Origin of the sequence: Cystobacter fuscus, from assembly GCF_044360685.1 — a bacterium.
GTDB classification, from domain to species: domain Bacteria; phylum Myxococcota; class Myxococcia; order Myxococcales; family Myxococcaceae; genus Cystobacter; species Cystobacter fuscus_C.
This window is the reverse complement of record NZ_CP043491.1, coordinates 8,729,813-9,642,458: the sequence shown is the minus strand read 5'-3', so window position 1 is coordinate 9,642,458 and position 912,646 is coordinate 8,729,813. Positions and strand designations below refer to the sequence as shown.

Sequence of the window (912,646 nt, the reverse complement as noted above, 5' to 3'; positions counted from 1 at the left end):
TTCTGGATGAAGTCCGTGAGCGACTCGCCCGGGTGGCGGATGATCTCCCGGAGCACCGTCAGGGGCATCCGGTTCCGCTTCTTCTCCTCCTCGAAGATGATCTGCGCGAGCGTGACCGAGGTGAGGTCCTCCTTCGTCTTGTTATCGACAATCTGGACCTCCACGCCTTCCTTGATCATCGCGGCGATCTCGTCGAGGGTCACGTACCGGCTCTCGACGGTGTCGTAGAGCTTGCGGTTCGTGTATCGCTTGATGACCTTAGGCTCCTTCGCCGGCACGCCTGCCTGCTCTGGCTCGCTCATAGTTTGGTGTCTCCGCGACGCATGGTGATGCTTGCGTACTCGGGTGGGTCGTCAGCCTGTAGCAGAGGGGGGGGGCGGGCAAGCCACGCGACGGGTTGCTCGCGATGGTGTGCTCGTGCCTCTATACTCCGGCTCAGGCCGAGCCCTAATGATCGTCAAGTGTGAGCAGTGCGAGACGCGGTTCAAGATCCCCGACGAGAAGGTGACGGAGAAGGGGGTCAAGGTCCGCTGCACCAAGTGTCAGCATACGTTCCGGGTGGTGCGCGAGGAGGTTGCTCCCGCCGTGCCCGCGCCGGCCGTGGCCGCCCCCGTGCCGGTGGCGAAGCCCGCCATGGCCGCCCGCGTGGGGACGCCCCTCGAGGTCCCTCGCGCCCCGGCTCCCGCGGCTCCCTCGACGAGGCCCGTCCCGCCTGGCGTGAAGCCCGCGCAGGCCGCCGCCCCGCCAGGTCTCGCCGCCGCTCGCGGCGCTGCCCCCGGGCTGCCTCGTGTCACGTCCATGGATCCGCCACGGACCCCCGCGACGCTCGATCTGGATCCGCTGATGGAGTTCGCGGGGGAGACGTCGTCGGCGTCCGCCCGGGCACTGGCTGATCGGCCACTGACGCCCGCGCTGTCGCTGTCGTTCGACGAGAAGAATCCGTTCGCGACGGTGGATGCGCCCGCGCCGAAGCAGGCCGCGGCCAGACCGCCAGCGGCCGTGCGAGGTGCTCCGGCGCCGAAGCCCGCCCCGGGGCTCGCGCCGCCGGTGCCGGCGCCGGTTCCCACCCGGAGTCCCACGCCGATGGCCATGCGCGCCGCTCCGGCGCCGAAGCCCGCCCCGGCTCCCGCGCCCCCCGTGCCGGTCCATGTTCCCGCCAGGAGCCCGGCGCCCGCGCCCGTGCGCGCCGCTCCGGTCCCCCTTCCCGTCGAGGAACCGGATCCGTTCGCGCTGCCTCCGGACGATGAACCCGACGTGACGACTTTCGATCCGGATGCCGCCCCGGCGGCCCCCGCGTCGTTCGCGGCGGCGGATCCGTTCGCGTTGCCGCCGGACAGCGCGCCCGCGGCCCCCGTGTACGAGGAGATGGAGGGGCTCGAAGGCAACAACCCGTTCGTGTCGTTCGTCCCCCCTCCGGCGCCGCCCCCACCCGCGCCGCCGCCTCCCGCTCCGGTGCCCGTGCCGGTCCGGAACGCGGCGCCCGTCGCGGCCCAGGCTCCGGCTCCCGCCAGCATGGGCGGGTTCGAGAGCGACAACCCGTTCGCCGCGTTCGATCCCGTGTCCGCGCTGCCTCCGGCGGCCGCGGCGGCTCCCGCTCCGTCCATGCCCTCGGGCATTCCGGACTGGGGCGCTCCCGCTCAGCAGGGCATGCCCTCGGGCGTTCCAGACTGGGGGGCTCCCGCTCAGCAGGGCGCGCCCTCGGGCGTTCCGGACTGGGGCGCTCCCGCGCAGCAGGGCATGCCCTCGGGCGTTCCGGACTGGGGCGCTCCCGCGCAGCAGGGCAACGCCCCGGGTGGGCCTTCTCCGTTCCAGGACTTCCGCGCGCAGGACGCCGCGCCCTCGGGCCGGGGTGCTCTCGCCGATGTGCCGGCGCCCAAGCCCGCGCCGCCGGTGGTGGCCCCCGCCGAGGTCCCGGCGGCGCGCCCCGGTCGCGGGATCGTTCAGCGGTTGGCGGCGGCGGCCGTCCAGTTCGTGGTGGTCGCGGTGCTCCTGGCCGGGCTGCTCGCCGTGGCCCTCGCCTCGCTCAACGAGGGCCGGGTGGAGTTGTCCGATCTGTCCGTCGCGCGCATTCGCGAGTGGCTGTCGCCCACGACGCCGCTGGTGGCCAGGGACGTCTCCAATGGGCTCTATGAGGCCACGGGGGGCAAGCCCCTCTTCTTCGTCCGGGGCGAGGTGGTCAATCGCGGCGCCACGCCCATCCGGGTGAAGGCCCGGGTCGAGCTGTTCGATGGGGAGCGGCGGGTGTTGTCGTCGGAAGGGCTCGCGGGCCCGCCGCCGACGCCCGAGGACCTGTACTCGGTGCGCACCGCCGGCGACGCCGCCGCGCTGCGGACCCGTCTGGACTCGGCCGCCGAGGCGGTGGCTCCCGGCGCGAACATGCCCTTCGTCGTCTTCTTCTTCGAGTACCCCGAGAACCTGGCGGACCTCCGGTTGGAGGTGACGCTCGAGCCCCAGGACGTGGCGGCCACCACGGGAGGCGTTCGGGAGGGAAGCGCGGGCAATGGCCAGCCGTGACGAGGCCAAGGCCGTCGTCCGCCGGCTCCATGCCCTGGGCGGGGGAGGCGGGGAGATCGTCCGCAAGGCGGCCGCCCGGGAGCTCGCCCGGCTGGATCCGCTCGACGCCAACGAGCTGCTCCACCACGTCATCCAGCTCGCCCGGGGGGGCTGGGAGCCCGCCACCTGCGTGCTCTCCTCCTTCGTGGCGGCGCTCGGCCTGGAGTCCTCGAGCATCCCCTACGCGGACTCCTTGCGCCGCATGGCCGAGGTGCAGTCCCTGGAGTCGGTGGCGGACCTCTTCCAGACGGCACCCGCCCACAAGGAGTTCGACGAGGGCGCGGCGGCCCGGGCGGATGCCAAGGCCTTCACCCAGTCCCTGGGCCACAGCAAGCAGCAGGCCCGCCTCACGAGGGATCCGGACGTGCTCGCGCGGCTGTCCGCGGTGAGCAACCCGGCCGTCATCCGCAACGCGCTACTCAACCCCCGGCTCACCGAGGAGATCGTGGTGCGCATGGCGGCTCGCCGCCCGGCCCGGCCCGAGCCCCTGGTGGAAATCTGGAAGTCGACGCGCTGGTCCGCACGCCATGCGGTGCGCCGCGCGCTCGTCTTCAACCCCTACCTGCCGCCGGAGGTGGGGGTGAAGATCGTTCCCCTGCTCAACGGGAGTGACCTGGCGGAGCTCGCCTCGGATTCCTCCGTGCATGCCTCCCTGCGCGAGCAGGCGGCGCGTCTGCTCAAGGGCGGCTAGCCGCGCTTGGGGCCGGAGTCGTGGTGGTAGTCGGCGTCCGTGACGTCCTGGCCCCGCTTGTTGCGGGGCAGGGGCTTGGCGTCCACCAGGTCTCCGCCCTTGGAGGCCTTCTTGAAGGAGTAGACGAAGCGGCCCACGGCATTGCCGAGCTGACCCATCCGCGCGGCGGAGAACACCACCACCAGGATGAAGCCGATGAAAAGCAGTTCTCCGAGCCGCAGTCCCAACATGAGGCGCACAGTGCAGCAATGCCCCGGGGGAGGCAAGCCACGTGTCGGCGCCTGGGGGGCCGCCAGAGTGCTCGCGCCCCGGGCTGGGCTGTCGCACACTCCACGCCATGCTCCTGCTCGCCCACCGTGGTGCCAGCGCCGATGCTCCGGAAAATACCCTCGCCGCCTTCCAGGAGGCCGTGACCCAGGGGGCCGATGGCGTGGAACTGGACGCCATGGTGTGTGGCTCGGGTGAGGTGGTGGTGTGCCACGACGAGCACCTGGAGCGGCTCGCCGGCCTGCCCTGGGAGGTGCGCACCACGTCCTGGTGGAAGCTGAAGGGCGCGGACGTGGGCAGCCGGCTCGGCTTCGCCCCCGCGCGCATTCCCCTGCTGGAGGAGGTGCTGGACGCGCTGCCCGCGCACTTCCTCGTCAACATCGAGCTCAAGTGCGACCACTTCGATGATGGAGGGCTCGCCGTGAAGGCGGCCCGGCTCGTCACCGAGCGGCGGCTGGCCGGGCGGGTCATCATCTCCAGCTTCAACCCGGTGTGCCTCTTCCGGACCGCCGCCGCCGCGCCCTCATTGCGCCGTGGCTTCCTCATCGATCCGGACAAGCGCTGGGGCCCGCAGGCTCATGGCCTGGTGCCGCTCGTCTCCTCGCACTCGGTGCACCCCTACCACGAGCAGTGCACGCCGGAGCGCGTGGAGGGGTGGCGCGAGCGGGGGCTACGCGTGGCGGTGTGGACGGTGGACGACGCCCGGCGCGCACGCGAGCTGAAGGAGATGGGCGTCTCCTACCTCATCACCAACCGGCCTCGCGCCGTGCGTGAGGCCCTGCGCTAGAAGTCCAGGCCGAGCGTGGTGCTGAATGCGAACACTGCGGACAGGGGGCGGTTGTCCGCGCTGTTCGTGCCCGTGGGAATGGCGCCCTGGCTGCTCAGGGACACCTCGGCGCCGAGTTGCAGCGCGCCGCCGATGAAGCGTCCACCGGCGTAGAAGCGGGTGTTGATGTTCTCCCCGGCGCTCACCGGCTTGTAGGCAGAGACGACAGTCGCCTTGCCCGTGGCATCCGGTGCGAAGCCGAGCAGCTCCGACTTGGCGGCCACGCCCACAAAGTCGATGCCGCCGTAGGGGGTGAGGGTGATCATGCCGCCGAGCGGGAACTGCTTGCCCACGCCCACGTCCAGGCCGCCCGCGGTCAGGTGGAAGTCGCGCGTGTTGAGCAGGTGCGTCACGTGCGCGCGCAGGCCGATGTCCGGCAGCCACGGGATGAAGCCCTCGTTGACGGCCCACTTCACCTCGCCGGTGGCGGCGAACAGGTTGCTGCGGTCGAGCCAGCCCACGCGCGCGCCCACGTCGATGGAGAAGGGCAGGCCCTTGCGCACGTGGATGGAGGGCACCAGGGCCGGGCCCTCTTTCGCACTTCGCTCACCCACCATCGGCCGCGACGCCTCCCCGGGCAGCCCGACGACGCCCAGCTCCATGCCCACGGCGAAGCCCGCGTGCCCGAGCGTCTCCGGCGGCGTCAGGTTGGTCGCGGTCATCACCGCGCCCAGTGTGCGCGCGAAGGCACGGAAGTCGGAGTCCGTACTGAAGCCCGTCTTGGCGGAAGTCTCGCCGGGCTTCCCGAGCTTCGACAGCTCGACGTCGTTGCGATCCGCGTACGCGGCGGGACCGCCCACCAGCACCGCGAGAGCCATCCACCGGCTGAACGTCCGCATCCTCAGAACCGCCTCCCAGGCGCACGTGCTGGCCGACGGCGCCAAACGGGGGCGACGCTAGCGTGCGCGAGAGTGGAGCGTCAATAAAACGGGCGGCTTCCCGCGGAGTCCGTGGACTCCGCCGAAAGCCGCCCGGAGACAGCGAACCGCTGGCCTACTGCTTGGCGGCCGTGCCCGGAGGCGCGATCTTCTGGGCCACCTCGGCCGGACGGCGGCGGATGAGCACCGCGCGGCGGCTGGCGAAGTCGGAGCTCTCGCGCGCCACCACCAGGACGCTGTTGTTGCCCTCCTTGAGGGTGAACTCGGTGGAGAACTTGATCCGGTTCGGCGTGCCCGCCTTGGCGTTGGTGTCCGCTCCCTGGAAGTAGACCTTCTGGTCGTTCACCAGGACGTACATGTCCAGGAGCCCCTGCGCGTCACTCACCTCTCCGCTCAAGGTGTACTTCTCGCCCGTGGCCACCAGCCCGCCCTGGCTCGGGTCCACGTCGAGCTTGATCTCCGGCGGAGAGCGGCGCGACAGGTGCGCGAACTCGGGCGTGGGGCCGGCCTTGGCCGACGTCTCGCGGGCATCCTGGGTGCGCACGAAGGCGAAGCGATCCTTGTCGAGCGCCACCCGGTAGAAGCCCTTGGTCGTCGCCTCCACGGCCAGCGTGGCCGCCTTGGGCAGCCGGCCCACCACGGCGGCGTCCGCGCGCGGCTCGGCGAACAGCTCCGCCTTGTCCGCCACCTTCACCGAGCCCTTCTTCGCCTCGAACTTGAGCGCCGGGGCATCCGTCACCGGCAGCTCCAGCTTCTCCATGGCCAGCTCCTCGAGCGGCTCGTCGAGGATGGCCAGCTTGAGCTGGAAGTGGTCGTCCTTGAGGGGCTTCTTCACCGCGAGCTGGAAGCGCGCCGTCTTGGTCTCGCCCGGGGCCATCTCGCCCAGTTTGAAGCGGCCCTTCTCGATGAAGATGTTCGGCTCGCCCGCGTTCTTGATCTGCGCGAAGGAGTCGAGCGCCTTGCCCTTGCCGGTGTTGGTCACGTCGAGGATGACGCTGATGTCCTCGCCGCGCTGGGCCACGCCGTCGCGGTTGCACGTGTCGCAGTCATCCACCACCTGCCAGTTGAAGGCGAAGGAGGGGCGCGGCAGCTCCACGAAGCTCAGCTCGCTCACCAGCGTGGTGGGCAGCGTGCCATTGTCGTCGAGCACCTTCACCGTCACGTCGTCGCGGCGCGAGGTGAGATCCTTGGGCAGGCGCACCTTCACCTTCCAGGTCTTCTTCTCCCCGGGGGCCAGGCTGCCGATGAGGAACTCGCGGCGGTCGAGGTAGTAGTTGTCGCTCTCGGTCCAGGCGCGCACGCGCTTGAGGGGCTCGCTGCCCTTGTTCTCCGCGGTGAAGGCCATGTCGAACGTCTCGCCCGCGGTGATCTTCTGGTCGGCCGTGGGGCTGAAGGAGGTGGCGAGCTTCACGTCCTTGGGCGTCGGGCCGGCGCTCCAGTCCACGCCCAGGGCGGCGATGGCCGAGCTGATGCGCTGCGCCTCCTCGGCGATCTTCTTCTCCACGTAGCCCTTGCCCTTCTGCAGCATCTGCTTGCGGTCGGTGAAGGGCACCTGGAGCACGTAGTCGCGGGCGAACTGCACCTCGAAGTCCTCCTTCACCTCGTCCTGGCTCTCCGCGTCGAGCTGGTCATCCAGCTCCTCGCTGCTGCCCACCGAGTCCACGTCCAGGAGGTGGCTGCCCGCGTGCGCCTTGGGGTCCTCCTTGGCGCCCTCGGGGTTCTTCGCCGCGTCTTCCTGCTTCTTGGCGATGGCCTGCAGCTGTTTCTGGTCCACCTTGAGGTACTTCACCGTCTCGAGCGGCTTCTCGCGGCCGAGCACGTCCTCGCGCTTCTTGGCCACCGACTCGGAGTTGGGGTTGCCGAAGTGCTGATCCAGGTCCGCCTCGCCAATCGTCTTGCGGGGGGCGAACACCACCACGCGCTCGTCGGTGACGGCGGAGGGGACGAGCTCGATGTCCGGAACGATACCCACCTCCTGGATGGAGACGTCGCCGGGGGTGAGGTACTTGGCGATGGTGAGCTTGAGCGCGCTGTCGTCCGGGAAGTCATAGAGCACCTGCACGCTGCCCTTGCCGAACGTCTGGCGGCCGATGATGACCGCGCGGTTGAGGTTCTTGAGCGCGCCGGCGACGATCTCCGAGGCCGAGGCGCTGCCCGCGTTGACCAGCACCGCCACCGGATAGGACTCTTCGCCCTCGTCCGCGTGGGCCTTCTTCTCCTCGCGCAGCTTGTCCGACAGGCCCACCGTGGAGACGATGGTGCCGTTGGACACGAAGGTGTCGGACACCTGGATGGCCTGCTCGAGCAGACCGCCCGGGTTGCCGCGCAGGTCGAGCACCACGCCCTTGAGCCCGCCCTTGGCCTCGGTCTGCTTGCGCATCTCCGAGAGCGCCGCCTGCAAGTCGCGCGTGGTGTTGCCCTGGAAGTTCTTCAGCCGCACGTAGCCCACGTTGCCGGCCAGCAGCTTGTGCTGCACGCTGTCGATGGAGATCATCCCGCGCGCGAGCGTCATGGCGCGCGGCTTGTCCCAGCCCTTGCGCTCCACGGTGATGGTGATGCGGCTGTCCACGGGGCCACGCAGCTTGGACACGGCCTCGTTGAGGTCCATGTTGACCGTGGACTCCTCGCCGATCTTCTTGATCTGATCGTCCTTGAGGATGCCCGCGCGGTGCGCCGGCGTCTTGGGCAGCACCTTGACCACGGTGAGGTTGCCCTCGCGCATCTGGATGACGAAGCCGAGGCCACCGAACTCACCCTTGGTGGACAGCTTCATCTCCCGGTACACCTCGGGGCGCAGGAGCACCGAGTGCGGATCCAACGTGGAGAGCATCCCGTTGACGGCCGCGTACTCGATGTCGCGCGTGTCCTCCATGGGACGCATGTTCTTGTTGATGAAGTCGAAGACGTCCTTGAGCGTGAAGGACATCTTCCAGAGCGAGTCCACGTGGCTCAGGTCGAACTCGCGCAGCTTGCCGTTGACGTTCACGTTGAGCTTGCCCGTCTCGGCGCTGCCGTCCACGAGCACGTCCGGCACGCTCTTCTCCACGTACTCCAGCGCGGAGATCATCATCTCCTTGGGCCGCACGCGCTTGGGATCGACGTAGTTGTCCTTCACGTAGAGGATGACCTTGGTGAAGACGCGCAGGGAGGAGAGATCGTGCTGCTGCCCGCCCGTCTTCTCCCCAGCGGCGCGGGCATCCGAGCCCGCCTGGCCGGCCTCCGCGGCCCCCAGGGTCAGGGGCAGGGGGGCGCGGTCATTGCCAACGAGGGCCCAGGCGCCCAGCAGAACGGCGACGGCGGTGATCCGGCGAAAGAATCGCGGCATGGTTCATCCAGGTGAGGCCCGTGAGCCTCGGGGTGATGCGTGAAAACCCAATGAAATCGAGAACTTGAATCGGGTAAAAAGAGGGATGCCGGAAGCAGCCGGGCAAGCCTAATCATGGACCCCCGGTGCTTCAAGCGTGCGCCCACGTGCAACGTTGGAGAACGCCACCTAGCGGGAACTCCTTCCCGCGCCGGGGCTTGGGACCGTGACAACCGGCCGGGAGGATTATTTCCCGTCGGGGGGAGGGGGGACATTGCCCGCGGCGAGCAGTCCTCGGTAGAGCAGCGTGCCACCAACCACCGCCACGGGGAGGAAGAAGTTGTTGAGCAGCGGCACCCAGAGCAGGACGTAGACCCCGGCGCCGAAGCCCAGGCAGAGCGGCCAGCGCTGGCGCAGCACCCGGCGCACCTCGCCAAAGGGGTACTGGTGCCGGGTCATGGGGGCGGCGAGGTGCTCGCCCGCCAGCCAGAGCATCGTCCAGAGCGTGCCCAGCACGGCCCAGGCGATGCTGCCCACCCCCGGCACCAGGTGCAGCGGCAGGAGCACCCCCAGGCCCAGCAGGAGGAAGAAGATGCGCGCCAGGGTGTGGGACACGCCAAGCACCAGGCCCCGGAAGAAGGTGCCCAGCCGGAAGGGTGGCGAGCTGTAGTTGCCGCAGCGCTCCTCGGTGAGCTCGGAGAGCGGATCCTGCAGGGGCGCGAGCACGAGGGGGACGACCACGCTGGCCCCCACGACGAACAGCACGAGGAACAGGAGCACGAAGACGAGCCCCCAGAGCACACGGCCCCACCAGGGCTCGGGCCTCGTCCACACCATACCCAGGAGATCGGGCGCATACACCCACAGCAGGGTGATGAGGCCGACGAGCGCCACCAGGGTGACGAGCCCACAGAGGAGGGACAGGCCCAGGAGGCGGGGGGTCCGGAAGATGAGCCTCGTGGCCCGGCCAATCAGGGCGAGGCCCTGGAGGAAATCCGCCGGGTTGGACCGGGCGGAGAAGGAGGGCACCGGCGAAGAAGCGCTCATGGGGGGTAGACCATGCGCAAATGGCAGCGGCACGGTCAACGACCGTTATATACGGCCGCCATGTCCCTCGACCTCCAGCGAACTGCCTCCGAGCCCATTACCTCCGTCGACATGCTCCTGGCCGGCTTCAGATCCGCCGAGAAGCCGCGCGCTCAACATCGGCTGGGGCTCGAGCACGAGAAGTTCATCTACCCGCTGCGCTCCGCGAGGAGCGTGCCCTACGAGGGGCCCTCGGGGATTGGCGCGCTGCTCGGGAAGCTGGCTCCGGGCGGCTATGAGCCCTTCCGGGAGACCCCGTCCTCCCCCGCCATCGCGCTGCAGAAGGGAATGCTCACCATTTCCCTGGAGCCCGGTGGACAGTTCGAGCTGTCCGGCTCGCCCTTCACCACCGCGCGCGAGGCCCATGCCGAGAACCTCGCCCACCTCTCCGAGGTGAAGGCCGCCGCGGCCTCCCTGGACCTGCAGTTGGTGGCCCTGGGCTACCGGCCCTTCGGGACGACCGAGGACGTGTCGTGGATGCCCAAGTCGCGCTACGTGGCCATGCGCCAGGTGCTGCCCGAGCGCGGTGCTCTCGCGCACCACATGATGTTGATGACCTCCACCGGTCAGGTGTCTCTCGACTGGGAGGACGAGGCCGACTGTGTGCGCAAGACGGTGCTCATCGCGCGGCTGACCCCGCTGCTGGTGGCGCTCTACGCCAACAGCCCGCTGCGCGACGGCAAGCACTCCGGCTACATGTCCTTCCGCAGCCGGGTCTGGGACGAGGTGGATCCCACGCGCTGTGGCTACCTGCCCTCCTTCTTCGACGGCTCCTTCTCCTACCGGGCCTACGCGGAGTGGGCGCTGGATGCCCCCATCCTGTTCCTGCGCCGGCGCGGGGAGTACCTCCGGCCGAAGATGACCTTCCGGCAGTTCATGCGCGACGGTTTCGAGGGCATTCCGGCCGACCTGTCGGACTGGACGGACCACCTCTCCACGCTCTTTCCCGAGGCGCGGCTGAAGAAGGTCGTCGAGGTGCGCGGCGCGGACTGTTGCTCGGCGGCCATGACGGGCGCGCTCGGGGCGCTGTGGCGCGGGCTGCTGTATGACCGCACGGCGCTGGACGAGGCCTCGCGTCTGCTGCCGCCGCTCACCTACGAGCAGCAGCGCGCCTTCCACGACACCGCGCGCCGCGAGGGACTGGCCGGGCGGTGGAACGGACAGGAGTTGCATCGCCTGGCCGGGGAGATGGTCGCCATCGCCCGCCGGGGACTGGAGCGCCTGGACCCCCAGGACGCGCCCCTGCTCGAGCCCCTCGCCGAGGTGGCCGCCTCCGGACGTTCCCCCGCGCAGGCGGTGCTGGAGGCCTGGGAGAAGAACCCGTCTCCCGAGGCCCTGCTGTCGCGCTTCACCCTGTGAGGGGTGGAGTCCGGGGGGGGCAGCTAGAAGCGCCCACCCACGGTGGCGGCGATGTTGAGCAGGTTGCCGCCCGAGTCGCCGTCGAGGGTGGCCGCGTCCGCGAACTCCTCGCCGAAGAGGACCCGGTAGGAGGCCCGCGCGCCCGCGAAGATGCCGTTGCCGAAGCGGTAGTCCACACCGGCCGCGAGCGGCACCTCGGTGATGAAGTCGTTGCGGTAGAGGTTCTCCGCGCCGTTCGTGGCGTTGAGATAGCTCACGCCCGCGCCCACGCCCACGTAGGGCCGCAGCTTCTCCTGGGCGAGCACGGGGCCCGCCTTGGCGAGCAGACCGACGTTGTAGCGGTACATGGCCTCGCCGTCCCCGATGCGCGGGTCGTCGATGGGCAGACGCTGGCCCTCGACCCCCGCCTCGACGCCGATGAAGCGCCAGGGCTGCGCACCCGCCGCGATGCCCACCATCGGACCCACCTTGGTGACATCTCCGCCGCTGCCCGCCAGACCACCCGCGCCCAGCCGGACGTCCAGGCCCACCGGAGTCGTCTCCTCGTTGAACTTGAGCTCCTCGGCGACGCGCTCCGCGCTGGGTGCCGCGAGCGCCACACCCGACATGCAGAGGGACACCAGCGCGACACCACCCATCCAGGAACGAGCTTTCACGTCTTCCTCCCCGTCACGTCGGCGACCGAGGCCGACTTCTGTTTCCCGGTGAAATCTGCACACGCGCCAGGGGCGGGAAGGATGACCCGACACACTCGGCCTCATGGCTGTACCCACTCTGGGGCAGACACGGAGCCCCCGCTCGGTTGCCTCCCCCCACGCGCCGTCAACGGCGGCCGAAGAGCTTGCGCAGACCCGACAGGAGCCCGCCCGGACGCGTCCCGGGCTCGCCCTCGAAGGGGGAGCGCGACAGCAGGGCCTCCCACTCCGCGTCCTCGGGCGGCTGCGCGGCGAGGGGGACCGGCTGGCGCTTGACGCCGGGCAGGGTGACCGCCAGCGACAGGAGCCCGTCCTGCGACAGGCTGAAGTGCACCTCGGCCTCGCCCGGACGCTCGGGGGTGAGGGAGAGCGTGCCGAGGAACTCGTTCTCCACCGCCACGAGCGAGGGCCCCTGGAAGAGCGCGAGCGCGAGGGGGCCGGCGGTGACGGGAATCACCAGCGTCTTCTCCGCGGGCAGGCGCGTGTCGCGCTCGAGGACGCGCCGCAGCCCGCCTCCGCGCTCGGCGACGCCCACGGGAACGGAGAGCACCTCGGAGACAGTGGCGCCCGGCTTGCCCTTCTCTGCGTCGAGCAGCCCCTGGCCCAGCAGCGCCGCGCCGAGCGCCGCCGGGTGCTCGGCCCCCACGTCCGTGCGCACGGGCACGCCCAGGGCCTCCTCCAGCCCGCGACGCACCAGGGGCGCGCGGCCCTGGCTTCCCAGCAGCAGCACCTCGTCGAGCCCCTGGGGTGTAAGCGCGCTGGACTCGAGCACCTGCCGCACGACGAGCGTGAGGCGCTGCACGAGATCCTCGGTGAGGGTGTCCAGGCGCTGGCGGGTGAGCACGAAGGGCGGGGCGTCGCCGGGCATGGGCAGGGACACCTCCTCCCGCTCGCTCAGGGCCACCTTGGCGCTCTCGGCGGCGAGCAACAGCTCGGCCCAGTCGGAGGGGTGCTCGGGACGGGGAAGCCCCTGGGCCTGGCGAGCCGTGGCGAGCGCCTCGGCGATGCGCGCGTCGAAGTCCATGCCGCCGAGGGTGGGGTCTCCTCCGGTGGTGATGACCTCGAGGTCGTCGCCGGTGAGCTGCACGACGGACACATCGAGTCCGCCTCCGCCGAGCTCCACCACCAGCAGCCGCTTGCGTGCCAGTCCCCGCCCATGCCCGAAGGCGAGCGCCGCGGCCGAGGGCGCGTTGAGGATGCGCAGCACTTCGAGTCCGGCGAGCGTGGCCGCCTCGCGCATGGCGGCGCGCTGCCGGTCGTCGAAGTGGGCGGGAACGCACAGCACGGTGCGCGCGGCGTCGTGGCCGAGGAAGGAGGAGGCGGCGGACTTGAGCTCGCGCAGGAGCTGGGCGGCGAGCTCGGGCAGGAGGAACTGGCGGCCACGGATGTCGATGCTCGCGTCGCCCTGGGGGCTGGTGCTCAGGGCGAAGGGCAGGGGGCCGCTCAGCGCGCGCATCAGGGGCGAGCGGGCACGCACTCCGAGGAGGCGGCGCAGACCGGGGAGGGCGTGGCCCGGTGAGCGCTCGGCTTCGGCCCGGGCCGCCTCACCCACGAGGAGCTGGCCCGACTCGTTCACGGCGAGGAGCGAGGGGAGGGCCTGGGCCCCACCGACGGGGATGAGCTGGAGCGTGCCCTGGTGGTGAACGGCGGCGCGTGCCCACGTGGTGCCCAGATCGATGCCGAGCACGACGTCGCGAGGCGCGGCCGTGACGGGGGCCACGGGGACCACGTCGAGGATGGCGCGCCGCCGGCCCTTGAACTCGGGCACGGGCGGTTCGGGAGTCACGAGCACGGGCGGCTCGGGCGCGAGGGGTACGGGCGGCTCGGGAGTCACGAGCGCGGGAGGCTCGGGCGCGAAGGAAACAGGAGGCTCGGGGGCGGGGAGTGGCTCCGCGCTGACCGGAGCCGCGATGGGAATCCCCTCGCGGGACGGTGTCCTGGACGAGCCCGGGATGGGCATGCGCTCGGCCTGCCGACGCAAGGCTTCCGCGGAGATGACGGGGCGTCCCTTGCGAGTCGTCTCGGCGGGCGGTGGGGCTGGCGCGGCCGGTACGGCGGGAGCCTCTTCCGGCGTGGGGAAGTCCGGCGAGAAGGGAGGCTTCGCCGTCGCCGGACCCTGGCCCTTGCGGTCCATGACGCGGTCGATGAGCGCCTTGCTGTTCACGTCCAGGCGAACGAAGCGCACCGTCATTCCCGCGCGAGGGCCATCGGCCTGGGACTTCACCACCACGCCCTCGCCCCGCAGGAGGCGTCCGCCATCGGCCAGCACCAGCTCGAACAGGAGCTTGGTTCCCTCGGGCTTGGGCGTGCGCGTGGCGAGGAAGAGGCCGCCACGGGCGACATAGGCGCCGTAGCGGACGATGAACTCCTCCTCCGTGGCGTACGGAAGTCGGATGCGCAGCGGGAGCAGCTTGGGCTCGACCGTCACCGTGCGTCACCGTCTCCCGGAGGGCTTCATTGCAGCGGAAGGCGGGTGTCCTTGCCGCCGCGGGATGGAAACACGAGCACCAGACCGGGAGTGACGGCGGCCAGGGGCACCTCGAAGACGAGGTCGAGCGATTCGCTCTGCCCCGGTTCCCAGGTGTGGTCCAGCTTCCGGGTGCCGCCCACGGCCTGTGCATCGCGGGGGATGGGGTACTCCTGGCCCTCGGCGTCCACGAGCTTCGCCGCCGAGAGCGGCACGTCCACGGCCTTCGCGCCGGTGTTGCGTGCCTCGAGCTTCACGCGCACGAAGAGATCCGAGGTGGTGAGGGCCACCTTGCCCGCGCCGCGCAGCGAGTGCATCGACTCCAGGCCCGTGGGCTGGAGCTCGAGCGTGTCCACGCGCACGGGCTCGCGCGAGGCCAGCACGAGCGGCTTCACCGCGTCCGAGTCCTGCGCGGCGGCGAGGTCGGCGAGCTGCGCGTGGGGATCAGTGGGTGCGCCGGGCGGGGCCGAGGGAGCGCCGCCCTGGTTCACGCGGTCCACTTCCAGGCGCAACTTCTCCAGGGTGCGGTCCTCGGAGGGACCGTCCACGGGTTTCTCCTTGCAGCCGCCCAACGGAGCGGCCGCGCAGAGCAGCAGGAGGAGCGCCTGGGTGGGGACTCTCATGCGAGGGTGGTTCCCTGGACCAGCTCGTAGAGCTTGTCGAAGGCGGCGGGGATGCGCGAGGGATCCTCGCCACCGCCCTGGGCCAGGTCGGGCTTGCCTCCGCCGCGGCCGTTGACCTCCTTGGCGAGCTCCTTGAGCAGGTTGCCCGCGTGGATGCCCCGGGCCACCACGTCCTTGGTGGCCGCCACGAGCAGGACGACCTTGCCGTCCTTCTCACCGCCGATGAGCACCACGCCGGACTTGATGCGGTCGCGCAACTGGTCGGCCATGCCGCGGATGACGTTCGCGTCCGCCTGGTCCACGCGCGTGGCGAGCACCTTGATGCCGTGGATGTCGCGCGCCTGCTCGAGCAGGTCCTTGCTGGAGCCCGTCTGGGCCTTCACGGACACCTCCTCGACCTTGCGCTCCAGATCCTTCACGCGCTTCTGCGTGGCCTCCACGCGCTTGACCAGATCCTTGGGCGAGGTCTTGAGCATCTCGGCGACCTTCTTCAGCTCGCGCTCGGTCTCGCGCACGTACTGGAGGGCGCCCAGGCCGGTGACGGCGGTGATGCGCCGCACGCCCGAGGCCACGCCGCTCTCGCTCACGAGCTTGAACAGGCCGATGTCCCCGCTGCGCCGCACGTGGGTGCCACCGCACAGCTCGGTGGTCTGCGGGTGCACGGTGACGACGCGCACCGTCTCGCCGTACTTCTCGCCGAACATGGCGACGGCGCCCGACTTCTTCGCCTCCTCCAGGCTCATGATGCGCGTCTGGGACTCGGTGTTCTCGCGCACCCAGCCGTTGACCAGGTCTTCCACCTGATCCTGCTGCTCGGGCGTCATGGGCGAGAAGTGCGAGAAGTCGAAGCGCAGGTAGTCCGGCGCCACCACGGAGCCGGCCTGCTTCACGTGCTCGCCGAGCACCAGCTTGAGCGCGCGGTGCAGCAGGTGCGTGGCCGAGTGGTTGGCGCGGATGGACGAGCGGCGCTCGCCGTCCACGCTCGCCTGCACCATGTCGCCCGTCTTGAGCGTGCCCTCGGTCACCTTCGCCTTGTGGACGACGAGGCCGGGCACCGGACGCTGCGCGTCGGACACCTGGGCCACCGTCTTGCCCCCGTGGGCCACGATGCGGCCGGTGTCGCCCATCTGGCCGCCGGACTCGCCGTAGAAGGGCGTGCGGTCGAGCACCAGCTCCACCTCGTCACCCGCGTGGGCCTCGGGCACCTCGGCGCCGCCCTTGAGGATGGCTCGCACCGAGCCCTCGCCCTCGTGGCCCACGCCCTCGTAGCCGAGGAACTCGCTCTGGCCCACGCGCTCGAGCACCTGCTGGTAGACGGCGCCCACCGCCTTGTCGCCGGAGCCCGCGAACTTGTTCTTCTGGGCCTCCTTCTCGATCTCCTTCCAGAAGCCCTCGACGTCGGCCTCGAAGCCGCGCTCGCGCAGGATGATCTCCGTGAGGTCCCACGGGAAGCCATAGGTGCCGTGCAGGTAGTAGATGTCCGCGCCCGACAGCTTCTTCTCGCCGGCCTGCTTCAGCTTCGCCACGCTCTCGTCGATCATCTTCATGCCGCGATCGAGCGTGCGCCGGAAGCTCTCCTCCTCGTGCCGTGACACCTCGAGGAGGAAGGTGCGGCTGTCGCGCAGCTCGGGGTAGGCGTCCCCCATCAGCTCGATGACGCGATCGACGACCTTGAAGAAGAACAGCTCGTTGAGTCCGAGGATGGAGCCGTGGCGGATGGCGCGGCGCATGATGCGGCGCAGGACGTAGCCGCGGCCCTCGTTGGAGGGCTGCACGCCATCGGCGATGAGGAAGGCGGCCGCGCGGGCGTGGTCCGCCACGACGCGCATGGAGGCACCGTCCTCCTGGGTGTAGCGCTTGCCCACCAGCTCGCTCACGCGCGAGATGATGCTCTGGAAGAGATCCGTGTCGTAGTTGGAGCGCTTGCCCTGCACCACCGAGGCGATGCGCTCCAGACCCGCGCCCGTATCGATGGACGGCTTGGGCAGGGGGATGAGCGGCGCGTCCTTCTCCTTGCGCTCGAACTGCATGAACACGAGGTTCCAGATCTCCAGCCACCGGTCGCAGTCACACGCCACGCCCTGACACGCGCGGCCCGCTGCCACCTCGGCACAGGGGATGTCATCGCCCTGGTGGAAGTGGATCTCCGAGCAGGGACCGCACGGGCCCGTGTCGCCCATGGCCCAGAAGTTGTCCTTGAGCCCGAGCTTGTAGATGCGCTCGCGGGGCACGCCCTGCTTCGCCCACAGCTCGAACGCCTCCTCGTCCCAGGGGATGCCACCCTCGCCGTTGAACACGGTGACGGCGAGCCGGTTGGTGTCCAGCCCCAGCGTCTTCGTCACGAACTCCCAGCCGTACGCGATGGCGTCGGCCTTGAAGTAGTCGCCGAAGGAGAAGTTGCCGAGCATCTCGAAGAACGTGTGGTGGCGCGCCGTGTAGCCCACGTTGTCGAGGTCGTTGTGCTTGCCGCCTGCTCGCACGCACTTCTGCGAGGTGGTGGCGCGGGAGTAGTCGCGCTTCTCGCGGCCGGTGAACACGTCCTTGAACTGCACCATGCCCGCGTTGGTGAACAGCAGGGTGGGGTCGTTCTGGGGGACGAGGGACGACGACGCGACGCGGCGATGACCGCGCCCTTCGAAGAATTGGAGGAACGCCTCGCGGATCTGGGAGGCGGACAGGGCAGAGGACATGGTGAGGGTATATGCCACAAGTGGCGGGGCCGCTGTGTTTCTTGCGGGCCGCGATACGCTCGGTTTCCCACCATGCGCTTCTCCTCCCACCTTGTCGCCTTCCTCCTGCTCGCCTTCCCCCCCTCCGTGCTGGCGCAGGCGGATGCCCAGACCGCCTCGCTGGCGAAGACGCTGAAGCAGGGTCCGGTGGTGGCGCACCGGCTCCAGGCGGCGCGGCTATTGGGCGAGTCGGATGACCCCGAGGCGATGCCTCCCCTGTGCGCGGGGCTCGCGGACGAGAGCCCCGAGGTGCGGGCGGCGGCGGCCTCGGCCCTGGAGAAGCTGGCGGAGCCTGGCGCGGTGGTGTGTCTGGAGGCGCGCAAGGAGGAGACGGACCCCCAGGTCCAGGCCGCCCTGACGTCCGCCCTGAAGGCGCTGCGAGCGCTCCAGGCACGACCCGCCCGGCTGTACGTGATGCTGGCGCCGCTCAAGGACACGACGGGCACCCTGTCGCCGGAGCTGGTGAAGCTGACCGAGGCCCGGCTGCGGCGCGCCTTGTTCCAGAGGGGAGCGGCGCTGGCGCCGGAGAAGGAGACCGAGGCGCAGGCGCGTGACGTGCTGCGCAAACGCAAACTGTCCGGCTACCGGCTCGTACCGGAGGTGCGTCCGGGGCCCTCGGGAGGGCTGAAGCTGGTGGTGCTGTGCCTGCGTTATCCAGGCAAGCAATTGCTGGGGAGCGTGGAGGTCCAGGGCTCGGAGGGCGAGCCCGGGGAACTCCTCGCGGCGCTGGTTCCGCAGGCGATCGCCGATTCCGCCACCGCGTATAAATGGAAGTAGACTGGACGAGCCGGGGGGCCCCGCACCACGCGGGGCACGGAGGGCTCGAATGCGTCATTCCGTCAAGCGGTGTGCACTGTCTTTGATCGCGCTGTTGTCCTGGGGGGCCGCGTCCACGGCCCTGGCCCAGGTGGATTCCCGGACGGCCTCGCTGAGCCGGCAGCTCGGGCAGGGGATGGAACCGGGAGCGCGATCTCGGGCCGCGTCGGGGCTGGGAGCGTCGGATGATCCCGAGGCGCTCGGGCCCCTGTGCGAGGGCTTGAAGGACACGAGCGAGCAGGTGCGCGCGGCGGCGGCTCAGGCGTTGGGAGTGCTGAAGGAAGTGGCGGGAGTGGAGTGCCTCAAGGCGCGCAAGGGCGAGCCGGACTCGGCGGCACGGGCGGCCATCCTGGCGTCGCTCAAGACGCTGCAGGCGTTGAAGGAGCAGGCGCCCCGGTTCTACGTGCAACTGGTCGACGTGAAGGACAGGACGGGCCAGTTGTCGCCGGAAGTGCTGCGCTTCACCGAAGCGCGGATGCGGCGCAAGCTCTCGCAGATGGGCGCGATGGTCGCCCCCGTGAGGGAGAACAAGGCGGCGGCGCAGGGCGTGCTGCGCAAGTACGGCGTGCGCGGCTTCCGGTTGCAGGCGGAGATCCACGACACCGAGAGTGGGGGCCTTCAGGTGACGATGGCGTGCATCAGCTATCCGGATCAGACGCTGCTCGGAGACGTGGAACTCCATGCGGGCGGCGGGGCGAAGCCGGAGGATCTGTTGAAGGTGCTGGCCCCCCGCATTATCGAGGAAGCCGCGGACACGTTCGAATGGGACACGTGAGGAGAGACGTTGCATGACGATGACGCGCCGACGGTTCCTCGTCGACTCGATGCTGGCCACGGTGGCCGTGGCGGCGGGATGCCGTCCTGGAAGTGAGTCGCGCGCTCCCGCGTTCATCTCCACGTCGGACCGGAGCGTGCTCCAGACGCTGGAGGGCATGCCCACGAGTGACGGCGCGGGCGTGCGGTTGACCCGTGTCATCGGCCAGCCCGCGCTGCGCCACCTCGATCCGTTCCTGATGCTGGACCGCTTCCACTCGGACGAGCCGGGGGCGTACCTGGCGGGCTTCCCCGATCATCCGCACCGGGGCTTCGAGACGGTGACGGTGATGCTCGAGGGCCGCATGCGGCACCGGGACAGCCAGGGCAACTCGGGGCTCATCCTCGGGGCGGGCTCGCAGTGGATGACGGCGGGGCGCGGCATCATCCACTCGGAGATGCCCGAGCAGGACCGGGGCCTGATGTCCGGCTTCCAGCTGTGGCTCAACCTGCCGGCGAAGGAGAAGCTGTGCCCGCCGTACTACCAGGACCTGGTGCCCGAGCGCCTGAGCGAGGCGAAGCTGTCGGCCGCCGGCAGCCACGTGAGGCTCATCGCGGGCGGAGTGAGTGGGCTGGTGGGCCCCGTGCGAGAGCGTCCGACCGAACCCATCCTCTTCACGCTGCGCCTGGAGGATGATCAACCGTTCGAAGTGGAGCTGCCGCCCGAGCACACGGCGTTCGCGTTCGTCCACGAGGGCGAGGTGCACCTGGGTCCCGAGGGCAAGCCGAAGACGGTACGCGCGGGACAGCTCGCCCTGTTGGGGACGGGCAAGCGGCTGCGACTGCGCGCGACGAATCAGCGCAGCGCGGTGCTCGTCGCCGCGGGCAGGCCCCTGCGCGAGCCCATCGTCCAGCACGGCCCCTTCGTCATGAACACCCGGGAGGAGATCCGCCAGGCCATCGAGGACTATCAGAACGGCGTGTTGGACAAGGCGTGAGCGTGGGGGGCTTCACGGCCCGCGGATGAGCCCCATCTGGTCCATGGCGGAGAACAGGCGCACGCGGGCCTCGCTCCAGGGGAGCATCACCACGCGATAGCCCGCGAGCGCGTCGAGCAGGGCCTGGCGGTAGCTGGGGTGACCCGGGTCGGCGATGATGACCACGCCCCGGTCCCCATGCGAGCGGATGAGTCGGCCCACGCCCTGGCGCAGTTGCAGCAGTGCCCGGGGCAGGCGGTAGGAGAGGAAGCCCAGGTGCGTGTTGCGTCCCCGGGCGAGCGTCTCCTCGCGCGAGGCCACGAGCGGGCGGCTGGCGGGCTCCAGGGGCAGCTTGTCGATGAAGACGCAGCCCACGCCCCGGCCGGGGATGTCCACGCCCTGCCAGAAGCTCTTGGTCCCGAGCAGCACCGTACCGGTGTCCTTCTCCTGCCGGGCCGCGAGCGAGCGTCCATGCCCGCGCGACTGCCGCATCACCTCGATGCCCTGGGGCTCCAGCTTCAGGCGCAGCTCATCCGCCACGCGCTCCATGCGCCGCGTGGAGGCGAACAGGCCCAGCACCCGGCCGCCCATCACCTTGGCCATGCCGGACATGCGCATCGCCGCCCACTCGATGAAGGCCGGCTCGTGCGCGCGCGGCGCGTCCGTCACCAGCACCACCAGCGCCTGCGTGCGCAGATCGAAGGGCGTGGGCGCACGCATCATCCGGGGAGCGGGAATGCCCTCGTTGCGTCCGTCCAGTCCCAGCCGCCCGAGCACATACGGCATGCGCTCGGTGCCCGTGCTCAGCGTGGCCGAGGCGAGCACGAGCGCCCGCTTGTGCTGCGCGAAGTCCCGCGACACGTAGGCCGCCACGTTCACCGGCTGGGCGATGAGCGTCCAGCGCTGCTTGCGGGGCACCGCCGTGGCCGCGTAGCACCGGCCCTCGGCGGGATCGTCGGACAGCTCCGACGTCAGCGTGGCCAGCTCCTGCACCTCCGCCACGCCCCCCGCCAGCTCTCGCTCCAGCGGCGGCATCTTCACGCCCAGGTCCGGTAGCACCTCCGCCACGCCCACTGTGAGCCGCTTGTGCAGCTCCTGGAGGCACTCGCGCACCTCGAGCAGGCCCTCGCGCACGGGCATCCAGGGGGCGCTCGCGCGGACCTCGGGGGTGATGCGCAGCTCCGGGGCGTAGGAGGACTCGTCGTCGGCCTCGGAGGCGCTCGCGGCGGCCGGCTCGCACAGGTGCATCACGCTCTCGCCGAGCCGGCGCACGGCCGTGCCTACCGCGGTCAGGGCGCCTTCGATCTCGCTCATCAGCGTGCGGGCCTCTCCGCGCCGGGAGGCGAAGAGGGCCCGCCGCAGCTCGGCGAACAGACCGCGCCGCCCGTCGCGTCCGTGCAGCCGCTCGGCGAGCCGGATGAAGGCCATGTCCGACAGCTCCGAGGAGAGCGCGGTGGTGGCGACGTCCTCCACCTCGTGCGCCTCGTCGAGCACCAGGTGATCCAGCTTCGGGTAGCGCGCGGGCCAGGCGAAGGCGAGCGACTGGTTGATGACGAGCACGTCCGCCTCGCGCGCCTGGGCCACGGCCGAGTGGTAGTAGCAGCGGTGGTAGTGCGGGCAGCGCTCGCCGAGCGTGGTGGCCGCCTCCGAGCGCACCGCCGGGGCGAGCGCGAGCAGCACGGGGAAGCGATCGCGGAACCAGTGGCTGAGCCGGTCCAGGTCTCCGTCGGGGCCGCGGCGCAACAGGGCGCGCAGGTAGGCGCGGGGCGCGCGCGCGGCGTGGCCCATGCCGGGCTCCACGCGGGTGATGTCGAGCGCGCGGCGGCGGCAGAGGTAGTTCGTCTGGCCCTTGAGCAGCGCGTAGGAGAAGGCCCCGCCGGTGGCGCGGTGCAGCCGGGGCAGGTCCTTCTCGATGAGCTGATCCTGGAGCGTCTTGGTATGCGGGGCCACGCCCACCTTGCGGCCGTTGCGCACGGTGAAGAGGGCGGCGGGCGTGAGGTACGCGAGCGACTTGCCGGTGCCGGTGCCGGCCTCCACCGCGAGCTGTCCGCCCTCGGACAGGGTGCGCGCCACGGCCTGGGCCATCTCCAGTTGGGCGGGGCGCACCGCGAAGCCCTCCTGGGCGTGTTGCAGGGCGCCCTCGGGGCCGAGCAGGGCCGTCACCTCCTCGGGGCGCACGGGCTGCACGGGGGTGTCCTCGCCGGGGGGCTCGTCCGGGGGCTTGGTGCCATTGGAGCGCTGACGCTCGGGCCGTCCGGGCAGGAAGCCCGAGCCCGAGAGCTTCAGGGCGGCGGGACGCGAGCGGCACAGCGTCCACAGTCCGGTGAGCAGCGACACGAGCGGCGCGGCGTCCACGTCGCTCGAGCCTTCCAGCTCGTCGCCCGCCTCGCCCGCTTCGATCTGCGCCAGCCGCAGCGCGGCGCGGGGATCGAGCGTCTCCAGCAGATCGGCGAGGTCCTCGGCGCGCCCCTCGCGCACGCAGCCCTCCAGGGCATGGATGAGCACGGCGTGGGTGGCCTCGCAGTCCGTCATGGCGCGGTGCCGCTCGCGAGGGCCCTTGCCGGCCCAGCGCAGCAGCGACTCCAGCGAGTGGCTGGACAGCTCCGGGTGCAGGTAGTGCATGAGCTCGCACGAGTCGAGCACCGGAGCGCGCAGGGGGCCGAGGATGTCCGGGAGGAAGCCCTTCTCGAAGGAGGCGTTGTGGGCGACCACCGTCCAGCCCGCGAGCCGCTCGCGCAGCTCGGCGGCCTTGTGGGCGAGGCGGGGTTGTCCGGCGAGCTGCGCGTCCTCGATGCCGGTGAGCCGGCGGATGGTGAGGGGCAGGGGACGCGAGGCGGCGAAGAACTGGGCGTAGCGGTCGGTGATCCGGCCGTTCTCGATGAAGAGGGCTCCGAGTTCGATGACCTCATCGACGCGGGGATCCAATCCCGTGGTCTCGAGGTCCAGGAACACGTGCCGGGTGAAGAGTTCCGCCGCGCCGTTCATGGGAAGAAGCGCCCAGCCTACCCGCCTTCGGGGGTGATGCCGAGAAACCGGGCGTGTGGGGTCCGGCGGAGCGACCGTTGGCGGTGGGGAACCGACCACTCACCGTGAAGATCCGCACGGTGGCCCGCCAGGAGTCCATCTTGGGGACTCTCGCTCGATTGCTTGTCTGGAGCCCTCGCATGTCGATCCCCGCCACCGGACTGTCGCTGCCCGTCGTGTCTCCACCCTCGCCCGAGGCCGTTCCCCGTCTGCGACGGCCCCGGGCGACCCTGCTCGCGGCGCTCGGCCTGGGCGTCTGCGCCGAGGTTCTCTTCGATGGACCCGCGCTGGGGCTGTCCTTCCCGCTATTCGCACTGCTGCTGCTGGGGACACTGCTCGTGCTCGGAGGCCGCGAGGGCTGGCAGCGGGCACGTCCCAATGCCTGGCTGCTCGTGCCCTGGCTGTTCTTCTCCGGGATGGTGTTCGTGCGCGCGAGCCCCCTGCTCACGGCGCTCAACGTCCTGGCCTCGGGCCTGCTGCTGCTGTTGCTGGTGCACTTCTGGGCGGCGGGACGCGTGGAGCGGCTCGGGCTGGGCGACTATGCCTCCACCGTGCTGGGCGGCGCGTGGCAGGCCCTGTTCCTCCCCCCGGCGGTGGTGCGCGCGGAGGTGGAGCGCATTCCGTTGCGCGGCCAGCTCCCGAAGCTGCTGCCGGTGGCGCGGGGCGCCCTGCTCTCCCTGCCGATCCTGATCCTCTTCACCGCGCTGCTCTCCTCGGCGGACGAGGTCTTCTCGGTGGCGGTGGGGCGGGGGTTTTCCCTCGTGTGGAACATCTTCTCGGTGGACACGTTGGCGCGGGGGGTGTTCGCCGTGGGCAGTGCCTTCGGCGTGCTGGGCCTGCTCGCGCATGCCCTGCGGCGCCGGCGGGAGCGCGAGGCGGGTGAGCGGGAGGTGGCTCCGGCCGTGGGCCGTCTGGGCTTCATCGAGAGCCTCACGCTCGTGGGCGCGGTGGACGTGCTCTTCCTGGCCTTCGTCTCCCTCCAACTCGCCTTCATGTGGGGCGGGGCGCGGCTGCCCTCGGGGCTCACCTATTCCGAGTACGCCCGGCGGGGCTTCTTCGAGTTGCTCGTGGTGTCGGTGATGACGCTGGGGTTGAGCCTGGTGCTGGAGCGCTGGACGCGGCTGAACGGGGCGGGGCAGGTCACCGCCTTCCGGGCGGCGTGCTCGGTGATGGTGGGGCTGGTGCTGGTGCTGCTCACCTCGGCGGTCCAGCGCATGGCGCTCTACGAGTCCGCCTATGGCTACACGCACCTGCGCGTGTACACGCACGTCTTCATGCTGGCGCTGGCGGGAGTGCTCGTCTGGCGCGTGGCGACGCTGTGGTGGCGTCCGGAGCGCTTCGCCATGGGCGCCTTCGTGGGAGCGCTCGTCGGCCTCGCGGCGCTCAACGTGCTCAACCCCGACGCCTTCATCGCGAGGGATACCCTGACGCGCTCCACCGAGGGCGTGTCCTGGGATGCGTCGTACCTGGTGCGCTCATTGTCCGAGGACGCTGCGCCCGAGCTGGCCGCGTACCTGGAGGTGGCGCCCCAGGGGCCGTTCTCGTGGGAGATCCGCCAGGCGTTCTGCCGCTACTCCGCGGACATGCGAGGCGGATGGGCCGCCTTCCACCTCGCACGCCTCCACGCCTCGCTGCTCACGCCTCCGGAGGCCTGCGCGGAGCAGGTGTTCGGGGAGTGAGCGTCACTCCACCATGAACACGCCGCTGATCATCTTCCCCATCGCGCAGCCATAGACGAGCTTGCCCGTCTTCGTGGGGGTGAAGGCCACCTCCACCGGCTGGTTGAGGGGCACGGGCGTGTTGATGTTGTACTCGTCGAGGACGATCTCCGTCGCGCAGGTGTGCTCCGTGGTGCGCGTGAGCACGAGCTTCACCGGCTGGCCCTGCTGGAGGGTGATGGGGCTGGGCTCGTAGCCCTTCTCGGTGATGGTGAGGGCGATGGTGCGCGTCTCACCCGGCTTGAGCGCCGGAGCGGCGGACGCGCTGTCCTTCGTGCAGCCCTGCTCGGCGCCGAGGACCGCCGCGGACAGGGCGAGCGCGAGCAGGGGCTTGATGATTTTCGAGAAGAACGGCATCGGGTTCCTTGGGGGCTAGGAGTTCTCCCCGGGCGCGTCGCCGGAGTCCTCCAGCGAGTCCTCGGCGGAGAAGCGCACCAGGGCGTGCAGGGGGACGAACACCTCGTGTCCGTCCTCGCCGAGCAGCAGATCGAAGCGGCCCACCACGCGCAGGGGCATGACGAGCTGGATGCCATTGCGCAGCGTCAGGCGCACGGACTGGCCCTGGTGGGCGAGGAAGGGGCGGGGGTCGGAGAAGGGGCGCTTGTCGGGCTGGCGCGCGACGTTGACGGGCTTCTGGGTGAGCTTGGGCTCGCGCTCCAGGTGGGGCGCGAGCTGCTCCCAGTCCGAGCGGCGCGTCATCATGACGACCTGGAGCTTCTCCTGCCGGCCGCTGCGGCCCAGCACGAAGGAGATGGGCTCCACGCTCGTCACGGTGTCGAGCACGGTGCGCTCGCCGAGCACCATGGCCATCTCCGTCTTCGCCTCGACGAGCCCCTGGATGAAGGCGCTGATGGAGCTGTCATCCACCTCGCCGCGGGCCGTCTTCACGGCGGCCTTGCGCTGGGTGCGCTCCTTGCGCGCGAGGAATTCGGCCACCGTCAGGCCGCTCTGCAGCACGCCGAAACCATCCGCGAGCGACAGGCCCGGGTTCTGGCCCATCAGCGCGTACACCTGATCGAAGCGCTTGGCTTCCTCGGCGTGCAGCTTGCGCCAGATGCGGCACTTCATCTTGCCCTCGAGCTCGCCCTTGGCGATGCGCGCGGGCACGTGCTCCTTGGCGGCCAGGGCGAGGATCTGCTCGTTGGTGGGCGGGGGCCGGGGCGTCCGGGGCCGCGCGAAGCCGCCGGGCCGGGCGCCGGGCGGTCCACCCGCGCCGGGTGCGCGGCTCGGGGAGAAGGCGGGCCGGGGCGCGACGGACGAGGGCGTCACGGTAGGCGACGGAGTCGGCCGGGGCGCCACGGGCGTGGGGATGGGCCGGGGCGCGCTGGCGGTGGCCGGCTCCGGCACGGAGGGCGCCGAGGGGGCCACGGGAGCGCTCGGCGAGGGCGTGGGCCGGGGCGTGGGCCGGGGCGTCACGCTGACGGTCGGTCCCGCCGAGGGCGTGGGAGACGTCGGCGAGGGCGCGGTGGGCCGAGGGGTGGGGCGGGGGGTCACCGAGGCCGTGGGCGTCGGGCTGGGCGCGACGGTGCCGGGGTTGGCCACCGGGCGGCGGATGACCTCGACTGCGGGCACGGCCCGCCGTGTCTTCCGATCGTTCACGTTCGTAGGCTACCTGATGCGTGAGAGACCTGGGGGGTCCCTGTCCTCACGGCTGCTGGAGGGACTGCGTAAGGTCTATCTTCCATCCGGACGTCTCACGGACCATCCGGACCTGCTTCTGGACCTGGGAGAACACCACGTTCACCTGCGCCGTGTCGCCTGTCTCGCCCGCGAGCGTGACTTCCGCAACATCCGGTGGAGGTGCGACATTCGCGAAGAAGAAGGCGACGGGGTCCGCCTTCACCGCGCCCGCGGAGGCGTTGGCCACCGTCTGGGCCTTCTGCTTGAGGGCCTCCTGGGTAGGTTGTGAGAGGGCGGAGTAGGCGGTTTTCTCATCTCCCCGCTGCACGGCCCGGAGGAACGTCTGGTAGGCGCGCACCGGTGTCTCGTAGCTGGGCCGGTTGCAGCCCCCGAGGGGCAGCACGGACAGCAGCAGCAGGGAGATCACGAAAAACAAGCGCATGGTCTTGTCATGTAGGCCAAAGAGCCGCGCTCGCCAAGAGGCAGCGTCACTCGGGTGGCGTGTCCTTGTACTGGCGAACGCAATTGCGGCCGCCCGCCTTGGCGGCGTAGAGGCAGGTGTCGGCTTGCTTCTTGAGATCCTCGGCGCCCAACAGGGTGGGGGAGGGCACGCTGGCCACGCCCAGTGAGGCCGTACAGCGCACTTCCAGTGCGTCTCCCGACGGGGGCCGGTACTCCAGGCGCACGGAGGCCACGGCCTCGCGGATGCGCTCGCACGCCCCCAGGGCCTCCTTGGGGCCGGTCTCGGGCAGCAGGGCGATGAACTCCTCGCCGCCGTAGCGCGCCACGAAGTCCACCTCGCGCAGCCGGCCGCGCACCGCCTGCGCCACCGCGCGCAACACCTGGTCGCCGAAGGGGTGGCCGTAGGTGTCGTTGAGCCGCTTGAAGTGATCGATGTCCATCATCACCAGCGACAGGGGCGAGCGGTAGCGCGCGGAGCGGGCGAACTCCTCGCTCAGGCGCTCCTCGAAGTAGCGCCGGTTGTAGAGGCCGGTGAGTCCGTCGACGCGCGTGAGCCGCAGCAGCTCCTCGCGCTTCTGGTCGAGCTCCTTGTTGGCCCGGTCCAGTGCCTGGTTCTTGGAGTCCAGCTCCCGGTTCTTCTCCACCAGGGCGTCCTGCAGCACCTTGAGCCGCAGCATGGACTTCACGCGCGCGGACAGCTCCAGCATGTCGAAGGGTTTGACGAGGTAGTCGTCCGCGCCGAGCTCCAGCCCTTCCACCTTGCCGGCCGCCTGCCGCGCCGTCACGAGGATGACGGGAATGAAGCCGAAGCCTCCCTCGCCGCCGTTGGCCTTGATGATGCGGCACACCTCGACGCCGCCCAGCCGCGGCATCTCCACGTCCATGATGATGAGGTCCGGCCGCGCCTCGCGCAGCGAGCGCAGGGCCTCGGTGCCGTCATGGGCCTCGCGGAAGCGGTAGCCCGGGCCGGCGAGCCCCTCGCGCACGTGTTGGATGTTGGCCGGGTCATCGTCGACGATCAGGATGGTGCGGTCGGCCAGGGGATTCGTGGGGGGGGCCCGGCGTGCCGCTTCCGCCGTCTTCTTCGCGCTGTCCGCCATGTCGCTGCCGTTCGTGCCTCGGAGTATTTCGGACCGCCGTGAGGAAGGGATTGTTCCCCGAACGAGGGGGGGATGCCAAGCCGTCCTCCCTCCAGCCGGGGTGAAACGCCCTCCTCGCACACGGCACGACACGGCGGCGCGTGCCCCGGGAGGGCACTCAGGCGGGCTTGCGCAGGCGGGCGCGGTAGACGGGCTCGCCGCTCGTCAGGTAGCGCCGCTCGCGCGTGGAGGGGACTTCCTCGGGATCGTAGGGGTGGAACACGCCCTTGCCCAGCGGGTTGACGAAGCCGGCCTCCTCCAGGATGGAGAGCATGTTGACGGCGCGGTCCTGCACGTCGGTGCGCATGTCGAAGAGGCCGCCGGGCTTGAGCTTGTCGAGCAGCAGCCGGGCGAAGTCGGGCTGGACGACGGCGCGCTTGAAGTGGGCGCGCTTCCACCAGGGGTCGGGAAACTGCAGGTGGATGGCGTCGAGCGAGCCGGAGGCGAACAGGCGCGGCACGATGGAGCGGGCATCGGCCTCGAGCACGCGCAGGTTCTTCAGGCCCAGCTTGTTGCCGCGGTCCTGGGTGTCGCGCGCGTACTTCTTGCGCCACTCGAAGGCGACGAAGCGCGTGGTGGGGTTGCGGCGGCAGTACTCGAGGGCGTGGCCGCCCGCGCCGGAGCCGATTTCCAGTTCCAGGGGGCCGGAAAAGCCGAACTCGGCGTCCCAGTCGGGGGGCGCATCGAGGCGGGCCAGATGCAGGCCCACGGGGTCGGGGAGCAGGGGAGGACGGGCCATGAAGGATGCGGGAGGCTGTGGGCCTCTTCGCACGGGGCGGGGCGGTCTGGCCAGGGCAAAGCGACGGGTTTGGCGCTATATGGGCGCTCCATGAAGGTCTTCCAAGGGGTGACGGAGGCGCGCGAGCTCTCGGGTTGTGCGCTCGCGCTGGGCAACTTCGATGGCGTGCACCTGGGCCACCAGGCGCTCTTCGCCGAGGCGCGGCGCCACGGCACGCTCGTGGCCGCGCTGACGTTCCAGCCGCATCCGGGCAAGGTGCTCCAGCCGGAGATGGCGCCCAAGCTCATCACCCTCTTGCCGCGCAAGCTGGAGCTCTTCGAGTCGTTCGGGCTGGACGCGGCGGTGGTGCAGCCCTTCACGCGCGAGTACGCCCGCCTGTCGCCGCGCGACTTCGAGGCCTCGCTGCTGGACGTGCTGGGCGCGCGCCACCTCGTGGTGGGCCATGACTTCACCTACGGCGCGGCGCGCGGGGGCAGCGTGGACACCCTGCGCGAGGCCGCGGCGGCCCGGGGCGCCCAGGTGCACTGCGTGGAGCCCGTCACGGTGGATGGGCTCGTGGCCTCCTCCTCCAAGATTCGCGAGTACATCCTCGAGGGCCGGGTGAGCGCGGCGCAGCGCCTGCTCGGCCGGCCCTTCGACTTGGAGGGCACGGTCGTGCGGGGCCAGGGGCGCGGCCGGGGCATCGGCTTTCCCACCGCCAACGTGGACACCCAGAACGAGCTGCGGCCGGCCGCCGGTGTGTACGCCATCCGCGTGCGCTTCCGCGAGGCGCTCCAGGCGCCCTGGCTGCCGGGCGTGGCCAACATCGGCGTCAAGCCCACCTTCGGTATCAACGAGGTCACGATCGAGGCGCACCTGCTCGACTACAGCGCGGACCTCTATGGCCGCGAGCTGCGGGTGGAGTTCCTCGAGCGGCTGCGCCCGGAGCACCGTTTTGGTTCCGTGGCCGAACTCGTGGGACAAATCAAGCGGGACGTCGAGGCCGCCCGGGTGGTGATCGCCCGGGCATCCGACTGAAGGTTTCCCAAGCGGTTTCAATGGCTTGGTCGGAGAGGGAGCCAGGGACGGCGCCTTGACAGGCTCGCGTCTCCCTCTCTTTAATCTTGGGGCTCATGCGCCCGTAACCCGCGCATCTTTTGGCGTCCTCCGTCTTCACGGCGGACACCATGATTGTCATCCCCACGCTCGAGGCTTTTTGAATGTCCGGTCGACTTGGTGAACTGCTGGTCCGTGAGAACCTGATCTCGGTCCAGCAGCTGCGCAAGGCCCAGGAGGAGCAGCAGAAGAACGGCACGCGCATTGGCACCGCGCTCATCAAGACGGGAGCCATCGAGGAGTCCAAACTCACCGACTTCCTCTCCAAGCAGTACGGCGTGCCGGCCATCAACCTGAAGGACTTCGACATCGACGCGGAGATCATCAAGCTCGTGCCGAAGGAAGTGGCCGAGAAGCACCTGGTGATTCCCGTCAATCGCGCGGGCCCCTCGCTCATCGTGGCCATGTGCGATCCGTCCAACATCTACGCCGTGGACGACCTGAAGTTCCTCACCGGCTACAACGTGGAGCCGGTGGTCGCCTCGGAGATCTCCATCCGCGAGGCCATCGAGCGCTACTACGCCGAGAAGGGCCCGGACATGAATGCCCTCGTCGACGAGCTCGCCGAGGACATCGAGGTGGCCAAGGAGGAGGAGGAGGGCAACATCGAGGAGATGGCCCGCGCGGCCGACGACGCGCCCGTGGTCAAGCTCGTGAACCTCATCCTCCAGGACTCCATCAAGAAGCGCGCGTCCGACATCCACGTGGAGCCCTACGAGAAGGACTTCCGGGTGCGCTTCCGCATCGACGGCTCGCTCTATGACGTGATGCGCCCGCCGATGAAGCTGCGCAACGCCATCACCAGCCGTCTGAAGATCATGGCGAACCTGGACATCTCCGAGCGCCGCCTGCCCCAGGACGGCCGCATCAAGATCAAGCTCGGCGGTGGCAAGGAGATGGACTTCCGCGTGAGCGTGTGCCCCACGCTCTTCGGCGAGAAGGTCGTGCTCCGTCTGCTCGACAAGTCCAACCTGCAGCTGGACATGACGAAGCTCGGCTTCGACGCGCAGCCGCTCGCCTGGTTCAAGGAGGCCATCGAGCGCCCCTACGGCATGGTGCTCGTCACGGGTCCCACGGGCTCGGGCAAGACGACGACGCTCTACTCGGCGCTCTCCTCGCTCAACCAGGTGGACACCAACATCGCCACCGCCGAGGACCCGGTCGAGTTCAACTTCGGCGGCATCAACCAGGTGCAGATGCACGAGGACATCGGCCTGAACTTCGCCGCGGCCCTGCGCTCCTTCCTCCGCCAGGATCCCGACATCATCATGATCGGCGAGATCCGCGACTTCGAGACGGGTGAAATCGCGGTGAAGGCGGCGCTCACGGGCCACCTGGTGCTCTCCACGCTGCACACCAACGACGCCCCGGGCACGGTGAGCCGTCTGCTCAACATGGGCATCGAGCCCTTCCTCGTGACGGCCTCGCTCAACCTCATCCTCGCCCAGCGTCTGGCGCGCCGCCTGTGCCCCGCGTGCAAGAAGCCCGCGGAGAACGTGGACGAGCAGGCGCTGCTCAACGCGGGCGTGCCTCCGGAGAAGCTCGGCACCTTCACCATGTACGAGAAGGTCGGCTGCCGCGAGTGCAACGACCGTGGCTACCGCGGCCGCGTGGCCATCTACGAGGTCATGCCCTTCTGGGATGGCCTCAAGGAGCTGGTCATCAACGGCGCCTCGGCCGCCGAGCTCAAGGCGGAGGCCATCCGCCTGGGCATGAGCTCGTTGCGCATGTCGGCTCTGGCCAAGATGATGGATGGTGTCACCACGCTGGAAGAGGTGGTGGCCAACACGGCCCCGGACAACTTCTGACCTCGCCTCATCCCCTCCCCAAAACCCCCGAAGGACGGTCTTCGTGAATCTGCATCAGCTGCTCAAGGCGATGGTCGAGAAGGGTGCTTCCGACCTCCACATCACCACGGGCTCCCCGCCCCAGTTGCGCGTGGACGGCGAACTGGTGCCGCTCAAGACGGCCCAGCTGTCGCCGGTGGAGACCAAGCAGCTCTGCTACTCCATCCTCACCGACGCCCAGAAGCACAAGTTCGAGGAGGAGAACGAGTTGGACCTCTCCTTCGGCGTGAAGGGGTTGTCGCGCTTTCGCGCCAACATCTACATGCAGCGCGGCGCGGTGGCGGGGGCGTTCCGCACCATTCCCTTCAAGATCCTCACCTTCCAGGAGCTGGGGCTGCCCCCGGTGGTGGCCGAGCTGGTCAAGCGTCCGCGCGGCCTCATCCTGGTGACGGGTCCCACGGGCTCGGGCAAGTCCACGACACTCGCGTCGATGATCGACAAGATCAACACCGAGCGTCATGAGCACATCATGACGATCGAGGATCCGATCGAGTACCTGCACCCGCACAAGAACTGCCTCGTCAACCAGCGCGAGGTGGGCGCGGACACGCGCAGCTTCAAGACGGCGCTCAAGTACATCCTGCGTCAGGATCCAGACGTGGTGCTGGTGGGCGAGTTGCGCGACCTGGAGACGATCGAGGCGGCGCTGGTCATCGCCGAGACGGGTCACACCTGCTACGCCACGCTGCACACCAACAGCGCGGTGCAGACCATCAACCGCGTGCTGGACGTGTTCCCGCCCTACCAGCAGCCCCAGGTGCGCGCCCAGCTGTCGTTCGTGCTGGAAGGCGTGATGAGCCAGTCGCTCATCGCCAAGGCGGGCTCTCCGGGCCGCGTGCTGGCGCTGGAGGTCATGGTGCCCAACCCCGCCATCCGCAACCTCATCCGCGAGGACAAGATCCATCAGGTCTACTCGTCGATGCAGGTGGGCCAGGCCAAGTACGGCATGCAGACCTTCAACCAGGCCCTGGCGGCGCTGTTGGCGCGGCGCCTCATCAGCCAGGACGAGGCGTTCGGCCGTTCCTCGGATCCGGACGAGCTGCGCAACATCCTCGCGGGCGGCACCGCCGCTGGCATGCCTGGTCAGCGGCCCGCCGGCCCCGCGGGGCGCTAATTCGTGAATTCCAACCGGTGGGATAGACTGCTGTCCCTCTCGGAGGCCTGATGGCTGCAACGGCGACCCAGAAGTCCACTCCCCCCAAATCGAAGAACACGGCCCAGTTCCTCTGGGAAGCCAAGACCAAGTCTGGCGAGACCAAGAAGGGCGAGATGGAGGCCTCGGACGTCGAGGCCGTCAATGCCCGTCTGAAGTCGCTCGGCCTCAACCCGGTCAAGGTGCGCCGCAAGGGCCTGCTCGACTCCGATCTGAACATCACCATCGGTTCGGCGGTGACGGGCAAGGACATCCTCATCTTCACCCGTCAGTTCGCCACGATGATCGACGCCGGCCTGCCGCTCGTGCAGTGCCTCGACATCCTCGGCACGCAGATGGACAACCCGGCCTTCCGCAAGGTCGTGTTCGCCATCAAGAACAAGGTGGAGCAGGGCTCCACCTTCGCCGACGCCCTGGCGGACCACCCCAAGGTCTTCGACGAGCTCTTCGTGCAGCTGTGCGCCGCGGGCGAGGTGGGCGGTATCCTCGACAACATCCTCAACCGGCTCGCCAACTACCGCGAGAAGAACGAGAAGCTCAAGCGCAAGGTCAAGAGCGCGATGACCTACCCGGTCATCGTCGTGTGTGTGGCCATCGCGGTGACGGCGGTGCTGATGCTCAAGGTGACGCCGGTGTTCGCGAAGATGTTCGCGGACTTCGGTCAGGCCCTGCCCGCGCCCACCCAGTTCGTGGTGGACCTGTCCGAGTGGTGCCAGAACTACCTCATCTGGGTGTTCGTCGGCCTGGCCGCCTTCTCGGTCATCTTCGGCTACATCTACCGCAACCCCCAGGGGCGGCGTCTGCTGGACAGGGCGTTCCTGATGGCCCCCATCTTCGGGCCCGTCATCCGCAAGGTGGCGGTGGCGCGCTTCACCCGCACGCTGGGCACGATGATCTCCTCGGGCGTGCCCATCCTGGACGCGCTGGACGTCACCGCCAAGACGGCCGGCAACCGGTCCGTGGAAGAGGCCATCTTCTTCGTGCGCGGGAAGATCGCCGAGGGCAAGAACATCGCGGGACCGCTCCTGGAGACGAAGGTGTTCCCGCCCATGGTGGTGCAGATGATCGGCGTGGGTGAGGCCACGGGCGCCATGGACACCATGCTCAACAAGATCGCCGACTTCTACGACGACGAGGTGGACACGGCGGTCGCGGGCCTCACGGCGATGATCGAACCGTTGATGATGGTGTTCCTGGGTGGCGTGGTCGGTGGCTTCCTCATCGCCATGTACCTGCCCATCTTCTCCATCGCCGGTGCCGTCAAGTAACAGGGCCGGTTCGGCGTTGGCCGGTTCGCCGCAGCCGCACACGCTGCGCAACCGGCTGACGTGGCTCACCGTGTTCCGCACGGTGGCCGTCAGTCTGTCGCTCGTGGCCTTCGCGGTCCGCGTGTTCCTGCAGCCCGTGCAGGAGCCCAGCCACGGCGACATGCTGTCCTTCGCGGTCATCGGGCTCGTCTACCTCTTCACGCTCGTCTACGGCCTCATGCTCCGGGGGGGCTGGGCGGACCGTCTGGCGGCGGTGGTGCAGGTGGTGGGCGATCTGCTCATCGCCTCGGTGCTCGTCTTCCTCACCGGCGTGGGAGACAGCCCCTTCACCTTCCTGTACCTGCTGGCCGTCATCGGCGCGAGCATCCTGCTGGATGGCCGTGGCGCGCTCCTGGCCGCGCTCGCCAGCGCGCTCACCTATTCGTTGCTGCTGGTGGCGGTGCGGTCGCGCTGGCTGGCGTCTCCCACGGGGGTGGGGGAATTGAGCCTGCAGCGGGTCGCCTTCCTCATCGGCAGCAACCTGCTCGCGCTCGTGCTCATCGCGGTGCTCGCGGGCTATCTGTCGCGCCAGCTCTCGGCCACGGGCGGGCGGCTGTCCGCGCGCGAGGCGGATCTCAAGAAGCTGGGCACCCTGCAGCAGCAGATCCTCACCTGCATGCCCTCGGGCCTCATCACGTGTGACGCGGGGGGCCACGTCACCTTCGTCAACCGCGCCGCCAGCGCCATCCTCGGACTGGACGAGGCGGCGGTGGTGGCGGGCTCGCCCGTGGAGTCGCTCCTGCCGGGGGCGCTCGGCGTGGAGTCCCACGTGCGCCGCCGGGAGCTGTCCGTGCAGACGCGGGAGGGCGCGCGCACGCTCGGGTTGACGGTGACGGGCCTGGGCGACACCGGCAGCGAGGGCATGCTCATCGTCTTCCAGGATCTGACCGAGCTGCGCCGCGCCGAGGAGGATCTGCGGCGCGCCGACAGGCTGGCCGCGCTGGGCACCCTGGCCGCCCAGCTCGCGCATGAGATCCGCAATCCCCTGGCCGCCATGCGCGGCTCGGCCCAGTTGCTCGTGCAGGAGTCCTCCGGGGACGCGGTGTCGGCGAGGCTCGTGGACGTGCTCCTGCGCGAATCGGACAGGCTCTCCAAGCTGGTGGAGGACTTCCTGCGCTTCGCCCGCCCTCCGCCTCCGCTCAAGCAGGAGGTGGACCTGGGGGCGTTGGTGGCGGAGACGGTGGACATGCTGCGCGCGGATCCGCTCGCCCGTCAGGTGCGCGTGGAGACGGCGCTGCTTCCCCTGCGCATCCTCGTGGACGCGGATCAACTCCGGCAGGTGCTCATCAACCTGTTGCGCAATGCCTTCCAGGCGACGGAGGAGGGGGGAGTGGTGCGCGTGACGCTGCGGCCCGAGGGCTCGTGGGCGGAGCTGCTCATCTGGGACTCGGGAGGCCGCATTCCCCCGGCACACCTCTCGCGCATTTTCGAGCCTTTTTTCAGCACCCGGGAAGGTGGCACCGGCCTGGGGTTGTCCACGGCGCATTCCATCGTGCGCTCACATGGTGGCAACATCCGCGTGTCCTCCTCTCCCCAGGAGGGCACTGGGTTCCTCATCCAATTGCCCATGCGGGACTGACGGGGAAGGAGAGGGTTTGGCGCCGTGCACATCCTGGTGGTGGACGATGAGCGGTCGATGCGCGTGGTCCTGGAGGTCCTGCTGTTGCGCTCGGGCCACCGGGTGACGTGCGTGGAGGGCGTGCGGGCGGCGCGCGAGGTGTTGGAGTCCACCCTGGTGGATCTGGTCATCACCGACATGAAGCTGGGGGCCACGCAGAGCGGCATGGACGTGCTGCGGGCCGCCCGGGCGCAGAGCGATCCCCCCGAGGTCATCGTCATCACCGCCTTTGGCACCGCGGCCTCGGCGGTGGAGGCCATGCGCGAGGGCGCGTACGACTACATCGGCAAGCCCTTCGACAACGAGGAGCTGCTGCTGCTGGTGCAGAAGGCGCTGGAGAAGCGCACGCTGCGCCAGGAGAACGTCTCGCTGCGCGAGCACCTGGTGCCCGGCGTGGGAGTGATGGCGGTGGGCCGCGGCGAGCGGATGCGCGCGGTGTGGAGCATGGTGGACAAGGTGGCGCCCACGCGCTCCACCGTGCTCATCCATGGCGAGAGCGGGACGGGCAAGGAGCTCATCGCCAAGGCCCTGCACCTCAAGAGCCCCCGGGCGGGACAGCCCTTCTTGCCCATCAACTGCGCGGCGCTCAACGAGGGGGTGCTGGAGAGCGAGCTGTTCGGCCACGTGAAGGGGGCCTTCACCGGGGCCACGCAGGATCGTCCCGGGCTGCTGGTGCACGCGGGCGAGGGGACGGTGTTCCTCGATGAGATTGGCGAGGTGCCGCTGGCCACCCAGGTGAAGCTCTTGCGCGTGCTGCAGGAGCGCAAGGTCAAGCCGGTGGGCAGCTCGGCGGAGGTTCCCTTCCAGGCGCGCATCCTGGCGGCCACCAACCGGCGGCTGGACGCCGAGGTGAAGGCGGGCCGCTTCCGGGAGGATCTCTTCTACCGGCTCAACGTCATCACCCTGGAGCTGCCGCCGCTGCGCGAGCGGCCCGAGGACATCGCGCCGCTGGCGGAGCACTTCCTCGGCCGGCAGCGCCGGGAGCTGGAGCGGCCGGGCCTGCGCTTCTCTCCCGAGGCCCTGGCGGTGCTGTCCGCCTATGCCTTCCCCGGCAACGTGCGCCAGCTGGAGAACGTCGTCGAGCGCGCGGCGACGCTGGCGGATGGGGACGTGTTGACGTTGGCCTCGCTGCCGCCCTCGCTCCGGGGTGAGCCCGTGCAGCCCACGGCCGCCGCCACGCCCGAGGTGGCGCTCGGTGCGGGTTTCTCCCTGGAGCGTCACCTCGATGAGGCCGAGCGGCACTATCTGGTGGCCGCCCTGGCTCAGGCGGGTGGGGTGAAGACGCGGGCGGCGGACCTGCTCGGCCTGACGTTCCGCTCCTTCCGCTACCGTCTGGCCAAGCACGGGCTGTCGGATCGGGAGGACGAGGCCTGAGCTCGTCCGTGGCGGGCACGCCCCTTGGGGCGTGTCCGCGGGGCGTGTCAGCGGAAGTCGCGCCGGTTGAAGAGCAGCACGGCCAGCGACACCAGCACGGCGGTATAGGCCGCGCCATAGGCCATGTCGGACAGCAACTGGGAGGAGGAGATGGCGGCGGCGTACGACGCCTGGGGCCGGTAGTTGAAGCGGGAGAGGTCGGGCAGCACGTAGTACACGGCCTCGCCCAGCGCCTGGAGGGCGTCGCTCTTGGACTTGCGCGCCAGGGAGTAGATGTCCGAGGACAGGTTTCCCGCGGCGTAGATGCTCACGGTGACGAAGGCGGACACCGTCTGGTGGTGGGAGAAGCTGGACATCAGGAAGCCCACGCCGCTGAGCACCCAGAGCTCGAACCACAGCATGCCCACCGCCGCCAGGTGCGCGGGGGTGATGGGGACGGCGTAGAAGAGCATCAGCAGGAAGAAGAGCGCGGCCATGGCCAGCAGCAGCACCGTCACGGTGAGCATGTTGCCGAACAGCCGGCCCACCAGGAAGGCGCCTCGCGACAGGGGCTTGGACACCATGAGGAAGATGGTGCGCCGCTCGATTTCCCGCGAGATGAGCCCACTGGACAGGAAGATGGTGAGCAGCACCAGCATCAGGCTCATCGAGCCCAGGCCCATGTCGGTGAGGACCCGCTCGAACACTCCAACGGTGACCTCCACCACGAGCGAGGAGGACAGCAGCAGGCTCAGCGCGAAGAGGGCCACGATGAGCGTGACGCGGTTGCGCCGGGCTTCCCGGAAGCCATTGAGCGTGAGGGCGATGAACGGACCCATCATGAAATCTCTCCTCCCACGGGGCCCTGGCGTGCCTCCTCGAGGGCGCGCAGGAACAGGTCCTCCAACGAGAACCGGGTGGGTTGTAGCTGGGTGACCCGGCCATTGAGCTCGAGCAGCCGCTTGAGCAGGGGCTGGCTGTCCACGTCGCGCACGCGCAGGATCACCCGCTGCTCCAGCGTCTGGGCCCGCTCCAGCTCGAAGCCCAGCGTCTGGATGCGCTCGAGCGGCACGCCCTCCACCGTGAGCTCCATGTGCGTGGCCTGAGAGCTCACCAGCTCGGACACGCTGCCCTCGCGCACGCGCCGGCCTCCGACGAGCACGGCCACGCGGTCGCAGAGCGTCTCCACGTCCGGGATGATGTGCGTGCAGAAGAGTACCGTCGTGCCCCGGTGGCGCTCCTCGAGGATGAGGTCGCGGATCTGCCGGCGGCCCACGGGATCCAACCCCGAGGTGGGCTCATCCAGGATGAGCAGCGAGGGTTTGGACACCAGGGCCTGGGCCAGCGCCACGCGCTGCACCATGCCCTTGCTGTAGCGGCGGATCTGCAGGGAGGCGGCGCGGGTCATCTGCACCATGCCCAGCACCTGCTCGACCCGGGCATCCAGCTCCTTGCCGCTCATGCCCGTCAGCCGGCCCGCCAGCGTGACGAACTCGCGGCCGGTGAGGTACTCGTAGGGCGCGGGGTTCTCGGGCACGTAGCCCACGCGGCGGCGGGCTTCCCGGTCCCGGGGCGGCAGGCCGAAGAGCCGTGCTTCTCCACTGGTGGCCTGCACCAGGTTGAGCAGGATCTTGATGGTGGTGGACTTGCCGGCCCCGTTGGGACCGAGCAGGCCATACACCTGGCCGGGCAGGATCTTCAGGTCGAGCGACTGCAGGGCACGGACCTGCCGGTTCATGAAGAAGCCGAGCCGGTACGTCTTGGACAGCTCTCGGATTTCGATGGGGATGGGCGCATCCATGGACATCAGGGCTCCGCGGGCGCTGCTCAACCGCGGTCGCGGTTGAAGGGGGTGAAGATCTCCAGGCGTCGCTGTTGGGTCGTCGAATAGGCGCGCCCGTCGGAACCGATGAAGAAGCCACCTCCCTGGGGATCCTGCGGGGGCTCGGACAGGAAGCCCAGCCACGACAGGGTGTCCACGTCCGGAGGCGTCGTGCCGAACGTCTCGCGGAAGCGCGCGATGGCGGCGTCCACGCGTTGCAGCTCCGCTTCCAGTTCCAGGTCCCGGATGCGTTGCTCGAACAGCTGCCGCGTGGCTTCGTCCTCGGCCGAGTCCAACAGGGACTGGGCCAGTGCGAGACCGGCATCCACCGAGCCCGCCTGGGCGTACAGCCGCGTGGCCAGCTGGGACAGGTAGGCGGGCGCGCCCGGCAGTCGTGAGGCTCGCTCGGCTACCTTGGCCGCTTCCTGATAGTTCTTCTCGAAGGTGCTCAGGTTGTAGGCGAGCAACATGTTCATCTTGAGATCATCGGGGAAGAGCGCCAGACCCTTGCGCAGCAGCCGGGTGGACTCCTCCGTGTTGACCCAGGTCTCGCGTCCGAGGTTGGTGGGCAGCGTCCCCGCGGCGAACCTGTAGACGATGTCGAAATGGGGATCCAGATCGGTGATGAGCTCCGCGTAGGGGTAGAGGTCGCGGTACTCCTCGGCCGTGCGGGCCCGGCCCGCCGTCTGGACGAGTTGGATCCAGAGGTAGTCGGCGATCAGCTGGATGTAGCCACGCCCCACCGCGCGCAGAACATCCTCCCGGGGCAGGAGGACCTCCTGATGCGGACCACGCGGGGGCTTGCGCGGCGGGGCCACCAGCAGCAGGAGCGCCACCAAACCGCACAGGCTCGTCACGACAGGGAGAAGAAAGGGGCGCGACTTCATGGCGAGGGACGTCAAAATAGAAAGGACATCTGGAGGATGTCCAGATGTCCTTGGCTCTGCTCAGCACTGACCGACCTGGGTCAGTTCCGTGCTCGCACGAGCATCAGTCGCAGTCGACGTCGTTGTTGGCGAGGAAGGGCGCACCGGCGACGGCCACCGTCTCGTCGTTGCCGCAGGCGGCGCTGATGGAGGTGGTGTCCTTGGTCGAGATCCACCAGGTGTCGATGCCCACGGAGTCGTTGTCGACGTTACCGGCGGCCAGACCGGAGATGTTGCAGCCGATGCCGGTGGTGCAGTTGTTGAGGCCAGGCATGCCCGGGTCCGAGCCCGCGCCCGTGTAATTCAGGCCGGTCGGGACGGCTTCCTTGGGCGTGGACGAGCCCGAGAACTTCGCGCTGTCCACGGTGATGCAGTTGGCGCCCTTGGTGTCGACCACGCCCTTCTGATCACGGACGATGCAGGTCTTGGACGTCGCGAAGTAGTAGGCGTAGCGGTTGCCACGCTCGGGCGAGAAGCCCACCGTCTGCACGTTCTCCGAGTACTTGTCCTTCTCCTGCAGGTAGGCGCGCTGCGAGGTGAACCAGGCCTTCAGGTTGGCCTTGGCCTCGCCCTGCTTGGAGCGGGCCTGGAACTTGATGAAGTTCGGGATGGCGATGGCGGCGAGGATGCCGATGATGGCCACCACGATCATGAGCTCGATGAGCGTGAAGCCGCGGTTCTTGCGAACGAAGAGACGGTTCATGGGGTTTCTTTCTCGGAACGGCAGGGGGGATTGACGGCCGAAGCCGTAGCGAATGGATAGCATGATCAGTGCCAGCGTCAAAACACGCGGGCCGCGGCCGCTTTCCAGGCTCATGAGCGGACAGCGGAAGGTGGAAGCCGGAAAACGGGTGCCCATTTTTGTCACTGGGGTGACAGGAATCGTCTGCCCCCCCGTGTCGCCTGGATTCTATGCTGGGTGGCTCGGGGTGTTGGCGCGACAAGAAGGGACGCGGACACAGTGACTGCTCAGTGGGTGGAAGGCATGGCCGTGGCGTGGGTGGTCATCCTGGGCCTGGTCTTCGGTAGTTTCTTGAATGTCGTGATCGCCCGCGTTCCCACGGGTGAGAGCATCGTGCGGCCCCGCTCGCGCTGCCCCAAGTGCGGCCACACCCTGGCGTGGTTCGACAACGTGCCGGTGATCTCCTGGCTCGTGCTGAGGGGGCGCTGCCGCTCGTGCGGCCAGCCCATCTCCTGGCGCTATCCTTTGATCGAGCTGCTCACCGGGGCGCTCTTCTTCGCCTGCCAGCGCCGCTTCGGGTGGACCCCGGAGCTCGTCTCCGCGCTGGTGCTGGTGTTGGTGCTGGTGCCGCTGTCCTTCATCGATCTGGAGCATTGGATCCTCCCGCACGAGCTGACCTGGCCGGGCATCGCCGCGGGCGTGGTGCTGTCGGCTCCCCTGGGGCTGGTGCGGCTGCGCGACTCCATCCTCGGCGCGTTGGTGGGCTTCTTCGCCTTCTGGGCGATGGAGTGGCTGGGCGAGAAGATCTTCAAGAAGGAGGCGCTGGGGGCGGGGGACAAGGATCTGCTCGCGCTCATCGGCGCCTTCCTCACCTGGAAGCCGCTGCTCGGCATCATCTTCCTCTCGTCGCTTCAAGGGGCCGTGGTGGGCTCGGTGATGTTGCTCCTCCATGGCCGGGCGGGACCCGCTCCCTCGCCCGAGTCGCCGCCCACTCCCTCCGAGCAGCCTTCCCCTGGCACCGACTCGCCGTCCCCGGAGGCCTCCGACGCGGCGCCCGCGCCGCCGCCCGAGGGGGAGGCCCGCCCCGAGGGGGTCACGGCTCCACCCGCTCCGGTGGAGGAGGGGAGGGCCGAGGGCGAAACGCGTGAAGAGGGAGAGAAGGGCGAAGAGGGAGAAAGGGGGGAAGACGAGGAGGAGGACGACTGGGTGCCGGGCCCCACCAACCTTCCCTTTGGCCCCTGGCTGTCGATCGCGGCGCTCGAGGTGATGCTGCTGGGTCCCTGGCTCAGCGCGATCCTTCCGGTGCCGATGAACGTGTTGGTGACGGGCATGCGCTGAGTGAGGGAGCCGTCGCGCCCCGCTGTATAAAAGCAAGGAGCGCGGTATTGCCGCGCACTCCGAGCTCCCATGTGGTCGACAGCCCGCCCCAAGAGGGAGGAGGCGGCGGCCGGTGGGATTTGACGAAACGCGCCCCAGGCCGGAAAATCGGCCCTCGCAGAGCGGCGTGGGTGCACCGCCGTGGGACTTCGGGGGACAGGGTGGCCGCCTGCTGGGCGGGCTGTCACGAAGCACTTTTTAGGAGGGCTTGCCAGCCGGTGCTACCCTGGCGGCCCCTCCACGGAGCGACGACTGTATGGCGAAGGGTAAGCTGGCTCTCGGTCTGGACATCGGATCGACCTCGGTGAAGATGATTCTCCTCAAGGAGCAGCGCAAGCGTGGCCAGGTGAGCTACGCGCTGCAGAGCTTCGGAATGAAGCCGCTGCCTCCCGAGGCCATCGTGGATGGCGCCCTGATGAACTCCACCGCCATCGTCCAGGCGCTGCAGGAGCTGCTCACCGAGCTGAAGATCAAGAGCAAGGACGTCGCCATCGGCGTGTCGGGCCACTCGGTCATCATCAAGAAGATCCAGATGCCCCGCATGAGCCAGGAAGAGCTCGAGGAGAGCATCCAGTGGGAGGCCGAGCAGTACATCCCCTTCGACGTCAAGGACGTGAACATCGACACGCAGATCCTCGACGCGGGGGGCAATGACGCCACCGGCCAGATGGACGTGCTGCTCGTGGCGGCCAAGAAGGACATGATCAACGACTACACCACGGTGGTGTCCGAGTCCGGGCTCATGCCGGTGGTGGTGGACGTGGACGCCTTCGCCGTCCAGAACATGTTCGCCGCCAACTACGACATCCCCGACAAGGAGACCGTGGTGCTCATCAACGCGGGCGCCTCGGTGGTGAACATCAACATCATCTCCAACGGCATCACGGTGTTCACCCGCGACGTGACCATCGGAGGCAACCAGTTCACCGAGGAGATCCAGAAGCAGCTCAACGTCTCCTACGAGGAGGCGGAGACGCTGAAGATCGGCGGCACCCGCAGCGACGCGGACGCGGTCGTCCCCCAGGAAGTCGAGCGCGTGCTCTTGAGCGTGGCGGAGCAGGTGGCCGGTGAGATCCAGCGCTCGCTGGACTTCTACGCGGGCACCGCCGTGGACGCCAACTTCACCAAGGTCTACCTGTCGGGCGGGACCGCCAAGATTCCGGCCCTGTTCAAGACGATCGAGACGCGCGTGGGCGTGCCCGTGGAGATCCTCAATCCCTTCCGGAAGATCGACGTGGACAACCGCAAGTTCGACCCCGCCTTCATCATGGAGGTGGCGCCGATGGCCGCGGTGGCCGTGGGTCTGGCTCTCCGGCGTCCTGGCGACAAGCTGGCCTGATCTCCCTCCCTTTCCGAAGGACCGACTCACATGATGATCCGCATCAACCTTTTGCCCGTCCGCAAGAAAGTCAAGCAGGAGGCGGGCCGGCAGATCCTGGCCCTCTTCGCGCTCGTCCTGCTGGGCGCGGGCGCGGGCAACTTCTTCTGGTACTCCGACCGTGACGGCGTCGTGGTCAAGCAGAAGGAAGGCATCGCGCAGACCCGCAAGCGCATCGCCGACCTGGAGAAGACGATCGGCGAGGTGCAGCACATCAACGCCCGCAAGGCCGAGGTGGAGAAGAAGCTCGCGGTGCTGGACGAGCTGCGCCGCGGCCGCTCCGGTCCCGTGCGGATGCTGGACGCGCTGGCCAATTCCATCCCGAAGAAGGCCTGGATCAAGAGCTTCATCGAGGATCGGGGCGCGGTGAGCCTGGTCGGCTCCGCCGTCAGCCATGACGACGTGGCCGAGCTGATGCGCAACCTCAACGGCATGGTGTGGACGCCCAAGGGCATTGGCCGCCTGGTGGAGCAGCGCCGCGATGCGAAGACCTCGCGTGTCGAGCTCTTGTCGGCCGAGATCGCCATCGAGGAGTTCCCGGTGGGGGACATCAAGCCCTTCTTCACCAACGTGGACCTCAAGAGCACCCAGCAGCAGGCCCAGGCCGTCAAGCCGGGTGAGGTGCCCACGGTGGATTTCGACATCTCCCTCTCCTCCAACTACGCCATCTGAAGGGACGCATCGCGATGGACAAGTATCTCGACAGAATCGTGAAGGCGCAGCCCGCGGTGAAGTTCGGTGGCCTGGCCGCACTGGTGGTCCTCATGACCGCCGCCAACTACTTCCTCGTCATCGAGCCGCTGGAGACCGAGTCGGTCGCGTTGCGCGCGCAGCAGCGCAAGCTGGATCTGGATCTGGCGGAGAAGAGTGAGATCGCCCAGAACCTCAACGAGCGCCGGCGCGAGATGGACGTGCTGGAGCAGAAGCTCGCCGAGGCGCTCACCGAGCTGCCCCAGAACAAGGACGTCGAGGAGCTGCTCGCGCAGCTCAACGACATCGGCAAGAAGTCGGGGTTGGAGATCTCCCGCGTGGAGCCGGGTCCCGAGGCGGTGGTGGGCGACGAGTTCTTCTCGCGCATCCCGGTGCGCATGGTGGTGAGTGGCAACTACCACGAGATCGCCATGTTCCTGCAGGAGGTGTCGAACATGCGGCGCATCGTGAACGTCAACAACATCAGGCTCGAGGGCGCCCGGGTGAAGAACGAAAAGGTGGTGCTCAGCAGTTCGTTCATGGCCACGACCTTCCGCTTCGTCAAATAGGCGAGGCCCACCGAAAACCAATGTCGTCGCAGAAACTTGATCGGTCCTGGAATTGGGGCGACAAGGGGTCCAGAGGATGAAGACGTTCCACTCCATGTTCATTTCGGGGGCGCTGGCCCTCTCCCTGGTGGGTTGCGGCGAGGAAGAGCCGCCGCCCCCGCCGGTGGCGGCCAGGCCGGCGGCGCAGGAAGAGCCTGCCCCGGAGAAACCCGCGGAGCCCGCGGTGGCCGCTCCGTTGTATGTCTACAACTACAACCCGGTGGGCAAGCGCGATCCGTTCCGCAGCCCCGTCGAGGACATCAAGGCCGCGGACACGCCCGTGGGCGCGCAGCCGTTGACGGCCTGCACCGAGGCGCTCTGTCAGTGGGACATCGACCAGCTCAAGCTGGTGGCCGTGGTGTCGGGTGACGCCAACCCGATGGCCATGGTGGAGGACCCGATGGGTCGCGGCCACATCGTGCGCCGCAACAGCCGGGTGGGCCGCTCGGGCGGGAAGGTGACGCAGATCCTCCGGGATGAGGTGGTCGTCACCGAGACCATCACCACGCCGGAGCGTGTGGTCTACAACCCAGTGAAACTGGGGCTGAAGCAGGATGACAAGAGGGATCCTGCCTACAACCTGATGACGGGCAAGAACTGGGAGCCGTAGCCTCCCGGTGTCTTGGAGCCGAGCAGTCTCCTGGCGCCCAATGGCACAGTGCAACTTGTTGAGGGGAAGCATGCTCGAGGAGAGCGTTGTGACGAGGGGCAAGTTGGTGAGCGTGGTGGTGGCCCTGTTGGCCGCCACCCTGGGCCTGGACTCCCAGGCCGCCGAACTCAATACGTTGCGGGACCTGAAGGTCGTGCAGACGGGAGCGGGCGCCCAGGTGGTGGTCACGGGCACACGGGCGCCCACGTTCACGGTCTTCCGGCTCAGTGGGCCCGAGCGCCTGGTGGTGGATCTGTCGTCGGCGGACGCCACGGGCATCAAGGGGCACCACAACGGGCAGGGTCCGGTGGTGGGCGTGGTGGCCTCCCAGTTCTCCGATGAGCGCGCCAGCGTGGGCCGGCTCCTGGTGGCCCTGCAGCAGGCGGCTCAATATGACGTGCGCGCCGATGGCAACCGGGTCGTCATCTCCGTGGAAGGCACCCAGGCGCCCGCGCCCGTGGCCGCCGCTCCCGAGGTGAAGACGCCCGCGCCCGTGGCCGCCGCTCCCGAGGTGAAGACGCCCGCGCCCGTGGCGAAGCCCGAGCCGGCCCCCGTGGCCAGCGCCGCGCCCGTGGAGACCCGGGCCGCTTCCCAGGACAAGGCCGCCGCGCTGCCGGAGAACGTGGTGGCGGCCGAGGCGGACGAGCGCGAGGTGGCGCATCCGGCCCGCCGCATCACCGGGCTTTCCTTCGCCCGCGACACGCTGAACATCCGCGCGGACGGCGAGGTCGCCCGCTACGAGGTGCTGGAGCTGGCGGATCCCCCCCGGCTCGCGGTGGACGTGTATGGCGTGGGCCTGGCCGCGCGCGCTCCGCGTGTGAACTCCGGGGCGGTGAAGGACCTGCGGGTGGGTGCCCACTCGGACAAGGTGCGCCTGGTGCTGGACGTGCGCAACACCATGCCCGCGTATCACGTGGAGCGGGCGGGCCGCGGTCTGTCCGTGGTGTTCGGTGGAAAGCTGGCCCGTCAGTCCAACGCTCCGGCCAGCACGCCGGAGAAGGTGGTGGCCGAGAGCGAGCCGCTGCGCGCCACCCCCGTGGACGCGCGCCTGCCCACCGTCGACGTGAAGGAGCTGTCCTTCGACGAGAACGAGTCCGGCGGCCGGGTGAACCTGAAGCTGTCGGGCGCGGTGGCGTGGAAGGTGGAGCGGCCGGATCCGCGCAGCGCGGTGCTCACGCTGGACAATGCCCGGCTGCCGCGGCGGCTGGAGCGCAGCCTGGACACCAGCGAGCTGGACACGCCGGTGAAGATGATCAGCGCCTTCTCGGTGCCGGGTGAGGGCAACCGGGTGCGCCTGGTGGTGGCCGCCGATGGCGCCATCGAGGAGAACGTGAGCCAGGTGTCGGGCGGTCTGTCGTGGCGGCTGAGCGTCAAGGGCGTGAAGACGGAGCAGGTGACCGTCACCCAGCGCACCGCGGGCTTCACCGCCGAGGCGCCCACCTACGCCGCCGAGGGCGCGCCGCAGCAGGCCCGCTACCGCGGCAAGAAGGTGTCCTTCGAGTTCAAGGACATCGACATCCAGAACCTGCTGCGCATCATCGCGGAGCTCGCCAAGAAGAACATCGTGGTCTCCGATGACGTGACGGGCAAGCTGAGCCTGCGCCTGCGCAACGTGCCCTGGGATCAGGCGCTCGACATCGTCCTGCGCACCAAGTCGCTGGGCAAGGAGGACCTCGGCAACATCCTGCGCGTGGCTCCGCTCAAGACGCTGGAGGAGGAGAGCAAGCTGCGCCAGGAGCGCAAGAAGTCGCTCATCGCCCAGGAGGACCTGGTGGTGAACCTCATCCCGGTCAACTACGCCATCGCTGCGGACATGGCCTCCCGGGTCAAGGACGTGCTGAGCGAGCGGGGCACGGTCACGGTGGACACGCGCACCAACGTGCTCATCACGAAGGATGTCCGCGCCAACATCGAGAAGGCGCGCGCGCTCGTGCGCAATCTGGACACCCAGACGCCCCAGGTGCTCATCGAGAGCCGTATCGTGGAAGCCAACACCACGTTCAGCCGGGAACTGGGTGTGCAGTGGGGTGGTCAGGCCATCGCCACGCAGGCCCTGGGCAATGCCACCGGTCTGATCTTCCCCAACACGGCGGTGGCGACGGGTGGTGTGACGGGTACGGCACCGGGCCTTCCCCCCGTGCCCAACTTCGCCGTCAACCTGCCGGCGGCCGCGGACGTGGGAACGGGTGGTGCCATGAGCTTCGTCTTCGGGTCGGCGGGCGGTGCGCTCGCCCTCAACCTGCGCCTGTCGGCGGCGGAACTCGAGGGCACCCTGAAGACCATCTCCTCGCCGAAGGTGACGACCCTGGACAACAACACCGCCCGCATCAGCCAGGGCGTGTCGCTGCCCTTCAGCCAGGTGTCCTCGGCGGGCGCCAACACCACCTTCGTCGAGGCGCGTCTGTCGCTCGAGGTCACGCCCCACATCACCCAGGATGGCAGCATCCTGATGACCATCAACGCGCAGAACAACCAGCCGGACCCGGCCAACACCGGTTCCAACGGCCAGCCCGCCATCCAGCGCAAGGAGGCCAATACCCAGGTGCTGGTGAAGGACGGTGACACCACCGTCATCGGTGGCATCTACGTGCGCCGCGGCAGCACGACCACGTCCTCGGTGCCCTTCCTGTCGAAGATTCCCGTGCTCGGCCTGCTGTTCAAGCGGCACGCGGAGAGCGACAACCGGCAGGAACTGCTCATCTTCATCACGCCGCGCATTCTCAACCGGCAGACGATCGCGCAGACCCTCTAGCCGGGGTATTTTCTCGAGCCGTCGAATGGAGCCGATGTCCATGAAGCGATTGATGATGGTTGCGGCGCTGGCGGTGGCGCAGTCGGGTTGCGTCTCCGCGCAAGAGGATGCGCCCGTGCTGTTTTCCAATGCCCTGGCGCTGTCGGGCGTTCCTGGGGGAGCGTGTGAGGTGGATACCTCCAAGTTCATCAGCCAGGGCTCCCTCGACCTGGCTGGCGGAGAAAACTACCTGCTGGCCATGAGGGTGCGGAGCGCCATTCCCACCTCCCGCACCGTCATTGTCGGAGACTCACCGACGACTGTGGGGGGGTCGAGCGTCACCCTGACCGAGTTCGTCTACCGCTACGAGTCGTCCGCGGAGCTCGGCCTTCCCGAGGAAGAGACCGCTGCCACGTACGCCGTCGTGCCGGCGGGCGCCACCGGCGACAGCTACGTGTCGGTGAACGCCTTTGGCCCCCAGGCTTTCGCGAAGTTGAAAGAGTCGGGGAATGTCCCCTCGGAGTTCCCTGGGGTGAGCGTCATCACCTACATTAAGGCCCGGGGCCATCTGGGCTCCACCAGCAACGTGGAGAGCAACGAGTTCTCCTTCCCCGTGGCGGTGTTCAACTCCCGATGTACTGTCGCTGCGGGCGTCTGCAGAAAGGGACAGGACGCGGCGACCGCTTGTGTGCCTGTCTCTTCTCCCCCTCCCACCACTCCTTGACCCGCCAACCCCGGGCCGCCTAGAAGCCAGCCGCCATGTCCTTCCGCACGCACCTCGAGTCCGTGGTCAATCAGGTAGATGGGTCGCTGGCCTGCAGCGTGATGGGGTTCGACGGCATCGCCGTGGACACCCACCAGAACGAGGAGGCGCTCGAGCTGGAGCTCAACGGGGCGTGGATCGAGTACGCCAACCTGCTCGGTCAACTCCGGCAGGCCGCCGAGTCGCTCAAGACGGGCGAGGTGCAGGAGGTCAGCATCAACAGCGAGAGGGTGCTGACGCTCATGCGCCTGGTGTCGCCCGAGTACTTCCTGGTGCTCGCCCTCCGGGCGGACGGCAACTACGGCAAGGGCCGCTACGTGCTGCGGCTCACGGCGCCCAAGATCCGCGCCGAGTTGTAGGCTGCCGGGCGGACGGCGCGGTGCGCCGCGCCTTTCACTTTGCAAGCCGCGTCACCATCGGCTAGACACCCCGGACTTTTCGCGAGTCGTCCGAAGGAGCTGTCCATGGCCGGTGTCATCGATACATCCGAATTCCGCAATGGCCTGAAGATCGAGATCGACGGTGAGCCGTTCGTGATCGAGTACTTCCAGCACGTCAAGCCCGGCAAGGGCTCGGCCTTCGTGCGCACCAAGATCCGCAGCCTGCTGTCCGGGCGCGTGCTGGAGCCCACGATGAAGTCCGGTGACAAGGTGGGCGTGCCGGACATCGAAGAGAAGGCCATGCAGTTCCTGTACGTGCAGGACGGCGACTACTACTTCATGGACAAGCGCAACTTCGAGCAGACCTTCCTCAGCGAGAAGGTGCTCGGAGAGTCGAAGAACTTCCTGAAGGAGAACATCGACGCCGACGTGCTCTTCTGGAACGGCAAGGCCATCGCCGTGACGCTGCCGAACTCGGTGGACTTGAAGGTCACCAAGTGCGATCCGGGCGTGCGTGGCGACACTGTGTCCGGCGCCCTGAAGCCGGCCACGCTGGAGACGGGCTTCGTCGTCAACGTGCCGCTCTTCATCAACGAGGGCGACGTTCTCAAGATCGACACGCGCGAGGGAGGCAAGTACCTCACGCGCGTGGCCACCGCGGGTTAGTCGGTTCATCGGGGCCCAGGGAGGGGACGCAACCGTGGCAAGCAAGCGCAAGGCAGTCCGAACCGAGTCCGCGTCCGGCGCGCGGACCGAGGGCATCCGCGTGGAGGGCAACAGCACCTCCCTGGACGTGGAGTCCCTGCGACAGATCGTCGAGATCCTCGAAGCCTCGGAGGTGACGCGGCTCGACTGGCAGCGGGGCGATGAGCGCCTGCTCATCCGCCGGGGCCATGTGCCCTCGCCGACCATCGTGCACGCGGCGCCCATCACCCCCTCGGTGAGCCCCGCTCCCCTGGTGGCCGCCGCGCCCCCGGCCGTCGCGCCCGCCGCGCCCGCGCCGGCTCCCGCCGCCGCGCCCGCGCCCGCCGCAGAGAAGTCCGGCCATGCCGTCACCAGCCCCTTCGTGGGGACGTTCTACCGGACGCCGGCGCCGGATCAGCCCAGCTTCGTGGAGGTGGGCTCGGTGGTGAAGAAGGGCCAGGTGCTTTGCATCATCGAGGCCATGAAGTTGATGAACGAGATTGAGGCCGACGTGGCGGGTCGCGTGGCGGAAATCCTCGTGGAGAATGGGCAACCGGTCGAGTTCGGCCAGACGCTGTTCCGCATCGAGCCGGTCTGACATACGCGGGCGCTCCTCGCGCCCCGCGGAGGCACGACATCGTGTTCAAGAAGGTGCTGATCGCCAACCGCGGGGAGATCGCCCTGCGTGTCATTCGTGCCTGCCGGGAGCTGGGCATCGCCACCGTGGCGGTGCACTCCACGGCGGACGCCAACGCCCTCCATGTGCGCTTCGCGGACGAGTCGGTGTGTATCGGCCCGCCCGCGTCCAAGGAGAGCTATCTCAACATCCCCCAGTTGCTGTCCGCGGCGGAGATCACCCGCGCGGACGCCATCCACCCGGGCTACGGCTTCCTGTCGGAGAACGCCGAGTTCGCCAAGGTGTGCCAGGACTGCAAGATCCACTTCATCGGGCCACGGCCGGAGATGATCCGGCTCATGGGCAACAAGGTGCGTGCCCGCCAGGCGGCGCGTGAGGCGAACCTGCCCCTGCTGCCCGGCAGCCCCACCGCGCTCAAGGACGCGCGCGAGGCGGAGGCCTTCGCGCGGGAGATCGGCTTTCCGGTCATCCTCAAGGCGGCGGCGGGCGGTGGCGGCAAGGGCATGAAGATCGTGCGCGAGCCGGGCGCGCTGGCGCAGGCGTTCGCCACGGCGGCCGCCGAGGCCGTGGCCTCCTTCGGCAATGGCGATCTCTACATCGAGCGCTACGTCGAGCGGCCGCGCCACATCGAGATCCAGATCGTCGCCGACGAGCATGGGCGCGTCATCCACCTGGGCGAGCGCGAGTGCTCGGTGCAGCGGCGCCACCAGAAGCTCATCGAGGAGAGCCCCTCGGCGGCGCTCACCCCCGAGCTGCGCCAGCAGATGGGCGAGGTCTCCGTGCGCGCCATGGAGAAGCTCGGCTACAACAACGTGGGCACCATCGAGTACCTGCTCGACGAGAACGGGCGGTTCTACTTCATGGAGATGAACACCCGCATCCAGGTGGAGCACCCGGTGACGGAGCTCGTCACGGGGATCGACCTGGTGCGCGAGCAGATCAAGCTGTCCTCGGGCCAGCCGCTGCAGCGCAAGCAGGAGGACATCCAGATGCGCGGCCACGCCATCGAGTGCCGCGTCAACGCGGAGGACCCTGTCACCTTCGCGCCCTGGCCCGGGAAGATCACCGCCTACAGCGCGCCCGGTGGCTATGGCGTGCGCGTGGACTCCAGCGCGTACGAGAACTACACCGTGCTGCCGTACTACGACAGCCTGCTGGCCAAGCTCATCGTCTACGCCGAGGACCGGCCCACCGCCATCCGCCGCATGCAGCGCGCCCTGGGCGAGTACGTGGTGCAGGGCATCCGCACCAACATCCCCTTCCACCGGGCGGCCCTGGCCGAGGAGTCCTTCATCGAGGGCAACTACGACACCCGCTTCGTGGAGCGGCTGCTCGCCTCCGAGACGGGCACCAAGCGCCTGCGCAAGGCCATCGAGGAGACTCCCTGAGAAAACCCCCTGACGGCTGCCTGGCTGCTCGTCACCCAGGCTCCTGATCCGGCAGAGGGGCCAACCCGGTGGATTCCTTGACCCCCGAGGGATGATTCCGCTAGCCTCCCACCTCCCTCGCAGTCTCCTTGAAGGAAGCAGAAACCCCAGATCTTCCAGGGGGTTCGCTCGGCAGGAAGCCCACGCTCGATGGACAAGAACAAGATCATCGAAGCCGCCGCCAAGCTCGTCGCGAAGGGCGCCTACGACAAGGCCATCAAGGAGTACCAGAAGGTCCTGGATGCAGACCCCAAGGACGGCCGCGTCCTGCAGAAGATGGGGGAGCTGTTCCAGAAGAAGAACGACAACGTCCAGGCGGCCTTCTACTTCACCAAGGTCGCCGAGGGGTACTCGGCCGATGGCTTCTTCCTCAAGGCCGTCGCGCTCTACAAGCAGGTCCTCAAGCTCAACCCCAACCTGCTGGACGTCAACCTCAAGCTCGCGGAACTCCATCAGCAGCTCGGCCTGATGTCCGAGGCCATGGCGTATTTCCAGATCGTCGCCAACCACTACGACAAGGCCGGCGACGTCAAGAACTCCCTGGATACGCTCAAGAAGATGGTGGATCTCGACCCCGAGAACGTGGCGTCGAAGATCAAGCTCGCCGAGCTGTACGCGCGCGAGAACATGGCGCGCGAGGCCGCCCAGGAGTTCAAGAAGGCCGCCGAGTACCTCAAGCGCAACAACCGGATGGATGACTGGTTCCGCGTGGCCGAGCGCCTGGCCACGCTGGAGCCGGACAACGTCGCGCTGGCCAGGGATCTGGCCCAGCAGTACCTCGCGCGCGGAGACCAGAAGCGCGCGCTCGCCCGGCTCCAGGTGTGCTTCAAGGCCGACGGGCGCGACGTCGAGACGCTGAGCATGCTGGCCCAGGCCTTCCATGGGCTCGGCCAGACCGCCAAGACCATCTCCGTCTACAAGGAGCTGGCCAAGGTCTATCAGGAGCGCTCCCGGGCCCAGGACGCCCGCGACATCTGGGATCGCATCGCGGAGCTGGATCCGACCGACGCGGACCTCCTGGCCTACCAGGCCGAGGCTCCCGCGGCGTCCTCCGCCGAGCCTCCCTTCCGGCCCTCGCGCTCGATGGCCGCCGTGTCCCCGGCCGCCGCGCCTCCCTCCCGGCCCTCGCGCTCGATGGAAGCGGTGGCGGCCACTCCCGCGGCGCCTCCCGCTCCGGCCTCGCCTCCCCCGAGCACTCCGGCGCCAGCGGCTCCCGCCGCCACGGCCGCCCCGGTCCCTTCGGCCGCCGCGGCCTCCTCGGGCAAGGATCAGTTCTCCAAGCTGCTCACGGAGACCGAGGTCTACGTCAAGTACGGCCTGCACGACAAAGCGCTCGATCACCTGCGGAAGATCTTCTCGGTGGACCCCGAGAACCTCGACGCGCACGAAAAGGCGTACCAGATCTACGTCGCCTCGGGGAACGTGGCCCAGGCCGGCGAGCAGCTGCTCAACGTGCTGCGCCTGTGTACGCGCCGCGCCGAGGTGCAGCGCGCCCAGCCCTACCTGGCCACCATCCTCCAGCAGAACCCCGGCCACCCCGAGGTGCCCGCCTTCCTGTCCGTGCTGCAGACGGATGACTCGGCGCCCAGCGCGAATGCCTCTGTGGAGTCCGTGGCCGAGGACGCCATCCTCGTCGACTCCAACGACGATGAGATCGTCGTGGCCGACGCTCCCGCGGATGCCCTCGCGCAGCCCATGGATGACGAGATGGCCCTCGTCTCCGCGAGCGACGAGCACGACGAGGACGCGCAGATCGTCTCCGGCGAGTTCAGCCTCCCCTCGGACTCCGATGAGGAGGAGGGCGTGGTGCTCGCGGATGAGCCGGCGGACGACGAGCCCCTGCTCGGCGCGGAAGAAGAGCCCGAGGCGACCACGGTCGCCTATGTCGGCTCGGACGCCCTGGATGAGCCCCTGGATGCGCCGCTCGAGGGCGAGCCGCTGCAGGGAGAGGAGACCGACGAGGACGAGCCGGCGCGCGAGTACTCGTTGGAACTGGAGCCGCCCGACTCCGAGCCGGATCCGTTCGCCGCTCCCGACATGGACGACGAGGGCACGCCGGCGGACTCGCCCGCGCTCGGCGCCTACGAGCTCGAGGAGCCGGAGCCGGAGCCCGCTCCCGTCGTCGTGGCACCCCGGGCCCCCGTCCAGGTGCCCGCGCCCGCCGCCAAGGCTCCTCCCGCCGCGAAGCCCGCTGCTCCCGCCGCGAAGCCCGCTGCTCCCGCCGCGAAGCCCGCTGCTCCCGCCGCGAAGCCCGCTGCTCCCGCCGCGAAGCCCGCCGCTCCCGCCGCGAAGCCCGCGTCGGCCGTGGCCGCCAAGTCTCCTCCGCCCGCCGCGAAGCCCGCGCCCGTGGTCGAGGCGCCCGAGGAAGAGCCCGGTGGCGAGGAGTGCGACGAGGCCAGCTTCTTCCTCGACCAGGGCATCTACGAGGAGGCGCGGGAAATCCTCGAGACGGTGATGATCGCCTTCCCGGGCCATGCGCGCGCGAGCGAGCTGATGGCCCGGCTCGAGGCGCTCGAGTCGGGTGAGTCTCCGGAGGCCGCGGAGGCCGAGGAGGCCGCCACCGAGTTGGCCGTGCCCGTGGTGCCCGCCCTGGGCGAGTCCCCGGCGGAGCGCGATGCCTTCGTGCTGGCGTCGGAGCTGGCCGGCGAGTTCGGCGACCTGGGTGTCGAGCAGGCCGCGCCTCCCGTGGAGGAGGACTTCCAGTACTCGGTGGAGGAGGTGTTCGCCGAGTTCAAGAAGGGCCTCGCCAAGGTGGTCAAGCCCGAGGACGTGGACACGCACTACGATCTGGGCATCGCCTACCGGGAGATGGGCCTCATCGACGACGCGCTCCACGAGTTCGCCGTGGCGCGCGAGGGCTGCCTGGGCAAGAAGCGCGAGCTGGACTGCCTCACCATGACGGGCATGTTGCAACTGCAGAAGGGCGATGCCCGCGCGGCGGTGGGAACCTTCAAGCAGGCGCTTGCCTCCGAACATGCCGTCGGGGAAGTCCCCAAGGCGCTCGGCTTCGAGCTGGCCATGGCCTACGATGCCGTGGGTGAGTCCGGCAAGGCGCTCTACCACTTCCAGCGGGTCGCCGGGCTCGACGAGAAGTTCCGCGACGTCGCCGCCCACGTGGAGCGGCTGTCCGCCACCACGTCTCCGGTGGCGGATCCGCTGCCCACCGCCACCTCCCGGCCCGGCGGCGCCGCGGGGACGGGGTCCCGGCCTGCCGTGGCGCCTCCCCCCACGGCCGCCAAACCGCGTAAGGTCGGCTACGTCTAGCGCAGTCCGAGGTTCGCCGAGATCATGACCACCTACCTCGACTACTTCGAACTCACCCAGGAGGCCTTCTCCAACGCTCCGGTGAGCCGCTTCTATTACAACTCGGCCCAGCACTCCCAGGCGCTCACGCGGCTCATGCATGCCGTGAGCTACATGAAGGGCCTGTCCATCCTGGTGGGTGACATCGGAGCGGGCAAGACGACGCTGGCGCGCCGCATGCTCGATTCGCTCCCCGAGTCCGAGTACGAGGCCGCGCTGCTCGTCATCATCCACTCGGGCATCACCGCCAACTGGTTGCTGCGCCGCATCGCCCTGCAGCTGGGCGTGGAGAACCCCGCCCAGGAGAAGCTCGCCCTGCTGTCGCAGCTCTACCAGCGGCTGCTCCAAATCTACGAGTCCGGCAAGAAGGCCGTCGTCCTCATCGACGAGGCCCAGATGCTCGAGACGCGCGAGCTCATGGAGGAGTTCCGGGGGCTGCTCAACCTGGAGGTCCCCGAGCGCAAGCTCATCTCCTTCGTCTTCTTCGGCCTGCCGGAGATCGAGAGGAACCTCAAGCTGGATCCGCCGCTCGCCCAGCGCGTGGCGCTGCGCTACAAGCTCGAGCCCTTCACCGCCGAGTCCACCGAGGCCTACATCAAGCACCGCCTGCGCCTGGCCGGCTGTCCGCGCATGCCGTTCACCGCCGAGGCGCTGGCCACCGTGCACCAGCGCTCGGGCGGCACCCCGCGCGTCATCAACAGCATCTGCGACAACGCCCTCTTCGAGGCCTTCCTGGTCCGGGAGCAGACGATCGGTCAGCCGCTCATCCAGCGCGTCGCGGACAACCTGGGCCTGCAGGGCGGCTCCGCTTCCACTACCCCCTCACTTCCCACTCCCGCCAGTCGGCCAGTCAGCAACCCGAAGGTGGACCTCGCGGAGATCGATCGCTACCTCGAGGGACTGGGTAAACTGTAGCGGTTTTGGCCCCAAGGAACAGGCAGCAGGGCGCGCGGCGCATCCCCGCGTGGCTCATCGTCCTCGCGCTCGTCGTGGGGACGGTGTTGCTGCTGCGCACGCGCACGGCCTGGGACACCGTCTGCGCCCAGGCTCGGCGCCAGTTGCCCGCGCTGCTCGGTCTGGACGTAGGCATCGGTGAGTGCGAGGTGGATCCGCTCGGCCAGCGGCTCGTGCTGCGCGGCGTGTCCGTCTCCGAGCCCGGCAAGAGCGACTCGCCCCTGTTCGCCGCGGACCAGGCCGAGGTGCAGCTCGGCCTGCCCAACCTCTTCTCCGGCCAGCTCGCCATCGATCTCGTGCGCGTGAGCCGGCCCCGGCTCGCGTTGGACCTGACGCGCCCGCGGGCGCCCCGGAGCGAACCCGGCGTGTGCCCGCTCGTGCCCCTGCGCCGGTTGAGTCTGGCGCGGTTGAGCCTCACCGGCGCGCAGGTGCGGTTGCTGCTGCCCGGCGGCCGGCAGGTGGAGCTGTCCGAGCTGGACGTGAACCTGCGCGAGCGCTGGGGCGAGGAGGAATTCGAGATGGAGGCCCGGCAGGGCCTCGTGCGGCTGGGGCCCGGACAGGAGCTGGCCCTGGGCCGTCTGGCGGTCTCGGGCGCCCTGGACGTGGACGAGCAGTTGCTGGAGGTGGACCGGGGCGAGGTGGCGCTCGACGAGGCGACGGTGAACATCTCCGGGCGGGTGGAGCGGCTGTGCGAGCCGAACCTCGCGCTCGATGCCCAGGTGTTCCTGCCGCTGCGCACGCTGTCCCGCTCGGGGGTGTTGCCCAGGCCCGCCGAGGGACACCTCTGGACGCGCCTGACGGTGAATGGTCCTCCGGCCGCGCCCACCGTGTCCGCGGAGCTGTCGGGCAGCGGGCTCGCGTATGGGAAGTACTCGCCGGGCACGTTCACCGCGCGGCTCATCTACTCCGGCGAGACGGTGACGCTCGAGGAGCTGCGGCTGCCCATCGGCGCGGGGGACGCGCGCGTCACCGGCTCGCTCGCGCTGCGCTCGGGCCTGCCGGTCTCGCTCGCGCTGGAGGTCCACGACGCGTCGTTCGGCCGCATCCTGGAGAAGGCCGGCGTTCCGGGCTCCTGGGTGGACTTCCCCGTCACGACGGCCAAGGCCCGCCTGTCCGGCACGCTCCTGCCCAAGCTCCAGCTCTCGGGTGACCTGGACCTGGCCCACGGCCGCTTCGTGCTCGCCTCGCGCGCCTTCGATGCGCCGGCGGATCGCGGACGCACCTTCCTCACCTACGAGCGGGGCCACGCGCGCACGCGGGTGGCGCTGCTGTCCGACCGCGTCACCTTCTCCGACATGCAGATCGACTCGGGCCGCTCGCGTCTCGGCGGTGGTGCCACGCTCTTCTTCGATACCCAGCGCGGCCTGCTGGTGGATGTGCGGGGGGACGTGGACCTCTCGGACTTCGGCCACATCGCCCAGCTCGCGTGGGCGGGACACGGCTCGGTGAGCACCACGGTCGAGGGCCCCTACACGAAGGTGCGCATTGGCGCGGACCTGTCCCTGCGCGACTTCGAGTTCTGGAACTTCGACCTGGGTGTGGTGCAGGGCAAGGTGACGTACCAGGACAAGGTGCTGGGCCTGCCCCTGTTCTCCGGCCAGAAGGGGCGCACCCAGTACTTCGGCAACGCGGCGCTCACCTTCGGCCGCTCCCTGCACCTGCGCACCGAGGTGGAGGTGCCGCGCGGCCGCACCGAGGATCTCATCGACTTCATCGCCCCCATGCACCCCAACGTCTCCCTCATGCAGGGGCCGCTGGTGGGCGAGGCCTCGGGCCGCGTGGAGATCGACAGCCCGCTGGAGCAGTTCGAGGGACTGGTCGCCCTGGATTTCCGCAACACCACCTACTACGGGCGCCGCATGGGGGATGGCTCGACGCGGCTGCGCTTCGATCGGAGCGGGGCCATGGTGCTCGAGCGCACGGCGCTGGAGGGGCCGCTGGGCCTCACCTGGGTGGAGGGCTCCTTCTTCCTCTCCGGGCCGGACAAGGGCCGGCTGGACTACCGCTTCGGCGGGGAGCGCCTGTCCCTGGCGGAGCTCGTCGGCCCGGAGTCGGCCCGGCGCCTGGGCGTGGAGGGGACGCTGGCGCTGGAGGGCACGGTGTCGGGCAACACGGACGTGCCGGTGACGATGGCGCGGGTGTGGGGCCCCCGGGTGACGTTCGCCGAGCGCGACCTCGGCAACATGGACCTGGAGGCCCGGCTCGAGGGCCGCGAGTTGCAGGTGGTGGGCCGCCCCTCGCGCGACACGAGCGGCGTGCTGTCCCTGCGCCTCAAGGAGCCCTATCCCTTCGAGTCCCTGGTGACGCTGGAGCTGCCGGAGATCCGTCCCCTGCTGCCCGCCAACGCCTTCACCCGGGGCGTGTCCGGCTCGATCAAGGCGGTGGTGCAGGCCCAGGGCGCGCTGCGCGACACGGATGCGCTCCAGCTCAAGGCCCAGGTGGAGCGGCTCGCCCTGTCGCGCGAGGACGTCTCGACCGAGAACGAGGGCCCCATCGTGCTCGACTACGCGAACGGGCGGTTGCAGGTGCCCTCCTTCACCTTGCGCGGCCAGGACACCACATTGTCCGCCAGCGGCTGGGCCACTCCCGAGCAGATGGAGTTCTTCCTCCAGGGCGCCGTGGACCTGCGCCTGCTGGAGTCGCTCGCGCCGATGTTCACGCGCACCTCGGGGCGCGTGGAGCTCAGCGCCGTGGCCAGCGGCAGGCCGGACCGTCCGTCCCTGGCGGGCACGGCCCTCATCTCCGACGCCCGGCTGTCCCTGCGTGACCAGCCGATGGCGGCCCGGTCGGTGTCCGGCCGGGTGCAGTTCACCGAGCAGCGCATCCTCCTCGAGTCCCTGGAGGGCACGCTCAATGAGGGCCGCGTCCAGGCCCAGGGGGACGTGCGCCTGCGGGACTTCCAGCCCAAGGACGTGTCGTTGGACGTGCTGCTCTCCGACGTGCCCGTGCGCTTCCACGAGGACCTGCCCTTCACCACCACCGGGCAGTTGTCGCTCACCGGCACGCCGGACGCGCTGAAGCTGGGCGGGGTGCTGGACATCCGCGGCCTGCGCTACCGCCGCGGCCTGGAGCTGGAGGACATCCTCAAGCGGCTGTCCCGGCGCATCGTGCTGCCTTCCCCCACCGCCGAGCGTCCTCGCGAGTACCTGACCCTGGACGTCGGGTTGAACCTGAACGACGTGTACGTGGACAACAACCTGGCCCAGGCTCGACTGACGGGCTCGTTGCGCCTCACCGGCACCAACGTGCGTCCGGGCGTGCTCGGCACGGTGGAGACCGACGCGAACAGCCGGGCCTTCTTCCGCACCAACCAGTTCGCCATCACCCGCGGACAGATTGAATTCCAGGACCGCTATGGCATTGATCCGGTGTTCGACCTGCGCGCCCAGTCCCAGGTGCGCGAATACCAGGTGAAGTTGCACGCCTTCGGCCGTCCCGCCGCGCCCCAGGTGCTGCTCACCTCCGAGCCGGCCCTGCCCGAGGGCGACGTGCTGTCGCTGCTCACTCTGGGCTTCATGAGCACGGACCGGGAGACGGCCACCTCGGCGGGCGTGGGGCTCGCCGCCGAGGCCTTCTTCAACATGTCCGGCCTGGACCGGCAGGTGAAGCGCTTCCTTCCCAGCAACCCGGTCCTCAAGGAACTGTCCCTGCAGATCTCCACCAGCTACAACGATGTCACCCAACAGGCCGAGCCCACGGCACGGTTGGAGTCGAAGTTCCTCACGGAGCAGCTTAAGATTGGGCTCTCACAGCCCGTGAGCGGGCGCGGCACCCGAGCGCGTGCCGAGTACCGCTTCGACAACCGACTCTCCGCGCAGCTTCAGTGGGACAACGAGCACAGCGAGAACGCCCTCGGCACCCTTGGAAACCTTGGACTCGAGCTCAAGCTGGGCTGGGAGTCCGAGTAGCGCTGGCGTTCGTCCTGTGGTTGCTGTCCCCGCTGGCGGTGGCGCAGCCGGAGACCCCCACGGTCGTGAGCGTGGAGCTGCACCTGCCAGGTGACGCGGACACCCAGGGGCTCGCGTCGCTGGTGGCGGTCCGCAAGGGCCAGGCCCTGTCCGCCCGCGCCGTGCGGCGCTCCATGGAGCGGCTGTGGGCGAGCGAGCGCTTCTCCGACATCGTCGTGCGCTCGGTGGACGTGCCCGGGGGCGTGCGCGTGGTGTTCGAGCTCACACCCGTTCAACCCCTGCTGCGCCTCGCGGTGGAGGGCAATGTCGTCCTCCAGGACGAGGCGCTCCTGGACGTGCTCGAGGCGCAGGGCATCATCGTGGGACAGCGGCTCGACGAGGAGCGCCTGGACGCGGCTCGCCAGGCCATGGCCCGGGCCTACGGGCGCCAGGGCTACAACGAGGCCCGCATCGAGCTCACGCGCGAGCAGGAGTCCGGCGGCGTGGCGCTCGTCTTCACCATCTTCGAGGGCCGGCCCACGCAGGTGGCGGCCGTGTCGGTGACGGGCAGTCCGGGGCTGCCCCTGTCCGAGCTGCTCGCCACGCTGGGCCTGCGCGTGGGCGGAGTGCTGGACAAGGGAGGACTGGACGCGGGTCTCGAGCGGCTGCGCGCCCTGCTGCGCGAACGCGGGCACTGGCGTGCCAGCGTGGGCCAGCCCATCCTCGACGAGGCGGCGGGCGCGGCCACCGTGGTGGTGCCCCTGTCCGCCGGGCCGCGCTTCAGCCTCCACTTCCACGGCAACCATCACTTCGCGGACGCGCTGCTCCGGCGGGTGCTCGCCTACGAGGGCGCGGAGCCCCTGGACGGGGCGACCGTGGCGCGGCTGGCGCGGCGGCTCGAGAGCTTCTACCTCTACCGGGGTTTCCACTCCGTGCACGTGGAGCCGCGCGAGCTGGTGCACCCCCAGGGAGAGGCGGCGGTGCTCGCCTTCGACATCGAGGAGGGGCCCGTGCTGCGCGTGAGCCGGGTGCACTTCCAGGGCAACACGGTCCTGTCCAACGAGGCGCTGCGCGAGATGCTCACCGAGCGTCTGCGGGCCGGCACGCCCCAGCCGGGCTCGCCGCCGCGCCTGCGGGGCGTGGCGGAGATGGGGCCAGAGGACTCGCGCCGGGGACCGGCCGAGTGGTTGTTGGATCCCGCCATCGTCTTCGTCGAGGAGGCCTACCGGGACGCCGCGGAGGCGATGACGGAGGCGTACCGGGAGCGCGGCTTCCTGGAGGCTCACGTGCGCTTCACCCGCCTGCGCGAGCGCCTGACGAGAGGCACGGCCGAGGCCTGGTTCGAGGTGCATGAGGGCACGCCCCTGCGCGTGGGGGCGGTGCGTCTGGAGGGCGGTCCCCCGGGCTTCGAGGGCCAGCGCTTCGTGCACGTGGCGCCCGGGGATGCGCTCAACCCCGACACGGTGGAGTCCGGCCGGCGCGAGCTCGTCACCGAGCTGGGCCGTCAGGGCTATCTCTTCGCCCGCGTGGAGGCCGAGCCCACGCCGGGGGAGGCGGGCGTGTCGCTGCTCTTCCGGATGGAGCCCGGGCCCCGGGTGACGGTGGGCCGCATCCTCGTGCGCGGCCTGGCGCGGACCGAGGAGGACGTGGTGCGCGCCACGGTGCGTCTCAAGGAAGACGAGGTGGTGGTGCCGGACAAGCTCGTCGAGAGCCAGCGCCGGCTCGCGCTGCTCAACATCTTCCGGCAGGTGACGGTGCGGCTGGACAAGCCGGAGGTGCCGGAGGCGAGCAAGGACATCGTGGTGGAGGTGCGCGAGCGCCCGCGCTGGGAGGGAGAGATCGCCGGGGGTTACTTCCTGTCGGAAGGTCCGCGCCTGGTGCTGGACGTGGCCCGCACGAACGTGGATGGCCGCGGCCTCAACCTGTCCGCCCGGTTGAAGCTCAACTACGTGGGGTGGAGCACCCAGGGCGTGGAGAAGGCGAGCGCGATCCGGCTGACGTGCGCGACGGTTCCGGAGGAGTGTCCGGAGTCGTCGCCGTGGGTGAATGACTTCGGCGGGCGTGCCGTGTTGTCGGCGGTGCTGCCGCGGCTCTACGGCCTGCAGCCCCTGGAGGTCGGCGCGCGGTTGGATCTCATCACCGAGCGCGTGCAGCGGCCCTCCTATCTGTCCTCCCGGGTCGCCGCGGTGACGGGTCTGGACTGGTCGGTGACGCGCTGGTTGAACGCCGCGCTCCAGTACGAGCTGGAGGGCAACGTGCTGCAGGCCGGCACCCGCCCGCTCGCCACGCTGGACCGGGCGGACCAGGAGCGGCTGCGCTTCCCCTACGGCTTCTTCATCCTTCATTCCCTGCGCGCGTCCACGACGGTGGATCTGCGCGACAACCCGGCCAATCCCCACAAGGGCTTGTTGGTGTCCACCAGCGCCGAGTTGATGAAGGATCTGCAATCGTACCAAACCACGAGCAGCGGCACCCCTCTGGAAGCGCTGCCCCTGAACAACGTGAAGCTCTCGGGGAACGCGAGCGTGTACGCGCCCCTGCCCTCGGGCACGGTGCTGGCGGTGTCGGTTCGCGCGGGCACCATCGTGCCGCTGGAGCAGGACGCCCGGGTCATCGGCTCCAAGCGCTTCTTCCTGGGCGGCTCCAGCAACCTGCGCGGCTTTCGCGAGGACGGCATCCTCGGTGAGGACCGGCGCGCGCAGTTGCGGCGCCAGGTGGCCGATTGCCGCTCGCTCATCCAGCCGGCGGGCTGTAGCGCGGAGTTGTTGACCCTGCTCGCGGGGCAGCCGCCCGTGAGCGAGGGCGGTGAGCTGTTCACCCTGGCCAAGACGGAGCTGCGCATCCCCGTGCGCTCCTCGTTCGACCTGGGCCTCTTCCTGGAGGCGGGCAACCTCTGGCTGGACTGGACGGCCTACCAGTTCTCCGCGCTGCGCTACACGGTGGGCGCCGGCTTCCGCTACGTGACGCCCGTGGGCCCGCTCGCCTTCGACGTGGGCATCAACCTGGACCCGGACGAGGTGCTCAACGAGCCCTGGGGGCAGATCCACTTCAGCATCGGCGCGTTCTGAGATGCCGGGCTCCGGGCCGTGCGCCGCCCGGTGTACACTGCGCGCGTGTTCTACGGCTTTGTGCGGACTGTGGTGGCGCTGTTGCTGCGGCTCTTCTACCGGGTGAAGGTGCATGCCCCTCAGGCCGAGTCCGAGGGGCCCGTCATCTTCGTGGGCAATCACCCCAACGGGCTCATCGATCCCGCGCTCGTCTTCATCCTCACGCGCCGGCAGGTGACGTTCCTCGCCAAGGAACCGCTCTTCCGCATTCCGGTGATTGGTGCCCTGCTCCGGGGACTCGGGGCGCTGCCCGTGTACCGCAAGCAGGACGACCCCACGCAGATGGGCCGCAACGAGGGCACGCTGGACGCGGCGCGCGGAGCGCTCGTGGCGGGCCGGGCCATCACCCTCTTTCCCGAGGGCAAGAGCCACTCGGAGCCGGGGCTCGCGGAGCTGAAGACGGGCGCGGCGCGCATCGCGCTCGGGGCGGCGAAGCAGGGGGCCGCCGTGCGCATCGTCCCCGTGGGCCTCACGTACGCGGACAAGCATCTGTTCCGCAGCGAGGTGCTCATCGAGGTGGGCCCGCCCATCGACGTGCGCGACTTCCTGCCCGCGGACGGCGCGGACGAGGCCGCCTCGGTGCGCGCGCTCACCGAGCGCATCGCCGGAGCGCTGCGCGCCGTCACCCTCAACCTGGACAAGTGGGAGGACCTGCCGCTCATCCAACTGGCCGAGGACCTCTACGCCCTGCGCCAGAAGCAGGCGAAGGATCCGGAGCGGCTGCGCTACTGGGCGCGGGGGCTCGAGCTGTTCCGCGCGGAAGAGCCCGAGCGCTTCGAGCGGGTGCGCGGCCAGCTCATGACCTTCCAGCGCCACCTGTCCCTGGTGCGCGCCGACCCCGCGGACCTGTCGCTGGAGTACCAGCCCGCTCCCGTGGCGCGCTTCGCGCTGAAGAACCTGTTGTTGCTCGCGGTGGGCTTGCCCCTGTCGCTCGTGGGGCTGTGTCTGTTCTACGTGCCCTATCTGTTTCCGCGCTGGGCCAGCCGCAACGCGGAGCTGGACGTGCAGGCGACGGTGAAGTTCCTCGCGGCGGCGGTGACGTCGGCGGTGTGGTGGGCGGCGCTCACGGTGGGGGCGTGGCTGTGGCTCGGGGCGCCGGTGGGCGTGGCGGTGCTGCTGGGCGTTCCTCCGCTCGCGCTCCTCACGCTGTACTTCTCCGAGCGCTGGAGCGTCGTGCGGCATGACGTGTCCGTGTTCTTCACCCTGGGCAACCGGGCGCGGCTCAAGGCCCGCCTGCTCGCCGAGGGAGGGGGCCTGGCGGAGCAGGTGGAGCGGCTGGCGGGGGAGTACCACCCGAGGTTGGCGCCTGCTGCCGCGACGTCGGATGTGATACCAGGGCGGTAAGCGGCCCATGTCCTCCGTCGATCCCCACTGGCCTGATTCCCTCCAGGCGCTCTACGAGCAGGCCTCGGGCGCTCCCGCCGACGCGGTCCTCGCCTCGCGTCCCCAGTGGGCCGAGCAGCTCGCCGACTGGGTGCGGCGGGCCACCCTGGAGGAGCGCGAGCGGGCGCAGGTGGCCACCTGGGCCCGGCTGGACGTGGGCTCGCGCTCTCCCGGAGAGCTGTTGTTCCTGCTGGCCCACTCGGGCGAGCTGCTGTGGCCCTATTCGCAGGCGCCCCGCGAGCTGCTCCTGCGGCTGCTCTCCCGGCAGGAGCAGCTCGTCCAGGTGCTGCGCGGTGGGGGACAGGGCGAGGCGCTCGAGCCGCTCACGCGCGAGGTGGACGCCGAGCTGTCCAAGGTGGTGGCGCGCTACCTCAAGCGCCACCCCGACGAGCTGCGGCGCCTGGTGAGCGGCGTGCGCTGCACGTTCGACGGCCGGGTGCTGTGCTTCAACGACACGGTGGCGGTGGACGTGAAGACGCTGCTGGGCTCGGACAAGCGGCTCATCGGCCGGTTGGATCAGCTCCGGGAGCTGCTGCCGCACCTGCGCGAGGGCCGCGACAAGCTGATGGCCTTCATCCGCGAGCGGGCGGCGAAGATTCCCTGGCGCGAGTGCCGCGACATCCTCGAGGAGAAGCTCTTCCAGCTCGTGGCCTCGGCGCGGAGCCCGGGCGAGCTGCGTGGCTTCCTGGGGTGTTACGCGCATGGCAAGCGCGAGGCGCGCTGGTGCACGCGGGCGGGCCTGCTGCTCGCCCGGAACCTGGAGGAGGGAGGCGCGGTGGCGGTCATCGACAACCTCAGTGAGGTGCTGGTCTCCTTCGAGCCGCCGGTGGAGGGCCTGCGCGCGTCCCTGAACGCGGTGGTGGCCAGCCTCCACGAGGATCGGGAGCTCGCGAGGCACCGGCGGGTGGTGGACACCTGCTGGGATCGGCTGGTGCCCAAGGCCGAGCCGGGCCTGGCGCTCGTGTTGTTGTGGGTGGAGGAGCGGCTGTTCCGGGTGGCGCTGCGCCAGGGCGCGGAGGATGCCTTCGAGTGCCGTAACCGGGCGCGCGAGCGGGTGCGGAGCCTGCCGGTGGCGGATGCCTTGGAGTGGCTCGCCGAGGAGTGCGCGGAGCTGTGGCCCCGCATGGAGTCGGAGCACCGGCCCGGCGCGGACGAGTTGGCGGCGTGGCGGCAGGAGGTGACGCGCCGCTATGCGAAGAAGCCCGTGCTGCGCAAGGCGGCGATGGAGTTCGTCCTGTGGTGCGCGCCGGACGCGGCCGCCTCCGAGGCCGAGCTGGTGACGCTGTCGCTGGTGAAGACGTCCACGGATCGCAGGCTCTTGCGCCGGCTGGGAGATCATCCCTCCACGCGGGTGCGCTTCCGCGTGCGGGCCATCAACGCGTGGCTCGCGGCGGGGCCCGAGTCCTCCGAGCCGGCGACGCCCGCGACCCTGACGGGGGCCTTGCGGCATCTGCGCTCCGCCGGGGCCCTGACGCTCGGGGGCGGCCGGACGTGGTTGCGGGATCGCGACTTGGAGGAGTTGCTCCTGGGCGCCTTCGGCCGCGTGGAGCGGGACTTCTCCGCGCGCTACCCGGAGCACTACCGGGAGGACGAGTCCGTCCTGGTGTCCCGGCTGCTGGAGGAGCTGAAGAACGAGGTGGAGAGCATCCGCTCGGACCTGTCGATCCTCCTCGCGCAGGGACAGCCCGTGCCCCTGGAGCTGGGCTTCCAGTACCGGCGCCGCGAGGAAGCGGGGCAGGGGACGGAGGCCACGGAGGGGGCGAGGCCGGCCGGAGTGGAGCTGGGCTTCGTGCTGACGGTGGAGGTGGAGGGCTTCCTCACGACGAAGCGCGCGGTGCTGGTGCAGGCGCGCAAGCTGGAGCAGCGGGGCGAGGGCCAGTGGGCGCCGAACCTGCGGCTGGCGCGCGAGCAGGTGGACGCGGTGCTGGGCCGGAGCGAGTCCTCCGTCTGTCTGTTCCTGGTACCGCCCGCGCTGCGCGCCGAGTGCTGGATGATTCCGGCGAGGCTGGTGCGCGGGCTGATGGATGCGCAGGGCTCGCTGTCGACGGTGTCGCGCGAGGGCGCGCAGCGGGTGGCGCGTTCGCTCGCCCAGTGGATGACGTACGAGCTGCTGGGCCTGTGGGCCGGGGACGATCGGCCCGGAGTGCTGGAGTGGGCCGAGGGCCGTGCTCAGGGCGGGCCCGACTTCATCGTGGAGCTGTCCGTCCGCAAGAACGGACGGTAGACAGTCGACAGCCTGGGAGTGTGGGAGGTGGCCCGGATTTGGGCGCGTGTCGCACGGGCTCTATGCTGGTGCGTGCATGGATCTCGGTCTCTACCTTCAGCGGATGGGCTACCGAGGTCCGTTACGGCCCACGCAGGAGACGTTGCGGCGCCTGCACCTCCAGCATCTCGAGGCGCTGCCCTTCGAGAACCTCGATGTGCTCGGCGGCCGGCCCATGGTGCTGGAGGAGGGGGCGCTCTTCGACAAGCTCGTGCGGGGCAACCGGGGAGGGTTGGGCTTCGAGCTCAATGGCCTGTTCGCCGCGCTGCTGCGCGAGCTGGGCTTCCAGGTGACGTACCTGGCGGCGCGGGTGTCCCCCTCGGGCGAGTGGCCCATGGCGCCCGGGTTCGCGCACCTCGTCCTGGAAGTCGCCCTGGAGGAGAAGTGGCTCGTGGACGTGGGCTTCGGGGAGGCCTTCGACGAGCCCCTGCCCCTGGTCCCCGGACGCTGGCCCACGGCGGGGCGGATGTTCCTCCTGGAGTCTCAGGGCGAGGAGTGGGTCCTCGCTCGCGAGGAGCCGGACGGCTCGTGCCCGTGGCTCTACACGTTCTCGCGTGAGCCGAGACGATGGGAGGACGTCGTGGCGCTCGGCCGGGACTACCCGCCGCCCGGGTCGCCCCTGCGGCGGGAACTGTTCTGCACGCGCAAGACGCCCCGGGGCCGGGTGACCCTGCGCGGCGAGCGGCTCCTCCTCTCGGAGGAGGGACATCTCATGGAGCGCTGGCTCGGGGCGGCCGAGGAACGCGAGCAACTGCTGCTCTCGCACTTCGGCCTTCCGTTGGGGCGCCTGGGCTCGCGCTGAGTCCGCGCCGGCTCAGTTCTGCGCGCGCTCGTACTGCTTCGGCCACGTCACCTGGGCGTGCAGCTCCTTCGCCGCGTGCAGGGGCCAGTACGGGTCGCGCAGCAGCTCCCGCGCGAGCAGCACGAGATCCGCCTGTCCGGTACGCAGGATGCTGTCGGCCTGGAAGGCGGACTGGATGAAGCCCACGGCGCCCGTGGCGATGCCCGCCTCGCGGCGCACGCGCTCGGACAGGGGCACCTGGTAGCCCGGCCCGGCGGGAATCTTCACCCCGGGCACGATGGCCCCCGAGGAGCAGTCGATGAGATCCGCGCCGTCCTCCTTGAGCAGCTTCGCGAGCGCCACCGAGTCCTCGACCGTCCAGCCGCCCTCGACCCAGTCCGTGGCGGACAGGCGCACGAAGAGCGGCAGCTCCTCGGGCCAGCGCTGGCGCACCGCGCGGGTGACCTCGCGGGTGAAGCGCACGCGGTTCTCGAAGGAGCCGCCGTAGCGATCCGTGCGCTTGTTGGACAGGGGGGAGAGGAACTCGTGCAGCAGGTAGCCGTGCGCGCCGTGGATCTCCACCAGCCGGAAGCCCGCGGTCCGGGCCCGGTCGGCCGCCTCCGCGAAGGCACGGATGACGTGCTGGATGCCCGCCTCGTCGAGCTCCGTGGGCACATTGGACTTCTCGTCGAAGGCGAGGGGGCTGGGGGCGACGGGAGTCCATCCGCCCTCGGCGTTGGGGGCGATGGGGGCTCCACCCTTCCAGGGCGGGCTCGTGGAGGCCTTGCGCCCGGCGTGCGCGAGCTGGATGCCCGCCACCGAGCCGTGCTCGTGGAGGAACTTCACGATGCGCGCGAGCGGCGCGACGTGCTCGTCCTTGTAGATGCCGAGGTCCTGCGCGGTGATGCGGCCGATGGCCTCGACGGCGCTGGCCTCGAGGATGATGAGCCCCGCGCCGCCCACGGCCCGGGAGCCCAGGTGGACGAAGTGCCAGTCGTTCGCGAAGCCGTCCTCGCTCGAGTACTGGCACATGGGCGAGACGGCGATGCGGTTCTTCAACGTGACCCCGCGCAGAGTCAGCGGGGAGAAGAGCAGGCTGCTCAAAGGCTTCTCCTGGGTGAGCGGAACCGGGAGGAGCCCGGTTCCTCAGGCGTTCACGTGCTTGAACGCCTTGCCCGCCATCAATAGCGCGAGCCCTCCCAGAAGCACTGGAATCGCATTCACCTGGATGGCCAGGCCGAGGCTGCTGACGTCCGCCAGCTTACCAATCACCGTGGGGGACAGGGCATCACCCAGCATGTGGATGAAGAGGACGTTGAGCCCCATGGCGAAGGCGCGGAAGGCGGGGGGCACGCCATTGACGATGGCCGCGTTGATGGGCCCGCTGTTGAGGAAGATGAGGAACTGGGCCAGGAAGATGATGGCGAACATGGGGGCGTGCGCCGACACCCTCACCGACAGGACCATGAGCGGCGCGGCGAGCAGCAGTCCCACGCCCGACAGGCGCAGACCTCCGCCCGGCATCCGCTGGTCCATCTTGTCTCCCAGCCAGCCGCCCGCGATCGTCCCCGACAGGCCCGCGAGCGCGGTGACCGCCCCGGAGAGGAAGCCCGCGCGATCCAGCGGCATCCCCCTCTCGTTGACGAGGAAGGTGGGCAGCCAGAACGCCAGTCCGCCGATGGAGAACGTCATCAGGGTGTAGCCGCTCGTGGTCCACCAGAAGGCGGGGTTGCGTCCCAGGCCCTTGAGGCCCACGAGGAAGGGCAGCTTCTTCTGGGCGTCCGGACCGTCCATGGCGCCGCGCTGGGGCTCGGGCATGAAGAAGGCCAGGACGGCGAGGATGATGCCCGGCACGCCTCCGGCGTAGAAGGCCACGTGCCACGAGTAGGCGTTGCTCAACCAGCCGCCGAGCCCGTAGCCAGCCGCCGCGCCCACGGGGATGGCGATGTAGAAGATGGACAGCACGCGCGTGCGCTGCTCGCGTGGGAAGAGGTCGGAGATGATGGAGGGGGCCACCGCGCCATAGCCCGCCTCGCCGATGCCCACGCACGCGCGCGCCACCATCAGCGCGGCGAAGGTACTCGCCAGTCCCGAGGCCCCCGTGGCGAGGCTCCAGAGCAGCACGCCTCCGGCCACCAGGAAGCGGCGCGGAACGCGGTCGCCCAGGAAGCCGCTGATGGGCGAGGCCAGCATGAACACCACCATGAAGAAACTGCCGAGCAGTCCCGCCTGGGTGTTGTCGAGCTGGAAGTCGCGCTGGATGTGGGGCAGGGCGACCGTGACGATGTACCGGTCGAGGTAGTTGACCAGGTTGATGAGCGAGAGGATGAACAGCGCGTAGGTGCTATTGGGGGCGGCGGCCGGGGCGGCCACGGCGACGGGCGGGCTCAAGAGGTGGCTCCGAAGCGGTGCGCGAGCAGGCCCCAGCGCAGGCCGCGATCACTCACGAGGCAGTTGTCCAGGCGGAGCGCCCGCAGGCACTCGCGCAGGACGAGGGCTCCGGCGGGAATCACGTCGGCGCGCTTGGGTTGCAGGCCGGGCAGCGCCTGGCGCTCGGCGAGAGGCTTCTGGCACAGGGAGTCCACCAGCGCGTCCAACTCCGCGAGCGACAGCGTGCCTCCATGCACCCGCTCGGGGTCATACGGATCGATGGCGTGGCGCACGGTGAAGAGTGTGGTCACCGTGCCGGCGATGCCCACGAGCTGGGCGCCCGGAGGGCAGGGTGGCAGCGAGGAGAACGTCTCGCGCAGGTGGGCTTCCACGCGGGCCCGGTCCTCGGCGGAGGGGGGATCGGCGCGCACGTAGCGCTCGGTCATGCGCACCGAGCCCACGTCGAAGCTGTGGCGGAAGGTCACCTTGCCCGCGGTGTCCCCGTAGATGAACTCGGTGGAGCCTCCGCCGATGTCCACCACGACGAGGGGGCCGCGCGCCGTGCGTCCGAAGTCCGCGTACGCCGCGGTGAAGGACAGCTGGGCCTCCAGCTCGCCGGGGATGATCTCCACGGTGACTCCGGCGCGCGAGCGGGCGGCGGCGAGGAACTCGGCGCCATTCTCCGCGTCGCGCGCCGCGCTGGTGGCGGACACGGCGATGGCCTCGGCCCCCAGGCGCCGGGCCTCGTCGGCGAAGTCGGTCAGCACCTGGAGGGTGGTCTCCATCCCCTCGGGGGACAGGCGGCGGCTCTGGTCCACGCCGCGTCCCAGGCGGGTGATTTCCGCGCGCTCCTGGACGGAGTGGAAGCGGCCATCGGGATGGCGGTCGGCGACGAGCAGGAGGACCGAGTTGGTCCCCACGTCGATGGTGGCGTATCGAGGCATTCAGCGCAGCTTACTCAGCGCGCCAGCGCCTCCAAAGCTTCCGCCAGCCGTTGGTACTCGGCGGGCGAGTTGTAGAGCTGGGCGGACACGCGCACGTGACGCTGGGGGGCCTTGGGCCAGGGCGTGATGGGCACCTCGATGCGGTGCTCGAGGAAGAGCCGCTCCTGGAGCGGATCCAACCCGAGCACGGAGGGCGCCTCGGGGAAGCCGTCCGGGAGGGCCACGGTGGCCATGCTGCCCACCATGTCCTCGGGGCAGCGGGGGGCGCCGCCCAGTCGTTGGTGGAGCAGGGTTCTCGCGGCGAGCGCCAGGGAGTGGTTGCGGGCCATCACCTCGGGCCAGCCGCCGGGCACCAGGCCGCCCATGACTTCAATCGCCTTGGGGATGCACAGGAAGGGGGTGGGGTCGTTCGTGCCGAGCCAGTCGAAGTCCAGGCGGAAGCGCGAGCGATCCTCGCGCCGCGAGTTGTACCCATGGCTGATGACGAGGGGGCGGATGAGGGGCTGCGCGTCGCGGCGCACGTGGAGGAAGGCGGCTCCCTTGGGGGCGCACAGCCACTTGTGGCAGTTGCCGGTGTAGTACGCGGCGCCCAGCTCGCGCAGGGACAGGGGCACCTGACCGGGCCCGTGCGCCCCATCCACGAGCGTCTCCACGCCGCGCGAGCGCAGCGTGCGCACGAGCGAGGCCACGGGGTGGATCATGCCCGTCTGGCTGGTGATGTGATCGATGAGGAAGAGCCGGGTGCGCTCGGTGACGCGAGCGAGCACCGCGTCCACCACGGCCTGGGGGGAGGGGGTGGGCCAGGGCAGCTTCGCGACCACCACCTGCACGCCCCAGTGCTGGGCCACGAAGTCGAGCGCGTTGCGTGAGGCGTTGTACTCGTGGTCGGTGGTGAGCAGCTCGTCGCCGGGGGCGAAGCGCAGCGAGCGCAGCACGGTGTTGACGCCGGTGGTGGCGTTGGGGACGAAGGCCAGGTCGTCCGGGTTGGCGTCGAGGAAGTCCGCGAGCGCGCCACGGGCCGCGTCGGCGAGGTCCGGCCACTCGCGGTGGAGGAAGCGCACGGGATTGGCTTCCAGGCGCGCGCGCAGCCGGGACTGCTCTTCGAGCACCCGGGTGGGGCAGGCGCCGAAGGAGCCGTGGTTGAGGAAGAGTGTTTCGGGGTCGAGCGCCCAGTGGGCTCGCAAGGGGGACCGGTCCATGGGGCCGGGGAGTGTAGACGCAGTCCCCCTTGGGAGGGAGCGCTTAGCGGCCCCAGTCGGGCGTGGTGAGCGCGGCCTTGTCCTGGCCGGGCAGGGGCAGGGGGTTGTTGCCTTCCGCCGTCATGACGAAGAGCTGCGAGGGGCCGTTGCGCGTGGAGGTGAAGAGCACCAGGCGCCCGTTGGGCGAGAAGCTCGGCTCCTCGTTGTTGGCCTGATCCTGGGTGAGGCGGGTGATCTTCCCGGTGTCCACGTGGACGGTGAACAGATCGAAGGCGTTGCGCTCGTCGCGCGCGGTGAAGGCGATGAGATCGCCGCGCGGCGACCAGTTCGGCGTCTGGTTGTAGTTGCCCTGGAAGGTGAGGCGCCGCACGCCGGAGCCATCCGCGTTCATCACGTACACCTGGGGCGAGCCCCCGCGGTTGGACACGAAGGCGATGCGCTTGCCATCCGGAGACCAGGCAGGGCTGGTGTTGATGCCGAAGCGCGTGTCGGTGAGCTGCCGGGCGCCCTCGCCGTTGGCATTGGCCACCCAGATTTGAGCGCTCTCGTCCTCCGCGAGGGCGTAGGCCACGCGCTTGCCATCCGGCGAGAAGGCGATGCCGGTGGCCATCTGGCCGTCGTTCGTCTTGAGCCGGAGGGTGTCTCCGCCCGACTTGCGGACGTACAGGTCCGGCTTGCCCTGCTGGTACGAGGTGTAGCCGAGCTGACCATCGGGCCCGAGCGCGGGCAGCAGGTTGATGCCGCCCTGGGTGACCTGGCGGGCGTTGCGGCCATCCCAGTCCGCCAGCCACACGTCCCGGTTGGCGCCCGACTTGCGCACGTAGGTGATGGAGGCGAGGAAGGGGCTCGGCTCGCGGGTGTAGTGGCGGTAGATGGCGTCGGCGACCTTGTGGGCGAGCTGCGAGGGCTGCGCGCTGGGGCCGCTCTGGGCCGTCTTGAACTCCTCGCGGCCGTTGCCCACGTTGAACACGCGCGCCTCGGCCTTGAGCTCGTCGCCCTCGCGCGTGAGGGTGTACTTCACCAGGGCCTCGGCGCCCACGTCCGCCCAGCGCGCGAAGTTGATGCTGCCCGCCGTCATGCCTTCCTTGGCGTCGGCGAGGAAGCTGGCCCGGTCGAGCACCTGGAAGAGGCCCGAGGCGCGCAGGTCGAACATCAGTGCGTCATCCACGGCCGCGGCGGAGGACCTGGCCTCGCCGCCCTGGGTGAGGGGCGTGGAGAGGGCGAGCGGGAGGGGCTGGAAGGTGGCGCCGGAGATCTGGATGACGGGCGCCTGGGCGAGCGCCGCGAGCGGCAACAACAACACCAGGGAGGCGAGGAGGGCTTTCTTCACGTTCACGGACTGAACTCCAGGACGATGCCGCTCTTCTGCAGCATGTCGCGCAAGGGATCGGGGGGAGGCGAGAAGGGGGAGGCCTTCTTCACCGCGGACAGCACGGCCGAGTCGAAGAGGCTATTGCCGCTGGCCCTGGCCAGCCGGGCCTCGAGCACCTCTCCGGCGCGGCCCAGGCGCATGGCGACCTGGGCCTTGAGCATCAGCCGTTCGTTGTCGGGGATGGTGTCCGCGACGTTGTAGTGGCGGCGCACCTGCGAGGAGATGAGGCCGAAGTAGCGCTCGCCCTCGGCCTTGGCCGCGTCACCATTGGGGTCGCCATCCTCGGCGCCCTCGGGTTCTTCCTCCTGCTTGGAGGGCTTGGCGAGCTTGTCGAAGGCCCCGAAGAGCCGGTCGCGGCGGTTCTCGCCCTGGGTCTCTCCGCGCTGGGGCGCGGGCTTGGGGGCGGGCTCCGGCTTGAGGCTCGGGATGGCCACGGCCTCCTTGGGAGGCTCGGGCGGCGGGGGCGTGGGCGAGGGTGGCGCCTCCACCTTCTTGGGAGGCGGCGGAGGGGGTTGCTCCTTGCGGGGCAGGAGCTTCTCGTCCCGGGGCTTGCCCTGGCGCACCAGGGTGGCGCGGATGGGCGTCTGCTCCAGCTTCAGCGGAGGCGCCTGGAACCAGGTGGTGTACACGCCCACGGCGGCCAGCACGAGGGCGTGGCCCGCCAGGGAGAAGCCCAGGAAGCGGCCCACGCGCGAGGGACGCGAGGCGAGCAGGCTCTGATTGGCGGCGGGATGCATGGGGCTAGCGTCGCGCCTCCTTCTTTCCCTTGCTGGAGGCCGAGGCCCGGCCGCCCGCGGAGGGATCGGTGATCATCCCCACGTTGGTGATGCCCGCGCGCTGCGCGGCGGCCATGACGTCCACCACCACGCCGTAGGGCACGTCCCGATCCGCGTGGAGGTAGAGCTCCTTGTCCGCCTGGGCCTTGGCGTTGGTGGCGAGCTTCTTCTCCAGCTCGGCCATGAGCACCTCGGCCTCGCCGAGGTACACGCGCCGCTGCGCGTCGATGGACAGCACGAGCTTCTTGTCGGAGGCCTCCACCGCGGCGGCGCGCGCCTCGGGCAGGTTCACCTTGACGCCCTGCTGGATGAGGGGCGCGGTCACCATGAAGATGATGAGCAGCACCAGCATCACGTCCACCATGGGCGTGACGTTGATCTCGCTCATGGTGACGCGGCCACTTCCCTTGTTGGAGTTGGAGCCCATGCCCATGGTGTGCCGTGCTCCCTAGCGGAAGAAGTGCCGCTTGACGATGTTGAGGAAGTCCGCGGAGAAGTTGGCCATCTCCGTGTCGAACACCTTGATGCGGCTGATGAACGAGTTGTAGGCGACCACCGCGGGGATGGCGGCGAAGAGGCCCGCGGCGGTGGCGAACAGCGCGTTGCCCACGGGGGCGGCCACCGTGGCGAGCGTGGCGTTGCCCTGCTCGGCGATGGAGTTGAAGGCGTTGAGGATGCCGATGACCGTGCCGAACAGGCCCACGAAGGGCGCGGCCGAGCCCACCGTGCCCAGGAAGGACACGCGCGCCTCCAGGTCCGTGAGCTGATTGGTGGAAGCCCGGTTGAGTGCCCGCTCCACGTTCTCGATGCCACCGAGCCGCTCGGCCATGGCGCCACTGGCGCCCTCCTTCGCCTGGGCGAGCTTGGTCAGCTCCTCGTACCCGGCGCAAAACACCTTGGACAGCGGCGAGCCCTCGAGCTTCTGCGCGTCCTGGTAGATGGCCTCCAGGCGGGATGCCTTCCAGAAGGTGTCGAGGAAGGCGAGGGACTGGCTCCGGGCGCGCGAGAGCTGGGTGGCCTTGAGGGCGATGAGCGCCCAGGAGGCCACGGAGACGACCATGAGCAGGCCCAGGACACCCAGCTCCAGGAAGGAGGCGTCCTGGAGGATCTGCACGTAGTTCATGGCGCCGAGCGCCAGGGGGAAGCGGGGCATCAACATGGGGTGCAGGCCGTAACACCTGGGTCCGGGTGGGTCAAACAAAGCCCGGGGGGACGGGGGTTGGTTGGTTGCTGCGACGAACGAAATGAATAATTCCCGGATTGGGGCGTCCAGGAAGAAGTGTGACGGGCTGAACGCCCGCTCTCCCCCTTCCCCACCCGAGAGCGCTTCCATGAACGCCAGAATCCTGCTCGCATTCCTCTGTCTGACCATGGCCGGTTCGGGCTGCATCATCGTCGACAGAGATGATGACGGCCCCTGCTGCTACACGCCGTCGGACCCGCCGCCGCGGCCCACGCCGACCTATCCCGGGGACGTGATGTTCCTCTGGACGTTCGGCAACATTGGAGCGGGCCGGTGCGCGGACGTGCCCGACGTGAAGAGCATCCGCATCTCCATCCCTGGTGAGACGCTCCACAATGGTGGCGTGTACGCCTGCAACACCGCGGGGACGGATGGCATCGTGCTGCACAACTTCATGCCCCGCACCTACAGCTACACGCTGGAGGCGGTGGGCTACGACAACAAGGTGCTCTACCGGGCCAGCGGCGACTTCACGGTGAACGGCAACATCCGGGTGAACGTCAACCTCTCCCCCCCGGGAGGTGGCAGCTCCTTCGCCTACGTCTCCTGGTCCTTCGAGGGCAGCACCAGCAACTCCAATCCCAACTGCGCCCAGGCGGGGGTGACCCACGTGGACGTGCGCATCGACAACGGGGAGTGGGCGCGCATGGCGTGTGAGGACGGCATCGGTGGCAATCAGGTCCACACGCCCTTCATCGCGCCCGGCACCCACAGCATCGAGTTCGTGGGCATGAACGTCACCAACTCGGGTGCGACGCCCTACTACTACCGCAGCGGGACGCTGACGACGCAGGCGGGCAGCCCCATCTCGGTGTCCTACACCCTCTGGGCGGTGGGTGGCATGTCGCTGCGCTGGGAGTTGCTCGACGGCTCCGTGTACAAGACGTGTGAGCAGGCGGGTGTCACCGGGGTGCGCATCAACATGCGTGATCGCGTGACGGGCAAGCTCGTCTACGGGGAGGAGGGCGATGCGAAGGCCTGCACGGGCGCGCCCATCCTCTACAAGTACCTGCGGCCGGGGGATTACGATGTGATCATCAAGGGCATGAGCGGCTCGCAGGTGACCTACTCCAACCTGAACAACCCGCCCGTGCTGACGGTGAAGGCCTTCGTCCAGAAGGGGGAAGCGGACGCCTACACCGTCAACCTCTATCGTCACTACTAGTCCACCGCGACTCGGAGTGGGGAAGGGCCGGGGCCACTGCCTCGGCCCTTCTGCTTTGCGGGGGGGCCGCCATGGGTTGGCATCAAACGTGATAGGAGCCCCCGTCATGCGGCCAGACAGCCACAGTCCCATCGGTGTCTTCGATTCAGGTGTGGGAGGACTCACCGTCCTCAAGTCCCTGATGTCCCAGCTTCCCGGCGAGAGCACCCTGTACCTGGGTGACACGGCCCGGGTGCCCTATGGCACCAAGTCCGGGGAGGTGGTGACGCGCTACTCGCTGAAGAACGCGGAGTTCCTCCTGGCGCGCGGCATCAAGGTGCTGGTGGTGGCGTGCAACACGGCCTCGGCGGTGGCACTGCCCGCGCTGTCGGCGGCGCTGCCGGTGCCGGTGGTGGGGGTGATCGCTCCCGGGGCGAGGGCGGCACTGCGGCGCACCCGGGGGGGACAGGTGGGCGTCATCGGCACGCCGGGCACCATCCGCTCAGGGGCCTACCAGCGCGAGCTGGAGGAGGGGGCCGGACCGGCGGGCGTGCGGGTGAAGGCCCGGGCGTGTCCGCTGTTCGTTCCCCTGGCCGAGGAGGGCTGGCTCTCCGGAGAGGTGCCGCGGCTGGTGGCGCGCGAGTACCTGGGGGAGTTCGTGCGCGGCGGGGTGGACACGCTGGTGCTGGGCTGCACGCACTACCCGTTGCTCAAGGACATCATCGCGGAGGTGGTCGGCCCCGAGGTGGCGCTGGTGGACTCGGCCGAGGCCACCGTCGAGGTGGTGGCGGGGCTGCTGGAGGAGCGCGGGCTGCTGGCGCCGGGGGGACGCGCCCCCTCCCACCACTTCTTCGTCACCGACGTGCCCGAGCGCTTCGTGGAAGTGGGGGAGCGCTTCCTCGGGCGGCGCATCCCCTCGGCGGAGCAGGTGGACCTGACCTTCTGAGGGGCCGAGCCATCGCGCGGCGGTGTGTCAGGACGGCCGCACCGGGGACACGGCAGCAGGCTCCTCGGCGAGCGCGCCGCCCTCGAGCAGCTCCTGGGCGGCCTTCACCACGGGGGGCGCGTCGGCGGCCTGGGTCTGGAAGAGCTCCAGGGCCGCTTCGGCACCGATGTCGTCCTTGCGGGGAATCAGGCCCGTGCTCCAGGTGATGACGCGCTCCATCATCGGGAAGAAGCCGATGAGCGCGAGCGGCTTGTTCATCCATCCCACGGTGATGCAGTAGTACTTGTCGTAGGGCGCCGTGTGGTGGATGCGGTGGTGGTCCGGCGGCAGGACGAGGTGGACGCGCTGCATCAAGCCGATGAGCGCGGGCGGCGTGTCCGTGTGGGACCACTTGTGGAACTGGTTGGTCGCCATCACCCAGAAGATCATCGCCCCGAGGAAGCTGGAGAGGAACACCCAGGTGGCGCTGGTGTGGGGCAGCAGCAGGGCGAGCAGCGCCACGGGCAGCGAGACGAGGCAGTTGTTGCCATTGGTCTCCACGAAGTCGTGCCGGGTGATGGCCTTCTCGTCCACGTGGTGCTCACGGAAGGGCCGGATGAAGGCCTTGCCGAGCACGGGCATGTCGGTGGACCCCCAGGTGTCCCCCATCCAGTGGACGAGGCCGGAGACGAAGTCCGCGGCCAGGTAGCCCAGCAGCACGGCGCTCAGCACCATCCAGGGGCCCACCAGGGGGTTGCCCCACAGCCGCCAGACGAGCGCCGACTCCAACGCCACGAAAGCGACGATGCTGAACACCTCCATGGCGCGGATCGCTGGAGAGTAGCCTTGGGCCAGGACGGTGGCGTCCTGCTGGCGCAGTTGGTTCTTGAGCTCGGTCTTCATCGTCGTTTCCCTTGCGCCGACAAACGCCGACGCTGCCTTCCCCCTGGGGGAGACGGACTTTAATCCCATGTGGAGGCGGAGCGGCGTCTGATGGTGAACGAACCGCTCGCCCGCTCCTTCTTCGGGGAGGCCAGCAGGCGGACATCACACACAATCCGACGCGTTTCTTGTTTCGCCCGGGTCGCACTGCTACGGTCCGCTCACTCGGGCATGGCGAAAACCTTCGAAAAAGCCGTCACCGGCTTCAACCACAACATCAAGTACAAGGGTCGCGTCTACCACGTCCAGACCGAGGACTCGGGCGTCAACAATCCCCACATCATCACGCACCTGTTCGTGGGCGGGAACATCCTCGCGTCGAAGAAGACGTCCTACGCGGACATCCTCAACGCGGAGAGCCTCGCCGAGGTCGTGCGCGAGTTGATGGAGGAGCAGCACAAGGAGATGCTGCGCAACCTCATCAATGGGGTGTACGACGGCTACGAGACGGGCGTGCGCCACTACCAGCCCGGACAGCTCGGCACCGCCGAGGACGCGCCCCACGCGCGCCCGCAGGCCGCCCCCAAGGCGCCCCCTCCCGCGGCTCCCGCCTCCCACCTCCCTCCGGAGATCGCCGCCGCGCGCGCCATGCAGGTGCAGCCGAAGATCAACGAGGTGGGCGTGGAGACGCTGTTCGGCGAGGACCTCATCTCCGAGAAGAGCCTGGACGAGGTCATCCTCAGCTACCTGGCGGGCGAGGACAACAACCAGTAGCTCGCCTGTCCCGTGGCACATGCGGCGCGAGCGGGGCCATAATCCCCCCCGCCGATGATCCAGATGTTCCACGTGTACAAGGCCTATCCGGGCGATCCGCCGGTCCTCTCGGACATCAACCTGCATGTGCAGAAGGGCGAGTTCGTCTTTCTCACGGGTCCCTCGGGCGCGGGCAAGACGACGCTCATGAAGCTCATCTTCTGCGCGGAGAAGGCCACCAAGGGGCAGATCCTCGTGGGCGGGCGCAACATCGCGCGCATCCGCGAGTCGGCCGTGCCCTACCTGCGGCGCAACATCGGCGTGGTGTTCCAGGACTTCAAGCTCCTGCCGCACCGCACCGTGGAGGACAACGTCGCCTTCACCCTGGACGTGCTGGGCGTGCCCCGCGCCGAGGCGCGCGAGCGCGTGCACCGCATGCTCAAGCTCGTGGGCCTGCAGCACAAGGCGGGCTCCATGCCCCTCAAGCTCTCCGGCGGTGAGCAGCAGCGCGTGGTCATCGCCCGCGCGCTCGTCAACGATCCCACCATCCTCCTGGCCGACGAGCCCACGGGCAACCTGGACCCGGCTCTTACCGTGGAGATCATGGATCTGCTCATGGACGTGAACGTGCGAGGCACCACGGTGATGGTGGCCACCCACGACACCGGCCTCATCACCCGCTACCAGAAGCGCACCCTGCGCCTGGAGGGGGGCTTCATCGTGTCGGACGAGGATGGGGTGAAGGCGGCCCGGCGGGTGGCGGCGGGATGAGCGTGCTGGCCAAGACGGCCTACTTCTGGCGCTCGGCGGCGTCGGGGCTGCGCCATGCGCCCTTCGTCCACTTCATCGCCGTGACCACCATCGCCATCGCCCTGTTCGCCGCGGGGCTCGCCCAGGCCATGGGCCGCGGGGTGGACGCGCTCCTCGCCTCGCTGGGCGGCGAGGTGCAGGTGACGGTGTACCTCTCCCCCGGACTCGACGAGGAGGGCGCCGCGGTGCTGCGCGAGCGCATGGAAGCAGCCAGCGGTGGACGCGCCTCGCTCGTGCCTCCCCAGGCCGCGCTGGACCGCCTGGCGCGGGAGCTGGGCGACCTGGGCGAGGCGCTCGCGCAACTGCCCGAGAACCCACTGCCTCCATCGCTGGAGCTGCAGGTTCCCGCGGAGCGGCGCACGCCCGGCGCGCTCAAGCAACTGGCCCAGGAACTGCGCGGTCTGCCCGGTGTCACCGGCGTCGACTATGGCGAGGAGGCCGTGGAGCGGCTGTCGGCTATTTCCCGCGCCCTGCGCTATGGCGGTTGGGTGGCGTTCGCGGTGGTGCTGCTGGCCACGGTGGTCATCGTGTCCGCGACGCTGCAACTGGCCATCTACTCGCGGCGGGGAGAGATCGAGATCCAGAAGCTGGTGGGCGCCACGGATCGCTTCGTGAAGATGCCCTTCCTCATCGAGGGCTTCCTCCAGGGGCTGCTGGGGGCCGGGGTGGCGCTCGCGGGGCTCGCGCTGTTCGAGCGGCTGGTGGGGCCGGGGATGAACTCGCTCCTGTCCTTCCTGGTGGGCCCGGGCGGCGCGGTGCCCCTGCTGGAGCCGGCCCTGGCGCTGGAGATGGTGGCGGTGGGGTGCGCGCTGGGCCTCGGGGGCAGCTTCATCGCGGTGGGGCGCTTTCTCCGGGTATGAACCGGCTCCTGCTGCTCCTCCTGTTGTCGTGGGCGCCCGCGGCCTTCTCCCAGGACGAGGCGGCGGAGCGCGAGTCCGTGCGCGAGAAGCTGTCCACGCAGCGCGCGGCGCTCGCGCTCATCGAGTCGCGCAAGGTGTCCGCGCTGGAGGTGCTGGAGATGGTGGAGCAGCGCGCCGCCACCAGCGCCCAGCGGGTGAAGGTGCTGGAGCGAGACCTCGCCGTCTTCCGCAAGCGGCTGGCCGTGGCCGAGCACGAGGACGAGGTGACGCGGGAGATGCTGCGCGAGCAGTTGCGCCGGCTATCGCCCCGGCTGTGGAGCATGTACCGGCTCATGCGCCGCCGGCCGCTGGAGGTGCTGCTCAGCGCCCGGGACTTCTCCGCCATGGTGTGGCGCTCGCGCGCGCTGCGGGCGACGCTGGAGGAGGACCTGCGGCAGCTGCGCACGGTGCAGCGCGTGGCGCGATTGCGGCAGCGGGTCGCGGCCGAGCTGCGCCGGTTGCAGGGCTCGCTGGACGTGCGGCTGACGTTCCTGCGCGAGCAGGCGCGCATGGCCCGGGCGCAGCAGGAGGCGCTCGAGGAGCTGGTGGGCACCATCAAGGGCGAGGCGGAGCTGGCGCGGCGCATGGTGCGCGAGCTGGAGCAGGCGGACGCGGACCTCGGCCGGGTGCTCCAGGAGATGAACGAGGGGCCCGCCACCTCCGGCTTCGGGGCGCTCAAGGGCAAGCTGCCCCGTCCCGCTCCCGGCGTCATCGAGGTGGGGTTCGGCCGCGTGGTCAACCCCCGCTTCAACACCGTCACCGTGCAGAAGGGCGTGGACATCCGCGCTCCCGCGGGCACTCCCGTGAAGGCCGTGGCCGAAGGGACCGTGGCGTACGCGGGCTGGCTGCGGGGCTATGGCAACCTGCTCATCCTCGATCATGGCGGGGGCTACCACACGCTGGTGGCCCACCTGTCCTCCGTGACTCCGGGCGTGGGCGCGCATGTGGCCGCGGGTGACACGGTGGGCGAGGTGGGCGAGACGGGCTCGCTCAAGGGCGCCTACCTCTATTTCGAAATCCGCCGTTCCGGTCAGGCCGTGGATCCCGCGCCCTGGCTGGTGGCCGCTCCTTGAACCCTGGACGATCCATGACCTCTTCTTCCTCTCGCGCTCCCCTGAGAACGGGCCTCATCGGTTACGGCCTCGCTGGCACCGTCTTCCACGCGCCCCTGCTCGCCGCCGAGCCCGCGTTCACCCTGGCGGCCATCGCCACCCGACGCGCCGCGGAGGTGGCGCGCGACTGGCCCGGCGCGCGCGTGCTCTCCCCGGACGCGCTCGTGGAGGACCCCTCCCTCGACGTCGTCGTCATCGCCTCGCCCAACGACACGCACACGCCGCTGGCCGAGCGCGCGCTCCGGGCGGGCAAACATGTGGTCGTCGACAAGCCCTTCACCCTGGATGCGGCCGACGCCTCGCGGCTGGATGCCCTGGCGCGCGAGCGCGGACTTTGCCTCACCGTCTTCCATACCCGGCGCTGGGATGGCGATTTCCTCACCCTGCGCCAGTTGCTCGCGGAGGGACGCCTCGGCAGGTTGTTCAGCTTCGAGAGCCACTACGATCGCTTCCGGCCCCAGGTGAAGGCGCGCTGGAAGGAGGACGCCGTGCCCGGGGGCGGCACCTTGTGGGATCTCGCCCCCCACCTCATCGATCAGGCCCTGCAGCTCTTCGGGATGCCCGAGTCCGTCAGTGCCGATGTCGGCCAGCAGCGCGAGGGCGCTCGGACCACGGACTGGTTCCACCTGCTGCTGCGCTATGGCGAGCTGCGCGTCATCCTGCGCTCCGGCTCCGTGGTGCATGAGCCCTGGCCCCGCTTCGTCCTCCAGGGCGAGCGCGACGCGTGGGTGAAGTACGGGCTGGACCCACAGGAGGAGCAGCTCAAGGCGGGGCTGCGGCCCGGCCAGGCGGGTTGGGGCCAGGAGCCCGCCGCGCGCCATGGCCGCTTGAGCCAGGGGGGCGAGGTGCCCACGTTGCCGGGCCAGTACGAGTCGTTCTACCGGCTCTTCGCCCAGGCCATCGCCGGCGAGGGCCCCGTCCCCGTCACCGCGGAGAGCGCCGGCCAGGTCATCCGCATCATCCAGGCCGCCGAGCGCAGCGCCTCCGAGGGCCGACGTATTCCCCTGGAGCGCCCGTCCGGCTCCCAGGAGGCGGCGCAGGGGGGTGATGCGGTGCGGCAGGGTCGGAGTTAGAGTCTCGTCGTGGACCTCATCTCCGGACTCCAGGAAGTCTCGCGGCGCCTGCTGGTGGCGCGCGGGGTGCGCTCGGAAGAAGTCGTGGTGGGCGGACAGCGCCTCCATCACTTCACCTTGAAGGGCAGCGGCAAGGGCCCACCCATCGTCCTGGTACATGGGCTGGGCGGGGCGGCCAGCGGCTTCGGACGCGTCCTCCTCCCGCTGGCCAAACGCTTCGAGCGGGTGTTCGCGGTGGACCTGCCCGGGCACGGCTTCTCCCCGGAGTACTGCCTCGGGCCGATATGTGTCCGGGGCCAGTACGAGATGCTGGTGCGCTACTGCCGCGAGGTGGTGGGCGCCCCGGCGTTCGTGGTGGGCAACTCCCTGGGCGGCGCCATGTCGGTGCAACTGGCGTCCGAGCACCCGGAGCTGGTTCGCGCCCTGGCCCTGGTGGCCTCGGCGGGCGCGGACGTGGGGCACGAGTCCATCCGCGAGGTGCTGGAGTCCATGAACGTGCGCACGGGCGAGCAGGCACGCGCGCTCACCCAGCGCCTGTTCCACCGGCCTCCCTGGGCCATGATGTTCTTCGCCAATGCCCTCCGGGGGATGTATGGCACCCCCGCCGTGCGGGCGCTGAGCGCGGACGTGATCGCCACGGGCGAGTACCTCAAGCCCGAGCAGCTCCAGGGGCTCTCCATGCCCGTGTTGTGCGTGTGGGGGGCCAACGAGAAGCTCCTGCCCCGCGAGAGCCTCGACTTCTTCCGCACCCACCTGCCGCCCCACTCCCAGGTGCGCGTGGTGGACGGCTTCGGCCACCTGCCGCATGTCGAGCGGCCGAGCGAGCTGGTGGCGGAACTGCTCCAGTTCGCCGACTCCGCCGGGCTGTAGCCGGACCGGGAGGCGGCCGGATGGTAGAGTCCGCCTCCATGCGCTCCTTGCACTCCTGGCGCGCGGCACTCGCCGCCGGCCTGTGGCTCCTGGCTCCCATGTTCCCGGCCCAGGCACGCGAGCCCTCCGCGAACACCCTGTCCTACGAGCAGCTCGAGGTGTTCGCCCGGGTGCTGTCCTACGTGGAGAACAACTACGTGGATCCGGTGGACGAGCGCCAGCTCATGCAGGGCGCCATCCAGGGCATGCTGGGCACGTTGGATCCCCACACCGTCTTCATGCCGCCCGAGGTCTTCAAGGAGATGAAGATCGACACCTCCGGCGAGTACGGCGGGGTGGGCATCGAGCTGGCCCCCGAGGGGGACGGTTTCCGGGTGTCCGCCACCATCGAGGACACGCCGGCGTCCCGGGCGGGCATCCGGAGGGGAGACGAGGTGGTCGCCATCGACGGCGAGCGCACGCGGGGCCTGAGCCACGCGGAGGTGATGCAGCGCATGCGCGGTCCCGCGGGCAAGCGCGTGCTGCTCACCATCATGCGCGAGGGCTTCAGCGCGCCGCGAGAGCTGGCCCTCATCCGCGACCATGTCCGCATCATCGCGGTGGAGGGGGCCCTGTACGGGGGCATCGCCCACGTGAAGGTGAAGAGCTTCCAGGACCGCACGGCGTTCTACCTGCGCAAGGAGCTGGATCGGCTGCGCGCGCAGAATGGAGACAAGCCGCTGCGAGGCGCGGTGTTGGACCTGCGCAACAACCCGGGCGGACTGCTGGAGCAGGCGGTGGCCGTGAGCGACCTGTGGCTGCCGGGCAACCTCACCATCGTGAGCACGCGCGGGCGCAACCCGAGCCAGACGACGGAGGAGCGCAGCAAGGACCGGGACACGGAGCCGGACTATCCCCTGGTGGTGCTGGTGAACGCGGGGAGCGCCTCGGCGTCGGAGATCGTCGCGGGCGCGCTCCAGGACCATGGCCGCGCCACCATCCTGGGCACCCAGACGTTCGGCAAGGGGAGCGTGCAGACCGTCATCGAGCTGGAGGACGGCTCCGGGTTGAAGCTGACCGTGGCGCGCTACTACACCCCCAACGGGCGGAGCATCCAGGAGAAGGGCATCACGCCGGACTACCAGGTGGCGGAGTCGGCGACGGGCGAGCGCGCGGCGAAGGACGAGACTCGCGAGAAGGACCTGGAGCGGCACTTCAAGGCCGAGCCCGGAGCGGCGGCCGAGGACACTCCCGTGGTGAAGGCCAAGAGGTTCTCCGAGGAGCCGCGCGCCTGGGACGTGACGGCGAAGCTGACGGACCATCAACTCCAGGTGGCGTTGAACTACCTCAACGGCCTGGCCCGGGGCACGCGCCCACCGATGAAGGCCAGCTCCACCATCCCGTGAGCCCTGGGGCTAGCGGGGCACGACGCGGATCTGGAACATCTTCGGCCAGAGCTTTCCGGTGACGAACAGCCGATCCCCAGCCGCGTCATAGGCGATCCCATTGAGCACGTCCTCGCTTCCGTGGCGCTCGGCCTGGGGCAGCAGCCCCGTGAGATCGATCCACCCCTTCACGCGCCCCGTGGCCGGATCGATGCGCGCGATGAGATTCGTCATCCACACGTTCGCGTAGACCTCGCCGCGGACGTACTCCAGCTCATTGAGCTGGGTGATCTCCTGGCCGGCATCGAGCACCTTGACGGTGCGCCGGACCGCGAACGTGTCGGGGTCCAGGAAGCGCAGGGTGCTGGTTCCATCACTCATGATGAGCGACTCCCCATCCTCGGTGAGTCCCCAGCCCTCGGTGGGGTAGGTGAAGTGGCCCACCCGCTCGAACGTCGCGGCGTCGTAGATGAAGCCTTCCCGGGAACGCCAGGTGAGCTGGTACAGCCGGTTGCCCCGAAGCGCGATCCCCTCGCCGAAGTACTGCGGCTCGAGCCGGGTCTGGCGCAGCACCACGCCCGTCTCGAGCTCCACTTCCCGCACGCTCGAGCGGCCCTGCAGGCCGGTTCCCTCGTACAGCCGGCCTTGCCGGAAGACGAGCCCCTGGGTGAACGCGGAGGGATCATGCGGCCAGCTTCGAACGATCTCGAACCCCTCCACCGGCGTGCGCTCCGGAGGGGGAGTGTGCACTTCACTCCGGCAGGAGAGCGCCGCGAGGAGCACGAGGGCACAGTGGGACAATCGGTGCGTCATGGGAGGCAAAATACCGCGAGGCCCGCGCCCGGCGCGCCTAAGCTCCGCGCCCCATGCGATTCCTTCTCGCCGCTGCCTGCCTGTCCCTCGTGGGTTGTTCCCATACACCCGCCACCCCCTCGGCCCCCGCGTCCGAGGAGGTCATCTCTCCCGCCGGAGCCATCGTCGCCGCCGCGGACCGGCCCGAGTCCGACCGCGCCCTCGATACGGGCCGTCATCCCGCCGCCCTGCTCGAGTTCGTGGGTGTCCGGCCCGGCATGAAGGTCGCCGAGCTGATGGCGGGAGGGGGCTACACCACCGAGCTGCTCGCGCGCGCCGTGGGTCCTCGCGGGGTCGTCTATGGCGAGAACCCCCGGTTCGTCCTCGAGCGCTTCGCGGAGAAGCCCTGGAGCGAGCGGCTCGCCCGCCCGGTCAACCAGAACGTGGTGCGGGTGGATCGCGAGCTGGACGATCCCCTTCCGCCCGAGGTGACCGACCTGGACGCGGTGGTGAGCAACATCATCTATCACGACACCGTATGGTTCGGCACCGACCGGGCGAAGATGAACGCGGCCGTCTTCCGCGCGCTCAAGCCCGGAGGGGTCTACGTCATCCTCGACTCGAGCGCGATGCCCGGCACGGGCGTGCGCGACGCCCAGACGTTGCACCGCATCGACGAGCAGACCGTGCGTGACGAGGTGCTCGCGGCGGGCTTCCAGTTCGTGCAGGACAGCGACGTCTGGCGCAACCCCCAGGACACACGCGACTGGGATTCCAGCCCGGGCGCCGCCGGAGCGCGTCGCGGCACCAGCGATCGCTTCGCCCTGAAGTTCATCAAGCCGCGGTGAGCTTCCGGGAAGCGGAAGCCTCCGTGGACTGACCGGGCAGGGGGTCCATGAGTACACTGGGCCCATGAGCCCCCCGTCGACCGTCCCTCTTCGAAAGCCTGCGACCTATCAGGACCTCGTCGCGCTGCCCGAGCACCTCGTGGGCGAGCTTATCGACGGCGATTTGTATGCCTCGCCCCGTCCCGCGTCCCGCCATGCGAAGGTGTCTTCCGTCCTCGGAATGGACCTGGGTGGCGCCTTCCAGCGGGGGCGTGGGGGGCCGGGCGGCTGGTGGATTGTGGACGAGCCCGAGCTTCACTTCGGCAAGGATGTCCTCGTCCCTGATCTGGCGGGGTGGCGACGCGAGCGCATGCCCACCATTCCGGACGTGGCCTTTTTCGAGTTGGCACCCGATTGGATCTGCGAGGTGCTCTCTCCGTCCACGGCGAAGCTGGACCTCGTGCGCAAGCTGCCTCGTTACGCCCGGGAAGGAGTGGAGCATGCCTGGGTGGTGGATCCCATCCACCAGACGCTCGAGGTGTTCCACCAGGAGAAGGGTCGTTGGGTCCTGATGGACGCCTTCGCGGGCGATGACCGCGTGCGGGCCCCTCCCTTCGATGCCATCGAATTGGAGCTGGGTTCGTTGTGGTTGGAGGCGACCGCGACGTAAGCCCCCCCGTGCCAGGGCGTTGGCCTGGCACGAGGGGTTCTTCACTCCGCTCTTCGTGGTCACACCGAGGGCGAGGGTCTGCACTTGGCGACGAGCTCCGCCAGTGCTTCCTCCCAGGGCAGGTCTCGTTGCTCGCCATCCCGCCGCCGCAGCCGGACCCCGTTCTTCTCCACCTCGCGAGCGCCCGCCACGACGAGCCACGGCACTCCGGCCTGATGCGCGTCGACGATCTTCCGCGAGAGCGACTCGGCCCGTGCATCCGCGTGCGCCCGGCAGCCCGCTTCGCGCAGCTTCGCGGCGAAGCGCTCGGCGTAGCCCGCGGCTCCTTCCCCGATCGAGGCCACCACCACCTGCTCCGGTGACAGCCACGCGGGCAGCGCGCCCCCATGGTGTTCCAGGAGGATGGCGATGAAGCGCTCCAGGCTCCCGAGCATCGCGCGATGCAACATCATCGGCCGGCGCTTCTGTCCCGAGGCATCCACGTAGTGCAGCTCGAAGCGCTCCGGGAGCACGAGATCGAGCTGGATCGTCCCACATTGCCAGTCGCGGCCGGGCCGGTCCTTGAGCACGAACTCCAGCTTGGGCCCGTAGAACGCGCCCTGTCCCGGCTGCATGCGGCAGTTCAGCCCCGCCTGCTGGGCCGCCTCGAGCAACAGGGACTCGGCCATGTCCCAGACCTCATCGCTCCCAGCCCGCTGGGCCGGACGGCTGGAGAAGGCCACCTCCACGTCCTCGAAGCCGAAGTCGGCATAGAAGGCGCGCAGCGAGCGGCAGAAGCGGAGGACCTCGTCCCTCATCTGCTCCTCGGCACAGAAGATGTGCCCGTCGTCCTGCGTGAACTGGCGCAGGCGGAACAACCCGTGGAGCGAACCACTGGGCTCGCTGCGGTGCACGAGTCCGAACTCGCCCAGCCGCAAGGGCAGGTCGCGGTAGCTGGGCCCCATGCGCTGCACGAGCTGGATGTGGCCCGGGCAGCTCACCGGCTTGAGCGCCAGGTGCCGCCCGCCTTCCTCGGAGAACTCGAACATGTTCTCGCGGAAGTTCTCCCAGTGGCCGCTGCGCTCCCAGATGGGCTGGGCGAGCAGTTGAGGCGTCCTCACTTCGCTGTAGCCCTCGAGTCGCATCTGCCCGCGGACGCGCTCCTCGATGAGCCGGTAGAGCAGGTGGCCACGGGGGTGCCAGAACACCATGCCGGGGGCCTCCTCCTGCAGGTGGAAGAGGTCCAGGCGCTGGCCGAGGGAACGGTGATCATGAACATCGAGCATGGGTGACTCCGAATCGGAAGGAAGAGACGTTTCCGGTCGGAGCACTGAGCGCTTGCACGGACGCCCCGGCCGGAAGACGGCGGGGCAAGGGACCGTGCGTTCGTCAGCTCACGCCACGCACGAGTCCACTCCCGCCGAGGGAAGTGGCGGTAGTCGTGGTCGTGGTGATGGCGCGAACGAGGCTCACGCTCCACAAGGTGCGTGGAGCGGAAAAAATTGTCAAGCCGGGGTCTGCTGCGACGCCGCGAGCCGTTCGGCGGCGCGGTGGGCCCCCATGGCGCGGGCGTAGTCGAGCGCCGTGCGCTTCTCGGCATCCCTGCGCTCGGGGATCGCGCCCCGGGAGATGAGTTCCTCCATCATCTCCACGCGGTCGAACATGGCCGCGAACATGAGCGCCGTCTTGCCGTCCGGGCCCGCGCCGTCGACCTGGGTGCCATGGTCGAGCAGCAGCCGCGCCATGGTGATGTCTCCCTTGAAGGCGCAGCCGGCCAGGGGCGTCTGTCCCCGGTCATTGGTGCGCTCGGGGTCGGCCTTGTGCTCGAGCAGGACCCGGGTGGCGTCCACGTGGCCGTGGTAGCTCGCGAGCATCAGCAGCGTGTCGCCGCGCTCGTTGCGCAGATTGACGGGCAGTCCCGCGTCGAGAATCGCGGCGAGCGCCGCGGCGTCTCCACTGCGCGCGTACTGGAACGCCATGCGCGCCACCTCCAACACTTCCGCGTCGATTGCTGCGGACTGCGACTCCCGGGTCCCGGTCTTCATGGCTGTCTCTCTCATGTCGTTTGGAGTTGGAGGTGGAAGGGTGACGGTCTAACGCGACTGACGCAGCTTGTGGACGGCCGCGGCCACGCGCGCGCCGTACTGTTCATCCGCTTGACGGAAGTGGGAGATGGCCCGGGTGATGATGTCCTCGCGGCTCACCTGCGAGAGGCTGCCCGCGATGTTCGCCACGAGACGCTCGCGCGCTGGCTCGTCCATCAGCCGGTACAGGTCGCCCGCCTGCACGTAGTCGTTGTCCTCGGCGTGCCGCGGGTTGACGTAGGTGCCCGTGGTGCCGCTCACGGAGAAGCCCAGGCCCGAGGCCTCGTTGGACTGCGCGGGGCCGTTGAAGCTGTTCGGCTCGTAGTTCTTCGAGCGTCCGCCGTTGCCATCGAAGCGCATGCCGCCGTCGCGGCCGTAGTTGCGCGCGCCGCCCTTCACGCCCTTGGGCGAGTTCACCGGCAGCTGGGTGTGGTTGATGCCCAGCCGGTAGCGGGCCGCGTCCCCGTAGGCGAACAGGCGCGCCTGGAGCATGCGGTCCGGCGAGGGGCCGATGCCCGGCACGAAGTGCGCGGGATCCAACGCGGCCTGCTCCACCTCGGCGAAGAAGTTGTCCGGCGTGCGGTTGAGCTCCATGCGGCCCAGCTCGATGAGCGGGTAGTCCTTCTGGGACCAGACCTTGGTGAGGTCGAACGGGTTGAAGCGGTAGGTGGCCGCGTCGGCCTCGGGCATCACCTGGACCTTGAGCGTCCAGGACGGGAACTCGCCGCGCTCGATGGCCGCGTACAGATCGCTCTGGTGGTGCTGAGGATCCTTCCCTCCGATGGTCTCGGCCTCCTGGGTGGTGAGGGTGCGGATGCCCTGGTTGGTCTTGAAGTGGAACTTCACGAAGAAGCGCTCGTCGTTCGCGTTCATCCACTGGAAGGTGTGCGAGCCGAACCCGTCCATGTGCCGCAGGGACGCGGGGATGCCCCGGTCACCGAAGAGCCAGGTGAACTGGTGCGTGGCCTCGGGCGAGTGGGAGAAGAAATCCCAGACGTTGTCGGGCTCCTGGCGGTTGCTGTACGGGTCGTACTTCTGCGAGTGGATGAAGTCCGGGAACTTGATGCCGTCGCGCAGGAAGAAGATGGGGGTGTTGTTGCCCACCAGATCCCAGTTGCCGTCCTCGGTGTAGAAGCGCACCGCGAAGCCCCGGGGGTCGCGCGCGGTGTCGGGCGCGCCCTTGGAGCCGGCCACCGTGGAGAAGCGCAGGAAGACCTCGGTGTGCTTGCCCTGCTCGCTGAAGAGCTTCATGCGCGTGTAGCGCGCGATATTGGGGTTGGTCACCACGAAGGTGCCGTAGGCGCCCGAGCCCACCGCGTGCACGACGCGCTCGGGGATGCGCTCGCGGTTGAAGCGGGCGAGCTTCTCGAGCAGGTGGTGATCCTGCAACAGCACCGGACCCGCGGCCCCGGCGGTCTGCGAGTGCTGGTTGTCGGCGACAGGGGCTCCGGACTCCGTGGTCAGCTGGGGACGGGTGCTCATGGACGTCTCTCCTGGGGTAGGCGGGAAGTCCGCCGTGGATGTCCCTGAAGGTAGAGAGTTCGCCCTGAACGGGCCAAGACATCGTTCCGATGGACTTGATAGCCTGTTCCTATCAAGCTTCCCGGTGCCATGGCCTCCCTGAACGACCTGACCCTGCGGCAGTTGGAATATGTCGTCGCCGTCGCCGACGTGCTCGGCTTCCGCAAGGCGGCCGAGCGCTGTCACGTGTCGCAGCCCGCCCTGAGCGCGCAGATCCAGCAGTTGGAGGACGTGCTCGGGGTGAAGATCTTCGAGCGCGACAAGCGCCGCGTCCTGTTGACCCAGGCGGGCGAGGAACTGGTGTCGCGCGCCCGCCGCGTGCTCACCGAGGCGGGGGACATCCTCTCGGCCGCTTCCCGCCTGTCGGATCCCTTCGCGGGCCCCCTGCAACTGGGCGTCATCCCCACGGTGGCGCCCTACGTGCTGCCCGAGGTGATTCCGGCGGTGACGAAGCAGTACCCCCAGATGCGGCTGCGGCTGCGCGAGGAGAAGACGGAGCTGCTCGTGCGCGGGCTGGAGGAGGGACGGCTGGACGCGGCCCTGGTGGCGCTCGATCCGGAACTGGGAGACGTGGAGCAGACCGTCATCGCGGAGGATGCCTTCGTCGTGGCGCTGCCTCCCGGTCATCCGCTGGCGAAGAAGAAGCAGGTGCAGCTGCGCGACCTCGACGCGGAGAACGTGCTGCTGCTGGAGGATGGGCACTGCTTTCGCAGCCAGGCGCTCGCGCTGTGCACCCGCGTGGGCGCGCGCGAGGTGGACTTCCGCGCGACGAGCCTCACCACGCTGGCGCAGATGGTGATGTCGGGCGAGGGGAGCATCACGCTGCTGCCCGCGATCTCGGTGCCGCTGGAGAACAGGCTGGGGCAGCTCGAGGTGCGGTCCCTGGCGCCGTCCCCGAGCCGCATCCTCGCCCTCGTGTGGCGGCCGGGCTATCCCCGGGCCGGGGCGCTCCGGGCGCTCGCGGACACGATGCGCGCGGCGTGGCCCGCCAGGCGGGAGACGGCGAAGCGGAGCTGAGACACGCCTGTGTTCCCGTGACTTCTGGAAGAACGGCCTGTGTTTCCAGCACGGACGTTGACTCCGGGACGGGCGGTATTCTCAAGTGTGGGGTCTGGATGGCGGGCGGATGCTGAGTGTGAAGCGCCGCGCGCCTGTTTGGAGGGGACCAGGAATGTCAGGGTTGCGAGGAGCGGCGGTGCGCCTGAGCGTGGGAGTGTGTGCGGTGTTCGGGCTGCTGAGCGGATGTGTCTCGGGGGGACGAGAGGCCTTGTCTTCCAACACGCCGCAAGCAGCCCATGCCGGGGGAGATGCCAAGGAGCGCTTCAAACTCGGCTTGCGCTACTTGACGGGCCGGGGGGCGCCCCACGACGAGCGCGGCGCCGCCACGCTGTTTCAGCAGGCCTGCTCGGGCGGAGAGGCCCTGGGGTGCGCTGGCCTCGGCGATCTCTACGAGAAGGGCCGGGGAGTGGCCAAGGACGAGGGCCGTGCCGCCGCGCTATATGAGCAGGCCTGCACGGGCGGAGTGAGCAGGGCGTGTTTCAACCTCGGCTTGCTCTACGCGAAGGGCATGGGAGTGGCCAAGGACGAGGGCCGTGCCGCCACGCTGTTTGAGCAGGCCTGCACGGGCGGAGCGGCCCTGGGGTGCTCCAACCTCGGCGTGCTCTACGCGAAGGGCATGGGAGTGGCCAAGGACGAGGGCCGTGCCGCCACGCTGTTTGAGCAGGCCTGCACGGGCGGAGTGAGCAGGGCGTGTGGCAGCCTCGGCTTGCTCTACGCGAAGGGCATGGGAGTGGCCAAGGACGAGGGCCGTGCCGTCACGCTGTTTGAGCAGGCCTGCACGGGCGGAGTGGCCCAGGAGTGCTTCAACCTCGGCATCGCCTACTCTTGGGGCCGGGGAGTGCCCCAGGACGAGCGACGCGCCGCCACGCTGTTTGAGCAGGCCTGCAAGGATGGACATGCCCTGGGGTGCTCCGCCCTCGGCAATCTCTACGCGCAGGGACTGGGGGTGCCCCAGGACGAGCGCCGCGCCGCCACGCTGTATGAGCGGGCCTGCTCGGAAGGAGATGCCAGCGGGTGCTCCACCCTCGGCACTCTCTACGCGCAAGGCCTGGGGGTGCCCAAGGACGAGCGCCGCGCCGCCACGCTGTATGCGCAGGCTTGCGGCGAAGCGGCCCAGGGGTGCTTCAACCTCGGCATGCTCTACGCGCAAGGCCTGGGGGTGCCCAAGGACGAGCGCCGCGCCGCCACGCTGTATGAGCAGGCCTGCTCGGACGGAGAGATGAGGGGGTGCTTCAACCTCGGCTCGCTCTACGCGCAAGGCCTGGGGGTGCCCAAGGACGAGCGCCGCGCCGCCACGCTGTATGAGCAGGCCTGCCGCGCCGGCATGTCCGAGGCTTGCGCCCGTCGGTGAACGAGGCGTGGATGCTCCCACCATGGCGCCCTATGTTCCCCTCGTCGGAGAGGCGAGCACTTCACGCGCGCACTCGATGAACGCGCGCAACGGAGCCGATGCCTGGGCGCGCGAGGGGAAATAGAGGAACACGCCGGGCACTTCGGGCGCCCAGTCTGACAGCACCTCCTCGAGCTTCTTCTCGCGGAGGAGCTTCGCGGCCAGCGTCTCCGCGATGTACGCGAGGCCCAGGCCGCGCACCGCGAACTCGAGCATCGCCGTGGTGTCATTGGTCGACACAGGGGCGCTCGCGGGTACCTTCCACACGCGGCCTCTTCGCTCGAGGTCCCACGGAACGAGCGTTCCATTCGTGGGGCTGTGCCAGCCGATGATCTGGTGTCCCTCGAGCTGCCGGGGATGGGTGGGACGTCCCTTGCGCTCGAGGTACGCGGGACTGCCGACCACCACGAAGCGAAGGGGACCCATCAGCCGTGTGGTCACCATGTCGCGCTGCACGCCTTCCATCAGCCGGATGCCCGCGTCGAAGCGCTCGGCCACGATGTCCACGAGCCGATTCTCGACCCACACCTCGATTCTCACTCCCGGATGGCGCGCATGGAAGACAGGCAGCACCGGGCCCATCACCGTCTCCACCGCGAGGAGCGGCACGTTGAGCCGCAGCAGACCCGATAGCTCACCCGGCTGGCGCGCGGCGTTGTCGAGCGCTTCTCGCGCCTGCTTCACCGCCGGAGCCGCCGTCTCGAGCAACCGCTGCCCGGCCTCCGTCATCGAGACGCTGCGCGTGGTGCGGGCGAGCAGGGGCGTTCCGACGTGCGCTTCGAGTGCGCGGATCGACTGACTCACCGCCGAGGTGGAGATTCCGAGCGACGCGGCGGCACGCGTGAAGTTCTTGTGTTCGGCGACGGCGAAGAAGGCGGGAAGGTGGTGCAGCATGGGTAAGGCCTTGTTTCACGAGCGATGCGAAGGGGAGCCCATGGGGCAGAGCGGCATTGTGAAGTGAGACTTCAAGGCTCGTCTTCATAACAGCCATTCTCAAAAGACTGGGCGCCGGACATGTATTCCCCGCGAATCCATCGCGAAGGAGTCATGAGCCATGTCCTCATCCATCACCTCGTTGGCGCACTACCGCCTCCTCGGACGTACCGGACTGCGGGTGAGTCCGCTCGCCCTGGGCACCATGACGTTCGGAACCGAGACCGGCTGGGGCGTGCCGCCAGACACCGCGTTCTCGCTCGTCGACCGCTACCTCGAGGCGGGCGGCAATTTCATCGATACCGCCGACATCTACACCGGAGGCACGAGCGAGAAGATCCTCGGCGACTACTTCAAGGCGCGCGGCAATCGTGACCGCGTGGTGCTCGCCACCAAGTACAGCCAGAGCTTTTCCCAGGGAGATCCCAACGCCGCTGGCAACGGACGGAAGAACCTGTACCGCGCGCTCCATGGGAGCCTCGAGCGGCTCGGGACCGATTACCTCGACCTGTACTGGGTGCATGTCTGGGACGCCGTCACGCCCGTCGAGGAGGTGATGTCGACGCTCAATGACATGGTCCGGACGGGGAAGGTCCGCGCCATCGGGCTGTCCGACGTGCCGGCCTGGTACCTCTCTCGCGCGCAGACGCTGGCCGAGTGGCGCGGGTGGGAGCGCATCGCCGCGTTGCAGCTCGAGTACTCCCTGGTGGAGCGAAACATCGAGCGCGAGCACCTCGCCGCCGCGCGGGAACTGGGCCTGGGCCTCGTTCCCTGGAGCCCGCTCGGCTCCGGAATGCTGACCGGCAAGTACACGCGCGAAAGCGTGGGGAGCCGCGGCGAGGGCCGGCTCGGTCACCTGTACAACTCCGGCTATCCCATCTTCGAGAAGCTGTTCACCGAGAAGAACTGGTCCATCGTCGACACGCTCAAGTCGGTGGCCAAGGAAGTGGGCCAGTCCCCCGCGCACGTGGCGCTCAACTGGGTCGCGCGGCGGCCGGGCGTCACCTCGACGCTGGTGGGTGCCTCGAAGCTCTCGCAGCTCGAGGACAACTTGCGGTCTCTAGAGTTCGAGTTGCCTCAATCGCTGCGCGAGAAGCTCGAGGCGGTGAGCGCGCCCGAGGTGGTGCACCCGTATCATTTCTATACGCCGGAGATGCTGCGGATGACGACCGGCGGCACGCACGTCAGCCGCTGAAGTCTCTCCCGGTCAGGCTCTACAGTCGAGCCAGTTGAAGAATGCCGCATGAGCAGTGACTGCTTCGGACGGGATGTTCCCGAGCGAGCGCTGAAGACAGTAATAAGACTTGAGCTTCTGATCCGCGGCCGCCTTCCGCGAACCCAGTAGAGCCTCCAGCGGTTTCAATTTCAGGATCTCGAGCTCCTCTTGTCGCAGGGGGCGTACGCCCTGGACTCCGCGAGACTCGAGTCGGACGTCCAGGAGCGTGAGCTCGGTCGTCTTGTCCTGGGCCGAGTAGGTCATCCTGGCCCAGGTGGGACCCACGAACTCCCCGTCTCGCAGGACTCCTGGATTCATGCCCCGTGCGAAAGCGTAGAAAACAAGAGTCCCCTCCACGGACGGCCACGTCAGCGGAAAAGGGTCACTGACATAGGTTCTCCAGCCGATGAATGTGGCGTCGGCCGGATTCGCGTTCCTCGGAGCCAGCGACTCCTTCCATTTCTGTTCGGCCACGGCCCTGACCGTCGCCATGACTTCCGCGGTGTCGGGGGGCGAGTTCTTCCACATGCTCGTTCGATCTCCATTCCTGACGGCGGACAGTGGAACCCTATCTCGTTTGACGTGTGGTCAGCCGAGCGGGAAATCGCTCCTCGACGCCGGGCAGGAACAGGGGCCTCCCTTCGCGAGCCGCCTGGATCGCCCGCTTGAAGTCGAGATCGCCATAGCGGTCGAGCACCGTCGGGTCGAAGAAGCCCGCTCCGTCGCCATCCCCTTCGTTCCCGATGTCCGGTTCGAGCGTTTCCCAGCTTCCGCCTGGCGCGTAGATCAGTGACCGCACGCCTCCGTCCGCGTAGATACGAGCGGTCGTCCCGAGGAAGCTCGCCCTGGCCCGGAGCTCACCGGTAGCGGCGAGGACGGCGTTGCGGTCCCCGTACTGGCCGAAGAGGCAATCGTCCACGAACACCGAGCCATCGACGAAGACTCGCGCCCCATTGCCGAAGGAGAGCGTTCGGGCATGGAGATCACCTCTGACGACAAGGAGTCCGGGGAGATAATCGTCGGTCCACAGGCCGAGGTGCCCGGACGTCCTGAGGGGACCGTCGACCAGGATGACGTAGGGTCCGTTACCCGTATCGATGTTTCCCGGACTGTCGACGCCCCCATCGATGATGCGGACCGTGCACGAAGCAAGGCCGGGGGGGCGCTCAAAGGTATCGAGTTCTGCTTCCCTCGGATGGAGGTGGAGATGGGAGCGGAGCTCCGCGAGGGTCGCTGCCCGGCCGAGGTCTTCGAGTTTTTCGGAGGTCACGAAGCTCATCCTCTATGTCGAGTGGGATGCGCGGAGGTATCACCCGAGCAGGGTCCGCACCACCTCCTCCGCGAGCCGCGTGCCACGTCCACGCCGCATCAGCAACCGGTAGGTCACCGGGGGAAGTCCGCGCACGGACAGGCGTGCGAGGCCCGGGGTGGCCACCACGTCGTTGATCACCCCTACGCCCACCCCCAACGTCGCGAGCCGACAGACCGCCTCCCAGCCGGTCACCTCCGCGGCGACCTCGAGGGTCCGTCCATGGGCCGCGGCGGCGTCCTCCAGGGTGGCGCGCAGGGCGCGGCCGAGCGGAGGCACGAGGAGCCGGTGCTCGAGCAGTGCCCGCACCTCCACCTCGCGTCCCGCCCGCGCCAGCGGGTGCTGCCGGGAAGCCACGGCCAGCATCGAGGCGGTGACGAGCGGTTGCGAGCGGAGCCCCGGGGGACTGGAAGCGGGCCCGGCCACCACCGCCAGGTGCGCCGAGCCGCGCTCCACGGCGGCGACCGCGGCGGGGCCATCCAGCACGAGGAAGGAGAGCACTCCGGTCCGCTCGCGAAGGAGCGGCGCGACGCGCTCGGCCACCACATGCACCAGGGCCCCCTCTCCGCAGGCGAGCACCACCCGCTCCTCCGCGTGTCCCTGTCGCAGCTCCACGCGCAGGGCACGCTCCCGCTCGAGCACGTCACGCGCCCAGGCGAGCACGCGCGTTCCCTCCGGGGTGAGCTGGAGGCGCCGGCCTCGCCGCTCGTAGAGGGAGATCTCCAGCTCCCGAGCCACCCCTTGCAGCCGCGCATGTATCGCTGGCTGGGACAGCCCGATGGCGCGCCCCGCGAGCGTCAGATTGCAGCCAGCCTCCGCGAACGCCACCAGGGCGCGAAGCCCATCCGTTTCCATGAGTGGAACTATCTGTTTCTTCGATAGCTGGTGGGAAGTCCCGATTCGTGAGTGGGAAGGGGGTCGGCTAGTGTTCCTCCTCGGAAGAAAGGAAGAACGGTCATGGCCAGTTCACGTCGCCCGGAGAAGGAACTCCAGGCACTCGCCAGGAAATCGAAGAAACTCTCATGGTTGTTGCGCCATGGCGCCCGGGAGATGGGCCTCGTCATGGACTCCGCGGGCTTTGCCCTCATCGGCGAGGTGCTGCGGATGACGGGGCTGTCTCGTGAGGAACTCGACGAGGTGGTCGCGGAGAACAACAAGTCACGCTACGAGGTGCGGGGCAAACAGGTGCGCGCCGTGCAGGGACACTCCCTGGAGGGCACCCCCGTGACGCTCGACGGGCTGGAGCACAGCTGGGACGAGGTGCTCGCGGACGCGCCCCTCTACCACGGTACGTCCGTGGCCGCCGCGCGCGCCATCCTCTCCGGGGAGGGCATCCATTCCGCGGCGCGCACCCATGTCCACCTGGCCGCCGCGGTGGACTCGACAGTGGGCAAGCGCGCCGGTGTGGATGTGCTGCTGGTCATCTCTCCCGCGCGCCTCCGGGCCTCGGGGCTGCGCATCTTCCGCGCACCCAACGGGGTGTTGCTCGCGCGTGCCATCCCCGCCGCTACCATCGTGGACGTGCTCGCGTGCAATGGCCCGGGACGCTCCGCGCTCGCGGAGCTGAAAAGACGGCTGGGGACGGATGCCGCCCCGCCCATGCCTTCCCGGAGCGAATGAGACGGAAGTGTCATCCATGGTCCTTGGACGACGACCGCTCGCGGCCGGGGGTGGACGAATCCCGCGTCAGGCCCTTTCATGGGGGCCCTTCCGTCACCTTGTTCTGCGAGGACCCATGACTCAGGAGAAGTGGACCGCGGTCGACCGTTACATCACCGACCATCTGGTGCCGCCGGACGCGGCCCTGGATGCGGCGCTCGAGGCGAGTGCCAGGGCGGGCCTGCCCGCCATCAACGTGTCGCCCAACCAGGGCAAGCTGCTGATGCTGCTGGCCCAGGTGCAGGGGGCGCGCACCATCCTGGAGATCGGCACGTTGGGCGGATACAGCACCATCTGGCTCGCGCGGGCGCTCCCCAGGGATGGCCGGCTGATTACCCTGGAGTTCCAGCCCAAGCACGCCGAGCTCGCGCGCGCCAACATCGAGCGTGCCGGCCTCTCGCACCTCGTGGAGGTCCGTCTCGGCAGCGCACTGGAGCTCTTGCCCCAGCTCGCGGCGCAGAAGGTGGGTCCGTTCGACCTGACCTTCATCGACGCGGACAAGGAGCACAACGCGGACTACTTCGAGTGGGCACTCAAGCTGTCGCGCGTGGGGAGCGTCATCGTCACGGACAACGTCGTGCGCAATGGCGCGGTGCTCGACCCCGCGAGCCCCGAGGCGAGCGTCCAGGGCGTGCGCCGCTTCTACGAGCGCGTCGCCGCCGAGCCGCGGGTGAGCGCCACCGCCATCCAGACCGTGGGCAGCAAGGGCTACGACGGTTTCTCGCTCGCGCGCGTCACGTCGTAATCCCTCGCCGTACTTCGTTTGACTCCGGCTCAGTCCAGATCGAACAGCAGGGCCTCGAACGGCTCGGTCGCGGAGAGCTCCAGCCGCGATTCCTCGGAGATGGCCACGCCGTCTCCGGCCTCGAGCGCCACGCCGTTGAGCGTGCCCGCCCCACGCGCCACCTGCAGCCACGCGTGCCGCCCCGGCGCCAGGGTGTACTCCGTCTTCTCTCCCTGGCCCAGCACGGTGCTGTACAGCCGCAGATCCTGGTGCACCTTCAACGAGCCGTCCTGGCCCTCGGGGGACACCACCAGCCGGAACTTCCCCTGGCGCTCCGCGAGCGGGAACTCCTTCTGCTCGTAGCCGGGCGTCAGCCCCTTGCGCTCCGGGAGGATCCAGATCTGCAGGAAGTGCACCTCCTCGTCCGAGTTGTTCATCTCGCTGTGCCGCACGCCCGTGCCCGCCGTCATCCGTTGCATCTCTCCCGCGCGCAGCACGCCCACCGAGCCGAGGCTGTCGCGGTGCTCCAACTGCCCGTCGAGCACGTAGGTGATGATTTCCATGTCCCGGTGGGGGTGCGCGCCGAAGCCGCTGCGCGCGGCCACCCGGTCCTCGTTGATGACGCGCAGGGAGCGGAAGCCCATGGCGGACGGGTCGAAGTAGTCTCCGAACGAGAAGGTGTGATGGGAATCCAACCACCCGTGGTTGGCATGGCCGCGCGCTTCCGAATTCCGAACGATCATCATGATGTCGTGTCTCCTTGTCTGACAGACATCATGTGGGCGAGGCCCCTCGTGAACTAGGCGCCCGCTTCGGGACGCATTGTTCCACCCATGGGATTCGTGCTAGCTCTCCGCCCAGCCATTCGACGCTCCGATGGCGGCGCGACGCGACGTCGTGACCGTAGGGCGTCCTCGGATGGCGTTGCTCGCAGTGGCGTCGTCCGGGTTCCCACCCGTGCTGTCAGGAGACGCCTCCCGATGTCCGACGCCCAGCTCCCCGTCCTCGACTTCGTTCTGAGCAACTACAAGAACTTCAACGCCCGCGCCACGCGCGACGCGCTTCTCGCCTACTGGCGCCACATCGCCGCGGGCGGCCGCATGTTCTGGGCCGTGGCCGGGGCCATGTCCTCCGCCCAGCTCGGCATCACGCTCGCTCCCGCCATCCGCGCCGGCCTCATCCACGGCCTCTCCGTCACCGGCGCCAACCTCGAGGAGTCGCTCTTCCGGCTCGTCGCCCACCACAGCTACAAGGACTTCCCGGACTACCGCTACTTCACCAAGGAGAAGGACACGCAGATCCTCGCCGACCGGATGCGCCGGGTCACCGACACGAGCATCCCCGAGGACGAGGCGTTCCGCGCGGTGGAGAAGACGATCGTCCCCATGTGGCAGCGCGCCACCAAGGGCGGCGAGCGCCGCTTCTGGCACGAGTACTTCTACGAAGTCATCCAGGCCATCGAGCCCTCGGCCCACGAGGGCAACCCCGAGGAGTGCTGGCTGCTCGCGGCCGCGCGCGCGAAGCTGCCCATCGTCGTGCCGGGCTACGAGGACTCCACCTTCGGCAACATCTTCGCCTCGTACGTGCGCTCGGGCGAGTGCCACGCCAGCATCGTCAAGTCCGGCATCGAGTACATGGCGGACTTCTACGACCGCTACCAGGAGCTGTCCGCGGGCGAGGGGATTGGTTTCTTCCAGATTGGCGGTGGCATCGCCGGGGACTTCCCCATCTGCGTCGTGCCGTCCATCAAGTACGACCTCGCTCAGCCGGTGAAGCCGTGGGCGTACTTCTGCCAGATCAGCGATTCGACGACGTCGTACGGCTCGTACTCCGGCGCGACGCCCAACGAGAAGATCACCTGGGACAAGCTCACCGAGACCACGCCCATGTTCGTCATCGAGTCGGATGCGACGATCGTCGTGCCGCTCGTGCTCCGCGCGCTGCTCGAGTGCAAGCGTCACCCCGCAGAGGCGGAGGCGCTCATCGCCCGGCACCTGGGCTCGCGCTGACACGGGGCTTGCTCCAGTTCCGTGGACGGTTGGGGCTCGGTTAACCTGCCGGGAATGCTCACCGAGGTCAGCGCGGGGCCCTACACGATTCGAGGCATCTCCGTCGGCGGCGTGTACACGTCGCTGCAGGTGCCGGAGCTGGACGTGGTGCTCGACGCGGGGGTGCCCATCCGCTCCTTCGCGGGCACGGATCGCATCTTCCTGAGCCATGGTCACTCCGACCACGCGAGCGCCCTGGGCTCGTTGCTCGGCATCCGCGGTCTCATCGGCAAGGACACCCCCCCACGCGTGTTCCTCCCCGCGGAGATCGAAGCGCCCCTGCGCGAGACGCTCGCGGTGCAGGGCCGGCTGCTGCGCGCCTCCCTGAATGTCGAGACCGTGCCGATGCTCCCGGGGGACACCCACTCCCTGGGACATGGCCTGTGGGTGCGCGCCTTCCGCACGCACCACCCGGTGCCCTCGCTCGGCTACCAGTTCTTCCGCCGCGTCTCGAAGCTCAAGCCCGAGCACCAGCACCTGCCCCCGGAGGAGATCGCCCGGGGGCGCAAGGCGGGCGCGGACCTGTTCGACGAGGTGGAGCGGCTGGAGCTGGCCTACGCCACCGACACGCTCTCGCGGGTGCTGGAGACGTCCCCCGAGCTGTTCGACAGCCGGGTGCTCATCCTCGAGTGCACGTTCCTCGACGGCAAGCGCACGGTGGCCGATGCCCAGGAGCGCTCGCACATCCACTTCGAGGAGCTCCGCGCGCGGGCCGAGCGCTTCCAGAACGAGGCGCTGGTGCTGATGCACTTCAGCCAGGCCTACAGCCCCGCCGAGGTGCATGCCGTCCTCCGGGCACAGGTGCCCGAGCGGCTACGGGACAGGCTGCGCATCTTCGCTCCCGAGACGGGGCGCTGGTTCGGGTGAAGGGGGAGGGGACGAACGTGGCCGGGCGGACACGGCGTGGTCCGCGGGACACGCTCGCGCCGTGTGGGTCCGGGCGCCACCTCTCGTGAATCCCCCTCGGGATCCAGAATCTGGCGAGCCGCGCATGCGCTGGCATCCTGTGTGCTCTGGCCCGGTGTTCAAGGAGGGTTTCCAAGTCATGAGCAAGCGCGTGGGTGTCCTGATGGGGGGCTGGGGCGAGGAGCGGGAGATTTCCTTGAAGACGGGGGAGGCGATGGTGGCGGCCCTCGAGTCCCGCGGCCACGAGGTGGTGCGCGTCTTCGCCGGCCCGGGGTTGGATCGGGCGCTGCGCCAGGCCGAGCTGGATGTGGCGGTGCTGGCCCTGCACGGGCGCATGGGCGAGGACGGCAAGGTGCAGGGACTGCTGGAGCTGATGGGTTTGCCTTATACGGGCTCGGGGGTGTTGGCCTCCGCGCTGGCCATGAACAAGCCCATGGCCAAGCAACTCTTCAGGTTGCACAACCTGCCCACCCCCTCGGGCTACAGCGTGAGCCGCGCGGACGCGCACCGGGTGGCGCAGCTGCATGGGGACCTGGGGTTTCCCTGCGTGGTGAAGCCCGCGTTCGGGGGCTCGTCGGTGGGACTCTCCCTGGTGCGCGACGCCGAGGCGCTGGTGGGCGCGGTGGCGCTGGCGTGCCGTTTCGGGGGCGAGGCCCTGGTGGAGCGCCGGGTGCTCGGCCGCGAGGTGACGGTGGGCATCCTCGGCGACGAGGCGCTGGGCACGTGTGAGATCGCCACCCCGCGCGAGGGCTTCGACTACGACGCCAAATACAAGGGAGGCTCGAGCTACTTCCTCCCCGCGCGTCTGTCGCCCACGCGCCTGAAGAACGTGGAGTCGCTGGCGCTCGCGGCCTACCGGGCCCTGGGCTGCCGTGGCTATGGCCGGGTGGACCTCATCTGCTCGGACGAGGAGAACGACGTCATCCTCGAGGTGAACACCCTGCCGGGAATGACGCCCACGAGCCTGTTGCCGAAGATCGCCGCCGCCCGGGGGCTCGACTTCCCCGCGCTGATGGAGCGCATCCTGGAGCTCGCCGCGCGCGACGAGGTGGAGGTGGCCGGAATGCCCGCGCTGTCCACGGCGGAGCCTACCGCGGAGGTCAGGCGGGTGGCGGGTTGATGACCCTGGAAAACCTTCCCACCCCGACAAGCATTTGACAGTCACCTGACGCGTCCCTATTGTCCGGCGCTCGTGACGGCCTGGGAATGACAAACCCTTGTCATTCCGGGCACATACGAGGCGGGGGGCCTCCGCTCGACCGAGTGCGGCGGTCGGTGTGGGTTGGTCTTTCACTCCGCCGTGCAGGGTTGATGACCGCGGCGACTTCACCCGCGGGAGGGGCCAGGTCAGATGACCACCGTCGAGATCCTCTTCTTGGGCGTGTACTTCAGCGTCCTCTGTGTGCTTGCGGTGTACGGGTCGCACCGCTACCGGATGGCGTACCTGTACTACCGCCACAAGTTCAAGCTGCCGACGCCCCGAGGCGTGCTGGCGGAGCTGCCGCGCGTCACCATCCAGCTGCCCATCTTCAATGAGATGTACGTGGTGGAGCGCCTGGTGGAGGCGGTGTGCCGCATCGACTACCCGCGCGAGCTGTTGGAGATCCAGGTCCTGGATGACTCCACGGACGAGACGTGTGCCATCGCCCGGGCGTGTGTGGAGCGCCAGCGGCAGAAGGGGCACGACATCGTCTACGTGCACCGCACCAACCGCCAGGGCTACAAGGCGGGCGCGCTGGAGAACGGCCTGTTGACGGCCAAGGGCGAGTTCATCGCGGTGTTCGACGCGGACTTCGTGCCGGGGCCGGACTTCCTGCACCGCACGGTGCCGTTCTTCGCCGACAGCCAGGTGGGCATGGTGCAGGTGCGCTGGGGCCACCTCAACCGTGACTTCTCCATCCTCACCCAGGCGCAGAGCATCTTCCTGGACGGGCACTTCATCATCGAGCACACCGCGCGCAACCGCTCGGGCTGCTTCTTCAACTTCAACGGCACGGCCGGCATCTGGCGGCGCGTGACGATCTCGGACGCGGGCGGCTGGCAGCACGACACGCTCACCGAGGATCTGGACCTGAGCTACCGCGCGCAGGTGAAGGGCTGGCAGTTCATCTTCCTGCCCGACGTCATCTCCCCGGCCGAGGTGCCGGTGGACATGAACGCCTTCAAGAGCCAGCAGCACCGCTGGGCCAAGGGCTCCATCCAGACGGCGCGCAAGCTGCTGCCGATGATCCTCAAGAGCGACCTGCCCTTCGCCGTCAAGCGCGAGGCCTTCTTCCACCTCACCAACAACATGGCCTACCTGTTGATGGTGGTGCTCAGCGCGCTCATGCCGCTGTCCATGGTGGTGCGCTTCCAGCACGGGCTCTACGGCACGCTCTTCTTGGACCTGCCCTTCTTCATCAGCGCCACCGCCAGCGTGTGCGTCTTCTACGTGGCCGCCCAGCGCGAGCGCGGGGCCACGGGCTGGGAGCGCATCAAGTACCTGCCCTTCCTGATGAGCCTGGGCATCGGCCTGGCCATCAACAACGCCCGGGCGGTGCTCGAGGCGCTGCTGGGCCAGCAGTCCGGCTTCACCCGCACGCCGAAGACGGGCGCCGAGGGCAAGAAGGTCACCGCCATCAAGAAGAGCTACCGCGGCGACAAGACGCTCATGCCCATCCTGGAGCTCTCCTTCGCGCTCTACTTCACCGGCGCGCTCTGGTTCGCCTTCGACAAGCGCATCTACACCTCGGTGCCCTTCATCCTGCTGTTCCAGCTCGGCTTCCTCTACGTCGGCGTGTCCAGCCTGCTGCAGGGCCGCCTGCGCTTCAGTGAGTCGGCTCCGGCGGCCGTGGTCGCCGAGGAGCAGACCCGCCGCGCGGCCTGAGGGCGCGCGCGGACGGGGTGGGGACGGGCCTCAGACCCCCGCGTCCCCCGAGGGAGTCCCGGCATCCGGCACGGGCTGGGCCTCCCGCTTGAGCAGCCGCTGTTCCTTCCACTCGGGCTGGGGCCCATGGGCCGCCGGGCGGCAGTCCTCGTCCAGCGCCATCGTGCTCACCGAGCGCAGCGTGAGGCCCTGGTCATCGCAGCCCACCGCCCGCGTGGGGAAGCTCACCGGACAGGCGGTGCCCGCCGCGGTGAAGGCCGTGGCCCGCGTCTCTCCCACGAAGCCCTCGGGCGTGCGCTCCAGGACGATGCTCACCGCCGTGCCCGCGTCCGCGGGGGCGGGTGCTTCCTGCTGGGCGCGTGTCACGGAAAGTGTGAGCGTGCTCCCATCATCCGCGCCCTGGTAGCGGAAGCTCGGATTGTCCGCGTGCTGGTACTCCCCCGTCTGGTTCCGCTCGCACCCGGGGGGCACCTGGTTGGCGGGGACGGCGGGCGGCGGGGCAGGGGTCCGGGCCGGACAGGCCGTGAGGGCGGTGGCAAGACCCCCGGCGGCGAGCCACAGGCGTGTGCGTGACATTCGGCGACAACCTTCACTCATGTTTGATTCCTCCCGCGCGACTCTCTAACCTCTCCGGCGAATGCTCTCGCGCCGCGTCCACTTGATCGCGTTGGTTTTTTGTCTCATCGCGCCCCGCGCCTTCGCCCAGGGAGACGATGATCTCCTCGCGCCGTTGACGCCCTCGGCTCCAGCCACCAAGGGCAAGACGACCAAGGCCAAGAAGCCCACCAAGGCCGCCAAGGGCAAGAAGCCCGGCAAGGCGGCCGAGGCGGAGCAGGACGACGAGGCTGATATGCTCGCGCCCCTGGTGAAGAAGACCGAGCTGCTCGTGAAGTTCAACGGCGGCACCCGGGGCACGCGCCTGCTGGTGGATGAGAAGGACCTGGGGCCGGTCTCCAAGAACCCCGTCGAGGTGGACGAGGGCGAGCACACCGTGGTCGTGCGCAAGCCGGGCTACCGGGACTTCTCCAAGCGCCTCACCTTCAAGGCCGGGGAGCGCACCGAGGTGGCCGTGTCGCTCGAGGCCACGGCGGGCTTCGTGTCGGTGAAGGCGGACATCGCGGGCGCCCGGGTGCTGGTGGATGGCGAGGAGCGGGGCCGCACCCCGCTCGAGGATCTGTTGCTGTCGGCCGGCTCGCACGAGATCGTCGTCGAGCAGGAGGGCTTCCGCCCCGAGTCGCAGCGCATCGCGGTGCGCGCCGGCAAGGAGTACACCGTCAACTTCAACCTGCGTCCGGGTGCGCTCGCGAAGACGGACGAGCCGCGGGCGCCGGTGCTCACCCCCAGCGCCGTGGCCGAGCCCACGCCGTTCACCCAGCCGCCGGCGGAGGTCGCCGCGAGCAAGCCCCTCACCCAGCGCTGGTACTTCTGGGCGGGCGTGGGCGCGGTGGTGGCCGCCGCCGCCGTGGGCACGGTGGTGGCGACCTCGCAGCCGCTCAGTGCGGATTCTGTCTGCGGCGGCGTGTGCGATGGCGTCATCAACGATCCCCGCGGTGCCTCGGCCGGGGGGTTGCGCTTCTGATGCTCCCTCCCGGGGCGTCTAGCCCCGGAAGCGCTCCGGGTGCGCGGTGATGTAGACCACCGCCACCGCGATGATGAGCAGCAGCGGCGCGGCGCGAACGAAGACGGGGTGCCCGGAGCGCAGGGCGACGCCCACGGGCAGGCCGAAGAGGAAGCCGCCGAGGTGTCCCGCCCAGCTCACGCCGGGAATCAGGCTGAGCACCGCCATCTGCGCCAGCCAGAAGATGATGCCGCGGCGGAACTGGCGCTTGGCGGTGACGAGCATGGCGCCCCCGTAGCCGAGGATCATCCCCGAGGCCCCGACGGCGGGCACCTTGAAGTTGAACAGCAGGGCGAAGGCGGACGAGCCCAGCGCGGTGATGATGGACAGCAGCAGGAAGCGTCCGCTGCCGATGGCGCGCTCGTAGAGCGAGCCGAGCGAGTACGCCACCCACATGTTGAAGGCCAGGTGGAGCGGGCCTCTGTGCGCGAGGCTGCAGCTGAGCACCCGCCAGTATTGGCCGTCCTGGACGAGAGGCCCATAGAGGGCGAGCCACTGGGAGAGGGGCCCCAGGCGCTCGTACGGGCTCAGGGTCGCGCCCTGGGTCAGCACGGCATCCACGACGAACAGGGCCACCGAGCCGCCGATGATGGCCGCGCACACCGGAGGGGGGCGGGGAGCGCGCGCGCGGGGGAAGAACGGGGGAGGCGGGGGCCGCTCGGTCCCGGGGGAGGGTGGGGCGCCGTGGGGAGCGGTGGGAGAGGTCATCCGGTGCTCAATAGGAGAGGCGACGGGGGCGTGGGCGCGGGAAGTGGATGCGCCTGGGATGTACCATGTCCCCCATGCCCGCCCATCCGCGTCACTGGCCGCTGCTCGCCCTGTTGTTCGCTCCTGGGATTGCCGCCGCCGGCGACTTCGTCCCGCCCGAGGTGCAGTTCTCCCTGCAGCACCTCAAGACCGAGGAGCGGGCACGCGCGGCGCGTGCGCTCGGGCCCCTGGAGGCGCTTCCCCGCTACCTGGTGCAGCTCGAGGTGGACCCGGCCGTGCGCGCGGTGAAGGGCCACCTCCGGGTGGAGTGGAGCGTGCGTGGCCGTGCGCTCGATGCCATCCCCCTGCGCCTCACCCCCAACGCCTTCGCGCCCCGGATGTCCCTCTCCGAGGTGACGGTGAACGGCAACCCCGTGAAGCCGCAGCGCCCCGAGGACGGCCTCTACCTGCTGCCACTGGCCGAGCCGCTCGCCCCGGGGAGCACGGTGGTGGTGGAGCTGGAGCTGGAGGGACGGGTACCTCGCGCGCAGCCGGGCACGGCGTCGCTGTTGGGGGCGCTCGGGGCCTCGGGCGGGGGCAACAGCGAGGCCGGTGACTATGGGGCCTTCTCCGCGACGGAGGACTTCATGAGCCTGGTGGGCGTGGTGCCCCGGGTGCCTCCGCTCGACGCGGGCGGCACGCCCTGGGGCGGTCCCACCGGAGTGGGTGACCTGGCGCTGTACGAGCCCGCGCACGTGCTCGCCAACGTCATCGTTCCCAGTGACTGGAAGGTGCACGTCACGGGCGTGGCGATGGGCGAGGTGCCCCAGAAGGATGGCCGCCTGCGCTACAGCTTCGCGGCGGGCGCGGTGCGCGACTTTCCCGTGTTCGCCTCGCGCGGCTACCAGAGCGCCACGGCGACGGTGAATGGCGTCAGCGTGGAGAGTCACTTCGCGGCCCGGGACGCCGAGGTGGGCAAGCGCGTGCTCAAGTACGCGAGCGACGCGCTCACCGAGTTCGAGCGGCGCCTGGGGCCGCTGCCCTTCAAGAACTTCCGGGTGGTGGAGGCGCCGTTGTCGGGGGGCGCGGGCGGCATGGAGTTTCCCGGCCTCGTCACGGTGGGCACGTCGCTCTACCGGGGGGCGGCGGACCCGGCGGGCGCGCTCGAGGGGTTGCCGGGGATGGGGCAGATGCAGGGCCTCTTGCAGGCCATGGGCGGGGACGCGGCGCCGCTCGGGCAGCTGGGCAAGGCGCTGGAGCGCACGCTCGAGTTCACCGTGGCCCACGAGGTGGCGCACCAGTACTTCGCGGGGCTGGTGGGCTCGGATCCCATCAACGCGCCGGTGGTGGACGAGTCGCTCGCCCAGTACACGGCGCTGCTCTACATGGAGTGGAAGCACGGGCGCGCGGTGGCCGAGCAGATGCGGCAGGAGGCGCTCGTGTCGGCCTACCACATGCTGCGCATGTCCGGCGGCAAGGACGCGCCGGCGGACCGGCCCACCTCGGGCTTCGAGGACTCGTTGCAGTACGGCGCGCTGGTGTACGGCAAGGCGCCGCTCTTGCACCACGCCTCGCGCAAGCTCATCGGGGACGAGGCCTTCTTCAAGGGCCTGCGCTCCTACGTGGACACGTACCGCTTCAAGTGGACGTGCGGGGAGTGCTTCACCCAGGAACTCGCCAAGGCGAGCCCCTCGAATGCCAAGGAGCTCGAGCGCCTGCGCGTGCGCTGGTGGAAGGAGGCCCACGGGGACGAGGACCTCGGCGAGCCCAACCTGGGGGCGCTGCTGGGCGGCGGGGGCCAGCTGGACCCGGAGACGCTCAAGCTCATGGAGGAGCTGCTGCCGGGCCTGATGAAGGGGTTGCAGCCGTAGGCGTCAGTCGAGCGTCAGTCGAGCCTCAGTCGAAGAGTGCCTGGACGAACTCGCGGGGCTCGAAGCGGCGCAGGTCGGCGACCTTCTCGCCGACGCCCACCCACACCACGGGCAGCTTCAGCTCGTCGCAGATGCCGATGATGACGCCGCCCTTGGCGGTGCCGTCCAGCTTGGTGAGCGCGAGCGCCGTGACGCCCACCGCGTCGTGGAACTGCCGCGCCTGCTGGATGGCGTTCTGACCGTTGGTGGAGTCGAGCACCAGCAGCACCTCGTGGGGAGCCCCGGGGAGCGCCTTGTCGATGACGCGCTTGACCTTCTTCAGCTCGTCCATGAGGTTCACCTTGGTGTGCAGTCGGCCCGCCGTGTCCGCGATGACCACGTCCGCGCCCGAGGCCTGCGCCTTTTTGATCGCCTCGAAGATGACGGAGCCCGGGTCCGCGCCCTCGTTGCCCTTGATGAGCTCGGCCTTGGCGCGGTCCGCCCACACGTCGAGCTGCTCGGCGGCGGCGGCGCGGAACGTGTCGCCCGCGGCCAGCACCACCTTCTTGCCCTGGCCGGTGAGCTGCGCGGACAGCTTGCCGATGGTGGTCGTCTTGCCCGCGCCGTTGACACCCACCACCATCACCACGTGCGGCGGGCCGCCGCCCTCCAGCGTGCGCGGCACCGGCAGGTCCACGATGCGCGTCACCTCCTCGCGGATGAGCGACTTGATGCGGCTCGCGTCGCTCAGCTCGTTGCGCTTGAGCTTCTCGCGCGCCACCTCCACGAGGTTGCTCGCGGTGCGCACTCCGATGTCCGCCGTGAAGAGGATCTCCTCCATCTCCGCGAGCACGGACTCGTCCACCTGGCGGTTGGCGCCGAACAGGCCATTGAGCCGCGCCATGAAGCCCTGGTTGCGCGTGCGATCCAGGCCTTGTGCGAGCGTACGGCCTGCCTCGGCCTCCACCTTGGCGCGGGCCGCCGCTTCCTCGGCGCGCCGGGCCTCCTCGACCGCCGCCTGGGCGCGCTCCTTCTCCTCGCGCACGAGCCGCTCGGCCTCCTCGCGCTCGCGCTTGCGGCGCTCGCGCGCCTCGTCCTCCACCGCCTTCTTCGCGCGGTACTCGGCGCGCTTCTCCTCCTCCTCGCGCTCCTTGAGGGCGCGCACCTCGGCCTCCAGCCGGGCACGCTCCTCGGCGCTGGTGGCGGCCTTGGCGGCGCGCGCGGCCTCCTCGCGCTGACGGGTGAGGGCCTCGGCCCGGGCATGGATTTCCTCCGCCTCGCGCCGCCGGGCGAGCTCCGCCTCGGTGGGGGGCAGCTCGATGCGCAGCTCCGGGCTCTCCGCGGGCAGCGCGGGCTTGGCCGCCGGCGCGGCCGGCTTGCCGGGCAGCTCGGGGCGGCGCTTGAAGAAGAGCTTGCGCGCCGCGGCCACCAGGAGCGCCACGAACAGCACCGCGACGCCAACGCCCACCACCGTGTCCACGGTGCCGCCTCCGGGCGGAGGTGGGGGTGTACCCGTCTCCGGCACGCCGGGCTGCGTGGCGGGGGGCTGGGGGGAGGGCGCCTGCGCGAGGAGGAAGGGAAGGGCGGTGGGCGTCTGCATGGCGCGCACCGCATATCGCAAGACGCGCTGGGAGTCCTACCCTGTCTTGGGCGCGCGCCGCCCACTGTCCACCACGGGCAGGTGGATGCCGTGCGGGGAAGCCGCTAGAACCGCTCCCGTCATGCGACGCCTCGCGCTCCCCGCCCTCCTCGTTCCCGTGTTCCTGCTCGGTGCCTGCATCGTCGAGGCACCCGGAGGGGCCAGCCCCAACGAGCGGCGCCAGTCCGTGGTGACCCAGGTGCCCACGCTCTCCACGAAGGGTGGCGCCAACTTCGAGGACAAGGTGGAGCTGGTGGGCGCCAACCTCCAGCCGGGCCGCCTCACTCCGGGCGACTCCGCGCGCGTCACCGCCTACTTCAAGGTGCTCAAGCCCCTGGACGAGGACTACACCATCTTCGTCCACGTGGAGGACGCCGAGGGGCGCATGGAGCGGCTCAACGTGGACCACAAGCCCGCGGGGGGCCTCTACCCCACCACCCAGTGGAAGGTGGGCGAGACGGTGAAGGACGAGTTCATGATCGCGCTTCCGCCCGGCGTGTCCGCGCAGACGATCAACGTGTGGATGGGCTTCTGGGAGCCCAAGACGGACGGGCGCCTGCAGCTCAAGAACCCGGAGGCGGTGCGCAACGACGGGCGCAGCCGCATCCTGCTCATGCAGATTCCCGTGGCGCGCTGACACCGCGCGGACGGGAAAAAAACCGGAGTGGCCCTGTAAGCCGAGTCCTGTCCCCACCCCTTTCGGGATGGGCGGTGAACATTCATCTAGGGCCCTGGTTGCCCAGGGGCCTCATCAGCGAGCAACCCGAGCGCATGGGGCGGGCAACCCGTGTCCCCCGAAAGGGACGCGCTCCTATTGGCTCTTGCTCCAGGTGGGGTTTTCCGTGCCGCCCGAGTCACCCCGGACGCGGTGCGCTCTTACCGCACCGTTTCACCCTTACCGGCCCCTCGCGGAACCGGCGGTTTGTTTTCTGTGGCACTTTCCTGCGAGTCGCCTCGACTGGCCGTTAGCCAGCACCCTGCCCTGTGGAGCTCGGACTTTCCTCCCGTCACCCATTCCCGCGGTGACCAGCGTTCACCCGGACCACTCCGGCCCCCGTCTCATAACACGGAAGCGGGGCGGCGGAGCACCCGGCGTCGCGGGGGCTCAGCGCGGCGGCCGCCGGTGGCGCCGGGCCCCGGGCGGGGGAGGAGGCGGCGGGGACCCGGGCGGAAGCGCGGTGAGGTGCTCGGCCGCGGCTTCGAGCAGGCGGCCCATGTCCTCGCGGGTCATCCCGGGAAAGGCCCGCACCGTCCCCGTGAGCGGTTCCTCGCGCGCGATGTGGCGGAGGATGTCGACGAGGGTGGGCGGGACCGGCTGGCTCAACGCTACTTCTCGGCCGGCGTTTCGAGCGCCTCGACGGCGTAGATGATGCGGTTGCAGGAGGGGCACACGTCGGTGCCCAGCGACACGCGCAGGTTGTTGTAGAGCTGCGGCGGCACGTTCATCCGGCAGCCCAGGCACGTGCCCCCGAGCACCACGCCCACCAGCGCCGGCATGCGCTTCTTGCGGATGGCCTCGTAGCGGCGCAGCAGCGTGGCGTCCACGCCCGAGGACACCGAGGCGCGCTTGCCCTCGAGTTCCTTCACCTGGCCCTCGGCCTGGCTCTGCTTGGTGCGCAGCTCCGCCATGCGGGCCGACAGCTGCTCCTGGCGGGCGGCGAACTCGGCTTCCTTGGCCTTGACCGCCTCGCGCGCCGCGCCGAGCGTCTTGCTCAGCTCCACGAGCTCGTCGGCCATCGTCTGGTTGGCCTTCTTGGCGATGTCGATTTCGCGGGCGAGGGCGGAGTACTCGCGGGTGGAGCGTTGCTCGGCGAGCCGCGCCTCCCACTTCTTCACCTTGTCCTTCTCGTCCGTGATGTTCTGCTCGAGCGTGGTCTTCTGCCGCTCGATGTCCGTCACCCGGTTGCGCTCCGCCTCGATGGCGCTGCGCGCGGTGCCCAACTCGCGCTCCAACTCCGCCAGCTGCCGGGGATGCACGTCCGCGGCCTTCCGGAGCGAGGCGACCTCGAGGTCCACCTTCTGCAGCTCCGCCAGAGCCTTCAGTTTCTCCCGCAAATTCCCTGCCTCCAACGATGGGGACCCTACCCCGGGGCCCGGCCCCTTCTACCAACAAGGGTTTGAAGGGTCCAACGCCCAAATCGTCCCTTCCTCATCCCTCCGCGCGGGCACATTCGCAAGCCGCACCCCTCCACGTCCGCGCGGCCCCGGACACCTCGTCCGCCGGACGAGCGGGCGGGTTGGCGCACCCTCATCAGAAAGTTGTGGTGGAGATGGAAAACCTGCTACAGGGGAGCGCAGACCATTCGGGGGACGACACCCATGCAGCCCAAGAAGCGACCCACTCCCAGCCGTACACCGCGGCCCCGGCCACGGATCGCCGGGAAGGGTCCGCGCCGTCCGGTGGGCGTGCAGACGCTGGGGCCGTTGCGCTACGCGCAGCTGCGCCAGACCCTCCATCAGATGGCCGTCGCCCAGCAGCGCGATCCGGCGTGAGGCCGTGGGGCCCCTCGGGATTGCTCTCGAGGGAACCCCACCCACCGCTCAGATATCTTCTTCGTCGTCCGCCGGAACCTCGGCGTCCTCGTCCTCGAATTCCGCCACTTCCTCCTCGTCGCCCACCTCGGCTTCTTCGGGCTCGGCGGGTTCGATGATCTTGGGCGCCGCGGACAGACGGCCCCGGCGTCCACCCTCGGCGGGAGCCTTGAGGGCAGGGCTCTCGCGTTGGTCCGCGCCGCACTTCGGGCACAGCGGATCCGGCTTCTTCATGTCGTAGAACTTCGTGCTGCATTTGAAGCAGACGTGCTTGTTCCCGAGGTCCTTCGCGGGCATGCGCCACCTTCTGTCTGTGTCAAGAGGGTAGGGGAGGCGGCTCTTAGTTGGGCTGACAGGCGGAGTCAACCCGGTGGTTTGCAGTCCACCGCCATGGGGTTAGCATTCCCCACGCTCGCACCAGTGTGCGGGCGCGAGACATCCCCTTTGAACTTCTCTTGTAACAAGTGTCAGCGGCGGTACTCCATCGCGGACGACAAGGTCCGCGGCAAGACCGTCAAGGTGCGGTGCAAGAACTGCCAGAACGTCATCTCGGTGGAGGGCCCTCCCGCCGAGATGGAGGAGAGCACGCGCGTCGTGTCCCTGGCGGACGTGGAGCGGCTGCGCGAGCAGGACCGCACGCTCGCCGCCGAGGAAGAGGCCGCCCAGCAGGCCCAGGCCCAGGCCGTGTCGGCGACGTCCTGGGAGGACGAGCCCACGCGCGCCATGCCGGTGGGCGACGCGGCCGCGCCCTGGTTCGTGATGGTCAAGGGCAAGCAGGAGGGCCCGCTGGAGGATGGGGCCCTGCGCGAGCTCGTGGCCCAGGGCACCGTCACCGCCCGGAGCTACTTCTGGCAGCAGGGCATGGCGGACTGGAAGCGGGGTCAGGATCTGCCCGCGCTCGAGGGGCTCTTCCTGCCCGAGGACCCTCCGCCTCCCGCCGAGCCCATTCCTCCGCCCGAGCCCGCCATGGCGCGCTCCTCCACCTCGTGGCAGCCCGAGCCGCCCCCCGACTCGCAGACGAGCTGGCGCACCGAGCCGGAGCCGGAGCCAGCGCCGGAGCCGGAGCCGGAGCCCGAGCCGGCTCCCGCTCCCTCGCCTCGCGTCAAGCACTCCACGCCCTGGGAGCCGGAGGCCGATGACACCGGGCCCATGGCCGTCGCCGACGCCCAGGCCGCCGCCGCGCCCCTCGGGGAGCTGTTTTCCGACCTGGACCTTCCCGCCTCCGAGCAGCCGCGCGGTGGAGGGTATGTCGCGCGCGGGGGCTTCGACGGGCTCGATGACGAACACACCCCGGTCAACCAGGTGGCGGAAGAGCCCCCGAGCGAGCCCGTGAAGAAGGCGCGGACGGGCAAGTCCGGGGGGCGCGGTGTGGGCGCGAAGGTGGTGCTCGTCCTGCTGCTGCTGGTGTTGCTCCCCGTGGGGGCGGTGATCGCCCTCACCGAGCTGCAGGTGGTGCCCCTGCGCGTCTATGACACGGACGCCGAGGGCAACCCGGTGCCGCGGACCGTGTCCGTCTTCACGCCCGAGGGGCTCGAGGAGTTGCGCAACGTCCTGACGGGCAACCCCAGCCAGCCTCCCGCCCCACGGCCCGCTGCTGCGGAGCCCCAGGCCGAGGCGCCCGCCGCCGAGGCGCCCGAGACTCCCGCCGCCGAGACTCCCGCCGCCGAGTCCCCTTCCACCGAGCCGTCCACGGGGGATGAAGTGGCCCCGGCGCCCACGGAGCCGGATGGCACCGCCCAGGCTCCGGGCGAGGCGCCCATGGACGCGGGCACCGCCCTCGCTGGGAGCGACACCTCGGCCGTCGCCCCCGCCGCCGGGGGGACGGACGACATCGAGGTGGCTCCGCTCCAGCCGGCCACGCCCGCGCCCGCGCCCGCGTCCGGTCCTCCCAAGGAGGAAATCGATCGCGTGGTGGAGCGCTCGCGCGCCTCGTTCAAGACGTGCATCGCCCAGGCGCTGCGCAAGAACCCCCGGCTGCGCAATGGCAAGCTGCTGCTCACCACCACGGTGACCCACTCGGGCGAGGTGACGAAGGTGGCGATGGATCGCCCCGACATCGGCGGCTCGCCCTCGGGCGAGTGCTTCATCGAGCGCGCCCAGCGCATCGTGTTCCCCCCGTTCTCGGGAGAGGACGTCGAGGTGGAAATCCGGCTCGTGCTCTCGAGGTCCGGCTAGCCCTACAGGTCGAAATCCCCGGGAGGGGGCGCCTTCTTCAGGGCGCGCTCCCGGGCCTGGCGCACCTCGTCGCGCAGGCGCTCGGTGGCGGCGGTGTCCACCGTCATCGTCTCCAGGTCCAGCACGTCGCCCTCGCGCACTCCGGGGGGCAGTTCCGCGCGCGCGCGGCGCTCCTCGCGCCCGTCCACCACGAGCACGGCCACCTCCTCCTCGAGGCGATCCACGGTGACCTTGGACTTGGGCGGTGCTCGTCGCTTCATGGGTGGCAGTCCTTGGCGGGCCGCCGGGTGTTGCCGCTGGCCGCCTGCTCGCGGGTGGAGAAGTTGAGCCGGTTCTCGTCCTTGATGCGTTTGACGGCGGGGCAGTCGGGCAGGTGGAAGACATCGCTCTTGCGGCTGGCGACGTAGCGCGTCCGGCCATCGGCCGGGGAGGGGGCGCGCTCCTCCCTTGGTGCCTTGGGCGCGGGGGCGGGGGTCTTGTCCAGATCGATGTCCACGCCCTGGGTGCTCGCCGGGCCTCCCCGGGGCTGTGCTCCGGAGGCGGCCGCCACCTCGCTCTTGCCTGGCGCGGCCGGGCCCGCGTCCCTCTCGGGCGTGCCGGCATCGCCCCGCTCCGCCACGGCCGGGTCCAGCTTCCCCTCGAAGCTCTCGGACTCCCCTGGCCCGCTGCCCGCGCTGTGCCGCTGGGGGGTGAGGGTGAAGCGCTGACCGTCGCTCACGGCGTGCACCTCGCCATCCCGGTCGGTGCGGAAGACGCGCGCCTTCATCGCCTCCAGCCGCCCGAGCACGTTCCGGGACGGAGCGAGCTCCGGGCTGCCCGCGCCAGTGGACACCAGGGCCGCCCGGGGCCGGACCGCGTCGAGGAACGCGGAACTGTTGGCCGTGGCGGCGCCATGGGCCCCCACCTTGAGCAACGTGGAGGCGAGCGGCGCCCCGCGGGCCACCAGGTACTGCTCCGTCTTCTCCAGGGCGTCGCCCGGCAGCAGCACGCTGGTGTCCTGGTAGCCGAGCCGCAGGACGATGGAGTTGAGCTCCTGGGGGTTGTCTCCGGTCAGCAGCTTCTCGGTGGGGGCGCGCGGCCAGAGCACGGTCAGCTCCGCGCCGCCGCCCAGGGGCAGGCGCAGCGGCTCGCCGTTGGCCGGGGGCGCGGGGGAGAACACCTCCATGCCACTGGTGCCGATCGCGCCCAGCAGCGCGTCGTAGTCCGCGGGGGTGCCCGGCAGTTGCGGCTCGAGCAGGCGCACCGCGCCCACCGCGCCCAGGGCCGCCGACAGTCCCCCGTAATGGTCCACGTGGGGGTGGGTGAGGATGACCAGATCGAGCTTTCCGGTGAGCAGCTCGGGCAGCCGGTTGGCCAGGTGGGCTCCCGCGGAAGGGGGGCCCGCGTCGACGAGCACCGTGCGCCCGGTGGGCGAGACGATGAGCGTGGCGTCTCCCTGGTCCACGTCGAGGAAGTAGACGTGCAGCTTTCCATCGGCCGGCCGGCCGAAGTAGCGCAACGGGGTGGCCTGGGCCGCCTTGGCCGCCGCGGGTGGGGGGGGCGCGGTGGGCTTCTCGCAGGCTCCGAGGAGCCACAGGCCCAACAGGGTGATGAAGGTCCGTACGGGGCGGCTCATGGTTTGCAATCCTCGGAGGGACGGCGCTCGCGCAGGGCGGCGTCGCGATCCGTGTATATCGTGCGCCCCTCGGCTTTGGACCGCCGCAGGGTGGCGCAGTCCTCGCGGTGGAAGACCTTGCTGCCCTTGAGCCCCACGTAGCGCGCCGGGCCCGTGCCGGGCGAGGGGGCCTTGGGCTCCGTCTTCGGTAGGGCCGTGCGCGCGGGCACGTCCACGAGCGGGGGGGCGGAGGGGCCCGCGGGTCCACCCGGGACGACGAGGGGCGGGCCGTTGCCCTTGCGGGTCGTGAAGGTCACCCGGTCGCCGTCGCTCACCGCGAGCACCTCGCCCTCGCGGTCGGTGCGCAGCACGCGCGCCCCCTGGGCCCCGAGGCGCTGCAGGGCCTCCGCGGTGGGGTGCCCATATTCATTGCCCGCGCCGCAGGAGATGACGGCCGCCTGGGGCCGCACCGCCGCGAGGAAGGGCGCGGTGGAGGAGTAGCGGCCTCCGTGGTGCGCCACCTTCAGCACCGTGGCGCGCAAGTCCACGCTCCTGGCCAGCAGGGCCGCCTCGGTCTCCGGCTCGGCGTCCCCGGTGAAGAGGAACGACGTGCCGCCATAGTTCAACCGGGCGACGATGGAGTTGGAGTTGGGGTCCGAGCGGGTGTCCTTCAGGAAGGGTTGCTGGGGCACGCGCGGCCAGAAGATGCTGAGCGACGCGCCCTCGCCGAGCCCGATGGTCAGCGGCGCCTCCGGGTTGCTCGGATTGGGTTCGGGCGTCATCACCTGGCCCACGTCGCGGCCCACCACCTCCAGCAGCTTGCGGTAGGCCTCGCTCGGGTGGTCGAAGCCCGGATCCATGAAGCGCCGGGCCCCCACCGTCTGGAGGACCCGCACCATGCCGCCCAGATGGTCCAGGTGGGGGTGCGTGAGGATGACGAGATCCAACGGCCCCTGGACGAGCTGGCGCACGCGGGGTGCGAGCTGCTCATCGGCCTCGGGGGGGCCCGCGTCGATGAGCACCGTCTTGCCGCTGGGCGAGACGATGAGCGCCGCGTCCCCCTGGCCCACGTCGAAGAAGTAGACGGAGAGGGGTTTGAGGGGAGCGGCCCGGCCCGAGCAGGCGGCGAGCAGGAGGAGCAGTGTGAAGAGGTGCCGCGCGAAAGCCATGTCGCATGGGACTCTATCCCATGTGCCGACGCTTCCCGAGCGGCCCGGACTTGGGCTAGACCCCGCGCCATGACCGAGGCCCAGCACATCCAGCGCGTCGTCGAGGAGCTCGCCGACTTCTTCCGCAAGAGCTCGCCTGGAGTCCCGGCGGGCAACGGTCCGTCGGCGTCCCCCAGCACGCCCCGCGCCGTGGGCACCGCGCCCGTGCCCGCCGGGACGGTGAAGGGCCCCGCGGACCTGGCCCCCTTCATCGATCACACGCTGCTCAAGCCGGAGGCCACGCGCGACGACATCACCCGCGTGGCCCACGAGGCGGTGCGTCATGGCTTCGCCACGGTGTGCGTGAACTCGAGCCACGTGGCCACGGTGGCCGGCATCCTGGCGGGCTCCTCCAGCGTGCCCATCGCCGTGGTGGGCTTTCCCCTGGGCGCGGCGCTCACGAGCGCCAAGGCCCACGAGGCGCGCGAGGCCGTGCGCGAGGGCGCCCGGGAGATCGACATGGTGCTCAACGTGGGGGCGCTCAAGTCGCGCGACTACGCGCTCGTGCTCCAGGACATCGCCCAGGTGGTGGAGGCCAGCCGGCCCTTCCCGGTGAAGGTCATCCTGGAGACGGGGCTGCTCACCAGCGACGAGAAGATCGCCGCCTGTGTGCTGGCCCGGGCCGCGGGCGCCGCGTTCGTGAAGACGTCCACGGGCTTCGGTCCCGGGGGCGCCACCGTGGAGGACGTGGCCCTCATGCGCCGCGTGGTGGGCGACCAGGTGGGCGTGAAGGCCTCCGGCGGCATCCGCTCCGCCGAGGACGCCCTGCGCATGCTTCAGGCGGGAGCCAACCGGCTGGGGGCCTCGGCCTCGGTGGCCATCGTCTCCGGCCAGTCCTCCGCCGCGAAGTACTAGTCCCCCACCTGGCCCACCACCTGGCCCACCGAGGGAGAGAGGCCGTGACCGACGCACAGCGCGAGAAGTTCAAGCAGAAGCTGCTGGAGTTGCACGCGGAGCTGACGGGCAAGACGCCCGCGCGCATCGAGCCCAACCGCACCGACGAGGGGCGCGTGGGGGGCGACGAGGACGAGCAGCCGCTCAACGAGATGCTCCAGGCCATCGCCTCCAACCGCAACCGCAACTCGGAGGCCGTGTTGAAGCGCGTGCTCAAGGCGCTGGGCAAGCTGCGCCAGGATCCGGACTCCTTTGGCGAGTGCGAGGAGTGTGGGGATGAGATTTCCCTCGCCCGTCTGGAGGCCGTGCCCTACGTGGAGTTCTGCGTGAACTGCCAGGGCCAGAAGGACGCGCCCAAGGGTGGGCCCACCCGCAAGAAGCTCACCGACTACACCTGACAGCACGCGGTCGGTTGACCATCGCTGAACAGACGCAGAAGGCCGGCCACGTCGGCGACGGGACAACCGCTTAAGGAGGGGTGGAGATGGACGCGACAGAGCTGAAGGACAAGGCGGAGGCATGGCTGCGGGCGGATCCGGACCCGGCCACCGTGGCGGAACTGCGCGAGGTGCTCGCGCGTGGGGACGCGGCGGACCTGGCGGACCGGTTCGCGGGCGACCTGGAGTTCGGCACCGCGGGCCTGCGCGGCGTCATGGGCGCGGGGCCCAACCGGATGAACCGCGCGGTGGTGCGCCGGACCACGGCGGGTCTGGCACGCTACCTCAAGGCCACCGTGCCGGACGTCGCCCGGCGCGGCGTGGTGGTGGGACGCGATGGCCGGCGCTTGAGCGCGGAGCTCGCCGAGGACACCGCGCGCGTGCTCGCCGCCGAGGGCATCCCCGCCCACGTCTTCCCCTCCCTGGTTCCCACGCCGCTCGCCGCCTTCGCCACCCTGCACCTCGGCGCCGCCGCGGGCGTCATGGTCACCGCGAGCCACAACCCGCCCGAGTACAACGGTTTCAAGGTCTACTGGGGCAACGGCGCGCAGATCATCCCGCCCCACGACAAGGGGATCGCCGCGGAGATTTCCCGCGTGGAGCCCGCCAACCAGGTGCGGCTGCTCTCGGTGGACGAGGCGCGCGCCCGGGGCCTGTGGCACGAGCTGCCGGACTCGCTCGGCGAGGAGTACCTGGCGGCCATCCTCCGGCTGCGCCTGCATGGCCGCGGCTCGGACTCGCTGCGCATCGTCTACACCGCCATGCACGGGGTGGGCGGCGTGTGGATGGAGCGGGCCCTGGCGCGCGCGGGCTTCCGCCACGTCCACGTGGTGGCCGAGCAGCACCAGCCGGATGGCACCTTCCCCACCGTGCGCTTTCCCAACCCCGAGGAGCCGGGGGCCATGGATCTGTCGCTCGCCACCGCGCGGCGCGTGGACGCGGACCTGGTGCTCGCCAATGATCCGGACGCGGATCGCCTCGCGGTGATGGTGCGCGGGGAGGACGGCGCGCTGCGCATGCTCACCGGCAACGAGGTGGGCGTGCTCCTGGGCCACTACGTGCTCGCGCAGGGGGCCGCCCAGGCCGCTGGCGCCACGCCGTACGTGGTCACCACCATCGTGTCCTCCACGCAGCTCGGCGACATGGCGCGCGAGCTGGGCGCCGCGTACGACGAGGTGCTCACCGGCTTCAAGTGGATCGCCAACCGCTCCCTCGAGCGCGAGCGCGCGGAAGGCACCCGCTTCGTCTTCGGCTACGAGGAGGCGCTCGGCTACTGCGTGGGCACGGTGACGCGGGACAAGGATGGGGTGGGCGCGGCGCTCGTGTTCGCGGACCTGGCCGCCTGGTGCGAGGCGCGGGGCACGACGGTGGCTGGCTATCTGGAGGAGATCCAGCGCCGCTTCGGCCTCTACGTGAGCGCCCAGCGCAACTTCACCTTCCCGGGCGCCCAGGGCGCGCAGACAATCGCGCGCATCATGGAGGGCCTGCGCGCCTCGCCTCCCTCCCGCGTGGGCTCGCGCACGGTGCGGGCGGTGACGGACTACAAGAAGGGCGAGAAGCTGCCGCCCTCCAACGTGCTCGCCTTCGAGCTGGAGGGTGGGGGACGGGTGACGGCACGGCCCTCGGGGACGGAGCCGAAGATCAAATACTACTTCGAGCTGAAGGAGACGCCCCGTCCGGGCGAGCCGGTGTCCGCCGCGCGCGCCCGGGCGGAGGCCCAGCTCCAACAGTTCATCGACGCCTTCCTCGCGCTGGCGCGCGAGCGGGGGCAGCCGGAGGTCACAGCGTGAAACGCGGCATCGTGAGTGGTTTGGTGGTGGGCATGCTCCTCGTGTCGGGAGCCGCCATGGCGCAGGAGGGCTACGGCCGGGGCCAGGGCTGGTCCGTGCTCTCGGGACAGACGGTGGGGCAGGGCGCCACCGTGTTGAATGGCCAGCTCGGCTGGCCGGGTATCTCGCTGGGCCTGCTGCACGGGGCCACGTCGCGCTTCGACATCGGCGGCAAGTTCAGCTTCAACTACGGCCGCGAGGGCATCGTCACCAGCGTGGTGCCGGGCATCAAGCTCCAGGCCTGGATGCGGCTGATGCTGTTGCAGACGTCGCAGGTGAACGTGGGACTGAGCTTCGCGCCCGGGCCCCTCTTCTACTTCTACGACGACAACTACACCGACGTGGGCCTGGCCCTGCCGTTGTCCCTCACGCTGGGGTTGCCGGTGGGCAGCGCGCTGATGCTCAACATCGGCGTGGACGTGCCCTTCTACGTCATCTTCGGCCCGGGCGGCGGCCCCGTCTTCCCGCTGCTGGTGGGCGGCGGGCTGGAGTACTTCGTGGCCCGCAACCTCGCCATCAACTTCAACGTGCGCATGGGGCCGTCCATCGGCACCTACTACGGCTACTACCGCGGTGGCGCGCGCTTCACGCTGGACGCCACGTTCGGCGTCTCCTTGCACCTGTAGTCCTGGGTCCGGAGCCCGGGGGCTCGCCCCCGGCTCACGGCGGACCCACGCGGCCCCTCGAGGGCTACCAGCTCGCGGTGCCCTGGTCCGGCAGCTCCACGGTGACGGTGACCGTGGTGCCCGTGTTCCCGTGGTGCTGCACCGCGAGGTGTCCGCCCTGGGCCTCCACCAGCTCGCGCGCCACCTGGAGTCCCTCCGGGCCGCTCGTCTCGCGCGAGGGCTGCGCCGGGCCACTGCGCCCCATGTAGCGCATCTGGATGGTGGGGCCGTAGTCCCCGAAGTCGTCCTGCGGCTCCACGCTCAAGCGCACGGCGCGCGTGCTGCTGGTGCTCTGCGCGCCGCGGCGTGCGCCCACGGCGTCCGCGATGAGGTGGAAGAGCACCTGCGCCATGCGCCACGGGTTCACCCGCGCGAACACCGGCTCGTCCGGCAGCTCCAGCTGCACCTCGGTGGGCTCCACGTGTCCGGCGGTGCGCAGCAGCGAGAGCGCCTCGCGTGCCAGCGCGCACAGGTCCAGGTGCTGCTCGTCGCCGCCCTCCCGGGCGTTCACGCTCGCCAGCCGGCCTCGACCTTCCCCTCCCGTCACGAGCATTTGTTGCGGCCAACAGGCCATCGCCACCGCGCTCATCACGTCACCCCACCCATCATCTCTTGTTCGTCGTTCACGTCGGCCCCCCCTCGAATACTCCAGGACGCCGGCCCCCTTCCTTTCCCCATCCCGCCCCAATGCCACCCCTACGTCCGCTAACCCATACGCCCTGGCCTTCGCGGCCCCCCCACTGCTCCGCGAACATGCCCGAGTGCATGCGACGCCAATTAGATGCGAGCTCCGTGCCGCTGCCTTTTCCTCTTTTCCACTCTGTCTGGACTGAGACAGCGAATCACCGCATCCTGGAAAAACGGGACTTTGTCGCGTTCTCCAGACGATGGCGTGTTCTGCTTCTACCGGCCATTCTGTCAGATGGGAGGGTCCAGACTGATTCCTGGTCGGAAATGACCCAGGGTTGCTCGGACCCATACTGTAAAAAACCGCGCCCACCATCCGGAACAGACTCCAGGACCGGAGGGGGGAGCGCTCGGAGGGCTCAGCGGGATTCCTGCTCGTACGGGGTGCCCAGGGCGGCGGGGGCGTGGGTGCGGCGGCCCTGGAAGCCGAGCAGGGCGAGCGTCAGGAGGTAGGGCAGGGCGAGGAGGAAGCCCTGGGGGATGACCTCCAGGAGGCCGGGGGCGCTGGAGGCCAGGCCGATGCGCAGCGCGTTGCCGGCGGAGAAGAAGAGCGCGGCGAGCAGGGCGCCCAGGGGTGTCCAGCGGCCGAACACCATGGCGGCCAGGGCCATGAAGCCCAAGCCCGCGGGGGTGTGCTGCTCGAAGCGGTCGAGCACGGCGGTGGACAGCGTGGCGCCGCCGAGGCCCGCGAGCAGCCCGCAGCCGAGCACGGCGAGCCAGCGCAGGCCGGGCACGGACAGGCCGAGCGTGGCCACGGCGTGGGGCTTGTCGCCCACGGCGCGCAGCCGCAGGCCGAAGGGGGTGCGGTAGAAGAGGGCGTGGAAGACGAAGGGCAGCACCAGGGCGAGCCAGGTGAGCGCCGAGTGCCCGGAGAAGACGCGCAAGAGCGGCACCGCGTCCAGTCCCGGCACGTGCCAGCGCGTGAGCTGCTGGATGGGGGGCGTGCCGTTGGGCCCGTAGAGGGACTCCAGCAGGTAGGTGCCGCCAGCGGTCGCCACGAGGTTGAGGGCCATGCCGGACACCACCTGGTCCGAGCGCCAGTGGATGCACAGGGCGCCATGCACGGCCGCCATGCCCGCGCCCGCGAGCATGCCCACCATCACCCCCACGGGCGTGGGCATGGAGATGGCGGCCACCGCGGCGCAGAAGGCCCCCGCGCGCATCATCCCCTCGACGCCCACGTTGACGACGCCCGAGCGCTCGCACAGCGTGGCCCCCAGGGTGGCGAAGACCAGCGCCGGGAAGTACTCCAGCGTGGAGGACAGGAGCGCTTCCAACACCTCAAGCACGTGGCACCTCCGGACCCGGAGCGGGCGCCGCCGCGGTGGTCGCCTGGGGCGCGCGCCGCGGCTTGCGCAGCAGGGCGAGCCACACCTGCCGGCCCGCGACGAAGAGCAGGGCCAGGCCCTGGATGAGCTCGGGGTAGCTCTTGTGCACGCCGAGCAGCTGCATGCGCGTGCCGCCCGCGCGCAGCGCCCCGAAGAAGAGCGCCGAGAGCGTCACCCCGAGCGGATGGCTGTTGCCGATGAGGGAGATGGCGATGCCGTCGAAGCCGTAGGGGGCGCCCAGCGTGCCGGGGTAGCGCAGCTCGGTGCCCAGCACCAGCACCGCGCCCGCCAGGCCCGCCAGCCCTCCGGCCAGCCCCATGGCCTCCGCGGTGCGCCGGGTGACGGGAATGCCCGCCGCCCGGGCCGCCTCGGCGCCCAGTCCCACCGCGCGCGTCTCGAAGCCCGTGCGCAGCCAGGACAGCCACACCCAGAGCGCCATCGCCACCGCCAGCGCCAGCGGGAAGCCCAGGTTCAGCCGGGAGATGTCCCCGAGCAGCCGCGGCAGGTGCGCGCTGGGGAGGATCTCCGGGGTGCCCGTGGTGGACAGGGTGGTACCGGCTCCGGCGCGCAACGGGCCCACCACGAGCCAGTTGTCCACCAGGCTCACCGCCACCCAGTTGAGCATGATGGTGGAGATGACCTCGTGCACGCCCCGGGCGAGCTTGAGCCAGGCGGCGATGAGCGCCCACACGCCCCCGGCGAGCCCCGCCATGAGCAGCGCCGCGAGCACGTGCAGCGGCCCGGGCAGCTCCCACCACGCGCCCACCAGCGCCGCCACCAGCGCGCCCATGAGCATCTGCCCCTGGGCGCCGATGTTGAACAGGCCCACCTTGAAGGCCACCGCCACCGACAGGCCGGTGAGCAGCAGGATGGAGGCCTTGATGGCGGCTTCTCCCAGGGGCCGGGTGAGCAGCGCCACGCGTCCCCCGTCGAGGTAGGCCGGCCAGTCGCCGAGCCCCCCGCGCAGCATCTGGAAGTAGGCGTCGGTGGCCGTCCGCGCGTCGCGCGTGAGGGCGATGAAGCACCAGCACACCGCGAGCGCGAGGAACACGGAGAAGACCGAGGGCAGCACCGCGCGCAGCCGCTCACCCATGGGCCACCTCCTGGCCGGTGCCGAGCATCCGCCGGCCGATCTCCCGCTCGTCGAACTCGGGCCGGGTGAAGGTGCCGCTCACCCGGCCCTCGAAGAAGACATAGACGCGATCCGCCAGGGCGAGCACCTCTTCCAGATCCAACGAGACGAGCACCACGCCGGCGCCTCTGTCTCGCGCCTCGCGCAGCTTCGCCTGTACCTGCGCCACCGCGCCGATGTCCAGGCCGCGCGTGGGCTGCACCACCACGAGCAGCCGGGGCGAGGCATCCAGCTCGCGCGCCACCACCACCTTCTGCTGGTTGCCGCCGGAGAGCGCCTGCAGGGGCAGCCGCGGATCCGGCGGCCGCACGTCATAGGCCTTCAGCAACGTCTCGGTGCGCTCCCGGCGTCCGTCGAAGTCCACCCGGGGCCCTCGCGCGAAGGGCGCCTGGGCCTGCCGCCCCAGCGCCACGTTCTCCTCCACGCTCATGGCCTTCACCACCGCGCGCCACAGCCGATCCTCCGGCACGTGGCCCACGCCCCGGCGCCGCGCCTCCGCGGGCGTCAGCCCCTCGAGCGAGCCGCCCAGCAGCGTGCCGCTTCCCGAGTCCAGCTTGCGCAGGCCGGTGAGCACCTCGGCGAACTCGCGCTGCCCGTTGCCGTCCACCCCGGCGATGCCGACGATCTCCCCCGCGTGGACCTCCAGCGACACGCCCCGGAGCATGGGCCGGTCGTCCTCGCCCCGGGCCGTGAGCTCCCGCGTCTCCAGCAGCCGCTCGCCCGTGGGCGGGTGGTACGTCTGGGCCTCGGAGGTGGGGGCGCGCGCCTCGCCCACCATCAGCGCCGCGAGCTCCTGGGCACTGGTCTCCGCGGCGCGCACCTCGGCCACGCGCCGGCCGCGCCGCATCACCACCACGCGCTCGGCCACGCTGAGCACCTCGCGCAGCTTGTGGCTGATGAAGACGACCGTGCGCCCTCCCGCCGCCAGCCCTCGCGCCACCCGGAACAGGTCATCCGACTCCTGGGGGGTGAGCACGGCGGTGGGCTCGTCGAGGATGAGCACCTGCGCGCCGCGGTGCAGCGCCTTGACGATCTCCACCTTCTGCTGCGAGCCCACGCTGAGCGTGTCCACGCGGGCGCGCGGGTCCAGCTTGAAGCCGAAGCGCTCGCACGTGGCGGCCACTTCCTGGCACGCCCGCTCCTGATCCATGCGCCCGAAGCGCGTGGGCTCGCGGCCGAGCACCACGTTCTCCGCCACCGTGAGGGTGGGCACGAGCATGAAGTGCTGATGCACCATGCCGATGCCCCGGGCGATGGCGTCCCGGGGGCTCTTGAGGCGCACGGGCTGGCCTCCCACGAGCACTTCCCCCGCATCCGCGTGGTAGAGCCCGTAGAGGACGTTCATGAGGGTGGACTTGCCCGCGCCGTTCTCGCCCACCAGGGCGAGCACTTCCCCGGTGCCGATGTCCAGCGACACGTCGTCCAGGGCGGTCACGGCGCCAAAGCGCTTGTGGATGTGTCGGAGGGAGATCAAGACCTCTCCCCTTTATCATCAGATGGCGGAGGGGTCCCGGTTGGTGGATGGGGGACTGCGGGCTTTTCTTCCGGATGCATGCCCGCGCTCCTTCCTGCTATGGCCTTTCCCCGTGAGACCCTACGAGCTCATCAAGGCCAAGCGGGACGGGAAGCGGTTGGACCCGGGCGACATCCGGGCGTTCATCGAGGCGTATACCTCGGGGGACGTCGCGGACTACCAGATGTCCGCCCTGTGCATGGCGGTCTTCTTCCGGGGACTGGACGCGGTGGAGCTGGGTGCCTGGACGCGGGCGATGCTCGAGTCCGGGGAGGTGCTGGACCTCGGGGACGTGCCCGGTGTGAAAGTGGACAAACACTCCACGGGCGGGGTGGGGGACAAGGTGTCGTTGAGCCTGGCGCCGCTGGCGGCCGCCTGCGGGGTGCCCGTGCCGATGATCTCCGGACGGGGCCTGGGGCATACGGGAGGGACGCTGGACAAGCTGGAGTCCATTCCCGGCTTCAAGGTGGATCTGCCGGTGAGCGACTACCGCCGCCTGGTGCGCGAGGTGGGCTGCTGCCTCATCGGCCAGACGGCCTCGGTGGCCCCGGCGGACAAGAAGCTCTACGCACTGCGTGATGTGACGGCCACGGTGGACTGCATCCCGCTCATCTGCAGCTCCATCATGAGCAAGAAGCTCGCGGAGGGCATCGACGCGCTGGTGCTGGACGTGAAGGTGGGCAGCGGCGCCTTCATGAAGACGGTGGAGGACGCGCGGCTGTTGGCCCGGACGATGATCGGCGTGGGCGCGGAGATGGGGCGCAAGGTGACGGCGCTGCTCACGGACATGAACCAGCCCCTGGGGCGCGCGGTGGGCAACGCCCTGGAGGTGGTGGAGGCCGTGGAGATGCTGCGCGGCCGTGCCCCGGCCGACTACACCGAGGTGACGCTGGCGCTCACCGCGGAGATGCTGGTGCTGGGCGGCCGGGCGGCCTCGCTCGCCGAGGCGCGTCAAAAGCTGGAGCGGGCGGTGCGGGACGGCAGCGCGGTGCGCAAGCTCCAGGAGATCGTCCAGGCGCAGGGGGGAGACCCGCGCGCCATCGATGACTATTCTCTCTTGCCCCAGGCGCGCTCGCAGGTGGACGTGCTGGCGGCCGAGGAGGGCTTCGTCACCGGCATCCAGACGGAGGCGGTGGGGCTGGCGGCGGTGGCGCTGGGGGCGGGGCGTCAGCGGGTGGACAGCCGCATCGATCCCGCCGTGGGCTTCACCCTGCTGCGCAAGGTGGGTGAGCCGGTGAAGAAGGGAGACCCGTTGGTGCGCATCCACTATAATGACCCGGCGCCGGTGGAGGATGTGCGGGCGCGACTGTTGGCGGCCTATTCCTGTGGGCCTCGGGCACCCGAGCCCCAGCCGTTGATCCTGGAGCGATTAGGATGAGTGCATCGTCCGGAGATGAGCGCCGGTCCTCGCTCCGGGTGTCGATGCGCTTTCGGATCCGGCGGGCGGGCAGCTCGGACTCGTTCGATTCCCGGGAGGGTAACATCTCGCTGGGGGGCTTCGCCTGGCACGGCGCGGCCCTGTCGGTGGGGACCGAAGTGGAGGCGCGCTTCAAGCTGCCCGGCACGAGCGAGGAACTCCAGGTCCGGGGCCAGGTGCTCAACGTGAGCTACGGCGCGCGCGGTACCTCCGCGCACGCGCGCTTCCTGGACCTGCCGGACGAGGTGGAGCGGCGCATCGCCCAGTATCTGGAGGAAGTGGAGCAGGCGGAGTCCAACCAACGAGGTGGCTCATGAGCACGGACATTCCCTGGGACAGTCTCTTCGAGGCGGCGGCGAAGGTGCGCGAGCGCGCGCATGCTCCCTATTCGCGCTTCCCGGTGGGGGCGGCGGTGCTGTACCCGGATGGTGAGGTGGTGACGGGCTGCAACGTGGAGAACTCCTCCTATGGCCTGTCCGCCTGCGCCGAGCGCAACGCGCTGGCGGCGGGGGTGGCCCAGGGCCGCGGCCGTCCGGTGGCGGTGGCCATCGTGGTGGACACGCCCACGCCATGTCCGCCGTGCGGCATGTGCCGGCAGGTGATGCTGGAGTTCGCTCCCAGGGAATTGCCCGTGCGCAGCCGCAACCTCAAGGGCGACGAGGCGCGCTACTCGCTCGGGGAGCTGCTGCCCCACGCCTTCACCAGCGACTTCCTCTGATGTCACGGCTCCAGTCGCGGCTGGCGATGGTGGCCGCCACCCTCGTCCTGCCGCTGCTCTACTTCCACCGGGCGACGTTCAGTTCGGATGTCTTCATCGCGCGCGACATCCTGCTCGTCTACTACCCGCTCAAGCAGTACTGGGCCGAGCGCGTGTCCCAGGGGGAGTTTCCGGCCTGGTATCCCTACAACGGGTTGGGTCAGCCCTTCGCGGGCATGCTCATCTCCGGGGTCTTCCACCCCACCAACGTGCTCTACCTGCTGCTGCCGCTCGGGGTGGCGCTCAAGCTCATCGCGCTCGGCTCCTATGTGGCGGCGCTGGGCGGCACCTACCGCTTCGCCCGGGAGTGGGGTCTGGAGCGCAAGCCCGCGCTGCTGGCGGGCATCACCTACGCGCTGGGTGGCTACCTGGTGGGCATCAGCAACAACCTGCTCTACCTCATGGCGGCCGCCACGTTCCCCTGGGCCCTGTGGGGCGCCGAGCGCTTCCTGCGCCAGCCCTGCGTCCGCCGCGCCGCCGCCGCCGCGCTCTTCTTGTGTCTGGTGCTGCTGAGCGGTGAGCCGCAGAGCTTCGCGCTGTGCTGTGCCCTGGTCCTCGTGCTCGCGCTCGTGCGTCCGGAGCGTGCCCCCCTTCCGCGCGCGGCGTCCCGGGCCGTGCTGCTCATCGTGCTCGCCGCCCTGCTGGCCGCGGTGCAGATCGCTCCCGTGCTCAGCCTCCGCGGGGAGGCGAGGCCCACGGCGCCGTCCTTGGATCTGGCCACCTACTTCTCGTTCCATCCCCTGCGGATGCTCGAGTTCGTGCTCGGCCCCATCTTCCTCAATCCCGAGACGGACACGGTGGCCTCGTTCCGGCTGGCCGATGAGGTGTTCCATTCCGGGGTGCATTCCTTCTGGGTCAACTCGGTGCACGTGGGCGCGCCCGCGCTCCTCCTGGCGGGCGCGGCGCTCTGGGCCCACCGCCGCCGGGCCCTGGCGTGGGCGGTGGCGGCCATGGCGCTGCTCGTGCTGGCGTTGTCGATGGGACGGCACCTGCCCCTGTATGGCTGGCTGTACCAGTGGATGCCCGTCTGGAACTCCTTCCGCTTTCCGGAGAAGTTGCTGCCCTACTTCATGTTCGCCTGTGCCCTGGGCGCGGGCGCGGGGCTGGAGGCCGTGCTGCGCGAGCCCGCCTTGTCGCGGCGGGTGGGCCAGGCCGCGTTCGGGCTCGCGTCGCTCTGTGGCCTGTTCGCGCTGGCGGAGTGGCGGGGGCGGGTGTTCTCCTCCGGGGTGCTCGGTGCCCTCTGGGAGAGGCCGCAGCCCGACATCCAGGACATGCTCCACGGCAACGTCCTGCTCGCGTCCGTGGTCGCGGGGGGAGCGCTCGGGGTGATGGGGGCCGTGCTGCTCCGGGGGCGCGCGCCCGCCACGGTGGCGTGGGCTGTCGTCTCGCTCCAGCTCGTCATCCTCTACCTGGCCAACGGGGACGTGTACCTGGTGACCATTCCGGAGTTCCTGGAGCATCCCTCCCAGATGGTGGCGACCATCCTGGAGGCCGAGCAGGACAGCGGCGCCGGCCGGCCCCGCGTCTATGGCGCGGCGCCGGAACTCCAGGAGCACGAGCCCATCGAGGGCATCGATCCCATCGACATCCAGACCGTCAACACCCTCGACTCCCTCTGGGCGGACACCCCCGCGCTCTGGCGCCTGGAGAGCGCCAAGCCCTATCTCCCCGTCGTCTCCTGGCGGGCCATGAGCCTGCTGGGAATACAGCAGGAGCCCCTCGGTCTTCCGCCGAGCCGGATCCTCGAGCTCTTCCACGTGAAGTACGTCACGGTGGGCGCGGGGGCGTACCGGCGGCTCAAGGGCAAGCCCGACGTCATCTTCGCCGAGATTCCGCGCTTCGACGAACTGCTGCTGCGCAATTCCCAAGCGCTGCCGCGCGCCTACCTGGCCACGCCGGTGTGTGTGCCGGATCAAGACGCGGCCAGGAATCTGCTCTTCTCCCGCTCCTTCACGCCCGGGCAGCAAGTGGCCCTGGAGTGTCCACCCGGCCCGGAGCATGTCGAGACCCCCACGAGCGCCGGAGCGCTCGGCCAGGTGCGCTTCGTGCGCTACGCGCCAGAGGAGGTCGTGCTGGAGGTGGAGGCCACCCAGCCCGCCGCGCTGGTGCTCAACGATGCCTACTACTCGGGCTGGAGCGCGACGGTGGATGGGCGGCCCGCCTCCATCCTGCCAGCCAACGTGGCGGTGCGGGGCGTGCGGCTGACGGCCGGCACCCACCAGGTCACCTTCTCGTTCCGTGCTCCCGGCCAGCGGCTCGGGGCGACCCTCACCCTGGTGACGCTGGGCCTGCTCGGACTCGCGCTGCTCCTGGAGTGGCGTCAGCGGGCCGGGGGGCGCGCGTCTCCCACCGTCCCGCGCTGACCCCGCGGTCGCGGGGCGTTGGGTACTGGACGGAGCCCATACCGGGGTGGGGTGCGCCTCCCTAGGATGCGCGGCCATGATCAAACACCTCGTTCCCATCCTCCTGCTGCTGTCACTGGTGCCTGGCTGTGCCCGGATCTTCGAGGGCGGCCAGGTGGAATGCGTGGGAGATACCTGTACGTGCAAGCCCGAGCCCCGGTGCACGGGGGAGTGCATGGAGCCGGGCTGTTCCCTGGCGTGCGCGGATGGCCCGGACTGCGATGTGCGCTGCGGCGATGGCTGCCAGCACAGCTGCACCGGGGGCAACAACTGCACCACCACCTGTGAGACGGATTGCGACCTGGCATGTGCCCGGGTCAGCTCCTGCGAGTCCCAGTGTGGGGCGAACTGCCGGCAGCGCTGCTCGGAGGCGTCCAACTGCGCCTTCACCGTGGGGCCCGCCAGCACGGTGAGCTGCGAGCGCGTGGGCAGTTGCAATGTCACCTGCACGGGCTCCTGCCGGGTGGACTGCCAGGGCACCGGCAACTGCAACGTCACCTGCCGGGAGAGTGGCACCAACGCCACGGTGTGCCCCAACGGGACGACCCGGGTGTGTGGTCAATCCTGCTGAGGACGAGTGTCTTTGGCTGGAGTGGGCATGAACCGTGGTAATACCCCTCGGACCGTGGACCTCCTCCTCACCAACGGCACCGTCGTGACGATGAACCGCGAGCGCGAGGTGCTCGCGGAGGCCGACATCCTCATCCAGGAGGGGCGCATCGCCCGCGTGGGCCGCGGCCTGCGCCCGCGGGGCACGGGGCTCCGGGTGCTGGACGTGAAGGGCCAGGTGGTGCTGCCCGGCTTCGTCCACGGCCACCTGCACGCCTGTCAGACGCTCTTCCGCAACCGGGCGGATGGGCTGGAGCTGCTCGACTGGCTGCGCGAGCGCATCTGGCCCTTCGAGGCCGCGCATGACCCGGACTCCATGCGCGCCTCGGCGGATCTCACCTTCGCGGAGCTCATCCGCTCGGGCTCCACGGCGGCGCTCGACATGGGCACGGTGCGCCACTACGACGCCGTCTTCGAGTCCGCCCGGGACTGCGGCTTCCGGCTCACCGGCGGCAAGGCGATGATGGACGCGCCCGACGTGCCCCCGGGCCTCGCCGAGTCCACCGAGGACTCGCTGGCCGAGAGCCTCGCGCTGCTCGAGCGCTGGCACGGCACCCACGGGGGACGGCTCCAGTATGCCCTCACCCCGCGCTTCGTGCTGTCCTGCACGGAGAAGCTCCTGCGCGAGGTGGGACGGCTGGCGCGAGAGAAGGGCGTGCGCATCCACACCCACGCGAGCGAGAACCGCACCGAGTGCGACGTGGTGCGCCAGCTCACCGGCAGGAACAACGTGGAGTGGTTCCACGAGGTGGGCCTCACCGGGCCGCACGTGACGCTCGCCCACTGCGTGTGGCTGACCGATGCCGAGCGCCACCTGCTGCGGGACACGGGCACGGTGGTGTGTCACTGCCCGGGCTCCAACCTCAAGCTCGCCTCGGGCATCGCCCCGGTGCCGGAGCTGCTCGACGAGGGCGTGTCGGTGTGCCTCGGCGCGGACGGCGCCGCGTGCAACAACAACCTGGACATGTTCGTGGAGATGCGGCTGGCGGCGCTGTTGCACAAGCCCCGCGTGGGCCCCCGGGGCATGCCCGCCGAGCGCGTCCTGGAGATGGCCACGCTCGGGGGCGCTCGCGCCCTGGGCCTGGAGGCCGAACTGGGCTCGCTGGAGGTGGGCAAGCGCGCCGACGTCACCGTGGTGGACCTGTCCGGCGTGCACGCCCTGCCGTCCGATCCGGCCGACGTGCTCTCACCGCTCGTCTACGCCGCGCGCGCCTCCGACGTGGTGCACGTGGTCATCGATGGGCGGCTCGTCCTCAAGGATCGGGCACTGCTCACCCTGGACGCCACTTCCGTGGCCGCCAATGCCCGCCACCACTCCGCCCGCCTCACCGCGCGCGCCAAGGCCCCCTCTCGTGCCCGCCCCGTGGCCCGCGCCCGCTGAGGGCGCTCCACCTCCCGGAGGCCGGGTCCGCTCGCACCCCGGGCGGACTCACCAGGGCCCTGGTGGCCCGCTGGCAATGAACCCCGTGCGCGGAGCGTAGAAACGCGGGAGATTCGGCACGCGTGGTAAGCTGGGTGGGCTGGTGTAAGGTAGTCCCCCAAGGACTCGCAGTGGAGGAGGTCGACACCCGCCATGTGGCAACGGTTCAAGAGGGCAATGCGCAGCTTCGCTGGCTTCTTCGTCTCCTCCATCGAGGATCCGGAGCTCATCCTCGAGCAGAACATCCGGGACCTGAACGATCAGGTGCCGAAGATGAACGAGTCCATCGCCATGGTGCGGGCGAACCTGACGCTCCTGGAGAAGGAGAACGCCAAGTACCAGCAGGACATCCGCGACCTGACGGCCAAGGTGAAGGCGGCCATCCAGGCGGGGCGTGACGACCTGGCGGCCCAGTACGCGAGCAAGCTGCAGATCGAGAAGGGCGCGCTGGAGCGCAACGAGCAGCAGCTGGCGACGGCCAAGCAGGCGTACGAGAAGTCGCTCAGCCTGAAGAAGTCTTTCATGCGCGAGAAGGAGCGCAAGACGCAGGAGGCCATGACGGCCATCCGCGACGCGCGCCGTGCCCAGTGGCAGTCCAAGGTGGCCGACGCCATGGAGTCCTTCACCGTCGCGGGCATCGACCAGACGCATGGCGAGATGCTGCGCAAGGTGCAGGAGAAGGCGGCCGTCAACGAGGCGCGCATGCAGATGGCGCTCGACTCGGTGGACCACCAGGCGGTGCAGATCGAGGAGGACGCCGAGGCGCTGCAGGCGATGGACCTCGTGAAGCAGATGAAGATGGAGATGGGCCTGGACAGCCCCGCGCCGGTGTCCGACGTGAGCGCCGGTCCGGAGAAGACCATCGGCAAGAAGGTGGAGATCAAGTAGTGGCCGGGGGGAGGAGGCCGCTCTGATGGCGTTGCGACGCGGACCCGGCCTCATTCCGTTCCTGGTGCTGTGCGCCCTGGGGGCCGCGTGGCTGCTGGCCTCGCCCCTGGGGTACCTGGACAGGCTCCAGGCGCGCTTCTTCCCCGCCGCCAAGGACGCCGTGCGCCTGTCGCCGGGAGACTTCCCCGCGGGTGTGACGGCGCCCATGGCGGACCTGGCCTCGGTGCCGCTGCGGCCCACCCTCATCGGCTTCACCGCGCGTGGCTCGGCGGCGGCGCTGCTGCTGGCCACGGGCGGTGCCTCGACGCTGGACAACCTCGCGCCTCCCCCGGGCGCGGCGCAGGGCGTGCTCAAGACGGCCTATGCCATGGACGCGCGCGCCGTCGTCTTCGCCAACGAGGACGAGCTGCGGCAGGCGCTCTCGGTAGGCGCCGAGCATGGCGGGGTGGATCTGGCGGCGCTCTCGGTGGACCGGCTGGCGGCGTGGTTGCCCGCGCTCCGGGACGCGGCGCCGCGCACGGTGTTGCTCGTGGGTCGCAGCCGCGGGCAGGAGGCGCTGGCGGGCGTGGGCGTGACGGAGCTCGCGCAGCTGCGCGGCAAGCGCCTGGGCGTGTACCCCTCGGGCTCCTCCTCCTATTTCGCGCTGTGGGTGCTCTCGCGCGCGGGCCTGCGCATGTCGGACGTGCGGTGGGTGGACCTGCCTTCCACGCTGGACGCGGGCCGGGCGCTGCGCGAGGGCCGGGCGGACGCGGTGGCGGGCCTGTGGGGCGACGTGGAGCTGGCCGCGCGGGACAGAGGCGGCCAGGTGCTGGCCACCACGGCGGACGCGCCGCACCTGGTGGCCACGGTGCTGGTGGCCCGGGGCGACTACGCCGCGCGCTACCCGGACGCGCTCCGGCGCATCATCCGCGGCCTCCTGGACGCGGGGCAGAGCGTGGCGAAGGATCCAGGGCCCGCGGCGCGGCTGCTCGGCGAGGTGGCCCCCTACCTGGGAGACCCCTCCGAGGCCATCCGCAGCGCTCCCCCGGCGACACTGGCGGACAATCGCGCCTTCTTCGGGCTTTCCGGCGAGGCGCCCGTCACCTATGACGAACTCTTCCAGAGCGCCTCGGCGCTCTACCAGAAGATCAGGCGCACGGCGAAGGCACCGCCAGCCGAGGACACTCGCGATCTCGGCGCGCTGAAATACGTGTCGGAGGCGCGAGGGCCATGAGGCCCCTGTCCGCGAGGCGCCTCGCTGGCGAGAACTGACGTGGCCCGCACTCCGAACTTCCTGAAGGCCGCCTTCCTGATGCCCGCCAACCTGGTGGGGCTGTTGACCGCCGGGGCGTCGGCGGCGCTCACCGGTGAAGCCCTGCCCGCGCTGGTGGCGCTCGGCGTCGAGGGGGTGTACCTCGTGGGGGCCATCTCCTCCTCGCGCTTCAAGCGGGCGGTGCGCGCGCGCGGGCCCGACGCTCATGACACGGAGGCCGCGCGGCAGCAGGTGGAGGCGCTGCTCAAGGACCTGGCGCCCTCGCAGCGCGAGCACTACCAGCAGCTGGTGGGGCTCAAGGAGAAGATCCTCGCCAACTACGCGCGGCTGCCTGGAGGCCGGGTGCTGGCGAGCAGCAGCGAGGAGCGGCTGGATGCGCTGCTCACCTCCTTCCTGCGGCTCATCGCCGCGCTCAACCAGTACCGCGCGTACCTCAACCCGGCGGAGCGGCAGTCGCTGGAGAAGGACGTACGCGGGCTGGAGGCGGAGCTGGCGCAGGAGAGCAACGCGCGCATCAAGGACGTGAAGGAGAAGCGCCTGGAGATCCTCAGGCGCAGGCTCGCGCGCTTCGAGCAGGCGGGAGAGAGCCGCGAGGTGGTGAGCCACCAGCTCGCGAGCATCGAGGACCTGATGCGGCTCACGCACGAGCAGTCCATCGCCATCCGGGATCCGGAGAGCGTGTCGCGGCAGCTCGACGTGCTGAGCGCCGGGGCGAGCGCCACGGACGAGACGGTGCGGGAGATGGAGCGCTTCATGGAGTTCAGCGAGGAGACCTCGGCGCCGCTGCCCCACGGAACGCGCGTCCGCTAGGCCATGGGCTCTGGCAACGGCGGGCGCCGATGGCTTCCGGGGTGGCTCGGCGCGCTGCTGGTTCCAGGACTCTTCTCGCTCTTCGTGTTCCGCGGCGTGCTCTTCCTGGGGGAGCTGCCGTTCCGGCGGGACATGAGCCAGCAGTTCCTGCCCCTCAAGCGCGTGTTCTCCGACGCGCTGCGCGCGGGGCGGCTGCCCGAGTGGTGGCCCTGGGACGCCCTGGGGATGCCGATGCTCGCGCTGCCCCTGCTCAGCGCCTTCCATCCCAGCACGCTCTTCTTCCTGGCGCTGCCGTTCCACCTGGCCTTCGTGCTCCAGTTCTTCCTGCCGGTGCCCCTGGCGCTCGGGGGCACCTGGCGGCTGGGACGTGCCCTGGGGTTGCGCCCGGTGTTCGCGGCGCTGGCGGCCACGGGCTACGTGCTCGGGGGCTACTTCCTGGGCGTCACCGAGTTCACCTACATCTCCCTGGCCGCGGGGGCACTGCCCTGGCTGTGGTGGGGCGCGTTGCGCTGCCGGCGCGAGGCGAGGCCCCGGCCGGTGGTGTTCGCGCTCGCGCTGGCGTCCATGCTGCTCGCGGGGGATCCGCTCCTGTCCCTCATGGGGGGGCTCGGGGCGGTGGTGCTGGTGGCACGGCGCGCGCCGCCCCGGCGGCTCCTGCGTCCGGCCCTGGCGTTCGTGCTCGGCACGGGGCTCGCCCTGGCGCTCTCCGCCGTGCAGGTGCTGCCCTCCGTCCTGTTGCTGCGTGAGTCTCCCCGCGCGCACGGATTGGACCTCGCCGACGCGAACACCTGGCGGATGGATCTCCCGCAGCTGCTCGGCATGGTGTCTCCCCGCGAGCTGCCCCAGTCCCTGCCCTTCCTGGAGATGACGTACGTGGGGCTGTCGGTGGCCGCGCTCGCGCTGGTGGGCGCCACGGTGCGCGGCCGGCTGCGTGTCCGGCTGGTGGTCCTCACCGCGGTGTCGTTGCTGCTCGCCTTTGGCGCGGCCACTCCGCTCTGGGGGCTGTTCTCGGCGGTCGTCCCGTTCTGGAAGTCGCTCCAGTACCCGATGAAGGCCATGGGCCCCGCCACGCTGCTGCTTCCCCTGCTCGCGGCCCGGGGCGCCCAGCTGGTGTGGCGCTCGGACCGCCGCCGCTTCCTGCCGGCGGTGGGGTGCGCGCTCGCGGGGGGCGCTTTCTCGGTGACGGGGGCCTGGGCTCCAGCCCTCCCGTGTCTGCTGCTCGCGCTCGTGTGGGGGGTGATGGCCTGGCGCCCCCGGCTCGTGCTTCCGCTGTCATACGTCGCGCTCGCCGTGGTGGCGATGGACCTGAGCCTCACCAACGGCCATGTCGTGGCCACGATGCCGCCGGAGTTCTACGCGCCTCCGCCCCTGGTCAAGCCCCTGGCCGACGGGGGCGTGTCCCCCGAGGGGTTCTGCTACTCCGTGCTGTGGCGTCCCCCGGCGCGGCTCCAGGGCTTCGTGGAGCGCAGCATCGCGAGCAGCGCGGCGCTCTTCCCCGTGCGGGGCTCGCTGCACGGACTGCCCACCTGCAATCCGTACCTGCCCGGCTACTCCGCCCGGTACGCGGACCTGTGGTTGCGCGACGAGAAGCTCTGGCCCCAGCGTCTGGCGGGCGTCTACGGCTCGCGGTTCATGATCACCCTCCCGTCCTTCCTCCGGCCCGAGCAGCACGCGCGCGTGGTGGCCTCGGACGAGTTCAGCGGGGCCGTGGTGCTGCCCCTGCAGCGCTACCTGCCGCGCGCCTACACCGTGCAGGGGGTGAAGGTGCTGCCACGGGAGCAGGTCATGGACTACCTGGGCTCGGGCTTCCGTCCCGGCCAGGAGGTGGTGCTGGAGGCGGAGAGCGTGGGTGGGGAGTCCTGGGAGCGGGCGCCAGCGGGTCCGGCGCGGCCGGTGGATTCCCTCCGCCGGGACGGGGACTCCCTCGAGGTCGAGGCCACGCTCGAGGCCCCGGGGATGCTCGTGCTCAACGAGTCGTACTTCGAGGGCGTGGAGGCCACCGAGGACGGACAGCCACTGCCCCTGTACCCGGCCAATCACGCGGTGCGCGCGGTGCCCCTGGGCGCGGGACGGCACCAGGTGCGCTTCGAGTACCACACGCCGGGGCTCGCGCTGGGGGCCTTCACGAGCCTCGCGGCCCTGGGCGTGCTGGCCGTGGGGGGGGTGCTCCAGGCGAGGCGTCGGCGTGCCCGCTGACCGGTTGGTTCCTGGACGAGGGCCCCGGAAGCCCGCACGAAGAATTTGACTCCGGGCCCCAGGCCGTCTGCACTCCCGTTCCTATGCTCCGCCGCGCCTCACCCTGGCTCCTGCTCGTGCTGCTCGTGTTCGCCGGTTGCTCCCGCTGCGGTGACAAGCAGGGGGGCGTGAAGACGCTCAGCCCCGCCCACTTCCTGCCCCGCAACGCGCAGGCGTCGCTCGTCGTGCCGGACCTTGGCGTGCTCGGCGAGAAGCTCGCGCGCTTGCAGAACCTCAAGCTGGCCAACTTCGCCGCGCAGCTCCAGAACGCCCAGTCCGCCGAGGCGCTCGTCTCCAGCATCATGCGCCAGGTGGGGGTGGACCTGCGCAACCGCCAGGCCATGGAGGCCGCGGGCATCGAGCCCTCGCGCGGCGTGGGCGTGTCGGTGCTGGGCGGCCAGCAGGCCTTCTCCGTGCTGGGGGTGAAGGACGAGAAGCTGTTGACGGAGACCTTCGCCCGGCTGGCGCGGGATCGCCTGGGCGCCTCCGAGCGCGCGGAGCAGAAGGTCCCCGGCGGCACGCTGCTCACCTTCAGCCGTCCCACCGCGAGCGCGCCCTCGCTGGGCCTGCTGCTCACCGAGGGCTATGCCCTGGTGGGGCCGGGGGAGGTGGTGCCCCGGCTCTCCGGCTTCGCCACGCTCCCCCTGGAGCAGTCACTCGCCGGGGAGCCGCTCCTGTCCGAGTCCCTCAAGCGCCTGCCCAGCGAGCGCGACTTCTACGCCTTCCTTCCCGGCGGGGTGGGGTTGCTCGTTCCGGCGGGCACCACCCAGGCCGTGACGCTGGTGGGCTCGTTGAGCGAGCGCGCCATCACCGTGCGCCTGGACACGCCGTGGCCCGGAGCCCAGGACACGCTCGCCGCGTTCGCTCCCCAGAAGGGGGCGGATCTCCTCGGCTACCTGCCCGAGGACAGCTTCCTCGTGCTGCGCTACCAGGGCGACGCCACGCGGCTCAACGACTTCTGGCCCTACCTGACGGGCTCCTTCGTCGCCCGGGCGGTGCAGGACAGCGGCTTCGACGTGAAGGGCGAGCTGTTGGATCGGCTCGAGCCCGGCAGCGTGGCGGGCGTGTCCCTGTCGCCCACGGTGCAACTGGGCGCGGGCCTGCCCTCGCTGGATCCGCGGCGCACCAATCCCTTCCGCTACGTGCAGCTCGTGGCGGTGGGGGATGGCAAGGACGCGGCGGGCATCGCCTCGCTGCTGGAGAAGCTGCCCCCCGTCGCCAAACGCTTCGGCGCCGACATCCAACCCACCGACGTGAATGGCCAGCGCGTCTACCTCACCACGTACGCGCGGGGCGAGGGCGCGCACCTGGCCTCGGTGGGGGACAAGGTGCTGGTCGCGGCGCCGCGGGCCCGGCTGGAGTCGATGCTGCCCCGGCTCGCGGGGGCTCCGGGCGCGGTGCCCGTGGCGGAGGAACTGCGCGGCGCGCTCCAGGAGCCGGCGTTGGGCGCGGTGTTGGACCTGCGGAAGCTCGCCGAGGCGGTGAAGGCGCTGCCCTCCGAGGCGTGGGGGATTGGCGGCTTCGCCATCAAGGCCACCACGGTGCGCTTCCTGGACGCCACGGATGACCTGCGCGCGGTGACGCTGGGCGTGTCCGGCAAGGACAAGGCCCTGCAGGCGGAACTCACCCTCTGGCTGGCGGCCCGCCCGTGATCCGCGCGCGCGACATCGTCAAACGCTACCAGGACGGCGAGGGCAGCGAGGTGCGCGTGCTCGATGGCCTGTCGCTGGAGATGGAGCAGGGGGACTTCGTGGCCGTGGTGGGCCCGTCCGGCAGTGGCAAGTCCACGCTGCTGCACCTGCTCGGCGGCCTGGACGTGGACTACCAGGGCCAGGTGGAGGTGGCGGGCGTGAAGCTGACCGGCTTGAAGGAGCCGGCGCTTGCGCGCTTCCGCAACCAGCACGTGGGCTTCGTCTTCCAGTCCTTCCACCTCATCCCCAACCTGTCCGCGGTGGAGAACGTGCTCATGCCCTCGCACTTCGGCGCCGCGCCCGTCGACGCACGCAAGCGCGCCGAGGCGCTGCTCGACCGGGTGGGCCTGCTGGCGAAGAAGGATCGCACGCCGGTGCGGCTGTCCGGAGGCGAGCGGCAGCGCGTGGCCATCGCCCGGGCGCTCTTCACGGGCCCGAAGCTGCTGCTGTGTGACGAGCCCACCGGCAACCTCGACGCCGCCACGGGCGCGGGCGTCATCTCGCTCTTCCAGGAGCTGCACCGCGAGGGCCTCACGCTGCTCGCCGTCACGCACGAGGATCGGATGAGCTCGGCGGCGCGGCGCGTGCTGCGGCTCAAGGAGGGCCGGCTGGTGGAGGAACCCCGGCCCCTGCTGGCGGGAGGGCAGTCATGAGGCTCGCGGCGCTGTCGAGACTGGTGCGGCTGAGCCTGGCGCGCGAGCGGCGGGGCGCGTTCTTCTCGGCCTTCGGCGTGGCCATGGGCGTGGGAGCACTCGTCTTCTTCGTGGGGCTGGGCCTGGGCGTGGGCCGCGTCATCCGCGAGCGCGTCTTCCCCTCCGACGCGCGGCTGGTGGACGTGGTGCCGCCCACGGTGTCGCTCGGCTCGCTCTTGGGTGGGGGCCGGCTGGACACGGTGATGGTGGAGCGGCTCCAGGCGCTGCCCGGCGTGGAGAAGGTCTACCGGAAGATGAACGTGCGCGCCCCCGCGGCGAGCCTCTACAACGGGGACTTCTTCGGCCGCCGGCTGCGCATGGGCATGGACCTGCTCGTGGTGGGGGTGGAGTCCGGGCTCGTCGAGGGCGACGTGCCGCGCGAGAAGTTCGTGGACCCGGGGCCAGGCCAGCCGTTGCCGGTGCTCATCTCCTCGCGCCTGCTGGAGATCTACAACAACACCTTCGCCCCGGCCCGCGGACTGCCGAGGCTCTCGCCGCAGATGCTCCAGGGCTTCCTGCTGCCGGTGGACTTCAACCGCTCCTACGTCACCGCGCCGCTGCCCAACGCGCCCGTCATCTCCGCCCAGGCGCAGGTGGTGGGCACCTCGGACCGGGCGTTGCTCGCGGGCATCACCCTGCCGCTGGAGGTGGCCGTGCGCCTCAACCGCGAGCTGGGCCAGGACACGGAGACGTACTCCGGCGTCACCCTGGTGGCCACGAACCCCGGCCGGGTGTCGGAGTTGATGGCGGCGGTGCGGGACATGGGCCTGGAGATCGACGATCAGGAGCGGCGGCTCGCGGAGAACGTGGGCGCGGCGGTGACGCTCGTCACGTCCGCCCTGGCGCTCCTGTCCATCCTCATCTGCGTGCTCGCGGCGGTGAACATCGCCCACGCGCTGAGCGCGTCCGTGCGCGCGCGGGCCCGGGAAATCGGCGTCATGCAGGCCGTGGGCGCCTCGCGCGCGGACGTGCGCAACATCGTCCTGGCCGAGGCGGGCGTGGTGGGACTCGCCGGCGGCGTGCTGGGCACCCTCGCCGCGCTCCTCCTGGCCCTGCTCATCGATCGGCTCGCCGCCACCTGGCTGCCCGAGTTCCCCTTCAAGCCCGACAGCTTCTTCTCCTTCCCCTGGACGGTGGTGGTGGGGGGAGTGGGGCTCGGGTTGCTCGCCGCGGTGGCGGGAGCCTGGTTCCCCAGCCATCGCGCCGCCGCCACGGACCCCGCACGCACGCTCGCCGGATGACGCTCCCCTCGCGCCAGACACGCCTCGTCAACCTCCTGTGCCTGCTCGTCCTGTGCTGGCTCTATGGGGGGGATCTGCTGGACGCCGTGCGCGCCCGGAGCGCCGAGGTGTCCGCCTTCCTCTCGCCGCCGCCCCTCGTCTGGCCCGCGGTGGTGCTGGGCGTGATGTTCGGGGCACTCGGGGTGGGGGTGTGGGGGCTGGCTCATGGCCGGGGCGAGGGCTTCAAGGGCTACCGGCTGTTGCCCATCGTCCTGGTGACCGCGCTCTTCTTCGATCTGGTGCTCTCGGAGAACCAGATGCCCTTGCGCTCCGAGGACGTGGCCTTCATGTCCCTGGGACGCTTCCGGGAGCAGGTCGAGCCGCTGGTGCGCGGGGGCAGGGTGCCCACCTCGCCCGAGGTGCTGCGCCCGGTGGTCGAGGACATGGGCCAGCCGCCGTACCTGGTGCGCGGGGTGCGCGCGGCCGCCTGGTCGCTCCAGGTGCGTCAGGGGTGCCAGGGGCCCGTCGAGCAGGCGCCGGGCCTGGAGGTGGGTACCTTCATCTACTGTGTGGCCCCTGGCGCGGAGCGGGCCTGGGTCTCCCTGGTCGCTCTGCCGGCCGGCAAGCGCTTCGGCCTTCCCGAGGTGCTGTCCTCGGAGGGGAACACGGCCTTCGCGCTCATCCAGCCCGTTCCCCCGGAGGAGGAGCCCCCGTCCGGAGCGGAGGCGCCCTTCGGGGAGACACCCGGGAGCCGGACGCCCCCGGGCGGGCCGGAGACACCCGACATGGGGGAGCGGGAGCCCAACCCCCCGCCGTGACGCGTGGTGCCGCCAGGAGGGGGAACGTCACGCGCGGTTGACCCTGTGGATGGGCGGTCGATAGGCTCCAGTCCCGAACCCCCCGAGCCTCGTGCGCCCGTGACGACCACTCAACCGAAGCGGCAACCCATCCCGTTTGGGAAATACCTCCTCCTTGACCGAATCAACATCGGAGGCATGGCGGAGGTGTGGCGCGGGAAGATGTTCGGCGCGGGCGGCTTCGAGCGCCTCGTCGCCATCAAGCGCATCCTCCCCAACATCGCCGAGGATGACGAGTTCATCTCGATGTTCATCGACGAGGCGAAGATCAGCGTGCAGCTGAATCACGCCAACATCGCGAAGATCGAGGAGCTGGGGCAGATCCAGAACAACTACTTCATCGCGATGGAGTACATCCCCGGCAAGGACATGCGGGCCATCTTCGACCGCGGCCGCAAGAAGAGCGAGCCGGCGCCGGTGCCGCTCGTGGCCTACGTGGTGTCCAAGATGTGCGAGGGCCTGGACTACGCCCATCGCAAGAAGGACGGGATGGGGCGGGACATGAACATCGTCCACCGCGACATCTCGCCGCAGAACATCCTCATCTCCTTCGAGGGGGAGGTGAAGGTCATCGACTTCGGCATCGCCAAGGCGGCGGGCAAGGCGACCAAGACGCAGGCGGGCATCCTCAAGGGCAAGTTCGGCTACATGAGCCCGGAGCAGATCCGCGGCCTGCCGTTGGACCGGCGCTCGGACATCTTCGCCATCGGCGTGTGCCTCTACGAGATGCTCACCGGCGAGCGGCTCTTCGTGGGCGACAGCGACTTCAGCGTGCTGGAGAAGGTGCGCAAGGCCGAGGTCGTGCCGCCGAGCGCCTACAACCGCCGCATCCCCGAGTCGCTGGAGAAGATCGTCCTCAAGGCGCTCGCGCGCGACGTGGACGAGCGCTACCAGTACGCCAACGAGCTGGGAGATGACCTCCAGCGCTTCCTCATCACCTCCGAGTCCATCTTCAGCCGCAAGGACCTCATGCAGTACATGAAGTCCACCTTCGCGGAGGACGTGGAGCGCGAGAAGCAGCGGCTGCAGGAGTACGCGGAGATCGCCGCTCCCGAGAGCATCCTGAGCGCGATCGAGGGAGGGACGCCGTCGGCGCCGCCCGTGCCGTCGCATACCAGCATGCCGGTGGTGCCGCAGGCGGCGCAGCCCTCCGGGGGGCCGCATTCGGGAGCGGTGCGCCGCTCGCCCACGCTGGCCTCCATGCCCAAGCTGACGGCGGCCCCCGTGGCCGCGCCGTTCAAGCCGCGCGAGGAGACCGGGGCGACGCAGGTGATGGGCCCCGAGTCCGATTACGTCGACGACGACGACGAGCCGAACACGCAGCCCGGGCTGGTGGGGCCGGGCCGCACGGTGACGCCCGTCGAGGTGCCGCGTGCCCCCGTCATCACCGAGCAGCCCCTGCAGCGCCCGTCGCTGCCGCGGCTCACGGCGAGCCTGCCTCCTCCCGCGCGGCCGGCTCCGTCGCTCGCGCCCTCCGGCGCGGAGAGCACCACCGTGGCCCGCCAGGCGCGCAACACGATGGAGGGCCTGCCGCGCGTGAGCCGGCCGGATGAGCCGGCCATGCCGCCCCGGGCCTCGCTGGCCGCCATGCCCGCGGTGACGTCCCGGCCGCCGCCGCCGGTGGCGCCGCCGCCCCCGGAGGACCGGACGGATGAGCTGCTGCTGACCGCGCCCCCGGACACCGCGCCCCCGGCTCCCGCGCGCCCGGCCACCGCGCCCAAGCCGCACCCCGTCGCTTCCGTGCGCAACGTGGAGACGGCGGCTCCTCCCGCCACCCGCCCGCCGCTCGTGGCGGCCCTGGCCGGCGTGGGGCTCGTGGTGCTGCTCGTGGTAGGCTACCTGGTGCTGCGGCCGGCCCCCACGGGCTACCTCATGATGGAACTGCCCGCCGGCGTGCAGGCCAAGGCGCGCGTGAGCTTCAACGGCACGGACCTGCCCGTGCCCGAGAAGGGTCCCCTGTTCACGCAGGTGCCCGCGGGTCCCGCGGTGCTCATGGTGAGCGCCGAGGGCTACCGGCCCTTCACGCGCAGCGTGGAGATCGCCAAGGGCACGGATCCCACGTCGGTCCCGGTGGAGCTGGAGCGCGAGGCGCGCACGGCGCAGATGCTCGTCGTCACCCAGCCTCCGGACGCGGAGCTGAAGGTGGATGGCAAGGTGGTGCGCGCCAAGGGCTCCTCTTCCATCTACGTGGGGGAGGCGTCGGCGGACACGGATGTGGTGGTGGAGGCGAGCGCCCCCGGCTTCAAGCCGGCCCGGCAGAACGTCCGCCTGGGCACGGACGGCAAGCCCACCCAGGTCCAGCTGCGGCTGGAGCCGGACACCTTCGAGGTCGACGTGCAGTCCTCCCCGTCCGGTGCCACCATCGTCGCCGCGGGCAAGGAGCTGGGCCAGACGCCCGCGCTGGTGCGTCTGCCGTCCGGTGTGACGCAGGTGAGCCTCAAGCTGCGCTGCTACGACGATGTGGACGTGCGCGTGGCGCCCAAGGCCAACCGGGTGAACGAGCGGCTGAAGAAGCAGCGCGGTTGTAGGTAGTCCTCGCCATCAGAACACAGGCGCCCTTCCTCTCGGGGGGAGGGCGCGAGTGCCCCGACGAGGGGCCGGAGAGGCATGTCCGTGACCAAGGCACGCAAGGGGGACGCGGCGGATCCGCTCGCGGAGCTGCCCGTTTGGGCGCGCAAGCTCGCCCAGAAGTACTACACGAAGACGGTCAACACCTTCCTGCTCTACGGGGCGGTGAGGGATTTGCAGCCCCTCACCCAGGAGGACGGCAGCCGGGGCTTTGGCACCCTGCGCACGTTCCTCGCCGAGGAGCTCTTCGGCGGGCGCGACCACGTCCTCTTCTATGACCGCTCCTCGGGCATCCGCTCCTCCTCGCCGGACACGCAGAAGGAGCTGCAGCGCACCATGGCCAGCTACGACGCGCTCTATGGCACCGACTACGCCAAGAGCCTGCCGAGGGATCCGGCCCGGGCGCTGCAAATCCTCGAGAACTTCCTGCGCATGCGCCTGAGCGAGGGCCGCTCGCTCGCGCTCATCATCGACTTCGCCGAGACGCTGGTGCCCGGCGGGGAGATGAGCCACCTGTCGGCCGAGGATCGCTTCGTGCTGGCCACGCTGGAGAAGTGGGCGCACGATCCGCAGTTCCTCGCGGGGGACGTGTCGGTGGTGCTGCTGGCGGAGAACCTGGCGGACATCTCCCCGCGCCTCTCGCGCAACCCCTACGTGGCGCCCCTGGAGCTGCCCCTGCCCATGGAGGAGGAGCGCCTGGAGTACGTGCGCTACAAGCTCGAGGGCAAGAAGCTCGCGGCGGTGTCGGACGTGCCGCTGGCCGCCCTGGCGAAGATGACGGCGGGCCTGTCGCGCATCAACCTGGACCGGGTGCTCACCGAGGCGCTCGAGCGCGGCATCCGCATCACCACCGAGCAGCTCAAGGAGAAGAAGAAGGAGCTCATCCAGGCCGAGTGCCACGGGCTGCTCGAGTTCATCGAGCCGGTGAACACGCTGGACGCGGTGGCGGGCCACGCCAAGGCCAAGGAGATGCTGCGCGGGGCGGCCAATGCCCTGAAGAAGGGCCGCATGGAGGTGATGCCCATGGGCTACCTCGTGAGCGGCCCGGTGGGCACGGGCAAGACGTTCCTCGTGTCGTGCTTCGCCGGGGAGATTGGCATCCCCGTGGTGAAGTTCCTCAACTTCCGCAGCCAGTGGCAGGGCGTCACCGAGAGCAACCTGGAGAAGATCTTCAACCTGCTCAAGGCGCTCTGGCCGGTGGCGGTGATGGTGGACGAGGCGGACACGTTCCTCGGCAACCGCGACTCGGGCGGAGACTCGGGCACGAGCAGCCGCGTGTTCGGCTCCATCGCCTCGTTCATGGGCAACACGGTGTACCGCGGGAAGATCGTCTGGTTCCTCATGACGGCGCGGCCGGACCTGTTGCCCATCGACTTGAAGCGCCAGGGCCGCGCCGAGGAGCACCTCGCGCTCTTCTATCCGGAGACGGAAGCCGAGCGGGAGGAGCTCTTCAAGGTGATGCAGAAGAAGACGGGCCTGAAGCTCGAGGTGCCCTCCATCTCCGAGCTGATTCCCACGGGCACGCGCCAGCTCAGCGGCGCCGACATGGAGGCGGTGCTCGTGCGCACGCGCTTCCGGGCGCTCGCTCAAGGGCGGGAGCAGGCCACCGTGGAGGACCTGAAGGCCGTCTTCGAGGACTTCGTGCCGCCCAGCTACCCGCTGGAGATCGAGCTGCAGAACCTGGTGGCGGTGCAGGAGTGCACCAGCCGCGAGCTGCTCCCGGAGAGCTTCCGCCGGCTGGATCGCGACCACATCACCCGCCGCGTGCGCGAGCTCAAGAACCTGCTCGAGCAGGGGTGAGTTTCCGGGGCGGGGGACGGCGCCCCCGCCCGCGCCTGGGTGCTACGGCGCGCTCACCGTGAGCTTGAGGCCGGTGGGCAGGCGGCTGGTGTCGGTGATGTGGTTCCAGCGCTTGATGTCCTCGACGGTGATGCCGTAGCGCTGGGCCACGCTCCACACGGACTCGCCGGCGGCGAGCGAGTGCACGGTGCCGGTGCGGCCCGTGGGCGCCTTCTGGGCGGCGACGACGGTGCCCGCGCGCTCCACCACCGGGGCGGGCGTGTTGCTCGGCCAGACGTACAGCACCGAGCCCACCTTCAGGGCGCGCTTGCTCGCGCGCACGGAGAGGTTGTTCCACTTGCGCACGTCGTCCACCGCCACCTGGAAGCGCTGGGCGATGGCCCACAGGCTGTCGCCGGACTGCACGCCATAGGTGATGCGCTTGCGCCCGCCGATCACCTCCGTCTTGATGGGACCGGCGGCCACGGGGCCGCGAGGCGTGCCCGCGGGCACTTCGTCCTCGGGGCGGGGCACCGTCACGCCGCTGCGCCGCGCCTGCGCCACCTTGCGCGCCAGGGCGCTCTCGGTGGTGCTCTCCTTGCTCGGGCGGCCCACGGGCACCGGGATGACCAGCTCCGAGTTCACCCGCAGCGTGCGCAGGCTCTTGAGCTGGTTCATCTGCAGGATGGCCTCGGGCGCCGTGCCGTAGTTGAGGGCGATCTGCGACAGCGTGTCCCCGCGCCTCACCCGGTGCACCCGGAAGGCCAGCCGATCCTTGGCCGCGAGCTGGGCGAAGTTCTCCGTGAAGCGCTGGCGCGTGCCCTGGGGCAGGCGCAGGGTGTAGGGGTTCTTCGCGCTCGCGGGCGGGGTGCACCAGCGCCGCAGCTCGGGGTTGAGCTCCTGCACCTCCAGCACGCTCGCGCCCGCCGCGCGGGCGATCACGTCCAGGTCCACCGCCTCGGTGAGCTTCACCTCGTCGAAGGCCAGCGGCGGCTCGTAGACGAACTCGTCCTCGGCGAAGCCGAAGGCGCTGGGGTGCTTGGCGATGAGCGCCGCGGCGATGAGCTTGGGCACGTAGTGCTTGGTCTCCGTCGCCAGGCCCTTCTCCGCGGAGATGGCCCAGAAGTCCGACGTGCCGTGGCGCTCCATGAGCCGGCGCACCCGGCCGCTGCCCGTGTTGTAGCCCGCCCACGCGAGGTACCAGTGGCCCAGCTCCGCGTGCAAATCCTTGAGGTAGCGCGCCGCGGCGTACGTGGCCTTGATGGGATCCTTGCGCTCATCCACCCAGAAGTCCTGGTGCAGGCCGTACTGGCGGCCCGTGCTGGCGATGAACTGCCAGGGGCCCGCAGCGTGCGCCCACGAGTAGGCGCTGGGCGAGAAGCCGCTCTCGATCATCGCCAGGTACACCGTGTCGCGCGGCAGCCCCAGCGACTCGAGGATGGGCTGCATCGCCGGCAGGTAGCGCGTGGAGCGGCTCACCCACTTGCGGAACCACTTGCGGCCCGGCCCCTGGAAGAACTGGATGTACTGAGCCACCAGCGGCTGCATCTCCACCGGGATGTCGTAGCGCGCCTGCACGAGCGCCACGTCGAAGGTGGACAGGTCGGTGATGCGCGGCAGCTCCGTGCTCGCCTCGTCCTCGCGGAAGGTGGGCTCCTCCAGGGCATCCAGCATGCGCAGGCGCAGCGGGTTGGCCACCCCCAGGCGGCGCAGCGACTGGAGCACCTCGGCGTCGGGCCGGGCCCCGGGATCCAACGTGGCACCTTCCAGGGCCCGCATCTCCTCGAGCTCCAGCGACTCGTCCTCCAGCCCCTCGGTGTCCTCGGCCGCGGAAGGGTCGACGTCCTGGGCGGGGCCCGCGAGCACTGGCTTGTCTTCGGGGTCGGCCGGCCGGGCCTCCACGGCGGGAGGTGTTTGCGGCGGGGAATCACTCGGCGGCTGCGGCGCCGCGGAGAGGACCAGGAGGAGCAGGCTGAAGGACTGCATGGGCACCAGGATGCCGGCTGCCGGGAGGGCCGGATGATGGGGGTCTCGAGAATTCGATGCTTCGCGTGTTACTCCAACAAGCATCCAGACAGGCCATTCTCGCCCTGGATGCCGGGGGCGGGAAGAAACGCACCGCCCGGACGTGTGGGGCGGGCATCATTTCACTGTCTGTGCGGCTCCATGTCCGGGGCCGAGGATGCGGGGCAGGTAGGTGGCGAAGTCGAAGTGGGGCGAGTTCTCGCGGTTGTGACAGGTGACGCACACCGCCTCACCCGGCCGGGCGACGATGTTGCTGGGGGAGGGGTCCTCGGCGTGGCGCGAGCCCGGGCCGTGGCAGCTCTCGCAGCCCACGTTCTCGCGGCCGGCCACCTTGTCCAGGCGGCACACGCCGCCGGGGCGCTCCCAGCCGGTGACGTGACAGCCGGTGCAGTTGAGGTGGTACTGCTTGCCCACGTGCTCCAGCGTCTTCCAGGCCTCGTGGTGCTTGGAGGCGTTCCACACCGGGAAGGACTCCTCGTGGCACTCGGCGCAGGAGGCGTTGCCCACGAAGGCGGCCTCGCCCTTGGAGGGCGCCGGGCAGTCCTGGCCGTGCTCGCGCGCCCACTCCAGGTTCATCTTCCCCACGTCCGCGTCGTAGGCCTTCACCACCGCCTCGGCGGAGGGGTCCGAGGGCAGGGTGGACTCCAGGGGGACGAAGCGCACGGTGAAGGTATCGGTGTCTCCCCCGGTGGCCACGGGCGCGGTGAGCAGGGCCTGGCGGCGCTCCACCAGCTCCGTGAGCTTCTTCTGCTTGAGCGCCTTGAGCTGGGGGTCCACGCCGGGCAGGTTGATCTCCGAGTCCAGCAGCGCCAGGCGCCGCTCGAGGGAGGCCACCTCCTTCTCGGCCTCCTGCGCGGAGCGCTGCGGGGTGAAGCGGCCTGGCGTCGCGCCGTAGGCCAGGTCCACGCGCAGGAGCGAGCGGCCCTTGCTCTGCAGGCCCACCACCGGCACCGCGTCCCGGGTGAGGGTGTTCTGCTCGCCGTCGAACTCGGAGGCGGTGTGGGTGGCCACCACCAGATCCACGCCGGGCTCGGCGGAGGCCACGGCGCTCTGGGCCTCGGGCAGGGTGCCCTGGAAGAGGCCCACCACGAACGCGGCACCCTGGGCACGCGCCTGGGCGTCACCGCGCTTGAGCCCGGCCGCGTCCGAGGCGCTCACCACGCCCACCTTGCGCGCTCCGGCGGCCAGCACCTTCACCCCACCGGTGGGCAGCTCCGGCAGGCCGAGCCCCTGCCGGAAGGCCGCGCCGCGCACGTTGTCCAGCTCGCTCACCGCGCGCACCGCCAGGCCCATGTCCTTGAAGACCTCGGCGAGCGCGCGCGCCTTGCGCTCCTCCTGGGGCACCTGCTCCGGCTTGAGCGTGGGGGAGCCGAAGAGGCTCTCGCCACCGTCCACGTACAGCACCGGCAGGGGGCCCTTGCCGGCCTCGCGCACCTGGAAGGCCGCGCGCGCGATGCCGCCGCGCATGTTCTCGCTGCAGCCACAGGGGCCGAGGTAGCCGCGCAGGTCCGCGGAGATGAAGAGCACGGCGCCGGGGGCGGTGGAGTCCTGGGGGCGCTCGTTGGAGGCCTCCTGGGGGCTTTGCTTCGGGGGGCTCGCGGGGGGCTCGGTGGACTGCGCCTTGCGCCAGCACGCGCCGAGGACCGCCAGCACCAGGAGCGCGGGGACGAGCCGTCTCACCGCGTCACCAGATGATGCTCTGCACCAGCTCGTCGATCTTCTCACCCATCGCCTCCAGGCCGTTGCCCTTGGACAGGCTGCCGTCGGCGCCGACCTGCTCGGCCAGGTTGGCCAGCTCGTCATCCGGCAGGCTGGAGAAGAGGATGATGGGGATGTCCTGCGTCCCGTACTCGTTCTTCAACGTGCGGCAGATGTCGGTGCCCTTGGCCTCGGGCATGTGGATGTCCGTGAGGATGAGGTCCGGCTTCCACGTCTGGAGCGTCTTCTCGAACTCCATCAGCGTGGACGTGGCGATGACTTCATAGCCGCGCGCCTCCAGCACGGCCTTCTCCATGGCGAGTGTGATCTCGCTGTCGTCGATGAGGAGGATCTTTCGCTTCTCTTGCACGGCGGCCTCTTCCTGGGGGGCCCTTGTATCCTACCCCTTGAGGGGGCTCCAAGGTTTTCCCACTGGTAGGGAGAAGCACGAGAAGCGTGGGGGCGCTTCGTCCAGTAGCCCGGACGGCGAGCAGGCCGCCAGCACATTGAGGTTGCCGGGCAACGAGGGGTGTCGCAAACAGTCGCCATGTCTCGCGCCTTGACTGCTGTGAGCCTGTGCTTGTCCGTGCTTCTGTCGTGGAATGCTTGGGCGCTCAACAACACCGGCCTGGGGGATCCTCCCTCCACGGTGAACCGGCAGACGCCCTATGCCGCCGCCAACGGCTTCTCCGACGCGGTCCACCGGGGCGACTACGCCCTGGCCTCGCACTACCTGGACCTCGACTTCATCCCCCCCGCCGAGCAGAAGGAGAAGGGGGCCCGCCTGGCGCGCCAGCTCAAGTTCGTCCTGGACCACAAGCTGGCGCCCACCGCCCTGGCCAGCCTCAGCAAGGAGCCCGAGGGCGACCCGGAGAACGCCCGCTTCGATCAGATCGACGCCATCCCCGTGGGGGACGTTCTCTACCCCATCCGACTCAATCGCCTGCCTGTCCCCGAAGGTGGTCGGGTGTGGGTCTTCAGCGAGGGGACGGTGAAGGCCATCGAGCCGCTCTATGCCAAGTACGGCCCGGTGTTGCTGGGCGAGGAGTTGCCGGCGGGGCTGTTCGCGCGCTCGGTGCTGGGGTTGGAGCCGTGGCAGTGGCTGGGGGTGCTGGTGACGCTGGTGGGGGCGGCGCTGCTCGCGGTGGTGATCGAGCGCGTGACGCTCAAGGTGATGGGGCGGCTGGCGCAGTGGACGCGCATCACCTGGGATGACGCGCTGGTGCCGGCGGGCCGGGGCCCGTTGAAGCTCTTGTGCTTCACGGTGCTCGGGGCGGTGGGCATGCAGGCGCTGCTGTTGCCGCCCACGGCGCGCAGCATCACCGGCCACCTGTTCATCTCCCTGCTCATCATCGCGGTGGCGTGGTACCTGCTGCGCTTCCTCCGGGTGACGGCGGAGTACGTCCAGGAGACGGTGACCCACAGCGGCAAGGACGCCGGGCGGGCGCGGGGGCTGCGCACCCAGCTCGCGGTGCTGCGCTCCGTGTTCGAGGCGGCCACCTACGTCATCGCCGCCGCGCTGCTGCTCATGCAGTTCGAGCTGGTGCGCAACGTGGGCGTGTCGCTGCTCGCCTCGGCGGGAATCGCCGGTATCGTCATCGGTCTGGCGGCGCAGAAGTCCATCTCCTCGCTGCTCGCCGGCATCCAGATGTCCATCACCCAGCCCATCCGCATTGGCGACCAGGTGGTGGTGGAGAACGAGTTCGGCACGGTGGAGGAAATCACCCTCACCTACGTGGTGGTGAAGGTGTGGGACGAGCGGCGGATGGTGATTCCCATCTCCCAGTTCCTCGACAAGCCCTTCCAGAACTGGAGCAAGGGGGGCTCGAGCATGCTGGGCGTGGTGCGGCTGATGGTGGACTTCACCACGGACATGGACGCGCTGCGCGCCGAGCTCCAGCGCATCCTGGGCAACGAGGCCAAGGAGCTGTGGGATGGCAGGGTGTCCACCCTGGTGGTGGAGGATGTGTTGGACCGCACGATGCAGGTGCGCGTGCTGGTGAGCGCCAACCCGAGCGTCCTCTTCGATGTGCGTGCCCTGGTGCGCGAGAAGCTGATGTTGTTCCTGCGCGGGCGGCCCGAGTGGCTGCCCATCTCCCGCACCGAGGCGCGCACGCTGGCCGCCGCGCCCGCGCCCGCGCCGAAGCCGCCCGAGGAGCCGGCACGGCCCGCCCTGCCCGAGCCTTCTCGTTCCTGAACTCGCGGTGAGGGGGCGGCGCGAGGGGGCCAGGCCATCCGCGGGCACATGACTTCCGGTGGCGCCGATCTGTGCTAGGTGTCGGCTCCCCCATGCCTCTCGCGGTATCTCTCACGCTCTATTCGCTGATCATCCTGCTGGGCGCCCTCGTGGGGGCGCTGGCGGTGGTGCTCACCCGGACGCCCCGGCGGCTGGTGACGTTCCTGGCGTTCGCCGCGGGGGTGATGTTCGGAGCGGCGTTCTTCCACATGCTCCCCGAGGCCTATGTCGGCGGAGGCTTCTGGGCGTTCGCGCTGGTGCCCGCGGGCTTCGTCTTCCTGATGGTGCTGGAGCGCTACGTGCTGACGCACGCGTGCGAGGAGCCGGCCGATTGCAAGGAGCACGTGCACGGGCACACGCTGGGCCTGACGGCCTTCCTCGGCCTGTCGACACACACGCTCTTCGATGGGATCGCCCTGGGCTCGGCGGTGAAGGAGGGGGTGGGGTTGATGGCGCTGATGGCCATCACCTCGCACAAGGTGCCCTCGTCCCTGTCGCTCGCCTCCATCCTCAAGGCCGAGGGCAAGAGCACCTCGCGCATCCTCACCTTCGCGATGCTCTACGGGCTGATGGTGCCGGTGGGCGCGGTGCTCTACTTCGCCTTCGACGCGGTGCTGCGCTTCGAGTCGCTCGCCCCCCGGGCGCTGGCCTTCTCGGCGGGCACCTTCCTCTACGTGGCGGTGACGGATCTGCTCCCGCACGTGAACCGGCACGGCAAGGACAACAAGGCGCGCAACCTGGTGGCCCTGATGCTGGGCCTGGTGTTGATGCTCGCGCTGGCGCGGGTGGCGGAGTTCCCGGGGCATTGAGCCATGCAACGACTGTCCGACTGGTATGACCATCCCGAGTACTACGAGGCCATCTTCGGCACGGACACCGCGCGCGAGGTGGACTTCCTCGCCGAGGTGAGCCGCCGCTACGGCACGGGCGGCAAGCGCTGGCTGGAGCCCGCGTGCGGCGCGGGCCGCCTGGTGGCCGAGGCCGCGAGCCGGAGCTTCCAGGTGGTGGGCTACGACATCTCCGAGAAGATGCTGGCCCATGCCCGTGCCCGCCTGTCCCCGGCTCAGCGCCGGCGCGTGCGGCTGCACTTGTCGCGCATGGAGGAGTTCTTCCAGCCGGAGCTGGAGGGGCAGATGGACCTGGCCTTCAACCTCGTGTCCACCTTCCGCTACCTCGACAGCGAGAAGGCGGCGCTCGCGCACCTGAAGGGCACGCGGCGGCTGCTCAAGCCCGGAGGCCTCTACGTGCTGGGCTTCCACCTCACCGACTACGAGCGCGACAAGGCCGAGCGCGAGCGCTGGGTGGAGCGGCTCGGCGAGGACACGGTGGTGTGCAACACCCACGAGGGGTTGCCGGACCGGAAGCTGCGGCGCTCGGCCATGCGCAACCGGCTGCGCATCACCGGGCCCGGCAAGGATCTGCTCATCGAGACGCACTGGCACTTCCGCACGTATGACCTCGCGCAGGCGCGGCGGCTGTTCCGGGCAGCCGGGCTCCAGGTGCGGGCGGTGTTCGACTTCGACTACCAGGTGGACGCGCCGCGCGCCCCGAGGGAGATCCGGCTCGACAGCATCTTCGTCCTGGCTCCGGGCGAGGCGGCGCAGCCGGCTCCGCGCAAGTGAGTCACGGGGCGTCCGGGCCCGTGGACAAGGGACCGCCTCCCAGGGGGTTGAGGTCGGCGTCCCTCAGGCCCACGAGGACGCTGGAGCCGTCCTCGGCCACCCGCAGCTCGCCGTACTTCGCCTGGGCGTAGCGCTCGGCATGCCCCTCCTGGAAGAAGAAGGACTCCGCGCCCAGACGGACGCGGCCCCTGCGCACCTTGAAGCGCAGCCACATCTCCCCGGGCCCGGGGGGTTGTGACTCCTCGCGCCCGACGAGGTGGCCCACGCCCCGCTCGTCCCTGCGGAGCACCAACCGCCCGTCCTCCACCGGCCTGTCCTCGGAGAGGCGGGCCTCGCGGCTGACGGCGTAGTCGAGCACCATGTAATCGCCCTGCATGAGCGAGCGGGGATCCACCGGAGCGAGCTCCAGGAACAGGGGCGTGCCCCGCGCGAGCAGCTGCTCCTTGCCGGTGACGAGCACCACCAGGGCGACGACCACCAGGGTGAGTCCACCGAAGATGACGTGGGTGCGCTTCATGGGGCCTCCCCGGCCACGGGAAAGCGGCGGGCGATGAACAGCCGCAGGCCGAGCATGAGCAGCCCACTGCCCAGCAACGCGAGCGACTTGGCGAGCAGCGACATGTGCAGGTCGTAGTAGTAGCTCACGCCGAACACGAGGATGAAGAGCACGGCGAGGCCGAGCAGCACGGCGTTGCGCCGGTGGAAGCCCAGCATCAGCACGCCCACCGCGGCGATGACGCCGGGGGTGTTCAAGGTGAGCAGCGCCGTGAGGGCCAGCGCGGCGAAGACCGTCACGCCCGCGGCGCCTCCTGGTCCGGCCTGGGTCTCCTCCATCACGCGCCAGGCCGAGTACAGCGTCACCGCGGCGAGTCCCAGTGTCAGCACGCTCGCGGGCAACTCCAAGCCATCGCGATCGAGCATGTCCCGGTAGAAGCCCTGGAACCAGGTGCGCATGAGCAGCACGAAGAAGAGGGTGGTGACGAGTCCGAAGACCGTGGGTGTCACCAGCGGAGCGACCCTGGCTCGGCCCTGGAGCCTGCCCTGCTGGAGCAGGAGCACGTGGGTGAGCGCGGTGAGCCCCACCAGGGCCACGTCCGCCACCACCGGGGGGGCCTGCTCTCGCAGCAGGTACAGCAGGGAGAGGCCGGCGAACAGCGCGGACAGGAATCGCTGGAGGGTGTCCGGATAGACGACGAGGAGCACGAGCTGGAGGAGGAGCGCGGCGAGGGCGATGGCCTCCCCATCTCTCCAGATGTTTCCCACGCCCACGAGGAAGAATCCCTGGCCGGCCAGCCCGGCGGACAGGGCGAGCTGGGTGATGAAGACATGGGAGTTCACGTGGCGCAGCAACACCGCTCCCGCGGTGATGACGAGCCCCATGACGATGGCGCCTGCCTTGCTGTCGTCCAGGAGGAACATCGAGAGGAAGATCACCAGGAACAGGGATGCCACCCACGCGCCCAGTCCGGCCAGGACGTTGACGAACCAGGGCGTGTCGCGCTGGGTCTCGGGGAGCACCAGGAGCATGTCTCGGGCTGGCTGCTGGACCTCGGGAGGCAGGACCGCTCGAAGCGAGGGTTTGAAGGTCATGGCGATGTCTCCTCCCCCTCACGTGCCTCGGCACGCAGCCACCAGACCGCGAGCCCCACCTGGACGATGACGAGCAGGCCGAGCCCGAAGAAGGCGATCATGGAGTCGAGGAAGTCCGCATCGAACAGCAGGTTTCCCCCGAAGGTGGTGATCAGGATCACCACGCTCAGGACGCACAGGGTGAGCAGGAAGAGCTCCGGACGGATCCGGCGGTGGAAGAGGTACACCGCGCCCATGATTCCAACGAGCGAGCCGAGTGCCAGGAGTTCCTCGGGGTCCGCTCTCTCGGGTGAGGCCGCCAGCATCACCGACGGGCCGAGCAGGGGCAGCATCGTCATCATCGCGAGGACTCGCGGCAACCAGCGTCCCTGGAGCCAGGCGACGCCTCGTCTCGCGAGCACCTCGTGCGCGACCCAGGCCACGCCATTGATTCCCGCGAGCGTGAGCAGGAGCCATGTGCCATTCCAGTCGACGGCCTGGTCCCAGTAGAGGGTGAGCGCCGTATCCACGAGCAGCAGCAGCCACAGCCACAAGGGGCTGAAGCGCGCGAGCACCACCCAGGGCAGGATGAGCACTCCCCACCCGAGGAACAGGCCATAGGGGTCCGCGCCCGTCTGGTACGCCTGTCCATAGATGGCGAGCAGGGGGCCCACGAGCACCGCGGCGAAGAGCAGGGCGAACTGTCCCGCGAGTCCCTCGCCCAGCCGCCACGCGGCGATGCACGCCGCGGTGATGGCGGCCAGCACCAGCCCCAGCTTCCCGAAGCGGTGCAGGGCCTGCCAGTTGAAGGCGAAGAAGTAGATGACGCCGGAGAGCACCAGCAGCGAGCCGAAGCCGAGCAGCACGGTGGACAGGAATCGCCGCCAGGCGGCCGGGCCGGGCGTGGCCACGGCGCGCAGCGAGGCCTGCTCCAGGGCCGCGGGAGACAGCACGCCGGCCTCCGCGAGGGCGTGGAGGCGCTCGGGGGTGGCGGCGAGGTCGAGGGGATCGAGGGGCACGGCGCGCGAGCCTAGCGCCGTGCCTCACTTCACTGCCACTGGCCCCTCACCACCGCGAGCGTCGCAGCTCGAGCAACCACGCCTCCAGCGCGCCGCTCTCCCGGGGCTCTTCGGGAAGAACGGAGCGCTCCCGTGCCGCGTCGAGTTGCTCGAGGGCCCGGCCGACCTTGTCGCGCCAGCTCATGGAGAGGGCCTCGGACAGCTCGCTGCGCTCGCCGCGCCGTTTCCAGCGGACGAGCTCTCCCGCTTCGGCGAAGCCATGGCGGTCCATCAGCACGGTGAGGTCCGCCTCCACCTCGCCAGTGAGCAGCGCATGGGTGCCGGTGAGCGCCGTGCGCAGCACATAGAGGAGCTTCTTGGTGGAGAGAAAGCCCGTCTTCTCCCACTCGCGCAGCTGGCTCTGGGCGAAGCCGCGGTAGTGCCGGTGGAGGCGCCGCGACAGGACGCCCCGCACCAGGGGACGCAGGGCCTCCAACTCGCTGGAGCCCCGGAGGGGGTGGGCGCCGAGCAGCCGCTCCAGGTAGTTGCCATTGCCCTGGAGCACGCCGGTGAGCACGGCGCCCAGCTCGTTGGAGGAGTAATCCACCTCGACGCCCTCCACGATCTCCAGGCGCTCGGTGGGCGAGGAGGGGCGCGGCTCCAGACGGAGCAGGTGCGAGGTGGGCGTGACGTGGACGCACTTGAGGTCCAGGTCGCTGTCGGGCGAGGGGAAGCCATACGCATGGGCCCCCGTGAGGCTCACGACGAGGTGCCACCGGTGCGCGGCTTCCTCGTCGAGCACGCGCGAGGCCACGCGCAGCTGGTGTTCCGTCAGCAAGTCCTGCGTCATGACGCGTCCTCCTTGTCCTCGACGGCCGGAGGTGCCGGGGCATCACGGCCGAGCGGCCCGGGCTCCTTCAGCACCCAGCGTCGCGCCAACTCCTCCCCCACGCGTCGCAGCAGCCGGTCCGCGCGCGCGTAGTCGGGAAACGCGGGCAGGGTGCTGGTGCGGTGGGCTTCTTCCAACTCCGGCGCGAGCGCCTCGGCGTCTCGCAGTACGTCTTCCAGGGCCACCTGTCCCGACTTGATCTCCAAGAGGCGCGCCTTCATGGCGCCAGACACCTCGAACGTGGGCACGCCGTCCTTGAGCCACCCGGTGGCGAGCACCACCAGCCGCAGCAGGTTGTAGGCGTTCTTCGGCCGCAGCTCGCGAGCGCTGGGGGGCCGCTGTCCGCCTCCGCGCGCATAGCGGGTGAGGGCGGCGAAGTCGTTGGACTCGATGAGACCCTGATCCCACAGCGAGCGGTAGAGCTGCTTGAGGTACGTCTTGGCCGCGAGCAGCGCGTCCTCGGGCGAGGGGGCGGTGCGCGGGGAGATGGCGGCGAGCCGCCGGGACACCTCGTCGAGCGGGGGCGCGGGCTCCTCGCACAACCACGCGAGGACGAGATCCCGGTGCTCGGCGAGCCGCTGGCTGCGGGTGAGCTTGTCGAGCTGGCTCATGGCATACCGGCCGAAGCTGCCGAAGATCGCCTTGGACACGAAGGCCTCGCGTTCGGCGAGCAGCCACTCGCCCAGCACGTCCGTGGCACGGGCGCTGGGGACGAAGAGCGTCTCCAGGGTGTTGGGATCGGCCCGGAGCGCCTGCTCCACCGCCTTGGAGACTTCCCAGAAGGTATGGCTGCCATCCGCGCTGACCAGATCCTTCGCCTTGTCGGCGAGGCCGAAGTGCCAGGGCAGGGGGAGGGCGAAGACGCCGCGCAGGTCGACGTCGGAGGCTTCGTTGGCGAGGCCCCAGGCCAGGGAGCCCACGACGGTCTCCAGCACCACGCAGGGGCGCAGGGCGTCCCAGGTGGCGGCGCGGCGCAGGGCGAACTGGAGCTGGCCCGGCTTGCGCGGCACCAGCTCGTCCCGGGCGTACCAGAGCTCGCCCACGCCGACGATCTGCACGTCGAAGCCACCGTCCCGGGCGCGGGCCACGCGGCCCACCACGCCCTGGGGGATGCGGCGCTCTCCGGCCAGCCGCTCCACGCGGGTGGTGACCTCGGTACCGTGGGGGAGGGGAACGGAGAGCCGGTCCACCTGCTCATAGCCCCGGGGACGGGCCGGGGCGTCGGACTGGTTCGGGTCGCGGGTCATGGGGGTGCCTCCGAAGGTGGAGGGGAACGGACGCCGCTGGCGTGGACTCCTGACGGCTCAGAACGTCACGAGCGACAGGACCGGGCTTCGGCGCTCGATCGCCTGCCGCGCGAAGCCCGCGAGCTTCGCCAGGAGGGCATGGAGCTTCTCGGGCTCCTGGTGGTCGCGGTCCATCTTCTCGGCCCAGACGTCGGCGAGCGCGGGCTCGCTTCCGGTGGCGATCCGGGCCAACGCCTGGATGAAGGAGTCCACCACGCGGGCGACGATCAACCCCCCTTCATCGAAGACGAGGGGCTCTTCCATGGTGGACTGGCCCGAGACGCTCTCCGCTCCCCGGAGGGCGGCGGAGAGCGCCATCAACTCCATCTCGATGAGAGGGAATTCGATGAAGGTCCACTCCTCGGGAGCGTGCTCTTCGGTGGTGACGATCGACGCGATCGCTTCCGCCTCGTCTTCTTTCGCGATGAACCAGGTGGTGATCTGCATGGGCGTGCTCCGGCGCTCGTCGTGCGACGGGAGCTATACCGGCTTTACGACCTGGATGGGCGGGTTGTTTGGCGTTTGGAGGCCATGCCGTCCGGTTGCATCCTGGTGAACGGCCTCCACGGATGTGACTGGTCCTCTCGGCGTCCTCCGTTCTAGACCCGCGCCCCCCACCCCCGAGGTGGGCTCGAAGACCGTCGACACGGGAGGGTGAGGATGCACTACCGCCGTTTTGGCCGTACTGGCTGGCAGGTTTCACAGGTCGCGCTGGGGGCCTGGCAGCTCGGCGCGGATTGGGGCTCGGTCTCCGAGGACGAGGCGGTGGCCACGGTCCGCGCGGCGTTGGATCGGGGCATCAACTTCATCGACACGGCGGACGTCTATGGCGATGGCCGCAGCGAGCAACTGGTGGCGCGAGCGGTGAAGGCTCATGGCCGCGAGCGCGTCTACATCGCCACCAAGGCCGGACGCCGGCTCAACCCCCACGTCGCCGAGGGCTATGACGCTGCCCACCTGACGGGCTTCGTCGAGCGCTCGTTGCGCAACCTCGGCACGGACCGGATCGATCTGCTGCAACTGCATTGCCCTCCGAGCGCCGTCTACTCCCAGGACGCGACGTTCGCCGCGCTCGAGGAACTGGTGCGTCAGGGCAAGCTGCGCCACTGGGGCGTGAGCGTCGAGACGGTGGAGGAGGCCCGGCGGGCGTTGGCGCATGCCCACCTGGCCAGCATTCAAATCATCTTCAACATCTTCCGGCAGAAGCCGGCCGAGACGTTGTTCGCCGAGACGCTGGCGCGCGATGTGGCGGTGATTGCCCGGGTGCCGCTCGCCAGCGGCCTGCTGACGGGGAAGCTGCGCCGGGACACCCGCTTCGCCGCCGACGACCACCGCCAGTACAACCGCCAGGGCGAGGCCTTCGACGTGGGCGAGACCTTCTCCGGCGTGCCCTACGAGACGGGCCTGGAGGCGGTCGAGGAGCTGCGTCCGCTCGTGCCCGAGGGGGCGAGCATGGCGCAATTCGCCTTGCGGTGGATCCTGATGCAGGAGGCGGTGAGCTGCGTCATTCCCGGTGCGAGGAACCCGGCCCAGGCCGAGGCCAACGCCGCCGCGGCGGATTTGCCTCCCCTGTCCGAGCAGACCCTGGCGGCGGTCCGCTCGGTCTACGACCGGCGCATCCGGCCGCTGGTGCATGCGCGCTGGTGAGTCAGGAGGCTGGCCGCGCGCGGGCGGGTGACGCTCGCCCACTGGCTGCCCGGCGCGGAGGAAGGGTGAGCCGCGCCAGGAGCAGTGCCACGAGCGCGTTGCCCGCATACCAATACAGCGTGTAGGCCGGCGGAATCAGTGGCACGGCCGGGTGGGCGAAGGCCTGCACCGCGAGCCAGGCGCTGAAGCCCACCCCCAGTCCCGCCGCGAACCGCCGCAGCCACTTCACCGGGGCGGAGAGCAGGGCGAAGATCAGGGGGACCGCGGCGCTCAGCGCCAGGGTCTGGGTGATGGGAAAGGAGAGGAAGCGGTGCCACTCGGGCATGGGCAGGGCGAGCACGTCGAACGCGCCGCCCGCGTGGCCCGTCCACCGGAACACGAACACGCCCATCGTCGTGACGAGGAAGGGCAGCAGGAAGAGCGGGTGGAACAGGACGTTGAACATGCCCGGGCGCGTCTTGGCGCTCATCGTCACCAGCGCGACCACCAGCAGGATCAACCCGAGCACGGGAGGCTTCCAGTCTGGTGTGACGGGCGCCGCGGCGGTGGCCACGGGCGCGGGGGTGGACGCGGGCGGTGAGGGGGCGGCGGAGGACTGTCCGGAGGGGGTGGGGTCCTCGTTCTTGAAGGGCTGGCCCAGGCTCTGGAGCGCCGAGGGGAGCTGGGCGCGGGCGAGGCTCGCGGAGGCTTCATCCGCCAGGGTGGCGGGGAGGCGGAGGGTGCCGCGTACGCGTCCCTGGTCATCGCTCTCCAGGGTGGCCGCATCGAGGGCGTCGCGCAGGGGGCGCGTCTCGGGGCTCGAGTCCAGGACGGCTCCCAGCAGGAGGGTCTTGCGCATCACCTCCAGGGAGGCCCGCAGCACCTCTGCCTTGAGCTTGCTGCCAGCGTCGGCGGTACCGCGCAGCTCGATTCCCTCCGGAGTGGGGTCGATCGTGGCGAGGAGGGAGTGCACCTGCGGGCCCACGGCGCCCGTCAGGGCCAACGCCGGTGAGCCGGACACCATGCCGCCCACCAGGGCGTGCTTCCAGCCCATCTCATCCAGGGCCCTCACGAGGGGACTGTCGTTTCCGAGTCCCTGGTCCCGCCGCTTGCGGGAGAGGGCTCGCTCCAGCTCGCCCTGGGGGCCGATCAGCAGGTAGCGCCCATCGAGGGCCAGGTCCGCCGCCTGCGGCTTCGTCGCCGCGGGCACTCCTCCCAGCTCGGTGAGCGTGTAGCCCTCGGACTGGAGGTAGCCCGACAGCCGGCTCCAGTCGAAATATCCCCGGACGACGCCGAGCCCCAGGGTCGAGGCGAGCGCGTCCACGTCCCGGCGCGTGTCGATCCCGGTCTTCGTCTGGAAGTCCTTCACCTCCCGCTCGAACTTCTCCCGGGACTCGCCCGAGAGGCGGAAGTCCAGCTCGGTGGCCTGCACGAGCATCAGCTCGCGGGTGTCCGGCCCGAAGTAGGCCAGCAGCGCCGGATCCTTGGGGATGAGCCGTGTCCGGGGCCACCATGCCCCCAGGCGATCCAGGTAGCCGAAGTGGTACGCGGCTCCGGCTCCGGCGGCCAGCAGCACGACGAACACCAGCAGCTTCTTCATGGTCAACGGCTCCTTGGGCGGTGACGCGAGGCCCCTCCCAGAGCCTACGCACGAAGGGCGGGGTGATTGCCACGGCGGACTACCTCCAAAGGAGTATGGACTTCCCCTCCGGGCATCGATCAACCTCTCACGTCAGGTCGGGTGACGTGCCCGTCGAACTCCCTGGTGTGGTTCCGAAGGGATGGACACACACACGGAGAGCGCGGGTCCTGACGCGGCCCGCCGAGGAGAGGGGATGAGTCGAGTTCCTCCGATAGATGAGCGGGAGCTGCACGCTCGGGCGCTTCAAAAGGATCCCTTGATCCTGGTCGATCTCTTGAAGGCGGTCGCCAAGCAGATCGAGGGGTTCGTGCGGCATGACCTGAAGTGTGACGAGGAAACAGCCTACGACGCCGTCATCGACGTGCTCTACGCCTATGTGGAGGCTCCCAGCCAGTATGACCCCAACAAGGGTCGTTTGGTGACCTACCTCACCAAGGCGGCGAAGCATCGGGTGCGGGATTTGCTCAAGTCAGGGGACTCGCGGACCCGGCGCGAGGGAAATTATGCGAGCTCTGTCGAACTTTGGCAGACGCCTTCGAAGGATATTTTAGAGAATTTCGTGGAGGCATCCCGTGCGGTGGAGCGGCTGAAGAAGCGCCTGAGTGAAAGGGACCTGGCTGTCCTCCGCTTGATCCTGAGTGGGGAGAGCTCCACCGAGGTCCTGGCACGGGCGCTGGGGCTGGACCCCTCCTCGCCGGAGGAGATGCGGCGGGAAGTGAAGCGGCATCGGGATCGGCTCATGAAGGTACTGGAACGTTTAGGAAAGGAGGACTCCGATGACCCAGCCTGAGTGGCTGAAGCCCGCGGTCCGCAAGAGCCAGGAGCACGTGTGGACGCTCGGCTACATCTTCGAGATGGCGCATCGGCTCGAGGGCAAGTCGCCCGAGGAGCTCGCGGCGGAGTTGGGCTGCTCGCTCGAGACGCTCGACTGGCTGGCGCTCTGCCGCCGGCCGGAAGAGGACCGGTTCGCCGAGCATCTGTGCCTCATCACGGACCGCTTCAATCTGGCGCCGCTTCCCCTGGTGCGGCTCATCCGTCGCGTGGAGTCCCTGGATGCGTTCTCGAAACACAAGGATCAGGTGTCCTCGAACGGGTCCACGTTGCTCGCGGCGCGGGACCGTTCCGACGATGACGGCGAGGTGGATGAATGAGGAGCGGATGGCTGGATGAGGCGGTGAAGGCCAGCAAGCTCCCCCCCGCCACGGTGTTCCCTCGTGAGTTGGCGGACGAGGTGGAAATCTACCTTCCTGTCTCCCTCGTGCCGCTTCCGGGGCTCACCTGCCACCAGGTTCGCGATTGGCTGGTCCAGAGGAACAACTTGCGGATCGAAGTCCCGGACCAGGACCGTCAAATCCACGGGTGCATGGTGGCGAAGAGGGGGCGGGGGTTCATCTTCTGCGAGGCGCGGGACACCGCGGAGGTGCGGCGCTTCACCCTGGCGCACGAGGTGGCCCATTTCGTCCTCGATCATCTCCTGCCGCGAATGAATGCCCTGGCGGCTCTCGGAGAGTCGATCCTTCCGGTGCTGGATGGAGAGCGCGAGCCCAATCCCCGGGAGGGTCTGTCCGCCATGCTCAAGCGGATTCCCCTGGGTGTTCAGGTCCGGCTCATGGACCGGGATCCCTCGGGCGCCATCTGCTCGGGGAAGGTGGACGCGGTGGAGCATCGCGCGGACCGCCTGGCCTTCGAGTTGTTGGCACCGGCCGACCAGGCCCTGCCGATGCTCGCGGGTGTGCCCCGGACGCGGGCCGCGGAGGAACTGGCTTCTCGTTTCGGCCTTCGCCGGATGGAAGCCGCGGCCTACGCCCGCATCCTGCTCGGGCCGCGACACCAGCCCTTTTCCATCCAGAAGTACTTCCCCGAGGGGGAGGAGGAATAAGCATGTCGGAGGGGATTCCCCCGGATGGGGATGATGGTTTCATCGGGGACGATGACTACCGTTCGGCGTTCGGCGAGGAGCTCGCCGCCACCTTGGACCTCAAGACCTGGGAGCTGGGGCTTGATCCCAAGCACATCCTGAAGCGCTTCAAGGAGCAGGTCGACACGGCGGTGCATCAGGAAGACGTCGTCCGGGAGGCCATCCGGAACGAGTTCTTTCCCCGCCTCAAGAAGCTGCGGGACGCTCCCCAGAGCGCGGGCGTCTACAAGGCGAGCCCCGAGCGCCTGTCCATCATTCACGAGAGCCTGCTCTTCCCGGGGCGTGTCGAGGCCGTGAACAGCGTGGCCGTCTCCCACGACAGCCTGCCCATCGCCATCACGCAGATTGGTGTCGCCATCGTCAGCTATGGGGGCAACACGGGGGTTTTCTCCCAGCGCCTCTTTCGCAAGGAGATGTCGACCCAGACGGATGGTCGCAAGCTGCTGCGAGAGATCTTCGAGCAGCGCCAGGCCCGGGGCGTCGAGGAGGAGGATCCCCTGTCCAAGCTGGCACGCCGGAACATCCGGGCCCACGCGGAGCTGGCGCTCCTGCTGGACAGGTCGAATGCCGACTGGCGCATGGGCTACGGAAACCCCTGCTCGCGTGAGCTGCTGTCGGGCTCCGGGTACTCGAGCCTGCTGACCGCGTCGCTCGAGCTGCTCGCGCGCCTCATCCGGGGTCACCGCAAGTTCGTCTTCATTCCCAACTCGTTGGAGGACCGGGGCTTCCTGACCTTTGGCAACGCGTTGTTCGGGGGCGAGTACGCCATCATCGACACGCTCCAGGCGGACAGCGAGTACATCGTCGACCGGTGGAACTACGACAGGAAGGACCGGGAGCTGGCGTTCAAGTTCGTGAGGGAGTTCTGCCCGCACGTCGTGCGAGGCATCTTCCGCGCGTCGGACCAGTCGCCTCCGTACCTCTTCTACGCGCACCGGGAGCACGCCCATATCGCGGCCCACGTGGCGATGGCCGACAGCATCATCCGCTCCGAGCGGGGCTTCCCCATGCTCCTGGATGTCGCGGATGTGGCCTGCCGGGGAGCCTTCGGAGCGGAAGGCTTCATGGGCATGGTGAATGACGCCTACGCCCAGGCGGGCGCGAAGTTCCACTACGTCACCGAGCGCAAGCGGCGCCCCTAGGAGACATGACCCATGGCCGATGATGGCAAGACCCCTCCTGTCCCACCGGGCCCGGCATCCCCGCCGCTCGGGACCGACCGCCGGCCCGCCCCCGTGGCGGCCCGAGGTCCTTCCGCACCAGGGGGCATGGCGCCTCCTTCCGGAGGGCCCCCCCGTCCCCCCGGTGGCGTGCAGGGCGCTCCGCCGACAGGCACGGGTGGGCCGCGGGTGGATGTCCCGAGGGGGCCACCGCCGGCCGGGGCCCGGCCGTCCATGAGCACACCCGTCCCTGGTGCTCCGAGGCCGGAGCCCACGCGTCCCCAACCGGGCCCGGTGGGCGGACCCGCGGCGACTCCCGCCCCCCCTGCTCCTCGGAGCGACGCTTCCCGACCCCCCGCTCCGTCGCAGCCCCACGCCCCGCCGCAACCCCATGCGCCGCCGCAGCCCAAGGCCCCGCCGCAGCCCAACGGCCCGCCGCAGTCCAGGCCGCCGGCTGCTGCTCCAGGCGCGCCCCGCAACGAGGTCCTCAGCCCCCTGCCCAACGAGACGCTGAAGGAGTTCGAGGAATTGGCCAAGGCCTCGCCCCTGGAGCTGGATCCCGAGCTCGAGAAGGCCGTGGGCTTCACCCACTTCGACACCTCGGCGAGCGAGGACAACCTCATCACCGTCCTGACGACCCGGGCGGATCTGCACAAGCTGGCTTCCCAGACGCTCGTGCGGGTGAAGTCCCGCGAGGACAACCGCACCTATCTGGGCGTGGTGGTGCGGGGCCCCTTCTCCGAACCGGATGCCATCGCCGCCAACTCCACCATGGCCGTGGGCGTGGTCGTGCAGGGCAAGAAGCTGACCTACACCTTCGACTACCACGGGCGTGTCGACATCGAACTGCTGGGCGAGGAGGTGGGGGAGAACAAGCTCGAGCCCCCCGTCCTCCGGCCCCGCCCCAAGAGCCCCGTCTTCCTGCTGGATGAAAAGGAGAGCTCACGTGTGCTGGGCCTCGGGGGGCCCATGTGCCTCGGGTTGGTGGCGGGCTATGCGCGGATGGAGGCCCGTCTGGATCCCCAGGACAAGTCCATCCTTCCTCGTCACACCGGCATCATCGGGACGACGGGCGGCGGCAAGTCCACCACCGTGGCCACCCTCATCCACCACGCGCAGGCGGCGGGCATCGCGACCGTCGTCTTCGATGTGGAAGGGGAGTACACGCACGTGGATCAACCCACGAACCATGCGGCCATGCTCGCTGCCCTCCAACGCCGGGGCCGCAAGCCCGAGGGCGTGAAGGACCTGCACATCCATCACCTCGCGGGCCGGGACAGCCTCAACCCGGAGCACAAGAACCTGCACCGCTTCTCGCTGAGCTTCTCGAGCCTGTCGCCCTACGCCATCTCGGAGATCCTCGGCATGACCGAAGCGCAGCAGGAGCGCTTCCACAAGGCGTACGACGTCACGAAGCTGCTCCTGGAGGACTTCGAGATCTTCCCGCGTAGCGAGCAGGAGCGGGAGCAGGTGCTGGAGGTGGATGAGCACTCGACGGGCTATCCACGGATGACGCTCCTGCACCTGCTGGACGTCGTGGAGGCGTACATCTACAGCCTCGGCAGCGAGGGCAAGGAGGAGGGCCGGAGCAAGTCCAGGACCTCATCCCGCCGGCGGGGCGCCTCCAGTGAGGACTCCGAGGTGGAAGAGGGCTCAGATGAGGCGGAGTCCACTCGGCGTGGTCCCACTTTGCGCAGCCAGTTCCGGCACAAGCCCCATCTCGTGATGAGCAGGGTGCGCGAGCAGAGCAGCAAGAGCGAGGTCAGTTGGAAGGCACTGATGGGCAGGCTCCAGAACCTGCGGCGCCTCAATGTCTTCGATGTCGCGGATGCGCCAGGAGTGGATTACCGCGAGCTGCTCACGCCCGGACGGGTGTCGGTGATCGACCTGTCGGACACGGACTCGCCCCAGCACAGCAATCTCGTCATCGCCGACATCCTCCGGGGTCTTCAGGAGACGCAGGAGGCTCGCTACCAGGCGACGCACGGGCAGAACCAGTCCACGAAACAGCCCATGACCCCGGTGCTCATCATCATCGAGGAGGCGCACGAGTTCCTGTCCGCCAGCCGCTTCTCCCAGATGCGGGTGTTGTTCGAGCAGGTGGCGAAGATCGCCAAGCGGGGGCGCAAGCGCTGGCTGGGGCTCGTCTTCGTCACGCAACTGCCCCAGCACCTGCCCGACGAGGTGCTGGGACTGCTCAACAACTTCATCATCCACAAGATCACGGACAGCTCGGTCATCTCCAGGATGAGGAAGACGGTGGGCGGCATTGACGAGAGCTTGTGGAACCGGGTGCCACGGCTCGCGCCCGGCCAGGCGCTCATGTCGTTCAGCAACTTCACCCGGCCGTTGATGGTCGCGGTGGACCCCGCCCCCGTGAAGCGGCTGCTCGTGGATTAGCCGCGAGCCCTGCCGGGCACACGTGCCCTCAGAACGAGACGTGCAGTTGCACGCCGACGCGCGAGGGCGCCACCGCCACCTGGAGGTTCCACGTGGGAGAGGGGGGGCCCTTCGCGGCGCTCCACGCTCCCTCGCGGTAGCGTCGGAGCGTCTCCTCGGCTCCGAAGGGCTGGGTGAGGATCATCGCCTCGCCGATCAGGATACCGGTGACGGCGGTGACCGCGCCCGAGACCCACCGGTCGAAGAAGAGGCCCAGCACCAGTCCGGAGAGGAGGCCGTAGACGACGTTCGCGCCGTGCATCAGCCAGCTTCGGCCCAGCGCTTCGCCCTCGGCGCCGCGCACGAGCAGCCGTTCAGCCTGGGCGAGCACGTCACAGTCCACCTCGCTGGGGTGTTCGCGCGCCAGCGTGTCGAGCGTGAGGGAGTCGGTCATCACGTCCAGGGGGAGCGCGAGAAGCGCCGCGAGCCCGCCGGCGGAGGAGAGTGCGCCCACGTAGAGGTCCACCTGGTCGCCCGAGGGGACGGCCGGGACCGCGGCGAGCTGGCCCAGGGTCAACACCCCGTAGCCCGCGCCCCACGCGCCCGTCCAGAGCCGTGCCCGCTGTGCGTCCTCGCTCAGGTTGCGTTGGATGAAGACGAGTCGCTGGTGGTTCTCGGTTGGCGTGGCGCAGGTCTGCTCCGCGCGAGCAAGTCCCGAGACGAGAATCAACAGGAGCAGCGGCAATCTCATGGATGGAGGTCCCCCAGGCCGAGGAGCATAGGAGATCACGCCCCCGGTGCGCGACCTGGGGGCTCCAGGGGTTGGCTCAATCCTGCTTCCCCATCAAGGTCTCTGAAGTGGGAAGCGACTATACCCGCCGTGGTGCGTGGGAGGCTCCACTCGCCGCCATGGGCCGCGCGGCGCTTTCCCGTTAAAAACCCGGGAGCGCCGGGCGCCACTGCCGGCCGGGGGACGAGACATGCATACGGCGAAGCGGAAGGCATTGATCATCGGTGGGGGCCTGGGTGGTCTGACGGCGGCGCTCTCCCTGCACCAGCGGGGCTGGCAGGTGGAGGTTTTCGAGCAGGCGCCCCAGCTCCGGGAGGTGGGCTCGGGGCTGATGCTCTCTCCCAACGCCATGAGCGTGCTGATCGGGCTGGGGCTGCGGCACGCGGTGGAGCGGGGAGTGGTGGTGACGCTGGCGGAGATGTGCTCGTGGCGGGGGACGGCGCTGATGAAGGTGCGAACGGAGGAGCTGCCCTGCGAGGGGGCTCCGCCCGTGCTCTTCCACCGGGCGGCCGTGCACGGAGTCCTGAGCGAGGCGCTGGGGGATGGGATTCCGGTGCACCTGGGGGCGCGGCTGGCGCGCTTCGCGGAGGACGGGACCGGGGTGGTGGCGCACTTCGAGGACGGGCGGGAGGCGAGGGGGGATGTGTTGGTGGGGGCGGATGGGTTGCGCTCGGTGGTGCGTGCGCAGCTGCACCCGGGGGAGCGCCTGCGCTATGCCGGCCAGCCCTGCTGGCGTGGACTGGCGCGAGGCTTCGAGCACCCGGGACTGCCGCGGGGGATGTTGCGCGAGACGCAGGGCAGCGGAGCACGCTTCGGCATGGGTCATGTGCGCGAGGACATCGTGTACTGGTTCGCCGTCACCGACTGGCCCCAGGGGCAGCCCGTCCCGGGTGGCGACAAGGCCTTCCTCCAGGAGGTTTTCCGGACGGCCCATGCGCCCATCCCGCAGCTCATCGCGGCCACGGACGAGGCGGATCTGCTGCGCAACGATCTGCTCGATCGGCTGCCAATCAAACAATGGGGGCGGGGGCGGGTGACGCTGCTGGGAGACGCGGCGCACCCCATGATGCCCAACCTGGGGCAGGGGGCGTGCTCTGCCATCGAGGATGGAGGCGTGCTGGCCCAGGTGTTGAGCGGGGCGGAGGACATCGAGCGCGGCCTGCGGGACTACGAGGCCCGGCGCCAGGAGCGCACCGCGTGGTTGCAGCAGACCTCGTGGCGCTTCGGTGTCATTGCCCAGTGGAAGCACCCGCTCGCCGTCTGGATGCGTGAGCAGTCCGTCCGGCGGGCCCCGGCGAGCGTCATGCGGCGGCAATACGAACGGCTCTGGGGCTGGCGGCTGGAGGCGGACCGGTAGTGCCGCACTCCGTGGCGGCGCGGATCCACTACATCCGGCCCCCTCGACACCCCGTGAATCGTCCGTCCATGACTCGTACGCCTCAGCGCTCGTCTCCCCATCTCCTCACCCTGGACGCGATGGGCGCTGGGGGCCTGCCCTTGCGGGTCCTTCGCATTCCAGGGCCCCGGCCCGTGATTCCGCCCGGACCCCTCGTCTCGACCTTCTTCATGATCTTCGTGATGACGGCGGGAAGGGGACGAGCCCATCTCCTGGAGCCGCTCGAGGTCCAGGAGGGGGACATCCACCTCGTCCCCGCGGGCATGGAACACCAGCCCCTCGAGATGGGCAACCTCGAGGGATGGCTCGTGGGCTTCGAACCGCTGCTGCTCCGCTCGCTCGGACCCGAGTGGTTGCCGGAACCGCCTCGAAACCGTGGAGCGGCGAAGCCCACTCCAGCGCGAAGCCTCTTCGTCCGGGGACTGCTCCGGTTGCGGCCCGATCCAGCGCGGTGGCAGCGAATCGTGCACCGGGTGGCCGAGCTGGAGGCCGAGCTGCGAGAATCCCGGTGGGGCGCGGAGAACGCGACGTACGCATGGTTCGTCCTGCTGGTGACGGAGCTCCTGCGCGAGCTGCAGGAGCACGCGCCTCTCGCGCCGTCCATGAGCGGCCGGCTCGTGCACGATGCGCTCGCCTTCATCGAGGCGCACTGCTTGCAACCCCTCTCGCTCCAGGACGTCGCGGCGGCGATGGGGTGCACGCCCTCGCACCTGGCCAACGTCATCCGCGAGGAGACAGGGCTGACGGTGGGTGACTGGCTGCGCGAGCATCGCATGGTCGAGGCCCGGCGGCGCCTGCTGGACACGGAAGCCAGTATCGAGCACATCGCGAGCCAGGTGGGCTACGCCGACGTCACCCATTTCATCCGCACCTTCCGGCGCGCCCACGCCATGACTCCCCGAGCCTGGCGCGAGCAGCACCGCCGCTGACCCCAATCCAAGCCGATTTCCGCCCCAAGCCACGCTCTGGAGGCGTGCGCCGCTGCTCCTTACTGTCTGGACATCATGACGAACTCAACGACACCTCGTCGCCGTGTCCTGGTGGTTGGACTCGGCATCAGCGGCATCGCCACGGCCATCCGGTTTCACAAGCTCGGCTGGGAGCCCGTGCTCATCGAGCGGGCACCCGAGCGCCGCAAAGGCGGCTACTTCATTGGCCTGTTCGGTACCGGCAAGGCCTCGGCCGAGCGGCTCGGCGCGATGGAGACCCTGGTGGATCGAAGGTCCCCGCGGATGCAGTCCTACGAGGTTGACCGGGCCAATCGTCGCTACAAGGGCATGTCCTTCGTGGACGTGCCCGGCGATCCTCGCCCGCTGCTGCGCGGCGACATGGAGAACGCCTTGTTCTCCGCGTTGCCGAAGGAGGTGGAAATCCGCTTCTCGACGGTCCCCACTCGATTCGAGCAGGACGAGCGCGGGGTCGACGTCACGATGACCCACACGAAGAGCGGCACGAGCACGACCGAACGTTTCGAGCTCGTGGTGGGCGCTGACGGCATGCGCTCGACGGTCCGTCAGCTCGTCTTTGGTCCGCATGAGGACTTCTTCTTCCCGCTCAATTACATGATTGGAGCCTGCGTCCTGCGCAACCCCGTGCCGGGCTACGCCACGCACGAAGGACTGGTCCTGGCCGAGGCGGGAAGGTCGGCGTGGGTGTTTCCCTTCGCGAATCACAACCCCACCGTGCTCTTCTCCTACCGTGTCGAGGACGTGGCCGCGCAGTTCCGCGGCCGTCCCATCGAGTCGCTGCGCAAGGCGTACGGACCGGAAAAGACGGGGCCCGTGCTGAGCTATCTGCTCGACGAGTTCGAGGCGGCGGACGAGTCTCTGTTCGACTCGACCCATCAAGTGCGCATGAAGAGCTGGCACAAGGGGCGGGTCGTGCTGGTCGGCGATTCCGCGTGGTGCTTGACCCTGTACTCGGGCATGGGTGCTTCGTCCGGGATGGCTGGGGGTGAGCTGCTGGGCAACATGCTGGAGAAGTATCCAGACGACGTGGAACGCGCACTGTCCCAGTGGGAGGCGAAGCTGCGCCCGTTCATCTCGAACATGCAGCTCCACGGGCTGAAGATGAGACGGTTCTTCACTCCGTCCAACGAGGCTCAGCGGTTTCTTCGCGGGGCGACCACACGCCTCATGAGCAATCGTCTGACGGGCCCGCTCGCCCGGAAAATCATCCAGGGCAACAAGGAGACAATGATCGACATCGTCGCGCAGTAGGCCACGCCCCCGGTCCTCCTCCGGCGCGAGCCCGTGGGCTCCCCCACGCAGGCGTGGAGGAGGCGAGCATGGCGCTCGAGGCAGCCATCAGGAAGGCGCCGATGGCCGCGCGAATCAATAGAAGCGCAGCGAGGTGGTGACGTTGTCGAAGCCGGGAGGCATCGTGGGGCTGCTGGTCGGCGCCGCGAAGGAGGCTCCCGTACAGTTGGCGCCATCGAAGAAGAACGCCCCACAGTTGGCGAGGCGGAAGGAGGACGTCAGGTTGTCCGAGGCCGCCGGAAGGTTGATGCACTGGCCCACCGCGCCCGTCACCGGAAAGGGGTTGAGCGTCGGCCCGGAGAGGTTGGTGCCATCGAGCAGGTACGCGTAGCACGTGACCATGGCGTGCACTCCCGGCTGTTCAGCCGCCTCGGGAGCCACCTCGGTATTCGAGTCGCTCCCACCACACGCGGCCAGCGACACGGTGCACACCACCATCAGGGACAAGCGAAGCGTCTTCATGGGCTCGACTCCAGGGCTCTTGGATGGATCATTCCACCAGGTCACCTGGAGTATGAACCATGGTGTCATGCGGCGGCAGTGCGAACGTCCTGGTTCAGTGATTAACAGAAAAAGGCTTCCAACCCGAAAGTCGGGGGGGAGCGTTGATTCACTCGCAGTTTGATGGTATTTGTCTCCGGGTTGTCATGGGGATGGTGGGGGCTCGTTGCACACTTGGTGAGGCAGGACCGGGTTCCGCTCAGGGTCGGGGCTCGGTGTCGCTGTCGTGGGGCGATTTCCAAAGCATACGAGTTTCCATTCCTGGCATCTTTTTCGCCGAGGCCTCGGGCACACCTCTCTGAATGCAATTGCGTTTTCGGGCTGTCGTTCGCGTCGTCGGGGGCATTCCGGATGGCCAAGGAAGTAACTGTCGCGGAGGCGGTGGAGCGATTGACGGGCGCCGATGCGCGCATTGGCTTCTCATTCGTGAACCGGGTGGGCAACACCGAGCAGACCCGGCTCATCACGTTCCCGGAACTGGCCCGGCAGACCGCGGCCCGTGCTGGCGCGTTGCAAGCCATGGGGCTGAAGCAGGGTGAACGGGTTGCCATCATCCTCCCGGAGAATGACGAGTTCGTCCTCACCTTCCTGGGCGCCATCCGCGCGGGAATCATTCCCGTGCCCATCTACCCGATGCACGGGCTCGGTCAGTTGGACGGCTACCTCGAGAACGTGCGGCACATCGTCAGGCGGAGCGGCGCGGCGGCGGTGGTGACGAACGCGAAGATCAAGCTGCTGCTCGGCACGGTGCAAAGCCAGTGTGAGAGCGTGCGCGGCATCATCTCCACCGAGGCGCTCGTGGACGCCGCCGCGCCCCTGCGGCCCCAGCAGGTGAAGCTGGACGACGTGGCCTTCCTCCAGTTCACCAGTGGCTCCACGTCCAGCCCCAAGGGGGTCGTCGTCACCCACCGCAACCTGGCGGCCAACATCCGCTGCATCATGGAGGAGGGCTTTCGGGTGACGCCCGAGGACGTGGGCGTCTCCTGGCTTCCCCTGTTCCATGACATGGGGCTCATTGGCTTCTTGCTGGCCCCGCTCTTCTACCAACGGCCCGTGGCGTTCATCCCACCGCTGACCTTCCTGCAGCGGCCGGTGACGTGGCTGGAGTCCCTCAGCAAATACCGCGCGACCATCTCCTGTGCGCCCAACTTCGCCTTCGCCCTGGCCGTCAAGCGCATCCCGGAGGCGCAACGGCAAGGGTTGGATCTCTCCGCCTGGCGCATCGCCGGGTGTGGCGGCGAACCCATCCGCCCGGAAGTCCTGCGGCGCTTCGCCGCGGCCTTCGCACCCCAGGGCTTCCGCGCCGAGGCCCTGATGCCCATGTATGGCATGGCCGAGTCCTCGCTGGCCATCGCGCTGGGAAAGCCAGGAGCGGGGCTGCTCTCCACGCCCGTGGACCACGCCCGCATGAGCGAGGAGCGCATCGCCCTCCCGTCCAGTCAGCCGGAGCGTGCGTTGGACATCGTCGCGTGTGGCAAGCCGTTCCCCGGCCACGAACTGGCCATTTTCGACGTGGCGGATGAGACCAGCGCGTTCCCCCTCCCCCATGGGCACATCGGGGAAATCCGCATCGCCGGCCCCAGCGTCATGAAGGAGTATTGGGGCGACCCGGAGGCGACGGCCCAGGTGTTCGCTGGCAAGTACCTGCGCACGGGCGATCTCGGCTTCATCCTCGACGGTGAACTTCACGTCTGCGGCCGGCTCAAGGAGATGATCATCCTCAACGGCCGCAACTACTTCCCGCAGGACATCGAGCACGTGGCCACCACCGTGCCGGGAGTGCGCAAGGGCAACCTCATCGCCTTTGGCACGCACGTGGCTTCTGGTACGGGCGATGGTTCGGAGCGGATCGTCCTGGCGGTGGAGATCGCCGACCCGGCCTCGTTCGACCCCATGGCCGTCGTCCGGACGGTGCAGGCCTCGCTGGGCATCGCGCTCCACGAAGTGGTGGTGCTCCAGCCCGGGCAACTCCCCAAGACGTCCAGCGGCAAGCTGCAGCGCACCAAGACGCGTGCGCTGTACGAGCGGGGCGAGTTGCATGACCGGCGGAGCGCTCGAGAGACGAGCGTGACCGACACTCTCAAGCAGGTCGTCATCAGCCAGACCAGCTACCTGAAGGCTGTCCTCTTCAAATAACCCAGCCACCTCCCCGAGCCCGTCGGAGTGCATGACACCATGAGCCGTCCGGAAATCCGTGCCCTCATCCACCGCTGCCTCTCCGAGGTAGAGCCCCAACTGAAGAACCTGGACCTGACCGAGGAGACGGCGCTGCCCGAGCTGGGGCTCGACTCGCTCAAGCTCATCGAGGTGGGTGTCCGGCTCGAGGATGCCTTTGGCGACTCCGTGCGCTTCGACAACTGGCTGGAGCAGGAGCGCACCAGGCAGGGCAATGCCGCCTTCAAGCTGGGCTCGCTCATTTCCTTCATCGAAGAGCGGAGGGCCGCGTGACGGCGAGCCCCTTGCCCTACCGCGTCCGTGTCGTCAGCTCATACATCTACGAGAAGGAGGACAGCGCTCCCTACTCCACCATGGGCCGGCAGAACCGCTGGGTGGTGGGGTTCGTCTCGGCCATCACCCGGTTGAAATCGGGTCTGCGCGACTTCGATCTCCAATTCCATCGGATTCCCCCCACCCGTGAAGAGCTCATCCAACTGCTCTCCCGCTACCGGGAGGAGGGCGTTCGCGTTCTCATCATTCCGGGCACGGACTCGGTGGTGCGCGTCGCGGAGGTGAACCGGGACATCCCCGTGGTGTATTTCGGGGCCCATCCTGAGAACAACGGGATGGAGCTGCTCGACCATCCGAACATCACCGGGGTGCGGCTCAACCTGCCGCTCATCTGGAGCTATGAGAATTTCTCCCTGCTCAGGAGCGTGGTGCCGGATCTGGAGCGGGTCTACTTCCCGCTCAACCTGAGTTCCGAGTTCGCGTTCCCCAACGTGAAGAAGAACTACGAGCTCTCCCGGGCCAAGAAGGAGGGATTCTGGATCGCCCCTCCCTCCAGCCACGTCGGCTACCGAAGCGTGGCCTTCCTGGCGGAGCGGCTGGGGGTGAGCTTCCACGAGGGTCCGTACGCCACGCTCGAGGAATTGCAGGCCGGGCTGGACACGATGAAGGCGGAGCGCAGCGCCCTGATCGGCTTCAACGACACGGTGCTCAGCGGCAAGGCGGTGCAGGCGCTCCTCGCGTACTCCCGCGCCCGGCGCGTCCCGCTCTTCTGGGTCAACAACGCGGCCATCATCAAGCAGGCGGGCGTGGCGGACTTCTCCAGCGACTTCGAGGCCGTGGGCCGCCTGGTGGGCCGGATGTGCCTGTCCATCCTGCGCGACGGCAAGCCCGTCAGCGAGGTGCCCTTCGAGAATGACCCGGGGCAGAAACTCACCCTCAACCTTCCGGGCTGCCACGAGCTCGGCCTCACGATTCCGCCCGAGGTGCGGGCCCGCTTCGACGAGGTCGCGACATGAGCAAGCCGGTGCAGGTGCTCGGCTACCACGAGACGCCCGGCCGCGTCCGCTTCGGTGAGGTGGACCGGTACGGGTATCTCTGGCATGGCCACGCGCTCGCCTACTTCGAGGCGGCGAGGGCCGATCTGGCGCGCCGCACCCGGCTGAGCGTGTCGGACCTGCTGGAGTTCAATCTGGCGGTCCCCATGGTGGATCTGTGGATTGAGTACAAGAAGCCGGCGCACGAAGAGGAAGAGCTCGTCACCCAGATTTCCCTGTTGCGCCAACCGCTGCGCACCCCCTTCATCCAGTTCGCCTACCGCATCGTGAAGCTGCAGGACGGCCAGGAAGTCCTCCGCGGGCGGACGCGGCAGCTCATCATGCCCCAGAACGGGACGCTCCGGACGCGTTTGCCAGACGAGATCCAGAGCCGGTTGGAGTCGGTCTGGAGCTACCTCGAGACACGCCCCCGGTGGCAGGAGGAGCAGCTCCTCGGCCTCTTGGGTGGCCCCCCGTGTTCGTGAAGAAAGGACCCGTCCCCGTGGATCAGGTCGACCCGGTAGACAAGCTGTTGAGGAGGCAGATCAAGCTTTTCGAGCACGCTCATCGCACGCCCATCGAACTCAAGGGGTTCGGCCTGGCGATGAAGCAGGAGGGCATCGACAAGAGCAAGCTGTACTGCAACCCGGACTTCCTGCTCCTGCCGTTGCGCGAGTGCCCCCAGCTCTCCAAGCTCCGGCCCGAGCAGCTCTCCGTGCTGTCCGCGTACTACTTCGCGCGGGCGTATTCGGAAATCGCGACCTCGGAGTCGGTGGCGCTGCGCTACAACATGGAAGCGTCCGCGGCGGTCTTCCCACTGTACTCGGACAATTACATGGTCCTCTTCCACGAGACGGCGGAGGAGTTCGACCACATCATCACCTTCCGCAACGTCTGCCAGGCGCTCCTCGGGCGAGGAGATGTCATTGGCGGCGACTTCTTCCCCCATCTCAAGGCCGTCCCGGCCATGCTCGAGCGGTACCGGGGGAAGCTGTGCGACAACGGCTTTGGCGCCATGTATCTGCTGATGCGCTACATCCTCAACCTGGCGCTCAAGCAGCTCGAGGGCTTCATGACGGCCGGCCTCGACGAGAAAGTCGCCTCGCCGCTGGCGCTGCAGATCGTCGCTGGCCACGCGGAGGACGAGGCCCGGCACCTCACCACCTCGCTCGAGCTGGGGCTCGGCCTCTTCCGGCGAGCCACGCCCAGGTCGCGCGAGCTCATTTCCGGGGCGATGCGCATCACGATGTACTCGATGATTGACAAGCGTTTCTCCGGGGATCCGGCGGCCACCTGGAACTTCGAGACGGGCCTGGGCGTGCTCCAGCGGGCGCTCCAGCACCCCGAGTTCGCCGACTTCCCACTCAGTGCCGAGGCGCTGCGCGACTCGTGGGCGTCCGAGGGCATCACGATCCCCGCTGGCGCCGAGTTCGAGCGCTCGCGGAGATGGATCGCGGGGCAGTTGCACCGCCTGGCCGAGAGCATGGAGTTGGCGCTGACGCCTCAGGGCGAGGCTTTCGAGCGGTATCTGCTCTGCGCGCGGGGCACCTCCTCATCCCCTGAGGACCCGGCGAGGAGAGCATGAGTTCCGAGCGCGGTGGGCGGGAAGTCGAGCTTCAGGTCGGGGACGAGCTCCTGAAGGTCAGGTCCGGGGAGAGGCTCATCGACATCTGCGAGCATCACCAGACGTGCATCATGTTCAGCTGCCGTGCGGCTTCTTGCGGCACGTGCGCCATCGTCGTCGAGCAGGGCATGGAGAACCTGTCTCCCGTGGAGGGACTGGAGGCCATTGTCGTCGAGGAGGTGTCCGAGGGACGCCCCAACGTGCGCCTGGCGTGCCAGGTGCGGATCCTCGGCTCCGCGTGCATACGCCCCCTGTCGTAGCGGTTTGTGACCCGAGTCCAACCCATCCCTCACGAGCGGGAGCGCCAGGAATCATGCCCAAGCCTGAATCGCTGGTCCTCTTCCTCTTCGTGCTGTTGCTCCTCGCCCACCTGCTCGGTGCGCTCTGCGTCCGGTTGAGGCAGCCGCGAGTGGTGGGAGAAATCCTGGCGGGTGTGCTCGCGGGACCCGCGCTCCTGGGGCGCCTGGAATTCTTTCCAAGGCCTGGAACCGAGCACCTGCCCGTCCTGGATTTTCTTTATTCCTTCGGGCTGCTGATGTTGATGTTCCTATCGGGGGCGGGCATCCACTCGCTGTTTCACCCGGATGATCGGCGGCAGATCGCCTGGCTGACCTCGTTTGGAACGGTGCTTCCCTTTCTCATCGCCACCGCGCTGGGCATGAGCCTGCCCCTGGAGCCGCTCCAGGGCCCGGCGGGCCACCCCGTCGCGCTCCTGCTCATCATCGGCATTTCCGTCTCCATCACCTCCATCCCCGTCATCTCGCGCATCTTCCAGGATCTCCAGGTGATGCATACGCGCTTCGCGCGGCTCGTGTTGGGAGTGGCGGTGGTGGAGGACATCGCGTTGTGGGGAGGACTGGCCGGAGCCCTGTCCCTGGCACGCGCGAGCACGCTGCCCTGGAGCGACATCGTACGGCACATCACCACGACCCTGGTCTACATGGCCGTGGGCCTGCTGCTGGTGCCCAGGGTTCTTCAAGGGTTGCAAGCGGCGCGCTGGAAGCCGCTCGCGCGCATGTCGCCCGTGGCGCAGGTGATCCTGCTGCTCCTGGCCCATGCCGCGGTGGCGGACCTCCTCGACATCAACCAGGTCTTCGCCGGCTTCCTCGCCGGTCTGGCCGCCTCGAGGAGTTCCTCGTTCACCCAGGAGACGCTGGACTCCATCGCGGGGCTCTCCAACGCGCTCTTCATCCCGCTCTATTTCGCACTGGTCGGCTACAAGCTGGCGCTCATCGACGCGCTCTCGCCTGGAATGCTTTGCGCCTTCCTCGTTGTCGCCTGCGTCATCAAACTGGCCTCGGTGGGACTGGGGGCCCGGCTCGCCGGATTCCCTGCCTCGGATGCCCTCAACCTCGCCGTGGCGACGAACGCGCGCGGAGGGCCAGGCATCGCTGTGGCCAGCGTGGCGTTCGATGCCGGCATCATCAGCCCCGCCTTCTACACCACGCTGGTCGCGGTGGCGGTGTTGACCTCCCAGGCGGCGGGCGCATGGCTGGACTCCGTGCTGCGGCGCGGACAATCCCTGCTCAGCGGCAGGTCCGAGCGGAACTTCGCCGTGCCCAACCTTCTTCATGGAGGTAACAAAGGCCCGGCGCCTTGAAGGCATCGGCTTGCACGCCGCCAAAAGTGCGAAACTCAAATCTGGAGTGCCTGACAAAACATTGCGGGCGGTTTTGGTGTAGACTGAGCTTATGCTGATTGATTACCGGCGCATTCAATCGGGTGGGGCGCTCAGGAAGTTGGAGCAGAAGAACTTCCTCGAGAACAAGGCGAAAATGCAATGGTGGTACGTGGACGTCGTGATGAGCGATGGGAGCGTGCTGCTCGTGGCGTTCGTGCCGAAGAAGTGGTGGCCGGACGTGGCCAGTGCGAATCTCGACGACGCACTGGTGTTCGTGGCGATGGTGGATGGCAAGGACCGCAAGTCACGGTCGGTGACCAGGACGCTGGATTCGTCGCGCATGCACATCTCGAAAGATGGGCTGCGCCTCGAGGTGCCCGGCGTGACCATCGTTCGCGAGGACACCAACCCGGTGACGTATCGCTTCGTATTCGATCTGGACGAGGTGAAGGGTCAACTGGATGTCCGCGCGGTGGCGCGGCCGTTCTCGGCGTTTCCGATGGGATCGTTGCCCGGGGTGGGCCGCGCCGCGCTGCTCGGCGGGGCTCTGAGCGGCGAGGCGTTCAGCTACGTCTCTCAGGTGCCGCGCGGCAGGGCCAGCGGTGAGCTGTCCTGGGGCGGGGATCGAATCGCCATTGACGGTCACGCCTATCACGAGCAGGGACGTTTCGATGACGCGCCAGAGCGTCTCAGCAGGAAGGGCTGGTTCTGGTGTCATTTCCTCCATCCCGAGTGGAACGTGTTCGGGTCGCCGGGGGTGTTCCTGTACGTGCAGAAGGAGGAGCAGCAGCCGGTGTTCAGCGGCTTCAATCTCTTCGACAAGAGCATGGGGTTCAAGAACCGCACGACCGCGGGAGAGGGTCCGCACCACAAGATCTATAGCGGCGGCGAGATGCGCTTCGCGTACGACGGCCTCCAGCTATCGGTGAAGGCGGACCCGAAACGCAACGCGCCGCTCGTGTCGTTCCCGTCAGCGACGACGCGGCAGATCTACCACACGCTGGTGACCGACGCGGAGTTGACCGTCGAGACCCAGGGCACGACCAGGCGCATCCCGGGGCAGATGATCCTCGAGTCATGCTGGCTGGGGCTTTGAGCCCTCCGAACTGGAGCCTCGTGGGGGACCTCGCCGCTTGGAAATCAGCGGGCGCGGTGATGTCCCCCGAGTCGTGTGGGGCGTCTCAAGCGCCTTCCAGCACCGCTCGCCACAGCTCGGGCCACGCCGCCGAGTTGCTTCGCCGAAAGACATCCTGATGCCGCAGTGCCTTGACACCGAGGTCCGACGGGCGACGCACGCGCACGTCTTTCTGCGCCTTGGGCATGAACTCGAGGAAGCCGCGAGCGGTTTCGGGGGTCGTCAGGGGATCATCCGTGAACACGTACGAGAGGATCGGCGTCGCGATTTCATTGAAGTAATGTGGCTTCAACCGGTCGCCGAGCTCGCCGCGGAAGTAATCCGCCTTGTGAGACCAGCGCCGCCAGGTCTTGAACGCGCCGGCGGGCAGGGTCGAACCGCCCCAGAGCCCACCCGAGGGAATGAAGCCCTTGGTCGCCAGTTGAAGCGGCCCATAAATCCACCAGAAGAAGAGGTCCGTCAGTTGCTGCTTCGGGAAGCGGTGTTTCCACCAGGTCCCGAATCCGACGCCGATGAACACCTGCCGGGTGATTTTCTGATGGTTGGGCATGAAGCCCGTGATGTGCCCACCGACGCTGTGCGCGACGTGAATCACGGGGACGCCCGGTGCGGCTTCAATCAAGCGATCGAGCGCGGCGGTCATGTCGAGGCGCCCCCAATCCGGGGTGTCCATCTTGAATGCGCGCAGATCCTTGGGCGCCGAGGCGGCGACGCCGCGGTAGTCGTAGACAAGGCACGCCGCGCCGCGCTCCGCGCCGTAGCGCATGAAATGGAGGTAGAACTCCTTGGGCAACCCGGTCGCCGGGGAGAAGAGGACCGCCGCGGTCGGCTGCTCCGGAACCAGGAGCCGCCCGGAGAGCGGGAAGCCGTCCGTCGCGTTGAAGGTGATGTCGTGTTCGCGGATGTTCGTCGACTTCTGCGTCGGAGTGTCCATGGCTGTCTCCTCGAGGGGCTCGCCCACGGCGCGATACGGCTACATCAGCCAATCTCCCGGGAACCCGTCATCGACTTGCTCCCCCCTCGTCAGTAAGGGTCGCGAGGATAGCGGGTTGACCCGCGAGGAACAACCGCGAAGGACGTTCCGTGATGAACAAAGATTGCGTACCGGTCTTGATCGCGGATGACCGTGTTCCAGATAGTCGACACAACGAGGCCCCATAATGACTATGCAGCCCCTCTTTGCTTCCGAGCCCTCGGTCGAGGATCAACTCTACCGGATCCTGAACAGCACTCGTCCCGAGTATGCCTGGAAGCTGCGCAGGTATTTCGAGGAGCATTGGGATCCGGCACTGTCTTTCCAGAACGAGGACCTCGATGGGTTTCGCGAGAAGACGCACTTCATGGTTCGCAAGCTTCTCCAGGCGGACCTGCTGTCCCTGTCCGAGTTGAACCAGAAGCCATCCGAGTACATGAAGTTCTGCGAGCATTCGTGCTGGATCGACGGAAGCGTCGCGGCCACGTTGTTCGGGCACTTCCTCATCTTCGGTGGAAGCCTGGTCTTCCTCGGCACCGAGCGGCATCGCTCCCTGGTCGATGTCGCCGATGATTTCAGGCTCCCGGGCTGCTTCTGCATGACGGAGGTCGGACACGGCAGCAATCTTGCGGGTCTCGGCACCACCGCGACGTACGATGCCGAGCGCGGCGAGTTCATCATCCATACGCCGAGCTGGCGTGACGCGAAGTGGGCGATCGCGTTGCTCGCCTGGAACGCGCGGGTCGTCACCGTCATGGCGCAGCTCTACATGCCCGATGGGGAGTGCAAGGGAATCCACTCGTTCCTGGTGCCGGTGCGGGATGAAGAGGGACGTCCGCTGCCGGGCGTGAAGATCAGCGATGTCGATTGGCTGATTGGCTTGAACGGCGTCGGAATCGGCGGGGCGATGTTCGAGCAGGTGCGCATCCCGCGCGAGAACCTGCTCAACCGTTTCGCGGACGTGACGGCGGAAGGGAAGTATGTGACGGCGTTCGCTTCGCCGGGTGAGCTCTTCCGCGCGCAGATCTCCCCGCTGATGATCGAGCGGCTCGTTCCCTTCGCGGTGGCGGGCATGAAGATCGCTCTCGCCGTGGCGGCGCGTTATGGCAAGGAGCGGCGCCAGTTCGGACCGCGCGGTGGCCCGGAACGCCCCATCATCGAATACAGCAGCCACAAGCGGCGATTGATGCCCGGCGTCGCCGAGACGTACGCGGTCGCGTTCATGCTCGAGCGCCTCCACCTCGAGGCGGATGTCACGATGCCCGAGCCGTTGCCAACGCCGCTTCAACCCCTCTGCGCGTCGTTCAAGGCCTATTCGTACGAGACGGCGACACGGGTCATCCAGAACGCACGCGAGTGCTGTGGTGTGCACTCGTTCCGGCACGTCAACAAGATCGCCCGGGCGCAGCTCGACATGCACGGCTTCGCGCACGCGGCCGGTGACAACGTGGTGCTGTTTCAGTACGCGGGGCGGATCCTGCTCGAGGACTTCGCCGGGGGCAAAGGTCCGTTCAAGGAGGCCGCCGAGCCCGATGCCGCCGCCTGCTCGGCCACCTGCGCGAAGCACCAGGCGTTGTTCGAGGCACGGTTCGCCCAGCTTCTCGACTACACGCGCGGCGAGTTCATGAAGCACATGGGCGAGGGCTTGAATCGCGCCGACGCATGGAACGAGATCCTGACGTTCGCGATCGAAGTCGGCCGCGCGTACGCGATTCGCGAGACGCACAAGCAGTTCCTGCGCGTCATTGGCACCTGCGCGCCGGGTCCGGCGAAGGACCTCCTGCTGGAGCTGTGCGAGCTGTATGGGTGGTCAACGGTGTCGGCGAACCTCGGCTGGTACCGGGATGTCTCCGACGGCTCGCTCGATCTCTCCGGGATCTCCGTCGAGCGCACGGTGCTCGAGTATTCGCAGCGGCTGGCACCGAAGCTCGACCTGTTGGTGGATTCCTTCGGGATTCCGGAGGTGCTGCTCCCGGCGGCGGATCTGATGGCCGACCTGCCGGGGAAGTTCAGCTAGCCTGGTCGCGCGTCTGATCGATGGCTCGCCGTTGATACTCCGCGAACTCCTGGCGCGACACGCCCAGGAGTTTGAGGAGCGGCATCCAGACCTTCAGGAAGAAACCCCAGCGATTGAAGCTGTTGTGCATGCGCAGCGTTTCGACACGCCGCTCCGAGTCGGGGAGGAGATCGATCGCCGGCATGCGGAAGCCGACGGACACGAGGGCGAGGTCCTCCAGCGTCTCGTGGCGGTGCTCCTCGAGTTCGAGCTTGAGGACGGCGCGGTAGAATTGCTGGTGCGCCGCCTCGTCGCGCGCGATGAGGCGGTAGATGGTCGCGAGCACCTCGTCCTTGCCGGCCTGCGCGTCCTCGAGCTGGCGGGCGTAGGCGAGGAGCGTGCTCGCCTCCTGGATGGCGCCGTAGCAGGTCATCCGGCGGGGCGTGTCCCAGGGAAGGCGCCAGGGCCTGGCCGCGATGGCGTCCTCGAGGCCGCGCAGCTGCTCCTCGGTGCGCAGTCCGGTCTTGAGGAGATACATCCGCAACGCGAGGCCGTGCTTGGATTCCTCGTAGCCCCAGTTCGCCTGGAACCACGCCCGGCCGAAGTTCTCGCGCACGAGGTTGACGCCCTGGCCGAGATAGTCGGGGAGGTAGAGTTCGACGCCGCAGAATGTCTCGGCGTTCATCGCGCGCCCCTCGTCGTAGGCCGACGGGTCCAGTTGATCCCACGGAATGTCGTCGTGCACGCTCCAGCGCCGCTTCTTCTCGGCGGTCTCGAAGAAGCTCATGTACATCCTGTAGACTTCTTCTCGGAATCGGACTGATCCACTCATGGCGGCCCCCTGTTCACGGGGAGTATTTATTGCAGTTGCGCATCGCCCGCCATTGGAATTAGAATTCCTTTCATAATCTAACGATGATCCTTCGAGCCGAGGGGGCTGGTCTGCCTGGGGGGATAATGAAACAAAGTCACGGTCTCCTCGCGCGGGTCGAGGGCGTACACGAAAGCCTCACCCTGCATGAAGCCTTGCTCAGGTTGGACGAGGCTCCGGCGACGCGCGGATTCACGTTCCAGAATGAGCGTGGCGAGGAGCACTTCGTCGGATTTCCCGCGCTTCACGCCGAGAGCCGCCGACGGGGCGCGGCGCTGCAGGCGCTGGGGATGAAGAAGGGCGATCGCCTGGGGATGGTGATCATCGATCCCGAGGACTTCATCGTGACGTTCCTCGGTGCGTTGCGCGTCGGCGTCGTCCCGGTGCCGCTCTATCCGCCGGTGCACCTCGGCAATCTCGAAAGCTACACGCGGCAGGCGGCGGCGATCCTTTCGTCATCGGGCTCGACCGTGCTCGCGGTGAGCGCTGGGCTGGCCAGCATCTTCTGGGCATTCGTGGATCGCGTGCCGAGCCTCGCGCGCGTGGTCGAGACGTCGTCCCTCGCGGCGGACGCGTCGGCGCTGCGTGAGGTCCTGGTGGCGCCGGAGGATCTGGTGTTCCTGCAGTACACGTCGGGCTCGACGGGGACGCCCAAAGGGGTGAAGGCGACCCACCGCACGCTCATCGCCAACATCCATGGCTTCATGGGCGCGTCGCTTTCCATGCAGCCGGGGGTCGACAGCGGTGTGAGCTGGCTTCCGCTCCAGCACGACATGGGATTGATTGGCTTCGTGCTCGGGCCGCTCTACTGGCAGGTCGCGGTGACGTTCATCCCCACGCTGCGCTTCCTCAAGCGTCCGGAGTGCTGGATGGAGACGGTGCACCGCCAGAAGGCGACCGTCTCCTTCGCCCCGAATTTCGCGTACGGGTGGCTGACGCGCGTCGCCAAGGACGAGGATCTCGAGCGGTGGTCGCTGGGGCACGTTCGCGCCCTCGGCGTCGGCGCGGAGCCGTTGCATTACGACACCCTGAAGCGCTTCACCGACAAGTTCGCGCGCACCGGGCTGCGCCCCGACGTGCTCCTTCCGGCGTATGGTCTGGCGGAATCGATGCTGGCGATCAGCATGAAGACGTCGACCGACCCGATGAAGGTGCGGACGCTCGACGCCGGGCGCTTTCGCGATGACGGCGTGTCCAAGCCCGCCGACGGTGGAGAAGTCGAGCACCACATCAGCTGCGGCAAGGTCATCCCTGGACACGAGCTGCGCGTCGTCGACGAGAAGGGAGTGACGTGCGCCGACGGCGTACGCGGCGAGATCCTGTTCCGCGGCCCATCGGTGATGGAGGGCTATCAGGAGGGCGGTGCCGAGGAGCTCATCGACGCCGATGGATGGCTTTGGACCGGCGATCTCGGCTACCTCGTGGACGGTGAGCTCTTCGTGGTGGGGCGAGCGAAGGATCTCATCATCATCCGCGGCCGCAACATCAGCCCGCAGACGATCGAGTGGGAGGTCAACAAGCTGCCGGGCGTGCGTGTCGGCACGGCCATCGCGGTCGCGGTTCGCGTCGAGGACAGCGAGGGCGTGGTGGTGATGTTGGAGACGCGCGGCGACAACGTGGAGGCGCTCAAGGCCGAGGTCGCCGCGACGGTGAAGCGAGTGATCGGCGTTCCACCGGCGGACGTGGTCTGTCTGCCGCCCGGGGCGATTCCCAAGACCTCGTCGGGCAAGCTCCAGCGCGCCAAGGCGCGCCGGCAGTATCTGGAAGGCAAGCTCGGGCGGGAAGGGTCGCGCACCGCCGGGTCGATGGGAGCGCGTCTACGCCTGGGGCTGCAGGTGACCCGCTCCTGGTGGGCGCGCGCCCGGTTTTCGCTGTGGCCCAAGAACACGAACGAGGAAGAGCACAGACATGAGTGAACAAGAGATCATCGACCTGGTGAAGACCTCGCTGAACAAGGTGCGGCCGGAATTCGCCGCCGGTTTCGAGTCCGTGGGCATCAACACGCGGTTCGAGAGCCTCCGCATCGATTCGGTCGACACCCTGCGGATGATCACGTTCCTCGAGGACAGGCTCGGCTTCGTGTTTCAGGACGAGGATCTGGGCCGCATCGAGACGGTGAAGGATCTGGCCGCGCTCATCCAGAAGAGCGCGCGTTAGCTCCACCGCTGGCCAGCGAGGTGATGGCGCTGGCGATGTCGCCGGGCACCTCCTCCTGCAGGAAGTGTCCGGCCTGGGTGCGCTTGACCTCCGCGCGCGGCAGGAGCCGCTCGAGCCACCCGATGACGCGTCCGAGCACTGGATCTCGGACACCCCAGACGATGCGCATGGGGCCCTTGAACGACTCGGCGGCTTCCTGGCAGCGCCGCAGCGGCGCGATGGAGCGATGCTCCAGGGAGTCCGGCACCATGCGCGCGAGGGCGAGGGGCGCGGTGCGGTCCTGGAGGCGGCGCAGTGGCCAGCGATAGGCGCGGGCGACCTCGCCGCGAATGCTGCTCCGCTCTCCCTGCGCGGCCCAGAGCACGCTCTGCGGGAATTGCAGGCCGCGGAACAGCACGTCGCTGAGCACGGGAAGCTGGCTCGAGCGATGGAACAGTGTCGGACGGAACCCGGGGCGCGGGGGCCCGAGGACGGTGTTCAGGATGACCATGCCCGACACGCGCTCGAGCCGCTCGGCGAGCGCGAGCATTCCGATGGGCCCGCCCCAGTCCTGGCCGACGAAGATCATGTCGTCGAGACCGAGCGCGTCGACCAGTCCGCCGATCCAGGCGGCATGGTTCTCGAGGGTGTGCACGCCCAGGTCGCGCGGCTTGTCGGAGAGGCCGAGGCCGACGAGGTCAGGCACGATGCAGCGCACGGGCTGTCCGCGGAGGGCGGCCATGACCTTGCGGTAGAGAAAGCCCCAGGTGGGATTGCCGTGGAGCATGAGGACAGGCTGCCCCTGGCCAAACTCCATGACGTGGATGGAGTGGCCCGCGACGGGAATCTGGCGGCGTTCGACGCCGTGGGGCAACTGTCGGAGAATCCAATCAGGCAGCTCGGTCATGAGGGGGCTCCTTGCAGCAGCGCGGCGATCCGCGCGCGCAGCGTGTCGGTGCGTGCGTGGACGTCGGCGGATGGGTCGTCGGGGAGTGGCGCGCCAGCGCGGAGGGTGACGCGGTGAAGGCGGGGAAGGAACTTGTCGCGCGGCATGACGCGGTGGGCTCCGTCGATCGCCACGGGGATGATAGGCACCCGTGCGCGCCGTGCGATCACCGCCGCGCCGTGGCGGAACGGCAAGAGGGTGCCGTCCCGGGAGCGCGTCCCTTCGGGGAACACGACCAGCACCGCGCCGCGCTCGAGGTGCGCCACGCTCTCCTCGATGGCGGTGGGGAGGTTGCGGCTGGCGTCGATCGGCATCACGCCAATCCGACGCGCCAGCGGGAGCAGGGGCCCGCCGAAGTATTTCGGCTTTCCCACCATGCAGGTTCGGCGGAAGACCGACCACGGAAGGGCGGACAGGAGCACGAACACGTCGAGGAACGATTGGTGATTCGAGCAGATCAACGCCGCTCCCGATGGACGCAGATGCTCGGTACCCTTGACGCGCATGCTCAGCAGCAGCCACTCCAGGCCACGCAGGCCGCGCAGGATCACGAACGCCAGCAGGGTCAGCGCCAGGCTTCGTGGCGGCGGGCGGGAGGTGGTGGGCGCGGCCGGTGCGGGCACGCCATGGGCCGTGGCCTCGACGAGCTCGCGCACGGATTGCACCGTCGCCAGCACCTCGCCCACGGCGTTGACGTCCAGATCCGACAACAGCGACAGGCGCGCCAGTGAATCAAGGCCGAGATCGATGTCGAGAAGCAGATCCGGATGGAGCTCCGCGCGCGGGCGGCTCGTACGCGCGGCGATGAGCTCGAGCGCGCGTGCGTGCGCGGGGACCTCGGCCCACACGCGGTCGGCGTCGCGCCACACCGGCTTCGACCCGACGCGCTCGGCGGCCTGGGCCGCTTTGACCCATTCCTGGAGCGCGGCGCGTTTGAGCTTGCGCGTGTTGGTGCGTGGCAAGGGCTCACGGGTGATGGTGACGCCAGCGACGCGCTTGTAGGACGGCAGCGAGGCGGAGAGGTTCGCGACCTCCTCGTGGAGCGCTTGCTCGACGTTGCCGGTGCCAGCGGCGCGGAGGGCCTCGAGGTCGGGGACGACGACGAGATGGAGCCGCGAGTCTCCCCCCGTGCCGCCAGGCGCGAGCGTGACGCCGACCTCGGCGATGAACTTCGAGCGCGCGAAGTGCGTCTCGAGCTCGCCCGGCTGGATCTTCTTGCCGCTGGGAAGGACGATGGTGTCTCCGGCGCGACCCAGGACGTAGAGATAGCCGTCCGGGTCGAGGTACCCGAGGTCGCCGGTATGGAACCAACCGTCTTCGAGCTTCGCCTCGCCCGGGCGGTTGTAATAGCCCGGCATCACCATCGCACCGCGGATGAACACCTCGCCGGGCGCTTGAGGGCTCCCTCTCCCGTCCGGAACGTCGATGCGGAACTCGGCGCCGGGCACCGCGCGGCCGACCGTGCCGATGACCGACTCTCCTGGCCGGCCAATCGCGATCGCGCCGGTGGTCTCCGTGAGACCGTAGACCTGAAGGATGTCGATGCCCAGGGCGTGGAACGTGCGCGCGGCTTCCGGATCCAGGGCCGCGCCGCCGGAGATCAGCGCGCGGATCTTCGGTCCGAACGTGGCGTGGATCTTCTTGAACAGGACCTTTCCCGCGTTGAAGCCGATGGCGCGGGCGTGGCGGTTCAAGCGCAACAGGCGCGGAAACATGCGTCGCAACCGGGGCGACTCATCGACCTGCGCGCGCACGCGACGCAGGAACAGGTGATAGAATTGCGGAACGCAGAAGAAGATCGTGATGCCACCATCACGCAGCGCGCCGGTGATGCGAGTGACTTCGATCTCGGGGAGGAGCACCACCGTCGCGCCGACGGCGAGCGGAGCGAGCATGCCGCCGATCTGCGCGAGGATGTGAAAGAAGGGGAGGACCGACAGGACCACGTCGTCGCGGTTGGCGCGCAAGGAGAGGATGATTCCGTTCACCGCCGCGAGCAGATTCGCGTGCGTCAGCATGACGCCCTTGGGCTCGGACGTCGTGCCTGACGTGTAGAGCAGCCCGGCCAGCTCGTCGCCGCCGCCGACGAGTTCCGTGGGTGCGGCGGCGTCGCTGGAAAACACGCCATTGGCTTGCTCGCTCAGGCTGAACACCTGCTCGAGCTGCGTCCACGCGGCGCTTTGCGCTTGGACCTTCGCGTCGACGATGGCGAAGCGGGCGCCAGCGTCCTTCATGAGAGCGCCCAGCGCCGCCGGGGACAACTGTGGATCCAGCGTCACCGCGACGGCGCCGAGGCCGACGATGGCGTACCAGGCCGCGCACCAATCCGGATGGTTGGCGCCAATCAGCGCGCAGCGCTCACCGCGCTTCAGGCCGCGCTCGGCCAGGAACGCCGTGGCGCGTGCGACGCGCTCGACGAACGCGCCGTACGTCACGACCGTGCGCGAGTGCAAGCCTTGCACGGCGAACGCCGGTTGCGCCGGGTTCTCCTTCGCTCGCCTGCGCATCTCCGCCGCGATGTGGTTTGTCGATCGTTCGGTCATGTTCGACGCACGCGCCAACGGTACACCATCTGGGCGGCAGCCTGTTGAGCACCCCTTGGGTTGCGTCGATTGCTTGACGGAGAGGTGGGTGGTTTCAGTCGGAGGTTCGCCAGGCCCGCGTACGTATTGATTCCGGGGATGCCGTCAATCGGACCCGAGTAGCCACCTCGGCTCGCCAGGGATTGAAGTACCTTGTAGGTGTTCGTTCCTGCTACCCCATCGATGGGTCCCGTGTACCCGGAGCCGCTCAAGAAGGTCTGGAGGCCCCTCCACGAGTTCACGTCAATCGAGGAAGCGCCGAGCCCATCTCATTGCCTCTTCCTGGGTGAAGCCTTCGATGCGGAATCTAGGGTCATCGAAGGGTTTGTCGAGCCATGACTCCAACTCGCGGCCGAGTTCCCGGTAGGCGGGAAGCGAGTTGCCTCGAGTGAGATCGCCCGCTTCGGGCCAATCCCCCAGCGTCACGACGGCTCGCGTTTCGTCGATGGCCTGCACGGCCGTCTCCGGTGAACGCAGGCGAGAACGAAGATTAGACACTCCGTTCAGTGCCTGAAGCACGGGAGGGCCCAGGAAGTTGAGCCAGTGCACCCCATCCACGCGCGTGCCCATCCAATCGGGAGAGGAGCCGTGGTTGAGGCTGATGCCTGGGTGGCGAAGGAGTTCGGTGCGGATTCTGGGCGTGAAGAACACGTCCCCAACGAGGGAATCGAAGCTCAATCCCGCATGGCCGCTGGCGAAGTCAAGACCCGAAGCCAGGTCGAGCAGCAGCTCCCTCACCGTGGATGGGCCGTGTTCCTCGAGGTATTCGGTCGGGAGTGTGCCCGAGAGGTAGCTCACGTCATGGTCGGAAGTAGTCCTATCTCGGGACGGGATACGAGCCGAGTAGGTGAGCTTGAAACCCGTGAGCCTGCCGTGCCCGTTGCCTAGGTGAATCCACGTCTCGTGGCCGCTCTTCTCCATCTCCTTGATCCGGTACGGGTCGGCACAATCCTCGGCGTAGCGGAAGGGACGGTCGGGTAGTAGCAGTTCGCGAAGGCGTTTCCGACGTTCTTCGGAAAGAGGCCCAAAAGATGAGGGACCGAAGGAGCAGGAGTCGATGGCATCAAGTCCCTCGCCAACTGCTTTCAAATAGCGGTCGAAGGCGTGGGACACCCCGGCGGCAAGGTCCGGGTGGTCATGTGGCATGTAGAAGACGAAGTGAATCACCTCTCTTGCCAGCAGGCGCTCACCTGCTTCATCCTCGGGAGGATAGACCCCATGTGGGCGAATCCGGGGATACTGAGGCGTCATGGGGAAGATGACCTACTGCTTCCGAGGCTGGGTATCACGATGGGGGGCAGGCATTTCTCGTGGCCGAGGTCGTTGTATTCGCGGAGTTGGGTCAATGTCTGGAGCACCGGTTTGCTCTTCTCAGAACCATTGGGCCAGCATGGGCTACTCTCGGCCCGAATGCCACTGTGTCCTCGGTGGGTGATGTGCGACTGGCGCATCCAGGTGTCGTGAAGAACCGTCCCTGAACCGGAACCATCACTGAGGATACGAACGGACCCATGCGAAGCGAAAAGCGAGCCTTCATGCAGAGGCCACACTGGTTGCTGATCGCTTTCCTCCTGCTCTTTCTCTTTCCCCTGGGGAGCGTCGCCACGAGTGGTGGTTCGTTGCCTCGGATTGGATGGATTTACAGGATCGAAGGTCATTTGGATGGCGCTCCTGTGCTGTATGTGGGTTCTGCCACGGACCTCAAGCAGCGTCTGAGTAGCAGCCATCAGTGGGCGAAGCTCCTCCAGCAGGACGGCACGAAGGTCTATGCGATGGAAGTCTTCGCGGAACTCAATGTCCAGGCATCCAACAGGCAGACCCTGCTGAGCGCGAGAAACGAGGCGCTGCGTGCAGCGGAGCAGCGGGCGATGGAGCAAGCCAGGAGCCGGGTCGAGAATGTCAATCGAAGGCTCCCGCCTGGCGAGAAGGGGGTGAGGATGCTCAACGAAATAAATGCCTCGACAGATGCGGCTTCATGGGGAGCCAGGCACCGCGTGACCATTGGTGAGTCATGGTCCCTGCTCGAAAGGAGATCTGTGGGTGTCACGAGCAAGGCCATTGTAGCCCTGACGATACTCGACTTCTATTGGATGTATCGTGAAGCAAAGATGGGGCGATACGTCATGGCACCCTATGTCCTGGGGGATGAGAACGGTTTTTTCACCCTGGAGAAATCACGTTTGCTGGTGTCTTCAGTATACCATAAAGTCTACCTGAGTGGCGGTGGTGAGGAACGACGGGTCGAGGTGTCAGCTACGGAGTTTCGTGCCCTGAAAGAGGAAGCAGAAAGTCTTTGGGGGACGACGGATTTGCATGGAGACTTCGTTCCTGGTCTTTTGAACCGGAAGCTTCCCCTCGTTGAGAGGCAGGACGACATGAGGATGGACTGAGCATGGGGAGTCGCTGCGAAGAGGTGGTTGCTTCATGAATACTGAGGAATTCTGGGCCATCATTGAGTCCTCTCGGAGGGTGGTCAATCCAGAACGGGCAGATGGGAATTCGCGACGGCAGGCGGAGGAACTCTGGAAACAATTGTCGAGGCTGTCTCCCGAGGAGATCGTCGAGTTTGGTGCCCATTTCCAGGACAAGATGGACGTCGCCTATCACTGGGACCTGTGGGGGGCCGCGTACCTCGTCGCGGGGGGCTGCTCGGATGATGGCTTCACGGACTTCCGAAGTTGGCTCATCTCGATGGGGCGCCGTGTTTTCGAGGACGCGGTGTCGAACGCCGAGTCGCTCCTCCGTGTTGTCGATTCTCCTGGTGTCGAAGATGTGTTCTTCGAGGAGTTTCGATACGTGCCTGCCCGTGCATATGAGGCGCTGACGGGACGCGATTTTCCTGCCCATGAGGGAGCGGGTCCCACTGCTCCCGCTGGAGAAGAATGGAGCGAGCAGGAACTCGCGCACAGGTTTCCCGCGTTCTGGGCTCGGCATCAGCGGGAATGAACCTCTCCACTCGGTCCGGCATCCTCGGAGCCAGGACCCGTGTTCATTCCCTCAGCTCGGACAGAAGGCAATCTGGCTGTTCCAGGTGGGGACTGTGTCCGGCCCGCACTCGCACCAGCCGCGCGGAGGGTTGCTCCCGCACCGCGGCCTCGGCCAGTGACACGGGCAGGACACCATCATTCTCGCCCCACAGGTACACGGTGGGCGGCCTCACCTCGTTCAGCCGCTCGCGCCGGTGGAACACGTCCCCCGTGAGGGGCACCAGCGTGTTGAAGGCCCGCGTGGCCCTGGCCCTCCCTGCGCGCACGGTCATCAGCTCGTAGTCCAGCGCCATCAGCCGGCGGTGGAGCGGGGTGTCCGGCAGCGGCGCGAGTCGCCCGAAGAGCCTGGGTCCCAACACGCGCGCCACCCGCTCCGGCCCCACGCGGAAGAAAAGGCGGGCCTCCCGCGCCATCTCCGGCCCCAGGCCCATCGCGTCCACCAGCACCAGGCGCTCCACCGGGACCCGCCCCCGCAGCGCCAGCTCCAGCGCCACCAGCCCCCCGAGCGAGTGGCCCACCAGGGTCATCGGCCCCGGCGCCAGGGCCGAGAGCACTGCCTCCACCGGCTCGACGAAGAACCGCAGTCCGTCCTCGGCCGTCCGGAGCGGCCCCGGAGCCGCCGGGGAACCCCCGAAGCCCGGCAGGTCCACCGCCAGCACCCGGTGCTCCCGCACGAGGGCCGGCAGGAGGGGAAACCACGTGCTCGCCGCGCTCCCCCGCCCATGCAGGAGCACCAGGGGAGGGCCCTCGCCCCCCTCGAGGAGCCGCAACGTCCCTCCTCCAGCGAGCGGGCATTCGCGGGGCACCACCCCGGGCGCCAGCTCCCCGAGTACCTCCGCCTCCACGGGCCCCGGTGGGGGGACTCCACTCCCAGGGCCGGGGGCGTGCCCCGGGCTGCTCCCGCCGGTCATCCGCCATGCCCTCCTGGGTGGGGTCCACCCGGAAAATACCGGAATGCCCGGCCTACTGCGCTGTTGAGCCGGTTACCCCCCTCACCTAGGCTGCCTGCCTTCTCAGGGACGGTCGAGACAACACCTTATGAACACGGACATCCGGGCACTCACCGAGCGCGTGCAGCAGGAGAGCGGCTTCGTCGAACTCCTCAACCAGGAGGTCGGCAAGGTCATTGTCGGCCAGCGCTACATGCTCGAGCGCATCCTCATTGGCGTCCTCTGCAACGGCCACGTCCTCCTCGAGGGCGTGCCGGGCCTCGCCAAGACGCTCACGGTGCGCACCATCGCCGACAGCATCAGCGCCTCGTTCATGCGCATCCAGTTCACGCCGGATCTGCTGCCCGCGGACCTCGTCGGCACGATGATCTACAACCAGCAGGCGGCCAACTTCACCGTGCGCAAGGGGCCCGTCTTCGCCAACGTGGTGCTCGCGGACGAAATCAACCGCGCCCCCGCCAAGGTCCAGTCCGCGCTGCTCGAGGCCATGCAGGAGCGCCAGGTCACCATCGGCGACCAGTCCTTCCCGCTGCCCTCGCCCTTCCTCGTCCTCGCCACCCAGAACCCCATCGAGCAGGAGGGCACCTACCCCCTGCCCGAGGCGCAGGTGGACCGCTTCATGCTCAAGGTGAAGGTGGGCTACCCCACGCGCGAGGAGGAGAAGGTCATCATGGACCGGATGAGCGGTGGCAAGCCGCCCGCGGTCCAGCGCGTCATCGCCCTGGAGCAGCTCGTGCGCGCGCGCGAGCTCGTCCATCAGATCTACATGGACGAGAAGGTGAAGGACTACATCCTCAACGTGGTCTTCGCCACGCGCGAGCCCGCGCGCTACGGCCTGAAGGATCAGGCGGACTACATCCAGTTCGGCGCGAGCCCCCGCGCCACCATCGCGCTGAGCCAGGCCTCGCGCGCCCACGCCTTCCTGCGCCACCGCGGCTTCGTCACCCCCGAGGACGTGAAGGCCGTGGCCTTCGACGTGCTGCGCCACCGCGTGGCCCTCACCTACGAGGCCGAGGCCGAGGAGCTCACCACGGAGAAGCTCATCCAGCGCGTGTTCGATCGCGTCGAGGTGCCGTAAGCCCCGGACGAGGAGCCTGGAGACCGCGCCGTGCTCGCCAAGGACATCATCCGCCGCATCCGCAAGCTGGAGATCCGCACCCGCAAGGTGGTGTCGGACATGCTCGCGGGCCAGTACCACTCGGTCTTCAAGGGCCGGGGCATGGCCTTCTCCGAGGTGCGGCAGTACCAGCCCGGAGATGAGATTCGCATCATCGACTGGAACGTCACCGCCCGGATGAACGAGGCCTACGTCAAGGTCTTCACCGAGGAGCGCGAGCTCACGGTGATGCTCCTCGTCGACGTGTCGGCCTCCAAGGAGTTCGGCTCGCGCGAGCGCTCCAAGTCCGAGGTGGCCGCCGAGGTGGCCGCTCAAATCGCCTTCAGCGCCATCGCCAACAACGACCGGGTCGGGCTCATCCTCTTCTCCGACCGGGTGGAGAAGGTGGTGCCGCCGCGCAAGGGCCGCTCGCACGTGATGCGGCTGGTCAGTGACATCCTCACCTTCCAGCCCAAGGGGAAGGGGACGGACCTGTCCTCGGGCCTCACCTATTTGAGCCGCGTGGCCAACCGCAAGACGGTGACGTTCCTCGTCTCGGACTTCCTCGCGTCCGGCTATGAGGCGCCGCTGCGGCTGGTGGGCCGCAAGCACGACCTGGTGCCCGTGGTCATCGTGGATCCGCTGGAGCGCGAGTTCCCGAGGATGGGGCTCGTGGAGATGGAAGACCCCGAGACGGGCGAGCGCTTCGTGGTGGATACGAGCGATCCGCTCGTGCGTGGCCGCTACGCGCGCGCCCTGCAGGGCCAGCGCGAGGAGCTGCGCCGGCTCTTCAAGAAGCTGGAGTTGGACCACGTGGAGCTGAGCACCGGGGATGACCACGGCATGGCCCTGGTGCGCTTCTTCCGCGCCCGTTCCCGGAGGATGGCGGCATGAGGGCGTTGACGCTCTGCGCGTTCCTGGTCGTCTCGCCCCTGGCCGCTCACGCCCAGGCCCAGGCTCCGGCCCCCGCCGCGGCGAGCGCGAAGCTGCCCGAGGTGGAGCCCTCGGGGGTGCAGACCCGCGTGCAGCCCGAGCGCGTGCTCCTGGGCGAGCCCTTCGTCTACGAGGTGGTGCTCACCCATCCGGCGAACCAGCGCTACGAGCTGGACGTGCCGCCGGATCTGGGGGACTTCGAGTTGCTGGCCCAGGAGCGCACGCCTCCCGAGGCGGGCAAGGACCCGGCGGTCACCGTGTTCCGGGTGCGCATGTCCGCCTTCAAGCTGGGCATGGTGACGCTGCCGGACCTGACCTTCCTCGTGTCCACGCTGGAGGGGCCGCGGCGCTACGTGGCTCCGGGCCGGACGCTGGAGGTGGGCTCCACGCTGCCCGAGGACGCCGAGGCCAAGGGCGAGGACCTGCGGGACATCCAGCCGCCCACCGAGGTGGCCATCCGCTCGCTGACGCTCGTGTGGGCCGCCCTGGGCGTCATCGCCGCGGCGCTGCTGGGCTATGCCGCGTGGCGCTTCTTCCAGAAGTACCGGGAGCGGCGGCGCGCGGCGGTGGCGCCTCCGCTGCCCTTGGACGTGCGCACGCGCCGGGCCCTGGATGCCCTCAAGTCCGAGAACCTGCCCGCGCAAGGGCGGGTGAAGGACTTCTACTTCCGTCTGTCGGAGATCGTCCGCGGCTACCTGGGCGAGCGCTATGGCTTCGACGCGCTCGAGTGCACCAGCTCGGAGTTGATGGTGCAGTTGCGGCGTCTGAAGGCGCCCGGCCTGCCCGAGGACGGACTCATGCGCTTCATTTCCGAGTCGGACCTGGTGAAGTACGCCCGGGCCGAGTCCTCCCCGGATTCGTGCCGCGAGGCGCTGACGTTCGGCTACTCGCTGCTGGACCAGACCTGGCCCCCTCCTCCTCCGCCCGAAGCGGCCCCCGTGTCCCATGCTTCCGGACCTCGCGTTCCATAGCCCCCATTACCTGTGGGGGTTGCTCCTCATCCCCCTCCTGTTCGTCTGGAGCTGGTGGGAGAAGCGCCGCCGCGCCGTGCTGCGCTTCTCCGCGGCGCACGTGTTCACCCGGCATCCCCGGGGCCTGCGCGTGTACCTCCTGCCGATGTTGCCCCTGCTGCGCGTCGCCGCGGTGGCCGCCGCCCTCGTCGCGCTCGCCCGGCCCCAGTCGCGCGACACGCGCGTGCGGGACTTGAACGTAGAGGGCATCGACATCGTCGTCGCGCTCGACCTGTCCACCTCCATGGAGGCCGGTGACTTCCGCCCGCAGAACCGCCTGCACGTGGCCAAGGAGGTGCTCAGCGAGTTCATCACCAACCGCGTGAATGATCGCATCGGCCTCGTGGTCTTCGCGGGCGCGGCGTACACGCAGGCGCCCCTGACGCTCGACTATGGCGTGCTCAAGGAGGTGCTGCGGCAGTTGCGCACGCGCGTGCTGGAGGACGGCACGGCCATTGGCGACGCGCTGGCCACGGCGCTCAACCGCTTGCGCGACTCGGACGCCAAGAGCCGCGTGGTGGTGCTCATCACCGACGGTGACAACAACGCGGGGAAGATCTCCCCCTTGGACTCGGCGGGCATGGCCAAGTCCCTGCACATCCCCATCTACACCATCCTCGTGGGCAAGGGCGGCAAGGTGCCCTTTCCCCAGGGCACGGACCTGTTCGGCAACACCGTGTGGCGCGAGACGGAAATTCCCATCAACCCCGAGCTGCTCCAGGACATCGCCGACTCCACCGGCGGCGAGTACTACCGCGCCACGGACCCCGAGGGCCTCAAGCGGGGCCTGCAGAAGGTGCTCGACTCGCTCGAGCGCTCCAAGTTGATGGAGGGCGGTGCCTCGGCCAACTACCGCGAGGACTACCACTCGTACCTGCTCTTGGCCTTTGGCTTCGCCGTGCTGGAACTCTTCCTGCGCTCCACCTTCCTGCGGGTGTCGCCGTGAACCTGACGGACCCCTGGCGTTTCAAGTTCCTGGGCTACCAGATGGGGCTCGCCAAACCCGCCTTCCTCGCGCTGTGCGTGGCGGGCGCGCTGGTGGGAGCCCTGGCCCTGTGGCTGGCGCTGCGCCGGCGCTCGCGCGTGCGCGCGTTCCTCACCGAGCGGCTCGTGGACAAGCTGGCCCCGGGCACCTCGCGCTGGCTGCCGGCCACCCAGGCGGGGCTCCAGGGCCTGGGGCTCATGCTCTTCGGCCTCGCGCTCGCCCAGCCCCAGTGTGGCACCACGAGCGAGCTGGCCAAGCGGCGCGGCATCGACGTGGTGGTGGCGCTGGATGCGTCCAAGTCCATGCTCGCGCGCGACGTGCAGCCCAGCCGCCTCGAGCGCGCCCGGCTGGAGCTCACCACGCTGCTGGACGAGCTGAAGGGAGACCGGGTGGGGCTCGTGGCCTTCGCCGGGGATGCCTTCATCCAGTCGCCGCTCACCTCGGACTACTCGGCGGTGAAGCTGTTCCTGCGCGCGGTGGACCCGGAGCAGATGCCCCAGGGAGGCAGCAACATCGGCCAGGCGCTCCTGTTGGCGCGCCAGGTGCTGGACAACGCGGACCGCGGCTCCAAGGAGCGCGTGGTGGTGTTGCTCTCGGACGGCGAGGACCTGACGGGCGAGGTGGACGAGGCGGTGGCCGCGCTCAAGGAGGCCCACGTGCAGGTGCTCACCGTGGGCGTGGGCTCCGAGCAGGGCGAGCCCATCCCCGTGTACAACCGCCGGGGCGAGTTCGTGGACTACAAGAAGGACAGCAGCGGCGAGACGGTCATCACCCGCATGGATCGCGCGGGCCTGACGGCCATCGCCGAGGCCACGGGCGGCGAGTTCTTCTACCAGCCGCGTGGCGTGGCCATGGCCCAGGTGCTGGAGCGTATCGAGAAGATGCAGAAGAGCGAGTTGGAGAGCCGGGTCACCGTCCGCTACGACGAGCGCTTCCAGGTGTTCGCCCTGCCGGGGCTCGTCCTGCTGGTGCTCGGCATGGTGCTGCCCTCGTCCTGGCGCCGGAGGTCTGCATGAGCCGGGCATTCCAGGGCGCACGCGCGAGGGCCTGGCTCTGCCTTTGCCTGGGGCTGCTCCTGCCCTTGCTGCCCACCCCCGCGGGGGCCGCGGGACTGCTGGAGAAGGAGCACCCGCTCATTCAACAGGGCCGCCGGGCGTACGACGCCGGGCGGTACGAGGACGCGCTGTCCGCCTTCGAGCAGGCGAAGAAGGAGCGGCCGAACGATCCGGCGGTGGACTTCAACCGGGGCGACGCGCTGACGAAGCTGGGCCGCTATGACGAGGCGAAGCAGGCCTTCCAGGGCGTGGCCGAGGCCAACAGCCGGCCGGACCTGCGGCAGAAGGCCACGTACAACCTGGGCAACGTCCACGCGGCCCTGGGAGATTCGCGCGAGGCCCTGAAGGCCTATCGCCGCGCGCTCACGATGGACCCCACGGATGCCCAGGCCCGGCACAACTACGAGGTGCTGCTGCGCAACCTCCCTCCTCCCCAGAAGGGCGGGGGCGATGGCGGCACGGATGGAGGCCAGGACGGCGGGCAGGACGGGGGACAGGATGGCGGCCGTCCCGACGCGGGCCAGCCCGATGGCGGCGCGGATGGAGGCCAGGACGGCGGAACCGATGGCGGCTCCGACGGGGGCCAGGACGGCGGCACGGACGGAGGCCAGGACGATGGGGGCACGGGCGATTCCGGCACGCCCGACGCGGGTCCGGGAGACGCGGGCCCCGGGGATGGCGGTCCCCAGGATGGGGGCGGGGACGGTGGCGAGCCCGGGGATGGAGGGGAGGGCGGCGATGGTGGCCAGCAAGGCGATGGTGGCCAGTCGGAGGATGCCGAGGCGTCGGACGCGGGTTCTCCGGGGGAGCTCGACGAGCTGGATGGTGGGGTGAGCGCCGAGGAGATCGACCGGCAGGAGGCCGAGCGCCTGCTGGATGCGATGAAGCAGAACGAGAAGAATCTCCAGCTGTGGCGCTTCCAGCAGAAGAAGCGGCCGAGGAATCCCAATGAGAAGGATTGGTAGCGGCCACGCGGCACTGGCCGCCATCGCCCTGCTCTTCGCGGCACTGCCCGCGTGGGCGGAGGTCGAGTTCTACCAGACGGTGGATCGCACCGAGGTGGGCACGGAGGACGTGTTCCAGCTCACCGTGGTGGTGGTGGATCCTCCGGACAACGCCCAGGTGCAGTTCCCCGCGCCCGAGGACTTCGAGGTGCTGTCGTCCTCGCAGAGCACCCAGAGCTCCATCCAGATGCGCGGAGGCGGGCCGCCCGTCATCCAGACGGTGCGCAAGCACGTGTTGATGATGCGCGCCCAGCGCGCGGGCAACCTCACCCTTCCGCCCGCCGTGCTCTCCGCCGGCAGCCGCACCTGGCGCACCGACGCCATCAAGATGACGGTGCGCAAGGGCCGCGTCTCGCCTCCGGGAGGCCAGGCCCAGGCGGGACGCCAGCGGATGCCGGACCCGTTCCGCAACTTCCCGCCCTTTGGTGGCATGCAGGATCCGTTCGCCGACGAGGAGGAGCAAGAGGAGGATCCGCGCGGCGGCATCCAGGAGGACGTGCGCATTCCCCGGGGGGACTCGGACCTGTTCGTGCGCGCCACGCTCGACAAGAAGCAGGCGTACGTGGGCGAGCAGGTGACGCTGTCGCTCTACATCTACTCGCGCGTGGACCTGTCCAGCGTGGACTCGGTGAGTATGCCCAAGCTGGAGGGCTTCTGGAGCGAGGACGTGGAGAGCCCCACGCAGCTCACGGGCGAGCAGCGCATCGTCAACGGCATTCCCTACCGCACCTACCTGCTGCGCCGGCGCGCGCTCTTCCCCATGAAGACCGGCACGCTGTCCATCACCCCCGCCGAGGCGGACATCACCACCGGCATGCTCTTCGTGGGCCACCGCGTGCACCGCGTGTCCAACCCCCTGGAGGTGGAGGTGAAGCCGCTTCCCCCCGGAGGACCCAAGGGCATGTCGACGGCCCAGGTGGGCGACTGGAAGCTGTCCGTGGAGACGTCCCAGCAGCGCGTGGAGCTGGGCCAGCCGGTGACGGTGAAGGTCATCCTCGAGGGCTCGGGCAACGTGAAGAACATCACGCCGCCCCGGCTGGAGGCCCCGCCCGCCTTCAAGGTGTACGATCCGACCACCACCGACAAGATGACGCCCAACAAGCTGCGCGTTCAGGGGCGCCGCACGCAGGAGTACCTGGTGATGCCGCAGCGCACGGGCACCTTCACGCTGCCCGCGCTGGAGTTCCCCTACTTCGATCCGAAGACGGGCCGCTACGAGGTGTCGCGCACCGAGCCCGTGGAGATCGTGGTGGAGCCCGGGGCGGGGGGCACGGCGTCCGCGCAGACGGGCTCGTCCGCGTCCATGGCGGATGCGGCGGCCGAGCCCAAGAACGTCCTCACCGCGGGCGGCCTGCGTCCGCTGCGCTACCAGGCGCGCTTCGAGTCCCCCGCGGCCGCCGTGTGGCAGCGGCCCTTCTTCCTGCCGGCGGTGCTCGCGCCCGTGGGCCTGATGCTCGCCCTGGCCCTCGGTGGGTTGGTGCGCGGGCGGTGGTCGGCACAGGACGAGGGCAGCCGCAGCCGTCAGCGGGCCCGGGCGGCGCGCAAGCAACTGGCCGCGGCGGAGAAGCTGCGCGCGGGCAACTCCAGCGCCTTCTACGGCGAGGTGGAGAAGGCGCTGCTCAACTTCCTGGCGGCCCGGCTGCACATCCCGGTGGGGGGCCTCACCCGCGACGCGCTGGACGCGAAGCTGACCGAGGCCGGTGTGGAACAGGCGCGCCGCCAGCGGGTGCGCTTCGTGCTGGAGGCCTGTGATACCGGCCGCTTCGCCCCTGGCGCCGAGCCGGCCGCTCGCGAGCGCATCCTGGATGACGCCGCGGCCGTGATGGAGGGGTGGGACAAGTGAACGCCGTCGCCGCCATGCTCGTGGCCACGCTGCTGGGCCAGGGCTACTACTCGTCCGAGGAGGCCCAGGGCCTCTTCCAGCAGGCCAACGAGGCCTACTACCGGAGTGACTACGCCGCCGCGCGCGCGGGCTACGAGAAGCTGCTCGAGCGGGGCTTCGGCGGGCCGGATCTCCAATACAACCTGGGCACCACCTACCTGGCGCAGGAGGACCTGGGGCGCGCGGTGCTCGCCTTCGAGCGCGCGCGCCGGGCGGGCGGGGACGGGCCGGATCTCGAGGCCAACCTGGCGCTCGCGCGCGCGCGTCAGCTCGACAAGGTGGTGGGCAGCGCGCCCGAGGAGTCCTTCATCGAGCGCGTGGTCGCCGCCACCAGCGGCAACGGGGTGGCCTGGGGGTTCCTCACCGCGTGGGTGACGGGCTTCGCGCTGCTCCTCCTCTTCCGGCTGCTGCGTCCGGGCCGGCGGGCCTGGGCGGCCGTCCTCGGAGGCCTGTTCCTGGTGCTGTCGCTCCCCGCGGGCGCGTTGCTGGCCGCGCACGTCTGGGCGCAGCAGAACCTGCACGAGGCCATCGTCCTCGCGCCCACGCTGCGCGCGCGTGAGTTCCCCCGGGAAGAGGCCAAGGTGTCCTTCGAGGTCCACTCGGGTCTCAAGGTCCATGTGATGGAGGACACGGGCCGCTACGTGCGCATCCGCCTGCCCAACGGGCTGGAGGGGTGGGCAGAGCGCGAGGGCGTGGCGGAGATCTGACTCTCCGCCAGGGCCCGCTACGGGGTGGACGTCTCCGGCGCCACCTCGTAGCTGAGCAGTTCCTCGGTCTCCTCGCCGGTCTCCTTCACCTTTCCAATGCCGCGCACGAACCAGTACGTCTTGATCTTGCTGGTGCCCGTCTTGCGCACGACGATCGCCTGGAAGGTGCCCGCCGGGACGGTGACGGACTCGCCGAGGGAGATGACCTTCCAGAGGTCGCGCGTCGTCTCCGTGTTGGCGCTCTTGCCAGCCTTCTGCTTCGTCTCCTGGTAGCTCTCGATCCAGGAGGCATCCACCACGAGGTGCTCGGGCGTCTCGTCGAGGTAGAGCTTGGACGGCTCCCACCACTCCTCGGATCTGGCGCTCGTCGCCCCGGCGTCGAAGGTCTGCTCCCGGTAGCGCACCATGCGCGTGTCCGAGCGCTCCTGCCAGTCGAGGGTCATGGCCCCCGAGTCCTCCCGGGTGGTCACCCGGTGGGCCATCACCTCGCGGGAGGCTCCGGTGCCGCCGACGGCCTCCAAGGGGCCCACGGTGACTTCCCGTTGGGACACGGCTCCGTCCGCGGTGACCCGGTAGGTCCAGCGATTGCCCTCGCTCCACGGCAGGAGCGAGCCCTGGCTGGCATCGTCTTCCCCGCTCGGCGCGGGAGCTGTCGCGCCGCCACACCCGGTGGCGAGCCACCCGAGCACCAGCAGGACCCGGAGTGCCGACTCGTGGCCGGCTCTTCTCTTGGATTTAAACCCAACATTCATGGCGTACCGTCCCGTCAAGGCGTGAGGGCGAAGCAGTAGATGGCGCCATAGCCCCCGGAGCCGCCCACCGTGGAGCCGCCGCCGCCACCACCGCTGTTGGTGAGGGTGACCCCCGGAGCGCAGCCCGGCACCTGGTGGTCGGACATCCAGTTGGAGCCGCTGCCCGTGCTGCCGCTGCGGGGCCAGGAATGGCCACACATGGGCTTGCCGGTGGAGCCCACCGCGCTCGTCCAGTCGTTGCAGGTGCCACTCTTGCTGCCGGAGAACTTCCCCTGGCTGGTCGAGCCGGTCAGGACGTCATGGTTGTCGACGCCCTGGTGGTTGGGGACTCCCCGCTCGTTGGGCAGGTCGTTCTTGATCTGCGCGTCCGCGAGTGGCCGCGAGCCGCTGAGCAGGGCCGTCTTGTTCTGCGCCACGAGCCGGCCCAGGCGGTCGTACCAGGGCCCCTCGCCGATGCGATCGATGGCGTTGACGACCCCTCCATCCGGGCCTCCCGTCGAGGCGCTCAGGAAGGCACGCCAGGTCTTCTGTCCGGCGCCGGGCAGGGACGCCTCGGCGATGGTGCGGCAGATCTTGTCCGCTCCTTCGAGGCCCGTGGCTTCTCCATAGCGGAGATCGCCCCCGAAGCCGTTCGTGCTGCCCGAGAGCTGGCGCATGGACTCGATGCTGGTCACGAAGAAGCTGAAGGTGCCGGTCTCGGTGGGCGTGCCGGAGCCGCCGTCCGTGGAGCCGTCCGGCGTGGAGGGGGTTCCGCCCGTCGTGTCCTCCCCGGGGAGTGGAGTGGGATCCACATCCTCGGAGCCCGCGTTGCAGGCCACGAGCCCCGCGCCGACGGAGGCGCAGGCAATGACAGACAGCAAGAGTTTGGCTCTCATGGTGGGTTGCTCCTGGGCTCCTCGCCGGCCCGAGGGAAGCCTCGGCGTTCATCGGATCGATGAGAGGAGAGGGGTAACACGGATGGTTGGAGCGTGTGTCGTTCCGAAATGAATTGTAACGGATGCGTCACGGGTGGATGGGTTCAATCTCTCTCGAGATGAACGCCGCACTGGCTTCAGAAAGGCTTAAGAAATGGAGGGTAGGGGACCAGGCAGCGCGTGTCGGAACGGGCCCATGTCAGGTGGGCGCGTGAGCCACGTCCGGAGGGCGTTCCCTTCATGCGAGGCCACACCCATGTTTCCGGACAGATGTCAGACCAGCCGCGAGATGTACCACCGCATCCGGTGGGATCCGCGGCTCGACGCCGGTGAGTTCGTCATTGGCTACGACGCGCACGGCGAGCGGCTGGAGGAGGTGCCCTTCGCGGCGTTCATCCCGGATGGGGAGATTCCCTGGCATCGCGTCTGGTACTTCCGGCGAGGGCACGAGCGGGTCTGGGACCGCCGCGAGCGCATCGAGCGCAAGCGCTCGGGCGGTGACTCCCAGGGCACTCCCGCGCTCGAGCCCACGGGGTGATTGTTTCATCCTGAGCACGGCTTCCGGGCCAGCGGTTTGACGGATGCCTCCGTCTCCCCATGGAATCAATGAGCCGCGGACCATGCGGCTTGCTGGGGGGAGCTGTGCTCAATCGTCTTTCAGGCCCGCGTCTGGCGGGTACACGGCTGCGTCCCCTGCTCGGCGGCTGGCTGCTCCTCGTCCTCTTCCTCCAGAGCGCCTGCACCACGGGCGCTCCTCGGGCCGGCCTGCTGGTGGGCTACCGCTACAAGTCGCTCACGCCCCCACCGGCCCCCAGGCAGCACGTCACCCTCACTCCGAGTAGCGACTTCGCACCCGTCCAGGTATCGGACTCGGAGTTGCGCGAAGCCTTTACCCAGCTCGTCCTGGAAGTCCCCCTGCGGGTGGCGACCCGCTCCACGGAGCCGCTGGCGGGCCACCCGATGCGGGTCTCCTGGCCGTCCGGTGGCTTGGGGGACACCAGCGTCGAGGAAGGCTACGCACGCCTGTGCGAGCGGCGCGGCTCTCCGGGGGACTGCAACTGGCTGCTGGGGGACGGTCCCCATGACACCACCCTCGACCATCGGGACAGGTTCGCGCTGGCCCTCGGCCTCGCCCTCACTCCAGCCATGGAGGCCGCCTCGGGTGTGCTCCAGGACGCCTCCGCTCACGCCATGACGGCCCTGCTCACGGGCCTGTCCCTCTACCTGGTGGCACTCATTGCACCTGAGCCCATCTCCAAGGGACTCGCCCTGGCGATGACCGTCTTTCTCTGGGCCTACCTGGGGCATGAGTTCTGGGGGCTGATCTCCGCCACGAAGCGGCTGTGGGACGAGGTGGAAGTTGTCGGCACGTTCCACGAGTTGCGCGGCGCGAGTGAGCGGTATGCTCGGGTACTCGGGCCCAACACCCTGCGCGTTCTGCTCATGCTGGCGACGTGGAAGGCGGGCGCCTGGGGCAAGGAGGCGATGCAGGGGAGCGGGCTGCCGGGTTTCCCCCAGGCGGTGCGCAACGCCGCCACCTGGGGCCGTTTCCATCTGCCCACGGCCGCGTCCGAGGCGACATCGGTGTCCGTGGCCGAGGGAAGACTCGTTATCACGCTGCCATCGGGCTCGGGTGCTCTGCTCGCCATGCAGCAGCAGGGGGAGGCAGAGGAAGGCCCCATCCACCACATCGCCACCGTGGAGAACGAGAAGTCCCCCGCGCGTGGCGGACCGTGGACTCCAAGGCTCAAGAAATTCTTCGACAAGGCTGGCATGTCCATGGAGGACCCGGCGAATAAGGTCCGCATCCCTGGCCACAAGGGACCCCATCCCGAGGCGTACCATCAGGATGTCTTCAAGCGGCTCGAGAGGGCAGTCAGGCGTTGCGAAACCACGGCGCAGTGTCGGGAGTCCCTCTCACGGGAGTTGAAGCAGCTGGCCACGGAACTTCGGGCGGTAGGCTCCAGGCTCAACAAGCTCGTCACCCAGACCGACTGAGGTAGGAGAACGACATGACGAAGAGGTACTTCGAGCTGAACGATGACATGTCCCTCCCGGACCGCTGGTTGTTGGGAGACCCCCTCGACGAGCAGGAAAAGGAAGTGCGCGCGTTGCTGTTCATGAGTGGCGAGCCCACCCGTATTGACGGTCGCCTCCGGGTCCCGGTCTACCATGCGGGCACTTCGCTCGATTTCACCTGCGTGGACACGGGGGGCTTCCCCGTGGTCACCGAAAAGGTGGCCCGCGTTCTGGCCGAACTGGCTCCCGGCGACGTCCAACTGTTCCCCGCCGAAGTGGAGTCGCGGCTAGACCTCTACTTCGTGGTCAACGTCGCGCGCCGGGTGAAGTGCATCGACGACGATAGGTGCGCCGAGGTGCGGTACGGGGACCCGGAAGACAACTGGCCCGACGAGCTTGGACACTATGGGGCGGTGTACGGCATGCGCATCGATCCCACCCAGGTGGGCGATGCCAAGGTATTTCGTCCCTGGGGTTACACAGGGTCTCTGCTCGTCGCCGAGGACGTGAAGGAGGCCCTGGAGCGCACCGGCGCCACGGGGCTCGACTTCACAGAGGTGACAGGCCCCGGACGCCAGAGCGTCGAGCAGCAACCGCTCGCGCATCCACACGCGGACTGGCTGAGACAGGTGGACGCCGCACGCGAGGCGGTCTGGCGCACCCTCGGCGAACTGGAGGATGCAGCCATCGTTCCTATTGTCCCCGCTGGCCCCGAGTGGCCGGGCCAACGGCAGGCATGGCGTGTCATCCATCGTACGGGGCGACGGCTCCTGCTGGTGACGGACGGCCTCTCCGATCCCTTTCCTGGACAGGCGACACCATCCGTGGGCTTCGGCTTGGAACTCGCCATCGAGACCGATGAGCCTGTCGAGGACGTCCAGGGGAGTTGGCTCCTCGTCGTCCTCCAGCGTGTGGCGAACGAGGTCGCGGAGCACGAGCGGGTGCGCGAAGCGGCTTTGAAGGGCCAACTGACCATGGAGGTGTCGGGAAGGGGAATGCCCGAGTCCCTCGTCACCCCAGAGGGCCGGGTGGGCGTGTGGCTGGGGCTGGAGTCGAGCACCCTGCCGCGGCACCTCGCGACTCCGGCCGGAGAGGTGCGGCTCGTCACCGTCAAGGCGCTGCTGCCCTCCGAACTGGCCTACCGCGTACAGCACGGCAAGCAGGGCCGGGAGGAACTGGCGCGGCGCTTCGCGGAGAAGGGTGAATCGCACCTGTCTCGCGCCTGGCGGCGCGCGGTGGTGTAGCCCAGGCGTGAGGCCACACCGCCTTGGATTATCGGCGTGGCGCTCGGAGGGGAGGAATGCGTGGGTGTCAGTAACAGAAGCTGTTGCAGTACGGCGCGCCGTTGGGCTGCGTGCAGCAGATCTGGCTGGAGGACGGACACGCGCCGTTGACGCAGCGGGGGCGGCAGAGACCCTCGCCCGGGCTGTTCGGCAACCAGGCGCAGGTCGTGGTGCTGGGGCAATAGCCGGTGCCGTACTCACAGGCGAGTCCCTGCTGAGTGCTCCCGAGTACTTCGGATTCCTCCGCTGCGTCGTTCGTACCGCAAGCCGTCAGGCCGAGAGTGCACAGCGCCACAACACACAGAAGTCGTCGCATGGGAACCTCCAGTTGGTGGAACGAGGAGTGCTGGATTATGCGGTCGGCGAGAGGCGCGCGGCAATCCGGGGTCCAAGCAGCGACCTCGTGGCTCAAAACGACGCGAAGACGAGCACCTTGCCCAGGGTCTCCGCGCCGCGTCCCGTCCCCGCGAGTCCCTCGGTGAGTGAGAGGAATTCCGGGGACTGCTCCACGTGCTTGGCCACGGTCTGCACGGTCTCCACCACCGCCAATTCCAATGCCTCCGGAGTCTCGGGGGACGAGGGCTCCTGGAGCAGCGCCACGACCTTGGGGTGCCCCATGAGCGTCAAGCGGACGAGTCCCACTCGCAATGCCAGACGGAACACGTACGCGAGCAGGCTCGGGAACTCGGTGAACGACGTGCGCCAGAGGAAGTGCGCGACGTAGTGGTGGAAGTATTGGGCGAGCCGTGGGCCCCGCGCCGCGTTCAATGCCTGCCACCGCCGCGTGTAGAGGTTCCAGGCCGCGTCCAGATCTCCCGGTCCCCCTTCCTCCAGTCCGAGGGACTCCAGGACGTTTCGCCCCCACTCCCGGACGCGTCCTCCCCGGGCCGCCATGCGTGCCTTCACCACCGAGGTGAACAATCCCACGCAGGGCCCACCGGGCAGGGCCAGTCCGCTGAACTCCCGATGCACCGCCTCGCGCGCCTCCGGGTCATCGAAGCGCTGGAGGGCCTCACTCAAGCGGGCCTCGGCCCTGGTGCGTGTCTCCTCTCCGAAGGCGTCCGTTCCCCGGAAGTAGAAGTCATCCACCGCGTAGGCGAGCTGCCCCATCAGGGCGAGCCGGGTGGCGAGCGGGTGCTCCTCCCGGTCCAGCAGCCGCAGCAGCGCCGCGCGGACAGACTCGGCGTGGAAGGTGTAGCCCTCCGCTGGGTCAAGGCTCAGGTTCCTGACTGCCTCGGGGCGGGGGATGAGGGCCGAGGAGAAGGGCAGGGACTCGGGCCGCATCGCGTCCTCGGCGAGCAGGCTCAAGCGCACCACCTCGGGACAGGCCAGGGAGCCGGAGAGTTCCCAGTGGTCGTCCCGCGCGGTGACGACGCGCGGAAAGGTGGCGCACACATCCGGCAGCGCGTCCTCGCCATGGCCGCGCTGGAGCGCGCACATCCGCTGGGCGTCGAGGAAGGCGCAGGTGCCATCCGGGTGCATCGGCAGGAAGGGCGTCTGCCCGGTGCCCTCGTCCGACTCCGGGCCGGCGCTCCGGCGCAGGTGCTCCGCCTGGGCGGGGTGAGCGGCCAGGGCGGGTTGCATCCGCCGCGCGTCGGACGGGCTCACCGGGATCTTCAAGCCCGCGCAGCAGGTGTCCTCGCAGCGCTCCGCGATGCAGCGGAAGCGCGTCATGTAGCGCGGCAGGGTGAGCTCGGTGGGCATGGGCGCGGGGAAGTCTACCCCGGTCCCGGCCCCCTCTCCGAGGTGGGCTCAGGGCAGCGACTGGAACCCTCCGAGGGCATCGAGGGCGGCCCGCGCCCGGACGAGCCCATGGCCGTAGCGGGGGTCATGGCCCGGTGCGCCCAGGTCCAGGGCGCTGCGCTCCAGCAGGTCACGCACCTCGCTGGCCGTCATCGTCGGACGGGCGCTCCAGACGAGCGCCGCCACGCCGGCCACGTGGGGCGCGGCCATGGAGGTGCCCATGAACCGGGCGTAGTCCACGCCCGTGAGGTTCACGTGCACCTGCTTGCCCAGGCTCTTGAGCACGGCCGCTCGGGACTCGCGCCCCACGGAAAGCGAGGGCACCCACGTCTGCCCCGGCCCCTCCAGGCTCATCTGCCAGGACTGGGTCTCGGACTCGCTCATGCCGAAGACGATGGCGCGCGCGCCCTGCTCCATCACGTTGCGCGCGACGCGGGACACCGTGGCACCCGGCTCCAGCCGCACGTAGGCCACGAAGCCGTCGCACGTGCCGCCCTGGCACCCCTGGGCCTCGCCGTTGCCGCAGTCGACCAGCTCCCCGGTGAACTCGCCCGCGGGCGCGAAGAAGAGCGAGCGCGAGGCGTAGCGCTGGGCGCCCGCGTCGAGCTCCGAGATGGTGTTGCCCCGCAGGCTGATGGCGGACAGCACGTCCACGCCCGGGGCCACGAGGCTCAAGCCCGCGCCTCCGTTGGAGAAGGTCGCCACCTGGGCGCGCGAGTCCACGGCCCCCACGGCCAGGACGGACGGATAGGCGGATGGGTAGTTGAGCGGCGCCTCGAGGTGGACGGTGCCGTCATTGCCCGACGCGGCGATGATGAGCATTCCCGCGTCGCGCGCGGCCTGGAACGCGTCCCGGGCGGTGACGCCCATGTCCATGGGGGCGCCGAGCGACAGCGTGGCCACGTGCGCCTTCTTGCGCTGGCACCACTCGAGCGCGGAGAGGACGTTGCTGATGGAGGCGCGCTCGTGCACGTTGAGCACCCGGGCGATGAGCAGCTCCACCCCAGGGGCCACGCCCACCATGCCGTCGCGGCTCATGCCCGGCCAGGTGGTGCCACCCGAGGCGAGCTGGGCCGCGATGATGCCCGCCACGTGCGTGCCGTGGCCGAGCCCGCGCACGCCCTCGCTCTCGTCGCTCGGGTCGTCGTCGTTGTCCACGAAGTCGTGGCCGTCCACGTACGGCAGGCGCAGCTCGGGATGCCGCCGGTCGATGCCGCTGTCGATGACGCACACCCGGATGCCCGAGCCGGTGGGGGCTCCCGGGTCGAGCACGCCGTCCTCGTTGACGTCCCACACCCGCGGGCCCTGCACGAGCCGCAGCGACTCGGTGTACTCCCCCACGGAGCCGGTGCTCAGCGGCTGGCCGAGCGCGCGCAACTCCAGGTCCGGCTCGATGCGCTCCACGGCGGGATCCGCGGCGAGCCGGGAGATTTCCTGGGGCGTCAGGCGGGCGGCCACGGCCGGGGTGAGCTGGTAGTGCGCCGTCACGGAGACGCCCAGTTGCCGCGTCACGGAGGCGCTCTGGCGCAGGCCGGGGCGGTAGCGCACGAGCACGGCCTGACGGTCATCACTGGCCGGGGAGGAGCGCGCGCCGGACACGGTGTGCTCCACCTTGTCCACGCACCTGTTCTGACTCTGGGGCGAGATACCCGCCTCCGGGTCCGCGCACGCCATCAGTCCCACCAGCCCGGCCACCGTCCATCCCCGAATCATCGCCCCTCCAACGCTCCCTACGGGAGGGATGTGGGCAGGGGCGGGTGAGCTGCCCAGGGGGGCGGCGCTTCCGGATGAAGGGGACGTGCCCGGAAGCACAGAGTGGCCGGGGAGAACGTGGACAGGTGAACAGCTCCGGCCGCTGGCCGCCGTGCTACACCGCTCGGGTGTCCGAGTTCTCCTTGCCTCCCGGGCTGCCGAGCGAGCCCGAAGTCCTGATCGAATCCCCCCGGGGTTCGGTGGTGAAGCGGCGCGCGGATGGGAGCGTGGATTTCATCTCCCCGCTGCCCTGTCCCTACAACTACGGCTGTGTTCCCGGGCTGGACTCGGGGGATGGGGATCCGCTGGACGTGGTCGTTCTCGGCCCGCGGCTGCGCCGGGGAACGCGCCTGCGGGTGCCGGTGGTGGGGGTGATTGGATTTCTCGACGCGGGGTGCGCCGATCCCAAGGTCATCTGCAGCACGCGGCCCCTGCGCCCGGTGGACCGCTGGGGCCTGGAGGCCTTCTTCCACACCTATGCCCTCTTCAAGCGGGGGCTCTACCTCGTCCGGGGCCGGAGCACCGGCGACACGCGCTTCGTGGGGTGGTTGCCAGGCGTCACTCCGGGGCCAACATGAAGGGGCGCAACCGGGCGGGCGGCACCGGGCCGAACGAGAAGAGCTCGTCGTGGAAGCCGGCCTCGTCGAAGTGCTCGCCGCGCTGGCGCCGGCAGTCCGCCTCCAGCCGCTCGAACTCGAGCGCGCCGAGCAGGTAGGTGATGGACTGCATGGGGATGCGCTTGAAGCGGAGGATCTCCCGCCGCGCATGGGCCTCGGGCATGGTGGCGTGGTGCACGAGGTAGCGCACCGCGGCCTCGTCATCCATGCGCTCGGTGTGCAGGCCGATGTCCACCACCACGCGCACGGCGCGCAGCGCGCGGGCCACGAGCGCCGTGAGTTCCTCGGCGGTGGTGTAGAAGCCCGCGCGCCGCATGCGCTCCTCGGCGTAGGTGGCATAGCCCTCGATGTTGAGCATGTTGCCGAAGTGGCCCCGGGCCATGGCCACGTGGTCCGTCACCAGCAGGAAGCGCACCGGAGCGGGGTGCTGGGAGAAGGCGCGCTGCCAGGCGACGCTCTGCAGGAAGTGGCCGGGAATCCCCTCGTGCACCGCGAGCAGCGCCGCCCAGACGGTGGGGTGCGCGGGCGCCATGGGGGCGAGCACGAACCAGCCCACCTTGCGTGGATCCAACAGGGGCGCGGGCCAGTTGGTGCCCCGCACGTCCACCATGCCCGGGGGAAGGGGCTTGATGCCCAGCCGCAGGCCCTCGGGCACGTTGAACATCCCCTGCTCGTGGACGAACTGCTCGGTGTGCGCGATGAGCTCCCGGTAGAGGGGAATGACGTCCTCGTCCCGGGCGGGATGGTGGGCCTCGAGCTGGGCGAGCAGCTCGCGCGCTTCGCCGAGTCCGGAGAGGGACGAGGGGGCGCCAGGCACCTCCCGGGCGACCGCGCCGGAGAGCCGATGGAGGGCGTGCTGGGCCTGGGCCAGGACGTCCTGGGCCTGGCGCACCAGCTCCTCGGGCGAGGCGGTGAGGCCGAACGTGTGGCGCAGCCGCCACGCGTACTCGTCCGCGCCGAGCACGACGCTGGGGCTGGCATGGGGCAGCACGCGCTCGCGCAGGAAGCGGTGGTGGGCGGCGAAGGCCTCGCGGGCTTCCCGGGCCGCGTGCTGGAGGGCACGCCGTTCGCTCTCCGGCAGGAGCACGCCATGGGCCCCGGCCACCTCGGGCAGGTGCTCGAAGTAGCGCACGATGACGGGGAGCTGGTCCTCGGCGAAGTCGCGCACGGTGTACCTGTCCGGCACTTCCCCGGTGGAGAGGCCCTCGGCGAGCAGCCGCTCCTGCTGCTGGAGGAAGGTGGGGATGCGCGCGGCCCGGCTGGCGATGGCCGCCCAGTCCTCGGGCGTCTCGGCCTGGCCGATCTGGTACTGCAACATCGTGTGCGGGTAGGTCGACAGCTCCAGGTTGCGCCGGTGGCCGCGCAGCTCCTCGTAGGCGTGGACGTGGAAGCGGGTGACGTCGAGCATCGCCCGCCAGTCCAGCCGGGCCTCGGTGGGGAAGTCCTCCCCGGGCAGCCGCTCCAGGCGCGCGAGCACGTCGCGGTGCAGGGCGTACTCGTCCCCCAGCGCCTCCGGTGATAGGTCCTTCAACTGGTCGTCCAGGTGGTGCAGCCCGAGCGTCGTGGCCTCCTCGGGCTGGGCACGCAGGTAGTGCTCGAAGAACGAGGCGCGCAGCTGGACGAAGGCGTCGAGGTCGTGCGGGGGAGCCTGGCTCATGGACCTCCCACGTTAGTCATCCTCTCACGGGGAGTGAGAACGTGCCCCGGGGAGAGGGCCTGGAGTGGGGGGCGGGGGGCCGGGGAGTAGGATTCTCATCACCCCGCCCATATTTTTTCCACGCACCTGGGGGCAGGCGGGTAGGGGGTGCATCCGCACTGTCCGTCACCCGGGCTGGGTTGTATCCTGCGCGCCCCATCGCCGCCCCGGCAGGGACGGGGGTGCTCGCCTTCGAGTGAATCCCATGGTCGCCAATCCGCAGAATCCCTTCCACATCCTCCTGGTCGAGGACGAACCCGTCATCCGGGAACTGGTGCGTTCCATGTTGAGCGATGGGGCCGTGGAGGTGGTTTGTGCCGCCAACGGCGTCGAGGGCCTGAAGCTGGCCAAGGGCCGGCCCTTCCAGCTCATCCTGATGGACGTGGTGCTGCCCCAGCTCGATGGCATCTCGGTGTGCCGGATGCTCAAGAGTGATCCGCTGACCTCGAAGGTGCCGGTGTACATGCTCACGGCCAAGTCCAAGAAGGCGGACATGGAGAGCGCCACGCTGGCGGGGGCGGACGGCTACATCCAGAAGCCCTTCAAGGGCGCGGAGTTGATGGCGCTGGTGGAGCGGCTGCGCCAGGCGATCTGACGTGGCTCAGGGCAGGCGCGGGTGGAGGTAGCGCGCCAGCATCAGCAGGTGGTCCCAGTCCAGCTCGTCGAACTCGACCCCCACGCCGTGCGCCTCGCGGCGGACGATGGCGCAGTTCGTGGTGAGCTCCCCGACGCCGGGCAGCGGGAGCGTGAGGGTGAGCCGCTTGACGTCGTCCGGAGGGTGGCCATGCAGGAACAGGCCCGCCATGGACAGATCGAGCGCCTTGACGAGCACCCGGCGCTCGCCGAGGTGCACGTGGACCATCCAATTGGCTTCCACGCGCGGGTGGTAGCGCCCCTGGGCGCGGGTGGGATGGGTGGGCGGCATCATTCGGAATCCTCGGGGTGCAACAGGGGACTACGACTCTGAAGCACTCCGGGGGGCTCGCAAGTTTTCGGCTGCCCCCACCCGCACCATCCATCCCCGTGGACGAGGGCTCCATTCCATGGAGGCCGCCGCGAGGGCCGTGGGGGCCCGGCGCTCGGGAAGGCCGCCCTTCGCGGGTTGGCATGCCGCCTGAAGAGGCCCGGCGCATCCCCAAGCGCAGGAGGCTTCACGTGGAGAACGGCAATCGGATTGGCACGCTGTCCATCACCCCGACGGTGGCGAGGCAGACGCCGAACAACGAGTTCGGCGAGGTGATGGCGCGCACGGCGCGAACGGTGGTGAACACGGCGGGGGGCGTGGTGGCCGCGCTGGTGCCCGGGGCCCCGGCGGTGAGCGCGGCGGTGGCGAGCGTGGGCTCGGTGGTGTCCACCTCGGCCTCGTCGGTGCGGAGCGCGGCGGCACTGCCCGGGACGGGGAGCGTGGGGGGGACGACGGGGCAGGGAGAGCAGTGGGATCTGCTGGCGGCCCAGAAGGAGATGCAGGCCGAGGGGGCGAAGATGAACCTGGCCTACATGGAGTTGCAGAACCAGATGCAGGCGGAGAGCCGCGCGCACAACGCGGTCTCCAACATCATGAAGGTGCGTCACGACTCGGCCAAGGCGGCCATCAACAACATCCGCTAGGGGCACGTCATGGCCATCGGCAAGGTGGGAGCGGTCGGAGGAGCCGGCGCCACGTCCGCGCTGGAGCGCTCGGGCCGGGCGGGTTTCAGCCAGGTGATGGAGGGGGCGAAGGGCGCGGCCAGGCCGCCGGGCATTCCGGTGGCCACCGAGGGCGCGCCGGGCCGGGTGCCCGCGCCACGGCCCGAGGCGGCGCGCGGGGTGTGCGAGGCGGGAGGCGTGGAGCGGGCCCCAGGGGGGCTGAAGGCCGCGGGGCAGGTGGGCGCGGTGCCCGAGCCCGGACACGCCCAGGCGGTGCGGGTGTTGGACCGGGTGGGGGAAGCCCAGCGGCGGTTGGATCACATCCTGGAGCTGGCCGAGTCCGGCCGGTCGTTCTCCGCGGCGGAGCTGCTCGCCTTCCAGGCCCATGTGTACCGCGCGAGCCAGGAGCTCGATCTCGCCGGCAAGGTCGTCGAGAAGGCGACCGGCGGCGTGAAGCAGATCCTGCAGACGCAGGTGTGAGGAGTCATTCCATGTTCTCGCGACGCTGTCTCTTCCTGCTGCTCGTGTGTGCCACGGGCTGTCAGGACCGCATCCAACATGGCCTGGATGAGCGCCAGGCCAACGAACTGCAGCGGGTGCTCGTCGAGCGGGGGCTCGATGCGCGCAAGGTGCCCGAGTCGGGCAAGAAGCCCACGTGGGCCATCGAGGTGACGGGGGAGCAGGGCTCGGACGCGGTGCGCATCCTCGCCGAGCTGGGACTGCCGAGGCCACCGGAGGACGCGGGGTGTGACGTCTTCGGGGGAGGCGGTCTGGTGCGCACGCCGGTGGAGGAGCAGCTGTGCCGGGTGCGGGTGATGGAGCAGGGGTTGGAGAAGACGCTGCAGACGGTGGAGGGGGTGATTCTCGCGCGGGTGCATCTGGTGGTTCCCCCCGCGCCGAGGCCCGGGCAACAGCCGGTGCCGGCGAAGGCCTCGGCCCTGTTGCGCGTGGCGCCCGGCCATGCGGCGCGGCTCGAGGGCGAACGGGAGCGGCTGCGCACGCTGCTCGCCGGAGGCGTGGAGGGACTGAGCGCCGAGGGGGTGTCGCTCATGGTGGACGAGGTGTCCACGCGGGTGGTGGCGCCTGTGCCGGGGGCGTCTCCGCTGACGCGGCTGCGGGTGCTGTTGGCGGTGTTGTCCCTGGTGATCACGGGGCTGTCGCTGGGGTTGTGCTGGATGACGCTGCGCCTGCGGCACCTCCAGGCCCGGGTGGAAGCGAAGCCCGCGGTGCCTCCTGCTCCCTCGCGGCCGGTGGTGGCTCCGGGGGCGGCGCGCAAGGTGGCCTGATCATGTCGGGAGGGAGCATGGTGGCGGCGCGAGGGGGGAGTACGCCGGAGTTGGAGCGGACCGTGGTGGCGCGGGGCTCGCGGGCTCCCGTGTCCGTGCGGCCTCCGCCTCGAGGAGAGGCCGAGCCGGGTTGCTCGGCCTTGTTACCCCTGGAGTCGATGGCGCTGGTGGCGCTGGTGTGGGGCCGGGAGCGGGCGGCGGAGTTGTTCGAGGGCTTGAAGGAGTCCGATGCGGTGAGGGCTCGGGGCTACCTGGCGGGATTCGCCGCGCTCTCGTCCGCGAGGAGACAGGCCCGGGTGGCGGTGGAGTTCGGTGTGCGGCCGGATGCCGCGGCGCGGTTGCGCGGAGTGATGGAGGCGTCGCCCGAGGTGTTGCGGCGGGAGATCTTCCGGAGGCTGCCTCCCTATCACCGCAGCCTCTTTCCCTCGCTCCAGTTGGAGCCCTCGGGGCCCGAGGCCACGGAGCAGGTGTGTGCGTTGGCCGAGCGGCTCATCCGCGAAGCCACGCGGTGAGACGGCTCGTCCCGTTTCGAGAGGCTCCCGCCCTCCAAGCGGGTGATTTCACGAGCCTGGGTATTGGCACGGACGCTGAAGGAGAGAGGCCCGTTCGCGGCACGGAGTGAACCATGCGAAGTCCCCCTGGAATCCATACGCAGTCCACGACCTTGAAGCCGATGGGGCTGCGTCGGCTCGGCACTCGTCGTCTGACTCGAGCTCACGTGACGCTCCAGGAGCGTCCCCAGGCCGTGCGGTTCGCGCGGCAGGCCATGCGGGGCGTCTGCGATGCGCTGGGCCGGGAGCTGGGCTGCCCGGTCCAGGTGGAGGCACGGGTGCTGGAGGCGGTGGTGATGCCGGCGACGGGGCTGGCGCACACGGCGGCATTCGCGCTGGTGGACCTGTCGGCGACGGGAGGGACGGCGGTGTTGGAGCTGGAGCCGCCCGTGCTCTTCGCCGTCCTGGATCGCCTGTCGGGGGGCGCGACGAAGCGGACTCCGCTCATGGGGCTGACGCGCCTGGAGGAGGCCTCCTTCGCCTTCGTGGGCCTGTCGGTGTTGTCCGCGCTGCGGGGCCAGGGGGAGTTGCAGGGGCGCTTCAGTCCGCGTCTCACCGGGGTGACGGTGAATCGCGCGGAGGCGCTGGCGCGTCTGGATGCCCGGCAGCGCCACCTGGGGGTGGAACTGACGGTAACGGTGGGGCAGACGACCGCGGGGGGGCGGTGGGTGGTTCCGGCCAGGAGCCTCGAGAGCGCGCTGAACGACTTGCCGGTGGAGCGTGACGGCTCGATCGCGCCCGAGGTGCTGGCGGCGCGGCTGGCCGCTCATTGCCGGGTGGGGTGTTCCTCCCTGTCGCGCGAGGCGTTGGCCACGTTGGGAGTGGGGGACGTCATCCTGTTCGCGGGGCTGTGCTGGTCGGGCACGAGCCTGCGGGGTCCCGGGCGGCTGCTGGTGCGTGGCTTGGAATGTGGGGGGGACTTCGCCCCCGAGGGTTTCACGTTGAACCGCGTCCACGGGCGCGGACTTCTCCAGGAGTCGGACATGGTGACCGCGGTGCATGAGCGGAGCGAGGGCCATCCCCCGCTGCCGGTGGATGTGGAGATCGAGCTGACGCGGATGACGATGTCGCTCTCGGAGCTCGCGGCATTGAAGCCGGGGGCGTTGCTGCCGTTGCGCGTCAGCGCCAGCGAGCCCGTGCTGCTGCGCGTGGGGGACCGGGCGGTGGCCCGGGCGGAGCTGGTGGACATCGAGGGCGAGGTGGGTGCCCGCATCCTCTGCCTGCTGCCGTGAGCGCGCCGATGAAGACCTGGTGGACTTCCATGTCGCCGCGCACCCGGCTGCTCCTGGCGTTCGGGCTCGTGCTGCTCCTGGCGGGAGTGGCGCAGTGGAGGGAGGCGTCCGTGACCTCACTGGCGCGGGCATTGTTGGGCGGCCTGGCCCTGGCGGTGCTGGGCGGGTGGCTGATGTACCGGGGGCGTGCCGGGGACGGGTTCCCGCGCACCGAGCCGCTGCGGGTGGTGTCCCGGACTGGCTTGTCGCAGCGCTGTGGGCTGGCGTTGGTGGAGGTGGAGGGGCGCCGCTACTTCGTGGTGTTCGGCGATTCCTTCGCGGAGATCCGCCCGGCGCGTGCACCCGTGCGCGTGAAGTCCCGGTCGCGCCGACGCGCGGTGGTTGCTGCCGCGGTCGAGGAGCCTCTGTCATGAGGCGCGCGTGGCTGGTGGGGGGGCTGCTCCTGCCCGGACTTGCCTCGGCGGCGGAGCCCTCCCTGTCGCAGATGTCCTTCGCGGGCACACCGCTGTCGATGATGGGGATGTTGGCGGTGATGTCCCTGCTGCCCTTCGCGGTGTTGATGCTGACGAGCTTCTCGAAGATCGCCGTGGTGTTGTCCCTGGCGCGCTCGGCCATGGGGACGCAGCAAGCCCCGCCGACCCTCGTGCTCACGGGACTCGCCGCGGTGTTGTCGGGGCACATCATGGCGCCCGTCATGGAGCGCATGTACGACGCGGGGCAGGCCGTCTACGAGGACATGGGCTCTGGCGCGCGGATCCTCGAGGGGGCGGGGAAGGTGACCGAGCCGCTGCGTGCCTTCTTGATCAAGCACGGCAGTCCGGAGGAACGCGCCCGGCTCGTGGACCTGGCACGAGAGCTGCGCCCGCCCGAGGAGGCGGAGCGGGTGCACGAAGAGAGCCTGTTCGTGGTCATTCCCGCCTTCGTCCTCACCGAGCTGAAGGAGGCGTTCCAAATCGGCTTCCTCGTCTTCCTTCCGTTCCTGGTGCTGGACATGGTCGTCGCCAACGTCCTGCTCGCCCTGGGAATGCAGTCCCTGTCGCCGAGTCAGGTGAGCCTGCCCTTCAAGATCCTCCTCTTCGTCGCGGTGGATGGCTGGTCGCTGCTCGCGCGCGGCCTCATCCTCGGCTACCGGTGATGTCATGACCCAGGACATGTTGCTTTCCCTGGGCCGGGAGGCCCTTCTCCTGATGGTGCTCGCGTCGCTGCCACCCATTGGCGCGAGCCTGGTGGTGGGCTTCCTGATGAGCCTCTTCCAGGCCACCACGCAGTTGCAGGAGAGCACGCTCACGGTGGTGCCCAAATTGTGCGCGGCGGTCCTGGCCCTGGTGGTGGCCGGGCCGTGGATCGCCGGCCAGCTCACGCTCTTCACGCATCAGGTGCTGAGCTTCATCGCGGAGGTGGGCGGATGAGGTGGGAACTGCTTGGGGGGTGGTTCGAGTCCTGGGGGCCAGACGTGGTGGCGGTGGCCTTGTGCGCCGCGCGACTGTTGCCGGTGGCCTTCCTCTGTCCGTTGCTGGGAGGACAGGCGGCGCCGACGACGGTGAAGCTCGCGCTGGTGTTGAGCCTCGCCCTCTTCCTGCATCAGGAGGCCGGGGTGTCCCTGTCCACACCCGTGACGTCGCCCGTGCACCTGGCCGCGCTGACGATGAAGGAACTCACCTATGGGGTTTCGCTGGGACTGGTCGCGGCGCTGCCCTTCGACGCGGCGCGGATGGGGGGCCGGTTCATCGACCTGTTCCGAGGCACGTCCGCGGAGGCGAGCCTGCCTGTCACGGGGTCTCGCGAATCGGCCACGGGAGACGCGCTCCACCTGCTGCTCGTGGGGATGGTGATCACGGGAGGCCTCATGCCCGTGGTGCTGTCGGGGCTGGTGCGGGGATTCGGCTGGGTCCCCCTGGGGGCGTATGTGCCCGGGGAGGGGGCGGTGCTGCGCGTCGTGGGGCTCGCGGGTGGGGCCATGGCCACGGGGTTGGCGATCGGGGCGCCGGTGGCCGCGGCGGTGATGGCGGTGGACTGCCTGGTGGGACTCGTGTCGCGCGCCGCGCCCCAGGTGAATCTCCAGGACATGGGAGCGCCCCTGCGCATCCTCGCCGGAGGCGCCCTGCTGTGGCTGGGCGTGGGGCTGTTCTGTGAGCGGCTGCTCGCGGGCTTCCTCGAAGTGGAGGACGCCTTGTTCCAACTGGCGGAGGTGGCGCGGTGAGTGGGAAGACGGAGCAACCCTCGGCGAAGCGTCTGCGCGAGGCGCGCCGCCAGGGACGGATTCCGCGCAGCCGCCTGCTGTCCTCCAGCGTGGTGACCCTGGGGGGCTTCTGGGCCCTGTCCGTCGTGGCCCCCCAGGGCTTCACCCGGCTGAAGGCGTGGACGGCCCGGTTGATGCTGCACCAGGAGTCCGCGGGTGCTCTCGAGGAGGCGGGACTCCTGCTGTTGCTCCTGGTGGGCCCCCCGCTCGGGAGTGCCTGGCTGGCATCCCTCGTGGTGTCCGTGGCCACGGTGGGGCTCGAGATGAACACGGACCACGTGGTGCCGAAATGGGAGCGCGTCAATCCCCTGGCCGGCTTGAAGAAACTCCTCAGCGTGAGGCCACTCATCGAGCTGGGCAAGGCCCTGCTCGTGGCGGTGGGAGTGGGGTGGCTGGTGTGGTGCGAGGCCGTGGACGCGGGGCCGGATGTGCTGCGCTCCGTCTGGCTGACGGGCACGTTGGGCCTGGAGCACGGCGTGAAGCGGTTGGCACCTCTCGTGCTGCGGCTCTCCTGGGTGCTCGTGGTCCTGGGCGTGGGGGACTACATGCTCGCGCGCCGGAGGCACTTGAAGGACTTGATGATGACGCGCGAGGAGGTGAAGCGCGAGCACAAGGAGAGCGAGGGAGATCCCCATCACAAGAGTCAGCGACGGGCGCTCCATCGACAATGGGCGGCGGGGGGGCCGGCGCGTGGGGTGGGCACGGCGAGTGTCGTGGTCGTCAACCCCACGCACCTCGCGGTCGCGCTTCGCTATGCGCCGGAGGAGTGCGAGGCGCCCTACCTCGTCGGCAAGGGGCGCGAGGCGGACGCGCTCGAGTTGAGGCGTGAAGCCGAGCGGCTCGGCGTTCCCGTGGTGCGGGACGTGCCGCTGGCGCGCAGCCTCGTGCACTACGACGTCGGGGAGGAGATCCCCGAGGAATTGTACCAGGCCGCCGCGGCGGTGCTCCGGGTGGCGGGGGAGCCGTAGGCGTGGAGGAGCCTCCACGAAAGGCAGAGGTCATGAACCGATTGATGAAGATTCTCCTGCGGGCACGCAGTTCCTCGGACGTGGTGCTCGCCGTGGCGATGGTCGCGGTGCTGGGCGCGCTCATCATCCCCTTGCCGCCCTGGCTGTTGGACCTGGGGCTGGCGCTCAATCTGGTGGCGGCGGTGTCGCTGCTGGTGGCGGCGCTCCAGGCCCGGGATGCGTTGAAGGTGACGTCCTTTCCGACACTGCTCCTGTTCACCACGCTCTTCCGGCTCGCGCTCAACGTGTCGTCCACGCGCCTGGCCCTGGCGGACGGCCACGCGGGGGAAATCATCCAGGCGTTCGGTGAGTTCGTCGTCCGGGGTGATTACGTCGTCGGCGCGGTCATCTTCGCCATCCTCACGTTGGTGCAGTTCCTCGTGGTGGCCAAGGGCGCCGAGCGCGTGGCCGAGGTCTCCGCGCGCTTCACCCTGGATGCGATGCCGGGCAAGCAGATGTCCATCGACGCGGATCTGCGCGCGGGTGCCATCGATCAGACGCGGGCCCGTCGCCGGCGGCGCGATCTGGAGCGCGAGTCGCAGATGTTCGGAGCCATGGATGGCGCGATGAAGTTCGTGAAGGGAGACGTCATCGCCGGCCTGGTCATCGTCCTGGTGAATCTCCTGGGGGGCAGCTGCATTGGCGTGCTGCAGAACGGAATGACGGTGGCGGAAGCGGCCTCCACCTATGCGCTCATCGCCATCGGGGACGGGCTGGTGTCACAGATTCCCTCCCTCTGCATCGCGGTGGCGGCGGGGCTCGTCGTCACGCGCGTGGCGTCGGAGAAGGAAGAGGATTCACTCGGCTCGGACATCGGCGCGCAGATCTTCGGTGAGGCCCGGGCGCTCTGGGTGGTGGTCGCGCTCTGTGGGGCACTCGCCGTGATGCCGGGAATGCCGCACCTGACCTTCCTCGGCCTGGGGGCCGCGCTGGGCGGGCTCGCGTATGTCCTTCCTCGCCTGCGCTCCCTGTCGGGGGGAGAGCCCGGTGCCCCGGGCGAGGCGTCCACCGGAGATGAGGCGAAGGGTGCGCCTGGTATGCCTCCGGAGAGCGCGGCGGCGCCGGTGGGCGTGGCGCCCTTGACGGTGGATCTCGCGCCGGACCTCACCGGGCTGGCGCAGGAGCAGGGGGGCGCGTTCGTGCATCAGGTGCTCAACCGGCTTCGGGACGAGCTCTTCCTCGAGCTGGGGGTTCGCGTGCCCGGTATGCGGGTGCGCACCGGGGCGGCCTATCTGCCGCCGGGGACGTACCGGATCCTCGTCGACGAGGTGCCCGCGGGGATGGGGCAGGTCGCGCCGGAGATGCTCTACGCGTTGGCTCAACCGGAGGAGCTGGCCTTCCTGGAGGTGACGGCCGAGCCGGTGGTGGAGCCGTTCACGGGCAGGCCCATCAGCCGCGTGCCGGCGGACAGCCGCGCGCGTCTGGAGCTGGCGCAGGTTCCGCTGCGAAGCGCGGGAGAGCTCATCGCCGAGCACCTGCGCGGTGTCATCCGCGCGCGCGCGGCGGGCTTCCTGGGGGTGCAGGAGGTGCGCGGCCTGCTGGATGGACTCGAGGCCCAGGCGCCCACCCTGGTGAAGGAAGCGCTCCAGAAGGTGCCCCTGCCGCTGCTCACCGAGGTCCTGCGCAAGCTCGTGGACGAGCAGGTGAGCATCCGCGACCTGCGCGCCATCCTGGAGGCGTTGGTGGCGCCCACCACCGAGGGGGATGCCACGGCCCTGGCCGAGCGCTGCCGGCAGGCGCTGTCGCGCTACTTGAGCCACAAGTTCGCGCCCTCGGGACCGCTCTTCGCCTACCTGGTGGATCCGGAGATCGAGGAGACGCTGCGCTCCGCCGGGGCACGGGGTCCGGCGCCCGCTCCCGAGCGGATCGCGGAAATCCTGGAGGGATTGAAGCGCATCGCCGCGGGCGGGCAGACCGTGCTGCTCACGGCACCGGACGTCCGGCGCACCCTGCGCAAGTTGTGCGAGGGCGCCTTTCCCGACGTCGCGGTCCTCACCTACGGCGAACTGGATCTGCAACTGCAGGTTCGTCCCCTGGGACGGCTGGCCCCGGTCGCGCCGGGGCCCTGAGGGAACTGGCTAGTAACTGCCGCCACTGCCTCGCTTGGGATCGAAGGAGACGTCGGACTGGGGCGTCTGGGGCGGAGGCCGGTTGACCCGGTCGCGCAGCTCCTTGCCCGTGCGGAACAACAGGCCGCGCTTGGGCTTCACGGGGATGATTTGTCCCGTCTTGGGGTTGCGGCCTTGATAGCCCTGGTAGTTCTTCACGTGGAAGGCGCCCAGGCCGCGGATCTCGATGTTCTCGCCGCGGCAGAGGGCTTCCTTCATGGACTCGAAAATCGTCTCGACCGTGGCCTCGGCTTGCTTCTGCGTCATCTGCTTCTTGTTGACGAGGACGTTGATCAGATCGGACTTGAGCATCGCATGCTCCCGCAAACCGCGTAACCCCTCGGAAACAGGGCGCTTGGCCCGTGGTCGAACCCGAGACGATAACAGAACGCCTCCCGCGCGCAAGCCACGAGGCCCGCCAACTGCCTAGAAACGTTACGGATTTCCGCTACCCGCCTCCTGGGCGGCGGCGGGCGGGGAGGCGGGCGTCAGGTGCAGTTGTGCCAGCCCCGGACGCACCAGGATGGCCAGGTCCAGCCACCGGGTGCGGCGCAGGACCTCGAGCCCCAGGGAGTCCGCCTCGTGGAAGAAGGCCGCCAGGGGCTCGAAGCCGGGGGCGGGGGGCAGGTTCCAGTCGCCGGGGGCGACGGGACTGTAGACGCCGTGGACCGCGAGGGTCAGGTCGGCCAGGGTCAACTCGCTGGGGGAGCGGGCGGGAAGCAATCCTCCCCGGTGGTGGCGCGCGAGCAGACCCGCACGCTCCAGGTCCTCGGCCACCTCGTCGACGAGCGACTCGGCGACGCGCAGGCGCAGGGCCAGCTCCCGGGGGAGGGGCGGCGGGGTGCCGTCGAACCAGACGAGGGTGGTCTCCTGGGCGAGCTGGGCGGCCACCAGCTCCCTGGCTCGGGGGTGCGCTCCGAAGGCCCACAGCGAGTCGCGGAAGGTGGCGTGCTCCACCGCGTAGGACAGCCGGGCGCCTCCGAGGAGGATGAGCCAGTCCACGTACAGCCACGCCAGGAACATGGGCAGCGCGCCGAGGGAGGCGTAGAGCGGGTTGTGGCGGAAGCTGTACGCGGCGATGCCCGTGTACAGGTGCCGCGCCACGCTCCAGGCCACTCCCGCGACGAGTCCCCCCGCGAGCGCCGAGCGCCACCGCACATGGGTGTTGGGCGTCACGACGTAGAGCAGGGTGAGCCCCGTGATCGCGGTGAGGGGGGACAGGGCGCCGAACAGCAGCTCGAAGAGGTCCAGGAAGAGCGGGGTGTGGGTGCCCTCGAGCAGCGAGCGCACGCCGCGCGTTCCCGCGAACGAGAGCGCCAGCATCAGCGGCCCCAGCAGTAGCAGGCCCGCGTAGATGAGGCCGCGCACGTACCAGGGGCGGTGGTTCTTCACCCCCCAGATTTCGTTCAGCGACACGTCGATGTTGTGCAGCAGCGAGCCCGACGAGAAGAGCAGGCCGAGAAAGCCCGCGCTTCCAATGGCCGTCGTATTGCCCGGCTCGAGAAACCCCTCGAGGAAGGTGGCCGACTCCTCACGCACCCCGGGCGCCAGCACGGCGGAGATGAACTCCCGGAGGCGGTGCTGGAAGGCTTGTTGGTGGTAGGCCCCGAGCAGGGCGAGCACCACCGTCAGCAGCGGAACCAGCGAGAAGACACTGATGTAGGTGAGCGCCGCGGCCCGCAGGCGGATGTTTTCCCCCTGGAAGCCGCGGGCCAGACTGCGCACCGCGAGCGCGGTGTCCGCGGCGAAGCGGCCCGCCCGGGTTCGCTCCAGGGGCGCCCAGGTGCGCCGGGCCCACTGAAGCGCGCGGGTGCGCAGCCGCTGGAGGAAGAGCGAGGGGAGGGTCCACATCCGAGCCTCGCAGGCTAATCAATCACGAGCGGATGCGGCCAGAGGGCGTCCGCTCGTCACTCCAGGGAGCGTCCAGGCGGCCACCGTTCCTCAGGTGACCGGGCTCCGGACGCCCGCCTTCACTGATTGCCGCCGCTGGACTCGCCGCCGCCCGAGGACGCGGGCGGAGTGCCGCCCGAGCCGGACTGCTGCTCTCCCGCCGGGGCCGTCTGGGCCCGGGCCTCACGTCCCTCTCGGCCCTCACGCCCCTCGCGCGGCTCGGACCGGCGCTGCTCTCCGCGATTGCGGTCCCGATCCCGGCCACCGCCGCCGCCGCCGCCGCGGTCCCGGTCTCCCCGGTCACGCTCGCCCCGGCCGCCGCTGTTGCGTTCACGGTCGCGGTCGCGCTCGCCCCGGCCACCGCCGCCGCGGTCTCCCCGGTCGCGCTCGCCCCGGCCGCCGCCGCTGCCGCGGTCCCGGTCGCGCTCACCCCGCTCGCCCCGGTCACTCCGGCCCGGACTGCCCTCCGAGCGGAAACCGCGCTCGCCGCCGCCGCTCTCCGGGCGGCGCTGCATCGACAGTTCGCCGTCTCCCGAGCCCGGTGAGGAGGCCACCTTGTGGTCTCCACCCTGGGCGCTGCGGCCGTACACGTCGTACTGCTCGCGGTGGTAGTTCTGCTGCGCCTTCACCTGGATGGACTTGTTGTAGCGGTCCATCAGGTGGCGCAGCTCCTGCCGCTCCTCGCCCTGGAGCAGCCGCGCCACCTCGGCGTTGCAGTTGATGACCAGCGTGGGGTCCTTGTAGCCGGGCGCCTCGCGGCGGATTTCCCCGAAGATCTCGTAGGCCACCGTGGTGGCCGTCTTCACGAAGCCCTTGCCGTCGCAGTACGGGCAGTCCTCGTGGAGGACGCGGCCGATGGACTCGCGCACGCGCTTGCGCGTCATCTCCACCAGGCCCAGCTCGGAGATGCGCAGCACGTTCGTCTTGGCCTTGTCCCGGCCCAGCGCCTCCTGCAGGGACTTGAAGACCTTGTCGCGGTTCTGCGGCTTCTCCATGTCGATGAAGTCGCAGATGATGATGCCGCCGATGTTGCGCAGCCGCAGCTGGTAGACGATCTCCTTGGCCGCCTCGACGTTGATCTTGGTGATCGTCTCCTCGAGGCTCTTCTTGCCGACGTAGCGGCCCGAGTTGACGTCGATGGCGGTGAGCGCCTCGGCCTGATCGATGATGAGGTAGCCGCCGCTCTTGAGCCACACCTTGCGCTGGGTGGCGCGCTGCAGCTCGTGTTCGATTCCGTAGGCGTCGAAGATGGGCTCGTCCGACTCGTGCAGCACCACCCGGTCCTTGAGCGCCGGGTCCTGCGCGTTCACGAAGCCGAGGATGCGCTCGTACTCCTCGCGGTCGTCCACGACGAGCTTCTCCACGTCGTGGGCGAACAGGTCGCGCGTGGCGCGCAGGATGAGATCCAGGTCCGGGTGCAACAGGCCCGAGCCGCCGCGCTTCTCGTTGCGGCGCACCACCTGGTTCCACACCTCGATGAGGAAGCGGATGTCGCTCTCGAGCTTCTCCTGGGGCACGTTCTCGGCCACCGTGCGCACGATGAAGCCCGTGCCGGGCGGACGGAAGCGGTCCACCATCTCGCGCAGGCGCTTGCGCTCCTTCTCGTTGGAGATGCGGCGGCTGATGCCCACGTGGTCCACCGTGGGCATGAACACCAGGTGGCGGCCCGGAATGGAGATGTGCGAGGTGAGGCGCGCGCCCTTGGTCCCGATGGGATCCTTGGAGATCTGCACCACGACCTCCTGGCCCACCTTCAGGAGCTCCTCGATCTTCGCCGTCTTGCGCGGCTTGTTCTTCTCCTCCTCGCGCTTGCGCTGCGGCTGCTCGTCGCGCGCCTTGCGGGGCTTGTCCTTCTCCCGGTCCTTGTCGCGCTCGCGGTCCTTCTGGTCGCGGCGGCCCTCACGCGCCTCGCGGGCGGCCTCGCGGTTCTCCCGGGGCGCGCGGCGCTCGCCAGCGGCCGTCTCCGGACGCAGGGCGGGGGCGGGGGTGCTCTCCCCGGCGCTCGTGGAGGCACCCGTCGCGGCGACGGCGGGCTCGGTGGGGGTGCTCTCGGGAGCGGGCGGGGCCACGGCCGCGTCCGGAGCCGTCTCGGCCACGGGCAGAGTCGCCTCGGTCACGACCGGGGCGGCCTCGGTCACGGGCGCGAGCGCCTCGGGCGCGACGAGGGGCTCGGGCACGGCCCGCGCCTCGATGGGCGCGGACACCACCGAGGGCGTCTCCGTCACCGGGGAGGCAGCGGCCTCCGCGACGGGGGCGGGAGCGGCCTCGAGGGTGGAGGGCTCGGGGCTGGCGGGCTGCGCCTGAGCGGGAGCGGTCGCCCCGGTGGGCGCCGCCGCGGCGTCGAGCGCGGGGGCGACGTCGGCGGCCGGAGGGGCGGGCTCGTTCACCTCGGCTTCCGGCTCGGAGGGCTCGTGGTGGGCCGCCTCGGCGGCCATGGCCTCGGACTCCTCGGGCACGTCGAGGGCGTCTTCGTGCTCGCCCTCGGTCAGCTCGAACTGGGCCCGGGCGAAGTCCGGGTCGTAGACGACGTCGCTGACGTAGAGGAAGGCGGCCTTTTCCAGGCCGATGTCGACGAAAGCCGCCTGCATGCCGGGGAGCACCCGGACCACGCGGCCCTTGTAGATGTTGCCGACGACTCCCTTGTCCTTCTTACGCTCGAGGTAGAACTCCGCGATGTGCCCGTTCTCGACGAGGGCAACCCGGGTCTCCCGGCCCGCGGCGTTGATGACGAGGATGCTGCTCATGGACGAATCCTGGGCGCGCGCGGGGAGGCGTGAGCTCCGGCGGACGGGAGGCGACGGCGTCTCCAGCTTCCGAGCGCGCTGCGAGGGGAGAGGCGGTCCCTGCACCTCCGCGCGTGCGGACGAGGGCAGACCCGTGTGTCCGGGGGCCCGGGTGCCGCGCGCGAGGGGGGGATGAGGGGACCACGGCCTGCTCCTCCGAGTTCAAGGTCGCCCCGCGATTGTCCGGCACCGTGCCGGGCGGGGACTGACTGCTAATCGAGCGTTCGAGACAGCCCTGGCGCCCGGGCCGCCCGGCTTCGTCCTTACTCACCCGGTCGGAGCCCATGCGTGGGCGCCTTGGGGGTGGCAGAAGCGCGGAACGGCCAGCGCGCCCGGTTCCGCCGGGAACGCACCCGTCTCAAAATCCACTGGCGACTGAACTCCCCACCCCTGGTGGGGAGGTCCGAGGCCTGAAAACAACGAAAGGTTTTCACGCCTGATACGACCTGTAAAGGCGCGACATGGAAAATGTCCGCCGTCTGGCAGCCTGGAGGGGGGCTCAGGCCTGGGCGGTGGGGGCCCGCTTGCGGTAGTCGGGCTTGTCCAGGCGGCCCCGGGGGCGGCGCACCAGGCGCAGGCCCGTCCAGGTCGTGTCGATGAGACACAGCTTGTTGTCCACCATGCCGATGTCCAGCGCCGCCTGGCGGATGAAGTCCTCGCTCAGGGCCGTCTTGATCCCCTCGCCGCTGGGCCAGCACACCCAGATGCCGCCCTGGAGCGTCATGGCGCGCGAGAGCGCGGGCAGGCGCTGGACGAGCTCGTGCGTGTCCTGGGTGAAGAAGAGGATGATGTCCAGGCCCGTCTGGGCGGTGATGAGGAACTCCACGCCGTCGGGCAGGGGGTTGAGCTTCTGGACGAAGCCGCGCGGGGGGTTGATGACCGAGACCTTGCTGCCGGACTTGATGCCCAGCATGGACGTCAGGGACGCTGGCGCGTAGGGATTCATGAGCTGCGCTCCACGATGAAGGTGATGAACTCCCCGAGCGCCTCGGCATCGGCGCGCTCCACTTCCGTCACGCGCGCCTGGGGAGGGCCGCGGTGGCTCCAGCTGACGAAGGCTTCCAGGGCGTGGAGCGGGCCCTCGGCCACCGCCTCCACCGAGCCGTCGGGCAGGTTGCGCACCCAGCCCTTGAGGCCCAGCCGCAGGGCCTCGGTGCGGGCGCTCTCCCGGAAGTAGACGCCCTGCACCCGGCCCCGGATCCGCAGGCTCACTCGACGACTGTCCATGCTGCCCACGCCTCCTAGCCTCGTGCGTCCGTCTGGAGCAATTGGAGGAAGGCCTGCTCGTCCACGATTCTTACCCCGAGCTCCTGGGCCTTCTTCAGCTTGCTGCCCGCATCCTCGCCCGCCACCACCAGGTCCGTCTTGCGAGAGACACTTCCCGATACCTTGCCACCCCGGCGCTCGATTTCCTCCTTGGCTTGCTCCCGGCTCATTCCACTCATACCCCCGGTGAGAACCACCGTCTTTCCCGAGAACACGCCCGTCTTGACGACGACGGGCGGCGCGGGGGTGACGCCCGCGGCGAGCAGCGCGTCGATGGCCTCGCGATTGAGCGGCTCATGGAAGAAGGTATGGATGACCTCGGCCATGGTGGGACCCACGTCCTTCACGCGGGTGATGTCCTCGAGGCTGGCCGTGTAGAGCCCGCGCACGTCGGGGAAGGCCTCGGCGAGCACGCGCGCGGTGGACTCGCCCACATGCCGGATGCCCAGCGCGTAGAGGAAGCGCGGCTGGGTCGTCTGCTTGGAGCGCTCGATGCTCGCCAGCAGGTTGTCCGCGCTCTTGTCCCCCATGCGCTCGAGCGTGAGGAGCTTCTCGCGCGTGAGGTGGTAGAGGTCCGCGAAGCTCTTGACCAGCCCCGTCTCCACGAGCTGCGCGGCCAGCTTCTCGCCCAGGCCGTCCACGTCCATGGCGGTGCGCGAGGCGAAGTGGCGTACCTTCTCCACGAGCTGCGCGGGGCAGGTGGCGCCCGTGCAGCGGATGATGGCGCCCTCCTCGTCCTTCACGGCCGCCGCGTGGCACACCGGGCACTCGGTGGGGAAGACGAAGGGGGTGGCGCCCTCGGGCCGCTTGCCCTCCACCACCTTGACGATCTCCGGGATGACGTCGCCCGCGCGGCGGATGAAGACGGTGTCGCCCTTGCGCACGTCCTTGCGCCGCAGCTCGTCCTCGTTGTGCAGCGTAGCGCGGCTCACCGTGACGCCGCCCACCTTCACCGGCTTGAGGTGCGCCACCGGCGTGAGCGCGCCCGTGCGCCCCACGTACACCTGGATGTCCTCGACGAGCGTCGACTCCTCCTCGGGCGGGAACTTGTAGGCCACGGCCCAGCGCGGACTCTTGGACACCTGGCCCAGGCGCTGGCGCAGGTCCTCGTCGTCCACCTTCACCACCATGCCGTCCACCTCGAAGGGCAGCGCGTGGCGGCCCTCCAGGCTCGCGCGGTACTGCTCGCGCACCCCCTCCACGCTCGGCACGCTCACCGCCCGGTTCACCGGCAGCCCCAGCGAGCGCAGGTAGCCGAGCTTCTCCGTATGCGAGCGGAACGCGGGCACGCCCTCGCCCGGCACGCACTCGTACAGGAAGAGCGACAGCGGCCGTGACGCGGTGATGCGGGGATCCAACTGGCGCAGGCTGCCGGCGGCGGCGTTGCGCGGGTTGGCGAAGAGCGGCTCGCCCTCCTCCTCGCGCTTGTCGTTGAGCCGCTTGAAGTCCTTCTTGGAGATGAAGACCTCGCCGCGCACTTCAATCATCTCGGGCGCCTTCACCCCGTCCTGGGGCAGGAGCTCCGTGGGCAGGCCGCGCAGGGTGCGCAGGTTCGCGCTCACGTCCTCTCCCTCGGTCCCATCTCCCCGCGTGGCGCCGCGCACGAAGCGGCCCTGCTCGTAGGTGAGGGTGATGGCGAGCCCGTCCAGCTTGGGCTCGCAGACGTAGCCCACCTGGGCGAGTCCCGTCTGGCGGCGGATGCGCTCGTCGAAGTCGCTCAGCCCCTCGTCGTCGAAGACGTTGGCCAGCGACAACATGGCCACGCGGTGGCGCACCTTCTCGAACTTCTCCGCCGGAGCGCCTCCCACCCGGCGGGTGGGCGAGTCAGCGGTGACGAGGTCCGGATGGCGGGACTCCAGCTCCTGCAGCTCGCGCATGAGCCGGTCGTATTCCGCGTCGCTCACCTCCGGCGAGTCGAGCACGTAGTAGCGGTGGTTGTGGTAGGCGAGTTCTTTTCGGAGCTGCCCGATGCGGGCGGCGTCGGCGGATTTCGAGACGGTCACGGAGGAGGGACTCGGCGGCTGGACTGGAATATGCGGGGGCTCTGTTGCCTGGTGGCTCAGGATGCGAGGATGCCTTGACAGCTCTGGAGGTGGTCAATAACCTCGTGTCGAGCGCATGAGGGTTGTTGTCGCACCTTCAGGCGCCACCTCTTCCCAGCACAAGGTTCTCCCACCCGCGTGGTCCCGGCAAGAAGGGATCCCGGTGCCGCCCTGAGGGCGCTTCGAGTCCCCCCCGGACACTTCCACGACATTCCCGAGCGCGTTCTCCCCCCCCGCGCCGCAAGTACAGCCCCGCACCATGGCCAAAGCCCGTTCCCCCAAAGAGAAGCTCCTCGCCCCCCAGGTCGTCGACATCGAGGAAGAAAAGCCCAAGCGCCGCTCGACCCGGGCCAAGACGGTGGAGCGCGACGAGTCCGAGAAGCCCACGCGCCGCCGGACGTCGGCCCGCCGGGACGAGGAGCCCGCGGCCGAGGAGGCCCCGGTGGTCGCCACGCCGCGCCCGGTCCTCACGCCCATCCCCTCGCACCCCGTCCGGGATGAGGAGTACCAGGAGGTGCGCGCGGCGGCCGATCACGAGGAGGAGGCCTCCCAGCAGGCTCCAGCTCCCGAGCTCGTCGAGGTGTCCTCGGGCGCGGACGCCGGCCCCTCGGACGCGCCGGCCATGCAGGTCATCAAGCTCAATGACCTCAAGCGCATGAAGATCACGGACCTGGCGAAGATGGCCCACGACTTCGGCATCGAGGGCTACCAGGGCCTGAAGAAGCAGGATCTCATCTTCGCGCTGCTCTCGGGCATCGCGGACAAGAAGTTCGAGGTGCACGCGGAAGGCGTGCTGGAGCTGCTCAGCGACGGCTTCGGCTTCCTGCGCAGCGCGGACAGCGATTACCAGGCGAGCCCGGACGACATCTACGTGTCGCCCTCGCAGGTGCGCCGCTTCAACCTGCGGCCGGGCGACACGGTGACGGGCCCCATCCGCCAGCCGCGCGAGGGCGAGCGCTTCTTCGCCCTGCAGAAGGTGGACAAGGTCAACTTCGCGGACCCCCTGTCCGAGGTGACGCGCGACCGCATCCTCTTCGACAACCTCACGCCGCTCTACCCCACGCGCAAGCTGAAGCTCGAGCACGATGGGGCGGAGATGACCACGCGCATCATCGACTTGTTCTGCCCCATCGGGCTCGGCCAGCGCTGCCTCATCGTGGCGCCGCCCAAGGCCGGTAAGACGGTGCTCCTGCAGAACATCGCGCACGCCATCTCCAAGAACCACCCGGACGTCTACCTCATCGTGCTGCTGGTGGACGAGCGCCCCGAGGAAGTGACGGACATGGCGCGCAACGTGCGCGGCGAGGTGGTCAGCTCCACCTTCGACGAGCCCGCCACGCGCCACGTGCAGGTGGCGGAGATGGTCATCGACAAGGCCAAGCGCCTGGTCGAGCAGAAGTACGACGTGTGCATCCTCCTGGACTCCATCACCCGTCTGGCGCGCGCCTACAACACGGTGGTGCCGGCCTCGGGGAAGATCCTCTCGGGCGGCGTGGACGCCAACGCCCTGCACAAGCCCAAGCGCTTCTTCGGCGCCGCGCGCAACATCGAGGAGGGCGGCAGCCTCACCATCATCGGCACCGCGCTCATCGACACCGGCAGCCGCATGGACGAGGTCATCTTCGAGGAGTTCAAGGGCACGGGTAACTCCGAAATCGTCCTGGACCGCAAGCTGATGGAGAAGCGCATCTTCCCGACGCTCGACATCAACAAGTCCGGCACGCGCAAGGAGGAGCTGCTGCTCACCCAGGCGGACCTCGTGCGCATCACCGCGCTGCGCCAGGTGCTCCACCCGTTCACGCCCATCGACGCGATGGAGTTCGTGCTCAAACACATGCGCCCGACGGCCGCGAACGCCGAGTTCCTCGGCTCGATGAACCGTTAATACTCTCCCTTCGTTCTCACGAAGGGAGCCGTTGCATGCGCAGCACCCGTTTCGCCTTTCCGTCCGCCCTCGTCGTGTTGGGGGCGGTGCTCTCGCTGACCTCCGGATGCGAACCGATCGACCTGGATGACTTCGGGGGCAATCCCACCCCCCTGTCCAACCGCACCTGCTACCAGGACTCGGACTGCACGGGGAACGCCTGCTGCGGGCTGGGCACCAACCCCACGCACGTGCAGGACGGGCCCAACTGCAGCGGGGTGAAGTGTGACGGCACCTGTCCCGCCGACCACCTCGACTGTGGCCGCTGCTTCGTCTTCTGCCGCGAGTCGCGCTGCGAGGCCGCCTGCAGCGGGTGAGGTCCCCCTCCTCGCCTACTTCACCTCCAGCGAGGCCTCCGCCACGTGGGGCTGCGCCTTGAGGCGCGCGTAGTCGAAGCAGGCCACGATGATGGAGGCCACGGGCACCGCGAAGAGCGCGCCCACCAGGCCGAACGTCGTCTCCCCGGCGATGAGGCTGAAGGCCACGATGACCGGGTGGATGCGTGCGGCCTGGCCCATGATCTTCGGGTTGAGGAAGTACGCCTCCAGCGCGTGGATGCCGATGATCCACAGCAGGATGGCCACGCCCTTCTGGAAGCCGTCCGCCAGCGCGATGAGCACGATGGGCACCGAGCTGAGGATGGTGCCGAAGATGGGGATGAGGCTGAACACGGTGGCCACCGTGGCCAGCAGGAAGGCGAACTTCACCCCGAAGAGCACCAGCCCCAGGAAGGTGAGCGTGCCGTTGACGAGGCAGATGGTCACCTGGCCGCGCACGACGCCGGACAGCGAGCGATCAATCCGCTCGAGCAGGCGCTGCGAGTCGGTGCCGTACTCGGCCGGCAACAGGCTGGTGAAGTAGCCCACGACGGCGTGCGCGTCGATGGAGAAGAACGCGGCCACCATCAGGATGAAGAACGTCATGAACACGCCGGCCACCACCGAGGTGATGATGTGGCGCGACACGGTGACGATGTCCCCCAGGTGCTGGCGAATCAGCCCCGTGAGCTGCGCGGCCACGTCCTGGAGGATCTTCTCCAGGTCCACCGTCACGCCGCCGCCGGACACGCCGTTGCGCATCTCCTCGGGCGTGGCGAGCGCCACGGGGATGCCCTTGGCGCGCAGCCAGTCCTCCACGCGGTCGGCGAGCACGTGGATGCGCTCGGGCGTGAGCGAGTTGAGGAAGGTGACGCCATCGCGGCTGATGCGCGCCAGCTCCTGGTAGAGCTGCGGCACCATGGCGATGAAGAAGAGGTAGAGCGCGAGGAAGAAGCCCGAGTAGATGAGCAGGATGCCCACCCAGCGCGGAATGGCGTGCCCGCGCACCTGCACGCGTGTGAGGCGTGTGACGAGCGGGTGCACCAGGTAGGCGATCAACGCGGCGCCCGCGAAGGGCAGCAGCACCGAGCGGAAGAAGAACAGGATGGTGGCGATGACCAGCCACAAACCCGCGAGGATGTAGAAGCGCTTGCGGCGCTGCGCGAGGAGATCGAGCTCGTGATGCTGCATGGCGCGGCTTATGGCAGAGGGCTGACTGGGTCTCAAGCGGAGGGGATTATGACGCGCCTTCTGTGGGCTTCCAGTCGCTCCAGGCAGCGCAGCATCAGCCGGCGGTTCACCCGGCCCTCGGTAGCTTCGCCCAGCCCCAGCATCTGGTCCACCACCCAGCGGTTGAGCAGCAGCAGGGGCAGACGGTCCGTCGGTGCCAGCCCCCGCTCCAGGTAGCGCTTGTTGCGCATGTAGTCGTCGTAGGCGTCCAGCTCGCGCTCCAGCTCCCAGCGCGACAGCCGGAGCGCCTCCTCGTAGACGGCCTCGGCGGGGCGGGGGGTCGGCTCGGTGTACAGGGAGGCGAACTGCCCTCCCGTGTCCAGGTCTATCTCCTGGACCGGTGGCGGCCACTGCCGCAGGTCCTTGGCCAGCAGCTTGGCCACCTCCTCCAGGAGGTGGTCCATCATGGGGACCGGCTTGGTGTCGAAGAGGTAGTCCCAGCGCGAGGCCATGGCTTGCTCCCTACTCCAGGGGGATGCTCAGGTGAACCGCTCCAGGAAGTTACGCAGGATGGCGTGTCCGGCGGGTGCCGGGGTGATGCCCGCCAGGAGCCGGGGCACGCGCTCCGCCGGTGACTGCCCCCGGGCGGCGGCCTCGGCCTCCAGCTTCTCCTGCCGGGCGAGGATGAGGGCGCGCATGGCGGCCGGATGCACCTCGGGGTGGAATTGGACCCCCCGGATGAGCGGACCGAAGGCGAGCGCCTGCACCGCCGTGTTCTCGTTGCCCGCGAGCACCGTGGCCCCCTCGGGTGGGCGCTCGACGATGTCCTCGTGGGTGGCCTGGACGACGAAGGTCTCGGGCAATTCGTGGAAGAGCGGATCCTTCCGCCCCTCCGGGCTCAGGCGCACCTCCACGGTGCCAATCTCCCGCCCCTGGGTGTTGCGCACCACCCGCGCCCCGTGGGCATGGGCGAGGAGTTGGTGCCCAAAGCATACCCCGAGCACGGGCACCCCCCGGGCGGCGGCGCCCAGCATGAAGTCCGCGGCGCGCTCCATCCAGGGTTCCAGTTGGGTCACCGACTTGGGGGAGCCGGTCATCATCACCGCGTCGTAGCCGGCGGCGCTCGGGGGCAGCTCGGCGCCCTGGTGCGCGTGGAGGATGTCGAAGCGGCACCCATCCGGTCCGAGCGACTCGACGAACCACTGGTCGTAGTCACCCACGCTGAGCTGGACGGGCCGGGCCGCATCACCGGCTTTCAACAGGAGAACGTTCTTCATGGCCTCGGTTTCGACCTGGGTTGCCGGCAGGGGGGGCCCCCCCTAGCTTCGGCTGCTGGTTGTGTTGACGCCCGTTCACTTGCGACGTGCGTCCAGGGTGGTGGGGAGTCCACTGGATGTCCAACGCGCATACGCTTTCACCTCGCCGGGCCGCGCTCAAGATGTGCATCGCGCGGCGGGGTGTGGACCCCGCGAAGAGGCTATCCTCCGCGGAAGCGGGCCGTTGAAGACACGACAGAGGGCACTTCATGGGCAGTGGGAGAAGGAGGAGGCCAATGGCGAGTCGTTCCAAGGCGAAGGTCATCACGTTGCCGTCCCCCGCGAGCAGGCGGGCGCGCGCGGAGAAGAAGGAGCGCGACGCGGGCAGCAGGCCCGTGGGGCGGATGCCCTCGGGCACGGACGTGTTGCAGAAATGGTTCGAGGAGAAGGGCGTCCGGCAGGTGAAGCTGGGCGGAGTGGACCTGGACGGCGTCTGGCGCGGCAAGTACGTCTCCGTGGAGAAGTTCTTCTCCGCGTGCAAGAGCGGCATGGGCTTCTGTGACGTGGTGTTCGGGTGGGACATCGCGGACGAGCTGCTCGACAACACCCAGGTGACGGGCTGGCACACGGGCTACCCGGACGGCCAGTGCCGGGTGGACACGAGCTCCGCGCGCATCATCCCCTGGGAGCCGGACACGGCGGCCTTCCTGCTGGACTTCGTGAACCCGGACGGCTCGCCCTTCGAGCCGAGCCCCCGCCAGCTCCTGCAGAAGGTGGGCAGGCGCGCGCGGGAGATGGGCTTCGTGCCCAAGTTCGGCGCCGAGTTCGAGTTCTTCATCTTCAAGGAGACGCCGCAGTCGCTCAAGGACAAGGGCTACACGCGCCTCACGCCGCTCACCCCCGGCATGTTCGGCTACTCGTGGCTGCGCACGTCGCTCAACGCGCCGCTCGTGCACGACATCATCAACGGCTGCCGGGACTTCGGCGTGGAGCTGGAGGGCTTCCACACCGAGACGGGTCCGGGCGTCTTCGAGGCCGCGGTGCGCTACGACACCCTGGAGAAGATCGCCGACAAGGCGGTGCTCTTCAAGACGGCGGTCAAGGAGATCTGCGCGCGCCATGGGCTCACCGCCTGCTTCATGGCGAAGGTGGACCCCAAGCTGCCCGGGTGCTCGGGCCACATCCACCAGTCGCTGTGGGGCCTCAAGAGCGAGGAGAACGTCTTCCACGATCCGGACGCGCGCGACGGCATGAGCACGCTCATGCGCCAGTATATCGGCGGGCAGATTTCGCTGATGCCGGAGCTGACGGCGCTCTACTGGCCCACGGTCAACAGCTACAAGCGCAGCGTGGAGAACACGTGGGCGCCGGTGACGGCGACGTGGGGCCGGGAGAACCGCACCACGGCGGTGCGCGTGATTGGCGACAGCCCCAAGTCGATGCGCCTGGAGTACCGCCAGCCGGGCGCGGACATGAACGCGTACGTGGCCATGGCGGCCAGCCTGGCCGCGGGGCTGTGGGGCATCGAGAACGAGGTGGAGCCGCCCGAGGCCTGCGCGGGCAATGGCTACGCGTCCGGTGCGCCCCCGCTGCCGCGCTCGCTCAAGGAGGCGGTGGCGCTGCTCAAGCAGTCCGAGCGCGCCCGGCAGATCCTCGGCGAGGAATTCGTGGACCACTTCGTGCGTACGCGCGAGTGGGAGGCGCGGCAGTATGAGCGCGCCGTCACGAACTGGGAACTCGAGCGCTACATGGAGCTCATCTAGGCGCTCCCATGCAGGCGCTCATCGCGTAGTCAGGAGACACGGAATGATACCGTTCGACATGCCGAGCGAGCCACGCATCACCGAGATGTCGTGGCCCACGAAGATCGTCTTCGGCGCGGGAGCGCTGCAGCGCCTGCCCGCGCAGGTGGCGCGGCTGAACATGAAGCGCCCGTTGGTGATGACGGACGCGGGGGTGGTGAAGGCGGGGCTCGTGCAACGCGTCTATGACGTGCTCAAGGGCGCGAACGTGGCGTACGCCTCCTTCGAGCAGGTGAACCCGGACCCCACCGAGCACGATGCCGTCGCGGGCCTGGAGGCGTACCGGCGCCACCAGTGCGACGGCATCATCGCCATCGGCGGAGGCAGCCCGCTGGACGCGGCCAAGCTCGTGCAGGTGCTCACCACGCACGAGCCGCCGCTGTCGCGCTATGACGACGCGACGGGGGGTGACCAGTACGTGCGCGACGACATGCCGCCGCTCATCGCCATCCCCACCACCGCGGGCACCGGCTCGGAGGTGAGCCGCTCGGGCGTGGCGACGCTGTCGGACACGGGCCGCAAGACGGTCATCTTCAGCCCGTTCCTCATGCCCAAGGCGGCCATCTGCGACCCCGAGCTGACGCTGGGCCTGCCGCCCGGGCCCACGGCCGCCACGGGCATGGACGCCTTCACCCACTGCCTGGAGGCCTACCTGTCCAACGGCTTCCACCCGCTGGCGGACGCGGTGGCCATCGACGGCATCGCCCGCGTGGCGCGCTCGCTGCCCCTCGCCGTCTCCGATGGCAAGAACCTCGTGGCGCGCTCGGACATGATGGTCGCCGCCATGCAGGGCGCCATGGCCTTCCAGAAGGGCCTGGGGGCCTGCCACGCGCTGGCGCACGCGCTCACGCCCATCTCCAAGGTGCACCATGGGCTCGCCAACGCCATCGTGCTGCCCGTGGTGATGGAGTTCAACCGCCCCTCGTGCACCGCGCGGCTGGCGCGCGTGGCCCAGGCCATGGGCGACACCTCCACCGCGCGTGAGGAGGCGCTCGCCGTCAATGCCGTGGAGCGCGTGCGCAAGCTCAACGCCACCATCGGCATTCCCGTGCGCCTGCGCGATGTGGGTGTCCAGGAGAAGGACCTGGAGCGCATCGTCGACAAGGCCTTCCAGGATGCTTCCCACCGGGGCAATCCCCGTCCATGCACACTGGATGATTTGAGGGCAATGCTTCGGGAGTCGTTCTGAGCTGACGCCTGGAGGCGATGCAGTTTCCAACCCCGAACATCCTCACTTCACAGCGCGGTCGGTGCCCACAAGATTACCGGCCGCGCTTATGGACAATGAGAAAGCCATTCTGGCGGGGCGGTTCGGCCATCATGTGAAGCGCCTCAGGAATTCACGCAAACTGACCCAGGAAGAACTCGCGGAGCGCAGTGAGCTGTCCGTGGATGCCATCCGGCGGATCGAGCGTGGCGGGTTCTCTCCTTCCCTGGCGACACTGAACAAGCTGTCCGAGGGGCTCGATCTCTCCCTCAAGACGCTCTTCCAGGGGTTCGGACGGGAGAAGCCCGACCGGGTGGCGGAGATCTGCGACTTCCTCGGCCGGTTGTCCGGCCGGGAGGTGCAGCTCGCCTGGCGGGTCATCCACGCCATGTTCGAGGAGAAATGAAGGGCGCCCTTCGAGCCATTCGTGCTCGGAGGGCGTCAGTTGGCCGGAGTGGGCGGGGTGGGACGGGCGTTGCCCTGGGGCTCGAGCTGCATGGCGGGCTCCTCGTCCTCGGGCTGGGCGGCCTCGGGGTTGTCGGGGAGATCCGTCGAGCCCTCGACCGCGTCGGGCACGGCCGGGCCTCCGGGCTGGGGCGTGAACTCCAACTGCTCCACCGACACGGCGCCGGGCAGCCGGAAGTCCATGGCGGTCACCCGCGGCCTGTCCCTCAAGTCATAGAGCTGCTGCGCCACGGAGCCGGCTTGGATCCGCTGGTCCGAGAAGAAGATGTAGGCGCGAATCTTCCCCTCCTCCACGGGGATGCGGAAGCTGGAGTTGTAGATGCGCTTGCCGGGCTCGCACCGGATGGAGCGGTTCTCGCGCGTCATGGTGAGCTGCCGGATGATGCCCTTCTCCGACACCGTGTAGAGCAGGCAGTAGGGGTGCTGCCCTTCCTTGGGGATGAACTCCACCGTGGCGTTGCTCAGTGCCCGGATTTCCGCGCGCGCTGGTGGCGCCGCCTTCTGCTCCTGCTGACAGCCCAGCCCACCCAGCACCACCAGTGTCACGGCCCACATCCACCGCGTCATGTCGCCTCCCTGGAGATGTCCCTCCGTACGATGCAGCCTAGTCCTGGATTGCGTGAGTGCGCTCCACGATGCCACTCGCCGTCCGAGCCTGAACAGACCCGGTGCGTCATGACTCGATCCGTCCTGCCCCCGGGGGCTCAGGGACGTTGATAGACGATGATTTGCGGGGTCTCGTCCAGGTAGAGCCCGGTGACGGGCGTGCGCGTGCCGTAGGCCTGCCAGAGGGCGAACTCGTGCTCGCGGAACTCCTGGTGGTACTGGTACGCCGCGACGTCCGAGTCCCCGATGCCCCCGGGGCGCAGGTCCGCGCGCAGCAGCCCCTCGCGCTGGTAGTCCTGGAAGGCGAAGCCCGTCACCTCGTGCAGGAAGACGCGCGCGTCGCGCGGCGCGTGGGCGTTGATCCACGGCAGCACCGCCGTCACGTTGCTCGACCAGAACTGGCGCTGCATGCCCAGGGAGGCCGCGCCCGGCAGGCCCCCGGCGAGATCCGAGTAGTAGCTCGTGCCGTAGGGGAACACGCGCACGAGCGCGAGGAGCGCGGGCAGCATCAACAGCGCGAAGACGGGGGTGGCCACCGCCGCGAGGGGCACCCGGGGCCAGCGCTCGCGCAGCCAGCCGGTGAGCGCCTCGCAGCCGCGCGCCACCGCCACGCCCGCGAGCAGGCCGAGGAAGGGCATGGAGGGCAGCCAGTGCTTCACGCCGCCGAAGTGCGGCACGTTGGGCGGGCTGATGATGAGGATGGAGGCCACGGCGTTGACGCCCACGAGCACCTCGGCGAGGCAGAGGGGGCGCACCCACTCGCGCGTGCGGGTGAAGAGGCCGAGCAGTCCCCGGGCGGCGAGCACGCCCAGGCCCGTCACCATGGGGACGAAGAGGCTGGTGGGCACGGTGAGCGCCGTCTTCACCACCACGTAGTCCCAGGGGAAGGGGGGCTCGCGCATGAGCGTGCCCAGGTAGAACCAGGCGTAGTGGTTGTGGGTGGCGTGGAAGACGAGGTACCAGGCCGTCCGGTCCACCGGCGCGTGCCAGAGGTAGGGCCAGTGCAGGTAGAAGATGATCGGGCCGAACACGGCCATGGTGGCCAGGGGCAGGAGGGCGAGCGCGGTGGGGGCGTGCTCCTCGTTGAGGAAGTGCAGCATCCCCAGCGAGCCCACGGCCAGCACGACGAAGAGCAGGGTGTGGGGGCTGAGCAGGAAGAACTTCCGCTGGAAGCCCTCGGGCCCGAGGCTCAACACGAGCAGCGCGTAGAGCCCCGCCACCGCGGCGAACAGCACGAGCACGCGCTGCATGCCGAGACGCGCGGCGGGGTGGCCCTCGCTGGTGCGCCACGCGCGCCACAGGGCGAAGGGCGCGAGGCAGAAGGGCAGGAAGAGGGCGTTGTGCTTGGTGCACACCGCGAGGCCGAAGAAGACGCCGCACAGCACGCCCCAGTTCCGGTCCTCGAGCGCGCGCCAGAAGGCGTAGACCACCAGCAGCCACATGGCGGCGATGGGCATGTCGAAGCAGGCGAGCTCCGCGTTGAAGTACTGGCGGGGCACGAGCAGGAAGGAGAGCGCGGCGAAGAGGCCCGCGGCGCGGCTGAACACCGCGCTGCCCAGGAGGAAGGTGAGGGCGGGCACCAGCGCCGCCAGGGCGAAGGCGGGCAGCCGGAAGGCCGTCGCCGAGCGCAGCCACCCGAGCGTGTCGTGGAAGAGCAGGTGCGACAGCCCGAAGAGCGTCTTCATCAACGCCGGGTGCTCGTGGTTGTAGTCCCAGGCGCGCACGATGGCGGCATCCGTCAGCGCCTGGGAGGGCGCGTGGAAGAGTTGCTGGAACCAGCGCGAGTAGGCCTCCGCCGCGTGGAAGTAGAAGCTCTCGTCGCGCGTGAAGCCCACCGCGGCCTCGCTCGCCCACAGCGCCGCGAAGGCGAGCACCCACAGCGCCAGCGCCAGCCAGCGCTCCTCCCGCGTCGCGGCGCGTCCCCGCGTCATGTCCCCTCCGGAGTGCCCTCGGCGAGGGCGAGCAAGTCGAGGCACACCTGGCGCGTCTCCGCGTTGTCCGCCTGGACCCAGAGCCTCACCGTGCGGGCACGTCCGGGGGGAATGGCTCGCGCCACGCGCAGCACCCCCTCGCGACCGGGGGGCAGCGAGAGCGTCAACAGCGACTCGCCGCTGGCCGCGTCGTCCACGCCCAGGTGCGCGGTGCTCAGCCGGGGCCCGTGGTGGGAGGCGAACTCGCCGACGATGCCCGCCTCAAGCCGCCACTGCGTATCCGCGGGCACGTCGTCGAACTCCGCCACCAATCGCCGCGGCCCGCCCGGCGCGTGCATCCACAGGCAGCGCCGGGGCTCGTAATGGATTTCGTGCCACTCGGTGGCCACGTACAGGTGGGGCGGGCCCGGACAGCGGTGCGCGCGGCCGTCGAAGGGGCAGTCCTGCCGCGTGCCGTCCGGCGACTCCAGGTAGACGCGGGCGCGTGCCTGGGCCTCGGAGGCCACGAAGCGCGCGGGACGGTGGCGTCCGTTCTCGTACAGCGTCAGCTCCAGGGGGCCGGCCCGGCGCGGGGGGCCCACGGCGGTGCGTCCCGGGAGGAACGCCTCCCGGAAGGCCGAGACGTCGGCACGGGGCAGATCCGGCTGGGCGAGCACCCAGATGCGCGGGTGCGCGAGGAAGTCCCCCTGGTCCGAGCCGAGGTAGCCGTGGATGGGCACCTGCTCGGGCAGGTAGAGCCGGGCCCTCTCCGTCCACCAGGGGAAGAGGAGGACGGCGTCGCCCGGACGGGCCTCGGCGCGCAGCCAGTCCGCCACCATGCGGTAGTCCCCTTCGGAGGGGAGGCGGCCGGGGAGCCGGAGCTGGAAGACGAGACAGGCGAGCGCGACGAGCACCAGGCCCCCCAGCTCGAGCAGGAGGAGCGCGCGGGGGAAGGGCCTAGGACTTCGCAAGGCGGAGTTTCTGCTCGCTCTTGTCGCGACAGAAGGTGCAGAAGGACGCCTCGCCCGCGCCGAACGAGGGCGTCCAGGGCGGGTACATCGAGCAGCGCGGATCCAGGCAGTGGTGCAGGCCCCACAGGTGGCCGATCTGCTGGAGCGCGTTGCGGGCGATGGGCTTGAAGGACGCCTCGAAGTCCTTGTAGCCGTGGGTGGAGATGATGGCGCGGTTCTTGTTGTACACGGCGAAGCCCGTGGTGGGGGCCTTGCCGCCCGGCACCTCGCGCTCCTTCAGCTTGCGCGAGGTGACGAAGAGCACCTTGTCATCCTCGTAGGCACGCACGCCCTTGAGCTCCGCGATGAGCTTCTCCGCGTCCAGCGGCTCGGACATGCCCGCGGGCACCTCCTTCTGGTCGGAGTGCTCGCTGCCCACGCCAAACGCCGTGTAGAGCGTCTGGCAGAGCTTCGCGATCTGCTTTTCGTCGAAGGAGTCCAGCGTCACGACGCGAATCACGGGAAGTCACCTCGGAAACGGGACGCGTGGTCCCGGGGGACGTCACTCATCGGCCTCGATGTCCTCATCGAGATCATTCTCCGGCTCGACCTCCTCGGACTCGGGAGGCTTCGCCTTGGGCGGACGGCCACGCTTCTTGGGCGCGGCGGCCTCGGCGCCCTCGGGCTTGGGCTTGGGCGGACGGCCGCGCTTCTTGGGCGCGGCGGCGGCGGCCTCGGCCCCCTCGGGCTTGGGCTTGGGCGGACGGCCGCGCTTCTTGGGCGCCGCATCGGCGGCCTCGGCCCCCTCGGGCTTGGGCTTGGGCGGACGGCCGCGCTTCTTGGGCGCCGAATCGGCGCCCTCGCCGGCCGCGGCCTTCTTGCGCGGCTTGGCCTCGTCCTCGTCGCCCTCGCCCTCCGCCTCGTCCCCGGCCTCCTCGGAGGACTCCTCCTCCTCGGGGGGTGCCTCCTCCTCGTCCGGAGGCAGGTCCAGGTCGCCGTCGAGCCCGAGCAGGTCGGCATCCAGGCCGAGATCGTCGTCGCCCTCGCCGCGGACCTTGAACTCGGCGGCGGTGCGCTTGGGGCGCTCGCGGCCGGGCGGGAAGAGGACGACGTCGATGGCGTCCTCGGCGTTGCACTCGGGGATGTCGAGCGCGGCGGCCAGCTCGGACACGAGCAGGTGGCGGGCGTTGTCGTACAGCTCACGCTCCTTGGTGGGCAGCGGACGCAGCTCGCTGAGCACCTGGAGGCCCTTGACCACCTCGGCCAGACCCAACAGGCCGCCTTGTGTCATGCGGTCCAGGTTGGTCCGGGCGCGCTGCTTCCAATCCAGGTCGGCCTTGTCGCTGTCGGAGCGCAGGAAGTCGATGACCTGGGTGACGTCATCGGCGCCCGCCACCTTGCGCACACCGATGGACACCACCTTGGCCTGGGGGACCATGACCACGGCCCCATCTTCTTCCCGGCGCATGGTGACGAAGGTGAGCTTCTGCCCGGCTACCTCCTTCACATCGATGGCCGAGACGCGGCAGACACCCTGGTTGGGGTAGACCACCCGGTCGCCAACCGCGAGCTGGAGTGACGCGGAGCCTTCTGGCATGTCCCCCTCATCAAGTAGGAGAGAAGCGGCGCTCGTAGCATAACCCTTCCCGGATGCCACGACTTACCGACGGAGACTTCTGACTCCCGGACGTCCAGGCACCCAGCCGGGCGGGTCTCCTCTGGGAGGGACTTGCGAGCCGGGGGCCCCCGCCCCAGGGGGAGCCGCCGAAGGAGCGGGGCGCCCCGGGTTCACGACGCGGGGCGCCAGGACTTCACGATTTTGAACGAAGGCGGGTGCGGCCTCAGGTTCCCGGCGTCGCCGGGTCCGGTGCGGCACAGACGGGGGACGCGCTGCCGCGGAAGTTGCTGATGCACTGATAGCCGGTGCGGCAATCCGCGTTCGTCGTGCACTTGATGAAACAGGCGGATACGTCGGCGCGGGCGCCCGTGCTCACGCAGGTGCTCCCCGTGGGGCAGGTGTCATCCTTGCCGGGGAAGCAGGACTCGGAGCAGTAGCCACCCGGGGTGTTGGGGGGGGGCGGGAGGTTGGGGCCGTTGGGGGCGGGGGCGCTGGGGCTTGAACCGTTGATGCAGAAGCCCATGTCCCCGCACTCGTTATCCAAGGTGCATGCCGCGCCCACCGTCGTGCCACAGCCCGCGAGCCCCAGTCCCAGCACGACCGCTCCCAGCACGTTCCATCGCAGCTTCATGGTCAGGTCCTCCACGTGTCCGGGCTCCGAGCCCGGGCGAGAATGGGAGCGCCCGTCGCCTGGCCCTCCCGAGGACTCGCGCCATACCCCGGCTGTCACGGGGGCACAACGACTCTCAGGGCACGCGCATGACGGCGTCCATTCCGAAGCAGATGCGGGCGCGCCAGGGCGGGGGCGGCATGGACTCGAGCGTGAGCAGCTTCTCCAGGCGCTCCACCGTGTCCGGGCTCAAGGTGTTGAAGTTGACACCGAAGGTGGGCAGGACCTCGGGGCCCCCCGCGGACGTCCACGCCACCTCGCCGTGCAGCATGAGCGTGCCCAGCGTCAGCTCCATCTCCAGCAGGAAGGGCATGCCCACCTTCACCGAGGAGGGCAGCTCGGGCGCCTCCACTTCCAGACCCACGCCTCCGCGCGACAGGTCCCTCACGAAGAAGGGCGGGGCGAAGGGCGTGGCCTCCTCCAGGGCCGGCACGTTCAGGGGAATGCGCGCGTAGCGGCGCAGCTTCTCCGACTCCTGGAGATCGAAGACGCGCTGGAGCACGGCATCCAGGCCCCCGCGGTCCTGTCCCGGGTCGTACTTGATGGTGAGCACGTGGCGGCCGTTGGCCTGCGGCGTGACGCGCACGACCTCGCCCATCACTTCCACGGGCGTGGCCACTCCGGGGTTGTACATCTCGAAGACGAAGCGCGTACCCACCGGGATGTTCTTCTGCGTCTGCAGGGTCACTCCCCCTCGGCCGATGCTGCGGGTGTACTCACTCAGCAGGGCTTCGGGTCTCTTGTAGGCCACCTTGAGGCGAACCTCGCCGAGGGCCCGCTTCGTCACGCTCTGGCTCATGGCCGCCAATCATACGGCAAAAGAAGAGCCGAGCCTCCAAACTGACCGGCCCGGCTCCTGGCAACCCCGTGAAGCAGACGGGCGATCAGCCCCTGGGCAGGCGGCCCGCGGTCGTCGCGATGACTTCCTTGGAGTAGGTGAAGTTGTGGTTCGAGGTCTTGATGGTGCCGTCGACGACGAGCTCCACGTTGCCCGAGCGCTTCGAGGTGGCGGTGAGCTCCATGCTCAGGCGGACATCGGTGTCGATGAAGTCGGAGATCTCCCCCTCGATGGTGAGCTTGCCCTTCATGGCGATGTAGAACGCGCCGAACTTGATCTTCCCGTCGAGATCGAACCCGGCGACGACCGTGGTCGTCACCTCACCGTTGTACTCGTTCTCCCCGTCCTCGTTGCAGGCGTCGTAGCGGATGGTGTAGCTGAGCGCGCCCATCACCCAGGGGGTGGCATCCGCCTTCAGGGTCAGATGCACCTTGCCGCTCTCGGCGCAATCGGCGGAGACGGTGACGCTGAGGGCACCGCTGGACAGGGCCTGCTCGAGCAGGGCGTTCGCGGTCTTGGAGGCCTGGTTGCGGCCCACGGGCTGCGAGGCCTGGAACGCGGCCTGGGCCGCTCCTTCCTTGTCACCCCCGAGCTTCGCTCCCCCTCCACAAGCGGTGAGACCCAGGGCCACGGCGGAAACAGCCAACAGGCGAATCATGCGCGTCATGTGTACACCTTTCGCTTTCGAGCGATGTGCCTCACCCCCCGGCCAGGACGCGAGGCTCGAGCAGTCCTTCGTGGTGCTCGCGCGGCGCGTCATGCCAGAAGATTGACATTGGAGTCAATGCGACACGGACCTGTATACGCCTGTTGCATTTCTTGACCGGGTAGGAGGCCGCGCGTATTTTCCGCCGCCCGTGGACGACAGGCGTGCCCGTGCTCGACTCGCGAGGCCGTCTGGGGCTGCGCAGTCATTGCGGGCCCCCTCGGGGGTTGGACCAGGACGGGTGTGGGTGGACCGGTGCGGGTCACCGGATGGGATGCGTGTGTCCGAGGGGCCGCGCACGCGGGCGGGTTGAAATTTCGACGTGAGGCGGGAAAGCCGGGAAGGTGGCGACATGAACCAGGTAGCCGAAGCACAGGGCATCCGCGCGGTCTCCAGTGGCCGGGTGGAGACGCTCATGCTCGAGGGGGAGCTGCTGGAGAAGGACCTCGCCCGGTTGTGTGACGAGCTTGGCGGCCGCATGCAGCGCGGCCTGCGCAACGCCGTGCTCGACTTCAGCGAGGTGAGCCACCTGGACTACCGCGGCGTCAAGCCGCTCATCGCTCGCGCCGAGTCGTTCCGCAAGGCCGGTGGGGACATCAAGCTGTCGGGCCTGTCGCCCTACCTGTCCGCCATCTTCCGGGCCGCCGGAGCGCATGACCGGTTCGAATTCTATCCGCACATGAACGACGCCCGGGCCGCCTTCGCGCTCGCGCGGGCCCCGTTCGTCTAGGCGTCCCTTGGCTGACTTCGGGCACCAGACCGTTCTCTTGAAGGAGGCGGTGGACGTCCTCCAACCGGGAGCGGGCAGGGTGATCATCGACGGCACGCTGGGTGGGGGAGGGCATTCGCGCGAGCTGCTCGCGCGGGGCGCCACCGTGCTCGGCGTGGATCGGGATCCCGTGGCGCTCGAGGCGGCGCGCTCCCGGCTCGCGGGCCTGCCGGGCTTCGAGGCGCGGCAGGGCAACTTCGGCGAGCTGCTCCGGGTGGCCGCGGACGTGCTGCCGGTGGACGGCGTGCTGGTGGACCTGGGCGTGTCCTCGCCCCAGCTCGACGTGGCCGAGCGCGGCTTCTCCTTCCAGAAGGACGGGCCGCTGGACATGCGCATGGGCGATACGGGCCGCACCGCCGCCGAGTTCATCGCCGACGAGGACGAGGCGGTGCTCGTGCGGGTGCTGCGCGAGTACGGCGAGGAGTCCTTCGCCAAACCCATCGCCCGCGAGCTCAAGCGCGCGCTGCCCACGCGCACCCTGGAGGCGGCCGAGGCCGTCAAGCGCGCCGTGCCGCGCAAGGCCTGGCCGCAGAAGATCCACGTGGCCACCCGCACCTTCCAGGCGCTGCGCATGGCGGTCAACGAGGAACTGGAGTCGCTCGAGTCGCTGCTCGCCGCGCTGCCCCGCCTGCTCAAGGTGGGGGGCCGCGCCGCCGTCATCGCGTTCCACTCGCTCGAGGATCGCAAGGTGAAGGAGACCTTCCGGGACATGGTGGGGGGCTGCAAGTGCCCTCCCGGGCTCCCGGTGTGCGTCTGTGGTGGCCAGGGGGACTTCGCCCTGGTGACGCGCAAGGCGATCGCGCCCTCGGACGAGGAGATCGCCGCCAACCCCCGTGCCCGCAGCGCGCACCTGCGCGTGGTGGAGAAGATTCGATGATCCGCAGCCAGTCGTCCGTGTCCCGAGTCGGTCCCAATGGTGCGTCGGTGGGCAGGGTGCTCCTGCACCTGTTGCCCGCGGTGTTGCTCTTCGCGTTGTTCGCGGGCGTGGGCATCCTCCACGTGACGAGCCGCGTGCTGGTGGTGGACATGGGCTACCGGCTGTCCCGGGCGGAGGCCGAGGAGCGCGCGCTCACGCGGGAGAATGATCGGCTGAAGCTGGAGCTCGCCACGCTCAAGAATCCGGCGCGCCTGGAGAAGCTGGCGCGCGAGAAGCTCGGCATGTCCATGCCCGCCGGTCCGCTCGTCATGTCCCTGCCGGCGACCGGGGGTGGCAAGCGTCCCGTCCGGGTGGAAGCTCGCGACGCTCGGGGCGTGCGCGTGGCCGTGTCTCACTAGAGGGAGGGGCTCGTCGTGAAGGACTTCAAGACGGCACGGGTTCCAGAGTCCAATACGAAGTGGATGCGGCTGCGCGTGAAGCTGCTGGCCTCCTTCTTCGTGACCCTGCTGCTGGCCGCCTTCGGCCGTGCCGTGTTCCTGCAGGTGTTCGAGCGCGACAAGCTGCGCGGGCTCGCCCAGGATCAGTACGTGCGGCAGATCGAGATCCCCGCCCGGCGCGGAGACATCTTCGATCGGCGCGGCACGCCGTTCGCCCAGAGCGTGGAGGTGGACTCCATCTGGGTGGATCCCTCGATGTTGCCGGACGTGAAGCAGGCCGCGCGCGCCCTGGCCAAGGCGCTCAAGCTGGACACCGAGGACGTGCTCGGGCGGCTGACGCGGGGCCGGCGCTTCGCCTGGGTGAAGCGTCAGGTGACGCCCCGCGAGGTGGAGGCGGTCAAGGCCCTGGGGCTGCCGGGCTTCGGCTTCACCAAGGAGCCCAAGCGCTTCTACCCCCAGAAGGAGCTGGGCGCGCACGTGGTGGGCGTGGTGGGGCTGGATGGCCACGGCCTGGAGGGGCTGGAGCTGGCGTTCGAGAACGAGCTGTCCGGACAGAACTCGCGCCTGTCGGGCTTCCGGGACGCCAAGGGTCGCAAGCTGCTGGTCTCCGGGGCGCCGGACACCCTGGAGCGCCAGGGCGCCTCCGTCACGCTCACCCTGGATCGCCACCTGCAATACGTGGCCGAGAAGGCCCTGACGCGCGCGGTGGCCGAGGCCCAGGCCGTGGCGGGCATGGTCCTGGTGATGGATCCGGCGACGGGGGAGATCCTCGCCATGGCCAACGAGCCGCGCTTCAACCCCAACGTCCCCCAGCGCGAGGCGCGCTCGAGCATGCGCAACCGCGCCGCGCTCGACACCTTCGAGCCCGGCTCGACGATGAAGGCCTTCGTCGTCGCCAGCGCCCTGGAGCAGAAGGTCATCAAGCCGGACGACACCTTCTTCTGTGAGAACGGCTCCTGGCGCGTGGGCCGGCACACCATCCACGACACCCACGAGTATGGCTGGCTGACGCCCCAGCGGGTGCTCCAGGTGTCCTCCAACATCTGCTCGGCGAAGATCGCCCAGCTCCTGGGCCGCGAGCGCCTGGTGAAGAGCTTCCGGGACTTCGGCTTTGGCGAGCGCACGGGCCTGGCCCTGCCCGGCGAGGGAAAGGGCTCCATCCCCTTTCCCAAGGCCGAGGTGTCCCTGGCCACACAGTCCTTCGGCCAGGGCATGTCCGCCACGGCGGTGCAGATGATCGCCGCCTGGAGCGCGCTCGCCCACGGGGGAGTGCTCATGCGCCCCTACCTGGTGTCCAGGGTGGTGGACCCGGACGGGGTCGTCCTGCTGGAGAACCGGCCCACCGAGGTGCGGCGCATCGTGTCACCGCAGACGGCCCGTCAGGTCGTCTCCATGCTCGAGAGCGTAGTGGTCAAGGGAGGCACCGCCCCCAAGGCCGCCATGGAAGATTACCGGGTAGCGGGCAAGACGGGCACCGCCCAGAAGGTGGACCCCGTGGCCGGCGGGTACTCCGACAAACGGCTTGCTTCCTTCGTGGGCATGTTGCCTGCCGAAAATCCGCGCGTCGTCATCCTCGTGGTTGTGGACGAGCCGAAAACAGACGTGTACGGGGGAAACGTGGCCGCTCCCGCATTCAAGGAAATCGCTACCGCCGCCATGGCCCACCTGGCCGTGCCGCCCTCGCGCGAGGTACCGCTGCCGTCCACCGCCCTGCCGGTGGCGGTCGCCCAGCCCCCCGCCGCGAAGGAGGTGCCGGAGGGGCCCGTGGTGGAAGAGGTTGTCACCGAGAACGTGGAGCCAGGCTCCGTCCGCGTTCCGGATGTCATGGGTCAGGCAGGACGCGAGGCGGTGACGAAGCTGCTCTCCGCGGCCCTGGAGCCGCAATTGTCAGGTAGTGGACGCGTGGTAGCGCAGACTCCCGCCGCCGGTTCGCTGGTGGAGAAGGGTGCGCGGGTGACGCTGGAATTGGCGACGCGGCAATGAGGCCGCGCTCCCGGAACCCAGCCGTCGCGCTTGCAGTATTTGTGAAGGGGAAAAGATGAAGCTGACGGATGTCCTCGCAGGGTGTGGTGCCGAGCAGACCTCGGGCGGCCGGACCCCGGTCGACGTGACGGGGGTATCGCAGGACTCGCGCAAGGTGAAGCCGGGCGACCTGTTCGTCGCGGTGCCGGGTGCGAAGGAGGACGGCGCCCAGTACGTGGGCGAGGCGGTCTCCCGGGGGGCGGTGGCGGTGGTGTCGGAGAAGCCCCTGTCCTCGCAGGTGCCCTACTTCAAGGTGTCCAACGCCCGGAAGGCCCTGGCGCTCATCGCGGCCAACTTCTACGGCCGTCCCGCCGACCAGCTCACCCTGCTGGCCGTCACGGGCACCAACGGCAAGACGACGACGACCTTCCTCCTGGAGGCCATGGCCACCGCGGCCTACTCGTCCACCGGTGTCATCGGCACGCTCGGCTACAAGGTCGGCGGCCAGTTCCACGCCACCGCCAACACCACGCCCGAGCCCCTGGAGCTGCACCGCATCCTCCGCCAGATGGTGGACGCGGGGGTCGAGACGGTGGTGATGGAGGTGTCCAGCCACGCCCTCATCCAGGAGCGCGTGCACGGCCTGACCTTCAAGGCCGCCGCCTTCACCAACCTCACGCGAGATCACCTCGACTACCACAAGGACCTGGAGGAGTACTTCCAGGCCAAGCGCAAGCTCTTCCTGGAGAACCTGTCCCAGGGCGGCGTGGCGGTGGTCAACGGCGACGACACCTATGCCACTCGCATCTACAACGAGCTGCGCGGCCAGAAGCGCATGGCGTGGAAGTTCAGCCGCCAGGGCAACGGGGAGATCTCCTCCGCGGACGTGTCCTTCACGCTCCAGGGCATCAAGGGCGTGCTCAAGACGCCCGCGGGCGACATCCCGGTGAAGAGCCGGCTGCTCGGCGCGCACAACCTGGAGAATATCCTCGCGGCGGCGGGTCTGGCGCTCGGCGCGGGCTTCGCGCGGCGCAAGGACGTGCAGCTGGGCATCGAGCGCATGGGCGGCGTGCCCGGCCGCATGGAGCGCGTGGAGAACCACGGTCCGCAGGCCGGAGCGCCCGCGGTGCTGGTGGACTACGCGCACACGGATGACGCGCTCAAGCGCGCGCTGGAGGCGGCGCGCTCCATGGCCAAGGGCCGCGTCATCGCGGTGTTCGGCTGCGGGGGCGAGCGCGACGAGGGCAAGCGTCCGCTCATGGGCACCGCCGCGGCCGAGGGCGCGGACCTGTCCGTGGTGACGAGCGACAACCCGCGCAACGAGAACCCCGACGACATCATCGCCCAGGTGACCCCGGGCCTGGAGAAGGGCGGCCTGCGCCGCATCTCCGCGGGCAAGGCCAAGAGCGGTGAGAAGGGCTACCTCGTGGAGGCCGATCGCAAGACGGCCATCGAGACGGCCATCTCCCTCGCCAAGGAGGACGACGTGGTCCTCATCGCCGGCAAGGGGCACGAGACGTACCAGATCATCGGCACGGAGAAGCGCGCCTTCGATGACCGCGAAGTGGCGGCGCGGGCGCTGGCCATCCGGACCTGACGGAGCGCCGTTCAAGGGAGCCTCCCCTTATGGCCGTACGATTCTCGGATGAGCAGGTGGTGCGGGTGGCGCAAGCCACCCGGCGCGGCGGGCCGGCGGCTGACTTCCAGGCCGTCTGCACCGACACTCGGGCCCTCACGCCCGGGTGTCTCTTCGTGGCGCTCCAGGGTGAGCGCTTCGATGCGCATGACTTCCTCGCCCAGGCGGCCCAGGCGGGCGCGGCCGGGGCGGTGGTGAAGCGGGGCCGCACGCTGCCCACGCTTCCCGAGGGCTTCGTCCTGTACGAGGTGGAGGACACGCTGGCGGCGCTCGGTGCCCTGGGGCGCGCGCACCGCGAGCGCTTCCGGATTCCCGTGGGGGCCGTGGGGGGCTCCAACGGGAAGACGACCACCAAGGAGATGGTGGGCGCCATCCTGTCCACGCGCGGCCCCGCGCTGAAGACGGAGGGCAACCTCAACAACGAGATTGGTGTGCCCCTCACGCTGCTGCGGCTCGCCCCCGAGCACGTGGCGGCCGTGGTGGAGCTGGGGATGAACCAGCCGGGCGAGATGACGCGGCTGACGCGCGTGGCCCGGCCTGACGCGGCCCTGCTCACCGTGGTGCAGCCCGAGCACCTCGAGGGGCTGGGCAGCCTCGAGGGCGTGGCGGAGGCGGAGGGCGAGATGTTCCGCGAGCTGCCGCCTACCGCCGTCGCCGTGGTGAACCTGGACGACGCGCTCATTCCCGCCCAGGCGGCGCGTGGCCAGGCGAAGCAACTCACGTTCGGCCGGCACGCGGACGCGCAGGTGCGGCTGGTGTCGGTGGAGTCGCGTGGCCGCGAGGGGCTGACGCTGACGGTGCGCCACATGGGCCGGGACTGGCCGGTGCGGCTGGGGTTCGTGGGGGAGCACAACGCGCTCAACGCCACGGGCGCCTTCGCGCTGGCGGTGGCGCTGGGCTACTCGCCGGAGGAGTGCGTGAAGGGGCTGGAGTCCGCGCGGCCCTACGCGCGCCGGCTCAACGTGGTGGACGCGCCCCACGGCATCACCGTGGTGGACGACTGTTACAACGCCAACCCCGCGTCCATGGCGGCGGCGCTGGACACGCTGCGCTCGCTGGTGCCGCCGGGAGGACGGGCGGTGGCGGTGCTCGGCGACATGTTGGAGCTGGGGCCGGGCGAGGGCGAGGAGCACACGCGCCTGGGCGCGCTCGTGGGCGGCAAGGCCGAGCTGGTGGCGTTCTTCGGGCCGCGCTCGAGCCAGGGCCTGGCGGCGGCGGGCCTGGGGGAGCGCGCGGCGCATTTCACCGAGGTGGAGCCCCTGTTGGCGTGGCTCCAGCCGAGGCTCAAGTCAGGAGACGTGGTGTTGGTCAAGGCGAGCCGGGGCATGCGCTTGGAGCGCGTGGTGGCGGGTCTCACGGGCGCTTCCGTGACGGCGGGAGGCCACTGAAGTGCTGATTCTTCTCTACGAGTGGCTCAAGGACACGGACGCCGGGCGTCTGCTCAACTTCCTGCGCTACCCCACCTTCCGCATCGTCGCGGCGGGGGTGGCCTCGCTGCTGCTGGGCATGTTCGTGGGCCCCCGGCTCATCGCCGCGCTGCGGCTCAAGCAGCACGGGCAGAGCAACGTGCGCGAGGACACGCCGGACACGCACCAGAAGAAGAAGGGCACGCCCACCATGGGCGGCGCGCTCATCCTCTTGTGCATCGCGGTGGGCACCTTCGTCTTCGCGGACCTGCGCAGCCACGCGGTGTGGGCGGCGCTGGTGCTCACCCTCGGCTACGGCTTCATCGGCTTCCTGGACGACTGGCTCAAGCTGTCCAAGCGCAACTCCAAGGGACTCGCGGGCCGCTACAAGATGGTGTTGCAGACGGTGTTCTACCTCATCGCCGTCTTCGGCCTCATGTGCTCGTGGACGGGGCCGGACGGCTCCTTCTCCGGGCCCACGCTGCTGCTCGACACGAAGCTCACGCTGCCCTTCGTGCCCACGCACCGCTTCAACCCGGACTTCGGCTGGTTCTACGTGGTGTTCGCCTGGGTGGTCGTGGTGGGCACCTCCAACGCCGTCAACATCACCGACGGCCTGGACGGCCTGGCCATCATGCCCACCATCATCGCGGCCAGCGCCTTCGCGGTGCTCTGCTACGTGGCGGGCTCCTCCATCCGCCTGTCCAACGTGGAGACGGTGGACGGCGTGGCGCGGCTGGTGGCCGTCCCGCTGTGGCGCTACCTCGGCGTGCCCGAGGTGCCCGGCGGCGCGGAGCTGTCCGTCTTCTGCGCCAGCATCGTGGGCGCGGGCATCTCCTTCCTCTGGTTCAACGCCTACCCGGCCTCCGTCTTCATGGGCGACATCGGCTCGCTCGCGCTGGGTGGCGCGCTCGGCGGGCTGGCGATGCTGTCCAAGAACGAGGTCGTCTCCGCCATCATCCACGGGGTCTTCTTCGCGGAGATCCTCAGCGTGATGATCCAGGTGACGTCCTTCAAGCTCACCGGCAAGCGCGTCTTCAAGATGGCGCCCGTGCACCACCACTTCGAGCTCAAGGGCATGGCCGAGCCGAAGATCATCGTGCGCTTCTGGATCGTCGCCATCCTCTGTAGTGGCGTGGCCCTGTTGTCCATCAAGTTGCGTTAGGCGGTTGGAGGGAGTGGCGCGCATGACGCCCGACCTGAAGGACGCGAAGGTAGTCGTGTACGGGCTGGCCAAGAGTGGGCTGGCCGCCATCCGGTTGTTGACTCGGGCGGGCGCGCGGGTGACGGCGCTGGATGCGCGCAGCGCACAGGCGCTGGGAGACACGGCGCGCGAGCTCGAGGCCCAGGGCGTCACGCTCGTCACGAGCCCCCCTCCGCCGGGCCTGCTCGAAGCGCAGCGGCTGGTGGTGGTGAGCCCGGGCGTGCCCCTGGCCCTGCCGGAACTCCAGGCGGTGCGCGCCGCCGGAGTGCCCGTGTGGGGCGAGGTCGAGCTGGCCTCTCGCTTCCTCTCGCACGTGCCGCTGCTTGGCATCACCGGCACCAACGGCAAGAGCACTACCACGGCGCTCACCGGCGAGCTGTTCGCGCGCGGCGGCCGGCGCACCTTCGTGGGTGGCAACCTCGGGCGTCCGCTGAGCGAGGCCGCCCTGTCCCCGAGTGACTGGGACGCGCTGGTGGTGGAGCTGTCCAGCTTCCAGCTCGAGGGCATCGACACCCTGCGGCCCCAGGGCTCCGCCATCCTCAACCTCACGCCGGACCACCTCGACCGGTACGCGGACCACGCGGCCTATGGCGCGGCCAAGGCGCGCATCTTCAAGAACCAGGCGGCGGGTGACTTCGCCGTGGTGAACGCGGACGACGCGGACGTGATGCGGCTGGCCGAGGCCGCGCGGGTGCCCGTCTACGGCTTCAGCCTCACGGGGCGGCCCGTGGTGTCCGCGCCCGTGCTCGCGGGCCTGGCGGTGGCGCGCCCCGGGGGCTTCGGCTTCACGGGGGTGGGGGAGGCGGGCGAGTCCTTCACCCTCACCAACCGCGCGCTTCGCGGCGGCCACAACGCGCAGAACGCCATGGCGGCGGCGCTGCTGGCGCGGCTGGCCGGCGTGTCCCACGAGGGCGTGCAGGCCGGGCTGGACAGCTACCCCGGACTTCCCCACCGCCTGGAGAGCGTGCGCGTGCTCGGGGGCGTGGAGTGGGTGAACGACTCCAAGGCCACCAACGTGGACTCGGTGCTGGTGGCCCTGCGCGCCTTCAGCCGGGACGTGCTCCTCATCGCGGGCGGCAAGGGCAAGGGCGCTCCCTATGCCCCCATGGTGGAGGAGGGCCGCGGCAAGGTGAAGACGGTGCTCACCATCGGCCAGGACGCGGAGTTGCTCGCCCGAGCGTACGAGGGCGCGGCCACCGTCCATCCCTGCGGGACGCTGGCTCAAGCCGTCCGCCGAGCCAGGGAACTGGCGGTTCCGGGCGACACGGTTCTTTTGTCACCCGCATGTGCGTCGTACGATCAGTTCCAGAACTTCGAGCACCGGGGCGACACCTTCAAACGCCTGGTAGAGGAACTCTGAGCCCATGAAGGCCACCGCCGCCGTGTCGTCCACCGCCCCCGTGCGGTTCGACGCGTTGCTCTTGTGTGCCGTGCTGTCGCTCGTCTCGCTGGGTCTGGTGATGGTGTACTCGGCCAGCGCCGTCATGGCGCAGGACAAGCTGGGAGACAGCCTCTACTTCCTCCATCGCCACCTGCTGGCGGCGGGCATCGGGGTGGTGGCCATGGCGGTGGGGATGAAGGTGGGCTGGCGTCGGCTGGCACGGCTCGCCTACCCGCTGCTGCTGGTGACGCTGGTGCTGCTGGTGCTGGTGCTCATCCCGGGCATCGGCACCACGGTGGGTGGGGCGCGGCGGTGGATCCGCCTGCCGGGCTTCAGCCTCCAGCCGGCCGAGGTGGCCAAGTTCGCCTGGGTCGTCTACCTCTCCTACTCGCTGGCGAAGAAGCGCGAGAAGGTGGCCACCTTCTCCGTGGGCTTCCTCCCCCACCTGCTGTTGTGCGGCCTGCTGGTGGGCCTTTGTATGTTGCAACCGGACTTCGGTAGCTCCGTGTTGTTGGTGTTCCTGCTGTTCGCGCTGCTGTTCGCCGCGGGGACGAAGGTCAGCTACCTGGTGGGCTCGGTGCTCCTGGCGCTGCCCCTGGCCTACGCGGCCATCGCCACCAGCCCCTACCGCATGAAGCGCGTGCTGGCGTTCCTGGACCCGTGGGCCCACCGGCACGACATCGGCTACCAGGTGGCCGAGTCGCTCATGTCCATCGGCTCGGGGGGCCTCACGGGCCTGGGGCTGGGCGACGGGCGGCAGAAGCTCTTCTTCCTGCCCGAGGCCCACACCGACTTCATCTTCGCCATCATCGGCGAGGAGCTGGGCCTGCTGGGGGTAGGGGTGCTGGTGGGGCTGTACGCCATCATCATCTGGCGGGGCATCCGCGCGAGCCTCGCGGCCCCGGAGGCGTTCGGCACCTACCTGGGTCTGGGTCTCACCTCCATCATCGCCGTACAGGCCGCGGTGAACATGTGCGTGGCCATGGGCTTGCTGCCGACCAAGGGTCTGACACTCCCCTTCGTATCCTATGGAGGCTCGTCCCTGGTGGTGTTGATGGGGGGCGCCGGTGTATTGCTGTCCCTCAGCGCGAGCGCGCAGCCCGGCGGCGGCCGCACCCTGCGCTCCAGCGGCGACTTGAGGGAGGTGGCGGCGTGAAGGTGCTCATCGCGGGAGGCGGCACGGGAGGCCATCTCTACCCGGGCATCGCCCTGGCCGAGGAGGTCGTGACTCGGCACCACGCCAACCAGGTGGTGTTCGTCGGCACCACGCGCGGTCTGGAGGCCCGGGTCGTTCCCCGCGAGGGCTATCCCCTGGAGACCATCCAGGCGCGCGGCCTCAAGGGCAAGGGCCTGGTGGGACTCGTCAAGGGCCTGTTCGCCCTGCCCATGTCCTTCATCGAGTCCTTTCGCATCCTCCAGCGCCACAAGCCGGACGTGGTGGTGGGCGTGGGCGGCTACTCCAGCGGGCCGGTGGTGCTCGCGGCGGCCCTGCTCGGCATCCCCACGGCGGTGCAGGAGCAGAACGCGCTGCCGGGACTCACCAACAAGCTGCTCGGCAAGTTCGTGCGCGTCGTCTTCACCGCCTTCGAGGGCGCGAGCGCCTTCTTCCCCGCGGGCAAGGTGCAGCTCGTGGGCAACCCCATCCGCCGCAAGCTGATGGACAACTTCCTGCTCGCGCACGTGGCCCACGAGACCTTCGCGCTGCTCGTCTTCGGCGGCAGCCTCGGCGCCCGCGGCATCAACCAGCGCATGATCGACGCGCTGGACCACCTGGGTGACCTGAAGGGCCAGCTCCACATCGTCCACCAAACGGGCAAGAACGACCTGGAGACGGTGCGCCAGGGCTACGCGGCCAAGGGCTTCGACGCCGAGGTGGTGGAGTTCATCGACGACATGTCGAGCGCTTATGCCCGCGCCTCACTCGTCGTCTGCCGGGCGGGCGCCACCACGCTGGCCGAGCTCATGGTGGCCAAGAAGGCCAGCATCCTCATCCCCTTTCCCTTCGCCACCGACAACCACCAGGAAGTCAACGCCCAGGCGCTGGTGGCCTCGGGCGCCGCTCTCATGTATCGGGAGTCGGAGCTCACCGGGGAGAAGCTGGCCTCGGAGATCCGCCGCCTCAAGAACGAGCCGGAGCGGCTGCGTCAGATGGAGAAGAAGGCCGGCCTGATGGGCCGTCCCGAGGCCGCCAAGGAGCTGGCGGACGTGCTCGTGGACCTGATGGTGAAGAAGTACGGTCCCGATGGCCGCGCCGAGGCGCGCGGAGAGGATCCCCGCGCGAAGAAGCCGGGTGGTAGTAAGAAGCCGAAGCCGGAGGGGGGGAATTCATCGTCGGGTAGCAACGAAAAACAGGTCTGAGGAGACAATCACCCCGTGACGAACCACCGCTCCGTGAGGACCACGAGCCTCTTCAAGACCCGTCATGCCGCGCACGTGCACTTCGTGGGAGTCGGCGGCATCGGCATGAGCGGCATCGCCGAGGTGCTGCTCAACCTCGGCTACCGCGTGTCGGGCTCGGATCTCAAGGCCAGCGACATCACCCGCCGGCTCAGCCAACTGGGCGCCACGCTCTTCGAGGGCCACCGGGCGGAGAACCTCGTCCACGCGGACGTGGTCGTCATCTCCTCGGCGGTGCGCAAGGACAACCCCGAGGTCGTCAGCGCGCGCCAGCGCAAGATTCCCGTCATCCCCCGCGCGGAGATGCTCGCCGAGCTGATGCGGCTCAAGTACGCCGTCGCCGTCGCGGGCAGTCACGGCAAGACGACCACCACCTCCATGGTGGCCACGGTGCTCGCCGCCGCGGGCCTGGATCCCACGGCGGTGGTGGGTGGCAAGGTGAACGTGCTCGACTCCAACGCCAAGCTGGGCAAGAGCGAGCTGATGGTGGTGGAGGCCGACGAGAGCGACGGCAGCTTCCTGCACCTGCATCCGTCCATCACCATCGTCACCAACATCGATCCGGAGCACATGGATCACTACGGCACGCTGGACAACCTGAAGGATGCCTTCACGTCCTTCTGCAACCGCGTGCCCTTCTACGGCCTCAACGTCCTGTGCCTGGACAACCCCAACGTGCAGTCGCTGCTGCCGCGCATGGAGAAGCGCTTCGTCACCTACGGCAGCTCGCACATGGCGGACTACCGGCTGGAGGGCGTGCGGCTGGAGGGCTTCTCCACCCGCTTCGAGGCCTTCCGGCGCGATGAGCCGCTCGGGGAGTTCCGCGTGCGCATGGTGGGCGCGCACAACGCGCTCAACGCCCTGGCCGTCATCGCCGCGGCCGAGGAGATGGACGTGCCCCTGGACGTGGTGCGCGACGCGCTGGCCGAGTTCGGCGGCGTGCAGCGGCGCTTCACCGTGCGGGCCGAGGTGGCGGGCGTCACCATCGTGGACGACTACGGGCACCATCCCACCGAGGTGCAGGCCACGCTCGCGGGCGCCCGGCGCGCCTTTGGCCGTCGGCTCGTGGTGGCCTTCCAGCCCCACCGCTACACGCGCACGCACGACCTGTTCACCGACTTCGCCACCTCCTTCAACGACGCGGACGTGCTCTTCGTCTCCAGCGTCTACGCCGCGGGCGAGGAGCCCATCCCCGGCGCCACGGCGGATGCGCTCGTGGAGGCCATCCAGGCCCACGGCCACCGCGACGTCACCTTCGTGGAGAAGCGCACGGACCTGGCGCGGGCCCTGCTGCCGCGGCTGCGCGAGGGGGACCTGGTGCTCACCCTGGGCGCGGGCGACATCACCCAGGTGGGGCCGGAGCTCGCCGAGCTGCTCCGCCAACGCGGGCTGGGGAAGGGCGACTAGGCACATGGTGGCCGTTCTCTCCTCGTCCCTGCCCGAGCGGGTGGGGCGCCTGTCGGGCTGTGACGTGACGGCGGGAGCCCCGCTCGCGCCCCTCACCAGCGTGCGCGTGGGTGGCCCCGCCGAGGCGCTCGTCCGCCCGCGCTCGCCCGAGGCGCTGGTGGCGCTCTTGCGCCTGGTGCGCGAGGAGGGCGTGCCCCTCACGGTGCTGGGCGGGGGCGCCAACACGCTCGTGGGTGATGGGGGCATTCCCGGCGTCACCGTGAAGCTGCCGGGGGATCTCTTCCCCGAGCTGGCGGACGTGGGCGCCGAGGAGGGCCGGCTCACGCTGGGCGCGGGCGCGGCCATCGTGCGGCTGTGCAACGTGATGCGCGCGCAGGGCCTGGTGGGCGCGGAGTTCCTCGCGGGGATTCCCGGCACGCTCGGCGGCGCGGTGACGATGAACGCGGGCACCAAGAATGGCGAGTGCTTCCGCGTGGTGGAGGCCGTGGAGGTGGCCACCGCGGACGGGCTCGGGTGGCTCGCCAAGGCGGACATCCCCCATGGCTACCGCCACACCGAGCTGCCCCGGGGCGGCGTGGTGACGCGGGTGCGCTTCCTCCTGCGCAAGGGGGATCTCGAGGCGTCCAAGAAGGTCATGGACGAGGACCTCGCGTACCGCAAGCGCTCGCAGCCGCTCAGCCAGCCCAACTTCGGCAGCGTCTTCGCCAATCCGCCGGGCGACTTCGCCGGGCGGCTCATCGAGAGCGTGAATCTCAAGGGCCACATCATCGGCCGCGCGCAGGTGTCGCTCCTGCACGCCAACTGGATCGTCAACCTGGGCGGAGCGACCGCCCGCGACGTGTTCTCCCTGCTCACGCTCATGCAAGAGCGCGTGAAGCAGGAGCGGGGCGTCGTTCTTCAACCCGAAGTCAAGCGAGTGGGAGTCTTCCTGCCATGAGCACCCTGTCCAAGGATGAGCTGAAGCGGAAGCGGGTCGGTGTGTTGCTCGGGGGCCTGTCCTCCGAGCGCGAGGTGTCGCTGCGCTCCGGGGCCGCGGTGGCCAAGGCCCTCAGGGGGCTCGGCTACGACGTGGTGGAGATCGACGTGGGTAAGGACTTGCCCGCGCGGCTGGTGGCGGAGAAGGTGGAGGTGGCCTTCATCGCCCTCCACGGCCGCTACGGCGAGGACGGCTGCGTGCAGGGCCTGCTCGAGTGCATGTTCATCCCGTACACGGGCAGCGGCGTCATGGCCTCGTCCCTGGGCATGGACAAGGTCTTCGCCAAGCAGGTCTTCGTCGCCCACGGCATCCCCACGCCCGCCTACCGCTCCTTCACCGCGAAGGACGCGGCGCTCGCCGCCGTGGACTCGCTGCCCTTCTCCCTGCCCGTCGTCGTCAAGCCCTCGCGCGAGGGCAGCAGCGTGGGCGTCCACCTGTGCAAGACGCGCGAGGAGTACCTCGCCGCCGTGGAGGACGTCTCCCAGCGCGCCGGCTCCATCCTGGTGGAGCAGTACATCAAGGGCCGCGAGGTGCAGGGCGGCGTCCTGGATGACCAGGCCCTGGGCGTCATCGAGGTGGTGGCCGCGCGGGAGTTCTACGACTACGAGGCCAAGTACAAGTCCGGTGGCACCACGCAGTACCTCTTCCCCGCGCCCCTTCCTCCAGAGCAGTATGCCCGGGTGAACGAAGTCTGCCTCGCCGCCCATCGCGCCCTCGGCTGTAGTGGAGGCTCCCGCTCGGACGTCATCCTGCTTCCCTCGGGGGACGTCTTCCTGTTGGAGACCAACACGCTGCCGGGAATGACCGAGTCCAGCCTGCTGCCGAAGATCGCCGCGGGCAATGGCCTCGACTTCCCCGCGCTGTGTGAGCGGCTGTTGCAAGGGGCCTCTGTCAAGGCCTGAGTCCAGTCCTCATCGGTAGTGAACAAGACCGGCCTCCTCCTCGAGGAACGCCGGACTACAGCGACGTGTCTGTAGCCAAAAACTGGCGTGGAGATCCAACCGCGCGCAGCATGCGCCGGCGCAATCATGGCATTTGGCAAGAGCAAGAACCGGCGTCACCAGGACGTCGCCCAGAAGAAGGCGGCCATGGCGGGAGCCGTGCGCACGCATGGGCCCGGGCTGCTCAAGGCCATTGTCCTCACCGGTCTGACATGCGCCCTGGTCTGGGGCGGCATCGAGCTGCGGCGCTGGGCGCTCACCTCGCCCTTCTTCCTGCTCAAGGAGACGTCCTTCAGCGGGTTGCACCGGGCGCACCCGGGCGAGCTGCTCAAGCTGTCCGGGCTCACGGTGGGGCAGAACCTGTGGCGCCTGGACGTGGAAGCGCTCGAGCGCGCCATGGCCACCCACCCCTGGGTGCGCGACGTGCAGGTGCGGCGCCACTTCCCCGCCAGCGTGTCCGTGGACGTCACCGAGCACGTGCCCGCGGCGCTGGTGGTGCTCAACGATCTGTACCTGCTCAACGAGGAAGGCAAGCCCTTCAAGCGGCTGCAGCCCGAGGACGGGTTGGATCTGCCGCTCGTCACCGGGGTGGACCGGGAGGCCTACCTCGCCGACGAGGCGAAGGCGCACGAGAACCTGCTCGAGGCCCTGGCCATGGTGGCGGCGTATACGTCCGCGCGTACCGAGAAGAGCGAGCGCCTGAGCGAGGTGCGCGTCACGGAGGACGGGCTGGTGTTGGTGTTGTCGGATGGGACGCAGGTGCGGATGGGGGAGGGGGCGACGGAGGAGAAGCTCCAGCGGCTCGCGCGGGTGCGCGAGGGGCTCAAGGGCAAGGGGCTGTCCGCGGAGGTCATCCACCTGGACAACCGGGCGCGGCCCGGCTGGGTGGCGGTCAAGATTTCGAGTCCCGTCTCCGAGAGGAACGGGACGTCGGCGCAGTAGGGGCACGCGCCCCCCTTCACGAGAGTGGGGGGGCCTGGAGGGCAGTCATGGCGAAGCAGAAGTCCGGGGAGATCATCGTCGGCCTCGATATCGGCACGACGAAGATCTGCGCGATCGTCGGGGAGCTGACCGACAGCGGGATCGACATCATCGGTATCGGCACGCACCCGTCGAAGGGTCTGCGCAAGGGCGTGGTGGTCAACATCGAGGCGACCGTGTCCTCCATCCGCCGCGCGGTGGAGGAGGCCGAGTTGATGGCCGGAGCGGAGATCTCCCATGTGTACACGGGCATCGCCGGTGGCCACATCAAGGGCTTCAACTCGCAGGGCATCGTCGCGGTGAAGGACAAGGAGGTGCGCGAGGCGGACATCGCGCGCGTCATCGACGCCGCCAAGGCCGTGGCCATTCCGCTCGACCGCGAGGTCATCCACGTGCTGCCCCAGGAGTTCATCATCGATGACCAGGGCGGCATCAAGGAGCCCCTGGGCATGGCGGGCGTGCGGCTGGAGGCCAAGGTGCACATCGTCACCGGCGCCGTGTCCAGCGCGCAGAACATCGTCAAGTGCGCCAACCGCACGGGCCTCAACGTGGCGGACATCGTCCTGCAGCCGCTCGCCTCGGCCGAGGCGGTGCTGGGCGAGGACGAGAAGGAGCTGGGCGTGTGCCTCGTCGACATCGGCGGCGGCACCACCGACATCGCCATCTTCTCCGGCGGCTCCATCGTGCACACCGCCGTCATCGCCCTGGGCGGCAACAACCTGACGAGCGACATCGCCATCGGCCTGCGCACCCCGGCCCACGAGGCCGAGCGCATCAAGCAGAAGTTCGGCTGCGCCCTGGCCTCGCTCGTGGACAAGGACGAGACCATCGAGGTGCCCAGCGTGGGCGGCCGTCAGCCGCGCGTGCTCGGCCGGCAGATCCTCTGCGAGATTCTCGAGCCGCGCGTGGAGGAGATCTTCCAGCTCGTGCACCGGGAGATCCAGAAGTGCGGCTACGAGGATCTGCTCGCCTCGGGCGTGGTGATTACGGGTGGCTCCACGCTGCTGGCGGGCATGCCGGAACTGGCCGAGGAGGTCATCGGACTGCCGGTGCGCCGGGGCATGCCGCGCGGCATCGGCGGACTGGTGGACGTGGTGAAGAGCCCCATGTACGCCACCGGCGTGGGCCTGGTCGTCTATGGCGCCCGGCACCTGGACCGGAAGATGTTCCGCATCCGCGACGAGAACGTCTACAAGAAGGTCAAGGGCCGCATGCGCGAGTGGCTCGAGGACATCTTCTAGCAGCCCGCCCGCCTACCGCGCGCCGCGGGCCGGCTGCTGTTCGATGAACTTCTGCAGCCCGTCGATGTCCACGGGTTTGACGAAGTGCTGATCGAACCCCGCCTCCAACGCGCGGTGGCGATCGCTCGCCTGGCCATAGCCGGTGAGCGCCACGAGGGTGAGTTGCTGGCCGAGCGGCCCCGCGCGCAGCCGGCGTGCCACCTCGTAGCCGTCCATTCCCGGCAGTCCGATGTCGAGCAGGACGATGTCTGGGCGATGCTCCTCCACGGCCTGGAGCGCCGCGAGCCCGTCGTGGGCCTGCCAGACGGTGTGCTCCCAGGTTTGCAGCAGCTCGGCGAGCGTGTCGGCGGCATCCAGGTTGTCGTCCACCACGAGGATGCGCCGGGCACTCGAGGGCGGGGGTTCCACGCGCGTGTCCGGTGAGGGCCGTGGCGCGGTGGGCTCGTCGGCGAGCGGGAACCGGACGATGAACTCGCTGCCCTGGCCGAGTCCTTCGCTCCTGGCCTCGATGGTGCCGCCGTGCATCTCGACGAGGTTCTTCACCATCGTGAGCCCGATGCCCAGGCCTCCCTGGGAGCGATCCAGGGGGCGCTCCGCCTGTTCGAAGAGGTTGAACACGCGGTCGAGCATCTCCGGGGAGATGCCGATGCCGGTGTCCTTCACGCGGATTTCCGCGTCGGTGCCCGCGCGCTCCAGGCCCACGCGCAGGGTGCCCCCGGGCTCGGTGTACTTGGCGGCGTTGGTGAGCAGGTTGACGACGATCTGCTCGAGCCGGATGGCATCCCCGAAGGTGCGCAGGGGCTTGCGGGGCAGGGTGACGCTCACCTCGTGGCGCCGCTCGTCGAGCAGGGGCTGCGCGGATTGCAGGGCGCTCTCGATGATGGTGGGCAGCTCCACGAGCGTCTTGCGCAGCTCGATGTGTCCCCGGGTGATGCGCGACACGTCGAGCAGGTCGTCCACCAGCCGCGCGAGGTTCGTCGTCTGCCGCTCGATGATCTCGATGGCGTGGCGGCCCTTGTCGTCGAGGGCGGCGCGGGCCGCGAGCAGCTTGAGCGCGGCGTGGATGGGGGCCATGGGGTTGCGCAGCTCGTGGGCGAGCATCGCCAGGAACTCGTCCTTGCGGCGCTGGGCCTCCTGCAGTGCCGCCTCGGCCCGCTTCTGCTCGGTCAGATCCCGCGCCTCGAGCACGGTGCCCACGCGCTGGCCCTCGCGCAGCAGGGGGCTCGCCGCCAGGGCCACGGGCAGGGCGGTACCCGACGTGCGCACGAACAGATCCTCGTGCACGCCGCCCCGGGTTCCCGGTCCGGTGAGCAACCGCTCGAGGGTACACGCGCCGGTGCAGACCGCCGCCCCGGGCTGGGAGGGATGGAGGAGGTCATGGAGCCGCTGGCCCTGGATCTCGGCGAAGAGGTGGCCCGTCATCCGCTCGGCCGCGGGGTTCATATAGGTGCAGCGGCCCTCGCCATCCGTCATGTACAGGGCCGACGTGGTGTTCTCCGCGAGGGTGCGGGTCAACTGCCGCTGGTAGTGCTGGAGGGCCTCCTCGGCGGCCTTGCGCTCGGTGATGTCGAAGATGATGCCCTCGAGACAGTACGCCTGGCCGGCCTCGTCGTAGACGGCCCGCCCGACCTCCGAGACCCAGCGCGTGGTGCCTTCCGCGTGGCGCACGCGGTACTCCAACTCGTAGGGCTCGTGTTGCTCCACGGCCTGGGCGATGCGCGTCTCCACGGAGGAGAGATCCTCGGGGTGGATGAGGGGCGACCAGGTCAGTCCCGCGAGGAACTCGGAGGCGGAATGGCCCGTGAGGGCGCGCACCGGCTCGCTCATGAAGCTGAAGCGCCAGGGGGGCTCGGGCTGGCACTCGTACACGGCGCCGGGGACGTTGAGGACGAACGAGCGGAACTTCTCGCTCTTCAATGTTGCCCGCAGCCGTGACAGCTCCAGTTGCGTGCGCACGCGTGTGAGCAGCTCGCGCGCGCTGAAGGGCTTCACCAGGTAGTCGTCCGCGCCCTGGCTGAGGCCCTCCACGCGTGACTCCTCGCCCGCGCGCGCGGAGAGCAGGATGACGGGCAGCGTGCGGGTGCGCTCGCTCGCGCGCAGCTCTCGCAGCAGGCCGAAGCCATCGAGCCCGGGCATCATCGCGTCGGTGAGGATCAGCTCCGGGCGCCGCTCCCGCACGGCCTCGAGCGCCTGGAGTCCATCGGAGACGCTCTCCACGGAGTGACCCGCGCCGAGCAGCAACCCGGACACGTACTCGCGCATGTCCGGGGTGTCGTCGACCAGCAGGATACGGCCCTGGCCCTCCGTGGCCTCGGAGGGAGGCGTCTGCGGGCGGGGCAGCCCGCGCAGGGCCTCGTCCACGAAGGGCGCGGCGCTGGCGTCACTCGCGCGAGGCGCCGGGGCTTCTCCGAGACGCTCGGCGGGCAGGTGCGCGTGGCCGGTGGGGAGTATCACCGTGAAGCGCGTGCCCTGGCCCAGGGTGCTCGCCACGGAGAGGGTGCCGCCGTGCAGCTTCACCAGCTCCTGCACCAGCGCGAGCCCGATTCCACTGCCCTCCTGGGTGCGGCTGCGTGCCCCTTCCACCCGGTAGAAGCGCTCGAAGAGGTGGGGCAGGGCCTCGGCGGGGATGCCCGTGCCCGTGTCCTCCACCTCGAGCACGGCCCGGCCGTCGCCGGGCAGCAGCCTCACGGTGATGCCGCCCTCGAAGGTGAACTTGAAGGCATTGGAGAGCAGGTTGAGGACGATCTTCTCCCACGAGTCCCGGTCCACGTAGAGGGGCTCGGGCAGCGGGGGACAGTCGATCGTCAGCGAGAGGCCGGCCTGCTCGGTGGCGGAGAGGAAGGCGCTCGCGAGGCCCCGCGTGAGTCCGGAGAGGTCCGTGGGAGCGAAGCGGGCCTGGACGCGCCCGGCCTCGAGGCGGGAGAAGTCCAGCAGGGAGTTGACGAGCTTGAGCAGCCGCAGGGCGTTGCGGTGGAGCGTGTCGAGCCGCGCGTGCTGGGAGGGCGTCAAGGACCCGAGGACTCCCGAGCGCAGCTCCTCCAGGGGGCCCAGCATGAGCGTGAGGGGCGTGCGGAACTCGTGGCTCACGTTGCTGAAGAAGACGGTCTTCGCGCGGTCCAGCTCGGCGAGGGCCTCGGCGCGCCGGCGCTCTTCCTCGTAGGCGTGCACCCGGGCGATGGCGTGGGAGATGTGGCCGGCCACCTGGGCGAGGAAGCCGCGGTAGTTGTCGTCCAGCGGCAGCCGGGGGCTGGTGCCGGCGACGAGGAAGCCCGAGGGGTTCTTCTCGCCGGAGGGGCGGATGGGCAGCAGCAGGGCCTGGCGCGCCGGCTCGGGCCAGGGGCCTCCGGGGAGGGCTCTGGCCCAGGGTCCCAGCCGCGCGAGTTCCACCTCCTCGGCGCCGCTCCAGGCGCGTGTCAGGGGCCAGGGGGCCTCGAGCGCGTGCACCGCGAGGTGCCTGGGTGCCGCCTCGTTGGGCACGGTGCCGCCCAGTCCCGCGAGGGTGGCCGTCGTCCCCGCCGTGTCGAGCATGTACAGCAGGCAGAAGGGCACGTCGTGTGAAGCGGAGCCGAGGACGGACAGGGCCGCCGCGTAGGTGCCGGGGAGGGTGGTCTCCGCGGACGTGCGTGCCGACAGCTCGCGCAGCACGCTCAGGCGCCGCTCGCCCAGCACCTTCTGGGTCGTCTCGCTCACGGCGGTGAAGACGCCGCCCACCGCGCCGGACTCCACGCGGATGGGGCTATAGGAGAAGGTGAGGTAGGCCTCCTCGGCGAAGCCGTTGCGCTGGAAGATGATGAGCTGATCGTTGGACCAGGTGGCCTCGCCCCGGGCGAGCACGCCGCGCAACATGGGCTCGATGATGGTGCGCGTCTCCGGATCCCCCCACAACGCCCGCGACAGCCCGGGACTGCCGAGCGCCCCGGGGTGCTTGCGCCCGAGGATGGGGATATAGGCGTCGTTGTAGAGCGCGATGAGCTCCTCGCCCCAGCGGACGATCATGGGAAAGCGCGAGTCCAGGCAGATGCTCACCGCCGTCTTCAGGCTCTGGGGCCAGAGCTCGGGAGGACCGAGCGGGGTCCGGGTCCAATCGAAGGCGCGGATGCGCGCCCGCATCTCCCCCCCGCCAGTCAGTCCCTCTTGCACTCATTCACCTCATGGAGCATCTCGCGGTGCACCGCTCCTTATGCCCTGGAGCTCGTGGCCGCGCGCTCGAAAAGCCACGGCCCTGGCGCCGCTCTGTTGGGTTTCCTGTCGCGGCTGACGCGCTTCTCGGTTGTTCTCTTGCCGCATGGCCTCCACCTTCATGTAGAAGGGCCAGCGGAATCGGCCCGCGGTGGAATCCGCCTCACGGATGGAGGGTTCGGGCGTGCGCGCCGCGCGTGGCGAGTCCACGTTCATGGACTACGGCGGTGCATGGTGAACAGTGCCGCGTGCTCCAGAATGCCCGTGGCGCGAGTCAAGAGGTGTGATGCTCCCACCACGTCGCACGGCTGCTCTGGTGGGGGCTTTCGCGTAAGTGCCTGTGACGACTTGGCGATGCGACGGGGCGCTACATGTTCGTAGCTCAGAACTTGCCAAAGATCGCGACTTGCTGAAGATGGTGTTTGCAGGTGCGCGCGCGGGCACGCGCGAACAGAAGGAAACTCATGGACCAGTTCGAGCAGAACAAGCAGGCCGCCAAGATTCGCGTCATCGGCGTGGGGGGCGCTGGATGCAACGCGGTCAATACGATGATCATGGCGAAGCTTGAGCGTGTCGACTTCATCGCCGCCAACACCGATGTCCAGGCACTGGCGGCGAGCAAGGCACCGACGCGGTTGCAGCTCGGACAGACGTTGACGAAGGGCCTGGGCGCGGGCGCCAACCCGGAGATGGGCCGTGAGGCCGCGCTCGAGTCGCGCGATCAGATCGCCGCGATGATCGAGGGCGCGGACATGGTGTTCGTCACCGCCGGCATGGGTGGTGGCACGGGCACGGGCGCGGCGCCCATCATCGCGGACATCGCCAAGAGCCTGGGCTGCCTCACCGTGGGCGTGGTGACCAAGCCCTTCCTCTTCGAGGGCAACAAGCGCCGCAAGCAGGCGGAGCAGGGGCTCGTGGAGCTCAAGGCCGCGGTGGACACGCTCATCACCATCCCCAACCAGCGCCTGCTCACGCTGAGCACCGCGCCCATGCCGCTGCTGGAGACCTTCAAGCGCGCCGACGAGGTGCTCCTCAACGCCGTGCAGGGCATCTCCGACCTCATCCAGTACCACGGCTACATCAACGTGGACTTCGCCGACGTGAAGACCATCATGAGCGACAAGGGTCTGGCGCTCATGGGCACCGGCCAGGCCACCGGCGACAAGCGCGCGCTCAACGCCATGCAGCAGGCCATCTCCAGCCCGCTGCTCGAGGACATCTCCATCGACGGCGCCACCGGCCTGCTCATCAACATCACCGGCGGACGCGAGATGACCCTCCAGGAGGTCAACGAGGCGCTCACGCTGGTGCACGACGCGGCCGATCCGGACGCGGAGATCATCTTCGGCTCGCTCATCGACGAGAACATCTCGGACGAGGTGAAGATCACCATCATCGCCACGGGCTTCGTCTCGCGCGACACCAAGGTGCGCCAGCCGGCGCCGGTGGTGCAGGTGCCCGTCACCACGCGCCCCGCGCCCGCCACGCTCTCCTCCGCCCGCGAGGAAGTGGCGAGCCTGGTGCCCGCGAAGGCCGGCTCGCGCACGCTGGCCCAGGCCGAGGGCCGCTCGCTGGCCAGCCGCACCGCGGTGGTGAAGGACGCGGCCCTGCCCCTGGACGAGGATCAGTTCGACATCCCGACGTTCCTGCGCCGTCAGGGTCAGACCGAGATGCCGTGAGCGGCTAGCGGCCGGGAAGGCGGGCCACGCTCGCCGCCCGGTGGTGCCGGCCAGAGAGCGCATCGCTGCGCGCGAGCAGGGTGTCCAGCTCGCGGTAGTGCTCGTCGATGCGCTCGGGCAGCCGCGGCGCGGGGACCACTCCGTCGCCGGAGAGCTGCTCCAGCAGTCCGTGGGCGCGTTGCAGCAGTTGGTGTGCCCGGAGCAGGGCCCGGCCCGCGCGCGTACCCTGCGGCGAGAAGAGGGTTCCTCCCTCGTAGAGCGCCTCGACGGCGGCGCGGTTGGTGCGAAGGCGCTCGGTCACCCGGGCCCGGTACATCTCCAAGCGCCGCTCGAGGCGCGCGCCCTGGAGATCCACCACTCTTCCTGTCGTGGTTGGCGTCACGGCGAGAAACCTACGCCATTTACCTACATGCCCGCAACTTCCCGACAACGGGTGCGTTGTCTCCTTGTCAGCCCGGAATGCGGGGTCTACCTTGCCCGACCTCACGCAGGGGGACGCCCGCCATGTTCAAGAAGCTGCTCATCGCCAATCGGGGTGAGATTGCCCGACGCATCAACGCGGTGGCCAAGGGGATGGGGATTCGCACCGTGGCCGTGTATTCGGACGCGGACGCGGAGTTGCCTTTCGTGCGCGAGGCGGACGAGGCGGTGCGCCTGGGACCGGCGCCCGCGCGCGACAGCTATCTGAACATCCCGGCGCTGCTCGCGGCGGCGAAGAGCACGGGAGCGGACGCGGTGCATCCCGGCTACGGCTTCGTGTCGGAGAGCGCCGAGTTCGCCAGCGCGTGCCAGGCCGCCGGCATCACCTTCGTGGGTCCTCCGCCCGAGGCGATGCTGCGCATGAAGGACAAGAGCCAGGCGCGCAAGCTCGTGGCCGCCGCGGGCGTGCCCGTGGTGCCCGGGACCGAGGACGTGCTGCCGGACGTGGAGGCCGCGCAACGGGCCGCCGAGCGCATCGGCTACCCGGTGCTGTGCAAGGCCGCGGGCGGTGGTGGTGGCATCGGCATGGCCGCGGCGAACTCTCCCGCCGAGTTGGAGAAGGTCTTCCGTCAGTGCACGGACCGGGCGAAGGCCGCCTTCGGCCGAGAGGGTGTCTACATCGAGCGCTACTTCCCGGCGCCGCGCCACATCGAGGTGCAGATCCTCGGGGACCATCACGGCCACCTCATCCATGGGCTGGAGCGCGAGTGCTCCATCCAGCGCCGGCACCAGAAGGTGGTGGAGGAGGCGCCCTCGCCGCTGTTCGCGGACGGGCGCAACGCGGCGCTGGCCGACAAGCTGTTCACGGCGGCGCTCACCGCGGCGCGGGCCTTCGGCTACGCCAATGCCGGCACGGTGGAGTTCCTCTACTCGGACGGGGACATCTACTTCATCGAGATGAACGCGCGGCTCCAGGTGGAGCACCCGGTGACGGAGCTGACCACGGGGTTGGATCTCATCGGGTGGCAGCTGCGCATCGCGGCGGGCGAGCGGCTCACGGTGAAGCAGGAGGACGTGAAGCGGCGCGGGGCGGCGCTCGAGTTCCGCATCTACGCGGAGGATCCGGTGAAGTTCCTGCCCTCGCCGGGGCCGCTCAAGGTGTACCAGCCGCCCACGGGCGAGGGCGTGCGCCTGGACTCGGGCTACGTCGAGGGCAACACCGTCACGCCGAACTACGATCCGATGATCGCCAAGCTCATCGTCTCCGGGGCCACGCGCGCCGAGGCCATCGAGCGCTCCATCCAGGCGCTGGAGGGCTACCGTATCGAGGGCATCAAGACGAACATCCCCCTGCACCTGCGCATCCTGCGCGACCCGGTCTTCCGCGCGGGAGACCTGAACACGCGCTTCCTGGAGCAGCACGCGAAGCCGTAGCCCGCGGCGGGGCGGAGCCTTTCAACACGTGGAAGACACGCAGCACTCCAGAAGGAGCACAGCGATGGCGGACGTGGCGGCGCACATCACCGGGACGGTGTGGAAGATCGAGGTCAAGGTCGGGCAGCAGGTCTCCGCGGGAGACACGCTCGTCATCCTCGAGTCCATGAAGATGGAAATGCCGGTGGAGGCGGAGGAAGGCGGGACGGTGAAGGAGATCCGGTGCAAGGAGTCCCAGCCCGTCAACGAGGGCGATGTCCTCGTGGTGCTCGGGTAGGCGGGGCGCAGCGGGTGGGGCCGTCCGCCTTGCATGTGGAGGAGCGGGACGAGGTGCTGGTGCTCACCTTGTCCAACCCGGCTCGGCGCAACGCGCTCGATGACGAGCAGGTGGCGCGGTTGGACGAGGCGCTGGCCTCGGCTCCGGGCCGGGCGCGCGCCGTGCTCCTCCAGGGCGAGGCGGGCGCCTTCTGCTCGGGCTATGACCTGAACCTGCTGTCGGCGCCGTCGGCGGATCGCCTGCCGGATGACGCGTTGATGGTGTGCCTGGAGCGGCTGGAGGCCCTGCCGCTGCCGAGCGTCGCGCTCGTGCGCGGGGCGGCCTTTGGCGCGGGCTTCGATCTGGCGGCCGCGTGTGACTTCCGCGTGGGGGGCGAGGACGCGCTCTTCAGCATGCCGCCGGCGCGGCTGGGCATCGTCTACTCCCCGGCGGGGCTGACGCGCGCGGTCCGGCTGGTGGGGGTGGCGCGCGCCAAGCACCTGTTTCTCACCGGACGCCGGCTGGACGCCCGGGAGGCGCTGGCCTGGGGCTTGTTGGATGAGTGCCTTGCCGGGGACGAGGCCGACGCGCGGGCCCTGGAGCTGTGCCGGACGCTCGCCGCCCAGGCGCCGTTGGCGGTGGCGGGGATGAAGGATGCCTTCCGGTTGCTCACGCGGCCCGCGCTGTCCGAGGAGGAGACGTCGCGGCTGCGCGAGGTGCGGGCGCGGGCCTTCGCCAGCGAGGATGCCCGCGAGGGCAGGGCGGCGTTCCTGGAGAAACGTCCGCCCCGCTTCCGCGGCCAGTGAGGCGGGGGAGCCCCGCCTCGCGGGCGCTCAGGTGTCGCCGAACAGCTCGCCCATGCGCAGTTGCAGGGCGGAGGCGATCTTGTAGAGCGACGAGATGGAGGCGGAGGACTCGGCGCGCTCGATCTGCGACAGCAACGACACGGACAGCCCGGTGCGGCGCGCGAGCTGCTTGAGCGTGAGATCCTGCGTCTTGCGCGCATCGCGGATGGTGCGGCCGATGGCGCGGTGGAGGTCCGCCTCGGGATCCTGGGACAGGCCCTTCTTGGCGAGCGCGTTGCGCACGGCGCCGAGGAACTGGTCCGGCTCCATGGGCTTCTTCACGTAGTCGCTCGCCTGGTTCTTCAGCGAGGCCACCGCCGTGTCCACCGTGGGGTAGGCGGTGGCGACGATGACGGCGACGTCCGTGTCGTACTTGCGGATCTGCTCGAGCACCTCGGTGCCCGACATCACCGGCATCATCATGTCCAGGATGACGAGGTGGAAGTCGGCACTGCGCAGGATCTCCACCGTCTTCGTGGGGTCCGTCGTGGTGACGACTTCGTAGCCCTCCCGCATCAGGACGAGCTTGAGGTAGTCGCAGTTGTCCTGCTCATCATCGACCACCAGGATACGGATCTGCACGAACCTGCTCCTTCGGGTATGGGGGACGGCGCGTGGCCCTGGGGGGAGGGACGCGCCATTCGGACGGCGCGCGCGGCACGCGTCCCGTGGGCTACTTACCGCCCCCTGTTTTCAAACTCTTCTCGTAATCGTCGATCAGCTTCTTGACCTTGGCCGCGTTGGGATCGTTCGGCGCCAGCCGCAGGAACTCCCGGTAGAACTGAGCGCCCTTCTCGAAGTTACCCAGCCGGGCCACCGTGGTGCCCATCCACATGTGGCACGACGCGTTGCTGGGATCGACCGAGATGCACTTGCGGAACAAGGACTCCGCGTCCTGGTACTTCTGTTGACGCAGCAGGGTCTTGCCCTCTTCGAGCAGCGCCTTGGAATCGGTCGCCGCGCTCGCCTGCTGCGCCGTACCCGCCGCGGGCCGGGTGTTGTTGGTGGGCTTGTCGGCCGCCTTGATCGCCGTGTCGACCTTCGCCTTGAGTTCGGTGCGCTCGCTGGCGAAGGCGACCGTGGCCGCGGCGGCCGCGAGGCCCTTCTGGGCGTCCTGCAGCTTGCCCGCCTCGAAGTCCTTGCGGGCCTGGTCCAGGTTCTTCTTCGCCTCCTGCTCGGCCCGGGCCTGCTTGAGCAGCTCCTCGGCCCGGGGGGAACGCTTCCCGGTGGTGCCAATCGCCTCGAGCAGGGCCACGGCCCTGTTGAAGTCGTGCTTCGTGATGGCGTCCTGGACGGGCTGCAGCTTCTCCTCGCTCGGGGCCGCGGCGGCGGTGGGCGGCGGGGTCGTGTTGACCACGGGCTCGGTGGGCGGCGGGGCGGTGTCGGGCGGCGGGGCGGTGTCGGGCGGCGGGGCCGGAGTCTCCTCCGGGGGCGGCTGCGCCACCGCGACGGGGGCTTCCGGGCTGGAGGGCGTCTGACCGAAGAGGAACCAGGCGGCGCCTCCGGCCGCGCCCAGCAGGACGAGACCGGCCAGCGTCAGCACGAGCCCCTTCTTCGAGCCCTTCGCCGCCGCGTCGTTCACCAGTCCCGAGGCGTTCTCCCCGGGGCCGACGAAGCGCATCTTCACATGGCCGAGCTCGACGATGTCGCCGTGCGACAGGGAGGCCTGCGCGTAGATCTCCCCGTTGACGCTCATGCCGTTGGCCGACTGCATGTCGATGATGCGCCACTCGCCGGTGTCCTCGCGGACGATCTTGGCGTGCAGCCGCGAGAGCGACCGGTGGTCAATGGCGATGTCGTTGTCCTCGGTGCGGCCGACCCGCATCTCGGTGCGGATGCAGACGAACTCCTGGCCCTTGAACTCGGGGCTGACCACGATCAGGCGCGGCGCGTCCTCGGGCTCCACGTTCTCGAGCCGGCGCGGCCGGTTCATCTCCACCTGATCCAGGCGGATGACCGCGGTGGACTGGCGGCGCTGCTTGCCGGGCATCACCGTGGTGGTCTCGCCGATGGCGTCGGAGGGCGTGTCCTCGCTGGTGTCGTCCGAGTCCTCCTCGCTCTCCTCCTTGCCGGCCGCGCTCTCGGCGGCAGCAGCAGCGGCGGCGGCGCTTTCGGCCTGGGCGATCGCCGCCTGCAGGGCCGAGGCGGGGACTCGGATGGTGGGCGCGATGGGCTGCGGTACCTCGCGCTGGACGGCCAGATCGTAGTCGCCGATCTGGATCAGATCTCCGTCCCCGACCTGGGCGGGCCCCTGGATGCGCTCACCATTGATGCGCACACCATTGTAGCTGCCCAGGTCTTCCACCACCACGTGCCCGTTCTGGCGCAACAGGCGGGCGTGTCGGCGAGACACGTTGCGTTCGGTCAGGCGGATGGTGTTCCCCTCCTGACGACCGATCGTGATCTCGTCGCGCATGAAGGGAACTACGGTCTTTCGCCCTTCGTCGTCTTCGATGATGAGCTTCAGCACGGGTTGGGTCCCCTTACAGCTATAGCAGAACGCCCCCGGGCACCTCAAGAAGGGTATCCGTCCTAAAAGACAGGGCTTTTCCGACAAGAAGGGATCTTGACAGCTCGGTTGTCCATCGGACATCTGGCCGCGAGCCGGGGCCCGGAGGGGAGCGGGCGCGGCGGCGAGCGGAAGGGCGCCGCGGGTGAAGGTGCACACCCCGGGGCGGGGCGGGGATATAAGGCCGCGACCCGGGTGCGGTGTCCGGGGCAATGCGGATGGAGGCAGCTTCCCCGTGGCGAGCAACGGAGCGCAGCAGGAGCCCCACTCCCTCACCGAGGCCGTCCTCGGCAAGGGCATTCACCAGGAGCCGTGGGCGCGCCGATGGATGGCGCTGGAGCCCTCGTGGCGCGTGGCCCTGGCGACGGCCGCCTTCGCGGCCCTGCTCTTCGTGCCCTACCTGGGCGCGGTGGGCCTGTGGGATCCCTGGGAGACGCACTACGGCGAGGTGGGCCGCGAGATGGTGCAGCGGCGCGACTACGTGTTCCCCTTCTGGGAGAACGCGTGGTTCTTCTCCAAGCCGCCCTTGACCATGTGGATGCAGGCGCTGGGCATGCAGGTGGTGGGGTCGCTGCGCTCCGAGGGCGCGCTGGGGCTCTACACGGAGTGGGGCATGCGGCTGCCCTTCGCGCTGCTGAGCATCACCGCGGTGGCGCTGCTGTCGCTGGCGGTGGCGCGGGTGGTGAGCACGCGCGCGGGGCTGGCCACCGGGTTCATCCTGGCCACCATGCCGCTCTACTTCCTGCTCACGCGCCAGACGGTGACGGACACGCCCTTCGTCACCACGTTGGTGTGCGCGATGGCGTGCGCACTCATCGGCCAGCTCGACGACAAGACGCGGCACCGCGCCGCGTGGTGGTACGCCTTCTACGTGTTCGCGGGCCTGTCCACCCTGGCCAAGGGGCTGTTGGGCGTGGGCCTGCCGGCCGTCATCCTCATCCTCTACGCCCTCTTCGCCGTCATCCCCTACGACAGCGCGAGCCTCAACGCGCACCTGCGCTGGCTGCTGGAGCGGGGCTTCCGCGCCGAGGTGCGCGCCGGACAGCGCCCCATGCCGGTGTTGTGGGCGCAGATGTACACGATGAAGCTGGGCACGGGCATCCTCGTGTTCTGCGCGGTGGCCGTGCCCTGGTACCTGGTGCTGTGCCTCTTCGATGGCGTGGACGACGAGGGCAAGCTCTTCTGGTACCGCTTCTTCATCCACGACCACCTCAACCGCCTGAGCGCGGGCGTGCACACCACCACGCCGGGCGGCACCTTCGTCTACTTCATCGAGCAGGGCGGCTTCGCCATCTTCCCCTGGGTCGGCCTGGTGCCGGGGGCCTTCGCGGTGGTGTCGCGGCTGCGCCCGCGCTCGCGAGACAAGAGGGAGCACCTGGCGCTCATCGCCATGCTGTGGGTGGCCTTCTCCTTCACCCTGCTGGCCTCCTCGGCCACCAAGTTCCATCACTATGTCTTCCCGGTGCTGCCGGGGCTCGCCATCCTGCTCGCCCTCTTCGTGGATCGGCTGTGGGAAGAAGGCATCTCCGAGCACCCCGTGAGCCTCGTCTTCGGGTTCATCCTCTTCCTGCTCGTGGGCCATGACCTGGCCAACCACCCGAAGGACTTCACCGACCTCTTCGTCTACAACTACGACCGGCCCTACCCGATGGAGCTCGTCACCAAGCCCATCGCCATGTTCGCCTCGCGCCCGCTCTGGGTGGGCGACCTGCTCACGCTGGTGCTGCTGGCCGTGGGCGCCTACCTCGCGCTGGGCGTGCTTCCCCCGAAGTCGGGCGCCTCGCCGACCGCGCGCGCGACGGCGTGGCTGTGCCTCGCGTTGGGCGTGGCCTTCCTCGTGCCCATGGCCACGCGCGGCTCGGTGCCCGCCACTCCCCTGGTGGGCGGGGCCCTGATCCTCGTGGGCGTCTGGGTTGCCTGGCAGGCGTCGCGGGCCGGGGCGGAGTCGCGCACGGGGCTGTGGTGCTTCAGCGTGCTCCTGCTGATGGTGGGCGGCGGTGTGCTCGCGCAGGGCGTGACGGCCCCGGCGGACGGCCTGCTCAAGTCCCTGTCCGAGCCCGTCAACGTGAAGATGGCCCTGGGCTTCACCTTCACGGTGGCCGGCGGCCTGGCGGTGGTGGCCTGCCTGCTGCGCTCGCGGGTGATGCTGTACGGCACCTTCTGGGCGCTCGCGGCCGGCTTCGCCCTCTGGTTCAACTGGGGGCACTGGGTGGACCTGTCCCACCACTGGACCCAGCGCGATCTCTTCTGGCGCTACTACTCCCAGCGCAAGCCGGACGAGCCCATCGCCGCCTACCTGATGAACTGGCGCGGAGAGACGTTCTACTCGCGCAACACGGTGAAGCAGATCCGCGAGACGCCCAAGCTCCGCCCCTTCGTGGAGCAGCCCGGCCGCGAGTGGGCGCTCGTGGAGCACAACCGGCTGGGCATCCTTCGTCAGAACGCGGGCACCGACAAGGTGGTGACGGTCGTGGACCGCGACATCAACAACAAGTTCGTCCTGGTGACCATCGATTGAGTGGCATCTCCGTTCAGGGCCTCGCCAAGCGCTTTGGCTCCCGCACCGCGGTGCAGGGGCTGTCCTTCGACGTCCGCCCGGGCGAGGTGTTCGGCCTGCTCGGGCCCAACGGCGCGGGGAAGACGACCACGGTGCGCATGCTCACGGGGCTGCTCCAGCCCTCGGAAGGCGAGGCGCATGTCTGGGGCTACTCGGTGCGCACCCAGGGCGAGGCCCTGCGCCGCACGGTGGGCCTGCTCACCGAACAGCCCGGGCTCTACGAGCGGCTCAGCGCGCGCGACAACCTGCGCTTCTTCATGAAGCTGCACGAGCTGGACGAGCGCCAGGCCTGGCCCCGGGCCCAGGCGTGGCTCGAGCGCTTCGGCCTCGGGGGCCGTGAGAACGAGCCCTGCGGGAGCTTCTCCAAGGGCATGCGGCAGAAGCTCGCCATCGTGCGCACGCTGGTGCACGAGCCCCAGGTCATCTTCCTCGACGAGCCCACGAGCGGTCTGGATCCCGAGTCCGCGCGCACCGTGCGCGACGCCGTGGCGGAGCTGGCGGCGGAGGGTCGCACGCTCGTGCTGTGCTCGCACAACCTGGCCGAGGTGGAGCGCTTGTGCACGCGCGTGGCGGTGGTGAAGGGGCGGCTGCTCGCGCTCGCTCCACTCCAGGAGCTGCGGCGCGCGGGCAGCTCGCTGGAGGTGTCCGTGGAGGGCGAGGCCTCGCGGTTCGTTCCGGCGCTGGCCGCGCTGCCCTTCGCTCCGTCCTCGCTCGCCGAGGGCGGCCGGCTGCGGGTGATGCTCGCGGACGAGTCCCAGGCGCCGGATGTGGTGGCGTGCCTGGTGGGGGCGGGCGCCCGGGTGCGCAGCGCGGTTCCCGCCCAGCGCCCGCTCGAGGAGGTCTACCTGGAACTCATCCGCGAAGGACGAGGAGAAGGACGAGGAGCCCCATGAGCTTCCATCCCCGGCGCGCGCTGGCCGTCTTCTGGAAGGACTTCCTGGACCTGCGCAAGAACCCGTCGCTGCTGCTCGCCATGGCGGCGCTGCCGCTGGTGCTCGTGGTGGTGCCCGTGGTGGTCGTCTGGACGTACACGCGCAACCCCGACGACAGCAACCTGCGCGTCGTCGCGCTCTTCTACGATCCCACCCTGCCGCTCAACGCCAACGCGGGACGCTTCCTGGTGGATCGCACCCTGCTCGACTGGTTCGGCATGTTCCTGGTGATGCCGGTCTTCGTCCCCATCCTCGTCTCCTCGCAGAGCGTCGCCGGGGAGCGCGAGCGGCGCACGCTGGAGCCGCTGCTCGCCTCGCCCGTGACGGCGATGGAGCTGGTGGCGGGCAAGAGCCTCGCGTCGCTGGTGCCGGCGGTGCTCATCTCCTGGCTGGCCTTCCTGCTGCTGTGCATCGGCGTGGACGTGGTGGGCTGGCCCCTGGGCCAGGGGCTCTTGATGCCCAACGCCCTGTGGACCTTCGGGGTGCTCGTGCTGGCGCCGCTCTTCGCCTTCTTCGGCAACGGCGTGGCGGTGCTCATTTCCGCCCGGGTGGCCGAGGCGCGCACCGCCCAGCAGCTCTCCGCGCTCGTGGTGCTGCCCCTGGTGGGCCTCGTGGCGGGGCAGGTGGCCGGGGTCCTCAATGCCGGCCCCGTCTATTACGCGGTGCAGGGCGTCGTCGTGCTCCTGCTGGACGTGGCCCTCCTCTGGGCCAGTGTCCGCCTGCTCGACCGCGAGCGGCTCCTCAGCCGCTGGGGCTGACAGCGACATGACGCCCGCACAACCGGTTGACTGGCAAACGACCGGGCCCTTTGGCATGTTTCCAGGGACCGGGCAGGATGTACGGGCATCGCCCACATGCAATAGGTTCACGTGTCACGCGTTGAAGTAGGGACGCGGCGTGGACTCCCGGTGGTCGACGCGTTCTTTGGAGGCGACGAAAGCACGATGGGATTCTTCGATACGATCAAGGGCGAGTCGCAGCGCAATTTCATCGCGCGTGCCGACGAGGCGAAGGGCGAGATTGTCTACAAGTATCCGGAGAAGAACGTCCGGATGCTCACCCAGCTCACCGTCGATGCGGATGAGGTCGCCCTCTTCGTGAAGGACGGCAAGGTGGAGGGGAAGCTGGGGCCGGGCCGGCACCAGCTGGACACCAAGAACATCCCGTTCATCGGCCGCCTCGTCGAGGGCTTCACCGGTGGCAACCTGTTCATCGCGGAGATCTTCTTCGTCTCCACGCGCGAGTTCACGGGCCTGAAGTTCGGTGGCCCCATCGGTGACGTGCGCGATCCGGAGACGGGGCTGGGCATCGGGACGATGGTGTACGGCGACTTCTCCATCCGGGTGACGGAGCCGGAGAAGCTCGTGGTGGGCCTTGTCGGCATGGGCCGCGCCAACAACGCGGAGTTCGTCAGCTGGTTCAAGAGCCAGGTGCTCAAGGTGACGCGGGATCGCATCGCCGAGCTGCTGGTGAAGAAGCGCTGGCCGCTGCTGGACGTGACGAGCGGCGCGTACACCGAGGAGATCGAGACCGAGGTCATCGCCGGGCTCAAGCCGCATGTGGACACCTACGGCCTCACCGTGGTGCGCATGGGCAACTTCCACGTCAGCATCAAGGAAGAGGACGAGGCGACGCTCAAGAAGCTCTCCAAGGACGTGGCCTACTCGCGTCTGGCCGGTGGCTTCCAGCAGTACGCCCAGGGTCAGGCGATGCTCGGCGCGTCCGAGGGCATGGCCAAGGGCGGTGGCGGCTCGGACGGCGCGCTGCAGGGCATGGGGATGGGCATGGGCTTCGGCATGGCCCAGATGTTCGCCAACAACCAGAACCAGCAGCAGCCGCAGTTCCAGCAGCAGCCCCAGCAGCCTCCTCCCGCCGCGGCCCCTCCGGCCGACACGCGCAGCCCGGCGCAGCGGCTCAAGGAGATCAAGGAGCTCAAGGACGCGGGTGTGCTCTCCGATGAGGAGTACACCGCCAAGCGCGCCGAGCTGATGAAGCTGCTGTAGTTCCGAACACCCCCTTCCGGGTGGCTCGCTCGAGGCTTCCGTCCGTGTTCCGGGCGGAAGCCTTCGTCTTTTCCGGGGGTCGTCGTCCCGCCCGGCGTCAGGACAGCAGCGGCCACAGCCAGGACAGCAGCGGCAGGGCTCCGAGCAGATAGCAGGAGGCGAGCACCGCGCGGACGAACAGCCGGTGGTCGCGAGCCCGTGGCCGGCTCGACAGGCCCGCCGGGAGGAGCAGCGCCGGCAACCCGAGCACCACGAAGAGCAGCGCGGGCAGCGCATGGGGATGGCGCGAGTACTCGAGGTGCTCGAGGAGGTTCAGCGGCTCGGCGCGTTGTCCCGAGGCAGTGAGGCCCACGTGGCACCCCTCGGGGCCCAGCAGCGTGAGCCCTCGGCGCGAGGGAACGAGGAAGCCGGAGGCGAGGTGGGTACAGGGGCTCTCGAGGCGCGCGACGGCGGCTGGGGCCCTGGTGCCTTCAGCCACCCGGAGCAGGCCATCCGCACCGGACACCGTGTTCCACCGCTGGCCGCGCCATTCATGGACGAGGCCCTCTCCCGGTTCTGGGACGAAGCGGGAGAGGGTCTCGAGCCGGCTGTCTCCGACCACCAGGGGCGAGGGCAGAGGGCGCAGTCCGGAAGGCGGAGGCTGTGCGGGGAGGATGCTGCCGTCCGGTTCGAGCTGGTGGGTGGCCGGCAGGTTCGGTGGGCGCATGCGTCCGGCCACGCGCAGATCGAGCCCGGCCAGCAACTGGAGGGACTGTCCGGCGGCCTCGCCCGCTCCACTCTCCTGCACCTCGCGCAGGGCTCCTCCGTCCTCGACGAGGAAGCGCCAGCCTCGGAAGCTCGTGTTCCAGGCCGCGCGCACGACGCAGTCCGTGCGATCCAGGCACATCTCCTCGCGGGTGACGATGCGGGGCAGGTCCCGGTCGCCCACCCGGACGAGCACCGCGTCCGCGGCCTTGGCGCGCGTGTCCTCGCCTCGCGCGGGCGCGAGCGCCACCTCCAGCCGGTAGCCCGCCCAGCCCAGGCCGAGCAGGCGGCTGCCCGCGCCACCCGGAAGGCGCTCCGGGAGTTCCCGCCAGCCCCCCGCGTCCATCACGGCCGCGACCAGTGCCTCTCTCGCTCCTCCCGCCTCCAGCGTGCGAGTGCTCGCCCGGTAGACGAGCCCCACGCGCCCGCCGGGCCCCGGGAGCAGGCCCTCGACCTGTTCGAGCGCCAGGCGCTCGGGCAGTGGCTCGAGGAGACGGGCTTCTCCGCGCCGGGGCAGGAGAAGAGCGAAGGTGCCGGTGGGCAGGTCCGGCGCGGCCGGGCAGGGGAGCCAGACGCGGTCCTGATCGACGAGCAGGGGAAAGCGGGTGACGCCACCGCAACTGCTCGGGGCGGAAGCGAGCGGCTGGCCGTTCGCATCCCTCCAGCTCAACTGGCGCGCACCCGTGGGGTGTTGGGGCCAGAGCGCCACGAGGCCGAGCACCGCGGCCCAGAGCAGGCCGGCCGCGCTCAGCGGCAACCAGGAGAGTATGCGAAGGAAAACCACCAGCCCGAGGACGCACGAGCCGGCCCTCCTCTTCCCGGCGGAACGCCCTGGGGCATTCCGGCAGTCCGTGTCAGCTCTTCTTGGGGGGCTCGACGACGATGGCGTACTGAAAGAGCGACTTGCGCCACTGGGCGCGCGCCTCGGCACCGTGGTCCAGACACTTCAGTGACGCCGCGAGGGTCCAGTTGCGCGCCTTGACGGCGGCGGTGAGCTCCGGGACCTTCGTGTTGAAGCTGTACGCGCCGCGGTTGTAGGCGATGTCGAGCAGCGCACGGCGCACACAGAGCGGGTAGCTGTCGAAGTGGGGCTTGAAGGTCTCCCGGATGACCGGAAGGAACTCGGTATCGAGCCGCTTCTTCACGAGGTCACGGATGAACTGATCCGTGAGGGCGATCATCGGCCGCTGGGCGTATTCCGTGAACCACATCCCCTTCTTCATCTGATTGACCTGTTGGAACGCCGTCGCGATCTCCTCCGGGGTCGCCGCGCGGCCCGCGTCCTTGTTCTGGAAGGGCAGCGCCTGGGCGTCCTTCGCGGTGTTGAGCAGGTTGCCCGCGCCCACCGTCACGTGGCCCTTCGTGTCCAGATACATGTACGCGACGATTCCCTCCCAGGCGCAGAGGTCGTTCCACATCTCCTCGAAGGTCATCGGCCCCTTCTGATCGCCCGCGTTGGCGGGCGGCGCGGGGATGGTGATGATCCCCGATTTACGCCGCTTGGGCCGGGGGGGCCGAGGCTCGGTCTCGACCGCCTCTCGTGAGCACACCCAGTCCGCGTCGATGTCCCACGTCAGCTCATGTCCCTTGAACGCGGAGAACGTCGTGTCGTCGAAGTCCAGATGCGCGGCGATGGGGCCTCGCTTGCCATCGCGACTCGCGGCTGGAAGTGAGAGGACGGCGAAGGCGGGGGCCAGGGGAAACTCACCGGCCGCGGGCCGGGTGAACAGCCAGTGCCGCTCTCCCAGATAGCCCTCGAAGATGCCGTCCGAACCCAGGGGCAGTCGGACGGCCGCGGAGTCGTGGTTGATCAGGAGGGGAGTCTTGGACCTCGGCTCCACGAGCGCGATATCGATTTGAAGCTCTGCCCGGGGGGAGACGCCCGAGATCTTCCCGCTCACTTCCCACGTGCCCTCGAAGGAGGGGTCGTATTCGATCCGGAAGTCCTCCAGCTTGGGCCTGGGGACCGTGAGGAAGTTCTTGTTCTCGAGCAGCAGGGTGGGGGCGCCGCCGCTGTGCCTTCCCCAGAGCTGCCAGGCGAACTCGAAGGCGCCGACTTCCTCCTGCCCCACGTCCGCCAGTTGATGGCAGCTGTCGTCGGTGAATCCGATGGCCCAGGAGCGGGACAGCGTGAAGAAGTAGCCCGGTGTCCACGTGTGGGTGAAGGCGTTGCGAGGCTCCGTGGCCGCGATCTCGTCCGAGCCCTCGTCACTCTCGAAGACGCGCAGCTCGAGCTCCGCCTGTTGGAAGACCAGGCCGAAATTCGGCGTGAAGGTGATGCGCTCGCCGAGGAGCTTCTTCTCGGGCAGGCGCACGTGGATTTCACACGGGTTGTTGAAGTCGACGGCGGGTTTGAAGGTCACCGTGTCCGCGTGGGGGAAGTCGGGGGTGAGGGAAAAGCCCAGCTTGCCCCTCCCAATCAATTGCTGGGCGAGCACGTCGACGATGGGCGTTTTTCCGTTCACCTCGACTTCGAACCGCCCATCGGGCTGGATCTTCATCATCACCTCTCCATCCACGGGGTAGGAGAATTCCTTGCCCTCGCGCGACACCAACCAGGAGAGGGCACATTTGCGATTGCCCGGAGGGAAGTGCTTGCTGGAGCCCTTGATGGGAAAGCTGATCGTGAGGGGCACACCGGACTGGAGGCCCATCGATGCCAGGGTTCCTGGCGAGTCCAGGGTGATGGACGTGCGAGGAACGAGCACGAAGGGAATCGAGGCCCGGTAGCCGGCGCTCAGGCTGACGGTTCCCGGCTTCTTCACCTGCTCTTCGGTCGTGGCCATGATCAGGCTCCCAGAGCCTCGGGGTTGATTTCAGGAGACGTTCTGACCTCGACGGGGATGCCCTGGACGTCGACCGCGTCGCCCGCTCGCGCTCCCTTGGGAGCCCAGACGAAGCGGAAGGTCCCCGGGGTCTTCTTCAGGGCGCTCTTGAGGACGTTGGCCTCGAAGGCGCCCGTGTCCGTGCAGCACCCGTAATGAGAGGACTGTTGGCTCGCTTGAATCTTGTAGCGGATCAACTGGGTGATGCCGATGTCCTCCTGCCATTGACCCGCTTCGTCCTTCCGCTCGCAGGTGAGGTGAAGGGAGACGTCCGTGGGCAGGTGGCTAGCCTGCCCCAGGAACCGGATGCTCTTGGCGCCTATCTCGTGTTTGAGCTCCTCGAGGCGGGGCTTGAGCTCCACTGTCCATGAGATGCCGGGGGGAGGTGTCGTCACCTTGTCGGGTTGGGAGAGCTCGGCCGAGAACTCGAGTGTTCCGCCCCAGCGGCCCGGCAGCGGTTTGCCCTTCTTGTCCTTGAAGAGATCCCATTCCGCGCTGACCGTCGAGCCGACGAGCTTTCCCTGCTGGAACGTCTCCCCACCCAGCTTGAGCTTGATGACGGGAGCGGCTGTGGTCCATTGCTTCGCGTCTCCATGGAGGCGGACCGTCGTGTACAACTTGCCACGCCCCATCTTGAGGGAGACGTCGCCGAACTCGAACCTGCCCACGGGGGGCAGGAGCTTGTCCGCGACGGCCTCCAGGAAGTCATTGCCACAGGCGGACTTGATGTCCTCCAGCGAGGTGGTGAGCAGCTTCGTCACGTCCCCCACGGGGGACTCCTTGTCGGCCAGCACCAGGTGTCCGCCATTGGGCGCGATGAAGCGGGGGCGGACGTGAAGCGTTTCTCCCTCCGCGGAGAGGGCCTCCGCGGCGATGCGCCCCAGCGCCAGGCCCGGGTCGAAATCGAATAGGAGCGAGCCTGCGGATTCGGGTTCCAGATAGGTGATGGAGATCGCCGCTTTCTCCGCGACCCTCTCCACCGAGAAGAACGGCGAGGCAGGGAGTTGAGCGAGTTTTTCCTCCAGGAACGCGAGTTCTGGCTCGGCCCCCGACGCCGTGGACACATGCAGCGTCAATCCGTTCACGAACAGGCGCTTCACTATCGGAACGATGGGTTTTTCCCTCTGGGTCCTGGGTCGGCACGCCGTCTTCAACTCCTGGAGGCGTTGTGTGAGGGGAAACGCCAGCTTGAAGTTAGTTGCCGCTTCACCCGCGAAGACCTGCCCGAACTGGCGATGTTTGACGAAGTCCTGGAAGGTGAAGTCCGCCGTGACCTTGGGATTGCTCTTCTCCTTCTCTTTTCCGACGATGAAGTCGCCTTCGTACTTGAGTCCTCGATCGACTTTCTTCAGGGGCGGTCTATTCGCGACGACGGGGATGGCCCACGCGCCACTCGTGGGGGGCTCCTCCAGGTTGGGCTTGCCCCCCTTGGGCACCCGCCAATGCTCCAAGACGACGTAGCCCGCGAGTGCGATGGGCCAGTTCTTACTGAAATTCAAGCTTCCTGAAACGAGGGGACGGACCTTCCCATCGGCACCCGGTGCGGTTTTTCCGGCACCGAGCACGAGCGTCTGGCCTTCCAGTTGAGGTCTGTCTGTCTGGAGGGTCATGCCCGTGGTTTGCAGGGGGTCGAAGGGTTGGCCAGCTCCATCTGTGGCTTGCATCTGCCAGCTTCCCCAGAAGGGGAATGAGGTGCGGACCATGGCCACGCCATCGCGGTAGGCGGTACGGCCCAGTGTCTGGGGCGCGGAGGCCAAGGCCCCTTCTCCGTCTGGGGCCGCCGAGAACAGCACATCCGTCGCGTTCGCTCCGTCCGTGGTTGCGTAGCCGTGCTGCACCAGGATACCAATCAACTCCATGCCCACCGTGGGCTTCACTTCCTTGTGCAGGAAGCCGAGAAACGGTGGCTTCTGGGTACTCTCGCTGCGCTTCAACGTCTCTGGCGGCCAGGCCTTCTTGAAGGCGATGGCTTCCTTCTCCAGGAGGATGTCGATGAGCCAGAGCGTCGTCACCGGATGCACATTGAGGGTGTTGGCGGACTCGGGCAGCAGATGCTCACCCGAACCGAAGATGCTCTGTTCCTGGGTTTCGGCTCCCAGGACGGGCACTTCGCCATACGGATCATCCTCGTTCTTCTTCCGGGACCACCAACTCAGGGGGCGGATGTTCTTCTTCCATGCGGCGAAGACCGTTGGACTGGAGGTGTCGACGAGGTCCTCGAGATGCCCGGCCTCGCTGCGTGCCTCCAGCTGGGTCTCGAGACCTTCCGGGGTCCACTCATTCAAGTGATCCAGCAGGAGGTTGCGCCAGTGCCGCGTTGCGGCCTTTCCGAACAGCGCCATGCGGTTCTCGAGCCGCTTGGGGCGCGGATTCTCGTTCGCCGAGGGCTCGGGCTTGTCGAGGAAGAAGTCGGGAGACCAGAGGTCGAGCGTGTCCGCCTCCGCGGGGACGCTCAGGGTGACCTTGCCCTGGCCCGGCTTGATCCGGAGCTTCTCCGTCTTGAGCGAGACGTCTCCTTTGAAATAAGTGACCTCGAGCGCGCAGTGGCCCGTGGCGTCCCCTTTGTACTGGTAGGCATTGTCCAGGACGAGGTCGAGCGGGTAGGTGAACCGGGGCTCCGTGTCTGCTCTATCAGGGAAGAAGGTCTTCCCCTCGTTGAAGTGCTGCAGGAGGATGCCGCCGTAGGTGTCTGATTGCAGTTGCTCGGCGAGCGGCTCGCCGGTGTTCCCGAGTATCTGCTGGAGTTCGTTGGCCGCCCCCTCGTTTTCAGCCGAGGGCATTTCCAGCAGGTTGTTCTGCCGGGTTTCCTTGACCGGGTTGAAGAGCTTGTCGATTCCAGCCTGTCCGCGAAGCAACTCGATGACGCCGTTCTGCGTGCTGGGGGAAAACATCTCCCAGTGCAGGTATCTGGCGCCGCCCGCCGGGGCAGCGGACGACTGGCCCTCGAGGGGCTGGTTTCCACTGATGAACCCGATCGTTTCGCCCGCGGCCACGGGAAAGAGCGCGCGATCAAAAGTGATGACGGCGCCCTCTTGAAGGGCCTCGATGGCTTGGCGGACGTCCTCGGGGCTCGGTTTGCCCAGCGCGAGGATTTTCGAGCCCCTCTGTGCGGGCAAGGGCTCTTCGCGGTCATGCACCTTGAACGAAGTCGCCCCTGGGCTCAGCGCTTCCTTGGACCAGAAGGTTTTTCCGACATCCTTGCTGCTGGCGTCGAGGTCCACCACTCCGCCAAACCGCATCTTGAGAAGGGAGGCCAGCCAGGGGGCCTCCGCGGGATCTGGAGTAGCCGCGTCCCACTTGGGGGCCGCCAGGTGCATGTACAGACTGTAGAGGGGATGCGCCGGAGGAGCACTTCCCGTGGCGGGTGCGGCCTGTCCCGCGGTCGAGCCGTTGCTGCTCTTGTCCAGGACTTCATGCCGGAGCAATACGAACCCCAGCGGACGATCATCCGTGACCCGGCGCACGTCCGGGTTGTCGCCCCCCTTGCCGGGAGCCATCAGGCGCGCGGCTACGATGTACCCCGGCATGGCGGCACGGACGGGGGTCCGGGTGGCGGTGGCTTCAGGCTCCAGATGGACGCCTCCATGCAGGTTCTGCTGGAGACCGATGGGGAAGTAGCCGCCTTTCCCCTTCTCGTTCAGGTAGTAGTACTTGAGGGGCGATTCGCGCCGCTGCTCCACGCTGAAGGGATAGAACACCTGCGGTGGATCCTCATCGGGAACGCCCTCGATGGTGCCGCGCAGGTATTCGAAGTGCATGTAGTCGTGGTATTTGCCGCCCCAGCTGAAGCCAAAGCTCTCCAGGATCGTCACGATCCTGGGATGGAGGTCGAACAGGGCTCCTTTCTTGTAGGGATTCGTCTCCCAATTGATGTCGATGGCGCTACCAAAGGCGTGGTTGGAGAGCAGATCCTTCTTGGCTTTCGTCTTGCTGCCGTAGGGAATCCTCTCATCGAACGTCTTGAGCTGCCGATCCCGTTCCGAGCAGACGATGTTCCAGTTGGCCGAGAAACCCTTGTCCTTTCGCAGGTCCGCGTACTCCGGACGGTGCTCGAGGGCTTCACGGACACTGGGGTTTTGTTGGTAGCGGAAGAAATATCCGCCGACCTGGTAGATGGTGTAGGGGAGGTTTTCGGCCCGGATCTTCTCGAAGGCGGCCAACAAGAGATGGGCCAGCTTCCGGTTGAACTGCACGGTGGTGGTCTTGTCTTTCTGTGGACCGAGCCCTGGCAGTTTCACGTCGACGATATGGTTCCGGCTGAAGCTTTCGAGGACGGGGTTTTCGAGAACCCGCGCCGTCTTCTCGAAGCTGCCGGTGATGCTGTCGCTCTGGAAGTCGTTGTGCACCAGCCGCTTGCCATAGATGCGCTCGAGTTCAGCATCCGTCGTGTATTTGTGCGTGGGCTGCTGGTGGCTGTAGCTCATGGGGTCTTGACCTCGGTGAGTTTGCCGTTCTTCCACTTGAACAGGGACGTGGGCTTGCCGCTCTCGGCGATGCTGCGCACGATTTCGGGGACGCCATCCTTGTCGACGTCCTCGACGCCCAGCACCTCGGCCTCGGGCCCGCCTTCGTTGACCCAGGACAGGGCCTTGAGCTTCTTCTTCTTGGCCGTGTCGTAGACCCTCAGGTTCACCGAGGTCCCCGAGCCAGGTGATGAATAGAAGTGCTCGAAGATGAAGACGCCTGGAGCCAGGGGGTGGATGCAGGTGGTGACCCGGCCGGCCTCGCAGGGCGCGGAAACCGAGTCGGTGAGCAGGTTCTTCTTCCCATCACAGGATACCACGGTGAGTTTCTTGGTGGTCTGGCCCCGCTCGCAGGCCGTGGTGGCCTGCCCTACCAACAGCACCTTGTCCTTCTCCATGATCCAGGAGGCGGGGTCGATGACGGGATTGTCCCTGTTCACCTTGCAGGTGGAGGCGTCGTTGACCAAATAGGGACCCAGGCTCGTCAGATAGGGCTTGTAGGCCCCCGTGTAGAGGTGGGTCATCTCCATGTAGACAGTTTTCAGCGCCTCTTCGCCTTCCTGTCTGTCCGTGAAGGTGCCCACGGTCCTGTACACCACTCCCTTTTCGGCGAAGAGATAGCGATCCCCCAGGAGATCATAGGGCCCGAAGGGTTTCGAGGGATTGTAGGACTGCAAGGGCTGTCCATCGTTCTTCCGCTCGCCGATCTCGATGGTGAGGCTTTTCGCTCCCCATTCCGAGTCACACAGACGCTCCTCCGCGTGGGCCGGTGCTGGCGCTGTCCCGAGCAGGAAGGACGCCGCGGACGTCAGAAGGGAGAGGCCGAACACGGTGCAGGAGGTGGAGTGCTTGTTTGGGTTACGCATGTCTGTGGATCCTGGGGTGGCTGAACCGGACGGTGCTCGAGAGCCGTTCGGACATCGGGGATTGTTGGTGGTGGTCGCTCACGGAGCCTTGACTTCGGTGAGCTTGCCGTTATTCCACTTGAGCAGGGACGTGGGTTTGCCGCTTTCGGCGATGCTGCGCACGATCTCGGGAACGCCATCCTTGTCGACGTCCTCGACGCCCAGCACCTCGGCCTCGGGCCCGCCTTCATTCACCCAGGACAAGGACTTGAGCTTCTTCTTCTTGCCCGTGTCGTAGACCCGTAGGTTCACCGAGGTTCCCGCGCCAGGTGACGAGTAGGAGTGCTCGAAGATGAAGACGCCTGGGGCCAGGGGGTGGATGCAGGTGGTGACCCGGCCGGCCTCGCAGGGCGCGGAGACCGAGTCGGTGAGCAGGTTCTTCTTGCCGTCACAGGACACCACAGTGAGCTTCTTGGTGAGCCGGCCACGGACACAGGCCGTGGTCGCTCCAGCCAGAATCACCTTGTCCTTCTCCATGAGCCAGGAAGACGGGTTGATGACTGGATTGTTCCCATCTACCTTGCAGGAAAAGGTTTCACTCACCAGGTAGGGACCCAGACTCGCCAGATAGGGCGGGTAGGCTCCCGTGTAGAGGTGGCTCATCGCATAAACTTTTTCCAATGCTTCTTCGCCCTCTTGCCTGTCGGTGAACCGGCCGACGGTCCGGTAGGTGATCCCCTTTCGGGCGAAGAGGTAGCGATCTCCCGGGAGATCGTAGGGCTCGAACGGATTCGAGGGATCGTACGATTTCAACGGTTGGCCGTCGTTCTTCCGTTCCCCTACCTCTATGGCGAGACTCTGCTCTCCCCATTCCGAGTCACACAGGCGCTCCTCCGCGGGGGCCGGTGCTGGCGCCGCCCCGAGCAGGAAGGACGCCGTGGACGCCAGGAGCGCGGGAATGAGCCTCGAGCGGGAGGTGGCGTGCTTGTTCGCTGTGCGCATGTCCACAGGTCCGGGGTCGCGCAGGGTTACCGCCAGTGCTCGAGGATCTGGAGGACGCCCTGGGGTTGGGAGCGCGTCAGCACGAAGCCGGCGATGTCGGTCAGGGAGCCGCCTCGGGGGGACATGGCCCGATAGGCGATCACGTCCTCCTGCCCATCTCCATTGAAGTCTCCCGTGGCCCACCACTCCAGCAGTCCGAAGGTGTCCTGGCCGGTGACCTCGAGGCTGAAGGCGTTGCGCTCGCCGTCCCTCGGCTCGAAGTGGAGCTCGGGCTCGGTGGCGCTCCAGGACTTTCCCTGTTGCTCACGGGCCTTGTCCGGCTGCGCCTCGCCGAACTCCGGCGCCATCGCCGCGGGGAGGACGTCACCGGGGGACTTGAGCTTGAGCAGCTCCCGCACATGGCTGGTGCGTGAAGGCCGGGCCGTGGTGAGTGCCTTCATCACCCGGCACTGGAGGAACTGGAGCTGGACGACCTCGGTCTCCCGCTGGCTGAGGACGTCGACGTCATTCACGTCCACGCCCTCGATGTCCGTGCACCGGCGCAGTTGCCGCGCCTTTCTTTGGGGGAGCCGGTCCTCCATGAGCTCATAGGGGTGGGACCATTCACGGCGCAGGGCCGCGGCGGCCTCCTCGGGCTTGGAAATCACCTCGAGTCCCGGCAGGACCTGGACGGGCAGCGAGGTGGCCGGGGTGGGGGCCGGAGCGGGGTTGACCGCCTGGGGGCCGCGGGCTTCCTCCGCCCGAGGCGCCGAGTCCCGCTTGCACGCCAGAGGCGTCATCCAGGTGAGGCAGAGGAGTGAGAACAAGACGGGGCGAGCGCGCCGTTCGACGTGCACCGGAGAGCCTCCTGGGGAACCTGGGTTCGGTGGTGGACGAATCATACCGTCCCTCGCCGACCCCCAGGGCTCTCGGACAGGGAGATTTTCACCCAGGGGCAGGGCTCGCTCACGCGCGGAGCGAATCGCGGGGACGCGCGACCCGGACTACAGTGCCGCGCCCCCTATCGCGGCCTGTCGGAGCGAGTCCGCTCCCTCGCGTTCATGGCCGTGGGAGAGACATCGCCATGCTGCTGACCACCCCGCTCGGGCGCTTTCGCGCCGTCGCCTTCTGGGAAGGACTGTCCTTCCTCGTCCTTCTCTTCCTGGCCATGCCGCTGAAGTACCTCCTGGGCCTGCCGCAGATGGTGCGCGGGGTGGGTATGGCTCACGGCGTGCTGTTCATCGCGTACGTGTACACGCTGATGATGGCCGCCCTCGAGCACCGCTGGGGCTTCACCCGGGTGGTGGTGGCCTTCGTCGCTTCGCTGGTGCCGGGCGGGACCTTCTGGCTCGATGCCCAGCTGCGCCGCGAGGAGCGGGCCGCCGCGCTCGAGGCGCGCTAGCCCGCCGGGGCTGGAGGGTTCTCCGGGGCGGGAGCGCTCTGGGGCTCCGTCGAAGGGCCCGGGGGGGTCCCGGGAGCCGCGGGCGGACTCTCGGGCGCCACCGGTGCCTCGGGCTTCGGCGCCTCCGGAGCCGGAGCCGCCGGCTCCTCATGTCCTCCCAGCTTCATGGGCACGCCCAGGGTGGTGCCGAGCCGCAGCAGCAGCACGTCCGGGACGATGCCCCGGTCCCCCAGGGTCTCGGCCACTTCACGCGCGGAGAGGGCGTTGCCATGCGCCCACAGCCCCTTGAGGAACGTGCCCGCCTCCGGGCTGTGCCACCACGCGGGGCCGAAGCGCGCCTTGAGCTGCCCCTGCAACTGGCCCGCGAGGAACCACGCGCGGAAGTCGTCCGCGGACTGGAAGAAGTCCTCCTGGTCCACCTGGTAGCGCGCCACGTCGTCGTCCGTCGCCGGCAGCGCGTCCACCCGGGCGATGATGGCCCGGTACAGCTCGCGCGCGTCCACCGTCTCTCCCTGCCGGTGCAGCGCGAGCTGGTAGAGCAGGCGTCCCGCGGCACGGCGGATGAGGAACAGCTTGTGGGAGCTCGTCGCCGCGAGGAACCCGGCGCGCTCCCTGTCCTTGAGTCCCGCGTGCTCCTCGAGCCACACCGGATCCTCCATCAGGTCCTCGAAGAGGGCCGCGTAGGCCTCGGTGACGGTGGGGTTGCCCAGCTTGGCCAGCTCGAAGCGCGGCTCCGTGGTGAAGGCGTAGTGCAGCGCGTGGCCGAACTCGTGCAGCATCTTCGCCTGCTCCAGCGCGCCCCCCACCGAGCGCACCGACAGCCGCACGTCCCCGGGCACCCGGATGCCCAGCGCCAGCGGACGCGGATTCTTCCCCTTCACGTCCTCCCGGGCGTCGATGCGCACGTTCTTCATCTCGCCCAGGTCGATGTTCATCCCGGCCAGCGTGCCGTGGGCGCGCAGGAGCTGCTCGCCCTTGAGGAACAGGCCCTCCACTTCCCGCGAGCGGAACAGCCGCGGCAGGTCCGCCCGGGTGAGGCTCGCGTAGGGCATTCCCAGCTCGCGCTGGGCCAGCCGCTCCATCACCTCCTTGTAGGGCGCCTCGGTGGCCTGGAGCACCTCCTCGGCGAGCACCCCCAACCGGTCCAGGTCCGCCTGCCGCAGCTCGCCGCCAAAGGCCTCGTAGGAGGAGTAGCCCAGCTCCTTGAGCAGCTCCTCGGTGCGCTCGGCCCGCCGGCGGACGAGGGGGGAGAGCCGCTCCAGGGCGGGCGTGGCCGCGGTGTACAGGGCCTTGCGCTTGAGCGCGCTGCGCTCGTTGGCCAGCCGCCGCTCCAACTCGTGCCAGCGCACCTCCTGGCCGTCCACCTGGAAGCTCAACGAGGCCTCCAGGTTGGCCAGCGCGTCGTTCACCTCGGCGAGCTGCTGGGACAGGTACTCGCCGGCGAAGTGGGCCTGGAGCGCGGTGAGGGCGCGAATCTCCCGGGGCTCGGTGGTGCGCTGGCGCAGCTGCTCGATGTCGCGGAGGGTCTCGAGGGTGAAGAGCGCGTCCTGGCCGGCGTACGTGGAGGCCATGTCCGCCCCCCGGGCGCCTTCGGCCCAGTAGTTCCACACCAGCAGATCCTGCGCCTGGAGCAGGGCCTCGGCGGCGGAAGCGCTCTGGGCCACGCGCTTGGCCAGTTGTTGTTCCTCGGTGGGGGGGGGAGGGGGTTTGGGAGCGGTGGCGCACCCCGCGTGGAAACCGAGAGCGACGCTGAGGATGAGTGCGGGAAGCCTTGGGCGCATGGGGGGCGCAATGTAACTTCTGCGCCGCTCATGCCCAATTCAGTGCAGTGGCGCTCGGCCGCCGCCCGGCAGGCCCTTTATGGCGCCCTTCGCCGGTTCTTCACCCAGCGTGACTACCTGGAGGTGGACACGCCCCTGCTCGTTCCCACCCCCGGGATGGAGCCCCACATCACCGCCTTCGAGACCCCCTTCGTCCCCGAGACGGACGTGGGCCGACGCCGCTCGCTCTACCTGCACACCAGTCCCGAGTACGCCATGAAGCGGCTGCTCGCCGACGGCTCGGGTCCGCTGTTCCAGATCTGCAAGGTGTTCCGCAATGGCGAGGTGTCGCGCACGCACAACCCCGAGTTCACCCTGCTGGAGTTCTACCGGCCCCAGGCGGACTACCACGCCATCATGGCGGACCTGGAGGGGGCGCTGGCGGAGGCGGATGTCGCGGTGGGCGGGGATGGGTTCTTCACCCGGACGCCCTACGAGCGGGTGTCCGTGCGGGACGCGGTGCTCCGGGCCACGGGCGTGGACTTGCGCGCCTGCCCGGACGGGCCCTCGCTCAAGCGCGCGGCGGAGGCGGCCGGGGTGCGCACCGGGGACTCCGTCCTGTACGACGACGTCTTCTTCCACCTCTTCCTACAGCGGGTGGAGGGGGGCCTGGGACAGGAGCGTCCCACCTTCCTCACCGAGTACCCCGCGTCCATGGCCTCGCTGGCGCGGCTCAAGCCCGGCGAGCCCGCGGTGGCCGAGCGCACGGAGCTCTACGCGCGGGGGTTGGAGCTGGCCAACGGCTTCTCCGAGCTGACGGATCCGCGGGAGCAGCGCGCCCGACTGTTGGAGGAGCAGGAATTCCGGCGGAACACGGGCCGGGCCGTCTATCCGCTGGACGAGCGCTTCCTGGACGCGGTAGGGCGGATGCCGCCCTCGGCGGGTATCGCCGTGGGGTTGGATCGTATCCTGATGTTGATGTTGGGCGTGGCGTCCATTTCGGACGTGCTGCTGTTTCCCGCCCACGAATTCGTTGAGTGACATGGCCACAAAGAATCCGCCGACCCACACCTTCCAGGCTCATCCCTGGCATGGCATTTCCCCCGGTGAGAACGCTCCCGAGAGCGTCACCGCGTACATCGAGATCGTCCCCACCGACACGGTGAAGTACGAGCTCGACAAGGAGGCGGGCATCCTGAGGCTGGACCGGCCTCAGCGCTTCTCCAGCCAGTGCCCCACGCTCTATGGGTTCATCCCCCGGACCTACTGTGACGAGCTGGTCGCCAGGCGCTGCGCGGACCGCACCGGCCACAAGGACATCAAGGGAGATGGGGATCCGCTCGACATCTGCGTGTTGACGGAGAAGGTCATCCCCGCGGGGGCGCTGCTGGTGCGCGCCGTGCCGGTGGGCGGCTTTCGCATGGTCGACGGCAACGAGGCGGACGACAAGATCATCGCCGTGCTGGAGTCGGACCTGGTCTACGGGACCTTCCAGCACGTGGCGCAGCTGCCCAACGCGCTCGTGGAGCGGCTCAAGCACTACTTCCTGACGTACAAGCAGCTGCCCAGCCAGACCAAGCGCTCGGTGGAGATCGTCGAGATGTACGACAGCGCCGAGGCCCACGAGGTCATCGTCCGCAGCATGAAGGACTACCAGCGCGTGTTCGGCCAGCCCCCGGCGGCCAAGCCGCGCGGCCGCGCCAGGCGCTGAGTCCCGCGCCTTCGCGACGCACGTGGGCGCTGGAGTCCTCGCGGCTCCGGCGCCCGGTGCGCGCGGCGGGGACGGTCAGCCGGCGTTGAGATTGATCAGCTTCGCGAGCTCGATCTCCAGGCCCTGCAACTCCTCGGACATGTCCATGAAGGCCAGGTCCTCGGGAGTGGTGGACTCGGCGCGGGCCTTGAGCAGCGCGATCTGCCCCTCGAGGAGCTTCTGCGCCTCCTTGGGATCGATGGTGCCCTGGCGGATGCCCTCGGCGATGGCGCCAATCTGCCGGACCTGCCCCGGGGCGCTCACCGACTCGGAGGCGAAGGTGTCCTGGGTGGTGTTCTCGTAGGCCGCCTTGATGTTCTTGAGGTTGTCCTGGCTCTGCGTGAGCAGGCCGAGCTCCTCGTCCGCGCTGACCTCGCCGTCGGCCAGGGCGGACTCCACGGACGCGGACAGCTTCTGCTGGCCCTCGAGCAGCTTGCGGGCCTCCTTGGAGTTGATGGCGCCGCTCTTCACGCCCTCGGCGATCTTGCCCATCATCTTGCCCTGCTCCTGGGTGGTCCGCACGAGCGTGGCGAAGCCGGGTTTGCCGATGCTGGGGGGAATGGCCATGGGTGACTCCGGGGGATGGCGCGAAAGGAGAGAGCCGACTCGGGAGACTTGGGCGTCAGCGATGCCGCGGGGGGATTGCAGTGGGCATGCCACCGTCCGCCGTCCACGCTAGCCAAGGACTGGCACTTCGAGCAAAGGCGCATTCGCACCCGGGTTCCGGGCTGACACGGCGACAGCGAACATCCGTTCCCTGGTGTCTGTTGTCATCAGGTGGTGACTGCCGTTCGGGCGGACGGTGGGCGGGAGTTCCAGCCGCCGAGAAAGAGTATTGAGGACTTTTTCTCGGCCCATTAGAGTGCGGCACCAGGAGGCACACCATGGGAAGTCCGCTGCTCGCGACGGACGGCTACAAGTTCAGCATGGCGGAGGCGGGCTGGCCGCTGCGTCAGGAGACGTTCTACTACTCGCACCGCAAGGGGGGGCAGCAGGTGGTGCCGGTGGACATCGAGTCCCATGTGCGAGCCCTGCTGCCGGAGCCCACGGAAGAGGACTACGCCTACCTGGCCCGCAACAGCTACGAGATGGGGGCGGGCTTCAAGGCGGCCATCCGCAAGCAGCGGCTCGTCATCCGGGCCCTGCCGCGCGGCGCGCGCTTCTACGCGCGCGAGCCGGTCTTCTCCCTCACGGGCAGCTCGGCCCTGGTGTCGTGGCTGGAGCCGTTGCTGCTTCAACTCAACTTCCGCATCCAGGTGGCCACGCAGGCGCTGGCGGACCGCGAGGCGCTGGCCCGGGCGCTGGCCGTGGTGGCGTGCGAGGAGGAGAAGCGCATCGCCCTGGAGACGTTGGACGCGGTGGGCGTGTCCGCCGTGCCCATCACCGTGGACTCCGAGGGCTACCACGCGCGGGTGCTGGCGGTGGTGAAGGACCTGGTGGAGGCGGTGGGCGACCCGAGCCGCATCTTCGAGGTGGGGCTGCGCGCGGCGACGTGTCTGCAGCAGCACGAGATCGCCGTGCGTGCCTGCCGCGAGGCCGGGGTCATGCGCACGAGCAACGTGTACCTGGCCAAGAAGCTGGGGATGATTCCCGTGGGCACCATGGGCCACGAGCACGTGCAGCGCTACGGCCAGGACGAGGCGGCCTTCCGTGCCATCCGCGAGCGGCGTCCCGAGCGCTCCAGCTTCCTCTTGGACACGTATGACACCCTGGGCTCGGGTCTGCCCACGGCCTTCCGCATCATCCACGAGGAGCCGGACGCGGGGGACTCCATCCGCTTCGACTCCGGGGACAAGAAGACGCAGTACACCCAGGCGGTGTCGCGCGCGAAGGCGGAGGGCATCAAGCCGGTGCTCATCCTCGAGGACGGTCTGGACGCGCAGGCCACGCGCGAGTTCGAGGCGCTGCGCCGCGAGTTCGGCTGGGCGCCCTCGCAGCAGTTCTACGGGTACGGCGGCTTCATCGTGGCGCGCACCATGGCGAGCCCCTTCACGCGTGACCGGGTGGCGGCGGTGTACAAGCTGGCGCGCACGGGCCACGCGCCGACGATGAAGTTCGGCAACGAGCTGGCCGAGGGCAAGCAGAGCATTCCGGGGACGCCGGTGGTCTTCCGGCGCCGTGGCGGCTCGGGTCCCATCGGGCTCATCGGCCAGGAGGGGGAGCCCGTGCCCGAGGGCTATGAGCTGCTCTCCGGCGCGCCGGCGGACACCTCGGCGCCCGTCGTCGGCGGCGAGCAGCGCGTCGCGTACACCCGGGCCACCCAGGCGTTGGTGGACGAGCTGCGCCAGCGGCACTTCCCCCGCGGTTTTCCGATCCCCTCGTGACGCTGCCTGGAGAACGCCATGTCCCTCCCCCTTCCGTCGTTCTATGACGATGCCCACGTGGGCTCGCTGTACCTGGAGCGCGCCGCGCGGGTGACGGACGAGGCGCGCCGCTACGCCCGGGAGCACGGGGTGCGCCCCGCGCGCGAAGACCGGCTGCGCATCGCCGCGTTCGGCATCGACGCGCAAGTGGCCTTCTGCCAGCCCGAGGCGAGCCTCTTCGTGCCGGGCGCGGTGGAGGACTCCCAGCGCACCCTGCGCTGGCTGTACAGGAACCTGGATCGCATCACCGGGCTGGTGTTCTCCATGGACACCCACCGCGCCTTCCAGATCTTCCACCCCGGGTGGTGGCAGGGTCCGGACGGCCAGCCGCCGCCGCCCCTCACGGTCATCACCCCGGCGGACGTGCGCTCGGGCCGGTGGCGCGCCACGCGGCATCCCGAGGAGAGCCTGGCCTATTGCGAGCGGCTGGAGGCCACGGGCCGCTACGTGCTCACGGTGTGGCCCTACCACGCGCTGCTCGGGGGCCTGAGCCACGCGCTGCTGCCGGCGATGATGGAGGCGAGCCTCTTCCACGCGCTGGCGCGCGACACGCCCACGCACATCATCCAGAAGGGTGAGGAGGCGCTCACGGAGAACTACTCGGTGTTGTCGCCCGAGGTGACGGAGGTGTCGGGGCGCACGGTGGGCCAGTTCGACCAGGCGCTCTTCGACCATCTGCTCGCATTCGACCGGGTGTACGTGTTCGGCCAGGCCAAGTCGCACTGCGTGCTGTCGACGCTGATGGACCTCAAGCGGCGCATCGAGGAGACGGACCGCTCGAAGATGGGGCGTATCCACATCCTGGAGGACGCGATGAGCCCGGTACCCGCGCCGCCGTTGGAGCCGCTGCCGCCGGGGCTGGACTTCCCGCGCGTGGCGAACGAGGCGATGCGCGCGTTGCAGGAGGCGGGAATGAAGGTGGTGCGCACCACCGACCCGATCGAGGGGTGAGGGCGCCCGAGGTCCAGCGGGCGCGCCAGTCGCTGGCGCCCTATGCGCGTCCGGCGGTGGCGGTGGACCTGGTCGTCCTCACGCTGGTGGACGGGGCGCTGCACGTGCTGCTCATCCGCCGGGGCGAGCCTCCCTTCGAGGGGAAGCTGGCGCTGCCGGGAGGCATCCTGCGCGTGGGCGACGGCGAGGAGGACCAGGGCGAGGACCTGGACGTGGCGGCGGTGCGTGAGCTGCACGAGGAGACGGGGCTGGAGTCGCGGGACGTGCTGCTGGAGCAGTTCGCCACGTTCGGCCGGCCGGGGAGGGATCCGCGCATGCGGGTGGTGTCGGTGGCGTACTACGCCCTGGTGCGGCCGGAGCTGGCGCGGCGGGTGAGGGCGGGGGGCGACGCGGCGGAGGCGTGCTGGGAGGCGGTGGGGCGGCTGGACGCGAGCACCCTGGCGTTCGATCACGAGGACATCCTGCGGGTGGCGCTGGCGCGGATGCGCGAGAAGCTGGACACCTCGTCGCTGGCGTTCTCGCTGGTGCCCGAGCGCTTCACCATTCCGGAGTTGCGCGCGGTGTTCTCCGCGGTGAAGGGCGAGCCGCAGGATCCGGGCAACTTCCGCCGCAAGGTGAAGCGGCTCATCGAGGATGGAGTGCTGGAAGCGGCGCCCGGCGTGCGGCGCACCGCCTCCAAGCCCGCCGCGCTCTACCGCTTCCGCGCGGCGAGCCCGGCGCAGCCGGCGCGTGGCTTCAAGGGCGGAACCCGCTCCGCCTGAAGTTCCCGTGCTAATACTGACCAAGCCCCAACATCGCCCAGTCCTCCGATACCGCGAAGGGCACGAAGACTGTATCGGTGAAGGGCAACCGCCATGGCCGACGATGACGAGGACACCGAGTGCCTCGTCTGCGAGAAGAAGCTGTAGCTCACCCCGGCGTGTTGTCAGCTCCGGGTTGCCTCTCCAATGGGAGCGACCCAGTCGTTCTGATAGCGCTCCGTCATTGGCACCTGGGCCAGGGGCGGGCAGTAGCGGTAACGCACATTCGGAATGTCCAGCCCTCGCTTCCGGGCCAGCCGGAGCAAGGCCAGTCCTTCGAACCACAAATAGCGATGCGCGGCGAAGTGCTCTTGCCGCGTGGTGAAGCTGCGCGCCCGTGCCTCGATATGGGCCTCGTGCACCGCGAGGGCAGCCGCGAACGCGGACGCGAAGGCGGGTGAATCCGCATCCACCAGGGCTCGTGCGAGCGCGGGCCAGCAGTCCTCGCGAGCAGTGTGGACCAGGCGATCGAGCTGTGGGCCGGGGTTCACATTGAGATGCGTGTGCAGTACCAGGGCCCCCAGAGTGGATGCCCAGGCGGACTCCACCGCGTATTCCTCTTCCTTCTGCCATTGTGAGGGCAGCCGCTCGGCGAGCTCCGCCGCGAGGCTCCAATGACCCGCCGCGATCACCCCCGCCAACGGAGTGAGGCCCCAGGATGCTGGCGGCGGTCTCTGGCTTCGCCGCTCAAGGTGGACGAGGAGGCGGCGCCAGTTCTCTGTCGCCCGGCAGAGGTTGAGAAAGAAGAGTTGGGAACGGCCCTCCAACAGCAGCGTGGCCGCCGCGATGTTGACGAAGCAGCGACACAGTTCCCGCACGTGTTCAACCAGGGAGTCGCGCTCGCCCTCCGGGTCGATATGCGTGATGAGGACCGGCGCCGTGGCCCCTGCGTTCTCACGGAGTAATGCGAAATCGATGTCCATGCTCACTCACTCCAGTACGGACTGCTGCTGCTCCGCCGAGGCCAGACAAGGCCCGCTTTCAGGTGACCTTGCCGTTCCAGCCATTGGCAGGGAAGAAACTGCACCCGGTGAGACCGGCCTCCACGAAGGCCACATGAACGGTCTCGTCGATCATGGTGTTCGCGCGCAGATGTATGGGCCGGAAGATCTTCGGCCCTCCCGGCTCCGGGTCCTCCTTGAGCACGAGCTTTTTCACCCGCCCAATCTCCGTCTTGAGGAGGGAACCCATCCGGACGTCCGAACGCTCCAGGTCAATGACTTCACGACGGGCGAGCACATTCATGATGAAGTGCTCGCGCGATACCACCTCACGCTGGTGATCCACCAGGGTGACAGGCAGGAACTCCGCATCGTTCGGCGCCAGCTCGAGAACAATGCGACGGACCCGCTCCGAGACGATGCGGATGTCCAGGATGCTGTTGACGAAGTCGTGGACTTTTCGCCGATCCGGGAAGCTGGGAGAGAACCCCATGACTGCGTCGGTGGGAAACTCGGGCGTGAGGCGATGAGACTCCAGATAACGCCAACCTTCCGGGCCATTCCTTGGATAGGCATCGAGCACTGCACCGTTGTTGCGATCACCAATAATCCAGAAGTTCATTCATCCCTCCTCTCCGCGTTACCAGAGCGCCGGCCAGCCGCCGTACTCTTTACCTCCCCGGGTCTTCCAGCGGCACCAGGGCCCGTCATGACGCTGGCCCTCGGCGGCACCGCGAACGGTCGTTCGTGACTCCTCGAGTAGAAGTTCCCAGAGTTCGGTCTCCAGATCCTTCAACTCCTGGAACACGTCAGCGACAATGGTCTCATGGGGCTTATTCTGGCCACGAAGGGTATCAATCCCCGAATCAATTCTCTTCAACCCCTGCATGACATCCTGTGTGTAGTTGTTGTGATTGTTGGGGTGTTGCATTAGCGCATGCACGGGAACGGACCAGGACTCGCCCGGCAGCATGATCATGTTGTGGCCATGGTCGATGTCATAGGGCGTTTGCAGCACGATGTCGAAGTTTACCGGCTTGTCGAAGATGGGCTGGCCATTGAAGTCCTCCGTGTAGAAGGCCTCACCCGGAATCATGTGATGCGCTTGCCAGAGGTAGGGTTGCTTCTGACCACTGAATTCAGTGTTGAAGTTGGATGGCTGGGTGAGTCCCGCCTGGGCTGAGACCTCCGCGCGAAAGGTAGCAGGCCCCAGGTGTGGGAAGTCATTGTATTCGGAGGCACGATTGGCGCGGATGTATTTCGCGGCACTGCGGGCGTAGTAGGAACCCTTGCCAAGGATGGCCCGGTACTCCACCAGTGAGCTGGCATGCGGGCCCGCGGACTCTTGTGCGCTGTTGTCCTTATCCTTGCGCCGCTCCTTCGTGTCTTGTACCTGCTGCTTGCGCGCGGCATTGCGTCGCATTACGCCCGAGCTGCCTGGTGTAGGGCCGAAGTCATGAATGTTGGGACGACCATCTGCAACGGTATGCCCATACAACTCGAAGGAGCCCTGCATGAGGGTCTTGAGCGATACGAATCTGCTGCCTGTCATGTCCGACTCCATCGTCCTGGGATGTCACCAGCTACCAGTGCGAATGCAGCGCGTTCTCCCGAGTCCGCTTGCGAGACGACGACGCTCCGGCGAGCCGGCGCATAGCCCCGCTGGAATGCACGAACCGCGAGACAGGCCCCCACCGCTCCGGCAGCGGCGCCCACGTCCCCGAAGCCCGTAGCCGGCACCCACGCAGGCTCTTCTCCACTCAACGCCCCACTGGCCTTCAATCGCACCAGCGCGTTTCCCCACTCCCAGGCCCGCCATTCCTCGCCATTGAGATCAGAAACGAGGAACACCTCTCGGCCAACAGTGGAGGAAGCTCCGAGCACGGCCTGAACACACGAGGAGAGCACCCGTCCATCCGCTCGGCGGCCGGTACCTACGGAGTTGGGTTCGTGCCCGGTGTGGATGGCGGTGAATTCGATGGTCGGAGTCGCCTCGGCCTTCCGGCCTGACCCGTGGGGGCAGAGCACCAACAGGGCACCTGCTTCACCGGGTATGAGGCCAACCGGGTTGTCCGCGGTCTTGAGTCGACGCTCGCCCAACAAGTACTGGAGGTGTTCCCGGTCCACCAACGAATCGAGCCCGCCCACGATGCAAGTCTCCAGGGCACGGCGCTCCAGTTCGCGGCGCGAGGCCTCGAGTGCGAGCGCGAAACCTGCGGAGCCTCCAGCGAAGAATCGCCAACGGTCTTCAGGCCATGACAGCCCGAGTCCACCCAGTGCCCGTCCCAGCACCTCGCGCCCCAGGCGCCCGACGACAGCAGCGGCCTCTAGTTGCCCCGTGCCATTCGAGAAGTCGGGCAAGGCGAGGAAGACTCCTGTCTCTCGTCCGAGCGTCCGCAATGGAACGGATGTCGAGAGATCCTCGAGAGCTTCCATGGCAATGGCGACGAGCCGACCGACTCCCGAGAACCCAAAGGTCGCCCCTGGTAATTCGTAGACCGTGACAGGCTGGGGCTCCCTATCGCCGGGAGCGAAGGTGGCGACATCCACTGAAGTCCTTGGCCGGACGATGCCCGCTCGGAAGGCGGCACAGGCTGTCACCGCAGGGCCGAGACTGGAACTCATCCCCAATGCTTCCACTCTCATGGCTCATACCTCCTTATCGGATGGCCCTGGAGCGTCACAGGATACGCCACGCCTTTGTGTCCAGGCCAGTCGACGCTGGCCACTCGCGTGGCGATCACACAAAGTGCACGAGAGTCCCGTAACCGGGGCAAGCCCATTCGTGGCTTCCACGGTTTGATGGCACAACGACGCGCTCATGCCATGGACTTCTTGTTGTTCCCGATTGCAGGTGCTGGCCATCCGGTGCCCCAATTGTTCGGATGTCGGCGGTGGGGACTCCTGGGGAATACCCCACTCCTGATAGGCTGCCCCAACCGAGGTGAGGTGATGCCGAGGGCCTGTCATCGGAGGACGCACCGTATGAATACACCCGTGCCGTCGAGAGCAGGGGCGAGCGGAGCAACGCGCGAGCCCATCTGGGGAAGCAAGATGGGGTGGGTTGTTGGAACGGATTCAGCGGGAATGCTGCTGGTGGACTTCGAGGGAAACCCCGAGGGCCGTCCGTTGGCTGCCCGGCGGACGGTCCCACTGGAGCCCGAGGCGCTGCGAGATGCCATCGTCACCCGTCAGCGCGCGGTGCTGCTCTTCGAGAATGGAGACCCCTTGTTGCCGCTGGTGGTCGGCATGGAGCAGACGCCCAGTCCCACGCCGTTGCTGGACGCGGTGCTCGCCCAGCCCGCCCCCACCGAGGCTCAACCCGTGGAGGCCCACGTCGATGGCAAACGGGTCGTCATCGAGGGCCAGGATGAGATCGTCCTGCGATGTGGCCAGGCCAGCATCACCCTGCGGCGCAATGGCCGGGTCGTCATCAAGGGCACTCAGATCGACAGTCACGCCTCGGGCACCCACCGCATCAAGGGGGGCTCGGTGCAGGTGAACTGACCCATGGCGCCCCTGCTGATGGACATCTACGAGGAGCACCTGGACGAGGCGAGCTTCCTCTGGGTGCAGTGGGAGCGAGCCCTCGTGGCTCCGAACTACGTCCTGGAAGAGGTGGCCGCGCTGGAGGATCGGCTGCTGGCGCACCTGGACGGACTGGTGGTGGGCGGCGCGCCCGTGGCCAGGGAGTTGCTCTTGCCCGCGTTGGACTCGGAGGACCCGCCGCGCATCTCCGCCGCGCTCTGGGCGATGTTGGCCGGGCCCGGGAGCCTGGAGCTGACCGAACTGGTGAAGCGCATGCGGGCCGCTCCTGAAGCGGCACGTGCTGCCCTCGGACGGGCGCTGGAACTGAACGAACGGCCGGAGGTGGGCGAGGCCCTGCTGCCGCTCCTGAATGACGAGGCGGCTCCACTCCAGGCCTGGGTGATCGAGGTGCTTGCCTCCAGGGGTCAATTCCTCCGCGATAACGATGTGGAACTGCTCGGGCACCCGGACGCCCGGGTGGTGGTGGCCGTGCTCCGCGGCAGGCCATTCCTGTCCCGGGACGTGGCCTCGCGCGACCTTCCCCGCCTCCTGGTGGACTCGCGTCCCGGGGTCCGGGAGGCCGCCATCCTGACGGGGATGCTGTCTGGAGTGAGGGCCGCCTGGGAGGCGTGCCGCGAGGCGGTGGATGCGCGCACGAAGGTGGACCGGACCTCGCTGGTGTTGTTGGCGCTCAGTGGCGAGGAGCGCGATCTGGCGCGGCTGCTGGCGTGCACGGGCGTGGAGTCGGTGCGCGAGGACGCCCTCTGGGCACTGGGCTTCAGTGGCCAGGTGGAGGTCGCCGAGGCGTGCCTGGAACTCATGGGGGGGCGGCCCATGGCGGCACTGGCGGGCGAGGCCTTCAGTGCCATCACCGGGCTGACACTGGAGGGCTCCTACGTGGAGGCGGAAGAGGAAGGAGAACCGCTACCTCCGCTGGAGGAGGACCTCGCGCGGGAGCTGGAGCCCCGGCCCGAGGATGCGCTGCCGGTGCCCGCGCGAGCGGTGGTGGCGGCATGGTGGAAGGAGTCCCGGAAGGACTTCGCCCGTGGCACGCGCTACCTGCGCGGGCGTCCCTTCAGCATCAATGTCTTGCTGGAGGAACTCGAGCGCGGCTCCATGCGGCGCCGGCACATGCTCGCGTTGGAGTGGGCCCTTCGCAGCCAGGGGACGTGTCCACTCGAGACGCGAGCCTTCACGCGGCGACAACACTCCGAACTGGCACGGGCCCGGGAGCTGTGCGGGCGTCTGTCGTCTTCCCCCTTCCCGCGCCTGTCGGGCGGCTGAGGGGGAGGGTCAGTTCTCGGAAATCTTCGAGCCCTTGATGACGATGTCCCCGCTCGCGGTGACCTCGATCTTGGCGCCCTTGATGACGACGTCGCCGTTCTTCTTGATCTGCAGGGTCGCGGCGCCCACCTTGAGGGTGAATTGCTCCTCGGCCACCAGCGAGATTTCCTTCGCCGACAGGGTATAGGAATCCTTGACGGCGTGGTTGAGTTTGCCACCCACGCTCACCTGGAGATCCTTGCCCACCTTGAGGGTGCGGGAGCCGCCCACCTGCTCGGAGACATCTCCGCCGACCTGGAGGGTCCGCGAGCCCTTGACCGTCTCGGACTTCTTCGCGCCGACGCTCTCCGTCTTGGCTCCGCCGACCTGTTCGGACTTGAGGCCCCCCACCAGCTCGTTGTGCGCCCCGCCCACGGTGACCGCGTAGCCGCCGCCCACGCTGAGCATCTTCCCCAGCACCACCGTTTCCAGGGAGGCGAGCGATACCGCCACGCTCTGGTTGCCACTCACCTGGATCGACTGGTCTCCCGTCACGGCCTCGGTGTGGTTGCCTCCCACGCTCGTCGAGCGGTCCTGGCTGACTTCCAGGCTCTGGTTGCCGCTGATGACGGAGTCATCGTTCAGCATCACCTCGAGTGACTGGTTGCCCTCGATGGTCCGGCTGCGGTCCTTCTTGACCCGAAGCGTCTCGTTTCCACCCACCCGCTGGGACTTGTCGTTCTCGACGACGATGTTGAAGTCCTTCTGGGCGTGCACATAGAGCTGCTCCCGGCCCGCGGCATCCTCGAAGCGCAGCTCGTTGGCGCCGTTGCCTCCGGGACTCGAGCTGGAGCGCAACGTGCTCTGGGTCTTGTCTCCGGGCAGATCGATGGGCGGCGGGTTCTGTCCGTTGTAGACGCTGCCCGTGACGATGGGCCGGTCGGGATCTCCCTCGAGGAACTCCACCACCACTTCCTGCCCGATGCGGGGCAGGTAGAGCGCTCCCCATCCGGGTCCGGCCCACGCCTGGCTCACCCGCATCCAGCAGGAGCTCTTGTCATCGCGCGTGCCCTCGCGATCCCAGTGGAACTGGACCTTGATCCGGCCGTGTTCATCGGTGTGGATTTCCTCTCCCGGAGGTCCCACCACGATGGCCGTCTGGGCTCCCGCGATCGAGGGCCGGGGCGTGCTCCGGGCGGGCCGGTAGGGCACCTGCGCGGGCATGCAGACGAAGTCGTTGCGGTAGCCCTCCTGGCGCTCCTCCGTTGCCTGCTCGTGGGGGACGGCCTCGGGTTGCCGGCCCACGTGCCGGATGGACAGCGGCAGGTAGTCGCGATTGAAGGCCTCCCGCGGATGCTCGGTCAGGGTGAAGGCCTGACCCACACACAGGCGTCGGCAGTTGCTGCTCCCAGTCATCTGCTCCACGCGGGCGCGCAGCTCCTCCAGGCGGACCTGGGCCAGCGTCTTTCCCTCGCCGGGCTCCTCGTAGCGGCCTGGATAGTCATAAATCTCCAGGGCCGGCTCGCCCTCCTCGGCGGTCGTGGTGGAGGTGAGATCAAAAGTGGGCCGGGTGAAGTTGAAGTCCCGCAGGACCACCGCGCCCGGTTGCACTTCGACCTTCGCGGCGAACTCGTGCACGGACTCGCTTCCCGCCACCATCTTCCTGTCCTCCCGGAAGACGAGCTCGCGCTCTCCCTCCATGGGCGGGCAGGTGAGGGTGTTGTCGCACAAGACCATCCGGTGCGTGCTCTCCGTGTGCTCGAAGAAATAGGAAATGCCTTCTTCCTCCAGCAACCGCGATACGAAATCCAGATCGGATTCACGGTATTGCACGCAGTACTCGCGTGAGCGGTAGCTGCTGCTCAAGGAGAGGGTGTGCTCCACCTGTCCCTCGGTGAGCACCTTGTGGACGATCCGTGGCACGTCCATGTCCTGGAAGATGCGGCTGCGGCGGGTATGCCGGAGTGTCTCCAGGCGGGAGACCACCGTGATGCGGTAGCGTTGACGTTCGGGGGACGAGGGCGCGTCCCAGCGCACGACGCGCGAAACGGTGCCGTGGAAGAAGCGCGACGTTCCATCTCCCCGATGCACCGTCAACAGCGCGCTCTGGCCCAGGAGGGCCTTCTCCTCCACGACCACCTCGGGAGGCGCTGCCAGGGTGAGTTCGACGAGACAGGGGCGCGAGAGCGTCTCCTGGGCCTCGAATCCCACGACGGCCAGCTCGCCCGCGGCCAGCGCCCCGGCTTGGAACTCGAACTCGGTCTGATTCGCTTGGAGCATCGGTACCGCGATCATGGAGCCCACCCCTCCCCAATATGTCACCGGGTCTAGACCACTCTTTGTCCTTGCCCTGCAATGGATGGTACTCTCATGCACCAGGGGATTTGATCAATGGCGAATACTCATGGAGGGCTGTTCCCTGCCAGGAGATTCCCATTTGTATGGATTTTCTGCTTCTTGAGAGCAGGGGGGATGCATGGCACGGACGAAGGGGGCGGCTTTTACCTTCCGGGCGGGTGCGTACGAGGCGGAGTCGTTCATCGTCCAGGGGTTCTCGGGCACCGAGGGCATGAGCCGTCTCTATGAATTCCAGGTGGAGTTCCACGCGAACGAGGAGGGCCCCCTGGAAGCGGCGGCCCTGGTGGATGCCGACGCCCTGTTGACCGTGGCGTTGCCCGAGAGCGGCACCCGCTGCATCCGGGGAATGCTGCGTGCGGTGGAGTCCCTCGGGCGCCGGGAGGGGCGTTGGTGCTACCGCGCGTGGCTGGTTCCCAGGCTCTGGCGCCTGACGCAGGTGAAACGCAGCCGCATCTTTCAGCGCAAGTCCGTGCCGGACATCGTGAAGGAGCTGCTGGGGGAGGCGGGGGTGGAGGCGCGCTGGATGCTCAGCGGCGCGCATGAGACACGCGAGTATTGCACGCAATACCGGGAGACGGATTTCGCGTTCCTCAGCCGCTTGTTGGAATGGGAAGGCATCTTCTATTTCTTCGAGCACACCGAGGAGGGTCATGTCCTGGTCATCGGAGATGCTCCCGAGGTGCACCGTCCCCTGGCGGGGGGAGCGGTCCTGCCCTTGCGTGCGCGTGACAACCGGGTGGAGGAGGGGGAGTACCTCGTCGCGCTGGCGCGCATCCACCGGCTGCGGCCTGGCGCGGTGCACCTCAAGGACTTCAACTTCGAGAAGCCCGCGTTGGATTTGTCTGGCAGGTCGGCGAGCTCCGAGGGCGCGGATGGGCTGAAGGTGTACGACCATCCGGGGGAGTACGAGACGCCTGGCGTGGGCAAGGGAGTCTCCAAGGTCCGCATGGAGGAACTGGTGCAGGCCGCATGGACGCTGGAGGGAGAGGGGGTGTGTCCACGGCTCTCGCCCGGATGTCTGTTCCAGGTCGAGGACGACGGGACCCACGCGGGCGAGTACCTGGCGGTGCGGGTCGCTCACTTCGGCGAGCAGCCAGAGACGCCCGGCAACCGCGAGGCCCTGGGTGGCTTGTACCGCAACCACTTCAGCTGCATGCCTGGCTCGGTTCCCTTCCGTCCGCGGCGGACCACGCCCATTCCCCAGATCGTGGGCGTCCAGACGGCGACGGTGGTGGGGCCCGCGGGCGAGGAGATCCACACGGATGGGCATGGCCGCATCAAGGTGCAATTCCATTGGGACCGGGAGGGCACGCGGGACGACTCCTCCTCGTGTTGGATTCGCGTGGGTCAGGCCTGGAACGGCCTGGCCTGGGGCGCGCTCTATCTGCCGCGCGTGGGCCACGAGGTCCTGGTGCGCTTCCTCGAGGGAAACCCGGACAGGCCGCTGCTCGCGGGCTCCGTCTACAACGGCAACCACCCCACGCCCTATGCCCTGCCAGCCGAGAAGACCCGCTCCACCCTCAAGAGCGCGTCCAGCCCGGGCAGCTCCGGCTTCAACGAGGTGCGCATCGAGGACGCGGCGGGCTCGGAAGAGCTCTTCATCCACGCCCAGAAGGATGAAGAGCTGCTGACGGAGAATGACAAGGACCAGGAGGTGCGGGGCTTCGAGTCCCTCCTGGTGCTCAAGGACCGTCAGCTCACCGTCGAGGGCAACCAGTCCCTGGCCGTCACCCTGGATGACGAGGGGCTCGTGGAGGGCAACCAGTCCCTGCGAGTCCAGGGCCATCGTGTCACCACGGTGGGGGGCGATCACTCCGAGGAGGTGTCGGGCAGCCAGTTCATCTCCATCGCGCAGAACCGCACCCTCATGGTGTCTCAAGCCTCCACCGAGAGCGTGTCGATGGCCAAGGCGCTGACGATCGGGGCCGGATATGCCGTGAACGTCGGCCTCGTCATGAACGAGTCCGTGGAACAGGACAAGTCCGTGACCGTGGGGGCGATGCGCACCGAGCGGATCGTCGGCGCCCGGTTGGAGGATGTCGCCGAGGATCTCTCGGTCGACGTGGGCGCGGGCTACCAGTCCAGGATCGCCGGGGCGATGGTCTCCACGGTCAACGACGACCTGGGAGACGATGTTCAGCGCAAGTCACAACTCAAGGTGAAGGACCCCGCCGCCTGGCTGTCCAAGTCTTTTTCACTGAAGGCGGAGACTTTCTCCATCAAGGTGGGTGGGAAGGTGGTTCTCCAGATGAAAAAATCCGGCGCGGTGAAGTTTTCCGGTAACGCCATCACCCTGGATGGATCAGACATCAAATTCAAGGGAAGCAAGATAAAGAAGAAGGGCGGGAGCTGACGGTTTATTGGTGCGTTTTGCCCCTGGCGCATGACGTCTGGATGCCTCTTCGTTGCTTGCATTGCCTGGCTTCATCTAGTGTCTTCCTCGTCAGACACCCCGTTTTGGATACGGCGAGGCCGTGCCTCCAGGGGGCGGTGTGGCCGCAGAGGGAGAATTCATGGTGAAGTCGCTAGGGGCGGTTTTGTTCGTCGCACTCGTGTTGAGCGGTTGTTCGAAGGTGACCGAGGTTCAAGTCACCAGCGAAGCCAGTCAACTCCTTCCCAATGAGGCGACGACCCTCACGGCCTCGGTCATTGGCGAGGGTCCCTTCGATCCCGATGTGACCTGGCGCGTGAGCGTGGAGGGGGTCGGCTCGCTCTCGGCCACCACCGGTGAGACAGTCACCTATACCGCGCCCGACGCGGTGAGCGAGGACACGCAGATCACGGTCACCGCGACCTCCAAGCAGATGCCTGATCGCTCGGCCTCCGTGACGCTGACCCTCCTGGCGGCTCCCAGCGTCACCGGCGTGCAGGTGACGGCGGCGCGCAGCGAGTTGTTCGCCAAGGACACCGTGGCACTCGAGGCCTCGGTGACGGGCACCAGTTCCTTCAGCTCCGAGGTGACCTGGAGCGTGGAGGGGGAGGGCTCGCTCTCGGCCACCACCGGCGCGCAGGTTGTCTACACGGCGCCCGACGTGGTGAGCACGGACACTCGCGTCACCGTGACCGCGACCTCCGTGCAGGAGCCATCTCGCTCCGCTTCGACGACCCTCACGCTCAAGGCTCCGCTCATCACCGCCGTGCATGTGACGGCGGCGCGCACGGAGCTGGTCGAGAAGGAGAGCGTGGCAATCGACGCCACGGTGACGGGCGCCGGCTCCTTCAGCTCCGAGGTGACCTGGAGCGTGGAGGGGGCCGGCTCGCTCTCGGCCACCACCGGCTCGCAGATCATCTACACGACGCCCGATGCCATCGGGGCGGACACGCAGGTGACGGTCACCGCGACGTCCGTGGCCGATGGTTCCAAGGTCGGCTCCGTGACCCTCGTGCTCAGGGCTCCGTTTGTCTCCGCGGTTGAGCTCTTGGCCGCCCGCCCCCAGCTCTACGCGGGCAATGCCGTGGTGTTCTCGGCCACGCTTGTGGGGGCGGCGCCTTACGGCTCCAAGGTCGAATGGAAGCTGGTGTCGGGAGGTGGCGTGCTGGAGTCGCTCCCCAACGACGCCGCGCGTCCCAACATGCGTTTCGCGCGCTACACCGCGCCGCGTACCGCCAGTACCCTGACCGCCACGGTGCAGGCCACCTCGGTCTACGATCCCACCAGGTCCAATTCGAAGAGCGTGCAGGTGCTGCCGCTCCCCCTGTCCATCACGGAGGTGAGTTCGGGCACTGGCAGCAACCGGCCCGGATGGATCGAGCTGCGCAACCTCACCAGCGCGCCCATCCAACTCGCGGACTATGCGATCCGTGCCCGGGGGTTCGACACGAGTACGAACCCCTGGGGAGCCAAGGATGTCATGCTGTTTCCGCTGCCCTCGCGCCTCCTGGCTCCGGGCGCGTACATCGTCGTCTCGGGCAAGGCCTACCCCTCGGAGAACTTCGAGTCGAGTCAGATGATCTGGCTGAGGGAGGAGCCGGCCCTGGTTCCGCTCTGGTCGGGGGCTACCTTCATCGAGTTGGTCCGGAGCGACATCGGCGAGACGGTCGACTTCGTCCGCTTCGGCAACAGCACTCAGGCGCCCCTGTCGGAGGGCGCGTGGACGGGCACTTCGAATGTGCCCACTCTGCCGGCGGATGGCTCCTCGTCGGTTTCTTTCGTGCGCGTGACGGGTGCCAACGACACCAACGGCGCGAGCGACTGGTCCTCGCGGACGTTCTCGACGCCGGCGGGCCCCAACGATGTGCCCGCGGGTGCCGTGGATGATGACTCGGACGGGATTCCCGACTCCGCCGAGGTGGCGGGCGGCCGTTTCGCGGGTCTGGACCTGTACGCCATGGGTGCGCGCACTGCGCAGCGCGACCTCTTCATCGAGGTGGACCACATGCAGTCCACCAACTCCATCATCCTTCCTCAGAAGGAAGCCCTGGATAAGGTCGTCGCGGTCTTCGCCAGGCGCGGCATCCAGGTTCATATCGATGTGGGCACGCGTTTCAGCGCGAGCTTCAACCCGGCGAAGTACAACCTGGGTCAAGGCAGCCCGGAAGTGCCCTTTGCCTCCAGCATCAACATGACGCGAGCTGGGGGTGAGGCGGCCAGCGTCTACGAACTCAAGTCAGCGCACATGGACTTCGCCCGCCGTGCGGCCTTTCACTACTGCGTTTTCGGCAGCACCCAGACTGTAAGTGGCACCGCCGCGGGCAACAGTGGCAACGCCGAGCGCCTCGGTAACGATTTCCTGGTGTCGCTGAGCGCGTTCAAGTTGGTCACGGACTCGGCGGCGCAGCGCAACCAGATCATCAACTACCAAGCCGCCGTCTTCATGCATGAGCTCGGCCATAACCTCGGCCTTCGTCATGGCGGCAACGTGGATACCAACTACAAGCCCAACTACCTGAGCGTCATGAACCCACTGTACGAGCTCGAGGGCTTGGGCCCGATCTCTGGAAGTGGGGCGGGCGACCGGTATTACCTCCGCAATAGGCTAAAGGGATACGATGGGCTTGATGACCTGGTCGACTCTCCGCTGAGCAGCACGTTCGTCTTGGATTTCTCGGATGGCTCTGGTGGCGTCATCAACGAGACCGCCTTGAACGAATCGGCCGGAATGTGCCGCGCGGGGGCCACGTCCATCGACTATGACAACAGCGGCTTCATCAGTACGGCCACCTTTGATGTCAATCGAGACAGTGTCTTCGAGGTGCTCTACGATCACAACGACTGGGCGAGCATCGTGCTCCCGTTCTCTCTTTCCCACAGCGTGGTCAGGAACATCGCGCCGCACGACGCAACGTTCGAGCCGATTTCCGTCGTGCAAGACCATCAGCCTGTCGTGGATGAGGAGCCGCCCTCGCCGGCCGTCCTCTGGAACATCCATTGAACGGGTGCTTGCGGTAGCTTCCACCGTGAGGTGAAGCGGCTCATCGAGGAGGGGAGTTGGACGCGGTGCCCGGCGTGCCGTGCACCGCTTCCAAGTTGCACCGAACATGGGGCAGCTCCCTCCCAGTGCAGGACCCCTCGTTGCTTGCACCGCTTGGCTTCCTCTAATGTCCGCTTCGCCAGACATCCGTTCTTGAACACGGCGAAGCCGTGACTTCACGGTGCTGGCTTCAGGGAGCGCATTCATGGTGAAGCTGTTGGGAGCGGCCTTTTTCGTCGTACTCGTGTTGAGTGGCTGCGACGTGCTCGATCCGAAGGTGACCGAGGTTCAAGTCACCAGCGAAGTCAGTCAACTCCTTCCCGGAGGAACGACGAAGCTCAAAGCCTCGGTCTATGGCGTTGGGCCCTTCGACCCCGAGATCAGCTGGAGCGTGCAGGGCGGTGGCTCGCTCTCCGCGAACACCGGTGAGCAAGTGACCTATACTGCGCCTGACGTGGTGAGCGCGGAGACGCAGGTCACTGTCATCGCGACCTCAGTGCAGACGCCCTCTCGCTTCGCCTCCACGACCCTTATCCTCATGGGGCCTGGGATCACAGCCGTGCAGGTGACGGCAGCGGACAGCGAGTTGTTTGCCAGGGAGAGCGTGGCGCTCGACGCTTCGGTGATTGGCACGGGTTCCTTCAGCTCCGAAGTGAAATGGAGCGTGCAAGGGGGCGGCTCGCTCTCGGCCACTACTGGCTCTCAGGTCATCTACACGGCGCCGGACGTGGTGGGCACGGACACTCCAGTCACCGTCACCGCCACCTCCGTGCAGGCGCCCGCTCGCTCCGCTTCCAAGACCCTTACGCTCAAGGCGCCCCACATCATCTCCGTGCAGGTGACGACGGCGGACAGCGAGTTGTTCGCCAACGAGAGCGCGGCACTCGATGCCTTGGTGACGGGCACCGGACCCTTCAGCCCCGAGGTGAGTTGGAGCGTGCAGGGGGAAGGCTCTCTCTCGGCCACCACGGGCGCTCGCGTCGTCTACACGGCGCCCGCCAATGTCACGGTGGATACGCAGGTGACAGTTACCGCTACGTCCACGGTTGACGGAAGCAAGGCGGGTTCTGTCTCCCTCAACATCGAGGCGCCCGAGGTGACGGTGGTCACGGTGAACCCGTCTGGCGCCGAGTTGTTCGCGAAGGAGACGGTGGCGCTCGATGCTTCGGTGACTGGCACGGGTCCCTTCAGCTCCGAAGTGAAATGGAGCGTACAGGGGGGCGGTACGCTCTCGGCCACCACCGGCCCTCAGGTCATCTACATGGCGCCCGACGTAGTGGGTGCGGACACTCCAGTCTCTGTCACCGCTACTTCCGTGCAGACACCCGCTCGTTCAGCTTCCACGACCCTCACGCTCAAGGCGCCTCGTATTACCGCTGTGCAGGTGACGGCGGCGGAAACTGAGTTGTCCGAGAAAGAGAGCGTGGCACTCGATGCCTTGGTGACGGGCACCGGACCCTTCAGCCCCGAGGTGAGCTGGAGCGTGCAGGGGGAAGGCTCTCTCTCGGCCACCACGGGTGCTCGCGTCCTCTACACGGCGCCCGCTACCATCATGGTGGACACTCAGGTGACGGTCACGGCTACGTCCATGTCTGATGGCAGCAAGGCCAGCTCCATCACGCTTGTTCTCAAGGCTCCCACCATCACCGCGGTTGAAGTCTCGGTCGCCCGACCTCAGCTCTACGCCGGCAATGCCGTGGTGTTCTCGGCCACAGTCTCGGGGACCGCGCCGTTCGACTCCAAGGTCGAGTGGAAACTGGTGTCGGACGGTGGCGTGTTGGAGGCGCTCCCCGCCGATGCCTCGCGTCCCAACATGAGCTTCGCGCGCTACACCGCGCCGAGGACCGCCACAGCCCTGACCGCCACGGTGCAGGCCACTTCTGTCGCCAATCCCACGAGGTCCGAGTCGAAGAGCGTGCAGGTGATGCCGGTGCCCCTGTCCATCACGGAGGTGAGTTCGGCTACTGTCAGTAATCGGCCTGGATGGCTCGAACTGCGCAACGACACTGACGAGTCCATCCAACTCGCGGACTATGCGCTGCGCGCCCGGGGGTTCGACACGAGTTCGAGTACCTGGGTGTTCAAGGACATCATGCTGTTTCCGCTGCCCTCGCGCTCCCTCGCTCCGGGCGCGTACATCATCGTCGCAGGCAAGCTCTCCGCCTGGGAGAACTTCGACTCGAATCAGATGATCTGGCTGAAGGCGGAGCCGGCCACGGTCCCCCTCTGGGCGGGTAGCACCTTCATCGAGCTGGTCCGGAGCGACCTTGGTGAGACGGTCGACTTCATCCGCTTCGGCACCAGTATCCAGGTTCCCCTGACGGAGGGCGCGTGGACGGGTAACACGAATGTGGCCGCACTGCCGACGGATGGCTCCTCGTCGTTTTCTTTCGCGCGCATGCCGGGTGCCAACGACACCAACAGCGCGAGCGACTGGTCCTCGCGGCCGTTCTCGACCCCGGCGGGACCCAATGACGTGCCCGCGGATGCCGTGGACGAGGACGTGGACGGGATTCCCGACTCCGCCGAGGTGGAGGGCGGTCGCTTCGCGGGTCTGGACCTGTACGCCATGGGTGCGCGCACTGCGCAGCGGGACCTCTTCATCGAGGTGGACCACATGCAGTCCACCAATCCGGGCATCCTTCCTCAGAAGGAAGCCCTGGATAAGCTCGTCGCGGTCTTCGCCGGGCGCGGCATTCAGGTCCATCTCGATGTGGGCACGCGTTTTAGCGCGAGTTTCGACCCGGCGAAATACAACCTCGGCCAAGGCAGCCCGGAAGTGCCTTTCTCCGCCAACATCAACATGACCCGTGCCGGGGGCGAGGCGGCCAGCGTTTACGAACTCAAGTCGGCGAACATGGACGTCGCCCGCCGTTCGGCCTTCCATTACTGCGTTTTCGGGAGCACCCAGAGTTTGAACGGCAGTGCGGGCATCAGTGGCATCGCCGAGCGCCTTGGTAACGATCTCCTGGTGACACTCGGCGCTTTCAAATTGAGCACGGACACGGCGGCACAGCGCAACGTGCTCATCAACTACCAGGCATCCACCCTGATGCATGAACTCGGTCACAATCTCGGCCTGAGACATGGCGGAAACGTGGATGCCAACTACAAGCCCAACTACCTGAGCGTCATGAATTACATGTATCAGCTCAGTGGATTGGGCCAGATTGCTGGAAGCTCCGCGGGCGACCGTTATTACTTGCAATGGCGGCTCAAGGGGTACGGTTCGGCAGATGATCTGGTGGACTCACCGCTGAGTAATAGTTTTGTCATGGATTACTCGGATGGTGCCGGCAGTAGCATCGACGAGAATGCCGTGAGTGAATCGGCTGGGATGTGTCGCCCAGGAGCCACGTCTATTGACTACGACAACAACGGCTTCATCAATACGCCCACCTTCGACCTCAATCGAGACAACGTCTTCGAGGTGCTCTCCGACCACAACGACTGGGCGAACATCGTACTTCCGTTCTCTCTCTCCCACAGTGTGGTCAAGAACGTTTCGCCGCACGACACACCGCCCGTGCCGATGTCCATCGTGCAGGACCAGCAGCCTGTCGCGGATGAGGAGCCGCCCTCTCCGGTCCTTATCGAGCAACTCCAACGGCTTCCTCCGTAGGTCCGGCGTAGACGGTCGCCCACCGACAGGGGCAATGGCGGAAAAAGATGGGGTTGAATGATTTCGTTCCCATCCCGTTGGAAGGGGCTGGGAGCAGGTCGTGCCGCTCGGGACCATTCCGGTCAGGCGTCTTCCGGGGGGTTCATGTCCGCGCATCCATCCAAGGTCGAGCCCTCCATCTCCTCTCCCCGGCGTGTCATCCTGGTCTCCATCGATTGGACGCGGGACAAGGATCCGCGCTTACCGCTGGGGCATGCTTCCCTCGTCGCGGCGCTGCGAGGCGCGGGGGTGGATACGCGGGCGTTCTCCTTCGCCATCAATCGCGCGGGCTTCGACGAGGATCGCATCCTGAGAGACATCCTCGAGAGTGCTCAAGATGCCGCACCCGAGCAGGTGGATGTGGGATTTGGCGTCTATGTCTGGAACGACCCGGTGGTGAAGCGGCTGTTGTCGGCACTCCGACATAAGGGCTTCCAGGGGCGCATCATCCTGGGGGGACCGCAGATTTCCTACGCGGGGTCGGGGCTCGAGCAACTCTACCCCGAGGCAGATGCCTTCATCCGTGGGTATGGCGAGGAGGCGTTGGTGGCACTCGCGGCAACGTTCGAGCGCATCCGTTTCATGGGGGTCCACTGGGCAGGGCAGGTCGATTCCGGCGTTCAGGCGCGGGCGCAACTGGAGTCGCTGTCCTCTCCCTTCCTCGAAGGCGTCATCGAGCTTTCCGCCGGGCAACGGTTCATCCGGTGGGAGACGCAGCGGGGGTGCCCCTTCCGGTGCTCGTTCTGCCAGCACCGGGAGGCGGGCAGTCGCCTGCGGCGCCGGGACATCCCCCTGGCACGGCTGGAACGCGAGATGGAATTGTTCGTTCGCTCGGGAGTGGACGACATCGCCGTCCTGGATCCCCTCTTCAACCTGGGGGCTCACGCCCTGGCGGTGCTGAGGACGCTGCGGAGGCTCGGCTATGGCGGGCGGCTATCGCTGCAGTGCCATTTCTCGACCCTGGACGAGGAGTTCCTGGATGCCTGCCAGGGGCTCGACGTGCGGCTGGAATTCGGGTTGCAGACCATCCACGAGCGGGAGGCCCGTGCGGTGGAGCGGGTGAACGACATGGCGAAGGTGCGTCAGGGGCTCCGCGAGCTTCACGAGCGCCACATTCGCTTCGAGGTCTCCATCATCTTCGGCCTGCCCGAGCAGACGCTGGAATCCTTCCGGGAGACGATCGACTTCTGCCTCCAGCGGGGCGTGCCGACGCTCAAGGCTTTTCCCCTCATGTTGTTGCGGGGGACTGCCCTGGAGAGGGAACGGGCTCGGTGGGGGCTCGTGGAGAACGACGAGCCCATCCCCAGTGTCATTCGTAGCCACACGTTCGGCGAGCGGGAATGGAAGTGCATGGCGGCACTCGCGGACGCGCTCCGCCGCACGGAAGGCGGGCACCCCGTGAGCATCGAGGCCTTGGATGCGTGGGTGTTTTCTTCTCCTGACAGCTCGGGGTGGTGGTCTCCTGCGGCGGATGAAGTCCGGGTGGCGGGCTGAGTCCAGGTCGGTGGGAGCCTGCCTTCACAGGCGGAACTCGGTGAACGGCTCACGGCACCCGGGCCCCGCTGCTACCCACATCGTGCGGCGCGCGGGCGCCATCACCACCGTGGCCTTCGTCTCTAACGGCATCGCGTTGGCCGCGGGCGGTGAGTCATGCAGGCACAGCCGGCCCCCGGGCGTGCCGTGATCCGCGAGCATTCGCATCACCGAGTCCGGCGTATGGCGGCCATGCTCCTGGGCCACCAACTCCTCGATGCGTGCCTTCCGCCCGAACGTGCACGGCGACACCAGGTGCGTGAAGTCCTGCTCCCGGAAGCGCTCGGACTGATAGTGATTGGCGTGGACGATGACCCCCCGCTCGGGCCGCAGCAGGACGTGGTCGTCGTATGTGCTTTCAATGCCCACCACGCGCCCCTGTGCATCCGCCAGGTGGTAGTAGCCAATGCCCCTTGCCGCCGAGACGAGCACCTCCAGCGCCGCCGAGAGGCTCGGCTGGCGCATCGCCCCGGGGATGTACACGGACAGCGGCAGCAGGGAAGGGCAGGGCCGGGGTGCCACCAGCGTGAGGTTGGCGCAGTTGCCCACCCCGTCACTGTTGAGGTGGTAGTAGGGCGAGCCGGACAGGCACAGCGACAGTTGCTCGCGTCCGTCCGTATGGCGGATGCGCAGCAGCTCCACCCGGGCGTCCGGGCTCCAGTCGATCGTCTGTCCGAGGAGCGCCTGGCCATCCGCGGTCGCCTCGCCCGTGAGCGCCACCGAGGTGCACATGCCCCCAATCTGCGAGCAGTGCACGGCCAGCTCCAGCATGCACTGGAGCGCGAACGCCTCCTCATAGGGCAGCCCAGCGCCCTCGGCCTGGCCCCGGATGAGCTCCAACGCCTCCGGCTCGAAGGCGCGCACATTGGCCTCCAGTTGCAGCGCCATCCGCACCGCGTCCTGTTTCGAGGTACGTGAGGGGCCCTGGGACAGGGCGAAGAAGAAGGTCTCGGCCGAGGCGCGCAGGCTCTCCCGGCAGGCCTCTCCCCATTGTTGGCCGATCCGCCGGGGCGTTCCCTGGCACTCGATGACTCGCAGTGGCTGTGTCGTCATGGCGTACACACTACGGATGCAGGCCCCGCTCGCGCTTGAACGAATGCGACACGCGTGAGCCGCTTCAGCCCGGGAGGCGGAACGCGCTCGGGGGGCGGCCCGTCAGCTCCCGGAACTCCCGCGTCATGTGCGCGTGGTCCGCGTAGCCACAGCGGTACGCCACGTCCGAGAGCGAGCCGCCCGCACTCGCTCGCAGCAGGCCGAGCGCCTGCTGGAGCCGCGCGATGCGCGTGTAGGTCCCCGGAGAAAAGCCCACGCGCTCCTTGAAGGCGCGTTGCAGGGTGCGTGGGCTGAGGTGCAGGGCCTTCGCCAGGTCGCCCGGGCGTGGAGTCTCCGGCCGGGAGAGCAGTTGGCGAAGCACCCGGTCGAAGCTGTCTCCTGAAGGGCAGGCGGTCCGTTCCAGCAGGGGCGTGAGTACCTCACTCATGGGCCCCAGGGCGCCCGCGGACAGCAGGCGCTCGCCGAGTTCATCGAGAGACAGCCCACCCACGTGACGCAACTCCACCGCCTCGTTGACCAGCTCGGCGGGGCTGGCGTCCACGAGCCGGGGCATGGCACCCGGGTGGAAGTGCACCATCAGGTAGCCCCGGCCCGCGTGCGTCGCCACGTGGAGGGGCCGGATCACCGGGCCATACAGGACGGCCCGACAGCGCTCGGGCGTCAGCTCCAGCAGCAGGTCCACGTTGGCGTCGGGGACCACCTCGTGCTGCCAGGTGAAGGCGTGCTCCGGAGGCACCCACCGCAGGCACTCCACGCGGTGCCCGAGCGAGGCGGGGGCGGGCAGCTGCTCCATCCGCGGATCGTGGACGGTCGTGGCGGGCATGGCCGAAGTATAGTCCCCGCTCTGGCTCATGACTTCCCCGGACCGCAAGACACGAGGACGCACCGCCCCCGGGCGCCTCCAGGGGCTCGACGCTTATCTGCTCCACGAGGAGCGCGCGTTGCTCGCCCGCCGGGAGGACGCCTGGGCCCGCGCCGCCTTCGTGGACGTGGGCTTCGGCGAGCACCCGTGGACCACGCTCGACAGCGCCCGCGCCTTCCGGGACGTCCACCCGGAGCTCCCCGTGGTGGGCGTGGAGCTGGAGCCCCACCGCGTGGCCGCCGCCCAGGAGCACGCGGACGCCCTCACCGACTTCCGGCAGGGCGGCTTCTCCCTGCCCCTGCGGCCCGGTGAGACGGTGCGCCTCATCCGCGCCATGAACCTGCTGCGCGGCTACCGCCCCGAGGACGTCCCCGGCATCCACCACACCCTGGGAGGAGCGCTGCTCGAGGGCGGGCTGCTCGTCGAGGGCAGCACGGACACGTCCGGCGCGGTGCTGGTCGCGCACCTGCTGCGGCGCGTGCCCGGGGGGCTGTCGCGCGAGGCCCTGCTGTTCCACACCGACTTCAGCCGCGGCTTCGCCCCCGTGCTCTTCCGGGACTGGTTGCCCCGGGATTTCCGCCGCCGGGTGAAGCCCGGAGAGCCCATTCACGCCTTCTTCGCGCAATGGACGGAGGCCTGGGCGCAAGCGCGTACGGCGGGTCCCCTGGAGCCCCCGGAGGCCTTCCGCCAGTCCGTCCTGGGTCTGGCCGAGCGCATCGAGGGCCTCGTGACCCAGGCCTGGCTGCTCGAGCACGGCTATGTGCTCTGGCGGCCACGTGGGGGCGTGTTTCAATAGAATCGCTGTTCACCGGGGGGGTCTCCTCATTAAATGCGCCCCCCGTGACCTCTTCTCGCTTCGCTCCCTGGTCGCTGCTCGCCGTCCTCCTGTTGTCCACCACCGTTCAGGCGCAAGCCTATGATGGGGCTCGCCGCGAGGAGGTGGACGCGGGCGTTCACACGCCCGTGCTCACGAAGCCTCCCGAGCTCGTCCGCTCCGTGGAGGCCGTCTACCCGCCCGAGGCCGCCGCGGCCGGCAAGACGGCCTCGGTGGAGATGGTCATCACCATCGACGCGCAGGGCGCCGTGTCCGACGCGCAGGTCACCCGCCCCGTGGGCGAGGGCTTCGACGAGGCGGCGCTCGAGGCGGTGCGCCAGTTCCAGTTCTCCCCGGCCGAGGTGGACGGGGTGCCCGCCCCCATCCAGGTGCAGTACGTCTACAACTTCGTCCTCCAGCCGCCCAGGGTGGAGGAGTCCGCGCCGCCACCGCCTCCTCCCGAGGCGACCCTCACGGGGCAATTGCTGGCCCGGGGCAGCCGGACGCGCGTGGAGGGGGCCACGGTGCGCTGTGGGGACGACCCGGAGGCGCCCGAGGCCATGTCGGACGCCGAGGGCCGCTTCACCCTCAAGGTGACGCCCGGCGAGTGTGACGTGCGCGTGGTGGCCAGCGAGTACCACCTCTTCACCACCAAGGAGACGCTCGCCCCCTCGGAGACGACGGAGGTCATCTTCTACCTGATGCCCAAGGCACCGGGCTTCGAGACGGTGGTGCGCGGCGCGCGCGAGAAGAAGGAAGTGGTGCGCCGCACCCTGGAGCGCCAGGAGTTGCAGAAGGTGCCGGGCAGCTTCGGAGACCCCATCCGCGTCATCCAGAACCTGCCGGGCGTGGCGCGTACCCCGTTCGGTCTCGGCCAGCTCCTGGTGCGCGGCGCGGCGCCCGATCAGACGCTCACCTTCTTCGATGGCGTCGAGGTGCCCATCCTCTTCCACCTGGGCGGTGGGCCCTCGGTGCTCAACTCCGAGTTCATCGATCGGATCGACTTCTATCCGGGCGGCTTCGGCGCGCGCTACGGCCGGGCGGTGGGCGGCGCGGTGGACGTGGCCACGCGCAAGGGCTCCACCGACACGTTGCACGGCTCGGTGAAGGTGGACCTGCTGGACTCGGGCTTCTTCCTGGAGTCCCCCATCACCGAGGGCATCTCCATCTCCGGCGCGGCGCGGCGCTCCTATGTGGACGCGCTCCTGCCGCTCGTGCTGCCCAAGGATCCCCAGGGCGGCTCGCTGCTCGTGCTGCCGCGCTACTGGGACTACCAGGTGCGCATGGACTTCGGCGCCAAACGTGGGAGCGAGCCCGGGGTGGGAGGGCGCCACTCGGGTTATGTGATGGCCTTTGGCTCGGATGACCTGCTGACGGTGGTGGCCACGGGCGGTGGCCGCAACCGCGACATCACCGTGGACACGCGCACGCTCTTCCACCGGCTCAAGGGCGACTGGACGTACCGCAAGGGCAACTTCACTTCCGTGCTCACCCCCTTCGCGGGGTACGACCTGGGCCGGTTCGCCTTCGGTGAGATCTTCCTCGACGCGAACGTCTGGTCGCTCGGGCTGCGCGAGGACCTGTCGCTGGAGGTGACGCCGTGGCTCACCGCGCGGGCCGGCGCGGACGTGCTGTTCGAGCACCTGGTGGGCGAGGGGCAGATCCCCGTCATCGGCGGCATCCAGTTCCCCCCCTTTCCCGGCGCCGAGCCGCGCTCGGAGCCGCAGCCCATCAAGCGCACGGCCAACTCCTTCGATGGCGCGCTCTACGCGGAACTGGACATCAAGGCGGGCCCGGTGACGCTGACGCCCGGGCTGCGTGCCTCCGCCGCGCGCGTCTACGGACAGAGCCGCTCCGCGTTCGATCCCCGGCTGTGGGTGCGCTTCCAGCCCACGGAGAAGACGGCCCTCAAGGGCAGCGTGGGTCTGTACAGCCAGGCGCCCGAGGCCTTCAACCTTGATCCCGCGCCGCTGGGCAATCCCAACCTGCTGCACGAGCGGGCCTTCCAGACGAGCCTGGGCGTGGAGCAGCAGCTCACCGACATCATCAGCGTGGACGTCACGGGTTATTTCAACCGGCGTTATGACCTGGTCGTCTCACCGGGCAACACGGTGCAGAACGCGGATGGCTCGCTCACCCGCTACCCGTATTCCAACCAGGGGCTCGGGCGCGCGTACGGCATGGAGGTGTTGTTGCGGCACGCCGTGACGCGCGACTTCTTCGGCTGGCTGGCCTACACCCTCAACCGCTCCGAGCAGCGGCGCGCGGGGGGAGACGATGGCTACCGGCTGACCACCTTCGATCAGACGCACATCCTCACGGCGGTGGCCAGCTACCGGCTGCCGTGGTGGGGGCTCGAGCTGGGCGCGCGCATGCGTTACGTCACCGGCCGGCCCACCACGCCGCTGCAGCACCTGTTCGACCGCTACGACGTGGACCGCAACCGCTACTACGGCTCCTATGGGGAGACGGACTCCGCGCGCTTCAAACCCTTCCAACAGCTCGACGTGCGGTTGGACAAGAATTGGGTCTTCCAGCGCTGGACGCTCAACGCCTACATCGATGTGCAGAACGTCTACAACGCCTCCAACGTGGAGGCGACCTTCTACGACTACCGCTACCGGGAGCAGTTCGAGGTGCCTGGCATCCCGATCCTCCCGGTCATCGGCGTCAAGGGGAGCTTCTGAGTCATGCGCTACCTGTCCGCCCTGCTGGGCCTGTTGCTCTGCTCCGCCTGTCTCGAGGAGCAGGACGTTCCCTCGCGCGTGAGGGATCTGCGCGTGCTCGCGATCCAGATGGATCCGCCCGAGCTCTACTTCCCCACCTGCTCCACGGACCCGGCGGTGCTCGCCTCCACGCTCGCGCGTCCGGTGCGGCTCACCGCGCTCATCCCCGACCCGGCGGGTGACGGCCGCGAGCTGGAATACGTCCTCGCCGCCTGCTCCTCGCAGAACGATGACACCTGCGAGGAGGACCGCGTGGAGCTCAAGCGCGGCGTCACCCGGGGCGGGGTGCTGGACTTGACCCTGTTTCCGGGCCCGGGCGCGGCCCTGCTTCCGGACGGCACCCCCCTGATTCAGCGGGTGCTCGAGGAGGACACGTACAGGGGATTGGGCGGCGTGCGTCTGCCCCTGGTGCTCGAGGTGCGCGGCGGAGACGAGCGCATCTTCGCCAGCAAGTTGATGGTGTACGACTGCGCGTTCTTCCCGGAGATGAAGCCCAACGTGCAGCCGGTGCTGCCGGATCCGCTGTTGGAGGACGAGTCCTGGGTGGAAAGTGTGCCGCGCGAGCTGTCCGGACCGGGTCCCTTCCGGCTCGAAGCGCCGGACTTCTCCGCCCTGGAGGAGCCCTATGTGGTGCGCTCGTTCGAGCTGAAGCCGGTGCCCCTGGTCGAGTCCTGGCAGCTCTCGTGGCACACCACGCTGGGGACCCTCTCCCCTGACGAGACGGGAGGCGCGGATCCGGGCGGTGGCGAGGGGCGGCACCGCGTGGAGTGGCAGCCGCCGCGAGACGCCCAGGCCCAGGAGGTCCGCTTCTGGGTGGTGGTGCGCGATGGCCGCGGCGGCACGTCCTGGATTTCCCGGACGGTGCGCTACACCCCCTGAAGACTCAGGGGATCCGGGCGTGGTGGGCCGCCCACCGCGCGCCGGCCTGGCGCAGGGACTCGGCGGCGGAGGTCTCGGAGGACTTCCGCGTGGAGAGCTCGATGACCTCGTCGAACGGAGAGCCCTCCGCGCTCGCGTCCGGAGTGACCTGGCCCGCGAACATCACCGTGCGCCGGCCGAGCGCCTTGGCCTCCTTCGCCAGGGCTCCCGGACCCTTGCCGAGCGCCGTCTGCCGGTCGAAGCGGCCCTCCCCGGTGAGCACGGCCCGCGCGGCGGCGAGTCGCTCGGCCAGGCGCAGCGTCCGGGCCACCAGCGTGTACCCGGAGACGATCCTCCCCCGAGCCAGCGCCACCAGGCCATAGCCGAACCCTCCCGCCGCGCCGCCACCCGGTGTCTGGGCGAGGCCGGGCGAGAGGACCTCGGCGAAGTGGGCCAGGGCCGCTTCCAGCTCCTCCACGGCGGCCGCGTCCGCTCCCTTCTGGGGGCCGAAGAGGCGCGCGGCTCCATCCGGTCCGAGCAGCGGCGAGGTGACGTCCGTGGCCACGAGCAACTCCACCTCGGCGAGCCGGGGATGGGCGCCGCTCGCGTCCACGCGGGCGAGCCGTTGGAGTGCCGCGCCTCCCGGGGGGAGGGGAGTGCCGCTCGCGTCGAGGAAGCGCCAGCCGAGCGCCGTGAGCGCCCCGCTGCCTCCATCGGTGGTGGCACTTCCCCCGAGGCCGAGGATGAGCCGCTGGCAGCCCCGCTCCAGCGCGTCCCGTATCAACTCGCCCGTCCCGGTGGTGGCGGCGCGCCGCGCATCCCGCTCCCCGGCGGCGAGCAGCGACAGGCCCGAGGCGGCGGCCATCTCGATGACGGCGGTGCGTCCCCCGTCCAGCACGCCATAGGTGGCCCGCACGGGCTGGCCGAGGGGACCGGTGACGGTGCGGCTCACGCGCTCGCCGCCCACACCGGTGAGGAGCGCGTCCACGGTGCCGGGTCCTCCATCCGCGAGCGGCGCCACGTCCAGCTCCACCCCGGGCGCGCCCTGGCGCAATCCCTCGGCGAGGGCGGTGGCGGCCTCGGTGGCCGTGAGGGTGCCCTTGAACTCCTGTGGGGCGACGAGCCAGCGGCTCATGGCTCCTCTTCCTCGGGCCTGTTTCCGGAGAGGGCCTCCGCGTGCCAGTCGAGCAGCTCCCGAGGGCCCGTCAACGTGGGCATCAGGCGCTGGGAGATGCGCTCCAGGCGCACCAGCAGGGTGGTCACCGTGTCCGCGGGCTGGCGGGCCGGGCCCCGGATGCGCTCGCAGAAGAAGGTGCGGCAGCCAAAGGGCCGGTCCGCGTACACGGTGCAGCGCCGGCCCTCGGCATCCAGGTAGGGACAGCCTCCGTCCTTCCGGGGTGGGGGCAGCGGGTGGCGGCGCGCGAGCAGCAGCCACTCGGGCCACCACAGCCAGGGCTGACGGCGGGTCTTCGCGAGCTGGCAGCACTCGCCACTGGCCGGACAGGAGAAGGGGGCGTAGGCCGCGTCCGCTTGCCGGTAGACTGTGCGCAGCTCCTTGAGCGCCCGCTCCTCCTCGTGGGTGCCCCCGGGCGAGGGCCGCTCGTCGCCCGCTTCGCCGCCCTCCTCGTCCCAGTCCTGGCCGCGCATGGAGTCCTCAGAGCACCCGCAGCACGAAGCACTTGAGGTAGCGCGTCTCGCGCAGGTTCAACAACACGGGGTGATCCTTGCCCGCGCCGCGCTTCTCGACGATCTGCACCCGCCGCTTCGCGTCCGCCGCCGCCGAGGCCAGCATGTCCTCGAAGCCCTGCTCGTCGATGTGGTACGTGCAGCTCGCGGAGATGAGGTAGCCGCCCGGCCGCAACAGCTGGATGGCGCGCAGGTTGATCTCCTTGTAGCCGCGCAGCGCTCCGGCGATGGCGTCCTTGTTCTTGGCGAACGAGGGCGGGTCCAACACGATGGTGTCGAAGCGCTTGCCCTCGTCCAACGCGTCGCGCAGGTAGTCGAAGGCGTTGGCCACCACCACGTCCACGTTGGACAGCTTGTTGGCCGCCGCGTTCGCGCGCAGTTGGGCCGCCGCCACGTCGGAGATCTCCACCGCCGTGACGCTCTTGGCCCGGGTGGCCAGTTGCAGCGCGAAGCCGCCCACGTAGGAGAAGCAGTCCAGCGCCTCGCCGAAGGCGTACTGCGACGCCATGACGTGGTTCTCCCGCTGGTCCAGGAACGAGCCCGTCTTCTGTCCCTCCAGCAGGTCCGCGCGCACGCGCACGAGCCCCTCGTCATAGGCCACGGGCCCCGGCAGCGAGCCCGTGAGCACGCCCTTCTCCTGGGGCAGCCCCTCCAGGGCGCGCACGCCCACGTCCGAGCGGTTGACGATGGCGCGGGGCTTGTACAGCTCCGTGAGCAGCTCCACGAACATCGCCTTGCGCTGCTCGGTGCCGGGGATGAGGAACTGCACGCTCACGCAGTCGCCGTAGCGGTCCACCACGAGCCCGGGCAACAGGTCCGCCTCGCCGTGCACCACGCGGTACGTGGTCTCGCCGGGCAGGGCTCGCTGGCGCATCGCGTCCGCGAGGGCCAAGCGCTGGCGGAAGAAGTCCGTGTCCACCGGCACGTCCTCGTAGGACAGCCAGCGCAGGGAGATCTTCGACTGCTTGGAATAGAAGGCCTTGCCGAGGAACCAGCCCCGCCCGTCCACCACGCGCACCACCTCGCCGCCCTCCAGGGCGGGGTCGCCGTTGAGGTCGGCGCGGTAGATCCACGGATGGCCCGCCTGCCAGCGCTCGACGCCCCGGCGCACGAGCGACACCTGGGGCAGCCCGTCCGGCGCCACGTCCGGCGTGGTGCGATCCGGGGCGACCTGCTCGGGGCGGTGCGAGGGGCGTTTGCGCCCGGCGGGAGCGGGACCGGGGCGGCGATCAGGACGGGGACCGAAGGGGGGCTTGGGCATGGCTTCAGGCGCGTATACTCCAACCCGCGTGAGATACGACCTGCTCCTTCAATCCATGGTCCCCGGGACTCCTTTCGATGGCGCCCGGCTCGAGTCGCTCCTGGTTGCCCGGGGGGCGAAGGCCCTGCCAGGCGGAGGGCATGCCTGGCACCTGGAACAGGGCTCGGTGGAGGTGCACCCATTGCGCGAGGGCGGCCAGTGGGTGGCCACCGAGGTGCGCGTGCCCCTGTCGGACCGGGACACCCTGGTGCGCGAGGTGGTGAGCCAGACGGCGGAGCTGGCGAAGGAGGCCGAGGTGCGCCTCTTCGATCCCCAGCTCGGGCGCGAGCTGTCCGCCCACGACGCGCAGGTGGTGGCGGACCAGTACCAGCGCACGGCCCGCTACGCGAGTGAGATGCTCGGACTGTCCTCGGCCATGCCCATGCCCTCGGTGACGGAGAACCAGGGCTTCCAGCCGACCACCCGGTGGGTGCTGACCGTGCTGGGCTTCTTCTTCGTGCTGTACCTGGTGGTCAACTGGATGAGTGGCCAGCTCAACGGAGAGTGAGCGCCACGCGGTCGTCTTCACGGGCGCGCGGGGGCCGGGCGCATTAGGTTGGGCGGGTGTCCAGGTTCCTCCTACCGCTCGTGCTCCTGCCGTTCGTGGAGCTGTACCTGTTGTCGCTCATCGCCCGCGAGGTGGGCGTCGTCCCCATGCTCGCCCTGGTGCTGCTCTCGGGCGTGATTGGCTCCTCGCTGGCCCGGAGGGAGGGGCTGCGGGTGCTGCGCCGCTGGCAGGAGTCGGTGGCCCAGCGCCGGGTGCCCGAGGAAGGGCTGCTCGGGGGCGTGCTCGTGCTCGCGGGGGGCGTGCTGCTGGTGATTCCGGGCGTGGTGTCCGACGTCCTGGGCGTGCTCCTGCTGCTGCCTCCCACGCGCCGCGTCGTGGCCCGCTGGGTGCGCCGGGGCGTCGAGCGCCGCATGGCGTCCGGCTCCATCCGCGTGACGACGTTCTCGACGGGCCCCTTTCCCGGGGGTCCATTCGGGCCGCCCCCGGTGGAGCCTCCCTTTCCTCCCCAGGCCCCCCGCCAGCCCCGCATCGAGCGCGGCGCGGGCCCCGAGGTGGATGCCGAGTTCACCGAGGAGAAGGGGCGGGAGTAGCCCGCTCGCCTCGCAGGGCGCTACGGCTGGATGGGCAGGGCCTGGTACTCGCGCACCCAGAGCTTCAGCGAGCCCTGGCAGAAGCCGTCCAGCCGCTGGCAGTCCAGCTCCCGCTGCTCCTTCAAGGCGAGCGTCTGGTCGAACAGGAGCGCGCCTTTCGTGTCGCGCAGCCGCAGGTGCACGCGCTCGTCCTCGGTCCACTGCACCTCGGAGTTGAGCACGAGGCGCTTGCCGCCCAGCTCGAACGCCACGGGAATGTGTTCGGAGGAAGAGAGCGTGTACACGCCGGTGACGGCGGGGTGCTGTACCAGCAGTTGCACGGGCCGGTGGTGCTCCTCGGCCGACGGCATGGTCAGGGCGTACTGGCCGGTGATCCTCAGCGCCAGGAGGTCCAGGGTGGGGGCGTGCTCCTGGGCCAGGGGCTTCACCTGGAGCTGCTTCCGGGAGCCCTGCACGAGGGCGATGGCGCCCTGGGTGGTCCGGATGACGCCCGAGCAGGTGTCCTCGGGGCAGTGGACGGTGAAGCGCCAGTCGGCTCCGGCGTCCGGGCAGGACTCGGGCACCTTCACCTGGGCCTGGGCCTTCGGGGTGAGCAGGAGGCTCTGGGTGGAGCGGGACGGACAGAGGAAGTTCACGTCCACTTCGAGCGCGGGGACCTCGACGGACGCGGGCTTGGGGTCCGGGGTCTCACCGGCCGCGAGCAGCAGGGCGAGGACGCAAAAGGCGGAGTGCATGGCCCGGTTCTACCACCGGGTTGCGCGCTCCGCCTTTTCCGGGCTGCTCGCCTTCCCGCCCGACTACTTGTCGGTCGCGTCCTCGATCTTGTCGCCGGCCTTCTCGGCGGCGTCCTCGGCCTTGTCGCCGGCCTTCTCGGCGGTATCCTCGACCTTGTCGGCGGCGTCCTCGGCGGTGTCCTCGGCGCGCTCGCGCGTGTTGCGGTGGCAGCCCACGCTACCGGCCAGCAGCGTTCCCAGCGTCACGGCCAGCAGTGCCTTCCTCGTCATGGTTCGCTCCTCTGTGGTGTGGCCCCGGCCTCACCGCGCCGGGGTGACATCGGCGGCGCAATCTAGGGAGGCCCTGGCCACGTGCACGGGGAAGTTGAGCGAGAGTGGACTGGAGTACAGAGCGCGCCTCCCGTCCGCCGCGCCCGTGGAGCCTCAACGTTTCTGGCGGAGCTTGCCGGCGGGGGTGGCGCGGCTCGCCAGGGGCGCCTTGGCGCGGGCGGCGGCCTTCTTCGCCCGGGTCGCGGCGAGCTTGCGGCGGGCGAGCACCGCGCCCGCGTCGGTGGGTTGCGCGACGTCCTGCTCACTCTCGGTGGAGATGTCCAGGGTGCCCGCGACGACACCCGATGCCTGATCCGTGACCTTCGTCATGTCCAACCTCCGTCCGGCTAAAATAGGGACGATGCCCTCTCGGGGAAGCGCTCGTGCGAGGTGTCCACGGGCGGACAGCGAGTGTGGACGAAGTGGCACACGAGCACGGTCCGTTTCGACGCTATAAGTGGGCGAGGGAGGTCGTACGCCGGGAGGCCTTGCGTGGTGGGTGTCGAGTCGATGGGAGCCGCACAGCGGTGGTGGTACGCGCTGAAGCCGGCGAGCTGGCCGAAGGTGTTCGTCCCGGCGTTGTTCGGACAGGCGATGGGTGCGGCGAGCGCGGGGCGGTGGTCGGTGGGCGCGCTCGCGTGGGGGGTGCTGTGGACGGCGTTGGACATCACCTTCATCGTGCTGCTCAACGACTGGGGAGACCGCGAGGTGGACGCGCTCAAGCGCCGCATGTTCCCGCGCGGCTGTTCGCCGAAGACGATCCCCGACGGCATCCTCCCCGCGAGGGCCCTGCTGCTGGCGGGGCTGGGCGCGGGGGCGGGGGCCCTGGTGCTGGCGGGCGCCGCCGGAGCCGTGCTCGCGCGGCCGTGGCTCCTGCCGCTTTCGGCCCTGAGCCTGTTCATCTTCGCCGCCTACACGTTGCCGCCGCTGCGGCTCAACTACCGGGGGGGCGGGGAGCTGCTGGAGATGGTGGGCGTGGGCGGGGTGCTTCCCGTGCTGCATGCCTATGCGCAATGTGGACAGTGGGCGCCGGAGACCCTGCGCCCCTGGGCTCTGGGACTGCTGGCGCTCTGCCTGGCGAGCGCGCTCGCCAGTGGGTTGTCCGACGAGGAGAGTGACCGTGCCGGAGGCAAGCGCACCTTCACCACGTGGCTGGGGAACGCGGCGGTCCGCCGGGCCTCGGACGGCCTGCTGTCCGTGGGGGCCGTGTTCTGGATCACGCGGGGGCCGTTGGGGTTCCTGGCGGCGCTCCCGGTGCTGTTCTTCGGCGTGCGAGCGTGGCGCAAGAGCCCGGAAGCGGTGACGAATGCGTTCGCGGCGCAAGGGGCCTACAAGTTGGAACTCCACCGCGCCATCTGGTGGGGCACGCTGGTGTTGTCCGTGCTGGTGCTCTTGGATCGGTGGGGAGGTGCGCGGTGATCGCTGATGCCCGGAAGCTCCTCGAGCGGCTGGAGCGCCTGGGGCCCGCGTTGGGGGCGCGCGCCTCCTTGGATCCCTCCCGTGCGCGCGCGCCGCTGCCCGTGGTGCTGGCGGAGCGGTTGATGGAGGGAGGGGCGGCGCGGCGGCGGGCCTTCGCCGAGGGACTGGCCGACGTGGTGGGCGTGCTCGTCGAGGACTTTCCGGACAACATCTTCTGGGACCTGGACTACCTGGCCTGTTGTTTGTGGAAGGCGGGAGGCCCGGACGAGATGCACGCGTTCGCCGGGCGGGTGGTGGCGTTGTGCCGGGGCTTCGGCAACAAGTCCGAGCTGCGCTTCCGCTATGCCCATGACTTCCTGTTCGGCTACGACTGGGCCCGCTGGGTGGCGCGCGAGCCCGGAGAGCGCGCGGGCATCGGGCCCTTCGATCCGGCGTTCCTCGACTACCTGGAGACGCGGTTGCAGGAGCTGCGCGACCTCATCTCGGACCACGATGCCAAGTACGGGCCGCTCGAGGGCCGGGAGTTTCGCAATCCCTTCTCCTTCCGCCGCGAGCCCCGGGACGAGGCACGGCTGCACCAGGAGCTCGCCCGGGAGGAGCTCATCCCGGTCAAGGCGTGGCGACTGGATGGCGAGCGCCGCTGGGATCTGCCCTTCACCGAGCTGCGCGCCGAGGTCGCCGAGCGGTTGGGGCTCGCGCGGGAAGACGGCTCGTGAGTCCAGGCCTCGCGCGCCTCTGGGCCTGGCTCCAGGCGTCGCGGCTGCCCTCCCAGTCGTACATCGCGCTTCCGCTGCTGCTCGGGCAGTTCATCGCGGTGCACGCGACGGGTGGCGCGCCGCGGGTGGGGACGCTCGTCGGGGTGCAGCTCTTCGGCGTGTTGGATCAGCTCTTCATCGTCTACGCCAATGACTGGGCGGACCAGGAGACGGATCGCCGCAACCGCACGGCGACGGTGTTCTCGGGGGGCTCGCGGGTGCTGGTCGAGGGCCGGCTCTCCCCGAGGGCGTTGGGGACGGCGGCGATCTTCTGCGCGGTGGCGTTGGTCGGCGTGTCGGTGGGGCTGGCGGTGGTGAACCGTGCGCCGCTGCTCGTTGTCCTGGCGGTGGCGGCGGTGGCGCTGCTGTGGGCCTACAGCTATCCGCCGTTGCGGCTGTCCTACCGGGGCGGCGGCGAGCTGTTGCAGATGCTGGGCGTGGCCGGGGTGCTGCCGCTGTATGGGTATCTCGCGCAGGGGGGAGCGCTCGCGGACTTCCCCTGGGCGCTCATGGCGATGCTGTGGCCCACCCATCTCGCGTGCTCCATCGCCACCGCGCTCCCGGACGAGCCCTCGGATCGGGACAGTGGCAAACACACGCTGCCGGTCCGCGTGGGCGGTGAGCGGGCCGCCTGGGTCATCGTGGCGCTCAACGGGCTCACCTGGGCCCTGGCTCCGCTCGGGCTGGCGTCGGTGGGGCTGGAGATGGGGGCGGCCTTGGGGGTGCCCGTGGCCGCGACGCTCGCGGTGGTGGGCGTGCGTCCCGCGCCTCCGGGCTCGTGGCGGATCCAGCTCCGGGTGGCCGCGGCCATCACCGCGACCCTGGCCATGGTGGCGTGGCCGCTGCTCGGGCTGGCGTGGCCATGACGTACGAGTTCCTGGTGTTGTCGCTCCTGTTCCTCCTGCCCGGAGCGCTCATCTGGTTCGTCCGCCCGGACCTGCGCTGGCTGATGAAGCGGACGGTGCCCTTCGCGCTCCCGTTCGCCACCACCGAGTGGCTCTTCTATCCGGAGTACTGGACGCCCCGGTTCCTGTTCGATCTGGCCGATCGGATCGGCTTCGGACTCGAGGACGTGTTGTTCGTCGCCGGGCTGGGGGCCTTCGCCTCCACCGCCTATGCCGTGGCGTTCCGGCGGGCCGTGGTGCCGCGAGGGGACGCCGTGCGCTCCCTGCCGCGGGCCGTGGGGGCCCTGGGGCTCGTGTTGGGGCTGGCGGGGCTGCTCCGCGGGGTGGGGGTGCCCATCCTCTACGCCTCGGTGGTGGCGATGGGCGTGTGCGCGGTGGCGCTGTTGTGGGTGCGCCCGGACTTGTGGGGGCCGGGGCTGCTCGGGGGGCTGGTGTCGGCGGTCATCTACCTGGGGCTGTGTCTGGTTTTCGCGCGGCTCGTGCCCGGGGTCTTCGAGCGCACCTGGAGGCCGAGCCTCCTGCTCCCAGCCCGGTTCCTCGGTGTTCCACTCGACGAGCTGCTGTACGGATGGGGGGCGGGGGTGGCCGCCACGGTCGTTCCGGCCTGGACGTTCGGGTTCGGGTTCGGGAGGCGGTAGCTGGCACGTGGGAGCGCGTGCGTTCAGAAGATGGCGGGGCGTCCGGAATCGCCCTGCTGTCGGGTAGAATCTCTGCTCCTATTGCGAGATGAGCGGTGGCCTTCCGCCCCATTCGCCCGGAGCCGGCCCCCGATGGAGTCCCCCATGTCGATCGTTCCTTCCCAGAAGGTGTCGCTGCTGCCCCCGATGCTCGCGCTCATCGTGGGCTTCTTCGCTGGATGTGTCTTCGTCCACGATGGCTACGACCGTCCCGGGCAATACGCGTGTGACGACAACTCGGACTGTCACTCCAACCAGTACTGTATGCGGGGCCAGTGCGAGGACCTGGACGCGCAGGCGGAGACCTGCCGCTCGGCGGGGGACTGCACGCGCGGGGACACGTGCGTCAACGGGGTGTGCAACCAGTCGTGTTCGCGCAACGCGGACTGTCCCAACGGCGGCTACTGCGACGGGTACTACTGCCAGGTGACGTCGCGTCCCGACGCGGGCACGAAGCCCACGGATGGCGGGCTGCCCCCGGTGGATGGCGGCTCGGGCTGCCCGCGTCCGCCCACGGATGGCGGCACGGGCACCCCGATCGACGCGGGCTCGGCCGTGTGCGTGCGCAACGCGGACTGCCCCTCGGGCAACTACTGCATCAACAACACGTGTGTGAAGGGCTGCTCGGCGGACTCGGACTGCGGTGCCACGCAGCAGTGCTCGGCCGGGCTGTGCCGTCCGCGCGCGGAGGCGCCCTCCTGCACCAGCGCCTCGCAGTGCGCCTCGGGTTCGGACTGCGTGGACGGCTCCTGCCGCGTGCCCTGTACCTCCACCACCACGTGCGCCACGGGCTCCGTGTGCAAGGTGGGCTACTGCCAGCCCTCCGACTCTCCGGGCAGCGGCGCGGAGTGCTCCGTGAATTGTGATTGCCCCTCGGGCGAGCGGTGCGTGGAAGGCACCTGCCAGTTGTAAGCTCGCCGCCCATGGCGAAACACTCGTACCCGTGATCGAAGCGCGTGGGTGAACGGAGTACCGGCGGCGCGCTCCCTCTCGCTGAGCGGCTCACCCCGCGGCGGAGGGCTCGGCGGGGAGGCTGAGGTGCCGCTCCTCGATTCGCGAACCCGCCGCCAGCGCGAGCAGTCCCGCGCCCACCACTTGCGCTCGCTCGCCTGGACGGGGGCTCGCGCAGGTCATGTCACTCCATTTCTTCCGGCAGGGGCGTGCGGAGGAACATCAGCCCCTTGCCCTTGCGTTCGGTGATGACGCGGAAACCCTGGCCAGCAATTCGGACGAGTTCTCCTTCGCTGGCCGTTCCATTGGCGAGCCACACATCCGCCGCGTCTCTCGTCTCGAACGTTTGGGAGACGATGACTGACTCGATGGCGGGGATGTAGAACTTGCGAAAGTATTCTCGGTACTCGTCCAGTTTTTGGATGTCACGCACATAAAGCAGCGCGACCGCGGCGATCCGGAGCGCTTCGTCTTGCGGCGAGCCCTCTGGATATTTTTCGTTCACCGTTCCCAGGGTTTCCAGGATGCGGTCCATGTCGAAGTTTGAATTGTAGTTCATGACCGCATGAGGCTAGAACCGACTCCACGCGCATCCTCAGGAGACGACGTAGATGCGGTGGTCTGGCTGTTGTGTGTGGGAGCACCCGGCGCCCAGCACCAGGACGCACACGGTCAGGGCGAGGGTCCAGGTCTTCATCGCGGGGCTTTGCTGCTTCACGGGTCTCCAGGAGGGCGGCACCGGCTCCCGCCCTGGCGGCGCGGGCCCCGGAGCCGTCGCGGCCCCCTGTCCTGTCACGGCTCCTTGCGCAGCTCGCGGATGAAGTCGTCATCCACGCCAGCGGAGCGCAGGCGGATCAGCTCGTCCACGGAGAGCTTGTCCAATCCCGCGTCGCGCAGCTTGCGTAGGTCGCCCGCCTTCACGCCGAGGGCGCGCAGCTTCACCACGGTGTCCGGGTCGAGCTTGTCCAATCCCGCGTCGCGCAATTCGCGGAGATACTCGGGGGAGACGCCGAGTGCCTTGAATTGCACCAGCTCGTCCGTGGAGAGCTTGTCGTAACCCATGTCCTTGAACGCCTGGATGTCCTTGCCCTTCACTCCGAGGGCCCGGAACTGGATGAGCTGGTCGAAGGTGAGCGAACCCTGGCCCGCCTCGCGCATTTCCTGCAGGAAGTCCTCCTCCACGCCGAGCGCCGCCGCCTGGGTCACCTGGTCCACGCTCAGCGCTCGATGGCCGGCCGACACGAGCGCCTTCACCTTCCGCGCGCTCACGCCCAGGTGCCGCAGCTGGATCAGCTCCTCGAGCGTGGGCTTGTTCCCGAGCGCGTCCGTCATCTCCCTCATGTACTCGGGCGTCGCGCCGACGTGGCCGAGCTGCACCAGCTCGTCCACGGTGGGCGCGTAGCCGAGCGCTTCCCATTGCCGCTTCTGCTCCATGGAGACCCCGGCGATCTTGAGCTCGACGAGCTGGTCCACCGTGAGCGGCCCCTTCAATCCCAGACGGAGGGGCTCCTTCGCCTGGGCCTTCTGGGCGGGCTTCCCGGCGGGAGCGCTCGGCTGGGGAACGGGAATGGGCACGGAGCCCGGGGCGAGGGGCGCGGACGGCTGCACGGGAGCGGCGGGCGCTGGGGCGACGGCGAGCGCGACCTTCATTGGCGGGCTCGCGCGGGCCTGGAGGGTGGGCGAGGCGGGCAGGGCGAGGGCGACCAGGGGGGCGGCCACGGCCAGGCCGCTCATCAGCGTGAGGAGCAGGGCACCCGCCTCCCACCGCGACGCGCACCGCGTGGCGGGCCTGCCCACCAGCCGGCGCACGCGCTCCGAGAGCGAGCCGCCCAGGGCGGACATCGCCGGACCGGACACGGGCAGCTCGCGCAGGGCCTCCAGCGCCGTGAGGGCCCGGGCATACGAGACCGCGTTGCCGCTGGTGCTCACGGCGATGTCATCGCAGCAGTTCTCGCGCTCGGCGCGGATGACGCGCGACATCCACCACACCGCCGGGTGGTAGAAGAAGAGTGTCTCCACCAACGTCTGCACCAGGTTCACCGCGAAGTCATGGCGGCGGATGTGGGCTAGCTCGTGCGCCAGCACCATCTCGAGCTGGCGTGCCGACAGCCCCGTGATCACCGTCACGGGCAGCAGCACCACTGGCCGCAACCAACCCAGGGTCGCGGGCACGTCGATCTCCGCCGAGCACAGCAGCCGCATCGGCCGCGTCATGCCCAGGTGTCGCGCCAGCCGCTCCAGGGCCTCCTGCCATTCGACGGGGGCGGGCTCGGCCGCGCGCACCAGCCGGCGCAGCCTCAGCCACCCGGACAGCAGCCGCAGCGAGGACAACACCACCCCCAGCCCCCAGGCCAGCACCAGCGCGTGCAGGTTCCCACCCACCACGGACAGGGTACGCCCCATCACGGACGCGAGCCCGGTGCCGCCGGGCGCCTGGGGACTCGTCGCGGCGGGAGTGGACGTGGAAAGGGGACGTGGCTCGGAGGGACTCGCCAGCGCGGTGGCCTCCGGAGCGGAGCCGGTGCGCGGATGGGTGAGGGCGTGGTGCCAGCCAGTGAGCACGGGCAGCACGAGCATGAGCGCCAGCGCGCCACAGGCCAGCAGGTAGCGCGGCGAGGCCGCGCGGCGATCCACCACCTGGAGCGCCACGGCCAGGGCCACGGCCACCAGGGTTCCCTGCCACAACAGGTGCAACAACGCCCAGCCCAGGGACTGCCATACGAGCGTGCTCATGGCTTCTCCTCCTCCTCCAGGGTGTCCAGCAATTGCCGCAGCTCGGCGAGCTCCTCCGCCGAGGCCTTCTTCGTCGACAGGGCTTGCATGGCCAGCCGCGCGGGCGAGCCGCCAAACGCGCGATTGAGCAGATCCGTCACCAACTGGCGCTGCGTCTTCTGTTGCGAGGCCCGCGTGCGGTACACGTGCGCGCGCTGGGACTCGTCCCGCTCGACGAGCCCCTTCTCCGTCATGATCTGCATCAGCTTGAGCACCGTCGTGTAGCCCGTGCCAGCGTCGCCCTTGTTCAACGCCTCGTGCACCTCGCGCACCGTGCTCGGGCCGCGCTCCCACATCACCTGCAGAATGGCCAGCTCCGCGTCCGTCGGGCGGGGCAGCTTGGGTTCACTCATCGCTCGTCCTCCCACCCCTACCTATACGAACACCTTCGTAGATGTCAACGAAGCCCTTCGTAGTTCGAGGGAGAACGGTCTCTGGCCTCCACCACGCGGGTGCTCTACGGTGGGAGGTTCGTGGGCAGGAGGGGTGTCTCGTGCAGCCGGTGATTTCCGTCAAGAACCTCAGCAAGACGTACGCCTCGGGATTCCAGGCGCTCAAGTCCATCAACCTGGAGATCCAGAGTGGGGAGATCTTCGCCCTGCTCGGGCCCAACGGTGCGGGCAAGACCACGCTGATCAGCATCATCTGTGGGATCGTCAACCCGAGCGGAGGCACGGTGCTGGCCGACGGGCATGACATCGTGTCGGACTTCCGCGCGGCCCGGGCGAAGATCGGGCTGGTGCCGCAGGAGCTGTCCACCGACGCGTTCGAGAGTGTCTGGGCCACGGTGAACTTCAGCCGCGGCCTGTTCGGCAAGCCTCCCAACCCGGCCTATGTCGAGAAGGTGCTGCGCGACCTGTCGCTGTGGGACAAGAAGGACTCGCGCATCATGACGCTGTCGGGCGGCATGAAGCGCCGGGTGTTGATTGCCAAGGCGCTGTCGCACGAGCCGCGGATCCTCTTCCTCGACGAACCCACCGCGGGCGTCGATGTCGAGCTGCGCCACGACATGTGGGAGATGGTGAGGGGCCTGCGCGAGCGCGGGGTGACGATCATCCTGACCACGCACTACATCGAGGAGGCGGAGAAGATGGCCGACCGCATCGGGGTGATCCACAAGGGCGAGCTCATCCTGGTGGAGGACAAGGCGGTGCTGATGCGCAAGCTCGGCACGAAGCAACTGACCTTGCGGCTGAGAAGTCCACTGGAGCGCATCCCCGAGGGCCTGGCCGGGCTCGCGCTTGAGCTGTCCAAGGATGGGAACACGCTCGTCTACACCTTCGACACCCAGAAGGAGGAGGAGACGGGCATCGCGACGCTGTTGCGGCGGCTGGGCGAGCACGGCATCGACTTCAAGGATCTGCATTCCAGTGAGAGCTCGCTGGAGGACATCTTCGTCAGCCTCGTGAGGGCCCGGTCATGAACGTGTATGCGATCCGCGCCATCTACCGGTTCGAGATGGCCCGTACCTTCCGCACGCTGATGCAGAGCATCGCCTCGCCGGTGCTGTCCACGTCGCTGTACTTCGTGGTGTTCGGCTCGGCGATCGGCTCGCGCATGGGCCAGATCGACGGGGTCAGCTACGGGGCATTCATCATTCCGGGCCTGCTCATGCTGTCGTTGTTGAGCGAGAGCATTTCCAATGCCTCGTTCGGCATCTACATGCCGAAGTGGTCGGGCACGATCTTCGAGGTGCTGTCCGCGCCGGTGTCCTTCGTCGAGGTGGTGATCGGCTACGTGGGGGCGGCGGCCACCAAATCGATCATGCTGGGCATGTTGATCCTGGCGACGGCCCGGATCTTCGTGCCCTATGAGATCGCGCATCCCTTCTGGATGCTGGGCTTCCTGGTGCTCACGGCGGTCACCTTCAGCATGTTTGGCTTCATCATCGGCGTCTGGGCGGACGGTTTCGAGAAGCTGCAGATCATCCCGCTGCTCGTGGTCACCCCGCTGACCTTCCTGGGTGGCGCCTTCTATTCCATCCACATGCTGCCGCCCCTCTGGCAGAAGATCACCCTGTTCAACCCGGTGGTGTATCTGATCAGTGGCTTCCGCTGGAGCTTCTACGGAGCTTCCGACGTCAATGTCGCGGTCAGTCTCGGCATGACCCTGCTGTTCCTCGCCCTGTGCCTTGGCGGCGTGGGGTGGATCTTCAAGACGGGGTACAAGCTGAAGTCCTGAGCGGGCCCGGGTCCTTCCTTGCGGACTCCAGGGAGGAGCATTTGTTGAGAAGTGAGCCGATGTGGGGGATGACCTCGGAAGTGGTGTGGACGGCGTGACCAGGGAAGTTAGGTTGCGTCGCCATCATGCCCTCGTCCAGGAAAAGCGCGCCGTCGGGTTCCATCTACGTCCTGCATGTCAAATTGGAGGAGATCCAGCCACCCATCTGGCGGGAGCTTCATGTCCAGGCGGGCACTTCGCTCTCGAGGCTGCACGCCATCCTTCAAGAAGCTTTCGGATGGACAGACAGCCATCTGCACCAATTCGAGACGCACTCCAAGCGCTACGGTCCCCGGTTGCCCGGCGATGACTTCGGCCTTGGCCTTGTCCCGCCCACGCTCAACGAGCACAAATACCTCCTGTCGGACATCGCTCCGGCGGCGCGCGCTTCCTTCACGTATGTTTATGATTTCGGGGACAGCTGGGTGCACCGCATCCGCGTCAAGAAGGTGCAGCCAGCCCAGGCCCGAATGCGATATCCGGCATGCACCGCGGGCGCCCGTGCGGCTCCGCCGGAAGACTGTGGTGGCGTGCCCGGCTACGAGAACCTGCTCGAGGCTCTCCGGGACCCCGGGCATGAAGGGCGCGAAGAGCTGCTCGAGTGGGTAGGGGGTTCATATGATCCGGAGGCGTTCGACCTCGAGGCCACGGACAAGGCGGTCCGGGCCGCGAGGTGAAGACCGCGTCTCATGGCGGCCCGGTGTTCTCCAACACGCTACCGGGGAGCGCTCGTGAGCAACGGGCTCCAGGCTCCGGCGCTCCCGAGCCCCAGCCGATGGGTCGCGCGAGTGACGGCGACGTACAGCGCACGGCGGGACTCGGGCGTGTCCGGGTAGGTGCTCGCCGTGGCGTCTGGGATGAGCACGTAGTCGAACTCGAGCCCCTTGATCTCCTGGACGCACGTCACGGTGAGCCCGGGCCGGAACTCGAACTGCCCCGCGAGCGCGAGCCTCGCGGGAGGCCCGTGCCGGAGGGCCTGCGCGAATGTCCTCGCCGCCTCGGGAGAGCGGCAGATGATCGCCAGACTCGCCGAGGGATCCTCCGTGAGCAGGGCGCGCGACTCCCGTGTGAGCCAGACCGCCAGGTGGAACAGGTTGTCCCGTCGGCAGTGGGTGATGGAAGGAGGGTCGCGAGGGGCCACGCGCTCCGGGTCGATGAGGGAACGGGCGAGTGCCGTGACATCGTCCGGGCAGCGGTAGCTCACCTCCAGCACGGCGCGCTCGGCCGTGGGCACCGCGAGTTCCTCCAGCACCGCGTCCCATCCGCCGAAGAACGAGGTGGGGTCCACCTGCTGCGCCGCGTCTCCGGCGACGATGAAGGTGCCTCCGGGCCGCAGCCCGCGGCGCAGGAGCGCGAGCTCCAGGGGCGCGAACTCCTGGGCTTCGTCGATCACCATGCAGTCATACGCCGCGAGGGCGCCAGGCTTCGCTCCATCGGCTCGGGTCCTGAGCCGCTCCAGCTCGAAGAGGACCGCGTAGTCCTCGGTGTCGACGCTGTCCGCGTCCTCCATGGGCGTGCCCGCGTCGATGCGTTGGCCATCGACGGTGACGAGGTTCTCGCGATCCACGTGGGCGTATTCGATCTCCGTGGGATCCAGGAACTGGATGCGTGTGTGCTCCGTCACCTCGGCGGCCACCGAGGGGGGGAGGGCGCCCGCCATGGCGCAGAGGACTCGTTCCATCCAGGAGCGGTCCCCGAACAGGTGCTCCAGGTCCACACGCGAGGCGCGGGCGCGGGAACTGGTGGGCCGATCCTCGTCCCGCACGGGCTTGGGGTGGCGCTGGATGAACTCCTCCAGGATGCCGCGCAGCGCGGGATGGCGCTTGAGGCGAATCACTCCAGACGTCGCATCCACGCTCTCGCGCCGGGGCAGATCCTTGAAGACGCGCCGGGCCATCGACGCGGCCCACCGCGCGTAGGTCCACACGTCGATTCCCTCCACGCCCCGGCGCTCGAGCATCAGCCGGGTGAGCCGGCTCAACCCCTCCGTGGGGACGAGCACCGCGCCTCGGAACCCAGGGCCCGCCTCCCGTTGGAGTTCGACCAGCCGGTGCAGCGCCACCGTCGTCTTCCCGAAACCCGCCTCCCCGAGCAGGAGTACGCTCCGGTTCCGGGGGAGATCCACGACGCGCTGCTGGGCGGCGTCGAGCCGCACCTCCAGGGGAGAGCGGAAGGGCTGACGGGCCGCGGCGGGGCGGGGCGTCATCTGGGGCAGGAGCGTGTCCTCGCTCCGGCGCCAATCCGTCCCGGTGTACTCCAGGCGCGTCTCCTCGCCCGTGTCGATCCACGCGAGCGCTCCCGCCTCGAAGCCGAGCAGGTTCTTCTCGAGCAGCCTGCCCGACACCACGCGCTCGCCCACCTCGATGTCGTACTCCTCGCCTTCCTCGTAGGCGAAGAAGACCTCCGCGAGGGGGGCTGTCCGCCAGTCGATGAGCGAGAGGGACGGGCCGACGTGGGTGCTGGCGGCGAGCAGCACATCCACCTCGCGCGGGCCGGTCTCCAGCCTCATGTGGGCGAAGTACGGGGGTGCTCCGCCCGGATGCCAGGCACGCACGGCGGCGAGCAGCCGCAGTTGGTGGTCGACCCGTCGTTGCTGATTGGCGTTCAGCGAGGACACCGCACACCTCGGGATGAAAGGGGAGGTGTACGGGTAGCAACCGGGCACGGAGCCGCGAATCCGTCATGACACGGATTGCGGGCTTCTGGCGGGTTTGCTTGGATGATGGTGCCCGCGGCGAGCCTCCCGCGGGCACCCGGGCCTCACGCGTCCGCCATCATGAACGCGATCTTGGACTGCCGCGCGGCGGTCGGGAAGCCGTTGGCGGTCGCCGCGGCGAGGTAGTCCTTCATGTTGGGGAACACGTAGTCGCGCTCCGCCGTGGTCGACAAACCCAGCCACGACACGATGGAGTGGGCGTACTGGTCCACGGACAACGTGGGAATCCAACGTCCCTTGGAGTCGACGGTGTCCGGGTTGTTCACCGCGTTGCTGGACAGGTCCAGGTTGGGGAACGTGCCATACAACCGGCGCCCGAGGACGCGATCGCCGAGGACGAGGGCATGGCTTCCCCAGCCATGGTCCGTCCCCTTGTCGGAGTTCTCCACGAGGGTGCGGCTGAAGTCGCTCATCGTGAAGAGCGTGGCCTGCGGTGCGTTGGCGCCGAAGGCCGTCTGGACGAGCACGAGCGCCCGGTAGAAGGCGTCGAGCGCGAAGTCGAGCTGTCTGAACAACGAGCGCTGGGCCGTGTCCTGCCCGGTGTGGGTATCGAAGCCGCCCAACCCCACCGAGAACATCTGGCGCTTGAGGCCCAGGCCGCCGCTCGCCGCGGGAGTCGCTCCCGCCACGATATCCCGGAGGACCTGATAGAGCTGGGGCGGCAGTGACCAGCCCCCGCCGTCGGTGGGCAGGACGAACAGGGCATCAATGGCCTCGCGCGTGGCCTGCGGGAGCAGGTTCCAGGCCACATCCCGCGCGGTGGTGCGCGAGTTGGCGAAGGTCCGTGCCATGGAGAACGTGCCTCCATAGGAGGCTTCCAGGGTGACATTGTTGTGGAGGGCCAGCACCTTGCCGAGCGCTTCTTGTTGCGCGACGCCGAAGGCGACGTCGCCCGTGGCCCGGAAGCCGAGCGTGCCATTGGCGGCCACCGTCATGGGCTGCCGTGAAGCGCCCAGCGAGAAGAGGCTCTTGCCGCCGAACGAGGTCACCTCGGGATACGCTTTCTCGCGCACCTCCTTGGAGAGCAGTTCGTTGAACTTGTCTGCGGTCCGGCCGCCCCACCCGGTCACCTTGCCGATGAGCGACAGGGGGAGGATGACGCTGGCGGGGTTCGCGATTCCGCTCGCCCAGGCGTCCTGCTGGTCGGAATGGGAGTACAGGTTGTCCGGCCGTGGCACCGCGCCCGAGGTGTAGTCCGTCTTCCTCATGGGCAACACGAGCGGCCCCACGTTGCACACCACCGCGGCCTTCTCCTGCTCGAAGAGCGCCTGGAGCTTGGTGAGCGAGGGGTGCAGTCCATAGGAGCCGGCGGCGGTCCCCACGGGGTTGATGGGCAGCAGGTCCGCTTGCTTGATGCCGATGTTCGGCCGCGCCGCGAGGTACTGCGCGTGAGGTGCCGCGAGCCGGGGCACGATGAGGTTGTTGGAGTCGTTGCCGCCCAGAAGGAAGACACATACCGCGGAGCGGTGGCCTGTGTAGCCGGCGGCGTGCGCTTCCCCCCACCAGCGGGGAAGGGTGGCGGCGGCGGTGAGCAGGCCCGTGGCCCGGAGGAACTGGCGTCGTGAGGAGCTCATGGGATTACCTCTGGATCTGGAACTCGGGGGAGAGCAACGTGAGGTAGATGGCCAGCTTCTGCCTGAGGCTGCTGCCGACGCGGGGATCCATGATGCCGTTGTAGACCGTGAGCTGGAGGTTCGAGGACATCGCCTCATGGAGCCAGTACCGGCCGAGCCAGTACACCAGGTCGCTCGGGTCCGCGGGCAGCGGGCTGTAGTTGATCAGGATGCCATTGGTCGCCGCCGTGCTCGAGAAGAGCAGGTCGTGCACGAAGTTGGCGCGCGCGGTGGCCGTCGCGGTGTCCAGGATGGCGAACTCGGGGCCGAGTAGCCCGTTGCCGCCCGGGGCGGGAGCGTTGGGGGGGTAGTAGCTGAAGACCGAGGCGGGCCTGGGCACTTCCTGCCCGAGCGACTTGCTCCAGGCGTTGAGCTTGGCTCCCGGGTTCTTGTCCACCGTCTGATCCAGCGTGCCGTTCAGCCACCGGATGGTCGAGGTGATGAACAACGCGGGCGGCCGCAGCCGGCCGAAGGTGGCGTAGAGTGACAGGGGCGGCTGGGGCCCGCGCGCCTCGGTGTCCTCGAGGATCTTCCGGACCACCGCGCCCAGGTCTCCCCGCACGCCACTGCCATTGTTCTTGAAAACAGCCACCACCCGGCTGACGTACGCGGGGCTGGGATTGCTGGTGACCAGGTGTTGGATGAGCTGCTTGCAGATGAACGGAGGCAGGTTCGGATCGGCGAAGATGTTGTCGAGCGCCTCCTTGAGGTGCACCGTGGCGCTCGCTCCCGCCGTCGTCACCACGCCCCGCAGGAGCGTCTGCGACGTGGAGTCGTGATTGACATCGCAGCCCACCATCGGCTGGGCGTAGTTGGCTGGGTTGTTGCGGCCCTTGGCGGGGCAGCCCGCGGCGCTGGCGAAGGTCCACCCGGAGAGGGCGCGCGAGAACGCCTGGACCTGGGCCTCGGTGTACGCGGGGATCGGCACGCCGTTGGCGTCGAGCTTCACGGTGCCGTCGTCGTTCAGCTTGTGCAACCCGAGCGTGAAGAGCTGGAGCAGCTCCCGGGCGTAGTTCTCGTTCGGCTCGATGGCCTTGCCCGCCGTGTCGAACGCCCGGTTGTTCACCATGTCCAGATAGCTGCCCATGGCGGGGTCGCGGGTGATGGCGTCCAAGAGGGTGCGGAAGTTGCCGAAGGCGTTCGCCGAGAGCAGGTTGAGATAGCCCGCCATCGCCACCTTGGGCTCCGACTCGGGCGTGGTCGTGCTGTCGTTGATGCCAACCGAGGTCGCGACGAGGATCTGACTCAGCGCGAAGGCCACCCGCTGCCGGAGCTGATCCTTGCCCATGATGGCGTTGTAGAAGAACTGGGAGCCGATCTCCTTGCTCGTGGTCGTCCCGTCATACGTGTAGCGGGGCGCCGAGAGCTGCTCGGTGATGGCCTGGGTGATGCCCACGTCCACCACGTGCTCCACGCTGTCGATGGGCAGCGGGCTCACTCCATTCCCGAGGCGGGGCCCGAAGGTGGCCTGCTCGAGGAAGCGGATGGCATTGGCCTCGGACGGCTCGGTGAGCGACTCGGCCTGCTCCACCTGCGCGAGGCTGTCGACGGGGTTCTCCCCGGGGGAGCCCTCCTCCTGGACGCAACCCGTGGCGCACAGGGCGAGGGTAAGGGCGGCGGTGCGACGTATCATCCGATGTCCTCCTGGGACGATGCTGCGCGGAAGCGGCATAATGCGTAATTCCGGACTAACTATCAAGACCTTATAGAATAAAAAATACAATGAGGGCTGAAAAAATGTAAAAACAGTGTCACGGCAACAGACCTTGAGGAAAACCATCTCTTGAGTCTCAAGAGTTGGGGAAAACTCGAATTACATGGATTGATATGCGAAATCCATCGCCTCATTGGTGCTGTTAGGATAAGGAAAAGGGCGTCGCCCAGAACAAACCCAAAACAAAGAGGTGCCCTTGAAGCTCAGGACATCGACAACACCGCCCCCCGTGCTGTCTGGTTCCCCCGCCGCTTCCGCCCTGACGGCGGCGGTGGCCGCGGCCGTCTCGTTGACGGCTTGCGGAGGTGAGGGAGTTGGCGCGGGTGTGGACTCGGCCATCATCATGACGCCTCCGGGCACCGGCGTGACGGCCGCGTACTCGCCCCTGTACGAGCCCGGCACCGAGGCCGTCGAGCAGCTCCAGTACACGGAGCCCGACGGCACTCTGGTGACCTTCATGGGCGCGCGCCCCACCGAGCGCCATGCGCGTGAGCGCGGCGAGGCGTGGGACGCTCCCGACACGGGCCCGGGCCGCTACTTCACCTTCCCGACCTTCTACTTCCAGAACCGCACCTTCGGTCTGGAGATCCGCGACGAGGTGCCCGCCGGCCGCCAGAAGATCTCGGTGTACCTGCACGTCAACGATGGCACGTTCCGGGGCACCACCTTCAGCCTGTTCCGCAACATCAACAACCCCAACGTGCGCGACTTCGGCTGGTCGCTGAACTACGGCTTCAACAACCCGCTCGAGGGCAACCAGCCCATCTGCCACGCGGGCTCGCGCGATTGCATGATGTCGTTCACCTCCAACTGGCGCACGTCCCCGCACAGCCCGTTGAAGATTGGCGACAAGATCGAGCTGGCTCCCGCGCCGCGTCTGCTCTCCCCGGCCCTCGACGGCGGCGGTGAGCGCTACTACTCGTTCGAGCAGCTCTACGTGGTGGGCAAGGGCATGCGCCCCTGGTACGGCATCGCCCCCAACCTGGACTCCGAGCCGCTGCCCGACGAGACGCTGCTGGGTGGCCAGGCCAGCGTGTCCTACAACTACTCGGAGGAGCCGCACCGGGTGTTCCAGCAGATGGCCAACAACATTGGCATCGGCAACACCAAGCGGTTCGTGCAGGGACGCCGACTGTTCCACACCTCGTTCGCGGACGGCACGCACTCGGAGCATCCGACCTCCAACCCGGTGTTCACCGAGCACAAGGGGCAGCTCGGCCCCCGCTACAACCAGGCGCGCTGCATCGAGTGCCACACGCTCAACGGCCGCAGCGCGGCGCCGGCGGCGGGTGCGCGGCTCGCCACCCTGTCGGTGCTGACGGGCGCCGCGGGTGCCGGCGACACGGTGCTGCCCGACCCCACCTATGGCTGGAACGTGCAGCAGGTGGCGGGTTCCACCTCGGCGCCTGCCTACGGGGTGAGCGTGGCGTCCTACACGAAGACGGTGCGCACGCTGGCCGACGGGACGCAGGTGGAGCTGGCCAGGCCCGTCTACTCGTTCTCGGGTCCGGTGCCGTCGCTCTACTCCGTGCGCCAGGCCCCGCAGGTCATCGGCATGGGCCTGCTGGAGGCCGTGGCCGAGCCCACCATCCTGGCGCTGGCCGACCCCAATGACGCCAATGGTGACGGCGTGCGCGGTGTGCCGCACTGGGTGAACAACCCCGAGACGGGCAAGGTGCACCTCGGCCGCTTCGGCTGGAAGGCCACCAAGGCGAGCGTGCGCCAGCAGGTGGGTGACGCGCTCATCAAGGACATGGGCGTCACCTCGCCGGTGTTCCCGTCGGTGAGCTGCCAGAAGGGCTCGCCCGACTGCCGCGCCACCACGGCGGCCACGGCGGTGTCGGAGACGGAGCTCCAGCGCATGTCGGATTACCTGTCGCTCATCGGCGTGCCGGCCCAGCGCAGCCTGCGCAGCGGCTACCCCGAGGGCATCCGCGTCTCGCCGGAGCACGACGTGAACCCGACGCTCATCCAGCGTGGCAGCGCCGTCTTCGCCGAGGCCCGCTGCACCTCGTGCCACACCGCGCAGCTGACCACGAGCAACAACCACCCGTTCGCCGAGCTGCGCAACCAGACCATCCGTCCGTACACGGACCTGCTGCTGCACGACATGGGTCCGGAGCTGGCGGACACGCTCACCGAGGGCCAGGCCACCCCGAACCTGTGGCGCACGCAGCCGCTGTGGGGCCTGGGCTCGCTGAAGTTCGTGCAGGGCGGCGCGCAGAACGTGCGCTACCTGCATGACGGCCGCGCCCGCACCCTGACCGAGGCCATCATGTGGCACGGCGGCGAGGCCACGGGCAGCCGCGACCGCTTCGCGGCGCTCCCCAAGGCCGACCGCGACGCGCTGTTCGCCTTCCTCGAGTCGCTGTAGTCGTTAGTAGTGGATGGGGCGGCCCCGCTCCTCCGGGGCCGCCCTGGCTGTCTCAGGGGATGGAGTAGCGTTCCGCCGTGTTCTGGTCGCTGCTGGTGAAGCCCCCCACCAGCAGCAAGGTGTTGCCGTCGATCCACGTGGCCGTGTGCTTGTAGCGGGCCACGGTCGGCGACGCCGAAGCGCTCCACGTGTTCGTGGCCGGATTATAGAGCTCGGACGTGGAGTTGATGCCCGTCAGCGGGTGGTATCCACCGAGCACCAGCACCTTGCCATTCACGAGCGTGGCCGTGTGATCCCGGCGCGGAGAGTTCAGCGCGCGCGCTGGGGACCAGGTGGACGTGGCGGGATTGAACAGCTCCACCGTGACCCCGAGGTACTTGTCCTGGGTCGTCCCGCCCACCACCAGCACCGTCCCGTTGTCCAGCAGGGTGGCCGTGTGGAGGGAGCGGCCCGTGCTCAGGTTGGCCACGCTCGTCCAGGTGCCGGTGGAGGGCTCGTAGAGCTCCGCGGACGCCAGGGGGACGCCTTCCGCCCCGCTACCTCCCGTGACCAGCACCTTGCCATCGCGCAGCACGGTCATGGTGTGGCCGCGGCGAGCGGTGAGGAGCGAGCCCGTGGTGGACCACTGGCGCGTGGACGGGTCATACAGCTCGGCGGTGGCCAGCACGGCGCCAGAGCTCTCCGCCACGCCTCCTCCCGCCACCAGCACCTTGCCGTTGGGCAGCAGCACGGCGGTGTGTTCATAGCGAGGGGTGCTCATCCGTCCCGTCGCCGACCACACGCCCTGGGCGGGGTCGTACAGCTCCTCGACGCTGGCGGAGTTGGATTTGGCTCCTCCGGCGACGAGCACCTTCCCATTGGGCAGGAGGGTGGCCGTATGGGCGCGGTGGGTGGCGATGGGGCTGCCCACGGCCCACCAGATCCCGGTGGTGGGATCGTACTCCTCCGCGGTGCGGCTGTAGCCACCGAGTACGAGCACCCCGCCCGTGGGCAGTGCGGTCGCGGTGTGCCGCTGCCGCTGTTGAAGGGTGTTGGAGATGGGGGACGGCGTCGAGGAGACGACGTGCACGCGCTGGGTCTTGATGCCCGTGTTGCCAGAGGCATCCGTCAGCGAGTAGGTGAGCGTATAGGTGCCCGGCACGTTCGTGTCGACCGTGCCTTGGGCCGTCACGAAGGTGTACCCGGTGCTGCCATGATCGCAGGCATCGTGGGCCACGACTTGATCGGGGGTGAACGGAGAGCCCTCGACAAGGGTGATGTCCCCGCCCTCCAGATAGATTTCCGGCGGCAGGGTATCGAGCACCGTCCATTGGGTGGTGCAACCGGCGCTATTGAATCCATCCGAGACGGAGATTCCCGTGACGAGGGTTCCCACCGTCTTGTATCCGCCGGTCCTCGAGATGGTTTGAATCTGGCAATTGTCTGAGTAGGACGCGTTGGCGACGGTGCGGAAGTACTCGCCATCGCACTCCAACACGCCGCCGTAGGCGTCGCACGTCACGACGGGGGGCGTCACGTCGGGCGAGCAGCTGTCCGCCAGATTCCGGGACCAGGTGCTCACCGCCGGAGGCGTCACGGGCTCACCCGTCACGTCCTCGTCGGAGGCGACACCTCCGCACGCCGTGGAGAGCAACACGGCGCAGGCCGCCAGGGTCTGGTTGACAATTCCAGACAAACGCTTCTGGTGAAACAAAGATGACAGCATGGATGCGTGCTCCTTCGTCGGGGTAGGGGAGGGAAGACAGTGGGGACTGCCGGCGCAATGAAGCACGTTCCCGTTCAACCAAACAAGACGCATGCGGACGTCTTGCATTCGCCCGGTCTACCCAAGGCTTTCCAGCCGGAAAGTTGAAGGAGGGGTGCCCGCGAAGCGAGGGTTTCCGGTTCTACCCGACGCCCCGGTGTGCTCGCGGGGGTTGAACGAAGGGGGCGGGGATTTTGCCCCATCCGTCGTGAAGGTTGGAAGGGGGGCCCGCCCGTCATCGTGTCCCCCTGGGAACCCGGCTGGCCGGTTGGGGTATAGTGCGCGCCGCACTCCTCGTGCCCCTTTCTTCCTCATGCTTCGTTCGCGCCTTCGTCCCGTTCCCTCGCTCCTCGCGTCCCTCGCCCTCGTGTCCTGTGGGGGTCCCCGTCTCGAGGCGCAGAGCCTCCAGCCACCTCCGCCCGCCTCCAATGGGGGCCGGCCGGTGTCGGATCCTCCGCCCTCGCGCATCGTCATCCACGCCACCATCTTCCGCGAGGCCCTCATCCGGAAGATGGCCGAGAGCCTGCCCCGCTCGGGCGAGGGGGATGCCGACCTGCTGGCGGGCCAGAAGATCCACTACACCTGGCAGCGCGAGCCGGTGACGCTCAAGTTCGATCGCGGCCGTGTGGTGGTGGGCGTCAACGTCCTCGGGCGCTTCAACATGCTCGGGGAGCGGCAGATGCCCATCTCCCTCACCATCGCTGGCGAGCCGGTCATGACGGCCGACTTCAAGGCGCTGCTGCAGTCCACCGAGGTGAAGGTGGTGGCCTCCGGGCCGGTGGACGCCGTCAACCGGGCCATCGAGGACAAGCTGCACGGCCTCGTGGGAAAGACGCTCGACGACTTCCGCTTCGACGTGCGCCCCATGGTGGCCAACGCCTTCTCCCGGCTCGCCCGGCCCATCGAGATTCCCGTGGGCGATCAGCTGGCGTGCGCCGAGCTGAAGGTGACCAACCTGGAGGCCTCGCCCACGGTGCTCGCCGATGGTTTCGAGAAGGACCTCGGCATCGTCGTGATGCCCTCGGTGACGCTGCCCTGCACCCCGGTGGCCAGCCTCGCCCAGGCTCCCGATGCCGGCACCCCCGACGCAGGGACGGACACCCGGCTCGCCAGTGGCACCCCGGGCGCCTCGGCGCAGCCGGCCACCTACGTGGCGGGTAGCTCCTCCGGAGATGGAGGCACCCCGGCGGACGGGGGCGTGGTGGCCAGCGACGTGCGCATGCCCCTGCTGCAGAACGTCTCCACCCTGCCTTCGGGTCCCTTCAAGGTGGTGGTGCCCGTGGCCGCGCGCTACGAGGAGCTGTCCAAGGCGCTCGAGTCCTCCATGAACGGGCGGCTGTTCTTCTCCGCCTCCAATCCCGAGCTGTACATGGAGAAGCCCCAGGTCTACCCCTCGGATGACACGGTGGTCATCCGGATGAACCTCGGGGGCAGGGCCCGGGTGGGGGACTACTCGGTGGGCGTGGGCGGCGAGCTGTTCTTCGCGGGGCACCCCCACGTCATCGACAACCAGCTCTCCGTGCCGGACCTGGAGATCACCCCGGGCACGGCCAGCGAGCTGGTGAAGCTCAAGTTCGCCCTGGACTACGCGTCCATCCGCGACCAGGCCCGGCAGGCGCTCCGGGTGGACGTCTCCGAGCGGCTCGCGGCGGTGAAGGACAAGCTGTCCACCGAGGTGTCCTTCGACGACAGCCTGGGCTGTGTGCGCGGCCAGGTGCTGCGCTCCGAGGTGACGGGCGTCTACCCGCATCCCTCCTTCCTGCGCATCTACGTGCAGGTGGATGCCCAGCTCGGCCTGTATCTGCCCTGCAAGGGATAGGGCGCCCGAAATCCCCTGCGGCGGAGGGAGGGACGCGTTGATGACGCCCCTCCCTCTACTGGTCTCCCTGGTCCATTTCTGAAACGAGCTCTTCTCCGCTGCCGGGGGAGGGGCGTGCCTTGCGTGACTTTTGAAGTCACGTCCTCTAGAGTCTCCTCCGTGCTTGCCGGTGCCTCACCGAGATGCTAGGTTCTCTGGGTGGAAGGGAATTCCGTGTTTTCAGCCGGGAGAGAGATCTCAGCGGAGAGAGCGGTTCGATGGACGGGTCCATGGCGAACGTGACTTCACCCGGAGGGCTGCGCGGGACCTTGTGGGCTTCGCTCCTGACGATCCTGGGTTGTGCCTCCACCCCACCCATCGAAGGGGTCGTGCGCCCCAGGCCCGGAGAAGCCTTCCTGGAGAGCCTCCCAGGCCCGATGCCCGGCTTCGGACCCTTCGACTCCTACTCGGATGCGCTGATCGCCGCCTGTCCGCGCATCCTGTCCAAGCCCCATGCGACCGCGGGCCGAGCGCAAGCCCAGGACTTCCAGTTGCGCTGGCGAGTCTCGCGCGAGTACTGCGCCTGGCTCTATTACACCCCGGATCACAAATACGAGATGAGCATGCTGACGGACCAGTCGCGGCCGGATGGTCTGGACAGGAAGAAGAGCTGTGTCCTTCCGTTCCACGTGGAGGATCAGCGCTACCCGCCGGGCAGCCTCGAGTATGTCTTCGCGCTCCACAACCATCCCTACGCCGCCCGGCTCTCCGACGATGACATCCAGTCCATCGTCTCGAAGGGACGGCTCCACGGCTTCGAGGCCGAGACCCACGAGGGCAAGGTCAAGCTCGCCGTCATCGCGTTCTTCTCGAACTCAGCAGACACCGAGCACCCGACGTGTGATGGTTTCTTTCAATACATTCCGCTGACGAGTCAATTGTTGAAGTGGACCCAGGCCCAGGGCGAGTGGCGCTGCCAGCAGACGGGTACTGTCCGCTGGCTCAACGAGACGGACTTTCGCGTCGAGGCACACGTGGCGCCCTGCCAGCTGTCCTCCGGGGGGGCGCCATGAGACCCAGCCGCCTGCCCCTCGCGCTCACGGTCTTCCTCTCCAGCTGCGCGCTCTTCCACCCCGCGGCGCCCCGCACCCCGGAGGACCCCTCCATCCGGTTCCCGTCCTTCCACGAGCGCTTCGCCACGCCAGTGGGCGGGGAAGGCCAGACGTATGAACTGGATGGCGTGACGCTCCGGGCCCTCTCCATCGCCGCGCAGGACTTCCTGCCTTCCGGCGGCGCTCAGGCGTCGTGCGCGGACAAACCAGAGGCCCTCCGCTACCGGGTCATCCGGCAGGGAGAGATCATCTTCGTGCGGATCTCCCTGAACCCCGCCGGCTGCGAGCACGCCATCCTGGACGGGGGGGTGAAGTACGCCATCCACACCGATGGCCGCATCCTCCGCCGCCTCTTCGACGGAGAGCCCGAGGCACTGCCTCCGGAATCCGATCCAGCGCAGGTGCCGCCCTCGCCCGCCGCACCGGTGCCCACGTCCCAGGTCGGCTCCACCTCGGCCCCGCCCGCGGCTGGCCTGCCCTCGTCCTGGTTCGATGGGGGCACTCCCGACGCCGGAAGCCCTGGCGCGGATGGCGGCGTCCAGACTCCCGACGCGGGCTGATCGCCCGCCCATGATAGGGCGTCCGAAAACCCCTGCGGCGGAGGGAGGGACGCGTTAAGTCACGCCCCTCCCATTCCCTGGAGGGGTTGACGCACATGAACTACCGGATGCTGGGCCGCACGGGCCTGTATGTGTCGGAGTTGTGTTTCGGAGCGATGACGTTTGGTGGGGAGGGCTTTTTCAAGGCCGTCGGGACCCAGGGCCAGTCCGAGGCCGATGCGCTGGTGGGCCGCTGCCTGGACTCGGGCATCAACTTCTTCGACACCGCGAACGTCTACTCCAACGGCCTGTCCGAGCAGATCCTCGGCAAGGCGCTGGGAGCGCGGCGCAAGGACGTCGTGCTCGCCACCAAGGTGCGCGGGCGCATGGGCCCCGGTGTCAACGAGGTGGGCCTGTCCCGTGGACACATCATGGACTCGGTGCATGCCAGCTTGAAGCGGCTGGGCACCGATTACATTGATTTGTATCAGATTCATGGCTTCGATGCCGTCACGCCGCTTGATGAGACATTGCGCGCGCTCGATGATCTCGTACGTCAGGGCAAGGTGCGCTACCTCGGGGCCTCCAACCTCGCGGCCTGGCAGTTGATGAAGGCGCTCGGCATCAGCGAGCACCGGGGGCTCGAGCGCTTCGAGTCGTTGCAGGCCTACTACAGCATCGCGGGCAGGGATCTGGAGCGGGAGCTGGTGCCCTTGATGAAGGATCAGCAGGTGGGCTTGATGGTGTGGAGCCCGCTGGCGGGTGGTTTCCTCAGCGGCAAGTACCGCCGGGGAGCCCAGGGTCCCGAGGGCGCTCGCCGCACCCAGTTCGACTTCCCGCCGGTGAACCAGGAGCGGGCCTACGCCGTCATCGACGTGATGGATGGCATCGCCAAGGCGCACTCCAGCTCGGTGGCGCGGGTGGCGCTGGCGTGGCTGCTGCACCAGCCGCACGTCACGACGATCATCATCGGCGCCAAGACGGCCGAGCAGCTCGAGGACAACCTCGCGGCGCCCGAGCTGAAGCTCTCGCCCGAGCAGCTCGCCGCGCTGGAGACCGCCTCGGCGCTGCCCGCCGAGTACCCGGGCTGGATGCTGGAATTCCAGGGCAAGAACCGCTGGCCCACTCCCTGACGTTCAGCGGGGTGCCACCATGCGCCAGCAGCGGTGGATCTGCTGGCGTTGGAAGTCCTCGGGGATGGAGCCCGGGGTGAGTTCCTCCACCTTCGCGTAGTGGCGCACGGCGGAGTCCTTCAACTCGAAGCCCAGGAAGTTGGTGGAGAAGTAGAGCACGCCGCCGGGCGACAGCAGCGCGCCGAGCGCCTCCAGCATGCGCACGTGATCCCTCTGCACGTTGAACGTCCCCTGCATGCGCTTGGACGTGGAGAAGGAGGGTGGATCGCACACCACGAGATCGAAGGTCTCCTCGGGGTTGTCCTTCTGGGACAGCACCCAGGCGAGCGCATCCCCGCGCAGCAGGGTGTGGCTCGCATTGGACAAGCCATTGAGCGCCAGGTTGTCCTCGGCCCAGTCGAGATAGGTATTGGACAGGTCCACGCTCAGGGTGCGCGTGGCCCCGCCCGCCGCGGCGTACACGGTGAAGGCGCCCGTGTAGCAGAACAGGTTGAGGAAGCGCTTGCCCCGGGCCTCCTCCCGCACCCGGGCCCGCGTCAGCCGGTGGTCCATGAACAGGCCCGTGTCCAGGTAGTCCCCCAGGTTCACCCAGAACTTCAGCCCCTGCTCCTCCACCACGAGGCGCTCGCCGCTCTCGCCCACCCGCCCGTACTGCGAGCGGCCCCACGGCTGGGGCAGGTGCGTCTTCACGTGGATGTACGCCGCCGGCACGTCCAGCACCGCCCTCACCGCCTCCAGCACCTCCGCGCGTTGCTCCTCCAGCCCTCCCTTGATGGCCTTGCGGCGGGGGTACTCCACCAGGTGCACCCGCTCGCCGTAGAGGTCCACCGCATAGGGGTATTCGGGGATGTCCCGGTCATAGACGCGGAAGGCGGTGAGCCCCCGGGCCTTCGCCCACTTGCGGAAGTGCCGCACGTTCTTGCGCAGGCGGTTGGCGAACATGCCTTCCCCCGCCTTGGAGCCCTGGTCCGCTGTCGTCATCCCGACGTGTCCTCTCCCGTGTGCCTGTTTCCTCTCTTCTCCGACTCTTCACCCGCCGGCAAGCGTTCCGCACCCACCGTCCCGGGTTCTCCCGGCCTCCCGGGGACATGGGGAGTGTGCTAGTTCGCCGCCATGCGCTTCGACACCCTCGCCATCCACGCCGGCCAGGAGCCGGATCCCACCACCGGCGCCATCATGACGCCGGTCTACCTGACCTCCACTTATGTCCAGGACGGTCCGGGTGAGCACAAGGGCTACGAATACAGCCGGACCCAGAACCCCACCCGCAAGGCGCTCCAGGAGTGTCTGGCGGCGCTCGAGGGCGCCAGGCACGGGTTCGCCTTCGCCTCGGGTCTGGCCGGCACGGCCATGTTGATGCACCTGCTCAACGCGGGCGACCACGTCGTCGTCTCGGACGACGTGTACGGCGGCACCTTCCGCATCTTCGACAAGGTGTTCCGGCGCCATGGCCTGGAGTTCTCCTTCGTGGACCTGTCCCGCCCGGAGTCCTTCGAGGCCGCCATCACCCCGAAGACGAAGATGGTGTGGGTGGAGTCGCCCACCAACCCCATGCTCAAGCTCATCGACCTGGCGCGCATCGCCGAGACGGCGAAGAAGCGCGGCATCCTCTCGGTGTGTGACAACACCTTCATGACCCCGTACTTCCAGCGTCCGCTGGAGCTGGGCTTCGACGTGGTGACGCACTCCACCACGAAGTACCTCAACGGGCACAGCGACGTGGTGGGCGGCTTCGTGTGCACGAGCGACGACGAGCTCGCCCAGCGCATGGGCTTCCTGCAGAACGCGGTGGGCGGCGTGCCCGGCCCCATGGACTGCTTCCTGGTGCTGCGCGGCGTGAAGACGCTCGGCGTGCGCATGGAGCGCCACGCGCAGAACGCGCACAAGGTGGCCGAGTTCCTCGTCAAGCACCCCAAGGTGAGCAAGGCCACCTACCCGGGCCTGGAGAGCCACCCCCAGTACGCGCTCGCCCGCAAGCAGATGAAGGGCTTTGGCGGCATGATGACCTTCGACATCAAGGGCGGTCTGGACTCCGCGCGCCGCTTCCTCAAGGCCGTCAAGGTGTTCGCCTGCGCCGAGTCGCTCGGCGGCGTGGAGTCGCTCATCGAGCACCCGGCCATCATGACGCACGCCTCCGTCCCCAAGGAGACGCGCGAGCTGCTCGGCATCTCCGATGGGCTCATCCGCCTGTCCGTGGGCATCGAGGACGCGCAGGATCTCATCGACGACCTGAAGCAGGCGCTCGAAGTGGCGTAAGGTGGAGTCCGGGGGGCTCGCTCCCCCCGGGAGCGCCTGGACTCCCGGTGTCTGTCGCTGTTCGCGGAGGTGGCCGCTCATGACGAAGGTCTCCCTTCAAGCCGAGGAGGGTGCTCGCCTGGTGAAGCAAGGAAAGCCGGAGGAGGCGATCCGGGAGTTCGAGCGCGCCCTGGCGCATGATGCCCAGGATGGCAACGCGCTGCTGGGCCTGGCGCGGCTGCGCCTGTCGCGAGGCGAGAACGACGCCGGGCGCGCCCTGTTGCGCCGCCTGCTGAAGGTGGAGCCCGAGCACGCCGAGGCGCAGGTCCACCTGGCGCGGCTCGATGCCGCGGCGGGAGACGAGAAGGCGCTCGCGGTGCTGCGGAAGCTGGCGGCCAGTAAGGACGCGGATGCCTTCGTGCTGCTCAACCTCGGGCAGGCATTGCTCACCCGTGGGCGGTTCGAGGACGCGGCGGAGGCGTTCGAGCGCGCGCTGCGGCTGCAACCCGAGGAGTCTTCCGTCCTGCTCTCCCTGGGCATCGCGCGGCAGGGGCAGGGCAAGGGGGAGCAGGCGCTGCAGCACTTCCAGAAGGCCACGGAGGTCAACCCGAGTGACTACCAGGCGCCCCTGCTCGCCGCGAGGCTGCTCGTCCATCAGGGCCAGTTCAACCGGGCCCTGACGCTGATGAAGCAGGCCCTGGAGCGGGTGCCGGACAAGGCGGAGCTCTACCCCGAGCTCATCCAGCTCTATTTGCTGATGGGCGAGACGAAGGGCGCGATGCGGGTGGCCGCCGAGTTCCGCACGCACAGCCCGCGCAACGCCGCGGCGGCCTACCTGCACGGGCTGACGAACATGATGATGGGCTACACGCAGGAGGCCGAGCGGTTGTTGAACGCCTCGCTGTCGTTGGACCCGAAGGGCATCGACGCGCGCCTGGCGCTGGCCAACATGCGCCGCACGGAGGGCGACCAGGTCGGGGCGCTGAAGTGGTTGGAGGAAGCCTGGAAGCTCAATCCCCAGGCGCCGGGGCCCGCGTGCGAGCTGGCGGTGCTCTTCATGTCCCAGCCTGGGGGCGCGGCCCAGGCCGTCCAGCTCCTGAGGGTGGCGCTCGGGGCCCATCCCGATGAGCCGAGCCTGAACCTCAACATGGCGCTGGCGCTCGCCGACAGCGATGTGCCCAAGGCGCGCGAGCATGCGCTCCGGGCCAAGGCCTGGGGGCCGAAGAGCATCCGGGAGCACGCCGAGCGGCTGCTGTCCCGCCTGTCCTAGCCGCGCACCAGCGCCTGATAGGCGGCCACGAGCCGCCGGCTGATCGCTCCCACGGGATAGGCGCGGTCGTCGATCTCCCGGACGGGTTGCACCTCGTAGGCGGTGCCGGTCAGGAACACCTCGTCGGCCTCCCGGAGCCGCGCGCGGGTGATGCGCTCCTCGGCGACCTCGAGCCCCAGCCCGCGAGCCAGCTCGATCACCACGGCGCGCGTGATGCCATCGAGGAAGGTGTCCGCGATCGGCGTGACGAGGCGCCCGCGTTCAACCAGGAAGAGATTGGCTCCGCTCGCCTCGGCCACGAAGCCCTGGTGGTCCAGGATGAGCACATCCTCGAAGCCGGCCTGCGCGGACTCGCGGCGGGCCAGCACGCCCGTCGCGTAGACGCCGGCCGTCTTGGCCTTCACCGGCAGCATGGTGCCCACCATGCGGGTCCACTGCGTGGTGCGCAGGCGGATGCCGCGCGTCTGCGCCTCCTGCCCGAACACCGCGGGCCAGGACCACGTCGCGATCGCCACGTGCACGCGCGCGCCCTCGGCCGACAACCCGATGTCCTCGCTGCCCAGCCAGGCGATGGGGCGGACGTACCCGTCCTGGATGCCATTGACCCGCACCACCTCTTGCGTGGCTCGCTCCAGGGTGGCGGTGTCGAACGGGAGCGGGAAGCTCATCAGCTCGGCCGAGCGCCGCAGCCGCTCCGTGTGCTCGGTCAGCTTGAAGATGCGCCCCCCATAGGCCCGCTCGCCCTCGAAGACCGAGGTGCCGTAGTGCAGCCCGTGGGTGAGCACGTGGACGCGTGACTCACGCCAGGGGGTGAGTTCGCCATCCATCCAGATGTAGCCCTCGCGGTCGGCAAGGTCGGCCATGTGCATGCTCCTGAAGGGGGGAGGCTCACTCGAAGACGAAGGGCAGCACCGAGGCCACCACCAGCACGGCCATCGTCACGTTGAAGACGCGCAGCCACAGCGGCTCGCGAAGGAGCCGCTCGAGCGCCGCGCCGACGGACGCCCACAGGGCCACGCAGGGGAAGCTCACCGCGGCGAAGATTCCCGCGATGAGCAGCGACTCGATGAGGACGTCGCGGTCGGGCGAGGTGTAGGTGGTGACCGCGCCCGCCGCCATGATCCAGGCCTTGGGATTGACCCATTGGAAGCCCGCCGCCTGGACGAAGCTGAGCGGCTTGCTCGTCGTCTCCGCGGAGCCGGTGGACGGGCCCGAGGTCGCGATCTTCCAGGCGAGCCACAGCAGATAGACCAGGCCCACATAGCGCAGGATGACGTGGATCTGGGGCAGGGCCCGGAACACCCCGCCGAGGCCCAGGCAGATGGCGAGCAGCATCAGGGGAAAGCCAAACGCGATCCCCGCCATATGCGGCAGCGTGCGCCGGAAGCCGAAGTTCGCCCCCGAGGCGGTCAGCATGATGTTGTTGGGCCCGGGGGTGATCGAGGTCGACACCGCGAAGGCGGCGAGTGGGAAGAAGAGGTCGCTCATGACCAGGACTAGTACACCAGGGAATCGAAGGAGAGGATGCGGTCGGAGGGCCGCAGCCCGACGTGGGTGCGGTAGTCCTCGGGCAGCCGGAAGCGGTGGCCGGGCTGCTCGCCCTCGGGCACGAGCGTGCGCACGAACGTCTTGGCCTCGGCCTTGTAGCGGGCGTCATCGGTGATGCGCTCGAGCTCCTCGACGCGCGCGATGAGCCCCTTCAGCGCGGCCACGAGCGTGTCGCGGTCCAGGTCGAGCCCCTGTTGTCCGGCTCGCGGACGGATCGCCCCCTGGCTGAGCAGCCACTGGAAGAGCAACACGCCCGTGCCGGCGTCGAAGTTGGTGGTGCAGTCCGGCTGCTGGGGGTAGCGCAGCATGCGCTCGAACAGCGCGAACTCGAGCACCTCGATGCCAAAGGGCACGCCGGGCTCGAGGCAGGTGAGCATGGTCTGACAGTCGACCTTGGTCTCCTCGAGCAGTCCGACGAACCAGTTGAGTTTGATCTGAAGGTTCTCGTCGAACGGCCGGGGGCCCCGGTGGTGGTGATAGTCGTGGAGGTAGCCCCAGACACACCGCGCCCGGTAGAACGCCTCGGGAGAGAGCGAGAGGGAGCGCCAGCGCTCCTCGCCGGTGATGAGATCCCTCGGGCCGAAGAGCCGCTCCACCGCCGGCATGGTGAAGGACAGGTAGATGTCGCTGAACTTGTTGAAGAAGAACAGCGCGTAGTCCTGGCTCTGGACCTTGGTGGCGGCGGCGATGTTCTCGGGGAAGAAGACGATGCAGTTGCCCTCCCGCAGGCCCTTCGAGCCGTACAGGAGCCGCGAAGACTGGCACTTGTTCTTCGGGTGGGGATAGTCCTGCTCCAGGCGCAGGCACTCCTCGGGCTCCTCGCGGTAGGCGAGGAAGCACTCGAGGAAGTGTCCGCGCGGCGCAGGTCCGTTGGTGGCCAGCAGGGGCGCGCAGAAGAAGGTCACCCCGTCGCCGCGCGGGGGACGGTAGGTCTGCAGGGTGCGATCGTAGGTGGGCTGCTGGTCCAGACCGCGCTCCCGCCACTCCTGGGTGTCGGCCGCGAAGGCCTCGCCGAGCCCCGGCACCTGGGCGGCCGCGGCCGTGGTCGCCACCAGGGGGACGATGCGCTCGAGCAGGCGGTGGGCCTCGTCGGGATCTCGTGTGACCGCGCCATTGGGCGCCTGGAGTTCGCGAAAGCGGTCGAGCAGGGGCACGAGCTGGTGGGCGACGAGCTCGGTGGCGGAATGGTTGGCGCGCAGGGCGTTCAGCGTGGGGCTCATGGCGGCACTTTCAGCGCGCGAGGGCGGTGGGAACGTGGAGGGTGAAGACCATGGGCACCGCGCCGTGGTTGGTGACGATCTGCAGCTTGTGGGCCGCCGCCGCCTTGGAGGTGGTGATGCACCCGTCCGTGCGTCCCTCGGCGCACTCGATCGCGGCCTGGGCGTTGCTGTTGACGAGCACGCGCCGCATGTCGGCGGGCACCAGCCCCTGTGGCGCGGGATGGGTCGCGACCACGCTCGGGGCGCCGCCCGTGCGCGAGGCGAGCACCATCTCGAAGGTGGGCATCACGAACGTATCGGCCACGGCGAGCCGGTGCAGGTTCGAGAAGACCAGGGTATGCAGCTGCGGATAGACCGCGCAGGCCAGCAGCGCGTGGCCCGGCGCCTGGGGCATGGCCTCCAGGGCTGTCTCCAGCGTCGCATACAGCTTGACGTCGCCGCGTTGGGGCCGGCCGTTGAACCAGAAGTGCGCGGCTTCCTCGCAGTTGGTGCCCGTGGGCCCGAGGGTATGGAGGACGCGGACTTCGGCCAGCAGGGCCGTGAGCCGGTTCGGAAGAGGGGACAGGCGTGTCATGGACCGTGACCTCTGAGCGAGCGCGGAAGCAGGCGTCGGGGTGCGGCGTGACGCATGCGCCGGGCAGGAGGCGTCCGGTTTCACGCGTCTGCCCATTGCCACTACGGCTCGCTGGAGCAGGAACGACGATTGTCGTCCTGTCACCAATGCCTCAGCCAGGCATGGAAAACAATGACAATCCGTAAACCCGTATTCTCATGAAATGGGAGTCTGTGGCCGTGCGGACCCCTCTGGGGGACACGTGCCGGTCCTGGTCACCCTCCTGGTGGGGGCGATGGCCAGGACCGGCCGGTCTTCTCCTTCAGAGGCGGGCGTCGGTCCCCGCCGGCGGCCCGGTCAGGGCGCCTCGCGGTGCAGGTGCTCGATGAGATCGATCTTCGTGATGACGGCGAGCACCTTCTCGCCCTCCTTCACCACGGCGACCTTGTCCTGGTTGAACACCTCGCGCAGCCGGTTGAGGCTCGTCTCCGGCGCCACCACGCCCTGCAGCGGCGTGACGATGCTGTCGATGGTGTCCGCGAACTTCACCTGGTGGGCCACCAGCGCGTTGAGCAAGTCATACTCGTGGATCATCCCGAGCGCGCGTCCGTCCTCGGCGAGCACCGGCATCTGGCTGATGCCGCGCTGGCGCATCGTCTCCACCACCTGGTCCACGCGCTGGCCCTTGCGCGCGGTGATGACGTCCTTCTTCTTGCCCTGGAGCAGATCGCGCACCGTGCCCGCGCCCTTCTCCTCCATGAAGCCGTTGTCGCGCATCCACTCGTCCGAGTGGAACTTGCTGATGTAGCTCATGCCGGTGTCGGGGAGGATGACGACGATCGTCTTGCCCTTGCCCACTTCCTTGGCGAGCTGCACCGCCACGTGCACCGCCGCGCCCGCCGAGCCACCCGCGAAGATGCCCTCCTCGCGCGCCAGCCGCCGCGCCGCCACGAAGCTCTGGCGGTCATCCACCTGGCGCACGTCGTCCAGCACCTTGAAGTCCATGGCGCCGCACAGCATGTCCTCGCCGATGCCCTCGACCTTGTAGACGTGCGGCTCGGTCAGCTTGCCCGTCTTGAAGTAGCCCTCGTACACGGAGCCTTCCGGATCCACGCCCACGTTCTTCAGGCCGGGGATCTTCTCCTTGAGGAACTTGCCCGCGCCGCTCATCGTGCCGCCCGTGCCCAGGCCCGACACGAAGTAGTCGATCTTCCCCTCCGTCTGCTCGAGGATCTCCGGACCGGTGATCTTGTAGTGCGCCTCGATGTTGTCGGGGTTGTGGTACTGGTTGAGCATGAACGCGCCCGGGGTCTCCCGGTGCAGGCGCTTGGCCGTCTCGTAGTAGCTGCGCGGATCCTCGGCCGGCACGTTCGTGGGCGTCACCACCACCTGCGCGCCAAAGGCCTTCAGGCGGTTGATCTTCTCCAGCGACATCTTGTCCGGCATGGTGAAGATGCACTTGTAGCCCTTGACCGCCGCGGCCAGCGCCACGCCCATGCCCGTGTTGCCCGAGGTGTTCTCCACGATGGTGCCGCCGGGCTTGAGCTTCCCCTCTCGCTCGGCCTTCTCGATGATGTAGAGCGCCATCCGGTCCTTGATGGACGCGCCGGGATTCATGAACTCGCATTTGACCAGCACCGTCGCGTCGTTCGGACCGACCAGGCGCTGCAGCTTGACCAGGGGGGTGTGGCCAATCGCCGAAAGGATGTTGTCGTGGATGTCCATCGGAAACTCTCGTGTGGGGTAGGGAGCGGCGCGTCCTTATTACCGCTCTGGAACAGTGGGGTCGACCCTCGCCGACGTCATCCCCCAGCCTCTTTCAACATTCCGCCGGATTCCCATCTTCCGACGCGGCGCAGCGCGGGAGTGGACACGATTCACGTCCCGCGCGACGAGGGAATGACGCGCTCTGGCACCGGGGTTTTGACCCGGCTCGTGCGCGCTCCCATACTCGCGCGCCGTTTTCACCCACTCGTTGCAGGAGAACCGCATCCCTATGGAACTCGAGGCCGCGCTGCGCGACCAGGTCGGGAAGGCCATTGGCCGCCCCGTGCCCCAGGCTCCCATCACCAAGCTCAAGGGCGATGCGAGCAACCGCTCGTACTACCGCGTGGGCACCGCGCCGGAGAGCTGGGTGTTGATGGTGATGCCGTTGGATGCCTCGAAGAAGAGCGAGGAGGCGTCCAAGGGCGAGCCGCCCAAGGAGCTGCCCTTCATCAACGTGCACCGCTACCTCGAGGGGCTGGGCATCCGCGTGCCGCGCATCCTGCGCTACGACGAGCCCGCCGGGATGATGGTGCTGGAGGACCTGACGGACAAGACGTTCGAGGCGGCGCTCGAGGGCGGCAAGCACCGCGATGAGCTGTACACCCGGGCGGTGGATCTGCTCGCGCGCCTGCGCGCCCAGGCCGAGCGCCACGTGGACCCCCAGTGCCTCGCCTTCACGCGCGCCTTCGACGAGGACCTCTACGACTGGGAGCTGCACCACTTCCGGGAGTGGGGCATGGAGGCGTGGAGCGGGAAGAAGCCCACGGACGCCGAGCGCGCCGAGCTGGACCGCGTCTTCCGCGACATCGCCAGGCAGCTGGCCGCCGCGCCGCGGGGCTTCACGCACCGCGACTACCAGAGCCGCAACATCATGGTGAAGGATGGCGAGCTGGTGGTCATCGACTTCCAGGACGCGCTCCAGGGCCCGCGCCAGTACGATCTCGTGGCGCTCCTGCGCGACAGCTACGTGGAGCTGGACCGCGGCTTCGTGGACGCCATGCTCGACCGGTACATCGCCACGTTCGCGCAGCTCACGGGCGAGCGCATCGAGCCCCAGGGTTTCAAGGCCTTCTTCGATCTGCTCACGCTGCAGCGCAAGATGAAGGACGCGGGCCGCTTCGAGTTCATCAACCGCGTGAAGGGCAACCCGGGCTTCCTGGTGTCCATCCCCGCGTCGCTGCGCTACGTGCGCGACGCCTTCGAGCGGCGGCCGGAGATGAGCGGGCTGCGCAAGCTGGTGGCGAAGTACGTGCCCGAGCTGGGCTGAGGCGCGACCAAGGAAAGAGGGGCCGCACATGAAGGCGATGATTCTCTGCGCGGGGCTGGGCACGCGCCTGCGTCCGTTCACCGAGCGCTGGCCCAAGCCGGCCCTGCCGTTCCTCGGTCAGCCCCTCTTCCGCTATCACCTGGCGGTGCTGCGCGGCGCGGGCGTGCGGGAGGTGGGCATCAACACCCACCACCTGCCGGACGTCATGGCGGCCACCGCCCGCGCCGAGTGCGAGCGCGCGGGGCTGGCGCTGCACGTGGTGCACGAGCCCGTCATCCAGGGCACCGGCGGCGGCATCCGCGGCCTGAAGGACTTCCTGTCGGGCGAGGACTTCCTCGTCTTCAACGGCGACATCCTCTTCCCGGTGGACCTGCGCCCGGTGCTCCAGGCGCACCGGGCGTCGGGCGCGGCGGCGACGATGGTGCTGTTGCCCATGCCGGAGAACGAGAAGTACGCCTCGGTGGACGTGGATGCGCGGGGCCAGGTGCGGCGCATCGCGGGCTTCGGGCCCGGAGGCGAGGGGCTCACCCCCTGGCACTTCACGGGCGTGCATGTGATGACTCCGCGCGTCTTCGACTTCATGACGCCCGAGGGGCCCGAGGACATCAACCGCGACGTCTACGTGCGGATGATGGAGGCGGGCGTGCCCGTCCGGGGCGAGGGCGTGCGCGCGTACTGGTCGGACCTGGGCACGCCGTCGCGCTACCTGGCCACCGTGCGCGACGTGCTCTCCGGACAGGTGTCCCTGGAGGGGCTGGGCGGGGATTCGCCCTTCGCCCTGGCGCCCAGGGGAGCGGACAACGCCTGGGCCCATGCCTCGGCCCGGGTGGAGGGGCGGGTGGTGGGACCGGCGCACTTCGACGCGGGGTGCACGGTGGCGCGGGGCGCGCACGTGGGCGCCTGCGTGTCCGTGGGCGCCGGGGTCCGGGTGGGGGAGGGCGCCCGGTTGGAGCGCGCCGCCCTCCTGGAGGGCACCGAGGTGGCGCCCGGGGAGTCGCTCGTGGAGGTGATGGCCTGGGGCGCCCACCGGGTGGCGGCGCCGCTCTAGCGGCCCGTCAGTTGGCGTGGAAGCGTGCGAGCACGCACGTGACGTTGTCCGTGCCGCCCGCGGCGTTCGCCAGATCGATGAGCTGCGAGCACGCCGTCTCCAGCTCGTCCGTGCGCGCCAGCAACTCCTGGATCTGCGGATCCGTCACCATGCCGGACAGCCCGTCCGAGCACAGCAGGAAGATGTCGTCCTGCTGCGGCTCCACCTTCGTCACGTCCACCTGCACCAGCTCCTTCATCCCCAGCGCCCGGACGATGACGTTCTTGTGGGGGAAGTTCTCGATCTCCTCGGGCGTGAGCTTCTTGGCCTTGAGGTAGTCGTTGAGCAGCGAGTGGTCCTCGGTGAGCTGCTTGAGCACGCCGTGACGGAAGAAGTACACCCGGCTGTCGCCCACGTGTCCCACGTAGGCCGAGTCCTTGGTGAAGTGCACCGAGACGATCGTCGTCCCCATGCCCTTGTACTTCGTGTCGTGGCTGGCCTTCTCGTAGATGCTCTTGTTGGCCAGCTTGATGCCCGTGGCCAGCCGGTTCTCGTCGTAGTTGCGCGCCTTGTCCATCTTGAAGGGCCAGGTGGCGTCCTGGTCCTTCGCCGTCATCCGGAAGAACTCGGCCAGTTCGTCCACCGCGATCTTCGAGGCGATCTCCCCCGAGGAGTGCCCGCCCATGCCGTCGGCGACGCAGCACAGGTTCTCCTCCGGCAGGATGAGGTAGTTGTCCTCGTTGTGGTTGCGCTTCATCCCGACGTGGGTGTGGCCAGCGACCTCAATGCGCATGCTCGGGAATTCTCCAGCGTGTCCAGGGTGTGCGTGGACGGAGCAGGCAGGTTAACAAAGCGTCCCAAGAGGGGTCAAAACCCAAGCGCTCCGGGCACGGGCGTTCCCCTGGCGGCTCACGGGACGGGCTCGAACACCAGCTTGTCCCCCTCCCGCGTCCCACTGGCCTCCAGCGTCCCCGCGGGCAGCTCCAGCACCGATTTCGCCTGGAAGTACACCGACGTCGCCCGCCAGGGCGGCAGGGCCACGAACTGCTTGACGATTACCCCGTCCAGATCGAGGAAGGCCACGTCGATGGGGATGCGCATGAAGAAGGTGTGGATGGAGTTGCAGGGCGCGATGTGCATCCCCTCGCCCAGCGCCAGCGAGCGCCGCCCCATCAGCCCCACGAATCGGTCCCGGAAGCTCGTGGCCCGCTCGGCGCGATCCGCCAGCAGGCGGTCTCGTGTCACATTGTTCACTCTCAGGCGCATGTCGCGCTTTCTACTCCAATGCTCCAGCCCCTGGCGCGCCCCTTCCACCTCGTCCTCGTCTCCCCGCAGATTCCCCCCAACACCGGCAACATCGCCCGGCTGTGCGCCGTCACCGGCTGCCGCCTCATCCTCGTGGAGCCCCTGGGCTTCTCCATCGATGACCGGCACCTCAAGCGCGCCGGGCTCGACTACTGGGACAAGGTCTTCCTCAAGCTCTACCCGGACTACGGCGCCTATCTGGCCGAGTGGCCCTCGGCCAGGCGCTGGCTCTTCTCCGCCCGCGCCGCTACATCCCTGTACGCCGCGCGCCTCGAGGAGGGAGATCACCTCGTCTTCGGCTCGGAGACCCAGGGCCTGCCCCCCGAGGTGATGACCGGAGGCTCGGGAACGGCCGTCACCCTGCCCATGCTGCCCGAGCGCCGCAGCCTGAACCTGTCCACCGCCGTGGGCATCGCCGCCTACGAGGCCCTGCGCCAGGTGGGCTTCGGCCTCCCGGGCGGGCGGGCGGACACGCCGAGTTGAGAGGAGGGGCGGAGCGACTACACTGAGGCCCGTATGTCGTCCGCTTCGCAGGTCGCCGAAACCCTCTACTCCGCCCACAAGTCCCGCGCCACCGGCCGCCTCACGCTGAGCGCCGGCGGCCGGCAGTCGCTGCTGTTCCTCCAGGGAGGTGACCTGGTGGGGACCCGGCTCGGCTTCGGCTTCCAGACCCCGGTGCAGGCCCTGGTGCAGGCCGGCCGCATCCACGCCGGGCTGCTGGATGCGCTCTGGGCCCGGGAGAGCGCGGGCACTCCGGACGAGGATCTACTGGAGGAGTTGGGGCTGGAGCCGGGCAAGGTGGCCGAGCAGCAGGTGCTCGCCGAGGTGCGGCGCCTGAGCCAGCTCGCCGAGCATGCCGCCTTCGAGGAGGACGGGATCGAGGCGATGTTCCGCCCCATCGCGGGCGCGCGCGTCGTGCGTGCCGCGCTGGAGCCCGTCGAAGGCGAGCCCTCCGCGCCCCGCATGTTCCGCTGCGCGGATGCGGCGGCCTGCGCTCCCTGGGTGTCGGGTGAGGAGGAGATGGCGTTTCTCTCGTCGCTGGTGGATTTCCAGCGGCTGGAGGGGCTGCCGCTCGGCTCGCGGACGCTGCTTCATGTGCTGGAGCGTGAGGGCCTCGTCGAGTCCTTGTCCGTCGAGGACTGGATGGCGCGCGAGAACGCGCGTCGGGAGGAAGCGGCTCGGCTGGCCGAAGAGGCGCGACTGGCGGAAGAGGCGCGACTGGCCGAAGCCGTGCGACTGGCGGAAGAGGCGCGACTGGCCGAAGAGGCTCGGCTAGCGGAAGAGGCTCGGCTAGCGGAAGAGGCGCGACTCGCGGAAGCGGCCCGGCTGGCCGAAGCCGCGCGACTGGCGGAAGAGGCTCGGCTGGCGGAAGCCGCACGACTGGCTGAAGAGGCTCGGCTGGTCGAAGAGGCCCGCTTGGCGGAAGAGGCTCGTCTGGTCGAAGAGGCGCGACTGGCCGAAGAGGTCCGGTTGGCCGAAGAGGCGCGACTGGCCGAAGCCGCGCGACTGGCGGAAGAGGCGCGGCAGGCGGAAGCCGTGCGACTGGCGGAAGAGTCACGGCTGGCGGAAGAGGCACGGTTGGCCGAAGAGGCGCGGCAGGCGGAAGCCGTGCGACTGGCGGAAGAGGCACGGCTGGCCGAAGAGGCCCGGCTAGCGGAAGAGGCACGACTGGCGGAAGCCGTGCGACTGGCGGAAGAGGCACGGCTGGTCGAAGAGGCACGGCTAGCGGAAGAGGCACGACTGGCGGAAGCCGTGCGACTGGCGGAAGAGGCACGGCTGGCCGAAGAGGCACGGCTAGCGGAAGAGGCGCGACTGGCGGAAGAGGCGCGGCTTGCCGAAGAGGCGCGGCTGGTCGAAGAGGCCCGCCTGGCGGAAGAGGCGCGGCAGGCGGAAGCCGCGCGACTGGCGGAAGAGGCTCGTCAGGCAGAAGCCGTGCGACTGGCAGAAGAGGCGCGACTGGCTGAAGAGGCGCGGCTGGCTGAAGAGGCGCGGCTGGCTGAAGAGGCGCGGCTGGCCGAAGAGGCACGGCAGGCGGAAGCCGTGCGACTCGCGGAAGAGGCGCGGCTGGCCGAAGAGGCACGACTGGCGGAAGCCGTGCGACTGGCGGAAGAGGCACGGCTGGCCGAAGAGGCACGGCTAGCGGAAGAGGCGCGACTAGCGGAAGAGGCACGGCTGGCCGAAGAGGCACGGCTGGCCGAAGAGGCACGGCTGGCCGAAGAGGCACGGCTGGCCGAAGAGGCACGGCTGGCCGAAGAGGTTCGGCAGGCGGAAGCCGCGCGACTGGCGGAGGAGGCGCGACTGGCTGAAGAGGCCCGGTTTGCCGAAGCCGTGCGACTGGCCGAAGAGGCACGATTGGCTGAAGAGGCCCGGCTAGCGGAAGAGGCTCGGCAGGCGGAAGCCGCGCGACTGGCGGAAGAGGCGCGACTGGCGGAAGAGGCGCGACTGGCGGAAGAGGCGCGACTGGCGGAAGAGGCGCGACTGGCGGAAGAGGCGCGACTGGCCGAAGAGACCCGGCAGGCCGAAGCCGCACGGCAGGCCGAGGAATCCTGGCGTCGAGCGGAGGAGTGGGCGCGCCTCGCGGAGACCGCTCGTGTCGCGGAGGCGCGGGCTCCTGTCGAAGTCTCGCAGTTGTCGGATGTGGCTCAGCTCGCCGAATTGGCCCAGCTGGCGGACGGGGAGTTTTTCTTCACCGCGGCCCCGGCCCCTCCAGAAGTGCCCGAGTCCAGTTCGGCTCCGCAGCTCGAGGTGTCGCTCGCCGACATCGCTCCCTCGTCCGAGGGCTGGTTCAATGCCATCCCGGACGCGGCCGTGCCTCCCCCCGAGGAGAACATCGCCGTGGACGTCGCGCTCCCGGTGGCCGCCGAACTGCCCGGGCACGAAGACACGGAGGGGCTCCGTCTGGCGCGTGAGCAGGCCGATGCCGCGCGGATGCAGGACATGCAGGAGGCGCTGCGTCGGACGGGGAGCACTCCTCCCGAGGACTGGCTCATCGAGGAGTCCGTTCCCACCACCGTGGAAACCGTCGCGGCGCCTGTCCCTCCGTCGCCCACGCTCGAGGCACCCGCCCCAGAAGAATCCTGGGACATGCTCACCGCCACTGATTGGTCCGAGCCCCTCGTCGCTCCGCTTCCCATGGCCGTTCCTCCCCGGCCCTCTGCTCCTCGTTCCGACGTCCCGCCAGGGATGCGCCCGCCCTCCGCTGGCGCACGCGCGTCCACGGCCTCCGTTCCGCCGGGCATGCGTTCGCCCTCGGCTGGCGCCCCTCCGCCCGCTCCCCGTCCGCCCGCTCCTCGTCCACCCGCTCCGGAATCGGCCGCTCCCCCGAACCTGTTCGCGCGGGGTCTCCCTCCCGCTGTTCCTCCTCCCGCTTCCCAGGGGGTCCAGGCCCCACGTCCCATGCTCGAGGACGCCCAATGGGGCGGCATGGGGTTCGGCAAGTCCCAGCCGGGCGAGGCTCCGGGAGACATCAGCGCTTCGTTCGAGGCCGCGCTACAGCAGGTCGACGGACAACTGGAGTCGTTCGTTCAGGTCGAGGTTCCCGCGACGGCCGTCGTCGCCGCCCCGCCTCCTCCCGCCCCGCCTCCCGCTGAGCCCGTTTCCCAGCCCGTGGTCGCGTCGCCCGCTGCCGTGCCGCTGATCGATGAGGCCGACTCGCTCGCGGAATGGGTCGATCTGCCCTTCGAGAACGAGGCTCCGAGCCCTCCCGCTGGCGACCCGCGAGCCATCGAACCTCAGCTCCCACCGCAGCGGGCCATGGACACGGGAGCCCGTCCGGTGTCTCCGCCAGTGCCCGCGCCGCCCGTGTCCGCGGCGCCCGTGCCCACGCCCGCGCCGCCGGTACCCGCGCCTGCTCCGGCCGTGCCCGCGCCCGCCGCCGCGGCGCCCGCGCAGGGCCACGACGAGGAGCAGCAACTCGCCCAGCTCATCGAGAAGCGCTACGCCGACGTGCAGTCCCGGCAGGATTACTTCTCCCTGTTGGGACTCGCCATCGGCCCGGACGTCAAGCGCGAGCAGGTGAAGGCGGCCTTCGTCGCACTCGCCAAGCGCTTCCACCCGGATCGTCTGCCGCCCTCGCTCTCCGAGCTCGCTCCGCGCATGACCATCGTCTACGAGTCCATCCGCGAGGCCTATGACGTTCTCTACGACGACGCCAGGCGCGCGACCTATCTCCAGGAGCTGCGCTCCAAGGGCTCGTTCCAACCACCGCCGCAACGCGCTTCCGGGGAAGATCCCAACGAGCTCTTCAAGGCGGGGGAGATCTTCTTCCGCAAGCGCGACTTCGTGGCGGCGGCCGACCATTTCGACCGCGCCTTCCAGGCCGAGCCCCGCGCGGTGTACCTGGCCGCCCGGGCCTGGGCCATCTACATGGACCCCCAGCGCAAGGCCGAGGTCTCCCGCGCCAAGCAGATGATGGCCGAGGCGCTGAAGATGGATCCGCGCTGCGACCGGGCCCACTACCAGCTCGGGGTGATTGCCCGGGTGGAGGGCGACATGGAGCGCGCCGAGCGGCACTTCCGCGAGGCCATCCGTGCGAGTCCCAAGCATCTGGAGGCCAACCAGGAGTTGCGGCTCATCGAGATGCGCAAGAAGAATCCGCCTCCCACCAAGAAGGGCGGCCTCTTCCGCTGAACCGGGCGCCGGGGGGGCTTGCCGCGACCGGGCCCCCGGAGTCCGGCCTCGCCGGGCACGTGCTCGTCCTCCTGGATGCTCGGCGAGTTCCCTCTCCCACGACCATTGACAGCCCTGGAGAGCGGGCCCGATCATCGCGCCTTCTCGGCGCCGGCCTTCCCTGGTAGGCCGTCCGCAGCGAAAGGCAATCGAACGTGGCCAAGCAGCACCTGCTCCTGGTCGATAGTGACCCGAAGAGTCTCCGTGTCATGGAGGTCAGCCTGAAGAAGGCCGGCTTCTCCGTCACGACCGCTGTTCACGGCAAGGACGCGCTCGAGAAGGTGCAGATCAGCACGCCGGACCTGGTGCTGTCGGACACGAAGATGCCCGAGATGGACGGCCTGGAGTTGTGCCGGACGCTCAAATCCGAGGAGCGCTACAAGCACATTCCCTTCGTCTTCCTCACCAACCAGAAGGCGGTCGAGGCCAAGGTGAAGGGCCTGGAGATGGGGGCGGACGACTATCTGACCAAGCCCATCTACATCAAGGAGATCGTCACCCGCGTGACGATGATCCTCCAGAAGGCGGACAAGGAGCGCATCGAGCGGCGCGAGACCACCAAGGGCGGTTTCGCGGGCAACCTGGTCGACATGGGCGTCGTGGACCTGGTGCAGACGTTCGAGATCGGCCGCAAGACGGGCACCATCTCCATCAAGGGCGATCGCGTCGCCACCATCTACTTCAAGGAAGGCCGCGTCATCGACGCGGAGATGGGCCGGCTCAAGGGCGAGAACGCCTTCTACCGCCTGCTCAACGCCACCGAGGGCGAGTTCGAGGTGCAGTTCTCCGCGCTGGATCGCTCCGAGCGCATCGAGGTCTCCACCCAGGGCCTGCTCATGGAGGGCATGCGCCGGCTGGACGAGTGGGGCCGCATGCTCGAGCAGCTGCCGCCCCTGGAGACGGTGTTCGAGATCGACTACCACCAGCTGGCCGACCGGCTCTCGGAGATTCCGGACGAGGTCAACGGGCTTTTGCGCCTCTTCGATGGCAAGCGCACCCTGAGCCGCGTGGTGGAGGACTCGGACTTCGACGACCTGGCGGCGCTGGGCATCATCAGCAAGCTGTACTTCGAGGGCCTCATCCGCGAGCTGGGCAGTGTCTCGCAGGAGCCCGTGCAGAGCGGCAAGCCGGGCATCGAGGAGTGGCTGCACACCGCGCCCGCGCCCAGCGCTCCCGTCGAGCCGGCGCCGGCTCCCGCGCCAGTTCTCGCGCCCGTGCCCGAGGCCGCTCCGCTCATGGTGGAGGCGACCGTCACCGCGGCCCCCGTCGTCCCGCCGGCCCCCGAGGTGCGTGCCTCGCCCCCGCCGCGCACCGAGGCGGAGGCTCCCCCGCGGCTCGCCAACGTGGTCGTCTTCGAGTCCCGGCGCCGCGCGCCCACCGCTCCCGAGGCGGACTTCATCGCGCCCCCACGCACCGCCGAGGGCTCCTCGTTCCTCGTGGATCCCGCCCCCGCGCACCGCGCCAAGGAGCAGGCGCAGCGCAGCCTGCTGCTCGATTGGAACCGGGTGGATGAGGATGGCCTCGGCTCCACCGGGGGATGGGGTCCGGGCTGGTCCCCGGCGCCGCGCGCTTCCGCTCCCGCTCCCACCGCCGGGTCCACGGCCGCGTCCGCGGCTTCCATGTCGCTCGGCGAGCTGTCTTCGCCCATGTCCCGGGCTCCCATCTTCGGAGGGGCCGCGGTGGAGCCCAATCCGCTGCCCGTGGTGCCTCCTCCCGAGCCCGCGGGCCCAGCGGAGGAAGTCACCCTGGTGTCGAGCGCGGTGATCGAGCCGGCCGCGCCGCCGGTGTCCGAGCCGCTGGTGCCTTCCGAGGCGCCCCCGCCCGTGCTGGAGGCCCAGCCGGAGCCCATGCCCGAGCCGATGCCCGTGCTGGAGCCGGAGCCCCTGCCCGTGCTGGAGCCGGAGCCCCTGCCCACGCTGGAGGCCCAGTTGGAGTCCCTGCCCGCGCCCGTGGTGGTGGCCCAACCGGAGCCGATGCCCGCGCCCAGGCCCGAGCCGAAGCAGGAAGCCCGGCCGGAGCCCAGGCCCGAGCCGAAGCAGGAGGCCCGGCCGGAGCCCAGGCCCCGTCCGGTGCCGTCGGAGCGCAAGCCGGAGGCGCCCGTCGCGCCGAAGCGGACGGGCCTCTTCATAGGCGTGGGGGTCGCGGCGATCGCCCTGGCCGCCGCGGTGGTGGTGATGACCCAATCGGGTGGCGCGAGCACGCCTCCGCCCGCACCGGTGCCGAGCACCGTGCCCACCTCCACGGCGACCCCTCCCAAGACGCCCACGTCTCCCGAGCCCAAGCAGCCCGAGCCGCCGAAGCCGGAGGTCCAGGCTCCCGCCCAGCCGGCGACGCCCCCCGCCGAGGCCGTCGCGGCGAACGGCACGCCTCCGGTGGAGGAGGGCAAGGAGCCGGCCGCGGGCAAGGCCGCGACGGATCCCGAGGCCGAGTACGCCGAGCTGACGCGCCAGGCGCGCAAGTCCCTGGCCAGCGAGCGCTACCAGGCCGCGGCCCGGAGCTACCGTCAGATGCTCGAGCTCAAGCCGGACTCCAACGAGGCCAAGGCGGGACTGGGCATCGCGCTCGTGCGCGGCGAGACGGGGAAGTACCGCGAGGCCATCGAGCTGCTGGAGGGCGTGACGAAGGAGCAGCCCCGCAACGCTAGCGCCTGGCTGTTCCTCGGCGTGGCTCGCGAGCAGTCCCGGCAGAACAAGAAGGCAATCGAGGCCTACAAGCGCTATCTCACCCTGGAACCCTCCGGGAAGTACGCTCCGGACGCACGGGCATCCCTCAAGGTGCTCGGCCAGTAGGCCCGACGGCGGGCTCCTGGTAGAGAGGTGCCCTTGCTCGTACTCGGACTCGAAACCTCCTGTGATGAAACCGCCGCCGCCCTCGTCGAGGACGGCCGGCGCGTGCTCTCCGATGTCGTCTCCACCCAGGTGGACATCCACCGGCGATGGGGTGGGGTGGTGCCGGAGCTCGCCAGCCGCAACCACGTGATGCAGGTCATGCCCGTGCTGCACGAGGCGCTGACCCGCGCGGGCAAGACGCTCGACGACGTGGACCTCATCGCCGTCACCTCGGGCCCGGGCCTCATCGGCGCCCTCCTGGTGGGCGTGCAGGTGGCCAAGTCGCTGAGCCTCGCCACCGGCAAGCCCTTCGTGGGCGCCAACCACCTCGAGGGCCACCTGCTCGCCATCCGGCTGCTGGAGGACGCCCCGGAGCCGCCCTTCCTCGGGCTCGTGGTGTCCGGCGGGCACACCAGCCTTTACGAGGTGCGCGACTATGGCCACTACCGGCTCGTGGGCAGCACCCGCGACGACGCCGCGGGCGAGGCCTATGACAAGACGGCGCGCATCCTGGGCTTGCCCTATCCGGGGGGCCTGCCCATCGATCAGCTCGCCCAGAAGGGCAACCCGGAGGCCATCCGTTTTCCCCGCGCGCTGCCCGGCGCGGAGAACTTCGACTGGTCCTTCTCCGGGCTGAAGACGGCGGTGCTGCACCACGTGAAGAAGCACGGCATGCCCGAGGGCCAAGCCCTGGCAGACCTGTGCGCCTCCTTCCAGGAGGCGGTGGCGGACGCGCTCAGCCGCAAGTTCGTCGCCGCGGCGCGTCGGCTCGGGCTGCAGCGCCTGGTGGTGTGTGGCGGCGTGGCGGCCAACTCGCGCCTGCGCTCGCTCTGCCTGGAGCGTGCCCAGGAGCGCAACCTGAAGCTCTTTCTTCCCCCGGTGCGGTTGTGCACGGACAATGGGGCGATGATCGCCGTGGCGGGCTACGAGGCCTGGAGGCGGGGACTGAGGGGTGACTTCAGTCTGTCCGCGGATCCCGCCTGGCGCATGTGAAGGGAAGGACCTCGTGCAGACACCTCGTGAAATCCTCCAGCGCCATGGCCTGAGGGCCAAGCACAGCTGGGGGCAGAACTTCCTGGGAGATCCGGACGTGCTGGAGGCCATCGCCGACGCGCTGGAGTTGCGCGAGGGCGAGCCCGTGGTGGAGCTGGGTCCGGGCCTGGGCCACCTCACGCGCTTCCTGGCCGCCACGCGCGCGGCAGTGACGGTGGTGGAGAAGGACCGCGACATGATCGCGGTGCTGGAGAAGGAGGCCATCCCCGGGGTGCGCGTGGTGGATGGCAACGCGGCCACGGTGGACTTCGCCGAGGTGGCGGGCGCCCCCGAGGTGAAGGTCGCGGGCAATCTGCCCTACCACCTGACGAGCTCCATCCTCTTCCAGGTGCTCGAGCAGCGCGAGCACGTGACGCGCGCCGTCTTCACCCTGCAGAAGGAAGTGGTGGACCGGCTGTCGGCGGAGCCGGGTGGGCGGGAGTACGGCCTGCTCACCGCCATCCTCGGCCTCTACTTCAGCGCGGAGAACCTCTTCGACATCGAGGCCGCGCGCTTCCATCCGCCGCCCAAGGTGGACTCGGCGGTGCTGCGGCTCATCCGCCGCCCCGAGCCCCTGGCGCCGGTGGTGGATGGCGCGCGCTTCATCCGCGTGGTGAAGGCGGGCTTCGCCCAGCGCCGCAAGACACTCATCAACTCGCTCAAGTCCGACAAGTCGCTGGGCACGCACGAGCAGCTCCTCGCGGCCCTGGCGACAGCGGGTATCGATCCCACGCGGCGCGCGGAGACGCTCTCGTCCGTGGAGTTCGCCGCGCTCGAGCGCGCGCTGGGACCCGTGGAGGAAGGGCGCGGCGCGTGATGAAGCCCCTGCCCGTGGAGACCCTGGAGCCCATCCTCCAGCGCTTCGGCGTGGTGTACGCGGTGTTCGCTCACGTGGATGGGCGGGTGCTCTTGCAGTGGGGGGATCCGGCACCCATTCCCGTCGTCGACGAGGACGCCTTCGTGGGCGCCACGCGGGACATGGCCCGGGTGTACCGCTCGTTGGATCGGATGTTGCTGCCGCAGATGGACGTGCAGGGCGAGCACCTGGGCATCCGCTCCAAGGTGGGCGAGCAGGTGGTGTACGCGCTCTTCTTCGAGACGCGGCGCTTCGAGGCGGCTTCACCCGTGGAGCGGCTTCGCACCGAGTACTCGTTCTGCAAGTCCTTGAGCAACGCCGTGGACACCGTGCTCCAGGGCTGGCTGGCCGCGCGCTGAGCGGGCCCGGGGGCCCGTGCTCAGGGGCCGCCGAACACCTTGGCCAGCTCGCCCTGCTGCGCGAGCCAGGCGCGGAACTCCACCTCGGACAGCCGCATGCGCGCGAGCACTCCGCGGAGGATCTCCTCCGGGGACGTCTCGCGCTGGCGCTTGAGCTCCAGGGCCATCTTGAGCAGGGCCACGCCGTAGAGGGGATCCGGCGGAGGGGGAGGCTCGTTCGTGCCGGTGGCTGGGGCCGGGGAGGGCTCCAACTCGGTGATCGTCCTCGCTCGCTGACGTCGGCTCATCGCTCCAGGTCCTCGCGTGTCCCGCTCGCTTCCGCGCGTGGGCATCCCTGGTAGTGGACGCCTCTCTGGCCGTCAAGCCCGGCGTGCCCGCGAGGAGCGCGAACATTGCCCGCTCGCGCCTCCCGTGCTCTTATCCCCGCCCCGCCGTGGGCCGTGGCCGTGGGGCCGCGCGCTCGGGTGGAGTTCCAGCGAAGTTCGGGAGGTCTCGAAGCGGATGGACAACCGCTACATCGTGGTCGAGGGGCCCATCGGCGTCGGCAAGACGAGTCTCTCCAACATCCTCGCCGGGCGCTTCGGCGCGCGGCGCATCTTCGAGATCGTCGAGGAGAATCCCTTCCTCGCCAATTTCTACTCGGACCGGCAGAAGTACGCCTTCCAGACGCAGATCTTCTTCCTGCTCTCGCGCTTCAAGCAGCAGCAGGAGCTGTTCCAGACGGACCTGTTCCAGTCGGTGACGGTCAGCGACTACCTGTTCGCCAAGGATCGCATCTTCGCGTGCCTGACGCTGGACTCGCACGAGCTGGCCCTCTACGAGCGCGTCTTCGAGGCGCTCGCGCCGCGGGTGACCCGGCCCGACCTGGTCATCTACCTGAAGGCCCGTCTGGACGTGTTGCTCCACCGCATCAAGAAGCGGGGCCGCGAGTTCGAGCGCCAGTTCGACGCGGGCTATCTGGAGGAGCTCGTCCACGCCTACAACGACTTCTTCTCCCGCTACACGGAGACGCCGTTGCTGGTGGTGGACACGTCGGACATCGACTTCGTCCACGACGAAGGTGACCTGAAGGGTCTGCTCGCGTCCATCGACCGGGCGCAGCTATCTCCGGGCAAGCGCGCCTGAGCGGCGCCCGTTCGTCCGCCCGGTCTCAAACAGGGGCCCCACGGCGCGCCCAAGGGCGTTAGAGTGTTCCTCGGTGGCCGTCCAAGGCGATCCCCTCGGGGACGCTGAAGGACGTCCATGCTCGCACCGCAGGAACCCTACCCCTCACCACAGGAGGTGAACCGTGAAGGACAAGGTCACCATCCACACGCTGAAGCGCCAGAAGCAGGCCGGACAGAAGATCTGCATGGTCACGGCCTACGATGCCACCTTCGCCCGGCTGTTCGACGAGGCCGGAGCCGACGTTCTGCTCATCGGGGACTCGCTGGGCATGGTCGTCCAGGGCCACGACTCCACCCTGCCGGTCACCATGGATCAGATGGTGTACCACTCGGCGATGGTCGCCCGGGGCACGAAGCGGGCGCTGGTGGTGGGTGACATGCCCTTCATGAGCTACCAGGTGTCGGTGCAGGAGGCGGTGCGCAACGCGGGTCGCCTGGTGGCCGAGGGCAACGTGGGGGCCGTGAAGCTCGAGGGGGGCGCGGAGTTCGCCGACGTCGTGTCGGCCATCGTGCGCGCCAGCATTCCCGTCATGGGGCACCTGGGCCTCACGCCGCAGTCGGTGCACAAGATGGGTGGCTACGTGGTGCAGGGCCGCGACGAGGACGCCGCGCGCAAGATGATGGACGACGCCCTCGCGCTGGAGCGCGCCGGGTGCTTCTCGCTGGTGCTCGAGGGCGTGCCGCTGGACCTGGCGCGGCAGATCACCCAGAAGCTCACCATCCCCACCATCGGTATCGGCGCCGGCAAGCACTGCGATGGCCAGGTGCTCGTCTGCTACGACCTGTTGGGAATGAACCCGGACTTCAAGCCCAAGTTCGTCAAGCGCTTCACCAACCTGCACGGCTCCATCACCGAGGCGGCGGGCGCCTTCTTCTCCGAGGTGCGCTCGGGCAGCTTCCCGGACGAGGATCACTCCTTCAAGGGTAAGCAGCAGCCCGTGCGGTTGATGCCCACGCAGCCGGCCGTCACGGACGCGCTGCCCGCCGAGGTGGCTGACAAGGTGGGTCCCATCTACGGAGCTCCGGTCTAGCCCATGGCCCCGCTCGTCCTTCGCACCGTCGCCGAGACCGTGGCCTGGGTGGAGTCGCTTCGCCGCTCGGGCCGGAGCCTGGCCCTGGTGCCCACCATGGGCTACCTGCACGAGGGCCACCTGTCGTTGATGCGCGAGGGACGCCGCCGGGCCGACGTCGTCGCCGCCTCCATCTTCGTCAACCCCACCCAGTTCGGTCCCAACGAGGACCTGTCGCGCTACCCGCGCGACCTGGAGGGGGACCTGACCAAGTGCGCCAGCGCCGGGGCGGAGGCGGTGTTCACCCCCGAGCCGGCGGAGATGTACCCGCCCGGCTTCCAGACGTCGGTGACGGTGGGGGAGGTGAGCCAGGGCCTGTGCGGCGCGCGCCGGCCCGGCCACTTCCAGGGCGTGGCCACGGTGGTGACGAAGCTGTTGTGTCTCTTCAAGCCCCGGGTGGCCCTCTTCGGGGAGAAGGACTACCAGCAGCTCCAGGTCATCCGCGCCCTCGAGCGCGACTTGTGCCTGGGGGTGGAGATCGTCGGCATGCCCACCGTGCGCGAGCCGGACGGGCTCGCCATGAGTTCGCGCAATGCCTACCTGTCGCCGGAGGAGCGTCACCGGGCGCTCGCCCTGTCGCGGGGAATGGCCGCCGCCCAGGCGCTCTGCCAGCGGGGCACTCGCGAGGCCGCGGCGCTCGTCGACGTGGTACGCCGTGAACTGGCGGCGGCGGGGCTGCGCGAGGATTATGTGGAGTTGGTGGATGCCACGTCGTTGAAGCCGCTGTCCGCCGTGACGCCGGGGCAGCCCGCGAGGATGATCGTCGCGGCCTTCGCCGGGAAGACCCGGCTCATCGACAACCAGCCCATCGAGGGCTAGAGGGACACGCGAGAATGTCGGGTGCGAAGGGTAAGGGCGGCGGGAAGAGCGGGACGGGTGAGCCCGGCATCAAGATCATCACGGAGAACCGCAAGGCGCGCGCCACCTACTCCGTGGACGAGAAGCTGGAGGCGGGCCTGATGCTCACCGGCAGCGAGGTGAAGGCGCTGCGCGCGGGCACGGTCAACCTGTCGGACGCGTACGCGCTGCCCAAGGGCGACGAGCTCTTCCTGCTCAATGCCCACATTGGCACCTACAACCCCTCCAGCTTCTTCTCCCACGAGCCCCTGCGGGGCCGGAAGTTGTTGCTGCACCGCGAGCAGCTCGACCGCTGGATGGCGAAGGTGCGCGAGCGCGGCTATTCCATCATCCCGTTGCTCATGTATTTCAAGCAGGGCCGGGCCAAGGTGGAGCTCGGGCTGTGCCGCGGGAAGACCCACGAAGACAGACGGCAGGACATCAAGGAACGGGAGACGAAGCGGGAGATGGACCGGGCGATGCGCCGTCGCTGAGACGCCCCCCCTCCCGCCGGCGACGGCGATGGACAATAAGGTTCCCGAGAAGAAGGCGCGGTTGCTCGCCGCGCTCGACAGGGGGATGGTGATGATCCACCTGGACGCGCGCCGTCCGGGGGTGCTCGTCCCCCACTCGCTGCGCGATGAGTCCCATCTGCGCCTCAACCTCTCCTACCGGTTCGATCCGCCGGACCTGACGGTGGGGGAGTGGGGCGTGCGCTGCACGCTGAGCTTCTCGGGGAGCCGCTTCAAGGTGGCCGTGCCCTGGTCCGCGCTCTTCGCCGTCACCAGCCACGTGACGAAGGAGTCCTGGGCCTATCCGGACGACATGCCGATCGAGCTGCTCCAGCAGTCGATGGTGACGACCAAGGTGCCCGAGGGCGTGACGGAGGCGGCGAGTCCGCCCCCGGCGCCCGTGGAGCGTCCCCGGGCCGTGCTGCGCGAGGTGCTGCCTCCGCCGGAGCCCGAGGCGCCGCTGCCTCCTTCTGAGGCCGAGGGCCCCAAGGACGAGCCGCCCGAGCCCCGGCGGGGCCACCTGCGTCTGGTGAAGTGAGGCACGGGCTCCGTGCTCGCCCTCAGCGCTTGAGCTGGATGTCGAGCGACACCGGCTGGTTTCCCGTGAAGGTGCCCTTCCAGGGCTTGTAGCCCTTGAGGGTGAGCCGCACGGGGACGTCCTGCTCGGGGTAGATGTTGTCGATGAACAGGGGGGTGGTGCCCACCACCTTGCCGTCCACGCTCACCGTGGCGCCCGAAGGGGTGCTCTGGATGGAGAGGATGGCGGCGGTGGGGGGCGCGAGGCCCGAAGTGGCGCGCAGCCGCGCGAGCAGGGGCTGTGCGTGGGGCCAGGCCACCCAGAGCGCTCCGCCGACGGCTCCCAGCACGAGCAGCATCGTCAACAGGGAGCGCAGGCGCCGGCGCCAGGGGCCGCGCATGTCGACCGGCACGTAGGTGTTGTCGGGCCGGGAGGTCCGTTCGGCGAGCCGCGGGGGCGCGGCGTGGGCGGCGTGGGGCCCGCCGAGCTCCCGCGGGGAGAACTCCGCCCGCTGTGGTGTCCGGGACGGGGACGCGAGCTCGAGCGGTGTGTTGTCCCGGCCGAGGGGGGTGATGACGGGGGGCTGGGTCTGGCCACACCGCGGGCACCGGGCTCCATCCTCGGGAAGAGGGGCATGGCAATGGCCGCAGCGCCAGGCGAGCGGGGGGGTGGCCTCGGGCTCGGTCCGGACGACCTGTCCACTCGTGTTGAGCGCGGGGCCACCTGGCACCTCATCCCAGTCCTCCTCGGGCGGGAGTTCGGAGTCGGGAAGTTTCATGGCGTTGGGGGAGAGGGTGAGGTGGGGGAGGGTGTGGGTCTGCGCATGGGGCTGCTCGGCGGGCCCGTCCCCTTCGAGCAGCGTGGGGGGCGGGTGGAGCTGGGCGATGAAGCCGGCCAGGGCGTGCGAACTGGTGGGCTCGCCGCTCTGGGCGAGGTAGCGCGACAGGGCCTCGGCCATGTCCTCGGGCCGGGGAAAGCGCTGGGCGGGGTCACGCGCCAGGGCGCGCAGGATGACCGCGCTCAAGGAGGGGGGGACCTCCTCCGGGAGGGGCGCGGGCTCCTGCTGGATGATGGCCAGGGCGAGCGCCATGGGCTCCGCGGACTCGCCCGGCTCGAAGGGGTGGCGTCCGGAGAGCAGCTCATGGAGCACGACGCCGAGCGCGAATTGATCGCTCGTGGCGGTGGCGGGCTCGCCCTGGAGCACCTCGGGTGCGGAGTAGGGCAGCTTGCCCTTGAAGGTGCCGGGCTGGGAGCCCACGGAGACGCCTTCGATGCGGGCGATGCCGAAGTCCGTCACCTTCACCTCGCCCTCGCGCGACACGAGGATGTTGGAGGGTGACACGTCGCGGTGGGCGGTGAGCACGGGGCGGCCCTCATGCAGGCGGCGGTAGGCGTGCACGAGCCCGGCGAGCACCTGGGTGCCGATGAAGGCCACCAGGTGCGGAGGGAAGCGCTGGCCGTGCCGCAGGGCGTGGCTGAGCAGCACGCTCAAGTCCCAGCCCTCCACCAGCTCCATGACGAGGAAGAGACCCTCGGCGCCGCTGCCCACGTCGTAGACGCTGGCGATGTTCTGGTGCTGCAGGTGCGTGGCGAGCCGCGCCTCGGCGAGGAACATCCGGGCGAGGGTGGGATCCCTGGCCAGGTGCGGCAGCATGCGCTTGATGGCCACGGGCTTCTCGAAGCCGCCCGCGCCCCGCGCCTTGCCGAGGAACAGCTCCGCCATGCCTCCCACGGCGAGCGGACGCACCAGCTGGTAGCGGGACTCTTTCACGGGAGCGCCTCCGGGGGAGCCTCAGCCCCGGGGCTGAGTGAGCTCGCGCAGCAGCTTCCAGGGGTAGATGCCGGTGGAGTGCCCGTCACTGAAGACGAAGCTGAGCGCGTAGTTGCCCACGGGCTGCACCTGGGTGATGCGCAGCGAGGCGGGCACCTGGGACGCGTCCAACGTGCGCTTGTTGGTCCACTCGTCCACGCACCCCGCGCACGGACATTGCTGGCGCAGGTGCTGCGCGCTCGTGTCCGTCTTCAGCCCGTCTTCCCAGAGCAGGCGCAGGTGGAGGCCGTCCGCGGACGCCTCCGCCTCGGTGGCGGACAGGGGGCGCTCGGCGGGCTTGATGCGATCCCAGAAGCTCAAGGCGATTCCTCTCTCGGGGCCAGGAGTCGGCCCGGGTGCTGCTTACCACCGGGAGCGGGGCGATGGGCGGCGGAAGGTGGCGGCGTCACGACGCCAGCTTCACGGGCAGGCGGTGCCCTTCCACGCGCACGCCGCGCTTCTTGAGCACCCGGCGCAGTGCCTCCACCACGGAGGGATCCAACTGCCGGCCACTCAGGTTGTCGAGGATCTCCATGGCCTTCTCCAGCGGCATGGCCTTCTGGTAGGGGCGGGTGGAGGTGCAGGCGTCGAAGGTGTCCGCGCACCCGACGATGCGCGCGAGCAGGGGGATGTCCTCGCCCTTGAGCCCGTCCGGGTAGCCGGTGCCGTCCCAGCGCTCGTGGTGGCTGCGCACGCACGCGCGCATGGGGCCCAGGAAGCTGATGGGCTTGATGATGGTGTCGCCGATGTCCGGGTGGCCGCGCATGATGGCCATTTCGTCGTCGGTGAGCCGCGACTGCTTGCAGAGGATGGACTCCACGATGCCGATCTTCCCGATGTCGTGGAGGATGCCGCCGAACTGCAACTGCTTGAGCTCGCGCTCGGACAGGCCCATCTCCCGGCCGATCTCCACCGCCACGTCGCCCACGCGCTGGCTGTGGCCGCGGGTGTACGAGTCCTTGGAGTCGATGGAGTTGGCCAGCGCGACGATGGTTTCCAGGTAGCCCTGCTCGAGGCTCTCGTAGAGGCCGCGGTTCTCGTGGTCGTACGCGAGCAGCTGCTTGCTCATGTAGTTGAACGTCCGGGCGAGGTCTCCCAGCTCGTTCTTCTGGGGCACGTTGACCTCGAGGCCGAACTTGCCCTGGGCCAGCCGCAGCGCGCCCTCGGTGAAGCCCTTGAGGGGGCGGGTGACGCCGCGCGAGAAGAAGGCGGCGAGCCCCAGGGCGACGAGCGTGGCGGCGAGCACGGTGAGCAGCAGCCGCCGCTCCATCGTCTCCACCTGCTTGTAGGCGAGCGCCACCGGCTGCTCGGAGATGATGGCCCAGTTGGGATCGGCCAGCGTGGCGTAGGCGGCCACCACGGCGTCCGAGCCCTCGCCGAAGTTGCCCACGTGGAGCAGGTCCGTGTCCTGCGTGCGCGACACGTCCTGGAGGAGGTAGGCCACCACGGGCCGCTTGGAGGCGTCCTGGTGGGCCACGAGCCCGCCACCGCCGGCGATGACCAGGCCCCGGGCGTCGGTGAGGTAGACGAAGCCGGTGCTGCCCACGCGCTCCTGGGCGAGCATGCTCTGCAGCTCCCCGAGCGACACGTCCGCGGCGATGTAGCCCTGGATGGGCTCGCCCACGGAGAAGACGAACGTCACCACGGCCTCGCCGTCGGTGCGCCCCACCACGTCCGCGTAGCGCAGGCCGTTGAGCCCCTCGAGCAGATCCATGGCGCGTGCCTCGTGCTCGGCGAGCGCCGTGGGGGGCACGTCACTGACGGCGAAGGCCTGCAGGCCCGGCAGCCTGCGGCCATCCAGTCCCAGGACGGTGATGGCCTGGATTTCCCGGCGCTGGTTGAGCACCGAGCGCAGGTAGGTCTGCTGCTGCTCGAGGGGGAGGGAGAAGAACTGGGGCACGCGCGCCATGCCCATCACCGCGCGCGTGGGCTCGGCCAGGAAGGTCTCCGCCTTGAGCTTGAGCTGCTTGACGCGCTCCTGGGCCATCTCCTGGGCGTCGCGCACCAGCAGCTCGCGCGTGTCGGACACGGACAGCAGGCCCACCATCACCGTGGGCACCAGGCTGGCCACCAGCATCAACAGCAGGAGCGTCTTGAAGAGCCGCATGGCGGAGGGACCTCCCTGCTACTTCCACTTCGAGGACTTCACCTTGACGCGCAGGGGTTTGGCGGGGGGCTCCGCCACCTCGAAGCCCTGCTCGGCCGAGGCCTCGGAGCGCGAGCCGCGCGAGAGGGCGCGCACGCTCCAGCGGTAGGAGCCCGCGGCGAGCGGCACCTTCAACTCGTTGCTCGAAGCGGGCATCACCCGGCGCTCGCCCTGGTCGGGCACCAGCTCCACCTCGTAGCTCTCGGCGCCCTGCACCGCCTTCCAGGAGATGAGCACGGGCTGCAGACCGCTCTTGATGGGCTTGACGCTCAGCCGCTTCTTGTCCTCGGGCTGGGTGGGGCGGGGCACGCCCAGCACCACCCGCGGCGCCTGTCCCTTCTCCACCTGGACACTGGCCCCGTCCTCGATGACCTGGGTGGTGCCGCCGCCCTCCACGGACACCCGGCCGGACACGGCCTTCACCACGGTGTCGCCCCGGTCGTTCACCACCACGCTCAGCCGGGTGGGCTGGGCGGGGCGCTCGGCCAGCCGCTTCCAGGCATCGTCGGCCGTCTGGGCGGCCTCTGCATAACGCGCGCTCTGGAAGTGGGACTCGGCCTCCTTGAGCTTGGCCAGGGCCTCCTCGTGCTGGGGGGACTTGGGATCGGATTGCGCCACCGAGTTGCGCGCCGACTCCAGCGCCATCTGCGCCTTGTCCCGATCGGCCCCCGGCAGCTTCAGCTTCATGCCGGGCACGAGCGTGTCGCCCTGCAACTTGTTGAGCGCCTTGAGCTCACTGGCTCTGTCGCGGTCGCCCAGGGCGCGCTCGGCCACCTGGTCCAGCGACTCGCCGGCGCGGACCTCGACCTCGCCGGGCGCGAGGGACAGCAACGCCATCAGAAGGTAGAGCCTCATTGGAACACGATGTCCCTTCCGGCCCGGACCGTGGCCGCGGGGGTGGTGACGGAGAGCGACTGGCGCGAGGAGTCCTCCAGCTCGGCGTCGACCCGTCCGCGCAAGACCGTCAGGTCCGTGCGCTCCTGTCCGGGGCGGGGCCGCGTCTCCGCGATGCCGATCAACGCGTCCTCGCCCAGGTTCACCACGCTGCCCTGCTCGAAGACGACCTGCACTCCTGCTCCCGCCACGGTGCGTACCTTGTCATTCTCGAAGAGCGCCATGCCTTCCTGGGCGGGGAGCCATTCGTCTCCAGCCGCGCGTTTGACCTTCACGTCCCCATGCAGCCCCTTGAGCTGGGCGCGGCGCACCGGGGGTGGTGCGGCCGGCACATGCACCGGCGCGACGGGTTTCTCATCGGCGGGGCAGGCCACGCCGAGGGCCGAGAGGGCGAGGACGAACATCATCGAATACCAGCGGTTGTTCACGGGGGGTCCAGCCCCCCAGTCTACCGGGGAATGCAACCGGCACCCAGGGGGGGCTGCTCCAACCGCCTGGTTGCTTCATTCCAGCCGACGGTGTTGCAGGGAAGGCAGATTGCGCCGGATGCGCGCGAGCAGTTCGGTATCCATCGCCGCCACGGCGAGCCCCTCGCCCTCGGAGGCCCGGGCCGTCACCAGACCCCAGGGGTCCACCACCATGGCGTGGCCCCAGGTGACGCGCTGGGGCGAGTGCCGCCCTCCCTGGGCCGGGGCGAAGAGGTAGCACTGGTTCTCGATGGCGCGCGCGCGCAGCAACACCTCCCAGTGATCCTTGCCCGTCATCAGCGTGAAGGCCGCCGGCACGGCCAGCAGCGTGGCCCCTCCCGCCGCCAGGCGCCGGTAGAGCTCGGGAAAGCGCAGGTCGTAGCAGATGGACAGCCCCATCCGCCCCGCCTCCGTGTCCGCCACCACCACCTCGGTGCCGGGGGCCACCGCCGCGGACTCGCGGTAGGGCGTGCCATCGCCCACGTCCACGTCGAACAGGTGGATCTTCCGGTACACCGCCAGGCGCGAGCCGTCCGGGCCGAAGAGGACCGTGGTGTTGTAGAGCCGACCCCCCGGCGCCCCCTGCTCGAGGATGGAGCCGGCCAGCAGCGTCACCTTGCGCTCGCGTGCCACCTCCGCCATCCGCGAGAGCGTGGGGCCCTCGAGCGTCTCGGCGGCGGCGGAGCGCTCGGCTTCCGGTCCCATCCAGCTGAAGTTTTCCGGGAGTCCCACGATGCGGGCTCCCAGGTCGGCTGCCCGCCGGACGAGCCGGAGGGCTGAATCGAGGTTGTGGGCCTTGTCCGAGGTGGACACCATCTGGGCAGCGGCGATGAGGTGCATGGCGTCGTTATAACCGCCTCCTTGTCGCGGAAACCCCGGGAATCCTTGTGCCCGGGGGGAGTGTTTTGCTGACGGAGGAAGGGGTGCGTCTTCCTTTACACCCCGAGGTGGCGTGTGCTAGGGACGCCGCCGACATTTTTCGACGCAGTTCCTCGAAAAGTGGGCCGTCCGTGCCCGCTTTTCGTGTTTTTGGGAGTCCGGAGTTTTCGAAGCGGCCTATGGCGGAGAACATCAAGCAGACGGTGGAGGCGAAGGCACAGACGGTGCTGGAGCCCATCGTTGCGGGCGAGGGGCTGGAGCTCCTCGAGGTGGAGTTCGTCCGCGAGCACGAGGGCTGGGTCCTGCGCCTGTTCATCGACAAGCCCGGTGGGCGGGTGGGCCTGGATGAGTGCTCGCAGGTGTCGCGGGCGGTGGATACGGTGTTGGACGTGGAGGACCTGATTCCCCACGAGTACAACCTGGAGGTGTCCAGCCCGGGCGTGAACCGTCCCCTGAAGAAGCCCCAGCATTACGAGCGGGTGAAGGGCCAGCGAGTGAAGGTGAAGACCTTCGGGCCCATCGGGGAGCCGCCACGCAAGAACTTCACCGGCACGCTCACCGAGGTGGCGGCCGACGCCATCAGCGTGGACGTGGAAGGAGCGGGCTCGTTCCGCATCCCCTTCAAGGACATCGCCAAGGCCAATCTGGAGTTCGAGTTCTAGCAGTCCACATACAGGGTGCGCCCTCGCGCGGGCGCGCCCGTGGATCCTTTTGGAGAAGAAGATGCCCACGCCAGCCAATCCCACCATCAACCTCAACCTCGTCCTGGACCAGGTGGCCAAGGACAAGGGCATCGAGCGGAGCGTCCTGATCTCCACGCTCGAGGACGCGATGACGACCGCGGCCAAGAAGCACTTCGGCCAGGAGCGCAACCTCGAGGCCAAGTACGACGCCGACAAGGGCGTGGTGGAGCTCTTCCAGGCCATCACCGTGGTGGAGACCATCACCGATCCCATCCAGGCGGTGAACCAGATTCCCCTCGACGAGGCCCACAAGAAGGGCATGGAAGTGGAGCCGGGCGACGAGCTCGTGTTCCAGATCTTCTACCGGGACGAGGACGCCGAGGAGGCCAAGGCCCAGGACAACCAGTACGGGGACATCCTGCGGCTCAAGACGTTCCGGCGCGGCTTCGGTCGCATCGCGGCCCAGACGGCCAAGCAGGTCATCCTGCAGCGCACCCGCGACGCCGAGCGCGAGAACGTCTTCAACGAGTACAAGGACCGCAAGAACGAGATCGTCACCGGCATCGCCCGGCGCTTCGAGCGCGGCAACATCATCGTGGACCTGGGCCGCGCCGAAGCGGTGCTGCCGGTGCGCGAGCAGGTGCCGCGCGAGACGTACCGCGCGGGCGACCGCGTCCAGGCGTACGTGCTCGACGTGCTGCGCGAGTCCAAGGGCCCGCAGATCGTCCTCAGCCGCGCCTCGGTCAACCTGCTCACCAAGCTCTTCGAGATGGAGGTGCCGGAGATCGCCGAGGGCATCGTGGTCATCGAGGCGGCGGCGCGCGAGCCGGGTGGACGGGCGAAGATCGCCGTGTCCAGCCGCGACGCGGACGTGGACCCGGTGGGCGCGTGCGTGGGCATGAAGGGCAGCCGCGTGCAGGCGGTGGTGCAGGAGCTGCGCGGGGAGAAGATCGACATCGTCCCCTTCGACGAGGATCCGGCGCGCTTCGTGTGCTCGGCGCTCGCCCCCGCCGAGGTCAGCCGCGTCATCATCGACGAGGCCAACCACGCCATGGAGCTCATCGTGCCGGATGACCAGTTGTCGCTGGCCATCGGCCGCCGGGGCCAGAACGTGCGCCTGGCCGCGCAGCTCACCGGCTGGAAGCTGGACATCAACAGCGAGAGCCGCGTGCGCGAGATGCGCGAGTTCGCCAACCGCTCCCTGGGCGCGCTGCCCGGTGTCAACGAGATGCTGGTGGAGACGCTCTACGCCCACGGCTTCCGTCAGGCCAAGGACATCGCCGAGGCCAATGCGGAGGTGCTGTCGCAGATTCCGGGCGTGGACCCCTCGCGCGTGCCGGCCATGCAGGAGGAGGCGCGCAAGCAGATGGGGCTGGATGCCGCGGAGCTGTCCCGCATGGAGCGCGAGCGCGAGCAGGCCCGCCAGGCCGAGGCGCGCCGCCATCCGGACGAGCTCAGTCAGACCGAGCGCATGGCGCGCGTGCGGGGCATGGGCGAGAAGGCCATCGAGCAGCTGGTGCTGGCCGGGTACAAGTCGGTGGAGGACATCGCCAACGAGAAGGACCTGGCCCGGCTGGGCGACGTCCCGGGCGTCGGCATCAAGAAGGCCCGCCAGCTCAAGAGCGCGGCGGAGAACTATCTGGTGGAGGAAGCCCGGCTCCGGGCGGAACTCAACGCGGAGCGGGGCTCGTCCGCTTCCTCGCCCTCCGCCGAGCCGGCGGGCGCTTAGTTCGCGGTAATGTCGTAAGCTCGCTTGGATGGCTGAGGGGATGCGCCTGAAAGCCCGCTCCAGTACTAATAGTAGAGAAGAGTTGCCGGTAGGGGCCGGTCCGGTGCGAAGCTGCATCGGTTGCGGCGCGAGGCGCAGCCAGGAGGAGCTCATCCGATTGGGGGTGGGGCCTGAAGGGGGGGTGGTGGTGGATGGGCGGAAGACGCTCCCTGGACGGGGAGCTTATCTTTGTGGGGTGGGGTGCCTGGCGGCGGCGGTGAAGCGGAAGGCCTTCGGTAGGGCCTTCCGGGGAAAGGCGGGTCCGGTCGACCCGTCGCTCCTGGGACAGGCGCTGGAGTCGGTCTCGGGCCGGGGTGGAGCGACCGGAGGGAGTGGGCGTTAGCACCACTCACACACGTTTTTGGATTAGGGTGCTGCGCCTGGTAGCCGGCGGAGCAAAAGGCCAAGCAAGGTATGTCGAAGAAGCGAGTTCACGAGATTGCCAAGGAGCTCAAGGACCACGGGGTCGAGCTCGACAACAAAGAGGTCGTGACCGAGCTCGTCGCGCTCGGCTACGACGTCAAGAGCCACTCGTCCTCGCTCGAGGACGACCAGGCCACCTCCGCGGTGCAGCGGATCCTCGACAAGCGCAAGCCGAAGCAGGCCGCCGCGCCCGTGGCCGCCAAGGGGTTCGTGGTGCGCCGCAAGGCCCCGTCGAACGCGCCCTCCGCCGAGCAGGCAGACGAGGCACCCGCCTCCGCGGCTTCGACCGCTTCCGTCGACCTGCCGCGTGAGGTCACCGAGCCGGCCGCCACCGAGGCCGCCGCCGCCGTGGTGGTCGCGCCTCCCGAGCCCCCTCGTGCCGAGGCCCCGCCCATCGCCGCGCCCGTGGCGGAGAGCCCGGCCGCGCCCGCTCCTTCCACGCCCGCTCCGGCCGTGACCGCGCCGGTGTCGGCCGCCCCCGAGGCACCCGCCCCGGTGGCCGCGCCGCCGCCTCCTCCTCCCGCCGCCGAGGCCCCCCGGGCCGAGGCCGCCGCCCCGGCTTCCGCCGAGGCTCCTCGCGCCGAGGCTCCCGCTCCCGCGGTAGCCGCGACGCCTCCCACCCCTGCTGCCCCGCAGCCTCCCGTCGCCGCCGCCGAGGCGCCCCGGGCGGTGGAGCCCCCTCGGGCTCCGACCCCTGCCCCAGCCGCCTCGCGGCCGGCATCCTCTTTCAAGGAGTCACCCCACTTGCCTACCCGCCCGCCGCCTTCGGCGGTTCCGCCCGCTGTCCGGACGCCTTCGCATCCCTCTTCTGGACCCCAGCGGTCCCCTTCGTCGGGTGGACCCGGCATGTCGGGCTCTGGCCGTCCGGGTGGACCCGGTGGTCAGGGTGGCCGTCCCGGTGGACCCGGTGGTCAGGGTGGCCGTCCGGGTGGACCCGGTGGTCAGGGTGGCCGTCCCGGTGGACCCGGTGGTCAGGGTGGCCGTCCGGGTGGACCCAGCCAGTACCAGCGCGGTGGGCCGAGCCAGTACCAGCGCAGTGGCTCGTCCTCGGCGCCGGTGCGTCCTTCGTCTCCGGGCACTCCGGTCGGCGCCCAGGCGGCTCCTCCCGCCGGCGGGGCGACCACGTCGCCGACCCACATGGTGGGCGGCGTGCCTCATCAGCAGGTCGCGCAGGATCCGCGCTCGCTGCGTCCCACGGCCACCCAGGCCGTCGTCATCTCGCGTCCGCTCATCCAGGTGCGCCGCGTCACGCCCACCACGAGCGCGGGCCGGCAGTACCCCATGGCGCCGGGCAAGAGCGCCATCGGTGAGAAGCGCGAGTACAAGGTCGTTCCGGACCACCTGGGCCGGGGCCGCGAGCTCGTCGACGTCTCCAAGAAGAAGGAGAACGAGAAGGCCGGCGGGCGTGGCAAGAAGGGCGCTCCGGGCACCGAGGGCGGCATCTCCAAGCAGGAGATGACGGACCTGGTGTGGGGCCGCGTCACCATCCCCGTTCGTGGCAAGAAGAAGAAGCCCACGAAGAAGGGCGCCAAGACGCAGATCACCCAGATGGCCGAGGAGAAGAAGGTCATCAAGATCCAGGAGGGCATCAGCGTGTCCGACCTGGGCCAGCGCATGGGTGTGCGCACCAACGAGCTCATCAAGAAGCTCATGGGCCTGGGCAAGATGGCCACGGCCAACCAGGTCATCGACGCGGAGACCACCGAGCTCATCGCCACCGACTACGGCTGGCGCGTGGAGAAGGCCGGCTTCGAGGTCGAGGACTTCCTGCCCGAGGTGGAGGTGCGCCCCGAGGACGAGCGTCCGCGTCCGCCGGTCGTCACCGTCATGGGCCACGTCGACCACGGCAAGACGAGCCTGCTCGACGCCATCCGCGCCGCCAACGTGGCGGCGGGCGAGGCCGGTGGCATCACCCAGCACATCGGTGCCTACTCGGTGAAGACGTCGCGCGGCGACATCACCTTCCTCGACACGCCGGGCCACGAGGCCTTCACGGCCATGCGTGCCCGCGGCGCCAACGTGACGGACATCGTGGTGCTGGTGGTGGCCGCCGATGACGGCGTGATGCCCCAGACGATCGAGTCCATCAAGCAGGCCAAGGCCGCCGAGGTGCCCATCGTCGTCGCCATCAACAAGATGGACGTGCCGGGCGCCAACCCGGACCGCGTGAAGAAGGACCTGGCCAACTACGAGCTCACTCCGGAAGAGTGGGGCGGCGAGACCATCATGGTCCCCGTGTCGGCCAAGCAGAAGATGGGCATCGACCTGCTGCTGGAGAACATCGCGCTGCAGGCGGAAGTGCTCGAGCTCACGAGCAACCCGTCCCGTCCGGCGGTGGGCGCCATCATCGAGGCCAAGCTGGAGAAGGGCCGCGGTCCCGTGGCCACCGTGCTGGTGCAGGAGGGCACGCTCAAGGTGGGCGACGCCGTCGTCACCGGCACCCACTTCGGCCGCGTGCGCGCCATGAACAACAGCCGCGGCGAGGCCGTGAAGGAAGTGCTCCCGGGCTACTCGGCGGAGGTCATCGGTCTGTCCGGTGTCCCCACCGCCGGTGAGGCGCTCAACGCCGTGGCGGACGAGAAGGCCGCCAAGGAGATCGCCACCCACCGCGCCATGAAGGGCCGGGAGGCGGAGCTGGGCAAGGCCAACACCCGCGAGACGCTCGAGCAGCTCTTCGCCAAGACGAAGGCGGGCGGTGGTCCCAAGGAGCTGCGGCTCGTCATCAAGGCGGACGTGCAGGGCTCGGCCGAGGCCGTCAAGGAAGCGGTGCAGAAGCTGTCCACGCACAAGGTCCGGGTGGAGATCATCCACGCGGGCGTGGGCGCCATGACCGAGGGCGACGTGATGCGCGCGGCCGCCTCCAAGGGCATGGTGGTGGGCTTCAACGTGAAGCCCGAGTCCGGCACCGAGGCCGCCGCCAAGGCCCAGGAGGTGACGCTGGAGACCTACGGCATCATCTACGAGCTCATCGACGGCGTGCGCAAGTCCATGGAAGACCTCCTGGAGCCCATCCGCACCGAGCGCAAGCTGGGCCGTGCGGAGGTGCGCAACACCTTCAACGTGCCGAAGCTGGGCACCATCGCCGGTGCGGCGGTGCTCGATGGCGTCATGAAGCGCGGCGCCTTCATCCGCCTGCTGCGCGACAGCAAGCAGATGTACTCGGGGAAGATGGCCTCGCTGCGACGCTTCAAGGACGACGTGAAGGAAGTCGCCCAGGGCTTCGAGTGCGGTATCGGCATCGAGAACTACAGCGATCTCAAGCCGGGCGACATCATCGAGGCCTACGAGATCGAGGAGACGCGGCCGAGCCTGAGCTAGTCCCGCTCGGGGTCGCCGTTCTCCACCACCGGGATTGCTCCCGGTGGCCCGCCTCTCGCGGCGCGGTCACCGGGACGAGGGGCTTAGAGTCATGTTCGTGGGTGTCGCGCGGTTGACCCTCCAGATTCCGGAAAGTGGCTCCCTCAAGGCCAAACGACAGGTCCTCCGCCGGGTCACGGATCGCTTGAAGGCTCGCTTCAACGTGGCCGTGGCCGAGGTGGATGATCAGGATTTGTGGCAGAAGGCCACGCTCGGGCTGACGGTGGTGGGCAACGACCGCCGCCACGTCGACGAGCAGATGGAGAAGGTCATCCACTTCGTCGAGGAAATGTACGTCGCGCCCCTGCTGTCCCGGCAGACGGAGATCATGGGCTTTGGCGACACGCTCTACACCCCCACGCGCTCCGCGTCCGCCGCACGGGCCGAGGAGGACGAGGAGGAGGGCGGCATCGACGGGGATGACGACGAGGCGGGGCCGGAGGCGGACCTGGAGGAACTCATCGCCGGCATGGGCCGGGGAGATCGCTCCATGGCCGAGGCCGAGGGCATGGTGGATTGGGAGCGCCGCCCGGGCAAGCGGGAGGGCGGACAGCCGAGCAGCCCTCCGGAACGGCGGGGCTCGCTGTCCGAGGACGAGGTCCGGGCGCGTGCCCGGAGCCTGCGCAATCCGAGGGAGTGGGAGAAGAAATGAGTACGAGCAATCGGCCGGAGCGCGTGGGCCAGGAGATCCAGGCCGCCATGGGGAGGATGCTCACCCGGGGCGAGCTGAAGGATCCGCGCATTGGCTACATCACCATCACCGGCGTCAAGGTGTCGCCGGACCTGAAGACCGCGCGCATCTACTACTCGATGATGGGCAGCGAGCAGGAGCGCAAGGAGACCCACAAGGGGCTCGAGGCGGCCAAGGGCTTCATCCGCCGGCAGATCACCGAGGCGGTGAACATGCGGGTGTCGCCCGAAGTATTCTTCACCTTCGACGAGTCGTTGGAGCGGGGAGACCGCATCGAGCGGCTGCTGCGCGAGGTGAAGGAGAAGGAAGGTGGGTAGTTGAGCATGGATGGCGTGCTGGTCATCGACAAGCCCAAGGGCCCCACGTCCTTCGACGTGGTTCGACAGGTGCGTGGTCTGCTCCGGGTGAAGAAGGTGGGCCACACCGGCACGCTGGACCCCATGGCGACCGGGGTGCTGCCCCTGTGTCTAGGGGAAGCCACCAAGGTGGCGGGCTTCATCACCGAGGGCGACAAGGCCTATGACGCCGTGGTGCGTCTGGGCGCGGAGACGGACACCCAGGACGCCGAGGGCAAGGTGGTCGCCGAGGCGCCCGTGCCCCCGCTCACCGCCTCGCTGCTCGAGGACGTGCTCGGCCGCTTCCGGGGCACCTTCGAGCAGGTGCCGCCCATGTATTCGGCGGTGAAGGTGGGCGGCAAGCGGCTGTATGAGCTGGCGCGCGCGGGTGAGGAAGTCGAGCGCGCCAGCCGCCAAGTGACGGTGTACGAGCTGGTGCTGCGCGACTTCAGCGCCAACCAGCTCCGCTTGTCCGTGCGCTGCTCCAAGGGCTTCTTCGTGCGCACGCTCGCCTATGATGTGGGCCGGGCGCTCGGCTGTGGGGCCCACCTGGAGGCGCTGCGGCGCACCGCGAGCGGGCCCTTCTCCCTCGCCCATGCGCTCCCCCTGGCGGACGTGCCCGCGCTGGTGCGCGAGCCCGAGGCCCTGGTGCGACGCCTGCTGCCCGTGTCCGAGGCGCTCGTGGACCTGCCCGCGGTGCTGGTGAGCGCGGCGGACGCGGAGCGGGTGTCCCATGGCGTGCCCGTCGAGGCCCCCGCGCATCCAGGCCGGGTGCGCGTGGTGGGTCCCTCGGGCGTGCTGCTCGCGGTGGCCGAGGTGGTCCGCGGCCGGCTGCGCTACCTGCGTGTGCTCGTCTAGCGTGGCCCGGGCGCTCGACGTCAACGTGGTGATTCCTCCACCCCTGCGCCCCCTCTTCGAGGGTCGCCGCGAGGTGAGCCTCGGCGTCCCCGGCCACGCGGGCGTGGGCGACGTGTTCGAGACCCTGCTCTCGCTCTACCCCCGGCTGCGCCAGCACCTCGCCGGGGACAGGCCCGCCACGGGCGGCTCCTACGTGCACCTGGCCCTGGACTCCCATTCCCTCGAGGAGCTCGCCCTGGGGGGGACGGGACTGTCGACTGGACGGCGGCTCCACCTCTTCCTGTTGTCGCGTCCCCCTCCGAGCAGTCCCCCGGGCGCTTAAGGTTGACCGCTCATCCGGGCGACGCTTATAAGCGCCCGGTTTATTAGAAGCTGGAGACCCGGTCTGTACCCCTCCGCGGACCGTGGCGACCGCAGTACCTCACTCCGGAGCGGGAAGAGAAGCGAAGGAATCACATGTCGGCATTGCATCAGGACCGCAAGGCAGAGGTCGTCTCGAAGTACCGCACCCACGAGAGCGACACGGGCTCTCCCGAGGTGCAGGTGGCGCTGCTCTCCGAGCGCATCACCATGCTCACCGAGCACTTCAAGACGCACAAGAAGGACCACCACTCCCGCCGCGGTCTGCTCAAGCTGGTCGGTCAGCGCCGCCGCCTGCTCGACTACCTGCGCAGCAAGGACGCCAACCGCTACAAGAAGCTCATCGAGGGCCTCGGCATCCGCAAGTAGGCCTTGAAAAACCCGGGGCGCTGGCATGAGCCGGCGCCCCGAGTTGTTGTCAGCGCTCAAGAAGGACGGTGGAGACGAGACGGACGTTTTGGTTTTCGTTCGGACGGGCCGACCCCTGAAGTCACCTTCAGGCAGGTGGGCCCGCGCGAGCAGGGATCAAAACTCCGGCGTATCCCTCCGGCGCTTCCGAAGGCGCCCCACCGCAGTACACAGTCGCGGTTGCCTGTCTGTGCCTGGTTCCAGGCCTGGCGACCGCATCCACCCCACCGGCCTCACAGCGAGGTGCGTGGTCTCCGGTCTTCTTCGCGAGGACGGGGCGCGCGCGGCTCGGGGGGCCACCAGACAGTCACAAGGCAAGACGGACTATGCACCTGAAGAAGAGCGTCAAGATTGGCGAGGCCGAGCTGAGCATCGAGACGGGCCACCTGGCCAAGCAGGCCGATGGCGCCGTGGTGGTTCGCTATGGCGACACCATGCTGCTCGTCACCGCGGTGAGCGCGCGTGAGAAGAAGGACGTGGACTTCCTCCCGCTCACGGTGGAGTTCCAGGAGAAGCTGTACGCGGCCGGCCGCATCCCCGGCAGCTACTTCAAGCGCGAGGGGCGCCTCACGGAGAAGGAGACGCTGGCCAGCCGCATCGTCGACCGCTCCATGCGTCCGCTCTTCCCCGAGGGCTACGCCTACGAGACCCAGGTCATCGCGAGCGTCATCTCCTCGGACCCCGAGCACGAGGCGGACGTGCACGGCATCACCGGCGCCTCCGCGGCGCTGTGGGTGTCGGACATCCCCTTCAACGGCCCCATCGCCGGCATCCGCGTGGGCCGCGTGGGCGGCAAGCTCGTGGCCAACCCCACCGCCAAGCAGCGTGAGCAGTCGGACATGGACATCGTCCTGGCCGTCAGCCGCGAGGCCATCGTCATGGTGGAGGGTGGCGCCGAGGAGGTGAGTGAGGCGGACATGGTGGCCGCGCTCGAGTTCGGCAAGCAGTCCGCCCAGCCCGCCCTGGATCTCCAGGACGAGCTGCGCCGCACGCTCAACAAGACCGAGCGCTCTTACGAGCGCATCCCCGCGGTGGCCGAGGACCTCAAGGCCAAGGTGCGCGCGCTGGCCTGGGACGGCATCGTCCAGGGCTACACCATCAAGGAGAAGCACGCGCGCTACGACGCGCTCTCCAAGGCCAAGAAGGAGGCCGTGGCGAAGCTCAAGGAGTCGCTCGCCGAGGCCTACACCCCGCTGGTGGAGAAGCACGCCAAGCAGGTGGTGGAGGACCTGAAGTACGAGCACATGCGCACGCTCACCGTGGACGGCGGCCGCATCGGTGGCCGTGGCCACGCCGAGGTGCGCAACATCTCCTGTGAGGTGAGCGTGCTCCCGCGCACCCACGGCAGTGCGCTCTTCACCCGTGGCGAGACGCAGGCGCTCGTCGTCACCACGCTGGGCACCACCGAGGACGAGCAGCGCCTGGAGCTGCTCAACGGCCAGTCCTTCAAGAAGTTCATGCTGCACTACAACTTCCCGCCCTTCAGCGTGAACGAGACCAAGCCCCTGCGCGGCCCCGGCCGTCGCGAGGTCGGCCATGGCGCCCTGGCCGAGCGCGCCCTGCGCAACATGATGCCCGCGAGCGATCGCTTCCCGTACACCATCCGCCTCGTGTCGGAGATCCTCGAGTCCAACGGCTCGTCCTCCATGGCCTCCGTGTGCGGCGGCACCCTGGCGCTCATGGACGCGGGCGTGCCCATCAAGGCGCCCGTGGCCGGCATCGCCATGGGTCTGGTGAAGGAGGGCGACAAGGTCGCCATTCTCTCGGACATCCTCGGTGACGAGGACCACCTGGGCGACATGGACTTCAAGGTGTGCGGCACCGCCCAGGGCATCACTTCCATCCAGATGGACATCAAGATCACCGGCCTCACCACGGAGATCATGAGCCGCGCGCTGGAGCAGGCGCGTCAGGGCCGTCTGCACATCCTCGGCGAGATGCTCAAGACGATGGCCGAGCCGCGCAAGGAGATCAGCTCCTTCGCGCCGCGCATCACCACGCTGCAGATCCGCCCCGAGTTCATCAAGAACGTCATCGGGCCGGGCGGCAAGGTCATCAAGGACATCATCGCCCGCACCGGCACCGTCATCAACATCGACGACTCGGGCCGCGTGGACATCGCCAGCTCCAACGTGGACTCGGTCAAGTCGGCCATCGCGATGATCCAGGCGCTCACGCGCGAGGCGGAGATCGGCAAGATCTACACGGGCACCGTGCGCAAGATCGCCGAGTTCGGCGCTTTCGTGGAGCTGTTCCCCGGCACCGACGGCCTCATCCACATCTCCGAGCTGTCCGACAAGCGCGTCAAGAGCGTCTCGGACATCCTCAAGGAGGGTGACGAGGTGCTCGTGAAGGTCGTGAGCATCGACAAGACGGGCAAGATCCGCCTGTCGCGCAAGGAGGCCATGGCCGAGCGCGCCGCCGCCCAGCAGGGCAGCGTCCCCGCCGCCGCGCCCGTCGAGGCCACCGCCTCCACCACCGAGGCCACCCAGCCCGGCGCCAAGGCCTGAGCTGATGTGACTCCTCCGCCCCGCGTCCCGCGTGGGGCGGCGTGAGGTGACAGACGCCCTCTCTCCGCTCCGGCGGGGGAGGGCGTCTTGCTTTGCGGGCGCCGTGGGTGGGACAAACCTTTCGGCGGGGCTGGTGCGTTGATGCGTGGGCCCCTCGTCCGGAGCGTCCCGTGTCCCAGGTCTCGTTGACCGCGTTCTCGCGCTTCCTCGGCCTCTTCCGGTGGGCCTTCATGCCGCTGGGCTTGCTGGCGCTCATCGCCGTGGGCGTCCACGCCGCGGCGGACACGCTCGATGATCGGCTGCTGACCCTGGTGGATGCGTTCGACGCCGCGTTCGACCAGCTCGTCAGCCGCCATCCCCTCACCGAGCCCCTCGTGGACCTGCTCTCGCTGGAGCGCCGCACGTTGCTCGCGCGCGTCCTCGCCCTCGTCTGGGAGCTCTCCGCGGACGCCGTGCTCGCGCTGCCCGCGCTCGGCTACCGCGAGGGGCCTCCCGCCTCGACGGGGGACTCGTGGCGCGGGGTGCTCCGGCGCTGCCTGCGCGCCCCCACCACCCTGCGGTGGTGCCGTCCCCTGGCCACCGCGCTCGTCGCCGTGGCCGGCGCCTGCGTCGTGGCGCGGCTCGTCCAGGGGACCGTGTACCTCTCGTGGCGCGAGCTGCTGGGGGAGCCGGTGGCGGATGGGGTGGCCCGCGTTCTCGCGCTCGCGGCGCTCGGAGGGCTCCTGTGGCGGTTGGGCGCGCGCGCGGTGCTCCGCAACCTCCAGCACGCCGACGCGGCCTCCCAGGAACATGCGCGGGGCTTCCTGCGCGCCCTCTCCCACGGGCTGCCCGGCTCCCTGGTGGTGGTGCCCCTGGCGCTCGCCGCCGCCCTGGATGCCACGTCCCTGCACTCCTTCCTGCGCTGAGGAGCGGCCCCGCCCATGTTCTCGCGCCCCACCCGAGGCCTGCTCGACTTCTCCCTGGCCGTCCTCTGTCTGTGGACCGCCTGGCACCACACGCCCGCGGGCGCCCTGGTCCGGCGCGGCACGGCCTGGGCTCTCGGCCGCTCGAGCACCGCCCGGCCCCTGCTCTCCTACTACGAGGGCACGGGAGGCTCCGTGGTGCCCGGGTTCCCTCCCGGCTCCCCGGCGGGTTCCCTCCCACCCCTCGTGTCGCTGGTCTCCAGGGCGCCTCCGCTCGCCCAGGGCACCTTCCTCGCGTTCAAGGGCCTTCCCGCCGAGGCCCGCGCGCCCGTCCACGCGCTCGCGGGTGAGCTGGGGCTGGCTCCCGCCGCGCTGCTGGATGAAGCCCGGGGCCCCGAGGCCGCACGGCGCTTGCTCGAGGCCCTGGCCCCGGAGTTTCCCGAGGAGGAGGTTCGGCTCGCCGCCCTCTTCGCGGGCCCCATCCCCACCCGCTATGCGCTCGCTCGCGTGACGGCCGAGGGCGGAGCGCCGAGCCTGGAACACCTCGCCCGGCACTGGCCCTCGGGCCTCGAGGCGGCCACGGGGGCCGCGGCCCAGGCGCTCGCGCTCGCCACGGCGTTCGGGCTCGCGTGGCCCGTGCCCGAGCACACCCCGATCTCCAGTCCCTTCGGCTACCGCCTCCACCCCGTGCTGGGCACGCGCAAGCTGCACACGGGGGTGGACCTCGTCGTGCGCGAGGGCTCCGAGGTGCTCGCGGTGGCCGAGGGCAGGGTGCGCCGCGCGAGCGAGGACGCCGTGAATGGCCGCGTGCTCATCATCGACCATGGACGCGGGGTGACGACGGCCTACTGCCACAACTCGGAGCTGCTGGTGCGTCCGGGTGAGCGGGTGGCGCGTGGTGCGCTCGTCGCCCGCTCGGGCAACACCGGACGCTCCACCGGGCCGCACCTGCACTACCAGCTCGCCCTGTCCTCCCAGCCGGTGGATCCCCTGCGCTTCCGCACCCGCTCCCGGCCACCGCCGCTCGCGGGGACGGCGGGCGAGCCCTGACGGCGCTTGCGCGCAAGTTCTCGTGCGCTCCGCTCCTGGAACTCGCTTGCTTCGAGGAGCGTGTTACAGCGTCGGCGATGACCTCGCCCATCACCGTGCGGGTTCGCCGGGTGCGGACCCATCCGGAGCCCCTGCCCCTGCCTCGCTACGAGACGGCGCTCGCCGCCGGAATGGACCTGCGCGCGGACATCGAGGGCGAGTTGACGCTCGGGCCGCTCGAGCGGGCGGCCATCCCCACCGGCCTGGCCATGGCGCTGCCCCCGGGGTTCGAGGCGCAGCTGCGGCCCCGCTCGGGACTCGCGCTGCGTCATGGCCTCACCCTGTTGAACTCGCCTGGCACGGTGGACGCGGACTACCGGGGGGAGGTGCAGGTGGTGCTGGTGAACCTCTCCTCGCACCCCTTCACCGTGAAGCGGGGCGAGCGCATCGCGCAGCTCGTGGTGGCGCCCGTGTCACGGGCCTCTCTCGTGGAATGGGAAGTCCTGGACTCCACCGAGCGCGGCGAAGGCGGCTTCGGCTCCACGGGCCGCTGACAGCGGCGTTCCTTGCTCCCCCTTGTCGCGGCGCGGTAAGAGATCTCCGGGTAAAACCGGGAGGACCCCCTCTCCCCACTTGCCCTCCACCTCCCCCGGAGTTCAACCGTTTTGCTCTGTCAACGCTGCGGCAGCCCTGTCCCCGACAACAGCGCGTCCTGCACCACCTGTGGGCTGAAGCTCGCGGGGGCCTCGGCGGGAGCGGCTCCGCGTCGTCGCACGGCGACGGTGGAAGCCCCCTACAAGCCCGGTGACACCTTCGCCCGGCGCTACGCCATCCGCGAGGTGATCGGCCCGGGCCCGGTGGGCCATGTGTTCCGCGCGCAGGACCTGGAGATGGACGTCGAGGTCGCGCTCAAGATCATCAACCCCCGCCTGGTGCAGATGCAGGAGGAGCGCACCCAGTTCTCGCTGGCGCTGCGCGCGGGCAAGAAGCTCACCCATCCGCACCACATGCGCGTCTACGAGGAGGGCGAGGATCGCAACCGGCCCTTCTTCACCACGCAGCTCCTGGAGGAGGGCACGACGCTGCGGCGGAAGATCGAGCAGCGCGTGTCCCAGGGGCAGCGCTTCTCGCTCAAGGAGGTGGAGGCGCTGCTGGTGCAGCTCGTCGAGGCGCTGGACAGCGCCCACCGCTACGGGCCGCACTCGGACCTCAAGCCGGAGAACATCTTCCTGCTGCCAGACCTGCTCAAGGTGACGGACTACGGTCTGGCGCTGGGCATCCCGCGCCTGCCCTACATCCAGGCGCAGAAGGCGTGGAAGGTGGGGTGCTACCTGGCGCCCGAGTACTTCGAGGGCGGGGAGCTGGACACGCGCATGGATCTCTATGCGCTGGGCATCATCGTGGGCGAGATGCTCACGGGGCAGACCCCCGAGGAGGGCGAGGTGTCCGAGCTGCTCGCCTACGAGGCGGATCTGCCCTCGGGCATCGAGGCCCTCTACCGGCGCGCCACCAACGCCAACCCGCTCGCGCGCCCGAAGTCCGCGGGCGAGTTCCTCTCCGACTTCACCGCGGCGCTCTCCTCGCGTCCGAGGCCGGCGGCGGTGCGGCCCGCAGCGCAGGGCCCGGGCCGCTCCAAGGCCCGGCAACAGGTGCCCTTCAGCCTCACCGCCGAGCTGGCCACGGCGGCCCCGCGCCCCAACTCGCTGCCCCCGCCCGTTCCCACCTCGGAGCTGCCCACGCTCGGGGCGCCCACCGTGCAGGTGCCGACCGTCGGCCACGGCCCTCCTTCCGACGCCGACGAGGATGACACGGCGGTGGACGAGGCGCCGAAGCCGACGCAGGAGTCCCCCATCTCGGAGCGCACCACGCTCGAGCTTCCCCAGGTGGCGGTGACCGAGGAGATCGCCCCGCCGGATGCCACCCAGAAGCTCGATTCCGAGGCCCTCGCGGCGATCATGGACACGGCCCAGTCGCCCACCCAGAGTCCGGCTCCGGCCCCGAAGGCCCGCGCGCAGCGCGCCGAGCCCAAGCCTCCGGCGAAGGCCGCCGCCCCGTCGAGCCGGGCCGCCACGCGCACGGATCCCATGCTTCCCGCGGCCCGCCCCTCGCTGCTGTCGCGGCTGTGGATGCCGCTGCTGGCGGCGGGCGGACTGGGGTTGGGCGCGATGGCGGGCTACGGCCTGTTGAAGTGGCGCCAGTCGTCCCAGGCTCCCGCGGCGCCGGTGGCGGGGGCGCCCTCCGTCGCGGCTCCCCGGGAAGACGCCACGGGCGCGGAGCCGCTGCTGCCCGCGAGCGGGTGTCCGAAGGGGATGCGCCGGGTGAGCGGAGGCACCTTCAAGATGGGCAAGGAGACGGCCGAGGAGGGCACCGCCGCCGAGCCGCTGCTCATGCCCCGGCAGGTGGCGACCTTCTGCATCGACGAGTTCGAGTTCCCCAACCAGGCGGGGGCCGTTCCCCGGGTGGACGTGACGTGGGAGGAGGCACGGGCCGAGTGCGGCAAGCTCGGCAAGCGCCTGTGCTCCGAGGACGAGTGGGAGAAGGCCTGCAAGGGGCCGGGCAGTCTGCGCTACCCCTATGGCGCCACCTTCGATGCCAAGGGGTGCAACACCCAGGGCAACGCCGGGGAGCCGGCCGCTTCGGGGTCGTTCGCCCGCTGCCGCTCGGGGTATGGGGTGGCGGACATGTCGGGCAACGTGGCGGAGTGGACCTCGTCGTCCATGGGAGGCGCCGATCGGGTGCACAAGGGCGGGGCGTTCGATCGCCAGCAGCCCTCGGTGCGCTGCTCGGCGCGGATGAGCGCGGAACCCGACTCGGGCTCCGCGTCGGTGGGGTTTCGCTGTTGCAAGGGGGAGCCGTGATGAGCCGGTGGGCGGTGGTGCTGTGGTGGGCGTGGTGGGTGCCTTGGGTGGCCGTCGCCGCGGAGCCGGCGCGTCCCCGGGTGGTGGTGGTGAAGTCCGCGGCGCTCGCGCCCTACGCCTCGGTGGTGGCGGGCTTCGGCGCCGAGGTGCGCGCCGAGGCGGTGGAGGTGACGCTGGAGGAGAGTGCCCAGGCGGCCTCGCGGGCCTTCCAGCGCATCGCGGCGCAGAAGCCGGCGCTGGTGCTGGCCATCGGCCCGCTGGCGGCCAACACCGCGCGCCGCTCGCTGGGCAAGGACGTGCCCGTGCTCTTCGCCATGGTGCCCTACTACGAGAAGTACGGCCTGGAGGGGCCCAACCTCACCGGCATCGCGCTCACCAGCGACTTCCAGCCCGAGCTGTCCGCCCTCAAGGCCGCGTCTCCCACGGTGAAGCGGGTGGGCATCCTGCATGACGCGCGCTTCTCCTCCGGCAGTGTGGCGGCGGCGCGCATCGCCGCGGAGCCGCTCGGCCTGTCCATCGTGCCCCTGGACACGGATGGCGAGTCCAAGGTGGAGAAGGTGCTCGCCGGTGCCAAGGACAGGGTGGACGCCCTGCTCATGGTGGCCGACAAGACGGTGGGCAACGCCTCCGTCGTGCAGCAGCTCATCGCCTTCGCCACCGCCCAGCGCCTGCCGCTGGTGGGCCTCACCCCGAGCCAGGTGCGCGAGGGCGCCACGCTGGCGCTCTCGCCCAGTCCCATCGCCATCGGCCAGCAGGCGGGGCGGCTCGCCAACCGCATCATTCACGAGAAGGTCGACCCCGGAGCGCTCGCCGTGGCACAACCCGAGGGACTGGACTTGGCCATCAACCTCTCCGCCGCCGGCAAGGTGCAGGGCTCCAAGAACGTGGTGCTGGACCTGCTGCGCTTCGCCGCCAGGAGAGACTTCCCCGTGAGGGTTTTCGAGTGATTCCCCGCTATAGCCGCAAGGAGATGTCTTCCCTCTGGACCGACGTGGCCCGTCTGCGCCGCTGGCGCGACGTGGAGCTCGCCGCGCTGGAGGGCATGGTGCAGGGTGGCATCGCGCCGCGCGAGGCGCTGGAGGACTGTCTGGCCCGCGCTGGTGACTTCACCGAGGCGGATGCCGCGCGCATCGAGGAGATCGAGCGCACCACCAAGCACGACGTCATCGCGTTCCTCACCTTCATGGAGGAGCGCATCGGGCCGAGCGCGCGCTGGCTGCACCTGGGGATGACGTCCTCGGACGTGTTGGACACGGCGCTGGGCATGTCGCTGCGCGACGCGGCCAACCTCATCCTCCAGGGGGTGGAGCGGGCCATGGCCGCGGTGGAGAAGCGCGCCTTCGAGCACGCGCGCACGGTGATGATGGGTCGCAGCCACGGCATCCACGCCGAGCCCATCACCTTCGGGCACAAGCTGGCCATCTGGTACGACGAGCTGCGCCGCGCGAGGACGCGCATCGAGCGGGCCCGGGACGTGGTCTCCGTGGGAATGATTTCGGGCGCGGTGGGCACGTTCGCGCACCTGCCCCCGTCGGTGGAGGTGTTCGCCTGCCAGAAGCTGGGCCTCACGCCCGCGCCGGCCTCCAGTCAGATCATCCAGCGCGACAGGCACGCCGAGTACTTCTCCGCGCTGGCGCTCCTGGGCTCGAGCCTGGAGAAGTTCGCGGTGGAGATCCGCCACCTGCAGCGCACCGAGGTGGGCGAGGCCGAGGAGCACTTCACCGCGGGCCAGAAGGGCTCGAGCGCGATGCCGCACAAGCGCAACCCCATCCTCTCGGAGAACCTGTCGGGGCTGGCGCGGCTGCTGCGCGGCTATGCGCTGAGCGCGCTGGAGGACGTGGCGCTCTGGCACGAGCGCGACATCTCCCACTCGTCGGTGGAGCGGGTGATCGCCCCGGATGCCACCATCGTGGCGGACTTCATGCTGCACCGCTTCTCCGGGCTGATGGAGAACCTGCGCGTCTATCCGGAGCGGATGCAGAAGAACCTGGAGCAGCTCGGCGGGGTGGTGAACTCCCAGCGCATCCTCCTGGAGCTGGCGCGCAAGGGCATGGACCGCCAGGCCGCCTACGTCATCGTCCAGCGCAACGCCATGCGCATGTTCGAGCAGGGCGTGCCCTTCCGTCAGGCGCTGCTGCAGGACAAGGACTTGCTCGCGGTGATGACGCCGGCGGAGATCGAGGACTGCTTCTCGGCCGGCTACCACCTCAAGCACGTGGACGACATCTTCCAGCGCGTGTTCGGGCGCCGCGCGTGAAGCGGGCGCGGCGGCCCGGGGGGCTCACTTCAGGTAGCCGCGCGCCTTGAGGTTCTTCTCGATGCGCGCGTGCACGTCGCCCGGCTCCAGCGCGAGCGGCGTGCCGGTGAGCTGCGCGTAGGCCGCGAGGTACTTCTCCGCGAGCGACACGCGCACGTCGTCCGGAATGGCGGGCGGGGTGCCGTGGCCCTGGAAGCCGCGCTCGCGGATGAGCCACTGGCGGATGTTCTCCTTGTCCAGCATCCGCTGGTCCTCGCCCTTGGCGAAGCGCGCCTCGTATTCGTCGGCCACCCAGTAGCGGCTCGAGTCCGGGGTGTGGATTTCATCGATGACGTACAGGTCATCGCCCACCTTGCCGAACTCGTACTTGGTGTCCACGAGGATGAGGCCGCGCGAGCGCGCCCACTTCTGGCCCTCGAGGAACAGCCCGCGCGCCGCCTCGGTGATGCGCGCCCAGTCCCGCGCGCTCACCAGGCCCCGCGCGAGGATCTCCTTCTCGGAGATGGGCTCGTCGTGCTGGCCGTACTGCGCCTTGGTGGAGGGCGTGAAGATGGGCTCGGGGAAGGCCTCGTCCTTGCGCATGCCTTCCGGGAAGGCCACCCCGTAGGCGGTGTGCGTGCCCTTCTGCACGTCGCGCCACAGGCTGCCGGTGAGGTAGCCGCGCACCACGACTTCCACCGCGAAGGGCTGGCAGGCGCGCGCGACGATGACGTTCGGATCCGGCATGTCCAGCACGTGGTTGGGCACGATGTGGCGCGTGCGCTCGAACCAGAAGTGGGCCAGCCGGTTGAGCACCTCGCCCTTGAAGGGGATGGTGGTCAGCACATGGTCGAACGCGGACAGACGATCCGAGGTGACCAGGACGAGCCGGTCCCCCTGGCGGTAGGTGTCACGCACCTTGCCCTGGTAGTGCTCGCCGAGCGAAGGCAGGTGGACGCGCCCGAGCGTCTGGGTGAGCTGGGCGTGGAGTGCGGAGGTAGTCACGAGAGAAGCGCCTCGGCCCCGGGAAATGGGGCACAGAAAGAGGCGCGGACTCTACTGGACCGCGCCCGGCAGGGAAGCGGGACCGTACGCCGCCGCCATGTACAGGAACGCGGGGTTGATGCGCAGGATGCCGTCCACGTAGGCGGCCGCGTAGGGCGCGCTCGAGGCCCGATCCACCTGCACCACGCCCGTGGGATTCACCTTCCAGTGGGCCAGCAGCGTGCGCGCCACCAGCTCGGCGGCCTCGCGCTCGGACAGACCCTGGAAACTCTCGCGGCGATCCTCCTGCCAGCGCTCGCCCGTCCGCCCATCGAAGTTCAACTGCAGGGGCGCCCCCGCGTCGGGTGCCTGCAACAGATCCGTGCGCCCCTCGATGCCCGGGGCCGCCACCAGCTCCCCGTTCAGGGTGATGGGGAAGAGCATGGAGGACTGCGCGGCCTGGCCCGCCTCCAGTTGCGAGAGGCGTGCCACCTCGCGGTACAGCTCCAGGCGGGTGGAGGGGCTCTCGAACTCCAACAGCTCGGGCGAGCCGGTGAGGGCCTGCCGGGCACCTGGAGAAGCGCGCACGGGGGCACTCCCGACGCCACAACCCGTCAGGACCACGAGAGAGAGGAGCAGGCCAGCGACCCAGCGACGCATCGTGGGGGAATATACCGATGCGGGTCTGACACGGAAAGCTAAACTCGGGGGCATGCTCCCGGCAGCGAACTTGACGGTTGTGCTCCACCAGACGCGATCACCCGAGAACATGGGAGCCGTGGCCCGGGTGATGGCCAACTTCGGCTTCTCGCGGCTCATCCTGTCGGATCCCGCCACCTACTCCTTCCGGGGCGCCGAGCGGCTCGCGGTGAAGGGCGGGGCGGTGCTGGAGGGCATGGCCGTGGCACAAAACCTGCCCGAGGCCCTCAAGGACTGCGTGTACGCGGTTGGCACCACGTCTCGCACCCAGATCGAGGGCCGCGTGGCCCTCACCCCGGAGGAGGCGGCGGCGCGGCTGGCGGAGCAGAGCCGGCGGGGGAGGGTGGCGCTGGTGCTGGGAGGGGAGCAGCGGGGGCTGTCCAACGAGGAGCTGGCGTTCTGCTCGGACTTCCTCGTCATTCCCACCAGCGAGGTGCAGCCCTCGATGAACCTGGCGCAGGCGGCGGCGGTGCTGCTCTACCTGTGCTCGCGTGAGGGCCGGGGCGCGCCCGAGCGGGCGGTGGAGCTGGGGCCGGAGTTCCAGGGGGCGCGCATGGGCACGGTGAGCGCGCTGGGCGAGCGGATGCGCGAGGTGTTGCTGCGCGCGCAATTCCTCAACCCGCAGGCGCCGGAGCACGTGCTGCGCGAGCTGGAGCGGAGTCTGTTGCGGGCGGAACTCACCCAGCGCGAGGCGGAGCTGTGGCTCACGGCCTTCAAGCACCTGGGGAGGATGATGGGCGGGGGCAAGGGCCCTTCCGAGCAGGAAGCGCCCTCGCGAGACCCGCGCCGGAACGCCTAGGCCGCGGCGGGCTTGTAGGTCTCGGCGTAGTGCTTGGCGCACAGGCCGGCCTTCTCGGTCTTCGTGCGGCACTCCGCCTTGGAGCAGGTGCGGTAGCGCGAGTGGGGCAGCTCGCCCTGGCGCCACTTCTTGAAGTGGAAGAAGCAGTAGCTCTTGGCGCGGTAGGGGCGCTTGCAGCCCTCGACGGTGCAGGCCTTCTTGCCCCCGCCCTTGGCCGTGCGCGGCCAGTTCTTCAGGGTGGTCTTCTGTGCTTCAGGCATGACAGCTCCTCAATGCAACGCAGCGAAAATCGTGCGGAAAGGAGCCTCGTGTAGCGCTGGCCGCCGCGGAACGCAAGGAGGCAGGCGGGGACGCGGGCGCCCCCCTCCGCCTTCCGGCTCAGGGCGAGCCCGCCTTCTTGCCCGCCTGCCCGGAGCCCCCCGTCCCCTCGTTCTCCGCGGGCCGGACGTGCTTGGACGGCGCCGAGAGGACGGCCGTGGCGGGCACCGTCTCGCCTGGCTGCTCCTCCAGCCGCACCTTCATCTTCAGGGGCTGCTCCCCCCGGCGCACGCGCAGCATCACCCGGCCGCCCACGCCCCGGGCCGCCACCTGCCAGCGCAGGTTGTGGGCCCGCTCCACGTGCAGCGTGTCCAGGCCCTCGATGACGTCACCCACCTGCAGGCCGGCGCGCGCGGCGGGGCCTCCATCCGCCACCTCCGACACCACCACGCCCCGGGGGTGCCCCAACCCATAGGCCTCGATGACGTCCGGGGTGCAGTCCTGCACGGACACGCCCATCCAGCCCCGGCGCACCCGTCCGTACTTCTGCAGGTGCGGCAGCACCGCCTTGGCGATGTCCACGGGGATGGCGAAGCCGATGCCCTGGCCCGCCACGTTCACCGCGTTGGCGATCGCCACCACCTCCCCATTCAGGTCCAACACCGGCCCTCCCGAGTTGCCCGGGTTGATGGAGGCATCCACCTGCATGTAGTCGAAGTCACCGTCCCGCCCGTTGGGCGTCACGTCCGTGCGGCCCTTGGCGCTCACCACGCCCGCCGTCACCGAGTGCGTCAGTCCGAACGGGTTGCCAATCACCATCACCCAGTCGCCCACCTCCACCCGCGAGGCCGACGACAGCTTGAGCACGGGCAGCTTGCGCGGGGCGTGGATCCTCAAGAGCGCCGAGTCCGTGCGCGTGTCCTCGCCCACGAGCTCCGCCGGGTACTCCTCCGCGTAGCCCGCCGGTGACAGCACGGAGACGCTGATGTCCTGCGCGCCCTCGATGACGTGCGCGCTGGTGAGGATGAAGCCGTCGGGGTGGATGATGAGGCCCGAGCCGATGCCCTTCTGCGTCTCTCCCTCGGAGCCGGGCGTGGGGTTGGGCTGGCGCGTGGTGATGGAGACCACCGCGGGCATGGCCGCTCGCGCCACCTGACTGAGTGCCGAGCGTTGCTCCCGCACCGCGCGTTGCTTGGCTTCCACCCACAGCCTGCCCGCTTGTGCGCTAGGGCTCGCCCAGGCCGGCGCGCTCAACAACACGGCCAGCGTGATCCCCGTCCACCACCGTAGACCCGCCATCATCCCCGCCTCTCCCCAGACCGCCTTCTGACAACCTAGGGTGGGCGGCAGCGGAGCGGAAGCGGGCCCCTCCCGCCCTGGTCCGGGGAACTACTTCTTCTGGGCGATGATGCGATCAATCGCCGCGCGATCCTCGTGGGTGATGCGCTCGCGCGGTCCCGCCGCGGGGGCCGGAGCCGGCGCCGGCGCCGGGGCCTTCACGGCCGCTGGGGCCGCCTGCCTGGTCGTCCGCTTCACCGCGTCCTCGGCGTCGTCGAGCGCGTCCCGCAGGCTGTTCGTCACCCGCTCCACCCGGCTCGGCTGCACCTGGCGCTTCCACTCGCGCTGCACGTACTCCACCGGCGTGCGGCCGTTGAAGTCCACCGTGGCCAGGAAGACCCCGAGTCCCACCGCGCAAGCCGTCCACACCAGGAACTTCAGCACACCCATGGTTCACACCCTCCTACCCAGTCGTACATCGGAGCAGGCCAGAGGGCCAGTTTCCGGCGGGAGGTGGGGAAGGGCGCTGACAGAGGTCGGGGCTCCTTCTAATGTGCGCGGCCTTGCAGCCCGAAGAGTTCTTCCAGGCCGCCCGCAAGCGGGCGGAGTCCATGTCCCTTCCGCGAGCGCACGACGCGCGTGAGCCGTTGCGCGCCCAGGCGTTGGAGTTGTTCGCCCGGATTCCGGAGCCCCCCGTGTACCACCGGGCGGAGGATCCGGCGCGCAAGGCGGCCGAGGCGCTGCTGCCGGAGCTGGAGCAGGTGTTGGCGCTGGGGCTGGCGGTGCGGCGCGACGCGGGGCCGGCGGAGGCCACGGATCGGCTCGTCGAGGCGCTGCGGGCGCACGGGGAAGCGCTGTGTCATACGGTGGCGGGACGGCTCTCCCAGGCGGAGGAGGCGTGGCGGCGCGCGGTGGAGCTGGAGCGCGTGGCGCACCCCACGCGCTCGCTCGGCACCCGGGAGCAGGCGGTGGGGCCGGTGTATGACCGGAGCACGGGGGCGTCGCGCTACGATCCCCGCGTGGAGCCCGTGGCGCAGGTGTGGCTGGCCTGCCCCAACATGGGCTGCAAGCGCATCAACGAGTACGGGTACGTGCCGGGGCCCGGCATCCACGCGTATGTGTGTTCCGCCTGCCAGGTGCCCTTCCGGGCCTACTTCGGCGAGCTGCGCTCGGTGGAGATCGAAACGAAGCCCAGCTCCAAGCGTTTCCTGTTCACGGTGGACGAGGTGCGGGGCGCGGGCAGCTCGCGCATCGAGTTCGAGGAGGCCAGTGGCGAGCAGTTCCCGTCGACGCGGGGAGACCTGCTGGTCTTCCTGTACACCGAGGCGCGCGAGCTCAAGGCGGTGATGAACCAGACGAACAAGCGGCTGATGTGGATTTCGCCGGCCAGTTCGTGCTTCGTGGTGACGGCGGCGTTCGGTGAGGGCGCGCCGGAGTTGGTGACGTTCCGGGCGTTCCGGGACGAGGTGCTGCGCCGCCATGCGTGGGGGCGCGGGTTCATTCGCGTCTACTACCGGCATGGGCCGGGGCTGGCGCGTTGGGTGGTGGGCCGGCCGCGGGTGAGGCGCGAGGTGCGGCGGGTGCTCACGCAGGTTCATCGGGTGTTGTCGAAGACGACGAGGGAGTCACGCACGTGACGGAGCCGCAGACTGGGGACGCCGGGCAGCAGCCGCAGCAGCAGCCGCCGCCGGCGCGCCATGGGTGGAGCAAGGTGTTGTTGGTGGTGACGGGGCTATTGGGGCTGGCGGGACTGTCGTACCTGGGCGTGAGCGAGGCGCTGCGGGCACGGCTCGCGGCCGACGGCACCGCGGCCCCGGCGATGAAGCTGCAGAAGTACGACAACGGGACGATGTCGCTGGCGGACTTCCAGGGCAAGGTGGTGATGCTGGACTTCTGGGCGACGTGGTGCGCGCCGTGCCAGGCGGAGATGCCGTCGCTGATCAAGCTCGCCAAGGAGTACGAGGACAAGGGGCTCGTGTTCGTGGCGGCGAGCCGGGACGAGATGCCGGACGCGCCGCTGTTCGTGCAGGAGTTCGTGCAGAGCCGCATGCCGGAGCTGGCGCCGTACGTGGTGTTCGCGCCGGACGAGCTGGCGGCGATCTTCCAGGTGACGGCCCTGCCGACGCTCTACCTGCTGGACCGCAAGGGGCAGGTGGTGGACTCGCAGCGCGGCATGCTGTCGGAGGCGGCGCTGCGCCAGCGGATCGAGCGGGCCCTCAAGTAGGGACCGCCGTGCGCCGCGGGGCGCCTGGGCCTCAGCGCGACGCGCCGGGGGCCGCCGCCCCGCGCTGGAGCTTCACCACCTCGGCGCTCAGCGTGACGCTCGTGGGCAGGGGGATGAAGAAGAAGAGGACGCCCAGCGCCTTGGTCACCGGCAGGTACTGCGTCTGGTGGAAGCGCACGTTGATGGCGCCATCTCCTCCCATGCGCCGCACCTGGGGGATGAGCGCCTGATGGAAGCCCGCCTCGAGGTCGGTGCCCACCACGTCCGCGAAGCCGAAGAGCAGCACCCCCGAGCGCGTGACCTGCACGAGGCCGAGCGACTCATGGGGCTCGGAGAGATCGCCCGCCGTCACGAAGATGTCCTGGCCGTCGCGGCTGGAGGGAACGGAGGCGGTGTTGACGACGGTGCACCCGGTGAGCGCCAGGAGCGCGAGCACGGTGAGAAGTCGCATCGGAGGGGGTCTCACGGGGAGGGGAGGAACTGGATGACTTCACCGGTGACGATCACATTGCGGTCCCGGGTCTTCACTCCCCCCTGGCCGCTCAACCCGTTGGTGATGGACTCGGACAGGTCCGAGGCGCGCTCCACGTCGGTGGGCGGGTTCAAATCCTCGAACTCGATGTGGATGACGCCATCGCCGCCCATCTTCAGCACCGCGTCCGCGAGCGCGCCCTGGATGGTCTGGTCGATGGCGGCGTTTCCCACGTCCGCGAGCCCCGCCACGGTGACGCCGTAGCCGGTGACCTGGGCGAAGCCGAGGGTGCGGAAGGGCCAGGGCGAGCCCCCCGTGCTGAGATACAGGCCGCGCCCGGTGTGGGGTGGGCGGTCCGACAGCCTCGAGCCGCGCGACACGGCGTTGCAGCCCGCGCACAGCAGCAAGCAGAAGAAGAGGAGAAGTCTCACCGGAGCTCCTGGCGGTTGGGGGGTCAGCGCGACGGGCTGTTCGGAGGAGGCGGCGGAAGACCCTCGGGGTCGAGCCGCACCACTTCGCCGCTGAAGGTGACCTGGGAGGGCAGGGGGATGAAGAAGAGCAGGGCGAAGAGCAGGCGCGTGGGCAGCGCGTACTGCGTCTGATGGAAGCGCACGTTCATGATGCCGTCGCCGCCCATGCGCCGCACTTCGGGCAGCAGGGTGTCCCTCAATCCGTCCTCGAGGCTGGTGCCCGCGGGATCCGCGAAGCCGAAGAGCAGCACGCCCTTGCGAGTGGCCTGCACCAGCCCGAGGCTCTGGTAGGGAACCTGGACATCGGAGGTGGTGACGAAGACGTCGCGCGTGTCCCGGGAAGAGGGCAGCGACGCCACGTTCACCGTCGTGCAACCAGTCAGCCCCACCGACAAGAGGAGCCCGAGTGTCCTGCGCATGCGATTCCGCCCCCAATCACGAAGAGGGCCGAGCATGAGACACGAGCGGGGTCCGGGGCAATGTCCCCGTTCTCCGCGTGCGCACCTCGGCCGTGAGCGCGAAGCGCGCGCCGTGGTGCGTTCCCGGTTTCAGCATGTCGCGTTTCAAGGGGTGCACCGGCCCTCGCGGCTGAACTCACCAGCGAGGACCGGCTCCAACCTTCCCCATCCCCTACTCCCCGAGCCGTATCCGCGAGCGGTCACTCCCACTCGCTACCTACGTCCGTCCCCGACCCGCCCAACCCCGTACTGCTCCGTACTACCCCGACCCGCCCAACCCCGTACTGCTCCGTACTACCCCGACCCGCCCGACCCCGTACTGCCCGACCCGCCCGACCCCGTACTGCTCCGTACTACCCCGACCCGCCCGACCCCGTACTGCCCCGACCCGCCCGACCCCGTGCTGCCCCGACCCGCCCGACCCCGTACCGCCCCGTGCTGCCCATCCACCGGACCCACATCGTCCGCGAGGATGGCTTTAGCATCAGTCGTGCCGAACCCCCTCGATCCGAGCCTCCACTGTGAATTCAAGGAGATACGTGCGCGGGTGGCTCTTGCGTGGAGGACGCCGCCGTCCCGAACCGGAAAAATGTGCTGTGGGATGGATGCGAGCCCGCACTCTTGGGAGGGCGGAGTGTGTGGCACGCTACCCTCCATGAACCGCTTTGCTCTGACGCTGTGCCTGCTCCTGGGCTGTGTCGCCGCCTGCTCGCGCCAACTGGAGTCGCAGGCGCTCGGGCTCCAGTACGAGCCTCCTTCCGGCATGGCCCTGCGCTCCGAGCAACCAGGTCCTCCGGCCGTGGCCTGGTTCGAGGGCGGGCTGGAAGTGCGCTCGGTGCCGGGACCCGCGCCCAAGCTGGACGCGGAACCAGAAGCGGTGCTGGGGGCCGCGGGCGTCCCGGTGCCGGGCCGACGGCTCAACGCCACCCAGGGAACGCTCCCCGCGGGTCCCGTGGCCCGCTACGAGTTCCAGCAGGGCACTTCCCGCACGCTCGTCTACCTGCTGCCGCGCGAGGATCGTTTCGTGCTCGTCCTCTACACGGCCGCCGAGCGGGACTACGGCCCGGGTTCAGCGCGCGTCGAGCGCTCGCTCTCCACGCTCAAGCCCACGCGCTGAACCGGACCGACCTCAGGGCTTGTCGGCACTGGCCTTGGGGGCGGCCTCGGGTTTGGCCTTGGGGGCCGGCTTGGTGGCGGCCTCGGGCTTCGGCTTGGTAGCCGCCTCGGGCCTGGCCTTGGCCTCCGGCTTGGGGGTCGGCTTGGTGGCGGCCTCGGGCCTGGCCTTGGTCGCCGCCTCGGACTTCACCTTGGTGGCCGTCTCGGGTTTTGCCTTGGTGTCCGCCTTGGTGTCGCCCTCGGGCTTCGCCTTGGTGTCGCCCTCGGGCTTCTTGTCCTGGGGGACGATGCGCGGGGCCGTTTCCACCTCGGACTTGATGAGGCGGAACTCGACGCGGCGGTTCTTCGCGCGTCCGAGCGGAGTGCCGTTGGTGGCGATGGGCTGGGACTCGCCGAAGCCCTTGGCGCGCAGGCGATGGGCCTCGATCTCCTTGGAGATGAGGTAGTCCATGACGGACTGGGCGCGGCGCTGGGACAGGCTCAGGTTGAGGGTGTCCGAGCCCACGTTGTCGGTGTGCCCTTCGATGAGCACGGGTCCGAGCGACGGATTGCGATCGAGCACCGTGGCCACCTCGTCGAGCAGCTTGAGGGATTGCTTCTGGATGGTGGCCGAGCCGGTCTCGAAGAGGATGTTGCCCTTGATGCGGATGCGATCCGACTCGACGATGACGAAGGGCGGGTTGTCGATGGGGCAGCCATCGTTCTCGGGGGGGCCGGACTGGTCGGGGCACTTGTCCACGTTGTCGGGCACCTCGTCCCCGTCGGTGTCCGGGCAGCCGTCGTAGCCCGGAGGGCCGGGCTTGTTGGGGCACTGGTCCAGGCCATCCGGCACGCCGTCATTGTCCGAGTCCAGGCAGCTGTCCGGACCGTTGGGGCACGAGTCCTGGCCGTCGGTGATGCCGTCTCCGTCGTTGTCGGGCTCCGGGCAGCCGTCGTCGTCCTGATAGCCATCCACGTCCTCGCCCTCGGTGGGGCACTTGTCGCGCGAGTCGGGAACGCCGTCGCCATCGGAGTCGAGGAACGCCTGGTCGTAGCGCACGGAGAGCAGCACGCGCAGGTCCTCGCGGCCGTAGCCGCTGCCGAGCGTCACGCCACGGCCCACGTCGAGCTCCAGCCCCCAGGGGCCGTGGATGCGGGTGCGCGCGCCGACGAGCACGCCCCAGGGCGTCTTGAGGGAGGCGGCCTGGTGGAAGTTGAAGGGGGCGGACATGGGCGTGGCCAGGTGCATCTCGGCGAGTCCCTGCACGTTCGTGAGGGGGCCCACGTCCGGCAGGTCCACGATGGCGCCCGCGCCGAACGTCACCTCGTTGCCCACGTAGAGGTTGAGGTACTGGGCGGGCCGGGGACGCAGGCGCACGCCCACGTTGCCGAGCACCCGCACCGGGCCGAAGGCGCGCTCCACCGCGAGCCTCGGGGCCACGAGCACGCCGCGCTCGCCGAGGAAGCTCTGCCCGTCACCGGTGGGCAGCCGCACCTCGGCGGACAGGGCGAGGCCCACGGGAAACTCGTTGGGCAGCAGCAGGAAGGCGCGCGGTTGCAGCCGGATGTCGCCGAGCCCCCAGCGCCTCACGCCCGCGGCGCCCGGGTACTCTGGCGCGTTGAGCGCGTCGCGCAGCAACTGGAAGTTGTCGCCCTGCACGAGGGTGAAGGGCAGGTCCGCGCCGATCTCCAGCCGGCGGTGCAACTGCCAGGCGAAGAGCGCGTGGGCATCGAGCCGGTAGGGCAGCAGGTTGCCCAGCTTCTCCTCGCCCAGCTTCAGGCCGAGCACCCCGTGGGTGTAGTCGAAGAGGAGGGCGGCCCGGTAGCTCTGGGCGGTCTCCGGGGTGGCGCCCTCGAGCGCGATGCCGCTGTTCTGCGCGGGCGTCGCCTTCAGGGGGACTGCGTCGAAGCCCCGCACGAAGGGATCCTCCGCGCGTGCCGGGATACCGGCCACCAGGAGGATCATCACGGCGAGTCGGATGGCTGTGCTTCGCAAGGACCGCTCCGGGGTGGAGGCCCGGAAATTCGGGCCTTGGAACCCGTCCGGCTCTTACCACCGCCTCCCCAGGGGGTGAAGAAAACCCCCCGGGGCACGGCCCTTCGTGTCCGCCAGACGTTATTTTTCCATGAAGGCGTCCGCGGGGACGACCTGGATGGCATCGGGGCGGATGGGCAGGGGCCGCGCGCCAATGGCCTTGTCCTGCTCCAGCAGCTCGGGGCTCTTGGGCGAGGCGTAGGTGATGGGCGAGGGGGCCTGCTCCTTCAACTGCTTCACGAGGCCCTCGGCGTCCTGGGTGACGAAGGCGAAGTTGAGGGCCTCGGGACGCACGTGGCGGCGCACGGCGGCGTGCACGGACTCGGGCGTCATCTTGGCGAGCGCGGCGCGGTACTGCTCCAGGTAGTCCGGCGTGCCGAGGAAGAGCGCGTCGATGGCGTAGCCCAGGCGGCGTTGGTCTGTCTGCTCCCACAGGCGCGTGTAGCCCAGGAGGAAGCTGCGGCTGCGCTCGAACTTCTCCGCGGGGATGGGCTGGGTCACCAGCTGATCGAGGAAGTAGAGCGTGCCCCGGGTGGCGAACATCGCGTTGACGGGCACCACGGGGCGGATCCACAGGGTGAGATCCTGCTGGGTGCGCGCGATGTTGGTGCGGTTGTACGTGGAGCCGGGCTCCTCGATGAAGTGCTCGGCGTAGGCGTAGTCGCCGTAGTTGAGGCCCCGCTTCTCGCGCAGCTCGTTGAAGAGCACGCCACCCAGCTGGCGGTGCTCTCCGAGGTACGACAGGGCGAAGGCCACGGGGAAGAAGTCCGGATCCCCCCGGCGCAGCGGGGTGACGTAGCCCAGGGAGACGGCCGTGGAGAGGGTGGGCTTCTGCACGACGAGAGCGCGGCCCGCGGTGGTGGGCACGGCGGGCAGCTCCACGCGTGGCGCCCCGGTGGCGGGGAGCGCGGACAGCCGCGAGACGACGGTGCGCTGGAGCTGCTCATCCACCGGACCCGCGAGCCCGATGACGAGCCGGTCCTGGGTGAAGACGCGCGCGGCGTGGGCCTTCACGTCCTCCAGGGTGATGGCCTCGAGGCCCTTCTCGGTGCCGCCCACGAAGTGCGCGTAGGGGTGGCCCTCGTAGAGGAGCGAGTCGAGCGCCACCTTGCCCAGCGCCTCGTCGTTCTCGCTGCGCAGCCCGTTGCGCAGGTCGCTGAGGGCGAGCGAGCGCAGCCGCTCGAACTCCTGGGGATCGAAGCGGGGCTTGAGCAGCACGTCGGTGAACAGCTCGAGGAAGCGCGGCAGGAAGTCCTTGTGGACGCGGCCGGAGAAGACCGTGAACTCCTTGTCGGTGGAGGCGTCCAGCTCGGCCGCCATGGGGAAGAGGGCCGCGAGGAGCTGCGCGGAGGTGAGGCTCTGGGTGCCGCCCTCGGCCAGGAGCTGCGCGGTGAGGGCGCCAAGGCCCTCCTTGCCCTGGGGGTCATCCACCGAGCCCGAGCGGAAGACGAGCCGGAAGCTGACGATGGGGCTGTTCGGGTTCGCCTGGACGACGAGCCGCGCGGGCTCCGGCTGCTGAAGGGGCCGGGCGGGGACGGACGTGGGCGCGGGGGGCTCGGCGGGGGCGGGGGCCTGGGCCTCGGGCGGCGCGGGAGGCGGAGCCGCTTCGGGCGCGGGGGCGGTGTGGGACGCGGTGGCGCAGCCGCCGAGGTACAGCGCGGCGCCGAGGGCGAGGGAGCGGGAGAGGAGCGGACGCATCACTTCTGACCTCCGGCCTGCTTGGGGGTGAGGGAGAGCACGGTGCGATTGGCGGCGGGGAGGTAGCGGCGGGCGAAGGCGACGAGGTCGCCGGGCTTCACCTCGGAGATCTTCTGGGCATGGCGGGCGAGCGCGTCCGGCGAGCCGTAGATGCCGGCGTACCAGGAGAGCTGCTCGGCCACGTCCTTGGCGGTCTCCATGTTCATGAGCAGCCCGTAGCGGGTGCGGCTCTTGATGGCCTCGACGCGGGCGGCGTCCACCTTGCCGGTGACGAGCTCCTTCACCGCGGCGTTGAGGGCGGAGCGGACGGCGGCGCGGTTCGCCTCCTTCTGGAGGGTGGCGGAGACGCTGAAGAGGTAGGGATCCCGGTGGGGCGTGGAGCTGCTGTCCAGGTCCTGGGCGAGCTGCTTGTCCAGGACGAGCTCCTTGTAGAGCGGGCTGGTGGTGCCCACGAGGTAGGAGCCGAGGACGGCCTGGACGGCGGCGTCGGAGGTGTCGAGCCGCGCCGCCGGGGTGCGCCAGGAGTAGAGCAGCTGGGGCTGGGTGCTCTGGGGCCAGTCGATGTGGACGAAGCGCTCCTGCTTCTGGGGCGGCTCCTTGGGCACCTGGATGGAGGCGCTCTTGCGCTCCCAAGGGCCATAGTGCTTCTGCACGGCCGCCATCAGCGCGGCGTCATCGAAGTCCCCGACGATGACGAGCAGGGTGTTGTCGGGGGTGTACCAGCGCTCGAAGAAGGAGCGGCTGTAGGCATAGGCCTGGGGCATGGCCTTGATGTCGTCGTAATAGCCGAGCGTGGTGTGGCCGTAGGTGTGCTGGGTGAAGGCGGTGCGCGCGAGCTCCTCCTCGATCTTCAGCCAGGGCTGGGCGGCGTTCTTGTGGTACTCGCCCAGCACGGCGAGCGCCTCGGTCTGGAAGGAGGGCTCGGAGTACTCGAGGTGGCGGAAGCGATCGGCCTCGATCTCCACCAGCTTGAGCAGCCCGGCGGTGGGCCCGTACGAGTGATAGACGGTGATGTCGTCCGAGGTGAAGGCGTTGTCGTCGTAGCCGTAGGCGGCGATGACCTTCTCGCGTTCACCCTCGGGGAAGTTCTTCGTGCCCTTGAACATCATGTGCTCGAAGAAGTGGGCGAAGCCCGTGCGGCCCGGCTCCACCTCGTTGCGCGAGCCCACGCGCACCACCGTCTGGTAGGCGATGAGCCCGGGCGAGTTGAAGGGCACCCGGATGACCGTGAGCCCGTTGGGCAGGCGATCGACCTTCATGGGGTAGGGGAAGAAGGGGGAAGCGGGCTGCTCGGCGGCCGTGGCGGGGAGCGCCGCGCCCAGCAGGACGAGCAGAAGGGGAATGAGCCATCGATGCATGCAGGTCCTCATGTGGCTGAAGCACCCACGAGGTGGGTGCCCGCGAACTCCATAGCTCGGCTGCTATTCCCAAGGGGGAGCGAGCGGGAGCGGATGTTGGAGAATCAGCGGGGAGGGACGTCAGGAGGATTGACGTGGACCCGTCGGCGGTTAATGTAGGAGAAGCCGTGACGTGGTGAAGCAGTGAGTGAGCAGGACCCAAGAAACGGGGGCGACCTGGTTTCGACGGGGGCATGGAAGTTCGAGACGCGTGCCGAGCATGTTGGTCGCTCGTAAAAACGCCCAACACAGACACAAAAGCCAACGACAACGTTGAGCTCGCGCTGGCTGCCTAACTAGCAGTTTCCTAGTGCGCGGTCCCCTCGCTCTCGGCCCGTGGGGTGGGGTAGGACCGTCATAATGCGGGCTGGCCGTCGAGGGAGCCTGGGCTCTTGGCGGTGAGATCTTCCAGGACCGGCTCACAGGATTCCGTCCGTGGAAGCCTGTGGGACGTAGCAAAGCGCGGACTACGCACGTAGGGTCGAAGAGCGGAAGGCTTTCGGACGCGGGTTCGATTCCCGCCGCCTCCACAGAGTGAGATGCAGTGAGAGCCCCGGGCGCCATCAGGCGACCCGGGGTTTTCTTTTTCGGCCGAAGCCGCCAGTGGCAGCCGGGCAAGCTGGCCTCGCTCTCTTGGCGTCTTAGCGCTGCACCTTGAGCTTCACCACCTCGGCGTAGAGGGCCTCCCTCGGGAGCGTGGTGTAGAGGTTGGTGGTGTTGCCGCTCTTGCGCGGGGTATTGGTGCAGGGGTCGAGGATGTCCTTCCGGGCGCTATCCGTGCGGGCCAGGGAGGATCAATGGTCCGGTGCAGGCCATGACCCCTCTGGTCCCGCAGGCCGAGCGCCTCCATGTCCTTCAGTCACCAGCCGCTTGTACTTGTAGGAGTGTTGGTCCGTACGCATCCCGCTGAACTCCACGCGGAGGCTGCGGTTAGTGGGCCGGGGCATGGGGACCACGAGGTCTTCGGGTGAGCCTGCCCCAGCTTTGTGGCTCTCCCGCAGTTTGTGTGCATCCCACGCGCATTCGGCTGGCCGCACGAGAGAAGCTTGCTTGCCTGCAGCCGGAGAAGCACATGAAGTGCGGGAGAGCCATGTAACCGGGGTAAGCCTAGCTGCCCCCTTCCTCGCCCGGCACGCTCCGGGCCTCAGCTCTCCGCGACCTGGCGGGCGTCCCCGAGATTCCGGGTGGACAGCCGGACGACGAACGCCGCCCCCTTTCCCTCCCGGCCCTGCTCCTCAAGCGTACCGCCGTACCCATTGGTGATGATGTCGTAGCTGAGCGACAGCCCGAGCCCCGTGCCCTGCCCGGTCGGCTTCGTCGTGAAGAACGGCTCGAACATGCGCTGCCGCACGTGCTCGGGGATGCCCGGGCCATTGTCCTCCACCCGCAGCTCCACCATGTTGCCCAGATTGCGCGTGCGCACCGTCACCTGAGGCGCGAGGTCCTGGGCGTGCTTGCGCCGCTCGTTCACCGCGTAGAAGGCGTTGTTGAGCAGGTTGATGAGCACTCGGCCAATCTCCTGGGGCACCAAGTCGACCTCAGCGAGCGCCGGGTCATAGTCCCGCACGAGTGCGCAGGTGAAGCTGGGCATCGACACGACCGTGCCCTCGTAGACGAGGTTGACGTACTGCTCCACGAGGGCGTTCATCGGCGTGGGGCGCCGCTCGCCGCGGCTGGTGCGGGAGTGCTCCATCATGGAGCGGACGATGCCGTCCGCCCGCTGCCCGTGCTCGTAGATTTTCTCCGCGCTCGTGCCCAGGTCGGAGAGCAGGTCCTCCACCTCGGCGACCTTCAGGTGGGGGTTGGCGCGGGCCTCCTGCCGCAGCTCCTCGAGCAGCCCTGAGGTGTGCTGGGCGAAGTTGTTGACGAAGTTGAGCGGGTTCTTGATTTCGTGCGCGACGCCGGCCGTCAGGTGGCCGAGCGACGCCAGCTTCTCCTGCTGAATCAGCTGAGCCTGGGTGCTCTTGAGTTCCTTGAGCGCGCCCTGCAACTCGGCGTTTTTCTGCTCCAGCTCCCGGGTGCGCGCCGAGACCTTCTCCTCCAGCGTCTGGCTGTAAATGCTGAGTTCCTTGTTGGCCACCTCAAGGGCCCGGTAGAGCCGCGCATGGTCGATGGCGATGGCCATCTCGCCCGAGAGCAAGTTCAAAAGTTCGATGCGCTCATGGGTGAACGCGCCCGAGACTAGGTTGTTCTCCAGGTAGAGGAGCGCCGTCAGCTTGCCCTGGTTGATCAGGGGCATGCACAGCAGGGACTTCACACGCATGCGTTGCACGTACACCTCGTGGGTGAACATGCCTTCAGCGGAAGCGTCGTTTACCACCTCGGGCTTTCCGCTGCGAGCGACCAGATGCACGATCGCCGGCAGCAGGTCGTCGCACGATGAGATGGGGATGGAGTGCAGCACTCGCATCCGCGGCCCGTCCACCGAGCCCTCGGCTTCGATGACCAGCTCGCCATTCTTCTCGAGGATGAGAAGCGCCTTCTGCGCGCCGGCGTTCTCGAGAACCGTCGTCAACAGGCGGGTGAGAAGCTTGTCCAGCGCCAACTCACCGGACAGCGCCTGGGAGGCTTTAAGGACGGTGCGCAGATCCAGCGTGCCAGCGATGGTGTACTCCTGCGTCGTGCCTTGGGCGGCGAACGAATCCGCAGTGGCCGCGCGCGCGTGCGCCAACTCGTGACGAAAGCTCGCCTCCAGCTGGGCAACCTTCGCCGCCGCGCCCCAGCGCTGATAGGCGTAGTGGGCGTCCCGCAGATAGAGGCGAGCCATGTGTACTTGCCCCCGCTCGCGGTAAAAGCGGGCCGCCAGCTCGTGCGCCAACGCTTGGTCCCAGATGAACCGGTGCTTCTGCGCCAGGGTGATGGCCTGATCGTAAAGCTCTCGGGCCTCGGCGTGGTGACCCAGCACCCGGGCGCGCTCGGCCTCCACCAGCGCCACCTTCTGCGCGAGATTGCCGGGTGCGTGCTTGCTCCAGGTCCGTAGCCGCTCCAGATTCGCCTCCACTCGTGCGAGCAAATCCTCCTGCCGCGCGTCGTCGCAGCACGCTAGGCTCGCAAGTGCGTCGTAGAACCGGAACGCCATCATGAGGACGGCGATGGTGATCGCCCCCATGTACTTCTCGGCCTTCCGGCTGTGCGCCAGCGCCTTCTCGTTCTCCCCCATCACACAACAGAGGGCGAGCTTCATCAGGTGGAATATCCCCAACGCAACGACATTGTTGGATTCAATGTTTTGGGGCAATCTCTCCCGCTCGTCGTACACGTCGCCCGCCAGCATGAGCGGCTCCGTGGTCCTGCCGAGCAGATTGTGGATGCCCTGCAGGTGGATGCCAGCGATCTCCCGTGAGAACTCCTGCTTGAGGTGGCGCAACGAGCGGTCATACGAGAGCCCGTCGATGGCCAGTTGGGGCAGCTCCGCCCCGGACCAGAAGGGCTGGCTGAGTGCGGCGGAGAGATTCAGCGCGGCGAACTCCTGGTCTCCGGCCTCAAGCCCGTGGCGGTACCCGTCGAGGAACGGCTCGGGCTCCCTGGCGCTCTCCCGCCAGTAGCGGACGAAGAAGTTGAACATGAAGTAGGTGCTCGCTAGGTCCGTGCCGCGGAAGCGCTCCGCCATACGCAGCGCCAGCCAGCCGAACCGATACCCGGACTCGATGTCACCCTGCACGCAGAGCAAGAACGCGTACGCAGACATACCGCGCGGCGAGCTCCAAGTCAGGCCATGGGTCAACGACAGGATGACCTTGTGATAGGCCACCAGCATGTACACGACCGGCGCGGCGTTGTACGCGGGGATGTACAGGCGGGCCAGGAGCTCCATGGCGGCCAGCTTCTCCGGATCCGTCATCTCCGGCCGCGAGATGAAGTCCTCGATGTTCCGGCCGGCCCAGGCGGCCGCCGCTGCCGCCGCGATGGGCGCGCAGTCCTCCATCGTCGCGGATGGCGGGATGTGGATGCCTAGCTGCGCGAGCGCCCTGCACCCCGCGTCAACCCCCGCGAGCAGTTCCTTGCGACTGGTGAAGGACTGAATCTCCGTCTTGTAGCTTCGTACCTTGTCCAGCAGGGTGCGGGCGTGCTCCAGCACAACCTGGATGCGGCGCTGCATCTCCTCGTACTCGCCGCAGAGGTAAGCCGCCTCGGCGGCCTCGTCGTGAAGCTCAAGGCACAGCCGGTACTGCCGTGTCCAGCTCTCCCGAAGTTCCTCCGCGGAGGCAGTACCGTCGGCAGCCGCGCCCGGCGCCCCCAGCAGCTGGAGCCCGATTCTCAGGTAGCGCAGCGCCTGTTCATAGGCGGCGGACGCCTTGGCCTTGCGGCCCGCTAGAAGGTGCAGCCGAGCCAACTCGTCACGCTCCACGCGGTCCTGCGCATACTCGAGCGAGTGGTCAAGCTGGTAGACGATGTCGAAGACCCGCTGGAGCAGCGTCTCGGCCGGGGTGTTCGCCCAGAGCAGCTTGCCTACCCTCCAGTGAATGTCGCGCCGCTCCTCGTCGGCGATGAGGGAGTAGGCCGCCTGCTGGATACGGTCATGCGTGAAGCGGTATTCCACGTTCACCGTATCGAGCAGGTTCTGCACGTTCACGCCGGTCAGTTTATACGCATCGTCGAGCGGCTGGATGAGTCCCTCATCCAGGGCTTCCCACAGAGACGCGGCCGTTTCCGCCGGGGATCGCTCCGAGATCACCGCCAGGGTTCGAAGAGCGAACACGTTGCCGGTGCAAGCGGCGAGTTGAAGCGCCCGCCGCGACTCCGGCGCGAGCTTCTGGACCTTGCCGGCCATGAAGACCACCACGTTGTCCGTCTCGTTGCGGGCGGCGATCTGCTCGAGGCTCCACTGCCATCCGCCCTGCAAGTCGTAGCGGACCAACTTCTCCGCATATAGGTGCTTGAGGAACTCGCCGAGGAAGAAGGGGTTTCCGCCCGTCTTGGAGTGGGCGAGCCGTGCCAGCGGAAGCTTGTCCCGGATGCCCCGCGCGAACGCGTCCCGGATGAGCTCTTCCACGTGTTCGACGCCAAGCGGCTGCAGAGAGAGAGCTCGGATGACCACCTTCGACTTGCGCAACTGCGCCAAGCTTAGCGTGAGCGGGTGGGTCTCATTTACCTCGTTGTCGCGGTAGGCTCCGATGAGGAACAGATACTGGCTCGCCTCGTCCGTCATCAGCGACTGGATCAACGCCAGCGATGGGCTGTCCACCCACTGAAGGTCGTCGATGAAGATCGCCAGCGGGTGCTCCCGCCGGGCGAAGACCTTGATGAAACTCTGGAAGGCCAGATGGAAGCGGTTCCTCGCCTCGACCGGCTCCATGTCTGGCATCGTCGGCTGCGGCCCGATGATCGCCTCGAGATCCGGCATCACATCGGTGAGCATGCGTCCGTTGGGCCCGAGCGCCTCGGTCAGCAATCCCCGCCAGCGCTTGAGCCCCTCGCTGTTCTCGGACAGGATCTGGCGGATGAGCCCCCGGAAGGCCTGGAGCAGGGGCGCGTAAGGCTCATCGCGTACCAGCTGGTCGAACTTGCCGGAGATGATGTAACCGCGCTGCCGGGTGATGGGCCTGTAGATTTCCCTCACCAGGGCGGATTTGCCGATGCCTGAATAGCCAGAGATGAGCATCATCTCCATGGCGCCAGCGGCCACGCGCTCGAATGCCTCAAGCAGGTGCCGTGTTTGCTGCTCGCGGCCGTAGAGCTTCTGTGGGATTTGGAAGCGGTCCGTGGTGTCCTCTCGGGCCACTACGAAGGGCCCGGTGACATTCTCCACGCGTCGTCGCTTGCACTCCTCCAGGTCGTGAAGCAGTCCGTAGGACGACTGATATCGGTCCTCGGCGTTCTTCGCTAACAGCCGCATGATGACGGCTGACAGCATCGGGTCAATGCTTGGCTCGAGTTCGTGGGGCGGCACCGGTTCGCGGGCTAGGTGGGCGTGCACGAGTTCCAGTGGGTCCATGCTCTGGAACGGCAGTTGCCCTGTGCTCAGCTCATACAGCGTTACACCGAGCGAGTAAAAATCCGTCCGGTAATCAATGGCCCGGTTCATGCGCCCGGTCTGCTCGGGCGAAATGTAGGCGAGCGTCCCCTCCAGTCGGCTGGGATCCTTGAGCGTTGTGTTCTCGCACGAGAGCACGGACGAGATTCCGAAATCGATGAGCTTGAGCAGCCCCGTCTCCGGGTTGAGGACGAGGTTGGAAGGGTTGATGTCCTTGTGGATTACGTGCCGCTCCTGGAGCTTCGCCAGGATGGAGACTGCGGTGGACGCAATCCGGAGAATTTCGTCGCCCGTGAAGCGCCGCTGTCGCATCAGCCGGGCCAGCGAACTTCCGCCGAAGTCCTCAAGCTCCATGAACCAGCGCTGCTGCTCGTTGTGCAACTCGAAGGTTTGGATGATACCCTCCAGATCACCCATGCTCCGGGTCGTCTCGTACTCACGCCTGAACCAAGCGCATCTCTCGGGAGACGGGTACTCCTCGCTGAGCATTTTGAGGACCACCAACTGGCCATCACGCTGGCGGCGCGTGCGAGAGACGAGCGAATTCTTCCCCTCGTGCAGCCTCTCGATGAATTCGAATCCCGGAACGTGGTCCATCTGTTCTCATCCTTCTTTCATACTCTGCTCGGCGTTCGCGACTCGCCGGAGGTTATTGCTGATAGGCACACGGGTTGCCATTCAGCTCCTTGATTTCCTTGGACAAGGACCAGATGGCGTCCGACGCGCTGGTCTTCTCATGGCACCCTAGGCACGAGGACTTCTGGGAGTAGGTTTCGAACCTCGCATTGGCGGCTTCGGGGGGCGAAGCCTGGACCGTGTCCCCGGTCTGCATACCCCACTGCGCGGCGACCATTTGATAACTTTTCAAGGCACCGGGCAGGCTCCCCAGCGCGGATGCGGTGTTCATCTGGGAGTAGAAGCCATCGGGGATATCCTTGATACGGCACGCATCGGTCGGCTTCCCTGGCGGGAGGGGCTCGCACGTCACGGGTGGCGCCTTGTTCTGGTATCCCACGCCCCCCTCCGAACTCAGGCATTTCGGCAGATCATTCGCCTGGTACTCGAGCGACCCCCAGAGCCACTGGTGCTTCGCGGGCAGGTCCGCGTCTTTGTACACGACGTGCAGGGCGGTCAGCCCCATCGTCCTCTCGTGGCATTCGCGCTTTCCCCCTTGCCCAGGGTCAAGAACCAGGAGATTCCGAGAGAGGAACGTCTGCGCGTCGATATCGGCCTGGATGAGCTCTCGCCAAGCCGATTTCACCATGATGGCGCCGGGGGTGCTCCCGTCCGCAGCCGGGACATGGAGCCTACCCTCCTTGCTGCATCCGGGCCCCGTGCCAGTGCGCCAGCATTCATACAGCGGCTGATTGAAGAACGTCGCGAAACGCTGATACGTGCCGTTGTCCTCGATCAAAGGTCCGCTGAGGACGGCCAAGCCGTCGTTGTTGGCCTCGACGAGGTTGATCTTGTCGAGGACCATGCCGTGAGCCTTCCGGAGTTCGGTCCAGTTGGCCTCGGTCACCGGAATGACTTGACCGTTCCGGAGGTGCACCTCATCGCAGGGAGGGCGCCCCGCGCGATACTCGTAGCTGTCCCAGTCCGTCAGCGCGGCGATGTCTCCCTGGGCCTCCCAGTCCTGCTTCCACGTCTCCCAGACCCGCGGTTGGTCGATGTACGTAGCCAGCGCGGAAGGGTCCGTCGGCGCGAGCGCCACGCCGCGGCCCGCCGCGATGTTGGCGGGCCAGCTGATCGCAACATAGGTTTGCGAGATCAACCTGTTCAGGGTGCTGGCATCGGCATTGTTTGAGCCGTTAGGCACGATGCCGCAGAGTTGCAGGTAGCAGGGGGTCACGTCGCCGCAGAGCTGAACCTGGCAGGTCTCCGTGTCACCGTTCTCTTGGTCCGTGAGCGTGCATCCGGTTACTGCACTGGCCGACATCAGGATGCCCGCGCGCAGGAGCATCACGACTGGAACGTTTGATTTCGTCATATTTGCTTTCATCGATTCAGGTCTTCCTCGAAGTGGACCTTGGTATCGAAATCATCCCGCGCACGAAGCCGGAGAGCGCGTCAGTGTCCCAGGCGCCCATCCAGAACGTGATGGGCCAGGGACTGACGGAGTCGACCTCCAGGCCGAGGCGTTGCCCGGCGTCCTGGAGGACCGCATTCCCTGCGACAGCGAACCGGTAGTCATTGTACAGAGAGAGAGAGACCACCTGGAGGCGCTCGCGTTCCTCAATGGAGAGCTCCCGGATGCGTTTACCAAGCGCGGCTCGGGCGACGGGATCCGCCGTCTCGCGCAGGTCCGCCTCGAGCACTGCTTTGCGTTGCCGCCGGTAGGCTACGGGATCCCGGATCCCCGTCGCGTCCGCGATGCGGAGGAAATCCTGGGTCATTGGGATCAACGAGCCGCGGCGCGCGAGGTGTTCGACCGGGACCCGGTGGAGCGCGCGGGAAGGATCTGGCGAAAACAGGGGATCTTCGCGTTCGAGCACGAGCTCACCTGCGGAGATACGGAGATGGAATGGCACGATGCTCCCCTGGGCCGAGTCGCGTAGAACGTAGTTCCGCGATTCGAACTTTGGTTCGCCGAGGAGTTCGACCCGTCCCCCCCGCAGCGGATGTTCGGGCACGAGCTGTCCATCCAGGGCGACCGACTTCACGAAGACACCCACTCGGGGGCCGTGGGACCTGGGCGCAACTGGATCATGGAAGCGGATGACGCGGTCGAAGTCCGGCTCGCCAGCCACGGCGAATGTGAAGCCGCTCACGCCCCGTGGCTCATCCGTTGGATCTGGGTCGGTGGCCAGTCGGCACTGGAACCAGCCCTCGAAGTCAATGGTCAACATGGCTTAGCGAAAGCTTTTGAATAGTGCGTCGAGCGCGTTGCGTTCGAGCCCCATCTGTCTGGCGAAGTTGTTGGCAATCCGCTCAAGGTTCTCACGAAGCAGCTGGAAACGAGGTAGCAGGCGGGCGGCCCAGGGCTCGCACGCCTTGCGGAGGCGCTCCTCAAGCAGTGCGGCGGCGAGCGCCACCTTCTCTTGCCGCTCATGGAGCAGAAGCCAAGCGGTCCTGCGGTTGGGCGGAAGCGGCAGGGTGAAATGGATCCCGAAGCAAGGCCCAGCGTTCCCGGTCGAGTTTCCTTCGGAGGCTGGCATCTGCGTCAACATCTCTCCGAGCGGCCGTATGACGGCGGTCATCAAGGGAAAGAATGCGGTGCGGATGAGCCCGTCCATCTCTGCGGGCGTCTCGTCCGCGCGGCCATAGAGTCGGGTCAACATGAGGATCATCACCTCGTAGGCCCCGTCGAAGAGTTCGGCCGCCGCACAGGACAAGGGGTGTTGGAGCGCGGTCCCCTCCCCATCCGTGCGCTTGGGCTCTTCTTGCCACCGAGGATTGACCACCACGGGGCGGGCGGGCGCGAACGTGGGATCCGCACGGGTGAGCTCCGACAGCTCGCGCTGGATGGCCTTGACCCGCGCCAGATGCCCGTGCTCCCGGATGCGATCGATGAGCGCCAGGGCGGAGTCGTACGCGGACGCCCGGGTCAGCTCCATGTCGAACTGCCCCGGACGGATGCGCAGCTCCTGGTTGGTGAGCTGGTGCTCGACTGGGCCGACGAAGAGTCGGGTGCCCGATCTCTCGACGTGTATCAATCCCTCGCGGATTAACTGATACATACCGTCGATGGTCCGGCCCCCGTCCGGCACACCCTCCCGGTCGTCATCCGGGCGCTCGTAGGCGATGAACCGTTCGAGGACCTCGGCGGAGAATGGTACGAGGTCAAACGTGGATAGGACCGGGCCGAGACGCACCGGGTGCGGAAAGCCGGCGCGCCGGAAGTGTGGCGCGCCGCCAATCGCCAACAGCAGGTTGCACACGAGCCCATGATGCATCATCTCCTGACGGGCTAGGGTCAGGAGTTCCGCTTTCCATCCGCGCACCTGCTCAAGGCTGACCCAGTCGACCCCGCCCTCTTCAGGGTGGACCTTCAGGGAGAACGCGGCGAAGAGATATTGGCAGGTGATGCTGTGTTCGATCTCGGCCGCTTCGCTAAGCGCCGCTATCAGTGATTCTCTGGATGTCAGCGGTTCCTTGGAATGAAGTATCATGGGACGTGCTCAGCCGATTCGCTTGTCTGTGTCTCGGGCTCCGGAACTTAGCAGAAGAACTGGTATTTCTCGTACAACGTCGCCCCCATGTTCTTCATGCTGGTTCGGAGCTCCGTGTTCTGACCCGTTGGCTGGTAGTCCTCCAGGGCGGTCCGCTCGTTGAAGACGTTCGTGTTCATCCCGTACGTGTTGAGGAGGTTCACCCGCTGCGCCTCGGTACCCGAGTTGAATTGCGTCACGTCGCTTGGGGCGCCCAGCAGTTTGTAGAAGAAGGCGCTCAGCGCGGAGTACGGCATCCCCTGTTCGGATTGGCTCTGGCCGGGCGGAGGGCCGGGAGGAGTCAGGCTCGTGCTGCCGAGCGCTTCCTCAAGCGCACTGAGGATCCGCTCGGAGGCACCGTCCACACCGGTGCCGTTGGTGTCGTAATACACGAAATCATCCCCGATCTGCTTGGGCGCGGCTCGGGGGCCTCCTCCTTCGGACTCTGGCGTCACCGGGACTTTGTATTTCTCGCAGAACGCCTTGCGCCACTTTGCCGACGAGCAGTTCGCGGCCATATCAGGGTCGACAGGATCTCTGGAAAGGCCGCGATGGAGCGCGTCCAGCATCTGCATCAAGTTGCGGGTGACCTCGGGGGGCGTCTTGTAGGGCGGAATGTAACCGGCCATCATTCTTCTCCTTTTGTTGTTTTGCTGCGGGCTGCGTCAGACGAATCATAGTCGTGCCTACAGCTTATGCGCGCGCTGCTTGGGGAACAGTGATCTGGTTCACACGTTTGGAGTGAGGTCCGTTACAGCCTTCCCTCCTAAATGAATGGGATGTTACAGCACAACCGGCAGGGCCTGGAGTCCGCGGAGCAAGGTCCCCTCGCGCCAAGCCAGGTACTCGGGCTCCACAGCTAGGCGCGGTTGGCGCGCGCGCTCAAGCAGCAACTCGAAAGTCACCATCGCCTCTAGCCGTGCAAGCGATGCCCCCAGGCAGTGGTGGCTCCCGAGGCCGAACGCCACGTGCTTGTTGGGCGTGCGGCCTACATCGAAGCGCTCTGGCTCAGGGAAGACTGCCGGATCGTGGTTTGCGGACATCAGTGACGCCAACACCATCTCACCGGCTGGCACCAACTGACCACACACCACTATGTCGTCCACAGGGAAGCGAGCCGAGGTCATCTCCGACGGGCTGCAGTAGCGCAGCATCTCCTCCACCGCCCCGGGGAGCAGGGCGCCGTCATCGTGCAGGCGCTCGTACTGCTCAGGGTTCTGCAGCAGCGCTAGCAGCCCACCACTCAGCAGGCTCACTGTTGTCTCATGGCCGGCCCCCAGCAGCAGGAACGTTGTGGCCATGAGTTCCTCGCCGCTGAGCGTATCGCTCTGCTCCTCGGCTTCCAGCAAGGCGCTCACCAGATCCTCTCCCGGGTGCGCCCGGTGCTTAGTGAGGAGTTGTTGGAGGTAGTCAATGAAGGCCAGGCCCGCGGTCAGGGTATCCCCGCGCGGGGTCACCATGGCTTGCGTCCACGCGTGGAACCGGTTGCGATCCTCCGCAGGAACGCCGAGCAGTTCGGTGATGACGATGAGGGGGAGGGGAAGCGCGTAGGCGGAGACGAAGTCCACGCGACTTTCGGCCAGGGCATTGTCGAGCAGTTCCGAGGCGATGGTGTGCACTCGGGCGCGCAGGGATTCAATCCGGCGCGGGGTAAAAGCCTGGGACACCAGCGAGCGCAGCCGAGTGTGACTTGGCGGGTCCGTGGAGAGCATGTGACGGGTCAGTGCATCCAGAGGGGAGCGGGATTGGTGGGAGCCCTGCCCACGGGTGAGGTTGCGCACGTCCTTGGTTAGACGCGGGTCGCGAAGCACTTCCATTATGTCCGGATACCGGGTGACCAGCCACAGGGGCAGATGGTGGATGGGCTCCTCAATGCGGACGATGGCAGCCTCCTGCCGCATCCGAGCGTAGAGCGGCCGGGGATTGGCGCGGGTTGAGGGAGACCACAGGTCGTAATGTCGCTCGGTCACGTGCTCCTCTTGGTACAGGATGGTTTCGAGATTGCCCGCTCGCCGCTCTGAGCACGCGGAGCCCTCCGCACCATTGAGCCCGCTTCATCGGACTTGAGGCCCTCAGGGGCTTGGGGCGTCAATCCAGTGGGTGCCTCGCGTGGCGCCCCCCAGATTACCCATCCATTAGTGGGCGAGAAGTCGTTCGTGGGCGTATCCTCTGCTGACGTCCTCTCTCTGTGGCGCTTCCCCAGACACAAATCCCACCGGCATTCGTCCAAGCGGAGACTCCTTGATGACCCCTCTAACTTCGCCCTTCGAGGAGTGTTGCATGTTTACCATTTGATGTCACCTGCCTTGACATTTCGAGGTGGATGCCCTCTTCTACTCGCTCTTTGAGACGGCCTAGCTTCGCGGCGATGATCCAGGCGGTTGCCTGCTGCGTGCAGCGCTCGCCGCCATCGAGGCTCGCGGCACCGTCACGCTCCCGTTGAGTTCGGACTGGCGTTTCCGCTGTACAGGACAGGTATACAACGGCAGCCTCAAAGGTGGCGTGCGCCATTTGCGCGTCCAATCATGGCAGCGGCAGTGGTATGGACGATTTGCATCATTTCCAGCGGGTCAGTTGCTGGTAAAGTTCGCCCGTTACATTAACGCGGAGCATGCATGTCGATGATCCCCATCCTTCCTAGGTTGCTGATGAGCGTCATCGTGCTCGGGACGGGGTTCTCGGGGGCGCAACCCGCGGGCTCCGCTGAGGCAGCGCGAGAGACAGCACCCCGGAACTACGGCAACTTCCGCGTGGGCGCATCCACCTTGGCGCGTCATCCCACCCTGTGCCTCGAATTGTCTTTCCTTGAGATGCTCAGCGTGGAGGGTTGTGGTACGGGCTCTGGCTTTCTCCACCATGACCCAGGGCCGGAGATAGCCCACTTCCGCGCGCACTTGCGGCTCACCTCGTGGAAGACGACCATCGGCTGGCTTCAGCCCCGTCTCAGCGCTGGTTTTGCTGAGATGCAGGTGGGCGAGGATGGGGTCGGCTTCCATTTCAACGGCACCGGCCTTACCGGGGTGGAGACCGCAGGGCCCGAGGTGGGCACCTCATTACGAGCCCTGCTTCCGGTGTATGACGGCTTCGAGTTCGTTGGCGAACTGGGCCTGAACATTGCCTACTTTCGTCACGCGCCTCAGTTGCTGCGCCCCCAGCCCGAGTGGCAGCCAGGGGCCTCACTCTCATTGGGCATTGGATTTTGAGCGGGTGGTCTTAACATGGATGAAGTGAAGTCTTCGCATCAACCATGGTTGGAGTCTTTCGCCGTCGCTCATGGCTTTATGGTCGGCAGCGTGCACGTGCGAGGCGGCGAAAACCTGGAACTGATGGCCACCCTCAACATCCCCCCGCTCGCTGTGGCCGCCGTGAGCCACGTGCCGCGTGGCAAGGGCATGGCGGGCCTTACCCAGGTGCGCAAGCAGCCCGTGCAGACCCGTAACCATCAGACGGACGCCAGTAGCTACGTCAAACCCGGTGACCGGGCTGTGGACGCCCGCGCTGCCGTGGCCCTACCCGTGTTCGATCCGGCAGGCGAGGTACGTGCTGTGGTGGGGCTCGCCTTCCAGGAGAAGGTGAAGTTCGTCGCCGAGCGCGAGCGGGACCTGTTGGACTCCGCGTCGCTGCCCACCCCCGGGAGTTGAGATGGCACTCTGGGAGCGACAATCGAAGCGTGTGGCGGCGGGGTGGATGGGGTTCTGCGCACTGATGCTCGCCGCGATCCTAATTCCCTTCTTCCTCTTCGGCGAGGATCTGGAGGTGGCCGCCCGCCGCCTACTTGATACGAGTCCACCTGACTGGCAGGTGGCGCTCGTGCTGGGCGCGCTGTTGGCTGGCGACATCGTTCTGCCAGTTCCCTCTAGTCTCGTTAACACCGCTACTGGCGCGCTGCTGGGCTTCTGGCGCGGGACTGCCGTCTCTTGGGCCGGGATGATGGTGGCGAGCGGGCTGGGCTATCAGCTCGGAGCTAGAGCCGGTGAGTCCGCTCTGCGGCGCATGGTCGGCGAGTCCGAGGTAGCCCGCCTAGCCTGCATGGCCGAGCGCTATGGCCACTGGTTCCTGGTCGCCTTCCGGGCCGTGCCTGTGCTGGCCGAGGCCTCTGTTGTCTTCGCTGGTGTCAGCCGCATGTCGCGGCGGGGTTTCCTACTCGCGACTGCGCTTGCCAATCTCGGCATTTCCGCGACCTACGCTGCGGTGGGCGCCTCCGCCATGCGGTCCAGTTCCTTCCTGCGGCTCTTCGCGGGAGTGGTGCTGCTGCCCGGCCTCATCTTGTGGCTCGTCCACTCCCGCAGGCGTCGTAACTGCTCGCCAGACTCCGTCGTGACGAGAGAGGAAGACACATGTGAGCCTGATCCATTTTAGAGCACCTAACTTAACTTGCAGTAACCGTTCACCGACTCAGGCCGCGTTTACGAGCTGAAGCGCCTGCGGTGTCGGCAACAGCGAGGGGGTTGAATGGCCCCGTCGATGCGCTTTCAAGGTGTCGGTCAGGAACTGAGCCTGCCCCAGTTTAGTGGACATACCCCATAAGTCGGCTACACGGGAGGTAGTGTCCATGGAACGAAGGAAGAGGCGGAGTTTCACCCCGGAGTTCAGGGCCGAGGCGGTCCGGTTGGTGCGCGAGGGCAGCAAGAACCTGCCCCAGGTGGCCAAGGACTTGGACCTGACCGAGTCGGCGCTGCGCAACTGGGTGCGCGAGGCCGATGGAGCAGAGGGCAAAAACCCGGCAGCAGGGGCGTTGACGGGTGGCGAGCGGGAAGAGCTGGTGCGGCTGCGCAAGGAGAATCGCCAGCTGACGATGGAGCGTGACTTCTTAAAAAAAGCAGCGGCCTTCTTCGCGAAGGAGGGCTCGACGTGAAGTTCGAGTGCTGCATTCAGCGCAGAAGGCCCTCTTTCCCGTGGACTTCATGTGCCAGCAGTTGGGCGTGTCGCGCTCGGGCTACTACGCCTGGAAGGAGCGCCCGGAGTGCGAGAGGCACAAGGAGGACCGAGCCCTGGCCCAAGTCGTGACAGCGGTGCACTAGGACAGCCGCGGCACGTACGGGAGCCCCCGCGTGCATGCCGAGCTGCGTGCTCGGGGGCAGCGCGTGAGCCGCAAGCGCGTGGCGCGCCTCATGGGCGAGCAGGGTCTGGCCGCGCGCAGGCGACGTCGCTTCGTGTGCACGACGGACTCACGCCACAACCAGCCCGTGGCCCCCAATGTCCTCGAGCGCCACTTCTCACCCGGCCAGCCCAACCGCACCTGGGTCACGGACATTACCTACGTCTGGACGAGGCAGGGCTGGCTCTACCTGGCCGTGGTGCTCGACCTCTTCTCGCGCAAGGTGGTGGGCTGGTCCATGAGTGAGCACATTGACCGGCACCTGGTGCTCAACGCTCTGGACATGGCACTCCAGGGCCGCCAACCGCCGCGAGGACTGCTGCACCACTCGGACCGGGGAGCCAGTACTCCAGCGAGGACTACCAGAAGGCGCTGGCTGCTCGTGGCATCCAGTGCAGCATGTCGCGCAAGGGCAACTGCTGGGACAACGCCGTGGCCGAGAGCTTCTTCAGCAGTCTGAAGATGGAGCTCGTTCACGACGCCGACTTCGCCACGCACGAGCAGGCTCGCACGGCGCTCTTCGAATACATCGAGGTCTTCTACAATCGCCAGAGGCGGCACTCATCACTGGGCTATGTCAGCCCAGTGGATTTTGAGCTTGCGGCCTTACCGCAAAAGTTGGCAGCATAACCCTACTATCCACGTAACCGGGGCAAGCCCAGAGAACCCCGGGCGCCATCAGGCGACCCGGGGTTTTCTTTTTCGCCCGAGGCCGCCACGGGCAGCCGGGCGAGCTGGCCGCGTTCGTGACGCTGCACCTGGAGCCTGGCCTCCCCTGCTCATCAGCCATCACCACCCGCGACTCCCAGCGCAGGGGAAGGTCACCAGTGGATTCCCGCGCTCGTCCTCGTGTGATGGCCAACGCGCCTGCCTCGCGGACGGATGGGGCGCGCCAGGCCCTTCCTGTACACGCCGCGGTGCTTTACTCACCGGAGGAACATGTCTTGAGCGCATGTCGAGTGCGGATTCTCTGCGCAGTAACCACGGGGCTCCTGGCAGGTGTGGCACGAGCCGAGCTCCCCACCAAGCAATCCAACGTGGGAGACAGCATGTCCCAAGGCGCACTCGCGGATGGGTGGCCCGCGGACCGCCCGGAGCTGAGCTGGGTGCAGGGCACCTCCAGCAGCGTCTACTCCATCTTCATGCGGTATCAGGAACTCGTCCCCTCCTTCACCCAGCAGCCCGAGTCCGTCTCGGGCGCGGAGATGGTCGGCGGGAGCAACAACTTCGCGGTCCAGGCGTCACGGGTCTGCGCGCAGGAGGAGAAGCCCCAGCATGTCCCCGTGCTCCTGGGCTCCAACGACGTGTGCAACCGGTCGAGGTCCTCCAGCTCGGATGCCGCCGCGAACCTGTACTCGCTCGACACCTGGGTGAACGCGCTGCGCGCGGGGCTGGATCAGCTGGCGGCATGCCTCCCGCCGGGCGCGACGGTGCACGTGCTGAGCGTGCCTCGGGTGGATTTCCTCTACGCCGCCGGGACTGCCAAGAGCCCGCATTGCCCCTACATCATCTGGCCCGCCGTGGGCATCTGCCGCATCGTCACCGCGGAGAAGAGCGGCGCCCGGCGAGCGCAGATCGGCGCCCGCATCAATGAGTACAACGCGGCGATCCGCGCCGAGGTCGAGCTCTACGAGGCCAACGCCGACGGCCGCAACCCGCGAGGCGTGCACTTCGTGGCGGACTGGCAGGGCTCCATCGAAGAGGGCTTCCAGAACACCTCGGTGGGCACGTACGTCTTCCGCGCGTCGGACATCAACGGCACCGACTGCTTCCACGCCAGCGTGCCGGCGCAGCGAAAGCTGGCGTGCGCGGTCTGGGCCACCAACCCGAACGGCGCGGGCTCCGTCGGGGAGTGTTTCGAGTAACGGCATCCAACCTTGGGGGGAATCATCATGAAGAGCTCGTCTGTGTTGTTGTGGGGAATGGCCGTGGTGACGCTCGCTGGTTGCTCCACCGAAACGCTTCCTCCGGAGAGAGCCGCCGGGGAGCTGCCGAGCACGGGGGTGAGCGAGTCGGAGCTCTCGGGCCTGCTGGCGCCGGAGCCGGGCGCCGCGGCGGCGGCGTATGAGGCGCGCACCGCCCGCTATCGCCTCTTCGGAGTCCAACTCAGTCCCGTCCGAACCGAGTCCTTCGCGACGCTGGCGGACACGTCGACCTGGGAGACGCGCAACCTGCATGTGGGGGAGCTGCTGGGCCGCAACCTCCAGGTGACAGCCATCACCTCCGCGGGGATCCAACTGAAGGGGCCCGAGGGCTCCCGACTGCTCCCGGTGGGCCGGGAGGTGTCCTTGCGTGTCATCCGCCACCGCTTCGACACGGCCGCCGTCCACGAGGGCCGGCTCCGCTGGAAGGTGAAAGGCAGCGTGGTGTCGCAGCTGCGCGGCCAGTACGGCCTGGGCGCAAAGGCGGAGCCCGTGACGGTGTTTCCGCGGCCCGCCATCCGGCTCACCCATGTTCAGGAGAACGGAGTCTTCGCACGGCTCGGCCTCCACGAGGGAGATCTGCTCTTCCGCATGAATGGAGAGCCGCTCGCCCCTGACCAGCTGGGAGCCCTGGCCGATCGACTGTCCACACCCGGCGGCACGGTGAACCTCCAGGTGTACCGCGAGGCCTCCTTCCAGACCCTCACGTTCACGGTGGACCGCCCATGAGCTCCGTGAACCGGCGACACTTCCTCCGGTGGTCCATGTTCGGGGGTGGAGCGCTCGCGCTGGGCCCGGCCTTCTGGCGGCGCGCCTATGCCTCTCCAGCCGAGCCCGGTCCCAGCCCCTACGGGCCCCTGTCCGACACACCCGACGGCAACGGCCTCCTGCTGCCCGCGGGCTTCAGCTCGCGGCTCCTCGCGCGTACGGGCGATCACGTCCCGGGGACGAGCTACCCCTGGCACTTGAACCCGGACGGCGGCGCCTGCTTCGCCACGCCCGAGGGAGGCTGGGTGTACACCTCCAACAGCGAGTTCATCCCCGGCGGGGCCTCGGCGATTCGCTTCAACGGGAACGGAGACATCGTCGACGCCTACCGCATCCTCTCCAATACCCTGGCGAACTGCTCGGGCGGCCCCACGCCCTGGGGCACCTGGCTGTCCTGCGAGGAGTTCGAAGGAGGCCGCGTCTTCGAGTGCGATCCGCTGCGACCCTCGCAGGGCGTGAGCCGTCCAGCCCTGGGCACGTTCACCCACGAGGCGGTCGCGGTCGATCCGGATGGCCATCGCCTCTACCTGACGGAGGACCGGACCAACGGGCGCTTCTACCGCTTCACGCCCTCCTCATGGCCCTCGCTATCGGGAGGCATCCTGGAGGCGGCCCGCTTCCGCTCGAATCCCCTCACGGGCGGCCCGGTGAGCTGGGTGCGGGTCTCCGAGCGGCTGCCCGCCGCCCTGCAGCCCACCGCGTTCCTGACCACGGCGTTCAACGGAGGCGAGGGGTGCTGGTACGACTCGGGCATCGTCTACTTCACCACCAAGGGTGACAACCGCGTCTGGACCTACACCGTGGCCAGCTCGCGCCTGGAGGTCCTCTACGACGATGACCTCTACCCGGACGCGCCGCTGACCGGCGTGGACAACGTGGTGGTCTCCCGGTCGGGCGATCTCTACGTGGTCGAGGATGGAGGGGATCTCCAGCTGGGCCTCATTACCCCGGAGCGCGTGGTATCGCCCTTCCTTCAGGTGTTGGGCCAGGGGGGCTCGGAGCTCACGGGCCCCGCCTTCAGCCCGGATGGCCAGCGGCTCTACTTCAGTTCGCAGCGGGGGAACAACGGGCTGGGTCTCACTTATGAGGTGACGGGCCCCTTCCGCTGACAGCCCTCCTGCCCCGGTGCGCGGCCCTCGGGCGGCACCGGGGCGTGGAAGCTCCGACGCCTCATGAAACCAGAGAGACCCAAGAGCGTCCTTTGCTGGGCGCTTCATGGGGGGTCATGTCTTCTCAAAGGGGTGGTTCTGAGGTGCCGAGCCCGCCGGGTCCCGGCGATTGAAACCCGCTTCCGCCGCATGGTAGGACGCGGGGGGCCGCTCGCTCCCGACCGAACACCATGGAATCCCCCGGAGCTGGACGACCTCGTCGGCGGTTGGCTCGAATCATCGCAGGCGTGCTCCTGCTGCTCGTCGCGACCCTCGCGCTGGTGCTGGTCACGGCGCTGGTCGCGCTGCACAGCCTCGATCGCCCCTGGCTGAAACAGCGCATCGTCTCCAGGGTGGAATCGGCCACTGGCCTGCGGCTGGACTACCAGACAGCCCAGGTCGCCGTGCTCTCGGGTCTGCGCCTGGAGGGGCTGGTGGTGCGTACCCCCTCGCCGTTTCAGGGCGTCGCGCCCGAGCTGCTGCGCGTCGGCACCCTGGAGGCGCGATGGTCGCTCGGCTCGCTGTTGAGCGGGACCACCCTGGTCGAGCGGGTGGCGGTGCGGGACGTGGCCTTGGTCCTGGTCGCCGACGAGGCCGGGTCCACGTCTCTCACGGGCTTGATGGGGCCGGAAGTCCCCGAGCCGCCGCCCGTCGAAGCACCTCTCGGAGCCTCTCAGCGGGTCGCCGCCCTCCTGGCCTCGGCGCCACCCATCGGGAAGGTCGAAGTGTCGGGCGTGTCGTTGAGTTACGTCCGCGTTCGGAACGGTGAAGTGATTGAGCGCTGGTCCTTGCGTGGGCTCGCGGCCACGGTCGAAGCGAAGCCCCAGGACGATGGATGGAAGGTCTTCGCGCGAACAGGCCAGAGCGGTACGCCGCTTCCATTGGAGTTGAGCCGTGAAGGCCCGGCCATTCCATGGGCCCTGGCCCAACTGGAGCTGACCCTCTCGGCGGAGGCAGGGGCATCGGCCGCTCGCGCGCGAGTGGAGCTCGATGTCGCGCGGCAGACCTTCGATCCGCGGCTCACGGTCCGCTCCCTGCTGCACGGCACGGCCTCCGCGAAGTTCGATGCCGAGAAGCGGCACATCGCCCTCGAGCTGGACCGCACCCAGCTGACCGACAGCGCCGAAGTGCAAGCCCAGCTGGTGCTTCCGGATGCCGCGGCGGTCCCGCCCGTCGTGACGCGGGCCCTGGCGGATGTTGATCTCGGACGGCTGCTGCAACGGTTCCCCGCCGAGTGGCGTCCGTTCTCCATCGAGCGCGGCAAGGTGCATCTGGATGCCCACGAGGTCACGCTCAGCGCCATGCCGCGGCTGGGAGCCCAAGGCAAACTCGGGCTGGACATCGACGTCGCGGCGCTCCAGGTCGCTCGAGACGATCTTCAGGTGGCACTCGGCGGTGGACGCGTCTCCTTGGTGGCGACCCCTGAGCCCAAAGAGGGCCTGGCCGCTCAACTCGTCTTCGCGCTCGAGGGGCTCGAGGTCGGAGGACCCACCTCGCTTCGTGTTCCGAAGGCCCACGGCGAACTGAAGGGTCACCAACTGCGGCCAGACCCCGCCTCGCCCATCAAGGTCGCGGGGGATGTGGCCCTGTCCGGAATGGTGGATGCACTGGACGTCCGTGCCTCCGGGCTCCGTGCGACCGCTGAACGTTTGGGATTTCATCTCCATGCCCCCTTGGCGGGTGAGCCGCCCTTCGCACTGAAAGCGGACGTGCCCGTGGGGGCACTCCAGGTGGTCATGGCGGATGGCCGTGAGGTGCTGAAGGGCCCCGTGCACGTGAAGCTCAACGTGTCGGAGGCGTTCCCTCGGTTGGACGAGCCGCGGCTCGGTCGGGCCCGTGCCCGTCTGGAGCTCGACGTTGGCACGCTGCACGCGTCGATGGATGCCACCAAGGGGACCGACGAGGTGGCGTACACCTTGGCCGTCCAGACCCCGGACCTCGCCGCCGCCCGGCCCTTCATCCCCGAGTCGATCGCCGCACGCGTTCCCTGGAATCACCTGGCCGTGAACCTGGCCTCCACGGGCAAGCTGGCGGCGCTCTTTTCCTCCTCGCCACGGTTGGAGCACCGAACGGAGCTGCGTCTGCAGCGGCCGGGATGGGACGACGTGTCGGCCAGCAACCTCGCCGTCGAGATGCGTTCGCGAGGAGATTCCTGGCGGCACAAGGGCGAACTGGATCTTCGAATCGAGGGGCTGCGCGTCGGTGAGAACGACGCGGGTTCTCAGCACCAGAGCCTGACGCTGGAGCTCGATCGCCGAAAGCCGTCGCTCCGGCTGGGGCTCACCAGCCACGAGGGGCTGAAGATCGCACTCGATGCCGCACTGGCGTTCGACCGGAAAGCCCGCGCGCTTCGCTGCGATATCAAGGGCGACCTTCCGCCCCTCGGTGCGCTGTCGCCTCTCCTGGCCAAGGCCCGGGTCCCCGCGGAGCTGGATCCCTCGCGGCTCGCGCTGAACGTCGAGCTGCATGGGACGCTGCTCGGCGTGCTCACGGACATCGCCGCTGACGGAACCCCGAGCCTGGTCTCCGCCCCGCTGCGGACCGCCAGCTTCGAGGGAAATGCGGTGGTGGACGCGCGCGGCATCCGCTGGAGACAGGAGGGCCAGTCGATCAACCTCCCCGCGCTGCATTGGCGGGTCGAGTCGCGCGCCGAGGGCCCACGGCGAATCGTCCACAGCAACCTGTCGGTGGAAAAACTCGCCGTGGGCATGGGTGATCGCCGGCTGTCATTCGCTGATGTGTCCAGCGACACCACCGCCACCATCCCCGAGAAGTGGGAAGCGGACGAAATCGAACTGAGACAACTCTTGAAGGTCCGCTCCCTCGAACAGAGGCCAGCGCTGCCCTATCCGGTTCAGGACCTGGAAGGGTCGTTCTCCGCTCGCCGTGAGCCCAATGGCGTCATTCACATCCCCGACCTGCAACTGTCCAACGCGGGGACGAGTACCCTGCTGAAAGCCAGGGGCCGGCTCGAGCTCGGTGACGACCGGCGCCGCCTGGCGGTCCGGGGGGAGCTGGAGCAGGACCTATCCAAGCTCGCGCAGGCTGGCGTCGTCGAGAGCAGCGGCAAGGTCACGGTCAACTTCCAGGTGGCTTCGCCCAACCTGGTGGTCTTCCGAACCCTCTCCGAGCTTCTCCTCCAGAACGTGAACCTGCGGCTGCCCGGATCGGGGATCGCGATCGAAAGGCTCGATGGCAACGTGCCGCTGACCGAGAACGTGGAATTCACCGAGGGCCGGGTGCGGCTGCTGAACGACATCGACGTGAATCCGTACTCGATGCTGCGTTTCGCGGACCAACACCCCTTGCTCTCGCGCAACGGCTTCATGTCGGTGGGCAGCATCACCACGCCGCTCATTTCCATCGCGCCCCTGGCCGGCAACCTGTCCATCAACCAGAACAGGGTGTCCTTGAGTCAGCTGGAGATGGGCGTCCGTGGTGGGCGTATCACCGGACAGTGCATGTTGGACTGGCAGGGAAAGTACTCCACCCTGGAGGCACACGTGCGGGCCACCGGCGTGAAGTCGTCCCGGGGCGAGCCCTTTGACGGAAATGCCGCCGTGGTCATCTCCGGCAAGGATCGCAGCGTCAACGGACGCGCGGAGATCCTGCGCATTGGCAACCGCCACCTGCTCGACCTGCTCGATCTCGAGGATCCGCACCACACGGATCACGCCACCAACCGCGTCCGCTACGCGTTGGGATTGGGCTACCCGGAGCACGTACGGGTGAACTTCAACCGCGGCTTCGGCCGCCTGAGCATCACCATGGGCGGTCTGGCCAGGCTGATCAGCATCGACGAGATCCGGGGCATCCCCATGGGCCCCATCGTCGACCGTGCCATCAATTCCTTGTCCCTGTCCCTGTCGGAGGCCACGCCATGAAACGCCGCGGGTTGCTGCTGCTCGCCGCCCTCGCCCTTGCCGGGTGCATCCGCGCCCCCGAGATCATCATGGTCGATCGCGCGACGGCGCTCGAGGAACAGGCCTCGGGCTCGTTCAAGGACGTGGAACGGCGTCTGGCTCGGGCGGGCATGAGCCCGACCCCGGTGCCGCTCACGCCCAACCAACTGGAGGAGCTGGGCATCCAACCCACGCCGTTGGTCGAGAACCTGGGCAGGACGCAGGCGGACCGCGTCGACGAGCTGCTGCGGCGCCACTGCGTGGGCGAGGGGAGGGACGGGTTGCTGGTGGACACCCGGAGCCGCTGCCAGTCCGGACGCCTGTCGGCGGATGACGCCGCCCTGGTGGATCGGGTGAACCGGGCCCGGCGGCATTTGTGGCAGTGGATGCGGACGGTCCGCCCCGGGGTGCCCGAGGAGTCGTTGCGCCGGAGCTGGCAACAGGTGCACGCGCAGGGGGTGATCTGCGGCGGCTGGGTGGAGTCCGAGGATGGCACCTGGGGAGAAAAGAAGTGCTGACGCCTCGTGGCCGGTGCTTCCTGGTCCTGGCCGTTCTCCTCGCGTGCAGCGCCTGGGCTCAGGACGATGAGAACGATGGAGGCTTGCGCAGGCCCTCACGGCTCACCGTGGGCATGGGGGATCAATTCCTGGGGCAGTTGGCGCCCGATGGGAACACGCTGATCTTCGTGTCCAACCGCAACATCGCGACCGAGATCTACGTTCAGGATCTGGAACAGGGCCGCGAGCGCCGCCTCTTCGACGAAGGCGCCGATGTGACCTGGCCGCGGGTCAGTCCCGATGGCAAACACCTGCTCTACATCTCGTTCCGCAACCAGGCCAGCGGCCAGCTGTGTGTGCGGGAACTGCCTGGCGCGGAGGGCCGCCGCTGCCTCGAGGAAGAGACCAGCGCGCTGCAGGCGGAGTGGATCGATGCCTCGCATATCGCGCTGGTGAACCGGGCGACCATCCAGGGCGATCTGCGCTTGTCGCGAGTCACGGTGGCGCGCGAGTTGAGCGCGAGTCCCCTGCTCGAGCGCAACCTGACCAGTCCCGCTCTCTCTCCTGATGGGCGCTGGCTGGTGTACGTCCCGGTCGAGCGCTCCGTGCAGCAGGTGGGCCCTGGCTTCGCCGCGCGCGCTTCGTCCCATCTGGAGGCACTTCGGCTGGATCACCCCGGCGCTGCCCCCATCCCGCTGGCGCTCGATCTTCCGGGACAGACCGGACAGCCGGTGTTCGCGCGGGATGGACGCTCGCTGTACGTGGTGCAGTTCTTCACCGACTCCAATGCGGATGGGGTGATCGACGCCAGCGACAGGGGAGTGCTGTTCCGGGTGCCTTTCGCCGCCGAGCGCGAGGACGCGCCCGGGTTGGCCGCCGCCTCCAGTCCGGAGCAGCTCACCAGTGTGTCCTGGAGCTGCGAGTACCCGGCGCCCGCGGCCGCATCACTCATCGCGACCTGTTCGCGCGATCAATCGCTGGATGTGTATCAATTGCCGCTGGATGGCCAGGTTCCCAGCACCTGGGACGTTCCTCGTCTCAGCGCGGAATTGAAAATGGTCGGCAGGCGCGCGGATCAACTCCTGCTCTACCACCAGCGCCTGCTGCGCGAAGTCCGGCCCAAGCTGCGCCGTCTGCTGATGATGCGCCTGAGCCAGCTCCACCTGGCCGCCGAGGACTTCGATGCGGCGGAGTTCTACGCCCGCCACATGCACCGGGTGGACGATCCCGCCACCGCGGGACTGTCGGAGCCGTTGCGGCTCCTCATCGACCACCGGCGTGCCATGAAGGAGAGCGAACGCGGCCGTATGGTGGACGAGCCGCTCGACGCCGAACGCAAACGCATGGCCGCGTTGGATCCCGCCGCCGCTCCCAGTGCACCCTCCGCCGTCTTCCAACACGTGGTGCGCAGTGAGCTGGCGGAGGCCGCCGGCGACTTCACGCTGGCGCGTCAGGAGTTGGAGTCAGCCCAGTTGACCGACACCACGCCGCGCGCGGTGCTGGAAGCCTATTACGAACGAGCGGACGCGCTGTACCGCGCGCTCGACGATCGGGAGGCCCTGGTCGAAGCCGGCCGCCGGCTCTCCATGAACAAGGTGTTTCCCGACGACGACCAGCTCGACTTCGCTCGCGCCGCCGTCCGCGCCCTGTACCGGGGACGCCCCTATGACGAGGCGGATGCCGCCATGGCCCGGGCACTCGCCTCGGCGCCCGCCGGCTCGGCCTATGCGTTCGCCTTGGAGCTGGGCCGGCACGTCAACGCGTTGCACGACGAGCGTCCCCCCCGCGCCGTCCGGGAGGCGTTGATCGCGTTCTACCGTCAGCAGAAGGAGCCCCTTCGCCGGCGCGTCCTGGTGCAGGACGCCGTCGAGCGCGCGGCGGGCCTCGGCGCCGATGGCGTGCTGGAGGCCTTGGCGACGGTCTACGTCGACGACGCCCCGCCTGGCACCGAGGAACGCCGCCAGGCCGAGCGGTTGTTTCGCCGCGCGCTGATGGGCCGCGCCTACCGCCGGTTGGGGAGGCAGCGCCTGGACGAAGCCCGTGCCGACTTCGATCTCGTGACTCAACGGACGGGCTCACTGGAGAGTGCAACCGAGTCCATGAGTCTGCGTTTGCGTGCCGGCGTCAGCCCCGAGGTGGTGGAGAAGGAAGTCACCACCACCTCCACGAGCATGGCCAGGCCGCTCGCGCACTTCGTGAAGGCCTACCTCACGGCGCGCCAGTTGCCCAAGCTGGAGGATGACCGCGCCCACGCTCGGGCGGTGCAGGCGGCCGTGAAGGAACTGCGTGCCTCGTGGCAGGAGCTCAAGAACCAACGCGAGGTGCATGCCCTCCTGGGTGCCATTCATCACGAGGACTTCCTCCGCGGTCGCGCTCCCGCCGCCGCCGAGCGTGCCAACCGGCACTACCTGATCGCCCTGGACCTGGTGCGCAACAACGTCCGCTATCGGGCGATGATCCTTGGCGCGTTGGGGCTGTTGCACACCCAGGTGGGCAACTTCCACATCGCCCTGGGCTATCTCGAGCAACGGGACAAGCTGCCCTACGTGGACAACGCGGCGGGGCTGGCGGTGTCCCTTTCCCGCGCCCGGGCGCTCCTGCACGTCGGCCGCGAGGAAGAGGCCGCCCAGGCGGCGGATCAGGCCCTGGCCATGGTGGACGCCACACCGAAGCTGGCCAGGTTCGTCCCCCTGGCACTGGATCGCGCGGCGCTCTACAACCTCGCCGCGGGCCGATTCGAGCGTGCGTTGGTGCTCTACGATCGCGAGCTGCCCACCGTGGAAACAGGCCCCAGCGACGCGGAGGGTCTGCGCAACCGGTTGGTGGTGCGGCTGGCCCGCTGCGCCGCGGAGTTGGGGGCGGATCAGCCTCAGCGGGCGTTGGAGGACCTGGACAGGGTCGAGCGCGACCTGGCGACCCCCGCCGTGCGAGCCTCGCTGAACCAGGCACACGCCACCCCCCAGCACGTTCAGCGCTCCTATCGCATCATCGCCGCGGGGCTGCGCGCCAATGCGGAGACCCGGCTCGGGCACCTGGACGCCGCCGCCCATGCACTCGAGCAGCGGCGCGTGCTGTTCCTGGAACAGTTCGCCGAGTCGGATCGCGATGAGGATCTCCGCGCGGTGACGCTGGCGGAGATGCGGCTGGCCGAGAATGCCGTGGATCGCCGGGATACGGCGCGGGCGGGCCGCTGGTTGGGCCTGGCGCTCGAGCACTCCGACACCCTGATCGAGCGCACCCACGCACCGGTCGATGCCGGTCAGCTCGACGTGCTCTGGTTCGCGGCGCAGCTGCACTCGGATGGGAACACGCGGGTGCCTTTCGATGTGCCCAAGCGTCTGGGCCAGGCACAACGCTCCCTCATCGATCAGCGTGATCCTTCCTGGCGCTCCTACCTGGCGTGGTTCGAGATCTATCTGGCCCTCAACGCGAACCCGCCCGCGGAGGTCCGGGACGCCCTGGTGCTGCCCGCACAGCCCTAGTCGACGGGCGTGAGCCCGCTCCGATCCATCGGATGCCCGGCCTGCGCCGCGCTCGGTGCGGTGAGCGCTTCCACGCTCACCGCCCGGCGCGGCTGTGTCCGCTACTCCTTCCGGAGTGGGTAGCAGAAGGTCTCCTCGCAGAGCGCCCGGGACTCTTCACACTGCGCCGCGGCCTCGTTGGTCGACGCGCGCGACATGCACCGCACGTAGAGCCAGCCACAGTCACTACACGCCTGAGCGCTGACTTCGGCGCTTTCAGCGGGGGCGGACCCGGTCTCCGTGTCACCCTCGATGCCACCACAGCCCGCCAACAGCCCCGCGACCAACATGATGCCCATGACAAAGGACTTCGCCTGCATGTGTGCCTCCTGGTGTGCCTTTCCGAGATGAAGGGCTTTCCCAGGATAGCGCGTTCAGGCGGTGCTGCGAATGCGCGGGGTAGAATCAAGGGTTGAAAGTCAGTCGTGAAGGAGAATGGCCATGGAGAAGATCAGTCCCTGCCTCTGGTTCGACGGACAGGCCGAGGAGGCCGCCCGTTTCTACGTGTCACTCGTGCCCGATAGCCGGATCGACGAGGTGGTGCGCTCGCCCGCGGACAACCCGGGCGGACGTGAGGGCAGCGTCCTGACGGTCGTGTTCACACTGGGCGGCCGGCGCTTCGTCGCGCTCAACGGCGGCCCGCACTTCAAGTTCAACGAGGCGGTGAGCTTCCAGATCCACTGCGAGGATCAGGCCGAGGTCGACCGGCTGACCCAGGCGTTGTCGGCGCATCCCGAGGACGAGCAGTGCGGCTGGGTGAAGGATCGGTTCGGCCTGTCGTGGCAGCTCGTTCCCCGCCGCCTGAGCGAACTGCTGAGCAGCCCGGATGCCGCGAAGGCCCGGCGCGCGATGGAGGCGATGCTGAAGATGAAGCGGATCGACATCGCCGCGGTCGAGCGCGCCGCGGCGGGCGGCGCCTGAAGAACCCGGCGGGAGTGCGCCCTGGGTGGACTCGTGTTCCGGCGTAACTGGCCGGAACTCTTCCGGTTTTTCAAGAATATTGGTTTTTAGGCTTAATCACGTTTTCAAGAATCGTAACGTTATGATAGGGAGGCCAGACAAACCCAGCTTCTGCGTTGAAAGGGGTGTTTGGATGCGTCGAGCAGCTTCTCGCTTGTTTCTGCTGTCTCTCGTGGGGGCCATCACTCCGGGCTGCGGGGGGGCTACCTCCGAGGGTGGGTTGGACGAGGCGCTCGGAGGACTCGTCGAGGCGCTCTCCGTCGATACCAGCAAGACGTACAACCTCGTCGGAGTGGGAAGCGACAAGTGCGTACAACCCAAGGGGGGGAGTACGGGCGCTGGGACCGACGCGGTGATCTCGACCTGCAGCGGGGGAGTGGCCCAGCAGTTCCAGTTCCTCGCGCAGTCGGGCGGCTACTACAGCATCAAGAATGTCTCCAGTGGCCTGTGTCTCGACGTCGCGGATGCCTCGACGAGCAGCGGCGCCCTGATCAAGCAGTGGTCCTGTTCGGGCGGGGCCTACCAGCAGTTCCTGATCGAGGACGCCGGCGGTGGGACGGTGAAGCTAGCGGCTCGTCACAGCGGCCTGGTGATTGACGTCATCGGCGGGTCGACGAGCAACGGCACGGGGCTCCAGCAATGGGGTTGGGGTGGGTCGACGAACCAGAAGTTCAAGCTGGTGGCCAGCGGCACGAGTGGGGGAGGCGACCCCTGCGCCATCTCCCTCTCCGACAAACCCGATGGCTTCGCCGCCCAGGCGGGTGGCACCACGGGTGGAGGGAATGCCACCCCCATCCAGGTCACGACGGCAAGTCAGCTCAAGCAGTACCTGGAGGATGGCCAGGCCCGCGTGCTCCATGTCATGAATGACCTGGACTTCAGGACCGCGGCGCGCACCGTGTCGGGATGCGAGAAGAAGGCGTCCTGTGACTCCATGGGCAAGGCCATCAAGGAGTTCCGGGTGTCGAGCACCTGCAACTCGGACGAGGTGACGGCCACCCGGACGCGCAACGAGACCACCATCAACGTCAAGTCGAACAAGACGGTGATCGGCATGGGCGATGGTGCCACCCTTTACGGGGCGTCGTTCAACCTTGGGAACCAGGAGAATTTGATCTTCCGCAATCTCGACATCCGCGACGTGAACCCCGGCCTCATCGAGGCGGGAGACGGGTTCACCATCACCTCGTCGAAGCACGTGTGGATCGACCACTGCTCGATCTCGCTCATCAGCGATGGCTATCTCGACGTTGGCACCACGGCCTCCGAGACCAGCGTCCATCCCGATTACATCACGCTCTCGTGGACCTACATCAATGGGAGAAATCCCTACCAGTGTGGTGGTCAGCACAGCTTCGTGAACTTCGCCAATAACGCCAAGATGACCTGGCACCACAACTGGTACGACACCAGCTCGGGGCGAAACCCGAAGCTCGGTGGCGCGCTGATGCAGGCCCACCTCTACAACAACTACTGGCTCAACACGTCCTACTTCTGCATCACCGCCGCGGAGAACGCGCAAGCGCGCGTCGAAAGCAACTACTTCGAGAACGCGAGCAAGCCGCACTGGCTCCAGGCTCCGGGCGCGATCGCGATCGACAGCGGGAACGTCTACACCGGCAAGTCGACGTCCACCTCCCGGGATGTCGGTGGCAGCGTGTTCTCGGTCCCCTACGCGTACACCAAGGACAGTGGCACGGCCGCGAAGGATCGCGTCAAGGCGTGCTCTGGGCCGCGGCGGATTCAGTAGTCGCGCTCACGGGTTGGAGGCAGGGGAGGTCAGCTCGACCTTCCCTGCACGGCGATGGCTAGGAACGCTTGATCGCGGCTTCGAGATTCGTGAGAACCTCGAGCTGGCCCAACAGAATGGTCGCGGCGGTGTAGCAGTGGAACGACTGGACCTTGCCGTCCTTCAAGTGAAAGACGTCACAGCAGGGCGCGTGGATTTCCTTGCCTGTCGCGGGAATCGTTCCAACAGGCAGCTCCAGCGGCCCCCGATGCGTGCCGTTCAATGACAGTTCCACCACAACGACATCACCGGTGACATAGAACTTGTCGAGCGCCCGGTGCATGTCGGGAAATGCCGTCGCGTAGATCTCCACCGTGCGGCCAATCTCCTGGCCACGATATTTCCGGCCAGCGGACACATCGTAGAAGTAGCCATCCTCCGCGAACAACGACACGAACTTCTCGACGTCCTGGACCTCCGCCGCCTCGTAGAGCGCGCGGATCACCTGCTCGTTTCTGGTCATTGCCATTCTCCTCGTCAGTCGTTGACGAATGCCTTGCTGAGGTGCCGCAGAAGTACCGGCACGCCCCTCTTCACGAAATAGAAAAGCCTGCAACTCATCGTTGCAGGCTTGTCGGGCATTCGCGCGGGCGGGCTACCGCCCGAAGAACGACACCTGCTGGAATCGCAGCCCGGCCAGGATCTGCTCCACCCGGGCGTCGGACAGCGACCCGATCCGTTCACCCAGGCGGGCCTTGTCGACCGAGGAGATCTGCGACACGACCACGACGCTCTGCTTGGGAAGGTTCCCCTCGCCCACCTCGAGCAGGACATTCCCCGGCTCGTTCGCCCGGTGCAGGTTCGACGTCAACGCACACACGACCACGGTCGTGATGCGCGAGTGGTTGAAGACGTCGTCCTGAACCACCACGTGGGGATGGGAGTAGCTCGGGACAGGTCCTCGCGAGTCATCCGGCCCTATCCAGAACACGTCACCGCGGTTGATCCTCGCCGCGCGTGTGCCCGTGGGTTGCTCTGGGTTCGTCTTCATGTCGCGCTCGCGGGTGGGGCCGGAGGTGGAGGGCGGGGCTCCCGGGGCAGGTGCAGGACGAAGGTCGCGCCGAGGCCCTCTCCCGGACTGTGCGCCGAGACGTGGCCTCCGTGCAGCTCGACGAGGTGGTGCACGATGGCCAGTCCCAGCCCGAGTCCTCCGTGGGCCCGGCGGCTGCTGCCGTCCTGTTGGCGGAAGCGCTCGAAGATGTGGGGCAGGAAGCTCGGGGAGATGCCGATGCCGGTGTCCGCCACCCGCAGCTCCACCTCGCCGTCGAGGGGGCGCAACTGGACGGTGACGCGGCCTCCCCGGGGCGTGAACTTGATGGCGTTGTTCACCAGGTTCCACACCACCTGTTGAATCCGCGCGGCGTCGCCTCGCATGGGCAGGGGCTCCGCGCCGGTCTCCAGCTCCAGGGTCACGCCCTTGGTGTCGGCGAGCTGCCGTGTGGACTCGAGCGCGGCCTCCACCACGGCCTTCATGTCCAACGTCCCGGGCTCCAGGTGGAGCTTGCCGGTGATGATGCGCGAGATGTCCAGCAGGTCCTCGATGACCTGCGCCTGGATGCGGGCGTTGCGCTCCACCGTCTCCAGGGCCCGGCCGCGCTTCTCCTCGGGCAGGCGTCCGGAGCGCAGCAGTTGGATCCACCCGAGCATCGCCGTCAGCGGCGTGCGCAGCTCGTGGGACACGGTGGCGAGGAAGTCATCCTTGAGCCGGTTGGCCTCCTCGGCCGCCGCGTGGGCGGTCTGCACGCGCCGCAGCAGCTCCAGGCGCTCCTGGGCGGCGCGCCGTTGCTCGTCGATGTCGGTACACGAACCAATCCACCGCGCGATGCTTCCGTCCGCGGCTCGCGCCGGCTGGGCCCGGGCGAGGAACCACCGCCATGCCCCATCGCGGGCCCGGCGCATCCGCATCTCGGTCTCGTACGGCTCGCCGCTCTCCAGTGCCCGCCGCCATTGCTCCAGCGCGTGCGGCAGGTCCTCCGGGTGAACCACGAGCGTCCAGTTGTACCCGAGCGACTCCGCCATGGAGAGACCGGTGTACTCGTGCCAGGGCCGGTTGACGAACTCGCAGGCGCCGTCGGCCCGGGACATCCAGGCGAGGTGGGGAAGCGTGTCGATCAGCAGCTGGAATTGCCGTGCCTGCTCCGCCCGGGCCTCCTCGGCCCGCTTGCGCACGGTGAGGTCATGCACCACCAGCGCCGCGCCCACGATGCGCCCCTCGGCGAGGATGGGGGCGTTGGAGCAGAGGACGGGGATGAACGAGCCATCCCGGTGGATGAAGAGATCCTCGTGATCCCTCAGGGTCCGCCCCTCGGTCATCACCAGCCCGAGGCGGCACATGTGCATGGGGAACGGCGTCCCATCCGGATGGTGGTGGTGGAGGAGATCGTGAAGGACCCGCCCGAGCATCTCCTCCCGGGTCCAGCCGAACATCCGCTCGGCCGCCGGGTTGAGGTAGGTGACATGCCCCTTGTCGTCCATCAGGTAGAACGCCTCGGCGGCATGGCTGGCGAGCAGATGAAGGAGCTGATTCTCGTCCACCTGGGGGAAGCCGGAGGAGGCGCTCATCGCATCTCCTGGAGGAGACGCGGACCGGAGGGGGACCTGGAAGTTGCTCGCGCTGAAGAGGTGAGGCCGGCCATCTGCACCCCGTAACAGCGCCCCGACCACGGGCTGTCCCGGTGGCGTTGAAGGAGGAAGCGCTGGAAGGAGCGCTCGTATAGCAGGGTGCTGGCACGAACGTCATGCGAGTGGGTGCCGTGGTGCTCCCCCGGAGGGCGCGGACACGCGAGGACTACGCAGCGGTTTGCCGCCCCTCGTGCATCCTCCGCGGCGCGTCCGGGGCGGAACGGGCCCGCTTCTCCGGAGTGCTCGCCAGCCAGACCCCCCAGAGCGTCACGGCGATGAAGAGGAGGGAAAGGCCGAGGTTGATGGGGATGCCCATCTGGCGCAGCTCGTCGGTGGCATAGACGTCGGTGCCGGGGATGAACCAGGCGACGAGCAGGCCCGGCCAGAAGGTGAGGGGCGCGAGCGCCGCGAGCCACGCCTTGGCTTTGTCCAGGGGCCCGGCGAGCGCGCCGAGCGAGGCGAGCGACACCAGGACCAGCGTGGTGAACTGCATTCCGATGTGGAAGCGGGCATGGCCCGGCCACCGCGGATTGAACAGGTGGGTGGAGTTGAACACGTCGGCGATGGCGACCACGAGGACCGTCGCGACGATGGTGAACCCGAGGAGGGCCTTGGTGAGCCGGGTCCGGGTCGAGGCCTGGGGGGCGGTGGGGAAGACCGGCATCTCAGGGCCGGTCGCGGGGGGAGGCGTCATGGTCCTGGATATAGAAGGCGAGGCCTTGGACCAACAGAGGTGCCTCTGGAACAGCGGTGTCCATGGAATGAAACAATGGAGCGGCGCGCTGGTTGGACGGCACGCGGGCCGGGTCGATGGAGATGTCTTCAGGCCCGTGGCTGGGCCGGGGGGGAGGGCAACTCCAGGATGAATGTGGCTCCGTGTCCGCTCCCCTCGCTGTGGACGGTCAAGGACCCGCCCATCTCCTGTGCCGCCAGGGCACTGGCGTGCAGGCCGAAGCCGTGCCCGTGCGTGTGCGAGGTGACGCCAGGCTGGAAGAGGCGGGGGCGCAGCTCCGGGGCGATTCCCATCCCATTGTCATGGATGCCGATGCGGACACGGTTCGTGGAGGACTGCTCCAACGTCACCCTCAGGCGCCGTTCGCCCGGTGCCACCGTGTCCAGGGCGTACCTGGCATTGGAGACCAGGTTGACGAGGATCATCAGCGTCTTGTGCTTGTCCGTCATCACGGGGGGCAGCGACACCAGGTTGCGCACCACCTTCACCTGATGACGCGTCAGCCCGGCCGAGTTGATGCGCAAGGCGTCCTCCACCAGCAGCGCCAGGTCGACGGGCTCGTGCAGCCGGGGCAGGCGGGCGTAGTTCTGCTGCACCTTGACGATGTCACCGATGTGCTCGGTGTAGCGGCTCACGTCATCCATCAGCGAGACGATCTCCGCGCGATCCTCGCGCAGGTTCTCCCCCAGCTTGTCCAGGAAGGGCATCAGGTGCTGCCCGCGCGCGTCCCCGGTCAGGAAGGTGGTGAGGTCGGACTGGTGCTCCTCGAGCATCCGGGCCACCCGGCCCACGTGCTCCACTCGCATCCCCGCCGTCCGATCCCTGGCGAGCTGGACCGAGGTGTAGACGCTGTTGAGCACGTTGCCCACGTTGTGCAGCACGTTGGTGGCGATCTCCGCCATGCCCGCCCGCCGGGCCGTCTGTATCCACTGCGCGTGGACTTCCTCGAGCTCATGGGTGCGCGCCTCCACCCGCTGCTCCAACCCTTCATGGGCCTGGCGCAGGGCTCCCTCCCGGCGCTGGACCCCGTCGGCCATATGCTGGAAGGCGCGGGCCAGTTGTCCCAGCTCATCTTGGCGAGCGGTGTCCAACGCCACCTGGAAGTCGCCGGTCGCCACCTTGCCGGTGGCCCGGGTCAGCTTCTCCAGGGGATGGGAGATCTGCCGTTGGAGCACCCGGTTCATGATGACCAGCTCCAGCAGCAGCGACAGGAGGCCGATCAGCAGCACATAGCGTGCCGCGGCGAAGGCGGGCCGCGACACCATGCTCTCGGGCAACACCGTGACGAGGTACCAGCCGGGACCCTTCAGCCGCATCACCGCGACGTACTCGCCGTACTCCGGCACCGCCAGGAGGGTCTGACCGGGCTCGCGGTTCTTCACCCGCTCGAAGATGCCGCGCAGATGGGCCGCGCTCTCCTTGGAGCCGAGGCGATGGGCCTCGGCCCCGGGCTGCTCGGCGGCGCTCAGGATGTTGTAGGGGGTGGTGGCGCCCTCCACCCTCTGCTCGGGGTGGGCGATGAGCTGGCCGTCCTCGCGGAAGATGATGTTGTAGGCACCGGGCAGGTGGTCGTTGACGGTGCGGTGCATGAACTCGTCGAGCAGGACATCGTTGCCGATCGACGCGACATGGTGACCGTCCATGTCCAGTGGTGTCGAGACCGAGGCCATCCAGACATTGGAGACGGTCTCCAGATAGATGCCCGTCCAGATGGTCTGCCTCTGGGGGTTGTTCTCGGGCAGGGTGAGCGTGTAGTCCTCGTAGTCGGTGATCGAGAAGTCCGGTCTGATCTGCTGGGCCCAGGTGGGAGCCCACGGCCAGAAGCCCACGATCCCCCCCTCCGTCAGGTTGATGTAGGTCGTGGTGAACCGGACGCCGATGGCTGGCCCGTACCGGGTGAGCACGTCATACGCGGCCATGAACCGGGTGCGGAATCCATCATCGATGACCACGTTCGGGGAGATGAAGCCCTGCACCTGCCTCTTTCCGTCGAAGAGTTCGGGTCTGTTGCGGACCGTGCCATCGGGCCGCCGCGCGAACAGGCTCTCGAAGCGGGCGCTCACGTCTTCCCGCTCGAGCACCCGGATCCGCTCCTCCAGGGCCTTCTTGAGGAAGGCGTGGTTGTCCTCCGCCAGCACGAAGAGGGTCTGCTCCCGCTCACTGCGCTCCGCGACATGCTGCTGCAACTGCGCGAGTGCCTTGGTGCGCACGGTGTGAAGCATGTGCAGGTAGCTGAAGAGCGTGCACAGGGCGATGATGACCCCGATGCGCACCCCCATCTTCAGGAGCGTTGATCGGGCCAGCGGGACTCGGGGGCTGGACGATGGAGACATGGGGGCTCGCTGGGCCGGTGACCCGCGGGCACCATATCGCGGGAATGCGCTTCGTTGAGCCAGCGAGGGAGCGAGGGGCACGGCGCTGGCCCGCGACGTCGCGTGGAAGGGCCGTATGATCTGGCGGGTCGGCTTGACACGGCTTACAGCGTGGGCCAGGAGAGCCCGATGAAGACCATGAAAGCGATCGTCCAACCCGCCTACGGTTCGGTCGAGGTGCTCCGGTTCGAGGAGGTGGAGCGGCCGGTGTTGGGTGACGGCGAGGTGCGGGTCCGGGTGCATGCGGCCGCGGTGTGCCAGGGCGATGTGCACCTGCTCACCGGCACGCCGTATCTGGTCCGTCTGGTGTTCGGTCTGCTGCGGCCCAAGCGCCGCATCGCGGGGCAGGAGCTGGCCGGGACGGTGGAGGAAGTGGGCCCCCACGTCACCACGCTCAAACCCGGAGACGAGGTCTACGGCCAGGTGCCGGGAGGCGCCTTCGCCGAATACGTGTGCGCGCCCGCGGACCTGTTCGCGCCCAAACCCGCCAATCTGACTTTCGAGCAGGCGGCGGCGGTGCCCATTTCAGCAATGACCGCGCTGCAGGGGCTGCGCGACGCCGGGCAGCTCAAACCGGGGCAGAAGGTCCTGATCAACGGCGCCTCGGGAGGCGTGGGCACCTTCGCGGTGCAGATCGCCAGGGCGTTGGGCGCGGAGGTGACCGCGGTCTGCAGCACGCGCCACGTCGACAAGGTCCGCTCGCTCGGAGCCCATCGGGTGATTGACTACACCCGCGAGGATTTCACGCGGGGCCCGGAGCGCTACGACGTGATGCTCGATCTGGTGGGCAACCGCCCGGTCTCCGGCTGCCGGGCGGTGCTCGAGCCCAAGGGGGTGTTCGTCTCCTCCGCTGGCTCTCCGGGCGGAAACTGGATCGGGCCCGTCGTCTGGATGCTCGGAGTGATGCTGGCGGGAATGTTCGGCAGCCAGAGGATGACGTCGCTGATGGCCATGCCGCGGCGGGAAGATCTGCTCTTCCTCCGGTCGCTCATCGAAGCCGGAAAGGTGACTCCGGTGATCGAGCGGCGGTACGCGCTGCGCGAGACCGCCGCGGCGATGAGTCACGTGGCCGAGGGGCACGCGCAAGGCAAGACGGTGATATTTGTCTGAAGCCACCCGGGGGCGATTGCCTGGCGCCCCGGGCGTTTTTGAAATTGCGGCGTCCAGGAAGTGGAACAATGGATCAGCTCATCGATTTCGAGGGCATGGCGCTCTTCGTGAAGGTCGTGGAGCACGGCTCACTCAGTGCGGCGGGCCGCGCGGTCGGCATACCCAAGGCGACGGTGAGCCGTCAGCTCGCGCTCCTGGAGCAGCGGCTCGGCGCGCCGTTGCTGCACCGCTCCACGCGCGCACTGAGTCTGACCGATGTGGGCCGGCGCTACTTCACACGCATCCGCCCCATCGTCCGCGATGCCGAGCTGGCCCAGGTCGAGGTGATGGCGGGCCACGCCGCGCCTTCCGGTCTGCTGCGCGTGTCCGCGACGGTGGCCTATGGCCAGTTGGTGATCGCGCCGAGGTTGTTCCGGTTTCTCGAGCGCCATTCCGCCGTGAACATCGATCTGCGCCTGAGTGACGAGCGGGTCAACCTGGTGGCGGGGGGCTATGATCTCGCCATTCGCATGGGCGTGCTGGATGACAGTGAGCTGATCAGCCGGAAGCTCGACACGGTGCCCATGGTGCTCGTCGCCGCTCCCGCCTATGTGGATGTCCACGGAATGCCGCGGCGAGCCGAGGACTTGAGCCGTCATCGGGCGATCGTCACGCGCATCGACATCGATCACTGGAACATCGGCGAGGAAACGGTCCGCATCGTCTGGCGCATGAGCACGGGCAACATGTTCGTCACCCGCGATGCCGTGCGGGCCGGGCTGGGAATCGCCCTGGTGCCGTTGTTCCTGGTCTCGCACGAACTCGACCAGGGAGCTCTCCTGCGGCTCCTGCCGGACCAACCCCTGCCGGAGACACAGGTGAACGCGGTCTACGCGCGCTCGGTGACGCCCTCGCTGGCGCTGAAGGCGCTGCTCGACAGCCTGCAGCCGGAGCCTTGAGGCCTCCCCGCCACCTCGCCACGGCTCCCTGGAGGAGCGAATCCTCCCGGGCGAGGGGGCGGCGGCGTCAGGCGAAGTGGTGGCCGGGCAGACCCATCTGCGTGCGGCCGAGGCTGGTGAGCGCGTCCCCGCGGCTGAGGACCATGTGCATCGAGGCCGCGTTCACGTCGCGCCACAGCGCCTGCATGGCGGACGTCTCGAACAGGGACATGGCCCCCGAGTCGAGGAACAACTGGTTCGTCAGCTCGGCGCAGGTGCGCGTGATGAAGGCCCGCTGGCCGAACATCCGCGCGCGCTCCTCCTCGCTCGGCACCAGGCGCCCGGCCTCGGCGGCATCCCACGCGTCGCGGACATACTGCAGCAGGAGCGCCCGCGCGGCGTCCCACTTGACGGTGGCATCGGCGAGCGTCATCTGCGAGTACGGGGCCTCCTTCGCCGCCGTGTGCTCGTAGGCGCGCACGCGCTTCTTCGTCCAGGCCGCGTACTCCTCCAGGACCCGCTGCGCCGCGCCGAGCGCCGGGTAGCACAGTTGGATGGCCGCCATCGCCATGAAGGGCAGCTTGTACAGCGTGCCGGGCTCGCTCACCTCACCCTGCGGCTTGCCGTCGGCGGCGAAGCGCGCCAGGGCGAAGATGCGGTGCAGCGGCACGAACACGCGCTCGAGCTTGATCTCGTTGCTCGCGGTGCCGCGCAGGCCGACCGTGTGCCAGGTGTCCTCGATCTTCAGCTTGTCCGCCGGGACGAACATCACGAGCGGCTCGGGCTCCGTCCGGCCGGGCAGCTTCGCGACGACGGCCAGACCGGCCCACGAGCACCACTCCACGCCGCTGACGAACTTCCAGTGACCGGACAGCAGGAAGCCCCCGTCGACGGGCTCCGCCTGGCCGGCGGGAACCAGCGAGTCGACGATCAGCCCCGGCTTGGAGTCACGGACCTCCTGCTGGAAGCGCTCGGACATGAACGACAGGTACCACTGGTGCCCGACCGTCAGGCCGTAGAGCCAGCCGAGCGCCGCCGACCCACGCGACAGCTCCCGTCCGACCTCGACGAGCGTCAGCGGGTGCCCCTCGAGGCCGCCCATTCGCCTCGAGGTCCCGAGCCGCAGCAGGCCCGAGTCGAACAGCGCGTCGATGACCACGCGGGGAAGCCGACGGGTGGCCTCGGTTTCCTCCCGATGCTTCCAGGCGAGGTCGGCGAGCCCCCGGGCACGCATCATCAACTCCGCCTCGGTGAAATCGTCGCTTTGAACAGCCGTTCCCTGTCTAGACATGGCATTCATCCGTGATGGACACGCGGTGTGACACTGCGTGCGCATGTAGTGCCATACGTGGGTTGCTGTCAATTAACGAATGGAAGGGTTTGCTCCCAATTGCCAGCCACCTCGGCAGCGAGGTTCTCGACGCGATTTCCCTGCCGAGGCAGAAATCCGCTTGTGTTGTACGGGAGGGCCTTCAGGGCCAGTCAGGGTTGCGCGAGCGACTCAACTCGGGACAGCCGCAGCTTCAAGGTATGGCTCCCGTCCGCGGAGATGGGGAGTTCGAGCATGCCCGCCGCGAAGTCCTTCTCCTCGAGCGTGTAGGACGTGGTGAGGATCTCCTCGCTGGAGAAGAGATCGACATCCAGGACCCTGATGCTGATGGGCGCGTTCAGCAACTCGGGAGAGGTCGTCACACAGGCGCCATCGTTCCAACTGGGAGTGAAGCTGGGAGACTCCCCGGTCTTCACCTTGCCCACGGAGCCTCCGGCTGGGCAGTCCAGTTCCACGACCACGTCGGGAGCGTCAGTGCCCATATCCCATGAACCTCCATCCGGTTTCGAGGGGGGAATCGAGGCGCTCAGCGGCTGGAGCGACCAGTGCGTGGCGCGATCGGCGAGACATTCCCAACCCCGGAGCACGTCTTGCTTCTGGCAGCTCTGGAGCAACTGGCACATCGAGCACTGCGCTCCCATGCTTCCACACGCGTAATTGGACTGGGTGCGGTAGCACGCGCCCCTGAGGCAGCAACCGCCCTCGCAACTGCGCGGGGTGCAGGTGGGCTGCGCGGGGTCATCAGGCTTCGTGGGTTCACCAGGCTCCGCGGGCCCACCCTGCTGTGGAGACTCGAGGGGGGGTCCTCCCGAACTGGGCAGATCGTCCAGCCCCAGACCACAGCCCCCAACAGCTCCGGTCAGTGGAGCCACGAGGAGAGAGAAAACAAGCCATTTCGACATCTTCATACCGTCTCCCTTGTGAAGCCAGCCACCCATGGCTCTTCGACTCGCATCTACAACCGGGAAATGCATGAGACGGATGCGGTGAGGTTCGCGTGTTCCGCCACACCATCCAGATACCAGGAGCCGTTCTGGATGTAGGCGCGCACGGAGTCCAACGTGCCCCCAAAATGGCCCGACACCATGCTCAAGAAGCACACCTGCGCGGTCGCCGTCCCCAAGGGGAGTTTTCCCATGCCCTTGGACCAGGTGAACTCGCTGTGGTGGGAGACCTTCCCCACGCACCGGGCAGTCGCCGAGGCGCCAGGCTGGGTGCCGCCCCCGAGATAGTAGTAGCCGTCGCTGCCCACCGAGATCTCGATGCGATCATTCGCCCCTTGGAACCGGCCCGAGATGCTCGTGAGGAAGCAGGCGTTGCCCTCTTGAAGGACCATCCGCACGGGGGACGTCCCCGCGCTCCACCTGAAATCACCGGCCCTGGGGTAGCCATTGGCACAGGTCGCCGACGCGCACACCCCGGCCTCGCTCGAATTCCCAGAAAGATACCAGGAGCCATTGCTCGTCAGGGTGGAAACCGAGTCCGTGGCGCCTCCAAACCTGCCAGACATCCGGCTCAGGGCGCAGGTCTGCCCGACGTCCTCCGCGAGGCGGGGCGGCGCGTCTCCCTGGCACCAATCGAAATACGTCGGCAGCCTGGAGACGATGCTGATCTCACTCAGGACCTTCTCCCCCGCGGTGATCACCAGCTTCTCGCTCTCGCCGCTGTAGTCGATGCGCGCATCGTCGACCCGGATGGTCATCAGGTAATGCGACAGGAAGGATCTGGCGAAAGTGATGTCCTGCTGAGAGCCATTCCTGTTCTGCAGGATGACCCTGACGTTCGAATCCCGGATGTCCTTCTCGAACAAGTCATAGCCGTAGAAGTTGACGCCCACCAGGGAGCCCTGCTGGACCTGATCCAGCTCGACCACGGTCGGAGACACCGTGCAGAAATGCGGTACCGGGGAGGCTGGGGTCCGGCCTTCCATCTCGTCGATGATCCGTTTGAGCCCCTCGATCATCCGGTTCCCGATGAAGTCCACATCACATCTGAGCTCGGCGCTGCCCGTGGCGATGCCTCGCTCCGCCAACATCGTCACCTGATGGGCGATGAGATCATCACCATCCTTGAACAGGTTGGCTTCGAGTTCCTTCATCGTGCTCTGCCACGATGAGGATTCACGGCCAATCATGTCGATCGCGCCCTGGATCGTGGTGACAGCGCCATTGATTTCCTGGCAGGAGTTGCTCAACACCGCCACCAGACACAAGAGGGGAATCTGGACATGCCGACGGAAGGCGAGGGTTTGACGCATCATGTCCTGTCTCCGGGAGTGACGAAAAGATGACTATTCCAGGATAAGGTTTTTGTAAACCTGATTTCAAGGATAGAACTGAAAAGCAGCTATTCGTGTAAAAGTCTTGTGGAGCTGGGGAACTCCAGGCGGGGGGTTCTCCTTCTGTCTGGGTGGACAGCACCGCGGGCGTGGGTCGCACCTCCTTCACCCACCGGGAAAACTAGATGGAGTTCATAACGATTCGGAGCGGCGATTGAGGCTTGTCGGGCGTAGGGTGTCTGGGCGAAGCAGGAGCGCCAGGAGCCTGTCGAAGAGGCCGCGCGGAGGGGACCCGATGAAGAGGAGCTGTCGGTGGAGCTGAGTGTGGGAGTGTGGGAGTCGCTGAAGGCGGTGCGGGAGCGTTCGCCGCTCGTGCACAACATCACCAACTACGTCGTGATGAACAACACGGCCAACGCCCTGCTCGCCGTGGGGGCCTCGCCCGCCATGGTGCATGCGCGGGAGGAGGTGGCCGACTTCGTGGTCCTCTCGCAGGCGCTGGTGGTGAACATCGGCACCCTGTCTCCGGACTGGGTGGAGGGGATGCGGCTGGCCGTCCACGCCGCGCGCCAGGCGCGGGTGCCCTGGGTGTTGGATCCGGTGGGCGCCGGCGCCACGCGCTACCGCTCCGCCACCGCCGCCGAGCTGGCGCGACAGGCTCCTGCGGTCATCCGTGGCAATGCCTCGGAGGTGCTCGCGATGGCGGGCGAGGCGGGGGCCACGCGCGGGGTGGACAGCACCCAGTCCTCCGAGGTCTCGCTCGAGGCAGCTCGGGGGTTGGCCTCCCGCCTGGGGACCGTGGTGGCTGTCACGGGCAAGACGGACTACATCACCGACGGCTCGCGTGTGGTGGCGGTGGACAACGGCCACCCGCTCATGGCCCGGGTGACGGGCATGGGGTGCACGGCGTCCGCGCTCGTGGGCGCCTTCCTCGCGGTGGAGCCCGACGCGGTGCTGGCCGCCGCGCGCGCCCTCGCCGTGCTGGGCCTGGCCGGGGAGCTCGCCGCCGGGCAGTCCAAGGGTCCGGGCTCGTTGCAGCTCCACCTGCTGGACGCGCTCTACACCCTGGATGAGGACACCGTGCGCGCCCGCGCCCGCCTGCGCTGAAGGAGACCGTCACCATGAGCCGCCGTGTGCCCGACCTGTCCGTCTACCTCGTCACCGACCGCCTGCTGTCGCGTGGGCGCGAGTTGGTGGACGTGGTGCTCGCCGCGGTGCGCGGCGGGGCGACCCTGGTGCAATTGCGTGACAAGGACGTCCCGGCGCGCGAGACGCTGGCGTTGGGCCGGGCGCTGCTCGAGCGGCTCCGTCCGCTCGGGGTGCCGCTCATCGTCAATGATCGGGTGGACCTGGCGCTGGCGATGGGGGCGGACGGGGTGCACGTGGGGCAGGGCGACCTGCCGCCCGAGGTGGCCCGGCGGTTGTTGGGGCCCGATGCGCTGGTGGGCCTGTCCATCACCGGGGCGGAGGACCTGCCCACGTTGGATCCGGCGGTGGTGGACTACGCGGGCGTGGGTCCCATCTTCCCCACCGGCTCCAAGCCGGATGCCACCCCGGCGCTCGGGCTGGAGGAACTCGCCCGGCTGCGGCGCCTGCTGCCCGTGCCGGCCGTGGCCATCGGTGGCATCTCCGCCGCCAACGCCGCGGCGGTCGTCGCCGCCGGGGCGGATGGGGTCTCGGTGGTGTCCGCCATCTGCTCCGCGGAGGACTGCGAGGTGGCGGCAAGCACCCTCGTCCGTGCCGTCCGCGAGGGGCGCGCGCGCAGGGGCTCCCTGTAAAGCCAGACAAAATCGGTCCCCTGTGCCGAGGGACGCGCCCCCTTCACCACTTGAGCTGGTAGATACAGGCGGCGTCGCCGAGGGCGCGGCAACCTCCGGGGCCATGCGTGATGCGCAGCCGCAACGCGCCCGGGCTCGCGAAGCGTACGTGGAGGGCTTCCAGCAGGCCCTGATCGAACTCACAGGGATAGGGGTTGTCACACCGCATGCGCGCGGCATGTCCGTCCACGGGCTCGTGGTGGTAGCCGCCAATGTCTCCCGGGCCCCGGTGGTTCATCCGGTAGGCCTCATCCACCAGGATCAGGGCCATCTCGAAGGAGGTGATGTGGGGAGGAAAGACCGTGTACCGGGGAAGCTGCTGGCCGATGGCGCGCAGTGAGAAGCGGCCCACGTGGGTCTGGATGTCCTCCAGGCAGCGCAGGAAGTCCGGCAGGGGATACCACGGCTGGAGCGTGGTGGCCGTGAACCCGTGCGCGGCCATGATGCGTTTCACCTCGGGCCGCACGGCCTCCCCGGAGTCGAGCAGGGCGTTGACGAGGTGGCCCTGCGCCTCGACGTCGCATGCCTGGATGACGCGAGCCATGGTGTGCCTCCGGGATGGGGAGCCTTCACTCAAGCACGTGCGCGTGAGTCATCTCAAGACGCAAGTCCCCTGGAAAAGCGAGGCCCCGCTGTAACGCTTTTCACGAAGCGTCACGGAGGGGCCAGACCCTCTGCGCGCCCCGCTCAGGTGAGAGGAAGCTCCAGCGTGGCCACGGCGCCCTGGCCAGGCCCATTGCTCTCGAGCGTCAGGCGTCCATTGAGGATCTGCGCCGCCAGCGCGCTCGAGTGCAGCCCGAAGCCGTGGCCATTCTTGTGCGTGGTGAAGCCGTGCGTGAAGAGCTTGCCCTTCACCTCGGGAGCGATGCCCATTCCGTCATCCTCCACCTGGATGCGCACCACGGGCCCCACCGCGGCCAGTCTCACCCACAGGTGGCGCTTGCCCTCGGGCATGGCCTCCAGCGCGTGCCGGGCATTGCTGAGCAGGTTGATGAGGATCTGCAACACCTTGTGCTTGTCCACCCTCACCTTGGGGAGCTCCGACAGCTCGCGTTGGACGCAGACGCCGTGACGCTGCAGCGTCTCCATCTGGATGCGCAGGGCATCATCGATGAGCTGGGCCAGATCGCACTCCTCCGTCATCAACGCGTTGCGCGCGTACGTCTGCTGCACCTGGACGATGGCGCGGATGTGGTCGATGTGCCGGCCCATCGCATCCATGTCCTCCATGAGGCGGGTCTGCTCGCGCACCAGCTCGTCGGCCACCACCGAGAGGTACTCCGGCAGGCGGCTGCCGCGCGAGCCATCCGCCAGGAACTCCACCAGGTTCGTCTGGTTCTCCATCAGCAGGGCCGTGGCTTGTTTCAGCCGGCCCACGCGGGAGGACCCCACGGCCTGGCGCATCATCTCCAGGTTGACGACGGCGCTGGTGAGCACATTGCCCACGTTGTGCAGCACGTTGGAGGCCACCTCCGCCATGCCCACCTCGCGCGCGGTGTCCACCAGGCGGGCCTGGGCCTGCTTGAGCTCGCGGGTGCGCTCCTCCACCCGCCGCTCCAGCTCCTCGTTGGCCCGGCGCAGCTCCGTCCGGGCGCGCTGCACGTCCGCGTACAGCCGCGCGTTCTCGATGGAGATGGCCGCCTGCGAGGCGATGTGTCCCAGGAGCGCCAGGCGCGCCGGACTGAAGGCATTGGTGGCCAGGTTGTTCTGCAGATACAGCGCTCCGGAGAACTGCTCCTGCTTCATCAGGGGCAGGCACAGCACCGAGCGTGCTCCGCCGCGCGCCAGGGCGGGATCGGCCGAGAACGGGTGGGGCTTGGAGGCGTCGCCAATGAGCACGTGTTCCCGGGTGCGCCGGACATAGGACAGGATCGTCCAGGGCAGCTCGTGGGGCCCCCCCTCCGATGACGTCCCGGAGATGGCCGCCACCGACAGTGAGTGCCCTTCCGGCAGCAGCAGGGCGCCGCTCTGGGCGCCCGCGTTCTCGATGGCCGCGCGCAGCAGCGTCGTCACCAGTCGCTCCAGCACGATCTCGCTGGAGACGGCCTGCTGGGCCTTGACGACCGTGAGCGCGTCGATGCGGGTCGAGGCCGTGCTGTGGGTGGTCAGCGCCTCCTCGGCGTCCGCCGAGGAAGCGAGGTGGGGCCACTGGGATTCCAGGTGCTGCACCTTGCCCAGGGCTCCCCACTGTTGGTACGCCGCCCGGGCTTCCCTCGCGAAGGCATGGGCGACCACCGAGGCCCGCCGTGTGCGCCAGAAGTTGGCCGCGAGTTCACTGGCCAGTCCCACGTACTGGGTGGCACCGCTCTCCCGCGCCGCGCGGATGGCCTCTTCATAGGCGCGTGTGGCCTCGTCCGCCCGGCCCGCCAGGCGCGCCAGCTCCGCGGCCACCATCTGCTCGAGCGCGTGGAAGTTCTCGGGGCAATGCTCCGCCCAGTCCGCGAGCTGCCGCTGGTGGACCTGGATGGCCTCGAGAAACCGCCGCTGCTCCTCGGGCGCGGCCCCCTCGAAGCACGCGGCCAGGCTCAGGGCGCGAAAGAACTGGTACTCCCTGAGAAAGAGCATGCCGTGCATGGACCAGAGCAGCTCGGCCGCCTTGTCCGCCGCCTCCAGGGCCTCCGCGTAGGCGCCACACATGAAGCGCGACTGGAGCTTCACGATCCAATAGATGCACCGCATGGTGCCCATGCGCGCGGGAATCTGCCGGGTGGCCTCGAAGGCCTGCTCATCGAAGTCACCCCCGCTCAACGTGTCGAAGGAGCGCGAGAGCCCGCGCAGTTGCTGCACGTAGGCCTGGTAGCTCAGGAGCATGTCCATCGCATCCACGACCCCCGCCTTGTTCACGAACTCGCCGCGCGAGACCGCTTCCTCGTAGACGTCCTTGAGGTTGTGCCCCATGGCCAGACGGTTCTGGACGATCATGTGGCAGAAGAAGCTGGCGTTCAGGAAGTCCCCGGACTGGAGATCGTCCCGGAAGCCGCGCAGGGAGATCTCGTGCACGAGGTGGATGGGGCGGGTCCAGTAGTCGGTGTACTGCACCCCGAAGAGCACCCGCGTGCGGCGATCGGGCAGGTTGTGCCGCTCGATGAGCTCGCACGCGAGCTGGCCCAGGGCCTCGCCTTGCCGGTACCGCTTGAAGTAGGAGCTGGTCAGCACCCCGAACCAGCAGATTCCCAGCACCGCGGCCTCCGAGAAGCCGTAGCGGAGCGTCAGCGAGACCATGCGGCTCAGGTCGATGATGAGCAGGTGGTGATCGCTGAAGTAGGCCGGTCCGAAGAGCGAGGCGAGCACACCCATGACCAGCTTCATGTCCGGATCCGTCATGGGCGGCAGGTCGATGAGGCTCTCGATGGAGCGCTCCCCCAGCAGCGCCCACACCTCGTCATGGGCGGCGATCGCCTCCTCCTGGGTGGGGTGGCGTGAGATGGGCATGCCCAGCACGTCGAGGCATTCCAGCATGCAGGTGACGGCGCCCTGGATGTCGCCCGTGACGAGGCCGATGTCGTTCTTCAGGCAATACGCGGCGGTGATGTCCGCACGGCTCCGCGCGCGGGACAGCAGCTCCTCCGTGAGCTGGCGCGTCTCGGCGATGTTGCTGCTCAGCAGCTCGCATCTGGCCCGCGCGAGCCGTACCTTGAAGGCCAGCTCGGGGTCCGTCGTCCAGGGGTCTCCCGGGATGAGCGTGAAGGCCATGCCGAGGTAGGTGAGGGCGGGGCGGAGCGCGACCGCGGCCGCGGCCTTGCGTCCCGCCTCGGCGTTCAACCGCGCGAGCTGGTGGCGCTCCGCGGCATCCTCCATCAGCTCCACCCCGGCGTTGAGCTGGCTCACCACGTCGAAGAGCGACTCGTGCACCTGCTCCTGTGTCAGGCTCTGGAGCAGCAGGCGGCCGATGCGCAGGTGGATGGCCTTCTGCTCCTCCTCGGAGACGAGGGAGTGGGCCGCCTGCTGGATGCGGTCATGCAGGAAGCGGTACTGCTCCGGGCCGGAGCGCACCAGCATGCTTTCCTGGAGCGCGGGCTCGAGCCCCTGTTCCACCTCCTCCAGCTGTCCCAGGCCGGCGAGGGTGCCCAGCATCTGGAGGGTGAAGTGGGTGCCCACGCACGCGGCCAGCCGCAGCAGGTGCTGCGTGCCCGGGGGGAACTGGCGCAGCTTGCCCACCATGAAGTCGACGACGTTCTCCGAGTAGTCCCGGGCCTTCACCCCCGCGGCATCCCACCGCCACCCGCCCTCGGGCACGCGCACCAGCAGACCATCCTGGTGGAGCGCCACCAGCAACTGCATCAGGAAGAAGGGATTGCCTCCTGTCTTCTCGTGCACCAGCGCCGAGAGCGGGGCGACGACCGCCCGTTCCGCTCCGGGCAACGCATCCGCCACCAGGTGCTCCACCTGCGCCACGCTCAGCGGCTCCAGCCGGATGTCCGCCAGCCGCGTCCCCGCCGCGAGCACCTCGCGCAGCATCGGCATGAGGGGGTGCGCGGGGCCCACCTCGTTGTCCCGGTAGGCGCCAATCCAGAGCACCGGCGGGGCTTCCGGCTGGGTATGCGACAACAGATGCCCGAGCATCTGCAGGCTGGCCAGGTCCGCCCACTGCAAGTCATCCAGGAACACCACCATGGGGTTTTCCCGGGTGGCGAACACCGAGAGGAACTGGCGCACCACCCGGTAGAAGCGGTGCTGCGCCTCGTTGGAGGACAGCTCCTGGAGCGCGGGCTGCGGGCCCGCCAGGATTTCCAACTGGGGCACCAGCTCCACGAGCACCTGGCCCTTGCCTTCCCAGGCCTGGTTCACCTGTTCGCGCCACCGGGCGATCTCCTCATCACTCCCCGCGAGCAGTTGTTGCACCAACTCGCGCAGGGTCTGCGCCAGGGTGGCGTAGGGAATGTCCCGCTGGAACTGGTCGAACTTGCCCCGCAGGAAGAAGCCGCGGCGCTGGACCACGGGCTTGTACAGCTCGTTCACCACCGAGGACTTGCCGATGCCCGAGTACCCGCTGACCAGGATCAACTCCGGCGCGCTCGTCCGGGCCACCCGCTCGAAGCTCTCGAGCAGGGTGGCTACCTGCGCTTCGCGCCCGTAGAGCCGCTGCGGCAGTTGGAACCGGTTGGGCGTGTCGTACGTCCCCAACGCGAACTCCTCCTGCTCGCTCTGGCTCAGTGCCTCGCGGCAGCGCTCCAGGTCCGCCTTGAGTCCCTCGGCGCTCTGGTAGCGCTCCTCGGCCACCTTGGCCAGGAGCTTGAGCACGATGGCGGACAAGGCCGGCGGCACCTGGGGGTTCAGCTCGTGGGGAGGAATCGGCGTGCGCGCCATGTGCGCGTGGAACCACTCGAGTGCATCCCGTCCCTGGAAGGGGCGCTGCCCGGTCAGCAGCTCGTAAAAGGTCACCCCCAACGAGTAGAAGTCCGTGCGGTAGTCCACCGCGCGGTTCATCCGTCCCGTCTGCTCCGGCGACATGTACGCCAGCGTGCCTTCCACCAGGTGCGTCGGCGCCGCGTCCAGGTGCTCCACCTGCTGCAGCGTGGCCACCCCGAAGTCGATGAGCCGTGCCTCCCCCGACGGCTCCTCGATGATGTTCGAGGGTTTGATGTCCTTGTGGATGACGTTGCGGCAGTGCACCTCCCCCAGGGTGGAGGCCAGGGAGATGGCCAGGTTCAAGAACCGGGAGAGCTCCATGGGCTGGCCCGTGGTCTCGGACAGGGGTTGGCCGAGCACCCACTCGAGCAGGAGCAGGGGCCGCTCGTGGAGTCGATCGCAGGCATAGGGCCTGGCCACGCCCCGCACGTCCTTCAGCCGCTGCAGGATTCCGAACTCCCGCCGGTACCGCTCGTTCTCGACGGGACCCGGCGAGGCCGCGATCGGCGTCTTGATGATGACGGGTAGGGCATCGGCCTCTCGCACCGCCTGGAACAGCACGTTCGAGCCCATCGCCCGGATGGCGCCGAGAACCCTATAACCCGGTATGTCCAGCATGCGGAGGACCCCCGCGGGCGAGAACCAGTCTCAATGACGGCGTCGCGCCAGCACTTCGAATCATACGTGTTCGCGCGCATGTGAAATCCACACGGGAGGAGGGGAGCATGGGGTTCCCCCGAGAACCTGCCGAGGGGGCATTCCTCCGGAGTTCCGCCAGGACGAGTGCTGCAACCCGCGATGAGGCCTGGCCGTGACGCCGCGTGTGGCCAGGCGCTCGAAGCCTCGCGCGGAGCCGTGGGGGGGCGGCGACAGGCAGGAGACCACGCCCCGGGTGTATCGCCTGCCCAGGGCCACGCTCGCTCTCCTTGGGAGGGGGAAGAGGGGGAGGCCGCTACCTTCCGGAGGCCGTTCCGCTGGGCGGGTTCCCGTGTGGGAGCGTCAGCACGGCGGGGTAGCCGACGACGTGCACGCCCTGGTTGTCGTGGTCGAAGCTCGCCAGGAAGATGCCCTCGCGGCCTGGGTTGACCTTGGAGATGGCGCTGACGCGCTGCCCGTCGTGCAGGGTCAGGTAGAGAGGCTGGCCGCCACTGGGATCCAGCACCAGGTAACCCGTCTCGTGCGAGATGGGGAACAAGGCGGGTGGCAATCTCAAGAGCAGCGGTTTGAGCCACGGGTTCGCGTGAATCCATGCCGCGCTCCTGGGGCGGCCACGATAGAGCGCCACGTAGATGCGTCCGCGCTCATCCCGGCTCAGTCCGTCTGGCATTCCTGGCAGACCCTCTTGCAGGATCTCGGCGGTGCCTGCCTTGGGGCCCCCCACGAACAAGCGCAGCAGCCGGAACTTGGGCGTCTCGGAGATGACGATGGATTCCTCCCTTCCCGTGCCGCCCTGGGTGGAGGTGGAACCGGAGTCCAGCAGGACTCCGTCGACGAAATGGAAGTCCTGGGCCACCAGTTGGGCGCTGCTCCTCTTCAGATCGAACAGCCACAGCCGCCCGTTGCGCGCCAGGCTGATCGCCTCGCGGAAGGCCGCCTCATTCCCCATGGCCGCGCCGGGATAGTCATAGGGCTCCGATACATAGATGCGTTGACCGTCCTCGCTGATGTCCAGGTCGTTGCAGAATGCGATCGGCCGGCTGTTGGCCCCGGTCATGTCGGCGAAGCGCAGCGCGGGAGTGGACGCGACGGGGTACACCGCGCCCTCGCCTCGTGCTCCCACCGGCTTCAGGGGCGGAGGCAGGGGAACCCGCAGGGCGACGGCGCGTACCTCCCGCGTGGACAGGCGCAGCTCATAGACGCCCACGGAGGCTTCGTGCTCCGGCTGGAACCCATGGAGATGCGAGGCGCAGAACAGCATCCGGTCCGTCTCCCCGGGCGGGAATTTCGCGCCGGACGCCACCAGGGGGGTCCGCACGAAGCGCTCGGCCTTGCCACTGCCGAGCTCCAGCCGCCAGATCCAACCGTCTCGAGCGGTGATGAAGGCCTGGCCGCGCTCCTCCTGCAGCACCACGTCGTCATGTCCGGGCACCGCCGGACCCATCAGGCCCGCCGCGCCCACGTCATCGCCGGCTGCCTTGACCGCGAGGAGCGCCGCGCTGGGCTCCGGCAGGACATAGGCCTCGGCCGGACGGATATACGCCGGTGGCGCGCTGAGCCACCAGACTCCGAGGACCACGACAACGAGCCCTCCCACCAAGCCCTTCCTGCTACGCCCCATGGCCCACCTGCCTGGCGATTCCGCTCACCTGTGGCACATCGTCATCCAACCAATACGCACGCTCCGGTCCGGCCACCAGGAGCTCCTCGACCCTGGCTCCGCCACCGTCCCAGCCGATGTGGGGCTCGATGGCCCACAAGCCCAGCTTGCTGCCGATGTTCCCCGGGGGAGCGCGCGGCGGACAGGGATACCCGCGTTTCTTGTCTCCAGGTACATCCCAGCCTTCGCACGGTATTGTCCACAGCGCCTGGTTTCGCCATGGCCTCCGACCGCCGCCTGATTCACGGCGGGAGTGTCAGAACGCATGATGGGGCTCCGCTCGCGAGGTCTGGAACAGAGTGGGAAGGGATATCCATGCGTGTCTGTCAAGCCGGACTTGCCGTGGTGCTGCTCGTCTCGAGTCTGTTCTCCGGGGGAAATGTCTGTCAGGCCGCGGACCTTCCCTCCGTGACGCCTGACACCCAAGGCTTCATCCAGCCTTTCATCCTGACCTTCGAGCGCAACGAGGCGCTGGTGATTGTCTTCCCGGCGAAACACCCCGTGTACGAGGCCATCGAGGTCATGGTGAACCGGCGGGCCGGCCAGCCACCGCTGCTGAGGGCAATCATCACGCGGCATGACAAGTTCCAGATTGATCACATCAATGACGTACAGCTCGCGCGGGATCGCGCGGAGTTGCTGTCCGGACGCAAGACGGTCTACCGGCCCATCCAGTACGAGCAGCGGGAGGCCGCTGGCATCGTGACCTCCCGGTTGAGGTTCAAGTCCTATCGCGGCGAGGACATCGACCTGCACTTCCAGTCCATCGCTCCCGTCGCGACGGAGCCGGGAGGGTTCATCGATCCCGGGGGGCACTCGAAGGATGACGCGTTGCCGGTGATGTGGGCCGACGCGGGCGCCTTCGCCAGTCCCCGGACGCTGTTGACCATCGATGGGGCCACCTTCCCGCTCAAGCAGGGTCCACAGCCAGGCTCGCTGCAGGGTATCTACTTCGCGGGCTTCCGGATCGGGGTCGTGTACGAGGGAAGCCTGACGCTGTATCCGCTCGGGTCGCCGCGCCGCTTCGCCGAGGGGGAGAAGTGGGTCTACATGGACAACCTCGGGAGCTGGCATGTGTATGAGATCATCGCCGTCACGGGGGATGAGCTCACGATCCACAAGACCACCACGTCACCGGCGCTGTTGGAGGAGTTCATCACGGCCCGGCGCGAGGGGGACGAGCTGCGGCTGCTCCGGGTGCGCGCCACGGGGCTCCAAGGGCGCGGGAGCCCCTTGCCTCCCTCCCCCCAGGGCTTCACCCTCGATCTGTCCGAGGGAGGGCGCTTCGCGCTGTCCGTCGACGAGCATGCGCGGCTGATGACGGGCTCCGTCTTCCTCGAGAGGGGGCCGCGCACGGAGGCGTGGATCCTCCGCCCCGAGCAGCCGGAGTGGGCGATCCCGTTCGTCGTGCGCGCCACGGTGACCCGGCTGGGAAGCGGATTCGCCCTGGAGAGCATGGTCGGCGAGCCCGTGCCCGGCTCCAGTCCATGAAGTTGCGCGAGAGCGGGGATGGTCATTACCTACGGCCTCATGAGTGAACTCCGACCTCCCCTGCCTCCTTTCACCTACGAAACCGCCGTCGAGAAGGTCCGCAAGGCCGAGGACGGGTGGAACTCACGCGATCCGCAGCGGGTGGCGCTGGCCTATACGCAGGACAGCCGTTGGCGCAACCGCTCCGAGTTCGTCCAGGGACGTTCCGAGATCATCGGTCTGCTGACCCGCAAATGGGAGAAGGAACTCGAATACCGGCTCATCAAGGAGCTGTGGGCGTTTCACGAGAACCGCATCTCGGTGCGCTTCCAGTACGAATGGCATGACTCCGCGGGCAACTGGTTTCGCTCCCATGGCAACGAGCAATGGGAGTTCGACGAGAACGGCCTCATGCGCCGGCGCGAGGCGAGCATCAACGACGTGCCCATCTCCGCCTCGGAGCGCAAGTTCTTCTGGCCCCTGGGCCCGCGCCCGTCGGATCATCCGGGGCTGCGCGAACTCGGCCTCTGACCGGGTTCACCGGACAGCGCTGTCGCGAGCGGCCTCCACGGGTCGTTCGCGCGGCCAGCTGAGTCCAGCGGGGCAGGCGGGGAGCCGCCAGTTGCTCGTTCGCCAGGCAGGGCACCGTGGCCCCATCCACGCCGTTGCGCGGCGTGGAACGTGCCCACTGTAAGGCTCTGGCGGGTGCTCCGTCCGCCGGGGTGAAAGGAGTCGTTCTTCCCATGGCTCACGAGCACACCCACCTGCGGCACTCCCCCGCGGACCCCCAGCACGCACCCCCCTCGATCGCGGAGGGCAAGGTGCTGGATCCGGTATGCGGGATGACGGTCGATCCGGCGACCGCCAAGGGTGGCAGCCACGTCCACAACGGGGCGACCTACCACTTCTGCAATCCGAAGTGCCGGGAGCGCTTCGCCGCCGAGCCCCAGAAGTTCCTCGTGCCCCAGGCCACGCCGGAGCCGGTGGAGGCGCCGCCAGGCACGATGTGGATCTGCCCGATGGATCCCGAGGTCCGCCAGGACCACCCCGGGGCCTGCCCCATGTGCGGCATGGCGTTGGAGCCCGATCAGCCGGTGACGATGACGGCGCGCACCGAGTGGGTGTGTCCCATGCACCCGGAGATCGTTCGCGATGCGCCGGGGGCGTGCCCCACGTGCGGCATGGCGCTGGAGCCCCGCACGGTGTTGCCCGAGGAGGCGCCGGACCCCGAGCTCGTGAGCATGACGCGGCGGTTCCGGGTGGGCCTCGTCCTCTCGGTGCCGCTGTTCCTCCTGGGCATGTCCGAGATGCTTCCGGGCCAGCCGCTGGGGCGCGTCCTGAACCCACGGCTCATGGCCTGGGTGCAGCTCGTGCTGGCGTCTCCGGTGGTGCTTTGGGCGGGCTGGCCCTTCTTCGAGCGGGGTTGGGTTTCGGTGAAGAACCGGCACCTCAACATGTTCACCCTCATCGCCCTGGGGACCGGGGCGGCGTACCTCTTCAGCGTCGTCGCCACGCTGGCGCCGGGGCTGCTCCCGCATGCCTTCACCGGCCATGGGGGCGCGGTGCCCGTCTACTACGAGGCGGCGGCGGTCATCGTCACGCTGGTGCTGCTGGGGCAGGTGCTGGAGCTGCGCGCCCGCCGGGCCACCTCGGGTGCCCTGCGGGCGCTGCTCGGCCTCGCCCCGGCCGTGGCCCGGCGCATTCGCGAGGATGGGGGGGAGGAGAACGTCTCGCTGGAGCAGGTGCGGGTGGGGGACTCGCTGCGCGTGCGCCCCGGCGAGAAGGTGCCGGTGGATGGCGTGGTGCTGGAGGGCGCGAGCGCGGTGGACGAGTCCATGGTGACGGGCGAGTCCATCCCCGTGGAGAAGGGCCTTGGCGCTCGCGTCACCGGAGGCACCGTCAATGGCACGGGCGGCCTGGTGATGAAGGCCGAGCGGGTGGGGCGGGACACGCTGCTCGCGCGCATCGTGCAGCGGGTGAGCGAGGCCCAGCGCTCGCGCGCGCCCATCCAGAAGCTGGCGGACAAGGTGGCGGCGGTGTTCGTGCCGGCGGTAATCGCCGTGTCGGGGGTGACGTTCCTCGTCTGGGCCTTGTTGGGGCCCGAGCCGCGGCTGGCGCACGCGCTGGTCAACGCGGTGGCGGTGCTCATCATCGCCTGCCCGTGCGCGCTGGGACTGGCCACGCCCATGTCCGTGGTGGCGGGCATGGGCAAGGGCGCCGGGGTGGGGCTGCTCATCCGCGACGCCGCGGCCCTGGAGCTGTTGGAGAAGGTGGACACGCTGGTGGTGGACAAGACGGGCACGCTCACCGAGGGCAAGCCGAAGCTGGTGTCGGTGGTGGCGGCGGACGGCATGGACGAGGCCCGGCTGCTGCACCTGGCGGCGAGCCTGGAGCGGGGCAGCGAGCACCCCCTGGCGGCGGCGGTGGTGGCGGGGGCCGAGGCACGTGGAGCGGTGCTGACGGCGGCGCGGGACTTCCGCTCGGTGACGGGCCAGGGGGTGACGGGGCTCGTGGGGGAGGCGCGGGTGGCGCTGGGCAACGTGGTGCTGCTGGAGTCGCTTGGCGTGGACGCGGGCGCGCTGCGGCCTCGCGCGGAGGCGCTGCGGCGCGAGGGCCAGACGGTCATGTTCGTGGTGGTGGACGGCCAGCCCGCGGGACTGCTCGGCGTGGCGGATCCGGTGAAGGCGACCACGCCCGAGGCGCTGGCCGCGTTGCACCGTGAGGGCGTGCGCGTGGTGATGCTCACGGGGGACAGCCGCACCACGGCCGAGGCGGTGGCGCGGGAGCTGGGCATCGACGAGGTGGTGGCGGAGGTGCTGCCCGAGGGCAAGGGTGACGTGGTGAAGCGGTTGCAGGCGGGGGGCCACACGGTGGCCATGGCCGGGGACGGGGTGAACGACGCGCCGGCGCTGGCCCAGGCGGACGTGGGCATCGCCATGGGCACGGGGACGGACATCGCCATGGAGAGCGCGGCGGTGACGCTGGTGAAGGGGGACCTGCGCGGGATTGCCCGGGCGCGCAAGCTGAGCCGGGGGACGCTGCACAACATCCGGCAGAACCTCTTCTTCGCCTTCATCTACAACACGCTGGGGGTGCCCATCGCCGCGGGGGTGCTGTACCCCTTCTTCGGCCTGCTGCTCAGTCCGATGCTGGCCGCGGCGGCGATGAGCCTCTCGTCGGTGTCGGTCATCTCCAACGCGCTGCGGCTGCGTCGGCTGGACCTGTAACCCGTCGTGCCCCGCGCGGAGGCTCAGGGCGTGGTCTTCAAGCCATACGACAGGCGCAGCAGGTCGGGAGGGTATTCCGGTGTCGACACGCTGGGGCGCCTGGCGAAGCGTTCGTACCAGCCAATGAGCTTCGTGCAGTCGGCTGGCAGTGCGACTCCATAGAAGCCCTTGGCGAATTGGAACAGCGCCATGGCCATGCAGTCGGCGATCGTCACCTTGTCGCCGGTCAGGAAGGGCGCATCGGCCATCAGGGTGTCGAGCAGCCGGATCCTCTTGCCATACCCCTCGGCCGCCATGGCCGCCGCCTCCGCGCTCTGGGGCTCAAGCCCCGCGAACACGGGGCTGCCCTTGTGGCACCAGATCCCGAAGAAGGTGCTCGCCTCGTCGATGAGCGCCATGAGCTCGCGCGTCGCGGCTCGCGCCGCCGGGGTCTCGCCCATCAGGTTCGGTTCCGGGAAGCACTCCTCGAGGTACTCGAGGATCGCCTGGGATTGCCGGATGACGAGGCCGTCCTCGGTCTCGAGGACTGGAACCGTGCCCAGGGGGCTCAGCTCGTGGACGCGGGTCATTGTCCTGGGGTTTGTCGGATCGATGTCGAGCAGTTGGACGCCACGGATTGCCTTCTCCGCGAGATAGAGGGTGACACGCCGGGGATAGAGCCCCCACGAGAAGTGGTGGAGTTTCATACCGGTAGGCTGGCCTGCGAGGTGAGCAAGGGTCATGACCCAGAGATAGCGAAGGGGGCTGGCTCGCGGGATGGCGGGCTTTTACCCGGGCTCGGCGTTTCTTTCGGTGCCTCCGCGGGACTCGCCTGGACGTCCGAGTGCTGGCCTTGGTGTTTCAATTCATGCGGCACGCCGGTAACGGCAACCTGCGAGCTACTGAGCGAGCACCTGTCCGGTGCGCATGGGACTCGTGCTCTTCCCGCCGCGGGACGAACCGCACTAACATTCCGGCGCGTGGGGACCCGGGATGAACCCAGGGGTTCCCACCTGGAGCCGGACATGAGCACTGAATCGAAGAAGCCGTCGTTGTATGAGCGGCTGGGGGGCATCTATGCCATCGCCGCCGTGGTGGACACCTTCATCGACCGCATCATGGTCGACCCCACGTTGAACGCGAACCCGCTGGTGGATGAGGCGCATCACCGCGTGTCCAAGGCCGGCTTCAAGTACCTGGTCACGGAGATGGTGGGCCAGGTAACGGGCGGTCCCCAGCGCTACACGGGGCGCTCGATGCTGGAGTCGCATGCGCACCTGAACATCTCCGCCGCCGAGTGGGAGGTGTTCGCCGCCCACTTCAAGGCGGTGTTGGAGCAGTACAACGTTCCGGCCGCCGAGCAGCAGGAGCTCTTCGCCATCGTGGGCAGCACCCGTCCGGACATCGTGGTGGAGCGTCCGGTGGCCAAGGCCAGCTGAGCCCGTCGTGCTCCCCAGCGGGTTCGAATCCCGTCGGGGATAACCTGGTAGGTCCCGCTCAGGCGGGCAGGGTGAAGCGGTAGACGACTTCCGCGTCACCTCGGCTGAAGCCCTTGAGCACCTCGTGCGGAATCTCCTTTCCGCTCAGGTAGGTGAGCCCGCCGGACGCGAAGCCCATCACCGACAGCTCGAAGTAGATATGGGGCTGGGGCACGCCGGTGATTCGCAGCTCCACCTGAGGGCCGATGATCTGCGCCGACAGATCGCCCGCGGTGAAGTACCCCTTCCAGATGCCCGGGGTGAACAGCGCGAAGCGCCGGTAGTCCCCCGGGGTGAACAGGGACCTGAGCTGACCCTGGCGCAGCGCATACTCGGCGGACTTCAGGCCGTATTTCCAGTAGGCCTGGGCGTCCCCCGCGTAGAACTGCTGGGTCATGGCGTCGTTGAGCCGCAGGAAGGCATCCGCCGGAATGCGCGTCACTGGCATCACGGGCTGGGCGAAGACGGGATCCCGCTTCGCCTGCTCGGCGAGAAATGCGAGCCAGCGCTCCCTTCCGAAGGTCTGCTCCGCCTGGAGTTGCCGAGCCAGGAACGCGACGCCTTTGACATCCATCCGTGTGCCTCCGTTTCCGTCCGGCCGCTTGATATCACACGGGCCTGGCCGGGGTTACCGGTTAATCTGCTCTGGAACGCGCCCTCGTGCGATACGCGGTGCGACACGAATCCCACAGCCGCTGAGAAGAACCCGTTCAGTGGCCACGAGGGTGCCTGGCGAGGACCCGGCTCACTTCTTCCCGAGCATGGGGATGCCGCTGCGAGCCGTACCGATCCTCAAGGGGTTGCGCGCCCGCCAATCGCCGGGAAGCGCTCGTAGGCCCGTTTGAGCGCGTCCAGGTGGGCGGGGTTGTCCAGGTCGAGCGGCGCCTCGGTGAGCCCGACCACCCACCCGCCCGTCGCGGTACGCCGTGAGCGCGAAAGCAGGTCCGCATCACGGGCGGGATCCGGAAAGCCGATGGCGCGTGCGGCAGCATCCGACCAGTAGTTGAGCCACCCGAGGAAGTGCGGAATCTCAGGCGCGGGGATGTCCCATGGGAGTTTGAGCGAGGGCAGCCCTTTCGGCGGGACATGCGGCTCATCCCCCGGGTGGCGAAACTGCTGCGCCACTGTCTCGGCCACCCCATCTGGATCCATGTGTCCCCAGATCGCGCGAGCGCCCTCCGCTACGGCTTCCAGCGCATCCGCTGCCGCCGCGATACCTGCTTCGTCGTGTGGCAGCCTCGCGTGGACTTCAAAGTGTGGCGTCATGTCCGCGGCAAGACCTCTCGCGTTCTCCCATCCGGTAAGCGTCACGACGCGATTCTCGTCGTCATTGCAGAGGAACGGAAACCCGTTGTCTGTCCTGTCTGTCGCGACCCACTCATCACGGTGCGGCAATGCAATGAGGTCGTCCTTTTCAGAAGTCGTCCACCCCAGCCGCAAGCCGGGAACCGCGCGCTCCATTCCATGGACGATGTCAAGAGGGCGCCCATCGTCACCCACAAGCGCAGGTGCGTAGACGGTAAGGTATAAAGATATTTGTGTGGTTGCCATCTCAGCACCAATCCATGACGACAACTTTGAGGGTGCGGTCTAACTTGAACAACATGGCTTTGTGCGCGGCGCTTTTGACGCCAACGATGAAGTTATACCCACACTGTCTGGCGAGCCTGTCCTCACGTTGTAATTCCGGCGACTTGACCCTAGCCAGAAAATCCTGGGACCGAGACGAGTGTTTGTCGAAGTCATCCGTCTTGACGTCCCACAGTGTGCGCGTGGCCAGTTGCAGTGCGTCGAAGTTCTTCCCATTCACGAACACATCCCAACCGGGGAAGCTGTTGTTCGGCATCAGGTCGGCGCATTTGTTGTGCGGAGCATTCCCGCCCAGGTGCTTCACCGGAACGGGTACGCATTTCGGGTCATCTTCCTCCACGAGGGCGGACGCGGGTTGCATCTGCGGCGAGGGCTTCCGGGCCGCTGCTTTCGCCGGACGAGGCTGGGCCTCAAGTTCCACCATGAGCTGCCGCGAGGACTCCGAGACTTCCCGCAGCCGAGTCTCGAACTCCCGTTGAGCGTCGACCCAGGGCGGGCGACGGTCAGACTCTGGCCCGGCGGTTCTGGAGGGCCAGAGCAGGACGAGGGCCATGAGCACCGGGCCCACCCTGGAGAGCGCTAAAGGGGCCTCGCTTGCGCGTCCAGCCTCGGCTCCCCTTGCCACCTCGGCGGCTTGCCCGCTCGTCCTCGCGGCGCGGGAGAAGCGCTCGAAGGCCCGTTCCGCTGCGGTGAGCTTGCGGTCCAGCTGTTCCCACTGACGCGGCTCCAGGTCTTGGCGTGCCCGCGACAGCAGTGCCCTGGCCTGGTCCAGGTCCGCCTTTCCGATCCACGACTGTTCCGGTGCCGGCTCCATCGGCGCGGAAACGAGCCGGATGCGCGGGCCCGAAGTGGGAGTCGACGCGAAGGCGTGGGGCCGTGGCATCGGCCGCGGGGCGGGCGCGCTTGCGCAGGCGGTGAGCAGCACCAGGAGCGCGCTCCAAGTCATCCGCGCGTAGCGGCGGGCGATGCCGCGGCCCGCGCGCACGAAGGGGTGCTGGTCCACGGCGGCCACCTCCTCGCACGCCACCTCCTCGCTCACGCCGGCCGAGCGCGGCGCGGTGGCGACCTCCTCGGCGGCGGCCCCCTGGGCGAGGTTCTCCGCCAGCCACTGTTGCCACTCGGGGGAGAGACGGGAGATGGCTGAAGGCATGGGGCGTCCCGCGGCGGGTTGGAGGCGTCAGGCCATCCAACCAGACCGCGCGGGCCGTCTCCATGGGCATGTTCAGGGACTCCCTGGACCCCGGCTCACGGGGCCCCGCTGCCTTGGCGCGGGCGGGCCGCACTGTCTGGTTTCGCCAGCCCCTCGAGTCTCGTTGCTCACGAACCCGAGACAGCCCACGCCCGCCGCTGCCATTCTCGGCCCCATGAGGATGCCCACCCCTGTCGACGAGTCGCCCGCGAGCAAGCCGCTCGAGCTGGTGACGATTCCCGTTCCCCCGTCCGAGTCCGGTGTCCGGCGCGCCGCGCGCTTCGCCGCGCCCGGCGAGAAGCGCACGCGCTACCACCTGCCCGAGTCGCTCGAGTCCGCCTCGCCCGTCGGCTACCGCACTCGCGTCTCGCTCTCCCGGGAAGAGGCCGGCACGCTGCTGTCGCTGCTCTCGCGGCCGAGGCCGTCCCGCTTCGTCCCGGGCCCCGCCCCCACCGAGCGCGAGCTCTTCGAGGAGTGCTCTCTCGGGGTGCTCTCCGCGAGGCAGTCCACCAACTTCCGCGGGCAGCGCGAGGTGCTCCTCGGCCCCGAGGACTCCGCGCGGGCCGCCTCCCTGCTGCGGCGCATCGGCCGCGCGGAGGCCCCCGTGCTCGACGGCGCCGCCTTCACCCACGTCGTGCTCGCGCGCCCCTACCGCACCCCCTTCACCTTCCTGCTCACCTTCGTCGGCCACAAGCCCCTGACCAGCCTGCTCACCGTGCCGCTGCGTGCCTGGGCCAAGCGCTTCCGCCACGCGGACGACATCCCCACCGTCGGCTACCTCAAGGAGCTGCACCTGGGCGTGCTCGCGGACGCCATGGAGCGCGCGGCGGTGATCGCCTCCGCGGGGACCCGGGCCGCCCAGGTCTTCCTGGCGCCCTTCGAGCGGCCCGCGGACGCGGCGGCCCTGCGGGAGCTGGAGACCCTGGTGGGGCTCACCCCGGCGGAGCGCGCGGCGGGCTGGCGCGTGTCGCTGGTGGCCCAGGTGGGCCACGTGCCCGAGGCGGAGCGCGTGCCGATGGAGCGCGCCACGGCGCGGCGCCTGGGCGCGGCGCTGCTCGCCCTGCGCAGCGAGCGCATCCAACCCGGCGTCAACGCCGAGCCGAGCGCCCCCGCGGCCTATCAGACGCGCCAGCCCCTGGACGTGCCCGACGAGCTGACGGTGCAGGCGGGCCGCGCGGCCTACAATGCCTTCGTCCGGTTCACCGGGGTGTCGCGCGAGCGGGCCAAGGAGCTGATGCTGCTCGAGCGCATCGATGTGCTCACGCCCCAGGGCAGGGAGCGGTTGCGCGAGGTGCGCGAGGAGTTGGAGCGAATCACCGACAAGATCATCGCCCGGCTGCCGCTGTGGGCGGACCTGGCGCTCGGGCGTGCGCTCTCGCGCAACAGCGCGCGGGGGCGCAAGGCCTTCGCGCTGGCGGGCCAACGCATCTACGTGGGAGGGCTGTCGCGCCGCGAGGTGGAGCGCTCGGGGCTGTCCTTCGCCCACGCGGTGCGTGCCTTCGGGGCGGCGGCGGCCCGTGGCGCGCTGGTGGCCGAGGTGGCCGGCACGACGGAGATTCCCGAGGGGTGTGATCTCCGCGGGGGCGTGTGTCTGATGGCGGGGCCGGTGAACCAGAACGACATCGGCAAGCAGTTCTTCGGCGGCAGGGATCTGCTCGAGCAGGCGTTCGCCGGGCGCGAGCCGACGAGTCTGTTGGTGTGGACGTTCAAGGCCAAGACGGTGGCCGACCCGATTGGCAACGAGCAGCAGTTGCTGGACGCCGCGCGCAAGGGGGCGCTCGTGGACTTGAGGCCGGGGCCGCACGACGTGGTCGCGGTGCGGCGCGGGACGGTGCTCGGGCCCATGCGCCGCAGTGGGGGCCGGGTGAATGCCGAGCGGGCGTTCGGGGATGTGGGCAACTTCGTGACCGACCCCGAGGGCCGCGAGATTGCCGGCAACCGGGGCACGCCCTGGCCCGCGGACGAAGCGGACGCTCCCGTGTGGCCGGGCGGCGCGCGGTAGGGCCCCTCGTCCACGCCCCGCTCCCAGCGCCTGTCCGCGGGTGCTGGGCGCTCTGTCCGGCGGGTGTCGCGGGCTGTGCGCTCCCCGACCCCCACGGGCAGTGCTCCTGCCGCCTGGACGACAATCGCGTGTGCCTTATCTCAAAAGAGACACTTGGCAGGGCCCTGTCCTGGGGGGACGTGTTTTTTGGGGTTAGTCTGTATTCCTGGTTGAGCTGGGAATTTCCTTCCGGGCTCACCCGAGAAGGCCTTGGCGGGGGCCGCGTGGTTTTCTGTCTGTCAATGGGGGGATGGAGTCATGAAGCCTGCAAGTGGAGATGAGAGCGTTTCGCTCATGGGTCGGCTCGCGCGTTCCCGGGCATGGAGGGCGCTGCTCCTCGGAGCCCAGGTGCTCTTTCTCTGGGCGGCGAGTCCTGGCTGTGGCCACAGCGAAGTGGAGCCGCCTGGCCAGGAGCCAGGGTTGTCCAGCACGGTGGAGAATCCATTGTGGTCCACCAACAGCATGACTCCCAATGGGCTCATCATGAATGGGCTCATCATGAATGGGCTCTCCACCAATGGGCTCATCATGAATGGGTTGATGACGAGCGGGCTGAGTAGCGCGACGTTCAAGGATTGGTTCAATGCCAACCCGGAGGGCTACTCCAGCATGGTCATGAGGTACGTGGTCGGCTGCGCGGTGCAGAGCGGACAGGGCCGCACGTGGACCAACCCACTCACCAAGGTGAGCTATACCTGGAATGGGGTGCTCGGGCTCACGCCGGACTGGGCCAGCGGGCTGCCCGCGACGGAGCGGGAGCAGCAGCTCCTCACGGCCTGTCTGGCGGCCCACGTCAACAAGTACGGCCTGCAGGTGCTCGTCTCGGTGCAGGGCCTGAATGCCAAGGGGATTGCCCTCCCCCGGGAGACCAACGAACTCACCACGTTCTCCGTGTTGGAGGGGGCCTTCTTCGGAAACCTGGCCGCGGGGGGCTCCGCGTATGTCTGCCGGGGCTCCAACCTGGATGGAACGCAGAGCAGTCTCCGGGCCTGTGGGCTCGCTTCCCAGGACTACGGCGTGAGCGTGGAGTGCCCGCCGCTCGTCCACGTGGGCCCCTGCGCGATCTACTGCACGTTCGACTCCACGAGGACCTACTACACGCAATGCACCTATGGCGGGAAGACGTACGCCCCGCTCACCACCCGCCTCCGGGCCACGGACATCTACAAGTGCGGGGATGGCGTCTGCCAGGTGTCGGAGTCGTGCGGCTCCGGGTCGCATTACAACAACTGCAGTGACTGCGGCGCCAGCCGGTGAAGACAGGCGTGCTCACGCCGTTTCCGGGAGGCTCGCCCGCTCCAGGCTATGCCGCAGCCGTGCCCGCATGAGATTGGGAATGAGGGCGGCGCGGCGCAGGGCCTCCTCCAGCAGGCTCACCGCCTCCTCGCGCCCGCCCCGGCGTAGCCGCGCCAGGGCTCGCAGCTCCAGCACCTCCAGCGGCTCCTGCTCCGTCGAGCACCGGTCACAACGGGTCTGGAGCTCGCGCCATTCCTCGGGGCTCGCCTCGCGGGTGGCCAGCTCCACCGAGTGCAGGAGCACCTCCTCGGCGGGACTGAAGCGGGCCCCGACGCGCTCCACCTCCTGGCTCACCGCGGTGAACACCTCGCGGGCCCGCGCGTCCTCCCCGGAGAACGCCAGCACCCGCGCCTCCAGCAACAAGGCCCAAGGCCGGGGCGCCACCTCCGGATAGCGCCGCTCCAGCTCGATGGCGCGGGTGATGTGGGGCCGCGCCGCCCGTGTGTCTCCCGCCTGGTAGAGCAACTCCCCCATGTTGTACTCGGCGAAGTACTCCCAGCCCACCATGCCCAGCTCGCGCCCCAGTTGCATGACGCGCTCCTGGTCCCTCAACGCGCTCTGCAAGTCCTCGCGCGCCACCCAGAGGTTGCGGCGGTTGTTGATGGCGCTGCCCAGGTGGAGCCGGTCTCCCCGCCGGTCGCACGCGGCGATGACCTCCTCGAAGATGAGTCCGGCCTCGTCGATGCGGCCCAGCGTGGGGAGGATGGCGGCCAGCAGCAACAGGGACACCACCAGCGACTCGTACCCGGCGTCGCCCAACCCGCGCGCGCGCGTGGCGGCCTCCTCCAGAAGGGCACGGGCTTCCTCCCAGAGGCCCTTGCGCAGCTGCGCGCGCCCCAGTCCCAGCAGCACCCGCGCCTCGAGCAGGGCGGAGCACAGTCCGGCGGAGAGCAGCAGCCGCCGCGCCTCCACGACCCGGGCCTCGGAACGGCCATAGTCGTTCATCCAGTCCAGGGCCATGGACTCGTCCAGCAGCAGTCCCACCTCCTCGCCCACGGCCCCCATGCGCTGGGCCAGTTTCCTGGCCTCGGCGAAGTCCGCCAGCGAGTCCTCGTAGCGCCCCACGCGGTAGCGCATGAGGCCCCGTCCGCGCAGGGCGAGGCGGCGGCGCCAATCATCCCCCTCTTCCAACAGCTCCAGTTTCCGGGTGTAGGTGGACTCGGCCTCCAGGTAGGCGTGGCGCGCACGGGCGGAATCCGCCAGGTCGGCGTAGATCGCGGCGGCCTCCTGGCGCAGGCCGGCGGCGGCGGCGTGGTGGGCCAGCCGGGGCATGCGCTGGCGTTCCCCGCTCCGCAGCTCGCGCCTGTGGTGGCGGTAGGCCGCCCGGTGGATGCGCGTTTGATCCTGCTTGGGCAGGGAGCGTGCCACCGTGGTGCGCAGCAGCTCGTTGCGGAAGCCGAGGTTGCCCCTGCCGTCATCCACCAGGAGTCCCAGCTCCAGCAGCCGGCGGGTGGCGTGGCGGGGATCCAACGGGAAGTCCTGCGCGCCCCCGTCGCGATCCAGCTCCCGCACCACGTCCTCGGTCTCCTCGAGGGTGAAGTCCGGGCCGAGCAGCGCGCACAGCCGCGCGTGCGCGGCGAGCTCCACGGGCAGGGTGTTCAGCTCGCGCTCCACCAGCCACTCCACCAGGTGCAGCTCCGGAATCCGGTCCAGCTCGTCCGTGGCCAGGTACCAGCTGCCACCACTGGAGTGCTGGCGCACCAGTCCCTGACGCTTGAGGCCCCGCATCAGCTCCACGATGAGCAGGGGAACGCGCTGGGCGTGGTGGGCGAGCCGCGCCAGTGCCTCGGCGGGGATGTTCTCCGCCGGGTGGAGGTGCTGGCGGCACAGCTCCATCGCGCTGGCCAGGGACAGGGGCTCAAGCTCGAGGCGGCGGTGGTGCTCGGCGCGCGTGCCCGAGGAGGGACGGCCCCGCGCGAAGCCCGAGCGGGCCAGCACGCACACCCAGAGGGGATGGCGGGTGCCGGCGCGTGTCGCGTACTCCAGCGCGTCCAGGACCGTCTCCTCGGCGTAGTGGGCATCGTCGAGGATGAAGCACAGGGGCTGGCGGCGGGCGCGCGCGGCCAGCAGCTCGCCCGCGGCGCGCATGGCCAGCGAGCGCAGCGCACCGGGCGCCGCGGCCCGGCTGCGCACCTCGGAGGCCGTGTGGGTCAGCCAGCCCAGGGCGGAGGCCACGCCGGGCCACAGCTCCGTGCACAGCCCGGGCCCCAGCAACTCGAGGCAGGTGGCCCGGCCGAGCTCCTCGGGGAGCTGCTTCTCCAGCCAGGCGCGGCCGAGCGCGGCGCGGATCAGCATGCGCAGCGAGCCCTCCAGGCTGCCCTGGATGGGTTGCCGGGCCCGCCAGGAGTACACCCGCGCGTGGGGCAGCCGGACCTGGAGCCGTTGGACGAGGGTGGCGCCCAGGTGGCTCTTGCCGAGGCCCCAGTCCCCCACCACGGTGACGAGCGTGGGCGCCTGCTCCTCCAGGGCCAGGCTCGCGCTGTGCTCCAGTTGCGCGAGCTCCTCGTCGCGGCCCACCAGCTCCCCGCTCTCGAGGCTCAGGTCGGTGACCTCCTGGGGGGCGACCGCGAGCGTGGCGATCCGGAAGAGACCTGGCCGCTCGGGGACGGGGACGCACCGCTTCTCGGGCAGGGCATCCACCGCGACACGGGTGAGCAGGAGGGGAGGGTCGTCGTCCTGTCCGAGCTCGTGTTCGTTCCGGGAGAGGGCATTGCCCAGGTAGCGCGGTGGACCTCCGGGGCGCGGCTGGACCACCACGGACAGCAGATCCAACAGCGTGGCCGTCGCCAGCTCCTGGGTCACGAGTCCCTCCGCGGCACGCAGGGCGCGCTGCTGGGGCTTGTCGCCCGCGTCCGGATCGAACACGCCGGCGAACCGGGTGTCTTCGTGGAAGGCCAGGTGTCCGCCGAAACTGGCGAGCACCTTCTGGAGGGTGACGGGGGTGGCGACGGAGCGGAAGAAGAGCACCGCGACGGTGCGCCGGCGGGGCACGGGGTGCACCAGCCGCAGGTGGGGTGGGGGCGTCAGGGCGCGAGGGCGCGGCTGCTCCTCGCGGGACAGGGCCTCCCGGAGCGCGCCTCCGACGTCCTCCGCGCGCCCGAAGCGCCGGTCGCGCTCCTTGACGAGGCAGCGCAACACCACCTGCTCGAGCGACTCGGGGACGGGGGCCAGCTCTCCGGGCCGGAGGGGACGGCGCGAGACGTGGGCCTGGAGCACCTCCGCTTGCTGGCCGAAGAAGGGCGGCTGTCCGGTGAGCATCTCGTAGAGGATGACGCCCAGGGCGTAGAGGTCCGCGCGCGCGTCCAGGTCCGCTCGCCCCTCGCATTGCTCGGGCGCCATGTACTCGGCCGTTCCCGCGAAGGCGCCTTCGGAGGGGATGAACCCGGTGCCCTCGGGCATCGACTCCACCGGGACGTGCAGCGCGCGCGACAGGCCGAAGTCGAAGAAGCCGGCCCGGCCCGTCGTGTCGTCGTAATAGATGTTTTCCGGTTTGAGATCGCCGTGGACGAAGCCGCGCGCGTGCACCACCGCCAGTGCTTCCACCAGGGCCAGGGCACATCGGGCGAACATGTCGGTGGGCAGGGGGCCGCCCCGCCGTGCCAGCAGCTCGGCCAGCGTGGGCTGGGCGATGAGCTGCATGGCGATGTACGGCACGTCCTTGGCGAAGAAGGTGCCCACCTCATACACCTCGGGGACGGTGGGGGGCCCCAGGGCGCGCAGCACGGCGGCTTCCCGGTGCAGCTGCGCCCACGCCAGTGGGGACTCCGGGTGGGCCACCTTGAGGGCCACCCGCTCCCCGTCCTGTTCCCGGCGCGCGAGCACGAGTGTGCCGAAGCCCCCCCGCGCCATCACCTCTTCCAGGTGGTAGCCGGCAATGGCGAACGGGGGCGGGGCGCGTTCACGCGCGAGGTGCGGCTCTTCCATGGGGGGGTCTCCACGAGGACAGTCCGTGTGGGTTCCCGCCCATCGTCGTCCGCAAGTCTGGCAACGCATCACGACGGGGATTCTGCCAGGATTGGCTGACTCGGGATCCGACCGCTCCCGGGGCGGCCCTCTTCACGGACAGTCAACCGACCGCCGCCCGACAGTTTCAGGGAGAGAGCGGGGGCCGTGCAGCCAGACGGTGCGCTGGGGAGTCGTCGAGAGAGGCTGCCCGGTATGCAGCTGGCCGCCCACGAACAGCGTCTGATCCGAGGTCAGCGGCGTCACGGTCACTCTCCAGGGAAGCGCCCCGGGCAGGTGACCCACCAGATTCCAGTTCGTCTTGAACGGGTCGAACGCACGCATCCTCCACTCCGAGGCGTCGGTGCCGAAGAGCACCTGGCCCGAGTGCAGCGGGTGGAGGGCGAAGCGGGCGGGAGTGGCCGACGTCGCATCCTGCGCGGGAATCCAGGTATTCGACTCGGGCTGGTAGAACTCCGCGGACACGCTCCCTCGCGGATGCTTCCGGTAGAGGCACAGCACCTTGCCGGAGGAGAGCAGGGCGAGCGACATGTCGACGGCCTTCTCCGTCATCCTCGGCCCGCCCAGGGTCATCCAGGTGTTGGTGCCAGGGTTGTAGCTCCATGCGCCCGAGGCGGTGTCGGGAGGGGACCCGTTCCGGCCGGGGAGGGTGCGCGTGCCGACCACCAGGACCTTGCCCGAGGGCAGAAGGAGGGCGTCGTCCAGGGCGACTCCGGAGGGGAGCGCGGCGGCCGGGCTCCAGGCGTTCTCCTCCGGGTCATAGAGCGCGCTGCGCGGCTGTCCCGCCGCATCCAGTCCCAGCAGGAGGACCTTTCCGGACTCGAGCAGGACGGAGTGCTTCAAGTGCGTCATCTCCCCCAGCTCCGAGACCACCGTCCACGTGCCCGCCGAGGGCGCGTAGAGTTCCAGGCTGGTGGCGGCTCGCGGCTCGGAGGAGCCTTCGGCGGCCCAGCGCCCGCCGACGACGAGCACCTCGCCGGAGGCAAGCAGGTGGGCCTGGTGCTCGAAGCGGGGTTGGCTCAGCGCTCCGGTGGGCGCCCACGTCTGGGTCGAGGGCTCATACAGCTCGGCGGAGGACTCCAGGACGGAGGGAACGGCGGCCTCGGCCGGAGTCTGGGTGTTGACGAACTCGGACACGCCTCCCACCACGAGCACCTGGCCCGAGGCGAGCCGCGTGGCCGTGTGGCCCACACGGGGCCGGCTCATGGGCGCGCTCTCGTTCACCGCGCAGCGGAACAGCTCGGTCTCCTGGAAGTGGAACTCGGCGGACGCGCTCCGCCCCCGCTCATCGGTGAGCGTCGCCGTCACGACGGGCATCGGCGCGCCCTCCGGGATGCAGTTGGGGGCCTTCCAGTCTGCGGTGACGGATGACTCGGCATCATGCGGCTTCACGGTGCCGGCCGTGGCCGTCCAGTGGAGGGTGAAGGGCGCTCCCACTTCGTAGGAGACGCTCAACCTCACGTCCTCTCCACCGGACAGGCTGGTCGTGGACCGGTAGCCGACGCCGAGGGTGGGCTCCTGGAGCCCCGGGCATCCCGTGGTGAGTGTGAGCGCTGCCCCCAGCCACAGCGCGGGCGCGGCCGACAGTCTTCGTGACTTCCTCATCGATTTTCCCCCCTCTGGGTATGGCCGGGCCGCTGCGCGCGGACCCGGCTCCGCGTGGACGGCCACCTCGCCGCCACGTGACGCCTCCCTGGTGGCAGAGGGGGCGAGCTGTCCACACAATTCCGTACTACGAGAAAATTGTGATTTGACAGTAATTCCGAATTCTTGGAAAGTGAGGAGAAAGGTCGACATCGTGTCGAACCGGAGGAACCCGCAATGCGTATTCGCCGACTCGTCTCCGTCCTCCCCTTCGTGCTCCTGGGCAGTGCTTGCGGTGTCGACATGGATGCCGACACCCAGACCTCCCTGGGAGAGCAGGACAGCAGCCTGGTCTCCCAGGTCGATGACGGACAGGGCCTGAGGCAGCTCAAGGCGCAGCGTCCCGAGTTCCTCCAGGAGGCGGGGGAGCTGTCCTTCAAGCGCGCGCTGGTCGACTCGCGCGGCCAGAAGCACGAGCGCCTGTCGCAGACCTTCAAGGGCGTGCCGGTGTTCGGCGCCCAGGCCATCGTCCACCTCAAGGGGGATGGCTCCATCGCGTCCATCACGGATCGGCTCGCCCGCGGCCTCAAGGTCGACACCACCCCGCGGCTGCGCGCGGACGAGGCCACGCAACTGGCGGTGGGCCACGCGGGCGGCCCGAGCCTGCTGGGCGCCGCGCCCAAGGCGGACCTGCAGATCCTCCCCGACAGCAAGGGGGCCCGGCTGACCTGGCGGGTGCAGCTCGAGACGGTCACTGCCAAGGGCGAGCCCTCGATGCCCAACCTCTTCATCGACGCGCACACGGGTGAGCTCGTCCAGCAGTTCGACAACCTGAAGACGGCGCGCAACCGCAAGACCTATACCGCCGGCACCCGCACGACGCTGCCCGGTACGCTGGTGCGCTCGGAGGGGCAGGGGCCCTCGGGGGACGCGGTGCTGGACATGGCCCACGACAACGCGGGCATCACGTACGACTTCTATTTCAGCAAGTTCGGCCGTGACAGCTACAACGGCACCGGTGGCACCCTCAGCTCGTCCGTCCACTACAGCAAGAACTACGTGAACGCGTACTGGGACGGCACGCAGATGGTCTACGGAGACGGCGATGGCGTGGACTCCTCGCCGCTGACGGTGCTCGACGTGGTGGGCCATGAGCTCACCCACGCCGTCACCGACACCTCCTCGGATCTCATCTACTCGAACGAGTCGGGCGCCCTCAACGAGGCCATGTCCGACGTCTTCGGCGCCGCCATCGAGGCGTACCGGGACGGCGCGGTCAGCGCCAACACGTGGAAGATTGGCGAGGAGTGCTGGACCCCGGCCACCCCGGGCGATGCGCTGCGCTACATGAACGATCCGGCCACCGCGGGGGACTACGACTACTACCCGACGCGCTACACGGGCACCTCGGACAACGGCGGCGTGCACTGGAACTCGGGCATCGCCAACCTGGCCTTCCACCTGATGGTCTCCGGCGGCACCCACCCGCGCGGCAAGACGAGCAACGTGGTGCCGGCACTCGACGCGGCCGACGCCTACAACAGCATCCAGAAGGGCGCGGCCATCTTCTACCGCGCCAACACGGTGTACCTGACCCCGAGCAGCACCTTCGCCGACGCGCGCACCGCCACGGCGCAGGCCGCCGCCGATCTCTACGGCGCGGGCTCGAGCGCCGTCACCTCGGTCAACGAGGCCTGGAGCGCGGTGGGCGTGGCGCCCGCCCCGGTGTGGACGGCGTTCTCCACCCTGACCAACCTCTCCGGCGCCCGGAGCAGCTCGACGAACTACAGCTTCGTCACGCCGGCGGGGGCGACCGCCATCAAGTTCGAGATGTCCGGCGGCTCGGGTGACGCCGACCTGTACGTGAAGTTCGGCAGCGCGCCCACCACGACGAGCTACGACTGCCGCCCCTACGCCTCGGGCAACAGCGAGTCCTGCTCCTTCAACCCGGCCAGGCAGGGCACGTACTACGTCCTGATCCGCGGCTACTCGGCCTACTCCGGCGTGACCCTCAAGGCGAGCTCCGCGCAGTAGGCCCGGACGCTCCGCCGCATCCCTTCCGGCGCGGTCGCCTCTCCTGGCGGTCGCGCCGGTTGTCTTTGGGGACTCCCGTGAGCGGCCCATGGCCTGGGGGCACTCTGGGGCTGGTGTCAAGATCTACTGGACATGTCCTGAGTCAGGACAGGGGGGTGCACCGCCGGATTCTCCCGCACTTCCAGGGGGTTGGCGGCTTGGATGTCAAGGTTCCATACAGATTCGGGGGCCGACTGCGACATCCATGCACCAGGGGATGTGCTCGCACCCCCAATCATTAGATGGACTTGCGGCTCTTTAGCAAATGGCATGGATTCTGCTCGAACCCGGGAGCGGCCGCGGTGGCATCTCCGTCACCGGCCAGCAGGAGGTTTGCCCTTGGTTCGTCATCGGATTCTGACCGCGCTCCTCGCCTTGCCCCTCGCGGCGTGCGACGTGGAGGGCACGAACGCGGCGCCGGAGAGCACCGACGAGATTGGCACCCTGTCCTCGGCCGACGTGAAGTCCGCGCTGAGCGTCATCCCGGGCGTGCAGGTCGTCGGCAAGCACGAGGACGGAGTGATTCCCTTCTACGTCCGGGGTGACTTCGGCTCCACGGGCCAGGCCTTGAGGGGGCTCGCGGCCGGTGACGTGCGCGCCCAGCTGGGCGACGCGCTCAACCGCATCGCCCCCATCTTCCGTCTGCAGGCGGCGGACCTGGTGGTGCGGCGCACCCGCGTGGACGCCCAGGGCCACACGCACGTGCGCTATGCCCAGACGAAGAATGGCCTGCCGGTGGTGGGCGAGGAGCTCGTCGTCCACGTGGATCCCGAGGGCCACGTCTACGCGGTCAACGGCACGGCGCGCGATGGAGAGAACGTCCCGGCCGTGGCGCGCGTCTCCCGCGAGGCGGCCACCCAGTCCGCCCTGCGCCACACCGAGGGCACCGGGCTGAACGCCGGGAGCGCCCAGCTCGTCTACTACCGCCCCGCGGGCGCCCGGCTGCAACTGGCCTATGAGGTGGTGGTGACGGGCGAGGGCGCCCTGCTGCCGGTGAGTGATCACGTCTTCGTGAGCGCGCGCGACGGCTCCATCCTGGGACGCACCACGAACATCCACACCGCGCTCAACCGCAAGGTGTACTCGGCCAACAACACCAGCAGCACCCCGGGCACGCTCAAGCGCTCCGAGGGTCAGGCCGCCACGGGTGACACCCATGTCGACGTCAACTACGACAAGCTGGGTGCCACCTACGACTGCTACAAGAACAACTTCGGCCGTGACTCGCTCGACAACGCGGGGGCCACGCTCATCAGCACGGTGCACTACAGCACCAACTACGTGAACGCCTACTGGGACGGCACCCAGATGGTGTACGGCGATGGCAACGGCACGGACTCGACCATGCTCGGCTTGTCCGCGGACGTGACCACGCACGAGCTCACCCACGCGGTGACCGAGCACGAGTCCAACCTCACCTACTCGGGTGAGTCCGGCGGCCTCAACGAGGCGATGAGCGACATCTTCGGCGCCTACTGCGAGAGCTACGCCTCGGGCACCTGGGCCACCACGAATGAGGTGTTCATGGTGGGGGATGACATCTGGACCCCGGCCATCCCGAACGACGCCCTGCGCTACATGTACGACCCGGCCAAGGACGGCTCCTCGCTGGACTACTGGACCAGCAGCGCGGGCAGCAAGGACGTGCACTACAGCTCGGGCATCGCCAACCTGGCCTTCACGCTGCTGTCCAAGGGCGGCACGCACCCGCGCGGCAAGTCCACCACGGTCGTCCCCGCCATCGGCGTGCAGAAGGCCGGCGCCATCTACTACAAGGCCAACACGGACTTCTTCACCGCCTCCACCAACTACGCCCAGGCGAAGACCTACCTCGAGCAGGCCGCCACGGCGCTCTACGGCACGGATTCGGCGGAAGTGGCCGCGGTGACGGCCTCCCTGACGGCCGTGGGCGTGGGCATCCCCCCGCCGCCTCCCTGCACGACGCAGGTGGCGCTCTCCAACGGTGTGGCGGTGACGGGCATCTCCGTCAGTGGGGACTCCTGGAGCTGCATCTACACGCTGGCCGTTCCCGCTGGCGCCACCAACCTGACGTTCGACCTGAGCGGTGGCACGGGTGACGGCGACATGTACGTGAAGTTCGGCGCCGAGCCTTCCTCCTCCTCGTACGACTGTCGGCCGTACAAGGGAGGCAACACGGAGAACTGCACCATCGCCAGCCCCCAGGCCGGGACGTACTACGTGAAGATCTACGGCTACTCCGACGCCTCGGGCATGAGCCTCAAGGGCGCCTACTCGGGCTCCGGCGGTGGTGATGGGGGCGGCGGCAACGTGCTGACCAACGGCGTGGAGACGGCCTCGTACTCGGGCGCCAAGGGTTCGTGGACGTGCTTCACGCTGAGCGTGCCGAGCGGGAAGACCTCGGTCGTCTTCACCCAGACGGGCAAGACGGGCACCACGGGAGACGCGGACCTGTACGTGAGGCAGGGCTCGCAGCCCACCACCGGCTCCTACGCCTGCCGTTCGTACAAGACCGGCAACAGCGAACTCTGCACCATCAAGAACCCGGCCGCAGGCACCTGGTACGCGTGCTCGTACGGCTTCAGCGCCTACACCAACGTGACGATGAAGGGCGCCTACTAACCCTCCGGCACACGTCGTGACGTCCGGACGCCCGGGAGCCCATGGCCCCCGGGCGTCGTCTTTTTCAGGACTTGGAGAACAGGGGCCCGTGGGGGCGCAGCGGCAACCGGATGCAGAAGGCCGTGCCCTTGGGGTGGTTGTCCTCCACCCAGATCCATCCCCCATGGGCCTGCACGGCGCGGCGGCAGAAGGCGAGCGCGAGCCGGTTGCCGCCCTCGGAGCGCCCCGAGGTGGGGGTGTGCTCGTCGGGCAGGTGGGGCTCGAAGAGGTGCGCGCGCGCGGAGGGGGCGATGCTGGGGCCCTCGTCGCGCACCCGCAGCTCGAGCAGGCCGGGCTCGGGGTTGGTGGCCTCGAGCGTGATCTTGCTGCTGCCCAGCGCCGTGTACTGGAAGGAGTTGTCCAGCAGATTGGCGAGGGTGCGGCGCAGCAGCTCGCGGTCCGCGGTGAGCAGGGGCTCCACCAGCTTCACGCTCTGGATGAAGCGGCGCGGGGAGCTTACCAGCCGTTGCTGGAAGTCCCGCGCCACCTCGGACAGCAGCAGGTGGGCGTCGAAGGAGGCCGCGGCGAAGGGGATGGCGGACTCGTCACCGCTCGTGTCCAACAGGTTGGACACGGTGCGCTGCAGATTGTCCGCCGCGTCGCGGATGTCGCGCGTGGTGCGCTGCAGCTCCTCGGGCAGGTGCGGACGGTAGAGCGTGAAGGTGGCGTTGGTGAGGATGCTGGACAGGGGCGCCTTGAAGTCGCGCATCACCCGCTGCAGCAGCCCGTCCTTCTGGCGCTGCAGGCTCGCCAGCGTGTCGCGCTGCGAGCGCAGCTCCTCCTCGCGCCGCTCCAGCTCGCGCACTCGCAGCCGCAGCTGCAACTGGGCCTCCACCTGGCGGCCGATCGCCGCCAGCAGCTCCGCCTGCTCCGCGGTGAGCTGGCGCGGCTGTTGGTCGATGACACACAGGGTGCCGATGTTGTGCCCCCCCACGCTCTTGATGGGGATGCCCGCGTAGAAGCGCAGGTGGAGCTCCCCGGTGACGAGCGGATTGTCATGAAATCGCTCGTCCTGGCATGCGTCGGGCACCACGAAGGGCTGTTCACCCAGGATGGCATGGGCGCAGAAGGCGATGTCGCGCGGGGTCTCCTCGGCCTTCAGTCCGACGCGGGACTTGAACCATTGCCGGGAGTGGTCCACCAGGGACACGAGCGCGATGGGCACTCCGCACATCCGCGAGGCCAGGTGCGTGAGATCGTCGAAGCCGGCCTCCGGCAGGGTGTCGAGGATCTCGAGGGCATCCAGCGCCGCGAGGCGCGCTTCCTCCTGCGGGTGGGGCGGGGCGACCTTCATCTCCCTCCAACGATGCCCGACCTCATGGAGGCTGCCCAGGGGGATCCGCCCGGGGCCCGCTTGTCTGGCCGGGTGGCTTCCCAGGTATGTAGTAGAGTCCGGCGCCTCAAGGAGGACGCACCAGGTGTTCAACGGTCTTCGGTGGTTGGAATCGTTGCTCGAGCGCGTGGGGCTCGGAGGCGTGGTGGCGGAGGCCTACGAGACGCTGCGCGCCCGCACCCCATGCAAGCCGGCGGATGCGTCCCGTCCCGCCCCGGTGGACGCTCCCCGGGTGGCGCCGCGCCAGGAAGTCCTCGAGTCCGTGGCGCCAGCCGCGCCGCCGCCGCCCGTGCCACCGCTGGCCGCCCGACGTCCGGACCCCCTGGCGGCGCGCTCCGGGGAGGAGCAGGTGGCTCCGGCCGCCCCTCCGCGGGCTCCGCGCGCGAAGAAGGCCGCCACGCCGAAGAAGAAGACCGGGCCCACCGCCGTGCGCAAGCCCGCTTCCGAGCGGAACAAGAAGGCCGCCCGGGGTCAGGCGGCTGGCGCGGCGCGGGCCCCGGCCGCCGAGCCCGGGGATGCCGTGGGCGCGCTGGTGGACGCGCTCCGGGCTCATCCGAGGCAGGAGGAGCTGGTGGCCGCCGGGCGGCACAAGGACCAGCTCCTGCGCTCGCTCATTCCGCTCTACCTCGCCCGGTCCCTGGAGCTGGAGGTGACGTCGGGGACCACCTCGCGCTTCTGGGGGGAGCTCGGCGTGGCGTACGCCGCCCCGAACGCGGCCAAGGCGCTGCGCCTGAACACCGGCTTCACGCAGGACACGCCCAAGGGCAAGGCGCTCACGCCCAAGGGCGTCAAGTACGTCGAGTCGGCGCTGACCCGGCTGCGCTCCTCGGGTGCCTGAGCCGTGCGTCCGGGGCCCGTCCCGTCTGCCCGCCAGACCCACGGCTCCAGGGAGGGGTCGGAGCGACCCCTGTCCGGGGTGGATCCAGCGAGTGTCACCCGGTTCAAGATCTGTGCGCGGCGGGCACACGGTCCCGGTGTTATCCTGATATGACCGTCCCGCATCGGGGAGCGTGCATCCGAGGGCGCTCCCTCCTGGCTGGCGAGCGGGCATCCGAACGCATTCCCGCTCGCGGGGGGCCTCACATCGTTCCCCGGACCCTGTCGTCCTGTAGGGGCCTGTCCCATCTTCGTGGAGACCGGCCTGAAACCCTTTTCGGAGGTAAGTCACATCATTCGCGACCAGAGAAGCAGCCGCGGCGGTAGCCGCGATCAGAGAACCAATCGCCGTATCCGCGCCCGGGAAGTCCGGGTGGTGGGCCCCGATGGCGCGCAGCTCGGCGTCATGCCGCTCGAGGCCGCCCTGGATCGGGCCCGCTCCGAGGGACTCGATCTGGTCGAGATCAGCCCCATGGCCGTTCCACCGGTCTGCAAGATCATGGACTACGGCAAGTTCAAGTACGAGGAGAAGAAGCGGGCCTCGGAAGCCAAGAAGAAGCAGGTCGTCGTCCACCTCAAGGAAATCAAGCTCCGCCCGAAGACGGAGGAGCATGACTACGAGTTCAAGGTCCGCAACGTGCGGCGCTTCCTCGAGGATGGCGACAAGGCGAAGGTGGTCATCCAGTTCCGGGGCCGGGAAATCACCCACAAGGAGCAGGGCACCACCATCCTTCAGGACGTCATCCAGGACCTGAAGGAAGTGGCCGTGGTCGAGCAGGCCCCCCGCATGGAAGGGCGCCTGATGTTCATGATCCTCGCGCCCAACCCCAAGGTGGCCCAGCGTGCTCGCGAGCTGGCGAGGCAGCAGGCTGCGGCGAGCCCCAGCTCCAAGAAGCCGGCGAGCGAGGCCAAGCCCGCCGCGTCCTCCGCTCCCACGGCGGGCGAGCAGGACGCGCAGACCGCCGCTCCCTGAGGGGAACGAGTTCCTCTCCCGGTGTGGGCCGGAAGCCGCTGAACGCTCAGCCGCTTCCGGCGTCGCGCCGGGGAGGGCTCGGAGAGGCAAGAAGCTTGTCCGCCCGGGTTCTCCCTCCGGTAAAAGGAGGGCCATGCTCACCATCTTCGACTGTGACGGCGTGTTGATCGACTCGGAAATCCTGGCGTCGGGGGTCTACGCCGAGATGATGCGCGAGCTGGGCCTCTCCATCACCCATGAGGAGGCCATCAACCGCTTCACCGGGCTGACCCACGCGCAGCTCGAGATCCTGATCCACCAGGAACTCGGGCGGCCCCTGCCCGCGGACTTCCGTGAGCGCTCGACGCTCGAAATCGATCGCCGGTTGGAGAGCGTGAAGCCCATCGCGGGCGTGCACGCGATGCTCGACCGGCTCCAGGGCCCGCGCTGCGTCTGCTCGAACTCGAGCACCGCGCGGCTGAAGATCAGCATGAGCGCGACGGGCCTCTGGGAGCGCTTCCAACCCCACATCTTCTCGGCCCCCGAGCTGGGCCGCTCGAAGCCCGCGCCCGATGTCTTCCTGCACGCGGCCCGGGTGTTCGGGGTGGAGCCACGCGACACGCTCGTCATCGAGGACTCCTCACACGGCATCGAGGGGGCCGTCGCGGCGGGCATGCGGGTGATCGGCTTCACGGGAGGTGGCCATACCTGGCCCGGTCATGCACAGGCCCTGCGGGAGGCGGGGGCGGTGAAGGTGGTGTCCCGCCTCGAGGAGGTGGGACCCGCCATCGAGGCGCTCGCGGCCTGAGTGGCTCCGTCAGCGGGGCTCCTGCTGGTGGAGCCACGCGGTCGCGGCGGGGAGATCGTCGAACAGCACCGCCGTGCCCGGCTCCGAGTGCTCGACGGTGGTGATGGCGGAGAGCTGGCTGAAGCGGGAAGGGGACTGCACCCACGCGAAGTGGCGCATTCCTGCCGCGCGCATCCGGGGGAACCAGTGGGTCGCCACCCAGTGCGCGGCCCCCACCCAGATGCCCGTCACGTGCGAGTTGTCGTTCAGCACCTTGGTCAGCCGCAGCTTCTCCAACTGGCGGAGCATCTCCTCACAGCCGGCCTTCACCATGTCCACGGACTGATAGCCCTTCCAGTCGGCGTGGAGCCAGCCCGCCACCTCGTCATGGTGGATGTCGATGTGCTCGCTCGCATACAGCAGCCGTCGACTCAAGGGAGCCCTCCTCTTCACCGAGATGGGGAACCCCGGGCTCCAAGTCAACCCCACCCGAGCCGCGGCCGACGGAAGTGTTCGTCTTCCACCAGGCGGGTGCTGGCGGCGCATGTCCTCGTCGAGCGCGTCCTCGATGAGGCCGCGCACCACGTCCTTGCCGCCAATCTCGAAGCCACCTGCTCAGGGCCGCTCGTCGCCGAAGAGCGCGAGGCTGAGCGACAGGTCCTGATGCACGTTGCCGAGTCCCGGGACGTGGCCCTGCTCGCCGAAGGTGCACAGGCCGAGCATGGGCACTCCGGGAAGCAGCCGCGCGAACGTGCGCAGGCCTTCATCGATGCGGGGCCCCAGGGCACCCGCGCACCCGGCGCAGAAGATGAGCGAGGCCCCCTTCACCTCACGCGCCGTCAGTCCTGCCCGCTCCAGCGTCATGTCGATGAGGTGGGCCAGCTCATTCACCAACCCCTCGGGCGTGCCGGTCATCAAGCACACCTCGTCCCGAGGCTCGATGTTGGCGAAGATGTCCACCGAGCCCCGGTCCGCGTGGATATGGGCCGGGTGCACCGTGATGTAGTGGTCCTGCTGGCCGAGCCCCCGGCGCACGGCGATGGGCCGGAGCGCCGTCTGCGCGAGGATGTTGCCGCCCGATTGCAGCTGCTCGTCGATGGCCCCCTCCATCCAGCGCCCCAGCACCTGGGCGGCGGGCTGATCATCCAGCGTCAGCAGCGTCCGGCCCTCGGAGCCCGTGGCCCGCGCGCGCGTGCCCGTGGGGGTGTAGGGCACCGACAGCGCCGTGCCACACCGCACCTCGCCGAAGATCCCCAGCAGCGACACGCCCGAGCGCACCGGCCCCTCGTGGGTGAAGACACTCCACTGTCCCGCGATGGCGTGATCCGCGGCGCTGCCTCCGGAGCAGGGCACGTCCGGGCAGACACTCGCGATGCCCGTCAACATCGCCTCCTCCTGCCCCGGTGAGGCATTGAAGAGGATCATCCTCGGCTGACGGCCTCCCGCCTGGCGCACCAGCGCGCGCGCTGCGGCCTCGCCCGCCCGGCGCCCATCCTCGTCCAGGGACGAGGCCACGAAGGCCATTCCCGGTGGGCCGCCGAGCAGCATCACCGCCAGGGCCCCGTGGCCCTCGTTCTGGACGCCCTCCGGCGTGAGCACCCCGAGCGACGTGGTCACTCCGTGCAGCGCGACTCCGGGCAGCAGCTCCCGGAAGGTGGCATGCACGTCCGCCGCCTCGTGGTCCACCGTCGCGGTGAGGTAGGCCGCCTGGATGGGTGCGCCGCCCAGTCCCGCCCGAGCCCGCTCCACCGCGTCACGCACCGCCTGCTTCGTGTCCTGGTCATGCCCCACTCCCACTCCAATCGACACCGTCATCGGTCGTTCTCCAGCAGGGTTTGAAGTTCTCGCAGCTCCTCGGGCGACAGGACCCGGACCAGCGCCTGCTCCAGCCGCCTCAACGCGTCCGGAGGGTCCGGCTCATCCGGTGGAATCGCGCGCACATTCACCCCGCTCATCATGATGAGGCGCGCGACGCCGAAGCCGAGCTTGCGCTTCTCGACGTAGGCGGTGATGCGGCTGATGCGATTGGCCATGGGGACCCCGCGTCCTGGAGCGAGCCAGGAGTCAGCATCCCACCAGAGCTGGGCGAGGCGTCATGGGTTTTGTCCCCAGGCGCTCACCGTCAGGCGGGAACGCTCAGTAGGCGATGGGGAGGATTGGATGAATCTGTATTTTTCAATACCCGTAGGAGGAGGTGGAATCACTCCTCGGGTGTCTGCTTTCGCGAGAGAGGCCTCGGCGGAGGCGCGGGACGGCAGGAGAGCGCCTCGCCTTCGTGGGCCTCGCACGTGCCCACGAGTGAGCGGGCATGTTGGCTGAGCTCGCAGGCCGCTCCAGGGCTCTTGCTGACGCAGGCCTGCACCGCTTCGAGCGCCGGGCCGGGCCGGCTGGCGGGCAGTGCGAGAACCGAAGCGGAAAGCAGGGCCGTCACCACGGTCAGCGTTGCCTGGAGGCGGGATGATGGACGCACGGGCTCCTCCTGGGGAGAGAGGATGTGACGTGCGCCAGTTTGCGCGCCGAATGTTTCGGTTTCATTTCGGCCGCGCTGGGGTGCTGCTTTTCTCGGCGAGTGGCGCGTCAGCGGTACACCGGCGAGGCCTCGTGCGTACGCCCCCCGCGCTCACGCTCCCGGCGTTCACGCTCGGCACGCTCCCGGGCCTCCCGCTCCCGGCGCTCACGCTCGGCACGCTCCCGGGCTTCCCGCTCCCGGCGCTCGCGCTCCTCACGTTCCCGGCGCTCGCGCTCCTCACGTTCGCGGCGCTCGCGCTCCCAGCGCTCGCGCTCGGCACGCTCCCGGGGAGACTCGTGCCCACCCCGGCCGTGCACCGTGCCGGGATTGCCGTTGGGCGGACCATCGTGCCGCGACGCGGCCAGGGCCGGGGTGCTCGAATACAGAGCGAAGGCAACGGACATCCACGTGAACATGCGCTTCATGGCGGTGCTCCTTCAATCCAACGCTGCGGGGCGCGGAGCTCCTCTCGAACTGCTCGAGGGGGCTGCTCGCGTCCCGTTGTGCGGGGATGGACCGCTGGAGGTGGCCGCGTATTTACCGCTCCGGGGCGGAGTTCGATTTCGAAGTATTACTACTCCGCCGGGAAGGACTCCTCGAGCGGGTCGATCAACGTACGCCGCGCCGCGGGTAGCCGCCGGCCACCCGAACGGGGGCTGGAGGAAGTGCACGGTGGCCGAGCGGGGATCCATCAGGGCGACGCCGTGCGTGGTGCGGTGGAGCCGCCGCACCCCGAGCCGCTCCTCGGCAACGCCAACTCCATCAGCCCGGCGACCGACACGAATTGCCCGCTGTCGTTCGTCTCCGGGCGTGTGCCCCCGTCACTGGCTGTCCATTTCGGGAGGCGAGCCACTCCGAGCGGGGGGAGCTCGACCTGCCGCGTTTCCATCATCGGGGGCCCATCTCCTCCTGACGATGTGCGCCCAGTCCCGGTAATCTCGGGGCATGCGTCGACTCTGGATAGTGGGACTGCTCTTGACGTTCGTTGCGTGCCGCGAGAAGGCTCCTCCCGAGGGGGCCGTGCGGGTCACGGTGAATTACGGCTCCTATCGGCCCGCGTGTCTGCGCGTGGTGGCCAGGGACGCCCAGGGACAGGAAGGCCGGACGGACATCCTCCAGGACCAGTTCAAGGATCCGGACGCGAGGAAGATTCTCGTCGCGGTGTTCCGCAAGGCGGAGTGGGGACGGGAACTGACGCTGGAGGTGTCTTCCTTCGAGGGCTCCGAGGGCGAGGCGTGCTCCGGTGAGCCGGTGGAGCAGCTTTCCTCGGAGCCCATCCCGGTGCCCCTGGGGGACTTCACCCAGTTCGAGGCGACGCTGCGGGCGAAGGACGATGACGGGGACTCCTTCATCGCGAAGGAAGAGGGCGTGAAGGGGCAGGACTGCGACGACGGGCGCGGCGATGTGTATCCGGGCGCCGCCGAGCGGTGCAGCGTCCAGGTGGACTACGACTGCAACGGCGTCAAGGGCTGCCAGGACTCCAGGTGCCAGCAGTCCGCGTGCGATGATGGCAACGCCTGCACCACGGGCGACCGGTGCGAGGGCTCGGGAGTGTCGGCGCAGTGCAAGGGCCAGGCGGTGCAGTGCGAGAAGCCCGCTGGGGCGTGCGTCCTGGGCGCCACCTGCTCCCAGGAGACGGGCCAGTGCGTCGTCACGCGCAAGCAGTGCGGCCCACCGCCGAATACGTGCCGCGAGGCGGGCGTGTGCAATGACGCCACCGGTGACTGCGACTTCCCCCCCAAACAGGCCTCCGTGAGCTGCGATGATACCGATGCCTGCACCACGGGTGATGTGTGTAACGGCGCGGGAACTTGTCAGGGCACCCAGACTCCGTGCACGCCCTCCAGCATCTGCCTCCGCGTGGCCTCGGGTTGTACGGCGCTCGGCAATTGCACCTATGCGCCGGACCCCAGCAAGGTGAACGCCACGTGCGCGCTCGCGGATGGAAGCGCGAATGGGGTGTGCCGTGCCACCGACGGCGCGTGCAGCCGCTTCCCCTACGTTCCGAGCAACTTCGATCCGGATACCGTCCCCACGGCGAGCATCCTGCCGCTGACCACGACGTGTAATGTCACCTTCGACTCGACGACGCTGACTTGGGCTCCCCCCAACTGCGTCAGCAATCCACCCTCTCCCATCGAGTTGACCCAAGGTTCCGGGATGGTGCTGTTCGCCTTGTCGAGACTGGAATTGGCGGCAGAACTCCGGCTCATTGGTAACCGTCCCGTCATCTTCGCGGTCTACGGGGACGCCACGCTCAACAACAACATCCTCGCCAATGGCAAGGGCACAACGCCCGGCGCGGGCGGCAGCCTGGACTCGGCCTGCACGGCACGGCGTGGCAGGGGGGGCGTGTTCAGTGCCTCGGAGGGAGGAGGTGGCGGAGGCGCTGGCGGGGCAACCGCCGGTGCCGCGGGAGGCACTGGGACGGCTACTGGCTCGTCGCATGGCGATGGCGGGAGCGAGGGGGGGAATGTCTTCGTGCCCCTGGTGGGTGGTTGTCCGGGAGGGTCCGGAGGAGGGGACGTCGAGGCGGGCAAGGGGGGCGCCGGAGGGGGCGCGGTGCAGATTTCGGTGGCGGGCACCCTCACGGTCAACCAACGGATCTCCACCAGTGGAGGCGGCGGACGCGGAGGGCAGAGCACCGCCGAGGGTAAGGTCGGAGGAGCAGGCGGAGGAGGAAGTGGAGGGCAGGTGTTGCTCGAGGCCCACCAACTGAATCTCGCCACCTCGGGCCGACTGACGGCGAATGGAGGCGCGGGAGGCGAGGGCGGTGGCTATCTCTCCGGCGGCACCAGGAGTAATGGCAGGGCGGGAGGGGATGGTCTTGTGGATTCGGCGAACCAGTCCGTGGGTGGACGTGATGATTCAACCTCGGGTGGAGATGGAGGAGACGGGGGCTCTCGCAACGGACCTCCTGGTGCTGGCGACCCGGGTTTGTCGGTTGCCGGATCCATTGGAGGAGGCGGAGGAGGCGGCGGAGCCGCGGGTCACATCCGGCTGAGGTCCGTGAAGCCCTGCTCCATCGGCAACGCCAACTCCATCAGCCCGGCGACCGACACGAATTGCCCGCTGTAGTTCGCCTCCGAGCGTGCGCCCGCGTCACTCGTTGTCCATTTCGTGAGGCGAGCCACTCCGAGCGGGGTGGCTCGCCTCACCGCGTTTCCGTCTTCGGACCCATCTCCTCCTGACGATGTGCGCCCAGTCCCGGTAATCTCGCGGCATGCGTCGACTCTGGATTTTGGGACTGCTCTTGACGTTCGTTGCGTGCCGCGAGAAGGCTCCTCCCGAGGGAGCCGTGCGGGTCACGGTGAATTACGGCTCCTTCCGGCCGGCGTGTCTGCGAGTGGTGGCCAGGGATGCCCAGGGTCAGGAAGGCCGGACGGACATCCTCCAGAACCAGTTCAAGGATCCGGACGCGAGGAAGCTTCTCGTCGCGGTGTTCCGCAAGGCGGAGTGGGGACGGGAACTGACGTTGGAGGTGTCTTCCTTCGAGGGCTCCGAGGGTGAGGCGTGCTCCGGTGAGCCGGTGGAGCAGCTTTCCTCGGAGCCCATCCCGGTGCCACCGGGGGAGTTTGCCCAGTTCGAGGCGACGCTGCGGGCGAAGGACGAGGATGGGGATGCCTTCGCCGCGCGGGAAGAGGGGGTGATGGGACAGGACTGCAATGACGGGAACGCAGAGGTGTACCCGGGCGCCGCCGAGCGGTGCAGCGTCGCGGTGGACTACGACTGCAACGGCTTCAAGGGCTGCCAGGACTCCAGGTGCCAGCAGTCCGCGTGCGATGATGGCAACCCCTGCACCATGGGTGACCGGTGTGAGGGCTCGGGAGTGTCGGCGCAGTGCAAGGGGCAGGCGGTGCAGTGCGAGAAGCCCGCTGGGGCGTGCGTCCTGGGGGCCACGTGCTCCCAGGCGACAGGCCAGTGCGTCGTCGCTCGCAAGCAGTGCGCCGCCCCGACGAATGCGTGTCTCGAGGCGGGCGTGTGCAATGACGCCACCGGCAACTGCGACTACGCCCCCAAGCAGGCCTCGGTGAGCTGCGATGACAAGCAAACCTGCACCACGGGCGATGTGTGTAACGGCGCGGGGGTTTGTCAGGGCACCCAGACTCCGTGCACGCCCTCCAGCAACTGCTTTGTCGTGACCGGGGGCTGTCAGGGGGCTGGCAATTGCACCGAGGCGCCGGACCCCAACAAGGTGAACGCCACGTGCGCGCTGGCGGGTGGAACCGAGAACGGGGTGTGCCGAGCCACCGACGGCAAGTGCAGCCGCTTCCCCTATGCGCCGAGCAACTTCGATCCCGATGCCGTCCCCAAGGCGAGCATCATTCCCCTGAACATCACGTGTGATGTGACCTTCAACTCGGAGGACTTGAGTTGGACTCCCGTGACCTGTGTCAGCAATCCGCCCGCGCCCATCGGATTGACTCAAGGCAATGGCATGGTGCTGTTCGCCGTGTCGAACTTGAATTTGAACGGAGAGCTCCGGCTCGTGGGCAGCCGCCCCGTCATCCTGGCGGTCTACGGAGATGCCTCGCTGAACTACAACATCCTCGCCAATGCTCAGGGCACGGTGCCCGGCGCGGGTGGCAGCCTGGCGCAGGCCTGCGAGACGCGACGTGGGAGGGGCGGCGTGTCCAGTAACTCGGTGGGCTCTGGTGGCGGAGGTGCTGGAGGGGGGACCGCTGGTGCCGCGGGAGGGAATGGATCGACCTCTGGCTCGACGCGTGGCGATGGTGGGAGCGCGGGGGGCAATGTCTTCGCTCCTCTGGCTGGAGGTTGCCCGGGAGGGAGTGGTGGCGGGGACAGCGAGGGCGGCGAGGGCGGCGCGGGCGGCGGCTCCGTGCAGATCTCCGTGGCGGGCACCCTCAACGTCTCCAAACAGGTCTCCGCCAGTGGAGGCGGTGGGCGTGGAGGGAAGACCACCGCTGGCGGTGTGGTGGGAGGCGGCGGCGGAGGTGGTAGTGGAGGGCAGGTCCTGCTTGAGGCCCATCAGTTGAATCTGAACGCGTTTTCCCAACTGACGGCGAATGGCGGAGGTGGTGGTGAGGGCGGTGCCTATCGCGACAGCGGCAACCGGCCCGAGGGCGATGGTGGTGACAACGGTTCCACGTCGGCCGGCAGCCAGGCCAATGGTGGAAGCAACGGCTCCAATTCGGGTGGAAATGGAGGCAAGGGAGGCGCGCAGGGGTCGCCTGGTGCTGGTGCCAATGGTTCTTCGGCGAGTTCCGGTGACAAGGGGGGCGGGGGAGGAGGCGGCGGTGCCTCGGGCCACATCCGGCTGAGGTCCGTGAAGCGCTGCTCCCTCAGCAGCTCCATCGTCATCAGCCCGGCGACCGACACGCAGTGCCCGCTGTAGCCACTGCCTCGCGGAGTGCCGCCCGTGGGCCACCGTGCCCACGGGCCGCCACCGTCACCTCGCGCGGCGCACGCGGGTGAGCAGGTACAGCACGCCTCCGAGCAGCAGCAACCCCCCTGCTCGGAGCCACGTGGCCGCGCCCTGCTGCGTCAGCAGCACCCCGCAGCAGATGATGGCCAGCACCGGCACCACCGTCCAGGCGCGGAAATGCCCGCTCCCGGCCGGCTCCTTCCGGCGCAGCACGAGCACCGCCACGTTCGTGCTGATGAAGACGAACAGCAACAGCAACACCACCGTCTCCGCCAGGTCCGCCAGTTCCCCCGTCGCCGTCAGCGCCATCGCCACCAGCGTGGTGGCGAGGATCGCCACCCAGGGCGTGCGCCGGCCCGGCAGCACCCGGCCGAGCACCGCGGGCAACAACCCCTGCTCCGCCATCCCATACGTCAGCCGGCTCGCCATGATCATCGTCAGCAGCCCGCCGTTGGCCACCGCGATGAGCGCCACCACCGCGAACAGCCTCGGGGGCACTCCGCCCGCCACCTTGACGACCTCCAGCAGCGGCCCGCTGGACTCCGCCAGCCGCTCCGGCGCCACCGCCACCACCGCCGCCAACGCCACGAGCACGTAGACCGCTCCCGCCGTGAGCAGCGCGCCGAACAGGGCCCGGGGATAGACGCGCCGCACCTCGCGCACCTCCTCGGCCAGGTTCGCCGAGGTCTCGAAGCCCACGAAGGAATAGAACGCGATCAGCGCCGCTCCCAGCACCGCGCCGCCCACCGAGGCTCCCTCGGGCAACTCCATCACCCGGCCCAGGTCTCCCTCCCCCCGTCCGAGCACCCACGCCCCGAGCAACACGATGAGCAGCAGGCCCGACAGCTCCGTCACCGTCATGACGACGTTGGCTCCCAGGGACTCCTTGATGCCGCGCGCGTTCAGCGCCGCCACCAGCGCCAGGAAGACGAGCGCCATGGACAGGGGCGGCACGTCGATGAACGCCCCCAGGTAGTCCCCCGCGAACGCCAGCGACAGGCCCGCGGCGCTCGTCACCCCGGCCGCCAGCATGCAGAACCCGACCAGGAAGGAGACCACGGGGTGGCCAAAGGCCCGCTCCGCGAACACCGCCGAGCCCCCGGCCTTCGGATACCGCGTCACCAACTCGGCGTACGAGGCCGCGGTGAGCATCGCCATGCCCAGCGCCACCAGCAGCGGCAGCCACACCATGCCGCCCACCCCGTGCGCCAGCTTGCCAATCAGCGCGTAGACGCCCGCGCCCAGCACGTCTCCGAGGATGAACAGATACAGCAGCGGACCCGTGATGCCGCGCTTCAGCCGGGTGTCGGAATTCGAGGAGTCGGAGGTCGTCATGCGCGGGAGATCCGGGGGACCATCAGGCTGAGCGGCAGCGCGGCCAGGACCACGATCGTGGCCACCAGGTGCACGTCATTGATGCTCGCCACGAACGCGAGCGCTTCCATGCGCTGGGGCGTTTCCATGACTCCCCGCTCCACCAGCCGCGCTCCCTCGAGCCTGCCGAACGTGGACAGCAGCGACGTGAAGATGGCGATGGAGAACGAGCCGAACACGTTGCGCAGCCAGTTGCTCAGGGAGGACGCATGGCCACTGAGCACGGGGGGAATCTGCTCCATTCCCGCGTTGCTCGCCGGCATGGTGGACAGCGAGATGCCGACGTTGCGCACCAGCATCCACAGCAACACGTAGGTGCTCGAGGTGTCCGGCGCCAGGCGGCTCAAGGCATAGGTGCCCACGCCGATCATCGAGATGCCCGCCACCATGAGCACGCGCGGCCCGAGCACGCCATACAGGCGTCCGACGACTGGCATCAGCAGCGCCATGGCCAGGGACGCGGGCAGGAGGATCAACCCCGTGTCGAGCGGCGTCCGCCCTTGAATCCGTTGCAGGAACACCGGCAGGAGGAACACGCCCGCGTACAGGCTGATCGTGATGATGCTGGAGACGATCAGCGTCAGCAGGTAGCGCCGGTTGGTGAGCACCCGCAGGTTGAGCAGGGGCGCCTCCACCTTCAGCTCCCGGACGATGAAGACGAGCAGCGACACGCCCCCCAGCACGAACAGCCCCAGGGTCTTCGGGTTGCCCCAGCCCCATGAGCCGCTCCGGCTGAAGGCGATCAGCAGCGCCAGGCTGCTGCTGACGACGGTGATCAGCCCGGGCAGATCGAAGGCGCCGGGCGCGCGCAGCCGGTACCAGGCCACCTCGCGCTGCGTCAGCACGATCGCCAGCAGGCACAGCGGCACGTTGATGAAGAACAACCACCGCCAGCTGCTCAGGGTGATCAACGCTCCGGCCATCGTCGGGCCGAAGGCGGGCGCGAGCATGGCCGACAGGCTCCAGAGGCTGATCGCCAGCGCCTGCTTCTCCCGGGGAAGCACCTGGTAGATGAGCGTCATCGTCACGGGCATGACCAGCCCGCTGAACGCCCCCTGCAGGCAGCGGAACCCCACGAGCGACATCGCGTCCCACGCCCACCCGCACAAGAGCGACGACACCAGGAAGCCCCACAGCGCGGCCAGGTACAGCCACTTGAAGCTGAACCTGTCCCCCAGATAGCCGGTGAGCGGCGCCACCGTGCCCATGGCCAGCATGAACCCCGTCAGCGTCCACTGCATCAGGGAGAGCTCGGCATCGAAGTGCCGCTGCATCTCGGGAATGGCGATCGTGATCGAGCTGGAACTCAGCACCGTGATGAACGAGCCGAGGAAGAGCGCGAACATGAACGGCCAGAACCTCACCTCGCGAGGTGCTTCCGCGTTCATGGTGGGCCCTCCTTTCGGCGCGCTTCCATCCCATGTTCCCGTGGTCGCGTCCACGACTTCGCTATCCTCGCCCCGGAGAGGATCTCTGGAATGAATCTGCGCTGTCAGTCATGCGGAGCGGAGCTGGTGGTGGCCGCCGAGTCGTTCACCACGGTGTGTCCCTATTGCGCGGCTCCTTCCGTGGTGGAGCGCCCGGCGAGCGAGGCGCGGCCCGTGCCCTCCTTCGCGCTGGGCTTCGCGTTGACCCGGGACGTCGCCACCGAGCGCGTGAAGCACTGGCTGCGCACGCGCCACCCGTGGACGCATGGCGGGCTCAAGCGCGCCTCGCTCCAGGACGTCCGGGGCGTGTACGCGCCCGCGTGGCTCTACAGCGCCCGCGCCGAGTCGCGCTACAGCGCCTCCATCGGCGAGAACTACCAGGAGACCGAGACGTACACGACCACGGAGAACGGCAAGACCGTGACGAAGACACGCACGGTGACGAAGACCGAGTGGCGCTCGCTCCAGGGCGAGCACTCCGAGTACGTGCTGGACGTCCTGGTGACGGCCTCCCGGGGGCTGCCCAACGCGGAGCTGGAGGCGCTGGAGCCCTTCGACCTGCGGGCCCTCGCGCGCTACGAGCCGGCGCTCGTGGCGGGCTGGGTGGCCGAGGAGCCCTCCCTGTCGCGCGAGGAGTCCCTGCGCCAGGCGCGCGAGGAGGCGCGGGAGCGGATCGGCCGCCGGCTGTCGTCCTTCATGCCGGGCGACTCACACCGCGAGTTGCGGCACGACACCCACCTGGAGGAGGAGTCGCTGGACGTGTGCCTCGTGCCCGTCTGGGTGCTCGCGGCGCGCTACGACCCCGAGAAGCCACCCCTGCGCGTGATCGTCAACGGGCAGTCCGGCGAGGTGTTCGGCCAGGCGCCCGTGTCGTGGGTGAAGGTGCTGCTCACCGCGCTCGCCCTGCTGGCGCTGGTGCTGCTCCTGGCGTGGTTGTCCTCGCGGGGAGGTGGACGATGACGGCGTGCGCGAGGTGTGGCGGCGCGCTGGAGGCGGGGGATCTGCGCTGCCCCTTGTGTGGGCTGGCGGTGGCCGGAGCGCCAGTGGCCGATACGGCGCTCGTGCGGGCGAAGGTGGTGCGGTGCGACACGTGTGGGGCCTCGCTCGAGTACTCGGCGGAGGTGAAGGCCCCGCGGTGCGCCTTCTGCGCGTCCGTGATGCACGTGGAGATGACGGCGGACCCCCTGGAGCAGGCCGAGGCCTTCCTTCCCTTCTCCGTGGACGTGGCGGCGGCGCGCGAGGCGCTCGGGCGCTTCCTGGCGCAGAAGCGCTTCTTCCGGCCCGGGGATCTGGCGCGGCTAGCGGCGGTGCAGTCCCTGCAACCCCTGTGGTGGCCCGCGTGGGGCTTCAGCGCGGGCGCCCGGGTGAGCTGGGCCGCGGACTCGGACGCGGGGAGCAGCCGCTCGGACTGGGCGCCCCACGCGGGCCAGGTGGAGCTGTCCTTCCAGGACATCCTCGTGTCCGCGTCCCGCGGCCTGACGGAGGAGGAATGTGCCCGGCTCGCCGGTTCCTACTCCCTGGCGCGCTCGGAGGGCTCGCCCCACGGCCCCGAGGAGGCCCAGGTGGAGCGCTTCGACGTGACGCGCTCGGGGGCACGGCGGCAGATCCTCGCGGCGGTGGAGGCCGAGGCGCGCGAGCGGATCCAGCGCGAGCACATCCCCGGCCGCCGCTTCCGCAACGTGCACGTGGCGGTGGTGCTCTCCCGCCTGGAGACGCGGCGCTACGCGCTGCCCGCCTACGTGCTCGCCTATCGCTACCGCCGCAAGGTGTACCGGGTGGTGGTGCATGGTCAGGACCCCGCGATGGTGCTCGGCGAGGCCCCGGTATCGGTGCTCAAGGTGATACTGGTGATGCTGGGAGTGTTGCTCGCGCTCGCGGTGCTCTTCCTGCTCCTGTCACGCTGAGTCCGTCCCCGCCCGTCATCCGGGAGGAGCTGGGCTCAATGCCTGTCATTCTCTTCTTCCTCTTCTTCGGGAATACATGCTCACGGCGGGGGCTGGCCCCCGCACGGGTGTGTGGCTCACCGACCCCGCCTGACAGGATCATCTGTCCCGAGGAGTGAGAAAATCCTCTCAAGAAATGGGTTTCAGGCCTGGAATCTGTCTGTGATGTCGACATGACTTGCTTCCGCTTCCCTGATCCTGTTCAAGGGAATGAATGCGTTTACCGTCGCGCGACGCCCCCGCGTTCGCCACCGCTGTGTCCGAAGTTCCCTCGTGGGTGGATGTGCTCCGGGAGCGGGCTCGCGTTCAACCTGACGCGTGTGTCTTCACCTTCCTCGATGAGGAGGGTGAAATCCCTATCACTTATAGTGAATTGGATGAGGGCGCTCGCGCCGTCGCCGCACTGCTTCAACGGCACCTCGTCCCGGGAGACCGGGCGCTGCTGTTGTATCCGCCGGGCCGGGAATACGTGCTGGGTTTTCTTGGCTGTCTCTACGCGGGCGTCATCGCCGTTCCCGCCTATCCGCCAGACCCCACCCGCCTGGGGCGCACCCTGCCGCGGCTCCAGGCGCTCGTGGCCGATTGCCGGCCCGCCGCGGCCCTCACCACCTCGCCCCTGCTGGACATGGTGGAGTTTCTCACCAGCGAGGCCCCGGATCTGCGCGCGCTGCGCTGGCTCGCCACGGATGCCATTGCCCCCGGCTCCTCCGACGCATGGTCCACTCCCCGGCTGTCTCCCTCGGACCTCGCCTTCCTGCAATACACCTCCGGCTCCACCGGCACGCCCAAGGGCGTGATGCTCAGCCACGCCCACCTGCTGCACAACTCGGGACTCATCTCGCTCGGGTTCGATGCGCCCCCGAATCCCGTGGGCGTCATCTGGCTGCCGCCGTACCACGACATGGGGCTCATCGGCGGCATCCTCCAGCCCCTCTACCGCGACATCCCCACCGTCTTGATGTCGCCGCTCTTCTTCCTCCAGCGCCCCCTGCGCTGGTTGGAGGCCATCTCCCGCCACGGTGGCACCGTCAGCGGTGGTCCCAACTTCGCCTATGAGCTGTGCGTGCGGAAGAGCACCCCCGAGGAGCGCGCCGCGCTGGACCTGAGCCGCTGGTCGGTGGCCTTCTGCGGCGCCGAGCCCATCCGCCAGGAGACGCTCGAGCGGTTCACCGAGGCGTTCGCCCCCGCGGGCTTCCGGCGCGAGGCCTTCTATCCCTGCTACGGGCTCGCAGAGGGCACGCTGATCGTCAGCGGTGGCCGGCGCGCCGAGCCCCCCGTGGTCCGCCACTTCGAGCGCGAGGCCCTGCTGCGCGGTGAGGCCCGGGCCGCCGCCTCCGAGGGCGTGGCGATGATCGGCTGCGGCCAGTCCCTGGGCGGCCAGGAGGTGCGCATCGTCGATCCCCAGACGCTCGTGCCCTGTGCTCCCGGCCGCGTTGGGGAGATCTGGGTGCGCGGCCCCAGCGTGGCCCAGGGCTACTGGGAGCGGCCCGAGGAGACCGGACGCACCTTCCACGCCCGGCTCGCCGGCTCGGGCGAGGGGCCCTATCTGCGCACCGGAGACCTCGGCGTGCTCGACGGGGGCGAGCTGTTCGTCACCGGCCGCCAGAAGGATCTCCTCATCATCCGGGGCCGCAATCACTATCCCCAGGATCTCGAGCTCACCGTCGAGCGGTGTGATCCAGGTCTGCGCCCCGGCTGCGGCGCGGCGTTCTCCGTGACCGTCGACGGTGAGGAGCGGGCCGTGGCCGTCCACGAGTTCTCCGCTCGCTCCGGCGATGGGGTGGAGCGCTCCCGCGAGGTCATCGCCCGCATCCGCCAGGCCGTGGCCGAACAGCATGAGCTCGCCGTCCATGCCGTGGTGCTCCTCGCGCCGGGCAGTCTCCCGAAGACGTCCAGCGGCAAGGTCCAGCGCCACGCCAGCCGCGCCGCCTTCCTCGAGGGCTCCCTGGACGTCATGGGCTCCTGGCGCGAGGACACCGCGTCCCCCGGTGGGCCCGAGACGGCGCCGGTGGAGGCGGAGCCTCCCGTTCCTCCCCCGGGCTCGGCGCCCGAGGCCCTGCTGCCGTGGCTCTCCGCGCGCTTGTCCCGGGCGCTCGGCATCTCCCCGGTGGAGCTGTCGCTCGACGAGCCCCTCACCCGGTATGGGCTCGACTCGCTGCGCTCCCTGGAGGTGCAGAACGGTCTGGAGACCGCCCTCGGCGTCGCGCTTCCCGTCACCTTCCTGCTCCAGGGTCCGAGCACGCGGGAGCTGGCCGCGCGCCTCTCCGAGCGTTCCACGCCCGCCGCCGAGGCCTCGGCCACCCCGGTGGACCCGGCCGCGCCCGCGCCCCTCTCCGACGGCCAGCGCGCCCTGTGGTTCCTCCAGCGCATGGCCCCCGGCAGCACCGCGTACCACGTGGTGCGCGCGGTGCGGATCTCCTCCCCCCTCGATGTCCCCGCGCTGGAGCGTGCCTTCCAGACGCTCGTGGCGCGGCATGCCTCGCTGCGCGCCGTGTTCCCCGAGGAGCAGGGCGCTCCCGTGCAGCGCTTCGTGGCGTGGCCGGGCTCCGTGCTCCACGTGGAAGACGCCTCCAGTTGGAGCGAGGCCACGCTGTCGGCCCGGCTCGACGTCGAGGCCCGCGAGCCCTTCGACCTCGCCCAGGGGCCGTTGATGCGCGTCCAGCTGTTCACCCGGGGCGCCGACTCGCACGTGCTGCTGCTCGCGATGCACCACCTCGTCACCGACTTCTGGTCGTTCGCGGTGATGGTGGAGGAGCTGGGCGCGCTCTACTCCGCGGAGACGCGGGGCGCTCCCGCCGCCTTGCCCCCCGGCGCGCCCGAGCCCGTCGCGGCGATCCACGCCCTCGCGGCGCGGCTCGCCGGTCCGAGGGGCGAGGCCCTGCGTGCTTTCTGGGGCTCGCGTCTCGGCGGAGAGCTGCCCGCCCTGGCGCTGCCCCTGGATCACCCTCGGCCCCGGCTCCAGTCCTTCCGGGGGGATTCGCTTCCGTTCCACGTGGGCCCGGAGAGCACCGCGCGCGTGAAGGCCCTCGCGCGGGAGCACGGCGCCACGCCGTACATGGTGCTGCTCGCGGCCTTCTTCGCCTTCCTGCGCCGCTACACCGGCCAGGAGGACCTCCTCGTGGGCTCGCCCACCGCGGGCCGCTCGCGTCCGGAGCTGGCCCGGCTCGTGGGCTACCTCGTCAACCCCGTGGCCCTGCGCGCCTCGCTCCCGCCGGGGCTCTCCTTCGCACAGCTCATCTCCCAGGTGCGCACCACGGTGCTGGAGGCACTCGAGCACCAGGAGTGGCCCTTCGCCCGGCTCGTCGAGCAGCTCCAGCCCACGCGTGAGCCGGGGCGCTCGCCCCTCTTCCAGGCCATGTTCGTCCTCCAGCGCGGCCACCTTCCTGGAGACCCGGGGCCGCTCTCCGCCTTCGCGCTCGGCGAGGCCGGTGCGCGCATGCGCCTGGGGCCCCTGACGCTCGAGTCCCTGCCGGTCTCGACTCGCGGCGCGGCGTTCGACCTCACCCTGATGATGGCCGAGACGGGGGAGGGACTGGGCGGTTCGTGGGAGTACTGCACGGACCTCTTCGCGCCCTCCACGGCCGCGCGCATGGCCCGGCACTTCGTGTCGCTGCTCGCGAGTCTGGTGGAGTCCCCCGAGCGCCCGGTGGAGGCGGCGGAGCTGCTCGACGCGGAGGAGCGCGCCCGGGTGTTGGGCTCCTGGAGCGAGGGGCCGCGGGTGGACGTGGCCGAGGGCAATCTCGCGGGGTTGTTGAGGGAGCGGGCCCGGCTGTCGCCCGGCCAGGAGGCGCTGGTGTGCGGCGCCGAGCGGCTGGATTACCACGAGCTGGAGGCGCGGGCCCGGCGGCTCGGTCACCGGCTGCGGCGCGAGGGCGTGGGCCCCGAGGTGCGCGTGGGCGTGCTGCTGGAGCGGGGCGTGGACGTGGGCGTGGCCTTCTGGGGCGTGCAGCTCGCGGGCGGCGTGTACGTGCCGCTGGACGTGGTACAGCCCCGCGAGCGGCTGGAGTGGATGGTGGAGGACTCCCGGCCCCACGTGGTGGTGACGCGCGCGGGCCTGGGCGAGCGCTGCCGGGTTCCCCCGAGCGTCCGCGTGCTGCGGCTGGACGAGCCCGGAGACGACGCGGCGGGCCCGCTGGAGAGCGCGGCCAGTTCCGAGCATGCCGCGTATGTCATCTACACCTCGGGCAGCACCGGCAGGCCCAAGGGCGTCGAGCTGACGCACCGGGGCGCGCTCCACCTGGCCCATACGCAGTGGCGCGTCTTCGGGCTCGCCGAGGGCAGCCGCGTGCTCCAGTTCGCGCCGCTCGGCTTCGATGCCTCCATCTCCGAGTTCCTGATGACGGTGGCCGCGGGCGCGGCATTGGTCTTCCCCGCCGCGGGCGAGCTGCTCGTGGGCGAGGGGCTCAAGCGCACGCTGGTGGAGGGGAGGGTGGACACGGCCACGCTGCCTCCCTCCGTGCTCGCGCTGCTGCCCCCCGAGGGACTCGAGACGCTGCGCACCGTCATCTCCGCGGGAGAAGCGTGCCCGGCGGAGCTGGTGGCGCGGTGGGCTCCGGGCCGGCGCTTCCTCAATGCCTACGGGCCCACCGAGGTGACGGTGTGCGCCTCGTGGGCCGAGTGCCGCGCGGACGAGGCGCGTCCTCCTCCCATCGGTGGCCCGCTGGGCAATACCCAGGTGTACGTGCTGGACGCGGCCCTGAGGCCCGTGCTCCCGGGCGTGGCCGGTGAGCTGTACGTGGGCGGCCCGGGCGTGGCCCGCGGCTATGTCGGCCGGCCGGAGCTGACGGCGGAGCGCTTCGTTCCCCATCCGTTCGCCCGCGAGCCCGGCGCCCGCCTGTACCGCACCGGCGACGTGGTGCGCTGGCGGGTGGACGGCGCGCTGGAGTACCTGGGCCGCGCGGATGCCCAGGTGAAGCTGCGCGGCATGCGCGTGGAGCCCGGCGAAATCGAGGCCGTGCTCGTGGAGGTGCTCGGGGCGCGGCAGGCGCTCGTGCGCCCCTGGAAGGGCCCGGATGGGGAGACCCGGCTCGTGGCGTACCTCGTCCCCGGTGCCTCTCCGCTCCCCGAGGGCCGCGAGGTGCGTGAGCGGCTGCGCTCGCGCCTCCCCGAGCACATGCTCCCCTCCGCCTTCGTTCCCCTGGAGGCCCTGCCGCTCACGCCCCACGGCAAGGTGGACCCGCGCGCGCTCCCGGCTCCCCAGTCCCCCGGCCGCTCCGCCTCCTTCGTCGCGCCGCGCTCACCGGTGGAGGTGTCCATCGCCCGCGCGTGGAGCCATGCGCTCGGCCATGAGGGCGTGGGCCTGTACGAGCACTTCTTCGATGACCTCGGCGGCAGCTCGCTCACCGTGGTCCGCGCCCGGGCCCTGCTTCGTGAGGAGCTGAAGCAGGACGTGCCCATCACCCACTTCTTCGAACACCCCACGGTCCACGCGCTCGCCCGGCGCCTGGGCACGCCGACTCCACCCCCGTCCGACTCCACCCCGCACCAGGATCGCGCCGAGGCCCGCCGTCAGGCCCTCCAGCGCCGCAACCCGAGAGGTTATCGAGGCAATGGCTGATCAGCAGTCGATGGATGAGGGGACCGGCAACGACATCGCGATCATCGGCATGGCGGGGCGCTTCCCCGGTGCCTCGGACGTGCACGCCTTCTGGAGCAACCTGCGCCAGGGCGTCGAGTCCATCTCCCGCTTCCGCGAGGACGAACTGGAGTCCTCGCCGCTCGTTCCGGACGCGCTTCGCTCGCACCCGGACTTCGTGCGCGCCGGTGGCGTGCTCGAGGGCGCCGAGCTCTTCGACGCCGGCTTCTTCGACATCGCCCCGCGCGAGGCGATGTGGATGGATCCCCAACAGCGCGTCTTCCTGGAGTGCGCCTGGGCCGCGCTCGAGGACGCCGCGTACGAGCCCGGCCGCTTCCCGGGGAAGATCGCCCTCTATGCCGGCGTGGGCCAGTCCAACCACGTGCTGTCCCTGCTCGGCCAGGTGCGCAAGGAGCCCGCCGCCCTCTTCGAGGCGCTCGGCACCACCACCGCCGAGAACGCCGCCACCAAGGTCTCCTTCAAGCTCGAGCTGCGCGGCGAGAGCATGGCGCTCTACACCGCCTGCTCCACCGGCCTCGTCTCCGTCCACATGGCCTGCCAGAGCCTGCTGATGCGTCAGTCCGACATCGCCCTGGCCGGCGCCGTGCGCATCTCCCTTCCCCAGCGCACCGGCTACCTCTTCCAGGAAGGGATGATCTTCTCCCCCGACGGGCACTGCCGCGCCTTCGATGCGCGCGCCCAGGGCACCATCAGCGGCAATGGCGTGGGCGTCGTCGTCCTCAAGCCGCTCGCGGACGCGCTGCGCGATGGGGACCACGTCTATGCCGTCATCAAGGGCTCGGCCATCAACAACGATGGTCACCTCAAGGTCGGCTACACCGCCCCCAGCGTCGAGGGCCAGTCCGAGGTCATCTCCGAGGCGCTCGCCTACGCCGGCGCCAGCGCGGGCGACATTGACTACGTGGAGGCCCACGGTACCGGTACGCCGCTCGGAGATCCGATAGAGATCGCCGCGCTCACCCGCGCCTTCCGCCGCGACACGGACGCCCGGCGCTTCTGCGCGCTCGGCTCGGTGAAGACGAACATCGGGCACCTGGACACCGCCGCGGGCATCGCCGGCCTGCTCAAGGCCACGCTCGCGCTCCACCACGAGGAGCTTCCTCCCAGCCTCCACTTCGAGCGCCCCAACCCCGCCATCGACTTCGAGGCGAGCCCCTTCTTCGTCCTCACCGGCCGTCAGGACTGGAAGCGCGGCGAGCGGCCCCGGCTCGCGGGCGTCAGCTCCTTCGGCATCGGCGGCACCAACGCGCACGCCATCCTCGGCGAGGCCCCGCTCGTGGCCCACCAGCCGAGCACCCGCTCCCGGCAGCTCGTCACGCTCTCGGCCCGCACGCCCTCCGCCCTGGAGTCGATGACGCGTGAGCTGGCCGCGCACCTGGAGGCCCACCCCGGTGTGGACCTCGCGGACCTGGCCTTCACCCGCGCCGTGGGCCGCAAGGCCTTCGAGCATCGGCGGGCCCTCGTCGTGGAAGACGTGGCCTCGCTCGCCGCCCGGTTGAAGGCACCCCCCACGGCCCGCAGCCTCACCCACCTGGAGGCCGCCCGCGAGCAGCGCGTGGTCTTCCTGTTCCCCGGTCAGGGCGCGCAGTCGGTGGGCATGGCGCGAGAGCTGTATGACTCCGAGCCCGTCTTCCGGGAACACGCCGACGCATGCCTCGAGCCGCTGGCGTCCCTGCTGGGCCGGGACCTGCGTTCACTCTTGTATCCGGCTCCCGGACGGGAAGCTCCGGCGCGCGAGGCCCTCGCGGATCCCCGCTACGCCCTGCCCGCGCTCTTCACCGTGGAGTACGCGCTGGCCCGACTCTGGATGCACTGGGGCCTCGAGCCCCATGCCCTGTTCGGACACAGCCTGGGCGAGTACGCCGCCGCGTGCCTCGCGGGCGTGTTGTCCCTGGAGGCTGCGCTGAAGCTCGTGGTGGCGCGCGGCCGGTTGATGGCCTCCATGCCCCCGGGTGCCATGACCGCCGTGGCCTGCTCCGAGGAGGTGCTGCGTCCTCTCCTGGTGGGTAGGCTCTCCCTGGCCGCCCTCAATGGTGAGTCCCGCTGTGTCGTGTCCGGCCCCGTCGAGGAGATCGAGGCACTGGAGCGGGAGTTCGAGGGCCGGAAGGTGAGCACGATGCGCCTGCCCACGCGCCAGGCCTTCCACTCGGCCGCCGTGGAGCCGCTCATGGCTCCGCTCCAGGAGGTGCTCGCGGGACTGCGCCTGTCCCCACCCCAGAGCCCCTACGTGTCCAGTCTTACCGGGACGTGGATCCGCGCCGAGGAGGCCACGGATCCCTCCTACTGGGCCCGGCAGATGCGCGAGCCCGTGCGCTTCGCCGAGGGACTCGAGACCCTGCTGCGCGAGGGGTACTCCCTCTTCGTGGAGGTGGGTCCGGATCAGGCCCTCACCGGGCTCTCCCGCTCGCGGCTGCGGGGCCAGTCCAGCGCGCTCGCCGTGCCGTCGCTGCCTCGCGCGGGTGGCGCCGCTTCCGAGCAGGCCACCGTCCTGGAGGCGCTCGGTGAGCTGTGGGGCGCGGGCCTGGAAGTGCGTTGGGACCGCTTCTACGCGCACGAGCAGCGCCTGCGGCTGTCCCTGCCCACCTATCCCTTCGAGCGGCAGCGCTTCGTCCTGGAAGCCCGGTGGTTGGAGCCCGAGGCGCCCCGGCCCTCCGTGCCCGCTCCGGCCCTTTCCGCACCCGCTCCCGTCATTCCGGCCGCCGCTCCCGCCGCGTCCGGGCAGGGCCCTCGCAACGACATCGAGCGTCAGGTGATGGAGATCTGGCGCGAGCGGCTCGGCATCGCGGACCTGGGCCTCCACGACAACTTCCTGGAGCTGGGTGGCAACTCGCTGATGGCCGCGCAGATGCTCACGCGCCTGCGTGAGACCTTCCCCGTGCAGTTGCCGCTGAGCGATCTCTTCGAGGCGCCCACGGTGGCGGGTGTCGCCGCGCGCATCGAGGCGCGTCTGAAGGAGCAGGGGCCCGGCGTGGGCCGTGTCCCGGTGCCGCCGCTCGTTCCCGTGTCTCGTGAGGGGGAGCTGCCGCTGTCCTTCGTCCAGGAGCGCGTGTGCGCCCTGGATCGCTTCGTGCCCGGCAACCCGGTGCTCAACATGCCCGTGGCCCTGCGGCTCACGGGTCCGCTCGACGTGGCCGTGTTGGAGCGGAGCCTCGCCGAGGTCATCCGCCGTCACGAGGCCCTGCGCACCACCTACGCCACCGTGGACGGACGCGCCGTGCTCCGCGTCCTCTCCTCGCTGTCGCTGCCCCTCTCCGTCACCGTGCTGGACGGCTCCCCGGAGGCGCGCGAGGCCGAGGCGCTGCGGCTCGCCCGCGAGGAGGCGGCCCGGCCCTTCTCCCTGGCGCAAGGCCCCGTCATCCGCGCGGGCCTCGTGCGCATCGACTCGGACGTCCACCTGCTGCTCGCCACCGTGCACCACGTCGTCTCGGACACCCTGTCCATGGTGGTGCTCGTGCGCGAGCTGGCGGCGCTCTACGGGGCCTTCGTCCAGGGTCAGCCCTCGCCGCTTCCGCCCCTGTCCGTGCAGTACCTGGACTACGCCACCTGGCAGCGCCGGGCCCTGGCCTCGGGTGCTTTCGCCGCCCAACACGCCTACTGGTCCGAGCGCATGGCGCGGCCTCCCGCTCCGCTCGCGCTGCCCGTGGACCGTCCGCGGGACTCCGTCCGCCAGCTCCTCGGCACCCGCCGCGTGTTCGGCTTCTCCCGCCGCCTCACCGACGCCGTCCACGCGCTCGGCCAGCGCGAGGGCTTCACCGACTTCATGATCCTCCTGGCCGCCTTCAATGCGCTGCTGACCCGTTACGCGGGGCAGGAGGACATCGTCGTGGGCACGCCCATCGGCAATCGCACCCGGGGCGAGCTGGAGCCGCTCATCGGCTACGTGGCCCACGCCGTCCCCCTGCGCACGGACCTCTCCGGAGATCCCTCCTTCCTGGAGCTGCTCTCGCGCGTGCGCGACACCACGCTCGGCGCCTACGCGAACCCGGACATCCCCTACGAGCACCTCGTGCGCGAGCTGGAGCCCGCCAAGGATCCGGAGCGCGCCCGCCTGTTCGACGCGCTCTTCGTCCTCCACGCCGGCTTTCCCTCGAGCATGGAGCTGTCCGGCCTCCGGCTGAAGCTCGTGGACGTGCCGGACGTGCCCGCCCAGTTCGGCGCCACGCTCTCCGACCTCTCCATCTTCATGGGCGAGGGCGAGCACGGCTTCGAGGGCAGTCTCGAGTACGCCGCCGAGCTGTTCGACCCGCCCACCATCGACCGGTTGCTCGGCCACCTCGAGGCGCTCCTCGATGCCGCCGTGGCCGACCCGCACCAGCGGCTCTCCGCGCTGCCCCTGCTCACCGACGCCGAGCGCCGTCCGGCCGCCACTCCGCTCCCGGCTCCCGAGGTGACGCCCCTGCCGGACCTGCTCGAGCACCAGGCCGTGCTCGCCCCCGAGTCACTCGCCGTCCTCGCCGGGGTCCGGAGCTTCACCTGGCGCGAGCTGCGCGAGCAGTCCCTGCGGCTCTCCCGGCTGCTCGTCCAGCGGGGCGTGGGTCCCGGGCGGCTCGTGGCCGTGTGCCTGGAGCCCTCGCCCGAGCGGCTCGTGGCTCTCTGGTCCGTGATGGAGGCCGGTGGGGCCTGGGTCCTCCTGCCTCCCGCGCGGCTCCGCGAGCTGGCCTCGCTCTCGCCCGAGGGCGTGGAGCCCCCGCTGTTGCTCACGCACTCGCGGCTCCAGACGAGCCTGGCGCTCGACGCCTCCCGGGTGCTGCGCGTGGATGCGCTGCCCGAGGTGGACGCCGCTTCGCTGGAGCCGCTCCCCCGGGCCCCCGCGGACGCCGAGGCCATGGTGTGCCTCGAGCCCCTGGCGCATGCCTCCGGGGCTCCGCTCCAGGGCATCCACACGCACCGCACCGTGGCGCACCTGCTCCACGCGCTCGATGAGGCGCAGGGCTCGGCACCTGGGGGCGCGTGGCTCTGGTCCGAGGAGCCCGGTGTGCACGGCAGTGGCCTGGAGGTGCTCTGGGCGCTGAGCCGGGGCCTGCGGGTCGTCCTGCCTCCCGAGTCCCCTCACGCGCGCTTCGTGCCGGTGGGGAGGGGGGCCTCGTCCCGCCGCGCGCTGGACTTCAGCCTCTCGTACTTCGCCAACGACGAGGACGGGCTCGGCCGGCGCAAGTACCAGCTCTTGCTGGACGGCGCCCGCTTCGCCGACACGCATGGGTTCTCGGCCATCTGGACGCCCGAGCGCCACTTCCACGCCTTCGGCGGCCTCTACCCGAGCCCCGCCATCACCGGCGCGGGCATCGCCACCGTCACCGAGCGCATCGGCATCCGCGCCGGCAGCGTCGTCATCCCCCTGCACGACCCCATCCAGGTCGCCGAGGAGTGGGCGATGATCGACAACCTCTCCGGAGGCCGCGCGGGCGTGTCGTTCGCCTCGGGGTGGCACGCGAATGACTTCGTCTTCGCCCCGGACAACTACGCGCGCCGCAAGGAGATCATGCTGCGCGGCATCGAGGCGGTGCGCCACCTGTGGCGGGGCGGCTCGGTGCGCCGCCGCAACGGCGACGGCCAGGAGGTGGAGATCTCCATCCGGCCCCGCCCCGTGCAGGCCGAGCTGCCCTTCTGGCTGACGGCCGCGGGCAGCCCCGACACCTTCCGGCTCGCGGGTGAAATGGGCGCTCACGTGCTCACCAACCTGATGGGCCAGCAGCTCGACTCGCTCGCGGAGAAGGTGGCGCTCTACCGCGAGGCGTGGCGGCAGCACGGGCACGGTCCCGGCCGGGGCCACGTGAGCCTGATGATCCACACCTTCGTGGGCTCGGACGCCGCCGAGGTGCGCCGCACCGTGCGCGAGCCCCTGCTGCGCTACTTCCGCGGCTCGGTGGACATCTTCAGTGGCTTCGCCGCGAGCCAGGGCTTGAAGGTGGACCCGCGCGCCCTCACGCCCGGGGACATGGACACGCTGCTGGAGCATGGGCTCGAGCGCTACCTGGAGGACGGCGGCCTGTTCGGCACGCCCGAGTCCTGCCTGCCGATGATCGACCGGGTGCGGAAGCTGGACGTGGACGAGCTGGCGTGCCTCGTGGACTTCGGCGCGGGCACCGAGGCGACGCTGGGCAGCCTGCCGCACCTGGATGCCTTGCGGCGGCGCTCCCAGCCCGAGGACACCGGCCCCACCACCGTCGTGCTGCACGAGAGCGGCGCGGAGATGGAGGCCCTGCTGGCGCTCGTGCGCGACGCGGGCGTCACCCACCTGCACTGCACGCCCGCGCTGGCCCGCGCGCTCGTCGCGATGCCCGGAGTGGCCGAGGCGCTTCGTCCGGTGCGCCGGCTGCTCGTCGACGGGGTGGCTCCCGAGCTGGCCGCTTCGCTCGCTCGCGCGGCCGGGGTGGAGGTGGTGCGCCGTGAGCATGCGTTCGGGTCCGGCACCTGGCTGCCCGTGCGACCCGAGGCGCGTGCGGAGCCCTCCGTCCTTCCGCCCCCTCCGGCTCATGTGCGGCTCCAGGTGCTCGACTCGCGCGGCCAGCCCGTTCCCGTGGGCGTGGCTGGAGCGCTGGCCGTGGGCGGGGGTTGGGTGCCCCAGGGCTTCTGGATGGCCCCGGAGGCCGCGCGTGACCGGCTCGTGCCCCATCCGTCCGAGGTGGGCGCGCGGTTGCTCACCACGGGGCGGCGTGCCCGCCTGCGCGCCGATGGCTCCGTGGAGTTGCTCGAGGCGAAACCCTCGACGGCGCCGCGCCCGGCTCCCGCCCGGTCTCCGGCTCCCGCCGCTCGCGTGGAGCAGGCCGCCCGTGTGGAGGGTCCGCCCGCCATCACCCGCGTGCCGAGGGATCGCCCCCTGCCGCTCAGCTTCGCGCAGCAGCGGCTGTGGTACCTGGATCAGCTCGAGCCCGGGAACGTGGCCTACAACAACGCCTCCGCCATCCGCTTGAGCGGGGACCTGGACGTCTCCGCGCTGGAGCGGGCCATCGCCGAGGTGGTGCGCCGCCACGAGGCGCTGCGGACCACCTTCTCCCTGACGGACTCCGGCCCCGTGCAGCACATCGCCGACTCCGTGGCCGTGCCCCTGGAGCGCACGGTCCTGGAGGACTCCGGCGAGCGTGAAGCGGCGATCGCCCGGTGGGCCCGCGAGGAGGCCCGGCGTCCCTTCGAGCTGTCCGCGGGGCCGCTCTTGCGCACGGCGCTGCTGCGCGTGCACGGCACGGAGCACGTGCTGCTCGTCATCCCGCACCACATCGTCTCCGATGGCTGGTCCGCGGGCGTGATGATGAAGGAACTGGCGGTGCTGTATGCCTCCTTCGTCAAGGGGGCTCCGGCGCCGCTGCCCGAGCTGCCCGTGCAGTACGCGGACTACGCCGCGTGGCAGCACCAGTGGATGCGCGGCCCCGCCCTGGACGCGGGAGTCGCCTGGTGGAAGGAGGCGCTGGCCGACGTGCCGATGCTGCGCCTGCCCACGGACCGTCCCCGGCCGGCGGTGCAGACGTACCGGGGCGCCCGGCACCACTTCACCGTGCCCCGGAGCCTCGCCGACTCGCTGGGGGCGCTCGCCCGGCGCGAGGGCGCCACGCCCTTCATGGTGCTCATGGCCGCCTACCAGTTGCTCCTGTCGCGCTACAGCGGGCAGGAGGACTTCGCGGTGGGCACCGCCGTGGCGGGCCGCGACCGGCCCGAGCTGGAGCCCCTCGTCGGCTGCTTCATCAACTCGGTGGTCCTGCGCGCCGGGCTCTCCGGAGACCCGACGTTCCTGGAGCTGCTCGGCCGCGTGCGCACCTCCGCTCTGGGCGCCTTCGCCCACCAGGACACGCCGTTCGAGAAGCTCGTGGACGCGCTGCAAGTCACGCGAGATCTCGGCCACTCGCCCCTCTTCCAGACGATGCTGGTGCTGCACAACACGCCCATGCCCACCGTGAAGCTCGCGGGGCTCACCCTGAGCGGCATGGAGCTGGACATGGGCGCCTCCAAGATGGACCTCGTGCTGGAGATGCGCGAGGGCCCGGAGGGCCTGGGGGCCGGGCTCGAGTACAACACCGACCTCTTCGACGCGGCCACCATCGCCCGCATGGGCGAGCACTTCCTGCGCCTGCTGGAGGGCATCACCCGGACGCCGGAGCAGCGGCTCTCCACGCTGTCGCTCCTGTCCTCCGCCGAGCGCCAGCGTCTGCTCACGGAGTGGAATCCGCGGCTCCCTCCCTCGGACGCCACCACCGTGTGGGCGCTGTTCGAGGAGCAGGCCGCCCGGACTCCGGACGCGCCCGCCCTGGCCGATGCCACCGTGGTGCTGTCGTACCGGGAGCTGTGCACGCGCGCCCGCCGCATCGCCCACCTGCTGCGCCGCCACGGCGTGGGCCCCGAGTCCGTCGTGGCGCTCGGGCTGGAGCGTCCCCTGGACGTGGTGTCCGCCATCCTGGGCACGCTCGCGTCGGGGGGCGCCTGGCTCCCGTTGGACCTCGCCCACCCGCCAGAGCGCATGCAGCTCGTGCTCGACGAGGCGGGGGCTCGCGTGGTGCTCACCCGCGCCACCCTGAGCGGCCGGTTCGCGGGCAAGGAAGGCCGGGCGGTGGTGGCCCTGGAGGACGCGGCCTCCGAGCCGGCGACGCCTCCCGGCTCACCCCCCGAGCCGCACCATGCCGCCTATGTCCTCTTCACCTCGGGCTCCACGGGCGTCCCCAAGGGCGTGGTGGTGGAGCACCGCCAGCTCGTGCACGCCACACGCGCTCGGGCCCAGGTGTACGGCGCGCCGGGCATCTGCGTCTCGCTGTCGCCGTTCACCTTCGATGCGTCGCTCGCCGGGCTGTTCTGGACGCTGCTGCACGGGGGCACCATGCGCTTCCCGGAAGCGGGGGTGATGGAGGATCCCCGGGCCCTGGCGGCATCGCTCGCGCGGCACGGCGTCACGCACCTGGTGGGCTTCGTGCCCGCGCTCTACGCCCAGATTCTCGCGGCGGCTCCGGCGGGGGGACTCTCCTGCGTGCGCGCCGTCTGCCTGGGCGGCGAGGTGTTCCCGCGCGAGCTCGTGCGCGCCCACCACGAGGCCCTGCCCCAGACGCCGCTCTACAACGAGTATGGGCCCACCGAGACCACCATCTGGTGCACGCAGCACCGGGTGGATCCTTCGGAGCTGGGGCCGGTGCCCATCGGCCGTCCCATTCCGGGCTCCCGCGTGTACGTGCTCGACGAGCGGCTCCAGCTCGTGCCCGTGGGTGTGCCGGGAGAGTTGTTCGTGGGCGGTCCCGGCGTGGCGCGCGGCTACCTGGGACGTCCGGGGCAGACCTCCGAGCGCTTCCTGGCGGACCCCTTCGAGCCGAGCCCCGGTGCGCGGCTGTACCGCACGGGAGATCGCGTGCGCTGGCGCGCGGACGGGGTGCTGGAGTTCCTCGGACGCCAGGACGGACAGGTGAAGGTGCGGGGCTTCCGCATCGAGACGGGCGAGGTGGAAGCGGCGCTCGCCTCCCATCCAGGGCTGCGCGAGGTGGCGGTGGTGGTGCGGGAGGACGGGCGGGGAGTCCGGAGGCTCGTGGGCTACGTCGTGCCCCAGCGGCGTCCGGGCCCCGAGGCGGAGGCGCTGCGCGTCTTCCTGCGTGAGCGGCTCCCCGAGTACATGGTGCCCGCCGCCTTCGTGGAGCTGGAGGCCCTGCCGCGCACGCGTCCGGGCAAGGTGGACACGCGGGCCCTGCCGGCTCTGGAGCTCCAGTCCGGCGGACGGAGCACGGCGTACGTGGCGCCTCGCAACGAGCTGGAGGAGCGGCTCGCGGGCCTGTGGCGCGAGGTGCTCGGCGTGGAGCGCGTGGGGGTGGACGACAACTTCTTCGAGCTGGGCGGGGACTCCATCCTCAGCATCCAGATCGTCACCCGGGCGGGAAGGGCCGGCATCGAGTTGTCGCCGCGCCAGCTCTTCCAGAATCCCACGGTGGCCCGGCTCGCGGCGGTGGCGAACACACGGCTGGCGGTGCGCGCCGAGCAGGAGCCGGTGACGGGGCCGGTGGCGCTCTCTCCCATCCAGCGCTGGTTCTTCGAGCAGGCACCCGCCGAGCCCCACCACTGGAACATGTCGCTCTTCCTGGAGGTGCGCGGGGCTCTGGACGTGGAGGTGTTGGAGCGGGCGCTGACGCACGTGACGGAGCACCACGACGCGCTGCGCCTGCGCTTCGCGCGCGACGCGGAGGGCTGGCGGCAGGTGAGCGAGGCTCCGGGCGTGCCGCTCCGGGTGGAGCAGGTGGACGTGTCGGGCGTCCCCGCGGAGCTTCAGGCGGCGGAGCTGGAGCGGCGGGCCACGCGGGTGCAGGGCTCGCTGCGGTTGGAGGAGGGGCCGCTGCTCCGGGCGGTGCTGTTCCACCTCGGGGCGGGACGGTCCGGGCGCTTGTTGCTCGTGCTGCACCACCTGGTGGTGGACGGGGTCTCCTGGCGCATCCTCCTGGAGGATCTGCTCACGGCCTACTCGCGGCTCGCCGTGGGGGCCGCGCCGGAGCTGCCGCCGAAGACGACCTCCTTCCAGGCCTGGTCACGGGGTCTCTCCGAGCATGCCCGCTCGGGAGTCCTGGAGGCCGAGCGCTCCTGGTGGTTGGCGCGTCCCTGGTCTCGCGTCACGCGCCTGCCGGTGGACGCGTCGGAGGGTGACAACACCGAGGGCTCGGTCCGCAACGTGAGCGGGAGCCTCACCGCCGAGGAGACGCGGGCGCTGCTGCAGGACGTGCCCCGCGCGTACCACACGCAGATCAACGACGTGCTCCTCACGGCGCTCGCCCAGACGGTGGGGCGTTGGACGGGCAATCCGCTGGTGCTGGTGGACGTGGAGGGCCATGGCCGCGAGGAACTGCTCGCCGGGCTGGACGTGTCGCGCACGGTGGGCTGGCTCACCACGTACTTCCCGGCGCTGTTGGACCTCCAGGAGGCCAAGGGGCCCGGTGAGGCCCTGCGGGCCGTGAAGGAACAACTGCGTGCCGTGCCCTCCAAGGGCATGGGCTACGCGCTGCTGCGCCACCTCGTGGAGCCCTCGCCGCTCGTCGCGCTGCCCCGGGCGGAGTTGAGCTTCAACTACCTCGGACAGGTGGACGGAGCCCTGGCGGAAGGCGGACTGCTCGCGCTCGCTCCCGAGAGCGCGGGAGCGCAGCGGGGCCCGGGCAACCGCAGGCCCCACCTGCTCGACGTGGTGGGCGCGGTGGTGGGTGGCCGGCTCCAGCTGACGTGGTCGTACGGACAGGCCCCGCACCGCGAGGACACCGTCGCACGGCTCGCGGCGGACTTCCTCACGCGGCTGCGCGAGCTGATCGCCCACTGCCAGTCCCCCGAGGCGGGTGGCCACACGCCCTCGGATTTCCCGCTGGCGAAGGTCAAACAGAACCAACTCGACAAACTCTCCGCCCGTTTCGGCAAGAAGACCCGATGAGCGACAACCTCGAAGATCTCTACCCGCTCTCTCCGCTCCAGCAGGGCCTGCTCTTCCACGTCCTCCAGTCGCCGGGCACCGGGCTGTACCTCAACCAACTCTCCTGCGAGCTGCGCGGCCCCCAGGAGATCTCCACCTTCGTCGAGGCCTGGAAGCGGGTGACGGAGGCGTACCCCATCCTGCGCACGGCCCTGGTCTGGGACGATGTCGACGAGCCGCTCCAGGTGGTGCTGCGCGAGGTGGAGTTGCCGCTCGTGCGGGAGGACTGGCGGGGCGTTCCGCCCGAGGAGCTGGAGGCGCGGCTGGCCACGTGGATGGAAGAGGACCGGCGGCGGGGGTTCGATCTCGGCACGCCGCCCCTGATGCGTCTGGCGCTGCTGCGCACGGGGGACACGGCGTACCGCTTCGTCTTCAGCCACCACCACATCCTCCTGGACGGTTGGTCCGTTCCGCTGCTCATCCGTCAGGTCTTCGTCGTCTACGAGAGCCTCGTCCGGGGACATTCACCACGGGTGGAGCCGTCGCGGCCGTACCGGGACTACATCGAGTGGATTCAATCGCGAGGCCTGGAGGAGTCCGAGCGGTTCTGGCGCCGCTCGCTCGCGGGCTTCTTCGAGCCCAACGAGCCAGGCAGGGGTTTCCCGGTGACGGGGGACGGCGCCCGGCCCGGCCGTGCCTCGCGCAAGCTGCACCTGTCCGCCGCGTCCACCGAGGCGGTGAATGCGTTCGCGCGCCAGCACGGGCTCACGGTCAACACGGTGGTGCAGGGGGCGTGGGCGCTCCTCGTCGGGCACTACTCGGGGCGGGAGGACGTCGTCTTCGGCACCACGGTGTCGGGCCGTCCGCCGGAGCTGCCCGGTGTCGAGGGCATGGTGGGCCTGTTCATCAACACGCTGCCGGTGCGCGTGCGGCTGACTCCGGACGAGCCGCTGGTGGCCTGGCTGGGCGCGCTCCAGGCGTGGCTGCTGGAGATGCGGCAGCACGAGCACTCGCCGCTGGTGAAGGTGCAGCGCTGGAGCGAGGTGCCCGCGGGCACGCCGCTCTTCGAGACCCTGCTGGTCTTCGAGAACTACCCGGTGGACGCCGCGCTCTCCACGCCGCTGCCCTCGCTGGAGGTGCGGGACGTGCGCTCGGTGGAGACGGACCACCATCCGCTGACGCTCGTGGCGGTGCCCGGGCGCGAGCTGCGGTTGGAGCTCTCGCATGAGGGCGCGCGCTTCGACGGGGCGTACGTGGAGCGGATGCTGGCGCGATTGGGCCACCTGCTGGAGTCCATGGCGGCCCGGCCCGGTCAGCGGCTGCGCGAGCTGTCCCCGGTGGACGCGGTGGAGGCCCGAGTGCTCCGGGAGTGGGGCACCCCGGGGGCGGAGGCTCCCCGGCCCGAGGCCCTGCACCGGCTCTTCGAGCAGCAGGTGGCCCGGACGCCGGACGCGGAGGCGCTGGTGTTCGGCGCTCAGCGGCTCACGTACGCGGAGCTGGACGCACGGGCCAACCAGCTCGCGCACCACCTGCTCGGCCAGGGCGTGACGGCCGAGTCGCGGGTGGTGGTGTGCCTGGAGCGCTCGCCGGAGCTCATCCTCGCGATGTTCGGAGTGCTCAAGGCGGGCGGGGCGTACGTGCCCCTGGATCCCTCCTGGCCCGCGGCGCGGCTCCAGTCGATCCTCGAGGACAGCGGCGCGGCCCTGGTGCTCGCCCAGGAGCGCACGGCGGCCTGGCTCGAGGGGACGGGCGCCCGGAAGGTGCTGCTCGACGTGGATCGGGAGCGACTCGCCCTGGAGCCCCGGAGCGCTCCCGAGGTGGCGGTGGACCCCGGGCAACTGGCCTACATCATCTATACGTCGGGCTCGACGGGGCGGCCCAAGGGCGTGCTGGTGGAGCACCGGGGCGTGCGCAACACCATCGCCTCCGCGGCACGCTGGTGGTCAGCGGGCCTCGGCAAGCGCTTCTTGCAGTTCGCCTCGGCGAGCTTCGATGCCTCCGCCTTCGACATCTTCAGCACCCTGCTGAGCGGCGCGACGTTGGTGATGGCGCCTCGCGAGTCGATCCTTCCCGGAGCGGGCTTGCTGCGGCTGTTGCGCGAGGAGCGGGTGACGGGCGCGATGCTCACGCCCTCGGTGCTGGAGGCCACGCCCGTGGAGGCGCTGCCCGAGCTGGAGTCGCTGCTGGTGGCGGGCGAGGCGTGCAGTCCGCGTCTTCCCGCGCGCTGGGGGCGGGGCCGGCGCTTCGGCAACGTGTACGGGCCCACGGAGGTGAGCATCTGCTGCACCATCGCCGAGTGCTCGCCGGACGCGCCCGTGACGCCCCTGGGTCCGCCGCTCGCGGGGACGACGGCCTACGTGCTCGATGCGAGGCTGCGGCCGGTGGCGCCCGGTGTCCGGGGCGAGCTGTATGTCGGTGGCGCGGGAGTGACGCGGGGCTACCTCGGGCGCCCGGAGCTGACGGCCGAGCGCTACATCCCCGATCCCTTCAGGGGTGAAGCCGGGGCGCGGCTGTACCGCACGGGAGACGTGGTGCGGTGGATGCCGGATGGGCAGCTCGAGTTCCTGGGCCGCGCCGACCAGCAGGTGAAGCTGCGCGGGTTCCGCATCGAGCTGGGAGAGATCGAGACGGCGCTGCGGGCGCTGGAGTCCGTGGGCGAGGCCGTGGTGGTGCTCCGTCCGGGGCCGCAGGAGGGCTCACGGCTGGTGGGCTACGTGGTCGCCGCCGCGGGGAAGCCAGCGCCCTCGGGACGTGACCTGCGCGAGCGGCTGCGCGAGCGGCTGCCGGAGTACATGGTTCCCTCGGACATCGTGGTGCTGGAGGCCCTGCCGCTCAACACGAGTGGCAAGGTGGATCGCCGGGCGCTGCCCGAGCCGGAGCGCACGCGGGACGTGGCGCTCGCCTACGAGCCACCGCGCACGCCGGTGGAGCGGACGCTGGCCGAGGTGTGGGCGCAGGTGCTCGGGCATGAGCGCGTGGGCATCCACGACGAGTTCTTCGAGCTGGGAGGCGACTCCATCCTCGCCATCCAGATCATCTCGCGGGCGGCACAGGCGGGAGTGCACGTCACGGCCCGGCAGCTCTTCGCGCACCCGACGGTGGCGCGGCTCGCGGCGGTGGCGGGCTCCGCGCCCGCGGTGGTGGCCGAGCAGGGCCGGGTGACGGGCCCGGTGGTGCTCACGCCCATCCAGCGCTGGTTCCTGGAGCAGGAGGCGCTGGCCCCGCATCATTATAACCAGGCGCTGCTCTTCTCCCTGCGCGAGCCCCTGGACGCGGGGCCACTGGAGCAGGCCCTGCAGCACCTGCGCCTGCACCACGATGCGCTGCGCCTGCGCTTCACGCGGGAGGGCGGAGGCTGGCGTCAGGAGAACGGAGGGCCCGAGGGGCGCCTGTCGCTGGAGCGCGTGGAGCTCTCCGGACGGGAGCCCGGCGAGCGCCTCGCGGCCCTGGAGGCGCATGCCGCGCGGGTGCAGTCCTCGCTGAACCTGGAGGAGGGGACGCTCGCGCGCGCGGTGTTGTACGACCTGGGAGCGGGGGAGCCGGGGCGGTTGTTGCTCACCGTCCACCATCTCGCGGTGGATGGCGTGTCGTGGCGGGTGTTGCTGACGGATTTGCTCACGGCGTGGAGCCAGTCGCGTGCGGGCGGGCCGGTGAGCCTGCCCCCGAAGACGACGTCCTTCCAGCAATGGGCGGAGCGGCTGGAGGCGTACGCCCAGACCGAGACGGTCCAGGCGCAAGCGGCGTACTGGCTGGGCCTGCCCTGGGAGCGGGTCTCCCGGCTGCCCGTGGACATGCCGGGAGGAGAGGACACGGTGGGCACCTCGCGCGTGGTGCGCGTGGAGCTGGGCGCGGAGGAGACCCGTGCGCTGCTCCAGGAGGTGCCACGGGTCTGGCGCGCGCGGGTGGAGGAGGTGCTGCTCACCGCGCTGGCGGAGACCTTCCGGGAGTGGACGGGCGCGCCCGCGTTGCTCGTGGACCTGGAGGGGCATGGCCGCGAGGACGTCCTGGAGGGCGTGGACGTGTCGCGCACCGTGGGGTGGTTCACCAGCCTGTATCCCGTGGTGCTGGAGGCGGGAGACGGCCGGGTGCCCGAGTCGGGGCTCAAGGCGGTCAAGGAAGCCCTGCGCCGCGTCCCCGAGCGCGGGCTGGGTTTTGGTCTATTGCGCTACCTGTCTCGCGAGGGCGGGCTGGCCGAGCGGCTGAGGGCCCTGCCCCCGGCGGAGGTGTCCTTCAACTACCTGGGGCAGTTGGACAACGTGCTGCCCGCGGAGTCTCCGCTCTCGCTGGTCACCGATTTCGTGGGGCCCACGCAGGATCCGCGGGCGCACCGCTCTCACCGGCTCGTCGTCAACGCCATCATCTCGGGGGGCTGCCTCCAGGTGTCCTGGACGTATGGCGAGCGGATCTTCCGGAGCGAGACGGTGGAGTCGCTGTCGCGGGGCTTCCTCGCGTCCGTGCGTGCGCTGCTCGGGCGGTGCGCGGCGGAGGACGGTCCGAGCATGCTCACGCCGTCCGACTTCCCGCTGGCCCCGCTGGGACAGTCGGCGCTGGACGTCCTGGTGGCGCGGGTGGCCCGGGACGGTGCGCGAGGCCGACGCACCCTCGAGGACCTGTACACCCTGTCCCCGCTCCAGCAGGGCATGCTCTTCCACGTCCTCCGGGAGGAGGGCGGTGGGGTGTACTTCAACCAGCTCGCGAGCGAGCTGCGCGGCACGTTGGACCTCTCCGCGTTCACTCGGGCGTGGCGGCAGGTGGTGGAGGCGCACCCCATCCTGCGTACCGCCATCTTCTGGGAGGGTGTCGACGTTCCGTTGCAGGGGGTGTTCCGCGAGGTGGAGCCGCCGTTCGTCCAGGAGGACTGGCGCGGTGTGCCCGCCGCCGAGCAGGACGCCCGCTTCGCGCGATGGCTGGAGGCTGACCGTGACCGGGGCTTCTCCTTGTCCGCGCCACCGTTGGTCCGTCTGGCCCTGCTGCGTACGGGAGACGCGTCGTACCGCTTCGTCTTCAGCCACCACCACCTGCTGTTGGATGGGTGGTCGGTGCCCATCGTCGTCCGTCAGGTCTTCGCACTCTATGACCAGCTCACCCGGGGAGTGGAGCCCCGGTTGGAGCCGACGCGGCCCTACCGCGACTACATCGCCTGGCTCCAGGGGCGGGGCCTGGAGGAGTCCGAGCGCTTCTGGCGCCACTCGCTCGCGGGCTTCTCCGAGCCCACGGAGCTGGGGCGTTCCTCCGCGCGTGCGGCGGGCGCGCCCGCTGGCCGGCGGTCGCGGCAGCTCCACCTGTCCACGGCTTCCACCGAGGCGGTGAATGCGTTCGCGCGCCAGCACGGGCTCACGGTCAACACGGTGGTGCAGGGGGCATGGGCGCTCTTGCTGGGTCACCACGCGGGCACCCGGGACGTCGTCTTCGGCACCACGGTGTCGGGCCGTCCGCCGGAGCTGCCCGGAGTGGAGGGCATGGTGGGCCTGTTCATCAACACGCTGCCGGTGCGCGTGCGGCTGACTCCGGACGAGCCGCTCGTGGAGTGGCTGCGGCGCAACCAGTCGTGGCTGATGGAGATGCGGCAGCACGAGCACTCGCCACTGGTGAAGGTGCATCGCTGGAGCGAGGTGCCCGCGGGCACGCCGCTCTTCTCGAGCCTGATGATCTTCGAGAACTACCCGGTGGACGCGGCGCTCGCCACGTCGCTGCCCTCGCTGGAGGTGCGGGACGTGCGCTCGGTGGAGATGGACCACCATCCGCTGACGCTCATCTCGTCACCCGGACGCGAGCTGCCGCTGCACCTGGCGTATGACGGCGCGCGCTTCGATGACGTCCATGTGGAGGGGATGCTGAGACAACTGCGCCACCTGCTGGAGTCCATGGTGGCGCGGCCGGAGTCGAGGCTGGGGGCGCTGTCCCCGGTGGACGACGCCGAGCGGCGGCGGCTCCTGCGGGAGTGGAGTGGCGGGGCGGTCTCCGCGCACGCGCCGGAGTTGTTGCACCAGGGCTTCGAGCAGCGCGCCCGGGAGAACCCAGAGGCGGAGGCGATCCGCTTCTGCGGGCAGCGGCTCACGTATGGAGAGCTGGACGCGAGGGCGAACCAGCTCGCGCACCATCTGCGGGGGCTGGGGGTGAAGGCGGAGTCGCGGGTGGTGTTGAGCCTGGCGCGCTCGCCGGAGCTCATCGTCGGGATGCTCGGGGTCCTCAAGGCGGGCGGGGCGTATGTGCCGTTGGATCCCGCCTGGCCGGAGGCACGGCTCCGGTCGATCCTGGAGGACAGCGGAGCGCCCCTGGTGCTCGCCCAGGCGCACACGGCGGCCTGGCTGGCGGGGACGGGCGTGAAGCGGGTGTTGCTCGACGTGGAGCGGGAGACGCTCGCGCGCGAGCCCCGGACGGCGCCGGCCGTGGCGCTTGAGCCCGGGCAGTTGGCTTACGTCATCTACACCTCGGGCTCCACGGGCAAGCCCAAGGGGGTGCTGGTGGAGCACCGGGGCGCCAGCAACACGGTGAAGGCCACGCGGTGGGGGTGGGCGATCGGCCCGGACAAGCGGGTGCTCCAGTTCGCCTCGGCGAGCTTCGACGTGTCCGTGTTCGAGATCTACGGCGCGCTGAGCGACGGGGCGTGCCTGGTGATGGCGCCGCGCGAGGCGTTGATGCCGGGCGCGGACCTGCTGCGGGTGCTGCGCGAGGAGCGCGTGACGACGGCGGTGCTCACGCCCTCGGTGCTGGAGGCGACGCCGGTGGAGGCGCTGCCCGCGTTGGAGTCGATGATGGTGGCGGGCGAGGCGTGCGGCCCGCGGCTTCCCGCGCGCTGGGGCGTGGGGCGGCGGTTCGTCAACGCGTACGGCCCGACGGAGGTCTCCATCTACGCGACCGCCACCGAGTGCTTGCCGGACGCGCCCGTGGTGACCATTGGCCGGCCGCTCGCGGGGGCGGCGGCGTACGTGCTCGACGCGGAGCTGAACCCCGTGGCGGTGGGCGTGCGAGGGGAGCTGTACATCGGTGGAGCGGGGGTGACGCGGGGCTATCTCGGACGCCCGGAGCTGACGGCCGAGCGCTTCATTCCGGATCCCTTCGGGGGTGAGCCCGGTGCCCGGCTGTACCGGACGGGGGATGTGGTGCGGTGGCTCGAGGACGGGACGCTGGAGTTCCACGGGCGGGTGGACTTCCAGGTGAAGCTGCGCGGCCAACGCATCGAGCTGGGCGAGGTGGAAGCGGCGCTGAGGGAGCTGCCTGGGGTGGGTGACGCGGTCGCCATCGTGCGCGAGTACGGGCCGGGGGATCAGCGTCTGGTGGCCTACGTGGTGGCACGGGCGGAGGTCGATGGCGCGGCGCTGCGAGCGGCCCTCAAGACGCGGCTGCCCGAGGCCTGGCTGCCCGCGGCCATCGTGGGGTTGCCCGCATTCCCGCTGACGCCGAGCGGCAAGGTGAATCGCCAGGCGCTGCCGTTGCCAGGGGTGGCCTCCCGGGACGCGGGCTTCGTCGCGCCGAGGACGGACACCGAGCGGCGGCTCGCGGAGCTGTGGGCCGGGACGCTGGAGGTGGAGCGCGTGGGGGTGACGGACTCCTTCTTCGAGCTGGGAGGGCACTCACTGCTGGCCACCCAGCTCGTGTCGCGCATCCGGAGCGCCTTCGCGGTGGAGCTGCCGCTGCGCGCCATCTTCGACGCCCCCACGTTGGAGGAGCTGGCGCGGAGGGTGGAGGAGTCCCCCCGGAGGGTGGCGCATCTGCCCGCGCCGCCGCCCCTGGAGCGGCGTCCCGGGGGAGAGGTGCCGCTGAGCTTCGCGCAGCAGCGGCTGTGGTTCCTGGATCGGCTCCAGCCCGGGAGCGCGGCCTACAACATGCCGTACGCGGTGCGGCTGACGGGAGCGTTGGATGTCGCGGCCCTGGAGCGAGGGCTGGCGGCGATCCTCCAGCGGCACGAGGTGTTGCGCACGACGTTCGGCGAGGCGGAGGGGCGGCCGGTGGCGCGCGTGGTGGCGTCGGGGGCGGTGTCCCTCGGGCGGGTGGAGCTCTCGGGGCTGGCGCGGGAGGCGCGCGAGGCGGAGGTGCACCGGCTGGCGGAGCGGGAGGCTCGCGAGCCGTTCTCGCTCGCGCACGGGCCGCTCTGGAGGACGACGCTCGTGCGCCTGGCACCGGACGAGCACGTGTTGCTGCTGACGATGCACCACATCGTCACGGATGGCTGGTCCATGGGCATCGTCGTGCGCGAGCTGGCGGCGCTGTATGGGGCCGCGTCGCGCGGGGAGCCGAGCCCGTTGGCGGAGCTGCCGGTGCAGTACGCGGACTACGCGCGCTGGCAGCGCGAGTGGCTCCAGGGCGAGGTGCTGGAGGCGCAGCTGGCGTACTGGCGCGAGCGCCTGGCGGGCAGCCCTCCGGTGTTGAACCTGCCGCTGGACAAGCCGCGTCCCGAGGAGCCGGCATTCCGTGGGGGCGCGCACACGTTCGTGGTGCCGGAGGAGGTGGCGGAGCCGCTTCGGGAGCTGGGGCGGCGCGAGGGGTGCAGCCTGTTCATGGTGCTGCTGGGGGGCTTCCAGGTGTTGCTCGGCCGGTGGAGCGGGCAGGAGGACATCGTGGTGGGCTCGCCGGTGGCGGGGCGCACGCGGGCGGAGGTGGAGGGGCTGATTGGCTTCTTCGTGAACACACTGGTGTTGAGGACGCGGGTGGGCGGGGAGCCGACGTTCCGGGAGGTGTTGGGGCGGGTGAGGGAGGTGGCGCTGGGGGCGTACGCGCACCAGGACGTGCCCTTCGAGAAGCTGGTGGAGGAGCTGAGGCCCGTGCGGGACGTGCGCCACACGCCGCTGTTCCAGGTGATGTTCTCGTTGCAGAACCAGCCCCGCGAGCGGTTGGAGCTGCCGGGGCTCACGCTCACGGCGCTCGAGGCGGTGACGGGGGGAGCGAAGTTCGACCTCTCCCTGTTCTTCGAGGAGGAAGCGGGGGGAGGGCTGCGCGGGCTGTTCGACTACGACGCCAGCCTGTTCGAGGAGAGCACGGTGGCGCGGTGGGCCTCGGAGCTGGTGGGGCTGCTCGAGGAGGTGGCGAGGCAGCCGGAGGTCTCCCTGTCCCGGCTGTTGGGAGCGGGGCCCGTGCCCACGAGGACTCCGGCGACACTGTTGGCCCAGCCGTTGCGCGTGTCGCCGGGGTACGTGCGGCCCGAGGAGCCCGTGGCGCTCGAGCTGGCGGAACTCTGGCGCGAGCTGCTCCAGGTCGAGCGGGTGGGGCTGCACGACAACTTCTTTGAACTGGGGGGGCATTCGCTGCTGGCCACGCGGCTCGTGGCGCGGGTGAACCAGCGCCTGGGGGTGGAGCTTCCGCTTCGGGCGCTCTTCGAGGCGCCGGAGCTCGGCGCGCTGGCCGAGCGCATCCAGTCGCGCGCCGGAGTGGCCGGGGCGGACGAGGGCAACCGGGTGACGCTCCAGGCGGAGGGGACGGGAACGCCCTTCTTCTGGGTGCATCCGGTGGGAGGCAACGTGTTGTGCTACGCGGAGCTGGCGAGGCGGCTGGGCTCCGGGCGCCCCTTCCATGCGCTGCGGGCCACGGGGTTGGACGGACGCGAGGCGCCGCTCACCCGGGTGGAGGACATGGCGCGGCGGTACGTGGAGCAGGTGCGGGCCGTGCAGGCCGAGGGCCCCTATCTGCTCGGGGGCTGGTCCTTGGGCGGGACGGTGGCGTTCGAGATGGCGCGGGAGCTGCGGCGCCAGGGGCAGGAGGTGGCGTTGCTGGTGCTGCTCGACAGCTTCGCTCCCTCCGAGTCACCCGTGCCGGAGGGGGATGAGGCCCTGCTGTTCGCCGGGTTCGCGATGGACCTGGCACGGAGCGCGGGCCAGGAGTCACGGCTCATGCCCGAGGCCTTCGAGAACCTGTCGGCGGAGGAGCGGCTGCGCGCCTTGTGGAGCCATGCGGTGGAGGCGCGGTGGCTGCCTGTGGGGACGCGGCTGGAGGATGTGCGGGCGGTGGTGGACGTGGTCCGGGCCAACCTCCAGGCGGTGTCGCGGTACACGCCCGAGCCGTCCGCGGGACGGGTGGTGCTCCTCCGGGCGAGGGATGCCCGGAGAGGCGCGGAGCGAGACCCCACCCACGGCTGGGGGAGCCTCGTGCCGTCCGGGCTCACGGTGGAGGACGTCCCGGGAGACCACCACGGTGTGCTCCGGCCGCCGCACGTGGAGCACCTGGCGGAGCGCCTCGGAAGGCTGCTCCGGGAGGTATTGGCGTCCCCACGCGGCTGAATTTGAGAGGGTTTGGCTTTGGGGCGATGGAGTTCTTCACATCCATCGCCCCGTCGCGAGCCCTCAATCCCTCACTCAGCGGCCGCCGAGGAAGTCCATCTTGCCGATGTCCACTCCATTGTGGCGCAGGATGGCGTAGGCCGTGGTGACGTGGAAATAGAAGTTGGGCAGCACGAAGGAGAGCAGATAGACCTGCCCCTGGAACTGCATGTCCTGCGTGCGCATCTTGAGGATGACGGTGCGCTCCTCGCTGCCGTCGATCTGCGCCGGACTCACGCTGTTGAGGTACTCGATCGTCTTGGCGATGCGTGTCTGGAGTTCGGGGAAGGTGGCCTCGGTGTCGGGGTAGCTCGGGGGCTCCTTCCCCGCGAGCCGGGCGGCACAGCCCTTGGCCATATCGGTCGCGATCTGGACTTGAAAGGACAGCGGCAGCATGTCGGGCGCGAGCCGGGCGTTGATCAAGACGGACGGGTCGAACTTCTTCGTCTCGGCATACGTGGCGGCCTTGGTGAGGATCGCCGACAGATTGCCCAGCATGCGCACGAAGGTGGGAATCGAGGCCTGATACATCGACAGGGACATGGTGGCTCCGGGGGTAGGGGGACTGCGAAGGGCTCCCACCCTGGATTCGGGGGACGGCGAGGGCGGGGCCGGCCGGCAGGTTGGGGGCCCGCGCGAGGGCTGTCAATCGCCGAATCCGTCACACCGGACGCCAGGCCCTCACCCCCCCTCATCGCCGCGGTGCGGCGGAGCGGGGCTCCTTGCCAGAGGTCGCACCTCTGGCTGCGAGGTACAGCCCATGACACCCTTGGGCTTGGGGAGGGGTGATGTGCGTTGAAGCGCGGGGAGTCAGGTGGGCGGCGCTGTGGGTGGCGGTTGCCCTCTTCGCCACGGGCTGCGCCACGTTGCCTCCGCCATCTGACGCGGGTGACGCCCACGGCCCCGCCGAGGTGTCGCGAGAGGAGCGAGCTCCCCAAGGTTCGCTCTCATGCGGGGGCCAGGCTGTGCCGGAAGGCTGGCCGGACTACTCCTCCTGGTGGGATGAAGAGTTGCTCGCGCCCTTCTTCCAGTGCACCTCGCCCGGGGAGTTCCTGGCGTTGCAGCGCCGGGTGGACATGCCTCGGCTGGTGGAGGCGTTGGAGGACTGGTCCGCCGTGAGGCTCGGCGCGCTGGGGCCGATGGAGGCCCGGGCCGCGCGGGTGCTCCAGCGCAAGCGCTTGTCCTTTCTCGTCACGGCCACCCGGAAGTACGGGGCCTACGCCCAGGTGCTCATCCTCTTCCTCGTCGACACGGCCTTCGATGATGAGGTGCGTGAGTTGTTGCTGCTGCTGGCGCGGGACAAGCAACTGGAACAGACGCTGGGGCAGATGGAGGCCGTGCGCGAGGCGTTGGCGCGGCGGGGCTTCAAGCTCTCGGACTACCCGGAGCGGGACGAACAACTCGGGGACGTGGTGCGGGGCTTGGGCCGTGCCGCCGCCGACGCGGCCTCCTCCATCCCCGCGGTGGATGGAGCTCGGGGAGGGGGCGTGTTCGCCACGAGAGCCCACTTGCCCCCGCCCTACCAGGAGGCTTTCGACGAGACGGAGCAGGCCCTGACGAGGGAGCACTGGGCACCGGGCCACGTGGCGCTGGGCGCCTTCGACTCCCTGACGTTCGGAGTGCCGCTGGGCTTCTACTACCTGGCGGAGGGGACGGGGCATGGGGGGATTTCGCTCTACCAGGGCCGCTACGAGCAGGCCGCGCGGGAACTGGCGCCCGTGGCGCTGCTGGTGGGTCTGTACGCTGGTGGCAAGGGGGGGCGTTCTTTCTCCGAGGTCAAGGGGGTCGCGGGCATCGGGGAGAAAGGGGGGCGGCTCCAACTGCCCGAACTGCGCTTGCCGTTGCTGAAGGAGGTGGTGGAACGGCTGCGGGAGCGGCTGGGCGAGGACGGCCTTGGGCGGTTGGCGCGGCTCATTCAGGGCCGTCGCGAGGTGGCCGTCATGGTGGCCGACGGGGGAGATCCGGTCGCCGTGGCCATCTACGAGTCCCGTGGTGACTTGGCCAGGGCGCAGGTTGTGCTGTCCCAGGCGAGGCCCGAGCTTCGGGGCTCCACCCAGCCCATGGCGGAGGACACCACCCCAAAGAGGGCTGGAGCCAGAAGCACTCTCGGTGGCGAGGCCATCGCCGACTGGCGTGTTCGGCGGGTCCTCGAGCAGATTCGCGAGAAGGCCGCGGCGGGCACTTTCCGGCGCGCTGGCAACTACCATGCGCACTTCAGTGAGGCCCGCGTGCTCGAAATCTTGCGCAACCCCGACGCCATCTACGAGTCGTCCGGGCGCGCCGGTAAGCTCATCTACCATCAGGGCGGTGACATCGTGGTCGTCGAGGGCCCGGGAAGCGGCCAGGGTCAGGTCATCACGGGCTATGGCCCCAGTGGCATCCGGGCTGAGTCTGGGGCGCGAGCACTTGGAGGCGCGCCCACGGATCTGGGCACGCCCATCACTCCCGAGATGATGACCAGCGGCACTATCCCGGTCCCGCCGAACAGGCCGAGGATACCCGCGGCTACTCAGATATGGCCTCCCCCAGGTGATTCCCATGAATGACACGACGCTTCGCTTGCCCTCCGACCGCGCCGTGGACGTAGTCCCTGGACTCACCCTCACCACCCTGCCGGGATGGACGCTGGAGACGCTCAACGTGGGCCCCTTCCGTTCCGCGCGAGGCTATGACGCCCACCTCGCGCGCACGCTGGGTAGCTCCTTCGATTGGGGAGACGAGTTCCGGTTCGGCGAAGATACCCTGCTGCTGGAGACGGTGATTCTCAAGGTGCCGGAGCGAAACCTGGACCGAGGGGAGCTCGCGGTTTGGAAGGAGAGTCCCGTCTCTCCCGGGCTGCCGCGCCTGCGTGAGCGCGAGTCGTTCCTGTTCGATGGGACGACAGCGAGGCATCTGGCACTCGATGGCTCGGCGCTGCTGTGTTACTTCGAAGAACTCGCCCCGACGCAGAGGCGCTACCGTATCAACGTCGCCCCGTCACTCGACTTGCTGTGCGATGACGGCCGGTACTACGGCTGGATGCTTGCCTGGCCAGTGCGGCACCTCATCCCCGACACGATGGGCGGCCCGGGTTCACCCTCTCGGCTGGCGGACGACGCCGGGCTGGTGCCCCTGGTGCACGAGTATCACCAGCTCGTTTCGGACGACACGCTCGACCGGCTCAATGCGCAGGACCCCGCACTGAAGGCGGCGCTGACAGCGCTACGGGAGCGCACCCTCGCTCCCGAGAGTCTCTCTCGGCGTGCGCTACGGGAGCGCATCGACGCGCTACTCGACACGTTCTACTGACCACTGGCTCAATCGCCGAATCCGTCACACCGGACGCCAGGCCCTCACCCCCCCTCATCGCCGCGGTGCGGCGGAGGGCGGAGCCTCTTCGAGCAGCCTTCGCACGATGCACAGCAGGCGCTCGCACGTGTTCGCCGTGCCCATGCTCTGGGCGCTCACCTGGGCGCCCTCGATGACGAAGACGAACTCGCTGGCGACCGCCTCGGGATCGGCAAGGCCCGCCTGGGCGCAGAGCTCCACCACGCGGCGCGTCTGCGCGCTCTTGTGGGCTTCAATCACCTGCCGCGCGGGGTGGTTGCGGTCGGGCAGCTCCGCCACGGAGTTGAGGAACGGGCAGCCCCGGTCCGACTCTCCCGACAGCCGCTCGGTGATGTGCTTCGCCCAGCCCAGCAGTTGGGCGCGGGGATCTCCCGGGTGCTCGGCGGCGAGCCGGTCCAGCACGGCCTCATCGCGCGCCACCTCGAGCCGGAGCCATTCGGTCACCAGCGCGTCCTTGGACTCGAAGTGGCGGTAGAGCGCCATCTTGGTGGTCTCCGCCCGCGCGGCGATCGCCTCCACGCCCACTCCCCGGATGCCCTCCCGGTAGAACAGCTCCTCGGCCGCCGCGAGGATCCGCTCCCGGGGCGGCACCTTCATCGTCTTGTCCTTCATCCCTTCCCCTTGACTCTGATACCGGTCGGTATCATTAAGCGATACCGCTCGGTATCATCCGAGCCCGGACGGTGTCCGGCAATCCTACATCCAGGAGACCTTTCATGACGATGCGCACCCTTTCCAGGAGTGCCACGCTGGCCGCGTTGCTCACGGTGACGGGGGGGCTGTTCACGGCGCCCGCCCAGGCCGCCGCGCCGCTGGTGAAGACGCAGGCGCCGGGCTTCTACCGCATGATGTTGGGCGACTTCGAAGTCACCGCGCTGTCGGATGGCACCCTGCCGCTGCCGGTGGACAAGATCCTGACGAACGTGCGGCCGGGCCGGGTCGAGGCGTTGCTGGCCGCCGAGTACCTCACCTCGCCGGTGGAGACGTCGATCAACGCCTATTTGATCAACACGGGCTCCAAGCTGTTTCTGGTGGACACGGGGGCGGGCGAGCTGTTCGGAGCGGCGGGGGGCCAGCTGGTCACCAGCATTCGCGCGGCGGGCTACCAGCCCGAGCAGGTCGACGCCATCCTCATCACCCATGTGCACCTGGACCACTCGGGGGGCCTGGTGGTGGCGGGCAAGCGCACCTTCCCGAACGCGCGCGTGTACGTGGACAAGCGCGAGGTGGACTACTGGCTGAACGCCGCCAACGCGGAGAAGGCGCCGGAGAGCCAGAAGCCGCGCTTCCCGGAGGCGAAGGCCTCCTTGACGCCGTATGCCGAGGCGGGCCAGCTCGAGGCGTTCACGGGCAACACGCAACTGGCGCCGGGCATCAGGACCCTGGAGTCGCCCGGCCATACGCCGGGGCACACGTTCTACGTCGCGGAGAGCCAGGGGCAGAAGCTCGTGTTCTGGGGGGATATGATGCATGTGGCGGCGGTGCAGTTCCCCGAGCCCTCGGTGACCTGCCAATTCGACACGGATTCCAAGGCGGCGGCGCCCCAGCGCGCGAAGGCCTACGCCGAGGCCGCGAAGCAGGGCTACTGGGTGGCCGTCGCTCACGTCTCGTTCCCGGGCCTCGGCCATCTGCGCGCCAATGGCAAGGGATACACCTGGGTACCGGCCAACTACAGTATCCCCCACTGATGAGTCTTTCTCGCAAGGGTTTGGTCGCGGCTTCGTCCCGCCGATGACAAGCCATGTCAACCCCTGCGGGCGCTCGACCGGGCCTCGGCACGCACGAGCCCTTTGTCCTCGCGAGTGCCCGGCCGATTGCTGATTGAGCTGCCTCGAAAGCGCGGGATTGTTTTCGAGAAGACGATGGAGTGTCTCGCTGTACGATGCGCACCCCGCTAGGGGGAGCCATTCCGGCTTCCACCCAGGGCGGCAAACTACATCGAATTCTCGTGTTGCCATGAAGGCGGGTTTTTGGTGTATTGCCCGTGTCTTCACAACTCATCCCCGACATTTGTCGATCGAGGCCCATCCATGAAGCGTCTTTCCTCTGTGTTGTCTTTCGTCCTGGGTGCCACCCTGTCCGTTGGATGTGGGGGCGGAATGGAGCCTGGGCTCGAGCAGGAGGCGGGGATCGGAGACTCCTCCTCGACGACGGCAGTGGCCGAGTCTCCGGCGGCTGCTCCGCTGGCGCTCCCGGCGTACTGTAACGGGGTGCTCACCTGGAATGCGTCCTGGACGGCGTTCGAGGACGAGGTGCTCAAGCTGGTGAACCAGAAGCGGGCCGCGGGCGCCACGTGTGGTGGCGTGGCCAAGCCCGCGGTCCCGGCGGTCACCTTCGACGAGCGGCTGCGCTGCGCGTCCCGCGTCCACTCGCAGGACATGGGTACCAACAACTTCATGGGCCACAACGGCTCCAACGGCTCCACCCCGTGGCAGCGCATGACCAACGCCGGCTACGTCTGGAGGGCGGCCTCGGAGAACGTCGCCGCGGGCTATGCCACCCCCGCCGCGGTGGTGGACGGCTGGATGAAGAGCACGGGCCACTGCAACAACATCATGGGCTCCAACGTCAAGAACCTGGGCGTGGGCTACTTCTACGCGCCCTCGAGCACCTACAAGCACTACTGGACGCAGGACTTCGGCGCTCAGTAGGACGCTTGAGCCCGTTCCAGGGGCTCTCGCGGCGTTTCCCCAAGGATTTCAAGCGTTTGACGCTTCCCCCTCCGTCCGGTACGGAGGGCGGAAACGTTTTTCCACGTGGCACGTAGGTGGGCCAGGGGATGGGGAACGCGACGGACGAAGAGCTCATGGAACGCTTCTGCGAGGGAGATCACGCTGCTTTCGAGGTCCTGTTCAGCCGGCACGCCGGCGCGGTGCAGGGCTTCCTGGCACGCATGGTTCGTGATGGTGCGCTCGCGGAGGATCTGCTGCAGACGACGTTCTTGTCGGTCGTCCGCTCGCGGGACCGTTTCGAACGGGGGACGCGTTTCGGCCCCTGGTTGATGACGATCGCGGCGAACGCCGCGCGGGATGCCCTGCGCCGCCGCCAGCACCGCGAGGCGTATCGGGACAGCGCGCCTCCGCCGGCCCCGGTCACCGCGGATCCGTCGGATCCCGGCATGCGCAAGCACCTGGAGGACGCGCTGCAGCGGCTGTCGCCGGATCAGCGCGAGGCCATCCTCCTGCACAAGCTCGAGGGCTGGTCCTACGAGGAGATCGCCTCGATGCGCGGCATCAGCGTGAGCGCGGCGCGCGTGCGGGCCCACCGTGGCTTCGAGAAGCTGCGGCAACTGCTGGACGGGCTGGTGGGGGAATGATGGCTCCGTCCCTGGACACATTGCTCTCCCGGGAGGTTGCCGGGGATGACGCCGCGAGGGCGCGGGCCCTGGCGGCGGTGCGCGCGGAGCTGGCGAGCCCCGTGCCCGTGCGTGGCTGGAGGGCCCAGGCGGCGCGGCTGCTCGGGTTCTCGGTGGCGCTGACGGCTGCGGCGGCTGGGGTGTTGTGGGCCCTGGGCCGCACGTCCGGTGAGGTGCTGTGGGCCCATGCGCCCAGGCTGGCCTTGTTGTGGGCCATCAGCGCCGTGTGTGCCCGGGCCGCGCTCGCTCCCCGCGGGCAGGCGCTCCAGCGGGCCGGGCTGGGCCTGGCGCTCGTCGGGGCCGCCGCCCTCGTCCTCGCGCGCGACTCCATCCAGGCGCCGTCCTCCTTGCCGGAGTGGGTCTGCACCCTCAGCCAGTTCGGCATGGGGGTGCTGCCGGGGGTCGTGACCCTCGCCGCGCTGCGGAGCGCCGCCTTCCATCCGCGGCGTGCCCTGCTGGGTGGCCTGTCCGTGGGCACCGCGGGCGCGTTCGTGGGGGAACTCGCGTGCGCGCAGGGGCGGCACCATGTCCTGCTCTATCACCTGTCTGCCTGGGCGCTCGTCAGTGTCACGACGCTCGTGGTCTCCAGATTCCTCACACCCCGGTCCTACGCCCCATGAGCCAGCAGACGTCACTCATCCTCGCCCACGACGTGGAGGGCGCGCCCGTGCGCATCGGCGAGCCCATGCGCATCTCCCTCTCGGCCTCCGAGGAGTCCCTGGACAAGCGCTTCCAGGGGCGCTGGGGCATCGTGGTGGCGCTCGTGTACGACGATCCCCACCGGCAGTACCCTCACGAGCCCCTGGTGAAGGTCCGGGTCGAGGACCTGGGCGAGGATCTGTTCTTCCCCTGGGAGCTCGAGCGCTCGTCGGAGTGGTTCTGGCGCCGGCTCACCGGGCCGGGCGGGGCGATGCCCATGGGCCTGCATTGGGTGCACTGAGTTGGCGCCCTCGCGTCAGGTGCGGTGCGTGGCCAGGGGCGAGGCGTCGCGAGTGGGCTCGGTGGCGTCCGGCAGGCAGCCCATGGCCTGGAGGGTGTGGTGCACGGCGGCATCCAGCGGCGTGTGCGGCTCCTGGCCGAGGAAGGCGCGCAGGCGCGTGTTGTCGAGGCGGGCGGGGTGCTGCCAGAGGTAGCGCATCTCGAGCAGCTCGCGCAGCGTGGTGTTGAAGGGCGAGGCGAGCCGCAGGAGGGCCCAGGGCATCCGGCGCACGGACGGGGCGGGGTGGCCGAGGACGCGCAGGATGCTCCGGCTCATCTCCGCGCCGTCTTCCAGCCAGTGGCCGCCGAAGTGGAAGCGCTCGAAGGCGGGGAGTTCCTGCTCGCGCTCGGCGAGCGCGGCCAGGGTGGCGGCGAGGTCGGGCAGGTAGGCCCAGGCATGGCCCACGCCGGGCACGTTGGGATTGGAGATGGACCGGGGCCGGGCGCCCGGCTTCACGAAGCCCTGGGAGAACCAGTTGTTGCCCGCGTGGGGCCCGAAGAAGTCACCGGCGCGCACGATGAGGGCGCGGGTGCCGCGCGCGGCCTCCTCCTCGATGCGGCGCTCCATGGCGACGCGGATGGCGCCTTTGCGGGTGTGGGGATGCTGGGGCGAGTCCTCCTTGAGCACCGGAAACGCATCGAGGCCGTAGTTGTAGATGGTGCCAGGGAGCACCAGCCGGGCACCGGACCGCCGGGCCGCCTGGAGGCTGTTCTCCAGCATGGGCAGCACGAGCTTCTCCCAATCCCGGTAGCCCGGGGGATTGACGGCGTGGACCACCAGCTGGGCGCCGCGCGAGGCCTGGATGACGTCCTCGGCGCGCAGGGCATCTCCGCGGATCCACTCCGCGCCCTCCAGCCTGGCGTGCCGCCCGCCCGCCTGGGCGCCGCGATGCAGGGCGCGCACCTTCCATCCCTTCGACAGCAAGGCGGCCGCCGTCTCCCCGCCCACTCCACCGGTTGCTCCCAACACCAACGCGATTCGTTCCTTCGCCATGAGTTCCTCCGTCGTGGTGACAGGGTGGAGAATGAGGCTTCACGGCCTCGTGGAAAATTGTCGATGTCCGTGGAGCTGTTATACGGAAATATATGGCGGACGAACTGGACTGGCAGCTGTGCCGCTCATTCCTGGCGGTGTTGGACGAAGGCAGTCTTTCGGGTGCCGCGCGGGCGCTGGGGCTGACGCAGCCGACCATCGGGCGCCACGTCGAGGCCCTGGAGCAAGCGCTCGGGACGCCGCTGTTCGTCCGCTCACCCCAGGGTCTGGTGCCCACGGAGGCGGCGTTGGAGATCCGCCCGCATGCCGAGGCGATGCGGGCGGCGGCGGCCTCGCTGCGCCGGGCGGTGTCGGGAGTGGAAGGAGGGGCGCGGGGGACGGTGCGGCTCACCGCGAGCGAGGTGGTGGGCGCGGAGGTGTTGCCGCCCATGCTCGCGCGGTTTCGCGCGCGGCATCCGGGGATTGCCCTGGAGCTGGTGCTGTCCAACCGCACGCAGGATCTGCTGAAGCGGGAATCGGACATCGCCATCCGGATGATCCGGCCCGAGCAGTCGGCGCTGTTGTCGCGCAAGGTGGGGGTGACGACCCTGGGCCTGTACGCGCACCGCGACTACCTGGCGAGACATGGGACGCCCCGGAGTCTGGAGGAGCTGGGCGGACACGCGTTGATTGGCTTCGACAAGGAGTCCCCGTCGATCCAGACCCTGCGGGCGATGGGCTTCCGGATGGACCGGGATGCGTTCGCGTTTCGCACGGACAGCGATCTCGCGCAGCTCGCCCTCATCCGGGCGGGGGCGGGGATTGGCGTCTGTCAGGTGGGGGTGGCGCGGCGGGAGGAGGCGCTCGTGCATGTGCTTCCGGAGGATTTCGCCTACCCGCTCGACCTCTGGGTCGTCATGCACGAGAACCTCCGGACGAGCGAGCCGATGCGGCTCGTCTATGATCACCTCGCCGCGGAGCTGAAAGCCTATGCGCAGACCTCCCGCCGCTGAAGTCAGACGGACGGAGGAACCACGAGCAGGCACGTGGGGGCGGGGATGTCCAGGGGCTGGCCCACGGGCGTCAGCCGTCCGGTCTGCGTGTCGCGCCGGAAGGTGACGACGGTGTTGCCCTTCTGGTTGGCCACGAGCAGGTACGCGCCCGTCGGATCGATGGCGAAGTTGCGCGGCCAGTTGATGCCGCCCGTCACATGCTCCACGAGGGTCAGCTTGCCCGCGGAATCAATGGCAAACACGACGATGCTGTCGTGGCCGCGGTTGGAGCCATAGAGGAACTTGCCGTCGGGGCTGACGTGGATGTCCGCGCAGTAGCTGGTCCCGGTGTAGCCCTCGGGCAGGGTGGAGACCGTCTGGAGCTCCGTCAGCGCGCCGCGCTCCTTGTCATAGGAGAAGGCGATGAGGGTCGAGTCCAGCTCGTTGATTCCGAAGGCGAGGTTGCCATTGGGGTGGTAGGCCAGGTGGCGCGGTCCCGCCTTGGCGCGGGTGGAGAACGAGGCGGGCTCGCCGGGCGTGAGCTTTCCCTGCCGCGCGTCGAACCGGTAGATCATGATCTTGTCCAGCCCGAGGTCCGGGGCCAGGGCGTACTGGTTGGCCGCGTCCAGCCGGATCTGATGGGCGTGGGGCTCCTGCCCGGCTTGCGTGCCCTGGTGCTGCTTCACGTCGGCGGCGGCGCCCAGTCCACCGTCCTGCAGGATGGGGAGGACGGCGACGTTGCCGCCCACGTAATTGGCCACCAGCACGTAGGCGCCCGTCGCATCCACTTCCAGGTAGCAGGGCGCGCCGCCCTGCGAGGACTGCCGGTTGATGAAGGTCAGCTCCCGGCTCTGGGCGTTGATGGCAAAGGCACTCACGGCACCACTGGCCTTGCCTTCGTACTCCACCAATTCATTGACGGCGTAAAGGTAGCGTCCCTTTGGATCCAGGGCCAGATAGGAAGGCTCGGCCACGTTCGGGGTGACCGTCAGCTTTTGGAGGGCACCGGTGGCCAGGTCCAACCGGCACAGGTAGATGCCCTCGCTGCCTCCCGAGGTGTACGTGCCCACGTAGAGCCACAGCTCGGTGGGAGCGGGGGGCTGGGGCTGCGGCGTGGGTTCTCCGTTCGAGCATGACATGACGATTCCCGTTGTGCCCAGACTCATGAGATAGACGAAATCACGGCGTGTGATGTGGGTCGGGTTCATGGCGCGGATTGAAAGCAGAAAACAATGGGTGCGCCAATCAATTAGAACCCTGACACCCCTGGCCCGGTTTCTCCGGGCATGAGAAGGTGGCGTCCGTGTCGACCACCGTCTTCCTCGTCATCCTCCTGAGCGCGGTATTGCATGCGGGGTGGAACGCCGCCGTGAAAGCGAGCGGGGATCGCACCCTGAGCATGGCGACCGTGTCCATGGCGGGCTCGTTCATGTGCATCCTCGCGCTGCCCTTCGTGGAGGGGCCGCCGCCGGAGGCCTGGCCCTGGATGTTCGCGGGCTTCCTGGGCAGCTTCGGCACGCAGGCGATCCTGGCGCGGGCGTACTCCACGGGGGAGCTCAGCGTCGCCTATCCGCTCACCCGGGGCCTCGCGCCGGTGACGGTCACCGCGGCCGGCGCGCTGCTCTTCTCCGAGGTGCCGGGGCCGCTGGGCCTGGCCGGGGTCGTGGCCATCGCGCTCGGGGTGGCGCTGCTGGCCGCGGATTCGATGCGCGCCGGGGGGCACGCGGGGACGAGCACCCTCGGCCTCGCCCTGAGCGCGGCGGTCATCACCGCGCTCTATACCCTCGCCAACGCGAAGGGGGCGCGCCTGTCTCCCAGCGCCCTGAACTACGCCGTCTGGTCCTCGGTGCCCAACGGGGTGGTGTGGTTGGGGGTGATGCTGGTGCAGCGGCGGGACTTGAAGCAGCACCTGCGCACCGACGCGCTGCGCTCGCTCGGGGGCGGTCTGGTGTCCAACGTGGCCTATGTGCTGGTGCTGTGGTGCATGCGCCAGGCGCCGGTGGCGCTCGTCTCCGCCCTGCGCGAGACGAGCGTGCTGTTCAGCATCCTGATGGGGGTGTTCTGGCTCAAGGAGCGCGCGTCCACCTGGCGCTGGATGGCCGGAGGGATGATCTGCTCCGGCCTCTTCCTGCTGCGCTCCGCCTGAGCGCGGACTGGCGTCACAAGGTGGGCAGCGAGCGCATGGAGGCGCGTCCCACCATGATGTCGACGAGCTTGCCCACGCGCCGCCAGATGCTCTCCTGCACGTAGGGCACGCCGTGCTTCTCGCACAGGGCCTTCACCCGGGGCTGGGCCTGCTGGTACTTGCGCATGGGCAGGGTCGGCCAGAGGTGGTGTTCGATCTGGTAGTTGAGGAAGCCCTGGAGGAAGTCGATTCCATCGCTCCCGGTGGCGTAGTTGGCCGAGCCCACCACCTGCCGCACCGCGAAGGTCGCGTGGCTGTCGGAGCGCCCCTGGAAGCGGTAGAGATCATCGCCCGCGTGGTTGGGGGCGATCAGCATGAAGCTCTGGAGGTTGGTGAGCAGCTCGGCGAGGACGCTGTTGACGAAGACGCTGAACACCGCCCAGGCGCCCAGGGGCGCGAACAGGGCGGGCAGGAGCACGAAGCGCAGGGCCGCGTAGGGCAGCAGGCAGGTGCGCCAGAAGTCCCGGCCCTGGGGGGTGAGCGGGTTGAAGGCCGTCACCAGCGGGGGCGTGCCGAACTCCTCGGCCCCGCCCGCGCGGCGCCGCTCGGCCCGGCGCCACTCGAAGAAGGTGTTGGGCGCGTAGTATGTCACCTTCCAGGTGCAGGCGAAGAAGGCCACGATCCCGTACTTGGCCCACAGCGGCATGGACGAGCGGCGCAGCCACTCGGTGTTCTCCTCCACCAGATCCGGGTCCGCCGTCTCACCCGTGCGCCCGTGGTGCAGGGTGTTGTGCTCGTGGCGCCACGCCTCGGGGTGGATCCAATCCGGCCAGTCGATGAAGCGGCGCCAGCCGGTGGCGAAGCGCTTCCCGGTGGAGTGCTCGGGCATGCCGGGCACGCGGTCATACCCCCGGTGCGTGACGTGGTGGGCCATCATCGTCCAGCGCGCCGTGTTGCCCTGCGCGATGAGCAGCGCGGACAGCGGGTTGGGCATCAACCAGGACGTCGCATACCCGAGCAGCGAACACACCCGGCCCCAGCGCTGGATCTTCCGGAAGTGCGCGTGGTCCTCGGGACCGATGGAGGACTCCAGCTCCACGCGCAGGGCTTGAAGGTCGCGGGCGAAGGCTTCCTCATCGATGTCCGGGAAGACTGCCGGGGGGGGCGCTTCCGTGCGGTAGGCGACGGCCGTGGTCATGAAGATGTGGGCTCCTGGTTGCTCGTGCGGTCGGTGGTGGCCACGAGGCTCGCCCATCGTGAGCGAGGACCGCTAGAACTATCGTCCCGGAGAAAGCACTCCGGCGGGCCGGGCTCACGCGCCCGCCTGGCACACGGCCAGGAAGACGTGGCACTCCATGTATGACCATTCCGTCACGTGAGTGTTTGCTCCGGGCCGTCCGCCGCCTGTCCCGGGGCGCCTGCTTCCCCCTTGCCGCCCCCCCGGGCCCATGTTACGCCGCGTCCCGAACCTCCTTGACTCCGCGAGTAAGAATCATTCTCAATATGGTTTCTCCAATTCGAAGCAGGCGTGCGTGGGCGGGTCTCTCCTTCGCGTTCGCGACGGCGGCGGTGGCGCAGGAGTCGGGGGAGGCGCTCACCCTGGACACCGTGAAGGTGGAGGGCGAGCGGGAGCGCGCGGCGGATCCCGTCGTGGGCTACACCGCCCGGCGCAGCGCGAGCGGCACCAAGACGGACACGTCGCTGCTGGAGACGCCCCAGTCCATCTCCGTGGTGGGCCGGGAGCAGATGGAGGCCCAGCAGGCGCAGTCCATCGTCGAGGCCACGCGCTACACGCCCGGGGTGCGCTCGGAGACGTTCGGCGGGGACTCGCGCAATGACTGGTTCCTGGTGCGCGGCTTCACCGCCCAGGAGTCCGGCTACTACCTCGACGGGCTGCAACTGCCCGCCGGCTCCTTCGCCACCTGGCGCCTCGAGCCGTTCGGCATGGAGCGCATCGAGGCGGTGCGCGGCCCCTCTTCGGTCCTCTTCGGAGGCACCAATCCGGGAGGTCTGCTCAACCTCGTGAGCAAGAAGCCCCCCACGGAGGCGGTGCGGCACGTGGAGCTGGGCGTCAACGAGTACGTCAACGGCTACGGCGCGGTCGATCTGGGCGGCCCCATCGGCGAGGGCGGACAGTGGTTCTACCGGGTGACGGCGCTCGCCCGGGGCGGCAACACCCAGGTGCGCTACACCGACAACAACCGGCTCTTCCTCGCGCCGAGCCTCACCTGGAAGCCCACCGAGCGCACCTCGCTCACCCTGCACGGCAGCTACCTGCTCGATCGCACCCGCGGGCAGAACTTCCTGCCTTACGAGGGCACCGTCGTGGACGCGCCGTATGGGCGCATTCCCACGGACCTCTTCACGAGCGATCCCAGCCTGGATCGCTTCAAGCGCGACCAGGGCCTGGTGGGCTACGAGTTCGAGCACCGCTTCGATGACACGTGGACGGTGCGGCAGAACCTGCGCTACGGCCACCTCGCCATCGATTTCAAGAACCTCTACGGCGTGGGCTATGCCGGCCCGCCCGGCGAGGCCCAGCTCGCTCGCGGCAACTTCGTGACGACGCCGACGGTCGGGCTGTTCACCGTCGACAACCAGGCCGAGCTGCGTTTCTCCACCGGCCCCGTGCGCCACACCGTCCTCGTGGGGCTCGACTACAAGCACTACGCGCTCGATGACGAGCAGGGCTACGAGGCCGGCACGCCCCTGGACCTGCGCAACCCCACCTACGCCACCTACGCGCCCACCGAATCGCGCTACGCCGTCAACGCCATCCGCCAGAACCAGCTCGGCGTGTACGCGCAGGATCAGCTCCGGTTCCTCGAGCGCCTGCACCTGGTGCTGAGCGGACGTCATGACTGGGTGGGCCTGAGCCTGGACAACGCGCTCACGCCAGCGTCGAGCTATGACGGCGGCCAGCGGGCCTTCAGTGGCCGCGCGGGCCTGCTGTATGCCTTCGACAGTGGCTTCGCGCCGTACGTGAGCTACTCCCGCTCCTTCAATCCGGTGGCGGGCACCACCGCCGAGGGGACGCTCTTCGAGCCCGAGCGGGGCACGCAGCTCGAGGCGGGCGTGAAGTTCCAGCCGGAGGACACACGGACCTCGCTGGGGTTGTCCGTCTTCGAGCTGCGGCGCGAGAACTTCCTGACGACGGAGGGCTTCGTGCAGCGGCAGATTGGCGAGGTGCGCTCCCGGGGCCTGGAGTTCGAGGCGAACGCGAGCCTGACGCAGGGGCTGAACCTCGTGGGCTCGGCGTCGCTCTACCAGCTCGCCATCACCCAGGGAGTGGAGCTCGAGCAGGGCAAGCGGCCCACGGGCGTGCCGGAGTTCCTCTCGTCGCTCTGGCTCGACTACACCCTACCGGACGGCGTCCTGAAGGGCCTGGGCGCCGGGGCGGGTGTGCGCTACGTCGGCCAATCCTTCGTCGATCGCGCCAATACGTTGTCCGTGCCGGGCTATGTGCTCGTGGACGCGGGCGTGCACTACGAGCGCGAGCACTGGCGGGCGGCCGTCAACGCCTCGAACCTGCTGGATGCCACGTATGTGTCGTCCTGCAGCTCGGAGGCGGCCTGCTTCTACGGCGACCGGCGCCGCGCCATGCTCAACGTCGGCTATACGTGGTAGTGCGCGCGAGCCCCCGGGCGAGGGCTCCACAGCCCAGGGCGAGCAGGCACAGCAGCACCTCCGTGAGGAACACCGACGGCAGTCCCCGCGCGAGCGCGGTGAACAGGTGGGCCTCCTGGAACACCACGTCCGTGGCGGCGACGCCCGCGTAGAGCGCCGCCGCCCCCGTGCACAGCCACACTCCCGCCCGGAGGGGCGGGACGCGGGGCAGCAAGGTGAGCGCGGCCGAGAGCGCCCAGGCCCCGAGGAACAGGCCGAACTCCCAATCGGCCCGCCGTGCCAGCGCCTCCGGCAGCGCGCGGTTGCTCGCGAAGTAGACCGCGGCGGCGAGGACGAGTCCTCCGGACACGCCCACCGTCAGCCGCTCCAGCAGGCGGTTGCCCCGGTGGGTGCGCGGCTCGTCCCGGCGCTCCAACCAGATGAGGTTGCCCGTGAGGAGCACTCCGCACATCGCGAGCGCCAGCAGGGCGTAGAGGCCCTTGAGCAAGAGGCCCCCATAGTGGGCGTAGTGCAGATCGAAGAGGACGCGCTCGAAGCTGAACGAGGGGGTCCGGGAGTCGATGCTCGTGCCGAACGTCTCTCCGCTCACCGAGTCGACGAAGGCGTAGTGGTCCGCGCCGAGCGGCGCCATCTGGAAGAAGACGCCCACCCAGGCCTTCTCGTCGCCCCAGAAGTGCAGGTCGACGTAGCGCGGCGTGCCTTCGGCTCCGGGAACGGAGGCGCGGGCGCGGGCGACGGTCTCATCCAGGGGCCGCATGGCCGCCTCGCGGTGGGCCTCCTCCCGCACCGGCTGGGCGTAGCCCCGGAGTTGGTTCACCCGGGCCGGGTCTCCCCGGAACACACCGGACGCGAGCCCCTGGCCCATGAGGCCCGCCAGGCACAGCACCGCCCCTGTCCAGCCCATCATCGCCGTGAAGGGCAGCCCGAACACCCCGAGCACCTTGTGCGCGTCCGAGGAGGAGAAGCGCGGCTTCACCTCTGGCCGGAACCGCCACCACTGCTGGCGCAGATCCTTGAGGTGGATGACGAGTCCGCTCACGAGTGTGACGAGCAGCGCGACCGCCACCAGCCCGGAGAACTCCTGGCCCCGGGGAAGGCGGTAGAAGAAGTGCAGCCAGTACAGCTCGCTCGCCAACCGGCTGCGCTCGGGCAGCACCTCGCCCGTGAGGGGATCCAGCCAGAGCACCCGTGTCCCCGTGGGCTCGAACACGTAGGCGGTGACGAGCCGCGTCTCCTCGTGCGTCAGCAATCCCAGGTTCGTGCCGCGCGGCAGCGGGACGTGGGCCCTCACGCGCTCGAGCAGCGCATTGAAGGACGGAGGGGACTCGCCGGGCGGCGCGCTCTGGAACGCGGGCTCCTGCCAGACCTCGATGTCCTCGCGGAACAGCGAGAAGACGCCGCAGAAGAAGATGACGAACAGGAAGAGGCTCGCGATGACTCCGGCCCACGCATGCAAGTCCCACTGGATGCGGAAGGTACGGGGGGAGAGCTTCACCCGGACCTCCGCGCCGCCAGCGCCACGGCGATGGGCAGCACGATGGCGAGGCACACGCCCCACGCCACCCGGCCGTCCCTCATCATCGGCAGCACGCACGCGAGCACCACCCAGAGCGGCACCATGACGTGGAAGCCGAGGGCGAAGGCCCACACCCCGGAGACGGGCAGGAACGCCACCAGGGCCGCCCCCACCGAGAACGCGACGAGCGGCGCGCCCAGCAGCGCGGCCAGGGTGCGCGCGGCGCTGTGGTTCGCCGCCTTGCTCAACACGGAGTCCGTCACCTGGAGACTCCCGCGATCACCACCGGCACGAGCCCCACGAGCCCGCTCACCAGCGCCACCGTGCGCGCTCGCTCGGGGCGGGGCGCCAGTACGAGCACCAGCACCGACGCCGCCGCCATGGCGAGCACGAGCGTCACGATGAGTCCCTGGAGGACCCCGAGCCCGGCCACCGCCGAGGCCGTTGCGGCGAGCGCGAGGGGGGCCGCCACCCACCGGGAGGCTCCGCGGCCGCCCTGGCCCAGGACCGAGACCGCCGAGAGGGAGAACGCGAGCGCGGCGAGACTCAGCATCGCGCTCCCCGCTTCCCGTCTGTCAGACACGCTGGCTGAAGATGCAAATGACTCGCGTTTTCATCTGGAGCGGCCCGGCTGTCAAGCGCCTTGGCGCTCTCCAGGTGCTCCCTCCGGGTTGGTACGGCGGCGCGGAATGCACAGCGTTCGGAGAGGAGGCATTCATGGGCAAGGCACTGGCTGAGACGAAGCTCTTCGCGGGTTACGGCAACACGGAGATGCCACTCGGCTCCTATGCGGTGCTCATGGGCGTCTACAGCTCCGCGCTGGCGGGCTACTTCGCGTGGAGGGGAGGGCGGGGCCGGAGCGCGTTTCCGCGGATGAGCCTGGAGGACGTGGCGCTGTTCGGTCTGGCCACCCACAAGGTCACGCGCATCCTCGCCAAGGACTTCGTGACCGCGCCCGTCCGGGCGCCCTTCGTCCGCTTCGAGAGCACGGACCGCGCGAGCGAGGTGACGGAGTCCTCGCGGGGGCGGGGCCTGCGCCGGGCCGTGGGCGACCTCCTCTCGTGCCCCTTCTGCCTTGGGCCCTGGGTCGCGGGAGCGCTCGCCTGTCTGCATGCCGTGCGTCCGAGGGAGACCCGCCTCGTCGCCTCCATCTTCGCCCTCACCACGCTCTCCGACTTCCTCCAGCGCTCCTATGAATGGGTGGGGCAGGAGTTGAAGCGCACCCGCGAGCGCGCCGAGGCGCTCGAGGTCTCCGAGGGCTCCCTGCGCGAGCCGGAGCCTACGCCGACCCACTGAGCGTGCTGGTCAGTTCGCCCTCATCGAAAGGCGCGAGCGAACGCCTCTAGGGCAGAGGTGAGATCTTCCAGAGCTGGATCACTTTGAGGGAGCTTGTTCTTCGGCTGCTGAAAGAACGTTTCGGCGCCGGAGAGAACAGCCCGGCATAGGGTCGTGGCATCCACTTCGCCGAGACGGCTCGCACCGCATTGGATGGCGATACGTTCCCCCTTCGTCTTCCGGAAGCTCACGGAGAACGACGAGTCGGCTCCAACAAAGGTGTATTCGCTTCGCCTCTCCAGCAGGAACCGACGCAGTCCATCGAGAATCTCCACGATGGCGATGGCGAGCATCATGGCTTGATCCGGTGTCCTGCCCCGCGAGCTACAGATGCCTTTTTCGCTCACGAACGTCATGTGCCCCAGGTCAAAGCCCGAGCGTGTGGAGGTCCTCGGTTCATCGGCCCACTCACATTGGAACTGGAACATCTATCCGCCCCTGCCTGGGAACATCGTAATGACCCGCCCCTTCCGTCAGCACCTCGTGCAGCAGGTGGTAGACGGCCATGCGCGGCGGGAACGAGCCCAGCGTCACGGGCTTGTTCAGCAGCACCGTCAACACCCGGGCCGCCTCCTGGGGCGTGAGGGGAGCGCCTCGCGGAGGCTCGTCGTTGACGTTGTCCAGGCCCGCCAGCAGCAGCAGGTACTCGAAGGCGTCCGCTTGCCTGGCTCCGCTGGCCACCGCGCGCACGGCCATTTCCGCCGGGCTCCCCATGGCCACCTTCGTGCCCTGTACGCGCTCTCTCGCCTCATCGGGAGGCTTGTCGAGTCCTTCCGCCTGAGAGAGGAGCAGTAGCACCAGCAGCGTGGACGTCATCAGCGCCTCCGTTGGTTGACTCCCAAGGGGTCAAAAAAGGCCGGGGAACTCGTGGGCCACCGTCGGCATGCGTAGTGAGCGCGCCGGTCATGTGCGTGGCGGGCGCCGACTGTAACCCGTGCTCCACTTCACGTTGGGGGCTCTGCTTCCCTTGATCCCGACTTCGTGCGTGCCGACCTTGCGGCGCCACGGACGGATGGCGGTGGGAGGGAGGGCACATGGAAAGGCCAGGGGCCAGGGGCGGACGATGCTTCATGGGCACGGGAGGGTTGCTCTCCTGTCTTCTCCTTCTCGCGTGTGAGCCCCCCACGGAAGAGATGGTGGCCGTGACGCTGGAGGTCCCCAGTGTCGCGCAACCCTCACGCGAGGAGCCTTCCTCCTCGAGGCCACCGCCCGAGCAGCCAGCGCCCACGCCACCGGCACCCACGCAGCCTCCTCCCACGCAGCCGCCACCCACGCAGCCTCCTCCCGAGGTTCCCCAGGGCCGCTCCTGGTTCGTGAGCACGAAGGGACGGGATGACGCGGCGGGGACGCGCGAGGCGCCGCTGCGCACCATTGGCCGGGCCGCGGAGCGCGCGCGTCCGGGCGAGCTCATCCGGGTGCTCTCCGGCGTGTACCCCGAGGAGCTCATCCTGGGCTCGAAAGGCTCGGGCGCGGCGGCCATCACCGTGCGCGGCGAGGGCTCGCCCCTGCCCACCGTCGCTCCGGGCAACACGCGGCGCAGCACGGTCATCCGCGTGCAGGGGCGCTGGAACCTGGAGAACCTGCGGGTGGATGTCGGGGGCAAGCCGATGTTCGCCATCGTCTTCGAGAGCGGGGCCGGCGGCTCCACCCTGTCCGGGAGCGAGCTGCGCAGTGGCACCTTGAGCGCGGGCGTGCTCGTGGATGGCCCGAAGGGCCTCACGCTGCGCGACAACACCATCCACCACTTCATCAAGCCCGGAGAGGACTCTCACGGCGTGGTCGTGGTGGGCCCCTCGCGCGACGTCGTGATCCGGGACAATGACATCCATCACAACTCGGGGGATTCCGTCCAATGCCAGGCGGGGACGGCTCCCGCCACAGGGCTCGTCATCGAGAACAACACGATGCATGACGAGGGCGAGAACGGCGTGGACATCAAGCAGTGCGACGGCGTGATCGTGCGCGGCAATGTCATCTCCAGCGTGCCCAACACGGCCATCCGCGCCGCGGGCTCTTCCGCGGGCGAGGGGGTGGTCATCCACCTCTCCGCCCGCAACGTCACCGTCCTGGACAACACCATCACCAACGCGGGCCGGGGCATCTCCATCCTGCAGGACGCCGCGCCCCCCGCGCACATCTGGGTGGAGGGCAACTACCTGCGCAACATCCGCGACAACCCCCAGGGCAACGGGTTCGGCATCCGGGTGGAGGGGGGCCGGGACGTGGTGGTGGTGGGCAACACGGTCGAGTACTCGGCCAACTACGCGCTGATGCTGGCCGCGGACGGCAAGAGCGTCATGGGTCTCCAGGTGCGCGACAATACCCTGCGGGGGGGCGCGGACGCCCCGCTGCTGCGCCTGGGCGGAGAGGGGTTCCGTCCGGACATGGAGCTCGAGGGCAACTTCTACTCCCTGGGCGGCATCCTGAAGGCCGATGGCGTGATGCATCTGCTCGAGGGGCCGCTGTCGCCCTTCCGGGTGGACTTTCCGGGCGAGCGGCTCACACTCTCCGACCCGGACAAGCTCCGGGTGTGGCGGCAGGTGATGGGGGTGGACTCGGGGACGGCCCTCATCGAGTGACTTTCCTTCCTGGCGAGGGTTGACCCGGTCGCGGGCTCGGGGGAAGTGTTGACCCGGTCGAGTCTTCGCGGAGGGTCCATGGGTCATGTCGTGAGCAAGCTGGGCTGGGCAGTGCTCGCCTGTGTGGGTGCGGCCTGTCTGGGCGTGGTGGCGTTGCACCGGGGGGAAACCCTCAACGCCACCTGGTTGGTGGTGGCCGCGGTCTGCGTCTACCTCATCGGCTACCGCTTCTATGGGCGCTTCATCGCGCGCACGGCCCTGAGATTGGATCCCAACCGGGCCACTCCCGCCCAGTTGCGCAACGATGGCCTGGATTACGTGCCCACGGACAAGTGGGTGCTGTTCGGCCACCACTTCGCCGCCATCGCCGGAGCGGGGCCGCTGGTGGGGCCGGTGCTCGCCGCGCAGATGGGCTACCTGCCTGGGACGATGTGGATCCTCTTCGGCGTGGTGCTGGCCGGCGCGGTGCAGGACTTCATCGTCCTCTTCCTGTCCACGCGCCGTGACGGCAAGTCCCTGGGTGACATCGTGCGCCTGGAGATGGGGCCCGCCGCGGGCGTGGTGGCCATGGTGGGCGTGTTGATGATCATGATGATCATCCTCGCGGTGCTGGCGCTCGTCGTCGTCAAGGCGCTCGCGTCGAGCCCCTGGGGCACCTTCACCGTGGCGATGACCATTCCCATCGCCCTGCTCATGGGCATCTACCTGCGCACCCTGCGCCCGGGCCGCGTGCTGGAGGTCTCCGTCATCGGCTTCGTGCTGCTGATGCTGTCCATCTGGCTGGGGGGCCGGGTGGCCGATTCGCCCTCGCTCGCGCCGCTGTTCACCTATGACGGCAAGGCCCTGGCGTGGATGCTCATCGCCTATGGCTTCTGCGCCGCGGTGCTGCCGGTGTGGCTGCTGCTGGCGCCGCGCGACTACCTGTCCACCTTCCTGAAGATCGGCACCGTGCTGGTGCTGGCGCTGGGCATCGTGCTGGCCGCGCCGGATCTTCGCATGCCCGCGATCACCCGCTTCGTGGATGGCACGGGGCCGGTGTTCTCCGGCGGCTTGTTCCCCTTCCTGTTCATCACCATCGCGTGTGGCGCGGTGTCGGGGTGGCACTCGCTCATCGCCTCGGGCACCACGCCCAAGATGCTGGCCAACGAGAGCGAGTCGCTCCTGGTGGGCTACGGCGCCATGCTCATGGAGTCCTTCGTCGCCATCATGGCGCTCATCGCCGCCACGGTGCTGGATCCGGGCGTGTACTTCGCCATGAACTCGCCGCCCGCGGTGATTGGCACCACGGTCGAGCAGGCGGCGCGGGTGGTGGGGCAGTGGGGCTTCGTCATCACCCCCGAGATGCTCGCCCAGACGGCGAAGGACATCGGCGAGTCCTCCATCCTGTCGCGTGCTGGCGGCGCGCCCACGCTCGCGGTGGGCATGGCGCAGATCCTCCATGGCCTGGTGGGCGGGGAGGGGATGATGGCCTTCTGGTACCACTACGCCATCCTGTTCGAGGCGCTCTTCATCCTCACCACGGTGGACGCGGGCACGCGCGTGGGCCGCTTCATGATCCAGGAGCTGGCGGGGCTCGTCTACGCGCCCCTGCGCAGGACCGACTCCTGGGGCGCCAACCTGGCCGCCACGGCGGTGTGCGTGGGCGGCTGGGGCTACTTCCTCTACCAGGGCGTGGTGGATCCACTCGGCGGCATCAACACGCTCTGGCCCCTGTTCGGCATCGCCAACCAGATGCTGGCGGCCATCGCGCTGACGCTCTCGTGCGTGGTGCTCGTGAAGATGAAGCGCGAGCGCTACGCGTGGATCCCCGCGCTGCCCACCGTGTGGCTGGTGTGCTGCACGCTGACGGCCGGCTGGCAGAAGGTGTTCAGCTCGGACGTGCGCGTGAGCTTCCTCGCCCACGCCCGTGCGTTCTCGGCCGCCGCCGAGCAGGGCAAGGTGCTGGCTCCGGCGAAGACCGTGGCGGACATGCAGCAGGTCATCACCAATGACTACGTGGATGCCTCCCTGACGGTGCTGTTCATGCTGGTGGTGGTGGTGATCGTCGGCTTCGGCGTGCGCGCGATTCTGGCCGCCCGGCGCTCGGCGGAGCCCACGGCGCGCGAGACGGCTCCCACGTCCCTTCCGGCGGTGGGCTCCTGACATGGCGGGCGCGAGCGAGGTGCTGCGGCACTTCTGGCGCCGGGCGGTGCAGACCGCCCGGTTGATCATCGGCGTGCCCGACTACGACACCTACGTGGCGCACATGCGCGCGAAGCATCCGGAGCGCGGGGTGATGAGCTACGAGGAGTTCTTCGACGAGCGCATGCGGGCGCGCTACCGGAGTGGAGGCGGACGCTGCTGTTGAGCCGTGACGGAGGGGGGGCGCCCCCTCCGTCATCCCGGACGGGCTATGCGTTATTCTGGGGGATGCCGAGCGCCGCTCGCCAGTAGTCGGTGACGAAGAGCTGCTTGGGATCCATCTGCGCGCGCAGCGCCAGGAACGCATTCCACTGGGGGTAGAGCCGCGCCAGGTACTCGGGTCCCATGTCCCCTGCCGGCAGGTACTTGGCCCAATGTGGGCGGAAGCCGTAGTCCTTCAGCAGATCCCAGTACTGCTGGTAGAAGGCCTTGAGGGCCGCCTCGTCCCGGAACAGGTCGTGGAACCAGAACACGTCCACGCGGACCACGTCCTGTCTGTAGGCGGGGCTCAGCCAGAGATCATCGGCCTTGGCCGCGTAGATTTCGCAGGAGTAGGAGCCCGTGGCCCCGAGCCCCCCCTGGTCGTAGAAGTCACGCAGCTTGTTCATCACCTCCTGCGTCTTCTCGAGGGGAATCCACAGCTCGGTGAACTCGGTGGGCATCAGGAAGTCGGAGACATCGTTGTCCATCGGCAGACCGCGGTACCAGAAGTCCCAGAACTGCTGCTTGCCCTTCACGTCCTGGGGGGGCGTCCCGTTGCCGGGCTGGAGCTCCGCCAGGACGTCGCTCGGGACATGGATGTGGTAGTAGCGAGGCAGCTTCTGGCCATGCTCGCTCAGGATGGACTGCAGTTTGGGCAGGTGGGTGCTCACGTTCGGCATCCGGGCCAGCACATCCTTCCAGAGATCGATCGCCACCGAGGTGACGCGGGTCGAACCCGCCGAGGTCGGGGCATTCGGGTGCAGCAGCCGGAGGACCGGACCCCCGGCGGCGCGCCGTCCCGCGGAACCCTGCGCGGCCGATCCCCGCATGGGCTCGCTACCCGTGTTCTTCCCAAGCTCGACGATGCGGACCTCGTCCGAGAACACGCCCTGTGGAACCTCCAACTGGGGGGTCTCCGCCGGCGCGTCTCCCGTGTAGACAGGCGCGAACTGGTCGATCACGAAGGGCAGGATGCACGGCCCGTACGTCAGCTTGATGAGCAGGGTGATTTCTTCGCGCAACTTCGCATCCGGGATGAAGTTGACCAGGGTCGGCCAGCCAGCGGACAGCTGGTAGAACAGGGACGCGACAATCTGTGCCGGAATCTGGCTCCCGAGGATGACTGGAAACTCGAGATACTGCTTGGGTTGGAAGTTCTCGGGGGACATCCCCAGCTTGTTGTAATCCGCGCCGGTCATGCGCTGGGCCTTCCAGACGACGATGCGCTCGGCCCCCTTCTGGGGCCACCACATCAGACGGGTGTATTCCGTCTGGCGCATGAACTGCTCCAGTGAGGGCTTGTCGGGGGTGCCTGGCCCGAAGAAGTCGATGGGGCAGTTGACGTCATTCAAGGAGTAGCACGTCTCGTTCCCGATGATGTTGAAGCCATCGATGGGCTTGAAGGTGAGGGTGGAGGTGATGCCCATGAGCCCCATGGACACGAGCACGGCCTCGAACTCCGGGTCCTTCCCTCGGCTGTACGAGCGCACCACCCCCTGCCCATCCACGAGGGAGATACCGACGATGCTGTCGGTATAGGCGTACTGCAGCGAGCCACCCGAGCAACCCATGGTGGTGAATCCTCCCACGGCCTGATGAGTGACACCTCCCATGTCCGGCACGGCTCGTGCGTGCTGCTGCATCTGGTAGAAGAGCGTGCTCTCCCAGGGCGCGGGTGCATCCAGCCCCAGGCAGCACCCGGCCTGGACCGTGAAGGTCCCATCCGGGTTGAGGGTGACCTTCCGGTACTGCTCCAGCGTGATGTTGATGGCATTCGGCGCGGGGGACAAGATGGCCTCCTTCACGGAATGGCCTGAGCCAATCACCCGGACTTGCAGGTCGTTCGCGGATGCATACTGAACGAGTTGAACGATCTCCTCCTCGCTCGTGGGGTAATGGAGGCTCGTCAGCGGATCGAACGGGACGGAGGGGACCTGCGGCGAGAATTCTCTTGCGACGGTCATGTCTACCTCGTGGTTGGGCATCCACTCCCTAGCAACGCCTGTTCCACGAGGAGTCCGCAAGCCCCTCACTCGGTGTTTTTCTGGGAGGAGCGGCGCCTGCCGGGTCTTGACATGTCAGTGCGCTGTCGCTGACAGGTCAACTCGTTCATGCCACGAGCTTGTTGCTCACCTGTAGCAGCCCCGGCCGGTACGTCGAGGGCAGCCAGATCCAGGGGAAGCCAATCTCCGGGTACTGGGAGATCATCTCCCGGAGGTAGCGGACCAGGTTGATGACCGTGGCCATCACCATCACCAGCAGCAGTGCGCGGTGGAGCCCGGGCTGGAGTGACGAGGGCAGCGCGGACAGGGGGATCACGAGGAGGAACAAGGCGCCCTCGGCCGTCAGCCAGGCCGGAGCCTTGTTGACGAGCTGGCGCGCGTGGATGTCCACCGCGAGGCTGCTCATGGCGAGGGCGACGAGGGCCCGGGCGCAGAAGACCTCGCTCGAGTCCTGGAGCCAGAGCACGTGGGTGCCGAGGATGAGCACCGGCGCGGTGAGGATCCGCACGTAGAAGCGCGCGGAGGACAGCCGCGAGCGGGCCATGAGCACGGCATCCTTCACGAGGGACGCGAAGCCGCACCCGAAGGCCGCGAGGCTCGCGAGCGCGTAGGTGAGTTGGAAGCCGCGGGTGTCGAGGAGCTCCACGCCCTGAAGACAGACGGACAACCCCAGGAACAGACAGAAGACGTAGTTCCAGAGGTGGTTGATATAGGGGTCGCGCATGATGCCCGTGGCGAAGTAGCGGCACAGCCCGAGGTAGAAGAACAACTGGCCGGTGGCGGTCAGCAGGATGTAGGGCATGAAGGAGACGCCCTGCTGGGGACCGAGCCGCGCCACGATCATCACGGCCATGGCCGAGTTGGCGACGTCGACCCAATGGTCCCAGAAGTGGCGCGCGGTGGATTGTGTCCCGTTGCGCCGGGCCTGGGTGCCGTCCATGGCATCCAGACAGAAGTGGAGCACCCGGCAGAGCACCCAGAGGCCATACATCCACCGCGCGCGCTCGAAGGTATGGACGGCGGCGAGCAGGAACAGGTGCAGGAGCAACCCGGGCATGCCCAGGATGACCGGGGAGAGGCGGTAGGGCAGGTAGCGGACGGCGGCGCGCCGGCATCCGTCCCGGAGTGTCCGGATGAGGGCGTCTTCCTCCGGGCGCTTGTAGCTCTGCTGCTCGTCGAGGACCAATACATGCGGCTCCAACGCCCCTGCCTGCTGCTCACTCGTCGCCATGATCTCCACTGCCCCTTCGTCCCGGGCGGGTCTCGTGGCCCGGGATGAAGCGCATGGTGCGAGGAGGCGGACTTGCGAGCAGTGCGCCGCCTCACTCCAGGGGAGTGGTCTCGATCACAGCCCCGTTGGGGCTGTCGAGCGCCCGGGCCTCAAGAGCCTGAAGGCTCGATCCCGTCCTGCGTGCGGAACACCCGCAGGTCGTCGATGCGCACATAGGGCAGCACCGTCCGCAGGTTCTCCGCGGGCTCGCCGTTGAGCAACGCGGTCAGGTGGCTGGCCAGCACGGTGCCGACGCGCGACTGGGGCTGGTAGTAATAGGTGACGTGCTGCTCGGACAGCGTGAGAAAGGGCATGCCGCCAAAGCCGACGACGCTCACGCCGTCCCGCTTCGTGTCCCGTCCGCTCTCGATCAGCCCCTCGAGCGTTCCCACGATGGACATCTGGTTGCCGCAGATGATCGCCGTGATGGAGGGCTCGCGCTGGAGGATCCGCTGGACGGCCTCGCGGGTGCGCCGCACCGACAGGTCCCCCTGGTAGACGAGGGCCTCGTCCCAGGGCAGCCCCACCTCGCCCAGCGCCCGTTGATAGCCGCGCAACCGCAGGCCGACATAGTTGAACCCGCCGGTCGGGTTGAGCAGGACGATCTTCCGGTGCCCGTTGCGCGCCAGGTGCACGACCGCGTCGAAGACCGCTTGCTCGTCGTCGTGGTCGACATAGGCGTGCGGCGTCTGCAGCTCGGTCCGTCCGAAGCTCACGAACGGAAAATCCTTCTCCAGGCAGAACCGGGCCCGCTCGTCCATGGGCGTGGTGCGTGAGAAGACGACCGCGTCGGCGAGCCGTTGATCGTAGATCTTCCGGACCGGATCCAACGGCGCCTGATGGCCCGTCTGCGCCAGGACGAGCAGGTTGTAGCCCGCGGTCTCCATGCCGTTGGACAGGCTCTCCACCTGCGCCAGGAAGCCCGGCTCGCCGTAGTCACCGACCTCGGGCGCGTAGAGGATGGAGCAGACCTTGTAGGTCCGGCCAGTCCGCAGGTGGATGCCGCCGATGTTCGGCACGTAGCCGAACCGGGCGGCGGCCTCCTTCACCCGTTGGATCGTCTCCGGCCTGACCTCCGGACCGTCCTTCAGCGCGCGGGACACGGTGCTGATCGACAGCCCGAGGTGCGTGGCCAGCGTCTTGAGATTCGCTCGCTCCGACCCAGCCGGTCGCATGGTCTCCTCACCCTCCTGGCGCTTACTTCGTTTGGCGCTCACGTCATTCGAGTCCGGGTTCAGATGCCTGGCAAGGCATTCTCGGCGATCACTTTCCGCATGAAGTGGAAAGACGCCTTGGGCGTGCGCTTCTGGGTCCGGTAGTCCACGTGCACCAGGCCGAAGCGCTTGGCGTAACCGCGCGCCCACTCGAAGTTGTCGAGCAGCGACCAGGGCATGAACCCTCGGACGTCCGCTCCCTCCGATATCGCGCGCTGCAATCCGATCAAGTATTCCCGGTAATAGGCGATACGGTCCTGATCGTCAACCCGGCCGTCGGCCCCGACCACGTCGATGAAGGCCCCGCCGTTCTCCGTCACGTAGACGGGCGGGTTGCCGTAGCGCGCCTTGACGAGCATGAGCGCTTCGTAGAAGGCGTGGCCGTCGATGGCCCAGTTCATCTCCGTGCGGCGGAAGTAGAACGGCGGGTCGGCATGCTTGAAGGGCCAGGCACCGTCCGAGCACTCCTGGATGTAGCTCGGGAAGTACTGGTTGACACCCACGAAGTCGATGGGGCGGTGGATCTCCTTGAGGTCGCCGTCGCGCACGTGCTCGGCGAACCGGTCCGCGAGCGAGGCCGGATAGCGGCCGTGGTAGATGGGATCGAGGAAGACGCCGTTCCACTTGTCCTCGAAGAGCGGCACCAGGTGGGCATCGCGCTCCTGGAACTGGGGCAGCGGCCGGGCCTTGTGGATGGGGATGACCGTCCCCACGCCGGCGCGGGGCGACAGCTCGCGCAGCACCGCGACGGCCCGTCCATGCGCCAGGTTCAGGTGGTGCGCGGCGCGAACGGCGGCGCGGGGATCCGTCAGCCCCGGCGCATGGCGCCCCTCCTCGTGCCCCACCCAGGCCGAGACGCTCGGCTCGTTGAAGGTCACCCAGTTCTCGACGCGATCCCCCAGCCTGCGCGCGATGAGCGCCGTGTACTCGGTGAACCAGTCCGCGATGTCTCGGTTGGTCCAGCCGCCGCGGTCCTGCAGCGCCTGCGGCAGATCCCAATGGTAGAGGCACGGCCAGGCCCGCATGCCGCGCTCGAGCACGCCGTCCACGATGCGATCGTAGAAGTCCAGCCCCTTTTCATTGATCCGGCCCACGCCCTCGGGAAGCACCCGCGGCCACATGATGGAGAGGCGGTAGACCTTGGCGCCCAGGTCCCGGAGCAAGTCCAGGTCCTCGGGGTAGCGGTGGTAGTGGTCGCACGCGACCTCGCCCGTGTCTCCGTTGGCGACCTTGCCGGGCGTCGCGCAGTAGGTGTCCCAGATGCTCCGGCCCCGCCCGTCGTCCGGGGCCCCGCCTTCGATCTGATAGCTGGAGGTGGACACTCCCCACAGAAAGTTTTCAGGAAATCGCAATGTCATGTCTTGAACTCTTTTTGTACTGGCTTTGCCGCACCGCGTTGCCGTCTGCTCGTCTGCTTTTGCCGCGCCGCGACGTGGTTTTTCGTGGTTTTTCCTTGTCGCACCGCGTCGCCTACACCGTCGGAGATCGTAACGTTCTCAGCTCACGATTTCGACCGTTTCTTTCTGCGGGAAACCCGCTAGAACCGCATTGACGGCGGAGTCAGAGTATGGGAGGAATCAAGAATCGAAACGTTACGATTCCCGGTCGCGCACCAGCGGGAGAGGATCGTCATGCGAGCGCTCAGGGCGGGGATGGAGCTGGCGGGGTGGGATTGGGGTGGCGTGGTTGCTGAGCGGTAGGGGCTGGTAGGTCTGGCGATCCTCGTCGGGCAACGCAGTGTAACAGGTCGCGTGATGGCTCCCGGGCCCCGTTTCTCCGGGCGCCACGGAACGCTCGGTCGTTCCTTGTTTATTCCATACATAGTCCTCAACGTGGAAAAAACGTTTTCGTTTGCATTCAAGAAATAGCTGATGTATCAGGGAAAGCCGCGGTGGTCTGCTGAGCCAGACGGGCCGTGCCCGCCTCCGCGATCCCTTTCATTGTCTGTGTAGTGGATGTGTCGTCCCTCGTGAGATGCGTGGGGATGGGGACTCTCCCCGCTTCCATCCCTCGAAAGTCATCTCCTCGTGTTTGTGTCGTTGGAAAACGCTGACGCGGTCCCGGCAGGACAGTCGTCCTCAGCCATGTCGTGCATTCATTCTTACCCCAGGAGGAAGTGATGTTCTTGAAGCCTGTCAAAGCAGCGATGACGCGTGCCCTCTGTCTGGCCATCGCGGCGACCGTGCCCGCGCAAGCCGTTGCGGCCAGTCCCCGGTCCGCCACGCCCGTGCGCACGCTGTCCTCGGCGCTCGCGGGTGAGTCCTCCACCTATACGCAGCGCTTCCTGGATCAGTACAACAAGATCAAGGATCCGGCGAACGGGTACTTCAGCCCCAAGGGCGTGCCCTATCACTCCGTGGAGACGCTGATGGTCGAGGCGCCGGACCACGGTCACGAGACCACCTCGGAGGCCTACAGCTACTGGCTGTGGCTGGAGGCGGAGTATGGCCATGTGACGGGGGACTGGGCGCCCTTCAACGCCGCCTGGGCCAACATGGAGAAGTACATCATCCCCTCGCACGCGGATCAGCCCACCAACCAGTACTACAACGCGAGCAAGCCGGCCACGTACGCCGCGGAGTGGGACCTGCCCAAGCAGTATCCCTCCCAGCTGCGCACGGAGGTGGCGGTGGGCAACGATCCCATCGCGGCTGAGCTGCAGTCGACGTATGGCACCAGCGACATCTATGGCATGCACTGGCTGCTGGACGTGGACAACTGGTACGGCTACGGCCGCTGCGGAGATGGCACGACCTCGCCGGCCTACATCAACACCTTCCAGCGCGGCGCGCAGGAGTCCGTGTGGGAGACGGTGCCGCACCCCTCCTGCGACACCTTCGCCTGGGGCAAGTCGGGCCAGGGCTTCCTGAGCCTGTTCACGGGTGACGCCACCTACTCGCGCCAGTGGCGCTACACCAACGCGCCGGACGCGGATGCCCGCGCGGTGCAGGCGGCGTACTGGGCCCACACGTGGGCCAAGGAGCAGGGCAAGGAGGCCCAGGTGGCCGACGTCGTCAAGAAGGCGGCCAAGATGGGCGACTACCTGCGCTATGCGATGTTCGACAAGTACTTCAAGCGCATCGGCAATTGCATTGGCGAGACCAACTGCCCCGCGGGCAGTGGCAAGAACAGCATGCACTACCTGCTGTCCTGGTACTACTCGTGGGGTGGTGCCGTCGACACGAGCGCTGGCTGGGCCTGGCGCATCGGCTCGAGCCACAACCACTTCGGCTACCAGAACCCGATGGCGGCCTACGTCCTGAGCAACACGTCGGTCCTGCGGCCCCAGTCCGCGACCGGCGCCGCCGACTGGGCGACGAGCCTCAAGCGGCAGATCGAGTTCTACACCTGGTTGCAGTCGGCCGAGGGTGGCTTCGCGGGCGGTGCCACGAACAGCTGGAACGGCCGCTACGAGCAGCCGACGACCACGTCGTCCTTCTATGGCATGTATTACGACTGGCAGCCCGTCTACCACGACCCCGCGAGCAACCAGTGGTTCGGCTTCCAGGCCTGGTCCGTGCAGCGCGTGGCGGAGTACTACTACGTCACGGGTGACGCGCAGGCCAAGAAGGTGCTCGACAAGTGGGTGGCCTGGGCCTCGCAGAACACCAAGCTCACCGCGGATGGCAAGTACCAGGTCCCCAGCACCCTGGCGTGGACGGGTGCGCCGGACACCTGGAACCCGACCACTCCGGGCACCAACAGCAACCTGCACGTGACGGTCGTGGACCACACCACCGACGTGGGCGTGACCGCGGCGTTCGCTCGCACGCTGATGTTCTACTCCGCCCGGGCCGGCAACGCGGGGGCCAAGACCCTGGCCAAGGAACTGCTCGACCGGATGTGGACGAACTACCAGACGTCCAAGGGCGTGGCCGTCCCCGAGAAGCGTGAGGACTACAAGCGCTTCGACGACACCTACAACGCGACGACTGGCGACGGCGTCTTCATCCCCTCGGGCTGGTCGGGCACGACGGCCCAGGGCGCGACGATCGACTCGAACTCCACGTTCATCAGCCTGCGTCCGAAGTACAAGCAGGATCCGGACTGGGCCAAGGTGCAGAGCTACCTCAACGGCGGCCCGGTGCCCGAGTTCACCTACCACCGCTTCTGGGCCCAGGCGGACATCGCCATGGCCATGGCGGACTACGCCCGGCTGTTCGAGGGCGGCGCTCCTCCCCCCGCGGGCATCGTGACCTCGTCGACGGACGTGAGCGTGGCCGAGGGTTCCTCCGCGAGCTTCACGGTGAGCCTGTCCTCGGCCCCCACCAGCAACGTCACGGTCTCCGTGGCCAAGGCTTCCGGTGACGCGGATCTGTTCGTGTCGTCCGGCGCCACGCTGACCTTCACCCCCGCCAACTGGAACGTGGGGCAGACGGTCACCATCTCCGCGGTGGAGGACGCGGACCAGACGAACGGGACCGCCAGCTTCAAGCTGACCGCGACGGGCCTGTCCGCGGCGTCCGTCAACGCGACCGAGCTCGACAATGACATCCCGGCTCCGCCGAGCTGCACGGTGACCGTGGATACCAGCAACGACTGGGGCAACGGTCACGTCGCCCGGGTCGTCGTGCAGAACGCGGGCACGCAGGCCATCTCCAACTGGAAGCTCAGCTGGACGGCCACCAACGACTTCACGCTGGCCAACTCCTGGAGCGCGAACTTCGTGAAGACGGGCCGCTCGGTCGAGGTGACGCCCCAGGGCAACTCGACGATTCCGAGTGGCAGCAGCATCGAGGCCGGCTACGTGGCCAACTACAGCGGCGCCAAGCCGGTGCCCAGCGGTGTTCGTCTGGAAGGACAGAACTGCAACATCGTCGTCAAGTGAGCGCGGGGCCGCTCAACGCCTCGGCGGGTGTCGAGGTCGTGGGGAAGCGTTGAGCGGCCTTCTTTGAATATCGCGGCGGCGGGGAGCGCAATCGCTCCTCGCCGCCGTGTGCAATCCAGGCCTCCCCGGCCCCCATTCCATGAACGCAACGAAGGAGCTGTCCCACGTGCGTAAGCCTTTCCTGACAACCCCCGCCGCGGTGCTGATGGGCTTGTCGTCGGTCGTGAGCCCTCTGGCCGCGCAAGCACAGACGTTCAACTACGCGGAGGCCCTGCAGAAATCCATCTGGTTCTATGAGGCCCAGCGCTCCGGTCCCCTCCCCAGCAACAACCGGGTGAGCTGGCGCGGCGACTCCGGCCTGAACGACGGCGCCGACGTGGGCAAGGATCTGACCGGCGGCTGGTACGATGCCGGCGATCACGTGAAGTTCGGCCTCCCCATGGCCGCCAGCGCGACCCTGCTGGCCTGGTCCCTCTACGAGTACGAGGAGGCGTACCAGAAGAGCGGACAGCGCGCCGCGCTCCTGGACAACCTGCGCTGGGTCAATGACTACTTCATCAAGGCGCATACCGCTCCGAACGAGCTGTATGGCCAGGTGGGCGCGGGCAACGCGGATCACGCCTGGTGGGGACCGGCCGAGGTGATGCAGATGACGCGGCCCGCCTTCAAGGTCGACGCCTCCTGCCCCGGCTCGGACCTGGCCGGTGAGACGGCCGCGGCCATGGCCGCCTCGTCCATCGTGTTCAAGCAGACGGATCCGGCCTACGCGGCCACCTTGTTGACGCACGCCAAGCAGCTCTTCACCTTCGCGGACACCTACCGGGGCAAGTACTCCGACTGCATCACGGACGCGAAGTCCTTCTACAACTCCTGGAGTGGCTACTGGGACGAGCTGAGCTGGGCGGGTGCCTGGCTGTACCTGGCCACCGCGGAGAGCAGCTACCTGACGAAGGCCGAGAGCTACACCGCCTACTGGGGCAACGAGAGCCAGACGCCCTACTGGAGCTACCGGTGGACGCACAACTGGGATGACAAGCACTTCGGTGCCCAGCTGCTGCTCGCCCGCCTCACGGGCAAGGACGTCTACAAGTCCTCCACGGAGCGCAACCTGGATTACTGGACCACGGGCTTCAACGGCGAGCGCGTCCGCTACTCGCCGGGTGGGCTCGCCTGGCTGGATACGTGGGGCAGCCTGCGCTACGCCGCGAACGCCTCGTTCCTCGCCTTCGTCTACTCCGACGACATCGCCGCCAGCGATCCGGCCCGGGCCACGCGCTACCGCGACTTCGCCGACCGGCAGGTCCGCTACATGCTCGGCGAGAACCCCCGCAACGCCAGCTACGTGGTGGGCTTCGGCGTGAACCCGCCCCGCAACCCGCACCACCGCACGGCGCACGGCGCCTGGGCCGACTCCCTCGCCAACCCCGTCGAGAGCCGGCACATCCTGTACGGCGCCCTGGTGGGAGGTCCGGACGCGGCGGATGCCTACGTGGATGACCGGGCCAACTACACCGCGAACGAGGTCGCCACGGACTACAACGCGGCCTTCACCGGCGCGCTGGCCAAGATGTACCTCCTGCACGGCGGTACGCCCGACCCCACCTTCCCCAAGAAGGAGACGCCCACCACGGAGGAGTTCTACACGGAGGCCGGCATCAACGTGTCCGGCCAGAACTTCACGGAGATCCGCGCGTACCTCCACAACGTCTCGAGCTGGCCCGCCCGCGTGGGTGACAAGCTGTCCCTGCGCTACTTCATCGACATCTCCGAGGTCCTCGCCGCCGGAGGTTCCCCCGCGAGCCTGACCGTATCGATGAACTACAGCCAGGGCGCCAAGGTCCTGCCGCTCAAGCAGTGGTCCGGCAACATCTACTACGTCACGGCCGACTTCACCGGCACGCCCATCTACCCCGGTGGCCAGTCCGCGTTCCGCAAGGAGGTCCAGTTCCGCATCGCCGCCGCGGTGGGTGCCGCCTGGGATCCGACCAATGACCCGTCCTACAAGAACCTGACCGCGACCGCGGCGAGGACGTCCCTCATCCCCATCTACGACAACGGTGTGCGCGTCTTCGGCTCCGAGCCCGGCCCCATCGTGGTCGACACCATCCCGCCCGCGCTCCCGGTCGGTCTGCTGGCCGCCGCGGCCAATCCCACGCAGATCAACCTGAGCTGGAACGCGAACACCGAGTCGGACCTGGCGGGCTACAATGTCTACCGCTCCACCACGAGCGGCTTCACGCCCTCGGCCGCCAACCGGGTCGCCAGCGGCCTCACGACCGCCTCCTACTCCGACTCCGGGCTGAAGGCCTCGACCGTCTACTATTACAAGATCACCGCCGTCGACACGTCCGGCAACGAGTCCTCCGCGTCCTCGCAGTCCTCCGCGTCCACGCCCGCCCCGGATACCCTTCCGCCCGCGGCTCCGGCGGGCCTGAAGGCCACCTCGGCCAGCTCCAGCCAGATCAACCTGTCCTGGACCGCCAGCACCGAGGCCGACCTCAAGGGCTACAACGTCTACCGCTCCACGACGAGCGGCTTCACGCCCTCGGCCGCCAACCGGGTCGCCAGCGGCCTCACGACCGCCTCCTACTCCAGCACCGACCTGACCGCCTCGACCGCCTACTATTACAAGATCACCGCCGTCGACACGTCCGGCAACGAGTCCTCCGCGTCCACGGAAGTCTCCGCGACCACGCAGCAGGCCCCCGCGTCCAGCCTCTCCGTGCAGTACCGCGACGGGGATGCCAACTCGCCCACCAACAACCAGGCCCGGCCCCACTTCCGGATCTCCAACGGGGGAACGGCCAGCGTTCCGCTCTCGGAGCTGAAGGTCCGCTACTACTTCACCCCGGACTCCAACGAGTCGGTGCAGGTCGCGTGTGACTACGCCGCCGTGAACTGCTCGAACATCACCTCCAGCGTGGTCCAGTTGTCCACGCCGAAGACGGGTGCCACGCATTACATCGAGTTCGGCTTCGCCACGGGGGCGGGCTCGGTGGCCGCGGGCCGCGACACGGGCGAGATCCAGATCCGGTTCAACAAGAGCAACTGGACCAACTTCGACGAGACGAACGACTACTCGTTCGATTCCACCAAGACCTCGTTCTCCACGACGAGCAAGATGACCGTGTTCCGCAGCGGCGTCCTCGTCTGGGGCACCGAGCCGTAAACCAGGCACTTCGAGCGAAGGAGAGAACTTCATGCGAAAGCCAAACAAGAGTGTGTCTCGTGCCGCCGTCGTCGGTCTGACCTCCCTGGGGCTGGTGTTGCCCCTCGACGCGGCGCTGGCCCACGGAGGAATGACCTTCCCCGCGACCCGGACCTATGCCTGCTACCTGGATGGCAAGGCGGGCGGTGGGGGCGGTGACCTGCAACCCACCAACCCGGCCTGCGTCGAGGCCGTGGCCTTGGGCGGAAAGAATCCGCTCTGGAACTGGTTCGGCAACCTCATCAGCAACGCGGGGGGCCGGCACCGGGAGATCATCCCGGATGGGAAGCTGTGCGGACCCACCGCGCTCTTCGACGCCTACAACCTGGCGCACGCGTCCTGGCCCACGACGACCCTGAAGTCGGGTACCACCATCACCATCCGGTACAACGCGTGGGCGCCGCACCCCGGCACCTGGTACCAGTACGTGACCCGGGATGGGTGGGATCCGAGCCAGCCGCTGAAGTGGTCCGACCTGGAGCCGCTGCCCTTCAACACGGTCACCAACCCGCCGATCGACGGCAGTGGCCCGGATGGCGCCGAGTACACGTGGAGCGCGCAGCTGCCGGTGGCCAAGAGTGGACGGCACATCATCTATTCCATCTGGCAGCGCTCGGACAGCCCGGAGGCCTTCTACAACTGCTCCGACGTGGTCTTCGACAGCGGCGCGCCGGATGCCGAGGCGCCCACCGCCCCCGGGACGCCCACCGTGAGCGGCGTGACCGGGACGACCGCCGACCTGAGCTGGGCCGCCGCGCACGACAACCAGGGCGTGGTGGGTTACGAGGTGTACCACCTGATGGGCTCCACCCCCCATCGGATGGCCTCGACCACGGGCACCTCCACCCGCATCACGGGCCTGACGCCCTCGACCGCGTACTCCTTCTACGTGGTCGCGCGTGATGCCGCGGGCAACTTCTCCCCGGCCTCCGGCGTGGCCTCGTTCACCACGACGGACACCGCGCCCACCGGGAACTGCCACGTGGTCTACACCGAGCCCAACAAGTGGTCCGGTGGCTTCACCGGCAACATCCAGATCACCAACACCGGAACCAGCGCCATCTCCGGCTGGACGCTGCAGTGGGAGTATGCCGCTGGTCAGACGGTCGTGAACGGCTGGAGCGCGAAGCTCTTCCAGCATCATTCCTCGGTGAGCGCGGAGAACGAGGCCTGGACCGGCACCATCCCCCCGAACGGCTCGGTCACCTTCGGGTTCAACGCGAACTCGCCGACGCCCAACGCTCCGGCGCCGGCCGCCTTCCTCCTCAACGGCACGCTCTGCACCACGCCTTGAGTTGAAAGACACACACCGGGGTGGGTGCTCCCGTCGCACCCACCCCGGTGTTGTTTCAGACGCGGAGTGCTTCCCTCACGTCAGAGGAGGCGGCCCGGGCGCTGGCGGTGCTGTTGAACAAGACCGTGACGTTGGGGTCGTTCCCGTCGCGCATGGCTGTCTGCCACCTGCTACATTGACGCGGGCGTTGGGCGGGGTGGATGCCAACTTGAAGAGGGTCGAAGAGGTCCTGCACACGCTCGATGGAAGAACGTGAGCGCATGCGAATCCTCATGCAGGAACTGATTCTGGCCCTGACGAGACTCGTCGAGAGGTACCAGCAGCTTGGTATCGACGTCCTGACGATCGACGACATGGACCGTTATTGGGTTGTCAGATCCCCGGAGTGGACCGAGTTCCACCAGGATCCCAAGCTGTCCGTGGGCTCTCTCCTGGAGGACTGGGCAGGACTTCAGCGGGTGCTCGAGGGGGGCTCGCCCACCGCGGTTGATTTCGAGCGCCTGGGAGCAGTGCTCCGTGTCGTCTCCGACCGCATCCTCGAGCCTTCCACCTCGGAAACGGATGGGATCAAGGCCGGGCGTATCGACATCCAGTTGCGGCAACTGCTCCTCCTGCTCGCGATGCTCGTCGAGCACTATCAGCAGGCAGGTGTAGACGCACTGGAGATCGACGACATGGATTATTATTGGGTTGTCCAGCCCCCGGAGTGGACCGATTTCCAGAAAGAGCCGTCGTCGCTGTGCGTGGGTTCTCTGATCGATGATTGGGCGGAACTCCAGCGGGTGCTGAAGGAAGACATCGTCACCACGGTGGATTTCAACCGTCTGGGGGCTGTGCTCCGTGCCGTTTCCGAGCGTCTCGGCCGACAATGAAACCGCCAGCCGTTCTTGGTGACCTCGGAGAACGGCGATTGACCGGTCGGTTCAGGCCAGGTCTCTCTGTCCCGAGCGACGGACGACCAGGCTGATGATCGTGAACACGGTCGCCAAGGACGCGGCGAATCCATTCCTGTCACTCGCGTCCGCGTCCCAGGGCCTGGATGTATCGAAGATCAGGCCGAGGACCACCATCCAGAGGAGCCCGCAGCACCACAGTCCCATCCCTCCCACGAACCGGCGCAGCCGCGCGCTGAGGGTGGAGGGCTGGGGAAGGGAAGGGGCGTCCGTCACGGAGGGATTCGTGGAGCGCTGCTCGGCCTGGAGCTCCTTGTAGAGGCGCCGGCCCCAGCGCACCTCGAGCAGGAGCACCAGGAGCGTCAGCGGGAGGAGAGGGAAGGAGCCCAGGAAGAGGAGGGTGTAATAGGCGCCCTGCAGCAGGGTGGTGGCGGCGAATCCCGAGGCCAGCCGCCAGGTGCCGTTCGCGCGATCCTCCTCGAAGCGGGCGCGGCCCACGAAGGCGCCCAGGATGATGCCGATGAAGGCCTGTTGGGGGATGGAGGTGACGGCGCGAAGCATCGCCAGTCCCGGGCCCACTTCATCCGAGAGCACGATCACGTAGAAGAGGTTCTCCAGCGTCGCGAAGCCGAGCGAGACCGTGGCGCCATACACCACGCCATCCAGGGGCTCGTCGAAGGCGGGCTTGTTCCAGACGTACAGGCGCAGCACGAGCAGCCTGAAACACTGCTCGGGCAGGGCGATACCGAGGAAGGCCAGCAGCAGCGCCATGTCCCAGGTCTGCATGCGCCAGCCCCAGCGAACCGCCAGCTCATGGACTCCGAAGGCCACCGGAATCACGGGCACGCAAAGGGCCACACCCCAGAAGAACGTGCGCCACAGGAGCCCGCGCGGCTCGGGATCCTTGTCCCGCGAGTGGACGTACCAGAGCAACAACATGGGAGGCAGGGCGGCGGCGGCCCCGAGTGCGAACGGAGACATGAGGACGCACGGTAGTCCGCGAAGGCTCCAGGACGCATGGGTCTTGAGAGCGGATAGTATCGGCACTCCCGGACGTGGAGGCAGGAGCGATGTCGATGCCGGATTCGGAAACCCTGGATGGTTCGACCCCGGAGAGCACTCCGCTGGCGGCGGAGCACGGGCGCCGGTTGCCCTTGTCCGCCTTCACCGTGCTGGCCGGGGGCGACGTGTTCGAGTCCGTCCAGGGACGGCCGCCCAAGGACGGCGTGAGCCGGGCCCGCGCCTGGTTCCAGGCGAAGGTGAGCCTCCGGGCGCATGGCGCTCCCGCTGAGCTGCTCCAGCGCGTGGAAGCGGACATGGTCCGGCAGCTCTCGGGCAACCTCCAGCTCATCGGCCGCATGGACGCGGCGCGGCCGGTGGAGGTGGACCTCATCCCCCCGGGGCAGCCCCTGGCGAAGTATGGCTATCCCCGCTCCGTGTCTCCGCAGGCGGCGGGCCTGTTCTGGGATCATCCGGAGTGGCCTCGCGCCCGCATCGCGCTGCGCCAGGACAAGCTGGGCCCCGAGCCCCACCTGGTGTTCCACGAGCTGGCTCATGCCATCCAGGGCATGGCCTTCACCCAGGAGGAGAACGAGCTCATCTACCGGACGCTGCGGCGCACCTACCGCGTCCGCGCCCGCATGGACGAGGTGTTCGCCCTCTACAGCGAGCGCGAGTTCATCCCCACCGTCACCGCGCATGACCTGCGCGCGCCCGGGGTGTACGGCATGGCGCGCCAGCGCTGGAACGAGGAGCACGTCTTCACCCGCTTCGTGCGCAACCTCTACTTCCCCTACAAGCCGCTGGCGGGCCCCGCCTCGGGCCAGGGCGCGTCCTTCTTCGGCTGAGGCTCAGCGCTTCTTCTTGCGGCTCCGGGACGCGGGCGCCCCGGCCATGTCTCCCAGCGCCGGCACGCGCATGCCCATCGACTCGGCCAGGCTCACCGCCGTGGACAGGGGCACCTGGGTGTCCTTGAGCCGGTTGCGCGAGGGATCCAACACCAGCCCCACCGCCAGCGAGAAGTCCGTCCGGGTGAGGATGCAGCCGCGGAAGTTGCTGCCCGTCAGGTCCGTCCCCTCGAAGTCCGCGTCCGTGAGGTCCAGATCGAAGAAGTTGGCCTCCTGCGCGGTGCAGCGCAGCACGTCCGTCTTCCTCAGGCTCAGCCCCACGAACGAGGCGTAGCGCAACACGCACCCCTCGAACGTCAGCTCCGGATTGGCCGACACGCTCGACCAGTCGATGCCCATCAGCTTCGAGCCCTCGAAGCGCACCCCCCGCAGCGCCGCCTGCGGAAACCGCGCCCGGGTGAGATCACACCCCTTCCAGGTGCACTCCTCGAACTTGCACTGGCGCCACTGGCTTTCCTGGAACTGGGAGCGCTCGAAGGTGCAGCGGTAGAACTCCTTCTGGTTCAGCTCCAGCCCCTGCAACTCGAGGTCCGTGAACGTCTCGTTCTCGAAGCCTTCCTCCCGCTCGAGCCGGCGTACCAGCTCTTCCCGGCCCGCCCGGTCCCTTGGTTCCGTGTCCATGCGGCCTCCATCTCATGGAGGGTCGGCTTCAGGAAGGACGAGCCCTTCCCAGGGGCCTGTAGGTCCAGCGCTCACTGAAATTCGCGTGCCGGACCTCCCGGGCGCCCCGTAAAAACTTCTGGGTTTCAGCCCTAAGCATGGGGGGACCTGGATGCAAGCCCTTGTATTCATTGATGACCGTGCAGGTCACGGGCTGGCACCGCTCTTGCTGAAAGCAAGGGCACGCAGTCTTCGCGGTCCCATCCCACGCGTCTTCCCCCGAGAGACATCATGACCCAGGCCTCCGCCTTCTCCTCCGCCGACTCCCTCTCCACCTACCTCTCGGAGATCAGCCAGTACCCGCTGCTGTCCGTGCAGGAGGAGCAGGCGCTCGCGCGGCGCTTCAAGCAGGGCGACATGGCCGCGGGCCACCGTCTGGTGACGAGCAACCTGCGCTTCGCGGTGAAGGTCTCCTACGAGTACCGCTCCTATGGGCTGAAGATGTCCGACCTCATCCAGGAGGCGAACATCGGCCTGATGAAGGCGGTGCAGAAGTTCGACGCGGACAAGGGCATCCGCCTCATCTCGTACGCGGTGTGGTGGATCCGCGCCTACATCCAGAACTACGTGCTGAAGAACTGGAGCCTGGTGAAGCTGGGCACCACGCAGGCGCAGCGCCGGCTGTTCTTCGCCCTGGCGCGCACGCGCCGCGAGCTGGAGAAGATGGGCCCGGGTGAGGGCAACATCGTCGACGCGGAGGAGATCGCCCGCAAGCTCAACGTGAAGGCCTCCGAGGTGCGCGAGATGGAGCAGCGCATGGGCGGGCGGGACTTGTCGCTGGACGCGCCGGTGGGCGAGGAAGGCGACGCCACGCACATGGACTTCGTGGAGTCCGAGTCCGTCTCCCAGGTGGACGAGGTGGCCGACCGCCAGGAGGCGGACATGACGCGCGCCCGCATCCGCCAGGCGCTCACCCGCCTGGATCCGCGCGAGCGCTTCATCATCGAGCACCGGGTGATGGGCGACTCGGAGATGACGCTGAGCGAGCTGGGCGAGCACTTCGGCTTCTCGCGCGAGCGCGCGCGCCAGCTGGAGATCCGCGCCAAGGACAAGCTCAAGGCCGAGCTGATGTCGCTCATGGCCGAGCGCGAGCAGGACTCCGCGGTCTACGCCGGGTAGTTCTTCCCGGCGGTCCGCCGCGGCCTCCTCTTCAGTGAAGCCAGCGCCCGTGGGCTGAGTGGAAGTCCACGAGCGGCGCGGCATGCTTGAGGTGGGGCCGCCCGGCCGGATCATTCTCCAGTACCGTGTCGAGCTGGCCTGAAAGAATTTCCTCCATGCTGGCCAGCGGGGAGATCCTCCACAACCGGCGCAGCTCCTCCTCGGTGATCTCTCCCAGGAGTTCGCCGTGCTCCTCATCCACCACCGGCAATCGGCGCACTCGGAGCTCCTGCATCACCCGGAGCGCCGCCACGATGGTGTCCCCGGCGAACAACGTGGCCGCCCGCGAGACCCACTCCTCCACCGTCCCCTGTACCCGCCCGTCCATGTGTGTCTCCTCCGACCTGTCCTGAAGTCTTAAGCAAACGTCCTGCCAATGGGAGGGGTCCCCCCTGTCAATGGCCGCCCCCGGACGGTAGGCGGGCCGCATCTCGGGTAGCCTGGGGGTCCGCTTCCCGGTGGGGCGGAGGAGGTCCGTGTGGTGCGGGTGATGGCGTGGCTGTACCGTTTCAACGAGCCGTTCGTGGGGCGTCTGGTGACGACGGGCGTGACGATCGCCGCCACCTTCCAGCCGTACTTCTGGCTCAACAATCACCTGCCGCCGCGCTTCGACTTCCTCACGCCCCTGGACACGGCGATCCCCTTCCTGCCGTGGACGTACGCCGTCTATTGCAGCTTCTTCGCGCTGCTGCTCGGGGCGGCGTGGTGCCTGGAGGCGTGCGAGTACCTGCGGATGCTCACGGCGGTGCTGGTGGCCAACGCCGTGTGCTACCTGGGCTTCTTCCTCTTCACCGCGCACTACCCGAGGCCCCCGGTGGACAGCATTCCCCCGGGCTTCTGGCGGGAGCAGTTCGCGACGATGCGGGCCTCGGACAACGCGGGCAACACCTTTCCGAGCATCCACGTGGCCACCACCTGGCTCGGGGCGTTGCGGCTGCGCCACCGGCGCGGCGGCGTGCTGTGGCTGGTGTGGGCGGGTCTCATCTGTCTGTCCACGCTCACGGTGAAGCAGCACTTCATCGTGGACGTGCTCGGCGGCCTCGCGGTGGCGGGGGGCGTCCACGCGCTGCTGTTCCGCCGCGCGGCGCCGTCCGCTTCCGTGCCCGCGACGGCGGAGGTCCGCTCATGAGCGAGCCCCTGGCTCCCCCGCCGCCTCCTCCCGGCACGCTCAACGTGGTGCTGGCGCTGGGCATCGTCTCCGGGGGCGTGGGCCTGCAATGGCTCGCGTCCCGGGCGTCCAGTCCCGGGGCGGTGGTGGGGTGGGGAGTCGTGTTCGCGTTCCTCTTCCTGCCGCTGTACTCGCTCCTGCACGAGGCCGAGCACCGGGTGTTCCATGCGAATGCGCGGGTGAACGAGTCCTTCGGTGTGCTGCTGGCCGCCTTCTTCCCGGGGCCCTTCACGTTCCTGCGCGCGTGCCACCTGGGCCATCACCGGCGCAACCGCAGCGACGCGGAGATGTTCGACCTGTACTACCCCTCGGACAACCTCACGTGGAAGCGGGCGTACTTCTACTTCCTCTACACGGGGGGATTCTGGCTGGCCGTTCCCGTGGCCGTGGTGTCGATGCTGTTGTGGCCCGGGCTGTTGCGCGGCCAGGTGCTGCGCGATCCGTCCGCGGTGGCCATGCTCAACGGCATCCCCGCGGGCTTCTTCCGCCGCATCCGGCTGGAGTGCGCGGGCGTGGTGCTGCTGCACGTGGGGCTGGTGCTGGGGCTCGGCCTGTCTCCCGGGCGCTACCTGCTGCTCTACGCGCTCTTCGGGCTGAACTGGTCGGCGCAGCAGTACATCACCCACGCGGCGAGTCCCCGGCACGTGCTGGACGGGGCGCACAACCTGCGCGCCGCGCGCGTCTACGAGGTGCTGCTGCTGCACTTCAACTGGCACCTGGCGCACCACCAGCACCCGCGCGTGCCCTGGCTGTACCTGCCGCGCTACGACGATCCGTCACGCGAGCGCCCGGGCTACCTCACGGCCTTCCTGCGCTTCTGGCGCGGGCCCCAGCCCACCGAGCCGCTCGCGGCGCGGGCGCTCGGTGGGGACAAGGAGCCCGGCGTGTCGTGAAGCCGGAGCCGGGGGCCCGCGGCTTCCAGCCAGGGGGAAGGACGGACTACCCGGCGTAGACGTGCACGATGTCGAAGCTCCCGGTGAGCGCGCCCCACGTCCGCACGCCAAACCGGCCGCCGACGTACTGCCTGTCATGGGCGGTCCCCAGCGTCTGCCACGTGCCACCTGGCTGGTAGACGCCCATCGTGAGCGTGTCGCCCTGCACCGAGAACCGGATGTTCGTGTACTTCCCAGCGCCAGCGGGCCAGTTGTAGAGGCCGTTGGCCAGCGTGGTCCACGTCCCGGCGTTGTTCTTCGAGATCGTCCACTCGTAGCCGGCGCCGGTGCGCTTGAACTCCGCCTGGTAGTAGTGCGTCGCGTCCTGGGCCCGGGCGACCAGGGCGATGCCGGAGTCGAGCGGCGCGCTGTTGGCGAGCACCGAGGCGTCCATCGTGTACGTCCGCCAGCCGGCGTTGCCCGCCAGGGAGAGGTTGTCGCCGCCGGCACCGGTCGCGCAGTACTCGTACGAGACCGGATGGCAGACCGACCAGGTGCCCGTCTGTGGCGTCCACTGGTTGCTGTGGTTGCCCTCGAAATCGTCGTTGAACAGCCGCGGCTGCGTGGTGGGGAGCATCCGCCAGAGATGGTCCCTGGTGCCATTGTCGCTGTACTGCACCACGTTGGCGCTGTCCGCCGTGGACTCGCGGTCGACTCCCAGGAGCAGCCCGCTGTTGCGGTTGAGGATCTTGAACTGCCCGCCGCCGGAGTCGATGACCCGCCAGAGCTGGTCGTTCGTTCCACTGTCCTGGTACTGCTGAATCTGCGCGCTCAGGGCCGTCGACGCGCCCTGCACGGCGAGGACGAGGCCGCTGTTCAGGTTGACGATCTTGTACCAACCACCGCCCGCGTCGACCAACTCCCACGCGTGGTCCAGCGTCCCATTGTCGGAGTACTGCTGCACGTTGGCGCTGTTGGCCTGTGAGGCTCCCGCGACGGCGAGCATCTTGCCGCTGTTGACGTTCTGGATGAGGAAGATGGGCGCCGACCAGGCCTCGAACTCGCTGAGCCCCCAGCCCGTCCCTCCCCCGGCGTTGGGAGCGACCACGCGCAACTGGCTCGTGGTCAGCGGCGGGAAGGTGATCTGGTTGACCGTGGCCGCCGTCGGTGCCGCTGGCGAACGGGTCTGGTTGGGCACGCTCGCCCAGGCGCTCCCGGTCCAGTACTGCAAGTCATAGCTCGTGGGGGTGCGTACCCCACCGCCGTCGTCGTAGAAGTACAGCCGCACCTCGGACGTCGTGACGTCGCGCTGGAAGTTCACGCCGAAGAAGTCGCTCGTCCTGGTCGTCGCGTACGTCGTCCAGCGGCTGTTCTGCGGAATGCCGTTGCGGTAGACGATGCCGTCGACCGCGTTCCAGACGTTGTCTCCCGCGCCGCCAAACGTGTACGACGCGAACGGCTGGGCCTTGTAGGCGATTCGCTGGCCATTGGCGGCGATGTTGACCTTGCCCCCGTTGTTCGACTGCACGATGGGCGCGCCCACGTTGACCGTGATGGCGCCGAGGCCGGCCTGGCTGGCCACTCGCGCCCCGTCGACGTAGACGTGCAATCCCACGCCCTGTCCGTAGCGCGAGCCGAGCCGGTCCCACAGCACGGTGACGTTGTGCCCGTGGTACGGCGTGTTTTCCAGCGCGAAGTAGTCCCACGACGCCGGCGCGAGCGGCTTGATCGTCAGCGTGTTGCCGGGCTGGCCGCGCAGGCCGATCAGACCCGAGATGACGTTGTCGTTGTAGGTCGAGTGATTGTAGTCCTCGCTGTGGTTGCCACCGTCGTACATCCACGAGTTGGCGTCGGGGTCGTGCGCCTCCGCGACGTACGGGACGCCATTCTTGTACTGCGTCGCCGCGTAGCCATGCAGCAGGCTGACGTAGTGGGCCGCGGTGATCGTCGACTGCGCGGGGTAGTCGATGAGCAGGTTGGCCAGGGCGGTCAGGGTCTGGGACGTCTCGTACGGCCAGGACGGGCCCGTCCAATGGCAGCAGCCGTTGTACGCCTCATGGTTGAACCACTTGCTGCGCCGCTCGACCGTGGTCGGCCCGTACGTCGCGGCGAAGCCCTGCGGGTCGAGCAGCTGGGCGAACGCGATGGAGTCCGAGGCTTGCGGCATGTTGAACATCCACGGCACGAAGCCCTGCTCTTCACGGGTGCCGAGCAATGCGTTGCCCGGGTTGTTGTCCCGGTGCATGTGGAAGAAGAAGTTGCGTGCCGGATCCCACAGGCGCGCCTGCATCGCGGTCCGCAAGGCGTTCGCCCGGTTGTTGTACTCCGTCGCGGTCGCGGTGTCGTCGGCGAGGCTGGCGATGTTGGCGATCGCCCGCGCATCCCCGTACTGATAGGCGTTGATGGTCGGCCGGTAGCCGGCACCGCCGTGGTACGGGTCCGGCGACTCGTACGACGCGGGGGTGAGCTCGGTCGCGTCCCACACGGGCACCTGCCAGTAGAGGCCAAGCGTGGAATTGAAGTGATTGTCCCAGCCGCGGTACTGCTTGATCAGGTTCTGCTGCTGTGCGAGCACGAACGCCGTGTCGCCCGTGGCCAGATAGTGCTGCCACACCGAGCTGGCCGCCCAGAAGCTGTACTCGTGCGCCCAGTCCGTCGTGTCGGGGTTCACCGCGTCGGTCTGCGGCTTGGGGAACTGCCCCGGCCCGGCCAGCCAGTAATTGATGATGTCCTTCACGTACTGCTGATCGCGCAGCCAGCGGCCCTCGTTGATGTGGTGGCCGGCCGCCGCGACGATGCCCCCATAGGGGGCCCCGTAGAACACCGGCTGGAGGAACTCGTTCGAGAGATAGCCGTACTCCGCACCGGTATAGACGAGATGCTCTTTGTAGGTCTGCCAGCGGTAATAGTAGACGTCCTGGATCTGGGCGTCCGGCACCTCGAGGAACGGAATGTTGGCCTCGAACCACGGCTTGTCATTGATGTTGCCGAGCAGCGCGGTGTGGTTGAGGAAGGACGTGCCGCCCGTCGCGTTGCGCGCGTAGACGGTGGGCGCGTTGATCGCCCACGCGCTCCCCGCGGACGCGGTGGCGAGGACGGCGGTGGCGACGCGGAGACCGCGTCTGTCGGGTGCACGGCGAGGTGGCCGGTTCGAGGGCACCGGAGACTCCTTGGGTCAGGGGTAGGGGAGCGCATGCTGTTCCCCCTCCCGCCTGGGAGTCAAAGTCTTCCTGGTTTTACTCGTTAATCACGGAGCTTTGGCGCGGGGGGCCGTGAGCTGCGACGGGTGGGTGGGCACCTGGATCTCCCCGGCGATGATCTTCGCCTTGAGGGACTCCAGCGTGCGCAGTGCCTCGTCCTTGCCGGGGAAGTCCAGCCGCACCGGGGCGTAGGCGATGCCGCCTTCCTTGAGGCCCAGGGTCTGGGTGCCGCCCCGGAACTGGCCACGCACCTGGTCCCGCACGGCTTCGTACACCACCAGGTCCACGCGCTTGATGACCGCGGACAGCACGGCCTTGGGCGCCAGATGGGAGGGATCCGAGTCCACGCCCAGCACGTAGACGGTCTTCCCCTCGTCGCGCGCCTCCTTCACCGCCTGGATGGCGCCGAGCCCATCCACTCCCGCCGCGGCGAAGATGACGTCCGAGCCCTTGGTCAGCAGATCCTGCCCCACCTGCTTGCCCAGGGCGAAGTGGGTGAAGCTCCCGGTGTAGTTGGCCACCACGCGGGCCTTGGGGTTGGTGGCCGCCACGCCGGCGCGGAAGCCCGCCTCGTAGCGCTTGACGAGCGGTATCTCCATGCCGCCCACGAAGCCCACCTTGTTCGTCTTCGTCGCGAGTCCCGCCAGCGCCCCCACGAGGTAGCAGCCCTCCTCCTCGCGGAAGACGACGGTGCGCACGTTGGGCAGGGTGTACGGCTCGCCCTGGGCCGACAGGAGCGGGCTGTCCACGAGCAGGAAGTGCATCTCCGGATCGCGCTGCGCGGCCGTCTCCACCGCGTTCTCCAACTGGAAGCCCACCGCGAGCGACAGCGGCACGCCCTGGTCCGCGAGCAGTTGCAGGTTGGGCTCGTAGTCCTCCGCCACGCGGCTCTGCAGGACGACCGGGGTGATACCGAGCGGCTCCACCGGCGAGTCGCGCCGGGCCAGGTCCTGACCCAACGAGCCCTGGAGCGAGGCCTGCCGCTCCTCGGGGCCGAGCTCCTTGTAGCCACCGCCCTCGTACTTCACGCCCGCGGCCCACTCCTCCAGCCCCCGCAGGGCCGAGTCATTGAAGGACTGGTCCCCCCGTCCTCCGAGGCTGAGCACGAGGCCCACCCGCGTCGTCTTCGGCGCGGGCTTCACGGCCTCCGGGGAGGCCGCGGCGGACGGGGCGGCGGGAGCCACCGGGGCGGGTTCCTCCTTGGCGCTCTTGCAGGCCAGGAGCAGGGACGACGCGAGGAGCAGGGTCGAGAGGCTCGGGCGCATGGGCCCGTGTCCTAGCATGGACGCGATGCGTCAGGTGCTGGAGCCGTCCGCGCGCATGCGGTGGAGCCGGTCATAGTGCCGGTAGCCGAGCTGGTCGAGCGCGTCCGGGGTCGCCAGGCCGATGTCCACCAGGGTCTTGATGTCGTACGTGCCCGCGAGCACCGGCGGCGCGTAGTTCCGCACGGCCTCGGGGGTGCGGAACTTCTCCAGGGGGAAGAGCACCGTGCTCGTGTGCACGTGCATGAAGTGCGCGGCGGACTGCCGCTGCCAGCCGGGAACGCCGGGCGCGGTGATGACGTGTGGCGTCGCCAGGAACGTGCCGCCGGTGAGGATCTCCAGTTGCTGGCCCACCTGCGCGACGATGCACCCGGCCGGGGCGACACCTCGCACGAGCCGGCCCTTGGGCTCCTCGGGGGTGGCGCGGGTGCGCAGGTACAGCCCGCTCTGATCATCCGGCCGGGGCGCGGGGCGGGCCTGGGGATCCAGGAACCGGCCACCGGGCAGCAGCGTGAGCAGGTTGAAGTCCGTGTGCTCCTCGCCCCAGAGGATGCCGGTGTTCACCTGCGAGGGCTTCAGCGGCAGGTATTGCAGCGCCCGGGTGACGTGGGGGCCCCGCTCGCAGAACCCGGTGAACGTCGTCTGGGGCAGGCCCAGCGCCAGGGCGGCTCCCCGCAGGAGCGACAACCCCGCCTCATGCAGCGAGCGGCCGAGCGAGAGCAGTCCTTCCTGGAAGTACGGCGGCGCGTCCTCCGGCCAGATGTTCTCGGGGTAGAGGTTGGGGAACTCGAGCACGGAGTTCTCGTCGGGCGGGTAGGGCGCGGCGAAGTAGCACTCCTTGAAGTCGGGCTGGCCATTGCTGGCCACGGCGACCTCGGTGTTCGGCGGCGTCCAGCCTCGCTGGTACCAGATGTCGGCACGGCCGTAGGGGCGCTTGGCCTCGGTGGGCCGGGCGATGAACGCACCGAACGCGACATAGAGCCGCTCGAGCGCCTGGGCATCGACACCATGGTTCTTCACGTAGACGAGTCCGAAGACACCGAAGGCTTCCCGGATCGCCATCGCGCCGCGCTCGACACGGGAAGGGTCCTCCGAGGAGAGATCGGCGAGGTCGACAGTGGGAATGTTCATCGGGAGTTCGGCCATGGCGGCTCCTGGTGTACCGCGCCTCGCCTCCTGACGGAATACGGGCCGGGGAGAATGTCCCCGGCCCGTCGTCTCACCGCGGAGCGTCAGCGCACGCCGGACGTCGTGCTTCCGGGCTGCGTGGAGGGCAGGGTCGAGAGCCCGGGTTGCTGCACCGGGAGGCTTCCAGGCAGGGTCGTGGTGGTGCTGCCCGACAGCGGGCTGTCCAACGAGGAGTCGCTCGACAAGGAGCTGCCCGACAGTGGGCTGCCCAGCGAGGAACCGCTCGACAAGGAGCCATCCAACGAGAACCCGCTCGACAGCGAGCTGGAGTTGCTTGGCAGCGTTGTCTGGAAGCTCGAGGAACCCGTCAGGGGCTGCTGGAGTGTGTAGCTGCCCGTCAGGGGCTGCTGGAGGCCATAGGTACCGGTCAGGGGCTGCTGAAGGGTATAGCTGCCGATCAGTGGCTGCTGAAGAGCGTAGCTGCCGGTCAGGGGCTGCTGGAGGGCATAGCTGCCGGTCAGGGGCTGCTGGAATTGGGTGGTGTCTTGTTGCTGCGCATTGGCGATTCCCACCATGCCCAACGAGGTCGTCACCACCGCGACCATCAGGATGTTCGTTCGCATGTTCTCGCCTTTCATTCGTGAGGCGCGTGGCAGCGGGGGAAACCTCCTTCCCGACCAGGGCCAGCCATCGCGGTTCCAAGGAAAAGGTATTCACCAGCGGACGCTCGGAGAAGCGTCCCTCCCCAGCGCCGCGAGTCGGCGAGCGGTGGGTCGCGCCTACTTGCCCGGGGGGGACGGCCAGAACGTCACCGCCCGGGCGCTCTCCGAATTCCAGACGAGCTTGCCTCCCCGGTACAGGTACGGGTGAGCGCCGGAGTCGGCGAGCGAGAGCAGGACAAAGGCCCCCCGTATCTGGACGCTGGCCAGATCATTGGGCCGCAGGGGAAAGCCGGGGAGCGCGGACACCTTCTGCTTGTCCACCTTGCGCACGAGCCCCGTCGCCAGTGCTTCCTCCTCCCCGAAGGGAATGCTCCAGACCGCGAGCCGGAAGCCCCCGCGGCGCAGCAGGGTCCACTCTCCCTCGGGCTCCTCCGGGGAAAAGGCATACAGCTGATCGAGCACGACGTCGTCCTCGAGCTCCTCGGGCGTGAAGCGCGGATCCAGGGTGTGGCTCGAGCGCTCGCCGAGTTTCTGGCGCAGCGCGAGCACCCGCGGCCCCGTGGTGTCGGTGGTGGCCTTCACTTCCCGCCGCTTCCAGGCGCCGTCCTTCCATTGGAAGGCGTGGGTGAGCAGGGGCCGCTTCCCGTCGTTCGTCTCGAGCACGACGCGGGTGCCGTCGAACTCCGCCTCACCCTGCCGCTCCTGCTCCGGGGTGGGCTTCTGGAGGGTGAGCCCCAGCAACTGGCCCTCGGCGTCGAAGCCGAACTCGATGAGCTCTCCCGAGCCCGGAAGCGGCAGCTCCGTGGCGGTGGCCGTCTCCACGTCCACGAGGAACAGGCGGTCGCGAAAGGCGGGGGAGGGGAAGCGCTCGGGGAAGGTGGGCCTGCCCGTCACGGGCGCGCTGACGCCGCCGCGCCAGAACCTCGCCGCGCCGTGTTTCCCATCCCGGCTCAGCGCGGTGGCTCCTCCCTGGCAGTCCACCGCGAGCCGGGCGATGACCTGACGCACGGCCGAGAGGGGTTGGTGCCGGACCCACTCACATCCCTCCCCGGTGGGCTCGAGCAGGGACAGCAGGGGCTCGGGCGCACGGGACGTCCGGGGTTCCCGGGCGAGTGCCGGCGCCGCGGACCACAGCAACAGCAGGAGCGAGACGGACAGGGGGCGGTGGAGGGTCGTCACGAGGCGACCCATTGTTCCACACGCCCCCTGGGGGGACTCACAAGGGATTCAGCGGGGAATCAGATGTTCCAGCGGATCATGCCCTGGAGCACGTTCTCGATCTTCCCCTGGATGAGGTAGCGGTTGTAGGCGAGCTGGTACTCGCCTCCGAGGTAGATCTTGCCCGGGGTGAAGTGGACGAGCTTGCCGAAGTCCCACAGCAGCTCGGGCTGCGCGAGGAAGAAGCGGTTGCCCCGCGAGCCCGTCATCGCGCCCACGCCCTCGCCCTCGCCGAAGAGGCCCGTCTGGAAGAAGCCGAGGAAGAGGAAGTCCTGCGTGCCCAGCGAGAAGGACTTCTGCCAGGCGAGGCCCACCTGCAGGTCCACACCCCGCAGGCCCCAGTCATCGCGGATGACCGTGGTGGCCGTCACGAAGTCCATGCCCGGCACGGCCAGGTCCCACTGCAGACCGTAGTAGTGCAGCATGCCGAACTTGCTCACGTGCTCCATCTCGTACTTGAGCGAGACGTCGCGCAGCGGTCCCCAGTCGAACTTGCGCTCCAGCACCTTCTCGGCGATCGACTTGGGCGACAGCGCCAGCGTGATGCCACCGAAGAAGCCGCCCTTCTGGTTGGCGCTCTGCTTGAAGGCGCTCGCGGGGGTGAAGGGGCCGGTGATGTCGTAGTACAGGAAGACCGAGCCGTACTCCCACTGCTGGAAGGCCTTGATGGTCAGCGTGGTCCGCGCGCCGCCGCCATTGAAGTCCTCGTTGAAGCAGTCCACGGCGCCGCGGTAGCGGCCTCCAAGGGCCATGTTGTCCTTGTCCCCGGTGAAGCACGGGGCGCGCAACAGCTCGAACCAGACTCCGGCGAAGGCGGTGGACGACGTCAGGAAGGTGGCGAGCAGGGCGACAAAACACAACGAGCGACGGTTCATGCGGATCCCCTCGGGTGGCGTGCCCTAGTGAAAGCGGGGGACCGGCTTCGTCAAGTTTTCGATAGCGCGATGCGCCGAAGGGGCACCCACTTGCCGTGGGCGCCCCGCTTCACCCTCGCGTCAATCCTTGCACCCTCAAGGACGTGCCAGGGAAAGCGCCTTGGAGGGCACCTCGCCCCGGGACGCGGACTCCCCGTGGTGCTCGGAGGAGGACTCGGGGCCCGCGAGGGATTCCACCTGCGAGGCGCGCAGGTGCAGCAGCGGTCCCGGCACCAGTCCGCCGAGCACCACCAGGGCGAACAGGGCGAACACCATCCCCCGCTCCCGGGGCAGCAAGTCCTCCACTGTTTCCAGCAGGGCCGCCTGGCCATGGGCGGGCGGGCCGAGGAAGGTTCGCTGGAAGGCGCGCAGGAAGGTGACGCCGTTGATGGCGGTGGTCAGCAGCAGGGGCAGCGCCACCAGCGGGTGGGTGTCCAGGATGCCGTGCAGCAGCAGATCCTCGCCCACGAAGCTCAGCGTGCCCGGGAAGCCGAGGCTGCCAAAGCCCATGAGGAAGAAGAAGGCCGCGAGGCGCGGGGCGCGGCGCACGAGCCCTCCCAGCCGCGTCATGTCCGTGGTGCCCGTGCGGGCCTCGATGGCGCGCACGACGAGATCCAACCCCGTGAGCGCGATGCCCGCGGCCACGCTCTGGATGAGCGCGCCGGAGATGCTCTGCGTGTTGCCGATGGCGACTCCCGCCAGCATCAGGCCCGACTGGCTCGCCAGGAGGAAGCCCACCACGCGGCGCAGGTCCGTCTGCGCCAGCGCCAGCACCGAGCCATACAGGGCGGCGCACAGGCCCAGCGTTCCGAGCATCACCCCGCCGCGGTTCCACTCCCCGGGCAGCAGCGGCATCACCACGCGCACCAGCAGGTACAGCCCCGCGTGCGCGTTCACCAGCAGCAGGCCCACCCCGAACGGGCCGCGCGCCATGAGCACGGGCAGCCAGGAGTGGAAGGGCACCACCGCCATGCGCACGCACACCGCGAACATCAACAACGCGAACACGGGCAGGTGCCACGTCGCCGGCAGCCCCCGGGCGATCAGCTCCGTCAGGGCGAAGGGCGTCTGGGCGCCGGAGCGCCAGCCCTCCAGGCCCACCAGGGCCGTGGCCACCACCAGCGGCAGCGTGCTCACGAGCATGTAGACGCCGAAGGTGCGCAGCGTCCGGGCCTCGGGCCGTGCCCGCGCCTCGCGCGCCAGCAGCGCGCCGGTGGGCACCAGGGTGGCGATGAAGAAGACGGTCATCAGCGCCAGGTCCTCGGCACAGAAGAAGCCCAGGGTCATGCTCTCGGTGAGCAGCAGCGCGCCGAGCGTGCCCCGGTCCAGCGACTGGCGCGGACCCGCCGCCACCAGTCCGAGGGTGAGCAGCGCGGTGACCACCAGCGCCAGCACGCTCATGCCATCCACGCCCAGCCGCAGCTCCACGCCGAGCCCCGGCACGCGCCACCACGATTCATGCAACTGCACGCCGGGGACGCCACCCTCGAAGAGGACCACCGCGCCCAGCGTCAGCAGCAGGGTGAGCGCCGCCACGCCGAGCGCCGCCTGACGCTGACGCTCGGGCTGGCGGAGCTGGCGCAGCACCGCGGCGCCCAGCGCGGGCAACACCACCAGGAGGGAGAGAAGGGGAAGGGACGTCCGCATCACACGACTCCTGTCGACTGACTCTGGCTGCCCGGCGCCTGCTTCGGCTCCGTGGGTGCCTTTTCGGCGGGGGCGGACTTCCAGCCGCTCAGCGCGCCCGTCCAGTACCGCTCCATCCGGTCCATCCACTGGCCCGCGCGCAGCAGCGGACCCATCGCCCAGCGCTCGTGCATCACTTCCAGCGAGAAGCGCTCCAGCGCCAGCCGGTAGAAGCGCCGCCGCCACCCCTCGGGGAGGACATGGTGGGCCACCGCCACCGTGGGACGCTTCGCCTCGCGCAGGGCCGCGCGGCGCGCCAGCTCATCGCGCAGCACGGACGGGGCGCGCAGCAACTGCAGACAGCGCAGACACGCGTGCGCCACCAGGTGCACCAGCGCCAGCCGGTACAGGCCCAGGCCCACCTCGGCGAACATCAACCCCACCTGCGTGAGGACGCCATAGGCCAACGAGCTCTTCACGTCCGTCTGCACGCGCCACACCAGCGTGGCGTGCACGGCCGTCAGCAGGCCCACCACCACCAGCGCCCCGCTCGCCACGGGAGAGCGCTGCAGCAGCGGCGCCACGCGCAAGAGCAGGTAGACGCCCGCGTGCACCGACAGGGCGCCATAGAAGAGGGCGCTCGAGGGCGTCGGGCCCTCCATGGCGCGCGGCAGCCAGCTGCTGAAGGGAAGCTGGGCCGACTTGCCCATGGCCGCCAGCATCAGGCACAACCCCAGCGCCGTCGCCGGCCCCACCGTCATGGCCACCGCCGGTGCCGGCCAGGCCCGGGCTCCGAGCGCCTCGGCCCACTCGGCCGTGCCCGCGAAGTGGTGCAGCAGTACCGCGCCCATGAGCAGGCCCATGTCGCACAGCCGGTAGAGCGTGAAGGCCCTCAAGCCCGAGCGCACCGGCGTCGTGCGCTCGTGGAAGAAGCCGATGAGCAGCGCCGACGTGAGGCCCACCAGCTCCCAGCCCACGAAGAGCAGATCGATGCTGCCGCTGGCCACCAGCACCTGCATGCCCGAGGCGAACAGCGCCAGCAGCAGGAAGAAGCGCGCGAAGCCCGGCTCGCGGTGCAGGTAGTTCACCGAGAAGCGGCCGATGAGCAGGGTGATGGCGCTGGAGAGCACCATCATCGTCGCGGACAGCCGGTCGATGAACAGCGTCACCGGGAAGGTGTACGCGCCGCTGGAGAACCACCGGCCCACCTCCACCACCCAGGCGTCCTGGTGGCGCCACACGAGGCCCGCCGCCGCCACCACCGAGGCGCCCAGCGACAGCCACAAGGCGCCGAGCACCCCGCTCACCACGGCGCGCTCGCCCGGCGCGCGGTGCAACAGCATCACGCCGCCCAGCGTCACGAAGGCCAGCAGGGGCCAGAGCGGGGCGGTGGCGGCGACCCACCCCAGTTCGAGGTTACCGACGGACATGGTCAGACTCTTTCTTCTGGGAAGCGTCGATCAGCGCCGGCGGCAGGAAATCGCGCTGACCGCGATACCACTCCGGCGAGGAGGCCACCACCGGCAGGGGCGCCGACGGCGGGGTGACGGGTTGGAAGCCCCGGGGCGTGAAGCGCATCTGCGCGCCGGTGACCGGGTCCACGCTCACGAGCTGGACCCATTCGTTGCCAATGAGCTCGCGCAGGATGGGCTGGCGCTCGTAGATGCCCCCGAGCACCTCCACGCTGGCCTCCACGACCAGCAGCAGCCGCACCGGCTCGTGGATCTCGATCATCTGCCGGGGCAGGCCCGTGCGCAGGTCGCTCTCCACGCCGTCCATCACCCCGAGCAGGCTGGTGAGGTTGTGGGGCAGCTTGGTGCCGGACCCGTAGCGGTCATTGTCGATGCAGGAGAAGTAGTACTCCAGGTTGATGCCCGCGCCCACGGGGCCCGCCGCGGCGAGGATGCGCTCGGCGATGGCTCCCGAGGCATCCTTCGTGGGGTCATACGAGATGAGGAAGGCGCGCCGGTCCAGGAACAGGCCCCGGGTGAGGGCCCGGCGGCCCACCACGCACGTGGCGTTGGTGACGTGGCCCAGCTCGGGGCGCGCCTGGCTCAGGTCCGCCGCGCGCTCCTCCACGTGCCGCAGGGCCGCCTCGGGGGACAGGCTCAGGGGCGCGGACTCGAAGCGCCGGCAGCGCTCGTGCGCCGACAGGGTGCGCGCGCTGTCCAGCGACTCCTTCAGGGCGGCCAGCTCGCCGCGCAGGGCCTCGGGCACCGCGTCGGTGTCGTAGAGCACCACCTCATCGGTGGTGGTGTTGTGCAGGCCGCCGATGAACCACGTCGTGTCGGGGATGTGGATGCCGCGCTCGCGCAGCAGCGCGCGCACCTCGGGCCGGTTGGCCATCTCCGAGAAGAGGCGCGCGTTGGGGCCGCCGTGACGGCCACCGCAGGCGCCGCAGTCGTAGGCGGACTGGTGCGGGTTGTTGACGCTGATGGCGCCATGGCCCAGCACCACCACGAGCGGCGCGAAGCCGTCCACCAGCCCCAGGTTCTCCAGCGAGTTGGCCACGCGTGCCGCCTTCTCGGCGACGGTGAAGCCCACGGGCTTGAGGTGAGCGAGCTGCTCGGCCGCCTCGTCCCTCAGGCTGGTGAGCTGCGTGCGGGGGGTGGGCAGCAGCCGCTGGGTGAGCGCCCGGCGCATCAGGCTCACCCGGCGCGGGGCGAAGATCTGCAGGGGCAGCATCAGCGCGGAGAAGAGTCCCAGGAGGGGCGTGAGCAGCCAGCTGAACTCGAGCGCGTGCGAGCCGCCGTGCAGCCAGTGATCGACGCGGGCCCAGAGGGCACGCAGCCGCGAGCGGGACTCGGCCAGGTGGCCGTGATCCGGGTGGGCCCGCTCCTCCACGACGTGCGCCGGGGTGACCACGATGGGGCACAGGGCGGCGAGGCCCGCGTCGTCCAGGCCGCGGTAGTCCATGGCCACGCCGAAGAAGCCGGCGATGCCGAACGTGTCGTGCCGCGGGCTCTGCTCCTCGAAGTGCCGGCGGAAGGACTCCTCGCGGTCATCCATGCAGAAGACGAGCTGGAAGCGCGGATCCTCCACCGTGCGCTCCGGCTCGGGGCGGAGCCGGTTCTGCGCGAGGGCCTGGAGGATGTCCATGCGGTAGTGGTGCTCGTAGGCCTCGTGCCACACGCGGCGGCGCGCCTGCGCGTCGAAGGCCTCCAGCCACGCGAGCAGGGCCTGGCGCCGGACGAGCGGGAAGTCCGCCACCTCCAGGGCCGACAGCCCCGCCACCTGCATGAGCTGGAAGAGCCGCCAGCTCCCCTCCTCGAGCGGGCGCTCCAGGGCCGCGGGCCGGTGCGCGGCGGCGTCGCGCGCGCGGGTCAGGAGCCCGGAGAGGGGCCCCTGGTAGTCCAGCCGGCGCCGGGCCACGGTGCGCAAGGCGTGGCGCTCCAGGGTGAGGCGCACCGCGAGGAAGTCGATGAGGTGGGCCGGAGGCGAGCCCGCGGGCCGATCGGCCGGGTTGTGCTCCAAGCGGTGGAACATCCCGGCCCAGCCGGGCAGCGCGAGCAGCACGCGGGTGATGTAGGGCTCCCACTGCTCCTCGGGCACGCCCAGCTCGTCGAGCGCGGCGAGCACCACGTCCCGCGCGGACAGGCCCTGAGCGGCGGCCCGTCTCAAGTCCACCTCGAGATCCTCCAGCCACTCGGGCAGCACGCCCATGCCGGTGAGCTTCATCGCGCGCCAGGCGGCGTACAATCCTGACTCACGCTCCGGCAGGCTCCAGTGGGACTGGCCCTCATCGAGGAACGCCGAGCAGATGCGGATGAGCCGGGGATTGACCAGCTCGTTGATGTCCTCGCCAGTGGCCAGCCGCAGCATCTCACGGTGGCTGCGCACCTCTCCGGGCTCGGCCTTCTCGCGCGAGTCCGGCACGGTGAGCAGGGGCGTGCGGCAGGCGGCCCAGAGCGCCCTCACCGCGAAGCGCTCGGGGTGGCGCTCCAGATGCTCCTTGAGGGAGGACAGCGAGCCATCGCCCTCGAACGCCGTGGCCAGGGCTTCCTGGACGAGCGCCACCTCGGCGCCCAACCACCCCTCCACCGACAGGGTCGTCGCCGCGCCGATCAGCCGGGCGCGCACCTGCGCGATATAGGCCTCGGTCCGGGCGGAGGGAATGCCCAGGCGGCGCAGGGCGGTCTCCTGGGCCAGGGCCCGCCGCGGCTCGGCGGCGGCGGCGCGCACGGCGGTGTTCAACGTGGGCTCGAGCAGGGCCATGGCCAGATCGGTCATCGTCCAGTCCCGGCCCACCCGGTCCAGCCACCCGCGGATGCCCTCGGTGGAGCGCCGCAGGAACCGCTCGCGCGCGGCCACCGACACGTCCGGCCGGAGCGAGGACGTCGCCGACAGCTCGTTCATCCGCCAGCGCAGCGAGGCGGCCGTCTCCACCGCGGGCGGGTGGAGCAGGGCGAGCAGCTCCAGGTCCAGGCGCGACAGCGAGGCCGGCACCATCTCTTCCCGCCGTTCTCCCTGCTCCCGCTCGGCGAGCACCGCCTTGAGATCCACGTCGGTGATGCGCCCGCGCCGGTACAGCTCGCGGTAGCGAGACTCGGGGAGGTAGGTCTCCGTCTCGAACGTGGCGCTCGCGGCGGCCAGCGCCTCGTGGAAGGGCAGGTGCTGGAAGGCATGCAGCGTGTTGTGGTGCACGAACACGCCAATGGGACCCTGCGCCGGCAACAGGTGGCCCGCGTGCTCCAGCACCTCACTCAGGTGCTGTCCGCGGTCGGTCGAGGGGGAGTGACTCATGGTCGGAATCCAGACGGGAAGGGTTTCAGGCGCTCAGGAACGGACGGGCAGGGGGGCCTTCGCCGACTTCTTGCGCGCGGCGTAAGGATGCGCGGAGAGGCTGCGGTGTTGCTCGAGCCCGCGCACGTGCAGGTGGCGGCCCTGGCGCGAGAACTCGCCCTCTAGCTCGTGCAGCCGCTCCATCACCGTGTGGTCCACCAGGCGGGCCTCCGTCAGGTCGACCTCCACGTGGGGTGCGTGGGCATGGCGCGCGAGCTGCTTCTTGAGCTTGAGGAAGTTGGTGAAGACGGCCGCCTGGCGCACGCGCAGCACCACCTGGCCCCCCTCGGTGTGCTCCTCGATCTGCGGCTTGAAGAGGCCGGCGAACGGCGCGCCGTTGATGAGGTGCACCACCACCTTGAGGGCGATGCCCGCGGCCACGCCCACCAGCAGGTCCGTGGCGAGCGTCACGCCGATGGTGAAGGTGAAGATGACGAACTGCTCGGGCCCGATGCGGAACGTGTTCACGAACTCCTTGGGCGACGCCAGCCGCACGCCCGCGAAGATGAGCATGGCGGCCAGGGCGGCGAGCGGAATCCGGTGGATGAGCATGGGCACGAACGCCACGAAGAGCAGCAGGAACAGGCCGTGGAAGAAGTTGGACTGCCGGCTCTTGGCGCCGTAGCCGATGTTGGCCGAGCTGCGCACCACCTCGGAGATCATCGGCAGGCCACCGAGCATGCCGGCGATGAAGTTGCCCACGCCCGTGGCGAGCAGATCCTTGTCGAGATCCGAGCGGCGCTTCTCCGGATCCATCATGTCCATGGCCTTGGCCGTCAGCAGCGACTCGATGCTGCCCACCAGCGCGAACATGACGATGTACTTGATGGACGTCGCGCTGAGGACGACGGAGAAGTCCGGCAGGGTGATGGCCGACAGGAGGTTGCTCGGCAGGTTCACGAGGAACTTGGGGCCCACCGTGAAGAGGCTGTGCGAGAAGGTGAAGGTGTGCTCGTGGTCCAGGTCGAAATAGAGACCCATGGGCACCGCGAACAGCAGCGCCAGCAGGGGGGCGGGGACGCGCCGCAGCGCCGCCACGCGCCTGGCCACCGCCGCGTGACCGAAGAGGATGATGAGGCTCATCGCGCCGATGAAGGCGATCTCCGGGTTGAGCTTCATCACGCTCCGGGGAATCTCCGCCAGCAGGTGCAGCGGCTCCTTGGACTCGGGCGCCACGCCGAGCAGGACGTGGATCTGCTTGGAGCAGATGATGATGCCGATGGCCGCGAGCATTCCGTGCACCACCGACGAGGGGAAGAAGTCCCCCAGGGCCCCGGCGCGCAGGAGCGCGAAGACGATCTGCACCGCCGCGGCCACCACGATGGTGGCCAGCGCCCGGCGGTAGCCCAGCGCTCCGTCGCCTTCGCCCAGCTCCGTCACCGCGCCGAGCGCGATGACGATGAGCCCCGCGGCGGGCCCCTTGATGGTGAGCCGCGCGCTGCCCAGCCAGGTGGACACCAACCCACCCACCACCGCCGTCAGGATGCCCGCCACCGGCGGGAAGCCACTGGCCATCGCGATGCCCAGGCATAGTGGCAGCGCGATGAGGAACACGAGAAAGCCGGAAACGATGTCACTCTTCCAGGTCGACGCGCTCTCGGGCGCGGCCTGGGACGGAGTACCGGAAGGCTGAGGCTGCATGGGTTCCACCCTCTGAGGCGCACGGGCTCGCGGCGTTCTTGACGCGGCGCGTGCTTCACGAAAGGCAGGGACGGAACGATTCACTTCCGGGTTCCCGGTGTTTTATTCTTCCTCCGTGGCTTTTTTCCGTTGATGCACGAACTGTTGCGAGGCCAACCAGGCCCTGCGCCCGGGGAAGAGAAATAGAGTGAAATCCGATTGACGTGTTTCGGGAACCCGCGTGTGAGTCGTTCCATCTTATGGACAGTGTCGCGACGTGGAGTGGAGCAGGCCACCGCACGGAGGGGTGCGTGGGGTGGGGTCCGTCCGGGGCGGGGCGGCGATGAGCGGCGGGGAGGAGGGCGCGGGGGGGGCGGGACGGGAGCGTTTCGAGGCGCAGGTCCAGCCGCTGCTGCCGCGTCTTCACCGGCTCTGTCTGGCGTTGTGCCGGGACAAGCAGGAGGCGGAGGACTTGCTGCAAGACGCCCTGGTGCGGGCCTACGTCCATCGGGAGAGTTACCAGGAGAAGGGGTCCTTGTTTGGCTGGCTGTGTGGAATCGTTCGCAACCAGTTCATCGAAACGCGGCGCGCGGTCGCCCGGCGCCGGTCATTGCTGGACTCGGTGTTGGAGGGGGCCTCGTCGGTGCTGGGCTCGCTCTTTACCGGTGGGGTGGAGCAGAAGGATCCGGAAGCCCGGCTATGCAGCAGTGAGGAGGCCGAGCTGATGTTGCGCTGCCTGCATGCCCTGCCCGAGAAGTTCCGTCTGGTGGTGTTGCTCTGTGACGTGGAAGAGCTTGGGTACGAAGAGGTGTCCACGGCGCTCGGGATTCCGGTGGGGACCGTGAAGAGCCGTCATTTCCGGGGACGTGCCCAACTGGGCGCCGCCTTCAAGGCGCAACTCGCCCAGACCCCGGCCGCCGTCAACGCAGGAGGTCGTTCATGAGCGCTCCCAATGACAAGTCCTTGCCCCCCTTGCCGGGAGAGGCCGTCCGGGCCCTGGATGCGTTTCGCGAGGAACGGCCGTCCACCCACCTCGAGAACCGCATCCAGCTGGCGATCCAGGCGGCTTCGTCGGGGAAGACTCCAGCGCGGCCCAGTCCTCCGGAGCGTCAGGAGCGTCTGGCCTGGTTGGAGCACCGCGTCACCCGCAAGGTGATGGGCCTGGCCCTGGCCACCTCGGTCATCCTCCTGGCGGTGCGGGCGGACGACTGGACGGGGGACGCGGAGGTCCTCAACGAGACCATGCCGCTGCGCCACGTCTCCTTCCAGTTGTCCCACGGGCGCCCCGGGTTGTTGGAGCTGCCCTGGACGCATGGGGTGCACTCCGGTGAGCCGGCGACCGTTCACCTGGAGGCTCCGGAAGAGGTGAATCTCCACCTGCACGCCGAGGGACAGCCCTCGGTGCGGCTGGTGGGGTGTGACGCGGGGCGCTGCATCCACCAGTTCACCGCGGACACCGGAGCGGACGCCACGCCGCTGCGCGTGCGCATCGACAAGCCGGGCCGGTACGAGTTCCGTGTCTCGCACGCCTCGGACGCACGTCAGGTGCGCGAGCACTTCGTCGTGGAGGCCAAACACTAGGCGCCGTGTGGTAGGGGAAGCCTCCATGGCTTCTCCTCCCCGTTACGGCCGCTCGCTGGCGCACAAAGCCCGTCAGCGCACGCCGGGCCACCACTACAACGCGAGCTTCCTGCCCGCGGCCGAGCGCGCCGCCATCCTCGGCTGGTTGGGCCAGCTGCACCCCTTGTGGGAGGAGCGCTACTCCAAGCATTTCCCCCCGCCCCCGGGCCAGTCCCAGCGGCGCCTGTTGCGGCCGGTGTACTGGTTGGGCAACTGGCAGTTCGCCTGTCTCGACTACTACCGGCCCCCCAAGGGCGTGAAGAACCGCTGCGTGAAGGCGGAGCCCTTTCCAGCGGTGCTCCAGCGGCAGGTGAAGAAGGTGGAGGAGCTCGCGCGCCGGATGTTCCGGGGCCCGGACATGCCCGAGGGCTGGCATCTCAACACGTGCCTGGTGAACTTCTACGGCAGCCGTCTGGAGGACGGGCAGTGGGTGGACACCGCCCGGGTGGGCGAGCACAAGGACTTCGAGCCCGGGCCGGTGGCCTCGCTGTCGCTGGGCGAGCGCGCGCTCATCCAATTCGTCACCTCCAGCCGTCCGGGCGAGCGCGACGAGGTGGTGCTCGAGCAGTGGCTCGATGATGGGGCCCTGCAGCTCTTCGGCGGGACGCGCTGGAAGGAGCAGACCTTCCACCGGGTGCAGCGGGTGGACACGCGCGGGGGCCACGTGATGCCGCCGGAGATGCCGGATTTCAAGACCCGGCGCATCAACCTCACCTTCCGCTACGTGCCGGACGTGCACGTGACGCCCTTCGCGCAGCTCTCCCCCGAGGCGCGCGAGGACGTGCGGCCCTACATGGAGACGCTCGCGCGCCACAGCGCCTTCTTCCGCGCGGAGCTGGAGCGCGAGCGCGACGCGCGCACGTGACGCGGGCTCCCCACGGCCTCACCACAGCCCGTGGATGCGCAGCAGGGTCGCCAGCGGCGAGCCGCCCCGCCGGTAGTCGCCGAAGAGCCGCTCGGCGGTGTCCACGCTGGGGTTGGACCACACCTTGCGCTCGCGCTCCTCGTGCACTTCCAGGCCGCAGTGGATGAGCGAGGCGCGCGCCTCGTCCGCGGACGTGAAGGCCACGTACTCGAAGAGCAGCGGGTTCTGGCTGGTCACGAAGGACTGCCGGCCACCCAGCTCGCGCACGGCGGCCTCCACCCAGCGCGGATGCAGCGCGTGGGCCAGCTCGTCGGCGATGAGGAAGTCCTCGTTGACGTCCAGGTAGTACAGGAGCGACAGGAGCCGCTTCTGGCCGTAACCCAGGTGCTCGCGCGACAGCACCGCGCCGTCGCGCCGGGTGAAGCCGAAACCGAAGCGGCCGAACTCCAGCCGGCCCCCGCCCTCGTAGCTGCGCTTGTCCAGCAACTCCACGCGGAAGCGCCCCGCGCCCAGCCCCGCCAGGGTGACGAAGCGGCCGAGGAAGGTGCGCTCGAACTCGTCATGGCGGATGTCGATGAAGCCCGTGGCCAGCGCCTGCTCCGCGCGCTCGCGCAGCACCCCGGGCAACCACGTGGGCAGCGACATCAGCCCGAGCGGGAACACCTCCTCGCCCCGCATCTCCATGCCGTACTGCGCCTGGGAGATCCGCTCGTAGGTGCCCAGCCCCTCGTCGAAGCGCGCCGGGGCGAGCAGGAAGGTGCGGCGCAACAGCTCCTTGAGCCGCTCCTTGAATTCGGGCTCCAGCCGCTGCGCTCCCAGGAAGAGCACCACCCAGACGGTGCGATCCAACAACGACCAGTGCATCGTCTGCGAGTAGGTGGACTGTCCGTTCACCTCCCAGGCCAGGCCCTGCGCATCCGCGCGCAGCACCAGCCGCGCGGCGGGCGCGTCGAGCTCGAGCGTCACCTCCATGAAGGGCTGGAGCGTGGGCTCGTCCACGGGCTCGCGCCGCGGCACGAGCGCCTGGGGCTCGGGTCCGGCGTCCGCGGGCCGCGAGAAGTCCGGACGCGTGTTGCGCACGCGCACCTGGAGCGTCATCCCGGGAAAGGCGAAGGCGTACTCCAGGGAGAACTCCTCGCGGATGAGCCCGGAGAAGTCCGAGGCGAGCACGCGCGTGAGGAGATCCAGGAGCGTGGTGCGGCCGGTGCCGTTCTCGCCGAGCACCAGGTTGAGCGAGGGGCCGAAGACGAGGTGGGCGCCCGGCGCGACGTCCCGGTACTGGTGGATGCGCAGCTCTGTGAGCTTCATGAAGGACGCCGCCTCAACAGGTTCAGCAGCCGGAGCGAGGAGGAGCGGCTGCCCTGGATGATCCACGGATCGATCTTGTCCCCGCCATTGGTGAACTGGGGCGAGAGCACGAACACCCGCACGCGCGCCTTCTCCATCATGGCGTGGAAGCGGGGCTCGCGCAGCAATCCTCCGCACGCGCGCAGCTGGGGCGAGGGCTGGAAGCAGTCGAGATCCAACGACAGCCAGTCCGCCTCCGTCACCCCGGGCCGCTCGAGCACCTGCCGCCAGTGCAGCGCCGCGGTGTCCACGAACCAGGGCACCAGGGTGGAGAAGCCCACGTCCCGGCCGCTCATCCGGGCGGTGGGCTCGGCCTTGGCCGTGGTGAAGAAGATGTCCTCCTCGGTGAGCACGGGCGTGGCGTCCGTGGGCCGCTTGAGGCCCTCGAACAGCCGCCACCAGGTGGCCGCCTGCTGGGGCGTGCGCGACTCCAGGTAGCTGTCCTTGCACCAGTCCGAGTGGCGGTCCGCGTGGAAGAGCGAGCGCGGCAGCCCGCCCGTGGTGCGGTAGTGGTACATCGCCACGTCGAGCATGTGGTGGTCGCGCAGCACGTAGTCCGTGCGCCCCCGTGCGTCCCGCATCACCCGGACGGTGCCCCGGAGCACCTCGTCCAGCTCCGCCGCGCCGAGCACGTCACGCCACTGTGCCTCCTCGAAGAGGAGCTGCTGGCGGATGTAGGGCTGCTCTCCCGCGGACCCGACCACGTCCTCCGGACCCGTCCACCGGTGCACCCGCTGCTCGAACCGCTCCGCCTCGCCTTCCTGGAGCACCTCGCGGATGATCTCGCGGATGTCCGAGCGCTGGCCCGGGCCGGGCACCGCCACGCGCACGCCACCCGGCTCGCTCGCGCCGTCCGCCACCGGCCGCAGCCGGAAGGCGTAGGCCGCGTCGGTGGGCTTCTTCCAATCGGAGTAGCGGATGAGCACGTGCGCCTTCCTCGTGGCCCGCCCAGGGGAGAGTCCTCCCGCGGCGGGGCGGGCGGGCGGTAGATGACCGGAAACACCGGCGCCGTCACTGAAATTGCAGATCCTCCAGCAGGGCCTGGTAGAGCCGGGGACGCTCGGCGGTGAGGTAGAAGTGGTTGCCCGGGAACATCCTCGGGCGGAAGTCCGCGGTGGTCTGCTCTCCCCACTCCTGCACTTCCTGGGGGCCGACCGTCGCGTCCCCGGTGGCGCCAAAGGACGACAGGGGCACGTCCAGGGGCGGCTCCGGCACGTACCGGTAGCTCTCGGCGAGGAAGAGATCCGCGCGCAGCGCGGGCAGCACCGTCTCGCGCACGTCCTCGCTGGTGAGCACCTCCCGGGGCGTGCCGAAGCGCAGGGCGATCTGCTCCAGGAACTCCGTGTCCGGCAGGTGGCTGATGCGCGGCGCGGCGCGGGGCCGCAGATGCAGCGCTGGGCAGGCGGACAGGAAGAGGCGCACCGGCATGGGGGCGCCCATGCGGCGCAGCGTCCGCGTCAGCTCGAAGGCGATGACGCCTCCGAAGCTGTGGCCGAAGAAGGCGAAGGGCCGCTCCTTGAGGAAGGGCAGCACGCGGCGCGCCAACGTCTCGATGAGCGTGGGGAAGTCGGTGATGGGGGGCTCGGCGCGGCGCGTGGCCCGGCCCGGCAGCTCGATGGGACACACCTCGATGGTGGCGGGCAGTTGGGTGGTCCACAGCCGGTAGATCGAGGCGTCTCCTCCCGCGAAGTGGAAGCAGAACAGACGCAGGCTCGCCTGGGGACGCGGCTCGGGACAGGTCACCCAGCGGCGGTAGACGGGAGGGACGGACATGGGCGGAGGCCCATGCTGCGAAGGAGACGGGGGCCGCGTCAATCCCCGGTCCCCTCCTTCCTCCCGGCGCGGCGCCGAAAGATGGAGCGCGCGGCCTGGTGGCCCGCTGGCTCCACCCGGTCTCCGCCCCGGTGCGGCGGTGGGGTCTGTTCATGGCGGGACGTGCGAGTGATTGCTGGAAGGGGCGGGGGGTTCACCCTCCCTGCGTCCGCTCGGTCGTGACCCCGGGTACGGCCGCGTGGGAGGATTGTCCTCGGGTACGAGGATGAAGGGGGGCGTCTGAGCGTTGAGAAGAAAGAGGGAGGACGGATGTCCGTGCGGTTCGCGCGAGGCAGGCCATGCTTGATATGCTTTCGCTCTCAGCCGAGCCCGGACATGACGCTTCCTCGCCTGAGGCTTCCCGGTCCATGACGTCCTCTCGCTCCAGTCCCTCGGAGGAGGTTCCGGCCTGCTCTTCCTCCGTCTCCAAGGCCCCTGCGTCTCGCGCTCGGGAAGTCGTGCCCTTGGAGGAGGAGCACGAGCGCTTGCTCGCCCTGGCGGACGTGTCCTCGCAGATCTTCTGGACGAGCGCGGGGATCGAGAAGTCGGTGGGTGGTCTGCCAGGCTGGATGGACTTCACCGGACAGCCCGCCGAGGCCCTACGGGGCAGGGCGTGGCTGAACTTCGTCCATCCGGAGGATCGGCCCCATGTCAAGCAGGCCCTGGAGCGAGGTCAGGCCGAGCGCGTCGCCTTCTCCGTGTCCTTCCGGCTGCGCCGCTCGGACGGCCAGTACATCTGGATGTTGGGGCGGGCCGTCCCCCTGCTCGACGCGGACGGCGGGGTGCGCGAGTGGGTGGGCACCAGCACGAACATCCATGCCTATCGCCAGGCGCAGGAGCGCGCGTCCTTCCTCGCCCGGGCGGGTGAGTTGCTCTCCTCCTCGTTGGACTACGACGCCACGCTCGCCGCGCTCGCCCGGCTCACGGTGCCCGCGCTCGCCGACTGGTGCATCCTGGACGTGCTGGGCTCGAACGGACAGTTCATCCGCGCCCAGGTGGTGTCGGCCGACCCGTCCCAGGAGTCCCTCGTCCAGGATGTGCGCGGACTCACCCCGCTGCCCCGCGACAACTCCTCCTATCCTCCCACGCTGGCGCTCCAGGAGGGCCGTGCCTCGCTGGTGCGGGACGTGACGGATGAGTTGCTGCGGCAGGCGGCGCAGGACGCGCAGCACCTCTCGATCCTTCGCCGCGCGGGCCTCCGCTCGTTGCTCACCGTGCCCCTGCTCGCCCATGGACGCATCCTCGGGGCCCTCACCCTCACCCTGTGCACCTCGGGCCGCCGCTATGACGAGGAGGATCTGCGCTTCGCCCAGGAGCTCGCCCATCGCGCGGCGCTCTCGGTGGACAACGCCCGGCTCTATCGCGAGGCCCGGGAAGCCATCCGCCTGCGCGACGAGTTCCTCTCCATCGCCAGTCACGAGCTCAAGACGCCCCTGACGCCCTTGAGCCTCAAGCTGCAGTCGCTCGAGCGCGCCGCCGATGCCCACCCCGACTCGTCCCTGGCGCCCGTGGTGCGTTCCACCGTCGAGGCGGGACGGCAGCAGCTGCGCAAGCTCACCACGTTGATGAACGGTCTGCTGGACGTCTCGCTCATCGCCTCGGGCTGCTTCGAGCTGCGACGCGAGGAGGTGGATCTGCTCTCCGTGGTGCGCCAGGTGGTCGCCCGGCTCACGCCGCGCGCCGGCAAGTTCCGGGCCCCCCTGGTCGTCGAGGCCGACTCCCCGGTGGTTGGCTGGTGGGATCGTTCCCGGTTGGAGCAGGTGGTGACCAACCTGCTGGACAACGCGCTGAAGTATGGGGCGGGCTCGCCCGTGGTCATCCGCGTGACGGTGGACAACGGCGTCGCGCGCCTGTCGGTGCGGGACAAGGGCATTGGCATCGCGCCGGAGCAGTCCCGCCGCATCTTCGAGCGCTATGCCCGCGCGGTGTCCGAGCGCCACTATGGGGGCCTGGGCCTGGGGCTCTACGTCGCCCGCGCCATCGTGGAGGCCGAGGGGGGCCGGGTGCACGTGCACAGCGCGCTCGGCCGGGGCGCGACCTTCGTGGTGGAGTTGCCGCTGCGCGCGTGAACCTCCCGGGTGCGTCCAGGCCGCTCGCCCGCCTGGTGCCGGAGGGAGCGGACATGGACCTTTCCTCTGGCGGCGGGGGCCGCCCCGGGGCGCTCCCGGGGCGAGTGCCGGGACACGCGGCCGGGGTGTCTGGCGAGGGCAGGGAAGCGTGCGCAGCTTGGAGGGGCGGAGGAGGCTCGTGCCCAAGGCAATCATCTTCGAGGTGGATGGGACTCTGGTGGACTCCAACGTGCTGCGCGCGCGGGCCTGGCAGGAGTCGCTGGCGCGCTACGGCGTCCAGGCGCGGCTGCCGCGGGTGCTCGCGCAGCTCGGCCGCGAGGGGGACCGGTTCCTGTCCGCCCTGCTCTCGGAGGAGGACTACCTGCGCCACGCGGATGAGCTGACGAGCTATCACCGGGCGCTCTTCCACGAGGAGTACCTCTCGCGCGTGCGGCCCTTCCTGGGCGTCACCGAGCTGCTCCAGCGCCTGCGCGACGAGGGCTGGCGCATCGCCCTGGCCTCCAGCGCGGAGCCCGACGAGCTGGAGCACTACATCGAGCTGCTCGGGGTGGCGGATCTCATCGACGCGCGCACCACGGACGCGGAGGTGGAGGGCCACCGGCTGAACGAGGAGATTCCCGCGGAGGCCATCCGCCTGTTGGGGCTCGACGGCACCGACGAGGCGCTCACGGTGGCCGCGCTGCCCCATGACATCGAGGGCGCCGTGCGCCTGGGCCTGCGCTGCCTGGGGCTGGTGTGCGGGGGCTTCTCGGAGGAGGACCTGCGGGGCGCCGGGGCGATGGCCGTCTTCGGCTCGCCGCAGGATCTGCTCGCGCGCTACGCCGAGTCACCCCTGGCCACGGAGCCCTGAGCGGGGCTCCGGGTGGGGGCGGCCGGGGGACGGCTCACGCGGCCTTGGCGGGCTCGTCGGGCAGCTTCAGCGAGCCCTTGCCCGAGTCTCCCGAGCGCGTCATGCGGCTGTAGAGCGACAGGGACGGATCGAAGAGGAACTTGAGCCACAGTGCCGTCCACGAGCGGTGGGAGTGCAGCGTGTCGTAGTACTCGGGGGCGATCTTCTTCACCTGGGGCAGGCGCGTCCAGGGCACGCGCATCACGTCGTGGTGCTCGTTGTGGTAGCCCACGTTGAACGCCACCCAGTTGAGCGGGCCGTAGTACGAGTACGTCTCCTGCGGCGGCTTGACGAGGTAGTGCTCCTGGATCCACCGCGCGCCCAGCGGGTGCAGGCCGATGGCGAAGATGGAGGAGAGGAACATGAAGACGAGCGAGCGCGGCCCCAGGAGCGCGTAGCTGCCGCCGATGAAGGCCAGCTGCACGGCGAGGTTGGCGATGTACCACCCGTCGAAGAACGGCACGCGCTTGAGCCGCTGCACGCGCAGCGCCTGGAAGGCCCAGAAGTTGAGCATCCAGAACGCCTTGCCGAAGAACGTGTTGCCGATGACCTTCGCCTCGAAGGGCGAGGCCAGGTCCGCGTCCAGCTCCAGGTCCCCTTGGAAGCGGTGGTGGATGAGGTGGTACTTGCGGAAGGAGATGGCCGCCGGGAAGAGGATGGGCAGGTTGGCGAAGATCTGCAGGAGGGCGTTGGCGCGGGGGGCCTTGAAGACGAGGTTGTGGGTGCACTCGTGGATGAGCACCCACAGGCCATGGTCCAGGAAGGCACCGACGAACCACGCGGCGGCGAGCAGCGCCCACCAGGGCGAGTCGCGCAGGGCCCAGGCGAGGCCCACCTGGCTCGCCACCAGCAGCAGCACGAAGGCGGCGGTGATGGGGGTCGGGCCGCACAGGTCCTTGAGCTCGGGGTGGGCACGAAGGATGGTGCGAGCCCGCTCCAGGTGGGGCTCCTTCTCCGTGCTACGGAAAAACTCCAGGGGGCGCGGCTGACTCAAAGGGGTTCCTTTCGCTCGGGCGAAAACGGGCGCGCAGCTTCGCATACCGCTCCCGCTCGACGCCATGCGGCAATTCATGGGATGCCTCGCCTCCTTGCTCCTCTGACGGCCATGTTCCAACCTCCAACCCCTCTCCAGTTTTTCTTGGTGGGTCCATGAGTTCGAGCCTCACCCTTCGTGCTGGTCCGGATGCCGTGCGGCTGATTCGTGAACGGGGCCTGCGCGTGGAGGACATCGACGTGGTGGCGGGGGCCTCGGGCGGACCGCGCTGGTTGGTGCTGGCCGGCTTGGATCGCATGCTCTTCGGCGACTTCTTCCGCGCGCGCACCCGTCCGCTCCACCTCATCGGCTCGTCCATCGGCAGCTGGCGCCTGAGCTGCCTCGCCCAGAACGAGCCCGTCGCGGCCCTGGGGCGCTTCGCCGAGGCGTACATCTCCCAGCGCTATCCGCCCAATCCCTCCGCCGCGCTGGTGAGCACCACCAGCCGGGGCGTCGTGGACGCCATCGTGGGCCCCGACGGCGAGGCGCAGATCCTCGGCCACCCATGGGCGCGGCTGCACGTGTTGACCAACCGGTGCCGGGGCCTGTCCGCCAGCGAGCAGCGTCACCTGCAGACGCTGGGGCTCACCCTGAGTGCCCTGGGCAATCTGGTGAGCCGCCGCACCCTGGGACTTCAGATCGATCGGGTCATCTTCCACAGCGCCGGCGACACCAGCCCCTTCCGGGGCCTCAAGGATCTGCCCTCCGTGCACCTGCCGCTGACGCGCGAGAACCTGCGCTCCGCCCTGCTGGCCTCGGGCTCCATTCCCCTGGCCATGAGCGGGGTGCGCATCGACGGCTCCGGGCCCGGGGTCCATCGGGACGGTGGGATTCTCGACTACCACCCGGACCTGGACTTCGGTGTGGGCGAGGGGCTGGTGCTCTACCCCCATTTCTATCCCTACCTCGTGCCTGGCTACTTCGACAGCGCGCTCCTGTGGCGCCGCGCCGGGCCCGCCAACTTCCGCCGGGCGCTGCTGCTCTCCCCGTCTCCGGAGTTCGTCGCTCGCCTGCCCTTCGGCAAGATTCCCGACCTGGATGACTTCTACCGCCTGTCCGACGCGGAGCGGATGCGCGCCTGGCGGCAGGTGCTGAGCGAAGGCGAACGCATGGGCGACGAGCTGCGCGAGTTGATGGCCACCGGCAGGCTCGCCGAGCGCCTCCAACCCCTGCGCTGACCGTGTCACTGGCGGAGTGGTAGGACCTCCAACGAGGTGTGTGTCCTGGGGCCCCTTTTCCAGGAAGCCACATCCTGGTGATAGCTTTACAGGTACACGCGCCTCCACGTCGCCTGGGCGCGTCGTTCCCACCGTCCTCGAGATTCATTCATGCGCCAGTCCGCTTCCCCTTCGAATCGTGGCTTCACGCTCATCGAGTTGATGATCGTCGTGGCCATCATCGGAATCCTCGCCGCGGTCGCCATTCCGAACTTCATCAAGTTCCAGGCCCGCTCCAAGCAGGCGGAAGCCAAGTCCAATCTGAGGACCTGGTTCGTCGGCCAGCGCGCCTACCAGCAGGAGAAGGGCGCCTACTCGGAGTTCTTGACGACGATCGGCTTCTCGCCGGAGCGCGGCAACCGCTACGCCTACTACTTCGCGCAGACGCAGACGTGTGAGCAGCGCAGTGCCTCGGGAGTCACCCTTCCCAAGGACGCCAACTGCATCACCGTGGACGAGGCGAAGTTCAATGTGGCGAGCGCCCAGCCCGCCGCCATGCCCATCTCCTTCTCCTGGAACGAGGGAAACGGGGACGATCCCAAGTCGCCGGGCATCTCGGGAAGCTGCCCGGGCTGCAACATCGACGCGTTCGCGGCGGGTGACATCGACAGTGATAGCGGGAGCGTGGACACCTGGCACATTTCCACCAAGGACGCGAAGCTGAGCACGGCCCCGTGTGGCAACGATGAGCTGGTCGTCATCGCGGGCGTGCCGCTCAACACCTTCAGCGACGTGGAGTGCGACAAGTAGCCCGGCCGCGCCGCGTGCCTGGCCCCGGGCAGCTCAGCGCTCGGGCCGGTACATGGCGGCGGTGCGTTGGGCGAGCAGGCCGCGCGGCAGGAGCCTCGAGGCCAGCGCCAGCGTCTGGTTGAGCAGTCCGGGGACGGACAGCTCCTTGCGCTGCACGAAGGCGCGCACGGCGTGCGTGGCGCACTGCGCGGCCGTCATCACCCCCAGGTCTCCCGCCTTGAAGCGCCGCGACAGCCCGGAGTTCTCCAGCAGCTCGGTGGAGATGCCACCCGGGGCGAAGACGGTGACGGACACGCCCGTGTGGCGCAGCTCCTGCGCCAGCGCCTGGCCATAGCTCAGGATGAAGGCCTTGGTGCCGCTGTAGGCCGCCTGGTACGGCACGGGGATGAACGCCGCCACGCTGGAGATGAGCATCAGCCCGGCCGCGCCGCCGCGCGCTCCCCCCTGCGCTCCGGCTTGTTCAACCAGATGGGGCAGCAGCAGGCTCGACAGGCGCACCATGCTGGTGACGTTGGTGTTGAGCAGGGCCTGGAACGCGTCCCAGTCCAGCTTCATGGCCTCGCCCCAGTAGGTGACGCCCGCGTTGAGGATGGCGCCGTGGAGCACGCGCTCCCGGGTGGCCTCGGCGAAGACGCGCTCCACGTCCTCGGGGCGCGACAGGTCCGCCACGATGAAGGCGGCCTGGACGCCGTGACGCGTGCGCAACTCCTCGCACAGGGTTTCCAGCCGATCCTTGCGCCGCGCCACCAGGACCACGTTGCCCCCGTGGTCCCTGGCGATGGCGCGGGCCATTTCCAATCCCAGCCCCGAAGAGGCCCCGGTGACGAGTGTCCACCGGGACCGCAGCTCGATCGTCCGATTCATGCGCCGCACCCTAGCCGCCTTCCCCTCCGGGATGTTGGGCGGACTGTGCGTGGCGCTCCGGACGGGGGCTTACGGCGTGGCGGGATCCAGGGTGGAGAAGATCCAGCCCATGCGCTCGTGGCCGGACTTGTTCCACTGGGTGTTCTGGCCGTCGATCACCGCCGAGTCGGCGAAGTCCGGGGCGCCCGAGCCCGTGGCCGTGCCGCCGAAGGTGCCCACGGAGAGCGAGGTGCCGTAGAACGTGGGGTGCGTGTCGTCCGACTGCAGGTAGTCGTAGCTGGTGCTCGCGTTGACGAAGTGCGTGTTGGAGTCACGCAGGGTGGCCACGAGCGTGCTGGTGACGCGGGTGACGTAGGCCGCCTCGGTCTCGCCCGACTTGTAGCGCAGCGCCTCGCGGTCGATCTGCCCGTCGCCGTTGGAGTCGTAGTCGGCGCCCATGTACTCGGCGAAGGCGTCCGCGCACTTGAAGCCATACTTCTCCGCCAGGCTGCACGTGCGCCAGTTGCTCTTGGCCAGGTAGGGCAGGAACTTCTGCCGCTGGTTGATGGCCTTGCCCGTGGACGGGTCCGTGCAGCTGGTGAGCTTGTTGTCCGTGTTGAACCCCGGGTAGTAGATGTTCATCACGATCTTCGCCTTGGCCGTGGTGGCGTACTGGTTGATGGCCTGCATGGCCTTCTCCGTGTACGTGGTGCAGTTGGCCAGGGCCGTGTCCAGGCCGCTGTAGCTGCACGTGCCGGTCTGATCCTCGAAGGCCGAGCGCGCCTGGAGATAGTCGTTCCCGCACATCTCGAACATCACCACGCGGGTGTTGCTCGTCTGCATGTACGAGCGCTCGGCGACGATCTTGTTGTTGTAGATGTCGTCGGCCTTGGCGCCCGACTTGGTGCGGCGGATGACTTCCATGTTGGAGTTGAACTCGCGCGCCAGATACTCCCCCTGCACCTGGGGACCGGAGCGCTTGGCCACGCTGCTGAGCGAGCCCTTGTAGCCCGCGAAGATGGAGTCACCATAGGCCACGACGCGATACGTCGTGGAGGCTCCGCGGTTGATGGTCCACGAGGTGTTCTGGTTGATGGTGCTCGCGAGCGCGTCGCCACCCACCACGAGGGAAGCGGTGAGCGCGCAGGCAAGGGAAACCCTCTGCCCGTCGAAACGAGAAAACATGAGAGGCTCCTGCTGTAACTGGGTTTGGGGGTAAGGCGGGGATCGACGGTCTCGTCGATTGTGCCCGCATAACACAAAATCCCAGGTTCTAATAACTTTGATGAGGCAACGCGGATGTAACGCATTGCGTGCAGACGCGGGAGGCGCGTGACGCCGTGCGCCAGGAATTGGAGGAGTGTCACTCCCAGGACACGTCACACACGAGGCGGTTCGTGTGGGGTTGCATCGGGCGCAGCTCGACGCGGCCCTTCTTGGAGACCCGGCGCAGGAACATCTCGAAGGTGGCCGCGAGCGCCTCGGCGAAGGTGCCGCCGCGGTGCAGCAGGGGAGGGAAGTCCTCGAGAATCATTTCCACCCGGCCTTGGCTGGGCGTGTCACGGATGGGGCGGTAGATGAGCCGTCCGCAGTCGCGGAACGCCTGCTCCCAGGCGTAGGTGGACCACTTGAGCATCGCCTGGGGCGTCAGGCCGAGCAGACGCACCGCGCCATCGAAGAGCGACTGGAGCAGGGGGGCCGACACCAGGTGCTCGGCCAGCAGGGAGAAGAAATGGCGGAAGCCGGGATTGCCCAGGGTGCGGTGGAGGGCATCCGTCAGCCACATGCTCTCGGGCATGGGGACCCAGCCCAACCGCGGCGTGGACTCGAGCAGGGCGAGCGTCGCGGGGGGAATGTCCATGAAGATCCGGCGCTGTTGGTCCTCGGGCAGACTCCGGGCCGCGTCCAGGATGGTTTTGCAGACAAAGCCGCGGATGGCGGGTAGGCCGGGCATGGGTCGTCGACTATGCCACACCTGGAGCGGCCGGGCGCCCGAGGGCTTCCTCGGGGCGGGCCTTTCCCCGGGGGAGCCGGGCGCCCGGGGCACGGGGCGGTTATGAGGAGTGCCGCATGACGACCTCCCTGGAAACACCGTCCGTGGCCACCGGGCCCGGGGACGTGGACGCCCTGACGGCGCTGCTGCGCGGCCGCCGTGTCGTGGTGCTCACGGGCGCCGGGTGCAGCACCGAGTCGGGCATCCCCGACTACCGCGGCCCCGGCACGCGCGCGCGCGCCCGCAACCCCATCCAGCACCGCGAGTTCCTCGCCCGGCCCGAGGTGCGCGCGCGCTACTGGGCGCGCAGCCTCATCGGCTGGCCCCGCTTCTCCTCCGCCCGGCCCAACGCGGCGCACCAGGCGCTCGCCGCCCTGGAGGAGGCGGGCCATGTGCTCGGGCTCATCACCCAGAACGTGGACCGGCTGCACCACGCCGCGGGCAGCCGGCGCGTCATCGAGCTGCACGGTGCGCTCGCCCGGGTGCGCTGCCTCGCGTGTGGCGCCCTCGAGCCGCGCGAGCAGTTGCAGCGGCGGCTCTTGGAACTCAACCCCGGCTTCACCGCCGCGAGCGCCGAGTCGCGGCCCGATGGCGACGCCGAGCTGCACGACGACGCGGTGCGCGCCTTCCAGGTCGCCGCGTGTCTCGAGTGCGAGGGGACGCTCAAGCCGGACGTGGTGTTCTTCGGCGACAACGTGCCCGCGCCCACCGTGCAGGAGGCGTTCGCGCTGCTCGAGCAGGGGGATGCGTTCCTGGTGGTGGGCTCGTCGCTGGCCATCTACTCGGGCTACCGCTTCCTGCAGCGCGCCGTGGATCGCCGCATGCCCGTGGGGCTCATCAACATCGGCGAGTGCCGGGGACATGAATGGATGGAGGTGCGCGTGGAGGCGCGCGCCGGCGAGGTGCTGCCGCGGCTCGCGAGCGCGCTCGGCGCCGGATAGGCTGCCGGGCTCACCCCAGAGGAGTCCTTCGATGTCCACCGTCATCCGCCCCGCGACGCGGGAGGACCTTTCCGCGCTGGCCACCGCCCTGGCGCCGCTGCCGCTCTTCCAGGCGTACAAGCTGGACGCGAGTGCCCTGACGGAGCGCTTCCACGGCGCGCTCGAGCGCGGCGAGGGGCTGCTGCTGGCCACCGGGGACAGCGGTCCCGTGGGGGTCTGCTGGTTTCTCACCCGGGGCACCTTCGGCACGGGTGCCTATCTGCGCACGCTCGCGGTGAGCGAGGCCCAGCAGGGCTCGGGACTGGGCGCGCGGCTGCTCAATGCCTACGAGGCCGGGTGCGGCTCGCCCCCGGGGGGCTACTTCCTGCTCACCTCGGACTTCAACACCGGGGCCCAGCGCTTCTACCTGCGGCATGGCTATCGTCAGGTGGGCCAGCTGCCGGACTTCGCCGTGCCGGGAGTCTCCGAGCTCATCTTCTGGAAGCCGCGCGTCAGGGGATGACGCCGGCCACCAGGGCGGGCTCGAGGGCGGGGGCGGCGGCGGGCTGGCACGCGGGCCAGGTGTTGTCATCCAGCAGGGTGCCCACGGTGACGAGCTCGAAGCCGCGCTTGCGCAGCCCCTTGATGATGGCCGGGAGCGCCTCGGCGGTGGGAAAGCGCTTGTGGTTCATGTGCATCACCACGATGCCTCCGGGGCTCGCCTGCTTGAGCACCCAGTCCACCATGCGCTTGGGCGTGACGCTCCCGTCCGGATCACCCGAGGGGAGATCGAAGTTGATGGTGGTGAGCGCCGCCTGGGAGGCGAGCCACGCCACGCGCCCGTCCACCTCGCCGAAGGGCGGACGGAAGTAGCGGGGAATCTGGCCCGTCAGGTCGTACACCACGCGCTGGGCGCGCTGCAGCTCCTCGATCACCTGCCGGTCATCCCTCACCTTGGGCATGTTCGCGTGGGAGAAGGTGTGGTTGCCCAGCTCGAAGCCCGGGTACTGCGCGAGCTCCTGGAGACGCCGCGGATTGGCCAGCGCCCAGCCGCCTCCGATGAAGAGCGTGGCGGGCGTGTTGGTCTCCAGCAGGGTGTGGATGACGCGCTCGTCGTACTCGTTCTTGCGCGTGGTGCAGGCGTCGAACGTGAGGGCGATGCGCTTTCGCAGGCGCGAGCCGTTCGTCACGATGGGCGCCGTCACGCACGCGGTGGGCTCGGCGGCGGCGGCTGGCGCGGGGGCAGGAGGGGGCTCGGGGGCCTCGGGTTCCTCGGAGGGCGTCCACGCGCAAGCACTCGCGACGAGTACGGCCAACACCATCGGGAAACGCACGGAGGAACGACGCGCCATAGGGCCGCTGGTTATAGCGCGAACCCCCTCCGTCTGTTGACGATGCAACAAGTGGTCCCAGGGCCTTGGGACGAGGGGACTCGCACCATGGGCGGAAGATTCTCCCCGGAGGGGGACTTGACGCGAGGTCAGCGCGAGCGGAGGGCGATCTCCGTGAGTTCCTCGTCGGTGAGGGTCAGGGGATTGGCCTTCATGCTGCTGGCCGCGCGGGCCCGTGCCACCAGCCGGGGCACCTCCGCTTCGGTCAGGCCGTAGGCCCCGAGTCCTGGCACGCGCAACGCCTGACACAGCTCGCGCACCCAGGTGATGCCTTCCTCGGCCCGCGCCTCCGCGCGTCCGGTGAGCAACGCCGCCACCTCCTGGAAACGCGCGAGCGAGGGGTGCTCGGGCGCTCGGGCGCGCAGCGCGCGCAGGTTCACCTCCATCGTGGCGGGCAGCAGCGCCGCGCAGACGGCGCCATGGGGGGCGTCATACATGCCGCCCACAGGGGCCGCGAAGCCGTGCACCGCGCCCAGCCCCGAGTTGGCCAGACACAGGCCACCCAGGAGGCTCGCGAGCGCCAGGTCCTCGCGCGCGGACGCGTCCGGAGTCTCGAGCACCGCGCGCCGCAGCGAGCGCGCCGAGCGCCGGATGCCCTCGCGGGCGAGCGCGTCGGTGAGCGGGTTGGCGCGAGCCGACACCAGGGGTTCGATGAGCTGGGAGAGCGCGTCCAGGCCGCTGGAGGAGAGCACGCCCGGGGGTGCGCCCTTCAAGAGCTCCGGGTCCACGAGGGCCAGGCGGGGCAGGAGGGTGGGGCCGCGCAGGCTCGCCTTCACCTGGGCATCCTTGACGCCGAGCACGGCGTTGCGGGTCACCTCGGAGCCGGTGCCGGCGGTGGTGGGAATGGCGACGAGGGGCAGCGAGGGCTTCGTCAGCGGCTGTCCCCGGCCCACCACCTCCAGGTAGTCGAGCGGATCTCCCCCGTGGGTGGCCAGCGCGGCGATGGCCTTGCCCGCGTCCAGGGCGCTGCCTCCGCCGAGGGCCGCCACCGCGTCACACCGCTCGTGGAGGGCGAGGGCGGTGCCTTCGCGGACGCGCTCCACCGTGGGCTCACCCTCCACCGTGAAGGGCACGCACGACAGCCCGAGCCGCTCCAGGCCCTCGCGCAAGGGGGCGGCGCGCGTGGTGTCGCGGCCGGTGACCAGCAGCACCCGGTGGCCGCCCAGGGCCCGGATCGCCTCGGGGGCGTCGGCCAGACGGCCCGCCCCATAGAGGATGCGGGTGGCGGTGGCGAACTCGAAACCCGTCACCGCCATGTCACCAGCCCTCGTCCGAGGGGAAGAGGTTGGTGAACTTCCGGGAGGTGCGCGGCTCGGCCATCATGGAGGCCACGGTGTCGCGCCAGGTGAGGTAGTGCGCCGTCTCCTTGTGGGCGGCGGGGGCCTCGGGGGTGCGGTACACCTCGACGAGCACGAAGCGCGTGGGATCCTCGGAGTCCTGGATGACGTCGAAGCGGGCGACGCCGGGCTCCTTCACACTCTGGCTCGCGTTGGCCAGGGTGGCCGCGCGGAAGGCGTCGATGGATTCGGGTTTGACGCGGATCTGGACGTGGACGACGAGCAGGCTGTGGGGCATGCGCCGACCATAGCGCCGGGCGGGGCGGGGGAGGGAGCTTCGGACAGCAATGGGGGGCCCGCTTTGTTATGCACGGGCGCACATGAGCCGATTCATCTTCTTCGTTCTCATCAATCTGGGGGCCTGGCTCGTCCTGCGCCGGCTGTGGCCCGAGGTGCGCGCGGGGTGGCGCCGGAGCGTGCTGCTCGGCCTGGCCGTGTTTTCGGGGGTGGCGCTCGTGCTGCCGTGGCTGCTCGGGCACGGAGCACACGGCGGCGTGCCGTGGGTGGATGCGCCGCTGAGGCTTTTCGGCTCGGCGTGGCTCATCTCCGCGCTCATGGTGTTGTTCCTGGGCTGGCCGCTGGCGATCGTGCTCTCCCGGAGGGAACTCGCCCGCGAGAAGCGCGCCGCCGAGCCCTCCGCGGCCCTCGCGCCGGCGGGAGTCGACCTGGAGCGGCGCGGTCTGCTCTCGGGGGTGGGGCGCGCGCTGCCCTTCGTGGCGGTGGGGACGAGCACGGTGGGGCTCGTGGAAGGCGCCTCGGGCTTCGTGATCCGCGAGGTGGAGGTGCGGCTGCGCGGCCTGCCCCGGGCGCTCGATGGCTTTCGCATCGGGCAGATCACCGACGTGCACGTGGGGACGTTCATCGACACCACCTATGTGCGCGCGGCGGTGGCGGCGATGAACGCGGCGCGCGTGGACCTCCAGGTGATGACGGGGGATTTGATCGACGATCTCTCACAGCTCGACGAGACGATGGCGGCGCTGGAGACGTGCGAGGCACCACACGGGATGCTCGCCATTCTCGGCAATCACGAGCACTGGCGGGGGCTGGAGGAGGTGCTCGAGGGCTATGCGCGCAGCGCGCGCCGGGGCGGTCCGGTGCGGCTGCTGGTGGACGAGGCCCAGGTGATCGAGCATGCCGGGCAGAAGGTGCGCGTGGTGGGCGTGGACTACCCCATGCGCGGGCGCAGCATGCAGGTGCAGGCGGACCGCATGCGGCGCTCGGCGGAGGTGGCCTTCGTGGGGGCGTCGGCGGACGAGGTGGTCATCTGCCTCACGCACCACCCCTCCTTCTTCCCCCTGGCGCTGGAGAAGGGGGCGCGGCTCACGCTCGCGGGACACACGCATGGTGGCCAGGTGGCCCTCTGGGGCGTTCCGGTGTTCTGGTTCGCCTTCGACTACATGCTCGGCCGCTACCGCAAGGCGGACGGCCAGCTCTACGTGTCGGGCGGCACGGGCCACTGGCTGCCCTTCCGGCTCGGGGTTCCCGCCGAGGTGACGCTCCTCACGCTGCGCGCGGAGGGCTGAGAGGGTCGGTGTGAGCCTGTGCGCCATCGAGAAGGCGCACAGGCACCTGCCAGGAGGAGCCTGATACCGGCTAAGAACAAGCTCCATGTTCTCGAGCTTGTTGCTGGTGGTGTTGACACAGGTGGCCTGCTCACCCGGCGAGATGTCGGTGGTGTGCAGCTGCAAGCAAGGCATGGTGAGTGCCTGCGTGTCCCTCGCGGGGAACGATGCGCGCAGGGCCGTGCAGGTGCTGGACGAGGTGCAGGAGATTCTGGAGCAGGCCTCCTGGAAGGCGGGTGAGGAGGAGAAGAAGCAGCAGCTCCAGACGGCGGCGGAGTCCTTGTCCCAGTCGCTGGGGTCCTTCGAGCCGCCTCAATGCAAGGGGCAGAATCACCATCTCATCTCCCGGCTCATTGCCAAGGCGTTGGAGGAGCACCCCTCGCTCAAGGGGCTCTACAAACCTCGGGACTCGCGCTTCGTCTCTCGGGCCAAGGATGAACAGTCACACTGCGGCTACCAGGAGTGGCACCGTAAAGTGGACGAGGAGGTCGTCCGATGGCTCAAGAGCAAACCCAATGCAACTCCCAAGGAGTTCATGGACAAATTGCGCGGCATCTACAGCCGCCCGGAGATGAAAGCGAGATTCCCCAATGGCTTCTGATCTCCCCACCTCCCCGCGCTTCTTCGTCTTGGAAGAGGGCGTTCTCGGGTCTCGTTACGATGCCGACGTCGACAAGGCCGAGCCCATCAACCGTGCGGATGCGCCTCGTTGCCCAGTGTGCGGTGGCTTCATCGGCTTGTTGAAGTGGCTCCCCCCGTATCGGGTCAATCTGGAGCTACATGGGGAAGAGCTCGGAGATTTCATCGAGACTTCAGCGTATGACCTCCTCATCTCCGAGCGATTCGCGGAGGCCTTTCGCACCGAGGGACTTACTGGCCTGGAGGGCTTTCACCCCGTCGAGGTGCTCCGGGTTCGCTACATGAGAAAGAGGCCGCGCAAGCCTGTCACAGTGCCGCGCTACTTCGTGGTCTCGACCTGCTTCGGCCCAGCCGCGGTGGACCTGGTGTTCAGTCGCATGCGCATCTCCGAGCCACCCTCGTGCCCGGAATGCCGCATGTCGGGCATCGACACCATCCATGGTTTCACCCTGGAACCGGGAACCTGGCGGGGAGAGGACATCTTCCGTCCGCGTGGTCTCGTGGGACACCTCGTCGTCTCCGAGCGCTTCAAGGACTTCGTCGAGCGGCATGGGCTGACGAACGTGCGGCTCACGCCCACCGAGCAGTTCGTGCAGGACCCTTCCAATCTCGGACCCGCTCCCCTGCCCACGACGTGAGCCCAGACGAGTCCCTGGCCTGGGCTCAATCCGCGGACGTCTGTTCCTCCGTCGCCTGGGCCTCGCTGTTTCCGCAGGCGAAGGGGAGGGGCGCGTCGATAGCATCCTGGTATTCGGTGAAGGTGATGTCTCCGCCCTCGTGCAGAATCCCCAGGAGCTTCTCCACGTTCTTCTTCCACACCTCGGACAGCTCTCCGCGGGTGCAGTACACGTGGTAGCGCACCGGGTTGGGGATGATGGTGGCGAGGAAGGCGGACTCGCGGATGCTCAGCTCGCGCGCGTCCTTGCCGAAGTAGTGCCGCGCCGCCTCGCCGATGCCGTAGATGCCGGGGCCCCATTCGATGATGTTGAAGTACACCTCCAGCAGCCGCTCCTTGGAGAGGCTGCTCTCCAGTCCCAGCGTGAGGTAGGCCTCCTTCACCTTGCGCGCGTATGTCTTCTCCCGCGACAGGAAGAGGTTCTTGGCGAGCTGCTGGGTGAGGGTGGAGCCCCCGCGCACCTTGTCGTCCGGTGGCTTGAGCAGCAGCGTGCTCAACGAGTCGAAGTCGAAGCCCCGGTGCACCCAGAAGGCCGCGTCCTCGCTGCGCAGCACCGCGCGCACCAGCACCCGGGGCAGCTCGGCGGAGGGCACGTAGCGCGGGTTGCTCGGGCCGATGTGCAGCTCCCGCCCGCGGCCTTCCGCCGTCAGTGGCCGGTAGTCGAAGGGCGCGCGCAACCACGCCAGCGGCCCTGGCGGATCCGACGCCTTGCGCTTGGACACGTCGAGCTTCGCCTTGACCTCCCAGTCCTCCCGGCGCTCCACGAGGCCGGACACCGTGAGCGTCCCCTGGAAGTTGCCCTCCAGCTTCGCCAGCTCCTGGTCCGGCACCAGGGACGGAGGCAGCGCCGCCAGGGCCTGCTCGAAGGTGAGTGGCGGCAGCTCGGCGCGCAGCGAGAAGCGCGGAGCCTGCTTCCAGTCCGCCTCGCCCGTCGCCTCGACGCCCGCCTCGCGGCGCTCGCCCACCGTCACCCGGAGGGACTCGAGCTTCGCGTGCCGGCGCTCCAGCTCCCAGCGCGCACGGCCCTCCGCCGAGAAGGCGAGCGGCCCCACCGGTTCGGGCGCGAGCCGGTCATCGCTCAGTGAGAGGCCCTTCACCGCCAGCGAGAACGTGGCCTCCGCGCCGTCCACCCGCGCCTCCGCCTCCAGGACTCCACCTTCCATGGCCCAGGGCGGCTGCGCGAGCGACAGCACGGGTCCCGCCGGAACCTCGCGGACCTGGAGCGTCCCGGTGACGCCGGACTCCGTCTTGCGAAGGGACAGCTCCGCATGCCCTCCGCCGGGCAGTCCGGCCGTCGCCTCCAGCCCGGGGACGCCGTCCACGTCCTCGCGCCGCACCCGGGCGGAGAGCGGGCCCCATTCCACCCGGCCGTGCCGCTCGAAGGCCAGGTGCAGGTCCTCCACCCTCACCTCCGGCCACGCGCCCCCGCTTCCCGAGGAGGACGCGGCGGGGGCCGAGGCGGGACGTGGCGCGCGCATCCGCTGCACCAGCTCCCGCAGCTCCCGCCCGGACGGGCCCGCCTCGATCATCACCTCCGAGAGCACCACCCGGCCCACCTCGATCCGGCCCGCCAGTAGCGCCCGCCACCGGGGGCGCACGGTGATGTGCTCGATGCGCACCACCGGAGGGCCCTCGGGACGGGTGCCCGGCACCTCCAGCGGCCCCAGTGTCACCGTGCCCGTCCAGCCCACGTGGAACTCCTCGCCCAGGCGCACCGGGCCCAGCCGTGACTCCAGGGCGGGCTTCGCCCGGGCCATCACCCGGGCGCGAACCTCGTCCCCCTCGAGCCAGACCTTCCCGGCCACGGCCCCCCCGGCGAGCAGCACGGGGAGAAGACACGCGACGAGGAGCCTCTTGGACAGGGGGGAGCGGGGGGGCGGCATGGGTCCGGCTTCCCTATCCGCCGGGCGTGTGGGGTTCAACCCTCCCCGTGCACTTCCCGGCGCGCAGCCCTTCACACCAGGCAGGCGGTGGGCGCGGTCGCCGCTCGCTCTCGCCTTGACACCCTCGAAGGGTGCATGCTGTGGCCTGAACGAAGAACCCGAAGGAGCCAGTCATGCCCGGGACGGGGTCACGCCGCTTCCTCTTGGTGAGGGCGCGGTCGTGGATGTGCGCGCTGTCTCTCGATGAGGTCGAGGAGACCATGAGGCCGCTGCCGGTCACTCCGGTGGCGTCGGCGCCCGCCTTCGTGCGCGGAGTCAGTCTGGTGCGCGGCACGTCGGCCCCGGTGGTGAGCCTGGGGGCGCTGCTCAGTGGTGGGGCCGCCGAGCCCTGCATGGGCGGGCGCTTCGTCTCGCTGCGCGTGCCCGAGGGCCGGCTGGTGATCGAGGTGGACGAGGTGCGGGGCCTGTCCTCGTTGGAGGCGGACTCCCTGGAGGCCGTGCCCTCCCTGCTGCGCGAGACGGCCCAGGGCCATGTGCAGCGCTTGGGGTCGCTCGACGGCCACCTGCTGGCCGTGTTGGGCTCGTCCCACCTGTTGCCCCGGGAAGTGTGGGACCGCCTGACGCGGCCCGAGGGGAAGGAACTGTCTTGACCGAGGCCCTGTCGCGCTCACCCCTCGCCCGTTTCACCACCCTGGTCGAGCAGCGGTTGGGCCTGCATTACGAACCGGAGCAGTGGGGCGAGCTGGCGCCCCTGCTGTTCGAGCGCTCGGCCAGCCGCGGGGTGGAGGAGTACCTGTCGCTGTTGAACTCCACGGCCTCCGAGGCCGAGTGGAGGGCGCTCGCGGAGCGGCTCACGGTGGGGGAGACGTACTTCCTGCGCCACCCCGCCCAGCTCGAGGTGCTGGTGTCCAAGGTGCTGCCCTCGTTCGCGCAGCCGGGGGCGCCCCTCCGCGTGCTGTGCGCCGGGTGCTCCACGGGAGAAGAGCCCTACTCCATCGCGCTCTTGTGCCGCGAGCAGGGCAAGGTGGACCCCTCGCAGCTGCGCGTGCTGGGCATCGACGTCAACCCGCGCGCCATCGCCCATGCCCGCAACGCGCGCTACTCGCCCTGGTCGCTGCGCTCCGTGCCCCAGGCCCTGCGCGAGCGCTGGTTCCAGCGCTCCTCCGAGGGCTTCTTCCTGCGGCCCGCGCTGAGGGATCAGGTGCTCTTCGAGGAGCGCAACCTGCTGGAGGACGCCCCCGCCTTCTGGGCCCCGGCCTCCTTCCACGTCATCCTCTGCCGCAACGTCATGCTCTACTTTCCCCCCGAGGTGACGCGGAAGATCATCGCCCGCATGTCGCAGGCGCTCGTCCCCGGCGGCTATCTCTTCCTGGGTCCCAGCGAGACGCTGCGTGGGATCTCCGAGGACTTCGAGCTCTTGCGCAGCGCGGATGCCTTCTATTACCGCCGCAAGGCGCCCGCTCCCGCCGGCGCCGCCGCCGAGCCGGTGCGCACGCCCATGCCCGCGGCGGTGAAGGCGCCCGTCCGGGAGCCGCCGCCGGCGCACGAGGGGTTGGACGCGCTGCTGCCGCTGCTCGACGCGGAGCGCTACACGGAGGCCTGGGCCCGGCTGGACGCGCTGCCCCAGGCGACGCTGCCCCAGGGGCAGTTGTTGCGTGCCGTGCTGCACCTGAACGCGGGCCGCTTCGCCGAGGCCGAGCACGCGGGGCAGCAGCTCCTGACGGTGAGGGATACGGAGGCCTCGGCCCACTTCCTGCTCGGCGTGTGCCTGGAGCACTCCGGGGACGAGGCCGGGGCGCGCAACCGCTACGCGGCGGCCGCGCGCGCGGATCCCACCTTCGCCTTGAGCCACCTGCGCGCGGGGACCCTGGCGCGGCGGGCGGGCAACGTGGCGGAAGCCCGGGTGGCGTTGCGCATGGCGCTCTCGCTGCTTCCCCAGGAGAAGCCCTTGCGCCTGACGCTCTTCGGCGGGGGCTTTGGCCGGCATGGCTTGATGCAGGTGGGCTTGCGTGAACTGCAGGCGTGTACGGAGGTTCCATGAGTACGTCATCCCAGCGGGGGACCCTGCGGCTGGAGGAGCTGCGCGACAGCTTCGATTCGTCCTTCTCCCGGCCGCCTCCGGCCCAACGTGAGCCCGGCGAGGCCCTCTTGCGGCTGCGCGTGGGCCAGACCTCCCTGGCCGTGCGGCTCGGGGATCTCTCGGGCCTGCACCTGCTGCCCCGCCTGGTGCGCCTGCCCGGGGCGCCGGCCTCGTTGCTGGGGCTCGTCGGCCTCCGGGGCCAACTGCTCGCGGTGCATGATCTCTCGGCGTTGCTGGGCCTCGCCTCGGGGGAGGCCCCGGGCTGGCTGCTGATCGCCGGAGGCGCGCGCCGCGTGGGCCTGGCGGCGACGGGCTTCGAGGGCCAGCTGCGCGCTTCCGCCGAGCAGCGTCACCACGACGCCGCGTCCTCGCCCCATCCCCTGCTCGCCACCCGCGTGTCACTGCCCGGCGGTACGCTGCTGCCCGTGCTGGACGTGGACGCCCTGGTGCGCCAACTGTTGGAGGAGGCCTCGCGCTCCACATGAGCCTGGAAAGTGATCCCCTTCTCTACTTCCGCATCGAGGCCCGGGAACTGCTGGAGCAGCTCACCCAGGGCCTGCTCGCGCTGGACGACGGCGAGGGCGGTGCGGAGGCCGTGCCCGAACTCTTCCGCTACGCGCACACCCTCAAGGGGGCGGCGCGCGTGGTGGGGCAGGTGCGCCTGGCGGAGATGGCGCACGCGGTGGAGGATGCGCTCTCGCCCTACCGCGACAGCGGCAACCTGCTGCCCGCCGACAGCGTGCACGAGTTCCTTCGGCTGGTGGGCCAGATGGCCGTCGCCCTGGATGCCCTGGACGCGCCGCCGCCAGCGCCCGAGCAGGCACCCACCCAGGAAGAGTCCGCCATCCGCCTCGCCGAGGCCCCCGCGTCCTCGTCCGAGGTGGTGCGCGTGGAGCTGGAGCGGCTGGACACGCTCCTGGAGGGCTTGAGCGAGGCGGTGGTGCAGCTCGGGGGCCTGCGCGGCGTGGTGGAGTCGCTCGCCCAGGCGCAGCAGGGGGCCAACGGCCTCATCGAGCAGCTCACCTCGCCGGTGGCCTCCAGCGGCACGGCCGCCGAGCGCGCCCGGTGGCTGTCGCGGGTGCTGGCCGTGGCCGAGGGCATCCGCTCCTCGCTGGGCAAGGCGGGACGGCAACTGGGCGGCGGGCTGGGGCAGGTGGAGTCGGAGCTGGGACGCCTGCGCGACGGGGCCCACACCCTGCGGCTCGTCCCCGCGCAGACGCTCTTCGGCCCCCTGGAGCTGGCCGCGCGTGACGTGGCCTCCTCGCTCGGCCGTCAGGTGGAGGTGCGCGCCGAGGGCGGTGACATCCAGATCGACGGGCACGTGCTGTCGGCGGTGCGCCAGGCGCTGCTGCACGTGGTGCGCAACGCCGTGGACCACGGGTTGGAGAACCCCGACGAGCGCCGGGCCCTGGGCAAGTCTCCCACGGGCACCTTCAAGCTCGAGGTGCGGCGGCGGGGCGGGCGCGTGTCCTTCCTGTGTGAGGACGATGGGCGGGGCGTGGACCTGGGGCGGGTGCGGCAGGTGGCGCTGGAGCGCGGCGTGGCCACGCTCGAGGAGGTGGAGACCCTGGACGACGCGAGGCTGCTGGAGCTGCTCTTCCGGCCGGGCTTCAGCACGGCCCGCTCCGTCACCGACGTGTCCGGCCGCGGTGTGGGCCTGGACGTGGTGCGCGACACCGTGCGCCGGCTCAAGGGCGACGTGTCCATCTCCTCCCGGCCGGGTCTGGGCACGAGCATCCAAGTGGAGGTGCCCCTCACCCTGGCCTCGCTGGAGGTGCTGGGGGTAGCGGCCGGTGGCCAGCGCCTGTTGCTTCCGCTGGAGTCGCTCGGCGGCGCGCTCCACCTGCCGGGGGACGCCGTGACCTGGACGGGGGGCCGGGGCAGCATCTCCCACGAGGGCGAGGTGCTCTCCTTCCTGCCCCTGGTGGATGCGCTCGACAGCGCGGGCGCGGGCGCGCAGCGGCCCCGGGCCTGGTCCGTGCTGGTGCTCGACGCGGGCACCGGCGGCCGGGCCGCGGTGGGCGTGGACAAGCTGCTCGGCATCTCCCGTCGGGTGAGCCGGCCCCTGCCCTCCACCGTGCCCTCGCTGCCGCTGGTGGCCGGGGCCAGCTTCGATGAGCAGGGCATGCCCCTGTTGCTCCTGGATGCCGCGGGACTCGTGCGCCGCATCCAGTCCGGGACCACGGGGGGGGCGCCCCAGGTGCGTCCCCTCACGCGCCACCGCGTCCTCGTGGTGGATGACTCCGTCACCACGCGCATGCTGGAGAAGAGCATCCTCGAGGCCGCAGGCTACCAGGTGGAACTGGCCGCCTCCGGTGAGGAGGGCCTGGAGAAGATCAAACGCGGTGGCCACTCGCTGCTGATCGTCGACGTGGAGATGCCGGGCATGTCCGGCCTGGACGTCACGCGCCACCTTCGCGCCACCCCCGAGTTCCAGTCCCTGCCCATCCTCATGGTGTCGTCGCTCGCCACGGACGAGGACTTGCGGCGCAGCCGGGAGGCGGGCGTGTCCGCCTACATCGTCAAGGGCGAGTTCCACCAGCACCGCTTCCTGGAGACGGTGGCGCGGCTGGCGGCGCAAGGCGCCGCCCAGGGACGGAGGTCCGCCTCATGAAGCGCCTGCGCGTCCTCATCGTCGACGACTCGCTGACGATTCGCCGCCGGCTCGCCGAGCTCTTCACGGCGGATGGCTCGTTCGAGGTGGTGGGCGAGGCGATCGATGGCCAGCAGGCCTTCGAGCACTGCCACCGGCTGCGGCCGGACGTGGTGACGATGGATCTGATGATGCCCAAGCTGGATGGGCTGCGCTCCACCGAGCTCATCATGGCCCATTGCCCCACCCCCATCGTCGTGCTCTCGGCGGCGGAGAGCCGCACCGAGGGCCAGCGCACGATGGACGCGCTGGCCGCGGGGGCGGTGGACGCCGTGGACAAGCCCTCGGGCGTGCCGGACGCGAAGTGGTCGCGCACCTTCCTGGAGCGGGTGCGGATGGCGGCGCGCGTGCGCGTCATCACCCACGTGAGGGCCCGCTTCCAGCGCGAGCCTGTCCGCCCCCCGCCCGTGGTGCCGGCGGTGCCCACGCTCGCCCAGGCGCCCCGGTTGCTCGTCGTGGGGGCCTCCACCGGGGGGCCGGCCGCCGTGAGCTTCCTGCTCGGCGCGCTGCCGCCGGGCTTCCCCCTGCCCATGCTGCTGGTGCTTCACACCACCGAGCAGTTCGACACCGCCATGGTGGAGTGGCTGGAGGCGCGCAGCGGCCTGCAGGTGCGCAAGGCCGTGGACGGAGAGGCCCTGCCAATGCCGGGCCGGCTGTGCGTGCGCATGGCACCGGGAAATCGGCACATGGTGGTCCGGAGTGGGCGTTTGTGGCTCGAAGACGGACCCGAGCGCCACTCCTGCCGGCCCTCGGTGGACACGTTATTCGAGTCCGTGGCGCGGGAACTGGGCGCGTCGGCCATCGGGTGTTTACTGACGGGCATGGGACGAGACGGAGCGGAAGGGCTGGGGGCGATGCGGCGCGCGGGAGCCACCACGGTGGTAGAGGATGAATCGACGTGCGTGGTATTCGGCATGCCCCGCGAGGCCATCCGGCTGGGCGCGGCACAGCATGTGGTGGGGCTGACGGCGCTTCCCCTCCTGCTGACGGCGCTCGCGCGTGCGGACGCGAGGGAAGGAACGGCATGAAGGCACGTGTGCTCATCGTGGACGACAGCGCGACGGTGCGCGCGGACATGCGCGGGGTGCTGAGCGCCGCGGGGTTTGGTACCACCCTGTGCGACAGCCTCACCTCGGCGCGCAAGGCCCTGCGCGAGCAGGACTTCGAGCTGCTCATCCTGGACATGTTGCTGCCGGACGGGGACGGCGTGGAGCTGCTGGAGGAGCTGCGGCGCGACGCGCGCACCGCCAACCTGCCGGTGCTGATGCTGTCCACCGAGGCGGCGGTGGTGCAGCGGCTCAAGGGCCTGTCCCATGGCGCCAATGACTACGTGGGCAAGCCCTACGATCCGGCCTACGTGGTGCGCAAGGCGCACGAGCTCACGCAGGTGCCCGAGTCGGACGGTACGCCCCGGCTGGTCTCGGCGGGCCGGCGCCGCCGGGTGATGGTGGTGGATGGCCGCATCGACTTCCGCCATCGCGCCGCGGACGCGCTGCGCAAGGACGGCCATGACGTCATCATCGCCGAGACCGGCATGGACGCCATGCGGCTGTTGGAAGCCCAGCCGGTGGACTGCATCCTGTTGGACCTGGAGATGCCGGGGCTGGATGGGCCGGAGTGGGTGCGCTCGGTGCGCAGCCTGGATGGCACGGCCCATGTGGCCGTGGTGGGCCTGACGTCCGGCTTCGACGCGAAGCTCATCTCCGAGGCGCTCGCGGTGAAGGTGGATGCCTTCTGCTCGAAGACGGAGGACATCGAGGTGCTGCGCGCCCAGGTGCGCACCGAGCTGCGGCGCCGCGCGGAGTCCGAGGGGCTCACCACGCCCTCCGGCTCCTTCCCCGCCGTCCACTCCGCCACGCACGCTCCCGCGCACGCGCAGCACGCGCACGCTCCCGTGCACGCGCACCCGCCCACGCACGCTCATCACCATCCGGTGACGCCCGCCGTGGTCTCGCCCGCGCATCTGCCCGCGGCGCATGCACCCGCCGCCGCCGCGCACCCTCCCGCGGGGCATACCGGCTCGCTCTTCGACGCGGTGGTGGCGCGCTGTGGCCTGTCTCCCGTCATCGCGCCCTCGACGATGACGCGCGCGTGCCGCAAGGCCGGGGTGGATCCTCAGCTGCTCACCCCCGTGTCGCTCGCCCGGGTGCTGCCCACCATCCGCGACATGCTGTCCATCTTCCTCGATGCCCAGGAAGTGGAGCGGCGCGTCCACTCCATCCAACTGCTCACGCAGGGCGGGCCCTCGGGCGCCGCCGCCGTGGACGTGCGCAAGACCCGGAGCCCCTAGGCTCCGGGCGGTTGCTCCAGGGCCCGCAGCGCGGCGCGGGCTCGCCACAGCCCCACCACGTAGAGCAGGGCGAGCACCGCCAGACAGGCGAGCCCCAGCCCGGTATAGCGCTGGATGAGCTCCAGCTCGTCCCAGCCGTGCTCGTCCACGAGCTTGCTCGGGTCGGTGGCGCCCCCGTTCTGGACGCCGAAGGGAATCATCGCGAAGTCCGTCCGGGCGCCCCACCACTGGTGGAAGGTGTCCGTGAAGGACGCGGCGCCGATGATCAGGTAGCCCCAGTGCAGCCAGCCCCGGCGCAGCGCGGACTCGCGGGACGCGTAGATCGTCATCATCAGCAGCGTGCCGAGCACGAGGTTGCCGCCGTCGCCTCCGAAGGTGATGAGCATCCGGGCCGTCCGGGACGTCAGCAGCACGGTGCCCAAGAATTGCAGGAGCAGGCCCGCGGCCCCCGCGAGCAGCCAGGGGCGGCTGCGCAGGAGGATGCCCCGGAAGACGGACCCCACGAGCAGGAAGGTGAGCCCCGCGAAGACGAGCGGGGCGCGCGTCTCCCAGACGGCGGTCTCCCACGGTCCGGGGAAGGCCGGGAAGCCGCAGAGCCAGGCGGTGACGGCGTGCCCCAGCTCGTGGATCCACATGGAGAGGAAGGTGCGCAGCAGGAAGTGACTCGTCTGGCTCCCCATGAGCAGCCACATGCCGAGCAGCGCGCAGGGGAGGGCGAACAGGCGCAGCCGCAGCTCGTCCCGCGCGTCCTCGAGGTCGCCCCGCCAGACGGAGGCCGCCTCCGGACGGTCCACGGGGACACCGGCTCCCTCCACCGGGAGGGGAAGGGCGGAGGACGCCTGGGCGGAGGCGTCGGGGAGCGCGGCGGGGGCGGTCCGGGCCCGGGCCTTGGCATAGAGCACACCGCATCGCGGGCACTCGGGCGCGAGGATTCGGGGCTCTCCACAGCGGGGACAGGTTGGGACGGGCGGGCGCTCCATTCCCGCCCATTGTACAGGCTCCGGGGGAAGGGTCTTCCCGGCTCCCCCGGACGCGCTCAGTGCAGCGTCTTCTTGAGTTTGCTCATCCGGTCATGCGTGCGCTTCTGCGCGGGCAGCAACTCCATGCGCACGAAGCGGCGGGCCTCTCCATGCGTCTTGTCCAGATCGCGCTGGTAATCGGCGAGGCCGTGGTCTTCCCCCTGCTCGAGCGCCTGGATGGCCGACTCCTCTCCCAGGACGTCCGCGCCCGCCTGGACGATCTTCGCGAAGGTGCCCCACACGCCCGAGCCCTCGGAGGGCGTGCCGCCCAGCTTCGAGATGCGCTCGCGGATGGCGGAGACCCGTTGCTCGTGATCTCTCAGGCAGTCCTGCAATTGATCGCGCAGCCGGTCGGTCGACACGTGGCCGATGGCCTGCCGGTAGGTCTCCACCGCGGATAGCTCCCCGCGCAGGAAGGAATTGAGCGTCTCCACATCCGTGTTCGCGTGCGACATGCGCCAGCCTCCGGTTCGTGCGTGCTTCGACACCAAAGGTGAGGCCCCGGATCGTGGCGGCAACGTGCGCCCCCCTCCTCGCCCGCTACCCGCGTACTAGGAGAGCCGGGGGATGGAGGCGTCCAGCAGCTCCCCGGCCACGAGCGCCGCGCCCCGCGCCTCGCAGGACTCCCACATGCGCAGGAAGGCCTCGGCCGAGGAGAAGAGTGGATCCAATTGCTCGTCCTTCATGCCCACGTGGACGAGGTCCCGGATGAGATCCGGTACGAGCCCGATGTGGGCGAGACCATCGGTGTTGAAGTCGAACTCGCGCGAGCCGGCCCGCGAGCGCACGAAGGGCACGTCCGTGCGGTACATGGTGCCCGTGTAGGGCAGGGGGGGCGCGTTCAACTGCGCGATCTGTTGCGGGCGCCGGCGCTTGACGCGCAACGTGTCGTCCACGAGCCCATGGGCGGCATGGGGCCCGTAGCGGGGCCCGGGCTGCTGGTTGAGGCCGTTGAAGTCGGTGCCCATGGCCACGCCGCCCCGGCCCACCTCGCGCAGCAGGGACACGGCGTACTGGTAGGACTGTGCCCACGTCTTGGACGAGCGCGCGCAGTCATTGGCCACGCTGCTGCCCGGGAAGTCCTTCAGTTCGTGTTGGTTGGTGATGGGGGCGAGCATCCCCCCGAGCTCCAGGATGCGCCGCGCCTGCTCGCGCGTCTTCATGCCCTCGTGGGCGCGCTTGCCCTTGATGCTCGTCTCGTGGGGCTCCAACGCCTGGTCGCGGAAGGCGCAGTGTGAGGCGACGACGGGGTAGCCGCTGCCCTCGGCCAGGGCGAGCGCCGCGTTGGTGGTGTGCGTGGACATGTGGTCCACGTCGAGGATGAACCCCTGGCGCATGGCCTCGCGCAGGAAGGCCTCGCCCACGGGGGTGAGCCCCTTGCGGTTGATGTGGCCCAGGCCCGGCGCGTTGAGGGCATAGCCACCCGGGTAGCGCGCGCTATGCATCACCTCGTAGACGGTGATGGCCGCGCGCGTCTCGAAGCCCAGGTCCTGCCCCATGCGGAAGCTCACCTGGTTGCTGCCCTCCACGTCGAAGAAGCGGCCGCGCAGGTAGTGGTTGAGCAGGTTGAACTTGTCGTCGTAGACGGCGGAGCCCCCGAGGCTGTTGTTGGCCAGGTGCAGGGGCGTCATCATCCGGATGCCCTGCTCGCGCAGCCACTCGAAGATGCGCGGCAGGTGCTCGGGCGTGAGGGGCTGCTTGTTGAGCTCCGCCCGGTCCCCGCGCAGGCTGTCCAGCGAGTCCACCTCCACGCCGGCCACCACGGCGAGCTTGCCCTCGGTGATGAGGCGCCGGGCCTCGCCGGCGCTCAGGGCCAGGCCCATCCAGCTCGCGTGCCGCGCGGTGAAGCGGCGCAGCTCGTTCATCTGCTTCTCGATGGAGCGCTCGTCCGAGTCCAGGGGCTGCCCACGCCGTTTCATCTGCTCGCCGAGCAGCTCGTTGTGCACGGCCACGCTGCACAGCAGCCGCAGCCCTCCGTCATGGGCGCGCTTGAGCCAGTCCACGAAGACCTGCTGGTGCGCCATGGTGCTGAAGGAGGGCCAGTCCGCGTAGGTGCCATGGCCACAGGGGCCGTGGCCGAAGCCCCCCTCGATGAACGCCTGCACCAGGGGCCAGTCCCGGCCGAACTGCCCCAGTCCCCAGGCGCCGTGCAGGTGGAGATCACACCGGGACAGCGCCCGCTCGATGTTCCCATCCGGGAAGCCCGCGAGCAGGTGCCCGCCGAATCCCAGGTGAGCCATCACGTGGCAGTGCAGATCGGCGAAGCCAAACACGGGGGACGCCATGGGAACCTCCGGGGCCGGGTGGAAAGGTGACCTGGGACCACGGAGGTCTCGGGTCGCTCCGGCTCCAGGGTATTTTAAACGCCCCCCCCACGTCCCGGCTTCGCGGCTCCAGGGTTGAGTACGAGGCACAAGCGCAGGGCCGCGTCGACGACCTCGTGTATCGGCCGCGTGTAGCCGCTCGAAATCCAGCTCAAGGCGATGTGGAGCACGCCTCCGACCACGCCCGCGCGCAGCAGGGGGTCGTCCGCCGCGCCGCCTCTCCCCCGCGGCGTGAGCGTCCGGGTGATCAGCTCGCCAAAGGCCTCGAGGGCGGCGATGAGGGCCCGGTCCACCGCGGGGCTCACTCCCGAGATCTCCACGAGGAAGACCCGCGCCGATTGGGGATTGCCCTTGAGCACCTCGTAATAGGCCCGGAGCATCGTGCGGGTGCGCTCGAGGGCGTCTCCCGAAGTCCCGTTGCTCGCCTTCTCCAACTCCCCGAAGAGGAAGTCCTTCACGGCCTGGAACGAGGCGACGAGCAACTCCTCGCTGTTGGAGAACGACTCGTAGAAGTAGCGCTCGGTCAGCCCGGCTGCCTCACAGACGGCCTTCACCGTCGCGTGGCGATACCCCTGGGCGCCATAGACCCGGATGGCGGCGTTGATGAACTGTTCGCGCCGCTGCGCCCTGCGCTCCTCGGCGGAGGAACCGCGATAGAGTCGTTGGTCGGCCATGCTGGGGGGCATGGGAGCACCTATTGACATGACTCGTTGTCAGATACAAATTGACAATGAGCGGTGTCACTTCTTTCGAGCACGGGAGTTCCCATGGTTGGCCGCGCGGACCTGAACGAACACACGTCGGGCGGCCTGGCCGCGGGGGCGGACGCCCCGGTGGAGCACTACGACGCGCTCATCGTGGGTGCCGGGTTGTCGGGTATCGGCGCGGCCTATCACTTGCAGACCAGGTGCCCGGGCAAGCGGTATGTGATTCTCGAGGGGCGCGAGGCGATCGGCGGGACGTGGGATTTGTTTCGCTATCCCGGCATCCGCTCGGACTCGGACATGCACACGCTGGGCTACGCGTTCCGGCCGTGGGTCGAGGCGAAGGCGATCGCCGACGGGCCGTCCATCCTGCGCTATGTGCGGGACACGGCGCGCGAGCATGGGATTGATCGGCACATCCGCTTCCGCCACCACGTCAAGCGGGCCTCGTGGTCCTCGAAGGAGGCGCGCTGGACGGTGGAGGCCGAGCGGGGGCCCGGCAAGGAACTCGTGCGCTACACCTGTGACTTCCTGCTCATGTGCAGCGGCTACTACAACTATGCCGAGGGCCACCGGCCCGACTTCCCCGGGCAGGAGCGCTTCCAGGGCCGCATCGTCCATCCGCAGTTCTGGCCGGAGTCGTTGGACTACGAGAACAAGCGCGTCGTGGTGATTGGCAGTGGCGCGACGGCCGTCACCCTCGTGCCGGAGATGGCGAAGAAGGCCGCGCACGTCACCATGCTGCAGCGCTCGCCGACGTATGTCGTCTCACGCCCGGCCGAGGACCGCCTCGCCAACGCGTTGCGCCGCCGCCTGCCGGCGAGGCTCGCCTATGCGCTCACGCGCTGGAGGAACGTGCTGGGCGGCATCATCACCTTCAAACTGGTGCGCAAGTGGCCCCAATGGGCCAGCCGGCGCCTCATCGACCTGGTGCGCGAGCACCTCGGCTCCGGCTACGACATCGCGACCCACTTCACGCCGCGCTACAACCCGTGGGAGCAGCGCATCTGCCTCGTCCCGGACTCGGACCTGTTCAACGCGCTCAAGCAGGGCCGTGCCTCGGTCGTCACCGATCACATCGAGACCTTCACCGAGAAGGGCATCTCTCTGCGCTCCGGCCAGCAGCTCGAGGCGGATGTCATCGTGACCGCCACGGGGCTCAAGCTGCAACTGCTGAGCGACATCGAGTTCAGCATCGACGGCGAGCGGCGTGACCTGTCGAAGAGCCTCACCTACAAGGGCATGATGTTCAGCGACGTGCCGAACCTGGCCTTCGCGTTCGGCTACACCAACGCGTCGTGGACGCTGAAGGTGGACCTCACCTTCGAGTATGTCTGCCGGCTGCTCAATCACATGCGGCGGCATGGCTACACGCACTGCATGCCGCGCCGCGACGACTCGGTCGAGGAGCAGCCCTTCCTGGACTTCTCGTCGGGCTACGTCCAGCGGGCGCTCGGACTGATGCCGAAGCAGGGTTCGAGGCGGCCGTGGCGGCTCTATCAGAACTACGCGCTCGATCTGCTCACGCTGCGCTTTGGCAAGATCGACGATGGCACGATGGAGTTCTCTCGCGCGGCGAAGCCCGCCACGGCCGAGCGGCCCCGGCTCGCGGCGAGGACGCGCGAGGCCGCCTGACGTCCGTTCCCTCGCGCCTCACCGCCCGTGCCAGGCGCGCCCGTGGCTCTCGAGCAGGCGGCTGGCCGCCTCCGGGCCCCAGCTTCCCGCGGCGTAGTTCGGCTCGGCGCCCTCCGTGGACCAGGCGTCCAGCACGGGCATGACCAGCTCCCAGGCCCGCTCGACCATGTCCTCTCGCGTGTAGAGCGTGGAGACCCCCAGCAGGCTGTCCAGCAGCAGCCGCTCGTAGGCCTCGGGCGGCGGCCCCTCCTGGGTGGAGGCGTAGACGTAGCTCATGTCCATGTCGCGCACGCGCGCCTCCCGCCCGGGAGCCTTCATCGCCACGCGCAGGGTGACGCTCTCGTGCGGTTGGATCCGGATGAGCAACTGGTTGGCGGCCATTCCCTCGCGCTGCTCCGTGCCGAAGAGGTTGCCCTGGCCTTCCTTGAACTGCACCAGCACCTCGGTGGCGCGCTCCTTCAGCCGCTTGCCGGAGCGCACGTAGAAGGGCACGCCGGCCCAGCGCGGGTTGTCGAAGCGCATGGTGAGCATCGCGTAGGTCTCCACGCCGGAGGTGGGGGAGACGCCGGGCTCCTGGCGGTACCCACACACGGGTGTACCGGCGATGAGGCCCGGCCCGTACTGCCCGCGCACGCACTCGGCGCGGATGCGCTCGGGGGTGAAGGGCCGTGCCGCCTCCAGCACCCGGACCTTCGCGTCGCGCACCGCTTCGGGCTCGAGGCTCGTGGGGGGCTCCATGGCGATGAGCGAGAGCACCTGGAAGGCATGGTTCTGGATCATGTCCCGCACCACGCCCGCGTGCTCGTAGTACCCGCCCCTCCCCTCGACGCCCAGCGGCTCGGCGCACGTCACCTGCACGTGGTCGATGTATTGACGGCTCCAGAGGGGCTCGAAGATGCCGTTGGCGAACCGGAGCACCAGCAGGTTCTGCACCATCTCCTTCCCGAGGTAGTGATCCATCCGGTAGATGCGCTCCTCGTCGAAGTACCGGTGCAGCCGGGTGTTGAGCCGCCGCGCACTGGAGAGATCCGTGCCGAAGGGCTTCTCGACGACGATGCGGGACCAGCCGCTCGCGTGGGGCCGGGACAGGCCCGATCCTCCCAGCCGCTCCACCACCTCACCGAAGAGGGTGGGCGACACCGCGAGATAGAAGAGACGGTTGCTCCGCGTCCGCCGCTCCACTTCCACCTGGCCGAGCAACTCGCCCAGCCGCGCATAGTCCTGGGCGGAGGAGACATCCAACGTCAGGTAATACAGCCCCCGGGCGAACAGGTTCCATGCCGCCTCGTCCACCCGGTCGGCCCCGAGCGCCCGCGCGGCCGCGATCCGCATCCGCGCGCGGAACTCCTCGTGCCCCATCGGGGACAGCGAGACGCCGACGACGGTGAACTCCATGGGCAGGTGCCCCTCCTGGAAGAGCCGGAAGAGCGAGGGGATGAGCTTGCGTCCCGCCAGATCTCCGGATGCTCCGAAGAGGATCACCGTGCACGGCTCGGGGATGTCCCTGACCTGCTCGCCGTCCGCCGCGATTTCGTTCCATGCCTCCATCACTGATTGCATCCGTTCGCTCCTGAGCTGATTCCTTGTCTTGGACTGACGGTTGGAGCGGAGCCGTGGCGCATGTGATGCCTCGGCGCGGCTCGCCGTTCACAACGGCCAGGCGCGCACTCCTCCTGATCGGGACCCATTCCCCACGGGAGAGACCATGGAGCATGACGGTAAGGGCGGCCTCGGGCTGCTCGTTCATCGGGTGCGCAGCGGCGAGCTGGATCGGCGGGGCTTTCTTCGCGCCGCCCGGGAGGCGGGCGTCCCGGAGGAGCGGGCGGCGGGACTGGCCGACGAAGCCCTGGCCGCTTGGGAGAACCAGCGCCGGCTGCGCGAGCAGCCCCGCGAGGCCTATGACTTCATCGTGATTGGCGCGGGCTCGGCTGGTTGCGTGCTGGCCGCCCGGCTGTCCGAGGACCCGGCCCATCAGGTGCTGGTGCTCGAGGCCGGGGGGCCCGGCACCCATCCGGACGTGTTCATCCCGTCGCGGTGGCGGCACCTGCTCGGCACCGAGCTGGATTGGCGCTACCAGACGGTGCCCCAGAAACACGCCGCGGACCGGGTCGTCCCCTGTCCTCGCGGCAAGATGCTGGGAGGCTGCGCCAGCAACAACGCCAGTGTCTGGGTGAGAGGCCATCACCTGGATTTCGAGGGCTGGGCCTCCCAGGGCAATCCCGGCTGGGAGGACGAGACGGTCCGCCGCGTCTTCAAGGACCTGGAGGATTACTCCGGTGGCGAGGACGAGTACCGGGGCGTGGGTGGCCCGCTGCGCATCTCCCGCGCGGTGGATCCGCATCCTCTCGCCCGGGCCTTCATGGAGGCCGCCCAGCAGGCGGGGATCCCGGCGACGCGTGACTACAACGGCGCGCGGATGGAAGGCGCGGGCTTCTTCGATCTGAGTGTCGTCGACGGCGAGCGCTTCAGCGTGGCCCGGGCCCTGCTCTTCCCGGCCATGCGCCGGCCCAACCTGACGGTGCTCACCCACGCCGAGGTGACACGGCTGATCTTCGAGGGCCGCCGGTGCACGGGCGTGGAGTTCCGTCATGGGGGCCAGGTGCGCCGGGTGCGCGCCCTGCGCGAGGTGGTGCTGTCGGCCGGTGCCATCAACTCTCCGAAGATGTTGATGCAGTCCGGGGTGGGGCCGGCGGACGAGCTCCGTGTCCTGGGCATCCCCGTGGTGCACGACCTGCCGGGCGTGGGCCAGGAGCTGCAGGACCACATCCTGGTGGCGGGCATCAACTACGAGAGCCGCATCCCCTTGCCACCGCCTCGGGGCAACGGCGCCGAGGCGACCCTGTGGTGGCGCTCCCAGACGGGGCTCTCCCGCCCCGACATCCAGCCCATCCTCCACGAGTTCCCCGTCGTCACCGACGAGCTGGGTCCCCTGCCCGGCAATGGCTACTCCATCGTCCCCGGCCTGGTTCGTCCCGCCTCCCGGGGCCGCATGCGGCTGGCCTCCGCCAACCCCTTCGCTCCGCCCATCCTGGACATGAACTACCTGGGCCACGAGGCGGACGTCGAGGCGCTGCGGGTCGCCGTCGAGCTGTCCCGGGAGCTGGGCGCTTCGCGCGCCTTCGACCGCTTCCGCAAGCGGGAGCTCATGCCTGGACCGCTTGGCCGTGCCGGGATGGTGGAGTGGATCCGCGAGGCGACCACCTGCTTCTTCCACCCCACCAGCACCTGCCGCATGGGTGTGGACGCGCGCTCGGTGGTGGACCCGCGGCTGCGTGTCCATGGCCTCGAGGGATTGCGCGTGGCGGACGCGTCGATCATGCCGGAGATCACCTCCGGCCCCACCAATGCCCCCACCGTCCTGATTGGCGAGCAGGCCTCGCGCTTCATCCTCTCGGCGCGCAACGGCTGACATCACATCCGCGGCCCGCGCCCTCCACCAGGAAAACAAAAACACGGCAACAGGAGTCGGAACTTGAATCGAGACATGTCGCGCAAATGGATCGTCAGCACGGCCCTGCCCGTCCACTATCAGGTGCGGATGGTGGATGGCCTGCTCGACCCGGACAACCGGGCGCTGCTGGAGGCGGGCGCCACCCGGCGCTCCGACACCCTCCGCAGGCTCATCGTGATCGATGCCGCCGTGGACCGCCTCTATGGCGTGCAACTTCGCCACTACCTCCAGCACCACGGGGTGCAGTACCAGATCCTCGCGCTGCCCATCTCCGAGACGCTCAAGACGATGGATGCCGTCTTCTCCGTGGTGGAGGCCATCAACGCGTTCGGCATCGCGCGCCGCCACGAGCCCATCATCGCCATGGGCGGCGGGGTGCTCATGGACATCGTCGGGCTCGCCGCGAGTCTCTACCGCCGCAGCACGCCGTACGTGCGCGTGCCCACCACGCTCATCGGCCTCGTGGATGCCGGGGTGGGTGCGAAGACGGGCGTCAACCACGCCGCGCACAAGAACCGGCTCGGGACGTACTTCCCCGCGAAGGACACGCTGCTGGATCGCACCTTCCTGCGCACGCTGGACACCCGGCACATCGTCAACGGCCTCGCGGAGATCCTCAAGATCGCCCTCATCAAGGATCGCACCCTGTTCGAGCTGCTCGAGCGTTATGGCACCACGCTCATCGACGAGCGGTTGCAGGGGAAGACTCCCGAGAGCGACCAGGCCGCGGCGCGGGTCATCGAGCGGGCCATCACGGGGATGATCGAGGAGCTGGAGTTCAACCTGTGGGAGCACAAGCTGGAGCGGGTGGTCGACTACGGCCATACGTTCAGCCCCACGGTCGAGATGCTGGCCCTGCCGGAGCTGCTGCACGGCGAGGCGGTGAACATCGACATGGCGCTGACCACGCTGCTCTCGGTGCAGCGCGGGCTGATCAGCGTGGAGGAGCGCGACCGCATCTTCGCGCTCATGCGCAAGCTGGAGCTGCCCGTGTATCACCGGCTCTGCGAGCCAGCGGTGCTGGAGGAGGCCCTGGCCGACACGGTCCGCCACCGCGACGGGCTCCAGCGGCTGCCCTTGGCCATGGGCATCGGCTCGGCGTGCTTCGTCAATGACGTGCAGCCGTCCGAGCTGTGCGCGGCGCTCGCCACCCTGCGCGATCTGGATGGTGGCTCCGAGTCCTTGAGGGAGGCCGCTCATGCGTGAGGGGCTGATCATCGGAGATCTGGAGGAGCCCTCTGTGGTGTACGGCGTGCACGGCACCACGGGGCTGTCCCAGTGGAAGTGTCTGGCGCGGCGGGCCGGGTTGTTCGGCGCGTGGGAGGCGATCGAGTGGGCGTGGATCCCCCCGGGGGGAATCAGCGGGGAGCACGTGCACACGCGCACCGAGGAGCTCTACTTCATCCTCTCGGGCCGCGGAGAGATGACGCTCGACGGCAAGCCGTACCCGGTGGGCCCGGGCAACCTCATCCTGACGGGCCTCGGGACGAAGCATGGCCTGCGCAACGTGGGAGACGAGGGCCTGGGCTGGCTCGTGGTCGAGCTGTTGAGCCCGGCCACCGCGGCGGTGTTTCGCGGCTCGGCTCCCACACTCCCCACCCCTTCTGGAGGAAGCGACGTGACGAACGCCGTGGTGCTCAACCTGAGACAGACCCCTGAAGTCGATCCTCGTCCCATCTTCACGGGACCGCTGCGCCGCATCCGTCTGGTGAAGCTGGAGCCTGGGCAGCGCGAGGAGCTGTCCGCGGAGGGCGCGGAGCACACCCTGTTCACGCTCCGGGGCTCCGGGGAGAGCGCCTCGGGGGGGGCGACCGTCCCCTTGAAGTATGGCGTCTCCGTCACGCTGCCCCTGGGCACCGGGATGACCGTCACCGCCGGGGCGGACGGGCTGGAGTACTTCCAGGCGATCCTCGAGGTGCCGGGGGGTGGAGCGCGATGATCCTCTCCACCATCGGCAAGACCTCCCGCACGCGCGAGCGGGGCGAGGAGATCCTCTGGCGCTGTCTGGCCCGGCGCGGGATGTTGCATTCGGAGTGCGAGGCCTTGGACTACGTGCGCCTGGCTCCGGGCACCGGGTTCGCGCTCCGAGGCAGTGAGGGCACCGAGAGCGCCTGGTTCGTCATCGCTGGCACGGGGCGGCTCCTGGCGCCGGACTCGGAGCCCGCGGAGCGCCCGCTCGGAGCGGGAGATCTGGTGCTCCTGCCCGCCGGGGCGGAGGCCCGCATCAGCAGTGGGCGCGATGAGCTGGAGTTGCTCTGGCTCGCCGTGATGCCCCACGCCATCACCCAATCCCTTCCCATGAGGAGCCCCGTGGCATGAGTGCGATTCAACCGAGAACCTGGCCCGGCGGTTTGATGAACGCGGTGGCCATCACGGCGCCGGGGCGTGTCGAGCTCACGCGGATTCCCATCCCGGAGCCCCGGCCGGAAGAGGTGCTCATCCGTCCCTCGTATGTGGGGCTGTGCGGCACCGATCTGGAGCTGCTGCACGGCACCGCCTCGTACCTCCAGGATGGCCGGGCCCGGTTTCCGCTGGTGTTCGGCCACGAGTGGTGCGGCCAGGTGGTCGCCGTGGGCGAGGACGTGGAAGGGCTTGCCGTGGGCAACCGGGTGGTGGGCCAGACCATGGTGCCCTGTGGGCTGTGCCGGATGTGCCAGCGCGGCCAGCGGCCCCACTGCGAGCGGTTGGTGGAGGTGGGCCTCTACGGGCTGCAGGGCGCCGCGGCCGAGTACATCCGCATGCCCATGCGCTCGCTCACCGTGTTGCCGGAGGCCCTGGATGACCTGAGCGCCGCGTTCATCGAGCCGGCGGTCACCGTGGTGGGGGGCTTCGACAAGGTTCGCTGCGGGCTGGAGGACGAGGTCGCGGTGGTGGGGACGGGGACGATGGGGCTGCTCGCCGTGCAACTGGCCGCGCGGATGGCCCGGAGCGTGGATGCGATTGGCATCGACGAGGCGGGGCTGAAGCTGGCCGCCGCCTGCGGGGCCCGGCGCACGCTGCGGCCCGACCAGGCGAGGGAGGGGGCGTACTCGCTCGTCATCGAGGCCTCCGGCTCTCCGCGCGCCTTCCTGCGCGGCGTCCAGCTCGCGGGGACGGGTGGCCGGGTGGCGGTGGTCGGCGTGGCGAACGAGCCGGTGGCCGGGTTCGTGCCCGGGGAGCTCGTCCTGCGCGGGGTCGATCTGCTCGGCATCCGGCACGGCCTGGACTACTACGATCGGACGATTCAGCTCTTCGTCGACGGGGTGCTGGACGCCAGGCCGCTGGTCGCCGGGGTGCTTCCCCCGGAGCAGGCCGGACACGCCTTCGAGATGCTCGAGCGCGGCCGCTCCGGTCCGCCCAAGGTGCTGCTGCGCTTCAACGACAGCCGGAGGGCGTCATGATCCGGCGGACCCTCGAGGCCTGGAACGGCTCCTCGCGACAGCGCTCGGGCGGAGTGCAGTGGCTGGTCAACCGGGAACTCATTCCGGAGTCGCTCGGGATGTTGATGATCCAGGAGCTGTCCGGGGGCTCCGGGCTGCCGGTGCACGCGCTGCCCGGAGCCGAGTCGGTCACCTTCCTGCTCTCGGGCAAGGGGGACTGGCTCGGAGAAGGGACGGGCTGGCCGCTGAAGGCGGGGGAGGGTGTCTTCAACCCACCGGGGACCTCGCGCGCCTTCGAGGCCGGGCGCGACGGGAACACGGTGCTCCTGGTGGTGTACGGGGGCACCAACGATCCTCGGAAGGCGGAGCCGCACGCGGTGCACGGTGGTTCCGGATGTGGTTGCCGCATCTCCCGGACGGCGGACCAGGGGAGCCACAGCCCGCTGGGCGAGGCGGGCGGCTTCATCGACATGGGCGTGCACTGGTTGGCGACCACGCAGACGGTGGGCACCCGCTCGGTGGTCGTGGCCACCTCGACGTTCACTCCGGGAGGCAGTCACCAGCTCCATCGGCACCCGCGCGCCGATGAGTTCTTCCTGGTGTTGCAAGGGGGTGGCGAGCACCTCACGAAGGACGGCCCGGTGCGGTTGAACCCGGGCGATCTGGCCTACATCCCGGCCGGTGAATGGCACGGCTTCCAGACGGATCCCGGCGTCACCACGCGGACGGTCTACGGCTACCTGGGGGCGGGCAGCCTCGCCCAGGCGGGCTACGAACTGCTGGAGGAAGAGACATGATCGAGCGTTTCGCCATCGTGACGGGTGCCAGCTCTGGCATCGGCAAGGCCACCGCCATCGCCCTGGCCGAGAAGGGCTTCGACGTGGGGATTGGCTACAACTCGAACACGGAGGGAGCCCGGCGGGTCGCCGCGGAGGTGGAGGCCCATGGCGTGCGGGCGCTGCCCTTCCGCATGGATCTGACGAATCCAGCGGACGCGGCGAGCGCGGTGGAGCAGGTGATCCGTGTGCTCGGGGGCGTGGATGTCTTCGTCAACAACGCCGGAGTCAACCGCCGCGCCTCGTTCCTGGAGGAGACGCCGGAGGACTGGCAGCGCATCCTCACCATCAACACCACGGGTCCCTTCCTGTGCGCCCAGGTGGCGGCGCGCCACATGGTGGCCCAGGGGCGAGGGGGGCGCATCGTGAACGTGACGTCCGTCCACGAGCTGGTCCCCATCATGGGAGGCTCCTCCTACTGCGCCTCGAAGGGGGGGCTGGGCCTGTTGACCAAGGTGATGGCGTTGGAGCTGGCCCGCTACGGCATCTCCGTCAACGCGGTGAGCCCGGGAGAGACGGCCACGCCGATGAACGGGGTGCCTGATAGCCGTGACGCCGCGGAGATCTCCCGGCCGGAGATCCCCATTGGCCGGCCCGGGCGCTCCCGGGAGGTCGCCGCGCTCATCGCCCACCTGGCGGGACCGGACGCCGCCTACATCACGGGCGTCACCCTCTCCGTCGATGGCGGCCTGATGTTGATGAGCGCCATTCCCAACCAGCAGTACGCGGACCGTCTGTAATCACTTTCGAAAGGGGTTCGTCATGAGCCGTACCAGCAAGGGCATTCCTGGCGCGCGCAGCGTCCATCACCTCGCCTACACCGTTCCCAACCTCGACCAGGCGGTCGACTTCTTCGTCAACGTCCTCGGGGCCGAGCTGCTGTATCGGATTGGCCCTGTCGAGGATCAGACGGGCGACTGGATGACGCGCCATCTCAACGTGCACCCGCGGGCCTCGACCCACATCGCCATGCTCCGCTTCGGGCCCGTGAGCAACCTGGAGCTGTTCGAGTACACGTCGCCGGACCAGCGGCGGGAGCTGCCGCGCAACAGCGACTGGGGAGGCCACCACCTGGCGATCGGCGTCGACGACGTGGATGCCGCGGTGGACTATCTCCAGTCGGTGCCCGGCGTGAAGATCCTCGACGAGCCGCAGACCATCACCGAGGGGCCCATCGCCGGGGACCGCTGGGTCTACTTCCTGACGCCGTGGGGCATGCAGATGGAGGTCCTCCACATGCCCAGGGGCATGCCGTACGAGAAGGACACCGACGCCCGCCTGTTCGAATCGAGCGAGTCCTGGGCCTGACGGTTCACCCGGTGGGGTCCGTTCGAGCACCCCCCATCTGGGGGGTGTGGGCCTCGGGCCATTTCAAGCGTTTCACCAACATGCGCGGGGTGGGCGGACGGGGATCCGGCGCATCCAGGGGCTCGACGACGAGGTCGAACAGCCCATGGTCGAAGGGCTTGCCCGGGGCGGGCGCCTGGGGGACGAGCCGCTCGCGCACGCCCTGCTTCGCCAGGGTACGGGCCCGGTAGTGGCAGTAGGGATTGTTGCCCGGTCTTCCGAAGAGGGCGTGCGCGGTGAAGCTGCATCCCGCCATGCACGTGGAGGCGAAGGGGCAGGTGCGGCAGAAGCCCCAGAGGTCCTCCACGGTGCGCGTGCGCGTGAAGGCGAGCGGGGGCGCGTTGTCCCAGAGGTCGCGCAGGGGCCGCTCGCGCAGGTTGCCGCCCACGTAGTGCGCCGTCTGCAGGGAGGGGCAGCCCTTCACGGCCCCATTGGACTCGATGCCCATCACGTACCGGCCCGCCATGCAGCCGCGCCAGTGGTCCGAGGCGTCGGGGCCAGGCGAGCGCAGGACTCCTTCCTCGGGTCCGAAGTAGCCCAGGTTGTTGCCGGGCATGAGGGTGATGCCGTCGGCGAAGGCGCGCTGCTTGAGGGCGGCGATGCGCGGCAGCAACTCGAGCAGGTCCCACGGTTGCAGGAGAAGGGCGGGGCGGTCGGCCGCGCGTCCGAGCGGCGCGGTGATTTGAAGCTGCCAGGCGCGGGGGCCCAGGCCCTTGAGGTGCTCGTAGAGCGGCTCCAGGTCCGCCTGGTTGAGCCGGTTGAAGTTCGTGTTGACCGCCACGCGCACGCCCGCGGCGCTCAGGAAGCCGAGCGCCGCCGTGGCCGAGGCGAAGCTGCCCGGGGCGGCCCGCATCAGGTCGTGCGTGGGCTCCAGGCCATCGATGCTCACCGAGGCCGCGTACAGGCCCGCCTCGGCCACCTGCCGCGCGAGGGCCTCGGTCATGCCGCGCCCGCCCGTGGTCAGCCCCGGGCGGATGCCCTCCTCCTTCAGTGCGCGGATGATGTCGATGAAGCCCGGGTGCAGATAGGCCTCGCCGCCGATGAGGACCACCTCGCGCGCGCGCATCTCGCGCAGTTGACGCACCACGTCCAGGGCTTCCCCGGTGGACAGCTCGTTGGGCCGCTGGGTGCCCGCGCGCGAGCCACAATGGGTGCAGGGCTGATCACAGCGCAGCGTCAGTTCCCAGACCACGTAGGCCGGGTGGTGGTCGGGTCGGGAGACATCGAGTCGGCGCGGCATGGACATCCCCTTGGCTGGAGCAAGAACCGGGCACGCCCGCATCCCCCTGGCACGCTTGTCATGGGGCGGAAGCGGGAGGCCAAATGATTCCGGCGTTTTACGCGCGGCACGGGCTTCGCTGAGGGCCCCGCGCGTCGGCCGTCATGCTGGTGGCCCCGCACATAGGATACGCCAATGACCTCTCTCTCCGCCTGTCAGCAGTGTCGTGGTTTCGTTCCCCCGGGCAGCACCACGTGCGTGCATTGTGGCACCGCCCTGACGGAGGCCGCGCCTCGTGGTGGCACGGGAGTGACGGCCCTCGTGGGCCTGGCCAGCGCGGGAATGGCGGCCATCACGCTGATGGCCTGCTACGGCATGCCGCCCTGTGACGAGCCCGCGCCGGACGGTGGCTCGGATCGGTACCACTGCTACGACTACGAGCCTTCATCGCAGTGTGCCTGGCCCGCCACGGACGGAGGGCTGACGGACGCGGACGGGGGCACGGGCCCGGATGGGGGAGCGCTCCCCCCCTGTGACGATGTCTTGCCCTTGCCTGGAGATGCCGGCACGGGCGCCGACGCTGGCCACTGAGTCCATGCATGGCGGGGCCGAGGTCCGGTTTGTCCACCCAAACGGCTCAGGCTCTCATTCGTGCCCCCGCGTCATGAGTCCTCGTCTCGGCGAAGCCTTTTTCCATCGCTCCTGAGAGTGCAGGGTAGTGCCACGGTGAACGCGCGGGCTCGCTCCTGACAGGAGCCGGCGCGGAGTCGCCATGCCCTCTCAGGAGAGAACCGCCATGAATCGACGTCAATTCATCCAAAGTACGCTGGGCACCGTGGGCGCCATGTGGGCCGTCGGCTGTGGTTCCGAGGAGCGCGTCCTCACGCGGCCGGCCATCACGCTCGGACAGATCGATCTCTCGTTCCACGCCGCCGCGGCGGCGGTGGTCGCACGGATCCTGACCGACCATGGCCACCCGGTGGAGTTCAGCACCGCGCTGCATGAGGAGATGTTCGCGCGCATGCAGCGCAAGGAGATCGATCTCCTCTCCTCCGCGTGGTTGCCCGGGAGTCACGGTACGTATCTCGCTCCCTTCGAGAACGAGGTCGAGAAGCTCTCCGTCCTCTACAACCCCTACGCCTTTTGGGGTGTACCTGATTACGTGCCCGAGGACGCCGTGTCGGCTGTCGCCGACCTCCTCAAACCAGACGTCGCCGCGCGGATGACGAAGGTGATCCAGGGCATCGGGCCCGGCGCTGGCATCAGCCGCTTCTCCGTGGAGATCATGCAAGCCTACGGGCTGGGGAGCGCTGGCTACGAGTTCCGCAATGGGACGCAGCAGGACTGCGAGGACGCGTTCACTCGCGCCGTCGAGGAGAAGCGCTGGGTCGTCGTCCCGCTCTGGCACCCGCAGCACCTCCACCACCGCTACCGCATTCGCGAGCTCGCCGAGCCCAAGGGGCTGTTGCGCGGGAAGGACGAGGCGACTCTCATCCTGCGCAAGGAACAGCTCTCGAAACTCCATCCGGAGGCGCTGCGCATGCTGCGCGGGATGTATCTCGGCAACGCCGAGGTTACCTACCTCGACTATCTGATCAACGTCGAGAAGAAGTCCCCCGCCGAGGCCGCTGCTCGCTGGTTCCAGGAGAACCCGGAAGTCGTCGAGCGATGGCGGAACGGCTGAGCATGAGTCGGAGCGGGGCTCCTACCTGGCGCACCGCATGATGAAACACGCAAGTTGCAATCATGTGCCGGAGAAGAAAGAAAAACATGCTTAAATTGTTTAGCTTCCAATCTCCGCATGCCCTTGGTACACGCTCGCGCCCGAGCAGCCCTTTCTGCTCTCGAGAGCACACCGCCCAAGCGGAGTTCCCGTCTCCCTCTGTTGAGCCATGAACCGACTTCCTGCATTGCTTGCATCAGCGCTCGTCCTGTCCGCGTGCGGACCAGATATCTCATCCAACGAGAACTCCTCCGCTCGCCTCGATTCTTCTGGCGACGCGTTGTATGCGTCCCGGGGTCTCCTCTGGCCTCGCCCCAACGCGGCCATCCCGGTCTGCTGGGAGAACCCGGCACCCGAGCATGCGCAGCAGCGCCAGGCCACTCGCGACGCACTCGCCGAGACGTGGGAGCGCTATGGCAGCCTCCGGTTCACCGGCTGGGGAACCTGTGCCCCGCGCTCTGGTGGCATCCATATCGTGGTCGACGACAGCCATCCTCGCTCGGCCGTGGGCTACCTGGGGCCAAACAGACCGACCCCGATGTGGCTCAACTTCTACTCGTGGTGCGACCCGCGCGACGCGAACTACTACTGGACCTGCATCAAGTTCGTCTCGGTACACGAGTTCGGGCATGCGATCGGCTTCCAGCACGAGCAGGACCGACCAGACACGCCCCAATGGTGCAAGGACCAGCAGCCAGGGAACGTGAATACGGGTTCCGGTGACTGGACGCTCGGCGACTGGGACCCGTCTTCCATCATGAATTACTGCAACAAGGCCAGTTACCAGACCTGGTTGCTGAGCGCGACGGACCAGTGGGCGTTGGGGGTCGCATACCCGGTGTCTGCCCCCTGAGCATGTCAGCTGTCCAGACGGAGCCTGGCGTGTCCTCCCCGGAAGCCACGTCGGGTTCCACCTTCCGCTCAAGTGCTCGCGCGAGCGCCCGGTGAGGGCTCCGTGCGGACCCTCAGGGACTTGAGGCCCCGGACGTTGAAGTTCGGCACGTTCTCCAGATGCTGGCCCGGCACCAGGGAGAGTTGGCGGTCGGGCGTGAGCAGTTCCTCCAGGACCACTCGGGCCTCCAGCCGGGCCAGGGGCGCTCCGAGGCAGAAGTGGATGCCGTGGCCGAGGGCGACATGGCCCGTGGCGTTGCGCGTCACATCGAAGCGGTCCGGATCCTGGAACTTGCGCGGGTCGCGATTGGCGGAGCCGAAGAGCAACAGGACGTTGGCCCCCGCGGGGAGGTGCGTGCCGGACACCTCCACGTCCTGCGTCACCTTGCGGAAGAACACCTGCGCGGCCGAGTCGTAGCGGAGCATCTCCTCCACCGCGTTGGGGATCAGCGCGGGCTCGCGCGTGAGCCGCTCCAGTTGATCGGGGTGGCTCAGCAGCGCGTGCATGCCATTGCCGAGCAGGCTGGTGGTGGTCTCGTTGCCCGCCACGAGCAGCAGCCGGCAGAAGGCGATCGCTTCGTCCACGGAGAGCAGGCCCTCGCGCACGCCGTTGTCCAGCAGCGCCTGCATGAGATCATCCCGGGGCTGCTGGCGGCGCACCTCCAGGGCCCGAGACATGTAGTCGTGCATCTCTTGCGAGGTGCGCTCGATGCCGGACAGCTCCGCGCCACGGGCCAGCGCGTAGAAGGTGGCGACGGCATTGTCGGACCAGCGCTTGAACTCGTGCCGGAGCTTCGGCTCCGCGCCCATCATCTCCGCGATGACGATGACGGGCAGCGGCTCGGCCAGGTCCCGGATGAGATCGAACTCGCCCGAGCGGGGGAGTTGGGAGATGAGCTCGCGGGCGAGTTGCCGGATGCGCGGCTCCATCTCGGCGATGCGCTTGGGGGTGAAGGCCCGGCTCACCACGCTCCGGGTCTTCGTGTGCAGGGGCGGATCCTCGCTGAGGAGGATGCCCCGGCGGAAGGCGCGAACGGCGGTGGGCGCCACCTTCTCCGCCGCGTCGAGCTGCTCCGGCCGCACGATGGCTCGCGCGGAGGAGAAGACCGCCGGGTTCTTGGTGATGGCGATGACGTCCTCGTAGCGGCTGACGATGTACCAGCCGAGTTGTTCGTTGAAGTAGATGGGGGCGTTTTCGCGGAGCGTCGCGTAGTACGGGTAGGGATTGGCCTGTACCGCGGGCAACATGGGGTTGTAGTCACTGGCTTGCATGGTGTTCTCGACGGTCAGGGCGGGGGCCACGGTCTCCACAGGCTAAAACATTGGACCCTGGCGGAAATCACTCGAAAGAGGGAGCGAGCACTCCCCGGCCCATGATTCATCAACGCTGGTTTTCTCGTGGCGAGCGGGGCGGCTTTGATTGACGAATGATTCACGCTTCTCGTCATCGATGTTTGATTATACGCCTGCCATGAAATTCCTACCTGCTTCGTTGTGCCTCATGTTGCCGTTGCTCTCCGCCACCCCTGTCCTGGCGCAGAACGCGCCCGCGACCTGGACGGAGCACTGGTTCGAACACAACCAGACCGTCTCCCGCGTCTATCAGGACAATGACGTGGCCATCTATTTCGACCCGGACGTGAACCGGACCATCACCTGGCCCAACAGCTTCGTGTGCGACGTGTGGACTGGCTGGCGTACAAAGGCATCCAGTTCCCCTCCTCCGGCACGTCCAGGGTGGAGTACCGCGTCGCCAGCCCGTCCGGTGGGCGCCTGTCCCTGGACCTGAACGCGGGCGCCACGGTCCTCGGGACGCTGGACATTCCGGCGACGGGGGGCTGGCAGTCCTGGACCACCCTCTCGCATACCGTCACCGTGACGGCGGGCACCTACAACGTCGGCATCTACGCCCAGACGGGTGGCTGGAACTTCAACTGGTTCCGCATCACCAGGCTTTGAGACGAGGCCCTCTCGCCCACGCACGGGGGAAAGAGGGCCCCGCGCCAGCGCCGCTCGGGGTCGGGCTCAACTGAGCCCCCATCCGTCCCATGCGCCCCTGTAGACTCCCGCGCCTGCCGCTCATGAAATCCCTGGAGTCCATCATGCCCGAGCCCACGGCTCCGTCCTCCGCGCCGCGGCGGCTCCCGCTCCTGCTGGCGCTGGGATTGACCCTCGTCTTCTTCCACCGGGCCGTCTTCTCCGCCAACGTCTTCTTCCTCCGGGACGTGCAGCACGTGTACGTCCCGCTCTGGGAGTACTGGCGGGAGCGGGTGCTGGGGGGGGAGTTCCCCCAGTGGTATCCGTTCGACGGGCTCGGTCAGCCGTACGTGGGCATGGTCATCTCTGGCGCGTTCCACCCGGCCCAGTGGTTGTCGTTGGTCCTGCCCGGGGCCCAGGGCCTCAAGTGGATCATGCTGCTGTGCTATCCGGTGGCGTTCCTCGGCATGAGTGCCCTGGCGCGGCGGCTCGGACTGGGGCTCGGGCCCGCGCTGCTGACCGCGGTGAGCTACACCTTCAGTGGCTACCTCGTTGGCATCACCAACAACCCCCTGTACCTCATGGCCGCGGTCACCATGCCCTGGGTGTTCTGGGCGCTGGAGGGCTTTCTCGCGGCGCCCACGGTGGGGCGGGGGCTGGGAGCCGCCGTGCTGCTCAGCCTCGTGCTGTTCTCCGGAGACGTGCAGAGCTACGCGGTCTGTCTGGGCGGCCTGCTGCTGTGGAGCGTCTGCCGCCCGGCCCCCGAGGGGCGCGCGTTCTCTCTCGGCAAGGCGCTGGGGGTAGGGGGCGTGAGCGTGCTGCTGTCGGCGGTGCAGATCCTCCCGACGTTGAAGATCCTGCCGCACGTGAGAGCGTCCAGTCAGACGGTCGAGGCGGCGATGGTGTGGTCCGTTCATCCCCTGCGTTTGCTGGAGTTGTTCCTGGGTCCTCTCTTCGCGGGCGAGTCGGGCACGCGCACGCAGATCGCCATCGACGAGCGGCTGCTGTCCACCTCGATGATCGACTTGTGGGTGGACTCGCTCTTCGTCGGCGCGCCCGTGCTCGTGCTGGCGGGCGTGGCCGTGGCCGCCCATCTTCGCCGCCCGCTGACCGTCCTGCTCACCGCCGCCGCGCTGGGCGTGTTGCTGTTGGCGCTGGGCAAGCACGCGGCGCTGTATGCCTGGGTCTTCGAGTGGGTGCCTCCCTGGCGCTCCTTCCGCTATCCGGAGAAGCTGATGCCCTTCGTCACCTTCGCCCTGGCGATGGCGGCGGGCGTGGGCTTCGAGTGGCTCGAGCGTGAGTCCGTGGCCCGGCGCTGGGTGGGGGGCCTCGCGGGGGGACTGGGCGCCCTGGTGCTCGCGGTGGGCGGCCTGGAATGGAGCCACCAGGTGTTCTCCATCGGGTGGCTGACGGGCTTCTGGGAGGGCACGCCATGGCCGGAGGCTCAGCAGCGCATCGGCGGACAGTTCGTCCAGGGCTGTGGCGTGGCGGGTGTGAGCCTGCTGCTGCTGGGCGGCCTGCTCATGGGGGGGCGCTCCCCGGTGTGGCGGACCGGGTGGGTGGGGGCGCTGTGCTTCGCGGGTCTGCTGCTGGAAAACGGCTCCATCTACAAGGTGGGCGATTCGGACCTGTTCGATGAGCCTCCGCCCTTCGTGCTGCGCATCCAGGAGGAGCGCCTTACCCAGCGCGGCCCTCCGCCCCGGCTGTTCCGCGTGCCGGGCCCCTACTACACCCCCAAGCCCCTGCCACTGCCCTCGCTCGAGGAGACGGACTCCCTGGTCAGCGGCGCCTCTCTGGTGCCGCTCGTGCCCGCCCTCTTCGGTCTGGAGAGTTCGAGCGCGCACCTGCCAGCCGTCTCGTGGCGAGTCCTGGCCCTGTGGAATGATGGGCCGGCGTGGGCCACGCGCACCGCGGCCCTCTTCAACACGCGCTACTTCGTCATCTCACACGATGCCATCTCCCTGCTGGTCAACGGGCCGCGCCGGGTGGTGGATCGCATGGATGCCTTCGGGCTGTTGCTGCTGGAGGACACGAGCGTGCTGCCGCGCGTGTACCTCGCCCACCCACGCTGCGTGGCCGGTCCGGAGGAGGCGGTGCGACGGCTGCGCGGCCTTCAAGCTCCCCGGGAGGTGGTCGTGGAGTGCGCGGCGCCCCTTCCCGAGTCGCCCCTGGAGGCGCCCCGGGGGGAAGTCACCGCGGCCCGGTTCGCGCCGGAGCGGGTCGAGGTGGAGGTGAACGCGCGGGGCGGCGAGGTGCTGGTCCTCAACGACGCCTTCTACGTGGGGTGGACGGCGAGCGTGGATGGGACGCCCACGCCCATCCTCCCGGCCAATGGGGCCGTGCGGGCGGTGGTGGTGCCACCGGGAACGCACCAGGTCGTCTTCAGCTACCGCACGCCCGGACTGGCCGCGGGCGCCTGGGTGAGCGTGGGCACGTTGCTCGTGCTGCTCGGGGCGGCGGTCGTGACGCGGCGGAGGCGGCACGGGGCCCATCTGGCTCACTTGGCGTGAGGTGCGAGTTGGGCTTGGATGGCCCCATGAGTTTCTCGGTGGTGTTCATCCGGTCGGAGCCGGGCTTCGGTGGCGACACGCCGATGCCGCTCGGCACGAAGACCCAGGTGCCCGTGGGAGTCACGGTGTTCCTCGGCCGGAGCACGGACGCTCAGATCCACATGCCCGAGGGCACGGTGGCGCGGCTGCACGCGCTGCTCGCCGTGATGCCCGACAAGCTCCGGCTCCTGGTGGTGGACCTGGGGAGCACGAATGGCATTCACGTGGGCGGTGCGCCGCGGCAGGTGGCCCTCCTCGCCTCGGGCGAGGAGTTCCGGATCGCCAATCGCTACTGGTTCCGGGTCGTGCAGGACTGAGCGGAGCGCCTTTCAGTCCAGTTCAGCTCCCGAGCGGTCGCGAGGGGGGCTCGCACGAGGTCCTCTCCAGAGAAGGTTGTCGCGCGAGCAGACGTGGCAGACACACGCGCACGCGGGTTCCCACGCCCTCGCTGCTCTCCAGTTCCAGGTGGCCTCCGTGTTGCTGGACGATGCCCCGGGCCAGGAACAATCCCAGGCCCAGTCCCCCGCGATCATGGGGCGTGCCCGCATGGGCGCGATAGAAGCGCTCGAAGACCCGCTCCCGTTGCTCCGTCGGGATGCCGATGCCCTTGTCGTCAATGGAGATCTCCACCTTGTCACCCTCCAGGGTGAGGGCAACCTCCACTTCCTCGCCCACGGGTGAGTAGCGTGCGGCGTTGTCGAGCAACTCGGTGAGCGCTTGCAGCAACCTCTCACGGTCTCCAAACACCCACGTCTTGGGGCGCGGCTGGCGGTGGATGGGATTGTGCGGGTGATTGGCGGCCGTCCGCGCGATGGCGGCATCCACCAGCGCACACAACTCCACCTCCTCCTTCTCGAAGTGCAACTGACCACTCTGGAGCTGGGAGGCATCGAGCAGCGTCCGCACCAGCCGATCCATGCGATCCACGCCGCGGCAGATGCCCTCGAGCAACCGGCTCAGGGCGGAGGAGGACGTTTCCGTACGCCGGGCGATCTGCGCGAAAGACTTCATCACCGTCAGGGGCGTCTTCAGCTCGTGCGCGGCCATCCTCACGAAGTCGCCCTGGAGACGCTGCAGCTCGATGGCCTGGGTGATGTCGCGCGCCACCGACACGGCGGCGACGACACGGCCCGCTTCGTCGCGGATGGGCGCGGAGTTCAGCCGGAGGACGAGTTTCCGAGGCGTTTCAGGCCTGTTGATGATGAGATCCGTGTCGTACACCTGCTCACCCCGAAGGGAGCGAATCATGGGCAGGGCGTCAAAGGGAATGTCCTGCCCATCCAGCCCCTGGGGGCAATGGTGCGGGTACACGGTGTCCAGCCGGATGCCCTCGTGGGCCGCATGCCCGAAGAGTGTCAGCGCGGCCCGGTTGGCGAGGGTGATGACTCCCACGGAATCGGTCACGATGACGGCGTCGACCATGCCCTCCAGGATGGCCTGGAGCTCCGCCGAGCGCTGCCGAACCTGTGCGAGCAGCCTCTGCCGCTCCTCCTCCTGACGCTGGCGCTCGGCGAGCGTGCGCAGCAGCGAACGGTTCCGTTCCGAGCGGGCCATGGCCAGGCTGCTCGCCCAAAGACCGCCCCAGAGGAGCACGCACAGGGTCACCACCAGCCCCCACTGCCGGCGCGCGGCCTTGAAGAGCACGCCTTCGTCCGTCGAAGCAAAGACCCTCCAACCCGCCTGGGAGACACTCACCTCGGAGAGGTGCCGTCCTCGATCCAATCCCTGTTCGTGTTCCCACGTCCGCAGATCCACGAGGGTCAGCTCGCACAGGCACCGCACGGACCTGCCCCGCGCTCGTGCCCAGGCGAGCAGACGCTCCTCGTGCGGGTGGGCCAGGAGCGCGCCAGCGGGGCTGGTGACATAGAGGATCTCCGAGGGAGAGTGGTTGGCCTCGAGGATCATGTCCCTGAACTGTGAGAGGAAGAGGTCCACGCTCGCCACCCCGCGCAACTGGCCCCGGTCGTCGAAGACGGCCCTCGAGAGCGTCTCGTAGGCCTGGTCCTGTTCGATGTAGGGCTCGGAGATGACGATGCGGCCCCCACGCGTGCGCGCTTGCTGGTACCAGGACTGTTGGAAGTAGTCGTAGGCGGGCGTGGACCACTCATAGGTGAGGATCGGAGGACCTTCACGCCTCGCCAGGTCCCGGTGGACGTAGGGCCCCATGTAGTGAACCCCCGGCACGAGCTGACCGGGCTCGAACCACACGCCGAGCCCGTAAACGGTGCTCTCCGACGCGGAGGCCAGCAGGCGGCGCATCAACTCCTCGAGCATGTGCTTCTCCGGGAGGTGGCCCGCGAGCACGGCCAGGGTGTCCATGAGCTGCTCGGCGCCACGCAGCGTGGTGCTCAGCTCCGACGCCAGCTCCTGGGTGCGCGCCTTCTGTTGGGCCAGGGCCTCTTGCTCCTGGACGCGACGGACCCTGCTGTCGAAATCGAGCAATCCGATCGTGAACAGCACCCCTACCGCCACCGTCAGCAGCAGGGCGGGCGAGAGTGACCAGCGCGCGGTTGCTTCCTCGCGGCCCGGGAAAGCGCGGTCGTGGATGGGAAACGGGTTGATGATTTCCTCCGGTCCAACCTTGATGGGTGAGAGCGAAAGGGCGCTCTGCCAAGACGCGCGGGACATGGGCTCGTTCGTGAGCCCGAGCGGTTGTCGTTCGGCAAGCGCCCGACCACCCAGCTACGGTGTCGAAGAATTCGACTCGCGGGACGCGAGCCAGAACGAGACTCGCTTGGGAAGGACTGGGAGAGGAGGAGAGGAGCGTCCTCACCCCGCCTCAGGTGACGAAATGGCGGCAGAGCGCCTAGCCTTCTTGTTCACGAATGTTGCCAACGATTCCGAACTACTCGGTCCTGGAGGTAATTCACCAGGGGGCGAAGCACACGCTGTTTCGGGGCTTGCGACAGGCCGACGGACGTCCGGTCATCATCAAGATGCCAGAGATGGCACACGTGGACTCGCGAGGGATCGCGCGGCTGGAGCGCGAGTTCGGGCTGCTCCGGAAGTGCCAGGGCTCGCCTCATGTCGTGGAGGCCCTGGAGCTGCTGCAGTTGCCGGGTACCGCGGCCCTGGTCCTGGAGGATTTCCAGGGTCACTCGCTCAATCGGCTGCTCTCCGGCCCGAGCGAGCTCCGCGCCTTCCTGCGGCTCGCGATCTCGATGGCGTCCGCCCTCGCCGAGGTCCACCGCCGCGAAATCGTTCACCTCGATATCAAGCCGGCCAACATCATCGTGAACGACGCGACAGGCGTGGTGAAGATCGCGGATTTCGGAATCGCGTCGGCCCTCCCCCGCGAGCATTCGTCCTTCCGCCCCGCGAGCATGGTCGAGGGGACTTTCGCGTACCTGTCGCCCGAGCAGACAGGCCGGATGAACCGCGTGGTCGATCACCGCTCGGACCTGTACTCGCTGGGCATCACGTTCTACGAGATGCTGGCGGGAGTGCCTCCGTTCTCGGCGGAGGACGTGCTCGGGTGGTTCCACTGCCACCTGGCGGTGGTTCCCCGGCCGGTGAGTGAGTTGAACCCGAGCGTGCCGGTGGTCCTCTCGCGGCTCGTGGCCCGGCTGATCGCGAAGGCTCCCGAGGATCGGTATCAGAGCGCGGAGGGACTGAAGGCGGATCTGGAGCAGTGCGCCGCGCGCTGGGACTCGGGCGCGGAGCTCGCGCCATTCCCGCTCGGCTCCGAGGATGCGTTGGATGGGTTTCGCATCCCCGAGAAGCTCTACGGCCGTGAGGACGACGTGGCGGCGCTCCTCGGCGCGTTCGATCGGGGCGTCAAAGCGGGACGCTGCGCGCTGGCGCTCATCTCGGGGTACTCGGGCGTCGGCAAGTCGTCGCTGGTGAGAGAGGTCTTCGGGCCGCTGGTGCGCGAGCGCGGCTTGTTCGCGTCCGGCAAGTTCGATCAGCTCAACACCGGGGGTCCTTACTCCACCCTGGTGTCCGCCCTCCGGCAGTGCCTCCAGCAGATCCTGGCCGAAGGGGAAGCGGAGATCGCCGCATGGAAGGAACGCCTCCTGCGTGCACTCGGCGTGAACGGCCAGCTCGTGGTCGACATGCTCCCCCAGCTCGAGCTCATCATCGGAAAGCAGGCTCCGGTGGAGGAGCTGGGCCCGGCCGAGTCGCTGAACCGGCTTCACGAGGTCTTCACCCGCTTCTTCGGCGCGCTCAGCCTGGACAAGCGCCCGCTCGTCCTGTTCCTCGATGACCTCCAGTGGGTGGATCCGGCGACCCTCGCCCTCCTCCAGCACGTCATCCCCGACCCGGAGGCAGGCCGCCTGTTCGTGATAGGCGCCTACCGCGACAATGAGGTGTCCCCCTCCCATCCGCTGATGGTGGCGCTCGACTCGCTGCGCCGGGGGGGAGTCCCCATCACCTCGATCGTGCTCTCGCCGCTGGGGCGCGAGCATACCCAGCGCCTGCTCGCGGACACGCTGCGCACCGACGAGGCGCGGGTGCTGCCACTCGCTCACCTGCTCCTCGAGAAGACCGGAGGCAACCCGTTCTTCCTCACCCAGTTCCTCAGCACCCTCCACCAGGAGAAGCTCCTTCAGTTCGACACGGCGGCGCGCGGGTGGCACTGGGAGCTCGCGCGGATCCAGGCCCAGGGCTTCACCGACAACGTGGTCGAGCTGATGGTCGCGAAGCTGAGGGAGCTCCCCCCGCCCACCCAGGACGCACTCGAGGTCGCCGCCTGCATCGGCAACACCTTCGATGCCGAGGACGTCTCCGAGCTGGTGCACAGCTCTCTCGAGCAGCTCGAGGCGAGGCTCTTCGGCGCCATCAAGGAGCGGCTCATCCTTCGCTCCGAGCACGGGTACAGGTTCCTGCATGATCGCATCCAGCAGGCCGCTTATCTGCTCACCCCAGAGGCTCAGCGCATCGCGCTGCACCTGCGGATCGGACGGATGCTGCGCGCACGCCGGCCGTCGGCGGTGTTCGAGCTCGTCAACCACCTCAACCTCGCGGCGGCGCTGATCGACGACAGAGACGAGACGATCGAGCTGGCGCGGCTCAACCTGGCGGCAGGCAAGAGCGCGATTCGCTCGGCGGCCCATGCGGCTGCGTTGAGCTACCTGGCCACCGGTTGTGACCTCGTGGGCCAGGACGGGTGGGAGTCCCACCATGAGCTGACCTACGAGCTCACCTTCCAACGGGCCCAGTGCGAGCTCATCAGCGGGCAGCTTGGAGCGGCGGAGGCGAGGATCTCCTCCCTCATCACGCGTGCGCGCACCCGGGCCGAGCAGGCGGACGTGCACCGCTTGAAGGTGGACCTCCACGGCACCCGAGGCGAGTTCCCCCAGGCCGTCGAGGCGGCGCTCTCGTGTGCGCGGCGGTTCGGGCTCGAGCTGCCCCTGCGGCCCAACCCCGAGGCGCTCGGCGCCACGGTGCAGGCCCTCTGGGAGGAGCTGGAGCAACGCAAGCTCGAGTCGCTCCTGGATCTGGCGCCGATGACGGACCCGGACCAGAGGGCGCTCCTGGCGCTCTTCGCGGCCGTCCTGCCACCGGCGTACTTCATCAACCCGGATCTGCACGATCTGCTCGCCTGCCAGATGGTCGGTGCCAGCCTGCGTTACGGAAACGCGGACGTCTCCGTCATGGGCTACGTCGTCTTCGGGCAGGCCATGGGCCATGTCCTCAAGAAGTGGCGCGAGGCGGTCCGCCTCGGTGCGCTCGCGGTCGACCTGATGGACAGGCGAGGCATCGTCGGGAGCAGGGCGAAGGTGTGCCTCGTCATCGGAGGCTTCATCAACCACCGGATCCAGCACCTCCGGGAGGTGCTCCCGCTGTTCCGGGAGAGCTGGTCCGCCGCGCGCCAGACCGGTGAGCTCACCTTCGCCTCCTATTCCATCATGAACCTCGTGGTGTTCCGGTTCATGATGGGAGACCACCTCGAAGACGTCTCCTCCGAGGCCGAGACCTTCCTGGACTTCCTCCACCGCACGAGAAACGACGCGGTGTGGCGGGCCATCGCTGATCTCCGCGAGGTGGTGGAGTGTCTGCGGCAGGGAACAGAGACTCCACCGGTTGCGCCGGACAGTGTGACCGGGCTGCGTGCCGTCCCCTTCATCGCGTTCATGTTCTACAGGTACCGGCTGCTCTGCGCGCTCATCTACGGAGACGCTCGGGGTGCCGTGGAGATGGCCCTGAAGGGCAGGGCGTTCCTCTTCTCCTACGCCGGCCAGGCGGGCGTTGCGGAGTACCACTATCACGCGGCACTCGCGCTGGCCCGGCACCACGACGCGGTCTCGCCCGCGGAGCAGCAGGAGTACCTCCGCCAGCTCGAGGCCGACCATGCGGTGCTCCAGGAGTGGGCGGACACAGGCCCCGCGAACTTCGGCCATGCGTACGCGCTCATCTCCGCGGAGCTCGCCCGGCTCCGGGGGAACACCGAAGAGGCGATGCGGCGGTATGAAGAGGCCATCTCCCGGGCTCGCCAGAATGGCTTCATCCAGTGCGAGGCGCTCGCGTACGAGGTCGCGTCGGAGTTCTATCGAGCCCGCGGAGTCGGCACCGTCGCCGACACGTACCTGCGCGAGGCCCGGCGCGCCTGGCTGCAATGGGGTGCGCACGGCAAGGTGAAGCTGCTCGACATGAGGAACCCGCGCCTGCTCAGGTCCGGAACCACCACCAGCACCAGCACGGGCGTGACCACGGACGAGGCGTTCGACGTGATGACGGTGGTGAAGGCGCAGCAGGCGATCTCCAAGGAGATCGTCCTCGAGGGCTTGTTGAAGACGTTGATGCGCATCCTCATCGAGAGCGCGGGGGCGGAGCGGGGGTATCTCCTCCTGACCCGCGACGACACCCTGTTTGTCGAAGCGGAGGCGGAGGTCGATCGCGACGAGATCAAGGTCGACGCCGAGCCGGTGCCGCTCGAGGCGTCGGCTCGCCTGCCCCACTCCATCGTGCACTACGTCAAACGCTCGCTCGAGAGTCTCATCCTCGAGGACGCGGGGACCGACGGCAGGTTCGCCTCGGACGAGTACGTGGTCCGGGCGAAACCCCGGTCGATCCTGTGCATGCCGGTGATGAGCCAGGCGAAGCTGGTGGGTGTCCTCTACGTCGAGAACAGGCTGGCCGCGGGCGTGTTCACCCCGAGCCGGCTCGCGGTCCTCGAGGTCCTGGCGTCGCAGGCCTCGATCTCGCTGGCGAACGCGCGGCTCTATGCAAGCGTGCAGCAGGCCCAGGAGGCGCTGCGGCGATCGCACGACGAGCTCGAGCAGCGCGTCGAGGAGCGGGCGCGCGAACTGCGGCGCGCCCAGGCGGAGCTGCTGGACACCGCGCGGCGCGCTGGAAAGGCCGAGATCGCCGCGGAGGTGCTGCACCACGCGGGGAACATCCTCACCAGCATCAACACCTCGGCGGGAATCGTGGCCTCCAAGCTGCGGCAGTTCCGCGTGCCGAAGCTGGCGCGGACCGCGGCGCTCCTGCAGGCGCACCAGCAGGAGCTCGGGGAGTTCCTGGTGAAGGACGCGGCTGGCAGAGCGCTGCCCGCCTACCTCTCCGGGCTGGCGGCGGCGATGCGGCAGGATCTGGAGTTCACGCTAGGCGAGGTGGGCTCGATGGTGGCGAGCGTGGAGTACCTCAACGAGGTGGTGCGGACACAGCAGGCCTACGTCGGGGTCTCGGAGGCGCCGGAATGGATCCACCTGGAGGAGCTGCTGGACGACTCCCTGCGGATGAACACCCCCGTCCTGGAGCCGCTGCGGGTGCGCATCATCAAGGAGTACCAGGCTCTGCCGGCCCTGTTCCTCCAACGGAGCAAGGTGGTGCAGATCCTGACCCACCTCATCAGCAACGCCGCCAGTGCGCTGAGTGAGAGCGGGCAGGAGGAGAAGTGGCTCCGGCTCAAGCTCGAGAAAAGTGGCGAGCAGCAGCTGCGCATCGCCGTGGAAGACAACGGGGTGGGGATTGCGCCGGAGAACCTGGAGAGGATCTTCCGCCCCGGCTTCACCACCAGGGAGGAAGGGCACGGCTTCGGCCTGCACGGCAGCATCCTCACGGCGAAGGCCCTGGGCGGTTCCATCCTGGCGAAGAGTGAGGGACCGGGCCGGGGCGCCGTATTCACCCTGGAGCTGCCACTGGTGAACTCCAGGACCTGACGCGCTGTCGGCGACTACGGCGCGATGCCAGTTCCCGTGAGCCTTCCCTCGAAGAAGCCCCAGCCGCTGGAGCTGGAGGGGAAGATATAGATGGGCGCGGAGAACGCGCCCGCCGAAGTCGGGCTGAAGTACAACTTGAGTTCCCGCGAAGTGCCGGGGGCCAGATCCGAGCCATCGAAAGCACGGGGACTGAAGGGCGGGTTCACAGCGAAGGAGAGATGCACGGCCTCCGTGCCGTTGTTCTGCACCGTGAAGGCCAGGGGAGCGCTGGTGGTGCCCACGGTCTGCTGACCGAAGTCCAGGATGCTCGGGGTGATCACGACATCGGGCAGCAGCTCGCCATGGGACTGCCCGACGGCGTCGGCGGGCCCATGGGTGTCACTCTCCAGAGCGGGACCACAGGCAGCGGAAACAAGACAGGCCAACACCGCGAAACCAACTCGACGCATGTGTACATCTCCCCATGAACAGGTCTCCAGAAGCGGCCAATCGTGAACGTGGGCCCGAGCCCTTATCTGCAAAACATTGGCATGACTTCTGGCTCCACAATGCAGAGCACGCGGCATGCCAGGGGTGGGCACTCAGGCAAGCACGCGGAACTTCAAGACGCCTGGAGCCGGGGACCCCGGACGGGTGACGTTTTTCGCCAGCTCGCTGACGAATCGGGGCAGGGGTCCTGGGAGGGTCATCGCAAGGTGCTGGCGCGAGGCCACGTACGGGTGTGAGGGCCTCGCTCCAGCGCCGTTAGCGCGGAACGATGGAGAACGCGACGTCCGGCATGTCGATGCCGGGCCCACGGATGCGCAGCTTCCCTTCCACCCGGGTGATGCCCTGGGTGGACGGATCCACCTGCGTGACCGAGCCCACCACCTCCGAAGCATCCGCCACGCTGCTGCCGAAGAGCGGCATCGCGAAGGGCTGCACCCGCCACTGGTTCCCATCCAGCCGCGACCAGACCTGCTGACGCTGCTGGTTGCCCGAGCCCTGGGGAAGGACCGTCAGGGTGAGCCCACCCGGACGGGAGGACTCGGCCGTCTCGAGCACGAAGTCCACGGGCGTGGTGCCCCCGCGCCCCGGAACCTGGATCGTCATGCGCATCCTCCGGGGCCAGGTGCCCGCGGCCGGCTTCGCGACGGTGAACTCGCTGCCGAACTCGCCCCAGAGTGAGCCTCCGGAGAGGAACGGCAGGCCCGGCAGCACCCGGAAGCGGTAGCGGGCCCCCGGCGCGAGCGGCGCCGCCGGTACGAACGTGAGCCGTCCGCCCTGGACCTCCACCGCGCCGGACACGCGATGGCCGGGCTCGTCCTCCAGCACCACGTACTTCGCCGCCACCTCGGCGGCCGTCTTCCCCTGGGTGTCATCCACCGGGTCCGTGAAGGCCACGGATGGGCGCACGTCCGGGTAGACACCCTCGTCGCTGTCGATGTCCGGCCAGATGCCCAGGGGCGCTCCTCCCTTCGGCGTCAGCTCGCGCAGGAACGCCAGGAGATCCGCGCGCTCCTCGGCGCTGAGCGGCACCTTCACGTAGTCGATCGCCACCTCCAGGGCCGCCTCCAGGCTCCGGGCCTTCGCGCCCACGAAGTAGATGCCGTGGCGGTAGGTGCCCAGGAGCGTGGGGATGTCGGCCGGCTCACCGGACTTGCCCTGCGCGACATAACCGCGTGACGTGTACAGCGGTGGCGTGTGGCAACCCGAGCAGGAGGCCTTGCCCTCGAAGAGCGCCTGTCCGCGCAGGGCCGCCTCGGTGTAGCTGCCATCCAGCCGGGTGTGGCCCGTGGCCCTGGGAGCGCCGAGCAGCGAGCCGAGGAAGGCCTGGAGTCCGAGCGCCTCCTCGGGCGTGGCCGGGCGTGAAACGATGGACGCGGGCCCCTGGTAGCCGAAGTTCTCGGAGCTGGAGACGTAGGCGCCCCACTCCAGTGGCGTGGTGGCGTCCAGCAACTGCAGCGGCCGGACGTTGTGCCAGATGGACGGTCCAAAGCGCCACACCATGCCGTCGTTCTGCGTCTCCACATGACAGCTCGAGCAGGAGTGGTTCGCCGCGAAGCCCCCACCGGGCCGGGTGAAGACGCGCTCGCCGAGCGCCACGTTCGCGGGACGCGGATCCTCCGCGAGCTTCACCTTCTGGGACACCGTCCCGTCCGCGCGCAGCACCCACAGCTCGAGGCTCTGGAAGCAGTGGACGGCCACCGTGCCCGCGGCATCCAGCGCCACCAGTTGCCGGGCCCCCGGGCCCACCGCGACCCGGGCCTTCTCGGCGAGCGTGCTCCGGTCGAGCGCCACGACCACGTCCGAGGACTCGGAGGAGACCCACAGCGTGTCCCCCACCGCGAGCACCCCCGCGGGATTGACCACGGGGCCCCCCGAGCCGGCCTGGCGCGTCAGATCGGCACGCCGCAGCACGCCCGGCGCCGCCGCGTCCGCATCCACCACCACCACCTCGTGCACGAAGGGCTTCGCCGTGGCGTCCGCCTGCGAGGGCTCGGGGTCTCCATCGGTCGCGGCGACATACAGTTCGCTCCCGTCCTCGGAGAGCGCCAGGGCCCGCAGATCGGCGGACACACCGTCCACGATGGCGATCGTCGTCAGCGACGCGGTGTCGATGACCGTGATGTCCTGGTCGTCCCCCGGCCCGTACGCGCCGCGCGTGTCCTTGACGCGGTTGCCGGAGCGGTACGAGGCCACGAAGAGCCGCCGGCCATCCGGGGAGAGCGCCAGGGCCCGGGGATCGAACCCCACCTCCACCCGCGCCACGACCTCTCGCACGGTGAGGTCCACCACTGCCACCTGGCGCTGCGTGGCCAGCGACACGTACAACCACCGGGCATCCGGCGAGAGGGCCAGACCGGAGGGCTCGTCCCCCACCCAGAGGGAGTCCACGAGCACGCCGCGCGCCCTGTCGATGAAGCCCACGGTGTCGCTGCCGCGCTGGGCGACGAGCACATAGGGCAGCGGCTCGCGCCAGGCCAGCGCCGAGGGCCACGCGCCCACGGTCACCTCGCCCTGACGGCTCCAAGACGTGCCGTCCACCCGCGCGAGACGGCTCACCGTGTAGGACGCACCGTTCGCGGTCCACAGTTCCTCCCCGACACGCACCACGCCGGACAGGGGCGTCAGGTAGTGGTTGCGGAAGCGCTCGGCCGGAGAACGGGCCACGACGTGGAGCGGCACCTCGGAGTCGCGCAGTTCACCCAGCCGGAGGACGTAGTCGCCGGGCAGGTCCGGAGTGAAGCGCGGCTCGGGAGCGCCCCTCGTATAGGCGGTGTTGCGGCTGCCCTCGGGCGCGGAGACGACCTGCCACTCCAGGGTGGAGGGACACCGCGCGTCCTGCTTGAGCCGGGGCAGGTAGAAGGTCTCGCCCAGGGTATGGGCGCGCGGGTTCTGCAGCGGGAGCGGCGCCTCGGTGCAGAGTGGCCCCGGGGCTGGCTCGGGCTCGTCACGGCACGCACTGGCCGACAGCAGCAGCACCGACGCGGAACAGAAGAGGAGGAAGGGCTTGGCTCGCATGGTGCCCCTGGATAGAGGCCCTGTCCCTCGCGAGCAACACCTCTGTGCTCGCCAGGATGGACCCATGCCTCGAATGCCGGGAATGAGACGTGGCGAGGCCGCGGACCGGAAGTCAGTGCATGGCGGGGCCGATGAGCCAGCGGGCGCGGGCGCGGGCCACGACCTCGCCCGCCGCGTCGGTGAGGTCCGCCTGGACGTCGTACTCCTTGCGCTCGCCGGGTGTGGCGACGGGTGCGCGGCACTCCGCGGTGATGAGGCCGCGCGCCTTCTTCAGGTAGTCCATCTCCAGGTGGGTGATGATGCCGCGCATGCCTCCGGTCAGCGAGGACAGCACCGCCAGGCCGGTAGCCACCTCGCCCAGGTTCATCAACGCGATGGCGTGCACCGAGCGCAGGTGGTTGCGCACCGCGCGCCGATCCCTCATGCGCACCTGGACGTAGCCGGGCTCGAGGGAGAGCACCTCCGGGCGGATGCTGCCCGTGTACGGTGCCATGTTGCCGATGAGCTGCCCCATCAAGGCCCCGCCTCCCGGTGCGTGGCGAAGCACGTTCCACAGGAGGCGCAGGTTTTCGGAGGTGGCGAGCTGGCTCAGGGACTGGGTCAGACTGGAGAGGGTGGGCATGGCCCCTGGGACATAACATCCCCGGGGCCTGGAGGGACCGCTTCCCCGCCGCGCTTCAGCCGATGGTGTTGACGAGACCGCCATCCACGCGCAGCGCGGCGCCCGTGGTGGCCGAGGCCCGCGCGCTGCACAGGTAGACGGCCAGGTGGGCCACCTCCTCGGGCGAGGCGAAGCGGCGCAAGAGCGAGCCGGGGCGCGCGGTGCGGAAGAAGTCCGCCTCGGTCTGCTCGACCGTCTGTCCCTTGGACCTGGCCAGATCCTGCAGGAAGTCCTGCACGCCCTCGGTCTTCGTGGGGCCGGGCAGCACGGCGTTCACCGTCACGCCCGACTCCGCCAGCTCCATGGCGAGCCCGCGCGAGATGCTCAACTGGGCCGTCTTCGTCATGCCGTAGTGGACCATCTCCGTGGGGATGTTGAGGGCGGACTCACTGGAGATGAAGAGGACGCGGCCCCAGCCGCGCTCGCGCATGCCGGGCGCGTAGTGGCGCGAGAAGCGCACGCCGCTGAGCACGTTGGCCTCGAAGAAGCGCATCCAGTCGGCGTCCGGAATCTCGAAGAAGGGCTTGGGCTCGAAGATGCCCAGGTTGTTCACGAGGATGTCCACCGCGGGCACGCGGGCGAACACCGTCTGGGAACCCTCCGCGGTGGTGGCATCCGCCGCCACGCCCTCCACCTGGGCGCCGGGCACTTCCTGGCGGATGCGCGCGATCGCCTTGTCGACCGACTCGCTCTTGCGGCCGTTGATGAAGACGTGAGCGCCCTCGGCGGCCAGTCCCTTGGCGATGGCGAAGCCGATGCCGAAGGTGGAGCCGGTGACGAGTGCTCGACGATTGCGCAGTTCGAGATCCATGCTGGAATTTCCTCGGAAGGGGGTGGGGTTGATGCCGGGAGTCAACGGGGGGCCCGGGATACTTTGTTGGGGGACGCGGCGCTAGGCTGTTGTTCCTCCGGAGACCACTGATGCCCATGCTTCCCCCGCGTTCCCCCATTGACGTCGCGATGGGCGCGTTCTTCCTCAACCTGCTGCGCTACGTGGTGTTCGCCCTTCCGGCGTTCGTGTTCTTCCATCGCCGCACGCCACGGCGGTTCCTGTCCCGGCGGCTGGGCCCCGGGCCCGTGAGCGAGAAGCAGGCGCGCCGGGAGATCTTCTATTCACTGGGCTCCCTGGCCATCTTCGGGCTGGTGGGCGTGTGGATGTACGCGCTCGCCCAGGCCGGGCTGTCGCGCTTCTACACCGACGACCGCCATGGGCCGGTGTGGTTCGTCCTGTCCATTCCGGTGATGCTCCTGGTGCACGACACGTACTTCTACTGGACGCACCGCTTCATGCACTGGAAGCCCATCTTCAAGCACGTCCACAAGGTGCACCACCTGTCGCACGATCCCTCGCCGCTCGCCGCCTACGCCTTCCACCCCCTGGAGGCCGTCATCGAGGCGGGCATCGGACCGCTCATCCTGCTGACGCTGCCGGTCCATCGCAGCGCGTTCCTCATCTTCCTGACCATCCAGCTCTTCATCAACGTCATCGGGCACCTGGGCTTCGAGCTGTATCCGCGGGGCTTCCTGCGCTCGCCCATGGGCCGGTGGTTCAACACGACCACCCACCACCACCAGCACCACCAGCGGATGAAGTGGAACTTCGGCCTCTACTTCAACGTGTGGGACCGGCTGCTGGGCACCAACCACCCCCAGTACGAGTCCACCTTCGAGGCCCTCACCACGCCCGTGCCCGAGTCCCCCGCCGAGGAGGCGGCCGGGTCCACGCCGGAACTGGCGGGGGAGCTCTCCTCGCGCCCGAGCTGAACGCCCCTCCTCCCGCTCGCCCTCCGTGCGTCCGGTATGTGGGACGGGGGCGGGCAGGTGCAGGGCCGCGTCTCCGTGCTGAACATGCTTTCAGATGCAACCGGACCGACCGGTTTCATGGAAGGGGACTTCAGCCATGACGGACACACAAGGTGAGCGCGCGGGAACGAGTGGGCAGGAGGCCCTGCGCGAGAACGGGATGATGCGGCACCTGCTGGAATCGCTCGAGGCGGGCAAGGACATCGGCCATTTCGGCCGGCTCGTCTTCGCCATGGTGGCGCGGCACTTCCTGGACGAGGCGGAGCTGAAGCAGTTGCTCCTGAAGGATCCGGCGTGCGACGAGGCGCAGGCGCTCTCGCTCATCGAGCAGGTGAAGGCGCACGACTACAGCCCGCCCCGGAGGGAGAAGGTGCTGCAGTTCCAGCGGCAGCAGGACTTCCCCATCATCCCCAATCCGGACGACCCGGACGAGGGCAACGTCTACAAGGATCTGCGCTTCCCGGAGCACGTCTACGCGCACATCTCCGAGTACCGGGAGCAGAAGGCGCACGTGCACGAGGAGGAGGCGGCGCACTCCGCGTGACGTGCGCGGGGCGCGTCAGGCGCGCGCGGGCAGGTGCTCGAGCAGCCGCGAGAGATTGGCCTGGAGCTCGTCCGGCTTCGCGGTGGCGAGCTCATCCGGGCCGTGGTTGCCCCAGGTGACGGCGTAGGTGCGCAGGCCCGCGGCGCGACCGGCGAGGATGTCGTGGGTGGTGTCACCCACCATCCACAGGCCCTCGGAGCCGAGCGCGGCGAGGGCCCGTTGGATGACGTCCGGCGCGGGCTTGTGGGGAAAGCCGTCGGTGCCCTGGACGTGGTCCAGGGCGGATGTCAACCCGAGCGCCTCGACGAAGCGCCGGGCCATGTCGGTGCGCTTGGTGGTGGCGATGGCGAGCGTGTAGCCGCGCTCACGCAGGGTGCGCAGCAGCTCCACGGCGCCGGGGAAGGGGCGCGAGCGCTTGACGAAGTTGCGGGGGTAGTGCTCGCGGTAGATGGCGCAGAGCGTGGAGACCTGGTCGGGCGCGAAGTGCGCGTACATGTCCTCGAGGGGCAGGCCGACGAGGGCGCGGACCTCCGCGTCCGAGGGCACGGGCAGCTTCTGGCTCTCCAGGGCGTACTGGAAGCTGGCGATGATGTCCGGCAGCGAGTCCACCAGCGTGCCGTCGAGGTCGAAGACGATGGTCTTGGGTGTGGCCATGGGGCCTGTGTCCCCCAGGAGGACCATGACGCTCAAGCGCCTTCTCGCGCCCACCCTTTCCCCGGCCTGTCCGCGGGGGAGCCGAGCAAGGGGGGGGCGTGGGGGGCCAGGGGAGGGGAGTCCGAAGGTGTTTTTGGAGCCCGGGTGTTTGCTTCCCGCCCCCCTGAGCGGTTAGGGGAGGTGAGGGACTCCGCTCATGGCCACTCCGATTCGCTACGCCCATCCCTTCCTGCCCGTCACCCGCGCCGACATGAAGGCCAGGGGCTGGGAGCAGCTCGACATCATCATCGTCACGGGGGACGCGTACGTGGATCATCCCGCGTTCGGCCCCGTGCTCATCGCCCGCTTCCTCGAGGGGCGTGGCTTCAAGGTGGGGATCATCACCCAGCCGGACTGGCACTCGGCCGAGCCCTTCAAGGAGCTGGGCAAGCCCCGGCTCTTCTTCGGGGTGGCCGCGGGCAACCTCGACTCGATGCTCAACCGGCTCACCGCGCAGAAGAAGAACCGCTCGGAGGACCAGTACAGCCCCGGCGGGCGCACCAACGCCCGGCCGGACCGCGCCACCATCGTCTACGCCCAGCGCTGCCGCGAGGCGTATCCGGACGTGCCCATCGTGTTGGGGGGCATCGAGGCGTCGTTGCGCCGCATCGCGCACTACGACTACTGGAGCGACAAGGTACGGCGCGCCATCCTCTTCGACGCCAAGGCGGACCTGCTCGTCTTCGGCATGGGCGAGCGCCCCATCTGGGAGATCGCGGACCGGCTCAACCGGGGCGAGCGCGTGGAGGACCTCCGGGACGTGCGGGGCACGGCCTACCTCATCAACGACGAGGCGATGAAGGCGCACGAGGCGGATCCCGCCCGGCGCGCGGCGGACCAGAAGACGGTGGTGCTGCCCTCGTACGAGGAGGTGGTGGCCGACAAGGAGGCCTTCGCGCGCATGTCGCGCGACTTCCAGTTGGAGACGAACCCCGGCAACGGGCGTCCCCTGGCGCAGCGCCACGGCAACCGCGCCGTCTACTTCAACCCGCCGGCGCTGCCCCTGGAGGATGGGGCGGGCAAGGGGGACAGCGCGTCGGTGGCCATGGACGAGCTGTACGACTTGAAGTTCAACCGCGTGCCGCACCCCATGTACCGGGAGCCGATTCCGGCCTACGAGACGGTGAAGCACTCGGTGGTGCTCATGCGCGGGTGCTTTGGCGGGTGCACCTTCTGCTCCATCACCGAGCACGAGGGCCGGGTCATCCAGAGCCGCAGCGCGGAGAGCGTGCTGCGTGAGGTGCGGGCCCTGCGGCGCATGGGGGACTTCCGCGGCACGCTCACGGACCTGGGGGGCCCCACGGCCAACATGTACAAGCTCAAGTGCAAGAGCGAGGACATCGAGAAGCGCTGCCGCAAGCTCTCCTGCGTGCACCCGGGCGTGTGCGAGAACCTGGACACGGACCACGGGCCGCTCATCGACCTGATGAAGCAGGTGCGCCAGGAGGAGGGCATCAAGCACGTCTTCATCGCGAGCGGGGTGCGCTACGACCTGGCCGAGCGCTCCCCGGAGTACGTGAAGGAGCTGGCCGCGCACCACGTGGGCGGGCAGCTCTCGGTGGCGCCCGAGCACGTGTCGAAGCGGGTGCTGGAGAAGATGAAGAAGCCGGGCATCGAGAGCTTCGAGCGCTTCCAGACGATGTTCGCCTGCGCGAGCGAGGAGGCGGGCAAGGAGCAGTACGACATTCCCTACTTCATCAGCGGGCACCCGGGCTCGGAGCTGAAGGACATGGTGGAGCTAGCGCTGTGGCTCAAGCAGAACGGCAAGCGGCCGCGCCAGGTGCAGGACTTCATCCCCACGCCCATGTCGGTGGCCACGGCCATGTACTACTCGGGGTTGGATCCGCTGAAGATGGAGCCGGTGTACACGGCGCGGGGCCTGCGCGAGAAGAAGCTGCAGAAGGCGCTCTTGCTCTACTGGAACCCGGAGCAGTGGCCGCTGGCGCGCGAGGCGTTGATTCAAGCGGGCCGGGAGGATTTGATTGGCCGGGGACCCCACGCGCTGGTGCCGCCGGAGACGAGCGCCGAGGCCTCGCGCCGCAAGCAGGCCGAGGCGCGCGAGCGGCAGGACCGGCGCGCCCGGTAGTCCGGTGGCGGGTTCGATTCCCGCCGCTTCCAAACTCACGCAGGCCAACACCTCCACCGCGAAGCTCCTTCGTAGTAGCCCAGCCCAGTCCACTCGCGCCCTCCGCTCCTTCCTCGTTTCCTGCCTCGCAGCTGCCTGGGGCTCCACGCTCGCCTCCTCCTCTCCTGCTTGGGGGCTCAAGGCGGCGGCCGCCTATGCGCCCTGCTGGCGCCGACGGAGGAACAACAGGCCAGCCACCATCACGAAGGCCAGGGCGGACACGGCGAGCGACATATGGGTGTTGGTCACGCTCCCCAGCAGCCCCACCGTCACGCCGCTGAAGGCCCTCAGGCCGGAGGCCGACATGCTGAAGAGCCCCAGGACGCGGCCCCGGATGGCGTCCGGAGCATTCAGCTGCACGAGCGCCTGGGTCATGCTGCTGAAGGACAGCTCGAAGAACCCGGCCAGGAACAGCACGGCGATCGCCGCCGGATACGAGCGCATGAACGCGAACGTGAAGAGCGAGCATCCCCAGAGCAAGGCAATCTTCATCGCGGACGTGGCCTCCGTCGGCAGCCAGGTGCCGCGTGTCTCGAGTAGGATGCCCGCGAGCAGGGCACCGGCCGCATCCGCCGCCAGCAGGAGCGTATAGGCCGTGCCGGGGTCTCCATGGCCCAGATCATGGGCGAAGCCCGGCATCTGCGCATGGTAGCTGTTGCCGATGAAGAAGGACGCCGCCCCCGCCAGCAGGATCATGGCCGCGACCAGGGGCATCTCGCGCACGTCGCGGATGGTCTGGATGATGTCGGTGAGGCCCCGGACGGCCCGCTTGGGGCCCGCCGTCACCCCGCGAAAGTGCCGGCCATAGGGGGCGCCCATCAGCCAGAGCAAGAGGGGCAGATAGAACAAGACGTTGATGAAGATGCCTCGGGTCGGCCCGAGCGTCTTCATGATGAGGCTGCCCACGCCGGGGCCCACCAGGACCCCGAGATAACGGGCCGTCGCGTTCAGGCGCACCGCGCTGGTCAACGAGCCCGCGCCCACGATGTCGTAGAGCAACATCTGGCTGGAGGTGCTCCAGAGCACCCCCGCGCAGCCGTGGATCGTGAGCAGCACCATCGCGTGCCACAACTGCAAGGAGTCCGTGACGAAGAAGTATCCCCAGCCCACGGAGGCGGTGATGAAGAGCACCATCCCGGCCTGGATGAGGCGCCGGGAATCGAACCGGTCATTGAGCGCGCCCACCGGCACCGAGAACATCAAGAAGGGCAGCCAGTGGGACACCACCGCGAACCCACCCAGCGCCGCCGAGTGGAACTTCTGGAACGCCACCCAGTAGCTGATCACGTGCTCGATGTTGTCGGCCATCATCGCCAACATGAACGTGATGAGGAAGGTCCGGTATCCCGGGATTCGGAGCGCGCTCGAATCAACAGGGGGGGAGGCCGCGGCAGAGGTCATGGATGTTCACGCACAGGGCTGAGGGAGACCCCCTTCTTACCTCAGACCTCTTCACGTCATGGGCGAGAACCCGTGTGCGGCCTCCGCCGGACGGAGTGACCCGTTTTGTCATCGTCCGCCGAGAAATGCCGTTCCCCACCCCAAGCCCTCGAGGTGGGCCCGTCATTCCGAGCACATGGCCGCACGCCCGCCCTGGCATGGCTCGTGCTGAGAGGCGCAGCCCAACCCCCTTGGAAGCGACGCGGTCGATGACTTCCTGTCCTTCCCGAGAAGGAGTCCCATGCACCGTCTCATCCTTCGCAAGACCCGAGGCTTCACGTTCATCGAACTCATGATCGTGCTGGTCATCATCGGCCTGCTCGCCGCCATCGCCATCCCGAACTTCCTCAAGCGCCAGGCCCTCTCCCAGCAGGCGGTATCCTGTTTCGCAGCTCTGCTTTCATGTGCTCCAACGCCTCGTTGGGTCGCCCCATGAATGCGTCCAGCAGGCGCTCCTCGACGGAATGCGGGTCCCAGACAGCCGAGGGCTCGAGTCCGAAACATTCGTGAGGCTCCGCCTGCCGCACCATTCCAAGATTGTCGAAAATCGTGCAGCGGCCGAAGGGGCCCACTGCTTGCCTGTATTGGACGATGGGTTGAGAAAAATGCTCTTCAAGCTTTCTCCACCCAATGAACTTCCATGATTCCGAATAGGGGAGGCTAACGACAATCCTGAAGAGGATTGGCTTGGACGCGATTCGGTCCAGATCCGCGTCCGGCTCTGCGGCTCTGTACTCGTAAAAGGCATCAAACGGTGGTTCGAGCGTCCTCGCATAGCCGAATGAGCCATCGGCGAGGGGAATCCTCAAGAACGAGCCTGGCTTATGTGAGCGGCACCGCCGGTGACAGCAGCGCCAACCGGTGTTGCATGCAACGACTCCAGGAGGTGGTTCCCTCGGAAGGACCCCACTTGACACTACCAGTATCCCAGGGGTGGGTCTTACCCCCGGGCGTTCTACAAGTCGTCTCTACAAGTCGTCTGACACCCTTTGGGGGGGCCGTCAGCAGCCGGTGGGGAGCTGGAGTTCCAGCATCTTGACGGCACCGGAGGCGAGACGAAGACGGATGCGCATGCGGTGGATGACCGGACTGGCGGCCTCCGGAGACCGCCGCAGCACCGCGAGCCAGCGCGACCGGTCCTCCATGGACAGCGGCGCCCCGCGCTCGAACGCCGCTTCGAGCTCGCCGGGCGTGAAAGCGGGAAAGGGGGCCGGCAGCGCATCCATGCCGATGAGCTGCCAGCGTCCGGGAGCGAGCGCGGGCGCGACCGTCCAGGCGGAGCGGCCCGTCTTCCAGTCGGTGAGCTCGACGTGCGGCCCCTCATCCGAGACGCGCATCACCGACTCGGTCTGCTGGGCCACCTCCGCCGGTGCCGGCTGGTCGTCCGGCCCGTCCAGGGCAAGCTCGAGCGCCCCATCGTTGAGTGCCTCGTCCAGCGGGCTCCCCAGTTCCAGTGGCACCGACACGGCCTCGGCTGCGCTCGTGGTGAGCCGTACATGCAGCCGGCGGAAGACGAGCTCACGCCCGTGCCAGCCCCACTCCTCCGCCAGCCGGACGCCAGCGCCAGAGGGCATGGGCAACGCGGCTCGAATCGAGGTTCCCTCCAAGGCCCTCGGCACGCGGGCCCCCAACCACAGCATTTCCCTCACCAGTTCGATGTCGCCACGTCGGGCCGCGACTTCCAGGGGCGTCTCACCCGCGCGGTTGGCCCGGTCCACGTCCGCCCCTGCGCGCACCACCGCGCGCAGGAGTTGGACACGGGGCTCTTCACGCGAGGCTGTCGCCGCGATACGTCCTACCAAGGTACGCCCCTGGGTGTCCTCGGCGCGGGCGTTCGCTCCACCCGCCACGAGCAACTCGACCATGGGCGCGTCGGTGGCGAGCATCAGCGGCGTGTTGGCCCGGGCGTCCTGCGCGTTGGGATCCGCCCCCGCCTGGAGAAGTTGCCGCACCAGGGCGCGGTCGCCCCGGACCACCGCGGCGTGCAGCGCGTCTGCCCGCACACGCCGCGTCCGGCCGGACACATCCTCCGCACGGACGGGAACAGGTGGCAACAACATCAGGGCGGCAAGCAACGTCAGGAAAAGGCCAGGGAGGCGCATTGTCAGCTTCCAATCTCGGGGTTCGACCCCCGTTCAGCAAGAAGCCTGCCACCTTCATCCATGACAGCCGAGCCGCTTGCGCAGTGGCTGCGCGTCCCGGGGCAGGTGTCCCGGAGCAGGTGTCAAAGAACTCCGGAAATTGCATCAGGCCTCCTCACGTCGCGGGCGAGAACCCGCGCCTTCCTGGCCAAGGGAAGCCGGACGGAGTGACCGGATTCGTCATCGTCCGCCCCATCTTCTCTTTTTCCGCCGCGTGTCGTGCCGGGTCGCGTCACTCGAACTCTCTGACACCCTTTCTGCGACACCCTTTCTGCTCGCCGAAGGCACCCGGGCGGGTCCGGCTTTCTTCTCTCCGCTGCTGAGGGCAAGCTCGCCTCCAGCGGAGGAGGACCATGGACGAACACGACCCGCTCGAACCTCAGGCCGAGCAGAACGTCCCGCCCGCCAGCGACGACGAACTCACCCGCACCCTGCCCTCCGCCGGCCTGAAGCCCGGGACTCCCGCCTCCTCGGGCACGGGCCGCGCCGCTTCGCTCTGGGATCCCCATCTTCCGCCGGTCGAGCGCAATCGCTACGTCCTCCTCGGCGAATTCGCCCGGGGCGGGACCGGCCGCATCCTCCAGGCGCGGGATACGCATCTGGACCGGATGGTGGCGCTCAAGGAGTTGCTCTTCCCGGGTAGGAGCGGCTCCGCGCAGGAGCGATTCCGCACCGAGGCGCTCATCACGGCGCGGCTCCAGCACCCCTCCATCGTGCCCATCTACGAGGCGGGCCGCTGGCCCTCGGGTGAGCCCTTCTACAGCATGCGGCTCGTGTCGGGCCGCTCGCTCGATTCGCTGATCGCCGAGGCGAAGACGCTCGCACAGAGGCTCGCGCTGCTTCCGCATGTGCTCGCCGTGGCCGAGGCGGTGGCCTACGCGCACAGCCAGCGCATCATCCACCGGGACCTCAAGCCCTCGAACGTGCTCGTGGGCGCGTTCGGTGAAACGGTGGTGATCGACTGGGGACTGGCCAAGGATCTCTCGACAGAGAGGACCTCGCCCTCGCCCGAGCCGGAGGGCTTCAGTGCGCCCGCGGGTGAGGGCCTTACGGTGGCGGGCACGGTGATGGGGACACCCGCGTACATGCCGCCGGAGCAGGCCATCGGGCTGCCGGCCGACGAACGCGCCGACGTCTACTCCCTGGGAGCCATCCTCTACCATCTGCTGGCAGGCACCCGACCGTATACGGACGCCTCGTCCGGGAAGGTCATCCAAGCGGTGCTGACGGGGCCGCCCGTGCCATTGGCCGAGCGCCAGGAGGGCATCCCGGAGGATCTCCTCACCCTCGTTGGCAAGGCCATGGCGCGTCAGCCCGCGGAGCGCTATCCCACCGCACGGGAGCTGGCGGAGGACCTGCGGCGCTTCCAGACGGGACAGATCGTCGGGGCACACCGGTACACCCGGCGGGAGCGGATCCGCCGGTTCGTCCGCCAGTACCAGGGCATGCTGGCCGTGGCGGCGGCGGCCCTGCTGGTGCTGAGTGCCACCGGCGGCTTCAGTGTGTGGCAGATCCTCGCGGCGCGCCAACGCGCCGAGCGCAACGAGGCCGAGGCCCTCAAGCGTGCCGACAGCCTCGCGCTCATGCAGGCCCGCGCGGAGGTGGAGAAGGATCCGAACGCCGTCGCCTGGCTGCGCCAGCTCTCCCCCGCGTTCACGCGCTGGCCGGAGGTACGCCTCGTCGCGGCGGATGCCAGGGCCCGAGGTCTGGCGACCCTGCTGAAAGGCCACGAGAAGCCCATCACCAGCCTGCGGTTCACGCCGGATGGAAGGACGCTCGTCACCAGCAGTGATGACGGAACGCTCCGGGTCTGGAGTGACGCGCACGCTCCGGGTCGCGTCCTCACGGGCCACTCCGACGAGGTCTGGGGCTTCGCGCTCTCGCCCGACGGGAGATGGCTCGCCTCCGCCAGCAATGATCACACGATTCGGCTCTGGGAGCTGGCTACCGGACAGAGCCGCGTCCTCCAGGGCCATGACCATGCGGTGGCGGCGGTGGTCTTCCTGCCGGATGGCAAGCGGCTGGTCTCCGCGGGGCAGGATGGCACCCTGCGGCTCTGGGACCTGGCCACCGGCCGCACCACGCGCGTCTTCCGGGTCGAAGGCTGCTGGTACGAGCAGATGGCCGCGGCCCCAGATCTGCGGCGGGTGGCCCTCACGGCCTTCGATGATCCCCTCGTGCGGCTGTGGGACCTGGAGAGTGGCGAGCTGCGCGTCCTGACGGGACATGGAGCGCGCACCGGTCACGTGGCGTCCTCCCCGCGCGGGGACCTCATCGCCACGGGGAGCGATGACCGGACCGTGCGGATATGGGACGCCGGGACCGGAGTGGGACACGTGCTCGGCGAGCACCGCGGACCCATCACCGCGCTGGCGTTCTCACCGGATGGCCGGACCGTGGCGGCCGCGAGCTCCGAGCCTGGAGTGCGGCTCTGGGACGTGACCACCGGCCAGATGCGTGAGTTCGAGGGACACGAGGGCCGCGTGGAGGTGCTGGCCTTCTCTCCGGATGGCGCGAGCCTGGCCTCCGGTGGAAATGATCGCTCGGTGCGGCTGTGGGATCTCGCCACCGGCCAGGCCCGGGTCTTTCGTGGCCCCCAAGGCACCCTCCTCCAGCTCGCGTTCTCTCCGGACGGACAGCGGCTCGCCGCGGGAGGGATGGACGGCATCGTGCGCGTGTTCGACCTTACGGTTGAGGACCACCGTGTCCTTCCGGCACCCCACGGATTCCACTACAGCGGCCTGTGGCTCTCCTCGGATTGGCGGCGGCTCGCGCTCGGAGGGAAGGACGGGAGCGTGCGCTTGTGGGACCTTGCCACGGGCTCGGCGCTCGTGCTGGGAGGACATGAGGCGAGGACAGTGGTCGCGATGTCCGCAGATGGCCACCTGCTGGCCTCGGGTGGTGAGGAGGGACGCATCCGCCTGTGGAGCGCCGAGGGGAAATTGGTGCGCATGCTCAAGGGCCATCCCAACGACATCCTCGTACTGGCCTTCTCTCCCGATGGCAGGCAGCTGGCCTCGGCGGGATACGACGGGGAAGTGCGCCTGTGGGACGTAACCACCGGGCAGTCCCGGCGGCTCCAGGAGCAGGACCGGGAGCACCTGATCCCCCTCGCGCTGCTCTTCTCCCCGGATGGGAGTCACCTCGCCTCGGCCGCCGAGCAGGGACAGACCGTGCGGCTCTGGAATCTGGCCACGGGCGCGGCCCATCGGCTCGGGCATGAAGGGCTCGTCCGGGCGATCCGTTTCTCTCCAGACGGAGGAACCCTGGCAACCGGAGGCACGGACAACGCGTTGCACCTCTGGGACCTGGAGGGCACCCATCTGCGGCGCATCCACGTCGGAGGCACGGGAGTCCAGCACCTCCTCTTCTCGCCGGATGGGCAGAGCCTCCTGACCGCGGGGGCCCGGGACCACGCCATCCGCCGGTGGGATGTCCGGATGGGACGAGCCCTGGAACCACTCGAAGGGCACGGTGGCAAGGTGAACGGCATGGCCCTCTCGGGTGATGGCCAGCGGCTCGTTTCCGCCAGCGATGACGAGACGCTCAGGCTCTGGGACCTGGCGAGCCGCACGAGCCGCGTGCTGCGCGGCCACACCGGGCCCGTGCTGGAGGTGCGCTTCTCTCCCGATGGACGGCGGATCCTCTCGTTCGGCGCGGACGACACCGTGCGCGTGTGGCCGGAGGATCTGCCCTTGACGCCCGAGGCCCTGCGCGCGTGGCTCGAAGCGGTGGATGAATCGCCGCGCAAGCAGGGCTCCTGATTTGCCGAGTTGCGCGAGGCCCCCTGGAAGAACACTCCTGCGACGCCGTGGGCGTGGCGCTCGACGCCGGGCGCTCGCGTGTCTCTCAGCGCGCGGTGCCCACCACGCGGGACCACATCGTCAGCAGGTTGCGGACCACGGGCCCCTCGGGTACCTCGGCCACGGGCGGCACGTCCACCTGGATGCCCTGCGGTGCGAGCCGCGTGAAGGGGTTGGCCGCGTCCTGCGTCTTGATCGGGACCGAGGGATCCGCCGGCCGGAAGCCGAACGCCAGCGCGCGCTCCTGCACCGGACGGCTGCGCAGATACGTGAGGAGCCCGCGCGCCGCGTCCTTCTGCTCGGGTGTCACCCAGTCGGCCTGCACCAGCGCCGCCGGATGGTCGCTCCACAGGGTGAGCGCCGGGTAGTACACCTTCAGGTTGCCCCACCGGCCCTGCGCGTTGGCGAGCTGCGAGATGGCCAGGTTCTCGTAGACGACCGCCACGTCGTACTTCGACGGGCCGAAGCGCACCATGTCCGTCATGAAGGTGCCCGTGGAGGTCTCGAAGCGGGTGACGCCCTTCTCCAATTCCTTCACCCACGTCTGGTACTCGGGCTTGAGCAGGTCCCCCACCGTCAGGCCCGAGCGCTTGCCGTGGAACTCCAGCGTGGCCAGCAGCATCGCCTGCAAGCCCGAGTTGGAGCGCGTGGGGTCCGTGTGGCCCAGCTTCACGAAGCCCCACTCCGGCCTGCCTCCGATGGCCGGCCAGCCCTGGTCGCTCGCCACCGCCTTGTGGATGGACTTCCACGACACCGCTCCCCCGGAGACCTTCTGCAACACCTCCGCCCGGTCCTCCCACACCACGAACACCAGCGGGGTGATCACCAGTGGCTGCGGCGCGTCGTCACCGCTGGTGGCGAAGAGCTGCCCCCGCTGCGGATCCGTCGACCAGTCCGACTCCAGCATGCGCAGCACGGCGCTGTCGGCCGGGCTCCACACCGTGGGCTTCTCCTTGCCATCCAACAGGGCCTGGGCCGACTCCAGCGAGCCCTTGCCAATCAGCTTCACGCGAATGGACGGGTTCTCCTGCTGGAAGCCCGCCACCGCGGCCTCCACCCACTCCTTCTTCTCCGTGCTGTAGAGGAAGGAGATCTCCGTCACCGGCTCGGAGGCTCGAGTTTGTGAGGGGGCGGCCTCCGCCACGCCCTGCTGCCGTGCCTTGTCCCCGTTCGAGGACGTGATGAAGAGCACCGCGCCGACCGCGACGAGGAACCCCAGGATGATGAAGAGCTTGGGCTTCATGATGCGACTCGAACCTCCTTGAGCGATTGCAGGGTGTCCTCGAAGGCCTGGATCTCACCGTTCATGTGGCCGAGCTCCTGGTTGAGGTCCCCGTACATGCTGTCCGTGGCCTGTGCGTCCAGGGCGCGCAGGCGCATCACCTTGGCGGGAAGTCCCTGGAAGGTGGCGGCGATGCGCGAGAGGTTGGCCAACACCCGCTCGTGCGCCGCGTGGATGTCCAGCAGCGCCGCCAGGTGCTCCTCGCGAGCCCTGTGCGCGCTCTGGTACTGCTCCCGGGCCTCCGCATCCCGTGCTGCCCGGACCTGCTGCTCCAACTGGCGCAGCTGCTCGCGCACCGCGCCCATGTCCACCGTGCGCAGGTAGCGGGAGAGCTCCTCTCCTCGCCGCACCAGCCGCACCGCGCGGCCCTCCAGCTCGCTCAGCGATGACAGGGCCAGCTCCAGGTGCGACAGCACTCCGCGCGGGGCGTCCGCCAGCGTGCGCGTCAGCTCCTCTCTCGCCTGGTGGATGGCCCGCACCGAGTCACGCACCCGCGGATCCTCCAGCCTGCCCGGGGCGGGCAGCTTGCGCTCCTCGCCGGAGCGGCCGGAGAGGGTCTCCTTCCAGAACCCGGGCGACACCACGTCCCAGGCCACCAGCGCGACATAGGCCACCGCGCCCAGCGCGGCCACGGCCCAGGAGCGCAGGGCCGCCGCGAGCAGCGCCGACGTGCCCGCCAGCACCAGGTGGAGCGTGCTCCCCGCCGAGCGTGCCAGCACCTTCGGAAGGTAGCCCACCAACGTCGACTCACTCCGATCGGCCATGTCCGCTCCTCCCCAGTCCCGTCATCCCGCGCCTCAGAAGAAGGACGCCATGTCCCGGTACACCTGGACGATGTCCTCCACGCCGCCCTTGGCGCTGGAGCCCTTGGCCGCCTCGGCGATGCGTTCGAGCACCTTGCCCTCGGCGCCTTCGCCGTAGGCGATGGTGAAGATGCGCACCGGATTCTCCCCGCTCGACGTGTTCAGTCCCTGCTCCAGGTTCCCCAGCGTGATGGTGCTGCTCTCGTCCATGCCGTCCGTCATCACCACCACGGCGTGGATCTTCCCCGGCTCCTTCTGTGCCCGTTCCCGAGCGAGCTTGTAGGCGGTCTGGGTGGCCGAATAGAGGGCCGTGCCCCCGTCGGCGATGATGTTGTCCACGCGGCCGAGCAGCTCCGCGCGGCCCTTGCCGAGCACCACGGGGCCCATGGGGGGGTACACGTTGTTGTCGAAGAGGACGAGCGTCACCTCGTCCCGGTCCGACAGCGACTCCAGGAAGCGCTTGGCTCCCACCTTGGCCTCGGTGAGCGGGCGGCCCGTCATGCTGCCGGACTTGTCGAAGACGAAAGTGACGTCCGTGGGCTTCTTCGTCTCGCGCCACACGGCCAGCAGCTTCTCCAGCACGTCCGCGCCGGGCACCTCCAGCAGCGTCTGCGGCTGCTTGGGATCCGCGCCGTGCGCCGCGTCCACCGGCGCGGTGATCGCCACCGAGGGGTCCGCCGGACGGAAGCCCAGCGCCAGCGCGCGCTCCTGTGCCGGCCGCGCCTTGAGGAAGGCCATGAAGGCCTGCGCCGCCTCGCGCTCCTCGGGGCCCACCCAGTCCGCGTCTAGCACCGCGTAGGGATGATCCGACCAGAAGGTGCCCTCCACCGGGTAGATGGACACCAGCGGGAACGGCGCGTCCGTCCGCTTGCCGTGGGATTCGATGACCAGGTTCTCGTACAGCACCGCCGCCGACAGGTAGCCCGGCCCCCGCTGCAGCATCTTGTCCGAGAAGAAGCCGGTGGACTTGCCGTAGTGCACCACCGTGCCCTCGATCTCCGTCAGCAGCGCCTTCGTCTTCTTGCCCTCCACGTCGGCCACCGTCAGCCCGCGCGTCTTGCCCGAGCCCGCGTAGGCCTCGGCCAGCACCGACAGCAGGCCCGAGTTGGAGAAGTCCGGATGGGTGTGGCCCAGCTTGAAGCGGCCCCACTCGGGGTGCCCGTACGCGCCCCAGCCCCGCTTGTCCGCCGCCACCTTCATCAGGTCCGCCCAGCCCAGGGGCTTGCCCGGCCAGCCCAGCGCCTCCGCCATGGGCTTCCACATGGCGATGACGATGGGCGAGAGCAGCAGCGGTTCGCCCTCGCCCACCACCGGCGTCGGCTTGCCCCTGGACGTCATCCACGCGTTGTTGAGCAACGGCAGGTATGCGCTGGAGGCCGGGCTGTAGACGTGCGCCCGGAGCTTGCCGGAGACGATGTCCTGCACCGCCTCGCCCGAGCCCATCGCCTGGCCCTCCACCCGGATGGGCCGGCCCGACTTCGTCTTCGCTCCGCTCCGCTCGAAGGTGCGCGCCTGCTCCTCGAACCAGCTCTTCTTCTCACTGCCGTAGGCCACCGTCAGCACCACGGGCCGCTCGCCGCTCGCCGCCTGGGGCTTGCGTGTGGCATCGGGTGCAGGGGAGGTCCCCTGGCCTGATTCCTTGCAGGCCGCCAGCAACATCACCACCGCGAGCACTCCCCACCGCAGCTTCCACATCCGGATGGTCCTCCCCTCGGGCACCTTCGCCACGACTGTGTGACGCAGCGCCGCCGCCCCCTCAACCGTCCATGATGCAACTCACCTGCTTCTTGCACGCGCGTGACGGAGTCGTCACACGCCCAGGCCCGATGTCCACCCCATCAGTGGAGCTACAAGTACACGCTCGGCCCCGAGGTGCTCCCGGCCGTCATCGGCATCAAACCGGGCGACGCCATTCCACCGGCTCGACGATGAAGCGACGGCATTTCAGCGACCAGAAGTAGTTGGCCTGGTACCAGACCTTGAGGCCGTGGATGTAGAGCTTCGTATCGTCATTCAAGCCTTGGGACGCGCGCGCCATGGAGTGCGCCTCCCGCTCGAAGTCCAGGAGCAGGTTGTCACGAGAGGCCGTGGGATAGGCCATGGCCGCGAACAGGGGAACCTCGATCCTCTGGTGCTTCTCGAGGCGGCCCGGCTTGTCCGCCAGGCCCACGCTCTCCAGCCAGGGATCCGCTTCCCGATGGAGCCCCGGGTAGTGCTTGTTGATGGGAGGTGGAGGCCCCCAGTCGACCGTTTCCAATGTCTGGTGGATGGACTGCTGATTCACTTGAACTCCCAAGGGGTTACCTCTTCCTCTCATCCCTGTTCGTGGTGTGCAACGGTGAGCGTTCGTTCCCTCTTTCGGGTGAATCATTGCATGTGCTTTCGGGTGATTTCCTTCAAGGCTCGACGCTCTACCTTGCGTGCGTGAAAGGAAGACATGATGAGCACCTTCACGACCGCGGACGGATGCAAACTGGACTACCACCTCGCGGGCTCGAGTTCGAGCGAGCGCACCCTGGTTCTGCTGCACGGCTGGTCGCAGTCTCGCGCGATGTTCGATCGGGTGATCCCCATGCTCGCCAGGAACTACCGTGTCGTCAGCTACGATCAGCGTGGCCACGGGGAATCCGGCCACCCCCCGCACGGCGCTCGCATCGCCCGGCTCGCGCGTGACCTCGACGAGCTCCTGACGCACCTTCATATCGAGCAGGCGGACTTCGCGGGCCACTCCATGGGAGCGTCGGTGCTGTGGAGCTACCTCGACCTGTTCGGCTCCGCGAAGGTGAGTTCGCTCATCATCATCGACCAGCCCAGTGCCTGCACGGTTCTCCCCTGGTTGAACAAGGCCGAGGCGAGCGAAGTGGGTGCCATCTTGGATTTCCCCGGTGCCGAGGCCTTCTGCAAGGGCGTCTCCGGTCCCGACGCGGCGGCCGTGCGGCACGGTTTCCTCGTCTCCATGCTCACCAGGCAGATCTCCGGCGAGGACCTGGCGTGGCTCTACCAGGAGAACCTCAAGCTCGAGAGCGGCTTTGGCTCACGGTTGCTGCTGGACCACATCATGCAGGACTGGCGCGATGTGCTGCCGCGCATCGACGTGCCGACGCTGGTGATGGCCGGCGAGGTCAGTCACGTCAACCCGGCCTCACAGAAGTGGAGCGCCGAGCGAATCCCTGGCGCCCAGTTGCGCATCTTCACCGCCGAGGAGGGGGGGGCGCACTTCCCGTTCTTCGAGCGGCCGGAGCCCTTCACGGCCGCCTTGCGCTCCTTCCTCGACGCCCAGCCGGTGCCGCGTGTCCGGGCAGGCGCCGTCTCCTGACGTCCGCCTGAGCCTCGTCACCGCCATCGGTCTCCTGCCTCGACGGATGCGAGCCGCTGCCGCTGCGCATCCACGCTCAGATGTCGATGATTCCCCGCTTCAGCGCAACGACCACCGCATGCGTCCTGTCCTTGGCACCGAGCTTGGTCAGGACGTTCTTCATGTGCGTCTTGACCGTCTCCTCGGAGATGCCCATCAGGGCAGCGACTTCCTTGTTGGCGCTACCCCTGGCCACGAGGCGCAGGACGTCACATTCCCGTGCCGTCAATTCGTCGTCCGCCACGTGCTCGGCCATCTCGGTGGCGATATCCGCGGCGATGCGGCGACGTCCCGCATGCACGCTGCGGATGGTTTCCACCAGCTCCTTGCGCAACATGCTCTTGAGCAGATATCCGGATGCGCCCGCCTTGATGGCGCGCAACGCCTGCATGTCCCCCTTGTAGGTCGTCAGGACGATGATTCTCGCGGTGGGGAACTCGGTGCGGATCGCGGTGATCGCATCGATGCCATTCATCGTGGGCATCTGCACGTCCATCAGCGTGATGTCTGGCAGATGGTCGCGGAAGGCTTGTAGGGCCTGCTCTCCATTCTCCGCCTCGGCGACCAGCTGCATATCCGACTGGCCGGCGATCATGCTGCTGAGCCCTTCGCGCAGCAGCGGATGGTCGTCCACAATCAGGATGCGAATGGGCGGGTTCGTGGAACTCATTGCTCAGTGCCCTCCGCCGGGCGACCGGCGCGGTTCATTCCGCCCCGCGAGGCCATTCCACCCGGAATCATCACTCTTCGTCGTGGAAACATCGGCTTCGTCCCGTTGGGCTCGACCAGCGAACGGCCGCTGGATACCCGGCATCGACATCGTTGGAATCCCCCAAAATGGGGAGGCTGGGCTCCCTTATCTCAGATACAATCTCGCCGCACCAGGGGGGTATCATGGAGTGGTGCAACGCCTCTTCTCCATGTTTCCCGAAGGTGGCCCCGGGGTCGGACTGCTGTTGCTGCGCCTGTCGGTCGCCCTGTCCCTGCTGCTCCACCCCTTCGGCGGACCGCTGATGCAGGCGATGCTCGTGCTCCTGGCCATTGGACTCTGCCTGGGCGTCTTGACACCTCCTTTCGCCGTCGTGTGCTGTCTGTTCTCTTTCCTCGACTTCATGGTCATGGGCGGAGCGACCCTGCCTGAAGCGGGTATCAGGCTTCTCGCCGCGGGTGCACTGGCGCTCCTCGGCCCCGGCGCTCACTCGGTGGATGCGTGGTTGTTCGGAAGACGCGTTGTCACCCTGCCGCCGCGCAAGAAGACCCGCGTTGATGAATAGCGGGCCGGTGGGCGCTCGCTCCCCCTTTCGGGTGATCCGTTTCCTGCGCTTTCGGGTGTTTTACACGAAGACCTGAAGCTCTAGTCTGTTTGCCATCACCCCAACCCGAAGAGGAACAATCTCATGGCTCCCAAAGCTTCCCCCACGCCCGGAAAGGGCCTCCTGTCGCCCACCGACCATGCCCTGATCCTGATCGATCACCAGTCGCAGATGACCTTCGCGACGCATTCGATCGACATCGCGCAGTTGCGCAACAACACCGCGCTGATCTCCAAGGCCGCCGCTGGCTTCCGCGTTCCGACCCTGTTGACCACGGTCGCGGAGAAGAGCTTCTCGGGGCCGTTGTTCCCGGAGATCACCGAGGCGTTTCCCGGCGCGAAGGTCTACGACCGCACCTCCATGAATGCCTGGGAAGACAAGCAGGTGATCGCCCAGATCAACGCGTTCGAGAAGGAGCGGCTGGTGTTCGCGGGACTGTGGACGGGCGTGTGCATCGTGGGTCCGGTCGTGTCGGCGGTCGACCAGGGCTTCAAGACGTTCGTCATCACCGATGCCTGCGGTGATGTGTCCGACGAGGCGCACGAGCGCGCGGTGCAGCGGATGATCCAGGCCGGTGCGGTTCCGATGACCAGCCTGCAGTACCTGCTCGAGCTGCAGCGCGACTGGGCGCGGGAGGCCACGTATGGCCTGACCACCGGCATCGCCAAGACCCACGGCGGAGGCTATGGTATCGGCTTGCAGTACGCCAAGACGATGTTCGGCGCTTCCGAAGGCGGTCACTGATGGCCATGCGGCCATCGGATGTCGTAGACGATAACGATTGTCTCCGGCTCGAGTCGCCGGAATGGAAAGGATTGTACCGATGGCCGACATGATCGTCAGAAACGCCCGGATCACCACCCTGGACCGGGACAACCCATCGGCGACGGCGCTGGCCGTCGCCGACGGCAACCTGCTGGCAGTTGGCGACGAGGCCACGGTGATGGCACATGCCACCGCCAGGACCCGGATCATCGATGCCGGGGGCCGGCGCTTGATTCCCGGCCTCAATGACAGCCACCTCCATCTGATCCGCGGTGGCTTGAACTACAACATGGAGCTGCGCTGGGACGGCGTGCGCACGCTGGCCGACGCGATGGCGATGCTCAAGGAGCAGGTGGCACGGACACCGGCACCGCAGTGGGTGCGGGTGGTGGGCGGCTTCAGCGAGCACCAGTTCGCCGAGAAGCGGCTGCCGACGCTGCAGGAGCTCAACGAAGCCGCTCCGGAGACCCCGGTCTTCATCCTGCATTTGTACGACCGAGCACTCCTCAACCGCGCCGCGTTGCGCGCGGTCGGCTATACCAAGGACAGTCCTGATCCTCTCGGTGGGCGGCTCGAGCGAGACCACGCCGGCAATCCCACGGGCCTGCTGCTGGCCAAACCCAATGCGCTGATCCTGTACGCGACGTTGGCGATGGGACCGAAGCTGCCGCCGGAGTTCCAGCTCAATTCTACCCGCCACTTCATGCGCGAGCTGAACCGGCTGGGCATCACCTCGGTGATCGATGCCGGCGGAGGCTTCCAGAACTACCCGGAAGACTACGAGATCATCCAGAAGCTGCATGCCGACGGCGAGCTGACGGTGCGCATCGCCTACAACCTGTTCACCCAGAAGAAGGGTGGAGAGCTTGCGGACTTCGACAAGTGGTCGCGGATGCTGACGCCGCTCCAGGGCGACGGCATGCTGCGCCACAACGGCGCTGGCGAGATGCTGGTCTTCTCGGCGGCGGACTTCGAGGATTTCCGCGAACCGCGCCCGGAGCTGCCACAGGGCATGGAGGGCGAGCTGGAAGACGTGGTCCGCCTGCTGGCGCAGCGCCGCTGGCCGTTCCGCATCCATGCCACCTACGACGAGAGCATCAGCCGCGTGCTCGATGTCTACGAGAAGGTGAACCGCGAGGTGCCCTTCGACGGACTGCACTGGTTCATCGACCACGCCGAGACCATCTCCGAGCGCAATATCGAACGCGTGCGCGCCCTGCGGGGCGGTTTCGCCGTCCAGCATCGCATGGCGTACCAGGGGGAGTACTTCGCGGAGCGCTACGGCAGCGCGGCGACCCGGAACACTCCGCCGGTGCGCAAGATGCTGGAGGCGGGTGTGCCGGTCGGCGCCGGCACCGATGCCACGCGCGTGGCCAGCTACAACCCGTGGGTGGCGTTGTACTGGCTGGTCACCGGCCGCACCGTGGGTGGTCTGGCGATGTATGGCGACGACAACCTGCTGGAGCGAGAAGAAGCGCTGCGCCTGTACACGCACGGCAGCGCGTGGCTCTCCCATGAGCAGGATCGCAAGGGCCTGCTGAAGGTTGGCCAATACGCCGATTTCGCACTGCTGTCCTCGGACTTCCTCCACGTGCCGGAAGAAGCCATCAAGGACATCACCAGCGTGTTGACCGTGGTGGGTGGCAAGGTGGTGCACGGTGGTGGTGACTTCGGCCCGCTCGCCCCGTCGCTGCCCAAGCCCATGCCGGACTGGTCGCCTGTGAGCCGGTTCGGTGGCTACCAGGGCGGCACCCAGGCGCAGGCCCGTGCCATGTTCGCTCGAGCGCAAGGGCATTCGCACTCACACGGCACGTCGTGTGCCGTGCATGGCCATGGCAAGGATCATGCCGCACACCACCCGACGCCGGGCGGCGGGCTGCGCGACTTCTGGGGTGCCTTGGGATGCCTGTGCTATGCCTTCTGATGCTCCGGCGATGAGCGCATGGGCACCGCTTCGCCATCCCGGGTTCCGTGCGCTATGGCTGGCGGTCTTGACCAGCAACATCGGAACCTGGGTCCAGGATGTCGCCGCCTCCTGGTTCATGTCGGAGCGGACGGGCTCACCGCTCATGGTCGCGGCGGTGCAGTCCGCGACGACGCTGCCGGTCGTGGCGTTCGCGCTCGTGGCCGGCACGCTGGCGGACATCGTCGACCGTCGGCGATACCTGCTCGGGGTGCAGCTGTGGATGCTCTTCGTGGTCACGATGGTCGCCCTGCAGGCACATGCCGGCCGGCTCGAGGCCTGGTCTCTGCTGTGTCTGACGTTCGCGCTCGGCACGGGCGCGGCGATGGCGATGCCCGCCCAGGCCGCGACCACCGCTGACCTGGTCCCGCGCTCGGTGCTGGCACCGGCAGTGGCATTGAGCTCCATCGGTATGAATATCGCGCGCTCCATCGGCCCCGCCCTGGGCGGACTGGTCGTGGCGAAGTTCGGCGCGGCCTGGGCATTCTCCCTGAATGCGCTGTCGTTCCTGGGCGTGGTGTTCGTCCTGTGGCGATGGAAACCGGCGCGGTCCGTCTCGACCCTTCCCGCCGAGTCTTTCGGGGGCGCACTGCGCGCGGGGTTGCGCTATGCGGTGCAAGCTGGCGAGTTCCGGTCGGTGCTGGTCAAGTCGGCCTGCTTCTTCGTGTTCGCCAGTGCCCTCCCCGCGCAGCTGGCGATCGTGGTTCGACAGCAGCTCTCCGCGGGGGCGGGCACCTATGGACTGTTGCTGGGGTTCATCGGTGCGGGTGCCATCGCTGGTGCCTTCGTCTTGCCGAAGCTCCGCGAACGGTTCGATGCCGACAGGTTGGTGCCAGCCGCGACCCTGATCTACGCCCTCACCATGCTGGCCCTGGCGGGCATCCGTGACTTGCGGCTGCTCTGTGTGGCGATGCTGGCCAACGGCGTGTCGTGGATCACCGTGCTGTCATCGTTGCAGACGGCCGCGCATGTCTCGGTGCCCGCGTGGGTTCGCGCCCGGGCGCTGTCGCTCTACATCATGGTCTTCTCAGCGGGCATGGCGGGTGGCAGCTTGATCTGGGGGGCGCTCGCGCAGCACGCCGGTACCGGGTTCGCACTGACGGTGGCGGCGGTCTTGGCGGTGCTCGCGGGTGTCTTCTCGCTGCGCTTCCGTCTGAGCACGGCCATGGCGCGGGATACCACCCCGTCCGCGCATTGGCCGCAGCCGGCCGTGGCGTCGAAGATCGAGCCTGCCCGTGGTCCGGTGCTCGTGACGGTGGAATACGTCATCGAGCCGGCGAAGCGCGAGGAGTTCCTGCAGCACATCCACCTGCTCGGGGGGACCCGTCGGCGCGACGGTGCGGTGCAGTGGGGGGTGATGGAAGACACGGCGCGGCCGGGTCACTTCCTCGAGTATTTCATCGTCGATTCCTGGCTGGAGCACCTCCGCCAACATGAGCGTGTCACCCACGAAGAGCAGCACTTGCAGGACAGGCTTCGCGCCCTGCATCTCGGCGCGCAGCCGCCGTCCGTGCGCCACTTCGTCGGCGCCACGCCATCAAACCCTCACTTCGTCGCGTTGGAGAACGTCCCTTGAACCGGAAATTGTGTGTTGGTCTGCTGCTCGGCCTCGCCATCGGCTTTGGTTGCCGCTGGCTGGGCATTCCGGTACCCGCACCGCCCATGCTGGTGGGCGCTTCACTCGTGGTCGCCATGACGAGCGGCTACCTGCTGGCCGACAAGTACATCGCGACGCACCCCGCGCATCATCGCCACGACTGCGGCGGGCCCAGCGGTGATACCAGGGAGACGCGCACATGATGCAGCTCCTGGTCGGTCCTGTCCTGGCATTGGCCATTGGTGCCGGCTGCCGTCTGCTCGACATTCCCTTGCCCGCACCGCCGAAACTGCAAGGCGCGCTGCTGGTGCTGGCAATGACCGTCGGTTATCTGCTCGGTGATCATCTCCTGGGCTGAGATGACACGGCGAGGCGAGCGGTGTGACCGGCGCGCACCAGCTCCAGCGCGACAGCTTCTCGGTGCTTGGGCCGAGCCGGTGTCACGAGTGGGAAAACGGACAGGAAATGTCCGGCGCACTCTGCTACGACGCTGCCACCATGATTGATCACCTGAGCTTCTACACGACGGACTACCCCACCGCGAAGGCGTTCTACGGGGCCGTGCTCGCGTCCCTGGGCCATGGCCTCGTGCAGGAGATGACCGCGACGTGGGACCCGGAGTTCCCCAGCCGGCGGATGTGCGCCTTCGGCCCTCCCGGAAAGAGCATCCTGTGGCTCATCGAGGTGAAGACGCCCGCCTCGCCTCGCCACGTGGCCTTCTCCGCCAGGGACCGGGCGGCGGTGGACGCGTTCCACCAGACGGCGCTGAAGTCCGGTGCGAAGGACAACGGCGCGCCCGGTGAGCGGCCGCACTACCATCCCCACTACTACGGCGCGTTCGTGTTGGATCCGGACGGCAACAACATCGAGGCCGTGTACCACGGCACCCCCTGAGTTCGGCGGAGCGCGCCCGGCGGTCAGGTGGCCGGGGCGCGCGGGGGTCGAGCCGGCCTACTCGGCGGAAGTCAGTGCCGGAGCGGTCCACATCTTCTTGAGCTGGGTGAAGGCGGAACGGTAGTAGCGCCCACTGGTCTCGGTATCCTTGAGGGCGGTGGAGAGTCCGAACCACTCCTCGTTCATGAAGCAGTCGGGAATGAGGTTCGCGTTGGAGAACCCTCCGGTGTCGTGGACGTCACGAGGGCCGGCGCCGTCCTTCCACCACTCGTCGTTCCACTCGAACACCACACCGCCGAGCAGTTTGTTGGCGGTGCTCCTGGCGCTGAGGTTGGGCAGCATCGCGTTCTCCCAGCGGCTCTGGTAGAACGCGGCTTGTTGCAACTGCGCTTCCTGGGTGCCGCGCCCCTCCGGGTTGGAGAAGTCACAGCCCTTGTTGTGCTGGCAGGCGTCATAGCCGAACTCCGTGAACAGGAGCGGCTTGTTGAGCGAGTAGCCCTGGATGATGTTCTTGAAGCCCTGCTCCGTGTTGTACATGTTGATGGACCAGACATCCACGAGGGGCGCCCGGTTGAGCAGGCTGGTGTTGTGGATGTCCAACTGGGGGTTGTCCCCGAGGACCACGGTATAGGGGTGCGTCGAATCCGCCTGTTGATCGGCCTCGCGGATCGCCTCGCCGAGGAAGTCGAACATCGCCTCGGAGGTCATCTGCCCGCGGTTCCACTCGAAGTTGTTCTCGTTGCCGAGCGCCCACATCAACACCATGGGGAACTCCGTGCGGTTCTTGAAGACGTTGATGATGTTGCGAAAGCGCAGCTTGTGCCGCGTGCGCGCGTCCTTGTTGAACTTCACCTGTTGTCCCACGCGGTAGTCCACGTGGGTGGGCAGGAAGTAGTTCATGAGGACGTAGATGCCCTGGCGGTCGGCCTCGTCCAGAACGGCGCGATAGTTGGCGAGCACCGTCTGGTCGACCCGGCCCGGGTCGGACGAGGGATCGTTCTGCTCGTCCCAGTTCTGGAACAGCCGATCATACTGCACATAGACGCGGATGAGGTTGACGCCCATCTCCCTCATCTTCGCCAGGTCGTTGAACACCACGGCCCGGTTCATGGTCCAGTCATCGGGCCAGTTGCTCGGGCCCGTCCGGGGCACGGGCTGGTAGTTGACTCCCTTGGCGATGAATGGCTGGCCATTGATCAAGAGCTGCTTGCCCGAGAGCGTGAGCGTCTCGGGGGCGCGTCTGGCGTGCGCCTCGGGCGCCACCCCCAACAGCGCGAGGACTCCCATTCCAACAATAAAACGGTACATGTGGAAAACCCCTCATAAGCGGTAAGGCCGGGGGATTTGCGAATGTGGGGCCACATGGGGAGGCCTCGTGTGGACGCGGCGGTGAGCCACCGCGACCTCTCGCGTACATCTCAATGAGAAAATTGAAGCGTGAATAGAGCATCTGTTCTGCTCTCCTGGTGACCCGAGTCATCAGGGGTGGTGACTCGAGTCACCAGGGGACAATGACAATCGTTACGTGGACAGCACGGTTCAATCGATGAAAACGTTAATACGTGAAATACTGCAAAGGCAGGAAAATGGCATGGGGGTTGCTTTGGAGTGGCCGTGAGAGGGAGACGAACCAAACCCCTCGTTCCACGCAAGGAGATCATCGTGTCGCGAAAGACGGCGTTCCGCTGTGTTTCTCTGTTGAGTGTTCTGGCTGGACTGGGTGGATGCAATGTCGCCGAGGTGGCGCCCGCGGAGCAGAGCGGGCAGCTCGAGCGCGAGGCCATCGTGTCCAGCATCACGGAGGGGGACTATGTCATCCGCTCCGTCATGACGAACAAGTGTGTCGACGTGGCCTCTGGGAGCACCGCGGATGGCGCCAAGGTGCAGCAGTACGACTGTAACGGCAACAACGCGCAGAAGTTCCACATCTCCCCGACGTCGGACGGGTACTGGAAGATCATCAACGCCGCCAGCGGCAAGGCGCTCGACATCATCGATGTCAGCACCGCGTTGAACGCCAAGGTGCACCAGTGGTCGTACGTCGGCGGGGCCAACCAGCAGTTCAAGTTCGTGAGCCGGGGCAACAACCAGTTCAGCATCCATCCGCGCCACACGGATCTGGCCATCGATCTGTACTGGGGCTCGGCGAACAACGGCACGGAGTATGTCCAGTATACCTATACCGGCACCGCCAACCAGCTCTTCACCTTCGACAGGGTGGATGGCGGCACCACACCGCCTCCGTCCACGGGCAAGGGGTGTCTGGGCACCAATGATGGGAAGACGAGCCTGCGCTTCATCAACCGGTGCTCCTTCCCGGTCACCTTCGCCGGCAACAACATCACCGGGGGAGACCTGAACTCGGGCCAGGAGGCGTGCCGGACCATTGGCTCCGTCACGGACATGATGCTCACCAAGCGCTACTGGGGCTTCCGCAGGGGAGAGGACCCGGGCTTCGAGCATCACTCGCTGGCGGAGTTCGGCTTCAACGAGGTGTTCTATTCCTACAACAGCTGGGATTGGTTCAACCTCAGCCACGTGGATGCCCACAACCTCCCCCTGAAGATCATTCCCTATGATCTGGCGGGTGGGACGACCTGCACGGGCCAGACGCGCAGCTGCCCGATGGACATGCTGGCGAAGTGCCCCGCGGAGGGCCAGCTGCGCAACGCCGCCGGCCAGATCATCTCCTGCGTGAGCCGCGACCGCGACAACCCCAACAGCGTCGTGGCGAAGTACTTCGACGCCATGTGCTCGCAGTCATACTCGTGGTCGGGCGATGACTCGGTGATGGCGGCGTGCAACGCCGAGGACTTCGACATCGTCTTCTGCCCGCAGAACTGATGCGCGCGCACCTGGAGTGAAGGGCGCGGCGAGCCCGGGGCGTCGCCGGAAGAAGAGGCGGCGCCCCTCTTTCGTAGTACGAAGCACCCTGGCGTACGCTCACTCCAGGAAAGGCAGGTACCAGATGAGCAGGAACAAGACACGCTCCACCTCCGACATGAAGGAGCTCCTCCAGGTGGCGGCCGCGGGCAGGTACTCCCGCCGTGAGTTGTTGAAGCTGCTCGGTCTCTCGACCGCCGCGCTCGGGATGCCCACCCTCGTCGGGTGCTCGGACTCGAGGGACTACGACTACATCATCATCGGCGCGGGCTCCGCCGGTTGCACGCTGGCCGCCAGGCTCCTGGCGGACTCGGACGCCCGCGTCCTCCTCATCGAGGCGGGCGGCACCCATGATCGTCCGGAGATCAAGGACTTCACCCAGTCCTACAAGTTGACCCAGCCGGGCGCCGAGACCGACTGGGCCTACAAGTCCGAGCCGCAGGCGGCGCTCAATGGCAGGCCCCAGTCCTACTCCTGTGGCAGGGTGAGCGGTGGCAGCAGCTCCATCAACGGCATGGTCTGGGTGCGCGGCAACCGGGCCGACTACGACGGCTGGGCCGCGGCGGGGTGCCGTGGCTGGGACTTCGCGAGCGTCCTTCCCTCCTTCCAGGCCCTGACCGGACTCATCCGCCCCTCCAACGAGCTCACCGCGCGCAACGCGCTGTCCCAGGCCATCGTCCAGGCCGCGGTGGGCCTCGGCCATCCCTTCAACGAGGACTACAACGGCGACAACCAGTTGGGCGTCACCTATAGCCAGCTCAACGTGGTGGGCGGCATCCGCCAGGATGCCTTCTCCACCTTCGTGTCGCCGTACCTGGCCAATCCCCGGCTCACGCTGATGCTGAATGCCCAGGTGAAGCGCCTCGCCTTCGACAGCGCGAAGAAGCTCGAGCGCGTCATCCTCGACAGCGACAGCGGCGAGCTGTCCGTGGAGGCACGGCGCGAGGTCATCGTCTGCGCGGGCACCATCCAGACGCCCCAGCTGCTGATGCTCTCGGGCATCGGCGATCCGGCGGATCTCGAGCCCCATGGCCTCCCCGTGGTGGCGAAGGTGCCGGGAGTGGGGAAGAACCTGCACGACCACCTCGTCTCGGTGGCGGTGCGGAAGCTCCGTCAGCCGGAGCCCGCGACCCATCTCACCACCATGGACGTCAACGTCTTCACGGGGCAGGGCCCTCGCCCGGGGTCTCCGAAGTTCCAGGTCCAGACGTACTACATGCGCTACGGCTGGGGCTCCTATCCCTCCGAGGCCCTGGCCTTCGGCCTCATCAACCTGCACCCGACGAGCCGTGGCACCGTGAAGCTGCGCTCGGCCAACCACCAGGACGCCCCCGTCATCGACCCGAACTTCCTGGGGACGGAGGAGGATGTCTCCAACCAGCTCGAGGGTTACAAGCTCGTGCGCCAGTTGCTCGGCGCGCCGGGCCTGCGCGACTGGGTCGAGGACGTGGAGCACACCCCCGGTCCGGAGGTCGTGACCGACGCTCAGTGGGTGGAAGCGCTCCGGCAGCACTCCGAGTCCGACTTCCACTCGGTGGGCACGTGCAAGATGGGCACGGATGACCTGGCGGTGGTGGACCCGGAGCTGCGCGTGCGTGGCGTCAAGGGGCTGCGGCTGGCGAGCGCCGCCATCATGCCCTTCGTCACCTCGGGCAACACCAATGCGCCCGCGATGATGATCGGCGACCGCTGCGGCCGGCTCATCCTGTCCAAGTAGAGCGAGCGCGCCCGGTCATTCAGGGTTCATGGCGATCGCGGTAGTCCACCGGGACGAACGTGTAGCCCCGCTCCTCCGCGCGGATGTGGCCAATCCCCGGGTAGGGCAGGTGCGGCGCCGCGACCAGGGCGCGATTGCCCGCCGCCGCGGCGAACTGCTTCTCACGCTGAGCCGCGGCATCCTTGGGGCTGACGTCGTAGACGATCGTGATCGCCGTGTTCGGGAACTGCACGGAGGCCACATGGACGATGTCGCCAATGAACGTGATGGCTTCGCCCCTGCTCTCCACCCGGTAGAAGCCATGCCCGGGGGTATGGCCGGGTGTTGGGATGGCCTTGATGCCGGGGAAGAGCTGGGTTTCGCGGGTGAACCCCTGAACCTTCCCAGCCTTCATGTACGGCCCGACCGTCTTGACTGCTTGCTCGAAGTACTTCTTGTCGTAGCCATTGGCGCCGCCCTGGTTCGCGGGGTTGAGGAAGAAGTCCAGGTCCGGCCCGCCGACGTGCACCGTGGCATTGGGGAACACCCGGTTACCCTCGTTGACGAGGCCGCCACTGTGATCCGTGTGGATGTGCGTCAGCAGGATGTCGTTGATCTGCTCCGGCTCGTAGCCCGCCAACTTGAGGCTGCCGAGGAGCTTGCCGCCATAGCCCGGCCCGAACAAGCCGCCGGCTCCGGTATCGACCAGGATCAGCCGGCTCCCCGTATCGACCAGGAAGGCCGTGATGGACGCCTCGACAGGGTTGCTCAGGAAGGCATGGTGGAGCATCTTGTCGACCTCCGCGGTTGATGCTCCCCTGAGGAGTTCGTGCAGATCCTGCGGCACGGTGCCGTCGGACAGCGCGGTCACCTGGAAGTCACCGACGCGGTAGCGGTAGACACCCGGTACCTGCGCTCGCGCTTGGGCAACGCTGGTTCCGGCTGCTGGCGGTGCCGCCATGGTGGTGAGTGGCAGGGCGGTGGAGAACAGGGCCGCCGCCGCGACCATGCTGTCGAGAAAAAGTCGATGGAAACGCATATCTTCTCCCGTAGGGATGCCGTCGGGTTCGGTGCGAACCGCGGTGGTGGATACATACGGTTGCCCAGCGCCCATCGTGAGTTGAGCGTGTTTATAGGAGGTATAGACGGGATGGATATCCGGAGGGCGGACCTGCCCTTGCTCATTTCCCTGGACGTGTTGCTCGAGGAGCTGAATGTGACACGTGCGGCCCGCCGGTTGAACGTGAGTCAGCCGGCGCTCTCCGCCCAGCTCGGCCGCTTGCGCGAGCTGTTCAAGGACCCCCTGCTCGTTCCTTCCGAGGCGGGCCGCGGAATGACCCCCACGCCGCGAGCGCTCGAGTTGAAGCCGGCCTTGCACCAGGCACTGCTCGATCTGCAAAGCGCCGTCGTGAGCCGCGTTGAGTTCAACCCCAGGGAGGCGCAACGCCATTTCACGATCACGCTCAACGACAACATGTTCACGAGCATCGGTCTCGCCGTGGCCCGGGAGATCCTTGGTCTTGGTGGACCCGGGATCCGTCTCGGCTTCGTCGCGCCGGTGGAGGAGAATCTGATCTACCGGATGGAACGTGGAGAGCTCGACCTCTACATTGGGATTCCAGCCAAGATTCCCGATGCGCTCAAGAGCCGCCGTCTGCTCACCGACGAGTTCTGCTTCGCCCAGCGCAAGGCGCATCCCAGGGGCCAGAAGGCTCCCACGCTCGAGGACTACTGCCAGCTCAGCCATGTCATGGTTTCCCAGGACGGTAGCTTTCATAGTGCGGTTGACGACGTCCTCGCGCGGCATGGCAAGGCGCGCCGTGTCGTCATCACCGTCCCGAACTACAATCAGGTCGCCCTCGTCCTCGCCGATACGGACTGTGTCGCCACACTCCCCAGCAGGTTTCTCCAGCGCTACGCGCCGGGCCTCGACCTCCTGCCTCTGCCCTTCTCCATGCCACCCATCGAACTCGCGATGGGTTGGCATGCCCGTGCACAGCATGATCCCGCGCATCAGTGGCTCAGGGAGTGCTTCGTTCGCGTGGCCACCCAGCGGGCGTAGGCCCGGGACCGTCAAGGGAAGCGCAGGACTTGTAGCCGCAGCTCCGCGCCGTCCTCGGGTACCTGGGCGAAAGGGCGTGCGCCCGCGTGGACGAACTCCCACACGTCCAGGCTCGCCTCGGTGCGGTAGCCCAGCTCCTCACACAGTTGTTGCGTCAGGGCATGCGTGTTGACCGTGACGACGCCCCGATACCCCCGTGCGCGGGCAGCGCCGATCACCGTGGTCTCGAGTTCGCGCGCGACCCGAGCCACCTCCCGCTGCCCCTTGGCCGCCAGCAGCAGCACGTAGACCCATTCGCCTGGACCCGGTTCGGATGGCTGGTGGCACCAGGGATCCGAGATGGCACTCAGGACGGCGTCCAACGGCTCCAGTCGCGGAGCGACCACGAAGCGGCCCTCCCGTGCATGGGTATGCACCCGGGACAGATCAGCGGCCATGACGCACCCCACCATCTCTCCCTGTCCATCGACGGCCACGAAGGACAGGCCCTCCATCACGCAGGCCTCCAGGTGGCTGGCGAACATCGCATGCAGATCGGCTCGTGTCGCTCCGAGCGCTTGTTTGAGCGGATCGATCTCGTCGAAGCGGTCAGCGAGCAGGTCCACCGCCGCCGTGCCGAGCGCGTCACACGCCGCCTCCAAGGGGCGCACCGTGAGCGCACCGTGTGGGGCCTCCAGGTGGGCTCCCCGCCGCAGCGCGGCGAGCGATGGTGCCGCGTAGAATTGCTCGAGGGACACCGGCTTGCCGGCCTCGCGCAGCCTGCGCAGCAGGTCCACCGCGAGCAGCGAGGTGCCTCCCGCCTGGAAGAAATCCGTGTCCTCCTCGATGGGCGCCCGAGGTAGCACCGCGCGCCAGGCGGCCAAGAAAGGATCCCCTCCGGGGGCCGCGGCCGTTGTTCCGAGCGCGAGCAGCCTTTGGCGATCGAGCTTTCCGTTGGGCAGCAGCGGCAGGTCCTCGATGAGGACGAGGACGGGCCGAGCATGGGGCGGAAGCTCCGCCTCGCACACCGCGCGCAAGGTCTCCAGGCTCACCGCTCCAGGCTCGCGTGGCTGGACGAAGCCGAGCAGCGAGGGTCCCTCCGCGTCCTCCCGCACCAGCGCCACGGCGGCCAGGACCCCCTCGCAGCGCAGGAGCACGCGCTCGAGCTCGGCGAGTTCGAAGCGGTTGCCCAGCAGCTTGACCTGCCGGTCCCGGCGGCCCTCGTGGAGCAGCATCCAGCCTCCATCGATCGGGTCACGGACCATCCGGCCGAGGTCTCCGGTGTCGTAGCGTCCTCCCTCCTCTGTCCATGTGGAGGAGCCGCCGGAGCCGAGATGGCCGAGCGAGAGGTTCGCACCCCGTACATGGAGGGTGCCCCGTTCGCCAACCTTCACGGGCGCTCCCGTTTCATCGAGCAGCTCGAGGGTGGTGTTGTCGATGGGCCGCCCGATGGGGACGGGCTCCTCTCCCGCGCGGCACACGTGCGCGGTGACGTCGCCCATGACCTCGGTGCTGCCATAGAGGTTGAGCAGCACGTCGCCCGGCCGGCGCGCGAGGAAGGCCTCGGCGAGTGGGGAGGGCAGGGGCTCTCCGCTACACGTCCACAGGCGCAACTTCGGCACGGGGACACCGGACTCCCCGGGTGGAGGGGACAGATGCGGCAGCAGGAGCCGCAGCAGCGAGGGGACGACGATCAGCCGGCTCACGCCGTGGCGTGCGGCGAAGGCGAGCAGGCGCTCGGGCTGCTTTTCGAGGCCATCGGGTGCGAGGGCCACGGGGACTCCCCGCAGGAGCGCGCCGAACAGCTCCCAGATGGAGTCGACGAAGCCAAGGGGCGTCTTGAAACAGCACACCTCGTCCTCGGCGAAGGGGAAGGTCCGCCACATCCATTGGAACCGGTTCTGCGCCGCCCGGTGCGGCAGCCATACGCCGCGGGGCCGTCCGGTGCTGCCCGAGGTGTAGAGCACCGCGAAGGGCCGCTCGCCCGCTGGCGGGGACGAGGACCCGGGTCGCTCGGGGTCTTCGCCCTCCAGGTCGAGCGGCGCACGCGGATCGAACACCCAACACGGGTCGCGGGGGGCGAGGTGCCGTACGAGCGATTCGTGCTCGGGTCCGGCCACGATGAGTGAGGGAGCGGCCTCGGCGACGATGTGAGCCAGCCGCGCGGGGGGATAGGTGGGATCGAGGGGCAGATAGGCGCCGCCTGCTCGCAGCACGGCGAACAGGACCTCGACCATGGCCGGCCCTCGCGACATGCACACGCCCACGAGCGGCGTCGTCTGGGGGGAGGACGAGGATCCCGTGCGCAACCGCGTCCGCACCACTCGCGCGAGTTGGTGGGTTCGCGAGTCCAACTCCTGGAAGCTGAGCGAGCCTGCCTCGGTGAGGAGCGCCGGTTTCTCGCGGCGCGCCGGGTCGGCCGTCAGCATCCGCGTGAAGGTGTCCTCCAGGGTCCAGTTCGCCGAGAGGGGGTGAGGGGGGCCATGAAGCACGCTCCACATGAAGGCCAGCTTGGGTCCTCACCCCTTCGAAAGCAAACGACGAGGACGAACTACTGCACGTTCAGGAAGATGGCGGTGGGCACGCCCCAGTTGCCGCTGGCGTCCTGGCTCTCCACGAACAGCGTGTGCCGGCCCGGCGCCAGACCGGAGGTGAAGACCGTGGCCTGCACGGACTCGGCCGTGCTGTTGAAGCCGCCGTCCACCGCGCTCAGTGCGAACGTGGGCGTGCCCGACACCCACGACGGTGCATCGATGGAGTAGCGCGCGGCGGCGATGGCCTGCGAGCCTTCCGTGCCCCCGTTGGTGCCATAGCGGGTGTCATCCGCCCGCGCCGTGAGCGTCACCGGGGTCCCCTGCGACACGGTGCTCGCCGACAGCGCGAGGTTGATGGAGTCCGGGCCCGCCGCCACCTGGTACGGCCGCCGCGCCGCCTTGAAGGCGTAGTAGAGGGCCGGCATGTTCTTGGGGACGATGGTGTTCTCGAAGGTGGTGCAGCTCTCGAAGAAGGCTCCCCCCATTTCGAAGGTGAACGCCGCGACACCGAGCCGCCCATAGGCGAAGGCGTCCGTGGAGCCCGAGGCCGAATACAGACACGTGCTCACCTGGCACGCCTGATAGCCATTGAAGTAGTTGAACTTGCGCCCCAGGGTGCGCAGCTGGGTCGCGTTCGGCGCAGCCGCGGTGGTGGCCGACCAGGGATAGAGCACATAGCCGCCGTAGCTGTGGAGGCTGAGCATCAGGCCCGTGGTGTCCGCGGGGGCGGGATCCGTGCTGGCGGGCCCACGCTGGTCCGGGAAGAGGGAGAGGATGTAGTTCTCCAGCGTCTTCGTCTCCGGCTCGGAGGCCGCCGAGCGCCCCCGGTAGGTGTCATTGCACGCGCTGCTGCTCGCGCCCGCGCCACCCCAGTCGAAGCTGCTGTTGCGGTTGAGATCCACTCCGTAGGTCGTCGTGGAGCAGGAGCCCTCGCTGGTGTTGGTGTTCTTGCGCTTGGACAAGCCCGTCTCCGCCACGCGGCGGCCGTCCGGGTTGGATTGCACCACCACGTGCAGCTCGGAGTAGTCGAGCAGCCAGGTGACATCCGCGTCCGTGCCGTAGCGGCTCACGAGCTGCTCGGCGAAGCGCGTGGCCAGCTCCGCCGTCGTGTACTCGCGGGCGTGGATGCCACCCATCAGGAAGAACCGGGGCTTGGGTCCCGTGCGCGCCTTGTTCGTCAGCACCAGCACCCGCAGGTCATCTCCCGGCTTGCCCCCCGCCGTCACCTTGTCCCAGGTGTCGCCGATGTCATTCCACGAGGCGAGGTTCGGGTAGGTGACGGGCAGCTGCGCCATGGCTGCGTAGGTCTCGTCCACCGTGCGGTAGCACGAGTAGCCAGGAATCCCGCCGGCCAGCGACATCCACCCCTCGCGGGGCTCGTTCAGGATCCGCGTCTGTTCCTCGAGGATCTCCACGCGGCGGCCTTCCTTCACCAGCGCGTCGTACTCCTCGGGTGAGAGCACCGCCTCCACGGTCTTCTTCTGGTGATCCACCGCGGCGCTGAGATCCAGCGTCTCGGCGAGCCGATCCAGATCCACCCGGGACTTGAACGACACCCGGGCCAGGAGCACGGACGGACGGGACGACCCCTCCGCGGGGGCTCCTGCCTGGGCAACGAGGGGAGAGAGGGCGAGCGCTGCGGCTGCGAGAACTCCAGTGACGGGTGACGGCATGGGGGTTCCTCCACGGCATGGGAGGACGCGCACCCTATTCAAGGTATACAGGATATACAAATTTTACATGGAAGGGATTTTTCCGTCGCCTGACCTCATGCGTGATGCGAGGAGTGTTCCGCGGCCGGAATGACGGTGGGGAGAGTGAAGAAGAAGGTGCTCCCCCATCCAGGCTTGCTTTCGACCCAGATGCGTCCGCCGTGGGCTTCAACGAGCCCCTTCACGATGGAGAGTCCCAGACCGGCGCCTTGCTTCCTTCCCTCGGAGGCCTGCCAGAAGGGCTCGAAGAGGTGAGGCAGGTTCTCCTTTGGAATCCCGGCGCCCGTGTCGCTCACGGAGAAGCGCATCATGTGCCCCGCCGGCTCGGCGCGAAGCGCGATCCGCCCACCTGGGGGGGTGAACTTGAGCGCGTTCCCAAGCAGGTTCGAGAGGATCTGGAGCACCCGGTCGCGGTCGGCGAAGACAGGTGGCGCGTCCTCCGTGACGGCGGCCGTGAGCTGGATGGATTTCTCCTCCGCGAGCGCGCGATGCAACTCGGCGGCCTCCTTGAGGAGTGGCGCGGTCCGCTCCAAGACGCGGTCCAACGAGAGGTGGCCGACCTCCATCCGGGCGACGTCCAGCAGATCCTGGATGAGCCGGGTCGCCCGGTCGACCGCCTTCTGTATGGACTCGAGCGAGTTCGTGTCCGTGGCTCTCATGCCGGGGGGGGATGTCAGGAGCCTCCTGGCCCGCAGGGAGATGACATTCAGGGGAGTGCGGAGATCGTGTGCGACGACCCGGAGGACCTCGTCGCGAGTGCGTGTGGCCTGCTCGGACTGCTCATGGAAGCGGGCATTGTCGATGGCGAGCGCGGCGCGATGGGCGAGCTCTTCGGCGAGGGAGAGGTCCCGGGCACCGTAGCGGCGCCCGGATTCGGACATCGTGAGGATGATCGCACCCAGGATTCGCCCACGCGTGGCGAGGGGCACGACGATGCCCGAGCGGGACTCGAGGCGGTGGAGCAACTCCAGGTGACGGGCGTCCCTCGCCGTCGCCTCGAGTATCGCTTCGGAGATTTCCGGGACGAGCGCCGGCTGTCCCGTCTGGAGGACGTGGGCGACGATGTCTCCCTCCTGGGACAGATCATGGGGATAGGCGGTGATCAGCTCGCGCAGCACGTGGGTCTTCTCTGGGGAAGCCGCCATGATTTCCACCCGCTGCACCCGCCCGTCTTCCTCGAAGAGATAGATCATGCACCAGTCGGCCAGCGCGGGAACGGCCAGCTGCGCGACGGTGATGAGGGTGGCCTGGGGCTCGAGCGAGGCCGCGAGCCGTGGACCCGCCTCGGCCAGGAAGCGCCATGCCTGTTCGAGCTGTTTGCGCTCGGAAATGTCCTGGATCTGCGCGATGAAGTGGAGCGGCTCTCCCCGAGAGTCGCGCACCAGGGAGGCTGTCAGCAGGATGGTCACGAGGTGGCCATCCTTGTGGTGGTAGCGCTTCTCCAGTTGATAGGTGCTGAGTTCTCCTTTGAGCATCCGGCGCACGTTCTCCAGGTCCAACTCCAGGTCCTCGGAGCAGGTGATGTCCTGGAACGTCTTGGTGAGGAGTTCCTGCTGCGAATAACCGAGGAGCTCGCACAGTGCGCCGTTCACGTTCAGGAAATGGCCGTCCAGACCGGCCAGGGACATTCCGATCGGTGCGTGCTCGAACGAGGTCCGGAAGCGCTCCTCACTGTCGCGGAGCACTTCCTCGGACCGGTGCCGCGCATCCATCCGGGAGAGGGTGTTCGCGTTCCACGCGACCAGGAGCAGGAAGGCGGCCATCGTGATGACCACGAAGACAGACAAGCCCGACGTGGCCCCGTAGAGCCCCAGCCGTTCACCCAGGAGCAGAACTCCACCCAACAGCAGGGGGATGAGGATGGTCGCGGGGAGCAGTCGGCGCGCCATGATGCCCCCGACGTCGTCTCGCAGGAGCAGGCCTATCAACCCTCGCTCGGGATGGATGGACAGGACGCCGAGCGACAGCAGCAGGAAGAGGAGCGCTGAGTGGACTGCCATGGGCAAGGAGGGCAGTAGGGGGAAGACGAGCCGCTCGGGCTCGAACAGGCTCTCCTCCATGTAGAGGTACCCGATGAGGACCAGGGTGGAGAGGAGCATGACGGCCAGAGCCAGGAGCCGGGTTGGGAGCCGCCCCTGGCGGGTCCTGACATTCATGAGCAGGAGCATCAGCCCCGTGAGACAGAAGCTCAATGCGGTCGAGGGCGCGGGCCGTCCCGGGAGCCTCGGGGTCAGATGCTGGACGGTCTCGCTGAAGAGCAGGAGGTCGATTCCAAGGTCGGCCCCGAAGATGTACTCGGAGAGGGTCAGGCCCCCCAACAGCAGGGAGGCGAGCGCCAGGGCCTGACCTGTTCCTCGCCGCCATGGGTTCGCCTTTTCTTCGTGGAGCAGCCAGAGTGCGGTGCCGCTCAGGATGAAGCCCACCGCGGTGTTCGGCATCATGATGCCCGCGCCTGGCCAGGGAACGAGCTGGATGAGCGGCTTGCTCGCCAGGGACCAGCCGAGCAGATCCAGAACCGCAACCAGAACGGCGAGCCCACTCGCGACTGGCACCAGCCATGCGAGCACCTGCTCGAACCGTTGGAGAGAACCGCTATGCGGCGACGTCGTCATGGGTCTCGAGCAATCACTCTGCCCTGGACGGGGAGCAGATGCCGTCCTCGAATGGAGTGCGGTCAAGACCCGAACACCGCAGGGAGGGGAAGTCGTGCCAGACGTGCTCCTCGCGCGAGGAACCATTGTCCGCGAGGGTTGGGAGACGTGTGCCGTTCGACGATGCACGGCCTCGCTCTACTCCACGCTCTCCAAGGTGGGAGGCATCATGGATTGCGTTCATGGGTCCTCTCTGTGAAGTTCCCGGGCTCGCTCGGAGCGTGAACATGAAACATCCCCCTTTCGCAGCCGTGGTCGCCCTCTGGAGCGCACTTGTCCTGGGCCGTCCTTCGCACGCGTCCGAGCAGGGCACGGCGGCTCGTGCCGATGAGTTCGTCGGTTGCCCGGACGCGACGGAGGATTCCGCCCTCGCGGGCTCCCTCTGTGCTCGCTTCAGCGCGCCGTTGGATTACGCGGAGCCGAGCCGTGAGCGGATCGAGCTTTTCGTCCGCAAGTTTCCAGCGCCAGGGAGAGCAGCCGGGCAGGTCTGGCTCGTGGCGGGTGGACCCGGCGAGTCAGGCGCCTCGTTCTACCCTCTGTTGAAGACCCTGCGGGCCGCCTTCCCGGGATATGACTTGTTGATCCCCGATCATCGCGGGACCGGTTTCTCGGGCCGCCTCTGTCAGAAGGAAGAGGCCGCCGACAGCGTTGGTGGCGCCGCTCTCCAAGGCGCCGAGTGGGCGACATGCTTCGAGGCGCTGGAGTCCGATTCCAAGCGCACCCGCGCCTTCACCATCACCCACGCCGCCCACGACCTGCGCGCGCTGATGAATCGCTACTCGGCCAGTCGGCCGACCTGGCTCTATGGGGTCTCCTACGGCACGCAGCTGGTCTTGCGCACGATGACGGTCGCTCCGCCCCGTCGCCTCGATGGGATCGTGCTCGATTCCCTCGTTCCTCCGGAAACGACCGGGCAATGGGACCTCAGTCACCGGTCGGCCGTGGTCGACGAGATCGGCCGCGCGGTTCTCGCGCATTGCGACGCGGACCCGAGCTGCCGTGCCCGTCTCGGGGGCTCGGCGGTCGCCGCCATGCAGGGGCTCGTCGACGATCCCAAGTTGTCTGCTTCCGTCCCCGGGGGACGGCCGAAACGCTTCTTCGGCTCTCTGCTGGATAGCCCGGAGCTGCGGGCACGGATTCCCCTCGTCCTCGCGGGCCTCCGGGGCGGTGATCTCGGGCCGTTGCGGCAGGTTCAACATGACCTGGAGGCACTGAGCGCCCAGTTCGACCGCTTCCCTCAGTCGTCGGTTTCCATCCCGCTCGTCAGCGTGATCAGCGCATCCGAGAACAACGCCCGGCCAGACCTCACCGAGGCCCAGGTGGAAGCGGAAGCGGCCCAGTACCTGTTCGTCAGCAGCCTGCCGGGCCTGCTCGTCGGTCGAACGTCACTGGCCTATCCGCGCGACGAGTGGTTTGGCCGGTCTCCCGCCGCTCTTCCGCCGGTTCTGGTTCTTCAGGGAGACATGGACCCCAAGACGCCTCATGCTGGCGCCCAGGCCCATATCCGCCTCCTGCCCAAAGCCGCTGGCGTCAGCCTGTTCACCGTGAAGGGCGGGCCTCACTTCCTGCTCTTCACGGCGCCTGATTGCTTCACGGCCGCGGTGGGCGCCTTCGTCCAGAAGCGGCGAGCGCCGCGTTCGGCCTGTTCGATTTGATCCCCCGGGAGCTTCAGTCTCCAACCACCTGGTCGATGGCCCCGAAGATCGTGCCGGCCTCATCCCGCATCTCGATACGCACCCGGTTGCCCCGCTTCAGGAATGGCGTCTTGGGAGCGCCGTCCCGGAGCGTCTCGACCGTGCGCAGCTCCGCGATGCACGAGTAGCCCGCGCCGCCTTCCGCCACGGTCGTCCCAGGCCCGCCGTCGGGCCCACGGTTGGACACCGTGCCCGAGCCGATGATCGTCCCCGCGCACAGCGAGCGCGTCCTGGCCGCGTGGGCGATCAACGTGCCGAAGTCGAACGTCATGTCGACACCGGCGTCCGCGCGCCCGAAGGGCTGGCCATCGAGGAAGACCTCGAGGCGGCGGTGCAGCTTGCCGTCACGCCACGCGCCGCCCAGCTCGTCGGGCGTGACGAACACCGGCGAGAACGCCGACGCGGGCTTGGACTGGAAGAACCCGAAGCCCTTGGCCAGCTCCCCCGGAATCAGGTTGCGCAGCGACACGTCGTTGACGAGCCCGACCAGCACGATCGCTCCGAGTGCCTGCTCGCGCGTGGCACCGAGGGGCACGTCGCGTGTCACCACCACGACCTCGCCCTCCATGTCGCAACCCCATGCCTCGTCCGCGAGCGGAATGGGCTGGCGCGGCCCGAGGAAGCCATCGGAGCCGCCCTGGTACATCAACGGGTCGGTCCAGAACGTCTCCGGCATCTCCGCCTTGCGCGCCTTGCGCACCAGCTCGACGTGATTCACGTATGCCGAGCCGTCCGCCCACTGGTAGGCGCGGGGCAGGGGGGCCGCGCATCGCTCGGGGTCGAAGGGCTCGCCCGTGAGCGCACCGCTCTCCAGGCGCTCCGAGAGCGAGCGCAACAGCGGCGCACGGCGCTCCCACTCATCGAGCGCGGCCTGCAGGGTCGGGGCGGCGGACGACGCGTCCGCCTGCCGCGAGAGATCCCTCGACACGACGACGAGGCGGCCATCCCGCCCTTCGTTCAGGGAGGCGAGCTTCATGGCGTGGCGCCTCCCTTCGCGGGCACCTGGGCCTTGCGGAGTTCACCCCAGCAGGCGTCGTAATCCGATTGCAGCGTCGGGCTCTCCATCGCCGTGCTCGTCGGGGCGATGACCCAGCGCGTCTCGAACATGAAGGCGAGCGTGTTGTCGATCTTCCGCGGCGCGAGGTCCGCGGTCACCGCCGCATCGTAGGTCTTCCGGTCGGGGCCGTGGGCGCTCATGCAGTTGTGGAGCGACACCCCACCCGGCATGAACTGGTCCGCCTTGGCATCGTAGACACCGTGGACCAGTCCCATCATCTCGCTCATCACGTTGCGATGGAACCACGGCGGCCGGAACGTGTGCTCGGCGACCATCCACCGGGGCGGGAAGATCACGAAGTCGCAGTTGGCGGTCCCTGGCGTCTCACTCGGCGACGTGAGCACCGTGAAGATCGACGGATCCGGGTGATCGAAGCTCACCGTGTTGATGGTGTTGAACCGCGCGAGGTCATACGTGTACGGCACGTGCGTGCCATGCCACGCGACGACGTCGAACGGCGAGTGGGCGAGCGTCGTCTCCCAGAGGTGGCCCTGGAACTTCTGCACGACGCGCGTCGGCCGCTCGATGTCCTCGTAGCTCGCCGTGGGCGCCAGGAAGTCCCGCGCGTTGGCGAGGCCATTGGAGCCGATGGGGCCCAGCTCGGGGAGCCGGAACGGCGCGCCGTAGTTCTCGCAGATGTAGCCGCGCACCGGCCCTTCCGGCAGCTCCACGCGCATGCGCACCCCGCGCGGGATGAGCGCCATGTGCCCGGGCGCAACCCGCAGCACACCCATCTCGGTCACGAGCTGGAGCACCCCGGACTGCGGCACGATGAGCAGCTCCCCGTCGGCATTGAAGAACGCGGTGTCGACCATCGACGTGTTCGCGGCGTAGACGTGCATCGCCGCGCCCGCGCCGAGGGCGGGCGAGCCATTGCCGCCCATCGTGAACAGCCCCTCGAGGAACGTCGTCGGCTCCGTCGGCAGCGGCAGTGGATTCCAGCGCAGCCGGTTGGGCGTCGGCGGAACCTCGTCGAACGGCCCGCTGCGCAGGTGGCGTGCTTCCGTCCGGCGGTACGGCGGGTGGGTCGCGCTCGGCCTCAGCCGGTAGAACCACGTCCGCCGGTTCACACCTCGCGGAGCGGTGAAGGCCGTGCCCGAAATCTGCTCGGCGTAGAGGCCGAACGCGACGCGCTGCGGCGTGTTCTGGCCGACAGGAAGCGCACCGGGGATGGCCTCCGATGCATGCTCGTTACCAAAGCCCGCGAGGTAGTGGATGGTGTCCATGGCGCCCAGATAGTAACGGATGAAACCAGTTTGACAAGGTCACGGGTCCCGCTTCAGGGCGCGGTTCGCGGTGCGCTCGACACGCTCGAGCAGTGAGCGCAGCACGGCCCGTTCGCCGGGCGCGAGGTCGGCGAGCACCTCGGCCTCGGCCTCGAGCGCCGCGGGGGCCACGCGCTCGTAGATGCGGCGGCCCGCGGCGGTCAGCGACAAGCGGCGCGAGCGTGCGTCGCTCTCGCTCGTGGTGCGCCGCACCAGGCCTCGCTCCTCGAGGGTGCGCGCGGCGCGGCTCACGGGGACCTTCTCCATCCGCGTGCGCTTGACGAGCTCGAGCTGCGTGCGATCGCCCTCCTCCCCGAGCACCGCGATGAGCCGCCATTCCTGCGTGCTCAGGCCGTACTGCTCCGCGTACACGCGTGCGATCCGTTGGCTGACGACGTTCGCGGCGACCGAGAGGCGGTACGGGAGGAACTCGTCGAGGGTCAGGCTCACGGGGCGCTTTCGGCTCATCGTGCCGAGTTATAGTGGGCGCTCACCCGGAACAACCCGCGAGTGCTCACCCGGGCGCATCGGCCTCGCACCCCGGGCCCGGGTCCGTCCCACGGCGAACAGGTGCGAGCACGAGGATCAGGGGAGGGCTTCCCCGGCCGCCCGGTGTGCGTCCCGTTGATCCGGGGTCCGACGCGCCGCGGCGAGGGTATCTCCACCTTGGGGGCATGACGGACCTCTTCCAGCTCTTCGCGGTAGCGGCCGTGGTCATGGGCATCTCCCAGACCATTACCCGGGAGCGCATCTTCGCGCCCCTGCGTGAGCGGCTGGGGGGCAAGGAGAGGTTCTGCGGCTACCTGGTTTCCTGCCCCTACTGCACCTCGCACTACGTGGCCTTCGTGCTGGTCCCGCTCACGGGCACCTATCCCATCCGGGTGGTGGTGGGCGGCTGGGTGGGAGCGGTGTTGCGCTGGTTCCTCTCGTCCATCCTGATCACCGTCATCGCCGCGTTCTTCCGGGTGCTCTTCTGGTTCGTGGACGAGTCCCAGGGCCTGGTGCGCCGGCGTCAGCGGACGGAGGAGGAAGAGGTGGCGACCCGGCGTGTCATCCGTGAGCAGGCCGAGCGGCAACTGCCCGACGAGCCGCGCGCGGACGGGCCCCACTGACGGGTGTCTGACGGTTGCGAGAGGGCAGGGGAGGGCGTTAATTGGCCCGCATGTCCTCGAACGCCAATTTTCTGGGTGGCACGCTCGCTATCGAGGTGGAGATCCGCAAGGAGAAGACGTCCGCGCTCCGGCGGGTGGCCACGCGGGTGGAGTCGTTGTTGGAGGAGTTGAAGCAGGTGGAGCAGTCCCTGGCCGGCACGCGAGGCTCCGAGCGGGCGCGCTGGGTGGCGCGGCACAAGGAGCTGCGGGCCGAGGCGGACAAGCAGCGCTGGTACCTCATCGTGCAGCGCGAGGCCATGGGCCTGTTCCACCACGACGACGTCTACGAGATGTACCGCCTGCCCGCGCCGGTGGAGTAGGGCGGCCTCACGCCCGGCGCCGGTAGATGCGCTCCTCGGCATCCACCTCGTCGTAGTCGTTCTCCAGCACCGTGTGACGCAGCGTCTCGCCGCGCCCCAGCACCAGCACCCCGAAGCGGCGCAAGGACTGGTGCAGCAGCCGGTGGACGCGTGCCTGCAGGGGCGCGCCGAAGTAGATGAGCACGTTGCGGCAGAGCACCACGTTGAACTCGTTGAACGTGCCGTCGCTCACCAGGTTGTGCTGTGCGAAGACGACGTTCTTGCGCAGCGAGGCCTTGAAGATCGCGTGATCGTAGTTGGCCGTGTAGTAGTCGCTGAAGGCGGCGGTGCCGCCGGCGCGCATGTAGTTGGACGTGTACTCGCGCATGTGCTCCAGCGGGAAGATGCCCGACTTGGCCCGCTCCACCACGGCCACGTTCATGTCCGTGGCGTAGATGCGGCTGCGCTCATACAGCCCCACCTCCTGCAGCAGGATGGCGAGCGAGTACACCTCTTCTCCCGTGGAACACCCCGCGTGCCAGATGCGCACGAAGGGGGCGGAGAAGAGGTGGGGCACCACCTGCTCGCGGAATGCCCGGAAGAAGGTGGGGTCGCGGAACATGGTGGTGGTGTTCACCGACAGGTGCTGTAGCAGCATGTCCATCGCCGCCGAGTCGTGCAGCACCTTGGCCTGAAGCGCGGAGAGGGTCTCCAGCTTCAGGGCATGCACCATGTTCCACACCCGCCGCCGCAAGGACATGCGGGCATAGCCCCGGAAGTCCAGGCCATAGCGCCGCAGGATGCCCTCGAGGAGGAGATCCAGCTCGATGTCCTCGAGAGCTTCCTCGGCCTGTTGTCCTTCCGCGCGTGGCCTGGCTTCCGTCATGCCGACTACCCCTTCTGGGCGCGCTCGGCGGTGCGGAACAGCCACACGCGCAGCAGGCTGATGAGCTGGTCGGTCTCCACCGGCTTGGTGATGTAGTCACTGGCGCCGGCGTCGATGCACTTCTCCCGGTCTCCCTTCATGGCCTTGGCCGTGAGCGCGATGATGGGCAGGTTCTTCAGGGTGTTGACCTGGCGGATGGCGCGCATGGTCTCGTAGCCGTCCATCTCCGGCATCATCACGTCCATGAGCACCACGTGCAGGTCCGGCGTGTTGCGGATGATCTCGATGCCCTTGCGGCCGTTCTCCGCGTAGAGCACCTGCATCTTGTGCCGTTCCAGCACGCTGGTGAGGGCGAAGATGTTGCGCACGTCGTCATCCACCACGAGCACCTTCTTGCCCGCGAGCACCGGATCGCTCTGGTGCAGCTGCTTGATCATCGCCCGCTTGCTCTCGGGGAGGTTGGCCTCCACGCGGTGCAGGAAGAGCGCCGTCTCGTCCAGGAGCTGCTCGGGCGACTTGACGCTCTTGATGATGATGGCGTCGGTGACGCGCTTGAGGACCGTCTCCTCGTCCTCGGTGAGCTCCTTGCCCGTGTAGACGATGATGGGCGGGGTGTGACCCTGGCTCTTCATGGCGTCGATGAGCTGCAGGCCCGTCATGTCCGGCAGACCCAGGTCCAGCACCACGCAGTCGAAGTACTTCTCCTGCATGCACTGGAGGGCCTCGTGGCCGCTGCCCACGGCGGTCGTCTTCACGTCCCCGTTGCCGATGAGGGTGACGATGCTCTCGCGCTGGCGCAGGTCGTCCTCCACCACCAGCAGGTTCTTCACCGGCCGCTCGATGAAGCCCTTCACCCGGCCCATGGCCTCGCCCAGGGCCTCGCGGGTGACGGGCTTCTGGAGCACTGCCAGCGCGCCCAGCTTCAGGCCGCGGCTGCGCTCCTCCTCGCTCGCGGAGATGATGTGCACGGGGATGTGGCGGGTGCGGCTGTCGTGCTTGAGCCGGTCGAGCAGGTTCCACCCGTCGATGACCGGCAGCCCGATGTCCAGGGTGATGGCGTCCGGCTTGTACTGCCGTGCCATGGCGAGACCCGTGTCACCGCGCAGCGCCACCAGGCCCTTGAAGCCCTTCTCGCGCACCAGGCCGAGCAGGATGCGGGCGAAGACGATGTCATCCTCGACGATGAGCAGCGTGCGGTCTCCCGGCTGGATGTTGCGCCGGTCGTCCTCCACCTCCTCCTCGCGTGACAGCTCTTCCTCCTGGACCGCGTTCTCCACCTCCGCGCGCAGCGCGTGCATGCGCGCCTCCGGGCTCATCCGGGCGCTGATGCTCCCGCTTCCGTGGCTCGGGGTGGTGCCGCCGCCATGGCCGTTGCCATTGCCATTTCCGTTGCCGTTGCCGTTCGGCTGCACGGGGCGTGTCGAGCTGAGCGAGGGGGCGACGTAGGTCTGGGGGATGTAGAGCGTGAAGGTGCTGCCCTTGCCCGGGGAGCTGACCACCTTGATTTCACCGCCCAGCAGCTTGGCGATCTCCCGGCTGATGGACAGACCCAGGCCGGTGCCGCCGTACTTGCGGCTGGTGGTGCCATCGGCCTGCTGGAAGGCCTCGAAGATGATTTTCTGCTTGTTCTCCGCGATGCCGATGCCGGTGTCGATGACGGAGAAGGCGATCACCGCGCCACCCTGGTTGAGGATGGGGTGCTCCAGGCTCCAGCCCCCGCGGGCCGGACGCACGTCGAGGATGACCTGGCCCTCCTCGGTGAACTTGAAGGCGTTGGCCAGCAGGTTCTTGATGACCTGCTGCAGCCGGCGCCCGTCGGTGTAGAGGTTGGCGGGCAGGGCCTGGGCGAACTCCAGCTTGAAGCCCAGCTTCTTGTCCACGGCCATCTGCCGGAAGGTGCGCTCCACGAAGTCCTTCAGGCTGGAGAGCGACACCTCGTCCACGTCCACGCTCATCGTCCCGGACTCGATCTTCGACAGGTCCAGGATGTCGTTGATGAGCGAGAGCAGGTCGCTGCCCGCGCCGTGGATCGTCTGGGCGAACTCCACCTGGCGGCCCGAGAGGTTGCCCTCGGCGTTCTCCGACAGGAGCTTGGAGAGGATGAGCAGGCTGTTGAGCGGCGTGCGCAGCTCGTGGCTCATGTTGGCCAGGAACTCGTTCTTGTACTTGGAGGACAGGGCGAGCTGCTGGGCGCGATCCTCCAGGGACATCTTCGCCTGTTCGATCTCGCGGTTCTTGCGCTCGACCTCCATGTTCTGCACCTGGAGGAGGCGGCTGCGCTCCTCGAGCTCCTCGTTGGTCTGCTGCAGCTCTTCCTGCTGCTGCTTGAGGCGCTCCTCGGAGGCCTGGAGGCTCTTGGCCTGCTGCTCCAGGCGGCGGTTGGTTTCGGTGAGCTCCTGCTGACCGCTGCGCAGCTCGTCAGCGAGGCTCTGCGACTGCTTGAGCAGCTCCTCGGTGCGCATGCCCGCGGCGATGGTGTTGATCACGATGCCGATGGACTCGGTGAGCTGGTCCAGGAAGGACAGGTGCGTTTCGCTGAAGCGGTAGAAGGAGGCCAGCTCGATGACCGCCTTCACCTGGCCCTCGAAGATGACCGGCAGCACCACGATGTTGAGCGGCTTGGACTCGCCCAGCCCGCTGTTGATGCGGATGTAGTCGTCCGGCACGTCCGTGAGGAGGATGCGCTCCTTCTCCACGGCGCACTGGCCGACGAGGCCCTCGCCCAGGCGGAAGTTGTTGGCGAGGTTCTTGCGCTCCCGGTAGGCGTAGGTGGACAGCAGCCGGAGCGTCTGGCTCTTGTCCGAGCCGTCCATGAGGAAGAAGACGCCGTGCTGGGCCTGCACCAGGGGCGCCAGCTCCTTGAGGATGAGCTTGGAGACGGTCTCCAGCTCGCGCTGACCCTGGAGGATGCGGGTGAAGCGCGCGAGGTTCGTCTTGAGCCAGTCCTGCTCGGTGTTCTTCTGCGTGGTGTCACGCAGATTGGCGATCATCTGGTTGATGTTGTCCTTGAGGGCGGCCATCTCGCCCTGGGCCTCGACCGAGATGCTGCGGGTCAGGTCGCCCTTGGCCACCGCGGTGGCCACCTCGGCGAGCGAGCGCACCTGGGTGGTGAGCGAGCCGGCCATGGAGTTCACGTTGTCCGTGAGGTCGCGCCACGTGCCGGCCGCGCCGGGCACCTTGGCCTGACCACCCAGCTTTCCTTCGATACCCACCTCGCGGGCCACCGTGGTCACCTGGTCGGCGAACGTGGCCAGCGTGTCGATCATCCCGTTGATGGTGTCGGCCAGGGCGGCGATTTCACCCTTGGCGGCGAGGGCCAGCTTGCGCTTCAGGTCACCCGCGGCGACCGCCGTCACCACCGTGGCGATACCTCGCACCTGGGCGGTGAGGTTGCTCGCCATGGAGTTCACGTTGTCGGTGAGGTCCTTCCAGATGCCGGCGACGCCCTGCACCTGCGCCTGGCCACCGAGCTTTCCTTCCGTACCCACCTCGCGCGCCACGCGGGTCACTTCGGAGGCGAACGAGGAGAGCTGATCCACCATCGTGTTGATGGTGTTCTTCAGCTCGAGGATTTCACCCTGCACGTCCACGGTGATCTTCTTGCTCAGATCACCCATGGCGACCGCGGTGGTGACCTTGGCGATGTCACGCACCTGGGCGGTGAGGTTGCTGGCCATGGAGTTCACGTTGTCCGTGAGATCCTTCCAGGTGCCGCTCACGCCCTTCACCTGCGCCTGGCCGCCCAGCTTTCCTTCCGTACCCACTTCGCGGGCGACGCGCGTCACTTCGGAGGCGAACGAGGAGAGCTGATCCACCATGGTGTTGATGGTGTTCTTCAGCTCGAGGATCTCGCCCTTCACGTCCACGGTGATCTTCTTGGACATGTCGCCATTGGCGACGGCGGTGGTCACCTCGGCGATGTTGCGCACCTGGGCGGTGAGGTTGCTGGCCATGGAGTTCACGTTGTCCGTGAGATCCTTCCAGGTGCCGCTCACGCCCTTCACCTGCGCCTGGCCGCCCAGCTTGCCCTCGGTGCCCACTTCCTTGGCGACGCGGGTCACTTCCGAGGCGAAGGTGTTGAGGTTGTCCACCATCGTGTTGATGGTGTTCTTCAGCTCGAGGATCTCACCGCGCACGTCCACGGTGATCTTCTTGCTCAGGTCACCATTGGCGACGGCGGTGGTCACCTCGGCGATGTTGCGCACCTGGGCGGTGAGGCCGCTGGCCATGGAGTTCACGTTGTCCGTGAGGTCCTTCCACGTGCCGCTCACACCCTTCACCTGGGCCTGACCACCGAGCTTGCCCTCCGTGCCCACCTCGCGCGCCACGCGGGTCACTTCCGAGGCGAAGGTGTTGAGGTTGTCCACCATGGTGTTGATGGTGTTCTTCAGCTCGAGGATTTCTCCCTTCACGTCCACGGAGATCTTCTTGGACATGTCGCCGTTGGCGACGGCGGTGGTGACCTTGGCGATGTCACGCACCTGGGCGGTGAGGCCGCTGGCCATGGAGTTCACGTTGTCCGTGAGGTCCTTCCACGTACCGGCGACGCCCTCGACCTGCGCCTGGCCACCCAGCTTGCCTTCCGTGCCCACTTCCTTGGCGACGCGGGTCACTTCGGAAGCGAACGAGGAGAGCTGGTCCACCATCGTGTTGATGGTGTTCTTGAGGGCGAGGATCTCCCCCTTCACGTCCACGGTGATCTTCTTGGACAGGTCACCGCGAGCCACCGCCGTGGTCACCTCGGCGATGTTGCGCACCTGGGCGGTGAGGTTGCCGGCCATCTGGTTCACGTTGTCCGTGAGGTCCTTCCAGGTGCCCGCCACATCCTTCACCTGCGCCTGACCGCCGAGCTTGCCCTCGGTGCCCACCTCGCGGGCGACGCGCGTCACCTCGAAGGAGAAGGTGTTGAGGTTGTCCACCATCTTGTTGATGGTGTTCTTCAGCTCGAGGATCTCCCCGCGCACATCCACGGTGACCTTCTGGCCGAGGTCGCCGTTGGCCACCGCGGTGGCCACCTTGGCGATGTCACGCACCTGGGCGGTGAGGCCGCTGGCCATGGAGTTCACGTTGTCGGTGAGGTCCTTCCACGTGCCGGCCACGCCTTCCACGCGGGCCTGACCGCCCAGCTTGCCCTCGGTGCCCACTTCCTTGGCGACGCGGGTCACTTCCGAGGCGAACGAGGAGAGCTGATCCACCATCGTGTTGATGGTGTTCTTCAGGGCGAGGATCTCGCCCTTCACGTCCACGGTGACCTTCTTGCTCAGGTCGCCCCGGGCCACCGCCGTGGTGACATCCGCGATGTCACGCACCTGGGCGGTGAGGTTGCCGGCCATCTGGTTCACGTTGTCGGTGAGATCCTTCCAGGTGCCCGCGACGTCCTTCACCTGGGCCTGGCCACCGAGCTTGCCCTCGGTGCCCACCTCACGCGCCACGCGCGTCACCTCGATGGAGAAGGTGTTGAGGTTGTCCACCATCTTGTTGATGGTGTTCTTGAGCTCAAGGATTTCGCCCTTCACGTCCACGGTGACCTTCTGGCCGAGGTCACCGTTGGCGACCGCGGTGGCCACCTTGGCGATGTCACGCACCTGGGCGGTGAGGCCGCTGGCCATGGAGTTCACGTTGTCGGTGAGGTCCTTCCAGGTGCCGCTCACGCCCTTCACCTGGGCCTGACCGCCGAGCTTTCCTTCCGTACCCACTTCACGGGCAACGCGCGTCACCTCGCCCGAGAAGGTGTTGAGGTTGTCCACCATCGTGTTGATGGTCTGCTTGAGCTCGGCCATCTCACCGCGCACGTCCACGGTGATCTTCTTGGACAGGTTGCCGTTGGCGACGGCGGTGGTCACCTCGGCGATGTTGCGCACCTGGGCGGTGAGGTTGCTCGCCATCAGGTTCACGCTGTCGGTGAGCTCCTTCCAGGTGCCGGACACGCCGCGCAGCACTGCCTGGCCGCCGAGCTTTCCTTCCGTGCCCACCTCGCGCGCCACGCGCGTCACTTCCGAGGCGAACGAGGAGAGCTGGGTCACGGTGCTGTTGATGACCTGGGCGGTGCGCAGGAACTCGCCGCGGAGGGGACGATCCTCGAAGTCCAGCGCCATGGTCTGGGTCAGGTCGCCCTTGGCCACGGCGCCGATGACGCGCGCCACCTCGGTGGTGGGCAGGGCCAGGTCGGTGATGAGGGCGTTGATCGCCTCCAGGCACGACTGCCAGCCGCCCACGGCGTTGGGGAGCGAGGCGCGCTGGGCGATGCGGCCCTCACGGCCCACCACCTGGCTGATGCGCGCGACCTCGTTCGTCAGCGCCTCGTTGAGGCTGATGACCTCGTTGAGCGTGTCGTAGATCTTCCCCGTGGTCCCGGTGCGGTCCTCGGGCATGCGGGCCTGGAAGTCCCCCTTGCGGATGGACTGGAGCGTCTTGAGAAGGAGCTTGGCGTCGATCGTGGTGTCGGTCTGCGCCTTGTCGGACGACGTGGCCATGGTGGGAGACATCTCCTGTGCTGCGGGTCGGGGGGCGGGCGGGTCGGCAGGGGGACCGCCGCGGGAGGGGGAGCGAGGCATGGAAGTGGGCTCAGGCGGCGTTGCACAGCCGCTTCAACACCTGGGACAGGTCCTCGGAGGACACGGGTTTGACGAGGTGCGCGTCGAAGCCGGCGGCGAGTGCTCGCTTGCGATCCTCCGGGTGGCCGTAGCCGGTGAGGGCGACGAGCCGGGTGTCGGCGCCACCGGCGGAAGCGCGCACCAGCTCCGCCACCTGATAGCCGTCCAGCTCGGGGAGGCCGATGTCCACCAGCGCCACCTGGGGACGCTGGGAGAGGACCAGCTCCACCGCGGCGCGCCCGTCGCTGGCCTCCGCCACGTGGTGGCCGTGCAGCTCGAGCAGATCGCGCAGCGTCTCGCGGATGTCCGGGTTGTCCTCCACGAGGAGGATGTTCAGCGGCCTCAGGGACGGGCCGAGCGAGGCGGCGGACTTCAACATGTTGGGAATCGCCAGGGGCGCGGTGGCCTCGGCGGGCAGCGGCAGGCGCACGACGAACTCGCTGCCCTGGGAGAGGCCCTGGCTGTGGGCGCTCACGCGTCCGCCATGCATCTCCACGAGGCTGCGCACCAGGGTGAGGCCGAGTCCCAGTCCTCCCTGGGCCCGGTCGCTGCCCGGATCCACCTGCACGAAGAGCTCGAAGACGCGCTGGAGCATCTCCGGACGGAGGCCGACGCCGTTGTCACGCACGGAGAGGACGAGCTCTCCGTTGTCGCGCCGGGCCGTCAGCTCGATGCGTCCGCCAGAGGGCGTGTACTTGGCCGCGTTGTGCAGCAGGTTGGCCACCACCTGGGTCATCCGGGTGGGATCCACGTTCAGGATCAGCGGCTCCTCGGGCAGGCTCACGCTCAGTGAGTGGTGGCGCTGCTGGATGAAGGGATCGCACGCCTGGATGGCGCCATCCACGATCTCCTTGAAGGTGACCAGGCGGGGCCGGATCTCCACCTTGCCCCGGGTGATGCGGCTGACGTCCAGCAGGTCATCCACCAGCCGCGTCATGTGACTCACCTGGCGGTCCGCGCTGGCGAAGGCCCGCTGGAGGATCTCATCCTGCGGGGCACGCAACTGGAAGACCTCGAGCGCGTGCCGGACGGGCGCCAGGGGATTGCGCAGCTCGTGGGCCAGCATGGCGAGGAACTCGTCCTTGCGGCGGTCCGCCTCGCGCAGCGCGAGGATGAGCTGCTCGCGCTCGCGCGCCACCGCGGACAGCTCCGCCTGGGCCTGTTCCTTCTCCTGCACCAGCTTCGCGAGCTCCTGGGCGCGTTGCTCGCGCGCCTCGGACACCTTGCGCTCGCGCTCGACTTCCTGCTGCAACAGGGAGCGCTCGTAGTGGGCCCGCGCCTCGGCGAGCTGCTGGGCATGGGCACGGCTTTCCGCCTGCCTGAGCAGCGCCTCCTGCCGACGCACCTCCTCCTTCTTGCGGTGCAGCTCCAGGAACACGCCCACCTTGGTGCGGAGGATCTCCGGAACGATGGGCTTGAAGAGATAGTCCACCGCACCCAGCTCGTAGCCGCGCGAGACATTCACCTCACTGCGGTTGAACGCGGTGATGTAGATGATGGGGATGTGCCGCGTCCGCTCGCGCATGCGGATGAGTGACGCGGTGTCGTACCCGTCCATTCCGGGCATCTGCACGTCCAGCAGGATGAGGGCGAACTCCCGCTCGAGCAGCAGGCGCAGCGCTTCGTCGCCCGACGCGGCGGTGACGACGTTGGCGCCGAGATCAGCCATCAGCACCTCCAGCGCACGAAGATTCGCGGGCGTGTCATCCACGGCCAGCACATCGACTCGGGAGAGCGTGGAAGACGGCGAGGGGGCGACGGAGGGCGGGCTAACCGGCAGGTCGGACACGGGCGCTTTTTTACCGTTTATCGGGACGCAGACCCAGGCCAGTCGTTCTCCTTTCTGTCGTCTGAATGACGACCAGACGTCCAGACGAGCCTGACCGGATGGCAAGTCGAGCGCCCACGTCACGGAGGGTGAAGGCCGGTCCGTGGTCCCGGATACACCGGACTCTCAGGACTCGCCGGGTTCTTCCTCCTCGGGAGGCTCGAGGAGCGTCTGGAGCGCCACCCGGAACAGCCGGAAGCGGGGTGGGGGAAGGGCGCGCACGAGCATGGCGAGCCGGCGGAGGGCGGGCTGCGTTTCGAGCTCCTCCTCGGCCTTCTCCTGCTCGTCCGGGCTGGAGGGCGGAGGAGGAAGGGCGAGGAGCATGTCGGCGGAAACGCCCAGGACGACGCACAACTCGCGGAGCTTGGGGACGCTCGGCAGCATGTCCCCCCGCTCGATACGCCCGTAGACAGTGGGGACGAACCCCACGGCGTGGGCCACCTGCTCCTGGGTGAGATCCAATCGGGTCCGGGCCATCCTCAGGCGGGTGCCGAGACCGGGCTGTGGCGTTTCGTCCATGGGGTGCGTGGCGGGACCCTACCTGATGGGAGGAGTCACTGGAAGAAAACCTGACTCATGCTCCCATCGCGGGGGCTCAGTGCCACGAGGCCCCGGAGCCGAAGAACTCCTCCAGTTCGCGCGGTGAGGGGGCATGGGGCACGTCGGGGAAGAGCACGCTCCGGGACACGCGGCCGAGCAGGTGGCGCTCCCCGTCCACGACCCACAGTCCGTCCAGGGACGAGTCTTCCATCCTCCGCATCGCCTCCTCCACGGAGGTGTCAGGATCGAGCCCCTCGACGTCCTCGCTCATCACGGAGGACACCCGGGAGACATCCACGTCGTGTCCCATGGCGACGCCGCGCACCACGAGATCCCGGTTCGTCACCAGCCCCACCAGCTTGCCGTTCTCGCAGACCGGGAGGCTGTCGGCGTCGAGCCGGCGCATCATCTCCGCGGCCCGCCGCAGGGTGGCGCGGGGCTCGAGCACTTCTTCTTCGCGCGTCATCACGTCCTTGAGGGTCTTCATGATCGACGGCTCCTTCGCAGGGGTTGTCCGGGGGCGGTCAGCAGGCTCGGGCCCAGAGTGCCCGCATGTCCGCGGGCAGTGCGTCGCTCACCTGTTGGGCTTCACCCTCGGTGATACAGGCGCGGAGGGTGGCGAGCACCGCCCGGGTCACACTCTCCGCCCGGGCCCGGTCCGCGCCGATGTCCGCTTCCACGCGTTGGAGCAACGCCTCCAGGCCCGAGGGTCCGGGGACGTCGTCTCCTTGGAGAGGACAGCCTTGGAGTGCTTCCTGGAGCTTCAGGGGCAGCCACGCCCGTGGATCATCTGCGGTGACGTGACGCAGGGGCCGTTCCAGCGCGCACAACACCGACACCAGTGCCCGCCGGGCCTGCTCCCTGGGCAGACCGCTCCGCTCGCCGAGCTTCTCCAGGAAGAGCGAGTAGCTGCGGGTGCACCGGGCCCGGTGTCGCCGCTCACGCAACAGCCGTAGCTCGTCCTCCATCCGCTCGGGCTCGTCCGCCATGGTGCGTCCTCCCAGCTGTACGGTGGTGATCACCCGGGGCGGATGCACCTGCCTGGCACCTCTCTGGACAGCAGGCAGGGGAGCGGAACGAGGGGCACAGGCTGGCGGGCGGTGCGGATCCCCGGAATAGGAGGAGGGGCGGACTCAGCCCTGCCGCCAGGCGGCGACGGCGAACAGCACCCAGCCCACGAGGAAGCCCACGCCTCCCAGGGGAGTGATGGCGCCCAGGACTCGGACGCCGGAGAGCGCCAGGGCGTACAGGCTGCCGGAGAAGAGCACGATGCCCACCACCAGGGCCCATCCCGCGCCGTTGAGCAGGGGGCTGGGCCGCAGGTGCGCGAGCAGCCCGACCGCGATGAGCCCCAGCGAGTGATACATGTGGTAACGCGCGCCTGTTTCGAAGATGGTCTGCATGTCCGGAGGGAGCCTCGTGCGCAGGGCATGTGCACCGAAAGCTCCAGCCGCCACAGACAGGAACGCGCTTGCCGCGCCGAGAATGAGCCACAGACGCATCGTCGAGCGCCTTTCTTTCCTCAGAAGTCCGACCGAGGCACCCTACCGCGCCCAGTCCAGCGCGTCTCTACTTTCTCCCGATGCCAGCTCCCTCCTCCAAGAAGCCCTCCTCTCGTAAGTCCACTCTTCCCGCGGTCCAGCCTTTCGAGCTGCGGCCCTCGTCCATCCAGGGCCGGGGCGCCTTCGCCACGCGCCCCATCAAGAAGGGCGATCGCATCATCGAGTACCTCGGCGAGCGCATCACCCAGGACGAGGCGGACGAGCGCTACGACGACAGTGCCATGGCGCGCCACCACACCTTCCTCTTCAGCGTGGACGACGACACGGTCATCGACGCGGCGCGTGAGGGCAACGACGCCCGGTTCATCAACCACTCGTGCGCGCCCAACTGCCAGGCCTTCCTGGAGGACGAGCGCATCTACATCTACGCCCTGCGGGACATCGCCGTGGGCGAGGAGCTCAGCTACGACTACGGCTACGAGCGCACCGAGGACATGGGCCCCGAGGAGGAGGCGCTCTACGTCTGCCGCTGTGGCGCTCCCAATTGTCGGGGCACCATCCTCGCTCCCCTGAAGAAGGAGGAGCCCAAGAAGAAGGCGTCCGCGAAGAAGTCCGCGAAGAAAGCCTCGAAGAAGACTTCTTCCTCGAAGAAGAAGTCGTCGAAGAAGGCGCCCTCGAAGGCGGGGGGCAAGCGCGCGTCCGAGGCCCGGTCCGCACGGGGGGGCAAGGGCCGCACGCGCGCGGCCCGCGGGTGAGCGCGAGAGCGGTGGACACCGGGAGTCGAACCGGGCACCGTCCCGTCGCCGCGCGCCCCGGCCTGGTCCGGGGCGTGACGGGTTGACCCGTACGGAGGACCCCCTTTGACCCTCTCCCTCTTCGCGGCGCTCGCCCTGACCGCCGCGCCCACCGCCTCTCAGCCCTATACCGCCCAGGATCAGGTGATGATGCGCCGGATCCAGGATCCGAGCGTGTCTCCGGATGGCAAGCGCATCGCCTTCGTGCTGCGCACCACGGACCTGGAGGCCAACCGCGGCCGCACCGATCTCTGGCTCGTCAACACGGATGGGACTTCCCCGCGCCAGCTCACCTTCACCCCGGAGAGCGAGGGGCAGCCCACCTGGAGCCCCGATGGTCAGAGCCTCTTCTTCCTCTCCTCGCGGGGCGGCTCGAGCCAGGTGTTCCTCATGCCCCTGGACGGGGGGGAGTCACGCGCCGTCACGAAGCTGCCCCTGGACGTGAGCGCCTTCCGCCTGTCTCGCGATGGGCGGATGCTCGCCGTGGCCCTGGAGGTCTACCCCGACTGCCCCACGCTGGAGTGCACCCCCCAGCGTCAGAAGGAGCAGGCGCAGAAGAAGACCACGGGCCGCGTCTATGATCAGCTCTTCTTCCGGCACTGGGACTCCTGGGCGGATGGCCGGCGCTCGCACCTCTTCGTGCTCCCGGTGGATGGCTCCGCCGCCCCGCGCGACGTGATGGCGGGCATGGACGCGGACGGTCCCAGCAAGCCCTTCGGCGGCCCGGAGGAGTTCACCTTCACTCCGGATGGCAAGGGGCTCGTCTTCACCGCGCGTGACGTGGGCCGCACGGAGGCGTGGAGCACGGACCTGGATCTCTTCCTCGCGTCCGTGGAGCGTCCCGGCAAGCCGCGCAAGCTCACCGAGAAGAACCGCGCCACGGACACCCAGCCCGTGTTCAGCCCGGATGGCAAGACGCTCGCCTACCTCGCCATGTCGCGTCCGGGCTTCGAGTCGGACCGGCTGCGCGTGGTGCTGCGCGCGTGGCCGGAGGGCCCGGAGCGCGTCCTCGCCGAGTCGTGGGATCACTCGGTGGGCGCACTCACCTGGAGCGCGGACGGCAAGTCGTTGCTCGCCACCGCGGCGGACATGGGGCAGCAGCCCCTCTTCTCCCTGGAGGTGGCGAGCGGTCAGGTGCGCACGCTCATGGGTCAGGGAAGCATTTCTGATCCCCGCGCCCTGCCGGATGGCCGCGTCGTCTTCCTGCGCGATGATCTCAAGTCGCCCGCGGACCTGTACGTGATGGGCGCGGATGGGAGCGAGCCGCGCCAGCTCACGCGCGTCAACGCGGACGCCCTGGCGCGCATCCGCTTCGGCGACTTCGAGCAGTTCTCCTTCCCGGGTTGGAATGGCGAGAAGGTGCACGCCTTCGTGGTGAAGCCCGTCGACTTCGATCCGAAGAAGAAGTACCCGGTGGCCTTCCTCATCCACGGCGGTCCCCAGGGCAGCTTCGGCAACCACTTCCACTACCGGTGGAACCCGCAGACGTACGCGGGCCGGGGCTACGTGGCGGTGATGGTCGACTTCCACGGCTCCACGGGCTACGGCCAGGCCTTCACCGACTCCATCAGCGGCGACTGGGGCGGCAAGCCCCTGGAGGATCTGCGCAAGGGGCTGGAGGCCGCGCTCGCTCGCTACTCCTTCATGGACGCGGGCCGGGTGTGCGCGCTGGGCGCGAGCTATGGCGGTTACATGATCAACTGGCTCGCGAGCCAGGAGCCCGAGCGCTTCCGCTGCCTGGTGAACCACGACGGCAACCTCGACGAGAAGATGGCGTACTTCAACACCGAGGAGCTGTGGTTCCCCGAGTGGGAGCACGGGGGCACGCCGTGGGAGAAGCCCGAGGGCTTCACCAGGCACAACCCGGTCGATCACGTGGCGAAGTGGAAGACGCCCATGCTGGTCATCCACGGCGGGCAGGACTTCCGCGTGGTGGACACGCAGGGCCTGTCCACCTTCACCGTGCTGCAGCGACGGGGCATCCCCTCCAAGCTGCTCTACTTCCCGGACGAGAACCACTGGGTGGTCAAGCCCGCCAACAGCCTGCAGTGGCATGACGAGGTGCTGAGCTGGTTGGACCAGTGGACGAAGAACCCGGCGCCCAAGGCGAAGACGGCGAAGTAGCTTTCTCGGGGCTCTGTCGCCGCCGCGACAGAGTTCCGCCGCGGGTTCCTCCACTCTGCCGTCTGGCCCGAGGCGTGGAGGCATACCCGAGATGACGCACTACATTCGCTACACCGATTCCGTGGAGGTCCGTCAGGCGGACGAGGACGCGCTGATCCAGAAGATCGTCGCGTCGATGGGCCGGGTGAACCGCGCTCACTTCGAGCGCCACCGCCATGCCCACCGCGACGCGCACGCCAAGAGCCATGGGGTGCTCGTTGGCACGTTGACCGTGCTCGATGGCCTGCCGGAGCACCTGCGCCAGGGCGTCTTCGCCCAGCCACGCAGCTACCCCATCGTGGTGCGCTTCTCCTCGGCGCCGGGAGACCTGCAGAGCGATCGCATCGCGACCCAACGGGGCATGGCCATCAAGCTGCTGGGCGTGGAGGGGACCAAGGTCCTGCCGGAGCACCGGGACGAGAAGACCCAGGACTTCCTGCTGGTCAATCATCCCGTCATCCCGTTCGGGGATGTGGCCTCCTACTGGCGGGTCCAGCAGTTCGCCGAGAGCCGTGGCTCCGCTTCCGAGTTCTCCAAGCAGCTCACCTCCACGCTCGCGCGGGGTGCCCACAAGGTGCTGGGGCTGGCCGGCGTCCACAACGAGACGGTGAAGGCCCTGGCGGTGCGCAACACCCATCCGCTGGGGGAGACGTTCCACAGCATGGCCGCGCTGCGCTTCGGGGACTACCTCGCGAAGTTCAGCGCCGCCCCCTTGTCCCCGGAACTCCAGCGGCTCACGGGCAGGGAACTCGACATCGATGATCCGTCCTCGGGCGTGCGCGACCTCGTCACCGCCTTCTTCGACTCGCACTCGGCGGAGTACGAATTGAGGGCCCAGCTCTGCACGGACCTGGAGCGCATGCCGGTGGAGGACGCCTCGGTCGAGTGGCCCGAGAGCCTGTCGCCCCACCAGCCCATCGCGAGGATCTCCCTGCCCCGTCAGGACGCCTACAGCCCCGCGCGCCGCGTCTACGCCGATGATGTGCTGTCCTTCAACCCCTGGCACTGCCTCGAGGCGCATCGCCCGCTGGGCTCCATCATGCGCGTGCGGCGCATGGCCTATGAGGCGTCCTCCCGCTTCCGGCACGAGATGAACGTGCGCCCGCGCGTGGAGCCCCGGGACATCTCGGACATTCCGGCCTGATTCGGGGCGGAGTAGGGTGACGGGCCATGGCTCCGTCCCCTGATTTCGATGCCTACCGCTCCGAGTTCCCCATCGTGCGTGAGCAGCTCGCCTTCAACCACGCGGGCGTCTCGCCCACGAGCCAGCGGGCCGCCACCGCCATGCGGGAGTGGTCGGAGGATCTGCTGCTGCACGGCGTGCGCTACGAGCGGGGTTGGGAGGCGCGCACCGAGGCCACCCGGGCGCTCGCCGCCCGCATCATCGGCGCCGAGCCCGAGGAGATCGCCTTCGTGCGCAACACGGGGCATGGGCTCGGCCTCGTCGCCGAGGGACTCGACTGGCGCCCCGGGGACGAGGTCGCCGTCGCCACGTCCATCGAGTACCCCTCCAACGTCTATCCCTGGCTGCACCTGCGCGACCGCGGCGTGAGCGTGCGGGAGATCGAGGCGCACGAGGGGGGGGTGACCCCCGAGGCCGTGGCCGCCGCGATTACCCCCCGTACCCGGCTCGTCGCCGTGAGCTCCGTGCAGTTCGCCTCGGGCCACCGCACGGACCTGGAGGCGATTGGCGCGCTGTGCGAGCGCGCGGGCGTCCTCTTCTGCGTGGATGGCATCCAGAGCGTGGGCTGCATCCCCGTGGACGTGAAGAAGTGCCGCATCCACTTCCTCAGCGCCGACAGCCACAAGTGGATGATTGGCATGGCGGGCATCGGCTTCTTCTACGTGGACCGGAACGTGTTGCCGCGGGTGCGGCCCGTGCTCGTCGGCTGGCGCTCCACCACCGACCTCTGGAACTTCAACCGGTCCCACTTCGAGCTGCGCCCGGACGCCAGCAGGTTCGAGGAGGGCAGCCTCAACTACGCGGGCATCTACGCGCTCCACGCCGCCCTGGGCCTGCTGCTGGAGGTGGGGATGGACGCCGTTGCGGCGCGCATCCGCGAGCTGCTCGTCCACGCGGACGCGGAGCTGCGTGCCCTGGGGTGCTCCACCGGCCCCACCCCCGAGCACCGCGCGGGAATCCTCACCTTCCTGCCTCCTCGGGGGGATGTGAAGGCGCTCGCCGCGCACCTCACCGAGCACCTCGTGAGCTTCTCCCTGCGCCGGGGCCGCATCCGCCTCTCGCCCCACTTCTACATCCAGCCCTCCGAGGTGGACCGGGTCGTGGCGCTCGTGCGCGACTTCTCCGGACGGTGAGCGCTCAGGCGGGGGCGGGGAGACCGGGGCGCTCTTGACGGTCAGGGGGCAGAGGCCGGTGCGAACACCTCTGCTTGTACTTGCACGGAGAAACAGGGGGCACCGTCGAGCATGTTCGCATTGAGCGTCAGCTCGGACATGTAGAAGTAGCCGGCATTGCCTTGTCTGTCACCCCACGAATTGCGCAGGATGAAATAGCGGATGCCGTGGATCCACATGTAGCCCACCGCGAGCATTGCGTGACCGTTGCGTGCGTCGAGGTTGTACTCGGGGATGATGCCGTTCTCGCCGACATGCTCCCAAATGCCGGAGGACATGTAGACAGACACGACGATGTCTCGTCCTTGTGCGAGCGCGGTGGCGAGCTGATCGGTCGTCGGGTGCCGTAGGTTCGCTGGCGGTGTGATGGCCTCAATCGACTCCACTCGGAACCTGCTGAGCTTGTCGAGCCTCGCGAGTGTCGCACTGCTGTTCGCATCGAGTTCAACGGGTCCTTTTTCCCAAGCGGTAGCGAGCTTTGGATCGTAGCCAAAGCCGTTTTGTTTCGCGATGTAATCGGCGACGAGTCCACCTTTGCTCGCCGCGGTGAGTGCCATGTGCGTATAGGGCTGGTGATAGCGTGCCCACAAATGCATCTCGCTCAGCGGGTATTTGTGCCCTTTCGCACGGAGTGCCGATTCGATCGCCGCGACGGTGGCGAACGCGGTGCACGTTGCCGCATCTCCCTGCTTCTTGATCGGGCCGAGCCCCGGCCTGTGGTCGACACCATTGGGGAACACCCTCAGCGACGATACTTCCCGCCAGTGGACCGCCGGTGCACCCGCGGCGCTCCTGGCCTCCACCATGTCGACGAGGTCTTCCGAGCACGAGGTGGCGACCCAATCATCGTTGACCCGCATGTAGCCACACACCAAATCGCCATCGGCGGGTTCGGCTGGCGAGCCGGGCGCGGGCGAACCGTCTGCCTGACAGGCTTCGGGCCACACGCTGATACCAGGGGGAACATCGCCACACTCCCACGCGCACGCGGTGTAGGTTTTCTTGTCGGTGCCACAGTAATTGTCGTCGCTCATCATCCGCTCGGCAGCGCACTGCTTGCGGCAGAGTGACTGATCGAACGCGAACTCCGGTGGCTTGATGGCGTTGCCACTCTGGACGTGGCCATCATCCCTGCTCGGATGTAGAGACACACATCCAGTGCACAAGAAGCCCAGCACCGCGCTCAACACCTTCAGCCGCATCATTCGCATGGCTCGCTCCGGCAGCAGACGGCGTATCCTTCGTCCGTCTGGTGCTCGCCTTCCTACTTGGAGCGCGGCTCCAGAGGTGTGATCACGCTCACGGCGAATACGTGAGCTTGATCACTGCCAGGACGGTGGATCCTGGGCAGTTGTGATAGGAACCGGAGCAGGTCCTCGACGAAGTCGGGGGGCGGTACCTCCAGCGAGGCCCTGAACATGATGGCGACCACGAACCTCTCGTTTCCGTTTCAGAAAGGGGCTGACCGATGACGGAGCTGGCGTCGCTCGCTCGCCTCGATGGCATGGCGCAGGCGGAGCTGTGTGCTCGGGGTGAGGTCTCGGCGGCCGAGTTGTTCGACGCGTGCCTGGCGCGCATCGACGCGTTGAACCCCTTGTTGCGTCCGGTCGTCACGGTCGCTCGCGAGCGCCCCCGTCCGGTGGGGTCGGGGCCGTTCTCCGGAGTGCCCTTCCTGGTGAAGGACTCCACGCCCTGGCCAGGTCTGCGGTGGTCGATGGGCTCGCGGCTGTTCGCGGCCAACGTCACCCAGCAGCAGACGCCCTACGGTCGACGGCTCGAGGAGTCGGGACTCGTGTGCGTCGGCAAGAGCGCGATGTCGGAGTTCGGATTGCTCGCCAGCACCGAGACGCTGCTCGAGGGCGTGACGCACAATCCGTGGGACCTCGCCTGCTCGGCCACGGGCTCGTCCGGCGGCAGCGCGGTCGCCGTCGCCGCGGGGCTCGTTCCGCTCGCGCACGCCAACGACGGGGGCGGTTCGCTTCGCATCCCCGCGTCGGCATGTGGTCTCTTCGGCTTCAAGCCGAGCCGTGGCCGCACGGTGCCCGCGAGCTTCGCCAGCTCGGACTTCGGCGACATGACGAGCGATCACTGCATCAGCCGCTCGGTGCGTGACAGCGCGCTGTTCCTCTCGCTCACCGAGGATCGCTCGAGTGATGCGCCCGTCGGCTTCGTGCGCGATCCGATTGCGCGCAAGCTGCGCATCGCGGCCTGGACGCGTACGGCGATGGGCGAGGAGCCGGAGCCCAAGGTGCGCCGCGCCTACGATGAGGCGGTGGCGCTGCTCACCGAGCTCGGCCATGGAGTCGAGCCAATCTCTCCGCCCCTCTTCGACGGTCCCGAGCTGGGCGATGCGTTCTTCCTCGTTTCGGGCGCGGCCGTCGCGGACGTCATCGAGAGGATCGATCAGGCGCGCGACGAGCCCGTGCAACAGGACGAACTCGAGCCGTTCACCTGGGCGCTGGTCGAGACCTTCCTCGCGCGCGGTCCCGACGCGCTGCCACGGGCGCGTGCCGCCTTCGCGCGCGCGGTGCGCGCCTATGGCGAGGCGACCCGAGGGTACGACGTGGTGCTCACTCCGACGATCGCCACCGAGCCGTGGCGCATCGGGCACCTCTCTCCGATTTTCGGGCGAGAGGAGCTGCTCCGCCGCACGGGGCGTACCCTGGGATACACGCCCATCCAGAACATCGCGGGTTGTCCCGGGATGTCCGTGCCCCTTCACTTTCCGGAGGACGGGCAGCCTATCGGCACACACTTCGCCGCGGCGCCCGGTGCCGATGCGTTGCTGCTCGGGCTCGCGTACCAGCTCGAGCAGGCACGCCCGTGGAAGGATCGTTGGGCGCCCTATTCGATTCCCGTGCTCTTCTGACTGAAGCGGGACGCATCCAGGTGGAACAGTCCTCCGGGCAGGCGCGTGAAGGCAATTCCCCTCGCGCGCCTGGTCCGTCTCCAATTCTGGCGCGGGTCGATGCCTGGTGCCGGAGCGACTCGCGCGGGTGTCACTATTCCGGGCAGGGGATGCAACGGCCGTTCTTGTCGCGACAGGTGAAGTCCACGGGGCAGGGAGCCATCTCAGAGCGCGAGAACGCCAGCGCTGCCGTCCCGCCACCCAGCACCCCAGCGAGCAACACGGCAACCATCACCACGTTCTTCTTCGTCATGGAACACCTCCATTGAGCCAACCCTCAGCGGTTGGGGCCTCCAGCACACCGCGTGTGGGGGCTCCGTGTCAATGCGTGCTGGCTCAAGCCGCGGCGGGCCGCCCTCTTCACCACCTCGGTTCCGCTCGAGAGGATGGCAAGGATTGCTCACGTGACATGTCGCGTCGCCGCCCAGAACAGCAGGGCAGTCATGCTGATCGCGGCCCCCAGTGCGCAGACGCCGGACCAGCCTGCCCACGCATAGATCAGGGTCGAGGTGATGGAGCCGCTGGCGCTGCCGATGGAGTAGAAGACCATGTAGCCACCGATGAGCCGGCTGCGGGCATCCGGGCGCACGGCGAGGATCATGCTCTGGTTGGTGACGTGGACCGCCTGGATGGCCAGATCGAGAATGACCACTCCGGCCGCCAGCGCCCACAGTGACGAGTGGGTGAAGGCGATGGGCAACCACGCCACCAGCATCAGCGCGAGGGCCGCCCCCGTCGTCCATTGGCCCCAGCCGCGATCCGCGAGGCGGCCTGCCCGACCGGCGCCAATGGCTCCAGCCACGCCGGCGAGGCCGAACAAGCCGACTCCGGTGTGGGAGAGCGAAATCGGCGGCGCGCTGAGTGGCAGCACCATGGAGGTCCACAACACGCTGAAGGTGGCGAAGATCAGCAGGGCGAGCACGGCGCGAACGCGCAGGAGCGGCTCCTCGCGAAACAGCACGAAAACGGAGCGCACGAGTTCAGGGTAGGGCGGGGCGGCGCTTGTCCTCTCATGGCGCGGGAGGACCCTGTACAGCAAGGCGGCCATGACCAGGCTCAAACCCGCGGACGTGAGATAGACCGAACGCCATCCGCCGAGGTCCGCGAGCAGCCCGGAGACGAAACGGGCCAGCAGGATGCCGATGACGACCCCGCTCGTAACCGTCCCGACCACGCGCCCGCGTTCGTCGGAAGAGGCCAGGGCCGCGGCGAAGGCGACGAGCACCTGCACGACCACGGCGAGCAGGCCGACGATGATCATTCCCACCAACAGCACGGTCGCCGTGGGGGCGCTGCCCACGCCAACCAATGCCAGCGCGGACAACAGTCCCTGGCCGACGATCAGCCGGCGGCGATCGACCAGATCGCCCAGCGGCACGATGAACAACAATCCCAGTGCGTAGCCCATCTGGGTGACGGTCACGACGATCCCGATGGAGGCGGGGCGGATGGAGAAATCGCGCGCCATCGCATCGAGGAGCGGCTGGGCGTAATAGATATTCGCGACGCTGAGCCCCGCCGCGAGCGCGAAGAGCAGTTGGACGCCCGGAGTCAGCCCGGTTGTTGCTGGACTCCTCGCCTCGATGCACCGGGCGCTTGCCTCGTCCTCCGTCCGGGCATGGCTCTCTCCACGCGGCCCTGCCTCTTGTCCGAGTCCCATCCCGGCTCCATTCGTGTCAAGTGGTCCTGTCATAGGACCAGTTGCGCGAGGAGCTGTCCAGTCCTATCTTGGAACCAGATGTGCTGACCGTTGGAGTGTCACCCCGATGAAGCGGACTCGTCTGAGTGGAGCGGAGTGCCCGGTGGCGCGGTCGCTGGATGCGATCGGCGATTGGTGGTCGCTGCTGATCATCCGCGATGCGTTTGACGGCATGAGACGCTTTGGCGAGTTCCAGAAGAGTCTCGGCGTGGCCAAGGGCATCTTGACGACGCGCCTGCGCAACCTGGTCGCCTTGGAGATCCTTCGGCTCGCACCGGCTTCGGACGGCAGCGCTTATCAAGAGTATCTGCTGACGGAGAAGGGACGCGCCCTCTTCCACGTCGTGGTGAGCTTGCGCCAATGGGGCGAGCAGTATCTCTATGCCCCGGGTGAGGCGCGCTCCCTGTTGGTCGACAACGAGTCGGGCAGGCCCGTCGAGAGGCTGGAGCTCCGGTCCTCGGATGGACGAGTCCTCGGCTGGACGGATACGACGGTGAGGAAGAGCCCGTCCTCCTCTCCAAAACGACGCGGCCCGGCGGCAACGAAGCGGTCGCGCCGCGAGGCCTCCGAGAACTGATTCGAGATGAAGGCCTTGGCGCGGTGGAAGCAGAAGGCTCGGGCACTCAAGACGGAGGTGGCGGCGTTGCTCCTCGCGGTCCGGCACCCCGAGGTGCCGTGGTACGCGAAGCTCCTGGCGGCGGCGGTGGTCGCGTATGCCCTGAGTCCCGTGGACCTCATCCCGGACTTCATCCCCGTCCTGGGCTACCTCGACGATCTGATTCTTCTCCCCCTGGGCATCCTGCTCGTCCGCCGGCTCATCCCTCCCGCGGTGCTCGCGGAGTGCCGGGAGCGGGCCCTTCGAGAGGCTCGCCCGCGCAAGACGAACTGGATGGCTGGAGCCCTCATCCTTGCTCTCTGGGCGGCGCTCGGGTTCTTGCTCGTGCGGTGGTGGTGGCGCCGGGCTCCCTGACAGGCCCTTGCCAAGGCGACAGACCTTGGCTTCGATTGTGCGTGGCACGAGGAAGCACCGCGGCATCCCATGGGCGCGGTGCGCTCGGGGAGCGATGGGTTCAAATGAACCCTCGCGCGGCCAGGTGCATGCCGAGCAGGGTGTCCACGCCTCGGATCAGGTGGGCCATGTCGAAGGAGCGCACCCGGTCCATCATCACCCCCAACCGCTGGCGCTGCTCACGCCACTCGGCCAGCAGCCGCTCCTCCATTCCGGAGGACTCGATGCGGGAGGTGAGTTCCTCCGGGGGCAGGGACTGGAGTTGCTCGGCCGTCACCACGCCCGCATCCAGGGCCTGGACGAACACCCGGCTGGCGAAGTCCCGGGCCGCCACCTCGCGCCGCCAGGTGGCCGTCATGTTGGCGATCTGCCCCATGCTCTGCGCGTACCACACGGCCTCGCGGAGGGTTCCCAGCTCCACGGGCTCCACCGGCGCCGCCATCAAATCCAGCGTGGCGAACACCATCATGTTCATGTTGTGCGGGGAGTACGCCCGGTTCTCCGCCAGGTTGTGCAGGGCCGGCCAGTTCCGCGTGAGCACGGAATGGCGCATGCTGTTGAAGACCTGCTGGTAGTCGAAGACGTAGAGCGCACGGTAGGTCTGGTGGTGCGGCAGCTCGCGCACGCGCTCCTCGATGGCGTGCCACAGGTCGGCGATGAGCGCGAAGTAGCGCCGCTCCTCGGGCGGCACTTCCGGCGCGGGCGCGGCCCTTCCCTGGGGATGGAAGGGGATGGACAGGGCCTTCTCCAGGAGCGCCTCCGAGCCCCGCTGGTCCGCCAGGTCGTCCAGCAGCACGTTGAGGATGATGGCCAGCAGCTTGGTGGTGAGCAGGTGCTCCTTCCACTCCGCGGGAACCAATGGCAGGCACGTCTCCTCCACTCCGCGCCAGCACCAGCGCCAGAGGAAGGCGCCACGGTGGCCCACCTCCTCGTAAGCGGCGATGGAGCGCTCCACCAGCGGAGGGAGTTGGATGGAACGCAACGCGTCGAGCGTCTCCCGCCAGGCCGCCGCGTGGTTCTCGTGGCCGGTCGTGGGCAGTTCGGGATACCGGTTCCAATGAGACGCTGTCTGCATGACTCTCTCCATTCGTGGTGGAGCAAAGCCTGCCAATCCCTGTTCACGAGCGATGTGATCCGCCGCACTCCGAACTCGTGTGCGCTGTCACACCCCACACCGCTGGTGGATGGCGTCCCTCAAGCCTGGTGTGGGTGCCGCGCGAGCGTGCGAGGAAGGCCCTCTTCCTCTCCTTGGGTACTCCCTCCGCTCGCGGCCTTCATGCTCTCGCGCGGACCCCAGGGGCCGGCTGTTCTCCCTGGGCTCCTCGTCTGGGCCCGGAGCTCTTCCCATGACGCCAGTCCTTGGAGTGCTAACATTCCGTTATTGGGAGGAGAGGGGTGACCGCGACGAGGGGGATGTGGAGCAAGCGGACCGCCAGGGTGTTGGCCGTCATCATCCTGGGCTTCTACGGTCTGGACGTGCTGATGCTGGGCGGTTCCAGTGCCTGGACGCTGGGATTCCGTCTGCTCTGGGCGCTGTCGCTGCTGGGCTACTCGGCCTTCAGCTCCGAGCTCCCCGAGCCCTGGGCGCGGTGGATCGAGGACCTGCACGTCGGAGTCATCGCGTGCAGTGTGGTGGGGCTCGTTGGGATGACGGGGGGCACCCAGAGCCCCTACTTCGTCCTGGTGCCAGTGCTGCCGTTGGCCAACTGCTTGATGTACCGGCGCAGCGCGCGGGCGGGCCTGCTGGGCGGAGCGGTGGGCTCCGTGGGGACCTTCGTGCTCGGGTGGATGCCGGAGCACCACCTGCTCGAGGCGCTCTTTCGCATGAGCATCGTGCTGGCCATTACCCTGTTCTTCACCTACCTCGCCCAACAGGTGCGGCTGACGCAGGGCTCGGAGCAGGAAGTGCGGCTCGAGCGTGCCCGGCGCGAGTCCCTGGAGCTGCTGGCCGTCAGTGAGCACCGCCGGGCCCAGACGGAGAAGCTGGCGGCGCTCGGGCGGCTGGCGTCGGACGTGGCCCATGAGATCAACAACCCCCTGGCCTATGTGGGGTCCAACGTCGACTTCGTGCGCGAGGCGCTGCGGCATCCGGGCGAGACGTCGCCAGAGGAGTTGGCCGAGGTGCTCGAGGAGACACGGGAAGGGGTGCGGCACATCCGCCAGGTCGTCGCGGACCTGAGGGGCTTCGCGCGCATGGATGTGCGGGAGCCCACGGAGTGTTCCCTGTCGGATGTGGTGGGAGATGCCGTGAAGCTGGCGTCGCTCCGGCTCAAGCACGTGGTGCGGCTGCGGGTGGATGTGCCGGAGTCGCTGCCGACGGTCTTCGTGGTGCGGCAACGGCTGGTGCAGGTGGTGCTCAACCTGCTGGTCAACGCGGGCGATGCCCTGGAGGAGCACGGAGCGCGTGACGGCGAGGTCTGGGTGCGAGGGCTCGGCGAGGAGGGGCGCGCGGTGCTCCTCATCGAGGACAATGGACCGGGCTTCGCCCCCCACGTGTTGCCCCGGCTCTTCGAGCCCTTCTTCACGACGAAGGGGCCCGAGAAGGGCACGGGGCTGGGCCTCACTCTGTCGAGAGATCTGGTGGCTCAGTTTGGAGGCCAGCTCACCGCGAGCAACCGCCCGGAGGGCGGCGCCCGTCTGTGCATCGAGCTTCCCGTCCAGGGAGACAGGGATTGAATAGGAGGGCCCAGCGCCGGGCTACTTCGCGATCTTCCAGACCTTGTAGAACTGGCTCCAGTAGGTGCCCGAGTCGTCTATGCTTGGTTCGGGTCAGTAGACGATGCAGTCGAACTTCTCGATGACGGCCCGGAGCTCTTCGGGTGTCGTTTCGAGCAACTTAGCGGAAGCGGGAGCGTAGTAGGTCAGGGCTCTGGTGCTTGGTGGGTTCTTGATGAGTGTGTCCGGGATGATGTCGCCATGGGCACCCGGCCACTGGACCCTATTGAGTTCGTGGGCTCGCCCGATGGGGTCCAGGATGGTGAAGCAGGGCCACCTGGGAAAGCGAATGGTGGCAGGGTCCGAACCCATGATACGGCAGCCATCCAGACGGGCCTCGGTGAAGTCGCAGTCCTCGATGGCCCCGTGCTCCCAACCTGTGCCGTAGCCGGGCCAGTGTCCGAAGTCACACCCCGTCAAGCGCCCCGTGAAGCGGCACCCCTTGAGGGATGCTTTCACCCATTGTTGGTGGTTCTTCAGCTCCTGTTTCACCTCGAAGGTGCAGTCAATGAACCGCGCTCCAATGATGATCAAGTTCCTGGCGGAGACCTTCAGTATGACGGTGCAGTTTCTAAGCGACAGGTTGGGACCAAGGAAATAGAGCGAATTCTTGTCCGTCAACTCCAGTTGCGCGTTTGCAATCTCTTTGTCCTCAATGAGGACGTTCTCCAGCCACCCCATGATTGCTCCTTGTTAGAAGGTGAGCATCCGGAAGAACTCGCCCGCCATGCGCCTGCCGTGACGCGCCAGATTCGACTCCGTACCGGAGAGAATCTCGTACTGGTGGCCCGTCTTCAGGTCAACCACGTCCACTCCCTGGTGTTTGAACCGAAGGTTCCCTCTCATCTGGGCCTTGATCTCTTCGTGCACGAAACGCCCCCGGGCCTCGCGCTCCAGCAGTCGCGCCAGCCAATACTCGCCATTTTTCTTCGCCTTTTCGATGGCGGCGACCTCGCTGAGCGAGAGCTTGTCGGGCCCCCACTCTCTCGCGGCCTTGGTGACGGCCTCCTGAAGCATGTCCCCCACCTTGTCCTCGGCTCTGTAAAGGTGTCAGACAATTCGTAGGGGACAACTCGTAGGGGATTCGGCGCCTAAACGAGTTCTTTGACACCTTCCGTGACACTTCCAATTCCCGCGAGGGAGAGCGGGCGCAAAAGAAAACCCCGGCACGCCTGAGGGCGTCCGGGGCTCTCACCGCGACTCTGTCCGTGGAGGCGCTACTGCGCCGGGAAGAGGTTCTCGATGGAGAGGTAGCGCTCGCCCGTGTCGTAGCAGAAGCACAGCACCCGGCTGCCATCCGGAATCTCCGGCAGCTTCTGGTTCACCGCCGCCAGCGCCGCTCCCGAGGAGATGCCCACGAAGATTCCCTCCTCACGCGCCGAGCGCCTGGTGAACTCGAACGCCGCCTCCTCCGCCACCTGGATGGTGCCGGTGAGCGCCTCCTTGTGGAGGTTCTTCGGGATGAAGCCCGCGCCGATGCCCTGGATGGGGTGGGGCCCGGGCTGGCCGCCGCTGATGACGGGCGACTTGGTCGGCTCCACCGCGAACACCTGCAGCTTCGGCCAGTGCTTCTTGAGCTCCTCGGCGCACGCGGTGATGTGCCCGCCCGTGCCCACGCCCGTCACCAGGTAGTCCAGCCCCTCGGGAAAGTCCTTGAGGATCTCCTGCGCCGTGGTGCGCTTGTGCACCTCGATGTTCGACTCGTTCTCGAACTGCTGCGGCATCCACGCCTTGGGGTTGGCCGCCACGAGCTCCTGCGCCTTGGCGATGGCGCCCTTCATGCCCTGCGCCCGCGGCGTCAGCTCGAAGGTGGCCCCGTACGCCGCCATCAACCGCCGCCGCTCGATGCTCATCGAATCGGGCATCACCAGGATGAGCTTGTAGCCCTTCACCGCCGCCACCATGGCGAGCCCGATTCCCGTGTTGCCCGACGTGGGCTCGATGATGACGCTGTCCTTCTGGAGCACGCCTCGCTTCTCGGCGTCCTCGATCATCGCCAGCGCGATGCGATCCTTGATGCTGCCGCCCGGGTTGGCCCGCTCCAGCTTCATGTACACTTGGACCCGCGAGGGAAACAGCCGGTTGATGCGCACGTGGGGCGTGTTGCCAATCGTCTCGAGGATGTTCTGGGCCTTCATGGGTTCGGCTCCTCCAGGAATGATTCCGTTAGCCTAGACGAATATCCGCCATATCAGATGTGGTATTCCAGCTCGTCGAATTCCGTCTTCCCCTGCCGGGCGCGGACCTCGCTGCGGCGGGTCACCATGGACTCAGGGGGGATGCTCTGGGTGATGAAGGCGTTGCCGGCGATGACGCTGCCGCGGCCCACCACGGTGTCGCCGCCGAGGATGGTGGCGTTGGCGTAGACGACGACGTCGTCCTCGATGGTGGGGTGGCGCTTCTTGTCCGCGAGGGCCTTCTCCACCTGGAGCGCGCCCAGGGTGACGCCCTGGTAGATGTTCACCCGATCGCCGATGACGGTGGTTTCGCCGATGACGACGCCGGTGCCGTGGTCGATGACGAAGCGCCGGCCGATGGTGGCGCCGGGGTGGATGTCGACGCCGGTGCGCTGGTGGGCCAGCTCGGTGAGGAGCCGGGGCAGCAGGGGGAAGCCGAGGCCGTGCAGGGCATGCGCCAGGCGATAGATGGCGATGGCGTAGAAGCCCGGGTAGGTGAGGATGACCTCGTCCACGCTGCGCGCCGCCGGGTCCGCCTCGAAGATGGCGTCGGCGTCCTGGCGCAGCCACTCGTAGATTTCCGGCAGCATGTCCATGAAGCGCTGGGGGATGTCGCGCGAGGGCACGGGGTAGCGGGGCGCGAGCGTGTCCATCACCCGCGTGAGCACCGCCTCGAGCACCGCGACCTCGGAGCGCACACCCACGGCGCTACAGTCGGGACGCTGGGAGAAGTGGGGGAAGAGCAGCGCCAGTACCTTGTCGATGAACTCGGGCGCGGAGGCACGCACGTCCGGAGGGAAGCAGTGGCGCTGGCGCGCCTCGATGAGCGTCTGGATGAGCCGAGCGTTGGGTTCCGCCATGGGCCGACGAGACTAACCACGTCCGCCGGGGCTCGCCATGGCTCAGCCGCGCGTGAAGCGCACGCGGATGGGCGGAGAGGTGGCCAGGTAGGGCCGTCCCTCGGCGTCCAGGGCGGCGTCGAAGCGCACCTCCCGGGCACAGGCGAGCGCCGCCTGCCCGAAGCCGTGGCCGGGATCCGACAGCAGCTCGGCCGAGGTGACCCGGCCCTCCGGGGTGACGACGACGCGCAGGACGACCGTCTGCTCGTCGATGCGCAGGGCGTCCGCCTCGCGGGGCCAGGGGCAGCTCCAGTTGCGCGCGGGCAGTTGGACGGACCGGGCCCTGCCCGGGGTGGCGGGGCCGGTGGCCTCGGCGGCCGAGCCGGCAACGGCCTTCGTGGAGCGTCCGTTGGAGGCCGTCACGCCGCCGGCGTAGCGCTCGGCGGAGCCGCTCACGATGTCGAAGCCCGTGAAGTCCAGGGGCGCCTCGGCGGCGTCCACCGCGACGACCGCGGCGGCCTGGGCGGGCTCGGGCGGCGGGCTCGGGGGCGTGTCGCGCGGGGGAGCCTTCGCGGGCGCGGGGGCTCGGGCCACCCGGGGCGCGGGAGCCGGCGGGGGCGCGGGCGGAGGCGGGGCGGGAGGCGCCGGGGGTTGCAGGTCCACCACGTGCTCCACCTTGATGGACGGCTTGGGCTCGGCGCGGGGGGCGGGGGGCGGCCGCGAGGGCCACGCCCGCCAGGCGAGCACGCCCGCGGCGCCATGGAAGACCACCGTCGCGAGGACCGCGCCCGCGAGGATGCCCGGGGGCCTCGTCCGCACGGGGCCCAGGATGATGGACGCGATGCTCTCCTCAGGGCTTCGCACGCTCGTCTCCCTCGCTCGCCGCCGGCGGCTGCACCGTGCCGAACGCCACCCGGGTGAGTCCCGAGTCCTTCAGCCGATCGAGCACGGAGATGACCAGCCGGTGGGGAACGGAGCCGTCCGCCTGGATGACGGCCCGCAGCTCGGGATCCCGGGCCAGCGCCTCCTGGGTCTTCTGCTTCAGGGCTTCTTCCGGGAGCACCTGGCCATCCACCCACAACTGGCCGTTGGCGGTGATGGAGATGGCGAGCACCGTCTGCACCTGCTCGCTCTGGGAGGCCTGGGGCAGGTCGAGCGGCAGGGCGGGGCTGTCGACGAGCTTCGTGGTGACCATGAAGATGACGAGCAGCACGAGCATGATGTCGACGAGCGGGGTGACGTTGATGCCCTCGATGATGCCGCCGCGGGGTTGGGTTCCACCGGCCATGGCTACACCACCCCTCGCGCGTGCTTGGGCTCGCGGGCGCTGGCCTGGAGCGGCACGTCCGTGGGGGTGTCCTCCTCGGCGCGCTCGCCTCCGGCGCTGCCCCGCTCGCGGGCGGACAGGTAGGCCAGCACGAGGTTGGTGAGGGCCTCGGCGTCCGCGAGCATGCGGGTGATGCGCCGCTGGAAGTAGTTGTAGGCGGCGACCGCGGGCAGGGCGACGCCGATGCCCACGGCGGTGGCCACCAGGGCCTCGGCGATGGCGGCCATGACGGCGTTGGAGGCGACCTGGGGGGTGTGGCCGCCCGCACCGCTCGGCGCGTGGCCCAGCGCCTCGAAGGCCAGCAGCACGCCGATGACGGTGCCGAACAGCCCCACGAAGGGGGCGTTGTTGCCCAGCGTGCCCAGGTAGGCCAGCCGGTTCTCCAGGACGGAGCGCTCGATGGCCAGCGCGCTCTGCATGCCCTTGTCGGCGGCCATCAGCCCGCGGGGAGCGAGCCGCAGCCCGGCGCGGGCCACCATCGCGCCCAGGGACGTGCGCCCCTCGAGCTTCTTGAGCGCTCCGGGGAAGTCCCCGCTGGCCAGCGACGACTCGAGCGTCTGGGTCAGCTCGCGCAGGCCGTCCTGCTTGCCGCGGAAGACGAGCCAGCGCTCGACGATGACACCGAAGCTGCCCAGGGACAGGGCGAACAGCAACCACAACACCCAGTTGGCCCCCCACTGCACGAAGACGTTCTTGATGATTTCAACGATAGGCATCTTCGTCGTCCTTCGCCTTCAAGGCTCGCGTGGGGGGCTCTGGGGAAACGGGGTTCTACCCTAGTCCCGAGCGGGAGGGGACTAGCGCAACTGCAGGAAGGAGAAGGCCAGGCCCAGGGTGCTCACCGTGGGCTTGCCGTTGTCCCCCAGCAGGTGCAGGGTCGTCGAGGAGCCCTCGACGAACTCGGAGTAGAGGATCTGATTGTCCGCCTCGTAGAAGAAGGTGCTGCCCGTGGTGGCCGGGAAGGCGTCCTGCTTCGTCGCGGTCCAGGTGGTGGTGTCCACCTTCCACCACTGCCAGCCGGCGCCGCTCGCGAGGACGCGGGCGCTGCTGAACGACGACTGGGGGGGAATGCTCTCATCCAGCACGCGCACGTACGTCGTGCCCTGGGGGCCCGGGAGCAGGGCGCCCGTGACGGCGCCGCCCGCCAGCGAGTTCAGATCCTTGTAGAAGGAGGGGTCGAACTGGAGCGTGTCCGGGTTGAACTTGAGCAGGCAGGGCGCCGGGTTGTTGTCGGGGCCCAGGCGATGCGCCGCCGAGCCATACACCTCCGTCGCGAGGTACACCTGTCCGTCGGCACCGAGCACGGAGCTGTGCACGTAGCCGCACCGCTCGTCCTTCACGATGGTGGCCGTGTCGGTCCGCGTATCGATGGAGACGACGCCCGCCATCTTGGTGACGGTGGGGCCCACGCGCCAGCCCACCGGCATGATGACCTGGTTGGCACGCTGCACGGGCGAGGGCGAGAAGATGATGCTCGAGCCCGCGATGCTCAGGCCTTCGAGCTTGATGGCCTTGGTGACGGACATGTCGGTGGGGTTCCAGACGATGGCCTGCGAGGACGTGCCGTCGAAGTAATAGGCCTTGGTCGGCGAGACGAACTGGAAGTTGCCCTGGTACTCGCCGATCGTCTTCACGCCGTAGGCATCGAAGCTGACGGTGCCGTTCTCCTGCAGCGTGCCGTTGTCCGACAGCGTGTAGCGCGTGAGCTTGGAGCCCTCGTCCACGCCCACGAAGATCGAACCCGACTTGCCAATGCCCACGCCCAGCGCGCGGCCGGGAACCTGGATGGCGTTGTCTAGCGAGAGCGCCGCGGCCTGGTCCACCTTGTTCGTCACGACGATGTAGCTGGTGGGCTCATCGGCCGTGAGGACCTGGGTGACGAGGGCATACCGCGGCCCGTTGGGGTCGGTGGGGGCCGGGGGGGTGGGCTCCGGATCGCAGCCCGCGAGAAGGGACAGGGAGAGCGCCGTGGCGGCGAGGCGTGAGGAACGGAAGAGAGGGGTTCGGTTCATGGGGGCTGCCTTTCTGCGGGTTGAAATCAGGAGTCAGTGCTCCACGGTGAGCTTGGCGAAGATGCTTCGCCCGGGGCGTTGCACACCGTAGAAGTCATACGCGAGCGTGTCGGTCAGGTTCTGCGCGTCGACCGTCCAGCTCATCGTCCAATCCCAGGCCCGGGTGACATAGGAAAGCGCCAGGGATTGGATGAACTGCGAGGGAATCTGCAGCTTGGGGTTCGTGATGCCCACGCCCTCCCATGCACGGGAGAAGGTGTGGACGTAGCGCACGTGCCACGTGAGGGACAGCTCGTCCCGGGCATTCATCAAGCCACTGGCCTGGAGGCGGGCGGTGCCATTGGCTTGCAGGTAGGGACGGTTGGGAATGCGCCGGCCCGTGAAGGCACTGAAGGCTCCTTCGCGCGAGGTATTGCGGAAGTCCTGCCAGGTGACGTTGCCATCCAGGGTGAGGTACTGCCCCGGAGACGTCCACCCGGCCGTGCCCGCGGCCCCCAGGGAGCGCGCCGAGAACACGTTCTGATAGGTGAAGTAGCTCTCCCGGCCCACGAGGACGATGAGTTGATCCGCCAGCCGGCCGAAGCCCACCACGCTGGCCCGGAACGCGCCCGCGCGGGTGTCCGGCGCATCCAGCGCGAACTCGAGATTGAAGTTGTGGCTGCGCTCGGGATTCAGGTCCAGGTTGTCGGTGATGAGGACGCCATCTCCGAAGATCTCATCCGGGCGGGGCTGGCGGGTGGCGTACTCATAGGAAGCCTTCGCGGACAGCTCCCGGAGCAGGCGCAGGCGGACGCCGTCACCCACGCCCACGCCATGCATGCTCCGCCCGATGGGAACGAAGGAGTCATCGGGCATCAGCCGCTGCGCATCCGCCACCTGGATGTAGTCCTTGAGGAAGACGATGTTCTCCAGGCGGTCGCCCAGGGCGCCGAGCGTGTACTCCAGACCGCTGACCAGGGAGAGCAGGCGGCGATCCGCCGTGAGGGGATCCACCTGCCCCAGGGCGCGCAACTGGAGATCCTCGCCCGTGCGGCTCACCGCGGTGGGCGCGAGCGACAGGCGGAGCGTGTGCGCCGCCGAGGGGGTCCATCCGAAGGTGAGCCGCGCGAAACCGGTGTGCTGGTGCACGCGCCGCTCGATGGGCCGCCCGAGCAGCTCTCCGGACAGGGTCTCATCCTGGAAGACGCAGCTTCCCAACCAGTTATAGGCGCACGTGCCGAGGTCATCCAGCCGCGTGCGCCGTGAGACGTAGCCCGCGACCGCATCCACCGAGAACCGCTCGGGGAAGAGCTGCTCGTAGCGCAGGGTGGAGCCGAAGGAGTTCTCCCCACTGGTCACATCCCCGTAGGGCACCTTCATGCCGATGCTGTTCTGCAACTCCTTGTCGTTCCCGTTCACGAAGGCGCGCAGCATCAGGCGCCGGGCCCAGGGCTTGTTCACGAAGCCCGCTTCGACGCTGGCCCCCGTGGCCCCATAGGCATCATGGAAGCGGTAGACCCGACGCAGTTCGGTGTGCCCGCGGAGATCGGAGACCTCGGCGCTCACGGGATAGTCATTCCGGGTGCGATCGAGAAAGGCGTTGGCCCGGAGGAACAGGCCGCTCGGCGCGTGCAGGTGCCGCGCGCTCACCGTGAGCCGGTGCGTGTCGTAGGAGCCCAGCTCATACGAAGCGGCCACTCCCGTTCCGCGCACCTCCTGGTCCGTGACGAGCTGGACGGCGCCTCCGAGCGCGTCGCTCCCGAAGCGGATGGGCACGACGCCCTGGTAGATCTCCACCCGCTGCACGAGGTTGACGGGCACGTTGGCGAGCTCCGGCCCATAGCCCGCCAGCTCCAGCGGCACCCCATCCACGAAGAAGCGGATCTGCTCGTCCGTGAGTCCGGCGAGCGAGAAGCGCGCCCGGCTGCCGAGTCCTCCCGAGCGGCGCACGCTCACGCCCTCGGTGCGCGATAGCGCCTCGCCCAGGTCGGCCGCCTCGCGCTGGATGTTCTCCGTGTCCAACACCTGGACCGATTCGGCGGACCGGCGCCGGCGCTCGCCCTCGGAAGGCCCCTGGACCGTGACCTCGATGGGCTCGTCCGAGCCCGCGGGCGGTGGCGGCGCCGGCGGGGTGGGCTCCGGAGGCGGTTGGAATTCGTAGGTATAAAGGATGCGCGAGGGCATCGGCGTCCCGTTGCGCCGCGCCGGCTCGAAGCGCATGCGCAGCGCCGCCTCTTGCGCCGCCTCGTCGAAGCCGTGCCCGGCGGGCCCCACCACCTCCGCCTGGGTGACCTGGCCCTCCGCGTCCAGCGTCAGCCGCAGGACGACCTTCGCCTCCAGCCGCTCCTCCAGCGCCTGGGGCGGATAGGTGGCCTCGGCGGACTCCTTCAGCCTCGGCGCCTCGAGCGCGGGCGCCGCCGGCGCTTCCTGTGCCCGGGACACGCCCGTCCCCAACAACCCCGCCACCAGCAGCGCCAACCCCACGCCCCGTACCGTTCCGCTCCACGGGCGGAATATGAAAATGGTTCTCATTCTCATTTTCGGGGCGGTGTTAGGCGTGATCCGGGGCGGTGTCAAGGAGGTTGGGGGCTCAAGCGGCCTGGGCGCGAGGGGCGGGGAGGGCGCGGAGGTGTTCGGCCACGAGGAAGGCGAGCTGGAGGGCCTGATCGGCGTTGAGCCGGGGATCACAGTGGGTGTGGTAGCGCAGGGGGAGATCGCTCTCGGTCACCTCGCACGAGCCGCCCAGGCACTCGGTGACGTCCTGTCCCGTCATCTCTAGGTGGAAGCCGCCGGGGTGGACGCCCTCGGCGGAGGCGACCTGGATGAAGCCGCGCACCTCCGAGAGGATGCGGTCGAAGGGCCGCGTCTTGTAGCCATTGCCCGCCTGCAGGGTGTTGCCGTGCATCGGGTCCGTGGCCCAGACGACGGGGCGGCCGTCGCGGCGGGTCGCGGCCATGAGCCGGGGCAGGCGCTCGGCGATCTTGTCCGCGCCGAAGCGGCCAATGAGCGTCAGCTTGCCGGGGATGCCCTGGGGGTTGAGCACGTCCATCAGCCGCAGCAGATCTTCCGGCTCCATCGTGGGCCCGCACTTGAGGCCGATGGGATTCTGGATGCCGCGCATGAACTCCACGTGGCCCCCGTCGAGCTGCCGCGTCCGCTCGCCGATCCACAGCATGTGGGCCGAGGCGTCGAACCAACCGCCCGTGGAGGGATCGAGGCGCGTCTGGGCCTCCTCCACGTTGAGCAGCAGCGCCTCGTGGCTGGTGTAGAAGTCGCGCGGATCCAGGCTCGGGTCCTGCCGCTCGGGGTGCGCGCTTCCCCAGCGCTGGATCGCCTCCAGATCCGCATGGTGCTCCCGGATGAAGGCGCGCACGATGTCCATCGTGTCCGCGCATTGCCGCCAGGCGAGCAGCAGGCGCTCGGGGTCCGGCGTGCGCTCGGCGAGCGTGAACGCCATGCCGTTGATGTTGTCACCGCGGTAGGCGGGCAGGGTGACGCCGTCCCGGGTCTCCACGGGGCTGGAGCGCGGCTTGGCGAACTGACCCGCGATGCGGCCGACGCGCACCACCGGACGGCCTCCCGCGAACGTGAGCGCCACCGCCATCCGGAGCAGCAGCCGCAGGGTGCCGCGGATGTTGTCGGGCGAGAACTCCTTGAAGCTCTCCGCGCAGTCACCGCCCTGCAGGAGGATCGCCTTGCCCTCGGCGACCCGGCCGAGCGCGTCCCTCAGCCGGCGGGTCTCCTCGGCGGACACCAGCGAGGGCAGCCGGGACATCTCCTCCTCGACCCGGGCCAGGGCGCGGGGATTCGGATAGTCGGTGGGCATGTGCTTGAGGGGCCTGTCCCGCCAGGAACGAGGGGTCCAATTTCGATTCATCACAGGAGCGCCATTACCAGGGTGAGAACGGGATGAAGAGGACGAGGGATTCATGGTCGTGGCAGCAGTCCCCGTGCCACGCAGTCATTCAGATAGCGGTCCATCAGGGCACGGTCGGGGGAAGGGCAGGAGACACCGCTATCGGCGAGGCTTCGGGTCAACTGTTCGCAACGGATACGCCCCAGGCCGAAGGTCGCATCGGGTGAGCCCGCGCGCAGATCGAAGAACGCCATCGTGGCGCTGTTGTCCGCGCTGTCCGCGCGCCGGGCGAGGCGCTCCCTCCACTCGGGAAGGGGGCACGTGTCCACCCGGTAGCCGTACTCGCGCACCCACTGGAACACGTCGCTCAAGCGCACGTCCGGGTGGGGGGCGAGGTTGAACACCGGCCCGGTCCGGGACACCAGGGACAGGCGCACGATGGCGCGCGCCACGTAGTCCACCGGGGTCCACGTCTCGTGGACGTCCATCTGGGGAAGCACGCCCGCGGGGATGCCGGCTAGCAGGATGCGCCAGACCAGGTCCTGCGGATTGACGATGCCCGTGCTGGACGCGCCCACCACGCGGCCCAGGCGGTAGACGGCCACCGGCAGACCGCGCTCGCCGGCCTGCTGCACGAGTCTCTCGGCGATCCACTTGCTGCGCTGGTAGCCGTCGAGCAGTCCCGGATGGGCGGGGACGAAGTCCTCGGGGACCTCGGACTGGAGGTTGGACGGGGGCGCCACCGCGAGCGTCGAGACGTAGTGCAGGGGCTTGGGCCGCACGGCGGCGGCCAGCCGCAACAGCTCGCGCGTGCCGCCCACGTTCACCGCCTTCAGGCTGCCGTACTCGCGCACGACGCTGACCACCGCGGCGTTGTGGTAGACGACGTCGCACTCGGCGGCCAGGCCGTGGAAGCGCGTGGCGCCCAGGCCCAGCCAGGGCTGGCTCAGGTCCGCCGGCAGCGCGAGCACCCGCTCGGCGAGACCGTCCGTGGCGAGCCCCTGGCCCACCAGCGCCGTGCGGATGCGCTCCATCGCCTGGGCCTCGTCCCGGGCCCGGACCAGGCAGACGATCCGCGCGTGCGTCTGGCGCAGCAACTGATCGAGCAGGTGCGCGCCGACGAAGCCGGTGGCGCCCGTCAGCAGAACCTGCCGCGGCGGCGCCTGGGACACGGGGTTCTTGTCGTGCGCGAGCGCCTTGGGGACGATCTCCTCGGGCAGCTCGGCGTCGGCGAGCATGGCGGCGGTGAGGCCACCGGCCTGGGCCTGAGTGCCCGAGCCGTGCTCCAGCGCCTGCGCCAGGCCCGCGGCGGTCGGATGGCGGAACACCGTGGCGACGGGCACCTCGCGGCCCAGCGCCACGCCGAGCCGGTTGGCCACCTGGATGCTCTGCAGCGATTGTCCGCCCAGCTCGAAGAAGTCGTCCTGGGCCGTCACCCCACTCACGCCCAGCACCTGCTCCCAGATGGCGAGGATCTCCCGCTCCAGATCGGTGGCCGCGTCGGCGGACGTCGTGCTTCCCTCGGTGGCCATCTTCCGGCGCAGCTCGGCGCGGTCCACCTTGCCATTCGAGGTGCGCGGCAGCCGCTCGGAGAAGACGAAGGCGCCCGGCACCATGGGCGCGGGCAGGGCTCCCAGCAGGTGACGGCGCAGCTCCGCCGCCGTGGGCGCGGGCGAGGTGGCGACGACGTGTGCGCACAACCGCCGCGTGCCTCCCGGAAGGATCTGCCCCACCACCGCCGCGTCCTTCACCCCCGGCAGGCCGAGCAGCACGGTCTCGATCTCGGCCGGGTCGATCCGGTGTCCGCTGATCTTGAACTCGTCATCCACGCGGCCGACGAACACCAACTGTCCGTCCTCGCGCAGCCGGGCCGTGTCGCCGGTGCGGTAGGCCCGCGGTCGGCCGGGCAGTTGCCCGAGCACCGTGAAGCGCGCCGCTTCCAGCTCCGGTCGTCCCAGGTAGCCGCGAGCGAGGCCACCTCCCAGCAGGTACAGCTCGCCCTCGGCGCCCGGAGCGGCGGGCCGCCCATTCTTGTCGAGCAGTACCGCGCTCACTCCCGGCAGCGGACGGCCGATGGGCACCTCGTCGGAGGCCACGTCCGCCTGGGGACCGCTGAGCGTGGCGACGGTGGCCACCACGGTGGCCTCGGTGGGGCCGTAGGTGTTGAGCAGTTGCACGCCGGAGCCCACGGCGGTGCGCCAGCGGGCGACGCGCTCGGGCAGCGCGGCCTCTCCGCCGATGATGACCGTGCGCACGGAGGACGGCAGCGCGAGCCCGCCCGTGGAGACGCTGTAGGCCAGCTCGTGCCAGAAAGCCGTGGGCAGATCCAACACGGTGATGCCGGCGGCGGTGCAGGCGTCGAGCAGCCGGGGCACGGACTGGAGCATCTCGTCGGTGCGCAGCACCAGCCTCGCGCCGGCGCACAGGGTCAGGAAGAGCTCCTCCACGCTGGCGTCGAAGTGCAGCGGGGCGAATTGCAGCACCCGGTCCTCGCGGCGCACGCCATAGCGCGCGGTCGCTCCCGCCACGAAGTGGGCCAGCGCGCCCCGGGTGATCTGCACGCCGTTGGGCTGTCCCGTCGAGCCCGAGGTGTAGATGACATACGCGAGGCGCTCCTCCTCGCTCCGCGGCGTGGACGGGGACGGCTCGCGCGAGGGCTTGTCGTTGCGCCGCACGGCCAGACCACCTGGAGGCACCGGCCCGGCCTTGGGCTCCGGCGTCTTGGTGGTGGTGACAATCAGCGCGGGCGCGGCGTCCTCGAGGATCGACACCGTCCGGGCCGACGGCCCGAAGGGATCGAGCGGCAGATAGCCCGCGCCAGCGAACAGCACGCCGAGGCTCGCCACGATCGCGTCGATGCTCCGGGGCACCATCACCGCCACGGGGGCGTCGGGCCGCGCGCCTTCCGCGACGAGCCGCTCCCCGAGCGCCCGGGACGCCTCGAGCAGCTCGCGGTAGCTCATGCGGTACGGCCCGTGCTCCACCGCCACCGCGTCCGGTTGCTCACGGGCGCGCTCGGTGAGCATCTCCAGCACCGGGCGCGGGGCGCACGGCAGCGGCTCGCCCGCGATGAGGGCGGATGTTCCAGCGGTGGTGGCCTCCGTGTTCTCTGGCGCGTGGCCCGCGTGCGTGGACGAGGCCAGGGGTAGGAGTTGGGAGAGGGGCTGTTGGGGGGCCGCGCTCAGCGTGGCCAGCACCTGGAGGAAGCCGCGCTGGTGGGCATCCAGCTCGTCGGCGCCGTAGCAGGCGGGGTTGGCGTCGAAGTCGATCCGCGGTCCACCGCCATCGGCGCGGGCGTACACGCCGATGGAGAGATCCTCCACGGGGCCGGCGGAGATGTTGTGCGCGATCCCCGGCATGCCCGCGAAGCGCAGGCCGTAGTCGAACGGCATGATGTTGACCACCGGGCCGAACAGCCGGCGCTGTCCGCCCACCATCTTCAGGTCCCGGCGCAGCTGCTCGTAGCGGTAGCGCAGGTGGGGCCGGATGGCGCGCATCTCCGCCGCCACGCCCCGGGCCAGCTCGAACAGTCCCTGCTCCGGCCGCACCGGCACACGCAGCGGCACGATGTTCATCGCCATGCACGGCACGCGCAGCGCGGCCGAGCCGAGCCGCGACATCACCGGCAGGCCGAGCACCACCTCCGGCGCTCCCGTCTTCTGGTGCATCCAGGCCGCCGTGGCGGCGAGCACCAGATCCGGCCAACCCAGGCCCTCCTTGCGTGCCGCCTCCTGGAGTCGCTCCGCTTCACCCTTCTCCAGGTGACGCGTCTGGCGGACGAAGCGGGGCGACATGGGCTCGGGCCGGGCCAGGGTCACCGGCGTGGGCCGATCGGCCAGGCGCTCCATCCAGAAGGCCCGGTCGAGCTCGTACTGCGGCCCGTTGCGATAGGCGGCGTCCTCCTCCACCACCGGACCCAGGCGGCGGAAGCCCTCGGGGGCGGGACGTCCCGACACCTTCGCGGTGTACAGGTCGGCCACCCGCCGCGCGAGCAACGAGAAGCCGAAGCCATCCATGGCGACGTGGTGGACGCGCTGGAACCAGAAGAAGCGATCGGGCGCGGCCTGGAAGAGCGCCTGGGTGAAGAGCGGACCCTGGCGGAGATCGACCGGCCGGGAGAGGTCGGCCCACATCCACTCGAGCGCCGCCGCCCAGGGATCCCGGGTGCCGCGCAGATCGATCCGGTGCAGCTCCCAGTCCGAGGACAGCTCGGCCACCTGGACGGGCCCCTCGGCGCCGGGCACGAAGCGCATGTGCAGGGCCTCGGCCTCTCCCACCGTCTGGCGCACCGCGGCCTCGAAGAGGGCCGCATCCACGGGCCCCTGGATCTCGATGCACTCGCCCGCGTTGTACACGGCGCTCTGGAGGTCGAACTGCTGGCCCGACCAGATTCCGTGCTGTGCCGCGGACAGCGGCAGGATGACCTTCTGGGTGTCACTCATGATTCGGTCCTCGGGTGGAGAAAGGCGCCCGGCGCGGTGGGGGGAGCGGGGATCAGCGCGTCGTCACTGACTCGGGCGGGCGCGAACCCGAGGCCAGCAGCGCGTACCAGTCGGTCAGCGTCGGCCGCTCGGCCAGCTCCACGAAAGTGATCTCCGCGCCCTTGCGCCTCCAGCGCTCCACCAGGCTCATGATGCGGATGGAGTCGAGTCCCCGGTCGAGCAGGTTCTCGTCCTCACCGAGCTCCGAGGGCGGCTGGACCAACAGCTCGGCGACCTCCTCGCGGACGCTCTGGGGGGTGAACGCCCCCGCGCCCACCGGCCCCAGCATCTCGATGACCCGGTCCGTGACGGTGGTGACGGCGCACAGCTTCGCCGCGTAGTTGAGCGCCATCAGGTGCTGCTCGCGGGAGAAGTCCCCGAGGGCATCGGCAACGAGGAACGGCTGGATCTCGCTCATGAAGCCATCGCTCGCCGTCTGCAGGCAGCCGATGTGGGCGTAGATGCCGGTGATGATGAGCTGATCGCGGCCCTTCTCCTTCAGCAGGTCCATCAGCCCCGTGCGGCGGAACGCGCTGTAGCGCCACTTGGTGAGGTGGATGTCGCCCTCGGCGGGCTTCAGCGCGTCGATGATCTGCTCCGGGCCGGGACCGGCGGCGATGCCCATGCCCCAGAAGTCCAGCAGCAGGCCGCGCTGCTCGATGCTCTGCCCGCCCGGCTGGGCGGAATACACCACGGGGATGCCCAGCGCGGCGCAGTGCTGGCGCAGCCGCTGGATGTTCGCCACCAGCTCCGTCACTGGCGACTGGCCGGCCGTGAAGGCCTTCACGAAGTGGTTCTGCATGTCGTGGATCAACAGCACCGCGCGCTTGGGATCGGGTGTCCACGACACCTTGTTCTGTGGCAGCTCGGCCGCGGTGGGCAGGGTGTAGGGGGCAATGGCGGGAAGGGCCATGACGTGACTCCTGGAGACTCGAAAGAGGAAGGGGGGAAGAAGAGCGTGTCTTGAAGCTAGGTCCTCGGGCCCAGGCGGGCGGCGAGCGCTCCGCGCAGGTCCTTCTTGCTGACCTTGCCCACGCCGGTCTGGGGGAACGAGTCGACGAACTCGATGCGGTCCGGAATCTTGAAGGCCGCCAGTCCGCGCGAGCGCAGGAAGGCGTTGAGCGCGGCGGGGGTGGGGGGCGTCTTCTCGCGCGGGATGATGAACGCGCAGGTGCGCTCACCGAGGAACGTGTCCGGCATGGCGACCACCGCCACGTTGTGCACCGCGGGGTGCGCCAGCAGGTGGTTCTCCACCTCCTCGGCCGCGACCTTGTCCCCGCCCCGGTTGATCTGATCCTTCGCGCGTCCTTCCACCACCAGGTCTCCCTGGGCGGTGACTCGCACGAGATCTCCCGTGCGGTAGAAGCCGTCGGAGGTGAAGGCCCGCGCGTTGTGGACCTCGGCCTTGTAATAGCCCCGGATGGTGTAGGGGCCGCGCGTCAGCAGGTGGCCCGTCTCGCCCGGAGCGACGTCGCGATCCTCATCGTCCACCACGCGGATTTCATCGGCGGGGGAGATGGGCCGGCCCTGCGTGGTGGAGATGCGCTCCTCGTCGTCGTCCAGCCGGGTGTAGTTGACCAGACCCTCGGCCATGCCGAACACCTGCTGCAGCGTGCACCCGATGGTGGGGCGCACCCGCTTCGCGGCCTCGTCGCTGAGCCGGGCCCCGCCCACCTGGAGCACCCGCAGACTCGACAGGTCGTGCCGGCGCGCCTGGGCGGCCTCCAGCCAGATCATCGCCAGCGGGGGCACGAGCGCGGTGATCGTCACCTTCTCGCGGGCGATGAGGGGGAAGGCCTCGTCGGGGCTGGGGTTGAGCGCCATCACCACCGTGCCGCCCGCGTACAGCGTGCCGAGCGTGCCCGGCGAGCTGAGCGGGAAGTTGTGCGAGGCGGGCAGCGCGCACAGGTACACGCTCTGCCCGTCGAGCTGGCAGATCTCCACGCTGCCCCGCAGGCTGTAGATGTAGTCGTCGTGCGTGCGCGGAATGAGCTTGGGCACGCCCGTGCTTCCGCCCGAGAGCTGGAAGAACGCCACGTCGCCCGGAGCCGGGCCGGACAGCGCCATGGGCTCGGCGTACAGCCCGCTCAGCGCCTGGAACGGACCCGCGTCTCCCACGACGATCACCTGCCGCAGCGTGGGCACCGAGCCGCGCACCTGCTCGGCCAGCGTGCGGTAGTCGAAGCCCGAGTGCTTGTCGGGGATGATGTAGGCGACGGCTTCGGTGAACTCGCAGAAGTAGCTGATCTCCGCGTGGCGGTGCGCGGGCAGCGCGAACACGGGCAGCGCGCCCAGGCGGAACAGCGCGAAAACCACCTCGAGGAACGCGCCGATGTTGGGCAGCTGCACCACCACGCGATCCCTCGGGCGGATGCCCAGGGCGTGGAACCCGGCGGCGAGCTGATCCACGCGGGTGTCGAGCTCCCGGTAGCTCAGGCGCTGCGTCCCGGCGACGAGTGCCGTGCGCTCGGGGTGGCGCGTGGCGCGATCCCGGAGCAACTGACCGAACGTCTCGCCGCGCCAGTAGCCCGCCTCGCGGTAGCGCGCGGCGAACTCCTCGGGCCACGGGGTGAAGCCCGGCAGGAGGTCCTTTCCGGCCCCGCTCACGGCTGCACCTCGGCGCCCTGCCCGAGCCCCATGGCCTGGAGCATGGTGCGGAACTTCGCCTCGGTCTCGGCCAGCTCGGACTCGGGCGTGGAGCCGACCACGATGCCCGCACCCGCGAAGAGCCGCAGCGTGCGCTCGTCGGCCTCGGCGCAGCGGATGGTCACCGCCCACTGCCCGTCACCCGTCGCGTCGCACCAGCCCACCGTGCCCGTGTAGAAACCGCGATCGAACGGCTCGATGGAGCCGATGGCCTCGTGCGCCAGCCGGGTCGGGAAGCCGCACACCGCGGGCGTGGGGTGCATCGCCGCGGCCAGGGTGAGCGAGGAGATGGAGGGATCCTTCAGCTCGCCGCTGATGCGGCTGGACAGGTGCCACATGGTGGGCGTGTGGATGAGCGAGGGGCCCGCGGGCACGTCCAGCGTCTTGCAGTAGGGGCGCAGGGCCTCGGCCACCGCGTCGATCACCACCGCGTGCTCGTGGAGATCCTTCGGGGAGGCCATCAGGGCGGAGGCGCGCCGCTGGTCCTCGACGGGATCGGCGCTGCGCGCGGCCGAGCCCGCGAGCGGATTGGCGAGCACCTGGAGTCCGGAGCGGGACACGAGCAGCTCGGGGCTGGCGCCGATGAGCGTGCGGCGGCCACCGGAGGCGCCGGGCTGGGCGGGCAGGTCCACCGCGAAGGTGTAGCCCGCGGTGTTGCGCTGGGCGAGGTTGCGCAAGAGCTGGGTCAGGTCGATGGGCGTGGGGGTGTCCAGGTGCAGCGAGCGCGAGAGGACGACCTTGCGCAGGGGGCTGCTGCGCATGAGCTCCAGGGCCTGGGCGACGCCGTGCAGGTAGGCGGCGGGCTCGGGCACGGGGCGCACCGTGTAGCGCGCGGTGGAGGAGGGGCGCGCGGGCGAGGCCGTGTCGAACGAGAGGGGCCCGCCGCGCTGGAACGTCATGGGCACCACCAGGTGCGAGGACAGCGAGCCGTCGAAGGGCACCGCGCCCACCACCACGGGGATGTCATGCCCGGCGTTGCGCGCGTCGTTGAGCACCCGGGTCACGTGCTCGGGCAGGCGCTGGAGCGCGTCCGGGCCCTCCAGGGGCGGCACGGTGGCGAAGGTGCCGCGCGTGAGCAGGGTGCGCTTGGGCGAGGCGAAGAAGAACGAGGAACCCGCTTCGTAGCTGTCGAGCAGTTGGGTCGCCAGCGTCTGGGCCATGGGACGTTCGGACATGGGGGTCTCCTTGGGGGATTCGGAGGGGGATACGGACATGGCGCCTAGGCGCCCAGGGTGGCGCCGCCATCGACACACAGGTCGTGCAGCGTGATGTGGCGGGCGCGCTCGGACACGAGGAAGCTCACGGCCTCGGCGATGTCCTCCGGCGTGGCGATGCGGCGCAGGGGGATGCCCACGCGGAACGTCTCGGGCGCGCCGGCGATGACCGCGCTCGCGCCGTTCTCGTCCGTCCACAGCAGGCGCTGCATCTCCGTGTCGGTGGAGCCCGGGGACACCACGTTGCAGCGGATGCCGTGCTGGGCCAGCTCCAGGCCGAGGCACTTGGTGAACATCGTCGAGGCGGCCTTGGAGGCGGCGTAGGCGGCCATCTGCATGCGCGGCACGCTCGAGGCGTTGGAGCCCACGGTGACGATGGCGCCCGACTTGCGCGGCACCATGCGCCGGGCCACCGCGCGCGAGACGTGGAACACGCCGTGGGTGTTGACCGCGAACGTGGTCGCCCAGTCCGCGTCCGACAGCGTCAGCACCGAGCCCATGCGCAGCACGCCCGCCACGTTGACCAGGGTGGTGATGGGGCCCAGCTCGCGCTCGATGCGCTCCACCACCGCCTCCACGGCGGCCGCGTCACTCACGTCCGCCACGTAGGCCTCGGCCCGGCGATCCCGCTCGCGCAGCCCCGTCACCAGCGCCTCCAACCCCGCCTGCTTCGTGTCGAGCGCCGCGATCGTCGCGCCACCCGCCAGCGCACGGGCCACCGCTGCCCCAATGCCTTGCGCCGCTCCCGTCACCAGCGCCACCTGGGCCTTCGTCCCCATCCGATTCTCCTCGTGAGAACTTGATAATGAGAATGGTTCTCATTATCGTTTTCGGGGCAGTCTCCTCCCATGTCTTGACGTGGCTTGTCAAGAGAAGGATGTCTGGGTCTTGGTGGAGGAGGAGACCTGGGAGGTCATCCTCCCGCTCTTCCGGGTGGAAGGCGGGAGGGACTCACGAGGTCCTGGAGTTTCAGCTGTTGAGCATCGGGTGGCCCTGGTGCGCGACGAGCAGGTCATGCATGTCGTTGGCGTGCTCCTCCTCCTTGGCGAGGATCTCCTCCAACAAGCGCCGGGTGGTCGGGTCATGGTTGGCGAAGTAGCGGATCATCTCCTGGTAGGTCTGGATGGCGATGCGCTCGGCGATCAGATCCTCGCGGATCATCTCCACCAGGTTCCTGCCCTGGATGAACTGGCTCGCGCTGCGTGTCAGCAGGCCCTCGGGATTGAAGTTGGCCTCACCGCCCAGTTGACTGATGCGCTCGGCGAGCCGCATGGCGTGGTCGTTCTCCTCCCTCGCGTGCTCGAGGAACTCCGCCTTCACCGACTCGCTGTTGATGCCTTGCGCGGCGACGGCGTGCGAGCTGTAGCGCAGCACGCACACGAGCTCGGTGGCCAGCGCCTCGTTGAGCACCTTGACGGTGAGCTGCACATCCCCCTCGTAGTCCTGGGTGAGGGCACCTCGCTCCAGGTGCTCGCGCGCCCGGCGGCGGATCTCCGTGATGTCGGTCAGGAATGGTTGGGAATTGTCGGACATGGTGGATCTCCCTTGAGGAACCTGGAGCCTGCTCCACCACGTTGAGCACGGTGCCCCGCAACACCCATCCCGGGGAGAGCATTCGAGAGGGCGCGAGGGACGCTCGGCTTCTTCCTCACCGGGCGGCCAGTCAGGCGGTACGTGGGCCCCGGGCCTTCACAGCCACAGGCGCCAGAGCAGGCCCAGGCGGGTGGTGTAGCCGACGGAGGCGCGCTCGATATGGCCTTCCGCGGAGATGAAGAAGGTGGTGGGGAACTGCTCGAGGGAGAAGGCGCGCATCGCCTCGGAGCCGCCGAGCAGCACGGGGTAGTCCACGGCCTGCTCCCGGGCGAAGCGGTGTACGTCCGCCTCGTCCTCGTAGGCCACCGCCACGGACAGCACCCGGGCGGAGTCCCCCACCATGCCCTGGAGCGCGGAGAGGGTGGAGGACTCGGCCTTGCACACCCCGCACCAGGGGGCCCAGAAGGCGAGCACCACGGGCTTGCCCCTCAGCGAGGACAGGCGCACCGGCTCGCCGCCGGAGAGCGGGCGCAGCAGCAGATCCGGCGCGGGCGCCCCCGTGGGCAGGTGGCGCGTCTGCCAGAGGCTCACCCCGGTGAAGAGCAGCGCCAGCAGCAGCACGTCCATCAGCAGGCGCGCCCACGCGGGGCGGCGCAGCCGGTGCCAGAACTGTCCGAGTCGTGTACCTGGTGCGCGCTGCTCGTCGTCCATCGAGGGGGGGACTAGAGCACGTCCTGGAGGCCGCGGGCCATCATCCAGTTGTCATGGTAGACGACGCCCGTGGGCGCGACGGTGTCGCTGCGGTACAGCCCCACCTTCAGGTAGTTGACCTGGCCGGAGAACTGGGTGGCGATGTACCTCTTGGGCAGCACGAGCTGGCCGTCGTAGTACAGCTCGACGAAGCCCACGCTGGCGCTGGCGGACCACTTCACGTGGAAGATGAAGTCGTGCCACTTGCCGCGCACCAGCGGCGTCTTCCAGACGATGACTCCCGGGCTGCCGCCGATGTTCAGCCGCACCTCCTCGCCGTACACGTAGAACTCCACGGGGGGCGAGCCGCTGTCTCCGCTCTGGTGCCACTGGGTGAAGAGCTGCCACGTCTTGGCGCTCGGGAAGTCCGTGGCGAACATCGTGCTCCACCGGTAGTAGTACTCCGAGCCCGAGGGCTCGTTCGTCATCTGGATGAGCTCGTTGCGGTTGCCGCTGGAGTTGATGGGATCATCGCCCTGCTTCACGGTGGCCTTGAGGGCGTAGCTGCCCTGGCGCACGGGCGAGGTCACCACCGCCAGCCGGTCCGCGCTCACCATCTGCTCGCTGTCCCACTGCGAGCGATCCTTCGTCTCGAAGTCCGCCTTCCACACCACGCCGGAGGCGGTGGCGGGGCCCGCGCACACGCGCGCCTCGGCGATGCTCGCCCACTCGTTGAGGGTGTTGCCCTGGAAGGTGATGCGCAGGCGGCGCGAGGTCAGCGCGCTGAAGGTGTACGTCTCCGCCGCCGTCGTCGTGCCGGTGCTCGTGCCCGAGTAGACCGGCGTGTAGTTCATCCCATCCGGGGAGACGGAGATCATGAAGGTATTGGCGCGCAGGTTGCCCTCGTGCCAGGCGATCGCCACGCCCTGCATGCTCTTGAGCGAGCCCAGGTCATAGTCGATCCACGAGCCCTTGCCGAGGTTGCTCCAGCGCGTGCCGAGCTGGTCATCCATCGTGTTCTGTGGCCCATTGCCATCATTGCCACTGGCCAGCACCGACTGGGCCGTGAGGGGGGTGCAGTTCTGCACGACCAGGGTCGTGGAGGCATCCGCGACATGGTTGTCAGGTGTGCCTCCGGTGTCAGAGGTATTGGGTGCGCCGCACGCGGAGACGGCGATGACAAGCAATAGATCTGCCAGCAGCAGTGTTCTGTTCACGGAGAGGTTTCCTGGGGGCGGGGAAAAGACAGACGGTGCGAGGCTTTTCACCCGGAGACGGGTGGGGGGACGGCGGGACGCGCCCCTCCCTTCACGTCAGGGGAACCGTGAGGCTCCTGGCGTGCGGGAGAGGGGAGAGGGCTCGTTCTCGTGTGCTCCTGAGTAACGCCGGCGTGGGGACGCCTGGGATTTCGCGCGTTCTCAGCATCTCTCAAAGATATTCTCTATTCAATACATAAATCGCTTGCCTGCCTGTTGTCCAGGCGGCCAGGAATTGGATATTCCATTGTAATGGGAGAGTTTCAATTCCATGGACAGACGTCCGCGCCGCGCGGTGCATGGATTTTCACCGGCATTCATTCGTCACGGAGTACTGAAAGGGATTGAGGGCCGCGCGCGGGGGGATCAGCCCTCGCCCCCGGCGAGCCGGGTGAGCTCCCGCAGCGACTCCTGCACGGCGTTCCAGTCGGGGGCCGTCCCTCGCGTCCGGGCGGACTCCAGGAGGAACTCCATGCGCCCCGCGGCGGTGCTCACCGCGTGGAAGCCGTAGGAGCCGGCGGTGCCGTACAGCCTGTGGGCGAGCGAGGACACCTCTTCCAGATCCGGGGCCTGCCCGGTCCGGGCCCGCAGCACCGCGTCCGACAGCTCGCGCACCTTGTCGCCCAGGCGCTCCAGGTACTCGGCCTTCAGGGCCGCCAGCATGGCCGCCATGTCCGCGTCCTCGGCGTTGTCCATCAGGGAGCGCGCGGGCGGCGGGGGAGGGCGGGGCACCACGGCCTTCTCCACCCAGGCGACGAGCTCCTGGGGCGCGGGGGCGTGGGCGCGCAGATCCTTGGGGAAGGCGGAGGCGAAGAGGACGGGCAGGTGGGGATCCGCGCGGCGCAGCTCCTGAATGAGCGCCGTGTCGCTCATGCCCGGGGGCAGCCGGTCCACGATGACGGCGTCCACCCGCTCGAGCGAGAGCGCGGCGCGGGCCTCCGCCACGCCGAGGGCCGTCTCCACCTGGTAGCCGCGCTCGCTCAGGTAGGCGGCGATGGGCGACCGGGGCTCCCCGCCGTCCTCCAGGAAGAGGAGCTTGCGGCGAATCATGACGCCTCCTTGTGGGGCCCGTGGCCGCCCTCGTCCTGGGCCAGCAGTCCGTTGAGCAGCTCCCTCACCGAGGTCATCAGCGCCTCCTCGGTGGTGCGCGTCTTGATGTGGTGGCGGGTATGGCCGAGCGTGAGCTGGTGCTCGTCCACCGAGGACAAGTCCCTGCCGGTGAAGACGATGAGCGGGGTGCCGCGGCCCTTGCCCTGGCGCAGGATGTCCACCACCTCGAAGCCGTCCATGCGGGGCAGGCCCACGTCCAGGACGATGAGATCCGGCGGGGTGGCGCGCGCGAGCGCCACCGCGTCCTCTCCATCCTGGGCCTCGTAGCAGACGGCGCCGAGCCGCTCCAACTGGGTGCGGAGCACCTGGCGCGTGGCCACGTCGTCATCCACGAGCAGCACGCGCGCCTGGCCGGGCTGGCGCACCGCGTAGCGCACCGTGCGCAGGAAGCTGGGCTCGTCGAAGGGCTTGAGCATCCAGTCCACGAGCAGGGGCTGGACGGCGCCCTCGTGCTGCTCGGTGAGCATGATGATGGGCAGCTCCCGGGTGCGCGGCTGCTCGCGCAACCGGCGCACGAAGTCGAGCTCCCGGCCCTCGGTGTGCCGGGGATCCACCACCAGCGCGTCCGGCGCGCCCACCTCGATGAGCCGCTCGGCCTCCTCCAGCGAGGGGGTGCGCAGCACGCGGTAGCCCTCGTGGGTGAGCAGGCCGCGCATGCGGCCGGACAGCTCCCCGTCCGTGGTCACCACGAGGATGGAGTGGCGCGAGTCGTCCATCACCCGCGACACGACGCCCGAGCCCGCCCGGGCCGAGGGCAGCGCGAAGGAGAAGGTGGCGCCCTCGCCCGGCTCGCCGTGGACCTCGATGTGGCCGCCGTGCTGCTCGACGATGGCCTGGGAGATGGCGAGCCCCAGGCCGGTGCCGCCCTTGGTGCGCGAGTCCGAGCTGTCGATCTGCTGGAACTTGCCGAAGAGCCGGTCTCGCTTGTCCGGGGGGATGCCGGGCCCCTGGTCCTTCACGGTGAAGCGCACCTGGCCGCGGGCGTCCTGGGCGGCCGTCACCTCCACCTCGCCGTCCACGGGGGAGAACTTGATGGCGTTGGAGACGAGGTTGGTGAGCACCTGGATGAGCCGGTCCCGATCCGCCCGCACCGTGCCGGCGCCGATGACCTGGTGGCGCAGGCGCACGCGCGCGCCATCCGCCATGGCCTGCACGCCGCTGAAGGTGGTCTCGATGACCTCGGTGCTCTCCACCGGCTGGAGCTTGAGCTCCAGCATGCCGGACTCCATCTTCTCCAGGTCGAGGATGTCGTTGATGAGGCGGATGAGGCGCTCGGTGTTGGAGCAGGCGATGCGCACCATGTCCCGCGCGGCCGTGGGAAGCTCGCCGAGGATGCCGCCATCCAAGAGGCCCAGCGAGCCGCGGATGGAGGTGAGGGGCGTGCGCAGCTCGTGGCTCACCGTGGAGACGAACTCGTTCTTCAGCCGCTCCACCTCCTGGCGCTCGGTGATGTCGCGCACGTAGGTGGTGAAGCGCGGAGGGCCCTCGCTGCGCACCCGCAGGAGCGTGAGCTCGGCGGGAAAGCTGGAGCCGTCGGTGCGCAGGGCGGGCAACTCCAGGCGCGTGGCCTGGCCCGCCACGGCGTCGGCGCGCAGGGCCCGCGTCACCGCCAGGTGCTGCTCGGGCTTCACCGACGCGGACAGCACGAGCGAGCGGAAGTCACGGCCCAGGGCCTCGGCGCCGCGCAGCCGGAAGATGTGCTCCGCGGCGGGGTTGAAGTCCAGGATGCGGCCCGCCTCGTCCAGGGTGATGATGCCGTCGAGGGCGCTCTCCAGGATGGCCGCCTTGCGCGCCTCGCTCTCGCGCAGCTCCGCGTTGGCGGTGGACAGCGCCGCGGTGCGCTCCTCCACCCGCCGCTCCAGCTCCGCGTTGAGGGTGTCGAGCGCCTCGCTCGCGCGGGTGAGGCGCCAGAGCACCCGCAGCACGAAGGCGGCGAGCAGCAGGGTGAGGACGAAGAGGACGATGCGGAAGCGCTCGGCGCGCGCCTGCGCCTGCTCGTGCACCTGGAAGTAGGTGCTGATGACCTGATCGGCCGCGGGACTGGCGGCGCGTTCCACCATGAGTTGGAGCGTCTCCCGGGCTTCCTTCGCCCGGGCGAGCAGACCCCGGGCATCCGCTTCCAGCTTCGCGCGCGGCGCCCGCGTGCCGGGCTGGCCGGCCAGCTCCCTCTCGAGGGCGGCGAGTGTGTCCTCCAGGTGGGGCAGGTCACCGTCCTGCGCGCCGCCCCGGATGGCCCGCGTGAGCAGCCGGACCCGCTCGCGCGGCTCTCCTGGCGGCTGTTGGGTGGCGAGCTCGGCGGCGGTCCGCTCGAGGTTCGTCTGGAGCTCGTCGCGGCGCTGCTCGAGCTGCCGCAGACGGGTGTGCAGCAGCTCCTCGTCCACCAGCGCGCGCACGTAGCCGTCCAGCGCGGTGCTCAACTTCCGCTGCTCCTCGGTCCGCCACTGGGGCGGAAAGCGCCGCAGCTCCTCCACCTCGCCGCGGAGCCTGGCGAAGGACTCCGGTGGGCTGTCCACCGTGTCCGACAGGCCCAGGTGGAACTGGAGCAGGTCGCGCTCCAGCGCGTTGCTCTCCACCCGGAGCTGGCGCAACTGGATGCGGTATTGGTCGTACTCGGCGGAGGCGAGGGGACGGCCCAGCGCGAAGACGACGCACAGGAGCGCGAGGGCCCCCGTGGCGAGCAGGGTGCGCTGGGCGAAGCGGGCTCTCACGGCGGGAAGGTTCATCGCGCGCGGGACGGCGGGCTCAGGTGGACGGCAACAGCTTCTTGATGTCCGCGGGCAGGGTGAGCGGATTGAAGGGCTTGCCGATGACGCCCACGGCGCCCAGCTCCAGGTAGCGCGCCACCTCCTGCTTCTGGATCTTCGCCGTCATGAAGATGACGGGCGTGGCCGCGGTGGCCTCCTGGGCCCGGAGCCGGGCGAGGGTGGTGGGCCCGTCCATGCCCGGCATCATCACGTCCAGGAGGATGAGGTCGGGCCGCTCGGCGGCGGCCTTGAGCAGCGCGTCGGCTCCGGACGAGGCGAGCACCGTCTGCCAGCCGCCCACCCGGCTCAGGCTCACCTGGCCGATGGTGCGGATGTCGTCCTCGTCGTCCACGAGCAGGACCTTGTGAATCGTCATGAGCAACCTCCGGGCGCGGGGGCGCCAACGCTCAAGCGTGCCCTGGCCTCGCGCCGGGGCCCTGGTGGGTGGCTGGCTTCTCCCCCCTTGCCTCAGAACCGCGAGAGCGCCAGGAACGTCTTCATCTTCTCGTTCGACTCCCGCAGTCGCACGGACAGCGTCCGGACGAAGCTCCACAACAGCACATACGCCAGATCCTTGTCCGTGAACATCAGCTGATCCAGCTGCTCACGTTCAATGACCCACAGCGTACACGCGGTATGGGCGAACGCGTCGGCCGAGCGGGGAATGTCCTCGATGACCGACATCTCCCCGAAGTACTGGCCCTTTTCCAGGATGGCGAGCGCCTCCTCGCCCATGCCGGGCACCTGCTGGGAGATGCGCACCTTGCCCTCCAGGAGGATGAACATCTCCTTGCCCACCTCCCCCTCCCGGAACAGACAGGCGCCCGCTTCGTAGCCTCGGGGCCGGGCGATCGTCGCCACCCGGTGGAGTTGACTGTGAGTGAGGCCCTCGAAGAGCGCAACCTTCTTGAGGAGCAAGGCATCCATGGTGTCGCAGCTTCGTACCATGACCGGAGGGGCTCTGGTACGGTGGCAACCCCTTTCCCTTCGACAAACAGGAGCGACGACCCGTGGCGGAGAAGATCAACAAGGTGACCATCATTGGCTCGGGGCCCGCGGGCTACACCGCGGCCATCTATGCCGCGCGCGCCAACCTGCAGCCGGTCATGTTCGCCGGTGGCCCCACGCTCGAGGACGCCCAGCGCGTGCCCGGCGGCCAGCTCATGGTCACCACCGAGGTGGAGAACTATCCGGGTTTCCCCACGGGCATCACCGGGCCGGAGCTGATGGATCACTTCCAGAAGCAGGCCGAGCGCTTTGGCACCGTCATCCACATGGAGAACGTGGTGAAGGTGGACCTGTCCAAGCGCCCCTTCTTCATCCAGGGCGAGTCGGAGAGCTGTTACTCGGAGACCGTCATCATCGCCACCGGGGCGAGCGCCAAGTGGCTGCACGTCAAGGGCGAGGACCAGTTCAAGAACCGGGGTGTGTCCGCGTGCGCCACGTGCGACGGGGCCTTCTTCAAGAACCAGGACGTGCTGGTGGTGGGCGGCGGCGATACCGCCATGGAGGAGGCCACGTACCTGGCGAAGATCGTCAAGAGCGTCACCGTCGTCCACCGGCGTGACTCCTTGCGCGCCTCGAAGGTGATGCAGGACCGGGCGCTGAAGAACCCGAAGATCTCCTTCATGTGGGACAGCGCCGTCGAGGAGGTGGTGGGCAACGAGCGCGGGATGACGGGCGCCGTGGTGCGCAACCTCAAGACGGGCGACGCGCGGCAGGTGGAGGCCACGGGCCTGTTCGTGGCCATCGGGCACACGCCCACCACGAACCTGTTCCAGGGCGTGCTGGAGCTGCACCCCTCGGGCTACCTCAAGACGGTGCCCGGCAGCACCCGCACGTCGCTGCCCGGGGTGTTCGCTTGTGGCGACGTGCAGGACAGCTACTACCGCCAGGCCATCACCGCCGCGGGCTCGGGCTGCATGGCCGCCATCGACGCGGAGCGCTGGCTCATCGAGGAAGGCGCCTGAGCCCCCCATGAGCACGAGCACCAAACCCCAGACGGTGGCGGTCCACGCGGGCTCGCGGCTCACGGGCAGCAAGTCGCAGCCCGTGGTGCCGCACATCCAGATGTCCGCGGTGAGCTTCTTCGACAACAGCGACGAGCTGGACGAGGCCCTGGACGGCAAGGACTACGTCTACTCGCGCATCGCCGCGCCCAACGCGGCGCTGCTGGAGGAGGCGGTGGCGGCGCTGGAGGGCAGCGAGGCGTGTGTGGCCTACTCCAGTGGCATGGCCGCGCTGCGCGCCGTCTTCGATGCGCAGCGCTTCAAGCCGGGGGACACGCTCGTGATGCCGGCGGATGGCTATGGTGTCACCCGCCTGCTCTTCAAGAACCTGGCCGAGCGGGCGGGGGCACGCATCGAGGCGCTCGTGCTCTCGGAGCCCTCGGCACCCGAGCGTCTGCGCGCGCTGCGCCCCCGGTTCGTGCTCGCCGAGAGCATCACCAACCCGCTCCTGCGCGTGCCGGACCTCCAGGCGCTGTCCCAGGCCTGCCGGGAGGTGGGCGCGCCGTTGGCGGTGGACGCGACGTTCCCGTCTCCGTATGGCCAGCGGCCGTGCGCGCTGGGGGCGGACTACTCCATCCAGTCCACGACGAAGTGGCTCAACGGGCACAGCGATGCCCTGGGCGGCACGGTGAGTGGCAGCCGCGAGAAGCTCGCGCCCCTGCGCGCCGCGCGCCTGCTCCACGGGGACGTGCTGGGCCCCTTCGAGGCGTGGCTCACCCTGCGCGGGGTGCGCACCCTGCCGGTGCGCATGAAGGTCCATGCCGAGAACGCGGCGCACGTGGCCCGGCGGCTCTCCGACTGCAAGCTCCTCTCGCGCGTGCACTACCCGGGCCTGACGGATCATCCGGATCACGCGGTGGCCCGGCGTGTCCTGCAGGGGGGTTTTGGCGGCATGGTGGCCTTCGACATCCAGGGGGCGGGCCGTCCGGAGTGCTTCCGTTTCCTGGAGGCGGTGAAGCTCGCGCGCGCGGCGCCCTCGCTCGGAGACGTGGGCACGCTGGTGATGCACGCGGCCAGCGCGAGCGCGCGCCGCATGACTTCCGAGGAGCGGCAGGCGGCCGGCATCGGCGAGAGCCTCATCCGTGTCTCGGTGGGGTTGGAAGATCCAGATGACATCGCCGACGATCTGATCGCCGCGGTGTCGGAGGCGATGAAGCGGTGAAGATGGTGGATGTAGGAGGCAAGGAGAAGACGGAGCGGGTGGCGGTGGCGACCGCGCGGTTGCGCATGCTCCCGGCGACGATCGAGCGCATCCTCCAGGGCAAGGTGGAGAAGGGGGATGTGCTGGCCGCCGCGCGGCTCGCCGGGGTGATGGCGGCCAAGCGCACGCCGGACGTCATCCCGCTGTGTCACCCCATCGCCCTGTCAGGGGTGGAGGTGGAGCCCACCCCGGTGGAGGACGGGCTGGAGTTCCGCGTGACGGTGCGCACGGTGGATAGAACGGGCGTGGAGATGGAGGCGCTCACCGCGGCGTGCGCGGCGGCCCTCACCGTCTACGACATGTGCAAGAGCGTGGACCGGGGCATGGTGCTCGAGCGCGTCCAGTTGGATCACAAGGCCGGGGGCCGCTCCGGGACGTGGGATCGGAGCGAGGGCACGTAAGGCTCCGCTCGGCTCAGGACTTCGCGGGCCGCTCGCCCACCAGGGTCCTGAGCTGGGCGATGAGCTGGTCGGGCTCGAGGGACTTGGGGATGTGCATCTGGAACCCCGCCTCGAGCACCTGGAGGCGGTCCTCCTCGCGCATGTGGGCGGTGAACGCGGCGGCGGGCACCTGGCTGATGGGCCCGCTCATCGCGCGGACCTTGCGGATGAGGCTGTAGCCGTCCTCCTGGGGCATGGCGATGTCGCACACCAGCGCGTCGAATCCGCTGGTGCCTCCCAGCACGGAGAGCGCGGCCACCGTGCTCTCCACCGCCTCCACGCGCGCGCCATGGTGTTCGAGGATCGACGCCACCGCCGTGCGCGTGAGCGCGTCGTCCTCCACCAGCAGCAGCCGGAGGCCCTCGAGCTGGAGCGCGACGGCGCTCGTGTTCTCGGCGCGGAGGGGCTCGCCGGTGTCCTCGTGCGCGGGCAGCCACACGGTGAAGATCGCGCCCTGGCCCCGGCCCGGGCTCTCCGCCCACACCGTGCCGCCCTGCAACTCCACCAACTGCCGCACGATGGCGAGCCCCAGGCCCAGTCCGCCGTTGGCGCGTGTCGTGCCTTCCTCCTCCTGCCGGAAGGGCGAGAAGAGCAACGGCTGGAATTCGGATGGGAAGCCCCTGCCCGTGTCCTGGACGACGATGCAGACGCCTCCGCGCTCCGGCTCCAGGCGGACCTCCACCTTTCCTCCGGGCGGGGTGAACTTCACGGCGTTGGACAGCAGGTTGGACACCACCTGCCGCATCCGCCTCGGGTCCGCCTGCACCAGGGGCGTCTCCTGGAGGAGCATCTCGAGCGCCAGGCCCTTCTGCCTCGCCAGGGGCATGAGGTCGGAGACCGCCGCCTGGATGGGCTCGCCGGGCTCGCAGGCCTCGAGCATCACGCTCAGCTTGCCGGAGAGGGCTCGCGCCGTGTCCAGCAGATCGTGGACGATCCTCGACTGGCTCTGCGTGCACTGGGTCAGCGCGGAGATCGCCTCCGTGCTCCTGCCCGGGTCCGTCTGGAGCAGCTCCAGCCACAGCCGCATTCCCACCAGCGGGGTGGCCAGCTCATGCGAGACCCGGGCGAGGAACTCGTCCTTCTTCCGGTTGGCCCGCTCCGCTTCGCTCCGGGCCGCCTGCTCGTTGGCCAGCAGGACTTCCCGTTCCGCCTCGGCGCGCTTGCGCTCGGTGATGTCCACGTTGATGCTCACCGCCCCGACGATGCTCTCGCGCAGCCGCACGGGCGCGGTGGCCGAGCGGATGACCCGCTGCTTCTCGCTGCCGGCCTGGGCCAGGTACACCTCGCGGGTCGACGACTCTCCCCGCAGGGCCCGCTGGAGCGCGTCCGCGATGCCGCTGGAGCCCAGGATCGCCGGATCGATCCGATTGGTGCGGATGTGGCCGGAGGTGTCGGCGATGCAGACCCCGTCGGGGATGCTCTGGATGACCGCCTCCAGCTGGGCCGCGTGCTGCTCCTCCCACCGCCGTGACTTCACCCAGTCGGTGACGTTGAAATGGGACGTCATCACTCCCGAGATCCGCCCGTCCGAACCGCGCAGGGGCTGGTACGTGATGTTGAGGAAGAACTCCTCGATGCGGCCGTTCCCCTCGAGGTCCACCCGGGCGGCGAGTTCCTGGCCCATGAAGGGCTCGCCGCTTCGATAGACCTGATCCAACAGCTCGAAGAGGCCCTGCCCCTCGAGTTCGGGATACACCTCCCGAACGGGCTTGCCGAGGAGGGGCCGGTGGCGCGTGAACTCCTGATAATGATTGTTCACGAACTCGAAGACGTGTTCGGGCCCCTTGAAGACGGCGATGGCGGCGGGGGCCTGCGTGAGGAGCTGATACAGCTGTTCCTGTTGATGGCGGACCTGTTGTTCCCGGGAGGCGGCCTTGATGCGGTCGAGCTCGGCGAGCGCCCCCGTGCGCCTGCGCTGCTCCTCCCGGGCATGACACTGGAGGGCGGCGGTGCTCACCGCGCTCGCCAGGAGGCGGTGGAATTCGAGGTAGGGCTCGTTCCACTCCAGACGTGAGCTCACCCCGGTCAGCAGCAGCGCGGTGGGCTCTTCCTCTCCTGGCAGGCGGATGGGGAGCGCCACCGCCTCCCGGGGCGGCTCTGGATACGGCCCACAGCGCAGGGGACCGAAGCGCTCCACGAGGTGTCCGACCCGGACGGGCTGGCCGGTGCGCATCACCTCCTCGAGGGGCCATCCACCGGCGGTGTCCCCGTGGGAGAACAGGACGGAGGGACTCGCCGCCGTGCCATGCGGGAGGCCCGTGCTGCTCACCAGCCGCAGGGTGCTTCCCCCGGCACCCCGGGCATAGAAGAGGGTGAAGGGAAGATCGCGCTCGTACTTCTCGAGCGTGCGCGCGGCGAGCGTGAAGACTTCCGGGAGTGTCTGGGCATTGGCCATGGCCATGGCCACGTCGCGCAGCGCCCGGGTCCGGCGCTCGTTCAACACCTGCCGGGTGGTCTCGGTGAGGGGGTTCCACACCCCCACGATCTCTCCGCTCTCATTCCGGATCGGGCTGAAGGCTCCCGACAAGAACGTCTCCTGGAGGAGGCCGCCGCGATCGCGGAACAAGGGTTGATTCTCGAGGATGACCGGCTGGCTCGCGAAGGCCTTGTCGTAATGGCCGCGCACCTCCGCCCAGGCCGCTCCCCAATACTGGCCGAGGGGTTGGCCAAGCAGGTGCGGAGGCGGACCGCCGCTGAGCGCGCGGCAGCCATCGTTGAAGAGCATCACCCGCCGGGGCCCCCAGGCGATGAGGATGGGGAAGGGAGAGGCCACGCACAGCGACACCACCGTGCGCAGGCAGAGGGGCCACGACTCGATGGGGCCCAAAGGGGTCTCCGACCAGTCCTTGGCACGAATACGGTCGCCCATCTCGCCCCCGTTCACGAGCCAGGAGGTGGATGGTTCGAGGCCGCCCGCGTCGTGTCCGGTCGCATCCATCAATTCGAGATGGTCGCGTACTCCCCGTATATGCCGTCAAGCCGCGCCGCGCCGCGGCATGTCATGTAGGACATACTCCTCGTGAAGCCTCTCTCCTCTAAAGTCATACAGTCCTGCTGTAGCTTTCAACCTGAACTCCCTTTCTCCCTTGACGCTGAATGTTGACTCGTGGGAATTACCGACCGGTCGGTAGGTGGTTGGGAAGAGCATGGCGGACGGGAATCGAGGGAGCGGACACGCGATGCATTCGGGTCGGAAGCAGGAGGACGGCGAGCGCTACCAGGCCATCCTGGAGACGGCGGCCCGTCTCATCTGCGAGCGCGGCTACGAAGGCACGTCGATGCAGGAGATTGCCGCGGCGTGTCACATGACGAAGGCGGGGCTCTACCACCACGTGCAGAACAAGGAGCAGCTGCTCTCCGACATCATGAGCTACGGCATGGGCGCCTTCGAGCACGAGGTGCTCGACAAGGTGCGGGGCCTGGCGGATCCGGTGGAGCGGCTGCGCGAGTGCATGCGGCTGAACATCCACCTGGTGACGGGGCTGATGGGCGGGTGCAGCAAGGAGGTCATCATCATCCTCCACGAGCACAACACGCTCACCGGCGAGGCCCGGGCCTCCATTGATGAGCGCAAGAAGCGCTACGTGCGCTTCCTCGAGGACTCGTTCGCCGAGGCGATGCGCCTGGGCCGCATTCGCGCCGTGCAGCCCACCGTGGCCGCGTTCTCGTTCCTGGGCATGATTCTGTGGATCTACAAGTGGTTCCAACCCGGGGGACGGCTGACGGCCACCCAGGTGGCGGACGACATGGTGGATCTGCTCTTCACGGGCCTGGTGACCCCTCCTGGAGTGGTCCCGGGGGCGCCTTCGCCGTTGTCCCGCGAGCGCCCGCCCGTTTCCGGAGGTGCATCATGAAGGCGGGTCGTTGGGGAAGCGTGGCCGAGCTGGTGGCCACCATTCCGGACGGGGCGTGGTTGGCTCCGGGTGGTTTCATGCTCGGGCGCGCGCCCATGGCGCTGGTGCTGGAGCTCATCGCGCAGGGCCGCAAGAACCTCCAGGTGATGTCGCTGCCCAACCCCCTGCCCGCCGAGTTCCTGGTGGCCGGGGGCTGTCTGTCCCGGGTGGAGCTGCCCTTTGGCGCGCTGCACCTGCAGGGGCGGGTGCGGCCGTTGCCGTGTCTCAAGCGGGCCATCGAGCAGGGGCGCATCTCCTGGCGCGAGCATGATGGCTACCGCGTGGTGCAGCGGCTGCGCGCGGCGTCCATGGGCCTGCCCTTCATCCCCGCGCCGGACGCGGACGTGTCCGAGCTGGCCGACGCCGAGCCGCTGCCCACGGTGACGGATCCCTTCACCGGCAAGCCCGTTCCGGTGGAGCCGGCCTTCTACCCGGACGTGGCGCTCATCCACGCGCGGGCGGCGGACGAGCAGGGCAACCTCTTCATCGAGGACCCCACCACGGATCTGCTGGTGGCGGGCGCGGCGAAGCGGGTGCTGGCGACGGCCGAGGAGCGCGTGGCGCGGCTGCCCCGGGTGACGATCCCCGGCTTCCAGGTGGAGCGCGTGGCGCTCTCGCGCGGGGGCGCGCTGCCCTCCGGGTGCGCCGGGCTCTATCCGCACGACGACGCCATGCTGGCGGACTACCTCGCCCTGGCCGAGGCCGGCCACGAGGCGGAGTTCCTGGAGAAACTCTTGAGCAAGCGGAGCGTGGCATGAGCGCGGACGTGACTCCCGCCGAAGTGGTGGTGTCGTTGCTCGCCCGGGAGATCGAGGACGGCGCCGTGGTGGCCACCGGGGTGGCCTCGCCGCTGGCCATCCTCGCCATCGCCGTGGCGCGCGCCACGCATGCCCCCCGCCTGACGTACCTGGCGTGTGTGGGCTCGCTCAACCCGGACCTGCCCACGCTGCACCCCTCGTCGGAGGACCTGCGCTTCCTGGATGGGCGCTCGGCGGAGGTGTCCATTCCGGACCTCTTCGACCATGCGCGCCGGGGACGGGTGGACACCGTGTTCTTCGGCGCCGCCGAGGTGGATGGCCTGGGCCGCACGAACATGACGGCCTCGGGACGGCTCGGCGAGCCGCGCACCAAGTTCCCCGGCGTGGCGGGCGCGGCCACGCTGCGCCAGTGGGTGCGCCGCCCCATCCTGCTCGTGCCCCGGCAGTCGCGCCGCAACCTGGTGCCCCAGGTGCAGGTGGCCACCACGCGGGATGATCGCCGTCCCGTGCGGCTCATCTCGGATCTCGGCGTCTTCGAGCTGGGCGCGGCGGGAGCGCGGCTGCTCGCGCGCCACCCCTGGGCGAGCGTCGAGCAGATCTCCGAGCGTACCGGCTTCTCCTTCCAGGCCGAGGAGCGGCTGTCCATCACCCCGTTGCCGGACGCGCGCACCGTCGCGGCGATCCGGTCGATCGATTCCCATGGCTACCGCGATCAGCTCGTGGGGGCTTGAGCCAGCGTCTTTTCCCAGCAGGAGTCTTGGATGAAGGCTGTCGTTCTGCGTGAGTTCGGTGAGGCGAGCAACCTGCGCCTGGAGACCCTGCCGGATCCCCGTCCGGGTCGCGGTGAGGTGCTCATCCGCGTGCATGCCTGTGGTGTGTGCTACCACGACGTCATCAACCGCAAGGGCAACCTGCCGCGCACCCACGTGCCGGCGGTGCTCGGCCACGAGGCGGCGGGCGAGGTGGTGGAGGTGGGGCCGGACACGCCGGGCTGGAAGGTGGGAGACCGGGTGGCCACGCTGCAGCGGCTGTCGTGCGGCGAGTGCGCGCTGTGCAAGAGCGGCCGCAACAGCCTGTGCAAGAAGGACAACCGCTTCTTCGGCGAGGAGATCTCCGGCGGCTACGCGCAGTACATGACGGCGCCGGTGATGGGCCTGGGCCGGGTGCCGGCGAACCTGTCCTGGCCGGTGGCGGCCACGGTGTGCTGCACGCTGGGCACGGCGGTGCACACGGTGCGCACGCGCGCCCGGGTGCGTGACGGCGAGACGGTGCTCATCACGGGCGCCAGCGGCGGCGTGGGTCTGGCGGCGGTGCAGCTGGCGAAGCTGGACGGCGCGCGCGTCATCGCGGTGACGAGCGGCGAGGCCAAGGTGCAGGCGCTGCGCGAGGCGGGCGCCGACGAGGTCATCGTGTCGCGCGGGCTGGACTTCGCGGCCGAGGCGCGCAAGCGCACGGGTGGCGAGGGCGTCAACGTGGCGATTGAAATCGTGGGCAGCGCCACCTTCGCCCAGACGCTCAAGGCGATGGCGCCGGGCGGCCGCGTGGTGGTGGTGGGCAACCTGGAGTCGGGCAAGGTGGACCTCAACCCGGGCCTCGTCATCGTCAAGGAGCTGGAGATCATCGGCGCCTACGCCACCACGCGCGAGGAGCTGGACGAGTCGTTGCGGCTCGTGGCGGAGGGGAAGATCCGTCCCTTCGTGTCCGAGACCGTGCCGCTGGCGGATGCCGGCAAGGCCCACTTCCGACTGGAGAACCGCGAGATCGCGGGCCGGTTGGTGCTCCTTCCCCAAGACACGCAGTAATCCATCTCCCCGAGCGAGGAACTCGTCATGAAGAAACAAGTTGGAATCGAAGCGCTGGCCATCGCGGTGCCCCGCCGGTACGTCGACATCGAGGAGCTGGCCAAGGCCCGCGGAGTGGATCCCGCCAAGTACACCTCGGGCCTGGGCGCCAAGGAGATGGCGGTGGCGGATCCCGGTGAGGACTCGGTGTCGCTCGCCGCGTCGGCCGCCGCCCGGCTCATCCAGCAGCAGAACGTGGACGTGTCGCGCATTGGCATGCTCGTGGTGGGCACCGAGACGGGCGTCGACCACTCCAAGGCCGTCGCCTCGCACGTGCAGGGCCTGCTCAAGCTGCCGCGCTCCATGCGCACCTTCGACGCCCAGCACGCCTGCTACGGCGGCACCGCGGGCCTGATGGCCGCCGCCGAGTGGATCGCCTCGGGCGCGGGCGCCGGCCGCGTGGCCATCGTGGTGTGTTCGGACATCGCCCGCTACGGGCTCAACACCGCCGGCGAGCCCACGCAGGGGGCGGGCGCCGTGGCGCTGCTCGTCTCCGAGCAGCCGGACCTGCTCGCGCTCGACATCGGCCTCAACGGCGTGTGCACGGTGGACGTGTATGACTTCTGGCGTCCGCTCGGCCGCCGCGAGGCGGTGGTGGACGGGCACTACTCCATCAACTGCTACCTGGACGCGCTCTCGGGCGCGTACCGCGGCTGGCGCGAGCGCGCGCTGGCGCACGAGGTGGTGCGCTGGGGCGACACGCTGCCGAGCGAGCAGCTCGCGCGCATCATCTACCACGTGCCCTTCTGCAAGATGGCGCGCAAGGCCCACACCCAGCTGCGTCAGGTGGACCTCGAGGACTCGGCGAACGGCCGTGAGCTGACCCCGGAGGCGCGCGAGGCGGCGGCCAAGTCCAACGCCAGCTACGACGCCCAGGTGGCCTCGTCGCTGACGCTCAACGCCCGGGTGGGCAACGTGTACACCGCGTCCATGTACCTGGCGCTCGCGGGCCTGCTGCACTCCGAGGGCACGGCGCTCGCGGGCAAGCGCGTGGGCCTCTTGTCCTACGGCAGCGGCAGCTGCTCGGAGTTCTACTCCGCGGTGGTGGGCGCCAACGCCGCCGAGCGCATGGCCAAGGCGGACGTGGAGGGCGTGCTCGCCCGCCGCGAGCGCGTCTCCGTGGCGGAGTACGAGCGCATCATGAACCTGCCCTACGAGGCGCCCGAGGCGATCACCCCGGCGCCGGGCGAGTTCCGCCTCAAGGAGATCCGCGACTTCCGTCGCATCTACGCCGCGGGCTAGAGGCCGGACACCTTGGCGGAGCTGGCCACCGCGTAGGCGAGGGTCAGCTCCTGCTGGGAGCGGGGTGGGGCGGCCAGCTCGAAGCGCAGGATGCCCTCCTCGCTCACCTTGGTGGGGGCGGGCCGCGTCTGCTCCTCAAGCAGCTTCACCTCGACCGCCTCCACCTCGGAGACGGGCATGCGCTCCTCGATGGCCACGCGCACGGGGCGCTCGCCGGTGTGCGAGAGGAAGAGCTTCACCAGATGGGTTCGCGTGCGTCGTCCCGTGAGCCGCTGGGTGTCGTACTTCACGTCCGTCTGGCGGACGATGCGCAGCGTGTCCTCGCTGCCGAAGCCCAACGCGAGCCGCTCGCCCACGCCGGTGAACTTGAGCTGGGCACGGCCCACGTAGCCGCTCGAGCGCACCAGCTCCACCGGGCCCGCCAGCAGCACGGCCGGGCCCCGGTTGTCGAAGCGCGCCACGCGGTGCACCAGGGGTGAGTGCTCCGGGTGTCCGACGAACTCGGACACCGCCGGCGAGCTGAACGCGAAGAGCGGCACCCGGTGGGGCGCTCCATTGGAGGGGAGGGTGACGCGGTGGCGCGCCGTGAGCGTCAGGGCCTCGCCGCCATCGTCCAGTCCCGGCAGCTCCTCCGTCTGGTGGGCCTGCCCTTCGCCCGTCTTCTGGATGACCTCCTCGCGCACGGAGACGTCCACCGTGTGCTTCTCCTGCTCGCTCTTGTCGCGCAGCCGCAGCCAGTCCTCCACCAGCCGGGGCGGGGAGGCTCCCAGGGTGGGCCGGGCCGTGGAGAACAGCAGCTCCACGTCCTTCCACTCCTCCTCGGTGCGCTGCCACACCACGGCCTCGCACTCGAGCGTCACCGACTCACCGCCCCCGGTGGAGGCGAGCGTGGCCCGGTAGGCGGGCCGCCACACCGCGCACGGCACCAGGTAGCTGAGCCGCAGGGACACGCTCCCGCCCGTGGGGTGATCCACCTGGAGCTCTGCGGTGGTGACGAGGAGGGGCTCGGGTTGCTCGCCCTGGGCGAGCGCCGCCTGGGCTTCCACCAGCCGCTGCCGTGTCCGTTCCGTGTGCTGCCTCGCCTGGCGCAGGGCCTCCTCGGCGGCGGTGGTGCTCGCGCGCACCGTCTCGAGCTGCTCGTGCCAGGACTCCAGCCGGGCCTCGCCAGCCCCGGCGAACTCGGCGATGGCGCGCAGCACGTCCTCGCGTGCCGCGTTCACCACCTCCACGCGGGACTGGAGCCGTTGCACGTCCACCTGGGCGCGCTTCCACTCCGCCTCCAGCGCGTCCACGCGGCGGCGGGGCTCCGTCTTGCCCTCGGGCGAGCCCTCACGGGGTTGCTGCTTCCAGGCCCGGTGCAGGCGCGCCTGCGCCACGCTGCCTCCGGCGAGCTGGGCCTGGAGCGAGCGGTCCACCGCGAGCGGGGAGAGGCCCTCCACGCGCACGAGCTGGGCACCTGGGGACAGCACCACGTCCGCGCGGCGCTCCACCAGTGCCCGGTCCTCGAGCACGGTGACCTTGACGATGGGCAGATGAATGGGGGGATGCATCATGTCCTCCGGTTGCCGCCCACGAGCACCTTGTTCGAGGGAATCCGCACGGTCCACGCGGCGCTGAGCGTCTGGGTCTCTCCGGGTTGCAGGGTGAGCCTCCAGGTCCGCTCGCCCTCCACGGGGGGCTCTCCCGGCGGAGGCACGCGCCTGCTCCACGGGGGTTTCACCTCGGTTTCCTCCACCTTGATGTCCTTCTCCGAGGGAGGCACGGCCGGCACGCGCTCGAGCACCTCCACGGTGACGCGTTGGGAGGTGCGGTTGGCCAGCTCGACGCGCACGTGGTGCAAGAGGGTACTGGCGTTGTTGAACATGCCGCCGGACAGCTCATCGAAGCGCGTGTGTCGCGACACTTTGAGGGCCTCCTCGACGCCCAGGCCGAGCCGCTGGGTGGCGCCCGGCACGAGCGTGGGCAGGGGAGACGTCATCAGGAACTCGTCCCCGAGCGTGACATCCACCGGGCCGGCGAGTAGCGCATGGGGCGTGCGGTTCTCCACCTTCACGGTGCGGAAGACCCGCGGCTCCACCGAGGGCACGCAGACGTACTCGGCGCTCAGGCCCACCGGGGCGGAGAACACCGGCACGGTGTGCCAGCGCCCATCCGAGGGCACCTCCACGCGCGCCTCCACGTCGAAGCGGTGATCGAAGTGGGGCGTGGAGTGGTCGGGCGGCACGCACCAGGCCGGGGGCTCCTCCTGCTGGAGGGCCTCCGCCTCCTGCTCCGACGAGGCGATGAGCGCGAACACATCCACGTGCAGGTGCACGCCCAGCACCACGAGCTGCTCGTGCGGCAGGGTCTCGCGCTGGGGGCGCAACCGTCCCCGCGCCCCGGGCTCCTGCGCGGAGCCCATCACGAGGCTCGCGTAGTCGAGCAGGTCGACCACCGGCTCCAACTCTTCCGGGGCCGGAGCAGGGGACGGCGGCCGGCTGGCGGAGCGGGAGCGCTCCAGGGTCAACGGAGCGGTGGTGTCCCCTTCCTCCTTTTCCATCAGATCCATGAAGGGGGCCGGCTCGTCGGCCAGCTCCAGCTCGACCTCCTCGTCGGACTCCTCCTGGCGCCGCATGAGTGGGGCCATGGACTTCTTCTTGGCGGAGGGGGGGGCCGCGCCAGGCGCGGGCGCGGGCGGCGGTGGCGGCGCGGACATGGCGGGGGGAGGCGGCCCTCCTCCGCCCGGGCCCCCTCTGGCGGCGCCTCCCACCACGGGCATCGACTGGGTGATGCGCTGGGGCGCCGGAGGCATGGCGAACTCGCGGACGCGGGTGCGCTCGGGCGCGGGTGGGGCGGGGGGCGGAGGACTTGGGGGCTGGGCGGCGTCGTAGCTGGCGAACAGCTCGTCGAGTCCCGGAGGCGGCTCCCGCCAGCCCGAGCGCGCCGGAGGGGGCTGGCGCCGGCCGATGCGCAGGGCCTTCAACTCGGGCACCTCGGCGCGCCGCTCCAGACGCGCGGTGGACAGGGACACGCGCACCTGACTCCAGTCCTCGCCGGTGCGCTGGAGGATGGAGGCGCGCATGCGCAGCGAGCCCCCATCGAGGGTGCGCGGCATCCGCAAGTCGTACCCGGGCACCCAGCGGGCGCCGGGCACGGCGTACTCGAGCGCGAGCTGGACGCGGGTGTCCGGCGCGCCCGCCTCCGAACCCGCCTCGGACAGCGTGAGGACGACGGCGCGGTGCAACTGCGCGCGTTGACTCCGCGCCGCGGACGAGCCCTCCTCCAGCCGCCGCCGGCGCAGCTCCACCTCGGTGGCGGCGTCGCGCTGCTGGCGCTCCAGCTCGAGCTGCCGGGTGTGCAGGGTGGCCAGCTCCCGGTCGACGAAGTCCGCCAGTGCGAGCACGGAGGTGAGGGCGGGCTCACGGGGGGGTCGGGGCTCGTCCTTGGGGCGCGGCGGGAAGGAGGGCTTGAGGTTGCGCAGGGTGAGGACGTCGCGTTGCAGCCGCTCCAACTCGGCCGAGACGGTGGCGAGCTTCTCCTGGGCTTCTTCCAGGGCGCGCTGGGTGGCGGGCAGGTCCGCCTCCGGGGGCAGCCGCACGTCGAGGACGGGCCGCACCTCGCGCACGCACAGGCCCGGGGGCCCCTGGAGGACGGCCGCCCGGAGCGAGCCGATGCGCAGGCTCAGCGGCAGTCCCTCGATGCGCACCTGACTTGGAACGCTTCCCCGCTCGCACGGCACCGAGGCCAGGCGTGTGCAGAGTGCCCCCTCGGTATGGACGGTGACCGCATCCAACGTGGACGGTACGACGATCATCGAAGCCCCCTCGGCGGCTGCTCCGCCGCGAGAGAGCAGGCTAGCGGTGCGCGCGCCGGAGCGCGAGTGCGGGATGGGGCTATCGCTTCATCACGCCGAGCGCCTCCAGCCGGTGAAGCACCTGCTCGCGGTGGGGAGGCGGTGGGGGATTGGCCTCCAGGAAGGACTGGACGGTCTGGATTTCGTCGTACTGGTGGCGGAAGTCCGTGGCGGCCTGGAAGCTCCGGGCATCCACCACGATGGGGTACTTCAGGTGGTTGAGCGCCCCGGGGGGCAGGCGGGGCAGGCCGAAGCGGCCGATGAGCTGGCGCAGCACCGCGAGCGGCAGGGGCACCCCGATGCGCTGGGCCTGGCGGACGATGACGGACAGCGGCAGCGGCTGGGGCCCCGCCACGTTGAAGATGCCCCGGGGCCGCTTCTCCACCGAGTGCACGATGGCCGCCGCCACGTCGTCCTCGTGCATGAACTGGAAGAGCGGATCATACCCCGCCACGAGTGGCACGCGCCGGCCGCGCAGGAAGGTGGCCAGCGTGCCCTGCGCCGAGGGCCCCAGCGTGTAGCACACGCGCAGCACCGACGTGGCCAGCTCCGGCGTGCGCCACAGTGCCGTGGACGCGTAGAGATCCGCGGCCACCAGGTCCGCCAGCTCCGGGAACGAGGCCAGCTCCTTCGGGGGCTCGTCCTCGGTGTGGTAGAGCGACGAGTCCGGGGCCGCCCCGTAGAAGGTATGGCGGCCCACGAAGACGGCGTGCTTCACGCCGTACGCCTGGCAGTGCTCGAACACCACGCGGGTGCCGCCCAGGTTGATGCGGTGGCGCTCCTCGCCCTGTACGCGCAGCGACGTCACCGTGGCCATGTGCACCACGGCCTCGGGCCGCCGGGTGCGGAACAGGTCCTCGGCCGCCCGCTTGCGCAGGTCCTCCACGTGCACTTCGATTCCCTTGGGCGCGTCCGGCCAGGGCCTCGTGTCGATGCCCACCACCGTGTGCCCCCGCTTGTGCAGGCCCACCGCCACGCGCCGCGCCACCGCTCCGGTGATCCCCAGGATGAGCACCCTCATGGCTTCACTCCCCCCTGCCAGCGCTCGTGGCGACGCTTCTCGATGATGTCCGCGATGCGCGTCTTGACCTGTTCCACATAGCCCTGGATGACCGAGTCCTCCTCATTGCCCGTCCCCTCGAACACCAGGGGCTCGCCGTAGTGGATTTCCAGCGGCACCGGCAGGGGCAGCGGCAGCAGGTAGGGAGTGACGGGCACGTAGGGCATGCCGAGCGCCCGGCCCAGCCCGTAGAGATTGGCCACCGTGGGGATGGCCGAGCCTCCTCCCAGGAAACCAAAGGGGATGATGGGGGTGCGGGTCTTGAGCGCCAGGCGGACGAAGCCCGTGCCGAAGTCCACCAGGTCATAGCGCTGGGTGTAGAGCTTCGCGGTGCCCCGCGCCCCCTCGGGGAACACGAGCAGCAAGCGCTCGTCCTCCAACAGGCGCTGCGCGTTCTCCGGCAGGCCGGTGAAGTGGCCGCAGCGGCTGGCCCACACCGACGCCAGGGGCATGGCGCCGATGAACTTCTCCGCCATGGCCTGGGCCAGCCGGGGGGGATTGGCCTCCAGGAAGCACGAGGTGACGACCATGGCCCCGTCCACCGCCACGCCTCCCGAGTGGTTGCCCACCAGCATGGCCCGGCCCCGGGCTGGCACGTGCTCGATTCCATGGCACTTCACCCGGAAGTAGTTCCGGTAGAAGAACGCCATCGCCTCGAAGACCACCCCCAGGTGCCACCGCGACACCCCGTAGGGATCCACCCCATAGGCGTTGAACGGCAACTCCAATCGCTCCAGCCGCTCCTGCACCTCTTGTCGCCTCACGCCGTCTGTCCCTCCGAGGCCAACCATGGTGTCAGATTCCGGCGGAGCGGGGCACGCCTCATGCTGTCACGAGTCGCCCCAGTTCAATAAAAAGCCAATTTCTTAGAAAAAAGAGAAATGTCGGATATTCGTGTAAAAATTGTACAACTTCGCAATCCCAGGCTATCGGATCCTTCTTGTTTTTAGTGTACATTGATGTTTCTAGGACAGTCGTATGAGGATGGCTCGAATGAAAAACACGGTCCGGTGGATGAGCATGTGGATGGCCCTGGTGGTGGCGGGGCTGTGCCTGGTTCCGGGAAGGGCGGCGGCGGTGGAGGCCGAGACCGGGGCCGAGACCAGCGCGTGGGGCGGCATCAAGGTGGAGCGGCGCACGTTCCCCGTCCGCCTGTCCGACGGTCGCGTCTACAACCTCGTGGGCTACCTCTATTACCAGGGGAGCTTGAAGAACAAGCCGGTGCAGATCCTCGTGCACGGCATCACCTACAACCACAACTACTGGGACCTGCCGGAGGTCAACCGCCAGGACTACTCCTACGCGCGCTACATGGCGCGCCAGCACTTCGCGGTGCTCGCGTTGGATCTGCTGGGCACCGGCGAGAGTGACAAGCCGCAGGGGGACTTCATCGATCTGTCGGAGTCGGCCAGCTCCCTGCACCAGGTGGTGCAGCGGCTCAAGGCGACCGCGGCGCGCAACACCTTCGAGAAGATCCTCTACGTGGGACACTCCAACGGCGCGCTCACCATCACCTACGCGCAGGCGTACTACCGGGACGCCGATGCGGTGGTGCTCACCGGCTGGCTCAACACCTACCACGCGCTGCCCGTGGGGGATGAGGTCTTCGGCCCGCTGCTGCAGCAGGGCCCCTACGTGCAGGTTCCCGAGGAGCTGCGCACCGGGCTCTTCTACTATCCGCGCAACGCGGACCCGGCGGTCATCGCCCGCGACAACGCCGAGGCGGACTTCGTGCCGCGCGGCCAGCTCGTGGATCTCTTCACCCTGCTGAAGAACCCGGAGCCCATCCCGGCCGAGAAGCTCACCGTGCCCGTCATGGTGCAGCTGGGCGAGTTCGACGCGGTGGCGCCCGCGGCCTACGCCGCCCAGGAGGCCCGGGCCTATCCCCGCTCGCCGTACGTGTTCGTGGACACGATCGACGACATCGGCCACGCCATGAACGGCCACCGCAACCGGCTGCGCAGCTGGTCGATGATCGCCCTGTGGCTGCGCCTGGTGGGCTGCTGAGCGCCTCGCGCGCCCGGGGGACACGTCAACGGGGCGCCGTGGCGCGCAGGTGCTCCAGGTAGAAGGCCACCACCACCAGCGAGTGGGTGATGCTCCCCTCGAGGATGAGCCGGGGGAGGGCCTCGCGGGGGTGGAGCTCCACGCGGATGTCCTCGCCGGCGTCCGGGTTGCCCTCGTGGGCCTTCACGCAGTCGAGCGCCAGGTAGCTGTGGCACCGGTTGCCCTGGAGCGCGGGGTTGGGATGGACCGAGCCGAGCGCGACCACCCGGCCCGCCACGTAGCCCGTCTCCTCCTCCAGCTCGCGCGCGGCGGCCAGGGCCGGGTCCTCCCCGGGCTCGACGATGCCGCCGGGAACCTCCAGCGTCACCGCGGAGATGCCGAAGCGGTACTGGCGGATGAGCACGAGCTGCTCCTCGCGCGTCACCGCGATGACGTTCACCCAGTCCCCGCAGTCGATGCGCACCCGGGGGTGCTCCTGGCCGGTACGGGGGTCCGCGACGATGTCCTCGCGGACGGTGAGGATGGTGTAGTCGTGCTCCAGGCCCCGGCGAAGGCGGGGCCACGGTGGAATCGGGCGCATGCCGCTAGTTCAGCAGCTCGGCGCGCGCGCGCAACTCCCGGACCGTCATCTCCAGCCGATCCCGGTCCGGCGCGTCCGGGGACAGCTCCAGGCAGCGCTCCACGTCCTTGAGCGCCGCGCGGTAGGCCCCCAGGTTGGCCAGGAGCGCCGCGCGCGTGCGCAGCTCGCCCGGGTGGTTGGGGGCGAGCATCAACAGCAGGTCCACCACGGCGAGCCCCCGCTCATAGTCCGAGCGCTCCAGGTACACGCGCCGCAGGTTGGACAGCATCCGGTAGGCGATGAGCTCCACGGGCGCGGGCGACAGCATGGAGGGGTTGAAGCGCAACTGGGGCGCCACGCGCTCGAGCAACTGCTTGCAGCCTTCCTCGGTGAGGATCTCCCCCTCGTGGAAGGGGTCCACCAGGAGCTTGTGGTCCCCCGCGCTGCACGCCACCAGGAAGTGGCCGGGAAAGGACACCCCATAGAGCGGGATGCCCGCGCGCCGCGCCACCTCCAGGTAGAGCACCGAGAGCGAGATGGGCAGGCCCACCTTGCGCTCGAGCACCAGGTCCAGGAAGCTGTTTTCCGGCGAGTGGTAGTCGTCCTCGTTGCCGCGAAAGCCCTCGATGTCCGCCAGCACGTGCCGCAGCGCGGTGAGGCCGGCGAGCACCTCGCCATGGCCCGCGTGCCGCTCCATCTCCAGCTGCACCCGGGCGGCCAGCGCGTCCAGGGTGTGCAGGCACGCCGCGGCGTCCAGGTGGGGCTGGTTGAGCGTGGCGATGGCCAGCGCGGCGAGGTCCAGTCGCGGCGGATCGGCGGCGAGGGCGGACACGAGGCGTTCGCGCGCCAGGGGCGAGCTCAAGGTCGAGGTCGAGGTGATGCTCACGAGGTAAGCACTAACCCACGAGCGGGCAGACGGCAAAGGCAGGCAGGCAGTCACTGACCCGGAGGTTCGGGGGGCAACAACCGGCCCTTGATTTCGGCGTAGAGCGCCATCTGCGCCGAGATGAGGCCCGAGAGCAGTCCATCCTCGAACTCGAACGTCGGGTGTTCCTTGAGTTTCGGGAAGTCGTGGGGGTTGCGCAGCTCCTCGGGAGTGATGTTGGGGACGACCTCGCGGGCCAGGCGCAGCACCTTGGCGCGTTGCTGGGTCAACATCTGCTCGAAGAGCTTGCTGGCGAGGTCCAGCATCTCCCGTCCGCTCTCTTCCGTCATGGTGCGTGTCTCCTTGGGGCGATTGGGGCGCCGTGGCTCACGGACCACAACGGAATCCGGGAGCCGACGCAAGGGCGTCGCGAGGCCGGAGGATGGCTGGCCGCCCGCCCTGGGGCCAGCGGGTGGGGGGCCCGGACGAAGTGGCCCCGCGGAGGATCCATCCCCAGGTTGAGAGTCAGCCCCGGCCAAGAAGACATCCGGGCGGAAAGACAGAGGACACGATGGCATTTGGACAGGGGGAGAACCCGGCGAGCTCCATCACGCCCCACCTGGATTCCGTGGACTACCCCGCCCTGCGCGAGCATCTCGTGGAAGCGGCGGAGGACAACGGTGCGGACGTGGACATCATCAACGTCTTCAAGGCGCTGCCCCGCGAGGAGTACCTGTCTCGGGAGGAAGTGATGCGCGACCTGGCGGAGGCAGCGCGGCGCTTCGCCATCGGGGGCCTGCGCGACGATGACGGCGTGGTGCGCGACCGGCGCAACATCGGGAGGGATCTGGTGGAGCGCGCCTCGGACGACACCTCCCGTCACCCGTAAGCCGCGGTTGCTTCCGGGACACCACAGGCTCGTGGGCGCGGGGGTTTTCCCTCCCGCGTTCACGGGCGTCTTGCTTGGGGCGTCCCCCGCCGGGCCGATGAACCGAAAACAACAGGAAAAATCTTGAATTCCCGTCTATCTAGGAGGGCATGGCCTCTCACGCGTCGTGGGGGGGCGAACGCTCGGGAGATGGACGCATGCGGGGAACGAGGCGAAGTCAGAAGCGGTGGGACGCGGTGCCTGCCTCCGGCTCCGGGTGGTTCAGGGGCCTGGCGCTCGCGGTGGCGTGTGCCGTGCTGTGTCCCGGAGCAGCCAGGGCCCAGGTGGGCAGGACGCTGGTGACGCCCTCTGCCTCGCCGGCGGCGCAGAAGGTCTACGGGCTCCTCGTGGACCTGGAGAATGGGTCCCGCGCGGGCAATCGCCGCACGATCATCGGTCAGCACTGCGAGGCGCAGAAGGAGATCCACCAGGAGGGCAGCTACGCGGGGGCGTACTACGACAAGGTCACCCAGGCCTCCGGCGGCAAGAAGCCCGCGTTCGTCGAGTTCGACCTGGGGCCGGGCTGGTATCAGTCCTCGTTCTCCGAGGACGCCACGGCCTGGCGGGCCACCTTCAATGGAGTCGGGTTCCTCAAGGACCGTTGGACCTATGGCGATGGCCTCGTGGGATTGGGCTTTCATCAGCCCTATCCGGGCAGTCCGGTGAAGAGCTTCGAGAACACCCTTGTCGAGACGGCCACCAATGCCTCCGGCCAGCGAGTGAACCTGGATGACGCGTGGTTCAAGCGGGTCGTCGACTGGCAGAACAACACGGCCGAATACCAGACGCTGCTGAGGGACTTGTCCTGGGCCGCCAATCGCTTGCAGCCGCTGAAGGACGCGGGCGTCCCCGTGCTCTTCCGGCCGTACCATGAGATGAACAAGCGCTCGGGCCGCTTCTGGTGGGCCAACCGCGATCCCGCGCTCTACAAGCAACTGTGGAGCATCATCTTCAACTACATGACGAAGACGCGGGGGTTCAACAACCTCATCTGGGTCTGGTCCCCCTATGCCTGGGATGGGACGTACGGGGGCGACCCGTGGAACTACTACCCCACCGAGGGCGCGGACATCGTCGCGGTCGACATCTACAGCGGCAATCCCTACCTGCCGGGGCGGTACTACACGGAGCTCGCCGGCTACAACAAGCCGCGCATGCTGGCGGAGAACGACAAGATGCCGGTGCGCTGGGACAAGAACGTCTCGGAGATCGACGCCCGCCCGTGGGTCATCTACTCCATCTGGGGGGATACGGTGATTCGGGATGTCAGCGGTTCCGGAGCGGCGAATGCCTGGAACGTCGAGAACAACTACCAGGCCATCAAGAACACCTACGCCTATGAGAAGGTCCTGACGGGCGGACAGCTGCCGCCTGGCGGCACGGCCAACTACAACTGGTGGTCCGTGCACTGAGACGGGGGAGGGGAGTCCCCGGGTGCCCAGGATGTTGACTCGCCCCGTCGATCCGGCTTTTGCTTGGCGGGCTGGCGCTGGCGCCAGGTGCTGGGACTGCCCGGCAAGTTGGGGGGGAGAATGCTGAGGGCACGTGCGTCCGTGGTCGGGGGTGGACTCATCCTGGTGGTCGCGTCGGGCTGCCCTCATGCCTATGGCATCGAGGGCACCATCGACCGGGCCGTGCTCAAGGACTTGATTGAAAACGCGAGTCGCGCAGGGTGCCCCAAAGAGGAGCTTGAAGACCTATGCGGTGACGAGTTCGTCGACTGTATGGCGAATTGCCAGAGGCGGATGAGAAGGAACGCCCGTCCATGAGCTGGCGCGCGGCTGCTGCTCTGGTGTTGGGTCTGCTGTTTCCTCTTCCTCTTCTCTGGTCGCTGGGTCTGTTGCCTGTCCGTGGACTTCATTCATCTCCCTTCAAGGAGTCGTTGAGGGTTGTCCCCCGGCTTTCTGCTGAGGAACTCAAGCAGTTGCCCACGGCGGGTCGTGCCTGCCGGGGTGATGCGGACTGCGATGCTTCGCTCGTTTGTCTGCGGGGACTTCCGATGATTCAGCCGATCTGTGCCGCGAGCAGGTGTGTGGTGGACCTGGACTGCCAGGAGGGGTTTGCCTGCCGTGCGGTGCAGGCGGGCGAGCGAGTGGTTCGTGTCTGTGGTGCCATGGGGACGCAGAAAGAAGGCGAATGGTGTTTGAAGGTTCCCTTCGAGCAGGATTCCGCGTGCGCTCCTGGCCTTGTCTGCGCGGCATTCCGATGTGGCCGCCGTTGCCAACCTCAAGACCCCCAAAGCTGTTCCCCAGGCTTCGCCTGCCTCGATGTGGACGCAGAGGGCCCAGTTTGCCTGCCCAGTTGTGAGGGGATGACATGTCCCGAGGGGCAGCGGTGTGTCCAACGCTCCATGGGAGGCTCGCTCTGCGTGCGGGTGCACGGCCGGGACTGTCAGCACGACGCGCTCTGCCCGGAGCCCCAGGTCTGTGATGTCTTCCTGGGGGGACGTTCTCGTCCGAAGGAGGCCTGGATGGAGTGTGTTCTTCCCTGTGACGAGGGGGGCCCCTCCTGCCCGTCTGGCATGGTCTGCTACGCCAAACACTGTCGTCAGCTCTGCTCCAAGCAGAACGAGGCCCGTGTCTGTGCCCAGGGCGAAAGCTGTCACGTCGAGCCGGACACGACGTCGGGTGTTTGCCAGATGGACCGCTGAGCAAGGCCCCGCGGGGCGCGTCGATGCGCTCGCGGGCGGCGGGGCTTTCTGCCAGCGTGCGCGGACATCATGCGGACCCTTTCCTCCTACCTCCTGCTCCTCCTCGCGGGCCCGGTCACCGCGTGCCACCGCGACATCCCCTCGTTGAATCCTCCCCCCGCCGCGGCGCCTCCCCTGCGGCCCCTGTTCCTGCCTCCCGATGACTCGCTCCTCACGGAGACGGTGCGCACGTCCCTGCGGCACGGGAGCGCTCCGGACGCGCGGGAAGCGGAGATGACCACCGTCTCGAGCTTCTCCGCCGAGCAGGATTCCTGGGTCCTCACCCAGCGCGTGACACGCTCGCGCTACCTCCAGCAGGGCCAGCCGGTGGAATCGCTGGTGGACACCGTGCTCCAGCGCGCCGTGCTGCGTCTGCGGCTCGCGGCGGATGGCACCTATGTGCGGCTCGTGGAGCCCGAGGCCATGCGGGCCGCCATCCGCGAGGTGGCCCCCAAGGGACTGGATGTCACGCCCCTCGAGCGCTTCTTCGCTCCGGACGCGCTCGAGGCGCGCACGCGCGGGGAGTGGGAGGTGAAGTACGGCGGCATCTACGGGCGGGCCTGGGTCCCGGGGCAGCGCGGCTACGCGGTGGGCACGCTGCCCGTGGGCGGACGCGAGGTGACGTACCTGCTGGAGCGCACCTTCACCGGCACTCAACTCACCGAACAGGGCGAGGCCCTGGTGTTCTCGCTGCGCTGCCTCGCCCAGCCGGGGGAGGCGTCGCCCCAGGCCGTGCGCGACACGCTGCGCTTCGCGGGCGACCCCCAGGTGACACCCGGCGTGGAGTGCGACGGAGAACAGTTGCTCGGCAAGGGACGCTTCCTCCCGGTGCGGCGCGGGTTCACCCTCAGGGCGTCGTTGGACGGAGAGACCTGGACATGGGCGACGCAGTCGACGCTGGAGTCGGTGCGGGCGCTCGAGGAGGAGCAGCGGTGAGCTACGAACAGAACCTCATCGAGGACGAAGAGGGCATCCGCGCGCTGGTGCGGGGTGCCAGGCGCGTGGCGGTGCTGGGCATCAAGACGGAGCAGCACTCGGGGCAGCCCGCCTTCTATGTGCCCGAGTACCTCGCCCAGGCGGGCGTGGACGTGGTGCCCGTGCCCGTCTACTACCCGGAGGTGACGCACATCCTCGAGCGGCCGGTGTTCCGCAGGCTCGTGGACATTCCGGGCGACCTCGATCTGGTGGACGTGTTCCGCCGTCCACAGGACATCGACCAGCACGTGGACGACATCCTCGCCAAGAAGCCCAAGGCGGTGTGGTTCCAGTCAGGCATCCGCAACGACGCGGCGGCGCGGCGGTTGGCCGAGGCGGGCATCCAGGTGGTCCAGGATCGCTGTCTCATGGTGGACCACCGGCGCTACGCGCGCTGAGCGCGGCCGCCTCACGCCTCGTCTCAGGCCTCTTCGAAGGCAACGGGCGGCCGGGCGAAGGCCCGCTCGGCGCTCAGTCTCGCCTGGTGCAGCGCATCGAAGCCGCGCTCCATCTGCGTGGGGGACACGGGCGGCAGGTTGGACACCATGACGTAGACGGGAAAGCCCCGCTCCGCGAGCAGGGCGAGCTGCAGCCGGAAGTGGTCGCGCCGCAGCGCCGCCGAGCCCGCCGCGATGCCCTGTGCGTACGCCATGGGCCCGCCCAACATCTTGCGCGTGCGGCTCGGCAGGTAGTGCACGAGGATGGCGTCCAGCTCCTTGCCCAAGGCGCTCTCGCGCAGGGACAGCGCGGGCGCCTTGTCCACCAGGCCCCCGTCCCAGTACAGGTCGCGCCCCACCCGCACCGCGCGGAACAGGCCCGGGTAGGCGCACGTCGCGTGCACCCGCGGCGCCAGCTCCCCCGAGGTGAACACCTCGTGCGTGCCCTGCGTGAGGTTGGCGCTCGTGAGCAGCAGCGGATGCGGCAGCTCCTCGAAGGTGCTCACCGGCAGCGTGCGCTCCAGCAGCTTGCGGAAGCGCTCTCCCTTGAGCAGGCCCGTGGCCCCATGGCCCTCGCGCGGCAGGGCGTTGAACACCGCGCCAATCGGATCCGGATCCCAGAACGACTCGCGCGTCTGCTGTAGCACCAGCTCCGCGATGGCGTCCTCGCTCAGCCCCGCCGCCGCGTACGCCGCCACCAGCCCCCCCGAGCTCGTTCCCGCGTACGCCGCCGGCTTCAGCCCCGTGGCCGCCAGCCCCTTGAGGAAACCCGCGTGTCCGAAGAAGCCGAAGTAGCCGGCGGAAAGAACGAGCCCGAATCGTTTGCCATGGAGGGTTTGTTGAAGAGTGGGAGCGGCCATGGTGCTGTCTCTAGACCACCGTTCCCCACATGGCAACGCGGTGCGGTGTCCGGGCAGGTGGCTCCTCGGGGGGATTCCTCATCGACGTATGTTGATATATCGATGATTGGATGTCCAGAGCTGGGTTCCGGGTTCTCCCGGGCGGGCCGTGACGGCCACCCGCATCGCTTCTTCGCTTAGGGGGCGGAACCGCTGGCGCGAGTCTTCTCGAATTTCGAGATGTCATTGGTTGACGGGGAGCCCTGGTGCCTGGGGGGCTGCGCCGCGCGGATGGTGGGGCGGAGCGAGGAATACAAGACACATGGATAATTCCTGAAGACACACGCTGTGGTGCCAGCCGCGCGGGAGGAGTTCGGAGTCCGCACCGGGTGGTTGAGTTCACGATTGCGTGACATGTGAGGATTTCCAGACTGTCCCAATCCGGTGGGGCGGGCGTGCTTCCGGACCGGCTCCCGGTGCGAGCGCGGATGCTCCGGCCCCTCGGCGCGTCCTCGTCTGGAGGGGTTCTCCGCATTTGGACCGATTCCGTCCAATTCATTGGGACCAATCTCGTCTTGTTTTTGGAATGAAATACAGGTTTTACTCGAAATCCGTCGAGCACCGGACGAGGGGGTCCAGAGCCTGTTGCGGCGAGTGTGGATACGCGCGCACCTTGGAGACGTGGCCGGTGCTGGGTGATGCTTTTTTTGGAGAAATGATTGATAAGTGACACGCTCGTTCCGGGTTCCACCGGCGTGCTCCTCATCCAAGTTCGAGGAAATGTCTGCCAGGTCCCTTCTCCCTCAAGGAGTTGACGGCGCTATGAGAAGAATCCGGGATGTCGCGATGGAGTTGGTCCCCTCGCAGAGTATCCGCGTGGTCGACGGGGGAATTCAGGAACTCCTGTTCAAGGAGCTTCAATCCCTGCTTTCCAAGACAGGCCAAGGGGGAGGGTTGATGAGCCCCTCTGTCTACGATTCCGCCCAGGTCTTGAGAATCCTTTCACCCGCGGAGAGTGCTTCTTCTCCTGTCGTGGACTGGTTGCTCTCACAACAGCAGGAGGATGGGGGCTGGGGGGAGCCGGTCAAGCCGATGCATCGGGACATCCCCACGATGTCCGCCATCCTCGCGTTGCGCCGCTTTCCCCAGCACCCGCGCACGCGCGAGGCGTGTGAGGCGGGGGTGCGCTTCTTGCGCGCCCAGGCGCCGCACTGGGCCACGCTGCATCCGGAGGAGCTGCCGGTGGCCGCGGAGATCCTCCTGCCCGCGTTGTTGAATCAGCTCGGGCTGGACGAGGCGCGGCTGCCGCGCACGCCCTACGCGCAGCTGATGGCGCTGGGGGAGCGCAAGCGGAAGATCATCGCGAAGCTGCCGGTGACGCCCGGCGTGCCGTGGCTGCATGTCTGGGAGACCTGGGGCCAGGAGCCCACGGCGAACCTGATCGATGGGGCGGGGAGCGTGGGGCACAGCCCGTCCGCGACGGCGGCGTGGGTGAAGGCCGCCGCGGGCCGGCCGGAGCTGGCGCCGTTCGTCGATCGCGCCCGGGAGTACCTGCGCGAGAGCGGGATGTCGACCGCGTCGTCCACCCCCGGGCTCGTGCCGGTGGGCGGGCCGCACAACTACTTCGAGCAGTCCTTCGTCCTCTATGCCCTGCTCATGGGCGGGGTGCTGCAGGAGCCGCGCCTGGCGCCCTACGTGAACTCGGTGTTGGGGGATTTGACCCGGGCGCTCGGGCCGAACGGAATCGGCATGAGCGACCACTTCCTCCAGGATGGTGACGACACGAGCGCGGTGGTGGCCGTCATGCACGCGATGGGTCTGCCGGTGGACCCGGCGGTGCTCTACCGCTTCAAGCGGGAAGACCATTTCATCGCCTACCCGGGGGAGATGCACTCCTCGCCGACGCTCACGGCCCGCTGCCTCCATGCCCTGATGTTGCTGGGCCAGGACAACGAGGAGCTGGCTCCCTTCCAGCGCTACCTGCTCGAGCGCCAGGAGCCCAGTGGCCGCTGGTCCTTCGACAAGTGGAGCCGCTCGTGGCTGTACACCACGTTCCACTCGGTGGTCGGCCTCGTCGGCTCGCCCCACGTGGATGCGGTGCGCCGCGCGCTGGATGCGGTGCTCTCGGCGCAGCTGCCGGATGGGGGCTGGAGCTCCGATGGCCGCTCGAACATGACGGAGTCCTCCTACGCCGTGCTGATGCTCGGCTTCCTGGAGCGGCATGGGCTGCACCACCCTGGCATCTCCCCGGCGTTGGATCGGGCCTCGCGATGGATGCTGCAGAACTACACCCCCGGTGCCCCGGCCGAGGGCAAGGTGAAGTGCTGGATCTCCAAGGAGCTCTACCGCATGGAGCGCGTGGACTCCGCCTTCGAGCTGTGCGCCCTGCTGATGATGCAGCGGCGCCAGCACCCGTAGCCGGGCACGAGCGGTGCTCCGGGCGGAGCCGTCCGTCCGGAGCCGCTTCAGTGCCTCCGGAGCGAACGGGCGTTCTGTCCTTCCGGCCCGACAGACGCGCACGAGGTCCACGGCTGTTGACACGTCTGGACACCGTGCAATCCCTGTCGTAAGTAAACAGCCGTGTACACATCCCGCCCAAGTGAGTCCAAGACGTCGGTGCGTCAGCGCGACGCCGAGCGCACGCGTGCCGCCCTGATCTCCGCCGCGCAGACGCTGTTCTCCACGCGGGGCTTCGCCAACACCGGAGTGCGGGAGGTGGCGGAGCTGGCCGGGGTGAACTCCTCGCTCGTCAACCGCTACTTCGGCTCGAAGCAGGGGCTGTACCGGGAGACGTTGGAGCGGTTGCTCGACATCACCCCGATGCTCCAGGGAGACAGGCGCCGCTTCGGCGAGCACGTGGTGTCCATCTTCCTCGACGTGCAGGACGCTCCGGGCCCGCTGATGATGCTGATCCTCTCGGCGGCCGATCCCGAGGCGTACGCGACGAGTGTCGAGCTGCTCGAGAAGAAGGCGATCGGGCCCCTGGCGCACTGGCTGGGCCCTCCGGATGCGGAGGGGCGCGCGGCACGGCTCCACATCCTCTGGAGCGGCTTTCTCATGAGCAGGCGGCTGCTGCCCCCATCGCGGCTCGAGGAGGTGCGTCACTCCTCCACCCGCCGTTGGCTGGAGGCCGCGATCCAGGCGATCGTCGACGAAGGCGAGACCTGATGACGAAGGTGACGCCGCGGTGGCGCCAGTCGCCGGGCGCGGGCTCAGGGGCCCGGACGCGGGTCGTGTCCGGCTTCGACCAGCCGCGTGGCCACGGCCCAGACGCTCTGCACGAAGCCCTGGAGCAGGGGGCGCAGGGCCTCGTCTCCGAGCGCCGCCACCACCGCGTCGAGTTCCCGGCGGATCCGGGCGGAGTCGTCCACCCAGACCCGCTTCAACCGGGTGTCGAGTTCCTCCCGCGGCAGGCGCGAGGCGTCGATGTCGGTGAGGCGTTGGCGGTGCTCGGCCGCGTAACCCATCACCCCTGAGTTGAGGGGCTCGGAGGGATCGAACCGGACGTCCTGGGCGAAGCGCAGCAGGCGCGCCACGCTCCCGAGGAAGTCCGATTCCTCGCGCAGCAGCCCGAGCAGCTTCTCCAGATCCATCGGGGTGAGCGCGTCGGCGAAGGGCAGGCCGCCCACCAGGGCGACGGAGGTCGCGCCCGTCTCGGCGTAGCGCTCCAGGTACTCGTGCACGCCCTGCTCGAAGTGGGTGCCCCGTGCGCTCAACGCGTCCTGTTCCTCCCCGAGCTCGGCCATCCGCCCGGGTCTGTCCTCCGGGGAGGCGCGCATCACCTGGATGAGCAGGGTGTGCCGCGCCTGCTGGCTGTTCTGTTTCCAGACGCGGTCCGACCACAGCGCCAACCACTTCTGGACGAGCGCCGCGGGCGCTCCCCGGGCGCCGAGGGCGTCCTGGCCCAGCACGGTGATGGCGCCCAGCAGGGCCCGGCACACGTCGAGCAGGGCGCACGAGGGGGAGTGGAGCGCGGCCTGGAGCGGCCCGAGCGCGGCGAGGGCGGGCCCGGGGTGGGTCATCTCCTGCAACTGCTTCGTCACCGCGTCCAGGGCCTGCCGGCTCAGCGCCTCGCTCTGTCCGAGCTCCTCGTAGAGCCAGTCGATGGCGGAGTAGTCCGTGCCCACGGTCTGGTAGTAGTTGGGCTCCACCCCGAAGGTCCTGTTGAGGAAGAGTTCGGAGAAGCGGTCCCCGGCCTGGTAGTACGACTCGCTTCGTGAACGGGTGCGCACGTGGTGCCGGGCGCGTTCCAGGAGCTTCAACGCGGCGGAGGTGGTCTCGGGGGACTCGGCCATGTGGCACCGGGTCTACCAGCCGGGGGGAGCGGGAGCAATCGCCAGGGAACGTGGTAGGCAAGAGGCATGTTGACGCGCACGCTCGATATCGATGGCCCGGTTCACTTCATGGACTTCGGCGGCTCCGGGCCGACCCTGGTGCTCGTGCATGGACTGGGAGGCTCGCACCACAACTGGATGAGCGTGGGCCCGAAGCTGGCACGGCACGCGCGGGTGGTGGCCGTGGACCTGGCGGGCTTTGGCCTGACGCCCCTGGCGGGCCGCTCGGCGGCGCTCCCGGCCAATCAGGTGTTGTTGGACCGCTTCATCCAGGAGGTGTCTCCGTCCGCGCCCGTCATCCTGGTGGGCAACTCCATGGGCGGCGCCATCTCGGTGCTGCAGACGGCGCGCAACCCCGAGCGCGTCTCCGGCCTCGTGCTGGTGGCTCCCGCGCAACCCCGGGCGGAGGACTCCCGGATGGAGCGCAATGTCTTCTTCCTGTTCCTCCTCTACTCGATTCCAGGCGTGGGCGAGTTCTTCGTGCGGCGGCGCTCGGCGCGCATGACTCCAGAGGAGCTGGCCCGCGAACAGCTCGCGCTGTGCTGCCGAGACCTCGGCCGCTTCCCCGAGGAGCTGGTGCGCGCGCATCTGGAGTTCGCCCGCGAGCGCCACGCGCGGATGCCCTGGTCTCATGACGCCTTCCTCCAGGCGGCGCGCTCGCTCGTGGGCCTGTTGCTGCGCAAGTCGCGCTTCCGCGAGCTGGAGCGGAGCATCCGCGTGCCCACCCTGCTCGTGCAGGGCTCGGATGATCAGATGGTGCCGGTGGCCAACTCGCGCGAGCTGGCCAGGGTCCGTCCGGATTGGACCTACGTGGAGTATCCCGACGTCGGACACACCCCGATGATGGAGCGTCCCGAGCTGTTCCTCGAGACGCTGGAGCGTTGGTTCGAGGGGCCGGGCCGCGCGGCCCTGGAGTCGGCGACATGAGCGCGCCGGCCGTCCGCCGTGCCCTCGCGTTGCTGCCCACCCACGCCACCACGGGCATCGGAAGCCTGCCGTACACCCAGCTCGAGCCGGCCCTGCGGACCGCGTTCGCGTTGGACATCCCCTTCCTGCCCCAGCTTCCGGTGGGCAGACCCGCGGAGTTCATGATTCCCCAGGCCCTTGAGGGACTGCCGGGCCTGGGGTTCGACGAGGCGGGGCGGTGCACCGTGGAGCTCGCGGCGTGGTCCGCGGGACGAGCGGCCTTCGAGGCGCGGCTGGAGGCGGCGTTGTCCTCGGGGGCGCTGGAGTCCTTCGAGCCCTCGCCGGAGGCGTGTCTCGCCTGGCGTCCCTACTTGGCGGAGGTGGAGCGCCGCGCACCCGCCTTCGCCAAGGCGCAGCTCGCCGGCCCCTTCACGGTGAGCCTGGCGGCGCGCACGAGCGAGGGCGGGGCGGGGCTGGCGCAACCAGGGCTGGACGCGGCGATCTTCCGGCTGACGTGGGCGCGCGCGCGGGCAATGGTGAAGGCCCTGCGGCGCGCGGGGACGACGCCCCTCTTCTTCCTGGACGAGCCGGGATTGGTGGCCTTCTCGCGCGCCGACCCCCGGCACCTGCGGGCCCTGCGGGAGCTGCGGCCGCTGGTGGAGGCGCTTCAGCGCGAGGGCGCGCTGGTGGGGGTGCACTGCTGCGGCAACACGGACTGGGCGAGCCTGCTGGACGCGGGGCTGGACGTGCTGTCGCTGAGCGTGCGGCTGTCGTTGGACGCGGTGCTGGAGGAGACGGGCCCCCTGGCGCGCTTCCTGGACTCGGGGGCGACGCTGAGCCTGGGCATCATCCCCACGGACCGCGCGTCCACCTACGACGTGGGGGAGCTGGTGGACGCCGTCGAGGTGTCACTCGAGGCGGCGCTGCCTCCGGGCCATTCGCTCGAACAGGTGGGCGGCCAGATGTTGCTCACGCCCGTGTGCGGCCTGGCCCTGCGCACCGGGGAGGAGGCCGAACGTGTCCTGGAACAGCTCGCGCGGGCGCGTCGCCAGCTCCTGGAGGCGAGGGCGGCCCGGCCGTCACCGATCCGCCCCTCGCTCGTGAGCTGAGCTTCAGCGTCCGAGCTGCAGCTCGCGCTCGGCCTGGATCCAATCCTCGTCGTGGTGCCCGTGCTCCCCGCCGCGCGCGAGGAACAGCTCGTAGGCCCGGCGGGAGATCTGCTCCGCGGAGGGGCGGCTGCGGGCCGGGGCGGCGGCGGTCTGCACCACGGGAGCGGCCTGCACCACGGGGGTCTCCTTCTTCGCGGGGACGGCCTGCACCGCGGGGGCCACGTTCGTGATGGGCGTCGCGGCGGGAGGCGGAGCCTCGGGCTTCTTGGAGGACGACTTGTTGGAGTTGTTCGTCTTGGCCTGTGCGCGTGCCATGGGAATCCTCGGGTTGAAAAAACGGCTGCCGACAGCATTGGCAGCTCTTTGTGCTCGGAACATTGATCCCTGGAACGATCGTCGCCGAGGCGACACGCCGAAGCCGTGCTTGTCTGTTAACCGACAGAGCGACTCAGCCCGGGAGCACGCCGGCGTCGAGCGCGGCCTCGAGTGCCTTGTGCATGGCGGTGCTCATGCCGAGAGAAGAGGCTTCTTCGGGAGTGCACCAGCGCAGCTCGCGGAAGGCGGGAGCGTGCGTGGGGTGCTTCGCGCCCGTCACGCGCAAGAGGCGGAGGGTGAGGCTGCGGTGGGTGAGCTGGCGGCGCACGGTGCCAAGCACGGCCTCTACCCGCACGGGGGCGCCGAGTGCCTGGGTGAGCTTTCCGGCGGACTCCGCGTCGGACGTGTCCGCTTCGATCTCCGCGGCGGGCAGTTCCCACAAGCCGCCGAAGAGTCCCTTCTCCTCGCGCCGGGCGAGCAGGAGCCGGCCCTCGTGCGCCCAGACGGCGAGGGCGAGCGTCATCCGCTTGGGCGGGGCGCGCACCTTGGCCGGGGGCAGCTCGTTCACGCGGCCGTGACGCCAGGCCAGACAGTCCTCGCGCACGGGGCACAGCAGGCACAGCGGGTTGTCCGGCCGGCAGACGGTGGCGCCGTGTTCCATGAGGGCCTGGTTGAAGTCTCCGGGCCGCTCGGGGGAGACGAGCTCGGTGGCGAGCGCCCACAGCCGGGCCTCGCGCACGCGATCTCCCGGGAGGCCCTCCACCTCGAAGAGGCGCGAGAAGACGCGGGCCACGTTGCCATCCACCAGGGGGGCGGGCTCGCCGAAGGCGATGGAGGCCACGGCCCCCGCGGTGTAGCGGCCAAAGCCTCTCAGGGTGAGCAGCTCGGCGGCGGTGGAGGGCAGCTTGCCGCCGTAGCGCGCCACCACGTCCTGGGCGGCCAGGTGCAGGTTGCGCGCGCGCGAGTAGTAGCCGAGCCCCCGCCACGCGGCGAGCACGTCCGGCAGCGGCGCGGTGGCGAGCGCCTCCACCGTGGGGAAGCGCTGGAGGAATCGCTCCCAGTAGGGGATGACGGTGGCCACCTGGGTCTGCTGCAGCATCACCTCGCTGAGCCAGATGGCGTACGGATCGCGCGTGCGGCGCCAGGGCAGGTCGCGCTTCTGCCGGTCGTACCAGGCGAGCAGGCCCGAGCGCAGGGAGTCGCGGCGCGTGGGCTCGATGAGGGACGGGGTGGGGGAGGGCGCGCGCTTGCGGGAGGGTCTCATGGGCGCCGGGCGGGGTTGGCGATGCGGCGGGCCACGCGATCGAACAGCCCGGGCACGAGCCGGTTGGCGAGCACCATGACGCGGCCGGGAAGGGTGAGCACCGTCTCGCGGCTGCCCCGGCGGCTGGCGCGCACGAGCGCCCGGGCGGCGGTTTCCGCGCTCATGGCGTTGAGGGGGATGGTGTCCTGGGCCCAGCCCTCGGCGTTGAGGCGCGCGTCGCGGAACTCCGTCTCGGTGAGGCCCGGCGACACGAGCAGCACGCGGATGCCCTCGGTGGCGAGCTCGGCGCGCAGCGACTCGGTGAGCAGGTTCACCGCCGCCTTGGACGAGCCATAGCCGCCGAGCAGCGGCAGGCCGCGATGGCCCAGCACGGAGCTGACATTGATGACCTGGGAGCCGGGCGCGCGCTGGCGCAGCAGGGGCAGGGCGGCGCGGGTGACGCGCACCAGGCCGAAGAAGTTCACCTCGAACACCTGGCGCAGCTGCGCCTCGCTGAAGCCCTCGACGGGGCCGTAGAGCCCGAGCCCCGCGTTGTTGACGAGGATGTCCAGCCCGCCGAAGGCCGCCTGCGTCTCACGCACGAGACGGGCCACGTCCTCCTCGCGGGTGACATCGCAGCACACGGGGAGGGCTTGGACGCCGAGTGCTTCCACCTCACGCGCGGTGTCTCGAAGGGCCGGCTCACGGCGCGCGGCGAGCACGAGGTGGGCGCCCTGGGCCGCGTAGACCCGGGCCACCGCCCGGCCGATGCCACTGGAGGCGCCGGTGATGAGGACCACCTTGCCTCGAAAGTGCTGGGTTGCCATGGGGGCGCACCTTAACGGCTCACCGGAGGCGGAGAAGGACCTGCCGGGGTGTGCCTGCCTGCCTGTCCTTCTTCTTGGATCAGCGAGCCCTTGGTCTAGGATGGCCAGTGTCCATGCCGCGCGCGTCCTTCACCAACGACTTCTCCTGGTCCAAGAGCCGTCACGAGAAACTCCAGGAGTGCTCCCGGGCATATTACCTTTATTACTACCGCTCCTGGGGCGGGTGGGAGGCGGGGGCACCGGCGGAGGTGCGCGAGCTGTACCTGCTCAAGAAGCTGGGCAACCGCTACACGTGGGCGGGCAACATCGTGCACGACGCCCTCAAGGACGCGCTGCTCAACTGGCGCGCGGGGCTTCCGGTGGAGCCGGCGAAGGTGGAGGAGCGGGCGCTCTCGCGCATGCGGGAGGAGTTCCGCTTGTCGCGCGGCAAGGCGTACCGGACCCAGAAGGGCCGCAAGACGTTCAGCGGACTGATGGAGCACGAGTACGAGGAGCAAATCCCCGACGAGGCCTGGAAGCAGAACGCGGAGACGGTGCGCTCGGCGCTCGCGTGGTTCTTCCAGTCGCGCTGGCCGGCGCTGGCGCGCTCGCTCAAGCCCGGGCAGTGGCTGGAGGTGGACGCGGGCGCGGACTTCTCCTCCTTCACGCTGGACGGGGTGAAGGTCTTCGCCATTCCGGACTTCGCCTACACGGACGCGGACGGCTTCACGGTGGTGGTGGACTGGAAGACGGGCAAGGCGCGCGAGGGGTATGACGAGCAGGTGCTGGGCTACGCGCTCTACGTGTCCCAGCGCTATCGGGTGCCGCTGGAGAAGGTGCGCGCCTCGCTCGTGTACCTCAACGATGGCCTGGAGCATCAGGTGCAGGTGGACCAGGACGCCATGGAGGGCTTCCGCGCCCGCTTCACGCAGAGCGTGGCGCGCATGCGCTCGCTCCTGGCGGATCCGGCCACCAACACGCCCCGGGAGGAGTCCGCCTTTCCCCAGGCGGAGGACGCCGCCACGTGCGCCCGGTGCGTCTTCCGCCGCCCCTGCGGACGCGAGGCGGCGGTGCGCGCGGCGTGAGCGCGGGCAGGGGGCCTGTCAGCGGCCCACCGACAGTCGCCGCACGACCACGCCCGCCGCGTTCATGCCGAACACGGAGGTGACGAAGGCCACGCTGCCGTCGATCTGCGTGCGGCGCTCGCAGGTGTGGAAGTCATTGTCGTTGGGGCACACGCAGGAAAAGCCGTCGTCCGCGTCGTAGCGCAGGGACAGGGGCTGGCGCCGCGTCTCGATGGAGTAGACGGCGGTGATGCCCGTGGGCCGGTCCGTGTTCACGCCGTACTTGCGCTTGAGCAGCTTGCGGATGTCCTTGGCGAAGGGATCCATGTGCGTCTCGCACAGGTCCTCCACGCGGATGGCGGTGGGATCCAGGCGGCCCGCGGCGCCCATGGAACTCACCACGGGGATGCCCAGGCTCACGCAGCGGTGGAGCAGGTGCAGCTTCGCCTTCACGTTGTCGATGGCGTCCACCACGTAGTCGTAGCTGCCCGGGGCGAGGAGCTGATCGGCCAGCTCGTCCCGGTAGAACTCGCGCAGGGGCCGCACGTCGGCGTCGGGGTTGATCTCCTTGCAGCGCTGGGCCATCAGCTCCGCCTTGGGCTTGCCCACGGTCCTCACGGTGGCGTGGAGCTGGCGGTTGGAGTTGGTGACGCACACGGTGTCGAAGTCGACGAGGGTGAGCTGGCCCACGCCGCTGCGCACGATGCCCTCGGCGGCGTAGCTGCCCACGCCGCCCAGGCCGAACACCACCACGCGCGCCTTGGACAGGCGCTCCATGGCCGGGTCCCCCAGCAGGCGGCCCGTGCGATCAAAGCGCCGGTGCAGCTTGAAGGGCTTGGGCTCATTCGCCGCGGGTGGCGCGGTGGGGGTGGGATGGGTCTCGGGGACGGGGGGCTGCGGTTCCATGGGGACCTCTATAGCGCGACCGCCTCCCTACAGCGAAGGGGTGGGGAAGGCTTCCCGGAAGAAGCGGCGGGCGTTCTCGGTCGTCCGCTGGGCGAGCACCTCCACCGGCTCGCCGAGCACGCGCGCCATGCCCTCGATGATCCGGGGCAGGTAGCCCGGCTCCGAGCGCTGCCCCCGGTGGGGGGTAGGGGCCTGGTCCGGGGCATCCGTCTCGACCATGAGCCGCTCGGGGGGAATCACCCGCAGGGCGTCCAGGGGCTTGCGCGCCTCGGCCCAGGTGACGGGGCCCGCGAACGAGAAGTGGCAGCCCTTCTGGATGTAGAAGCGCGCCAGGTCCACGCCGCCGCCGTAGCTGTGCATGAGGATGCCGGCCTCGGGCAGGGGCTCGTGCTTGAGCAGCTCGATGAGCGCGGGGTGGGCGCGAAAGCAGTGCATCAACACGGGCAGCCCGTGTTTGCGCGCGAGCTCCAGGTGCCGCCGCAGCACCGCCACCTGCCGCTCCATCGGAGCGCCCGCGGCCGAGGGCCCATCCAACCCGCACTCCCCCACGGCGATGGCGCCACCGAGCCCGAGCAGCGCGTCCAGGCGCTCCAGGTGGACCTCGTCCTCCTCGGGAGGCAGGTGCGGGAGCATCTGGGGGTGGATGCCGAGTCCTATCTGGAGGCGGGGTTCGCTCCGTGACATCTCCCTCAGGGGCTCCCAGTTCTCCGGGCCTACTCCGGGCACGAGGATGCCGTGCAGGCCGGCGGCCCAGGCGCGGGTGAGGACCTCGCTCCGGTCCGGATCGAAACGTGACGCGTCGAGATGGCAGTGGGTGTCAATCATTGGAAAGGTCCGTGAGGCCTCTGCTCGCTGGCGTTCACCCGCAGACAGCGGCTCCGAAGCCAAAGCTGGTTGCCCCTGGCCACTACGCCAAGAGCACCTATCCATGCAGCGGTTTTTGAGAGGACTCGGAAATGGCCAAGCGATATGTCGTCGGTGCGCTCATGGGAGCGCTGATGCTGGTGGTGACAGGATGTCCGTCGGGAGATGACAACCCGGTACCTCCGCCCGGGGACGCGGGCACTCAGGTGCCGGACGACGCCGGCACGCAGCAGCCCGACGATGCCGGCACGCAGCAGCCAGGCGACGCTGGCACGCAGCAGCCAGGCGACATGACGATCAAGGAGGGTGATGCCTGCACCACCACCGCGAGCTGCATGGCGGGCCTGTACTGCGCCGAGAGCAAGTGCGCGCCGCTGCACATCGCGGTGACGGTCGGACCGACGGGGGCTACGACGACTCCGACCTATGCGGTGGTCGTGCCCTTCAATAAGCCCGTCTCGCCGACGCGGCTCAGCGGGGATACCAGCACGAGCAGGTTCCCCCGCTGGAATCGGGAAGGCTCGGCGGTGGCCTTCGTGGACATCGCGAGCGACAACACCGTGTCGCTCGTTTCTCGCGGCATTCCCGCCCTGACGGGCCAGTCGACGACCCCGCTCACCACCGGGGCCGCGGCCAACACCTCGGACTTCCGCTACATGGAGTGGGAGCCGTCCAGCACCATCGCCTGGAGCCAGACCTCGAGCACGGGTAGCAGCACGGGCATCTGGAGTACCAGCGGCTCGGGTTCCGCCGCGTCGGTCACGCCCAATGGCGTCTTCCCCTCGTGGGCCGCCGATGGCAACAGCTTCGTCTACAGCGCGAACGGCCTCGGCTTGCTGAGGCGGGTGGTGAGTGAGACCAGCAGCAGCTCGGTGTCCGGGGTCTCCACGACGTCCGAGCAGCCGTTGCACAACAAGGCCAATGGCGTCGTGCTGTACCTCGATGCCAAGGGGCAGGAGGAGCCGACCCGCCTCACGCCGCTGACCGGACTCTACACCATCAACACTGCGGCGGCCGCTTCCACGCCGAACGAGATCGCGCTGCCGCGTGACGAGGGCGGTCCGATCGCTGGGGGGCAGATCAAGTCGTACATCGCCAACCACACCTGGGCGCCGGGTGGCACGCATGTGGCCTACGTCCGCGTGTTCTACATCAAGCCCGAGGTTGGTGACGCCGTCCTGTGCAGTGGCACCAACTGCGGCGGCCAGCAGGGCAACGTCGTCTACGTGCGGCGCATCGACCCGGCCACGGGGGCCCCGGCTGGCGATGAGGTGAAGTTCGCCGATGAGGCCACCCTTCCGTCCTTCTCTCCGGACGGCCAGTTCCTCGCCTACGTCTCGGGTTCGCAGCTCAAGGTCCAGAAGATCGATCCGGCCACGGGGACCCCGGTCGCCGGCTCGCTCATCAGCCACGACTGGCGTAACGATAATTGGCGCGTGCTGACCAACAGCGGCGACGATCACCGTCCGCGCTGGCAGCCCCGCTAGTTCTCCGCTTCCACGCGGTGGACAACCCCGGCACCCGCGTCCTGGCGACCCCAGGGCGCGGGTGTCGTGTTTTGAAGGAGAACCTCCCGGCCTGGGAACTTGCCTCCGGGCTCCGGCCGGCGTACGCAGGCGGCCCCTTCGCCGCTTCACGGCCTCTCACCCCGGGAGGATGCTGAAATGAAACGCCATGCCGCGCTGTGTCTGCTGATCCTGTCGGGCTGCGCGACCGTCACGGCCTCGCGCTCCAACCAGGCCACATGCATGTCGGGCAGTCCGAAGTCCCACGAGGGTGAAGGGGGCCAGCCCGGGCCGGTGCGTCTGGAGACGCCCGCGGGGACCTTCCTCGTCCATCCCAACAACGCCGAGGACTTCGGCAAGCTGCTCGCGGGTGAGCCCACCGAGCATCAGTACTTCTCCGTCACGGAGCTGCCCTGAGGGGCGTCCGCCGGTCCGCCTCGTCCGCCCCGGGGAGGGGGAGGCTCAGCGCGACAGGACGATGCGCCGCCCCAGCAACCGCTCCATCTGCGGCGAGGTGACGAGCTTGAGCACCTCGAGGCTGTCGCCCGCCGCCGTGTCGTAGGCCGCCGCGATGAGGTCTCCCAGCGTGAGCTTCGCGGCCGTCGCCTTGCGCTGCGCCGTGCGGCGCATCGTCGGCATCACACGCCGTCCCTGCCGTTGAACCTTGCCGCGCTTCTGGGTCGTCGTCCTGGCCATGCTCCGTCCTCCTTGCTTCACGCCGTGTTTGATTCCTCAGTGGCGCCGACGTTTCATGCATGCCAGATGCCAGGCCCTTGTCCGCCTGCCACCCACGAGATTTCAAGGGTTTGGAGTCAACGGTCGTCTCGTCCTGTGGGCGGGATTCCAAAATTCGTTCACCAATCCCATGGGAATGGCTCGTTTCGTCGAGTCTTTTCATCCACACCCCCTGGGGCTGTGGGGTAAGGCGGACCCATGAACGTCCAGGTGCTCTTCCACGACAACTGCTTCGACGGGGCCGCGAGCGCGGCGGTCTTCAGCCGCTTCTACCGGGAGCGCATCCGCGCCGACGCGCGCTTCAGCTACCGGGGGCTGTCCCATCAGGCGGGGGGCGCGGCCATCGATCCGGCGGTCTTCACCGGGGAAGAAAACGTCATCGTGGACTTCCGCTACAGCCAGGATGCCCGGCTCACCTGGTGGTTCGACCACCACGTCTCCGCCTTCCAGCAGCCGGGGGACGAGGCCCATTTCCGCGCCGACACCGGGGGCCGCAAGTTCCATGACGCGCACCGCAAGAGCTGCACCGTCTACCTGGCGGACGTGGCGCGCGAGCGCTTCGGGTGGGATCCCTCGCCCCTGAAGGACTTGCTGCACTGGGCGGAGATCATCGATGGAGCGCAGTTTCCCACGCCCCAGATGGCGGTGGCGCTGGAGGAGCCCGCGCTGCGCATCATGACGGTGTTGGAGGCCACCAAGGACGCGGCGCTCATCCCCCAGGTCATCGAGCGGATGCAGACCGAGTCGCTCGCGGCCATCGCCGCCTCGCCGCTCATCGCCGGGCCGCTCGCGCCGCTGCTCGAGCGGCACCAGCGCAACATCGAACTGGTGCGCGCGCGTGCCCGCTACGAGCGCGGCGTGGTGTCCTTCGATCTCGCGGACGACGGGGTGGACAGCCTCAACAAGTTCATCGCCTACGCGCTCTACCCCGAGGCCCGCTACACGCTGTGGGTGGGGCAGGGGCCCTCGCGCGCCAAGGTGTCGCTCGGCTCCAACCCCTGGCGCCCCGAGTCGCGCACGCACGACCTGGCCGCCATCGCCTCGCGCTACGGCGGCGGTGGGCACCCCGTGGTGTCCGCCATCAGCTTCAAGCCCGCGGAGCTCCCCCGCGCCCGCGCCGCCTTCCAGGAGATCCTCTCCGAGCTGTCCTCTTGAGGGAGGGCGGGCGGCCGGGCGTGTGGGCCGCAGACCTCTTCCCGGGGTCCGGGCGATGCCGTAGCCTGCGCGTCCCCATGTCCTGGCGCGGTCCGCTCGCCCTCTGTCTCCTGCTCCTCGGTGCCTGTCAGCGGACGTCCGCTCCGGCGCCCTCGTCCGTGCCCGACGCGGGCGTGGCCGAGGCCCCCACGGTTCCCGTGCCTGCTTCCTCCCTCGCCGAGCCTCTGCTTCCCTGCAAGGCGGACGGGGGGACGCCGCTCGACGCGGCCCTGGGCTACCTCGAGGGAAGCAAGTACGCCGAGGCGCTCTCCTGCGCCGCCCAGGCCTCGGCGCTGGATCCGGACGACGCCACGGCCCACGCCGCGCGGGGCAATGCGCTGGCGGCCCTCGAGCGCACCGCGGAGGCCCAGGTGGCCTATGCGCGCGCGCTGGCGCTCAATCCCGGTCACCTGGACGCGCTGCTCGGCGCGGCCCACCTGTATGCCGTCCAGCTTCCCTCCAGCCGGGAGTTCGATGAGCTGGGGGCGCTCTACGCCGAGCGGGGACTGTCCCAGGTGGACGAGGCGCCGGAGATGCTTCCCCAGTTCGCGCTCGTGGCGGCCATGGCGCTCAATGACCTGGGGCAGGCCGGCGAGGCGCTCCAGCGCGCCCAGCTCGTGCTCGCGCGCGAGCCCCACCAGCCCGAGGCCTCCTACGAGAAGGCCCTGGCCCTCTTCGAGCTGTGCCGCTTCCGCGAGGCGCGCGCGGCCTTCACCGGCCTGTTGAATGATCCGGCGCACGGGGCGCACGCGCACTACCACCTCGGGCTGCTGCTCGAGCGCGAGGGCAAGTGGAAGCAGGCGCGCGAGCACCTCGACAAGGCGCGCGTGCTCGCTCCGCGCGACTTCCCCGAGCCGCCCCTGCCCACCGAGGCCGAGTTCCGCGAGGAGGTGGCGCGCACGGTGGCGGCGCTGCCCAAGGACATGCGCGAGGACCTGGCCGGAGTCCCGGTGCGCGCCGAGGAGCTGCCCGCGGACGATGATCTGCTCTCGGGCGAGCCGCCCCTGTCGCCCGCGATTCTCGGCCTCTTTCGCGGCCCTCCCCTGAACGAGCCGTGCGATGGTACGGAAACGCCCTGCCGTTCGGTGGCGCTCTATCGACTCAACCTCGCCCGCGCGGTGCGCACACGGGAGGAACTACGGGAACAAATCAAGGTGACGCTGCTTCACGAGGTGGGACACCTCCGGGGCGAGGACGACCAGGAGCTGGCCGCCCGGGGCCTGGAGTGACGCGCGACATGCCCCGCTCCTCGCTTCCCACCGTGCGCGTGAGCCTCAAGGGCGCCAAGACGCTGCGCCGGGGCTCGCCCTGGGTGTACCGCACCGAGCTGGTGGAGCTGCCCGACACGCAGGACAAGGGCGCGGTGGTGTCCGTGGTGGACCCGCAGGGCAACCCCGTGGGCCAGGCCTTCTACGCCCAGCACTCGCCGCTCGCGCTGCGGCTGCTCACGCGCAAGGGCCCCGCCGAGGAGAAGGTGGACGAGGCCTTCCTGCGCCACCGTCTGGAGCTGGCGCTCGCGCGGCGCGCGCCGCTCAAGGGCCGTGACGGCCTGCGCCTGGTGCACGGCGAGGCGGACCTGTTGCCCGGGCTCTTCGTGGACCGCTATGGCGCGGGCCTGTCGTTGCAGACGCTCTCCGAGGGCATGGACGCGCGCAAGGAGTGGGTGGCGCGCACCCTGGCCGAGCTCACCGGGGCGACGCACGTGGTGTGCCGCGATGACGCCAGCGGCCGGGACTTCGAGGGCCTGCCGCGCGAGTCGCGGCTGCTGCATGGCGAGGGCGAGGCGCGCTTCAGCTACCACGAGGGGGAGAACCTCTTCGAGGTGAACCTGCTCGGGGACATGAAGACGGGGGCCTTCCTGGATCAGGTGGACAACCACCTGCGCGCGGGCCAGCTCGCGCGGGGCGCGGCGCTCGACTTGTTCAGCTACCACGGCGGGTTCGCGCTGGCGCTCAGCCGCTCGTGTGACTCGGTGGTGGCGGTGGAGCAGGACGCGGGGGCCGCCGCGCGCGCGCGGGAGAACGTGGCGCGCAACGGGCGCACCAACGTCACGGTGGAGAACGCCAACGCCTTCGACGTGCTGCGCCGCTACTCCGAGTCCAGCCAGCGCTTCGACACGGTGGTGGTGGACCCGCCGGGGCTCGCCAAGCGGCGCGAGGGACTGGCCACGGCCCTGCGCGCCTACCACGAGCTCAACCTGCGCGCGCTCAAGTGCCTGCGCCCCGAGGGGCTGCTCGTCACCTGCTCGTGCTCGGGCAAGCTCGGGCGCGAGGACTTCGAGGAGATGGTGCTCTCGGCCGCCGCGGATGCGAAGCGGCCGGTGCAGATCCTCGAGCGCCGGGGCGCGGGGTTGGATCACCCGGTGCTCGGCGGCCTCACGGAGACCGAGTACCTCAAGGTGCTCATCCTCCGCGTGCTCTGAGCACCCGTTACAGGCCCATCTCCGCGCGCAGGCGCTTCACCTGCTTGAAGTACTCGGTGCGCGGGAACGGGACGTTGAGGATGTGGAAGTCCTTCTTGGACAGGCCCACGCAACCGAAGCAGTAGTTGCAGTCGGACAGGTTGCGGCAGAGCACCAGGTAGGCGCTGCTGGTGCAGTTCTCGCTCTGCACGCAGTAGGCGCAGTGGTGGCACTGCTTGCAGTCCACGCAGTGCGAGCAGTTGTTGCACAGCTCGCACCGGGTGCAGTGCGTGCACTGGTAGCAGCTGTCGCAGTCACGGCAGAACATGCAGTTGGCGCACCGCTCGCAGCCCTCGCAGGCGTAGGAGCCGGGGTTGCCGGGATCCGCCGCCATCTGCCGGGTGAGCTGCTGGAATTGATCCAGGAACTCGCGCTTGCCCAGTGCGGCCACCACCTCACGTGCCCGGGACTCCGCGAGCGCGTCTGGCACGCCTCCCCGCGACCCATTGTCCTTCACCACGGATGCTCCTTTCCTCGCGCGTCCTCGCCCCCGGGGGAGGGCTCCAACCGGGCGAGCCCCCGGAGGTCGATGTCACGCGCCACCCGGCGCACCTCCACGGTGCCCGGAAAACCCCGACTGCTCACCGCCACCACGTACCGGTTGCCCACCAGCAGGCTCGCCTCCGCCAGGGTGTTCGCCGCGTCGTAGCGTACGAAGCCCACCGCCTCCTTGTCCTTCCAGAAGATGGGGGCGGTGGGATCATTCTGCTCCCGGTTCCGGGCTTCCTCGGCCGCGGCGACGATGGCCTGCCCCAGCTTGCCGCCCAGCGACGTGTCCACGATGCGCACCTTCACCTCGCGCTCCTCTCCGTGCGAGTAGCTGCGCTCGGCCTCGCTGACGGACACGTCGCCGTAGCGCCCCGTGGAGCCCGCGTCCCGGGCGCGGGGCAGTCCCTCCAGCGTCTCGGGCAGGAAGCGCTGCAGATCCTCGAAGTGGACGCAAGGAAAGGACGGCGGAGCGTCGGCGGCCAACCCCTCCGCGACTCCGGGTGTCGGCTTTCCACCGTTGGTGCAGGCGGTGCCGGACACGATCGTGAGCAGCAGCAGGGGGCGGAGGAGAGAATAGTCGCGCACGGGAGAATCAAAGGGTATCCCCGTTCCGCGCGCAATGGACCTCTCGAAGCTCAATGCCCCGCAGCGTGAAGCCGTGGTCACCACCGAGGGCCCCCTCCTGGTGCTCGCCGGAGCGGGTAGCGGGAAGACCCGCGTCATCACCCACCGCATCGTCCACCTGCTCGACAAGCGGCCCAACGGGCTGCTCGCCCGCAACATCCTCGCGGTGACCTTCACCAACAAGGCCGCCACGGAGATGAAGGAGCGTCTGGTCCACATGGCCGGGCCCCGGGCGCAGAACGTGCTCGTCTGCACCTTCCATGCCTTCGGCGCGGAGATGCTGCGCGAGGACATCCACCGGCTGGGCTGGCCCAAGAAGTTCTCCATCGCGGACCAGGGAGACCAGGCGGCCATCATCAAGCGCGCCATGCGCGAGCGGCGCATCGATGATCGCACGTTCGACGCGCGCAAGGTGCTGGGCCTCATCTCCAAGGCGAAGAACGCGGGCAAGGTGCCCGAGCCGCTGGGGGAGGGGCTGGGGGACGACTACGATCTCATCGCCCACATGGTCTACGAGGCGTACCAGCTCGGGCTCAAGGCCCAGGGCTCGGTGGACTTCGATGACCTGCTCATCCTGCCCTCGCGCCTGCTGCGCGAGCACGAGGACCTGCGCAAGAAGTACACCGAGCGCTTCCGCTACATCCTGGTGGACGAGTTCCAGGACACCAACCAGGCGCAGTTGGATCTGCTCAAGCTGCTGGTGAGCGGCGAGACGCGCAACGTGTGCGCGGTGGGCGACGACGACCAGTGCATCTACAGCTGGCGCGGCGCCGAGGTGCGCAACATCCTGAGCTTCGACAAGTACTTCCCGGGTGGCAAGGAAGTGCGGCTCGAGCAGAACTACCGCTCCACGCAGGTGGTGCTGGACGCGGCCAACGCCGTCATCGCGCAGAACCCCGAGCGCAAGGCCAAGCAGATGTGGAGCGAGCGCAAGGGCGGCGCGCGCATCCAGGTGGTGTCGGCGCCCACGGAGGAGGACGAGGCGCGCTACGTGGCGCAGGAGATCTCCAAGCTCGTGGCCGGGGGCATTCCCCCGGACGAGATCGCCGTGCTCTACCGGGTCAACGGCCAGTCGCGGCCCGTCGAGGAGATGCTGCGCGAGAAGGGCCTGCGCTACGAGGTGCTCTCGGGCAGCGAGTTCTTCGATCGGCGCGAGGTGAAGGACGTCGTCGCCTACTTCAAGCTCATCGCCAACCCGCGCGACGAGACGTCGCTGTTGCGCATCATCAACGTGCCGGCGCGGGGCATCGGCGACGTCACCATGGAGCGGCTGGTGGCGCACGCGCGGCGCGACAGCGTGACGCTCTGGGGCGCCATGCAGCGCGCGGAGAGCTACGAGGACCTGCCCGCGGGCGCGGGGGCCAAGGTCACGGAGTTCATCAAGCTCGTCGAGCGCTACCGCGAGAGCTACGAGCACGGCAAGCTCGCCCAGGTGTCGCGCCAGCTCCTCGAGGAGATCGGCTACCGGGACGACGCCAAGTCGCTGACGACCTCGCAGGCGGCGGCCGAGCGCAAGCTGCAGTCCATCGACTTCGTGCTCAACTCGCTCGAGTCCTTCGAGAAGCGCGAGGGCCCCAAGGCGAGCCTGCTCACCTACCTCAACCGGCTGAGCCTCGACACCCGCCAGGAAGAGGAGGAGGTGCCCGGCGCCAACAAGGCCATCACCCTGATGACCCTCCATGCGTCCAAGGGCCTGGAGTACCGGGTGGTCTTCTTCATCGGCATGGAGGAGGAGCTCATGCCCCACAAGGGCATGCAGGGCGAGGCCCAGAACCTCGAGGAGGAGCGTCGGCTCTGCTACGTGGGCATCACCCGGGCCAAGGAGCTGCTCTACCTCACGCGCTCCGCCATGCGCGTCAAGCGCGGCAAGGAGGTGCCCCGCACCCCCTCGCGCTTCCTCCAGGACATCCCCGAGTCCCTCGTGGAGGTGGTGGACCTTGACGCACCGCGCAAGGGCCCTCCCACCACCGAGGAGAAGAACTTCTTCGCCAACCTCAAGGAGCGCTTCAAGGCGCCGCAGGCGGGCGGGGGAGGGACCCCTCGTCCGGCGTCTCCGGCGGGGGGCGCGCCGGGGGCGAGCGGCCCGGCTCCGGGAACGGCGCGGGTGGTGCGCTGAAGCGCAGTGCGACCTTGACTTGCCCCCCCGCCCCCTCTAAGACGGTCGGCCTTTCCGGGCCCCCCTGGAAGTACCCAGGGTCGACCCGCGGTTGCTTAGGCTCAGGCGCCCAAGAGGCGCCCACCCAAGTTTTGGAGTGCAAACAATGTCGCAGAGGACCTACAGCGCGAAGCCGGCGGACATCAAGCGCCAGTGGCACGTCATCGACGTGAACGACAAGGTGCTTGGCCGCGCGGCCAGCCAGATCGCTACCCTTCTCAAGGGCAAGCACAAGGCGATGTACACCCCGTCGATCGACACGGGTGACCATGTCATCGTGATCAACGCCGAGAAGGTGAAGGTCACGGGCACGAAGGAGCAGGACAAGATGTACTACCGGCACCCGCGTGCCGGTTTCCCCGGTGCCCTCAAGAGCACCAACCTCGCCAAGCTGCGGGCGCGCCACCCCGAGGACGTCATCATCAACGCCGTGCGCCGCATGCTGCCGCGCAACGCGCTGGGCCGTCAGATGATGACCAAGCTCAAGGTCTACGCCGGCAACACCCACCCGCACGCCGCCCAGCAGCCGGTCGCGCGCGAGGTCGAGGCGTAAGGGCTCCTTCCTTCCACACTTTTCCGCACCTTTAGAGAAGAGACGACATGGCTACCGCCACTGAGAAGGGTTTTTACGGTACGGGCCGCCGCAAGGAGGCCACCGCGCGCGTGTGGATCCGCCCGGGCACCGGCGTTGTGATCATCAACGGCCGCGACATCAACGTGTACTTCGGCCGCGAGACCTCCAAGATGGTGCTCAACCAGCCCCTGGATGTGCTCGAGCAGAAGGGCAAGATCGACATCGAGGTGAACGTGCGCGGCGGAGGTCTGAGTGGTCAGGCCGGCGCCATCCGTCACGGCCTCGCCCGCGCGCTGTGCAACTACAACCCGGACTTCCGTCCGCCGCTCAAGAAGGCCGGCTTCCTCACGCGTGATGCCCGCGCGGTCGAGCGCAAGAAGTACGGCCAGCCGGGCGCGCGTCGCCGGTTCCAGTTCTCCAAGCGCTAAGCCCTCGGGTTTCGCTGGAGTGCACACGGCGGAGGTCCTCCTCGGAGGCCTCCGCCGTTTTTCTTTGCGGGCCCATCCGGCCGAGCAGTCGAGCCGCGTGGGGGCGGGGCTCCTCAAGTGCGTGGGCGAACGTGTAGCATCGGCCACATCCATGGAACTCAACGAAATCCTCCAGATTGCGCTCCGCGGCGGTGCCTCCGACATCCATCTCAAGGCGGGCCTGCCGCCCATGTTCCGTGTCGACGGCTCGTTGATGCCCCTCAAGGACGGCAAGCGCCTGCCGCCCGAGGAGGTCGCGCGCATGGCCTTCGGCATCATGAACGAGTTCCAGAAGGAGAAGTTCAAGCAGAGCAACGAGGTGGACCTGGCGTACGGAGTTCCGGGGCTCGGGCGCTTCCGCGTGAACGTCTTCCAGCAGCGCGGCACCGTGGGCGCCGTGTTGCGCGTCATCCCTTTCAAGGTGATGACCATCAAGGATCTGCTCCTGCCGCCCATCCTGGAGAAGATCTGCCTGGAGGAGCGCGGGCTGATTCTCGTCACCGGCACCACGGGCTCGGGCAAGAGCACCACGCTCGCGGGGATGATCGATCACATCAACGCGACCGAGACCAACCACATCATGACGATCGAGGATCCGATCGAGTTCCTCATCCGCGACAAGCGCTCCATCGTGAACCAGCGCGAGGTGGGCGTGGACACCATGTCCTTCGCCCAGGCGCTCAAGAGCGCGCTGCGCCAGGATCCGGACGTCATCCTCGTGGGCGAGATGCGTGACCACGAGACGATCGAAACGGCGCTCTCGGCGGCGGAGACGGGCCACCTGGTGATGTCCACGCTGCACACGCTGGATGCCACGGAGACCATCAACCGCATCGTGTCGGCCTTCCCGCCCTACCAGCAGAAGCAGGTGCGCATCCAGCTCGCGAGCGTGCTCAAGGCGGTGGTGAGCCAGCGTCTGGTGCCGCGCGCGGATGGCAAGGGCCGCGTGGCCGCGGTGGAGGTGCTGCGCTGCACCGCGCGTGTGAAGGAGATGATCGAGGACAAGGACCGCACGAAGGAGATCTCCGACGCCATCTCCCAGGGCACGGACAGCTACGGGATGCAGACCTTCGATCAGTCGCTCATGTCGCTGGTGAAGCAGGGGCTCGTCACCTACGAGGAGGCCCACCGCCAGGCCACCAACCCGGATGACTTCGCGCTGCGCTTCTCCGGCATCAGCGCCACCTCGGACTCGAAGTGGGACAACTTCGAGGGCGGCGGCGCGCGTGCCGTGCCGGGCACGGCGGGCTTCGGCCAGAACACCCAGCCCGCGCCGGCCCCGGCTCCTTCCCCCACGCCTTCCCGCCCCGCGCCCGTCTCGCGCGCGGGGGTTCCCGCCGTCCAGGGCACCCCGCAGCGCGCGTCGGTTCCCTCCGCGGGCTCCCGGACGTCGATTCCCACCGTCCAGGGCACGCCCGCCCGGCCCGCTCCGGCGCCCGCCCCCGCGCCCGCCCCCGCGGCTCCGGCGGCGGACGACGACTTCCAGATCGAGCGCTTCTGACGCTCCGCCCGTGACGTGCTAGGACGCCCCCCTCTGAATGCGGTACCCAAAGAGGGGGCGTAGATGAAGTGCGGTCGTGCGTTGTTCGTGGGGGCGTTGTGGCTGTGGGGGGGATGTTCGAGCGGGCCGGTGACGCCGCCCGAGGTGAAGGAGGATCCCCCCATCCCCGGGTTGCCCGTGGTGCTGGTCCGCCAGGACGAAGCGAGCCGCGAGGCGTGTGCCCATGGGGGTGCCCGGGTGCGCTCGGGCCTGGACGTGAATGGCGATGGCGTGCTCGACGACGCGGAGGTCCAGCACACCACGCTCATCTGCCATCCCGCGCCTCCCGAGCAAGAGGTGGTGGAGGCCCGGGTGCGGCTGGTGCCGGTGCCCGCGGGGGAGGCGTGCGCGGAGGGCGGTTCGGCCGTGCTCTCGGGCCTGGATGCCAATCACAACGGGACGCTCGACGACGCGGAGGTCCAGCAGCGGGAGGTCATCTGCCGCGAACGGCTGCTGACGCGGCTGTCGCCCGCGGGAGCGGCCTGCCCCGGTCAGGGCGTGGCCATCGACTTCGGGCGGGATCTCGACGCGGACGGGGTCCTGTCCCGGGGGGAGATCGTCGCCACCCAGGTGGAGTGCAGCGACGTGCTCTCCGGCGACATCTCCGTGCGGACGGCGGAGGAGCTCGCCGCGCTCGCGCCCATTCGGGTCATCGTCGGCTCGCTCCACTTCGAGCAGCTTCCGCTGGAGGCCGTGTCATTGCCCGGGCTGGAGGTCATCACGGGGGACCTGTCGCTTCAGTTCCAGCGGAAGCTGCAGTCCTTCTCCCTGCCGGCGCTCGTCTCCGTGGGCGGCTCCCTGCGCCTGTTCAGCGATGAGCTCCTGGAGCAGGTGGACTTCGCGAAGCTCCAGCGTGTGGAGCACGAAATGCAGCTCGACTTCCTCCCGAGGCTCTCGGCCGTCTCCGGTTGGCCGAAGCTGGAGTCGGTGGGCGGGCTGCGCCTGGGCCGCAACTCGACCCTGGTGGATGTGCGGGGATTCACGAAGCTGCGTGCCGTGCGGGGCGACATCCTGGTGGCCGAGAACGACGCGCTCGTCGAACTCTCGCTCCAGCTCTCCCAGGTGGGCTCGGTATCGGTGGTGAGAAACCCCTCGTTGCGGACGATGTCGCTGAAGGTGCCCGATGAGGCCGCGTCGGACCCCTTCTCCTCCGTCGGAGGTGCCCTGGTGGAGGGCAACCCCGCGTTGACGACGTTGGAGCTGGGCTTCCCCTCGGTGAGGGGAAACATCCAGATCCTTCGCGATGCCGCGCTCCAGGAGGTGACGGTGTCGTCCCTTCGGATCGTGGGTGACCTGGACATCGGGGATGATGCCGCGCTGGTCCGGATCCGCCTTCCCAGGCTGCATACCGTGGACGGGAACCTGCGGCTCGTGCGCTCGCCCATCGAACAGCTCGACCAGTCGTACCCCCTCAACGTGGGGGGCTCCTTGTGGGTGAGCGCCACGAAGCTCACGGCTTTCAATGCCGCCCAGCACGTCTCCAGCGTGGGCGGAGACGTGGCGTTCTCTCACAACCCGTTGCTGACCTCCCTCGCGCTGTCCAACCTCGGCGGGAATCTGAGCGTGGGGAACAACGATGTCCTCACGCACCTCTCGGTCACCAACAACACCCACCTCCTCGAGGGCACGCTCTCCGTGGAGGACAACCCGCTCCTGGAGAGTCTCGAGGGCGTGCGCTTCCAGGAGATCAGGGGGCGCGTCCGCCTCACGGCCGGGCCCCGGATGACCCGGGTGAGTCTGCCGGGGCTGCGTTGGGTCCGTGACTCCTTGCACATCATGGGAACCGAACTCGTGGATGTCGGCCTGGACGATCTGGAGGTCGTCGGCAACGAGCTGACCGTCGGCTACACGGCCATGGGCCAGTGGAAGGGGTTGGCCGCGCTGCGGCAGGTGGCTGGGGAAGTCGCCGTGTTTCGCAACCCGGCGCTCCAGGAGGTGAACCTGCCGCGGTTGCTGTCCTCGCGTCAGTTGAGCATCTCCGACAACCCGGTGCTCACGCGGCTGTCCCTGCCCCGGTTCTCCTCGGCCGCCTTCGCCTCGGTCTACGACAACGCCGCCCTGCCCGTGTGCGAGGTGGACCGGTTCTTCTCCCAGTTGCCTCCGGGACTCAGCTCCCAGTCCGGCAACAACGAGGCCGGTACCTGCTCCTCGCCCTGATCGGGCGGGGCGAGGAGGCCGGCGCGTGCGTCAGGCCTCCTCGTCGCCGAGCTGGGCGCGCAGCCGCGACAGGCGCTGGGGGCCGACGAGCCCCTCGCGCGCGAGCACCTGCAGGAACTCCACGATGGCCCGCAGACCCGCCTCCATCTCGGCCTCGGGCTTGCCCTCGATCTCCGCCTCGTAGAGCGCCTCGATGTGCTCGGGGTTGATGGGGGTGGGGCCCTCGTCCCAGGCCCCGTTGATGAGCGCCCGGGCCAGGCGCGCCCGCACGTTGCGCTCCGCCTCGTCGCGCGCCGAGCGCTCGAAGCCGATGATGAGCGCATCCACCTGCTCCCGGGTGAGCGCGGCCAGGGCGGGCACCTCGCCGAGCGTCTCCTGGACGTAGGTGCTGTCGAACATCTCCACCTCCTGCTCGTAGCCGAAGGCTTCCTCCATGAGGATGGAGGCGAGGAAGGCGTCCGTCTCGGTGTCGCTCGCGCCCTCGGCCTTGAGGGCCTCGCGCGCCCGGGCGGTGGCGGCGGAGAGGGCGGGGTCCTCGGCGATGGCGCGCGTGGCGGCGTAGGCGGCGAGGAAGACGACGGCGGCCTCGGCGTCCGAGGACAGGTGGCGCCGGCCCGAGGTGCCCATCAACGTGGCGCGTTGCTCGGGGTGGTCGGCGGCGGTCTGGGCGAACAGCCGCTCCTCGGGTCCGAGCGGGGCGCCGTCCTTCTCCTTCTGGAGCGTCTCTCGGGCGGCTTCGGGGCTGAGGTAGCGGGCGATGAGGGGGTGCATGCCGCGCCTGTTAGCACATGCTAGACAAGCGTCGATGGACTCCGAGGATGCCACGGACGCGGAAGTCGGGCGCGCGACGGACGCCTGCCTGCGGCTGCTCAAGGCGCGCGCGCGCAGCCGGCACGAGCTGCTCGCGGCGCTCGAGCGCAAGGGCTACGCCGAGGCGGTGCGTGAGCGGGCGCTCGCCCGGGTGGAGGGCTGGGGCTATCTGAACGACGAGCGCTTCGCCCGGGATCAGGCGGAGCGGCTGCTGGGTGGGGGAAGGTATGGCCCCGAGGAGGTGCGGCGGCGGCTGGAGGCGCACGGCTTGAGTCTGGAGGCGGCGAGCGCGGCGGTGGCCACGGCCAGCGGAGCGCTGGAGTTCGACGCGCTACGGGCCGCGCGCCAGGTGCTGGAGAAGCGGGGGTTGTCGGGCCGGGAGCTGGATGCCCGGGAGAAGGCCCGGGCGGGCCGCCTCCTGTTCAGCCGGGGCTTCTCCGAGGACATCGTCCAGCGGCTGCTGGGTGACGCGATGCTGGAACCTTCGGGGTCGGACGACTAGGTTGTCCACCTCCATGCGTCTTCTTCGAGCCGTCTGCCTGTCCGCCGTCCTGTGCGCTGTCCCTGGTTGCGCCGCCCTCTCCACCGGCCAGGTGGGCGAGCCCGACTATGCCTCGGTCGCCGAGTCCAACCTCCGCCTGGGCGACGAAGCCCTGGAGCGCAAGGACTTCCTCCAGGCCGAGAAGTACTACGAGCATGTGCGCACCAAGTTCCCCTACCTCGAGGTGGCCAACGAGGCGGAGCTGAGGCTGGCGGATCTCGACTTCGCCCAGGAGCGCTACGCCGAGGCGCGCGAGAAGTTCCAGACCTTCATCAAGCTGCACCCCACGCACCCCAAGGTGGACTACGCCGCGTACCGCACGGCGCGCACCCACTTCGAGGATGCCCCGTCGGAGTTCTTCCTCGTGCCTCCGGGGGCGGAGAAGGATCAGACCGAGATCCAGGCGGCCTTCTCCTCGCTCAACGCGTTCATCCGCCAGTTTCCCAACTCGCAGTACGTGGCGCCGGCGAAGGAGGCGCTCGACACGACGCGCCTGCGGCTGGCCAGGCACGAGCTGTACGTGGCGTCCTTCTACGCGCGGCGCGAGCGGTGGAACGCGGTGGTGCAGCGGCTGGAGACCCTGCTGAAGAACTACTCGGGCACGAAGCTGGATGAGCAGGCCCTGTTCGAGCTGCACGACGCCTACGTCCGGCTGACGAATACCGCCGAGGCCCAGCGCACCCTGCAGCGGGTCATCGAGATGCTCCCGGGCACGCCGGCCGCCGAGCGTGCCCGGAGGATGCTGGGCTCGTGAGGAGCACGGAGGACTGGAGCCGGGCGGGCGGAGTGATCATCGCCCTGCTGGCCGCGGGGGTCTCGGTCCTGGTGTTGATGCCGCGCATGCTGGGGCTGGCGACGGGGCCGGAGGTGGAGGTCATCACCTTCCTCAAGCGCACCGAGAGTGACGGCTTGACGCTGCGTGTGCCCGGGGTGGCCGAGCCCCTCCGGGGCCAGGTGCACCACTTCGCGCGCATCACGGTGGACGTGGCGCCGGGGGGCGAGCGCGCCGTGGCCTGGGCGACGCTGGACTTCAAGGGCCGGCTGGGCCGTACCGAGGTCAGCTCGCTGGGCGTGGAGCGGGTGCCCTTCGTGCGCCGCTCGCGGGAGTGGGTGCCGGAGAACCTGGCCGCGCCCCGGCTCGCGGCGGTGGTGGGCATGCTGGAGGCGCGGCGCCGGGCCCTGGAAGCGGGCGAGCCCGAGGCACTGCGCGCCCTGCTCGCGCCCGGCGCTCCGGCGGACGTGGGGGGAGGGGAGGAGCTGGAGCGGCTCCTCGGCCTGAGCAAGCGCCGCTACCGGGTGGAGGCCTGGTACGTGCGGCTGGAGCGCGACGACGCGCTGGCCAGCGAGCTGTGGCGCCTGGAGGGCGACCTTCCCTCCCAGCCCGTGGATGAGAAGGGGCAGCGCCAGCTCTCGTTGATTCGGCGTGAGGAGGAATTCTTTTTTTCGCCCGGTCTCATGTAGGCTAGGCGCCGTTTCTCACCGGGCTCTCGGGATTGGGCGGGTGGCTGGACGGGAGAGGGCCATGGCAGCACTACTCACCATCGAGGTCGCAGCTCCGTGAGCACTCCGACTCCGGGAAAGACGTACGCGCTCAAGTTCATCTCCGGCAAGTACCAGGGAGGCGAGTTTCCGCTGAAGGCCGAGAAGCAGATCGTCATCGGCCGCTCCAGCGAGCTCGACATGGTGCTCGTCGAGGACATGGTGTCGCGCAAGCACGCGCGCATCTCGGTGAACGGCGCGGGGCAGATCTCCATCGAGGACCTGGGCTCGACCAACGGCACGTTCGTCAATGGCGAGAAGGTGAAGCAGGCGACGCTCAAGGAAGGTGACCGCATCCTCATCGGCACCTCCATCCTCAAGCTCATCCACCAGGGCGTGGGCGTGGGCGAGGTCGACGACGCCGTGGCCAAGCGGCGGCTCGAGGAGGTCGCGGTGCAGGCGGCGCGCACCTCGACGAAGGCCTCGTCCATGACGGGGAAGATCGAGGAGATTCCGCTGCCCGACCTGCTCCAGCTCTTCCACACGTCGAAGAAGAACGGCGTGCTGGTGGTGGGCAGCCAGCAGCAGGGGAAGATCTACCTGCGCCAGGGCCGCGTGTACTACGCGGTCATCGACGACAACCACAACCTGGGTCCGCAGAAGAGCTTCAACCGCATCATCACCTGGGAGCAGGGCGACTTCGAGCTGCGGCCGGCGGACCCGCAGGAGTTCATGGTGGAGATGGACTCGTCCACCGAGGCGCTGCTGATGGACGCGCTCCGGCAGCTGGACGAGTACAAGCGCATCCAGAAGGACTTGCCCGCCATGACTGCCCGGCTGACCCTGGCCGCGCCCATGACGGCGCCCCTGCGCGAGCTGACGCCGGAGCTGTTGGACGTGCTGCAGCTGGTGCACAACCATGGCTCGCTCGCCGAGGTGCTCAACCACGCGCAGCAGGACGACGTGGTGGCGGCCGAGACGGTGTTGCAACTCATCAAGCGCGAGTACGTGCGCGCGAGCTGACGGGAGTCCGTGTGTCCGAGGAGCAGAAGCCGCGCCGGTTGACCGAGCTGTCCCACTGCGCGGGGTGCGCGGCCAAGTTGCCGGCGGCGGACCTGTCGCGGGTGCTGGGCAAGTTGAAGCCCACGAAGGACTTGAAGGCGCTGGTGGGCTTCAACACCCACGACGACGCGGCCGTGTACCGGATGGCGCCGGGCCTGGCGCTCGTGAGCACGGTGGACTTCTTCCCGCCGGTGGTGGACGACCCGTACGACTTCGGGGCCATCGCCGCGGCCAACGCGCTGTCGGACATCTACGCCATGGGGGGCAAGCCCCTGTTCGCCCTCAACCTGGTGGGCTTTCCCGAGGACAGGCCCCTGGAGGAGCTGTCGCGCATCCTCGCGGGCGGCCAGGCCAAGGCGGACGAGGCGGGCATCCCCATCCTGGGCGGGCACTCCATCAAGGATCCCGAGCCCAAGTACGGCCTCGCGGTGACGGGCAGCGTGCACCCGAAGAAGGTGCTGACCAACGCCGGGGCCAGGCCCGGGGACGTGCTGCTGCTCACCAAGCCCCTGGGCACGGGCATCGCCACCACCGCCATCAAACGGGGGCTGGCCTCCGCGGAGCTCACCCAGCGCGTGGTGGCGCAGATGTCCACGCTCAACCGCAAGCCGGGCGAGGTGTTCGCCTCGGGCAAGTTCAAGGTGAATGCCCTCACGGACGTGACGGGCTTCGGCCTGCTGGGCCACCTCCTGGAGATGATGACGGGCGCCAAGGCCCGGGGCTTCCTGGACCTGGAGCGCATCCCCATCCTCGCGGAGGTGCCCGCGCTGGCGCAGCAGGGCGTGGTGCCCGGGGGCACGAAGTCCAACCTCGCCCACGTGGGCAAGAAGGTGCGCTTTCCCAAGGGCCTGCCCGAGGACATCCAGTGGGTGCTCGCCGACGCGCAGACCAACGGCGGCCTGCTGGCCTCGGTTCCCGCGCGGGACGCGGCCAAGGCCTTCCGGGCGCTGGAGCGCGCGGGCGTGGACGTGGCCCTCATTGGAGAGGTGGGCGAGGGCCGCCCCGGCATCGAGGTCGTCGGCTAGGAGCGGGCGAGCGGGTGCCCGGGGGCGGATTCGCCGCGGTGCGCCGACTCGGGTAGCATCCCGCGCCGGCATGACGTCCCGTCTCCGCGTCCTCGTCCCTTGCCTCGCGCTCCTCCTCGCGCCCCTGGCCGCGCGCGCGGCCGAGCGTCCCGCGCGCATCGTGGTGGATCCGGGCCACGGGGGTGCCCAGGACGGAGCGACCAGTCCCTCGGGCGTGCTCGAGAAGGACATCGCCCTGCAGGTCGCCCAGCGCGTGCGCGAGCACCTGGAGAAGGAGCTCGGCGCGCAGGTGCTGATGACGCGCGACGAGGACGTGTCGCTGCCCCTGCCCGAGCGGGTGGAGTTCGCCAACAAGCAGCGGCCGGACCTCTTCCTGTCCATCCACTGCAATGCAATGCCCACCAGACGCACCCGCGCGCGCGTGCAGGGGCTGGAGACGTACTTCCTCTCGGCTAGCGCCTCCAACGCCACCGCGCGCGCGGCCGCGGACCGGGAGAACGCCGAGGCCCCCTCGGCACGCGCCTCGCGGGGTGACTCCACGCTCGCCTTCATCCTGGATGATCTCGCGCGCACCGAGACGCACCAGGACTCCTCGCGCCTGGCCTATGCCATCCACCCCAAGCTCATCGCGGCCTCGGGGGGCTCGGACCGGGGCGTGTTGCAGGCGCCCTTCTACGTCCTCAATGGCGTCGAGGCGCCCGCCGTCCTCATCGAGGTGGGCTACCTGTCGCACCCCGAGGAGGGCAGCCGCCTGGCGCGCGCCGACTACCAGGAGAAGCTCGCTACCGCCATCACCGGGGGGGTGAAGGCCTTCCTCGCCGAGGTGCGCAAGCGCGACACCCCCCGGTCCTCCGCGGTGGCCGCTCCCGCCGCGCCCTGATACCCGGGGCGGCCGTTCCTCCCGGACAAGCGGGCCGGGCGTCTGCTAGAGAGCGGCGCCGTCCCCCCGTTGCGAGGAGTCTCCCCATGCGGTCCTTCAACCGAGGCGCGTTGGACTTGCGCCCCGTCACCCTCACCCCTGGCATCACCCTGCACGCCGAGGGCTCGACCCAGGTGGAGTTCGGCCACACGCGCGTGCTCGTCACGTGCTCGGTGGAGGATCGGGTGCCGCCGCACCTGATGGGCAAGGGCTCCGGCTGGGTGACGGCCGAGTACGGCATGCTGCCGCGCTCCACGCACACCCGCACCCAGCGTGAGGCCGCCAAGGGCAAGCAGACCGGACGCACGCTGGAGATCCAGCGGCTCATCGGCCGCGCCCTGCGTGCCGCGGTGGACCTGCCGGGCCTGGGCGTGCGCACCTTCACCCTGGACTGCGACGTGCTCCAGGCGGACGGAGGCACCCGCACCGCCTCCATCACCGGGGCCTACGTGGCGCTGGCGCTCGCCCTGCGCAAGCTGCACAAGAGCGGGGTGATGAAGACCATGCCCAAGCTCTTGCCCCTGGCCGCGGTATCCGTGGGCGTGGTCAACGGCGAGGTGCGCGTGGACCTGGACTACGAGGAGGATTCCTCGGCCGACGTGGACCTGAACCTGGTGGCCACGGGGGACGGCCGCATCGTCGAGGTCCAGGGCACCGCCGAGCACAAGATGTTCGATCGCAAGACGCTGGACGCCATGCTGGACGCGGGGCTGGCCGCCATCCGCCAGCTCACCGAGGCGCAGGCCAAGGTCCTGGGAGCCTGAGCGCATGAAGCCCCGTCTGCTCTTCGCCACCACCAATCAAGGCAAGCTGCGCGAGCTGCGCGGCCTCGTGGGGGATGCCGTGGAGGTGGTGTCCCTCAAGGATCTGCCCCCCATCCCCGAGCCCGTGGAGGATGGCGCCACGTTCGAGGAGAACGCCCGCAAGAAGGCCCGTGCCTACGCGGAGGCCAGCGGGCTGCCCGTCCTGGCGGATGACTCGGGGCTGTGCGTGGATGCCCTGGGCGGCCGTCCCGGCGTGCACTCGGCGCGCTATGCCGAGGGGGATGATCGCGCGCGCTACGAGAAGTTGCTCGCGGAGCTATCCGGGGTTGCCGACGAGCGGCGCACCGCGGCGTTCGTCTGTGCGCTGTGCCTGGCGCTTCCCGGCTCGGAGACGTCCTTCGTGGAGGTGGGCCGCTGCGAGGGCCGGATCGGCCACGCGCCGAGGGGCTCGCACGGCTTCGGGTATGATCCGGTCTTCGAGCTGCCCGGAGGGCGGGCCCTGGCGGAGCTGACGTCGGAGGAGAAGGCCACGGTGTCGCACCGGGGCGCGGCCTTCTCGAAGATGAAGCCCCGCCTGCTGGCACTGGCCGGAAGCGGAACCGTTGGAAGGTGAGCAGGCGTCAGGAAGGTTGTCCTTGCGCGTCCGGTTCGGATGCAGCAAGAATGGCCGTCTTATCGGGGCGTAGCGCAGCCTGGTAGCGCACCTGCCTTGGGCGCAGGGGGTCGGAGGTTCGAATCCTCTCGCCCCGATATCGTTGGGTTGGACGTTGGGTCTCATACGGCCTGGGTGCCAGTAGCTCAGCTGGATAGAGCATCGGCCTTCTAAGCCGAGGGTCGTGGGTTCGAGTCCCGCCTGGCGCGTACCTCTAGGGGTTGGAATTCCTGGGATGAGTCCCTCGGATTCCAACCCCTTCGCTTTTCCAATCACTCGTCGAAACGACAGTCCTGGAATGTGCGTGAGCGCTCATGAGCTCCTCCTCCATCACCCTGAAGACCGCCGAAGACCTCACCAAGATGCGGCGGGTCGGCTTGATTGTCGCGGACGTGCTCGATGCGGTCGAGGCAGCCTGCCGCCCTGGTGTGTCCACGTGGGAACTCAACGAGGTGGCCAACGAGGTGATGACCAAGGCTGGAGCGACCTCGGCGTTCCTGGGCTACGCGCCGCATGGCCTGCCCCCGTACCCCGCGGTGATCTGCACCTCCGTGAACGAGGTGGTGGTCCACGGCATCCCGAGGAAGGATGTGATTCTCGAGGACGGGGATGTCATCGGGATCGATTTCGCCTGTTACAAGGGAGGCTTCTGCGCTGACTCGGCCCGGAGCATCGGGGTTGGAACCCTCAGCGAGGAGGCGCGCCGGCTGATTGAAGTGACGCGACAGGCTTTGGACAAGGCCATCGCCGCTTGCGTCCATGGCAATCGCCTGGAGGACATTGGCTGGGCCGTGCAGAGCCACGTCGAGAAGCATGGCTTCTCCGTGGTGAAGGAATTCAGCGGGCATGGCATCGGGCGCTTCATGCACGAGTCCCCCGCGGTCCCCAACTTCGGCTCGCCCGGCCATGGGCTCCGGCTCAAGCGGGGCATGGTGCTGGCGATCGAGCCGATGGTCAGCGCGGGCGCGGAGGACATCGAGATACTCGGTGACGGATGGACCGCCGTCACCCAGGACCGCCGGCTCGCCGCCCACGTCGAGCACTCCGTGGCCATCACGGGTGAGGGTCCGGTGATTCTCACGCGCCGCTGAGCTGGACCCCTTGCTCCCTCGCCCGGCGAAAGGGGCCAAGCGTGCCCTCGCGACAAAGGGCTTGTGTCCGGGCGGTTTCCACGGTAGGGAAGCCCCGCGTTTCAGCACGGTTTTTCGCCCGTGATGGCGGCCATAGCTCAACTGGTTAGAGCGCAGGACTGTGACTCCTGAGGTTACCGGTTCGATCCCGGTTGGCCGCCCACCTGAAACCCTCTTTCCCGCGCCTATAGCTCAACTGGATAGAGCATCGGCCTTCGAAGCCGAGGGTTGGGGGTTCAAGTCCCTCTGGGCGCACAGCAGCACCCCCTCGTCGAGGGTGCCGCCGCGCCGGGGACTTCTTCACTTCACACTTCAGGCCTTGGCGTCGTTCGCCGCCGGAACACGGCAGCGCAGCTCCGCCTCGATCTCCAGCGCCGCGAGGTTCTCGCGCATCGCCCGGGCCCACTTCGCCTTGGGCTGCTCCATCAGCTTCTCGTGCGCCAGATCGATGGTCTCGGCGAGCTCCTCGTCGCTGAGCTCCGAGGCCATCTTCCCCTTGTTGTTGCCGAACGCCACCACCACCGACGCGCTCTTGAGCTTCGCGGGCGGGGCCTCGCTCGTGCTCGCCTGCTCGGCGGCTGGAGCGGGGCGGGCCTTCACCGGCTCCGGCGTAGGCTCGGGCTCACGCGCGGGCTCCTTCTCCCTGGCCTGCTCCACCACCAGCGCGGGCGTGGGCTCCTTCTCCTCGCGCACCTCGCGCGCGGAGGTGGGGAAGGACGCCTTGACCGGACCGGGCCGCGTGCCGAGCACCTCGTAGTTGGCCGGTGCCGCCGGGGCGACGGGCTCGTTCGGGGCCTCGAACTCCTCGGCCGGCATCTCCTCGCGCACGTACAGGCCGCCGAAGGCCTCGGGGTACGCCTTGCGCAGCGCCGCCACGCGCGCGCACTTCTCGATCATCGTCGTGGGAATCTTCGACCACAGGGGTGTCTGCTGCACGTAGCCCGCGAAGTCCAGCCACACCACCACGGGCAGCTTCGCGTCGCGCACCACGCGCGCCCAGGCGCCCACCAGGCTGCCCTTGCGCTTGGCCGGGTTGAAGCGGTGCACCACCTCGCCCTTGCCCTGATCCACGATGATGTCATCCTCGGCGTACACCGCGCTCGCCTGGATGCCGCGGAAGTCCGGGAAGCGCTCGGCGCGTGCCAGCATCCCCGCCTCCGAGGGCTGGAACTCGTGCCGGGACACCCAGTTGGGCCGCTCCCGGTTCCCCACGTTCTGTCGCCGGGCCACGCAGAAGGCCTCCTTGAGCAACGGGTCCAACCCGGAGCGCTTGCACTGTTCAATGAAGAGGGCGAACTCGTCGTCCCCGATGCCTCGGGGACAGATGGTCCGCCGGATGAGCTCCACGCGCTCGGGGTTCCACTGTCCGGCCGTCGTTTCCACCTTGTTGTGCGCTTCCATTGCCGCTTCTTCTCCGCCTTCGAAAAGGGCGGACGACCACCGTCCGCCCGCGCTCGGGACTGATTCAACCCTGTAGCAAGGTCATTCTATCCGTCCGGCTGTACGGATGTTCAGGGCCTCTTCGAGGGCGGCCGGAGGGCGGACAGGGGAGCGCGGGGGGCCCGGGCGGGCGTGCAACGGGGGCGCAACGGGGTACGAAAAAAGAGTTTGACGTGGGCGGCGTGGAAACGTACAAGCCGTCCCCGTCGACGCGCGGTGACGAACCGCTCGGCGACGCAAGCAGGAAGGTCGGGAGCGTAGCTCAATTGGTAGAGCAATGGACTCTTAATCCATAGGTTGTGGGTTCGATTCCCTCCGCTCTCAACGACAAAACGGGGCTCCCTCAGAGATGAGGGAGCCCCGTTTCTTTTTCCCCGCTCCCTGGATGGCCGGTGCCGGACTCCGGGTTGTTGGCCGGAGCGGGGGCATGGCAGCGCACCCGGGCGGGTGGCGGAACTGGTAGACGCGCCAGACTTAGGATCTGGTATCGCAAGGTGTGAGGGTTCGAGTCCCTCCTCGCCCACTCTGGCCCTTTCGCGTTGACCGGGCCTGTCCTATCTCCTAAACGCGGACCCCCACATCTCTTCACCCATCCGACACGTCGGCGCCCTCTGGGGGCCGGCGCGAGCGAGGCATCACATGAAGGTCCAGGTCGAGGAGCTCTCTCCCATCGAGAAGAAGCTCTCCATCGAGGTCGACACCGCCCGCGTGGCCGAGGAACTCACCCGCGCGTACTCCGCCCTGGGCAAGCAGGTGAAGCTGCCCGGCTTCCGGCAGGGCAAGGTGCCCCGGCGCATCCTCGAGCAGCGCTTCCGGGAGCGGGTGGAGGACGACGTCATCCAGCGCGTGGTGCAGAGCGCCTGGCTGGAGGCCGTGCGCGACCACAAGGTGGAGGCGGTGGCTCCTCCCCAGGTGACGAACAACTCGGGCCTGAAGACCAACGCCCCCTTCACCTTCGAGGCCCGCGTCGAGGTCAAGCCCCAGGTGGAGGCCAAGGACTACCAGGGCCTGCCGCTCACGCGCGTGGACTCCCAGGTGACGGACGCCGAGGTGGACGAGCGCCTGGAGCAGCTGCGCCAGAACATGGCGCGGTTGGATGCGGTCGAGGGCCGGGACGTCGCGCAGGCGGGCGACTTCGCCACTGTCGACTACGAGGCGCTCGTGGACGGCAAGGAGTTCCCCGGCAGCAAGGCCGAGGGCGTGACGGTGGAGCTGGCTCCCGGTGAGCTGGTGGAGTCCAACGTGGCGGCGCTCGAGGGCGCCAAGGTGGGCGAGACCCGGGAGCTGGACTACACCTTCCCGGCCGACTACCGCGTCGAGGACGTGAAGGGCAAGACGGCCCACTTCAAGTTCCACGTCAAGGGGCTCAAGAAGAAGATCATCCCCGAGCTCAACGACGACTTCGCCAAGGAGGCGGGCGAGACGCAGTCGCTCGCGGAGCTGCGCACGAAGATCCGCTCCGACCTGGAGATCAACAAGAAGAACCGGGTGCTGGGCGAGGAGCGCGCGGCCCTCATCAAGGCGCTCGTCGAGCGCAACGCGTTCGAGGTGCCCCGGTCCATGGTGGAGCGCACCATCGATCAGATGCTCGAGCAGCGGCTGCGCGCCATGGCCCGCATGGGGATGGATCCGCGCCGGCTCAACCTGGACTTCGCCCGGCTGCGCGAGGAGCTGCGCGAGGAGGCCCTCCAGGAGGTGCGCGGGGCGCTGCTCTTCGAGTCCATCGCGCTCAAGGAGAACCTCAAGACGACCGACGAGGACGTGGAGAAGAAGATCGCCGAGCTGGCCAAGGAGGCCAACCAGTCCATCGACGTCGTCCGCAAGTACTTCAAGGGGCCCGAGGAGCGTCAGGGGTTGAGCCTGCGACTCCGCGAAGAAAAGACGATTGAATTCCTCAAGGCCCAGGCGAAGTATTCCTAGGCGTCTTTTCGTTCCACGCTCTCCTTCCCGAGGTTGCCATGCCCTTCATGCCCGTTCCCTATGTCATCGAGCAGACCCACCGCGGAGAGCGCTCGTACGACATCTACAGCCGGCTCCTGAAGGACCGGATCGTCATGCTGGGAACGGAGATCGACGATGACGTCGCCAACGTCATCGTCTCCCAGCTCCTGTTCCTCGAGTCCGAGGACCCGGACAAGGACATCAACCTCTACATCAACTCGCCCGGCGGGTCGGTGACGGCGGGCCTCGCCATCTACGACACGATGCAGTACGTGAAGCCCAACGTGTCCACCATCTGCGTGGGCCAGGCGGCCTCCATGGGCGCCGTGCTCCTGCTCGCCGGGGCGAAGGGCAAGCGCTACGCCCTGCCCAGCTCGCGCATCATGATCCACCAGCCCCTGGGCGGGGTGCGCGGCCAGGCCACGGACATCGAGATCCAGGCCAAGGAAATCCTCCGGATGCGCGCCAAGCTCAACGAGCTCATCGTCAAGCACACCGGCCAGCCCATCGAGCGTGTCGAAAAGGACACGGATCGCGACTACTTCATGGGCGCTTCCGAGGCCAAGGCCTACGGCATCATCGACGAGGTGCAGAACCCCCGGAAGAGCCTCCTGCCCCCGGGCGAGCGCAAGTAGGACACCTTCCAGGCAGTCTCGAGCCGGAGCCGCGGGAATGACGTACCGCGTCTCCGGCTTTTGTTTCCGGCGCCAGCGGTTCGGGGGCGTTAAGTATCCCACAGGTGCGTGGACGCCCCCCAAGGGGACTGACTAGATTGGTCGTGGGCAGGGGGAGCGGGCTGGTCGGTGAGAGCGCACCTCCAGGCGGTTTGCAGCGAGGGCTTACATGGCGGGCAAGAACGTGGAGAAGCGAGACAACCAATCCCTCTGCTGTTCGTTCTGCGGCAAGTCGCAGAAAGAGGTGAAGAAGCTCATCGCCGGGCCGACGGTCTACATCTGCGACGAGTGCATCGGCTTGTGCAACGACATCATCGCGGAGGAGATCGACCGCGAGGAGACCAAGGACACGAAGCTGCGCATCCCGCGGCCCAGTGAGATCAAGGCCATCCTCGACGAGTACGTGGTGGGTCAGGAGCGCGCCAAGAAGGCCCTCTCCGTGGCGGTGCACAACCACTACAAGCGCATCGAGTCCAAGGTCGCCATGGACGACGTGGAGCTGCAGAAGAGCAACATCCTCCTGCTCGGCCCCACCGGCAGCGGCAAGACGCTGCTCGCCCAGACGCTCGCGCGCATCCTCAACGTGCCCTTCACCATCGCCGACGCCACGTGCCTCACCGAGGCCGGCTACGTGGGCGAGGACGTCGAGAACATCATCGTCAACCTGCTCCAGGCGGCGGACCACGACATCGAGCGCGCCCAGCGCGGCATCGTCTACATCGACGAGATCGACAAGATCGCGCGCAAGTCGGAGAACCCCTCCATCACCCGCGACGTGTCGGGTGAGGGCGTGCAGCAGGCGCTCCTGAAGATCATCGAGGGCACCATCGCCAACGTGCCGCCCAAGGGGGGCCGCAAGCACCCGCAGCAGGAGTTCCTGCAGGTGGACACGACGAACATCCTCTTCATCTGCGGCGGCGCCTTCGGCGGCCTGGAGCAGGTGATCGAGCGGCGCCTGGGCGGGCGCAGCCTCGGCTTCGGCGCGGACATCCAGTCCAAGCGCCAGCGCAACCTCACCGAGCTGCTCAAGCACGTGGAGCCGGAGGATCTGCTCAAGTTCGGCATGATTCCGGAGTTCATCGGCCGTCTGCCCATCGTCACGGCGCTCGAGGAGCTGGATGAGCCGGCGCTCGTCAACATCCTCAGCCAGCCGAAGAACGCGCTGACCAAGCAGTACAAGAAGCTCTTCGACCTGGACGGCATCTCGCTGAAGTTCACGGACGGGGCGCTCAAGGCCATCTCCTCCGAGGCCATCCGCCGCAAGGCGGGCGCCCGCGGCCTGCGCTCCATCCTGGAGACGGCCATGCTGGACGTCATGTACGAGCTGCCCTCGCGCAAGACGGCCCGCGAGGTCGTCATCTCCGAGGAGGTCATCCTCAAGAAGAGCGAGCCGGTGGTGCTCCACTCCCAGGACAACAAGGAGAAGGAGCCCGAGCCGAAGAAGGAAAGCGCCTGACGGAGTCCGCGTGACTCCCCGAACGCCCCCGCCCCTCCCGCGCACCCGCGTGGGAGTGCCGGGGGCGTTGTCTTGCCCGCGCCGTCATTGGAAGGAGACTCGCCCGGAATGAACTACCCGCCCACGAGGACCGAGGCGGTGGTGGACACCCTGCACGGCGTGCCGGTGCCCGACCCCTATCGCTGGTTGGAGGACGAGCGCTCCCCGGAGGTCCAGGCGTGGATGCGCGCCCAGGACGCCTTCACCCGCGAGCACCTCGCCCGGGTGCCCGGCCGCGACGCCCTGCGCCGGCGCTTCACCGAGCTGTTCTACGTGGAGTCCGTGTCCGCGCCCGCCGTGCGCGGCGAGCGCTACTTCTATGTCCGCACCCACAAGGACAAGGAGAAGGCCGTCCTCTACTGGCGCGAGGGCGACAAGGGCGAGGAGCGGGTGTTGCTGGATCCCAACACCTGGAGCGCGGACGGCACGGTGTCGCTCGGCCTGTGGTCGCCCTCGTGGGACGGGCGCAAGCTGGCCTTCACCCGCAAGCCCAACGCCGCGGACGAGGCCATCCTCCATGTGCTGGATGTGGACTCGGGCGCGTGGAGCGAGGTGGACGTCATCCCCGGGGCCAAGTACGCCTCGCCGAGCTGGACGCCGGACAGCGCGTCCTTCTACTACGCGTGGCTGCCCACGGACCCCTCCATCCCCGTGGCCGAGCGGCCCGGCTACACCGAGCTGCGCCTGCACCGCCTGGGCACGCCTCCGGACGCGGATCCCGTGGTGCACCCGCGCACCGGCGACCCCAAGACGTTCCTCAACGGCCACGTCAGCCGGGATGGCCAGTACCTCTTCGTCTACGTCACCCGCGGCTGGAGCGAGAACGACATCTGGTGGAAGCGGGTGGGGGAGAAGGACTTCCGCCTGCTCGTGAAGGGCGAGGGGGCGAAGTACTCGCTCGACGTCTGGCGCGACGTCTTCTACGTCCTCACCGACGAGGGCGCGCCGCGCCAGCGCGTCTTCCGGGTGGAGCCGGAGCGGCCCGGGCGCGCGGACTGGAAGGAACTCGTCCCGGAGGATTCCGTGGCCTCGCTCCAGGGCCTCCACATCGTGGGCGGGCACCTGGCGCTCGAGTACCTCCAGGACGCCACCACCCGGGTGCGCCTGCTGACGCTTACGGGCGAGCCCGTGCGCGACGTGGCCCTGCCCGGCGTGGGCGCCGCGAGCAACCTCTATGGACTGGAGGATCGGGACGAGGCGTGGTTCGTCTTCAGCTCCTTCGTCACGCCCCCCCAGGTCTACAAGACGTCCGTGTCCACCGGGCGCGTGGAGACCTGGGCCCGGGTGGAGCTGCCCCTTCAGCCCGAGCGCTACACCGTCGAGCAGGCCTTCTGCCGCTCGAACGACGGCACGCGGGTGCCCGTGTTCCTCGTGCACCGCCGGGACCTGAAGCGCGATGGTGAGCGGCCCGTGCTGCTCACCGGCTATGGCGGCTTCAACATCAGCCTCTTGCCGTCCTTCCGCGCCAGCATCTTCCCGTGGCTGGACGCGGGCGGGGTGTACGCGGTGGCCAACCTGCGCGGGGGAGGGGAGTACGGCTCCGCCTGGCACGAGGCCGGCCGCCTGCACCGCAAGCAGAACGTCTTCGACGACTTCCACGCGGTGGCCGAGTTCCTCGTCCGCGAGCGCTATACCCGCCCGGGCCGCCTGGCCATCTCCGGGGGCAGCAACGGGGGCCTGCTGGTGGGGGCCGCCATGACCCAGCGCCCGGAACTCTATGGCGCCGTGGTGTGCCAGGTGCCGCTGCTCGACATGGTGCGCTACCACCTGTTCGGCAGCGGCAAGACGTGGATCCCCGAGTACGGCACCGCCGACAACCCCTCGGATTTCCAGGTGATTCACGCCTACTCGCCCTACCACCACGTGCGGCCGGGCACGGCGTACCCCGCCCTCCTGATGATGGCCGCGGATCACGACGACCGGGTGGATCCCCTGCATGCCCGGAAGTTCGTGGCCGCCGTGCAGGGGGCGGGCTCCCCGGCGCCCGCCTTGCTGCGCATCGAGGCCAACGCGGGCCACGGCGGCTCGGATCAGGTGGCCAAATCCATCGAGTCCAGCGTGGATCTCTATGCCTTTCTCTCCGGCACCCTGGGCGTTACATGGGCTCCTTAATCATTCGGCGAAAAAAGAGCCTGGGGCCGCCAAAGCAGCGACCGGACACCCGGGGATGGCGGGGTGTTCCCTTGCTCGCAGGACAACGTTCCCCATCTTTCACCCAGGGAACGGCCGCTAGAATCGGCGTGTTATAGAAGCCGGCTTCACCCCGCCTGGACTCTGGGTGTCCGTGCGGGAAACTTTTACAGGGGCTTGCTGCCCAGGGTGGCAAGCAGGCAGGTGGCGAATACATGTTCTTCGGACGAGACGACAAGAAGGATGCCCAGAAGCGCGGCAGCACGATTCCGCTCCTCCCGCTGCGGGACATCATCGTCTTCCCGCACATGGTGGTGCCTCTGTTCGTCGGCCGCGAGAAGTCCATCGCCGCGCTGAAGGACGCGATGGCCCACAAGGGTCCCGATGACAAGGCCGTCATCCTGCTCGCCGCCCAGAAGAAGGCGAAGACGAACGACCCCACCGCCGAGGACATCTTCCACTTCGGCACCATCGGCCACGTCATCCAGCTGCTGCCCCTGCCCGATGGCACCGTGAAGGTGCTCGTGGAGGGTGTGCGCCGCGCCAAGGTCAAGCGCTTCCAGCCCAACGACGCCTTCTTCATGGTCGAGGTCGAGGACGTCGAGGAGGTCAGCGAGAAGTCCGTGGAGCTCGAGGCGCTCGTGCGCAGCGTGCACTCGGTCTTCGAGGCCTTCGTCAAGCTCAACAAGCGCATCCCGCCCGAGATGCTCATGCAGGTGGCGAGCATCGATGACCCGGCGCGCCTGGCCGACACCATCGTCGCCCACCTCTCCCTCAAGCTGAACGACAAGCAGGCGCTGCTCGAGACCGAGAGCCCCGCCAAGCGGCTCGAGAAGCTCTACGAGCTGATGCAGGGCGAGATCGAGATCCTCCAGGTCGAGAAGAAGATCCGCACGCGCGTCAAGAAGCAGATGGAGAAGACCCAGAAGGAGTACTACCTGAATGAGCAGATGCAGGCCATTCAGAAGGAGCTGGGCGAGCGCGACGAGTTCAAGAACGAGATCCAGGAGATCGAGGAGAAGCTCAAGAACAAGCGCATGAGCAAGGAGGCCACGCTCAAGGTCAAGAAGGAGCTCAAGAAGCTCCGGATGATGAGCCCGATGAGCGCCGAGGCCACCGTCGTGCGCAACTACATCGACTGGATCATCAGCCTGCCCTGGTACGAGGAGACCCAGGATCGCCTGGACGTCGTCGAGGCCGAGCGCGTGCTCAACGAGGACCACTACGGCCTCAAGCGCCCCAAGGAGCGCATCCTCGAGTACCTCGCGGTGCAGCAGCTGGTGAAGAAGCTCAAGGGCCCCGTGCTCTGCTTCGTGGGGCCTCCGGGCGTGGGCAAGACGTCGCTGGCGCGCTCCATCGCCCGCGCCACCGGCCGCAAGTTCGTGCGCCTGTCGCTCGGCGGCGTGCGCGACGAGGCGGAGATCCGCGGCCACCGGCGCACGTACATCGGCGCCATGCCCGGCAAGCTCATCCAGTCGCTCAAGAAGGCGGGCAGCAACAACCCCGTCTTCCTGCTCGATGAGATCGACAAGATGTCCACCGACTTCCGTGGCGACCCGAGCGCGGCGCTGCTGGAGGTGCTGGACCCCGAGCAGAACCACAACTTCAACGACCACTACCTGGACCTCGACTACGACCTGTCCAAGGTGATGTTCATCTGCACCGCCAACACGATGCACAACATCCCCGGTCCCCTCCAGGACCGCATGGAGGTCATCCGCATCGCCGGCTACACCGAGCCGGAGAAGCTCAACATCGCGCGGCGCTACCTGCTGCCCAAGGAGCAGGAGGCCAACGGCGTCTCGGACCTGAAGATCGACTTCACCAACGAGGCCCTGCGCACCATCATCCACCGCTACACGCGCGAGTCCGGCGTGCGCTCGCTCGAGCGTGAGGTGGGTGGCGTGTACCGGAAGATCGCCCGGGACGTGCTCAAGAACGGCAAGCGCGACATCTCCGTCGATCGCAAGCTGGTGATGAAGTACCTGGGCACCCCGCGCTTCCGCTACGGCATGGCCGAGCGCGAGGATCAGGTGGGCATCGTCACGGGCCTGGCCTGGACGGAGCTGGGCGGAGAGATCCTCACCACCGAGGCCACGGTGATGCCCGGCAAGGGCAAGCTCATCATCACCGGCAAGCTCGGCGAGGTGATGCAGGAGTCGGCCCAGGCCGCCATGTCCTACGTGCGCACGCGGGCGGACAAGTTCGGCATCGATCGCAAGATGTTCGAGAACTACGACATCCACGTGCACCTGCCCGAGGGCGCCATCCCCAAGGACGGCCCGTCCGCCGGCGTCACCATGTGCACCGCGCTCGTGTCCGCGCTCACCAAGGTCCAGGTGCGCCGCGATGTGGCCATGACGGGTGAAATCACCCTGCGCGGCCGTGTGCTGCCCATCGGCGGCCTCAAGGAGAAGACGCTCGCCGCGCACCGCGCCGGCATCAAGACCGTCCTCATCCCCAAGGCGAACAAGAAGGACCTCAAGGACATCCCCAAGAAGATCCGCGCCCAGCTGAGAATCGTCCCCGTGGAGTTCGTGGACGACGTGCTGCGCGAGGCCCTCGTCCTGGAGAAGCCCGAGGAGTTCGGCCGCAAGGAGCCGGCCAAGGTCACCGTGGAGCCCACGGCGGCGGTGTAAGGGCCCCGGCCTGAAGGTTGTGTCGTCCCCGCGGGCTCCAGGACTCGTCTCCTGGGGCCCGTGGTCTTTTCCACTCCCCTCCAGCGACGCGGTACAACCCCGGCTCCGTGGCTCCCCTCGCGCGCTCTCCTTCCTCCGCCCTGCTGCTCGCGCTGCTCGTCGTGGCCGCGGGCTGCGGCCGCTGTGGCTTCCAGCCCGAGCCGGGCGTCAAGGTGGTCGTCCCCTCGATGCCCACCACCCTCGATTGGAGCTACTCGGATCCCATCAACTGGGCCAACTACCCCGTCATGCTCGCTACCCAGCGCGGCCTCACCACGCTCGCGCCGGACAACTCCGTCCAGCCCGGGCTCGCCACGCGCTGGGAGCGCTTCGTCAACGACTCGGGCCAGGAGGTCTACACCTTCCACCTGCGCGAGGACGTGCGCTGGTCCGATGGCACCTCTCCACTCGTCGCCCAGGACTTCGTCATGGGCTGGCACCGCGCCCTCCAGGGCCGTGAGCGCGGAGAGATGGCGGACCTCGCCGGCGCCGAGGAGGTGCTCGCCCTCCAGGAGAATCGCGCCCCGGCCGAGCAGCTCCAGGCCGCGCTCGCGCGCACCGGGGTCGAGGCGATGGACGTGCACACCCTGCGCGTCACCCTGAGCCGGCCCCGGGGCTACTTCCTCTCGCGTCTGGCCAACGTCTACCTCTTCTTCCCCGTGCCCTCGGCGGTGCTCGCGGGCCGGAGCGAGGAGGGCATCCGGGATTACTTCGATCGGCCCCGGGACGGACACCCGCTCGCGCTCGGCCCCTACCGCGTCGAGACGTGGGATCGCGCGGGGGAGCGCGTGCGGCTCGTGCACAACCCGCACTCGGCCTTCTCCCCACCGCTCGGTCCCGGGGAGCAGATCGTCCCCGTGCTCACCCTGCTCAAGTCCGAGGTGGGCCCAGCCCTCTACGAGCGGGAGCGGGTGGACTTCGTCTTCGTCGACAGCGCCCTCGCGCTCCAGGGCAAGCCTCCGGCGGATCTCCAGCGCGAGCCGCTGCTCTCCACCTACTTCCTCGCCTTCAACACCGAGCGCGCGCCGCTGGACAGGCCCGAGGTACGGCGCGCGATCTCCCAGGCCATCGACCGGAAGGCGCTCATGAAGGGCCTGTTGCCGCGGGCGCGACCCGGAAATGAGTTGCTGCCCCCGGAGTTGCCCGGTGCCGCCACGCCCGAGGAGGCGGCGCGGCTGCCCGACTTCGCGCCCGAGCGGGCCCGGGAAGTGCTGGCCGGGGTGCCTGGGCTCGATCGGCCCCTGCGGCTCGTCTACCGGGCGGGGGACTCCTTCGTGCCCGAGACGGCCATCGCCGAGCGCCTGGTCGCGCAGCTCGCCCGGGTGGGCATCCAGGTGACGCTGGATGCGCGCTCGGACTACTCCGCCGAGGTGGCCCGCCGCACGCCCGCGGGTCCTCGGTCCTATGATCTCTACCTGCGCCGCCTGGGGGCGGACTACGCGCACCCCAACACCTTCTTCACCCTCTTCGAGCGCAATGGTCTGCACCAGACGGGCTGGGAGACGCAGCGCGGAGGCGAGCCCATGGCCCGCTTCGAGTCGCTGCTGGATCAAGCCGACGCCGAGGCCGACATCGCCCGGGCGCGCGTCCTGTACTCCCAGGCCCAGACGCTGCTGCTCGACGAGATGGCGGTGATCGCGCCGCTCTACCATCCGGACCGCTACTTCCGGGTCCGCTCCTTCCTGCACGGCGTGGACGTGGACCCCTTCAACTTCCTGTCCCTGCGCGACTTGCGCCGGGCCGGGCCCACCGTGGAGGCGCGCTGATGTCTCCCGTGTTCGTCCGCCTGGGCCGGCAAGTGGTGCTCGTTCCCGTGGTGGCGCTCGCGTCCTACTTCCTCATGGCCGCGCTGCCGCTCACGAGCGAGGACGAGTCCAAGCGGCAGGTGCCGGCCGAGGTGCTCGCCTCCTACCGCCGCGACCTCGGCCTGGGTGAGCCGCTCGGCTTCCTCAGGCCATGGCAGAAGCTCGTGCGCGGCGAGCGCCTGGGCACGAGCGCCCAGGGCGTCACCGGTGATGAGCTGGCGTGGAAGCTGTCGGGCAGCGTGGGCGTGGGGCTGGTGGCGCTCGTGCTCGCGCTCGGGTGGGCCCTGGCCTACGCGCTGTTCCGGGCGAGGTGGCGCCGGGGCCGGCTCGCCGTGCTCTCCGACGTGCTGCCCGCCATCGCCTTCGGCACGCCCGTCTTCATCCCCGCGCTGCTGCTCGCCCCCGAGGTGGTGGAGCGCGGTCACCTGCTGCCCGAGCTCTGCGCCGCGCTCGTCATCTCCGTGTGGCCCGGCATCTTCCTGGGCACCCTGGTGGCGGACGCGCTCGACACGGAAATGGCGCGCGACTACGTGCGCACCGCGCTCGGCAAGGGCCTGTCTCCCCGCGCCGTGCTCTGGCGCCATGTGCTGCCCAACGTGCTGCCCGCCCTGTTGGATGCCGTGGGCCCCGTGGCCACCGCGCTGCTCGCCGGCTCCTTCGCCGCCGAGCGCGTCTTCGGCCTGCCCTACTTCGGCCAGCTCTACGTGCTCGCCGTGTTGCAGAAGCAGGTGGCCGTCGTCGTGGTGTCCACCACCGTGTTCGCCTCGCTGCTCGTCGTCGTCGGCCTGGCGGTGGAGGTCGTGCGCCTGCTCGTGGATCCCCGCGCGCGGGAGGTCTCCTCATGAGCCGCGTTCCCCCGAGGGCCTGGGTCGGGCTCGTGCTGCTCGTGGGCCTGGGGCTCGCGAGCTGGCTGGCCGGCCGGATGTTTCCCGAGGCCCTGTCCCACACCTGCCCCCTGGGCATGGACCCCTCCCACCCGGACCAGAGCGTGTGCGAGCTGGCGTTCGGGGGCTTGTGGGTCTCCCTGGTGGTGGGGCTGACGGCCGGGGCGGTGTCCACCGCGGTGGGGCTCGGGGTGGCGATGAGCGCCCGGGCCGCCGGGGGCTGGCTGGAGCATCAGATCCTACGGGGGGTGGATGCCTTCTTCGCCCTGCCGGACGTGCTGGTGGTGATGGTGCTGCAACTCGCCGGTCAGTCCCTCCTGGATGCCGGGCAGGCGGGCGGGCTCGGCCCCTTCGGCCTGATGGTGATGTCGCTGGCGCTGGTGGGGTGGGCGGGGCCGGCGCGCATGTTCCGCAACCGGCTCGCCACCCTGGAGGCCCAGGAATTCGTCGCCGCCTCCCGGGCGCTCGGCGCGGGAAGGGGGCACCTCTTGCGCGTCCACCTCTGGCCGGCCCTGCGCCCCTTCGTGCTCGCCGTCTTCCTCAGCCGCCTGCCCACGGCGATCCTCACCGAATCCACCATCAGCTTCTTCGGCATCGCCCGGATGGAGCCCATGTCGCTCGGCCGCTACCTCGGCACGAGTTATGCCGCGCTCATCTACGAAGGAGGTGCACGCGTGGTGCTACCCGCGTGGGTACTCCTGGTGCTGGTGGTGCTTGGCGCCTCCCTTGCTTCCCAGGGACTTGGGGCGGGAACGCGCCGCGTCTAGCCCCGGGGGGGGAGGCGGTTCCGAAAGGCAGTGCCTAATGTGGAATCCCAGGCCCGGATGCATCCGTTGCCTGTCAAATGAACTCTTTCACTTCAGCGAAGGTTGCCATGTCCACCGTCAACGAGGAGCTTCCCATCGCCACGGGTCACGCCCGGACCCGGGATGACGACAACCTCAAGCTGGAACAGGTCAAGGGCTCGGTCCTGATCGTCGAGGACGATCCGGCGCACCGCGAGCTGCTGGTGGAGCTGGTGAGCCAGTGGGGCTACGAGGCCCTTCCCGTGGGGAGCGCCGAGGAGGCCGAGTTCGCCGTGCGCAACAAGCGCATGGACGCGGCCATCGTGGACGTGTTCCTGCCCGGCCGCAGCGGCACCAACCTCATGGCCCGGCTGCGCGAGAAGTTCCCCCAGTCGGTGCTCATCGGGGTGAGCGCCATGAGCGACGCGTCCATGGCCCGCAAGTGCAAGGGCCTGGGGGCGGATCTGTTCATCGGCAAGCCCCTCAACCCGGAGAAGCTCGCCCAGGCGCTCCAGTCCCAGCACAAGAGCTGGCACTAGGCCCGCGGCCCGGGCATGGGCCTCGGGGACGAATGGGTTGCGCCGAGAGGGGGAAGGGCGGAAACTTCCCTCTGTGCAGACACTCGTTCCTGGCCTCCTCGTGGCGATGCCACAACTGACGGACTCGAACTTCCGGCGCTCGGTGGTCCTCATGCTCGAGCATGGGGAGGCGGGCTCGATGGGCCTGGTCATCAACCGGGGCGCCTCCCTGACGTTGGGGGACCTGGCCAAGAACCAGTCCCTGGCGATCGCCCCCGAGCGCTCCCGGCAGCCCGTCTTCATGGGCGGCCCGGTGGAGAACCACCGGGGGTTCGTCCTGCACAACAACGAGCAGGTGACGGAGAAGCACGAGGTGGTGCCCGGGCTCTACCTGAGCCTCACCCTGGACACGCTCGGCCCCCTGCTCAAGGACCCGTCGGCCCACCTGCGCTTCTGCCTGGGGTATGCCAACTGGGGTCCCCACCAGTTGGAGAACGAGCTGGCCTCGGGTGCCTGGCTCTTCGCCGAGGCGTCCGCGCGTCCGGTGCTCGAAGGTGACCCGGGTCTGCTATGGGACAGCACCCTGAAGAGCATGGGGGTGGATCCCGCCATGCTGCTCAAGGGGAAGGGACTGAACTGATGCTTGATCCGAATTTCATCCGCGAGCGGATTCTCGGCGCGCTGCCCGGCTCGGAGGTGGACGTGAACGACACCACCGGTACGGGAGACCACTTCGAGGCGCGCGTGGTGAGCCCGTCCTTCGCCGGCAAGTCCATGGTGGAGCAGCACCAGCTGGTATACGCGCCGCTGCAGCAGTGGTTGAAGTCCGGCGAGCTGCACGCGCTGGCGCTCAAGACCTATTCGCCCGAGCAGTGGAAGAAGCTCGGGTCCCGATAACCAGGAGTCAGAGAGATGTCCCCCGAGCTCAAGGCCCGTTTCGACGCTGAAGTGAAGAACCACAAGATCGTGCTGTTCATGAAGGGCAACGCGCTCTTCCCCCAGTGCGGCTTCTCCGCGCGCGCGCTGCAGATCCTGCAGCAGCACGGCGAGGTGCACACGGTGGACGTGCTGGCCGACCCGGCGGTGCGCCAGGGCATCAAGGACTACTCCAACTGGCCCACCATTCCGCAGGTGTACATCCACGGGAAGTTCGTGGGTGGCTCGGACATCCTCATGGAGCTGGAGGAGCGCGGCGAGCTGGCGGAGATGGTGGCGGGCAAGAGCCCGGCCTGAGTCTCCCCGAGGCCCTCTCGTGCTGACGCGAGAGGGCCCGAGCACCCCCGCGACGCAGAGGTTCTGGACCCGACGTGGCCTCGACCGCCCCCCGACTGAGTGAAGAGAACGCCGAGGCGCTCGAGCCGGAGGGTTGCGGGTCCTCGCCCGTGGGTCCCCTGGGGCTCGTCGCGCCGCCGGAAGCGCGGGAGGAAGCGCCCTCGTGGGTGGAGCGGTTCCGGGCCTTCCGGGCCCGCCACGCGAAGGCGGAGCTGGCGCTCTTGTTCTTCGCGAGCTTCGCGTACGACATCCTCACGCTGCCGCGCATCGACAACCGATTCACGCTCACCAAGCAGGGGCTGTTCCTCGCCGTGCTGGGGTGGCTGTTGTGGCTGGAGCTGCGCTGGCGGGAGGGCGCCGCGCCCCCTCGTGGGCTGGCCCGGGTGTGGCGCTTTCGCGAGGACGCGCTGCACTTCCTGCTCGGCGGCCTGCTGAGTCCCTACACGCTCTTCTATTTCAAGAGCGCCTCCGGGCTGACGTCGTTCCTGTTCCTCGCGAGCGTCTTCGGGGTGCTGGTGGCCAACGAGCTGCCACGCTTCCGGGCGCGGGGGCCGGTGGTGCGCGTGGGGCTCTACGCGTTCTGCCTCACCTCGTACTTCGCGTACCTGCTGCCCGTGGTGCGCGGCTACTACAGCGGGATGTTGTTCCTGTGGGCCGCGGGCCTGTCCGCCGCGGTGATGGGCGCGCTGGCGGTGGTGGTGCATGGCCGGAGGAGCGAGGGCCGACACCCGTGGTGGCACATCCTCGTGCCGGGGTGGGGCGTGCAGGCGGTGCTGCTGGGCCTGTACGCGCTCAAGGCGATTCCCCCGGTGCCCCTGTCCCTGCTCGCGAGCGGCATCTACCACGACGTGCAGGTGGTGAAGGGGCCTCGGGGCCGCGACTACCGGCTCTTGCACGAGGGCGGAGGGTGGAGGCCCTGGGCGCGCGGGGATCAGGACTTCCGGGCGCGCCCGGGTGATCGGGTCTACTTCTTCGCCAGCATCTTCGCGCCCACGAGCTTCAAGCCCCAGTACCCGGGGGACAAGGGCACGCGGCTGCTGTTGCGCTGGGAGTACGACGATCCGAGGAAGGGCTGGACGGAGTTCCACACCTACGGGGGCCTGTACCTGGGGCAGGGCGGGCGGGATGGAGGCTTCCGCACGTTCGCGTACCTGACGGCGCCCCGGGCCGGGGACTGGCGCGTGTCGCTGGAGACCGAGGATGGGCGGGAGGTGGGCCGGCTGTCCTTCACCGTGACGCCCGATGCCTCCACCCAGGAGCGCGAGTTCAAGGTGACGGCGGGCTGAGGCTCAGGCCGGGTGGGGCGCCTCCGCCCTCAACAGGGCGAGCTGTCCCAGGAGCACGGGCACGGCGGTCTCCACCCGGAGGATGCGCGGCCCGAGCGAGAAGGGGCGGAAGCCGTGCCGGGACAGGAGCTCGGCCTCGAAGGGCACCCAGCCGCCATCGGGCCCCACGGCGAGCACCACGCGTGGCGCGGCCTGGACGCCCACGCGGGAGAGGGGCTCGGGCGCGGGCGGGTGGGGCAGGAGGCGGAGCGCCTCGGTGCCGAAGAGGGCGTCGAGCTCGTCCTCGATGAAGGGACGGAAGCGCTCGCGCACGAGCACCTCGGGCAGCCGGGTGTCGCGCGCCTGCTCGAGGCCCTGGAGGAGCAGCTCCGCGACGAAGTCGCCTTCGAGCACCTTGGAGTCGAAGTAGCTCTTTTCCACGCGGGCGGCGTTGACGAGCACGACGCGGTCCACGCCGAGCTGGGCCACGGCGGGCAGCACGCGCTTGAGGGCCTTGGGGCGGGGGATGGCGAGCAGCAGATCCACGCCCGCTCGGGGAGGGGGCGGCTCGGTGAGGGAGACGCGCAGGCGGAGCAGGCCGGGGGTGTTCTCCAGCACCTCTCCGGTGCCCACGAGCCCGCCGAGCTGGCCCACCCGGAGCGTCTCGCCAGGCTCGGCGCGGAGGACCTCGCGGGCGTGCTGGGCGCGGCGGCCCGTCATCTGGACGGTGCCGTCGGGGAGGAAATCCGAGTCATGGAGGAGGAGCAGGTTCACGGTTTCTTGTCCTACCTTGCCGCGGCTCCCGGGGGCCGATAAAGCGCGGGGGTGCGTTCTCTCTGTTTGCGGTGCCTCCGCCCCCAGGCCACGTGCTACTGCGCGCGCGTGCCCCGGGTGGACTCGCGCACCCACGTCGTCTTCCTCCAGCACCCCCGCGAGCGGCGGGTGGCCATCGGCACCGCCCGCATGGCGCACCTGGCCCTTCCCAACTCCGAGCTGCACGTGGGCGTGGACTTCTCCGGCCACTCCCGCCTCACCGAACTCGCCGCCCGTCCCGAGCGCGTCGCCGTCCTCTTCCCCGGCGAAGAAGCCATGTCGCTCGACGAGGCGCGGGAGAATCCCCCCGAGACGCTCATCGTGGTGGATGGCACCTGGCCGCTCGCGCGCAAGCTGGTGAAGACGAACCCGTTGCTCGCGGGCCTGCCGCGCATCGGCTTCGTCCCGCGCCGCCCGAGCAACTACCGCATCCGCGCCGAGCCGGCCGACCACTGCGTCTCCACCATCGAGGCCGTGGTGGAGGTGCTGGGCCTGCTCGAGGGCGGCCAGGAGCGCTTCGACACGCTGCTCGGCGCCTTCGACTTCATGGTGGACACGCAGCTCGAGCGCCAGTCGACGCGCGAGGGCCCGGGGCGCAAGCGCCTCTACAAGGCCCCCTGGCGTCCGCCCCTGGAGCTGCGCTCGATCGCCGAGGACTTCGAGCACCTGGTGCTCCTCTACGCCGAGGCCAACGCTCACCCCCAGGAGGAGAACCTCCCCTCGGAGCTCGCGCACCTGGTGGCGGTGCGTCCCTCCACCGGCGAGCGCCTGGAGGCGGTGCTCGCGCCGCGCCAGCCGCTCGCGCGCAGCACGTCCCTGCACGTGGAGCTGTCCGAGGCGGAGCTGCTCGCGGGCGAGTCCGTGGACTCAGGCCTCGCACGCTTCCAGGCCTTCCTGCGCCCGGGGGACAAGCTCGCGGTGTGGACGATGTTCGCGTTGGATCTGCTGCGGCGCGATGGCTTCCCCGTGCCCGAGGCGGTCAACGTGCGGCTCGCGAGCGCGCGGGCGCTCAAGCAGAAGACGGGTGGGGTGGAACAGGCGGCGGAGCTGTTGGGGGCGCCTCGCATCGAGCCCTGGGCCCGGGGGCGCGCTGGCCGGCGCATCGCGGCCCTGGAGGCGGTGGTCCGTGCCCTGGCGGAGCGGGGCCGGGCCACCGAGCCCCCCGCCCGGCGGTCCATGGCCCAGGGCCACGTCCCTCCGGAACGGGGTGGGGGCAACTAGCTCACGTGGGGTCCGGCCGCGGCGTCTTGGGGCCGCTGGCGGGCAGCGACGGCTTGGCGATGTAGCTGGCGGGCAGCTCGCCGGTGAGCGCGTCGAGGAAGGCCACGATGTTCCGGGTCTCGGTCTCGGAGAGCTGCTTGCCGAGCTGGTGCTGGGCCATGAGCTTCACGGCCGTCTGCAACTCGGAGATGGAGCCGTCGTGGAAGTAGGGCGCCGTGCGCGACACGTTGCGCAGGGTGGGCACGCGGAAGACCATGCGGTCCGTCTCGCGCTTCGTCACGTCGTAGCGGCCCTGATCCTTGGTGGGGTAGGGGATGATGACGCCGAGCTTCACCAGCGAGCCGCCCAGGGCGGGGCCGTAGTGGCACTGCTGGCAGCCCTGGTCCATGAACGTCTTGAGGCCGGCCTTCTCCGCGTGGGTGAGCGCCTGCTCGTCCCCGGCGAGGTACTTGTCGAAGCGCGAGGGCGTGACGAGCTGCCGCTCGAAGGCGCCAATGGCCTTGGCCAGGTTGTCGTACGTCACCGGATCGGCCTCTCCGGGGAAGGTCTTCTGGAAGGCGGTGACGTAGCCGGGAATGGACTTGAGCGTCTCGACGACGTGCTCGGCGCTGGGCATCGCCATTTCCACGGGGTTGAGGATGGGGCCCTTGGCCTGATCCTCCAGCGTGGCGGCGCGGCCGTCCCAGAACTGGGTGAGGTGGGCACCGGAGTTGTACACCGTGGGCGAGTTGCGTCCGCCCAGCTGGCCCTTGTGGCCGGAGGAGAAGGACTTGCCGTCCACTCCGAAGCGGTTCAGGTCGTGGCAGCTGTTGCACGAGAGCTGCTGGTTCTTCGACAGGCGGGTGTCGAAGTACAGCATCCGGCCCAGCTCCACCTTCTCCGCGGTGATGGGGTTCTTCGCGTCCTCGAACCGGCTGGGCAGCGCCTTGAACGCGGTGAGCTGCGCGCGGTTGATGATGACGTTCTGGGCGGCGGAGGTCAGAGCCTCCACGGTGGGCTTCGCCGGCTGCGCGAAGGCGGTGGCCCCGGCGGTGGCGGTGACGACGAGGAGAGGACGAACGAGGGTCTTGAAGGTCATGGAGTCTGCTCTCACTGAGCTTCGCGGCCGGGAACTCCTGTCGGAGCGAGGTGGGGGACGCCGGAAGCGAGCGTGAAACTAGCAGTCTCCTGGGCGGCGAGGGAACCCATGGGGGGGCTCGCACTCCAGCCAGCCGGGCAGGCGGCTAGTCGCCGAACACCGTCACGCAGTACTTCGCGTAGAGGCCGAGGATGTTCTCGAACTTGTGGTCCACGTGGGTGATGCGGGTGATGTTGGCCTTGCGGGCCGCGTCCGAGGCGGTGGCGTCTCCGGTGGTGACGATGCCCAGGATGGACGTCACGCAGCCCTCGGCGCTCTTGCTGCCCAGGCGCGTCTGCTCGTTGATGAACTCGCGCGCCGACGTGGACGCGTAGAGCGACGTGGTCCCGATGACGGGGCGGCCCACGAACGCCACGCCCGCGCAGCCCGGCAGCATCGTGGCTCCCACGCTCAACAGGGCCAGGGCGGACAGCTTGTTCATCAGGTGCATGCGTCCTCGCTCGGTTCAGAGGCAACCGTGGCGGCTGCATCTAACCCGCGCGTGACGCGGAGGCAAATTCAAGGTGACTCAGGAACGTGCCCCGCCCTCGACGGGCAGGGGCCGCGCGCGCCACGCCGAGGAATCCGGGGTTTTGCGGCCGGAGCGGCCCAGGCGTTGGCCCAACCACGCAATTCCGTAACACACCGCGAGCAGGGTGACGCCCACGAGCAGCGCGGCCGGCAGACCCAGCGTGGGGCCCACGCGGCCGGCGAGTCCCGCCGTGCCGGCCCAGCCGTACACCACGGGCAGGTGCAGCACGTAGAGCCACAGGGAGGCGCGGCCCAGCGGCGCCAGGGGCCGGGTGAGCAGCTGGGGCAGCAGGTTGATGGCGCCGAGCACCAGCAGGCCCTCGCCCACGCGGAAGGCCACGAGCCACGCGCTGGTGGGGCTCCAGTCCGCGGTCAGGCGCGAGGTCAGCGCCAGCAGTCCCGCGCCCAGCGCGCCCAGCGCCAGTCCCTGGGGCCACCCCGGCCGCAGCGCTCGCGACAGGTGGGCGACGAGCGCTCCGGCGAAGAAGAAGCCCGCCCAGGGAAAGAGCGGGAAGCGCGAGCCCGGCATGCCCACCGCCTGCCGCAGTTCGATGGGTCCCGGCACGGCGGCGCCCCAGGCCCAGGTGCTCGCCAGCGGAATGCCCACCGCCAGCACGGCCAGGGCGAGGGCCCGGGTCCAGGTGCCGCGCGCGAGGGCGAGCACGATGGCGCCCACCCCCAGGCTCACGCCGATGCACTGCAGCGCATCGAAGGAGAAGAGGAGCGCGCGCAACTCCTCGCCCCAGCCCAGCCAGTGCACGGTGCCCCAACCCGGCCAGTGCAGGAAGTAGCCGAGGAAGAGCAGCAGCAGCGCCCGCCGCAGCCGGCGGCCCATCGTCTGGCCCGCGCGCTCCCGGGAGGTGCCGAGCGCCGCCACCACCGCGAAGCCCGCCACCAGCAGGAACAGGGGCGCGGTGACGCCCCGCAGCGTCCAGTACTGTTGGACCCACGGGTGGGCGCGCATCTCGGGGGAGAGCAGGGCGTCCAGCGTGTGCCCGAGCACCATGGCCACCACGGCCAGGCCGCGGGCCGCGTCGAGCCCGGGATGACGGGGCGAGGGCGTACGCAGATCGAAGAGCGAGGTGCCAGGTCGGGTCACGGCGCCCGATCATAGAGGCAAGTTCCCCGCTCGTCTCGAAAACCGCGGCCCTTCCTCCCTCCCCAGGCTGGCGCGGGGTGAGGCGCGATGGTGTCATGGCGCGAATGTGCCTGCTCGTGAGCCGACCCGCCGTGCTGCCCCTGTTGCTGTCCGTGTTGCTGTTGGCGCCCCTTCCCGCCTGGAGTCAGTGGGACGAGTCCCTCAAGGTGGATCCCTGGTTGTCCTCGGACAAGGCGGCGCACTTCGTGCTGAGCGCGGGGCTGGCGGGAGCGGGCTACGCGGGAGGGGCGCTCCTCTTCGCGGCGCCCGAGGCCCGCTGGCTCTCGGGCGCGGGGCTGGCGCTCGGCGTGGGGGTGGCCAAGGAGTTCTTCGACGCGGGCCGGGGGAGCATCTTCTCCTGGAAGGATCTCACCTGGGACGTGCTGGGGATGGCCACCGGGTTGACGCTGTCGTGGGCGGTGGATCGGTTCTTCTTCCAGCCCGGCGGAGTGGGGAGGGGCGCGGCCATGGGGCCTGTCCGGGAGCCTGCCCTCCGGGTGGACGGGGCAGGGCTTCCGGCAAGGATGCGCTTCACCCTGGCCCTGTCGCCCGATGGGCGGGGCCATCCCCAAGGAGGGCCGGGTAATGGTAGGAGAGTTCCCGTGGTGCTGTTCCTGATGGGAGGTTGGTAGATGAAGCGCAATCGGCTCTGGCTGGGCATGGGACTGATGTCCCTGGGTGCCCTCTCCACTTCTTGCAGCAAGGAGGCCCCCGCGCCCCAGGCCGCGCCGGCTCCCACCGCCGCGGCTCCGGCCGAGCCCGCTGCCCCCGCCGCGGCTGCGGAGCCTCCGCCGCAGATGGCCTACGCGAAGCTCGTCTCCTTCTTCCGCCCCTCGGCCTCCCAGGCCGCCGTGGCGAAGAAGGACACCCCGGAGCGCATCGCCCTGGGGCGCATGCTCTTCTTCGAGCCCCGCCTGTCGAAGAACCACGACATCTCCTGCAACACCTGCCATGACCTGGCCTCGTTCGGCGTGGACGGCAAGGCCACGTCCGAGGGACACAAGGGCCAGAAGGGCAGCCGCAACTCGCCCACCGTCTTCCACGCCGCCGGCCATGTCGCCCAGTTCTGGGACGGCCGCGCCGCCACCCTGGAGGAGCAGGCCGCGGGGCCGATGATGAACCCGGCGGAGATGGCCATGCCCAACGAGAAGCACGTGCTGGCCACGCTCAACTCCATCCCCCAGTACGTGAAGGCCTTCAAGACGGCCTTCCCGGGGGACAAGAAGCCGGTGAGCGTCACCAACGCCGCGCGCTCCATCGCCGCCTTCGAGCGCGAGCTGCTCACCACCGCGCGCTTCGACAAGTACCTCGCCGGCGACGAGCAGGCCCTGAGCGAGCAGGAGCGGCGCGGGCTCAACCTCTTCGCCAGCTCCGGCTGCACCACGTGCCACAACGGCCCCTCCGTGGGCGGCACCTCCTTCCAGAAGCTCGGCCTCATCGAGGACTACCCCACCGAGGACAAGGGCCGCTTCGACGTGACGAACAGCGAGGAGGACCTGCACAAGTTCCGCGTGCCCACCCTGCGCAACGTGGAGAAGACGGGCCCCTGGTTCCATGACGGCTCCGTCAAGGAACTGGCCACCGCGGTGCGCCTCATGGGCAAGCACCAGCTCGGCATGACCCTGAGCGACTCCGAGGTGGACGACATCGTCGCCTTCCTCAAGAGCCTCACCGGCGAGCTGCCCGGGCCCGAGCTGCTCACGCCCCCGGAGCTTCCGCCCAGCACCGCCAGCACGCCCAAGCCGGATCCCACCTAAAGACTCGCCTCTTGGGCCAGGGGGCATTAGGAAGGCGGCGCCATGCTCACTCTGCTCTTCAAGGCCCACTCCGGCCTGCGCTACCTGGTCCTCCTCCTGGGGCTCGTCGCCCTCGCCTACTTCGTCTACGGGTTCGCCACGAAGCGTCCCGTGGACAAGAAGGTGCGCATCCTCGGCTCCAGCTTCGCTGGCCTGCTCGACACGCAGATCCTCCTGGGCCTCGTGCTGCTGGGCGCCGGCTGGCCCTTCCGTCCCATGCTCTGGGGCCACCTGACGCTCATGCTGCTGGCGGCCGTGCTGGCCCACGTCCTGCTCGTCATCAACCGCAAGCGCCCCCAGCCCGGCTTCCTCCTGCCGCTCATCGCCGTGGGCGGCGCCCTGCTGCTCATCGTCGGGGGCATCCTCGCCATCGGCCGCGGCGTGATGTCCTCCACCTCGCTCGGTGGGTGACACGATTCTTCCCTCTCGAAGGATGTCACCTCCCGTGCGGGGCCGTGCACCCGGGGGCCATTGTCTTCCTCTCTGGCTCCGGATGAGTTGATACTTCCCGCGGATGGCCAGGAGTACGCTCAGGAAGCGCTCCGCGCGGAGAGTGGACCCATCTGTTGGACGAAGGGGTGTTCCCCATGGGTAGCGAATCCGATACTGGTGTCCCGTTGATGCTCGGCTCGGAAGAGGAGTTGCAGGCGCGTCTGGCCCTCACGGGACCAGGGGACGTGGCGCGCGGCATCTTCATGAACAGTCTGCTGGATCTGCTGCGCCAGTTTGGAGACGAGGAGTTGCTGCACCAGTGCCTCGCGCTGGGCGGTGAGCAGCGCTTCCTGGAGTTCTTCAACTACCCCCTGAGCACCTGGCTGAAGATGGCCTACCCCGCGGCGCGGCGCATGAGCGAGAAGTACGGGGACTTCTCGGCGGCCATGTGGGAGATGGGCTACCAGGCCTCCAAGGCCTTCTATGCCTCGAGCGCCGGAAAGGTGCTGGTGCTGCTGGCGCGCAACGATCCCCTTCGGCTGCTCAACAACATGCCCTCCACCACGCACGCGGTGCTGGGGGACAACACGGGCATCGATCAGATGAAGCGCACGGGCCAGTCGCACGGCGTGCTCTCCTACAAGCGGGATCTGGTGCCTCGCCCGTTCAACGAGGGCGCGCTGGTCGCATCGCTCGAGTCCGTGGGTGCCAGGGACGTGACGGTGCGTGCCCGCCCGCTGGGCCCCTACGATACGGACTACGAACTGTCCTGGTCGTGACCAGGGTCAGGCACACCGCATGGCCGACAAGCGCCGCTTCGATCTCTTCGCCCAGTTCCTCGTCGAGCGCTTCGCCGCCCCGCGCGTCTTCGACATCGCCGGAGGGCAGGGCCGTCTGAACGAGGCCCTGACGCGGCTGGGCCGCACCGTCACCACGTTCGACTCGCGGCACAAGCACCTGCCCGTGCGCTACGAGCAGCGGATGTTCACGCTCGACGAGCCGTGTGAGTGCGACCTGCTCGTGGGCATGCACCCGGACGGCGCCACGCGCATCATCATCGAGTACGCGGCGAAGCACCGGCTGCCCTTCGCCGTGGTGCCGTGCTGCTCGGACAACGGCATGCCCTACAACCCCTGGCGGCGCTACCTGGCGGACCTGGCGCGCGAGCAGGGCTTTCCCACGGTGGAGGAGCACGCGTTGCCCATGGACGGCCGCGCCCGGGTCGTCCTCGGCGACTTCGGCCCCTCACCCCGGGAACCAGGCACTGGCCCTCAGTAGACCGCCCGCCACCCGGCGCGCCGTGGCCACGCGCCGCCGGGGCGCTGGCTCCTGTCGCGCCTGCTCCGTCCAGTCGAAGTCCCGCAGCCGGGCGAGGAAGTCCTGGCGCACGCAGCCCTCCAGGCTGAAGACGTGCACGTCCTCCGTCCACCGCCGCGCCAGGCGCAAGTCCCGCGAGAATTCCTCCCAGTCCAGCGGCGGCACCTCGATGAGGCCCGGCACGTCCACGCCGCCCCCGGTGACGCCCACGCCCACGGCGCGCGCCTGGGGGCCATAGCTCTCCAGGAGCCCCGGGCCGTGGGGGCGCACGAAGCTCGTGTAGAGCATCAACACCTCGCGGTCGGCGGCCACGTCGAGCACCCCGGTGAGCCGCTGCAGCAGCGTGGAGCGCGCCTGGCGATCGTCCACGATGAAGGGCAACTGGTAGCTGTCCACCCGGTAGCCGTCTCTCCGGATGCGCTCCATCAGCGCGTGGTAGCTCGCCCGGGCCTCGCGCAGCAGCCCTCCCCGCGCGAGCCGGGGCAGGAGCGTCGGCAGCAGGCGCCAGCGGCTGTCCAACGCGCGCCGCAGGTCGCGGATGTCCGGCTCGATGTCCAGGCCCACGCCGTCCCAGACGAGGCCCTCGGTGAGCGTCCAGGCGCGGAAGTCCGCGTAGCGCCCGGCGGCCTGGGCCGCGTTGCCCTGGTGGAACCAGTAGCCCTGGTCCTTGGGCAGAAGCTGCCAGGCGATGACGGGCACGCCCGCCGCGTTCAACCGCCGCACCACCTCGGCGCGCTCGGGGCCCAGGTCGAGCACCCCGAGGCTCACGCTGGCGCGCAGGGCCTGGAGGTGCTCGAGGACGGACGGGGTGGCGAAGAGCGCCGTGAGCGGCCCGGCCTCCAGCTCGCAGAAGAAGGTGAGGCGGGCGGGGCCGGGCGTCGTCACGGGGCAAGCACCCACGGGCCTCAGCCGCGCGCGGCGCGGGCCAGTTGCACCTTGGTGGCCTTGGGCGCTTCGGACTCGCCCTTCATCCAGCTCTTCATCTCCGGGACGACCTTCTTGCTCCAGTTGCGGCTGGCGCGCACCTGGAGGAAGGCCACCACCAGCGCGTCCACCATGCCGGAGAGCTGCTCGGTGAGGTAGAGCCGCTCGAGGAGCTGATCATCCTCCTCCTCCGTCATGAGCTCCGGCAGCTTCGCCGCGCGGATGTCGAGGAACTCCGCGTCCAGCGTCACCTCGTACACCTTCTCGCCGTGGGTGAAGCGCAGCCGGGCCTGGTGCACGAGCAGCCCGCGGTCCAGCGAGTGGCGCACGTTCTCGGAGTAGGGCGCGAGCGTGCCCTTGGCCATCATCTCCGTCACGTCCCCGTTGACGCCGCGCAGCGTGCAGCGGCCCGTGTAGAGCACCTCCAGCCCCGTGCCCTCGAAGTCCACGAGCGCGCCGCCCGACTCCGAGCGCCACAAGAGCCACGTGAGGAACTCGCGGCCGAGGTAGGCCCGGCCCCGCAGGAGCTGTTCCCGGGCCTTGTCGCGCTCGACCTGGGCCTCGTCCCGCGTCTCCTCCTCGGTGGCTCCGCCGTCGACGCCCGTGTCACCTCTCATGAACGCCGCTTCGATTCGTGCCTGCTCACGCGTCGCCATGGCTCACCTCGCTGCTCTCGATCTCACTCTGGGAAATCTCCATGCCGATGAGCTCCGGGGTGGGGACCAGGTTCTCGTCGGAGATGCCGGCCTCGGCCGCGAGCGACACGGGCACGAGCGGCTGGAGCTTCACGTCGAAGGCCTCCTCGATGGCCAGGAGGATCTCCTCCACCGTCTTGCGCGAGGAGGCCCAGAGCTGCACCTGGTTCGTCTTCAGGTTCCAGCTCACGTCATGCACCTTGGTGAAGGGCACGGCGCGCTGGCGCAGCATGTGCTTGATGGAGGCGCGGTTCTCGCTCTTCTCGCCGCGGGTGGGGGCCCGGCCGTTCTCCTTCTCGAAGGCCTTCTCCCACTTGCTCAGCTCCGCCTTGAGCACCGGCGTGGGCACCTTCACGGTGTCCACGCGGTAGCCGAACAGCGCGTACTCGCCATAGAGCACGCTGCCCGTGGAGAAGTCCGTTCCATCGGAGTTCTCCAGCTCGACGAAGCCCGCGGCCCGCTCGTCCTCGGTCTTCTTCAAGTCGATGGGCTCGAAGTGCCCGGACTTCAGGCCCTTGGACAGCCAGCGTTTCGTATCGGATGGGGGGTCTCCGGCCGGTGTGGACCGGAAGCGCGAGAAGGTGACTGCTCCACTCAGGACAGGCATGAGGGGCGGCAACTTGGACAAGCCGGGGTCCGTCGTCAAGCCACCCGGCGTATGGCCCTCCCGGCTGTCCAAACGCGGACGCGGCTGGTAGAGGAGGCCCGATGAACGACCTGCCTTACAACGTCTCGCCTACCTTGCTGATCGCTCTGCCGGGCTTGCGGCTCTACGCGTTGTGTGCCGTCATCCTGGTCATCAAGATGATCGCCGTGGGGATCTACACCGGTGTGGTGCGCTCGCGGCTCAAGGTGTCCACCAACCCCGAGGACGCGGCCCGCTTCGGCGCCCAGTTGACCGAGACGGAACCCCCCGACGTGGCGCGCGTGCTCCGGGCCCACCGCAACGATCTGGAGAACATCCCCGCCTTCCTCATCCTCGGCCTCGTGGCGGTGTTGCTCGGCGCTCCGTCGGTCGCCCTGAAGGGGGCCCTCATCGTCTTCACCGCCGCGCGCGTGGTCCACTCCATCGCCTACCTCAAGTCCATGCAGCCCTGGCGCTCGATCGGCTTCGGCTTCGGCATGCTGTCCATGCTCACGGTGATGGTGCTCATCCTCATCCGCGTCTTCGCCTGAGCCCCCCTGTTCCCCCCCCGAGGAGTTGCCCTTCATGCGCCCCATGCTCGACAGCCTGCCGGTCCTCTACCGGGATCTCCTTCCGGACTTCTTCCAGAAGGGCGTTCCGGTGGAGACCAAGGCCACGTGTGACTCGTGCGCCATGTGTCCCTCGTCGGCCTCGGGCACGGTGGAGTCCGTGGACGGGGTGAGCCGCCTGTTCCGGCCGGACACCAAGTGCTGCACCTACTACCCCCGCCTGCCCAACTTCCTCGTCGGGGCGCTGCTCTCGGACGGGCGCGCCGAGCTGGCCGAGGGCCGGCGGCGCATGGAGGAGAAGATGGGCACCCGCCTGGGCGTGACGCCCCAGTGGGTGAAGGCCTCCGCGCGCTACAACCTGCTCTATCGCAACTCGCGCCAGTTCTTCGGCCGCGCCGCCTCCATGCGCTGCCCCTACTACGAGGAGCAGCAGGGCGGCTGCACCATCTGGCCCTATCGCGAGGCCGTCTGCTCCACGTTCTTCTGCAAGTACGTGGCGGGCGCGGACGGGCGCAAGTTCTGGATGACGCTCAAGACGTACCTGACGCTCGCGGAGATCCAACTGTCGCGCTACGCCGTGCTCCAGTTGCTGCCCGAGTACATCCTCGCGGGCCGCGACAAGCCGGAGCTGACGGACTCGCCGAGCGTGGAGGACCTGGACGAGCGGCCCGTGCCCGCCAAGGACTACACCGCGCTGTGGGGCAAGTGGGAGGGCCGCGAGGCGGACTTCTACCGGGCTTGCTACGACCTCGTACGCGCGCTCACGCCCGAGCAGGTGGACAAGCTGCTGGGGCTCGATGGTGTCATCGAGCTCAAGGTGCTGGAGAAGAGCCACCGGGACGCCGTCACGCCCGAGCTGCCCAAGGTGCTCAAGCTCAACCCCGAGGCCACGGTGAAGTGGCTCGCGGACGGCAGCGTCGCGCTCGGGGCCTACAGCGAGTACGACGCCGTGGCGCTGCCCGGCATGGCCTATGCGCTCCTCGTGGAGTTCACCGGCCTCGAGCCCGTCGAGAAGGTGCGCGAGCGGCTGCGCCAGGAGAAGCAGGCGGACCTGCACGAGGACATCCTGCTGGAGCTCTACCGCCACCGCATCCTGACGGCGGCTTGAGCCTCACCCGAGCACGACGGGCCGGGTCACCTGGCGCAGCAGCTCCATGGGCCCCTGCTCCTCGAGCTGCTGGCGCTGCTGCTCCGTCTTGACGAGCAGCGAGCCGCCAAAGCCCATGGCGTTGACGTTGATGCCCTGGGACTCGGCGCACGCGCGGGGCACGAGCAGCATCCAGTCGCGCGTGGCCAGCAGGTTGTAGGGCGGCAGCGGCGTGGTGCCCATCGCCGCCGCGGCCATGAGGGCCTGGTAGGCCTCGAGCATGCGCGTCCCATCTTTCGCGGGCACGCCCTCCCAGGACCCGAGCCCCGTCGCCACATGGCCGAAGCCCAGGTCGGGCACCGTCGTCACCACGCCGCGCGCCAGGGGCGCGGACAGCCACGTCTCCATGGGGACGCGCAGGCCGTCGGGTCCCAGCGGGGGGATGAGCTGCAGGTGCTTGTGCCGCTGGCTCGCGCCCGCCGCCTCGCCGGAGTTGTAGAAGGCCAGCCCGTCCAGCCCGCTCATGCACAGCGCGAGCGCCTCGAAGTCCGCGGCCGTGAGCCAGGACTCCTGCTCCTCGAAGACGCGCGTCACGATGAGCAGGTGGTGCTCGACGACGTTGAACTTGTTGAGCAGACACACGTGCGTGGGCGTCAGCCCGCCCACCACGAGGTTTGGATCCGGGTTCTCGAAGGGGTTGAAGGGCGTGGCGCGAGGCGGCTCGCGCCTGGCGCGCTCGTCCTTGAGGTGCGCCCGTCCGAGCATGCGCACCTGGAAGGGCACGCCCCGGTGGTTCAGGGTGCGGCACTCGGTGGCGATGGGTTGCAGGGCTCCGGTGGCCAGTCCATGCCGGGTCGCTTCGAGCGTCTGGGACCACAGGTCCTCGGGCCGCAGGAGGGACGGGGGAGCGGTGCGCGTGTTCATCACGGCGTACCTTACCGCCTCCACCGGGGCTTGCGGCGAACCGTTCGCTCCCGGATGGGCTCTGGGCTCAGGGCTCACGCATCACCTCTTGCAGCCACTGGGCGAAGGGCGCCGAGCCCACGAGGGGCCCCAACCTTCCGCGCACCGACTCCCGGCCCATCGTCTGGAAGGTTTCCAGTACGCCGAGCGCGCCCAGCACCTCGCGCACCGGCCGCTGGCCGTCCCGCTCCATCGCCCGGGTGATGAACGCCTCGAGCTCCGGCAGGGCCCGCCCCGAGGCGAGCCATTGGGCAATCCCCTTGCGCGCCACGGCCGTGCCGCCGGGCACGTCCACCTGGCCCAGCTCGCGTCCCAGCCGCGACAGGGGCAGGCCGAGCACCCCATCGAGCAGCGCCACGCGCAGCTCGGCGTGTTCCGCGTGGCGGGTGGGGTTGCTCAGCGCGTCGGCCACCTGTTGGAAGATGCCCGAGAGGGCCGAGTCGACGAAGTCGCGGGCGCGCTTCTCCACCTGCCGCTCGATTTCGTCCGACAACGCCCCGGCGATGCCGCCCAGGGCCCCGCTGTTGCGCGCCTGCTCGGCCGCGAGGCGCGCCAGGCCGGTGAAGCCCTTGGCGATGCGGTTCTCCGTCACGGGCGCGCTCACCTTGCGGCTGAACTCGATGAGCACGTTGAGCAGCAGCGCCCCCACCAGCGTGCGCACCGGCGGGCGATCCAACAGCGCGAGCACCAGCGTCCGGTCCGGGGAGTAGCGGCGCGAGGCCAGCTCCACCCCCGCCTTGGCCAGCTCGGGCGGCAGGGCCTCGCGCACGGTGCGCTGGTCCTGGGTGAGCTGCTGCTGGAGGTGCTGGAGGGCCGAGGCCAGCTCGCGCTCCGCGGTGGGCGAGGCCGAGGCGCCCTCGAGGGCCTGGGTGAGCGCGCGGGCCAGCAGGGAGGGCGGAAGCAGGGTGGTGAGCGGCTGGGTCAGCTCGTGCTCCACCACGAGCGCGGCGAGGCGGTCCAGGGGCCCGTCGGGCGAGGTGTCCTGGAGCCGCGTGAGGAGTTGCTGGGCGTTCATGCCGGCACCATAGCCTTCATGAAGGGCAGGCGGTCACCCAGGCAGGCGGGCATCCAGGGGCCGGGTGTCTTCCGCCGGGCACGTCCTCATTGTTGAGATACCTACCTGTGGGAGGAACAGCCATGAGCGACAAGGACGTCCTGCATATTCCCCTGACTCCTACACCCCCCTCCCGGGACGCGGGGGCGGAGGAGGAAGAGCACCCCCACCACGCTCCTCCGGTGATGCAGCCGGACGAGGGTCCGGGGGAGACCCCCTCGCTCGGTGGCAATCCACGTGTCATCAAGCCTGTGAACACGCCGGGCCGGTATCCAGGCGTGAGCGTGACGTGACGCGTGGGCGGCCGCTCTCAAGGGGAGTGCCGTGGCCCGGCCCCGGCTGAGGGGGCCAAGCTTCACGGGCCGCGAGAAGAGGCGTCCGGCGAGAGCCGTCTCGCCGGGCTGGTGGATGCCCGGCGCGAGGAGATCATGCGCCGCTGGATCGGCCATGTCGCGTGCTTCCATGCCACGGAGACCCACAGCCGCTCCGAGCTGGAAGACCACATGCCCGAGTTCCTCACGGCCCTCTGCCGCAATCTGCGCGAGGGACACCATGAGCGGGCGCGCGACTACGACTCGTCCAGTCCGGTGAAGAACCAGGGGGCGCGGCACGGCCTGCAGCGCCTGCGGATCGGCTTCGATCTCGAGGCGGTGGTCCGGGAGTATGGCGAGCTGCGGGAGATCCTCGATGATCTCTTCGAAGAGGCCGGTCTGGTGCCCTCGCTGGACGAGGAGCGCATCATCAACCAGAGCCTGAGCCTGGCGGTGGCCGAGGCGGTGTCCAGCTATACGGCCAGCCAGCGGCTGCGCCTTCATGAGGGACGGCTGACGCTCGACGCGGTGGAGAACGGGGATGCCTTCTTCATCCTGGACGCCGAGTGGCGGATGGTCCGCGTCAACCGCACCCAGGAGCGCTTGGGCCAGATGCCGCGCGAGCAGTCCCTGGGACGCGTCTTCTGGGATGTCTTCCCGCTCACCCGGGATCCCTCCTTGCAGTACTGGACCCAGTACCACCGGGTGATGCGCGAGCGCGTCCCGGTGGCGTTCGAGGAGTACTACGCGCCCCTGGATCTCTGGACCGAGGTGACGGCCTATCCCGAGGAGGCGGGCGGCATCATCGTCTTCTTCCGGAACGTGAACGAGAAGAAGCGCCTGGAAGCGGCCCTGAAGCGCTCCGAGGAGCGCTACGAACTCGCCTCGCGCGCCACCCAGGAGGCCATCTGGGATTGGGACCTGATGACCGACTCGATCGCCTGGAACGAGGGCGTGCGGACCCTGTTCGGCTACGCGCCCGAGGAGGTGGGCGCGAGCGGCGCGTGGTGGCTCGAGCACATCCATCCGGAGGACCGCGAGCGCGTGGATCGCGACATCCATGCCTTCATCGCCTCGGCGAGCGCCGAGCGCTGGGTGTGCGAGTACCGTTTCCTGCGCGCCGACGGCAGCCCTGCCGAGATCGTGGATCGCGGCTATCTGGCCCGGGATGAGCGGGGCAGGCCCCTGCGCATGGTGGGCGCCATGCAGGACGTGACCGCCCAACGCGAGGCCGAGGCCGAGAGCGCGCGCGCCCGCAGGTTCGAGCAGCTCCGGGAGCGGCAGATCCTCGGCCTGGCGGAGGCCGCCGCGGCCATCCACGGCGCCTCGTCGCGCGAGGGGATGCTGCGTGCCCTCGCCCTGCATGCCCGGGCGCTCGTCGAGTCGCACCAGGCGGTGGTGTTCCTCACCGAGGACCAGAACCGGGCCCAGGCCCTCTCCGAGGTCTCGCTCTCGGAGAAGTACGAGCCCTGGCGCGAGTACGCCGCGAAGCCGGAGGGCAGTGACCTCTACGCCTGGGTGTGCGAGCGCAACCAGCCCGTCCGCATGACCCGGGCGGAGCTGGAAGCCCATCCGCGCTGGCGTGGCTTGGGCGCCCATCACCACGAACATCCGCCCATGCGCGGCTGGCTCGCGGTGCCCCTGGTGGGACGTGACGGGAAGAACCTGGGCCTCATCCAGCTGTCGGACAAGCTGGACGGCGGCGACTTCTCGGCCGATGACGAGGCCCTGATCGTTCAACTGGCGCAGTACACCAGCGGCGCCCTGGAGAACGAGCGCCTGGCCCTGGAGACCCAGAAGGCCCAGGAGCGCGCGCGCATCGCGGTCGAGGCCACGCAGCTGGGCACCTGGGACCTGGACCCCCGCACGGGGACTCTCATCTGGGATGCCCGCTGCAAGCAGCTCTTCGGCCTGCCGCCCGACGCCCCGGTGGACTACCCCTCCTTCCTCTCCCTCCTTCATCCGGAGGACCGGGAGCGGGTGGACCAGGTCGTCCAGCGCTCCATGGACTTCCAGGGCGGTGGGGCGTTCCACACCGAGTACCGCACCGTGCGCGCGAGCGATGGGGCCGAGCGCTGGCTGGACGCGCGGGGCCGGACGTTCTTCGACGGCCAGCAACGGCCCGTGCGCTTCACGGGCACGGTGCTGGACATCACCGAGCGCAAGCAACTGGAGGCCGAGCGCGTGGCCCTGCTGGAGCGCGAGCAGGCCGCGCGCACCGAGGCCGAGAAGGCCAACCGGCTCAAGGACGACTTCCTCGCCACGGTGTCACACGAGCTGCGCACGCCCCTCACCGCCATCCTGGGCTGGGTGCAGATCCTCCGCTCGGGTCAGCTCCCCGAGGAGCGGCGCATGCGCGCGCTGGAGACGGTGGAGCGCAACGCCCACGCCCAGTCCCAGCTCGTGGAGGATCTGCTGGACATCAGCCGCATCATGTCCGGCAAGCTGGTCCTGGAGGTCGAGTCCGTCGATCTCTGCGCGGTGGTGGAAGCCTCGCTCGAGTCCATCCGACCGGCCGCGGCGGCCAAGGGCATCCTCTTGCAGCCCGTGCTCGACTCCATCGCGACCGTCATGGGAGATCCCACCCGGTTGCAGCAGGTGGTGTGGAACCTGCTGTCCAACGCGGTGAAGTTCACCCCCAAGGGGGGCCGCGTCCAGGTGCTGGTGGAGCGGCGCGACTCCTCGGTGGAGATTGTCGTCGCGGACTCCGGCAAGGGCATTCCGGTGGACTTCCTGCCGCACGTCTTCGAGCGCTTCCGCCAGGCGGAAGGCAGTGTCGCGCGCAAGTACGGGGGCCTGGGCCTGGGCCTGTCCATCGTCAAGCACCTGGTGGAAGCCCACGGTGGCACGATCGACGCGTTCAGCGAGGGCGAGGGCCGGGGCGCCACCTTCACGGTGCGGCTGCCCACGGCCGTGGTGCGGCGCAAGGAGCCCGGTGCCTCCTCCTCCTCGGGCTCGCGGGACGAGCCCGATCTCTCATGCCCGCCCCAGCTCGAGGGCCTGCGGGTGCTGCTCGTGGATGACGAGGCGGACACGCGCGAGTTCCTGCGCACGCTGCTCGAGGCGTGCCGCGTGCGGGTGGAGACCGCGGGCTCGGCCGCCGAGGGCCTGCGCGCGCTCCTCCAGACGCGGCCCCACCTGCTCATCTCCGACATCGGCATGCCGGGCGAGGATGGCCATGCCTTCATCCGCAAGGTGCGCGCTTTGCCCGCGTCCGAGGGCGGCCGCATCCCGGCCGTGGCGCTCACCGCCTATGCCCGCGCCGAGGACCGCACCCGGGCGTTGCTCGCCGGCTTCAAGGCCCACGTGCCCAAGCCCATCGAGCGCTCCGAGCTGCTCGCCGTCATCCTCTCGCTCATTCCGCCCCCCGAGGAGCGCTGAGCTTCACGCGGGCCAGACCATCACCCACACCCACACCGGGGACCAGTAGCCCACGGGAGGCATGGGCCGCGCGGACGCGGGCTTGCTCTCACGGCGCTTGCGGAACTCTTCCAGGTTGATGACGGCGGAGGCGTGGCTCATGGCGGACACCGGTTCGGAAAGGAAATCCTTCCTGATTGTCGGAAGGAGCCGTCCGCCGGTTGCGCGGATTTTCGTCCGCCAAAACGGAGAGGGGGCGGCGGGGGGAGGGGGAGGCCGTTATAAGGCGCGCCCGAACACCGCTGAACCGGAGGTCCGTTCCCGTGGCCGCAGATGCTCTGTTCCGACCCTTCTCCTACAAGTCCCTTCATCTCAAGAACCGCATCGTCATGGCGCCCATGACCCGGTCCTTCTCGCCCAACGGGGTGCCGCCGCCCGAGGTCGCCACCTACTACCGCCGCCGCGCCGAGGGCGAGGTGGGCCTCATCCTGTCCGAGGGCACCGTCGTGGCCCGGCCCTCGGCCAAGAACGATCCCAACGTGCCGGACTTCCACGGGGAGCAGGCGCTGGCCGGCTGGAAGCGCGTCATCGACGAGGTGCATGCCGCCGGTGGGCGCATGGGCCCGCAGCTCTGGCACGTGGGCTCGGCGCGCAACCCCCAGACGAAGTGGGTTGCTCCGCCTCCGGTGGATAGCCCCTCGGGCATGTCCTCACCCGGCAAGCGCTTCACCGAGCCGATGACGGAGTCGGCCATCGCGGACACCATCGCCGCCTTCGGCAAGGCCGCCGCGGATGCGAAGCGGCTGGGCTTCGACGTGGCGGAAATCCACGGCGCCCACGGCTACCTCATCGATCAGTTCTTCTGGGCGGGCACCAACGAGCGCACCGACGTCTATGGCGGCGCCACGCTCGCCGAGCGCACCCGCTTCGCCGTCGACGTGGTGAAGGCCATGCGCGCCGCGGTGGGCGAGGACTTCGTCCTCATCCTGCGCCTGTCCCAGTGGAAGCAGCAGGACTTCGGCGTGAAGCTCGCCCAGACGCCCAAGGAGATGGAGGCGTGGCTCACGCCGCTCGTCGACGCGGGCGTGGACATCCTCCACTGCTCCCAGCGCCGCTTCTGGGAGCCGGAGTTCGAGGGCTCGGAGCTCAACTTCGCCGGCTGGGCGAAGAAGCTGACCGGCAAGCCCACCATCACCGTGGGCTCGGTGGGGCTGTCGGGCGAGTTCATCTCGACCCTCATGAAGGGCGAGGGCTCCCAGCCCGCGTCGCTGGACAACCTGCTGCGGCGCCTGGAGCGGGAGGAGTTCGACCTGGTGGCGGTGGGCCGCGCGCTCATCTCGGACGCGCAGTGGGTGCGCAAGGTGCGCGAGGGCCGCGACTCGGAGCTGTCCGCCTTCGATCGCGAAGCGCTCGCCACGCTGGTGTGAGTCCGCGGCGGCGAGGGCGGACGTCCGCTCCCGCCGCCGCCCGCGTGGGGTGGCCCTGCTACGGCGCGAGGACCGTGACGGTGCGGGTGGCGGTGCTCGTGTTGCCGGCGCCGTCGGTGAGGCGGTAGGTGAGGGGATAGGTGCCCGGCACCCGCGGGTTGACCGAGCCGGAGACTCGGATCCGGCTTGGCCAGGACCAGGTGTCCATGTAGGGACCATCGCACGAGTCGTCACCCGTGGCACCCGGCTCCTGGTAGGGCGTGTCGTAGGGCAGGGTGAGGCTCGAGGGGCCGTTGAGGCTCAGGTGGGGCGGTCGCGTGTCGACGACCGTCCACACGGTGTCACAGCTCGCCTGGTTGCCGGCGAGATCGACGGCGCCGACCGAAGCGGTCCAGGTGCCCGGCCGGCCGTAGTATTGCGGCGTGTAGTTCACGAATTGGATGTCGCAGTTGTCGTGGACGTCGAAGTCCACGACGGTCTGGCCGCTGTAGGTGCACTCCAGCCGGAGCGTGGCGGGACAGGTGACGAGCGGCGGTGACACGTCGTGCGAGCAGTCATTCGGGCTGACGAGCCGGAACCGGGTGCGGTTCTTCGCCACCGCCGGCTCATACTGCTCATAGGCCACCAGGAAGCGGGCGGGGCCCTGGGCGGCGATGCCCACCCAATCCCCGGGCGAGGCCTCATGGAACGCGGCGAGCCAATCCTCCGCGCCTGCCTCGAGCGTCCCCGAGGTGGACACCCGTGTGGTGCGCAGCTGGCGCTGTCCGTCGCGGGTGGCCTGCCAGAGCACCCGGTAGTCCTGTCCATCGAAGGTCGCCTGGAAGGACGCTCCATTCCAACCCGAGCCCAGGGGGAACTCGGCGCCGGAGCCCACGGGGATGTCCGCGGCGTCGAGCAGCGCCCCATCCGAGGCGCGCACGCGCCGGGCCTTCAAGGACGTGCCCTCGTTCCACAGCACGAGGAACTCGCCCTGCCGCGCGGCGACCCGGACCTGGGTCGCGGACGCCGGGGAGAGCGACAGGGGCGTGGCGTCGAGCACCTGGCCCGCCGCGTCGACGCGCGCCGCCTTCACCCCGCCGTCGACCCACGCCACCAGGGTCGCGCCCTCCTGCGAGGCGGCATGGAAGGCGGGCTCGTCCACGGTGACGTGGAAGGAGGTGGACTCGATGCGCGTGCCGTCCGAGGGACGGATCCGGATGCCCTGGAGCCTGTGGTCCGCGATGCCCTGGTCGAGCCAGGCGAAGCCATGCCAGAACACCAGGTAGTTCGTCCCGTCGAACGTCACGGTCTGTGCGTACTGGGGCAGGTAATCCGGTGGACTGATGCGCAGGGGCTCCGTATCGAGCAGCGCGCCATCCGAGGCCCTCACGCGCGCCCCCACGATGGCCGGGCTCGAGGTGAGGTCCGTCCAGGTCACCAGGAAGTTGGCTCCGTCGAAGGCCACCGAGGGCAGGTAGGAGACCGGGCTGCCCGTGGCGAGGTGAAGGGGCGAGGCGTCCAGCAGCGCGCCGTCCGAGGCGCGCACCCGCACGGCGAGGAGATCTGGCGTGTCGTGGCCCTCCATCTCCCAGACGACGAGGTAGACGCCATTGCCCGCGGCCACCGTGGGTTGGGCGTCCACGGACCAGGGAGGCGTCGTGGTGCTCACGGGGGTTTCGGCCGAGGCCTGGAGCGTGGAGTCGAGCGCCCGGGCCGTCTGGCCAATGCCTTGCTCCTCGCGGAGGGCGGCGGAGTCCGTCGGACCACACGCGGCGAGCGCCCCCAGGAGCGGAGCGCAGCGCAGCAGGCAATGCCAGGGAAGGCGCGCGAGCGTGCCCGGGCGGGAACTCGTGCGATGAAGCGTGTCGGGAGTCACCAAGGGGAAGGACCTCCTGTGATGGCCATGTGGGGATGGGTGGAGCGGACAAACATTAACATACGAACCACCACTCTCCGTATGGCAGGGTTTCCGCTTTCAATGACAGCCGGGTGCGTCATGCGGGCCTGCTCCAGGCGGCTTCCTTCCCCTTGTAAGATTCCACGCCTGGTGCCCGGCCGAAGCCATACACAGACACCGCGGAGGTCTCTCCCTTCCTCCTTGCCGATGGGCGCGGCGCCTAGCAAAAGGCGCACTTCGAGTCAAAGGGGGGGACCCGGATTTCCGTGTGCTCCGTTGCCTCCTGACCGAACGGTCAACATTCTCCATTCTCAATAAATGATAAGATACGATACTGTCGTAATAAGTTCCCTATTTGGTAAAAATCAGTTATACACAGCTCACTGGAAATGCCCGTTCCCCAATTGTTCCAGTGACCGGAGGCAGTTCAGTGAGTCATAGCATTCGCGGAGTCGTTGGAGTTACCGCTCTGTCGTTGTTGATGAGCGCGTGCACCGAAGGCAGCGGCCTGGAGGGGTCCAAGGCCGAGGGTGTCAAGACTTTGGCGTCGGCGCTTGGCAACAACGTCGTGGACAAGGATGAGGCGGGCGTGGCCCGGTTCATCGTGGGCGATCTGGGCGCTGCCCCGGCCTCCTCGCTCGCCGCGGATCTCGCCCCGGCCCTGGCGACCATCGCGCCCCAGTTCCGCATCAGCCCGGACAACCTGCAGCTCAAGCGCTCCTACAAGGATGCGCAGGGTGATGAGCACCACCGCTACCAGGTCAGCTACAACGGGCGGGCCATCTACGGGGGCGAGCTGCGCCTGCACGCGCGCGCCGGGAAGATCATCGCCGCCAACACCAACGTGCGTGGCGATCTGACGGGTCCGGACAAGGCCATCGTGGCCCCCGAGGCCGCCGCCGTCGCGGCCGCCGAGGACCGTGACGCCCCGCTGTCCGCGCGCACCGCCGCCGGCGAGCCGGAGCTCTTCTACTACCGCGCGGGCGACAAGCTCCTGCTCGTCTATGAGGTCCGCCAGACGGGGACGCAGGCGGACGGCACGCCGGTGGACGACTCGGTGCTCGTCAACTCGCTGGATGGCTCCATCGTCCAGCGCATCCCGCACGTGCACACGGCCCTGGACCGCAAGATGTACGACGGCCTGACCAAGAGCACCCTGCCGGGCACCCTGACGCGCATCGAGGGCGCGGCGCCCGTGGCCGACGCGGTCGTCAACACCAACTACGATCACCTCGGCACGGTCTACAAGTGCTACAGCGAGCTGTTCGGCCGCGACTCCATCAACAACGCGGGCGCCACGCTCATCAGCACCGTGCACCACCAGGTGAAGTACGTGAACGCCTTCTGGAACGGCACCCAGATGGTCTACGGCGATGGTGACGGCGTCAACGCCAGCAACCTGGCCAACTCGCTGGACGTCACCGCGCACGAGCTCACCCACGCCGTGACCGAGTACGAGTCGGACCTCATCTACTCGGGCGAGTCCGGTGGTCTCAACGAGTCCTGGTCCGACATCTTCGGCGCCGTGTGCGAGTGGTACCGGGACGGCAAGGTCGTCAGCGCCGCCACCTGGATCGTCGGTGATGACGTGTGGACGCCGTCCATCCCCGGCGACGGCCTGCGCTACATGGCCAACCCCACCCAGGATGGCGACTCGCTGGACTACTACCCGGACTATTCCTCCGGCGTGGACGTGCACTACAGCTCGGGCATCTCCAACCTGGCCTTCTACCTGCTGAGCCAGGGTGGCAAGCACCCCGCGGGCAAGACGACCACGGAAGTGACGGGCATCGGCATCGAGAAGGCCGCGAAGATCTTCTACAAGGCCAACGCCGACATCATGACGGCCAGCACCAGCTTCGAGCAGGCCAAGGTCGCCACCGAGCAGGCCGCGCAGCAGCTCGGCTATGACGCGGCCACCATCGCCTCCGTCTCCAACGCCTGGAAGGCCGTGGGAGTGGGCGTGCCCGTGCCTCCTCCGCCCACGTCGCCCATCGAGAAGAACGTGCCGGCCAACGTCGAGGGCGCCAAGGGCTCCAAGAAGTACTTCGACTTCGACGTGCCCGAAGGCGCGTATGACCTCCAGGTCACCCTGGCCGGTGGCACGGGCGACGCGGACCTGTACCTGCGCTTCGCCAACGCGCCCACCACCAGCCTGTACGACTGCCGTCCCTACAAGTCCGGCAACAACGAGTCGTGCACCGTCGCCGCGCCGAGCAACGGCAAGTGGTACGTGATGCTCAACGGCTACAGCGCCTACTCCGGCGCCACGCTGACGGTGACCTGGAAGGGTGGCTACACCAACATCGAGAACCGCCAGAAGGTGGAAGGCCTCTCCGGCACGCCGGGCTCCGAGCGCATCTTCAAGCTCGCGGTTCCCGCTCGCAAGAACGGTGGCAACAACCACGTGCAGATCCGCCTGCACGGCGGCACGGGCAACGTGGACCTGTACGCGCAGCACGGCTCGGCGCCCAACACCTTCGAGTACGACTGCCGCGGCGTGCACGACCACAACAACGAGACGTGCAACCTCAACGACGTGCGCCCGGGCAACTACTACATCCTGGTGTACGGCGCGAAGGGCGGCTTCGAGGGCGTGACCCTCGAGGTGCTCCACCAGGAGTAGTCTGAAGCACTCGAGGTAGTCCCCTGAAGGGGGTGGGTCCCACGACCCACCCCCTTCTCGTTTTCAGGCCCCGTCCGGGAACACGCGGTGCGCGCCCGCGGCGATGAGGCCGAGGAGCACCACGAGCAGCCCCAGGGCCACGGGCAGGCGCGTCCAGTCGGCGAGCAGTCCGACGAGTGGCGGGCCCACGAGGAAGCCGCCGTAGCCCGTCGTGGACACCGCCGCGATGCTCACCGCGGCGGGAATGGCGGACACCCGGCCCGCCGCGCTGAACAACACGGGCACGAGGTTGGACAGGCCGAGCCCCACGCACCCGAACCCCACGATGGCCGCCACCGGGTGGTGCAGGAGCAGCGCGGCCCCGAGTCCCCCGGCGGCCAGCAGGGCTCCCGCGCCCAGCAGCACCCTCGGGCCCAGGCCGCTGACGAGCCGATCCCCCGTCAGCCGTCCCATGGCCATGGCCAGCGAGAAGCCCGCGTAGCCCGCGCCCGCGAGTCCCGCCTCGGCCGCCAGGGATTGGCGCAGGTAGACGGCGCTCCAGTCCGCCATGGCCCCCTCCACCATCATCACCACGAAGGCCGCCGCGCCCAGCACGAGCAGCGGCCCCCGCGGCAGCGCGAAGGCATGTGTGGCGCCGCTCCCATCCGCCGAGGCGGGCAGCAGGAAGCGCGCGCAGGCGAGCAGCGCCGTGCCCCCGAACGCCGCCACGCCCAGCATGTGCGTCTCGGGCGTCATCCCCCGGGAGAGCAGCAGCACGGAGCCCCCCGCGCCGGCCAGGCCCCCCAGGCTGAACAGGCCATGGAACGAGGACATGATGGTTTTTCCCACCCGGCGCTCCACGGCGACGGCATGGGCGTTCATCGCCACGTCCATGGAGCCATTGGCGGCCCCGAGCGCCACCAGCGCCAGCACCAGGGACGGGAAGTCGAGCGCGCGCACGGGCAACACCACCAGGGCGCACAGCAGCAGGGCGCTCACGAGCGTGACGAAGCGGCTGCCCCAGCGCGACACCAGCGCTCCCGTCACGGGCATGGCCACCAGCGCCCCCGCCGCCACCCCGAGCAGCGCCAGTCCCAGCAGGCTCGTGCTCAACCCCAGCCGGCCCTGCACCGTGGGGATGTGCGGCACCCAGCTCGCGAAGACGAAACCATTGATGAAGAAGACGGTGGACACCGCGGCACGGGCCTCGCCCGGGGTGGGCTCGGCGCGCGCCGGGGCTTCGAGCGGAGACACCCTCATGGGCGCACCCCCCGCGGAAACCGTGACCCCGAAACCGGCACAATACCGCATGAACCAGCCCAGGGGATTTCCCGCCATCCTCCTCGGCGGGAAGGGAGGTGCTCCTTGCTCGTCGTTCGCATGTGTCTCCGCGTCCGTGCGTTGTTTTGCACGATGATGCGTTAACATGCTGGTTCGTGCAAGAGGGGAGGGCTCAGTAGCTCAGTCCGTGCGCGGCGGCCTTGGCCTTCACGCTCTTCATGACGTTGGCGTCGAAGGCGTCCTGCTTCTCGGCCACGTTCTTCGCGCGCCAGGAGTCGCGCTCGGCCGCCAGCTTCGCGGCCTTCTCCTCCAGGGCCTTGCGCTCCTCGGCGAGCTGCTGGACCTTGGCGGTGCGGCCCGCGGTGTCCAGCGCGCGCAGCTCTCCGGGCAGCTCGTCGTCCGCCACGCTGGCGAGGGCCTCGGGCTGCGCCGTGAGGTCCACCGCGCCCTGCACCGGCGCGGGCGCGCTGCTCACCGCCGCGGCGGCGGCCCCCTTGCCCCGGCCCCGGGTCGTCTTCATGAACTGGATGCGCTCGGCCGCGGCTTCCGCGGGCAGCTCCGCCATCTGTCCGGCCCGGGCCTGGTTCGCCTCGCGCGCTTCCTTCTTCCCCGCGTACATCGTCTTGCGCGCCAGCTCCGCGTTCACCCGGGCCAGCTCCGCGTCATAGGGCGTCGCCACCGCCGCCATGCCTCCGGACTGCTCCAGGGATTCGTACAACCCGTCCGTCGTCTTCGCCGCGTACTTCCATTGCGTCTGGGTCTCGGGATCGCCTCCACAGCGCACCGTGTTCACCACGATGTGCTGCTCCGCCGCCTTCTTCACCCAGTGCTGGAAGTTCCATTGCTTCTCGCGCTGCGCGGGCGGCGCGTCCCCCACCAGGAAGATGAGCTTCATCGTCTCGCGGCCCGGGTCCCACGACAGCTTCGACACCGCCTCGCCCAGGCCCCGTCCCACGTGCTCGGGGGTGTCGCCACCGCCATCCGCCCGGAGCTGGCGCAGGTGCGTGAAGACGCCATCCAGGTCGTCCGTGAGATCCGTCCACCGGGTGACGTACTCGTCGCCCACGTCCCGGTAGGCCACCATCCCCACCCGCACCCGAGGCGTGGGCTTGCCCTGGGCGATCCGCGACGCGATGGAGAAGATCTTCTGCTTGGCGCCCTCGATGAGCCCGCTCATGGAGCCCGTGGTGTCCAGGACGAAGACCAGATCGATTTTGGGCTGGGCCTCTTTCTGCGGGGGCGCGGCAGGCGGGGGGGTCTGTGGTTTGGGCTGGACCTGGGCGGGTGGGGCTGGGGGAGGGCCACCGGCGAGGGCCAGGGGCGCGGCGAGCATGGAGAGGGCGAGCGCGGCCCCCAGGGCGGGGCGCGAGAGGGTCTTCAGGGTCATGGCGAGGAGGTCCGGGGAGGGAAGGAAGAGGTGCTGAGAATCCAGCGCGCGCGGAGGCTGTAACGGATGAGCCTCTGTTTGGGTCTACGCGCGGAGGTTCTCCTCGCCCGGGGCCTTGTGAACCGTGTGCTCGTCCCGAGGATGGAGGCGTGTGAGCGGTGGGTGAAACACCCTGAAACACGTCTTGAAACAACCGGGGGCGTGGGGCGCTCGTGTGCTCTCGGGGGAGAGGGGTGGCACGCGTGCTGCACAGGGTGAGGATCCTTCCATCCACCCAGGATGGTCGCCACAGCGGGAGAGCGACATGAGCGAAGCGATGATCGAACACGTCCGCGCGGGGCAGGAGGGCGCGTCACTGGCCCGGATTCCCAGCGCCTCGCGGCATCGAATCCTCATCATCGGTGGGGGGACCGCGGGCATCAGCGTGGCCGCGCGGCTGGCCCGCGCCGGGCAGAAGGACGTGGCGATCATCGAGCCCAGTGCCCACCACTACTACCAGCCGCTCTGGACGCTGGTGGGGGCCGGCGAGGCGCGCGTGGAGGACACCGTGCGCGACGAGGCCCGCCTCATTCCCAAGGGAGTGAAGTGGATCCAGGACTGGGCGCGGGACGTGGATCCGGTGGCTCGCAAGGTGAGCACCCGGGGGGGCCTGGAGCTTGGCTATGACTTCCTCGTGGTGGCGCCGGGCATCCAGCTCGACTGGGACAAGGTGCGCGGGCTGCGCGAGGCGCTGGAGTCGCGGCCCAATGTCTCCAGCAACTACGAGGCGCGCTACGCCCCCAAGACGTGGGACATGCTGCGCGCCTTCCAGGGGGGCACCGCCCTCTTCACCCACCCCTCCACGCCGGTGAAGTGCGCGGGCGCACCGCAGAAGATCATGTACCTGGCCGCGGACCACTTCCGCAAGCGGGGCCTCGGCAAGGCCGCGCACGTCGTCTTCGCCTCCGCGGGCAAGGCCATCTTCGGGGTGAAGGAGTACGCCGCGGTGCTCGAGCAGGTGGTGGCGCGCTATGGCATCGACACGCGCTTCCAGCACGATCTGGTGGAGGTGCGCGGGGAGCGCGACGAGGCCGTCTTCCGGCGCACCCGGGCGGATGGAGGCGCCGAGCAGATCGTCCTCTCCTACGAGCTGCTCCACGTGTGCCCGCCCCAGAGCGCGCCGGACTTCATCAAGGCGAGCCCCCTGGCCTGGCAGGACGGCCCCACCCGGGGCTGGGTGAAGGCGGACAAGTACACGCTGCGCCACCCGGACTACCCGGAGGTGTTCGCGCTGGGAGACGCCTCGGATCTGCCCACCTCGCGCACCGGCGCGGCCATCCGCAAGGAGGCGCCCGTGCTGGTGGAGAACCTGCTCTCCGTCATGGCGGGGCGCGAGCCCACCGCGAAGTACGATGGCTACGCGTCCTGTCCGCTCACCACCGCCTACGGCAAGCTGCTGCTCGCGGAGTTCGGCTATGAGGGCAAGCCCACGCCCACCTTCCCGTTCATCGATTCCATCAAGGAACGGCATGACATGTGGCTGCTCAAGAAGTACGGCTTGCCGCAGCTCTACTGGAAGTTGATGCTACGCGGACGGGCCTAGCGCCCCTCGCCCATGTCCTCCTCCAGGCCCTCCCTCAGCACGCCCCTGGTGCGCTCCGCCCTGGAGGCCCTGGCCGGTGACGTGCTGCTCGTGGATGAGCGGCTGCGGGTGGCCGACGCCACGTCCCAGGCGCGGGTCCGGCTCGGCCTTGGCGAGCTGCTCCCGGGGCGGCCCCTCGCCGAGGTGCTCCGCCTGCCCGAGGGACATGGGGGACTCGAGGCGCTGCTGTCCCACGGGCGGCCCCTGGAGATCTCCCTCCGCGGGGAGAGCGGAGCGGGGTGCTCCATCCGGGTGCGCGCCCTGGCGCTCGACGAGGGCGCGAAGCGGCTCGGGTGGTTGGTGTTGCTCTCGCCGGGGGCGGCGGAGGCCTCGCCGCGGGGGGACGCCGAGGAGACCTTCCACGGGCTGTGGACGCGCGACGCGGGGATGAAGCGCCTGTTTCGCATCGTGGAGAAGGTGGCCCGCACCGAGTCGAGCGTGCTGGTGCGGGGCGAGTCCGGTACGGGCAAGGAGCTGGTGGCCAACGCCCTGCACGCCATCTCCGCGCGGCGCAAGGGTCCCTTCCGGGCCATCAACTGCGCGGCCCTTCCCCCCAGCCTGCTCGAGAGCGAGCTGTTCGGCCACGTGCGCGGCGCCTTCACCGGCGCGGTGCGCGACAGCCCGGGCCACTTCCGGCTCGCGGACGGGGGGACGCTCTTCCTCGACGAGGTGGGGGAGATTCCCCTGGAGCTCCAGGGCAAGCTGCTGCGGGTGCTCGAGACGCGCACCGTCATTCCCGTGGGCGGGCGCGCGTCGGTGCCGGTCAACGTGCGCATCGTCGCCGCCACCCACCGCGCGCTGCGCCGCGAGGTGGAGGAGGGCCGCTTCCGCGCGGACCTGATGTACCGGCTGCGCGTGGTGCCGCTCTTCCTGCCTTCGCTGCGCGAGCGGCGCGGGGACATCCTGCCCCTGGCCCGGCGCTTCCTCGATGAGCTGGAGCGCCAGGGCTCGCGCCACGTGGAGCGCATCTCCCCCGGAGCGCAGCAGCTCCTGGAGCACCACGGCTGGCCGGGCAACGTGCGCGAGCTGCGCAACGTGATGGAGTACGCCTTCGTCATTGGAGAAGGCCCCCTGCTGCACGAGGCCGATCTGCCGCCCGAGTTCTCCGAGCCCCGTCCTTCCGCCGAGCCCTCCGCGTCCCTGCGTCCCGCGCGCCCGGCCAGCGCCCTGGCCCGTCCGGTGGATGCCCATGATCCGGCCACCCTGCGCGCCGCGCTGGAGGAGGCGGGCGGCAACCACACCCAGGCCGCCCGCCTGCTGGGCATCAGCCGCGTCACCCTGTGGCGCCGGTTGCGCGCGCTCGGGGACAAGGTCTCGCGGTAGCGCGTTTCACGCTGTTTCACGCGAACGTTTCAACCCGGGGCGTCCGGGTGCTCCTCCAGGAGGGGCGGCCCTGGCACGGTGATCGCAATGAGCGCGGGACATGATCTTCCGCCAGCTCTTCGACGCCGAGTCCTCGACCTACACCTACCTCCTGGGCGATCCGGCCTCGGGGCAGGCCGCGCTCATCGATCCGGTGCTCGAGCAGGTGGAGAGGGATCTCACGCTGGTGCGCGAGCTCGGCCTGCGCCTCACCCATGTGCTGGAGACGCACGTACACGCGGACCACATCACCTCCGCGGGGCGGCTGCGCGAGCGCACCGGGTGCACGGTGGTGGCCAGCGAGCGGGGGGCGTCGTGCGCCGATCTCCACGTGCGCCATGGGGACGAGGTGCGCGTCGGGGCCCTGGGGGTGCGCGTGCTCGCCACGCCGGGACATACCGATGACGGTGTGAGCTACCAACTGGGGGAGCGGGTGTTCACGGGGGACACGCTGCTCATCCGCGGCACCGGGCGGACGGACTTCCAGAATGGGGACGCGGGCCAGCTCCACGACTCCATCACCCGGGTGCTCTTCGCCCTGCCGGACGACACGCTCGTCTACCCCGGGCACGACTACCAGGGCCGGACGGTGACGACCATTGGCGAGGAGAAGCGGCACAACCCACGCCTCGTGGGCCGCGGCCGCGAGGACTTCATCCACCTCATGGGCAACCTCCACCTGCCCATGCCCCGGAAGCTGGACGTGGCCGTGCCCGCCAACCGCTCCTGTGGGCGCCTGAACTCGTGAGGAACGCGACCATGACCTCTGCTCTCTTCCTGGATCTGCTTCCCGAGCATCTCGACACCCTGGGGCCCGAGGTGCGGCGCATCGACGTGCGCGAGCCCGATGAGTTCGAGGGACCCCTGGGCCATCTGTCCCGGGCCGAGCTCGTTCCCCTGGGCACGCTCGAGGCCGCGTGCGCCACCTGGTCCCGCGCGACGCCGCTGCTGCTCATCTGCCGCTCGGGCCGGCGGTCCGTGGCCGCCGCCGAGCTCCTGGCCCGGCGCGGCTTTGGCCGTCTCTACAACCTCAAGGGGGGCATGCTGGCGGTGCGCGAGGGCTCCTCCGCGCCGCGTGGCTCGGGAGCTCCGACCACGTGATTCCGGGCCTTCACGATCCGTTCGCGCTGCTCGTCCCTCCGGCCATGCCGCTGGTGGGCTTCGTGCTCGCCGCGCTCATCGGTGTGTCCCTGGGGCTGCTCGGGGGAGGGGGCTCCATCCTCACGGTGCCGATCCTCGTCTACGTGCTGGGCTTCGAGCCCAAGGAGTCCATCGCCATGGGGCTGGCGATCGTGGGCACCACGAGCCTCTTCGGCGCCATCGGCCACTGGCGCGCGGGCAATCTCCAGCTCCGGGCCGCGCTCGTCTTCGGGGCGATGGCGATGGGGGGCACCTTCCTCGGCGCACGCCTGTCGGTCTTCCTTCCGGGGACCGTGCAGTTGGTGCTCTTCGCCACGGTGATGTTGGTGGCGGCGGTGTTCATGGAGCGCAACGCCCGGCGCGAGCTCACCACCCCGGCCACCGGGCCCGGGCCACGTGCGGCCTCCTTTCCCCTCCTCGCCGCGTCCGCGCTCGGCGTGGGCGCGCTCACGGGGCTGGTCGGAGTCGGAGGGGGGTTCCTGATCGTGCCGGTGCTCGTCCTGCGGGTCGGTCTGCCCATGAAGCAGGCGGTAGGCACGAGCCTGCTCGTCATCGCCTTCAACTCCTTCGTCGGCTTCGCGGGCTACCTTGGTCACGTGAACGTCGCGTGGGGGGCCCTCACGCTCTTCACGGGCCTGGCCATCGCGGGCACCTTCGGCGGCACCTGGCTCTCGCGCTTCATCTCCCAGGCCGCTCTCAAGCGCGCCTTCGCGGGCCTGCTCGTGGTGATGGGTGTCCTCATCCTCTACGAGAACCGGGGGACGTTCCCCGCGCTGGGGCGGGCCGCCGCCATGGACGCTCCGCGCCCGGCGCGCCCGGGCTGACTCCGTGATCAGCGCGCGATGAAGTCGAACCGGTCCACGGCCGCCTTGAACTCTTCCAGCGTCGCTCTCGAGCGCTTCGCCTCCGCTGGCGCGTAGAACGTCAGAGCGACCGTGGAGGGCTGTTCCTTGAGCGGCCCCTCGAGGATGACCGGAGTAAAGTCCCCAGGCCACGGCATGCTCAGCAGTTCCGGCCCGTACTTGAGAGGATCCAAGATGGTGAAGCAGGGCCACTTCGGCAGGCGAACTGTACTCATGTCGCAGCCGTGAAATCGGCACAGATCCAGCCGGGCCTCGGAGAAGTCGCAGTCCTCCACGCTCCCGAACTGCCAGTTGTCCAGGTGCCCGCGGCGGTGCCCGAACTCGTTTCCGCTGAACCGGCCCTTGAAACGACAGCCCTTCAACCCCATCGTTGTCCAGCGTGAGTCCACGAGTTCGCGCTTCGCCTGGATGGTGCAGTCGAGCAGTCGTCCCGACACGAGGCTTAGCCACCGTCCCGGAACACCGAGGACTACTGAGCAACGGCGCAGCGTGATGTTCGGCCCGAGCCAATAGATGGCGGTGTTATCCGTCAGCTCCAGCCGCTCCCCTTCTACCTCTCGGTTCTCGTAGTGGATGTTCGGAGTCACGGGCCCTCAGAAGAAGATCATACGAAAGAACGTGCTCGCCATCCGCCGCCCATGAATCTCGAAGTTCGACTCGGTGCCCGAGAGAATCTCGTAGTGGTACTTCTGGCCCGAGGGGCCGGTGACGTCAACGCCACTTCTATTCCACTTCAAATGGGGGAAGCGTAGCCGCAATTGCTCCTCCACCCAGCGTCCTCGTGCTTGGCGCTCGAGAAGCTTCGCACGATGTACAAGGCCTCTCTTGAGCATCCGCTGCATCGCCGCTGTCACCTTCGGCCCATAGGTCTCCTGGCTCCAACTGGCCGCTATCTCCTTCACCGCTGCCTGGAGTTGGTCACCCAATGGGTCCGAGGCGGGAATGTCGTTGACGGATACTCCCCGTGGCAGGTGCCAGCGCTCGCCATTTCTCTCTACTTGCCTGTTGCCACCGTGGTGCCGGTACACCTCGGTGACAGGGGTCCCGCCCGAACTGGCGCTCGCCGCGCCGTTCCGGCTCATCATCGCGCCGGCGAGGGCACCCTCGGGCCCCACAGTGACTGCCAGGGCACCCTGCGTCGAGACAGTCACCGCCTGTATCTGCTTCACCCGCACGAACACCCAGGCTGGCCCGCCTTGCCCCGCGAGCTGCACTTGCGCGAGCCGGAAGCTTGGTAGCGAGCGCAATGCCGGGCCCACCTCCCCCAGCATCCGTCCCGAGAGGGCCGTAACTGCCAGAATCATTGCCCGGGCCGCATCGGTCCCCAGCACCTTGGCGAAACCAGCCCCGGCCCCGCTCAGTTCATCGAAGGTGGTGGCCACCCGCGCCTTCATGACGAGTTCCGCCCAGCCGTCCATGAGGCCCCACATCGTGTCGATGCCCAGCCAGGCCACCAGTGCCACGGTGAGCACGGCCGCCGCCCCCTTCGTCACCGGCTCGGGCAGTAGCCACAGGCTCATGTAGATTCCGACCATCCACACGGCCGAGGCGAGGAGTGCCTTGGGGTTCAGCTCTCGTCCGAGCGCTGCGTACGTCTCGTCCAGGACTGAGCCGAAGGCCAGCGCCAGGGCCAGGGTGCTCCGGTCATCCGAGCGCAGGTAGGGGCCATCCTCAAACAGCCCCAGGCAGTCGCCGCCCCCGCGGGCGATGCAGAAACGCTCGTACCTCGCCCGAAGCTCCGCCTCGGCTTGCGGCTCGAGTTGGACCGGCCCCCACTGCTCTTCGGGCATCAGGGAGTTCACGCGACCCCGTCCGCCATTGGCCCACGGTTCCCACTCTCCAGTAAAGCTCCCGGCCCCTTCCACGTCGGAGACTATTCTCGCCTCCCGGGCCTGGTGCACCAGTTCCTGGACCTTCAGTACTTCCGCCGCAACCTCCTGGGGGCTCCCCTGGAACTGGCGGCCGCGTGCCAATCGTTCCACGTGCTCCCGAAACTCCGCCTTGGTGATGGGAACGGGTCGTGTCCTCACTCGCCCGGGCTCGAGTACCACCACGTCGAGTACTGGAACTCCCTCGAGTTCCGGCTCTGTCGCCGGGCCTGCCCGGAGCGCGTCGTCCTCGGGTGCTTCCTTCCAGGTGCGGCTCTGCGGCCCGCCAATTTCCGCCACCGGTGCGTGCTTCGCGCACGCCGCCTGGATGATCAGGACGACCAGCCAGAAGCCCCAGGCCCCGCGAAACGGCCGCGTTCGTCTCTTGGTGTCGATGCGGCGGTGTGGTTTCTCCACGTCCGTTCCCCCCCGATTGGAACAGACCCTGAAGGATAGGACGGAAACCTCCCAACCCTCGCCTTCCCTCAACTCAAATTGCTCCCAGCATGAGCACCGGCGGGCGGCGGAGTGTTGGCTAGCGGATTGATGAAACCCCAGTACTCACGGGTTTGGGCGGAATTCTTGCTTCCACTGTCCTGTCGGACAAGCCGAAAAGGCGGGCCCGGACAATATAGAGCGTGGCCCGACAGTGGTCGCGAGGGGTGAGTTCATGGGTCAAGCGATCTGGAAACGCAACAACGTGCGGGTATTGGGCGAGGGCCGTGACACCCTGATCTTCGCCCACGGCTTTGGCTCCGAGCAGGGGGCGTGGCGGCATCAGGTGGCGGCGTTCCAGGATCGCTACCGCATCGTGCTCTTCGATCACGTGGGGTGCGGCCAGTCGGACTTCAACGCCTACAGCCCGCATCGCTACCGGAGTCTGCACGGCTACGCGGAGGATCTGCTGGAGCTGTGCGAGGAGCTGGATATCCGTCAGAGCCTCTTCGTGGGCCACTCGCTCAGTGGGATGGTGGGGATGCTGGCGGCGCTGGTGGAGCCCGAGCGCTTCCGGCGGCTCGTCTTCGTCAAGTCGACGCCCCGAATGCTCAACGACGCCGGGTCCGGCTACGTGGGGGGCTTCGAGCAGGCGGAGATCAACGCGATGCTCGACGCCATGGCCTCCAACTTCTACGCCTGGGCGGGGGGCTTCGCGCCGGTGGCCATGGGCAACCCGGACCGGCCCGAGCTGGGGCTGGAGTTCGCTCGCACGCTGAGCGCCATGCGGCCGGACATCGCCCTGGCCATCGCCCGCATCGTCTTCAACTACGATCACCGCGCGGACCTGCCCCGGCTCAAGGTGCCCACGCTCATCCTCCACGCGGGCGAGGACGTGGCCGTGCCCGACACCGTGGGCGCGCACATGGCGCGGCACATTCCTCGCGCGACCCTGTCCACCATCAGCGCGAGTGGTCACCTGCCTCATTTGAGTGCGCCCGGGCAGGTGAACCAGGCCCTCGGCTCCTATCTGTCCGCCTCTGCATGAAGCGCTGGCGGCTCGTCGCGCGCGCTCTCCGTCACCCGGACCTCCTGCCCACCTTCCGGGGAATGTTGCTGGGGCTCGCGGCGCTGATCCTCGTATCCGAACTCGCGCTGGGCGAGGGTCTGACCGTCCGGTGTCTGGCCCCCATTCTTTTCGTGTGCAGCACCCTGCTCCCCGTGCGCTCCTCCTGGTGGTGGGGTGGGGGAACGGCGGGAGTGTTGCTGTTGCCCGTGCTGGTGGGTCCCCAGGGAGAGGGCAGTCTGGTGCTGCTCGTGCTGGGCTTCGCGCTGGTGGGCGGAGTGGGCACGCGCCGCGTCCTGCTCTCCGCGGAGTGGTCGTTGGCCTCGCGCGAGGTGCTCGGCACCCTGCTGTCGTCGGACCGCCACGCACGTCCCGAGCAGGTGCTGCGCGAGACGCTGGAGCTGATGCGTGAGGTGACCGGGGCTCGCTCCATCGCCGCCCTGCGCCAGCTCGACGAGGTGTCGGCCGAGACGCTCGTGGCCCTGCCCGAGCCGGTGCTCTCCCATGCGCTGAGCTCGCCCCGGCTCTTCGCCGACGCCCTCTCGGTGGATCGCTGCCTCTACCATCATGACTACGCCCGGGTGCCCGGGGCCTCGCGCTTCCTGCTGGCCGAGGGCGTGCGCTCGCTCGTGGTGCTGCCGCTGAGCTGGAGCCACCAGGGCGGCACGGAGTCCTCCCAGGGCGCCATCCTGCTCACGTGGCACCGCCGCGCGCACCTGCATGCCCACCTGCGCCGCTTCGTGGAAGTGCTGGGGGACGGACTGCGGACGCTGCTGCGGTTCACGGACGACAGGTTGCGCTACGAGCGGCTCCAGGCGCGTTATGGCGCCATCCTGGAGACGGTGCCCCAGGGCGTGGTGTTCGTGGAGGCCAGTGGCGAGCAGGGCTGGGTCAACCAGGTGGCGGGCGAGCTGCTCGGCCTGACGCCGGGGCCCGTGGAGCCGGTGCGGCTGGCCCAGGCCATGGCGGGGTTGCGCGCGCGCGCGAGCAACCCCGAGGAGATCGCCGCCAAGGGCGCGAGCCTGTTCACCCAGCCCCAGGCGGACATCCGCGACTGGATCTGGACCTTCCAGGTGCCTCGGGAGCTGGTGCTCCGGGTCTCCAGCACGCCCACCCACGTGCGCGACATGCCGGGCCGGCTCTGGCTCCTGGACGACATCACCATCGCCTGGCGGGCACGACAGGCGCGGCGCGAGGCCGAGGCGGCGCTGCTCGAGGAGAAGGAGAAGGCGGATCAGCTCCTGCTCAACATCCTCCCCCAGTCGGTCGCCCGGAAGCTCAAGCAGGACACGCGCACCATCGCCGATGGCTTCGCCGACGCCAGCATCCTCTTCGCGGACCTCGTGGGCTTCACCCACCTGGCCCAGCGCGTCTCGCCCAAGGGGCTCGTCTATCTGCTCAACGAGCTCTTCTCCGCGTTCGATCAGCTCACCGAGAAGCACGGGCTGGAGAAGATCAAGACCATCGGGGATGCGTACATGGTGGCCGGTGGGCTGCCGCTTCCCCGGGCGGATCATGTCGGGTCCATCGCGGAGATGGCGCTGGACATGATGGCGTTCCTCCAGGACTTCAACGCCAGGCGCGAGGATCCGCTGCGCCTGCGGATCGGCATCGATACCGGGCCCGTGGTGGCGGGAGTCATCGGCACCAAGAAGTTCAACTACGACCTGTGGGGCGACACCGTCAACACGGCCAGCCGCATGGAGTCACACGGGCTGCCGGGGCACATCCACGTCACCCACGCCACCTACGAGCGCCTGTGTGACAAGTACCTCTTCACCGAGCGAGGCCGCATCCCCATCAAGGGCAAGGGCGAGATGACCACCTACCTGCTCGAGGGCCGGAAGAACTGAACAGGAGCGCCACGCATGATGCGCGAACCGATGGAGATGAACCTCGACTGGGTGACCCCCGAGCTCATGGTGGGAGGCCGCTTCCCGATGGAAGCCGCGGCCCATCTCTCCCAGCGGCTCGGCATCCGTTACGTCGTCGACGTCCGGGTGGAGTGCTGTGATGACGAGCGCGTGCTGCGCGAGCACGGCATCACCCTGCTGCACCTGCCCACGGTGGACATGTGTGCCATCAGCCTGCCGATGATTCGCGACGGGGTGGCCTGGGTCCGCGAGCGCCTGGAGCGGGGGGAGAAGGTCTTCATCCATTGCGAGCACGGCATCGGCCGCAGCGCGCTGCTGGCGCTGTGCGTGCTCGTGTCGCGAGGGTACAGCCCGCAGGAGGCACTCGCGCTGGCCAAGCGGCGGCGGCCCAAGGTGTCTCCGAGTCCGGAGCAGCTCGAGGCCTTCATGGCCTTCGCGGAGGAGTGGAGACAGGCCCATGGCGCCGCCTGGACCGTGCCCGTCTTCGACGAGCTGGCGGCCATCGCCTACAGCCACCTGAACCGCTCCTGGCCCCCACCCGCGTAGGGCTCCCGGGAGTCACGCGCATGCTCGTCTATGGAGATCGGCCCCGTTCGCGGGCGCCTGGAGAGGTGCTCGCCGACCTGCGCCGTCAGCTGGCCGAGGCCGAGGCGCTGCCCGCTGGCATTCTCTGGCACACGGCGCTGGCCCGGCTGTTGATCGACGCGGGCATGCTCGCCCAGGGGCTCCTGGATGCCCGGTATGAGCAGGAGGGCCACGACGAGCAGGGCCCCGAGCAGGAGCGGGCCCTGGCTCTGCCGCTGGCGGTGGCGCGGGCGCTCTGGGAGTCGCACCGCGGTGGCCATCGTGTCCGGAGCGCGCTGCCCTGGGAGGCGCTCGAGGCGCTCGAACGTGCCTCGCTGCCGGACGCGGTCACGCTCAAGACGCCCGAGGGGTATGCCTATTACGCCCTCTATCCCGAGGCGTACATGGAAGCGGCCCGCGGCCTTCCCGGTGGACGGGCGGCGCGCGTCATCGGCATTCGCAGCATCGGCACCAGCCTGGCCTGCGCGGTGGCCGCCGGGGCGGACGCGGTCCTCGCGCCGATGACCGTGCGGCCCGGCGGACATCCCTTCCAACGCGAGCTGCGCCTGGGCCCTGGCGTCGAAGCGGCCCTGCGGCGCTCGGAGCGCGGCACCCCCTTCGCCATCGTGGACGAGGGGCCCGGCCTCTCCGGAAGCTCCTTTGGCGCGGTGGCGGACACCCTCGAGCGCGCGGGCGTGCCGGTGGAGCAGCTGCACTTCTTTCCCAGCCACGGGGGCGAGCCCGGTCCGATGGCGAGTGAAGCGCACCGCGTGCGCTGGCGCCGCGCGCACAAGCACACGGCCGGCTTCGAGCGCCTGTTCCTGTCTCCCAGCGAGCCTCGGCACGCGTTGGCCTCGTGGGTGGAGGACCTGTGCGGTGCGCCGCTCACCCCACTGGAGGACCTGGGGGGTGGCGCTTGGCGGCGCGAGCATTTCTCCCGGGAGGAGGACTGGCCCGCCGTCCATGTCCAACAGGAGCGGCGCAAATACCTCCTGCGGACCGCGCGGGGCCTCTTCCTGCTCAAGTTCGCGGGGTTGGGCAGCCGAGGAGAGCATGCCCTCGAGCGCTCACGGGCGCTCGCCGAGGCGGGGTGGGGGCCCGGTGTGCTGGGGTTGCGGCACGGCTTCCTCGTCCACCGCTGGGAGGCGGAGTCCACGCCGCTCGAGCCCACGGGCTTCGATCGCCGTGAGCTGCTCGAGCGGACCGGTGCCTATCTGGCCTTCCGGGTCCGTCACTTCGCCCGCTCGGGCGGGGGCCACGGCGCGAGCCCCGAGCGGCTGCTCGAGATGGGGCGTCACAACACGCGCGAGGCGCTCGGCGAGGAGTGGGTCCGGTCCTGGTCCCGCTGGGAGGCGCAGCTCGCGCGCCTGTCGGCGGAGCTGAACGTGGTGGAGACCGATGGCCGCATGCATGTCTGGGAATGGCTCGTGAGGCCAGACGGGGTGCTCCTGAAGACAGACGCGGTGGATCATCACGACGCGCACGACCTCATCGGCTGTCAGGACGTGGCGTGGGACATCGTGGGCGCCAGTGTCGAGTTGGGCCTCGCGCAGGACGAACTGGCCGAGCAGGTGTCACGGCGGGGGCCTCGCGCGGTGAGTGGCGCGCTGCTGCGCTTCTATCGCCCCTGCTACCTGGCCTTCCAACTGGGCCACCATCAGCTCGCCTTCCAGTCCCTGGCGGCGCAAGTGCCCGCGGAGGCCGAGCGCCTTCGCGCCGCCGCCCAGCGCTATGCACGGGCCCTGGAACGGGAGCTGGCCGCCGGGTGAGCAGGGGAGGGAGGGCGGATGCCGAGGCCCGCCTCCCTCGGACGCGCGGACCTACTTTTCCTGGAGGAGGCCGCGTATGGAACGCACGACGGAGATTCCGCCCCAGGGGTGGTTCAACTACTTCGCGGGCCTGAGCAGGCGGGCGCTGAGCCATCCCGTCCGGGTGGAAGTGGAGAGCGTGCAGATGGGGGCTCAGGAGCTGGTTCACGCACTGCCCCTGTTGGGCATCGACGTGGAGCCCAGGGGCTCGGAGCTGGGATCCATCGAGTTCACCCTGGGAGATGAACACCAGGACTTCCTGCACCGCATCGCCCGGCCCGTGCAGGTCTACCTCAAGATCGATGACAACGGAGACCTCGACTGCCTCGCCATCGAGGACCGGAGTGGAACCAGGACCCTGCTCTTCTTCGAGGAGGGGGGCGTATCCGCCTGGGCCCATCCGAGCATCCAGGAAGCGGAGCCGCCCCCGCTGGGCCTGTGAGCCCTCCGCTCCACCGCCTGCCCGCGCGCCGGGCCAGGTGTTGCCGTACTGGTCGAGCTCCCGGTTGAGCTGGCCGAGGAGCCGGGTGAGCTCCGACCGGTCGTGCTCCGGCCAGGAGTCGACCACCTGACGCAGGGCTTGGAGCCGCGCCGCGCGAGACGCCGCGAGGTGCTCCGCGCCCTGCTCCGTCATCTGGAACAGCACCGAGCGGGCATCCTCCGGATCCGCATCCACCCGGATGAGTCTCTGTCCCTCCAGTCGGCCGAGGTGGCGGCTGGCGGTCGACTTGTCGATGCCGAAGCGGCGCGCCATCTGGTTTGAACCCAGCCTATACCAGGCATCCGCTCGGTGCCTCTCCTGATGATGCATTTGATGATGCGTTTCATGACGCGGTGCGTCGTTGCGGCGCAACGAATGCGATTATCACCTTTTCATGCGAGGGCGAGACGCGGCCGGAAAGGCACCGCGCCACCCACGAAAAGCCATATGAAAATGATTGAACAGGAGGGGGGTTGACCATGTGTGGAATCGCGGGGTGGGTTGATTTCGAGAAGAACCTGACGCGGGAGCGTGGCACCGCGGAAGCGATGACCCAGACGATGCGCAACCGGGGGCCGGATGACTCAGGGTTGTGGTTGGAACCGCATGTCGCCCTGGGGCACCGGCGTCTGTCCATCATCGATCTGGAAGGCGGGCGCCAGCCGATGGTGGCGGAAGAGGAGGGCAAGCCGGTGGCGGTGCTCATCTACACCGGCGAGGTCTACAACTTCCGGGAGCTGAGGGCAGAGCTCGTGTCGCTCGGGCGCACCTTCCGCACGCACAGCGACACCGAGGTGGTGCTCGAGGCCTACCGGCAGTGGGGGCCCTCGTTCGTCGAGCGCTTCAACGGCATGTTCGCCTTCGCCCTGTGGGACGTGCGCGAGCAGAAGCTCTTGCTCGTGCGTGACCGCCTGGGCATCAAGCCCCTGTATTTCTACCCCACGCCCCATGGCGTGCTGTTCGGCTCGGAGCCCAAGGGCATCCTCGCCAACCCCATGGCACGCGCCGAGGTGGACGATGACGGTCTGCGCGAGCTGCTCGCGTTCGCCAATACACCGGGCGAGGCCATCTTCCGCGGCATGCGCGAGCTGCGCCCGGGCCACGTGCTGACGGTGACGCGCGGCGGCCTCAAGGAGCGGGTCTACTGGAAGCTCGAGGCACGGCCGCACACGGACGACCTGAAGACCACGGTGCGCACCATCCGCGAGCTGCTCGAGGACATCGTCTCGCGTCAGCTCATCTCCGACGTGCCGCTGTGCACGCTGCTGTCCGGCGGACTGGACTCCAGTGCCATCACCGCGCTGGCACAGCGCGCCCTGGTCGCCCAGGGCGCCGGCCCCGTGCGCTCGTTCTCCGTGGACTTCGTCAACAACGCGCGGGACTTCAAGCCCGACGAGCTGCGTGGCACGCCGGATGCCCCTTTCGTGGTGGACGTGGCCGCGCATGTCCACTCCCAGCACACCGACATCGTCCTGTCCGCGAGCGAGCTGGCGGATCCAAAGGCACGCGCCGCCGTGCTGCACGCGAGGGATCTGCCCTTCAGCATGGGAGACATAGACACGTCGATGTACCTGCTCTTCCGCGCCATCCGTCAGCACTCCACCGTGGCGCTCTCCGGCGAGTCCGCGGACGAGGTGTTCGGGGGCTATGCCTGGTTCCATGATCCCCAGGCCATCGCGGCCGACATCTTCCCCTGGGATGTGATGACGATGAAGCACTTCGGCTCGCGCCAGCATGCCCTCTCGCCCGAGCTGCTGCGGCGGCTCGACTTGAAGGAATACCTCCGGGCGCGCTACCAGGAGGCGCTCACCGAGGTGCCCCGGCTGGAAGGGGAGACGGGCCTGGAGCGGCGCATGCGCGAGGTGTTCTACCTGCACCTCACGCGCTTCCTGCAGATGCTGCTGGACCGCAAGGATCGCACGAGCATGGCCACGGGCCTGGAGGTGCGCGTGCCGTTCTGCGACCACCGGCTGGTGGAGTACCTGTTCAACGTCCCCTGGTCGATGAAGACCTTCGACGGCCGGGAGAAGAGCCTCCTGCGCGCGGCGACGGCGGACCTGCTGCCCCAGTCGGTGGTGGAGCGGCGCAAGAGCCCCTATCCCTCCACGCAGGATCCCGAGTACGTGCGTTTCCTGCGCGGCCAGCTCGCTCCGATGCTCGACGATGCCCGGGCCCCGGTGAAGCCGTTGCTCGACGAGGCCAACACACGCGCCCTCACCCAGGATGCACCGGGGAATGACTCCCCGTGGGCGCGCTCGAGCATGGAGCAGGTGCTGATGCTCAACGCGTGGCTCACGGACTACGGCGTGAAGCAGGTCTCCTCCTCCGCGGTGGGCCAGGGCGCGCCGCTCGGCGAGGTGCATGCGCGCACGGGCGAGTCTTGGCTGGGCGGATAGCCTCCTGGCTCGCGTGGCACCTCCACCTCGTTTCTTGACTCGCCGGAGAGCGCCCGCACAGTGCGAGGCGTGTTCTGGCGAGGGTGGAGGGTAGTCAGTGTCGCGATGGCCTTGATGTTGGCCTCGTGTGTGTCCGTACGTGGTCGGCCGGCGCCGGTGGAAACAGGCCCGCTCGACGTGGCGCGGGACTACCTGCGCGCCTGGGGCGAGGGGGATCTCGCCGCCATGCGGCGCGCGGTGGTCGAGCCGCCGGCCGATCTCGAGGCGCAACATCAGCGCTTCCGGGACGAGCTGCGCATCATCGCCTCGCGCTTCGAGCCAGGCCGCGTCGAGCGCGGGGAGGACAGCGCCCTGGTCACCTTCCGTGCCCTGCACGTGCTGCGCGGGTTGGGCGAGTGGGAGGTGGACGGCGTGCTGCGCTTCGTGCGCCGGGAAGGGCGCTGGTGGGTGCGCTGGTCTCCGGCGGTGCTGCACCCCGAGGCGCGCGAGGGGGACCGCTTCTCGCGCACGAGGACGCGTCCCGCGCGGGCCCGCCTGCTCGATGGGCGGGGACATCCCCTCACCGGCGAGGGCGAGGTCATCACCATTGGTGTCGAGCCCCGGCGCATCCAGAGCCGCGCGGCCGTCGCCTCGGCGCTCCAGGCGCGGCTGGGCGTGGATCCGGTGCGGCTGGACAAGACGCTGAACGCGCCGGGCGTGTCCCCCGAGCACTTCGTACCCATCATCGACGTGCGGCCCGCGCTCTACCAGCAGGTGCGTCCGGCGCTGGCGCCCGTGCCGGGCATCTTCTTCCGCCGCAAGAGCGCCTGGCTCACCCCGGAGGAGGGGTTCGCGGCGCACACGCTGGGCCGGGTGGGGGAGGTGACGGCCGAGCTGCTCGAACGGTTGGGGCCGACCTACCAGCCGGGAGACACCGTGGGCCTGTCGGGACTGGAGCTGGCCCATGAGCCGCGGCTCGCGGGGCTGCCGTCCGGAGAGGTGCGCCTCACCCGTCCTTCCGGCGAGGTGCGCGTCCTCGGCCGCTTCGAGGGCGCACCGGGCACGCCGGTACGGACCACGCTGCTGCCCGAGGTGCAGTCGGCCGCGGAGGCCGCGCTCGACGGAGTGGCCCAGCCCGCGGCGCTCGTCGCGGTGGACACGCGCACGGGCGCCATCCTCGCGCTCGCCAGCCGGCCGCTCGAGCAGCCGTTGAATCGCGCGCTCACCGGCCGCTATCCGCCCGGCTCGACGTTCAAGGTCGTCACGTCGGAGGCGCTGCTCGCCCGGGGCATGGGCGTGGACGCCGCGGTGTCGTGCCCGCCCACGGCGACGGTGGGGGGCAAGACGTTTCGCAACTTCGAGGGCGAGGCGTTCGGGAACTCCCGTCTGCGTCAGGTCTTCGCCCACTCCTGCAACACCGCCTTCGTGACGCTGGCGGCGGGGCTCGGCCCGGGCGTACTCGAGGACGCGGCCCACCGCTTCGGCTTCGACGTGCCGTACAACGTGGGGCTGCCTTCTCCTGGCGCCTCGTTCCCGGTGCCCCGGGATGATGCCGAGCGGGCGGCGGCCGCCATCGGCCAGGGCCGTGTCCTGGCCACGCCGCTGCACATGGCCTCGGTGGCCGCGGCGGCCGAGTCGGGCAGGTGGCGCTCGCCCTATCTCCTCACCGAGCTGTCGGGAGGCCCCAGCGCCCCGCTCGCCCCGGGAACCCGCGCGCCCCTGCAGGCGCTGATGCGGGCCGTGGTCACCGAGGGCTCGGGCCGGTCGGCCGTGGGCGTGACGGGGCTGGCGGGCAAGACGGGCACCGCCGAGTTCGGCACCGGTTCGCCCCTGCCCACGCACGCGTGGTTCATCGGCTTCCGCCAGGGCATTGCCTTCGCCGTGCTGGTGGAGGGGGGCGGGGTGGGGGGCCGGGTCGCCGTGCCCATCGCCGCGAGGTTCGCCGCGGCGTTGTGAGCGCCGCTCAGCTCCAGGTGCGCTGCTGGTTGCGCGCGTTCTTGTCGCGGAACGCCTGCTCCAGGTCCACGCCCGTCCGGTTGGCGATGGCCACCAGGTAGTTGAAGACGTCCACCAGCTCCTCGGCGAGGTGGGCCTTGGCCTCCTCGGTCGGGGTGCTCTTCCCCTCGTCGTAGTACTTGTTGTAGCGGCGCACCGCCTTGAACAGCTCGCCCACTTCCTCGCCCATGAGGAAGCAGTTGTGCACCAGGTCCACCTTCAGCCATCCATGCAGCGTCTCGAGCTCGTGGATGTAGCGCTGGTAGTCCTTCATCGACGCGCCTTCGGGGAGTGTGATCATACCGTCCTTCCTCGCTGGCGGCCCCGCGGGCTGTCAACCCTGGGGCGTGCGGTTCTTCGAGCGGCGTGCCAGCCAGTTGCGCAGGAAGGCCTTCACCGCCGGGTGGGGGGACTCGCGGACCACGTCCGGTGGGCCCGACGCGACGACGAGGCCCTCGTGCATGATGGCGAGGCTGTCGGCCATGCCGAAGGCAGATGCCACGTCCGGGGTGATGACGAGCGAGGTCGCCCCGAGCTGCTGCTTGCCGGTGACGATGATCTCGTTGACGGCGGCGGTGGTGAGCGGATCCAGACCGGCCGTGGGATCGTCGTACAGGAGGATCTTCGGCTGGAGGATGGTGGCGCGCGCGAAGCCCACGCGCTTCTGCATGCCGCCGGACAGCTCGCCGGGGAAGCGCTGGGCCGCGTGGGACAGCCCCACCTTGGCCAGCGTCTCGTTCACCGTCTTGCGGATCTCCTCCTCGGGCATGCGGGTGCGCTCGCGCAGCGGGAAGGCCACGTTGTCGAAGACGTTGAGCGAGTCGAAGAGGGCATTGGCCTGGAAGAGGATGCCCTGCTTGCGGCGCATCTGATCGAGCGTGGCCTCGTCCATCTTCGCCACCTCCTGTCCCTCCACGAGCACCGTGCCCCGGTCGGGCCGCAACAGGCCCATGATGTGCTTCATCAGCACCGACTTGCCCGAGCCGGACATCCCCATCAGCACGCAGGTGGTGCCCTCGGGGACCACGAGGTCCACGCCCCGCAGGGCCTGCTGGTCGCCGAAGGACTTGTGGAGATTCCGCACCTCGATGGCCAGCTTGCGTACCGGCGCGCCGCTCGTGTCACTCATCTCCCACGAGCATAGCGCACGGACGCCAGGCGGTCCCCGTCCGAGCTACCCGGAGGATTTGTGGAGTTCCTCGAGGCATTGCACCACCAGGGCCGTCCAACCCGTCTGGTGCGTGGCGCCCAGTCCCCGGCCGGTGTCGCCGTGGAAGTACTCGTGGAAGAGCACCAGGTCGCGCCAGTCGGGGTTGTCGGTGAAGCGCGGGTCGTCTCCGTGGCAGGGGCGGCGGCCCGTGGCGTCCGGGAGGAAGAGCCGGCTGAGCCGCGCCGACAGCTCGCGCGCCACCTGCGCCAGCGTCATCATCCGTCCCGAGCCCGTGGGGCACTCCACCTGGAAGCTCTCGCCATAGAAGTGGTGGTAGCGCTCGAGCGCCTCGATGAGCAGGTAGTTGAGGGGGAACCACACCGGGCCACGCCAGTTGGAGTTGCCGCCGAACATGCCACTGTCGGACTCGCCGGGCACGTAGGCCACCCGGTACTCCTCGCCCCTCACGTTGAACACGAGCGGCTCGGAGGCATGCACGCGCGAGAGCGAGCGGATGCCGTAATCCGAGAGGAACTCCTCGGGATCCAACACCCGCCGCAGCACCCGCAGGAGCCGCTCGCGCGAGGGAATGGCCAGGAGCCGGTGCCCGTGCAGACAGCCCTTGCCGTCTGGCCGGGTGAGGTAGGAGGTATTGCGTGACAGGTCCGCGCGGTTCTCCAGGAACCAGCGCAGGCGCTTGGAGAAACCCGGCAGGCGCTCGAGGCGCCGGTCCTCGAGGATCTCCGCGGCGAACAGCGGCACCAGCCCCACCATCGAGCGCACCCGCAGGGGTGTGGCCTGGCCCTCCAGGAGCAGCTCGTCGTAATAGAAGCCGTCCTGCTCGTCCCACAGGCCCGTGCCGCCCAGGTTGTTCATCGCGTCCACGATGGCCACGAAGTGCTCGAAGAACTTGGAGGCGATGTCCTCGTAGGAGGGATCGTCGTGAGCGAGCTCCAGCGCCATGGCGAGCAGGGTGGTGCAGAAGAAGGCCATCCACGCGGTGCCGTCCGCCTGATCCAGCCGTCCGCCGGTGGGCAGGGGCTTGGAGCGGTCGAACACCCCGATGTTGTCCAGCCCGAGGAAGCCGCCGGCGAAGAGGTTCTTCCCCTCGGCGTCCTTGCGGTTCACCCACCAGGTGAAGTTGAGCAGCAGCTTGTGGAAGGTGCGCTTGAGGAAGAGTGTGTCCTTCTTCCCGTGGGACGCCGTCATCTTGTACACGCTCCAGCAGGCCCAGGCGTGCACGGGCGGGTTCACGTCCGACAGCTCGAACTCGTACGCGGGGAGCTGGCCGTTGGGGTGCATGAACCACTCGCGCAGGAAGAGCACGAGCTGCTCCTTGGCGAAGACGGGGTCCACCCGCGCGAAGGGAATCATGTGGAAGGCGAGATCCCACGCCGCGTACCAGGGGTACTCCCACTTGTCCGGCACCGAGATGATGTCCCGGTTGTACAGGTGCCCCCAGTCGCGGTTGCGCCCCTGCTGGCGCGAGGGGGGCGGCGTCGGTTGGCTGGGGTCTCCCTCCATCCAGGGCTTCACCGCGTAGTGGTAGAACTGCTTGGTCCACAGGAGGCCCGCGTAGGCCTGCCGGGCCACGCGCCGCTCCTCCGGGGAGAGCGTGCGCGGCAGCCGGGAGTCATAGAACTCGTCCGCCTCGGCGATGCGCTGGGCGAAGAGGGCGTCGAAGGACCCGCCGAAGAGCTGGGTGGGGGCTTGCGCCTCGGCGAAGAGCCGCAGCCGGAGCACGGCCTGGCCTCCCGGGGGCAGCTCCAGCACGTGGTGGAAGGCGGCCTTGGTGCCCGTGCCGGCTGGGTTGACGGCCCCGCGGCGGCCCTGGACCACGGCGTCGTGGAACGCGTCCTTCACATGGGGCACCGCGTTGGGCACACCGAAGAGCCGCTCGCGGTTGGTCTCGTTCTCCGTGAAGAGCAGCGGTGGGGTGGGGCGGCCCGGGGTCGGCTCGGCGTGCCACTGGAAGCGGCCCAGCGAGGCGTGCTCGGCGACGAGCGCGTGGGTGCTCAGCGCGGTCATGTGGGGCCGGGGCCAGTAGCCCTCGCCCTCGCGGCCCCAGTCCCACGTGTTGCGGAACCAGAGCGTGGGCAGCACGTGCAGACGCGCCGTCTCGGGCCCCGCGTTGGTGAGGGTGAGCCGGATGAGCAGATCGTCCGGGCCCGCCTTGGCGTACTCGGCGCGCACGTCGAAGTAGCGGCGCTCCGCGAAGACGCCCGTGTCGGGCAGCTCGAACTCGGGGGCGCCGCGGCCCCGGCGCTGGTTCTCCTCGATGAGCCGCTCGTAGGGGAAGGCGGCCTGGGGGTACTTGTAGAGCGCCTCGAGGTACGAGTGGGTGGGGGTGGAGTCGAGGTAGAAGTACTCCTCCTTCACGTCCTCGCCGTGGTTGCCCTGGGGGCCGGTGAGGCCGAAGAGGCGCTCCTTGAGGATGGCGTCCTTCTCGTTCCACAGCGCCACGGCGAAGCACAGCCGGCACTCGCGGTCCGTGATGCCGAGCAGGCCGTCCTCGCCCCAGCGGTAGGCGCGGCTGCGCGCGTGCGCGTGGGGGAAGTCCGTCCAGCTCGTGCCCCCGGGCGAATAGTCCTCGCGCACCGTGCCCCACTGGCGCTCGGAGAGGTAGGGCCCCCACCGCTTCCAGTTGTGATCCCTCCGCTCGTCTTCCGCCAACCGGCGCGCCTCGGCACCGAGTCCCCGGTTCTGTGACATGCCCGCTCCTCCCGTCCCCGGGATATCTTCTCTGCCCATGCGTGTCCCGTCGTTTCCCACTCGCGCGGTCGCCTTCCATGCCCTGGCGCTGGTGGCCTTCCTCGGGGGCGCGGTCTGGCTCGTGCGCGAGTCCCGCGCGCTCGTGGGCCGGCAGGCGGCGCTGGAGCTGGCCGTGGCCGTGGCGGCCGGGGGCGTGGCCCTCCTGTCCCTGGTGGCCCTGGTGTCCCTGCTGCGCGCCCGCGCGGTCGTGGTGCTCGCCTCCCGGGCCTCCTCCGAGACCTATCTCCAGGTGATGGGGGTGCTGGCGGTGCTGGTGCTCATCGGGGTGCAGGTGCTGGCCACCGGGACGCGGCCCGCGCTGGGCGCCTTCTGCCTGATGCTGAGCGCGTGGCTGATGGGGGTGGGCCTGCACCTGGTGCCCGCGCTGCTGCTGTCCTCCGAGGGCTTCGTGGACCAGCTGGGCAAGCGCACCCGCTTCTCCGAGCTGGAGTGGTTCGAGCTGCGGCGCACCCGGGACGAGCCGCCGCGCACGCTGCTGCGGGCGGGGCGGGGCGATCAGCTCCACATCCACACGCGCCTGGTGGACCCGGACTCCGAGGCGCTGCGCAAGGTGCTCGTGCGCGCGGGGCTGTCCGCGAAGGCCCCTCGGGGTTGAGCTGCCCTACTTCTTGTCCTTCTCCTTCTCCTTCTCCTTGCCCTTCTCGGCTTCGGGCCACTGGGGCAGCCCGGAGCCCGAGCCCTTCCAGGGATCTCCTCCCACGCCGAACGCCACGAGCCGCAGCGGATTGTCTCCGTTGAGGTAGGTCATCCCGAGCCCGGGGACGGAGGGAGACCAGCCCGCCTTGAGCTTGTCGCCGATGAGATACTCCGTCACCTCGAGTTGCCGCCCGGCCACCGTCTCGGGGTGCTTGCGCAGGATCTTGATCGGGGGGGACTCGCCCTCGGTGTCCCTGGGGGGCTCCTGCTCCTGGGTCTCCCGGCCCGGGATGTACGAGCGCACCAGGAGCAGGTTCTCGGGTGAGAACTTCTCCCCGGCCACCAGGAAGTGGAGGGCGATGCGCCCCATGCCCGGTGCGTCCATCTCGAGGATGTACCACTGTCCCCTCCTGCCCTTGTGCGTGCCGAACGCGCCCACCTTGAAGACGAGCTCCGTGGCTCCGTCGGAGGACTGGGCGGTGTAGCGTGCCCACCCATTCCTCTGGGGCACGAGGGGCAGCCCGAACATTTCCCCCTGCGCGGACGCGGTGGGCATGGCGGCGAACCACAGCGTCAGGATGACTGCCCAGATCCGGCTCATGCTTGCTCCTGTTTCGATGTCGGGCGGCTTGTCGCCGTCCACGGTGGGGCCGGATAGTACCCGGCATGCTCCCTGTCCTGTTCGCCTCCGTCCTCGCCCTCACGCTCCAGCTTGGCCCTGGATCGCCCGCGGGCCCGCTCCCCGATGCCGGCACGCCCGTCGACGCGGGCACGCCCACCGTCGAGGAGTCGCGCCTGGAAGAAGCGCGCACGCTGGTGCCCCTGCCGCTGCTCTACGGGAAGTTCCGCCCCGAGGTGGGCACCTTCGTCGAGTACGACGTCACCACGAAGGAGGGCAAGGTGCGGGTGCGGGCCGCGGTGGTGGGTCGCACCGAGCGCAAGGACGGGCCCATGTTCCAGGTCGAGTTCGAGTACCTGGACGTGAAGCCGCGCTCGCTGGTGGTGTTGTGGCTCATCGGCGACACGCATCCGATGGTGGATCGGCTGGCGCTGGCGCTGGAGCCCCACGCGCCCATCTCCATTCCCGTGGACCTGCCCGCGGACGCCCCGGAACTGCGCGGGCGGCCGGGCCCGGAGACGGAGGCGCCGGTGAAGTCGGGCCCCTTCGCGGGCAAGGCGGTGCGGCGCACCTGGCGGTTGGAGGATGGACGTGCCGCCGAGGCGGTGCTGTCGGACAAGGTGCCGCTCTTCGGCGTGGAGTCCGTGCGCGGCGGCGATGGCGCCACCTGGGTGGCGCGCAAGACGGGCACGGGGGCTCGCCCGGAGCTCAAGTCGGTGCCCGTCGCCATTCCCCGCCTGCCCGAGGAGTGAGCGGAGGGCTCGTGCGAGCCCGGACATCAGCCGAGCGGAAAGCCGAGGATGACGTAGAAGCCGCGCAGGTAGATGGTGATGACGCCGAGCATGTCGGGAGCGAAGTGCATGAGCCCGCCCCCCATCACCAGCAGCGCCGCGGACAGCAACGTGAACTCCGTCAGCTGCTGGCCACGGTCGCGCCGGGCCCAACGGCTCGTCAGCCTCTTCATGGTCTGACCTCTCTCTGTTTCTTCTCCATCACCACGGCGATGATGGTCTCGGGGTTGCCTTCCTTCGTGCGCATGGCGGAGAGGGTCAGGGACACCCGCTCCCCCCGCCGCTCGAAGTCGAGCTCCTCCACGTCCTTGCCACTGTGTCCGCCCACGGCGGAGTAGCCGCGCACGGCCATCTCCTTGCGGTAGAAGCTGGCGAGTTCCCGGGGCGTGCCCCGGGCGAGCTGCGTGAGCGTGGCGCTGTCCTGCGCCGGGCCCGGGTTCTGATCATCCACGCGCAGCACCGTCACCAGGCCCTCGGGCTGGGGCAGCACCGCGGGGGGCTCGGCCTTGAGGTGGATGCCCTCGGGGGCCTCGATGATAGCGGGGAAGACCCGCGTTCTCGGGGACACCTGCGTGCCTCCGGCCATCACGTTGACGGTGACGAGCGCTCCCAGCTTCTCGTCGTAGTAGTTGACCGCTCCGCCCCCGGAGCCATCCGGCTGCTCGACGACCTGACGGCCCCGCTGTTCGAACTGCTGGACGTAGAAGTCCATCACCTCGCGGGCGGAGGTCCTCACCTCGAAGAAGCCCATCTCCATCGGGTTGCCATTGGCCTGCAACTGGCCCATGGGCACCAGGTGGGCTCCGGGGAAGACCGGGACGATCCTCCGCAGGCGCTGCACGGTCTCCGTGGGGCGCGGAGGCGGTGGCTCGGGCAGCTGCTGCGCCTGGGGAGGGAGGGGCTCGAGCACCTCGGCTTCTGGCTCGGGGGGCGGCTCGGGCATCCACATCACCGTGGCGATGAGCGCGAGCACGCCCACGAGCCCCAGGGCCCTCGGCACCTTGCCTGTCTTGTCCGACAACCTCATCGACTCATTCCCCACATGCCGTGCCGTCCTGGCTCACCCTCATCCGCGCTTCAGTGACTGGTCGCGTCCGGATCCTCGTCGCACGCCTTCGCGCCGTAGTTGAAGTAGCTCTGGGAGTCGCTCAAGTTGCCGACCTGCGAGTACACCGACTCCGGCTGGTCCGACTTGATGGCTCCCTGGAAGAAATCACCCCGGCATTCATAGGCGCGCATCGGCCAGTTGGCCTCGCGGCCATTGGTGCTGTTCTTGATGCCTCGCTTGACCTTGATCACGTCTGGCTCGCAGTTGTTGAAGCAAGCCTTGTCGTCCGACTGCCAATAGGCCGCCTGGAGCACGTCTCCTGGCATGGTGCGCGTGGGCCGGGTGCCCGCCGGGGACGGAGCGGGGTAGTAGCCGTCTTCCTTCACCCCCCGGACGAGGACCGCCTTGTCGATGAAATCATTGTCGAAGGGATACTCGAGCCCGAACAGGCTGAGCACCGAGCCGATGGCGCTCAGTCCCGAGCCCGCGGCGCTGTCGAGCAGCCCCAGATAGGCCACCTTCCGCACCCGCTCGCGCACCCGGCTCTCCACGATGCCCTTGTTGTTCTTCGGGTTGTCTCCCGGCTGCCAGGCGCGCCAGGTGTCGTGGTACAGGTAGAAGGACTCGGTGAAGCCCAGGTCCAGCTTGTTGTCGGAGAAGCCGGTGACGTACTGGCCAATCCGCTCCGGGATGATCCGGTTCTCCAGCTGGATCCTCACCGTGCTCTGCACCGCGCCCTTCGACGCGTCGAAGCCCAGCTTGTTGACGATGGTCTCCACGGAGTCGCCCACCAGGGAGGTGACCATGCCGAGCATTCCGCCCACCCCCGCGCTCGAGCCCGCCTCCGACAGCGAGCCCCCGATGGGCGCGGGTTTGTCGCTGGCGGAGAAGGAGAGGGTGAGCTTGTTGCGGAAGCCCGCGCCGAGCGCCACGCCCTTGTCCGAGCCATTGAGATCCTGATAGCGGCTCTGGGCCTCGGCGGTGATCTGCCCCAGATCCTTGCGCACCGTGCGCTCGAAGGCGATGAAGCGCGCGGCCTCGGCGGCCTTGATGCGCACCCGGAGGACTTCCCAGAAGTAGTTGGACCACAGCACGAGCACGACGAGGATCGGCGCCATGATGGCGAACTCGACCGTCGAGCTGCCCCGGCGGGCCGCAAGGCGGCGCGCTCGGCGCCTGGCGCGGGGGTGGGGGAAGGGAGGATTCATGGCCCCGGTCTCCATCAGTAGTTGAGCATCCAGGGCTCGACGGCGCCCCAGTTGGTCATGACGGCTGTCATGATCCCCACGAGCTGCTGTTCCCAGTGCGTGGTGACCGGCGCCAGGCGGGCCGTCCACAAGGGGTTGTAGAAGTTGGGCTCCTCCTTCCAGTTCCCCGGACGATGATAGATGGCGCGCCCCACCGACATGGCGAGCATGCCGCCTGTCGCTTCGGTGAAGATGCCGTTACCCGTTTTGTCCTGGGTCATGTCGAGCTCGCCATTGCCGTCGATATGGCCGCTGCCCTGACCCTTCATGAAGTTCGTCCGGAGCTGGAAGACCTCGCGCGCCGCCATCACGTCCTTGGTGGCGAACACCATGTTGCACGGGTAGCCGAAGTGGTAGATCCACGGAGACCAGTAGCTCGGATCGGCGAGGACGAAGGGCGTGATGCCCTGCCACGAATGATGCGAGCTCGACTTCGAGCCGTTCGCCTGATGGAAGCCCCCTTCCTTGTTCGCCGTGACGCGGACCTTGTAGTCGAACTTGAAGATGGTCTTGCGGAAGGGGCCGAGGCAGGGGGCCAGCACCCGCATGCTGATGTCGTCCGAGGCGAAGAGCTCGTCCCGGCGGTTCTGCGAGACGAAGCTCTTGATCTGCGAGTCCGCCACCTTGTCGATGGAGATCCCCACACCGAAGCAGACGTTGACACTCCAGCGGCGGCCGATGAGCAGGGGTCCCTTGCCGCGCGCCGTCCACTCCTTGCGCACGCTGTTGGCGACGTTGCCCATGAGCAGGCGGTACTTCGCCATGTTGGGATCGCTCAACGCGTTGCTGCCGCTGAGCAACTTCTTGCGGGTTTTCAGTCCGGTGTCCACCGAGGCGGTGCTGCCACTCGAGTTCGGGCCGTCATCCAACACGTGCAGGAAGTTGGTCGCGTTGCTGAGGTTCATGATGCCGTTGAAGCCGCCCCCGATTCCGCTGGAGTCTTCATCCGCGAAGCCATACCTGGCTTTTGGATCCGTTCCCGAGAAGGGTTGGAGTGATTGCGCGGTGTAGATGTCCATGTACGTGGACAGCAGCAGGGCCTCCTGGGCCAGCCATAACCCGATGTTGATGTAGGTCAGGATGGGGACGATCGTCTGGACCAGGATGTCCACGACCTTGACCCAGGCGTTGATGGCTTGCTCGATGGCCGCGAAGATGGCGCCGATCGCGGGGATGTATTTGAGGTACTTCGCGGCGGTGCCCACCGTCTTCTGCAGGTAGAGGGCATGGCTCACGTAGGACACCAGCGTGAGCATGGCCGAGTAGTGCACCACCATCGCGCGGTTGGTGTAGGCCAGGAAGTTATAGGTCCGCGCCTGCTTGACGGCGATGGAGTAGGACTGGGCGTCCGCGGCGTCCTGGGTCTTGATCTTCGAGTAGACGCCGTGACCGATGCTCACCGACGTCATCACCATGACGGCCAGGATGAGCATGGCGATGGCGCCGATGATCATGGCCTGTCCGCGCTCGTCGCGGCGCAGCTTGCGAATCAGACGGAACATCAGGGGCTCCTCGTCATTCGTCCACCGCGCAGGGGCTGACGTGCTTCTGCATCATGTTGGATTGCATGCGCATGGAATAGTTCGCGCTCAGGGGGATGATGTACTTGCGCTGGTCCAGGGCGAGGCCGGAGATGAGCCTGTAGTCATTCTTCTGCCGGCTCGTCTTGCCTTTGTTCGCGCCCAGCGCCTCCAGGGCCTGGTGGGAGGCTCCGCCCCCCAGGCGCTGGTTCTCGAACTGCAGGCCCCTGAGCTTGTCCAGGGAGTCGAAGCCCATGAACCAGCCGTGGATGAGCCAGTTGGCGAAGGGGATGCGCATCTCGTAGAAATAGGTGATGCGCACCGTCAGCAGGTTGGCGGCGACGATGGTGTCATCGCGCACGTCGTCGTAGTCGATCTCCTGCGCCTTCATGGCATCGCCATAGGTGGAGAAGAGACCCGAGATCTGGCTCCTCTTGGGATTGAGCACCTCCACGCGCAGCTTCTCGAGCTGGCCGGGGATGTGGAAGAGCCTCGGGCTGTTCATTCCCTCCTCGGCATACTCCGCGTAGACCTGGATCGCCCTGTCCAGGGTGTCGACCCGACCCGGATTTCCCAAGGGGGTGGGCCCGAGCGTGGGCAGCACGGCGAACAAGGCCGCGTAGTGCATGTTCACACAGCTGCCGTGGTTGACGATTCCCGCCCGCGCGGAGCGGTAGGCCGCGTACTCCGTCATCAACCGCGCCTGGTACATCATCCCCAGCTGGATGATGCCCAGCACCATGAACACCATCATGGGGATGATGAGGGCGGCCTCGACGGCCGCTTGACCCGATTCCCGGGAAGATGTGGGGGACACCTTCATTGTGGGCGCCAATTTCACTTGGAGGGGACGATGTAGGACATACGTCAACTGGCCGAGCACATCGTTTCAGGGCCTGGTTGTCCACTTACTGCCCGTTGGGGCGACTTCACCCGTCCTTTCCGGGACCCGCCGCGGAAGGTATGGACTCGGGGCATGAAGGATGCAGAAGCCCAGACGCCCCCCGCCGAAGTGCCCGCTCCCCCGTCCCTGGACGAGGTTCTCCGGTGCACGCACCTGCTCGAGAAGCTGGCCGGGGATCGCCGCCTGCTCAAGACCATCCCCGAGGCGGAGCGGATCGCGCTGCTGACCGCTGCCGGCAACGTGGTGCACCCGGACCGGGAAACGAAGGCCCGGCTCGCCAAGGCGCTCCGGCGCGAGCGCAAGGAGACGAAGCGCGAGCACGACCGGGGGCTGCGCGCGGGGACGGAAATCCGCTCGCTGCGCCGCAGCGCCGTCTTCACGGTGCCGCTGCTTCCGCCGCCGCCCTCGGAGGGGCCGGAGCGGCTGCTCGAGGTCGCGCGCCAGTGCTACGTGTGCAAGGCGGAGTTCCGCAAGCTGCACTTCTTCTATGACGCCATGTGCGGGGCGTGCGCGGACTTCAACTACGCCAAGCGAACCCAGCGGGCGTCCCTGTCCGGACAGGTGGCGCTCATCACCGGGGCGCGCGTGAAGATTGGCTACCAGGCGTCGCTGATGCTGCTGCGCTCGGGGGCGCGGGTGATCGCCACCACGCGGTTTCCCAAGGACGCGGCGCGGCGCTACCTGCGCGAGCCCGACTTCGCGGAGTGGTCACACCGGTTGCACCTCCACGGATTGGATTTGCGCCACGCCCCCAGTGTCGAGCTGTTCGCGCGGCACATCGAGCGGACGCACCACCGGCTGGACATCCTCATCAACAACGCGGCGCAGACGGTGCGCCGTCCGCCCGGCTTCTACGCGCACCTGCTCCAGGGCGAGCTGCTCCCCGTTGGCGAGCTCCCGGCGGAGGCGCGCCCGCTGCTCGCCGGACACGAGGCGTGTGTCGCCGAGCTGCGTCCCGTCCTGGGGGAGGGCGCCCAGGCGCTCGAGCCCACGTGGCGCAGCGCCGATCCCGCGCTCGGCATCCACTCGTCCGCCGCGCTGTCGCTGTTGCCATACGCGCTCGAGCAGGAGGGGGACACGCGCGCGTTGTTCCCCGAGGGCCGGCTGGACGCGGACCTTCAGCAGGTGGACTTGCGGCGGATGAATTCCTGGCGGATGCGGCTCGCGGACGTGCCCACCGCGGAGATGCTCGAGGTGCACCTGGTGAACGCGGTGGCGCCCTTCATCCTGTGCGGCAAGCTCAAGCCGCTGATGATGCGCGAGCGCTCCACGCCCGGCCACATCGTGAACGTCTCCGCCATGGAGGGCAGCTTCTCGCGCGGGAAGAAGACGGACAAACACCCGCACACCAACATGGCCAAGGCCGCGCTGAACATGATGACGCTGACCTCGGCGTCCGACTACGCCAAGGACGGCATCTTCATGAACGCGGTGGACACCGGCTGGGTCACCGACGAGGACCCGGTGGTCTTCGCCGAGCGCAAGCAGCGGGAGGCGGATTTCCAGCCGCCGCTGGACATCGTCGACGGCGCGGCGCGCGTGGTGGATCCGGTCATCTCCTCGGTGAACAGCGGCCAGTACGTGTGGGGCAACTTCTTCAAGGACTACCGCCACACGGAGTGGTGAGGCGCGTCAGCGGTAGGGGAGCGAGAGGTAGTGGGCGCCCAGCTCCGTCAGGGTGCCCGGCGCGCCCAGCAGGCTCGCGAAGCACGGGTCATTCGTCCACCGGCCCGTGAACCAGGCGTAGCGGAACACGTCCGCGCGGCTCTCGCAGACGGCCACCATGTCCGCCATCTGGGCCTTCTGCTTGGCCACCGAGTCGATCTGCGCGCCATCCTTCTGGCTGTGGCAGTTGGCGAACTCCGTGACCCAGAAGGGCTTGCCGTACTTCTTGAGCCGGTCGAGCTGGCCCCCGAGCCCGTAGTCGTACCAGTGGAAGGCGATGTAATCGATGCGCGGGTCGCGGTTGCCATTCGCCCCGCGGTAGGCCGCGTAGAAGGCATCCAGCCAGACCACCGGATCCGAGTAGCCCTCCAGGGTGCCCCAGCTCATCGCGGGGCCCACCAGCTTCACCCCCGTGTTCGCGGCGACGCTCTCGTAGCGGGGCCACAGCTTCGCCGCGTCCTGGGGCGTCATCCTGGCCTGATCATTGAGGTTGGGCTCGTTGAGCAGCAGCAGGTACTGGATCTCCGGATGGGCCTTGAGGAAGGACTCGGTCTTCGCGGCGTCGAAGTTGCCGTTCCACAGCATGGGGATGAAGTCCATGCCGTAGCGCGACCGGTAGTCCGCGGGCACGTTCGCGTGGGGCCGACCGCTCCAGTTGTACCACCAGCTCACCCCGGGAGCGACGGCGGCCAGATCCTCGGGCGCCGCGAAGTCGAAGGCGATTCCCCGCTTGGCGCTCTTGGTCACCACCGGCTGGGGTCCCGCGTCTCCCCCGGAAGGAGTGCCCGGGGAAGGGGTCGACGGCGTGTCCGTGTTGGATGGACTCGCACCACAACCCAGCAGCAGGAATGCCGTGATGCACGCCGACGTGATCAGAGATTTCATGTGTTTCGGCCTTTACGAGGAAGACGCGGCGCATCATCCCCACACCCGCATGCCGCGACAAGCGATTGCGGCGCGGGTGTGGCGTCCCCTTGGGTGCTGACGGGCGTCAGCGCTTCTGGGCGGCGGCGTCCGCGGCGGCCGCGGTCACGTCCAGGCGGGCCTTCCACGGATCGGCCTGGGGCACCGGCTCGCCGCTCGCCGAGAAGTCCACGAGTTGATCCGTCGCGGGTTCATACCGCGGCCACTCGGGCAGACCTTCTCCGTTCGGGTTGCCCGTCTTGGCGAACCGGACGAAGTACGTGTTGGCCGCGTGAGCGGCCTGACGGTCGCGATCGGTCGTCTTCTCTCCGTATTTGAGCTCGACCGTGTCGAACACGTAGGGGATCTCGGTCGCGTGCGGAGCGCCCGTCTTCCACTCGGAGCGCATGGAATCGGCGACGTAGGAGAAGCGGTAGTGCCAGGCGGGCTGTCCCTGCTCGGCCGCGGCGCGGGCCGTGTGGCGCGCGGGCTCGATCATGGTGCGATCCATCCCGGTGAGGGCGAGCAGGGCGGGCAGCTCGGCGGTTCCCGTGGGATCATAGGCCGCGCGCGCCGCCTCCGGAGCCGGGTAGGAGGCGAACAACTCCTCCTTGCTCCGGGCGAGGCCGTAGCCGAGGTCCGCGCTGGTGGCGCCCACCATCACCGGCACCTTGGCCCAGCGTCCGGCGCGGTAGGCGGCATCCGGTGACTCGGTGACGATCTGCCCGTCGATCATGGGGCCCGCGTAGGTCGGCGTGCCCATGTTCATCAGGTTGAAGTCCGCGAGCCGCTCGGCGGGCAGGGCGCGCAACGCGGCCAGGGCCTCCGGACCGGTCTGCTGGATGCCGACGACCTTGGCGTACTGCTCGCCAATGTCCTCCGCCGAGGCTTTACCCGTCGGCGAGGCTTCGTTCAGCCTGTTCTCACCCATCAAATGGCCGCGCCCGCCTCCCGACATGATGATCGCCCGGTGGAACAGGCCGCGTGACTTCGGCGAGGTCAGCAGGGTGTGGACCGAGAAGCCGCCCGCGGACTCGCCGAAAATGGTCACGTTGTTCGGATCTCCTCCGAAGGCGGCGATGTGATCGCGCACCCACTCCAGGGCGGCGAGCTGATCCATGTAGCCGAAGTTGCCGGTGGGCGCGCCGTTGGCCTCGGCCGTCAGCGCCGGATGCGCGAAGAAGCCGAGCCTGCCGAGCCGGTAGTTGAAACTGACGAGCACCACGCCCTGTCTGGCGAACCGGGAGCCGTCGTACACGGGCGGAGACGAGCCGCCGTTCACGAAGCCGCCGCCGTAGATCCACACCATGACGGGCAGCTTGCCGTTCGCGGGTGCATCGGCCTTGCGCCAGACGTTGAGCGTCAGGCAGTCCTCGGCGGGCGGCGTGCCCAACGGAGCGGCGTCGCCCGCGAAGGGCACCTGCATGCAGTCATGACCGAAGGCGGTCGCCTGACGCACGCCGCTCCACGCCTGGACGGGTTGGGGGGGACGCCAGCGCAGATCGCCCACGGGCGGCGCGGCGAAGGGGATGCCCTTGAAGGACAGAACGCCCTCTTCCACGGAGCCCTGGACGATGCCCCCGGCGACCTGGGCCTGGTCGGGCGCGAGGGCACCTTGGCCCGAGGCACAGCGGATGAGCGACGCGGACAGGGCCGCCAACATCACGATTCGCGACTTCATGATTTCCTCCGGGTGAAGGGATGGGCCTTGTGACGCCGGGTGCGAGTACGAGCCCGGCGCCGCGGCGCGGAGCATGGGGCACGCTCCCCTCTGGAATCCGCCCTCATGCGGGCGAGCTGTTGGAATTCCAGCGATGGCCACACCCTGGGCGCGGGGCCGCCCGGGCCGGAGGCCTTTTTTTGCGTGGGGCCCGGCGCGGGGATAGCAGTCCTCGTATGTCAGTGACCGCGGAGTTGCTCGAAGCCGTCCGGGAGGAAGCGCGCCCGGACACCTGGTCCGCTGGTATGGGCCTGGCCCGCGCGGGTGCCGTCTCGGTGCAGTCCGTCGGAGAGGAAGAAGCCGTCCTGCGGGTGCGCGCCGCGGGCAGGCCGGCGCCCCTGACCACCGTGCTCTACCCGGAGGATGAAATCTGGGAGTGTGACTGCCGCGGCCGGGTGGATCCCTGCGAGCACGTGGTGGCGGCGGCCATCGTCCTCCACCAATCGCGGACCCAGCCCGCTGCCGCGCCGCGCCCCGCCGCGCGGCCCATGCCCGCTCCGAACCGGCTCGCTCCGAATCGGCCCGCTCCCGCCCAGGCCCCCACGGCCCAGACTGCCGCGCGCCCGGGCACCGCGCCGAAGCCGGAGCGCATGGTGTACCGCTTCAAGCGCGTGGACGGAGGACTGCAACTCGAGCGCCTGCTGGTGCGTCCGGACAACACCGCGCGGCTGCTCGCGCGCAGTCTGGCGTCGCTGCTGGCCAACCCCGTGGAGGCGGTGCGCATCCACGTGGAGCCGTGCGATCTGCTCGCGGACAAGCTGCTGTCGCGGCCCACCAAGGGCGCGCTTCCTCCCGAGCGGCTCGGCGCGCTGCTGCGCGTGCTGGAGCCCGCGCGCACGGTGATCTTCGACGGCGCGCTGGTGTCCGTGTCGAGCGAGCCCCTCCTGCCGCGCGTCACCGTGGAGGACCGTGGCGAGCAGACGGTGCTCAAGATCGAGAAGGACCCGCGCATCACCGAGGTGGTGAGTGCCGGGGTGGCGGTATGCGGGGGCGCGCTCTGCCCGCTCGGCGAGCAGGGCCTCACCGGCGCGTGGCTGGAGAGCCTGCCGCAGGAGAAGGTCTTCTCGCCCGCGCAGATGGGGGATTTCACCGGCAAGGTGCTGCCGGACCTCGCGCGGCGCATGCCGGTGGACGTGCGGAGCCAGCGGCTGCCGCCCATTGATCGCACGCTCAAGCCGCGCATCTCCGTGGAGCTGAACCAGCTCGACTCCGGGCTCTCGGTGCTGCCCACCCTGGTGTACGGCGCGCCGCCCTCGGTGCGCATCGACAACGGGCGCATGGTGTACCTCAAGGGCGCGGTGCCCGTGCGCGACGAGGCCGCCGAGCAGAAGCTCATCCACCAGTTGCGCGACGAGCTGAACATGGTGCCCGGCCGGCGCGTGACGGTGCAGGGCAAGGAGGCGGTGCAGCTCGCCGACAAGCTGCGGCGCTGGCGGGGCGACCTCACCGGCGACGCGGCGCGCGTGGTGAGTCCCCATGTGCAGCTTCGCCCCTCGCTGTCGGTGGACGCGGGGGCCTCGCGCGAGGGGGTGCCCCAGGTGGGCTTCTCGTTCGACTTCCAGGTGGAGGGAGCGGGGGATGGCGCGCCCCGCTCGGTGGACGCGGGCGCGGTGATGCGCGCGTGGGAGGAGGGGCTCGGTCTGGTGCCGCTGGAGGGCGGCGGATGGGCCCCCCTGCCCACCGAGTGGCTGAAGACGCACGGCCAGCGCGTGGCGGAGCTGCTGGCCGCGCGGGGGAAGGATGGGCGGCTCGCCAACCACGCCATCCCTCAGCTCACCGGGCTGTGCGAGGCGCTGGAGCACCCCCCTCCGCCCGGGCTCGAGAAGCTGGCGCCCCTGGTCCAGGGCTTCGAGAAGCTGCCGGACGCGCGGCTGCCCGAGGATCTCACCGCCACGTTGCGCCCCTACCAGCTCCAGGGCTTGAGCTGGCTCACCTTCCTGCGGCAGGCGGGACTGGGCGGCGTGCTCGCGGACGACATGGGTCTGGGCAAGACGTTGCAGACGATCTGCACGCTGGGGCCGGGCTCGTTGGTGGTGGCGCCCACGAGCGTGTTGCCCAACTGGGAGGCGGAGGTGAAGCGCTTCCGGCCCTCGCTGAAGGTGTCCGTCTACCACGGCCCCGGCCGCGTGCTGGACGAGACGGCCGACGTGACGCTCACCACCTACGCGCTGCTGCGCCTGGACGCGGAGGTACTGGGCGCGAAGGAGTGGGACACGGTGGTGTTGGACGAGGCCCAGGCCATCAAGAACCCGGACAGCCAGGTGGCGCGCGCGGCGTACGGGCTGCGGGCCGCCTTCCGGGTGGCCTTGAGCGGCACGCCCATCGAGAACCGGCTCGAGGAGCTGTGGAGCCTGATGCACTTCACCAACCAGGGGCTGCTCGGGGGGCGCAAGGAGTTCGAGGAGCGGTGGGCGCGGCCGGTGTCGGACAACCAGAAGGGCGCGGCCGAGCGGTTGCGCGCGCGCATCCGTCCCTTCGTCTTGCGCAGGCTCAAGCGGGACGTGGCGCCCGAGTTGCCGCCGCGCACCGAGTCCGTGCGGCACGTCACCCTGAGCGAGCGGGAGCGCGCCGTCTATGACGCGGTGTACGCCGCCACGCGCGAGGAGGTGGTGTCCCAGTTGGAGGAAGGGGGCAGCGTGCTCAAGGCGCTGGAGGCGCTGCTGCGGCTGCGCCAGGCGGCGTGCCACCCCGCGCTCGTGCCGGGACAGCAGGCGAAGACGTCCTCCAAGGTGGAGGCGCTCATCGAGGCGCTCGGCACCGCGGTGGCGGATGGGCACAAGGCGCTCGTCTTCTCGCAGTGGACGTCCATGTTGGATCTCATCGAGCCAGCGCTGCGGGAGGCGGGCATCGGCTTCATCCGGCTGGATGGGAGCACGGCCAATCGCGGTGCCGTGGCCGAGCGGTTCCAGGATCCGGAGGGACCACCGGTGATGTTGATTTCGCTCAAGGCGGGCGCCACGGGACTCAACCTCACGGCGGCGGACCACGTCTTCCTGGTGGACCCGTGGTGGAACCCGTCGGTGGAGGCGCAGGCGGCGGACCGCGCGCACCGCATCGGCCAGCAGCGGCCGGTGATGGTGTACCGGCTGGTGTCCCGGGGCACGGTGGAGGAGAAGATCCTCACCCTGCAGGAGAAGAAGCGGGCGCTCTTCGAGTCCGCGCTCGGCGGAGCCTCGGGGGGAGCGGCCATCACCCGGGCGGACCTCATGCAACTGCTCGACTGAAGCGTCTACATACTCCCAAGACGGCCTGGACGCGTGAAGGAGGGCGGCTCCGCGTGAGCACCAAGGGCCGCCACGAGCACCAGGAGAAAAACCGCCGGCTTCCAGGTGCTCCGCGTTCTGGTTCCATGCTTTCTCGTGGCCAACATGCTCCTCCCGGTGTGGTGTGTGAGGTTGCCGAGGGAACCATGAGGGACTGGCCTGGAAAAGGTGTCGGGTGTGTCAGGAGGGGAGGGCGGGCCGGGAGTGCACAGCCGCTCCTCCTTGTTAGGAGTGGGTTCGACGCAAGACGGCGGGCAACCTCTATTGAAAGCGGCGGGAAGCGAAGCCGCACGGGCGGATTTGGTCCCTACTCGGGCCAACGGCGGCCTACTCGGTTTCCCCTCTGAAAAGAGGGGCGCTCTTCTGTTCAGAGGCGTCCGGGACCGTCCATTGGATTTGGTTCTTTTTTGGTCCCTGCGAGGCCCGGATTGCTGGAAGTGCAGCACAAGCTATGCTCGAACATAGGTCCACCTCGAGGCCGTGGCGCCCATTGCTGGCCATCAAATATGCCTCTCGCAACCTCGGGCCGTCCACCCGTCCCGCGTACCACTCGGGGAGCTGTTGTAGCCATCCAGTGAGCATCGGCAGCCCGAGCGGGAGCACTGCCCCTCGCCAAATCGCCTAAACGAGGGATCGGGATTCTCGTACGGGCTCAGGCGACACGCCTGAGCTCGGCTCGACAATGAGGTGCAGGCGCCGGGCGTCACGGTACTCACCCGCCAAGCGCCACAGCAGCTGGATGAAGAGGGCACTGGCCTTCGACCTTCCCTCCACCCACGTCAGCTACCCGGTGCGCGAATGGAGCGCGCCAGCCAGATAGCGCTTCTGGTTGTTGCCGGGCGTCAGCACCACCCGGCACTGCCCGGGCAGGCACCAGTCGCGGCCCACCTCTGCGTACACAGAGCCGAACGGGGAGTGCCCATGCCGCCTCTTCCCGCTCGGTCTGCGCCCGCCTACTCTCCAGCCCCGTTCGAGAATCGTGAGCGTCGGTTTAGTAGTGTGATGGATAGGAGTGTGATGGATGCTGGACCCCGAAGTCGAGTATGTCCTCGGTGTGCTCGGCTACGTCGTCGCCTCGCACGTCATGGCACGAGCCAGCCTCGGAAGACGGTCGGGCGCCTATGAAGAGACGCTGACGGCCGACTTGCGTGACCTATTCGAGCTCTATGATGTGGCGAACGCGTACCTTGGAAGCGTCGGGTCCGCCAGCCGTATGCAGGTGAAGGTGACGGACCTCGCCAAGCTGGATGAGAGTCGCCTCGGTGCTGACTTTGTCCTAGTAATGCGAGGCCAGGACGACGACGGAGCAGGTAATCGTCGGGAAGTTCGGAAGGTGGTTCTCGTTCAGGCGAAGCGTCAGGACTTCACCGCTACGTCGCTCAAATACGCTGCGTCTTCGAACCACGTTGAGAAGGCGAAGTCGATGGTGCGCGCCGTTGGGCTGGCAAACTCGTATTTCGCGTTCTATCATTCCGACACTGTTATCAAATCTGCCCCGGCGGTGTCTTGGCTCCCGCCTCCACATGGCCGGCCTGCGCTCTTTTATCTCTTTCCAGCGAGGCCCGCGCAGAACCAGCTCTTTGTGCAGCATCACCCCTACCGGCATCAGTCGGCTTTCCTCGAGGTGTCCGGCTATCGTTCCCTGACTCTCATGCAGAAGGGGACGATGACTCTCGATGGCTACGAGTGGGGTGTCGCTCTAATTGACGCCAGCTATTTCGTGAATGCCAGCGGAAACCCTAATAACACTACGCTCCCAACAGTGACTCACGTGCTGTCGAACGGGAGTCACCTGCCCAGCTTCCTTTTGGGCCTTGCAAAGTGCACCCTCGCCGAGAACCTCCCTGACGATAGGACGTTGCGTCAGCGACTCAAGGCGGCACTAGGGCTTTCAACACTGGGCGGCGATGCATCACCGGAGTTCAATCCCTCGTTCATGGTTGCCATCGAGTTCGCCTCGAGTCATGGCCAGGCCGAGTCCGAGTGGGAGTTTCTCTCGGACTTGTCGCCGGAGCCACTTCCGCGCGAGTGACGTGGTCCTCCCGTGCTCCAGCGTGACGAGCGCGGAGCCCCGAGACGGTGTCAAAGGACTCGAAACGAGGGACGCGATCGAGAACGAGACTTGGCGTGGACGGATGATCTCACTGGCATCCGAGTCTTTCCAGGGAGTTGCGGCTGGTCCGACTGGTGAATCGACCTCGCGGATTGTCCGGAGGGGAGGGGATGGGTTGGCCGCTGAGGATGTTCCAAGAGGAGGGCTATTACTTCCGCCTCGCTTTTGTCCGGGGATTCTTTCTCCTCCTCTGGGGCGGCGGTGGGAGGGGGCTCCGTCGGGGGGGCGAGGGGCGAGGCGGTGAACGCATGGAGGCGCCTCCTTGAGCCCGCCCATCTTATGCGTTCCCTCCCTCGAGGGGAGAGGCCCGGCGGCTCGGTTCGAGATCAGGGGGCCTGAAACTCCCCACGCGGGCAGCCCCGCGGAGTAGGGTCGTAGGGCGAATGCACACGAAATTTCTCTCCGTGACGGTGGTACTGGCGCTTCTCGTTGCGAGCATTGTCAGCACAGGTTGCGGCTCGAACAGCGCCGCAGGCGGCGATGCGGGCTCAGGCAACGGCGGTAATTTGGACGGGGGGTCCAACGGTGGGGCAGACAACGGTTCGAACCCCAGAGACGGAGGAGTGAATTGCCCGGCGCTCAGTGGCACCGTCAACGGTTTTGCGACGCTCGCCGGTGACTCTGACCCCTCGGGCATTCTTGTATCAATAAGCCAGCTCGATGCGGGTTCTTACACCGGCGCGGATGGCTTCTACTCTTTCAACTGTGTTCCCGTAGGGCAGTATTCGATGCAGTTCCGAAAATCCGGTTACGAGGATGGCATCGCGGCGATTCAGACATATGCCGGCGGCAATGCCCAGATTCTGGATCATGCATACTATCCGCTTTCGCCCATCGAACTCTCTCGCGGAACTCGTCTCCGCTCATTCCAGAACTCAGGATTCTGGCCCGGAGCGGCATACTCGCTATCTCCCAACGCAGGGTCGGTTCTTTCCTACTCGGCCGACAATGGCGGTGCGCTGTTCCTTGCGACCTTGGACGGTCAGAAATCCCGGACCCTCGATACCGGCTCGATTTCAAGCAATTTCGCCTACTCTCCTGACGGACAGTGGCTGTACTGGCTCAACGGCAGCACGCTCAAGATGGGAGCGGCCGACGGAACCGATGTCACCATCCTCATGTCGAATGTCTCCGCGATGCCGACGTTCGCACCCGATGGAAAGTCGCTGGCTTTCGGTAGTGGAACAAACGCCTACCTGGCGCCAGTGGGCAGCACCACCGTCAGAGATTTGGGACCTCGATCGACTTCGTGCGAATCCTCGTTCTCGCCTCTTTTCGCCGCCGACGGGACGTTGGTGTGGAAGGCATTCACCTCTAGCAATTACTGCCTGCCCATTTCACTCCACCTGACGCCGAGCGACGGCGGGCCGGACATCGTGTTTCCGACGGTGGGCCGATACGAACTCTCTCCCGATCGGCAATTCCTCGCGTTCAATGATGGCTATTGCGCCGGGCCCAGTTATGGCTGCGGCCCAGCCGAAGCTGGCATTGAGCGCGTGACCAAGGTGGGCGTCAGCGGGCCGGTCATGGTGGGCCCGGGGGCCGCCGGAGATTTCAGCGGAGGTGCTGAAGTGTTCTCGCCGGATAACTCGCACATCCTGTACGCGACGACGGGGATGTATTCCTACTCCTACCCGTTGGTGATCGCTCAAACAAATGGTGGCGGTTCACGGCAACTCACCTCGAACATCAATGGCTGTTCCCTTTTCGGCTTTTCACCTGACAGCGGATTAGCCCTTTACGCCGTCCCTGGGACTGTCACGTGTGACCTGATCGCCGCACCCGTCGATGGCGGGCCTGTCAGGGTGATCGGTGCGAACGTCAATACCAACTCTCTCGGCGGTTCGTGCGGCGGGCTCTGCCCCGGCGCGTGGCTGTTCACCGGCAATTCGATCATTTTCGTCGACGGGCTCACCAGCTTCAACGGAACCGGGCAACTGAAGGTGGTTGCTCTCGGGACCGGAGTATCGACACATATTGCTTCCGACGTGGGCAGGCCTGTGTTCCTGAGCGCTGATGGTCAACAGGTGTTGTTTGGGATTGGGAGTTATCCTCATGCTGGCCTATATCTCTCGAGCGTGGAAAATCCCGCTCCAGTGCTTGTCGGCAACACAGGCCGGTTTGGCGCACTGTCCCCTGATGGAAAGAGAGCCCTTCTGTACACGGATTGCCCGGGGACCTGCATACTGAAGGTTTTGACCTTGAGCACGGCGAAGACGATCACCTTGGCATCGGGTGTCAGTTCCGCCGCCTGGGCGCCGGATGGGCATGCAGTAGCGTTCGTCACCGACGCGCTCGACCAAGTGGGAACCCTGCGCTTCGCATCCGCTGACGGGGGCTCCTCGACCGTCGTCGCGGGCAGGGCAATGCTATTGGAATGGACCAGTCCGAACTCATTCTTGGGGCGACGGGTTGGCGTGCCTGCCCCCTACAGCTTCCAAAACGGCTTGTATTTGTTTCCCGCTCCGTAGGGACTGCAACGTAAGCCATTCAAGTCGGCTTTGGTCCCGCAGGCGATACGCCCATCCTCGTTAGAGGAGGATTCGGCTCAAAGCGTCGGGCTGCTCCGCATGGAGGCGGCGAGAATCGAATCCGTCGCAGGGTTGTGCTCGCGAGCGCGCGTTCGCACCTATGCTCCGAGTGACTCATGGACTCCCGACACCTCTCCGCCGCCGCCTATTCGGCCTTCACGGCTTGGTTGCTCAAGCTGCGCGGTGTTCCCGTCTCCCACCAGCGTCTGCTGTCCGGTGGCTGTCCAGCCGAGGACCTGCCCGCGCTGGTGCGCGAGCTCAAGCGCATCCGGACCGACTTCAAGCGGCGTCTCAACTCGGTCTCGGCTCCCGTGGACGAGCCACTTCGCCAGGCCTACGCGGCGCTCGGAGTGCCCTGGTCCGCCTGGAGCGAGGTGGCGCGGGAGGTCCACCGCGATCTCCAACGAGGGCGGTATGCGCCAGCGGCCAGCACAGAGCCGATGAAGGAGAAGACGCCGCGAGTAGACTGGGCCGAGTTGCTCAGGAGGACGTTCGCACTGGACGTGTTCGCCTGTCCGCAGTGTGGAGGCAGGCGAAAGGTGCTGGCGTATGTGACGGCCCCGGCAGGGGTGCGCTCGATATTGGAGCACCTGGGACTTCCCACGCAGGCTCTGAAGCGGGCCCCGGCCCGGGGACCACCCCAGCAGGAGTGGTGCTGAACCTGGCGCAGCCGCTGTCAATACGCCCCAACTCCCTGCCGCTCTCCTCAAGCGAGGGCGGCCAGGGCAGGGGTGTGCCCCAAGGGGTTGTAGCGTCCCGTGTACCGGCGCGGCGCGCGGCCTTGCTGGCCCCGGCAGCGGCCCTCCTCGGCTCCTCCGCTCCAGCCCTCACCCTCCACATGGCTTCTCTCCCGCCTATACGCTGGTGCCGTGGTAGACAGCGCGCTGGGGCAGGCCGACGAGGCCGCCCAGCGACGAGACGATCGCGCCCAACCTCGGGGAGGAGAGGCTCGAGATCGGCTCTACCAACCGATGGTAGCGCCCACCGTGCCTCCACACTCCTCAGCGAGGTAGCAGCCAGCATGCAGCTTGTACGTCCCGGCCGCAGGAGCCCTGTAGACGATCTTCGAGCCATAGCCGTCGCTGCCGCAGGCGTCATCGTTGTATGCCACCCGCAACCCACTTGGGCCATAGAGTCGCAAGTAAGTGTCATTATAAGGGGCGCCCCTGGTTGAGGCCCCCGTCACGCCGCAAGTGCCCACCGTCAGAAGCTGACCGGCCTGGAGGCTGAAGGACCAGTTCTTCGTGTTCTGCAATGCATTGTTGGTGTTGATGGTAGAGTAGCTGTACACGGAGGAGAGCGGCCTGACGTCACTGGCATGGAGCAGATCCCCCAGGTCGATCACCTCCTCGTTCGGGGTGGGCGACACGGATTCAATCGGCAGAGCCTCTCCCGTATCCTGCGGCTTGGCCACCTTGCTCGGCGGCTGCTCGCTATTGGCAGCCGCATCCTCCGCCGACGCTCCACATCCAGTGCTCATGGCGAGGAGCGCAATGACCGCAGTCGGCACGCACCACGAGGACTTCTTGTGAAGATTCACCATCTTGACCGTCCGGTTCATGTTGCCCTCTCCCCTATCCCGGCTCGTGATAGCCAGGTTCAGAATGTAACCACACTCACGTCCATTCCTCGGTGACCGTGACGGGGAACACCACGACAAGCCAGTGCTCCCACTCAACACATCCAATGGAGGCAGCCTTCCTGCCGCAGCAAGCGGATGAGCGCTGTCACAATCCCCCTGGTGCCTGGGGCTTCCTCTGGGCCCTCATTCCTTAGGAGCCCCCTGGCAGATGAAATATATTCGGTCTTGGCGCGGATGGCATACACTCGGGCTTGTCGCCTGTTGCCCAATCAACCCGAAGAGGGTTGTCTCCCAGGGGAAGTGTTGAGGACAGTGATTTTGCAACCACAGCCCTCCCAGAAAGGGTGCCAGAGAACTCGAACGAGGCGATCCGGCACGACGCGTGGAGGAAAAGAGAAGAGGGGAAGGCAGGCCGAGAAATCTCCCCGGCGCTAGGAGCTTGTCGGCGAATCGGCCAGGAGCACGGTGGCGCGTAGCAGGCACCAGGTGACGCACCAGCAGCGGAGGTGACGGTATCCCCTGATGCACTGCGCCGGGCGCGCAGCCCCGCCCGCTAAGCGGACTGCGCTACCAGGGCGGGCAACTCCCAGCCCTGACGCCACAGCTTCTTGAGGTTATGCACCGCGCACGCCAGGGAGAATTCTCCGCGCACCTTGGGCAGGCCCCGTAGAGAGAAGCGCGGCAGCGTCCCGTTCTTCACCTGGCCGATGACGGGCTCGGCCGTCACCTTGCGCCGCGCGTACGCCTTGCGTCCCCGCTTCGTCAGCAGCTTGCGCTTCCTCCGCTCCTTGAAGCTCAGGCCCTTGGGCGGGCGTCCGCGCGGTGCCGCTGGCGCCTCCTGTCCGTGTTTGGAGCGGCCGGTGGCGACAAAGCACTCCACGCCCTGGGCCTCCACCTTCTCAATGTCCTCCTGGCACAGGTAGCCCGAGTCCGCGCTCAGCTCCACGGGCAAAAGCCCCGTGTTGCCCCGCACCTGCTCCACCATCGGCTCGAGCTGATGTGCATCGTTGCCGCTCTGCCCCACCTGCTGCGCCACTATCAGCTGCGTGTCCGCGTCCACCGCCACCTGCGCGTTGTAGGACTGCTGGAAGGTGCCTCCCCGCGGCATGATTCTGGAGTCCGGGTCGGTGAAATTGCGCTGGGCCTTCTCGCTGGGTTTGGCCTCCTCGGGCTTGTCCTCGCCCTTGGCCTCCGCCGTAAGCCTCCGGTCCACCCCAGGGTGTCGGCCACCGAGGAGCATGGCACGGTGGCCGCGTGATGGACGGTGCATCGACGAGCCTATCGCTGCTGAGCCTGCTGCTGGGCCCACGACTCGGGGAGGAGTTCCGAGAGACGGGAGGCGGGGAAGAGAGTGCCACCGAGTTTGGGCAGCACGTCACGGAAGTAGGCCCACGGGTCCATGCCCAGGCGGTAGCAACTGAGCACGAGGGAGTAGACGCTGGCGGCGCGGTGGCCGGCCGCGTCGCTGCCCAGGAAGAGCCAGTTGTTGCGGCCGAGGACAATGAGCCGGATGAGGCGTTCCACCTCCCCGTTGTCCAGGGGCAGGCGTCCGTCCTCGAGGAAGCGACGCAGGGGGACGTAGCGATTGCGCGCGTAGGCGATGGCCTTGCCCAGGGGCGTCTTGGCGGGCACGTGCGGGGCCCATTGCGTCAGCAGGCCGGTTGCTCAGGAGGACGTTCGCACTGGACGTGTTCGCCTGTCCGCGGTGTGGAGGCAGGCGAAAGGTGCTGGCGTATGTGACGGCCCCGGCAGGGGTGCGCTCGATATTGGAGCACCTGGGACTTCCCACGCAGGCTCTGAAGCGGGCCCCGGCCCGGGGAGCACCCCAGCAGGAGTGGTGCTGAACCTGGCGCAGCCGCTGGCAATACGCCCCAACTCCCTGCCTCTGTCCTCAAGCGAGGGCGGCCAGGGCAGGGGTGTGCCCCAAGGGGTTGTAGCGTCCCGTGTACCGGCGCGGCGCGCGGCCTTGCTGGCCCCGTCAGCGGCCCTCCTCGGCCAGCCCTCACCCTCCACATGGCTTCTCTCCCGCCTATACGCTCGCGCTGCTCCAGAAGCGCACACCGCTGCTGCCCACTTCCTGGAGGGGCCGCCTGGGCCACGTGTGCCCAAAGGGGTTCGCCCGGCCTCTCCACCGGCTTGGCGCCCACCGTCAGCGGCCCTCCTCGGAGCCAGCCATACCCTTCACAGGGCTCCCGTCCTTCCTATACGCCCGCAGCCAACCTCTCTCTCTACCTTTGGAGGCGCCGCTCAGGGCCCGAAGCCACCCCCTGCCGTCTTGAAGGGGGCGAACTGCACAGTATCCTGCGCTTCATCCCATCTATGCTCGTCACGGGGTGGCCAGCTTGTCCATGATGCGGTCGAACAGGGATCGCTGGGCCAGCGCGTCGTCCAGACGGTCCAGCGCCGCCGCCACCTCACCCGCCTCGGCGTTCAGAGTCAGGGCCGCCTGGTCGAAGGCCTGCCAGAGGGGCTTCAGCCGCTCAACCAATGCTGTCCCGCTGTCCGTCAGGACCAACCGCCGTCGGCGCGCGTCGGCGGCATCGGGATCGGTCACGATGATGCCCGCCTTTTCCAGGGACTGGCGCGTCTGGCTGACCGAGACATGGGTGATCTTGAGCCTGGCGGCCAGCTCGCCCACCGTCAGGGGGCCATGGAGGGCCAGTTGGTTCAGCACGCCGAACCAGCGCTGTTCGAAGTCGATGCCCATGGCGGCGTAGACGCGGGTGGTGTCGCCGTCCAGCCACTCCGACAGGCGCCGGAGCCGAGCGCCGATGGCGGCGCCGCCGACGCTCCGTGAATAGTCCGAGTCTTTCAGAGTGCTGTTCATTGCATCCGCTTTCATCCTTGACAGAACAGTAGGCACCTACGGATACTGGCTCAGGCCGGATGCTCCTGTCCAGCCTTCATGGAAGAAAAGGTCAGGCACGGGATGGATCAGGACACTGCGGGACCCCGCGTCATCGGGCGGCGCCCGTTTCTGGCCGCCGGCCTTGCCGCCCTGGCGCTGCCCACAGCATGCAGGACGGCCGTCCGTTCGGGTGCGCCCGGCGACATCGACCATTTCATCACGGCCGAGATGCAACGGGCCGCCATCCCCGGCCTGGCCGTGGGCTTCGCCCGTGACGGCGCCGTGAGCTTCGCACGCGGCTATGGCCTGGCCGATATCGCGCGGCACCGGCCGGTGACCGCCGACACCCTGTTCCACATCGCCTCGCTGACCAAGACGGTAACGGCCACCGCGGTCATGCGGCTGGCGGAGCAGAGACGGCTGCGCCTGGATGAACCGGTGGAGTCCCACCTCGACTTTCCGCTGGCCAACCCGCACCACCCGGACGTGCCCATCACCGTCCGGCACCTGCTGATGCACGTCTCCTCCATCTCCGACGCGCGCTACTATGAGGTCGACTTCCGTCAGCGTGGGGCGGATGCGACCTTGGCCCTGGGCGATTTTCTCAAGGGCTATCTGGTGCCCGGCGGCCGGACCTCCGCTGCCGAGGCCTGCTTCTCCCAGGCCGCACCCGGTGGGGCCTGGGATTACAGCAATGTCGGCTATGGCCTGCTGGGGTATCTCGCCAGCCGCATCGGCGGCGAGGACATGCGCGAGCAGACGCGCCAGCAGATCTTCGCACCGCTGGGCATGCGCCACACCCGTTGGACGCTCCGGGACACGCCCGAACCCCTGCGGGCCACGCCCTACGACCGTGTCGAGGGCGTCCTCACCGCCGCTGAGCCGGTGGGCATGCCGGACTGGCCGGCCGGGAGCATCCGGTCCTCCGTGGCGGACTTCACGCGGTTCGTGGCGGCCTCTGCCAATGCGGGCTCGGCATATGGCGCCCGGATCATCGGTGCACCGGCCCTGGCGCAAATGCTGGACATGCGGACGCCGCCGGAGTTGCCCAGCTGGCTGACCGGGCAGGGCCTGGGCTGGATGGCAGCCACGCTGGACGGTGCCGTGCGGCTGGAGCACTGGGGCGGAGACCCCGGCGTCTTCACCGCCGCCTACATCGATCCTGCCAGCCGCCGCGGCGTCGTTGTCTTCACCAACGCGACCGTCTCGGCGGAAGCCAAGACGGCGGTGAAGAACATCGCCGGCCGGTTCTTCCGCGACGATCTTCCCGCCGGGCAGGGATCCGGCGGCTGACCGCGGAGTTCCCGCCCCTCAGGAGGTGTGACAGGGCCCACGTGAGGGACCGATCGAGGAGCAGCTCCAAGGCCTGGGAGGGGTCGGGCAGGCGCCACACCGGCGCCGAGAGGGCCGAGAGGGTGTCAAAGAACTCGAGGGACACGGTCCGGCACAACCCGCGGCGGGAAGGAGAAAGGCGGAAAGGGCGCTGAGAAATCCCCTCGCCCCCCAGCGAGCCGCCGCCTCTCGGAACGCCGCGACGAAAGTCCGGTACTGCTCACGTAACTCCCGCAGCGCCTGGCGCGTGGAGGCATGCCCCAGGGGCCGCGAGCTGCGCTTGAGTTGCTGGGGCCGGGTATGCGGGTGCTGTGCCCTCACGGCTCTCACCCCGAGGACGGGCTTGTCCCTTGCACGAGCCTCGGCTTCCACTTCCTCCACCAGTGCCCGCACCGCACGCTGCCTCTCTTCCTCCCCCAGTCCTTTCCAACATGGCAGCGGCTCCATCACCAAATCCATGGGCTCGGCCCATTCCTCGGCGAAGCGCCCCTCTCCCATTGCCTGCTCCTCTCTTCCCCTCTTGATCCAGCGCTTCGTCCAATTGAACCAGTGGAACAGTCGGCGCGCCGGCCCCAGCAACTGCGGCAGACACGTGAGGCCCGGCCACTCGGCGCTCCTCTCCACCAGCCCTCCTTCACCCCGTGGGCCAGCACGTAGCGCAGCCGACCCACCAGTGCCGTGTCGTCCAGCACCGGCTCCTCCGAGTACCGCCTCTCTCATCTCCGCGCTGGGACGCAGCAACAGCCGTCCCTGGAAGCACCTGGACGTGACGAAGTAGAGACCCTCCTCCTCCTCCTGAAACATCCTCAACGGCCAGCCCATCCCCCTCCCCCCGTGCACTCCGCCGGGCCGGTGCACCCCGTGGGCCAACGCCAAGTCCTCCGTTCTCACGTGAGTCCCTCGTTTCGAATCCTTTGACACCGTCTCGGTTTCAAATCCTTTGACACCGTCTCGGCCATTTCTGGTCCCCCAAGCCGGAGCGGAGGAGAGGAGCGTGGCGCCCCAGGCAGCGGCCAGCTGGGACTTCCCACGCAGGCTCTGAAGCGGGCCCCGGCCCGGGGACCACCCCAGCAGGCGTGGTGCTGAAGCTGGCGCAGCCGCTGTCAATACGCCCCAACTCCCTGCCTCTCTCCTCAAGCGAGGGCGGCCAGGCTGCGCTCGGCCAGCCTGCGCACCTCCGTGGCCACCACCGCGAAGCCCTTGCCGTGCACTCCCGCCCTCGCCGCCTCGATGGCCGCGTTGAGCGCCAGCAGGTTCGTCTGGTAGGCGATCTCCTCGATGATGGAGATCTTCTCCGCGATGGAGCCCATGACCTCCACCGTCTCCTTCACCACCTTGCCGCTCGCCTCCGCGTCCCGCGCGCCCTGCACGGCCATCTGCTCCATCCTCCGGCCGTGATCGCGGTTCTGCGTGATGCTGACCGTCATCTGCTCCAGGCTGGAGGTGGTCTCCTCCACGCTGCTGGCCTGCTCGCTGGTTCCCTGCGCCAGGTTATGCGAGGAGAGCGACACCTGTGCCGACGCCGAGGCCAACGCGTTGGCTCCCTCGTGTACCTCGGGATGACCTGGGCCAGCTTGCGCACCATTCGCTCCAGGGCCATCAGCAGCCGGCCTGTCTCGTCCCGCGCGTCCGAGGAGATGTGCACGGTGAAGTCCCCCTCGGCGAGGCGATTCGCCACCCTCACCGCCTGTCCCAGGGGTTTGGAGATCGCCCGGGCGACGAAGAAGCAGAACAGCAGGCACACGACAAGGAGTTTCGAGGAGATACTCAGGTCGTGGAACCAGCGCATGGGTGGGAGCGTGCTCCATTATCCCAGACGGGACCAGGACGAGAGCCCGAGGGGAGCACGCCACGGGCGCGGAGTGAGTGACCACTGGGACCCCGAGCGCGGAGCATGGGATGGAGGGGAGGCGAGGGCTGGAGCGGAGGGGCTCACGCCTCGCGCTCCGCCTCCGATTCGAAGAGCCGAGCATGGACGGTGTAGAATCGCGGATAGAGTGCTCGGACCATGAGAGTCCCGCTCGAACTCCGCCGCGCCTCCAAGCTGCTCAACCACGGACCCACCACGCTCGTCACGAGCGCCGCGAATGGCCGCACCAACGTCATGGCCGCCGCCTGGGCCATGCCCGTCGACTTTGATCCGCCCAAGGTCGCTGTCGTCATCGCCGAGGGCACCTTCACGCGCGAGCTGATGGAGGTCTCGGGTGAGTTCACCCTGTGCGTCCCCACGCGCGCACAGCTGGACGCGGTGTACGCCGTGGGCTCGGACTCCGGGCGCCACGAGGACAAGTGGGCGTCGTCGGGGCTGAGGGCGGCTCCCGCCTCGCGCGTGCGAGCGCCGCTTGTGGAGGGCTGCGTGGGGTGGCTGGAGTGCCGCGTGCTGCCCGAGTCGGACGTTCAGCGCAAGTACGACCTGTTCCTCGCCGAGGTCGTCGCGGCATGGGTCGAGGACTCGGTGTGGAAGGACGGTGGGTGGGACTTCAGCGCCGGAGAGGAGTACCGCCCCATCCACCACCTGGCTGGCGGCGTGTTCTTCGCCACGGGTGAGCGGATACAGGCGCACAAGCTCGAGGGCGCGAAGTAGTAGCCGTGGATGCGCCGCTCCACGAAGCCGGAGCCGTTCACGACTCTTCCCGGTAGAGGACCATGCCGGCGTGGTGGAGCACGCCCTCGCGGAAGTCTCCGTCGGCGGTGAAGCCGGTGTCGTCCACGTAGTCGATATGGTTTCCTTTGATGGTGTATCGACCGCGGTAGGCGCTCTTCCGCTTCCCGCGGGCCTCGTCATAGCGGCCTCCCGGCAGGAGCGCACCTGGGACTTCCCACGCAGGCTCTGAAGCGTGCCCCGGCCCGGGGACCACCCCAGCAGGCGTGGTGCTGAACCTGGCGCAGCCGCTGTCATCCCGCCTATACGCCCCTACTGGATTGGGCCACAGCGGGCCATATTCAAGAGGAACGGTGATGTCCATCGCGATTCACATCAAATTCAAAGCAACAACTAAAGACTCGCTCTCCATTCCGGTAGCTACCCAGGGGACGTATCACACCGTGTGGCTTCCCACGGCGGAGAAACTGGGCCTCAAGTGGGTGCCCCTGTTCGAAAACGGGCCCATGGTCGGTGTGAACGATCTGGCTGTCGTGATGAGTGAATTCCGAAGGCTACGGGAGGCCCTGGCAATCAACCCGAAGAATGTCTCCATCCTGGAACGCATCGATTTCATTCTGGAAGAGCTTGGCGACGTGCCCCTCGACGAGGTCTCCGAGGTCTTTATTGGTTGAAGCCCCTCCCGTGCCGTCCTACACCTCCTCCTCCGGCGCTTGTGCGGACCGAGGGATCCACTCCCACTACGAATGCCAACACCAGCAAGGAGGAGAGGGTCACCAAGCCAAGGGACAGGTGGGCGAACGGCAGCTCCTTCTTCTCCCCCCTACACCGGCCCACCGCCCAGCAACAGGGCCCCCATTCCGCCTATATGCAAGACAGCCAAGAGTCCTGGAACTTCGCGGACTCGCACCCTATCCTGACGCGCAGCACGCCATGAGTCCAAAACCGACTGCAAAGGGAATCACCGAGGGCATCGACCTGGCGGGGCAGCGATTTCTCATCACGGGGGCCTCGAGTGGCCTCGGCCTCGAGCTCGCCCGGGTCCTCGCGTTGCGGGGCGCGAGCCTCGTCTTGCCCGTGCGCAGCCTCGACAAAGGCCGTCGCGCGCTCGACGGCGCGGGGCTTGACGATGAGGCGCGTGGCCGCTGCGAGCTCGTCGTGTGCGACCTGTCGCGTTTGGAGGCCGTGCGCGCCCTGGTCGACTCCCTCGTCCAGCAGGGGCGAGCCTTCCAGGGGCTCGCGCTCAATGCGGGCGTCTTCGGCCTGCCGTTCGAGTTGACGCCCGAGGGCCTCGAGTTCACCTTCGCCTCGAACTTCGCGGGCCACTTCGTGCTCCTCCATGGCCTCCTGCGGCACCGGCTCCTGGTCCCCACCGGCCGGGTGCTGGCGACGCTCTCGGAGGCCGTTCGGCTCAACCCGTTCCTCCGTCCGGATGTCCGCCTGCTCACCGAGCCTCGCGCGCATGCGAAGCGCTTCGGCGCGGCCTCGAGCCCGACGGCGAAGGTCCTCCTCTCGCTCAGTCTGCTGCACCTCGCGCGGACCGTCCGGGGCACCTGGGCGGAACCGATGGAGTTCTTCGGAGTCGACCCGGGTGCGACGCTCACGGACAACATCAACCAGGGAGGCCGGGTGGCGCAGGCGCTGATGCGCGTGCTCGGGCCTCGACTCCTCAAGCCGGTGGGGCAGGGCGCGGCGGTGCTTGCCTGGGCCCTCACGACGCCGTCGCTGCCCGGCGGGCGCGGCTTGCGCTACTTCACGAACGAGCTCGCGCCTGTACCGATCCCACGGCGCTGGCTGGATGCGGACCTCGCCGAGCAGGTCTGGCGCGCCAGCGAAGCGCACCTGGCTACGGGTCCGCTGCGGCTTTGAAACCCCAGAAATTCACAAGCTCGGGGCCGGAGAGGGTGTCAAAGAACTTGAGCAGGCGCGACACGCGGCGGGAGGGCGAAGGGAGGAAAGCAAGCCGAGAAATCCGCAAGCCCCAGCGTGGTTTTCCACATCGGACCGGCGGACCGCGTTGGAGCTCAGCACGAGGGTAGACTGCGCCCGCCTTGTACGCGCGAGATCTACTAGAGGGCCCGGCGATTACGAGAGCGGCCGCAGGATGACTTCCTGGCCCAGGGCCGTGGGGTTGAAGCTCACCTGATAGGAGATGCGCTGGCCTCGGGACTGGACGTGGAGCTGCCCCTCCTGGCCTGGAATGGCGCTGGTCGCGTGCCGGAGCTGTCGCAGCAACTCGTCCCGGAGCTTGGCTGAAGTCGACAGGAAGTCCCGCCGGTTTCCCTCCAGGCCGTAGCGGACGACGATGTTGGCGTCGGTGATGTCGATCTGGACCTGAGCCTCTTTCTTCTGGTGGCCATCGATCATCACCAGCCGGAGGATCTTGCCGACCTGACCCTCGAACAGGTCGGGCTCGGGCTCCTCGCAGCACATCACTCCCAGCTCGACGGAGCGGAGTTTCACCCCTCCAGCCCTCTCCCTTCCATCTCCTCTTCCGGCAACCCGGGGTTCCTCAAGCTCTTCACCGAGCGCAACTGGGGCATCGTCGACGCGCTCAAGGACGTGGCCCGCCAGTTGGAGCGGCCTCCGGCCCAGGTGGCCCTGGCGTGGGTGACGCGCCGGCCCGGTGTGGCGTCCACCCTCATTGGCCAGCCGCCCCGAGCTCGTCCACCCGTACCACTTCTTCGAGGAGGCCTTCTTCACCGGCGGCATGTTCACGGGAGGCACGACGGTCCGGTCCGAGCCCACATGGTTCCGGCCGAGCCCGGGCCGAGGGTAGGGCGCGAGGGGATCGGCCGGGCGACTCCAGGTGCCGCGTCCTTGACATGCAACCCGCAGGTTGCATATTCCTGGGGGAGATGGATGGCATGGATCTCGTGTTCAAGGCGCTCGCCGACAAGAGCCGCCGCCAGCTCCTGGATCTGCTGCACCAGGAGAACGGGCGGACGCTCGGAGAGCTCTGCGAGCACCTGGATATGTCGCGTCAGGCGGTCACCAAGCACCTGGCGGTGCTCGAGGAGGCCAACCTGGTCGCCATCGTGTGGCGGGGCAGAGAGAAGCTGCACTACCTGAATCCCGTGCCGCTGCATGACATCTACGAGCGGTGGATCGGGAAGTTCGAGCGGCAGCGCCTGCGCGCGCTGCACGAGCTCAAGAAAGGGCTGGAAGAAGATGACGACCCATAAGCCGCAGTTCGTCTACGTCACGTACATCCAGGCGACGCCAGAGAAGGTCTGGGCTGCCCTGCAGGACCCCGAGCTGACGAGACAGTACTGGGGCATGCACAAGAACGTCTCCGACTGGAAGGCCGGCTCCCGGTGGGCGCACCAGGACTATGAGACCAACGAGGTGCGCGTCACCGGCCAGGTGCTCGAGTCCAATCCGCCGAAGAAGCTCGTCCTCTCCTGGGGTTCGCCCGAGGGACGTCCTGAAGCAGAGCCGCCGTCGAAGGTCACGTTCCTCATCGAGCCGTTCATGGGCTCGGTGCGCCTGACGGTGCTGCACGACGAGCTCGTCGAGGGCGGCGAGACGATGAAGGGCATCACCCAGGGCTGGCCGGCGATCCTCTCGAGCCTCAAGTCGCTGCTCGAGACTGGCCAGCCGCTGGTCATGACGACGAAGCGCTGGGGCCGTTAGTCAACTCGTGACGGTCATGTCACCCTCTCCTCCGTGCCTGGCTTCATCCGGGTGGACAAACACAAGGCTCCAACCGGGCCGCGAGTGGGAGGGTGCGCCCTGGCGAGGTGAGGCTGGTGGGGGAGCACCGGCCGGAGGGGACGGTGCAGTATGCGGTCCTGATGCCAGGGAGCGGCCAGGCGCTTGCTTACGAGGCGCTTCAATCCGCCACCACGTTCCGTGCTCCAATCGGCCCTCCATGTCATTCAGCAAGAGTCTGGCGACGAAACTCCTCGTCGCCCTTTGCACCATCATCAGCCTCGCGCTGGGCCTCCTCGTTCTCATCGTCAGCCGGCAGTCCGCACAGGTCGCTGAAGAGCAGGCGAACCAACTCGTCACGCAGATGGCCGAGCGCTATGCGCGGACGGTCAACTCGGAGCTCGACAATGCGTTCATCCCGGTACGGACGCTCGCGCAGACGTTGGCGGCCCAGAAGGTCGCCGGTCTGACCGACCGCCGTCTCGCGGATGCGGCGCTCAGGAATGTCGCCGAGGCCAATCCGAAGCTCCTCGGCCTCTGGACGACGTGGGAGCCGAATGCGTTCGATGGACTCGATGCGAAGTACGTGAACACGCCTGGCTCGGACGCCACCGGACGCTACATCTCCAATTGGTCCCGCGGCACCGGACGCATCAATCTGGAGCCCAACGTCGATTACGAGACGGAGGGCGTGGGCGACTACTACCTCCTCGCACGCAAGAGCCG

Annotated in this window: 757 protein-coding genes, 6 tRNA genes, 2 other RNA genes and 5 pseudogenes (2 of these 770 cut by a window edge); 432 read left to right on the top strand and 338 right to left on the bottom strand. The window is 69.0% G+C overall.

From position 1 onward, the window contains the following. Positions 1 to 302, bottom strand: the start of a protein-coding gene (locus F0U63_RS39530) for a polyhydroxyalkanoate synthesis regulator DNA-binding domain-containing protein (RefSeq protein WP_395838523.1). The gene continues 343 nt to the left of window position 1, outside the view; only the first 302 of its 645 coding nucleotides appear in the window; its start codon is at positions 300 to 302; its stop codon lies off the left edge, out of view. 148 nt (positions 303 to 450) lie between these two features. Here F0U63_RS39530 and F0U63_RS39525 point away from each other — a divergent pair, with 148 nt between their 5' ends. Both F0U63_RS39525 and F0U63_RS39520 read left to right on the top strand, forming a co-directional pair. Next, positions 451 to 2,514, top strand: a complete 2,064-nt coding sequence (locus F0U63_RS39525) for a zinc-ribbon domain-containing protein (protein ID WP_395838521.1) — start codon at positions 451 to 453, stop codon at positions 2,512 to 2,514. Continuing rightward, complete coding sequence (locus F0U63_RS39520; protein WP_395838519.1) at positions 2,501 to 3,244, top strand: hypothetical protein; 744 nt, start codon at positions 2,501 to 2,503, stop codon at positions 3,242 to 3,244. Before F0U63_RS39525 ends, F0U63_RS39520 begins: the two co-directional genes overlap by 14 nt. Here the strand turns inward: F0U63_RS39520 and F0U63_RS39515 are convergent. After that, complete coding sequence (locus F0U63_RS39515) at positions 3,241 to 3,474, bottom strand: twin-arginine translocase TatA/TatE family subunit (protein ID WP_395838517.1); 234 nt, start codon at positions 3,472 to 3,474, stop codon at positions 3,241 to 3,243. The genes F0U63_RS39520 and F0U63_RS39515 overlap by 4 nt on opposite strands. Positions 3,475 to 3,581: 107 nt before the next feature. Between F0U63_RS39515 and F0U63_RS39510 the strand changes: the two genes are divergently transcribed. Beyond that, on the top strand, positions 3,582 to 4,298 hold the full coding sequence (locus F0U63_RS39510; protein ID WP_395838515.1) for a glycerophosphodiester phosphodiesterase: 717 nt from the start codon (positions 3,582 to 3,584) through the stop codon (positions 4,296 to 4,298). Here F0U63_RS39510 and F0U63_RS39505 read toward each other — a convergent pair. The 3 genes from F0U63_RS39505 to F0U63_RS39495 form a co-directional block, all read right to left on the bottom strand. Next, on the bottom strand, positions 4,295 to 5,176 hold the full coding sequence (locus F0U63_RS39505; RefSeq protein WP_395838513.1) for a hypothetical protein: 882 nt from the start codon (positions 5,174 to 5,176) through the stop codon (positions 4,295 to 4,297). The two genes, F0U63_RS39510 and F0U63_RS39505, sit on opposite strands and share 4 nt — an antisense overlap. A 154-nt stretch (positions 5,177 to 5,330) precedes the next feature. Next, entirely contained in the window at positions 5,331 to 8,540 is a 3,210-nt protein-coding gene (locus tag F0U63_RS39500) for an MXAN_5808 family serine peptidase (RefSeq protein ID WP_395838511.1), read from the bottom strand. A gap of 225 nt (positions 8,541 to 8,765) precedes the next feature. Further along, positions 8,766 to 9,566, bottom strand: coding sequence for an EI24 domain-containing protein (locus F0U63_RS39495; protein ID WP_395838510.1), 801 nt, complete (start codon positions 9,564 to 9,566; stop codon positions 8,766 to 8,768). Positions 9,567 to 9,626: 60 nt separating this feature from the next. Here F0U63_RS39495 and F0U63_RS39490 point away from each other — a divergent pair, with 60 nt between their 5' ends. Next, a complete protein-coding gene (locus F0U63_RS39490) occupies positions 9,627 to 10,964 on the top strand; it encodes a glutamate--cysteine ligase (protein WP_395838508.1) in 1,338 nt (445 codons plus the stop codon). Positions 10,965 to 10,987: 23 nt separating this feature from the next. On the opposite strand, the gene F0U63_RS39485 is transcribed toward F0U63_RS39490, so the two are convergent. The 4 genes from F0U63_RS39485 to alaS all read right to left on the bottom strand — a co-directional run bounded on the left by F0U63_RS39485 (position 10,988) and on the right by alaS (position 17,439). Then, the gene (locus F0U63_RS39485; protein WP_395838506.1) at positions 10,988 to 11,620 is read right to left on the bottom strand and encodes an outer membrane beta-barrel protein; all 633 of its coding nucleotides are present in this window, start codon (positions 11,618 to 11,620) and stop codon (positions 10,988 to 10,990) included. A gap of 166 nt (positions 11,621 to 11,786) precedes the next feature. Further along, positions 11,787 to 14,087 (bottom strand): TIGR02266 family protein, encoded by a 2,301-nt coding sequence (locus F0U63_RS39480; RefSeq protein ID WP_395838503.1) that lies wholly within the window; start codon positions 14,085 to 14,087, stop codon positions 11,787 to 11,789. A 26-nt stretch (positions 14,088 to 14,113) separates the two neighbouring features. Then, positions 14,114 to 14,749: a DUF4352 domain-containing protein gene (locus F0U63_RS39475; RefSeq protein ID WP_395838501.1), complete on the bottom strand. Its 636-nt coding sequence runs from the start codon at positions 14,747 to 14,749 to the stop codon at positions 14,114 to 14,116. Further along, positions 14,746 to 17,439 (bottom strand): alanine--tRNA ligase, encoded by a 2,694-nt coding sequence (gene alaS / locus F0U63_RS39470; RefSeq protein ID WP_395838499.1) that lies wholly within the window; start codon positions 17,437 to 17,439, stop codon positions 14,746 to 14,748. The genes F0U63_RS39475 and alaS overlap by 4 nt, the downstream gene beginning before the upstream one ends. A 72-nt stretch (positions 17,440 to 17,511) precedes the next feature. Here alaS and F0U63_RS39465 point away from each other — a divergent pair, with 72 nt between their 5' ends. Genes F0U63_RS39465 through F0U63_RS39455 form a run of 3 tightly spaced genes read left to right on the top strand, consistent with a single transcriptional unit; the run spans position 17,512 to position 20,045 of the window. Continuing rightward, positions 17,512 to 18,255: a HEAT repeat domain-containing protein gene (locus F0U63_RS39465; RefSeq protein ID WP_395838497.1), complete on the top strand. Its 744-nt coding sequence runs from the start codon at positions 17,512 to 17,514 to the stop codon at positions 18,253 to 18,255. Between the two features lie 49 nt (positions 18,256 to 18,304). Next, positions 18,305 to 19,069 carry a HEAT repeat domain-containing protein gene (locus F0U63_RS39460; protein WP_395838495.1) on the top strand — a complete coding sequence of 255 codons (765 nt, stop codon included), beginning with the start codon at positions 18,305 to 18,307 and terminating at the stop codon, positions 19,067 to 19,069. A 13-nt stretch (positions 19,070 to 19,082) separates the two neighbouring features. Then, positions 19,083 to 20,045 carry a pirin family protein gene (locus F0U63_RS39455; protein WP_395838493.1) on the top strand — a complete coding sequence of 321 codons (963 nt, stop codon included), beginning with the start codon at positions 19,083 to 19,085 and terminating at the stop codon, positions 20,043 to 20,045. A gap of 12 nt (positions 20,046 to 20,057) precedes the next feature. Here the strand turns inward: F0U63_RS39455 and F0U63_RS39450 are convergent, their stop codons facing one another. Next, positions 20,058 to 23,009 carry a helicase C-terminal domain-containing protein gene (locus F0U63_RS39450; RefSeq protein ID WP_395838491.1) on the bottom strand — a complete coding sequence of 984 codons (2,952 nt, stop codon included), beginning with the start codon at positions 23,007 to 23,009 and terminating at the stop codon, positions 20,058 to 20,060. A 179-nt stretch (positions 23,010 to 23,188) separates the two neighbouring features. Between F0U63_RS39450 and F0U63_RS39445 the strand changes: the two genes are divergently transcribed. Then, positions 23,189 to 24,727, top strand: coding sequence for a DUF4153 domain-containing protein (locus F0U63_RS39445; RefSeq protein ID WP_395838489.1), 1,539 nt, complete (start codon positions 23,189 to 23,191; stop codon positions 24,725 to 24,727). 3 nt (positions 24,728 to 24,730) lie between these two features. Here the strand turns inward: F0U63_RS39445 and F0U63_RS39440 are convergent, their stop codons facing one another. From F0U63_RS39440 to trmB, 5 genes are all read right to left on the bottom strand, one after another. Beyond that, positions 24,731 to 25,123: a cupredoxin domain-containing protein gene (locus tag F0U63_RS39440; RefSeq protein ID WP_395838487.1), complete on the bottom strand. Its 393-nt coding sequence runs from the start codon at positions 25,121 to 25,123 to the stop codon at positions 24,731 to 24,733. 15 nt (positions 25,124 to 25,138) lie between these two features. Further along, positions 25,139 to 26,338, bottom strand: coding sequence for a hypothetical protein (locus F0U63_RS39435; RefSeq protein WP_395838485.1), 1,200 nt, complete (start codon positions 26,336 to 26,338; stop codon positions 25,139 to 25,141). A gap of 73 nt (positions 26,339 to 26,411) precedes the next feature. Next, a complete protein-coding gene (locus tag F0U63_RS39430) occupies positions 26,412 to 26,828 on the bottom strand; it encodes a hypothetical protein (RefSeq protein ID WP_395838483.1) in 417 nt (138 codons plus the stop codon). 46 nt (positions 26,829 to 26,874) lie between these two features. After that, positions 26,875 to 27,948, bottom strand: a complete 1,074-nt coding sequence (locus tag F0U63_RS39425) for a diguanylate cyclase (protein ID WP_395838481.1) — start codon at positions 27,946 to 27,948, stop codon at positions 26,875 to 26,877. 157 nt (positions 27,949 to 28,105) lie between these two features. Next, the gene (gene trmB, locus F0U63_RS39420; RefSeq protein ID WP_395838479.1) at positions 28,106 to 28,726 is read right to left on the bottom strand and encodes a tRNA (guanosine(46)-N7)-methyltransferase TrmB; all 621 of its coding nucleotides are present in this window, start codon (positions 28,724 to 28,726) and stop codon (positions 28,106 to 28,108) included. 90 nt (positions 28,727 to 28,816) lie between these two features. On the opposite strand from trmB, the gene F0U63_RS39415 reads away from it, so the two are divergent. The 6 genes from F0U63_RS39415 (at position 28,817) to F0U63_RS39390 (ending at position 37,120) form a co-directional block, all read left to right on the top strand. Beyond that, the gene (locus F0U63_RS39415; RefSeq protein ID WP_395838477.1) at positions 28,817 to 29,743 is read left to right on the top strand and encodes a bifunctional riboflavin kinase/FAD synthetase; all 927 of its coding nucleotides are present in this window, start codon (positions 28,817 to 28,819) and stop codon (positions 29,741 to 29,743) included. A gap of 182 nt (positions 29,744 to 29,925) precedes the next feature. After that, a complete protein-coding gene (pilB, locus tag F0U63_RS39410) occupies positions 29,926 to 31,629 on the top strand; it encodes a type IV-A pilus assembly ATPase PilB (protein WP_395838475.1) in 1,704 nt (567 codons plus the stop codon). A 43-nt stretch (positions 31,630 to 31,672) separates the two neighbouring features. Further along, on the top strand, positions 31,673 to 32,782 hold the full coding sequence (locus tag F0U63_RS39405; RefSeq protein WP_395838473.1) for a type IV pilus twitching motility protein PilT: 1,110 nt from the start codon (positions 31,673 to 31,675) through the stop codon (positions 32,780 to 32,782). 50 nt (positions 32,783 to 32,832) lie between these two features. Beyond that, on the top strand, positions 32,833 to 34,089 hold the full coding sequence (locus F0U63_RS39400; protein WP_395838471.1) for a type II secretion system F family protein: 1,257 nt from the start codon (positions 32,833 to 32,835) through the stop codon (positions 34,087 to 34,089). A gap of 16 nt (positions 34,090 to 34,105) precedes the next feature. Then, entirely contained in the window at positions 34,106 to 35,707 is a 1,602-nt protein-coding gene (locus F0U63_RS39395; RefSeq protein ID WP_395838469.1) for a nitrogen regulation protein NR(II), read from the top strand. 24 nt (positions 35,708 to 35,731) lie between these two features. Next, positions 35,732 to 37,120, top strand: coding sequence for a sigma-54-dependent transcriptional regulator (locus F0U63_RS39390; RefSeq protein ID WP_395838467.1), 1,389 nt, complete (start codon positions 35,732 to 35,734; stop codon positions 37,118 to 37,120). Positions 37,121 to 37,167: 47 nt separating this feature from the next. Here the strand turns inward: F0U63_RS39390 and F0U63_RS39385 are convergent, their stop codons facing one another. The 4 genes from F0U63_RS39385 to F0U63_RS39370 all read right to left on the bottom strand — a co-directional run bounded on the left by F0U63_RS39385 (position 37,168) and on the right by F0U63_RS39370 (position 40,550). Beyond that, entirely contained in the window at positions 37,168 to 37,941 is a 774-nt protein-coding gene (locus F0U63_RS39385) for an ABC transporter permease (RefSeq protein ID WP_395838465.1), read from the bottom strand. Then, positions 37,938 to 38,906 (bottom strand): ABC transporter ATP-binding protein, encoded by a 969-nt coding sequence (locus tag F0U63_RS39380; protein ID WP_395838463.1) that lies wholly within the window; start codon positions 38,904 to 38,906, stop codon positions 37,938 to 37,940. Before F0U63_RS39380 ends, F0U63_RS39385 begins: the two co-directional genes overlap by 4 nt. 20 nt (positions 38,907 to 38,926) lie before the next feature. After that, on the bottom strand, positions 38,927 to 39,808 hold the full coding sequence (locus F0U63_RS39375; protein WP_395838461.1) for a hypothetical protein: 882 nt from the start codon (positions 39,806 to 39,808) through the stop codon (positions 38,927 to 38,929). Positions 39,809 to 39,911: 103 nt separating this feature from the next. Continuing rightward, positions 39,912 to 40,550, bottom strand: a complete 639-nt coding sequence (locus F0U63_RS39370) for a prepilin-type N-terminal cleavage/methylation domain-containing protein (RefSeq protein WP_395838459.1) — start codon at positions 40,548 to 40,550, stop codon at positions 39,912 to 39,914. Between the two features lie 282 nt (positions 40,551 to 40,832). On the opposite strand from F0U63_RS39370, the gene F0U63_RS39365 reads away from it, so the two are divergent. From F0U63_RS39365 to F0U63_RS39280, 18 genes are all read left to right on the top strand, one after another. Further along, positions 40,833 to 41,867 (top strand): prepilin peptidase, encoded by a 1,035-nt coding sequence (locus F0U63_RS39365; protein ID WP_395838457.1) that lies wholly within the window; start codon positions 40,833 to 40,835, stop codon positions 41,865 to 41,867. A gap of 295 nt (positions 41,868 to 42,162) precedes the next feature. Continuing rightward, entirely contained in the window at positions 42,163 to 43,245 is a 1,083-nt protein-coding gene (gene pilM, locus F0U63_RS39360; protein WP_395838455.1) for a type IV pilus assembly protein PilM, read from the top strand. A 30-nt stretch (positions 43,246 to 43,275) separates the two neighbouring features. Then, entirely contained in the window at positions 43,276 to 43,956 is a 681-nt protein-coding gene (locus F0U63_RS39355; protein ID WP_395838453.1) for a PilN domain-containing protein, read from the top strand. Positions 43,957 to 43,970: 14 nt separating this feature from the next. Continuing rightward, positions 43,971 to 44,543 (top strand): type 4a pilus biogenesis protein PilO, encoded by a 573-nt coding sequence (locus F0U63_RS39350; RefSeq protein WP_395838452.1) that lies wholly within the window; start codon positions 43,971 to 43,973, stop codon positions 44,541 to 44,543. Between the two features lie 76 nt (positions 44,544 to 44,619). Further along, positions 44,620 to 45,192 carry a pilus assembly protein PilP gene (locus F0U63_RS39345; protein WP_395838450.1) on the top strand — a complete coding sequence of 191 codons (573 nt, stop codon included), beginning with the start codon at positions 44,620 to 44,622 and terminating at the stop codon, positions 45,190 to 45,192. Positions 45,193 to 45,262: 70 nt separating this feature from the next. Further along, on the top strand, positions 45,263 to 47,983 hold the full coding sequence (gene pilQ / locus F0U63_RS39340) for a type IV pilus secretin PilQ (RefSeq protein WP_395838448.1): 2,721 nt from the start codon (positions 45,263 to 45,265) through the stop codon (positions 47,981 to 47,983). 169 nt (positions 47,984 to 48,152) lie between these two features. Continuing rightward, complete coding sequence (locus tag F0U63_RS39335) at positions 48,153 to 48,686, top strand: hypothetical protein (RefSeq protein ID WP_395838446.1); 534 nt, start codon at positions 48,153 to 48,155, stop codon at positions 48,684 to 48,686. A gap of 35 nt (positions 48,687 to 48,721) precedes the next feature. Further along, a complete protein-coding gene (locus F0U63_RS39330) occupies positions 48,722 to 49,084 on the top strand; it encodes a roadblock/LC7 domain-containing protein (protein WP_395838444.1) in 363 nt (120 codons plus the stop codon). 105 nt (positions 49,085 to 49,189) lie between these two features. Then, positions 49,190 to 49,771, top strand: coding sequence for an elongation factor P (gene efp, locus F0U63_RS39325; protein WP_395838442.1), 582 nt, complete (start codon positions 49,190 to 49,192; stop codon positions 49,769 to 49,771). A 34-nt stretch (positions 49,772 to 49,805) separates the two neighbouring features. Next, positions 49,806 to 50,387 (top strand): acetyl-CoA carboxylase biotin carboxyl carrier protein, encoded by a 582-nt coding sequence (accB, locus tag F0U63_RS39320; protein WP_395838440.1) that lies wholly within the window; start codon positions 49,806 to 49,808, stop codon positions 50,385 to 50,387. A 41-nt stretch (positions 50,388 to 50,428) separates the two neighbouring features. After that, positions 50,429 to 51,814, top strand: coding sequence for an acetyl-CoA carboxylase biotin carboxylase subunit (accC, locus tag F0U63_RS39315; RefSeq protein ID WP_395838438.1), 1,386 nt, complete (start codon positions 50,429 to 50,431; stop codon positions 51,812 to 51,814). A gap of 189 nt (positions 51,815 to 52,003) precedes the next feature. Continuing rightward, complete coding sequence (locus F0U63_RS39310) at positions 52,004 to 55,117, top strand: tetratricopeptide repeat protein (RefSeq protein ID WP_395838436.1); 3,114 nt, start codon at positions 52,004 to 52,006, stop codon at positions 55,115 to 55,117. A 24-nt stretch (positions 55,118 to 55,141) separates the two neighbouring features. After that, a complete protein-coding gene (locus F0U63_RS39305; protein ID WP_395838434.1) occupies positions 55,142 to 56,071 on the top strand; it encodes an ExeA family protein in 930 nt (309 codons plus the stop codon). 5 nt (positions 56,072 to 56,076) lie between these two features. Further along, positions 56,077 to 60,018, top strand: a complete 3,942-nt coding sequence (locus F0U63_RS39300; RefSeq protein ID WP_395838432.1) for a translocation/assembly module TamB domain-containing protein — start codon at positions 56,077 to 56,079, stop codon at positions 60,016 to 60,018. A 20-nt stretch (positions 60,019 to 60,038) separates the two neighbouring features. Further along, complete coding sequence (locus F0U63_RS39295; protein WP_395838430.1) at positions 60,039 to 63,065, top strand: POTRA domain-containing protein; 3,027 nt, start codon at positions 60,039 to 60,041, stop codon at positions 63,063 to 63,065. Positions 63,066 to 63,110: 45 nt separating this feature from the next. Next, a complete protein-coding gene (locus tag F0U63_RS39290; protein WP_395838428.1) occupies positions 63,111 to 64,448 on the top strand; it encodes a lysophospholipid acyltransferase family protein in 1,338 nt (445 codons plus the stop codon). A 7-nt stretch (positions 64,449 to 64,455) separates the two neighbouring features. Continuing rightward, complete coding sequence (locus tag F0U63_RS39285; protein WP_395838426.1) at positions 64,456 to 66,711, top strand: hypothetical protein; 2,256 nt, start codon at positions 64,456 to 64,458, stop codon at positions 66,709 to 66,711. 76 nt (positions 66,712 to 66,787) lie between these two features. Beyond that, complete coding sequence (locus F0U63_RS39280) at positions 66,788 to 67,552, top strand: arylamine N-acetyltransferase (protein ID WP_395838424.1); 765 nt, start codon at positions 66,788 to 66,790, stop codon at positions 67,550 to 67,552. Positions 67,553 to 67,564: 12 nt separating this feature from the next. Here the strand turns inward: F0U63_RS39280 and namA are convergent, their stop codons facing one another. Genes namA through F0U63_RS39240 form a run of 8 tightly spaced genes read right to left on the bottom strand, consistent with a single transcriptional unit; the run spans position 67,565 to position 75,348 of the window. After that, positions 67,565 to 68,635 (bottom strand): NADPH dehydrogenase NamA, encoded by a 1,071-nt coding sequence (gene namA, locus F0U63_RS39275; RefSeq protein WP_395838422.1) that lies wholly within the window; start codon positions 68,633 to 68,635, stop codon positions 67,565 to 67,567. A 42-nt stretch (positions 68,636 to 68,677) separates the two neighbouring features. Continuing rightward, positions 68,678 to 69,922, bottom strand: coding sequence for a spinster family MFS transporter (locus F0U63_RS39270; protein ID WP_395838420.1), 1,245 nt, complete (start codon positions 69,920 to 69,922; stop codon positions 68,678 to 68,680). Next, positions 69,919 to 70,845 (bottom strand): Ppx/GppA family phosphatase, encoded by a 927-nt coding sequence (locus tag F0U63_RS39265; RefSeq protein ID WP_395838418.1) that lies wholly within the window; start codon positions 70,843 to 70,845, stop codon positions 69,919 to 69,921. Before F0U63_RS39265 ends, F0U63_RS39270 begins: the two co-directional genes overlap by 4 nt. 14 nt (positions 70,846 to 70,859) lie before the next feature. Continuing rightward, entirely contained in the window at positions 70,860 to 72,044 is a 1,185-nt protein-coding gene (locus F0U63_RS39260) for an aminotransferase class V-fold PLP-dependent enzyme (protein WP_395838416.1), read from the bottom strand. Positions 72,045 to 72,087: 43 nt separating this feature from the next. Beyond that, the gene (locus F0U63_RS39255; protein ID WP_395838414.1) at positions 72,088 to 73,380 is read right to left on the bottom strand and encodes a DPP IV N-terminal domain-containing protein; all 1,293 of its coding nucleotides are present in this window, start codon (positions 73,378 to 73,380) and stop codon (positions 72,088 to 72,090) included. Beyond that, positions 73,377 to 74,153 carry an energy transducer TonB gene (locus F0U63_RS39250; RefSeq protein ID WP_395838412.1) on the bottom strand — a complete coding sequence of 259 codons (777 nt, stop codon included), beginning with the start codon at positions 74,151 to 74,153 and terminating at the stop codon, positions 73,377 to 73,379. Before F0U63_RS39250 ends, F0U63_RS39255 begins: the two co-directional genes overlap by 4 nt. A gap of 4 nt (positions 74,154 to 74,157) precedes the next feature. Further along, positions 74,158 to 74,625, bottom strand: a complete 468-nt coding sequence (gene tolR, locus F0U63_RS39245) for a protein TolR (RefSeq protein ID WP_002631873.1) — start codon at positions 74,623 to 74,625, stop codon at positions 74,158 to 74,160. A 15-nt stretch (positions 74,626 to 74,640) separates the two neighbouring features. Beyond that, positions 74,641 to 75,348 carry a MotA/TolQ/ExbB proton channel family protein gene (locus tag F0U63_RS39240; protein ID WP_395848494.1) on the bottom strand — a complete coding sequence of 236 codons (708 nt, stop codon included), beginning with the start codon at positions 75,346 to 75,348 and terminating at the stop codon, positions 74,641 to 74,643. Positions 75,349 to 75,523: 175 nt separating this feature from the next. On the opposite strand from F0U63_RS39240, the gene F0U63_RS39235 reads away from it, so the two are divergent. Beyond that, a complete protein-coding gene (locus F0U63_RS39235) occupies positions 75,524 to 76,600 on the top strand; it encodes a hypothetical protein (protein WP_395838410.1) in 1,077 nt (358 codons plus the stop codon). 106 nt (positions 76,601 to 76,706) lie between these two features. Further along, on the top strand, positions 76,707 to 77,525 hold the full coding sequence (gene murI, locus F0U63_RS39230) for a glutamate racemase (protein ID WP_395838408.1): 819 nt from the start codon (positions 76,707 to 76,709) through the stop codon (positions 77,523 to 77,525). Positions 77,526 to 77,552: 27 nt separating this feature from the next. On the opposite strand, the gene carF is transcribed toward murI, so the two are convergent. Next, positions 77,553 to 78,407 (bottom strand): plasmanylethanolamine desaturase, encoded by an 855-nt coding sequence (gene carF / locus F0U63_RS39225; protein WP_395838406.1) that lies wholly within the window; start codon positions 78,405 to 78,407, stop codon positions 77,553 to 77,555. A 210-nt stretch (positions 78,408 to 78,617) separates the two neighbouring features. Between carF and F0U63_RS39220 the strand changes: the two genes are divergently transcribed. The 7 genes from F0U63_RS39220 to F0U63_RS39190 are packed head-to-tail and all read left to right on the top strand — an operon-like array spanning position 78,618 to position 85,288. Continuing rightward, positions 78,618 to 79,160: a hypothetical protein gene (locus tag F0U63_RS39220; protein WP_395838404.1), complete on the top strand. Its 543-nt coding sequence runs from the start codon at positions 78,618 to 78,620 to the stop codon at positions 79,158 to 79,160. 54 nt (positions 79,161 to 79,214) lie between these two features. After that, positions 79,215 to 79,910 carry a cell division ATP-binding protein FtsE gene (gene ftsE, locus F0U63_RS39215; protein WP_002631879.1) on the top strand — a complete coding sequence of 232 codons (696 nt, stop codon included), beginning with the start codon at positions 79,215 to 79,217 and terminating at the stop codon, positions 79,908 to 79,910. Beyond that, the gene (locus tag F0U63_RS39210; protein ID WP_395838402.1) at positions 79,907 to 80,809 is read left to right on the top strand and encodes a cell division protein FtsX; all 903 of its coding nucleotides are present in this window, start codon (positions 79,907 to 79,909) and stop codon (positions 80,807 to 80,809) included. The genes ftsE and F0U63_RS39210 overlap by 4 nt, the downstream gene beginning before the upstream one ends. Then, a complete protein-coding gene (locus tag F0U63_RS39205) occupies positions 80,806 to 81,921 on the top strand; it encodes a murein hydrolase activator EnvC family protein (RefSeq protein WP_395838400.1) in 1,116 nt (371 codons plus the stop codon). The genes F0U63_RS39210 and F0U63_RS39205 overlap by 4 nt, the downstream gene beginning before the upstream one ends. A gap of 14 nt (positions 81,922 to 81,935) precedes the next feature. Continuing rightward, positions 81,936 to 83,033, top strand: coding sequence for an oxidoreductase (locus tag F0U63_RS39200; RefSeq protein WP_395838398.1), 1,098 nt, complete (start codon positions 81,936 to 81,938; stop codon positions 83,031 to 83,033). A gap of 9 nt (positions 83,034 to 83,042) precedes the next feature. Beyond that, positions 83,043 to 83,903, top strand: coding sequence for an alpha/beta fold hydrolase (locus F0U63_RS39195; protein WP_395838396.1), 861 nt, complete (start codon positions 83,043 to 83,045; stop codon positions 83,901 to 83,903). Positions 83,904 to 83,941: 38 nt separating this feature from the next. Then, positions 83,942 to 85,288, top strand: coding sequence for a S41 family peptidase (locus tag F0U63_RS39190; protein WP_395838394.1), 1,347 nt, complete (start codon positions 83,942 to 83,944; stop codon positions 85,286 to 85,288). A 9-nt stretch (positions 85,289 to 85,297) separates the two neighbouring features. Here the strand turns inward: F0U63_RS39190 and F0U63_RS39185 are convergent, their stop codons facing one another. Beyond that, complete coding sequence (locus tag F0U63_RS39185; protein WP_395838392.1) at positions 85,298 to 86,080, bottom strand: glutaminyl-peptide cyclotransferase; 783 nt, start codon at positions 86,078 to 86,080, stop codon at positions 85,298 to 85,300. A 53-nt stretch (positions 86,081 to 86,133) separates the two neighbouring features. On the opposite strand from F0U63_RS39185, the gene F0U63_RS39180 reads away from it, so the two are divergent. Continuing rightward, positions 86,134 to 86,907 carry a class I SAM-dependent methyltransferase gene (locus F0U63_RS39180; protein ID WP_395838390.1) on the top strand — a complete coding sequence of 258 codons (774 nt, stop codon included), beginning with the start codon at positions 86,134 to 86,136 and terminating at the stop codon, positions 86,905 to 86,907. A gap of 64 nt (positions 86,908 to 86,971) precedes the next feature. After that, entirely contained in the window at positions 86,972 to 87,556 is a 585-nt protein-coding gene (locus F0U63_RS39175; protein WP_395838388.1) for a Uma2 family endonuclease, read from the top strand. A 59-nt stretch (positions 87,557 to 87,615) separates the two neighbouring features. On the opposite strand, the gene thrS is transcribed toward F0U63_RS39175, so the two are convergent. From thrS to F0U63_RS39160, 3 genes are all read right to left on the bottom strand, one after another. After that, a complete protein-coding gene (thrS, locus tag F0U63_RS39170; RefSeq protein WP_395838386.1) occupies positions 87,616 to 88,821 on the bottom strand; it encodes a threonine--tRNA ligase in 1,206 nt (401 codons plus the stop codon). 219 nt (positions 88,822 to 89,040) lie between these two features. Continuing rightward, positions 89,041 to 89,580: an ankyrin repeat domain-containing protein gene (locus F0U63_RS39165; protein ID WP_395838384.1), complete on the bottom strand. Its 540-nt coding sequence runs from the start codon at positions 89,578 to 89,580 to the stop codon at positions 89,041 to 89,043. Between the two features lie 48 nt (positions 89,581 to 89,628). Beyond that, positions 89,629 to 91,101, bottom strand: a complete 1,473-nt coding sequence (locus tag F0U63_RS39160) for a catalase (RefSeq protein WP_395838382.1) — start codon at positions 91,099 to 91,101, stop codon at positions 89,629 to 89,631. 129 nt (positions 91,102 to 91,230) lie between these two features. On the opposite strand from F0U63_RS39160, the gene F0U63_RS39155 reads away from it, so the two are divergent. Both F0U63_RS39155 and F0U63_RS39150 read left to right on the top strand, forming a co-directional pair. Beyond that, complete coding sequence (locus F0U63_RS39155; protein ID WP_395838380.1) at positions 91,231 to 92,157, top strand: LysR substrate-binding domain-containing protein; 927 nt, start codon at positions 91,231 to 91,233, stop codon at positions 92,155 to 92,157. 154 nt (positions 92,158 to 92,311) lie between these two features. Next, entirely contained in the window at positions 92,312 to 93,550 is a 1,239-nt protein-coding gene (locus tag F0U63_RS39150; protein WP_395838378.1) for an SEL1-like repeat protein, read from the top strand. A gap of 30 nt (positions 93,551 to 93,580) precedes the next feature. On the opposite strand, the gene F0U63_RS39145 is transcribed toward F0U63_RS39150, so the two are convergent. Next, positions 93,581 to 94,483: a LysR substrate-binding domain-containing protein gene (locus tag F0U63_RS39145; RefSeq protein WP_395838376.1), complete on the bottom strand. Its 903-nt coding sequence runs from the start codon at positions 94,481 to 94,483 to the stop codon at positions 93,581 to 93,583. A 160-nt stretch (positions 94,484 to 94,643) separates the two neighbouring features. Between F0U63_RS39145 and F0U63_RS39140 the strand changes: the two genes are divergently transcribed. Continuing rightward, positions 94,644 to 95,717 (top strand): aldo/keto reductase, encoded by a 1,074-nt coding sequence (locus F0U63_RS39140; protein ID WP_395838374.1) that lies wholly within the window; start codon positions 94,644 to 94,646, stop codon positions 95,715 to 95,717. Positions 95,718 to 95,729: 12 nt separating this feature from the next. On the opposite strand, the gene F0U63_RS39135 is transcribed toward F0U63_RS39140, so the two are convergent. From F0U63_RS39135 to F0U63_RS39125, 3 genes are read right to left on the bottom strand one after another with little or no spacing between them, the layout of a single operon-like run. Continuing rightward, positions 95,730 to 96,266, bottom strand: a complete 537-nt coding sequence (locus F0U63_RS39135) for a hypothetical protein (protein WP_395838372.1) — start codon at positions 96,264 to 96,266, stop codon at positions 95,730 to 95,732. A gap of 40 nt (positions 96,267 to 96,306) precedes the next feature. Further along, the gene (locus tag F0U63_RS39130; RefSeq protein WP_395838370.1) at positions 96,307 to 97,017 is read right to left on the bottom strand and encodes a hypothetical protein; all 711 of its coding nucleotides are present in this window, start codon (positions 97,015 to 97,017) and stop codon (positions 96,307 to 96,309) included. 30 nt (positions 97,018 to 97,047) lie between these two features. Continuing rightward, positions 97,048 to 97,902, bottom strand: coding sequence for a LysR substrate-binding domain-containing protein (locus F0U63_RS39125; protein ID WP_395838368.1), 855 nt, complete (start codon positions 97,900 to 97,902; stop codon positions 97,048 to 97,050). 102 nt (positions 97,903 to 98,004) lie between these two features. Between F0U63_RS39125 and F0U63_RS39120 the strand changes: the two genes are divergently transcribed. Together F0U63_RS39120 and F0U63_RS39115 are read left to right on the top strand one after the other, a co-directional pair. Next, entirely contained in the window at positions 98,005 to 98,667 is a 663-nt protein-coding gene (locus F0U63_RS39120; RefSeq protein ID WP_395838366.1) for an RNA 2'-phosphotransferase, read from the top strand. 115 nt (positions 98,668 to 98,782) lie between these two features. Then, positions 98,783 to 99,451: an O-methyltransferase gene (locus F0U63_RS39115; protein ID WP_395838364.1), complete on the top strand. Its 669-nt coding sequence runs from the start codon at positions 98,783 to 98,785 to the stop codon at positions 99,449 to 99,451. A gap of 29 nt (positions 99,452 to 99,480) precedes the next feature. Here F0U63_RS39115 and F0U63_RS39110 read toward each other — a convergent pair whose 3' ends face one another. Then, positions 99,481 to 100,176 (bottom strand): pirin family protein, encoded by a 696-nt coding sequence (locus F0U63_RS39110; RefSeq protein WP_395838362.1) that lies wholly within the window; start codon positions 100,174 to 100,176, stop codon positions 99,481 to 99,483. Between the two features lie 234 nt (positions 100,177 to 100,410). Between F0U63_RS39110 and F0U63_RS39105 the strand changes: the two genes are divergently transcribed. From F0U63_RS39105 to F0U63_RS39090, 4 genes are all read left to right on the top strand, one after another. Next, the gene (locus F0U63_RS39105; protein WP_395838360.1) at positions 100,411 to 101,439 is read left to right on the top strand and encodes a deoxyhypusine synthase family protein; all 1,029 of its coding nucleotides are present in this window, start codon (positions 100,411 to 100,413) and stop codon (positions 101,437 to 101,439) included. Between the two features lie 54 nt (positions 101,440 to 101,493). Then, a complete protein-coding gene (locus F0U63_RS39100; RefSeq protein WP_395838358.1) occupies positions 101,494 to 102,345 on the top strand; it encodes an MBL fold metallo-hydrolase in 852 nt (283 codons plus the stop codon). 178 nt (positions 102,346 to 102,523) lie between these two features. Continuing rightward, positions 102,524 to 103,504, top strand: a complete 981-nt coding sequence (locus F0U63_RS39095) for a D-alanine--D-alanine ligase (RefSeq protein ID WP_395838356.1) — start codon at positions 102,524 to 102,526, stop codon at positions 103,502 to 103,504. A gap of 231 nt (positions 103,505 to 103,735) precedes the next feature. Next, on the top strand, positions 103,736 to 105,250 hold the full coding sequence (locus tag F0U63_RS39090; protein ID WP_395838354.1) for a cellulose synthase family protein: 1,515 nt from the start codon (positions 103,736 to 103,738) through the stop codon (positions 105,248 to 105,250). Between the two features lie 30 nt (positions 105,251 to 105,280). Here the strand turns inward: F0U63_RS39090 and F0U63_RS39085 are convergent, their stop codons facing one another. Further along, positions 105,281 to 105,826: a hypothetical protein gene (locus F0U63_RS39085; protein WP_395838352.1), complete on the bottom strand. Its 546-nt coding sequence runs from the start codon at positions 105,824 to 105,826 to the stop codon at positions 105,281 to 105,283. A gap of 82 nt (positions 105,827 to 105,908) precedes the next feature. On the opposite strand from F0U63_RS39085, the gene F0U63_RS39080 reads away from it, so the two are divergent. Continuing rightward, on the top strand, positions 105,909 to 106,829 hold the full coding sequence (locus F0U63_RS39080; protein WP_395838350.1) for a PEGA domain-containing protein: 921 nt from the start codon (positions 105,909 to 105,911) through the stop codon (positions 106,827 to 106,829). 18 nt (positions 106,830 to 106,847) lie between these two features. Here F0U63_RS39080 and F0U63_RS39075 read toward each other — a convergent pair whose 3' ends face one another. Further along, on the bottom strand, positions 106,848 to 107,576 hold the full coding sequence (locus F0U63_RS39075; RefSeq protein WP_395838348.1) for a rhomboid family intramembrane serine protease: 729 nt from the start codon (positions 107,574 to 107,576) through the stop codon (positions 106,848 to 106,850). A gap of 65 nt (positions 107,577 to 107,641) precedes the next feature. Here F0U63_RS39075 and F0U63_RS39070 point away from each other — a divergent pair, with 65 nt between their 5' ends. Further along, positions 107,642 to 109,426, top strand: a complete 1,785-nt coding sequence (locus F0U63_RS39070; RefSeq protein ID WP_395838346.1) for a M1 family aminopeptidase — start codon at positions 107,642 to 107,644, stop codon at positions 109,424 to 109,426. A 25-nt stretch (positions 109,427 to 109,451) separates the two neighbouring features. On the opposite strand, the gene ftsY is transcribed toward F0U63_RS39070, so the two are convergent. Continuing rightward, on the bottom strand, positions 109,452 to 111,026 hold the full coding sequence (ftsY, locus tag F0U63_RS39065; RefSeq protein ID WP_395838344.1) for a signal recognition particle-docking protein FtsY: 1,575 nt from the start codon (positions 111,024 to 111,026) through the stop codon (positions 109,452 to 109,454). A 100-nt stretch (positions 111,027 to 111,126) separates the two neighbouring features. On the opposite strand from ftsY, the gene F0U63_RS39060 reads away from it, so the two are divergent. Continuing rightward, positions 111,127 to 111,681: a hypothetical protein gene (locus F0U63_RS39060; protein ID WP_395838342.1), complete on the top strand. Its 555-nt coding sequence runs from the start codon at positions 111,127 to 111,129 to the stop codon at positions 111,679 to 111,681. Positions 111,682 to 111,701: 20 nt separating this feature from the next. Here F0U63_RS39060 and rnpB read toward each other — a convergent pair. The 3 genes from rnpB to F0U63_RS39045 form a co-directional block, all read right to left on the bottom strand. Next, an RNA gene (rnpB, locus tag F0U63_RS39055) (RNase P RNA component class A) lies at positions 111,702 to 112,093 on the bottom strand. A 56-nt stretch (positions 112,094 to 112,149) separates the two neighbouring features. Continuing rightward, complete coding sequence (locus tag F0U63_RS39050; RefSeq protein ID WP_395838340.1) at positions 112,150 to 112,368, bottom strand: hypothetical protein; 219 nt, start codon at positions 112,366 to 112,368, stop codon at positions 112,150 to 112,152. A gap of 2 nt (positions 112,369 to 112,370) precedes the next feature. Further along, on the bottom strand, positions 112,371 to 113,099 hold the full coding sequence (locus tag F0U63_RS39045; protein ID WP_395838338.1) for a zinc ribbon domain-containing protein: 729 nt from the start codon (positions 113,097 to 113,099) through the stop codon (positions 112,371 to 112,373). A gap of 264 nt (positions 113,100 to 113,363) precedes the next feature. Here F0U63_RS39045 and F0U63_RS39040 point away from each other — a divergent pair, with 264 nt between their 5' ends. Then, a complete protein-coding gene (locus F0U63_RS39040; RefSeq protein ID WP_395838336.1) occupies positions 113,364 to 113,537 on the top strand; it encodes a hypothetical protein in 174 nt (57 codons plus the stop codon). A 48-nt stretch (positions 113,538 to 113,585) separates the two neighbouring features. Here F0U63_RS39040 and F0U63_RS39035 read toward each other — a convergent pair whose 3' ends face one another. Beyond that, positions 113,586 to 113,873, bottom strand: a complete 288-nt coding sequence (locus F0U63_RS39035; protein WP_395838334.1) for an FYDLN acid domain-containing protein — start codon at positions 113,871 to 113,873, stop codon at positions 113,586 to 113,588. A 147-nt stretch (positions 113,874 to 114,020) separates the two neighbouring features. On the opposite strand from F0U63_RS39035, the gene F0U63_RS39030 reads away from it, so the two are divergent. Further along, positions 114,021 to 115,751 (top strand): GYF domain-containing protein, encoded by a 1,731-nt coding sequence (locus F0U63_RS39030; protein ID WP_395838332.1) that lies wholly within the window; start codon positions 114,021 to 114,023, stop codon positions 115,749 to 115,751. 2 nt (positions 115,752 to 115,753) lie between these two features. Here F0U63_RS39030 and F0U63_RS39025 read toward each other — a convergent pair whose 3' ends face one another. From F0U63_RS39025 to F0U63_RS39015, 3 genes are read right to left on the bottom strand one after another with little or no spacing between them, the layout of a single operon-like run. After that, complete coding sequence (locus tag F0U63_RS39025) at positions 115,754 to 116,011, bottom strand: DUF3006 domain-containing protein (protein ID WP_395838330.1); 258 nt, start codon at positions 116,009 to 116,011, stop codon at positions 115,754 to 115,756. After that, positions 116,008 to 117,366 (bottom strand): MBL fold metallo-hydrolase, encoded by a 1,359-nt coding sequence (locus F0U63_RS39020; protein ID WP_395838328.1) that lies wholly within the window; start codon positions 117,364 to 117,366, stop codon positions 116,008 to 116,010. The genes F0U63_RS39025 and F0U63_RS39020 overlap by 4 nt, the downstream gene beginning before the upstream one ends. Then, positions 117,363 to 118,514 (bottom strand): ComEC/Rec2 family competence protein, encoded by a 1,152-nt coding sequence (locus tag F0U63_RS39015; protein ID WP_395838326.1) that lies wholly within the window; start codon positions 118,512 to 118,514, stop codon positions 117,363 to 117,365. Before F0U63_RS39015 ends, F0U63_RS39020 begins: the two co-directional genes overlap by 4 nt. Before the next feature lie 69 nt (positions 118,515 to 118,583). Between F0U63_RS39015 and deoC the strand changes: the two genes are divergently transcribed. The 4 genes from deoC to F0U63_RS38995 all read left to right on the top strand — a co-directional run bounded on the left by deoC (position 118,584) and on the right by F0U63_RS38995 (position 122,339). Further along, positions 118,584 to 119,408: a deoxyribose-phosphate aldolase gene (gene deoC, locus F0U63_RS39010; RefSeq protein ID WP_395838324.1), complete on the top strand. Its 825-nt coding sequence runs from the start codon at positions 118,584 to 118,586 to the stop codon at positions 119,406 to 119,408. 44 nt (positions 119,409 to 119,452) lie between these two features. Continuing rightward, a complete protein-coding gene (locus F0U63_RS39005; protein WP_395838322.1) occupies positions 119,453 to 119,845 on the top strand; it encodes a TraR/DksA family transcriptional regulator in 393 nt (130 codons plus the stop codon). An 86-nt stretch (positions 119,846 to 119,931) separates the two neighbouring features. Next, positions 119,932 to 121,674 (top strand): phospho-sugar mutase, encoded by a 1,743-nt coding sequence (locus F0U63_RS39000; protein WP_395838320.1) that lies wholly within the window; start codon positions 119,932 to 119,934, stop codon positions 121,672 to 121,674. Continuing rightward, positions 121,671 to 122,339, top strand: coding sequence for a hypothetical protein (locus F0U63_RS38995; protein WP_395838318.1), 669 nt, complete (start codon positions 121,671 to 121,673; stop codon positions 122,337 to 122,339). Before F0U63_RS39000 ends, F0U63_RS38995 begins: the two co-directional genes overlap by 4 nt. 64 nt (positions 122,340 to 122,403) lie before the next feature. Here the strand turns inward: F0U63_RS38995 and F0U63_RS38990 are convergent, their stop codons facing one another. The 4 genes from F0U63_RS38990 to F0U63_RS38975 all read right to left on the bottom strand — a co-directional run bounded on the left by F0U63_RS38990 (position 122,404) and on the right by F0U63_RS38975 (position 126,942). Next, entirely contained in the window at positions 122,404 to 122,967 is a 564-nt protein-coding gene (locus F0U63_RS38990; RefSeq protein ID WP_395838316.1) for a hypothetical protein, read from the bottom strand. A gap of 457 nt (positions 122,968 to 123,424) precedes the next feature. After that, entirely contained in the window at positions 123,425 to 124,354 is a 930-nt protein-coding gene (locus tag F0U63_RS38985) for an ABC transporter permease (RefSeq protein ID WP_395838314.1), read from the bottom strand. Continuing rightward, positions 124,347 to 125,486, bottom strand: coding sequence for an ABC transporter permease (locus F0U63_RS38980; protein WP_395838312.1), 1,140 nt, complete (start codon positions 125,484 to 125,486; stop codon positions 124,347 to 124,349). Before F0U63_RS38980 ends, F0U63_RS38985 begins: the two co-directional genes overlap by 8 nt. Further along, positions 125,479 to 126,942, bottom strand: coding sequence for an ABC transporter ATP-binding protein (locus F0U63_RS38975; RefSeq protein WP_395848493.1), 1,464 nt, complete (start codon positions 126,940 to 126,942; stop codon positions 125,479 to 125,481). The genes F0U63_RS38980 and F0U63_RS38975 overlap by 8 nt, the downstream gene beginning before the upstream one ends. A gap of 169 nt (positions 126,943 to 127,111) precedes the next feature. Between F0U63_RS38975 and F0U63_RS38970 the strand changes: the two genes are divergently transcribed. From F0U63_RS38970 to F0U63_RS38895, 16 genes are all read left to right on the top strand, one after another. Next, the gene (locus F0U63_RS38970) at positions 127,112 to 128,416 is read left to right on the top strand and encodes a thymidine phosphorylase (RefSeq protein WP_395838310.1); all 1,305 of its coding nucleotides are present in this window, start codon (positions 127,112 to 127,114) and stop codon (positions 128,414 to 128,416) included. After that, positions 128,413 to 128,772 (top strand): PilZ domain-containing protein, encoded by a 360-nt coding sequence (locus tag F0U63_RS38965; RefSeq protein WP_395838308.1) that lies wholly within the window; start codon positions 128,413 to 128,415, stop codon positions 128,770 to 128,772. The genes F0U63_RS38970 and F0U63_RS38965 overlap by 4 nt, the downstream gene beginning before the upstream one ends. Continuing rightward, positions 128,769 to 129,173: a cytidine deaminase gene (locus F0U63_RS38960; RefSeq protein ID WP_395838306.1), complete on the top strand. Its 405-nt coding sequence runs from the start codon at positions 128,769 to 128,771 to the stop codon at positions 129,171 to 129,173. The genes F0U63_RS38965 and F0U63_RS38960 overlap by 4 nt, the downstream gene beginning before the upstream one ends. Beyond that, the gene (locus tag F0U63_RS38955) at positions 129,173 to 131,575 is read left to right on the top strand and encodes a YfhO family protein (protein ID WP_395838304.1); all 2,403 of its coding nucleotides are present in this window, start codon (positions 129,173 to 129,175) and stop codon (positions 131,573 to 131,575) included. Before F0U63_RS38960 ends, F0U63_RS38955 begins: the two co-directional genes overlap by 1 nt. Before the next feature lie 76 nt (positions 131,576 to 131,651). Next, the gene (locus tag F0U63_RS38950) at positions 131,652 to 132,185 is read left to right on the top strand and encodes a hypothetical protein (protein ID WP_395838302.1); all 534 of its coding nucleotides are present in this window, start codon (positions 131,652 to 131,654) and stop codon (positions 132,183 to 132,185) included. A gap of 27 nt (positions 132,186 to 132,212) precedes the next feature. After that, complete coding sequence (locus F0U63_RS38945; RefSeq protein ID WP_395838300.1) at positions 132,213 to 133,604, top strand: 5'-deoxyadenosine deaminase; 1,392 nt, start codon at positions 132,213 to 132,215, stop codon at positions 133,602 to 133,604. 192 nt (positions 133,605 to 133,796) lie between these two features. Further along, positions 133,797 to 134,531, top strand: coding sequence for a PspA/IM30 family protein (locus F0U63_RS38940; RefSeq protein WP_095990032.1), 735 nt, complete (start codon positions 133,797 to 133,799; stop codon positions 134,529 to 134,531). 25 nt (positions 134,532 to 134,556) lie between these two features. Next, a complete protein-coding gene (locus F0U63_RS38935) occupies positions 134,557 to 135,744 on the top strand; it encodes an ABC transporter substrate-binding protein (protein ID WP_395838298.1) in 1,188 nt (395 codons plus the stop codon). A 39-nt stretch (positions 135,745 to 135,783) separates the two neighbouring features. Continuing rightward, positions 135,784 to 136,593: a hypothetical protein gene (locus F0U63_RS38930; protein ID WP_395838296.1), complete on the top strand. Its 810-nt coding sequence runs from the start codon at positions 135,784 to 135,786 to the stop codon at positions 136,591 to 136,593. A gap of 3 nt (positions 136,594 to 136,596) precedes the next feature. Further along, entirely contained in the window at positions 136,597 to 138,789 is a 2,193-nt protein-coding gene (locus F0U63_RS38925) for a hypothetical protein (RefSeq protein ID WP_395838294.1), read from the top strand. Positions 138,790 to 138,872: 83 nt separating this feature from the next. Further along, complete coding sequence (locus F0U63_RS38920) at positions 138,873 to 140,480, top strand: hypothetical protein (RefSeq protein WP_395838292.1); 1,608 nt, start codon at positions 138,873 to 138,875, stop codon at positions 140,478 to 140,480. Next, the gene (locus F0U63_RS38915) at positions 140,477 to 141,172 is read left to right on the top strand and encodes an ABC transporter ATP-binding protein (protein WP_395838290.1); all 696 of its coding nucleotides are present in this window, start codon (positions 140,477 to 140,479) and stop codon (positions 141,170 to 141,172) included. Before F0U63_RS38920 ends, F0U63_RS38915 begins: the two co-directional genes overlap by 4 nt. Then, positions 141,169 to 142,452, top strand: a complete 1,284-nt coding sequence (locus F0U63_RS38910; RefSeq protein WP_395838288.1) for an ABC transporter permease — start codon at positions 141,169 to 141,171, stop codon at positions 142,450 to 142,452. The genes F0U63_RS38915 and F0U63_RS38910 overlap by 4 nt, the downstream gene beginning before the upstream one ends. Then, entirely contained in the window at positions 142,449 to 143,249 is an 801-nt protein-coding gene (locus F0U63_RS38905; protein WP_395838286.1) for a hypothetical protein, read from the top strand. Before F0U63_RS38910 ends, F0U63_RS38905 begins: the two co-directional genes overlap by 4 nt. Before the next feature lie 99 nt (positions 143,250 to 143,348). Next, positions 143,349 to 145,820: a protein kinase gene (locus F0U63_RS38900; RefSeq protein WP_395838284.1), complete on the top strand. Its 2,472-nt coding sequence runs from the start codon at positions 143,349 to 143,351 to the stop codon at positions 145,818 to 145,820. Between the two features lie 81 nt (positions 145,821 to 145,901). Next, complete coding sequence (locus F0U63_RS38895) at positions 145,902 to 147,656, top strand: ATP-binding protein (RefSeq protein ID WP_395848492.1); 1,755 nt, start codon at positions 145,902 to 145,904, stop codon at positions 147,654 to 147,656. Positions 147,657 to 147,698: 42 nt separating this feature from the next. Here the strand turns inward: F0U63_RS38895 and F0U63_RS38890 are convergent, their stop codons facing one another. From F0U63_RS38890 to F0U63_RS38880, 3 genes are all read right to left on the bottom strand, one after another. Continuing rightward, a complete protein-coding gene (locus F0U63_RS38890) occupies positions 147,699 to 149,621 on the bottom strand; it encodes a LysM peptidoglycan-binding domain-containing protein (RefSeq protein ID WP_395838282.1) in 1,923 nt (640 codons plus the stop codon). A gap of 156 nt (positions 149,622 to 149,777) precedes the next feature. Beyond that, positions 149,778 to 151,340, bottom strand: a complete 1,563-nt coding sequence (locus F0U63_RS38885; protein WP_395838280.1) for a multiheme c-type cytochrome — start codon at positions 151,338 to 151,340, stop codon at positions 149,778 to 149,780. Positions 151,341 to 151,344: 4 nt separating this feature from the next. Beyond that, the gene (locus tag F0U63_RS38880; protein WP_002626817.1) at positions 151,345 to 151,728 is read right to left on the bottom strand and encodes a PleD family two-component system response regulator; all 384 of its coding nucleotides are present in this window, start codon (positions 151,726 to 151,728) and stop codon (positions 151,345 to 151,347) included. Between the two features lie 177 nt (positions 151,729 to 151,905). On the opposite strand from F0U63_RS38880, the gene F0U63_RS38875 reads away from it, so the two are divergent. From F0U63_RS38875 to F0U63_RS38865, 3 genes are all read left to right on the top strand, one after another. Next, positions 151,906 to 153,555: a mechanosensitive ion channel family protein gene (locus F0U63_RS38875; protein WP_395838278.1), complete on the top strand. Its 1,650-nt coding sequence runs from the start codon at positions 151,906 to 151,908 to the stop codon at positions 153,553 to 153,555. 92 nt (positions 153,556 to 153,647) lie between these two features. Beyond that, complete coding sequence (locus F0U63_RS38870; protein ID WP_395838276.1) at positions 153,648 to 154,403, top strand: ZIP family metal transporter; 756 nt, start codon at positions 153,648 to 153,650, stop codon at positions 154,401 to 154,403. Between the two features lie 3 nt (positions 154,404 to 154,406). Continuing rightward, entirely contained in the window at positions 154,407 to 155,216 is an 810-nt protein-coding gene (locus tag F0U63_RS38865) for a class I SAM-dependent methyltransferase (protein ID WP_395838274.1), read from the top strand. 1 nt (position 155,217) lies between these two features. Here F0U63_RS38865 and F0U63_RS38860 read toward each other — a convergent pair whose 3' ends face one another. From F0U63_RS38860 to F0U63_RS38835, 6 genes are read right to left on the bottom strand one after another with little or no spacing between them, the layout of a single operon-like run. After that, the gene (locus F0U63_RS38860) at positions 155,218 to 155,733 is read right to left on the bottom strand and encodes a GDYXXLXY domain-containing protein (RefSeq protein ID WP_395838272.1); all 516 of its coding nucleotides are present in this window, start codon (positions 155,731 to 155,733) and stop codon (positions 155,218 to 155,220) included. Beyond that, positions 155,730 to 156,806 carry a DUF4401 domain-containing protein gene (locus F0U63_RS38855; RefSeq protein WP_395838270.1) on the bottom strand — a complete coding sequence of 359 codons (1,077 nt, stop codon included), beginning with the start codon at positions 156,804 to 156,806 and terminating at the stop codon, positions 155,730 to 155,732. Before F0U63_RS38855 ends, F0U63_RS38860 begins: the two co-directional genes overlap by 4 nt. Then, entirely contained in the window at positions 156,803 to 157,804 is a 1,002-nt protein-coding gene (locus tag F0U63_RS38850) for a DUF2157 domain-containing protein (protein ID WP_395838268.1), read from the bottom strand. Before F0U63_RS38850 ends, F0U63_RS38855 begins: the two co-directional genes overlap by 4 nt. Before the next feature lie 46 nt (positions 157,805 to 157,850). Next, complete coding sequence (locus tag F0U63_RS38845; protein WP_395838266.1) at positions 157,851 to 158,633, bottom strand: DNA polymerase beta superfamily protein; 783 nt, start codon at positions 158,631 to 158,633, stop codon at positions 157,851 to 157,853. Continuing rightward, entirely contained in the window at positions 158,630 to 159,919 is a 1,290-nt protein-coding gene (locus F0U63_RS38840) for a DNA polymerase beta superfamily protein (RefSeq protein WP_395838264.1), read from the bottom strand. Before F0U63_RS38840 ends, F0U63_RS38845 begins: the two co-directional genes overlap by 4 nt. Before the next feature lie 57 nt (positions 159,920 to 159,976). Next, the gene (locus F0U63_RS38835; protein WP_395838262.1) at positions 159,977 to 160,405 is read right to left on the bottom strand and encodes a hypothetical protein; all 429 of its coding nucleotides are present in this window, start codon (positions 160,403 to 160,405) and stop codon (positions 159,977 to 159,979) included. Positions 160,406 to 160,618: 213 nt separating this feature from the next. On the opposite strand from F0U63_RS38835, the gene F0U63_RS38830 reads away from it, so the two are divergent. Beyond that, positions 160,619 to 161,605 carry an aldo/keto reductase gene (locus tag F0U63_RS38830; RefSeq protein ID WP_395838261.1) on the top strand — a complete coding sequence of 329 codons (987 nt, stop codon included), beginning with the start codon at positions 160,619 to 160,621 and terminating at the stop codon, positions 161,603 to 161,605. 1 nt (position 161,606) lies between these two features. Here F0U63_RS38830 and F0U63_RS38825 read toward each other — a convergent pair whose 3' ends face one another. Continuing rightward, positions 161,607 to 163,184, bottom strand: coding sequence for a hypothetical protein (locus F0U63_RS38825; protein WP_395838259.1), 1,578 nt, complete (start codon positions 163,182 to 163,184; stop codon positions 161,607 to 161,609). 235 nt (positions 163,185 to 163,419) lie between these two features. On the opposite strand from F0U63_RS38825, the gene F0U63_RS38820 reads away from it, so the two are divergent. The 5 genes from F0U63_RS38820 (at position 163,420) to F0U63_RS38800 (ending at position 168,704) form a co-directional block, all read left to right on the top strand. Then, on the top strand, positions 163,420 to 164,016 hold the full coding sequence (locus tag F0U63_RS38820; RefSeq protein WP_395838257.1) for an RNA polymerase sigma factor: 597 nt from the start codon (positions 163,420 to 163,422) through the stop codon (positions 164,014 to 164,016). Continuing rightward, complete coding sequence (locus tag F0U63_RS38815) at positions 164,003 to 164,377, top strand: hypothetical protein (protein ID WP_395838255.1); 375 nt, start codon at positions 164,003 to 164,005, stop codon at positions 164,375 to 164,377. The genes F0U63_RS38820 and F0U63_RS38815 overlap by 14 nt, the downstream gene beginning before the upstream one ends. Beyond that, positions 164,374 to 165,105, top strand: a complete 732-nt coding sequence (locus F0U63_RS38810; protein WP_395838253.1) for an ImmA/IrrE family metallo-endopeptidase — start codon at positions 164,374 to 164,376, stop codon at positions 165,103 to 165,105. The genes F0U63_RS38815 and F0U63_RS38810 overlap by 4 nt, the downstream gene beginning before the upstream one ends. Before the next feature lie 2 nt (positions 165,106 to 165,107). Then, positions 165,108 to 166,286 carry a hypothetical protein gene (locus tag F0U63_RS38805; protein ID WP_395838251.1) on the top strand — a complete coding sequence of 393 codons (1,179 nt, stop codon included), beginning with the start codon at positions 165,108 to 165,110 and terminating at the stop codon, positions 166,284 to 166,286. Positions 166,287 to 166,538: 252 nt separating this feature from the next. Further along, positions 166,539 to 168,704, top strand: coding sequence for an ATP-binding protein (locus tag F0U63_RS38800; RefSeq protein WP_395838249.1), 2,166 nt, complete (start codon positions 166,539 to 166,541; stop codon positions 168,702 to 168,704). A gap of 28 nt (positions 168,705 to 168,732) precedes the next feature. Here the strand turns inward: F0U63_RS38800 and F0U63_RS38795 are convergent, their stop codons facing one another. Continuing rightward, positions 168,733 to 169,434, bottom strand: a complete 702-nt coding sequence (locus tag F0U63_RS38795; RefSeq protein ID WP_395838247.1) for a hypothetical protein — start codon at positions 169,432 to 169,434, stop codon at positions 168,733 to 168,735. Positions 169,435 to 169,663: 229 nt separating this feature from the next. Between F0U63_RS38795 and F0U63_RS38790 the strand changes: the two genes are divergently transcribed. The 3 genes from F0U63_RS38790 (at position 169,664) to F0U63_RS38780 (ending at position 173,088) form a co-directional block, all read left to right on the top strand. Next, a complete protein-coding gene (locus F0U63_RS38790) occupies positions 169,664 to 170,830 on the top strand; it encodes an FAD-dependent monooxygenase (RefSeq protein WP_395838245.1) in 1,167 nt (388 codons plus the stop codon). Between the two features lie 68 nt (positions 170,831 to 170,898). Beyond that, positions 170,899 to 171,798, top strand: a complete 900-nt coding sequence (locus tag F0U63_RS38785) for a helix-turn-helix transcriptional regulator (protein WP_395838243.1) — start codon at positions 170,899 to 170,901, stop codon at positions 171,796 to 171,798. 75 nt (positions 171,799 to 171,873) lie between these two features. Further along, positions 171,874 to 173,088 carry an FAD-dependent monooxygenase gene (locus tag F0U63_RS38780; protein ID WP_395838241.1) on the top strand — a complete coding sequence of 405 codons (1,215 nt, stop codon included), beginning with the start codon at positions 171,874 to 171,876 and terminating at the stop codon, positions 173,086 to 173,088. A 114-nt stretch (positions 173,089 to 173,202) separates the two neighbouring features. On the opposite strand, the gene F0U63_RS38775 is transcribed toward F0U63_RS38780, so the two are convergent. Continuing rightward, positions 173,203 to 173,589, bottom strand: coding sequence for a hypothetical protein (locus F0U63_RS38775; protein ID WP_395838239.1), 387 nt, complete (start codon positions 173,587 to 173,589; stop codon positions 173,203 to 173,205). Positions 173,590 to 173,979: 390 nt separating this feature from the next. Between F0U63_RS38775 and F0U63_RS38770 the strand changes: the two genes are divergently transcribed. The 8 genes from F0U63_RS38770 (at position 173,980) to F0U63_RS38735 (ending at position 181,451) form a co-directional block, all read left to right on the top strand. Further along, on the top strand, positions 173,980 to 175,764 hold the full coding sequence (locus tag F0U63_RS38770) for a fatty acyl-AMP ligase (protein ID WP_395838237.1): 1,785 nt from the start codon (positions 173,980 to 173,982) through the stop codon (positions 175,762 to 175,764). Positions 175,765 to 175,803: 39 nt separating this feature from the next. Beyond that, positions 175,804 to 176,076, top strand: coding sequence for an acyl carrier protein (locus F0U63_RS38765; RefSeq protein ID WP_395838236.1), 273 nt, complete (start codon positions 175,804 to 175,806; stop codon positions 176,074 to 176,076). Then, positions 176,073 to 177,092 (top strand): ABC transporter substrate-binding protein, encoded by a 1,020-nt coding sequence (locus tag F0U63_RS38760; protein WP_395838234.1) that lies wholly within the window; start codon positions 176,073 to 176,075, stop codon positions 177,090 to 177,092. Before F0U63_RS38765 ends, F0U63_RS38760 begins: the two co-directional genes overlap by 4 nt. Next, complete coding sequence (locus tag F0U63_RS38755; RefSeq protein WP_395838232.1) at positions 177,089 to 177,595, top strand: acyl-CoA thioesterase; 507 nt, start codon at positions 177,089 to 177,091, stop codon at positions 177,593 to 177,595. Before F0U63_RS38760 ends, F0U63_RS38755 begins: the two co-directional genes overlap by 4 nt. 17 nt (positions 177,596 to 177,612) lie before the next feature. Continuing rightward, a complete protein-coding gene (locus tag F0U63_RS38750) occupies positions 177,613 to 178,695 on the top strand; it encodes a diiron oxygenase (RefSeq protein ID WP_395838230.1) in 1,083 nt (360 codons plus the stop codon). Next, a complete protein-coding gene (locus F0U63_RS38745; protein ID WP_395838228.1) occupies positions 178,692 to 178,994 on the top strand; it encodes a 2Fe-2S iron-sulfur cluster-binding protein in 303 nt (100 codons plus the stop codon). Before F0U63_RS38750 ends, F0U63_RS38745 begins: the two co-directional genes overlap by 4 nt. 53 nt (positions 178,995 to 179,047) lie before the next feature. Continuing rightward, positions 179,048 to 180,334 carry a cation:proton antiporter gene (locus F0U63_RS38740; protein ID WP_395838226.1) on the top strand — a complete coding sequence of 429 codons (1,287 nt, stop codon included), beginning with the start codon at positions 179,048 to 179,050 and terminating at the stop codon, positions 180,332 to 180,334. A gap of 91 nt (positions 180,335 to 180,425) precedes the next feature. Then, on the top strand, positions 180,426 to 181,451 hold the full coding sequence (locus tag F0U63_RS38735; RefSeq protein ID WP_395838224.1) for a hypothetical protein: 1,026 nt from the start codon (positions 180,426 to 180,428) through the stop codon (positions 181,449 to 181,451). Positions 181,452 to 181,536: 85 nt separating this feature from the next. Here the strand turns inward: F0U63_RS38735 and F0U63_RS38730 are convergent, their stop codons facing one another. Then, positions 181,537 to 182,424, bottom strand: a complete 888-nt coding sequence (locus F0U63_RS38730) for a serine aminopeptidase domain-containing protein (protein ID WP_395838222.1) — start codon at positions 182,422 to 182,424, stop codon at positions 181,537 to 181,539. Positions 182,425 to 182,650: 226 nt separating this feature from the next. Between F0U63_RS38730 and F0U63_RS38725 the strand changes: the two genes are divergently transcribed. Next, a complete protein-coding gene (locus F0U63_RS38725) occupies positions 182,651 to 184,480 on the top strand; it encodes an acyl-CoA dehydrogenase (RefSeq protein WP_395838220.1) in 1,830 nt (609 codons plus the stop codon). Here F0U63_RS38725 and F0U63_RS38720 read toward each other — a convergent pair. After that, a complete protein-coding gene (locus tag F0U63_RS38720; protein WP_395838218.1) occupies positions 184,473 to 185,246 on the bottom strand; it encodes an acyl-ACP desaturase in 774 nt (257 codons plus the stop codon). The genes F0U63_RS38725 and F0U63_RS38720 overlap by 8 nt on opposite strands. A 170-nt stretch (positions 185,247 to 185,416) precedes the next feature. On the opposite strand from F0U63_RS38720, the gene F0U63_RS38715 reads away from it, so the two are divergent. Both F0U63_RS38715 and F0U63_RS38710 read left to right on the top strand, forming a co-directional pair. Continuing rightward, complete coding sequence (locus F0U63_RS38715; RefSeq protein WP_395838216.1) at positions 185,417 to 187,246, top strand: AMP-binding protein; 1,830 nt, start codon at positions 185,417 to 185,419, stop codon at positions 187,244 to 187,246. Then, positions 187,239 to 187,487, top strand: coding sequence for an acyl carrier protein (locus F0U63_RS38710; protein WP_395838214.1), 249 nt, complete (start codon positions 187,239 to 187,241; stop codon positions 187,485 to 187,487). Before F0U63_RS38715 ends, F0U63_RS38710 begins: the two co-directional genes overlap by 8 nt. Here the strand turns inward: F0U63_RS38710 and F0U63_RS38705 are convergent. From F0U63_RS38705 to F0U63_RS38695, 3 genes are all read right to left on the bottom strand, one after another. Further along, positions 187,465 to 188,373, bottom strand: coding sequence for an alpha/beta fold hydrolase (locus F0U63_RS38705; protein WP_395838212.1), 909 nt, complete (start codon positions 188,371 to 188,373; stop codon positions 187,465 to 187,467). The genes F0U63_RS38710 and F0U63_RS38705 overlap by 23 nt on opposite strands. Then, the gene (locus F0U63_RS38700) at positions 188,370 to 190,955 is read right to left on the bottom strand and encodes an AMP-binding protein (protein WP_395838210.1); all 2,586 of its coding nucleotides are present in this window, start codon (positions 190,953 to 190,955) and stop codon (positions 188,370 to 188,372) included. Before F0U63_RS38700 ends, F0U63_RS38705 begins: the two co-directional genes overlap by 4 nt. A 282-nt stretch (positions 190,956 to 191,237) precedes the next feature. Continuing rightward, a complete protein-coding gene (locus F0U63_RS38695; RefSeq protein WP_395838208.1) occupies positions 191,238 to 192,245 on the bottom strand; it encodes a type VI immunity family protein in 1,008 nt (335 codons plus the stop codon). A 260-nt stretch (positions 192,246 to 192,505) separates the two neighbouring features. On the opposite strand from F0U63_RS38695, the gene F0U63_RS38690 reads away from it, so the two are divergent. Both F0U63_RS38690 and F0U63_RS38685 read left to right on the top strand, forming a co-directional pair. Beyond that, on the top strand, positions 192,506 to 193,384 hold the full coding sequence (locus F0U63_RS38690; RefSeq protein ID WP_395838207.1) for a hypothetical protein: 879 nt from the start codon (positions 192,506 to 192,508) through the stop codon (positions 193,382 to 193,384). 34 nt (positions 193,385 to 193,418) lie between these two features. Then, positions 193,419 to 193,940 carry a DUF4240 domain-containing protein gene (locus tag F0U63_RS38685; protein ID WP_395838205.1) on the top strand — a complete coding sequence of 174 codons (522 nt, stop codon included), beginning with the start codon at positions 193,419 to 193,421 and terminating at the stop codon, positions 193,938 to 193,940. 43 nt (positions 193,941 to 193,983) lie between these two features. On the opposite strand, the gene F0U63_RS38680 is transcribed toward F0U63_RS38685, so the two are convergent. Then, positions 193,984 to 194,892: an alpha/beta fold hydrolase gene (locus F0U63_RS38680; protein ID WP_395838203.1), complete on the bottom strand. Its 909-nt coding sequence runs from the start codon at positions 194,890 to 194,892 to the stop codon at positions 193,984 to 193,986. 127 nt (positions 194,893 to 195,019) lie between these two features. Between F0U63_RS38680 and F0U63_RS38675 the strand changes: the two genes are divergently transcribed. Genes F0U63_RS38675 through F0U63_RS38640 form a run of 8 tightly spaced genes read left to right on the top strand, consistent with a single transcriptional unit; the run spans position 195,020 to position 203,603 of the window. Continuing rightward, the gene (locus tag F0U63_RS38675) at positions 195,020 to 196,009 is read left to right on the top strand and encodes an AAA family ATPase (protein ID WP_395838201.1); all 990 of its coding nucleotides are present in this window, start codon (positions 195,020 to 195,022) and stop codon (positions 196,007 to 196,009) included. A gap of 30 nt (positions 196,010 to 196,039) precedes the next feature. Continuing rightward, positions 196,040 to 196,921 carry a DUF58 domain-containing protein gene (locus F0U63_RS38670; RefSeq protein WP_395838199.1) on the top strand — a complete coding sequence of 294 codons (882 nt, stop codon included), beginning with the start codon at positions 196,040 to 196,042 and terminating at the stop codon, positions 196,919 to 196,921. Continuing rightward, positions 196,918 to 197,931 (top strand): hypothetical protein, encoded by a 1,014-nt coding sequence (locus tag F0U63_RS38665; RefSeq protein ID WP_395838197.1) that lies wholly within the window; start codon positions 196,918 to 196,920, stop codon positions 197,929 to 197,931. The genes F0U63_RS38670 and F0U63_RS38665 overlap by 4 nt, the downstream gene beginning before the upstream one ends. After that, positions 197,906 to 198,916: a vWA domain-containing protein gene (locus F0U63_RS38660; protein WP_395838195.1), complete on the top strand. Its 1,011-nt coding sequence runs from the start codon at positions 197,906 to 197,908 to the stop codon at positions 198,914 to 198,916. Before F0U63_RS38665 ends, F0U63_RS38660 begins: the two co-directional genes overlap by 26 nt. 41 nt (positions 198,917 to 198,957) lie before the next feature. Continuing rightward, positions 198,958 to 199,971, top strand: coding sequence for a VWA domain-containing protein (locus F0U63_RS38655; protein ID WP_395848491.1), 1,014 nt, complete (start codon positions 198,958 to 198,960; stop codon positions 199,969 to 199,971). Next, positions 199,968 to 200,975: a tetratricopeptide repeat protein gene (locus tag F0U63_RS38650; RefSeq protein WP_395838193.1), complete on the top strand. Its 1,008-nt coding sequence runs from the start codon at positions 199,968 to 199,970 to the stop codon at positions 200,973 to 200,975. Before F0U63_RS38655 ends, F0U63_RS38650 begins: the two co-directional genes overlap by 4 nt. Beyond that, complete coding sequence (locus F0U63_RS38645) at positions 200,959 to 202,857, top strand: BatD family protein (protein ID WP_395838191.1); 1,899 nt, start codon at positions 200,959 to 200,961, stop codon at positions 202,855 to 202,857. Before F0U63_RS38650 ends, F0U63_RS38645 begins: the two co-directional genes overlap by 17 nt. After that, complete coding sequence (locus F0U63_RS38640) at positions 202,854 to 203,603, top strand: tetratricopeptide repeat protein (RefSeq protein WP_395838189.1); 750 nt, start codon at positions 202,854 to 202,856, stop codon at positions 203,601 to 203,603. Before F0U63_RS38645 ends, F0U63_RS38640 begins: the two co-directional genes overlap by 4 nt. Positions 203,604 to 203,620: 17 nt before the next feature. Here F0U63_RS38640 and F0U63_RS38635 read toward each other — a convergent pair whose 3' ends face one another. Both F0U63_RS38635 and F0U63_RS38630 read right to left on the bottom strand, forming a co-directional pair. Beyond that, positions 203,621 to 204,355 carry a hypothetical protein gene (locus F0U63_RS38635; protein WP_395838187.1) on the bottom strand — a complete coding sequence of 245 codons (735 nt, stop codon included), beginning with the start codon at positions 204,353 to 204,355 and terminating at the stop codon, positions 203,621 to 203,623. Positions 204,356 to 204,369: 14 nt separating this feature from the next. Beyond that, positions 204,370 to 205,230, bottom strand: a complete 861-nt coding sequence (locus tag F0U63_RS38630) for a hypothetical protein (protein ID WP_395838185.1) — start codon at positions 205,228 to 205,230, stop codon at positions 204,370 to 204,372. Between the two features lie 295 nt (positions 205,231 to 205,525). Between F0U63_RS38630 and F0U63_RS38625 the strand changes: the two genes are divergently transcribed. From F0U63_RS38625 to F0U63_RS38615, 3 genes are all read left to right on the top strand, one after another. Beyond that, entirely contained in the window at positions 205,526 to 205,807 is a 282-nt protein-coding gene (locus F0U63_RS38625) for a DUF504 domain-containing protein (RefSeq protein ID WP_395838183.1), read from the top strand. 104 nt (positions 205,808 to 205,911) lie between these two features. Beyond that, positions 205,912 to 207,267 (top strand): AHH domain-containing protein, encoded by a 1,356-nt coding sequence (locus tag F0U63_RS38620; protein WP_395838181.1) that lies wholly within the window; start codon positions 205,912 to 205,914, stop codon positions 207,265 to 207,267. Positions 207,268 to 207,281: 14 nt separating this feature from the next. Continuing rightward, on the top strand, positions 207,282 to 208,532 hold the full coding sequence (locus tag F0U63_RS38615) for an imm11 family protein (protein WP_395838179.1): 1,251 nt from the start codon (positions 207,282 to 207,284) through the stop codon (positions 208,530 to 208,532). Between the two features lie 447 nt (positions 208,533 to 208,979). Here F0U63_RS38615 and fliB read toward each other — a convergent pair whose 3' ends face one another. Both fliB and F0U63_RS38605 read right to left on the bottom strand, forming a co-directional pair. Continuing rightward, complete coding sequence (gene fliB, locus F0U63_RS38610; RefSeq protein WP_395838177.1) at positions 208,980 to 210,275, bottom strand: flagellin lysine-N-methylase; 1,296 nt, start codon at positions 210,273 to 210,275, stop codon at positions 208,980 to 208,982. A 48-nt stretch (positions 210,276 to 210,323) separates the two neighbouring features. Next, positions 210,324 to 212,027: a S8 family serine peptidase gene (locus F0U63_RS38605; RefSeq protein ID WP_395838175.1), complete on the bottom strand. Its 1,704-nt coding sequence runs from the start codon at positions 212,025 to 212,027 to the stop codon at positions 210,324 to 210,326. A 167-nt stretch (positions 212,028 to 212,194) separates the two neighbouring features. Between F0U63_RS38605 and F0U63_RS38600 the strand changes: the two genes are divergently transcribed. Next, positions 212,195 to 212,644 carry an inorganic diphosphatase gene (locus F0U63_RS38600; RefSeq protein WP_395848490.1) on the top strand — a complete coding sequence of 150 codons (450 nt, stop codon included), beginning with the start codon at positions 212,195 to 212,197 and terminating at the stop codon, positions 212,642 to 212,644. Here F0U63_RS38600 and F0U63_RS38595 read toward each other — a convergent pair. After that, entirely contained in the window at positions 212,625 to 214,340 is a 1,716-nt protein-coding gene (locus F0U63_RS38595) for a DUF885 domain-containing protein (RefSeq protein WP_395838173.1), read from the bottom strand. The genes F0U63_RS38600 and F0U63_RS38595 overlap by 20 nt on opposite strands. 244 nt (positions 214,341 to 214,584) lie before the next feature. On the opposite strand from F0U63_RS38595, the gene F0U63_RS38590 reads away from it, so the two are divergent. Continuing rightward, positions 214,585 to 214,974: a response regulator gene (locus tag F0U63_RS38590; protein WP_395838171.1), complete on the top strand. Its 390-nt coding sequence runs from the start codon at positions 214,585 to 214,587 to the stop codon at positions 214,972 to 214,974. 6 nt (positions 214,975 to 214,980) lie between these two features. Here the strand turns inward: F0U63_RS38590 and F0U63_RS38585 are convergent, their stop codons facing one another. Continuing rightward, positions 214,981 to 215,307, bottom strand: coding sequence for a PilZ domain-containing protein (locus tag F0U63_RS38585; RefSeq protein ID WP_395838169.1), 327 nt, complete (start codon positions 215,305 to 215,307; stop codon positions 214,981 to 214,983). 227 nt (positions 215,308 to 215,534) lie between these two features. Here F0U63_RS38585 and F0U63_RS38580 point away from each other — a divergent pair, with 227 nt between their 5' ends. The 11 genes from F0U63_RS38580 (at position 215,535) to F0U63_RS38530 (ending at position 224,389) form a co-directional block, all read left to right on the top strand. Beyond that, a complete protein-coding gene (locus F0U63_RS38580) occupies positions 215,535 to 215,987 on the top strand; it encodes a hypothetical protein (RefSeq protein WP_395838167.1) in 453 nt (150 codons plus the stop codon). A gap of 9 nt (positions 215,988 to 215,996) precedes the next feature. Further along, the gene (locus tag F0U63_RS38575) at positions 215,997 to 216,485 is read left to right on the top strand and encodes an ATP-dependent helicase HrpB (RefSeq protein ID WP_395838165.1); all 489 of its coding nucleotides are present in this window, start codon (positions 215,997 to 215,999) and stop codon (positions 216,483 to 216,485) included. Positions 216,486 to 216,496: 11 nt separating this feature from the next. After that, positions 216,497 to 217,291, top strand: a complete 795-nt coding sequence (locus F0U63_RS38570; protein WP_395838163.1) for a flagellar M-ring protein FliF — start codon at positions 216,497 to 216,499, stop codon at positions 217,289 to 217,291. Between the two features lie 2 nt (positions 217,292 to 217,293). Further along, positions 217,294 to 217,803, top strand: coding sequence for a hypothetical protein (locus tag F0U63_RS38565; protein ID WP_395838161.1), 510 nt, complete (start codon positions 217,294 to 217,296; stop codon positions 217,801 to 217,803). A gap of 206 nt (positions 217,804 to 218,009) precedes the next feature. Next, positions 218,010 to 219,074, top strand: coding sequence for a FliM/FliN family flagellar motor switch protein (locus tag F0U63_RS38560; RefSeq protein WP_395838159.1), 1,065 nt, complete (start codon positions 218,010 to 218,012; stop codon positions 219,072 to 219,074). A gap of 29 nt (positions 219,075 to 219,103) precedes the next feature. Then, on the top strand, positions 219,104 to 219,487 hold the full coding sequence (locus tag F0U63_RS38555) for a hypothetical protein (RefSeq protein ID WP_395838157.1): 384 nt from the start codon (positions 219,104 to 219,106) through the stop codon (positions 219,485 to 219,487). Then, on the top strand, positions 219,484 to 220,209 hold the full coding sequence (gene sctR / locus F0U63_RS38550; protein WP_395838155.1) for a type III secretion system export apparatus subunit SctR: 726 nt from the start codon (positions 219,484 to 219,486) through the stop codon (positions 220,207 to 220,209). Before F0U63_RS38555 ends, sctR begins: the two co-directional genes overlap by 4 nt. 4 nt (positions 220,210 to 220,213) lie before the next feature. Beyond that, the gene (locus tag F0U63_RS38545) at positions 220,214 to 220,483 is read left to right on the top strand and encodes a flagellar biosynthetic protein FliQ (protein ID WP_395838154.1); all 270 of its coding nucleotides are present in this window, start codon (positions 220,214 to 220,216) and stop codon (positions 220,481 to 220,483) included. Further along, positions 220,480 to 221,274 (top strand): EscT/YscT/HrcT family type III secretion system export apparatus protein, encoded by a 795-nt coding sequence (locus F0U63_RS38540; protein WP_395838152.1) that lies wholly within the window; start codon positions 220,480 to 220,482, stop codon positions 221,272 to 221,274. Before F0U63_RS38545 ends, F0U63_RS38540 begins: the two co-directional genes overlap by 4 nt. Continuing rightward, positions 221,271 to 222,281 carry a flagellar biosynthesis protein FlhB gene (locus F0U63_RS38535; protein WP_395838150.1) on the top strand — a complete coding sequence of 337 codons (1,011 nt, stop codon included), beginning with the start codon at positions 221,271 to 221,273 and terminating at the stop codon, positions 222,279 to 222,281. The genes F0U63_RS38540 and F0U63_RS38535 overlap by 4 nt, the downstream gene beginning before the upstream one ends. A gap of 32 nt (positions 222,282 to 222,313) precedes the next feature. After that, positions 222,314 to 224,389, top strand: a complete 2,076-nt coding sequence (locus F0U63_RS38530; RefSeq protein WP_395838148.1) for an FHIPEP family type III secretion protein — start codon at positions 222,314 to 222,316, stop codon at positions 224,387 to 224,389. A gap of 9 nt (positions 224,390 to 224,398) precedes the next feature. Here F0U63_RS38530 and F0U63_RS38525 read toward each other — a convergent pair whose 3' ends face one another. From F0U63_RS38525 to ligA, 6 genes are all read right to left on the bottom strand, one after another. Further along, positions 224,399 to 224,740 carry an HU family DNA-binding protein gene (locus F0U63_RS38525; RefSeq protein WP_095989942.1) on the bottom strand — a complete coding sequence of 114 codons (342 nt, stop codon included), beginning with the start codon at positions 224,738 to 224,740 and terminating at the stop codon, positions 224,399 to 224,401. Between the two features lie 123 nt (positions 224,741 to 224,863). Further along, a complete protein-coding gene (locus F0U63_RS38520; RefSeq protein ID WP_395838146.1) occupies positions 224,864 to 226,279 on the bottom strand; it encodes a YhjD/YihY/BrkB family envelope integrity protein in 1,416 nt (471 codons plus the stop codon). A 119-nt stretch (positions 226,280 to 226,398) separates the two neighbouring features. Further along, the gene (locus F0U63_RS38515; RefSeq protein ID WP_395838144.1) at positions 226,399 to 229,062 is read right to left on the bottom strand and encodes an Rne/Rng family ribonuclease; all 2,664 of its coding nucleotides are present in this window, start codon (positions 229,060 to 229,062) and stop codon (positions 226,399 to 226,401) included. 538 nt (positions 229,063 to 229,600) lie between these two features. Then, positions 229,601 to 230,047, bottom strand: coding sequence for a DUF3052 family protein (locus tag F0U63_RS38510; protein WP_002626898.1), 447 nt, complete (start codon positions 230,045 to 230,047; stop codon positions 229,601 to 229,603). Next, positions 230,044 to 230,328, bottom strand: a complete 285-nt coding sequence (locus F0U63_RS38505; RefSeq protein ID WP_395838142.1) for an acylphosphatase — start codon at positions 230,326 to 230,328, stop codon at positions 230,044 to 230,046. The genes F0U63_RS38510 and F0U63_RS38505 overlap by 4 nt, the downstream gene beginning before the upstream one ends. A gap of 14 nt (positions 230,329 to 230,342) precedes the next feature. Continuing rightward, entirely contained in the window at positions 230,343 to 232,370 is a 2,028-nt protein-coding gene (gene ligA / locus F0U63_RS38500; RefSeq protein WP_395838140.1) for an NAD-dependent DNA ligase LigA, read from the bottom strand. A gap of 298 nt (positions 232,371 to 232,668) precedes the next feature. Here ligA and rho point away from each other — a divergent pair, with 298 nt between their 5' ends. After that, a complete protein-coding gene (rho, locus tag F0U63_RS38495; RefSeq protein WP_395838138.1) occupies positions 232,669 to 234,294 on the top strand; it encodes a transcription termination factor Rho in 1,626 nt (541 codons plus the stop codon). Positions 234,295 to 234,329: 35 nt separating this feature from the next. Next, positions 234,330 to 234,650 (top strand): hypothetical protein, encoded by a 321-nt coding sequence (locus F0U63_RS38490; RefSeq protein WP_395838136.1) that lies wholly within the window; start codon positions 234,330 to 234,332, stop codon positions 234,648 to 234,650. A gap of 15 nt (positions 234,651 to 234,665) precedes the next feature. Here F0U63_RS38490 and F0U63_RS38485 read toward each other — a convergent pair whose 3' ends face one another. The 3 genes from F0U63_RS38485 to F0U63_RS38475 are packed head-to-tail and all read right to left on the bottom strand — an operon-like array spanning position 234,666 to position 237,097. Then, positions 234,666 to 235,841, bottom strand: a complete 1,176-nt coding sequence (locus tag F0U63_RS38485; protein ID WP_395838134.1) for an AI-2E family transporter — start codon at positions 235,839 to 235,841, stop codon at positions 234,666 to 234,668. A 32-nt stretch (positions 235,842 to 235,873) separates the two neighbouring features. After that, positions 235,874 to 236,332 carry a hypothetical protein gene (locus F0U63_RS38480; RefSeq protein WP_395838132.1) on the bottom strand — a complete coding sequence of 153 codons (459 nt, stop codon included), beginning with the start codon at positions 236,330 to 236,332 and terminating at the stop codon, positions 235,874 to 235,876. 27 nt (positions 236,333 to 236,359) lie between these two features. Continuing rightward, a complete protein-coding gene (locus F0U63_RS38475; RefSeq protein WP_395838130.1) occupies positions 236,360 to 237,097 on the bottom strand; it encodes a glutamine amidotransferase in 738 nt (245 codons plus the stop codon). A gap of 275 nt (positions 237,098 to 237,372) precedes the next feature. Between F0U63_RS38475 and F0U63_RS38470 the strand changes: the two genes are divergently transcribed. From F0U63_RS38470 to F0U63_RS38460, 3 genes are all read left to right on the top strand, one after another. After that, positions 237,373 to 238,839: a glutamine synthetase family protein gene (locus F0U63_RS38470; protein ID WP_395838128.1), complete on the top strand. Its 1,467-nt coding sequence runs from the start codon at positions 237,373 to 237,375 to the stop codon at positions 238,837 to 238,839. 43 nt (positions 238,840 to 238,882) lie between these two features. After that, a complete protein-coding gene (locus tag F0U63_RS38465) occupies positions 238,883 to 240,067 on the top strand; it encodes an iron-containing alcohol dehydrogenase (RefSeq protein WP_395838126.1) in 1,185 nt (394 codons plus the stop codon). Between the two features lie 88 nt (positions 240,068 to 240,155). Continuing rightward, positions 240,156 to 240,491, top strand: a complete 336-nt coding sequence (locus F0U63_RS38460) for a helix-turn-helix domain-containing protein (RefSeq protein ID WP_002626909.1) — start codon at positions 240,156 to 240,158, stop codon at positions 240,489 to 240,491. A 35-nt stretch (positions 240,492 to 240,526) separates the two neighbouring features. Here F0U63_RS38460 and F0U63_RS38455 read toward each other — a convergent pair whose 3' ends face one another. The 8 genes from F0U63_RS38455 to F0U63_RS38420 all read right to left on the bottom strand — a co-directional run bounded on the left by F0U63_RS38455 (position 240,527) and on the right by F0U63_RS38420 (position 247,809). Next, the gene (locus tag F0U63_RS38455; protein WP_395838124.1) at positions 240,527 to 241,117 is read right to left on the bottom strand and encodes a hypothetical protein; all 591 of its coding nucleotides are present in this window, start codon (positions 241,115 to 241,117) and stop codon (positions 240,527 to 240,529) included. A gap of 137 nt (positions 241,118 to 241,254) precedes the next feature. Beyond that, complete coding sequence (locus F0U63_RS38450) at positions 241,255 to 243,087, bottom strand: ArnT family glycosyltransferase (protein WP_395838122.1); 1,833 nt, start codon at positions 243,085 to 243,087, stop codon at positions 241,255 to 241,257. Continuing rightward, complete coding sequence (locus tag F0U63_RS38445) at positions 243,084 to 244,037, bottom strand: hypothetical protein (protein WP_395838120.1); 954 nt, start codon at positions 244,035 to 244,037, stop codon at positions 243,084 to 243,086. Before F0U63_RS38445 ends, F0U63_RS38450 begins: the two co-directional genes overlap by 4 nt. Then, positions 244,024 to 244,536 carry a hypothetical protein gene (locus F0U63_RS38440; RefSeq protein WP_395838118.1) on the bottom strand — a complete coding sequence of 171 codons (513 nt, stop codon included), beginning with the start codon at positions 244,534 to 244,536 and terminating at the stop codon, positions 244,024 to 244,026. The genes F0U63_RS38445 and F0U63_RS38440 overlap by 14 nt, the downstream gene beginning before the upstream one ends. A gap of 42 nt (positions 244,537 to 244,578) precedes the next feature. Then, the gene (locus F0U63_RS38435) at positions 244,579 to 245,613 is read right to left on the bottom strand and encodes a CarD family transcriptional regulator (RefSeq protein ID WP_395838116.1); all 1,035 of its coding nucleotides are present in this window, start codon (positions 245,611 to 245,613) and stop codon (positions 244,579 to 244,581) included. A 244-nt stretch (positions 245,614 to 245,857) separates the two neighbouring features. Beyond that, entirely contained in the window at positions 245,858 to 246,265 is a 408-nt protein-coding gene (locus F0U63_RS38430) for a hypothetical protein (protein WP_395838114.1), read from the bottom strand. Positions 246,266 to 246,380: 115 nt separating this feature from the next. Next, entirely contained in the window at positions 246,381 to 247,103 is a 723-nt protein-coding gene (locus tag F0U63_RS38425) for a PilZ domain-containing protein (RefSeq protein ID WP_395838112.1), read from the bottom strand. Positions 247,104 to 247,188: 85 nt separating this feature from the next. After that, entirely contained in the window at positions 247,189 to 247,809 is a 621-nt protein-coding gene (locus F0U63_RS38420; RefSeq protein WP_395838110.1) for a hypothetical protein, read from the bottom strand. A 391-nt stretch (positions 247,810 to 248,200) separates the two neighbouring features. Between F0U63_RS38420 and F0U63_RS38415 the strand changes: the two genes are divergently transcribed. The 15 genes from F0U63_RS38415 (at position 248,201) to ftsA (ending at position 265,463) form a co-directional block, all read left to right on the top strand. Further along, positions 248,201 to 248,578, top strand: a complete 378-nt coding sequence (locus F0U63_RS38415; RefSeq protein WP_002626919.1) for an STAS domain-containing protein — start codon at positions 248,201 to 248,203, stop codon at positions 248,576 to 248,578. 7 nt (positions 248,579 to 248,585) lie between these two features. Further along, a complete protein-coding gene (gene rsmH / locus F0U63_RS38410; protein WP_395838108.1) occupies positions 248,586 to 249,494 on the top strand; it encodes a 16S rRNA (cytosine(1402)-N(4))-methyltransferase RsmH in 909 nt (302 codons plus the stop codon). Beyond that, positions 249,491 to 249,892 (top strand): cell division protein FtsL, encoded by a 402-nt coding sequence (ftsL, locus tag F0U63_RS38405; RefSeq protein ID WP_395838106.1) that lies wholly within the window; start codon positions 249,491 to 249,493, stop codon positions 249,890 to 249,892. The genes rsmH and ftsL overlap by 4 nt, the downstream gene beginning before the upstream one ends. 15 nt (positions 249,893 to 249,907) lie before the next feature. Next, positions 249,908 to 251,914 (top strand): penicillin-binding protein, encoded by a 2,007-nt coding sequence (locus F0U63_RS38400; RefSeq protein WP_395838104.1) that lies wholly within the window; start codon positions 249,908 to 249,910, stop codon positions 251,912 to 251,914. Positions 251,915 to 251,969: 55 nt separating this feature from the next. Next, a complete protein-coding gene (locus tag F0U63_RS38395) occupies positions 251,970 to 253,490 on the top strand; it encodes a UDP-N-acetylmuramoyl-L-alanyl-D-glutamate--2,6-diaminopimelate ligase (protein ID WP_395838102.1) in 1,521 nt (506 codons plus the stop codon). Positions 253,491 to 253,519: 29 nt separating this feature from the next. Then, the gene (gene murF, locus F0U63_RS38390) at positions 253,520 to 254,917 is read left to right on the top strand and encodes a UDP-N-acetylmuramoyl-tripeptide--D-alanyl-D-alanine ligase (protein WP_395838100.1); all 1,398 of its coding nucleotides are present in this window, start codon (positions 253,520 to 253,522) and stop codon (positions 254,915 to 254,917) included. A gap of 1 nt (position 254,918) precedes the next feature. Then, a complete protein-coding gene (gene mraY, locus F0U63_RS38385) occupies positions 254,919 to 256,100 on the top strand; it encodes a phospho-N-acetylmuramoyl-pentapeptide-transferase (RefSeq protein ID WP_395838098.1) in 1,182 nt (393 codons plus the stop codon). A 22-nt stretch (positions 256,101 to 256,122) separates the two neighbouring features. Next, positions 256,123 to 257,499 carry a UDP-N-acetylmuramoyl-L-alanine--D-glutamate ligase gene (murD, locus tag F0U63_RS38380; RefSeq protein WP_395838096.1) on the top strand — a complete coding sequence of 459 codons (1,377 nt, stop codon included), beginning with the start codon at positions 256,123 to 256,125 and terminating at the stop codon, positions 257,497 to 257,499. Between the two features lie 4 nt (positions 257,500 to 257,503). Beyond that, the gene (ftsW, locus tag F0U63_RS38375; RefSeq protein ID WP_395838094.1) at positions 257,504 to 258,676 is read left to right on the top strand and encodes a putative lipid II flippase FtsW; all 1,173 of its coding nucleotides are present in this window, start codon (positions 257,504 to 257,506) and stop codon (positions 258,674 to 258,676) included. Then, on the top strand, positions 258,673 to 259,878 hold the full coding sequence (gene murG, locus F0U63_RS38370; RefSeq protein WP_395838092.1) for an undecaprenyldiphospho-muramoylpentapeptide beta-N-acetylglucosaminyltransferase: 1,206 nt from the start codon (positions 258,673 to 258,675) through the stop codon (positions 259,876 to 259,878). Before ftsW ends, murG begins: the two co-directional genes overlap by 4 nt. A gap of 15 nt (positions 259,879 to 259,893) precedes the next feature. Continuing rightward, the gene (gene murC, locus F0U63_RS38365; protein ID WP_395838090.1) at positions 259,894 to 261,324 is read left to right on the top strand and encodes a UDP-N-acetylmuramate--L-alanine ligase; all 1,431 of its coding nucleotides are present in this window, start codon (positions 259,894 to 259,896) and stop codon (positions 261,322 to 261,324) included. A gap of 4 nt (positions 261,325 to 261,328) precedes the next feature. Beyond that, complete coding sequence (gene murB, locus F0U63_RS38360; protein WP_395838088.1) at positions 261,329 to 262,261, top strand: UDP-N-acetylmuramate dehydrogenase; 933 nt, start codon at positions 261,329 to 261,331, stop codon at positions 262,259 to 262,261. Further along, positions 262,258 to 263,202, top strand: coding sequence for a D-alanine--D-alanine ligase (locus F0U63_RS38355; RefSeq protein ID WP_395838086.1), 945 nt, complete (start codon positions 262,258 to 262,260; stop codon positions 263,200 to 263,202). The genes murB and F0U63_RS38355 overlap by 4 nt, the downstream gene beginning before the upstream one ends. 126 nt (positions 263,203 to 263,328) lie before the next feature. Beyond that, a complete protein-coding gene (locus F0U63_RS38350) occupies positions 263,329 to 264,183 on the top strand; it encodes a cell division protein FtsQ/DivIB (protein ID WP_395838084.1) in 855 nt (284 codons plus the stop codon). Between the two features lie 47 nt (positions 264,184 to 264,230). After that, positions 264,231 to 265,463 (top strand): cell division protein FtsA, encoded by a 1,233-nt coding sequence (gene ftsA, locus F0U63_RS38345; protein WP_071904728.1) that lies wholly within the window; start codon positions 264,231 to 264,233, stop codon positions 265,461 to 265,463. A gap of 12 nt (positions 265,464 to 265,475) precedes the next feature. Here ftsA and F0U63_RS38340 read toward each other — a convergent pair whose 3' ends face one another. Further along, entirely contained in the window at positions 265,476 to 269,603 is a 4,128-nt protein-coding gene (locus F0U63_RS38340) for an ATP-binding protein (RefSeq protein ID WP_395838082.1), read from the bottom strand. A 503-nt stretch (positions 269,604 to 270,106) separates the two neighbouring features. On the opposite strand from F0U63_RS38340, the gene ftsZ reads away from it, so the two are divergent. Beyond that, positions 270,107 to 271,321 (top strand): cell division protein FtsZ, encoded by a 1,215-nt coding sequence (gene ftsZ, locus F0U63_RS38335; protein ID WP_395838080.1) that lies wholly within the window; start codon positions 270,107 to 270,109, stop codon positions 271,319 to 271,321. 4 nt (positions 271,322 to 271,325) lie between these two features. On the opposite strand, the gene F0U63_RS38330 is transcribed toward ftsZ, so the two are convergent. Next, on the bottom strand, positions 271,326 to 271,676 hold the full coding sequence (locus F0U63_RS38330) for a hypothetical protein (RefSeq protein ID WP_002626937.1): 351 nt from the start codon (positions 271,674 to 271,676) through the stop codon (positions 271,326 to 271,328). Between the two features lie 149 nt (positions 271,677 to 271,825). Here F0U63_RS38330 and F0U63_RS38325 point away from each other — a divergent pair, with 149 nt between their 5' ends. The 3 genes from F0U63_RS38325 to F0U63_RS38315 are packed head-to-tail and all read left to right on the top strand — an operon-like array spanning position 271,826 to position 274,237. Continuing rightward, entirely contained in the window at positions 271,826 to 273,175 is a 1,350-nt protein-coding gene (locus F0U63_RS38325) for an acetyl/propionyl/methylcrotonyl-CoA carboxylase subunit alpha (protein ID WP_395838078.1), read from the top strand. 28 nt (positions 273,176 to 273,203) lie between these two features. Further along, entirely contained in the window at positions 273,204 to 273,452 is a 249-nt protein-coding gene (locus F0U63_RS38320; RefSeq protein ID WP_395838076.1) for a biotin/lipoyl-binding carrier protein, read from the top strand. Positions 273,453 to 273,466: 14 nt separating this feature from the next. Next, entirely contained in the window at positions 273,467 to 274,237 is a 771-nt protein-coding gene (locus F0U63_RS38315) for an enoyl-CoA hydratase/isomerase family protein (protein WP_395838074.1), read from the top strand. A 27-nt stretch (positions 274,238 to 274,264) separates the two neighbouring features. Here F0U63_RS38315 and F0U63_RS38310 read toward each other — a convergent pair whose 3' ends face one another. Both F0U63_RS38310 and F0U63_RS38305 read right to left on the bottom strand, forming a co-directional pair. After that, the gene (locus F0U63_RS38310; protein WP_071904721.1) at positions 274,265 to 274,858 is read right to left on the bottom strand and encodes a response regulator; all 594 of its coding nucleotides are present in this window, start codon (positions 274,856 to 274,858) and stop codon (positions 274,265 to 274,267) included. Between the two features lie 91 nt (positions 274,859 to 274,949). Beyond that, positions 274,950 to 276,692 (bottom strand): FHA domain-containing protein, encoded by a 1,743-nt coding sequence (locus F0U63_RS38305; protein WP_395838072.1) that lies wholly within the window; start codon positions 276,690 to 276,692, stop codon positions 274,950 to 274,952. 328 nt (positions 276,693 to 277,020) lie between these two features. On the opposite strand from F0U63_RS38305, the gene F0U63_RS38300 reads away from it, so the two are divergent. From F0U63_RS38300 to F0U63_RS38285, 4 genes are all read left to right on the top strand, one after another. Further along, positions 277,021 to 279,303, top strand: coding sequence for an ArnT family glycosyltransferase (locus F0U63_RS38300; protein ID WP_395838070.1), 2,283 nt, complete (start codon positions 277,021 to 277,023; stop codon positions 279,301 to 279,303). Beyond that, the gene (locus F0U63_RS38295; protein WP_395838068.1) at positions 279,300 to 280,235 is read left to right on the top strand and encodes an ABC transporter ATP-binding protein; all 936 of its coding nucleotides are present in this window, start codon (positions 279,300 to 279,302) and stop codon (positions 280,233 to 280,235) included. The genes F0U63_RS38300 and F0U63_RS38295 overlap by 4 nt, the downstream gene beginning before the upstream one ends. Further along, complete coding sequence (locus F0U63_RS38290) at positions 280,232 to 281,032, top strand: ABC transporter permease subunit (protein WP_395838066.1); 801 nt, start codon at positions 280,232 to 280,234, stop codon at positions 281,030 to 281,032. The genes F0U63_RS38295 and F0U63_RS38290 overlap by 4 nt, the downstream gene beginning before the upstream one ends. Positions 281,033 to 281,218: 186 nt before the next feature. Beyond that, on the top strand, positions 281,219 to 282,277 hold the full coding sequence (locus tag F0U63_RS38285) for an SPFH domain-containing protein (RefSeq protein ID WP_395838064.1): 1,059 nt from the start codon (positions 281,219 to 281,221) through the stop codon (positions 282,275 to 282,277). A gap of 97 nt (positions 282,278 to 282,374) precedes the next feature. Here the strand turns inward: F0U63_RS38285 and F0U63_RS38280 are convergent, their stop codons facing one another. From F0U63_RS38280 to F0U63_RS38255, 6 genes are all read right to left on the bottom strand, one after another. After that, positions 282,375 to 283,778: a hypothetical protein gene (locus tag F0U63_RS38280; RefSeq protein WP_395838062.1), complete on the bottom strand. Its 1,404-nt coding sequence runs from the start codon at positions 283,776 to 283,778 to the stop codon at positions 282,375 to 282,377. A 97-nt stretch (positions 283,779 to 283,875) separates the two neighbouring features. Continuing rightward, positions 283,876 to 285,807: a hypothetical protein gene (locus tag F0U63_RS38275; protein ID WP_395838060.1), complete on the bottom strand. Its 1,932-nt coding sequence runs from the start codon at positions 285,805 to 285,807 to the stop codon at positions 283,876 to 283,878. Positions 285,808 to 285,809: 2 nt separating this feature from the next. Beyond that, entirely contained in the window at positions 285,810 to 290,270 is a 4,461-nt protein-coding gene (locus F0U63_RS38270; RefSeq protein ID WP_395838058.1) for a M15 family metallopeptidase, read from the bottom strand. After that, positions 290,267 to 291,175, bottom strand: a complete 909-nt coding sequence (locus F0U63_RS38265; protein ID WP_395838056.1) for a hypothetical protein — start codon at positions 291,173 to 291,175, stop codon at positions 290,267 to 290,269. The genes F0U63_RS38270 and F0U63_RS38265 overlap by 4 nt, the downstream gene beginning before the upstream one ends. A 78-nt stretch (positions 291,176 to 291,253) precedes the next feature. Further along, entirely contained in the window at positions 291,254 to 292,156 is a 903-nt protein-coding gene (locus tag F0U63_RS38260) for a hypothetical protein (RefSeq protein WP_395838054.1), read from the bottom strand. Positions 292,157 to 292,182: 26 nt separating this feature from the next. Beyond that, positions 292,183 to 292,992 carry a hypothetical protein gene (locus F0U63_RS38255; RefSeq protein WP_395838052.1) on the bottom strand — a complete coding sequence of 270 codons (810 nt, stop codon included), beginning with the start codon at positions 292,990 to 292,992 and terminating at the stop codon, positions 292,183 to 292,185. Between the two features lie 230 nt (positions 292,993 to 293,222). Between F0U63_RS38255 and F0U63_RS38250 the strand changes: the two genes are divergently transcribed. Further along, positions 293,223 to 293,537 carry a DUF3817 domain-containing protein gene (locus F0U63_RS38250; RefSeq protein ID WP_395848489.1) on the top strand — a complete coding sequence of 105 codons (315 nt, stop codon included), beginning with the start codon at positions 293,223 to 293,225 and terminating at the stop codon, positions 293,535 to 293,537. Here the strand turns inward: F0U63_RS38250 and F0U63_RS38245 are convergent. After that, positions 293,534 to 295,318, bottom strand: coding sequence for a chromosome segregation protein SMC (locus F0U63_RS38245; protein WP_395838050.1), 1,785 nt, complete (start codon positions 295,316 to 295,318; stop codon positions 293,534 to 293,536). The two genes, F0U63_RS38250 and F0U63_RS38245, sit on opposite strands and share 4 nt — an antisense overlap. Positions 295,319 to 295,348: 30 nt before the next feature. On the opposite strand from F0U63_RS38245, the gene epmA reads away from it, so the two are divergent. Continuing rightward, the gene (epmA, locus tag F0U63_RS38240; protein ID WP_395838048.1) at positions 295,349 to 296,338 is read left to right on the top strand and encodes an EF-P lysine aminoacylase EpmA; all 990 of its coding nucleotides are present in this window, start codon (positions 295,349 to 295,351) and stop codon (positions 296,336 to 296,338) included. A 1-nt stretch (position 296,339) separates the two neighbouring features. Continuing rightward, the gene (locus F0U63_RS38235) at positions 296,340 to 297,008 is read left to right on the top strand and encodes an inorganic pyrophosphatase (protein WP_395838046.1); all 669 of its coding nucleotides are present in this window, start codon (positions 296,340 to 296,342) and stop codon (positions 297,006 to 297,008) included. A gap of 75 nt (positions 297,009 to 297,083) precedes the next feature. Here F0U63_RS38235 and F0U63_RS38230 read toward each other — a convergent pair whose 3' ends face one another. Beyond that, positions 297,084 to 297,614, bottom strand: a complete 531-nt coding sequence (locus tag F0U63_RS38230) for a hypothetical protein (RefSeq protein ID WP_395838044.1) — start codon at positions 297,612 to 297,614, stop codon at positions 297,084 to 297,086. Between the two features lie 317 nt (positions 297,615 to 297,931). On the opposite strand from F0U63_RS38230, the gene F0U63_RS38225 reads away from it, so the two are divergent. The 3 genes from F0U63_RS38225 to F0U63_RS38215 are packed head-to-tail and all read left to right on the top strand — an operon-like array spanning position 297,932 to position 301,122. Beyond that, complete coding sequence (locus F0U63_RS38225; protein WP_395838042.1) at positions 297,932 to 299,371, top strand: nicotinate phosphoribosyltransferase; 1,440 nt, start codon at positions 297,932 to 297,934, stop codon at positions 299,369 to 299,371. An 18-nt stretch (positions 299,372 to 299,389) separates the two neighbouring features. Next, the gene (locus F0U63_RS38220) at positions 299,390 to 300,361 is read left to right on the top strand and encodes a nicotinamidase (protein ID WP_395838040.1); all 972 of its coding nucleotides are present in this window, start codon (positions 299,390 to 299,392) and stop codon (positions 300,359 to 300,361) included. Next, the gene (locus tag F0U63_RS38215) at positions 300,358 to 301,122 is read left to right on the top strand and encodes an NUDIX hydrolase (protein WP_395838038.1); all 765 of its coding nucleotides are present in this window, start codon (positions 300,358 to 300,360) and stop codon (positions 301,120 to 301,122) included. Before F0U63_RS38220 ends, F0U63_RS38215 begins: the two co-directional genes overlap by 4 nt. 164 nt (positions 301,123 to 301,286) lie before the next feature. On the opposite strand, the gene F0U63_RS38210 is transcribed toward F0U63_RS38215, so the two are convergent. The 3 genes from F0U63_RS38210 to F0U63_RS38200 are packed head-to-tail and all read right to left on the bottom strand — an operon-like array spanning position 301,287 to position 303,654. Next, entirely contained in the window at positions 301,287 to 302,084 is a 798-nt protein-coding gene (locus F0U63_RS38210) for a hypothetical protein (RefSeq protein WP_395838036.1), read from the bottom strand. Positions 302,085 to 302,142: 58 nt separating this feature from the next. Further along, positions 302,143 to 302,724, bottom strand: a complete 582-nt coding sequence (locus F0U63_RS38205) for an imm11 family protein (RefSeq protein WP_395838034.1) — start codon at positions 302,722 to 302,724, stop codon at positions 302,143 to 302,145. Between the two features lie 18 nt (positions 302,725 to 302,742). Further along, positions 302,743 to 303,654 carry an AHH domain-containing protein gene (locus F0U63_RS38200; protein WP_395838032.1) on the bottom strand — a complete coding sequence of 304 codons (912 nt, stop codon included), beginning with the start codon at positions 303,652 to 303,654 and terminating at the stop codon, positions 302,743 to 302,745. Positions 303,655 to 305,054: 1,400 nt separating this feature from the next. On the opposite strand from F0U63_RS38200, the gene F0U63_RS38195 reads away from it, so the two are divergent. Both F0U63_RS38195 and F0U63_RS38190 read left to right on the top strand, forming a co-directional pair. Beyond that, positions 305,055 to 305,609, top strand: a complete 555-nt coding sequence (locus F0U63_RS38195; RefSeq protein ID WP_395838030.1) for a DUF6484 domain-containing protein — start codon at positions 305,055 to 305,057, stop codon at positions 305,607 to 305,609. A gap of 3 nt (positions 305,610 to 305,612) precedes the next feature. Next, positions 305,613 to 306,914, top strand: coding sequence for a TIGR02270 family protein (locus F0U63_RS38190; RefSeq protein WP_395838028.1), 1,302 nt, complete (start codon positions 305,613 to 305,615; stop codon positions 306,912 to 306,914). 9 nt (positions 306,915 to 306,923) lie between these two features. Here F0U63_RS38190 and F0U63_RS38185 read toward each other — a convergent pair whose 3' ends face one another. Beyond that, positions 306,924 to 309,173, bottom strand: coding sequence for a type VI secretion system Vgr family protein (locus F0U63_RS38185; protein WP_395838026.1), 2,250 nt, complete (start codon positions 309,171 to 309,173; stop codon positions 306,924 to 306,926). A 196-nt stretch (positions 309,174 to 309,369) separates the two neighbouring features. On the opposite strand from F0U63_RS38185, the gene F0U63_RS38180 reads away from it, so the two are divergent. From F0U63_RS38180 to F0U63_RS38165, 4 genes are all read left to right on the top strand, one after another. After that, complete coding sequence (locus tag F0U63_RS38180) at positions 309,370 to 311,604, top strand: type VI secretion system Vgr family protein (protein ID WP_395838024.1); 2,235 nt, start codon at positions 309,370 to 309,372, stop codon at positions 311,602 to 311,604. Positions 311,605 to 311,764: 160 nt separating this feature from the next. Next, positions 311,765 to 314,623, top strand: coding sequence for a hypothetical protein (locus F0U63_RS38175; protein ID WP_395838022.1), 2,859 nt, complete (start codon positions 311,765 to 311,767; stop codon positions 314,621 to 314,623). A gap of 244 nt (positions 314,624 to 314,867) precedes the next feature. Next, complete coding sequence (locus tag F0U63_RS38170) at positions 314,868 to 318,284, top strand: hypothetical protein (RefSeq protein ID WP_395838020.1); 3,417 nt, start codon at positions 314,868 to 314,870, stop codon at positions 318,282 to 318,284. Positions 318,285 to 318,428: 144 nt separating this feature from the next. Further along, positions 318,429 to 319,817, top strand: coding sequence for a B12-binding domain-containing radical SAM protein (locus tag F0U63_RS38165; RefSeq protein ID WP_395838018.1), 1,389 nt, complete (start codon positions 318,429 to 318,431; stop codon positions 319,815 to 319,817). Between the two features lie 24 nt (positions 319,818 to 319,841). Here the strand turns inward: F0U63_RS38165 and F0U63_RS38160 are convergent, their stop codons facing one another. Next, complete coding sequence (locus tag F0U63_RS38160) at positions 319,842 to 320,909, bottom strand: C45 family autoproteolytic acyltransferase/hydolase (protein WP_395838016.1); 1,068 nt, start codon at positions 320,907 to 320,909, stop codon at positions 319,842 to 319,844. A gap of 64 nt (positions 320,910 to 320,973) precedes the next feature. Further along, entirely contained in the window at positions 320,974 to 321,732 is a 759-nt protein-coding gene (locus F0U63_RS38155; RefSeq protein WP_395838014.1) for a helix-turn-helix domain-containing protein, read from the bottom strand. A 28-nt stretch (positions 321,733 to 321,760) separates the two neighbouring features. Here F0U63_RS38155 and F0U63_RS38150 point away from each other — a divergent pair, with 28 nt between their 5' ends. From F0U63_RS38150 to F0U63_RS38140, 3 genes are read left to right on the top strand one after another with little or no spacing between them, the layout of a single operon-like run. After that, entirely contained in the window at positions 321,761 to 322,567 is an 807-nt protein-coding gene (locus F0U63_RS38150) for a methylase (RefSeq protein ID WP_395838012.1), read from the top strand. 44 nt (positions 322,568 to 322,611) lie between these two features. After that, complete coding sequence (locus F0U63_RS38145; RefSeq protein WP_395838010.1) at positions 322,612 to 325,272, top strand: TonB family protein; 2,661 nt, start codon at positions 322,612 to 322,614, stop codon at positions 325,270 to 325,272. Positions 325,273 to 325,275: 3 nt separating this feature from the next. Further along, on the top strand, positions 325,276 to 326,190 hold the full coding sequence (locus F0U63_RS38140; protein WP_395838008.1) for a hypothetical protein: 915 nt from the start codon (positions 325,276 to 325,278) through the stop codon (positions 326,188 to 326,190). 4 nt (positions 326,191 to 326,194) lie between these two features. Here F0U63_RS38140 and F0U63_RS38135 read toward each other — a convergent pair whose 3' ends face one another. The 3 genes from F0U63_RS38135 to F0U63_RS38125 are packed head-to-tail and all read right to left on the bottom strand — an operon-like array spanning position 326,195 to position 329,116. Continuing rightward, positions 326,195 to 327,304 (bottom strand): glycerate kinase, encoded by a 1,110-nt coding sequence (locus F0U63_RS38135; protein WP_395838005.1) that lies wholly within the window; start codon positions 327,302 to 327,304, stop codon positions 326,195 to 326,197. Then, positions 327,301 to 327,816, bottom strand: a complete 516-nt coding sequence (locus tag F0U63_RS38130; RefSeq protein WP_395838002.1) for a YkgJ family cysteine cluster protein — start codon at positions 327,814 to 327,816, stop codon at positions 327,301 to 327,303. Before F0U63_RS38130 ends, F0U63_RS38135 begins: the two co-directional genes overlap by 4 nt. A gap of 7 nt (positions 327,817 to 327,823) precedes the next feature. Further along, positions 327,824 to 329,116 (bottom strand): class I SAM-dependent rRNA methyltransferase, encoded by a 1,293-nt coding sequence (locus tag F0U63_RS38125; protein WP_395838000.1) that lies wholly within the window; start codon positions 329,114 to 329,116, stop codon positions 327,824 to 327,826. Positions 329,117 to 329,144: 28 nt separating this feature from the next. Between F0U63_RS38125 and F0U63_RS38120 the strand changes: the two genes are divergently transcribed. Continuing rightward, a complete protein-coding gene (locus F0U63_RS38120) occupies positions 329,145 to 329,663 on the top strand; it encodes a hypothetical protein (RefSeq protein ID WP_395837998.1) in 519 nt (172 codons plus the stop codon). 56 nt (positions 329,664 to 329,719) lie between these two features. Further along, the gene (locus F0U63_RS38115) at positions 329,720 to 330,253 is read left to right on the top strand and encodes an FxsA family protein (RefSeq protein ID WP_395837995.1); all 534 of its coding nucleotides are present in this window, start codon (positions 329,720 to 329,722) and stop codon (positions 330,251 to 330,253) included. A gap of 20 nt (positions 330,254 to 330,273) precedes the next feature. On the opposite strand, the gene F0U63_RS38110 is transcribed toward F0U63_RS38115, so the two are convergent. From F0U63_RS38110 to F0U63_RS38100, 3 genes are all read right to left on the bottom strand, one after another. Further along, on the bottom strand, positions 330,274 to 330,987 hold the full coding sequence (locus tag F0U63_RS38110; RefSeq protein ID WP_395837993.1) for a hypothetical protein: 714 nt from the start codon (positions 330,985 to 330,987) through the stop codon (positions 330,274 to 330,276). Between the two features lie 63 nt (positions 330,988 to 331,050). Further along, entirely contained in the window at positions 331,051 to 331,257 is a 207-nt protein-coding gene (locus tag F0U63_RS38105; RefSeq protein ID WP_395837990.1) for a YtxH domain-containing protein, read from the bottom strand. A 153-nt stretch (positions 331,258 to 331,410) separates the two neighbouring features. Further along, positions 331,411 to 331,626: a hypothetical protein gene (locus F0U63_RS38100; protein ID WP_395837987.1), complete on the bottom strand. Its 216-nt coding sequence runs from the start codon at positions 331,624 to 331,626 to the stop codon at positions 331,411 to 331,413. A 180-nt stretch (positions 331,627 to 331,806) separates the two neighbouring features. Here F0U63_RS38100 and F0U63_RS38095 point away from each other — a divergent pair, with 180 nt between their 5' ends. The 5 genes from F0U63_RS38095 (at position 331,807) to F0U63_RS38075 (ending at position 335,964) form a co-directional block, all read left to right on the top strand. After that, positions 331,807 to 332,715 (top strand): prenyltransferase, encoded by a 909-nt coding sequence (locus tag F0U63_RS38095; RefSeq protein ID WP_395837984.1) that lies wholly within the window; start codon positions 331,807 to 331,809, stop codon positions 332,713 to 332,715. Beyond that, the gene (locus F0U63_RS38090; protein ID WP_395837982.1) at positions 332,712 to 333,431 is read left to right on the top strand and encodes a ferrochelatase; all 720 of its coding nucleotides are present in this window, start codon (positions 332,712 to 332,714) and stop codon (positions 333,429 to 333,431) included. Before F0U63_RS38095 ends, F0U63_RS38090 begins: the two co-directional genes overlap by 4 nt. Next, a complete protein-coding gene (locus tag F0U63_RS38085) occupies positions 333,428 to 334,336 on the top strand; it encodes a prenyltransferase (RefSeq protein WP_395837979.1) in 909 nt (302 codons plus the stop codon). Before F0U63_RS38090 ends, F0U63_RS38085 begins: the two co-directional genes overlap by 4 nt. Then, entirely contained in the window at positions 334,333 to 335,013 is a 681-nt protein-coding gene (locus F0U63_RS38080) for a lycopene cyclase domain-containing protein (RefSeq protein WP_395837977.1), read from the top strand. The genes F0U63_RS38085 and F0U63_RS38080 overlap by 4 nt, the downstream gene beginning before the upstream one ends. A 144-nt stretch (positions 335,014 to 335,157) precedes the next feature. Further along, complete coding sequence (locus F0U63_RS38075; RefSeq protein ID WP_395837975.1) at positions 335,158 to 335,964, top strand: hypothetical protein; 807 nt, start codon at positions 335,158 to 335,160, stop codon at positions 335,962 to 335,964. 90 nt (positions 335,965 to 336,054) lie between these two features. Here the strand turns inward: F0U63_RS38075 and F0U63_RS38070 are convergent, their stop codons facing one another. From F0U63_RS38070 to F0U63_RS38050, 5 genes are all read right to left on the bottom strand, one after another. Next, positions 336,055 to 336,186: a hypothetical protein gene (locus F0U63_RS38070; protein WP_395837973.1), complete on the bottom strand. Its 132-nt coding sequence runs from the start codon at positions 336,184 to 336,186 to the stop codon at positions 336,055 to 336,057. 1 nt (position 336,187) lies between these two features. Continuing rightward, positions 336,188 to 336,562 carry a hypothetical protein gene (locus F0U63_RS38065; protein WP_395837971.1) on the bottom strand — a complete coding sequence of 125 codons (375 nt, stop codon included), beginning with the start codon at positions 336,560 to 336,562 and terminating at the stop codon, positions 336,188 to 336,190. A gap of 36 nt (positions 336,563 to 336,598) precedes the next feature. Further along, a complete protein-coding gene (locus tag F0U63_RS38060; protein ID WP_395837969.1) occupies positions 336,599 to 336,721 on the bottom strand; it encodes a hypothetical protein in 123 nt (40 codons plus the stop codon). 74 nt (positions 336,722 to 336,795) lie between these two features. Then, positions 336,796 to 338,736, bottom strand: a complete 1,941-nt coding sequence (locus F0U63_RS38055) for a M56 family metallopeptidase (protein WP_395837967.1) — start codon at positions 338,734 to 338,736, stop codon at positions 336,796 to 336,798. Then, on the bottom strand, positions 338,733 to 339,128 hold the full coding sequence (locus tag F0U63_RS38050; RefSeq protein ID WP_395837965.1) for a BlaI/MecI/CopY family transcriptional regulator: 396 nt from the start codon (positions 339,126 to 339,128) through the stop codon (positions 338,733 to 338,735). The genes F0U63_RS38055 and F0U63_RS38050 overlap by 4 nt, the downstream gene beginning before the upstream one ends. A gap of 140 nt (positions 339,129 to 339,268) precedes the next feature. Between F0U63_RS38050 and F0U63_RS38045 the strand changes: the two genes are divergently transcribed. The 3 genes from F0U63_RS38045 (at position 339,269) to F0U63_RS38035 (ending at position 341,672) form a co-directional block, all read left to right on the top strand. Continuing rightward, complete coding sequence (locus tag F0U63_RS38045; RefSeq protein ID WP_395837963.1) at positions 339,269 to 340,198, top strand: ABC transporter ATP-binding protein; 930 nt, start codon at positions 339,269 to 339,271, stop codon at positions 340,196 to 340,198. Next, positions 340,195 to 340,956, top strand: a complete 762-nt coding sequence (locus F0U63_RS38040) for an ABC transporter permease (protein ID WP_395837961.1) — start codon at positions 340,195 to 340,197, stop codon at positions 340,954 to 340,956. The genes F0U63_RS38045 and F0U63_RS38040 overlap by 4 nt, the downstream gene beginning before the upstream one ends. A 125-nt stretch (positions 340,957 to 341,081) precedes the next feature. Then, a complete protein-coding gene (locus F0U63_RS38035) occupies positions 341,082 to 341,672 on the top strand; it encodes a plasmid pRiA4b ORF-3 family protein (protein ID WP_395837959.1) in 591 nt (196 codons plus the stop codon). A 38-nt stretch (positions 341,673 to 341,710) separates the two neighbouring features. Here the strand turns inward: F0U63_RS38035 and F0U63_RS38030 are convergent, their stop codons facing one another. The 3 genes from F0U63_RS38030 to F0U63_RS38020 all read right to left on the bottom strand — a co-directional run bounded on the left by F0U63_RS38030 (position 341,711) and on the right by F0U63_RS38020 (position 346,957). Beyond that, positions 341,711 to 343,612 (bottom strand): ATP-binding domain-containing protein, encoded by a 1,902-nt coding sequence (locus F0U63_RS38030; RefSeq protein ID WP_395837957.1) that lies wholly within the window; start codon positions 343,610 to 343,612, stop codon positions 341,711 to 341,713. A 143-nt stretch (positions 343,613 to 343,755) separates the two neighbouring features. Next, complete coding sequence (locus F0U63_RS38025) at positions 343,756 to 345,285, bottom strand: DUF1501 domain-containing protein (protein WP_395837955.1); 1,530 nt, start codon at positions 345,283 to 345,285, stop codon at positions 343,756 to 343,758. A gap of 4 nt (positions 345,286 to 345,289) precedes the next feature. Next, a complete protein-coding gene (locus tag F0U63_RS38020; RefSeq protein ID WP_395837953.1) occupies positions 345,290 to 346,957 on the bottom strand; it encodes a DUF1800 family protein in 1,668 nt (555 codons plus the stop codon). Between the two features lie 277 nt (positions 346,958 to 347,234). On the opposite strand from F0U63_RS38020, the gene F0U63_RS38015 reads away from it, so the two are divergent. Further along, positions 347,235 to 349,412, top strand: coding sequence for a di-heme oxidoredictase family protein (locus tag F0U63_RS38015; protein ID WP_395837951.1), 2,178 nt, complete (start codon positions 347,235 to 347,237; stop codon positions 349,410 to 349,412). A 52-nt stretch (positions 349,413 to 349,464) separates the two neighbouring features. Here F0U63_RS38015 and F0U63_RS38010 read toward each other — a convergent pair whose 3' ends face one another. Beyond that, positions 349,465 to 351,117: a kelch repeat-containing protein gene (locus F0U63_RS38010; RefSeq protein WP_395837949.1), complete on the bottom strand. Its 1,653-nt coding sequence runs from the start codon at positions 351,115 to 351,117 to the stop codon at positions 349,465 to 349,467. 481 nt (positions 351,118 to 351,598) lie between these two features. Here F0U63_RS38010 and F0U63_RS38005 point away from each other — a divergent pair, with 481 nt between their 5' ends. The 4 genes from F0U63_RS38005 to F0U63_RS37990 all read left to right on the top strand — a co-directional run bounded on the left by F0U63_RS38005 (position 351,599) and on the right by F0U63_RS37990 (position 355,738). Then, on the top strand, positions 351,599 to 352,975 hold the full coding sequence (locus F0U63_RS38005) for a DUF4403 family protein (RefSeq protein ID WP_395837947.1): 1,377 nt from the start codon (positions 351,599 to 351,601) through the stop codon (positions 352,973 to 352,975). Positions 352,976 to 353,244: 269 nt separating this feature from the next. Next, entirely contained in the window at positions 353,245 to 354,027 is a 783-nt protein-coding gene (locus tag F0U63_RS38000) for a hypothetical protein (RefSeq protein ID WP_395837945.1), read from the top strand. Then, positions 354,024 to 354,626 (top strand): hypothetical protein, encoded by a 603-nt coding sequence (locus F0U63_RS37995; protein WP_395837943.1) that lies wholly within the window; start codon positions 354,024 to 354,026, stop codon positions 354,624 to 354,626. The genes F0U63_RS38000 and F0U63_RS37995 overlap by 4 nt, the downstream gene beginning before the upstream one ends. A gap of 95 nt (positions 354,627 to 354,721) precedes the next feature. Then, complete coding sequence (locus tag F0U63_RS37990) at positions 354,722 to 355,738, top strand: aldo/keto reductase (RefSeq protein WP_395837941.1); 1,017 nt, start codon at positions 354,722 to 354,724, stop codon at positions 355,736 to 355,738. Between the two features lie 3 nt (positions 355,739 to 355,741). On the opposite strand, the gene F0U63_RS37985 is transcribed toward F0U63_RS37990, so the two are convergent. Further along, positions 355,742 to 356,719: a class I SAM-dependent methyltransferase gene (locus F0U63_RS37985; RefSeq protein WP_395837939.1), complete on the bottom strand. Its 978-nt coding sequence runs from the start codon at positions 356,717 to 356,719 to the stop codon at positions 355,742 to 355,744. A 132-nt stretch (positions 356,720 to 356,851) separates the two neighbouring features. On the opposite strand from F0U63_RS37985, the gene F0U63_RS37980 reads away from it, so the two are divergent. Beyond that, entirely contained in the window at positions 356,852 to 357,994 is a 1,143-nt protein-coding gene (locus F0U63_RS37980; RefSeq protein ID WP_395837937.1) for a cystathionine gamma-synthase, read from the top strand. 79 nt (positions 357,995 to 358,073) lie between these two features. Then, on the top strand, positions 358,074 to 359,243 hold the full coding sequence (locus F0U63_RS37975; RefSeq protein WP_395837935.1) for a tetratricopeptide repeat protein: 1,170 nt from the start codon (positions 358,074 to 358,076) through the stop codon (positions 359,241 to 359,243). On the opposite strand, the gene F0U63_RS37970 is transcribed toward F0U63_RS37975, so the two are convergent. The 5 genes from F0U63_RS37970 to F0U63_RS37950 all read right to left on the bottom strand — a co-directional run bounded on the left by F0U63_RS37970 (position 359,240) and on the right by F0U63_RS37950 (position 364,289). After that, positions 359,240 to 360,106 (bottom strand): branched-chain amino acid transaminase, encoded by an 867-nt coding sequence (locus tag F0U63_RS37970; protein ID WP_395837933.1) that lies wholly within the window; start codon positions 360,104 to 360,106, stop codon positions 359,240 to 359,242. The genes F0U63_RS37975 and F0U63_RS37970 overlap by 4 nt on opposite strands. Positions 360,107 to 360,131: 25 nt before the next feature. Beyond that, positions 360,132 to 360,731, bottom strand: a complete 600-nt coding sequence (locus tag F0U63_RS37965; protein ID WP_395837931.1) for a LysE family translocator — start codon at positions 360,729 to 360,731, stop codon at positions 360,132 to 360,134. Between the two features lie 8 nt (positions 360,732 to 360,739). Next, positions 360,740 to 362,011 carry a DUF6421 family protein gene (locus tag F0U63_RS37960; RefSeq protein ID WP_395837929.1) on the bottom strand — a complete coding sequence of 424 codons (1,272 nt, stop codon included), beginning with the start codon at positions 362,009 to 362,011 and terminating at the stop codon, positions 360,740 to 360,742. 10 nt (positions 362,012 to 362,021) lie between these two features. Then, positions 362,022 to 362,585 carry a hypothetical protein gene (locus F0U63_RS37955; RefSeq protein WP_395837927.1) on the bottom strand — a complete coding sequence of 188 codons (564 nt, stop codon included), beginning with the start codon at positions 362,583 to 362,585 and terminating at the stop codon, positions 362,022 to 362,024. A 336-nt stretch (positions 362,586 to 362,921) separates the two neighbouring features. Next, the gene (locus F0U63_RS37950) at positions 362,922 to 364,289 is read right to left on the bottom strand and encodes a pyridoxal-phosphate dependent enzyme (protein ID WP_395837925.1); all 1,368 of its coding nucleotides are present in this window, start codon (positions 364,287 to 364,289) and stop codon (positions 362,922 to 362,924) included. 271 nt (positions 364,290 to 364,560) lie between these two features. On the opposite strand from F0U63_RS37950, the gene F0U63_RS37945 reads away from it, so the two are divergent. Together F0U63_RS37945 and F0U63_RS37940 are read left to right on the top strand one after the other, a co-directional pair. Beyond that, complete coding sequence (locus tag F0U63_RS37945) at positions 364,561 to 365,598, top strand: aminoglycoside phosphotransferase family protein (RefSeq protein WP_395837923.1); 1,038 nt, start codon at positions 364,561 to 364,563, stop codon at positions 365,596 to 365,598. 28 nt (positions 365,599 to 365,626) lie between these two features. Further along, the gene (locus tag F0U63_RS37940; RefSeq protein ID WP_395837921.1) at positions 365,627 to 366,646 is read left to right on the top strand and encodes a sugar phosphate nucleotidyltransferase; all 1,020 of its coding nucleotides are present in this window, start codon (positions 365,627 to 365,629) and stop codon (positions 366,644 to 366,646) included. 7 nt (positions 366,647 to 366,653) lie between these two features. Here the strand turns inward: F0U63_RS37940 and F0U63_RS37935 are convergent, their stop codons facing one another. Together F0U63_RS37935 and F0U63_RS37930 are read right to left on the bottom strand one after the other, a co-directional pair. Next, the gene (locus F0U63_RS37935) at positions 366,654 to 367,418 is read right to left on the bottom strand and encodes a Stp1/IreP family PP2C-type Ser/Thr phosphatase (protein WP_395837919.1); all 765 of its coding nucleotides are present in this window, start codon (positions 367,416 to 367,418) and stop codon (positions 366,654 to 366,656) included. Positions 367,419 to 367,534: 116 nt separating this feature from the next. Beyond that, positions 367,535 to 367,891: a DUF192 domain-containing protein gene (locus tag F0U63_RS37930; protein ID WP_395837917.1), complete on the bottom strand. Its 357-nt coding sequence runs from the start codon at positions 367,889 to 367,891 to the stop codon at positions 367,535 to 367,537. Between the two features lie 18 nt (positions 367,892 to 367,909). Between F0U63_RS37930 and F0U63_RS37925 the strand changes: the two genes are divergently transcribed. From F0U63_RS37925 to F0U63_RS37900, 6 genes are all read left to right on the top strand, one after another. Continuing rightward, the gene (locus F0U63_RS37925; RefSeq protein WP_002627018.1) at positions 367,910 to 368,413 is read left to right on the top strand and encodes a tRNA (cytidine(34)-2'-O)-methyltransferase; all 504 of its coding nucleotides are present in this window, start codon (positions 367,910 to 367,912) and stop codon (positions 368,411 to 368,413) included. 33 nt (positions 368,414 to 368,446) lie between these two features. Then, positions 368,447 to 372,559, top strand: a complete 4,113-nt coding sequence (locus F0U63_RS37920; RefSeq protein WP_395837915.1) for a DnaJ domain-containing protein — start codon at positions 368,447 to 368,449, stop codon at positions 372,557 to 372,559. 194 nt (positions 372,560 to 372,753) lie between these two features. Then, on the top strand, positions 372,754 to 375,387 hold the full coding sequence (locus F0U63_RS37915) for a response regulator (RefSeq protein WP_395837913.1): 2,634 nt from the start codon (positions 372,754 to 372,756) through the stop codon (positions 375,385 to 375,387). Between the two features lie 33 nt (positions 375,388 to 375,420). Further along, entirely contained in the window at positions 375,421 to 376,419 is a 999-nt protein-coding gene (tsaD, locus tag F0U63_RS37910; RefSeq protein WP_395837911.1) for a tRNA (adenosine(37)-N6)-threonylcarbamoyltransferase complex transferase subunit TsaD, read from the top strand. Between the two features lie 13 nt (positions 376,420 to 376,432). Next, positions 376,433 to 377,275 carry a 16S rRNA (adenine(1518)-N(6)/adenine(1519)-N(6))-dimethyltransferase RsmA gene (gene rsmA, locus F0U63_RS37905; RefSeq protein WP_395837909.1) on the top strand — a complete coding sequence of 281 codons (843 nt, stop codon included), beginning with the start codon at positions 376,433 to 376,435 and terminating at the stop codon, positions 377,273 to 377,275. Then, a complete protein-coding gene (locus F0U63_RS37900) occupies positions 377,272 to 377,673 on the top strand; it encodes a hypothetical protein (protein WP_395837907.1) in 402 nt (133 codons plus the stop codon). The genes rsmA and F0U63_RS37900 overlap by 4 nt, the downstream gene beginning before the upstream one ends. Positions 377,674 to 377,693: 20 nt before the next feature. Here the strand turns inward: F0U63_RS37900 and F0U63_RS37895 are convergent, their stop codons facing one another. Continuing rightward, entirely contained in the window at positions 377,694 to 377,960 is a 267-nt protein-coding gene (locus tag F0U63_RS37895) for a hypothetical protein (protein WP_395837905.1), read from the bottom strand. Between the two features lie 214 nt (positions 377,961 to 378,174). Between F0U63_RS37895 and F0U63_RS37890 the strand changes: the two genes are divergently transcribed. The 5 genes from F0U63_RS37890 (at position 378,175) to F0U63_RS37870 (ending at position 381,796) form a co-directional block, all read left to right on the top strand. After that, a complete protein-coding gene (locus tag F0U63_RS37890; RefSeq protein ID WP_395837903.1) occupies positions 378,175 to 378,798 on the top strand; it encodes a deoxynucleoside kinase in 624 nt (207 codons plus the stop codon). 163 nt (positions 378,799 to 378,961) lie between these two features. Further along, positions 378,962 to 379,870 carry a 3-methyl-2-oxobutanoate hydroxymethyltransferase gene (gene panB / locus F0U63_RS37885; protein ID WP_395837901.1) on the top strand — a complete coding sequence of 303 codons (909 nt, stop codon included), beginning with the start codon at positions 378,962 to 378,964 and terminating at the stop codon, positions 379,868 to 379,870. 3 nt (positions 379,871 to 379,873) lie between these two features. Further along, positions 379,874 to 380,728 (top strand): pantoate--beta-alanine ligase, encoded by an 855-nt coding sequence (panC, locus tag F0U63_RS37880; RefSeq protein WP_395837899.1) that lies wholly within the window; start codon positions 379,874 to 379,876, stop codon positions 380,726 to 380,728. A gap of 14 nt (positions 380,729 to 380,742) precedes the next feature. After that, a complete protein-coding gene (gene smpB, locus F0U63_RS37875) occupies positions 380,743 to 381,240 on the top strand; it encodes an SsrA-binding protein SmpB (protein ID WP_395837897.1) in 498 nt (165 codons plus the stop codon). 28 nt (positions 381,241 to 381,268) lie between these two features. After that, positions 381,269 to 381,796: a ClpXP protease specificity-enhancing factor SspB gene (locus tag F0U63_RS37870; protein ID WP_395837895.1), complete on the top strand. Its 528-nt coding sequence runs from the start codon at positions 381,269 to 381,271 to the stop codon at positions 381,794 to 381,796. A gap of 22 nt (positions 381,797 to 381,818) precedes the next feature. On the opposite strand, the gene F0U63_RS37865 is transcribed toward F0U63_RS37870, so the two are convergent. The 6 genes from F0U63_RS37865 to F0U63_RS37840 form a co-directional block, all read right to left on the bottom strand. Continuing rightward, complete coding sequence (locus F0U63_RS37865) at positions 381,819 to 383,546, bottom strand: protein kinase (RefSeq protein WP_395837893.1); 1,728 nt, start codon at positions 383,544 to 383,546, stop codon at positions 381,819 to 381,821. 21 nt (positions 383,547 to 383,567) lie between these two features. Beyond that, positions 383,568 to 383,906, bottom strand: coding sequence for a DUF971 domain-containing protein (locus F0U63_RS37860; protein WP_002625022.1), 339 nt, complete (start codon positions 383,904 to 383,906; stop codon positions 383,568 to 383,570). A gap of 85 nt (positions 383,907 to 383,991) precedes the next feature. Next, positions 383,992 to 385,692 (bottom strand): HD domain-containing phosphohydrolase, encoded by a 1,701-nt coding sequence (locus tag F0U63_RS37855; protein ID WP_395837890.1) that lies wholly within the window; start codon positions 385,690 to 385,692, stop codon positions 383,992 to 383,994. A gap of 18 nt (positions 385,693 to 385,710) precedes the next feature. After that, positions 385,711 to 386,586, bottom strand: a complete 876-nt coding sequence (locus F0U63_RS37850) for a LysM peptidoglycan-binding domain-containing protein (protein ID WP_395837888.1) — start codon at positions 386,584 to 386,586, stop codon at positions 385,711 to 385,713. After that, complete coding sequence (locus tag F0U63_RS37845) at positions 386,583 to 387,032, bottom strand: FecR domain-containing protein (RefSeq protein ID WP_395848488.1); 450 nt, start codon at positions 387,030 to 387,032, stop codon at positions 386,583 to 386,585. Before F0U63_RS37845 ends, F0U63_RS37850 begins: the two co-directional genes overlap by 4 nt. Positions 387,033 to 387,128: 96 nt before the next feature. Next, entirely contained in the window at positions 387,129 to 387,932 is an 804-nt protein-coding gene (locus tag F0U63_RS37840; protein WP_395837886.1) for a carbon-nitrogen hydrolase family protein, read from the bottom strand. A gap of 218 nt (positions 387,933 to 388,150) precedes the next feature. Here F0U63_RS37840 and rimP point away from each other — a divergent pair, with 218 nt between their 5' ends. From rimP to purB, 16 genes are all read left to right on the top strand, one after another. Continuing rightward, positions 388,151 to 388,633: a ribosome maturation factor RimP gene (gene rimP, locus F0U63_RS37835; protein WP_395837884.1), complete on the top strand. Its 483-nt coding sequence runs from the start codon at positions 388,151 to 388,153 to the stop codon at positions 388,631 to 388,633. Positions 388,634 to 388,694: 61 nt separating this feature from the next. Next, entirely contained in the window at positions 388,695 to 390,383 is a 1,689-nt protein-coding gene (nusA, locus tag F0U63_RS37830) for a transcription termination factor NusA (RefSeq protein ID WP_395837882.1), read from the top strand. 28 nt (positions 390,384 to 390,411) lie between these two features. Then, entirely contained in the window at positions 390,412 to 390,765 is a 354-nt protein-coding gene (locus F0U63_RS37825) for a YlxR family protein (RefSeq protein WP_395837880.1), read from the top strand. A 71-nt stretch (positions 390,766 to 390,836) separates the two neighbouring features. Continuing rightward, on the top strand, positions 390,837 to 394,163 hold the full coding sequence (gene infB / locus F0U63_RS37820; protein WP_395837878.1) for a translation initiation factor IF-2: 3,327 nt from the start codon (positions 390,837 to 390,839) through the stop codon (positions 394,161 to 394,163). 91 nt (positions 394,164 to 394,254) lie between these two features. Further along, positions 394,255 to 394,854, top strand: coding sequence for a DUF503 domain-containing protein (locus F0U63_RS37815; protein WP_395837876.1), 600 nt, complete (start codon positions 394,255 to 394,257; stop codon positions 394,852 to 394,854). After that, positions 394,851 to 395,210 carry a 30S ribosome-binding factor RbfA gene (gene rbfA, locus F0U63_RS37810; RefSeq protein WP_002632491.1) on the top strand — a complete coding sequence of 120 codons (360 nt, stop codon included), beginning with the start codon at positions 394,851 to 394,853 and terminating at the stop codon, positions 395,208 to 395,210. Before F0U63_RS37815 ends, rbfA begins: the two co-directional genes overlap by 4 nt. Before the next feature lie 6 nt (positions 395,211 to 395,216). Further along, positions 395,217 to 396,086 (top strand): tRNA pseudouridine(55) synthase TruB, encoded by an 870-nt coding sequence (gene truB, locus F0U63_RS37805; RefSeq protein ID WP_395848487.1) that lies wholly within the window; start codon positions 395,217 to 395,219, stop codon positions 396,084 to 396,086. Position 396,087: 1 nt separating this feature from the next. Continuing rightward, positions 396,088 to 396,408 carry a hypothetical protein gene (locus F0U63_RS37800; protein ID WP_395837874.1) on the top strand — a complete coding sequence of 107 codons (321 nt, stop codon included), beginning with the start codon at positions 396,088 to 396,090 and terminating at the stop codon, positions 396,406 to 396,408. Between the two features lie 134 nt (positions 396,409 to 396,542). Next, on the top strand, positions 396,543 to 396,815 hold the full coding sequence (rpsO, locus tag F0U63_RS37795) for a 30S ribosomal protein S15 (protein ID WP_002632487.1): 273 nt from the start codon (positions 396,543 to 396,545) through the stop codon (positions 396,813 to 396,815). A gap of 365 nt (positions 396,816 to 397,180) precedes the next feature. Next, positions 397,181 to 399,364: a polyribonucleotide nucleotidyltransferase gene (pnp, locus tag F0U63_RS37790; RefSeq protein WP_395837872.1), complete on the top strand. Its 2,184-nt coding sequence runs from the start codon at positions 397,181 to 397,183 to the stop codon at positions 399,362 to 399,364. A 170-nt stretch (positions 399,365 to 399,534) separates the two neighbouring features. After that, entirely contained in the window at positions 399,535 to 400,269 is a 735-nt protein-coding gene (locus tag F0U63_RS37785; RefSeq protein WP_395837870.1) for a hypothetical protein, read from the top strand. Between the two features lie 15 nt (positions 400,270 to 400,284). Further along, positions 400,285 to 401,316, top strand: coding sequence for a M23 family metallopeptidase (locus F0U63_RS37780; protein ID WP_395837868.1), 1,032 nt, complete (start codon positions 400,285 to 400,287; stop codon positions 401,314 to 401,316). A 77-nt stretch (positions 401,317 to 401,393) separates the two neighbouring features. Next, positions 401,394 to 401,849: a dUTP diphosphatase gene (dut, locus tag F0U63_RS37775; RefSeq protein WP_395837866.1), complete on the top strand. Its 456-nt coding sequence runs from the start codon at positions 401,394 to 401,396 to the stop codon at positions 401,847 to 401,849. Between the two features lie 111 nt (positions 401,850 to 401,960). Beyond that, the gene (locus tag F0U63_RS37770) at positions 401,961 to 404,153 is read left to right on the top strand and encodes an SUMF1/EgtB/PvdO family nonheme iron enzyme (RefSeq protein WP_395837864.1); all 2,193 of its coding nucleotides are present in this window, start codon (positions 401,961 to 401,963) and stop codon (positions 404,151 to 404,153) included. Further along, positions 404,153 to 405,100, top strand: coding sequence for an ABC transporter substrate-binding protein (locus tag F0U63_RS37765; protein ID WP_395837862.1), 948 nt, complete (start codon positions 404,153 to 404,155; stop codon positions 405,098 to 405,100). Before F0U63_RS37770 ends, F0U63_RS37765 begins: the two co-directional genes overlap by 1 nt. Continuing rightward, positions 405,097 to 406,410, top strand: coding sequence for an adenylosuccinate lyase (gene purB, locus F0U63_RS37760; RefSeq protein WP_395837860.1), 1,314 nt, complete (start codon positions 405,097 to 405,099; stop codon positions 406,408 to 406,410). Before F0U63_RS37765 ends, purB begins: the two co-directional genes overlap by 4 nt. A gap of 24 nt (positions 406,411 to 406,434) precedes the next feature. Here purB and F0U63_RS37755 read toward each other — a convergent pair whose 3' ends face one another. Together F0U63_RS37755 and F0U63_RS37750 are read right to left on the bottom strand one after the other, a co-directional pair. Next, positions 406,435 to 407,394: a phosphoribosylaminoimidazolesuccinocarboxamide synthase gene (locus tag F0U63_RS37755; RefSeq protein WP_395837858.1), complete on the bottom strand. Its 960-nt coding sequence runs from the start codon at positions 407,392 to 407,394 to the stop codon at positions 406,435 to 406,437. 51 nt (positions 407,395 to 407,445) lie between these two features. Next, positions 407,446 to 407,961 (bottom strand): hypothetical protein, encoded by a 516-nt coding sequence (locus tag F0U63_RS37750; protein ID WP_020917944.1) that lies wholly within the window; start codon positions 407,959 to 407,961, stop codon positions 407,446 to 407,448. 124 nt (positions 407,962 to 408,085) lie between these two features. Between F0U63_RS37750 and F0U63_RS37745 the strand changes: the two genes are divergently transcribed. Next, positions 408,086 to 408,871, top strand: a complete 786-nt coding sequence (locus tag F0U63_RS37745; protein ID WP_395837856.1) for an RNA methyltransferase — start codon at positions 408,086 to 408,088, stop codon at positions 408,869 to 408,871. Here the strand turns inward: F0U63_RS37745 and F0U63_RS37740 are convergent. The 3 genes from F0U63_RS37740 to F0U63_RS37730 form a co-directional block, all read right to left on the bottom strand. Next, positions 408,868 to 409,131 (bottom strand): vegetative protein, encoded by a 264-nt coding sequence (locus F0U63_RS37740; protein WP_395837854.1) that lies wholly within the window; start codon positions 409,129 to 409,131, stop codon positions 408,868 to 408,870. The genes F0U63_RS37745 and F0U63_RS37740 overlap by 4 nt on opposite strands. Before the next feature lie 118 nt (positions 409,132 to 409,249). Next, entirely contained in the window at positions 409,250 to 410,431 is a 1,182-nt protein-coding gene (locus tag F0U63_RS37735; RefSeq protein WP_395837852.1) for a S1C family serine protease, read from the bottom strand. Positions 410,432 to 410,518: 87 nt separating this feature from the next. Continuing rightward, positions 410,519 to 410,857, bottom strand: coding sequence for a hypothetical protein (locus F0U63_RS37730; protein ID WP_395837850.1), 339 nt, complete (start codon positions 410,855 to 410,857; stop codon positions 410,519 to 410,521). 113 nt (positions 410,858 to 410,970) lie between these two features. Here F0U63_RS37730 and F0U63_RS37725 point away from each other — a divergent pair, with 113 nt between their 5' ends. After that, a complete protein-coding gene (locus F0U63_RS37725; RefSeq protein ID WP_395837848.1) occupies positions 410,971 to 412,044 on the top strand; it encodes a CFI-box-CTERM domain-containing protein in 1,074 nt (357 codons plus the stop codon). Beyond that, the gene (locus tag F0U63_RS37720; RefSeq protein WP_395837846.1) at positions 412,041 to 412,631 is read left to right on the top strand and encodes a TlpA family protein disulfide reductase; all 591 of its coding nucleotides are present in this window, start codon (positions 412,041 to 412,043) and stop codon (positions 412,629 to 412,631) included. The genes F0U63_RS37725 and F0U63_RS37720 overlap by 4 nt, the downstream gene beginning before the upstream one ends. 31 nt (positions 412,632 to 412,662) lie before the next feature. Here F0U63_RS37720 and F0U63_RS37715 read toward each other — a convergent pair whose 3' ends face one another. The 3 genes from F0U63_RS37715 to F0U63_RS37705 are packed head-to-tail and all read right to left on the bottom strand — an operon-like array spanning position 412,663 to position 413,992. After that, positions 412,663 to 413,082 carry a hypothetical protein gene (locus F0U63_RS37715; protein ID WP_395837844.1) on the bottom strand — a complete coding sequence of 140 codons (420 nt, stop codon included), beginning with the start codon at positions 413,080 to 413,082 and terminating at the stop codon, positions 412,663 to 412,665. Between the two features lie 11 nt (positions 413,083 to 413,093). Then, complete coding sequence (locus tag F0U63_RS37710) at positions 413,094 to 413,534, bottom strand: hypothetical protein (protein ID WP_395837842.1); 441 nt, start codon at positions 413,532 to 413,534, stop codon at positions 413,094 to 413,096. Between the two features lie 23 nt (positions 413,535 to 413,557). Continuing rightward, positions 413,558 to 413,992 (bottom strand): hypothetical protein, encoded by a 435-nt coding sequence (locus F0U63_RS37705; RefSeq protein ID WP_155893306.1) that lies wholly within the window; start codon positions 413,990 to 413,992, stop codon positions 413,558 to 413,560. A 694-nt stretch (positions 413,993 to 414,686) separates the two neighbouring features. On the opposite strand from F0U63_RS37705, the gene F0U63_RS37700 reads away from it, so the two are divergent. Continuing rightward, positions 414,687 to 415,148 (top strand): hypothetical protein, encoded by a 462-nt coding sequence (locus tag F0U63_RS37700; RefSeq protein WP_395837840.1) that lies wholly within the window; start codon positions 414,687 to 414,689, stop codon positions 415,146 to 415,148. A gap of 12 nt (positions 415,149 to 415,160) precedes the next feature. On the opposite strand, the gene F0U63_RS37695 is transcribed toward F0U63_RS37700, so the two are convergent. The 3 genes from F0U63_RS37695 to F0U63_RS37685 all read right to left on the bottom strand — a co-directional run bounded on the left by F0U63_RS37695 (position 415,161) and on the right by F0U63_RS37685 (position 420,217). Next, positions 415,161 to 417,092, bottom strand: coding sequence for an OmpA family protein (locus tag F0U63_RS37695; RefSeq protein ID WP_395848486.1), 1,932 nt, complete (start codon positions 417,090 to 417,092; stop codon positions 415,161 to 415,163). Positions 417,093 to 417,242: 150 nt separating this feature from the next. Further along, positions 417,243 to 418,859, bottom strand: a complete 1,617-nt coding sequence (locus F0U63_RS37690; RefSeq protein WP_395837838.1) for a M16 family metallopeptidase — start codon at positions 418,857 to 418,859, stop codon at positions 417,243 to 417,245. Next, a complete protein-coding gene (locus tag F0U63_RS37685; protein WP_395837836.1) occupies positions 418,859 to 420,217 on the bottom strand; it encodes a M16 family metallopeptidase in 1,359 nt (452 codons plus the stop codon). The genes F0U63_RS37690 and F0U63_RS37685 overlap by 1 nt, the downstream gene beginning before the upstream one ends. A gap of 207 nt (positions 420,218 to 420,424) precedes the next feature. Between F0U63_RS37685 and ssrA the strand changes: the two genes are divergently transcribed. Beyond that, positions 420,425 to 420,789, top strand: a transfer-messenger RNA (tmRNA) gene (ssrA, locus tag F0U63_RS37680). 611 nt (positions 420,790 to 421,400) lie between these two features. Here the strand turns inward: ssrA and F0U63_RS37675 are convergent. From F0U63_RS37675 to F0U63_RS37650, 6 genes are all read right to left on the bottom strand, one after another. Next, positions 421,401 to 426,827, bottom strand: a complete 5,427-nt coding sequence (locus F0U63_RS37675) for an AAA family ATPase (protein WP_395837834.1) — start codon at positions 426,825 to 426,827, stop codon at positions 421,401 to 421,403. Positions 426,828 to 426,879: 52 nt separating this feature from the next. Continuing rightward, on the bottom strand, positions 426,880 to 428,220 hold the full coding sequence (locus F0U63_RS37670; RefSeq protein WP_395837832.1) for a hypothetical protein: 1,341 nt from the start codon (positions 428,218 to 428,220) through the stop codon (positions 426,880 to 426,882). A 16-nt stretch (positions 428,221 to 428,236) separates the two neighbouring features. Further along, entirely contained in the window at positions 428,237 to 429,079 is an 843-nt protein-coding gene (locus F0U63_RS37665; RefSeq protein WP_395837830.1) for a hypothetical protein, read from the bottom strand. 3 nt (positions 429,080 to 429,082) lie between these two features. Beyond that, on the bottom strand, positions 429,083 to 430,342 hold the full coding sequence (locus F0U63_RS37660; RefSeq protein ID WP_395837828.1) for a ferritin-like domain-containing protein: 1,260 nt from the start codon (positions 430,340 to 430,342) through the stop codon (positions 429,083 to 429,085). Between the two features lie 47 nt (positions 430,343 to 430,389). Continuing rightward, complete coding sequence (locus F0U63_RS37655; RefSeq protein WP_395837826.1) at positions 430,390 to 431,013, bottom strand: hypothetical protein; 624 nt, start codon at positions 431,011 to 431,013, stop codon at positions 430,390 to 430,392. A gap of 150 nt (positions 431,014 to 431,163) precedes the next feature. Next, on the bottom strand, positions 431,164 to 432,351 hold the full coding sequence (locus F0U63_RS37650; protein WP_395837824.1) for a cytochrome P450: 1,188 nt from the start codon (positions 432,349 to 432,351) through the stop codon (positions 431,164 to 431,166). Positions 432,352 to 432,996: 645 nt separating this feature from the next. On the opposite strand from F0U63_RS37650, the gene F0U63_RS37645 reads away from it, so the two are divergent. From F0U63_RS37645 to F0U63_RS37600, 10 genes and pseudogenes are all read left to right on the top strand, one after another. Continuing rightward, positions 432,997 to 433,584 (top strand): hypothetical protein, encoded by a 588-nt coding sequence (locus F0U63_RS37645; protein ID WP_395837822.1) that lies wholly within the window; start codon positions 432,997 to 432,999, stop codon positions 433,582 to 433,584. Between the two features lie 15 nt (positions 433,585 to 433,599). Continuing rightward, on the top strand, positions 433,600 to 434,022 hold the full coding sequence (locus tag F0U63_RS37640) for a GAF domain-containing protein (RefSeq protein WP_395837820.1): 423 nt from the start codon (positions 433,600 to 433,602) through the stop codon (positions 434,020 to 434,022). Position 434,023: 1 nt separating this feature from the next. After that, positions 434,024 to 434,740: a TVP38/TMEM64 family protein gene (locus tag F0U63_RS37635; RefSeq protein ID WP_395837818.1), complete on the top strand. Its 717-nt coding sequence runs from the start codon at positions 434,024 to 434,026 to the stop codon at positions 434,738 to 434,740. Between the two features lie 193 nt (positions 434,741 to 434,933). Beyond that, positions 434,934 to 436,109: pseudogene (locus F0U63_RS37630) on the top strand (IS3 family transposase). Positions 436,110 to 436,528: 419 nt separating this feature from the next. After that, entirely contained in the window at positions 436,529 to 437,344 is an 816-nt protein-coding gene (locus F0U63_RS37625) for an SGNH/GDSL hydrolase family protein (RefSeq protein WP_395837816.1), read from the top strand. 27 nt (positions 437,345 to 437,371) lie between these two features. Next, positions 437,372 to 438,130, top strand: coding sequence for a hypothetical protein (locus F0U63_RS37620; protein WP_395837814.1), 759 nt, complete (start codon positions 437,372 to 437,374; stop codon positions 438,128 to 438,130). Continuing rightward, positions 438,127 to 439,278: an alkaline phosphatase PhoX gene (locus F0U63_RS37615; RefSeq protein WP_395837812.1), complete on the top strand. Its 1,152-nt coding sequence runs from the start codon at positions 438,127 to 438,129 to the stop codon at positions 439,276 to 439,278. Before F0U63_RS37620 ends, F0U63_RS37615 begins: the two co-directional genes overlap by 4 nt. A gap of 230 nt (positions 439,279 to 439,508) precedes the next feature. After that, positions 439,509 to 443,201 (top strand): hypothetical protein, encoded by a 3,693-nt coding sequence (locus F0U63_RS37610; RefSeq protein ID WP_395837810.1) that lies wholly within the window; start codon positions 439,509 to 439,511, stop codon positions 443,199 to 443,201. Next, positions 443,198 to 443,737 (top strand): DUF1318 domain-containing protein, encoded by a 540-nt coding sequence (locus F0U63_RS37605; protein WP_395837808.1) that lies wholly within the window; start codon positions 443,198 to 443,200, stop codon positions 443,735 to 443,737. Before F0U63_RS37610 ends, F0U63_RS37605 begins: the two co-directional genes overlap by 4 nt. Further along, the gene (locus tag F0U63_RS37600) at positions 443,731 to 447,198 is read left to right on the top strand and encodes a hypothetical protein (protein ID WP_395837806.1); all 3,468 of its coding nucleotides are present in this window, start codon (positions 443,731 to 443,733) and stop codon (positions 447,196 to 447,198) included. The genes F0U63_RS37605 and F0U63_RS37600 overlap by 7 nt, the downstream gene beginning before the upstream one ends. Positions 447,199 to 447,299: 101 nt before the next feature. Here F0U63_RS37600 and F0U63_RS37595 read toward each other — a convergent pair whose 3' ends face one another. Then, positions 447,300 to 447,557, bottom strand: coding sequence for a hypothetical protein (locus F0U63_RS37595; protein WP_395837804.1), 258 nt, complete (start codon positions 447,555 to 447,557; stop codon positions 447,300 to 447,302). Positions 447,558 to 447,678: 121 nt separating this feature from the next. Between F0U63_RS37595 and F0U63_RS37590 the strand changes: the two genes are divergently transcribed. Then, positions 447,679 to 448,158, top strand: coding sequence for a VOC family protein (locus F0U63_RS37590; protein WP_395837802.1), 480 nt, complete (start codon positions 447,679 to 447,681; stop codon positions 448,156 to 448,158). A gap of 193 nt (positions 448,159 to 448,351) precedes the next feature. Beyond that, positions 448,352 to 449,947, top strand: a complete 1,596-nt coding sequence (locus tag F0U63_RS37585) for an RICIN domain-containing protein (RefSeq protein WP_395837800.1) — start codon at positions 448,352 to 448,354, stop codon at positions 449,945 to 449,947. Positions 449,948 to 450,005: 58 nt separating this feature from the next. On the opposite strand, the gene F0U63_RS37580 is transcribed toward F0U63_RS37585, so the two are convergent. The 5 genes from F0U63_RS37580 to F0U63_RS37560 all read right to left on the bottom strand — a co-directional run bounded on the left by F0U63_RS37580 (position 450,006) and on the right by F0U63_RS37560 (position 455,674). Continuing rightward, positions 450,006 to 450,449 carry a nuclear transport factor 2 family protein gene (locus F0U63_RS37580; RefSeq protein ID WP_395837798.1) on the bottom strand — a complete coding sequence of 148 codons (444 nt, stop codon included), beginning with the start codon at positions 450,447 to 450,449 and terminating at the stop codon, positions 450,006 to 450,008. A gap of 132 nt (positions 450,450 to 450,581) precedes the next feature. Beyond that, positions 450,582 to 450,977 (bottom strand): type II toxin-antitoxin system PemK/MazF family toxin, encoded by a 396-nt coding sequence (locus F0U63_RS37575; RefSeq protein ID WP_395837796.1) that lies wholly within the window; start codon positions 450,975 to 450,977, stop codon positions 450,582 to 450,584. Beyond that, on the bottom strand, positions 450,974 to 452,548 hold the full coding sequence (locus F0U63_RS37570) for a PAS domain S-box protein (RefSeq protein WP_395837794.1): 1,575 nt from the start codon (positions 452,546 to 452,548) through the stop codon (positions 450,974 to 450,976). Before F0U63_RS37570 ends, F0U63_RS37575 begins: the two co-directional genes overlap by 4 nt. A 226-nt stretch (positions 452,549 to 452,774) precedes the next feature. Continuing rightward, the gene (locus F0U63_RS37565) at positions 452,775 to 453,302 is read right to left on the bottom strand and encodes a hypothetical protein (RefSeq protein ID WP_395837792.1); all 528 of its coding nucleotides are present in this window, start codon (positions 453,300 to 453,302) and stop codon (positions 452,775 to 452,777) included. A gap of 128 nt (positions 453,303 to 453,430) precedes the next feature. Continuing rightward, the gene (locus tag F0U63_RS37560; protein WP_395837790.1) at positions 453,431 to 455,674 is read right to left on the bottom strand and encodes an ATP-binding protein; all 2,244 of its coding nucleotides are present in this window, start codon (positions 455,672 to 455,674) and stop codon (positions 453,431 to 453,433) included. A 168-nt stretch (positions 455,675 to 455,842) separates the two neighbouring features. On the opposite strand from F0U63_RS37560, the gene F0U63_RS37555 reads away from it, so the two are divergent. Then, positions 455,843 to 456,823 carry an NAD(P)-dependent alcohol dehydrogenase gene (locus F0U63_RS37555; RefSeq protein WP_395837788.1) on the top strand — a complete coding sequence of 327 codons (981 nt, stop codon included), beginning with the start codon at positions 455,843 to 455,845 and terminating at the stop codon, positions 456,821 to 456,823. A 68-nt stretch (positions 456,824 to 456,891) separates the two neighbouring features. Continuing rightward, a complete protein-coding gene (locus F0U63_RS37550; RefSeq protein ID WP_395837786.1) occupies positions 456,892 to 457,761 on the top strand; it encodes a LysR family transcriptional regulator in 870 nt (289 codons plus the stop codon). Positions 457,762 to 457,828: 67 nt separating this feature from the next. Here F0U63_RS37550 and F0U63_RS37545 read toward each other — a convergent pair whose 3' ends face one another. The 3 genes from F0U63_RS37545 to F0U63_RS37535 form a co-directional block, all read right to left on the bottom strand. Then, on the bottom strand, positions 457,829 to 459,031 hold the full coding sequence (locus F0U63_RS37545; RefSeq protein ID WP_395837784.1) for an acyl-CoA dehydrogenase family protein: 1,203 nt from the start codon (positions 459,029 to 459,031) through the stop codon (positions 457,829 to 457,831). Between the two features lie 191 nt (positions 459,032 to 459,222). Then, positions 459,223 to 459,552, bottom strand: coding sequence for a hypothetical protein (locus F0U63_RS37540; protein WP_395837782.1), 330 nt, complete (start codon positions 459,550 to 459,552; stop codon positions 459,223 to 459,225). 473 nt (positions 459,553 to 460,025) lie between these two features. Further along, positions 460,026 to 461,330 carry a hypothetical protein gene (locus F0U63_RS37535; RefSeq protein ID WP_395837780.1) on the bottom strand — a complete coding sequence of 435 codons (1,305 nt, stop codon included), beginning with the start codon at positions 461,328 to 461,330 and terminating at the stop codon, positions 460,026 to 460,028. Between the two features lie 330 nt (positions 461,331 to 461,660). Between F0U63_RS37535 and thiM the strand changes: the two genes are divergently transcribed. Together thiM and thiE are read left to right on the top strand one after the other, a co-directional pair. Then, complete coding sequence (thiM, locus tag F0U63_RS37530; protein ID WP_395837778.1) at positions 461,661 to 462,455, top strand: hydroxyethylthiazole kinase; 795 nt, start codon at positions 461,661 to 461,663, stop codon at positions 462,453 to 462,455. 14 nt (positions 462,456 to 462,469) lie between these two features. After that, positions 462,470 to 463,126, top strand: coding sequence for a thiamine phosphate synthase (gene thiE, locus F0U63_RS37525; protein WP_395837776.1), 657 nt, complete (start codon positions 462,470 to 462,472; stop codon positions 463,124 to 463,126). A 43-nt stretch (positions 463,127 to 463,169) separates the two neighbouring features. On the opposite strand, the gene F0U63_RS37520 is transcribed toward thiE, so the two are convergent. The 3 genes from F0U63_RS37520 to F0U63_RS37510 all read right to left on the bottom strand — a co-directional run bounded on the left by F0U63_RS37520 (position 463,170) and on the right by F0U63_RS37510 (position 470,750). After that, positions 463,170 to 463,709: a hypothetical protein gene (locus tag F0U63_RS37520; protein WP_395837774.1), complete on the bottom strand. Its 540-nt coding sequence runs from the start codon at positions 463,707 to 463,709 to the stop codon at positions 463,170 to 463,172. A gap of 143 nt (positions 463,710 to 463,852) precedes the next feature. Beyond that, positions 463,853 to 469,132 (bottom strand): AAA family ATPase, encoded by a 5,280-nt coding sequence (locus tag F0U63_RS37515; protein ID WP_395837772.1) that lies wholly within the window; start codon positions 469,130 to 469,132, stop codon positions 463,853 to 463,855. Positions 469,133 to 469,466: 334 nt separating this feature from the next. Further along, on the bottom strand, positions 469,467 to 470,750 hold the full coding sequence (locus F0U63_RS37510; RefSeq protein WP_395837770.1) for a hypothetical protein: 1,284 nt from the start codon (positions 470,748 to 470,750) through the stop codon (positions 469,467 to 469,469). 396 nt (positions 470,751 to 471,146) lie between these two features. On the opposite strand from F0U63_RS37510, the gene F0U63_RS37505 reads away from it, so the two are divergent. From F0U63_RS37505 to F0U63_RS37495, 3 genes are all read left to right on the top strand, one after another. Next, positions 471,147 to 472,322: a hypothetical protein gene (locus F0U63_RS37505; RefSeq protein WP_395837768.1), complete on the top strand. Its 1,176-nt coding sequence runs from the start codon at positions 471,147 to 471,149 to the stop codon at positions 472,320 to 472,322. Positions 472,323 to 472,361: 39 nt separating this feature from the next. Continuing rightward, a complete protein-coding gene (locus F0U63_RS37500; RefSeq protein WP_395837766.1) occupies positions 472,362 to 472,832 on the top strand; it encodes a DUF1348 family protein in 471 nt (156 codons plus the stop codon). A gap of 212 nt (positions 472,833 to 473,044) precedes the next feature. After that, positions 473,045 to 475,528 (top strand): heavy metal translocating P-type ATPase, encoded by a 2,484-nt coding sequence (locus F0U63_RS37495; protein WP_395837764.1) that lies wholly within the window; start codon positions 473,045 to 473,047, stop codon positions 475,526 to 475,528. A gap of 23 nt (positions 475,529 to 475,551) precedes the next feature. Here the strand turns inward: F0U63_RS37495 and F0U63_RS37490 are convergent, their stop codons facing one another. Next, entirely contained in the window at positions 475,552 to 476,214 is a 663-nt protein-coding gene (locus F0U63_RS37490; RefSeq protein ID WP_395837762.1) for a glutathione S-transferase family protein, read from the bottom strand. Between the two features lie 318 nt (positions 476,215 to 476,532). Here F0U63_RS37490 and F0U63_RS37485 point away from each other — a divergent pair, with 318 nt between their 5' ends. Further along, positions 476,533 to 476,946 (top strand): group 1 truncated hemoglobin, encoded by a 414-nt coding sequence (locus tag F0U63_RS37485; RefSeq protein ID WP_395837760.1) that lies wholly within the window; start codon positions 476,533 to 476,535, stop codon positions 476,944 to 476,946. A gap of 58 nt (positions 476,947 to 477,004) precedes the next feature. Here F0U63_RS37485 and F0U63_RS37480 read toward each other — a convergent pair whose 3' ends face one another. From F0U63_RS37480 to F0U63_RS37470, 3 genes are all read right to left on the bottom strand, one after another. Next, positions 477,005 to 477,559 (bottom strand): hypothetical protein, encoded by a 555-nt coding sequence (locus tag F0U63_RS37480; protein ID WP_395837758.1) that lies wholly within the window; start codon positions 477,557 to 477,559, stop codon positions 477,005 to 477,007. A gap of 218 nt (positions 477,560 to 477,777) precedes the next feature. Beyond that, complete coding sequence (locus F0U63_RS37475) at positions 477,778 to 478,536, bottom strand: DUF5953 family protein (protein ID WP_395837756.1); 759 nt, start codon at positions 478,534 to 478,536, stop codon at positions 477,778 to 477,780. A 1-nt stretch (position 478,537) separates the two neighbouring features. Beyond that, positions 478,538 to 479,725 carry a DUF6310 domain-containing protein gene (locus tag F0U63_RS37470; protein ID WP_395837754.1) on the bottom strand — a complete coding sequence of 396 codons (1,188 nt, stop codon included), beginning with the start codon at positions 479,723 to 479,725 and terminating at the stop codon, positions 478,538 to 478,540. Positions 479,726 to 479,945: 220 nt separating this feature from the next. Between F0U63_RS37470 and F0U63_RS37465 the strand changes: the two genes are divergently transcribed. Beyond that, positions 479,946 to 481,766: a hypothetical protein gene (locus F0U63_RS37465; RefSeq protein WP_395837751.1), complete on the top strand. Its 1,821-nt coding sequence runs from the start codon at positions 479,946 to 479,948 to the stop codon at positions 481,764 to 481,766. A gap of 459 nt (positions 481,767 to 482,225) precedes the next feature. Continuing rightward, positions 482,226 to 483,062 carry a hypothetical protein gene (locus F0U63_RS37460; protein ID WP_395837749.1) on the top strand — a complete coding sequence of 279 codons (837 nt, stop codon included), beginning with the start codon at positions 482,226 to 482,228 and terminating at the stop codon, positions 483,060 to 483,062. Positions 483,063 to 483,074: 12 nt separating this feature from the next. Here the strand turns inward: F0U63_RS37460 and F0U63_RS37455 are convergent, their stop codons facing one another. Next, the gene (locus tag F0U63_RS37455; RefSeq protein ID WP_395837747.1) at positions 483,075 to 487,025 is read right to left on the bottom strand and encodes a serine/threonine-protein kinase PknK; all 3,951 of its coding nucleotides are present in this window, start codon (positions 487,023 to 487,025) and stop codon (positions 483,075 to 483,077) included. Between the two features lie 132 nt (positions 487,026 to 487,157). Further along, positions 487,158 to 488,669 carry a Kelch repeat-containing protein gene (locus F0U63_RS37450; protein WP_395837745.1) on the bottom strand — a complete coding sequence of 504 codons (1,512 nt, stop codon included), beginning with the start codon at positions 488,667 to 488,669 and terminating at the stop codon, positions 487,158 to 487,160. Between the two features lie 216 nt (positions 488,670 to 488,885). Between F0U63_RS37450 and F0U63_RS37445 the strand changes: the two genes are divergently transcribed. Continuing rightward, positions 488,886 to 490,682 (top strand): M4 family metallopeptidase, encoded by a 1,797-nt coding sequence (locus tag F0U63_RS37445; protein WP_395837743.1) that lies wholly within the window; start codon positions 488,886 to 488,888, stop codon positions 490,680 to 490,682. A 378-nt stretch (positions 490,683 to 491,060) separates the two neighbouring features. After that, complete coding sequence (locus F0U63_RS37440) at positions 491,061 to 493,322, top strand: M4 family metallopeptidase (protein ID WP_395837741.1); 2,262 nt, start codon at positions 491,061 to 491,063, stop codon at positions 493,320 to 493,322. Between the two features lie 64 nt (positions 493,323 to 493,386). On the opposite strand, the gene F0U63_RS37435 is transcribed toward F0U63_RS37440, so the two are convergent. Then, the gene (locus F0U63_RS37435) at positions 493,387 to 494,655 is read right to left on the bottom strand and encodes an ATP-binding protein (protein ID WP_395837739.1); all 1,269 of its coding nucleotides are present in this window, start codon (positions 494,653 to 494,655) and stop codon (positions 493,387 to 493,389) included. A gap of 124 nt (positions 494,656 to 494,779) precedes the next feature. Here F0U63_RS37435 and F0U63_RS37430 point away from each other — a divergent pair, with 124 nt between their 5' ends. The 3 genes from F0U63_RS37430 to F0U63_RS37420 all read left to right on the top strand — a co-directional run bounded on the left by F0U63_RS37430 (position 494,780) and on the right by F0U63_RS37420 (position 497,330). Next, positions 494,780 to 495,532, top strand: a complete 753-nt coding sequence (locus F0U63_RS37430) for a hypothetical protein (protein WP_395837737.1) — start codon at positions 494,780 to 494,782, stop codon at positions 495,530 to 495,532. 330 nt (positions 495,533 to 495,862) lie between these two features. Further along, positions 495,863 to 496,543, top strand: coding sequence for a translation initiation factor IF-3 (gene infC, locus F0U63_RS37425; RefSeq protein WP_395848485.1), 681 nt, complete (start codon positions 495,863 to 495,865; stop codon positions 496,541 to 496,543). A gap of 133 nt (positions 496,544 to 496,676) precedes the next feature. Continuing rightward, positions 496,677 to 497,330, top strand: coding sequence for an HAD family hydrolase (locus tag F0U63_RS37420; RefSeq protein WP_395837735.1), 654 nt, complete (start codon positions 496,677 to 496,679; stop codon positions 497,328 to 497,330). Positions 497,331 to 497,339: 9 nt separating this feature from the next. Here F0U63_RS37420 and F0U63_RS37415 read toward each other — a convergent pair whose 3' ends face one another. The 5 genes from F0U63_RS37415 to F0U63_RS37395 all read right to left on the bottom strand — a co-directional run bounded on the left by F0U63_RS37415 (position 497,340) and on the right by F0U63_RS37395 (position 500,243). Then, positions 497,340 to 497,744, bottom strand: coding sequence for a hypothetical protein (locus tag F0U63_RS37415; RefSeq protein ID WP_395837733.1), 405 nt, complete (start codon positions 497,742 to 497,744; stop codon positions 497,340 to 497,342). 180 nt (positions 497,745 to 497,924) lie between these two features. Then, positions 497,925 to 499,124 (bottom strand): FIST signal transduction protein, encoded by a 1,200-nt coding sequence (locus F0U63_RS37410; RefSeq protein ID WP_395837731.1) that lies wholly within the window; start codon positions 499,122 to 499,124, stop codon positions 497,925 to 497,927. Next, positions 499,121 to 499,342: a hypothetical protein gene (locus tag F0U63_RS37405; RefSeq protein WP_002628896.1), complete on the bottom strand. Its 222-nt coding sequence runs from the start codon at positions 499,340 to 499,342 to the stop codon at positions 499,121 to 499,123. Before F0U63_RS37405 ends, F0U63_RS37410 begins: the two co-directional genes overlap by 4 nt. Positions 499,343 to 499,509: 167 nt before the next feature. Beyond that, on the bottom strand, positions 499,510 to 499,779 hold the full coding sequence (locus tag F0U63_RS37400; RefSeq protein ID WP_395837729.1) for a hypothetical protein: 270 nt from the start codon (positions 499,777 to 499,779) through the stop codon (positions 499,510 to 499,512). 107 nt (positions 499,780 to 499,886) lie between these two features. Next, on the bottom strand, positions 499,887 to 500,243 hold the full coding sequence (locus tag F0U63_RS37395; protein WP_395837727.1) for a hypothetical protein: 357 nt from the start codon (positions 500,241 to 500,243) through the stop codon (positions 499,887 to 499,889). Positions 500,244 to 500,793: 550 nt separating this feature from the next. Between F0U63_RS37395 and F0U63_RS37390 the strand changes: the two genes are divergently transcribed. Next, entirely contained in the window at positions 500,794 to 502,896 is a 2,103-nt protein-coding gene (locus F0U63_RS37390) for a putative metal-binding motif-containing protein (RefSeq protein WP_395837725.1), read from the top strand. A 175-nt stretch (positions 502,897 to 503,071) separates the two neighbouring features. Next, positions 503,072 to 505,174 (top strand): putative metal-binding motif-containing protein, encoded by a 2,103-nt coding sequence (locus tag F0U63_RS37385; protein ID WP_395837723.1) that lies wholly within the window; start codon positions 503,072 to 503,074, stop codon positions 505,172 to 505,174. A gap of 54 nt (positions 505,175 to 505,228) precedes the next feature. On the opposite strand, the gene F0U63_RS37380 is transcribed toward F0U63_RS37385, so the two are convergent. After that, on the bottom strand, positions 505,229 to 506,539 hold the full coding sequence (locus tag F0U63_RS37380) for an APC family permease (protein ID WP_395837721.1): 1,311 nt from the start codon (positions 506,537 to 506,539) through the stop codon (positions 505,229 to 505,231). Then, a complete protein-coding gene (locus F0U63_RS37375) occupies positions 506,536 to 507,966 on the bottom strand; it encodes an MDR family MFS transporter (RefSeq protein WP_395837719.1) in 1,431 nt (476 codons plus the stop codon). Before F0U63_RS37375 ends, F0U63_RS37380 begins: the two co-directional genes overlap by 4 nt. Before the next feature lie 90 nt (positions 507,967 to 508,056). Here F0U63_RS37375 and F0U63_RS37370 point away from each other — a divergent pair, with 90 nt between their 5' ends. The 5 genes from F0U63_RS37370 (at position 508,057) to F0U63_RS37350 (ending at position 537,096) form a co-directional block, all read left to right on the top strand. Next, positions 508,057 to 508,965 carry a hypothetical protein gene (locus F0U63_RS37370; protein ID WP_395837717.1) on the top strand — a complete coding sequence of 303 codons (909 nt, stop codon included), beginning with the start codon at positions 508,057 to 508,059 and terminating at the stop codon, positions 508,963 to 508,965. Next, entirely contained in the window at positions 508,962 to 509,909 is a 948-nt protein-coding gene (locus F0U63_RS37365) for a zinc ribbon domain-containing protein (RefSeq protein ID WP_395837715.1), read from the top strand. Before F0U63_RS37370 ends, F0U63_RS37365 begins: the two co-directional genes overlap by 4 nt. Before the next feature lie 253 nt (positions 509,910 to 510,162). Continuing rightward, positions 510,163 to 515,505, top strand: a complete 5,343-nt coding sequence (locus F0U63_RS37360) for an amino acid adenylation domain-containing protein (RefSeq protein ID WP_395837713.1) — start codon at positions 510,163 to 510,165, stop codon at positions 515,503 to 515,505. After that, positions 515,498 to 526,906: an amino acid adenylation domain-containing protein gene (locus F0U63_RS37355; protein ID WP_395837711.1), complete on the top strand. Its 11,409-nt coding sequence runs from the start codon at positions 515,498 to 515,500 to the stop codon at positions 526,904 to 526,906. Before F0U63_RS37360 ends, F0U63_RS37355 begins: the two co-directional genes overlap by 8 nt. Beyond that, positions 526,903 to 537,096: an amino acid adenylation domain-containing protein gene (locus F0U63_RS37350; protein WP_395837709.1), complete on the top strand. Its 10,194-nt coding sequence runs from the start codon at positions 526,903 to 526,905 to the stop codon at positions 537,094 to 537,096. The genes F0U63_RS37355 and F0U63_RS37350 overlap by 4 nt, the downstream gene beginning before the upstream one ends. A gap of 75 nt (positions 537,097 to 537,171) precedes the next feature. On the opposite strand, the gene F0U63_RS37345 is transcribed toward F0U63_RS37350, so the two are convergent. Further along, positions 537,172 to 537,678, bottom strand: coding sequence for a DUF1993 family protein (locus F0U63_RS37345; protein WP_395837707.1), 507 nt, complete (start codon positions 537,676 to 537,678; stop codon positions 537,172 to 537,174). 422 nt (positions 537,679 to 538,100) lie between these two features. Between F0U63_RS37345 and F0U63_RS37340 the strand changes: the two genes are divergently transcribed. Beyond that, the gene (locus F0U63_RS37340; protein WP_395837705.1) at positions 538,101 to 539,681 is read left to right on the top strand and encodes a hypothetical protein; all 1,581 of its coding nucleotides are present in this window, start codon (positions 538,101 to 538,103) and stop codon (positions 539,679 to 539,681) included. Continuing rightward, entirely contained in the window at positions 539,674 to 540,423 is a 750-nt protein-coding gene (locus F0U63_RS37335; protein WP_395837703.1) for a hypothetical protein, read from the top strand. The genes F0U63_RS37340 and F0U63_RS37335 overlap by 8 nt, the downstream gene beginning before the upstream one ends. A gap of 54 nt (positions 540,424 to 540,477) precedes the next feature. Here F0U63_RS37335 and F0U63_RS37330 read toward each other — a convergent pair whose 3' ends face one another. Next, a complete protein-coding gene (locus F0U63_RS37330; RefSeq protein WP_395837701.1) occupies positions 540,478 to 541,074 on the bottom strand; it encodes a TetR/AcrR family transcriptional regulator in 597 nt (198 codons plus the stop codon). 104 nt (positions 541,075 to 541,178) lie between these two features. On the opposite strand from F0U63_RS37330, the gene F0U63_RS37325 reads away from it, so the two are divergent. The 5 genes from F0U63_RS37325 (at position 541,179) to F0U63_RS37305 (ending at position 544,757) form a co-directional block, all read left to right on the top strand. After that, complete coding sequence (locus F0U63_RS37325) at positions 541,179 to 542,150, top strand: MBL fold metallo-hydrolase (RefSeq protein WP_395837699.1); 972 nt, start codon at positions 541,179 to 541,181, stop codon at positions 542,148 to 542,150. A gap of 411 nt (positions 542,151 to 542,561) precedes the next feature. Beyond that, positions 542,562 to 543,113 carry a CAP domain-containing protein gene (locus F0U63_RS37320; RefSeq protein ID WP_395837697.1) on the top strand — a complete coding sequence of 184 codons (552 nt, stop codon included), beginning with the start codon at positions 542,562 to 542,564 and terminating at the stop codon, positions 543,111 to 543,113. 128 nt (positions 543,114 to 543,241) lie between these two features. Beyond that, positions 543,242 to 543,778 carry an RNA polymerase sigma factor gene (locus tag F0U63_RS37315; protein ID WP_395837695.1) on the top strand — a complete coding sequence of 179 codons (537 nt, stop codon included), beginning with the start codon at positions 543,242 to 543,244 and terminating at the stop codon, positions 543,776 to 543,778. After that, positions 543,775 to 544,437, top strand: a complete 663-nt coding sequence (locus F0U63_RS37310; RefSeq protein WP_395837693.1) for a DUF1109 domain-containing protein — start codon at positions 543,775 to 543,777, stop codon at positions 544,435 to 544,437. The genes F0U63_RS37315 and F0U63_RS37310 overlap by 4 nt, the downstream gene beginning before the upstream one ends. Then, a complete protein-coding gene (locus F0U63_RS37305; protein WP_395837691.1) occupies positions 544,434 to 544,757 on the top strand; it encodes a Carotenogenesis protein CarS in 324 nt (107 codons plus the stop codon). The genes F0U63_RS37310 and F0U63_RS37305 overlap by 4 nt, the downstream gene beginning before the upstream one ends. A gap of 15 nt (positions 544,758 to 544,772) precedes the next feature. Here F0U63_RS37305 and F0U63_RS37300 read toward each other — a convergent pair whose 3' ends face one another. Next, positions 544,773 to 545,789, bottom strand: coding sequence for an NAD-dependent epimerase/dehydratase family protein (locus F0U63_RS37300; RefSeq protein ID WP_395837689.1), 1,017 nt, complete (start codon positions 545,787 to 545,789; stop codon positions 544,773 to 544,775). 92 nt (positions 545,790 to 545,881) lie between these two features. Here F0U63_RS37300 and F0U63_RS37295 point away from each other — a divergent pair, with 92 nt between their 5' ends. Further along, entirely contained in the window at positions 545,882 to 546,781 is a 900-nt protein-coding gene (locus F0U63_RS37295) for a LysR family transcriptional regulator (protein ID WP_395837687.1), read from the top strand. Positions 546,782 to 546,783: 2 nt separating this feature from the next. Here F0U63_RS37295 and F0U63_RS37290 read toward each other — a convergent pair whose 3' ends face one another. Continuing rightward, a complete protein-coding gene (locus F0U63_RS37290; protein ID WP_395837685.1) occupies positions 546,784 to 547,899 on the bottom strand; it encodes a lactonase family protein in 1,116 nt (371 codons plus the stop codon). Positions 547,900 to 548,063: 164 nt separating this feature from the next. On the opposite strand from F0U63_RS37290, the gene F0U63_RS37285 reads away from it, so the two are divergent. Continuing rightward, positions 548,064 to 548,906, top strand: coding sequence for a GRP family sugar transporter (locus F0U63_RS37285; protein WP_395837682.1), 843 nt, complete (start codon positions 548,064 to 548,066; stop codon positions 548,904 to 548,906). Positions 548,907 to 548,919: 13 nt separating this feature from the next. Here the strand turns inward: F0U63_RS37285 and F0U63_RS37280 are convergent, their stop codons facing one another. After that, entirely contained in the window at positions 548,920 to 550,083 is a 1,164-nt protein-coding gene (locus F0U63_RS37280; protein ID WP_395837680.1) for a fatty acid desaturase family protein, read from the bottom strand. 305 nt (positions 550,084 to 550,388) lie between these two features. Between F0U63_RS37280 and F0U63_RS37275 the strand changes: the two genes are divergently transcribed. After that, positions 550,389 to 552,512, top strand: coding sequence for a TonB-dependent siderophore receptor (locus tag F0U63_RS37275; RefSeq protein WP_395837678.1), 2,124 nt, complete (start codon positions 550,389 to 550,391; stop codon positions 552,510 to 552,512). On the opposite strand, the gene F0U63_RS37270 is transcribed toward F0U63_RS37275, so the two are convergent. From F0U63_RS37270 to F0U63_RS37260, 3 genes are read right to left on the bottom strand one after another with little or no spacing between them, the layout of a single operon-like run. Beyond that, complete coding sequence (locus F0U63_RS37270; RefSeq protein WP_395837676.1) at positions 552,490 to 554,007, bottom strand: PepSY-associated TM helix domain-containing protein; 1,518 nt, start codon at positions 554,005 to 554,007, stop codon at positions 552,490 to 552,492. The two genes, F0U63_RS37275 and F0U63_RS37270, sit on opposite strands and share 23 nt — an antisense overlap. Continuing rightward, positions 554,004 to 554,291: a hypothetical protein gene (locus tag F0U63_RS37265; RefSeq protein ID WP_395837674.1), complete on the bottom strand. Its 288-nt coding sequence runs from the start codon at positions 554,289 to 554,291 to the stop codon at positions 554,004 to 554,006. The genes F0U63_RS37270 and F0U63_RS37265 overlap by 4 nt, the downstream gene beginning before the upstream one ends. Next, on the bottom strand, positions 554,288 to 554,581 hold the full coding sequence (locus F0U63_RS37260; RefSeq protein WP_395837672.1) for a hypothetical protein: 294 nt from the start codon (positions 554,579 to 554,581) through the stop codon (positions 554,288 to 554,290). Before F0U63_RS37260 ends, F0U63_RS37265 begins: the two co-directional genes overlap by 4 nt. A gap of 164 nt (positions 554,582 to 554,745) precedes the next feature. On the opposite strand from F0U63_RS37260, the gene F0U63_RS37255 reads away from it, so the two are divergent. Further along, a complete protein-coding gene (locus tag F0U63_RS37255; protein WP_395837670.1) occupies positions 554,746 to 555,324 on the top strand; it encodes a DUF1360 domain-containing protein in 579 nt (192 codons plus the stop codon). A 20-nt stretch (positions 555,325 to 555,344) separates the two neighbouring features. On the opposite strand, the gene F0U63_RS37250 is transcribed toward F0U63_RS37255, so the two are convergent. Continuing rightward, entirely contained in the window at positions 555,345 to 555,659 is a 315-nt protein-coding gene (locus tag F0U63_RS37250; RefSeq protein WP_395837668.1) for a hypothetical protein, read from the bottom strand. Between the two features lie 112 nt (positions 555,660 to 555,771). Continuing rightward, positions 555,772 to 556,179, bottom strand: coding sequence for a hypothetical protein (locus F0U63_RS37245; RefSeq protein WP_395837666.1), 408 nt, complete (start codon positions 556,177 to 556,179; stop codon positions 555,772 to 555,774). A 317-nt stretch (positions 556,180 to 556,496) separates the two neighbouring features. Here F0U63_RS37245 and F0U63_RS37240 point away from each other — a divergent pair, with 317 nt between their 5' ends. The 3 genes from F0U63_RS37240 to F0U63_RS37230 all read left to right on the top strand — a co-directional run bounded on the left by F0U63_RS37240 (position 556,497) and on the right by F0U63_RS37230 (position 560,289). Beyond that, a complete protein-coding gene (locus tag F0U63_RS37240; protein ID WP_395837664.1) occupies positions 556,497 to 557,942 on the top strand; it encodes a nitrous oxide reductase family maturation protein NosD in 1,446 nt (481 codons plus the stop codon). Between the two features lie 78 nt (positions 557,943 to 558,020). Beyond that, positions 558,021 to 560,084, top strand: a complete 2,064-nt coding sequence (locus F0U63_RS37235; protein ID WP_395837662.1) for a carbon starvation CstA family protein — start codon at positions 558,021 to 558,023, stop codon at positions 560,082 to 560,084. A gap of 1 nt (position 560,085) precedes the next feature. Continuing rightward, the gene (locus F0U63_RS37230) at positions 560,086 to 560,289 is read left to right on the top strand and encodes a YbdD/YjiX family protein (RefSeq protein ID WP_395837660.1); all 204 of its coding nucleotides are present in this window, start codon (positions 560,086 to 560,088) and stop codon (positions 560,287 to 560,289) included. Between the two features lie 43 nt (positions 560,290 to 560,332). On the opposite strand, the gene F0U63_RS37225 is transcribed toward F0U63_RS37230, so the two are convergent. From F0U63_RS37225 to F0U63_RS37210, 4 genes are all read right to left on the bottom strand, one after another. Beyond that, entirely contained in the window at positions 560,333 to 562,288 is a 1,956-nt protein-coding gene (locus F0U63_RS37225; protein ID WP_395837658.1) for a D-arabinono-1,4-lactone oxidase, read from the bottom strand. Between the two features lie 145 nt (positions 562,289 to 562,433). After that, positions 562,434 to 563,558: a CDP-alcohol phosphatidyltransferase family protein gene (locus F0U63_RS37220; RefSeq protein ID WP_395837656.1), complete on the bottom strand. Its 1,125-nt coding sequence runs from the start codon at positions 563,556 to 563,558 to the stop codon at positions 562,434 to 562,436. 149 nt (positions 563,559 to 563,707) lie between these two features. Next, entirely contained in the window at positions 563,708 to 564,772 is a 1,065-nt protein-coding gene (locus F0U63_RS37215) for a LacI family DNA-binding transcriptional regulator (RefSeq protein ID WP_395837654.1), read from the bottom strand. A 59-nt stretch (positions 564,773 to 564,831) separates the two neighbouring features. Beyond that, positions 564,832 to 566,169, bottom strand: coding sequence for a GH1 family beta-glucosidase (locus F0U63_RS37210; RefSeq protein ID WP_395837652.1), 1,338 nt, complete (start codon positions 566,167 to 566,169; stop codon positions 564,832 to 564,834). A 761-nt stretch (positions 566,170 to 566,930) separates the two neighbouring features. Between F0U63_RS37210 and F0U63_RS37205 the strand changes: the two genes are divergently transcribed. The 4 genes from F0U63_RS37205 to F0U63_RS37190 all read left to right on the top strand — a co-directional run bounded on the left by F0U63_RS37205 (position 566,931) and on the right by F0U63_RS37190 (position 575,013). After that, a complete protein-coding gene (locus tag F0U63_RS37205; RefSeq protein WP_395837650.1) occupies positions 566,931 to 569,639 on the top strand; it encodes a glycoside hydrolase family 48 protein in 2,709 nt (902 codons plus the stop codon). 166 nt (positions 569,640 to 569,805) lie between these two features. Then, on the top strand, positions 569,806 to 572,808 hold the full coding sequence (locus F0U63_RS37200; RefSeq protein WP_395837648.1) for a glycoside hydrolase family 9 protein: 3,003 nt from the start codon (positions 569,806 to 569,808) through the stop codon (positions 572,806 to 572,808). Between the two features lie 31 nt (positions 572,809 to 572,839). Beyond that, positions 572,840 to 574,141 carry a lytic polysaccharide monooxygenase gene (locus F0U63_RS37195; RefSeq protein ID WP_395837646.1) on the top strand — a complete coding sequence of 434 codons (1,302 nt, stop codon included), beginning with the start codon at positions 572,840 to 572,842 and terminating at the stop codon, positions 574,139 to 574,141. A 260-nt stretch (positions 574,142 to 574,401) separates the two neighbouring features. Beyond that, a complete protein-coding gene (locus tag F0U63_RS37190; RefSeq protein ID WP_395837644.1) occupies positions 574,402 to 575,013 on the top strand; it encodes a hypothetical protein in 612 nt (203 codons plus the stop codon). 51 nt (positions 575,014 to 575,064) lie between these two features. On the opposite strand, the gene F0U63_RS37185 is transcribed toward F0U63_RS37190, so the two are convergent. After that, a complete protein-coding gene (locus F0U63_RS37185) occupies positions 575,065 to 576,015 on the bottom strand; it encodes a PrsW family intramembrane metalloprotease (protein WP_395837642.1) in 951 nt (316 codons plus the stop codon). A 95-nt stretch (positions 576,016 to 576,110) separates the two neighbouring features. Between F0U63_RS37185 and F0U63_RS37180 the strand changes: the two genes are divergently transcribed. Continuing rightward, positions 576,111 to 576,881 (top strand): hypothetical protein, encoded by a 771-nt coding sequence (locus tag F0U63_RS37180; RefSeq protein WP_395837640.1) that lies wholly within the window; start codon positions 576,111 to 576,113, stop codon positions 576,879 to 576,881. 3 nt (positions 576,882 to 576,884) lie between these two features. On the opposite strand, the gene F0U63_RS37175 is transcribed toward F0U63_RS37180, so the two are convergent. Beyond that, positions 576,885 to 577,562: a pentapeptide repeat-containing protein gene (locus tag F0U63_RS37175; RefSeq protein ID WP_395837638.1), complete on the bottom strand. Its 678-nt coding sequence runs from the start codon at positions 577,560 to 577,562 to the stop codon at positions 576,885 to 576,887. A 270-nt stretch (positions 577,563 to 577,832) separates the two neighbouring features. Between F0U63_RS37175 and F0U63_RS37170 the strand changes: the two genes are divergently transcribed. Next, a complete protein-coding gene (locus F0U63_RS37170; protein ID WP_395837636.1) occupies positions 577,833 to 578,720 on the top strand; it encodes an RNA polymerase factor sigma-32 in 888 nt (295 codons plus the stop codon). 31 nt (positions 578,721 to 578,751) lie between these two features. Here F0U63_RS37170 and F0U63_RS37165 read toward each other — a convergent pair whose 3' ends face one another. Further along, entirely contained in the window at positions 578,752 to 579,087 is a 336-nt protein-coding gene (locus F0U63_RS37165; RefSeq protein WP_395837634.1) for a CBS domain-containing protein, read from the bottom strand. 150 nt (positions 579,088 to 579,237) lie between these two features. On the opposite strand from F0U63_RS37165, the gene F0U63_RS37160 reads away from it, so the two are divergent. Both F0U63_RS37160 and F0U63_RS37155 read left to right on the top strand, forming a co-directional pair. After that, positions 579,238 to 579,888 carry a phosphatase PAP2 family protein gene (locus F0U63_RS37160; RefSeq protein WP_395837632.1) on the top strand — a complete coding sequence of 217 codons (651 nt, stop codon included), beginning with the start codon at positions 579,238 to 579,240 and terminating at the stop codon, positions 579,886 to 579,888. Next, entirely contained in the window at positions 579,885 to 580,820 is a 936-nt protein-coding gene (locus F0U63_RS37155) for a fatty acid desaturase (RefSeq protein ID WP_395837630.1), read from the top strand. The genes F0U63_RS37160 and F0U63_RS37155 overlap by 4 nt, the downstream gene beginning before the upstream one ends. 46 nt (positions 580,821 to 580,866) lie before the next feature. Here the strand turns inward: F0U63_RS37155 and F0U63_RS37150 are convergent, their stop codons facing one another. The 10 genes from F0U63_RS37150 to F0U63_RS37105 form a co-directional block, all read right to left on the bottom strand. Further along, positions 580,867 to 583,959, bottom strand: a complete 3,093-nt coding sequence (locus tag F0U63_RS37150) for an MGH1-like glycoside hydrolase domain-containing protein (RefSeq protein WP_395837628.1) — start codon at positions 583,957 to 583,959, stop codon at positions 580,867 to 580,869. Between the two features lie 87 nt (positions 583,960 to 584,046). Then, positions 584,047 to 585,264 (bottom strand): BMP family protein, encoded by a 1,218-nt coding sequence (locus F0U63_RS37145; protein WP_395837626.1) that lies wholly within the window; start codon positions 585,262 to 585,264, stop codon positions 584,047 to 584,049. 30 nt (positions 585,265 to 585,294) lie between these two features. Continuing rightward, positions 585,295 to 586,407 carry an isopenicillin N synthase family dioxygenase gene (locus tag F0U63_RS37140; protein WP_395837624.1) on the bottom strand — a complete coding sequence of 371 codons (1,113 nt, stop codon included), beginning with the start codon at positions 586,405 to 586,407 and terminating at the stop codon, positions 585,295 to 585,297. An 86-nt stretch (positions 586,408 to 586,493) separates the two neighbouring features. Further along, the gene (locus F0U63_RS37135) at positions 586,494 to 587,012 is read right to left on the bottom strand and encodes a hypothetical protein (protein WP_395837622.1); all 519 of its coding nucleotides are present in this window, start codon (positions 587,010 to 587,012) and stop codon (positions 586,494 to 586,496) included. Positions 587,013 to 587,168: 156 nt separating this feature from the next. Beyond that, positions 587,169 to 588,230 carry a hypothetical protein gene (locus F0U63_RS37130; protein WP_395837620.1) on the bottom strand — a complete coding sequence of 354 codons (1,062 nt, stop codon included), beginning with the start codon at positions 588,228 to 588,230 and terminating at the stop codon, positions 587,169 to 587,171. Between the two features lie 59 nt (positions 588,231 to 588,289). Then, positions 588,290 to 589,144 carry a hypothetical protein gene (locus tag F0U63_RS37125; protein WP_395837618.1) on the bottom strand — a complete coding sequence of 285 codons (855 nt, stop codon included), beginning with the start codon at positions 589,142 to 589,144 and terminating at the stop codon, positions 588,290 to 588,292. A 135-nt stretch (positions 589,145 to 589,279) separates the two neighbouring features. Continuing rightward, positions 589,280 to 590,830: a NuoM family protein gene (locus F0U63_RS37120; RefSeq protein WP_395837616.1), complete on the bottom strand. Its 1,551-nt coding sequence runs from the start codon at positions 590,828 to 590,830 to the stop codon at positions 589,280 to 589,282. After that, a complete protein-coding gene (locus F0U63_RS37115) occupies positions 590,830 to 592,239 on the bottom strand; it encodes an NADH-quinone oxidoreductase subunit L (RefSeq protein ID WP_395837614.1) in 1,410 nt (469 codons plus the stop codon). The genes F0U63_RS37120 and F0U63_RS37115 overlap by 1 nt, the downstream gene beginning before the upstream one ends. Next, positions 592,226 to 595,552 carry a YbcC family protein gene (locus tag F0U63_RS37110; RefSeq protein WP_395837612.1) on the bottom strand — a complete coding sequence of 1,109 codons (3,327 nt, stop codon included), beginning with the start codon at positions 595,550 to 595,552 and terminating at the stop codon, positions 592,226 to 592,228. Before F0U63_RS37110 ends, F0U63_RS37115 begins: the two co-directional genes overlap by 14 nt. Positions 595,553 to 595,585: 33 nt before the next feature. Then, the gene (locus F0U63_RS37105) at positions 595,586 to 597,232 is read right to left on the bottom strand and encodes a SulP family inorganic anion transporter (RefSeq protein ID WP_395837610.1); all 1,647 of its coding nucleotides are present in this window, start codon (positions 597,230 to 597,232) and stop codon (positions 595,586 to 595,588) included. A gap of 295 nt (positions 597,233 to 597,527) precedes the next feature. On the opposite strand from F0U63_RS37105, the gene F0U63_RS37100 reads away from it, so the two are divergent. The 3 genes from F0U63_RS37100 to F0U63_RS37090 are packed head-to-tail and all read left to right on the top strand — an operon-like array spanning position 597,528 to position 599,696. After that, positions 597,528 to 598,154 carry an RNA polymerase sigma factor gene (locus F0U63_RS37100; protein ID WP_395837608.1) on the top strand — a complete coding sequence of 209 codons (627 nt, stop codon included), beginning with the start codon at positions 597,528 to 597,530 and terminating at the stop codon, positions 598,152 to 598,154. Further along, positions 598,151 to 598,792: a hypothetical protein gene (locus tag F0U63_RS37095; RefSeq protein WP_395837606.1), complete on the top strand. Its 642-nt coding sequence runs from the start codon at positions 598,151 to 598,153 to the stop codon at positions 598,790 to 598,792. The genes F0U63_RS37100 and F0U63_RS37095 overlap by 4 nt, the downstream gene beginning before the upstream one ends. Before the next feature lie 25 nt (positions 598,793 to 598,817). After that, positions 598,818 to 599,696, top strand: coding sequence for an alpha-ketoglutarate-dependent dioxygenase AlkB (locus F0U63_RS37090; RefSeq protein WP_395837604.1), 879 nt, complete (start codon positions 598,818 to 598,820; stop codon positions 599,694 to 599,696). Between the two features lie 18 nt (positions 599,697 to 599,714). On the opposite strand, the gene F0U63_RS37085 is transcribed toward F0U63_RS37090, so the two are convergent. From F0U63_RS37085 to F0U63_RS37075, 3 genes are all read right to left on the bottom strand, one after another. Continuing rightward, entirely contained in the window at positions 599,715 to 601,004 is a 1,290-nt protein-coding gene (locus F0U63_RS37085; protein WP_395837602.1) for an ATP-binding protein, read from the bottom strand. Further along, complete coding sequence (locus tag F0U63_RS37080; RefSeq protein ID WP_395837600.1) at positions 601,001 to 601,969, bottom strand: hypothetical protein; 969 nt, start codon at positions 601,967 to 601,969, stop codon at positions 601,001 to 601,003. The genes F0U63_RS37085 and F0U63_RS37080 overlap by 4 nt, the downstream gene beginning before the upstream one ends. Positions 601,970 to 602,054: 85 nt before the next feature. Continuing rightward, the gene (locus F0U63_RS37075) at positions 602,055 to 602,816 is read right to left on the bottom strand and encodes a thioesterase II family protein (protein ID WP_395837598.1); all 762 of its coding nucleotides are present in this window, start codon (positions 602,814 to 602,816) and stop codon (positions 602,055 to 602,057) included. Positions 602,817 to 603,313: 497 nt separating this feature from the next. Between F0U63_RS37075 and F0U63_RS37070 the strand changes: the two genes are divergently transcribed. After that, positions 603,314 to 604,924: an ATP-binding protein gene (locus F0U63_RS37070; RefSeq protein ID WP_395837596.1), complete on the top strand. Its 1,611-nt coding sequence runs from the start codon at positions 603,314 to 603,316 to the stop codon at positions 604,922 to 604,924. A gap of 178 nt (positions 604,925 to 605,102) precedes the next feature. Then, positions 605,103 to 605,774 (top strand): HAD family hydrolase, encoded by a 672-nt coding sequence (locus tag F0U63_RS37065; RefSeq protein ID WP_395837595.1) that lies wholly within the window; start codon positions 605,103 to 605,105, stop codon positions 605,772 to 605,774. Between the two features lie 34 nt (positions 605,775 to 605,808). Here the strand turns inward: F0U63_RS37065 and F0U63_RS37060 are convergent, their stop codons facing one another. Then, complete coding sequence (locus F0U63_RS37060) at positions 605,809 to 606,807, bottom strand: fatty acid desaturase (protein WP_395837593.1); 999 nt, start codon at positions 606,805 to 606,807, stop codon at positions 605,809 to 605,811. 155 nt (positions 606,808 to 606,962) lie between these two features. On the opposite strand from F0U63_RS37060, the gene F0U63_RS37055 reads away from it, so the two are divergent. Further along, positions 606,963 to 608,024 (top strand): patatin-like phospholipase family protein, encoded by a 1,062-nt coding sequence (locus tag F0U63_RS37055; protein WP_395837591.1) that lies wholly within the window; start codon positions 606,963 to 606,965, stop codon positions 608,022 to 608,024. 150 nt (positions 608,025 to 608,174) lie between these two features. Then, the gene (locus tag F0U63_RS37050) at positions 608,175 to 608,813 is read left to right on the top strand and encodes a type IV pilin protein (RefSeq protein WP_395837590.1); all 639 of its coding nucleotides are present in this window, start codon (positions 608,175 to 608,177) and stop codon (positions 608,811 to 608,813) included. A 33-nt stretch (positions 608,814 to 608,846) separates the two neighbouring features. Here F0U63_RS37050 and F0U63_RS37045 read toward each other — a convergent pair whose 3' ends face one another. The 3 genes from F0U63_RS37045 to F0U63_RS37035 all read right to left on the bottom strand — a co-directional run bounded on the left by F0U63_RS37045 (position 608,847) and on the right by F0U63_RS37035 (position 611,610). Continuing rightward, a complete protein-coding gene (locus F0U63_RS37045) occupies positions 608,847 to 609,677 on the bottom strand; it encodes an SDR family NAD(P)-dependent oxidoreductase (RefSeq protein WP_395837588.1) in 831 nt (276 codons plus the stop codon). A gap of 69 nt (positions 609,678 to 609,746) precedes the next feature. Then, positions 609,747 to 610,841 carry an SGNH/GDSL hydrolase family protein gene (locus F0U63_RS37040; RefSeq protein ID WP_395837586.1) on the bottom strand — a complete coding sequence of 365 codons (1,095 nt, stop codon included), beginning with the start codon at positions 610,839 to 610,841 and terminating at the stop codon, positions 609,747 to 609,749. A 178-nt stretch (positions 610,842 to 611,019) separates the two neighbouring features. Further along, the gene (locus F0U63_RS37035; protein WP_395837585.1) at positions 611,020 to 611,610 is read right to left on the bottom strand and encodes a hypothetical protein; all 591 of its coding nucleotides are present in this window, start codon (positions 611,608 to 611,610) and stop codon (positions 611,020 to 611,022) included. Between the two features lie 116 nt (positions 611,611 to 611,726). Between F0U63_RS37035 and F0U63_RS37030 the strand changes: the two genes are divergently transcribed. Together F0U63_RS37030 and F0U63_RS37025 are read left to right on the top strand one after the other, a co-directional pair. Beyond that, positions 611,727 to 612,590: an NAD-dependent protein deacetylase gene (locus tag F0U63_RS37030; protein WP_395837583.1), complete on the top strand. Its 864-nt coding sequence runs from the start codon at positions 611,727 to 611,729 to the stop codon at positions 612,588 to 612,590. A 31-nt stretch (positions 612,591 to 612,621) separates the two neighbouring features. Continuing rightward, positions 612,622 to 613,092, top strand: coding sequence for a GNAT family N-acetyltransferase (locus tag F0U63_RS37025; RefSeq protein WP_395837581.1), 471 nt, complete (start codon positions 612,622 to 612,624; stop codon positions 613,090 to 613,092). Here F0U63_RS37025 and F0U63_RS37020 read toward each other — a convergent pair. The 3 genes from F0U63_RS37020 to F0U63_RS37010 form a co-directional block, all read right to left on the bottom strand. Beyond that, positions 613,082 to 613,891, bottom strand: coding sequence for a polysaccharide deacetylase family protein (locus F0U63_RS37020; RefSeq protein ID WP_395837579.1), 810 nt, complete (start codon positions 613,889 to 613,891; stop codon positions 613,082 to 613,084). The genes F0U63_RS37025 and F0U63_RS37020 overlap by 11 nt on opposite strands. A 158-nt stretch (positions 613,892 to 614,049) precedes the next feature. Beyond that, positions 614,050 to 615,216, bottom strand: coding sequence for an iron-containing alcohol dehydrogenase (locus F0U63_RS37015; protein ID WP_395837577.1), 1,167 nt, complete (start codon positions 615,214 to 615,216; stop codon positions 614,050 to 614,052). A gap of 1 nt (position 615,217) precedes the next feature. Further along, positions 615,218 to 615,535 carry a putative quinol monooxygenase gene (locus F0U63_RS37010; RefSeq protein ID WP_395837575.1) on the bottom strand — a complete coding sequence of 106 codons (318 nt, stop codon included), beginning with the start codon at positions 615,533 to 615,535 and terminating at the stop codon, positions 615,218 to 615,220. 82 nt (positions 615,536 to 615,617) lie between these two features. Between F0U63_RS37010 and F0U63_RS37005 the strand changes: the two genes are divergently transcribed. From F0U63_RS37005 to F0U63_RS36995, 3 genes are all read left to right on the top strand, one after another. Next, positions 615,618 to 616,823, top strand: a complete 1,206-nt coding sequence (locus F0U63_RS37005; RefSeq protein ID WP_395837573.1) for a metallophosphoesterase — start codon at positions 615,618 to 615,620, stop codon at positions 616,821 to 616,823. An 85-nt stretch (positions 616,824 to 616,908) separates the two neighbouring features. Then, the gene (locus F0U63_RS37000; protein ID WP_395837571.1) at positions 616,909 to 617,463 is read left to right on the top strand and encodes a Wall-associated protein precursor; all 555 of its coding nucleotides are present in this window, start codon (positions 616,909 to 616,911) and stop codon (positions 617,461 to 617,463) included. Then, positions 617,453 to 618,139 (top strand): imm11 family protein, encoded by a 687-nt coding sequence (locus tag F0U63_RS36995; RefSeq protein ID WP_395837569.1) that lies wholly within the window; start codon positions 617,453 to 617,455, stop codon positions 618,137 to 618,139. The genes F0U63_RS37000 and F0U63_RS36995 overlap by 11 nt, the downstream gene beginning before the upstream one ends. Positions 618,140 to 618,164: 25 nt before the next feature. Here F0U63_RS36995 and F0U63_RS36990 read toward each other — a convergent pair whose 3' ends face one another. Beyond that, a complete protein-coding gene (locus F0U63_RS36990; protein ID WP_395837567.1) occupies positions 618,165 to 620,060 on the bottom strand; it encodes a transglycosylase domain-containing protein in 1,896 nt (631 codons plus the stop codon). A 173-nt stretch (positions 620,061 to 620,233) separates the two neighbouring features. Here F0U63_RS36990 and F0U63_RS36985 point away from each other — a divergent pair, with 173 nt between their 5' ends. The 6 genes from F0U63_RS36985 to F0U63_RS36960 are packed head-to-tail and all read left to right on the top strand — an operon-like array spanning position 620,234 to position 627,083. Next, entirely contained in the window at positions 620,234 to 620,710 is a 477-nt protein-coding gene (locus F0U63_RS36985; RefSeq protein ID WP_395837565.1) for a chemotaxis protein CheW, read from the top strand. After that, entirely contained in the window at positions 620,707 to 622,101 is a 1,395-nt protein-coding gene (locus F0U63_RS36980) for a CheR family methyltransferase (protein WP_395837563.1), read from the top strand. Before F0U63_RS36985 ends, F0U63_RS36980 begins: the two co-directional genes overlap by 4 nt. Further along, a complete protein-coding gene (locus F0U63_RS36975; protein ID WP_395837561.1) occupies positions 622,098 to 622,625 on the top strand; it encodes a chemotaxis protein CheW in 528 nt (175 codons plus the stop codon). Before F0U63_RS36980 ends, F0U63_RS36975 begins: the two co-directional genes overlap by 4 nt. Continuing rightward, positions 622,622 to 624,754 carry a response regulator gene (locus tag F0U63_RS36970; RefSeq protein ID WP_395837559.1) on the top strand — a complete coding sequence of 711 codons (2,133 nt, stop codon included), beginning with the start codon at positions 622,622 to 622,624 and terminating at the stop codon, positions 624,752 to 624,754. The genes F0U63_RS36975 and F0U63_RS36970 overlap by 4 nt, the downstream gene beginning before the upstream one ends. Then, a complete protein-coding gene (gene cheB, locus F0U63_RS36965) occupies positions 624,751 to 625,821 on the top strand; it encodes a chemotaxis-specific protein-glutamate methyltransferase CheB (protein WP_395837557.1) in 1,071 nt (356 codons plus the stop codon). Before F0U63_RS36970 ends, cheB begins: the two co-directional genes overlap by 4 nt. After that, positions 625,818 to 627,083, top strand: a complete 1,266-nt coding sequence (locus tag F0U63_RS36960; RefSeq protein WP_395837555.1) for a PleD family two-component system response regulator — start codon at positions 625,818 to 625,820, stop codon at positions 627,081 to 627,083. The genes cheB and F0U63_RS36960 overlap by 4 nt, the downstream gene beginning before the upstream one ends. Here F0U63_RS36960 and F0U63_RS36955 read toward each other — a convergent pair. From F0U63_RS36955 to F0U63_RS36940, 4 genes are all read right to left on the bottom strand, one after another. Next, on the bottom strand, positions 627,080 to 627,985 hold the full coding sequence (locus F0U63_RS36955; protein WP_395837553.1) for a hypothetical protein: 906 nt from the start codon (positions 627,983 to 627,985) through the stop codon (positions 627,080 to 627,082). The genes F0U63_RS36960 and F0U63_RS36955 overlap by 4 nt on opposite strands. Positions 627,986 to 628,119: 134 nt before the next feature. Beyond that, the gene (locus tag F0U63_RS36950) at positions 628,120 to 628,557 is read right to left on the bottom strand and encodes a DUF2383 domain-containing protein (RefSeq protein WP_395837551.1); all 438 of its coding nucleotides are present in this window, start codon (positions 628,555 to 628,557) and stop codon (positions 628,120 to 628,122) included. A 96-nt stretch (positions 628,558 to 628,653) separates the two neighbouring features. Continuing rightward, positions 628,654 to 630,387: a membrane dipeptidase gene (locus F0U63_RS36945; protein WP_395837549.1), complete on the bottom strand. Its 1,734-nt coding sequence runs from the start codon at positions 630,385 to 630,387 to the stop codon at positions 628,654 to 628,656. A gap of 74 nt (positions 630,388 to 630,461) precedes the next feature. Beyond that, entirely contained in the window at positions 630,462 to 631,100 is a 639-nt protein-coding gene (locus F0U63_RS36940) for a TetR/AcrR family transcriptional regulator (RefSeq protein ID WP_395837547.1), read from the bottom strand. A gap of 93 nt (positions 631,101 to 631,193) precedes the next feature. Here F0U63_RS36940 and F0U63_RS36935 point away from each other — a divergent pair, with 93 nt between their 5' ends. Next, entirely contained in the window at positions 631,194 to 632,765 is a 1,572-nt protein-coding gene (locus tag F0U63_RS36935; protein WP_395837545.1) for a flavin-containing monooxygenase, read from the top strand. An 18-nt stretch (positions 632,766 to 632,783) separates the two neighbouring features. Here F0U63_RS36935 and zwf read toward each other — a convergent pair whose 3' ends face one another. Continuing rightward, complete coding sequence (gene zwf / locus F0U63_RS36930; protein ID WP_395837543.1) at positions 632,784 to 634,325, bottom strand: glucose-6-phosphate dehydrogenase; 1,542 nt, start codon at positions 634,323 to 634,325, stop codon at positions 632,784 to 632,786. A gap of 145 nt (positions 634,326 to 634,470) precedes the next feature. Between zwf and F0U63_RS36925 the strand changes: the two genes are divergently transcribed. From F0U63_RS36925 to F0U63_RS36890, 8 genes are all read left to right on the top strand, one after another. Then, positions 634,471 to 636,174, top strand: coding sequence for a GMC family oxidoreductase (locus tag F0U63_RS36925; protein ID WP_395837541.1), 1,704 nt, complete (start codon positions 634,471 to 634,473; stop codon positions 636,172 to 636,174). Positions 636,175 to 636,237: 63 nt separating this feature from the next. Beyond that, the gene (locus tag F0U63_RS36920) at positions 636,238 to 637,422 is read left to right on the top strand and encodes a sedoheptulose 7-phosphate cyclase (RefSeq protein ID WP_395837539.1); all 1,185 of its coding nucleotides are present in this window, start codon (positions 636,238 to 636,240) and stop codon (positions 637,420 to 637,422) included. Further along, the gene (locus tag F0U63_RS36915) at positions 637,415 to 638,155 is read left to right on the top strand and encodes a cupin domain-containing protein (protein WP_395837537.1); all 741 of its coding nucleotides are present in this window, start codon (positions 637,415 to 637,417) and stop codon (positions 638,153 to 638,155) included. The genes F0U63_RS36920 and F0U63_RS36915 overlap by 8 nt, the downstream gene beginning before the upstream one ends. Then, positions 638,152 to 638,535, top strand: a complete 384-nt coding sequence (locus tag F0U63_RS36910) for a cupin domain-containing protein (RefSeq protein WP_395837535.1) — start codon at positions 638,152 to 638,154, stop codon at positions 638,533 to 638,535. Before F0U63_RS36915 ends, F0U63_RS36910 begins: the two co-directional genes overlap by 4 nt. After that, a complete protein-coding gene (locus F0U63_RS36905; protein ID WP_395837533.1) occupies positions 638,532 to 639,596 on the top strand; it encodes a zinc-binding dehydrogenase in 1,065 nt (354 codons plus the stop codon). Before F0U63_RS36910 ends, F0U63_RS36905 begins: the two co-directional genes overlap by 4 nt. Further along, on the top strand, positions 639,593 to 640,372 hold the full coding sequence (locus F0U63_RS36900; RefSeq protein WP_395837531.1) for a cupin domain-containing protein: 780 nt from the start codon (positions 639,593 to 639,595) through the stop codon (positions 640,370 to 640,372). The genes F0U63_RS36905 and F0U63_RS36900 overlap by 4 nt, the downstream gene beginning before the upstream one ends. Further along, complete coding sequence (locus F0U63_RS36895; RefSeq protein ID WP_395837529.1) at positions 640,369 to 641,151, top strand: SDR family oxidoreductase; 783 nt, start codon at positions 640,369 to 640,371, stop codon at positions 641,149 to 641,151. The genes F0U63_RS36900 and F0U63_RS36895 overlap by 4 nt, the downstream gene beginning before the upstream one ends. Before the next feature lie 22 nt (positions 641,152 to 641,173). Next, positions 641,174 to 641,719, top strand: a complete 546-nt coding sequence (locus F0U63_RS36890) for a VOC family protein (RefSeq protein WP_395837527.1) — start codon at positions 641,174 to 641,176, stop codon at positions 641,717 to 641,719. Between the two features lie 4 nt (positions 641,720 to 641,723). Here the strand turns inward: F0U63_RS36890 and F0U63_RS36885 are convergent, their stop codons facing one another. Next, entirely contained in the window at positions 641,724 to 642,998 is a 1,275-nt protein-coding gene (locus F0U63_RS36885; protein WP_395837525.1) for a radical SAM protein, read from the bottom strand. Between the two features lie 174 nt (positions 642,999 to 643,172). Here F0U63_RS36885 and F0U63_RS36880 point away from each other — a divergent pair, with 174 nt between their 5' ends. The 3 genes from F0U63_RS36880 (at position 643,173) to F0U63_RS36870 (ending at position 645,553) form a co-directional block, all read left to right on the top strand. After that, positions 643,173 to 643,568: a hypothetical protein gene (locus F0U63_RS36880; RefSeq protein ID WP_395837523.1), complete on the top strand. Its 396-nt coding sequence runs from the start codon at positions 643,173 to 643,175 to the stop codon at positions 643,566 to 643,568. Positions 643,569 to 643,773: 205 nt separating this feature from the next. Then, the gene (locus F0U63_RS36875; protein ID WP_395837521.1) at positions 643,774 to 644,661 is read left to right on the top strand and encodes a glycine betaine ABC transporter substrate-binding protein; all 888 of its coding nucleotides are present in this window, start codon (positions 643,774 to 643,776) and stop codon (positions 644,659 to 644,661) included. Positions 644,662 to 644,869: 208 nt separating this feature from the next. Continuing rightward, positions 644,870 to 645,553 (top strand): M12 family metallopeptidase, encoded by a 684-nt coding sequence (locus tag F0U63_RS36870; protein ID WP_395837519.1) that lies wholly within the window; start codon positions 644,870 to 644,872, stop codon positions 645,551 to 645,553. 68 nt (positions 645,554 to 645,621) lie between these two features. Here F0U63_RS36870 and F0U63_RS36865 read toward each other — a convergent pair whose 3' ends face one another. Next, positions 645,622 to 646,893 carry a cytochrome P450 gene (locus tag F0U63_RS36865; RefSeq protein WP_395837517.1) on the bottom strand — a complete coding sequence of 424 codons (1,272 nt, stop codon included), beginning with the start codon at positions 646,891 to 646,893 and terminating at the stop codon, positions 645,622 to 645,624. 372 nt (positions 646,894 to 647,265) lie between these two features. On the opposite strand from F0U63_RS36865, the gene F0U63_RS36860 reads away from it, so the two are divergent. The 3 genes from F0U63_RS36860 to F0U63_RS36850 all read left to right on the top strand — a co-directional run bounded on the left by F0U63_RS36860 (position 647,266) and on the right by F0U63_RS36850 (position 650,434). Then, on the top strand, positions 647,266 to 647,550 hold the full coding sequence (locus tag F0U63_RS36860; RefSeq protein ID WP_395837515.1) for a carbohydrate-binding protein: 285 nt from the start codon (positions 647,266 to 647,268) through the stop codon (positions 647,548 to 647,550). A gap of 143 nt (positions 647,551 to 647,693) precedes the next feature. Continuing rightward, entirely contained in the window at positions 647,694 to 650,078 is a 2,385-nt protein-coding gene (locus F0U63_RS36855; protein ID WP_395837513.1) for a YfhO family protein, read from the top strand. 26 nt (positions 650,079 to 650,104) lie between these two features. Beyond that, entirely contained in the window at positions 650,105 to 650,434 is a 330-nt protein-coding gene (locus F0U63_RS36850; protein ID WP_395837511.1) for an FHA domain-containing protein, read from the top strand. A 22-nt stretch (positions 650,435 to 650,456) separates the two neighbouring features. Here the strand turns inward: F0U63_RS36850 and F0U63_RS36845 are convergent, their stop codons facing one another. Then, complete coding sequence (locus F0U63_RS36845; protein ID WP_395837509.1) at positions 650,457 to 652,745, bottom strand: ATP-binding protein; 2,289 nt, start codon at positions 652,743 to 652,745, stop codon at positions 650,457 to 650,459. A 197-nt stretch (positions 652,746 to 652,942) separates the two neighbouring features. Between F0U63_RS36845 and F0U63_RS36840 the strand changes: the two genes are divergently transcribed. Continuing rightward, positions 652,943 to 658,222 carry an AAA family ATPase gene (locus F0U63_RS36840; RefSeq protein WP_395837507.1) on the top strand — a complete coding sequence of 1,760 codons (5,280 nt, stop codon included), beginning with the start codon at positions 652,943 to 652,945 and terminating at the stop codon, positions 658,220 to 658,222. Between the two features lie 14 nt (positions 658,223 to 658,236). Here the strand turns inward: F0U63_RS36840 and F0U63_RS36835 are convergent, their stop codons facing one another. The 4 genes from F0U63_RS36835 to F0U63_RS36820 form a co-directional block, all read right to left on the bottom strand. After that, the gene (locus F0U63_RS36835; RefSeq protein ID WP_395837505.1) at positions 658,237 to 658,671 is read right to left on the bottom strand and encodes a choice-of-anchor D domain-containing protein; all 435 of its coding nucleotides are present in this window, start codon (positions 658,669 to 658,671) and stop codon (positions 658,237 to 658,239) included. Positions 658,672 to 658,966: 295 nt separating this feature from the next. Further along, positions 658,967 to 661,726, bottom strand: a complete 2,760-nt coding sequence (locus tag F0U63_RS36830; protein ID WP_395837503.1) for a hypothetical protein — start codon at positions 661,724 to 661,726, stop codon at positions 658,967 to 658,969. Between the two features lie 112 nt (positions 661,727 to 661,838). Continuing rightward, positions 661,839 to 662,348 (bottom strand): hotdog fold domain-containing protein, encoded by a 510-nt coding sequence (locus F0U63_RS36825; RefSeq protein WP_395837501.1) that lies wholly within the window; start codon positions 662,346 to 662,348, stop codon positions 661,839 to 661,841. A gap of 55 nt (positions 662,349 to 662,403) precedes the next feature. Beyond that, positions 662,404 to 663,198: an SDR family NAD(P)-dependent oxidoreductase gene (locus F0U63_RS36820; protein WP_395837499.1), complete on the bottom strand. Its 795-nt coding sequence runs from the start codon at positions 663,196 to 663,198 to the stop codon at positions 662,404 to 662,406. A 110-nt stretch (positions 663,199 to 663,308) separates the two neighbouring features. Between F0U63_RS36820 and F0U63_RS36815 the strand changes: the two genes are divergently transcribed. Further along, entirely contained in the window at positions 663,309 to 664,151 is an 843-nt protein-coding gene (locus F0U63_RS36815) for a sterol desaturase family protein (protein WP_395837497.1), read from the top strand. A gap of 136 nt (positions 664,152 to 664,287) precedes the next feature. Further along, a complete protein-coding gene (locus F0U63_RS36810) occupies positions 664,288 to 664,734 on the top strand; it encodes a hypothetical protein (protein WP_395837495.1) in 447 nt (148 codons plus the stop codon). A 15-nt stretch (positions 664,735 to 664,749) separates the two neighbouring features. On the opposite strand, the gene F0U63_RS36805 is transcribed toward F0U63_RS36810, so the two are convergent. Continuing rightward, positions 664,750 to 665,388: an HAD family hydrolase gene (locus F0U63_RS36805; RefSeq protein ID WP_395837493.1), complete on the bottom strand. Its 639-nt coding sequence runs from the start codon at positions 665,386 to 665,388 to the stop codon at positions 664,750 to 664,752. A 196-nt stretch (positions 665,389 to 665,584) separates the two neighbouring features. Between F0U63_RS36805 and F0U63_RS36800 the strand changes: the two genes are divergently transcribed. Then, on the top strand, positions 665,585 to 667,513 hold the full coding sequence (locus F0U63_RS36800; protein ID WP_395837491.1) for a YgiQ family radical SAM protein: 1,929 nt from the start codon (positions 665,585 to 665,587) through the stop codon (positions 667,511 to 667,513). A 192-nt stretch (positions 667,514 to 667,705) separates the two neighbouring features. Here the strand turns inward: F0U63_RS36800 and F0U63_RS36795 are convergent, their stop codons facing one another. After that, positions 667,706 to 668,953 (bottom strand): MFS transporter, encoded by a 1,248-nt coding sequence (locus F0U63_RS36795; protein WP_395837489.1) that lies wholly within the window; start codon positions 668,951 to 668,953, stop codon positions 667,706 to 667,708. Positions 668,954 to 669,233: 280 nt separating this feature from the next. Here F0U63_RS36795 and F0U63_RS36790 point away from each other — a divergent pair. Continuing rightward, positions 669,234 to 669,368 (top strand): annotated as a pseudogene (locus F0U63_RS36790) (type IV pilin protein); the annotation flags it as partial. Here F0U63_RS36790 and F0U63_RS36785 read toward each other — a convergent pair. Continuing rightward, complete coding sequence (locus tag F0U63_RS36785; RefSeq protein ID WP_395837487.1) at positions 669,340 to 669,909, bottom strand: Imm26 family immunity protein; 570 nt, start codon at positions 669,907 to 669,909, stop codon at positions 669,340 to 669,342. The pseudogene F0U63_RS36790 and the gene F0U63_RS36785 sit on opposite strands and share 29 nt — an antisense overlap. A gap of 84 nt (positions 669,910 to 669,993) precedes the next feature. Next, positions 669,994 to 670,995, bottom strand: coding sequence for an ankyrin repeat domain-containing protein (locus F0U63_RS36780; protein WP_395837485.1), 1,002 nt, complete (start codon positions 670,993 to 670,995; stop codon positions 669,994 to 669,996). Between the two features lie 491 nt (positions 670,996 to 671,486). Between F0U63_RS36780 and F0U63_RS36775 the strand changes: the two genes are divergently transcribed. Then, entirely contained in the window at positions 671,487 to 674,897 is a 3,411-nt protein-coding gene (locus F0U63_RS36775) for a WD40 repeat domain-containing serine/threonine-protein kinase (RefSeq protein WP_395837483.1), read from the top strand. An 85-nt stretch (positions 674,898 to 674,982) separates the two neighbouring features. Here F0U63_RS36775 and F0U63_RS36770 read toward each other — a convergent pair whose 3' ends face one another. The 4 genes from F0U63_RS36770 to F0U63_RS36755 form a co-directional block, all read right to left on the bottom strand. Beyond that, positions 674,983 to 676,179, bottom strand: coding sequence for a substrate-binding domain-containing protein (locus F0U63_RS36770; protein WP_395837481.1), 1,197 nt, complete (start codon positions 676,177 to 676,179; stop codon positions 674,983 to 674,985). Continuing rightward, positions 676,176 to 676,982, bottom strand: a complete 807-nt coding sequence (locus tag F0U63_RS36765) for a hypothetical protein (RefSeq protein WP_395837479.1) — start codon at positions 676,980 to 676,982, stop codon at positions 676,176 to 676,178. The genes F0U63_RS36770 and F0U63_RS36765 overlap by 4 nt, the downstream gene beginning before the upstream one ends. A 33-nt stretch (positions 676,983 to 677,015) precedes the next feature. After that, positions 677,016 to 678,716: an extracellular solute-binding protein gene (locus tag F0U63_RS36760; RefSeq protein WP_395837477.1), complete on the bottom strand. Its 1,701-nt coding sequence runs from the start codon at positions 678,714 to 678,716 to the stop codon at positions 677,016 to 677,018. Positions 678,717 to 678,915: 199 nt separating this feature from the next. Continuing rightward, a complete protein-coding gene (locus F0U63_RS36755; RefSeq protein WP_395837475.1) occupies positions 678,916 to 679,305 on the bottom strand; it encodes a hypothetical protein in 390 nt (129 codons plus the stop codon). Positions 679,306 to 679,458: 153 nt separating this feature from the next. Between F0U63_RS36755 and F0U63_RS36750 the strand changes: the two genes are divergently transcribed. After that, the gene (locus F0U63_RS36750; protein ID WP_395837473.1) at positions 679,459 to 680,337 is read left to right on the top strand and encodes an alpha/beta fold hydrolase; all 879 of its coding nucleotides are present in this window, start codon (positions 679,459 to 679,461) and stop codon (positions 680,335 to 680,337) included. A gap of 76 nt (positions 680,338 to 680,413) precedes the next feature. On the opposite strand, the gene F0U63_RS36745 is transcribed toward F0U63_RS36750, so the two are convergent. Beyond that, on the bottom strand, positions 680,414 to 681,046 hold the full coding sequence (locus F0U63_RS36745) for a response regulator (protein WP_395837471.1): 633 nt from the start codon (positions 681,044 to 681,046) through the stop codon (positions 680,414 to 680,416). A 232-nt stretch (positions 681,047 to 681,278) separates the two neighbouring features. On the opposite strand from F0U63_RS36745, the gene F0U63_RS36740 reads away from it, so the two are divergent. The 7 genes from F0U63_RS36740 to F0U63_RS36710 all read left to right on the top strand — a co-directional run bounded on the left by F0U63_RS36740 (position 681,279) and on the right by F0U63_RS36710 (position 686,908). After that, positions 681,279 to 681,650, top strand: coding sequence for a hypothetical protein (locus F0U63_RS36740; protein ID WP_395837469.1), 372 nt, complete (start codon positions 681,279 to 681,281; stop codon positions 681,648 to 681,650). Positions 681,651 to 681,773: 123 nt separating this feature from the next. After that, the gene (locus F0U63_RS36735) at positions 681,774 to 682,433 is read left to right on the top strand and encodes a hydrolase (protein ID WP_395837467.1); all 660 of its coding nucleotides are present in this window, start codon (positions 681,774 to 681,776) and stop codon (positions 682,431 to 682,433) included. A gap of 79 nt (positions 682,434 to 682,512) precedes the next feature. Next, positions 682,513 to 684,378 (top strand): amidohydrolase family protein, encoded by a 1,866-nt coding sequence (locus F0U63_RS36730; RefSeq protein WP_395837465.1) that lies wholly within the window; start codon positions 682,513 to 682,515, stop codon positions 684,376 to 684,378. After that, positions 684,287 to 685,993: an MFS transporter gene (locus F0U63_RS36725; RefSeq protein WP_395848484.1), complete on the top strand. Its 1,707-nt coding sequence runs from the start codon at positions 684,287 to 684,289 to the stop codon at positions 685,991 to 685,993. The genes F0U63_RS36730 and F0U63_RS36725 overlap by 92 nt, the downstream gene beginning before the upstream one ends. Then, positions 685,990 to 686,217 (top strand): DUF1427 family protein, encoded by a 228-nt coding sequence (locus F0U63_RS36720; protein WP_395837463.1) that lies wholly within the window; start codon positions 685,990 to 685,992, stop codon positions 686,215 to 686,217. Before F0U63_RS36725 ends, F0U63_RS36720 begins: the two co-directional genes overlap by 4 nt. After that, the gene (locus tag F0U63_RS36715) at positions 686,214 to 686,372 is read left to right on the top strand and encodes a DUF1427 family protein (RefSeq protein ID WP_395805198.1); all 159 of its coding nucleotides are present in this window, start codon (positions 686,214 to 686,216) and stop codon (positions 686,370 to 686,372) included. The genes F0U63_RS36720 and F0U63_RS36715 overlap by 4 nt, the downstream gene beginning before the upstream one ends. A 107-nt stretch (positions 686,373 to 686,479) precedes the next feature. Continuing rightward, a complete protein-coding gene (locus F0U63_RS36710; protein WP_395837461.1) occupies positions 686,480 to 686,908 on the top strand; it encodes a VOC family protein in 429 nt (142 codons plus the stop codon). Positions 686,909 to 686,965: 57 nt separating this feature from the next. Here F0U63_RS36710 and F0U63_RS36705 read toward each other — a convergent pair whose 3' ends face one another. Then, positions 686,966 to 688,216 (bottom strand): glycoside hydrolase family 2 TIM barrel-domain containing protein, encoded by a 1,251-nt coding sequence (locus F0U63_RS36705; protein ID WP_395837459.1) that lies wholly within the window; start codon positions 688,214 to 688,216, stop codon positions 686,966 to 686,968. 354 nt (positions 688,217 to 688,570) lie between these two features. On the opposite strand from F0U63_RS36705, the gene F0U63_RS36700 reads away from it, so the two are divergent. Continuing rightward, positions 688,571 to 689,752, top strand: a complete 1,182-nt coding sequence (locus F0U63_RS36700; RefSeq protein ID WP_395837457.1) for an RICIN domain-containing protein — start codon at positions 688,571 to 688,573, stop codon at positions 689,750 to 689,752. Positions 689,753 to 689,876: 124 nt separating this feature from the next. Then, on the top strand, positions 689,877 to 691,508 hold the full coding sequence (locus tag F0U63_RS36695) for a GMC family oxidoreductase (RefSeq protein WP_395837455.1): 1,632 nt from the start codon (positions 689,877 to 689,879) through the stop codon (positions 691,506 to 691,508). 19 nt (positions 691,509 to 691,527) lie between these two features. On the opposite strand, the gene F0U63_RS36690 is transcribed toward F0U63_RS36695, so the two are convergent. Then, entirely contained in the window at positions 691,528 to 692,526 is a 999-nt protein-coding gene (locus tag F0U63_RS36690; RefSeq protein ID WP_395837453.1) for an MBL fold metallo-hydrolase, read from the bottom strand. Positions 692,527 to 692,637: 111 nt separating this feature from the next. On the opposite strand from F0U63_RS36690, the gene F0U63_RS36685 reads away from it, so the two are divergent. Further along, the gene (locus F0U63_RS36685) at positions 692,638 to 693,549 is read left to right on the top strand and encodes a LysR family transcriptional regulator (RefSeq protein ID WP_395837451.1); all 912 of its coding nucleotides are present in this window, start codon (positions 692,638 to 692,640) and stop codon (positions 693,547 to 693,549) included. A gap of 11 nt (positions 693,550 to 693,560) precedes the next feature. Here the strand turns inward: F0U63_RS36685 and F0U63_RS36680 are convergent, their stop codons facing one another. From F0U63_RS36680 to F0U63_RS36670, 3 genes are all read right to left on the bottom strand, one after another. Then, entirely contained in the window at positions 693,561 to 695,957 is a 2,397-nt protein-coding gene (locus tag F0U63_RS36680) for a non-ribosomal peptide synthetase (protein ID WP_395837449.1), read from the bottom strand. Positions 695,958 to 696,079: 122 nt separating this feature from the next. Next, positions 696,080 to 697,633, bottom strand: a complete 1,554-nt coding sequence (locus F0U63_RS36675) for a M14 family metallopeptidase (RefSeq protein WP_395837447.1) — start codon at positions 697,631 to 697,633, stop codon at positions 696,080 to 696,082. A gap of 197 nt (positions 697,634 to 697,830) precedes the next feature. Beyond that, positions 697,831 to 700,386 (bottom strand): ATP-binding protein, encoded by a 2,556-nt coding sequence (locus tag F0U63_RS36670; protein ID WP_395837445.1) that lies wholly within the window; start codon positions 700,384 to 700,386, stop codon positions 697,831 to 697,833. Positions 700,387 to 700,652: 266 nt separating this feature from the next. Between F0U63_RS36670 and F0U63_RS36665 the strand changes: the two genes are divergently transcribed. Then, positions 700,653 to 702,080: an alpha/beta fold hydrolase gene (locus F0U63_RS36665; protein ID WP_395837443.1), complete on the top strand. Its 1,428-nt coding sequence runs from the start codon at positions 700,653 to 700,655 to the stop codon at positions 702,078 to 702,080. Positions 702,081 to 702,093: 13 nt separating this feature from the next. Here the strand turns inward: F0U63_RS36665 and F0U63_RS36660 are convergent, their stop codons facing one another. Genes F0U63_RS36660 through F0U63_RS36650 form a run of 3 tightly spaced genes read right to left on the bottom strand, consistent with a single transcriptional unit; the run spans position 702,094 to position 704,891 of the window. Beyond that, on the bottom strand, positions 702,094 to 703,095 hold the full coding sequence (locus F0U63_RS36660) for a fumarylacetoacetate hydrolase family protein (protein ID WP_395837441.1): 1,002 nt from the start codon (positions 703,093 to 703,095) through the stop codon (positions 702,094 to 702,096). After that, on the bottom strand, positions 703,092 to 704,402 hold the full coding sequence (gene hmgA, locus F0U63_RS36655; RefSeq protein WP_395837439.1) for a homogentisate 1,2-dioxygenase: 1,311 nt from the start codon (positions 704,400 to 704,402) through the stop codon (positions 703,092 to 703,094). The genes F0U63_RS36660 and hmgA overlap by 4 nt, the downstream gene beginning before the upstream one ends. A 39-nt stretch (positions 704,403 to 704,441) precedes the next feature. Next, positions 704,442 to 704,891, bottom strand: coding sequence for a MarR family winged helix-turn-helix transcriptional regulator (locus tag F0U63_RS36650; RefSeq protein ID WP_395837437.1), 450 nt, complete (start codon positions 704,889 to 704,891; stop codon positions 704,442 to 704,444). 224 nt (positions 704,892 to 705,115) lie between these two features. Between F0U63_RS36650 and F0U63_RS36645 the strand changes: the two genes are divergently transcribed. Both F0U63_RS36645 and F0U63_RS36640 read left to right on the top strand, forming a co-directional pair. Continuing rightward, on the top strand, positions 705,116 to 705,553 hold the full coding sequence (locus F0U63_RS36645) for a hypothetical protein (protein WP_395837435.1): 438 nt from the start codon (positions 705,116 to 705,118) through the stop codon (positions 705,551 to 705,553). A gap of 50 nt (positions 705,554 to 705,603) precedes the next feature. Next, positions 705,604 to 705,912: a hypothetical protein gene (locus F0U63_RS36640; protein WP_395837433.1), complete on the top strand. Its 309-nt coding sequence runs from the start codon at positions 705,604 to 705,606 to the stop codon at positions 705,910 to 705,912. 7 nt (positions 705,913 to 705,919) lie between these two features. Here F0U63_RS36640 and F0U63_RS36635 read toward each other — a convergent pair whose 3' ends face one another. The 7 genes from F0U63_RS36635 to F0U63_RS36605 all read right to left on the bottom strand — a co-directional run bounded on the left by F0U63_RS36635 (position 705,920) and on the right by F0U63_RS36605 (position 717,240). Then, positions 705,920 to 706,777, bottom strand: a complete 858-nt coding sequence (locus F0U63_RS36635) for a CheR family methyltransferase (protein ID WP_395837431.1) — start codon at positions 706,775 to 706,777, stop codon at positions 705,920 to 705,922. A 5-nt stretch (positions 706,778 to 706,782) separates the two neighbouring features. Continuing rightward, positions 706,783 to 713,250, bottom strand: coding sequence for a HAMP domain-containing protein (locus tag F0U63_RS36630; RefSeq protein ID WP_395837429.1), 6,468 nt, complete (start codon positions 713,248 to 713,250; stop codon positions 706,783 to 706,785). A 91-nt stretch (positions 713,251 to 713,341) separates the two neighbouring features. Next, on the bottom strand, positions 713,342 to 715,081 hold the full coding sequence (locus tag F0U63_RS36625) for a response regulator (protein ID WP_395837427.1): 1,740 nt from the start codon (positions 715,079 to 715,081) through the stop codon (positions 713,342 to 713,344). A gap of 243 nt (positions 715,082 to 715,324) precedes the next feature. After that, positions 715,325 to 715,717 (bottom strand): helix-turn-helix transcriptional regulator, encoded by a 393-nt coding sequence (locus F0U63_RS36620; protein WP_395837425.1) that lies wholly within the window; start codon positions 715,715 to 715,717, stop codon positions 715,325 to 715,327. A gap of 76 nt (positions 715,718 to 715,793) precedes the next feature. Continuing rightward, positions 715,794 to 716,225, bottom strand: coding sequence for a CBS domain-containing protein (locus tag F0U63_RS36615; RefSeq protein ID WP_395837423.1), 432 nt, complete (start codon positions 716,223 to 716,225; stop codon positions 715,794 to 715,796). 37 nt (positions 716,226 to 716,262) lie between these two features. Next, complete coding sequence (locus tag F0U63_RS36610; RefSeq protein ID WP_395837421.1) at positions 716,263 to 716,727, bottom strand: DUF2267 domain-containing protein; 465 nt, start codon at positions 716,725 to 716,727, stop codon at positions 716,263 to 716,265. A gap of 144 nt (positions 716,728 to 716,871) precedes the next feature. After that, positions 716,872 to 717,240, bottom strand: coding sequence for a DUF423 domain-containing protein (locus F0U63_RS36605; protein ID WP_395837419.1), 369 nt, complete (start codon positions 717,238 to 717,240; stop codon positions 716,872 to 716,874). Positions 717,241 to 717,320: 80 nt separating this feature from the next. Here F0U63_RS36605 and F0U63_RS36600 point away from each other — a divergent pair, with 80 nt between their 5' ends. The 4 genes from F0U63_RS36600 to F0U63_RS36585 all read left to right on the top strand — a co-directional run bounded on the left by F0U63_RS36600 (position 717,321) and on the right by F0U63_RS36585 (position 722,513). Beyond that, the gene (locus F0U63_RS36600; protein WP_395837417.1) at positions 717,321 to 717,995 is read left to right on the top strand and encodes an SET domain-containing protein; all 675 of its coding nucleotides are present in this window, start codon (positions 717,321 to 717,323) and stop codon (positions 717,993 to 717,995) included. Positions 717,996 to 718,100: 105 nt separating this feature from the next. Continuing rightward, positions 718,101 to 720,158, top strand: coding sequence for a prolyl oligopeptidase family serine peptidase (locus tag F0U63_RS36595; protein WP_395837415.1), 2,058 nt, complete (start codon positions 718,101 to 718,103; stop codon positions 720,156 to 720,158). A gap of 91 nt (positions 720,159 to 720,249) precedes the next feature. After that, complete coding sequence (locus F0U63_RS36590) at positions 720,250 to 721,341, top strand: catalase family protein (protein ID WP_395837413.1); 1,092 nt, start codon at positions 720,250 to 720,252, stop codon at positions 721,339 to 721,341. Positions 721,342 to 721,367: 26 nt separating this feature from the next. After that, positions 721,368 to 722,513 carry an aminotransferase class V-fold PLP-dependent enzyme gene (locus F0U63_RS36585; protein WP_395837411.1) on the top strand — a complete coding sequence of 382 codons (1,146 nt, stop codon included), beginning with the start codon at positions 721,368 to 721,370 and terminating at the stop codon, positions 722,511 to 722,513. Between the two features lie 41 nt (positions 722,514 to 722,554). Here the strand turns inward: F0U63_RS36585 and F0U63_RS36580 are convergent, their stop codons facing one another. Continuing rightward, the gene (locus F0U63_RS36580; RefSeq protein ID WP_395837409.1) at positions 722,555 to 723,757 is read right to left on the bottom strand and encodes a C1 family peptidase; all 1,203 of its coding nucleotides are present in this window, start codon (positions 723,755 to 723,757) and stop codon (positions 722,555 to 722,557) included. A gap of 263 nt (positions 723,758 to 724,020) precedes the next feature. Between F0U63_RS36580 and F0U63_RS36575 the strand changes: the two genes are divergently transcribed. Then, positions 724,021 to 725,421, top strand: a complete 1,401-nt coding sequence (locus F0U63_RS36575; protein ID WP_395837407.1) for an amidase — start codon at positions 724,021 to 724,023, stop codon at positions 725,419 to 725,421. Between the two features lie 133 nt (positions 725,422 to 725,554). On the opposite strand, the gene F0U63_RS36570 is transcribed toward F0U63_RS36575, so the two are convergent. Beyond that, positions 725,555 to 725,713, bottom strand: a complete 159-nt coding sequence (locus tag F0U63_RS36570) for a hypothetical protein (protein ID WP_395837405.1) — start codon at positions 725,711 to 725,713, stop codon at positions 725,555 to 725,557. Between the two features lie 147 nt (positions 725,714 to 725,860). Further along, positions 725,861 to 727,120, bottom strand: coding sequence for an MFS transporter (locus F0U63_RS36565; protein WP_395837403.1), 1,260 nt, complete (start codon positions 727,118 to 727,120; stop codon positions 725,861 to 725,863). 142 nt (positions 727,121 to 727,262) lie between these two features. On the opposite strand from F0U63_RS36565, the gene F0U63_RS36560 reads away from it, so the two are divergent. After that, complete coding sequence (locus F0U63_RS36560) at positions 727,263 to 727,736, top strand: winged helix-turn-helix transcriptional regulator (protein ID WP_395837401.1); 474 nt, start codon at positions 727,263 to 727,265, stop codon at positions 727,734 to 727,736. Between the two features lie 6 nt (positions 727,737 to 727,742). Then, positions 727,743 to 728,129: a YkvA family protein gene (locus F0U63_RS36555; protein ID WP_395837399.1), complete on the top strand. Its 387-nt coding sequence runs from the start codon at positions 727,743 to 727,745 to the stop codon at positions 728,127 to 728,129. 100 nt (positions 728,130 to 728,229) lie between these two features. Here F0U63_RS36555 and F0U63_RS36550 read toward each other — a convergent pair whose 3' ends face one another. After that, a complete protein-coding gene (locus tag F0U63_RS36550) occupies positions 728,230 to 729,243 on the bottom strand; it encodes a hypothetical protein (RefSeq protein WP_395837397.1) in 1,014 nt (337 codons plus the stop codon). Positions 729,244 to 729,563: 320 nt separating this feature from the next. Between F0U63_RS36550 and F0U63_RS36545 the strand changes: the two genes are divergently transcribed. Then, on the top strand, positions 729,564 to 730,844 hold the full coding sequence (locus F0U63_RS36545; protein WP_395837395.1) for a sensor histidine kinase: 1,281 nt from the start codon (positions 729,564 to 729,566) through the stop codon (positions 730,842 to 730,844). Between the two features lie 93 nt (positions 730,845 to 730,937). On the opposite strand, the gene F0U63_RS36540 is transcribed toward F0U63_RS36545, so the two are convergent. The 22 genes from F0U63_RS36540 to F0U63_RS36435 all read right to left on the bottom strand — a co-directional run bounded on the left by F0U63_RS36540 (position 730,938) and on the right by F0U63_RS36435 (position 757,674). After that, the gene (locus F0U63_RS36540) at positions 730,938 to 731,564 is read right to left on the bottom strand and encodes a hypothetical protein (RefSeq protein ID WP_395837393.1); all 627 of its coding nucleotides are present in this window, start codon (positions 731,562 to 731,564) and stop codon (positions 730,938 to 730,940) included. Positions 731,565 to 731,576: 12 nt separating this feature from the next. Further along, positions 731,577 to 731,900, bottom strand: a complete 324-nt coding sequence (locus F0U63_RS36535) for a hypothetical protein (protein WP_395837391.1) — start codon at positions 731,898 to 731,900, stop codon at positions 731,577 to 731,579. 200 nt (positions 731,901 to 732,100) lie between these two features. Then, positions 732,101 to 733,021 (bottom strand): cysteine synthase A, encoded by a 921-nt coding sequence (cysK, locus tag F0U63_RS36530; RefSeq protein WP_395837389.1) that lies wholly within the window; start codon positions 733,019 to 733,021, stop codon positions 732,101 to 732,103. 53 nt (positions 733,022 to 733,074) lie between these two features. Further along, complete coding sequence (epsC, locus tag F0U63_RS36525; RefSeq protein ID WP_395837387.1) at positions 733,075 to 733,920, bottom strand: serine O-acetyltransferase EpsC; 846 nt, start codon at positions 733,918 to 733,920, stop codon at positions 733,075 to 733,077. A gap of 42 nt (positions 733,921 to 733,962) precedes the next feature. Then, positions 733,963 to 734,763: an energy transducer TonB gene (locus F0U63_RS36520; RefSeq protein WP_395837385.1), complete on the bottom strand. Its 801-nt coding sequence runs from the start codon at positions 734,761 to 734,763 to the stop codon at positions 733,963 to 733,965. After that, a complete protein-coding gene (locus F0U63_RS36515) occupies positions 734,750 to 735,187 on the bottom strand; it encodes an ExbD/TolR family protein (protein ID WP_395837383.1) in 438 nt (145 codons plus the stop codon). The genes F0U63_RS36520 and F0U63_RS36515 overlap by 14 nt, the downstream gene beginning before the upstream one ends. Before the next feature lie 2 nt (positions 735,188 to 735,189). Continuing rightward, complete coding sequence (locus tag F0U63_RS36510; RefSeq protein WP_395837381.1) at positions 735,190 to 735,942, bottom strand: MotA/TolQ/ExbB proton channel family protein; 753 nt, start codon at positions 735,940 to 735,942, stop codon at positions 735,190 to 735,192. Positions 735,943 to 736,023: 81 nt separating this feature from the next. Beyond that, positions 736,024 to 737,238: an MxcI protein gene (locus F0U63_RS36505; RefSeq protein ID WP_395837379.1), complete on the bottom strand. Its 1,215-nt coding sequence runs from the start codon at positions 737,236 to 737,238 to the stop codon at positions 736,024 to 736,026. A gap of 33 nt (positions 737,239 to 737,271) precedes the next feature. After that, positions 737,272 to 739,749, bottom strand: a complete 2,478-nt coding sequence (gene mxcH, locus F0U63_RS36500) for a TonB-dependent siderophore myxochelin receptor MxcH (RefSeq protein ID WP_395837377.1) — start codon at positions 739,747 to 739,749, stop codon at positions 737,272 to 737,274. 58 nt (positions 739,750 to 739,807) lie between these two features. Beyond that, complete coding sequence (locus F0U63_RS36495) at positions 739,808 to 741,094, bottom strand: 3-deoxy-7-phosphoheptulonate synthase class II (RefSeq protein ID WP_395837375.1); 1,287 nt, start codon at positions 741,092 to 741,094, stop codon at positions 739,808 to 739,810. A gap of 50 nt (positions 741,095 to 741,144) precedes the next feature. Then, entirely contained in the window at positions 741,145 to 745,515 is a 4,371-nt protein-coding gene (mxcG, locus tag F0U63_RS36490; protein ID WP_395837373.1) for a myxochelin non-ribosomal peptide synthetase MxcG, read from the bottom strand. Positions 745,516 to 745,567: 52 nt separating this feature from the next. After that, on the bottom strand, positions 745,568 to 746,467 hold the full coding sequence (locus F0U63_RS36485; RefSeq protein ID WP_395837371.1) for an isochorismatase family protein: 900 nt from the start codon (positions 746,465 to 746,467) through the stop codon (positions 745,568 to 745,570). 56 nt (positions 746,468 to 746,523) lie between these two features. Beyond that, entirely contained in the window at positions 746,524 to 748,161 is a 1,638-nt protein-coding gene (locus F0U63_RS36480) for a (2,3-dihydroxybenzoyl)adenylate synthase (RefSeq protein WP_395837369.1), read from the bottom strand. Then, complete coding sequence (dhbC, locus tag F0U63_RS36475; RefSeq protein ID WP_395837367.1) at positions 748,158 to 749,375, bottom strand: isochorismate synthase DhbC; 1,218 nt, start codon at positions 749,373 to 749,375, stop codon at positions 748,158 to 748,160. The genes F0U63_RS36480 and dhbC overlap by 4 nt, the downstream gene beginning before the upstream one ends. Positions 749,376 to 749,419: 44 nt before the next feature. Continuing rightward, positions 749,420 to 750,193, bottom strand: coding sequence for a 2,3-dihydro-2,3-dihydroxybenzoate dehydrogenase (locus F0U63_RS36470; protein WP_395837365.1), 774 nt, complete (start codon positions 750,191 to 750,193; stop codon positions 749,420 to 749,422). A gap of 190 nt (positions 750,194 to 750,383) precedes the next feature. Continuing rightward, positions 750,384 to 750,947, bottom strand: a complete 564-nt coding sequence (locus F0U63_RS36465) for a bacterioferritin (protein ID WP_395837363.1) — start codon at positions 750,945 to 750,947, stop codon at positions 750,384 to 750,386. A gap of 156 nt (positions 750,948 to 751,103) precedes the next feature. Beyond that, positions 751,104 to 751,658 (bottom strand): TlpA family protein disulfide reductase, encoded by a 555-nt coding sequence (locus F0U63_RS36460; protein WP_395837361.1) that lies wholly within the window; start codon positions 751,656 to 751,658, stop codon positions 751,104 to 751,106. Positions 751,659 to 751,669: 11 nt separating this feature from the next. Then, entirely contained in the window at positions 751,670 to 752,854 is a 1,185-nt protein-coding gene (locus F0U63_RS36455) for a heparin lyase I family protein (RefSeq protein ID WP_395837359.1), read from the bottom strand. 405 nt (positions 752,855 to 753,259) lie between these two features. Next, positions 753,260 to 753,943: an Hpt domain-containing protein gene (locus tag F0U63_RS36450; RefSeq protein WP_395837357.1), complete on the bottom strand. Its 684-nt coding sequence runs from the start codon at positions 753,941 to 753,943 to the stop codon at positions 753,260 to 753,262. After that, entirely contained in the window at positions 753,940 to 756,711 is a 2,772-nt protein-coding gene (locus F0U63_RS36445) for an ATP-binding protein (protein WP_395837355.1), read from the bottom strand. Before F0U63_RS36445 ends, F0U63_RS36450 begins: the two co-directional genes overlap by 4 nt. A gap of 34 nt (positions 756,712 to 756,745) precedes the next feature. After that, the gene (locus F0U63_RS36440) at positions 756,746 to 757,123 is read right to left on the bottom strand and encodes a response regulator (RefSeq protein ID WP_395837353.1); all 378 of its coding nucleotides are present in this window, start codon (positions 757,121 to 757,123) and stop codon (positions 756,746 to 756,748) included. A gap of 92 nt (positions 757,124 to 757,215) precedes the next feature. Continuing rightward, positions 757,216 to 757,674 carry a cyclic nucleotide-binding domain-containing protein gene (locus F0U63_RS36435; RefSeq protein WP_002643403.1) on the bottom strand — a complete coding sequence of 153 codons (459 nt, stop codon included), beginning with the start codon at positions 757,672 to 757,674 and terminating at the stop codon, positions 757,216 to 757,218. Positions 757,675 to 757,757: 83 nt separating this feature from the next. Here F0U63_RS36435 and trxB point away from each other — a divergent pair, with 83 nt between their 5' ends. From trxB to moaC, 3 genes are read left to right on the top strand one after another with little or no spacing between them, the layout of a single operon-like run. After that, positions 757,758 to 758,717 (top strand): thioredoxin-disulfide reductase, encoded by a 960-nt coding sequence (gene trxB, locus F0U63_RS36430; protein ID WP_395837351.1) that lies wholly within the window; start codon positions 757,758 to 757,760, stop codon positions 758,715 to 758,717. A 7-nt stretch (positions 758,718 to 758,724) separates the two neighbouring features. After that, positions 758,725 to 759,918 (top strand): trans-sulfuration enzyme family protein, encoded by a 1,194-nt coding sequence (locus tag F0U63_RS36425; protein WP_395837349.1) that lies wholly within the window; start codon positions 758,725 to 758,727, stop codon positions 759,916 to 759,918. Then, positions 759,915 to 760,358 (top strand): cyclic pyranopterin monophosphate synthase MoaC, encoded by a 444-nt coding sequence (gene moaC, locus F0U63_RS36420; RefSeq protein WP_395837347.1) that lies wholly within the window; start codon positions 759,915 to 759,917, stop codon positions 760,356 to 760,358. Before F0U63_RS36425 ends, moaC begins: the two co-directional genes overlap by 4 nt. 13 nt (positions 760,359 to 760,371) lie before the next feature. On the opposite strand, the gene F0U63_RS36415 is transcribed toward moaC, so the two are convergent. Beyond that, positions 760,372 to 763,224, bottom strand: coding sequence for an ATP-binding protein (locus tag F0U63_RS36415; RefSeq protein WP_395837345.1), 2,853 nt, complete (start codon positions 763,222 to 763,224; stop codon positions 760,372 to 760,374). A gap of 352 nt (positions 763,225 to 763,576) precedes the next feature. Here F0U63_RS36415 and F0U63_RS36410 point away from each other — a divergent pair, with 352 nt between their 5' ends. From F0U63_RS36410 to F0U63_RS36390, 5 genes are read left to right on the top strand one after another with little or no spacing between them, the layout of a single operon-like run. After that, positions 763,577 to 764,251, top strand: a complete 675-nt coding sequence (locus F0U63_RS36410) for a TetR/AcrR family transcriptional regulator (protein ID WP_395837343.1) — start codon at positions 763,577 to 763,579, stop codon at positions 764,249 to 764,251. Further along, on the top strand, positions 764,248 to 765,048 hold the full coding sequence (locus F0U63_RS36405; RefSeq protein ID WP_395837341.1) for a CoA transferase subunit A: 801 nt from the start codon (positions 764,248 to 764,250) through the stop codon (positions 765,046 to 765,048). The genes F0U63_RS36410 and F0U63_RS36405 overlap by 4 nt, the downstream gene beginning before the upstream one ends. Further along, positions 765,045 to 765,779 (top strand): CoA-transferase subunit beta, encoded by a 735-nt coding sequence (locus F0U63_RS36400; protein ID WP_002643410.1) that lies wholly within the window; start codon positions 765,045 to 765,047, stop codon positions 765,777 to 765,779. Before F0U63_RS36405 ends, F0U63_RS36400 begins: the two co-directional genes overlap by 4 nt. Positions 765,780 to 765,809: 30 nt before the next feature. Beyond that, on the top strand, positions 765,810 to 766,850 hold the full coding sequence (locus F0U63_RS36395) for an alcohol dehydrogenase catalytic domain-containing protein (RefSeq protein WP_095989520.1): 1,041 nt from the start codon (positions 765,810 to 765,812) through the stop codon (positions 766,848 to 766,850). Positions 766,851 to 766,877: 27 nt separating this feature from the next. Next, positions 766,878 to 768,131 (top strand): hydroxymethylglutaryl-CoA synthase family protein, encoded by a 1,254-nt coding sequence (locus tag F0U63_RS36390; RefSeq protein WP_395837338.1) that lies wholly within the window; start codon positions 766,878 to 766,880, stop codon positions 768,129 to 768,131. Here F0U63_RS36390 and F0U63_RS36385 read toward each other — a convergent pair. From F0U63_RS36385 to F0U63_RS36370, 4 genes are all read right to left on the bottom strand, one after another. After that, positions 768,128 to 769,681, bottom strand: a complete 1,554-nt coding sequence (locus F0U63_RS36385; RefSeq protein ID WP_395848483.1) for a mucoidy inhibitor MuiA family protein — start codon at positions 769,679 to 769,681, stop codon at positions 768,128 to 768,130. The two genes, F0U63_RS36390 and F0U63_RS36385, sit on opposite strands and share 4 nt — an antisense overlap. Continuing rightward, positions 769,681 to 771,924, bottom strand: a complete 2,244-nt coding sequence (locus tag F0U63_RS36380; protein WP_395837336.1) for a DUF4139 domain-containing protein — start codon at positions 771,922 to 771,924, stop codon at positions 769,681 to 769,683. The genes F0U63_RS36385 and F0U63_RS36380 overlap by 1 nt, the downstream gene beginning before the upstream one ends. A gap of 79 nt (positions 771,925 to 772,003) precedes the next feature. Next, positions 772,004 to 772,984 carry an SDR family oxidoreductase gene (locus tag F0U63_RS36375; protein WP_395837334.1) on the bottom strand — a complete coding sequence of 327 codons (981 nt, stop codon included), beginning with the start codon at positions 772,982 to 772,984 and terminating at the stop codon, positions 772,004 to 772,006. After that, on the bottom strand, positions 772,981 to 773,787 hold the full coding sequence (locus tag F0U63_RS36370) for a 1-acyl-sn-glycerol-3-phosphate acyltransferase (protein ID WP_395837332.1): 807 nt from the start codon (positions 773,785 to 773,787) through the stop codon (positions 772,981 to 772,983). Before F0U63_RS36370 ends, F0U63_RS36375 begins: the two co-directional genes overlap by 4 nt. 229 nt (positions 773,788 to 774,016) lie before the next feature. On the opposite strand from F0U63_RS36370, the gene F0U63_RS36365 reads away from it, so the two are divergent. After that, positions 774,017 to 775,030, top strand: a complete 1,014-nt coding sequence (locus F0U63_RS36365) for an alpha/beta hydrolase (RefSeq protein ID WP_395837330.1) — start codon at positions 774,017 to 774,019, stop codon at positions 775,028 to 775,030. 25 nt (positions 775,031 to 775,055) lie between these two features. Here the strand turns inward: F0U63_RS36365 and F0U63_RS36360 are convergent, their stop codons facing one another. From F0U63_RS36360 to F0U63_RS36350, 3 genes are all read right to left on the bottom strand, one after another. Next, complete coding sequence (locus F0U63_RS36360) at positions 775,056 to 775,610, bottom strand: NUDIX hydrolase (RefSeq protein ID WP_395837328.1); 555 nt, start codon at positions 775,608 to 775,610, stop codon at positions 775,056 to 775,058. 4 nt (positions 775,611 to 775,614) lie between these two features. Beyond that, positions 775,615 to 776,439 carry a SirB1 family protein gene (locus F0U63_RS36355; protein ID WP_395848482.1) on the bottom strand — a complete coding sequence of 275 codons (825 nt, stop codon included), beginning with the start codon at positions 776,437 to 776,439 and terminating at the stop codon, positions 775,615 to 775,617. A gap of 86 nt (positions 776,440 to 776,525) precedes the next feature. Beyond that, positions 776,526 to 776,804 carry a hypothetical protein gene (locus F0U63_RS36350; RefSeq protein ID WP_395837326.1) on the bottom strand — a complete coding sequence of 93 codons (279 nt, stop codon included), beginning with the start codon at positions 776,802 to 776,804 and terminating at the stop codon, positions 776,526 to 776,528. A 221-nt stretch (positions 776,805 to 777,025) separates the two neighbouring features. Between F0U63_RS36350 and F0U63_RS36345 the strand changes: the two genes are divergently transcribed. From F0U63_RS36345 to F0U63_RS36330, 4 genes are all read left to right on the top strand, one after another. Beyond that, entirely contained in the window at positions 777,026 to 777,343 is a 318-nt protein-coding gene (locus F0U63_RS36345; RefSeq protein WP_395837324.1) for a DUF2795 domain-containing protein, read from the top strand. A 197-nt stretch (positions 777,344 to 777,540) separates the two neighbouring features. Then, a complete protein-coding gene (locus F0U63_RS36340; protein WP_395837322.1) occupies positions 777,541 to 778,794 on the top strand; it encodes a glycosyl hydrolase in 1,254 nt (417 codons plus the stop codon). Between the two features lie 1,307 nt (positions 778,795 to 780,101). Beyond that, positions 780,102 to 781,007, top strand: a complete 906-nt coding sequence (locus F0U63_RS36335; RefSeq protein WP_395837320.1) for a hypothetical protein — start codon at positions 780,102 to 780,104, stop codon at positions 781,005 to 781,007. After that, a complete protein-coding gene (locus F0U63_RS36330; RefSeq protein WP_395837318.1) occupies positions 781,004 to 781,444 on the top strand; it encodes a CoA-binding protein in 441 nt (146 codons plus the stop codon). The genes F0U63_RS36335 and F0U63_RS36330 overlap by 4 nt, the downstream gene beginning before the upstream one ends. A gap of 23 nt (positions 781,445 to 781,467) precedes the next feature. On the opposite strand, the gene F0U63_RS36325 is transcribed toward F0U63_RS36330, so the two are convergent. Continuing rightward, the gene (locus F0U63_RS36325) at positions 781,468 to 782,343 is read right to left on the bottom strand and encodes a patatin-like phospholipase family protein (protein WP_395837316.1); all 876 of its coding nucleotides are present in this window, start codon (positions 782,341 to 782,343) and stop codon (positions 781,468 to 781,470) included. A 759-nt stretch (positions 782,344 to 783,102) separates the two neighbouring features. Between F0U63_RS36325 and F0U63_RS36320 the strand changes: the two are divergent. From F0U63_RS36320 to F0U63_RS36310, 3 genes and pseudogenes are all read left to right on the top strand, one after another. Next, positions 783,103 to 783,402: pseudogene (locus tag F0U63_RS36320) on the top strand (hypothetical protein); the annotation flags it as partial. 12 nt (positions 783,403 to 783,414) lie between these two features. After that, positions 783,415 to 784,740 (top strand): prenyltransferase/squalene oxidase repeat-containing protein, encoded by a 1,326-nt coding sequence (locus F0U63_RS36315; protein ID WP_395848481.1) that lies wholly within the window; start codon positions 783,415 to 783,417, stop codon positions 784,738 to 784,740. Between the two features lie 162 nt (positions 784,741 to 784,902). Continuing rightward, positions 784,903 to 785,490: a TetR/AcrR family transcriptional regulator gene (locus F0U63_RS36310; RefSeq protein ID WP_395837314.1), complete on the top strand. Its 588-nt coding sequence runs from the start codon at positions 784,903 to 784,905 to the stop codon at positions 785,488 to 785,490. 44 nt (positions 785,491 to 785,534) lie between these two features. On the opposite strand, the gene F0U63_RS36305 is transcribed toward F0U63_RS36310, so the two are convergent. Then, positions 785,535 to 786,617 carry a hypothetical protein gene (locus F0U63_RS36305; protein WP_395837312.1) on the bottom strand — a complete coding sequence of 361 codons (1,083 nt, stop codon included), beginning with the start codon at positions 786,615 to 786,617 and terminating at the stop codon, positions 785,535 to 785,537. Positions 786,618 to 786,683: 66 nt separating this feature from the next. Here F0U63_RS36305 and F0U63_RS36300 point away from each other — a divergent pair, with 66 nt between their 5' ends. Both F0U63_RS36300 and F0U63_RS36295 read left to right on the top strand, forming a co-directional pair. Further along, the gene (locus F0U63_RS36300) at positions 786,684 to 787,583 is read left to right on the top strand and encodes an alpha/beta fold hydrolase (RefSeq protein ID WP_395837310.1); all 900 of its coding nucleotides are present in this window, start codon (positions 786,684 to 786,686) and stop codon (positions 787,581 to 787,583) included. After that, positions 787,580 to 788,671, top strand: a complete 1,092-nt coding sequence (locus F0U63_RS36295) for a hypothetical protein (protein WP_395837308.1) — start codon at positions 787,580 to 787,582, stop codon at positions 788,669 to 788,671. The genes F0U63_RS36300 and F0U63_RS36295 overlap by 4 nt, the downstream gene beginning before the upstream one ends. 3 nt (positions 788,672 to 788,674) lie before the next feature. On the opposite strand, the gene F0U63_RS36290 is transcribed toward F0U63_RS36295, so the two are convergent. The 3 genes from F0U63_RS36290 to F0U63_RS36280 form a co-directional block, all read right to left on the bottom strand. Then, positions 788,675 to 788,986 (bottom strand): DUF2934 domain-containing protein, encoded by a 312-nt coding sequence (locus F0U63_RS36290; RefSeq protein WP_395837306.1) that lies wholly within the window; start codon positions 788,984 to 788,986, stop codon positions 788,675 to 788,677. A 133-nt stretch (positions 788,987 to 789,119) separates the two neighbouring features. Further along, entirely contained in the window at positions 789,120 to 790,250 is a 1,131-nt protein-coding gene (mutY, locus tag F0U63_RS36285; RefSeq protein WP_395837304.1) for an A/G-specific adenine glycosylase, read from the bottom strand. Beyond that, positions 790,247 to 791,056, bottom strand: coding sequence for an SDR family oxidoreductase (locus F0U63_RS36280; protein WP_395837302.1), 810 nt, complete (start codon positions 791,054 to 791,056; stop codon positions 790,247 to 790,249). The genes mutY and F0U63_RS36280 overlap by 4 nt, the downstream gene beginning before the upstream one ends. A gap of 113 nt (positions 791,057 to 791,169) precedes the next feature. Between F0U63_RS36280 and F0U63_RS36275 the strand changes: the two genes are divergently transcribed. After that, complete coding sequence (locus tag F0U63_RS36275; RefSeq protein WP_395837300.1) at positions 791,170 to 792,120, top strand: PD-(D/E)XK nuclease family protein; 951 nt, start codon at positions 791,170 to 791,172, stop codon at positions 792,118 to 792,120. Between the two features lie 18 nt (positions 792,121 to 792,138). Here F0U63_RS36275 and F0U63_RS36270 read toward each other — a convergent pair whose 3' ends face one another. Together F0U63_RS36270 and F0U63_RS36265 are read right to left on the bottom strand one after the other, a co-directional pair. Beyond that, entirely contained in the window at positions 792,139 to 793,005 is an 867-nt protein-coding gene (locus tag F0U63_RS36270) for a ThiF family adenylyltransferase (RefSeq protein WP_395837298.1), read from the bottom strand. 27 nt (positions 793,006 to 793,032) lie between these two features. Continuing rightward, complete coding sequence (locus F0U63_RS36265) at positions 793,033 to 793,830, bottom strand: TatD family hydrolase (protein WP_395837296.1); 798 nt, start codon at positions 793,828 to 793,830, stop codon at positions 793,033 to 793,035. A 131-nt stretch (positions 793,831 to 793,961) separates the two neighbouring features. On the opposite strand from F0U63_RS36265, the gene F0U63_RS36260 reads away from it, so the two are divergent. Together F0U63_RS36260 and F0U63_RS36255 are read left to right on the top strand one after the other, a co-directional pair. After that, positions 793,962 to 795,356 carry a hypothetical protein gene (locus tag F0U63_RS36260; RefSeq protein WP_395837294.1) on the top strand — a complete coding sequence of 465 codons (1,395 nt, stop codon included), beginning with the start codon at positions 793,962 to 793,964 and terminating at the stop codon, positions 795,354 to 795,356. A 177-nt stretch (positions 795,357 to 795,533) separates the two neighbouring features. After that, on the top strand, positions 795,534 to 795,791 hold the full coding sequence (locus F0U63_RS36255; RefSeq protein ID WP_395837292.1) for a hypothetical protein: 258 nt from the start codon (positions 795,534 to 795,536) through the stop codon (positions 795,789 to 795,791). A gap of 45 nt (positions 795,792 to 795,836) precedes the next feature. On the opposite strand, the gene F0U63_RS36250 is transcribed toward F0U63_RS36255, so the two are convergent. Then, entirely contained in the window at positions 795,837 to 796,070 is a 234-nt protein-coding gene (locus tag F0U63_RS36250; RefSeq protein ID WP_395837290.1) for a hypothetical protein, read from the bottom strand. Between the two features lie 237 nt (positions 796,071 to 796,307). On the opposite strand from F0U63_RS36250, the gene F0U63_RS36245 reads away from it, so the two are divergent. The 3 genes from F0U63_RS36245 to F0U63_RS36235 all read left to right on the top strand — a co-directional run bounded on the left by F0U63_RS36245 (position 796,308) and on the right by F0U63_RS36235 (position 799,725). Beyond that, positions 796,308 to 797,264 carry a hypothetical protein gene (locus F0U63_RS36245; protein ID WP_395837287.1) on the top strand — a complete coding sequence of 319 codons (957 nt, stop codon included), beginning with the start codon at positions 796,308 to 796,310 and terminating at the stop codon, positions 797,262 to 797,264. Between the two features lie 77 nt (positions 797,265 to 797,341). Then, positions 797,342 to 798,532 carry a metallopeptidase family protein gene (locus F0U63_RS36240; protein ID WP_395837286.1) on the top strand — a complete coding sequence of 397 codons (1,191 nt, stop codon included), beginning with the start codon at positions 797,342 to 797,344 and terminating at the stop codon, positions 798,530 to 798,532. Positions 798,533 to 798,540: 8 nt separating this feature from the next. Continuing rightward, entirely contained in the window at positions 798,541 to 799,725 is a 1,185-nt protein-coding gene (locus F0U63_RS36235) for a class I SAM-dependent rRNA methyltransferase (protein WP_395837284.1), read from the top strand. Between the two features lie 7 nt (positions 799,726 to 799,732). Here the strand turns inward: F0U63_RS36235 and F0U63_RS36230 are convergent, their stop codons facing one another. Continuing rightward, positions 799,733 to 800,224, bottom strand: coding sequence for a caib/baif family protein (locus tag F0U63_RS36230; RefSeq protein ID WP_395837282.1), 492 nt, complete (start codon positions 800,222 to 800,224; stop codon positions 799,733 to 799,735). Then, on the bottom strand, positions 800,218 to 800,838 hold the full coding sequence (locus tag F0U63_RS36225) for a hypothetical protein (protein WP_395837280.1): 621 nt from the start codon (positions 800,836 to 800,838) through the stop codon (positions 800,218 to 800,220). The genes F0U63_RS36230 and F0U63_RS36225 overlap by 7 nt, the downstream gene beginning before the upstream one ends. Positions 800,839 to 800,872: 34 nt before the next feature. On the opposite strand from F0U63_RS36225, the gene F0U63_RS36220 reads away from it, so the two are divergent. The 5 genes from F0U63_RS36220 to F0U63_RS36200 all read left to right on the top strand — a co-directional run bounded on the left by F0U63_RS36220 (position 800,873) and on the right by F0U63_RS36200 (position 807,770). Beyond that, the gene (locus F0U63_RS36220) at positions 800,873 to 802,993 is read left to right on the top strand and encodes an ATP-dependent helicase (protein WP_395837278.1); all 2,121 of its coding nucleotides are present in this window, start codon (positions 800,873 to 800,875) and stop codon (positions 802,991 to 802,993) included. 145 nt (positions 802,994 to 803,138) lie between these two features. Continuing rightward, a complete protein-coding gene (gene rplM / locus F0U63_RS36215; RefSeq protein ID WP_095989487.1) occupies positions 803,139 to 803,585 on the top strand; it encodes a 50S ribosomal protein L13 in 447 nt (148 codons plus the stop codon). Positions 803,586 to 803,632: 47 nt separating this feature from the next. Further along, positions 803,633 to 804,034: a 30S ribosomal protein S9 gene (gene rpsI, locus F0U63_RS36210; protein ID WP_071897240.1), complete on the top strand. Its 402-nt coding sequence runs from the start codon at positions 803,633 to 803,635 to the stop codon at positions 804,032 to 804,034. A 151-nt stretch (positions 804,035 to 804,185) separates the two neighbouring features. Further along, positions 804,186 to 805,574 (top strand): type IV pilus twitching motility protein PilT, encoded by a 1,389-nt coding sequence (locus F0U63_RS36205; protein ID WP_395837276.1) that lies wholly within the window; start codon positions 804,186 to 804,188, stop codon positions 805,572 to 805,574. Between the two features lie 63 nt (positions 805,575 to 805,637). After that, the gene (locus tag F0U63_RS36200) at positions 805,638 to 807,770 is read left to right on the top strand and encodes a hypothetical protein (RefSeq protein WP_395837274.1); all 2,133 of its coding nucleotides are present in this window, start codon (positions 805,638 to 805,640) and stop codon (positions 807,768 to 807,770) included. Between the two features lie 30 nt (positions 807,771 to 807,800). On the opposite strand, the gene F0U63_RS36195 is transcribed toward F0U63_RS36200, so the two are convergent. After that, positions 807,801 to 808,541 (bottom strand): hypothetical protein, encoded by a 741-nt coding sequence (locus F0U63_RS36195; RefSeq protein WP_395837272.1) that lies wholly within the window; start codon positions 808,539 to 808,541, stop codon positions 807,801 to 807,803. A gap of 34 nt (positions 808,542 to 808,575) precedes the next feature. Between F0U63_RS36195 and F0U63_RS36190 the strand changes: the two genes are divergently transcribed. The 13 genes from F0U63_RS36190 to F0U63_RS36130 all read left to right on the top strand — a co-directional run bounded on the left by F0U63_RS36190 (position 808,576) and on the right by F0U63_RS36130 (position 816,407). Continuing rightward, positions 808,576 to 809,082, top strand: a complete 507-nt coding sequence (locus F0U63_RS36190; RefSeq protein ID WP_395837270.1) for a regulatory protein RecX — start codon at positions 808,576 to 808,578, stop codon at positions 809,080 to 809,082. Between the two features lie 13 nt (positions 809,083 to 809,095). Beyond that, positions 809,096 to 809,875, top strand: a complete 780-nt coding sequence (locus F0U63_RS36185) for an outer membrane protein assembly factor BamD (protein WP_395837268.1) — start codon at positions 809,096 to 809,098, stop codon at positions 809,873 to 809,875. After that, complete coding sequence (locus tag F0U63_RS36180; RefSeq protein ID WP_395837266.1) at positions 809,872 to 810,582, top strand: hypothetical protein; 711 nt, start codon at positions 809,872 to 809,874, stop codon at positions 810,580 to 810,582. The genes F0U63_RS36185 and F0U63_RS36180 overlap by 4 nt, the downstream gene beginning before the upstream one ends. A 96-nt stretch (positions 810,583 to 810,678) precedes the next feature. Further along, entirely contained in the window at positions 810,679 to 811,623 is a 945-nt protein-coding gene (locus F0U63_RS36175) for an FHA domain-containing protein (protein WP_395837264.1), read from the top strand. 11 nt (positions 811,624 to 811,634) lie between these two features. Next, complete coding sequence (gene selD, locus F0U63_RS36170; RefSeq protein WP_395837262.1) at positions 811,635 to 812,687, top strand: selenide, water dikinase SelD; 1,053 nt, start codon at positions 811,635 to 811,637, stop codon at positions 812,685 to 812,687. Between the two features lie 70 nt (positions 812,688 to 812,757). Beyond that, on the top strand, positions 812,758 to 813,567 hold the full coding sequence (locus F0U63_RS36165; RefSeq protein WP_395837260.1) for an N-acetylmuramoyl-L-alanine amidase: 810 nt from the start codon (positions 812,758 to 812,760) through the stop codon (positions 813,565 to 813,567). Between the two features lie 86 nt (positions 813,568 to 813,653). Then, complete coding sequence (gene rph / locus F0U63_RS36160) at positions 813,654 to 814,370, top strand: ribonuclease PH (protein WP_395837258.1); 717 nt, start codon at positions 813,654 to 813,656, stop codon at positions 814,368 to 814,370. Between the two features lie 4 nt (positions 814,371 to 814,374). Beyond that, a complete protein-coding gene (gene rdgB / locus F0U63_RS36155) occupies positions 814,375 to 814,983 on the top strand; it encodes an RdgB/HAM1 family non-canonical purine NTP pyrophosphatase (RefSeq protein WP_395837256.1) in 609 nt (202 codons plus the stop codon). A gap of 63 nt (positions 814,984 to 815,046) precedes the next feature. After that, positions 815,047 to 815,120 (top strand) — tRNA-Pro (locus F0U63_RS36150). Positions 815,121 to 815,157: 37 nt separating this feature from the next. After that, a tRNA-Arg gene (locus F0U63_RS36145) sits at positions 815,158 to 815,231 on the top strand. Positions 815,232 to 815,336: 105 nt separating this feature from the next. Beyond that, positions 815,337 to 816,113 carry a type I methionyl aminopeptidase gene (gene map, locus F0U63_RS36140; RefSeq protein ID WP_395837254.1) on the top strand — a complete coding sequence of 259 codons (777 nt, stop codon included), beginning with the start codon at positions 815,337 to 815,339 and terminating at the stop codon, positions 816,111 to 816,113. Positions 816,114 to 816,239: 126 nt separating this feature from the next. After that, positions 816,240 to 816,313: transfer RNA gene (locus tag F0U63_RS36135), tRNA-His, on the top strand. Positions 816,314 to 816,333: 20 nt separating this feature from the next. After that, positions 816,334 to 816,407: transfer RNA gene (locus tag F0U63_RS36130), tRNA-Arg, on the top strand. 57 nt (positions 816,408 to 816,464) lie between these two features. Here the strand turns inward: F0U63_RS36130 and bet are convergent. After that, a complete protein-coding gene (gene bet / locus F0U63_RS36125) occupies positions 816,465 to 817,553 on the bottom strand; it encodes a phage recombination protein Bet (RefSeq protein ID WP_395837252.1) in 1,089 nt (362 codons plus the stop codon). A gap of 290 nt (positions 817,554 to 817,843) precedes the next feature. Between bet and F0U63_RS36120 the strand changes: the two genes are divergently transcribed. The 15 genes from F0U63_RS36120 to F0U63_RS36050 all read left to right on the top strand — a co-directional run bounded on the left by F0U63_RS36120 (position 817,844) and on the right by F0U63_RS36050 (position 833,060). Further along, positions 817,844 to 817,916, top strand: a tRNA-Lys gene (locus tag F0U63_RS36120). Positions 817,917 to 818,033: 117 nt separating this feature from the next. Further along, positions 818,034 to 818,115, top strand: a tRNA-Leu gene (locus tag F0U63_RS36115). A 116-nt stretch (positions 818,116 to 818,231) separates the two neighbouring features. Beyond that, positions 818,232 to 819,512: a trigger factor gene (gene tig, locus F0U63_RS36110; protein ID WP_395837250.1), complete on the top strand. Its 1,281-nt coding sequence runs from the start codon at positions 818,232 to 818,234 to the stop codon at positions 819,510 to 819,512. A 38-nt stretch (positions 819,513 to 819,550) separates the two neighbouring features. Then, positions 819,551 to 820,168: an ATP-dependent Clp endopeptidase proteolytic subunit ClpP gene (clpP, locus tag F0U63_RS36105; RefSeq protein ID WP_395837248.1), complete on the top strand. Its 618-nt coding sequence runs from the start codon at positions 819,551 to 819,553 to the stop codon at positions 820,166 to 820,168. A 208-nt stretch (positions 820,169 to 820,376) separates the two neighbouring features. Continuing rightward, positions 820,377 to 821,663, top strand: coding sequence for an ATP-dependent Clp protease ATP-binding subunit ClpX (clpX, locus tag F0U63_RS36100; protein WP_071897261.1), 1,287 nt, complete (start codon positions 820,377 to 820,379; stop codon positions 821,661 to 821,663). Between the two features lie 108 nt (positions 821,664 to 821,771). Then, positions 821,772 to 823,814, top strand: a complete 2,043-nt coding sequence (locus tag F0U63_RS36095) for a prolyl oligopeptidase family protein (RefSeq protein WP_395837245.1) — start codon at positions 821,772 to 821,774, stop codon at positions 823,812 to 823,814. A gap of 233 nt (positions 823,815 to 824,047) precedes the next feature. Further along, on the top strand, positions 824,048 to 826,471 hold the full coding sequence (gene lon / locus F0U63_RS36090) for an endopeptidase La (RefSeq protein ID WP_395837243.1): 2,424 nt from the start codon (positions 824,048 to 824,050) through the stop codon (positions 826,469 to 826,471). Between the two features lie 107 nt (positions 826,472 to 826,578). Beyond that, positions 826,579 to 828,276, top strand: a complete 1,698-nt coding sequence (locus tag F0U63_RS36085; RefSeq protein ID WP_395837241.1) for a peptide ABC transporter substrate-binding protein — start codon at positions 826,579 to 826,581, stop codon at positions 828,274 to 828,276. After that, positions 828,276 to 829,160, top strand: a complete 885-nt coding sequence (locus tag F0U63_RS36080) for an ABC transporter permease subunit (RefSeq protein WP_395837239.1) — start codon at positions 828,276 to 828,278, stop codon at positions 829,158 to 829,160. The genes F0U63_RS36085 and F0U63_RS36080 overlap by 1 nt, the downstream gene beginning before the upstream one ends. Next, the gene (locus F0U63_RS36075) at positions 829,157 to 829,966 is read left to right on the top strand and encodes an ABC transporter permease (protein ID WP_395837237.1); all 810 of its coding nucleotides are present in this window, start codon (positions 829,157 to 829,159) and stop codon (positions 829,964 to 829,966) included. Before F0U63_RS36080 ends, F0U63_RS36075 begins: the two co-directional genes overlap by 4 nt. Positions 829,967 to 830,073: 107 nt before the next feature. After that, positions 830,074 to 830,523 (top strand): response regulator, encoded by a 450-nt coding sequence (locus F0U63_RS36070; protein ID WP_002624862.1) that lies wholly within the window; start codon positions 830,074 to 830,076, stop codon positions 830,521 to 830,523. Between the two features lie 73 nt (positions 830,524 to 830,596). Beyond that, positions 830,597 to 831,142, top strand: coding sequence for a YqgE/AlgH family protein (locus F0U63_RS36065; RefSeq protein ID WP_395837235.1), 546 nt, complete (start codon positions 830,597 to 830,599; stop codon positions 831,140 to 831,142). Continuing rightward, a complete protein-coding gene (locus tag F0U63_RS36060) occupies positions 831,142 to 831,399 on the top strand; it encodes a BolA family protein (protein ID WP_002624860.1) in 258 nt (85 codons plus the stop codon). The genes F0U63_RS36065 and F0U63_RS36060 overlap by 1 nt, the downstream gene beginning before the upstream one ends. 15 nt (positions 831,400 to 831,414) lie before the next feature. Then, on the top strand, positions 831,415 to 831,735 hold the full coding sequence (gene grxD, locus F0U63_RS36055) for a Grx4 family monothiol glutaredoxin (protein WP_395837233.1): 321 nt from the start codon (positions 831,415 to 831,417) through the stop codon (positions 831,733 to 831,735). Between the two features lie 74 nt (positions 831,736 to 831,809). Beyond that, complete coding sequence (locus F0U63_RS36050; RefSeq protein ID WP_395837231.1) at positions 831,810 to 833,060, top strand: DUF2914 domain-containing protein; 1,251 nt, start codon at positions 831,810 to 831,812, stop codon at positions 833,058 to 833,060. Positions 833,061 to 833,063: 3 nt separating this feature from the next. Here F0U63_RS36050 and F0U63_RS36045 read toward each other — a convergent pair whose 3' ends face one another. Continuing rightward, the gene (locus F0U63_RS36045; RefSeq protein WP_395837229.1) at positions 833,064 to 833,813 is read right to left on the bottom strand and encodes a 16S rRNA (uracil(1498)-N(3))-methyltransferase; all 750 of its coding nucleotides are present in this window, start codon (positions 833,811 to 833,813) and stop codon (positions 833,064 to 833,066) included. Between the two features lie 51 nt (positions 833,814 to 833,864). Here F0U63_RS36045 and F0U63_RS36040 point away from each other — a divergent pair, with 51 nt between their 5' ends. After that, positions 833,865 to 835,073, top strand: a complete 1,209-nt coding sequence (locus tag F0U63_RS36040; protein ID WP_395837227.1) for a tRNA-uridine aminocarboxypropyltransferase — start codon at positions 833,865 to 833,867, stop codon at positions 835,071 to 835,073. Between the two features lies 1 nt (position 835,074). Here the strand turns inward: F0U63_RS36040 and F0U63_RS36035 are convergent, their stop codons facing one another. The 3 genes from F0U63_RS36035 to F0U63_RS36025 all read right to left on the bottom strand — a co-directional run bounded on the left by F0U63_RS36035 (position 835,075) and on the right by F0U63_RS36025 (position 837,820). Then, positions 835,075 to 836,151, bottom strand: a complete 1,077-nt coding sequence (locus tag F0U63_RS36035; protein WP_395837226.1) for a cytochrome-c peroxidase — start codon at positions 836,149 to 836,151, stop codon at positions 835,075 to 835,077. Between the two features lie 145 nt (positions 836,152 to 836,296). Continuing rightward, positions 836,297 to 836,632, bottom strand: a complete 336-nt coding sequence (locus F0U63_RS36030) for a TRL-like family protein (protein WP_395837224.1) — start codon at positions 836,630 to 836,632, stop codon at positions 836,297 to 836,299. An 87-nt stretch (positions 836,633 to 836,719) separates the two neighbouring features. Further along, positions 836,720 to 837,820, bottom strand: a complete 1,101-nt coding sequence (locus tag F0U63_RS36025) for an acyltransferase family protein (RefSeq protein ID WP_395837222.1) — start codon at positions 837,818 to 837,820, stop codon at positions 836,720 to 836,722. Positions 837,821 to 837,936: 116 nt separating this feature from the next. Between F0U63_RS36025 and F0U63_RS36020 the strand changes: the two genes are divergently transcribed. The 5 genes from F0U63_RS36020 to F0U63_RS36000 all read left to right on the top strand — a co-directional run bounded on the left by F0U63_RS36020 (position 837,937) and on the right by F0U63_RS36000 (position 841,365). Then, on the top strand, positions 837,937 to 838,491 hold the full coding sequence (locus F0U63_RS36020; RefSeq protein ID WP_395837220.1) for a hypothetical protein: 555 nt from the start codon (positions 837,937 to 837,939) through the stop codon (positions 838,489 to 838,491). Next, positions 838,492 to 839,616, top strand: coding sequence for a cytochrome-c peroxidase (locus tag F0U63_RS36015; RefSeq protein WP_395837218.1), 1,125 nt, complete (start codon positions 838,492 to 838,494; stop codon positions 839,614 to 839,616). A 42-nt stretch (positions 839,617 to 839,658) separates the two neighbouring features. After that, positions 839,659 to 840,066 carry a hypothetical protein gene (locus F0U63_RS36010; RefSeq protein ID WP_395837216.1) on the top strand — a complete coding sequence of 136 codons (408 nt, stop codon included), beginning with the start codon at positions 839,659 to 839,661 and terminating at the stop codon, positions 840,064 to 840,066. A gap of 176 nt (positions 840,067 to 840,242) precedes the next feature. Beyond that, a complete protein-coding gene (locus F0U63_RS36005; protein WP_395837214.1) occupies positions 840,243 to 840,866 on the top strand; it encodes a TIGR02265 family protein in 624 nt (207 codons plus the stop codon). A gap of 19 nt (positions 840,867 to 840,885) precedes the next feature. After that, on the top strand, positions 840,886 to 841,365 hold the full coding sequence (locus F0U63_RS36000) for a hypothetical protein (RefSeq protein ID WP_395837212.1): 480 nt from the start codon (positions 840,886 to 840,888) through the stop codon (positions 841,363 to 841,365). On the opposite strand, the gene F0U63_RS35995 is transcribed toward F0U63_RS36000, so the two are convergent. From F0U63_RS35995 to rdgC, 3 genes are read right to left on the bottom strand one after another with little or no spacing between them, the layout of a single operon-like run. Further along, on the bottom strand, positions 841,333 to 842,289 hold the full coding sequence (locus F0U63_RS35995; protein WP_395837210.1) for a hypothetical protein: 957 nt from the start codon (positions 842,287 to 842,289) through the stop codon (positions 841,333 to 841,335). The two genes, F0U63_RS36000 and F0U63_RS35995, sit on opposite strands and share 33 nt — an antisense overlap. Positions 842,290 to 842,309: 20 nt before the next feature. After that, positions 842,310 to 842,984 carry a hypothetical protein gene (locus F0U63_RS35990; RefSeq protein ID WP_002624833.1) on the bottom strand — a complete coding sequence of 225 codons (675 nt, stop codon included), beginning with the start codon at positions 842,982 to 842,984 and terminating at the stop codon, positions 842,310 to 842,312. Next, positions 842,971 to 843,630, bottom strand: a complete 660-nt coding sequence (rdgC, locus tag F0U63_RS35985; RefSeq protein WP_395837207.1) for a recombination-associated protein RdgC — start codon at positions 843,628 to 843,630, stop codon at positions 842,971 to 842,973. Before rdgC ends, F0U63_RS35990 begins: the two co-directional genes overlap by 14 nt. Before the next feature lie 101 nt (positions 843,631 to 843,731). Between rdgC and F0U63_RS35980 the strand changes: the two genes are divergently transcribed. Together F0U63_RS35980 and F0U63_RS35975 are read left to right on the top strand one after the other, a co-directional pair. After that, entirely contained in the window at positions 843,732 to 844,199 is a 468-nt protein-coding gene (locus F0U63_RS35980) for an MAPEG family protein (RefSeq protein WP_395837205.1), read from the top strand. Positions 844,200 to 844,233: 34 nt separating this feature from the next. Then, on the top strand, positions 844,234 to 845,325 hold the full coding sequence (locus F0U63_RS35975; protein WP_395837203.1) for a hypothetical protein: 1,092 nt from the start codon (positions 844,234 to 844,236) through the stop codon (positions 845,323 to 845,325). Positions 845,326 to 845,328: 3 nt separating this feature from the next. Here the strand turns inward: F0U63_RS35975 and F0U63_RS35970 are convergent, their stop codons facing one another. After that, on the bottom strand, positions 845,329 to 846,228 hold the full coding sequence (locus F0U63_RS35970; RefSeq protein ID WP_395848480.1) for an ATP adenylyltransferase: 900 nt from the start codon (positions 846,226 to 846,228) through the stop codon (positions 845,329 to 845,331). A gap of 67 nt (positions 846,229 to 846,295) precedes the next feature. Next, the gene (locus F0U63_RS35965) at positions 846,296 to 847,282 is read right to left on the bottom strand and encodes a hypothetical protein (protein WP_395837201.1); all 987 of its coding nucleotides are present in this window, start codon (positions 847,280 to 847,282) and stop codon (positions 846,296 to 846,298) included. 122 nt (positions 847,283 to 847,404) lie between these two features. Between F0U63_RS35965 and F0U63_RS35960 the strand changes: the two genes are divergently transcribed. Both F0U63_RS35960 and F0U63_RS35955 read left to right on the top strand, forming a co-directional pair. Beyond that, positions 847,405 to 847,614: a hypothetical protein gene (locus F0U63_RS35960; RefSeq protein ID WP_395837199.1), complete on the top strand. Its 210-nt coding sequence runs from the start codon at positions 847,405 to 847,407 to the stop codon at positions 847,612 to 847,614. A gap of 3 nt (positions 847,615 to 847,617) precedes the next feature. Beyond that, positions 847,618 to 851,013: a PAS domain-containing protein gene (locus tag F0U63_RS35955; RefSeq protein WP_395837197.1), complete on the top strand. Its 3,396-nt coding sequence runs from the start codon at positions 847,618 to 847,620 to the stop codon at positions 851,011 to 851,013. 3 nt (positions 851,014 to 851,016) lie between these two features. Here F0U63_RS35955 and F0U63_RS35950 read toward each other — a convergent pair whose 3' ends face one another. Continuing rightward, the gene (locus tag F0U63_RS35950; RefSeq protein ID WP_395837195.1) at positions 851,017 to 851,154 is read right to left on the bottom strand and encodes a hypothetical protein; all 138 of its coding nucleotides are present in this window, start codon (positions 851,152 to 851,154) and stop codon (positions 851,017 to 851,019) included. 161 nt (positions 851,155 to 851,315) lie between these two features. On the opposite strand from F0U63_RS35950, the gene F0U63_RS35945 reads away from it, so the two are divergent. Continuing rightward, positions 851,316 to 852,419 carry an NADH:flavin oxidoreductase gene (locus F0U63_RS35945; RefSeq protein WP_395837193.1) on the top strand — a complete coding sequence of 368 codons (1,104 nt, stop codon included), beginning with the start codon at positions 851,316 to 851,318 and terminating at the stop codon, positions 852,417 to 852,419. 58 nt (positions 852,420 to 852,477) lie between these two features. On the opposite strand, the gene F0U63_RS35940 is transcribed toward F0U63_RS35945, so the two are convergent. Continuing rightward, entirely contained in the window at positions 852,478 to 854,274 is a 1,797-nt protein-coding gene (locus F0U63_RS35940; protein WP_395848479.1) for a DUF5011 domain-containing protein, read from the bottom strand. A 502-nt stretch (positions 854,275 to 854,776) separates the two neighbouring features. On the opposite strand from F0U63_RS35940, the gene F0U63_RS35935 reads away from it, so the two are divergent. Continuing rightward, entirely contained in the window at positions 854,777 to 856,921 is a 2,145-nt protein-coding gene (locus F0U63_RS35935) for a M4 family metallopeptidase (RefSeq protein WP_395837191.1), read from the top strand. A gap of 63 nt (positions 856,922 to 856,984) precedes the next feature. On the opposite strand, the gene F0U63_RS35930 is transcribed toward F0U63_RS35935, so the two are convergent. Both F0U63_RS35930 and F0U63_RS35925 read right to left on the bottom strand, forming a co-directional pair. After that, positions 856,985 to 858,160, bottom strand: coding sequence for an MFS transporter (locus F0U63_RS35930; RefSeq protein WP_395837189.1), 1,176 nt, complete (start codon positions 858,158 to 858,160; stop codon positions 856,985 to 856,987). 193 nt (positions 858,161 to 858,353) lie between these two features. Then, on the bottom strand, positions 858,354 to 859,568 hold the full coding sequence (locus F0U63_RS35925; RefSeq protein ID WP_395837187.1) for a VWA domain-containing protein: 1,215 nt from the start codon (positions 859,566 to 859,568) through the stop codon (positions 858,354 to 858,356). A gap of 304 nt (positions 859,569 to 859,872) precedes the next feature. On the opposite strand from F0U63_RS35925, the gene F0U63_RS35920 reads away from it, so the two are divergent. From F0U63_RS35920 to F0U63_RS35900, 5 genes are all read left to right on the top strand, one after another. Then, positions 859,873 to 861,150 carry an FAD-dependent oxidoreductase gene (locus F0U63_RS35920; RefSeq protein WP_395837185.1) on the top strand — a complete coding sequence of 426 codons (1,278 nt, stop codon included), beginning with the start codon at positions 859,873 to 859,875 and terminating at the stop codon, positions 861,148 to 861,150. 12 nt (positions 861,151 to 861,162) lie between these two features. Next, the gene (locus tag F0U63_RS35915) at positions 861,163 to 862,512 is read left to right on the top strand and encodes a sigma-54 interaction domain-containing protein (RefSeq protein ID WP_395837183.1); all 1,350 of its coding nucleotides are present in this window, start codon (positions 861,163 to 861,165) and stop codon (positions 862,510 to 862,512) included. 100 nt (positions 862,513 to 862,612) lie between these two features. Next, positions 862,613 to 863,299 carry an MBL fold metallo-hydrolase gene (locus tag F0U63_RS35910; RefSeq protein ID WP_395837181.1) on the top strand — a complete coding sequence of 229 codons (687 nt, stop codon included), beginning with the start codon at positions 862,613 to 862,615 and terminating at the stop codon, positions 863,297 to 863,299. An 11-nt stretch (positions 863,300 to 863,310) separates the two neighbouring features. Beyond that, the gene (locus F0U63_RS35905; protein ID WP_395837179.1) at positions 863,311 to 863,652 is read left to right on the top strand and encodes a rhodanese-like domain-containing protein; all 342 of its coding nucleotides are present in this window, start codon (positions 863,311 to 863,313) and stop codon (positions 863,650 to 863,652) included. After that, on the top strand, positions 863,649 to 864,515 hold the full coding sequence (locus F0U63_RS35900) for a sulfite exporter TauE/SafE family protein (protein WP_395837177.1): 867 nt from the start codon (positions 863,649 to 863,651) through the stop codon (positions 864,513 to 864,515). Before F0U63_RS35905 ends, F0U63_RS35900 begins: the two co-directional genes overlap by 4 nt. Positions 864,516 to 864,523: 8 nt before the next feature. On the opposite strand, the gene F0U63_RS35895 is transcribed toward F0U63_RS35900, so the two are convergent. Both F0U63_RS35895 and F0U63_RS35890 read right to left on the bottom strand, forming a co-directional pair. Beyond that, positions 864,524 to 865,141: a hypothetical protein gene (locus tag F0U63_RS35895; protein WP_395837175.1), complete on the bottom strand. Its 618-nt coding sequence runs from the start codon at positions 865,139 to 865,141 to the stop codon at positions 864,524 to 864,526. Between the two features lie 6 nt (positions 865,142 to 865,147). Further along, a complete protein-coding gene (locus F0U63_RS35890; protein WP_395837173.1) occupies positions 865,148 to 866,839 on the bottom strand; it encodes a hypothetical protein in 1,692 nt (563 codons plus the stop codon). Between the two features lie 253 nt (positions 866,840 to 867,092). Between F0U63_RS35890 and F0U63_RS35885 the strand changes: the two genes are divergently transcribed. The 5 genes from F0U63_RS35885 to F0U63_RS35865 all read left to right on the top strand — a co-directional run bounded on the left by F0U63_RS35885 (position 867,093) and on the right by F0U63_RS35865 (position 872,611). Beyond that, entirely contained in the window at positions 867,093 to 867,905 is an 813-nt protein-coding gene (locus tag F0U63_RS35885; RefSeq protein WP_395837171.1) for an alpha/beta fold hydrolase, read from the top strand. Then, on the top strand, positions 867,902 to 869,776 hold the full coding sequence (locus F0U63_RS35880; protein ID WP_395837169.1) for an adenylate/guanylate cyclase domain-containing protein: 1,875 nt from the start codon (positions 867,902 to 867,904) through the stop codon (positions 869,774 to 869,776). The genes F0U63_RS35885 and F0U63_RS35880 overlap by 4 nt, the downstream gene beginning before the upstream one ends. Before the next feature lie 15 nt (positions 869,777 to 869,791). Continuing rightward, positions 869,792 to 870,343: a dual specificity protein phosphatase family protein gene (locus tag F0U63_RS35875; RefSeq protein WP_395837167.1), complete on the top strand. Its 552-nt coding sequence runs from the start codon at positions 869,792 to 869,794 to the stop codon at positions 870,341 to 870,343. Positions 870,344 to 870,363: 20 nt separating this feature from the next. Then, positions 870,364 to 872,130 (top strand): hypothetical protein, encoded by a 1,767-nt coding sequence (locus F0U63_RS35870; protein ID WP_395837165.1) that lies wholly within the window; start codon positions 870,364 to 870,366, stop codon positions 872,128 to 872,130. 76 nt (positions 872,131 to 872,206) lie between these two features. Further along, positions 872,207 to 872,611: a DUF5335 family protein gene (locus F0U63_RS35865; RefSeq protein WP_395837163.1), complete on the top strand. Its 405-nt coding sequence runs from the start codon at positions 872,207 to 872,209 to the stop codon at positions 872,609 to 872,611. A 213-nt stretch (positions 872,612 to 872,824) separates the two neighbouring features. On the opposite strand, the pseudogene F0U63_RS35860 reads toward F0U63_RS35865, so the two are convergent. Continuing rightward, a pseudogene (locus F0U63_RS35860) lies at positions 872,825 to 872,923 on the bottom strand (MarR family transcriptional regulator); the annotation flags it as partial. 206 nt (positions 872,924 to 873,129) lie between these two features. Between F0U63_RS35860 and asnB the strand changes: the two are divergent. Together asnB and F0U63_RS35850 are read left to right on the top strand one after the other, a co-directional pair. Next, a complete protein-coding gene (gene asnB, locus F0U63_RS35855) occupies positions 873,130 to 875,046 on the top strand; it encodes an asparagine synthase (glutamine-hydrolyzing) (RefSeq protein ID WP_395837161.1) in 1,917 nt (638 codons plus the stop codon). A gap of 105 nt (positions 875,047 to 875,151) precedes the next feature. Continuing rightward, positions 875,152 to 876,981: a penicillin-binding transpeptidase domain-containing protein gene (locus tag F0U63_RS35850; RefSeq protein WP_395837159.1), complete on the top strand. Its 1,830-nt coding sequence runs from the start codon at positions 875,152 to 875,154 to the stop codon at positions 876,979 to 876,981. 7 nt (positions 876,982 to 876,988) lie between these two features. Here the strand turns inward: F0U63_RS35850 and F0U63_RS35845 are convergent, their stop codons facing one another. From F0U63_RS35845 to F0U63_RS35835, 3 genes are read right to left on the bottom strand one after another with little or no spacing between them, the layout of a single operon-like run. Then, on the bottom strand, positions 876,989 to 877,321 hold the full coding sequence (locus tag F0U63_RS35845) for a MazG nucleotide pyrophosphohydrolase domain-containing protein (RefSeq protein ID WP_395837157.1): 333 nt from the start codon (positions 877,319 to 877,321) through the stop codon (positions 876,989 to 876,991). 33 nt (positions 877,322 to 877,354) lie between these two features. Then, positions 877,355 to 878,149, bottom strand: coding sequence for an ABC transporter ATP-binding protein (locus tag F0U63_RS35840; RefSeq protein WP_395837155.1), 795 nt, complete (start codon positions 878,147 to 878,149; stop codon positions 877,355 to 877,357). A gap of 45 nt (positions 878,150 to 878,194) precedes the next feature. Next, positions 878,195 to 880,882 carry an MGH1-like glycoside hydrolase domain-containing protein gene (locus F0U63_RS35835; protein ID WP_395837153.1) on the bottom strand — a complete coding sequence of 896 codons (2,688 nt, stop codon included), beginning with the start codon at positions 880,880 to 880,882 and terminating at the stop codon, positions 878,195 to 878,197. Positions 880,883 to 880,919: 37 nt separating this feature from the next. On the opposite strand from F0U63_RS35835, the gene F0U63_RS35830 reads away from it, so the two are divergent. Continuing rightward, on the top strand, positions 880,920 to 881,537 hold the full coding sequence (locus F0U63_RS35830) for a hypothetical protein (RefSeq protein WP_395837151.1): 618 nt from the start codon (positions 880,920 to 880,922) through the stop codon (positions 881,535 to 881,537). 6 nt (positions 881,538 to 881,543) lie between these two features. On the opposite strand, the gene F0U63_RS35825 is transcribed toward F0U63_RS35830, so the two are convergent. Then, the gene (locus F0U63_RS35825; protein WP_395837149.1) at positions 881,544 to 882,179 is read right to left on the bottom strand and encodes a hypothetical protein; all 636 of its coding nucleotides are present in this window, start codon (positions 882,177 to 882,179) and stop codon (positions 881,544 to 881,546) included. Between the two features lie 65 nt (positions 882,180 to 882,244). Between F0U63_RS35825 and F0U63_RS35820 the strand changes: the two genes are divergently transcribed. Continuing rightward, a complete protein-coding gene (locus tag F0U63_RS35820) occupies positions 882,245 to 882,949 on the top strand; it encodes a hypothetical protein (RefSeq protein ID WP_395837147.1) in 705 nt (234 codons plus the stop codon). A gap of 26 nt (positions 882,950 to 882,975) precedes the next feature. Here the strand turns inward: F0U63_RS35820 and F0U63_RS35815 are convergent, their stop codons facing one another. The 5 genes from F0U63_RS35815 to F0U63_RS35795 are packed head-to-tail and all read right to left on the bottom strand — an operon-like array spanning position 882,976 to position 887,626. Beyond that, a complete protein-coding gene (locus F0U63_RS35815; protein WP_395837145.1) occupies positions 882,976 to 883,161 on the bottom strand; it encodes a hypothetical protein in 186 nt (61 codons plus the stop codon). Beyond that, positions 883,158 to 884,009, bottom strand: coding sequence for a hypothetical protein (locus F0U63_RS35810; protein WP_395837143.1), 852 nt, complete (start codon positions 884,007 to 884,009; stop codon positions 883,158 to 883,160). The genes F0U63_RS35815 and F0U63_RS35810 overlap by 4 nt, the downstream gene beginning before the upstream one ends. Positions 884,010 to 884,065: 56 nt before the next feature. After that, positions 884,066 to 885,244 (bottom strand): TadE family protein, encoded by a 1,179-nt coding sequence (locus F0U63_RS35805; protein ID WP_395837141.1) that lies wholly within the window; start codon positions 885,242 to 885,244, stop codon positions 884,066 to 884,068. Positions 885,245 to 885,258: 14 nt separating this feature from the next. Further along, positions 885,259 to 886,785, bottom strand: a complete 1,527-nt coding sequence (locus F0U63_RS35800; protein ID WP_395837139.1) for a TadE/TadG family type IV pilus assembly protein — start codon at positions 886,783 to 886,785, stop codon at positions 885,259 to 885,261. Between the two features lie 13 nt (positions 886,786 to 886,798). Then, positions 886,799 to 887,626 (bottom strand): TadE/TadG family type IV pilus assembly protein, encoded by an 828-nt coding sequence (locus F0U63_RS35795; RefSeq protein WP_395837137.1) that lies wholly within the window; start codon positions 887,624 to 887,626, stop codon positions 886,799 to 886,801. A 153-nt stretch (positions 887,627 to 887,779) separates the two neighbouring features. Between F0U63_RS35795 and F0U63_RS35790 the strand changes: the two genes are divergently transcribed. Further along, a complete protein-coding gene (locus F0U63_RS35790) occupies positions 887,780 to 889,333 on the top strand; it encodes an SDR family NAD(P)-dependent oxidoreductase (protein ID WP_395837135.1) in 1,554 nt (517 codons plus the stop codon). A gap of 6 nt (positions 889,334 to 889,339) precedes the next feature. Here F0U63_RS35790 and F0U63_RS35785 read toward each other — a convergent pair whose 3' ends face one another. Then, positions 889,340 to 890,257, bottom strand: a complete 918-nt coding sequence (locus F0U63_RS35785) for a glycosyl hydrolase (protein ID WP_395837133.1) — start codon at positions 890,255 to 890,257, stop codon at positions 889,340 to 889,342. A gap of 106 nt (positions 890,258 to 890,363) precedes the next feature. Further along, positions 890,364 to 891,956, bottom strand: a complete 1,593-nt coding sequence (locus F0U63_RS35780; RefSeq protein WP_395837131.1) for a carboxylesterase/lipase family protein — start codon at positions 891,954 to 891,956, stop codon at positions 890,364 to 890,366. Positions 891,957 to 892,171: 215 nt separating this feature from the next. Here F0U63_RS35780 and F0U63_RS35775 point away from each other — a divergent pair, with 215 nt between their 5' ends. From F0U63_RS35775 to F0U63_RS35760, 4 genes are all read left to right on the top strand, one after another. Next, a complete protein-coding gene (locus tag F0U63_RS35775) occupies positions 892,172 to 895,219 on the top strand; it encodes an SNF2-related protein (RefSeq protein ID WP_395837129.1) in 3,048 nt (1,015 codons plus the stop codon). Positions 895,220 to 896,279: 1,060 nt separating this feature from the next. After that, positions 896,280 to 897,290: a hypothetical protein gene (locus F0U63_RS35770; RefSeq protein WP_395837127.1), complete on the top strand. Its 1,011-nt coding sequence runs from the start codon at positions 896,280 to 896,282 to the stop codon at positions 897,288 to 897,290. Positions 897,291 to 897,754: 464 nt separating this feature from the next. Continuing rightward, positions 897,755 to 899,842, top strand: coding sequence for a hypothetical protein (locus F0U63_RS35765; RefSeq protein WP_395837125.1), 2,088 nt, complete (start codon positions 897,755 to 897,757; stop codon positions 899,840 to 899,842). A gap of 176 nt (positions 899,843 to 900,018) precedes the next feature. Next, positions 900,019 to 900,561 (top strand): hypothetical protein, encoded by a 543-nt coding sequence (locus F0U63_RS35760; protein WP_395837123.1) that lies wholly within the window; start codon positions 900,019 to 900,021, stop codon positions 900,559 to 900,561. 302 nt (positions 900,562 to 900,863) lie between these two features. On the opposite strand, the gene F0U63_RS35755 is transcribed toward F0U63_RS35760, so the two are convergent. The 4 genes from F0U63_RS35755 to F0U63_RS35740 form a co-directional block, all read right to left on the bottom strand. Further along, entirely contained in the window at positions 900,864 to 901,463 is a 600-nt protein-coding gene (locus F0U63_RS35755) for a PPC domain-containing protein (RefSeq protein WP_395837121.1), read from the bottom strand. A 574-nt stretch (positions 901,464 to 902,037) separates the two neighbouring features. Next, the gene (locus F0U63_RS35750; RefSeq protein ID WP_395837119.1) at positions 902,038 to 902,697 is read right to left on the bottom strand and encodes a transposase; all 660 of its coding nucleotides are present in this window, start codon (positions 902,695 to 902,697) and stop codon (positions 902,038 to 902,040) included. A 65-nt stretch (positions 902,698 to 902,762) separates the two neighbouring features. Next, the gene (locus F0U63_RS35745; RefSeq protein WP_395837117.1) at positions 902,763 to 903,116 is read right to left on the bottom strand and encodes a transposase; all 354 of its coding nucleotides are present in this window, start codon (positions 903,114 to 903,116) and stop codon (positions 902,763 to 902,765) included. 694 nt (positions 903,117 to 903,810) lie between these two features. Further along, the gene (locus F0U63_RS35740) at positions 903,811 to 904,311 is read right to left on the bottom strand and encodes a MarR family winged helix-turn-helix transcriptional regulator (RefSeq protein WP_395837115.1); all 501 of its coding nucleotides are present in this window, start codon (positions 904,309 to 904,311) and stop codon (positions 903,811 to 903,813) included. A 102-nt stretch (positions 904,312 to 904,413) separates the two neighbouring features. Here F0U63_RS35740 and F0U63_RS35735 point away from each other — a divergent pair, with 102 nt between their 5' ends. Next, positions 904,414 to 905,625, top strand: a complete 1,212-nt coding sequence (locus F0U63_RS35735; protein ID WP_395837113.1) for a serine hydrolase domain-containing protein — start codon at positions 904,414 to 904,416, stop codon at positions 905,623 to 905,625. Positions 905,626 to 906,815: 1,190 nt separating this feature from the next. Here the strand turns inward: F0U63_RS35735 and F0U63_RS35730 are convergent. Continuing rightward, a pseudogene (locus F0U63_RS35730) lies at positions 906,816 to 907,381 on the bottom strand (methyl-accepting chemotaxis protein); the annotation flags it as partial. A gap of 291 nt (positions 907,382 to 907,672) precedes the next feature. Here F0U63_RS35730 and F0U63_RS35725 point away from each other — a divergent pair. After that, on the top strand, positions 907,673 to 908,248 hold the full coding sequence (locus tag F0U63_RS35725) for a flavin reductase family protein (RefSeq protein ID WP_395837111.1): 576 nt from the start codon (positions 907,673 to 907,675) through the stop codon (positions 908,246 to 908,248). Positions 908,249 to 908,285: 37 nt separating this feature from the next. Here the strand turns inward: F0U63_RS35725 and F0U63_RS35720 are convergent, their stop codons facing one another. After that, positions 908,286 to 908,630, bottom strand: coding sequence for an Atu4866 domain-containing protein (locus F0U63_RS35720; protein WP_395837109.1), 345 nt, complete (start codon positions 908,628 to 908,630; stop codon positions 908,286 to 908,288). Between F0U63_RS35720 and F0U63_RS35715 the strand changes: the two genes are divergently transcribed. Together F0U63_RS35715 and F0U63_RS35710 are read left to right on the top strand one after the other, a co-directional pair. Then, a complete protein-coding gene (locus F0U63_RS35715) occupies positions 908,623 to 908,940 on the top strand; it encodes a hypothetical protein (protein WP_395837107.1) in 318 nt (105 codons plus the stop codon). The genes F0U63_RS35720 and F0U63_RS35715 overlap by 8 nt on opposite strands. 259 nt (positions 908,941 to 909,199) lie before the next feature. Next, positions 909,200 to 910,135: an SDR family NAD(P)-dependent oxidoreductase gene (locus F0U63_RS35710; RefSeq protein WP_395837105.1), complete on the top strand. Its 936-nt coding sequence runs from the start codon at positions 909,200 to 909,202 to the stop codon at positions 910,133 to 910,135. A gap of 216 nt (positions 910,136 to 910,351) precedes the next feature. Here F0U63_RS35710 and F0U63_RS35705 read toward each other — a convergent pair whose 3' ends face one another. Together F0U63_RS35705 and F0U63_RS35700 are read right to left on the bottom strand one after the other, a co-directional pair. Next, on the bottom strand, positions 910,352 to 910,729 hold the full coding sequence (locus F0U63_RS35705) for a hypothetical protein (RefSeq protein WP_395837103.1): 378 nt from the start codon (positions 910,727 to 910,729) through the stop codon (positions 910,352 to 910,354). Continuing rightward, entirely contained in the window at positions 910,726 to 910,911 is a 186-nt protein-coding gene (locus tag F0U63_RS35700) for a hypothetical protein (protein WP_395837101.1), read from the bottom strand. The genes F0U63_RS35705 and F0U63_RS35700 overlap by 4 nt, the downstream gene beginning before the upstream one ends. A 222-nt stretch (positions 910,912 to 911,133) precedes the next feature. On the opposite strand from F0U63_RS35700, the gene F0U63_RS35695 reads away from it, so the two are divergent. The 3 genes from F0U63_RS35695 to F0U63_RS35685 form a co-directional block, all read left to right on the top strand. Next, a complete protein-coding gene (locus tag F0U63_RS35695; protein WP_395837099.1) occupies positions 911,134 to 911,451 on the top strand; it encodes an ArsR/SmtB family transcription factor in 318 nt (105 codons plus the stop codon). Further along, positions 911,438 to 911,902, top strand: a complete 465-nt coding sequence (locus F0U63_RS35690; protein ID WP_395837097.1) for an SRPBCC family protein — start codon at positions 911,438 to 911,440, stop codon at positions 911,900 to 911,902. The genes F0U63_RS35695 and F0U63_RS35690 overlap by 14 nt, the downstream gene beginning before the upstream one ends. Before the next feature lie 238 nt (positions 911,903 to 912,140). Continuing rightward, positions 912,141 to 912,646 carry the 5' portion of a methyl-accepting chemotaxis protein gene (locus F0U63_RS35685; protein ID WP_395837095.1) on the top strand. Its footprint extends 1,504 nt past the window's final position, so 506 of the gene's 2,010 nt are visible here — the first part of the coding sequence; the start codon lies at positions 912,141 to 912,143; its stop codon lies beyond the right edge, outside the window.

What these genes read in the sequence shown, in the direction of transcription:
- F0U63_RS38395 (WP_395838102.1), top strand. Translation starts at nt 251,970, where the DNA reads ATGAAGCTGACGGATGTCCTCGCAGGGTGTGGTGCCGAGCAGACCTCG.
- F0U63_RS38520 (WP_395838146.1), bottom strand. Translation starts at nt 226,279, where the DNA reads ATGTGGACCCTCCCCTCGCTCTTCCTCCAGCGGCTGCGCACCCGCGCG.
- F0U63_RS38055 (WP_395837967.1), bottom strand. Translation starts at nt 338,736, where the DNA reads ATGAGCACGCTCGTATGGCAGTCCCTGGGCTGGGCGTTGTTGCACCTG.
- F0U63_RS37165 (WP_395837634.1), bottom strand. Translation starts at nt 579,087, where the DNA reads ATGGACGGGCGGGTACAGGGGACGGTGGAGGAGTGGGTCTCGCGGGCG.
- rho (WP_395838138.1), top strand. Translation starts at nt 232,669, where the DNA reads ATGGCCAAAGCCCGTTCCCCCAAAGAGAAGCTCCTCGCCCCCCAGGTC.
- mxcG (WP_395837373.1), bottom strand. Translation starts at nt 745,515, where the DNA reads ATGAGTGACACCCAGAAGGTCATCCTGCCGCTGTCCGCGGCACAGCAC.
- F0U63_RS39060 (WP_395838342.1), top strand. Translation starts at nt 111,127, where the DNA reads ATGCGACGCCTCGCGCTCCCCGCCCTCCTCGTTCCCGTGTTCCTGCTC.
- F0U63_RS37840 (WP_395837886.1), bottom strand. Translation starts at nt 387,932, where the DNA reads ATGCACCTCATCGCCGCTGCCCAGATGGTGTCCACCTCGGACAAGGCC.
- F0U63_RS38105 (WP_395837990.1), bottom strand. Translation starts at nt 331,257, where the DNA reads ATGACGAGGAAGGCACTGCTGGCCGTGACGCTGGGAACGCTGCTGGCC.
- murD (WP_395838096.1), top strand. Translation starts at nt 256,123, where the DNA reads ATGACGCCCGACCTGAAGGACGCGAAGGTAGTCGTGTACGGGCTGGCC.
- F0U63_RS38270 (WP_395838058.1), bottom strand. Translation starts at nt 290,270, where the DNA reads ATGAGCTACAGCCACCAGCAGCCCACGCACAAATACACGACGGATGCT.
- F0U63_RS37180 (WP_395837640.1), top strand. Translation starts at nt 576,111, where the DNA reads ATGCCGGATTCGGAAACCCTGGATGGTTCGACCCCGGAGAGCACTCCG.
- F0U63_RS38325 (WP_395838078.1), top strand. Translation starts at nt 271,826, where the DNA reads ATGTTCAAGAAGCTGCTCATCGCCAATCGGGGTGAGATTGCCCGACGC.
- F0U63_RS38720 (WP_395838218.1), bottom strand. Translation starts at nt 185,246, where the DNA reads ATGAGCTTCTTCGAGACCGCCGAGAAGAAGCGGCGCTGGAGCGTGCAC.
- F0U63_RS36890 (WP_395837527.1), top strand. Translation starts at nt 641,174, where the DNA reads ATGAGCCGTACCAGCAAGGGCATTCCTGGCGCGCGCAGCGTCCATCAC.
- F0U63_RS37330 (WP_395837701.1), bottom strand. Translation starts at nt 541,074, where the DNA reads ATGAAGGACAAGACGATGAAGGTGCCGCCCCGGGAGCGGATCCTCGCG.
- F0U63_RS36510 (WP_395837381.1), bottom strand. Translation starts at nt 735,942, where the DNA reads ATGCCTATCGTTGAAATCATCAAGAACGTCTTCGTGCAGTGGGGGGCC.
- F0U63_RS36880 (WP_395837523.1), top strand. Translation starts at nt 643,173, where the DNA reads ATGACCTCTCTCTCCGCCTGTCAGCAGTGTCGTGGTTTCGTTCCCCCG.
- F0U63_RS38625 (WP_395838183.1), top strand. Translation starts at nt 205,526, where the DNA reads ATGTTTCCGGACAGATGTCAGACCAGCCGCGAGATGTACCACCGCATC.
- F0U63_RS38730 (WP_395838222.1), bottom strand. Translation starts at nt 182,424, where the DNA reads ATGGACACTCCGACGCAGAAGTCGACGAACATCCGCGAACACGACATC.
- F0U63_RS35815 (WP_395837145.1), bottom strand. Translation starts at nt 883,161, where the DNA reads ATGAAGAGGCTGACGAGCCGTTGGGCCCGGCGCGACCGTGGCCAGCAG.
- F0U63_RS36325 (WP_395837316.1), bottom strand. Translation starts at nt 782,343, where the DNA reads ATGGCCGCTCCCACTCTTCAACAAACCCTCCATGGCAAACGATTCGGG.
- F0U63_RS39310 (WP_395838436.1), top strand. Translation starts at nt 52,004, where the DNA reads ATGGACAAGAACAAGATCATCGAAGCCGCCGCCAAGCTCGTCGCGAAG.
- grxD (WP_395837233.1), top strand. Translation starts at nt 831,415, where the DNA reads ATGTCCCCCGAGCTCAAGGCCCGTTTCGACGCTGAAGTGAAGAACCAC.
- F0U63_RS39490 (WP_395838508.1), top strand. Translation starts at nt 9,627, where the DNA reads ATGTCCCTCGACCTCCAGCGAACTGCCTCCGAGCCCATTACCTCCGTC.
- F0U63_RS38780 (WP_395838241.1), top strand. Translation starts at nt 171,874, where the DNA reads ATGACGAACTCAACGACACCTCGTCGCCGTGTCCTGGTGGTTGGACTC.
- F0U63_RS38650 (WP_395838193.1), top strand. Translation starts at nt 199,968, where the DNA reads ATGAGCCGGGCATTCCAGGGCGCACGCGCGAGGGCCTGGCTCTGCCTT.
- F0U63_RS38665 (WP_395838197.1), top strand. Translation starts at nt 196,918, where the DNA reads ATGAGGGCGTTGACGCTCTGCGCGTTCCTGGTCGTCTCGCCCCTGGCC.
- F0U63_RS37675 (WP_395837834.1), bottom strand. Translation starts at nt 426,827, where the DNA reads ATGGACCACGTTCCGGGATTCGAATTCATCGAGAGGCTGCACGAGGGG.
- F0U63_RS37980 (WP_395837937.1), top strand. Translation starts at nt 356,852, where the DNA reads ATGCGCTTCGACACCCTCGCCATCCACGCCGGCCAGGAGCCGGATCCC.
- F0U63_RS37590 (WP_395837802.1), top strand. Translation starts at nt 447,679, where the DNA reads ATGGAGAAGATCAGTCCCTGCCTCTGGTTCGACGGACAGGCCGAGGAG.
- F0U63_RS38245 (WP_395838050.1), bottom strand. Translation starts at nt 295,318, where the DNA reads ATGCGCCCAAGGCTTCCCGCACTCATCCTCAGCGTCGCTCTCGGTTTC.
- F0U63_RS36200 (WP_395837274.1), top strand. Translation starts at nt 805,638, where the DNA reads ATGAAGTGCGGTCGTGCGTTGTTCGTGGGGGCGTTGTGGCTGTGGGGG.
- F0U63_RS38040 (WP_395837961.1), top strand. Translation starts at nt 340,195, where the DNA reads ATGAACGTGTATGCGATCCGCGCCATCTACCGGTTCGAGATGGCCCGT.
- F0U63_RS38675 (WP_395838201.1), top strand. Translation starts at nt 195,020, where the DNA reads ATGAACACGGACATCCGGGCACTCACCGAGCGCGTGCAGCAGGAGAGC.
- efp (WP_395838442.1), top strand. Translation starts at nt 49,190, where the DNA reads ATGGCCGGTGTCATCGATACATCCGAATTCCGCAATGGCCTGAAGATC.
- dut (WP_395837866.1), top strand. Translation starts at nt 401,394, where the DNA reads ATGACCTCGCCCATCACCGTGCGGGTTCGCCGGGTGCGGACCCATCCG.
- F0U63_RS37335 (WP_395837703.1), top strand. Translation starts at nt 539,674, where the DNA reads ATGAATGACACGACGCTTCGCTTGCCCTCCGACCGCGCCGTGGACGTA.
- F0U63_RS37370 (WP_395837717.1), top strand. Translation starts at nt 508,057, where the DNA reads ATGAATCTGCGCTGTCAGTCATGCGGAGCGGAGCTGGTGGTGGCCGCC.
- F0U63_RS37855 (WP_395837890.1), bottom strand. Translation starts at nt 385,692, where the DNA reads ATGCGGCTCTTCAAGACGCTCCTGCTGTTGATGCTGGTGGCCAGCCTG.
- F0U63_RS36840 (WP_395837507.1), top strand. Translation starts at nt 652,943, where the DNA reads ATGTTGCCAACGATTCCGAACTACTCGGTCCTGGAGGTAATTCACCAG.
- mutY (WP_395837304.1), bottom strand. Translation starts at nt 790,250, where the DNA reads ATGAGACCCTCCCGCAAGCGCGCGCCCTCCCCCACCCCGTCCCTCATC.
- F0U63_RS36715 (WP_395805198.1), top strand. Translation starts at nt 686,214, where the DNA reads ATGATGCAGCTCCTGGTCGGTCCTGTCCTGGCATTGGCCATTGGTGCC.
- F0U63_RS37315 (WP_395837695.1), top strand. Translation starts at nt 543,242, where the DNA reads ATGGGGAACGCGACGGACGAAGAGCTCATGGAACGCTTCTGCGAGGGA.
- F0U63_RS37465 (WP_395837751.1), top strand. Translation starts at nt 479,946, where the DNA reads ATGCCCACCCCTGTCGACGAGTCGCCCGCGAGCAAGCCGCTCGAGCTG.
- F0U63_RS38920 (WP_395838292.1), top strand. Translation starts at nt 138,873, where the DNA reads ATGCTCCGCCGCGCCTCACCCTGGCTCCTGCTCGTGCTGCTCGTGTTC.
- F0U63_RS36735 (WP_395837467.1), top strand. Translation starts at nt 681,774, where the DNA reads ATGGCTCCCAAAGCTTCCCCCACGCCCGGAAAGGGCCTCCTGTCGCCC.
- F0U63_RS38350 (WP_395838084.1), top strand. Translation starts at nt 263,329, where the DNA reads ATGGCATTTGGCAAGAGCAAGAACCGGCGTCACCAGGACGTCGCCCAG.
- F0U63_RS38770 (WP_395838237.1), top strand. Translation starts at nt 173,980, where the DNA reads ATGGCCAAGGAAGTAACTGTCGCGGAGGCGGTGGAGCGATTGACGGGC.
- F0U63_RS37295 (WP_395837687.1), top strand. Translation starts at nt 545,882, where the DNA reads ATGGCGGACGAACTGGACTGGCAGCTGTGCCGCTCATTCCTGGCGGTG.
- F0U63_RS35905 (WP_395837179.1), top strand. Translation starts at nt 863,311, where the DNA reads ATGACCTCTGCTCTCTTCCTGGATCTGCTTCCCGAGCATCTCGACACC.
- F0U63_RS38020 (WP_395837953.1), bottom strand. Translation starts at nt 346,957, where the DNA reads ATGATACGTCGCACCGCCGCCCTTACCCTCGCCCTGTGCGCCACGGGT.
- F0U63_RS39380 (WP_395838463.1), bottom strand. Translation starts at nt 38,906, where the DNA reads ATGTCCATGGATGCGCCCATCCCCATCGAAATCCGAGAGCTGTCCAAG.
- F0U63_RS37055 (WP_395837591.1), top strand. Translation starts at nt 606,963, where the DNA reads ATGAGTTCGAGCCTCACCCTTCGTGCTGGTCCGGATGCCGTGCGGCTG.
- F0U63_RS37945 (WP_395837923.1), top strand. Translation starts at nt 364,561, where the DNA reads ATGGAACTCGAGGCCGCGCTGCGCGACCAGGTCGGGAAGGCCATTGGC.
- F0U63_RS38545 (WP_395838154.1), top strand. Translation starts at nt 220,214, where the DNA reads ATGACCCAGGACATGTTGCTTTCCCTGGGCCGGGAGGCCCTTCTCCTG.
- F0U63_RS37105 (WP_395837610.1), bottom strand. Translation starts at nt 597,232, where the DNA reads ATGCAGCCTCAGCCTTCCGGTACTCCGTCCCAGGCCGCGCCCGAGAGC.
- F0U63_RS36985 (WP_395837565.1), top strand. Translation starts at nt 620,234, where the DNA reads ATGCCCGGGACGGGGTCACGCCGCTTCCTCTTGGTGAGGGCGCGGTCG.
- F0U63_RS36585 (WP_395837411.1), top strand. Translation starts at nt 721,368, where the DNA reads ATGGCTCCGTCCCCTGATTTCGATGCCTACCGCTCCGAGTTCCCCATC.
- F0U63_RS35790 (WP_395837135.1), top strand. Translation starts at nt 887,780, where the DNA reads ATGAAGGATGCAGAAGCCCAGACGCCCCCCGCCGAAGTGCCCGCTCCC.
- F0U63_RS35760 (WP_395837123.1), top strand. Translation starts at nt 900,019, where the DNA reads ATGGACTCCCGACACCTCTCCGCCGCCGCCTATTCGGCCTTCACGGCT.
- F0U63_RS38285 (WP_395838064.1), top strand. Translation starts at nt 281,219, where the DNA reads ATGGGATTCTTCGATACGATCAAGGGCGAGTCGCAGCGCAATTTCATC.
- F0U63_RS39160 (WP_395838382.1), bottom strand. Translation starts at nt 91,101, where the DNA reads ATGAGCACCCGTCCCCAGCTGACCACGGAGTCCGGAGCCCCTGTCGCC.
- F0U63_RS38955 (WP_395838304.1), top strand. Translation starts at nt 129,173, where the DNA reads ATGTCACGGCTCCAGTCGCGGCTGGCGATGGTGGCCGCCACCCTCGTC.
- F0U63_RS36405 (WP_395837341.1), top strand. Translation starts at nt 764,248, where the DNA reads ATGAAGGCGGGTCGTTGGGGAAGCGTGGCCGAGCTGGTGGCCACCATT.
- F0U63_RS39415 (WP_395838477.1), top strand. Translation starts at nt 28,817, where the DNA reads ATGAAGGTCTTCCAAGGGGTGACGGAGGCGCGCGAGCTCTCGGGTTGT.
- F0U63_RS36855 (WP_395837513.1), top strand. Translation starts at nt 647,694, where the DNA reads ATGCCCGAGCCCACGGCTCCGTCCTCCGCGCCGCGGCGGCTCCCGCTC.
- F0U63_RS35965 (WP_395837201.1), bottom strand. Translation starts at nt 847,282, where the DNA reads ATGAACGCCCAGCAACTCCTCACGCGGCTCCAGGACACCTCGCCCGAC.
- F0U63_RS36565 (WP_395837403.1), bottom strand. Translation starts at nt 727,120, where the DNA reads ATGGGACTCGGACAAGAGGCAGGGCCGCGTGGAGAGAGCCATGCCCGG.
- F0U63_RS36825 (WP_395837501.1), bottom strand. Translation starts at nt 662,348, where the DNA reads ATGCCCACCCTCTCCAGTCTGACCCAGTCCCTGAGCCAGCTCGCCACC.
- clpX (WP_071897261.1), top strand. Translation starts at nt 820,377, where the DNA reads ATGGCGGGCAAGAACGTGGAGAAGCGAGACAACCAATCCCTCTGCTGT.
- ftsL (WP_395838106.1), top strand. Translation starts at nt 249,491, where the DNA reads ATGATCCGCAGCCAGTCGTCCGTGTCCCGAGTCGGTCCCAATGGTGCG.
- F0U63_RS36995 (WP_395837569.1), top strand. Translation starts at nt 617,453, where the DNA reads ATGGCTTCTGATCTCCCCACCTCCCCGCGCTTCTTCGTCTTGGAAGAG.
- F0U63_RS38865 (WP_395838274.1), top strand. Translation starts at nt 154,407, where the DNA reads ATGCAACGACTGTCCGACTGGTATGACCATCCCGAGTACTACGAGGCC.
- F0U63_RS38565 (WP_395838161.1), top strand. Translation starts at nt 217,294, where the DNA reads ATGTCGGGAGGGAGCATGGTGGCGGCGCGAGGGGGGAGTACGCCGGAG.
- F0U63_RS37450 (WP_395837745.1), bottom strand. Translation starts at nt 488,669, where the DNA reads ATGAGGAAGTCACGAAGACTGTCGGCCGCGCCCGCGCTGTGGCTGGGG.
- F0U63_RS38185 (WP_395838026.1), bottom strand. Translation starts at nt 309,173, where the DNA reads ATGCTCCAAGCGAATCAGACCGAGTTCGAGTTCCAAGCCGGGGCGCTG.
- F0U63_RS35710 (WP_395837105.1), top strand. Translation starts at nt 909,200, where the DNA reads ATGAGTCCAAAACCGACTGCAAAGGGAATCACCGAGGGCATCGACCTG.
- F0U63_RS39235 (WP_395838410.1), top strand. Translation starts at nt 75,524, where the DNA reads ATGAACGCCAGAATCCTGCTCGCATTCCTCTGTCTGACCATGGCCGGT.
- F0U63_RS37780 (WP_395837868.1), top strand. Translation starts at nt 400,285, where the DNA reads ATGTTCTCGCGCCCCACCCGAGGCCTGCTCGACTTCTCCCTGGCCGTC.
- dhbC (WP_395837367.1), bottom strand. Translation starts at nt 749,375, where the DNA reads ATGTCCGAACGTCCCATGGCCCAGACGCTGGCGACCCAACTGCTCGAC.
- F0U63_RS36060 (WP_002624860.1), top strand. Translation starts at nt 831,142, where the DNA reads ATGCTTGATCCGAATTTCATCCGCGAGCGGATTCTCGGCGCGCTGCCC.
- F0U63_RS38130 (WP_395838002.1), bottom strand. Translation starts at nt 327,816, where the DNA reads ATGCGCGGCCAGGACTGGGACGAGGAGGGCGGCGAAGCGGGCGACGAG.
- F0U63_RS38095 (WP_395837984.1), top strand. Translation starts at nt 331,807, where the DNA reads ATGGGAGCCGCACAGCGGTGGTGGTACGCGCTGAAGCCGGCGAGCTGG.
- F0U63_RS37045 (WP_395837588.1), bottom strand. Translation starts at nt 609,677, where the DNA reads ATGAATCGGACGATCGAGCTGCGGTCCCGGTGGACACTCGTCACCGGG.
- F0U63_RS38890 (WP_395838282.1), bottom strand. Translation starts at nt 149,621, where the DNA reads ATGCAGTCCTTCAGCCTGCTCCTCCTGGTCCTCTCCGCGGCGCCGCAG.
- F0U63_RS37645 (WP_395837822.1), top strand. Translation starts at nt 432,997, where the DNA reads ATGTCGATGATCCCCATCCTTCCTAGGTTGCTGATGAGCGTCATCGTG.
- F0U63_RS37170 (WP_395837636.1), top strand. Translation starts at nt 577,833, where the DNA reads ATGACCCAGGCCTCCGCCTTCTCCTCCGCCGACTCCCTCTCCACCTAC.
- F0U63_RS37110 (WP_395837612.1), bottom strand. Translation starts at nt 595,552, where the DNA reads ATGAGTCACTCCCCCTCGACCGACCGCGGACAGCACCTGAGTGAGGTG.
- F0U63_RS38695 (WP_395838208.1), bottom strand. Translation starts at nt 192,245, where the DNA reads ATGACGCCTCAGTATCCCCGGATTCGCCCACATGGGGTCTATCCTCCC.
- F0U63_RS39265 (WP_395838418.1), bottom strand. Translation starts at nt 70,845, where the DNA reads ATGCCTCGATACGCCACCATCGACGTGGGGACCAACTCGGTCCTCCTG.
- F0U63_RS36695 (WP_395837455.1), top strand. Translation starts at nt 689,877, where the DNA reads ATGAGCAGGAACAAGACACGCTCCACCTCCGACATGAAGGAGCTCCTC.
- F0U63_RS38070 (WP_395837973.1), bottom strand. Translation starts at nt 336,186, where the DNA reads ATGACCTGCGCGAGCCCCCGTCCAGGCGAGCGAGCGCAAGTGGTGGGC.
- F0U63_RS36400 (WP_002643410.1), top strand. Translation starts at nt 765,045, where the DNA reads ATGAGCGCGGACGTGACTCCCGCCGAAGTGGTGGTGTCGTTGCTCGCC.
- asnB (WP_395837161.1), top strand. Translation starts at nt 873,130, where the DNA reads ATGTGTGGAATCGCGGGGTGGGTTGATTTCGAGAAGAACCTGACGCGG.
- F0U63_RS36820 (WP_395837499.1), bottom strand. Translation starts at nt 663,198, where the DNA reads ATGGATCTCGAACTGCGCAATCGTCGAGCACTCGTCACCGGCTCCACC.
- F0U63_RS39260 (WP_395838416.1), bottom strand. Translation starts at nt 72,044, where the DNA reads ATGGACCGGTCCCCCTTGCGAGCCCACTGGGCGCTCGACCCCGAAACA.
- F0U63_RS38465 (WP_395838126.1), top strand. Translation starts at nt 238,883, where the DNA reads ATGATACCGTTCGACATGCCGAGCGAGCCACGCATCACCGAGATGTCG.
- F0U63_RS38700 (WP_395838210.1), bottom strand. Translation starts at nt 190,955, where the DNA reads ATGACCGAACGATCGACAAACCACATCGCGGCGGAGATGCGCAGGCGA.
- F0U63_RS36885 (WP_395837525.1), bottom strand. Translation starts at nt 642,998, where the DNA reads ATGCCGCGCCGACTCGATGTCTCCCGACCCGACCACCACCCGGCCTAC.
- F0U63_RS36335 (WP_395837320.1), top strand. Translation starts at nt 780,102, where the DNA reads ATGCGGACCCTTTCCTCCTACCTCCTGCTCCTCCTCGCGGGCCCGGTC.
- F0U63_RS35740 (WP_395837115.1), bottom strand. Translation starts at nt 904,311, where the DNA reads ATGAACAGCACTCTGAAAGACTCGGACTATTCACGGAGCGTCGGCGGC.
- F0U63_RS37000 (WP_395837571.1), top strand. Translation starts at nt 616,909, where the DNA reads ATGTTCTCGAGCTTGTTGCTGGTGGTGTTGACACAGGTGGCCTGCTCA.
- F0U63_RS38815 (WP_395838255.1), top strand. Translation starts at nt 164,003, where the DNA reads ATGACCCAGCCTGAGTGGCTGAAGCCCGCGGTCCGCAAGAGCCAGGAG.
- F0U63_RS39175 (WP_395838388.1), top strand. Translation starts at nt 86,972, where the DNA reads ATGAGCCCCCCGTCGACCGTCCCTCTTCGAAAGCCTGCGACCTATCAG.
- F0U63_RS36900 (WP_395837531.1), top strand. Translation starts at nt 639,593, where the DNA reads ATGATCCGGCGGACCCTCGAGGCCTGGAACGGCTCCTCGCGACAGCGC.
- F0U63_RS36340 (WP_395837322.1), top strand. Translation starts at nt 777,541, where the DNA reads ATGCGGGGAACGAGGCGAAGTCAGAAGCGGTGGGACGCGGTGCCTGCC.
- murB (WP_395838088.1), top strand. Translation starts at nt 261,329, where the DNA reads ATGGTGGCCGTTCTCTCCTCGTCCCTGCCCGAGCGGGTGGGGCGCCTG.
- F0U63_RS38825 (WP_395838259.1), bottom strand. Translation starts at nt 163,184, where the DNA reads ATGAAGAAGCTGCTGGTGTTCGTCGTGCTGCTGGCCGCCGGAGCCGGA.
- F0U63_RS35960 (WP_395837199.1), top strand. Translation starts at nt 847,405, where the DNA reads ATGAGCGACAAGGACGTCCTGCATATTCCCCTGACTCCTACACCCCCC.
- F0U63_RS37310 (WP_395837693.1), top strand. Translation starts at nt 543,775, where the DNA reads ATGATGGCTCCGTCCCTGGACACATTGCTCTCCCGGGAGGTTGCCGGG.
- F0U63_RS37815 (WP_395837876.1), top strand. Translation starts at nt 394,255, where the DNA reads ATGTTCGTGGGTGTCGCGCGGTTGACCCTCCAGATTCCGGAAAGTGGC.
- F0U63_RS37020 (WP_395837579.1), bottom strand. Translation starts at nt 613,891, where the DNA reads ATGGTGTTGGCCGTACTCGTCGCGAGTGCTTGCGCGTGGACGCCCTCC.
- F0U63_RS37480 (WP_395837758.1), bottom strand. Translation starts at nt 477,559, where the DNA reads ATGGATGTCAAAGGCGTCGCGTTCCTGGCTCGGCAACTCCAGGCGGAG.
- F0U63_RS37125 (WP_395837618.1), bottom strand. Translation starts at nt 589,144, where the DNA reads ATGAACCGTCGCTCGTTGTGTTTTGTCGCCCTGCTCGCCACCTTCCTG.
- F0U63_RS35755 (WP_395837121.1), bottom strand. Translation starts at nt 901,463, where the DNA reads ATGAACCGGACGGTCAAGATGGTGAATCTTCACAAGAAGTCCTCGTGG.
- F0U63_RS36950 (WP_395837551.1), bottom strand. Translation starts at nt 628,557, where the DNA reads ATGTCGCACGCGAACACGGATGTGGAGACGCTCAATTCCTTCCTGCGC.
- tolR (WP_002631873.1), bottom strand. Translation starts at nt 74,625, where the DNA reads ATGGGCATGGGCTCCAACTCCAACAAGGGAAGTGGCCGCGTCACCATG.
- F0U63_RS38680 (WP_395838203.1), bottom strand. Translation starts at nt 194,892, where the DNA reads ATGACCGGCGGGAGCAGCCCGGGGCACGCCCCCGGCCCTGGGAGTGGA.
- F0U63_RS38590 (WP_395838171.1), top strand. Translation starts at nt 214,585, where the DNA reads ATGGTCGCCAATCCGCAGAATCCCTTCCACATCCTCCTGGTCGAGGAC.
- F0U63_RS36270 (WP_395837298.1), bottom strand. Translation starts at nt 793,005, where the DNA reads ATGGAACCGCAGCCCCCCGTCCCCGAGACCCATCCCACCCCCACCGCG.
- F0U63_RS38455 (WP_395838124.1), bottom strand. Translation starts at nt 241,117, where the DNA reads ATGACGCGGTGGATGTGGGCCGTGACACTGGTGGTGCTGGGTGGGCTG.
- F0U63_RS35970 (WP_395848480.1), bottom strand. Translation starts at nt 846,228, where the DNA reads ATGAACACGCGCACCGCTCCCCCGTCCCTCCTGCGGCCCGAGGACCTG.
- F0U63_RS38775 (WP_395838239.1), bottom strand. Translation starts at nt 173,589, where the DNA reads ATGAAGACGCTTCGCTTGTCCCTGATGGTGGTGTGCACCGTGTCGCTG.
- F0U63_RS38755 (WP_395838232.1), top strand. Translation starts at nt 177,089, where the DNA reads ATGAGCAAGCCGGTGCAGGTGCTCGGCTACCACGAGACGCCCGGCCGC.
- F0U63_RS35700 (WP_395837101.1), bottom strand. Translation starts at nt 910,911, where the DNA reads ATGAGGGTGGACGCCACACCGGGCCGGCGCGTCACCCACGCCAGGGCC.
- F0U63_RS38450 (WP_395838122.1), bottom strand. Translation starts at nt 243,087, where the DNA reads ATGACGCGGGGACGCGCCGCGACGCGGGAGGAGCGCTGGCTGGCGCTG.
- deoC (WP_395838324.1), top strand. Translation starts at nt 118,584, where the DNA reads ATGACCGAGGCCCAGCACATCCAGCGCGTCGTCGAGGAGCTCGCCGAC.
- F0U63_RS37655 (WP_395837826.1), bottom strand. Translation starts at nt 431,013, where the DNA reads ATGATGGCCGGTTACATTCCGCCCTACAAGACGCCCCCCGAGGTCACC.
- F0U63_RS35770 (WP_395837127.1), top strand. Translation starts at nt 896,280, where the DNA reads ATGCTGGACCCCGAAGTCGAGTATGTCCTCGGTGTGCTCGGCTACGTC.
- F0U63_RS36730 (WP_395837465.1), top strand. Translation starts at nt 682,513, where the DNA reads ATGGCCGACATGATCGTCAGAAACGCCCGGATCACCACCCTGGACCGG.
- F0U63_RS36610 (WP_395837421.1), bottom strand. Translation starts at nt 716,727, where the DNA reads ATGGCGGACGAGCCCGAGCGGATGGAGGACGAGCTACGGCTGTTGCGT.
- F0U63_RS38990 (WP_395838316.1), bottom strand. Translation starts at nt 122,967, where the DNA reads ATGAGCGCGGTGGCGATGGCCTGTTGGCCGCAACAAATGCTCGTGACG.
- F0U63_RS39100 (WP_395838358.1), top strand. Translation starts at nt 101,494, where the DNA reads ATGCTCACCGAGGTCAGCGCGGGGCCCTACACGATTCGAGGCATCTCC.
- cysK (WP_395837389.1), bottom strand. Translation starts at nt 733,021, where the DNA reads ATGAAGGCCCAGAACATCCTCGAGACGATTGGCAACACGCCCCACGTG.
- ftsW (WP_395838094.1), top strand. Translation starts at nt 257,504, where the DNA reads ATGAAGGCCACCGCCGCCGTGTCGTCCACCGCCCCCGTGCGGTTCGAC.
- F0U63_RS38875 (WP_395838278.1), top strand. Translation starts at nt 151,906, where the DNA reads ATGTCTCGCGCCTTGACTGCTGTGAGCCTGTGCTTGTCCGTGCTTCTG.
- F0U63_RS38225 (WP_395838042.1), top strand. Translation starts at nt 297,932, where the DNA reads ATGGGAAGTCCGCTGCTCGCGACGGACGGCTACAAGTTCAGCATGGCG.
- F0U63_RS37485 (WP_395837760.1), top strand. Translation starts at nt 476,533, where the DNA reads ATGAGCACTGAATCGAAGAAGCCGTCGTTGTATGAGCGGCTGGGGGGC.
- rdgC (WP_395837207.1), bottom strand. Translation starts at nt 843,630, where the DNA reads ATGCCTGTCCTGAGTGGAGCAGTCACCTTCTCGCGCTTCCGGTCCACA.
- F0U63_RS37985 (WP_395837939.1), bottom strand. Translation starts at nt 356,719, where the DNA reads ATGACGACAGCGGACCAGGGCTCCAAGGCGGGGGAAGGCATGTTCGCC.
- F0U63_RS38785 (WP_395838243.1), top strand. Translation starts at nt 170,899, where the DNA reads ATGACTCGTACGCCTCAGCGCTCGTCTCCCCATCTCCTCACCCTGGAC.
- F0U63_RS37095 (WP_395837606.1), top strand. Translation starts at nt 598,151, where the DNA reads ATGAGCGCTCCCAATGACAAGTCCTTGCCCCCCTTGCCGGGAGAGGCC.
- F0U63_RS37925 (WP_002627018.1), top strand. Translation starts at nt 367,910, where the DNA reads ATGCTCCAGCCCCTGGCGCGCCCCTTCCACCTCGTCCTCGTCTCCCCG.
- F0U63_RS36590 (WP_395837413.1), top strand. Translation starts at nt 720,250, where the DNA reads ATGACGCACTACATTCGCTACACCGATTCCGTGGAGGTCCGTCAGGCG.
- F0U63_RS36570 (WP_395837405.1), bottom strand. Translation starts at nt 725,713, where the DNA reads ATGACGAAGAAGAACGTGGTGATGGTTGCCGTGTTGCTCGCTGGGGTG.
- F0U63_RS38525 (WP_095989942.1), bottom strand. Translation starts at nt 224,740, where the DNA reads ATGCTCAAGTCCGATCTGATCAACGTCCTCGTCAACAAGAAGCAGATG.
- nusA (WP_395837882.1), top strand. Translation starts at nt 388,695, where the DNA reads ATGCCCACGCCAGCCAATCCCACCATCAACCTCAACCTCGTCCTGGAC.
- F0U63_RS38480 (WP_395838132.1), bottom strand. Translation starts at nt 236,332, where the DNA reads ATGGCCTCGCGCTGGGACTACCTCTTCGACACCAAGCCGGTCCCCATG.
- F0U63_RS38965 (WP_395838308.1), top strand. Translation starts at nt 128,413, where the DNA reads ATGAGTGCATCGTCCGGAGATGAGCGCCGGTCCTCGCTCCGGGTGTCG.
- F0U63_RS37290 (WP_395837685.1), bottom strand. Translation starts at nt 547,899, where the DNA reads ATGTCATGCTCGAACGGAGAACCCACGCCGCAGCCCCAGCCCCCCGCT.
- pilQ (WP_395838448.1), top strand. Translation starts at nt 45,263, where the DNA reads ATGCTCGAGGAGAGCGTTGTGACGAGGGGCAAGTTGGTGAGCGTGGTG.
- F0U63_RS36300 (WP_395837310.1), top strand. Translation starts at nt 786,684, where the DNA reads ATGTTGACGCGCACGCTCGATATCGATGGCCCGGTTCACTTCATGGAC.
- F0U63_RS36810 (WP_395837495.1), top strand. Translation starts at nt 664,288, where the DNA reads ATGACGGACACACAAGGTGAGCGCGCGGGAACGAGTGGGCAGGAGGCC.
- F0U63_RS36725 (WP_395848484.1), top strand. Translation starts at nt 684,287, where the DNA reads ATGGCAAGGATCATGCCGCACACCACCCGACGCCGGGCGGCGGGCTGC.
- F0U63_RS38725 (WP_395838220.1), top strand. Translation starts at nt 182,651, where the DNA reads ATGACTATGCAGCCCCTCTTTGCTTCCGAGCCCTCGGTCGAGGATCAA.
- F0U63_RS36770 (WP_395837481.1), bottom strand. Translation starts at nt 676,179, where the DNA reads ATGAAGCCCAAGCTCTTCATCATCCTGGGGTTCCTCGTCGCGGTCGGC.
- F0U63_RS35715 (WP_395837107.1), top strand. Translation starts at nt 908,623, where the DNA reads ATGTCCATCGCGATTCACATCAAATTCAAAGCAACAACTAAAGACTCG.
- F0U63_RS38000 (WP_395837945.1), top strand. Translation starts at nt 353,245, where the DNA reads ATGGCGAACGTGACTTCACCCGGAGGGCTGCGCGGGACCTTGTGGGCT.
- F0U63_RS35980 (WP_395837205.1), top strand. Translation starts at nt 843,732, where the DNA reads ATGAACGACCTGCCTTACAACGTCTCGCCTACCTTGCTGATCGCTCTG.
- F0U63_RS37595 (WP_395837804.1), bottom strand. Translation starts at nt 447,557, where the DNA reads ATGCAGGCGAAGTCCTTTGTCATGGGCATCATGTTGGTCGCGGGGCTG.
- F0U63_RS39455 (WP_395838493.1), top strand. Translation starts at nt 19,083, where the DNA reads ATGACGATGACGCGCCGACGGTTCCTCGTCGACTCGATGCTGGCCACG.
- F0U63_RS38705 (WP_395838212.1), bottom strand. Translation starts at nt 188,373, where the DNA reads ATGACCGAGCTGCCTGATTGGATTCTCCGACAGTTGCCCCACGGCGTC.
- F0U63_RS37850 (WP_395837888.1), bottom strand. Translation starts at nt 386,586, where the DNA reads ATGAGGCTCTACCTTCTGATGGCGTTGCTGTCCCTCGCGCCCGGCGAG.
- F0U63_RS39115 (WP_395838364.1), top strand. Translation starts at nt 98,783, where the DNA reads ATGACTCAGGAGAAGTGGACCGCGGTCGACCGTTACATCACCGACCAT.
- F0U63_RS36635 (WP_395837431.1), bottom strand. Translation starts at nt 706,777, where the DNA reads ATGACGGAAGCCAGGCCACGCGCGGAAGGACAACAGGCCGAGGAAGCT.
- F0U63_RS38080 (WP_395837977.1), top strand. Translation starts at nt 334,333, where the DNA reads ATGACGTACGAGTTCCTGGTGTTGTCGCTCCTGTTCCTCCTGCCCGGA.
- zwf (WP_395837543.1), bottom strand. Translation starts at nt 634,325, where the DNA reads ATGCAATCAGTGATGGAGGCATGGAACGAAATCGCGGCGGACGGCGAG.
- F0U63_RS37275 (WP_395837678.1), top strand. Translation starts at nt 550,389, where the DNA reads ATGGTTTCTCCAATTCGAAGCAGGCGTGCGTGGGCGGGTCTCTCCTTC.
- F0U63_RS37305 (WP_395837691.1), top strand. Translation starts at nt 544,434, where the DNA reads ATGAGCCAGCAGACGTCACTCATCCTCGCCCACGACGTGGAGGGCGCG.
- F0U63_RS36845 (WP_395837509.1), bottom strand. Translation starts at nt 652,745, where the DNA reads ATGTCCCGCGCGTCTTGGCAGAGCGCCCTTTCGCTCTCACCCATCAAG.
- tig (WP_395837250.1), top strand. Translation starts at nt 818,232, where the DNA reads ATGAAGGTCCAGGTCGAGGAGCTCTCTCCCATCGAGAAGAAGCTCTCC.
- F0U63_RS38790 (WP_395838245.1), top strand. Translation starts at nt 169,664, where the DNA reads ATGCATACGGCGAAGCGGAAGGCATTGATCATCGGTGGGGGCCTGGGT.
- F0U63_RS38505 (WP_395838142.1), bottom strand. Translation starts at nt 230,328, where the DNA reads ATGGACAGTCGTCGAGTGAGCCTGCGGATCCGGGGCCGGGTGCAGGGC.
- F0U63_RS39110 (WP_395838362.1), bottom strand. Translation starts at nt 100,176, where the DNA reads ATGATGATCGTTCGGAATTCGGAAGCGCGCGGCCATGCCAACCACGGG.
- F0U63_RS38585 (WP_395838169.1), bottom strand. Translation starts at nt 215,307, where the DNA reads ATGATGCCGCCCACCCATCCCACCCGCGCCCAGGGGCGCTACCACCCG.
- epsC (WP_395837387.1), bottom strand. Translation starts at nt 733,920, where the DNA reads ATGGCGGAACCCAACGCTCGGCTCATCCAGACGCTCATCGAGGCGCGC.
- F0U63_RS37545 (WP_395837784.1), bottom strand. Translation starts at nt 459,031, where the DNA reads ATGTCTAGACAGGGAACGGCTGTTCAAAGCGACGATTTCACCGAGGCG.
- F0U63_RS38125 (WP_395838000.1), bottom strand. Translation starts at nt 329,116, where the DNA reads ATGCCCAAGCCCCCCTTCGGTCCCCGTCCTGATCGCCGCCCCGGTCCC.
- F0U63_RS39505 (WP_395838513.1), bottom strand. Translation starts at nt 5,176, where the DNA reads ATGCGGACGTTCAGCCGGTGGATGGCTCTCGCGGTGCTGGTGGGCGGT.
- F0U63_RS39510 (WP_395838515.1), top strand. Translation starts at nt 3,582, where the DNA reads ATGCTCCTGCTCGCCCACCGTGGTGCCAGCGCCGATGCTCCGGAAAAT.
- F0U63_RS35845 (WP_395837157.1), bottom strand. Translation starts at nt 877,321, where the DNA reads ATGATCACACTCCCCGAAGGCGCGTCGATGAAGGACTACCAGCGCTAC.
- F0U63_RS37215 (WP_395837654.1), bottom strand. Translation starts at nt 564,772, where the DNA reads ATGCGACCGGCTGGGTCGGAGCGAGCGAATCTCAAGACGCTGGCCACG.
- F0U63_RS39105 (WP_395838360.1), top strand. Translation starts at nt 100,411, where the DNA reads ATGTCCGACGCCCAGCTCCCCGTCCTCGACTTCGTTCTGAGCAACTAC.
- F0U63_RS37550 (WP_395837786.1), top strand. Translation starts at nt 456,892, where the DNA reads ATGGATCAGCTCATCGATTTCGAGGGCATGGCGCTCTTCGTGAAGGTC.
- F0U63_RS35840 (WP_395837155.1), bottom strand. Translation starts at nt 878,149, where the DNA reads ATGAGTGACACGAGCGGCGCGCCGGTACGCAAGCTGGCCATCGAGGTG.
- F0U63_RS37660 (WP_395837828.1), bottom strand. Translation starts at nt 430,342, where the DNA reads ATGATACTTCATTCCAAGGAACCGCTGACATCCAGAGAATCACTGATA.
- F0U63_RS38135 (WP_395838005.1), bottom strand. Translation starts at nt 327,304, where the DNA reads ATGAGCCGCTGGCTCGTCGCCCCACAGGAGTTCAAGGGCACCCTCACG.
- F0U63_RS35865 (WP_395837163.1), top strand. Translation starts at nt 872,207, where the DNA reads ATGGAACGCACGACGGAGATTCCGCCCCAGGGGTGGTTCAACTACTTC.
- lon (WP_395837243.1), top strand. Translation starts at nt 824,048, where the DNA reads ATGTTCTTCGGACGAGACGACAAGAAGGATGCCCAGAAGCGCGGCAGC.
- F0U63_RS38655 (WP_395848491.1), top strand. Translation starts at nt 198,958, where the DNA reads ATGGGGCTCGCCAAACCCGCCTTCCTCGCGCTGTGCGTGGCGGGCGCG.
- F0U63_RS36070 (WP_002624862.1), top strand. Translation starts at nt 830,074, where the DNA reads ATGTCCACCGTCAACGAGGAGCTTCCCATCGCCACGGGTCACGCCCGG.
- F0U63_RS38835 (WP_395838262.1), bottom strand. Translation starts at nt 160,405, where the DNA reads ATGCAGATCACCACCTGGTTCATCGCGAAAGAAGACGAGGCGGAAGCG.
- F0U63_RS36460 (WP_395837361.1), bottom strand. Translation starts at nt 751,658, where the DNA reads ATGGACGACGAGCAGCGCGCACCAGGTACACGACTCGGACAGTTCTGG.
- F0U63_RS37705 (WP_155893306.1), bottom strand. Translation starts at nt 413,992, where the DNA reads ATGCGCAGGACACTCGGGCTCCTCTTGTCGGTGGGGCTGACTGGTTGC.
- epmA (WP_395838048.1), top strand. Translation starts at nt 295,349, where the DNA reads ATGCCCAATTCAGTGCAGTGGCGCTCGGCCGCCGCCCGGCAGGCCCTT.
- F0U63_RS35915 (WP_395837183.1), top strand. Translation starts at nt 861,163, where the DNA reads ATGTCCTCCTCCAGGCCCTCCCTCAGCACGCCCCTGGTGCGCTCCGCC.
- F0U63_RS36000 (WP_395837212.1), top strand. Translation starts at nt 840,886, where the DNA reads ATGGCCGACAAGCGCCGCTTCGATCTCTTCGCCCAGTTCCTCGTCGAG.
- F0U63_RS38905 (WP_395838286.1), top strand. Translation starts at nt 142,449, where the DNA reads ATGACGCTCCCCTCGCGCCAGACACGCCTCGTCAACCTCCTGTGCCTG.
- F0U63_RS36220 (WP_395837278.1), top strand. Translation starts at nt 800,873, where the DNA reads ATGGACCTCTCGAAGCTCAATGCCCCGCAGCGTGAAGCCGTGGTCACC.
- F0U63_RS39460 (WP_395838495.1), top strand. Translation starts at nt 18,305, where the DNA reads ATGCGTCATTCCGTCAAGCGGTGTGCACTGTCTTTGATCGCGCTGTTG.
- F0U63_RS39035 (WP_395838334.1), bottom strand. Translation starts at nt 113,873, where the DNA reads ATGCCCGCGAAGGACCTCGGGAACAAGCACGTCTGCTTCAAATGCAGC.
- smpB (WP_395837897.1), top strand. Translation starts at nt 380,743, where the DNA reads ATGTCGGGTGCGAAGGGTAAGGGCGGCGGGAAGAGCGGGACGGGTGAG.
- F0U63_RS38420 (WP_395838110.1), bottom strand. Translation starts at nt 247,809, where the DNA reads ATGACGCGCATGATTCGCCTGTTGGCTGTTTCCGCCGTGGCCCTGGGT.
- F0U63_RS37490 (WP_395837762.1), bottom strand. Translation starts at nt 476,214, where the DNA reads ATGAAACTCCACCACTTCTCGTGGGGGCTCTATCCCCGGCGTGTCACC.
- F0U63_RS39430 (WP_395838483.1), bottom strand. Translation starts at nt 26,828, where the DNA reads ATGCGCTTGTTTTTCGTGATCTCCCTGCTGCTGCTGTCCGTGCTGCCC.
- F0U63_RS37195 (WP_395837646.1), top strand. Translation starts at nt 572,840, where the DNA reads ATGCGAAAGCCAAACAAGAGTGTGTCTCGTGCCGCCGTCGTCGGTCTG.
- F0U63_RS37365 (WP_395837715.1), top strand. Translation starts at nt 508,962, where the DNA reads ATGACGGCGTGCGCGAGGTGTGGCGGCGCGCTGGAGGCGGGGGATCTG.
- F0U63_RS36190 (WP_395837270.1), top strand. Translation starts at nt 808,576, where the DNA reads ATGGACTCCGAGGATGCCACGGACGCGGAAGTCGGGCGCGCGACGGAC.
- F0U63_RS37075 (WP_395837598.1), bottom strand. Translation starts at nt 602,816, where the DNA reads ATGTCCGTCCCTCCCGTCTACCGCCGCTGGGTGACCTGTCCCGAGCCG.
- F0U63_RS36515 (WP_395837383.1), bottom strand. Translation starts at nt 735,187, where the DNA reads ATGGCCGGTGGAACCCAACCCCGCGGCGGCATCATCGAGGGCATCAAC.
- F0U63_RS36360 (WP_395837328.1), bottom strand. Translation starts at nt 775,610, where the DNA reads ATGCGCCCGATTCCACCGTGGCCCCGCCTTCGCCGGGGCCTGGAGCAC.
- F0U63_RS37250 (WP_395837668.1), bottom strand. Translation starts at nt 555,659, where the DNA reads ATGATGCTCGCCATCGCCATCGTGGAGATTCTCGATGGACTGCGTCGG.
- F0U63_RS38195 (WP_395838030.1), top strand. Translation starts at nt 305,055, where the DNA reads ATGCCGAGGGCCTGTCATCGGAGGACGCACCGTATGAATACACCCGTG.
- F0U63_RS36910 (WP_395837535.1), top strand. Translation starts at nt 638,152, where the DNA reads ATGATCCTCTCCACCATCGGCAAGACCTCCCGCACGCGCGAGCGGGGC.
- F0U63_RS38010 (WP_395837949.1), bottom strand. Translation starts at nt 351,117, where the DNA reads ATGCTGTCATCTTTGTTTCACCAGAAGCGTTTGTCTGGAATTGTCAAC.
- F0U63_RS38945 (WP_395838300.1), top strand. Translation starts at nt 132,213, where the DNA reads ATGAACCGTGGTAATACCCCTCGGACCGTGGACCTCCTCCTCACCAAC.
- F0U63_RS37895 (WP_395837905.1), bottom strand. Translation starts at nt 377,960, where the DNA reads ATGAGCCGACGTCAGCGAGCGAGGACGATCACCGAGTTGGAGCCCTCC.
- F0U63_RS39165 (WP_395838384.1), bottom strand. Translation starts at nt 89,580, where the DNA reads ATGAAGACCGGGACCCGGGAGTCGCAGTCCGCAGCAATCGACGCGGAA.
- F0U63_RS39025 (WP_395838330.1), bottom strand. Translation starts at nt 116,011, where the DNA reads ATGAAGCGACGAGCACCGCCCAAGTCCAAGGTCACCGTGGATCGCCTC.
- F0U63_RS39190 (WP_395838394.1), top strand. Translation starts at nt 83,942, where the DNA reads ATGCGCTCCTTGCACTCCTGGCGCGCGGCACTCGCCGCCGGCCTGTGG.
- F0U63_RS39365 (WP_395838457.1), top strand. Translation starts at nt 40,833, where the DNA reads ATGGCCGTGGCGTGGGTGGTCATCCTGGGCCTGGTCTTCGGTAGTTTC.
- F0U63_RS36390 (WP_395837338.1), top strand. Translation starts at nt 766,878, where the DNA reads ATGAAGAAACAAGTTGGAATCGAAGCGCTGGCCATCGCGGTGCCCCGC.
- F0U63_RS37990 (WP_395837941.1), top strand. Translation starts at nt 354,722, where the DNA reads ATGAACTACCGGATGCTGGGCCGCACGGGCCTGTATGTGTCGGAGTTG.
- infB (WP_395837878.1), top strand. Translation starts at nt 390,837, where the DNA reads ATGTCGAAGAAGCGAGTTCACGAGATTGCCAAGGAGCTCAAGGACCAC.
- F0U63_RS35910 (WP_395837181.1), top strand. Translation starts at nt 862,613, where the DNA reads ATGATCTTCCGCCAGCTCTTCGACGCCGAGTCCTCGACCTACACCTAC.
- F0U63_RS37560 (WP_395837790.1), bottom strand. Translation starts at nt 455,674, where the DNA reads ATGTCTCCATCGTCCAGCCCCCGAGTCCCGCTGGCCCGATCAACGCTC.
- F0U63_RS39040 (WP_395838336.1), top strand. Translation starts at nt 113,364, where the DNA reads ATGCAGCCCAAGAAGCGACCCACTCCCAGCCGTACACCGCGGCCCCGG.
- F0U63_RS38305 (WP_395838072.1), bottom strand. Translation starts at nt 276,692, where the DNA reads ATGCGCGACGAGATCACGATCGGTCGTCAGGAGGGGAACACCATCCGC.
- F0U63_RS38605 (WP_395838175.1), bottom strand. Translation starts at nt 212,027, where the DNA reads ATGATTCGGGGATGGACGGTGGCCGGGCTGGTGGGACTGATGGCGTGC.
- F0U63_RS37695 (WP_395848486.1), bottom strand. Translation starts at nt 417,092, where the DNA reads ATGATCCTCCTGGTGGCCGGTATCCCGGCACGCGCGGAGGATCCCTTC.
- F0U63_RS39095 (WP_395838356.1), top strand. Translation starts at nt 102,524, where the DNA reads ATGAGCAAGCGCGTGGGTGTCCTGATGGGGGGCTGGGGCGAGGAGCGG.
- F0U63_RS35725 (WP_395837111.1), top strand. Translation starts at nt 907,673, where the DNA reads ATGAGAGTCCCGCTCGAACTCCGCCGCGCCTCCAAGCTGCTCAACCAC.
- F0U63_RS37190 (WP_395837644.1), top strand. Translation starts at nt 574,402, where the DNA reads ATGCGAATCCTCATGCAGGAACTGATTCTGGCCCTGACGAGACTCGTC.
- F0U63_RS35775 (WP_395837129.1), top strand. Translation starts at nt 892,172, where the DNA reads ATGTCAGTGACCGCGGAGTTGCTCGAAGCCGTCCGGGAGGAAGCGCGC.
- F0U63_RS39525 (WP_395838521.1), top strand. Translation starts at nt 451, where the DNA reads ATGATCGTCAAGTGTGAGCAGTGCGAGACGCGGTTCAAGATCCCCGAC.
- F0U63_RS39495 (WP_395838510.1), bottom strand. Translation starts at nt 9,566, where the DNA reads ATGAGCGCTTCTTCGCCGGTGCCCTCCTTCTCCGCCCGGTCCAACCCG.
- F0U63_RS37580 (WP_395837798.1), bottom strand. Translation starts at nt 450,449, where the DNA reads ATGACCAGAAACGAGCAGGTGATCCGCGCGCTCTACGAGGCGGCGGAG.
- F0U63_RS36265 (WP_395837296.1), bottom strand. Translation starts at nt 793,830, where the DNA reads ATGATTGACACCCACTGCCATCTCGACGCGTCACGTTTCGATCCGGAC.
- hmgA (WP_395837439.1), bottom strand. Translation starts at nt 704,402, where the DNA reads ATGGACACCATCCACTACCTCGCGGGCTTTGGTAACGAGCATGCATCG.
- F0U63_RS36630 (WP_395837429.1), bottom strand. Translation starts at nt 713,250, where the DNA reads ATGGCCACGTCGTCCGACAAGGCGCAGACCGACACCACGATCGACGCC.
- F0U63_RS36495 (WP_395837375.1), bottom strand. Translation starts at nt 741,094, where the DNA reads ATGAATCGAAATTGGACCCCTCGTTCCTGGCGGGACAGGCCCCTCAAG.
- F0U63_RS37930 (WP_395837917.1), bottom strand. Translation starts at nt 367,891, where the DNA reads ATGCGCCTGAGAGTGAACAATGTGACACGAGACCGCCTGCTGGCGGAT.
- F0U63_RS36275 (WP_395837300.1), top strand. Translation starts at nt 791,170, where the DNA reads ATGCCGCGCGCGTCCTTCACCAACGACTTCTCCTGGTCCAAGAGCCGT.
- F0U63_RS39090 (WP_395838354.1), top strand. Translation starts at nt 103,736, where the DNA reads ATGACCACCGTCGAGATCCTCTTCTTGGGCGTGTACTTCAGCGTCCTC.
- F0U63_RS37210 (WP_395837652.1), bottom strand. Translation starts at nt 566,169, where the DNA reads ATGACATTGCGATTTCCTGAAAACTTTCTGTGGGGAGTGTCCACCTCC.
- F0U63_RS37730 (WP_395837850.1), bottom strand. Translation starts at nt 410,857, where the DNA reads ATGGGTGTGCTGAAGTTCCTGGTGTGGACGGCTTGCGCGGTGGGACTC.
- F0U63_RS38290 (WP_395838066.1), top strand. Translation starts at nt 280,232, where the DNA reads ATGAGCTTCCATCCCCGGCGCGCGCTGGCCGTCTTCTGGAAGGACTTC.
- F0U63_RS36940 (WP_395837547.1), bottom strand. Translation starts at nt 631,100, where the DNA reads ATGGCCGACCAACGACTCTATCGCGGTTCCTCCGCCGAGGAGCGCAGG.
- F0U63_RS39120 (WP_395838366.1), top strand. Translation starts at nt 98,005, where the DNA reads ATGGCCAGTTCACGTCGCCCGGAGAAGGAACTCCAGGCACTCGCCAGG.
- F0U63_RS39220 (WP_395838404.1), top strand. Translation starts at nt 78,618, where the DNA reads ATGGCGAAAACCTTCGAAAAAGCCGTCACCGGCTTCAACCACAACATC.
- F0U63_RS35930 (WP_395837189.1), bottom strand. Translation starts at nt 858,160, where the DNA reads ATGAGGGTGTCTCCGCTCGAAGCCCCGGCGCGCGCCGAGCCCACCCCG.
- F0U63_RS36010 (WP_395837216.1), top strand. Translation starts at nt 839,659, where the DNA reads ATGCTCACTCTGCTCTTCAAGGCCCACTCCGGCCTGCGCTACCTGGTC.
- F0U63_RS35950 (WP_395837195.1), bottom strand. Translation starts at nt 851,154, where the DNA reads ATGAGCCACGCCTCCGCCGTCATCAACCTGGAAGAGTTCCGCAAGCGC.
- F0U63_RS35975 (WP_395837203.1), top strand. Translation starts at nt 844,234, where the DNA reads ATGCGCCCCATGCTCGACAGCCTGCCGGTCCTCTACCGGGATCTCCTT.
- F0U63_RS37225 (WP_395837658.1), bottom strand. Translation starts at nt 562,288, where the DNA reads ATGACCGTCGCAAGAGAATTCTCGCCGCAGGTCCCCTCCGTCCCGTTC.
- F0U63_RS38800 (WP_395838249.1), top strand. Translation starts at nt 166,539, where the DNA reads ATGAGCACACCCGTCCCTGGTGCTCCGAGGCCGGAGCCCACGCGTCCC.
- F0U63_RS37395 (WP_395837727.1), bottom strand. Translation starts at nt 500,243, where the DNA reads ATGAAGCGCATGTTCACGTGGATGTCCGTTGCCTTCGCTCTGTATTCG.
- F0U63_RS39125 (WP_395838368.1), bottom strand. Translation starts at nt 97,902, where the DNA reads ATGGAAACGGATGGGCTTCGCGCCCTGGTGGCGTTCGCGGAGGCTGGC.
- F0U63_RS37185 (WP_395837642.1), bottom strand. Translation starts at nt 576,015, where the DNA reads ATGTCTCCGTTCGCACTCGGGGCCGCCGCCGCCCTGCCTCCCATGTTG.
- F0U63_RS38765 (WP_395838236.1), top strand. Translation starts at nt 175,804, where the DNA reads ATGAGCCGTCCGGAAATCCGTGCCCTCATCCACCGCTGCCTCTCCGAG.
- carF (WP_395838406.1), bottom strand. Translation starts at nt 78,407, where the DNA reads ATGAAGACCGAGCTCAAGAACCAACTGCGCCAGCAGGACGCCACCGTC.
- rpsI (WP_071897240.1), top strand. Translation starts at nt 803,633, where the DNA reads ATGGCTACCGCCACTGAGAAGGGTTTTTACGGTACGGGCCGCCGCAAG.
- F0U63_RS36685 (WP_395837451.1), top strand. Translation starts at nt 692,638, where the DNA reads ATGGATATCCGGAGGGCGGACCTGCCCTTGCTCATTTCCCTGGACGTG.
- F0U63_RS35785 (WP_395837133.1), bottom strand. Translation starts at nt 890,257, where the DNA reads ATGAAATCTCTGATCACGTCGGCGTGCATCACGGCATTCCTGCTGCTG.
- F0U63_RS36805 (WP_395837493.1), bottom strand. Translation starts at nt 665,388, where the DNA reads ATGGCCACACCCAAGACCATCGTCTTCGACCTCGACGGCACGCTGGTG.
- alaS (WP_395838499.1), bottom strand. Translation starts at nt 17,439, where the DNA reads ATGTCCTCTGCCCTGTCCGCCTCCCAGATCCGCGAGGCGTTCCTCCAA.
- F0U63_RS38715 (WP_395838216.1), top strand. Translation starts at nt 185,417, where the DNA reads ATGAAACAAAGTCACGGTCTCCTCGCGCGGGTCGAGGGCGTACACGAA.
- F0U63_RS38075 (WP_395837975.1), top strand. Translation starts at nt 335,158, where the DNA reads ATGTCGATCGTTCCTTCCCAGAAGGTGTCGCTGCTGCCCCCGATGCTC.
- F0U63_RS37240 (WP_395837664.1), top strand. Translation starts at nt 556,497, where the DNA reads ATGGTGGCCGTGACGCTGGAGGTCCCCAGTGTCGCGCAACCCTCACGC.
- F0U63_RS37220 (WP_395837656.1), bottom strand. Translation starts at nt 563,558, where the DNA reads ATGGCGACGAGTGAGCAGCAGGCAGGGGCGTTGGAGCCGCATGTATTG.
- F0U63_RS37280 (WP_395837680.1), bottom strand. Translation starts at nt 550,083, where the DNA reads ATGACCACGGCCGTCGCCTACCGCACGGAAGCGCCCCCCCCGGCAGTC.
- clpP (WP_395837248.1), top strand. Translation starts at nt 819,551, where the DNA reads ATGCCCTTCATGCCCGTTCCCTATGTCATCGAGCAGACCCACCGCGGA.
- F0U63_RS37845 (WP_395848488.1), bottom strand. Translation starts at nt 387,032, where the DNA reads ATGATGTTCGTCCTCGCCCTCTCGGCCCTCGGCGTGGCCTGCCCCGCC.
- F0U63_RS36185 (WP_395837268.1), top strand. Translation starts at nt 809,096, where the DNA reads ATGCGTCTTCTTCGAGCCGTCTGCCTGTCCGCCGTCCTGTGCGCTGTC.
- F0U63_RS38820 (WP_395838257.1), top strand. Translation starts at nt 163,420, where the DNA reads ATGAGTCGAGTTCCTCCGATAGATGAGCGGGAGCTGCACGCTCGGGCG.
- F0U63_RS36905 (WP_395837533.1), top strand. Translation starts at nt 638,532, where the DNA reads ATGAGTGCGATTCAACCGAGAACCTGGCCCGGCGGTTTGATGAACGCG.
- F0U63_RS38425 (WP_395838112.1), bottom strand. Translation starts at nt 247,103, where the DNA reads ATGAGCCAGAGCGTGACGAAGCGGGCCCTCGGCGAGGTTCGCCTCAAG.
- F0U63_RS38685 (WP_395838205.1), top strand. Translation starts at nt 193,419, where the DNA reads ATGAATACTGAGGAATTCTGGGCCATCATTGAGTCCTCTCGGAGGGTG.
- F0U63_RS37355 (WP_395837711.1), top strand. Translation starts at nt 515,498, where the DNA reads ATGGCTGATCAGCAGTCGATGGATGAGGGGACCGGCAACGACATCGCG.
- thrS (WP_395838386.1), bottom strand. Translation starts at nt 88,821, where the DNA reads ATGCTCGATGTTCATGATCACCGTTCCCTCGGCCAGCGCCTGGACCTC.
- F0U63_RS37455 (WP_395837747.1), bottom strand. Translation starts at nt 487,025, where the DNA reads ATGGAAGAGCCGCACCTCGCGCGTGAACGCGCCCCGCCCCCGTTCGCC.
- F0U63_RS36945 (WP_395837549.1), bottom strand. Translation starts at nt 630,387, where the DNA reads ATGGCGTCCCCCGTGTTTGGCTTCGCCGATCTGCACTGCCACGTGATG.
- F0U63_RS37765 (WP_395837862.1), top strand. Translation starts at nt 404,153, where the DNA reads ATGAGCCGGTGGGCGGTGGTGCTGTGGTGGGCGTGGTGGGTGCCTTGG.
- F0U63_RS37745 (WP_395837856.1), top strand. Translation starts at nt 408,086, where the DNA reads ATGCTCCCGGCAGCGAACTTGACGGTTGTGCTCCACCAGACGCGATCA.
- F0U63_RS37615 (WP_395837812.1), top strand. Translation starts at nt 438,127, where the DNA reads ATGAGCTCCGTGAACCGGCGACACTTCCTCCGGTGGTCCATGTTCGGG.
- F0U63_RS37690 (WP_395837838.1), bottom strand. Translation starts at nt 418,859, where the DNA reads ATGCGTCCGCTCCTCTCCCGCTCCCTCGCCCTCGGCGCCGCGCTGTAC.
- F0U63_RS37050 (WP_395837590.1), top strand. Translation starts at nt 608,175, where the DNA reads ATGCGCCAGTCCGCTTCCCCTTCGAATCGTGGCTTCACGCTCATCGAG.
- F0U63_RS39370 (WP_395838459.1), bottom strand. Translation starts at nt 40,550, where the DNA reads ATGAACCGTCTCTTCGTTCGCAAGAACCGCGGCTTCACGCTCATCGAG.
- F0U63_RS36385 (WP_395848483.1), bottom strand. Translation starts at nt 769,681, where the DNA reads ATGCATCCCCCCATTCATCTGCCCATCGTCAAGGTCACCGTGCTCGAG.
- F0U63_RS37890 (WP_395837903.1), top strand. Translation starts at nt 378,175, where the DNA reads ATGGACAACCGCTACATCGTGGTCGAGGGGCCCATCGGCGTCGGCAAG.
- pilM (WP_395838455.1), top strand. Translation starts at nt 42,163, where the DNA reads ATGGCGAAGGGTAAGCTGGCTCTCGGTCTGGACATCGGATCGACCTCG.
- F0U63_RS36435 (WP_002643403.1), bottom strand. Translation starts at nt 757,674, where the DNA reads ATGGATGCCTTGCTCCTCAAGAAGGTTGCGCTCTTCGAGGGCCTCACT.
- trmB (WP_395838479.1), bottom strand. Translation starts at nt 28,726, where the DNA reads ATGGCCCGTCCTCCCCTGCTCCCCGACCCCGTGGGCCTGCATCTGGCC.
- F0U63_RS37610 (WP_395837810.1), top strand. Translation starts at nt 439,509, where the DNA reads ATGGAATCCCCCGGAGCTGGACGACCTCGTCGGCGGTTGGCTCGAATC.
- F0U63_RS37735 (WP_395837852.1), bottom strand. Translation starts at nt 410,431, where the DNA reads ATGATGGCGGGTCTACGGTGGTGGACGGGGATCACGCTGGCCGTGTTG.
- F0U63_RS36645 (WP_395837435.1), top strand. Translation starts at nt 705,116, where the DNA reads ATGACGGACCTCTTCCAGCTCTTCGCGGTAGCGGCCGTGGTCATGGGC.
- F0U63_RS38735 (WP_395838224.1), top strand. Translation starts at nt 180,426, where the DNA reads ATGCTGATTGATTACCGGCGCATTCAATCGGGTGGGGCGCTCAGGAAG.
- F0U63_RS36745 (WP_395837471.1), bottom strand. Translation starts at nt 681,046, where the DNA reads ATGAGTTCCACGAACCCGCCCATTCGCATCCTGATTGTGGACGACCAT.
- F0U63_RS39465 (WP_395838497.1), top strand. Translation starts at nt 17,512, where the DNA reads ATGCGCTTCTCCTCCCACCTTGTCGCCTTCCTCCTGCTCGCCTTCCCC.
- F0U63_RS37350 (WP_395837709.1), top strand. Translation starts at nt 526,903, where the DNA reads ATGAGCGACAACCTCGAAGATCTCTACCCGCTCTCTCCGCTCCAGCAG.
- F0U63_RS38170 (WP_395838020.1), top strand. Translation starts at nt 314,868, where the DNA reads ATGGTGAAGCTGTTGGGAGCGGCCTTTTTCGTCGTACTCGTGTTGAGT.
- F0U63_RS37235 (WP_395837662.1), top strand. Translation starts at nt 558,021, where the DNA reads ATGGGTCATGTCGTGAGCAAGCTGGGCTGGGCAGTGCTCGCCTGTGTG.
- F0U63_RS36165 (WP_395837260.1), top strand. Translation starts at nt 812,758, where the DNA reads ATGACGTCCCGTCTCCGCGTCCTCGTCCCTTGCCTCGCGCTCCTCCTC.
- F0U63_RS38470 (WP_395838128.1), top strand. Translation starts at nt 237,373, where the DNA reads ATGGCGAGTCGTTCCAAGGCGAAGGTCATCACGTTGCCGTCCCCCGCG.
- pnp (WP_395837872.1), top strand. Translation starts at nt 397,181, where the DNA reads ATGCACCTGAAGAAGAGCGTCAAGATTGGCGAGGCCGAGCTGAGCATC.
- F0U63_RS37040 (WP_395837586.1), bottom strand. Translation starts at nt 610,841, where the DNA reads ATGTTTTCTCGTTTCGACGGGCAGAGGGTTTCCCTTGCCTGCGCGCTC.
- F0U63_RS38940 (WP_095990032.1), top strand. Translation starts at nt 133,797, where the DNA reads ATGTGGCAACGGTTCAAGAGGGCAATGCGCAGCTTCGCTGGCTTCTTC.
- F0U63_RS36775 (WP_395837483.1), top strand. Translation starts at nt 671,487, where the DNA reads ATGGACGAACACGACCCGCTCGAACCTCAGGCCGAGCAGAACGTCCCG.
- F0U63_RS36280 (WP_395837302.1), bottom strand. Translation starts at nt 791,056, where the DNA reads ATGGCAACCCAGCACTTTCGAGGCAAGGTGGTCCTCATCACCGGCGCC.
- F0U63_RS38515 (WP_395838144.1), bottom strand. Translation starts at nt 229,062, where the DNA reads ATGAGCAGCATCCTCGTCATCAACGCCGCGGGCCGGGAGACCCGGGTT.
- F0U63_RS36380 (WP_395837336.1), bottom strand. Translation starts at nt 771,924, where the DNA reads ATGATCGTCGTACCGTCCACGTTGGATGCGGTCACCGTCCATACCGAG.
- F0U63_RS38805 (WP_395838251.1), top strand. Translation starts at nt 165,108, where the DNA reads ATGTCGGAGGGGATTCCCCCGGATGGGGATGATGGTTTCATCGGGGAC.
- ftsZ (WP_395838080.1), top strand. Translation starts at nt 270,107, where the DNA reads ATGGACCAGTTCGAGCAGAACAAGCAGGCCGCCAAGATTCGCGTCATC.
- F0U63_RS36295 (WP_395837308.1), top strand. Translation starts at nt 787,580, where the DNA reads ATGAGCGCGCCGGCCGTCCGCCGTGCCCTCGCGTTGCTGCCCACCCAC.
- F0U63_RS39205 (WP_395838400.1), top strand. Translation starts at nt 80,806, where the DNA reads ATGAACCGGCTCCTGCTGCTCCTCCTGTTGTCGTGGGCGCCCGCGGCC.
- F0U63_RS37205 (WP_395837650.1), top strand. Translation starts at nt 566,931, where the DNA reads ATGTTCTTGAAGCCTGTCAAAGCAGCGATGACGCGTGCCCTCTGTCTG.
- F0U63_RS39250 (WP_395838412.1), bottom strand. Translation starts at nt 74,153, where the DNA reads ATGCATCCCGCCGCCAATCAGAGCCTGCTCGCCTCGCGTCCCTCGCGC.
- F0U63_RS38265 (WP_395838056.1), bottom strand. Translation starts at nt 291,175, where the DNA reads ATGCGTAACCCAAACAAGCACTCCACCTCCTGCACCGTGTTCGGCCTC.
- F0U63_RS36800 (WP_395837491.1), top strand. Translation starts at nt 665,585, where the DNA reads ATGGCCACTCCGATTCGCTACGCCCATCCCTTCCTGCCCGTCACCCGC.
- F0U63_RS35735 (WP_395837113.1), top strand. Translation starts at nt 904,414, where the DNA reads ATGGATCAGGACACTGCGGGACCCCGCGTCATCGGGCGGCGCCCGTTT.
- F0U63_RS39425 (WP_395838481.1), bottom strand. Translation starts at nt 27,948, where the DNA reads ATGGCGGACAGCGCGAAGAAGACGGCGGAAGCGGCACGCCGGGCCCCC.
- F0U63_RS38050 (WP_395837965.1), bottom strand. Translation starts at nt 339,128, where the DNA reads ATGAGTGAACCCAAGCTGCCCCGCCCGACGGACGCGGAGCTGGCCATT.
- F0U63_RS37555 (WP_395837788.1), top strand. Translation starts at nt 455,843, where the DNA reads ATGAAGACCATGAAAGCGATCGTCCAACCCGCCTACGGTTCGGTCGAG.
- murI (WP_395838408.1), top strand. Translation starts at nt 76,707, where the DNA reads ATGCGGCCAGACAGCCACAGTCCCATCGGTGTCTTCGATTCAGGTGTG.
- pilB (WP_395838475.1), top strand. Translation starts at nt 29,926, where the DNA reads ATGTCCGGTCGACTTGGTGAACTGCTGGTCCGTGAGAACCTGATCTCG.
- F0U63_RS36975 (WP_395837561.1), top strand. Translation starts at nt 622,098, where the DNA reads ATGAGTACGTCATCCCAGCGGGGGACCCTGCGGCTGGAGGAGCTGCGC.
- F0U63_RS39350 (WP_395838452.1), top strand. Translation starts at nt 43,971, where the DNA reads ATGGACAAGTATCTCGACAGAATCGTGAAGGCGCAGCCCGCGGTGAAG.
- F0U63_RS36960 (WP_395837555.1), top strand. Translation starts at nt 625,818, where the DNA reads ATGAAGGCACGTGTGCTCATCGTGGACGACAGCGCGACGGTGCGCGCG.
- F0U63_RS39285 (WP_395838426.1), top strand. Translation starts at nt 64,456, where the DNA reads ATGTCCTCCGTCGATCCCCACTGGCCTGATTCCCTCCAGGCGCTCTAC.
- F0U63_RS36815 (WP_395837497.1), top strand. Translation starts at nt 663,309, where the DNA reads ATGCCCATGCTTCCCCCGCGTTCCCCCATTGACGTCGCGATGGGCGCG.
- F0U63_RS37575 (WP_395837796.1), bottom strand. Translation starts at nt 450,977, where the DNA reads ATGAAGACGAACCCAGAGCAACCCACGGGCACACGCGCGGCGAGGATC.
- F0U63_RS38220 (WP_395838040.1), top strand. Translation starts at nt 299,390, where the DNA reads ATGTCCCTCCCCCTTCCGTCGTTCTATGACGATGCCCACGTGGGCTCG.
- F0U63_RS36795 (WP_395837489.1), bottom strand. Translation starts at nt 668,953, where the DNA reads ATGACCTCTGCCGCGGCCTCCCCCCCTGTTGATTCGAGCGCGCTCCGA.
- F0U63_RS35830 (WP_395837151.1), top strand. Translation starts at nt 880,920, where the DNA reads ATGCGTGTCCCGTCGTTTCCCACTCGCGCGGTCGCCTTCCATGCCCTG.
- F0U63_RS36095 (WP_395837245.1), top strand. Translation starts at nt 821,772, where the DNA reads ATGAACTACCCGCCCACGAGGACCGAGGCGGTGGTGGACACCCTGCAC.
- F0U63_RS37140 (WP_395837624.1), bottom strand. Translation starts at nt 586,407, where the DNA reads ATGGCCGAACTCCCGATGAACATTCCCACTGTCGACCTCGCCGATCTC.
- F0U63_RS36535 (WP_395837391.1), bottom strand. Translation starts at nt 731,900, where the DNA reads ATGCTTCAGGAGGCCGTCACCAAGGCCGCGAGAGAGTGGGGGCCCGAC.
- F0U63_RS36970 (WP_395837559.1), top strand. Translation starts at nt 622,622, where the DNA reads ATGAGCCTGGAAAGTGATCCCCTTCTCTACTTCCGCATCGAGGCCCGG.
- F0U63_RS38175 (WP_395838022.1), top strand. Translation starts at nt 311,765, where the DNA reads ATGGTGAAGTCGCTAGGGGCGGTTTTGTTCGTCGCACTCGTGTTGAGC.
- F0U63_RS36640 (WP_395837433.1), top strand. Translation starts at nt 705,604, where the DNA reads ATGTCCTCGAACGCCAATTTTCTGGGTGGCACGCTCGCTATCGAGGTG.
- F0U63_RS36680 (WP_395837449.1), bottom strand. Translation starts at nt 695,957, where the DNA reads ATGCTGACGGCCGACCCGGCGCGCCGCGAGAAACCGGCGCTCCTCACC.
- F0U63_RS38810 (WP_395838253.1), top strand. Translation starts at nt 164,374, where the DNA reads ATGAGGAGCGGATGGCTGGATGAGGCGGTGAAGGCCAGCAAGCTCCCC.
- F0U63_RS35805 (WP_395837141.1), bottom strand. Translation starts at nt 885,244, where the DNA reads ATGAATCCTCCCTTCCCCCACCCCCGCGCCAGGCGCCGAGCGCGCCGC.
- F0U63_RS36760 (WP_395837477.1), bottom strand. Translation starts at nt 678,716, where the DNA reads ATGTGGAAGCTGCGGTGGGGAGTGCTCGCGGTGGTGATGTTGCTGGCG.
- F0U63_RS38190 (WP_395838028.1), top strand. Translation starts at nt 305,613, where the DNA reads ATGGCGCCCCTGCTGATGGACATCTACGAGGAGCACCTGGACGAGGCG.
- F0U63_RS35920 (WP_395837185.1), top strand. Translation starts at nt 859,873, where the DNA reads ATGAGCGAAGCGATGATCGAACACGTCCGCGCGGGGCAGGAGGGCGCG.
- F0U63_RS38660 (WP_395838195.1), top strand. Translation starts at nt 197,906, where the DNA reads ATGCTTCCGGACCTCGCGTTCCATAGCCCCCATTACCTGTGGGGGTTG.
- F0U63_RS38745 (WP_395838228.1), top strand. Translation starts at nt 178,692, where the DNA reads ATGAGTTCCGAGCGCGGTGGGCGGGAAGTCGAGCTTCAGGTCGGGGAC.
- F0U63_RS36255 (WP_395837292.1), top strand. Translation starts at nt 795,534, where the DNA reads ATGAAACGCCATGCCGCGCTGTGTCTGCTGATCCTGTCGGGCTGCGCG.
- rimP (WP_395837884.1), top strand. Translation starts at nt 388,151, where the DNA reads ATGGCGGAGAACATCAAGCAGACGGTGGAGGCGAAGGCACAGACGGTG.
- F0U63_RS37520 (WP_395837774.1), bottom strand. Translation starts at nt 463,709, where the DNA reads ATGGCTCGCGTCATCCAGGCATGCGACGTCGAGGCGCAGGGCCACCTC.
- F0U63_RS37375 (WP_395837719.1), bottom strand. Translation starts at nt 507,966, where the DNA reads ATGAACGCGGAAGCACCTCGCGAGGTGAGGTTCTGGCCGTTCATGTTC.
- F0U63_RS37500 (WP_395837766.1), top strand. Translation starts at nt 472,362, where the DNA reads ATGAGTGAACTCCGACCTCCCCTGCCTCCTTTCACCTACGAAACCGCC.
- F0U63_RS36305 (WP_395837312.1), bottom strand. Translation starts at nt 786,617, where the DNA reads ATGGCCGAGTCCCCCGAGACCACCTCCGCCGCGTTGAAGCTCCTGGAA.
- F0U63_RS35885 (WP_395837171.1), top strand. Translation starts at nt 867,093, where the DNA reads ATGGGTCAAGCGATCTGGAAACGCAACAACGTGCGGGTATTGGGCGAG.
- F0U63_RS36035 (WP_395837226.1), bottom strand. Translation starts at nt 836,151, where the DNA reads ATGACCTTCAAGACCCTCGTTCGTCCTCTCCTCGTCGTCACCGCCACC.
- F0U63_RS39450 (WP_395838491.1), bottom strand. Translation starts at nt 23,009, where the DNA reads ATGAACGGCGCGGCGGAACTCTTCACCCGGCACGTGTTCCTGGACCTC.
- F0U63_RS39130 (WP_395838370.1), bottom strand. Translation starts at nt 97,017, where the DNA reads ATGAGCTTCGTGACCTCCGAAAAACTCGAAGACCTCGGCCGGGCAGCG.
- F0U63_RS35795 (WP_395837137.1), bottom strand. Translation starts at nt 887,626, where the DNA reads ATGAAGGTGTCCCCCACATCTTCCCGGGAATCGGGTCAAGCGGCCGTC.
- F0U63_RS38205 (WP_395838034.1), bottom strand. Translation starts at nt 302,724, where the DNA reads ATGAACTTCTGGATTATTGGTGATCGCAACAACGGTGCAGTGCTCGAT.
- F0U63_RS38155 (WP_395838014.1), bottom strand. Translation starts at nt 321,732, where the DNA reads ATGCCCGCCACGACCGTCCACGATCCGCGGATGGAGCAGCTGCCCGCC.
- F0U63_RS39020 (WP_395838328.1), bottom strand. Translation starts at nt 117,366, where the DNA reads ATGAGCCGCCCCGTACGGACCTTCATCACCCTGTTGGGCCTGTGGCTC.
- F0U63_RS37175 (WP_395837638.1), bottom strand. Translation starts at nt 577,562, where the DNA reads ATGGACACGGAACCAAGGGACCGGGCGGGCCGGGAAGAGCTGGTACGC.
- F0U63_RS38740 (WP_395838226.1), top strand. Translation starts at nt 179,048, where the DNA reads ATGCCCAAGCCTGAATCGCTGGTCCTCTTCCTCTTCGTGCTGTTGCTC.
- F0U63_RS37620 (WP_395837814.1), top strand. Translation starts at nt 437,372, where the DNA reads ATGAAGAGCTCGTCTGTGTTGTTGTGGGGAATGGCCGTGGTGACGCTC.
- F0U63_RS35850 (WP_395837159.1), top strand. Translation starts at nt 875,152, where the DNA reads ATGGCCTTGATGTTGGCCTCGTGTGTGTCCGTACGTGGTCGGCCGGCG.
- F0U63_RS35825 (WP_395837149.1), bottom strand. Translation starts at nt 882,179, where the DNA reads ATGAGCCGGATCTGGGCAGTCATCCTGACGCTGTGGTTCGCCGCCATG.
- F0U63_RS36665 (WP_395837443.1), top strand. Translation starts at nt 700,653, where the DNA reads ATGAAACATCCCCCTTTCGCAGCCGTGGTCGCCCTCTGGAGCGCACTT.
- F0U63_RS39400 (WP_395838471.1), top strand. Translation starts at nt 32,833, where the DNA reads ATGGCTGCAACGGCGACCCAGAAGTCCACTCCCCCCAAATCGAAGAAC.
- F0U63_RS38140 (WP_395838008.1), top strand. Translation starts at nt 325,276, where the DNA reads ATGCGCTACCTGTCCGCCCTGCTGGGCCTGTTGCTCTGCTCCGCCTGT.
- F0U63_RS37320 (WP_395837697.1), top strand. Translation starts at nt 542,562, where the DNA reads ATGGAGCCTGGGCTCGAGCAGGAGGCGGGGATCGGAGACTCCTCCTCG.
- F0U63_RS37975 (WP_395837935.1), top strand. Translation starts at nt 358,074, where the DNA reads ATGACGAAGGTCTCCCTTCAAGCCGAGGAGGGTGCTCGCCTGGTGAAG.
- F0U63_RS37940 (WP_395837921.1), top strand. Translation starts at nt 365,627, where the DNA reads ATGAAGGCGATGATTCTCTGCGCGGGGCTGGGCACGCGCCTGCGTCCG.
- F0U63_RS38230 (WP_395838044.1), bottom strand. Translation starts at nt 297,614, where the DNA reads ATGGCCATTCCCCCCAGCATCGGCAAACCCGGCTTCGCCACGCTCGTG.
- F0U63_RS39015 (WP_395838326.1), bottom strand. Translation starts at nt 118,514, where the DNA reads ATGGCTTTCGCGCGGCACCTCTTCACACTGCTCCTCCTGCTCGCCGCC.
- F0U63_RS36260 (WP_395837294.1), top strand. Translation starts at nt 793,962, where the DNA reads ATGGCCAAGCGATATGTCGTCGGTGCGCTCATGGGAGCGCTGATGCTG.
- F0U63_RS37155 (WP_395837630.1), top strand. Translation starts at nt 579,885, where the DNA reads ATGAGCGAGCCCCTGGCTCCCCCGCCGCCTCCTCCCGGCACGCTCAAC.
- F0U63_RS38860 (WP_395838272.1), bottom strand. Translation starts at nt 155,733, where the DNA reads ATGAAGCGCACCCACGTCATCTTCGGTGGACTCACCCTGGTGGTCGTC.
- F0U63_RS38235 (WP_395838046.1), top strand. Translation starts at nt 296,340, where the DNA reads ATGGCCACAAAGAATCCGCCGACCCACACCTTCCAGGCTCATCCCTGG.
- murF (WP_395838100.1), top strand. Translation starts at nt 253,520, where the DNA reads ATGGCCGTACGATTCTCGGATGAGCAGGTGGTGCGGGTGGCGCAAGCC.
- F0U63_RS36690 (WP_395837453.1), bottom strand. Translation starts at nt 692,526, where the DNA reads ATGCGTTTCCATCGACTTTTTCTCGACAGCATGGTCGCGGCGGCGGCC.
- rpsO (WP_002632487.1), top strand. Translation starts at nt 396,543, where the DNA reads ATGTCGGCATTGCATCAGGACCGCAAGGCAGAGGTCGTCTCGAAGTAC.
- F0U63_RS36670 (WP_395837445.1), bottom strand. Translation starts at nt 700,386, where the DNA reads ATGACGACGTCGCCGCATAGCGGTTCTCTCCAACGGTTCGAGCAGGTG.
- F0U63_RS38150 (WP_395838012.1), top strand. Translation starts at nt 321,761, where the DNA reads ATGACTTCCCCGGACCGCAAGACACGAGGACGCACCGCCCCCGGGCGC.
- fliB (WP_395838177.1), bottom strand. Translation starts at nt 210,275, where the DNA reads ATGCCCACCGAGCTCACCCTGCCGCGCTACATGACGCGCTTCCGCTGC.
- rbfA (WP_002632491.1), top strand. Translation starts at nt 394,851, where the DNA reads ATGAGTACGAGCAATCGGCCGGAGCGCGTGGGCCAGGAGATCCAGGCC.
- F0U63_RS36410 (WP_395837343.1), top strand. Translation starts at nt 763,577, where the DNA reads ATGCATTCGGGTCGGAAGCAGGAGGACGGCGAGCGCTACCAGGCCATC.
- F0U63_RS38575 (WP_395838165.1), top strand. Translation starts at nt 215,997, where the DNA reads ATGGCCATCGGCAAGGTGGGAGCGGTCGGAGGAGCCGGCGCCACGTCC.
- F0U63_RS37825 (WP_395837880.1), top strand. Translation starts at nt 390,412, where the DNA reads ATGGCTGAGGGGATGCGCCTGAAAGCCCGCTCCAGTACTAATAGTAGA.
- rdgB (WP_395837256.1), top strand. Translation starts at nt 814,375, where the DNA reads ATGAAGCCCCGTCTGCTCTTCGCCACCACCAATCAAGGCAAGCTGCGC.
- F0U63_RS38830 (WP_395838261.1), top strand. Translation starts at nt 160,619, where the DNA reads ATGCACTACCGCCGTTTTGGCCGTACTGGCTGGCAGGTTTCACAGGTC.
- F0U63_RS37115 (WP_395837614.1), bottom strand. Translation starts at nt 592,239, where the DNA reads ATGTCCGTCGGTAACCTCGAACTGGGGTGGGTCGCCGCCACCGCCCCG.
- F0U63_RS37470 (WP_395837754.1), bottom strand. Translation starts at nt 479,725, where the DNA reads ATGCCTTCAGCCATCTCCCGTCTCTCCCCCGAGTGGCAACAGTGGCTG.
- F0U63_RS38415 (WP_002626919.1), top strand. Translation starts at nt 248,201, where the DNA reads ATGAACCAGGTAGCCGAAGCACAGGGCATCCGCGCGGTCTCCAGTGGC.
- F0U63_RS35800 (WP_395837139.1), bottom strand. Translation starts at nt 886,785, where the DNA reads ATGTTCCGTCTGATTCGCAAGCTGCGCCGCGACGAGCGCGGACAGGCC.
- F0U63_RS39440 (WP_395838487.1), bottom strand. Translation starts at nt 25,123, where the DNA reads ATGCCGTTCTTCTCGAAAATCATCAAGCCCCTGCTCGCGCTCGCCCTG.
- F0U63_RS37090 (WP_395837604.1), top strand. Translation starts at nt 598,818, where the DNA reads ATGGCTTCTCCTCCCCGTTACGGCCGCTCGCTGGCGCACAAAGCCCGT.
- F0U63_RS35990 (WP_002624833.1), bottom strand. Translation starts at nt 842,984, where the DNA reads ATGGCGACGCGTGAGCAGGCACGAATCGAAGCGGCGTTCATGAGAGGT.
- F0U63_RS38490 (WP_395838136.1), top strand. Translation starts at nt 234,330, where the DNA reads ATGCGCAGCACCCGTTTCGCCTTTCCGTCCGCCCTCGTCGTGTTGGGG.
- ftsE (WP_002631879.1), top strand. Translation starts at nt 79,215, where the DNA reads ATGATCCAGATGTTCCACGTGTACAAGGCCTATCCGGGCGATCCGCCG.
- F0U63_RS36875 (WP_395837521.1), top strand. Translation starts at nt 643,774, where the DNA reads ATGAATCGACGTCAATTCATCCAAAGTACGCTGGGCACCGTGGGCGCC.
- F0U63_RS37005 (WP_395837573.1), top strand. Translation starts at nt 615,618, where the DNA reads ATGAGCCGATTCATCTTCTTCGTTCTCATCAATCTGGGGGCCTGGCTC.
- F0U63_RS37565 (WP_395837792.1), bottom strand. Translation starts at nt 453,302, where the DNA reads ATGACGCCTCCCCCCGCGACCGGCCCTGAGATGCCGGTCTTCCCCACC.
- F0U63_RS37505 (WP_395837768.1), top strand. Translation starts at nt 471,147, where the DNA reads ATGCGTGTCTGTCAAGCCGGACTTGCCGTGGTGCTGCTCGTCTCGAGT.
- panC (WP_395837899.1), top strand. Translation starts at nt 379,874, where the DNA reads ATGGCCCCGCTCGTCCTTCGCACCGTCGCCGAGACCGTGGCCTGGGTG.
- map (WP_395837254.1), top strand. Translation starts at nt 815,337, where the DNA reads ATGAGCTCCTCCTCCATCACCCTGAAGACCGCCGAAGACCTCACCAAG.
- F0U63_RS39515 (WP_395838517.1), bottom strand. Translation starts at nt 3,474, where the DNA reads ATGTTGGGACTGCGGCTCGGAGAACTGCTTTTCATCGGCTTCATCCTG.
- F0U63_RS35765 (WP_395837125.1), top strand. Translation starts at nt 897,755, where the DNA reads ATGCACACGAAATTTCTCTCCGTGACGGTGGTACTGGCGCTTCTCGTT.
- F0U63_RS36470 (WP_395837365.1), bottom strand. Translation starts at nt 750,193, where the DNA reads ATGGGGACGAAGGCCCAGGTGGCGCTGGTGACGGGAGCGGCGCAAGGC.
- F0U63_RS37640 (WP_395837820.1), top strand. Translation starts at nt 433,600, where the DNA reads ATGGATGAAGTGAAGTCTTCGCATCAACCATGGTTGGAGTCTTTCGCC.
- F0U63_RS37950 (WP_395837925.1), bottom strand. Translation starts at nt 364,289, where the DNA reads ATGGACATCCACGACAACATCCTTTCGGCGATTGGCCACACCCCCCTG.
- F0U63_RS38950 (WP_395838302.1), top strand. Translation starts at nt 131,652, where the DNA reads ATGATCAAACACCTCGTTCCCATCCTCCTGCTGCTGTCACTGGTGCCT.
- F0U63_RS36705 (WP_395837459.1), bottom strand. Translation starts at nt 688,216, where the DNA reads ATGTACCGTTTTATTGTTGGAATGGGAGTCCTCGCGCTGTTGGGGGTG.
- F0U63_RS36395 (WP_095989520.1), top strand. Translation starts at nt 765,810, where the DNA reads ATGAAGGCTGTCGTTCTGCGTGAGTTCGGTGAGGCGAGCAACCTGCGC.
- F0U63_RS39085 (WP_395838352.1), bottom strand. Translation starts at nt 105,826, where the DNA reads ATGTCACGCACACGCCTGTGGCTCGCCGCCGGGGGTCTTGCCACCGCC.
- F0U63_RS37445 (WP_395837743.1), top strand. Translation starts at nt 488,886, where the DNA reads ATGCGTATTCGCCGACTCGTCTCCGTCCTCCCCTTCGTGCTCCTGGGC.
- F0U63_RS38035 (WP_395837959.1), top strand. Translation starts at nt 341,082, where the DNA reads ATGCCCTCGTCCAGGAAAAGCGCGCCGTCGGGTTCCATCTACGTCCTG.
- F0U63_RS39445 (WP_395838489.1), top strand. Translation starts at nt 23,189, where the DNA reads ATGTCGATCCCCGCCACCGGACTGTCGCTGCCCGTCGTGTCTCCACCC.
- F0U63_RS37360 (WP_395837713.1), top strand. Translation starts at nt 510,163, where the DNA reads ATGCGTTTACCGTCGCGCGACGCCCCCGCGTTCGCCACCGCTGTGTCC.
- F0U63_RS38960 (WP_395838306.1), top strand. Translation starts at nt 128,769, where the DNA reads ATGAGCACGGACATTCCCTGGGACAGTCTCTTCGAGGCGGCGGCGAAG.
- F0U63_RS39000 (WP_395838320.1), top strand. Translation starts at nt 119,932, where the DNA reads ATGGACGCGACAGAGCTGAAGGACAAGGCGGAGGCATGGCTGCGGGCG.
- F0U63_RS37960 (WP_395837929.1), bottom strand. Translation starts at nt 362,011, where the DNA reads ATGAGCCCCACGCTGAACGCCCTGCGCGCCAACCATTCCGCCACCGAG.
- F0U63_RS39280 (WP_395838424.1), top strand. Translation starts at nt 66,788, where the DNA reads ATGGATCTCGGTCTCTACCTTCAGCGGATGGGCTACCGAGGTCCGTTA.
- F0U63_RS39375 (WP_395838461.1), bottom strand. Translation starts at nt 39,808, where the DNA reads ATGAAGTCGCGCCCCTTTCTTCTCCCTGTCGTGACGAGCCTGTGCGGT.
- F0U63_RS39185 (WP_395838392.1), bottom strand. Translation starts at nt 86,080, where the DNA reads ATGACGCACCGATTGTCCCACTGTGCCCTCGTGCTCCTCGCGGCGCTC.
- F0U63_RS36580 (WP_395837409.1), bottom strand. Translation starts at nt 723,757, where the DNA reads ATGATGCGGCTGAAGGTGTTGAGCGCGGTGCTGGGCTTCTTGTGCACT.
- F0U63_RS38180 (WP_395838024.1), top strand. Translation starts at nt 309,370, where the DNA reads ATGGCACGGACGAAGGGGGCGGCTTTTACCTTCCGGGCGGGTGCGTAC.
- F0U63_RS37920 (WP_395837915.1), top strand. Translation starts at nt 368,447, where the DNA reads ATGTCGTCCGCTTCGCAGGTCGCCGAAACCCTCTACTCCGCCCACAAG.
- F0U63_RS37965 (WP_395837931.1), bottom strand. Translation starts at nt 360,731, where the DNA reads ATGAGCGACCTCTTCTTCCCACTCGCCGCCTTCGCGGTGTCGACCTCG.
- F0U63_RS37120 (WP_395837616.1), bottom strand. Translation starts at nt 590,830, where the DNA reads ATGCGGACGTCCCTTCCCCTTCTCTCCCTCCTGGTGGTGTTGCCCGCG.
- F0U63_RS39210 (WP_395838402.1), top strand. Translation starts at nt 79,907, where the DNA reads ATGAGCGTGCTGGCCAAGACGGCCTACTTCTGGCGCTCGGCGGCGTCG.
- F0U63_RS38510 (WP_002626898.1), bottom strand. Translation starts at nt 230,047, where the DNA reads ATGAATCCCTACGCGCCAGCGTCCCTGACGTCCATGCTGGGCATCAAG.
- F0U63_RS36345 (WP_395837324.1), top strand. Translation starts at nt 777,026, where the DNA reads ATGGCATTTGGACAGGGGGAGAACCCGGCGAGCTCCATCACGCCCCAC.
- F0U63_RS38260 (WP_395838054.1), bottom strand. Translation starts at nt 292,156, where the DNA reads ATGCGCACAGCGAACAAGCACGCCACCTCCCGCTCGAGGCTCATTCCC.
- F0U63_RS38460 (WP_002626909.1), top strand. Translation starts at nt 240,156, where the DNA reads ATGGACAATGAGAAAGCCATTCTGGCGGGGCGGTTCGGCCATCATGTG.
- F0U63_RS35880 (WP_395837169.1), top strand. Translation starts at nt 867,902, where the DNA reads ATGAAGCGCTGGCGGCTCGTCGCGCGCGCTCTCCGTCACCCGGACCTC.
- F0U63_RS36450 (WP_395837357.1), bottom strand. Translation starts at nt 753,943, where the DNA reads ATGATTCGCCGCAAGCTCCTCTTCCTGGAGGACGGCGGGGAGCCCCGG.
- F0U63_RS37255 (WP_395837670.1), top strand. Translation starts at nt 554,746, where the DNA reads ATGGGCAAGGCACTGGCTGAGACGAAGCTCTTCGCGGGTTACGGCAAC.
- F0U63_RS35720 (WP_395837109.1), bottom strand. Translation starts at nt 908,630, where the DNA reads ATGGACATCACCGTTCCTCTTGAATATGGCCCGCTGTGGCCCAATCCA.
- bet (WP_395837252.1), bottom strand. Translation starts at nt 817,553, where the DNA reads ATGGAAGCGCACAACAAGGTGGAAACGACGGCCGGACAGTGGAACCCC.
- F0U63_RS36485 (WP_395837371.1), bottom strand. Translation starts at nt 746,467, where the DNA reads ATGGCCCTTCCCGCCATTGCCCCCTACACCCTGCCCACCGCGGCCGAG.
- F0U63_RS39200 (WP_395838398.1), top strand. Translation starts at nt 81,936, where the DNA reads ATGACCTCTTCTTCCTCTCGCGCTCCCCTGAGAACGGGCCTCATCGGT.
- F0U63_RS36850 (WP_395837511.1), top strand. Translation starts at nt 650,105, where the DNA reads ATGAGTTTCTCGGTGGTGTTCATCCGGTCGGAGCCGGGCTTCGGTGGC.
- F0U63_RS36425 (WP_395837349.1), top strand. Translation starts at nt 758,725, where the DNA reads ATGAGCACGAGCACCAAACCCCAGACGGTGGCGGTCCACGCGGGCTCG.
- F0U63_RS36935 (WP_395837545.1), top strand. Translation starts at nt 631,194, where the DNA reads ATGGTTGGCCGCGCGGACCTGAACGAACACACGTCGGGCGGCCTGGCC.
- F0U63_RS37670 (WP_395837832.1), bottom strand. Translation starts at nt 428,220, where the DNA reads ATGACGAAATCAAACGTTCCAGTCGTGATGCTCCTGCGCGCGGGCATC.
- F0U63_RS37410 (WP_395837731.1), bottom strand. Translation starts at nt 499,124, where the DNA reads ATGACGGTGTCGATTGGAGTGGGAGTGGGGCATGACCAGGACACGAAG.
- sctR (WP_395838155.1), top strand. Translation starts at nt 219,484, where the DNA reads ATGAGGCGCGCGTGGCTGGTGGGGGGGCTGCTCCTGCCCGGACTTGCC.
- F0U63_RS39075 (WP_395838348.1), bottom strand. Translation starts at nt 107,576, where the DNA reads ATGACCTCTCCCACCGCTCCCCACGGCGCCCCACCCTCCCCCGGGACC.
- cheB (WP_395837557.1), top strand. Translation starts at nt 624,751, where the DNA reads ATGAAGCGCCTGCGCGTCCTCATCGTCGACGACTCGCTGACGATTCGC.
- F0U63_RS38910 (WP_395838288.1), top strand. Translation starts at nt 141,169, where the DNA reads ATGAGGCTCGCGGCGCTGTCGAGACTGGTGCGGCTGAGCCTGGCGCGC.
- F0U63_RS35870 (WP_395837165.1), top strand. Translation starts at nt 870,364, where the DNA reads ATGCTCGTCTATGGAGATCGGCCCCGTTCGCGGGCGCCTGGAGAGGTG.
- F0U63_RS37970 (WP_395837933.1), bottom strand. Translation starts at nt 360,106, where the DNA reads ATGGCCGACCTTGCCGACCGCGAGGGCTACATCTGGATGGATGGCGAA.
- F0U63_RS37540 (WP_395837782.1), bottom strand. Translation starts at nt 459,552, where the DNA reads ATGGGCACTGACGCTCCCGACGTGGTCGTGGAACTGGACTGCCCAGCC.
- F0U63_RS38615 (WP_395838179.1), top strand. Translation starts at nt 207,282, where the DNA reads ATGACGAAGAGGTACTTCGAGCTGAACGATGACATGTCCCTCCCGGAC.
- F0U63_RS38355 (WP_395838086.1), top strand. Translation starts at nt 262,258, where the DNA reads ATGAGCACCCTGTCCAAGGATGAGCTGAAGCGGAAGCGGGTCGGTGTG.
- F0U63_RS37665 (WP_395837830.1), bottom strand. Translation starts at nt 429,079, where the DNA reads ATGTTGACCATTGACTTCGAGGGCTGGTTCCAGTGCCGACTGGCCACC.
- F0U63_RS38530 (WP_395838148.1), top strand. Translation starts at nt 222,314, where the DNA reads ATGAACCGATTGATGAAGATTCTCCTGCGGGCACGCAGTTCCTCGGAC.
- F0U63_RS36015 (WP_395837218.1), top strand. Translation starts at nt 838,492, where the DNA reads ATGAAGCGCAATCGGCTCTGGCTGGGCATGGGACTGATGTCCCTGGGT.
- F0U63_RS36030 (WP_395837224.1), bottom strand. Translation starts at nt 836,632, where the DNA reads ATGAACAAGCTGTCCGCCCTGGCCCTGTTGAGCGTGGGAGCCACGATG.
- F0U63_RS36240 (WP_395837286.1), top strand. Translation starts at nt 797,342, where the DNA reads ATGTCCTGGCGCGGTCCGCTCGCCCTCTGTCTCCTGCTCCTCGGTGCC.
- F0U63_RS36615 (WP_395837423.1), bottom strand. Translation starts at nt 716,225, where the DNA reads ATGAAGACCCTCAAGGACGTGATGACGCGCGAAGAAGAAGTGCTCGAG.
- F0U63_RS37535 (WP_395837780.1), bottom strand. Translation starts at nt 461,330, where the DNA reads ATGATGCGTCAAACCCTCGCCTTCCGTCGGCATGTCCAGATTCCCCTC.
- F0U63_RS35695 (WP_395837099.1), top strand. Translation starts at nt 911,134, where the DNA reads ATGGATCTCGTGTTCAAGGCGCTCGCCGACAAGAGCCGCCGCCAGCTC.
- F0U63_RS38645 (WP_395838191.1), top strand. Translation starts at nt 200,959, where the DNA reads ATGAGAAGGATTGGTAGCGGCCACGCGGCACTGGCCGCCATCGCCCTG.
- F0U63_RS37230 (WP_395837660.1), top strand. Translation starts at nt 560,086, where the DNA reads ATGGCGGGCGCGAGCGAGGTGCTGCGGCACTTCTGGCGCCGGGCGGTG.
- F0U63_RS38210 (WP_395838036.1), bottom strand. Translation starts at nt 302,084, where the DNA reads ATGGACATCGATTTCGCATTACTCCGTGAGAACGCAGGGGCCACGGCG.
- F0U63_RS37475 (WP_395837756.1), bottom strand. Translation starts at nt 478,536, where the DNA reads ATGGCAACCACACAAATATCTTTATACCTTACCGTCTACGCACCTGCG.
- F0U63_RS37635 (WP_395837818.1), top strand. Translation starts at nt 434,024, where the DNA reads ATGGCACTCTGGGAGCGACAATCGAAGCGTGTGGCGGCGGGGTGGATG.
- F0U63_RS36990 (WP_395837567.1), bottom strand. Translation starts at nt 620,060, where the DNA reads ATGCCGCCCCCCCGCTCCCCCCTGTCCAAGAGGCTCCTCGTCGCGTGT.
- F0U63_RS36600 (WP_395837417.1), top strand. Translation starts at nt 717,321, where the DNA reads ATGCCAGCTCCCTCCTCCAAGAAGCCCTCCTCTCGTAAGTCCACTCTT.
- F0U63_RS36710 (WP_395837461.1), top strand. Translation starts at nt 686,480, where the DNA reads ATGTCCGGCGCACTCTGCTACGACGCTGCCACCATGATTGATCACCTG.
- F0U63_RS36005 (WP_395837214.1), top strand. Translation starts at nt 840,243, where the DNA reads ATGGGTAGCGAATCCGATACTGGTGTCCCGTTGATGCTCGGCTCGGAA.
- F0U63_RS36915 (WP_395837537.1), top strand. Translation starts at nt 637,415, where the DNA reads ATGCGTGAGGGGCTGATCATCGGAGATCTGGAGGAGCCCTCTGTGGTG.
- F0U63_RS37260 (WP_395837672.1), bottom strand. Translation starts at nt 554,581, where the DNA reads ATGCTGAGTCTCGCCGCGCTCGCGTTCTCCCTCTCGGCGGTCTCGGTC.
- F0U63_RS37515 (WP_395837772.1), bottom strand. Translation starts at nt 469,132, where the DNA reads ATGCTGGACATACCGGGTTATAGGGTTCTCGGCGCCATCCGGGCGATG.
- F0U63_RS36195 (WP_395837272.1), bottom strand. Translation starts at nt 808,541, where the DNA reads ATGCACCCCCTCATCGCCCGCTACCTCAGCCCCGAAGCCGCCCGAGAG.
- F0U63_RS39150 (WP_395838378.1), top strand. Translation starts at nt 92,312, where the DNA reads ATGTCAGGGTTGCGAGGAGCGGCGGTGCGCCTGAGCGTGGGAGTGTGT.
- F0U63_RS37570 (WP_395837794.1), bottom strand. Translation starts at nt 452,548, where the DNA reads ATGAGCGCCTCCTCCGGCTTCCCCCAGGTGGACGAGAATCAGCTCCTT.
- F0U63_RS37245 (WP_395837666.1), bottom strand. Translation starts at nt 556,179, where the DNA reads ATGACGTCCACGCTGCTGGTGCTACTGCTCCTCTCTCAGGCGGAAGGA.
- F0U63_RS37935 (WP_395837919.1), bottom strand. Translation starts at nt 367,418, where the DNA reads ATGCGCATTGAGGTCGCTGGCCACACCCACGTCGGGATGAAGCGCAAC.
- F0U63_RS39345 (WP_395838450.1), top strand. Translation starts at nt 44,620, where the DNA reads ATGAAGACGTTCCACTCCATGTTCATTTCGGGGGCGCTGGCCCTCTCC.
- F0U63_RS36245 (WP_395837287.1), top strand. Translation starts at nt 796,308, where the DNA reads ATGAACGTCCAGGTGCTCTTCCACGACAACTGCTTCGACGGGGCCGCG.
- F0U63_RS39500 (WP_395838511.1), bottom strand. Translation starts at nt 8,540, where the DNA reads ATGCCGCGATTCTTTCGCCGGATCACCGCCGTCGCCGTTCTGCTGGGC.
- F0U63_RS38275 (WP_395838060.1), bottom strand. Translation starts at nt 285,807, where the DNA reads ATGGCCACGACCGAAGAGCAGGTGAAGAAGCCGGGAACCGTCAGCCTG.
- F0U63_RS36830 (WP_395837503.1), bottom strand. Translation starts at nt 661,726, where the DNA reads ATGCGAGCCAAGCCCTTCCTCCTCTTCTGTTCCGCGTCGGTGCTGCTG.
- F0U63_RS37625 (WP_395837816.1), top strand. Translation starts at nt 436,529, where the DNA reads ATGTCCCAAGGCGCACTCGCGGATGGGTGGCCCGCGGACCGCCCGGAG.
- F0U63_RS37405 (WP_002628896.1), bottom strand. Translation starts at nt 499,342, where the DNA reads ATGGCCAATCGCATCAGCCGCATCACCGCCTACGTCGAGAAGCGCAAG.
- thiE (WP_395837776.1), top strand. Translation starts at nt 462,470, where the DNA reads ATGAGCCGCCGTGTGCCCGACCTGTCCGTCTACCTCGTCACCGACCGC.
- F0U63_RS37495 (WP_395837764.1), top strand. Translation starts at nt 473,045, where the DNA reads ATGGCTCACGAGCACACCCACCTGCGGCACTCCCCCGCGGACCCCCAG.
- F0U63_RS38795 (WP_395838247.1), bottom strand. Translation starts at nt 169,434, where the DNA reads ATGAGATTGCCGCTGCTCCTGTTGATTCTCGTCTCGGGACTTGCTCGC.
- F0U63_RS38630 (WP_395838185.1), bottom strand. Translation starts at nt 205,230, where the DNA reads ATGAGAGCCAAACTCTTGCTGTCTGTCATTGCCTGCGCCTCCGTCGGC.
- F0U63_RS38160 (WP_395838016.1), bottom strand. Translation starts at nt 320,909, where the DNA reads ATGACGACACAGCCACTGCGAGTCATCGAGTGCCAGGGAACGCCCCGG.
- F0U63_RS37605 (WP_395837808.1), top strand. Translation starts at nt 443,198, where the DNA reads ATGAAACGCCGCGGGTTGCTGCTGCTCGCCGCCCTCGCCCTTGCCGGG.
- F0U63_RS35875 (WP_395837167.1), top strand. Translation starts at nt 869,792, where the DNA reads ATGATGCGCGAACCGATGGAGATGAACCTCGACTGGGTGACCCCCGAG.
- rplM (WP_095989487.1), top strand. Translation starts at nt 803,139, where the DNA reads ATGTCGCAGAGGACCTACAGCGCGAAGCCGGCGGACATCAAGCGCCAG.
- F0U63_RS38855 (WP_395838270.1), bottom strand. Translation starts at nt 156,806, where the DNA reads ATGACCTTCAAACCCTCGCTTCGAGCGGTCCTGCCTCCCGAGGTCCAG.
- F0U63_RS38025 (WP_395837955.1), bottom strand. Translation starts at nt 345,285, where the DNA reads ATGAGCTCCTCACGACGCCAGTTCCTCCGGGCCACGGGCCTGCTCACC.
- F0U63_RS36620 (WP_395837425.1), bottom strand. Translation starts at nt 715,717, where the DNA reads ATGGACGAAACGCCACAGCCCGGTCTCGGCACCCGCCTGAGGATGGCC.
- F0U63_RS37085 (WP_395837602.1), bottom strand. Translation starts at nt 601,004, where the DNA reads ATGAAGCTCACAGAGCTGCGCATCCACCAGTACCGGGACGTCGCGCCG.
- F0U63_RS38635 (WP_395838187.1), bottom strand. Translation starts at nt 204,355, where the DNA reads ATGAATGTTGGGTTTAAATCCAAGAGAAGAGCCGGCCACGAGTCGGCA.
- F0U63_RS39355 (WP_395838453.1), top strand. Translation starts at nt 43,276, where the DNA reads ATGATGATCCGCATCAACCTTTTGCCCGTCCGCAAGAAAGTCAAGCAG.
- F0U63_RS37700 (WP_395837840.1), top strand. Translation starts at nt 414,687, where the DNA reads ATGAACCGCTTTGCTCTGACGCTGTGCCTGCTCCTGGGCTGTGTCGCC.
- F0U63_RS36835 (WP_395837505.1), bottom strand. Translation starts at nt 658,671, where the DNA reads ATGCGTCGAGTTGGTTTCGCGGTGTTGGCCTGTCTTGTTTCCGCTGCC.
- F0U63_RS36555 (WP_395837399.1), top strand. Translation starts at nt 727,743, where the DNA reads ATGAAGGCCTTGGCGCGGTGGAAGCAGAAGGCTCGGGCACTCAAGACG.
- F0U63_RS38690 (WP_395838207.1), top strand. Translation starts at nt 192,506, where the DNA reads ATGCGAAGCGAAAAGCGAGCCTTCATGCAGAGGCCACACTGGTTGCTG.
- F0U63_RS36375 (WP_395837334.1), bottom strand. Translation starts at nt 772,984, where the DNA reads ATGAGGGTGCTCATCCTGGGGATCACCGGAGCGGTGGCGCGGCGCGTG.
- F0U63_RS36605 (WP_395837419.1), bottom strand. Translation starts at nt 717,240, where the DNA reads ATGCGTCTGTGGCTCATTCTCGGCGCGGCAAGCGCGTTCCTGTCTGTG.
- F0U63_RS35925 (WP_395837187.1), bottom strand. Translation starts at nt 859,568, where the DNA reads ATGACCCTGAAGACCCTCTCGCGCCCCGCCCTGGGGGCCGCGCTCGCC.
- F0U63_RS38485 (WP_395838134.1), bottom strand. Translation starts at nt 235,841, where the DNA reads ATGCAGCATCACGAGCTCGATCTCCTCGCGCAGCGCCGCAAGCGCTTC.
- F0U63_RS37685 (WP_395837836.1), bottom strand. Translation starts at nt 420,217, where the DNA reads ATGCATCGATGGCTCATTCCCCTTCTGCTCGTCCTGCTGGGCGCGGCG.
- F0U63_RS37435 (WP_395837739.1), bottom strand. Translation starts at nt 494,655, where the DNA reads ATGAAGGTCGCCCCGCCCCACCCGCAGGAGGAAGCGCGCCTCGCGGCG.
- F0U63_RS39145 (WP_395838376.1), bottom strand. Translation starts at nt 94,483, where the DNA reads ATGCTGCACCACCTTCCCGCCTTCTTCGCCGTCGCCGAACACAAGAAC.
- F0U63_RS37325 (WP_395837699.1), top strand. Translation starts at nt 541,179, where the DNA reads ATGACGATGCGCACCCTTTCCAGGAGTGCCACGCTGGCCGCGTTGCTC.
- mxcH (WP_395837377.1), bottom strand. Translation starts at nt 739,749, where the DNA reads ATGAGAACCATTTTCATATTCCGCCCGTGGAGCGGAACGGTACGGGGC.
- F0U63_RS38710 (WP_395838214.1), top strand. Translation starts at nt 187,239, where the DNA reads ATGAGTGAACAAGAGATCATCGACCTGGTGAAGACCTCGCTGAACAAG.
- F0U63_RS39180 (WP_395838390.1), top strand. Translation starts at nt 86,134, where the DNA reads ATGCGATTCCTTCTCGCCGCTGCCTGCCTGTCCCTCGTGGGTTGTTCC.
- F0U63_RS37715 (WP_395837844.1), bottom strand. Translation starts at nt 413,082, where the DNA reads ATGCGACTTCTCACCGTGCTCGCGCTCCTGGCGCTCACCGGGTGCACC.
- F0U63_RS38200 (WP_395838032.1), bottom strand. Translation starts at nt 303,654, where the DNA reads ATGACAGGCAGCAGATTCGTATCGCTCAAGACCCTCATGCAGGGCTCC.
- F0U63_RS36505 (WP_395837379.1), bottom strand. Translation starts at nt 737,238, where the DNA reads ATGAACCGAACCCCTCTCTTCCGTTCCTCACGCCTCGCCGCCACGGCG.
- F0U63_RS38110 (WP_395837993.1), bottom strand. Translation starts at nt 330,987, where the DNA reads ATGCACTCCGCCTTTTGCGTCCTCGCCCTGCTGCTCGCGGCCGGTGAG.
- F0U63_RS37135 (WP_395837622.1), bottom strand. Translation starts at nt 587,012, where the DNA reads ATGCGAACGAACATCCTGATGGTCGCGGTGGTGACGACCTCGTTGGGC.
- F0U63_RS38100 (WP_395837987.1), bottom strand. Translation starts at nt 331,626, where the DNA reads ATGACGAAGGTCACGGATCAGGCATCGGGTGTCGTCGCGGGCACCCTG.
- F0U63_RS39385 (WP_395838465.1), bottom strand. Translation starts at nt 37,941, where the DNA reads ATGATGGGTCCGTTCATCGCCCTCACGCTCAATGGCTTCCGGGAAGCC.
- F0U63_RS38980 (WP_395838312.1), bottom strand. Translation starts at nt 125,486, where the DNA reads ATGGGTGAGCGGCTGCGCGCGGTGCTGCCCTCGGTCTTCTCCGTGTTC.
- F0U63_RS38925 (WP_395838294.1), top strand. Translation starts at nt 136,597, where the DNA reads ATGGGCTCTGGCAACGGCGGGCGCCGATGGCTTCCGGGGTGGCTCGGC.
- F0U63_RS36550 (WP_395837397.1), bottom strand. Translation starts at nt 729,243, where the DNA reads ATGCAGACAGCGTCTCATTGGAACCGGTATCCCGAACTGCCCACGACC.
- F0U63_RS36895 (WP_395837529.1), top strand. Translation starts at nt 640,369, where the DNA reads ATGATCGAGCGTTTCGCCATCGTGACGGGTGCCAGCTCTGGCATCGGC.
- F0U63_RS37145 (WP_395837626.1), bottom strand. Translation starts at nt 585,264, where the DNA reads ATGCGCCCGAGCCTCTCGACCCTGCTCCTCGCGTCGTCCCTGCTCCTG.
- F0U63_RS38435 (WP_395838116.1), bottom strand. Translation starts at nt 245,613, where the DNA reads ATGCCAGAAGGCTCCGCGTCACTCCAGCTCGCGGTTGGCGACCGGGTG.
- F0U63_RS35835 (WP_395837153.1), bottom strand. Translation starts at nt 880,882, where the DNA reads ATGTCACAGAACCGGGGACTCGGTGCCGAGGCGCGCCGGTTGGCGGAA.
- F0U63_RS39140 (WP_395838374.1), top strand. Translation starts at nt 94,644, where the DNA reads ATGTCCTCATCCATCACCTCGTTGGCGCACTACCGCCTCCTCGGACGT.
- F0U63_RS38570 (WP_395838163.1), top strand. Translation starts at nt 216,497, where the DNA reads ATGTTCTCGCGACGCTGTCTCTTCCTGCTGCTCGTGTGTGCCACGGGC.
- F0U63_RS38065 (WP_395837971.1), bottom strand. Translation starts at nt 336,562, where the DNA reads ATGAACTACAATTCAAACTTCGACATGGACCGCATCCTGGAAACCCTG.
- F0U63_RS38935 (WP_395838298.1), top strand. Translation starts at nt 134,557, where the DNA reads ATGGCGTTGCGACGCGGACCCGGCCTCATTCCGTTCCTGGTGCTGTGC.
- F0U63_RS36870 (WP_395837519.1), top strand. Translation starts at nt 644,870, where the DNA reads ATGAACCGACTTCCTGCATTGCTTGCATCAGCGCTCGTCCTGTCCGCG.
- F0U63_RS36350 (WP_395837326.1), bottom strand. Translation starts at nt 776,804, where the DNA reads ATGACGGAAGAGAGCGGACGGGAGATGCTGGACCTCGCCAGCAAGCTC.
- F0U63_RS38840 (WP_395838264.1), bottom strand. Translation starts at nt 159,919, where the DNA reads ATGACCCGCGACCCGAACCAGTCCGACGCCCCGGCCCGTCCCCGGGGC.
- F0U63_RS37380 (WP_395837721.1), bottom strand. Translation starts at nt 506,539, where the DNA reads ATGACGACCTCCGACTCCTCGAATTCCGACACCCGGCTGAAGCGCGGC.
- F0U63_RS36765 (WP_395837479.1), bottom strand. Translation starts at nt 676,982, where the DNA reads ATGGCCGATCGGAGTGAGTCGACGTTGGTGGGCTACCTTCCGAAGGTG.
- F0U63_RS35780 (WP_395837131.1), bottom strand. Translation starts at nt 891,956, where the DNA reads ATGAAGTCGCGAATCGTGATGTTGGCGGCCCTGTCCGCGTCGCTCATC.
- F0U63_RS37870 (WP_395837895.1), top strand. Translation starts at nt 381,269, where the DNA reads ATGGACAATAAGGTTCCCGAGAAGAAGGCGCGGTTGCTCGCCGCGCTC.
- F0U63_RS37420 (WP_395837735.1), top strand. Translation starts at nt 496,677, where the DNA reads ATGCTCACCATCTTCGACTGTGACGGCGTGTTGATCGACTCGGAAATC.
- F0U63_RS36080 (WP_395837239.1), top strand. Translation starts at nt 828,276, where the DNA reads ATGTCTCCCGTGTTCGTCCGCCTGGGCCGGCAAGTGGTGCTCGTTCCC.
- F0U63_RS38540 (WP_395838152.1), top strand. Translation starts at nt 220,480, where the DNA reads ATGAGGTGGGAACTGCTTGGGGGGTGGTTCGAGTCCTGGGGGCCAGAC.
- F0U63_RS36205 (WP_395837276.1), top strand. Translation starts at nt 804,186, where the DNA reads ATGGAACTCAACGAAATCCTCCAGATTGCGCTCCGCGGCGGTGCCTCC.
- F0U63_RS37030 (WP_395837583.1), top strand. Translation starts at nt 611,727, where the DNA reads ATGACGACCTCCCTGGAAACACCGTCCGTGGCCACCGGGCCCGGGGAC.
- F0U63_RS36575 (WP_395837407.1), top strand. Translation starts at nt 724,021, where the DNA reads ATGACGGAGCTGGCGTCGCTCGCTCGCCTCGATGGCATGGCGCAGGCG.
- F0U63_RS37025 (WP_395837581.1), top strand. Translation starts at nt 612,622, where the DNA reads ATGTCCACCGTCATCCGCCCCGCGACGCGGGAGGACCTTTCCGCGCTG.
- truB (WP_395848487.1), top strand. Translation starts at nt 395,217, where the DNA reads ATGGATGGCGTGCTGGTCATCGACAAGCCCAAGGGCCCCACGTCCTTC.
- F0U63_RS36250 (WP_395837290.1), bottom strand. Translation starts at nt 796,070, where the DNA reads ATGGCCAGGACGACGACCCAGAAGCGCGGCAAGGTTCAACGGCAGGGA.
- F0U63_RS38430 (WP_395838114.1), bottom strand. Translation starts at nt 246,265, where the DNA reads ATGAAGCTGCGATGGAACGTGCTGGGAGCGGTCGTGCTGGGACTGGGG.
- F0U63_RS35820 (WP_395837147.1), top strand. Translation starts at nt 882,245, where the DNA reads ATGCTCCCTGTCCTGTTCGCCTCCGTCCTCGCCCTCACGCTCCAGCTT.
- F0U63_RS36465 (WP_395837363.1), bottom strand. Translation starts at nt 750,947, where the DNA reads ATGTCCGACAATTCCCAACCATTCCTGACCGACATCACGGAGATCCGC.
- F0U63_RS38475 (WP_395838130.1), bottom strand. Translation starts at nt 237,097, where the DNA reads ATGAAGAACGTTCTCCTGTTGAAAGCCGGTGATGCGGCCCGGCCCGTC.
- F0U63_RS38555 (WP_395838157.1), top strand. Translation starts at nt 219,104, where the DNA reads ATGTCGCCGCGCACCCGGCTGCTCCTGGCGTTCGGGCTCGTGCTGCTC.
- F0U63_RS37035 (WP_395837585.1), bottom strand. Translation starts at nt 611,610, where the DNA reads ATGCCCGGCCTACCCGCCATCCGCGGCTTTGTCTGCAAAACCATCCTG.
- F0U63_RS38870 (WP_395838276.1), top strand. Translation starts at nt 153,648, where the DNA reads ATGCCTCTCGCGGTATCTCTCACGCTCTATTCGCTGATCATCCTGCTG.
- F0U63_RS36440 (WP_395837353.1), bottom strand. Translation starts at nt 757,123, where the DNA reads ATGACGATTCACAAGGTCCTGCTCGTGGACGACGAGGACGACATCCGC.
- F0U63_RS36075 (WP_395837237.1), top strand. Translation starts at nt 829,157, where the DNA reads ATGAGCCGCGTTCCCCCGAGGGCCTGGGTCGGGCTCGTGCTGCTCGTG.
- F0U63_RS36750 (WP_395837473.1), top strand. Translation starts at nt 679,459, where the DNA reads ATGATGAGCACCTTCACGACCGCGGACGGATGCAAACTGGACTACCAC.
- F0U63_RS37015 (WP_395837577.1), bottom strand. Translation starts at nt 615,216, where the DNA reads ATGGCGGTGACGGGTTTCGAGTTCGCCACCGCCACCCGCATCCTCTAT.
- F0U63_RS37955 (WP_395837927.1), bottom strand. Translation starts at nt 362,585, where the DNA reads ATGACACGCCTGTCCCCTCTTCCGAACCGGCTCACGGCCCTGCTGGCC.
- F0U63_RS36290 (WP_395837306.1), bottom strand. Translation starts at nt 788,986, where the DNA reads ATGGCACGCGCACAGGCCAAGACGAACAACTCCAACAAGTCGTCCTCC.
- F0U63_RS36365 (WP_395837330.1), top strand. Translation starts at nt 774,017, where the DNA reads ATGAAAAACACGGTCCGGTGGATGAGCATGTGGATGGCCCTGGTGGTG.
- F0U63_RS36540 (WP_395837393.1), bottom strand. Translation starts at nt 731,564, where the DNA reads ATGGGGTGGCTGGAGAACGTCCTCATTGAGGACAAAGAGATTGCAAAC.
- ftsA (WP_071904728.1), top strand. Translation starts at nt 264,231, where the DNA reads ATGGCGAAGCAGAAGTCCGGGGAGATCATCGTCGGCCTCGATATCGGC.
- F0U63_RS39305 (WP_395838434.1), top strand. Translation starts at nt 55,142, where the DNA reads ATGACCACCTACCTCGACTACTTCGAACTCACCCAGGAGGCCTTCTCC.
- F0U63_RS37010 (WP_395837575.1), bottom strand. Translation starts at nt 615,535, where the DNA reads ATGCCCCACAGCCTGCTCGTCGTCCACGTCCAGATCCGCGTCAAACCC.
- F0U63_RS36235 (WP_395837284.1), top strand. Translation starts at nt 798,541, where the DNA reads ATGCCCCGCTCCTCGCTTCCCACCGTGCGCGTGAGCCTCAAGGGCGCC.
- F0U63_RS39155 (WP_395838380.1), top strand. Translation starts at nt 91,231, where the DNA reads ATGGCCTCCCTGAACGACCTGACCCTGCGGCAGTTGGAATATGTCGTC.
- F0U63_RS39070 (WP_395838346.1), top strand. Translation starts at nt 107,642, where the DNA reads ATGTCCCCCATGCCCGCCCATCCGCGTCACTGGCCGCTGCTCGCCCTG.
- F0U63_RS35935 (WP_395837191.1), top strand. Translation starts at nt 854,777, where the DNA reads ATGAGCGCGTGCACCGAAGGCAGCGGCCTGGAGGGGTCCAAGGCCGAG.
- F0U63_RS36660 (WP_395837441.1), bottom strand. Translation starts at nt 703,095, where the DNA reads ATGAAGCTCGCCTCCCTGAACGAAGGGCGGGATGGCCGCCTCGTCGTC.
- F0U63_RS36315 (WP_395848481.1), top strand. Translation starts at nt 783,415, where the DNA reads ATGCATCGGGACATCCCCACGATGTCCGCCATCCTCGCGTTGCGCCGC.
- F0U63_RS37740 (WP_395837854.1), bottom strand. Translation starts at nt 409,131, where the DNA reads ATGCCTGAAGCACAGAAGACCACCCTGAAGAACTGGCCGCGCACGGCC.
- F0U63_RS38165 (WP_395838018.1), top strand. Translation starts at nt 318,429, where the DNA reads ATGTCCGCGCATCCATCCAAGGTCGAGCCCTCCATCTCCTCTCCCCGG.
- F0U63_RS37300 (WP_395837689.1), bottom strand. Translation starts at nt 545,789, where the DNA reads ATGGCGAAGGAACGAATCGCGTTGGTGTTGGGAGCAACCGGTGGAGTG.
- F0U63_RS38845 (WP_395838266.1), bottom strand. Translation starts at nt 158,633, where the DNA reads ATGACGCAGGACTTGCTGACGGAACACCAGCTGCGCGTGGCCTCGCGC.
- F0U63_RS39330 (WP_395838444.1), top strand. Translation starts at nt 48,722, where the DNA reads ATGTCCTTCCGCACGCACCTCGAGTCCGTGGTCAATCAGGTAGATGGG.
- F0U63_RS36925 (WP_395837541.1), top strand. Translation starts at nt 634,471, where the DNA reads ATGGAGCATGACGGTAAGGGCGGCCTCGGGCTGCTCGTTCATCGGGTG.
- rph (WP_395837258.1), top strand. Translation starts at nt 813,654, where the DNA reads ATGCGGTCCTTCAACCGAGGCGCGTTGGACTTGCGCCCCGTCACCCTC.
- F0U63_RS38595 (WP_395838173.1), bottom strand. Translation starts at nt 214,340, where the DNA reads ATGAGCCAGGCTCCCCCGCACGACCTCGACGCCTTCGTCCAGCTGCGC.
- F0U63_RS35690 (WP_395837097.1), top strand. Translation starts at nt 911,438, where the DNA reads ATGACGACCCATAAGCCGCAGTTCGTCTACGTCACGTACATCCAGGCG.
- F0U63_RS39475 (WP_395838501.1), bottom strand. Translation starts at nt 14,749, where the DNA reads ATGAGAGTCCCCACCCAGGCGCTCCTCCTGCTGCTCTGCGCGGCCGCT.
- F0U63_RS39520 (WP_395838519.1), top strand. Translation starts at nt 2,501, where the DNA reads ATGGCCAGCCGTGACGAGGCCAAGGCCGTCGTCCGCCGGCTCCATGCC.
- F0U63_RS37995 (WP_395837943.1), top strand. Translation starts at nt 354,024, where the DNA reads ATGAGACCCAGCCGCCTGCCCCTCGCGCTCACGGTCTTCCTCTCCAGC.
- F0U63_RS37345 (WP_395837707.1), bottom strand. Translation starts at nt 537,678, where the DNA reads ATGTCCCTGTCGATGTATCAGGCCTCGATTCCCACCTTCGTGCGCATG.
- F0U63_RS39135 (WP_395838372.1), bottom strand. Translation starts at nt 96,266, where the DNA reads ATGTGGAAGAACTCGCCCCCCGACACCGCGGAAGTCATGGCGACGGTC.